The sequence below is a fragment of the Winogradskyella sp. 266wxhm genome, from assembly GCF_058964685.1.
The window spans coordinates 1,118,256-2,041,001 of the sequence record NZ_CM179559.1; the positions used below are offsets into that span (position 1 = coordinate 1,118,256).

Below are 922,746 nucleotides of genomic sequence, written 5' to 3' on the forward strand. Positions count from 1 at the left end.
TGCTGTCCATACATCTAAATGCAGATATTCCATTTGAGAAACATCTACAGTAACACCATCTGCCAATACAATACCTTGATAGCTTAGGTTTATATATTGTAGCATTTCATCTCCATTTAAATCGAACAGAGCCCAACTACTTCCTTGCCCACCTTGTCCCCAATCTGGAAAATAATCAGTACCAGGCACATTATTATAAGCGCTGCTAAAAATTGAAATAACATCACTTTCTGCTCTTGCTGGTGGTGTTGCTGCTGAAGCTATAGGTTGAACAATAGCTGTTACCTCAAAGTCTTCAGAATAGGTTGTGGTTTCTATAGCTGCACCTAATGCTTCTACAGTGATTGTATAAACACCTTCCTCTTGGTAGGTATACGAAATCGTCTCTCCTATGTTAGCCGAAAGAGGTTCTGCACCTGAGACTTCACCAAAATCAACTTCAAAAAAAGTTGCAAAATCAGCATTAGCCGTTACATTTACAGTTTTAGATAACGCCAAATCATTTTCAATCTGTACTACTAAATTTTGTGGAGCTTCAAAAGACACTACCAATTCTTGAGTAATACTTGTTGTTTCATCTGTTAACCCATTTGCTGTTACTGTAAAATCGTACACACCCTCTTCGTAAGTATGTGAAATATTTTCACCTGGACTAATAATATCAGATACTTCGGAACCATCACCAAAATCTATCACATAACCAGTAACTCCTTCACCTGATGGTCTCATAGTAACTAAACCTGTGTTGTCCTGAGTTACCGTTACATCAACTGCTATGTTTTTCGGTGGCTCAATCTGATTTATAATATCAGAGTTATCATCATCTTGTGTACAGCCAAAAATGACCAATAGTACAAGAAGAAATTTTAATTGTTGCTTAATTATTTTCATAGTTTTTATTTTTTAATATCCTTCGTTCTGTTCCCAATTATTACCTGCCAACTCAATTTCTATTCTTGGTATTGGAAAAAGAACATTATAATCAGAAAAGTTTTCAATAGTACTAGTTCTACCTGTTCTTACTTGATCAAAGAAACGATGACCTTCACCAGCTAGTTCTAATCTTCTTTCTGCAAATATGTCTTCTGTTAAATTAGCTCCAGAACTTTGAACCTCATCCAAACCTGCTCTAACTCTAACTCGATTGAGATAAGTTCTTGCCTTTGAATCATTAAGACCACTTCTATTATAAGCTTCTGCTGCCATCAATAAAACATCTGAATATCTAATGGCGCGATAGTTATTACTGTGCGTCAGGTTTACGTCTTGCGAGTTAGCCTCTGCGTATGGAATATATTTTTTGTTGTAATAACCTGTATAATCATTTACGTTACCTAAATTAAACGTCACTCCTGGATTCTCTGCAACAAATTGATCCATATTTAAGATTGTTGCATCACGTCTCTCATCGTTATCTGCAAATGAGTTATATAATTCTCCTGTAGGTGGATTAAAACTAAACCCTGAAGTAAATGGTGAAAAATCACCTCCTGTAAATCTCGGACCCATAAATCCTACAGCAATATTTCCTTCAACACATTGGAAACAATCAAAACTAGCACCTTCACCTCCAAAATATTGAACTTCGAATACAGATTCTATGTTGTTTTCGTTAGAGTTTAAAAAGATAGTTCCAAAATCTTCTACTAGTTGATATTGCTCAGAAACAATAACTTGCTCTAATGTAGTAGCTGCAAGATCAAACTTATCTTGATAGAGGTATATTTTCCCTAATAAAGACAATGCTGCACCTTTAGTAACTCTTCCATTTTGATTTTGCTGCCATGGCAAATCGTCTATAACTGACAACAAATCTGTTTCTAACTGAGCATAAACTTCTGATTTTGGAGTTCTACCGATAGATTGTGATTGTTCTAACGTAATTCTTCCTTCTGTGTAAAGCGGCACATCACCAAAAAACTTAACCAATTCAAAATAGTAGTAGGATCTTAAAAATAGATTTTCGGCAAGCAATTGCTCTTTACCTTCAAAATCTATTTTATTCTGAAATTCAACAATATAGTTTGCTCGGCTTATACCTGCATACATAAACTGAAATAAACTTCGTAATGCTCCATTATCAGCATTGTGAGTCATATCATCAATTTGCTGCCAATCTAGCACATCAGTAGCATCACCACCACCACACTTACTGTTATCTGAGGCAATTTCGCCTAAAATATTATTCAAATAGGTTGTTGACAATAAATCGTAAACACCTACTAACGCGTCTTCGTAATCCGTACTAGAGTTGAAGAAAGTTTCACTATTCTCCTGTCCTTCTGGCAATATATCTACATAATCATTACATGCAAAGCAGGTAATAATCAATACTAAAGCTGTTATTTTTTTAATAGTCATTTGTCTTGATTTAGAATGAAACATTAATACCTGTTGTGAAAGTTCTTGTTTGAGGATATTGTCCAAGATCTACACCAGCACCTAGAGGACTTGCGTTAGAAACATCTGGATTATATCCACTATATTTTGTAAATGTGTATAAATTATTTACCGCTACATAAATTCTAAACTTATCTATGTTTAGAGTTTCTAATAAAGATTGTGGAAGCGAATAACCTAATTGAACATTTTGAATTCTTAAATATGAACCATCTTCAACAAAGAATGAAGAGAACAAATAATTGTTTGAGGCTGCATTAGATGCTCTAGGAACAGAATTAGATGTGCCTGGTCCTGTCCAGCGATCTAAGTATAAACTCGGTTTATTGCTATAAGTTAAGAATCTTTCATAACTTCTTGCAATATCATTGCCTATTGAAGCATATAAAGATGTTCCAAAATCGAATTGTTTATAATGAACATTTAAATTGAGACCCATTGTGCAATCTGGTATTGGGTTACCAATCATTGTTTGATCATCACTACTTCCATACTCAACTACACCATCACCATCTATATCGGCATATCTAATATCTCCTGGGCTTGCACCAACCTGATACGGTGTATCGTCTCCATCAATTATTCCATCACCGTTAGTATCTGTATTTAGTGCATCTATTTCAGCTTGTGTTTGGAAAATTCCTTCCATTTTTAAACCATAAAAAGCACCTATAGGAAGCCCTGATTCAAATCGAGATGTTGCTTGATTTAAACCAAAAAGTCCACCGGAAATGAATCCTGCTTCATTATTAACCTGAAGTGCTTTGTTCTTTATTGTTGTAAGTGTATACCCTGCACTAAAACCAAAATCATCATTAAAATCATGAGAATAATTGATGCTTAGATCAATTCCTTTATTTTCAATTGTTCCCGCATTGACAAAAGGCGCAGAACTACCTCCTGCCGCTGCACCTAAAAGAGCTGACACTTCAGGTACCAATAGTAAATCTTCCGTCTTTTTCCTATAATAATCTATTGACATATTTAATTTACTATCAAAAAAGTCTATGTCTACACCTATATTAGTTTGTTTATTTCTTTCCCATTTTAAATCTGGGTTTGCCAACGAGCCCACAGCATTTCCAAAAGACAGTAAGTCATTGAAAGGATATGTTGCCTCACCTGTAGTTCCCTGTAAAAGACCAAGCCATCTATAACTTGCATATTTATCGCTTCCAGTAACTCCCCAACTACTTCTAACTTTAAGTCTATTTATAAAATCTACATTAAAAAACTCTTCTTTAGAAACTACCCAACCAGCAGAAAACGAAGGAAAACTTGCTATTCTATAATTTGGACCAAATCTCGTTGATGCGTCACGTCTTAATAAAGCTGAGAATAGATATTTACCTTGATAATCATATTGAATACGTCCAAAGTAGGAATACCATCTATCTTCATTTCTACCATCCGAAGAAGTCACTAAACTAGATGTAATTTCATCATCAACGACTTGAACAATAGAGTTTGAATTACCTAAATATGCATTATCCCAAGTATCTGGTCCACTGTTCAATGGCCCAGAACCAAAAAAACCTTTATATTTCTCACTTCTGATAGATGCACCAATAAGAGCCGTTAGATTATGTTTGTCATTAAATGTTTTATTGTATTCAATAAAACTTTCCCAAGTATAATCAAAAGTATGCTGAGTATTTTCTGAAACCGTACCATATAAATCTCTTTCCCCATCATCGTTTCTATCTACATCAAAAGCTTCACCCGATGAATCTAATGTTACATTATTCACTACTTTACCTAATCCGTAATATTGTAATGGAGAATATGATCTTCCCCCATAATCAGAGTAATTAAAGTTAAACCTTGATGTTGCTTTAAGATTTTCTAATATATTATATTCAAGCTCTATCTTACCAGTAAAACGATCTGCTCTCCCTTCATTGAAGGTGTTATTAATCAGTGCTAAAGGATTTATGATTTCATTTCCTTGCTCTGTTCCAATGTATGCAAAACCATTAGATATATTGGCAGGCGTTGTATTATCATAAACTGGAGTTAGAGGTGATGCGTTTAACGCATAATATAAAGCTGAACCTCTACCACCTTCTGGAATTGACTTACTTCTAATGTTTGTGTACAAAAGAAAAGTATTCAACTTTAATCTTTTGGTAATATCGACACCTAAATTATTCTTTACGGTCCATCTCTGAAAATTGGATTTATCGCTCGCTATAACACCATCTTGACCAAAGAAACTAGCACTAAAACCATAAGTTACTGTTTCAGATCCTCCATCTACACTTAAGTTGTGATTATACATAGGAGCTTGACTAAATAATTCGTCTTGCCAATCTGTATTCATATTCAAACTCTGTAAGTTTGGATACGGAACCCCGTTACCATCTGCAGCTTCTGACTCATTTACATAAACCGCATATTCATAATTATCCATTACGTCAATAGTATTATCGGCTTCTTGAACTGAATAATAGGAATTGTAAGAGAATCTAGTTTTTCTATTTTTTCTACCAGATTTTGTTGTAATAAGAATAACACCATTAGCACCTTGCACACCGTAAATAGCAGAACTAGCATCTTTAATAATATCCATTTTTTGGATGTCATTAGGATCAATAATACTCAAATCCGTACCAATATTAACACCATCTACAATTACCAAAGGAGAGTTATCACCATTTGTAGTAATACCTCTAATTCTAATATTTAGTGATGCACCTGGCGAACCAGAATTAGCATTTACCTGAACACCTGCAGCACTACCCTTTAAGGCTTCTTCAATTCTTGCTGGATTGTTTTCTACAATTTTTTCTGAATCTAGACTAGAGTAAGCTCCGGTCACCAATTCTTTTCTTTGCGTACCATACCCAATAACAACAACTTCACTTAAGGCTTCGTTGTCATCTTCTAATTGGATACTTAATGGTTGATCATTTGTAATTGTAATTTCCTGTGTTTTAAAACCCAAATAGGAAACTACTAATACGGAATTTAAAGGAACATCATTAAAGGTAAAGTTACCATCAAAATCTGTGGATGTTCCCCTAGATGTGTTTTTAAGAACAAGATTTACACCTGGTAAAGGTTGTCCTGTTGACGCTTCGGTTATTGTACCTGTTACGGTTACATTCTGTGCATAAATAGACACAGAAAAAGCGAATACAAATAAAAATAATAAATGTTTATACATAGTTTGTTGCTTAGATACTGCAAATTATAAATCAACATTGATAAATCCTTAAAATGTAGCTATACAAAAAATATACATCGCAAAATTTTAGTTGTTTTTTTATTAAAACAATAAACCAACGTTAAAAAACTCTTAAATAGCCTAGTGTTAAGAAAATGTTACTACAACGTTGTAAATTTCAAAATATAGTTAATGTTGTGGTATTGTATAGGTGTTTTTAAGACTTGTATAGGACTTACAACTTTAAGATGTAGTTGGTTAAGTTTGTGTCATGATGTAAATTCATCTTTTTTCTTAATCGATAGCGTTTTACCTCAACACTTCTTGGTGAAATGTTAAGCAAAGGAGCAATCTCCTTGGAAGATAAATTAAGGCGAAGATATGTACAAAGCCTAAGATCATTTGAAGTTAACTCTGGATGCTTCTGCTTTAGATTTTTCAAGAAGTCTTTATCGGCATTATTAAACGCTTCTTCAAACAGTTTCCAATCGTCAGTAGTATTTAAATTTTTATTGATAAGCTTAATTACAGATTTTAAATCTTCTAGTTTCTTAGCTTTACTAAGCTCTTTCTTTATTTCATTAAGAAGTTCATTCTTATTTATTAGGTTCATGGTTGACATTCCTAACTCTCTATTCTTGTTATCTATGTCTTGCTGAAGATTTTTATTATTGAATTGCATCAATTGTTTTTGATTTTCCAATTCTTTGATCTCTAGTTCTCGCTCTTTTTTCTTGAGTAATTTTAGATGTTGCTTTTCATAATACTTTTGGTTGAACCAATGCACTAAAGCCAATAACATTAATAAAATTAAAACGTAAATGAATATTGCTAAAGGTTTCAAAAACCATGGCTTACTAATTTCAAAAGAATAACTAACGGTATTCTCAGAGATTTTATCTCCTATTTTAGCCTTTGCTTCAAACGTATAATTACCGTAAGGCAAATTTTCATACAACATAGAAGACTCATCCATCCAAGAGCTCCAATTATCATTAAAGCCAACTAACCTATATTTATATTTTGTATTGGAAAATTTATCAAAATTGGTAACACTATAACTAAAGGATATGTTATTACTTTTATTAGGTAAAGGATTTAGTGTTTCAATACTTAATGCTTCTGCAGGTTGGTTTAAAGCATAATTCTGAATCTCGTTAAGATGAATTTCAACCTCATAATTATTATTTTGAATTTTATCAAAATCTATTTCTATATAGCCATTTGTAGCTCCTAAAAGATATTTATTTTTATCTGTAGCCAATAAATTTTCATATCCTGCCTTAGTTTTTCTTAATTTGCCAGGTAATGCTATACTAGCTACTTTGTAATTTGAAGAGAGTGCTTCTGGTTCGGCATAGTTCAAATTGTTTTCAGAAAACAACCATAATTTATTAGAATTATCATCATTAATCAATCTTCCAGATGTATATTGATCTGAATTAATCAGTTTACTTAACGAAGTGTCTTTTACAAATTTTCTACTATCAGAATTATATGCATAGACTCCTTCTTTATAGCTATAAAAAATATCACCATTATAACTAACCAAACTAGATTTCTCACCCTTTTCTATTGATTCCTGTTCATATGATTTTACAGAAGTAAAGCCTTCACCTATATTCAACCTGAAAACTCCTTTATATTCATGACTCACCAAGATTTCATTATTATTTATGATCTCAAAATATCTCGAAGAAATATCAAAGCCTTCTAATTTATTCCTGAATTGCCATTGATTACCTTCTTTTTCAAAGATGTTTAAACCATTATAATTTCCTTGAATGAATAAATTAGGATTAGATGCAATACGTTGTAGTTGCCAAGCTCCTTGAACATCAGAAATAAGATTTGCCTTAATATCATCAATTACAAATGTGCCTTTGTCATGACCACAAAAAAGGGTGTCATCTAACTTTTGTAAACACCAGACCTGCCCTTCTGTTCCTTCTATAAAATTAAATTTACCAACAGCACCTAATTCTTTATAAAACAAACCTTGATTACTTCCTAGGTATAACTTATTATTTGAAATAATGGAAGTATAAACCGTACCTAAAATACCCGAATCATCATTAAAAACTCTAAAAGGTGAATTAAGATTAATAACATTTATTCCGTTGTCTAATCCCAACCAAATGTTCCCTCTAGCATCTTCAAACATGGAAAGAACAGTATTGTTACTTAATCCATTAGATTGATCTATTCGTGATTTTATAATACCTTCTTCATCTAACAATATAACTCCGTGAGAAACTGTACCAAGGAGATAATCACCATTTCTTAACTTTAAGCTGCTATATATACTGTTATGAAAAAGGATATCATTAAGTTCTTGATTCCATACGGTTAAACTACCATCAGCATATGAATAAAACCCATTCTCCTTTGTTTGAATAAGTAATCCACTATCATGCTTAAAAATATTAGTAACGACTTTATCTTTGATTAAACCTGAGCCTATGATAAGCTTTTCCTTTCCGTTTTCTATGACATAAATACCTTCATTAAACTTTTGAAAATATATAAGATCATCAAGTTTATAAACCTTAATTAAGGTGGTTTGAGATTCAATTAAAGAATATGAATTGTCTTGAGTATTTAATATGTATATTCTATTCAAAGACTGAAAAAGAATATAACCGTCTAAGGACACAATATTCCAAAATTGTTCATCTTCTATCAAGTCTATATTCAATTTAGAAACAAGAGATGTATAGTTTAACTTTCCGTATTCATCTCTTTTCCAGAAGCCAAAATCCATATAAAATCCTGTATAGATTTTTTCATTAATAACCTTTACAGACCTTAAAATGGATTCATTAGGCGTTGGATATAGCGTCCATCGTTCACCATTATATTCCAGCAAGCCCTTATTGTTAGCAAAATACATCTCACTCGTTGAAGCTTGAGAAATCGCCCAATTCTGGTCCTCAGCTCCATAATCTTGAGGTGTAAACACATCTATAGGAGGTAGTTCTTGAGAAAAACCAAAACTCGTTAGTATAAAAAAGCATGAAAGAATAAACTGTTTAAACATATTCTTTTGTTTATATATTATAAATATTGAATTCAAAAAAACGAAACCAATAAACTTAGAAAAGATTTATTTGCTATGGTACTAATATAATTAAAATAGAAGGTATTAGAGTATATCCTGTTTTCTTCTATATGTTATACTAAAAATGATAGCTTAACAATTTGTAAACCTAGTCTTTTTATAATTAACCATGATTTAATTTGTAGTTGTTCAAGGGGTAATGTTCAGATAATAATTTCACGCTTCAACCAAAAATGGAATTATGTATAAAAAAATTACCTCTTTAATTGCCCTATTACTAACAAATTTATTAGCGTTTTCACAGGCTAATCTTGAAATCACAGAAATATGGCCAGGAAACGACCCTGGTACCAATTTAACTTCGGATTGGTTTGAAATTACTAATACAGGAACTACTGCATGGATTTCTGGTACTGACGGAGATTTATATTATGATGATGACTCACAAGATCCGTCAGCTGCTGATATTATAAATGGCATAGTAGACATCCAACCTAATGAGCGAGTTATCATTATAGTTGGCGATTTGACAGATGTTGATCAATTTAATACGATTTGGTCACCTGCTTATGATCTTACCAACATCGAAATTGGCTTTACAGATGGTTCTGGTCTAGGTCAAGGAGGTGATGGTGTTACACTTTGGATTGGAGATCCTAATACAACAGGAACACTTTCTGACTTTGAAACCTACCCTGACGCTAGTGCTACAGGAGGACAATCTTATGATGTAGAGTTAGCTGCTTTTAGCACCGTAGGAAATACAAACAATGCAGGAGCTACTTTTGCTCTAAATGATGAAAATCAACCTGCTATTGCTTCACCAGGAAACCAAGGACCTTTAGCACCTGTTGCTGATTTACACATTACTGAAATGTGGCCAGGTAATGATCCTGGAGATAACCTATCATCAGATTGGTTTGAAATTGTAAATAACGGTTCTGCTGCCTGGGTTTCTGGAGTTGATGAAGCTTTATATTACGATGACGATTCGCAGGACCCTACTGCTGCTGACATCATAAATGGAATCACAGATATTCAACCAGGCGAAAGAGTTATTATTATAATTGGTGAAGCTACTGATATAACAGAGTTCAACACACTTTGGTCTGCTGACTACAACTTGTCTGGTATTGAAATTGGCTACACCGATGGTTCTGGCCTTGGCGGTGGCGGAGATGCTGTTACACTTTGGATTGGTGATCCTAATACAACTGGAGTACTTTCTGATTTTGAAAGTTATCCTGATACAGCTCTAAACGGTGGTCAATCTTATGATGTAGAGTTAGCTGCTTTTAGTACAGTTTTAAACGCAAGTAACGCTGCTGCTACTTCAACATTAAATGATCAAAATCAACCTGCGATTGCCTCACCAGGTAATCAAGGCCCTTTAGTACTCCCTATAGATATTCAAGTTACTGAAATTTGGTCAGGACAAGCCGGAACAGATTTAACTGGTGATTGGTTTGAAATCTACAATGCAGGAACTCAAGCTTGGGTAGCTAGTACTTCACCTGAACTTTGGTATGATGATGAATCTGCTAGTCCTTCCGATGCTACCTTAATTGAAGGCATTACTGAATTACAACCAGGCGAAAGTGCTATTGTGATGATCGGAGATAGTTCTGATGCTACAGAATTTTATACGGTTTGGTCACCAGATTATAATTTAAGTAATATTGAAATAGGCTACACAGATGGTGCTGGTCTTGGCGGTGGCGGCGATACTGTAACGCTTTGGTTAGGTAATCCTCAAGCTTCAGGATTATTATTGGATTCTGGATCTTATCCTGACACTGCAAGTGATGATGGTAAGTCTTATGATATTGTAAATGCTGCTTTTAGTGTCACTGGCTCAGGTTCAGTTGCTCCTGGGACAAATATTGCTACTGCAACTACAATTTTAGGCGGTGATTTATCAGATACACCAGCTGTAGGCTCTCCTGGAAACCAAGGACCAACAGTAAGTACACCTGGAGCTCCAGATATTATTGTAGACATCACTAGCTTATCTACCTACCTTTCTCTTTCAGAGCAAGGCCCAAGTTCAGTAAGTGGTGTTGTAAATGATCCTACAGATCCTGCGAGCATTACAGGAATTCCATTCACTATTTCTGATGCTGAAACTGCTTTATCTAATTTAGTTGTAACTGTTTCTAGTAGTGACGAAACTGTAGTTCCAAATTCAAATTTAGTGCTTACAGGTACTGGTGGAGATCGCTTACTAACGATTACTCCTATTGCTCTTGGTTTTTCAACAATAACAATTACAGTTGAAGATGCTGATACAAATACAGATACTTACACTATCAATTATGCTGCTTCAGAAGCTTCTGTAAATCCTTCTACTAGTCGCTTTCACACAGGTGCTTCGGATGGTTCTACAGCTATTCCTGTAGATTCAGATTATATGTGGGTTGGTGATGATGAAGATCAAACCTTAAGACTTTATGATAGAAACAATTCTGGATTGCCTTTAACTGAAATAAACTTTAATGGAGATTTAGGCTCTACTGAAGAAATAGATATAGAGGGTTCAATCAGAACAGGAAACACCCTTTTCTGGATTGGATCTACCGCTACTGCTGACAGATCTGTTATGTTTTCAACTACAATTTCAGGTTCTTCTGATGCCTCTACACTAACTTATGGAGATAAATACACAGGACTTAGAGATGATCTTTTAAATGGTGGTTTTGGCTTACCTTCAAATATTGAAATCGAAGCTTTAGCTTTTGCACCAAATAGCACAACAGCTTACCTTGGATTTAGAGTACCAGATATTGGTGACGATGCTGTAATAATTCCTGTTACAAACTTCACTTCTCTTCCAGGTTCTACCACAGGAAGTGCTTCTTTTGACGCACCAATATATTTAGATTTAGACGGTAGAACACTTAGAAGTATGGAGTGTAACAGTAACGGCTGTATATTACTTGCTGGACCAAATGGAACAGCTACCGATTTTGCGCTATACACATGGTCAGGCAACTCAACTGATAACCCAGAATTGCGTTCTGTAGATTTATGGGCATTAAATACTGATGGTGCTTTTGAAGGCATTGTAGAAATACCTTCTACAGCATTCATGGGAAGTGCTGGTGACGCACTTCAGATTCAACTAATGTCAGATTTAGGAGCAACAATTATCTATAACGATGGTAATGAAAATAAAGACCAACGTAGAGAATGGAAGAAATTTAGAACTGATATTGTAACGCTTGGAAGTGTAGTTGTACCAACAACTTCAGACCCACTAATCAATGAATTTGTAGCAGACCATACAGGAACTGACACAGATACTTTTATTGAAATACTAGGTGATGCTAATACTGATTATTCAAACTTTACACTTTTAGAAATTGAAGGTGATAGTGGTTCTACTACAGGCTTTATCGATGCTGCAATTAACTTAGGAACAACAGATAGTAATGGCTATTGGCTAGATTATGAAGATATGGAGAATGGTACAATTACGCTTTTATTAGTTGAAGGCTTTACAGGTGCTGTAGGTGATGATATAGATACTAATGACGATGGTATTATAGATAACGCACCTTGGACAAGAATTGTAGATGACGTTGCCACTTCAGATGGTGGAGCTTCGGATTTTGTGTATTCTTTAGTTGATTTAGCACCTAACTACGATGGAGATGCTAATCAACCTGGTGGAGCTTCTAGAATTCCTAACGGTACAGATACAGACACTACTTCTGATTGGGTAAGAAACGATTATGATGGAGCTGGATTACCTGCACTAAACCCTGGAACACCTGAAGTTGGAGAAGCATTAAACACACCTGGAGCGGCAAACGAAATTGTTCTACCTCCAATGGCTAATCTTCAAATTACAGAAATTTGGGCTGGTAACGAGCCAGGATCTAATTTAACAGCTGATTGGTTTGAAATTACTAATACAGGAACCATAGCTTGGACACCTGCTTCTGGTGAACTTTATTACGATGATGAATCTCAGGATCCTGCCTCTGCGGCCATTATAAGTGGAATAACATCTGTACAACCTGGAGAAGTGGTAGTTGTTGTTGACGATGTTGATTCATCTGAATTCTTATCGGTTTGGGCACCTTCTTATAATTTATCTGGTATACAAATAGGAACTTATGCTGGTGCTGGATTAGGGCAAGGTGGAGATGGTGTTACGCTTTGGATTGGAGACCCAATTACAACAGGAGTTCTAGCTGATTTCGAAACATATCCTGATGCTAATGCAAATGGAGGTCAATCTTATGATGTAGATTTAATGGCTTTTAGTGTTGTTGGTAACGCTAATAATGCAGGAGAAACATCAGCTTTAAATGATGCTATGCAGCCTGCTATTGGCTCACCAGGAAATCAAGGACCAACTTTAGGTATCAATGATCATGATCTTTCTAGTCTAAATACTAAGCTATATCCATTACCTTTTAATAATGAAATTAATATTTCTACAGATTTAAATCAATCTATGGATATCACTATTAAAATCATTAATATTTTAGGTTCTGAAGTTTATTCAGATGTAAGATTGTTGACCAATGGTACAACATCAATAAATGATTTATCTCAACTATCATCTGGTGTTTATATTCTTAGAATTCCAGAGTTGAATATGACAACAAGAATTCTCAAAAAATAGAAACTCAAATAGAGAAAACAAAAAGCCTTTCAATATTGAAAGGCTTTTTTATTTAATCCAAATTTCTTCATAAATCAATACTAAAATTAAGACCTCAATCTTCAAATTTTGAGTAAACTTTAAGATGTTATTATTTTTTAATCTTTAGTTTCGCAAAAAAATAGAATGAGTATTTTAGATATAAAAGATAAAGTCATCATCATTACAGGTGGTTATGGCGTATTAGGCTCTAGTATGGCAAAGCATTTGGTTGAATCTGGAGCTAAAGTGGCTATACTTGGTAGAAATGAGGTCAAAGCTAAAGATTTTGCAGCGCAACTTTCTGCAACCAATACCATGGGTATTAAAGCTGATGTATTAGATAAAGAAAACCTAGAAAATGTTAAAACTCAACTTCTAGAAAAGTGGCAAAAAATTGATGTGCTCATTAATGCAGCAGGTGGAAATATGCCTGGCGCGACTTTATCTCCTTCTCAATCATTATTTGATATCTCATTAGACGACTTTCAAAAAGTAACAGACTTAAATTTAATGGGAACCGTAATTCCGTCGTTGGTCTTTGGAAAACAAATGACCAAACAAAATGGAGGTTCTATAATTAACGTTTCTTCGGTTGCTGTAGCACAAGCATTAACACGTGTTGTTGGCTACTCGGCTTCAAAGGCTGCTATGGAAAACTTTACACGTTGGATGGCTGTAGATATGGCTCATAAATTTGGCGATAAAATTAGAGTCAATGCTATTGCTCCTGGATTTTTTCTTGCGGATCAAAACCGAAAATTATTAACCAATGAAGATGGTTCTTTAACAGATCGTGGCGAAACCATTATAAAAAGCACACCAATGAAACGCTTTGGAAACTCCGAAGAACTTAATGGTGCTGTACAACTTTTAGCTAGTAATGCTTCAAAATTTATGACAGGAACTGTTATCCACGTTGATGGTGGATTTGGAGCCTTTAGTGGTGTTTAAAAATTAAGAAATGACAGAAACTTTTAGATGGTTTGGCAAATCTGATGCTGTAACCCTTTCGGATATTAGACAATCTGGTGCAACTGGTGTAGTTACTGCACTGCACCATATTCCAAATGGTGAAATTTGGCCTATTGAAGACATTCAAGCTATAAAAAATGAAATTCTCAATGCAGGATTAGAATGGTCCTTTATTGAAAGTATTCCTATTCATGAAAACATAAAACTGCGTCAAGGCGACTATGCAAAACGTATAGAAAACTACAAACAGAGCCTCATTAATGTCGCTAAATGTGGTGTGAAAAATGTGTGCTACAACTTTATGCCTGTTTTAGATTGGACACGTACACATCTTTTTTGGGAACTCAGAGATGGTAGCACAGCATTACGATTCGATAAGGTTGAAATGGCTGTTTTTGAAGCCTTCATAATGAAACGCAGTGATGTTGAAAAAGATTATGATAAAGCTATTTTAGCTAAAGCTAAAGATCGCTTTGAAGCCATGTCTAAAACTGAAACACAACGTTTAAAAGATGGTATTTTAAAAGGGTTACCTGGCACAGTTGACGACCTTGATATTCCGACATTCAAGAAGATGATAGCGCAATATAAAGACCTATCGCATTCCGATTTAAAATCTAATTTGTCCTATTTTCTGAATGAAATTATTCCGCTTGCGGAAGAATTGGGTGTGAAGATGGCTATTCATCCAGACGATCCACCATTTGATATTATGGGATTGCCACGTATCATCACTTCAGAACGTGACTTGGAAGATTTGGTTAATTTTATTGATAGTCCTTCAAACGGTATTACATTTTGTACAGGTTCTTTGGGGGCGAATGAAAACAATGATTTGCCTAAGATGATAGAGAAATTCAAAGATAAAATTCATTTTCTTCATCTTAGAAATGTGAAACGAGAAGACGATGGTAGTTTTTACGAAGACCATCACCTTGAGGGTTCTTCAGATATGTTTGAGATTGTAAAAGCAGTTTTAAAAATTGAAAAGGAACGCAACATTTCACTACCTATGCGACCAGACCATGGTCACCAAATGCTTGATGATTTAAAACATAATTATTTGTATGCTGGTTATACTGCTATTGGCCGCTTAAAAGGTCTTGCTGAACTTAGAGGTCTTAGTCTTGGGATTTCAAAAAGTGGTATTATTTGAAATAATTTAACTGTTACAAATCATTTTTAGCAAGCCAAGTCTCACAAGCTTTTGACCAATCATCACTTGTAAAACCTCGTCCCAAACCAAAACCGTGTCCGCCTTTTTCATAAATATGAAGTTCGGCTGGCACCTTGTTTTCTTTTAAGGCTAAATAATATTGAAGACTATTTTCTACAGGAACTGACTTGTCATCTGTAGCGTGAATTAAAATGGTTTTTGGTGTTTCTGAAGTAATTTGTGTTTCGTTAGAGTAGAATTCAACAGTTTCGTTTGATGGAGTTTCGCCCAACAAATTCGTTTTAGAACCTTGATGTGTTACACCATCTTTCATCGAAATTACAGGATACACCAATATTGAAAAATCTGGTCTTGCACTGACTTCATATTCCGCATTGTAAACAGCATCATTATAATGCGTAGATAAGGTTGATGCTAAATGTCCTCCAGCAGAAAACCCAAGAACTCCTATTTTACTTTTATTTAAATTCCAGTGTTTGGCATTTTGCCTCACATAGCGCATAGCACGTTGCGCATCTTGAAGTGGCGCAATGGTTTTATTTGTTGATATGCTATCATTAGGCATTCTATATTTTAGTACAAACGCTGTAATTCCTAATGTATTTAGCCATTCAGCAATTTTATAACCTTCTTTATTTATAGCCAAATGGTGATAGCCACCTCCAGGACAGATAACTACTGCTGTTCCGTTTGGTTTTTCTGGTGAAAAAATGGTTAATGTGGGTTGTTTAACTTTTTCTGTACTCCACAGCATTGAATCTTTAAAGGTTTGAATCTCTTCATAATCTGGATTTTCAATAGCATTTGGAATAGTATCTTGCCAAAGCTGAATAACTTTTTCCTCTTGTGCAAAGCAAGTCACAAAAAGAAAACTACATAGCAAAAGTGAATACTGCTTTAATTTACTCTCTATTCTCATTATTTTTTAATGTAACTATTAAAACCTTCTACCTTTTCTTTTAACTCGTTCACTGCTAACTTAGCCACTTCTGTTGCACCTAAAACCGATAAATGTGTATCATCTTCTTTCCCTTCAGGATAATATGGTATTTCATTTGGAGCGTAATGAAGATGTAACTTTTTAGACGCTTCAACTCCATAAGATTCTTCTAGTTTTTCGGTTAAATATTGTAAATCTATAAGTGGTACATCTTGCTCTTGAGCCACCAAACGCGCTTCCAAAGGATATACTCCATGCGTATCTATCAAAGTAGAGTCTGTATTAAAATTTCGTCTTACAATAGACGTAAATAGTACAGGAATAGCTTCTTTTGCTCTAGCTTCTTTAACAAACTTTGTAAGATTGTTTCTGTAAGCCGTATGTGGATTGGTGTAACGTTTTGGAGAGTTCTCTTTTTGGTCGTTGTGTCCGAACTGAATAAAGACATAATCTCCTTTTTTCAGTTGTTTTTGCACAGAATCCCAGCGACCTTCAGTGATGAAACTTCTTGTACTTCTACCATTAACAGCATGGTTATAAACCGTAGCATAATCATTTAAAAATTCTGGTAATAATTGGCACCAACCACGCTCTGGATTTTCATCAGGATTTGGCTTGTCTGCCATGGTTGAATCTCCTATGGTATAAATTAAAACGTTTTCAATAGTTTTTACAGTCTCTTCCTCTTCTTTCTGTTCTACTTTTTTATCACAAGATTGAAACAGAACAATTACTAAAATCAGAATTATTCTATAATGCTTCATACCATTCTTTTTTTGATTTCTTTTTGTATTCACCTAATACATTTTTCAATGTATATTTTTTTGCTTGTCGTTTTTTTAATTGATGCGACCATCCGTCACGTTCTGATGGTTTATAGCCTTCTCCATAGTTTTTATATTCACCATAAAACGCAGTTTTTTCAGCTTCTGGCTTGGACCAATTGTGCCAACCTATTGGCAGGATATGATTTCCTAAGTCACAATTTATAAAAACAGTTTGCGCATACACGCGCCAAGGCCTTCCTAAATAGACTTCATCTACATCATCATCTGCGGTAATTTTACAGTCTTTAAACACATAACCAAATAACGAATCCTTTGGTGTTGATGCTGCTGTGATGTAAGAGTTCTTTTTACTATGGATTTGACAATTTTCAAAAAAGGCTGTAGCGCTTCCGAAGATAAAATCGGTTGTTCCTTCAATATAACAATCTTTGTAATATTGCTTCCCTTTTCCTGAAGCATACAAAGTGTCTTGATTGCCTAACAAATTACAATTAATTATGGCAACTTCATCTGAAAACACAGACAATGCAACGGCTTGTCCAACTTCACCTGAAGAGTTTTCAATAGTGAGATTTTTTAGCACCACATTATTAGCTTCAACCAATAATGTGTAGGTGTAAAATGTACTATTTCTACCCAATCCTAGTTTATTAAAATAGTCATCGTAGGTTATAATAGTATTCTCTTTACTTTCTCCAACCAAAGATAAATTTTGGTTCCACTCGTGGATTTTTACTTTTTCCTTATAAACTCCATTCTTAATAAAAATAGTGATTCTATCATAAGGAAAAGCCTTGGTGTTTTTTATCGCTTCAACAATAGACGTATAGTCACCACTACCATCTTTTGCTACCACAATTTTAAATGGGTTTGAAGGCGAATCTTTCTGTGATAAATCGTATTTCTTTTTCCAATCTGGATAAGCATCTAAAACCATTTGAGGATGGTTGCCATACCAAGCGTAACCGTTTCTACGTTCCTCACCTATTTCTGCTAACGAATATTTCTTAATACCATCTCTATCACAAAAAAATGGTGTGTTGTCTTCGAGTGTCATGAAACGTGCCCAAATCGCAGGTGCTTTTTCATCAGGAATCATTCGCTTATTTACAATCTTGCCAACATCGTTGTACACTCTGTCTTTGCGTAATCCTGTAATCTTCACTTTTTCGAACCAAGCTACTGCGCTATTTACAGCGTTGATAATTTCTTTTGATGGATTCTCTATTGACATCAATAACATAACAATATGAGCCGATTCTGCACCACTTAAAGATGGTAATTCATAGGCTCTAGCCTTTGCAGGTTCTAAAGTTTTCTCGTCATGTTGCGCACACCAAGCTGTTAAAACACCGTTTTGTTTGTATTGAGTTTTTAAGATACAGTCTACTCCTATTCTAAAAGCGTCATTTACACGCTCTAACTGTTCTTTTGGAAGCTTTATAGAATAATAATCGGTGTTTTTTTTGAATTGATGAAGCATGTTCATAATGTTCACCATCGAATTATCATTATAGGTAATGCGCGAATAATAACCTTCTTTTAAAGGGTAGAACTGAGGCCAACCTCCATTATCGTATTGCGCTTCCAATATATAATCCAAACCTTTTAAAAAGGCTTTTCTATACCTTTCATCTTTTGTTTGAGCATATATTTTTGAAAGAAACAGCATTTCTTGAATCGTAGCTCCATTATCTGTTGTTGTCTCTTCATTGGTTTGTTTTTGCTTCAACAATTCTTCTTTTTCATCTTGAGACAATGGCAAGTGCATTTGTACATTTTTTGGCCATCCACCAATATTGCGTTGGTACAACAATACGTTTTCTGCAATTTGCTTAGCTTCATCAGATTGATACCAAACATCATCTTTTGTATGTATAATATTTCGCCAAGATTTATCGTGAACTTGAGCCGATAAATCTGTAAAAATACAAAGTCCGATTAAAAAAAATATGAATTTATAATTAGGGGGAAATTTCATAATTAATCATTTTAAGGATTAGTGGTTTTCAGGCTACTCAACGGAACTTTAGTATACTCTACGTTTTCCTTGCTAGTTGTATAAGACACATACAAATTATTATTGAAAATAAACGACTTTGGGTAATGGTAGCCTAAGCGCTTATACTTCCCTTCATATTGTAAGGGTTTAAGGTCATCACTTTTACGAAGCACAAAAGCATTAGTAAACAAGTTACCATCGTTGCTAAGCGTTATCGCCAATGGCATTCGTGATTTGGTCTGTACAGGATTGTTGATAATGTATGCTGTTCCGTTTGGAAAATTACCTGCACTTTGTTTAGATCTAGAGTCTGGCATTGTTGTTTCTACAGGTGTTGTCCAACTTTCACCGTTATCTTTACTTATTGAAGCTAAAGTTTGAAACGAACTAAACTGATCCCTAAATACCATAACCAAGGTACTATCTCTTTTCACAAAACTACTTGGTTCTATTTCTTGGGAGACATTATTTTTAGCAGAATTATTTGTGAAACTTGCTCTCGTCCAACCACTGACTCCTTTTGGATCATCTGTATAAACTGGTGATACCATTAAGCCAGGTTGAAAATGTGCTGCATTAATGATACGACCATTAGCGAGTTGATGTGGATCTTGTTCAAATACCGCATTTATTGGAGAATTATCTGCCATTAAAACAGGTTTCTTTTCTGACCAGTTAACACCATCTGCACTTGTTTTGTAATACGTATAGCCGCCTTCTGGCGACACTTTTGATGGCCAAACATTGATATAGGCAATTAATGAATCTTTGTAGGTCCACCAACCACCTGAAGTACAATAACCATCCTCAATTGATGCTGCTAAAGCCATCGGTTTACTCCAAGTTTTTCCATCCTTGCTACTGCTGTAAGCCAGCCAGGTATCATCAGAATCTTCGCCTTCGGCAGAGCTTTGCCACTGGCAATACAACACTCCTTTAAAGGCTGTCATTACTGCTCCATTACTAAAATGATCTGTACTATCTGTAGGTTTAAAAATGGTATATGCTTCGATGCCTTTTGGAACTTTTAAACCTAAATCATTAGGCTGTAGCGTGTCGAATAAGTCTTTTTTAACATCAAAGGGAAGTTTTCTTTTGTTCTCTTCTGAACAACTTTGAAAGAACATCAGCCCTAGAAATAATAACGATAGATGGTATTTTACTGACTTGATAATATTCATTATTTCTTAAATCTAATCCAGTCGATATCTAAACTTCCAGCATCATTAATAACTCCTTCTCTTAATGCTAAGCAGCCTATTTTTGCACCAATCCATCTGCCTTCTCTCGCTTTGAATGTATCACCAATAGGCTTGAATCTTTTGTTATTTGTGCTGTAATAAAAATTACACACTCCACCTTTATCTACTTTAATTTGAAGGTAAATCGTATTGCTATCAACTTTGATTTTTTCACTTTCGTTTTCTTTGCCTTCTTTATGTGCATCTTTACAAGTTACCTGTGATAAGTACAACTGTCCATCTTCTTGAGAGAATTTGATGTAACCATAGTCTAAGCCCATAACTAAAAAACCAACTTGTTCGTTATCGTGTCTAGCATTAAACGTCAATTTGGTTGTTGCTGTAAACGATTCAGCTGGAAATTTTTGCAATAACAAATTTGGTACATCGTGTAGGTTACTAGAACCTTCAGGTCGTGGTCTACAATACATTGTATAATGTCCCATACTGGTTGGAAAACCATAATACACTTGTGGGTTAGCGTGCCATTGCCACTGCAAACCTCTTTTAGGTTCGTTAAACTCATCAGAATCTGGTGGTGTAGCTATAGGATATGTCTTACCTACATTCGGTTTTTTATGTGTGGTTACAGGTTCGCCAATACCATCATTATTTTGGTCTATACCCATAACTGGCCAATCATTTTTCCAAGACATTGGTTGCATATGAACTATACGACCATACGCATCTTTATCTTGAAAATGAAGAAACCAATCTTCGCCAGTAACGGTATCTACCCAAGCACCTTGATGTGGCCCATTGATTTCAGTATTGCCTTGATGTAAAACCTTCTTTTTTTCGTAAGGTCCAAACACTGATTTAGACCTTAAAATAGTCTGCCAACCTGTTGGCACTCCACCAGCTGGTGCAAAAATGTAGTAGTAACCATTTCGTTTGTAAAACTTAGGCCCTTCAATGGTATCTTCACCTTCATGACCATCAATAATTTTTACCTCATCATCATTAGTTTTAGTACCTTCAGCATTCATACTGCAAACTACTAGTAAACTTTTTATTCCTGCTCGACTTCCTGCAAAAGCGTAAGCGAGATACACTTTACCATCATCATCCCACAGTGGTGTTGGATCAATTAGTCCTTTTCCACCTTTAACTAAAACAGGTTCTGACCAGGTGCCTTTTGGATCTTTGGTTTTTGTCATATAAATACCAAAATCTGGATCTGGATAGTAGATGTAAAATTCCCCTTTATGAAAACGAATACAAGGTGCCCAAACCCCTTTACCGTGTTGTGGTTTATCAAACACATCTAACGGAATCTGTTTTGGCAAAGCATAATTTACCAATTCCCAATTCACCAAGTCTTTAGAATGCAAAATTGGTAAGCCTGGTGAACAGGTAAAGGATGAAGCGGTCATATAGTAATCCTCACCAGCTCTTACAACGTCTGGATCTGAAAAATCGGAATGTAAAACTGGGTTGGTATAAGTACCATCACCATTGTCTGACACCCAAACATCGGACACAAATTTTTCTTGTGCCTTACCATTTAAGACCATACAAAATGATACTAGTAAGGTTATTTTTTTCATAATTTAATGACTTTTCTTTCTTCGTTACTTAAAAAAGCAGCCTCAATAATTTTTATAACTTCGGTTGCTTCTTCTGCAGTAACAGGAAGTGGTTTATTGTTTATAATCGCCTCAGCAATCCCATTGTAATAGGACATATAATTGCCTTGCTCTGTTACAATGTGTTCTTTTTTTGAAGTATTATTTTCAATTGTGTGAAGCAAACCTTTTTCTGTTTCAGGCTCAATTCCCCAATTGGCTGTATTAGGTTTTATTTCTTTTTGAAGTTCAATTTCCTGAATGTCTGCTTTAGATTTTATAAAAGAACCTTTTGTGCCATGAATACTATAGGCTGGCAATGGTTCTCTAACAAAATAACTGGATTTTAAAATCACAAAGTGCGAATCGTAATACAGTTTTACATCAAAATAATCTCCTACCTTAGAATCTTTTCGGAATGTATCTAAGGTTGCAAAAACACTATTTGGCATACCAAACAATTGCAATGCTTGGTCTATGAGATGAGAACCTAAATCGTATAAACTCCCGACTCCTTCGGTTGGAGTTTCTTTATGTATTTTATAACTCAGTTTTGGGTCAAATCTATCATAGTGAAATTCTGCTTCAACAATATCTCCCAACACACCTTGTTGAACAACTTTCTTTACGGTTTTGAAATCGCTATCCCAACGTCTGTTATGATATACTGACAATTTTAGGTTTTGCTTTTCAGCTAATGCTATGAGTTCTTCGGCTTCTTTTGTGGTTACTGTAAACGGTTTTTCTACAATGACGTGTTTACCAGCTTCGAGTGCTTTTTTTGTACAATCGTAATGTGTGGTATTAGGAGTATTGACGACTATTAAATCAATAGCTTCATCTTTTAGCATCTCTTCTAAAGACCGAAACGTCTTGATATTAGGATACTTTTTTTCGGCTAAGTTTTTTGTTCGCTCAAAAACACCATAAAGATTAAAATCTGGATGAACATCTATGAAAGGTGCGTGAAAAACATGTCCACTCATTCCATACGAACAAAGAGCTGTGTTGATGGTTGCCATAGCCGTTTACTTGTTAAGTTCTAAAGCAGCCATGATAAATGGTCCTGTACCTTTTGGATCATTAGACCTGATGATTTCACCAATATAATATTCAAAAGTTCCGTCTCTGTATGGATTTCCGCCCAAACCTGCTACTCCACAACATTTATTAAGGTTGACAACGCCATTATCTTCAACAGTGATGAATGTATCTAATATACCTTTAAAAGCTTTGTTGGCGTTATCTAAATATTGCTTTGGTAAATAGCCTTTATTAACGCCTTTTGCTAAAGTATATGTAAACATACTTGTACCTGTTGCCTCTAGATAATTACCATCTCTTTCAGGTAAATTTAGTACTTGGTACCACGTGCCTGTTTTTTCATCTTGATACTTCACAATCGCCTCAGCATATTGGTTGAGATACTTAATTAGCCGTGCTCTACCTTCGTAATTTTCTGGTAAATAATCCAAAACATCAACCAAAGCCATTCCGTACCAGCCCATGCCACGAGACCAAAAATTTTGAGACAATCCGGTGTCTTTATTTGCCCATTTTTGTTCTTTACTTTCGTCCCAACCGTGATAATACAAGCCTGTTTCTGGATCTCTACTGTACTTTTCGATTAGGTCGAATTGTAACATAATTTTATCGTAAACCTTTTTAGCTTCTTCATCATCCATATACGATTTGGCATATTTTGTATGAAACGGTTCTGCCATATACACACCATCTAGCCACATTTGATATGGATACACTTTTTTGTGCCAATAACCACCTTCAGATGTTGTTGGTTGCCCTTCTAATTGCTTATGTAAGGTGTCCATCACTTTTTTAAAGCGAGGTTCTTCCGTTTTGTTATAAACATAGTAAATAGCATCGCCAGACTTTATCATATCTAAGTTGTAATTAGACATTTTATAGGTCTTTATAGCTCCATCTTCTTCGATCATTCTGTTGGCATAATCGTAGATATAATCGTATAATTTTTGATTATTGGTTTCTTCATAAACTTTAGACATTGCTTGCAAAACCAATCCATTGGTGTAACTCCATTTTGGCTTATCTCTAAAATCTAAAAGTGTAGGATCTGGAAAACGTTTGATTTCAGAAAGCGCCATACGCTCTGACCATTTTAAGTCCTCTGAAATTTCTTTTTTAGCCACAGGTGTTTCTTCCTGTTGCTTTTTCTCTTCTTTACAACTCGTAAAAAAAGTAAGCGTTAATATGGCCAATAATGCTATATTTTTCATGTGTTTATTTTATTAGTTTTCTGATGATATGATTCAGCACCTAATCTTTTGCTTAGTTTTAAAGGCAATGAACTTATTCTTTTTCGTATTTTTTTATGACTAAATATTTTAATTCAGTATCTCCTACATTACTGATGCCGTGCATACTCCAAGATGGACAATACAAGCTTGTGTTTGCTTCGACAACAACTTCTTTTCCGTCTAAATAAAACTTTGCCTTACCTTCTAGAACGTAAAAGAATTCATCTTCTTTATGTTTATGAGGTGCATGTGTAGATTTACCTGGCGCTACAACACTCATTTTTATCGTTCTACCATCTAAGAAATCTTTATCGGCAAACCAATACTGATAGCCAACTTTTGTCGGAACCGTTTTTTCTTCAGAAAAGGTATTGACACATTCTTCTATGGTATACGTCTTTTCTTGAGCGACAATTGTACTTGCTACTGTGAAAAATGCGAATAGAAGAATATACTTTTTCATTATAAAGTGTTATTAGAGTTTAACTCTTCCAACAGACCGTCTAAATACTTTACAAAATCTGTTTCGTTTTTAATACCATCTTTTTCTTGTTCCCAAGCACCTAAAAAATAAAATGATACAGGCTCGGTAGTTGGCTTAAATTCTACTAAATAGTCAGATTCACCTTTTTTAACCTCTGCAGTGGTTTCAACTTCATAAAAAATTGCCATTCCTAAATCATCAGGAATAAGTGTTTGCTCACCATAAGTAGCAATGTATGCCCACTTTTTATTTGCACTCTCATTTTCAAAATAAGCCACGCCATGATCTATAACTCCAGTTACAATACCTTCTACAGCTTTAGATGGTTGTATGGTGTGCTTTGTATAACGCTTGTCTGGCTTAATGCTTAAAGTTGACTTTAAATCAATTTTTTCATCACCAGTTTTCCAACCAAAGTAATTAACATTTACAGTAGATTGCTCAGTATTATTATCTACAGAAGCAACTGTAGAATCTACTTCTCTAAAGTGCAATACTTTATCTTCTACCAATCTTCCAATAGACCCTATACCTAGACCTTTTCCAACTTTAAGTATATCACTTCCCCAAGCTTCTGGTTCGTGGTAAGAATCAAATCCATCTTGTCCAACTTCAGAAAGCACCATAGTATCTGTCTTCTTTCCAAAAATATCAATAGCATTTCTCCAGTCTAAATACAGTCTATAACCGACTTTGTTGCTTTCCCAACCGGGTCCTTCATAACGTAAGAACCAAGAATGATCTGTATGATTTTCTGGCACTTTTACAGAAGAAACATTTTTAAATGAAGTACCACCACTATATTCCATGTGACCTCTTGGACCATCTTTCCACTCACCTCCTTGAGCTACTGAAATTTCAGCGTATGTCTTTTGAGTTTCTTGGGCTTTTTCTTCTTGCTTAACCTCTGGTTTTGCATTCTCTTTCTTTTCGGATTTACAAGCCACAATGGTACTCGCACATAATAAAGCTGCTATTAATTTTGATGTTTTCATTTATGATCCTTTTTTGAATGTTTTATCTAAAAATATAGTGATATAATTTACGGTTTCTGTAAACCACGGGTTAAATAACCAAAATGTATGAGGACTATCTGGAAAATTCTCTACCTGAGAATAAATGTTATGCTTGTCCATGATTTCAATCATTTCTTCTCGTCCTGCTTGAAAGCGTTCATACTGACTACTAATAAACAAAGTTGGAGGTGTATTCTCATCAACATGTGTTAATGCAGATGCCTCTTTCCAAACATTAGGTTTTTCTTTTGACGTTCCGCCTAACCACCAAGCGGCCATTTTGCCTTCACTAGATTTTGGGTGAACAAAAGCTATGACTCCATCTAAGTTTACAATAGCTTGAACTGAAGTTGAAGTATTATAACTTGTACTTTCTTCAAAGTTTGGATTGTTATTTGTTGTGCCAACTAGTGTTGCCATTTGAGCACCTGAAGACGTTCCTAAAATGGTAACCTTTGTAGTATCTATATGAAACCTTTGCGCATTAGATTTTATGTATTGAATGGCTTCTTTAATATCATAAATACCATCAGGATATTGGGCTTCATCAGATAATCTATATTCTAAAGCAAAGCAAGCATAACCTTTTGAAGCAATACATTGCGCCATTGGTTTCATATGTGATTTATCGCCAGATTTCCAACCACCACCATGAACCATAATTACAGCAGGCTTTAACAATGAATCTGTATTGACAAAAGCATCTAAATGAAGTTTTCTTTCACCTATTTGCTTGTAAACCTCATCACTAATTTCTTTTACATTTTCATAATGTTGAGGCTTTGGAATTTCTATGTTTGGAAAGTTCTTTTTATACTTTTTATAAGAACTATTTACAGTGTAAGAGGTGTCTTTTTGAATGGTTTGAAAAGCGAAAAGCGTTGATGAGAACATCAAAAAAAAGAAGACATAAAACTTTGAAAAACTATACACTTTTCTAAATTATTAATTTATTGAAATAAGCCTGATAATATATCAGGCTTATGTAAAACAATTCCTGCTATTAATTGTTAGGGTTAATGGAATTATTTTTGGGATTGTGGTGGACTTTGCATTAACGAACCGTTAATGTAAGTATCTATAAGCTTTAAATTTGATACGTTTTCTAATGAAAATGCTTCATCTACCTTTTCTATGTTGACATTTTTCAATGTAACATTAGTCACTGGTGACTCTTCATATCCTTTTGCTAAAATACCGTAGTAACCACCATTTTTAACTTTCACATTTTCAAGTAAAATATTCTTAATCTCAGGAATATGTTCACCTGTCTGATTTGTATAAGTAGCATAAAACATGTTTAGTTTTAATACTGCTTCTTTCACTTGGCCTACTTCAAGATTTCTAACATAAACGCCATCTATAACACCACCACGTCTTGAATTTGTTTTCAGCCTTATTGCTCTATCTAAGTTAGGACTATTCATTTCGCAATTTTCTACATAAACATTCGAAACTCCAGCAGACATCTCACTACCAATAACTACACCACCGTGACCATCAATCATTTTACAATTTTGCACCACAACGTTCTCCGTTTTAATACCAATTCTTCTACCTTCAGCATCTCTTCCTGCTTTTATAGCAATACAATCATCACCAGTATTAAAAGTACAGTTTTTAATTATGACGTTCTTAGAATATTCTGGATCACAACCATCATTGTTTGGCCCATGACTTTCTACAGTTACTCCATCAACTATAATGTTTTTTGATTTGAATGGGTGAATAATCCAAAATGGAGCATTTACAATTTTCACTCCTTCAATTAAGATATTTTCACTTTCAAAAGGCTCTAAAAATGTTGGTCTTAAATAATGGCCATCACCAAAAACACGCTCTTCTAATGGTGTACCTTCTTGACCCATTTCCATAAGTCTTGGTAAGTTAAGGCTATCTTTTTGATGAGGCATACCTTCTTCCCATCCGTAGATATCTTTTCCACACCATTTCCACCAGTTATCATTACCTGCTTGACCGTTTAAAATCCCTTTTCCTGTAACCGCTATATTTTTCTTCTTGTAAGCATATAATAACGGAGAATAATTCATCAACTCAATACCCTCGTAAGCTGTTGCAACTAAAGGGTAATAATCTTGAGGATCTGTACTAAATAAAATTTCAGCACCTTCTTCTAAATGCAGATTCACATTATCTTCTAAATGAATAGCACCTGTTAAATATTTTCCCTCAGGAACTACTACTTTTCCTCCGCCATCATTCGTACAAGCTTGTATGGCCTTCTTAAAAGCTTCAGTATTTTTAGTAACTCCATCTGCTTTTGCACCATAGTCTATAACAGAAAAAGTCTTATCTGGAAATTCAGGTGTTTTCACACTATTTACAACTTTCACCATATCTGACCATGGTCCTGAGTTTGTTGTTACTGAAACAATATTCTCTTCATTTTCCTTTTTAGCCTCTTTACACGAAAGACCCAACACTAATATTGCTAAAGCTGATATTTGAGAAATTCTTAAAAAAAACCTACTGTTTTTTTCAATTTTATTAAATGCTTTTCTTGAATTCATATTGAATTATTAACCTGTTAATGTAATCGATTACCAAACCTATAAAATTTAGATTTATAATCCAAGAATTTTAATATTTATAAACTTTATATTGAACAAAAAAAGAACGCTTAAGAAGCGTCCTTTATATTTTAAATATTAACTATGCTATTAATACGAAACCAACTTAAAGGTTTGACTCTTTCCTGAGGATATTGTATGAGCAACATAAATACCAGGTTCTAATTGAAAGTTTAAATCCTCGTCTGTTTTTAATGTTTTAACTAAAGCTCCAGTAATATTGTAAACATTAATTTCAACATTTGAACTTACATTAGAAACAAACACTTGATTCTTAACAGACCTTACATCTATTTCTGAAGTTAAATTGACATCATCCACGCTTAATAGGGTACTACTAACTTCTAATTTGTAATAATTAACAGCATTACCTTCAGAAAAAACTAAAATAGAGCTTGCGCTTCCTGTATAATCAGCTTCAATATATCGTCTATCAGTATCTCCAACAGAATCAAAACGAACAATTTCAGCTCCTGTGTTATCTGCAATAACAACGGCTCTTGGCGTGCTAGAACCACTAAATCTAAACCATAGTTTTACAGATACTGGACCTGTAATAGGAAACTCCATGTATCTTCTTGTTGGTAAACCCGATGCATCAACAGAACTGTTTCCTTCTGATTTGAAACGATTAGTAGAACTATAACCATCTGGCCAAGTACCTGAATTTGGTTCAACTGTACCAAAACTAGAACCACCAGCAACCAAAGTTAGCCCGTCAATTACCTGCGTATCCGAAAATGCTGGTCCCACAGGAAAGTTAGCTACATCATTACCAAAATCCCATACATGATCTTGCGCTTGTGCAAAAACAATAAAAAGTAGAAATGGTAAACTCAAAAAAAGTAATTTTTTTCTCATGTTGTAATTGTTTTTATATTAGTTAATTACAAAATTGTAATCGATTACCAATTTAATAATTTTGGAGGAATTTTCTAAACACATCGAGCATAAAAAAAAGACCATTTATAAAAAATGGCCTTTTTTAATTGTTTTATTTACAGAATATTAATGTGATATCAGTTTAAAAACCTTACTCCCATTACCATCAATCAATTTAACAATCCAAATACCGTCTTCTATATCAACAGAGGTTTCAACCGAAGTTTTAAAATCTTTGACCAAAGCACCTGTTATCGCATATACTAAGACTCTAGTTTCAGAAGTCAAATTAGAAATATGTAGTTTCTGATTATATGATTTTACAAGTGCTGAAGATTGAGCATTATTAAAATCACCTACCGAGAGTAATTCCGGAAAGGGGTCCCAATCATCGTTTCCTTTAGTAAAATTAAATGTTGTTATTGCCGTACCGTCTGTTAGCGTTGGTGATGACAATACTGTTGACCAAGGTGCTCTTGTTCCAGAATTATCAACTCCCGAAGCATTTTCAATCGTCCCATATTCATACATCATAGAAGATTCACCACCTAAAGAACTTGTCCATCCTTCAGGAGATATCAACGAAAGCCCTTCAGAACCTGGGTAAGTAGATTCATCAATAGCTGTATTGTAAAATACTACTTCACTTGTATTCGGTGCCCATGGACGACCATAATAACCAGGCTTAGAACCATACGTAGAAGCTGTTTCAACACCTGGAATTGTAGATTTCACATGACATTCATACATTAAATACCCTCTACCTGAAGTTTGCTGAGCAGCGGTAATGTATGCTGCATCACTACTATAATCACTTGTATTTAGGACTAAATCCGTTTGGTAAAAAACCGCTGTCATTCCGCCGAAAAGATAATCCACAGCACCCATCATAGCACCTTTGTAAACAGCAACTCTAGCACCTTGAGCACCATAGAAAGAATCTTGACGTCCGATAACTCTACATTCATCTAAAACCACTCTATCTGCACTTGCCGCTATACCTATTGCCGCTGCCTGCGTTACATATCCTGCAGATCTATCTTGAACCGAAGTATTACCATAATCTGTTGGTCTTGTTGGCTCACTTGGTGCCTTCGCCTGTACAACATCCTGTGATTCTTTTAACGAAATATATTGATTAAAAGAATTTTCAAGAATTATATCTTCGATAGTCACATCTTGTGCTGTAATTACAACAGTTGCATTCCAGTATGAAGAACCTCCTCCTGTTCCTTCTTGGTTAATGTACTCCGTATAACCATTTTCAGTATTTACTGCCAGAGCCTCAGCACTCCATTTATTATCTGTACCTTGACTAAAGAAATTATATTTTTGTCCATAGTACGATGTAATCCTCACTGCGTTAGCATCGATATCTACACCTGAATTTAAAAGTGCAATACTAGGATTAGAAGACGCGTTCTTTAAAGTGACATTATTACTGCTAATAACGAGCATTTCTTCATAGTTTCCTGGATCTATCATTACGGTGACAGGTTCGTCATTAGGACGATTCATTCTAGAAATAGCATCCAAAGCTTCATTTATGGTTTGAAAATCTTTACCAACACCAACTGTAATAATTGGGCTGTAAGGCTCTATAGCAACAACTTCAAAAGACACAAAATACGATGTAGTATTAACAGTTATTGTCACTGTACCATCAGTTGCACCTAGATAAACATATTCTGACACCGCATTTGTACTAGTACTATTTGAAGTATTTGTAACAGCTGGTTCGCCTTCTACCGAATAATTAGATGAATAATAATCCGTAATAATAACTTTATCACCTACCTGAACAGGAATAGCAATAGTTGAACCTGATCCTGCATTTAAATCTCCATTATTACCTCTAACATTCACGCTTCCTGTAAACATAAGACCTTCGTAAGCTGTTGCCGCATTAATTACTCTATCGTTAAAGGTCCATAATGAGATTGGATTGAACGTTAGGTCTTTTGAAGTATCAGATCCAGCAACAGTGAGATTAGATGTTAGTGCTAATCTTAATGGATAAGCATCAATACCATTATAAGAAACAGTATAAACACCATCTCTTAAAGACACTGCGTTAATATCTGTAAAATCATATGAATATCCTTCTTCATTTAAGTTCGTAAATGTTAAACTCAATTCACTTTCTTGGGTTGCATCTAAACCAATAGCATTGATAGCTACGTTATATAATGGCTTTGGTGTAAAATCTACATCTGCAGTTTCATCAGCAGATCCTATTGTAATAGTATTGGTTAGTATTTCATAATCATTAACACCCTCAGCAGAAATGGTATATTCAATTCCAGCTTCTAGATCTACACTGTATGTAAAAGCTACTTCATCTATAGTGACTATTGGAGTGTAAACCGTACTTGCTCCAGAATCTGGAGTATATGCTAAAGTCACACCTGTTAAATCAGTTAAACCTGTAATATTCCCACTAACATTATAAATATCTACCTGAGCTACAACAATATCATAAACAGTTGTTTCCTCAGTAGCACTAAACGTAAGTCCATTAGTTATGATATAACCATTAGCTCCACCTAAACTTAGGTCGTAAGTATACTCTATTGGTAAATCAATAGTATAAGTACCACTTGAAACTACAGCTGCATATTCTTTACCTGCTTCATTAGTAAATATTATTGAATACCCATCAGTAATACCAGACGCAAAAGTTTCATCTACATTACCTGTTAAAGTAACATATTCAGCATCTTTCCTCATTATTCTATAATAACTTGGTTTATCGACCGCATCATAGATATGATATTCTCCAGCTTCTTTTGCTACAAAATTAACTTCCTGTAAATCTCCACCTACAGCTACAACATCGTCCTGTATTGCAGGATCGGTTGCATATTCAAAATGAACACTTCCTGTTCCTGATTGTGTAAGCATCATAACAGTGACTTCATCATCTTCATCTAACATCAAGCTCATATATCTACCTGTTGCACCACCTGCATTAACATAAACTCTACCTGAATAACCGGAAACGCTACTAATATTTTCATCATAACGTGTAAGGTTTGTATTTGCTGTTCTCAATCGGTCATTCGTACCACCAACCCATGATAATGCGCCTGCGCTAAAAGCCGAAGGAAAAACATTTCCTGATGAACCTACAGCAATTGAACCATCGTACCATGAATTAATTGTAGATTCGTTTAGCATATTGTTATATAAAACTTCATCAAGTTGTTCCGCTGCGAAATCCCAGACATCTGTCCTAATAATTGTTGACTCTAAAGTTGTTACATCAATGGCTGGTGTGTAAGCATTAGAACCATTAAAAGTAAAATAAAGTGTTGTTGCACCTCCTGTATAAGTGAATTCGTAATAACCTGTTTGATCAGCCATACCTGGATGTGCATCTATATCTGAATCTATAGTTCCCAAATCGTTACCACCTACTATTGTACCTCCATCCATCGTACCTGAACTATAAACAGAACCGTAAAACCTTACAGTACTACTACCCTCTGCCACATCAACCTCTAAAGAATTTCCATTTTGAAAAGCTATACCATAGCCTGTACTATGCCATAAACTTGTAGCGGCTTGAGTTCTTAGTTTGCCATCTGGACTTGTTGTTGACGTTACAGGATCCCATTGTGTTCCTGTATTGGTAAAAGTTGAACCATCACCTAAATTATATGAAGTTGTAGGAGAAATTACCTCTATTGAAGGAGTATATGCATTAGACCCTGTAAATGTAAAATACAATGTTGCAGAACCTCCTGTGTAAGAAAACTCATAGTAACCCGTTTGATCAGACATATCTGGATAAGCATCCATATCTACATCCATAGTCCCTAAATCATTTCCGCCAATAGTTGTGCCAGCATCCATTGTACCTGAACTATACACTGAACCGTAAAAGCGAATTGTTGCAATGCCCTCGACATCGACTTCTAAAGAATTTCCATTTTGAAAAGCCACACCATAGCCCGCACTATGCCATAAACTTGTAGCGGCCTGAGTTCTTAGTTTGCCATCTGGACTTGTTGTTGAAGTTACAGGATCCCATTGTGTTCCTGTGTTGGTAAATGTTGAGTTATCACCCAAATTATAAGAGTTTACCGATTGAGCAACTCCGTAGTTTGAAGAAAATAACGCAACCACCAATACGAAAAAGTAGATTTTTTTCATAGTTGTTGAATTGATTAGAAAATTACTTATAGTTTATATTTAGTTTAGTTTCTCTAGCTGAAACAATCAAAAGAATTTGGGCAGAGTTCTTTTGAAAAATCGAAGACACTTATTCAACAATCTATAAAAGTCAAAACACAACAATATTTATGTAATCGATTACACAAATATATCAAAAAAATGAATTTGACAAAAAAAGTGTTATTATTTTTTAGTATTAATAAATTTTAAGTTAGATTCTAACTAAGTTAACAATCTAATGTAATTTCCAACTATTCGCTTAACTAGCTAATTTGATTTAACAATTTTGTAGGTACGCGATATATTATTGTATTCAACCTTGACAAAATACAATCCATTTACTATTGAAGAAAAATCTAGTTCCACATCTTGATTATGATTAAAATCTAAATTATCAGTCTTAATAATTTTCCCATTAACATCAATTACAGAAACTCCTCCTTGTTCTATAATAGGAGAAAAATTCTTGAGGTAAAGTTTATCCTTTACGATACTTGGATATATATAAAATGAACTTAAAGACGATTCTTCAATACTCAAATTATCACAACTCGATGATATAACACCAGAATTAGTAACTTGTAAAGTTGCACCTGCTCCGCAACTTGTGTTTGGAATATAAGTTGCAACATCTTCCACAGGAATAATACTATAACTATATGATGGTGCATTAACAGAACCTATATTTGAGACAGCATTTATACAATTATCAAATTCTAACGCTACTGTACCACCATAGCTTTGATAAACTGTACCAACATTAGCAAAATCTGAATTTTCAACATAGCAAGACAAGCTATTAACACCTCCACTAAAACCTAATGCTCTTGAATTAGATACATCTGTATTGTAATAACAATTCAAAATATGAAGCTCTGCATTTCTCGCTCTTGGCATGCGTTCCTTGCACCCTTCAGCCCAGTAACAATTTTGAAAGGTTATACTAAAATGACCGTCATTAGGAGCATTTGAATCACTAGAACCTATAAGGTTAGAAAACCTATGATCATTTGATCCACCAGAACCACCTGGAATAGCAGGTTTGAGATAAGTAAACTTACACCAAGACACCGTAATATTGTCAGAATTATTTTTAATATCAAAGTTACCATCCAATCCATCTTGAAATTCACAGTGGTCTACCCATAAATTTGTACAGCCCTCAACAGACAAATTATCTCTTCCATCAATATCATAAGCACCAGGCCCTTCAAAAATTAAGTTTCTTATGATAACATTATTGGATCCATTTTTTAAATTCAAAATACCAGAACCAGATTGTGTTTGGGTATTATTAACAAGTCTAGCTCCAGGCAAACCTATGATGGTTTTATTAGTAATAACTTCACTGATATTTTGACTTGAATTTAAAACTATTGTACCCGAAACAAGGATGACTTGAGGCGATGACAACAGAAGCATACTTTTAAAATCATTGTAATTGTCAACAATAACTGGTGAAGAGTTCCCACCTCCTGTTGTACCTCCACCAAACCCCTCCGGATTGGCCATGTAATAATTTTGTCCTAAACATATGACAGTAACAAATAAAAAGACAAGGGATAGTATACGTATTTTCATAACCTTAATTTTTAATGAGAGTTTGTTTAAACAATTTATCGAGTTGATTGAGTTGATTGAGTAAATTTGACTATACTTTGAATGCTTTTTATGTATGAAATTGTGCGCTCGATGATTCAAATTAGCACCAAAAAAAGCCTAAAACACTACTAATAGTTAAATTCACCAATTTACACATAAGCTCTTATTTTATATATACCGTAATTTTAACTAATAAAAATTAACATATCAAAAAAAATCTTAACAAAAATTTGTGTATTTAAAAATATACAATAAATTTGTGTAATCGATTACATATATAAACTAATTTATAAACTAACTCAAACTTTCATGTGTAACAATTTGATTGATTTTTTGTTTTTCCAAAAACAAAAGGGAAAGGCGAAAAGGTTTTATTTGATAAAATCTTTTTCACTAATGCTATTCGCATTTTTTGCGTTTGGCAGTACGACATTAGAAGCCCAAAGTATAACGGTAACAGGTACAGTTTCCGCAAAAGACATGGGAGGTCCTGTTCCAGGTGCCTCAGTTCTTGTTAAAGGTACTTCCAAAGGTACATCAACCGATTTCGATGGTAATTATTCTATCACAGTTGATGGGCCAGATGCTATCTTGGTATTTTCGTACATTGGCTATACAACTCAAGAAGTTGTAGTCGGTAGTCAAAAAAACATTAATATAACTCTTGAGCCTAGTTTAGAGTCTCTAGATGAAGTTGTTGTTATTGGTTATGGAACAACCCGTAAATCTGATTTAACTGGTTCTGTTGTATCCATAGGCGGAGACGATTTAAAACAGCAAAACCTAGCTAGTGTAGGTGAAACATTAACAGGTAGATTAGCGGGTGTACAAGTCTTATCTACTGAAGGTTCACCTGATTCTGAAATTCAGATTAGAGTAAGGGGATCCGGTTCACTTACACAAGATAGTTCACCATTAATTATTGTTGATGGTTTCCCTGTAAATAGTTTAAATGACATTTCACCTTCAAATATTGAAAATATCAATGTATTAAAGGACGCCTCTTCTACAGCTATATATGGTTCTAGAGGTGCTAATGGTGTTATAATTGTTACTACTAAAAGTGGTAAAGAAGGTAAAATGGCTGTTAGTCTTAACACTTCATATGGTATAAAGAAAATTGCAAAAACTATAGATGTTTTAGAACCAGAAGATTTTGTTAAATGGCAATATGAATATTGGCTTCTAGATGAACAACCTGAAATTTATGAAGAAACTTATGGTCTATATCAAGATTACGACCAGTATATTGGGATGAAAGGAAACAATTGGCAAGATCTTATTTATGGTCAAACTGGTGAAGTACAAAATCATGATTTATCTGTAAGAGGCGGTTCTGAAAAATTTAATTATAATTTTAATTATGCCTTGTATGATGAAAAAGCAATTATGGTTGGTTCTGATTTTAGAAGAAATAATGTCTCTCTAGCATTAAAAAACAAGGCTAGTGACAAAGTAGACCTTTCATTTACGGTTCGTTATGCTGATCAAGAAGTGAATGGTGGTGGTGCGAATGAGCAAAATGAAGTTTCATCAGCAGACTCTAGGCTTAAGCACTCAATTAGATACTCACCTATTCCTTTAGCTGCTTTAGACCCAACAAATACTGATGATGCGATTTTTAGTGATTTAGTAAATCCTTTTATAGCTTTAGCGGATAACCAACGTAGACAATTAAGGAAAAATCTTAATTTACTTGGAAGCTTCACTTGGGATGTTGTGGACAATTTAACGTTTAAATCTGATGTAGGCTTGAATACAACAAATGATTTAGACTATCGTTTTTACGGTAAATCCACTTATTTTTCTAGTAATAGACCTAGTGTTGAAAATCAAGGACTTCCTGCACTAAGAATAAGAGATAGAAAAAGAGAAAGTTTTAGAAATGCTAATACATTGAACTATGATTTCAAAAAATTAGTTGGAGAAAATCATTCACTTAAATTACTTTTAGGACAAGAAATGATTGTTTCTAAAGACAATAGAGTAACAACAGAATTACATGGCTTTCCAAGTGATTTTGATTTTGAAAGAAGTGTGCGTCTAACTACACAAGGAGATCCGTTTACTGTGGATAACTTTTACTCACCTGATGATAAACTCCTATCATTCTTTGGTCGTGCTAACTACGACTTTAAAAACAAATATTTATTGACAGCTACTTTCCGTATGGATGGTTCAAGTAAATTTCTTGGAGATAATCGCTGGGGATATTTTCCTTCTGCTGCATTTGCATGGAAAATTTCTGAAGAAGATTTCTTAAAAAATACAGATTGGATTAATACGCTTAAATTGAGATTAAGTTATGGTGAGGTAGGGAATAACAATATACCTACAGGTCAAACAATACAAACATTTCAATCATATGCTACATCCTACATTAATGGAATTGATAATTATTGGGCAGCATCTAGTGTTTTAGCTAACCCTGATTTAAAGTGGGAAACTACGGTTACTCAAAATTTAGCTCTTGACTATTCATTGTTTAGCGGTCGAGTTAGCGGTTCTTTTGAATTGTATAAAAATACTACAAAAGATTTGCTATTAGGTTTCAGGGTACCTGGTTCAGGTTACGAAACACAATTTAGAAATGTAGGAGAAATACAAAACACAGGCTTTGAAGCACTTGTTAACGTCAATGCAATAAGCACTGAAAACTATGGTCTAGATTTATCATTTAATATTAGTACCAATAAGAACAAAATTAACTCATTGGGTGAATCAGAAGACTTTGGATGGCCTTCTGGATGGGCTTCTAGCCAAATAAATAATGATTATTTAGTACAAGTTGGATCCCCTCTTGGAATTATGTATGGCTATCAAAATGATGGAAGATACGAAGTGTCAGATTTTAACTATGACTCAACAACTGGTGATTATACTCTAGTCGATGGAGTTCCTAGTAATGCTGATGTTATTGGAGATGGATTTGTTCGTCCTGGTGCTTTAAAATTAAAAGATATTAATGGTGATGGAGTTGTTGATGAAGATGATCAAACAATAATAGGTGATGCTAACCCAGATTTTACTGGTGGATTTACATTAAGCGCAAGAGCTTATGGTTTTGATCTTAGTGCAGCGTTCAATTTTAGTGTAGGTTTTGATGTATATAATGCCAACAAAATTCATTCTAACACACCTAGAGAAAGCAACGATTATGGGAACTTAACTACATCTTTTGCTGATGGAGTAAGATGGACTAATTTAGACCCGTCAACAGGTCAATTAGTTACTGACCCTTCTCAACTAGCTGCTTTAAATGCAAATACAACAATGTGGTCCCCATCAATGCAACGATATGTGTTTAGTGATTGGGCTGTTGAGGATGGCTCTTATTTAAGATTAAATACACTTTCTCTTGGTTACACTTTACCTGAATCAGTTCTATCTGATTTTGGAATATCTAAATTAAGGTTATATGTTACAGCTAATAATGTTTTCATTATAACTAATTATTCAGGTATGGATCCTGAAGTTTCCACAAGAAGACAAACTAATTTCACTCCTAGAGTAGATTACTCTGCTTACCCAAGAAGTAGACAAGTTGCTTTTGGTTTAAATCTTAATTTTTAAAAAAATTGAAAATGAAAAAAACAATATTTCTAACAATATTAATTCTTACAGGTGTATTCTACTCTTGTCAAGAATTTGATGAAGACTTTTTAGAAGCACCTGCGCAATCATCAGCCGAACCTTCGGTTATATTTTCTACCCCTGACTTAGCTAGAGGTGCTGTAGATGGTATATTAGAACGTATGGGGCAGACTAACTCATACAGAGGTCGTTATATCCCTTTTTATGGATTCAACACTGATACAGAATGGAATTACAGTTCTGATGATGTTGGAAGCTCACAGGGAGAACTTATGATATATGATGCTACACCTACCAATACTCAAATGAATAGAGATAATAATGTTTGGGCAATGATGTATGCAGGTATAGAGCGTGCTAACCTATGTATTGAAGGCTTAAGATTATATGGTAACCCTGAACCAGGAACAGCTCTTGGACAGCTACTAGGTGAAGCTTTAACATATAGAGCTATCTATTACGCAGACTTACTTAAAACATGGGGAGATGTTCCTGCGCGTTTTGAACCTATTAGTACCGAAACACTTTATTTACCTAAAACCAATAGAGATATTATCTATAAACAAATAATTGCTGATTTAGGTGAAGCAGAAACTTTAGTAGGATGGCCAAATGAAAACTCTAGAACTAATACTGTAGAAAGAGCTAATAAAGCTTTCGTAAAAGCTTTTAGAGCTCGTTTAGCTATGGTTGCTTCAGGTTTTCAACAATATCCTGATGGTATAAGACGTAGTAATGACCCTGAATTATCAGTGCAAAACATGTATACCTTAGCTTTTAATGAAGCTAGTGATATAATCGGAACTGGACATGCTAGCCTAAACCCTTCTTTTGAAACATTTTGGAAAAATTTCAATGAAGAATCGGTAACAGCTGGTGGTGAATCGCTTTGGGAAATACCATTTGCAGCAGGTCGAGGTAGGGTTTTATTCTCTTTTGCTGTAAGACATAGAGGTATAGATCAACATACAGGCCAAGCTAGAGGTGGAATTGCTGGGCCATTACCAACGGTCTTTTATGATTATGATGAGCAAGATACTCGTAGAGATGTAACATGTGTACCATACGAATGGGGAAATCCAACAGATGGTTTTGCTCAACAACAATTGGTTGGTTTAGATACTTGGTATTTTGGTAAATATCGTTATGAGTGGATGAACCGTTATGTAACGTCTACAAATGATGATGGTGTTAACAAAATTTACATGCGTTATGCAGAAGTACTTTTAATAGCTGCTGAAGCCGCTAACGAATTACAAGGTCCTGGTGCTGCTGCTCCATATCTTAAAGAAATTAGACGAAGAGCTTTCCCTTCTAACCTTCATGCTGAAAAAGTAGATGCTTATGTTGATGGGTTGACAAGTTCTGATGCTATGCTTCAAGCGATTATAGAGGAACACAAATACGAATTCACAGGGGAAATGGAGCGTAAAATGAACTTAATCCGCTGGAATTTATTAGGTGATAACCTAGATGAAGCTAAGGTAAAGATGTTTAATCTGAAAAATAGAACTGGTGAATATGCTGATGTACCTTCTACTTTATATTACAGATACGAAGAGGATGGAGAAACTCTTGATATCTACGGTCTAAATAGAAATGAAACTACCAATCCTGGCCCAGATTATTCTATGCAAGATTGGACTATGTTAGAGGACGATATGATTAATTCTATATATAAGCTTGGAGTAAATCCTGATGAAAGACAATTCTGGCCTATATGGCAAGTCTTTATAGATGCAAGTAATGGTCAATTAGTAAACGATTACGGCTATTAAAAATTTTAAATTAAAAAATATGATGAAAGCAAAACATATATTAAAATCTACAATAGTAATCTTAGTTTTACTATTATCATTTTCGGGTTGTGAAAGCCCAGATGAAGTTATTGAAGAGCTTAGCATAAGTCGTGAGTTTGCTCCTGTTGGCTTACAATCTTTTATAAGAAATCAGGTTTTTGTAGAACTTAATTGGGACTCAAATCCTGATGTAGACAATTACCTTGTTGAATTTAGTGAAGATCCATCCTTCTCTACCATAGTAAACTCTGTTAATGTTACCTCAAATGAGTTACCTGTACAAATAGAAATGGAACAAGAAACCTTTTATTATATTAGAGTACAAGCTATCAGTTCTAGAGGTTTAGAAAATTCTACTTATGCTACCACTACTGCAGAAACACTAACTGAACAAATCTTCTACCCTATTGTACCAGAAGATATTTTAGCTACTGAAGCAACATTTAGATGGCTACCTAACAGCACGGTAACAGAATTATTTTTAGTACCTGGAAATATATCTTATACCTTATCAGCTCAAGAGATAGCTGATGGTGTGGCTACAGTAACTGGACTAACAGGCGAAACTGATTACACTGTTCAAATTTTAAATAACACAACAATTAGGGGAGTCTTAAATTTTACAACAGGAGTTGATATTGGTGATGGTGTCTTAGTTACTCCATCAGATGACTTATTCCAAATGGTTGCTGATGCTGCATCTGGTGATGTATTAGTTTTAGACTCTGGTGATTATACAGCTCAAATTGGAACTTTAGTAATAGATAAATCCTTAACTATTAGAGGTCTTTATAATTTTGATAAACCTTTATTGAAATTAAGTATTTCAATTGTTACAGGAGCAACAGACGTAGAACTTATAGATTTAGACCTTACAGGTGATGCAGCTACTGATTTAACTGACATGGTAAGGTATTCTGCTCCTGGAAGTTACAACTCATTATTAGTGAGTGGGTGTAACGTTCATGACTATGCTAGATCATTTATTGCAGGAAACGAAACTGATGCTATTGTTCAATCTATAATAGTAGAAAATAGTATTGTGACTAACATTGAAACTAATGGTGGTGACTTCTTTGACTTTAGAAACTCTGATGTTTTTAATGTGAATTTCAACACAAGTACATTTAACAACTGTGCTCCTGGTAGAGACTTTTTCAGGATAGACGACGCAGGTACTTCTACTCAAACTGGTTTAACAAGCAATATTACATTAGATAGCTGTACGCTATATGCTTGTTCTAACAATTCAAGTAGAAGATTACTTTATATAAGATTTCAAGACAATGATATTGTAGTTAGCAATACTTTAATTACAGATACTGCAGCTGAAGGTTACTCTGATCAAAGTAGAACAGATGAGTTCATTGATTTTAGTAATAACAATTACTTTAATGCACCAACATTTTATGATTCGTCTGTACTTAGATATGATAATTCATCTTCATATACCACTTTAGATCCTGGTTATGTTGATGCTTTAAATGGAGATTTTACTCTAACCACTCAGTCACTAATTGATAACCAAATTGGTGACCCTCGTTGGAGATAGTAATATTTATTAGATAAGTTAGTCAAAAGAGGAGACGTGTTTACATATACACTTCTCCTTTTTTTATTTTACATTTAATTTTATATCCCTTAAATATGTCACAAAAACAATATTTCCTTACCCTTATTATAGCCCTATTTTTCGCTTTTAGTTATAGTCAACAATTAGCGTTTCCAACGGCTGAAGGCTTTGGAAAATTCACCTCTGGTGGTAGAGGTGGTTTTATCTACAAAGTAACCAATCTTAATGATGATGGAGAAGGTAGCCTTAGAAAAGGTATACTAAAAAAAGGGGCTCGTATTATTGTCTTCGATGTTTCAGGTACTATTGAATTAAAGTCTAAATTAGACATTAATAAAGGAGACCTAACTATTCTAGGACAAACAGCACCTTGTGGTGGAATTACCATAAAAGGTTATCCTGTAACCATAAAATCTGATAATGTCATTGTTAGATATCTTAGATTTAGAATGGGAGATACAAACGGTATTGAAGGTGATGCACTTGGCTGTAGGGATGCAAATAATGTTATTATAGATCATTGTTCTATAAGTTGGGGAACCGACGAAAACGCCTCGTTTTACAACAATAAAAATTTCACGCTACAATGGTGTATTATATCAGAAGCTCTTAACAGATCTGTGCATAAGAAAGGGGCTCACGGTTATGGTGGAATTTGGGGAGGTGTTAAGGCTTCTTTTCATCACAACTTAATAGTTAGTAATAATAGTAGAAACCCACGATTCAGTGGCTCTAAAACTACCGAAAACTCCGAAAATGAATTTGTAGACTTTAGAAATAATGTAATCTATAATTGGGGTGAAAATAGTATTTATGGTGGTGAAAAAGGAACTTATAATATCGTAAACAACTACTTTAAATCTGGCCCAGCAACAACTTCCTCTAAGTTAGATAGAATAGTAAGCCCTTCTGAGCCTTATGGGGAGTTTTATGTAGATGGCAATTACGTTCAAGGTTATAATGAAATAACCCAAAATAACTGGGATGGTGGTGTACAATGTGAAGAGCCAGAACAAACAAAACTTAGTAATCCAATAGATATTTCAAATAATATACTAACTACTAGTGCCAATATGGCTTATAACGATGTGTTAGAAAAAGCTGGTTTAAGCCTCTATAGGGATGAAGTTGATAAAAGAATTGTCAAGAATACAAAATCAGGCTCATCTGATTATAAAAATGGTATTATAGATTCTCAAGACAATGTGGGAGGTTGGCCATTTATAAAATCTAGAGAAGTTTCTAAAGATTCTGATGAAGATGGGATTCCTGATAAATGGGAACGTAAATTAAAACTTAATAAAAATAAGGAGGATGCTCAGCTCAATACTTTAAATAAAAAGTATTCCAATATAGAAGTATATGCAAATGCACTAGTATCTGAATGATGACTAGTGCATTTTATAATTTTATTTCTAGGTGCTCTTCTTAATTGTTATTCATACTCAAAGGCTCCTATATCTGGTGCAGAACCATTGAAAGGAAGACCGACATCTTCACCTGCATCAATTAAGTCACTTCCTGCTACGAGTTTTAGGAAATCAATATCTGGTAAACTACCATCCTCATTTCTTGGTGAAGCTAATAAATCAATATCAATAGCTACAAAATCAGAAGCGTTAGTTGTTATACCATTTTGCCATCCGTTGCTAGTGATATCTACAGTTGTAGCGGAAAAACTATCTCCTCCATTAACACCTGCAAACGACGCTGTATTTTTTACCAATAAGAATTGTGCTACATTAGTAGAGCCAAAATTTATATTTCTTCCATTACTGTAAGCTGAACAATTATAAATTTCAATATCACCTCTGTTACTATTGTGGTCAAATCCATCATAAACATTACCAGCGGCTATACAATTTTTGTAAATAGCGTTATGTTTTAAGGTTTTATCATCACTACCTCCTGTTTTGAAGCCATTACCATCACCAGCACCAATAGTTCCATTCATTAAATATCCATTTTTGAAGGCCCAACAATTTTCGTAATATGTAGTTATGTTATCCGTATCTCTCAAGTATCCGTCCCAACCATCATCTAAATTCTGCCATGCTCTACAACCTATAAATTTATTATCAGATCCAGCATCTAACTTACAAGCAAAACCATCTGCATTTTCTAAAGAAGAATCAGCATTGTAGAAAGAGTCACAATTTAATATAGTGTTATTACTACCTCCACCGCCTATTTGTAAGCCAGAGTCTTTGTTTTCACTAAAAGTACAGAACTCTATAAGGTTATTACTACCAGTTATATGCATACCATTATCACCAGCACCAAAAACATCTATTCCTTTGATATGCCAGTAATCACCTGAAAGCTGAATACCTCTATTTGAAGAATTCTCAGACATTGATGAAAAATTAAATCTAGGTCTGTTAGCATCTGATGGATAAGCTAAAAGTGAAATTAAATTGTTGTTTGATCCATCACCAGAAATCTGAATGGTTGAATTAAAAACATAATCCCCTTCTCTGACATAGATAATCTCACCAGGATTAGCTGTGTAAATTGCATTTAAAACCTCTTCAGGTGTTTCTACAACTGTACCATTAACAGGACTTTCAACTCCTGAAATCACAAAAGTGCGTTCTGCATAAACTCCTGACCCATCTTGAGCTGTTGCTCTTACCACTACCGTACCATTAGAAACAGCAGATAATAACCCAGAATTAGAAATTGTTGCTACACTACTATTGGAAACCGTCCAACTTACTGCGCTATTAGTTGCGTCACTTGGTTGAACTGTTACTGATAATTGACTAGTGCTTCCGTCGGTAATTGTATCTCCTGTAATAGTTATCGATGATACCGCTATTGTAGCTGGAGTATCATCAGAACTATCACTACTACACCCAAAGGAAAATAAAACACAAATTATCATTAAAAATCTTACGATGTTGTTTGTTGTTTTCATAGTTTTTATAATTGTGTAATCGATTACACAATTATAACTATTTTCTCTTTGGAATCAAAATTACTTTAAATAATTTCATTAAATTTACAAGGTTATTCCGTACATGAATTTTGATGAAGAAAAAGACTACAATTTATGACATTGCAAAAGAAGTTAATTTAACTGCTGCAACGGTATCTAGAGCTTTAAACAATAATCCCAAAATAAGCGAAAACACAAGAAAGTTAGTTCAGGAGACTGCACTAAGAATGAATTATGAACAAAACACGCTTGCTAGAGCTTTAAAAAGTGGGAAAAGTCATAATGTTGGGGTTATCGTACCACGAATGGATAGCAACTTTTTTGCTTCTGTAATTCGAGGTATAGAAGAAGAGCTTTACCCAAAAGGTTACCACGTTATTGTTTGTCAAACTCATGATCAGGAAAACTTAGAAACTGGGAATATTATGTCCCTGTTGAATGCCCAAGTAGATGGCATTTTAATGTCAATCTCAAACGCGAAGACTAAGAATAAAATTTTTCAAAGCATTTCTCAAAAAAGAGTTCCACTAATATTCTTCGATAGAAAAAAAGAAATACCAGGATTTAGCTCAGTAACTATAGACGACTTTAATGGCGCATATCAAGCCACAAAACATCTTATTGAGCAAGGTTGCAAGCGTATTGCTCATCTTTCTAACAATCGTTCGTTAGAAATATTTAAAAACCGTTATCTAGGCTATAAGCAAGCCATAATAGATCATGGTTTAGAGTTCGACGAAAGCATAGTCATAGAAACTTTTAGTAAGGTTTTAGAAGGTAGAAAAACAACGAAAAAGTTGTTGAATATGGATAACCCACCTGATGCTATATTTTCATCTAGTGACTTCACTGCATTAGGAGCTATTCAGGAAATAAAGGAACAAGGTTTAAGAATACCGGAAGATATCAGCGTTATAGGATTTAGTAACGAGCCTTTCACAAAGTTTATGGAACTATCCATTACTTCTGTGGATCAATCTCCAATAGAAATGGGAAGAATTGCCGCTAAAGTATTCTTAGAAGAAGTTGATAGCGATACACCAAACCAAAAGAATGAAAAAATAGTGTTACAGCCAGAACTTATAATTAGAGATTCCTCTCTGAAAGTTAAAGCGTAACACTATCCAAGAAAACTAATTTATATTTTTAGAGTGAAACTCCTCTTTTCCAAGGAATAAAATCGTCTTGATTTAAAATACTTGCTTTTGATTTTATGGTGCCACTAGCAACATCAACAATATATTGAAGCATCGTTTCTGCCATTTCCTCTATCGTCTTTTCACCTTTGATTACATCACCAGTATCAACATCAATAATATCGCTCATTTTTGCTGCTAATTCAGAGTTTGATGATACTTTTATTACTGGTGTAATTGGATTTCCTGTTGGTGTTCCCAAACCTGTTGTAAACAACACTATATTGGCTCCAGAACCTACCATAGCCGTAGTACTTTCCACATCATTTCCTGGCGTGCACAATAAGTTAAGTCCTGGATTAGTTACATATTCTCCATAATCCAAAACATCTACAACTGGTGATGTTCCACCTTTTTTAGCTGCACCAGCAGATTTCATGGCATCTGTTATCAATCCGTCTTTGATATTTCCTGGTGAAGGGTTCATATCAAAACCAGAACCAGCATCTACAACAGATTTTTCAAAGGCTTGCATTAAGCCTAAAAACTTGTTCGCTTTGTCCTCTTCTACACATCTGTTTACCAATTCCTGCTCTACACCACAAAGCTCTGGGAATTCGGCTAAAATTGCCGTTCCACCAAGCGCCACTAACATATCCGAAGTATAACCCAAGGTTGGGTTAGCTGATATACCTGAAAAACCATCAGAACCACCACACTCTAAACCTACTTTAAGCTTCGATAAAGGAGCTGGTTGTCTCTCAATTTTATTAGCCTCTTTAATGGCTTCAAAAGAATTTTTTATAATAGCTGTTAGCATTTCATCAACCGTACCCATCTGTTGCTGTTCGTACATCAACACTGGCTTTTTGTTGTTTGGGCTAATTGCCTCTAATGCTTTATTGAATATATCAATCTGAAGATTTTGACACCCTAAACTCAATACTGTTGCACCTGCTACATTTGGGTTTTTCACATAACCAGCTAACAAACGTGCTAAACTTTCAGAATCTTGACGAATACCACCACAACCTCCAGGATGCGTAATGAATTTCACTTCAATATTATCAAAAACATTTGTGGTTTGTTCTGGTTCAACCGCAGTATTTCCATCACCTTCATTAACCAACGAACGTAATAACATTCTGTGGTTATTAGACTTTTGAGTCAATAGTTCTTTTTCAAAAATATCTTTTAATAACTCAATGTTTCTGTTTTCGCAAAAAACCAAAGGAAAGAATAACCACGTATTGGCAGTACCAACTTGTCCATCTTCTCTGTGGTAACCCATGAATGTTTTGTCTTTCCACTTATCTACATTTGGTGCAGACCAACCTGTAGTATCTGTTTTCTGAGTGACTTTGGCACTTTCGTGTTTTACATTGTTTATGGTTAAAACATCACCGAGCATAATCGGTGTATTAGCTTTACCAACCAAAACACCGTACATAATGATTTTGTCTCCAGATTGCAAATCAGTAAGAGCAATCTTATGCTTTGCCTTAACATCTGAAACTACTTCTATATCTTGTCCTTCGAATGTTACAACTTCACCTGCTTTTAGGTTTACTAAAGCAACTGCTACATTATCACTTGGATGTACTTTTATTAATTTCTTTTGCATCACCTTTCGGTTTATTAATCTTAAATTTTATCCTTAAAGTTTTTCAAACCTTGCTCAACTCCATTAGCATCAATTTCTTCTAGAGCTACTGCTATAGTTTCAACAAGATTATTGACTTTAGTAAGGTCTTCATCCCAAAAATCTGTCTTTTCAAGTGTAGCACTTGCAACACTTTTATAGTCATTATTAGACCAAATTGTTTTGAACGTCTCTACAATAACTTCGCTATCATTTATAGGCAATGCTTTACCATGCCATTCTCCTTTGTAGAATCGAATTAAACAAGCAAAGGCAAATGTTAAATGTGCTGGTAATTTTTGGAATTTTTCGTTGTATTCCAATAAACTTGGTAATACTCTCACCTTAAATTTAGAAATAGAATTCAAAGCGATATCAGCTAATTTATGCTTGATGAATGGATTTCTAAAACGGTCTAGGATTTCTTCAGCAAAACTATCTAATTCTGCTTTATCCATTGGTAACACATGATTGATTTCATCAAAAATTGCACTGTTTACAAAAGCTCCTGTAAATTCATTATCAACAGTTTCTTTTACCGTTTCATTTCCGTAAAGCAATGAAAATGGTACCATAGAAGTATGCGCACCATTTAAAATGCGTACTTTTCTAGTACGGTAAGGCTGCATATCCTTAACGATTTTTACATCCAAATCCGTTTTATCGAAAGGTAGTTTTGCTTTTAGGTCATCACCTCCTTCAATAACCCAAAGTAAAAAGGTTTCCGCTGAAACTATTAAATTGTCTTTATAATCTAACTGCGCGTTATATTCTTCAATTTGATCTTTTGGATAACCAGGAACGATGCGATCGACTAAAGTGTTGTGGAACGAACAGTGTTCAGTTAACCATGCTTTAAAGCCTTCTTCAAGATTCCAGTCTGCACAATATTTTAAAATAATTTCTTTTAAAGTATCTGAGTTGTAATTGATTAACTCACATGGAATAATCGTCAATGCTTTATCTGAAGCGCCATTAAAATGCTGAAAACGTTTATGTAATAACATCGTCAGTTTAGCTGGAAACGAGCTTGGTGGCTGCATTTCCATAGTATCACTTTCTACATAAGCGATACCTGCTTCAGTTGTATTAGATATAATAAATTGTAATTCTTCTTCTTTTGCTAGATCTAAATACTGCTGAAAATCCGCATAAGGATTGATACCTTTAACAATATTAGTAATAAGTTCTTTAGTCTGAATTTCTTCCCCTTTTTGAACACCCTTCAAAAACAGGGTATACAGTCCGTCTTGATCATTCAACATATCAACCATACCTCTATCAATAGGCTGCACTACAGCTACACCTGCATTGAAATCTGCTGACTTGTTTAATTGCTGAATAGCATAATCTACAAATGCTCTAAGGAAATTACCTTCACCAAACTGTATAACTTTTATAGGTAATCTTTCTTCTAATCCTAAGTTTGATCTATTTAATTTATTGTCTATCGTTACTGACATTCTAATCTATTTTAAAGGTTAAATACACTTGGCAACCAAAGTGTTAATTGCGGGAAATACGTTACTAAAAATAAAGCTACTACCATAGCCAAGAACAACGGTAATAATGGTTTCATTACCTTCTGAATGGTTGTTTCGGCTACACCAACTCCAACAAAGAGGACGGATCCAACGGGTGGTGTACATAGTCCAATACATAAGTTAAGAACCATGATAATACCAAATTGAATTGGATCCATACCAAGATCTACTACTACTGGTAAGAAAATTGGAGTAAATATTAATACTGCTGGTGTCATATCCATAAATATGCCCACAAACAATAAGATTAGATTGATGATTAAAAGTATAATTATAGGATTATCACTTATTGCTAATAATGATGTGCTGATACTTTGAGGTATGTTTTCAAAAGACATTACCCAAGACATACTCATTGACGCTCCAATCAATAACATAACCACTGCTGTTGTAGAAGAAGAGTCTAATAAAATCTCTGGTAAATTTTTAAAACTGATTTCTTTGTAAGCAAAACCAAGAATTAATGTGTATAGAACTGCTATTGCTGAGGCTTCTGTTGCCGTAAAAATACCTGTAACAATTCCACCAATGACAATTACCAATAAGAAAAGGCTTGGTACAGCATCAATAAATGTTTTAAAAACTTCCTTTAAAGAACTACGCTTTCCTAATTTATATTTTTTCTTTTTAGCCCAAAACATTGCTACTAACATTAGGAATAAACCAGTAAGAATTCCAGGAATATAACCTGCTAAAAACAATGCTGCAATAGACACACCTCCACTCGCAAGTGAATATACAATAAGGACATTACTAGGTGGAATAATTAAGCCTGTAGTTGCAGAAGTAATATTAACTGCTGCACCAAATTCTTTAGAATACCCTTCTTTCTCCATTTCTGGCCCAAGAATACTTCCCATCGCAGAAGCCGAAGCCATTGCCGAACCTGCAATTGCTCCCATAAGCATTGCACCAATTACATTTATGAGTGCTAATCCACCAGGAAGAGAACCTACTAAAGTCTTTGCAAAAGCAATGAGTCTATGGGCTATACCTCCTTTATTCATCAATTGACCAGATAAAACAAAAAATGGTATAGCCAATAATGCAAAACTATCTAAACCAGTTCCCATACGTTGTGAAACCGTAGTAAAGGCTGGCATCGCAGGAATGCTAACTAACATTGTAAGTACTGAAGAAATGGAAATACTCCAAGCTACAGGTGTACCAATGGACAATAAACCCACAAAACTTATAACTAATACTAAAATTGGGATATAATCCATAACTACTTAATATTTATAATGTCTGAAACTTTATAATAAATAATCAACAAACCGCTTACAGGAATTGCTAAATAGACAATAGCCAATGGGATTTGTAATGCTGGTGATTGTTGATCTAAAACATAGGTAATATATACAAGTCTACTTCCTCCTATTACCATAGCAAAAAGTGCAAATAGAATTATAAGTACATATACTACTATCTTTAATTTCTTCTGTGTTTTATTTGATGCTTTTTGAGGTAAAACATCAATAGCCACGTGCATATTTCTACCTGAAACATAAGCCGCACCTAAAATACCCAACCAAACCATAAGGTATCTTGCCAATTCATCTGTAAATGAACTTGGAGTACCTACAACAAACCTTGTAAATACTTGCCAAATAACATTGATAACCATGACACCCATTATAACAATGAGAAGGTTTCCTAAAATCTTATCTATCTTTTTTCTCATCGATCTAATTATTCTTAATACGATTGATTAGGTCTTTCATATCCTCATCTTCACTATAGGTTTCATAAACATCTTTCACATCTTCTTCAAAAGCTGTTTTATCTGGCCTTACCACAGTTACTCCTGCTTTCTGCACCTCTTCTAAAGCTTCTTGTTCTGCTTCTGCCCAAAGTTTACGTTGATAACCAACAGACTTATCTACAGCTTCTTTTAACCAAGCTCTTTGCTGCTCAGATAATCTATCCCAAATATGTGTTCCTATGATTAGTACATCTGGTAATACTGTATGCTCGTCTAACGAGTAGTATTTACATACTTCATAATGTCTAGATAAATAAAAACTTGGAGGATTATTTTCTGCTCCATCTACAACGCCTTGTTGCAAAGACGTGTATAATTCTCCCCAAGATATTGGAGTTGGTGAGCCACCTAAGCTTTTTACCATGTCCATAGCAGTTACACTTTCCATAACTCTAACCTTAAGACCTTTTAAATCTTCAGGTGTGTTAATTGGCTTATCTTTGGTGTAAAAACTTCTACTTCCAGCATCGTAATAACACATGCCTTTAATCCAGTACTTGGTACCTTCATCTAAAAGTTCTTGACCAATTGGACCATCTAAAACCTCAAAAGCATGCTCTCTATCCTTGAACAAATATGGCAATCCAAAAACCTTCATACGAGGAGCGAAATTTTCCATAACTCCTACTGAAACTTTGGTCATATCCAAGCTTCCGATTTGAAGTAGTTCTATACACTCACGCTCGGTTCCTAATTGTTGACTTGGGTAAATTTCCAACTGCATTTTTCCGCCTGAAATCTCAGCCAAATCTTCACCCATTTTAACCATAGCTTTGTGCACAGAATGATTAACGTCAAGACTATGCGCCAACTTTATGGTTTCTACATCACTCATTTCACCACAACTAAAAACTGACAGCATAGTTGCTAGAAAAAGAATAAAATATTGGGATGTTTTCTTCATAATTTCTCTTTAAATTTTATTCTCTAAAAAATCTTTTCTAACAGGATTAAAAACATCTATCAGCATTCCTTCTTCTAAACAAACTACTCCGTGCATTATATTTGATGGTACAAAAAAGGAATCTCCTTCTTTCAATATTTTTTTCTCATCACCGATAGTGACTTCAAATTTACCACTTGATATATGTGTAGACTGTGTGTGTATATGATTGTGAATTTGCCCTACTCCATCTTTCTTGAACTTTACATTAACCATCATCATTGTATCATCATAACCAACGATTTGACGACTAATTTTATCCTCTAGAATTTCCCATTCCATCTTATCTTGCTCAAAAAAAACATTTGCCTTAGACATACTCTACTGCTTAAAAGTTGAAATATTCCTTAGCGTTAAAATAACTAATATCTGAAACGATTTTACCAATCCATTCTAGCTCTTCTTTTGGCAATTCACCTCTTTGTATTTCGTCACCAAGTAAATTACATAATAATCTTCTGAAGTATTCGTGTCTTGGGAATGAAAGGAAACTTCTAGAATCAGTTAACATACCAATAAAGCAACTGATAAGTCCCATATTAGATAAGGCATTCATCTGTTTAGTCATGCCGTCTTTTTGATCTAAAAACCACCAACCAGAACCGAACTGCACTTTACCTTTCACACTACCATCATTAAAGTTACCAATCATGGTCGCCATTACTTCATTGTCAGCCGGATTTAAATTATAAATTATAGTTTTTGTTAATTTATCTTTTCCGTCTAATGTGTTTAAGAACGCTGATAGTTTTTCGGCTTGTGGATAATCACCAATAGAATCCCAACCCGTATCTGGACCAAGAATACTATGCATACGTGCATTATTATTTCTTAGTGCACCAAGGTGAAATTGTTGTACCCAACCAAATTCGCGATAAGTTTCAGACAAGTATAGAAGGATAGCTGTTTCAAACTTAAGTACCTCTTCTTTTTCTAAAGTTTCACCACTTAATTTCTTTTTAAAAATAGCTTCAACTTCATTGTCTGTATATTCAACAAACGAAATTTGATTCAATCCATGATCACATAATCTGCAACCATTATCATTGAAATAATTTATTCTGCTTCTTAAGGCATCTTTTAGATCTTGATATGTAGAAATTTCAATATCTGCAGCTTTGCCTAAAGCATTTATATAATCGTTATAACTGTCATTAGCTATTAAAATAGCTTTATCTGGTCTAAACGCTGTACTTACTTTTATTTCTAAATCACTTTTAGCTAATGATTGATGATGTTCTAAGGTATCGATAGGATCTTCAGTAGTACAAACCAATTCAGCATTAACTTTACGTAACAAGTTTCTACAGCTATAATCTGCTGAACTTAATTGTTCTGAAGTCGATTCGAAAATACGCTCTGCTGATTTTTCATTCAACAAATCCGTAATACCAAAATAACGTGTCAATTCTAAATGCGTCCAATGATACAAAGGGTTACGCATGGTGTATGGTACGGTTTTAGCCCAGTTTAGAAACTTATCTTTATCTGAAGCGTCGCCTGTGATATATTTTTCGTTAATACCCAAAGTACGCATAGCTCTCCATTTGTAATGGTCACCATTAATCCACACCTTAGTAAGGTTATTATAAACTTTATCCTCTAGAATTTCTTGAGGAGGTAAGTGATTGTGATAATCTATTATTGGCTGATTTTTTGCATAATTGTGATATAGCTCTTCGGCATATTTATTTTCAAGCAAAAAATTATCGTGTATAAACTGTTTCATTTCTTTTAAAATTTATCTACCCATCCAACCGCCATCAACGGTTAAAATTGAACCTGACATATAATCACTTGCTTTTGATGCAAGGAATACAATAGGACCTTTAAAATCTTCTGGTTTTCCCCATCTACCTGCTGGAATTCTAGCTAAGATAGACTGACTTCTATCTTCATCATTACGTAAAGCTTCCGTATTATCTGTAGCGATGTAACCTGGAGCAATAGCGTTGACTTGTACATTTTTTGAAGCCCATTCGTTAGAAAGTGCCATTGTTAACTGACCAATTGCACCTTTTGAAGCGGCATAGCCAGGAACTGTAATTCCACCTTGAAATGTAAGCAACGATGCGGTAAAAATGATTTTACCAGAACCATTAGCAACCATATCCTTACCTATTTCTCTACTTAGAATAAACTGCGCATTTAAGTTAACCTCAACAACTTTATCCCAATATTCATCAGGATGTTCTGCTGCTGGCTTTCTTAAAATTGTACCTGCGTTATTTACTAGAATATCTATTTTAGGGTGATTAGCTTTTACAGCCTTTATAAAGTCGTAAAGTGACTCTCGATTAGAAAAGTCACATTGGTATGCTGTGAATGTTTTGCCTATTTCAGCAACTCTTTTACCTATTGCAGAGCCTTCTTTTTCTAATGATGCCGAAACACCAATAATATCTGCACCAGCCTCTGCTAAAGCTTCTGCCATTGCAAAGCCAATACCTCTTTTACAGCCAGTAACGAGTGCTGTTTTCCCTGTTAAATCAAACATAATATCAAGGATTATCTTAACTCATTAATCTTACAAACATCCATATCTCCATAATCCAAGTTCTCACCTGCCATTCCCCAAATAAAAGAATAACTAGCTGTACCTGAACCAGAATGAATAGACCAAGGCGGAGAAATCACTGCCTCTTCATTACCCATCCAAATGTGTCTTGTTTCTTGTGGTTGCCCCATAAAGTGGCAAACAGCTTGATCTTCTGGAACTTCAAAATAGAAATAAACTTCCATTCTTCTGTCGTGCACGTGAGCTGGCATAGTATTCCAACTACTTCCTGTTTTTATGGTTGTCATTCCCATTTGTAACTGGCACACATCCACAACACTGTTTACGATGTATTTTCTCAATGTTCTTGCATTTGCAGTTTCTGCAGAACCCAACTCTATAACCTCAACATCATTAGTTCCTATTTTTTTGTTTGGGAATTTTTTATGTGCAGGTGTAGAGTTTAAATAGAATTTAGCTGGCTCACTAGCATCTTTGCTAGAAAACTCAACATCTTTATTTCCCTGACCAAGATATAAGGCTTCCTTATGATCTAACTCATAAGTATCTCCATCTACAGTTATAACTCCAGAACCACCTACATTGATAATTCCTAATTCTCTCCTTTCTAGAAAAAATGATGATTTAAGTGGATCTATCGTTTCTAGTTTTATCTTTTTGTTAACTGGCACAAGTCCTGCTACCATAAACCTGTCGTAATGCGTATAAACCCATTCCAACTCATCTACTTTCATCATATTTTCAATCAAGAATTCATCACGTAATTCTTGCGTGTCATACTTTTTTACTGCTTGTGGACTTGATGCGTATCTTGTCTTATAATTGGTCATAATTTTTTTAAATTGTAATCGATTACACAAATATATAAAGAAATAATTTAAAACCTATTTTAGAAATTGAAGAATATAGATTTCGTTTCTAAAAATAAGGAAAATATATTTTAGGATTTTACCTCTCATATTAAAAAACCATTACAATATTAAAAGAACAATTTTTAGTAGTGACCTCATCATAAAGCAATACTAAGTGAACATAAGTTTAAAAAACGTAGAAAATAATTAACTCATAAACTGCGCTACTTATTTTCAACCCGTAAAGTATGTTAAAACACCTATAACTACTATAACTAGCACAACTGATAATATAACATCAATTGTATCAAAGCTGTCTTTATTGTCTTGTTGTTGTCCTTCTGACAATGTACCAAAGGCTAAACCTTTTATTCTTTCATAATTTGGTGCTTGTGTTGCTAAACTTACCGACACACATATTATTATTGAAAATATGAACATGAAAATTGCCATATGAGCAAAATTGATTGTTGCAAAAGTATGAGCTACACCAGATAAGCTTTCGACACTTAATTCTGCAGCAATACGTAATACAGCTACAACCAAACCTGACATTAAAGTCACAATTGCTGCTTTAGCATTAACACGTTTCCATAAAATACCCAACACAAAAACTGCGGTTATAGGTGGTGCTATATAAGATTGAACACTTTGAAGATACTTATACAAAGTACCGCCACCTATTTTCTCCATAATTGGTATCCAGATAATACCTAAAACAACCACAATAGCTGTTGCAATTCTTCCTATTCTAAGAAGCTTTTTCTCTGGCATATCTGGTTTTAACTTCTTATAAATATCTATAGTAAATATTGTTGAGCACGAATTAAACACCGAAGCCAAAGAACTCATCAATGCAGCCATCAATCCACCTGCTACTAATCCTTTTAAACCCGTTGGCAGTAATGTTTTAACCATTACAGGAAATACTTCATCTGCTCTATCATAACTTAAAACCCCTTGTTTTGAAAGTGCAAAAGCTATGATACCAGGAATTAAAAAAATGAAAATCGGTAAAATCTTCAAGTAAGCACCAAAAATAGCTCCTCGTCTTCCAATCTTTATGTTTTTTGCGGCCAAAGTACGTTGTACAATATACTGGTCTGTACACCAATACCAAACACCTACTACAGTACCTCCAAACAATAAACCTGTCCACGGAAAGTCTGGATCGCTCATTGGCCTCCACATATTAAAATGTTCAGAGCCAACTGTAGCTCGCAATTCACTCCATCCACCAACTTGTTCTAAACCTAAATAAGTTATAATTACAGAACCAAGAATTAAAATAACCGTCTGAAGAGTTTCGGTATAAATTACAGCTTTCATACCGCCAACAATGGTGTATAAACCTGTAAACACAACAATACCTATGGCTCCATACCAAAAAGGAATACCTAATAGTTCTGAAACTACAATACCACCTGCATATATTGTTACCGAAACTTTGGTAAGTACATAACCCACTAATGAGAAGACAGACAAAAACCATCGCGATCGTGTATCGAAACGTTTTTCTAAAAATTCTGGCATTGTAAATGCTCCACTTCTTATGTAAAAGGGTAAAAATAACCACCCAAGTAAAAGAACAATCCAAGCATGCAATTCATAATGGGCCATTGGCATTCCTGACTCTGCACCTGTACCTGCTAAACCAACCACATGTTCTGATCCGATATTTGAAGCAAAAATTGAAGCACCAATAACAAACCAACCCACGTTTCTACCTGCAAGAAAATAATCCTCGGTATTCTTATTTTTCTTTAAAATCACCCAAACTGCTACAGCTATGAGTGCTAAAAAATACAGTCCTAGGACTACCCAATCTAACCCATTAAGTATGCTATTCATTTATTAAATGTATTGGTTGATAATATTTTCGAAAAGTTCTTGTTTTCCACTCTTAAGCTTTAACTCTCCATTTTCATGAGCTATATCATATAACGCTTCTAAATTCAGTTTCCCTTGTTCAAAATCCTTTCCTTTACCAGAATCAAAAGAACTATAGCGTTCCTCACGAAGCTTTTTATAAGGAGATGATGACATAATCTTATCTGCTGTAATTAGTGCACGTGCAAAAGTATCTGCACCACCAATATGCGCGTGGAAAATATCCTCTAAATCCGTTGAGTTTCTTCTTATTTTTGCATCAAAATTCACACCTCCACCTTGAAGTCCACCTGCCTGTAAAAACACAAGCATAGCTTCTGTTGTTTCAAGTATATTATTTGGAAACTGGTCTGTATCCCAACCATTTTGATAATCTCCTCTGTTAGCATCTACACTACCTAACATTCCTGCTTTTGCTGCCACTTCAAGCTCATGCTGAAATGTGTGTTGCGCCAATGTTGCATGGTTGACTTCAATATTTATTTTAAAATCTTTCTCTAAACCATATTCTCTTAAGAAGCCTATAGCGGTAGCGGTATCAAAATCATACTGATGCTTAGAAGGTTCCATTGGTTTAGGTTCAATAAAGAAAGTTCCTGTAAACCCTTGCTTTCTTGCATAGTCTCTCGCCATAGTTAAGAATTGAGCCATATGATCTAACTCTCTTCCCATATCTGTATTTAGCAAAGACATGTAGCCTTCACGACCTCCCCAGAACACATAATTTTCACCGTTGAGAGCCATAGTAGCATCTAAGGCTAATTTAACTTGCCCACCTGCTCTAGCTACCACATCAAAATCTGGATTGGTTGCAGCTCCATTCATATATCTTGGATTTGAAAAACAATTGGCTGTTCCCCAAAGAAGCTTGATTCCTGTAGCATCCATTTTAGGTTTGATATAATCCACTATTTGAGATAAACGCTTTTCAGATTCTGCAAACGTTGCACCTTCTTGAACTAAATCGTAATCATGAAAACAGAAATAGTCAAATCCCATTTTTGAAATAAATTCAAACGCAGCATCAGCTTTATCTTTTGCAGCCTGTATTGGATCTGAAGCTTGGTCCCATTCAAAATTTTGCGTACCTGGACCAAATGGATCTGCCCCTTGCCCACAGAATGTATGCCAGTAAGCTATAGCGAACTTAAAATGTTCGCGCATAGTTTTTCCAGCCACCACTTTGTCTGGATCATAATATTTAAAAGCCAAAGGGTTATCGGATAAATGCCCTTCATATTTTATTTTATCTATTCCTTTAAAGTATTCTTTCATCTCTTTATTATTTTATGTTTTTTATTTAATTATTTATATCTATTTTCTAAATATTGAACCCATGAATCATAGGCATCTTTATACTGTTGTTTATCCGTTAATGGATAGTAAGTCAATACCTTTTCATTTTCAGAAAAAGCAGATTCTAACGTTTCAAAATCTTTGTTGGCAACACCTGCTGCTCTAGCAGCACCCACAGCACCTGTAGAATCCATAATATCTATTTTGGCATTTGTTAATGTTGCTATTGTTTTTGAAAATATTTCAGAGCGGAACAAATTATCATTTCCAGCTCGTATTCTTGAAACTTCTACGCCATCTTCCTTGAGGATATTTATGCCGTACACAAAAGCAAAAGCAATACCTTCTAAAGCTGCTCTAAAAAGATGTTGGCTTTGATGTTTATTGAAATTTAAATTAAATATTGACGATCCATTATTTGTGTTTTCTAGCATACGCTCCGCTCCATTACCGAAAGGTATAATTCGTAAACCATCAGATCCTACAGGAACTCTAGCTGCAAGCTCATTGATATCATTATAACTAGAGCTTGATGCCAATTGACTTTTCATCCAGCTGTATTGAATACCTGCTCCATTAATGTTTAAGAGTTTGCCAATAACAGGCTTTTCTTTCGTATAATTTACATGGGCAAAACTATTTATCCTAACACTTTCCTTAGAATCCGTTCTGTCTGTCAATGCATAAACAACACCGCTTGTACCTCCGGTAGCTGCAATTTCACCAGGATTTAGCACGTTTAAAGACAAGGCATTATTAGGTTGGTCCCCAGATCTGTAAAGTACTGGTATGCCTTCTGGCAAACCAATTTCTTTTGCTGCTTCTTTATTCACTAAACCTTGGTCTGAGAATGTCGGAACAATTTCCGGAATTAAATCGGTACTAATACCAAAATGCTCAAAAAGCCATTCGGCAGGTTTGTTTTCTTTAAAATCCCACATAATGCCTTCAGAAAGACCCGATATAGTCGTTGTTGGTTTACCCGTTAACTTTAACGATATAAAATCGCCTGGTAATAAAAACTTATAAATTTTACTGTAAACTTCAGGTTCATTTTCCTTAACCCATTTTAGTTTTGACAAGGTGAAATTCCCAGGAGAATTCAAAAGATGTGAAATACATTTTTCTTTTCCAACTTCAAAAAAAGCTTGATTTCCTATATTAACAGCTCTACTATCGCACCAAATTATCGACGGTCGAAGTACATTATGATCTTTATCTACTGTAACGAGTCCATGCATTTGATAAGCAATACCAATACCTTTTATTTGGCTTGAGCTGACTCCTGTTTCTGTCAAAAGTTTTTCAGTAACCTTTATAATATTTTTCCACCACAATTCCGGTTGCTGTTCTGCCCAACCTGTCTCTAGGGAAATAATTTTCATCTCATTTTCAGGATAATTGGTAATACCAATAGATTGTCCGCTTGAAGCATCAACTAAAGCAGCTTTTACCGAAGAGCTCCCCAAATCATATCCTATATAATATGCCATTACTTATTTTAATTTCGTTCTATTTGATTGAGTTTATTAATTTCTCTCTACTTTTTGATACTAAGATAAAATCTTTTCATTAGTATAAGGCTCTATTGTTTGAATGCTACCATCATCATTATATGCAATTTCTGCCACTTTGATTGACCTTAGATGCGTAACCCCTTTTGAAAGTGACGAATCATGATAGAACAAATACCATTTTCCTTCAACCTCGCAGATAGAATGATGGGACGTCCAACCTACTACTGGATTTAGAATTCTCCCTCTATAAGTAAATGGACCATAAGGATTATCGCCTATGGCATAGCAAATAAAGTGTGTATCTCCTGTTGAATATGAAAAATAGTACTTTCCATTATATTTATGTAGCCATGCAGCTTCAAAAAAACGTCTTTCATTATCTCCCGCCAATAGCAAATCTCCGTTTTCATCGAGGATTTCAATCTCCTTTGGTTTTTCAGCAAACTCTAATAAATCATCGGTCATTTTTGCAACAAAAGGCAATAATGCTGGTTCATCATCCTTTGGCAAATGCGCTGTTGGACTTTCTGGTTCTTCAGCATTAAAACTTCCCGTTCTCCAACGTTGTAATTGTCCGCCCCAAATTCCACCAAAATACATATAATAACTGCCATCTTCATCTTCAAAAACTGCTGGATCTATTGAAAAACTATCCTTTATGGCTTCTGGTTGAGGCTTGAATGGTCCTGTTGGCGAATCGCTAACTGCTACACCAATTCTAAAAATACCATCATAACCTTTAGCTGGAAAATACAAATAATATTTCCCGTTTTTGTGTGCTGCATCTGGTGCCCACATTTGCTTTTCTGCCCAGTCTACGTCATTGACATGTAGTACTAAACCATGGTCTACAGCTTCAGCATCAACAGTATCCATAGAAATCACGTGATAATCTTCCATTGCAAAATGACTTCCTAAATCATCAAATGCTTCACCTGCATCAACATCATGTGATGGATAAATATATATTTTCCCGTTAAAATAATGTGCAGAAGGATCTGCTGTGTATATGTGCTTTACCAAAGGCTGAGAAATGGCCTTTTTATTTAATTCTTCAAAATCTATATGATCAATACTATCTTCTGGCATAATGTCTTTTCTATTTATTTAAAATCGTCTTGCTTTAAGTTCTGTTTCTATTTGAGTTTCCATCTTTTTATTTATTTCATAAAAAAACAATAAACCAGCTCCTATTAAAAATGGTATAGCTGGATAAATACTCACCAACATTTTTGTTCCATTTATTGCCGTTGCTGATTGGGTTTCTAAACCGGCATCATAACCATAGCTATTTAATATAGATGCGACCAAGGCACTACCAATACTTAGTCCAATTTTTAATCCTACCATCATTGCTGAAAAAATAATAGCTGTTGCTCGACGATTGGTTTTCCATTCGGAAAAATCAGCAACATCCGCAATCATAGCCCAAAGTATTGGAATGGTAATACCATAAAAGAAACCATGAAAAATTTGAGACACAAACATAAATTTTACTGACTCTGATGGGAAGAAGTAAAACAGTAAAATAAACAATGTTGAAATGAAAAGGAATATTCCAAAAACATCGCGTTTACCATATTTATCGGCCAGTTTTTTAGAAAGTCCTATTCCTACTATCATAAAAATTATTCCGCCAGCGTTGAATAAACCAAATCCTGCTGAAACGGGATTATCACCAAATAATGTTTGACCTAAATCACTACTCAACACAGGACTTAAAAAGTTTGCCAAAGCATCTTTATCTACATAATTCTCAAAATAATAGACATAAGAACCGCCTTTCATGGCTAACGTTATAAATATCAAAGTAGTTAAGGTTAACATGATTAACCAGGGTCTATTTTTAATTAAATCTTTAAGGTCTTCTGCTAAGCTAGATTTTTGTTCTGGCTTAGGTATTACTCTTTCTTTTGTAGTAAAAAAGGTTATTAGTAACATTATTGTTCCTATAACGGCCAGCCATGTCATTACTTTTTCAATACCAATAGCTTTATCGCCTCCACCAACAGTTTCTATAATAGGTAGCATAAATACCTGCACAAAAAATTGTGCGAACATTACAGCTACAAAACGATACGCAGACATACTATTTCGTTCTGACATATCACCTGTAATTACACCACTCAAGGCTGAATATGGCAAATTGTTGGCTGCATATAACAATAACAACAAGGTATAGGTAACTACAGCATAAATTACTTTTCCTTTGTATGAGAAATTTGGAGTACTAAATGCCAATAGCGCTATAACACCCAATGGAACAGCTGTCCATAATATCCAAGGACGAAATTTTCCCCATTTAGAATTAGTTCTATCTGCAATTGCACCAATTATAGGATTGAATGCAAATCCTGCAACAAGACCAACGGTTAAAATAATTGCAGATGCATGATTGTTCTCTAACCCATATATATCAGTATAGAAGTATGCCAAGTAGGTTACCAATGTTTGAAAAACCAGATTAGCCGCTAAATCTCCTAAGCTATAACCGACTTTCTCTAGTACTGATAATTTTTGTGATTCTTTATTCATTTTAATTAGTTTAGTTCGTTTAATGATGCATCACTATTCGGAAAAGTGACTTTGAGGTGGACCTAAATAACTTTTAGGCAAGCTATTTTCTGAAGTTTCTATGACGATTTTTTGAAGTACCAAACCTTCATCTACTCTAAAATAATTTAGGGTATGATTTCCAATTTCATTAATCTCAAATTCAGTAGTAATAACTTTAATATTATCACCAACATCATTATGCCAATTGCTAGGTACTTTTCCGTTGTAATTAAATATTAGTGAGTCCGAATCATAGTTTACTAATGTTGGTTTTTTATCATTAAAAGATAAACCGTAATACATACCTTCTCTTGTAGAATAGTTAATTGTAGGCGAAAAATAAGCGTGTACCTTTATTGTTCCTTTACTTTTGAAGTAAACATCATATGATAACTTTGGCGAATTAGAAGTTAACTCTACTCTACCTTTTTTAATAGGTAACGAAATTACTGAAGATCCTGTTTTTCCTAAATTTTCAACTGTCTTCCACTCAAAAGATTCTGGCTCTGATTTATCAGTGAAATTTGTAGCTTCTATTGAAATGTAATTATTGCTTTCAACAAACCCTTTTGCTCCATTAGGGATTTCTATTTCAGCATCGTTTTTTTCTTCTTCTACAGTATTGTATTCTGTGTTTTCCTCGACAAGTGTTGTCTCTGGAATATTATTATATCTTGGTGAATTCCAATAGGTGTAACCAATATGGGTTTGAGACATCATACCATTCCATTTTCCTCCGGCTAACTCTTCATGATAGTATTTTGTGATTAAGGAGTCCTTCACAAACAACTCTTCTACTTTTTTAGCATAATCGTTTGCTAACGGATTACCTTGTTCTGCATACCATTTATTTTTTTGAGCAGCTACATACAACTCATTTAAATTTGCACTTGCCTCTATTGGATGCTCAACTAAATGGTAATAAGCATCATAATATTCTTTTGGTAATTTTTGTTTTAGATCCTGAACTTCCTTTAGCAAAGTGTTATAGTCTTCAACTATTTTATCGGCTTCATTGAAGTTAGTTAGACTATACATATAGTCATTAAGTTGTTCTGGTTTTCTTCTTGCGTTAAACTTGGTATATTTTTTTACAAATTCACCTATTACTTCAGCATGTTCTTTACCGAATTGTTTTGCTGCCCATTGTGTGTAGTAATCTTGAAGGTTATCTGCCGTCCATTTATCTGGATTCCAAGCATAATCTAGAAAAAATTCAATAGGAAATTCCATTGGTTTTATATCACCAACATTTACGACCCATACATTTTTCACATCATGTTCGTAAGCCAAGTGCATTTGTTCCCAAACGCGCTCAATTTGTGTTGTATTAATCCACTTGTAACTTCTTGGTCCACCAACATAATCGAAATGATAATAAATACCGTAGCCACCTTCTCTAGGTTCAGCATCTAAAGCAGGAAGTTTTCTTATGTTTCCCCAATTATCATCACAAAATAATAAGGTAACATCATCTGGCACTTTCATTCCTTTGTCATAATAATCTTGAACTTCTTTGTAAAGCGCCCACATTTGCGGTGTTTCTGAAGCTGGTTTCCCTGTTACTTCTTCAATAATTTCACGTTGAGCAGCCACAACTTCCTCTAATGTTTCAATAGCAGTATCTTCACTCATAGCCTCATCTCCATCACCTCGCATACCAATGGTTACAAGTGCTTCTTTATCTCCTTTTCTTTCCATTCCTTCTGTCCAAAACTTTTTGAGATTTTCTGGATTAGTAGAATAATTCCACTCACCTTCTCCAAATCGACTCCATTCTGCATGGGCACGTGTTAAAGGTTCGTGATGAGAAGTGCCCATAACAATTCCATATTCATCTGCTAAAATGCCATTTTGAGGATCGTCTTCATAAAACATTCTTGGTTGCCACATGGCAGGCCAAATGTAATTGCCTTTCATTCTTAAAATAAGCTCAAAAACCTGATCGTAAAATTCAGAATTAAAATCTCCGTATTTTGGATAAACCCAACTTGTTAGTGCAGGTGCTTCATCATTTATAAATATACCTCTGTATTTTACTTTTGGAGTACCTTTAGTGTGCTTGCCTCTTTTTATGAAAACATTTTCCTTTTTCTTAACAGGAACATCTGCCCAAAAATATAATGGAGACACTCCCATTTCATAAGACATATCGAACATGCCATATATTGTTCCGCGTTTATCACTTCCGACAATAACTAATGCTTCATCGACACCTTCAAATGGATTTTTTACGGTTTCGATTAAAAATGTTTCCCATTTTCCTTTTATGGAAGATACATCTAGTTTTTTATCTGCAACCAACTTATCTATTAATTCGGATTTACCTATTGTTCCAACGACTATAGCATTTCCTTGCGATGGGATTGTATTTGTTATTAATTCTGGTTTTACCGAAGTCACTCGTTCTATATCTGTTCGGAATTTTTCAGCGATTTTTAAAACTCCAGAATAATCATTTTTATCTAAAAAAATTGAGGTTGCGTTTTTAGTATTAACTACAGGAAAACCTGAATTAGGTTGTACGTAAGATTGAAATAATTCGTCTTCACTAACCTCTTCACTATTTTGCTCACAAGAGAGCGAGAACAAGGATATTAAAAATAAAAAAAGCTTAATAGATTTCATATGTTGTTACCATTTATCAGTTTTAAAAGGTGAAGCTGGTAATTCTTCTTTATTGTACAAATTGGCTTCGTCAGGATTATCTGCCCAAGCATACCTAACGGCTACTGGGTTTGTAATACTTGGGTTTGTAACTATTACTTTATCTCCTTTTATTTCTGCTTTTGCCCAAACAAATTTTTTATCTGCACCAGCTATTGCAAACTCTTTTAACTCGCCTCCTTTAGCCATTAAACCACTACCTGTATTTTCAAATTCTAAAATAATCTCATTCTCTTGTACTTCATATGACTTAAGTATTGGGCCAGAATACACAACTTCAGAGTCTTTATAGGCTATTTTTTTAGCTGCTAAAGCCAATCTTTTGCCAACATCTTTTTTATTTAGAGGATGAATATCATTCCATTCACCAATATCAATAGTAACAGCCATAGCGGTATTTGGAAGAGATAACGTTTTTAACTGTGCATTTCTCAATTCAGCCCAACTACTTTCAGTTGGTGTATCATTAGCCTTTAAGTAGTTAGCCAGCTGAACAAATAAAAACGGAAGATTATCTTGGTTGAATTTCGCTCTCCAGTTTTCTATTAAGCATGGGAAAAGTGTTTCGTATTCCTTTGGATTTTTAACGTTAGATTCTCCTTGATACCAAATTACACCTTTTAATTCGTAATTTAATAATGGTGCTATCATCGCATTATATAAACCTGTAGGTTTCCAGCGAATAAAAGTTTGACTGGCTTTTGCGGGCATATCAGCTCCCAACTTATAATTCCATGTACCTTTTAAATCAATCGTGTCTTTTTCTGAGGTTATGCGATAAGGTTTATCTTCATAAAAACCACCATTTCCACTTTCATTGATAACTCTAACGGTAATGTTGTTTTCACCTTCAACCAAAAGATCTTTTGGAATTGTATACCATCTTGGTGGATACTTATATCCTGTAGTACCAACAAAGGTTCCATTAACATAAACAGAATCTGAATCGACAACTCTACCAAGCTCTAATGACAACGATTGATTTAGCATTGACTTTGGCACATCTATATCTTTCCTAAACCATACCACACCATGTTTGTCGCCAAGTTCTTCATCAATCCAATAGCCTGGCACTTCCATTTCATCCCAGTTTGATATGTCTAAATTCTTGCTATGCCAAGGAGTGTCTTTATTACCTATATCCTTTTTATGAAGTGTATAATGCCAATCTTGCCAGTGATTGTTATCATGATTTTGAATGGAATCTATTAGCTCATCATTTTTAAATTGTTGCAATTCATTAAAATAATGTGGGAATTTTTTTAGTTCATCTTCGCTTAACCAAGATTCGGCAGGTGAGCCACCTAAACTCGCATTTATTAAACCTATAGGCACCTGATAGGTATCGTATAATTCTTTAGCAAAAAAATAGGCAACGGCAGAAAAATCTGAAATAGTTTCTGGACTAACTTCTTGCCATTTTACTTTTTCAATATTTTGTTGTGGCTGCTTAAAATTATAACGTTGTGGAATTTCAATATAATGTATTCTTGAATTTTGAGCTGTCGCAATTTCTTCTTTATACAAAGGTTTTACTCTTCGCATAGGCAATTCCATGTTTGATTGCCCTGAACAGAGCCACACATCACCAACGAATATATTATTTATTGTTATGGTGTTTGTGCCTGAGATTACCATTTGATATGGTCCGCCTTCTTGTAAATCTTTTAAAACCACCATCCACTCTCCATCTGAGTTGGTCTTAGTTTCAAGATTTATGTCATTAAAATCTACGGTTACCCTTTCATTTGGTGAAGCCCAACCCCAAACTTTAACCTCAGCGTTACGCTGAAGTACCATGCCATCACTAATAAAGCTTGGCAGTATTACCTCAGCACTTAAGCCATAACATGTCAATAAAAGACTTAATGTGAATACTATTTTTTTCACCAAAATCATTTAGAATCTGATTTCAATTTTATAAGTGAATGATATGCTTTTTTCTTTTTGTTGTTTCTATCAAATAATAAAGGATAGTTGGTTCTACCTTCTATTGGCCAATCATTTTTCCAAGAGTTACCATCGTTAACTCCCCAAAATGTCACTCTATTAATTTTATCTTTATGCTTCAGGAAAAGCTTAAAGATATCTTCGTAACGTTTTGCCAATTGATCTTGTATTGAATCTGGTAATTGCTTTGGATAAGGATTCATTGTTGGGTCAGTGCTTTCAAATTTCACATTAACATCTGCACCTGAAAAATCCCACGGCATTGGTATTACCGAAACATCTAGTTCTGTAATATCAACTTTAATTCCTAATTCTGCATATTGTACTATACTGGTTTCTATTTCTTCAATGCTTGGACTATTCAAATCCCAATGACCTTGCATACCTATTCCATCTACTCGCACTCCTTGTTCTTGCATTCTTTTTATAATTCTTATAGCACCAGCACGTTTGTTAGGATTAGTCATACTATAATCATTATAAAATAACTCTACTTCAGGATCTGCTTTTTGAGTGAGATTGAAGGCTAAGGACAAATAATCTTCACCCAGAACATCTAGAAAAACTGTTTTGCGTAAAGTACCATCATCATTTAGTGCTTCGTTAACAACATCCCACGCATCAATCTTTCCTTTATATCTACCAACTATTGTATTTATATGGTCTTTTAAAACTTCAACCATTGCTGTACTATCTGATATCTCCTTAAAAAACGGTGACAACTGACTATGCCAAACTAAAGTGTGCCCTTGAATGTGCATCTCATTTTTTTCTGCCAAGGCTACAAGTTTATCCGGTAAATCAAAGTTATAAGTATCTTTATTAGGATGAATTAATAAAGACTTCATAACGTTTTCTGGAGTTACGCTATTAAACTCACCACTTATCAATTTATTTTGAATAGAGTCTTGCTCTTCTATCTGACTTGCATTTAGAGCTACACCAATCAGAAAATCTTCTTTATAGGCATCTTTTAAACCTACACTGTTATCTTTTTCAACTTCTTCTTTTTTTTGCTCACAACTGTTTAAAATCAATAGGCTTAAAAACAAAGCAAAATAGTGACTTACATTTTTCATCTTAGTTATTTTTTTGCACAAATGCAATCGGTTGCGTAAATATAAAAAAAAACAGAGTATAATCACTATCTTGCACACTAATTGTTTAAGTTCTACATATGAAATATAGAGATTTAGATTATAAAAAACTCACAGTAAGCGAAGTAGGTTTAGGCTGTTGGCAATTAGGTGGAGATTGGGGAAAAGATATTTCTGAAGATAATGCCTTTGCCATAATGAATAAAGCGGTTGAAAATGGAGTGACTTTTTTTGACACAGCCGATGTATACGGAGCTGGCAAGAGCGAAGAACTCATTGGAAAATTTTTAAAGTCAACAGAAACTAATATTAAAGTTGCTACAAAGTTTGGTCGTGATGCCAGTGTTTTTCCAGATAACTTTAGCGAGAAAGCTTTACGACAATCAGTTGAAAATTCATTAAGGCGATTGGGCTTAGATTCTATTGATTTACTTCAACTTCATTGTATTCCACCTGATGTTTTATATGAAGGAGTGATTTTTGATTGGTTAAGACAGCTAAAACAAGAAGGGCTAATTAAGGCTTTTGGCGCCTCTGTAGAAACTATTGAAGAAGGATTATTTTGCATTGAACAAGAAGGTATAACTTCACTTCAAATAATATTTAATGTATTAAGACAAAAAGCTCTAGATGAACTTTTACCAAAAGCCAAGAAAAAAAATATTGGTATTATTGTTCGCTTACCTCTGGCTAGTGGGTTACTAACAGGTAAGTTTAATAAGGAAACAACATTTGCAGACTCTGACCATAGAAACTTCAACAAAAACGGTGAAGCTTTTAATGTAGGCGAGACATTCGCTGGTTTACCATTTGAAAAAGGTGTAGAACTCTCTAAAGCGATAGAGGAAAAGTTTTTGCCTCAAGGATTAAGTATGGCTCAATTTTCACAAAGATGGATATTAGATCATGATGCCGTTACGTGCATAATTCCAGGTGCTAGCTCGCCTGCGCAAATAGATTCTAATTGCAGTACATCTGAAATAAGTGAGTTAAGCTCAGAACTACATTTACAATTAAAAGCATTTTACAAAAACAATATACACGAATACATTAGAGGTGTCTATTAACCAAAAAGCAACCTTATATAGCCTTGAAAAATAGGTATATGTTTTATTGTATTATTTTTGCTAACTAAACACTAATAAATAATATGGCCAATAATAGAGACATTACTATTTATGACATTGCTAATGAGCTAAATTTATCAAGCTCTACAGTTTCAAGAGCTTTAAAAAACCACAGGAGCATTAGTAAAAAAACCATAGAAAGGGTGAATGAAATGGCTAATAAAATGGGATATACCCCAAATGTATTAGCTTCTAGTTTAAGAAATAATAAATCAAAAACTATTGGAGTATTAATTTCTCGTATTAACAGGCCATTTATGGCTTCCTTAATTTCTGGTATTGAGGAAACCGCTCAAAAAGCTGGTTACAATGTTATTATTACACAGTCTCATGACTCCTATGAAGACGAAGTAAACATGGCACAAGCACTCTATAATAGTAGAGTAAGTGGTATTATATGTTCTCTTGCTATGGAAACCACAAAAACTAATCACTTTGAACAGTTTATGGAAAAAGACATTCCATTAGTTTTTGTTGATAGGGTTCCGAAAGATTTTGACACTTACAGAGTAATGATTGATAATTATTCTGCTGGATATAAAGCCACCAATCATTTAATTGAAATGGGAGCTAGACGTATAGCACACATAGGTGGATTAAAATTCAGGAACATATACAAGGAGCGTGAAAGAGGTTACAGAGATGCGCTAAAAGAGCATAATTTGCCTGTTGAAGAAGATTTGATTCAACATGTAAAAACAATGAGTTACGAGGAAGGTGAAAAAGCAACGAATAAACTACTTGATATGGACAATCCGCCAGATGGTATTTTTTCATCAAATGACACCACAGGAGTTGCTGCAATTCAAGTTGCAAAACAAAGAGGACTGATAATACCTGACGAACTTAAAATCATTGGTTTTAACAATGACCCTTTATCTCAAATTATTGATCCAGGACTTTCAACTATATCACATCCTGCCTATGAAATGGGTAAAACATCATCAAAAAAGATACTTAAACACCTTAAGCATTCGGAAAAGAAAAGTATTACCGAAATTACTTTTTTAAACACCGAAATCATAGTTCGTGGTTCTACCAAAAGTAATAATTAGTAAATCATAGCTTTCAACAAGTTATAATTGCAGATATTTTATGGAGTAACTTCTATTGAAAGGTAATAGAAGTTTCAACCATATTAACACCTAATTCCTTACTACGAGGCATTGGACTAGAACCACCCACAAAAATTTTAAACTCACCAGTTTCAAAAACCTTTTCACCATCTTCATTGATTCCCTGAAACATTTCTGAATTTAATTTAAAACTTACTGTTTTGGTTTCACCTGATTTTATGTTGATACGTTTAAAAGCTTTCAATTGAGAATTCGGAACTCTAAAAGAAGCTTCAACATCTGTAATGTATAATTGTACAACTTCATCCGAATCTACATCTCCTTCGTTTGTTACGTCTACAGAAATAGTTACAGTATCATTTTTTGATATCGATTTTGAAGATAAATCAATATTACCATACTTAAATGTGGTGTAACTTAGACCATACCCAAACGGATACATCGGATCTAAATCCATATATTTATACGTACGTCCTATCATTGAATAATCTTCATAATCAGGAAGCTGATCTAAAGATTTCGGGAAGGTAATAGGCAATTTTCCTGAAGGTGAAATTTTGCCAAACAACACATCTGCTATAGCATTACCTCCTTCTTCGCCTGGATACCAAGCCAACAATACTGCATCAGATAATTCTTCTACTTCGGCAAGATTCATTGGACTTCCACCTGTGACAATAGTAACAATAGGTTTTTTGTTGTTTGGATCTTTATCAGCAGCTTCCCTTAATCCTTTAAGGTAATCTATTTGACTTTTTGGCAAATTATAATCTAATCTATCTCCTTTTGTTTTTGATGCAATGGAAGCTCCTTCTTCCCCTTCTATCAATCCAGATATCCCTAAAGCAACAAAAGTAACATCTGAATTTGATGCATTTCCCGTAGCATAATCTAACGGGTTTTCTTTTGGAACCGTAAGCATTGCACCCATTCTATACTGTAATTGACTTGCTGGATTTATAGCTCCTGCTATACCTTCCATAATGGTAACCATCTTAGGGTTTACACCATAATAATTACCTAACAACACTTCTGTATCTATAGCTACAGGACCAGTTATAAAGTACTTGGATAAATCATTCTTTACAGGTAGAACACCGTTATTTTTGAGCAGTACAATACTTTTCTGTGCTACTTCTCTAGCCAAATCTCTATGTGCATCACTATTGATTACATCTTCAGAAATATCATCATAAGGATTGCTTTTAGGCGGATCGAATAAACCCAATCTAAATCTTGTTCTAAGTAATATAGCTAATTTTTCATCTATTTCAGATTCTGTAATCAGACCTTGTTTTACAGCCTCAGGAAGTCCATCTAAATAAGAATCCCCACAATTTAAACTTACTCCATGTTTTACAGCCATGGCAGAAGCTTCTGCCTGAGTATTCGTTACACCATGACCTCCTTCTCCTTTCGGAGTATAAAAATCTACGATTGCCCAACAATCACTTAACACATGCCCTTTAAAACTCCATTCATCAAGTAAAACATCTTGTATTAAATATTTATTAGCACAACATGGTTCTCCGTTTGTACTATTGTAAGCACACATAATGGCTTCAACATTGGCTTCCTTAACTAAAACTTCGAATGCAGGAAGATAAGTTTCCCATAAATCTTTCTTGCTCGACACAGCGTTAAACTCATGTCTTAATTCTTCCGGACCACTATGAACAGCATAGTGTTTAGCACAGGCTGCTGTTTTTAAATAATCAGGATTATCACCTTGTAAGCCCATTACAAATGACTTCCCAATAACAGACGTTAAATAAGGGTCTTCACCATAAGTTTCTTGACCACGACCCCAACGAGGATCTCTAAATATGTTGATGTTCGGAGTCCAAAAAGTTAGGCCTCCATATTGTTTATGATAACCTTTTTCTTTTGCTACATTATGCATTGCTCGGGCTTCGTCTGAAATTGCAGAAGACACTCTAAATGCTAAATCATCATCAAATGTGGCTGCCAAACCAATAGCTTGAGGAAAAACAGTCGCTACTCCTGAACGGGCTACGCCATGTAGCGCTTCATTCCAGTAACTATATGGTGGAATATCAAGGCGCTCAATTGCACTTGTATTGTGCATCATTTGATCTGCTTTTTCTTCTAAACTTAATCTTGAAATTAAATCTTGAATACGCTCTTCCATAGACAAGGACGTATTATAAAACGGAAATTTAGCTTCATGTAAAGTTTGTGTTTCGTTATCATCAATGTTCTTGTTAGATTTAGTGTTCTCACAAGAAAACAAAAACATTACACCTAGTAATGACAGAAAAAAATAAGATGTTTTCATACAGAATTGCCTATTGATTAGTTTTAGATTTTATTGAAAAGATTGCCTTAAGCTTAATTACGCAATCGATTGCAATATATTGAAATTTTACTTAAAATCATTTCTTTGCAAAAAAAACAAAGCTTCTAAATGTTATCTATAAGTAACATTTAGAAGCTTTGTTTACTAGAAATTAGATGACAAGCTGGCGGTTCGAATTTGTTTTGAAGAAGAGTTAAATTTAATTAGTTACTCACCATTAAAAAATAACATAACTGCAACAACAACAGCAATAATTAGAAGAGAAACTAACACATCAACCCAGTTATAACTGCTTTTGTTTTTAGATTTTTCTTCTTCTGAAATTGTTCCGAAAGTAAGATTTTCTACCTTTTCTTTAGCTGGTTTTCCTGTTAGTAAACTTACTACAACAATAAGAATTATACAGAATAAGAAGAACCAAGATGCAAAGGTTAAAAAGTTCATATCTCCAAATTGATATAAAATGCTGTCTGTACTAAAGTTGTCTTTAACCAACTCTAAAACGATACGTATAGTCGCTACAACAAGCCCAGCGACTAATGTTACAAAAGCACCTGTTCCGTTAATACGTTTAGAGAATATACCTAATAAAAATACCGCTGTAATTGGTGGTGCGATATACGATTGTACGCTTTGTAGATATTCATATAATACACCAGAAATATTTGCCATTACCGGAATCCATAACATACCAATTAACACGATAATTCCTGTAGCGATTTGACCCGTTCTTACTAATTTTTTCTCAGGTGTTTCTGGCTTTAATTTCTTATAAATATCAATAGTAAATAATGTTGAACAAGAGTTAAATACTGATGCTAAAGAACTCATTAACGCAGCTAATAAACCTGCTGCAACAAGACCACGTAAACCTGAAGGTAGTAAGTTACTCATTAACACAGGAAAAGCTTGATCTGCACTTTCCCATTCTAATTCACCTCTCATTTTTAAAGCTAAAGCAATAATACCTGGTACTAAAAACAAGAATACTGGTAACAGCTTTAAGAAGGCACCAAAAATGGTTCCTCTTCTACCTTCTTTAATATTTTTTGCTGTTAACACACGTTGTACAATATATTGGTCTGTACACCAATACCAAATACCAGTAATGGTACTTGCAATTAAAAGCGGTAACCATGGGAAGTTTGGATCATCCATAGAACGCCACATATTTAAATATTCTGGTGTTACGGTTTGGGTCATACTTTCCCAACCACCAACTTTATCTAAACCAATAATGGTTAAAGCTGCTGCACCAATCACTAATAATACAGCTTGTAAGGTTTCGGTGTAAACTACTGCACGCATTCCTCCTAAAACGGTATAAATTCCTGTTAGGATTACGGTTGCCAGTGCACCAGTCCAAAAATCGATACCTAATAATGCAGAAACCACAATTCCTCCAGCATAAATAGTTACCGAAATTTTAGTTAAAACATAAGCAACAATAGAAAAAATGGAAAGAATCCAACGCGAACGTGCATCAAAACGTTTTTCTAAAAATTCTGGCATAGTGAATACGCCACTTCGTGCATAAAAAGGAAGGAAAATCCATCCTAACATTAATACAACCCAAGCTTGAATTTCGTAAATAAGCATTGGTAATTTGTCGCCAGCTCCTGCTCCTGCTAATCCTACAACGTGTTCTGAACCGATGTTAGATGCAAAAATGGATGCTCCGACTACAAACCATCCGACGTTTTTTCCGGCTAGAAAATAATCTTCTGTGTTTGCATTTTTCTTTCGTATTACCCAAACTGCAATTCCTGCTAATACCAGAAAGTAAAAGACAATTGCAATCCAGTCATATAAATCTAAAGTTTGCATAGTTAGTTAGTTTAGTTAGTTATTTAGTTGAAAACTTAAACGTAGTTTTAGTTTTATAAGTGTTACCAGGATTTAAAACCGTTGACGGGAAGTTATCTTGGTTTGGCGAATCTGGATAATGTTGTGTTTCTAAACAGAAACCTGTTCTGTGAGCATACGTTCCGCCATTTACCATTGGCAAAGTACCATCTAAAAAGTTACCTGTGTAAAACTGAATTGCAGGTTCTTCGGTAAAGATTTCCATAAAACGTCCGCTAGTTTCATCATAAGCCGAAGCCACAAAACGCATATCACCTTTTTCTCCGTTTAAAACCCAGCAATGGTCGTAACCTTTTCCTCGTTTTAATTGTTCGTTGTCTGCGTTAATTTCTTCACCTATTTTTTTAGATGAATTAAAGTTGAAAGGCGTTCCTTCTACTTTTCTTATTTCACCTGTAGGAATCAAAGTTTCATCTACTGGTAAAAAAGCATCAGCATTAATTACAACATCATGATTTAAAATGTCTTTTGAAAAATCTCCAGTTAAGTTAAAATAAGCGTGTTGTGTTAAGTTAACCACTGTTGCTTTATCTGTAGTAGCTTCGTAAGTCACCTCAACAGCATTGTCTTTTGTTAATGTGTAAGTTACTGTTACTTCAAGATTTCCTGGGTAACCTTCTTCACCATCTTTACTAGTATAGGTTAATTTTAACGTTGAATCTTCTGTTCCTTCAACTGGTGTCGCTGTCCAAACTACACGGTCAAACCCATTAACACCGCCATGTAAATGGTTAGAACCATCGTTAGTTGCTAGCGTAAATTCTTCACCATTTAAAGTGAATTTTCCTTTAGCAATACGGTTACCGTAACGACCAATTAAGGCTCCAAAAAACGGATTGTCTTTTTGGTAATCTTCAATATTATCAAAACCTAAAACCACGTTTTCTAATTTACCATCTTTGTTTGGTACTTTAAGCGAAGTTATTCTACCACCATAAGTAATAACGTCCATTTCTACTCCATTGGCATTTTTTAAAGTGTATTGCTCAATAGTTGTGCTGTCTTCAGTTTTACCAAATTCTGATTTTGTTATTGCAAGTTTTTCTTGGACCATAGTTTCTGGTTTTTCGGTTGATTCTTCTTTTTTAGATTCTTTACACTGAATGTTAAGACTTGCTACCAAAGCAAACACAAAACAATATAAAACGGGTTTTAAGTTTTTCATTTTTATGTTAGTTTAAGTTAGTTTCTGTTTAACGAAACATGTGGTAAGCTTCATTAGCTCTAATAGATTCTTTGAAGTTTCTAATTGTCGTATCTTCATCTATTACTAAAGCTTCGATGTTTGCCATTTCTGCAAAATCTTCTAATTGCTCTACCGACACGTTTTCGCTATAACATGTATGATGCGCTCCGCCACCTAAAATCCAAGCTGTACAAGCTGTTTTGAAATCTGGTAATGGTTTCCACATGATTCTAGCTACTGGTAAGTTAGGTAAATCTTCTGTTACTTCTTCACCAACTGTTTTATTGATTAATAATCTAAAACGGTTACCAAAATCCATTAAAGCTGCCACTAAAGAATCGCCAGCTTTACCATTAAATACTAAACGTACAGGATCTTCTTTACCGCCAATTCCTAAAGGATGAACTTCGCAAGACGGTTTATTGGCTGCTAAAACAGGATCTACTTCTAACATGTGTGATCCTAAAATACGTGGTTTTTGTGGATCTAAATGATAGGTGTAATCTTCCATAAATGCATTACCGCCTTCAAGACCAGATCCCATAACCTTCATTGCTCTTACTAAAGCAGCTGTTTTCCAATCACCTTCTCCAGCAAATCCGTAGCCTTTTTGCATTAAACGTTGTACTGCTATTCCTGGTAATTGTTTCATGCCATGAAGATCTTCAAACGTATCACTAAAACCTTTAAAACCGCCTTCTACTAAGAATTTTTCTAAACCTAATTCGATACGAGCAGATTCTATTAAAGAGGAACGTTTATCACCGTTTTCTAGTAAATTTTCGCTTACGTTATAAGATGCTTCGTATTCTTTAACTAAAGCATCAATTTCAGCATCTGTTACCGAATTAATTACTTCAACTAAATCACCAACCGCATAGGTGTTTACTGAAAAACCAAACTTAGTTTCAGCTTCAACTTTATCGCCATCTGTTACGGCAACAAAACGCATATTATCACCAAAACGAGCGAATTTTGCTCCTTGCCAATCATCCCAAGCAGCTGCAACGCGTGTCCATTCTCCAATGCTTTTTTGCACTGAATTTTCTGACCAATGACCAACAACTACTTTTCTGTTTTTACGCAAACGACTTACCATAAAACCAAACTCACGGTCACCATGAGCCGCTTGATTTAGGTTCATAAAGTCCATGTCGATAGAATTCCAAGGAATGTCTCTATTAAACTGCGTATGTAAATGTAATAATGGTTTTTGTAGTGCTGTTAACCCACGAATCCACATTTTTGCAGGTGAAAACGTATGCATCCAAGTAATCACACCAATACAGTTTTCTTCTTGGTTTGCAGCGGTTAGTGTTTCGTAAATTTCTTCTGTAGATTTAACGGTTGGTTTATAAACTACATTTACAGGAATTGAAGAAGAAGCATCTAATGCTCTTACAATTTCTTCAGAATTTTTAGCTACTTGCGCTAAGGTTTCTGGTCCGTATAAATGTTGGCTACCTGTAATAAACCAAACTTCTTTATTTGAAATATCTATCATTTTTATTAACTTAATTTATTGACCGTAATAGGCATTTTTACCGTGCTTACGTTCGTAGTGTTTTTTAATTAATGAATCTTTTAATCGTGGTGCTTCTGGATTAATCTGAAGCGTATAATAAGCCATTTCTGCAACGACTTCTAAAACCTTACTGTTATATACTGCTTTTGCAGCATTTTTTCCCCAAGTGAAAGGTCCATGATTTCCTATTAAAATCATTTCTACTTCTTGATGAGATAGATTTTTTTCTTTGAAACAATCTAAAATCTGAATACCTGTGTTATGCTCATAATTTCCTTCAATTAAATGATCTGCCATAGGTGGCGCACAAGGTATATCTGCAGTTAAATGGTCTGCATGTGTTGTACCAAAAATTGGCACATCTTTTTGGGCTTGTGCCCAGGCACAAGAAAACTTAGCATGTGTATGTGCTACACCGCCTATATCATTCCAATTTTTATATAAATAAGAATGGGTTTTAGTATCAGAAGAAGGACGCATTGTTCCTTCAACTATATTATTATCGTAATCTAAAATTACGATGTCTTCTGGTTTTAAAGTCTCGTAAGGCACGCCACTAGGCTTAATGGCAAAAACGCCATTTGCTCTATCTACCGCACTTACATTTCCAAAAGTGTACACCACAAGATCTAATGCGTTAAGTTGCATATTTGCCTCGTAGCATTCTTCTTTAAGTGATTTATACTTGGAACTCATATTTTTTTGATTTTATTGATGCTTCTACAAACTCGCCTAAAGCTTTATAGTCTTCCATAAAGTCTGCATAAATTTTTACTTGATTAGCTTGTGGGAAATATTCTGCTTCAAAATCGCTTCCCATAACTTTGCTTGCCTCTACCACATTACTGTAAACACCTCCTGCTACTGCTGCATAAATTGCTGCACCCAAAGCTGGTGCTTGATCAGACTCTGCTACCTTTATTGGCATATTTAATACGTTAGCTAATGTTTGCATGATAAATGGCGATTTACGTGCTACACCACCAATACCAATTACAGTATCTATTTTTACGCCTTCGTCTTCAAAACGATCTACAATCATTTTAGAACCGAAACAAATAGCGTTAACCAATGCCTTAAAAATATGAGGCGCTTTAGTACCTAAAGACACACCTGTAAATGCAGCTTTTAATTCTTGATTGGCATCTGGCGTACGTCTACCGTTTACCCAATCTAAAGCGATTGGCACAGCTTCTTCTAACGGAATTTTTTCAGCTTGACTTGCTAAAGTTCTTATAAAGTTGGCTTCAATTTCTTCTTTTAGTTGAGATTTTTGGTCTTCTGAAAGTATTGAAGATGTCATTACTAAATTATCAATTGGCCAATCTAAAACAGACTTAAACCATGCTAACACATCTCCAAAAGCTGATTGTCCAGCTTCTAAACCAATAAATCCTGGAATTACTGAACCATCTACTTGTCCACAAATTCCTTTAACGCAATTACCTCCGATAACAGCTTCATCTGCAACCATAATATCACAGGTTGAAGTACCCATAACACGTACTAAAGCGTGTTTATCTACTTTAGCTCCAACTGCTCCTGAGTGTGCATCAAACGTACCAACAGCAATGACTGTTTTGGTAGTTAAACCTAATTTATTTGCCCATTCTTCATTTAAATGACCTGCAATTTCATCTGAAGTGTAAGTTTCATCGTATAAATTCCCTCTTAATTCAGCTAAATAAGGATCTAGTTGATAAAGAAATTCTTCCGCAGGTAAACCATTCCAGCTTTCGTGCCACATGGCTTTATGCCCAGCTGCACAACGACTACGTTTAAAGGTTTTTAAATCTGGATTATCTGCTAATAAATAAGTTATGTAATCACAATGCTCCATCCAAGTATGCGCCGCTTCTTTAACTGCTTTATCTTGTCTAGCTATGTGTAAAATTTTTGCCCAAAACCATTCTGAAGAATAAATTCCACCTTCGTATTTTGTGTAGTCTTCTCCGCCCCAATTCCTTGCTAATTCATTAATTTCATTAGCTTCATTAACTGCGGTATGATCTTTCCAAAGTACCATTAACGCATTTGGATTTTCTTTAAAACCATCTACTAAAGCTAAAGGCTTTCCTTCGCTATTTAAAGGTAATGGTGAAGAACCTGTAGTATCTATACAAATACTTGCTATAGATTCTGGCGCTACGCCACTTTGTGAAATTACTGAAGTTATCGTGTACTCTAATCCTTCTATGTGATCTAACGGATGTTGCCTAAACTGATTGATACCAGGGTTACAATATTGCTGTTCTTTCCATCTTGGATACCAAAATACTTCTGAAGCCAGCTCTGCTCCATTTTGCGTGTCTATCAATACTGCTCTTACAGAATCTGAGCCATAATCAAGTCCTATTACGTATGTTTTCATTTATCTTTATTTAAGGGTAACCAAACTTTCATTTTTCCTACACCTCTGTTTGCCCATGAATAGTATGGGATTGCCTTGAGTTTTTCATTTGAAACAGAATAAATACCCTCAAGAATTTGTTCTTCATTAACCTTGAATTCATCTGAAGGTGACACAGTAATATCATTAAATTTTGGATTATCCACTTCTTCTACAGCGTATACTAAAGGCCCATATTCTAATGATAATTTATTTTCATTGTCTTCTACTTTTTCATTTGTTTCTACAGTACGTACTTCCATTGGAAAGTTGATTTCAATTTTATCGTCAGCACTCCATTTTCTAGTGATTTCAAAATAACCATTACTTACTGAAGTCTTTACTTTTTCTCCATTGATGGACAAACTCGGTTCACCTTTATATATGTCCGTATATGTGTATAAATCACTTGGTAAAACTTCATTTCTACTCCAACCTGGCACACGAAACTTTACAGTTGTCTTAGAATCAGCTTCAATATTGACACTTACTTTTCCATTCCAAGGATATGATGTCTTTTGAGTCACCTTAACAGCTTTACCTTTTAAATCAATATCAGCTTGACTTGAGGCATATAGATTTATATAAACCGTATTATTTCCTTTGGAATATATTAATCCTGGAATTGATGGTATAAAACGAATGATATTGGTAGGACAACATGAACAATCAAACCAAGCTTGACGAGTGCATGAACCTCGGTTAAATTTATATTCACCATCAGACTCTAAAGCATTTGGATAGAAAAAGTTGGTTCCGTCTAATGATAATCCAGAGATTAGTCCATTATATAAAGTTCGCTCAATAACATCAAAATATTTAGCTTCGCCATAAAAGTTATGCATTCTGTGATTCCAGTAAACACTACCAATAGCTGCACAAGTTTCACTATAAGCCGTTAAATTTGGTAGTTCATAATTTTCACCAAAGGACTCACCATCATGCCTTGCGCCAAGTCCACCTGTGATGTACATTTTTTTGGAAACCATATTTCTCCATAGCTTATCAACGGCTCTTTTATATAAACTGTCATTTTTAATAGCAGCAATATCAGTCATTGCCGCATACATATATACTGCTCTTACAGCGTGACCAACAACCTCATCTTGCTTTACTACTGGAATATGATCTTGGGAATATGCTCCAAAAAGATCGTGATTTTTAGGATTACCACGATTATCTAAAAAGTACTTAGCTAAGTTTATATATTCTTCTTTACCCGTGATTTGATAAAGTTTTATTAAACCTGTCTCAATAATCTGATGTCCTGGAACGGTATGAATTTTACCTTCATCATTTCCAAATGTTTTAACCATAAGATCTGCATTCTTCAATGCTATATCTAAGAAGTTTTTTTTACCCGTTGCTTTATAATGCACTGCTGCTGCTTCATAAAGATGACCTGCATTATACAATTCATGACTGGCTGCTAAAGACTCCCAACGTTTACCCTCCTTTACTTCAACCCACCATGCAGGTGGCTTAGCTGGATTTATCGTTCTCCATGTCGTTAAATATCCATCTTGTTCTTGACCTGTTTTAACAATACTTATTAAAGAGTCTAAAACCATTTCCAATTCTTTATTTGGGGCGCTTATTAATGAGCTTGAAGCACCTTCGATAATCTTGTAGACATCTGTATCATCAAAAGGCATTTCACCTCTAGTTTCACCTTCCATTTCACCACCAGCTATCAAAAAATTATCTAAACGGCCTTCTTCTTCACATTTTGCAATAGCATAATCAATGGTTTTTTCTTGAACACGTTTAATTATCGGCAACCAAAAATTATCAGTAACCCTTACGTTTTTAATATCGACTGGAGAAATCTTATAACCTACTTTTAATTCTTGTACATCAGCAATATTTTTTTTGTCCTTATTACAGCTTAGCAATATGACTAATGAAGCTAAAGTCAAGATGTTTTTTAATAATCGCATATGAACAGCTTTTTAATTATAGAAGTGCTATATTTTAGATTTTGAACCTATTAAGAAATGTAAATCTAACACTTATTAATTTTTAATAATAGTTTTAATTAAAAAACTTTATCTTGGCGAAAGATAATTTTGCACTATGATAGTTGGCTACAACCCTGAAGATAAAGTTCTATTAGCTGTAGATTGTATAATTTTTGGGTTTGATAATGAAGATTTAAAAGTTTTGTTGGTTAAAAGAGATTTTGAACCTGAAAAAGGAAAATGGTCTTTGATTGGAGGTTTTTTAAAAACCGAAGAAACATTAGACGATGCTGCCCAACGAATTCTTCATAAGCTAACTGGTATGGATGATATTTATATGGAACAATTCTATACTTGGAGTGAAATTAATCGAGATCCTGCAGAAAGAACAATATCTACTTCTTATTACGCTATTATAAATATTGAAGAGCACAATGAAAAACTAATTGAGTATCACAATGCCAAATGGTTTAGTCTATCATCAGCTCCCAGTTTAATATTTGATCATAATGAAATGCTATCTAAAGCGACTAGACGCTTACGCAGAAGAACATCCATCAGTCCAATTGGATTTGGTCTTCTGCCTGAAAAATTTACAATGCGACAACTTCAAAAATTGTATGAGTCTATTTTAGATAAAAAATTAGACAAAAGAAACTTTGTGAATAAAATAAAGTCGATGGATATATTAATTAAGTTAAACGAAAAAGATATGACCTCTTCTACTAAGGGATCTTATCTATACATTTTTGATCAAGAAAAATATGACGCAAAGCAATCAAACGACTTTTATTTGAAATTATAATTTATTTATCTGTATCTACTTTTAAAATCCTCAATTGATATAATTGATATAATTAATACCTATTAATTTTATACATAAATAAATGAAAGATTCATTTTAAATAAAAACTCTCCTATATATACTACTCTTAAAACACGAAAACTTATTACATTACTTACTTGCTTTTTATTATTTCTTATATATTCAAGAATCAAATAACTTATTCTTATAAAACTTTACTTAAAAATCATTTTTTCTCAAAAAACACATCGAAAACAAACCATATTTGGACACAAAAATGAGTATTAATGCTTCCAAATAGAGATTTAAACCAAAAGCTCATATTTTAACATTTAATTTTAAATAACTGAAATACAGTTTTTTACATATAAATTAAGAGAAATTTAAGAATTGTCGTATAAATTTTTACAAAAAATTAACGCAATCGGTTGCATAATTTGAATAATAATGTAATTTTACAGTAACAAAAATAAAAAGCATGCATTTTTAAGAATGTGTTTCTTTTTTATATAAAAAACTAAAAACTTAATAAAAATGATCAATCAACTATCTAATGAACATTTAAGAAGACTAAGGAAGCTACTTTTTCTTCTCTTATTCGGTGGCTTTGTTTTACCCGCTTTTGCGCAAAATATTTCAGTCTCAGGAACTGTATCTGACAAAAACGGACCTATTCCAGGTGTTAACATTATTGTATCTAATACTACTAATGGAACACAAACAGATTTTGATGGTGAATATACTTTAAACAATGTTTCGCCTGATGCTGTCCTTATATTTAGTTACTTGGGTTATACAACTCAAGAAATTTCTGTTAATGGACGAACTAGTATAAACATTACATTAGAAGAGAATCAAGAACAATTAGAAGAAGTTGTAGTAATTGGATATGGTACTCAAAGTAAAGAGTCTGTAACGGGTTCAGTGGTTTCTATTAAAGGTGAGGATTTAAATGAAGTACAAGCTGCTAACTTTCAACAAGCATTACAAGGTAGAGCTGCAGGTGTTAACATCCAATCAACAAGTACTAGACCTGGATCAGCACCACAAATTAGAATACGTGGTGTACGTTCACTTTCTGCAGATAACAATCCATTGATTGTACTTAACGGTATTCCTTTTGCAGGTGGACTTAACGATATTAATCCAGTAGATATCAAAAGTATTGAAATACTTAAAGATGCATCCGCTACGGCAATTTATGGGTCTAGAGGTGCTAATGGTGTTATTTTAATCGAGACAAAATCTGGTAGCATTGGTCAAAAAGCTCAGTTTAGTTACAATACTTATTATGCCGTTAAGGAGGTATTTGCGAAATATCCATTAATGAATGCTGCCCAACTAATACAATTACGCGCTGATGTAGCTGCGCATCCGCGCCAAAATGGTAATCCAATTTATGGTTTGGGCGGAGATGAGTTTTTAGGGAATGATACCGATTGGCAAGATTTATTATATGGTAGTGGATTACAAACCGCTCATGATATCAGTGTACAAGGAGGTAGTGAGAGTGGCTCATATAATGTAGGGCTTGGTTACTTTAAAGAAACATCAGTAGTTCCTGGTGATTCTTTTGATAGATATACTTTTCGTGCTCAAATTGATCAAAATGTAGGAGATAACATCCGCTTTGGTATAAATACTGTAACTAACTTTAGTGAAACGAGTAGTATTGTTGGTGTCGGTGGTGTTCTTTCTGCCTCTCCTCTATTAAGCCCATATGATGAAAATGGCAATTTTTTAGAATCGGTTCGTCTTACAACTGAAGCTGACCAATTGTGGATTCCAACAAGAAATGAAATTAATCGAGTAGGAAAAGGTAGAGCAAATGAACAAATAGATTTTGGTACTTATAACAATATTTATGGTGAAATAAAATTACCATGGATTGTTGATGGTTTAAAATACCGTTTAAATATAGGTTTGAATTATCGTACATCTAGAGATGGGAATTTTAGAGGACAAGGTGTGTTTAACTTTAACCCTACAACACCTTCTAATGCTAGCTACGATACATCAATGCTGTGGGATTACGTCATTGAGAACCAATTACTTTTTGATCGTACATTTGGAAAACACAAGGTCAATTTCGTTGGGTTGTTCTCATCTCAAAAAAATCATTTTGACAATTCTGGTTTGGCAGTTCAAAATATTCCTGATGAAACTTCATTATGGTACAACTTAGATTCTGCTCTTTCAGAAGATATTTTAAGATATGGAACAGGCTATTCTGAAAGTGGTTTATTATCCGTTATGGGTAGAATACTTTATCAATACGACAATAAGTACTTACTTACAGCCACTCTAAGATCTGATGGTTCATCTAGATTAGCCCCTGGTAATAAATGGTTTACTTATCCTGCAGTTTCCTTGGGTTGGAATATTGGTAATGAGCCTTTCTTAGAAAATGTAAGTTGGATTAATCTTCTTAAATTAAGAGCAGGTTATGGGGAAACTTCTAACCAGGCTATTGCTCCTTTTTCCGTTCAAGGTAGATTATCTCAAGTAGAATATAATTATGACACTACTTATGCTAATGGTTTTTATGTGACACAATTACCAAACCCTGAATTAGGATGGGAATTCTCAGAGACATATAACTATGGAGTCGACTTTGGTTTCTTTAATAATCGCTTATCAGGAAGTATAGAATACTATATAACCAAGACTAATGATATTCTATTAGGTCTAGCCCTTCCTGAAACTTCTGGTGTAGGTAGTGTAACCTCTAATATTGGTTCTACTGAAAACAGAGGTTTAGAAATTGCTCTTAATGGTACTATTTTTGACAATCCTGATGGTTTTTCATGGGATGTAGGAGTTAATGTCTACACTAATAGAAATGAAATTACTTCACTATCTTCTGGTCAAACTAGAGACGAAGGTAACTTATGGTTTGTGGGACAACCTCTAAACGTAATTTTTGATTACGACCGTGTTGGTCTTTGGAACGAATCAGATCCAGATTACCAATATTTTGAGCAATATGAACCTGATGGTACATTAGGTATGATTAAGGTACGTTACACAGGAGATTATAACGATGACGGTTCACCAACAAGAGCTATAGGTGCTGAAGATAGGGTTATTATTGATCCAACACCAGATTTTCAAGGTGGTTTTAATACGCGCTTTGCTTACAAGAATTTTGATTTCACAACGATTGGAGCCTTTCAAAGTGGTGGTGTTTTGGTGAGTACTCTATACAGTTCAAACGGTTACCTTAACTTACTTACAGGTAGAGGTAATAATGTTGATGTAGACTATTGGACACCAACTAATACTGACGCTAAATACCCTGCGCCTGGTGGTGTACAAAGTGGAGACAATCAAAAATACGCTAGTACTTTAGGTTACTTTGATGGTTCTTATTTAAAGATACGTGCAATGACATTGGGTTACAATATGGATTCCAAAGTTTTAGATAAAACATTTATACAAAAGCTTAGAATTTATGCCACTGTACAGAATCCTTTTGTTTTGTTTTCACCTTTTCATGATGAATCTGGATTAGATCCTGAAACAAACTCTGGAACTAATGGTGATGGATCACGTCAAAATGTAGCTGTAAACACAGGGAATATTGCACGTGGTATACCAACGATAGGTACCAATGTGCCTACTTCAAGAAACTTTTTGCTAGGATTAAACATAACATTTTAAAAAAGATGAACATGATAAAGATTAGATTTAAAAATGTATCAATAGCAATACTATTAATTGCATTGCTTACAGGCTCTTGTACAGAGGATATAATCCAAGAAGAGCCAAGAGGCGTATTTACACCTGAATTCTTCCAAACAGAATTAGGAGTACAAGGTGGATTAACCTTTCTTTATGAGAGATTAAGAGATGTTTACGGTTTCGCTTATTTTTTAAATTTAGGTGAAACAGGTACCGATGAATATTGCGCTGCTCAAAGTGCAAATAATAACTTTTTTGATTTAGATCTTGCTGGACAAGGTAATTTGCGACCTGAAAGTGGTTTTTCTATAGGAAGACCTTGGGGTGCGAGCTGGCCAGCAATAAATACTGCTAGCGGTATTATTGAAAACGCAGAAGCTGTTGGGCTAGATGAATCATTAATTGCTGAAGCTCAATTTTTCCGTGCTTTTTATTATTTTCTATTAGTTCAAACTTATGGTGGTGTACCTTTAGATTTAGGATCTGGAGAACTTGCTTTTAACCAATCTGCTGTTAGAACTTCTGTACGTAACACTGTACCTGAAGTATATACTCGAGCAATTATACCAGATTTAATTGCTGCAGTAGATAATTTACCAGATAATCCAAGACTAACAGGAACTGTAACTAAAAATGTAGCTAGACTATATTTAGCAAAAGCTTATTTAACTTATGGTTGGTGGTTAGAAAACCCTAATGGAATACCAACCTACCCTGATACTCCAAGAACAGATCCAGATGGTAATGGTCCTTCTTACTATTTTCAGCAGGCTTATAACTTAGCCGTTAATGGTATTGAAAACCCTGGTCCTTACAGACTATTGGACTATTTCTATGATGTTCACGTAGGATCAAATGATCGTCATGAAGAAATGATGCTTTACTCAGACCGTACTGAGACAAGTGCTATATATAACGGTGGACCATTAACAGGTTTTGGCGGTACTGATGGTACAAACACCGCTGTTTGGATGGTGACATCTAATTATACTACCATAAGTGTAGATGGTGTTGCTGCTGTACAAAGAGAAGCAGCACAAAGCTACGGAAGACCTTGGACACGTATGGCTCCAACAATAGGTGTATTCACGCAAACATTCACGAACAAAGATATAGACTCTCGCTACGATGGTACTTTTGTAACTAGTTATAGAGGTAATTGGGATAAAGGTGGTGATGAAACACCTACCATTACAGCTGCTAATGGTCTTGAAATTGAACCTGGTGATGCCGTTGTATCTTTCTTAGATGAATACGACCCTAGTGTGAGTTATGTCAACGGTGGAAATATTGGTGGTGGAGAAATATCAGGTAGATCTGATTATGTCATAAACTTAAATGAAATAAATAGAAGGTTTTATCCAGGCTTATGGAAATTAGGCACATACCGTACTGATAACCAAGGTGGATTAGGAGAACCAAATGTAGGAAATACACGACCATTTCCAATTGCAAAGTATTCAGAATTTTACTTGGTAGCTGCTGAAGCTGCAGTAAAGGGTGCTTCAGGATCATATACAGCTAGAGATTTAGTGAACGTTATTCGTGCACGTGCAGGTATGTGGCGTTTTGATAACGGAGAACAACAAGAACGTATAGAAGATAATAGTGCAGCTATGGTAAATGCTACACCTGCTGTAATCGATATCGATTATATTCTCGCAGAGCGTTCACGAGAATTCTTCGGTGAAGGATACAGATGGTATGATTTAGTGCGTACTCAAAAATGGAATGAATATGCTAGTAGTTATGAAATTGGTGGTAACGACGCTTCAGACCATAACCCTACAGTAACAACAAGAACTATAGAACCTTATCATTATTTAAGACCAATCCCTCAAACCCAATTTGACAGAATGGATGCAACAGAAGCTGAGAAAGCAGCTTACCAAAACCCTGGATATTAGATATGTTAGAAACTATAAACATTAGTTTGAATTAGTTAGTTGCGTTTATTTTCCGAAAAAGGGCTGTTTGTACAAACAGCCCTTTTTTTTAGCAACAATAAATTTTGTCAAAAAATAGTCAATTTACAATGTGTTTAATTATGATGTTCACTATAGTGAATTAACTAACCACAAGAAATTAACATTTTTAACAAAAAAATTACGCAATCGGTTGCGCTTTTTAAATTATTGACTATATTTACATTATAAGAACTGATTTTTACAATGATGATTAAAATATCAAGTTCTTTTTAACAAATTGATAAAATTATACCTAATTATAATTTTTGAAGTAAAGAACCAATTTTCATATTAATCAATTAAATTTTAAAAAAAATGTTAAAAGCTCTGAGACTAATAGGTGTATTTTTGGCTATAATATCTGTCCTTTTTGTAGTCAGTTGTGAGGATGATGATTCTTTTAGAGAAGTTTCAATTATTTCTATTTCACCAAATGAAATTTTCCCTGGTGATGAAGTAACTCTAGAAGGTGAGAACTTCAATGACGTTTTATTTGTTTTCTTAAACAGTAATCAAGTTCCTTATCAACTAGATGGTAACATGATTACATTTACAACACCAATCAATGGAGGTGTTGGAGAAAGAACCGTTACTTTAGTAATGCCAGATGGTTATATTGTTACAACAGACATTACAATAGTACCAAGACCTTTTCCTATTATTGAGGCTCTTTCTGCAAATGCAGTTCCTGAAGGTGAGGATCTTACAATTCGTGGTACTTCCTTAGATAACATTCAATCTGTAACTGTAGGTGAAGTTGAAGCAACCGTAGTATCATCCACATCGGAAGAATTAACAATCACTATTCCTGCAGGATTAAACCCTAATATCCCAACTGAAGTTCTTATCACAACTACTGGTGGTGAAGCATCAACTGGTGAGAGTTTCTATGTTGGCGAAAACTTACTAGCTAATGGAAATTTTGAATTAGGATCTGGAGATGATTTTACTAATTGGAGTAAGTTTAACGGTGCTGATGTTTTAACAGCAACAACAGCTAGTGGTGAAACTTATTATGGTAGGTCTCTACGTGCTGAAGGGCTTGGTCCTAATCCATGGAACACACAATTTGTAAGTGATGATGCAATAACTCAAGATGGTGCAGAATATACTTTCTTCATGTGGATTAAAGGTCAATCAGGAACTCCTGGAAATGGTGGTAATATCAGATTTTCAACCAATCCTGGTGGCTCTGCTCAATATAGTGGCAATTATGATATTACTGCTGAATGGCAACAGATCTCTTGGACATTCACAGCAAATTCAGCTCAGACAAGAATAGTAATGGATTTAGGTGCTGTAGAAAATGCGGTTTATTTTATTGATAACGCAACTTTAGTAGGCCAAGGTACACCACCACCACCACCTGTTAATATAAACGGTAGCTTTGAAGAGTCTGACTTGGGTGCTGCTGATAACATAACTGGTTGGGGAGGTTTAAATAGTACTCTTGCCACTGGAGAAATAACTGATGAAGACAGCCATGATGGCGATAAAAGTCTTAAAATGACTATTAATGAGCTAGGTGCTAATCCTTGGAATATTCAACCTAATTCTAGTATGGATGTAGTAGATGGTCAAACATATATTTTAAGTGTTTGGTTTAAAGGTACAGGCATTTCAAATATAAAAGTAGCAATAGATCAAGGAGGTGATCCGGGTTGGGCTGAATGGGGTGCACCAGAGGTTGGTTTTACTAATAACCAATGGACTGAGGTTACTTATGAATTCACAGCAAGCACAACAAACGGCGGCCCTAATAATGCTCGATTTGCTATAAGTATGAGTTATGATGGAAACGTAGGAGGTATTATATACATAGATGACTTGGAGGTTACACCTGTACAATAATATAAATGTAAAACTAAATAAAAGATAACCTAAATTGTTTATTGCTTAAAAAGCCGCTCGTTACTACAAGCGGCTTTTTAATTTAAAATCAACTATATTAAAACGTAGCAATAAATAATGTCCACAATGTCCTTCTACAATATTTAATTAATACAATAGTTTATAGAATTTTTCAATAAAAAAACAGAAATGAATAGTAGTATTTTTTAATTAAAATATTAGTAATTGAACTACTTAAAGCTTAATCAAAATGAAATAATTATTTATGATTTTCCAATATACTTTGGGCAAACCATAGAATTGGAGCTTGTCCATGTAAATCACCAGTAACTCTTGGTCTATTAAGGTAATAGTTTATATCATCACTTTGACCAGTTCCGACACACACTTCCTTAACCTTACCATCATCATGAATGTAATAAACAAGTGCATTCCAAGCTTTTTTATAGGCAACGGCGTTGTTTTCTTTTGACAATAAACCCTTTTTAACTCCTACAGATATTGCAAAACCAAACATGGCTGTTGAAGATGTTTCTTTAAAAGAATTTTTATTATCTATTAACTGATGCCACATACCATCATTATTTTGATAACGGATTAAACTTTGCATCATCTTTTTATATCCTTTTAGTATAGAATTATAATGTGGATTCTTTTCAGGTAATACAGATAATAACTCTGCCATTCCAGCCGCAACCCAACCGTTTCCCCTTCCCCAAAAGAAATGAGCATCTTCTCCATGGTAGAAAAGACCATTTGGCTGTTGTAACTTTTTTATATAAGAATCAATTTCAGTTGCAGCACGTTCAAGATATATCATATTTCCAGTCGCACGATAGGCTTGAACCTGCAAACAACCTATCATATAAACATCATCTATCCAATATCTAGTCTGAGATGTTAAACCATTTGGTAAGGGATTTTCCCATTGTCCATTAGCGAATCTTAAGCCTTGTTCTAAATATTTTTTATGGTTAGTTTGAATATAAAGTTCTAAAGGTAATATACCGTAAACATTAGCATCTACGTGATTAGAGGTATTTATAATTTCATCATAAAGAGGGTCTCTATAACGTTCTATAAACTTATTGATTATTGCCTCATCATCTACTAAAGCTGCCAATTTTATAGCACCATACGCAGCACATACTTCTGCATAATGTAATGCTTGTACCTCTTCTGTTTGGTACATCATAAAACCTGAACGCGACAACAAATCATTGGTAACCAACCTACCCGTATGCTCTACTGATTTAATATAAGCTGATTCATCATTTCTTTTTGGATTATCACAAGAAATAAAGAAGCTTATTACTATAAAAAATAATACTTGACTCTTTGTAAAAAAATATATTTGGAACTTATTTATTATACCAAGTGTATACATCCGAATTTAGTATTTAATTTGAGCAATATCATGCTTTTATTACTAGTCAGGGCTTAGTCCCTTCAGGCCATTTGTAAGTCCTATATAGGCTTGTTTTCTATCAAAGTTATTGTCAAAAAGTAAAGGCCAATCGGTACCGTTATCATACAACCAACTGTCTATATCCCTTAATCCCCAAACTGTAACTCCGAACTGTTGAGGAGAAGGGACAATTGTTTTGTAATAGTATGCAGCTCTATGAAATTGGTCTGACTGTGCCTGAGCTCTCTCCGATGTGAATTCAGTAATATCGTCATTGTAATTTACTTTTACATCTATTTCTGAAATATGTACTAGTAACCCTGTATCTGAAATCTGCTGTATGGCCGTTTGTAGTTCTGAAGGAGATGGCCAATTGTGGTTTAAGTGCATTTGCATTCCAATACCATCAATAGGAATATCATTAGCTATGAATTGATTAACCATCGATAGTAATTCATTTCGTTTGTTAGGATCTCCTGCAATATTATAATCATTGTAAAATAGCTTTACCTCAGCATCACCTTGTCTTGCCCATTGGTGGCATTTAGCAACGTAATCCTCACCTATTCTTTGTCTAAAAACGGCATTCATAGCTTCGCTAGTAAGTGCCTCGTTAACTACATCCCAACTTTCAACGATAGGGTTTCCGTTATCATCTTCAAATTCAGCAAAGTGGGCTACTGTGTTGATGATGTAATTTTTTACCTGATCTTCAAATTCTTGATCCGTACCCGAAAAACTTTCCAACCAATTTGGTATGGAATATTCTGGATGCCATAATAAAGTATGACCATGCACACGCATTCCATGTTCTTGAGCATAAGCCACAAGGTCGTCACCATCACTCCAATCATATGTGTCTGGTGCAGGAAACATGTTATACATTTTCATTTCATTTCCGAAAGTGAGGCTGTTAAATTCATTATTCATCACTTCTCTGTAGGTTATCATACTATTTGAATTTGACGTTATTTGCTCATAGGACAAAGCAAGACCTATTGGAAAACTCACGTGCTCTCTTAAATACTCTACTGGTTCTTGCCCTCCATTATTTCCTCCTGAAGGACCTCCAACATTAATATTAGAATCGTCTCCGCTACTACAGCTAATTAATATTAAGACAAAAAGTATTTGTGAGAACTTGTTTAGTTTCATGATTTTAAAATTTTCAATTAGTGAAAAATCTTAAGTCTTTATTCGACTTAAGGCTATTTATATTTATTCTTAGTTGTATAACTCTACATTAGTTAGTTAGTTACAAAAGTTGTAATACTATTCGGCGGTAGATTATATAAAAACGCATCTATACTCGATTCTATATTGACAACTTCTTGTACTTCTAAATTTTGGTTACTACTTGTAATATAAGGGGTAACACTATCGCTGCTTGTTCCTGAAATAACAAATTGTTGCTCTACAGTTTGCTCTGTTTGATTTATAGCTACAACCACAATCCTACCTTCACCTGAATAAGCACTAACAGAAATTCCTGTCTGAGGATTAGCCTCTGCCGCTATCCTTGTATAACCAGGTTTAATAAATCTTGAGAAGTTTGACATCACGTAACCTCGCTTGGTTACAACACCGTTAGAAGTTCCTTCTTCACCATCTCCTATAAAACCGTAATATCTTTTACCATACCACCATACATAAGCACTGTATTGACCAATTACCATACAATCGTGAACTTCCTTTCCAACTAATAAAGCATCTGGCCATAAATTAGCACTTCTATCACTAGATGTATAGTGCTCAGTCATCCAAAGTTCTTTCCCTTTTTCTAAAGCAAGAGGATATGGATAATTATCGATGGCCGTACCATAAATATGACCTCCTACAATATCTACATTATCTACTGCTACAGGATCGTTAAGTGTTAAGTCCGTATGCTCGTGTCTAAACTGAAATGATTCGGATGGCATCAATTGAGTATTAGTGATAAGACCACCATAATCTCTCATAAAATCACGTACTTGGGCTGCAGACCAGTTGCAAGACTCATAAGAAACTTCATAATCACCCTCGTTCTGAATGCTTATAACTTCTAAAGGGGCTCCATTAGTATCCATATAAGCAGCAAAATCATTCAAGTAATTTGCATAGTCTTCATAAGATTCTGTCTTTAAAGCCCCTCCAATTAGGTCATTATTAGTTTTCATATCCGCAGGAGGACTCCAAGGTGTTGCCATAATTAAAGCGCCTCTTTGAGAAGCTAGTTGGGCATGTCCAAGCTCAATTGCTCTTGCGTTATCGTCTGGAGCAACACGAATCCTTAAAATTGAGAGACCTATTTCCCCCTCATCATTTCCATATAATTTGTCCATATCGTTAGCGCTAAGTGGATTATTCAACCTAAAAACTGTTGCCGCACCAAAACCACTAATATTTTGTTCTACCTCTGTAGGTGTAACTGTAGAAGCATCAGGTTGTAATACTGTAGGATCTGATGGATCAGAAGGACCGGTTGGCCCACCCACATTAACACCTCCACCTTCATCACTGCTACAATTGAAAGTTAAAATCAATACAAATAGCATTAATATTTTTATAATTGTTTTCATTGTACTTAATGTTTAGTTTATTTTTTCCTTTATTTATTTTGGTTGTATATCATTTGCTGAAGTAGCATATAAACCTAACAAACAACCCGTAAAACCACCTGCAATATCTGTAGATAGGATATCTCCAGATACTGTAGTGCCTAGTTTCTTTAGTTCAGTATTTCCAACTGCATATTTAAATTCATATTTGTCACCATTAGCCGAAATTTCAAGTTTAATATCATCATCTAGCTCTATTTTAGAGCTTGCTATTACTTCTGAAATTACGTCTCCCTGTCTTCCTGGCCATTTATTTTTTTGAAGTACTATATAAAAATTGTTTCCTTTTTTGGTTACTCCAAACACATAGTTTGATCCTTCATTTTGCAATGCTACAACACCTGCTAAATCCTCTTCTGATTTTGGGCGATAAGATAATGTTGTTGAAAAGGTAAAACTATTGTGTTGCTGTCTATGAAATAGTGTTGATGTAGGTTTTCTTTCTTTTATATTCACATCAAAAGGCTTGATTTTTAAACCCTCTTTAACTTTAGATATGAAAGCTTCTCGTGGTCCTCGTATACCTATCCAACGGTAATCGAGCTTATCAGAAGTAAAATCTTCTTGAAAAGTAAAATTACCATTAGGGAAAAATTCTTTACTTCCTGTTTTATTTAAAACACCTTCTGGCAACTTCAATTTTGGTTTCATAGGAACCAACCCATTTTCAAAAACAGGAAATTCACCAGACCAATCTACTGGTAACATAAAGGTTTCTCGACCAGTATTAACACGGTTTTCTTCATTTGGTCGTACTGCCAAAAACACTCCATAGTATTGATCACCATCAAACTGTACTAAATCTGCATGACCAGCCCAATCTACTTTATTTTGTCTGTCTTTTTCAAAATATCTTTGGGTAAGTATAGGATTACTAGGTGCTGGTACAAAAGGGCCTGTAGGTTTATCACTCTTAAATATGACTTCACTGTGCCATCCTCCTGTTCCACCTTCAGCACACATTAAGTAGTAAAAACCATCTTTTTTATAAAGATGTGGTGCTTCAATCCAAATAGGCTTTTCATTGATATTAACCCCACCATTTACAATAATTTTATCTGTTCCTGGAATAACATCATCTTTTTCCAAATCATACTCCCAAACTTTTATAACTCGGTGTCCACTATACAATTCTTTACCCTCATTTGGTGCATCATTATGTACTACATACGCTTTACCATCATCATCGAAAAAAATCGAGGGGTCTATGCCACTAAAACTCAGTTTATATGGTTCACTCCATCCTTTCATTGGGTCTTTAGTTTTAACAACCATATTTCCTGCTCCATAGACTACAGTGGTAATCATGTAAAATGTATCGTTATTTGGATTATAAGTGATACCTGGTGCATATACACCATGACTAATACCAACTTTGCTAACATCCAATTGGGAAGGTCTGTCTAAAACGTGTCCTATTTGAGACCAATTAACCAAATCTTTTGAGTGAAAAATAGGGACACCTGGAAACATTGCAAATGAAGAACAGACCATATAGTAGTCATCCCCTTTTTTAGTTATCGCAGGGTCTGGATAACACCCTTGTAAAATAGGATTATAGAACTCATTTTCTGCTAAAGGATTGTTCGTATATATATCATCGTTACCTTTATAAACGACATTTTTGAAAATCGGTTGGTTTGAGGGCTTTGTGAGCTTACTTAATGAATCATTATGTACACTTGTAAATGATGATATGACCAAAGGTATAGTTGTTAAAAGAAATACACTTAGTATTACCTTTAGTGCTTTTGAAGGTTTATTTTTCAACATTTTAATTCTAATTTTTATTAAAGCGAGTAATTATGGACTCTTAAACAAAAAAGACCTTGCTCTTCAAACAAAAACAAGGTCTATATGAGATATTCAATATTTTAGTAAATTATATTCTAAAGTCCGTCTGCAAATCCTCTATGTGCTATTTTAAACTCATAGTTTTCATTGTAAAGTAAAGGCCATTCTGTACCTCCATCATATCTCCAACTATCTTGATCTCTTACACCCCAAACGGTAATACCATACTGTTGAGCAGCTGGAACAATAGAGTTATATTCAGAAGAAACATGATTGTAATAGCTCTCTTGCAGTTGAGCACGTTCTAAAGTTAGCGATGTAATATCTTCATCAGGGTTAATTCCTATATCCAATTCTGAAATATGGACTAATAATCCAGAACCTGCAACACTTGTAATTGCATTGCTTACTTCGTTAAGAGAAGGCCATGCACTACTTAAATGCATTTGCATACCAATACCATCTATAGGTATTCCACTATTTTGAAAACTAGTTGCCATAGATAAAATAGCGGCACGCTTATTTGTTTGCCCTGCAACGTTATAGTCATTGTAGAAAAGTTTTACATCTGGATCCGCTTCTCGTGCCCATTGAAAAATCCTTTCAATATAGTTTGCCCCCATTCTTTGAGTGAAAAGAGAGGATCTTATACCACCATCATCACTAAAGTATTCATTCACTACATCCCATGCCTCAACTATAGAATTTCCGTTTGCATCTACCTCTTGTGCAAAATGTTCTACAGTAGTCTTTACATAATTTTCTATGTGAGCCTCGAACTCTTGGTCTGTACCTGCAAAATTCTCTAACCAATCTGGAATAGCATATTCTGGGTGCCAAACTAATGCATGTCCATGAACTCGCATTCCGTTAGCTTTAGCATAAGCAACTATGGCATCACCATCACTAAAGTCAAAACTATCTGGTCCTACAAATATGTTGGCCATTTTCATATCATTTTCTGCCGTAATACTATTGTAGTCATTATTTAGCATACTTCTGAATTCTGTTTCAGACGAAGAAGCCAAACGTGACGCAGACACAATATTTCCAATTGGAAAACTAGCCATGTCTTTAAGATTTTCTGTGGGATTATATAAAAGAGGATCTCCTGAATTTCCTCCATCATCATCTGAACTATTTGTTGGCCCACCAACCCTAACGCCATTCGATTCGTCTGGGCTACAGCCAGTCAAGATAAAACCAAAAACCAGTACACTAAGAAAGATTTTTTTCATTATATTAATTTTTATTTATATTATAATTTAGATTGTTTTTTCTTTTTTGAAATAAAGAATTGCGAAGCTTTAAAAACTCTACTATATATAGTAAATAAACTAAAAAAAAGCTTTAAAAGCAAAATTTATGCAATCGATTTCGTAAATAGATTCATTTTTAACAATTTCACCGTATTTAATAGTATTTCAACACTTTAAAACTCTTGAATTACACCTTAGATAAACGCCTACTCAATTCTGAAAGGTGAAGCTGGTAAACCTTCTTTATTATATAAATTAGGATTGTCTGGATTATCAGACCAGGCATATTTTACATACTTCGGATGAGGCACAGTATCACTCCATACCACAACCTTGTTATCCACTATTTTTGCATTTGCCCAAACATATTCACCATCTTCACCTGCAATTGCAAACTCGCTGAGCTCTTCGCCATCATCTGTAATAAGTCCACCTCCAATATTTAAAAAGGAGATAATAACTTTATCTTTTTGTATAATATGGCTTTTATATAATGGTCCTGAATGGACAATATCTTCCTTATAAGCTAATTTTTGTGCCGCCAAAGCCATTCGTTCACCCACATCTTTTTTATTATCTGGGTGAATATCATTCCACTCTCCTAACTCAATATTAACAGTCATAGCAGTATTGGGCACTACTAAAGACTTCAATTGAGATTCGCGTAACTTTGCCCAACCACTTTCTGTAGGCAGATAATCTACATCTCCAAAATTAGGAAGCTGAGCATATATAAATGGTAATTCTACATTAGTAAACTTAGCTCTCCAATCCTTTATCAATGCTGGTAATAATTCAGCATATTCTTCTGGTCTCCCAGCGTTACTTTCTCCTTGATACCATAGAACTCCTGTTATTGGATATTCCAAATAAGGTGCCACCATAGCATTGTAAAGTGCTGTAGGTTCATTTTGAGGATTAATTCTTCGAGGACCTGCAAAACTGCTTCTATCTCGAGGAGGAAACACTTCACCTACTTTATATTCCCAATATCCTTTTAGATCTACAGTATCTCTTTCATTAAAAATCTTGTACGGTTTGTCTGGTACAAAACCACCTTTTCCACCATAATTTGTCACACGAATCACAAACAGATTTTCACCTTCTTTTAAAACATCCTTAGGCACATTGTAGCGTCGTTGTGGATATTGGTAAGTTGTTTGAGCTATCTTTTTTCCATTGATGTAAAGCTCATCTGCGTTTACAATTCTACCTAGAAATACCTCAGCTTCCTCGCCTGTCATAGATTGAGGCAACTGAATTTCTCTTCGGTACCAAACTACTCCATTTAAATCTCTAACACCTTGGTCTTCCCAGTATCCTGGAATATTTATTCTACGCCAATTTTTAGGTTCAAAACCTAATGAATACCAAGGGATTTCACCTATAAGACCTTTATCTTTAGGAAGAGGAGAACTGTCGGTATTGTTATGATTACCATTTAAGCTATTGACATAACTTGTATCTTTATTTCGTTCTATGACTTCTAAAAATTTAGGAAAATTTTTGTAACCATCCTCACTTATCCAAGCCTCGATAGGTGTTCCGCCAACACTCGCATTTATCAAACCTATAGGAACATTATATTTTTTATATAATTTTTTTGCAAAGAAATAGGCTACTGCAGAAAATGGTCTTACTTCTTCATCTATGGCTTTTTGCCATTTGCCACCGTCTAAATCTTTGATTGGACCATTTAAGTCAGTATTCGTAGGAATTTTGAAATGCCTTATTTCAGAATAATTCACATTTTTAATTTCATCTGCATAAGTAACATCATGAATATCTAGTTGATGTACCATGTTAGATTGACCAGAACATAACCAGACATCACCTATAAGGACATCATTCAAAATAATTTCATTAGTTCCTGAAACCTTTAAAGTAAAAGGACCTCCTGCTTTCATTTTTGGCAACTCTATACTCCAACTACCATCGCGAGATGTTTTTGTTGTTTTAGACTTTCCGTTAAATTTCACCCTTACTTTTTCACCAGGTGAAGCCCAGCCCCAAACCTTAATATTGGTATGTCTTTGCAAAACCATGCCATCTTGAAAAATAGTAGGAAGCTTAACTTGCCCGGAAGAAGAAAAAATTACAAACAAACAAAAGGTTAGCTGTAAAATTCTTTTTTGAAGTGTTATAATTCTTAATCTTTCCTTCATACTATCGTTTCGTTTTTGGCTTCAGATGCTTTATTAAACAATTAATAATTAATGTTTTATAGTTTTGCTTTTATCAAATATTTCAACTATTCTGAAACTAACCATACTAATTAGAAATTCCCATTTCTAATCCTCTCAGTTCTGCTAGTCCTTTCATTCTTCCTATAAGCGAATATCCAGGATACTGTTCTTTTTGTCCTTCCATAGAAAAAAGAAAACCATGATCTGGTCGCATTGGTAAGTTAACTTTACGTTTTTCCATTAGCTTTAAAATCTCTATCATGACAGACTTCATCTGAACATCTCCATCTAGATGGGCTGATTCTCTAAAAACATCCTTATTTTCTCGTTTTACATTTCTTAAGTGCAAAAAGTGAATACGCTCATCAAATAGATTTATAATCCTTATTAGATCATTATCTGGATGAGCACCTAAAGAACCCGTACAAAAACAAAGTCCATTAGCGACTGAAGGAACAGCTTCAAAAATCTGCTGAAGATCGCTAGCTTGTGACACAATACGAGGTAAACCCATTACAGAAAAAGGAGGATCATCAGGGTGAATGGCTAACTTAATACCTAACTCTTCAGCTACTGGGACAACTTCTTTTAAAAAATAAATGAGATGATTTCTGAGTGAAGAATCATCAATATCCTTATAGTTATCTAAAAGTGCCAATATTTCTTTAGCTGTAAAATTTTCTGTACTTCCTGGAAGTCCCAATAATACATTTCTAAATAATTGTTCTTTTTCACTATCGGTAAGGTTTTGTCCGTATTGAAGCGCAACCTCAACTTCTTCTTCTGAATAACTTTCTTTACTTCCTGGTCTTTTCAAGAGAAATACATCAAAATAAATGAACGCTTTATGGTCGTATAGTAAAGCTCTTGATCCGTCTACATTTACATACGCATGATTGGTACGAACCCAATCTAGTATAGGCATAAAATTATAAGTCACCACATAAATACCACAAGTGGCTAAATTTTTAAGGCTAGTCTTATAATTGTCAATATGAATCTTGAAATCTCCTTTCTGTCGTTTAATATCTTCACTTACCGGCAGACTTTCTACAACAGTCCATTCCATTCCTTGGTCACGAACTTCCTGTTGACGTTTTTTTATTTCATCAACAGTCCAAATATCACCAACTGGGACATGATGCAGGGCTGTAACTATGCCTTTTACATCACATTGTCTGATATCTCGAAGACTAATTTTGTCTTGTGGACCGAACCAACGCATTGTATGTAACATCTGATATTTCATAAACTAAAAACCAATGGAATTACCGCCATCAACACACATGGTGACACCTGTTACAAATTTGGCTTCATTGCTAGCAAAAAAGAAAACAGCATCTGCAATATCTTCTGGCTCACCCATTTTACCCATTGGTGTACGAGAAAATACTTTATTTTTTCTTTCAGGATCTGAGTTAAGTGCTTCTGCTGTCATTGGAGTTTTTATAAAACCTGGCGCAACACAATTTACTCTAACTCTGTACTGAGCAAGGTCCACAGCCATAGAGCGTGTCATGCCTTCAATAGCTGTTTTACTAGCGGTGTAGGCAATTACCTTTGGAATACCGTACTGAGCTGCCATTGAGCTTATATTAACGATATTTCCTCCTCCATTACTCTTCATCACCTTTACAACTTCTCTAGATATCGCAAAAACACTCTTCATATTGGTATGAATGATTTTATCGAATTCTTCATCAGTAACTTCAATAAATTCCTTTTTCATGTTAATTCCGGCATTATTGACCAAAACATCAATATGTCCTTCGGTTTCTGCTATTTGACTAATCATTTCAGGTATTTTATCTAACTGATCAAGGTCAAATACGATTGGTTTTGCCAATTCACCTAATTCTTCGCAGGCTTTAGCTGTTTTCTCTTGGTTTCTACCAACTATATAAGTGGTATAACCATTATCGCAGAATTTCTTGGCCGTGGCATAGCCCAGACCAGAATTACCGCCAGTTACGATTGCCGTTTTATTTCTCATTAAAATTGATATTGGTTACCATCTTGGCCTTATACCTGGCGCATATGGATATGTCATTGATTTATATTCTTCTAGTGTTTTACCTGGTTTTGGCACACCATTAGGAATTGGTTTTCCTGAAAATTCTTGAAAATAGACTAAAGAAGAATCTCTCCACCACTTGGCTTCTTTCAACTGAATGGAAAGCAACATTTTCACTTCCTCAAAACGTTCCTCATCTATATATGGTTTCATTTTCTCCCAAGTGCTTATCATTTTGTTTACTTGGTTAACACCTTCTTGATATTTAAGAGCTAGTGCATCCCAAAGTATATTTCCATCTTTCATTTTATAATCCCAAGACAAATGATGAAACCAAAGCAATAGTTCCTCTGGTGTAGTTGCAGGTTCATTGAAATTTTTCGCCACCGTTTCTTCATATTGGGAAACGGCGTTAGTACCTGTTTCGCTTCGATTAAAACCTATACCTTCTTTGTCTGCCTTATGATAATATGTAGGATTCCACTCTGGTCTTGAAAGATCATCTACCCAAGGTCCTGGTCCATAATGATGACCTGTAGCCATTAAATGATGAAGACCAAGTGGAGTCATATAATTAACTACAGCTTCTCGAGACTCCATAAGTATAGGAATCATTGTTTCAATAAAATTAGGATCTGTGCTAAACGTTAGCTTTAACCATTCTTCAGCAATTTCTTCTTCTGACAAATAAGGATCCCAAGCCAAACGCCCAAAACCATACCAATTTGCTTGAGCAAAAGGATGACCTGTCCAATTTATATCAGTACCGATATTAGACACACCGGCCATTCCTGATATTGATTTATTATGAAGTGAGCCATCAACAACTTTAGCTACTGTTGATCCCTCTCCTTCACGATAGGTATCAGCTTTCAGAACTTCTTCATATAATTTTGGGAGAAAAACCATATGTGTACTAAATCCTAAGTATTCTTGGGTTATTTGAAACTCCATCATTAAAGGCGTCTTCGGCATAGCACCAAACATTGGGTGAAAAGGCTCTCTAGGTTGAAAATCTATAGCACCGTTTTTTACTTGAATTATTACGTTATCACGAAATTTACCATCGTAAGGCACAAATTCACTGTAGGCCTGTTTTGCTCTATCGGTAGGATCGTGTTCTGAGTATACAAAAGCCCTCCACATGATAATACCTCCAAAAGGAGCAACAGCATCTGCCAACATATTAGCACCATCAGCATGATTGCGACCATAATTCTGAGGACCAGGCTGTCCTTCTGAGTTAGCTTTTACTAAAAAGCCACCAAAATCTGGTATTTCTTTATAAATCTCCGCTGTTTTTTTTGCCCACCAATTCTTTACTTTCTCATCGAGAGGATCAGCCGTTTCCAACTCTCCTATTTCTATTGGTGCAGAAAAGCGTGCCGTTAGATAAACTTTGATTCCATAAGGTCTAAATAGATCAGCTAAAGCTTTTACTTTTTCTATATATCTTGGTGTTAACACTAAAGCGTTAGCGTTGACATTTGTTAAAACCGTACCATTTATTCCTATACTTGCGTTAGCTCTTGCGTAGTCTTCATATCTAGGATCTATATACTCTGGGAGCTTATGCCAGTTCCAAATGGAAAACCCAGCATAACCACGCTCTACAGTTCTATCTAAATTGTCCCAATGATTTAACAGTCGTATATCAGTTTTAGGACTTTCAATAATATTGAGACGAGATAGATTATTTTGCATCTGCATCTGTTTCAACAATTCAAAAGTTCCATAGAGTAATCCTATTTCAGAATTTCCTGCTATAATAATTTTATAATCGTCATTGATTTTTACATATTTAATACTAAATCCCTCTTCACCAATACTGGTCCAATCTTGAGGAACTTTTTTTCCTAAGTCCTTTGGATAGTTCTCTTTATTTACAAATATTAGTTTAGCTTTTAAATAGTCATTTTCCCAAAGAACTTTTTCTTTAAGCATGCCTTCCGAAGCTCTAAGAAGTTCATTTTTAATAACTACTAAGGTCTCACTTTCTCCACTAATATTAATTTTATTAAAATATTGACTGTAATTCTCGCGTATCTCACTATTATTTAAATAGCTGTAACGTAACCAAAGATCATATCCATTTTCGGCATTAAGAGAAATTGAAGGGACTAGAATAAAACTTAAAATCAGTAAAGCGTGATAACGCACTATTAAGTTTCTCAAAAAAATACTCGTTTTCGACATTAATTGTGAATAAATTATCCTACAAATTATTTATCTGTATTCATTAATTCTTCCAAATATAAACTTTTAGATCAAGAATAACGCAATCGGTTGCGTAAATTTGTAATTATTTTGTTAAAACACTATTATTCAATCTAAAAAAATATGACAAAAACCTAGAGAATAAGTGACATAGAAACACTTGTGAAATAAAAAAGCCTCATCAAAATTTTGATAAGGCTTTTTGTACTGAAGGCGGGACTTGAACCCGCACGGCCATAATGGCCATTGGATTTTAAGTCCAACGTGTCTACCAATTCCACCACTTCAGCGTCCAAGTTACAGACTGTAACTTTATTGGTATATATTATTGTAGAGCGAAAGACGGGATTTGAACCCGCGACCCTCACCTTGGCAAGGTGATGCTCTACCCCTGAGCTACTTTCGCAGTTTTAAAAGAACTATTTCGCTGTAAAAGCGGATGCAAATTTAAAATAAATCTTATAAATGCAAAGCCTTTTTTAAAAATAAATACAATTTATTTTAAGCTTGCTTTTTCTTCACCAACATTCGCTTTATTTCATTGAGTTTCATCAAGGCCTCAACCGGTGTTAATGTATCTATATCTGTATGCAAAATCTCATCTTTAATTTCCTCAAGTAGAGGATCATCTAAGTTGAAAAAGCTTAACTGCATATCATCTTTCATTGATTTAATGTTATCTGTAAGCTCTTCGCTAGAGTGAGACTTCTCTAATTTAGATAATATTTTATTTGCTCTTCTGATGACTTGCTGTGGCATGCCTGCCATTTTAGCCACATGGATACCAAAACTATGCTCACTACCACCTTCAACCAACTTACGTACAAAAAGTACATTGTCTTTCAGCTCTTTTACTGAAACATTAAAGTTCTTTATACGTTTAAATGTCTCACACATTTCATTGAGCTCATGATAATGTGTAGCAAATAAAGTTTTAGGTTTTGAAGGATGTTCATGTAAATATTCGCTAATGGCCCAAGCGATGGAAATACCATCATACGTACTTGTTCCTCTTCCTATTTCATCTAATAATACTAAACTACGCTCAGAGATATTATTAAGAATGGATGCGGTTTCATTCATTTCTACCATAAAAGTAGATTCTCCCATAGAAATATTATCACTGGCACCAACACGAGTAAAAATCTTATCTACCAAACCTATTTTTGCTTCAGTAGCAGGAACAAAACTTCCTATTTGCGCCAATAGCACAATTAAAGCTGTCTGTCTTAATATGGCCGACTTACCAGACATATTAGGTCCAGTTATCATTATAATTTGTTGAGACTCTCTATCGAGATAAACATCATTAGCAATATAAGCTTCACCCAAAGGCAACTGCTTTTCTATAACAGGATGACGACCATCTTTTATTTCTAAAGCAAAGCTATCATCAATTTCAGGATAATTATAACTGTTTGATTTTGCTAAACTCGCAAACCCACACAAACAATCTAGCTGACCAATAAGTTGTGCATTCTGCTGTACTTGCACAATAAACTGGTGCATCCAGGTTACTAACTCAGAAAACAATTGTTGCTCTATAGCCAATATACGCTCTTCAGCACCAAGAATTTTAGCTTCGTACTCCTTAAGTTCTTCAGTTATGTAGCGCTCTGCATTTACCAGAGTTTGCTTACGAATCCACTCTTGCGGAACTTTGTCTTTATGAGTATTTCGAACTTCAATATAATATCCAAAAACGTTATTAGATGCTATCTTTAAAGATGGAATCCTTGTACGCTCACTCTCACGTTGAAGCATATTGTCCAAATAGGTTTTTCCAGATTGTGATAAACCTCTGAGCTCATCGAGTTCTTCTGAAAAACCATCGGCAATGGTGTTACCTTTAAGAACGTTTACAGGCGCTTCTTCGTTAAGTGTTTGCTTAATTTTTTCTCTAAGCAAGTCACAATTATTCAAATTAGAACCCAATACTTTCAGCGCATCATTCTCACAACTTTCAGCAATTGATTTAATTGGTACAATAGCTTCTAACGAGTTCTTTAATTGCACCACTTCTCGTGGACTCACTTTAGTCGTTGCTATCTTAGATATTAAGCGTTCTATATCTCCGATATGCTTTATTTGACCTTGAATTTTTAAAAGTTTAGCTTCATTTTCCAAAAGGTATTTTACCACCTCATGACGCTGTTTTATTTTATCAGCATGCTTTAACGGAAGCGCTAACCAACGTTTTAAAGTTCTTCCTCCCATAGCCGAAATTGTCTTATCAATAACATCAATAAGTGTTACGGCATTGGTGTTTGAGGAATGGTAAAGCTCAAGATTGCGAATAGTGAATTTATCCATCCAAACGTAATCATCTGTTGCAATCCTTGAAATTGTTGCAATATGCTCTAACTTATTGTGCCTAGTTTCACTTAAATAATGAAGCACAACTCCCGAAGCAATAATACCTTCGTATAAATCGTGAATACCAAATCCTTTTAAGGTTTTTGTATTAAAATGCTTCGTTAAAGTTTCATTGGCATAATCGGCTTGAAAAACCCAATCTTCTAAAAAGAAGGTATGAAAATCGTTACCAAAAGTTTCAGCAAATTCTTTTCTAGCTTTTTTAGAAATTAGAACTTCACTAGGATTGAAGTTTTGCAATAACTTATCAATATACTCCGCATTACCTTGAGAAGTTAAGAACTCACCTGTTGAGATGTCTAAAAATGAAATCCCAATATTTTTCTTGTCAAAATGAACCGCACAGAGAAAGTTGTTGGATTTCGACTGAAGTATATCATCATTTAAAGCTACACCTGGTGTAACCAACTCTGTAACACCACGCTTTACAATTGTTTTGGTTTGCTTAGGATCTTCCAACTGATCGCAAATAGCTACACGCTCACCAGCACGAACCAATTTTGGCAAATAGGTATTTAACGAATGATGCGGAAAACCAGCCAATTCGGTTTCACTTTCACTACCAGCACCTCTTTTGGTAAGAATAATATCTAGAATCTTAGCCGTTTTAACAGCATCGCTACCAAAGGTTTCATAAAAATCACCAACTCTAAACAATAGTAACGCATCAGGGTATTTAGCCTTGATAGCATTATACTGTTTCATTAAAGGAGTCTCTTTTTTTGCTTTTTTAGCCAATGGTATTCTAAGTTTTTAATTCTATTTTTGTTACAATTGTAAGATTGCTAATGTAGCCAAATAGCCTTGTTATATAAAAGGAATACTAAAGAAGTTATCTACAAAAAACACAAGATTTCAACATGCGAAAACTGAAAAACAGCGAACTAGACCGATTGGAAATTGAGGAATTTAAAGCTGCCAAAAAATCACCGATAATCATCATATTAGACAATATTCGAAGCCTAAACAATATTGGCTCTGTCTTTAGAACAAGCGATGCTTTTTTGATTGAAAAAATCTACTTGTGTGGTATAACAGCACAACCGCCTCATAATGACATTAGAAAAACCGCATTAGGCAGTACCAAAACTGTTGATTGGGAGTATGCAGAAAATACGCTTAGTGTTGCTGAACAGTTAAAGTCTGATGGTGTAAAAATTTGCTCCATTGAACAAGCCGAAAATGCCACCATGCTCAATGATTTTCAACCTCAACCAAACACTAAATATGCTTTTGTTTTTGGTAATGAAGTAAAAGGTGTTTCTCAAGATGTTATTAACGCTAGTGATACCGTTATTGAAATTCCACAATATGGCACCAAACATTCCCTGAATATTTCGGTGAGCTGTGGTGTTGTTGTTTGGGATGTGTTTTCGAAGATTATGAAAACTATCTAATATTTTTCTAAAATGTTGAATGATTAATTTTTTCGATTTTTTATTTTAAATATAATCAGGAAGACTATCATAAGAATTACTAAAGCAATCAAAAAATCCTAAGGTGTTGCGTTTGACGAGCCACTATTATCACCTCTTGGCACATTTACTGGCCCACTAAAAGGAGTTCCTTTTTGAATTAGAAAAATAATAAAACAATTCATATTAAATTAAAACTACAACTATTTCGCAATATTTAAAAGTATACTCTACAACAAAATAGATTCACATCAAGTATTGAATGACAATCATGAAAAAACAAAAAAGTCCTTGGCCAACCAAAGCCGTAATGCAACAGATTTATAGAAAGCATTTTTGGGGCGGACAAGGTTCCGATTTTTATTCTGGCGAAGGCTCTCACAAACCTAAGATTATTGAGCCATATCTCAAGGTAGTTATCAGCTTTTTAAAATCATATCAAAATTTAACCGTTTGTGATTTAGGTTGTGGTGATTTTAATATTGGGAAACACCTTGTAGAATACACACAACATTATTTTGCTGTTGATATTGTTCCTGAGCTTATAGATCGTAACAAAACATTGTTTGAAGCTGAAAATTTAGAATTTTTATGTTTAGATATTTCCAAAGATCAATTACCGAAAGCCGACTGTGTTATTTTACGACAAGTGCTTCAGCATTTATCTAATGAGGAAATTCAACAAATTTTAGACAAACTTCAGCATTACAAATACATCAATCTAACAGAACATGTCCCTATTGGTCATTTTACACCAAATATTGATATTATTGCTAATCGCAGTAACAGATTAAAACATAAAAGCGGAGTTGATATAACAGCAGCACCTTTTAACTTTAAAGCTAAGGAAGTTCTTTTATTGAATGAAGTCATATTAAGTAGCGATAACAGCAAAATTATAACAACGCTTTATTCGCTTTAAAATTAGCTGATGAGATTCTGAAATACTGAAATAAATTCAGCAATAGCAAGTTCAGAATAACAAAACTACGAACTGATTTCTCTTAGAAGCCACAAATAATCTTCACGATTCTTCACAAAATCTTTATCTGAAATATCAATGATTTTTACATTGAGTTCAGACTGTGATTTTAAAAATTCTAGATATCCGGAATTGATTTTATTTAAATATTCATCTTGAATTTCTTTCTCGTATTTACGTCCTCGCTTTTTAATATTAGCTTGTAAACGTTCTGTGTTTTGATAGAGATAGACATACAAATCTGGTCTCGCAATATCTTTATAAACCTGATAAAATAATTTACGGTACAATCTAAACTCATCATCAGGCAGTGTAACCTTTGAAAAAATCAGCGATTTATGCACATCATAATCGCTTACCATAAAATCCTTGAATAAATCTAACTGCGATAAGTCATCACTAATTTGTTGGTAACGATCTGCCAAAAAAGACATTTCTAATGTAAACGCATAGCGCTCTGGCTCTTTATAAAATTTTGGCAGAAATGGATTATCTGCAAAACGCTCTAAAATTAATTTCGCATTGAACTCTTGCGAAATCTTAGTCGCCAGACTTGTTTTCCCTGCACCTATATTTCCTTCAATGGCAATAAAATTGAAGTCCGTAAAATTATAATGCCGTTTTGGACTTTTTAACCAAATATTTACGGGTTCTATAACCGAAGTATCTTCACAATAATCTAACAAACTTTCAATAGTAAACTTTAAAACAGGGTGTTCTACTTCTTTTGTAATATCTAAAAGTGGCTGCAAAACAAATTTTCGCTTTTGCATGTGCGGATGCGGAATCACTAAATTACTATCATTTAGCACTTCATCATCAAACAAAAGAATATCAAGATCAATTTCTCTAGACTCATAAATTTCAGAAGTCTTAGCTTTTCGTCCTAGCTTAAATTCAATAGTCTTAAGCTCCTTGAGTACAGATTTTGGTTTAAGCTCAGTTTCAACTTTGATACAAGCGTTATAAAAGTCGTCACCTTCAAAACCAAGTGCTGGTGTTTTGTAAACTTTTGAGATTTTTTTTACGACACCAACCTTTTCAAAAACAGCATCAATGGCAGATTGCAAATACTGCATTTTATCGCCTTTGTTACTACCTAATGCTATGTAAATGGTTTTGACAGATTTCATAAGAGGAAACAAAATAACTAAAACAAAATTTATTACTTTATCTTTACTGAAACTATTTATCAACCATTTTTAATGCTATTAAAAGACAAGCTTTTAGCGCAACGTATCTACTTACTCCTTGGTGCTCTTTTTATAACCTCACTTGTAGTTTCTAATCTTATATTTCAAAAATTCTTTTATTGGTATCCTATCGATATAGAAGTTTTTGGCAGTAAGCTTTTTGAAATTTCGGTTGGCATTCTCCCTTATCCTATTACATTTTTAATCACGGATTTAATTAGTGAAATTTATGGTAAAAAGAGAGCTAATGATATTGTGGTTGCAGGCATTTTTGCATCATTCTTTTCTATGCTAATAGTATATGTTGCTAATACAGTTCCTTCAACATCATGGTCGCCAGTAAAAGACGATCTTTTTACAACTGTTTTCGGTAGTACGGCAATCGCGGTCTTTGCAAGTATGATGGCTTATTTATTTGCTCAATTTATAGACATTCAAATCTATCACTTCTGGAAAAAGCTAACCAAAGGAAAACACCTTTGGCTCCGCAATAACTGCTCAACGTTTTTATCTCAATTTATAGATACGGCCACGGTTTTAGTATTACTCTGTAGTTTTGGTAAAATTGAATGGGACAAATTTTTAGGGTTGCTCATTTCAGGATTCTTATTTAAAGTTTTAATAGCTGCTTTTGACACTCCTTTTTTATACTTAGGCGTTTACCTTTTTAGAAAGCGCTTCAAGCTCAAAGTAAATGAGGAAATAAATTTAGCATAAGAGATTACCCAAACATTAAATTCTTCTTAAACTTGAAACACATAGCAACTATTATACAGAACTTAGCGTATATTAGATAGCAGCACTAACAACCTTACTTATATTATGAAGAAAATTTTCAAAATTATTGGAATCATCTTACTCATTTTTATAGCCATTTTAATTGCTATACCTTTCGTTTTAGAATCCAAAATAGACACTATTGTTCAAAATTATGCTGACGAAAATCTTGATGCAGATCTCAGTTTTGACGATATAAGTCTTAGCCTTATAAGTAGTTTTCCTAAAGCAGAAGTAAGTGTAGACAATTTAAAAATAACCAACCGAGCTCCATTTGAAGGTGAAACCTTAGCTACTGCCAAATCACTGTCTTTTGAAATGGCACTTGGTGAACTTTTTAAAGGTTCTGACGAGCCTTTAGCGGTTAATGAGATTATTGCAGATGAATTATTACTTACCATAAAAAACAATAAAAATGGAACCGTAAACTACGATATCGTTAAACAAACAAACGATACTCCTTCTACTACAACAGAAACTTCTTCTGGCAGTTTTACTTTCGATATTAAAAATTACGAGTTGAATAATAGCGCTTTCACTTATATAGATGAAGAAACAAACACACAAGTTTATGTTACAGAAATTAATCACTATGGAAAGGGAATATTTTCTGGGGAAAAATCTGAATTAGACACCAATACAGAAGCTAATGTTAGTATGTCTGTAGATAGCGCTCAATATTTAAATAATAATATCATAAAACTAAAAGCCTTAATCGATTTAGACTTAGAGCAACAGAAATACACCTTCAAGGACAACAAAGGTTACATCAATGCTTTACCTCTAGAGTTTGAAGGTTTTTTACAAATGGTTGAAGAAGGCCAACAAATAGACATTACTTTTAAAAATCCAGAATCGTCTTTCAAGGACTTTTTAGCTGTAATTCCTAAAGAGTATTCAAAAAATATTGAAAACGTTACCACCACAGGAAACTTTACCGTAAACGGAATCATTAAAGGGTTAGTTTCTGAGGAAACCATTCCAGCTTTAGATATTAACATGAAGTCCGATAATGCTTCCTTTAAATACCCAGACTTACCAAAAAGTGTAGATAATATTCACATAGATGCTTCGGTTAAGAACACCACAGGAAATGTAGATGACACTTATGTAGATGTTAATCGGTTAGATTTTAGAATAGACCAAGACGTTTTTAAATCTGAAGCACATATTAAAAACCTTACAGGCAATATGCTGGTTGATGCCAACTTAGATGGTATTTTGAACTTAGCTAACATTACAAAAGCTTATCCTGTAGACTTAGAAAATGAACTTAGTGGTATTCTAAGAGGTAGTCTAAGCACCGCTTTTGATATGGAAGCAATTGAAACCAATGCTTATCAGCGCATTAAAAACAACGGTAATGTTTCTGTATCTAATGTTATTTTTTCTTCTGAAGACATGGCAAATCCTATTCAAATCAATAAAGCAGATTTAACTTTAAATTCTGGAAATGTAAGCTTGAAAAACTTTAAGGCTTTAACTGGTAAGAGTGATCTAAACGCTTCGGGAAGTATTAATAATCTTCTTGGATTTTTATTGAGCGATAAAAAATTAGAAGGCAACTTTACGGTTAACTCAAATACTTTTGCTATTTCTGATTTTATGACAGAAGATAAAACTGCTTCTGAAGGTTCAAGTTCAAACAAATCAGCTTCTAATACTCCTACAGAGACCATGAAGATTCCTGATTTCTTAGATTGTACTATAACGGCAAATGCTAAAACCGTAATCTATGATAACCTGAACTTAAAAAATGTAAAAGGTCAACTAGTTATAAAAGACCAAAATGCCAGTCTTAAAAATATGACAACTGACATTTTCAATGGTCAGTTAGGTCTTTCAGGTAATGTTTCTACCAAAGAAGCTAAGCCAAAATTCGACATGCAATTAGCAATGCAGCAATTTGATATTTCGCAATCTTTTCAAGATTTAGAAATGCTTAAAGCCTTAGCACCTATTGCAAAAGTTGTTCAAGGGAAATTAAATTCTACAATAGACATTAGCGGTTTATTAGGTGAAGATTTTGCACCAGACTTAAGTACCATTTCTGGTAATGCTTTAGCAGAGTTATTGACTTCAAATGTAGATGTATCTAAAAGTCCTTTATTAGCTGGTTTAGATAATAAGTTAGAATTTTTAGATCTTCAAAATCTTCAAAAAGATATTAATACTACACTTAGTTTTGAAAATGGTCAGGTTTACGTAAAACCTTTCACATTAAAGTATAAGGATATTCCTATTGAAATTTCAGGAATGCATACCTTCTCTAACAATTTAAAATATGATGTTGTACTTCAGGTTCCTGCTAAATATTTAGGAAGTGAAGTGAATCGTCTAATCGGAAAAATTAATGATGATGAAGTGAATAATATTTCTATTCCTATTACAGCAAACATCAACGGAAGTTTTTCTAGCCCAAATATTTCAACAGATTTAACCAGCGGAGTTTCTAACCTTACCAAACAATTGGTTGAGATTGAAAAACAAAAACTTATTGGTAAAGGAAAAGATAAAATTAGTGACCTGCTTGGTAATGTATTAGGAGGAAATTCTAATTCCAACACAACTAAAACCGACTCTACAGCAACAGTAAAAGACAGCACCAAAACTTCAACAAATGATAAAGTTAAGGAAGGTGTGAAAAATGTGTTAGGCAATGTCTTTGGAAAGAAAAAGTCTAAAACAAGTCAAGATTCGACTAAAAATCAGTGATTTTGAATAAAAACAGCTCTGTTTTTGCCAAAATTTGTTAATTATTTGTGGTTTTCTTGTATATCTTAAAAATAAAGTTATGTTATAGGTTCACTAATTTTAAAAAGGATATATGAGGCAATTAAAAATCACCAAGCAAGTTACCAACAGAGAAGATAAATCTTTAGATAAATATTTACAAGATATAAGCAAGATTCCGTTGATAACTGCTGATGAAGAAGTGGAATTAGCACAACGCATTAGAAAAGGTGATCAGGTTGCATTAGATAAACTAACTACAGCCAACTTAAGGTTTGTGGTTTCTGTTGCTAAGCAATATCAAAATCAAGGATTAAAATTACCAGATCTGATTAATGAAGGTAATGCTGGTTTAGTAAAAGCTGCTAAACGTTTTGATGAGACCAGAGGTTTTAAATTTATATCTTATGCCGTCTGGTGGATCAGACAAGCCATTTTGCAAGCTTTAGCCGAGCAATCTCGTATTGTTCGTTTACCGCTTAACAAAATTGGAACGATAAATAAAATCAATAAAACGTTCTCTCACTTAGAGCAAGTACATCAACGACCTCCGAATGCCGAGGAAATTGCAAAAGAACTAGACATTAGTACACGTGAAGTAAAACAATCCATGAAAAATTCTGGTCGTCATTTATCAATGGACGCACCATTAAAAGATGGAGAAACTTTCAGTTTATATGATGTAGTAAGTTCTGGTGAATCACCAAGACCTGATAAAGAACTAATGAATGAATCGTTAAATCTTGAAGTAGAACGTGCTTTGGAAACGTTAACTCAAAAGGAAAGTGACGTTATTCGTTTGAATTTTGGTATTGGAAATCAACCTCCTATGACCCTCGAAGAAATAGGAAGTATTTTTGATTTAACACGTGAGCGTGTAAGGCAAATTAGAGAAAAAGGGATTAGACGATTACGCCATGCAAGTAAGAGTAAAATCCTAAAAACATATTTAGGATAAAAAATAACATTGAAAACGCTTATTTAATTTTTTATTTTCAAATAGTTGCTATATATTTGCCGACCATTTGCAAGAATTAGATAACAAAAAATATCGATATAATGATAAAGATCGAAATTAAAGAAGGTGAAAATATAGAGAGAGCGCTTAAACGTTATAAGCGTAAACACAGAAATGTGCAAATAATGCAAAACTTAAGAGAGTCTCGTTATTTTACTAAGCCTTCTGTTAAAAGAAGAAGAGAGATTCAAAAAGCTGCATACATTCAGTCTTTAAGAGATCAAGAAGAAGTATAGAGATATCTTCTATAAAAGATATTAGAGGAGCTACATATTAATGTTGCTCCTTTTTTTGTTTCACCTCGTTAATTAACTTCTAGGGTTTTCATTTTCTGCTTCAAAAACAATAGAACTTATTGGTCTGTCTTCATAAAAATGAGCAAAAGTCTTATTGGTTGAATAATTATCAGTCAATACCTTATAGACCATAAGCACAATAGAAACTTGACCTACTACCGTGATATAAAATACCCAGTTAAAAGGTAAATCCATAGCACTCATTATAGTGATAGTAATCAGTAATAGAGTTGTAATAATAACGTAAAGTATGGGAGAGGTTTTCATATTGTTTTTATTATAATCTAATAAAAAACTAAAAACCAAAGTTATAGTTTAACGCATCTATAACATTTAGACATTCATTGCGATAACTAAGCCTTCATTACCTCTGATATTAAAAACAGTTTCATCTTCAAATATGAGGTATTGTCCTTTTATACCAACCAATTTTCCTGAATACTCATTGGTTTTCTCTAGGTTTAAACTCTTAGGTTTTAAAGGATATTTTTCTACTGGGAAGTGTATATGCGTCTCTGTATTAGATTCTATAAAATAATCTTTAGCTTCTTCAGGAATATATTGCTTCAGGTTTTGTCTCCATTCCATTAAATCTTCATCTTTAATATCATTCTTCAGCATATTGCGCCAGTTTGTTTTATCAGCTACATAGTCTTTCAAAGCAACTTCTGTAATACCTGCCAGATAACGATTAGGCACCTCAACAATTTCTATAGCTTCATGCGCACCTTGATCAATCCATCGTGTGGGCACCTGACTTTTTCTGGTAACACCAACTTTAACATTACTGGAATTTGCCAGATAAACAATATGTGGTTGAAGTTGTACTTTCTTTTCATACTCCAAATCTCTATCCTCTTTATCTAGATGTGCTGTACTTAACTCTGGTCGCATTATCCAATCACCAGCTACAGGTTTATCAAAAAAGCAACTCTTACAAAACCCTTGTCTGTAAATAGGCTTATCTAATCCACAGCTTAGGCATTGGTGACCAATAAGTTTCATTTCGATTGTTTTATTTAGTAATTGATTCATATGGATAAAGTCATTTTCAAAAACCAAATAATATTGAATCGGATCTAAAAACTCTGTTTGCATTTTAGTGAGTACACCTGTATAAACCATGAAAGAAATTTAGTATTTTTAGCGTTAAATATCAGTGTAAAGATAGCCAATCCATGCCAATTCCCATTGTTAATTCTATTGCTTCGTGGTTTTTAAAAAAACGATTCCATCAAATTGAATTGTTCTTAAAATATCCTAATGAGGTACAAAACGAATTGCTTTTCAGTTTATTGAAATTTGCCAAAGACACCGAAGTGGGAAAGAAATATGATTTTGCTTCTATAAAAACCTATAAAGAATTCAATGAGCGTATTCCTATTGTTAATTACGAAATAATTCAACCTTCAATTGAGCGTTCTCGAAGTGGTGAGCAAAATATTTTTTGGCCTAGACCTATAAAGTGGTTTGCTAAATCTAGTGGTACAACTAATGCTAAAAGCAAATTTATACCTGTTAGTACTGATTCCCTTGAAGACTGCCACTATGCAGCCAGCAAGGACTTACTTTGCATGTATTTAAGCAATAATGAGGACGCACAATTATTCACTGGCAAAAGCTTAAGACTAGGAGGCAGCAAAGAACTTTACAAAGAAAACGGCACTGCTTTTGGTGACTTAAGCGCTATACTAATTGATAATATGCCTTTTTGGGCCGAATTTAGCAGCACACCTAGCAACAGGGTTTCATTGATGAGTGACTGGGAAACAAAAATGGGCGCAATAGTAGATGAAACCATAAATGAAAATGTAACAAGTTTGGCTGGTGTACCATCTTGGATGCTAGTGCTTTTAAATAATGTTTTAGAAAAAACAGGCAAAGACAATATTTTTGATGTTTGGCCAAATCTAGAAGTCTATTTTCACGGAGGAGTAAGTTTTAATCCTTATATAGAACAGTATAGAAATATACTTCCTAAAAAGAGTTTTAAGTACTACGAAATTTACAATGCCTCCGAAGGATTCTTTGCCATTCAAGACCAGAATTATTCGGGCGATTTATTATTGATGTTAGATTACGGTATATTCTATGAGTTTATTCCAATGGACACTTATGGTACAGAAGAGCAAAAAGTTATCCCTCTTAGCGAAGTTCAATTAAATACCAACTATGCCATTGTCATTACTACAAATGCTGGTTTGTGGAGATATAAGGTAGGAGACACTATTCGCTTTGTAAGTCTAAAACCACATCGCATAAAAGTTTCAGGAAGAACCAAACACCATATTAATGTATTTGGTGAAGAACTGATTATTGAAAATGCCGAAGACGCTTTAAAGAAAGTCTGCAAACGAACTTCTGCAGAAATAGTTGACTACACAGCTGCACCAATTTTTATGCATGGAAAAGAAAAGGGAGCTCACGAATGGATTATTGAATTTAAAACACCACCAGAAGATATGGCTTATTTTGAGGAATTATTTGATAATGCCTTAAAATCCTTAAATTCTGATTATGAAGCTAAGCGTTACAATAACATGACACTTAACAAACCTAAAATTCATTGTGGCAGACCAAACTTATTCTACGATTGGCTAAAAGAAAACAACAAACTTGGAGGACAACATAAGGTGCCTCGCCTTTCAAATACCAGAAATTATGTTGAAGAGCTTTTGAAAATCAACAACATGTAATTTCATCGGATAAATCTGCATTTCATTTTTGATTATCGGTTAATATTGGTTAGTTATCTAATAAAACCGCTACAATATTAGTTTCTAGACTTTTGAAACTATATTGGTACTGCTATTAATCCATTATCCCTACGTTATGAAATTTACAGTCCATGTGCTGCTTTCTGCAGCTATGCTTTGTACAAGTGCTCTATTTGGCAAAACAGATCCTATCAAAAAAAATGAAGTTGATGCGTTAAACAAAAGCGGTTATGCTTTTACAGTTAACGTTTCTCAAATTAATTCTAGATATTCTGAGATTCCAAGCGCTATGTTTAGAGACAGACTTGTTATTGTGTCTTCAAAAAAAATTGGTGCTTTTAGTAGCAAAAATCCAGTTACTAATGAACCGTTTACAGATTTGTTTTATTTAGATATTTCAGAAAATGGTAGTTTCTCTCAACCGCTATTATTCAGTAGTATTCTAAATACTAAAGCGAGTGAAGGACAAGCATCTTTTTCTCCAGATGAACGCACGGTTTACTACACAAGAAGTAGCCGCAAATATCCTAGGATTTATAAATTATACATGACTAAGTTACATGAAGAAATTGATGGCTATTGGATGGATGAAACAGAACTTACTATTAGCAGTCATTTCTATTCTGTAGAAAACCCTCACGTATCTGCTGATGGCAAATACCTTTATTTTTCTTCTAATAAGCATGGAGGTTTTGGTGGTTTTGATATTTACAGGGCCAAAATAAACCCTGACGGTAGTATTGAAGATGCAGAAAATTTAGGAAGTACAATTAACACTGAAAAAGACGAAAAATATCCTTTTACTACTTCAGACAATTCAGAGTTGTATTTTTCTTCCAAAGGTCATAATAGTATAGGAGGCTATGATATCTTTATTTCTAGTATTTATTCTAAGGCTTACAGTTCACCAAGAAATTTAGGACAAGCTATCAATTCTAACAAAGATGACGTTGGTTTTATGATTATAAATGGTAACAGAGGGGTATTTTCTTCAAATAAAGATAAAGAATCCGGATTTAACATCTATCATTTTGAAGCTGAAGCGATTTATCAAGAATTGAATGGAATTGTAATGACAAGTAATGAAGAGGTTTTACCAAACTCTACAGTTATTTTATTGAATAGTGCTGATCAGGAAATTGATAGACTAACAACAGATGAAACTGCCACATATAATTTTAGAATAATGCCTTTTGAAGACTATAAAATTTTAGTGAAAAAGGAAGGCTATGAAGAATATGTGATAAATCTTAATTCTAAAGATAGACTAAAAACTATTCTAAAATTATCTTCTAAACTTACAAAACTATAGTTGTTGTATTTTTAACAGTTCATCGTTTAAAAAAGTTTCTAATTTTCCTACAACGATAATTCTTGAAGTTTAACCAAAAACCAATTCAAGTTTGAAATAAGCCACTACTTTAGACGTAACAAATGTGCTATTAACCAAAACATTTAATAATAAAATTACATATTGCAAGTAATATTATATTAATCAATCCCAAACTAAATAAAAACCACAATATCATTTCTGAAATTGTGGTTTTATTTTTTTTATTCTATTTACTCTTTTACTTAAGACACTGCCTTCAATTTCTTTAGAGTAGATTTAGACAATCTGTCCTCAGCATAAGCTTTAGTAACATTTAGTTTAGTCTCACCTGAACCAGGCAAATCAAACATAGCTTCTGTTAATACTTCTTCACATAACGAACGTAAACCTCTAGCACCAAGTTTATACTCTATAGCTTTGTCTACAATATACTCCAAAGCACCATCGGTTATAGTAAACTCAACGTCGTCCATCTCAAACAACTTTTTATATTGTTTTATGATGGCATTTTTAGGCTCTGTAAGTATTGCTCTAAGCGTTTTAGCATCAAGAGGATCCATATGAGTTAGCACAGGTAAACGACCTATGATTTCAGGTATAAGACCAAAATCCTTTAAATCTTTAGGAATAATGTATTGAAGTATATTATCATTATCTACATTATCACCTGAGTTAATAGAACTATAACCAATTGCTTGCATATTTAAACGCTTGGTTATTACACGTTCTATACCATCAAAAGCACCACCTGCAATAAATAGGATATGCTCTGTATTAACTTCTATAAATTTTTGATCAGGATGTTTACGACCTCCTTTTGGTGGCACATTAACTACAGTTCCCTCTAAAAGTTTTAAAAGTGCTTGTTGCACACCTTCACCTGAAACATCTCTAGTTATAGATGGATTATCACTCTTACGAGCTATTTTATCAATCTCATCTATAAATACAATTCCTTTTTCAGCTTTTTCAAGATTATAATCCGCAGCTTGTAATAGACGAGTTAAAATACTTTCAACATCTTCACCAACATAACCAGCCTCTGTCAACACCGTAGCATCTACAATTGCCAAAGGCACATTAAGCATTTTAGCTACAGTCTTTGCCATTAAAGTTTTACCTGTACCTGTTTGCCCAACCATAACGATATTACTTTTTTGTATTTCTATATCGTCATCGCTAGCAGGTTGTAGTAAACGTTTGTAGTGGTTATAAACCGCAACCGACATTACACGTTTAGTGTACTCTTGACCAATTATATATTCGTCTAGAAAAGACTTAATTTCCTTAGGCTTTCTAAGCATTAATTCAGCACTTAAGTCTGAATTCCCAGCTTGTTTAGACTCTTCAACTACAATACCATGAGCTTGCTCTATACATCGATCACAGATATGAGCATCCAATCCTGCAATTAGCAAATTGGTTTCCGGCTTTTTCCTACCACAAAATGAACACTCTAATTCTTCTTTTGCCATCTTTATTTCATTTTAGTTTCCCTCATTGAAGAGGGAATCTTTTTCTTATTTCCCTTTTTAGTCGAAAGTAATTTAAATTACTTGCGCTCTAAAACTTCATCAATCATTCCGTACTTAAGAGCTTCGTCTGATTTCATCCAATAATCTCTATCAGAATCTTTTTCTACTTGCTCATAAGATTTACCTGAATGATTTGCTATAATATTATATAATTCCTCTTTAACTCTTAAAGTTTCTTTTACAGCAATTTCCATGTCTTTAACCTGACCTTGCGTACCACTCATTGGTTGGTGAATCATCACTCTAGAGTGTTTTAAAGCAGAGCGTTTCCCTTTTTCACCTGCACACAATAACACTGCTGCCATGGATGCTGCAATACCTGTACAAATCGTTGCTACATCTGGTTTTACAAATTGCATTGTATCATAAATACCTAAACCAGCATATACACTACCTCCTGGTGAGTTAATATAGATTTGAATATCTTTTGAAGCATCTACACTTTGTAAGAATAATAATTGTGCTTGAATAATATTTGCTACTTGATCATTAACTCCCGTACCCAAGAAAATGATGCGATCCATCATTAAACGTGAGAAAACATCCATTGCCACAGCATTCATCTGACGCTCTTCAATAATGTTTGGTGTTAAATTTGTAGGATACATACTTGTAAGTATCTTATCGTAATGCGCACTATTAATCCCTTGATCTTTTATGGCGAATTTTTGAAATTCTTTTCCGTAATCCATATTTTTAAGTAAGTTTTTTTTGATTTAAAAAAAAAGCGTAAAACTATTCAGTTCCACGCCTTAAAGATACTAATTTATTCATTAACCATTAACTGTAGAATTCTTTAACAAAATCATCATAAGTGATTTCTTTTGTCTTTATATTTCCTTCAGTTTTATATAGGTTTAATAATTTTTGACTCATTAATTGTTCTGACAAACGTCTTACCTCATCTTGGTTAGAAAGGATACGAGCAGCTATATCTTCTAATTCTTTCTCAGAAGGGTTCATTTGACCAAATTGTGCCATTTGAGCTTTGATCATTTCCATAGCGTGTGCTTTTAAATCCTCAAACTGAACTTGTAGGTTATGCTCTTGAATTAATTTACCTTCTATCAATTGGTAACGCATACTCTTTTCAGACTTCTCATACTCTTCTTTTGCCTGATCTTCCGTCATTGGCTCCTCGCCAGCAGTTTGCATCCATTTTTGTAAGAAGTTAGCTGGCAAGTCGAATTTTGTACTGTCAACTAAATACTCTGTAAAATCATTCAACAACTTTTGATCTCCTTGTTGTGCAAATTGTTTTTCAGAATCTTCCTTGATTTTTTCTTTTAATTCAGTTACTGATGTTACGATATCTTTTCCGAATAGCTTATCGAATAACTCTTGATCTAAATCAGCTAATTCTCTTTCGTTGATTTCTGAAATTTCAAAATCAACTTTGATATCTAAACCATGAGCATCATCATGAGACACTTTTAAGAATGTCATTAAATCATGATCGTCATTAAAAAGTCCTTTAGTTTTTAAAGAAAGAACATCCCCTACTTTAGCACCAACAAATTTCTTAGCATTAGTTTTTCCTTTAACCTTATCTAAAGTAATTGTTGCTACATTTTCTATACCTTCTTCCTCATTAGTGAATTTTCCAGTAATTTCTGATTCTTCAGTAACTTCAGTTTGAGAAACTAGTTTACCATATTGCTTCTGAATATGCTTAACTTGGTTATCAATCATTTTGTCATCTGCAACAATATTGTAATGTGTTATTGCTTTTTTGCTTTTTAGGTCAACATTAAAATCTGGTGCTAAGCCTAATTCAAATTCAAAAGAAAATGCATCAGCATCCCAATCTAAATCATCTTGTGGTTTAGGTAATGGGTTTCCTAAAACATCAAGCTTTTCCTCTGTTAAGTACTTTCCAAGCGCATCTTGCAATAATTTATTAACCTCATCTACCAATACTGCTTTTCCATACTGCTTCTTCACCATTCCCATTGGTACGTGACCTTTTCTAAAACCAGGAATGTTAGCCGACTTGCGGTAATCTGTTAAGATTTTCTCTACTTTATCGCTATAATCTTCTTTAGCGATATCCACTTTTACGACTGCATTTAGCTCATCGATGTTTTCTCTTGTAATATTCATTCTTAATTGAAACTAAAAATTGGGCTGCAAAAGTACAATATTTTTCACAACCCAACAATAGTTTTAAGCGTTTGATTTATAGCTATTTTTATCTTCTTTAAAGAAGGATTGTAAGATAGACTGAAGTATTGACAGCAAAACACTAAAAAGTATAGCTATCCATATTCCGTCAACAGAAAACCCGTCTATTAATTTATCCGCTAACAGAATAATTAGCGCATTAATAATCAACAAGAAAAGCCCTAATGTTAATATTGTTACTGGCAAGGTTAATATGACTAAAATTGGTTTTACCAACAGATTAAGTATGGCTAAAACAATGGCCACGATGAGTGCACTACCATAACCATCTACATCAACACCACCTAAAACATAAGCCAAAATAAAAACAGCCAACGCATTCAATAAAAGTCTAATTATAAGATTCATTTGTATAAATTTTTAGCTTTAAGATACAAAATTCATTACTGCATCATAAAAATCTTTTGGGTTTTCTGCATGAAGCCAATGACCAGCATTTGAAATGGTTACTATGTCTGAATTCGGAAAATGCCTATGAATTATTGAAGCATCAGATTCTCCTATATATTCCGATCTATCTCCTCGGAGAAATAAAGTATCTTTATCAAAAATTGCGTGAATTGGTAAAGCTTCACCAACCTCAGACACATTTTCCTTTAAGGCTTCTAAATTCAATCTAAGACCAAGCTGTCCTTTTTCTACCCAATACAAATTTTTGAGTAAGAACATTCGGGTTCCTGTGTCTTTAATGTATTTTGCTAATTCATCATCTGCCTCTCCTCTACTTTTTATTTGTGAAAAATCTAAACTACTTAGTCCATTTAATATCGCATCATGATGAACAGGATAATACCTTGGTGAAATATCGGCAACTATAAGCTTCTTTACTAATTCGGGATATAAAGTTGAAAATAACATTGCTGTTTTTCCACCCATAGAATGCCCTAAAAGTATAATGTCTTTTAAATTGTTTTCTTCACAATACGTCTTTAAATCTTCGGCCAGAACTTCATAATTAAAGTCATCGGAATGAAAACTACGACCATGATTACGCTGATCGACTAAGTGAACTTCAAAATTTGATTCTGAAAATTGTTTGGCTAAAGTTTTCCAATTATCTCCCATACCCAAAAAACCGTGTAAGATGATAAAAGGTTGGCCTTCGCCAATAATATTAGAATATAAACTCATTATGTATTATTTCAATTTTTCTAGATATTGCTTAATTACAGATTCTGCTCCCATATACAGACTTTCAGCAATTAAGGCATGACCAATAGAAACCTCTAAAAGGCCTGTTATATTTTCTTTGAAAAATTTAATATTATCCAAAGACAAATCATGACCTGCATTAATTCCTAATTGCAAAGTATTAGCTAAACCAGCACACTCCATATATGGTTTTATAGCTTCTTTATTACCTAAGCTATATTGATGCGCATAAGATTCTGTATAAAGTTCTATTCGATCTGTTCCTGTTTCCTTTGCTCCTTCTATTTGATGTAAATCTGGATCCACAAAAATCGAAGTTCTAATACCATTATTTTGAAATTCCGTGATCACTTCCTGTAAAAAACTTTTGTGTTTTATCGTATCCCAACCTGCATTTGAGGTAATAGCATTTTCAGCATCTGGAACAAGCGTAACTTGTGTTGGTTTCACTTCAATAACCAAATCTATAAATTTAGGAACAGGGTTTCCTTCAATATTGTATTCGGTATAAACTATAGGTTTTAGATCGTAAGCATCTTTATATCTAATGTGCCTTTCATCTGGTCTTGGATGAATGGTAATACCTTCGGCACCAAAGGCCTGAGCATCCTTAGCAAATTGTATAACATTAGGAACATCACCACCTCTACTGTTTCTTAAGGTTGCAATCTTGTTTATATTAACACTTAGTTTGGTCATCTCTAAATAGTTTTTGAGTCACAAAAATACGAAGTAGAACACGCTTTTTGCTTTATTTTTGATTAATTTGCAACATATTTAACACACAGGTATGCAGCTACAAGATTTTGTAATTAACGATGTAAAACCCTTAAATATCACTGATAAAATTAGCGATGTTCAATTGCTTTTTAATCAGTTGACTTATTCTCACATTCCAGTTCAGAATAATGGTATCTATCTTGGTTGCATTTCCGAGGCAGATGCCTATTGTTTTGAAAAAGCAAAATCTATAAGTGACTGCAACTATGCTATTGAAGGTTTTTACGTAAGACCAACCACAAATTGGCTAGATGTTCTTGAAGCTTTTGCACAAAATGACACTAACATAATGCCTGTACTAGATGAGAAGAATAAGTACTTAGGCTATTATGAACTCAACGATATTATACACTTGTTCAATGAAACACCTTTCTTCTCCGAACCTGGAGGCATTTTAATTGTTGAGAAAGGTATACACGATTATTCTTTTAGCGAAGTTTGCCAAATTGTTGAGTCAAACGACGCCAAACTCTTAGGTGCATTCATTTCTAAAATGGGTGGCGACTTAACACAAATCACCTTAAAAATAGGAAATGCCAGCTTTAATGAAGTGATACAAACTTTTAGAAGATATAGTTATAACATTATTTCTGGTCATGAAGAAGACTCTTATATCGAAAGCTTAAAAGAGCGTTCTCAGTATTTAGACAAATACCTAAATATGTAATGATGAAAGTAGCCATCTATGGACAAAATTACGTTAAGGATACAACCCAAAGCGCTGTAGAAAAACTTCTAGGCTATCTATTGGTTAAAGAAGTTGATGTATATTTTGAAAAAGAATTTCTTCAAACCCAAGACACAACTGTAATCAACAATAAAAACATTAAAATTTTTGAAACACTAGATCAAAGTTTTAACCTACTTATAAGTGTTGGTGGTGATGGCACTATACTTAGAGCTATAACTTTTGTAAGGGATTTAGGAATTCCTATCGTTGGTATCAACACAGGTCGTTTGGGATTTTTAGCCACTATACAAACTGAGGAAATTGAAAAAGCAATGTCTGAAATATTTAAAGGAAATTATAATATTTCAGAACGTTCTCTTTTAAGCATTTCAACAGATCCTGAAAATAGCGACATTGCGAAAACCAATTTTGCACTTAATGAATTAGCCATAAGCAGAAAAAACACCACATCGATGATTACTGTGGAAACACATCTTGATGGCGAATACTTAACTTCTTACTGGGCTGATGGTCTAATTTTATCCACCCCCACGGGTTCTACTGGGTACTCTTTAAGTTGTGGTGGACCAGTAATTACTCCAGCAGCAAAAAACTTTGCTCTAACACCAATAGCGCCGCATAACTTAAATGCTAGACCGTTAATAATCCCAGACAACACCATAGTAACATTCAAAGTAGATGGTAGAGAAGATCAATTTTTAATGTCTCTCGATTCAAGAATAGCTACACTTCCAAATACAACAACAGTTACCGTAAAAAAGGCTTCTTTTACAATTAAAATGGTGGTGCTTTTAGAAGAATCTTTCCTAGATACATTAAGAAAAAAGCTCCTTTGGGGAGAAGACCGTCGCAACTAAGCTAAATTTATACAATAAATCCTCATTAAATCTGTTTATCTGTAAGACAATTTGAATCAAATTGTTGAACACAAATCTTAATTGTTATATTTGCGAACTTTGAAAAATTTATGAGGTATTTTTTTCTGATTTTTATAAGTACTTTTGCCCTTAATAATGTTGATGCTCAAATCTATGAGCTTGGTATTTTTGCTGGTGGTAGTAACTTTATTGGTGATGTTGGTGCTACAGATTATATTTCACCAAATCAACTAGCTATAGGAGCTATTGCCAAGTGGAATAGAAGTCCTAGACATTCGTTTAGAGCTTCTATTATTTATTCGGACTTAGAAGGTATTGATTCTAAATCAGATGACCCTAGAAGAATAGAAAGAGATTATAGTTTTAATGCGAGTATTTTGGAAATTTCTTTAGGTATGGAATTTACATTTTTGGATTTTGATCTTCATTCAAGCGGAATGAAAGGCACCCCTTATCTATATACAGGAATAAGTACGGCATACCATAATAATTTCTATTTTTCACCAACAGGTAACAGAGTATCAGAAAACACAAGTAGTTGGGCGTACGGTATACCAATGGTATTGGGTTATAAGACTAACATTTCAAATCATCTTATATTAGCAGCAGAAATTGGTGCTCGTTATACTTTTTCTGATGAATTAGATGGCAGCGTTCCAGATTCTGAAGATAGAGAGCAACTCAGTTTTGGTAACACAAACAGTAATGATTGGTATGTGTTTTCAGGAATTACCTTAACTTATACCTTTGGTAGAAGACCTTGTTATTGCAATTTTTAAATGAGTTTAAAAGAACAAATAAATAAAGAAAAGCTACCCAACCATATTGCAATAATTATGGATGGAAATGGTCGCTGGGCTAAACAACAAGGTTTAATGCGTGTGATTGGTCATGAAAATGGCACCAAATCCGTTAGGCAAACTGTAGAAGCTAGTGCTGAGCTAGGTGTTAAAAACTTAACGCTTTATGCTTTTTCTACCGAAAATTGGAACCGTCCTAAACTAGAAGTACAAACACTGATGAAACTTTTGGTTAAATCACTAAAAAAAGAAATTAAGACCTTACAAGACAATAACATTAAGCTTTCAGCTATTGGATGCCTACACGATTTACCTAAAAAGGCGCACCAAGAACTAATAGATGTTATTGAAAAAACAAAAAACAATACAAATATGACATTAACTCTAGCTCTAAGCTACGGTTCTCGTGAAGAAATTGTTAATGTTATTAAGGAATTATCAGTTAAAGTTAAAAATAATATAATTTCTCCCGAAACTATTGATGAATCAATTATAAATAATCATCTTTACACGCAAAATTTACCAGATGTAGACCTACTTATTCGCACAAGTGGTGAACAAAGAATTAGTAATTTTTTGCTGTGGCAAATAGCTTATGCAGAATTATATTTTACGGATATTTTATGGCCAGATTTTAAAAAGGAAAATCTATACGAGGCAATCATAAACTATCAAAACAGAGAACGAAGATTTGGAAAAACGAGCGAACAACTTACCCAATAGAGCAGTGTTAAAGTCATTTATTAAATTTATTTGCATTCTATTATTCTTTACGATTTCATTTTCCGGTAATGCCCAAGTAACTGGTGGAAAAAAATACCTTATCAAAGAAATCAATGTAACAGGTAATACTAATTTTAGCCCACAAACCATTATTGCTTATTCTAAACTTAGAAAAGACGAAGAAATACAAATTGGAGGTGAAAAAATTGCCAATGCTGTAAAAACCTTATGGAAATCTAATCTTTTCAGTAGTATTGATATTTATGTAACCGATATTGATGGTGATACTGCTAATCTTGAGATTCATCTTATAGATCTCCCAGAGTTAAAAGATCTTACCATTGAAGGTGTTAAGAAAGGTAAGAAAGAAGAAATTATTAACGAAAATAAGCTTCAGGCAGGCCAAAAAGTAACAGAAAACCTTATTGCAACTACAAGAAACTATCTAACCAACAAGTATCAAAAAAAGGGATTCCTAAATACTAAAGTTGATATTTCTACATCTCAAGTTATTGACTCAGTTGAAAAAGAAAGAGTCAATATGCTTATCAAAATTGATAAAGGAGAAAAAGTAAAAATCAAGAAAATTACTTTTGAAGGTAATGAAAAAATAAAGGATAAAAAGCTTCGTAAAGCTATGAAAAACACGAAGCAAAAAAGTCTTAGTCCTTTAAGAATCTTCAAACGTTCAAAATATATTGAAGAAGATTTCAGAGAAGATTTAGTTAGTCTTGTTGATTACTACAAAGAGAATGGTTATAGAGATGCTAGGGTTATCTCAGATTCTATATCCTATGTAAATGATAAAAACATTAACTTAAATATAAAAGTAGAAGAAGGAGAGAAATACACTTTCGGTAAAATTACTTTTGTTGGTAATACAATATACTCTGACCAACAACTTTCTAATATTTTAGGTATTAAAGAAGGGGATACATATAATGGTGTAGAATTAAGAGAGCGTATTGCTAACACTAAAAATCCAGATGCCGATGACTTAACCAACGCTTATCAAAACTTTGGTTATATGTTCTCTACCATAAATCCAGTGGAAATTAGTGCAGAGGGTAATGTTATTGATATGGAGATTCGTATTTCTGAAGGTAAACCTGCTTTCTATAACGAAGTTACTGTTGTAGGAAACGATGTCACTAATGACCATGTTATATATAGGGAGATTAGAACGCGTCCGGGTGAGCTTTACAGAAAATCAGAGATTATAAGAACAATAAGAGAGCTTGGTCAGCTAGGCTTCTTTGATGCACAACAAATCACTCCTAATATAAAAAACCCAAACCCTGTTGATGGTACTTTAGATATTGAATATTCTGTAGTAGAACAAGGTTCTAGCCAAATACAACTACAAGGTGGTTATGGTGGAGGTGGCTTCATAGGTACTTTAGGTCTTTCTTTTAACAATTTTGCTATCAAAGATATTTTCAAGAAAGATGCATACAAACCTGTACCAAGAGGTGATGGACAGAGTTTAGCATTAAGACTTCAAGCTAGTCAATATTTCCAGACCTATAGCTTTTCATTTAGTGAACCTTGGTTTGGTGGTAAAAAGCCATATCAATTATCAACATCAATTTCTCACTCAAAGCAGTTTCTATATAATTCTGTAACCCGAAGAGCAGATAGAAGCCAAAGCTTTAATATTACCGGTATTACACTTGGTTTATCTACCCGATTATCCAAACCTGATGATTACTTTGTATTATCTCAAGCTTTAGGTTTCCAACACTATGATTTAAACAACTACAACACAAGGCTATTTACTTTTGGTGACGGTTCATCTAATAATTTATCTTATACTATTGGCTTAAGTAGAAACAACCTTTACACAGACCCTATTTACCCTACTGGTGGTTCAAATTTTAGTGTATCAGCCAAGTTTACATTCCCTTATTCACTAGTAAATGGTGTAGATTACGATGATCTTGCTGATGACAGAGCTGGTCAAACAGAAATAATAAACGATTATCAATCTGGTTCAAATAATGTCTCCCAAGCTGCATATAATGATGCATTAGATAGAAGAGCTGAAATTGACCAAGAACGTTATAAGTGGTTAGAATTCTACAAAATTAAGTTTAAGGTAGATTGGTATACAGCACTTACAAAAAAGTTAGTACTAAGACCTAGCATGGAGTTTGGTTTCTTAGGTGCCTACAACAATGCTAGAGGTGTTATTCCTTTTGAGCGATTTTTTGTCGGTGGTGACGGTTTAGCCAACTATTCATTAGATGGTAGAGAAGTTGTACAGCTACGTGGTTATCCAAACCAATCTTTATCTAGTACAGATGGTGGATCTATTTATAATAAATTCTCATTAGAGTTACGCTACCCTATTACACTGGGTGCTCAAGCTAAGATATACGCATTATCTTTCTTAGAAGCAGGTGCTTCAGTTGATACATTCAAAGATTTTGACCCATTTAATCTAAATCGATCTGCAGGATTTGGTCTAAGAATATTTATGCCAGCCTTCGGACTTTTAGGTATAGATTTCGGTCATGGTTTCGACAACCTACCAGATGGTTCTGCACCAAGACAGTGGGAAACACACTTTATAATTGGGCAACAATTTTAAGTTTGGCACGATATTTTCTAAAAGCATAATAAGTATTTGATCATGGTGTTAAAATTTTTAAGAATATATTTCGTTAACTTTGAAGCGAAGCGACTCTAAGCCAAAAGTTTTAGATTAGCTTATAGAAGTCTCAAATAAACAAAATAAACTAATGATGAAGTACAAAGTTCTTTTTTTACTAATAGCACTAAGCTTTATGAATTTCAGTGCTTATGCACAACGTGGAGTAAGAATTGGGTATATAGATACTGAATATATTTTACAAAATGTACCAGAGTTTCAAGAAGCGTCATCTCAGTTAGATAAAAAAGTGCTTCAATGGAAAAGCGAAATTGAAAAACGCTTGAATGAAATTGATCAAAAGAAAAAAGAATTAGAAAACGAAAGCATACTTCTTACTAAAGAGTTATATGAAGAACGTTTTGAAGATATTTCATTTGAAGAAGCAGAAATTTTAGACTATCAACAAAAGCGTTTTGGACCTGAAGGAGATTTAATGATTCAAAAGCGTCAATTGGTAGAGCCTATACAAGATCAAATTTTTGCTGCAGTGCAGGAAATAGCAGAATCAAAGCAATTCGATTTTGTTTTTGATAAATCAGCAGATGTTGTAATGCTTTATTCAGCCGAACGCTATGATATTAGTGAGCAAGTATTAAGAACAATAACTCGCGCATCCAACAGAAGTCAAGCAAAAAACAAAAAAGAACGAAAAGAATTAGAAGATGAAGAAGTTATCCCTGTTGTAGATGGCGATAAAGATGAGCGCCAGAGAGCTTTAGATGAAAGAAAAGCAAAACGTGAGGCAGATTTAGCAGCAAAACGTGCTGAAAGAGAAGAAGCATTGGCTAAAAGAAGAGCTGCGCAAGATTCAATTAGAAATGCAAATAGACTAGAAGCTGAGGCTCGTCGCCAAAAAATACTAGATCAACGCAATGGAAACTCTGATGATGACGATAAAGCCAAGACAACGAAAAAAGATTCTTCAGTACAAGCCAAAACGATTGTAAAAGCCGATAGTACTAAAGCTAAAAATGCTATTAAAAAAGATTCAACAGCTGGTAAGGAACCTAAAACAGAGGCTGAGATATTAAGAGAGGCTCGCGAACAAAAAGTAAAAGATAGAGAAGCTAGACAAAAGTCTCTAGAAGAACGAAAAAAGAAAATAATAGAACAACGAAAAAAAGCACGTGAAGAACGTGAAAAACAAATACAAAAGAGAGATTCTATAGCTAACGCTAAGAAAAACGAAGACGAAAACAATTAATTTATAACACACAAACACAATTTAGAAAAATGAAACATTTAAAATCGTTATTATTTGCAGCAGTATTATTTGTAGGTGCTACGAGTTTCAGTAATGCACAAAGTAAAGTTGCTCATATTGACAAGCAAGAGCTTATCAAAGCTATGCCAGAATACACAGCTGCTCAGGCAGAAATTGAAAAACTTGGTAAAACTTATGAAGCTACAATCCAAGGTTCTCTTAAAGAATTGGATACAAAATTAAAGCAATACAATGCTGAAGCTGAAGGAAAAACTGAAGAAGAAAACATGAAGCGTATGCAAGAGGTTGAAGGCATGAAACAAAGTTTAGGTCAATACCAACAACAAGCTCAAAAAGACTTACAGGAAAAAGAATTCAATTTATTGAAGCCTATTGTTGAGAAAGCTGACAATGCAATCAAAGCTGTAGCTAAAGCTCAAGGTTTTCAATATGTTTTAGATTCTGCTATGTTAGTCGTTGCAGATGGTAAAGACTTATTGGCAGATGTAAAAAAACAATTAGGTATTTAATATCTTAAAAAATAATATTTTTAGAAAGTCGCTTTGTTTAAAGCGACTTTTTATTTTTGTAACTATGAGCAACAAACCTATAGGCATTTTTGATTCTGGTATTGGAGGCACTTCTATTTTTAAGGAGATAAACGCACTTCTACCTAACGAAAATATCATATATCTAGCAGATAGTAAAAATGCTCCCTATGGTAATAAATCTGCAGAAGACATCCTTCAGCTAAGCATAAAAAACACGGAATACCTTCTAAAAAAAGGTTCTAAGATAATTGTAGTAGCATGCAATACCGCCACAACTAATGCTATTGATTTTCTACGTGAAAATTACAACACCCCATTTATAGGTATTGAACCAGCTATAAAACCTGCAGCACTAAATACTGAAACTAAAGTGATTGGCATTTTAGCCACCAAAGGTACTTTGAGTAGCCAATTATTTTATAAAACCTCTAGTTTGCATACAAACGGTATTAAAGTTATTGAACAAATTGGAGAAGGTATCGTTCCACTTATTGAAACAGGAAAGTTAGAATCTGAAGAAATGCAAGCCCTTTTAGAAACTTATCTAAAACCAATGCTAGATCAGAATATAGACTATTTAGTGCTAGGCTGTACACATTATCCTTACCTAATCCCTATGTTGGTTAAAATGCTTCCTAAGCACATTAAGATCATTGATTCTGGAAGAGCTGTTGCCAAACAAACTCAAGCCATCTTAAATTCTAATAATTTATTGAATTCTGAAGTAAGGAAACCTGAGGTTAACTTATATACCAACGGAAATTTAGAAATATTAAATACTATAGTAGAAAATAAATTCAATACAGCTTATCTAGACTTTTAAGTAGATTTATTCTTCTTTAAACCAACTTGAATATTTTACATAGTTATTTGCAATTCTATCAATTTCACCTGAAATTAATTCTTTACTAATATCTTTTACCTTTTTTGCTGGTACACCAGCATAAATGCTACCAGATTCTACAATGGTATTTTTAGTCACTACGGCACCTGCGGCAATTATACTATTGCTTTCTACCACACAATCGTCCATAACAATACTTCCCATACCAATTAGCACATTATCTTTTATTGTACAACCATGAACTATGGCATTGTGACCAATAGAAACATTATTGCCTATAGTTGTTGGGGACTTTTGATAAGTAGCATGGATTACAGCTCCGTCTTGAATATTGACTTTATTACCCATTTTTATAAAATGGACATCACCTCTTATTACAGCGTTAAACCAAACACTACAATTAGTTCCCATAGTAACTTCGCCTACTATAGTTGCATTGTCTGCAACAAAACAATCTTCTGGTATATGAGGATGTATTCCTCTAACAGGTTTTATTATTGGCATAATTATTTAAAATAAGATAATAAATTAGACTTTTTAGAAGCTGAAACCATAATTTCCTTTCCGTTACTTAACACCACACTTCCTCCTTTGCCTTTAACATATTTCACAACTTCATTGACATTGATTAAATAACTTTTATGAACTCTTGCAAAATTAGCTTCTGCTAAGTTCTCTTCAATATACTTTAAAGTTTTACTAACGAGCTTCTTTTTATTGTTTTTCAGGTAAATTTCTGTGTAGTTATCATCGGCTTTGCAATACATAATTTCAGATGTTTCTAAGACTTCAAAACCATCTTGTTGTGGTATCGTAATTTTACCATTTACAATATTTGTTTTAGGCACCAAAACCTGATCTTGCAAAGCGTCTTCTTTAGTTTTAATTTCCAGAACATAATCAACTGCCTTTATTAATTCATCTATTGAAATTGGCTTCATTAGATAATAGGATGCATGTGCATTCAAGGCATCAATTGCATAATGATTATATGCGGTCACGAAAATAGTTTCAAAATCTATATCTCCAACTTTATCCAACAAATCAAAAGCATTTCCATAAGGCATTTCTACGTCAAGAAATACAACATCTAAGTCATTATTTCTAATTAAAACTAAGGCTTCATCGACATTAGATGCTTCTCCTATTATGGAAATATTAGGACAATATTTAGTGAGGTAATTTCTAAGTATTTCCCTACTAGTCTCTTCGTCTTCTACAAGAATGGCATTTAATTTCATCTTAATCCTTTTTTAAAGTCACTATTACTTTAGTTCCTACATCATCTAGTTGCTGAAAATCTTCAATAAAAACATCGACTTTGTCTTTGTACATTTCATTTAATATGGCAACACGTTTTTTTATGTTATTCATACCTTTTGAGTTTTGTTTTTTCTGATGACTAGTTTTTAAAGCTTTTGAACGTTCCCTACCAATACCATCGTCAGTAATGGTAATTGTAATTTCATCTTTTGATTTAGGGGCTATACTAATTTTTAAATGTCCTTTTTCAATTTTATATCGCAATCCATGCCACACAGCATTTTCTATGTAAGGTTGTAATAGCATTGGTGGAATTTGAAAATCTTCAGTATCAATAGTCTCGTCTACCTCAATAGAATAATCAAACTTGTCTTGAAATCTAAAGTGTTCTAGTTTTGTATAAAGCTGAAGCAATTCAATTTCTTTTTTCAACGAAATAAAATCTTCTTCACTATTTTCTAAAACTGACCGCATAAGCTGAGAAAAATCCGAAAGATATTTGTTTGCAGTTCGTTCATCATTGGTTGCAATAAAACTATTCACTGAGTTTAAAGCATTAAAAATAAAATGCGGATTCATCTGACTTCTCAATGATTTTAAAGCTAATAAGTTATTTGCCAAGCGCTGTTGCTTAATGTATTTGAACATAAAATATGCGGTAACAAGTAATAAAATTAGACCTCCAATAAGTGAGTAAATAATTAATTGCTGACGCTTATTACGCTCTGTTGTAAGGGCATATTTACTTTGAGACAAAGCTCTATCACTTTCTAATGACGTTATCCTATTCTGTTGTTCTACCATGTTCCTGCTAAAACGTGCTGCTTGAGAAATTTCCTGAGATTTCTTCGCATACAAAGCGTCTACAACATTCTTAAACTCATCAATAGCAGCTCTTCCCTTTTCTTCATCACCAAGATTGTAATACGCTTCTGAAACACGTCGTGTAGCATCTTTCTTTACTTCTAAATCTCCTTTTTTATCGGCTTCTTCAATACTTTTTTCAAAATAAGGAATGGCATTAGCCCAATCGTTTTGTAACAAATAAGCGTTACCTATTTTATAATTTTGCTTTTGTAAGGTTAATGCACTTTCATTAGGAATGATGGAATCGCTTTCAATATCTTCTATACCTTCAATGGCCTCTTTTCTTAGTACAATTTCCGATTCGTAATCTCGATTGAGATTATTAAACTCAGCGACTTTAACCTGTTCTTGCACAGCTCGCTTTTTATTTTCCCCAGAAGCCAGATTTAACGAATTGGTATAATAATTTTTAGCTTCAGCTTTATTACCTTGAATACTATAGCCTTCAGCTATTTTAGAATTTAAATCGGTTACTTTAGGAGCTATGAGATGTTCCTTTGCCACTTTCAGTCCTTCTTCATAGGCTTTAATAGCTTCAGAGAATTTTTTTAGTTCAAGTTTTGTATCCCCTAAACCTTCATAATAAGTTGTCTTCTCGTAATTGGATAAATTGGATAGGTTTATCGAATTATATGTAGAAATACTTTCGTTAGGTTCACCGTTTTTTAAATAAGCTTTGGCAAGTTTTAAGTTAGCTGAAGACGTATCTTGATTTTGTAAACTGATTTTATAAGCAGAAATGGCTAAATCAAATTGTTTCCAGTACATATATATATCGCCTAACAATTCATGAGCTTCTGCACTTTGGCTAGAATTGATATCTACATTTAATGCGTCACCAATAAATTTTATACTTTTTTCTGCATCCTTTTTAAGATAGGTATCTGCAGAATCAATCATTTTATTGAACTGTCTGAAATTGCTACTAAGTTTATTTTGTCTAGTCGACTTATCAGCTTCTACAACCTCTATAGTTATACGTTCATTGGATCTTATGGTATAATATATCGTTTCAAAATCTTTATGACTTACTATAACTTCATCACCAATTTTTGCTTTTATGGTAAACCTACCATCAAAATCTGTTGTAGTATATTTTCCTCCGTTTATTAAAACTTCTACATCTTTATATGGCTCACGCGTTTTTTTATCGTAAACAGAACCTCTAATATTAAGAAGTGCTTCAGGTTTATAGTTATCCTCATACTTGTTTTGGCTAAAACTTAAAGTACAACATGCAATTACTATAATAAATGTAAGAAGTGTTCTCACCAGTCAATTTCAATTAATTGGAATAAACTTACATACTTTATTTGATTTGCTAAAATCATAACCTCTCATTTATATTCTCTTTTCTGTAAAAAATGACTGCATAACTAAAAAAAGTGCTCAGTTCCCTAATCTAAATGACTAGCATACTCATTCTCACTTTTTATTACTGTTTTTTCAATAGAGCTTTACGCATTAATCAAAAAACATTAAAACAAATGAAAAAACACACATTAGTAGTATTACTCCTCCTCTTTGGAAGTTACTACTTTCTATCCGCTCAACACAAAGGCAATTACAACCAAATCACCCCAGAAATTTCTAGACAAAACATCTTGACTTCTGGAAACGCCCACATCTACAACCCTACCGTTCAAAAACAAATACATAAAGTATTACAACCAAGTAATGTTTTGAGTATTGATGTGAAAGCACTTCAAAATGTTATGGCTACTACTTATACAGCAGTGTTCAATGTTTCGCAGATTGGCACTTCAGCAGAAAACACCAATACTTTAATGAAAGAACGCGTAGACAATATTAAAAAAGAACTAAATGCTATAGGTATCGTCGCAAAGGATGTTGCAATCGATGTTATTTCCTTTGTTCCTGTCTACGAAGTTGAAGTCACTAAAAAATTATTTAGTAAGACCTATACTGAAGTTCCGAAAGGTTTTGAGCTTCAACAAAACATACACATTCAGTTTACCAAAACAAATCAATTTGAATCTATTCTTGAAGCGTGTGCAAAAAGTGAAGTTTACAACTTGGTAAAAGTAGATTACTACATTGAAGATATCCAAGGCGTCTATAAAAATCTTCAAGATGAATTACTGAAACTCATAGAAGATAAAAAGAGTTATTACAAAGTCCTTGGTTTTGATTTAGCTAAATATGATGTTGCAATAGCAGACGATAAATACTGCTATTTTCCAAAAGATTTCTACCAAAGCTACCAAGCTTACAATAGTGTTTCTTTTGAAGCTTTTGATAGAAAAAAAGGAGTTACAAGTGCTCAAAAACAAACTTCATATTACTATCAGCCTCTAACTTATGAGAATTATGATCTGGTTGTAAACCCTTCAATATTGGAGCCCGTAGTTCAAATAGGTATGAATATCAAATTAGTTTTTACTCCAAAACCAAAAGAAAAGAAAGAAGAGGTTACCGTGAAGACTGAAATAGATCACAAGTATTATGTGATATCTCCGAACGGAACTATTGACGTTAAAGAATTAAATACAAAAAAATAAGACTATGAAAACAATTTCCAAATCCTTAGTAATAGCATTAGGACTAACAACAATTTTGTCCTGCAATGCAAAAACAAAAAATGATTCCGATAAATTAGCAATAGCTGAAACAAAAATTGAAACTCCATTAGTTAGAGTAGAACCAGAAATAAAGGTTGCGCTGTTACTTGACACTAGTAATAGTATGGATGGGCTCATAGACCAAGCAAAAGCACAATTATGGCAAATTGTAAATGAGCTTTCTTACGCCAAATGTGAAGAAAAAAGTCCCAATCTCAAAATAGCACTTTACGAGTATGGTAATGACAACTTAAATGCAGATGAAGGTTATTTGAGACAAGTAATAGCGTTTAGTGACGACTTAGATGAAATCTCAAAATCATTATTTTTACTTACTACAAATGGTGGAAATGAATATTGTGGTAAAGTTATTCAAACAGCCCTAAATCAATTAGAATGGGGAGAAGAAAAAAATGATTTAAAACTCATATTTATTGCAGGAAACGAGCCTTATACCCAAGGTAACGTAAGCTACAAAGAAGCTTCAGGTTTAGCCCATAAAAATGATGTTACTGTAAACACTATTTTTTGCGGAGATTATAATCAAGGTATTTCAACCTATTGGAAAGACGGCGCAGACTTAACTCATGGAAATTACATGGCTATAAATCACAATCAAGCAACAGTACACATAGCTTCACCTTATGACGATAAAATTTTAGAGTTCAATGAAAAGCTAAATAAAACATATATAGCTTATGGTAGAAATGGTAGAGCTAAAATGGAAATGCAAGCCGAGCAAGACCTAAATGCTATGAGCTATGATAAAGCAAATGCAGTTAGCAGAACAGTGAGTAAAAGTTCTAAGTTTTACACAAATACCTCTTGGGATCTAGTAGATGCGGAAAAGGAAGATAATTTCTCTTATGAGGATTTAAAAGAAGAGCAATTACCTGAAGAATTAAAAGGTAAATCTAAAAGTGAAATTAAATCTTATGTTGAAGCTAAACGAAAAGAACGTGAATCAATACAAAAAGAAATTACAGAACTCAACTCTAAACGAAAAGCATATATTTCCAACAAATCAAATACTACTGAAAACGGATTAGAAAATGCGATGATAAAAGCAATTAAAACCCAAGCTGAAAAGAAAAATTACAAATGGGAAAAATCTTAAATAAAAAAGGCTCAATTTAAAATTGAGCCTTTTTTATTATTTTATTAGTTTATCGCTGGACAGTTACATTCGTATTTCTCTCTTCTACAATTGAAATTATAACCAAGAGTTATTTGATGAAAACCACCAGTATTAAAATTAACCGTATTAGCTTGATATGAATACGTATAAGCAAACACAAATTGATTAAAATCAACACCTAAGAAAGGAGTTATATATTGTGCTTTTTGATTACTTACACCTGTACCGTCAAAAAACTCTGCACCATCAAGGCTTCGTCTATAAGATAATCCACCCCAAACTTTACCAAAGTCCATTTCTCTGTACACTTTCAAATTCACATCTATGGATGATTCTTTAGTAGCATCTCTATACATATACATTAAAGAAGGTTCATAACTCCAATCACTTCCAAATTTACTTATTGTATAACCAGCAGATAATAAATAACGTCTTAGATTTTTAAACTCAAAATCCCCATTTTCATTTACATTAACGCCATCATTTTCTAAAATGTTTTTTGCTGTTGCATGAACATAAAAATCCACATAATGATATGAAAATCCAAAATCAATATTAAAATTAGTTGCGCTTTGTTCTGAAGGATCTACAAGAGGATCAAACTCACCAGGAGCTAACCAACTTGTTTGATCTAAGTTATACTGAAGAAAACCAGCACTCAAACCAAAAGACAACATATTTAAATCGATCTCATTCCTAGAAAACATAAGATGGTAAGCAAATGTTGCATAACCACCAACTGTTGAGTGATAACCATTTTCATCATTAAAAACAACACCACCAAGAGCAACTGGAGAATCTCCTAATCTTCCATTCATACTCAAAGTTTGTAAACTTGGTGCATCATCAACACCAAACCACTGTTGCCTAGCAGTCAACCTTACCTTGGCACAATTAGCAACTCCAGCCATAGAAGGGTGAATTAAATAATAATTATCGGTTAAGTAATCCGAGTAAACTGGGATACCTTCCTGTGCAAAACCAAAATTTGCAACTAAAGCTAAAAGTGCTACTAAACAATATTTTTTTAATCTCATATTTTTTTATCGTTTCAAGGTAAAATGGGCTTTAAATTCTTTAGGTTCGTTTGTTGTTGGTTCGACATATTCCACGGTGAACCAATAATCGCTACTCGGCATTAGGTTCCCATTAAAGGTACCGTCCCAACCAGATCCCGAAGGACTGATCTGCTTAATCAACTTCCCGTAGCGGTCAAATATATAAATTTTTGCGCTACTATCAATGTTGATAATGTTCCAAGTATCGTTATAACCATCATCGTTTGGTGTAAAGTACTTTGGATAGTCTATTATAGGAACCAATATTGTTGCCGTTCCACAACCCATCTTGTCTCTTGCTGTGACATAATGGTCACCTGGTGACACATTGCTAAACACACCGCTATCCTGCCAAGGTCCTCCGTCCATACTGTACTCGTACTCACTGATTCCTGTTGCCAATACCTCTATAACGTTATTATCTACAAAAGCTTGTGTCTGGGATATCAATTCCAAACTAGGTGGTGCACTTTCTATTACAATAGTACTATCGTTGTTAACACAGCCTGTTGCTATATTAACTACTATTACACTATAGGTACCTCCTTGACCTGGCATCATGCTAGATCCGGTTTCACCTGCAATAACAGCACCCTCATAGCTCCACTCAAAGGTATACTCCGTGTCCGACAAGTAAGTGTCTATCACTAATGGATCTAATATCTCTGTTCCATTGGTATCGATACACAATGTATAGCTATCATCTAAATCAAACAGTGGTAACGGGTTTACCTGTAGGGTCAACGGTGCTACTGCATAACAAATTGAACTATCTTCTTGGTTATCGAACTCTCCATCATTGTTGAGGTCCACAAAGTCTGCAATACCATCTCCATTGGTATCTATCTCATTGATAAGACCATCACCTGTAGTGTCTGTAGCATCAGAGATGCCATCACCATTGATATCCACTAAGTCGTAGATACCATCATTATCAGTGTCGTAAGTATCCGGCGTTCCATCTCCATCAAAATCTAGTGTGCTTCGGTTAGTTAGTGCCGCTAAATCCAGATTTATAACACCTACTACCATAGTATTGTTGTCTACCCTTGCATAAATGATCTGAGGGTTTACGATGTTTTCGTAAAGCGTAGGTAACGGATTGATATTTAAGTTTGCATCAGCGGCGCTTGCGTAATAGCTTACAATGTAGCTATCTGCATCCTGACCGTCAAGTACAAAAGCATCTTGTGTAGATAGATCGAACTGCACACTATCATTACTAGGATCTCCATCGGTCTCCATATTGTCATCACACTCCTCGTACACTATATCTACCATATCCGAGTTAGCCTCTGCTCCTTCATGTACTTCCAAATAAAAACTCTGTGTACTGATAGAACAGCCTGTTACATTATTGGTAATGGTCACAAAGATCTGTTGTGGGCTACTAGTATTTGTATATGGACTTACTAAAGCGTTTATACCATCTTGTGCATCTACCAGACTTTCGTGATAGGTCACTATAAATTGTGATGGATCCTGACCATTCCAGTACTTCATCGTTCTTACTCGTTAGATCAAAACTATCAATACCATCGGTATTAAGTTCACATTGTATAAAGTCCGTCACGGCTACTACTTCTGGTAATGGGTTCACACGGATGGTAAAGTCTACTATCGTAAAACAACCTGTTGCATCCTTGGTCACTCTTACATAGATCTCTTGCTCTGGTGTCTCTATATTCGTATATGCTGCTGGATCAGCTATCGCATCTGTTGCTGCGAAGGCATCATCATAGCTCTCATAATAAGTTGCCGTAACCCCATCTTCACTGTTTAATATCAGGTCTTCACGCTCTGTAAGATCAAAAGCTTCTACTCCGTCTCCTGTATTTACATCATCACATAGCTCTAGATCTGGCAGATCCTCACTTGGTGTTGGTGTTGGGTTTGGTAATACGCGTATCGTTAAAGTGGTATAGTCTACACACCCTGTATCCGTATCGGTTACAACAACGTAAAGGGTCTGTGGGTTTGCTACAGCTCCTCCTACAGAGGTATTGGTATACTGTGTAGGGTCAGCTATAACATTGTCCTGTAACAAGGCATCTGTAAAGGTCTCGTAATAGCTTACTGACCAACTTGCATTGCCGCCTGTGATCTCTGAATCTTTTACCGTTAGGTCAAATACCGTAACTTCATCCCCTTCTTCTCCAAAGTCATCACATAGGCTCAACTGGGTTGGCTGTACCGCTACTGGTGGCAGTTCTACTTGTAGATCGAACATGCCCGTATCCTGACAACCTGTGGTTGGATTATATAGTCTTACATAAATAGTCTGTGGATTGCTCGTGTTTGTATAGTTACCTACATTAATAATAGGATTGTTACCATTTTCTGCATCTGCCGCACTGGTATGATAGGTCAGTACAACTTCCGTTGGATCTTGTGTTCCCAAGATTTCATCATCCTTGGTTGTCAGGTCAAACTGTGCTATACCGTCATCATCACCATCACATATAATGTAAGGCTCTATATCCAATGGCACTTCAGGGTGCTGGTAGCACAATTAGTTCCAAAGTGTTCAGTGTTAAACTGTAACAACCTGTTATAGTGTTCTCTGAACGCACATAAATCATCTGACTGTCCGGTACAATATTCGTATAAAGTCCTGTGATTGCATTATTGCCTTGATTCGCTTCTGCCAAGGTCTCATGGTAGGTAATTACAATATCATCCTCTCCGTTGGTGATCTCTACCGTACGGATCTCTAGATCGAACTCTGCAAAACCGTCATTGTCATCGTCACAGACCTCTATCGGTGTTGGATCTGGTTCTGGGGAAGGGATCGGGTTTACTCTTAAGGTTACCGTTACCGTATTATAACAACCCGTAACATCATTCTCTGCTCTTACAAATATGGTTTGTGCATTACTAGTATTTACATATGGGCTCGTAATCGGGCTTGTCTCATTCTCAGCATCTGCTTGATTCTCGTAATAGGTCAACGTTATACCAGTCTGACCGTTTAGGATTTCTGCATTAGCTTCTTCCAAAATAAAAGCTTCTTGCTCATCTCCTGGATTATTAACATCACAAAGCTCTAATGGTGATGGTGTTACCAGTACTGGCAATGGGTTAACGATAAGTTCTAAGGTTGTAAGCTTATAACAGCCCTCTACAGTTGACGTGTCCTCTACTCTCACCCATAGAATCTGAGTAAAAGCCTCTGTATTAGTATAAGCGTTAGGATTTCCTATTGGGTTGTTGCCCAATTCAGCATTGTTTTCATTCTCATAATAGCTGACAATATATTGTGCTGGGTCTTGCCCATTAAGAATTTCTTCGTTCTTCGTTGTTAAGTTGAAGATAGCAAAACCATCGGCAGAAATATCATCGCACACTTCCAATGGTGTTGGTGTTACCAACTGTGGTGTTGGCTCTACAATAAGTTGAAGTGCTACTATCGTGGCACAGTTTGTAGCTATCGTGGCACTTTCCACTCTTGCATAGAGCATCTGAGTATTGACAACTATATTGTTATATAGGGTGGTATTTGTTATGGCATCTACGTTGTTCTCGGCGTTGACCAAAGTCTCATGGTAGCTTACCGTCAATCCCGATGCTCCTCCTGTAATCTCATTGTCAACAGTCGTCAAATCGAATACACCAAAACCATCGTTGTCCGGATCACAATAGCGTAACGGTTCTGGGTCAAAAGCCTCTGGTGCCTGTTGCACAATCAGTTCCATTGTTGTGGTATCGTAACAGCCTGTTGTGGTATCCTCTACAAGCACGATTATGATTTGGTTGTTACTGTTATTCGTGTAAAGTGTCGGCAATGGGTTTGTCTGTGTCTGAGCATCTCCCATGTTCTCATAATAGCTTACCGAATAATTAGGATTACCACCTGTGATCTCGGTATTCTTTACACTAAGATCCATCTCTGTGATACCATCTGGTGTACCGTCGTCACAGACCTCTAGTGGTGTTGGATCTATCAATGCTGGCAATGGGTTTACCACCAAGTCAAAGGTTGTACTGGATGTACAGCCTGTATTGGTATTGGTTAGTACAGCTATAATCTCTTGTGGGTTGCCTGTATTATTAGGATACAATGCTGTTATGGCATTGCCCGCATCTACATCGGCTTGGCTCTCATAGTACGCTACCGTAACGTTTACTTGTCCATTAAGAATCTCGGCGTCCTTGGTCGGTAGGTCGAAAAGCTCTATCTCGTCTCCTGGATTATCATAGTCACAAAGCTCATATGGTGTTACCGTTACCGTTGTTGGTATTGGGTTCACGATCAATTGAAGTGTTGTCGTTGCGTAACAGCCTGTTGTCGCATTTTCTATACGTACGTATATTTCTTGAGCATCTGGATCTGTATTGGTGAAATTACTTGGTAATGGTGCGTCACCTGTCTCTGCATCACCTGGATTGGCATGGTAGCTCACCACCATTCCTGTTTGTGCACCAATCACTTCGGCGTCACGTAAAGTTAGATCGAACTCTGCAAAGCCGTCGTTATCGTCATCACAGACCTCTAATGGTGTCGTAGGGTTGGCTATCGGGTTTTCTAACACTTCCAGATTCAAAACCCCTACATTGTAACAGTTCGTTGTAGTGTTGACTAAACGCACATAGATGGTCTCGTCGGTTCCTATATAGCCGTCGAAGATCTCGTCGGTGTCTATATCCGCTCCTACTGGTGTACTATGGTAGGATAGCTCAACTCCTGTTTGACCGTTCAATAACTCATCAGTCTTAGTACTCAATGGGAAACTTACATAGTTATCCGTGTCGTCGTCACACACTTGTAATGGCGGAACGACAGTTATCTCTGGTAATGGGTTTACCGTTAGCACAAAGCTCGTAGTACCGTAACAGTCTGGATAAGCTGGATCTTCTACCCTTACATAGATAGTCTCTTGGTCTGATCCTGTATAGTTACTCGGTAATGCTGATTGGTTAGCTTCTGCATCTGCCTGGCTCGCGTGGAAACTCACAGTATATATTGCTGGGTCTTGACCTCCCAATATATCTGCCTCTTGACTGCTAAGGTCAAAATCCGCAACTCCATCGTTGCTGATATCGTCACATAACTCCATACCTGCTGGCTCGTTGGCTATCGCTCTTGGATTCACTATAAGCTCGAAAAGTGGATTTACAGTCGCATTATAACAATCTGGGTCGTTGACGTTCTCTACTCTTACGTAGATTGGCTCAGGGTTACCTACATTGGTATAGAGATCTGGAAGCACTCCTGTTCCAGCATCCGCATCGGCAAAACTCAAGTGGTAGGTGACGTTGAAATCAGTCGATGGCTGAACACCCAAAATACCCAAGTCCTGTAAGCTCAAATCAAACTCCTCTACCCCATCATTACTATCGTCATCACATAACTCCAAATTAGCTACTGGATTAATCGTTGGTTGGTCTGTGACTACTATATCAAATTGTCCGGTTTCGTAGCAAAAATCTGTTGTATCGGCTATACGAACCCATATAGTTTGAGGGTTCGATATATTTGTATAATTTATTGATAACTCATTTAAGTTATCAATTGCATCTTGTTGGGTTGGATGGTAACTAACTACAAACTCACCTGGATCTTGTCCATCAAGAACAAGACTAGTGTTTTGAGATAAATCAAATTCAGCTGTATCACTCCCTCCTAATTCGCATAAATATAAATTTTGTGGTGTACCTATAGTTGGATTTGATCTAAATTCAATTTCTATTGGATCAGCCGAACCTTGACAAACTCCCGATAAATCAAAATCAACACGATATATTCCGCTTTCTGTTACTGTATAAATTGATGATGTCTCTCCTGGAATTTCTACATCATCTTTATACCAAGTATGAACTGCCGTAGTTAAACCTGTATCTAAAATTACATCATCTCCTAAACATCCCGCTGTTCCATTTGCTATAGTTATGTCATCACCTAAGTTACCTCCTAAGTCAAAACTACCAGCTTTTAAAAACACACCACTATCCCAAGAGCTATCTCTATCATCTGCTATAACTAACTTTATAGTATATTGCTCTCCTGGAATTACAGCAGATTGAGCGGTAAAAACAGTAGTTCTTCCATCATATGAAATAGGTGGTCCATTATTTGGAGTATAACCACCGAAATATTGAGCATTTGCCGCACCACAAGAGCCATTCGCTTGATGTATGTTTGTTACTGTTATTGGTGTATTTGTTCCTGGTAGTACAGCTAAATTGGTAGTTACACCATTAGAGTCTGTTAAGAAGAAAGCAAAAGCATCTGAATAATTACATTCAAAAGACCCACCATTATATTCTTCTGAGGCCATTAAAAAATCAAAACTTATACTATTTGCTAATGGCACAAAATCAAACTGAATGTATGTTGCATCATTTGTATTTGTTACCCCTGGTAAATTATCCAAATCTGGATCACCTGGCCAAGCACCATCACTTACGACACCACCTGAATTTGGCCCTTCAGCCGAACTAGCATCGCTAGAAGCCAATAGTACACCTTCTGCGAAAGGAAAATTAACCCCATCACTAATAAAATACCCTATACCGTTATGAGGTGTTCCAAAATCAATACCTGTAGACGATATTATATTAGATACTGTAGCACATGGACTATCAATAAGAATATCCTCAATTAATTGTGCTGCTGTATATGAATCTTCATCGACAACAATATTTGGACCTAAAACAAATACTGTTATAGTTTCTGTAGCTGTACATCCTTGTGGATTGTTATCCGTAACAGTTAGTGTAACAAAATAAGTCCCAGGCGCAGTAAAAGTATTAGAGACATCATTTCCTGATGCTGTATTTCCATCACCAAAATTCCAGCTATAAGTAGCATCTGTATCATCATCAGAAAAAGTTGCACTTCCTGAGAAGTCTACGGTATCTCCTGGTAGAACACTTACTACCCCTGAAGCGTTAGGTTCTGGAGTTGTACTGTCTATTGAAGCTACAATATCCTGACATGGGTATCCACATAATATCTCTGCTGCCCAACCTGTCGTATTTCCTGAGTCATTTGAAGTAAACGATATTGTTATACAACCAGAAGCATTACTATCACTTGAAGATATAAAACCTGGAGCAAATGCCCCTGTATATGTACCAATTACCGGAGCTGAAGTATCATCTCCATCATATATAGTCATTACATCCTGATTTAGCTGTGTACTAAACTCATAAAAATCAAGAATAATAAATTCATCTGCATTTTGAGGACAAATGGTCGTTGTATAGTTTTCATCATTAGCATAATTGCCAAACTCACCTCCACTATCATAAAAAATATCTGGAGCACAACGGTTAAACGTTCCATTTTCCATTAAAACATCTTGGGAAAACCCCATAGATGTCACCAATAAAATTAAAATATAGAGGACTTTTTTCATAGCTAGTTAGTTTCAATCAAACCACCAATGAAACCTTGAATACAAATCAGTGCCCCATTGATTTTTTTTTCAAAGGACGAAATTTAATGAAATAAAATGAATTGCTTTAAGAATTCTGATATAAAACATATTAAAAGGATGAAAGTTTCCAATCCTTATTTCATATTTTTGCAAATAAAAAAATATGTTAACGAAAATATCCATAGTTCCTACTTCAAACAACACAATTTTAAAATTTGAAGCAGACAAATTTCTTACAAATCATAACAGCTTTGAATTCAACAATATAGACGAAGCAAAGCATTCACCCTTAGCACAACAATTATTTTATCTTCCTTTTGTAAAAAAGGTCTATATAGCCTCTAATTTTGTTGCTATTGAACGTTATAATATAGTTGAATGGAAAGATGTTCAAGATGAAGTCGCCAAACAAATTGAAGACTATCTCTCAAAAGGTGGCATTGTAGTTACTGAAGAAGCCAGCAAACCAAAAGCCTCAGTAACCGTCTATGCTGAAAGTACACCTAACCCAAGTGTGTTAAAATTTGTTTTCAATAAAGTGTTGGTTCCTAACCTATACGAGTTTACTTCTATTGAAGAGGCTAAACCTTCCCCATTAGCTACTGCCTTATTTCAATTTCCATTTGTAAAGAATGTTTATATGGAAAAGAATTTTATTTCAGTAACTAAATATGATATTGTTGAATGGGAAGAAGTCACACTTCAAATCAGAGAATTTTTAAAATCTTATGTTGAAGAAGGAAAAACAATATTAAATGATGATGCACCTAAGCAACTCAATAAAACAGAAGCTGCAATTGAAGAAAAATTTGAGCTTTTAGATGACACATCAAAAAACATTGTAAACATTTTAGAAGAATACGTAAAACCTGCCGTTGAAAGTGATGGTGGAAATATAGAGTTCAAATCTTATAATGAGAACACTAAAAAGGTGGAAGTTTTACTTCAAGGTGCCTGTAGCGGATGTCCTTCTTCTACTTTTACATTAAAAAATGGTATAGAAAACATGCTTAAGGACATGCTTAATGACAATTTTATAACTGTAGACGCTATAAATGGTTAATTAATCCTTAATTATCTGCTAGTTATATTTTTTTTTAATCAAATTATTTATATTTGACTTTTAAGCATTAGGAAGTGTTATTCGGCATAATTTTTGATGTACTTAATAAAATTATTTTTAATAAAAAACTGAAAACGTATGACTTACCAAAAATTAAAAACAACGATTAGTGTAATTTTACTAATATTAATTCAAAATATTTACAGCCAGAATATGGATTTTGCTTCAGAACAAGGTCTTATAGCTAGATCTAGAAGTAGAATTGTTGATGCTGAAGGATCTCCATATGTTAATGATGATTTTAAAATGTTAAAAATCGATGGCTTCAATGTTGTTTTCCAAGGTCGTTATAATGCTTATTATGACGAAATGGAAATAAAGTTATCTGATGACAAAATCGTTTCTTTAGGCAATAACAGTGAGTATGTTGTCACTTTTAGTTCTGATGACAAGACATATAAAACATACAACATTAGCAATGATAAAGATATATCGAAGCGTTCATTCTTAGTTGTACTTGAGGAAACTGAAAATTACTCTATTTTAAAAAAGGAAAGCGTAAAATTTTATAGTAAAATAGAATCTCGCTCTTCTTATCAAAGTGAAATTCCTGCTAAATTCAAAAGAGAAGATGACCAATATTTTGTAAAGTATGACAACAAAGTGGTTTCATTACCTCAGAAAAAGAAAGATTTTTTAGATACATTTCCTGAACACTCTTCTAAACTTAAAAGCTACATCAAAGACAATAAGCTTAAATTAAAACATGAAGAAGATTTAGTTAAATTAACACAGTATTTAATTACATTAAAATAAATACACTATAGCTGATTTATATCAAATTAATTGATTTATAATCACAAATATTAATAACTCGGCCAACAAAACTTAGCCGAGTTTTATTTTTATATTAAACACATAAGAAATGGATACACAAAAATGGATTGATGCTGGCTATAATTTAGTTGTGGAATATACACCTAAGATTATTGCAGCAATACTAATATGGATTATTGGTAATTGGCTTATTGGAATTCTTTCAAAAATAATTGTAAAAGCCATGAACAAGGCTGATTATGAGATAAGCCTAAAATTGTTTTTATCAAACCTTATAAAATGGTCACTAAAAATTATGCTGACTATTGTAGTGTTAGGAACTCTAGGTATAGAGACTACCACATTTGCTGCTGTTATTGCTGCTGGTGGTTTAGCTATAGGCTTAGCCCTGCAAGGCTCTTTAGCTAATTTTGCAGGTGGTGTATTAATATTACTGCTAAAACCATTTAAAGTAGGTGACTGGATTTCTGCTCAGGGAGTAGATGGTAGTGTAAAGGAAATCTCAATTTTTAACACTAAGATTATTACGTTTGGTAATCAAGAAGCCATAATACCTAATGGTAAACTATCTAATGATAATATTATCAATTATACATCTCAAGGTATAAGACGTGAAAATCTGACCTTTGGAATCGGTTATGATGACAACATAAAAGAAGCAAAGGATATTTTACTTAACCTAATAAATGAACAAGAAACGGTTATAAAAGAAGAAGACAAACTTCCAATGATAGCTGTAGGTGAACTTGGCGACAGTTCTGTAAACATTATATTAAGATATTGGGCTAAGAATGAAGATTTTTGGGCTATACGTTGGTATACGCTTGAAGAAGGAAAAGCTAGATTAGAAGCTGCAGGAATCTCAATACCATTCCCTCAAAGAGATGTTCATCATTACAATTTAGAGAAATTTGAAACTGGTAAAAAAGACTAAGATTTTTTCTTTAAAGCAACAAAATCCTTTAAATAATAAGGCTCAAAATAGGCGACATCTTCGGTGTCGCTTTTTTTGTATTTAATTTCAGAAAGTTTTGCCATTTCTTTAGCTGAAGGTAATTGTCCTTCAACAAAAACTGCATTAGGATGTTGAATAAGCGTCTTTGTCTTTTCTACACCATTACCAATAAAATATACTTTTGACTTCTCTAAGAGTTCCTTAAAACTTTCTTTATTTAGAATTTCGGCTTTAATTTCTCTAGCTAATTTTAAATTCGAATTATAAATAGCCGAATACACCTCCATTCTTCTTGCGTCTAGCATAGGCACAATAAAGCCATCATTAGATGTAATTTGATTGGCTAAAGCTTCTAAAGTATCAGTAGCTATTAATGGTTTATTTAAAGCAAAACACAGCCCTTTGGCAGTTGACACACCAATTCGTAATCCGGTATAAGAGCCTGGACCTTTACTCACGGCAATTGCATCTATAGCTGAAGGTTCAATTTTAGCTTCTTTAAAAACATTATCTATAAATACGTGTAACGTTTCAGCATGTGAATAACCAGAAGAATTATCCTCTTTTAAAACCAAAATCTCTCCATCTTTAGATAGAGAGACTGAGCAATTTGTGGTTGCTGTTTCTATATTTAGAATAATAGCCATTCTATAAATTTATTCTTCTTTACTTTCTGATGCTCTGGATGATTTATTTTGAACCTCCAAAAGATCACCAGGATTTAATGTTTTGGAAACTACATTGTAAGGTCCTGTGATAATTTTATCATCCTCTGTGAGGCCTGATGTAATTTCAATATTTGTATCGTCCTGAATACCTGTCTTAACCACTTTTAATTTTGCCTTACCATTAGCTTCTACAAAAACACATTCAAACTTTTCTTCTTCAGAACTGATTGAATCATCTTCAAATTCAGACTTACCAAAAGGTTTTTTAACTGAGCTTGTATCTGTTTTAATAACAATTGCACTAATTGGCACAGCAATAGCATTTTTTCTTTGGTTTGTAATAATATCTACTGTAGCAGTCATACCTGGTCTAAAAGGTGAATATGTTTCAGGTTTACCTTCGGTTAAGTCTTTATAGGATTCTTCAAGAATTCTAACTTTAACTTTAAAGTTTGTTACCTGATCTGCTGTTAAAGAGCCTTCAGCAGAATTGGCAATTTCAGTAACAACACCTTTAAACTCTTTCTTTAAGTAAGCATCTACTTCAACTATTGTAGAATCACCAATTTCGACTTTTACAATATCATTTTCATTGACATCTACCTCAACCTCCATATTTTTAAGGTTAGCTACACGTAAAATTTCCGTACCTGCCATTTGCTGTGTCCCAACAACACGCTCACCTTTTTCTACACTCAATAATGAGATGGTTCCGCTCATTGGCGCATAGATTGTAGTTCGGCTTAAATTATCTTTTGCTTCATTAACTGTTGCTGCCGCACTTTGTACATTGTAATACGCTGAACTTTTACTCGCTACAGCAGTTTCATAGGCCGCAATTGATCGGTCCCAATCAGCCTTAGAGATTACACCCTTATCAAAAAGTGATTTATTTCTTTCATAATCTGCTTTTGCTTGTTTTAAATTTGCTTCGGCTTGTTCTAAACCAGCTCTAACATTTTGATATGATGCTTGAGAACGATTAACAGCAGACTGAATTAAATCTGGGTTTATCCTAACTAACAAATCTCCTTCTTTAACTTCTTGCCCTTCTTTGAATGGTAAATCTAAAATTTCACCAGATACTTCTGATGATATTTTAACCTCAACCTCTGGTTGAATTTTACCTGTAGCAGAAACAGTCTCTACAATATCTTGAAGTGTTACCTCTTTAACAGTAACGGATTTAAAATTACCTTTTTTGCCGAACCATCCCATTTTAGATCCAGCCACCAAAAGGACAAGGACTATAACAACGACACCGATAATAATTTTTACTGTTTTACTCATTTTTTTATTAGTTTAAATCTGTAATTGGAAGCCCAAAGTAGAATTCTAATATTTTCAGTCTAAAAATATAATCATATTTGGTACGAACCACATCAGATTGAGAGTTCTCGTACGCAGTTCTAGATTGGTTAAAGTCAAATGCATTAGATAAACCTACATCATAACGTTCTTTAGCATATTCAAATGCTAAACGCCTAGCTTCTTCCGTTTTTAATGCAGCTTCATAAGCTTTCTTAGAATTCTTTGCATCATTATAGGCCTGATACACTGTAGATTCTAAATCTAGCTGAGTCTGTTCTAATTGGTATTTCTGACGCTCTATGGCAACTTTACTTCTTTCAACATTATTTCTTACACTAAAACCATTAAATATAGGTACACTTAATTGAAGTCCGATAGAAGTACCGTCAAATATGTATAATTGATCAATAAATGCAATATCTTCACCTGTAAAAGGATTTGTTTGTGTACTTGCCCAACGTGTGCTATACTGAACAAAACCAGATAATGAAGGTGAGTAATTAGATCTGCTTATTTCTAAATCTTTTTGTGCTATATCTAAATTTGCTTGAGCTATTCGAACATCGTTAACTTCTTCTTTTGCTTTTTCAGCAATTTCAAATGGAGTTTTATCTAAAATATCTGCACCTATCAAACCATAATCTTCATCAACAATATCAAAATTGAGATAATCTTTTAGCTGTAATGTTTGTGCCAAACCTATTTTTGAAATTATTAATGCATTCTCAGCATTTATAATTTGTTGTTCCTGAGTTGCATCTGTTGCCTGAATTTCTAATAAGTCACCACGTGGCAACACGCCTGCATCAACTAACTCTTGTGTATTTTTTATGTTTTCTTTGGTAACTGCATTTTGAGCTCTTAGGACTCTTAACTGCTCTCTATTAGCAAGTATTTGTAAAAATGAATTTGCTACAAAAAGAGAGGTATCATCTTTCATTTTATCCAGACTATATTGCGAAGCTATCTGATTTAACTTTGTTCTTTGCAATGTTTTCCAATTAGCCAATCCATTAAAAATATTGATACCTGAACTTATAGAACCATTAGCAGATTCAAAAGTACTATTCTCAAATTGGTTGGTAGCTGGGTTTACGTTAGCACCTGTATTACTTCCCAAACTGGCATTAGCATTCAGCGTTGGCAAAAAGTTACCAATTGCATCTTTTTTAGCAATATCTGCCAAATGTAAATCTAACTCACTCTGCTTTATGGAGATGTTATTCTCTAGAGCATAATTAACGCATTCTAAGAGCGTCCATTTTTTATCTTGAGCGTGCAGGTTTATAGCTGTAAAAACTAATACTATGCAAATTATTTTTTTCATAACTAAACTATATGTCTTTATAAATTTCAAAGTGTTACAAAATTTTAAAAAATTACTGTTGCGCATATTTTGGCACACCTTGAACTTGGTTCCAAACCTTTATTTTATCGTCTTTAGTTATACCATTTTTTACTTCAACGAAAATACCATCGCTTATGCCTAACTCAACCTCTTTTCTTTTGAATTCTTGATCACCTACTACAACCTCTACAAAAGGCTCTTTAGTCTTTTCATCATATTGCACTAAAGCCTCTTTAATAGCTAATACCTTTTCTGCTTTTTCTAAAATAATGGAAGCATTAGCACTTAGACCAGCTCTAATAAAAGTTGAATCCATTTTCTTAAGTGAACCTTTGATTTCAAATTGAATCGCACCATTTTCGGCAACACCTTTTGGAGCGATGTAATCTAAAGTAGCATCAAATTTTTTGTCTTCTATAGCACCAACAGTAATTTCAAGAGGTAAACCTTCCTTAATTTTACCTACTTCGCTTTCATCAACTTTACCTTCAAAAATCATTTTAGTAACGTCTGCAAGTGACGCAATTGATGTTCCTTCATTAAAATTATTGGCTTCAATAACCTGATTACCAACTTCTACAGGAACATCTAAAACCATTCCTGATACAGTTGCTCTTACTTGTGTTTGAGCTATAGTACCTAAGCCTGAAGTCGTTCCTGTTTTTATGATATCATAATTTTGACGCGACTGAGTAAGATTAATTCTAGATTGCTCTACTTGTTGCTTTGCTTGTAAATAAGTATTGCTTACCTGATCGAAATCATTTGCTGAAATCACACCTTTATCAAATAATGCTTTTTGACGATCGTAAATAGCTTTTTGAGTTTTGAAATTAATTTCTGCGGTTTGCAAAGCAGTTTGATTGGATGCAATACTGTTTTTTGCACTAGTAAGGTTAGATACATTTGGTATTACTCTAATCTGTGCAATTAAATCACCTGATTCAACGTACTCTCCTGCTTCAATAAAGATTTCCTCAATAACTCCTGAGATATTAGGTTTGATCAAAATTTCCTCTTTTGGCACAATACTACCAGTTGCTACAGTTTTCACCATAATGGTTTCTTCAGTTGGCGACTCGGAAGTATAAGTTATAGGATCTTCCTGATTTTTTTGCCACAGATAAAATAATGACACCCCAAATACAAGTACTATGGAAATGAGTATAATTATTGTTGTTGTTCTTTTCATGATTTATGATTGATATAAAATATTTATTCGATTCGTAAAGCGTCTACGGGTTTCATTTTTGTTGCACTATTGGCAGGAATAAGACCTGCTAAAACACCTGAGACCACTAATATTATTAAAGCTGTAAATACCACTTGCATACTTACACTTGGATTTGCAAAATTTTTTACTTCACCCGCATTGTCTAAAATGACATTCAGTATCCATATAAAAAAGGAGGCAAAGGAAACCCCTAACATACCTGATAAAATTGTTAATACTAAACTCTCTTGTAAAATTTGACTTTTTATCATCCAAGGAGACGCTCCTAATGCTCTCCGTACACCTATTTCTTTTGTTCGTTCCTTTACTACTATGAGCATAATATTATTGATACCTATAATACCCGACAATAATACTAAGGCACCTACAAAATATCCCACAAAGGATAAAATTGTAAACAATCCATTAATCCGACCAAATCTTTCTGACAAATCAAAATGACCTATAGCCCTTTCATCTGTTGGGTCTACTTTATGTCTAAACTTCATAAGGTCAAAAACCTGTTGTTTAATTGATGTTATTGTAACATCATCTTCCGCAGTTATAGCCATCCAACCCACATTATCACCTCTATTAAATGCTTGACCAAAAGTTGTAAAAGGTATATAAATTGTACTAGCATCTTGTTCGTCATCACCTTGACTATTGCTCATTTTAAAAGTACCAACTACCATAAAGTTAACACCATTAATTTTTATATAAGTACCTAGTATATCTTCATCCTTATCATACATCCCTTTGACAACACCTGTACCTATGACACAAATTTTTCGTTTTGTTTGAATATCAGAATAACTTATAAAACGGCCTTGAAGAATATCCATTGGTTGTTGTTTTATATATTCTGGATAGTCACCATAAATTTCAAAAGCACCTGTTTTTGTACCTCTGATAACATTATTTGCACCTCTAAATCCACCTAATTGATTTCTAGGTGACACATATTTAATATTTGGAATTTGGGATTTTATAGCGGCTACATCATCTATTTTATAATTAAAATAGCGCCCTTTTGGTAACCCTTTATAGGGTTTAGAAGTACCTTGTGTCCACATGAACATAGAATTAGTTGCAAAATCACCAAAACCTGCAGTCACACCTTTTTTTAAACCATTGGTAAGAGCTAATAATGCTACAAAAATGAATATTCCCCAGGATACTCCTATTGCTGTTAAAAAAGTTCTAAGCTTATTAGAATTTAAAGCCTCTAATATTTCGCTCCATCTGTCTTTAGAAAAAATATTATTCATCCCTTAAAGCTATTATTGGTTTAATTCTTGCTGCTCGGTAGGCAGGAATAAAACCTGCAATACCTCCTGCTAAAACAAGTAAAAAAACAGAAGTCAATGCAGTATTGAAATCTACCTGAGGATATCTTATAAAGTCTGTCATTTCTTCTATATATGGACCAAAAATCTCAAGTGTGGCCAAACCAAAAATCAAACCGAAGAGCCCTGCAAACATAGTCACAAAAACCGCTTCTTGTAATACCATACTCACAATAGAACTTGGTAATGCGCCTAAAGCTTTCCTTATTCCTATTTCTTTTGTACGCTCCTTAACTATAATTAGCATAATATTACCAACGCCAACAATTCCTGCAACTAGAGTAAATATTCCTATAAACCAAAATACCGCTTGTATAATTGCGATTAACGAATATATCTCTTCTGCCTGTTCTAAAGTATTATTTACTCTGACCGCACTTGTGTCATCTGGCGAAACAGTATGAATTTCCTTAATCTTTTGCTCCATTCCTTGCGCAATAGCATTAGATACTGCAACAGCTTCATCAAAGTTTTTAGCCATTTTCACAGTGAAAGACATATTTCTAATATTCTCTCCCGCATTAAATATTTTTTGAGCTGTACTTACAGGAATGTAAACCTGACTTTCTTCGCGATCTCCACCTGGATCATAAAAAACACCAACAACTTTGAAATTCATTCCAAAGATTTGAATGTTCTTGTTTATAGGATCTTCACCTTTAAAAAGATCAACTTTCATTTTGTTACCTATAACAGCAACCTTTTTGCTTTCCTCTAAATCAGATTCGTTGATAAAACGACCAGAGCCTATATCTGCATTTTCAATAAACTGGTTATCTGGCAAGGTACCTCTAATGCGATAATCTCCAGTTTCATTATTATAAGATACAGTTCCACCCCAAATCATATAATCTTTGGAACGGTATTCAAAATAATCATCGTATTGATTTTCGATAGCTTCAAATGTTGAATTTTTCATCTGAATGTATCTTCCTGGGTTTAAGCCTTTATAACCTTTGGTGGTTACACCTGTCCAAACTGAAATTTTATTTGTAGCATCTTGTTCAAATTCCGACTTCACACCATTTTCTATACCTTTACTTATACCAAGAAGTGCTACAAGAATAAATATCCCTGAAGCTACTGAAAGGCCAGTTAAGAAAGTACGTAATTTGTTTTTACGTAGTGTTTCGAATATTTCTTGCCAACGCTCTAAATCAAACATGTGCTGATGCCCTTACTTGTTCCACCTTACTATCATCGATAATAAGACCGTCTTTTAGATTTACAATACGCTTAGTCATATGCGCAATATCATCCTCATGAGTTACAACCAGAATGGTTTTACCTTCGTCATTAATTCCTTGAATAAGCTCCATAACTTCATACGATGTTTTGGTATCTAAAGCTCCCGTTGGCTCATCTGCCAACAATACTTTTGGATCACTTGCCAAAGCTCTTGCTATAGCAACTCTCTGTTTTTGACCACCAGATAATTCACTCGGTAAATGATGTGACCAGTTTGCAAGCCCTACTTTTTCAAGATAATGCATGGCTCTTTCTGTACGCTCTTTTCTTTTAATGCCTTTGTAGTATAATGGCATAGAAACATTATCTAACGCACTCTTGTAATTGATAAGATTGAAGGATTGAAAAATAAAGCCTAAAAATTCATTTCTGTATTTTGCCGCTATTTTTTCATTAAGATTTTTGATTGGCACATTATCTAAGATGTATTGCCCTTCGTCTGCCTCATCTAACATACCAAGAATATTAAGTAATGTAGATTTACCAGAACCTGAAGACCCCATTATAGACACAAGTTCACCTTCTTCTACTTCGAAATTAATACCTTTAAGTACATGAAGCGAGTTACTGCCCATGTGATAAGATTTGTGTAAATCTTTAATCTTAATCATAGTAAAATAGCGTTAGAGGCTACAATTTTAAAAAAATATTAACCTTTTTTATCCCAAGGAAGTGTTAATAGATTCCTTGATTAACTCTAAATAAGACTCTTAAAGTGAAGAATTGTTACAACTAAAAATTAGTTAGTTTTAGGTTTTCTCGATTTGTTGTAAGACCTGTAAACTATATACCCTATTACCGCTACTAAAATGTAGGGAACAGCCATTAAAAACATAATACCGTCATTGATACCTCTTGCTGGAGATTGACTTTCTCCACTTTCCAAAACTGCCCTACACATAGCACATTGTGCGCTTGACTGAAAAGTAACGTAGAATGTAAAAAGTATAAAGAGGACCTGCTTTTTCATATTATGAATAATATGGTGAAATCATGAGATAAACAACCACACCTGTTATAGCCACATACAACCACATTGGAAAAGTGATTTTAGCTATTTTTCTGTGACGCTCAATATTATTGGTAATTGCTCTCACATAAGTGATAAGTACAAATGGTATAATAACTATAGAAAGCAAGATGTGAGTAATTAATATGAAGTAATAAATATATTTTACAAAACCTTCACCACCAAATTTAGTAGAATCGCTCGTCATATGATAAGCTACATACATCACTAAAAAAGCTACGGACAACATAATAGCAAACTTCATTAAACGCTCATGAAGTTGTACTTTTTTATTTTTGATAGCTACAACTGCAATAATTAATACCACTGCTGTTAATCCATTAATAGCAGCATAAATAGGTGGCAAAAAAGTTAATGGTTCTACATCAAAACCTAGTTTTCTAAGGTTTACTCCAAACAATATCGCTACAGCAAGTGGAATAATAATAGAAAGCGCAACAATCCACTTGTTGTATTTTTTTTCTTTATCTAAATCTACTGAACTCATAATTATTCTTCTAAAAGTTTAGCAATGTCTTCTTTTAAGATTGTAATTTCCTGAGGAATTCCGTCTTCATCTACACCAATGGCTTCAGGAATTAATCCATTATAAAAGATTAAAGGGTTTCCAAACTCATCTCTACGAGAACGAATGTAACCTTCCTTATCAATCAATGCAAAGTTACCAGAATGCTCAAAACCACCTTCAACAGTTTCGTCTTTAGCTGTGTAAAGATTAAATCCTTCATTAGCTAATTTATATATAGCGTCTTCATCACCTGTCATTAGGTTCCAGTTGGGATTTTTAATACCATAATGGTCTGCATAGGCTTTCAATACTTCTGGAGTATCAATATCTGGAGTAATAGAAAATGAAGCTACGCCGAAGTTTTCAAAATCTTCAAAGTGATTCTGAACTTCAACTAAATTTTTATTCATAATCGGACAAATAGTTGGGCAAGTCGTAAAGAAAAACTCTACCACATAAACTTTACCTATATAATCGGCATTTGTAACTATTTCTCCATCTTGGTTAGTAAAACTAAACGAAGGGACTTTTTTAGGCTTTCCATTAATCTCTAAATAGGCTAAATCACTTTTACCTTTTTTAGCATCTTTAGAAATATCCTCGCTTCGACTTTCATCTCTTGTTACATCATCCGAACTAACTCTATCTATAATTTTAGGAATGAAAATAATCCCGAAAACTAGAATTATGAAGGCTATACCTACATAGGAATAATTTGTTTTCTTACTCATTGGTTTGTTTTAAATCGTTAGCTCTCCTCGTACTAGAATCTTCAAATTTGCCTTTACGTTTTTGACGATATTCTGTAAATAAGATTCTTATATCGTCATTCATCATATTCTTAATTTGAGCAACTTCTATTGTATTATATGAATACACACTGTATGGAGGTTTATTAGCTTCTATTTCTTTTTCCTCTCTACCATCTATTCTTCCTCGCTGACTTAAATCTTTATCTATTATAAATACATTTTCAGTAGACAAATCATCATCTAATTGACTATTGGACTTTAGACTATGGTACAACATTTTTATTTCGCCTTCCGTACCGAAAACATAATGCCAATACTTTAGTTCTTCATAAGAACTTATTTCTTTTTGAAGTTTAGTCACCTCCTCTTCAGTTCCTTCTGGAACCACAATGATGACCTGAAATTTTTTAAAACCTTTGAATTTATCGTAAACTAATTCTTTAAGGTTTGAAGCTGCTATACTATTTTTTAATGGAGAATTACCAAAAAAGCCTAGAATGGTAATATGATCTTTTAGAATTACCCCTTCTGAATCTATTGTTTGAAAGCTTTCAATATCAGAAACGTTTTCATTCACAATATTAAGGGGTTCATAATTGTGCTTTGCTGGATAAAGCATCAACAAAAAAGCCACTGGTAAAAAGAATAAAATCCCTAATACAATATTGCGCTTTCTTTGACTTGCTTCCATAATGCAAAAATAAAAAAGGCGGTTTAGAAAAACCACCTTTTAATATCATTTAACGTAAAAAATTACGATTAAAAATCTCTTTTTATTAACGCGTCTTCAGCATTATATACACTAAAAACGTAACCACCTTCCTGTAATAGGATGAAGATTAAATAACAGATTAGAAATACTCCTGTCCAAACTACAGCACGTCTTAAGTTTGCAGTTTCATCTCTCATGTGCATGAAATCCCAAGTAATATAATACGCTTTAACTATTGTTAAAAGTATAAAGATGAGATTCAAAGGTTTCATATATACAAAAGGTGACAATATCATATTTGCTAGAGTAGCAAAAAAGCCACCCTCAACAGGATCTATCCAAGTACTCATTAAGAATTCTGGTTTGTAAATACCAAGAACAACTTCAATTGCCGTAACAAATGTTAAGAACGCTAAAACTCCCCAAATTTTTTGAGTATTAGATTTAAACTTCCAACGTCCTCTGAATATTTCTAATTTATGTTCGTGTGCCATAATTATAAATCTTATTAATCTTTTATACTAAGTAGAAGAATGTAAATACAAATACCCAAACTAAATCTACAAAGTGCCAGTATAAACCAACTTTTTCAACCATTTCATAACTTTTTCTACGCTCGTAAGTACCTAATACGACGTTGAAGAAAATTATGATATTGATAACCACACCAGAAAATACGTGGAAACCGTGGAAACCTGTTATGAAGAAAAAGAAATCAGCAAATAGTGAAGTACCATATTCATTAACTTGTAGGTTAGCACCTTTTACTACCAACTTACCATTTTCTTTAATTTGCTTTAAAGACTCGTCTCTAGTTAGTATTGTCTTTTCACCTTCTTCGTTTATGATTTGTGTTCTAACTAAAATATTTTCGTTAGCTGCTAAACCATTATATATTTCATCTACAGTGTAAGGTGGTAATGATCCTTCACCCACAAACCAAAGTCCGTTTTTGCGTTCGTGTTGTGCCCTTTCACCAGCTTGAACTGCTGCAAAATCATCAATTGAAATTCTTTTGAATTTTTCCTTACCGTCTACAGTAACATATTCACCAAACTGTAAAATGTTTCCACCTTTAGTTTGTACAGCGCCATAATCACCTTGAATGAAAGTTGCCCATTCCCAAGCTTGAGATCCCACGAATATTAAACCACCAATAATGGTTAAAAACATGTAAAGTGTAACCTTAGCTTTGTTTAAATGGTGTCCTGCATCAACAGCTAAGACCATTGTTACAGAAGACATGATAAGAATAAAGGTCATGAACGCTACATAAATCATTGGTAGCTCTTGACCGTGTAGAAAAGGTACGTGAGTAAATACCTCATCTGCGATTGGCCATTCTTTGATAAATTTAAATCTTGAAAAACCATAAGCGGCTAAGAAGCCGGAAAATGTTAATGCGTCTGATAAAATGAAGAACCACATCATCATTTTTCCATAACTTGCCTTTAGAGGTTCATTACCTCCTCCCCAAGTTTTGCCTTCTGTACCAGTACTAACTACTGTAGAATCCATAGAAATTGTTTAAATTTTAAGATTTGACAAAAATAATCAAATTATGTATCTAAAAAAATATAAAAACAAAAAGAGCGCAAGCCAAAGTATATCTACAAAATGCCAAAAATTGGCCGCTAGTTCAAAACCCAACATATTGTGGGCATTATACTTTTGTTTATAATGATTATAAATTACAACAACTAAGCATATTAACCCAGCAATGACGTGCAATAAGTGAGCTATAGCAATAATATAAATAAATGATATTGTAACGTTACTTGTTGGTCCTGTAAAGTAAAGACCAGATTGAATAAACTCGCTAAATCCTGCTAGCTGGCTGTAAACAAACATAATTCCTAGCACTAAAGTTAGCACTAACCACAGTGTCACTAGCTTTAATTTGTTCTGCTTTAAGGCTGTTTTTGCTAATATTAAGCTTACACTACTTATTAAAATTATAAAAACACTTATAGTGAAAGCTCTTGGTAATTGAAAATCGGTTAACCAATCTTCTCTTGTTCTGCTCACTATAAAAGCACTAATTAAAGCAGCAAAAGACATTATTAAAGATCCAATACCAAACCAAAGCATCATCTTCTTTGACCTAGCTAGTTTTTCTTGTGCTGTTCCTTCTGTTAAATCCATCTATCTCAAAAATTTATCTGCAACATATATAATTTGCAACATTGTAATATAAAATACGCTAGATAACATTAATTGTTTCGCAACTTTTACCGAACGCTTCTTAAATAACTTAAAAGCGTAAAACAACATTACCAAACCTAAAAGCGTAACTAAAATAGCACCTACGATAGATAATTTTAAATCCCCTGTAAATCCAAAAACTGGAATTATGGATGCTATAATAGTCCAAATACTATACATAATTATTTGCACTGCTGTTCCTTTGTCTTGTTTTCCTGTTGGCAACATAAAAAAGCCTCCTTTTTTATAATCTTCATACAAAAACCAACCTATAGACCAAAAGTGCGGAAATTGCCAAAAGAATTGAATAGCAAATAAAGTTCCTGGTTCAATGCCGAATTCCCCTCGAGCAGCAACCCAACCTAACATAAATGGAATAGCACCTGGTAAAGCTCCCACAAAAACGGATAAGGATGTTTTAGTCTTTAAAGGTGTATAAACACTTGTGTATAAAAAAATGGAGATTGCTCCCCACATTGCAGTTTTTTGATTGATATTATAAAGCGTTATTATACCCAAAATGGTAAACACCGTAGCAATAATAAAAGCCGTATTCACCGACATGCGTCCCGCAGGAATAGGTCTGTTTTTAGTCCTATCCATTAAGGCATCCAAGTCACGCTCAATAATTTGATTATAAGCGTTAGAAGCGCCAACCATAAAATAACCACCAAGAGCCAAAAGCATTAAAGTTGAGAAACTTATAGTTTCTGCACCTAACAAATAACCTGCCATTGAAGAAAAAACTACACTAATAGATAATCCTATTTTTGTAATTTCCTTAAAATCTGTGATCACAGAAGCTGTTGATACCGAAGATTTTGTGCTACTCAAAAGTGTCCTATTTAGTTGTATTCTTAGCGAGTGCAAAGATAGTTTGAAAAAAAGTTATGACCAACGTAAAACTTTAGTTTTAACTAATAGCTAGAAATCATTGTACCAATTGAACAAATCGGTTCTTACACCAATACTAAACCAAAACGTATTTGAAGCTGTTGTGTTTGCAGTTACAGTTTCAGGATTAAAATCGCGATAAATAATATTAGTAAAGAGCTTTAAGTTAGTAACGGGATTAATTAAATATCCAGCCTGAATTTCAGTCATAAAGCTATTGGTTTTATTTCCTTGCCCAATCTTTATACCTGTGTCTGCATTACGATCATTATAGTCTCTATAGATATCACCTCCATAAGAAAAGTCATCTTCATCCGTATTAAAGTCAAATCCTCGTTGTCCCATAATAATCTTGGCATCAGCAAACCATCGTTTATAATTATATCTACCTATTAAAACCAATTCTCTAAAATTAGCTCCCCAAAGATGCGCCATTGGTTGATTAAAATGTCCATAATTCAATATCTGAGTATTATGTGAATAGGTATAAGGTCTTACTTGATTGTATTCTGCTTGGAGTAATAGATTTTCAACATCAAAAGCATTGAAATATTTAGCACCTAACTGATAGCCGAATTTGTTTTTCCAGCTTTTATTACCTGCTGTAACATCTTCTGAAGAAAATTCATCAAGAATGAATTGACCATATAAATTCACTTTATTATTCAGTTTATACTTTGAACTCAATCCTAAAATAGCATTTCCAGCTCCTTGACCAGTCTGAAACTCTATAGCTCTAAAAAATATAATAGGATTAAGATAATTAAGATCAAAACCTCTTCCGTTTGTATCAGCCCACATTACAGATTCAAACAAACCTATATTCAACCGTTTAGAAACATTCCAACTCAAATAATGATTTGCCATGTATTTGGTTAAAAAAGCGTCATCCACCACAACCTCATCTCTAACATCTTTTAACCACATCCAAGTACTAGTATATTTTATCTTCCAAAAACTAGTGTTCAATTTAAGGTAAGGATACGGACTAGAAATATCACTCTGAAACAATGATCTGTAACCGTCACCAATAAAATTTTTACCATGACCAAATTGAATGTTTAAAAAATCTGCAGGAGTATAAGATAAATAGGCCTCTGCAACAGGATAATCATATGAGTTTTCTTTGAAACGTTTTGCAATACCACGACCTGGAATAATTGCAGGATCTGGGCCAAAAGCTTTTAAACTTTCCGCATAATTATTAAAATAATCGGCGAATCTACCTTGACTTTCATATACCGAAGTTGAAATATTAAATCGTTTTCCTAAACCTGCTTGTATAAAAATTCCCCTTGTATTATTCCAAGTTGAATTAAAATCGGCTTCTGTATCTTTTCCTACCTGTAAATCTACTATTGGGTCCACCGTAAACCAATAATCTTTACCTTGTAGTTGTACTAGGTGCTCGTTGTAAAGTTTTCTCCCAAACCAAGTATCTGTATCTTTTTTCAAACTTTCCTTTTCAGCTTTAACATCGTAATATTTCGCCACATAATTATACATAAAAGGCTTTGCAGCAGTGTGGCTGTTAGTGCCAATTGCATTCATTTCATCATCAAATCTAGCGTAATAAGAATGTGTAAAGGGAATGTTTAATTGACTTGAATACTCTGAACCGTCATAAGGTTTGCGTGATTTCTCTATTTCGTCAAATTCATCCGAAAGCGTTGCATTGAGACTATCTTTTTTGGTTAATTTTTCTTCAGATGAAATCTCCTTCACAGGTTCTAATAAAGGAATAGAAATACTTATACTGTATTGCACAAATGTTGGGTTACCATTATAAGTTGCCGGTTTTATTTTGGGTAATGATTCAAAAACACGTTTGCTTTCCGCTTTTAGTTCATCATAAATAGCATCTGTATATATAACCTTGAAACTTCCTTCTTTATCGATTTCAAACAATACTTGAACTTCCCCTTTATAATTTTCATTAACAACTATCTCTGGAATTTTAAAATTCTCATAGATATAGTTATTCAAAGTGTAGTTAAAACAACTTTTGATTTGATCTAAGGATTCTGATTCACAATCTTGAAATACTGGTGGTTTTTCGTAAGTTATTGGTGTTTGAGCAAACCCAATCTCTGAAAGTAAAAGAATGGCAAAAAGCAAAATACGCTTCATGAAAAACAATAAATTTTTGATGCTTGAAAGATACTTAAATTTTTCAGTAACAGTAAAAACACGACAGCATAAAAAAACCGTTACAAAATTGTAACGGTTTGAAAAATAAAATCTTTTCTAATTAATTTCTTGTCTGATACGTAATTGGTAACGTATAAATGACTCCAACAGGTTCATTGCGCTGCAAGCCTGGTTGCATTTTTGGTATTTTATTGATAACACGCTTTGCCTCATCTTCTAAAGCTTTATGTGGACCTCTTACCTTAATATCAGAAACATTTCCATTCTTATCGATGGTGAATTGTGTTGTAATCTTTTGCTTACCGTAGATTCCATATTCTGAACCTACATCAACATTAAATTTTTTGCCAATAAGCTTACTTATTTTATCTGACATACACTTTTTGCGATCATCATTAGTATCATACTTTTCACAACCTGGATACACAGGAGCCTTTTCTATTAAAACAAAAGGAACGAAAACATCTTCATCTATTGGTTTTTCAATAGGCTTGAGATCTTCAACTTTTGCTACAGGTTTATCCGAAACTACTGGCTCTTCTGGAGTCTTAATCACAGTTTCTATGATTGGAGTATCATCTTCAACTTCTTTGTAAACATCGTTTAGCTCAGTAGTTGGAATTGGCTCTGGATCTTTAGGTTTCATAACTTCTACTTCAAAAGGCTCTACATACTCCATTGAAATAGTTTCAACCATTGCTTGGTCATCATTAGATAATTTTAATGTTGATTTCTCAAACTTCATTTCAAAAAGTGCATAAGTACCAAGCAAGCAAAGAATCAACCCTATTTGAAAATATAGGGTTGAGTTTTTTTGTAAATTTGCATCATGCTTTTGTGATTTTTTTACTTCAACACTGTTCTGACCAACAGTACCGAAGTCTCTTTTAGAGTTTTTCATAATATGTATTATTTAAATGTTAATATTATGATAAAGTCACAATAAGCATACCAAAACAAAAATCCCGTCCAATTAATTTTGAACGGGATTTTTAAATATTTAAAAAAAATGTTTTTCTAGTCTTGCACAGCAAATACAATTGGAATAGAGAACGGCATTACCACAGCTTTACCTCTTTGCTTTCCTGGCTTCATTTTAGGTAACTGACTTATTACTCTTTTTGCTTCTTTTTCTAATCCTGGGTGTGGACCACGGGCAGCAATACTTGTAATATTTCCTGTTTTATCTACCTTAAACTGAACGAAGATTCTCTTTCTTCCTGGAGGAAGACCTAAGTCACTTGCTAAATCTACATTAAATTTCTTGTTAATAAACCTGTTTACTTTTTCGTTCATACAAGCTTTTTTAGCAGCATTTCCTTTTTCATTTTCACAACCAGGGAATACAGCCACATTTTCAATAACTGAGAATGGAACCTCAATATCTTCTTCTACTTCTTCAACCTCTACTTCTTCTACTTCAACAATTTCTGTTTCCATTTCAGTTTCTGTAGACTCAATTACTGTTTCCTCTACTTCAACCTCATCTTCTACTACCTCAATAACTTCAGGAGCTGCTGGTGGCGGTGGAGGTGGCGGTGGAGGTGTAACGATTTGCTCTGTAATTGGAATTTCTTCCTCTAGTTCATCATCAAGGTTAAGCGAATCTAATGCAATATCACTTTTGTCGTAAGTTTTATAGTTAATCGACAAGTATGTTACAGCAAGCATTAACGCTAAACCAACCGCAAAATATATTGAGCTATTGCGACTTACATCCGATTTTGGATTCTTTTTAGGTTCCATAAAAATTTTTGTTTTTTATAACATCGCTAATTTAACTAAATAATAGTAAAAAAAACAAGGCTTTGAGTTATTTTAACTTAAATACATTGAGTTTAGCTGCAATTAATGTGCCAACTATAACACCTAAACAATTTGCTAATAAATCGTATAAGTCAAAAGTTCTATTGGGATTTATTTTGTGTTGTACTAGCTCTAAAATTATACCGTAAAGCAACACTGTCCCAAAGGCCAAAGGGATATTAGTTGATTTTATGTTATACTTAAAATAAGTAACCCATAAAAAGCCTAATCCAAAGTATGCTATAAAGTGATAAATTTTATCATCAAAAGACGATCCTAAACTAGGTACATTACTAAGATTAATCAGACTGACAATCGTTAACCAAATGGTATAGATTATAGCTGCTGGTAATATTAGTTTTTTAACCACTAATTAAGGCTTTATAATCTTCTGCAGATAGTAATCCCTCAACTTGAGAAGCTTCAGAGAATTTTAGTTTAATCATCCAACCTTCACCATAAGGATCTGAATTAACTTTTTCTGGTTCGTCTTCCAAGCCTTCATTAAACTCTACTATTTCACCTGAAAGTGGTAAGAATAAATCTGAAACTGTTTTTACTGCTTCAACTGTACCAAAAACTTCTTCTGCGTCTAAAGTTTCATCTAGAGTATCTACTTCTACATATACAATATCACCTAATTCGCTTTGGGCAAAATCAGTAATACCTACTGTAGCAATATCACCTTCAATTTTTATCCATTCGTGATCTTTGGTGTACTTTAATTCTGATGGTATGTTCATCTCTATTGTGTAAAAAATTAATGAAACAAAAGTAATTTTTTAATTGTTTCCATTCAAAATTAATTACCAAAATTATATCTTAAGGTAATACCTGATCTTATTGAAGTTTGTGGGAATGATGTTGAAATAGCAAAATCTGAGAAGGTATAATCGAAATAGAAAATACCGGTAAGGTTTTTACTAAAAGCATAATCAGCTGTATATTTCAAACCCCAAATAGTTTGTCCTGCTGTAATCTGATTATTATCTAAGTCTAGATATCTTACAATAGTTTTATTGTCTCTTACAGATACATCTGCACGCATGTTAAGATCACTCTTAATAATCTGCTTCGGACCTGCAAGCTGAGAGCGAATTCTTAAATCTTTAATTCTATAGCCTAATCCTAAAGTATATTCTGTTCCTAGAGTTTCTGTTAATAGGTTATTATCAAAACTTAGAGATAATGTTCTATCAGTTGCTATTTCTGCTAATACTTTGATTGAGTTTTTCATTTCAAAGTCTAGACGAATTAACGGGCTAAACTGTTCTTCTAAGTTTATGTTGCTGAATAATGTTTCACTTTTAAAGTTACCAGCAGCATTAACTGCATCAGCATTTTGTGGGTCATCAGCTGGAAGTTCGTAATTTGGAGATTCGTAATCTAAATTGTTCCTAAACTGATTGATCGTATAACGAGACCTATAACCATGTTGTATTGAGAAACGTCTAAAGGTTTTCTTAAACCAAGCGATTTTCATTAAGCCTGTATATTTCAGTGTCCAGTTTGGAATTGGCACATCTCTGAAAGCTCCTGTACTTATTTTATTCGGATCGGAACCTAAATAAGCAGATAAGAAAGCTGGCAATAATACTTTCTGACTATTTTTTCCAAAACCAAGTGGATACCCTTCAGCGTCTAAATTAGCAGGGTTATTAACATCAATTCCCCTAGCAGATGCAAGTCTGTTGGCTATAACAAGTCTATTAGCTCTAAAATCATCAAATGTTACGGATTGATTTTCATCGCTTTTACTAAAAGCCGTTTTAATCATCGCTGTGGAAATATTGAAATTACCAAAAGAGTTTGTGATTAGCTCATTATATGTGTCACTTACACCATCTTGGTTAATATCTTCTCCGTAAAAAGTCTGCGATATATTGTTGGCATAAGTTCTATTACCTACCAAATCTATTTTTAAATCTTGCATTGGCTCAACAGTAGCAGAATAATCTAGAGTTGTGTTTTCAATTTCCGAATATTGATCGCTAAAATTTGGAAAAGTAGTCAACCAACCATTACGTGCTACTAATTCCCTAATGTCTCTTTGTGAACCAAAAGTATAACCTAAAGTTGGTCTAAGTGTACCAACAAAACCTGGTGTTGGTAAGTAACCTGGGAGATATGTTCCTCTATTTTCTGTATACCCAAATTGAACACGTTTTACCATCGTTACAATATCAACAAAAGTATTGTAAGCTTTTTTACCTGTACTAAGTTTATTAGGGTCTTTGTCTTGTGCTTCTCCTTTTTTATCTAATGATGCATTTGGTGTTGCACTTCTTCTTTTTACAGCTGTATTTCTGCCTCTACCTCTTCTATTTCCTTTTTTTACCAATCCAATACTTCTATAGAATGTTTCCATATTAAGTGTGGTATTGATATTATGAGTGCCAGAGTTTTGGATAGAATGCCCTAAATCAAATGTCCCTAACTCTGTTACTAAATTTTCATTTAAGTCAGAACCTTTTTGCCACTGAAATGTGCCGTTATAAGCATAAGTTGTTCTTAAGAAACTTAGCGCTGGTATTTTATATAGTGGTAGTTCATAATTAACTTGTAGCTGTTGTGTTTGGAAGTTTGGATCACCAAAATCAAAAAAACCATCCCAAACATTAAGCTCAGGATCTTGCCTTCCATTAATACGATCATCAATGAAGTAATTTCTAACGATGTTAGAATTTGCAGCTGTAAAATTTAAGCTTAAAGCATCAGTTAAATTGTAATTTATAGCATACTGAAAATCGAAAGTATAATTTCTTCTATATAGTTCTTCTATCCCAATATTATCACCTCCTAACTCTACTTCTCTAAATTTCTGGCTATTGAATTGTCTATTAATATCAGTATTTACAGAAAAACTAGTTGGAAGTAAATTAAAATTAAAGTCTTTTAAGATTTTCCAATACTTACCGGTAAATAAAGAATCATTCTTTTTGAAAGGTTCTACTTTAACTGGCTCAAATGCGTAATTGTAGTTTACACCTGCCCTTACAGTTTGATCTAAAGATCTTTCGATTTCAAAATCTCTGTGCTCTACTTTGTTGTATGAGTAATTGAATGTTAGATTTTCCACATCATAAAAATGCTTTTTAGAATCTCCCGTCTTCTGTTTCTTAACACCAATAAAATTAATACTCTTTCTTTTGGTATAATTTTCATTGACCTTTAGAATAGAATCTTGATTGGTAGTATTATCTAATTGTGTTTGCAACTCTATATCTTGATAATACTGATCAAATTGAGGTGTTATAGTTTCTTCACTTTGAGCATAATTAAACGGGATTTGAACTCCCCATTTTTTAGGTAATAATTGCCCAAGCTGCACATTAGTAACAACATCGTATTGCTTAACGTCTTCTCTGCTTCTTTCGTTAGGACCTTCTTCAATACCCCCAAAACCTATAGTACTTCTTCTCCCTGTAGCACTTACATTAGCAAAGTCTGCAATATTAGTATCCATGCTCAATATTGCTGCCCAACCTCCTTCATTTTCTAAATCAGACATTCTAAGTTCGTTGAACCAAACTTCACCACAAGAATTCACACCTGTTGAACCTGAGTTTTTAACACCAACCATAAGAACTCTAATGTCACCAAAATTTGGATTTCCCTTAATACCGACACGTTGCTGTCCAATTTCCAAGTTAGAAAATTGACCTACTGGTGTTTCATCTAAAGCCCCATCATTAACATTATAAAATGTTGGATTTTCATCACTCAATGATTGGTTAAAAATACCTAAAGACTTTATTTGCTGAAGGATTTCCAATGGTAAATTAATCTCGTTAACTTCTGGCCAAATTTGCTCAGCATTGCTTCCTTCTGCATATTCTGAAGGTAATAAAGGAATCTCTATTTGATAAAAGTTGTCTGTAAAATCATTACCCATTCTTATAAAACCAATGAGTTCTCCTTCTGCAAGAGATTGATTTTCTTGGGCCTCTGCATGAAGAAACATACGTAGTTTTTTATACTGACGCATGTCTACATTAACATTCTTAAAAACTCCTCTAGAATCTGTTGGCTCTAAATTACAAGTCTGCAACACTAATGATTGCTCGTTTTGTCTTATAATATTGTTATTATTATTAAGCTCTTCGCGCTCAACACCAGGTGGAATTTCATAACTACCGTTATTTTCTTGAACACCCACAATACCAACTGAAAAATCTGCATCTGCACTATCATTTGTAGAGTCATTATCTAAATCTAAAGTATAACGTCTCCAGTCACTACGTACTAAATCTAAGGTCGCAAAACGCAATACTGTATTTTGATTAAACTCTCTTAAATAAAGTCTCGCAAAACGAATAGATCTTATGTCTGAAATACCGCCGATACTTCTTGTTTCTTCATTTATAGGGATTCTAAACTGATACCATTTAACATCGTTTCTAACATCACCATTTGGTAAAGTGACCTCAATAGGATCATCAGTATCTCCTTTAATATCATAAATATAAGGGTTATTTAAGTTCAGTGTTGAAGGTGTTATTTCTATCTCATATTCATAATAACTATCAATAGTGTTCATAGTGTTATCTCTATTGATATCTTCTACATCTGGCTGAGTTGTTGAACCTCTGTTAGTGTCCGAAAACGTATCTGGTGAGTTACCTTCTACACCATTATATCTTTTATAACGTTCAAAAATATTACCTTCCGAATTGATGTAATAAGCATAATTATCATTTGAAGGATCGTCTCCAAACTCGGCTCCAAATTCATTAATCTCTTCCGTATCATCATAACCGTCATAACCTACATCTTGATTGGCTCTTTGATTTCCTTCTGTATCAAATGTATAAATCAACGATTGATTTTGCGGCACAACACCACCAAATTCTGTTGGATTTAGTATAGAGATATCACCATTCTGCGGTAGTCCATTTTCATATTGTTTTTTACCATCCTTAAGGATATCTTCAGAAATGTTACCAAGGTTTACATATAATTTACCACCTTGGTTAGTTGGGTCATCTAAAAACGGATCTTGTACCCAAAATTCAATATATTCTACATTGGCTTGTTCAAAATCTGTTGATGTTATCTGTCTTGTGATACCTGCCCAAGAATCATTAGGATCTAGAGGTGCTTCATTAGCTGCATTAGGGTCAAAATTATAAGGCCCACGTTCTGTAGGGTAATATACTAAATCCAAAGTATTGATAACCGAAGTTTGTCCTTGTGCTATATCTACATTAGGGAATACTTCATCTATAAAAACGCGTCTTGTATATAAGTCAGATATATCATCATCATCAATTCCACTAGGTCTTTGGTTACTGTAAAAAATTGGATCAATAGTGTACCAATTCAGAAAAGCTCTACCATAACCATTCTCTATACCAGGACCATCTATTCCTGGTACATTAGACGGCATCTCTTGAGGTCTACTAGATAAATACCAAGACAATGGACTTAACAAATCTATTGCTCCTTGGGTTCCTTCAAAATCATCAATGTATGATGTAGCTTCACCATTAAAGTCCGTTCCATTTGGTGCTCCAGGTAACAAATAAGCAAATTCACCTCTAACAGAAAGGTTAGACGGCACATCGGTATCTACATTTGGCAACTTATTTGCTAAACGTGTTAAGAAAGGGACTTCTGTGGAATAATTACCATAAAGACCAAAAATTGTATTATTTATTGGTTCTGCATTGTAGTTTGCTTTTTGGGTAATTGGTCTTTCACTTAGGTTTAAGAATGTTCCACCTAAAATAAAGTTTTCATCAAATTGGTGCTCTACATTAACACCCATAAAACGTTTAGTTTGCTGACCAAAAACGGCATTATTTTCTACCGAAACATTAATTGGTGTATTTGATGCCTTTAAGGCTTCATCTAAAATTTCAACTCTACCTAGATTATAGTCTACAGTATAATCTATACCCTCAACTAAAACACGACCACCTGCAGTTACAGTTACCGAACCTCTAGGCACATTAAAAGCACCTAATGGTATTCCACCTCCACTTCCGCTACTTTTAAAACGTCCTTTAATTAAGAACTTGTTTTTTTCAGCTTCGTTTAATGCTTGTGTTTTTGTGGATTTATAAAGCAAATCATACACATACTTTTCTTGATTTGCATTGGTATATGTGTCTTGTTCGTAATCTGTAGCATTGTCAGACGGGTTACTATCATCATCTAATACATCGAATAAATAGCGTCCAAAAGGCTCAACTTTGGTAAAGATTATTTTGCCGTTTTGTGTTAATACCGTCGTACCTTCAACATAATCAAAGAATCCATCACCTCCTTCTTGTGGATCATTATTAGAATTCAACCTATCTAAATGGAACAGTCGAATTAAAGGAGTTTCTTGAATTTCTGTATCGTCTGTATTATCATTTGGTGTATTATTATCATAGGTAGGAAATGGCACAGGAACACCATTAACCTCGACTGGCCTAATGTAATTTACAGCTGAAGCCTCTCTATAAAAGATATTTAATCTAAAATCTTCTTGACTTAATTGATAAGCACCAGTATCATAGATGTTTTTCATCATTAAGTCCCAAATTGGTTGCTCTACTGATGTTACAGCACTCTTCAACATTTTTAAGACTAAAGCCTGGTTGTTTACGACCTCATTTCCAGATGTATTATCAACAGTTGTAGCATCCACACCATCATTTGCAAATTCACCAACTTGATAAACCTCACCACCAACAGTGTACTGAAACGCCACTGCTAAAACTTCATCATTAAGCAATCTTTGGTTTAAGGAAATATATCCTAATTCCTCATTTAAAACATAGTCTTGATTCTGAATAAGTTTTCTTGCTGATTCTAGTTTTCCATAATCAAAACCTTCATCAACAGATACTGTTACTCCATTTTCAACAACTGTAACATCTCTAACGGCACTTGTTAAGTAGGAACCTGCACCACCAATATTGGTAGGATCAAAAGCATTGTTCTCATTATTTGGAAGCGCACCTGGATTATTAACAAAACCACCTAATGGTTCTAACCCTATATTTTCTGACTCTGACTCACCCAAATCCTGAAATGCTACAATATTTCTAACATTTTCGGTTTGATTGTTTCTATTGGTCACCCAAACTTCAACTCTTGTGATTTGTAATCCTTGGTTGTTAATCCAGGGGTATTGTCTTAAAGACTCATTATAGGTATCCCTAAAGTGATGTGCTAAGAAAAAGTGTCTGTTTTCATCATAGTCTCTTGCAAAAAACTCAAATTCCTCTATAGTTCCACCTCCTTGAGCCGTCACCGATCTTGATTGGGATTGCTGCTCAGAAAACACTGCTGTAACTCTGGTTTTCCCGAATTGTAATTCGGTTTTTACACCAAATAAACTTTGAGCACCAGTAATCAGAGAACTATTTAGTGGCATATTAACATTACCCACTTCAATCTTACGGATAATATCGTCTTCTGTTGGAGTATATTCCATTTTAAAGACCTGTTGAAAATCGAAAGTCGCTTCGGTATCATAATTAGCGGTTACCTGAAGTCTTGTACCTACTTTACCAAGTAAACTTAAACTGATTCTCTGGTCAAAATCAAATGTGAAATTTGAACGATTTCGAGGTGATAAAGCAGGATTATCTTGTCTTGAATACAATATTCCTAAATCTACTTCTACGGAACCTTGTGGCACAATACTAATGGTATTGCTACCAAAAATAGTTTCAAACAATCCGGAATTAATATAGAATTCAGGTAATAAATTTTTCTGATCTTCCTCTGAACCTTCTTTTTGGCCAGCAACTGCATCAGCCATTCTTTTGTAATATTCCTTTATTTTTTCTTGAAGAACAAGTTTTTGAAATTCATCTGGCGTAAGAATTAAAGGATAATTAACATTAAAATTTCCTATTTTCTCAGTGTAGATATAGCGGTCTAAAATAGGATCATAAGTATATTTAGATACTATACTATTTGGGTTTGGCATTAATATTTTACCAAAGGCTACAGTGGTTTTTGTAGAGTCCTGTTCTTGTTCGGTTTCTTGGGCATCAGCAAAAGAGCTAAAAAGGAGCATAATAGCCATTATGCAGGAAAAACCGAAAGATTGCAGTTTAGTATCTTTAGTAGTGTTCAATTGTATTATAAGTTTTTTAGAGCTTCTTTAATAATCTCCTCTACTTGGGCGTCTGGTTGGGCTTTTAAAATTCTATCAACAACTTTTTCAGATTGTTTTTTGTTAAATCCTAAAACATCTAAAGCAGATAACGCCTCATCTTTGTGAGTATTGTTCGGTATTAAAGAAAGTTCATCTATACCATAAACTTTTAACACTTTATCCTTAAGGTCTATAATAACACGCTGAGCTGTTTTAGCACCAATACCTTTTACACTTTGTATTAAAGCTACATCACCACCTGCAATACCTTCTTTAACTTGTTCTGGTGTTAATGAAGATAACATTGTCCGCGCTGTATTTGCACCTATACCACTTACGGAAATCAATAATTTAAAGATTTCTCGTTCTGTTTTTGATGCAAAACCATAAAGCGTATGCGAGTCTTCCCTAACTTGTAAATAGGTGTATATTTTTAAATTTTCCTGGTCTGGAATCTGTGAAAAAGTATGAAGTGAAATATTGACAAAATACCCTACACCATTGCAATCTATAACAATATCTGTAGGATTTTTTTCAACGAGTTTTCCCTCTAAGTGCGTAATCATTTATTACCTAAGGTTAAAAGCCCAAATGTAATAAAATTATTTACATTACAATAAACTAGACAAAACCTAAAAACGCTTTACTTCTGCTGTCTTTTTTCGCGTTCTTGAGCATCTATAACTGAAATAGCTGCCATGTTTACAATTTCATCTACACTAGCCCCTAGCTGTAAGACATGTACTGGCTTTTTCATTCCCATTAGAATTGGCCCAATAGATTCCGCTTTGTTAAGTTCTTTCAGTAACTTATAAGTTATGTTTGCAGCATCTAGATTTGGAAAAACTAAAGTATTTACCTTTCTGCCAGCTAATCTTGAAAACGGAAATATATCCTGAAGTAATTTTGAATTCAAAGCAAAATCCGTTTGCAATTCGCCATCGACTATCATTTCTGGATAAGCTTTATGCAAATATTCTACTGCTTCCCTAACTTTATCAGCTCTAGGATTCTTTGATGACCCAAAGTTAGAATATGAAATCATTGCCGTAACTGGCTCTATACCGAACATTTTAGTGATTTTTGAAGTCATACGAGCAATACGTGCCAAATCCTTAGCTGAAGGATCTATGTTTATAGAGGTGTCACTAAGAAACATAGGACCTCTTTCTGTCATCATTACATTAGTAGCTGCAACTTTAGAGACTCCATCATCTTTTCCAATTAATTCTAACATCGGAGTTACTACTGATGGATAATTACGAGAATATCCTGTTACTAAGGCATCTGCATCACCTACATTCACCATCATTGCCGCGAAGTAATTACGTTCTCGCATTTTCTTTTGTGCAGAATATAATGTTACTCCTTGGCGCTTACGCTTTTTCCAATAGGCTTCAGCATATCGGTTCTTTCTATCCGTTTCTTCATCAGATTTTGGATCTATGATAGGAACGTCTGCATCAAATTCAATCTCGGACATTAAGTCTACTATAACTTCGCGTCGTCCTAATAAGATGGGATGAGCAACACCTTCATCATATACAATTTGAGCTGCCTTTAATACATCAAGTTGATCTGCTTCGGCAAAAACTACACGTTTAGGGTTTGTTCTTGCTCTGCCTAGCAATTGGCGCACGAGTTTATTATCCGAACCTAAACGTTCTAACAAAGCATTTTTATAACGATCCCAATCCTCAATAGGCTCTTTCGCTACTCCGCTTTCCATAGCCGCTTTTGCCACTGCTGGTGGAACCTCTGCTATTAGTCTTGGGTCGAATGGTTTTGGAATTATATAATCTCTACCGAAAGCGAGTCGAGTTTCATTATACGCTAAATTCACTTGTTCTGGCACAGGTTCTTTGGCTAATTCAGACAATGCTACAACCGCAGCCATCTTCATTTCCTCATTTATTTTAGTTGCTCTAACATCTAAAGCACCTCTAAAAATAAAAGGGAAACCAAGTACATTATTTACTTGGTTAGGATGATCACTTCGGCCAGTCGCCATAATGATATCTTCTCTAGTATCAATTGCTAAATCGTAATCTATCTCTGGATTTGGATTCGCCATAGCAAATACAATAGGATTTGCAGACATCGATAAAAGCATTTCTGGAGATACCACGTCTGCCATAGATAAACCGATGAATACGTCAGAATCTTTCATTGCTTCTGTCAGAGTATCTATTTTACGATCTGTAGCAAATTCTGCCTTTTGAGAAGTAAGATTATATCTATCTTTTCTTATGACTCCTTTACTATCTAGCATCACAATGTTTTCACTCTTGGCACCAAATGCTTGATAAAGACGTGTACAAGATATTGCTGCTGCACCAGCACCACTAACTACAATTTTTACATCTTCAATCTTTTTTTCTGCCAGTTCTAGAGCATTTAATAATGCTGCTGCGGATATGATTGCAGTACCATGTTGGTCGTCGTGCATTACAGGAATGTCTAATTCCTCCTTTAAACGACGTTCAATTTCAAAAGCTTCTGGAGCTTTTATATCTTCAAGATTAATACCACCAAAAGTTGGTGCAATGTTTTTGACTGTTTCTATAAATTCATCAACATTTTCTGTATTTACCTCAATATCAAAAACATCAATATCCGCAAATATTTTGAAAAGCAAACCTTTACCTTCCATTACTGGTTTTGAAGCTTCAGGACCAATATTACCCAATCCTAAAACTGCCGTACCGTTTGAGATTACAGCAACTAAATTTCCTTTTGCAGTGTATTTGTATACATTATCTACATCTTTATCTATCTCTAAACATGGTTCGGCAACACCTGGTGAATATGCTAAAGATAAATCACGCTGTGAAGCGTATTTCTTTGATGGCACCACTTTAATCTTTCCTGGTGTTGGTTTTGCATGATATACAAGGGCTTCTCTTCTCTTACTTTGTTTGCTCATAATCTCAAAATGATTAAGCTACAAATATACGTAAATGCTTACTTGCCTTAAAGTGGAAAAGTCCTCTATTTTTTGTTTATTTATAAAATCAATCAAACTTTAATTTCCTCAATGAGAAACCTTTTCTTCCTACTTACCTTTAGCTTTTTTCTGAATTCCCATTCGCAAAACCAAAAAAGGTTTCAACTCTTAGACGCTGAAAACGAAAAACCGGTAGCATTTGCAAATGTGTTATTCAATAATTTGAACCAAAAAGGAACAACTTCAGATATAGACGGTGTATTTTATATTCCTAATAATGTTCAAAATATTACTATAAGCTATGTTGGGTTCGAAACTAAAATTCTGAATGTAAACGACATAACTAGCTCAAAAATACTTTTAAAACCAGAAGTTAGCGCTTTAGATGAAGTAGTTTTGGATGGTGAAAATCCTGCTCATAGAATTATAAAACTTGCTGCTCAAAACAAAGATCTGAACAATCCAAATACCTTAGAATCTTACTCTTATAATTCATATGATAAAATCATTTTTACTTCAAAAAGTACTACTGAAAAAAAAGATTCTATGATGATTGCTGCCGAAAAAATAATGAAAGGTTCTTACTTTTTTATAACCGAAACCATTGCTAAACACAAATATTTAAAGCCAAGATTATTTCAGGATAGTATTATAGCTACAAAGACTTCGGGTTTTAAACAACCTAATTTTGCATTATTAGCTAGCGGTTTTCAACCTTTTTCATTTTATGATGAACACATAGAACTTTTTGAAACTAATTACCTCAATCCAATTTCTAAAGGAAGCACTAGGAAATATAAATTCCGCTTGAAAGAAGAAATTATCAAAGATAATGACACACTTTTCATTATTTCTTTTGAACCAAAATCTAATCGAAACTTTGAAGCCTTAAAAGGTATTCTAACCATAAATTCTAATAAATATGCTGTACAAAGTGTTGATGCAGAAACTGTAAACTCAGGAAAAATAGCATTCAAAATTCAACAGAAATACAATTTAACTAAAGAAAACTATTGGTTCCCTGAGCAATTGAATTTTGAAATGGTGGTTGGAACTGGTCCTTTCAGTATGGCTTATGTTGGTAAAAGTTATATTTCGGACATTGATCTTTCTACTCCTTTAACTTCCAAGGATTTTTCGCTTACAACAAATATTTTTTCTAAAGAATTGGCTCAAAAAGATGATGGTTTTTGGAACGAGTTCAGAAGAGACACCTTAGATTATAGAGAAAAGAGAACTTATGTTTTTATTGATAGTATTGGTGAGCTAATAAAAATGGATAAAGTGTTTAGCTATATTCCAAAATTATCTGAAGGTAGAATTCCTCTGAAGTATGTAGATATTGATTTGAATCAACTTTATAAGTACAACAAATATGAAGGTAGCAGATTAGGATTAGGACTTTATACAAATGAAGACATTTCGAAAACGGTATCTGTTGGAGGTTATGGAGCGTATGGTTTTAAAGATCATACTTGGAAATATGGCGGTGAAGTTTTATTCGATTTTTCTAAAGAAAAAGACTTTACCATTAGTTTGAAATACAAAAACGATGTTGTAGAAACTGGAGATTTCACAGGAAACCGTATAAATAACATTCTCAATCAGCGTACTTGGCTTGCTAGTCAAATGGATGCGGTGGAATCCTACAGTATTACTACCAACATGAAGCTATTTAGAAATGTAGATTGGTCTTTGGGTTTCAATAATTCTAAAGTTTCACCTCGATATGCGTACTTATTTAATAATAATGGAGCTTCGGTTTTCAATTATACCAATTCTGAATTTCAATTTGGTTTGAGTTATCACTCTAGTGAAAAAATAACGAATATGTTCGGACTTAAAATTAGAGAGATTAGTGATAAACCCATCATTAATTTCCTATATGCAAAAGGATTGAACAATGTATTTGATGGCGAATTTAACTATAACAAATTTAGGCTGACTTTAGACCACAGCTTCGTAACCAAAGGTCTTGGTAAAACAACATATAGATTAGATTTAGGTTACATTGACAAGTCTATTCCTTACGGATTATTATTTACTGGTGAAGGAAGCTATGATAAGGATATTCCTTTTGTAGTTAGAAATTATTTTCAAACTGCTACACCATACGAATTCTTATCTAACAAATATGCTAGTCTTTTTACAACCCATAATTTTGGAAGGTTATTTAATAATAAAGGCAATATTACTCCAAACATATTATTACACAACAATCTAGGCATAGGCAACTTATCGCAACCAGAGAATCATCAACTAATTGATTTTTCAACAAAGGACGAACTGTTTTTAGAAACTGGATTGGAACTACAGAATATACTTAAACTACCAATGCTAGAAATCGGTTATTTTGGAATTGGTGTTGGTGCTTTTTATCGTTATGGTTACCATAATCTTGATAGATCTAAAGATAATTTTGCCTTTAAATACTCGCTAGGATTTACGTTTAAGTAATTAATTAGCTAAGCTAAAATCTCTGCCAAGATATCTACATCTTTTGGTAGCTGTCCAACGGATTGTAGCTTAATAGCCGCTAATTTTTGAGCTATTTTAATACAATTCTCTAGACTGTAATTATTTATTTGTGCAAATAAAAAACCTGTCCAAAATGCATCACCAGCTCCGGTAGCATCTTTTACTTTTTCAATCTTTAAAGCATGTTGTGTTATAAGTCCCTTTTCTAAATCTGAAACCACCACACCTTGATCTCCTTTGGTAAGACAAATGGTTTTAGCACCTAGGTTATGAAAAAAATCAAAAATATAGGTTTCAGATTTTTTTTCTGCGAACAGCCGTTCACAATCATCATTACTTAGTTTTAACAATGGCGCATTAGACATGTACTCTTTTATAACACGATGTGCCTCTTCTCTATTTGGCCAAATTTTTTCTGAATAATTTAGATCTATACTTAATTCTAAACCCAGTGCTTTTGCCTTTTTAGCACGATTTAAAATAGTTTGTCTAGAAGGATTTTTACTCAATGCAAAACAAGTTGTATGAAATACTGATGAGCTAGAGAGTACATTATCTGTTAGTTGATCTTCAGTTATTTGAAAGTCTGTTTGTCTAAACGACACAAAATCGGGAGTTTCCGTAGTTTTTGATACTAAAATAACCGATGTAGGTTCGTTATCTATCTGCTTTAAGCCAGAGACATCAACCTTATTTTCCTTTAATTTTTCTACAGCAAAATCTCCTAAACCATCTTTTCCACAGGCTGCAACCAACATGGATCTTAAACTCAATCTTGATGCGTTTACAGCTACATTAGTGGGAGAGCCACCTAGAAATCTTTGGTAATTATTAGTACTGTTGATAGAGGCGTTTTCCTCATGACCGATAAAGTCTATAAGTAATTCCCCTACGCTTAATATATCGATAGTTTTCAATTCTAAATTAAGATTTTAAAATTATTATGTCTTACTTGATGTAGTAAAATTGCACCTGCTGCACTCCATGCACAGTATGGCACTCCATTAGGTTCTTTAGTTTGGGTATTAAAATTTTCGTAAAACGAAAACTCTCCTACAGCATTTGCTCTATTTATATTCTCAAGTATAACATCTGATTGCTCTAAAGATTTATGATGCACTAAAGCCACACCAAAAAAACCATTTACCATACACCAACTTCCACCATTATGAAATTCGTAAGGATAATTTCTAAATTCGTACTTACAATTATCCTTAAGCAAACTCCAGTGCTCATCCTTTTCGGTAATTACTGGCCAAAATGCTGGCAGTAAACCTAAATCTGACTCTGAAGCTAAACCAAACGAATGTTTTATAAGCTTTGTTTGAAACTCTACCGAACCTATATTCAACATCAGAGCAAGTGAGTTCGCAAAAGCATCGTATTGTATCTTGTATCCTGAAGGTGAAAATGAGCATGGTAAATAATCCTTGAAGTCTACCTCATTATAGGCACGCTCATGAAATTTTTCGCCTGTTGAACTAGGTAAAAAGTTAATTTCAATCTGCTCTATTATGTTCTCAATTTTTTTAGAGATGGCATCATTTTTTTCAAAATAATTATAGCTTTTTAATGCCCAAACTCTCAATAGCTGATCATATAATACATAACCATCTGTAATATATTCATCTGCCCAATTTCCAGAAAGTGGCACATACATTAGATGTTTATTATTAAATTCCCAAGTTTCTAACAAATCAAAACATTTTTCAATTTGAGTTTTATACTTATTAAAAAATGAATTGTCATTTTGTTGATACGCAAACTGACAAACACCTATTACAAACCATGTAACTGCATCCACTCGACCTGCCAAACCTCCATAACTTACATCTGTAATATTTTCAGAAATATGAACATTTGAAGGTATTGTACCCAAACGATGTTGGTGTTTAGCTAAAGTTTCTAGTGTTTGCTTAAAGGTTAGAATTAATTCTTCATCCTTGGAAGCTAAAGCTGCCAAACCACAAATCACTCCGTCTCTAGACCAAACACGTTTATAATTGGAAATGTTTTGTGCACTTGCCAAAAAACCATATTCGGTTGAGCACTTGTGTAATAACTCTATGGATTTAGAATAAAAATTACTCATTTGTGTTCGCTTGAGTTTTAATTTTAATGAAAAGTGTAAAAAAAGCTGCTATTAATAGAAATACGCCAGCAAAGGTTATAGCATGTCTGGGATCATTGTTCAAGAAATTCTTAAGAATATATCCGAAGGATAGTGTTTGAATTATCATAGGAATTACAATCATCATATTAATTATTCCCATGTACACTCCATACCTTTCTTTTGGTATCTGAGAAACCACCATCAAATATGGAATTCCCATCATACTTGCCCAACCTATACCAAAACCTGTAATAGCAAAGAATAGTAGATTTTTATTTTCTATATGCGGAAAAGCTAAAAAACCTAAAGCAGCAACCACTAAACAAAAAGCATGCACTCTTTTAGCATTATACTTTTTAGCAAAACCAACTAAAGCAAAAGCCACCAAAAAAGTTACCACGTTGTACCAACCATTAACCAAACCTGTCCAGCTTACAGCTTCACTGTAAAGCTCCTTATTTTCTGGAGTTGTGTTCCATACAGAAAGCGCTACACTTTTAGAAGAATTTTGCCAATAACAAAAAAGCGCATACCATTGAAAGAAATAAACCAAAGCTAATTGCCACATAACTCTAGGCATATCTTTAATTGCAGCACCGATTTCTAGTAATGGTTTTATTATACTTTTCTTCTCGGCTTTTAGTTTTTGAAGTTCCTCAGTAGTTGGTGGAATCTCTTTGGTCTTACTAATACTCCATAATATTGAACCTATTGAACATATTGCTCCTAAAAAAAACGATGCATAAACCCAATTAGGCAAAGATCCTGTTGAGCCTACAATAATTAAAGGAAAAATAAATAATGAAAGATTAGCTAAAACTTGTCCAAAGCCTGTGAAAAAGCTCTGCATTTGAAAACCTAAAGGTTGTTGCTCCTCATCCAGATTGTCTGCAATTAGAGCTCTGTATGGTTCCATAGCAGTATTATTTCCTGCATCTAAGATCCAAAGTAAACCTGCTGCCATCCATATAGTACTACTATACGGAAATGCTATTAATGCTAGACTGCACATTATGGCACCAATTAAAAAGTAAGGTTTTCTCCTACCAAAATTTGGGTGCCATGTCTTATCACTTAAAGCTCCAATAATTGGCTGCACCAACAATCCTGTTACTGGACCTGCTAAATGTAATAATGGGATTTGATCTGGACTAGCGCCTAAAAAATCATAAATAGGTGTTACAGCACTTTGCTGAAGACCAAAACTATACTGAATACCGAAAAATCCGACATTCATATTCAAAATTTGCCAAAAGCTTAGTTTAGGTTTTTGTAACATCTATTTTCTTTTAAAACTTTTCTAATGTACACTAAGTTTTAGTTAAAAAGAGTCAATGCTGTAAAAAGACATTGACTCTTTTACCAATCCAATCAATCAAACTTAAAAATTCAACTTACTCAAAAAATGTATCTATTAAAACTTGTATTGTAATGATATCGTAGAAGATCTTCCACTTATTGATCTTGCCCTTGCCAATCTATTATTACCGTAAGCTCCGTCTCCATTACCTTCTACTTCTGTTATACCAACAGTATCAAATATGTTATTTATACTCAAAACTAAAGATAAGCCTTTAGTTAAACCAGCTCTTCCTATTAAATTAAAGTAAGCGTAGCTTGGCATTACTAAATCATTATCATCTTGAGCATATGACTTTGTTGTTCCTAAAACACTTAGAGCTACTAAGTGCTGACTACTATTACCAAAATTATATGATGGTGAGAAGTTATAAACGAAATCTGCTTGCCTTCTTGGTGTATTTCCTGCATTATCTCCTCCATCTATTTCTGCCTTTGTCCATGTTACAGATCCATTGAAAGCCATATGCTCTCCAAATGATAATGCTGTTTCTGCCTCAATACCTAGAGCTTTAAACGGATTTCCTACTGTTCTATTAAGCTCATTACTTAAACCTTCTTCTGTATTACTCATAAATCCAGTAAGATTTAATACACCATTTTTAAGTCTTTTCTTATAACCAACTTCTAATTGAGATAGTTCATCATATTGTACATCGGCTTTTCCGTCGGTTCCATAAGTATTTCTGTCTGGTGCTCTACCCGAAGCACCTAAACTATATCTTGCAAAGACAGCTGCATCATCATTAAATTTGTAGTTTAAACCTGCAGAATAAGACACAAAATTGTAATCGTCATTAATAATCTGACCATCATTACCAGATATAATTGGAACCACCTGCTCAATACCTTGTATAGTTCCATCTCCGTTGTAATCATAAGCGTCTTGAGAAGTAGGTCCTGCAGCAATATTACCATTAACCTTTACGTTTTCGAATCTTACACTACCATCAAAATTTAATTTCTCTGTGATATCGGCATCAATACCAACGTAAGGTGAATTTACACTATGCACAGTGTTGTATTTACGCTGACAACAATTACCCCAAAGTGGTGTACCATAAGAGTATTGTCCGTTTCTTGAAAAGCCATCAAAATCTGCTAATCTAGCTTCACCTCCGCCTTTTACTTCAGACAAAAATGAGCTCCACTGCCATCCTATTTTTGTATTCTGCGTTGCTGTAAATATACCAGCAGTTACACCTACATTATCGCTTACTTTTTTAGAAACTTTAAAATCACCGAAAAAATTGCTTAGATCTTCTACACTAACATCGAACATGTGTATAATTTGAGCTAGTCCGTTTGAAGGATTAAACGCTTCTCTTTCCCCATCAGAATAGACCAATGGTTGGGCACCAACGCCACCAACATCTCTAGCAGTTGCTTCGATTTCTGCAACCGTACCTACCGCTGCTGTGAATGGTGCCACCCATTGTCCGCTATTATTAGAGTATCTTGCTTTTCCCGAAATTTTCCAATCCTTAGGAAGACTGAACGAAAATTCAGCACCTATAGCTTTAGAAACAGGATTGTTTCCATTTCTTACATCGTTTGTATGATTTTCTCCTGTAAAAGGAGAAGTACCTGCGCTTTGTTGTAAATAAGCAGACTGTACTGCATCAGAAGTAATATCAAAACCAGGTAAGTTAGAAAATGTAGGGTCTGAATTATCACCCTCTAACAGCATTGGCATTGGCAGATACATTACAGACTTATCATTTAAAAACTTAGTATATACTCTCACGTAACCAGACTCAAATCTTTTTGTAATATTTGCTTTAAACTGACCACCTTTGTTACCTTGATATCCTATTTCTCTAGGACCTTCACCTGTTCTCATAAATCCGCCTAAATGGTATGATAGACCATTACCTAATGGTGTTCCATATTCAAAATCCAATCTACTTGTTTGGTAATCTAAGCCATAGGTTGTTGCTATAGAACCACCTTCTACAGTACCTGTTTTGCTAATCATATTTATGATACCTGCTGGTCCATTAGAAGTTTGAGTAGAAGCGGAGCCACCTCTTATTGCTTCAACTCTACTAATGTTAGAATCTATTCTTAAAAAATTATCTGCGTTACCAAAAGAAGTATCACCAAATAAGTTTAGAGGTAATCCATCTTCTTGAATTTGAAAATATCTCGATCCGCCAGAAGACACAGGAACACCACGAACATTAAAATTAGCATTACCTTCACCACCAGATGACTCTGCTCTAATACCAGGCACATTTCTGAATAATTCGCCTGCACTTCTTGGTGCTGCTTGCTCAACTAGTTTTGCATCTAAAGTAGATACCGACACACTAGATTCTATTTTAGATTTTGGATTTACAACACCTGTAACCACAACCTGATCTAGAGACTCTGCATCTTCAGATAAGACAATATCTACTGTAATATCGCTACCTTCTATTACAATATCTTTTTTAAATGTTTTAAAACCTAAGTAAGAGCCTATTAAAGTATAAGTTCCATTCTCTACATTAGTAATAACATAATTACCATCCATATCAGTTACAGCACCTTTTGATGTACCTTCTAAAATTACATTTACACCGGGCAAAAGCATCTCATTGGTATCCTTTACCGTACCTGAAACATTGCTTTGTGCAATCGCCATTAATGTGGAGAAAGCGAAAAACACAAAAACAAATAATTTGTTGTTAGTTAATTTCATTTCTTTAAAGTTGTTTAATTATTAGTATTAGCTTTAAATTTTTATCAAATTTATATTTTACATTAAACTATTTTACGAAAACAAAATCGAAAACGTTTTCGATTTACCGAAAACGTTTTCGATTTTTAAATTTTGTTTATATTGTCTTACAAATTTTCATTACTATGAAGCCAGTTACCTTGAAACAGATCGCAGAAACATTAGGTATATCTGTAACTACAGTTTCTAAAGCTTTGAAAGATTACCCAGACGTCAGTAAAAAAACAAAAAAGCTTGTCCGAGAACTTGCAGATACGCTAAATTATAAACCTAATGCTTTTGCTGTAAACCTTAGGACGAGTGAATCTAAGACCATAGGGTTAGTAATTCCTGAAGTTGTGCATCACTTTTTTTCTAGCGTTGTTAAGGGAATTATATCCCAAGCTGAAAAGAAAGGATATCTTGTTATTATACTACAATCTAGTGAATCTTATGAATTAGAAAAAAAACAAATCGACTTATTAATGAGTCAACGCGTCGATGGTATCCTCATATCAATAGCTAACGGAACTGCTAATTTTAACCACATTAACGATGTTATAGCACAAGATAAACCTGTAGTAATGTTTGACAAGATTGCTAAGATTGTAAATTGCTCCAAGGTAATAATAGACGATAGAAAAGCTGCATATATTGCAACAAAGCACCTTATAGATAAAGGCTGCAAAAAAATTGCTCATTTTAGAGGACCATTACTACCTCAAAATTCTATCGATCGTTTTCTTGGTTACAAAAATGCTCTCGAAGAACATGGTTTAGTTTATAATCCATCTTTGGTTTATATCTTAGAAGATATGAGTTTTGATGAAGGTGTTTTCTTTGCCGAAAAGCTCTTAAAAGACCATAACGATGTCGACGGTATATTTATCAATACAGATTTAGTTGCTATTGGTGCTATTAATGCTTTCAATAAAAAAGGCATAAAAATTCCTGAAGATATCGCTATTGTTGGTTTTAGTAATTGGTTTATGTCTTCAGTAATTTCTCCAACACTCTCTACCATAGATCAACCTGGTTACAACATGGGAAAAACAGCTTTTAAATTGCTTTATAAAGAAATAAAGCAACGAAAAAAGAACAAGCCTTTTGAGTATAAAACTGTAGAGCTACCAACAGATTTAGTAGTTAGAGAATCTTCAAACAAATAAACGCTAATCGCTATTTTTCAAGAAATTAATTTTTCGTTTTAAGCCTGAAAACTTTGTACGTTTTACTGCAGACTTTTTAAACACTTTTTTAAACGTCTCTTCTGTAATCTCTTCCCAATCTTTTTTGGTCATTGATAATAATTCAGGATGTGGATTGAATAAAAGTTCGCTATGTGGTTTACTAAACCGATTCCAAGGACACACATCTTGACAAACATCGCAACCAAACATCCAATCGTCTAATTTGCCTTTAAAATCTGATGGAATATTGTCCTTCAGTTCAATGGTAAAATAGGAAATACATTTACTACCATCTACAACATAAGGTTCGGTAATGGCTTCTGTTGGGCATGCATCTATACAGGCTGTACATGTACCACAATGATCGGTTACAGGTGTATCGTAGTCTAGTTCTAAATCTATAATGAGCTCTGCGATAAAATAGAAAGAACCTATTTTTTGAGTTAATAAGTTGGAATGTTTGCCAATCCAGCCCAAACCAGACTTTGCAGCCCAAGCCTTATCTAAAACTGGAGCAGAATCCACAAAAGCACGTCCATCTACATCTCCGATTTCTTCTTTTATGAAGTTTAACAGCGTTTTCAACTTATCTTTGATTACAAAATGATAATCCGTTCCGTATGCATACTTAGATAGCTTATAACTTTTATCTGTTTGTTCTTCAGCAGGAAAGTAATTTAATAACAAGGATACGACACTTTTAGAGCCTTCAACTAGTTTTGTTGGGTCTAAGCGCTTATCAAAATGGTTTTCCATATAACGCATTTCCCCATGCATATTCTTATTAAGCCATGCTTCTAGTCTTGGTGCTTCTTCTTCCAAAAATCCTGCTTTGCTTATACCACAAGACAAAAAGCCGAGACGTTTAGCTTCGGCCTTTATTAATTGCGTGTATTTTGATTTTGAATTAATCACCTTTTTTGGAATCTTAAAAAAGCATTTTTTGGTTTAAGCGTAATAAGTGGTGTAATGTCGATAGTTGTAAACTCTGGCAAAATTCTATACTTAGATACAATTTCATTAATTGCCATGATCATCTCAAACATAGCAAAATTATTGCCTATGCACTTTCTAGGTCCTGCTCCAAAAGGAAAATAATGTGAAGAATACTTTCTACCTCCTTCAGCAAATCGTTCTGGTAAAAAGGCTTCTGGACGCTCCCATAATTCTGGATGTCTATGTATTTCAAAAATTGAAAATAATAGATTTGTATTAGGTTTAAAGGTGTAACCTTCAAATTGGTCTTCCTCAATATTTACTCTATCTATAAAATATACTGGCGGATACAAACGCATACTTTCCTCTAAAACCTGCTGGCAAATTTTAGAGTTCATAATTACAGCCATGGCATCATCATTATCGCTATTTGCTACAATTTCTGAATGGATTTTGTCTTGCCATTCTGGATACAAAGCTAAAAGTTGTAAGGTAAAGGTTAATGCATTTGAAGTTGTTTCATGTCCTGCCGTAAACATGATTAAGATTTCATCTATCAATTGCTTTTCTTCCATTGGAGAGCCATCTTCATATCTTGCAGATAACAGCATATCTAACAAATCATCATAATTAGATGCTGAAGCTTTACGCTCGTTGACAATTCTTCTTAGAATGCTTCTGGCTTCCTCTGACAAATCTAGATGCTTTTGTAAAATACCACTACTTTTGAACCACCAGCCTAAATACGGTTGTCTTAATTCTCTAACCAACATACGTTGAGCAGCTTCTGTAATGTATTGAAGTCTATTAATTTCTTCTTCATTAGCAGCACTACTGAATAATGATTTCACTACGGTTTGAAACGCCAAATCATTAAAAATGGGAAAAACATCTATGATTTTGTCCGTCTCAATCTTATTGTATTCTGAAACGATAGCCTTTTGTATGGTATCAAGTAATTTGGTTAGCTGTTTTTTGTGAAATGCAGGTTGAATTAATTTTCGTTGTTTTCTCCAATGTTCTCCTTCAGAAGTTAATAAACCTTGACCAACATATTTAGCCAAATCTTTGGTCTGTATCTTTGACTTGGTATAATTTCTTTGATTTTTTTGAAGTACATATTCTGCCAAAATAGCATTTCTAGAAAAATGAATGTACCTATTAAAACCAATATTTAATCGGAAAATATCACCGTATTTTTCAAAATTCCTGTGGTGAAAGGGTAATGGGTTTTTAAGAATTTTAAAGGAATGTTTGACAAATTGAAGCAAAGAAACTTCTGGTATGCTTGTTTGTTGCTTCATATTTTTGTCTACCATTAAAATAAGCCTCCTTGTGTTGGTCCTTTAATTTTACCCAAATGTTTATAGGCTTGCTCTGTAACTTCACGACCACGAGGTGTTCTCATAATAAAGCCTTGTTGAATTAGAAACGGCTCATAAACTTCCTCAATGGTTTCTGCACTTTCACTAACTGCTGTAGCTAAAGTTGTGATACCAACTGGACCACCTTTGAACTTTTCGATTATGGTTGAAAGTATTTTATTGTCCATTTCGTCTAGTCCGTGTGCATCAACATTTAAGGCTTCTAAAGCGAATTTAGCAATGGCAATATCAATTTTCCCGTTACCTTTTATTTGTGCAAAATCCCTAACACGTCTCAATAAAGCGTTTGCAATTCTCGGTGTCCCACGACTGCGACCTGCAATTTCTATAGCAGCTTCCATAGAAATTGGAACGTTGAGAATTGATGCGCTTCTTTGAACTATAGAAGTTAGTAAGTCGGTCTTGTAATATTCAAGACGACTACTAATTCCAAAACGCGCACGCATTGGTGCTGTAAGTAATCCTGATCGTGTTGTAGCACCTACTAATGTAAAAGGATTTAAATTGATTTGGACAGTCCTAGCATTAGGACCAGACTCTATCATAATATCAATTTTATAATCCTCCATAGCTGAATAAAGATACTCCTCTACAATTGGACTCAAACGATGGATTTCATCTATAAAAAGTACGTCTCTATCATCGAGATTAGTAAGTAATCCTGCAAGATCACCTGGCTTATCTAAAACTGGTCCTGAAGTCACTTTAATACCTACATCAAGCTCATTGGCTAAAATATGCGCCAAGGTTGTTTTACCAAGTCCTGGAGGCCCATGAAATAAGGTATGATCTAAAGCTTCTTCTCTAAGATTTGCAGCTTGAACAAAAACTAAAAGATTTTCTAAAACCTGATCTTGACCTGTAAAGTCTTGAAACGATAATGGACGGAGCTTTTTCTCTACATCCATCTCTTCCGGAGAGTAGTTATCCTTATATGGGTTTAGGTTTTCGTTCATCTTAAAACAAAGATAAATAAAAAGCCTTTCTAAATTATTAGAAAGGCTCTCTTTAATATTATAACTATTTTTTAGTGCTGTAATTCTTCTTCACCATCATATAAAGGTACATTCTGAGGCACGAAGTCTTCATCATGTCCTGGTTTACTATAATCGTAAGCCCATCTGTGTACGTGAGGAATTTCACCCGGCCAGTTACCGTGAATATGCTCCACTGGTGTAGTCCATTCAAGTGTGTTAGATTTCCAAGGGTTTTGCTCAGCTTTTTTACCGTAGAACATGCTACTGATAAAGTTATATAAGAATACCAATTGGAAAACACCACCAACTAAAGCAAATATTGTAATTACAACATTAGTATCTGCTAAGTCATCAAATAGTGGGAAGTTTGAATTTGTATAATAACGTCTTGGTAAACCTGCCATCCCAATAAAGTGCATTGGGAAGAATACACCATAAGCACATATTGCAGTAACCCAAAAATGTAAGTATCCAAGGTTCTTATTCATCATACGACCAAACATTTTTGGATACCAGTGATAAATACCTGCAAACATTCCGTATAGCGCAGAAATACCCATTACTAAGTGGAAGTGAGCTACAACGAAATAAGTATCGTGTACGTTAATATCAAGAGCACTATCACCTAAGATAATACCTGTTAAACCACCAGTAATGAAAGTAGAAACCAAACCGATAGAAAACAGCATTGCTGGATTCATTTGAAGGTTACCTTTCCAAAGTGTTGTAATATAGTTAAAGGCTTTTACCGCAGAAGGTATTGCAATCAATAACGTTGTAAAGGTAAATACAGAACCTAAGAATGGATTCATACCTGAAACGAACATGTGGTGACCCCAAACAATCGTTGATAAGAACGCAATCGCTAAGATTGAAGCAATCATCGCTCTATATCCAAAAATTGGTTTACGAGAGTTGGTTGCTATAACTTCAGACGTAATACCTAATGCTGGTAATAACACGATATATACTTCAGGGTGACCTAAGAACCAGAATAAATGTTCAAATAATACTGGTGAACCACCTTGATAGTGTAAAACTTCACCTTGTAAAAATATATCTGACAAGAAAAATGATGTTCCAAAACTTCTATCCATTATCAGTAATAAAGCTGCTGATAATAAAACAGGGAATGAAATAACACCGATTATAGCTGTCACGAAGAACGTCCAGATAGTTAATGGCAATCTTGTCATTGACATCCCTTTAGTTCTTAAGTTCAATACCGTAACAACATAGTTAAGTGATCCTAAAAGTGATGAAGCAATAAATATTGCCATGGACACTAACCATAATGTCATACCCATACCAGAACCTGGTTGAGCCATTGGTAAAGCACTTAATGGAGGATATATTGTCCATCCAGCAGCAGCTGGTCCTGCTTGTACAAATAATGAGATAATCATTATTACACTTGATAAGAAAAATAACCAATAGGAAACCATGTTTAAGAATCCTGAAGCCATATCTCTTGCTCCAATTTGTAATGGAATTAACAAGTTACTGAATGTTCCACTCAAACCTTGTGTTAATACAAAGAATACCATTAAAGTACCGTGTATTGTAACCAATGCTAAGTATATATCTGCATCCATAACACCATCTGGTGCCCATTTTCCAAGTAATGCTTCAAAAATTACATTAGATTTTTCAGGCCATGCGATTTGCATTCTGAATAAAAGTGACATACCAATACCGATGATACCCATGATTAAACCAGTAATCAGGTATTGCTTAGAAATCATCTTATGATCTTGACTAAAAATATATTTAGTCACAAAAGTTTCTTTATGGTGATGTACGTCGTGATCGTCGTGACCGTGTGTATCTACTGTTGCTGACATAATCTCTTTATCTATTTCTTAAAATGATTTGTAATTAATTTAATGAGTTAGCAAATGTTTTTTGCTCTTTCATCCAAGCATCAAACTCTTCTTGTGTTTCTACAATAATCTTCATCTGCATATTGTAGTGTGATTTACCACAAATTTTATTACATAATAATAGGTAATCAAACTCGTAAGCTAAATCCTGACCACGTTCTTCAATCTCTGCTTGATTTGCTATTCTTAACTCGTTAATGTTTTTTACTTTATCCTGAATATCTGGATTCTGACGCATCTCTGCAGTAGTTACCGTTGGAGTAAAGCCAAATTGAGTTACCATACCAGGAACACAGTTCATTTGAGCTCTAAAGTGAGGCATGTAAGCCGAGTGTAATACATCTTGAGATCTCATTTTGAATAAAACAGGCTTACCAACTGGTAAGTGTAATTCAGTTACAATAACATCATCTTGTGCATTTGGGTCGTCTTCATCAACACCAAGTATGTTGGCTCTATCTAAGTCAATTAATCTAACATTTGCTTGACCTAATACGTTGTCTTCACCACTATATCTAGCTTTCCAGTTAAATTGTTGTGCATAAAGTTCAACTACCATAGGATCTTCATCTTCGTCGATATTCATAATATCATTCCAAGTGAATAATCCATAGATGATTAAACCAGCTAAGGTTATTACTGGTATAACCGTCCAGATAAACTCTAGTGTATTGTTATCAGCATAGAATAATGCTTTTCTTCCTTTTTCGCCTTTGTATTTAAAAGCGAAATAGTGTAGTAAGAATTGGGTGATAGTTTGAACAATGAATATAATAACTAATGAAATAATCATTAAGTTATCAATATTAGATCCATGCTCTGATGCAGCATTAGATAATAAAGGTAAGTCACCTATATACCAAAAACAGATTATAGTAATGGCATAGATAAACACCAAGAATCCCATCATTAAATACCCATTAACTCTGTTGTCTTTATCATCTGCAACTTGTGAGTTAGATGAACCAACTTGAGCTAAATCGAAAATCTTAACCATTTGCCATATGGCAATAGCTACAAAGAGTACAATTATAATTGTTAATAAAGCAGTCATTATCGTTTCTGTTCTTATTTAAAAATTAATAATGGAAGTGTTCACTTTCCTTAATAAATGGGTTTCCTTTTGCTAACAGTGGATACTTGCCTAAAGCTGTGAATACAACAAACAAGAATATACCTGCAAATAATAATATTGATCCTATCTCTGGAATTCCTATAAACCATCTGTCACCAACCGTTGCTGGCATAATCATATTAAAGATATCTAAATAGTGTCCACAAAGAATTACGATACCTGCCATAACAACAAACCATGGAATACGTTTGTAATCACTATTCATTAATAACAATAATGGGAAAATGAAATTCATAGCTACCATACCAAAGAATGGTAATTTATAATCTTCAATACGTGTTACGAAGTAAGTTACTTCTTCTGGTATGTTAGAGTACCATATTAACATGAATTGAGAGAACCATAGATACGTCCAGAAAATACTGATACCAAACATGAATTTAGCTAAATCATGAATGTGGCTATCATTTACAAATTCTAAAAGACCTTTTGATTTAAGATAGATAGTGATTAAAGCAATTACTGTGATACCACTCACGAACATACTTGCGAAAACGTACCATCCAAATAATGTACTAAACCAGTGAGGATCTACACTCATAATCCAGTCCCAAGACATCATAGATTCTGTATAGATATAGAATACTAAGAATGCTGCAGATATTCTGAAGTTCTTTTTAAAGTTTCTGTTATCGTTAGCATTATCCTGTGCTACTGAAAACTTACGAGAGAAGATTCTGTATGTAGACCAACCAGCTAAAAAGATGATGCCTCTAATAAAGAATCCAAATTTATTTAACCAGCCTGCTTTTCCTTGAATTAAAGCATCATGAGCAACAACATCTTGATCCATCCAAATAAAGATATGATCTCCTGCTACGAAAGCTACTAATAGCACTAAAATACCACCAGGCAATACATAAGCTGTAATTCCTTCCATCACTCTAAACAGTACTGGAGACCAACCTGCCTGAGCTGCATATTGAATACCATAAAATGCTAACACACCTAAAGCAATCATAAAGAAAAAGAATGCTGCAACATAGAGTGCTGCATAAGGTCTATTATGAATTTGGTGTAAAGCATGCTCTTCATGAGACATTTCATGACCTTCTTCAGCATGAGCCTCATCCCCATGTACATCTTCACCATGAGTCATTTCAGCATGAGTATCATGCATTGCTTCTGCTTCTGAATGTACATCTGTAGCATGAGCATCACCATGACCTCCATGATGAGATTCATCAGCTAGACGTTCAGCAATATTTTCTTCGGTATAGCTTTTAGAATCATAAAAACCATATGCTATACCTAGTAATCCTAAGACTACCATAATGATAGCAGCTAATTTTAATCGACTTGAAATTTGATATTCCATTTATAAAATCTTTATCTAAATCTTATTTATTTAAATCTGCTTTTAGTTTTTCAACATAAGCAACTACTTGCCAACGTTCTTCTTCGTTCAATTGGTTAGCATAAGAACCCATTGTGTTTTTACCATAGTAAATAACATGGTAAATACTTCCTTCGGTAATTGCTCTACCAGCATCATTGTAAGCTGGTACACCTAATATTTTTTCACGTTGTACTAACTTTCCTTTACCATCACCTTTTGTACCGTGACAAATACCACAATAGATAGTGTAAAGAGGACCACCAACAGTATAATCTACTCTTGGTACATTAGGATCTACTTCAACAGAATCTACCATATTTAATGGAATAGCTGGTGCTAAAGGATTCTTTAGTGTAGTTTTTGCTAATTCGTAACCTTCGTTAGTGTTATCTATTTCGTAAGGCATAAAATCACCTCTAGGAATAGAACCTAAAGCAGGTAATTGACCTTCTTTACCATTATTGAATGCATCCGATTCTTGGTAAGTTTCATAACCAACAGACTGATACATGTTTGGCATGTATTGGTAGTTTGGTCTCGAATTCTTTTGGCAAGACACTATACTTACCAACATTACTAGTACTACGATATATTTTAAGGATGTCTTCATATTAATGTGCATCTTCGTCTTTATCAATAATATTAATTTCAACAGCACCTGTTTCTTTTAATAAATCAGTCAATTCGTTTTCGTTATCATGAATTGCTATTTCCATTAAGAAATGGTCATCAGTTGTTCTTGGATCTGGGTTTTCAGCTTTCTTAAATGGCCACATTCTACTTCTTAAATAAAACGTTATTACCATTAAATGCGCTGCGAAAAATACCGTTAACTCAAACATGATAGGTACAAATGCTGGCATGTTTTCTAAATAACTAAAGCTTGGTTTACCACCTATATCTTGTGGCCAATCTTTAATCATTATAAAGTTCATCATTGTTATAGCTACAGATAAACCTACACATCCATATAAAAATGCTGTAATTGCTAAACGTGTTGGCGCTAGACCCATTGCCTTGTCTAGTCCGTGAACTGGAAATGGTGTGTATATTTCTTCGATGTGATGCTTTTCTGCCTTAACCTTTTTAACAGCTGACATTAATACGTCATCATCAGTATAAATAGCATGAATTACTTTTGAAGCTTCCATAGACTATATTAGTTGTTTAATAAATTTTTAGCTTGTCCAGACCAATCATCACGCTCTGCTCTTCCTGGGAAAGAACCAGTGATTTCATCTAACAAGTCGTATTCTCTTTTTGTCATTTTGCTCACCTGAGCATAAGTATAAATTCCTAGGTTATTAAGTGCTTCTTCCATTTTTGGACCTATACCATTAATAACTTTTAAATCATCCGCAGTCTGAACAGATGGATCGAATCTTCCTATGCCTTCTAGTAAATTACTTAGTTTCTCAGCATCATCTTGAGTAGGCTTAGAAGCTGTAGTTTCTTCTGGTAATTTAAAGTTTGATGTTCTTTCATCTGCTCCAGTACCTACTAAACTCTCACCACTCTCTCTGATTCTCTTGTAACGCTCACCTGAAGACTTTAATATTGTTTTTACCTCGGCTTGTGCAATTACTGGGAATGTTCTAGAATATAATAAGAATAATACAAAGAAGAATCCTATTGTTCCGATGAAAATTCCAATATCAACAAACGTTGGAGAGAACATTGTCCAAGATGATGGTAAGTAATCTCTGTGTAATGATGTAACGATGATAACGAAACGCTCAAACCACATACCTATGTTTACCACAATAGATATAAAGAACGAGAACATAATACTTGTTCTAAGTTTCTTGAACCACATAAACTGTGGAGAGAACACGTTACAAGTCATCATTGCCCAATATGCCCACCAGTAAGGACCGGTTGCTCTGTTTAAGAATGCATATTGTTCGTACTCTACACCAGAGTACCAAGCAATAAATAACTCAGTGATATAAGCCACACCTACGATTGAACCTGTAATCATGATTACAATGTTCATTAACTCGATGTGTTGTACTGTAATATAATCTTCAAGGTTACATACTTTTCTCATAATAATAAGAAGCGTATTTACCATAGCGAATCCTGAGAAAATCGCACCTGCAACGAAGTAAGGTGGAAAAATCGTAGTATGCCAACCTGGAATTACTGATGTTGCGAAGTCAAACGATACAATAGTATGTACAGAAAGTACAAGTGGTGTTGCTAAACCTGCAAGTACCAATGATACCTCCTCAAAACGTTGCCAATCTTTTGCTCTACCAGACCAACCAAAGCTTATTAAAGAATAAATTTTCTTTTGGAAAGGTCTAATAGCTCTATCTCTAAGCATTGCAAAATCTGGTAATAAACCTGTCCACCAGAATACTAATGATACAGATAAATAAGTTGAAATCGCGAATACGTCCCAAAGTAATGGTGAGTTAAAGTTAACCCATAACGAACCAAATTGGTTAGGAATTGGTAATACCCAGTAAGCTAACCATGGACGACCCATGTGAATAATTGGGAATAAACCTGCCTGAACAACAGAGAATATTGTCATAGCTTCTGCAGAACGGTTAATTGCCATTCTCCATTTTTGACGGAATAATAAAAGTACTGCCGAAATCAGCGTTCCTGCGTGACCAATACCAACCCACCAAACGAAGTTAGTAATATCCCAAGCCCAGTTTACAGTCTTGTTAAGACCCCAAACTCCAATACCTGTTGATACGGTATAAATAATACAACCTATTCCCCAAAGGAATGCGACCAAAGATATACCGAAAACAATCCACCATGCTTTGTTGGCTTTGCCTTCTACTGGTCTTGCTACATCTACAGTAACATCGTGATACGATTTCTCGCCAGTAACTAAAGGTCTTCTAATAGGTGCTTCGTAATGAGACGCCATAATTATATACGTGTTTCTTTAATTTTTATTTATGCTTCTTTTGCTATGTTTCTCACCTTAGTTTGATAAACCACATTTGGTTTTACACCAACGTGCTCTAATAGGTGATATGCTCTTTTATCGTCTTTTAATTCTGCTATTTTGCTCTCCTTGTCGTTTACATCACCAAAAATCATAGCTCCATTACCACAAGCCGCAGAACAAGCTGTTTGGAATTCACCATCTTTAACTGGTCTTCCTTCACGCTTAGCATCTAAAATAGTTTTCTGAGTCTTTTGGATACAGAAAGAACATTTTTCCATCACACCACGAGAACGTACAGTAACGTCTGGGTTTAATACCATTCTTCCTAAGTCATCGTTCATATAGTAATCAAACTCATCATTTTGAGCATATAAGAACCAGTTAAAACGACGCACTTTGTAAGGACAGTTGTTAGCACAGTAACGTGTACCAACACATCTGTTGTAAGCCATATGGTTTTGACCTTGACGACCGTGAGACGTTGCCGCTACAGGACAAACTGTTTCACAAGGCGCGTGGTTACAGTGCTGACACATTACAGGTTGGAAAGCTACTTGAGGATTATCTGCTGGATGTTCCATCTCACCAAACTCACTCAATGAACTACCTAAACCAGAAATATTGTCTTTCTTTTCGTTATCACCTTCAAAAGACTCTTCTGAAGAATAATATCTATCGATACGCAACCAGTGCATATCTCTACTACGTCTCATTTCAGACTTACCAACTACTGGTACATTATTTTCTGCGTGACATGCAATAACACATGCACCACAACCTGTACAAGCATTTAAATCTATTGATAAGTTGAAATGGTGACCAACTGAACGATCAAACTCATCCCATAAATCAACATCTGGAGATGTTACTGGAGTTTCAACATGATTTAAAGAAACTTCAGGAACGGCATTCCAATAATGTTTATCTTTTGTATTGAATACCTCTAAAGTCGTTTCTTTGATGATATCACCACGACCCATTAAGGTATTATGTAATTGCACACAAGCAAACTCATGCTCTCCAGCAGCCTTGCTTATGCTTACTTCTTGTACATTATTAAAGTTTTGGTATAATGGGTAGGCATTTACACCTGTCTTCATTTCATCTTTAAGACCTTTTCCATCTCTACCGTAACCTAATGATAATCCTACAGAACCTTTTGCTTGTCCTGGTTGAATGATAACTGGCACTTTAGAAACTGTAACACCATTTACAGTTACATCAGCATAGCTACCGTTTAATCCACCATTAGCTACATTCCAGTTTTCTAGACCTAATCCTTTAGCGTCAGCTTTAGATACTGTAACGTAGTTATCCCAAGTAGTTCTTGTAATAGGATCTGGAAACTCTTGTAACCAAGGGTTATTTGCTTGTTGACCATCACCCATACCTGTTTTAGTATAAAGTGATAATTCCATAGCATTTGATGAAGTAGAGCTAGCTAATGCTCTAGCGGCAGCACCACCAGATAATGTTGCAGAAGCCTCATCACCAGTATTTACTGTTGTAGTTGTTGTTGTAGTTTCGTACTCATCTTTATCTTCTTCTTTAATACCAACACCTACAGCTACATCATGAATAATTCCACCTACAAAAGTTCTATCCTTTTTATCTTTTAATGTTGTCTCTGTACTTTCTATAGTAGCTGATCCATTTACTGAACCACCTGCTACAAAAATACCATCTTGAACTGCCTTGTTGAAAGATGCTCCTCCAAGGACACTGCTAGTCCAATATGTTTTTATATAATCTCTATAAGTTCCTGTGTTTCCTGTCCAAGCCATTAACACTTCTTGAAACTGTTTTGTATCAAACAAAGGACGGATTGTTGGTTGCATCATTGAAAAATGACCAGACTTCAGCTCAAAATCTCCCCAAGACTCTAAGTAGTGTGGAGCAGCAGCGATATAATCACATTTTGTTGATGTCTCATCTTCTTTCATAGAAAATGCAACAGATAAATCCGTTTTATCAAGACCTTCTGCAAAATCAACAGCATTTGGTAATGTATACATTGGGTTAACACCGTTCATAATAACAGCACCAACTTTACCAGCTTTCATATCAGCAACAAGTTGTGTTACTGCTTTATCGCTACCTTGTCTTGTTTTAACCGTAGTCTTAGGATCAAAAGCCTTACTATTTAAGTACTCATTGATTTCTAATGCCACAGTTTGAGCATTTACATCTTGAATACCAGTAACAACTACTGCGTTACTTCCAGCTTTTGAAATTTCGCTTGCAGCAGACTGAACTGCTTTTGCAACGTTTTCAGGTAAATCTACTGAAACAGCACCACCAACAACTAAGCTATATAATTTAGCTAAAGCTAATTTTTGTTGACTTGGTGTTAAAGGCACACGTTTATCTGCATTAGCACCTGATAGTGTCATGTTAGACTCAAACTGAATGTGTCTAGACATTTTACCATTCTCAGGAATACGGTTTTTAGCATAAGCAGACTCAAATCCTCCACCTTGCCAATCACCAATAAAATCAGCACCAACAGAAATAATAGTTTTAGCTTTAGAGAAATCGTAGTTTGCCATTCCTCTAGAACCATATTTAGCTTGATAAGCATCTAAAGTTGCTGATTCTGAAACTGCATCATAAGTTACATGACGCACATTGCCAAATTTTTGAGCAAACTCAGCAATTAATTTATTTGTAGATGGGCTAGGCATTGTTTGTGTTAAAAACACAATTGCCTTTCCATCACTTAATCCATTTAATTTAGAAGTCGTTTCAGACATGAAAGTTTCCCAAGAAATTTTGCTTCCGCCTTTCATTGGAGCTTTCACTCTTAGATTATCATACAACCCTAAAACCGAAGCATTAACTCTAGCGTTTGCCATACCATTAGTAGCAGCATCCGTATTGTTTTCGATTTTAATAGGTCTTCCTTCTCTTGTCTTTACTAAAACACTAGCAAAATCATATCCATCAGCAATAGTAGTAGCATAGTAGTTAGCAACACCAGGAATAATTTCCGTAGGCTGAACTACATAAGGAATAGATTTAACAACTGGTCCTTCACAGGCAGCCAATGAAGCTGCTGCTGTACTAAAACCAACGTACTTTAAGAAATCACGACGCGTTGTAGATGAAGACTCTAGAGATTCTTTGTCTCCTAAAAATTCATCTGTTGGAATTTCTTCCACAAATTCGTTTTGTCTAAGCGTCTCAACAATAGAGCTATTTTCGTTTAGCTCTTCAACACTTTTCCAGTATTTCTTGTTTGATGACATATAATTCTGAATTACTTCTTAATTTTTATTAATAATGACACTTACCACACTCAAGTCCACCCATCTGTGCCGCGGTTAACTGATCCACACCATACTTTTTAGATAATTCTTCATGAATCTTAGTATAGTATTCGTTATCCTGTACTTTTACATTTGTCTCTCTGTGACAGTTAATACACCAGCCCATCGTTAATGGAGCGTGTTGAGACATAATTTCCATTTCTTCTACTGGACCGTGACAAGTCTGACACTCTATACCAGCTACAGAAACGTGCTGAGAATGATTGAAATATGCAAAATCCGGAAGATTATGAATTCTTATCCATTTTACTGGCTTAGAGTCACCAGTATAACCAGTACCATCCCAACCTACTGCATCATATAATTTCTGAATTTCAGCATTGTAATCTACACCATAATCTTTTCCTTCCGCCAAAGTTTCTGGCGCAACTTCTGAAATAGATTTATGACAGTTCATACATACATTTAATGATGGTATACCTGAAGTTTTACTAACACGAGCAGAAGAGTGACAGTACTTACAATCGATACCGTTATCACCTGCGTGAATTCTATGTGAGTAATGTATAGGCTGTACAGGTTCGTATCCTTGATCTACACCAACTTGCATAAAATATCCATATACAAAATACGCACTTGCCAACAGGAAGAATATTGCTGTTACCAATATTAAGAACTGATTTTCAACAAATGCTTTCCAAAGCGGTTTACGTTTTGTTTCCGCAACAACATCAATTCCTTTCGCTTCAGCAAAACGATTTAAAGTACGATTTACTAAAACCAACGCCATTGCCAATAAAGCAAACAACAATGCTAAAGCACCAAGAATTAAATCATTTGAAACACCTGACTCAACCTGAACCACTTCCTTAGCCCCTCCCTCGTCTACTGTAGGAGGTAGCGCAGCTGTGTAAGCTAATATATCCGAAATATCTTGATCAGATAACGTTGGAAAAGCCGTCATAGCTGTTTGGTTGTACTCGTTAAAAATCTTGTTTGCATAAGCATCACCAGATTTTATAACAGCAGCACTGTTACGAATCCAAGCATTAAGCCAAGCTCTATCCAAACCTTGCTCTTCACTAAGTCTTGCTTCAACATTACGTAGAGCAGGACCAGTCATTGGCTTATCTAATTTGTGACAAGCAGCACAATTGGTATTGAATAACGATTTTCCATTTGCTGGATCACCATCCTGAGCGTAAAGTGATGTTGAAAACGTAAGTAATAAAATAAAACCGAGATGAAGAATCTTAGAGGTTAAATTACGGTAGATCACCTGTTTCATATTGTTAGTTGAATTATCTTCTAAACTTTGGTACGATTTTTTCATTCTTTTTGAGAACAAAACATGTTTATAAAAACTCTTGCAAAAGTAACATTTAAAGTGGATTTTGGAAATCTAAGATATACGATAATAATCAATTTATATCGATTCTAAATAACATTTTAAAACCATTTTCGTTGAATACTATATCTTTGCATTAAACACTGAATTATGACATTTAAAGCCAAATATTTAAGCCTCATATTTTTAATGACCATTTTCTCTTTTGCATTAAACGCTCAAGAAGGAACCGTTAAAATTTCTCAAGATAGTGACATTGATAAGCTATTAGAATACAAAAAAGACGTAAAGACTTCTGCTGAAATTTTTAAAATTCAGATTGATCAGAGCAACGATCCGGATAAAGCAGAAAGTATTAAAAGTGAATTTCTAGAAGCTTTTGACGAATGGCCTGTAGAAATTGTATGGAATACCCCAAACTACAAAATTTGGGTTGGTAATTTTGCTTCTAGATTAGAAGCTGACAGAGCTTGGGCAAAAATTAAAAAAGAATATATGAAAGCCATTATTCTTAAGCCTAAAACTGATAACTAAAAACGTGATTAACGATTAGTCTAAAATAAAAAAAGCGACCAAAATTGGTCGCTTTTTTATTTTATTGAAGTTGTAAATTACTTTAATTTCTTCTTTACTTCTACTTCTTGGAATGCTTCTAAGACATCACCTACAGCAATATCATTATAGTTTTTAACTTGCATACCACAATCATATCCTTTAGAAACTTCTTTAACGTCGTCTTTGAAACGTTTTAATGATGATAACTCACCAGTGTAAACTACAACACCATCTCTAATAATTCTGATTCCAGAATTTCTATATATTTTACCGTTTGTTACCATACATCCTGCAATAGTTCCGATTTTAGAAATCTTGAATGTTTCTCTAATTTCGGCAGTACCTGTAACCTCTTCTTTCAATTCTGGTGACAACATACCTTCCATTGCATCTTTCAGGTCATTGATAGCATCATAGATAATCGAGTAAGTTCTAATATCTATTTCTTCCTGATCTGCTGTTTGTCTTGCATTTCCAACAGGACGAACATTAAATCCAACAATAATCGCATCAGAAGCCGAAGCTAATAACACATCACTTTCGGTAATAGCACCAACTCCTTTATGTATAATGTTTACTTGAATCTCTTCTGTTGATAGTTTTTGGAACGAGTCTGTAAGTGCTTCTACAGAACCATCCACATCACCTTTAAGGATAATATTTAACTCTTGGAAGTCACCTAAAGCAATACGTCTACCGATTTCGTCAAGGGTAATATGACGTTGTGTTCTCACAGATTGCTCACGTTGTAATTGGGTACGCTTAGCTGCAATTTGTTTCGCTTCACGTTCATCTTCAAATACGTTGAACTTATCACCTGCTTGAGGTGCACCATCTAAACCTAATATAGACACTGGTGTTGATGGACCTGCTTCAACAATATCATTACCACGTTCATCGTGCATTGCTTTAACCTTACCACTATTCTTACCAGCTAATACATAATCTCCAACTCTAAGCGTACCTGCTTGCACTAGGATTGTTGAAACATATCCACGTCCTTTATCTAAGAAAGCTTCTACTACGGTTCCATTAGCTCGTTTATTCGGGTTAGCTTTTAATTCTAATAATTCAGCTTCTAAAAGTACTTTTTCAAGTAATTCTTTTACCCCTGTACCGAATTTAGCAGAAATGTCATGCGACTGGATTTTTCCACCCCAATCTTCTACCAATAAATTCATATTAGCTAAACCTTCTTTTACTTTATCTGGATTAGCACCTTGTTTATCAATTTTATTGATAGCAAATACTATTGGAACACCTGCTGCTTGAGCATGGGCAATAGCTTCTTTTGTTTGTGGCATTATGGCATCATCAGCTGCCACAACAATAATAGCTATATCTGTAACCTGAGCACCACGAGCACGCATTGCTGTAAAGGCCTCGTGACCTGGTGTATCTAAGAACGCTATTTTTTGTCCATTATCTAATTCTACACCATAAGCACCAATATGCTGAGTAATTCCACCCGACTCACCTGCAATTACATTCTCTTCGCGAATGTAATCTAGTAACGATGTTTTACCATGGTCAACGTGACCCATAACTGTTACGATTGGTGCACGAGGTTCTAAATCCTCAGGACTATCTTCACTAACTTCAAAAGATTCTTCAATATCTGCAGTTACAAATTCTACATCATAACCGAACTCTTCTGCAACGATAGATAAGGTCTCCGCATCTAATCTTTGGTTCATGGTAACCATCATACCTAAAGACATACATGCTGAAATTACTTGCGTTACACCAACATCCATCATAGTTGCAACCTCACTTACTGTTACAAATTCTGTAACTTTAAGTGTTTTACTTTCTGCTGCTTCAGCTTGAAGTTCTTTTTCAGATTGCTCTCTATGCTGATCTCTTTTTTCTCTACGATACTTAGCTCCCTTACCTTTATTAGACTTTCCTTGAAGTTTTTCTAAAGTCTCACGGATTTGCTTTTGTACTTCTTCTTCACTTGGCTCTTCCTTAACCACTTTAGGTCTGGAATTATTACCTCGTCCTCTATTATTTCCTCTTCTATTATCGAAATTAGGTTTTCCACCTCCGCTGTCATTTCCGCCTTTGCTGATACGACGTCTCTTGCGTTTATTTTTATCGTTAGAAGTGTTTTGTTGTTTGTTATCTTCTTTCTTCTTTTTCGGTTTATTGAATTGAGAAAGATCTATTTTTTGACCTGTAGTAACAGGTCCTGTCAGCTTTTTATACTGAGTTTTAAGCGTTTCTTCAACAGGCTCTGAAGGTTTTGCTTCTTCTTTTTTAGGTTGCTCTTTTGGCTTTTCTTCTTTAGTAACCTTTGGAGTTTCTTTTGGTTTCTCTGGTTTCGGCTCTTCCTTAGTAACCTTTGGAGTTTCTTTTGGCTCTTCTTTAACTTTTGGTTCCTCTTTAACCTTTGGCTCTTCTTTAGCTTTTGGCTCTTCAGCAGGTTGAACTTTTTTAGGTTCTTCCTTTTTCTCCTCTTTAGCCTTAGGCTTATCCAAGTCTATTTTACCAACTTGTTTTGGACCAGTTAAATCTGCCTTAGCTTTTACTACAGGTTGCTTAGCAGCTTCTTGTTTTTGCTTTGCTTCAATTTCGCGTTCACGCTGTTCGCGAAGCTCTTCTTTTTCTTTAAGCTTTGCTTCACTAACCTCTTGAGCTTTTTCACGCTTAGATGCATCCGTCTGAAACTCATCAGATAGCGTGTTATAAACCTCTTGCGAAATTTTAGTATTAGGGCTTTTTTCAATCTCAATGCCTTTGGATTCTAAAAAATCCACAGCACGATCTATTGAAATGTTCAATTCCCTTAGTACTTTGTTTAATCTTGTTGTTTGAGCCATAAATTGCCTGTAATATAACTTAAATATAGTTTACCTTCAATCTCAAAATGCTATTATAACATTTTAATAATTAAAATGGTAATTATTCTTCGAATTCTTCCCTAAGAATTCTGATAACTTCTAAAATTGTTTCTTCTTCTAAATCTGTACGCTTCACCAAATCATCTACATCTTGCTCTAGTATACTTTTCGCCGTATCTAGACCTGCTTTACTGAATTCTTCAATGATCCACTCATCGATCTCATCAGAGAATTCTTTTAATTCTACATCTTCCTCAGCTCCTTCTCTAAATACATCTATCTCGTAACCTGTAAGTTGACCAGCCAAACGAATATTGTGACCACCTCTACCAATAGCTTTAGATACTTCTTCTGGCTTTAGTAAAACCTCTGCACGCATATTTTCTTCGTCTAACTTTAAAGAGGTTACTCTTGCTGGACTTAAAGCTCTGGTTACAAAAAGTTGGATGTTATTAGTGTAGTTGATAACATCAATATTTTCATTTCCTAACTCACGTACAATACCGTGAATTCTAGATCCTTTCATACCAACACAAGCACCAACTGGATCGATTCTATCATCATAAGAATCTACAGCTACTTTGGCCTTTTCACCTGGAATACGAACCACTTTCTTAACTGTAATTAATCCATCGAAAACTTCTGGTATTTCTTGTTCAAATAATTTTTCCAAGAAAATTGGAGAGGTTCTCGACATTATGATTGCCGGCTTGCTCCCTTTTAATTCTACACTTTCTATGATTCCTCTTACATTTTCTCCTTTTCTAAAGAAATCTGAAGGAATTTGTTTATCCTTTGGAAGGATGATTTCATTACCCTCATCGTCTAAAAGTATAATTGCTCTGTGACGAATGTGATGTACTTCTGCTGTGTAAATTTCACCTTCAAGCTCTTTAAACTGCTTGTAAATATTAGTATTGTCGTGTTCGTGAATCTTAGAAATTAAGTTTTGTCTTAATGCTAAAATTGAACGACGACCTAAGTCTATAAGCTTTACTTCTTCAGCAACATCTTCACCAACTTCAAAATCTGGTTCAATTTTTTGAGCTTCAGAAAGTTCTATTTCTTGATTTTCATCTTCTACTTCACCATCAGCAACTACAATACGGTTTCTCCATATTTCTAAATCACCCTTATCTGGATTTATAATAATATCAAAATTATCATCATCACCATACTTTTTCTTTAATGCATTACGCAATACATCTTCAAGAATCGCCATCAGCGTAACTCTATCGATTAATTTATCGTCCTTAAATTCTGAAAATGATTCAATTAACGCTACATTTTCCATAATTGATGTGAATTAAAATTTTATTTTAACTTTTGCTTCTTTAATATTATTGAAAGCAACTTTTGTTTCTTTAGTTACTGTTACTTTTCCTTTACCTACTGGTTTTGGTTCTCTAGTTTTCCACTTTAGCACTATACCTTCTTCATCAACACCGTCAAGTTTTCCTTCCATGTTTTCGTCTTCTGAAGTTTTTACTTCCAGCTCTCTTCCTACATGTTTTTTATACTGTCTAGGCAATGTTAGTGGAGATGCTGCTCCTGCCGACAATACTTCTAAAGAAAAATCCTCTTCTTCTCTATCAATATTGTGCTCAATAGCTCTACTTACATAGATACAATCTTCTACCAAAACACCATCATCACCATCTATAACAACTTTAATTGCGTTATCATTTGATACCGTGAAATCTATGAGAAAAAGATCTTCTCTTTCATTTAAGGCATTTTGTAATAAGTCTTCTACTTTTTTCTTAAACATTTTTCAGTATAAAAAGAGGGGACTTTTTTGTCCCCTCAAGTATTCATTTCCGTAAACTTCGCTGCAAATATACAATAATTATATTGCTTTTCAAAGCAATCCTAAATTGAATTATTTTCTTAAATTTATAAGACTAATACTAAATAAAAACAAATGAACAAAATACTAGTCCCTACAGATTTTTCTGAGCAGGCAGAGAATGCCTTAAAGGTTGCTGCTATGCTAGCTAAAAAACATAATGCTGAAATTTACTTATTACATATGCTTGAAATCCCCATGCAACATATAGATCCAGGTAGTGTACAGAGCGATGTCCCTGAAGCCTTGTTTTTTATGCAACTAGCTCATAAAAAATTTGAAAACCTTATGGCTAGTGATTACTTAGAAGGTATTACTATTCATGAAACGGTTAAAGCCGATATTACATTTAATGAAATTAAAGATGCTAGTAAGGAATTTGACATAGATCTAATTATTATGGGCTCTCATGGTGCAACAGGTCTAAAAGAAATGTTTGTAGGTTCTAATGCAGAAAAAGTTGTACGTACATCTGATATTCCTGTTTTGGTTATAAAGAACGAACATGAAAATTTTGAAATTAATGATTTTGTGTTTGCTTCTGATTTTCTAAATGACAGCAAAGAAACCTATAAACAGGCTATACAATTTGCAGAAGCTTTTGATTCTAAAATCCACCTACTGATGGTGAATACAGCTAATAATTTTTTAACTACTTACGAAGCTAAAACACGTATAAACGACTTTATTTCAGGACAATCTTTTAGTGACTACACTATTACAGTTCATAACGATGTTAGTGTTGAGCAAGGTATCCTTAATTTTTCTAAAGACATTAATGCCGATTTAATAGGCATCAGTACTCATGGAAGACAAGGTATTGCCCACTTTCTGAATGGCAGTATTAGCGAAGACCTTGTTAACCATGCTAAAAGACCTGTAATAACGTTTAAAATATAATATTTGAAAATGTATTAAAAACAAAAAATCCTAATCAGTTTTGATTAGGATTTTTTTCTGTTGGCCTACTAGGGCTCGAACCTAGACTCTTCTGGACCAAAACCAGACGTGTTGCCAGTTACACCATAGGCCAATCTCTCAAATGAGGGTGCAAATTTAATACAAAGTTTTACTTGGACAAAAAAATTATCAAAAAATAATTCAAAATACTTAACGTTTACATAAAAACTTAGGGTATTTAGTATTTATTAGTAAATTCGCCAGCATCAATAAGTAAGGTTTTCATGACAGATTTTAACTTTAAAAAGTGGAATAATATTTTAGGATGGTTTGTTTTCGCTATTGCGTTTACTGTATATGCACTAACCATTGAGCCAACAGTAAGTTTTTGGGATGCTGGTGAGTATATTTTAACCTCATCTAAACTACAGGTTGGTCATCCACCAGGAGCACCGTTATTTCAAATGTTTGGAGCATTTTTCTCAATGTTTGCTCTAGAACCTTCTCAGATTGGTATGTTATTGAATATGATGAGCGCTGTAGCCAGTGCTTTTACTATTCTATTTATGTTCTGGACCATTAGTCTATTGCTTGTGAAACTTGTAAAATACAAGAAAGACTCTAGCTCTAGTAAAGCTATGGCTATTTTAGGAAGTGCTTTAGTAGGCAGCCTGTCATTTACCTTTACAGATTCCTTCTGGTTTAATGCTGTAGAAACTGAGGTTTATGCCATGGCAACACTTATTATGTCTGTGATGTTTTACCTTGCTTTAAGATGGGAGCAAGACATGCATAAGCCTAGAGGTAATCGTTGGTTAATTTTAATTGCTTTTGTTATTGGTCTTTCTTTTGGTGTTCACTTCATGGGGCTTTTAACTATTCCAGCTATTGGACTCATCTATTATTTCAAAAATTATAAAACCATAACAATAAAAAACTTTATAGTAGCAAACGTAGTTTCAGCTGCTATTCTACTTTTTATCTTTAAGTTATTACTTCCATCAACTTTAAAGTTATTTGGATATTTAGAGGTTTTCTTTGTTAACTCTGTTGGTCTGCCTTTCAATTCAGGAACCATTATAACAGGATTAATGGTTATTGCTCTTTTTTACTTTGGGCTTAACTATACAAGAAAAAAAGGCATGATACATATCAATACATTGATACTCTGCCTCATGTTTATTTTTGTTGGTTTTTCATCTTGGATGATGCTTCCTATACGTGCCAATGCCAATGTTATTATCAACGAAAATGATCCTTCTGATGCTAGAGAACTTTTAGCATATTATAACCTTGAGCAATATCCTGAAACGCATTTATTCTACGGACCACAGTTTACTGAAATATATTCTGGTCAAGATGAAAATGAACCTTTTGTAGACGACAAAAAGAACTACGAAAAAGATGAAGAAAAAGGCGAATATGTTATTATAAACGATTGGAAAGATAGTAAACAGAATTACAATCACGAGCACGCCTCTATACTTCCAAGAATGTGGAGTAGCGAACATGCAGAAAATTATATGATGTTTACAGGTCTCATAGATTTTAAAGTAGATCCTAATCTTCAAAATTATGCTTACCGTGAAGCTATGAACGCTGGATTGTCAGAAGAACAAGCTACACAATATTCTGTTGGTGAAAAGCGTAGAGTGGATGAAATGGTAATGGATTTTAGAATGCGTGTTGCCAATGGTGAAATTGATTATGAAGGTTATGATCAATTTTTAAGGCGTTATGCACAACAATATCTTATTGTTGAGAAACCTTCATTTTTTGATAATACCATGTATATGTTCCAGTATCAATTTGGATATATGTACTGGAGGTATTTCATGTGGAATTTTACAGGAAGACAAAACGATGTACAAGGAAAGTATGATGACTTTAATGGAAACTGGATTTCTGGAATACAATTTATAGATGAACTACATTTAGGTATGTCTCAAGACAATTTACCTACCGATGTTCTTGAAAACAAGGCTAGAAACACCTATTATTTCTTACCTCTATTACTAGGACTTGTTGGTTTCCTTTTCCTTATGTATTCTGATGCGAAACGCTTTTGGGTATTATTAGTGTTTTTCCTATTAACTGGTATTGCTATTCAATTTTATACCAACATTAGACCTTTTGAACCTCGTGAACGTGATTATTCTGTTGTAGGTTCTTTTTATGTTTTTGCTATTTGGATTGGTTTTGGTGTCTATGCAATTTATGATTTATTAAGATCTAATATAAAGTCTAAACTATTAGCACCAGCGGTTAGCATATTATGTCTTCTTATAGTTCCTGGAATTTTAGCAGCTAATAACTGGGACGACCATGACAGGTCTGGTAAATATACAGCCAACGCTATGGCTCGTAAGTATCTTGAATCTTGTGCGCCAAACGCCATTCTATTTACTATTGGCGATAACGATTCTTTCCCGTTATGGTATTTACAAGAAATTGAAGGAGTTCGTACTGATGTACGTGTTATAAATACTAGTTTATTCCAAACGGATTGGTACATCGACCAAATGAAACGTAAAGCTTATGAAAGTGACCCTATTCCATCATCTTTAAAACACGAACAATACAGATATGGAACTCGTGACTTCATTATTTATAGAGAAATTAATGAACAAATTGCTAGAGATACGCTTGGTATTAGTGACTTTATGGATTTCATAACCAGTGATAAGCCAACTACTAAATTAAAACATATTGTAGAACGACGAGGTGAAGACCCTAGCGGTTACCCAAGCAATCTATTGAACACTAATTATTTCCCAACGAAGAACGTGAGTATTCCTGTTGATAAAGCAGAAGTACTTAAAAATGGTATAGTAAAACCTAAAGATGCAGATAAAATTGAAGACAACATCTATGCAAGAATTACAGGTAGCACTATTTATAAAAACCGTTTGTTAATGCTAGATATCATTAACAATAATAATTGGGAACGCCCTATTTACTTTACAGGTGGTGCTTTTAGTGACGAAGATTACATTTGGCTAAAAGACTATTTACAGTTAGATGGTATGTGTTATAAGCTTGTACCTATAAAAACTCCTGTAGATAGAGCTAACCCTTATGATATGGGACGTGTTGATACAGATCTAATGTATGACAAAGTTATGTCTTGGAATTGGGGAGGAAGTGGTGAAGATATTTACCACGATATTGAAACTAGAAGAAACGGAATAACCTATAGAGGTAACTTGGCTAGATTAATAGAACAATTAATCAATGAAGATAAGTTAGACAAAGCCGAAAACATAGCTGATCTTGCTATGGAAAAAATGCCTGTAGACACCTTTGGTTTTTACTCGCTCTTAGAACCATACATAAGTGCTTACTATGAAATTGGTAATGTAGAAAAAGGAAGAGATCTTTATAAAAAAGTCGCTAAAAAGTATCAAGAGAACTTAGTGTATTACAGTAGTCTTTCTCTCGAAAACCAAGAACGTAAGGTTGGAGAAGATATTTATTTAGATATTCAACGCTATAGAGCTCTTGTTGATATTCTTGTAATCTATAATGACGATGAGTTTGCGAAAGAAGAAACGCAAAAGTTCAATAGCTACTTAGAGTTATTTAATGAGTTAATGAACAGCTATAGCGATGAAGAAGAGCTTCCTGAAGTTCCCGAAGAGCTTGATTTAATGAACACTGTTAAAGATACAATTGACACTTTAGTTCCTGTAGAATAGAACGATGCAGATTATTCCAGCCAAAACACCAGGATTTGTAAAAACACTATTTCCAAATTTTGTCTGGAATATTGATACTCCAAACAAAGAACTCTACCTAACGTTTGATGATGGTCCCACTCCAGAAATTACCGATTGGGTACTTTCAACTTTAAAGCAATATGATGCTAAAGGAACGTTTTTTTGTATAGGCAACAATATTGAAAAACACCCTGAAATTTTTCAACGGGTTATTGATCATGGCCACTCTGTGGGCAACCACACGTATAATCATCTTAAAGGTTGGAAACACCAAACTGAGGACTATATCAATGATGTTTTAAAGACTGAAAGCCTAATCAAAAATTATAAGCTTAACAATAAACAGAAATTGTTTAGGCCACCTTATGGCAAATTCAAAACCAAACAGAGTAAAAAGATTCTAGAGTTAGGTTATAAAGTCATTATGTGGGAAGTTATTTCTTACGATTGGGACAAATCCCTAACCGAAGAAAATTGCTTTAGAAATGTAACATCTGCAGCAAAAAGTGGTAGTGTAATTATATTTCACGATAGTGTAAAAGCATTCAAAAACTTAAAATATGCCTTACCTAAAGTTTTAGAATATTATAGTGAAAAGGGATTTGAATTTAAACGTATTCCTGAATAACATTAATTAGAGCATTAAGATCATACTCTCCACTGTGGCGCCATTTCATCTCGCCATTTTTATAAATGATTAATGTTGGTAAACCTTTTACACGAAGCGCTTCAGCAAGCTCCTTATTTTTATCAACATCAATCTTAATGACTTTGGCCTTATCACCAAGAGCAGCGGCAACATCTCTTAAAACAGGATGCATTGCAATAGATTGGTCATTTGCTTCCGTATAGAAGTCTAATAGCACCGGAATATCGACATCTATTAATTCCCCAAATTTTGACATACGTTATTGTTTTAATAAAACGCGCTATACAAACCTACTATAATTTTACAATGAAAAATCGTAGAAAGTTCAATACTAGCAATATAAAAATACTAATTTCTCAACAATTATGCTTCTTTTACTCCTTTTTTAAGTTCTATAACTGTAATCTCTGGCCAGATTCCCACGCGACCAGGATAGCCCAAATAGCCAAAACCTCTATTTACATTTATATATTGACCTAATTGCTCATATATACCTGCCCACTGCTTGTAACGCCATTTTACAGGACTCCACTTTATCCAACCTGGTATTTCAATTCCAAATTGCATACCATGTGTATGACCACTTAAGGTTAAATGATAATGATAATCATGAGCTAATACTTCTGCATCCCAATGACTAGGATCGTGACTCATTAAAACCTTAAAATCGTCTGGTTGTATTTGAGATGATGCTTTCTTTAGATCACCTGCTTTTTTAAAACCGCCTTTACCCCAATTCTCTACACCAATAAGAGCAATTTTTTGTCCATCTTTTTCGAGATAACGATGCTCATTTAGCAATAAATCAAAACCAATCTCTTTTTGAATTGCTTTTAAATCTTCAAGATTTTGAACTTTTGCTTCTTCAGAATCCCAATCTACATAATCACCATAATCATGATTTCCTAAAACGGAATATTTACCATCTGCTGCTTTAATACGGGCAAATGTTTCTTTCCAAGGCAACATTTCCGTAGCCTTATTATTCACCATATCTCCGGTGAAAAGAAGCACATCAGACTCTTGCTTATTTATCAAGTTAACCGCATAGTCTATTTTCTCTTTATTATCAAAACTCCCTGAATGAATATCACTAATTTGAGTAATTCGATAACCATCAAAAGCATCTGGTAAATCTTCAAAATGAAGTGTGTACTTCAATACTCTAAAATTGTACTTTCCTTTGTACATTCCATAAAGCAGCGAAGCGAAAGGAATAGCTGCCAAACCTAAACCAATCTGACTTATAAACTTTCTTCTCTCAGGAATATAAAAGGCTTCACGCTTTGCTATAAACCTATCGTACAACCCGAAAACCCCTCTAATAATATCTTCTCCTAAAAGAATTGGAACTAGGACTATATTTAATGACATAAACGTCAAAAGAAAACCAAAAGCATAACTTTTTGCAGGACTTAGAACACGTCCTTCGCTAACTACTGTAAATTGAAGTATAAAATTTCCTACGACTACTAATGCTACCGCAAGAAAAAGATAATGAACCCAAACTTGTTTTGTTATGGTCTTTATCGCTTGAAAACCATAAGCTGTAAGTAGTATATAAACTACAATAAAAATAATCCATCTTGTCATAAGACAAATTTACGCATATGCCATTCTAGTTATCTTATGAAAGTGTTAAAGGTTTTGATTTGTAGGCTGTCTAAGCTTTTTGATTTCGTTTGGAATTGAATAGTTTTTGGTTCATTAGGCATTAAATCAAAGAAATTGTCAGAAAAATCACCTTTAGCATCTGTATACAAAAACACATCTTTTTGAAGTGTTGATGAATACAACTCTATGGAAAAACCATCATTAGTTTTAGTGACTATTTTTTGAATTTTGGCTTGATTTAATTTCAAATCTTTAGGCTTCACAAAGTAGAAAAATGATGATTCACCATTGAAAGTTGAAACTAAAACAGTTTCGCCTTTATTGAAGTCTAAGTTTTTTAAATCTAACTGAAACTTCACTTCACTTGAAAGTGGCTCGACCGATATTTGCTCTTCATTAAACCAAATAACTTCTCCTGAAAATTTCATTAATCTCAAAGTCAACTGACCTGTTATCTTATCTAATTTATCATTAACAATCCAAGTTTTTAAAATATCATTTTCAACCTTTGAAGAGATTAAAACATCCTCAAAACTTCTTTTGGCTTTATAATGCAAAGCTTTCCAATTCCCAAAATAATCGATACTACTCCAAGAAACTGCAGGCCAGCAATCATTGAGTTGCCAATACAACGAGCCCATATTATAAGGTTTTGCTCTTCTTTGTGCTTCAATACCTTTAGTAATGCCATAAGCTTGCAACAACTGGCTTATATATACATAATCTTCTGCTGAGTCAGGCACTGGAAAATCGCGCTGCATATAATCGTCTATTATTTGAAATCCTCTGGAATGTTTTTGATGATTTTTAAACCCTTCGGAAGTAATATCCACACTATCCTTTTGATTTATGAATTGAATGACCTCGTAACTCGGAAACGACTGAAACCCAAATTCACTCATAAATCGTGGCACATTCTCTTCCAAATGCTCAAAAGTATAACCATCGTGCCAAATCCACCAATCGTGAGCATCGCCTTCTGACTTGTACAACGGATTGCCTCTTCCATATTTTGGCGACGTTTGCCAGTAACTGGTATTTGAATATTGATTCACAGCTTTTGGAAGCATACTGTCAAAAAGCCTTAGATAATTGTTCCATATGTCTTCTTTCTCTTTTTCACTTCTGTCGGCTTGCCAGCCCCAACGATTCCAACCTTCAGAGCTTTCGTTATTACCGCACCAAAGTGCAATAGATGGATGATTTCGTAACCTTTTTACATTCTGCTCAGCTTCTTTAGCAACATTATCTAAAAACTCCGTGTCGCCAGGATACATTGCACAGGCAAACATAAAATCTTGCCAAACCAAAATACCTTTTTCATCGCACAAGTCATAAAACTTATCGTCTTCATAAATACCGCCTCCCCAAACTCTGAGCATATTCATATTGGCATCTACAACATCACTTAAGAGTCTTTCATAATCTTCATTGTTTACTTCATTTTGAAAACTGTGCTGTGGAATATAATTAGCACCTTTGGCATAAACAGGAACATCATTGACTTTAAAATAGAAGGATTCTCCAATACTATCTTTCTCTGTAACCAACTCAATATCACGAATGCCATACTTTGTTGAAATGCTATCTAAAATTTTTATACCTTCTTTTACTACAACCTTAATATCGTATAAGTATGGTTCACCTAGATTATGTGGCCACCAAAGTTTTGGATTTTTAATTTGAAATGAGACAAGGCCTGTCATATCTGAAGGCAACCTTTCATACGACTGATTAAGTTTATCATTAACATAAATCTCGTAAGAGTATTCTGTTGATGGGTAATCTTCAAGTAAAATATTAAAATCAGCTAAAGAATCTGTAAGCTGACTTTGTACAACATATGTATTCTCTTTTTTCAGATAAACTTCATTCCAAGCCACTAACTTTATCGGCCTCCAAATACCGCTTGTGTTCAATTTTGGTCCCCAATCCCAGCCATATTGAAATTGTGCTTTTCTAGTAAAAATACGCTCGCCTTCCGGTAGCTCATAAGATGATTTTTCTTGTGCTTCTGCTTCATATTTAGAGGTACTTTCAAAAACTAGTCGCAACTCATTTTCAAGTTTTAAAAGTGATTTTACATCTAATTCCCATTTTCTGAATGCGTTGTTGGCTTTTAAAATGAGACTATCATTCAAATAAACCGAAGCATACGTATCTAAACCTTCAAAATTGAGCTCAAAATGTTTCTTTTCGAGCAAGTCTTCACTTAATGAAAAAGTGGTTTTGTATTCCCAATCGGTTTCTGAAACCCATTGTACTTTTTCTTCATTATTACCAATAAATGAATCTTCAATAAGTTGATGATGCAACAAGTCTGAAAACACATTTCCTGGAACCGTAGCCGAATGCCACACAGTATCTGTTACTTTTTTGAACAGCCAATTTTCATTGAGATTTATCGTAGTTGGTAAATCGTGTTTTGGTTGACAGCTAAAACAGATAATTATTAACAACAGTAGACTATATCGCATCTAAAATGGCTTTTATTTTCATTGGGTCTGAAAAGGTTATTGGCACAGAAAACATACCATCATCCTGTTTCTTTGTTGAAGATGCAGAAGCGTGAATTTCAGTTAATCCTGCTTCTTTAAACAAGTTTGCATTTTTTGAAGTGATTCCTCCTCCTGCTAAAATTGTGATTCTATTTTTGGCTAAAACATTCAATTCTTTTAAAAGATCTAAGCCTTCTTCTGCGGTTGTTTTTTTACCTGAAGTCAGCACACGATTAGCACCAAGTTCTATAAGTTGTAATAAGGCTTCTTTTGGGTTTTTAACCTCATCAAAAGCACGATGGAATGTAAATGACAAAGGTTTGGCAAGGTCTATCAAAATTTTTGTTCGTTCAACATCTATAGTGTCATCAGGTTTCAATATACCGGAAACGATGCCTTTGCAACCTAAATCTTTACAGACTTGAATATCGTTTTTCATGATTTGAAATTCATCATCAGAATACACAAAATTGCCACTTCGAGGACGTATCAATACAAAAACCGGAATATCTAACTCTTCAATTACTTTTTTCAATAAACCGTAAGATGGTGTAATGCCACCAACCGAGAGTTCTTGACACAATTCTATGCGATGTGCTCCTGCGTCGCAAGCATTTTTTGCTGATTGGTATGAGTTGGCGCAGATTTCTAGTTTCATATTAATTTACAATGATCTCATCAATAAAGGTCCAAGCTTTGTTGCCAGCACCTTGTTTACCCTCTGGGATTATGCCGTAGTTTGGAACAAGTAACTTTACTCTTTTTATTGGTCTATTGGATAAGATTGATTGTTCCCAAAACACGTTCTTCAAGTTTGGATTCCCCGAACTTTCTGGTAAAAATTTATTTGCTATAACTTCATCATTATCAAAAATAATTCTAATTGCTATGTGTTCTGGTGTATATATCCATTGCCCATTACCATCATAAAATCTTGTTTCTATTGAATCAATTTTTATTGGCTCTTTAAAATCAATAGTAATCTCAATGTCTTCTCCCCAAAACCCTAACCACTCTTTATCTCCATAGCGTGAATCACTTCCTGAAATACCATTTATTAAACCTTCTGCTCCACTACCAGAGTAGGCTTTGTGTGGTTGTTTATCAATCGTAATTTTTGCTCCAACTGCTTTGTGGTAATTAATGTATTGTGTGAAGGTTTTACCTAATTGTTTTTCATCATTATATACAGCAGCTTTGATTGTTGAACTTTCGGTAATCGGAATTTTAGATTCGTAAACTTTTGAATTTATGGTAGGTTCGCTTCCATCTAAAGTATAACGAACACTCTTGCCTTCTGTGAGAGTTTTTAATTCATAATACGACTTGCCTTCATCTGAAATTAAATCGCCTTCAATTTCATAAAGATGATTGGCATAGTTAATATCTAAAGCATTTAAACGCTGATGAAAGTTTTCTAACCTCGAAACAAAATCCTTGTAATTCTTATGTTGAGGTTGAGACCAAACCACTTCACTCAACGCCAACATTCTCGGAAATGTCATATATTCAAGATGTTTTTCAGTTGGAATATATTCTGTCCAAATATTGCCTTGAGCACCTAAAACATATTTTGATTCTTCTATTGTTAATTCTTCTGGAATTGGATTAAAACCATACACTTTTTCCAACGGTAAAAAACCTCCAATAGCCAAAGGTTCATCCTCATTTTCAGATTGGTAATAATCAAAATAGCAATGTGATGTTGGAGTCATAACCACATTATGTCCAGATTTTGCAGCTTCAACTGCTCCATTCGTACCTCGCCAAGACATTACCGTTGCATTGGGTGCCAAACCACCTTCTAAAATTTCGTCCCAACCAATGATTTGTCTCCCTTTTGAGTTGAGATAGGCTTCCATTTTGGTAATGAAATAGCTTTGCAGATGGTGTTCGTCTTTTAAGCCTTCTTTCTTAATCAGCTTTTGACAATGTTCACAATTTTTCCAACGTGTTTTAGGAGCTTCATCTCCTCCTATGTGAATATATTTGCTCGGAAACAGTTCTAAAACCTCATCCAAAACATCCTCTAAAAACGCAAAGGTTTTTTGGTTTGGACAATAAATCTCTTCAAAAACTCCCCATTTTTTGGCAACCTCAACGGGTTCGTCTGTACAACCTAGCTCTGGATAAGCGGCAATGGCAGCTTGTGCGTGACCTGGCATTTCTATTTCTGGAATTACAGTAACAAACCGCGCTTTAGCATACTGAACAACAGCCTTAACTTCCTCTTGCGTGTAGTAACCTCCATATCGTTTACCATCAAACTGATGTGGTTGGTCACTGTAATGTCCTACCAAAGTTTCATCTCTGTATGCTGAAACCTCTTGCAATTTTGGATATTTTTTAATCTCAATTCGCCAACCTTGGTCGTCTGTAAGATGCCAATGAAATGTATTCATCTTCAACAAAACTAAAGCGTCAATGTACTTTTTGATAAAATCAACAGAAAACATATGCCTTGCCACATCGAGATGCATACCACGATATTTAAACTGTGGTTGATCTCTTATAGTTACAGCTTGAATATTGATTTCATTTTTTGAGAACGTATCATTTTCCAGATCAACAGGCATTATTTGCCTTAAGCTTTGCACAGCATAAAACGCACCTTGATCCGTTGATGCTTTAATTGTTATTCCTTCTTTTGAAACCGTTAAATGATAAGCTTCAGGCTTTAAATTTTCATCCAGCTTAAATTTAATATCGGTTCCTTCTTTCAGATGTATTGAACTTCCGCTTTCAATAAAATCTTTTAAAAATTGAGCACTAACTTTAAAGTTGTCATCGTAAGTTATTCCTGTACTTTCGTCAATAGTAAAAAAAGAATCGGTTAATTCTACGGAATCTGGAATTGGTATAATCTGCGGTTGAATAGTTTGAATTGAATTCTCATTGCAATTCACAAATATTAACGACAGAATAAAAAGACTTATTAATTTCTTGATATGCATTTTGGTGTTTTAACTGCTTAAAATTAGGAATCTATTTTAAGGTCATCAAAACTTCAGTTTAATTTTTTACACTAATCACAAATCGACTCCATCATATGAAATCTTTTTAACCAAAAAAGTCCCGAATGTTAAAAAGCAACATCCGAGACCCAAACTTAACCAAATTATGAACAGTTAATGAATTTTACTTGCGTCCCTATTAGAAGGGAGATCTCTATACCAATCTTTGTGAATATTACCACCACTCGTGGCCCAATTTGAAAAGAAATGATAAGCTTCGTTAATAGGATATCCTTCATCAGGAAAGTCAAACGACTCTGATATATTGATAGCCCATGGCAAGCCATTTGAGGTTTTGTAATAATAACCATTTGCCGAATTGCTAGCATCATAAGACGTACCTAATAATTGCTCATCGGCAAGATTTGTGGGCTGATGTCCTGGTAAATGGATTTCTTTACTTCGATCTCCGTTTACGAAAATGAATGAGTTATAAGGTGGATATCCTGTTAGATTTTGTGAGACTGGATTATTAAAACTAATTATTGAGCTCACAACATTATCTGGAGATGTTTGAATAACATCAACTACACTGTCAAAGAATATCATAGTTGCTTTGTCTTGATTTGTCTCAGTATTGTTTCCGTTAACAGTAATAATATTATTAGTTAGGTGTAAACCACTTACACTCGCTACATTGTTAGATGGAAGATTCTTTAACTGTACACCAAAACCATTATTAAAACTTGCAAAAACCGCCTTAACATTCCAATCCGCTTCTATATCGACCAGAAGATTGTTTCCGTTAAGAATGTGATCTATTTCATAGTCAATGACCATATCATTAAAATCGTAGTCGCCTTGAGCTGGCCATAGGTCTTCAAAAGCTAAAGAGCCTGTGTATGTGTTTCTGATCGCTCTTAATGGATCATCTGGAAAATCATCACTTTCATTTGAAACCCCATCTCCATCATTATCCGTACTCGGAGTTACTTGTGGAATACTTCCTATTTCAATAGCTTCCCATGGATTGGCCGAAACATAAAATATTAAATCGTTAAAATCATTATCACTACCCTGAGATCGTGTTTGATCTTCAAAACCATTTAATAAACGTTGGTTTCCAAAATCCGCTAGCTGAACGGTATGTTGCCGCATATTTGGGTCGCTTTCCACAGTATTGAAATCTGATCGAGAATAAAATTTAGTCGTATTTACATTTGTACCAGATCCTGTCCATGCATTTTGAAAAAGTACCCAAGAAATGGTTTTTCCTGCTTGAAAAGTTCCTAGTCTGACTTTATCACCAGCATAAAGTTCACCACCTGAATAAGCCAATGAAGCATTAGGTAAGACCACATAAATGGAATCTATTTCACTTGGATTCGCAGGTGGGTTTTGGGTATCAAAAACATAATAACCTAAAGCATTTTTATAGCCTGCACCTTCAGTCACAAAAGTGACCCAAACATCGCTCAGATCTGTTACTACAACATCAAGTTCGTTTCCTGAAGTTAAGTATTCTGGATTAAAATCTGGAACAGGTTTGTTTTCTGGAAGAGAAGCATTCACTCCGTCTAAAAACTCTTGACTTAAATTATCACTTTCAGATTCAAGATAATGAGGCAATCCCATTGTTCCTCCTGTATTATAACTTCCCATATAGTAATAATTGTCAGATATCGGAATAGCGTTGTTTGAATTTCTGTTATGATATTCATCTGACCTTTCTTCTGGAATTCCTCCAAAAGTTAGGCTCATATTTGGTGATACAACTTCGGTTTTTTGATTTGCAAAACCTACACTATGAACTTGAACGAATAAATTTTCTAAATATGTTGGCACTTGAATTTTAGTATTTAGCACACCTGTTGAATTGGTCAATCCAGAAGATAAATATGTTCCACCAGAATCTGGATGTTTTGTAAAAAAGCTAACCTTAACACCTGATAAAGCTTGATCTGTGACACTTTTTACCTCAACTTCAATTTCTATTTCCGAAGTGGTAACAAAATTAAAATCTGCAGGAATGTTAAGCTCTGAAATAACATTACCTATTGAATCAGACGAATCGTTTTCTATGCTTTCCAAGTCCTTACTACATGAAGACAAAACAAAAAAGGAAAGCAATGGTATGAATAGTATTTTTTTCATGACTAAAAATTTAACTGAATTCAAATGTCGGTCACTTTGAAGACGTAAACTGGTGAAAATCGCTGGGATGGATTTTTCAGTCGTTTAATGATCAATAAGTAAAGACAAATGGTTTTCTCAACTTAATCTCTTAACCTCATCTTATTTCAAGATAATAAATCAGTTAACTTATTTAAGCACAAGCAGTAATCATAATTAAAAACAAGAACTACATTCTTGCTTGGCATTTTAGTATATTAGTTGCATTAAAAACTAGTATTCTTTTGAAACATCTTAAGTTTATTTCCGCATGTACTGCTATCCTACTTTTATTTGGGTGTAGCGAAACCACAAATCTAAAACCTGCACAAAAAGATCAACCATTAACCAATTACGTCAATACATTTATTGGTACTGGTGGCCACGGTCACACCTATCCTGGCGCAACAATGCCTTTTGGGATGATGCAGTTGAGTCCAGACACACGTTTAGAAGGTTGGGACGGTTGCTCTGGCTATCATTACACAGATGAATATATCTACGGATTTTCACATACACACTTAAGCGGTACAGGTATAAGTGACTATGGAGATGTGCTTTTAATGCCTACTGATAAAGTGAATTTTAACAATGGATCTGATGGAAAATCGGGTTACCGAGCTCACTTTTCACACGAGAATGAAAGTGCTAAACCTGGCTACTATAAAGTGTACTTAGATTCAACAAATATTGATGTTGAACTGACAGTTTCTAAACGAAGTGGTATTCATAAATATCAATTTCCTTCAGCTGAAAATCAGTATGTGGTTTTGGATCTAGATCATCGCGACAAATTATTAGACTATAAAATTAATAAGCTGAATGATACTGAAATCAATGGACTTAGACATTCTTCAGCTTGGGCTAAAGATCAGCGTTTGTTCTATCATATTAAGTTTTCACATCCAATAAAAGAAATTGTTTATGATGACGGCGAAGGTGTGGCTGTAAGTAAAAATTACAAGTTTGAAAGTAAAAAGGCCATCATTCAATTTGAAAACCCAAACAACGAACCAATCATCATTAAAGCAGGAATTTCTGCCGTTGATGAAGCTGGTGCTTATAAAAATTTGGAAGTTGAAGTTTTAACCAAAGATTTTGAAACCGTAAAGCAAGAAGCACAACAAGAATGGGAATCTCAACTTGAAAAAATTGTCATAGAAAGTGATGACTTAGACAAGAAAACCAATTTCTACTCTGCACTTTACCATACTATGATTGCACCAAATATCTATCAAGATGTTGATGGTCGCTATAGAGGTATGGATTTAGAAATTCACGAAACTAAAGATTTCGATTATTACACAGTATTTTCACTTTGGGATACGTATAGAGCGGCTCATCCACTTTACACTATTATAGAACAGGACAAAACCAATGATTTCATCAATACGTTTTTAGCAAAATATGATGAAGGTGGGATTATGCCAATGTGGGATTTATCAGGAAATTATACTGACTGTATGATTGGTTATCATGCCGTTCCTGTTGTTGCCGACGCCTATTTAAAAGGCATCAGAAATTATGATACCGAAAAAGCTTTTGAGGCTATGAAACATTCAGCTACTCGTGATAAATTCGGGTTAGAATCTTATAAAAAATATGGTTTTATTCCTGTTGATGAAGAAAGCGAATCGGTTTCCAAAACTTTGGAATATGCTTATGATGATTGGACGATTGCACAGATGGCAAAAGCGATGAACAAGGACGACGATTATAAAACCTATATTCAACGTGCGCAATATTACAAGAATGTTTACGATCCTGAAAGTAAATTTATGCGTGGTCGTTTTAGAAATACTTGGTTCACTCCTTTTGATCCTTATGAAGTCAATTTTAACTATACCGAAGCTAATTCATGGCAGTATAGTTTTTATGTTCCTCAGGATATTTCTGGCTTTATGGATTTGCTCGGCGGAAAAGACGCTTTAGAGTCACAACTTGACCAGTTATTCTCTGCAAACGCTGAAACTTCTGGAAGACATCAAGCTGATATCACAGGATTAATCGGCCAATATGCTCATGGTAACGAACCAAGTCATCATATGGCTTACCTCTACAATTTTGTAAACAAGCCACACAAAACGCAAGAGAAAGTTCATCAAATTTTAACCGAACTCTATAAAAACGATCCTGATGGAGTTTCTGGAAATGAAGATTGTGGACAAATGAGCGCTTGGTATGTGTTGAGTTCCTTAGGGTTTTACCCTGTAGCTCCTGGAAGTAATGAGTATGTCATAGGAACACCTCTTTTTGACAAAGCAACCATTAATCTAGAAAACGGAAAGCAGTTTAATATTACCGCTCATCATCTTAGTGATACCAATATTTATATTGAATCTGCAAAACTTAACGGAGAAGATTTAGATATCACTTATCTAAATCACGATAAAGTTGTTTCAGGTGGAAACCTAGAGTTTTTTATGACGGATAGTCCAACGAATTGGGGTACTAAAATTGGACAAGAACCAAAAATCGAAATAACAGATCATATTATTTTACCGTCACCATTTATTGAAAAAGGCGATATCACTTTTAGAGATTCAACTAAAGTTTCCCTAGGAATTGTATCATCTGCCACTGAGATATTTTATAGTATTGATGGTTCTGATTTTAAAGTTTATAGAAATCCATTCACAATATCTCAGCCTTCTAATATTAGAATGTATGCTTCAGATGGTTATGGAAATTCAAGTAATGTATTATCCACACCATTTTATAAGATTGATCCAAACTTAAGTATCTCTTTAGAAAGTGAATTTGCCAACCAGTATTCTGCTGGTGGAAACGATGCACTAATTGACGGTATTCGTAGCACCAAAAACTACAGAACAGGCAGTTGGCAAGGTTACCATAATACAGATTTGGTAGCAACAGTTGATCTAGGAAGGCAAAAAGCTATCAATACTATTTCTGTGAACTTTTTACAAGATCAAGGTGCGTGGATTTTTTACCCAACAGAAGTGCAATGCTTCGTTTCAAAAGATGGTATAAACTATAAAGCTTTACCATCGCAAAAGATAAACACGCGAGACAGAAATAATGAAATTGAAATTAAAACTGTTGAGTTTAAAATTCCAACAGCAGAATATAAACATGTAAAAATAATTGCCAAGAAATTAGGAGAGCTACCTGAATGGCATTTAGGCTATCCAATGGATGGTAGAAGTTGGATTTTTGCTGATGAAATTTCGATAAGATAAATAATGAAAAAATCTTTAGTCTTTTTATTTATAATCCTATGTTTTTTTTCTTGTAAACCCACCTATAATTTACAAAGTGAGAAAACTAAAATTGTCAATTTAGCAAAAGGTAATTTCACAAATAACGACTATTTTGAAAGTATTCCTTCAAAAGTTAAAGATTCGGTACCAAAGGAGAAACTATATAAACATTTAGATAGTGTAAGAAATATTATTAATTCTACTTTTTTTAAAGAAGGGGACATTATTTCTCAAGACATACTAATTGAAAAAATCAGTTCTACTAGAGAAATAAATGATGTGTTTTTTAAAATTGTTGAATATACCAGTTCATTAAAAATACAAGGAAATGCAAACAATTTTTATTTAAAAGATTACAAAGCATTTTTAGACAGTGAACTTACCAAATATTCTGAAGACAATTTTGAGGTTTTAACTACTAAATCAAGAGGATACATTCTAACCTATTGGACAGAAGAATCCAAAAAATGGAAGTATATGCCATATAATGATTTATATAACGAAAGATTATTTGGGATTAAAACGACACAAAAAATAATTGAACTCTACTTCGATGACATTTTTGTTCCTGCTCAAAAAAAATGGGATAGCGAATCAATAGCTTTATTTAATGAGGTTTATGAAGAAGATCGCAATTCCTATATCGATGAGGGTATAGATTTCGAAAAGTTTTTGAAATGCCGGAGAAAATATCAAGAAAAAACTGAAGAAGATTTCAATGATAATATACCTAACGAATATTATGAAAGTAGTTATTTTATAGATCACTCTATTAAATGTCGCATATACTCTAAAAAGTTAAAATAAAAATGGCCTTTAACTCGTTAGTTTCAACATTAGAAGTCGAGAGTATGGATAAAACCATTGCGTTTTATGAATCGTTTTTAGACTTTAAATGTATTAGCAGAGATGCCAATAATTGGGCGTTTTTAAAAAAGGATGATGTAGAAATAATGCTATCTTACGTTTTTACGAAGATAAATTTCCAAAACCCGTTTTTACTGGTGGATTGTACATCTATGTGGATGATATTAATGTAATATGGCAAATACTTAAAGACCGAGCTGATATCTGCTATCCTATTGAGAATTTTGAATATGGCATGCGAGAGTTTGCTATTTTTGACAACAATGGTTACAGATTACAATTTGGTCAAGAACTAGAATCTAACTAACAAAAACTATATGAGCAATCAAAACAACAAATCGGCTTTAGCAACCTTAGTCACCGTTTTCTTTTTCTGGGGATTTATTGCTGCATCTAACAGTGTATTTATTCCTTTTTGTAAAACGTATTTTAACATTGACCAGTTTCAATCGCAATTGGTAGATTTTGCCTTTTATGGAGCATATTATATTGGTGCTTTGTTATTATTCATTCTGTCTGGTTCTATCAAAAAAGACATTATGAATAATTGGGGCTACAAAAATGGGATTATCTACGGTTTATTGCTTTCAGCCGTCGGTGCTTTTGTAATGTATCCTGTAACTGCTGGCGCCGAACAAGGTCAAACTGGAGTATTCTACTTGGTTCTTATTGCTTATTTTATTGTTGCCTTAGGATTCTCATTGCAACAAACGGCTGCCAACCCATTTGCTATCGCACTTGGTGACCCAAAGACTGGCTCGCATCGTTTGAATTTAGCTGGTGGAATTAATTCCTTTGGAACAACTATAGGTCCTGTTGTGGTAAGTTTAGTCATTTTTGGTTCTGCAAGTTGGAGCTCTGATGAATTGGCTTCAATGATTGCCAATAATGAAATTACGCTAATGACAGTACAACAACTCTACCTTGGAGTTGGCGGATTATTTTTAGCTGCAGCAGCATTATTCTATTTCTCTAAAAAATTACCAGCCTTAAAATCTGAAACCGCTTTTGAACCCGCTAATAAAGCCAGAAACTTACTTATTTTATTGACAATCGTCGTTCTGGGATGTATAGGATATGTAATTGGTTCGTATGTTGGAAAAAATGATACTAACGAAGAATTAGAACGACTAAGGTTGATTTTATTATTTATTGCCCTAATTTCTGTCGTTGTTGCAGTGTTTTACGCATATACTAGCGCATCAAAAAAGCCAGAGGGTTGGGGTGCTATGAAGTATCCACAATTGGTCTTAGGTATGCTTGCAATCTTTACATACGTTGGTGTTGAAGTTACTGTAGGAAGTAATTTAGGGGAACTTTTAAAACAAGAAATCGAAAATTCAGGTTTAAATATGCTTGGTCTTCCTGCTCTTAACGATTCTCAACTCGGTTCATATATTTCATTGTATTGGGGTGGATTAATGATTGGTCGTTGGGTTGGTGCTATCACGGTTTTTAATCCAAGTAAAGGGCTTAAAAAAGCCCTGCTTATCATTGTACCTTACATTGCTTTTGGTGTCATCATACTTGTCAATTCTATAAAGTACAGCTTCAGTTCTGATGAAATTTTATTTTTTGCTGTTTGTATAGCCGTTCAAATTGGAGGTTTTTTCTTAGCAAAAGACAATCCTGTTCAAACCTTAAAACTTTTTAGTCTCTTAGGAGTTATAGCAATGTTAATTGGTTTGTTCTCTTCTGGAAATGTAGCTTTATTTGCTTTCTTATCTGGTGGTTTATTTTGCTCTATAATGTGGCCTTGTATTTTTACATTAAGTATTGCTGGGTTAGGAAAATACACCTCTCAAGGTTCTTCATTCTTAATAATGATGATTTTAGGTGGAGCCATTATTCCGCCTGTGCAAGGTAAATTAGCAGATGTATTTTCAATTCAATCATCGTATTGGATGGCTGTAGCCTGTTTTGCCTATCTTCTGTTTTACGCTTTTAGAACTAAGACAGTTTTAGATAAACAAGGTGTTGAATATTAAAAAACTAAAATTGTGCAACGTAGAAAATTCATAAAAAGTGCAGCATTAACAAGTGCCGGATTAGCCGTTACAAATTCGCTATTGAGTTGTGAAGACACTTCTAAAAAAGAGAACAATACAACTCCTATTTCTACAACTCAAAAAGCATCATTGCCTTTAGTGATTGCGACTTGGTATGTGGAAAATGCCACAGCAAAAGCTATGGAAATATTGCAATCTGGAGGAACAGCTTTAGACGCTGTTGAGCAAGGTTGTATGGTTGAAGAAGCTGACATAAAAAACAGCTCAGTAGGCAAAGGTGGTCTGCCAGACAGAGATGGGAACGTTACTTTGGATGCTTGTATTATGGACAAGGATGGTAATTGTGGGTCGGTTGTATTCCTAAAAGACATTACACATGCCGTTTCCGTAGCCAGAAAAGTAATGGAAGATACACCACATGTAATGCTTGCTGGTGAAGGAGCTAAGCAATTTGCTTTATCAAATGGTTTTGAAGCTGAAGATTTACTTACCGAGAGCTCTAAAAAAGCCTGGGAAGTGTGGAAAGTGGAATCAGAATATAAACCTATAATCAATATTGAAAACCATGACACCATTGGTATGCTAGCCATTGACAAAAATGGTGACATCTCAGGAGCTTGTACAACAAGTGGATTGGCCTACAAAATGCAAGGTCGTGTTGGAGATTCCCCAATTATCGGTTCAGGATTATTCATAGACAATGAAATTGGAGGTTGTGTAGCTACAGGTCTCGGAGAAGAAGTTGTGAAAACAGTTGGGAGTTTTTTGGTTGTAGAACTGATGCGACAAGGCAAATCACCTCAACAAGCTTGTGAGGAAGCCATTAGTAGAATTGTAAGTAAACCCAACAGTAACTATAAAGATTTTCAAGTTGGTTATATTGCTGTAAATAAAAAAGGAGAAACTGGGAGTTACTCTATTCATCAGTGGTTTAGCATGACTAAATTTCAAGATGGCAAAAACGAGCAAATTCAATCAGATTATTTCCTTAAAAACAATTCTTAACTTCTTTTATTAGTAATTATCTTACATCTTATCGAACAAATTGTAATAGACTGACAAAAAAACTTAATTTTCGCATAAAGTAAAACTTCATAACTTTATTCTGAAATAATCCCTATGTCAGCAATAAGAGTATTAATTGTAGAAGACGACCCAATAATTGCAGAGGACATCAAAGACATGCTTAGTAGTATTGACTACCATGTTGTTGGTATCGCTTATGATAAGGACGAAGCTTTAAGTCATATCAGCGAAAACAAACCCGATTTAGTTTTATTAGATATTAATCTTGAAGGAAATTATGAAGGTTTCGATATCGCAAATTATATTAACAAAAATCGAAAAGTCCCATTTTTATACCTGACGTCTTATTCAGGAAAGGAAATTTTAGATAAGGCCAAGCAAACGCTTCCTATGGGTTATGTTGTAAAACCTTTTAATGAACGAGAGTTATTCTCTAGTATTGAAATTGCCTTACATAATTTCTCTAAATTCATTTTACCCTTAGAGCTTAATAGAGACGTCATCAATAATGTTATTGTAAACCCTTTGACTGAAAAAGAATTCGATATCTTAAAAGGATTATATGATGGCAAAACCAATCAGCAGTTAGCAGACGAACAGTTTGTGAGTATCAATACCGTAAAAACACACATTAAGAATATTTACGAAAAGTTAGACACCCACACACGTTCTGAAACTATGTCGCTTCTCAATCAATTACTACACTAGTTTTTTTCTTAGGAATAGTTACAAAAACCTGAGTTCCTGAATCATTTTTTACTTCAATTTTAGCCTTTAACTTTTTGGTTAATGATTGTATTAATCGTTGTCCAAAAGATTCTGTTGCTGTTTTTTGAAGAATAGCATCATTTATTCCAATACCATTATCTTTTACGATAAGACAATAATCAGAGTTGCTTTCAGTCATTTCTATAATTATTTCAGGCTGTTCAATCTGGCCTTTAGGAAATGCATGCTTTAATGAATTGGTAACAAGTTCATTTACAATTAAACCTACAGGAATAACAGATTCAACATTCATTAAAATATTTTTAGCTTTAACTTTTACACTAAATTCCTTATCTGATTTATGATACGAATTAAAAATACTTTGTGCTAAACCTTCAAAATACGTTTGAAGATTCACCATATTCAAATCTTCGCCTGCATATAGATTTTTATGCAAAATCGCCATAGATTCCACCCTATTCCTTCCATTTTGCAATACTTCAAATGCTTTTTTGTCTTCAACATATTTTGATTGAAGATTTAACAAACTTGAAATCATTTGTAAATTATTCTTAACACGATGATGTGTTTCGTGCAACAACAGCTCTCTATCTTTTAAGGCTTTTGTTATAATATAGTTTTTGGACTTTATTTTAGTATATAATTTATACAAGGCTATAACTACTATTAGGAATAAAACCAAGCAAATTATTGTACCTATCAAAATTACTTTTGAGCGAGAAAGATTAGCTTTTGTTACCTCACCTTCCTTATTTAAAAGTTCAATTTCGGCATCTTTTTTTTGTCTTTCGTATTGCGCGTCTTTTTCCGCTATAACTTCTAAGGATTCTTCAGAGTATATTGAATCACTGATCTTTTTATAGGCTTTAAAATTTTCTAAAGCATCTTTATGTCTACCGCTTTTCTCATAGGCTTCAGACAATAAATTATAGGCTGTTTGTTGTTGGTATAAAGATTGGTGCTCATCGTATCTAAAAATATCATTTAATTGCTCTATGGCTTCTGGATATCTTTTTAATTTTATCAGTACTTCACCCATATTTAATTTTGATTCGCAAAGATTATAAGTACTACTTAAATTTTCACGTATATCTAAAGCTTTAAGGTGTTCTTGATAAGCTTCTTCTAAACGTCCTTGTTCTTGTCTTAATAATCCTAAAAAATCATGATGAAAGCCCATTTCCCTTAACGTTGGAAATACTTTGTTTAATGATTTTTGTTTCATTAGGTGCATCTCAGCTTTATCAAACTCACCCAATTCAGTGTAAAGCAATCCTAAATTGGCATTAGCACTTGCCATACCTGTACTGTCATTCAGCTTTTCAAACTGACTTAAAGCTAAAAGATATTGATCCTTTCCTTTTTCTAGCTGGTCTATATTAAGATAAAAGCCTGCTAAAGTATTATTTATTCTGGCTTTCTGTTCAGCTGAACCAATTTTATCATAAATATTAGCAACTTCTAATAGGTGATTTTGAGATACCACGTTGTTACCCAAAAACATATTAATGGTTCCTATAAAATGCCCACTTTTAGCAATATCTATAGAATCCTTATTGTCTTTTGAATATTCGTAAATACTTTGGTAATAATTTAAAGCGGTTTTGTAATCACCTTGCCAACGATGGCTTGCCGCAAATATGTAATTGTTCCTTCTTATTTCCTCGCTGTCTTCAATGTTGAGAAAATTCTGTTCAATATCTCTAGCAATATCTTCTGCGAATTCAGGGTTGCGCTGCACTAAATGTTCTCCTAATAAAAAAAGGCTTGCTTTCTTAACAGCTTTTGAAGTGCTATTATCAATAACTTTCTGCAAGCTATCCTGATAGGCATCAGGTTCAGCATCTTGAGCGTTTAAAAAACCACTTATAAAAACAATTACGAAGAAATATCTAAATAGTATTGTCATAAACTTAAATAACATATACAGCAAAAATACAAAACCAAAATTCCGAAAAATCACCCAAAAGGATGAAATACAAATGAGTACAATATTTCAACTTTACACAGCTACTATTAATCTTAAAAAAATAAGAAAACTCTTAAATTTAAGTGTTAATCCCTAACTTAACATTCATGAAAAACCTTTATCTATTTATTGTTCTGCTTTTTTCACTAACCCTTTACTCACAGGAAACATCTAATACTAATCAAAAAAAAGTTGATTCTATAATATCGTCTTTAGACACTATTAATAACAATTTTGAAAAAGTAAGAATACTCACAAGTAATGCTGGAAAAATGCGTTACTCTAAAGATTCTAGAATTTTAATCGATAAAGCGCTTTCCTTATCAAAATCCAATAAAGACTCGAAGTTATATGCCAATACATACTATTCTTTAGGAAATTACTTTTTTTATAATAGTGAATTAGATTCTTCAGATATATATATTAATAAGTCTTTATCTTATGTTAATGATAAAACAATGCCGTTCCTAAGAGCTTCAAACCTAATGACTAAAAGCGGCATATACAGAAAACGAGGTAACATTAGCCAAGCTATAGCTGCAATGCTAGAATCAAAGCAAGCAATTGATAAAATTGACACTTTGAAGTTAGACGAGGAGCAAAAGAAAAAATATGTTGGAACAAATTTGGTTCTGAATAATACCTTGGCTAATTATTATAATCAGATGGAAGAGTTTGATAAAGCCGTTGATTATTACGATTCGGCTTACAAAAGTGCATTAAATTTAGAGTCGAGTATCAATGCAGGCATTATCATATCTAACAAAGGTGAATTATTGCTCAATCAGGGTAAACCCAAAGAAGCCCTTGAACTTTTTGAAAAAGGAAAAACTTTAAAAGAAACAGGAAAAGCACCTTTAAGCTTTCTCATGAGTTCTTATCTTAATATTGGAAACGCACAGACTAAATTAGGGCAATATGAGGACGCTTTAGAAAACCTCAATAAATGTCATGATTATTACAACGAATCTAATACTATTGAAAATCTAACCATTGCAAAAAATTATAGAGGGACTCTTTTTATTGAAATAGAAAGATATAAAGACGCCATAGTAGATTGTAGCAAAGCCAAAACATTGGCTTTAGACGCAGGAAATCTTGAGCTTATTTCAGACGCTTGTAAATGCTTATCTGAAGCCTATCAAGCTACTGGAAATTTTCAAAAAGCTTTTGAAAATTATGAGCTTCTTACTAAAACTAACGATTCTATTTTCAATGAAAAGAACATAAAAAAACAGACCCAACTAGAGATGCAATATGAGTTTAGTAAAACTCAAGAATTAAATGCTTTAGCCCTAGAATCGAAAGAAAATGAAAGTAAACTCTATTCATATTTAGCAAGTTCAGGACTTTTATTGGCTGCTGTACTGGGTTTTTTCTTTTATAAAAACAGAAAGAAAAACATACAACTTGCTAAACAAAAAGTACTTCTAGAAACATCCATTGACGAAAAAAATGTATTACTAAAAGAAACGCATCATCGTGTAAAAAACAGTTTTCAAATTGTGTCTAGCTTATTATACCTACAATCTGAAAGCGTTCAAGATAAAGAAGCAAAAATTGCCATAAAGGAAGCTGAAAACAGAGTACGATCCATGGTGTTGATTCACCAAAAATTGTATAACAAAGATGAATTAGTCGGTATCAATACTGAGGATTATTTTACAGATTTAGTCCGTGATATTTTTGAAAGCCATCAATTTAAAACCGAACCTATAAAATATAGCCTTACCGTTGAATCTTTAATTCTAGACATTGAAACCATTACTCCAATAGGTCTTATTTTGAATGAATTAATAGTGAATACAATAAAACATGCTTTTGATGACATAACAGCTCAAAGCAAAATTCATATAAAATTCTATTCAGAGAATGATAAGCTAATACTTAAGGTTATAGACAACGGCAAAGGGTTTGAAGGTGATGTAAAAAACACTTCATTTGGTATTACTCTAATGAAAGCGCTATCTAAAAAGCTTAAAGCTACTTTAAATTACAAGTCAGAAATAAATATAGGTACTGAGGCTATACTAGAAATATCTAAGTTTACCATACTATGATTTTTCACTAAAAAATATGAGGCATTCACTAAAGAAAAAAAATGAAAAATTCAGCATCAAACTATTTTAACCTTTTAAAATAAAACATTTGAAATCTTTAAATATATACATTGTAGAAGATGAGCCAATAATAGTTTCTACTATAGAGGTGGCTTTAAGAAAACAAGGCTTCTATGCTGTTGGTGATGCAGAAGACTATCATACAGCACTTAGAGATATAGAATTATTAAAACCCGATCTAACACTTATTGATATTCAAATAACTGGCGAAAAAGATGGTGTAGATTTGGCTAAAGCTTTAGATCAAAAGAAAATACCCTATCTATTTCTATCCTCGCAAACTGATCCAAGTACTATAGAACTTGTAAAACAAACAAACCCTCTTGGCTATATTGTAAAGCCTTTTACGGAAACAGGGTTACGCACCAATATTGAACTTGCCTGGCATAATTATAATCAATCGCAACAGCATTTCATAACGATAAGACACGAAGGAAGATTTCATCGTATAAATGAAGAAACCATAAAGTACTTAAAAGCTTATGACAACTATTGCTATATAGTAACTAATACAGAAACTTTTCTTGTACCTCACACTTTAAAACATATTTCCGAAGAACTAAAAGGTGATTTCTTTCTAAAATCACACCGTTCTTATGTGGTTAATTTGAAACATATACATAGTGTAGACAAGAATTCTCTCTTTCTAGATAACGATTCCATCCCTTTAAGTGCGTCTCAAAAAAGCCTAGTTACCGAAAGGTTGAAAAGCATATAATTTGGTTGTATTGTTTTCACTAAAAAAAATAAGGTTTTCACTAAAATCAATACGTTAGATTGCCTCTAGCAAACTAATTTCACATAGCTATTAATCAGTTATAATGTCTTAAAATAACTTCTCTACTGCAATTTATTTTGCATGTTATTTCTCAGACAACAGACTCAAAAACATAAGGCTATGAAGACAAAATTATTATTCTTTGCTTTAACCCTATTTTATTCTATTTCACTTTTTTCACAAGTCGGAGTTGGCAATACCAATCCGCAGGCTAGTTTAGACATTTCAGCAAGCAGTACTACAACTCCTGCAAACAATGATGGTATTTTAATTCCTCGCATGAGCAATTTTCCAGCTTCACCTGCAGCAGCACAAGATGGTATGTTAATCTTTTACACAGGAAGCGGAGCTTCTGGTAAAGGCTTTTATTATTGGAATAGCACCACTTCTACTTGGGTATTTCTTGCTTCAGGAGCAAAAAACACTTTAGATGAAGCCTATGACGAAGGTGGTGCTGGCAATGGAAGGGTTATAAATACCACTGATGGTGCAGTAGAACTAAGAAGTGGAAATGATTTTTTATATATAGATGGCACTTCAAACACAACTGATAATAAAGTAGGTATTGAAGCAACATATGAAGCAACTGGTGCTGCAATTCTAACAGGAATAAACCAAACTTTTGATTCATCATCTAACACATCACCAGGTAGAACAACTGGTATAATTCAGTATTTCACAAACCTTCAAAGAGCTACATCAGGATTATCTAATAGTTTCTCAAACTATTCCTTACCAAGTGGCCAAAATATTTATGGTGTACAAAACTATTTTAATTCGGGCTCATTTCCTTTTGCCTACGGATTTTTAAATACACTTGCACCAGCATGGACTATAAATGGTAATTTTGTTGGATACAGAAATAGTATTGAATCCGGAGGTACTGGATACAGAACAGGATTTGAAGCCTATATGGGTGGTACAGGTACAGGCACTAAAAAAGGTTTAGACGTCAATATAATTACAACTGCAGGTGGTACTCATTATGGTGTTTATTCAAGTGTTCTTAAAACAGGCAGTTATTCTGGTTACTTTTTAGGTGATGTATATATAGGAACAACGGGAAGCAATGGCTATAATTTACCTTCTACCGATGGCACCACTAATTATGTTATGGCTACAGATGGTTCTGGTCAGGTAAATTTTGTTGATCCGTCATCGTTATTATCAATTAGCCATAATACTTTAGACCAAGCTTATGATGAAGGAGGTGCTGGTAATGGAAGAACTATCACTGCAGACAATGGAGCTGTAAGTATAAATGGTGAAGATGGTTTTGTGGTCTCGGGATCTTTTGGTAACGGAAACACAATAGACTCAGAAGTTACTGGTGCTGGTACACGTATGTTTTTTAATCCTAACCAAGCAGCCTTTAGAGCTGGAACTGTGTCGGGAGGGCAATGGGAAAGCACAAGTGTCGGTGATTATAGTACTGCTTTTGGTTATGACACAACGGCTGAAGGGGACTATAGCATGGCATTTGGCGATAATACTGCCGCAGGTGCATCACACAGTACTGCTTTTGGCTATTCTACAATTGCTGAAGGTGACTATAGCCTTGCCTTTGGAGAAACCACACATGCAGAAGGTGATCACAGTATTGCTTTTGGATCTAATACACACGCAGAAGGTAGTCTTAGCAGTGCTTTTGGTGCTCTTACATATGCATATGGCACATACAGTATTGCCTCTGGAAACCAATCTCAGGCAATAGGTGATTATAGTCTTACAGTTGGTCAACTGGCTATCGCAGCTGGTGCTTACAGTGCCGCTTTTGGTGCTAACTCAACTGCTGGCGGAGAATACAGTTTTGTGTTTGGTAATAATTCGAGTTCTCATGCTGACGCTGATTATAGTCTAGTCTTTGGTAATAGTTCATATGCTCAAGGTTATGCCAGTTTTGCTTTTGGTGAATCTGCTAATGCTTATGCAAATTTTAGTACAGCATTTGGAACAAATACTATTGCTAATAATGATTACAGTATTGCTATGGGTAGAAACACTTATGCTGCTGGAGTTAATAGTACGGCCTTAGGACATTCTACAATTGCTACTTCTGCTTATGAAACTGTAATCGGCCAGTATAATAATTCGTTGGTTTCTGGGAACATTACTACATGGCAAAGTGCAGACCCACTTTTTGTAATTGGTAACGGAACCAGTAGTAGTGCTGAAAGTAATGCATTAACTATTTACAAAAATGGCTTAATGAACATTAATGATGCCTACGATATGCCACTAACAGACGGTACAGCCAACCAAGTCATGGCAACTAATGGTTTGGGGCAAGTGAGTTTTGTTGACGGTGATTCGCATTTCTGGTCTCTTTCTGGTAACTCTGGTACAAATCCATCAACTAATTTTATTGGCACAACCGATAACCAAGAGCTTAGCTTTAGAGTTAATAATAATGAACACATGCGTCTAACTACTAAAGGACAATTAGAAATGATTAATGGCAGTAATTCTCTATTTATTGGAGAACAGGCTGGTGAAAATGATGACCTTGGAGACAATAGAAATACATTTATTGGTTACCAAAATGGGTTTTCTTCTGTAGGTAGCCAATATAATACGAGTATAGGATATCAAGCTATGTACAATAGCAATAATGCAACTTGTAATATGGCAGTTGGTAACCGAGCATTATATTTTAATACTAGTGGAAATTATAATACAAGTATCGGTTTTAGAACATTATATAATAATACTATAGGATCACATAATATAGGTTTAGGTGTTAACGCATTATATAATTCCCAAGAAAACAACAATAATATAGCAATTGGTTCCTATTCTCTCACCGATGCTAATAATGGTAATGATAATATTGCTATCGGATTTAGAGCAGGTGACTCAGATACTACATCCTCTCAGAATGTATATATAGGTACGGAATCTGGTGGAGGAGATGGTACAGCTGAAAGCAAATCTGGCAACGTTTTTATTGGTTATAATTCTGGATATAATGCAACAGGTGATAATAAATTATACATTGAAAACTCAAGCTCCAACGCACCATTAATCTACGGTGAATTTGATAACAATATTCTAAGAGCCAACGGAGAATTACAAGTGAATAATCCATCAGATAGTGGTTATGCTTTTCCTACTGCAGATGGTACTATTGGACAATTAATGGTAACCGATGGTTCTGGAGGTTTAACTTGGTCTGATGCCGCAGAAAGTAGTACCGCTAGTAATGGACTAACTGAAGTAGGTAACGATATAAGATGGGGAGGGGCACTTACCCAAGACACCAATATAACTTACGGTAATTTTGACACTCGCTTTAATCTAAATGGAAATGGAGACTTTATTATTCAAGATGCTGGAACAGGTAAATTTTCTGTACTTGATAATGGTGACACTGTTTTAGGTGGAGACCTATATTGGAGAGATGAAGATACAGGCGGTACAATCCTAGCCCAAATGCTAGATGATGGGGATGACGCCAGATTTATTCTTAGAGAAAACGGTAATATCTCAGTAGATTTAGATATGAATACTCAATTTGTATTTAATGAACAAGGTTTAGATAGAGATTTTAGGATTGAATCTTCTGGCAGAGCTAATATGTTTAGAATAGATGCAGGAGAGAATAATGTAGGTATTGGTGGTTTACCAGATATTGATCTTCATCTGTATCATGGTAATAATGGTGATGCCGACGGTATGAAATTAGAAAACATAAATAATAATAGTTGGTTCCGCATGTACGTTTCTTCTGGAACTGATGATTTAAGGTTTTTTTCTAGCAATCAAGGAACTACGATAATATCTAATATTAATGATATATCTGGTGCATATACAGCAACATCCGACAGAAGACTCAAAAAGGACTTCAAAAACCTCTATTTTTCATGGGATGACTTTATGAACTTACAACCATTAACTTATAAATATAAAGCAGATGATGAAGGTAAAAACTACATTGGAATGGTTGCCCAAGATGTGGAAAAAATCTACCCTGAGTTAATTACGTATCATGAAGATGAGGATATCTACCATATGGATTATAGTGCCACAGGTGTTATAGCTATAAAAGCCGTACAAGAACTTAAAGAAGAGGTTGAAACTCTTAAACAAGAAAACACAATCTTAAAAGAAAAACTAAAAAAACTTGAAACCCTAGAAGCAAGAATATTAGCACTAGAAAATAAATAGACCGTTTTCAAAAGATTAAACTGATAATTGAGAATTAGTAGCAAATTTCAATTATGTTTTTGAGACCCAAGTCCTAAAGGGCTAGGTCAAATTAGAAAAAAGCCGCAGTAGGGAGCGGCTTTTTTTATTTTAAAAAATCACCCAAAAGGGTGAGGTTACAAATATCTGTTTTACAGAAATTTACCACTTGCTATTAATCTCATGTCATTATGAAAACTATTTTTATCTCATTTGTCATATTTCTTACTACGCTAAGTAGTTATTCACAAACATGTATAACTAATATAACTCTAAACTCTCAAGCTGCTGTTGATAATTTTGTAGCAACATATAGTGGTACTTGTGATACTATTGACGGCTATTTACGTATCTATAACGGAGCCGACATTACAGATTTATCAGGATTATCATTTATAACACAGGTTAATGGTTATCTACAAGTATATAACTGTAATAATTTATCAAATTTAACAGGTTTGCAGAACATTACTAATGTTGGTAGTTATGTTAATATATCAAATAATGCTGTTATTAACACTATTAATTTACCCAATCTTAATACTGTTAATGGCGATGTATATATAAGAGACAACACTAATATTAACACTATAGACTTAAGCAGTTTGTCTTCTGGAGTAGATGATTTTTATGTAGAAGATAGTGACGTTGTCTCAACCTTATCTATTCCTAATCTTAATTCAACACTAGGAAATTTCGTTATTGGAGGCACCAATTTAACCAATTTAAATTTTACCAATTTAACAACTATTGGTGGGCAATTTTTCTTTTATAATAACAATTCAGTAACTTCTATAAACTTACCCAACCTTACCAGTGTAGGGACTATGTTTTATGTAAGATTTGCAGCCGCTTTACAATCTGTATCTCTAAACACGCTAGCATCTGCGCCAAACGGCATTTATATATCTAATGCATATGTTTCTGGTAGTACTGCAAACCCTACTTATTTGGTGCTAACTGGAGATACCGTTTCCTCATTAGAACTTCCAAGTATGGGTGCTCTTGAATCAATAAATATATACAGCGCTACAGCACTAAACACTTTAGACCTAAGCTCACTAACAACAGTTAATAGTTTTGTTAGAATTGATTCAGAGATGGCCTCTGTTAGTATACCAACACTTACTTCAATCGGTTCTTATATGAATATTACCAGTCCGAATCTTACGAATGTTAATTTTTCTGGTTTAAATAGTATTGTTGGTTCTATTGGAATTTCAGACATTAATATCACTACCAGTGCTACCCAAAATAATATAACAATTGCCAACATTAGCAATCCTCTTACTCTAGATTTGGGCAGCATAAATTCAGCTAATAATTTAAGTATATACAACACCAGTCTCACTGATCTTTCTGCTGTTTCGGCAGTAACTAATATTGCTAATGACTTACTGATTTATGACAATACGAATCTATCAGATGTTAGTGGATTAGCTTCAATATCTAACGTTACTGGAGATTTTCAATTAACCAATAATGCCATTTCCAACATAAGTGCTCTATCTGGTTTAACCTCGATAGGTGGAAATTGTGAAATTGGTGATACAGGATTAACCTCTATCAACTTACCAAATCTTACTACAGTTGGTGCTGGGTTATATTTACATGGGCCAAGCCTGATAAGTGCTTCACTTCCTTTATTAACGTCTACGGGTTCAAATGGATTGAAGATTCAAGATGCAAATTTTGGATATAGTTCAAGTGGCAACTTGATTATTTCAGATTTACCTAGTTTTAATAGTTTTGATGCTTCTAATATGTATTTTCATACCATAACCATTGATAACACTGGTCTAACAGATTTATCAGGCCTATCTTCCGTTACAGGTGGAATATCCACTGTAAACATCAGTGATAACGCTCAACTCGTTAGCTTAAATGGGTTAAACAACATCACAGGAATGGTATATGGATTTTCATTGACAAATAATAATTCGTTGAATGATTTATCTGCTCTATCTGGAATTCAATCTGGAAGTACAATGAGTGATATCTCAATTCAAAACAATGATGGTTTAACTAACTTAAATGGGTTACCGAATGTAACTTTAACTAACAATTCTGGATTTGTTTTAGACAACAATAATGCCTTAACTGATATTTCGGGCATGGCAGGTATTTCAGCAACACGAATATTAATTTCCGGCAATGACGCTTTAAACGACCTGACAGGTGTAGATTTTCAAAATTTAACAAGTGGCAGTTCAGCATCTTTAGAAATAGATGACAACGACGCATTAACGTCATTATCTGGTATTGCTAATACATCAAGTTTAGACGTTGGTCTAAATATTGAAGAAAATAATAGTTTAACGGACATTAGCCTTTTAGAAGAATTAATTTACTTAGGTGGTAGCTTAACAATAACCAATAACACTTCTCTAAACGAATGTTGTATTGTAAGAAACTTTATTGATGGAACATCTTACCTTGATGGTAACTTAGTCATATCAGGAAATGATACCGATTGTTCAGGAATACCTGCAATACTTGTTGGATGTGCTGTTTCACAAGCTGATGATGATGAAGACAACATAATTAACACCGAAGATAATTGTACTGATGTAAATAATCCTAACCAGATAGATACAGATGGTGATGGTATAGGCGATGCTTGCGATAATTGCCCAGACACCGCAAATTCAGATCAGGCAGACACAAATAACAATGGCATTGGTGATGTGTGCGAAAGTAGTGGCACAATAGATACAGGCTCTAGTGATGGTGGAGTTGGTATTGGTACTACAACACCTCATAGCCAATTAGAAATTGCTACAGGAGACGTCTTTATCAATAATAAATATAGAGGTATTATTATGAAAGCTCAGGATGGAAAATGCTACCGCTATCAACCAGGTGAAAATGGTATACTGAAGGGTAAAGAAATTACATGTCCAGATAATTAATATTACTAAGTTTAATTATTATCGTTTAGAGCAGTCATATTTTTCTATCAAAATCACCCAAAAGGGTGATACCATAATTAGTTTTTAATAGACATTTGTATCACTATTAACGTAGTATAGAAAAAATCATTAAAAGGGAATTTGCAGTAGGGAGCAATTCCCTTTTTTGTTAAAACCATTTTATAGTCAGTTTGGCCAATTTTTCTTTAAGATTGGAATAAGGCGGAAATAACAATTCCGTAATACCAAAGGTATGTTGTTTAACAATTGCTCTTCTGTTACTAAAAGCCTCAAAACCATAAACACCATGACTTTTACCAATACCACTATTGTTTATTCCACCAAAAGGTAAATTATGATTGGCATAATGAATAACGTTGTTATTTATACAAGTACCACCAGCTCTGGTATTTTTAATAATCTGCTTTGTCTTTACTTGGTTATTACTATAAATATATAATGCTAATGGTCTTTCTTTAGAATTTATATATTTTATAGCGTCTTCTAAAGTCTTATAAGTAACTATTGGTAAAATAGGCCCAAATATTTCTTCATGGAGCAAAGAAGATGCTTGGTTTAGATTAGATACTATAGTAGGTGATACATATTTAGTTTCGGCTTCTAGCGCTCCTCCTACTTCAATTTTAGCATCTAATTTTTCAGCATTTTCTAAATGGTCTTTCAAACGCTCAAAATGTTTAGTGGAAACGATTCTGGCAAAAGAATCTGAATTTTCAGGATTTTCTCCATAATAATGATTTAGCCATTTTTTACAAGATTCTATGAAGTTAGCCTTTAAACTTTCTTCTATAAGTACATAATCTGGTGAAACACATACCTGACCTGCATTAATAAATTTTCCCCATATAATTTTTTTAGCCGCTTTGTCAATATTTGCAGAACTATCAATTAATGTAGGTGATTTCCCTCCCAACTCAAGCGTTACAGAAGCTAAATGTTTTGCTGCTGCAGACATCACTATTTTTCCAACATTTGGAGACCCTGTGAAAAAGATATGATTGAATGGCAATTGTAATAATTGTGTTGAAGTCTCAACTTCTCCTTCTACCAAAGCTACCTCATCTTCCGAAAAAATATTGGCAACAATTTCAGACATAAGTTTAGAAGAATTCTTAGTCATCTCTGATGGTTTTATAATAACCGAATTACCAGCTGCTATTGCAGAAACTAAAGGACCAAAAGTTAAGTTGAAAGGAAAGTTCCATGGTGAAATAATTAAACAAACGCCTTTGGGCTCATATATATAATAAGAACTAGAACCTAACATTGATAAAGGTGTTGTAACACTCTGCTTGCGCATCCAATTACGCAAATTAGATTTTGCATGCTTTATTTCTCCTATAATTTGATAGATTTCTGTTAGTTCAGACTCTACTTTTGGTTTATGTAAATCCTTTTGTAACGCTTCTATTATTCTTTCTCGGTAAGTAACCTCTATAGCTGTTTTGAGTCTATTCAACTGCTTTAGTCTCTCTTTATAAGGTATAATGCCGACTTCAAGCTGTTTCGACTGCTGTTTTAAAAACAAATTATAGTATGGATTATCACGTAAATCGAAGTTATTATTGCTCATACCTATCTATTATTCAACACATTGCATTTCATCGATGATATCTGTAAAGCATCTCTTTTAGCCTGAAAACCAACGTTTTTACCTCATAAAAACAACGCTTTTAAAGGGCTGAGAGCTCATTTTGTGTATTTCATCGATGTTTTATACTTTCAGTTACCACTTATCTACACATCTCGGTCATTCGTCCAAAAGTTAGACCCTAATATTACAAACCGATGTTTCTTTGTTGTGAAGTTAAAACAAAATAGCTTCTTAAAGTCATGAAAAAAGTTTTATTCATCTTATTATTCTTAACAACATCTGCAGCAAGTTTCGCACAACAAGATACTGTTTCTAATAACGAAACTGAACTTGTTTCTACTACAGTAGAAAAAGTAGAAGCTAAAAAAGTTTCAATTTCTGCAGAAGTTAAAGCAACTGTAATAAAACTAAATCATAAGAAAAGTAACGAGATCATAAGTATTAAAGCTTACAGAAAAAGTCTTCAACTAAAAATGAAAACTATTAAGCTTTGTTAATCCAATCATAATAAAGAATAAAAAAGCCGAAACGTTTGTTTCGGCTTTTTTGTTATGGTAAAGTTTCTTTCCTTTAGCCATAAGCATTTTCTTATAAAATAAAGATTTACTATTTTGTACTTACCTTTTAACCCTCTATGACCAATCCTGTTACTGTTTTTCGTAGTAATTCTTTCAGAACTAAACTTATTTTGATTCTATGTTTAGTTAGCTTCTTTTGTGGTGCGCAAAACCTTACATTTTATCATTACGGCACAAAAGACGGATTGTCTCAAGAAACAATAAGAACTATTCTAAAAGATTCTAACGGATTTTTATGGTTAGGCACGCAAGAAGGATTAAACAGGTTTGATGGTACATCTTTCACTGTTTACAAAAACAAGAAAAAAGACAGTCTAAGCATTTCTGGGAATTTTATTAATACACTTTTAGAAGATAAAGAGGGTAATATTTGGATAGGCACAAACGACAATGGTATTTCTATATACGATTCTAAAATCAATAGTTTTAGAAGTACCAAAGTTAAGACTGGAAATTGTAGTAGTTTATCCAAAACTTCAGATGGTACAATAATCGCAACGGTATTAAATGAAGGTATTTTTATTTTCAATAAAGGAGGGGATAATTACCGGAAAATCTCAAAATTTGATGGAGAAACTCAGCAATTCAATTCAACATTTGTTGATAGCGACATAGTGTATGTAAGCACACAAGATGGAAAGCTTTTTGTATGTGAGAATATTAAGACTAAAGATGCAAAGTTTTTCGAGATTAAACTCAACCAAACAATCGCAAATATTAATACCATTTTTGCTACTAATAAAAAAATCTGGCTTGGTACTACTAATGGCCTTTTTATATACAACAAATCCAAAAAACAACTTTCTAAAATACCCTTAAACAGTAATAATAATAATAATAATAAGCTACATATTTCATCTATTGATATAAATAATGATACTTTTTATATAGGCACTTTTGACGGTCTTTATATTGCAAAAGATTTTAATGAACAAAACCTACGCTTTGAGCACATAACCACATATTATGGTGAACAGAATCATAGCAATTCTATCACTTCGAATCGTGTTTATGATACTTATACAGATGGTAATTTACTTTGGGTTGGCACCAACAATCTAGACGTGGTTATCCTAGGGGAACCTGTCTTTAAAAATGTAAATACCACTTCAGAAATCTCATTAAACAATGCCTTTATTTTATCATTCGCCAAAAACAAAGATTACTTTTTTGTTGGGACTCGAAAAGGAATTAACTGCATAGATTCAGAAGGCAATGTCACTTACATTACTAAAGAAAATACAGATGATGCCTTAGCTTTTAACGTGATTAGAAGTATGGCAATAGACCAAAACAATTACATGTGGATTGGTACAATTAAAGGAGCTTCTATTATTGATTTGAATGATTTCGATCCTGAATCTCCAAAAATTATTAGTTTTTACAATGACATCAACGATCCTAAATCTTTAAGTTCTGATGCTACTCGTGGTATTCATATTGATAACAATGGTACAGTGTGGATTATGACTTATGGTGGAGGAGTCAACCGATTTACAGGAGACTTAAAAAGTAACATCATAACCTTTGAGCATTATAAAACCAAAGAAAGCACAAACTCAATAAGTTCCAATTTCACTTACAATATGTCGCAAGACAAGAATTTGAATTATTGGATAACCTCTGAAGATGGCCTCAACAAACTTCATTTTGAAGATGAGAATTATCAAAATCCTAAATTCACTAATTATTTTAGTGAGGAAAACGATTCCACAAGCCTGAGTAGTAACACTACCTTACATACTTGGCACGATGCCGATGCAACCTTATGGGTTGCCACACAAGATGGCTTTAATAAGTTCAATTCAGAAAACAACACCTTTAAACGCTTTGGTAATGATGAAGGCTTAACCAATACGTTTGTTTATAGTATCACTGAAGACCAAGATAATAATTTATGGTTAACTACCAATGGTGGCATATTTCGCTTTAATAAAGCAACTGAAATTTTTACAAACTATACGGTAAATGATGGTTTGCAAAGTTCAGAGTTTAATCTTGGAGCGCATTATTACAATAAGGATACTAATGAAGTCTACGTCGGAGGTATTAATGGCGTTAACATTTTTAATCCCAGAAATGTTCATCAACTTGATGTACCTGGCGATTTAACCTTTACGTCCTTAAGGGTAAAAAACGAAGAAATTAATCCTGTAACTCATAACGACATCATTGATCGGAGTATTACAACCGTAGATAAAATCACACTTAACTACACAGATTTCCCTTGTTATATTTCATTCTCGGATTTAGATCTGCGTCCAACAAAAAATAATGAATTTGTATATGCTTTAGACAACAACGATTGGAATGAGTTATCTGGTTCAAGAGAAATTCCGTTGTTAGACCTTCCAAAAGGAAAACATACTTTAAAAATTCAAGGTAAATCCAGAAACAATCTTTGGCAAAAAGCACCCTTAGAACTACAGATTAAAGTTATACCTCCTTGGTACAAAAGCAACCTTGCCTATCTCTTTTATCTACTCATATTTTTAGGAATCGTATATGCGTTCTACAAAATAAGTTTACAACGCCAAATCGCAGGACAAGAGTCTAAACGTTTGCAAGAACTTGATGCGCTAAAATCGAGATTCATCACAAATATAACTCACGAATTTAGAACACCACTCACCATAATTCTTGGCTATTTAGGTAATGTAAAAGACAAAGTTAATGGTAAAAAAGAGCTTGAAACCTCTTTAGAAACTATAGAACAAAATAGCAATAACCTTTTGGATTTGGTAAACCAAATGCTGGACTTAGCAAAGCTTGAAAAAGGCCAACTAAAATTAAACCTTGTACAAAACGATATCGTAAAATTTACGTTAAACGTTATTGATAGCTTTCTCAGTATTGCGTCTGATAAAGTTATAACTCTCGATTTTGATACGACACCAAATGAAATCCTAATGGATTTTGATGCTGAAAAAATGCGTCAAATCTTAACGAATCTTATTTCAAACGCTATTAAGTTTTCACCTGAAAATTCCATAATAGCTGTAACCCTTAAAAAACAAAATAACAATCTGAACATTATAGTCTCAGACCAAGGTTATGGTATTCCCAAAGAAGAGCTTCCTAATATTTTTGATCGTTTTTATCAAGTTGAAGACAAAGCTCATAAAATTTCTCAAGGTACAGGTATTGGCTTAGCGCTAACCAAAGAGCTTGTAGAATTATTAGATGGAACTATTAAAGTTTCTTCTGAAGTTGGTGAAGGCACTACCTTTAAAATTGCATTACCAATTACAAATACTGCCGAAATCACAACTATTACTACCAATAACCGTGAAATGTCAGTTGGTACAGTAGTACCAAAAACAGCTGATATTATTTCGGATGAAGATTCTAACAGTGTGCTAATTGTTGAGGATAATCATGATATGGCAAGATATGTAGCATCGTGCTTACAACCGCAATACAAGGTCACTTTTGCTAACGATGGTAAGGAAGGATTGGAACTAGCATCAAAGCAAATTCCGGACATTATTATTACAGATGTGATGATGCCAAAAATGGATGGTTACGAACTTACCCAACATTTACAGCAAAACACCAACACCAATCATATTCCTATAATTATGCTTACTTCTAAAGCGATGCAAGAGGATAAGATTGATGGAATTTCGAGTGGTGCAGATACCTATTTGACCAAACCTTTTCATAAAGAAGAATTATTACTCCGCATGAAAATGTTGATTGCCAAACGCAAACAGTTACAAGAAAAATATGCTGTAAATACTATTGTTACAACCACTAAAAAAGAATCTCAACCTACAGATAAAAACCTCGTTTTTCTAAAGTCGGTAGTAGATGTTATTCATAACCACATCGAAGATTCTAATTTTGGACCAACCGAACTCGCAAAATCCATGGCGATGAGCGACTCACAACTCTACCGAAAATTAAAAGCCATTTCCAATTCTAGTACGGCCATTTTCATAAGAAAAGTACGTCTCGAAAAAGCAAAAGAATTACTAAAAACTACAGATTTATCCATTTCAGAAATTGCCTATGCGATAGGTTTTAACGACCCAAATTGGTTTAGTAAGACTTTTAAAGAGGAATTTGAACAAAGCCCTTCTGAATTTCGCAATTAACTGATTTTCATATTTTTATTTGTTTTTTGAATAAATACTACTAGTCGTTTTTCTTCATTTTGACAAAATACTCCTTGTGTTTGACAAAATAATCAAGAGCATTTTTACACATCGAAACTAGTTTTGGAGAGCTATTAATCATTAATTCATTGCAAGATGAAGACCTCTACATTTCTTGTGTCTCTTTTAGTTATCAATTCGAGCTTTTTGGCAGGTCATGTTTCCATTCAATTATTTGGAAACGTAAATCCACTTATTCTTGGAGGAAGTGAAATTTTTCTTGGACTACTTTACTATGTCAACAGAGTTCTAAAAGATGTAAAAAATACTTTTAATGTAGAAGTTAAACTCTAAGACAAAGAATTATTAATACCCTACAAAATGAAGACAATTACAATTACCCTATTCCTATTCTTTTCATGTTTTGCCTTTTCTCAAGTTGGAGTTGGCAATACAGATCCAAAATCCACTTTAGATATTTCTGCTTCTAGTACTACTTCGCCAACAAACGAAGATGGTATCCTTATACCTAGAATAGATAATTTCCCAACTACTGATCCAACAGCAGACCAAGATGGTATGATGGTATTTTATACAGGTACATCATTATCTGGAAAAGGCTTTTATTATTGGGATAATGCAACAACATCTTGGGTCTCAGTAAAAGGATCTGATTCTGACTCAGACTTTTTTGAAATAGGAACTTCTAATCCACCAAATAGTATCACAGACGATATTTATACTTACGGTAAAATTAAAATTGGTCAAAACTCAGCTGCATCATCACCCTTATCCATATATGATTGGAATTCTAGTAATACCAGTTCATTAACAATATCAAGAAGTCTTAATGCCGCTTCTGGATCAGGAAGTTTCAATGGTGCATATATAACATTAAATGCGAACAGCTCAGATAATTATTTTGGAGTTAGCTCTTTTCTTTCTGGGACCATACAGGCAGAAAGTGCAAATTTTCTCGCACAAGCAACAGGAACTTTTAATGCATATACTAATTTATTTTCTGGCCGTTTTTATTCTACAAGTGGAAGTGGAAGATTATATGGAGCTAATATAAATTTCATATCAGGTATTACCAATACAGGAAATAAGTATGGATTTAATGTTAATATTCCTTCATCACTATTTGGCATACATTATGGATTATATTCAAATGTACAAAACACCTCAGGCTATGCAGCTTATCTATTAGGAAGAACCTCTTTAGGAGATACTACTGCTAATAGATATTTAATGCCTGCAGCAGACGGTACAGCTGGGCAAGTTATGACCACAGATGGCGCTGGTAATATTAGTTTTCAAGATTTACCAACTTATACTGATACCGACGAACAAGACCTTAGTAGTAATATCGTTACAGCTAATGAAGAAATTGAAATTACAATCACCAACGGAACCAGCACAACTATAAACATACAAGATGCTGATGCTGATAGTACCAATGAAACAATAACTGCAGCCATATTATCTGGTACAGATTTGGAAATTACCGAAGCAGGTAGCACCACAACAATTGATTTATCAACGCTACAGGATGGAAACACCCAAAACACCCTAGATCAAGCATATAATGAAGGAGGCTTAGGAGCAGGACGCACCATTTATGCAGATAATGGAAATGTAGAAATTTTAGGAGATTATGGTATTTACGTTGATACTAATGCTAGTATCCAATATGGATCCCAATTTATAAGTAATTCTTCTCAAACAGAATCTGCAATTTATGGAGAAGTTACATCTTCATATAATCTATTCGATAGATCAGTTATAAAGACTACAAATGCCTTAACATCTATGAATGTTGAAATTAATAAGCATAGTAACAATACTGGACAAGATAGTGGTGTATTAATTGATAACTCTGGACTTATTTCAGGAAGAGGAGTCTCATTTGAATTTTCAGACCCTACAACCCTTAATTATTTAACAACTTCCATAGGCTTTAATCACGATGTAAGCTATAACGGAGGTACTGCAGGTGATATTTATGGCTTTAAATCTCATATTGAAGGTTCTGGAGGCGCAAGAAAATTTGGTCTAGAAGTAACTATTCCTTCAACCTCATTAGGTGAACAATATGGAATATTTAGTGATGTTCAAAGTACCTTAGGCTACGCAGGCTATTTTATTGGTAGTATGTCCTTTGGAAATAATCCTTCTATTGGCAGATATTCAATGCCTCTTTCTGATGGCGCAGCTGGACAAGTAATGACCACAGATGGTGCTGGCAATGTGACCTTCCAAAACCCAACAACAAATACAGACGACCAACAAATTGATAACCTTGGCTTAGTTGGGACTGTATTAGGCATTTCTCTTGAAGACGATGGAGTTGCACCTGTGACTGTTGATTTAGCTTCTATAAACACAGACAATCAACAAATAGATAATTTCAGTTTTAACTCAACCACAAACATCTTAACCTTAGAAATTGAAGACGACGGCCAAGCTGCACAAACTGTGGATTTATCAAGCCTTAATCCAACTAAGTCAATAGCTAGAATGTATATGAGCCTTTCTCAGACAGAAACAGGTGGAGGTACAACAAAAGTAAATTTTGATACTGTTGATTTTGATACCAATAGCAACTTTAATACAACTACCGATGAATTTACTGTGCCTGCAGATGGGATTTATCGTGTAACCGTGCAAATCACTTTAGACACAAGCACAGCAACTGGCGTTTTTGGTGTCCGCATTCGTGTAGATGGTACACAAGAAAGACGTTCTGAATATAATCACCATGGTAATGGAGAACTTGTAAGACAAGTGACCTCAATCTTAAACTTAACAGCTGGTCAGACTATCGATGTCGCCTTTGTAAGACCAGCCGTGGGTGCAAGCATTAATCAGAACGCAAGAGCAACTTTTTTTGAAGTAGAACAATTATAAAAATATATAAAGCATAATTGGATTGTCTTCAATTATATTTTTTCCAAAGAAAGCCGAAGTAGGGATCGGCTTTCTTTTTTTAAAACATTACTAAATCTTAACATTATGAAAAGAGCAAATTTCTTGAAGTCCATAGGTGGATTAAGTATTTTAACTTTTTTACCTCAACCTAGCTATGCAAGCACAATGTCTTATCTTGATAAGCTAAAGTCTAAAATCATCAGAAAAGATGAAGGTGAAGTCTTAAATGTAATTGGAGATATACAAACGCATAAGTTAGTTGGTAGTGAAACCGACAATCAAATTGTAGAATGGGAGGATAATGTGGAACCTGGCACCGGAATTCCACCACATATTCATACTAAGGAAGATGAAATTTTTAGAGTTATAAAAGGACAGGTTGAAATAATGGTAGATGGCAAAACGTCTATTTTAAAAGCTGGTGATACTGCATTTGCTCCAAAAAATTTACCACATTCATGGAAAGTGGTAGGCACAGAAAAAGCCACCATGATTACTAGTGCTTTTCCTGCTGGGATTGAAATTATGTTTAGAAAATTAGCAGATTTACCTCCTGGACAACCAGATTTTGAAAAAGTAACTGAAATATGTGGTGAACACGGTATTACGTTCGTAAAATAAATCACTTATACTATTCTATAAAACCTAAAAGAAAGCCGATTTCCATTTCGGCTTTCTTTTTTATTTTTAGTTGGTCTTTACTTTATTTCAAAGTTTAAGTTTTGTAGTTTTATAGACTTCAAAATTCAAAACATGTCAGAACAAAAACGTCTCTTTTTAGTCGATGCTTACGCGCTTATTTTTCGTGGGTATTATGCTTTTATAAAAAACCCAAGAATTAATTCTAAAGGTGAAGATACCTCAGCCATTATGGGCTTTATGAACTCGCTTTTAGATGTCATCAAACGCGAAAGACCAGACCATTTAGCGGTATGTTTTGATAAAGGCGGAAGCGTAGACCGTGTAGAAATGTATGAAGACTACAAAGCCAACCGTGATGAGACACCAGAAGGCATTCGCACTGCTATTCCGCATATTTGTAACATTTTGGAAGCCATGCATATTCCAATTATGGTAAAGGAAGGTTTTGAGGCAGATGATGTTATTGGGACACTTTCCCGTCAAGCGGAAAAAGAAGGTTACAAAACCTATATGGTCACGCCAGATAAGGATTTTGCACAATTAGTTACCGAAAATATTTTTATGTATCGCCCAAAATCGTTTGGTGGCGGATATGAAACTTGGGGAATTCCAGAAGTTCAGAAAAAATTTGAAGTCGAAAGACCAGAACAAGTCATTGACTTTTTAGGAATGATGGGCGACTCTAGTGATAACATTCCTGGTTTACCTGGCGTTGGTGAAAAAACTGCTAAAAAATTCATCAAGCAATTTGGTAGCATGGAAGGCCTTTTAGCCAACACAGACCAGCTAAAAGGTAAGATGAAAGAAAAGGTTGAAGCTAATGCTGAATTAGGAAGGCTTTCAAAAGAATTAGCGCGAATTATGCTTGATGTTCCAGTAGAATTCAACGCGAAAGATTTCGAGTTAGATCATCCAGATATTGAAAAAGTAAAAGAAATTTTCCAAGAGTTAGAGTTTAGACGTCTTACAGACAATTTTATTAAAACGTTTACTTCAGAAAGCGATAATTCAACTACAACGACTAATCAAAATGTCACTTCGAGCGCAGTCGAGAAGTCTCAAACAACAAAAGAAAAAGCATCTGCTGGTGCAGGACAATTCTCTTTATTTGGTGGCGGCGATGATGATTCGCAAACAAAAGCAAACACAACTTTCACAAGAAATACCGCCGAAAACACAAGTCACTTTTACCAAAGTATTGCAAGCGGAATGGCAACTAAACTGTTTGTAAAAAACCTACTTAATCAAACTTCAGTGTGTTTTGATACCGAAACTACAGGCTTAAATCCGTTAACTGCAGAATTGGTTGGTATTGCGTTTTCTTGGGAAACTGGTAAAGGATTCTATTTACCTTTTCCTGAAAATAAAGATGAAGCACAAGAATTAATTGAAGAATTACGTCCATTTTTTGAAGCCGAAAACATTCAGAAAATTGGTCAGAATTTAAAATACGACATCAAGGTTTTAGCTAAATATAATATCGAAGTTAAAGGACCTTTATTCGATACCATGTTAGCGCACTATTTGATTAATCCAGACATGCGTCACAACATGGATGTACTATCAGAAACGTATTTAAACTACTCGCCTATTTCCATTGAAACATTGATTGGTAAAAAAGGTAAAAACCAATTATCAATGCGCGATGTGCCATTAGATAAACAAACCGAGTATGCTGTAGAAGATGCTGACATTACACTTCAACTTAAAGAACATTTTGAAAAAGAATTGGGAGAAGCTAACACTCAAAAATTGTTTGATGAGATAGAAATCCCGTTACTACGCGTGTTAGCTGCGATGGAATTAGAAGGTATTAACCTAGACAAAGACTTTTTAAACAGTTTATCAGAGCAATTAAATAGTGATATTGCCAACTTAGAAAAGAGCATTTACGAAGCTGCTGGCGAAGAATTCAACATTGCATCACCAAAGCAATTAGGTGTTATTTTATTTGAAAAAATGAAACTGGTAGACAAGCCAAAAAAGACCAAAACTGGTCAATATTCTACCGCAGAAGACGTGTTGAGTTACTTAGCAAAAGACCATGAAATTATCCAAAACATTCTTGATTTTAGAGGTTTATCAAAGCTAAAAAGCACCTATGTAGATGCCTTACCGCTTCAAGTTGAAGAAGCTACAGGTCGCGTACATACCGATTATATGCAAACCGTTGCTGCAACTGGTCGTTTAAGTAGTAATAATCCTAATTTACAGAACATTCCTATTCGTACTGAACGTGGAAGACAAGTACGAAAAGCATTTGTGCCTCGTAGCGAAGACTACACCTTATTAGCTGCCGATTATTCTCAAATTGAATTACGTATCATCGCAGCGTTAAGTGAAGAAGAAACGATGATTGAAGCCTTTAAACACGGTGAAGATATTCACGCCTCAACTGCTTCAAAAGTATTTAATGTTGCTATTGAAGACGTGACTAGAGAACAACGTAGCAATGCGAAAACGGTGAATTTCGGAATTATTTATGGTGTGTCGGCATTCGGTTTAAGTAACCAAACCGATTTATCACGTAGCGAAGCTAAAGAACTAATCGATACCTATTATGAAACCTATCCAAAACTGAAAAACTACATCAGTAAACAAGTCGATTTTGCACGAGATCACGGTTATGTACAAACGGTTTTAGGCAGACGCAGATATTTAAAAGATATCAATTCTAGAAACGCGGTTGTTCGTGGTGCAGCAGAACGAAATGCTGTTAATGCACCAATTCAAGGTAGTGCTGCAGACATCATCAAACTAGCAATGATTAACATTTATGAGAAATTAGAAACTGGTGATTACAAAACCAAAATGCTATTGCAAGTTCATGATGAATTGGTGTTTGATGTTTACAAACCTGAATTAGAAGAAATTTCGAAATTGATAAAAACCGAAATGGAAAATGCCTTTACATTATCGGTACCATTAGATGTTGAAATTGGTCTTGGTGATAACTGGTTAGAAGCGCATTAAATTTAAAATCTCTATCGAGTTTTGAAAATAGACAGATTTGTCATTGCTATTATAATTACCGTGATAGCGGCATACATTTATCCTGATTTGGGTAAAGGTGAAAGTGCTCAGGTTTTAAACACTTTGAGCAGTATTGGTATATCGCTTATTTTCTTTTTCTACGGACTAAAATTAAGTCCGCAACAAATAAAAATTGGCTTAAAAAACTGGAAACTACACGTCTTAATACAAGCGACAACGTTTATTGTTTTTCCTTTAATTGTATTGTCTGCATATCCTTTAATTACTGAAGATAACAAAGCACTTTGGCTGGCTTTTATGTTTTTAGCAGCGTTGCCTTCAACAGTATCTTCATCTGTAGTTATGGTATCTATTGCCAAAGGAAATATTCCTGCAGCTATTTTTAACGCGAGTATTTCGGGATTAATTGGCGTGATCCTTACACCATTATGGATTGGTCTTTTTATGACCTCTACCGGAACAGATTATAGCTTAATCGAAGTCTACCAAAAGTTATTGTTAGAAATTTTAGCACCAGTTATTTTAGGTTTATTGTTACGACGATTTTTAGGTGCTTTTGCCTTAAAACACAGTAAAAAAATTACGCTATTTGATAAAGGTGTCATTTTGTTGATTATCTACAAAAGCTTTTCTAAATCCTTTTTAGATCGCATTTTTGAAAATTTAAGTCCGTTAAAATTACTAGCCGTTTTAGCTGTTGCTATCTTAATCTTTTGGTTAGTATATTTCTTTATAGGTTTCATCGCAAAACGATTTCATTTTTCTATTGAAGACCGAATTACAGCACAGTTTTGCGGCACCAAAAAGTCATTAGTACACGGTACAGTATTTTCTAAAATACTATTTCAAAACGCTTCATTTTTAGGCATTATTTTATTGCCAATAATGATGTTTCACGCGTTTCAAATTGTAGCAATAAGTGTGATTGCTGCTAAGCATGGAAGAAGGGATTTATAAAAAGAAGAAAAATTACTTTCGCTTTTTCTTCTTGTACTTCACCTTGTCCTTTCGTTGGTTAAAAGGTACAGCATCGTTAAAAGTATGCTTAGTTTTTCCTGGTTTGTTTTTACGCCATTTTTCAGTCTTTTCAGGAAGTAAGACTTTTAATAAATCTTGTCTTCCTAATTTATTAAGCGTGTTTTTAATCCAAGCTTTGTTTTCATCTTTATACCAAAAGAAAAAACGGTGTTGTTCGTCTTTTTCCTTTCGGGTTTTAGGCGTATTTACTTTTTTTAGCGTGTACGGATGATAACCACTGTAATAAATCACCGTTGCAACCGTCATTGGCGTTGGCGTAAAGCCTTGAACTTGCTCTAGCTGAAAGCCCATATCTTTAGTTTCGGCAGCCAAATTTGCCATATCTTCAACTTCGCAAGCTGGATGATTTGAGATGAAATACGGAATTAACTGTAAGTTCAGTTTATTCTTAATATTGATTTTATCAAAACGTTCTTTAAACTTATGGAAGTAACTAAACGATGGTTTTCGCATTAATTTTAATACCGGATCACTAGTATGTTCTGGCGCTACTTTAAGTCGACCAGAAACATGCTTCGTCATCACTTCTTCGGTATAATCATCTAACTCTTTTGGATCTGCATTTTTATTGAATTCTGGCACCAACATATCGTGTCTAATTCCAGATCCGATAAACGATTTTTTTACTTTCGGATGACTATCAACCGCTTGATATAATTCGGTTAATGGTTTGTGCGACGTATCTAAATTGCTACAAATTACTGGCGAAATACAACTTGGCGCAACGCATTTATCACAAATAGCTTGTACCTTACCTTTCATTTGATACATATTTGCACTTGGTCCGCCAATATCAGATAAATAACCTTTGAAATCTGGCATATTCGCCACAGTATCGACTTCCTTTAAAATGGATTCTTTACTACGAGACGCAATAAATTTTCCTTGATGTGCCGAAATGGTGCAAAAACTACATCCACCAAAACAACCACGATGAATGTTGATGGAAAACTTAATCATTTCAAACGCAGGAATTGGTCCACGTTTGTTGTATTTAGGATGCGGTAAACGCGTGTAAGGTAAATCGAAAGAGGCATCAATTTCTTCCTCTGTCATTGTAGGATACGGCGGATTTATCATCAGCATCTTATCACCTACTTTTTGAAAAATTCGTCTTGCAGCTAACTTATTTGACTCTTGTTCTATAACCTTGAAGTTAGACGCGTAAGCCTTTTTATCCTTTAAACAAGTTTCGTGAGAAGCGATTTCAACATCTTCCCAATTTTTATTTTTTGGGATATCGTTTTCATCATTAATAAGAATTGCGGTTTGGTTTACCGTATTAATACTTTCAAAAGGTACACCACGTTCTAACAAACGCACAATTTCACGTAATGGTTGCTCTCCCATTCCGTATACCAACATGTCTGCTTTAGAGGTTTCTAAAATGGTTGGCATTAATTGGTCGCTCCAATAATCATAGTGCGTCACACGACGTAATGAGCCTTCAATACCTCCAATTAAAACTGGTGTATCTGGCCATTTTTCTTTTAAAATTTTACTGTAAACTGTTGATGCATAATCTGGTCTAAAACCAATTTCGCCATTTGGTGTGTAAGCATCTTTATCACGACGTTTTTTATTAGCATTGTAGTTGCTAATCATAGGATCCATGCAACCACCAGTAACACCGAAGAACAAACGCGGTTTACCCAACTTAACAAAATCCTGAAGATTATCGTTAACATTAGGTTGCGGTACGATAGCAACACGTAAACCCATACTTTCTAACAAACGTCCGATTACTGCAGGACCAAACGTTGGGTGATCTACATAGGCATCTCCGCTAAACAGGATAACATCTAAGTATTCCCATCCGCGAATTTTCACCTCTTTATTTGTGGTAGGCAACCAACTAGAAAGTCTTAATTCTTCTTGCATAACGGCATAAAGGTAGTTAGAAAATACAACTTAATCAGTTGAAGATTTGTTAAACCACACAAATCCAAATTACTATAAAATGTTTAATACGTTCGATTTTAAGATTACAAATCGAGTGCTTTTAAGTTTTCTACTCGGTTTCTTGCTAGGAAATCGTCAATAGTTTCAAAATGTTCTATCACACGTTTGTCTTTAAATTCAAAGACTTTTTTAGACAGCCCTTGAAGAAAATCACGATCATGAGACACTAAAATTAAGGTGCCATCGAACTCTTTTAAAGCGTCTTTTAATACATCTTTTGATTTTAAATCGAGATGGTTGGTTGGCTCATCCAGAATTAAAAGATTTACTGGTTCTAGTAGTAACTTCACCATAGCTAACCTGGTTTTTTCACCACCAGAAAGAACACCTACTTTTTTGTCGATATCATCGCCTTTAAACATAAAACGACCCAAAATATTCTTTATTTGTGTACGAATATCTCCTTTAGCGACTTCATCAACTGTTTGAAAAACAGTAAGTTCTTCATCTAAAAGTGCGGCTTGGTTTTGCGCAAAATAACCCACTTGAACATTATGACCTAGTGTACAAGTACCTTCAACATCAATTTGTCCCATGATGGCTTTGATCATGGTAGACTTTCCTTCACCATTTCTACCTACAAAACACACTTTTTCGCCACGCGCAATCGACATGTTTGCATTTTTAAACACCACATGATCGTCATACGATTTAGACACATCCTTTACTGTTACAGGATAATCTCCCGAACGCTGTGTTTTTGGAAAACGCAGTTTTAAAGCCGATGTGTCAATTTCATCAATTTCAATAATTTCAAGTTTTTCTAGCATACGTTCTCTAGATGCCACTTGATTGGTTTTAGAATAGGTACCTTTGAAACGCTCAATAAATGCTTGGTTATCGGCTATAAATTTTTGTTGCTCTTGATAGGCTTTTATTTGATGCGCTCTTCTGTCTTCACGCAACTGTAAATAATGTGAATAGTTGGCTTTGTAATCGTAAATACGACCCATGATAACTTCTATGGTTCGGTTTGTAATATTATCAACAAAGGCTCTATCGTGAGAAATAACCATGACAGCCTTGGCTTTATTCACCAAAAAATCCTCTAACCAAATTACCGATTCAATATCTATATGGTTTGTTGGCTCATCAAGCAGAATCAAATCTGGTTTTTGAAGTAAAATTTTTGCCAATTCTATTCGCATACGCCATCCACCAGAAAACTCGCTTGTTGGCTTATTAAAATCTTCTGGTTTAAAACCTAAACCTTTTAGAGCTTTTTCTACTTCAGCTGTGTAATTTACCTCTTCTAAAGCATAGTATTTTTCACCCAAATCTGACACGCGTTCTATAATTTTCATATAGTCTTCAGATTCATAATCGGTTCTCGTTTCAAGCTGTTTGTTTAGCGCATCCATTTCATCTCGCATTTCAAAAACGTGACTAAATGCTTTTGAGGCTTCTTCTAAAACAGACGTATCATCTTCGGTCAATAAATGCTGAGGCAAATAAGCTATTACGGCATCTTTTGGTGCTCTAACATTACCTTTTGTAGGATTTTGAACACCAGCAATAATTTTCATCATTGTAGATTTTCCGGCACCATTTTTACCCATAAGGGCAATTTTATCATTCTCATTTATAGTGAAAGACACATCACTGAATAAGGTGTGACCACTAAATTCTACAACTAAATTATCTACAGAAATCATAGCTTTAATTTTAAAGGCGCAAAACTACTAAAAGCCGAAAGATAAATCTTTGATTTTTTTGAAGTAATATTGCATTTTAAACCTGTTATGAGCATCATTTCAACAGACCTATCAAAAGCCGTAGAACTTCTTAATAATGAAGAGCTTGTTGCTATACCAACTGAAACAGTTTATGGTCTAGCTGGCAATATCTATTCAGAAAAAGCGGTTAAGGCTATTTTTGAAACTAAAGAGCGTCCGTTTTTTAATCCGTTGATTGTTCATATTCCTAATATAGATTATCTAGAAACTATTGTTGAAGCGATTCCTGAAAAGGCAAAACTCTTAGCTGAGGCTTTTTGGCCTGGACCAATTACTTTGGTTTTAAAAAAGAAATCTATAATTCCAGATTTAATCACTGGCGGAAAAGATACGGTTGCTGTTAGAATTCCGAATCATCCAACTACTTTAGAACTTTTAAATCAATTAGATTTTCCGCTTGCTGCACCAAGTGCTAATCCTTTTAACCGAATAAGTCCAACCAAAGCTGAGCATGTAGAAAGCTATTTTAAGGATAAAATAAAAATGGTTTTGGATGGCGGAGCTTGTAAAAGTGGCATTGAATCTACAATTATTGGTTTTGAAAATGGTGAACCTATAATTTATAGACTCGGTTCAACTTCTATAGAAGCTATTGAAGCTGTAGTTGGAACTATTGAAATTAAAAACAAAAAAGAAGTTGCACCTGATGCACCAGGAATGTTAGAACGCCATTATGCGCCAAAAACCAAAACCATTCTTACCAATCATCTTAAAGAAGCTGTTGAGGCAAACAAAAGTCTACGCATAGGACTTTTAACATACAATGATATTTTGAACGATGATGCTATTCATTTCAAAATTGTGCTATCCGAAGGTAAAAATCTTGAAGAAGCCGCTTCAAAACTCTATGACGCCTTACATCAACTAGACCAACAAGACTTGGATCTTATTATTGCAGAACGTCTTCCTGATTATGGTTTGGGTAAATCTATAAACGATAGACTTACAAGAGCAACAAAGTAGAATTCGCGTTTTGTCAAAAATCTTCACTTTTTTTCAGTGGTTTTTAGCATTGAGTTGTTTTATAAAAAAGAACTCAAAAAACATCTAAAAATTTGTCTAATATCGTAGTTAATATATAATTAGTCTTATTTTTATAAATCACCAACTTAAAAAATGAACGCTCTTAAAGTTATCATATACTCCTCTGTTTTTAATTATCCTTTGAAAAAAGAAGAGGTTTTTAACTATTCCTGTTTAGAAAACATGGAAGCAGTTCAGCGTGAACTTGAAGAGTTAACCAATAAAAAAATCATCTATAAGTTTGGGGATTATTACACTGATAAAAATAATTTCAGTTTAGTTGAAAGACGTATTAAAGGCAATAAAATGGCCAAGGATATTATGCCAAAAGCTTTAAAACGTGCCAAGCTAATTGCTTCATTCCCTTTTATAGAATCTGTATCTATTTCGGGTTCGCTTTCTAAAGGTTATTATGACAATGATGGTGACATTGATTTTTTTATTATTACAAAACCCAATCATTTATGGCTTGCACGAACACTTTTAATTTTATTCAAAAAAGTGTTTTTATTGAATTCAAAAAAGTACTTCTGCGTCAACTATTTTATAAGTTCTAATAAACTAAAAATAAAAGAACAGAATAAGTTTACTGCAACGGAATTGATGACGCTTATTCCTATTTACGGAAAAGCTACTTTCGATAAGTTTATAGAGTCCAACAAATGGACTTTAGGTTTCTATCCCAACAAAACAATTAATCAAAAATTTATACGTGAGATGCATTCCAAACCTTTTTGGAGTAAAACTCTAGAGTTGATTTTTGACAACAGTTTAGGAAGGTTTATTGATAAAAGACTTAAAGCGGTTACATTAAAAAAGTGGAAACAAAAATTTAACCATTTAGAAAAAGACAATTTTGAAATTGCCATGAAGTCTACCAATGATGTTTCTAAACATCATCCACAAGATTTCCAGTCTCAAGTTATCGTAAGACTGAATAAAAATTACGAAAATAAAAATAAAGCCTACAACCTAAATTTGACCATGGAAAATGCTTGATATTGTATTTTCACATTCTTACTACTATAAATTCGATCCTAAACAGTGGAAAAACAAAACGCCATATCCACCTTTAGGCACTTTATATGCTGCATCCTATCTCAGAGAAAATAATTATAAAGTTGGTGTTTTTGATGCTAATTTATTAGATCATCCGAAAGTTATAAAACCTTACTTAGAAACTGAAAAGCCAAAGTATTTTGTAATTTATGATGACGGTTTTAATTATCTCACAAAAATGTGCTTAACCACCATGCGTGAGGCTGCTTTTGAAATGATAAAAATTGCCAAAAATCTTAATTGTAAAATCATTGTTTGCAGTTCAGATTCTACGGATCACTATGAGAAATACCTGAATGCTGGTGCTGATTTTATAATTCAAGGAGAAGGAGAAATCACTTTAAAAGAATTGGTTAATGCTTTAGAAAACGACTTTGACACCTCAAATATTCAAGGAATTGTTTATGAAACAAATGATAAAATTATAAAGAATCCTAAGCGACCGGTTTTAAAAAATTTAGACGAGTTGCCTCTTCCTGCTTGGGATTTAATAGATATTGAGCCTTATCGTGATATTTGGGAAAGTGGTAATAATGAATTCACTTTAAATATTGCAACCACTAGAGGTTGCCCTTTTAAATGCAATTGGTGTGCTAAACCAATCTACGGTAATCGATACAATTCGCATTCACCAGAATATATTACAAAACACATAAAATATCTATCTGAAACTTATGGTGTGAATCGTTTTTGGATGTGTGATGATATTTTTGGGCTGAAACCAAATTGGGTTCAAAATTTCAATGAAGAACTAAAGAAAGAACGACTTAAAATTTCTTACTATATACAAAGTCGAGTTGATTTATTGTTGAAAGAAGATACCATCGATGCTTTAGCCGAAAGTGGCTTGGAAGAAGTTTGGGTTGGTGCGGAAAGTGGCTCTCAAAGTATTTTGGATGCTATGGACAAAGACACCACCATTGAGCAGATTTATGAAGCCACCAAACTTTTAAAGCAGAGAGGTGTTAGAGTCGCCTTTTTTATACAATTTGGTTATTTGGGTGAAACAAAAGCTGACATTGCTAAAACCATTGCTATGATAAAAGAGCTACTACCTGACAATATCGGTGTTTCGGTTTCGTATCCTTTGCCTGGAACAAAATTTTACGATAAGGTAAAAGACGATCTACAACTCAAAGCCAACTGGACCGATTCTGATGATTTAGCTATGCTATTTAAAGGTACATACAGTTCTAAATTTTACAAAAAATTACAGCGCTATGTTCACAAAGAATATCGAAAGAGTCAAGCTTTTGAGAATATCAAAACCGTATTTAAAAATCCGTTAGCACTTTCAAAACAGAAACTAAGATCAATAGTACTTTTGGGTTATTATTTACCTTCGTCTTTAGTTGATAAGCTTCAACTTAAAAATATGGAAATTTCTAATGGTTAACGATTTTGATATTGCTGCAGCCCATTACGATACAGTCTTTACTTTTTCTAACATAGGAAAGGCGCAACGTCATATGGTTTTTAAATATCTAAATCCTATTATTACACAAAATAAAAAACTTGACATCTTAGAATTGAATTGTGGCACTGGCGAAGATGCTATCAATTTTGCTAAACTTAGTCATGAAGTAATTGCCACGGACATTTCTGAAAGTATGATAAAACTAGCCAGCGCAAAATCTAGATCTAAAAATTTAAATTTCAGAGTACAGGATATCAATACAATTGAAAAGAACTCATTTGACAAAACATTCGATTTAATATTCTCAAACTTCGGCGGATTTAACTGTTTATCAAAATCTGAATTACAATCTTTTTTTACAAAAGCCTCTAGATTGCTTAAGCCTGAAGGAAAAATGATATTGGTTATAATGACAAAGCAATGTCTTTGGGAAAAATTATATTTTTCTTTAAAAGGAAAACTTAAACAAGCTAAAAGACGACAAACCAATGATTGTGTTTTAGCTAATGTTGATGGTGTAGATGTAAAAACCTGGTACTACAATCCTAAGGATATTATAGAATTTACGAAATCAAATTATAAAACAGAAAACATAAAACCAATTGGCCTAGCCATTCCGCCTTCATATTTAGAAGATTCGTTTCTTTCTAAAGCACCTTTTTTATCTATACTTAAGTTTATCGATCAAATATTAACTGCTTCGGTTTGGGCTAAATATTCAGATCATTTTTTAATAGAACTAACCAAAAAATAAGAGATGAGCATTTTACTAACACATGCTTACTATTTATTTGAAGATGCTAAAGAAAGGGCCATCATGAAGCCTTACGCACCTTTGGGAATTCTATATATTTCTGCTTATCTCAACCAAAATAACGTTTCTAATTTTGTGTTTGATTCAACGTTTTATTCAAAAGCAGAGCAACTTCATTTTATTGAAGAAAAACAACCCAAGGTTGTAGCCATATATACTAATCTAATGACAAAAATCAATGTCATTAAACTAGTCAAACTTTTAAAAACCGATGAAAAATATGGTTACCCAAAAATTATTTTGGGCGGACCAGATATCACATACAATTGTGAAAATTACTTAAATACTGGTTCTGATTTTTTAATTATTGGTGAAGGTGAACAAACGACTTTTGAACTTTACAATGCCATCATTAACAACAAGACTTACAATGAAATTAGTGGCATTGCTTATTTGGAAAATGGTAGCGTAAAAAAAACTACGCCACGTACAAAAATCAAAGACCTTACTGAGCTGCCATTACCCAACAGAGAAGCTATTCCTGTAGATAAATACTTAAACACATGGAAAACTCACCATGGCAAGAGTTCTATGACAGTTAGTACACAACGTGGTTGTCCTTACACCTGCAAATGGTGTAGTACTGCAGTCTATGGCCAAAGTTATAGAAGACGGCCTGCGGATTTAGTTGCCAATGAGTTAAAGCTATTGAAGGACACTTATAATCCAGATACGATTTGGTTTGTAGATGATGTTTTTACTGTCAGTCATAAGTGGTTAGAAGCATTTCATGATGAGGTTATAAAACAAGATGCTATAATTCCCTTTGAGTGTATTACTAGAGCCGAGCGTCTAAATGACGACATCCTTAAATTATTGAAAGAAGCTGGATGCTATAGAATCTGGATTGGTGCTGAAAGTGGGTCTCAAAAAATAATTGATGCCATGGACAGACGTGTGGATGTTGATGTTGTTAAAGAAGCCATACAAAAAACCAATGCTCTAGGCATGGAATCTGGCACGTTTATTATGGTTGGTTATCCAGGTGAAAATGAAAAGGATATTAACGACACTATAACTTATTTAAAAGCCGCAAATCCTACACATTTTACAATCACTGTCGCTTATCCGATTAAGGGGACATCTTTATATAATGACATTGAAGATAAAATAACCGTTAAGCCAAACTGGGAAACCTCAACAGATAGAGATATTGATTTCACAAGAACTTATCCCAGAAAATTTTACGATTATGCGGTAAGACGAATTGTTAATGAGGTTAATTTCAATAAGGAAAAACTTAATGACAAAAATCTAAAAAAGATGATTGGCTATAAGTTAAAATCCAGCTTAGCGAGAGGACTAATGAAATTAAGCAAATAGTATGAAACCCTATCTTTCCATATTGATTGTTTTATTCCTTTGTTTTTCATGTTCGAAGAAAGATTATGAAATCAATCTGAAATGGAATAAAGCTTATCCAGAAGATACATTTGAGCGAAACATTACTGGCTTAAAATGGGCTTTTTCGTATTTGGGTTCTACCATTGCCAATGATTCTACACTCATTAAATTTAATCCAAAAGATTCTATAGTTTCTTTAGACGTTAGAACTCTAGGGTTTTCTGAAGATGCTAGTTCTAAACTAGCTAAACTTCAATACTTATTTAAGAAAACCGAATACTATAAACAACATAATGCTTTTGATTTAGGTCGTTATGTAACGTTAACCTTTGGTACTTCTAGCCACTATTACGCTATAACAGATGTGTCGGAAACATTAAAAGATTTTAATGAAGATTATCAATTTTTGGAAACAAAAGGATACATAGATAACTCTAGCATATCGAATGTACATCGTATAATTTCTTTTACTGATATTCTTGAAAATAACAGACAAGCATTTATCTCTGCTGAAATTGATTCTATTACTAAGGATACCTTAGAATATGAAACCACAGAGAGAATGCCAAATGGTCAATTAAAATTTGGAATTTACGATATAAAGGGAAATATTAAATATGCTGCTAATAGTAATCTTACTCGAGCAGGAACTCATGCAAAATGTATTTGGTGTCACGAGGTTGTTGTACAGCCTTTATTTAAAACACAAAAAAACTACAACAACTACTTAGATTATTTTAAGCTAGATGATACTTTGGTCTATTTTAACCAAAAGCTTCAAAAATATCAAAATACTCTATGGAAAGATAAAAGCCTAAAGAATAAAAAACTACACACAGAATTAGAGCTTGTTTATATCTCTTTTATGGAACCTTCTGGCGAACGTATATCTAGAGAATGGAATATGCCTCTAAAGGAAGTTGAAAACAAACTTTCTGGATTAGAAACCCATATTTATGAAGAATTCCCTTTTTTAGGTAATTTGTATCATAGAAAAGATATTGATAGTCTATCCCCTTTTAAGGTTATTGAGGTTCCAGAGAGTATAAGAGAAAAATCAAGTAACACTATTAATCTCTTGAAATAAATGCTCTATCAAAAAAAAATAGTAGTCATACTTCCTGCATATAATGCTTCAAAAACTTTAGAGCAAACTTATAGAGAAATACCTCTGGATATAGTTGACGAAGTGATTCTCACAGATGATTACAGCAACGATAACACTCTAGAAGTTGCAAAGCATATTGGCATAAAGCATATTATTCAACATAGCAAAAACTTAGGTTATGGTGCTAATCAAAAAAGTTGCTATGATAAGGCTATTGAATTAGGTGCTGATGTTGTTATAATGTTACATCCAGATTATCAGTACAACCCAAAGTTAATTCCCGCAATGGCTGATATGGTGGCTAACGGAGTTTATGATGTTGTACTTGCGTCTCGTATTTTGGGAAAAAGTGCACTTTCTGGCGGTATGCCTATTTATAAATACATTTCTAATAGAATATTGACGTTTATTCAAAATGTTCTAATGAATCAGAAATTATCTGAATATCACACTGGGTATAGAACATTTAGCACTAAGGTTTTAAAATCTATTCCTTATCAAAATAATTCAGATGACTTTATTTTTGATAATCAGATTTTGGCTCAATGTTGTTATAAAGGTATTATTATTGGTGAAATATCCTGTCCTGCTAAATATGAAAAAGACTCATCATCTATAAATTTTAAGCGTAGTTTTATTTATGGTATTGGTGTATTAAAAGTGTCTTGTGCTTTTTTATTTCAACGTTTGAAACTTTACAACTTCAAACTCTTTAACTCATTGAAATAAAGAGACTCAAAACGAATTACAAATATCAATCTTTTTTATAGTGTAAGCACCTCTCCGCGATCTTGAGTCAGTAAGAAAAAACACTTCACAATCATTTACTAATACTGGTTTTTTCTTAAGATCAGGTGTATCTGTTATCTGTTTTCCATTGACTACAACCTGGTTGTTTACGATAGTGTACGAAGCTTCGTCAAAACTTTTGATGCTTATGTTAGTTGCCACAATCTCATTACCATTTTTACCAAGTGCTACATATGTTAAAACACCCTTTTCTTCATAAAAATCATAAATCATAAAATGCTTTTGTTCTTCTAAAACATAAGTTGAATTGTCTTTTTTTGGTTTAGAAAACATATCAAAATGCAAAGGCAATAAGATTACAAAGCCTAAGGCGATATACTTGTAATTAATCTTTGTATTAAAACTAAAGAAAAATAGACCTGCTAGGATAATACTAAGCCATAATCTTGAAAATTTAAACACCAAAGGCAAAGGTTCTAAACTAGCAATCGGCAGATTACATACCAAAAACAACACAACAAGAAATACTATTATTTTTGTTTTTGAGATAGATAATGACATTATATAGTACGCTGGAATCAGCCATAAAACCTGAGCGTAAGTTGCAGTTCTAGATTGTAGTAAAAATAAAGTCACTACCCAAATTGAAAGCAAAGCAAACAGTTCATTTTTACGAGACAAACTAAGAGATATGGCTATACCAATTACAACTGATTTATAAATCCATTTTAAGGCATAATACAGTTGTTCATTATCAAAAATGGCTGATGGATTATAGTAGTCATCCTTAACAAATAGTGTTTTTAAAAACACATCCATAGATTGCGCGTTGTACTGAAAATTAACCGTACTCTTATTTTTTATGGCATTGGGAATCACTTCAAAAAAATAGGTTTCCCATATTGAAATTCCTGTGAACGCTATAGACAATGCCAAAAAGACTATGGCTACAATTATCGCCGTTAAAATTGTTTTCCATTCCCTTTTAAAAAGCAGTGGCAAACCATAAGCTATAGGAAATACTTTCAGCAAAGCTGCTGTAACCAACAGACTACTTCCTGATAGTCTCTTTTGTTTTTCAAATAACACATAACCAATAACAACCAATAAAAACACCAAAAAATACGTTTGACCAAACATAATTTGATTCCTCAAAGGAATAAAAAACAATATAGGTACTGCAACAATTAACCACCTTTTGCTTTTACCCAAGCGTTGATACAAAAGATATACGGATATTATAAAGAGTAGTATGCTTATGCAATTAAAAATCGCCTTGGCGATATAAGCGTTCTGCACATAAGTTAACGGATAAAAAGCTACAGCATTAAAAGGGCTATTGAGATAAAAATCGCCCAAAACTTCTTTATAACCTAAATCCCAGATGTACTCGTTGTAGTTATAGATATCAAAAAGAATAAGTTCTGGTTCTTCACTATTCGAAGTAATATCAGCAGGAAAATAACTATTGGCAAAATCGTGCAAAGGAAAAGACAATGATTTCAAAAAAAAGTAAATCAACACCAACCCTAAAGGTGTGAAATATATTAAGGTCTGTCTATTTAGATTTAAAAAATTTCTCATCGCTATTGATAAAAATAATATTAATCAATGATATATAGGTCTCTAAAATTTAAATAGCTTAAATTGTGATTTTGCTATAGAAGAAATTAAATGACCAACCAAAAATTAAAGAAAACAGCTAATCGTTTTTACCCAATAGCAATCAATGGTTTTAGAAGTGTCTTAAACCCCTTAATTTCTATAGTTTTTTCTTATCTCATTGTCAATTATTTTTCAAAAGCGCTTTGGGGTAATTTTGTAGAGTATATGCTCTTTTTCTTTTTAGCTTCAATAGTAACAAGTTGGGGAAGCAAGAACTATTTACTTCGCTTATTCAGTCAAAACCCAAGAAATATTGTTGCAGATTGGCAACAACTAGTTTTAGCCAGATTAGTACTTTGCACAATATTTATTGTAAGCATCTTAATTCTATTTCCTTTACATCTGTCATTGTATTTAATATTATGGTTATTAGGTTTATTTTTGTATGATTCATTTCTATCAATAATTTATTACAATCGAGACTACATTATATCTATTAGCATTGAGGTTATCAGCTTTTTGGTACTAATAATTATGTTATTCATTTTTAGAAAAAATCTAGATATTTCAATTTTAATAAGGAGTTATGCAATCTCTGTTGTTATTAAGGCAGTGATGTCTATTATTATCTATAAAAAGTTTTTAAGGTTTAAAGAGTTTAAATTCGATTTTAGTCTTCTAAAATTGAGTTTACCTTTTTTCCTATTAGCAATATCTGGATTTATGCAGTCTAAGATTGATATTTATGCTTACAGCATATTCTATTCTGGTAAATTATTAGGCGAGTATCAAATCATTTCAGGGTTTTTCATTTTTTCTCAGTCAGTTGTAATGCTATTACTTTTTCCTTACGTAAAGAACATTTATAGAATGCCGTCTAAAAATCTAAGAAAGATTAAAAAAAATGTAGCAACTTTTGGCCTTTTAGCAAATAGCTTTATAGTTGGCTCTATTTATTATGCACTTTTGTTTTTTGATATTCAACTATCATTTTTCCAACTCGTTTTAGGCTTCATTATTGGTTACCCTTGCTATGTTTATTCAATAGATATTCTTGTCTGCTTTAAAATGTTTCTAGAAAAAAAAGTCATCACTATTTCTGTAATTTGTCTAATAATCAATTTTGGTTTATCATTACTTTTATTATATCTCGATTATAATGTTACAGGCGTCTTGGCCGCTAACGCTATAGCCCAAATATTTGCGTTGTTCTTTTATCTAAGACTTAGAAAACAAAAACTAATTAAAACTGCTTAATGACAAAAAAGAATGTTTTTTAAAAAGTTTTTACATAAAAAAAAGCTTAGGCGCCTTTACAAGTCCATCCTCAAGAAAGATAGTCTTTGCTTTGATATTGGTGCAAACATTGGCTACAAGAGTTCAATATTTTTAAGCCTAAAACATACTGTTGTGGCATTTGAGCCTCAAGAAAATTGCCAAAATGCTTTAAATAAACTAAACCAGGAATATCCTGATTTTTCAATAGTTAATATGGCTATAGGTAGTGAAAATGCTACCTTAGACTTATCATTAGGCAATCACATAGAAATTGCTACATTATCCAATAAATTTAAATCCTATTTTACAACCGATTCTATTTATTGGAACAAAAAACAACCTGTTAAAGTTGTAACTTTAAACTCACAGATTGAACGTTACGGAATTCCAGATTTTTGTAAAATCGATGTTGAAGGTTATGAATACGAAGTCTTAAAAAGCTTGAACTATAAAATCCCTCTGATTGAATTTGAATTTACAGGTGGATTTGTAGAAGAAACCATTCTGTGTCTATCAAAGTTAGATGAACTAGGAACGTATAAATTCAATTACACCCTTAATGAAAATCCTATTTTTATTCGTAAAATTTGGTTGTCAGCAAAAGAATTGAAGTTAGAAATCAACGAAATGAACATTAAAAACCTACACGGTAATATTCTCGCAAAGCTTATAAAATAGTGTCAAACAAAATCATCATATTCAACCCAAGAAGTGCCAATAGCAAGCACAGAATTCCTAATTCTATTCTTCAGGTAGGTGCATCCATTCACGGAAAATATGATTATGTATTTGTTGATGGAAATTTAGAAGAAGACCCTTGGCAAACGATTTACGACTATTTTAAAACTGGCGAGTTTAAATACTTCTGTTCTACGGTTATGCCTGGCCCTCAATTACGACAAGCCATTCCATTTACCAAAAATATAAAAGAAGAATTTCCTGATTCCATCACTATTTGGGGAGGTTATTTTGCTTCTAATCAATATAAGGTGTCAATTGAAGCACCTTATGTAGATTATATCGTTAATGGTCCAGGAGATGTCACATTCCCTCAGCTGTTAAACACATTAGAATCTGGCAATTTAGAAGTGCTTCCTAACATTATGAATCTTATCTATCAAGATGAAGATGGCAATATTGTTAGGACGAAAAAAGAAAAGTTACTAGACCAAAATGCGCTACCTGATTTACCATACGAGCATCTCAATTCCTTATATAATTTAGAAAATTACTTAAGCCGAACTTTTTTAGGAAGTAAAACATTTTCATACCACTCAAGTTTAGGATGTCCATTTACCTGTTCGTTCTGTGCAGTTGTACCTATATATGATGGACGCTGGAAAGCGAAATCTGCCGAAAGCGTCTATAAAGATGTCTCTTATTTTAAAACCAATTATGGTATTGATGCTATAGAATTTCACGACAACAACTTTTTTACTTCTAGAAAACGTGTTGTAGAATTTTCAGAACTTATAAAAGATGATGGTATTACTTGGTGGGGCGAAGGTCGTATTGATACCATAAACAAGTACTCAGACGATGACCTAATTTTAATGAAAGAAGCAGGTTGCAAAATGATATTCTTAGGTGCCGAAACGGGTAATGATGAGATTTTAAAACAAATGAATAAAGGAGGAACGCAAACAGGTCAAGGTATTAAAGACTTTGCTGCTCGGCTATATCCTATAGGTATTATCCCAGAATTCTCTTTTGTATTAGGAATGCCTGCGGACACACCAGAACAGGTTATGGAGCAAATAGAATGGGATATCAACTTCATTAAAGAAATAAAAGACATAAATCCTGACTCTGAAATCATCATATATCTGTATAGCCCAGTGGCGACAGAAGGGTCTGAATTATACGAGCAAATCCAAAAAGCTGGATTTAGCTTTCCTAAAAAACTAGATGATTGGTTAGATCCTGCTTGGGAAAATTTCGATTTAAGAAAAAATCCTTTAACACCTTGGCTTACACCAAAAATGGTCGATCGAATAATGAATTTTGAAACTGTACTTAATGGTTACTATCCTACAGCATCAGATTTCAGAATTAAAGGATTTAAAAAGAGAATTTTACGTTCCATTTCTCAGCTTCGATACAAAACAGGAGTTTACAAATATCCTTATGAAATAAAAGCATTACACAAAATTTGGAAATACAGACAACCTGAAATTGAAGGTTTTTATTCAGAATGATAAGAAAGCTATTAAAAAAAATATCACATCCATTTTTAAAATATGGTACCGAGAGTTATTTCTCAAAACCAAGATCTTATAAATATGATGGTATTGAGGTTATGGTCATGCCAGAAGTATTTCCACCACACTATACACTAAGTACAAAAATCTTATTAGACTGTATAAAGCAACTAGATATTACAAACAAAACCTTCTTAGAATTAGGTTGCGGCTCTGGAATAATATCACTTTACGCTACCTCAAAAGGTGCTATAGTCACTGCATCTGACATAAACACAGTGGCATTAGAAGCATTAAACAAAGCTTCTAAAAAAAATAATCTAGATGTAGAAATATTAAATTCAGACCTATTCAACAATATTTCTGAAAATAGCTTTGACTATATCATTATTAATCCTCCATACTATCCTAAAACACCAAAGAACACAAAAGAAAGAGCTTGGTTCTGTGGTAAAGATTTTGAATATTTCCATCAATTATTCCAACAATTATCTCATCGTGATGACAAAACTATTCTGATGATATTATCCCAAGATTGTGATCTCACAACCATAAAAAAGATTGCATTAGAAAATCATTTTCAACTTACAATCGAACAAGAAAGAGCCAATTTTGTCGAGCATAATTTCATTTTTAAAGTCAGTAAAATTTAGACGAAATTTTGATTAAAAAATAATATTCTTAATCACTCTGATTTCCAGCACAAAAAAACCTTCAAATAACATTTGCCAATCCAATTGTTTGTCGTAAATTTGCAAACTCTTTTTCGGAAGAGAAATGTTTAATCTTTTGTACCCTATGGTGCAATAATAAATCAAATTAGTGTGGATACATTAAGCTACAAAACAGTTTCTGCTAACAAAGCTACCGTTAATAAGGAGTGGGTTTTAGTTGATGCTGAAGGACAAAACTTAGGTCGCTTAGCTTCTAAAGTAGCAAAACTTTTAAGAGGTAAGCACAAGCCTAACTTTACGCCACACGTTGATTGCGGTGACAACGTAATTGTTGTAAACGCTGAAAAAATCAACTTAACTGGTAACAAATGGACAGATAAAAGTTATATCCGTCACACAGGTTATCCAGGTGGTCAAAGAAGCTTGACTGCTACTGAAATGTTTGAGAAAGACCCAACCAGATTAGTAGAAAAGTCAGTAAAAGGAATGCTACCTAAAAACAAATTAGGAGCAACTCTTTTTAGAAACTTAACTGTTGTTGCTGGTGCTGAGCACGCTCATGAAGCTCAAAAGCCAAAAACAATTAATTTAAACGAATTTAACTAATGGAAGTAATTCACAAAATTGGCCGTAGAAAGACGGCTGTTGCTCGTGTGTATGTTGCTCAAGGAAAAGGTAACATCACGGTGAACAAAAAAGACATGGCGGAATACTTTACTACTGCTACTTTGCAGTATAAAGTAAACCAACCTATTACCATGACTAACAATGATGGCAACTTTGATATTACTGTAAACGTATATGGAGGTGGTATCACCGGCCAGGCGGAAGCTATACGTTTAGCATTATCTCGTGCTATGTGCGAAGTTGATGCTGAAAACAGAGCAATATTAAAGCCAGAAGGTCTATTAACAAGAGATCCAAGAATGGTAGAGCGTAAGAAATTCGGTCAGAAGAAAGCGCGTAAGAAATTCCAGTTCTCTAAACGTTAATATCCAACAACACTTAATTCAGAATCTGAACTTTTCAGGTTCTGGATTATTTTATTATTTATTGAAACCGCTGAAAATTCAGCAAAATTTAAACCAGTTATTGTTGTCCATGACCTAACAGTCAGGATTTAGTTTAGCATCTAAATGGTTAAGGCAAGCCAAGGCAACCACTTAATCATTGCTAATTCAACAGAACGTAAACTATTACAAAAATGGAAAAAGTAGAAGTAAAAGAATTACTTGACGCAGGTGTACATTTTGGTCACCTAACACGTAAGTGGAATCCAAACATGGCCCCTTACATCTATATGGAGCGTAACGGTATCCATATCATCAACCTTTACAAAACAGCAGCTAAAATCGATGAAACTTGTGCAGCATTAAGTAAAATTGCAGCATCAGGTAAGAAAATCTTATTCGTTGCTACAAAAAAACAAGCTAAAGACATCGTTGCTGAAAAAGCAGGAGCTGTAAACCAACCTTACATTACTGAGCGTTGGCCAGGTGGAATGCTAACTAACTTTGTTACTATTAGAAAAGCTGTTAAAAAAATGGCTTCTATTGATAGAATGAAGAAAGACGGAACATTCAACTCTTTATCTAAAAAAGAACGTTTACAAGTAGACCGTTTACGTGCTAAGTTAGAAAAGAACTTAGGTTCTATCTCTGATATGACACGTTTACCAGGTGCTTTATTTGTAGTTGATATTATGCGTGAGCACATCGCGATAAAAGAAGCTCAAAAATTAAACATTCCAATCTTTGCCATGGTAGATACTAACTCTGACCCACGTCAGGTAGATTACGTTATCCCTGCAAATGATGATGCTTCTAAATCAATCAACAAAGTTTTATCTATCGTAACATCTGCAATCGAAGATGGTTTAAACGAAAGAAAAGCTGAAAAAGCAGCTGATAAAGAAGGTAAAGCTAAACCTGCAAAAAAGGCTAAAAAAGCTGTTGCAAACGAAGAAGAAGAATAAATAACATTTAGAAAATATATGAAAGTCGTTTAATTCTTTTCTTTGTTGAAAATTAATTAATCGACTTTTTAAATTTAAACACTATGGAAAACACTGTAAAAGTTACAGCAGCAGAAGTAAACAAGCTAAGACAAGCAACTGGTGCTGGTATGATGGATTGTAAAAAAGCTTTAGTCGAGGCTGGTGGCGATTTTGACAAAGCCATTGAAGTATTACGTAAAAAAGGACAAAAAGTTGCAGAAAAGAGAGCTGACAGAGATTCTTCTGAAGGTGCTGCTGTGGCTAAAATAAATGCAGACAATACAGTTGGTGTTGCAATTGTATTAGGTTGTGAAACTGACTTTGTTGGTAAAAACGAAAACTTCGTAAAACTTGCTAACGATTTAGCTGAAACAGCATTAAACTACAACACTAAGGAAGAATTCTTAGCTGCTGATTTTGACGGAATGACTGTTGCAGATAAATTAACTGAGCAAACTGGTGTTATCGGTGAAAAATTAGACATCACTGCTTTTGAAAAATTAGAAGCACCATATGTTGGACAATATGTTCACATCAATAAAATTGCTGCATTAGTAGGTCTTTCTGCTAAAGTTGATAATGTTGAAACTTTAGTTAAAGATGTAGCTATGCAAGTAGCTTCTATGGGAGCAACTACTTTATCTTACAAAGATTTTGATCCTGCTTATGTAGCTTCTGAAACTGAAGCTCGTATTGCAGCTATCGAAAAAGATAATATAGAGTTAGGTCGTTTAGGCAAAACTTTAAAAAATGTACCTCAGTACATCTCTATGGCACAATTAACTCCAGAAGTTATTGCTAAAGCTGAAGAAGATGCTAAAACTGAATTAAAAGCTGAAGGTAAGCCAGAGCAAATCTGGGATAGAATTTTACCAGGTAAAATGGAGCGTTTCATTTCTGATAACACAACTTTAGATCAAGAACAATGTTTATTAGATCAAAAGTTTATCAAAGATGATAAGCAAACTGTTGCTGAATACGTTAAAACATACGGAGACGTAGAAGTAGCTGGTTTTAAACGTGCTACTGTAGGATAATTCATTTATTCTAAAAAAAAAAGAATATTAAAGCCTTTCAAAAATGAAAGGCTTTTTTTTGATATTTTTTTCTCTTTTACAGATGCCAATAATTATGTAGCTTTGTTCAACTTTTAAAATTCAAAATGAAATACAAAAGAATACTTCTAAAATTGTCTGGTGAAGCCTTAATGGGAAATCGTCAATACGGTATAGATCCTGAGCGATTAAACGAATATGCTGAAGAAATTAAAGAGATTACGGACTTGGGTGTTGAAGTCGCTATAGTTATTGGAGGTGGTAACATTTTTAGAGGTGTTGCAGGTGCTATGAACGGTATGGATCGTGTTCAAGGAGATCATATGGGAATGTTAGCCACTGTAATAAATGGTTTGGCCTTGCAAAATGCGCTTGAAGATACAGGTATAAAAACACGTCTTCAAACGGCCATAAAAATCAATGAAGTTGCAGAGCCTTTTATTAGAAGGAAAGCTATGAGCCATTTAAACAAAGGCCGTGTGGTTATCTTTGGTGGTGGTACAGGTAATCCTTATTTCACTACAGATTCAGCAGCAGTACTCAGAGCTATTGAAATTGAAGCTGATGTTATTTTAAAAGGTACACGTGTTGATGGTATTTACACCGCTGACCCAGAAAAAGATAGTTCAGCAATAAAGTTTGACCATATAACGTTTGATGATGTGCTACGTAAAGGTTTAAAAGTTATGGATACTACAGCTTTCACTTTGAGTCAGGAAAACAAATTACCTATCATAGTATTTGACATGAACAAAAAAGGAAATCTACGTAAAGTCGTAACTGGTGAAAACATTGGAACGGTAGTTAACCTATAGGTTTGGCTTAAATTTTGATAACTCTCAATTAAAATTTTAACACAATGGACGAAGAAATTAAATTTATAATAGACTCAACAAAAGAATCCATGGATGCTGCATTAAAGCATCTTGAAAAGCAATTGGTTAATATCAGAGCTGGTAAAGCTAGTCCTGCTATGTTAGGCAGTGTAATGGTAGATTATTACGGATCTCAAACTCCTTTAAACCAAGTTGCGAATGTTAATACACCAGACGGAAGAACAATTTCTGTTCAACCTTGGGAAAAAAATATGCTTCAAGAAATTGAGCGTGGTATTATGATTGCTAATCTTGGATTTAATCCGATGAATAATGGTGAAATGATTATCATCAATGTTCCACCTTTAACTGAGGAAAGACGTAAAGATTTAGCAAAGCAAGCAAAAGCTGAAGCAGAAGATGCTAAAATTGGTGTAAGAAATGCACGTAAAGATGCAATGAACGACCTAAAAAAGGCTGATGTTTCTGAAGATTTACAAAGCAATGCTGAAATCGATGTACAAGAGCTCACAGATTCTTACGTTAAGAAAATTGATAGTATTCTAGACGTTAAGGAAAAAGAAATAATGACTGTTTAGTCTCAACAAAAAGAATATTCATCCCAAATGTGTTTTTGGGATGTTTTATTTAACAACTATTTTACCCTCTCTTATGTTACAGCGCTTATTTGTTGTTCTCTTATTCTTTTATGCAACAAATATTTTTGCTCAACAACCACAAACAAAAGATAGAGATTCCATTGAACAAGCTCGTGATTCTATCAAAAAAGCAGAGTTTCTTAAAAATATAGGTAATGGCTTTTTTCCTTTCAACTACTTCAATGCGGATTTACGTTATTTAGTAAAATTTAATCAATACGAAGGATTTAGAACAGGTTTAGGCGGAGTTACCAACGACCGATTTTCAGAAAAATACAGACTGAATTCTTATGTCGTTTATGGATTCAAAGATGACCGTATAAAATATAGAATTGGTGGTGGCTTTAGGGTTAGCAGATCTACAAATACTTGGGTCAACCTATCATACACTGACGATTTGCAAGAAACGGGAAGCTCTAAGTTTTTAACGGATAAACGATTCTTTACGTTTTTTGAACCTCGGCTTTTAAACATTGATTTATTTCACCGACATATCACAAAAGCTATAGCTGTAGAACATAAAATAACCAACCATTTGGTCTCAGAAACTGAGTTGTCACTTAGCAAAATCAACCCTACTTACAATTATAATTTTTTAGTTGATGACCGTGCTTATAACTCATTCGATTTAAGTATGGCTAAACTAAGTTTACAATGGAGTCCTTTTAGTACGTTTGAATTATTAGAAGGAGATAAGGTTAAAACTTTAATTGATGGTTATCCTAAATTCACTCTTCAAGTTACTAAAGGTTTTAAGTCTGTTTTTGGAAGTGACTTTGATTTTTCTAAAATAGATTTCAGAACTATTCAACAGTTCAATTATGATAACAATGCTCAAACTAATATTACTTTAGTTGCTGGTATTGCGGGTGGTAAAACGCCTTTAACGCATTTGTATCATGCTTATCCAAATAACATAACAAAAGAAACCATTTTACAACGTTTCTCAGTAGCTGGTCTCAACAGTTTTGAAACTATGTATTTCAATGAATTTTTTAGTGATAAGTTTTCAACCCTACAAATAAAACATGCTTTTAGTCCATTTAAAGTCTCTGAGTGGTTTAAACCACAATTGGTTTTAATTTCAAGATATGCTATTGGCAATATGAAAAGTATTGATAGACATGAAGGTATAGAATTCAATACACTTGAAAAATTGTACTCAGAGTCTGGCTTAGAAATCAATCGATTACTTTTTGGGTTTGGACTTAGTTTTGCCTACAGATATGGAGGTTATCATCTTCCAAATTTTGAAGATAATATCGCTTTTAAGTTCACCTTTAATATTTCACTATAATTCATATTATATTAGTGTTAATTACCTAGCTATTCCTTAGGTTTTTTCTACCTTTGCGGCTCATTTTCTTCAATGTATGTTTAAACTATTAACCAAAGGATTTTGGGAAGCAATTGCGAGGCTAATTCTTCGCAATAAAATTTTCATTTTATTAGCTATAATTTTAGCTACGGTATTCTTTAGCATGCAATGGAGACATATGCGTTTCACCTATACTGAAGCTAATATGTTACCTGATGAACATGAGGTTAACATTACGTACAATAACTTTCTAAATATCTTTGGCGAAGAAGGTAATCTTATTGTTTTAGGTGTTAAAGATTCTAGCTTATTTAGTGTAAAACAACTTAATGCTTGGAACAAACTTGCAGATTCCTTTAAGTCTTATGATGAAGTTGAAACAGTTCTATCTATAAAGGATCTTCAAAAATTAATTAAAAATAATGAAGATCAAAAGTTTGATTTAGAACCATTTGTAAAAGACTCAATTAGAAGTGTTGAGCAAATTGAAAAACTTCAAACAGAACTTTTTGAGCAGTATCCTTTTTACGATAACTTTTTATTTAATGCTGAAACAAAAACCATTCGTACAGCTATATATTTAAAGAAAGACATTGTAAATACTCCTGCTAGAAAAGATTTTATTATTGATGTCTTAGAGGAAAAAATAAAAGACTTTAAAGATAAAAACAATCTTGATGTTAGGGTTTCTGGTATGCCTTATATAAGAACGCTTAACTCACAAAATATTGTTGATGAAATTCCAATCTTTATTGGTGCTGCATTATTTGTAACATCTTTAATTTTCTTCTTTTTCTTCAGATCATTTAGAGCCACATTTATTTCGTTGATCGTTGTTTGTATAGGTGTAATGTGGACCTTTGGGATTATTGGTTTGTTGGGTTATGAGATTACAGTACTTACGGCTTTAATTCCGCCATTGATTATTGTTATTGGTATTCCTAACTGTATTTTTTTAATAAACAAATACCAACACGAAGTAAAATCTCACGGTAACAAAGTAAGATCTTTGCAACGTGTTATTACCAAAGTAGGTAATGCCACATTAATGACTAATGTAACCACGGCTTCTGGTTTTGCTACTTTTATTCTCACCGAAAGTAAGCTTCTTAAAGAATTTGGTATTGTAGCATCGTTAAGTATACTAGCAATTTTCATACTGTGCCTTCTTATAATTCCTATAATTTATACGTTTTTACCTTATCCTAAAGAAAGACATTTAGAACATCTCAACAAACGTTGGATCGGAGGCTTTGTTGATTGGATAGAGCGCATGGTAAAGCATAGAAAAATTACTATTTATGCAACAGCTCTCGTTTTGATAATTCTAAGTATGATTGGTCTCAATCAAATAAGAATTTCTGGCAGTCTTATTGAAGATATGCCTCAAGACAAACAATTTTTTAAAGATATTCGTTTCTTTGAAGATGAATTTAATGGTATTATGCCTTTAGAAATTATGGTTGATACCAAACGTAAAAAGGGTGTAATGAAATTAGCCACCCTAAAACGCATAAATGAACTTGAAGAACTCATCAACGAAACTCCTGAATTATCTCGCCCAATTTCTGTGGTGAGCCTTGTAAAATATAGCAAACAAGCCTACTATAACGGAAATCCAAAATATTATCAGTTACCTACAAGCCAAGAAAACAGCTTTATTCTTTCTTATGCTAAAAACTCAAATTCAGATGTAGATTTACTAAAGAATTTTGTAGATAGCACTGGTCAATATGCTCGTATAACAACCTTTATGAAAGATATTGGTACGGACAAAATGGAGCGTATTGAGGAAAATATTCAAAATAAAATAACTAAACTTTTTCCTGAGGAACGCTATGAAGTTACCATGACCGGTAAGGCTTTAGTTTTTCAAAAAGGAACTAAATACTTAGTGAGAAATTTAGTGATTTCATTAACGCTTGCCATTGTGCTCATATCATTATTTATGGCATATTTATTCCGTTCATTCAGGATGATTATTGTATCACTAATCCCAAACCTTTTACCACTTTTAGTCACAGCTGGTTTAATGGGTTATCTGGGTGTTCCTATAAAACCGTCAACTATTTTGGTATTTAGTATTGCCTTTGGTATTTCTGTGGATGATACTATTCACTTCTTGGCAAAATACAGACAAGAATTACAAGCCAACCATTGGAAAATTAGAAAATCAGTATATGCAGCCCTTAGAGAGACAGGTGTAAGTATGTTCTATACTTCAATTGTTCTGTTTTTCGGGTTTTCTGTGTTTACCATATCAAGTTTTGGTGGTACTGTAGCTCTAGGAGCTTTAGTTTCTATAACTTTACTTTTCGCTATGCTTTCTAATTTACTATTATTGCCATCCTTATTACTTTCATTAGAAAGAAATATTGCCAATAAAGAAGTTCTTAGAGAGCCTGCAATTAATATTATTCCTTCGGAAGATGATACCGAGGACAACATAAAAAACAAAGAATAACAATTATCTTAGCATTCAAAATATTTTAAAAATGACAACAAAAACTGTAGCACAACTACTTTCACAAGATGTGACCTTACAAGATGTTACCGTAAAAGGATGGGTACGAACTTTTAGAGCTAACCGATTTATTGCTCTTAACGATGGTTCTACATTAAATAATATTCAATGTGTTGTAGATTTTGAAAATTTTGATGAAAGTCTATTAAAACGCGTTACCACAGGTGCTGCCGTTAATATTACTGGCGAATTGGTAGAAAGCCAAGGCAAAGGACAGTCTGTAGAAATTCAAGTAAAAGAACTTGAAGTTTTAGGGGATTCCGATCCTGAAACCTACCCTATTCAACCTAAAAAGCATTCGTTTGAATTTTTAAGAGAGAATGCTCATCTACGTACCAGAACTAGTACTTTTAGTGCTGTAATGCGTTTGAGATCGTCACTATCATTTGCCATTCACAAATATTTCAATGAAAATGGATTTTACTACATGCATACTCCAATTATCACAGGGAGCGATGCTGAAGGTGCAGGTGAAATGTTTAGAGTATCAAGTTTAGATGCTAAAAATCCTCCATTAACTGAAGATGGTGAAGTTAACTATAAAGAAGATTTCTTTGGTAAAGAGACTAACCTAACCGTTTCTGGTCAGTTAGAAGCTGAAACTTTTGCCATGTCTCTTGGCAAAGTATATACTTTTGGTCCGACTTTTAGAGCTGAAAACTCAAATACGTCGCGTCACTTAGCTGAATTCTGGATGATAGAGCCAGAAGTGGCTTTTATGGATTTGGCAGGCAATATGGATTTAGCTGAAAACTTTATGAAATCTGTTTTAAGCTATGTTTTAGAACACAACAGAGAAGACCTTGAGTTTTTAGAAAAGCGTCTTTTAGACGAAGAAAAAACGAAGCCTCAAGCAGAGCGTAGTGATATGAGCTTAATTGAAAAAATTAAGTTTGTTGTAGACAATAACTTTAAACGTGTAAGCTATACCGAAGCTATTGATATTCTAAGAAATTCTAAACCAAATAAGAAAAAGAAATTCAACTATATTATTGAAGAATGGGGAGCAGATTTACAATCTGAGCACGAGCGTTATTTAGTTGAAAAACATTTTAAATGTCCAGTAATCTTATTCGATTATCCTGCAAATATTAAAGCATTCTATATGCGTTTAAATGAAGATGGTAAGACAGTAAGAGCGATGGATATTCTTTTCCCAGGCATTGGCGAAATGGTTGGTGGTTCGCAACGTGAGGAACGCCTCGATGTTCTTAAAGAAAAAATGAAAGCTTTAGATATTCCTGAAGAAGAATTATGGTGGTACTTAGATTTACGTAAGTATGGTACTGCGGTTCATTCTGGTTTTGGATTAGGTTTTGAACGTTTGGTTATGTTTACTACTGGTATGGGTAATATTAGAGATGTTATTCCTTACCCTAGAACACCACAAAACGCTGAGTTTTAATTTTAGATTTATTACTTTTAGTAGATAATTATCATCTATGGCTCTAAAGCAGTATTTACAGTTTAAGCTTTCGCAAAAGCTATCACCACAACAAATTCAGTTAATGAAACTGATACAGTTGCCTACTCAAGCTTTTGAGCAACGTTTAAAGCAAGAATTAGAAGAAAATCCAGCTTTAGACACAGGAAAAGATACTGATGTTAACGATGATAACTTTGATGATTTTGACAACTCATCTGAAGATTACAACGATAATGAAACCATAGATGCTGATGACATTAATGTTGATGAATATTTAAGTGACGATGAAATTCCTGAATATCGAACCCAAGCCAATAATTATAGTTCGGATGATGAAGAAAAAAATGTGCCTTATGCAGCAGGAACATCGTTTACACAACATTTAATAAATCAGTTAAACACTTTTAGACTTTCTGAACAAGAGGAGGAAATTGCTTACTTTTTAGTTGGTAGTGTAGACGAAAGTGGCTACATACGTCGCTCGCTTGCCGATATTACGGATGATTTGGCTTTTACCCAAAATGTATATACTACTGAGGAAGAAGTTGAAAAAGTACTTTCTATAGTCCATCAATTAGATCCTGCTGGTGTTGGCGCTCGTAATTTACAAGAATGTTTAAGCATACAGCTTCATAGAAAAGAGCAGCATCCAGATGTTGAGCTAGCTACCGAAATTATTGACAAAGGTTTTGAGCAATTTACCAAAAAGCACTACAAAAAGTTGATGCAAAAATTTAGTATCAACGAAGAGCAACTTAAAGATGCTATTGAGGAAATAGAACGCTTAAACCCAAAGCCAGGTGGCTCTTACGCTGGTAATAATAAAATTGTAGAGCACATCGTTCCTGATTTTGCTATTAAAATTGTTGATGGGGAATTAGAACTGACCTTAAATGGAAGAAATGCTCCTGAACTACATGTATCTAGAGAATATAATAATATGCTTAAAGGCTATAAGGCATCAAAAGAGAAGTCGAAAGCCCAGAAAGATGCCGTATTGTTTATAAAGCAAAAATTAGATGCGGCTAAATGGTTTATAGAGGCTGTTAGACAACGTCAGCAGACACTATTTGTCACAATGAGCTCTATAATGAATTATCAGAAAGAATATTTCCTGACAGGTGATGAGCGCAAATTACGCCCAATGATCCTAAAGGATATTGCAGATGAAATTGAAATGGACGTTTCTACCGTATCTCGTGTTGCCAATAGTAAATATGTAGACACACCTTATGGTACAAAGTTGATAAAAGAGTTCTTCTCAGAATCTATGACTAACGATCAAGGTGAAGAAGTTTCTACAAGAGAGATTAAAAAGATTCTTGAAACCGTTATCGAAGAAGAGAACAAGAAGAAACCTCTTACTGATGAAGCGCTTTCTAAAATCTTAAAGGAAAAAGGCTATCCGATTGCAAGACGAACAGTAGCTAAATATAGAGAGCAACTAGACATTCCTGTGGCACGTTTAAGAAAGAAAATTTAATAATCTTTGGATGAAAAATTTTATTCTTAAGAGTATTTCGTTTGTTTTTCATCCGTTAATAATGCCTCTTTTGGGTGTTATTTTCTACTTTTCTAAAACACCACGTTTCATTCCAGAACCGGTAATGAAAGCCAAGATTTTTTCAATTGTTATTCTTACAATTATCTTACCTATTCTACTTTTCTTTTTGCTTAAAACCATTAATAAAGTAGATTCAATTTACCTTAAAACTACTAAGGAACGTTTAATCCCATTACTGATTAACAGTATCATTATTGCCCTTATTCTGATTAGGGTTTTACAGCCTGATGAGATTATAGAGCTATATTATTTCTTTCTGGGAATTCTTTGCTCTAACATCGCTTGTTTAATCTTAGCATTTTTGAAGATTAAAGCTAGTATACATATGATAGCAGCCTCCGGATTTTCTATGTTTGCTATGGCTTTAGGTATTCATTACCAAATAAATATTAATGGTACCATAGCACTTATAATGATTGTTTTGGGTGCTATTGCCACCTCAAGATTACATCTAAAAGCACATAGTAATAATGAGCTTATTGTAGGCCTTTTAGTTGGCTTTTTTCCTCAACTCCTATTATTGAACTATTGGTTATAGAATATAAAACATGAGTCCTATTTTTAAGGATTTCATGTCTATAGAAGAACCGTCTAATTCGGAAGAACTTTTAAATATTGGATTCAATCCATAATAAACATGAAAGTTCCATGTGCCATAACCAGCACTTAGCGTAAGCCCATATTGTAACTTTTCAAAAGCATCAATATTACTCAATTTTACATCAGCAATATCATCACTTTTAAACTTTGCAGTATTGTACAACAAGTAACCCAACTTTACTCCTGCATAAACACGCCAAAAGCTGTAATCGACGGCTGTGGATGTTCGCCATCTAATTTCTAAAGGGATTTCAACTAAGAACGTCTCAATCTTATTAGTTGTAAAACTAATGTCATTTTCAATGAGATTAAAACTATAATTTCTATCTGATTCTGTAATCAGCATATCTTGATTATAATTATTACCTGATAAACCCAGTCCTACACCAATTGCAAAATCTCGTTTTTCATTGATAGGCATATCTCTAATAAAACCAAAATGAAAGCCTGTAGAAAATCCTTTTTGTGACATACCTTGAGGCTTTTCATTTAATAAGTTATAAGTAACAGAAGCATAAAATTGGTCTTCTCTATAGTTTTTATAGAGTTCTTCCTTATCAATATCATCTTGAGAAAAACCTAAACAGGTAAAAAAAGTAACAAGAAATAAAAGCTTAAATTTCATATAATAAAACTACAAAATCTTTAATTACAATTGAACAAAAAAGCGCCCTGAAAATATCAGGACGCTTTTTTATATAAAAATTAAGATTAATTCTTACTCTTCAAGTTTGGTATTAGCAATGTACATTACTTTTAATGCATTTGCCTTACGTAGCTCTTGCTTAATATCTGATACTAAACCAGCATTGGTTTCTTTATCAACTTTAAGACCTACTACAACCTTACTTTGTAAATCTTCATTCAATTCAGTGATACTTTGTATTACTGAAGACTGTACATCTTCAACTCCTATAAATGCATCATTAAACTGTATTCTAGGTTCTTCACCAAATTGCTTATACTGACTACTAGGCTTACCTGCATAAATAAAGATTGTTCTATCTTTCTTTAGCTTTTCAACCTGGTCTGCACTTGGTAACCTATTCTCAATCATCAAGGAACTATCTCTCATTACCGTTGCTACCATAAAAAAGAAAAGTAACATAAATACGATATCTGGTAATGATGCCGTTGAAATTGCTGGCAAGTCACCTTGTTTTTTATTTTTAAACTTTGACATATTTATTTCTTTTAACTTTTATCTGGTTCTGCTTCAGATAATTTCATTGGGAATAATTTCTTAATAGTCTCTAAACGCTCATTAAGAACTTCATCCTTACTAAATTGATTCTTTTCCTTCTCTTCCAACATTGCTTGATATACGTTGTCAGCGTCTGGATAATATCTCTTATATAATCTTTCTGCTTCACGCTCTCTCAAGTAGTTGTATGCTGCAACAAGTTCGTTCTGCACTTCAACATACTTTTCGTAAGTCGTCTCTCTATCGTGCTTCATGGAAATGATTGCCTTATCTGGGTGATCAGAAGAACTTTCTGAACGTTCACCCTTACAGTAATCACAACTTTCTCCTGCTGCATTGGTTCCACCTCCATTATCTAAGAAATCTATTGCAGCTTGTCTTAAATCCGTTAATTCCATTTGCTCATCTTCTACAAGCAATTGGTTTCTTCGGTTAATAAGCACTGTAAATAAGTTCTTTTGCTTAATAATTGGCGGTTCTACTTGTGAGTCATCAATTGGTGGCAAACTTCTTAATAAACCTTTATCTTTTTCAATTGTTGTTGTTACCAAGAAAAAGATAAGTAGTAAGAAGGCAATGTCAGCCATTGATCCTGCGTTTACTTCGGGTGCTGCTCTTTTTGCCATATACTCTTATTTACTAATTACTTTTTTAACTCCAGAGAATATCATTGATACAGCAGCTACAGCTAGTAATATATAGAAAGCTACTAAGCCAGCACCAACCATTGTAGATTGTCCTGCTGTTGCAAATCCGTCCTCTAATTTGTATTGCATGGTATCACCTCCAGATACAACATAAGCTATAATTAGTACAGCAGCAAAAGCACCAATACCAATTAAGGTGTTTTTTAGACCAGATGTATTTGTAAAAAGGTTTTTGATAACAAAAACAATTACGAATAATAAAACTAGTCCTAAGATGATATAAGCAACCCATGCCATTGGATCGACAAGACCAGCTTTTTCACCTGTCTCGATTGCTTCGTCACCAGCAGCAATAATTCTAACTAAGGATACAATACCCACTAAACTTAGAACTGCGGCAACTATTTTTAATATTTTATGTAACATAATTTATTTGGTCTTTTTTATTTTTTGTGTCTTACTAGTAAGTCCATCAATGTGATTGATGCATCTTCCATATCATTAACAATACTATCGATTTTAGCAATGATATAGTTGTAGAAAATTTGAAGTATGATAGCTACAATAAGACCAAATACTGTAGTTAAAAGTGCTACTTTAATACCACCAGCAACTAAAGATGGTTGCATATCACCAGCAGCTTCAATTTTATCGAAAGCTTGAATCATACCAATTACCGTACCCATGAAACCAAGCATTGGTGCAAGAGCGATAAATAATGAAATCCAAGATACATTCTTTTCTAGTTGTCCCATTTGAACACCACCATAAGCTACCACAGCTTTTTCAGCAGCATCGATATCTTCGTCTGCTCTGTCTAAACCTTGGTAAAAAATAGAAGCAACAGGCCCTTTTGTATTTCTACACACTTCCTTAGCAGCTTCAATACCACCTGAATTTAATGCATCTTCTACATTTTGCGTTAATTTCTTAGTATTAGTAGTTGAAAGGTTTAAAAAGATAATTCTCTCAATAGCGATAGCTAAACCAAGAATTAAACATAATAGTACAATACCCATAAAGCCTGGACCACCTTCAATAAAACGCTTTTTTAATTCTTGGTGAAAACTCAAATCTTCGGCAGGTTCTTCTGACGTCTCTTGAGCTACACTCGTTACTGTGGCTGTTGTAGATGCTAATGTTGTTGCATTTGCGTTAACAGTTCCGATAGCCATTAAAAATGTTATGGCAAGGATAGAAAATAATCTTTTCATTGTTCTTAATCTTAATTTTATTAGTTAAAGTGTTAAAGATAAAAAAAATAATGCAATCCTAGGCTAAATTAACAGCAGAGAGGAAGGGATTCGAACCCTCGATACCCTTTTGAGGTATACACACTTTCCAGGCGTGCGCCTTCGACCACTCGGCCACCTCTCTGTGAATTTTACTAGAAAATTACAGTATGGCAAATAACGAAAAAAACTTCAAACACTAAAATTTAAACTGTTATTTTTAGGACATTTCTCCTCTTAGAGACGTTTCAAAAACTACTTTAAATTCTTGAGGTGGTATTTTTTTTCCGAGAAGATACATCAGTTTTGTAATTGCTGCTTCTGTAGTGATATCATTTCCAGATATTACGCCGATTTTTTTGAGTTTTGAACTTGTTTCGTACTGACCCATCGACACACTTCCACCTGCACATTGGGTTACATTAATTATATACAATCCATTTGAAATTGCATGCTTCAATAAGTTAATAAACCACTTTTCTGTAGTTGCATTACCCGAACCATAAGTTTCAATGATTAATCCTTTAATCAATTTGCTTTTTAAAACCGCTTCTAATATTGGTCTAGAAATTCCTGGAAACAATTTTAACAATCCAATATTACAGTCCATTGACGTATGTACAATTAAGCCCTTTTTCTCTTCAGGTTTATTGAGAAATTCAGAATTAACTTTTAAGTGCACTCCTGATTCTGCTAAAAAAGGATAATTAAATGAGCTGAATGCTTCAAAATGTTCAGCGTTTATTTTAGTAGTTCGGTTACCTCTGTATAATTTGTATTCAAAATAAAGACCAACTTCTCTAATTACAGGCACACCATCATTTTGTAACGATGCCATTTGAATAGATGTAATAAGATTCTCTTTGGCATCGGTTCTCAGATCTCCTATTGGTAATTGCGATCCTGTAAATATTACGGGTTTAGATAAATTCTCTAACATGAAGCTTAAAGCTGAAGCTGAATAACTCATGGTATCACTTCCGTGCAGGACGACAAAACCATCAAATTTTTGATAATTTGATTCAATGATTTCAGCGATATCTATCCAATATTTTGGACTCATATTAGATGAATCAATAGGCTCATCAAAAGAAATGGTTTCTATATTACAATCCAGAAGTTTTAATTCTGGAATTCTATCTAAAAGATTATGAAAATCGAATGCTTTCAGAGCACCTGAATCAGCATCCTTAATCATTCCTATAGTTCCTCCTGTATATATAAGTAAGATATTAGGCTTTCCCATAATTAAATTCCAAATACGTCTTTTGAGTTTTTTGTAGTAATACGTGCAACTTCCTCTTCACTGATATCATAAAGTTCAGACAATTTCTCTACAACCTTATTAATATATGCACTTTCGTTACGCTTACCTCTAAATGGTTTTGGTGCCAAATAAGGTGAATCGGTCTCTAATACAATATGCTTTAAATCTATTTGATTGACATACTGATCAATCTTTCCATTCTTAAACGTAACCACTCCTCCAATTCCTAGTTTCATGTTATATGAAATAGCTTTTTGAGCCTGTTCTAAAGTTCCCGTAAAGCAATGAAAAATGCCATATAAATCATCACTTTTCTCAGATTCTAGAACTTCAAAAATCTCGTCAAAAGCTTCTCTACAGTGAATTACTATTGGAAGTTTATATTGCTTTGCTAGATTAATTTGATGTTTAAAGGCTTTTATCTGAATATCTAAAGTAGATTGATCCCAATACAAATCAATACCTATCTCTCCCACAGCAAAAAACTTTCTTGAAGCTAATTGCGCTTCAACATGAGCTAGTTCTTCAAGATAATTTTCCTTTACATATGTAGGGTGCAAACCCATCATTAAAAATACATGCTTAGGAAAATCCTTTTCGAGTTGGTACATAGATTCTGTATAAGAAGAATCTATTGCAGGAATAAAAAAGCGCTCAACATTATTGGTAATGGCTCTGTTGATCATTTCAGCTCTATCGTCATCAAAAGCTTCACTATATAAATGGGTATGGGTATCGGTAATAATCATAGTGCAAAAGTAATCGAATTAGAATATTATATTTGCACAAATTCTAAAAATGGATACGTTAAAAGAATTCTTAATTGATAAAGGTTACTCTAAGGTAAAATTGAAATTTACCAAAACCAATCACTTTGAAATTAAAGCTACAATTAATGGCATTAAGGGTCGTTTTATCCTAGACACAGGTGCTTCAAGTAGTTGTGTAGGTTTTGAAGCTATTGAGCGTTTTAACCTTAAGGTTAAGGATTCTGAAATAAAGGCCGTAGGAGCTGGAGCCTCTGACATGTTGACCAAGATTTCAAAGTCTAACGATTTAAAAATAGGCAGATGGAAAAAAAAGCAAGTGGCTCTTATTCTATTTAATCTAGCTCACGTTAACAATGGTCTTATAAATCATAATGCAGAACCTGTTGATGGTATTATTGGAGCTGATGTTCTAAAAAAGGGTAAAGCTGTTATCGATTATCAAAAAAAATACCTCTATTTAAAGTTGTAAGTATTCTCTATTACTAAGTTTCTTTTTATATTTATATTTGATTTCTTACAAAGATTAATAGCTAAATGGATCCATCTATAATCATCGCTGATGACCACCCCTTAGTACTTAAAGGTCTGAACGATTTTTTGAACGAAAACAATTATAATGTGCTTGCAAGTGCTAAAAACGGAAAAGAAGCTCTTGCTCTTATTAAAGCACACGTTCCTGATATTGCCATTTTAGATATTAGTATGCCTTTTTTAACGGGATTAGAAATTGCTGAAAAATGCAAAAAGGAAAAACTTTCAACAAAAATAGTGCTGATTACTTTTGAAAAAGATGAAGCCATATATAACAAAGCAAAGTCTCTTGGTGTTTATGGCTACGTTCTTAAAGAGTTTGCTTTAGAAGAAATAGAAAACTGTATAAACAGCGTCACTAGAAATAAATCATACTTTAGCCCTGAACTTATTGAACATATTGAAGCTAACCAAGCACCTGAAGAACTTCAATCTCTAACTAATGCCGAGCTTAACATCCTAAAACTCATAGGAAAAAACAAAACAGCTACAGAAATAGCCGATAAATTATTTATATCCGTTAGAACTGTAGAAAAACATAAAAGTCACATAAGATCAAAGCTTAATCTTGATTCTAAATCAGCTAGCTTATACTTATTTGCCAAAGAAAACATAGAATACCTTTAAAAAATACGTAGTTCTACGTATAGCATTATATTGATTAATTTCTGAAATTTACAGTAATTATTAATTAAGGGTTAATAACGAGCTATTAATTAGTTCTTAGGGGATTATTGGCCTTGGACCGTCCGTCCAAGGCTTTTTTTATACAGGAAATTCAAAAAAAACAAAAAATACGTAAAGTTACGTATAGTATTATGTTGTTATTATTCAGAACTTTACATCAGCTATTAATCAAAGCCTCAATGAATTTCAAAGCTCTGTATTAAGATCTTTAATTCAGAGCTTTCTTCTAAAACATTAAAGGTTATGCAAACAATGAAAAGTAATGCCACAAGAGACAAGTTGTTTATTTTATTATTAGTTATAAGTTCAGTAATCGTAATTTCAGCAAATATTGCTGTAAATTTCTTTAGTTAATTTTAGTTAGTTACTCTGTTAGTTAGGAGTAAAAAAAGCGCAATTTGATTAATTGCGCTTTTTGTTTTTATAGTCTTATGTTAATTATGCTTACAACTCTAAAGCTTTTTTAACATCATTGTTCATCAATAACTCTGTTGGGTTTTCTAAAGCTTCTTTAACAGCTACTAAGAAACCTACAGATTCTTTTCCATCAATAATTCTATGATCGTAAGATAAAGCTACGTACATCATAGGATGAATTTCAACCTTACCATCAACAGCGATAGGACGCTCTATAATATTATGCATTCCTAAGATACCACTTTGAGGAGGGTTAATAATTGGCGTAGATAACATACTACCAAATACACCACCATTAGAAATTGTAAATGTACCACCTGTCATTTCATCAACAGTAATCTGCCCATCTCTAGCTCTAAGCGCCAAACGCTTCACCTCAGCTTCTACACCTCTAAATGTTAAGTTTTCAGCATTTCTTATTACAGGAACCATTAAACCTTTTGGCCCAGATACCGCTATACTCACATCTACAAAATCGTAAGAAATCATTTCCTTACCATCTATCATAGAGTTAACCGCTGGATATTCTTGTAAAGCTCTTACAACAGCAAGCGTAAAGAAACTCATAAAGCCAAGACCAACACCATGCTTAGATTTGAACTCTTCTTTATACTGATTACGTAACTCAAAAATAGGTGTCATGTTAACCTCGTTGAACGTAGTTAACATTGCTGTCGTGTTTTTTGCTTCAACTAAACGCTCAGCAACTTTACGACGTAGCATTGACATTTTACTACGAGACTGACCTCTATTACCTCCTGTTGGAGTTCCCATAGAAGGTACAGCTTTTACTGCATCTTCCTTAGTAATACGTCCGTCTTTTCCTGTACCTGTAACAGCACTGGCATCAATACCTTTTTCAGCTAAAACTTTTTTAGCAGCAGGACTTGCAGTACCTGATGCATATGTTTTTTCAGCAGGATTAGGTGCTTTTGCACCAGTATCTTTAGCTGATTCTTGTTCTTTCTTTAAATCTTCCTCTGCATTAGCATCATTTCCGCCTTCGTCACCACCTTTAAAAGTAGTTGATGCTCCAGCTTTAGGTTCTGCACTAGTATCTATTAAACAAACAACAGCTCCAACAGCAACCGCATCACCTTCTTCTGCCTTTAATGTAATTGTACCACTTGCTTCCGCAGGTAATTCTAAAGTTGCTTTGTCACTATCTACTTCTGCAATAGCTTGGTCTTTTTCTACATAGTCTCCATCTTGAACTAACCACTCTGCTATTTCTACTTCAGTAATTGATTCGCCTGGCGAAGGCACTTTCATTTCTAAAATCATGGACTTTTATTTTATTATGCTCTAATTTGAGTTGTATTAATGTTTATCTCTGGTTGTTTTTTGTTTTATCAAAAACGTAATCTATAACTTCTTTATGTCTAATTTTTGAACGTGTAGAACTACCTGCTGCTGGTGCACCGTAAGGTCTTCTGCTAGCTGCTCTGAATTCTTTAGCTTCATCCAAATGCATTAGAAGATGACTGTAAGCACCCATGTTTCTAGGTTCTTCTTGAGCCCAAACAATATCTTCAGCGTTGTTATACTTTTTAATTATTTCTCTTATATTTTCAACAGGAAGTGGGAATAATTGCTCTATTCTAACTAAAGCCACATCATCTCTTTCTAATTTTTCTTGCTCCTCTAATAAGTCATAATAGAATTTACCCGTTACAAATACTAAAGTCTTAATTTTATCTGCTTTTGCTGAAGTATCATCAATTAACATTTGGAAACTTCCGTTTGCAAATTCATCTACTGAAGAAACTACTTTAGGATGACGTAATAAACTCTTTGGTGTAAATACAATAAGCGGCTTTCTGTAATTAGCTTTCATCTGTCTTCTCAACAAATGGAACATGTTAGCTGGCGTAGTACAATCTGCAACAAACATATTATCTTTTGCACACAGTTGTAAGTAACGCTCCATACGAGCTGATGAATGTTCCGCTCCCTGACCTTCGTAGCCATGAGGCAATAACATTACCAATCCGTTTTGGATTTTCCATTTATCTTCAGCTGCAGAAATATATTGATCTAGCATAATTTGAGCTCCATTACTGAAGTCTCCAAATTGCGCTTCCCAAATTGTAAGTGTATTAGGACTTGCCATAGCATAACCATAATCAAAACCTACAACACCATATTCTGAAAGTAGTGAGTTGAAAATATTGAATTGACCTTGATTTTCAGAAACATTCTTTAAAAGAATGATTTCCTCTTCACTGTCTTCTACTTTCACTACAGCATGACGATGAGAGAAGGTTCCACGCTCTACATCTTGTCCAGAAATTCTAACATTGAAACCTTCTTCTAAAAGTGTTCCGTATGCTAAATGCTCAGCCATAGCCCAATCTAATCGGTCTTCATCAAACATAGTTTGACGAGACTCCACTAATCGTTGAATCTTACGAATAAACTTTTTATCTTCTGGTAAGTTAGAAATGACTTTAGTAATCTGTTCTAAAGTTTCTTTAGGAACTGTTGTGTCAACAGGTTCCATCATCTTTATCTCAGTTACATTAGTAAAACCTTTCCACTCTTCCTGCATAAATGCAGTAATTTCTGTTTTATCTTCTTTACGAGAATCTTCTAATTTCTCTTCTAATTGTTCTTTATACTTAGCTTCTATGTGTTGAACATAACCTTCATCAATAACTCCTTCTTTCAACAATCGCTCTGCATAAATATCTCTTGGATTTTTATGCTTTGCTATAGCTTTATATAATAATGGTTGTGTAAACTTAGGCTCATCACCTTCGTTGTGACCATATTTTCTGTAACCTAACAAATCGATAAATACATCACGCTTAAATTTCATTCTAAACTGTAATGCAAATAAAGCAGCATGTACTACTGATTCTGCATCATCTGAATTCACATGAAGCACAGGAGACAATGTTACTTTTCCAACATCTGTACAATACGTACTAGATCTTGCGTCTAAATAATTAGTTGTAAAACCTATTTGGTTATTCACTACAATATGAATGGTTCCGTTAGTTTTATAACCATCTAACTTAGCCATTTGTACTACTTCGTACACTAAACCTTGACCAGCAATTGCGGCATCACCATGCACTACGATAGACAGTACTTGAGATGCATCTTCTATTTCAACTTTGTCTTGTTTAGCTCTTGTAATACCTTGTACCACGGCACCAACAGTTTCTAAATGCGATGGGTTTGGTGCTATGTTTAGGTTTATCTTTTTATTGTTATAGGTTTCACGATTACTTGTCCATCCTAAATGGTATTTTACATCACCATCAAAAACTTCTTCCTCATAATCTTTTCCATCAAATTCACTAAAAATATCTTTAGCAGATTTACCAAAAATATTTGTCAATGTACTTAAACGACCTCTGTGCGCCATTCCCATAACAAATTCTTTAACACCTTGGTCAGCTGCTCTTTCAATAATAGCATCAACTGCAGGAATTAAAGATTCATTACCTTCTAAGGAGAATCGTTTTTGCCCAACATACTTTGTATGTAAAAATGATTCAAACGATACCGCTTGGTTTAGCTTCTTGAGAATATATTTTTTCTCATCAGCTGTAAACTTCGGATGATTATCGTTGATATTTAGCTTTTCTTGAATCCACTGAATTTCTTCAGGTTGTCTTATATACATATATTCTACACCAATAGAATCGCAATAAATACTTTCTAAATGGTCTATAATAACCTGAAGTGTTGCCGACCCAATACCTAAAACCTCACCAGCAGAAAACTTAGTATTCAAATCGTTTTGGGACAATCCGAAATTTTCTATCTCTAAGGTTGGAGCGTACTTTCGTCTTGCTCTAACTGGGTTGGTTTTTGTAAAAAGGTGACCTCTATTTCTATAGCCATCTATAAGTTTTAGAACCTGAAATTCTTTTTGAAGTTGTTCTGGTATTTGAGCAGAAACACCTTCAACGATTTCTCCATCTAGTCCATAATTTTCTGAACCAAAATCGTAACCTTGAAAAAAGGCACGCCAACTTGGTTCTATTGAATCAGGATTTTTTTGGTATTGTTCGTATAAATCAGCAAAGTATGCTGTATGTGCTGCGTTGAGAAAGGAATATTTATCCATTATTTTTTATGAGACGTTGTCGTTTCAACAAAATTTATTCAAAAATACAACTTTTACTAAACATAGATATCGTTTTATTATATTTATAACAAATAGCAAATAACTATTTTCAATATGACAAATAATAATTCAAATAAGCTTAGAAAAAATATTATAATCAGCCTTTTCGTCTGTTTTTTTATCAGTTCTTCATTTTCTCAAAATCTGGACTCAAATTCTAGTACCTTTTGGCAAAACGTACAGTTTGGAGGTGGCCTTGGCCTTAATTTTGGCGATGGCTTTTTTAGTGGTGCCATTGCACCTAATGCTATTTATAGATTTAGCCCATATGTTGCCACTGGAGTTGGATTAAATTTTCAATATAGCTCACAAAAAGATGTTTTTAAATCTACTGTTGTTGGCGCTAGTGTATTGGGACTATTTAATCCTTATAGAGAGTTACAAATCTCAACCGAGTTTGAACAACTTCATGTTAATAGAGATTTTGATCAAAATTTTGTGCTCAACGAAGATGACGAGTATTGGTATCCTGCTTTATTTTTAGGATTAGGCTACAGCAATGGTAACGTGACTTTTGGTATTAGGTACGACATATTGTATGATGAAGATAAAAGTATTCAAAACCAAGCATGGATGCCTTTTGTGAGGTTTTGGTTTTAGAAAAAATTCTCAAATTTCAATAAAGGATAAATTGAATAACATAGCAAAAAGATTACTTTTTTATTGGGCAACAAGTTTTATTATTGCAGCTACTTTCTATAATATTTTGCGGATGATAATGCCCAGCCATAAAGTGTTTGGCGCACTATTCAGAATGTTTTTATACCATTGGGAATATCCTATTTCATTTATTGCTATACCGTGTTTTTTCTATGGGATCTTGGCAACAATATTTACTAAAACCTTTATAAAACAAACAATAACTAAGCAAATTCTACTTACCCTTTTGATAATATCTCTAACAATTCTTCTAAGTTCACCTTTTGGCGGAATATTATGGCATTATTACGATATGAAAGCAGGTTATTTCCCTTCAAACTGGATTTTTAAAATGATAAAAAATGGCTTTGTACAAGGCTTTAAAATTGGTTGGCTTATAATTCTACTATCTTTTCCTTACAATATATTAGGCGCTATTGCTTGCTATTTTTTAACAAAAAAAGGAAGTAAATTACTTACTTAGACCAGAATAAGTATTTACACCCATGAAAAGGACAAAGTAGGCTTCTATTTGTACTTTGCTTTATACCATACCTTTTGCCATTCACGTTGAAGAATTAAAAACGTGACCTCATCAGATAATTGAACTACATCACTTCCATCTAAAGCTTTGATTTTAGATTCAGATACATCTATTATATAAAGTAAATTAAGATACTCTGAAAATTTGTTCTGAATGAGATGAAATAATGTCTCTTGTAATACAAGTTTTAGGCTTGTAGGTAAAGTGTCTTCATTAAATTCTAGATCCACATTAGCATACAGTAAATCTTTATTAAGCTGAAAAATCAATTTCTTGTAAAGATCCAAGCTATTAGCTTCTTCTATCAAAGCATCAAAAGTAGCTGGTAAATTCATTAAACCTTTCTATTCATTAATTGCTCACCAAATAATTGCAAGAGTTGCTTTTTCTCTTCTGAGATATTTAAGCCTTTCAACACTTCAAAAGCTTTATTGGTATAATCCTTAACTGCTCTTTGAGTAACTTCAGAAGCTCGTGAACTGTTGTAAAGTGATTTTACAGATGCTATTTTTTCACTTTCAGAAATGGAATCGTTATTGATAATATTCAACAAACTAGATTGTTCCTTTTCAGTTCCTAATTCTAGAGTCTTTAAATACAAATACGTTTTTTTGTTTTCTAGAATATCTCCTCCTACTTGCTTACCAAAGGTTTCTGGATTACCAAAAGCATCTAAATAATCATCTTGAAGCTGAAAAGCAATACCTAGATAGCGTCCAAAATCATAAATACCATCTTGATCTTGTTCTGAAGCTTCGGCTACAATGGCTCCCATTTTCATAGCTGCACCAACCAAAACCGCTGTTTTATACTCTATCATTTTAAGATATTCGGGTATTGTAACGTCGTTTCGTGTTTCAAAATCAATATCATATTGCTGCCCTTCACAAACCTCCAACGCTGTTTTGCTAAATAACTTTGCTAAAGATTGAAATATTTTTGGTTCATAATTTTCAAACAATTGATAGGCTAAAATCAACATGGCATCTCCTGAAAGAATACCTGTGTTAATATTCCACTTTTCATGTACAGTTTGTTGACCTCTTCTTAAAGGAGCATCATCCATAATATCGTCATGAACCAAAGAGAAGTTATGAAACACCTCAACAGAAAGTGCCGCATCTAATGCCTTTTTCGCCTGTACACCAAAAACTTCAGCAGTCATTAGAGTTAAAACTGGTCGAAGTCGTTTTCCACCTAACTTTAATATATAATTAATAGGAGCATAAAGATTCTCTGGCTCTTTACTAACTGCAAAATCCTCTAAATACTTTATAAAGGACTTTTGGTAAGCTTCAATGTTTTGCATAAGACAAAAATAATGCTTTCGGTAAATTTAAAGCTAAGATTACCAATGTTAAATAATTATTAAAACGCAGGAAACTTTTTTTATTTTTAAAGTTTCCTGTTGTAGATTTGCGCCTTAATTATGAAACACAAAATTTTAAAAACAGCTGTTGATATGTTCTTAAACTATGGATTTAAGAGCGTAACTATGGATGATATTGCTAACGAAATGGGCATATCAAAGAAAACCATCTATGTGCATTTTCCAAACAAAACCAAATTGGTAGAAGCTACAACATTATATATGTTTGAAACCATTTCTTGTGGTATTGATCATATATGTGCATTAGAAAAAAATCCCATTGAGGAGGTTTTTGATGTGAAAAAATTTGTGATGGAACATCTGAAAAACGAAAAGTCCTCTCCACAATACCAGTTACAAAAATATTATCCTAAAATTTTTGCCTCGTTGAAATCTAAACAGTTTGAAGTGATGCAAGGTTGTGTGATAGAAAACTTAAATAGAGGTATTAAACTTGGTCTATACAGAGACAACATTAACGTTAATTTTATTTCAAGAATTTACTTCAACTGTATGGTAACTCTTAAAGACCAGGAATTATTTCCTTTAAAAGCTTTTTCTATGAACACTTTAATGGAATATTATTTAGAATATCATCTTAGAGGTATTTGTACTCCAAAAGGATTAGAAAAATTAAACAAAATCTTAGAAATCAATCAAAATCAATAATACCCAATGCGAAAAACACTCATATTAATTACATGTTTATTTGCAATTGCCATAGGTGTTTCTCAAGAGCAACCTACAAGTTTTACTTTACAAGAAGCTATCGATTATGCACTAGAGAACAATAGACAAGCCAAAAATGCAGCTAGAGATATTGAAGCTGCTAAAAAACAAAAATGGGAAACCACTGCAACAGGCTTACCTCAACTGAGCGCAAATGCGAGTTATCAAAACAATTTAAAACAACAAGTGTCTTTAGTACCTGCTGAATTTTTTGGAGGACAGGAAGGCGATTTTGCTGAAGTAGTTTTTGGCACCAAGCAAAATGTTAATGCAACAGCAACACTAAACCAGCTAATATTTGACGGATCTTATTTAGTTGGCCTTCAATCTGCTAAGGTGTTTTTAGAAATTTCAAAAAATGCTAAAGAGAAAACAGATTTAGAGGTAAGAAAAAATGTGATTAATGCTTACGGCAACGTACTACTTTCCGAAGAAAGCGTACTTATTTTAGAAAAAAACATTGAAGTTTTAGAGAAGAATCTTAACGAAACTACCAAAATCTATGAAAATGGTCTAGAAGAAGAGGAAAGCGTTGAGCAATTGCAAATAACACTGTCAAACCTAAGAAGTAATCTCAACAATTCCATTCGTCTTAGAGGTATTGCTTACCAAATGTTCAACATTACATTAGGTATAGACTATGCTGCTAAAATAACGCTGACTGAGAATTTAGAACAACTCACACAAAAGAATATTTCTTTAGAAACTTTAGAATTAGAGAATGATGTAACAGCAACTATTGATTATAAAATTGCAGAAAACGACAAAAAGTCTAAAGAACTTTTACTAAAATTAGAAAAAACCAGAGCACTACCAACGCTTAGCGCATATCTTAATGGTGGCTATTTAGGGTTTAGTGATGAGTTTACATTTTTAGACAAAGAACAAAGTTGGGCTGGTTTCTCTGCATTTGGTTTTAACCTCGATATCCCAATTTTTAGTTCTGGTAAAAGAAGCGCTGCAACTCAACGTGCAAAAATTAATCTTGAAAAATCACAAGATGACCTTACCGAAACAGAACAACGTCTAAAATTACAGATTGAAACAGCAAAAAGTAATTACCAATTTGCTATTGAAGACTATCAAAACAAGCAAGAAAATCTAAAACTCGCAGAGCGTATAGAAAACAAAAATCAAACGAAGTTTTTTGAAGGTATTGGTTCTAGTTTTGAGTTACGCCAAGCACAAACGCAGCTCTATACTGCTCAGCAAGAATTATTACAAGCCATGCTAGACGTTATTAATACCAAAGCAGAGTTAGAAACAGCACTAAACACCATTTCACCAAAATAATCAATCAAAAGAAACGAATTATGAAAAAATTATATTCCATACTACTATTATCGATTCTTTTAGCCTCATGTGGAGAGCAAAAAAAGAATTCTGTAGAAAAAGTTCTAGAAAGTAACAACCTAGAAACCATAAGAAAAAAACGTGGTGAGTTAGTTAACGAGCAAGATGCCATTAACGAAAAAATAAAGTTATTGGATGAAAAAATCGCGACTTTAGATACTGTACAACATGTACCATTAATTACAACGATTACGGCCAAAACCGAAGAGTTTAAGCATATTTTAGAACTTCAAGGAAACGTCACCACAAAAGATCTTTTGGTTATTACACCAGAGTATAATGGTATTCTAACTAACGTATATGTAAAGGAAGGGCAACAAGTTAGTAAAGGACAAACACTAGCAAAAATTGATGATGGTGGCTTAAGTCAACAACTAGCGCAATTAAAAATTCAGGCCGATTTAGCAAAGACCACTTACGAACGTCAAAAGCGTCTTTGGGATCAAAACATAGGTAGTGAAATTCAGTATTTACAAGCTAAGTCTACTTACGAATCTCAACAAGAAGCGGTGAATCAAATGCAACAACAAATTGCTAAAACTGTAGTAAAAGCTCCTTTTTCTGGAACTATTGATGATGTTATCACTGAGCAAGGAAGCGTGGTTGCCGCGGGCCAATCTCAATTGATGCGTATTGTAAATCTTAATAATATGTATATCGAAACTGAAGTTCCGGAACGATACGTTACTGATGTTGTAAAAAATAAAGATGTTGTTGTTGAACTTCCTGTTCTAAACAAAAAAATTGACACTAAAATTCGTCAAGCAGGTGATGTTATCAATCCTGCAAACAGAACCTTTAAAGTTGAAATTGAAGTGCCTAATAAAGATAAATCTATAAAGCCAAACCTTACTGCTAAGTTAAAGATTAACGATTACACAAATGAAGAAGCCATTCTTATTCCTCAAAGTGTAATTTCAGAAAATGCTGAAGGTGAGCAATACGTTTATGTGGTTACAAACAAAAACGAAAAAGGTATTGGCAATGCCAAACGTGTCATTATTGAAACAGGAAAAACTCAAGGAGATGTTATAGAGGTTTTAAGTGGTTTAGAAACCGGAGCAGAAATTATTAAAGAAGGTGCTCGTAGTGTTAGAGACGGACAATCTGTAGAAGTAATCAACTATAAAGAAGAAGGTAATGGCAAATAAAAAGAAGAAAAATACAGATAAGGAATTTGGCTTATCGTCGTGGGCTATAAACAACAAAACCACGATGAATGTCTTAATTTTGGTTTTCTTCTATGTTGGTATCAAGGCATTCTTTAGTATGCCAAGAGAAAGCTTTCCAGAAGTAAATGAAACCAAAATATATATCAGCACACCATTCCCTGGAAACACTGCTGAAGATATTGAAAAACTAATCACAGATCCTTTAGAAGACGAACTAAAAACCGTAAGTAATGTGGTTGAGATTACCTCAACATCACAAGAAGATTACTCTATGGTTATTGTAGAATTTGATGAAGGACTCACTGTTGAGCAAGCAAAACAAAAGGTAAAAGACGAGGTTGATTCTAAAACTGCTGGAGAAGATTGGCCAACCTTTAACGGAGCCAAAGTAGAGCCAGATGTGTTTGAATTGAGTCTTTCTGAAGAAATGCCTATTCTAAACATCAATATTTCTGGTGATTATCCAATTGAAAAACTAAAAGATTACGCTGAATACCTTCAAGATGAAATTGAAGATTTACAGGAAATCAAAAAGGCCGACATTAGAGGTGCTCAAGAAAAAGAAGTTGAAGTTGCTGTAGACATTTATAAAATGATGGCTGCAAAAGTGACATTTAATGATATCATTGGAGCTATCGGAAACGGCAATCTTACACAATCTGCAGGCAACTTAAAAGCAAGTGGTCAACGTCGTACTATAAGAGTTATTGGCGAAATTGAAGACCCTGCTGAGCTAGAAAATTTTGTCGTAAAAGCTGAAAATGGTAATGCTATTTACCTTAAAGATGTTGCAACTGTAGCTTTTAAGGAAGAAGACAAAACTACTTTCGCCAGAATGTCTGGTGAACCTGTTGTAATGCTCGATGTAAAGAAACGTGCCGGAAAGAATATGGTCGCTGCTGCTGAGCAAATTCAAGTAATTGTTCAAAATGCTGTTGACAATGAGTTCCCTCAAGATTTGGAAGTTTCTATAACAAATGATCAATCTTCGGTAACTATTGGTCAAGTTGATGACTTAGTAAACAACATCATCTTTGGTGTTATACTCGTTGTTACGGTATTAATGTTCTTCTTAGGATTTAAGAATGCGCTATTCGTTGGTTTTGCAATACCAATGTCCATGTTTATGTCGCTTATGATTCTAAACCTTATTGGTTATAGCTTGAACACTATGGTACTTTTTGGACTCATCATGGGTCTTGGAATGTTGGTAGATAACGGAATTGTAGTTGTTGAAAACGTCTATAGATTGATGGATGAAGAAGGCATGAGTCGTAAAGAAGCTGCTAAGATGGGAATTGGAGAGATTGCCTTTCCTATTATCATTTCAACCTTAACAACAGTTGCCGCTTTCGTCCCGCTCGGTTTATGGCCAGGAATTATGGGTGAGTTTATGAAAATTTTACCAATAACATTATCTGTTGTTTTAGGCTCTTCTCTGTTTGTAGCGATCTTCTTTAACTCTGTTTTAGTTTCACGCTACATGACTATTGAAGATAAAGATATGCCTTTAAAGCAGATTATTAAAACTACGGTTATTGTAGCTGTTATTGGTGTAATCATCCTTTTAGTTGGTGGTGCTTACAGAGGCCTTGGAACCATCATGATTTTTACAGCTATAATGCTTTGGGCTTACCGATTATTTATTAGAAACTGGGCAAATAGTTTCCAAAATAAAGCCTTGGTTAAATTAGAAGGTTGGTACGAAGGGCAATTGCGTTGGGCACTTTCAAAAAGGAAGCCTTACCTTCTTAGTATCGGCACCTTCTTATTACTTATTGCGGCTTTTATAGCATTTGGAATCTCTTTAGGAACACAACGGACTAAGGTTGAATTTTTCCCAGACAATAAACCAACTCAAATTATTGTCTACATTGAATATCCTGAAGGCACAGCCATCGAGAAAACAAATGAAATCACTAAACAGATTGAAAAACGTGTATATGCTGTTATTAACGACAGTCAATATATGGATGGAGACAGAAACTTTCTTGTAGAAAGTGCAGTATCTCAGGTTGGTGAAGGTGCAGGTAATCCACAAACCGATGGTGGATCTGCTGCAGAAATGCCTCATAAGGCTAAGATTACGGCCTCAATGCGCGAGTACAAATACCGTCGTGGTGAAGATAGTGAGATCCTACGCCAAAAAGTACAGGAAGCTTTGGTTGGGATTTATCCTGGGGTTCTTATTTCTGTTGAGAAAGATGCCAACGGACCACCTGCTGGTTCACCTATCAATATTGAAATTGAAGGTAGCGATTATGATGAACTTATTGTAACCGCAGAGCAAATGCGTGAGTTTATCAACTCTAAAAACATTGCTGGTATTGATGAACTTAAAATTGACGTCAACAAGGATAAACCATCCATGATTGTTGAAGTTGATAGAGAAAAAGCTGGTGAACTTGGTGTTAGTGCTAAGCAAATTGGTGACCAATTACGTAATTCAATTTTTGGTGCTAAAGCTGGTATCTACAAAGAAGATGGTGACGATTTTGATATCTATGTAAGATTCAACAAAGACAATAGATACAATACTAGTGCGCTTTTCAATCAGAATATTACGTTTAGAGATAACACTGGTCAGATTAAAGAAATACCGCTATCTGCTGTTGCTAAACATAAAAATAATTCTGGGTTTAGTGCCATAAAACACAAAGACACTAAGCGTGTGGTTACAGTATATTCTGCTTTAGCACCAGGATATACAGATGCAGGAGCTATTGTAAATCAAATTCAGAATGAAATGAAGAGCTTTAAAGGGCTTCCAGAAGGTATCAAAATTGATTATACGGGACAGATTGAAGAACAAAACAAGCAAATGGCGTTCTTAGTGGGTGCTTTTTTCACTGGATTAGGATTAATATTCTTCATATTGATTTTCCAATTTAATTCAATATCGAAACCTACAATAATTATGCTTGCTATTTTCTTGAGTTTTATTGGAGTGTTTGGAGGTATCGTATTATCAGGAAGTGCCTTCGTTATTATGATGACGATGGTAGGTATTATTTCACTTGCCGGAATTGTAGTAAATAACGGTGTGGTATTGTTAGATTATGCTCAACTTCTTATCGATAGAAAGAAAAACCAACTCGATTTAGAAGAAGAGCAATATCTAACTAAAGAACATTTATACGAAAGTATTGTTAAAGCTGGTAAAGCGCGTCTTAGACCAGTTTTGCTAACGGCAATCACAACAATATTAGGTTTAATTCCACTTGCGATAGGACTTAATATTAACTTCTTTACGCTGGCTTCAGATTTTGATGCTGACATTTATATGGGAGGTGATAACGTAGTATTCTGGGGACCTTTGGCTTGGACAGTAATTTACGGTCTATTAATCGCTACATTCCTAACACTTATCGTAGTACCAATCTTATTCTACCTAAGTGTTAGATTAAAAATGTGGATGCATAAAGACCGCGTAGCGAGTAAAGAAACTGAAACGGACTTACAAGAGCCATTCAATACGGATAAAAGAATAGAAAGCCAACATTAAAAGTTTTTCTATTCAGATAAAGACAACCTTTATCTCACTGATAAGGCTTGATTAATAGCAGAAAAAGTCTCAACAATTGTTGGGGCTTTTTTATTTGTTAATCATTTAACTTCATTAAATTTGCATCCGCATTCACTCTAGCATTTCGCAAAGGTGAAGATTATAAAATTTAGATATGTACAGAAGTCATAATTGTGGTGAATTAAGAGCCACAGATAGCAATGCAAAAGTTACCCTTTCAGGATGGGTTCAAGGAGTTAGAGATAAAGGATTTATGGTGTATATCGATTTAAGAGATCGATATGGTATTACACAACTTTATTTTGATGAGGAGCGTACACCAAAAGACATCTTGGACAGAGCTCAAAAATTAGGTAGAGAATTTGTAGTGCAAGTGAAAGGAACTGTTGTAGAGCGTGCTTCTAAAAACCCAAATATTCCAACTGGTGATATTGAAGTTTTAGTTTCTGAATTGAATGTTTTAAACACCTCTTTAGTACCACCTTTTACTATTGAAGATAAAACCGATGGTGGTGATGACCTACGAATGAAATATCGTTACTTAGATATTCGTCGTAATCCTGTGAAGAATAGTTTAATCTTCAGACATAAAGTCGCTCAAGCCGTTAGAAATTATCTTTCTAATGACGGTTTTATTGAAGTTGAAACTCCATACTTAATAAAATCTACACCTGAAGGTGCTCGTGATTTTGTGGTACCTTCTCGCATGAACGAAGGTCAATTTTATGCCTTGCCACAGTCACCTCAAACTTTTAAGCAATTGCTTATGGTTGGTGGCATGGACAAGTATTTTCAGATTGTAAAATGTTTTAGAGATGAAGATCTTCGTGCCGATCGTCAGCCAGAGTTCACACAAATAGACTGTGAAATGGCATTTGTTGAGCAAGAAGATATTTTAAATACGTTTGAAGGCTTAACACGTCACTTATTAAAAGAAGTAAACGGTGTTGAAGTCGATAAGTTCCCAAGAATGCTATACGATGACGCTATGCGTTTGTACGGAAATGACAAACCAGACATTAGATTTGGAATGGAATTTGGCGAATTAAATGACGTTGCCAAACATAAAGATTTCAATGTATTCAATTCAGCTGAATTAGTAGTTGGTATCGCAGTTCCTGGTGGAAATGAATATACCAGAAAAGAAATAGATAAACTTATTGATTGGGTAAAGCGTCCGCAAGTTGGTGCTTTAGGTATGGTGTATTGTCGTTGTAATGAAGACGGCACTTTTAAATCTTCCGTAGATAAGTTTTATGATCAAGACGATTTAGCAAAATGGGCAGAAGTTACTGGAGCAAAAGCTGGTGATTTAATCTGTGTGCTTTCAGGAAACACTAATAAAGTAAGAGCGCAATTAAGTGCTTTACGTATGGAATTAGCGGAACGTTTAGGCTTACGTAAACCAGACGAATTCGCACCGCTTTGGGTTATGGATTTCCCGCTTTTAGAATGGGATGAAGATACTGAGCGTTACCACGCTATGCACCATCCATTCACGTCTCCAAAACCAGGTCAATTAGAATTATTAGATTCTAAACCAGGTGAAGTAAAGGCTAATGCTTACGATTTAGTATTAAATGGTAACGAAATTGGTGGTGGTTCTATTCGTATTCACGATAAAGCAACACAAGCTATTATGCTAAAACATTTAGGTTTTTCAGAAGAAGAAGCTAGAGCACAGTTTGGTTTCTTAATGGATGCTTTTGAGTATGGTGCACCTCCACATGGTGGTATTGCATTTGGTTTAGACAGATTGGTTGCTATTTTAGGTGGACAAGAAACCATTAGAGATTTCATCGCCTTCCCTAAAAACAATTCGGGTAGAGATGTAATGATAGATGCACCTGCACCTATCGATGACGAACAACTTGAAGAATTAAATTTAAAACTAAATTTAAAATCATAATTATTAAATCCTGCAAAAGCAGGATTTTTTATTAGCTTTAGGTATGCCAACAAAATATAGTCTATTTAAGCGTATACTGATTTGGAGATATAAAAATATCTCCGAAAGGCAATTTATTTTTGTCCTAAGTATACTTGTTGGTTTTTTAGCAGGAATTGGCACTGTGGTTCTCAAAAACCTTACACATTATATAAGACTGCTTTTTGAATTATCACTATTCAAAAATTATCAAAATTCGCTATACTTTATTTTTCCAATTATCGGTTTGATTTTGGTTTACATCATCAAACAAACTTGGCTAAAAAAGCATATTGGTCATGGTATATCCTCTACGCTTTATGCTATTTCTAAACTTGGAGGTATTATTCCAAGATATAATATTTATGCAGGTTTAATAACCGCTCCTTTAACTGCTGGTTTTGGTGGATCTGTTGGATTACAAGGTCCAGCCGTAAGTGTCGGTTCTGCATTAGGCTCTAATGTGGCGCGTTTGTTTCACATGAATCAGAAAACACGAATGCTTCTAATTGGTTGTGCCGCTGCAGGCGCTATGGCATCCATGTTCAAAGCTCCTATTGCAGCCATAATTTTTGCAGTTGAAATTTTTAGTCTAGATATTGCTTTCACCTCATTGATTCCATTACTTCTGGCTTCGGTTTCTGCTGTAGTAACATCCTACTTTTTTCTTGGAACAGATGTTCTACTTCGATTTGAGTTAATCGATAAGTTTCGAATACATGATATTGCTTTCTTCTGCATTTTGGGACTCATTACAGCTTTGGCATCTGTATATTTTTCAAAGGTATTTTTTGCCATTACTAATTTCTTCAAACAGTTTGAAAGCAGAGCAAAACGTCTCTTAATTGGTGGTTTAGCCATAGGAACCATCCTTTATTTCATTCCACCACTTTATGGTGAAGGTTACGGCATTATGAATAACCTTCTAAAAGGAGACCATTTAGCAGCAATAGGTAAAACTCCTTTTGATTTAGATTTATCTAACATTTGGATCGTAATTGCCTTATTACTAGGAATTTCTATTTTTAAAGCCATTGCGATGACAACAACTTTTGGAGCTGGTGGTGTTGGTGGTGTTTTTATACCAACCTTGGTGATGGGAAGTGCTTTGGGTAATGCTTTTGCAAAAGTTATTAATAACATTGGGTTGAACTTTCATGTGTCTGAATCTAACTTCACCCTTATAGGAATGACAGGTTTAATGGCAGGTGTTTTACACGCACCACTTACAGCGATATTCTTAATTGCTGAAATTACTGGTGGTTATGAATTATTTGTACCTCTGATGATTGTTTCAGCCATATCTTTTACTATAACCAAATATTATATTTCGCACTCTATCTACACTTTGAAATTAGCTGAACGTGGTGAGTTAATGACCCACGATAAGGACAAAAACGTTCTTATGGTTTTGAATATTGACAAAGTGATTGAAACCAATTTCATTATTCTAAAACCAGAAATGAAATTACGTTATATCTTAAATAATGCCGTAGCAAAATCGTCTCGAAATCATTTTCCTGTGGTTGATGACGAGAATCACTTTTTGGGTGTGATTCGTTTGGATGATATTAGACACATGATGTTTGATGCTGACCTATACGATAAAGTAGATGCTGCCAGCTTAATGCATACCAACACTGATATTATTACGTACGAAAAAGATTCCATGAATATTATTATGGAAAAATTCAAAGCGAGTGGTGTTTGGAATTTACCTGTAATTAAAAATGGTAAATACTATGGTTACATTTCAAAATCTAAGCTATTAACTGCCTACAGAAGAGAACTCATTAACTTTACTACCTACTAAAATTTAAAAATGAAATTCATTAAGATTATAACTTTTATAGCATTTATAGCTTCTATTTCCAGTATTATCTGTGGTTTAATTTTAGATGTGGAATACACAGAGAAACTTATCGGACTTGGAGTGGTCGGTTTATTTTTGGTGGTATTTCCGTTGTTTTCTTATTACAGATGGAAGGACAAAAACATTCAAGATTACATGTTAACCAAGGAAAATCTTGATAAAATGAGAGAAAATCAGAAAGAAAAGAAGTATTAATTTTTTTTATTCATTAATACATTATACTTCGTAACACCTTTATTAGCAAGGGCTGAAGCCACATTAAAAAGACTTATTTTAACTCATTAATTTTCAATAAATTAAAATAAAACGATTTATTAACATACTGCGTTGGTTTATACATTACATTTGTGTTTTAATTTTTATTTATTTTATAATGACTGGAACAGTTAAATTTTTTAATGATTCAAAAGGATTTGGATTCATTACCAACGAAGAAACAGGAAAAGACATTTTCGTACACGTATCTAACCTTAATGGTTTAGAGCTTCGTGAAGGCGATAATGTAGAGTACACAGAAGAAGAAGGAAGAAAAGGAATGGTTGCTGCTAACGTAAGCATTCTTTAAGATATACTTATTATTACAGTTTCAACGCTCAACCCATGGTTGGGCGTTTTTTTATTTAAAAACTACAGGTACATTCTGTATAGGAATCTTTACAATGTAGTAAGGCTGTGTCATAACAGAAGTTGCTATGCCGTCAGGTGATTTCCGTAATACCTCAACCAAAAATTTATCCTTAGTTTCTTGAAAAACTAGGCTCAAGCTATGTCCTCCAGAGTTTTTTACAGCATCAAAAACTGCAATAATGCCGTACTTTGAAAAGTCTATTTGGGTTTCAGAAAAACTATCCGAAACTTTATTTACCGAGTCTATCTTAGTCAATAATTCCTTCCATTCACTTTCTGAGGTAATCACTAAATTTTGCTGCTCTATACCTTCAGATCCTGAACCATATAAATCACCTTTTCCTATAAGGATTACATCTTCTTTTACCATTTTAGCTTTATTTTCTGTGGATTTACAGTTTACTACTAACAATAAAATCACTATCCCTAATAACTTATGCATACTCTTTAGTTTTAATTCAAATTTCGTTTTTCAATAAAAAATCGCTTCATTAGTTCCGAAGCTTCATCAGCTAAAACACCACTAACAACCTTTGTTTTAGGATGTAATTTTGTTCCCATAGTATTAAAACCACGTTGCTCATCTGAAGCACCATACACTATTTTTGATATTTGGCTCCAATACAAAGCTCCTGCACACATTTGACAAGGTTCTAAAGTGACATAAAGTGTACAATTAGTGAGATACTTACCACCTAAAAAATTGGCTGCCGATGTAATGGCTTGCATTTCGGCATGAGCTGTAACATCATTTAATAATTCTGTTAGATTATGAGTTCTAGCAATTATTCTATCTTCAACTACAACAATTGCGCCAACAGGAATTTCACCTTTTTTAAAAGCAACCTCAGCTTCTTGAAGTGCTTTTTTCATAAAATAAGTGTCGTCAAATGGATTTATCATAGTTGTAAAAATACGATTTCAAAACCACACATAATTATTGCGGCAAGAAATTTGATACTAGCTTTTAAAGCTATTAATTATGAAAACAAATTATTCAATTTCTATTCCAAAACCTTGTCACGAAGATTGGTCCAAAATGACTCCTAATGAAAAAGGACGATTCTGTCTTTCCTGCTCCAAAACCGTTGTCGATTTTACTAAAATGAGTCCCGATGAAATTCAGGATTATATTGCTAATAACAAGAATCAACGTATCTGCGGACACATCAAGCAAAGTCAGCTAGACACAATTAATCTTAAAATTCCTGAAGCTATTTTAGTTCAACCTTTGAGCTTTCATAGAGTATTCTTATTGGCTTTACTTCTATCAATGGGATTAACATTATTTAATTGTGAAGATGAAAGGGGGAAAACTAAAAAAATTGAATCTATTGAAATAGTAAAACAGAATGAAAAAATTTCGGATACTAGTGAGATTAAGAAAAAAAGTGAGAAAATTGACTCTACAATCCCTATAAAAACCAAGTCTAAAAAACGTGATATAGATGATGTTGTTGTCGAAAGCATGATACTAACAACTGGAGATATTGCTGTTTTAGAAGAAAAACCTACTCCAATAGATTTAAAAAGTATCAAAAAACCTACTCAATGTAACAATCAAAAAACTGATAGTATTACAATACCAAATATTATTGGAGATATTATGCTTGAAGACAATATAGAAGAGGAAATTATTATTGGTTTTATTGTTGTTAATCAGCCACCAGAATTCTTGGACACACCAAAACAATTAACGACTGAAGAAAAGAAAACTTACTTTTCAGATCGCATACAAGAAATCATAAAAGAGAATTTTAATGAAAAAATTGGAGACAGTATTGGTTTAAAAGGTAAACAAAGAATTTTTACACAATTTAAAATTAACGAAACAGGAGAAGTAGAAAATATAAAAGTAAGAGCTCCACATCCTGTTTTTGAAGTAGAAGCCAAACGTGTTATAAATTTATTACCAAAATTTATACCTGGTAAACAAAGAGGTATAGCAATATCTGTGGTATATTATCTACCTATAACTTTTATAATTGATGACTAGAAAAACTCGTATTTTTGCTTGGTGCAAAATTCACTTTTAAAACATATCAACTTACCTAAAGACTTACGTCAATTAAAAGCTGAGGATTTACCTCAACTAGCTCAGGATTTGCGTGAATTTATCATTAACATTGTTGCTACCAAAGAAGGACATTTGGGTGCCAGTCTTGGTGTTGTAGAATTGACCATAGCTTTACACTACGTATATAACACACCAGAAGATTTATTGATTTGGGATGTTGGTCATCAAGCTTATGGACACAAGATTTTAACCGGAAGAAAAGAAATCTTTGATACCAACAGACAACTAAACGGCATTAGTGGTTTCCCAAAACGTAGCGAAAGTATTTATGATACTTTTGGTGTAGGCCACTCGTCTACTTCAATTTCGGCAGCTTTAGGAATGGCGATTGCCTCGCAACTTAAAGGTGAAAACAAACATCATATTGCTGTTATTGGTGACGCTTCTATTGCAAGCGGAATGGCTTTTGAAGGACTTAACCATGCTGGCGTTACAGATGCTAATCTCCTTGTAATATTAAATGATAATGCCATTGGTATAGACCCTAGTGTTGGAGCTTTAAAACAATATTTAACCAATGTTAAAAAAGGGTCTCAAAAACAAGATAATATTTTTGAAGCCTTAAATTTTAATTACTCAGGACCAATTGATGGTCATGATTTACCACTTTTAATTTCAGAGTTACAAAGACTGAAAACTGTAAAAGGCCCTAAGTTTTTACACATTATAACCAAGAAGGGTAAAGGCTTAAAACAAGCTGAACGAGACCAAGTAAAATATCACGCACCAGGAAAATTTGATGCTTCAACAGGTGAACTTATTACTAAATCAAATACTAGTGAACCACCAAAATATCAAGATGTATTTGGTGAAACTATAGTGGAATTGGCTTTAAAAAATGAAAAGATTATCGGCATTACACCAGCCATGCCAACAGGCAGTTCCTTAAAATATATGATGGATAAAATTCCTAAGCGTGCTTTTGATGTTGGTATAGCCGAACAACATGCCGTTACCTTGGCTGCAGGAATGGCTACACAAGGTTTAATTCCGTTTTGTAATATTTACTCAACGTTTTTACAACGTGCTTACGATCAAATAATTCATGATGTGGCATTGCAAAACCTACCAGTTATCTTTTGTTTAGACAGAGCTGGATTGGTCGGTGAGGATGGTGCCACACACCATGGAGTCTTTGATATTTCTTACCTTAATTGCATACCAAATCTGGTGATATTTTCTCCAAGAAATGCTATTGAACTTAGAAATATAATGTACACTGTTCAGCTCGGAATAGATTTTCCTATAGCTATAAGATATCCAAGAGGAAGAGGAAACATTTTAGATTGGAAACAACCTTTTGAAGAAATTGAAATTGGTAAAGGAGAATGTCTTAAAACAGGTAAAAAAATTGCTATTCTTTCTGTTGGAACAATTGCAAATACAGTTCAAGATACAATAGTTACCTCTAATAGAAATGAAGACATTGGACATTACGACCTAAGGTTTGTAAAACCTTTAGATGAAAATTTACTTCATACGATATTTTCAAATTATGAAGCTATTATCACAATTGAAGAAGGTAGTAAAATTGGAGGGTTTGGTTCTTCAATACTAAATTTTGCTAACAGCAACAGTTACAAGAAACCTATTAGCATTCTTGGCATTGCAGATCAATTTGTAGAACATGGGACTATTGACCAACTAAATGAACTTCAAAAATTGGATAAAACATCTATAAACAAGGAAATTGAAAATCTATTCTTGCTCCTCAACAATCGCTAAATCAGTTTGACCTTGTACTGGTTCAACTTCAATTTTTTCATAAGATGTCTGTACCTCTTTAGAACTAGAGATATCATCAATCAACAAAAGACAAGTTACTACAACGACGAAAATAACTAAGCCACCAAGGATATTATTTTTCATAAGTAGGGGTGTTACAGTTAATTAGACGGTAAATGAAAATAATAAATCGCTTAAAAACAAATTTTTTCGATAAAGTGTAATTTTTTATAAGATATTACCTCTAATTTTCTTATGAAGAAGCATTGCATTAGTATCTGACAGCTTTGAAATATAAAGGCATATAGCCAATAAGTTGTCGTACAATGATGCATTAGATAACTTCAGAGTCTCAGGAAGCACATTTAACAACAGCTTATCGTAATTGGATAAATTATTTTCAAAATAGTTAAAGGCCATTTTACCATACACGTTTAGCAACTGATTTAAAATCTCGTAACCAGCTATTTCTTTATTGATTACCTCTTTAGATTGGTAAACATTTTTAATGCTTAAATCAATAATATCCTTTATCTGTGCTTTGTATTGACTAACATCTAGCAGTGCGGTTTCAAAATTTCCAGCTAAAATATCATCTTCATGCTTCATAAAAAGCTGGGCAGCTTCATCTATTAAAGTCCCAATTGCTAATGCTCGCAAGTAACTTACACGGTCTTCCTTTGTTTTAAGAGAATTGTAATTCTCGGTTTTTATCTTGCCTCTTACGAGGTTAATTAAATACTCCAATGCATATTCTTCTTCAATGAGACCAAGGTTGATGCCGTCTTCAAAATCAATAATGGTGTAGCAAATATCATCAGCTGCTTCCACAAGAAATGTCAATGGATGTCTATGAAAACTTATATGTTCTTCACTACGTTTTGCTAAACCAAGCTCCATGGCAACATCTTTAAACATTGCCTTTTCACTTTGAAAAAACCCATATTTTTTATCAGCGATATGTTTTGTTGGCTTTTTTGGTAAAGACTCTTTAGGATATTTCATAAATGCCCCAAGTGTGGCATAACTTAAGCGTAGTCCACCTTCTCTGCCATCTCTACTTTCGGTAAGGATTTTGAATCCGTTGGCATTACCTTCAAAATCACATAAATCTTGGTATTGTTTATCTGTTAAATGCATTTTGAATTCAGAACCATTTCCATCCTTAAAATAGGATCCTATTGCCTTTTCACCAGAATGACCAAATGGTGGATTACCAATATCGTGTGCTAAAGCTGCAGCTGCCACAATAGCTCCAAAATCATTAATTTTGTAACCATGTACTTCCTCTAAGTGAGGATGTTTTTTTAGTAACAGTTGCCCCACCTTTCTACCTAAAGATCTACCCACAACACTTACCTCTAAGCTGTGCGTTAATCTTGTGTGCACAAAATCGGTTTTAGATAGCGGAACTACTTGAGTTTTATCTTGAAGCCCTCTAAATTCAGATGAAAATATGATACGATCGTAATCTACTTCGAAACCCAAACGTGTTTCGTCTTGTTCTTTTCTTAGTCTTTTATTAGTATCACCGTAACGTTTTAAGGAGAGTAATTGTTCCCAATTCATAGCTGTATTCTTAGAATGTGCAAGATAGATAAAATGAGAAGTAATTTTCAAATTAAAATCAACTACTCTCAAAGCTTTCCAATGTTAAGTTAATGTTTCCTTTAGAAGCGAATATTTAATGTTAAGCTAATACTTAGCTAACGTTTTTATTACAGAGGTTTAATTTTGGTTTAACCTATAGAAATGATTATCAGCGTTTCTTTGCAATGATAATTTATATCATTTTTATTGATGAACAAGCATATTTTTACAACTGTATTTTTTCTACTGTTTACGGTAGTTTTGGTGGCTCAAACAGGTTCAATTGCCGGTAAGTTAACCGACAAAGATTTTAACGATGAGCCATTACCTTTTGCAAACATTTTAATTAAAGGCACAACCAAAGGAACAACTTCTGATATGGATGGCCTTTATCAATTTCAAGATTTAGAAGCTGGTACTTACACATTAGTATTTAGCTTTGTGGGTTATGAAACCCAAGAGATCCCTGTAACTGTTACTGCTGGAAAAGTAACAACAGTAAATGTTCCTATGGGAGCAAGCGCAGCAAGTTTAGACGAAGTAGTTATTACAACTACAACACGAAAAGAAAGTGAAGTCGCTTTATTATTAGATCAAAAAAAGGCTGTTGAAATTAAAGAAAGTATTGGTGCGGAACAACTAAGCAGACTTGGTGTTTCTGATGCTTCAGCTGCTACAGCAAAAATCTCTGGCGTTTCTAAATCTGATGGATCTGGACAACTTTATGTTAGAGGTCTTGGTGACAGATATCTTACCACAACTTTAAATGGATTACCTGTACCGTCTGATAATATTGATAAGAAGAATATAGACTTAGGTTTATTTCCTTCAAAATTCATCCAAAACGTATCTATTAGCAAAACATTCTCTCCAAAAAATTCAGCAGATCAAGCATCTGGTAATATTGATATCGTCTCTAAAGAGGCTGGATCTAAGGAATTGGGAATTAGCCTAAGCGGTGGTCTTAATAGTAACGCTGCAGATGTTTTTGATAATTTCAAAGTAACTGCCAATAATAAAGACATTACTCTAGGTGTATACTCTAGAGCATATTCTGCAGATAATCTTGGTAATGCTCTAACCAGACAATCATGGGAACCTCAAACCTTAAGCACACCTATTGATCATTCTTTTTCTGTTAATGCAGGAGGTAAAGTTGGTGAGTCTAAAAAACTAGGATTGTATTTTAGTGGTGGGCAATCTGTTGAACACGAATACCGCGAAGGTATCTTTAGACAATATGACCAAGGTAACATCAGAGACTATATTAGAGATAATGATAATGTAAGATGGTTGAGAACTGTTAGTACCGTAGGTATGTTTAACGCTCAATATAAATTTAATAGCGATAACAGATTAAGCTTTAACACCTTTGCAGTTAACAAGGTTTTTGAAGAAACTTATGAAGCTGGTAGAAAAGGAACTTCTGAACGTTTTGAAGAATTAGATAACACTGACGAAGGATTTCAATTTGTTAGAGACCAAAATATTAAAAACACTTTATTATCTGTAACTCAGTTATCTGGTACTCATAATATTTCAGAAAAAAACACCTTACAATGGGCTGCTGGTTTTAACTATGTAGACGCAAATGAGCCTAACCGTATAAGAAACGAACTTAACTTCATTAACGACACAGGTTTAATAGAGTTAGCTTTTATAGGTGGTACTCAACAGCGTAAATCTGTTCAAGAGATCAATGATATTGAATACAGTGGTCGTATTCAAGATGAAATCATTTTTAAGGAAAATGAAGATGGTGATGCTGTTTATAAATTAACTTTTGGTGGTGACATCAGAAATAAACAACGTGATTTCACCTCTCAGTTCTTTGGTATTGTTGAACAAACCAGAGGATCTTTGAACCCTTCTTCTGTAGATGGTTTATCTGAAATTTTCACAGAGCAAAACTTCAACAATGGACTTTTAAACTTCAACCCTGTAGCACCAGACTTTTATGATGGTACTCTTACTTCATTTGCTGGTTTTGCAGATTTTGTAGCTGTATTTGATAAGTTTACTGCTCAATTAGGCTTAAGATATCAGAATGATGAGATTGATGTTAACTTTGATGTAGGTAACTACATTGACCCAGTTACATTCCAACCTAGAATTGGTAATTCTCTTCAAAACTACGAAAGACTATATCCTTCATTCAACTTAAAGTATGAATTAAGTGAGAAATCAGCTGTTAGATTAGCTGGTAGCTTCAGTCAAACTTTACCTGAATTTAAAGAAATCGCTCCTTTTGAATATGTATCTCCAGAAGGTTTAGTAACTGCAGGTAACCCTAATATACAAGCATCTAAAAACATAAACGTAGATTTAAAATACGAGTTATTCCCTTCTAGTGATGAGTTAGTTTCTCTTACTGCTTTTTATAAGCGAATTGAAGACCCTATAAATAAAACATTACGTCTAGGAGCTGATGGAAGCGTATTCTCATATTTCAATACAGGTGAAAAAGCTACAGTAATTGGTGCTGAGCTAGAAGGTAGAGTATACATCATCAAAAAACAAGACTCTCTTCCAAACTTAAAATTAACAGGAAATGTTTCTTACTTAGATCATGTCCAAGATCTTAAAGTAGAAAGAAACAGTGATGGTCAAGTTACACGTACATTCAGATATGGAAATAAAGAAGAAGTTGGTTTAGAAGGTGCTTCAGACTGGATAACAAACGTAGCTCTTACATTTAATACAGGAAAAAAATACCCTTACGAATTTACACTATCTGGTAACTATGCATCTGATAGAATATATGCTTTAGGTGCACCAAGAAACCAAAGTCAACCTGATGTGTTTTTCAATGGGGAAATCGTAGAAAAAGGTGTAGTTGTTCTAGATTTTATTTTCAATAAAGAAATCAACGACAACTGGAGCATTGGTTTTACAGGAAAAAATTTATTGAATCCAACAATTAAAAGATTCCAAAACAACCAATCTTCTGTAACAGGAATACCTTCTAAGGATACGGTACTGACTTACTCAACAGGAATTAATACTTCCCTGACGATTAATTATAAATTTTAAAAAATCAATTAAATCTTAAATTAACAATGATGAGAAAATTAAGTAAATTATTAAGCCTTGTAGCAATTACAGGTGTGCTATTTACATCATGTAACAATGATGATGATAATGGCGGTGGTAGTGGCCCAGGAGCAGAATCTATTCTTTCTGGAGCACTTACTGAAAGTAGAACTTTAGACCCAGCAGTATCTTATACTGTAAATGGTGTTCTTACTGTACCAACAAACATGACTCTTACTATTCCAGCTGGAACTGAAATTACTTCTAACGTTGGAACAGAAAACTACATTGCTGTATTACAAGGAGGTAAAATAGATGTACAAGGTACTGCAGATAGTCCAGTTATCATGAAATCTAATGGTACTGCTGGTGCTTGGGGTGGACTTGTAATTTGTGGTAACGCAACTACAACTGAAGGAACTAATGCAACTGCGGAAGTTGGTCAATTATCTTACGGTGGAACAAATGATGCAGATGATTCTGGTAACATCGACTATTTAATTATTAGAGATGCTGGTGCTCAAATCAATGCTGATTCTCAGTTTAATGGTTTAACACTTTATGCTGTTGGTTCTGGTACAACTATCGATAATGTTGCTATTATCAATGGAACTGATGATGGCGTTGAGTTTTTTGGTGGTACTGTCTCTCCAAACAACCTTTACTTAGAAAACAATCAAGATGATTCTGTTGACTGGACTGAAGGTTGGAATGGTACTTTAACTAATGCCTATGTAGTTAACACACTTGAGAATTTCTCAACGGCAATTGAAGCTGATGGTGCTAACAACAACCCTACTTTAGTTAATTTTACAGCTGTTTCTTCTACTGGAGGAACTGCAATTCAAATCAAAAATGATTCAGGTGCAACAATAAATGGTTTAACTTTAACTGGTTTTGAAACTACTTTCGACTTTAGAGATAACGCTCCTGTTTCTAACTTACAAATTGACGGTGCTGATGCTGATACTGCAGATGACGCTGTATACAACTCATCAAACAACAACGCTAGCAATTTTACTTGGGTAACAAACGCTAGTATTAATGAAGATGGTGTTTTACCTGCAAATATTACTGCTAGTATTACACTAGATCCTACTGTTCAATATTCTGTTAGCGGTCCTGTATTAGTAAACAGTGGTGCTACTTTAACTATTCCTGCTGGAACTGAAATCGTTTCTGCTTCTGGTACTGCTAACTATATCGCTGTTTTAAAAGGTGGTATGATCGATATCCAAGGTGATGCTTCTAGCCCTGTTGTTATGCGTTCTAACGACGGTGAAGCTTGGGGTGGTTTATTACTTTGTGGTGATGCTACTACTAGTGAAGGTGTTAACGCTATCGCTGAAGTTGGTGGTTTAGTGTACGGTGGTACTAACGATACAGATTCTTCTGGTAATATCGATTATTTAATCCTTAGAAATACTGGTGCGCAAATCAATGCTGATTCTCAGTTTAATGGTTTAACTCTTTATGCTGTTGGTTCTGGTACAACTATCGATAACGTTGCTGTTATTGAAGGGGCTGACGATGGTGTTGAGTTCTTTGGTGGTACGGTTAGCGTTACTAACTTCTATGCTGAAAACTTAGAGGATGATGCTGTTGACTGGACTGAAGGTTGGAACGGTACTTTAACTAATGCATATGTTACTGCTACTATAGGTGGTTTCTCTACTGCAATTGAAGCTGATGGTCCTAACAACAACCCTACTCTAGTTAACTTTACTGCAATTTCTTCTACTGGAGGAACTGCAATTCAAATCAAAAACAACTCTGGTGCAACAATCAATGGTTTAACTTTAACTGGTTTTGATACTTACTTAGATTTTAGAGATAACGCACCTGCTTCTAACTTACAAATTGATGGTGCAGATGCTGATACTGCTGATGATGCTGTATTTGCTTCTTCTTCTACTAACGCAAGTTTATTTGCTTGGGCTACAAACAACAGTGGTGTTGAGGGTAGTGCTTTACCAGCAAACATTACTTCTAGTATGTCTTTAGATCCTTCAGTTGTTTATACAATAAGTGGTCCTGTATTAGTAAACAGTGGTGCTACTTTAACTATTCCTGCTGGAACTGAAATCGTTTCTGCTTCTGGTACTGCTAACTATATCGCTGTTTTAAAAGGTGGTATGATCGATATCCAAGGTGATGCTTCTAGCCCTGTTGTTATGCGTTCTAACGATGGTGAAGCTTGGGGTGGTTTATTACTTTGTGGTGATGCGACTACTAGTGAAGGTGTTAACGCTATCGCTGAAGTTGGTGGTTTAGTGTACGGTGGTACTAACGATACAGATTCTTCTGGTAATATCGATTATTTAATCCTTAGAAATACTGGTGCTCAAATCAATGCTGATTCTCAGTTTAATGGTTTAACTCTTTATGCTGTTGGTTCTGGTACAACTATCGATAACGTTGCTGTTATTGAAGGGGCTGACGATGGTGTTGAGTTCTTTGGTGGTACGGTTAGCGTTACTAACTTCTATGCTGAAAACTTAGAGGATGATGCTGTTGACTGGACTGAAGGTTGGAACGGTACTTTAACTAATGCTTATATCAACTTAACAATTGCTGGTTTCTCTACTGCAATTGAGGCTGATGGTCCTAACAACAACCCTACTCTAGTTAACTTTACAGCTGTTTCTTCTACTGGTGGAACAGGTATTCAAATTAAAAACAACTCTGGTTGTACTATAAACGGTTTAACTTTAACTGGTTTTGATACACAATTTGATTTTAGAGACAATGCACCTGCTTCAAACGTTCAAGCGGATGGAGCTAATGCAGATGAAGCTGCTTCTTATGCTTCTTCTACAACCACTTCAGGTGATTTCTCTTGGATTAACAACTAAGAATAAATTTTATTATAAATAAAAAACCCGCTTCAGATGAAGCGGGTTTTTCTTTTTTAAAATCTTATTTCAATTTCAATCTGACTAATTAGAAGCTATTATTGTTTTGCTTTCTGTCCATTCGCTAACTGATGCAATAGCACCTTTTTTGTAGTCTACTTCTTTAAGAGAATCATTGTTCCAGTAGAACCATTTCCCTACTTTATTTCCATTATCATACTTTGCAGAAACTGTTTTTTCTCCTTGAACATCATAAGCAAACCAATCCCCATGCAACTTACCCTCTGCTGTATAAAAACCTGTTTGACTTACATTACCATTGTCGTGGTAATAAGTCACCTCAATTAAGTTAGTTTCTTTATTTAGTTTTAAACTTCTTTCTTTTTGTGCGTAGGTATAACCAACACTCAACATCATCAAAAATATTACTATCTTTCTCATAACTATTTGGGCTTTAATTAATAATAACCTTACAAACATAACATTAATTTTACATTTAAACAACAATTACATAACATTAAGTTAACATAAGAGTTTTAATTACTTGTTTTTCAGGTTTTTATTAAATTAAAATTTCGTAACATTTCATAATATTACACTAAATACTAGTGATAACTATTGTTCTCAGTTAATCTTTTTTTTAAGGACTTACAAAGAACATAACCTTTAGTTAACATAACGTTCAAATTAAAAGAAGAAATTTGCGTACAATTTTAGCTTTGAATTAAATGGAAAACCTTTATATCTATATGCTTGCTGCTTTGGCGTTTTTAGCAATAGCAGATTTAGTTGTTGGTGTAAGTAATGATGCTGTTAACTTCCTAAACTCGGCTATAGGTTCTAAAGCCGTCTCCTTCAAAACCATAATGATTGTTGCCAGCTTAGGTGTTGCTGTTGGAGCTATGACCTCTAGTGGTATGATGGAGGTAGCACGTAAGGGAATTTTCAACCCTGGAGAATTTATGTTTGATGAGATTATGGTCATTTTCATGGCAGTAATGCTTACTGACATACTACTCCTCGATTTTTTTAATACACTTGGTCTACCAACCTCTACTACAGTTTCTATCGTTTTTGAATTATTAGGTGCCTCTGTAGCTGTAGCATTAATAAAAATCTATGCTGATAGCAATGAAACTATTTTAGATTTAACCAACTATATAAACGACGCTAAAGCGATTGAAATTATTCTTGGTATCCTACTCTCAGTAGTTGTTGCTTTTACTGTTGGTGCTATAATTCAATACGTATCTAGACTATTATTGACTTTCAAGTTTCAGGAAAAACCATCATGGTATGGTGCTGTTTTTAGTGGTTTAGCAACAACAGCCATATTGTATTTTATACTTATTAAAGGGGTTAAAAACGCCTCTTTTATGAGTCCTGAAATTACTGAACTCATTACTTCAAATCCTTTGGCCTTAATAGGGATTAGTTTTGTTGTACTTACTGTAATATCATATGTTGCTATCAACTTCTTGAAATCTAACATCTATACCATAATTATTATCATCGGTACTTTTGCTTTGGCTGTTGCTTTTGCTGGTAACGACTTGGTAAATTTTATTGGTGTGCCAATGGCTGGATACGACTCATACCAAAAATGGTATGAAGCTTACTTAGCAACAGGAATATCTCCATCTGAATATAGCATGGAAGGTTTAGCTGGAAAAGTACCTACAAAACCTATTCTGCTCCTAATTGCTGGACTTGTAATGGTATTAACACTTTGGTTCTCTAGCAAAGCTAAGGCTGTGGTAAAGACTTCTGTAGACCTATCTAGACAAGATGAAGGCAAGGAACGTTTTGAACCAAACTTCCTTTCAAGAAATATTGTAAGACTAACGATAGGCTTATCTGAAAGCGTGAACAATATACTTCCTGAAAACTATAAAAATTGGGCTGAAAAACGTTTTGTTAAGCCTAAAGTTATAGCTAAAACTCAAGATTTACCAGCTTTTGATTTGGTAAGAGCAGCTGTAAACTTAATGGTTGCCAGTGTATTGATTTCTATAGCGACCTCAATGAAACTTCCATTATCAACCACATACGTTACTTTTATGGTTGCTATGGGTACTTCTTTAGCAGATAAAGCTTGGGGAAGTGAAAGTGCTGTTTATAGAGTTGCAGGTGTTTTGAATGTTATTGGTGGTTGGTTTTTCACTGCATTCAGTGCTTTTGTAGCTGCGGCAATCATGGCTGTTATCTTATTCTACGGAAAAGGATATGCTTTAGTTGGACTTCTTGTTCTTGCTCTGGTGCTTTTATTAAAAAGTTATTTGTCGCACCGTAAGAGCTCTAAAATAATGAAAGAAGAAGATCAGCTAGAGAAAGCTGAGAGTAGCTCTACCCAAGGTGTTATTCACGAAAGTGCCGCAAACATTGCAAGCGTTGTAAAGCGCGGTAACAGAATATATACCTCAGCTATTAATGGTTTAGCTGTTCAGGATTTAAAGCTCTTAAAAAAGAATAAAAAACAAATAGATAAACTTTCAAGTGAAATAGATGACTTAAGAGATCACATTTTCTATTTCATTAAAAATTTAGAAGAGCCTAGTTTAGCTGCAAGTAACTTTTACATCAATATTTTAGGTTACTTACAAGATATGACTCAATCCCTAGAATACATTTCTAAAGTGAGCCACAAGCATATCAACAATAATCACAAAAAATTAAAATTTAGTCAAATTAAAGAGCTTAAGGATTTAGATGCTCGTATGGAAGCTTTATTTACTACAACACAAAACGCATTTGAATCTCGTTCATTTGAAAAAATTGGTGCTGTTTTAGACAAAAAAGCAGAAGTATTTGAACTTGTTAAAGAAAAGATTCAAAAGCAAGTAGAACGTACACGCAATGAAGAATCTAGTCCAAAGAACACAACGCTTTACTTTAGTTTACTTTTAGAAACTAAAGACCTATTAACGGCAACCATGAATCTTTTGGATGAATATTATGGAGCACATGATAGTTCTGTAAAACCAGCTACTTTAACAATTGACAAAGACAAGGAAGAAGAATAAAATTCCTCAAAAATATATTTTGCAAAATGCCTAAGATGATCATCTTAGGCATTTTTTATTAAAATTATACGTATTTCAACGTCTAAAAATAAACTTTCATCGTATATAATAGTGTATTTAATTAACCTAAAAACACAATATGAAGAAAATTTCAATCCTTTTAGTTACAGCAATCTTAGTAAGCTCATGTGTTTCTAAAAAGAAATATGTGGCTTTGCAAGAAGAAAATGGCCAGATTAAAAGTGAGCTAACCAAAACTAGAGTAGAAAAAGAAGACTTAGAGAATAAGTTTGCAAAAATCCAAGCACGTGTAGATGAATACAACTCTAAAATCAACTCACTAAATGATGATGTTGAAGGTCTTAAAATAGAAAATGACATTAAAATAGATGTCAATGAGGATGGCACTGTACTTTCTAATGAGAGTAAGCGAAAAATGCTTGCGACTTTAAAGAATGTTGATCAAGAAGAATTAGCTAAAGCTAAGACCTTAAAAGATTCTATGAATTTAGCTGTTCAGTATAACTTAGCTAAATCTATGGACACTTCAGATTTAAATGAAGATGAAGATATTGCTGTAAACATTAATGAAACGGTAGTAATGATTTCAATCTCAGACAAAATGTTATTCAATACAGGAAGTTATAGAATAAGTAGTAAAGCAAACAACATACTTCAGAAGTTAGCAGATGTTATTAATTCTGAAGAAAGTATTGATGTAATGGTTGAAGGTCATACGGACTCTAGAACTATAAGTACTGAGAAAATTGCAGACAATTGGGATCTTAGTGTTTTAAGAGCTACATCTGTAGTAAGAAAATTACAGAATGACTATGACGTAGATCCGGCAAAATTAATTGCTTCAGGTCGTAGCAGCTACCAACCTCTTGTTGATAATGACACTAGAGAAAACCGTTCTAAAAACAGAAGAACACGTATTATACTTTTACCTAATATTGATAAATTCTTTGCTTTAATGGAAGCAAATTAATCCATTGAAATAAAAGGTAAAATTTTATAAAAAGCATCCTCCCGTAAAACTCGGCATTGGATGCTTTTTTTATATAGACAAACTTGAATTATAAAAATAGTAATCCATCATCAAGACCAAAAAATTATGGATGAAATGAATTATAATACCATACCACAAAGTATTGTACTTACTTCTTAAATAGCCCAAAACAATTCCAAATGGAAATATCCAAAGTAGCGAAATAAAAGAAAAGTGAACCAAAGCAAAAATAAATGCAGTTGCTATGATGGTTACTCTTTCGCTAACTACTTTTTGCAGTTGGTTAAATAAAAATCCTCTAAAAGCCAATTCTTCAAAAATTGGAGGTGTAATAGCTATGAATAAAATAGCCCAAAACATAGGATTCTCTAAATAAATATATCCTAAATAATAATTATCGGTCTCTGAATCGAATAAGAATGAATTAGTATAATCCGTAAAGAAATAGACTGTTAGAGCAGAAAATACGGGAAAAATAAACGAGAAAAATATGATTTTCCAATTTACATATGGAATTTTATATAAGCGTAAAATATTCTTGTAGTCTATTAGAGAAAAACCAATAACAAGAAGCGCAAAAACACTTTCTAAACCTATCTCTACACTTAAACTTGTTGGATATTCACTGTATAAAAAATAAGATACAACGGCATATACCAAAAAAATCACATAAAAAACAATGATAGAATTCAATGATTCTGCACGTGTTTCGGCAGCTCTTTTTACAAGTGACTTACCACAATTCGTGCAAAATTTTGCCTCATCTTGATAAATGGTATTACAGCTATTACAAATTTGGCTCATAGAGTTAATCTATTTCTTAATAGATGATGCTGAATATACTCCTTTAGCCAAATAACCAATAATAATAATTTTAAATATCACACCTCTAACTATTGATGAAGGCTCAACTATTGCAGAAATAATGATAACTGTTAAGTATAACAAAAAACCCAATAAAATAGCTACTAATGGCTTTTTAGTAGTCCATGAACCCAAAACTAAATAGATAAGTCCCAATATTACGTTTGTCACTAAAATCGCAACATCTTTCTCAATAAAAAAGTATATAATACCAAAGACAATAGTAAACCCAGCTAAAACGTAAAGTACGTTTCTTGCTGATTTAATTTTTTTATCTGCATCCATATGCTCATTATTTTTCATCGCATTTCGTGCATGAAATTGAGCAACATCTTTATCTGTACCGTTTTCGGGAAAGCCACACTCTGGACAAAAAATATTTTCTGACACCATAGGTGTTTTACATATTGAGCAACCAGATTGACTTGCAGCAGAGATATTCAATTCTTCCATTCCTTTATAATTTACTAACGGTTTATTTTTCAATATAGAAAAAAGCTATATATCAAAACCTTAACCAAAGTAAATTATCGTTATTAATACATAAATATTCGTTAGACTTCTAGCTTATATGCTTTTTAGACAACTATTAATCAAAAAAACATGAAGTTTATTTTCAAAAGGAAAAGGGTTAAATAAAAAAAGAGCGCTTGAATTAAACGCTCTTTTTCTTCCCTAATAACTAACTAAATTAATGAAAAGCAACATTGAAATTGCTTATCCTTAAAATTAACACCATAAAAGTCTAAACCTAAAATTTCGACTTTTACAGATTAATAGCTTAAACTATAGAGGTAAGTCCCCACTTTACCCTTTATAGATTGTTATACAAATATCTTAATTATATACTCTGCTGGTAAACCTCATTGTATAACTGGTTTAAAAAAATGTATAACTGGTTTCGGAAAATTCCGAACTATCAGAAATAACTCATTATACATAAAACCAAACATCACACACATATTTGTAAGCATCGCATTTATTATATGTATATATTTATGTTTTAAAGTTTTCACTATGTTAAAAGCTGTAATTGTTGATGACGAACCTAAAGCTATCCAAAGCTTAATTTGGGAGCTCGGTAACTTTAAAAAAGATATTGAAGTGATTGCCTCTTTTACTGACCCAAATAAGGCGCTACAGTTTTTAGAATCTCACATACCAGATTGTTTGTTTTTAGATGTACAAATGCCAACAATTGGTGGTTTTCAATTTTTGGAAAAGCTAAAAGACATTGATTTTGCAGTAATTATTACCACAGCTTATGATGAATATGCAATTAAAGCATTAAAGCACGAAGCTATCGATTATCTTTTAAAACCAATAGACTCTGACGACTTAAAAGATTCCATAAAAAAAATTAAGAAACATAGCGAACGCAATATTAATTCTGCAAAATTAGAACAAATGCTTTCTAATTTTAATTCGCAATTTGATAAAAAACGTATTACCATAAACACTGATGGGAAACTCTTATTCCTAGATGTTGATGATATCATTTATGTTGAATCTGACGGCAACTACTGTACACTCTTTTTAAAAGATCAGAAGAAAATTGTGGTTACCAAAAAGCTTAAGGAAATAGATAAAATTTTACCTGAACATTATTTTTTTAGAATTCACAATTCGTACGTTATTAACCTAAATAAGATTAAAGCTTTTATAAAAAACGAAGGTTATGTGATTATGGATAGTGATCAAAAAATCCCTGTTGCCAGACAAAGAAAATCTGATTTTCTTGAAAAATTATAGTTAATGAAACGTCTATCGGTTTATAAATTTATTTTCGTTTTAGCACTTACATTTTCTCAAGTTGCTTTTTCCCAAGACGTTAATTTTGAAACTACATTAAAGTATATTCAAAACGAGAAACCTACAAAATATGAAGTAATCGATTCTATTTTTGGCAGTTTTGAAAGAGACAGCACTAAAATGAAACTGGCTTTAAAAACTTTTAGAGCTGATGATTACAATGAAGGTATTTGCTTTTCACTTAATGCTCTTGGCATAATTAATAGAAATATTTCCAATTACGATCAGTCTATCGCACTTCATAAAGAAGCCAAAGCATATGCCGAAAAAGCTGAAAATATTGAACTAAAAATCATAAGCATCAATATGATTGGTGTAGCTTATAGACGTATGGACCTTATAAAACCTGCATTAGATAACCATACCGAAGCACTTAAAATTGCCTATTCTGTTATTAATCCTTCCGAAACTATAGAAAATAGCATCGCTGTTTCACAAAACAGTATTGGTAATATTTATCTGGCTTTAAAACAGTATGATTATGCTATAATTCAGTTTAAAAAGTCATTAGAAATTGAAAGTAAAGCTAATAACAAACTTGGTTTAGCTATAAACTATCACAATATTGGATATGCTAAAGAAGCCTTAGGCGATTTAGATACCGCATTAGCAAACTATGAAAAATCGCTAAGCTATAACAATGAAATAGACTCAGAAATTGGTCGTGTAATTTGTTACAACAGTATTGGAGGTATTTATCTAAAACAAAAAAACTATGAAGATGCTGAACCTATAATTAACGAAGCACTAGACAGAGCTTTAAAGGTGGAAGATAAATTTTATATTGCTTCATCTTATGTCAATCTTGGGCAATTAGAGATAGAACTTAATCAGTTAGAAACAGCAGAAAAAAATCTAAAGAAAGCCTACGACATTGCAACCAATTATAATTTAAGATCATCCATTGCTCAATCTTGCAAGCTACTTTCTAAACTTAGCCAAAAAAATAATGACTATAAGTCGTCATTAGACTATTACAAAAAAGCAGTTGAAATTGAAAACACTATACTTACCGAGCAAAACCTTCAATATGTCAATGATATTGCTATTGAATATGAAAATGAAGACAAAAACAACCAAATAAAAGCGTTAGCTTCAGAAAACGAAGCTGTAAGACTTCGTTTAGAGCGTAACAGAAAAATTTTATGGACTTCACTTCTCGGTCTTGCTATACTGAGTATTGTTCTAATTATCATCAATAGAAATAAAGCGTTAAAACGAGACAAACGCATTTTAACGCTTGAACAAGATATGCTGAGAAATCAAATGAATCCGCATTTCATTTTTAACTCATTAAACTCAATTAAACTTTACATAATCAATAATGAGAAAGAAAATGCAGTCTATTACCTCAACAAATTCTCTAAACTGATTAGGAAAATATTAATGGCCTCAAAAGAAAAAGAGAGCTCATTAGAAGATGAAATAGAAACGATGAAACTCTACATGAATATAGAAAACATACGTTTTTCCAATCAAATAGATTTTAAAATACATGTAGATAACTCTATAAATACAGATGTTATTAAAGTACCTTCCTTAGTACTACAACCTTTCTTAGAAAATGCACTATGGCATGGTTTATCGTCTAAACCAAATGATAAAAAAGTAGAACTTAACATTCTTAAGACTTCTGCTAATTATATAACTGTAGAAATCATAGATAATGGTATTGGTAGAAAAGCTTCTGCCGAAATCAAAGAAAGCAAAAAACTAAAGAGAAATTCGGTCGGAATTGATATTACAAAAGCTCGCTTAGCCAACTTTTCTGAGTCTTTTGCTAATTCTTATAGCTTAGAAATTGAAGATTTGTATGAAAATGATCAGCCTTCAGGAACTAAAGTGATTTTAAAAATACCTATCAAAAAAATTAAATAGCAAATCTGCTGAACCAAAGCTATTGATTCATCTTTTCAGCAACTTTTTCTAACTCAGCGTACCAGTCTTCCCCAAATTTTCTAATCAAGGCTTCTTTTACAAATTTGTAAATAGGTACTTGAAGTTCTTTACCCAAAGTACAAGCATCATCACAAATTTCCCATTTATCATAATTAACTGCTGAAAATTCCGTGTAATCCTTTATACGAATTGGATACAAGTGGCACGATACAGGCTTTTTCCAATCAATCTCACCTTGGTTATAAGCTTCTTCAATTGCACAAAGTGCCGTATTTTTTTCATCAAAAATTACATACGCACAATCAGCTCCATCAATGAGAGGTGTTTCAATATCCCCAAAATCTGTAACAATAGACGTTCCTTGTGCTTCAATAGCTTTTATTCCTTCTTTTCGTAACAAAGGTTTTACTTTAGGATAAATATCCTCAAGTATTTTAGCTTCTTCTTTTTCTAAAGGCGCACCTGCATCTCCATCAATACAGCAAGCTCCTTTACAAGCCGAAAGATTGCAAACAAAATCCTTTTCTATAATCTCTTCTGAGATAATGGTTTTTCCGAGTTGAAACATGCCGCAAAAATAGTTAAACTTTACGGTTATTTAATATGGAAATTCATGATTAAAGTCGCACCTTTGCGCCGAATTTCAAAAGCGCATAAAATGCAACTAAATTTTAAACAGATTTTTACAGCCTTTATGGTCCTTTTCGCTGTAATAGATATAATTGGCAACATTCCTATCATTATAGATTTACGCAAAAAAGTTGGCCATATTCAAAGTGAAAAAGCTTCAATTATTGCTGGAGTTATTATGATTGTTTTCCTTTTTTTAGGAAAAAGTTTATTAAACTTAATAGGTATCGATGTCAATTCTTTTGCCGTTGCTGGTGCATTTATCATCTTTTTTATAGCCTTAGAAATGATTTTAGGTATCACCCTTTATAAAGATGATGGAAGTAATGCCCTTACTGCTTCTGTATTTCCGTTAGCATTCCCTCTTATTGCAGGACCAGGAAGTTTAACAACCTTATTATCATTACGTGCTGAATTTGATATTGAAAACATCATAGTTGCTGTAATATTCAACGTTATAGTTATTTATATCGTTTTGAAAACCTCAGCAAAAATTGAAAAATTCATAGGATCTAATGGTATTAACATTATAAGAAAAGTTTTTGGTGTAATTTTGTTAGCCATAGCAGTGAAGTTATTTGCTCATAATATAAAGGCACTGTTAATTTAAATTCTTATTATGAAAATATTCACTTTAATCTTATCGGTTGTTGCTATTGGGTTAATTATATTTAATGCTACAAAATTAAATTTCGAAGCACTTTTTGAAGGAGAAAGTTACACAGCTATCCTTACCATTATAGCGGCACTATGTGCTATATTATTACTACAGATTCTTAGAGTTTCAAAAAAAATAGAAAAACTTAGTAAAAAAAGATAAAGCCCAAACACTATTTGACTAACTCAAAATCAAATAGCACATGGGCTTACAATTCTTTATTTGAATATTAAAGTTCTGTGTAGGTTACATTAAAGCTTCCTTCTGTAAAGGTATACCCATTACTTGAACCTACCATTACAGGTTCTGTTACAAAGTTAAACGTACCGCTTACTCGTTTATCATCGGTATCGTGAGAAGTAATTGTTATAGAGCCTTCTGAATTAGCCATACTTACATCATTTTCATCTGCATTGTAAGAAGCTACAAAATCTAGGCTTTGTATTGTATAAGTGCTACCAGCTGTTGCTGTTATAGGAAATATCAAAGTTACCTCTTTACCATTTCCATCACTTCCAGATATAGTGATAGTTGTGTTAAAAGTGGTAACAAAACCTGAAGCAAAATCAGCATCAAAATCCTCACCATCTATTTTTGTAAAAAAGGAATTATTATCACCTTGATTATTATTCGAGTCGTCGCTACTACAAGATGGCATAATAGAAATACATAGTAAAAGTAAAATTGTTTTAAACATTTTCATTTGTTTGTGTTTTGGTTATTGAAAAATCATTTTCCCATTAATGACAACTTTTAAAAAAAGTAAACATTCATTTGTAATAAAAATCGTCATAAAAATGTTTTTTCTAAATTTGAGTTTACTTATTTGCCCTATTTACATTAATGAATAAAGAGCCATCGATACAAACACTTTTACAGGATAGTGACAAAGCCTTTGAAAAGCTTTACTCCAGTTATAAAAGTGATTTTTTGGCTTTTGGAAAGACATTTTCTTTAAAAGAAGAAGATCTGATTGATATATACCAGGAAGCATTTTTAAGTTTTTATGAAAATTTGCTTAGTGGTAAAATAACCCATTTCACCAGCTCTATAAAAACCTATATTTTTAGTATTGGTAAGTTTAAGATATATGAACATTTAAGAAGTACTTCTAAGCTCAAAATTATTGATGAACCTATAAATTCTGAAATTACCTTAGAAAATCTTAACCTAGATACAGAAGTTTTATCTGAGCGAGAGCAATTGGTAAAATCTAATTTTAAAAAGCTAGGTAAACAATGTCAACTAATTTTAGAGCTGTTTTACCTCAAAGGAAAAACACTCAAGGATATAAAAATTATTGAAAATTATGACAATACAGATGTTGTTAAAAGTCAAAAATCGAGATGTTTAAGAAAATTAAAACAACTCGTAAAAAAGTAAAATGGAACACAAAGAATTAATAGAACTTTATTTTGAAGACAAACTCAGTACTGAGCAAAAAACTGTTTTTGAGAACCTACTCGATACAGATGAGAAGTTTAGAGCTCAATTTGAACTAGAAGAGCAGGTAAAAAAGGCTATTATTTCTACAAAAAAAGAAGACTTAAAAGAACGTCTAAAACAAATTGAACATCAGCAGGCTAACAAAAAAACATCTAAATATTATAAAATAGCTATTGCCGCTTCTCTAATTATATGTCTTAGTATTGTAGGTATATGGAAACAAAATCAACCCATAAGTAACGATGCTATATTTGCAGCATATTTTCAACCTTATGACAATATTATTGTACCTAATTCTCGTAGTAATGAAGTAGAAAGCCCAAAAGCAATAGCTTTTAGAAATTATGATACTCAGAAATACAAAATAGCTTCAGAACAATTTGCAGATTTATATAAAGCCACCTCAACATCTTATTATTTGTTTTACCAAGCTATATGTGAACTACAACTAGGCAACGAAGATAAATCAATAGAATTACTTAATAGCCATAAACAATATTCGGATAACCTATCTCAACATCGTAATTGGTATTTGGCTTTAGCTTACCTAAAAGGTAATAACGTAGAAAAAGGTAAAACTCTGTTACAGGAAATTGTAAATAAAAAATCTTACAAGCATAAAACTGCAGAAATAATTTTAAAAAAGTTGAATTAACCATGTTTACCTTTTGTAAAGGTTGTCATTAATAGAAAACCATTCTATTATGACATATTTTATCAAAAGATTTGCTTTATTATTAATAGCCCTCATTACTCTAGGCTGCAGTAAAGATGATGACGGAGGAAACCAAAACTCACCCACACCTAAACTGGTGCGTTTTTCTAATGATACAGAAAACTATCAAATTTCTTATGAAAACAGTGGTAAGCCACAAGCTATTATAAACTCTAATAACGCAATAACACCAATAATTTTTGCGGAGGATAAACTCACAAGTTTCTCTAACAACAGTTATACTTATGACAGCAATGGAAGGTTAGAAACAATAACTAACGATGAGGGAAGTTGTACCTTAATTTACAATATCCAGAATCAATTAACTAGACAAGATATTGTAATACTTCACTCATTAACAGGTAACCCAATACTGACCATACAGAGAAATTTAATTTATAACACTGAAAACCAGCTAACAGAAGTTACCGAAACGAATAGTGACAATTCTAATATTGAAAAATACACATTAACATACAACAATGAAGGGCAAGTTGTTAGAGTCGTAAACTCGTATACCAATGGCACAAATTCATCTTATATCGTAAGGCAAGATGTAGACCTAATATACCATACTTCTATAAACCCATTATACGAGTTATACAACCAAATAGGAATGAATACTAATGTAACTTGGGTAGACCTACAGGATTTAAATCCTAGTTATTGGGTTACTATTGGTATTAGCAACTATGTTTATTTTAGACTCTATTACATTAACGAAAACAATCTCTCCAATATAGATATAACTGCATATTCTAATAATTCTAGCGAGACATTAACATATTCATTCAATTATTTACTAGAAAGCGATTATCCAATAGCAGCAGATATGATAAGAACTTACAATAACTCTAGTTCAACCTATCAATTTTTTTGGGAATATAGCAACCTATAATCTCACTATAATAAATTAAAACCTATGAAAACACAAATAACTACTCTTATCCTTATTTGCATATCAATAATTACCTATTCACAAAGTTCAACCTTTAATGAAAAAATTATGGCACCTGATGGCTCATTTAATGACCGTTTTGGTTGGGCTGTAGATATACAAGGTGATATTTTAGTGGGAGGAGATATATTTGATGGTACAGTTAGCGAACCTAATACTGGTGCTGCATATGTTTTTAGAAAAAACTCTAGCGGTAACTTCATTTTTGAACAAAAACTAAAAGCACCATTCCTTGAATCTTATGATAATTATGCAAGCGAAGTAGAAATTAATGGTGATTTTATAGCTGTGGGAGCACCTAGATATAAATATAACGATAGTGCTAATGGTTTTCCGACTGTAGAGAGCGCTGGTGCTGTTTTCCTCTATAAATATAATTCTGCTACCAACCAGTGGGAATTGGTCAATCAGATATTTGCTCCCACAAGACAGCTTAATCACTTATTTGGATATAGAGTTTATTTAACCAACAATCAAATTTTTATAAGTGAAGTAGAACATAGATACACTAGTGTTAATGCTTTAAGAAGTGGTAAAATTCACGTTTACGATTATGACAATAGTGGTAATGTAACCTATAGTCAAGGTATTGATAATCCAGAACCTAGCTCAAATGATTTCTTTGGCACTGAAATTTCCCTATTTGGAAACACTCTTGCAGTTGGTACTAGAGGAGAACAACAAGATGCTAATGGAAACAATCCCCTAAATTTCGCAGGAGCGGTCTACGTTTTCGAAAGTAATAACATGGGGCAATTCTTATTACAGCAAAAAATAGTACCAAGTACAAGATTTGCAAATGCTGATTTTGGTGATGGTTTAGATATAAACGATAGCACATTAGTAGTTGGCGCTTCTAATGAAACAAGAGTTCAACCAGGAACTAGCAATACTGCAGACTGTGGTATTGTTTATATATTCAAAAAGGTGAATAATACTTGGTCTCAAACTGAAATTGTTGAACCACCAAATGTAGAATTTAATGCTGGTTATGGCGCTTCCATAAATTTGATAGGGAACACTGCTTTGATAAGCTATAAGGGAGGTAGAGTGCCATACAATGGCTCTACAAGAGCATCTGGGCTTGTAGAGGAACTAAATATAGATAGTAATGGAAATATTGATAACAGATATGTCATTCCACCACCATTTCCAGACAGCACAAATGAGTTTGGTTATATTACATCTTGGGATGGTAATCAACTAGCTGTTGGTGCCTACGCAGATAGAGGTGACATCAATGGAAACATATTACCTGAGGGAAGTCCTGGTGCTGTATATATTTATAATTTAAGTAATAGCTTATCTACAACATCACCTACGTTTCATAACATCCGTATTTTAAATCCAGTAGAAAATACAATCAATATCTATGGCATAGAAAATGATGGTACTTATCGACTGTTCGACTTACAAGGAAAAACTATAGCCGAAGGTAAACTAACTCATGTGGATTCTCATATTGATATATTCAATTTAACAAAGGGTATTTATTTATTGAATATAAAAGTTGAAAGCTCGGTTCAAAATTTTAAAGTCTTGAAGAAATAAAATTCAAAAACGTTCTAACCTAAATTAGAACGTTTTTTCATTATGATGATCACCAATAAAAGAAATAAGGAACCAACTATAATATAAATCCAATAGTTAGGACTATTAGTAATTGGTGATGTATCTCCTGTAAGTACAAAGCCTGCCCAGTAATATGGGTGTTTTAAATTAGAGTCATCAACACTTTTCAAGTATTCTTGTTTTGCTTTTTTTAGTGCTTCATCTTTCGATAAACCTTCTTTTAAATATTCATAAAAACGCTTCATTATAATTGAAGTTTCTTTATCTGGAACACGCCATAAACTTGTTAATGTTGCATCACTACCAGCATATTGAAAAGCTCTTGAAAGACTTAAAACACCCTCCTCTGAATCCACACGCCCAAAACCTGTATTACAAGCACTCAATGTGGTTAAATCAGCGTTTAACTTAAGATTGTAAATTGTATTTAAGTCTAAATGATCTTCACTATCGCTACTAGAAAATAATAGCTTAGAGTTATATTCATTGTCTTCGTCTACATAAGCGTGCATTGCTAAGTGAAGCACGCCATAATTAGAAACCGTACTTATAAAATTCTCTTTATTAGCTGTAGTACCGTTATACAAATCACCATCAAATAGAGATGCTACATAAGCTGCTTCTTCTTCAGCAAAAGGCAATTGGTATGTATTATTACTACGCTCTATAGATGCTCTAAATTCATTTTTATTATCTGGCTTTTCCAAATAAGTAGGTGAATATGATGCTAAAAGTTCATTACTGTCTCTATTGATATTACCTATTAATTTTAAAGATGTATTGTAGTTTACAACTCTATCACTTTCCAAGCTTTTGTCCAAAAAGAGTTCAAATGGCAGTAACGAAACACTACCTTCTGGTACTATGGTTACTTTTTTAAAATTTAGGTTCTTATTTAAGAACTCCAAATTGGAACTTACATCATTATAACTGTTTTTGTAATTTTTAAGTTGTTTAACATCGCTTAAAAAATTAAAAAACTTTTGAGATAAATCTTCACTATTTCCAAGATTAAAAAACTGTGTATTATTTTTTGAAATTAAAAAGGCATACAAGTTATCGTAATCATAAAAACGCACAATAACCTCTTGTTTAGATAGGTTAGATTTTAATTCTGCAAGATTAAAATCTAAAGCATCATTAATTTTACTATCATAAGATTGCTTTTTTAGACTCAATAACAGATTTGATTTATTCAATTTTAAGCTATCAAGTTCTTCAATTAGATTTTTATCATCATCATTTTTTATCAGTCGAGATTTTAACTGAGCAATCCTTACTTCTATTAAATTGAGGGTATCTAAAACTTTTTTAACTCCCTCGTTGTAACTATACTTAATATTATTGATAGTGTTTTTTATGGTAAGTTGCGAGTTAGTATTTTGCTCTACAACATTAACAATATTGTCATTGAACATATTATTTTCAGTATGATCTACTTCTAATAATGATCTACATAGTAATAGATTAGTATTTATATTATCAATTAGATTTTTTTCAAAAACATTAAAGTTGAATTGACTTCTATTTTCATTCACTAACATTCCAGATAACAAGGCCAACTTAAATGATTTTTGAAACAAATTTTGATTATTGGATAGTTTAGCATTCTCTAAAATCAAATTACTTAATTCTATTAATGTTTGAGCCGTGTGTAAACTACCATACAAGTGATTATTTGTTATATCAGAAGCATCTATTTCATCTAAGCTATTTACTTTAATACGTTTCAAATAATTATTGATTGTAATATCTAAATCTACACTATCGCTTCTTAGTAGAGCATATTTTACACTATTTAGTGTATGTTTATTTAAAAAGTCACTTCTTTGGAATTTATTAGCGAGTTCTAGGTGAACGTCCAAATAATATAGTATAGAATCTAAATTATTAGACAAGAATCTTTTTTTTACCTCTAAATCATATGCATATAAAGCAAACATTTGGTCTTTCTTTATATCCGAAACACTCATTTCTATGAGCCGTTTAACTTTATCATCTAAAAGTTCGTGGTCAAAATCTTTTTTCTTGAGTTCAATTTTAGCCTCTCTATGAATTATTGAAGAATAAAACATATTCTTAAATCTATTATTTTCTTCAATTAAATCGTAAACTTCCTTTGCCTTTTCAAAACTAAAGGTCAGTTGATCGTATTCTTCATTCAATTCCTGAATTTTGGATTCCAAGTCTATTATCATTAGTTGATCTATATACTTGTTTGGTGGTATCAGTGATTTCCAATGTGAGATATGATTTTTAGCTTTTTCAAACTCACCTAGATCTATACAGACATCTGCTAAATTACTAAGAGCATAAGGCAAAAATTCTTCAGCCTGCTTTGGAATGTTATCTTCTAGCAAATACGCTTCAAAATCATCTACCGACTCTCTTAATATCTTCCCGTTTTCTAATTCCTGAGCATATATTATAAGCTGCCTGTAATTAACCATTTTTGTAACTTGTAGTTGAAGTTTTAGCGAATCAGGTATAGTTTCCTTTAATAGAGAATCTATAGTATTTTTGATAGGAAAAACACTTTCTTGCAGAGCATCTAATGGCTTACCAATATCACCTAGAGAGTAACCTAGATTTGTAGTTGCCATTAATAATTTTTGATAATTCTTATTATCATAATTCTTATACAGATCAATAAACTCTTTGTTGTATAGAATGTTCTTATCAAGTTGATTTGTCTTGTAAGTGAAAACATCATAATAACTGTACAGGTTACTCAGATCTTCAATGGGTATGTGCTTTAATTTTTTATAATATAACCTGGCACTATCTAAGAGTTTTTCGGTTTTACCATCCAGCCGTTCTTTTTGAATATTCTTGATAGCTTCAGCAAGTATAGATCTCGCTTTTTTTATTTGTATACTATCTTGGTATGTAGCTTCAGTTTCATTATGAACATTTTTGTTATTTAAATTATCAGTTTCATTTTTTCCTTTACAGGAACCCAAAAAGATTGACACTGTAAGAATTAAAAACAATCGGAATAAAAACCTCATAAAATCTGTTTCAAAAAAAATTTTAATATCACATATGAAACATTAAATATAACTTATATTGTTAATTGATAGAATAAACAAAAAATATGTTTGATACATTAATTATCGGTGGAGGAGCTGCAGGTTTATCTTGTGCTTTGGTCTTAGGGTCAGCTAAAGACAAAGCTTATGCAAAAGATAAAAGAATAGGTATTATAACACACCAAAAGACTTCACATCTACAAACAGCATTATTTAATAATGTTCTTGGTCTAGAACCTGGAACTTTGGGCAAGGATATCCTAGAGAGTGGAAAAAATCAGTTAAGAAATTTATACCCTCATGTTGAACAAATTGAAAAAGAGAAAGTAAAATCGGTAATAAAAACTACTGAAGGATTTATAGTTGAAACCAATAAAAACAGTTACATCTCCAAAATTGTTGTAGTTGCTGTTGGTTATACAAGCTTAATAACGATTAAAGGTTTAGAAAACTATATTGAGCCGCACCCAAGAGCCGCAATTGAAAAAGATAGAATTTGGTTAAAAAACACTGATCATTTAGTGGAAGAGAACCTTTATGTTGCTGGTACTTTAGCAGGTTGGAGGAGCCAATTTTCTATTGCTAGCGGAAGTGGAGCTCATGTGGCCACAGATATTCTCACACTTTGGAACGATGGAAAACACACCAAAGTTCACGATAAACATAGCTAGTTTATAATAGTCTGAAGGCTTGGATATTCTTGGCTTAAAAGAATAACTTCTTCAACCATAATATCATCTTTGTTTATAATTTCCTCAAAGGCATTGTCATCAAACAACTGACGCGCAAGAGTAGCTTTTATAAGACGTCTTATTTCATCATTATAAGCTACGAAAGTAATATTTGTACGTTCTCTTTCATTAATAAAATCCTGAAAACGAACTACAATATCATCGCTGACTTCAAAATTATTTATAAAATCGTACTTAGTAACATTCTTATAAACACTTCTATTTTTATCTAATTCTTCAAAAACAAAATATCCGAAATGACCTCTTCTCCTTAGGTAATTAATAGTTTCGTTATCAAACAATCGATCTACAGGTACAAAAACATCAGGTATAATGCCTCCACCTCCATACACGACTTTTCCTTTTGGAGTTGTAAACTTTAAGGAATCATCTACTTCAATATTCTTTTCATCAACAAGTTCGCCTGTTCTTAAGCGTTTATAATAGTCATTATAATAACTATAATTATCACCGGTAGTATAAGGTTTTTGAATAGAACGTCCTGTTGGAGTATAATATCTTGAAACTGTAAGCCGAACCGCACTTCCGTCACCTAATGCCATTTCACGTTGCACTAAACCTTTTCCGTAAGATCGTCTTCCGACAATAATACCTTTATCGTTATCTTGTAAAGCGCCAGCAATAACTTCGCTTGCAGAAGCAGAATTTTCATTGATAAGGATATAAATTTCACCATCTTCAAAATCTCCACGCTTGGTTGCATAGGTTCTTTCCTCTCTTCCCTTCTTATCTCTAGTAAATAAAATTAGTTTATCATCTTCTAAAAATTCATCGGCAATTTGCTCTGCTATACCTAAAAAACCACCTGGATTATCTCTTAAGTCTAAAGCTAATTTTGTAGCTCCTTGTTCTTGAAGCTCATCAAGAGCATCTTTAAATTCATTAAACGTAGATTCTGCAAAACGGTTGATTTTAATATAACCTAAGTTATCTGTAAGCATGTAAGCCGCATCAACACTTTTAATAGGAATGTCTTTTCGCTTTACAGTGAACTCAAGCAAATCATCTTCACCTTTTCTGAATACAGTCAATTTTACCTTAGTGTTTTTATCACCCTTTAGCTTTTCTGTAATAAGATCGTTTGTGATGTTTTTTCCATAAAGCGTGTCACCATCTGCCATCAATATTCTATCTCCAGCCATAATTCCAGCGCGCTCACTTGGACCACCTTCAGTTGGTTTTACTACGGTTATAGTATCTTTATAGGTGTAAAAATTTATTCCTACACCTACAAAATCACCTTTCATGTTTTCTGTAATGCGCTCTAAATCTTCTTTTGGAATATAGGTAGAATGTGGATCGAGATTATCTAAAATTCCATTAACAGTAACATCTACAATACTATCTGTATTTACATCATCTACATACTCATAGTCTATGTAATCTATAAGCCGATTTATTTTATCCTTTTTACTATTCGTGGTAAAAAGATTATCTGAAGTATCTGTGAAGTTTAATTTTCCACCAATAACAACACCTGCTGCAATTGCAACACCAATAATTAGTGGTATGTATTTATTTTTTGTGGCCACTAGGCTTTTAAATCTTCTATTTGAACAAGCTCTATGCCTGCTTTTGCTAAAAATTGTAATCCAGAGTCATCTTTGTACCCTTGCTGATATACAACACGAATTATGCCAGCTTGATGAATAAGCTTACTACACTCCTTACAAGGAGATAAGGTAATATATAAAGTAGCCCCTTTAGCCGATTGTGTTGATGAAGCTACTTTTAATATCGCATTGGCTTCAGCATGTAAAACATACCATTTGGTGTAACCCTCTTCATCTTCACAATAATTCTCGAAACCTGTTGGTGTACCATTGTAACCATCTGAAATAATCATTCTATCTTTTACAATGAGTGCTCCTACTTGCTTACGCTTACAATGTGATAATTTTCCCCATTCTTTAGCTATCCTAAGATAAGCCTTATCATAACGCAATTGTTTAGTCTTGGACATATATAAATATTAGGGCACAAACGTACCATCTAAGTAACGAATATAAAAGGATAGTATTTTATAAACAATTCGCTACCAGTTAAAGTTTTATCAAACTTTCGTCTTAATTTAACAATTCGCTATGAATTATCATGGGAATTACAAGCCCTATAACTATAGAAGAAAGAACCATTACCCAATCTCTACGCGAAAATCTAAAAATAGTTTGACATAAAAAACCTATGAATAAAACGACAAAAACAATGATTATTTGTGCGATTTCTATTCCTAAAGCAAACTCTATTAAAAGTTCTAGCCTATTCTGTGATTGCCCTGCAAACATTTTAAATTCTCTCGCAAAACCTAGTCCATGAATAAGACCAAAAAATAATGTGGAGAAAAACAGTAAGCTTATTTTACTGTTTCTTTCTTTTTTGCCAGCAGTAAACACATTATAAATAGCGGTTATCAATATCGTTACAGGAATCAAGAATTCCACTAATGAACCATTCACACTTACAATACCATAAGATGCTAATACAAGTGAAAGCGTATGTCCTAATGTAAATACTGATACTAATAACAGTACACGTTTCCAATCCTTAAAAAGATAAGGCACTGCTAATACCATTAAAAAAAGGACGTGGTCATAACCATCGAGGTCTAAAACATGATTAATGCCATACTGAACATTAAACCAAAAGTTATCTAACATAATTAATTCGTTTGGGTAAAACCAAAGATATAACTAATACTATTCAATCAAAATAAAGAGAATAAAATTTGTTTATTCTTATTTTCTTTCAGAGTTTTGTGCTTTCAAAGTTCAAACAACTTATTGAGATGTTATCAAGAAAGGTGGAGGGATTAGACCCTTTGAAGCCTTAGCAACCCTTAGACTTACTAAGAAGGTGCTAAATTCTACTTGATTTTTTGATCCATTTATCAAAAAATTAGATAGATAACTAAAACAAAATATGCATTTCCGCATTATTATTTCTTTATAACATTTCCTATTAAGCACGTCTAAACATGGCGCTTTGGGCTTTTGGTTTTACCAAATACATAAAATTTAATAGAAAATGAATTCTAAACATATAGAAACTGCCGCAATTCGCACTCAAATAGAGCGCACACAGTTTTTAGAACATTCTAACCCTTTGTATCTAACATCGAGTTATATTTTTGAAGATGCTGAAGATATGCGCGCCTCTTTTGCAGACGAAAAAGAGCGTAATATTTATAGTCGATATAGTAATCCTAACAGCTCTGAATTTGTAGAAAAAATATGCCAAATGGAAGGTGCCGAACGTGGCTATGCATTTGCAACTGGTATGTCTGCTGTGTTTTCAACATTTGCTGCTCTTTTAGATTCAGGTGATCATATTGTGTCTTGTCAGAGTATCTTTGGTTCTACCCAGACTTTGTTTAATAACATTCTTCCTAAGTGGAATATTTCAACAAGCTACTTTAGAATAAATGAAATTGAACGTATTGAAAATTTAATTCAGCCTAACACCAAAATTCTTTATGCTGAGAGCCCAACAAACCCAGCTGTTGATATACTAGATTTAGAACTTTTAGGTAATATTGCTAAAAAACATAATCTCATTTTTATTGTAGATAATTGCTTTGCAACTCCCTATTTACAACAACCCATTAAGTTTGGTGCAGATTTGGTCATTCATTCAGCAACAAAACTTATTGATGGACAAGGTAGAGTTCTTGGTGGCGTAACTGTTGGTAATGCTGAGCTTATTCAAAAAATCTATTTGTTTTCAAGAAATACTGGTCCGGCGCTTTCACCTTTCAATGCTTGGATTTTATCAAAAAGCCTAGAAACCTTACCTGTAAGAGTAGAAAAACATTGTGATAACGCATTGAAAACAGCTAAGTTTTTAAAGAATCACGACAAGGTAAACTTTGTAAAATACCCCTTTCTGAAATCTCATCCTCAACATGAATTAGCAAAAAAACAAATGAAATTCGGTGGTAGTATTGTCGCTTTTGAAATAAAGGGAGGCATTGATGCTGGCAGAAACTTTTTAAACAGCATAAAACTCTTGTCACTATCTGCTAATTTAGGAGATACCAGAAGTATTGTTACGCATCCTGCATCAACAACGCATGCTAAACTATCGGAGGAAGATCGCCTAAAAACAGGTATTTCAGGTGGATTAATACGTATTTCTGTTGGCTTAGAACATGCCGAAGATATTATTAACGATTTAAAACAAGCTTTGAAGTAATGCCAAACATAAAAGAAGAAATACAAAAACGAATTTTAGTACTTGATGGAGCAATGGGTACTATGCTTCAGCAATATAAATTTACTGAAGAAGATTTTCGTGGCGAGCGATTTAAAGATTATCCAACGCCATTAAAAGGCAATAACGATTTGCTGTCTTTAACACAGCCAGAAGCAATTGCAGAAGTACATCGTAAGTATTTTGAAGCTGGTGCAGATATCGTTGAAACCAACACCTTTTCAGGTACATCAATCGCTATGGCAGATTACCAAATGGAAAATTTGGTTTATGAATTAAATTTTGAGTCCGCTAAAATAGCCAAACAAGTTGCGGAAGAATTTACTAAGCAAAACCCTGAAAAACCTCGTTTTGTAGCTGGTAGTATCGGTCCAACAAACCGTACCGCAAGCTTAAGTCCAGATGTAAACAGACCAGAATTTCGTGCTATTACTTTCGAAGAATTGCGAGTAGCTTACAAAGAGCAAGTCGAAGCTTTAATAGATGGTGACGTAGATGTTTTGTTAGTCGAAACCATTTTTGATACGCTTAACGCAAAAGCAGCATTATTTGCTATAGAAGAAGTAAAAGAAGAACGAGATATTGATATCCCAATTATGGTGTCTGGAACAATAACAGATGCATCAGGAAGAACATTGTCAGGACAAACGGTAGAAGCTTTTTTAACTTCAGTATCTCATATCCCATTGTTAAGTGTTGGTTTTAATTGTGCATTAGGTGCAGAACAATTACAATCGTATTTAAAACGCTTATCCGACAAAACTGAATTTCATACTTCTGCACATCCAAACGCTGGATTACCAAACGCGTTTGGTGAATATGACCAATCACCAGAACAGATGCAACAACTTATAGAAAACTATCTAAAGGATAACTTAATCAATATTATTGGTGGTTGTTGCGGCACAAGTCCTGAACACATTAAAGCTATTGCTGAAGTGGCTAAAAAATATAAACCTAGACAAGTAGTTGTTGGTGTTTAGTTTATTGTATTTAGTATTAAAGAAGAAAGAATTATGAAGAATTATACAGATTTAGATGTTTGGAAGATTGCAAGAAAATTGGTGAAGACTGTTTACAGCTTGACGTCTCAATTTCCAAATACTGAAATATATAGTCTTACAAATCAAATTAATAGAAGTGTAATTTCAATCCCTTCAAATATTGCTGAAGGTATAGGAAGGCAATCAGATAAAGAGACTATTCAATTTTTATATATCTCAAAAGGTTCTCTTTTTGAACTCGAAACTCAGTTGTTTCTAGCTCATGATTTAGAATATATTTCAGAAAAACAGCTTTCAGAAGTTTTAGAAGAGATTACTTCTGTAAAAAGATTATTAAACGGATTCATTAATTATTTCAAAAATAAAAAGTAATGATGAATTCAACCAAACACCAAACACCAAACACCAAATACTTACAGTTATCAGGTTTAGAACCATTAATTGTTACACCAGAAAGTAATTTTATAAACGTTGGTGAGCGCACAAACGTAACAGGTTCGCGTAAATTTTTACGATTAATTAAAGAAGAAAAATATGACGAAGCGCTAGATGTAGCAAGAGAACAAGTTGAAGGCGGTGCGCAAATCATAGATGTTAACATGGATGAAGGTATGTTAGATGGCGTTTACGCTATGACTACCTTTTTAAATTTAATAGCTTCGGAACCTGATATTGCACGTGTTCCAATTATGATTGATAGCTCAAAATGGGAAATTATTGAAGCTGGTTTGCAGGTTGTGCAAGGGAAATCGGTTGTAAATTCTATCAGTTTAAAGGAAGGTGAAACTGAATTTATTCGTCAAGCTAAACGTATTAAGCGTTATGGTGCAGCAGTTATTGTGATGGCTTTTGATGAGGTTGGTCAGGCAGATACCTTTGATAGACGCATCCAAATCTGTGAGCGTTCCTATAAAATATTAGTGGACATTGTCCACTTTCCACCTCAAGATATCATATTTGATCCTAACATTTTTCCTGTGGCGACAGGTATGGAAGAACACCGAAAAAACGCACTTGATTTTTTCAATGCGACCAAGTGGATTCGAGAAAATTTACCTCACGCAAACGTGTCTGGTGGCGTTAGTAACGTGTCGTTTTCTTTCAGAGGAAATAATACCGTAAGAGAAGCGATGCATTCCGCTTTTCTTTACCATGCCATTAAAAACGGAATGAATATGGGTATTGTCAACCCAACCATGTTAGAGGTTTATGATGAAATTCCGAAAGAATTATTAGAACGTGTTGAAGATGTGTTATTAGACCGACGTGATGATGCAACTGAAAGATTATTGGACTACGCCGAAACTGTAAAAGGCAATAAAAAAGAAGCCGATAACGCGATTCAAGAATGGCGAAATGAAGCTTTACAAAACCGAATTACACACGCTTTAGTTAAAGGTATTGATGCTTTTATTATTGAAGATGTAGAAGAAGCACGAAAATCTGTCGCTGCACCAATAGAAGTTATTGAAGGTCATCTAATGACTGGAATGAATGTAGTTGGCGACTTGTTTGGAAGCGGAAAAATGTTTTTGCCTCAAGTGGTAAAATCTGCAAGAGTGATGAAAAAAGCAGTAGCCTATCTTCAACCATTTATTGAAGCTGAAAAAGATGGAAAACAAGAGTTTGCAGGAAGAATATTGATGGCAACTGTAAAAGGTGACGTTCATGATATTGGGAAGAATATTGTTAGCGTTGTTTTAGGCTGTAATAATTTCGAAATTATTGATTTAGGCGTTATGGTTCCGCCAGAAAAAATCATAGAAACGGCAAAAAAAGAAAACGTAGATATTATTGGATTAAGCGGATTAATCACACCATCATTGGATGAAATGGTAACCATTTCCAAAGAAATGGAAAAACAAAATTTTAAGATTCCATTAATGGTTGGTGGAGCTACAACATCTAAAGCACATTCGGCTGTGAAAATTGCGCCACATTATAGTAACACAGTTATTCATGTTAACGACGCATCTCGTGCAGTAACGGTTGTTGGTGATTTGTTACAGAAAGACAACCAAGTATTTAAATCGCAAATAAGAGAAGAATATGATGCGTTTAGAGAAAAATTTCTAAACAGAACAAAGCAAAAAGAATATATTTCTATTGAAGAAGCGCGACAAAAAAAGTTTAAAATTGATTGGAATACTACTGAAATTATAAAGCCAAATCAATTAGGAATTCAAGATATTCAAGATTTTGACATCACACTTTTATATGACTATATCGATTGGTCACCATTTTTTAGAAGTTGGGATTTACATGGTAAATTTCCTGAGATTTTAGAAGATGAAGTGGTTGGTAAACAAGCTTCCGAATTGTATAAAGATGCCAAAGTATTGCTACAAAAAGTGTTTGATGAAAAGCTGCTGAAAGCAAAAGCAGTTTTTGGGTTATTTCCTGCAAATTCAGTTAACAATGATGATATTGAGGTGATGATCGAAGATTGTCATGCTGAACTTGATTCAGCATCTCAAAAAAACTCGGTGAAGTTTCTAACACTGCGTCAACAACTCAAAAAAAGAGAAAGTGTTCCAAATTTCGCATTAGCCGATTTTATCGCGCCAAAAGACACAGGAATTCAAGATTACATCGGTTGTTTTTGCGTGACTACAGGTTTTGGAACCGAGCAATTAGCCAAAGATTTTGAAGCGAATCACGACGATTACAATTCCATAATGATTAAAGCATTAGCCGACAGATTAGCCGAAGCATTTGCAGAGTATTTGCACCAAAAAGTGCGTACAGATTTTTGGGGTTATGCATCTAATGAAAATTTAAGCAATCAAGAGTTGATTAAAGAAGCCTACAAAGGTATTCGTCCTGCGCCAGGTTATCCAGCTTGTCCAGATCATTTAGAGAAAAGGACCATTTGGGACATTTTAAAAGTTGAAGAAATCATTGGTGTAAAATTAACCGAAAGTCTAGCCATGTGGCCAGCAGCGAGTGTAAGTGGTTATTATTTTGCAAATCCTGAAGCTAAATATTTTGGTTTAGGAAAAATCACCGAAGATCAATTAGAAGATTACGCAAAAAGAAGAAATATTAGCAAAGAAGACGCTGAAAAATGGTTAAGCCCAAATTTGGTTGATAGTTTATAGTTGTTTGTTTTTAGAAATAACTAAACACTAATCACCAAAAACTAAACACTAACAATGAAAGTAACAGAACACATAAAAAACGCCAACGGAAAAACCTTGTTTTCGTTTGAGATTATTCCGCCAAAAAAGGGTAATAGCATACAGCAATTGTATAATAATATTGATCCTTTAATGGAATTTAAACCGCCTTTTATTGATGTGACAACGTCTAGAGAAGAGTACGTTTATATTGAAAAAGAAGGACTTTTAGATCGGAAAATTACACGTATGCGACCAGGAACGGTTGGGATTTGTGCGGCGTTAAAACATAAATACGATGTAGATACAGTACCGCATGTGTTGTGTGGCGGATTTACAAAAGAAGAAACAGAATATTTACTTGTAGATTGCCATTATTTAGGAATCAATAACGTGATGGCGTTACGTGGCGATGCAATGAAACATCAGCAGTATTTTGAGGCTTGTAAAGGCGGACATCAGTTTGCGAAGGAATTGGTAGGACAAATTCAGAATTTAAATAAAGGTAAATACCTTCACGATGTTATTGAGGTTGATGATAAAGCAGATTTTTGCATTGGTGTTGCTGGTTATCCAGAAAAACATATTGAAGCACCATCTTTAAAAACCGATTTAAAACGCCTTAAAGAAAAAGTAGATGCTGGTGCAGATTATGTTGTAACACAAATGTTTTTTGATAATAAAAAGTATTTTGAGTTTGTAGACGCAGCAAAACAAGAAGGTATAAATGTGCCAATCATTCCTGGTATAAAACCCATTGCTGTAAAACGTCATTTACAGTTATTGCCACAAGTATTTAAAATAGATTTACCAGAAGATTTAATTGATGCAGTTGATAATTGTAGCACTAACGAGCAAGTAAGACAAGTTGGTATCGAGTGGGCAATTAACCAATCTAAAGAATTACAAAAAGCTGGCGTGCCCGTATTGCATTATTATTCTATGGGAAAAAGTGATAATATTAAAGCGATTGCCGAAGCGGTATTTTAAAAAAAGAACGCTAATTCTTTTTTACAAGTACATTCATTGTTAAACCTAAAAACAATAAGAAGTATTCCAACCAAACTCCAAACGGTATAGCTTTCATCAAACCATACTAAACCGAGAATAATGGTGAAAATAACTTCTAAATATTTAAAAGGAGCTATTTGATTGGTTTCTGCTATTTGCATGGCTTTAGTCATGTAGAGTTGTCCGAAATATCCAAAAACACCTAAACTCATAAGTACTAGCCATTCTGTACCAACTGGAGTAATCCAAACATGTATAGATAATAATCCGCCTATTAGAGTTGAAATAAGCATAAAGTAATTAACCACAACTACTGGGTGGTCATCACTTCCAATTTTTCTAATAGATATATAAACTAAGCCCGCAAAAAAAGCCGATAAGAAAGCGTAAAGAACACCTTCTAGTTCTAATTCGGAATCCAGACCTTTTAGAATTATGACACCTAAAAATGCTATGGCAAAAAACAACCATTGCACTGGTTTTACTTTTTCTTTGAGAAGTACTAAACCAAAAAAAGTTGCGAAAAAAGGAGATATGTATCGAATAGACACTGCTGTTCCTGAAGCAATATATTTTAAGGATAAAAAGAAAAGCATCATAGATATGAGTCCAAAAATACTTCGTAATATCAACAGTCCTCTTCGGTTTCCTGCTAAAGAAATTTTATTCTTAAATAAATAAGGTAGTGTAAAGAATAAAGAACCTAAGGATCTAAAAAAAACAATTTGAAAAACATTGAAGCTGTCAAGTGATTTAACAAACAGATTCATACATGTAAATGCTGAAGTACAGATAAACATATATTGAATTGCCTTTTTCAATAGTCTAGGCTTTTTTCGTAAAAGTATCCATAATCTCCATTACTGAAAGCCCTTCATCTGCAGTGCAAGGATTATCTTTTTTACCTAAAAAATAATCCACTGTATTTTGAATCATTGGTTGCTGAATATGCTTAGGATTTTCAAATTGAAAAGTAGTCGTTTCACCATCAGTATGAAGCTCTACTTTATCACCAAAAAATGAAAATTTAATATAGCCTTTGGTTCCAGAGATTAAACATTCATCTTTCTTGTTAGCTTCTGAAACATTGAAACTCCAAAGACCTCTAAACTGAACTCCACTTTCAAATTCTATTATGCCATTTACTGTCGTAGAAACGTTAGGAATTGCTTCTGAGTTAAACCCTTTTACCCATTTTGCTTTTCCAAACCATTTCAACATTAAATCTATTTGATGTGGTGCTAAATCATGAAAATATCCTCCTCCTGAAATTATAGGATTTAACCTCCAATTATCCTCTGTATTGGCAATTATGTTGTTAGTTCTTGGCTGTAAAATTTGAATATCAGCATAAATAATATCTCCGATAACACCTTCTTTTAAAAGTTGTTCTACCTTTAAAAAAGCTGGCAGTTGCCTTCTGTAATGTGCTACTGTTAATTTTGAATGACTTAATTCTAAAGCTTCACACAATACTCTCGCCCCTTCTGAATTTAATGTCATTGGCTTTTCCAAATACACATTTTTGTTATGCTTCAGAGCTTCTATGGCATAAGACAAATGTGTTGAAGGAGGAGTTGCTATGTAAACCGCATTAATTTCTGGATGATTCAAAATAGATTCAGCAGTATCAAAAAATAATGGCACGTCATGTCTTTTGGCAAAATCTTGTGCTTTTTCCTTATTTCTGCGCATTACAGCTAGCAAAGAAGAATTTTCGCAAATCTGAAATGCAGGACCGCTTTTTATTTCAGCAACATCACCACAACCGATAATTCCCCATACAACGTCTTTCATATATAATGCGTTCTTTTGGTTTCGGTAAAGATAGTCCTTTGATAGTTATTCAATATTCAAAAGACTCATTAAACTACTATGTGAAAGTTGTTTTATTTCTTCTGGTGAATGATTAAGATTGAGTTGTAGTAACTCTAAAGGAATTGAAGAATTGTTGTAGCTTACTTTGCTTTTATTTTCTGTAGAAACAATAATAACTCCATCAATAGAACCATCATTTAAGCTATTAATGTAATCTTCTTCCTTTGTAGGTGAATTAAATGTTTGGTATAATAAAACCCTATAACCAAATCCCTCTGCTGATTGCTGTAAATAACAAAGAGCTTGGTTATAAGATTTTTGAGTGACCTCAGGTAAAACTATAGCTATAGATTGCGATTTTTTTATTCTCAAAGCAACAGCATAATTATTGGGTACATAATTAAACTTTTTTGCAATTCCTTTAATAGCATTTCGTGTCTCTATACTAATATCTTGCTTGTCGTTCAAAGCTTTTGAAACTGTTGACACAGAAAAGCCAGACATTGAAGAGATTTCTTTTATAGTTAACGTAGAGGATTTCAATTTCTAAATAATTATCTAAGTGATTTAATAATGTCTAAAGCATTTTTAGTATCCGACTCAATCTTTGCTAAATCGTAATTACCATCAGCATTTTTAGCGATTAATTTTGAGCCCATCCCAACACAAGTTACTCCAGCTTTAAACCAACCTTCTAGGTTTTCTTTAGTTGGAGATACACCACCTGTAGGCATAATGCTTGTCCAAGGTTGAGGTCCTTTTATTGCCTTAACAAAGTCTGGTCCGTAAATACCACCTGGGAATAACTTTACAACTTCACAACCAAGTTCTTCTGCTCTACAGATTTCAGTTAAAGAACCACATCCTGGAGACCACATTACTTTTCTTCTATTACAAACAATAGCAATGTCTTCTCTTAATACAGGTGTAACGATAAAGTTAGCACCAAGCGCCATAAAACGAGACGCAGATGCAGCATCGGTAACAGAACCAACACCCATTATCATTCCTGGAAGTTCTTTAAGAACATATTTGTTTAACTCACCAAAAACTTCGTGAGCAAAATCTCCTCTTGCAGTAAACTCAAGTAATCTTGCGCCACCATCATAAACAGCCTTAATTACTTTTTTACTTACTTCGATATCTGAGTTATAAAACAACGGTACTAAACCGGTTTGTTTCATAACATTTACAACTTCTATTCTTGAATAATTTGCCATAACTTATCTTGCTACACGTCCAGAAGCATCACCTCCCATTAATTTTTCTACTTCAGAAACTGTTACTAAGTTAGCATCACCTTTAATAGTGTGCTTTAAACATGAAGCAGCAACAGCAAAGTCTAATGCGTTTTGATCATCTTCAGGGTATTTTAATAATCCGTAAATTAATCCACCCATAAATGAATCTCCACCACCAACTCTATCTACAATATCAGTGATTTGATACTGACGGGTTTCGTACATTTTTTCTCCATCGTATAATACACCAGCCCAAGTGTTATGAGAAGCAGAAATTGATCCTCTTAAAGTTGTAATTACTTTTTTAGCTTTAGGAAACTTAGCCATCATTTGCTTACAAACAGATAAAAATGCTTCTGCTTTTACATCGTGTCCGTGTTTGTGTACGTCTAAACCTTCTGGATGAATACCAAAATGCTTTTCTGCATCTTCTTCATTTCCTAAAACGATATCACAGTACGATGTTAATTCTGTCATTATTTTTTCTCTATGCGCATCATCACAATACGTCCAAAGCTTTGCTCTATAGTTTAAGTCAGTTGAAATAGTAACACCCATTTCACTCGCCACTTTTACAGCTTCCAAACATGCGTCTGCTGCACCTTGAGAGATAGCAGGTGTAATACCTGTCCAGTGGAACCAAGCGACATCTTTAAAAACTGCTTTCCAGTCTACCATACCTGGCTCAATCTCAGAAATTGCAGAATGTGCTCTATCATATACTACTTTACTTCCTCTACTTACAGCACCAGTTTCTAAGAAATAAATTCCTAAGCGATCACCACCATAAATAATCTTATCTACACCTACACCTCTTTTACGCATTTCCATCATAGCACACTCACCAATATCATTTTTTGGTAAACGCGTTACAAAATCAACTGGCACACCATAATTAGCTAACGATACTGCTACGTTAGACTCTCCACCTCCATATACTACATCAAAGCTAGATGCCTGTGAAAATCTTAAAAAACCTTGAGGAGCTAACCTTAACATTATTTCTCCAAAAGTGACTACTTTTTTCATTCTTAAATATTAGTTTAATTATTTATAAAATTATTGTTGGTTAAACGTTTAAGCATTTGATTTAAAAATAAATCAAAACTGTCTTAGTTTTGATTCTTAAAATTAAATACGTTAATTTTGCTTAAACGATTAAGCAAATATATAAAAACTTGGCAAATAAAAAAAGAACGACTATAAAAGACATTGCTAATGTGCTCAACATATCACCTGCAGCAGTATCTAAAGCCATGCACGATGACTCTAGAATAAGCGAAAAAACTAAAGCTGCCGTTAAGCGTGTTGCCAAAGAATTAAACTACCAACCTAACCACCTAGCCAGCGCACTTAGAAAAGGTAAAAGCAACTTGGTTGGAGTTATTGTACCTCGTACAAACAGTAATTTCTTTTCTTCAGTTATTGAAAACATGGAGGCTGTTCTTGATAAGGCTGGTTACAATATCATTATTACGCAGTCGAAGGAATCTTTTAAAAAGGAATGTAAAAATATAGATACGCTTCTTTACACTCAAGTAGATGGCATCATTGCTTCTATGGCCAATGAAACAACTGATTTGTCGTTTTACGAGAAAATAAAATCTAAAGGAATTCCATTGATTCTTTTTGATCGTGGTGAAAATGACCTAAATGTTGACTACGTTGGCATAAATGATTATGACAGCAGCCATATGATTGTTGAACATTTAGTTGAAAAAGGTTGCAAGCGTATTGCTCATATTGGTGGTTATAGACGAACTCGAATTTTTAACAATAGAATTAGAGGTTATATTGATGCTTTAAAGAAAAACAATCTGCCTTTAGATGAAAATTTACTTACTGAAAGCAATCTTACGCTTGAAGATGGTAGAGAAATGATGGAAAAGTTTTTGCAGTTAGAGCAACGTCCTGATGCTGTTTATGTGGCGAGTGACAATGCGGCTTTAGGAGCGCTTCAGGTATTGAATGAGCATCATATTAATGTCCCTGAAGATATTTGTTTGATTGGTTTTGGAAACGAACCATTTACATCTTTGGTAAGTCCAACAATTTCAACAGTAAATCAGCATAGTGCCGAAATAGGCAAGATTGCTGCTGAAACTTTCTTAAGTCGAGTTAACGATGAAAATTGGAAGCCAACCTTAAACAAAAATATCTTAAAATCTGAATTAATAGTTAGGGAGTCCTCAGATAAATAAGGTTTACCTGTTAAATCTTCCTGAAGTATTTCCTTCTAAAATATTCATAACTTCTCCAACCGAAGAAAAATTAACATCACCTTCATATGTGTGTTTTAATGCACTCGCTGCAGCCGCAAATTGCATGGCTTTATAGTCATCAAAATTTTGCAGACCATAAATTAAACCTGCTGCAAAGGCATCACCAGTTCCTATTCTGTCTACAATATGCGTAATATCTAGATCCTCTGTTTCTCTAAATTCCTGACCATTCCACATTCTAGATCTTATCTTATGCCAAGAGGCATTAATAGGAGTTCTAATCTTATCAAAAGTTTTCTTTATGGAAGGAAATGTTTCTATTAAGGTTTTACTAGCTTCAATAAAATCTTCATTTGAATAGCTATAACTCGTACCCAAAAGCTCATTCATTTCGTTAATTCCTCCAATGAAGATGGTAGAATATTGCATCAAGTCTGAAAGGGTATCTTTAGGATCTGCACCATATTTCCACAAACCACTTCTATAAGTAGGATCGGCTGAGACTTCAATCCCCTTTTCTTTTGCCAATTGTAGTCCTTCTTTTAAAGTTTTATAACCACCTTCGCATAAGGCTGGTGTAATACCTGTCCAATGAAACCAATGACACCTTTTAAGTGATTTCTCCCAATCTACCATACTGGGTTGTATTTCAGAAAAAGCAGAATGCGACCTATTATATGAAATAGAACTTGGGCGCATTACGGCACCAACTTGTAAAAAATAAATTCCTAAAGGACGTTTAGAACGTACAATTTCGGAGGTGCTAACCCCAAACTTTCTGAGATATGATATTGCTGTATCACCTACAAAATCATCAGATATTGATGAAACGTGCTTTACTTTTCCACCAAAATTAGCAATAGAAATAGCAACATTAACTTCTGTACCACCAAAATAAAACTCAAGGTGGTTAGACTGCATCAGTGTTTTGTTTCCTAGTGGTGAAAGGCGCATGAGCACCTCACCAAATGTTACGGTTTGTTTCATACATAAATTTAAAAAAAAGCCTTTCAAAATGGAAAGACTTTAGTTTATTATTTATTTAAATATGTACGATTAATTATTTCTTCCAGAAAGCTTCAATTTCCTCCAGAGATTTTCCTTTAGTTTCCGGAATGAATTTATAAGTCAAAAATATGATGACAACTATAAAACCGATAAAAATGAAATAAGGTAAAGAACCATTCCACGTTGGCCCGTTATTTACTTCACTTTGCATAACCATTGGAAAAGTTTGAGTCACTAAATAATTGGCTGCCCATTGTGCCGCAACTGCAACAGACATGGCAACACTTCTAATTTTGTTAGGAAACATTTCTGACAATATTACCCAAACTATTGGTCCCATGGACATAGCGAAAGACGCAATAAAAATTAATACTCCTAAAAGAGATACAAAACCGACAGCTTGTTGCTGTAATGAGACTCCTAATAATAAGAAACCTATAATCATTCCTACAGAACCTATGTACAATAATGGTTTTCTACCCAACTTATCAACCGTGAACATAGCAACGAACGTAAATACCAGATTTACAAAAGCCAATAAAATTTGTTGTAAAAGCACATCGTCTTTTCCAAAACCTAATGCTTTTTCAAATATATCGGCACCATAATAAAGCACAGCATTGATTCCTGTGAATTGCTGAAGCATTGACAATACAGTTCCTATTAGAATAATGACAAATATTGCTTTAGAAAAGTAATTCACTTTTATTTTGTTCTCTTCTGTTTCTAAAGAACTTTTTATTTCTTCAATTTCTTTTTGAGCCTGTTCAACTCCGTGGATTTTATTTAAAATCTGTAAAGCTGCAGTATCTTGACCTTTCAAAGCCAACCATCTTGGACTTTTAGGAACTAAAAACAGAAGTATTAGAAATAAAGTACTTGGTATCAATTCCGACCAAAACATGCGTCGCCAACCAAATTCTAAATTCTCTGCTTCCGATAAATTATTACCAATAAAATAGGTTACCAAAAACACAACAAAAAAACCAATTACAATAGCTAATTGGTAATAGGTAACCATTTTGCCTCTAATGTTGCTTGGTGCAATTTCCGCAATATACATTGGAGCATTCATGGATGCTATACCAATTCCCAATCCACCAATAATTCTAAACACCACTAAAACAGGTATAGTTTGAGGGAGTATTTCTGGTAGTCCAGATCCCCAAGCAGACACCGTGAATAGAATAGCAGAAAAAATCAATGAATTCTTCCTTCCTATTTTAACACTTAAAAACCCTGCTGCAATAGCACCAACAAAACAACCAATTAGAGCACTACCAACAACAAAACCTTGGGTGGTTTCATTAAATTCAAAAAACTTGGTGAGGTAAAATTGTGCACCGTTTATTACTCCTGTATCGTATCCAAATAATAAGCCTCCTAATGCTGAAACCGCAGCAATAAGAATTAAATAGGTCTGTTTATTCATTATAATTAGTTGTTGTTTAGTGTTACCAAAACAGCTGCAAAAGCCTTGGTATATTCAATTTGCTAGTTGCGCACTAATGTAATGGAAAATATTGACATTTTTTGTTAAGCTCCGTGTTAAGATTAGCTTTTACATTTTAAATGTAACAGTTAGGTTTTGTAAATAAAAAATGCCTTTGTCGATTTGGACAAAGGCATTGAACATATAAAATTGCTATTAATACTCTATTTGTATGGATTATATGTTAAAGTTAGTATTGTTAGTAAGGGATTTAGTTAGTTACAGTAGCTACCGAATCTTAATCGGTCTACACCTAATCTTAATTCTATTTTCTTTTCTGTTGGTTGCATATTTATGTTGATGACTTCCCAAGTATCACTGAAATCTGGTAAATCAGTAACATTAACATCAAAAAATAATTCATCATCTATAATAACAGCCTCCCAAGTACCTTCAAAGATGTTTGCTCCTTCTATTACAGTTATAGTTCCATCACCATTGAAAGTGAATGTATAATCGGTGTAGAGGTTCACCAAATTGTTATTATCTCTGAACAACTTATCTATTGACCACTCAGTACATTGCGCTAAGGCATCCTCGAGATCAGCTGTTGAACAAGATTCGCAATCGTCATCACCATAATCGTTGTCATCATCTTCATCACAAGTATTATCTGAAACTAAAATGATATTCTCTAAATCTTCAGCAGTTTCTATGGTTTCTGTTGTTCCTTCTGAAAAAATCATAACTACCGGAAAACCTATAGTAACGGCAGTATAATCTTGTAAATCAATAATAAAATTGAATAATTCGCTATCCTCATTGATAGTTACAGAATCCATAGTTTCTGTAAGTTCATTAAAATAATATAGGGTTATTGGATACTCAAAGTCTATACACTCAATGTCATCATCATCCTCAGTAGTAGGAAATATGTTTGTAACATCTTCTAGTTCAGAATCAGAATTCACACTATATGTTGTAAAGTCTGGTGCTATTACAGTAATAGGATAAGAAATAATTAAAATGTCTTCATCGTCATCAGAAAGATCAAAAATGTTTTCTATGTCTTGGTAGCCATCTTCATCTTCTATAAAAAGCTCCGTTCCATTAGCTGTAACCGTAACAGGCAACTGAATTCTTAAACTACTTGATTGGTCTATTATATTATCACTTGAACCATCACTCATCGCTACTCTTCCCATTAGATTGGCTAATGTAGAGTTGGGGTGAATGTATTCATTTTCAGGCGGATCTATACTTAGGTCGTTTTCCGTTCTACACGAACAAACTAATGCCATAACCAAAACACTTAATAAAAAGTAAGGTTTTGTGATTCGATTCATCATTCTCAATATATTTTTAAAGCCCAAAATTACAACTTCCATCCGCTTTCTAGTTGTTTTAGTCCTTTAGTTGTTCGCTTTAATTGATCATAGCGAATCTGAGCTAATTGATATTTGTATTCGTTAACAGAATCATTTGGATTCTGTACTAACATTCTTTTTAGTTGTGCAATTTTGTCTTTGCACTGTACCAGTTCTTTCTCTTTTAATTCAGAAAGAAACTGTACCATTTTTTTGGTGTTGATATCAAAGTTTTCAATCATTTTCTTTCGGTATTATTAAATCTTAAGGCTTAAGTAATCTTTCTAATCTTTTTAAAGTCATATTAAGTAATGCTTGACATGACCTATTACCTGGATCTAATAATAATACTTCTGAAAGGCTTATAACTTTCGATCTGTATCTATTAATTTCTTCAGCTTTCAACTGAGAAGAAATACTATTTACGTTTAACGTTGTGACCATTTAAGTAGGATTAGTTAGGGAATTTGGTTTAACAGGAATTTCTACACTTCCTATTAAGGATTTATGATGCTGTCAAAAGTCTCTCTAATTGATTTAGGGAAGACTTAAGTTCTTCTTGCTGAGAATTGTTATAAGGGTCTACAATTACAGCTTCGGATAGGGCCACCACCTTAGTACGATAATAATTAATTTCTTTATTTTTTAATTGGGATAATAATTCATTAAGATTAGGACGAAAGTCTACATTTTTTAACTTCAATTCCGTAAGGGCGATGTTTAAGTTACTACTCATAATAGGGATTAATTCGTTAGGGGTTCTTAATATTAAAACAACCCTGTAATCGATTGTCCCAAGAAAAACTTTATTTTTTTTATTTCAAAAATCACTTTTGAATTTTTCTCAAAAAAAAGCGGTTTTTTGTGATTTATAAACAAAAAAATATAGATGTTTCTAACAAATCAATATTGCTACTTCACTTTAACTAAAAGGGCACATGCTGAGTTTATTTTTTTTCTATATTTCGACACCCTAATAAAGAACAAAGATCCCCTAACCTTTGCCTAAATCTTTACATAACGACATATGCGATAAATTTCGCTTTTCTAGAGTTTACGAAAAGTATGCTCAGAGTTTAAGTAATATTCTCTTATATAAATATGGAGATTTGCTAAATCCTTCCGATAAAGTTCAGGAGGCATTTATTAAACTTTGGGAAAACTGCAGTAAGGTCTCACCCGAAGCTGTAAAATCATTTTTGTACACTACTGCAAATAATTTAATGCTAAACGAAGTAAAGCATCAAAAAGTAGTGTTTAAATATCAAGAAGTAAAACCAAAAGACTACACCAACGAGTCTCCAGAATTTATTTTAAGAAAAAAAGAATTCTCTAAACGTTACGAACGTGCATTATCAAATTTGAGAGAAGATGAAAGAGCTGCTTTTCTACTCAGCAAGGTCGATGGTAAGACACATAAGGAAATTGGAGAAATTTTAGGAATCACAAAAAAGATTGCTGAGCATAGGATTTATGCAGCATTGAACAAATTAAAGAACGAGTTAGAAGAACTCAACAAAAAATAATTTTGGGATATTTTAACATGAGTTGTTTTAAGTATAAACAGCTCAATTAAAATTTATTTCAAAAAAGTTTGGGACATTTTAAAAGAGAGTTGTTTTAAATATAGAACACCCCAAAGTCATGGATCAAGAAATTTTAGTTAAAAAGTGGTTAAGCAACGAACTATCTGAATCAGAGATGACTTCCTTTAAAGCTCTGAAAGATGCTGCTTTATATGAAGAAATTGTTGAAGAAGCACAACGTTTTGGAGGAAACGAGAATGCTAAAGTTTTGTCTTTTGACGAATTTGAAAAGCAACTACCTGCCAAAAACACCACAAAAACTATAAACTGGACTAAAGTAATTTCTAGCATTGCAGCAATTTTGGTTGTTGGCATAGCACTTTTTACCGTTCTAAACCAAGACAATATAAATAGCTACACTACAGAGTTAGCGCAAAACGAAACTATTACTCTTCCAGATAACTCAATAGTAAACCTTAACGAACTATCTCATTTAGAATATAATGCCTCTAAATGGAGTGAAAAACGCTCTCTAAATCTTGAAGGTGAAGCCTTTTTTGATGTTGAAAAAGGAAAACGTTTTGATGTGGTTACCAATCAAGGAAACGTGAGTGTTTTAGGTACAGAATTCAATGTACTTTCTAGAGAAAATGAGTTTAAAGTGTCTTGTTATGAAGGTTTAGTAACTGTAAACTATAATAATAAAGAAGTAATCGTTCCTGCAGGAACAGAATTTTCCTTAAAATCTGGTAACACAGAAAAAACTAAGGTAACTATTGCCGAACCTCATTGGATAAAACGTATGAGTGTTTTTGAAAATGCCACTTTGCAAGATGTTTTTACTGAGCTTGAAAAGCAATATGATATTAAAATAAACTACCAAGGAAGTCATACAATACATTTCACTGGTGCCTTTGAGCATAATAACCTTGAAAATGCTTTAAAATCTATTACAAATCCTCTAAATTTGTCTTTTCTTATCCAAAATAAGGAAGTGACAATAGAGAATGCCACCAAATAAATACTTACTTCTTTTACTACTGTTTTTTTTCTCAATTGCTTTTTTGCAAGGTCAGGATAATGACCAAGAAAATAAACTCCCTATTGAAAACATACTAACTAAAATAGAGACAGCCCACAACGTAATATTTAATTACAAAAGTGGGCTTCTTGATGATATTGTAGTTTTTGAGCCTCGTAAGGATTTAGACCTATCAGCTAAAATTGAAAGCCTTCATAACCAAACAAATTTAGTTTTTACAATAGTCAGTAAAGCTATAATTACCATATCTAAACCTATAAAAATTTGTGCCTATTTAAAAGATGAATATTTACAAGAACCGCTTGAAGGAGCAACTATAACCAGTGATTCTAAATACACTATAAGTGACAAAGATGGCTATTTTGAATTAGAATTAAATTCTTTGGACGATATGCTATCCATACGATTTATTGGTTTTAAAACTATAGAAAGACAAGCCAGATATTTTGATTTAGAACAATGTAGTGTCATTACTATGTCAGAGCATCACGAAATGATCAGTACCGTTTTATTAAAAGCTTATTTAGTTCAAGGTATAGATAAAGATAGTGACTGGACAACCTCTATAGATTATAGTGAGTTTACGCTTTTACCAGGATTAATTGAGTCTGATGTTCTTCAAACCGTACAGGCTTTACCAAGTATTTTAAGTACCGATGAAACAGTATCTAACCTTAACATTAGAGGTGGTTCTAACGACCAAAACCTTATTCTTTGGGATAATATAAAAATGTACCAAACAGGTCATTTCTTTGGGCTTATGTCTAGCTTTAATCCTCATATGACCCAGAAAGCCACTATTATCAATAATGGCTCGGACGTGTCTTTTACTGATGGTGTTTCTGGTACAATTCATATGAAAACTGACCGAAAAATCAATTCAGATTTTGAAGGCATTTTTGGCATAAATTTTCTGAATGCAGAGTTATTTACCAACATACCCATTAGCGAAAAATCATCACTTCAAGTAGCTTCAAGAAAATCGTTGGATGAGTTTGTAAGAACACCGACTTACAAAGTGTATTTTGATAGAATAACCCAAGATAACGAGATTCAAAACAACAATTCTGAAATTGCAAAATCAGATCAAGAATTCAATTTTTATGACGCTTCATTGCGCTGGCTATACAATCCTTCTGAAAAAGATTTCATCCGATTGAATTTTATTCACAACAGCAACGATTTAAGTTTTAATGAAACAACTGAGCTGGATGATAACATGATTACTAGACAAAGTAAAGTGTCTCAAAGTACACTAGGATTTGGCCTGAATTATACCAGAAAATGGAATAAAGAATTTGAAACCATAATAAACACTTACAACTCAGATTACAAATTGCAATCCTTAAATGCTGATATTGTTTCTAACCAGCTTTTTTTACAGGAAAACATCGTGTCTGAAACAGGTATTAAAGTCCAAAACATTTACACTAAAAATCTCTGGAAGCTAAAGTTGGGCTATGATTTTACAGAAACTAAGATTACTAATCTCAACGATATTGATTTACCTCGTTTTGTAAGGCGAGATGAAGAAGTTTTAAGAGAACATGCTGTTTATGGTCAAGCAAAATTTAGTAATGCAGCTAATGATTTTGCTATTAGAGCAGGTATTAGAGGCAACTATATTACAAAGTTCCAAAAAGCTATCGTAGAACCTCGACTTAGTATTAGAAAAGCATTAGGAAATCATATAGAAATTGAAGCTTTAGGAGAATTCAAACATCAAAATGTATCTCAAATTGTAAATTTTCAAAATGATTTTTTGGGTATTGAAAAAAGAAGATGGCAGCTTACCGAAAATGACAGTATTCCTATTATTAAAAGTAAACAGGCTTCATTCGGAATATTATACAAAAACAAAGGTTGGCTTTTAGACTCTAAACTTTATTACAAAACAGTTGATGGTATTACTACGCAAAGCCAAAGTTTTACGACTAAGTATGAGTTTGCTAGAGAACAAGGGAGCTACAATGCATACGGTTTTGAATTTTTATGTAGAAAAAAACTGAACGACTTTAACAATTGGTTGAGCTACTCATATATAAACAACAAATACACTTTTGAAGATTTAGAAGAGATAGAGTTTCCGAGCAATTTTGATATTACCCATTCCTTTGCATTAGGTAGCACCTACAGCACTGATTCTTGGAATATTTCTGCAGGTATTAATTACAGAATTGGCAAACCAACCTCAATACCAATAAAAAATAACGAAATTGAAGATGGTGATATTAACTGGGATGTTGCTAACGGTGAGCGATTAAAAGACTATCTAAGAATAGATGCTTCAACACTTTATAAGTTTAAAATAAGTAGCACTTTTAGATCTGAAGTTGGTGCTTCAGTCTGGAATATATCCGACAGAAAAAATGCAATCAACAATTACTTTAGAACTAACGATAGCGATAGCGTAGATAAATTCTCAAGATTTTCTCTAGGCCTAACGACTAATGCGGTATTTAGATTATATTTTTAAAAGACTAAAATTACGGAACTACAATAGACCTGTTAATCCAACAACCTATTTCTATTGTTTTGCCAGACATTTCACGCAAAAATATTTCTTCTTTTGTTGGTACTTTAGCTTCATAACTAGCAACATATTTACTAACTGTTTTCTGTAACGTAGGGTCTAAACGAGCTGCCTTTTCAGCTTCTTTTGCTGCCAACCAAAATACAGCTCTTTGATAGAAATTATCTTTTCCACAGTTCTTTGCACTATCACTATACATATCTGCAATTATTAGGTGTGGTCTACCATTAGAAGGATTTAATTTCACCGCATCCTGTAAAAAGTTTCGTGCTTTAGTATATTGCCCTTTACTTTTAAATATAACACCTATTCTTATAGCAAGGTTTGATTTTTTGTAAGTATCTGTTTCTAAACGATAGCCTTCTTCTAAATACTTATAAGCCTCTTCATTTTTACCCTTTTTGAGTAAAACCGTTGCTACATAAATCTTAGTATCTGCCGATGGAGAAACCTGATCATATTGCTTTACCAATTTTTCATATAATTCATGGTCTGTACACTCTTTATGATACATTCTACTTACAGCACGTTTTAACCAAACTGAATCATCTTTATTAGCATTAAAATCTTTAGTGTAAAGAGGTATTAAATTATCACAATTAGCCTTTGAGCTAGAAATAGCATCTATACTCTCTTCAATGATTGTATAATTTTTAAGGTAACTTTCATAAGCCCTTTTATTTGCTTTCTCTGTTTTATTGAGTGCCTCTCCATTCTCCTGCTTTTGTAATAACACATTTAGCTTTTCGGAATAATTCTGAATTTCTAATTGAATTTTCTCATTGATATTGTCATATGTGTTGAATAATTCTGCTGCAGTTTTTTCACCTTTTTCATAAAGATCTACAACCAAGGAAAAATAAGTATATAAACTCTTAGGATGTGTAAAGGTTTCTTTATCTGTTTCAAAAGTAGTATCAAAACAGGCAAATAATTCTTGTTTGCTTTTACCTAAATCATCTCTATAATCATAGATTAATTGACAAGCTTTTGCCTGATATTCACCTTTAGGAGTTTTACTCTCATAATACTTACTACGATTTTGCCACAAAGCCAACAACTCTTCTATATAACCAACTCTTTCTGTACCTACAGAATTATCTATTTTATACTTTAATATTTTTTCACCATCAACATAAATAGCAAAATTTAATTCTGGACAATCGGTATTTACAATAGACCATGGTTCATAAGCAGTATCGTATTTTTCACTTTTAACTAACTCATGAGAAATAGAAAGTTTCATATTACATTCTATTTCTTTTTGTGCGTTGATGAAAATTGAACTAATTAAAAAAAAGAAGCTGAAGATAGTTGATTTGCTTATCATGACGTGATTGGTTTGCAATTAGTTAACAACAAAATAGTCACAAAAAACATACCAAAATAAAAACCGTAATCATTTGATAATAAATGAATTACGGTTTTTACAAGTACTCAAGGTGGGAATCGAACCCACACTCCCGAAAGAACTGGATTTTGAATCCAGCGCGTCTACCAATTCCGCCACTTGAGCAATTTCGGACAGCAAAAATAGAAAATAATTTCTGTAGAGCAATTAAAAATAGTAGGTTTTATAATTTTTACAAGCCAAATTATTTTCTAACTTTGACCCTTTCATAGTCGCAATATTTTCAATTTTTCTTAAACCTCCGATTAGAAATGACCAATACTACTGAAGCCAAGATTTTTACTTGCTCACAAAGTCAATATTTAGCAGAGCAGATTGCTTCAGCTTATGGTGTAAAATTAGGTAATGTTATAACGTCTACTTATAGTGATGGCGAGTTCCAACCTTCTTATGAAGAATCTATAAGAGGTACTAGAATTTTCATTATTGGTTCTACACATCCTGGACCAGAAAATCTTATGGAAATGTTGTTAATGATTGATGCTGCAAAACGTGCATCTGCAAGACATATTACAGCAGTAATGCCTTATTTTGGATGGGCTAGACAAGACAGAAAAGATAAACCTAGAGTTCCTATTGCGGCAAAACTAGTTGCTAAAATGCTTGAGGCAGCTGGTGCAACTCGTATTATAACTATGGATTTGCATGCAGATCAAATTCAAGGTTTCTTTGAAAAACCTGTTGATCATTTATTCGCTTCTACAATATTTTTACCTTATCTCAAAAGTTTAAATTTAGACAACTTAACTATTGCTTCACCAGATATGGGTGGTTCTAAACGTGCTTATGCCTATTCTAAAGCGCTTAAAAGCGATGTTGTAATTTGTTACAAGCAACGTGCTAAAGCTAATGTTATCTCTCACATGGAATTGATTGGTGACGTTACCGGTAAAAACGTTGTACTTGTAGATGATATGGTAGATACAGCAGGTACACTTACCAAAGCTGCAGATCTTATGATGGAGCGTGGCGCAAAAAGTGTAAGAGCTATTTGTACGCACCCTATATTATCTGGAAGTGCTTACGATAGACTTGAAAATTCTAAACTTGAAGAATTAATAGTAACTAACTCTATTCCTTTAAAACAAGAAAGCAAAAAACTTAGAGTTTTAAGCTGTGCAGATTTATTTGCTGAAGTAATGTACAACGTGCACCACAACAGTTCTATAAGTAACAAATTTATAATGTAATTTAGGACTCTAAAAAAACTGCTTTAATACTGCCGTTTTTCCATTTATATTCTTACATTTGCACCCCTCAAAATGAGGAAATTAATATACGTTTAATAAATCTTTTAAAATGAAATCAATTACAATCGATGGATCTCAAAGAGAAAGCGTAGGCAAAAATTCAACAAAAGCCTTACGTAATGCTGGTCAGGTTCCTTGCGTACTATACGGAGGAGAAGCAAAGCCAGTGCATTTCTCAGCACCTGAGCTAGCGTTTTCAAAACTTGTGTACACTCCAAATGCGCACACTGTTGTGATTAACCTAGATAACGGAGACAGTTTTAATGCTGTAATGCAAGACATTCAGTTTCACCCTGTAACCGACAAAATTCTTCACATAGATTTTTATGAAATTTATGAGAACAAAGAAATCACTATGGAAATTCCTGTAAAAACAGTAGGAACTTCTAGAGGTGTATTAAATGGTGGTAACTTAAGAGTACCTTACCGTAAGCTTAGAGTAAAAGCTATCCCTTCTAAACTTCCAGATTTTATTGAAGTAGATATTACTCCATTAAAAATCGGAACTAAACTTTACATCCGTGAGTTAGCTAATGAAGACTACAAGTTCATGCACCCAGACAACATTGTTGTTTGCCAAGTAAGACGTAGTAGATTGTCTGTTGCAGGTGCTGACGATGATGAAGATGAAACTGAAGAAGGAGAAACTGCAGAAGCTGCAGCTGAAACTCCAGCAGCAGAGTCTCAAGAATAGACATAAAACTTTTTCAAATATCAAAAAAGCATTCTTTTACAGAATGCTTTTTTATTTTTACACAAAATATTTACCATGTGTAAGTTTTGGAAAAAATGGTTTACTAAAAACCATAAAATAGAACTAACAGAAGAAGAAATAATGAAGAAATTCTTAATCGTTGGCTTAGGAAATATTGGCGAAAAATATACGGAAACAAGACACAATATCGGTTTTAAAATTTTAGACCATTTAGCAAACAGTGAAGAAGCAACTTTTGAAACCGCTAAACTTGGAGACCTGTGTACTGTGAAAGTAAAAGGGAGATCTCTTATACTTTTAAAACCGAGCACCTATATGAATCTTAGCGGAAAGGCTATAAAGTACTGGTTAGAAAAAGAAAAAATTCCATTACAAAACCTATTAGTTATTACAGACGATCTTAACTTACCTTTTGGCACTTTACGCTTAAAAACCAAAGGAAGCGACGGAGGTCATAATGGCCTAAAAGATACTCAAGATAAACTACAGACTACAAACTACAACCGCTTCAGATTTGGCATCAGTGATAGCTTTAGTAAAGGTAGACAAATCGATTATGTACTTGGCGAATGGGATGAAGACGAACAGTCTAAACTTAAAGAACGTTTAGAAAAATCTGCTGAACTTGTTAAATCTTTTGCTTTAGCAGGAGTTAGCAATACAATGAATCAATTTAACGGAAAATAACCGTAGTTTTGTTTTTGAAAATATTTAGGTTAAAACAAAAAATACCATTTAAAATTTGAGCACAACACCTGCAAAAGTAACTACTATAGGAACCTTCGACGGTATCCATATTGGGCATCAAAAAATACTTAAGCGTGTTGTTAACCTTGCCAGACAGCAAGACTATAAGCCTGTAGTATTAACCCTTTTCCCTCATCCGCGCATGGTGCTTCAAAAAGATAATTCTATAAAGCTTTTGAATACTATTGATGAACGCATTGAGTTGCTAAAGTCTTTCGGAATAGAGGAAGTTATCGTTAAACCTTTCACAAAAGCATTTTCAAATCTTTCTGCTGAAGACTATGTAAAGAGTATTCTTGTTGATGAACTAAATACCAAGCAAGTTGTCATTGGCTACGATCATCATTTTGGAAAAAACAGAAGTGCCAATATTGAGGATTTAAGAGCATTTGCAAAAACATATCATTTTAAAGTTGAAGAAATTTCAGCTCAAGATATAGAAGATGTCACGGTAAGCTCAACCAAAATAAGAACTGCTCTTGACAAAGGTGAAGTTGATTTGGCAAACTCCTATTTGGGTTACAATTATTTTATAACAGGTGAAGTTGTGAAAGGAAAAGGTTTGGGCAGAACCATAGATTACCCAACAGCTAATATTTCTATTAAAGAAGACTATAAACTCATTCCGCATGATGGAGTCTATGTTGTAAAATCTACAATAGATAACACTACAATATTTGGTATGATGAATATTGGCACCAACCCAACAGTTGGTGGTAAAACACGTTCTATTGAAGTCCACTTTTTTGGTTTAGAAAAAGATATTTACAATGAAAATTTAAAAATTGAATTTTTAAAACGACTTCGAAGTGAACAAAAATTTGAAAATCTTGAGGCTTTAAAAGATCAACTTTCTAAAGACAAAACTGATGCTTTAGCATTCATCAAAAACCAAAATGAATAAATTTCTATTTAAACATATTGACAATTCTGGTCTAATTGTTTTTAGAATCATTTTTGGCTTACTATGTTTTTTAGAATCCTTCGGAGCCATACTTACTGGCTGGGTGAGAAGAGTAATGATTGAACCACAATTTACCTTTTCTTTTATTGGTTTTGAATGGTTACAACCACTTCCAGGAAATTGGATGTATGTTTATTATGTAGTAATGTCCATTTTTGGACTGCTCATTATGGTTGGTTACAAATACCGATTTAGCATGTTAATGTTTGCTTTAATGTGGACTGCAACTTACCTAATGCAAAAATCGTCTTACAACAACCACTATTATCTATTAGGTATTTTAAGCTTTATTATGGTTTTGATGCCAGCAAATCGGTACGCTTCAATTGATGCCAAGCTCAATCCTAATCTTAAAAAGATTTCAATGCCTAGTTGGTGCAAATGGTTTTTTGTAATACAACTCTTTATACTTTACACTTATGCATCAATTGCTAAGTTATATCCAGATTGGCTAGACACCACAGTAATTGCTTTACTGATGAAAGGTAAAGCCAACTATCCTATAATTGGTGATTTCTTGCAACAAAATACAGTGCATTACTTTTTGGCATATGGTGGTATTTTATTCGATGGTTTAATTATTCCTCTGTTGTTATTTAAACCCACTCGAAAGTATGCCTTTTTTGCCTCTATCTTTTTTCATCTGTTCAACTCAATAGTATTTCAAATCGGTATTTTTCCTTACTTATCATTAGCATTTAGTCTTTTCTTTTTTGAACCTAAGACTATTAAAAACATCTTTTTGAAGAAGAAACCTTTCTATGACTCCAAAAAGGTTATAGTTCCTAATTATAGTAAGGTGCTAATTGCATTATCATCAGTTTATTTTTTAATTCAAATTGGGCTACCTCTTAGACATCATTTCTTTTCAGACAATGTCTTATGGACTGAAGAAGGCCATCGTTTATCTTGGCGAATGATGCTTCGGTCAAAAGGCGGTATCGCTACCTATACCATAACCGATAAGGCGACAAATAAGTCTACACCTGTAAGAATGAAAGACTTTTTAACCAAAAAGCAACAACGTAGCGCAACCACAAAACCTGATATTATTTGGCAGTTTGCTCAATATTTAAAAAAGCATTTTGCTGAAAAAGGGATGGACGTAGAAGTCCATGTTAGAACCCGAGTAAGTATCAATGGCAAATCTTATGAAAACCTTATAGATTCAAAGGTAGATCTTGCTAATGAGGAATGGCATCACTTTAAACACCACGACTGGATATTGCCTTCAAAATAGGCTGTTTTTTTGTTTTAATCCGGTTAAAATCTTTTTACTTTTGTCTCTTGTTCACTTACGTTATTTAGCGTAAAAAATAAACGAATTAGATATGCTACAAGTTCCTTTTATTAGAGAAAACAAAGACGATGTTATTGCACGCTTAGCAAAGCGTAACATCGATCCTACAGAAATGTTAGATGAAGTTATTGCATTAGATGAAGAGCGTAGAGCTATTCAAACTAATTTAGATAACATAAAAGCAGAATCTAATTCCATATCCAAAGAAATTGGTAACCTATTCAAATCTGGAGAGGTAGATAAAGCCAATGCTCTTAAAGAAAAAACAGGTGTTTTAAAAGAAAACACTAAATCTTTAGAGCAAGAACTTAACGAAAAAATCGACGCACTTTATCAATTGTTATATAGAATTCCGAACGTACCAAATGAAATTGTACCTGCTGGTAACACTGATGAGGATAACGAAGAGGTTTACCGTGAAGGAGACGTTCCTACGTTGTTTGAAGGAGCTTTACCTCACTGGGATTTGATAAAAAAATATGATATTGTTGATTTTGAATTAGGAAACAAAATTACAGGCGCAGGTTTTCCTGTATATAAAGGGAAAGGAGCTAGATTACAACGCGCCTTAATTTCTTATTTTCTAGATAAAAATACAGCTGCAGGTTATACTGAAGTACAAGTCCCACATTTAGTAAATGAAGCATCTGGTTTTGGCACGGGTCAATTACCAGATAAAGAAGGACAAATGTACCATGTTACAGCTGACAATTTATACTTAATTCCAACGGCAGAGGTTCCTGCTACCAACATTTTTAGAGATACACTTTTAAATGAAAGTGATCTCCCAATTGGCCTTACAGGTTATACACCTTGTTTTAGACGTGAAGCTGGAAATTGGGGTGCTCATGTAAGAGGACTTAATAGATTACACCAATTTGATAAGGTAGAAATTCTAAGAGTTGAACATCCTGATAATTCTTATAATGCACTTGATGGCATGGTAGATCATGTAAAAGACATCCTTAAAGAACTAAAATTACCATACAGAATATTACGCCTTTGTGGTGGAGATTTAGGTTTTACTTCTGCTTTAACTTATGATTTTGAGGTGTTTTCTACAGCGCAAGATCGTTGGTTAGAAATTTCTTCAGTTTCAAACTTTGAAACTTTTCAAGCGAATCGCTTAAAGCTCCGTTTTAAAAATAGTGATGGTAAAAATGAACTTTGCCATACACTAAATGGAAGCTCTTTAGCATTGCCAAGAGTTTTAGCTGGTATTTTAGAAAATTATCAAACAGAAAATGGTATAAAAATCCCAGATGTTTTAGTACCATACACAGGCTTTGATATGATTTCTTAATACCGATTAGTAACCAAGAAAACAGTTCGATTGTTAAAAATATTGGTCTTTTATCGATTTTTTAGGTATTTCTTCGTTTGTTTTAATTATTTTTATGAAGTTAGCTATCCCAAACTACAACTGGCCTCATTATGAAAAATATAAAACGAATTGTTTTACTAGTAGCTTTGATAGTTTTAGTATCTAAAGTTCTGTTTTAATACTATAAGAAATTTTAAAACACCAAGACAAAGTAACTGAATCATATTTATAACGAATAATGGTTAATAGCACATTTATTTTGCTGGTCAAAATGCCTAAACGCTCAGTTTAGGCATTTTTTTTATCAAAACATTTACAATATCTCGGTTTAGCATTTGTTATATTTACAAAAATTGTAACATGCAAAAGGGCATTTTAATATTATCTATCCTATTTGGACTTCATTTGGGTTTTGCTCAAAATAGTGAAGTGCTTGCAGACAATTATTTTAAACGTGGTGAGTTCAAAAAAGCACTTATCATTTACGAGGAACTCAATAAAGAAAAACCATATAGCTATAATTATATCTTTAAACTTGTTGAAACCCATCAACAATTAGAGCAATATGATGAAGCTGAACATATCCTTGTACAACGCTTAGAAAAAAGACGTAATCCAACCATAGTGATAGAATTGGGTTACAACTACCAATTAAAAGGTAGCTTAGATTTAGCCAATAAATACTATGAAGAGGCTATTTCATACATAAACGAAAATCCTAATTACATTTATAGTGTCGCTAAAAAATTTGAAGATCATTCCTTATTAGACCAAGCCATAAGGGTTTATAATAAAGGTAAAGAACTTACACCAGATAAGGATTTCAGCATTCAGTTAGCAAGAATTTATGGAGATCAGGGAGATGTAGAAAAAATGTTTTCTAATTATATAGAATATGTTGCTTACAGACCAAATTATCTTAACAATATAAAACGTGCTATTAGCGATTTTATATCGGAAAACAGTGATAATGAAAATAATATTTTCCTTAGACGTTTACTACTAAAAAAACTGCAACAAGAGCCTAATCCGTATTGGTACGAAATGTTGAGTTGGCTGTACGTTCAAGAAAAAGCCTATAGCAAATCCTTTATACAAGAAAAGGCACTTTACAAACGCAATCCTGTAAGTTTAGATCGTATCATTGAACTTGCTGTTACCGCACATAATGATAACGATGATGACACTGCAAAAGATATTTTTAATTACATCATTGAAACCACTCAAGATGCTTCAACTGCTTTAACAGCGCATCAGTATATTTTGGAAATTGACACTAACAATGCTACTTCTACAAAAGAGCTAGATGCAATAGATGAAAAATACAGCATGCTTTTTGATGAATTTGGGAAATCAGAACTCACCATTCCACTTCAACTAGCATACGGGAAATTTTTAGCCTTTTACAAAAAGGACACACAAAGTGCTACAGCTTTTTTAAGACAAAGTATGAAGCTCAATATTTCAGAATTTCAAGAGGCTGAAGTAAAGTTGCTTCTAGCAGATATCTTGGTACTTCAAGAGAAATTTAATGAAGCGCTAATTTTCTATTCTCAAATTCAGATGAATTTAAAGAATAGCACAATTTCTCAAGAAGCACGTTTTAAAGTTGCCAAGACCAGCTACTACAAAGGCGATTTTGACTGGGCAGAATCCCAACTTAAAATTCTTAAAGCATCCACATCGCAACTTATTGCCAATGATGCTTTAGACTTAAAACTTTTGATTTCGGACAATAAGTTTGAAGACAGCACACAAACCGCTTTAAAATATTATGCCAAAGCCGATTTGTTAGCGTTTCAAAACAGAACAGATGAAGCGATTTCACTTTTAGATAAAATTTTGAAAGAACATAGCACTGAAAGTATAGTTGACCAAGCACTATTTCAGCAAGCCAAACTATTTGAAAAGAAAAAGCAATACGAAAAAGCAGAAGTTAACTACCAAAGAATTATCAGCGACTATAGTGAAGATATTTTAGCAGATGATGCCTATTATTATCTTGCAGAGTTATACAACACACAATTAGCAAAACCAGAAGAAGCCAAGCAGCTTTACGAAAAAATTATCTTTGAACACGAAGACAGTATTTATTTTATTGAATCGCGTAAGAAATTTAGAATGCTGAGAGGTGATAGTATTAATTGATTTATAGTCTTTAGTCAAAAAACTTTGATTCTAGATATTTCAACACAAAGCAATCAACTTTCATTTATTTACTTTTGTATCTAATTTCATTATGTAATTCAAACAATGATCATATACAACGTCACAGTAAATATAGACGACAGCATTCATAAAGAATGGCTTACTTGGATAAAAGAACACATTCCGCAAGTGTTAGCAACAGGTCACTTTAAAGAAGCTAAACTGACCAAAGTTTTAGTTGAAGAGGAAATGGGTGGAGTCACTTACTCTATTCAGTACAGAGCGCACAGCAGAGAAGCTTTAGAAAACTATTATGCTAACCACGCTGAAGGTTTAAGACAAGATGGTCTAAAACGTTTTGCCGACAAAATGCTCGCCTTTAGAACTGAACTTGAGGTTGTTGATGAATATTCGGTAAATTTCAAGTAATTTAGTGGTTCTAATCTTTATCGAAAGATTACAACTAAGTATTTATGCTTGATTATTTTATAAAGCCTTTATTAAGATTTCTTTCAAGACCGATTATAGTACTTTTCTCAAACATAATTGAGTTATTACTGGAAATCTATGATGCTTCAAAAGAAACAAATAGAACTATTAATGTTCCTTAGACTTATATGAAAGCCCGTAAAAAGATATACAAAAACCGATTTCTTTTCAGAAGTATTAGTCTACTTCTCATTTTAATTGGTTTAGTTATGGCTTATTACTTTCACAATACTGAACCATGGGAAACTATTGGTGGGTTTCTTTGTGGTGTTGGTTTAGGATTATTAATCATCTTTGTAGCAATAAAAGAATCTAAAACTGACAAACCCTAATGGATAATCAAAATCAAGTAAAAGCAAAAAAACATTTAGGTCAGCACTTTTTGAAAGATGAAAATATCGCACAAAAAATTGCAGACACATTATCTTTAGATGGTTATAAAGATGTGTTGGAAATTGGTCCAGGCATGGGTGTGCTCACCAAATATCTCCTCAAAAAAGATATTACCACACATGTTGTAGAAATAGATACCGAGTCCGTTGAGTATTTAAAAAATAATTACCATACGCTATCTAACAGAATTTACGAAAAAGACTTTTTAAAGTATGATTTAACGGAAGTGTTTAACGAAAAACCTTTCGCAATCATAGGTAATTTTCCTTATAATATTTCGTCGCAAATTGTGTTTAAAACTTTAGAATTAAGACATCAAGTACCTGAATTCTCTGGGATGTTTCAAAAAGAAGTTGCGCAACGCATCTGTTCTAAAGAAGGTTCAAAAATTTATGGCATTATATCCGTTCTAACTCAGGCTTTTTATGATGCCGAATATCTATTTACTGTTCCACCTTCAGTATTTAATCCACCTCCAAAAGTAGATTCAGGAGTATTGTTATTAAAACGAAAAGAAAATTTCACACTTCCTTGTGATGAACAACTCTTCTTCAAAGTCGTAAAGACAGGTTTTCAGCAACGCAGAAAAACACTACGTAACAGTTTAAAAACATTCAATCTGTCGGATAATTTAAAAGCAAATACTATATTTGGGCAACGACCAGAACAATTGAGCGTTTCAGATTTTATTGAACTGACTTCGCTTATTGAAAACGATATTTAAAACGCTGTCATTAAAATCGTTATAGCTCAAACAGCTAAATTTAGGAAATGACAACGTTCTTCATTCTCGAAAATGACATAATATAATCGCGTGGAAGAAACTCAAGATAACATACAATTTCAGCTCACAGAAGAACTTATTGAAAAAGTTGAAGTGCTTGTCGAAGATAAAAACGACAAAGAACTCAAAAGACTTTTAAATGATTTCCACTATGCTGATATTGCCGAAATTCTTGATGAATTAGATCTTGAAGATGCGCTATACCTTATTAAACTTTTAGACTCTGAAACAACCTCTGATATCCTTATGGAACTTGATGAGGATAACAGAGAGAAGATTTTAGAGCAACTATCTGCCAAAGAAATTGCTGAAGAGATTGAAGAATTAGATACCGATGATGCAGCAGATATTATTGCAGAACTTCCTGAAGAACGCCAACTAGCCGTTATCTCAGAAATTGAAGATGAAGATCATAAGGCAGAAATTCAAGAGCTTTTAGCTTATGATGAAGATGTTGCAGGTGGTCTCATGGCAAAAGAGCTCGTAAAAGTTTATGAAACTTGGACGGTTGCTGGCTGTTTGCGACGTATTAGAGGTCAGGCAAAAGATGTCACCCGAGTACATTCTATTTATGTCGTCAATAAAAAAGAGCAACTTATTGGTAGATTATCTCTAAAAGATTTAATCGTTGCCAAAAGTGAACAGAAAATTGCAGATATCGCCAAAGAAAGTGTGGATTGGGTACATGTCAATGATGATGTTGAAGATGTTGCAAAGGTTATGGCAAAATACGATTTGGAAGCTATTCCTGTTGTAGACGATAACCAGACTTTATTGGGAAGAATTACCATTGATGATATTGTTGATGTCTTAAAAGAAGAAGCTGATAAAGATTACCAATTAGCAGCAGGTATTACCCAAGAAGTTGAAGCTGATGATAGCATTTTAGAATTAACAAAAGCACGATTACCATGGTTGGTTCTTGGACTTTTTGGTGGTTTAGGTAGTGTATTTATTATGAAAGGTTTTGAGGAAGTTATGGAAACCGTACCTTCTTTATTCTTTTACACACCACTTATCGCCGCAATGGCAGGAAATGTTGGTGTACAATCTAGCGCTATTATTGTTCAAGGTTTGGCTAATGATAATGTAAAAGGTAGTTTACTAAACCGTCTCTTAAAAGAAGTGGGCTTAGCCTTAATTAACGGGTTTGCTTTGGCTTTATTAGTGGTGCTATTTGGATTTTTAATTGGACAGAATACTACGGAAAGTCTTGCTATAGCAATATCTATGATGTGTGTTATAACCGTAGCTGCTTTAATAGGTACCTTTGTTCCTATTATTTTAGATAAACGAGGTATTGATCCTGCCATTGCTACAGGACCTTTTATTACAACCAGTAATGACATCTTAGGTATTTATCTATTCTTTGTACTTTCAGGTTGGATTATTGGATTTTAGACTATGAAAATTCTTCATTTAGACAGTAACCACGAACTACTCATTGAACAACTCAACACCTTGGGTTTTGAAAACCATGAAGATTTTACATCTTCAAAATCTGAAATTGAAAATAAAATTGCTCTATATGATGGTATTATCATCAGAAGCCGATTTACTATTGACAAAACATTTTTAGATGCTGCTACAAACCTTAAATTTATTGGTCGTGTTGGTGCTGGTTTAGAAAACATTGATTGCGATTATGCCGAAGAAAAAGGTGTGTATCTCATTTCTGCTCCTGAAGGCAATAGAAATGCTGTTGGTGAGCACGCTTTAGGAATGCTACTTTCTCTTTTTAACAAACTCAACAAAGCGGATAAAGAAGTACGCCAAGGCAAATGGCTTCGTGAAGCTAATCGTGGCATTGAACTCGATGGTAAAACCGTTGGTATTATTGGTTATGGTAATATGGGAAAAGCCTTTGCTAAAAAACTACGTGGTTTTGATGTTGAAGTCCTCTGCTATGATATACAGCATGGAGTTGGTGACGCCAATGCCAATCAAGTTATTTTAGAAGAATTGCAATCTAAAGCTGATGTATTAAGTCTTCACACACCGCAAACACCATTAACTTTAAATATGGTGGATGCTAAATTCATCAGTAAATTCAAAAAACCATTTTGGTTAATCAACACTGCAAGAGGTAAAAGTGTTGTGACAAAAGACTTGGTAGAAGCCTTAAAAACAGGTGAAATTTTAGGTGCTGGACTCGATGTTTTGGAGTATGAAAAATCATCATTTGAAAATCTTTTTACTTCAGAAGATATGCCAGAAGCTTTTGAGTATTTAATCAACGCTGAAAATGTTTTGTTGTCTCCTCACGTTGCTGGCTGGACTATAGAAAGCAAAGTAAAACTCGCTCAAACTATTGTTGATAAGATCAAAGCAAAATTTTGCTAATTTTAAAACATGAAGAAAACTATTCTCGTGTTTGGATTGCTAATTTTAGCAATTTTACTACTCTTTCAATTTAGCAAATTTGCTCTAATAACCGGAGATGTTAGTACAGAAATAATTGTATCGGTTATTGCCTTCGTTTTTTTCTTTATAGGTATTTATATCAATAAGAAATCTCTTCGTAAAAAAGATATAGATTCAGCAGAAATAGACACAAACAAAATAAGTGAATTAGAAATTACAACTAGAGAATATGACGTTCTTCAACATATTTCTGAAGGTCTTTCCAATAAAGAAATTGGTGAAAAATTATTTCTCTCTGAAAGCACTATTAAAACTCATGTTTCAAATCTTTTATTGAAACTTAATGCCAAACGAAGAACGCAAGCTGTTCAAATTGCAAAATCTCTGAAAATCATCTAAAAAACAAACTTCTAGACTTTAGTATTAGCTTTTTGGTACTTTAGTATGAGCCCAAAAATGGTGTATACAGATACATTTGCTTTAAACTAAAATTGAAAATATATGAAAAATACAGTGTTGAAATTTGGTGGGTATGGACTCTTACTTGGAGCTATTATTTTTGGTTTAGCTCTAACCTTTGGTAACGGTTTAAGTTATACGACTCAAGAAATTATTGGCTATGGCTCAATGATAGCCTCTTTGTCTTTTGTTTACTTTGGCATAAGACATTATAGAGACAATGTTAATAATGGAAAAGTTACATTTGGTAAAGCTTTATTAATAGGTCTATTAATTTCTGCTTTTGTTGGGCTTGGTGTTGGCTTAATGGATTATTTATATACTACAGTTATAAATCCTGACTTTGCTGAAGAATACTTAGCTATAACCTTAGAAAGTTATGAGACACTCTACTCTGGAGAAGAATTAGCCCTAAAAAAAGCTGAACTGAGTAAACAGATGGAGGACTATGGAGGATCTGGTTTTATGGCATTACTTATGTTTATCACTGTGGTCTTAATAGGATTTATTATATCTTTAATTTCAGGATTGATTCTCCAAAAGAAATAACTACTAAACCACTCTAAAATGCAATACGATGCAATTTCACCTGAGGACTATATTAGTCAAGTTCCAGAAGAGCGACAAGACGCTTTAAAAAAACTAAGAAAAATAATTAATGCTAACCTACCTAAAGGTTTTGAAGAAGGTATACAATACAAAATGATTGGTTACTATGTACCACATTCTGTATATCCAGATGGCTATCACTGTGATCCTAAAATTCCTTTACCTTTCATGAGTTTTGCTTCCCAGAAAAATTCAATCAACTTTTATCATATGGGAATTTATGCAAAAAAGGAATTACTAGATTGGTTTGTTAGTGAGTATCCGAAGCATTGTAAACGCAAATTAGACATGGGTAAAAGTTGTATTCGATTTAAAAACATAGACGAAATACCCTATGAACTATTAGGCGAACTCACCAGAAAAATGTCTAGTGAGGAATGGATAAAAATTTATGAATCAGCATTAAAAAAGAAGTAAAATGAAAAAACGAGTAACAGGAATCGGTGGATTATTTTTTAAAACTACAGACCCAAAAGCCTCAAAAGAATGGTACAAAAAGCATTTAGGTTTTAACACAGATGATTATGGCTGCACCTTTTGGTGGAAAGATAAAGAAGGGAAAGATTGCTCTACACAATGGAGTCCTTTTGCAGAAGACACAAAATATTATGAACCTTCTAAAAAAGACTTCATGTTTAATTATAGGGTTGAAAATCTTGAAGAATTATTAAAAGTTTTAAAAGAAGAAGGTGTAACAATTGTAGGGGAAATGGAGACTTATGAATATGGAAAGTTTGGGTGGATCCTTGATAATGATGGTAATAAAATTGAATTATGGGAACCTATTGATAAGACTTTTCTGTAATGCATTCAATTTTTTTACTAAATTTAAACCGTATAATACTAACCAATTAAAAATTTAAAATGTCTGACGATAACAAAAATTTGGGCGACGATCTTAACGATATGTTAGATGACGCAAAAGATGGTGCAAAAAAAGCATCTGATAACATCAGTAAAAAAGCAAAGGAATTCTCTGACGAAGCCAAAGAAACCGCTAATGAATTTACTCAAGGAGCTAAAGAAGCTTTTGACAAAACAGGTGGTGACAACAAAAAGATTTTAGCCGGAATACTAGGTATAATCTTTGGCTGTTTTGGTGTTCATAAATTTATTTTAGGCTATAGTAAAGAAGGAGGAATAATGCTTGGTGTTACTCTTATTGGTATTGTTTTATCATGTATTGGAGTTGGTGTTTTTGTCGTATGGATAATGAGCATCATCGGTCTTATTGAAGGTATCATTTATCTTACTAAATCTGATGCGGACTTCTACAATACTTACCAAGTTGGAAAGAAGCCTTGGTTCTAAAAATTAAATAGTAAAAATAAAAAAACCAGAACACAAATTCTGGTTTTTTTATTTTTATGTGTTTAAGTTTTTAATAAAACTCAACTTCACCAGTACTAATATCGTACATAGCTCCTACAATTTTAATTTCTCCTTTCTCCTCCATTTCATGCAATATCACACTTTGATTTCTTACGTTTTCTAAAGCCATTTCTACATTCTTTTTAGAAACTGCATCAACAAATTCTAAATTAGACGAGTTACGTTGCGCCTTTTCTTCAGGTTCGTCTACGGCATAAACCGCAGGTTCTATTTTATTGATAAGCGTGGTTAAATTACCCATTCTAGCGTGATCGCAAGCACCTTTTATGGCACCACAACTTGTATGTCCTAAAACAACAATAAGTTTTGTACCAGCAAGTTTACAAGCAAATTCCATACTACCGAGAATATCTTGATTCACAAAATTACCTGCTATTCTTATGCTAAAAATGTCACCCAAACCTTGGTCAAATACCAATTCTGCAGAAACTCTTGAATCTATACAACTCAAAATCGTTGCAAATGGAAATTGGCCTTCAGCAGTATCGTTAACTTGTTCTAGTAAATTTCTATTGGCTTTTAAATTGCTCTGAAAACGTACATTTCCTTGTTTTAAAAATTCCAAAGCCTTTTCTGGAGTCATAGTTGCCTGTGTCTCTCTTGTATGTGCTTTCATATCAGTTTTTCTTTTTTTATTCAAACTCTTAAGTCCTCTAAGACTTCTAAATATAGTTAATTATTATTCTTTGTCTGTATGACCAATAAAAGTTGATCATACATTAATATCTTCTTTTTTCTGTTTAAAAAACGTTACAAAACTATCAGGATTTTCTATTGTTCCTCGTTGCGAATATAGTTTTATATGAATATTTTTCTGTTTTGCTTTCACTGCAAAATCTTCTAGAATTTCAATGACATCAAAATCGAGATATGTTGTTTTTCTAACATCAATTTCTAAATAAGTGTTTTCTGGTAAAGCATCCAATTCTTTCAATATCGTTGCTTTGTTTAAAAACGTAACTTCCTCTGCTAAAGTCATCTTTACATGATGTTCACCTTTGGTATCTTCTTCAACTTTATGTAAAAAGTGACTGTTTTTAAAACTTTGGTATAAAGTTATAAATATTCCAACTGCTAAACCAACTCCAACTCCAACTAATAAATTATATTGAAGAATTAAAACCGTTAAAATAAACGGAACGAATTGTCTCCATCCAGATTTCCACATTTCCTTGAAAATACTTGGCTTTGCTAGTTTATAACCAACAATAAGTAGCACAGCTGCTAAGACTGAAAGTGGAATTTTATTTAATAAAACAGGAATAGTTACAATAGATATTAAGAGCAAGAATCCGTGAATAATGGCACTCATTTTGGTTTTACCTCCACTCTGAATATTCGCGCTACTACGTACAATTACTTGGGTTATTGGTAAGCCTCCTATGAGTCCTGAAACAATATTTCCTGTACCTTGAGCAAGTAATTCTCGGTTAGTTGGTGTTACATTTTTTTCTGGATCTAACTTGTCTGTTGCTTCAACACAAAGTAAAGTTTCTAAACTTGCTACTAAAGCAATAGTGAAAGCCGTAAGCCATACTTCTGGATTTGTAATAGCACTAAATGCTGGAGTGGCAAACTGACCTAAAAAATCGTCTACACTTCCAGGAACTGGAACGTTTACCAAATGCTCTTTAGCAATTCCTAAAGTTGAACTATCCTTTGTCAAAAGATAAAAAACAACACCTACAACTACAGCTACTAATGGTCCTTGAATAATTTGAAAGATCTTTCCTTTCTTAGACAAGACATTGCTCCATAACAATAAAATACCAATAGATATAAATGCAATTAAAGTAGCACCAGGACTTAAGAAATCAGATATCTTGAAGAGTTCTGAGAATGTATTTTCACCATCGCTCTGAAAGAAGTCCCAAGCTCCTTCTGGGTTTTTATCTAAGCCAAAAAAGTGAGGAATTTGTTTTAATATAATAATAATTCCAATACCTGTTAACATGCCTTTAATAACGGATGAGGGAAAATAATACCCAATAACTCCTGCCTTAAGCAATCCAAAAACTATTTGAATAATTCCACCCAAAACTACGGCTACCAAAAAGGCTTCATAGCCTAAACTATTAATGGCAGCAAACACTATAGCTGCTAAACCAGCTGCTGGTCCACTAACTCCAATTTTAGAGCCACTCATAGCGCCAACAACGATTCCACCTATAATACCTGCTATTAATCCTGAAAATAATGGTGCTCCACTAGCTAAAGCTATACCCAAACAAAGAGGTAAGGCTACAAAGAATACGACTATACTTGCCGGTATATCGTTTTTTAAATATTTAAACATAATATGTATTGTTTTGCCAATGAGAATTTCTCATGAGCTATTTTATAATTTTTAGAAGGGATTTATTAAAACTATAAAATATATTCTGGCGGTGGAGAAACTACACTTAGATAAGGCTTAGAGTAGTTTTTAAAAGAAAAGCCTATATGATTTGAGCTAATAAGTTCTTCAAATAAAGCTTGTGAATCCAAAGCGGTAGTTTTGAAAACTATTTTTAGGTTTTCATGCTCTTCTTCCTCATTAACATTGTAAAAACTTGACACGTCGATAGAGCTATCAATAGACATAATAACTGTTGGAGCAGATATTAAAACTAAAAATAGTAATGCCAAATAAAGTGCTTTTATATGTCTTGAGGTTTTTTGCATTTACCTCAAATATAGCATTAAGAATTTAACAAATTCAAAATATAAACTAAAAATCTTTGATTAATCGTAGGTCTTTTGATGGCACCCAACCTGTAGAATTATCTGCTAATTGAATTTTTTTCCAATCTTCGTAGGTTTCTAAAACCTTGACTTTTGTGCCTTCATGAAGTCTAAAAACTTCTTCGCTTGTTTGGTTAGGATCAGTTTTTACCCTACTCTCTTGAACATAGATAATCGCTGGATTATCTTTCTTTTCTAATGCGCTTTTTTGAAATGCCATAGCTACAGAGAATAAGGCTATGAATAAAATAACAACGCTACTTACAAATGCAATTCTTTTCTTGGTTGTTCTATAAGAAAAGTGGTAGGTTAAAAATATTAAAACAAACAAAATAACTCCTACTACGGCTATGATAGCCCAAGTATCGGCAGAAAATGTATTTACAATGTTTTTTGTGATTCTCGCAAAACCAACTTCAGGAACTTTGTCAATTGCATCTATGGTCATATTTTGAGCATAGGCTAGATTATTCTGAATGTCTTTATCGTTTGGCTTAAGCAAAAGCGCTTTTTCGTAATAGTAAATGCTTGGAGCAACATTATTGAGTTTGTAATTGGCATTTGCTAAATTAAAATACAATTCGGCAGAATGTACATCAGTGCCAAGAATTGACTCATATTTGTCTATAGCTTCTGCATATTTACCATCATTGTATAAGGCATTGGCTTCATCAAACAATTGGCTATTATTCTGAGACCAACCCAACAGACTAAAAATATATAGACCTATAAAAATTAGTGTTCTCATACTATCTTAATTGCTTATCAATTAATGAAATTGTCTTAGCTGCCTTTTCATAATCATTCTCCATAGTAACTTGCGTAATTGGTGTATAACGTGCCAATTCACAACTTTCTAAAATAGAAATAAAGTCTGAAATTACAGGTGCTTCAACTTGTCTCTCCGTAAGAATACTTTCTATTTTTTCTTTATTGAAATCACTAGTTTCAATATGCAACTTCGCCTTAAGGTAATTATGCAAAGCTTTTTCTAATGCCACGTAGAATGCTTCTTTTTGTCCTAAAGATTTTTTGGCAGCACCAAGATATTTCTTGGCAAGTTTATCTGCTTTTCTAATTCTGTTACCTTCAACATCTGCCGCACGCTCGTCTTGTTTTCTTCTTATAACAATCGCTAATGGGATTGCTAAAAATGGTACTAATAATAATGACCAAAATGCATTAGACTTAAAGAAAGACTCATTCGTTGTACTTACGAAATCTGTTGATGTTTTTATAAAAGCAAACGTATTTGTATTAGCTTTTACGGCTTGTTTTGTACTTTCTGTGGTAGCATTTTCTTTAGTATTTGTATTTGCCATTGGACCGTCTAACACATCAATTATTATTTCATCGGAAGTAATACGTTGATAACTTTCAGTCTTTAAGTCGAAATAAGAAAATGAAATTGAAGGAATAGGATACTTCCCTTTATATTGTGGGACAATAGTATAAGTATCGGAAATACCACCTTGCATTCCACTTAAGTTTGTGCGAACATTTTCTTTATGCTCTGGCTCATAAACTTCCAAAGAACTTGGAACGGTTAACTTAGGTAATTCAAATAATTTTAAATTTCCTTTTCCTGAAACTTCTATTTTAGCTTGAAGAGATTCCGATGCATCTAACTCAGTTTTTGAGGTTGTAACTTTAAATGAAAAATCCCCAACTGCACCTTTAAAATCTGCTGGCTTACCTTCTTCTGGTAATGGTTTTACATCAATAGTTCTACTACCAGCTGTGACGAGCTTAGGTACTTTTGTCATTAATGGACGTCCAAAAATATCATATCTATTAGTTGGCACTTCAACCGTGATATCCAATACTAATGGCTCTAATTTTAATTTTCCTGTTTTTTGAGGGTACAATACTGTTTTTCTCAGTACAACATAGCGATAATCTTCACCTTTGTATTGCCCTTTTTGAATATTAAGACCCTTTATTTCGATATTCTGACTCCAGAAATCATTATATCTAGGATTGTCCTTTTCTCGCCAACTACTTACACCTGTTTCAGCTGAAACATAAAGTTTATATACTACTGTTATAGCTTCATTGAGATACGGGTCTGATTTAGAAACCTCAGCTACCAAATGGATGTTATCATCAGCAATATCTGAAGCTTGAGGTGGAGCATTAGGCCGATCTACTGCTGCCGTAACCTCTACGGTTACTGGAAAAGTTTTATAGGTTTCACCATCAATCTCTATAGTCGCTTGCTTTATAGTAAAACTCCCTCTTTTTTTGGGGGCTAAAAAGTAGCTATACGTTTTTTTATAAGTACGTTTTCCATTTATCCATGAATTACTCATAGACGTGTTTGGACCTCCAACTACATCAAAATCTGCAAAATTAGGAGGTACAAAATTGTCTCCATCTTGGTTCATTTCAAAATCAATCCTTAGGCGTTCGTTAACACCTAATTTTTTCTTACTGACTTTAGCTTCAAATTTAACTTGAGAAAAAGCTAAACTTGAAGAAAGCATCAGTATTAAAATTGATATGTATTTTGCGATTTTCATTTAGTTAAGGGTTACAAATTATTACAATTTGTTACCAATCTTTTTCAGTTTTTACTTTGGCTCCTTTTTGCTTTTCTGCATTCATCTTTTCCTGAACCTTTTGTTCTTGGTTTTGCATAGCTTCTAGGATATTCTTCATTTGTTGAGGAGACATTTGTCCAGGCTTCGGCTTCTGTTGCTGGTTTTTATTTTGGTCTTCCTTATCTCCTTTACCATCATCCTTTTTATCGTCTTTAGGTTTACCATTTTCATCTTCTTCTTTGTCTCCATCCTTCTTGTCTTGGTCGCCTTCGTCTTTCTTATCTTGATCGTCCTTATTTTCGTCTTGCTTCTTTTCCTGATCTTCTTTATCCTGCTCGCTATCTTGGTTTTCGTCCTCTTTGTTATCTTCACCTCCACCATCGTCTTGTTGCTGTTCTGCACATTCTTTTGCTAGAGCAAAATTATAACGGGTTTCTTCATCTGTCGGATTGTTTCTCAATGCATTTTTATAAGCTTCTACGGCTTCTTTGCACATTTTGTTTTGCATTAAAATATTACCAATATTATGGTAGGCTCTGTGCTTTTCATCTTTAGATGTAGCATTCTTAGCAGCTTCTTCACCTCTAAAAAGAGCCTCCTCAAAACTGCCTTTTCTGAAATAGGAATGTGCTAAGTTATAGGCTCCAACTGCTTTATTAGGTGCTTCGGAAATGGCTTTTCTATATTCCATTTCTGCTTCAACATAATTATCCTCGTTGAGCAATTCATTAGCCTTATACACAAAATTATTAGCGTTTTGCTCTGCTTTTAATTGTGCTTTATTAATTTCTTGAGCGAAACCTGAAAAAAAAGTAAGCAATGCTACAACTACAAAATTTATCTTCATTTTACTTATTTTTTTATTTCCGACTTTATTAATTAAAATTACCAAACCCTTTAATTACTTAGCGTTAAAGAAATTTTAAAGTTAAAAGTTCTCATTAAATAAATTTAATTTCTTTAACCAAGCTGTTTTACGTTCTAAGAAAAAGATATCTACAAACAACAATAAAATACCCAAGGCTAAAAACCATTGAAACTGGTCTTTGAAATCTGCTATTTGTTTCGATTCGAACTCGGTTTTATCCGTTTTGTCCAAAACATCTTTAATAGCCGTAACAACTTCGTTTGTGTTTCTACCGTTAACATAAACTCCATTGGCTTCACTAGCAATTTCTTTCAAGGTTGTTTCGTCTAAGCGTGTAATTACTGTTTCTCCTTTACTATCCTTTTTATAGTTTAAAACAACTCCATTTCGCTTTATAGGAATAGGACCACCTTTTACATCTCCTACACCAACGGTTAAAATTCGGATGCCTTCTTCATTAGCTTCTTCTGCCACATCTATTGCTTCACCATCGTGATCTTCACCATCAGAAATAATGATAAGAATCCTATTAGTTTGTTCTTCATCATCATAATAGGTTTTTGCTAACTGAATTGCTTCGCTGATAGCAGTTCCCTGTGAAGACAGCATATCAGTATTCATGTTTTGCAAGAACATTTTTGCGGAAGCATAATCCGTTGTTATTGGTAACTGCGGAAACGCTTTACCTGCATAAGCTATAATACCAACTCTATCACTCGTTAAGCTATTGATAATTTGCGTAACCAATTGTTTCGATTTATCTAAACGGTTTGGCGCAATATCCTCAGCCAACATACTCTTGGAAACATCTACTGCAAAAACAATATCTACTCCTTGACTCCTAACGGTTTCAAGTTTTGTGCCAATTTTAGGATTGACTAAAGCCAAAGATAAGCATGCAAAAGCTCCACAAAGGACTAGTATTTTTAATACACTTTTAAATGTAGATTGATTAGGACTTAAACGCTTTAATAGAAGGCTATCAGCAAACTTTTTTTGTGCAGATCTTCTCCAAATTTGAAGCATTATAAACAATAGTATGATTACCGGAATAACCAGTAATGTCCAAAACCATATTTTTTCGTCGAATCTAAACAAAGCTTCTAAATATTGTATTTCTAAATAATAATTCGATTAACAAAAGTATACCTGCCGCAAGTACTAGAGGTCTATACTTTTCGTCGTAATTATAATATTTCTTTTCTTCTATTTCTGTTTTTTCTAGCTTATTGATTTCATCATAAATCTCAGCTAATTTTTTATTGTTAGTGGCTCTAAAATATTTTCCACCTGTAACATTAGCAATTTCTTCCAGCAATTTTTCATCAATTTCTACTTGCTGACGACCATATCTGAAAGATCCATCTGGATTAATACCGATTGGTGATAAAGCCATACCATTTGTCCCTAAACCAATAGTGTAAACTTTAATCCCATATTCCATAGCTAACTCACTTGCTATTTTTGGATCTATAAATCCTGAGTTGTTCACACCATCCGTTAAGAGAATGATAACTTTACTTTTAGCTCTACTATCTTTCAGTCTATTTACAGAAGTTGCTAATCCCATCCCTATTGCGGTCCCACTTTCAATGATAGTGTTGTACTTAATATCTCTCAATGATCTAAGCACTATAGATTTGTCACTTGTAATCGGTGTTTTAGTATAGGCTTCACCAGCATATTCAACTAAACCTATTCTATCGTTTGGTCTACCATCTATAAAATCTGATGCAACTTCTTTAAGAGCTTCCAATCTATTTGGACTTAAATCTTTTGCCAGCATACTTGCCGATACATCAATGGCCATAACAATATCAATACCTCTTGTGGTTTTTGTTCTTGTAGATACATCAACTGTTCTTGGTCTGGCTAAGGCTGCGATTAATAACCCTAAAGCCAATAATCGCAAAACAAAAAGTACGTGTTTCAATTTTGACCATTTTGAAGACGTTACTTTAAAGCCTTTGATTGTCGAAATTTTTAATTCTGCTGTTTGTTTGTTATGCTTAAAAATGTACCAAACTATTGCTATTGGCAACAATAGGAACAACCAAAAAAACTCTTTATTTAAAAATTCTATATTGTCAAACATTACTTTTCTTCTTCTACAGCTTCATCTGGGTTTAACTCAATTGAATCTACTATTCTATTTACCATTTCATCTGCATATTCATCGTCAACTGGCCATGTCACCATAATCTGTTGAGCCACATTTTTATTGGCAAAAAATGCAAACATGTAGTTAGCTTTAACCTTATTTTCGGTATTTGGCATTTTTATGCTCATAGTTCCGAAAGTCTTTAAGCCTTCTGCACCATTAGGTGTTATAATCTTATCGTTTTTAACAATAATATCAGTGACACCTTGAGCCTCGAGTAACTTTATGGTTTCCTCAGACATTTTTAAAAGATCAAAAGTAGACTCTTCATTTTTCTGACCTTGTTGACCTGGCGCTTGTTGTTGAGGAACCGTAAGCGTTATGTTATTTACAGTAACACTAAAAACATCTAGTAAAGTTCCATACATAAATGTTGAAACTTTCATTTTTTCATCATCAACCTCAGGCACTTCTAACTCAACACGCTTTAACACTTTAGGAGTTTCTATCCAAACCGGTGGAAAACCGTAGGCACTTTCTACCCAATTGCCTTCTAGAAGTTCTTTGCTTTCATGACCAATAATAGTATCTTTTACATATTTAAAGCCGTATTTAATACCAAAGCCAACAAATGTTGCTACAATTAAGAACAGAGAGATAGCAATGGTAAGGATTACTTTTTTACGCTTCTTTTTGCGTTCTTGCTCTTCCTTGTATTGCTGATCTAATAACTTTTCTTCTTCAGAAGGTTCTGGCAAGCTTTCCTTGACGTGATCTATTTCTTTATCAATGGTTGCTTTATCCATTTCTGCCAAAGCCGTATCGGGTGCAGACTTTGCAAATTTTACTAAATCGGCACGTTTTAAGATAGATTCTATATTGGCAATTGTTTCTTTTGATAATGGTACTTGATTACCTTCTTTGAGTAATTGCAATCTAGTGACAAGTTCATCTGTTGTACTTTCTAAAGCTCTGTCATAAACTTTTTCATCTAGATATTTTCTGATGATAAACGTTAATTCAGAATAAAAATCTTTGACTTCAGAACGCATCAAATATTGGCTTTCATCTAACTTTTTCAAAGCCAGTTTTGCACGATCGTAAGGAGGTAGCAACGCTATTTCCTCTTCTTCGGTTAGTGGTTTTTTTCGCCATATAAACCAATACAGCAAAAATGCAACTAGAAGAATTGCACCCAAAGCAATTAAAAGTGCTATCCAATTAAAATCACTTTGTTCTTCAACTTCAATGATTGGTTTGATGTCATAAAGCTTTTGTTTTGTAGTGTCTACAACTACTGTATTGACGTCGATTCGTAAAGAATCCGTTAGAAATGATTTATCTCCAATGATTATTTTTTGCTGTGGAATAGTGTACGAACCCGAATCAAATTGGGTTAATTTATATATTCTAGACAGTAAAAAGTTTGCTTTTTTCTTTGTTGTATCTATTTCAGTAGCTTCTACAGCTTCTAGAGGCATAAAGGTTTGCCCTTCAGGAAAAACAACTAAAGCTGTTGAATCTGCTTCAACATTAATTTTATAATTAATTTGTTCGCCTATTCTTATTTTGGTCGTATCAACTTCGGTTGTAACCTGAGAAAAAGAGAAAAAAGATGTTAGAACAAAGGCTAGAGATAATAATGTCCTTTTTCCACAAAACTTAAGAATGCTATTTAATTTTATACTTTTCACTTCTTACTTAATTCTATCCTCTTCTTTTAAAATAACCCAACAATTTTTTTACGTAGCTCTCATCTACTCTACAATCTATAGTACCAGATCCTGATTTAGTAAAACTGTCTCTAAAATAATTCACTCGGTCATTATAGTATTTTCCGTAGTTCAACCTCACCTTTTTGGAAGCTGTATTTACAAGTAGTAATTCACCTGTTTCTTCATCTTCCATCTGCACCATTCCTATATTTGGAATGTTTTCTTCATGTTTGTCGTACACTCTAATTCCAGTTATATCGTGTCTTCCTGCAGCGATTTTGAGTGTTTGCTTATAGTCATCTGCTATAAAATCTGAAAGCACAAATACTATGGCTTTCTTTTTCATAACACTAGACAAAAACTTTAAAGCCTCAGCAACATTTGTGCTTTTACTTTTAGGTTGAAACTCTAAAAGTTCTCTAATGATCCTAAGTACGTGAGAGCGTCCTTTCTTTGGCGGAATGTAAAGTTCTATTTCGTCTGAAAATAAAATCAGTCCGATTTTATCATTATTTTGAGTTGCAGAAAATGCAAGAGTTGCTGCTATTTCTGTAACTATTTCGTCTTTAAACTGATTCTTTGTACCAAAAAATTTACTACCCGAGACATCCGCTACCAACATCATGGTAAGCTCGCGTTCTTCTTCAAAAACTTTTATATAAGGTTCGTTGTAGCGTGCAGTAACATTCCAGTCAATGTTTCTTACATCATCACCAAATTGATATTGACGTACTTCAGAAAAAGTCATACCTCGTCCTTTGAAGGTTGAATGGTATTCGCCTCCAAATATGTGATCAGACAAACGACGTGTCTTAATCTCTATTTTTCGTACTTTTTTAAGAAGTTCTTTTGTATCCATTTTTTCAGTATGCGTGTTCAGTGTGCAGTTTGGTTTGCAGTCCTAAAATAGTATTTAGTTATAAGTTTTCAGGATATTGCATTTTACTGAAGACTATTGACTAAATACTGCCAACTGATTAAGGTACTTCGATTTCGTTTACAATCTTGTTAATGATATCTTCTGAAGTTACATTTTCTGCCTCGGCTTCGTAAGTAATTCCGATTCTGTGACGTAAAACATCATGCACTACAGCTCTTACATCTTCAGGAATTACATAACCTCTACGCTTTATAAATGCATAACATTTTGCAGCAGTTGCTAAGTTGATACTACCACGAGGAGATGCTCCAAAAGAAATTAAAGCTTTTAAATCTCCTAACTTATATTTTTCAGGATAACGTGTTGCGAATATGATATCTAGTATATATTTCTCAATTTTTTCATCCATATAAACTTCCCTAACAGCTTTCTGGGCACTAAGAATTTGTGCGATAGAAACCACAGGATTTACTTTATCGTAAGTTCCCCTTAAATTTGCTCTTACAATAAGTTGTTCTTCGTCTAATTTTGGATAATCAATAACGGTTTTCAACATGAAACGGTCTACCTGAGCTTCTGGTAAAGGATAAGTTCCTTCTTGCTCTACTGGGTTTTGCGTTGCCATTACTAAGAAAGGTTTGTCTAAGACAAAAGTTTCGTCTCCAATAGTAACTTGTTTTTCCTGCATCGCTTCTAGTAAAGCTGACTGTACTTTAGCAGGTGCTCTGTTGATCTCATCTGCTAAGACAAAATTAGCAAAGATTGGTCCTTTCTTTATTGAAAAATCATTTTCCTTTATGTTGTAGATTAAAGTACCAACAACGTCTGCTGGTAATAAATCTGGTGTAAACTGTACTCTACTAAAACTTGCATCAATAGCCTTAGACAAAGTGTTTATTGCTAAGGTTTTTGCCAAACCAGGAACACCTTCTAATAAAATATGTCCTTGACCAAGCAATCCGATAAGTAATCGTTCTACCATGTGCTTTTGACCCACAATAACCTTATTCATTTCTAAGGTTAATAAATCTACAAAAGCACTTTCTTTTTCTATCTTTTCATTAATTGATTTAATATCAACTGTACTCGTTTCTTCCATTATTTTAAGGGATTATAAGCAAAATTATGATTAGTAATTTTTTCGACATCGCAAAGTGTTAAAATTATTTCTTAGTTGCTGTTAACAATTGGTTAAAAAATAAAGCGCAGTACTATGTAGTACTGCGCTTTATAATAATTTTCACAAACTATGTTAAGCTATTCAAAAATAACGGTATCTAAATTTGTTGTTTGACCAATATTGACTTCTACGTTATCAATTACCACTGGAGTAAATAATGAAGAAGCTTCTGGAGTAACGGTTACGGTATAAATTCCTTCAGGAAGTCCTAAAATTTCAAATTCACCTAAGTCATTTGTATAGGTTGTTGTAGAGAACAATCCGTTAGTTACTGTAACTTCAGCAGCTATATCGTTTGGTTGAATATTACCTGCAATAATTCCTGAATTAACTTCTAGGTTGGCTCTAAGAACTGGTTTAAGATTAATGTTCCCTGAGTTACCAGCCATTACAATAGATTCTTCAACATCAAAATCTAGGATAAAATCATAATTATATCCAGGATTTATACTTTGATCTATCATAATCTTTAATCCAGATTGTTGAGCACTTGGAGTGTTTAACGGTCTTGGTTCTGTTTCACCTTCTAATAATACTGAGTTATCATCACCTAATATTAGACGTATTTGTTTAATAAGACCTGTTGGGATTGTTTCATTGTTTACCAACTCTAAACTTACACCTCCTGTAAGCTCTAACAAATCATAAACTCCCGGATTTAGAATCCCTATAGATTCCCATCCTCCTTCATCATTCTCATCAAAATCATCACTGTCATATTTTACCATTATATCTTCTACCTCAACGTAAACGTTTTGATAGTCTCCTGGATCATCAACAAGTTTAACCGATAGCGTTGCTGTTCCAGAATCGTTAGAACTTTCTGAATCATTACATGCAACTAGTAACAATGCCATTGAAAAAATTGAAAGAATTTGTTTAAGAAATTTCATGTTTTAGATTTTATGGTTCATTAATTAGGTACGCACGAAAAGCGTTCTTAGATTATTTAGCATAACCTATTAAGACCAAAAAACCAGTTAAACTTTAGTTAAAAAAATAGAGTGACAACTTGGTTATCACTCTATTATATTTATAAAATCGGATTAAATTAATAAATATGAATTTCTCTTATTTCTGTATACAGTTTTGGGTTTAAAACCATCATGTTTTCAGATTCATTAAAGCTTAAAGATTTAGTTAAATCAACCTCAATTGTAAAATCGTAAAATTTGTTACGTAGTAATTCCGTGTTAACCAAATTAGAAGGTGTTGCATTACCTAAATTTTCAACATCCAAACTATAAAGTATATTATTTAGGTTTAAAAAGTTATTATCTCCAAGTACTAGTCTTATTCCATAAATAGCACCAGACTTTACTTCAAAATTATCAACAAGCAGTAGTTCTGTATCTAAATTTGAAACATCGTATGTTTCCTGCAAGACATTTAGACTTATCCAAGAATTGGCATTGTTACTGTTTTCAACTTTTAATTGAACATCTTTAATATCTAAATACACATCACCTAAGTCATTAGAAATGCTTTTTAGTTTTACAGTAACTCCAGATAGCTCACCATCATAACCAGCTTCATCTTTAGAACAGCTAGTCATAGCAAGTAAAATACACAACACAAAAAGTAACGGTCTAGAAATTAATGATTTCATAACGAATAGATTTGGAATTAATAGCACTCAATAATACCGATTTTCTTATGTTTTGAGTATTTTTATACACGAATTGCACAAAAACCCTTATAAACTGATTTTAACGTGACATATTCTCGATTAATTGCAGGCACCATGACCTGGGGAAGTTGGGGAAAACAACTTTCAAAAAAAGACATGGAAACTTTAATGCATCATTGCATTGAAAACCACATCACCACTTTTGACCACGCTGATATTTACGGAGCTTATACTACCGAAGCAGATTTCGGGAAAGCCTTTGCGGATTCTAGTATAAATCGTGAAGACATTCAACTCATTTCAAAATGCGGCATTCAATATTTATGTGATAAGAGACCTAACAAGGTTAAACATTACGACTATAGTAAAGAATATATTATTTGCTCTGTAGAAGACTCTTTAAAAAATCTACAAACCGAATATTTAGATCTTTTGCTACTACACAGACCTAGTCCGCTAATGGTTGCTGAAGACATTGCAGAAGCTGTTACAATTCTAAAGAAAGACGGAAAAATAAAAGATTTTGGTGTTTCTAATTTTACCCCTTCTCAAATGGAAATGATTGGGTTGCGAACAGATATTGATGTTAATCAAATAGAGTTTTCGTTAACTCAACATACAGCCATGCATGATGGTACTTTAGATTATTTAAAAACTTGTGGCATTAAGCCTATGGCTTGGTCGCCTTTGGGTTCCGTATTTAAAGAGGACAATGAGCAAACGAGACGTATTCATAAACAGCTTGGTGAATTGATGGATAAGTATAACGCTACTGAAGATCAATTACTATTAGCTTGGATTATGAAACATCCTGCTGGTGTTCATCCTGTTGTAGGTACTACAAACAAAATTAGACTAACTCAGGCAGTAGAAGCTTCTAAAATAGATTTGGAATTAGAAGACTGGTTTTTAATTTTGGTGGCAAGTCAAGGGCATAAAGTCCCTTAAAAATAAGCCCATCCCAACCCTTCCCAAAAGGAAGGGCTACAAATAATAACTTTTTAAGTAAAACGATAGAACTGTCAAAACATCAAAAAATATTAAACAAAGAGCATTATGAATAACGGTAATTTTCCCCTTAGGGGAAATAAAAAGGGGCCAATAGCACTAATAACTGGTGCAACAAGCGGTATAGGTAGAGCAACTGCTCACGAGTTTGCAAAACACGGTATTAATCTTGTACTCTGCGGAAGACGCCAACAACGTTTAGAAAGCATTCAAAAAGCCTTATCAAAAGAAACTGATGTACATATCTTAAACTTTGATGTTCGTGACCGTGAAAAAACCTTAGAAGCCATAGCATCGCTTCCTGAAGAATTTAAGAACATCGATATCTTAATCAATAATGCCGGAAATGCTCATGGCTTAGACCCTATAGACCAAGGAAGCTTAGACGATTGGGATGCCATGATGGATATTAACGTCAAAGGTTTGCTATATGTCAGCAAAGCTATCATTCCAGGTATGACCGAAAGAAAATCTGGTCACATCATCAACATTGGTTCTTCTGCCGGAAAAGAAGTATATCCAAATGGCAATGTCTATTGCGGAAGCAAACATGCTGTTTTAGCCATTACAGAAGGCATGCGCATAGATTTGAATCCATACGGTATAAAAGTCGGCGCAGTAAATCCTGGTTTAGTAGAAACCGAATTTTCCCAAGTACGTTTTAAAGGTGGAAACCAAGCCGATAATGTATATACAGGATACAAAGCTTTACAAGCCGAAGACGTTGCTGAAGTGATTTATTTTGCTGTGTCTCGTCCACCACATGTTAATATTGCTGATGTTTTAATGTTTTGCACCGCGCAGGCGAGTTCTACTATTGTGAAGAAAGAGCTATGATAGAGAAGATTAAATCTTCTTGGTTTGATTTAACTTCAAAATACACAAACGATGAAGCGTTAATAAACACGCTTTGGTCAGAATTACACAAAAAATACGCTCATAAAAACAGGCATTATCATAATCTTTCTCATATAGAAAGTATGCTTCTACAAGCAGAAAACATCAAAAGTCATATTGAGGATTTTCCAGCCTTACTTTATGCTATTTGGTATCATGATATAATCTATAAATCAACAAAAAAAGACAACGAAGAAAAAAGTGCACTTTTTACCCAAAAAAGCTTAAAAAAGCTCAATTTTACTGAAAACCAGATTGAAAATGTTAAAAATTTGATTATTTCAACAAAAAAGCACCAAGTTATTTTAGACAAAAATTCGGATAATGCCTATCTTTTAGATTTTGATTTATCCATTCTTGGAAAAGATTGGGAAACCTATAAAAATTACACGCAACAGATACGACAGGAGTATAAAATTTATCCTGATTTTTTGTATAACCCAGGAAGAAAAAAAGTACTTCTACATTTTTTAGAACGAGAAACGTTGTACTTTACAGAAAGTTATAAAACACAATTTGAAAATAAGGCCAGAGAAAATATAAAAAGAGAATTAGAAACACTTTAAAAAGATTCCTGTTTCGGAAAAGGAACTATGATCAACAAACGCCTCCTCATAAAAAATTTGTTAGCTCATAATGATGAGAACAGTTTTTATGACAAAAAGCGAAAAATTGATATTAGTTACAGAGAAGGAAAGGCAAAGTTTCTAAAACATATCTGCGCACTGTCTAACAGTAACCCTAAAAACAACTCGTACATTGTTATTGGTATTGAAAATGACGACAATAAAATCGTTGGTGTCGATTTTTTTGATGACAGTAAAATTCAAAACCTCATCAACGCTTATCTTACCAATCCACCAATTGTTCAGTATGAAAATATTCCATTTCCTCACTTACCTGACGATAGAGTCGTTGGTCTTGTAACCATAAGACCCAACGAAAAAATAACCTCACTCAGAAAAAACATTTGGAAATATTATGGTGGTTCTGTCTTTTTTAGAGATGGTAGCATGAGTATGCCCAAAGTTTTTGATATAGAAATTAAGGATGTTAATTCTAAGATTGTCGCCTCAATTGAAAATCATGCGCAAAATAATATTCAACTAACGCTTGATGGTGTTTTTGACTTTATGAATAAGCGTAAAGACTACGAACCAAAATATAAAGTCTTTAAAGAATATTTTGTGCTTTGTTGGTCTGGACAAAGGAAACAAGTGAAGGATGAAGTTTTCTTTTCGCGTGTAGATATAGAACTAGTCAACGAGCAAGTACGGTTATTTTACTCAGCTTTAGATGAAGTTTCTATTGAATATGATGAAAACTCTTTTAAAATAGTAGAATATGTACGTTTGGGGCTTCATAATTCATACAAGTACTATAAGCTCGAAGAGAAAACCATTCAATTCAATAATAATGTTAGTTATTCCATTGATGCAGAATTGATTTTTGAGCCACCTCAATTCGACCGCAAAGTTTTGCATCATATTTATAATGCCAACAATGCTATTTTAGAAAAACTTGAAAAAGGTATTTCTTTGACTCAAAATGAAACTTCAGATTTGAAGAATTTAGCAGCAAGTTATCTCATTTGTTACCTCAACGGATTTGAAGAAGCCTTACCCAAACTAGAAATATCAAAAATTTACTTGAAGAAATATAGCACTGAACTTTACAACTCATATAAAGAGACTTACAGAATATTGAGAAAGGTGAAATACAACTAGTTCGTCGGATTTTTACAAAATTTCAACGCCAATTTTTGCACCTTGTCGAACTATTTTTTCAGCCTGTGCAGATTATACATTTTTTTCTACCATTCATCACAAATTTTATTTTCGAATGATATTTATGCTCATATTTGTATTGCTATTAATCAATTACATAAACCTTGTTTCATACGGCCAGCAGCTAAATTGGAACAAGGTTTTTTCGTTGTAGTAACTTATTATAGCATCTAATAGAATTTAAAAACTATAGAAAAAGTAAAGCCACATCTTTCGATATGGCTTTATATAGTTTATCTCTAATTCGAATATTACAAATCAAACTTAATACCTTGTGCTAAAGGCAACTGATCTGAGTAGTTTACAGTATTGGTTTGTCTACGCATGTACACTTTCCAAGCATCAGATCCAGATTCGCGTCCGCCACCAGTTTCTTTTTCACCTCCAAAAGCGCCTCCAATTTCAGCACCAGAAGTACCAATATTTACGTTAGCAATACCACAGTCACTTCCTGCAAAGGATAAGAATTTTTCTGCTTCTTTCATTTCGTTAGTCATGATTGCAGACGATAATCCTTGTGCAACACCATTTTGCATGTCGATGGCATTTTCTACATCGCCAGAGTATTTCATTAGATATAAAATTGGTGCAAAAGTTTCGGTTTGTACTATGTCAAAATCATTTTCAGCTTCGATAATTGCTGGTTTTACGTAGCAACCAGACTCGTATCCTTCACCTTCTAAAACACCACCTTCAACGAGTACATTTCCGCCTTCAGCTTTAGCTTTTTCTATTGCAGATAAATACGTGTTTACAGAATCTTTATCAATTAATGGTCCAATGTGGTTTTTCTCGTCTAACGGATTACCAATGGTTAATTGCTTGTATGCACCAACAATGGCGTCTCTTACTTTATCGTAAACAGACTCGTGAATAATTAAACGACGTGTACTTGTACAACGTTGTCCGCATGTACCAACAGCTCCAAATACAGCACCTGGCACCACTACTTTTAAATCTGCAGTTGGTGTAATAATTATAGCATTGTTTCCTCCTAATTCTAATAAAGATTTACCAAAACGCTCGGCAACAGTAGCACCAACAATGCGTCCCATACGTGTAGATCCTGTTGCAGAGATTAACGGAATTCTATGATCTGTTGTCATAAACTCTCCTACTTTATAATCTCCGTTTATAATACAAGAAATACCTTCTGGTAAGTTGTTTTCTTTTAAAACCTCAGCAATAATATTTTGACAAGCTACCGCACAAAGTGGTGCTTTTTCGGAAGCTTTCCAAACGCAGACATCACCACAAACCCATGCTAAAGCTGTGTTCCAAGACCAAACAGCAACTGGAAAGTTAAATGCTGAAATGATCCCAACAATACCTAAAGAGTGCCACTGCTCTCTCATAACGTGTCCTGGTCTTTCAGAAGGAATGGTTTGACCGTTTAACTGCCTTGATAAACCTACAGCGAAGTCGCAGATGTCTATCATTTCTTGCACTTCTCCGTAACCTTCTTGTAAAGATTTACCCATTTCGTAAGAGACTAATTTACCTAATGGTTCTTTTAATTCTCTTAAACGATTACCAAACTGTCTTACTATTTCACCTCTTTGTGGTGCAGGCATTGCTCTAAACTGTAAAAAGGCGTCTTGAGCTGTTTTTATAACTTTATCGTAGTCTTCTCTTGTTGTAGTAGAAACTTTTGCAATTAATTGTCCATCTGTTGGAGAGTAAGATGAAATTAAGTCTCCACTTCCAAAACCGTTAGAGCCTGTAGAAGTTCCATCGTTAACATCTTTAACACCTAATTGTTTTAAAGCTTCTTTTATTCCGAAATCGGTAGCAATTGCTTCCATTTATGTCTAATTTTTATGAATTATTAAATTTTTATGCGAAGTTACTAATAAAAAGTCAGTTTCCCTTGAGTCTTGGCGTTTAAAAAACGTAACTTTAATGCACTTAAAATTAGTTGTTTCTATGAATAGATTTTTATGCGCTTTAGTCATTTTACTTTTATGTTTTTCATGTGGTGAATTGGTACCCAATCCAGATGAAAATCCAAACAATATTACCAGAGATTCTTCTGAAAAAACAGAAGAAAAGCAACAAGAATTTGCCATTGTAATCCATGGAGGTGCTGGTACTATTTTAAGAAAAAACATGTCTCCCGAAAAAGAAGCGGCATACAAGGCTAAATTAGAAGAGGCCATAAGAACTGGTTATGAAATTCTGAAAAACGGAGGAAGCAGTCTCGATGCGGTTGAAAAAACTATAAATGTTATGGAAGATTCTCCACTTTTCAATGCAGGAAAAGGTGCTGTTTTTACCAATGCCGCAACCAATGAACTCGATGCTTCTATAATGGATGGAAAAACCTTAAATGCTGGTGCGTCTGCTGGAACAACTACTGTAAAAAACCCTATAAATTTAGCTAGAGCTGTTATGGAAAAATCGGAACACGTTATGCTTTCAGGGAAAGGTGCAGAAACATTTGCTGAAGAACAAGGTCTAGAAATCGTTGCACCAGAATATTTCTATACCGAAAACAGATTCCAATCTTTGAAAAAGATCAAAGACAAAGAAAAAACTGAACTAGACCATGATGCTAAAACTGCATTCTACGATCCCATGATTAAAGATTCAAAATTTGGAACGGTTGGTTGTGTAGCTCTAGATAAAAATGGAAATTTGGCAGCAGGTACATCCACTGGTGGTATGACTAACAAACGTTATGGCAGAATCGGTGATGCTCCAATTATTGGTTCTGGTACTTACGCAAACAATGCAACTTGCGCTGTGTCTAGTACTGGTTGGGGAGAATATTTCATCAGGGCTCAAGTTGCTCATGATATTTCTGCTTTAATGGAGTATAAAGGCTTATCCCTAAAAGAAGCTGCACAATTGGTCATACAAGAAAAAGTACCTAACCTTGGTGGTAATGGAGGCATTGTTGCGGTTGATAAAAACGGTTACATGGTTATGGAGTTTAATACCGCAGGAATGTATCGTGCAAGTATGACTGATGGCGGTGAAATAACCATTAAAATTTACGAATAATAAACTTTGTGTTTTTTTTAACATTTACTCAAAGACTAAATCATAAAAAATCAGCGTAATTATTTAACAAGAATGTGCCTACCCTTCTTTTTCGTAGACGTTTTATTTTAATACCATTTCAACATGCAAATCAAAAAGCTACTCGCTATTGTAGCACTAGTTGCTCTAGCCATTTCCTGCAAAAAAAAGCCTGTAAACACAGACAATATTTACAAATTCAGAGACTATATTAGTTACACAACTTCTGGTTTAGTTTCTGTTGCTGACCCAATTAGGATTAATCTTTCAGAGCCAGTTGAAACATGGAATGAAGAACAGGATATAGATGCCAATATAGTTACTGTAAAACCTCATGTACAGGGAAAACTTAAAGCTTTAAATAAGCATACTTTAGTTTTTACACCAGATGAGTATTTAGAACCTTCTACGGAATATACAGTTAATGTGAAACTTGGTGAAATTTACAAGTCAATACCATCAGATTATGAAGATTATACGTTTCAGTTTAAAACTATAATACCTAGTTTTAATATTGTAACTAACGACCTTCAGTCTTACAGTAAAGAGTGGCAATACTTAAGTGCTCAATTACGCTCTGCGGACATCATTTCTCTAAAAAATGCAAAAAAGCTTGTAACGGCATCTCAGAATAATAAAAAACTTTCAATTGTATGGAATGAAGCTTCTGAAAACTCTAAGTTTTTTGAATTTAAAATAGATAGTATTAATCGTCCTGTTGAAGATAGTGAAGTTTTGGTAAAATGGGATGGAGATGCAATAAACGCTGATAATGAAGGTGAAAACACAATAGTCATTCCTGGAAAAAATAACTTTACAATTATTAGCACTAAAGTGGTTCAAAGTCCAGAACAATTTCTTTTGATTAATTTTTCAGATCCAATAAAAAAGCAACAAAACTTTTCAGGTTTAGTAAGTCTTCAAGGTTCAAAAAATCCAAAATATATTGTTGATGGTAATGTTTTAAAAATCTATCCAGACACTAAATTAATTGGCGATATTCAAGTTGATGTATTTACAGGTATAAAAAATGAAGATGGCTATAAATTAAAAACAGCCTTTTCAGAACAACTACGTTTTGATGCTCTAAAACCACAAGTTAGACTCATCAATAATGGTACTATTTTACCAAATTCAAAAGATTTAAAATTCAATTTTGAAGCGGTTAATCTTAGTAAAGTCGATGTTAGAATCATTAAAATATTTGAAGACAATGTGCTTCAATTTTTACAAGACAATGACATTAATAGCAATAACGACTATAACATTAAAAAAGTTGGAAGACGTATTGCAAAAGAAACTATCACTTTAGTTCAGGATGAAGCTATTAACCCTGGGAATTGGAGAGCTTACAGCATTGATTTGTCTAAATATTTGAATGCTAATCCTGGCGCTATTTACCGTGTAGAGCTTAGTTTTAAGCGTGAGTATTCACTTTATGATTGTGAGTCTAATGCTGAAACTACAGAAATTGAAGAGGATGATTATTATGACGACTATTACTACGAAGACGATTATTACACGTCTGAAGATATTTCTGATGAACAAGCAGAAATAAGAGAAGAACGCTATTGGGATAATTTAACCTACAGCTACAGAAACAATAATTATAGATGGAGAGACAGAGACAACCCATGTACCGATTCTTATTATAATTATGGCAACCGTGTTGTAGCCCAAAATCTAATTGGTTCAGAACTTGGAGTTATCGCCAAGCAAGGGAGCAATAACACCTACTTGTTTGCAGTTACCAACATACTTACTACCGAACCTGAGCGTGGAGCAAAAGTTACACTCTACAATTTTCAGCAACAAAAACTAGAAGATGCTGTTTCTAATAGAGAAGGTATTGTTGAAATTAAAGCTAACAAACGTGCTACATTTGCCATTGTAGAAAAAGGAAAAAGTGTAAGTTACATAAAACTTATGGACGGCAACTCGCTTTCCTTAAGTAAGTTTGACGTTTCTGGTAGCCGACTACAACAAGGACTTAAAGGTTACATCTATGGAGAACGCGGTGTTTGGAGACCTGGAGACAGTCTATTTTTAACCTTTATGCTCAATGATGTTGCTAATAAATTACCTAAAGGACATCCTGTAAAACTAGAAATTACAGATCCTGTTGGCAAACTAGTTTACAGAAAAGTTAGCATAGACAACGTTAACAATGTATACGATTTTAAAGTACCAACTTCAACAGATTACAAAACCGGAAATTACAACGCAAAAGTTTCTGTAGGTGGAGCTAATTTTTCAAAAGCCTTAAAAATAGAAACTGTAAAACCGAATCGATTAAAAATAAATATCGATTTTGAAGGTGAAATTTTAACCAATAACGCTCCTTTAAATGGAGATCTAAATGTAGCATGGTTACATGGTGCACCAGCAAAAAACCTTAAAGCTGAAATTAAAGCAAAATTCACAAGCTCTTACACTGGATTCAAGAATTACGATGATTACATTTTTACCGATCCAACCCGAACTTTTAATGGCGAAGAAACCAATGTTTATGAAGGTAATTTAGACGCCGAAGGTAATGCTAAAATAAACACCGAACTCAATATTGGAAAAAATGCTCCAGGCATGCTTAACGCTCAATTTTTGGTAAGAGCTTTTGAAAATGGTGGAGATTTTTCACTCGATGCCTTTACGATGCCTTATGCTCCTTACGAGAGTTTTGTCGGCTTAAAGTCACCTGAAGGTAGCCGTTACGGCTCGTACTTCACAGATGAGAATCACACTTTTAATGTCGCTACAGTTACTGCTGACGGCAAACCTGTACAACGTAAAAACTTGGAAGTAAAAGTCTATAAAATAGAATGGCGTTGGTGGTGGAATTCCTCTTACGACAACCTTTCAAGCTACGTCTCTAGTAGTTATCACAGACCTGTACAAGATTTTTTAGTCAGCACAGATGCGAACGGAAAAGGTAGTTTCAAACTAAAAATTCCTGAGAATGAACGTGGTCGTTATCTTATAAGAATTGTAGATCCCGTAAGTGGTCATGCTACTGGTCGCACAGCATATTTTTACAAAAACTGGTGGCAAAATTCACCATCATCAGATAAAGAAGCGGCAAAAATGTTAGTGTTTTCTACAGATAAGGACAATTATAATGTTGGAGAAACTGCACGACTAACATTTCCTTCGGGAAGTGAAGGTAGAGCTTTGGTTAGTATTGAAAATGGCACGGAAGTCATCAGTCATCAATGGGTAAAAACACAACCAGGTGAAACTACAGTAGATATTCCTGTGACACCAGAAATGGCACCAAACGTATTCATAAACATTTCGTTGTTACAACCACACGCTATTACATCTAACGATTTACCAATTCGTTTATATGGTGTAATTCCTATGATGGTAGAAAATCCTGCAACAAGACTGGAGCCAAAAATTAACATGCCAGATGTTATACAACCAGAACAATCTTACCAAATCAAAGTCTCAGAAAAGAACAACAAACCAATGACGTACACTGTTGCTGTTGTTGAAGAAGGTTTACTTGATCTTACAAGATTTAAAACACCTAATGCTTGGGATGAATTTTATGCTCGCGAAGCACTTGGCGTAAAAACTTGGGATATTTTCGATGATGTTATCGGAGCTTATTCTGGAAGTATAGATCAAGTATTTGCCATTGGTGGAGATGGTAGTGCTGCAAAAGGTAAAAACAAAAAAGCGAATCGTTTTAAACCGGTTGTAACGTATTTAGGACCTTTTGTATTAGATGCAGGTGAAACCAAAACGCATCAACTAAAAATGCCTAACTATGTTGGAGCGGTTAGAACCATGGTTGTAGCAGGCAATAACCAAACCGAAGCTTATGGAAATGTAGAAAAATCAGTAAAAGTTAAAAAGCCTTTAATGGTCTTGGCAACGTTACCACGAAAATTAAGTCCTGGTGAAAAAGTAACACTTCCTGTTACCGTATTCGCTATGGAAAATAAAGTGAAAAACGTCAACCTATCCTTAAAACTTAGCGATGGTATAACTGTAAAAGGCCAGGCTTCACAATCGCTTCAATTTAGTAAGCCAGATGAAAAAATGGTCTACTTTGATTTAGACGTCACTAAAGCCAAAGGCATTAACACTATTGAAGTTATTGCTACAGGAAATGGAGAGAAGTCAACTTATAAAGTTGAAATTGATGTTGAAAATCCAAACCCAATGACTTCAAAAGTTATTGATAACGAACTTGAAGCCAACGCTAAGCAAAACATTGCGTTTTCAACCTTTGGAGTATCAGGTACCAATTCGGCAACTGTTGAGTTTTCAACTTTACCTCCTATGGATTTTACAAAACGTATGCAATATCTTATCCGCTATCCGCATGGTTGTGTAGAGCAAACTACATCGAGTGTATTCCCTCAGTTGTTCTTAGCAGATATTTTCGATTTAACTTATGAAAAGAAAAAAGAAATTCAGAGTAATATTGAAAATGGTATTAAGCGTTTAGGGAATTTCCAACAACCAAGTGGTGGAATGAGTTATTGGATAGGCGAGAATTCTGCTAATGATTGGGGAACAAGTTATGCTGGTCATTTTATGATAGAAGCCGAAAAGAAAGGTTATATATTACCATTAACTTTTAAAAGTAATTGGATTGCGTACCAAAAACAAGCGGCTAGAAATTGGAGACCAAGTTACCGACACTATCATAGCGATTTAGCACAAGCTTACCGTTTGTATACTTTGGCTTTAGCTGGTAGTGCAGATTTAGCGAGCATGAACCGTTTACGTGAATTTGAGGAAATCTCAAATGAAGCCAAATGGAGGCTTGCTGCAGCCTATGCACTTGCAGGACAACAAGAAGCTAGCAATGCCATTTCAAAATCGGCTAATATAGATTTTCAACCTCCAAGATCTAATTATTACACGTATGGTTCGGTAGATAGAAATAAAGCTATGGCTTTAGAAACTATGATAATTACAGATAATCCAAAAGTGAGAGATCTAGCAAAATCAATAGCCAAAGAATTATCGAGCAATAAATGGATGAGTACACAAACAACAGCTTATAGCTTATTGGCTATGGGAAAAATGGTGGTTAAAAATGGCGGAAAAGATCTAAAACTAAGCTACAGCATTAATGGTAAATCTGAAACTATCAATACTAAAAACGCTATAGCACAACGTAGTATTCCTGTTAATGATGGCAACAATACTATTGAGATCAGCAATTTAAAAGACAATCTTATTTATGCAAGAATCTTAAATTCTGGTAAACTAAAACTTGGTGAAGAAGTTAGTGAATCGCGTGGTTTTTCGATTAGTACGGTTTACAAAGATTTACAAGGCAATACAATTGATGTTGAAAAACTTCAGCAAGGTCAAGATTTTGTAGCAACTGTAAGCATTACCAACTTAACAAGTAGCTCGATTAATGATGTAGCACTGACACAGATTTTTCCTTCTGGTTGGGATATTGTAAATACTAGGTTCACCGATTTTGGAGATACTACGGTAAGTCAAGCAAGATATACAGACATCAAAGACGATAGAGTAAACTTTTATTTTGATATGCAGCCAAAAGGCAAATATGGTACTAAAACATTTACGGTAATGCTAAATGCATCTTACCTCGGCACCTATTATTTACCAGGAACCCAAGCCGAAGCGATGTATGATAATGACTATTTGGTGAGAAACAAAGGTCAGTGGATTACGGTTGAGAAGTAATAGAATAAACAAACCTAAGCTAAACTACTTGTCGTCCGGAAGACAAGCATCCTAGAACGTAAACCGCTAAAACGTTAAACTTAAAAACAAGTAATTATGAAAAATTCAAAAATGATTTTAGCGATTGGATTTGTATTCAACATCCTAGTAATAACAGCGCAACAAAATGCTTATGTTGCTGCCGAAAGTGGTTTATCTCTTAGAGAGCAACCCGACATCAATGGTAAAATCCTAAGCAAATTGTCGTACGCCCAAGTCATAAACGTGGTAGAAAATACCAACAAAAGCCTTGTGGTATTAGATAATGGAGAAAAAATAAGTGGTGAATGGGTAAAGGTGGAGACCGACAAATATATTGGCTATGTTTTTAATGGTTATTTATCTCCGACAAAAATTTCAAAAACCATAAGATTGGATTTAGACCATCTTAATATTGAAATTAAAAATTTAGAAACCATAGATTTTAAACGTACGCATCATTTAACACAGCAAGATTCTGCTAAAATAAGAGTAGGTATTGCGGCAACACCTGAAGCCAAGAAAATAGTTTTAGTAGATAATGATTATAAACACGTTAGTTTATTTCAACGCTATGAAAATAGTATGTCTTTTATGAGTGAAGATTCAAAATGTGATGCTACACATTGGAAAAATTATGACACCGAGTGGAAACCTCTAAAGCAATTGAAATCTAATACATTTGAAACTTTAGTGTACACAGAAAATGATTGGCAAAACTTCATTAAAATGGCCATGACAGCGTCACATGAAGAAATCACAGACAAATGCGGTAGTGAATGGCTAAGTTATTTTGGTACTGTGAGAAGTATCAAAGATTATCCTATAAGCGTATCTACAAATCGCGTGTATATAAAGCTTATTTTAACTGATTTCGAGGATAATGTTACTGAAAAAATCATTGAATTTGAAATGCCAGATGATTGTTGAAAAACAGTAGTCAGTTTGGGCATTATCAGAATCTATTAAGACCTGCAAGGTTTTGAGCACCTTGTAGGTCTATTATAAAAAAACAAGAACTTATAACCTACAAGGTTTTAGAAACCTTGCAGGATAGAAAAATTATCTATGAAAAACTTTAAACCTTATTACGCTGTAATCTTCACCTCTACCCAAACTGAAGATATTAATGGCTATACCGAAATGGCTCAAAAAATGGAAGACTTAGCCAAACAACAAAAAGGTTTTATGGGTATGGATAGTGCAAGAAATGCTATCGGAATAACCGTCAGCTATTGGAAAAATTTAGAAGCTATAAAAAATTGGAAAACAAATTCCGAACACCTTTTAGCACAACAAAAAGGACGAGAGCAATGGTACAATTGGTACAATGTGAAAATTTGTAAAGTTGAACGTGAGTACCAATTCCTGCAAAAGCATGAATCTCAAAAATAAAATAGCAAACTGTCATTACGAAGAATGAGGCACGAATAAGAGCCAGTACTGAGCGCAGTCGAAGTATGGTAATCTTACAAACAAGAAACAGATTGCTTCGCTACGCTTGCAAGGACAAATTATTAAATAAATTGAAACTCATAAACTACATAAAACGCCATAAAATCAAATCCGCAATTATTGCTGTGCTACTTGTAGTTTATTATTTCTGCTTACCAAAACAGCTTTTTAAAGATCCTACCGCAACCGTTATTACAAGTTCTTCAAATGTATTATTGGGTGCTAAAATTGCTGATGATGGCCAATGGCGATTTCCTGCAAATGATAGTATTCCAGAGAAATTTAAAACTTGTATTCTTCAATTTGAAGATGAATATTTCTATAAACATCCTGGCTTCAACCCTATTTCAATTTTTAAAGCCTTAAAGGAAAATTTAAGCTCTGGAAGTGTAAAACGTGGTGGAAGCACCATCACCCAACAAGTCATTCGATTATCTAGAAAAGGGCAGTCGCGCACCTATTTTGAAAAGCTAAAAGAACTTATTCTGGCCACACGCTTAGAGTTTAGACATTCTAAAGACGATATTTTGAACCTTTATGCTAGCCACGCACCTTTTGGTGGCAATGTTGTGGGTATTGATGCTGCGGCATGGCGTTATTTTAATAGAGAAGCTTCGCAATTATCTTGGGCAGAAAGTGCCACTCTTGCCGTTTTGCCTAATGCACCAAGTCTCATTTATCCTGGAAAAAATCAAGAACGATTACTTGAAAAACGTAATCGCTTACTCAAAAAATTATTAAATAATGGTACAATAGATGAGTTAACTTATGAGCTTTCTGTTGCGGAAAACTTGCCTCAAAAACCTTATCCACTACCACAAATTGCACCTCATTTGCTTCAAAAAGTTGCTAAGCAATATAAAGGTAAACGTATAAAAACTACTATAGATGTTATACTCCAAGAACAAACTAATGGTATTGTAGAACAACATTACAATAGATTAAAACAAAATGAAATTCATAACATTTCGGTATTGATTCTCGATGTGAACACTAGAGAAGTTTTAAGTTACATTGGTAATTCACCAACCGATAAAGCACATCAGAATAGTGTAGATATCATTGATAAACCTAGAAGTACTGGCAGTATTTTAAAGCCCTTTTTGTATGCTGCTATGCTCGACGCTGGTGATTTACTACCGAACACTTTAGTACCAGATGTCCCTACACAATTTGGAAGTTATCAGCCCGAAAACTATGATAATAGCTACGACGGAGCTGTTCATGCTAATGAAGCTTTGTCTCGCTCGCTTAATGTGCCTGCAGTGAGAATGCTTCAGGATTTTGGTGTGGATCGGTTTTATCACTATTTGAAGCAACTTCATCTTAAAGATTTAAAATACAATGCCAATCATTACGGATTGTCTTTGGTACTTGGTGGTGCGGAAAGTAACCTATGGGATTTGTGTAAAAGCTATGCAGCAATGGCGTCGACCTTAAATCATTTTAGTGCCAATTCTAGTCAATATTTTACACAAGAATTTTGCGAACCTAAATACAATTTTATCACGCCAATTGACTTTGGTAAACTCACTCAAGAAAAAACCATTTTTGATGCGGCTTCGATTTACCTCACGTTTGAAAGCATGAAACAAGTGAACCGTCCTGAAGGTGATGACAGTTGGGAATATTATGATTCTTCGCAAGAAATCGCTTGGAAAACAGGTACCAGTTTTGGGTTTAGAGATGCGTGGGCTATTGGTACTACAAAAAACTATGTGGTTGGTGTTTGGGTTGGCAATGCTGATGGAGAAGGGAGACCAGGTTTGGTTGGTGTGCAAGCTGCCGCTCCTATTTTGTTTGATGTTTTTGATTTGCTACCAAAAAGCGAATGGTTTTCTAAACCTTATGATGAAATGCTTGAAGTGTCTATCTGTAAAAAAAGTGGCTATAGAGCATCTTCAATTTGTAATGATACTGAGAAAAGATATATTCAGCAAAGCGGAAAAAAAACAGAACCTTGTCCTTTTCATAAGTTGGTGCATTTAGATATGTCTGAGCACTTTCAGGTAAATTCTTCATGTGAAGAGGTTTCAAACATAAAAAATAAACCGTGGTTTGTTTTACCGCCTTTACAAGCTTATTATTTTCAGAATAAAAATCCTTTTTATAAACCTTTACCACCTTACCGGAATGATTGTTTAGAAGCTTCAGGAATTAGCATGGAATTCATTTACCCAACCCAACAAAGCACTATTTATTTACCAAAAGATTTTAGTGGAAAAACAAATGAGCTTATTCTTAAAGTGGCGCATTCTAAACCTGAGTTGCGACTCTATTGGTATGTGGACAATGAATATATAGGTACAACAAAAGACATTCATGATTTAGCTTTGTTACCAACAACTGGAGATCATACAATTACAGTTGTTGATGAACTAGGAAACGAGTTGAAACATAAAATTACTATTTCGGAATAGTTGGCTTCACAGTCAAATCCTTATTTTTGTATTTCACATTTAATTCTTCTTTCATGGAAATAGTACAATTTATCCATTCTAAATGGGCCTATTTGGTTCTTGTAGTTTTAATTATTGCTACAGTAAATGCATTAATAAAGTTTTTTGGCAATAAGGAATTTGATCCAAAGGATTTTAGAATTGCGTTGTTTACTTTAATAACAATGCATATTCAACTTCTAATAGGTATAGTCTTATTTTTTATGAAAGATTACTTTGGTACGATAAAAGAAGTTGGTGGTATGGGAGAAGTCATGAAAATACCCGCTTTAAGAAACCTTATTGTAGAGCATCCACTTACTATGATAATAGCAATTGCTCTTGTAACTATTGGGTATTCTAAACATAAAAAGAAATTAACATCGAAACCTAAATTTAAAATGTTAGCTATCTTCTATACGCTAGCTTTGGTTTTGGTTTTAGCTAAAATTCCTTGGAATCTCTGGTTTTAAAACATAAAAAAAGGTGCAATAAGAATTACACCTTTTTTATTTATTACTCTTTATATGAGTTATTTTTTTTCAGTAGAATCGTCTTCGTTTACCTCTTTAATAAGGTAGATGTATACTGGGAAGTGATCACTGTAACCGCCATCTAAACCTGCGTTTACAGTTCTCCATGGGTAACCTTTATATCTCCCTGATTTATTTGTTAAATAGGATTTATTAAAAATACCTGCCTTGTAAAATCTAAATGAAGAATAATCTTTTTCTAAAAAAGGCTGTGTAATCAATATCTGATCAAATAAACTCCATGAATCTCTATAACCCGTAGTTCCTAAGCCCATTTTTTTATATTGATCTTCATATGGGTTATAAATCCCTTTAAACTTAACTTCATCCTTATCTGATTCAGCACCTAATTCTTTACTTATACTTTTATTTGTTGGGTTATCATTGAAATCACCCATAGTAGCAATTTTAGCATAAGGATCGATTGATTGTAACGAATCAATAATACGTTTATTCAATTTACCTGCAGCAACTCTCTTAAATCTACTTCTTGCTTCACCACCACTTCGAGACGGCCAGTGATTAACAATAACATGAATAAGTTCACCATCCAATTCACCACTTACAACAAGCTGATCTCTTGTGTAAACACGCTTTCTAGTATTATCATCATAAATTTTTAACTCATGCTTCTTAGAGTTAATTGGCTTGAATAAAGCTTTTTGATACAATAAAGCCACATCAATACCCCTTGCATCAGGGGAGTCAAAATGTACAATACCATAATCTTTATGCAAAAGTTGTGGGTCATTAACAAGATCTACTAAAACCTGTCTGTTTTCCATCTCACAAACACCGATTATTGCAGGTGAATTTCCTGTATCTTCAGATCCGATATCTGCAATAACTCTTGCCATACTCTGTATCTTTTTGATATAAGCCGCAGATCTGTATGACTCATTCATCTCCATCATCGGACTTGCCTCATCATACTTTGTTGGATCATTAATAGTGTCGAAAAGATTTTCTAAATTATAAAATGCTACTGTATGTATTTTATAACGCTTTTTTTCTTGAGCGTTTACACTAACAAATATCATTGTTAATAAAAATAAAATACTGAGTTTTAAGTTTTTCATTTAACGTATGTTATGTTATCATTAATTACAAATCAAATCTCGCGCCAAAAGTATGTATTTATTATAAAAGATGTAAATTTGCACGCCCTAAATAACCTTTATTTAATCTACAAAGACTATTAACTTTAAAATTTGACATGAAAAAAAGTTTAATTATTTTATTATTTGGAGTTTTTTCATCGTTTGCGATGGTAGCCCAAAACACTATTATTAAAGGTAGTGTAATAGATGCTACATCGTCAGAACCAATTCCAGATGTCACAATTACCATTGAAGAGACTGAACAGACCACAATAACTAATGGTTTTGGTGAGTTTATTTTCTCTGAAAATGTTCCTCTAGGTGAACAGGTATTAAAAATATCTAAGCCTGGTTATGTAACAAAACGTTATCCTATTATTGTAAATGAAGGACAAACCGTTAATATTACGGATATGATTCTTGATGCTGATACATCGAGTGCTCAAGACTTATTTACAATTACATTATCTGACGACGAGCTTAATGATGATACCAGTGGAGCTGATAATATTTCTGGTTTATTGGCGTCTTCACAAGATATTTTCCAAAGAACTGCAGCTTTTGAATTTAGTTCTTCATTCTTTAGAGTAAGAGGTTTAGACTCTGATAACGGTACTGTTTTAATTAACGGTATTGAAATGAATAAAATCTACAATGGTAGACCTCAGTGGAGTAATTGGGGTGGTCTTAATGATGTTGTTCGTAATCAAGTATTAACTACAGGTTTAACACCTTCTGAATATAACTTTGGTGGTGTATTAGGTACAACAAATATTATTACTAGAGCTTCTAGCTATAGAAAAGGTGGTCGTGTAACTTACTCTTCTTCTAACAGAAGTTATACTAATAGAATTATGGCTAGTTATGCTTCTGGATTATTAGAAGGTGGATGGTCTTATGCCTTTATGGCTGGTAGAAGATGGGGAGATGAAGGCTACCAAGACGCTACTTTATACGATGCAAACTCTTTCTTTGTTTCTATAGAAAAGAAAATCAATGATAAGCACAGTATTAATTTCACTTCTATTTATGCACCTAACAGACGTGGAAAATCTTCACCAAACACTCAAGAAGTATACGATTTAAAAGGTATTAAGTACAATGAATATTGGGGCTATTTAGATGGAGAAAAGAAAAACTCTCGTGTTAAAGAAACAGAAGAACCAATTTTAATGCTTAACCATTATTGGGATATTAGTAGTAAAACTTCTTTAAATACCAATGTTGCTCATCAATGGGGAAAATTAGGAAACAGTCGTTTAGACTTTCCTGGTGGTGCCAACCCAAGTCCTGCTTATTATCAAAAATTACCTAGTTACTTCTTAGCTGATAGTGATGGCCCAGATTATGCTGGAGCTTATGAGGCTGAGCAAGAATTTATTAATGATGGACAGATTGATTGGAATCGTATAATTGATGCCAATATAACAAATAATACTGCTGGCGAATATGCAGCTTATGCACTATACGAAGATAGATCTGATGACACTCAAACAACAGTTAACACAATATTTAATAGCGAGTTAACTGAGCGCATAATGCTTAATGCTTCTGTTAATTACAGACATTTGAAATCTGAGAACTTTGCTGAAATCATTGATTTACTAGGAAGTGAAACAGGTGTATTAAATGTAGATTCATTTGATGGGTTTCAGTTTGATTTAAACAATCCTGACCAAGTGGCTTTTGAAGGAGATAGATATAGATACAATTATAATCTATATGCAGATATCATTTCTGGTTATGCTCAAGGTGTTTTTAAGTACAATAAAGTAGATTTTTACTTAGCTGGTAGTGTAACTAAAACAGAATACCAAAGAGAAGGTTTATACCTTAATGAAGCTAATATCAATAATTCTTTTGGAAAAGGAGATAAACTAGATTTTACTGGGTTTGGTGCTAAAGCAGGATTTACTTATAAAATATCTGGTAAGCATTTAATTGATGTTAACGGAGGTTATATAACACGTGCCCCTTCATTACGTAACACCTATTCTAACGCTAGGGTAAATAATGATGTTGTTGGAAAGGTAAATGGTGTTAATGTTACAGGACAAGAAATTACAGAAGAAAAAATAACTTCTTTTGATGCAAGTTATATCTTTAGATCACCAATAGTTAATGCAAAATTAACAGGTTTTTACACCAAGACTGAGGATGCTAATGAAATATCATTCTACTACGCTGATGGTATCGGTGGTTTCTTTGATGAACAAGGTAATGTAGAAACAAACAACTTAATATCTGAAGTATTACAAGGGGTAGACAAAAGACATATTGGAGCCGAACTAGGTGTTGAGGCTCAAGTGACACCAACAATAAAATTAAAAGGTGCTGCTTCTTATGGTCAATATACTTATGAAAATAATCCTAACTTATATATTTCTGCAAACGACAGATCTGCTTTCTACGGTGAGTCTAAATTAAAGGATTACAGAGTAGCAGGTGGACCTCAAAAAGCTTACTCTGTAGGTTTTGAATATAGAGACCCTGATTACTGGTGGTTTGGTGCAACAGCAAACTTCTTTGCTGACACTTATGTAGATGTTAGTCCACTTTTACGTACTAATAGTTTCTACCAAGAGCCTACAGACGGTTTACCTATGAACGATTATGATCCAGAAATCGCTAGAGGATTATTAAAACAAGAACGTTTTGATGATTATATGGTGGTAAATTTAATTGGTGGTAAATCTTGGAAAATAGATGATTATTACATCGGTTTCTTTGCTAGCGTTGGTAACATTCTAGACAAAGTATATAAAACTGGTGGTTTTGAGCAAGGTAGAAATGCTAATTATAGAGAATTACTAGAAGACACAACCAACCCTAAAAGACGTTTTGGTTCAAAATATTGGTATGGACGTGGCGCTAACTACTTTTTAAATGTATATTTTAGATTCTAAAAAAACTATGAAAAATAAATTTCAAATTATGAAAACAACTAAATTACTAACACTTTTACTTGCTGCCTTTGTAAGTATTGCTATTACATCTTGTGTGGAAGATGACGACTACAGCATTCCTAATAGCCTAGGAGAGGAAGAGAATAGATTATTGAACGAAATTTTAGATGATCTTAATTCAGAAGAACCTGAATATGAAGAAGTATCAATAGCTGACTTAAAATTACTATATGAAACTTATGAGGCTGGACAAAGCGGTTTTGACTATGACCACTTTATTCAAATTCCTGATAATCTTGTAGTAAAAGGTTATGTAACTTCATCTGATGCTACTGGTAATTTCTACAAGGAATTTTATATGCAAGATTCACCAGAAAATCCAACAGCTGCAATTGGTGTTATTTTAAATCAAGTTGACTCTTACAACCAATTCAATGTAGGTCGCGAAGTATATGTTAAGCTAAAGGATATGTACCTTGGTTACAACTCTAACGAAGTAATTTCTATTGGAGGTATGCCAGACGAGGATGAAGTAGGTCAGTTTACAGCAAACCAAATTCCAACAAAAATTCTTAGATCCGGTACAACAGAAACAATGGTGCCATTAGAATTAAATTTATCTGAAATAAATGAAAGTCACGTTGGTATGCTTGTTACATCATATGATGTTGAATTCCCTGAAAGCTTAAGCGGTAGTACTTATGGTGACCCAACACAAGATTTTGATACACAAAGAACAATTCAATCTTGTGAAGGTTTTGGATACTCAAACTTCTTATTAGAGACTAGCTCTTTTGCTAATTTTTATTACACTCCACTTCCTACACAAAACGGTGGTACTATTACTGCAGTTGTATTAAAATCTTTTGGAGGTGATAATTTAGTATTACTCTTAAATAATACTAATGATGTAGATTTTGAAAGTGATAGATGTACACCTCTTGATATTAATGATTTTACAGTAGTATTCGAAGACGGATTTGATAACAACCTAAACAATTGGTCTACTTATAACGTAACTGGTGCTCAGATATGGGGAACTACTAACTTTGGAAACCCTGCACCTAGTGCATATATGAATGGTTACTCTAGTGGTGCACAAGAAAATGAAGATTGGTTAATCTCTAATGCTATTGATTTATCTGGTGTAACAAACACTTTCTTTTTCTTTGAAACAGATAAAAGGTATGATGGTAATGATTTAGAAGTTTACATGTCTACAGATTATTCTGGTGGAGATCCAAACACTAGCGGAACTTGGACTATGCTAGACGCTACTATGGACCCAAATGCTAATAGCTGGAACACATGGACTAACTCAGGAAATGTTGATGTTTCTGCTGCTGATGGACAAATGTTGTATATCGCTTTTAAATACACATCTACATCGTCTGCTGCTGCAACTTTTGAACTAGACAACGTAACTGTTTTAGGACTTTAAAATATATAAGTTATTAAGTACAAAAACCTGCTTACTGCAGGTTTTTGTTTTTTTCTTAAGGTTTTTATGCTAGACACATATTACATTTCTATTCTCAATTCTTATAAGAAGAAAGGATTAGGTAAAAGGAGCCTAAAGTTAGCATCAATTTATATCAATCTTTTAGAAGCGTCTATTGTTCTTCTTTTAGGATCTTTCTTAATAGTGTTTGCATCGCAGATGAAGTTAGTTATAATGTCTTCTACTAAGTTTTGGGTACTTTTCGCAGTGGTTTCCCTTTTCATCATTTTTAAAAACTGGATGCGTTACAACGGTAAGAGAAGGAATGTTTTAAATGCAAAAATGAAGTCTAAGCAAACATCCATTTATTTGTTATGGCTTTTACCTTTTGGCTGTATTGCTTTAGCCTTAATTATTCTACAAGCACAATAAAAAAAACGCTATCAAAAAATTGATAGCGTTTATTATGTTTTATAATTTTTTATTCTTTATTTCTCAGATTTAAAGTCTTCAACAACTTTCATATCTTTTACCTTATATACTTCACCTACTTTTGCCACAGTAGCTTCAATAGATTTAGGAGTAACTTTAGCCTCATCATATTCTACCATAGCTAACTTTTTATCAAAATCTACTTTTGCAGATTTTACACCTTCCATTTTAGCCACTTTCTTTTCAATAGTCTTAGCACAACCCATAGCACAAGTCATACCTTCAATATTAAATTCCACTTTAGCGTAAGTAGCATTTGGATCTAAATTTTGAGCCACATCTTTTTCAGAAACTTCAATACCTACAGTTTTTACTTCAGGCTCTGATTGATTTTTACAAGATGTAAGTGCTACAGTTATAATTGCAACAAGAAAAATATTTTTAATAAACATTGTAATGTATTTATTTGGATTAAAAATTTGGATAAATCTAATAAATATTGATGTTTTCTGCGAAATAATTAACGATTTTTGTGATTACTTTCAGTAGTTTTTGTATGAAAAACCTTAATTTAAAATGGGTCTACCTAATTGTTCTTTCAATTATTTGGGGAAGTTCATTTATTCTGATCAAAAAATCTCTTATTGGTCTTACACCATATCAACTTGGAGCATTAAGAACTATAATAACAGGAATAATATTATTAGTTGTTGGTTATAGGAAATTGAAAACTGTCAACAAAAACAAATGGAAATGGATTGCTTTATCTGGTTTTTTAGGCTCATTTTTTCCTGGATTTTTATTTGCTATTGCCGAAACTCAAATTGATAGCGCTGTTGTTTCAATATTAAATTCATTAGTTCCTTTAAACACTATACTATTTGGTTTTGCTGTTTTTAAAATAGCTTCAACAAAACGTCAGATTATTGGTGTAATAATAGGTTTTATAGGAACTTGTATATTGATATATAAAGGCTCTGAATTAAACCCGAATCAAAATTACCTATTTGCTCTTTTTGTTATTGTCTCTACCTTAATGTATGCAGCAAATGTGAATATTATAAAGCGTTATTTACAAAATGTGAAACCCTTGGCTATTGCTTCTGGTAACTACGCATTTATAATTTTACCTGCATTTATAGTCCTTTTGTTTACTGATTTCTTTTCTAGTGAAACATTAAATAATACCGCATTGCCAAAAGCTTTACTGTATTTATTAATCCTTTCTATTTTTGGTACGGCTATGGCCAAAGTTCTTTTTAATAAGCTAGTTCAGATGTCTACTCCTGTTTTTGCATCTTCTGTAACTTATATTATTCCTATAACAGCATTAATTTGGGGAACATTAGATGGAGAATCATTTAGTCTGATACAAGCTCTAGCTACTTTGCTTATATTATTAGGTGTCTATTTAGCTAATAGAAGAAAATAATCATACAAAAAAAGCCGAAGTTTAAACTTCGGCTTTTTTATTATAGGTGGTATCTATTATTTGAAATCTTCTTCAGTTACCCCTTCGTTTATTTTAATATCTGTCATATTAAATTCAAAACTTTGTGGTCCTGTTGTAACTTTCATAGTATTTGGCATCATTACACCATTTACTTCTTTATAGTCTGAAAAGTCAGTCACTGTAACAATCGACTGCCCACTAGCTTCTGAAGTTTCTTCAGTTCTCACTAAGAATCCAGTTTCAACATCATAGTATCTTACATCTGCTGGACCATCTGAATTGGCTACACTAATTTTATAGACGTCTTTTCCTTCAATAGTTGCAACACTTTCTAAAGTGATTGTTGAAGCATCTATATACAGTTCTGGGTATAATCCTTTTTCTTCTTTTCTAGAGTTTACCTCAGTTTCACCCATAGGAATTTTTTGACCTTGACCTTCTTGGTAACCATTTTCACCATCAAAATTTTGTTTCATAACAGTTCCCATACCTTCTATCATTAGTTCCATAGAAGATTTGTTTGGTGCCATTTGTTTCATAACAGCTGTTGGCTTATATGGTGCACCAGGAATTGTAACATCGGCATTCATTAAAACAGTATTAACATTCTTAAGGTTGTCTTCTCCTCCAACAGCAGCAATATAACCTTTAATTACTGATTGAGCTGTAACACCTTCTGGAATTGGCTTAGAAAAAACTGGCTTTTCAGTTGGTTCTGCATAAGTATCATAATACTTGATAGGGATTCCTGTTTTTTCAAGGTTTTCTAATACTTCACTTCCTTTACCAACTACAATTACACGAGCATTTTCAGTCTTGAAATACTTATTAGCTACACGCTGAACGTCTTCTTTTGTTACTGCATTGATTTTTTCTAAATAAGTTGAGTAAAAATCCTTCGGTAAATCGTTAAGCTTGATATTTAAAGCATAGTTAGCAATAGTTTGCGGACGCTCTAAAGCCAAAACAAAATCACCAACATACTTAGCTTTTGCGTTTGTTAAAGCATCTGTTTCTACTGGTTCAGTTTTGATACGGTTGATTTCCTTTAAAGTTTCAACAACAGCACTATCAGTAACAGCATTTCTTACAGAAGCACCAGCAGTAAAACGTGAAGCATTCCATCTGCTTGTTCCTACGTTAGAACGCGCACCATAAGTATAACCATGCTCTTCTCTTAAATTCATATTTAGGTAACTATTAAAACCACCACCTAAAATTTTATTAGCAATTAAAACTGAATGATAATCTTCGTCATTCATTTTTAAATCTACATTGTTAGTCAAAGAAATATTAGACTGAACAGCGTTTGGCATATCCACAAAATTAATCTGTGTGTATTGTGCATTTGGTGCAGGCTCAGGGATTGTAACATCTACACCGGCTGCTTCCTCCCACTTACCAAAATACTTGCTTAGTTGTTTCTTAACATCTCTACTTTTAACATCTCCTACAACAACGATATAAGCATTGTTTGGATTAAAGTATTTTTCATAGAATGCTAATACATCACCAAACTCAACATTGTTAACAGTTTCTTCAGTTGTAAATTCACCTCTAGGGTGTTTTTTACCATAAGACAAAGCTCCACCAACTCTCCCAGCTATAGCGTCAACACTTTTTGCTTCAGATTTTAAGCTTTCTAGTAACTTTTCTTTTTCCTTTTCAAACTCCTCCTTTGTTAATAAAGGATTCATTGCTGCATCTGCCATTAATTCAACTATTCTATCAGAATATTTAGTTAATGAGCTTGCGTAAGCACTTTGAGCTCCAAAAAATAAGCTTGCTCCTAAAAAGTCAATCTCATCATTAAACTCATCTTTTGAAATGGTTGTTGTTCCGTTTCCTAACATTGCAGAAAGTAAGCTAGAAACACCAGCTTTTTTACCTTCCGTAATAGGCTTATTATCTATTGTTAAAGTATAAGATACTCTTGGTAATTTGTGGTTTTCAACTACAAGAACTTTGATTCCGTTCTTAAGCTCAAACTCATCAGGAACCTCTAAAGTAATTTTAGGTGCTGGTCCCGGTTTTGGCATTACCGATCTATCTATTTGTGCATTTACGCCTACTGCCATTAAAAACAATACAATAAATGCAGGTATTTTAGCTTTCATATTAAAATTTGTTTTCATCTTATTGTTCATCTTTTTTTGGTAAATACTCAAGTACTAATCTTTGGTTAGGATTTAAGTACTTTTTGGCAACGTCTCTGATTTCTTCTCTTGTTATTGAACGGTAAATATCAATTTCATTATTGATAAGATTTACATCATCATATAACATGTAGTAACGTGCTAAAGAATTTGCAATACCAGAAATACTAGAATTTGAGCTTACAAAGTCATTCTCAAATTGATTTTGAAGTTTTTGGTAATCACGCTCAGAAATTAATTCTGTTTGAATCTTTACGATTTCTTCATCCATCTCTGCTACTAACGTGTCTAAAGAAACTTCACCTAATGGCAAACCAAATAAAGCATAAACACCATAATCTTCTTGACTTATGTTTACAGCTTGTACAGCTAGAGCTTGTTTTTGCTCATCTACCATTTTCTTGTATAAAACCGAACTTTTACCACCACTTAGGTAACTAGAAATCATATCTAACACATAAGCATCTCTTTCTTTAAAAGAAGGAGTTCTATAAGCAGCTATTACTGCTGGTATTTGAATGTTAGAATCATAAGCTGTTCCTTTAATAGCTTCTGTAATTGGCTCTTCTTTTGGTAAATCTCTTGTAATTTCTTCACCTCTTGGAATAGGCCCAAAGTATTCCTTAATCATTTTCTTTACCTCAGCCTTATCAATATCACCAGCTACAACCAATACAGCATTGTTTGGCACATAGAATTTTTTATTGAATGCTTGAAACTCCTCTAAAGTAGCTGCATCTAAATGCTCCATTTCACCAATGGTTGTCCCTTTATAAGGATGAACTTTAAACAGACGTTTTTTTACTTCTGCCAAAAGATTTCCATAAGGTTGGTTATCTACACGAAGTCGCTTTTCTTCTTTTACAACTTCATTCTGAGTATCTACACCAATTTGATTAATAATTGGGTGCATTAAACGCTCAGACTCCATCCAAAGACCTAACTCAACACTATTTGATGGAAAAACTTCATAATAATACGTTCTATCATCTGTGGTATTTGCATTATTACTTCCTCCTTGAGATGTTACTATTGTAAACCACTCACCTCTTTCAATATTCTCTGTACCTTCAAACAATAAATGTTCAAAAAAGTGTGCAAATCCTGTACGTTCTGGATTTTCATCCTTAGCACCTACGTGATACATAACTGATGTTGTTACAACTGGTGCCGAATTATCTTGATGCAAAATAACATGCATCCCATTATCTAAATTGTACTCTTCAAACTCTACTTGTTGCGCATTGGAACCAAATCCAACTAACGCTAAAAGCGAAAGAGTAAATAAGCTTTTTTTCATTATTAAAATGTTTTTTAAAATTTAAATTCTACTAGTGTTTGTATTAGTTGAGTGTAAAATGTTACACGAAGCCCCACAAAAATAAGGAATGATTCCGCTTTTTAACATAATAAAATGTGAAAACTATATAAAAAAGCTTTCTCATTTTTGAAGGAACTATAAAATCCTCAGCAAATAAGCACGAAATGGTACTGAAAAGCCTTAAAACGTTTGTAGATTAAGAATTTAGAACTATATTTGCATCCGCTTTCTGAAAAGGAGGCTTTTTAATTAACAAACAAATTAATAAAAACGTTACGCTATGTACGCAATTGTAGAGATAGCAGGGCAGCAATTTAAAGTTGCAAAAGACCAAAAAGTTTTTGTTAACCGTTTATCTACTGAAGAAGGTAAAAACGTTGATTTTGACAACGTTCTTTTAATAGGTGATGGTGACAATGTAACTGTTGGCGCCCCAGCTATAGACGGAGCACAAGTAAGTGCAAAAGTCTTAAAGCACCTTAAAGGTGACAAAGTAATAGTTTTCAAAAAGAAAAGACGTAAAGGTTACCGTGTAAAAAACGGTCACAGACAAGCCTTAACTGAAATCGTAATTGAAGGTATTACTACTTCTGGAGCTAAGAAAGCTGCTCCTAAGAAGGAAACTAAAAAGGCTGAACCTAAAGCTGAAAAAGCCGCTCCTAAAGCAGCAGCTAAAAAAGCAACTGGTAAAGCTGATGATTTAAAGAAAATTGAAGGTGCTGGACCAAAAGCTGCTGAAGCTTTAGTAAACGCTGGATATGAAACTTTTGCTAAAGTAGCTAAAGCAACTCCAGAAGAATTAAGTAATGTTCTTTCTGAAGCTAGCTCTAGATTAGCTCACATCGTTACAGATACTTGGCCAAAGCAAGCTAAATTAGCTGCTGATGGTAAGTGGGACGAATTAAAAGAATTACAAGACAAATTAGACGGTGGAATTGAAAAGTAATTTTTCTAATCCATTAATATTAACAAAATAAAACCTTAAGACAATGGCTCATAAAAAAGGAGTTGGTAGTTCTAAAAACGGTAGAGAATCAGAATCGAAACGCTTAGGTGTAAAGATTTTTGGTGGTCAAGCTGCTGTTGCAGGGAACATAATCGTAAGACAAAGAGGTAACACTCACCACCCAGGTGAAAACGTATACCAAGGAAAAGACCACACTTTACATGCTAAAGTTGATGGTATTGTAACATTTACTAAGAAGAAAGACAATAAGTCTTATGTTTCTATAGCTCCATTTGAAGCTTAAGAAACTAGTTTCTTAATAAAATAAATTAAAGCGGTTAGAAAATTTCTAACCGCTTTTTTATTTGATAACATTTTCATCATAAAAATTACAGGTTTAAATAACATTGGTTGCGTTTATTTATGAGTTTAAAATAAAGCGATCTTGAGTTTTCACAAAACCCTTTTTTTTATATATCTTTTAATTTCCGGAATTGCCAATTCGCAGTCTTTAAAAAATAATGAACAGTTAGACCAACAATTATACAAATTAAAAGATAGACTAGAATCTGCAAAAGCAGAATCAAACACTCAAAAAATAGCCAAAACCTATATTGATCTTGGAAATTTCTTCAAGAATATTGAGCTTTATGCAGAAGCATTAAAGAACTATCAGGCTTATTTAGATATTCAAAAAAAACAAGACTCTAGCTCTGTATACGTTTATAGCGCACTGGCTTCTATAGATCTCGACCTTAAAAAGTTTAATGAAGCTAAAAAATACTCACATATAAGTCTCAAACTTTCTAAAACTATCGGCTATGAAAAGGGTAAAGCAGAAGCAAATGCCTTATTAGGTAGTATTGCTGAAAAACAAAGTGATTATGACAATGCTTTAAAACATCAAAATATAAGTCTTGCTATTTTTAAAAAGCTAAATGACAGTACTGGTCTTGCAACGGTAAACGAAAACATTGGAAGTATTTATGAAGACCTAGAACAATATGATCTTGCATTGAGTTATTTTAAAAAAGCACATGAATTTGCGAAGCATAGTAACTCAAATTTACAGATAAACATTATAAATAATCTTGGTGATGCCAACCGTAAGACCAAAAATTTTGAAAAAGCTCTCCGCTACACAGAAGAAGCACTAAAATTAGCACAACAAACTAATAATGCGTCTCAAATTGAAAGTGCCTTAAAAGATCTTGCAAGAACCTATGCAAGAACAGGAGATTTTGAAAAAGCCTACAACTACCTCAACAATCAAAGTATTGTAAATGAAAAAGAGCTCAAAAGAAATAATACTGAAATGGTTAGTGCCATGCAAGTACTTTATGATGTTAAGGAAAAAGAGGCGGAAGTTAAACTACTGAATAAAGAAAATCAAATAAATAAAGTACGCCAATATGTTATTTTGATAACTACAGGAGCAATAATTCTGGCATTAATAGTAGGTTTTATTTACTGGAAAAAAAGACGAAAACATGAAAAGCATATTTTAGAATACCAACAACAATTACTTCAGGCAGATTTAGATAAGAAAACCGCCGCAGAAGAAGCCTTAAAGCGTGAAATAGACATAAAAGTATCCTCTCTTACTAATTACAGTCTTCATATTGCTCATAAAAACAAAATGCTGTCAGATGTTTCAAAAACATTAACCAAAATACAGGGAAGAAATAATGAACTTGTTCAAAAGAAATTAAAACACTTAGTAAAAGACATTGAACAAGATCTTAACCAAAATAACGAGTGGACAGAACTTATGGGCTATTTTGGACAAATTCATCCAGATTTTTTCAAAATCATTAAAAAAATCGCACTAAAAAAACTTTCGTCTTCCGAGATGCGACTTTGCATGCTGCTAAGGCTTAATTTATCATCTAAAGAAATAGCAGATATTCTTCACATTACTCCAGATAGTGTTAGAATTGCGCGTTACAGATTAAGAAAAAAGCTTCCCTTAGATTCTAACGATGATCTTCAAGCCTATTTACTCAATTTATAATTTATATTTCTCAAATCTTTTCCAAATGTTAAGCCAGTGTAAATGTTGCCTTGTTTTATAGCCATTTTACAGGGTTCTATTACTTTTTGTTAACAATAGCTTCAGGTAAAAAAAAGGGTTTCATTCTAGTTTTGTCTCAAACAAAATCAACCCTCTAATGAAACATTATTTTACACTTTTACTAATTACGATATTAGCCTATACAGGTTATGCGCAAACTGGTAATATTCAAGGTACGATTTCAGATGAGAATGGATTAACCATTCCTGGTTCTACCGTTGCTATATTATCTTTAAAAAAGGGAACTACTACAGACTTTAATGGTAAATATACCTTAGTTAACATTCCTGAAGGAACTTATACATTAACTGTAGAGTACCTTGGCTATGCCGATATTAACAAAGAAGTTACTGTAGTTGCTGACGAAACTGTAACTCTAAACTTTACACTAAACTCTGAAGATACTGCTTTAGAAGAAGTTATGATTAGTGGCTATGGTCTTAGCGGACAAGCTAGAGCCTTAAACACGCAAAAGAATAAACAAAACATTACTAACGTAGTATCTACAGACCAAATCGGTAAATTTCCAGATGCCAATATTGGTGATGCTGTAAAACGTATTCCTGGTATTACAATGCAGGTAGATCAAGGTGAAGCACGTAACATTATTGTTCGTGGTCTTGCTCCTCAATTGAACTCTGTAACCTTAAACGGAAGTAGAATTCCTTCTGCTGAAGGTGATAACCGTAACGTTCAGATGGATTTAATTCCTTCGGATATGATCCAAACTATCGAAGTAAATAAAGCTGTAACTCCAGATATGGATGCAGATGCTCTTGGTGGTTCTGTAAACTTAATTACACGTACATCGCCTCAAGGTTTTCGTTTGTCTGCCACTGCTGGTTCTGGTCTTAACTTTATCACAGACAAAAGAATTTTAAACGGATCTTTCTTAGTTGGTGACAGAAGTAAAAATGACAAATTCGGTTGGATGGTTTCTGCATCTATTAACGATAACGACTTTGGAAGTGATAACGTTGAAGCTGAATGGACAGACGAGTTTGAATTTAATGAATTCGGTGACGAAGATAACTTAACTGAAGTCGATGTAAATCCTTATGCAAATGTTTTTGAAATCAGAGAATATTTAGTACAACGTGTACGTAGAAGTTTTTCTGCAAACTTTGATTATAAATTAAACGATAATAACAATATCTACTTTAAATCTATTTATAACTGGAGAGATGATAGAGAAAATCGCTTTAGATTAGAGCATGAAATTTTAGATGGTGAGGATATTGGTCTTGGAGACTTCTCAGTAGATGGAAATGGTAACTTAACAATGTTTCCTGCTGAAGTAAAACGCCAATCTAAAGGCGGTATTAGTGGTGGCAGAACCAAAAATGCGCGTTTAGAAGACCAACGTATGCAAAACTACAGTCTAGGTGGTGAACACTTATTAGGTAACTTACAATTAGACTGGATGGCATCTTTCTCTAAAGCTTCAGAAGAGCGTTTAAACGAACGTTATTTAGAATATGAAAGCGAGTATGCCATTAATTTCAACAATAACCAAGACAAGCCATATTTCTCTCCTGTAAGTGCAATAGATTCTAGCTTTGAAGATTTTGAACTTAGTGAGATTTCAGAAGAAAACCAATATACTGAAGAAAAAGACTTCAATTTTTTTGTAAATGCTCAAGCTCCATTATCTATTATTGATGGTGAGGATGGTTTCTTAAAATTTGGTGCAAAAGCAAGATTAAAGAACAAAAACAGAGACAACGACTTCACTGAATACAGTGACGAAACTGGTGCTCTAGAATTTTTAGGTATGGTACCTACAAGAGACTATTCTGATTCTGATTATTTAGCTGGTAGCCAATATCAAGTAGGTAGCTTTGCTAGTCCAGAATTTATAGGAAGTTTAAACTTAAATAATACAGACCTGTTTGAAGGAGAAGATTTACCTGAAGAATATGCTACAGCAAATTTTGATGTAGATGAAAACGTCTATGCTGGTTACGCTATGCTTAACCAAAACATCACAGACAAATTTAGTGTTTTGGCTGGTGTTAGGTTAGAACACACTTCTATTGAAAGTACAGGTAACGAACTTGTTTTTAATGAAGATGGTGACGTTGAAGGTATTGCAGATGTAAATGATAAAAACTCTTACACTAACATATTACCTGGTGTTCACCTTAAGTATAACGTAACAGATAATACTATTCTTCGTTTTGCATGGACAAACACTTTAGCAAGACCAAACTATGTAGACTTAGTGCCTTACAGAGAAATAAGTAATGAAGATAGAGAAATTTTCTTAGGAAACTCAGAATTAGATCCAACTACATCTATGAACTTTGATTTTATGGCAGAGCATTACTTTAAGTCTGTTGGTATTGTTTCTGGTGGATTATTCTACAAAAGTATATCTGACTTCACTTATATTTTCCAATCTGAAGATGAAGAAGGTTACCAAGTTTATCAACCTTTAAATGGTGATGACGCTTCAGTGTTTGGTGCAGAAGTATCTTTCCAACGCCGTTTAGATTTCTTACCTGGTTTTGCTAAGAATTTCAGTATTTATTTAAACTACACGTACTTAACATCTAGTGCAGATGGTATCCGCAACGAAGATGGTGAAGAGCGTACAGATTTAGATTTACCTCAAACATCACCAAACATGTTTAATGGTTCGTTAGGCTATGCTGGTAAAAAATTCAGCTTACGTTTATCAGCTAACTTCTCTGATGCTTATATCGATGAAATAGGTGGTAATGCTTTTGACGATAGATATTATGATGAGCAGTTTTTCTTAGACTTTAATGCTAATGTTGCACTTAATAAAAACCTAAGCCTGTATGTTAACCTAAACAACATTACTAATCAACCTCTACGTTATTACCAAGGCGTAAGTAGCAGAACCATGCAAATGGAATACTACGACATGCGTTTAACTTTTGGTTTAAAATATGACTTATTTAAAAAATAAAAAATGAAGAAAACATTATTACTTGGCGTCATTTCTGCAGTTGTTTTTTCTTGCGGAAATGGTTTGCCAGAAGTTGCGCCAACATTAAAAACCGAAAAATTACCTCACGATAGTGATGATCCTGCTATATGGATTAACAGTAAAAACCCTGAAAAGAGTATTATTTTTGGTACTGATAAAGATGAAACCAATGGTGGTGTATACGCATTTGATTTAGACGGAAAAATAATTAAAGAAAAATCTATAACAGGCGTAAGTTATCCTAATAATGTTGATGTAGAATACGGTTTTAAACTAACAGATTCTACAGAAACAGATATTATGGTATTTACTGAAAGAGAAAAAAACCAAATCCGTGTGTTTTCTGTGCCAGATATGAAGCCATTAGACAACGGTGGTTTTAAAGTCTTTGAAGACGAAACTGATGTACTCCTAAAACGACCAATGGGAATTGCATTATACAGAAACCCAGAAACTGCTGAAATTTCTGCATTTGTAAGTAGAAAAGAAGGCCCTAAAGAAGGTTATTTATACCAATATGCTTTAGTTAGCGATTCATTAGGCGTACATTCTAAATTATTGCGTAAAATGGGGACCTTCAGTGGACAAAAAGAAATTGAAGCCATTGCTGTAGATGACGAAATGGGTTATGTATATTTCTCTGATGAAGGAATTGGTATAAGAAAATATTATGCTGATCCTAAAAAAGGAAGTGAAGAAATTTCATTATTTGCTACCGAAGATTTTAAAGATGATATAGAAGGTATTGCCATTGCAACCTATGCTAACGGTGAAGGTTTCATTATTGTATCTGACCAGCAAAATCATAGCTTTAATATTTACAAACGAGGTGATAATAGCTTTGTAAAGGCTATCAACTTAGCAACTATTGAAACGGATGGTTGTGATGTAGTAACAACTCCTCTTGGAAAAAAATATCCTAATGGATTATTTGTGTCTATGAATGATGAAAAAGATTTTTTCTATCATGCTTTAGACTCATTAAAACTAAAATAATTTTTTCAAATTAATTTTTGTATTTGGTTAAGAACCCTTTCTGTTTTTGGAAAGGGTTTTTTTTGTCATAAATTTTTGTCATGCTGAATTTATTTCAGCATCTTGTTTATTCTATTTGAAGTGAGATTCTGAAACAAGTTCAGAATGACATTTTCTATTAATAACTAAACAATTTCCATCTTCTTCAAAAGAAAACTTGCATTCATGTTTTGGCAAACGCCTTTCTTTAGTTTGTAGTCAAAAAAGAGTTCGTCGTTTTTAATTTCAGCATCAAAGTAGTAGTTCTTTACAGCCTCTAGTTCAGCTTCTATTTCAGTAAGGCTTAAATCGTGCGTGGCTATAATTCCTGTAGCATTTTGACCCACTAATTTTTCAACAAATTTCCTTGAGCCAATGGCTTTATCTGTTGAGTTGGTACCTTTTAAGATTTCATCTAAAATCACAAAATAGTTTTTGTCTTCAGCAATAGTGTCTACAATAAATTTTAGTCGTGTGAGCTCGCTAAAAAAGTACGAACTATCATCTGTTAACGAATCTGTAGTACGCATACTTGTAATGAGTTTAATAGGTTTGTATTTACTCTCTTCAGCACAAACTGGCAAACCAACATTTGCCATAACAATATGCAACGCAACCGTTCTTAAAAAGGTACTCTTACCAGCCATATTGGCTCCTGTTACGATAAAAAACTGCTCTTGTAGGAGTTCTAAATCGCTATTAACTCGTTTTTCTGAATTCAATAAAGGATGTCCTAAATCTTTTGCCTTAATAGTGATTTTTTCTGTGGTAATTTTAGGATAGGTAAAGTCTTGATGATTATAAGCATAGTTCCCCAAAGTGTTATACGCATCAAAAAATGTTACCACTTCAAACCAATCCTCAACCTTATGCGCATACTTGCTAATCCATTGCTCTACACGATAAGTTTGTCTAATATCCCAAAGCAAATACCCATTTCCAAAAATGGCTGAAATGAAGTTATTTCTGTTATCTAAAGCATCTAAAGCTTTTGAGAATTTTGTAAATATCTTTGAGGCCTTTTCACCTTCGGATTGAATTTTTTGTTGCTGTTGTTGTAATAACTCAGACTGAAATTCTTTCTGTTCAATTTCTTTCAGTAATAAGGCATATTGCCTAAAAGTGTCTTTGGCTTTTTCGGTATTTTGAGCAACGTTATTAATCGGTTTTAAAAATCTTCCGGTAATCGCTAAACCTAAAACCAGCCAGTAACCTGCATATTTTATAGGAATAATTTCGATTATGCCGAATACCAAAAGTGCTACTGAAGTCACACTAAAACCAATGGTCAACCAATAATGTGTATTGGTTAAAAAAGGTTTGTAATCCTTTAGCCATTCAATAATGGATTTTGCAGAATTTTCCACTTTTACACCTTGAGCCACTCCAGAATAATACTGCCTCCATTCAGGCTCATCAGCTAATTCTTTAATCGCGTTTTGTCGTGCTTCAATATTAGTAATATCGTTTGCCAACAAACAGTTTACAAGCGATTGCGTGCCCTCATTTATAGTTGTTCTATTGATGTATTGAAAGAAAGAACCTCTTCCAAACAAATCAATATCTAAACTATAGGCATGAGCAGGATTTTGAAATACTTTTCCATCTGCTCTATCATGAAAATCACCTGAAGCTATTTTAATTTCATCTTCGTTAATGATAGCCAATCGTTTATGTAACTCGCGTTTAGTTTTTAGATCAGTATACCTCGATAATAAAAACAAAAACACAGCAATACCTACAACCGCAATAACTGTAGCAATTTGCCAATTCTGATACGTTAAATACACACCAAAACCTGCCAGTAAAAACACGGTAAGTCTAAGCACGCTGTATAAGCCCATCTTTTTATACAAATCCTTTGCGGTTTGTTGGTGTATTTGCAGTTGTGCTTTGTAAAATGTATTTGGGTTTTTCATCATAAACTTTTCGAAGTCGAAATATATAAAAAACCCATACTTTATAGTGTAACTTTAGCTTTATATTAAAAGTCTAAATGCGATTTATTAAAATCATTATCCAATAATTTAGGCAAGTCTACTTCTTTTATGGGTAAGTATTTTACCAGAACTTCTTTACCTTCTCTTTCAATAGTGAATTCGGCTTCGTGGTCTATGGAATCATAGTAATAACTCATTCCTTTTACCGAATCTCCTTGTCTTAGACCAGCTTTATAAGCTTCTGAATTTTCATCAATAGATGCTATCTGCTTTCTATCTTCTGAAAAGGTAAAACCTAAATCAAATACTTTAGAAGTTGGCTCGTATTCAAAAGCTAATTCGTTATAAATTGATTTAAAATCAAAGAGTTTTCCTTCTTCAATGTGCTTAGTAAAGAATGGCTGAAAGTCTTCTTTTAAGTACTTATTTACGGTTTTAATAAAATAAGCATGTGTAATTTTTTGTTCCGTTTTTTCAGCATCATTTTTAAAATCGAGCATCACATCATCTAAACTTTTAGTACCATCGGAATCTTGTTTTATTTTTTGATCTAAGTAAAATGCAAGGAAAGCACCTCGTCTATAAGGTAGTTTTTGAATGCCTTCTTTTCCACTCCAAAAGTTTTCATACGTCATTTCACTGTTAGGCATTTCTCTTTCTGGATTGGTATAAAGCGCCTTTACAAACGCATTAAATTCGTTGATGAAATAACTTTCATCATAATTATAAATTTCATTCTTGGCAATGTTTTTTAAAGTGTAATAGTCTGTGAATCCTTCGCTAAACCAATATTGTTTTTCTTCATCATCATTTCTGATTAAGGATCCAATCCAGTTGTGTTGCAACTCATGATTGAAGAGATATACCAATCCTGAAACTTCTAAATACTCATTATTTGAAGCATTTGTCGCAAAAGAATTGGTTAATCCTGACCCTTGGAAAGAACTGCCGCGTTCTTGTACAGTTGGAATCATAGTGACCACATAATATTTTTGAGAATTGTCTTGCCAAAATTCACGTTGAGCAGTAACCGTTTTTTCTAGAATACTCAACATCTCAGAGTCCTCAAACACCTCCCAATCACCTCTATTGGCAAATACTACTTTATTACCATTTATGTTTATCTCATGTGCTCTGAAATCACCTCCAACAAAAACAGCAGTATGAAATTTTTCTTCCGAAATACCTTCTATAATTTGAAGGTGCTCTCCACTTCCAAAACTGTTGACAAGCTTATAATCCTCAGGAAAATCACTCCACGAAATATTGACATTAAAACTATCTTCCGACTGTTTTAAAACATGCTTTGGCAGCATAAAAAAGTTGTGCGAAAACAAATGAAAATATTGAGGTTGAATAATAGGTCTATAGGCTTGTCTCGTTTTTAAATCACCTTTACTGTCTTGGTTTATTGCATATTCAACTTCAATCTGGTCTAAGTTTTTAGGATGCGAGATCACATACCAACCACTATCTCTATTGGTCGTTATTTCAGCCTGTTCAGAAAGTACTTTTATATCGTGTATTACATTATGCAGACTATCTTGTCCCCAAGCTTTATCTTGAAACAATAGAGTTGTTTGTCCGTTCTCATTGGCTTGGAAAGTCATTTTTATGTTTAAACTAGAGTGGTCTTCAGAATGAGTAATAGTGTAATTAATCGTGTGGTCTAATGTCTTACTACAGGAAAAACAAAGACATAGTACAGAAAGCACAAGGATAAATTTTTTCATTTTTTGATTGATTAGATGCTATAATAAAAGACGAAAAATATGACTTTATGTTACAAAAAAACCTCAAGTTAATAACTTGAGGTTTAATATTATAAGATTAAATAAGCTTTATTTAGCCTTTAAAAGCTGCTTTTAAATATTCACGGTTCATACGTGCAATGTTTTCAAGAGAAATACCTTTTGGACACTCCACTTCACAAGCACCTGTATTTGTACAGTTACCAAAACCTTCCTCGTCCATTTGCTTCACCATGTTTAATACACGATCAGTTGCTTCAACTTGTCCTTGTGGTAACAAAGCAAATTGAGATACTTTAGCTCCCACAAATAACATTGCAGAAGAATTTTTACAGCTTGCCACACAAGCACCACAACCAATACATGTTGCCGCAGCAAACGCATCATCCGCATCATGCTTATTTACAGGAATAGCGTTAGCATCTATAGTATTACCAGAAGTATTTACTGAGATAAATCCACCTGCGTGTTGTATTCTATCGAATGAAGATCTGTCAACAACTAAATCTTTTATTACTGGGAATGCTGTTGCTCTAAATGGCTCTATTGTAATCGTATCACCATCCTTGAACATACGCATGTGTAATTGACATGTTGTTACACCTCTATCTGGTCCGTGAGCTTCACCATTGATATATAGGGAACACATTCCGCAAATACCTTCTCTACAATCGTGGTCAAACGCCACAGGCTCTTCACCTTTATTTATTAATTGTTCGTTTAAAACGTCTAACATTTCAAGGAAAGACATATCAGGAGAGATATCACTTACAGGATAATCTACCATTTTTCCTTTGTCGCTTGCGTTTTTCTGACGCCAAATTTTTAACGTTAAATTCATAGCTTTCCTTTTATTTATAACTTCTTTCTTTTACTTCAATATTTTCGTAAACAAGATCTTCTTTATGTAACACCGCATCTTTAGGTTCACCTTTATATTCCCATGCAGAAACATATTGGAATTCTTTTCTACGCATTGCTTCACCTTCAGCTGTTTGATATTCTTCTCTAAAGTGTCCACCAGCAGATTCTTCTCTTAAAAGCGCATCCTTAGCAAACAGTTCACCTAGTTCTAGGAAATCGGCAACTCTAAGCGCTTTAGCTAACTCTTCGTTAAACTCGTCATTAGTACCAGGAACTCTTACATCTTTCCAGAATTCTGCACGTAGTTCAGCAATTTCTGTAATAGCTGATTTTAAATCTGCTTCATTTCTTGCCATACCACACTTATTCCACATGATCTTACCAAGCTTTTTGTGGAAATGATCTACAGAATGTGAACCATTATTATTGATTAAATGCTCAATATTTTCTCTTACACTTTTCTCTGCAGCTTCAAATTCTGGTGAATCTGTAGAGATAGGTCCTGTTCTAATATCGTGAGATAAATAATCACCAATAGTATAAGGCAATACAAAATAACCATCTGCTAAACCTTGCATTAATGCCGAAGCACCAAGTCTGTTAGCACCATGGTCTGAGAAATTAGCTTCACCAATACAGTACAATCCTGGCACTGTAGTTTGAAGGTTATAATCTACCCAAACACCACCCATAGTGTAATGCACAGCTGGATAAATCATCATTGGTGTTTCGTATGGATTCTGATCTACGATTTTCTCATACATCTGGAATAAGTTACCATACTTGGTTCTCACCACTTCCTGACCTAATTTTTTAACTAAAGCTTCATCGTTTTCATCTAAACCTTTAACGTGTGCTTGTTCTTTTCCGTAACGCATAAATGCTGAAGCAAAATCTAAATAAACCGCTTCACCAGTTGTATTTACACCATAACCAGCATCACAACGTTCTTTAGCTGCACGCGATGCTACATCACGAGGCACCAAATTACCAAAGGCTGGGTAACGACGCTCTAAGTAATAATCTCTATCTTCTTCAGCAATTTGAGTTGGCTTTAATTTACCTGCTCTAATCGCTTCTACATCTTCCATTTTCTTAGGTACCCAAATACGACCATCATTACGAAGTGACTCAGACATCAATGTTAATTTAGACTGATGATCTCCCGTAACTGGAATACATGTTGGGTGAATCTGTGTATAACATGGGTTTGCGAAATACGCTCCACGTTTGTGCGCTTTCCAAGCTGCAGTAACATTACTTCCCATGGCATTGGTTGATAAGAAGAATACGTTACCATAACCTCCTGTACCTAAAACAACAGCATGAGCAGAATGACGCTCAATTTCACCAGTAACTAAGTTTCTTGTGATGATTCCTCTTGCTTTTCCATCAACAATAACCACGTCTAGCATTTCGTGACGGTTATACATTTTCACTTTACCACGTCCAATCTGGCGGTTAAGTGCTGAATAAGCACCAAGTAATAATTGCTGACCTGTTTGACCTGCTGCATAGAATGTTCTAGAAACTAATACACCACCGAAAGAACGGTTGTCTAATAGTCCACCATATTCACGAGCAAAAGGCACACCTTGCGCCACACATTGGTCTATAATATTTGCTGAAACCTCAGCAAGACGATATACGTTTGCTTCACGAGAACGGTAATCTCCACCTTTTACAGTATCGTAGAATAATCTGTATGTAGAATCACCATCTCCTTGATAATTTTTTGCTGCATTAATTCCACCTTGAGCCGCAATAGAGTGCGCACGTCTTGGTGAATCTTGAAAACAAAATGCTTTTACATTATAGCCTAGTTCTGCTAAAGTTGCAGCTGCAGAACCTCCTGCTAAACCTGTACCAACAACAATAACATCTATAAGTCTTTTGTTAGCGGGATTAACAAGGTTAATATTATTTTTATGATTTGTCCACTTATCTGCAAGTGGTCCATTAGGTATTTTAGAATCTAAAGCCATATGAGAAATTTTTTAGTGGTTAAAATGATGATATAATGCAATAACAATAAATCCTAAAGGAATCACTATTGCATAAAACTTACCAAATCCTCTTAAACCTTTTGTGTACTTGTTGTTAGCACCAACAGATTGAAAAGCCGAATTAAAACCGTGAAGTAAGTGTAATGCTAAGAATACAAAACCAACACAATAAAGTGCTACTCTCCAGATTGGTTCAAATTTATGTACTAATTCTTCGTAGTATCTAAACTCACCATTTGGCAATGTACCAGACATATCACCAACGATGTATTTCGTGTTGATTTCTGGAATCCAAAAATCTATAAAGTGAATGATTAAGAACACAAGGATAAAACCTCCACTCCAAATCATGTTTCTACTCATCCACGTAGAATTGGCACCACCATTATTTTTTGCATAACTGATTTGTCTTGCTTTATTGTTTTTTATTTCTAGCACAAATCCCATGATGAAATGGAAAATCACACCAAAAATTAAAACGGGTTGCAACAGATATTGAATAACCCAAAATGTTCCCATAAAGTGAGACACTTCGTTAAAAGTATCTGGGCTACATACTGAAAGACTGTTAATTGCAAAATGTTGAAGTAAAAAAATCATAAGGAAGAATGCCGAAAGTGCCATGGCAAACTTTCTTCCAATCGACGAATTTAGAATTCCGCTCATTGTAAATCTAATCTTAGTTGTTAGTCTTACAAAGATACAGCGCAAATGGTTTTTAGCCAACTGCGCTGTATTATAATTAATTATTTAGAATGAATATAATTAGAGTGGTTCTACTTCTTGTTTTTTAGATTTTCTAAATGCTCACTAAACATCGACTTGTAATATTCATAGTTCTCAGGATCGTACTGATCTTTGGTGTTTTCTAGAACAACCATAGCCTTTTTGTAGTAGTTTTTTGCTTGTTTTAAATCATTACTTTTTTCTAATGCTTCCGCTTTACTATCATAAAGATTAGCATCATTTGGATACAACTCTAATGCCCAATCAAAAACTTTTAAGGCTTCTTCTGTTTTCTCGGCATTCAAGCAAAAGTAGCCATAGCCATTAGCTTCATCTACACCTGGCTTTACATCGTAATTCGCCCAAACAGATAACTCTGCGTAAAAACCCTTTAAATCGTCAACAAAAAATTTTGATTTATCCTCTAGCATCTTTTGCTTTTGGTCTTCTGGTATCGTCCAGATTTTCGCAACTTCTTTAAAGGCATTACTAATGGTATAGATTGGTGTGGTGGAATGATTTTCACCTTCAAAAATTCTAAACGTGTAGTTTAAATCTTCTGGATTATGATATTCAATAATGTTATCTAATTTCTGTGCTGATTTTCGGAATCTATTTTCCATATTTCCAATAGTACCAGCCGACATATAAATTAATTTATTCAGACTTTCGTTAGACTTAAAGTAGTCGTCAAACGCTTTTATCAACTGCTCATAATCGTAAGATAAATTGGGACTTATCGCAATTATTGCCTGAAAAAAATCAGGTTGCGAGAACACAGTGTTGAGCACAAAAGTTCCACCTAAAGAATGACCTATTGCCATCTTAAAAGGCTCTACTCTATAATTCTGTTCAACAAAAGGAAAGACCTCCTCTTTTAAATGATTTTCCAAAAGTTCTGACTTACCGATTTCTACATCTTCCCAATCGGTTTTAGTTTTTTCGTTAACGTACATTGGAGTAAACTCTTTTGGTCTATGTTCTGTTTTTATGCCAACAACAATAAACTCATTGAGCTCACCAATTTGTGCCATATAATCCATTAAACCTGCTGTCATATCAAAAAAGGCATCGAATTGCGCATCAAAAAGATATATTGTTGGGTATTTCTGTGTATAACTTTCGGTGTAAGAAAATGGCACAAATACTCTTATTTCACGTTCGGTATCAAAAACCGTAGATGCTATTTTATGAGATTTTGAAATTCCGCTGTATTGTTGAGCAGACACAATGCATGTAAAAAGTATGGCTATGAGGCTAAAAGTTCGTTTCATGATATGATGATTTATTAAAAACATATCGCAAATCTATCAGCCTTGCTTGTATAAAAATTGTAGAAATGGGACAGTTAATTTTTTAAAAGTGTCCAAAACGTGTCTTCTGTACCCAAATGAGAAATCCCAGAAAAGAATTTTTTGGGATTAAAACCTGTTGCTTTTTTGAAGTGTTTTATAAAATCAGATTGGTCATAATATTTATTAGCATGCGCCAATTCTGTTAAGTTGGAATTTCCTTTCCGATAAATTTCTATGGCTTTTCTAAACTTCACCAAATTAGAGAATTCTTTTGGTGAACAATTAAGATGTTTCCTAAACAACCGAAGCACTGTTTTTCTGCTCAATTGCAATTTTTCAGACAATTCTTGGATGGTTAAATCTTCTTCAAACAAATAGTTGACTGCTTTAATAATTCTAGCTTCAGCTAAAGGGTTGAGTTCATTTTTAAAAAAGGCATCTAACACAGCTACTTTTTCATCTACATTATTGGTGTCGTAAACTTTTTTTAGAGCAACTTCAAAATTATTTCCAAAATAGTCAAAGTCCTTAATCGGGTTTTCAGTAACAACATCACCAAAAGGGACTTTCATGAAATTATTGATTCCCAATGGCTGAAACACAATGCCAATTTTATCAAAAGGTGCTTTTATTTCACCTGTTCGACTTTCATTATGAATCCCTGTGTAAATAATTTCAAACTCTTTGGATGCATCAGGCACCACAATAGATCCCGTTTTTGAAAAACTGATTTTTGAACGCTTGTAAACGGTAATGGCATTCCTAAAATGCGGATAAAAAATGTATCGCTTTTTATAGTCGTCTCGATTAGAAAAATTGAAATAATAATACGCAATATAGTTCTGTAAACTCTTGCTTGAAGGCTTTACAGAAATATAGTGTTCCTGTTCATCCATTACTTTATTTCGAGCGTTGTAGAGCTATCACCAATTTTTACTGTGTAAGTTCCTTTTGGGAGGTAATCTTTCTTATTACCTGTTTCTTTAAACTCAATATTTTTATCTTCTTTTTTAAGCGCTTTTTTTCCTTTTTCCGTCAATGTTAAATCATAATCTACATAGTTTAATCCTTTAACAACATCAACAGACATGCTGTTTAATTCTGCTCCGTTTTCTGACAAGATTTTTAAGGTTTTTGTACCTGAAGCATTGCTGTAAAACTGAATGGTTGTTTTAGGCTCAAAAGCGTCGTACCATCTTCCCCAAGAACTTCCCCAACGACCTGAATGTCGTATAGACTCCATATCGAAAAATGTTATGGCTTTGGCTTCCATTTCTGAATTTACATTCTGTAAGGCCGAAATATTAGTCTTGTAAATACTTCGTCCGTGCGTTCCTAATAATAAATCATTAGCTTCTGCCTGAACTACAATATCATGAACGGCAACATTTGGCAAACCTTCGGCAAAGATGTTCCAAGAGTTGCCCATATCAAAAGACACATAGGCTCCATTATCGGTTCCTAAGTACAAGATATTTTCGTTTTTGGGATCTTCTTTTATTACATTTACTGGAGATGCTGGTATGTTGCCACTGATGTCTTTCCAAGTTTGTCCATAATCATCACTCATGTAAGCGTAGACTTTAAAATCGTCCCATCGGTAACCATTCAAAGTCACATAAACACGTTCCTTTTTATGTTGCGACGCAATGACACGACTCACCCATAAATCCTTCGGGAAAGTATTTGAAATGTTTGCCCAACTGCCACCTGCATTTTTAGAAACATAAACCAAACCGTCATCACTTCCTGTGTAAATTAATCCAAATTGAAACGGACTTTCTGAAATAGACGTCAATGTACCATAAGCCACATTTCCTTTTTTGCCTCCATTGGTTAAATCGTCACTAATGGCTTCCCAATCGTTACCTTGGTTCATAGAACGCATTAATTTATTACCACCCAAATACAAAATATCCTGATTGTGAGGAGACAATAAAATTGGTGTTTGCCAGTTGAAACGATATGGATTTTCACCTAAAGTATGCTTAGGCTGAATGTATTTCTGTTCTTCAGTTTCAAGATTTAATCTGTAATAATTTCCAAATTGGTAACCTGTATAAACGATGTCTGAATTTCTACTGTCAATTTGAATTTGCATACCATCACCTCCCATTATAGATTTCCATGGATACTGACCTTCTTGATGCCAAGCCTTATCTTCGCGCGCATTGTGTGCACCAACCCAAACACCATTATCTTGTAAACCTCCATAAACATTGTATGGTTTTTCGTTGTCCGCATTGATGGCATAAAATTGTCCTACCGAAGGCGAATTGTTCTTTATCCAGTTTTCGCCATCATCGTAAGAAATATTAATACCTCCATCATTACCATCAATTAAATGATTAGGATTTTTAGGATTAATCCAAAGCGCATGATGATCGGCATGCACATTTTCTGCACTGATGGATGTCCATGTTTTTCCTCCATCTTTAGATTTAACAATCGGCACACCATAAATATAAATATCATTTTCATTGACTGGAGACACATGGATATGTCCAAAATAGTAGCCATAGCTGTAGTAAATACCATCTAAATAATCCTCATGTGTTTTCTTCCATGTTTTGCCACCATCAGTACTTTTATACACCTCAGCACCAACAACAGGAGTATCGAACAACATAGAGTTAGCATCTTCCAAATATTTTGCTAAATCAATAGGTTTTACGTTGCCAGAACGTACCATTTGCTTCACATTTTCAGGTCTGTATTTTTCCTGAAAGCCGTTAGTTCTTAGAAACGCATTCAGTTTTTTATCCTCTAAAGCCAAAAAATCAGCTGTTGACATGGTTTTGAAATCTTCTTTTGTCAAGTCCGTATTGTCTTCCTTTTTCTTTTCTTCTGGTCGTCTAAATTGGCTATCATGAACTGCATATACTACATCATCATTGAATACTGCTATACCAATTCTTCCTACTCCTTCACCTGTTGGAAAACCACTTTTTTCGGTAGACACTTTTGTCCAAGTTTCACCAGCATCTGTACTTTTATAGATAGCTGAATTGTTTCCATTTCCTGTAAAATTCCATGCTTTACGATCTTTAGTCCAAGATGTCGCAAACATCACATCGTAATTTTTTGGGCTGTGTTGCAAATCGATAATACCACTTTCATCATCTATAAAAAGGGTTAGTTTCCACGTTTTTCCTCCATCAGTCGTTTTGTAAACACCACGCTCTTTGTTTGGCGAATATAAATGTCCTGTAGCACCTACAGTTACCACATCAGGATTATTTGGATGAATTAAAATCGGTGCAAAATGATGCGCATCCATCAATCCTAAATTTTCCCAGGTCTTGCCATTGTCTGTAGATTTTAACAACCCAATACCAGCATACGATGAACGCGACGCATTATTTTCGCCTGTACCAACATAAATGGTTCTGGTTGGCCAATGCACAGCAATATCACCAACGTTTTGGGTTGTCGCATTATCCATAATTGGCGTAAAGGTGGTTCCATTATTTGTGGTATGCCACACACCACCAGACGCATAACCAACATAAAATTCCGATGGCATTTCCGGATTCACATCCACATCTACCACACGACCACTCATTATGGTTGGCCCAATGTTTTTAAAAGGCACATTTTTTACCAAAGAGGTTTCAGTCATGCTTTGTTTTTGAGCTAAGGCTGCTTTCACAGTTTCAGCAGACGTTGCTGGTTGTTGTGCCAATGCCATTAAAGAACTTACGACAAATGCAAACGATAGGAATTTAGTTTTAGACATGTTGGTTGGTTTTAGTTTCTATTGTCAGTTCGAGCGCAGTCGAGAACTAATTTTAAAAAATATTGTTCAATTACATTTCGACAGTGCTCAATGTGACAGCAATTAAAGATTGCTGAATTTAACCATTAATCCATATATCCTCAAAATTTGATTATAAAGTTTAACAGATTATCACAACTTGCTTGGGCTTGCACTTTACTTTGTTTATTTTTGAAAAAACGAAACTTTATCGTCAAGTTGAGGTGTTCGAAAGCATTAAAGTATGCTCTTAAAAATTTCGTTAATTCGAGTGAATTTTTGCCTTTTACAAAAATTTGTATCGAGAATAGAAATTTTTATGTCGCACTTGTTCTCGATACAATTTTCTTGGATTTCTCTGAAATCGCAATGCAAGAAAACCACTCGAACTGACGTTAAAAGACTTATCAAATTTTAAATTATTTTTCAAAATGAAATACCATCCTATAGACCGTAACCTATTCATAAAAAACCGTAAAAACTTTGCTTCCCAAATGAAGCCAAACAGTTTAGCCGTTTTTAATTCTAACGATATTTATCCTGTGAGTGCAGACAGCACCTTGCCTTTTGCACAGCATCGTGATATTTTTTACCTCAGTGGTGTAGATCAGGAAGAAAGTATTTTGGTTATTTTCCCAGATTGCCCAAAAGAAAAGCATCGTGAAATCTTATTCTTAAAAGAAACCAACGATCATATTGCTGTTTGGGAAGGTGAAAAACTCACCAAAGAAAAAGCCTTTGAAACCTCTGGTGTAAAAACCGTGTATTGGTTACAAGACCTAGAAAAAATAATGTTTGAACTGATGACCCAATGCGACACGGTTTATATTAACACTAACGAACACTACAGAGCTAATGTAGAAACCGAAACTCGTGAAGATCGTTTCACCAAATGGTTAAAGAATCTATATCCTGCACATTCCGTAGCGAAAAGCAATCCTATTTTACAACGTTTACGCTCTGTAAAAGATCCTATAGAAATCGACTTAATGCAAAAGGCTTGTAATATTACTGAAAAAGCCTTCCGAAGAGTTTTAGGCTTTGTAAAACCTGGTGTTTGGGAGTTTGAAATTGAAGCCGAAATGATGCACGAGTTCCTAAGAAATCGTTCTAAAGGTTTTGCTTATACTCCAATTATTGCTTCAGGAAACAATGCCAACGTATTACACTATATTGAAAACAACCAGCAGTGTAAAGATGGAGATTTAATTCTGTTTGATACGGCTGCCGAATATGCGAATTACTCTAGTGATTTAAGCCGAACAATTCCAGTAAACGGTAAGTTTTCCGAACGCCAAAAAGCGGTTTACAATGCTGTGTTACGTGTAAAAAACGAAGCGACCAAAATGTTGGTTCCTGGCACACTTTGGGAACAATATCATGTGGAAGTTGGTAAATTAATGACCTCAGAATTATTAGGTCTTGGTTTATTGGATAAAGCCGATGTACAAAACGAAAACCCAGATTGGCCAGCGTATAAAAAGTACTTTATGCATGGTACAAGTCACCATATTGGTTTAGATACGCACGATTATGGTTTACTACACGAACCAATGCAAGCTAACATGGTATTTACTGTAGAGCCTGGTATTTATATTCCAGATGAAGGTTTTGGTATCCGTTTAGAGGATGATGTAGTGATACAAGAACAAGGTGAACCATTTAACTTAATGGCAAATATCCCAATTGAAGCTGAAGAGATTGAGGAGTTGATGAATTCTTAAAAATATTGAAAGTTATACTTGTCACTTGTGCTATCATTTTAAAGGATGATAAAATTTATGCTTTTCAAAGAAGCGATAAGATGAAACTCCCTTTGAAATGGGAATTTCCTGGTGGCAAGTTAGAATCAAACGAAACTGAAATTGATTGTATCAAAAGAGAAGTTAAAGAAGAATTAAACATTGAAATTCAGGTTACAAAACGATTAACTCCAGTTACACATGAGTATTCTGATTTTAAAATCAAATTAATTCCTTTTATAGCTAATTACTTAACCGGAGATTTAATTTTAAAAGAACACTCGAATTTCCTTTTAGCAAGGAAAGAAGAGTTGCTAAATTTGGATTGGGCAGAAGCAGATATCCCAATTTTAAATGAATTTTTATCACTTTAATTCTTCTATTCCGACTTCTTTCAAATAATCATAAGTTTTATCATAGAAGTTCTTTGGTCTTGTATGGTCAATATCAGAACCATTAGGAACACAAATAATCATTCCCTGTCTCGCCCTTGTTAACAATACTCTATAAGAGTTTTTAAGATATTCTTTATCAACTTCTTTGTTTATATTTTGCCATTTACTACCCTTAAAGTTTTGGTAAATCCAATTATCATTTTGCAAATAGAAATTAGCTCCCCAAATCAAACATGTTCTATCAATTTCTAAACCTTGTATATCAAATTCAGTTGCAACATCTTCTAAAAAATAAGATGAACGAATATCTTCACTTGGATTTAAAAACCAATTTGGTGCAGAAATTTCATTTTTGACATTAATACCTATAGCTTTTAACCTTCTTGAACCCGAAGAAGCTACTAATCCATACCTCTCTGTTCCTTTACTTTGTTGCCTTAACCATTTTTTAGCAACTTCTACATTCCTTGTTAAGTAAATAGGGAATGGTTTTTTTATTTCTGAATAAAGCTCTTTTGCTCTAGCTTTATTTAATTCTAATAACTCATGTACAAATTCTGAAACTTTTTCTGACCTATATGAGCGAACAGAAACTGCTAAGTGTAAATCAGTTTCAGAGACTCCGTTTTCTCTTAACCAAATTCTTTGCTTTTCTTCTTTTATATAATTTGAACTATTAACTATTGAGTTTGAAAAATGAATTTCCCAATTTTTATAGTTTTTTTCAAATGCTCTTATCCACTCTTCTAGACCAGCCTCTCCAGTATTAATTTCTTGACCTCCTCCAATCAAGCAAACAATAGTACACCAATCTTTGTGTCTATTCATTACATCAATTAGGAACTCTGGCTCTGACATTTCAAAATTTTCAATACCCTTCTTCCGCTTCATAAAAGAGCGTACCTGCTCTTTAGACCAAGCTCTTTGCGCTTCGTCAAAAACAACCACTTTTTCTGTTGGCTCAATGATATACTTTAGATATTCATCTCTAAAGTGATGGATATTCTGAATAAAAGCACTCGTTCTTCTCTTTGCTTCATCTTTTGTAACACGTTCCCCTTTTTCTTTAGATGTTATTACACAGTCTCTGGCTAAAGCTTCTCGCAACACTTCAACCAAAGGACCATTTCCAGACAAAAACACAGCATGTTCATCTTCTTGTGAGCGCATTCTATCATTAGCTATACTTAAACCAGCTAAAGTTTTTCCTGCTCCAGGAACTCCTGTAATAAAACAGATAGACTTTTTACTATTTTGCTTAGATTGCTCAATTACATTGCTAATATAATTTGATGTCTTGTTGAGATTTATGTTACCTGAATCATGTCTTGATATTTCTTCAACCTTATGCCCTTTGTAAAGTGCTTGAGCAACTTCAACAATAGTTGGTGTTGGTTTGTAAATTGAATTCTCCCATTCTGACACATCAATTACTTCATTTGAAGACTTGGTAATTGTATTTATCGCATTTCTTATTCCTATTTGGCTACATTTTACAACTTCATTATGATTAAGAATCTCTTCTAAGTTAAATTCAGAATCATATGCATTAGTTGCTACTAAAAGCGGAACTAATTTTGCAAAATGACTTCCTTCATGAAAATTTTTCAAATCCAAACAATAGTCTATTACTTGTAGTTGCGCGTTTTTTCCAAATGAATCATCACCTACCTTAAACTCTAAGACAAACACATAATCATTAACTATAATTATATTATCAACACGTTTACCCATTCTAGGTATCTGAAATTCGAAATACAAAGAACCATTTAAGCCTATCAACTCTTTTTTTAGGATTTCAATCTGCTTAACCCATGCATTTCTTTGTAAATCTTCAAGAGAACGATTTGTGTGATTTAGACTTAGTTTTCCAAGAATTAAACTAGAGTCTTCTTTTAAAAATTCGGTTATTGAGTTTTTATAATATGCTCTATTCATCTAATCATCCTTTTTAAATTGATAATCTTTAAAGGATAATTTTGAGTTAGACTTTCTAAAATCTAATAACTCATCAACATGTAATTCAAATGCTTTAGCAAAAACCAAAATATTGGTCAACGAAATATTGCGTTCACCACGTTCAATCATTCCGATATAAGTTCTATGAAAACCTGTAACAAAGGATAGTTCTTCTTGACTAAGATTTTTTTCGTTTCGTAAAAAACGTATTCGATTTCCAAACTCTTTAAGTATGAATTGATTCACCATAAACCAAAACTATACTTATTGTATGCAGCTTTCAACATACAATAAGTATCATTTTTTGTATATTGCAACTATCAAATCAATCTAATAACATATAAATAAACATTCGAAAAAATGCTATATGCTATTTTTAAAAATAAAAATCATGTTGGAAATCAAAAAGGAGCAACCTCTGAAGAAGCTATAAAAAACTACATAATTGAGTCCATGCTTGAAGAATTTGTAAACGATAAAGAGTTTTTGGCTAAATATTCTGCAATCAAGGCTATAAATGGAATTCATCATCATTTTATAGCTATTAAGGAAATTCTTAATTAGAGAATCTTAAACCCCAACACCCTTCCCTTCAAAAACATAACGTTGTAACTTCTGCAAAGTTTCTAACTTATCACTAGTATTTACTAAAAGTGAAATATTGTTGTTGCTACCACCATAGGCAATCATACGTACATTAACATCTTGTAACACCTGGAAGAGTTCTGGCGTATCAGGATGGTAAATAATATGGTTGCCCACCAAACAGACAATACTCATATAATCGTCTATATCTACAGTAGCAAATTGCTCTAATTCTTCGGTTATGGCTTTTAAATGCGTGGTATTATCGATGGTTAAAGAGACCGCAATTTCAGACGTGGTAATCATATCTATTGAGGTTTCGTAACGCTCAAAGACTTCAAACACTTTCTTTAAAAAGCCGTGTGCTAACAGCATACGTACCGACTTAATTTTTATAGCTGTAATGCCATCTTTGGCTGCAATGGCTTTAATGCCTTCACCATGAATTTGGTTGGTAATTAACGTGCCATGTGCTTGTGGAGCCATAGTGTTTTTTAGTCGTAATGGAATATCGAGTTGACGCACTGGCATTACGGTTTGCGGATGCAAAATCTTAGCTCCAAAATAAGCCAACTCAGCAGCTTCATCGTACGACAAATGCGATAAGGCTTGTGTATCGTTAACGTAACGTGGGTCGTTATTGTGGAAACCGTCAATATCTGTCCAGATTTGGACCTCATCGGCTTCAATAGCTGCACCAATTATGGTTGCTGTGTAATCGCTTCCACCACGTTGTAAGTTGGTTACTTTGCCTTCAGCATCTAAACAAATAAACCCTTGTGTGATATAAATATCAGCCGCATCCGAACTTTCTATTAAACGGTTTAAGTTTTGTTTGATATAGAAATTATCGGGTTCATTAAGACTATCGATTCGCATAAAATCTAAAGCTGGTAAAAGTCTTGCTTTAAAACCCTCCTGTTGCAATAAGCGACTAAACATATAGGTAGACAACAGCTCTCCATTAGCTACAATTTCGTTATGTAACAATTGAGTAAATAACATATTAACAGCATTTGAAAGTATTTCGAATCTGGTATTGATATAATGATGAACGTCTTGTCGTAACGATTCGTTTTGCAATAAATCGTTTACAACGCTTGTGTAAGTGTCATGCAATGTTTTTATATGCGCTTTGGCAGCATCTCCCTCACCAACTTCAATTAATCTCGAAATTTCTACCAAGGCATTTGTGGTACCAGACATAGCTGATAAAACCACTATTTTTTGGTCTTTGGTATTTATGATATCCTTTACATGATTCATGTTCACTACCGAACCTACTGATGTGCCACCAAATTTATATACTAACATATTCTCAAATTTTTAAGCAAATGTATAAGTGTTACTCGTGAGAAACATAAAAATTAAAGAAATAGTTTATTTTTGCACATATTGTTAAATAAATAACATAAGAACTTAATTATAACTTTTGATGAACGTCAGTTCAAGTAATTTTGAGTAGTTGCTAAGCTTGCCAAAGCAGCACGGAAAATTGTATCGAGAACTATCTAGCTTATTTAACTTCTCGATACTAATCTACAAAACACAGTTTTCTAGATTCACTCGAAGTGACGACTAATTAAGAAATAGATTCCGTATCAAGTACGGAATAACACATTTAACGGAATAACTAAAAATAGATACCTGATTTCACTTCGACAAGCTCAGTAAGACAATCAGGAATGACACAAAATATATGAAAACTATAGCATCTTGCGTTGAGGAAATACTCATTACCCAACCTTTTTTAGAAGAAGCCTTGTTTAGGCAAATCATTAACTTTTCAGCCTTATCTGAAGAGTTGCAGCAACCTATTAGCAACATGTTACGAAAGCCTGTAAAAACAGGTGCGATTATGATGGCGTTACGACGTTACAATCCACCAATACATTTACGTCAATCACAAAAATTAAAGAACATTCTCAATCAACTAGGTGATATTACGGTACGCTCTAATCTTGTGGATTTCACGTTTCAGAATTCAGACACTTTGATTGAAAGTCATGCTAAAGTTTTGGGGAATTTTAATCCAAAAGCTTTTTATGGCTTCTCGAGAGGCATTTACGAAAGTAATATTGTGGTGTCAGCTTCTGAAAAACAGTTGGTTTTAGAAACTTTTAAAGCTGAAAACCAAATTGGCATGCAAGATAATTTGTCGGCCATTAGTATTCGTTTGCCTGAAAATAATTCTAAAATTTCGGGATTGTATTACCAGATTTTTAAGCGTTTTGCTTGGGAAGGTATTTCACTTTATGAGGTGATTTCAACCACAAATGAGTTTACGGTTTTGGTTGAAAATCATTTGGTGGATCAGGCGTTTTCAGCGATTAAGAATTTGAATAACGGATAACTTCTCGATACTAATCTACAAAACACTGTTTTCTAGATTCACTCGAAGTGACTTACTTAACTAAAACCTTTCGTCAGTTCGAGTGATTTTGAAGGATGAAAAATTGTATCGAGAACTATTTACTTTTTAAAAACAAAAAGTCGCTCCACACTTTCCTTAGTCGATAGATTTTCAGCATGCCAAGAAAATGTAGTTTTTGAGCCTTTTTCCCAAATGCATTCAAAATCATCTGGTGCATTGTATTCGCTGATAAAAACCTTATGACCAGCTTTACTTTGCTGTCTACACCATTCCCAAAATTCTTTGTGATTAAACTTATCTCTATACTTCGTAGTTGATGCATAGGGAGGATCGCAATACACAATACTTTCATCAGGAATTTCTAAATCGGTATAGGATTGACAACGCAATTTAATCCCTTGGAGATTTGGTACTTGCTTGGTAATGTTTCGGTAATGCTCGGACCAATAATCGCGCTTACCTTGTTTATCGCGACGGTAACCTGCAAACCATTTGCCACCAAACGAATTAAACCCTACATAAGCCACCAAATGTTTTGGATATTCATTAGGGTTGTATTTTATGTGTCTGTATTCTTCTTCAGAAACTGATTTTGGTGGATCCCAATTCTCAAAAATTAAGGCTTGCCACATAGCCATCAATTCTTCGTGCTGATCATTAGCTATACGAATGCCATCTACTTTATCAATCATATTCATACCACCTGCAAAAGGTTCTAAATACACCTGATTCGGTTTTCGATTTTTTAGAATAATTGGCAATAAGTCTTTAGCAAAGCGCGCTTTGCTTCCCATATACTTCATGGCATTCTAGCGATTGTAATCCTATTTTGTTTTTTTGAGCTCTAAATCTTGAAAGTCGAAACTAAAATCTGTTATTGGAGCAATTGGTTTCATCGTTGCAGAAACGACTTCTTCCTTTTCATTAAATGTGAATTGCATAAAAACATCGGCATCGTAACTTCTGTCGTTCCATTTTGCCACAGACGTAGTAGCATTGTATGGTAATAACTCACCGAATAATCTTGGAGAACGCTCACACTTAATTTTATATGATTTACCATCGTGAGATATGGTAATGTCACCAAACCAATCATCAGTATATGTACCTACAATTTGTTCTGGACTTGGAAGTGATACTTGCTTTTTAGCCTTTTCTACATTATTATAAACCTCAGCTTTAATGCTGTCGTTATACTTTAAGTAATCTCTATTTCTAGCTCCATATTTTTCTAACCAATGACGATCTTCATACCCTAAATATGAATCTTTAATAGTATTAGTAATAGTGTTAAAAGCCATGCCATTCATTTGATTGGTCAGTACCACAATAGCCAAATCTAAATCCGGAATCATAGTGAATTGGGTAACAGTACCAATTAAACCTCCTGTATGATACACTTGTTTGTAGCCTCCTTTAACGTCAGTCACAAACCAACCCAAACCATAACCTCTAAAGTTAGAATCGTACGAATCGTTAGCACTAACTTTTAATGGAGTCTGCAACTGCCAAAGTTCATGAAATTGTTCTTCACTCAATAAACGCTCTCCATTTTCGGTTACGGCTTCATTCATTAAAAATTTAGCCCAAGTCAACATATCTGACACATTACTCATTATACCACCTGCTGCATTTGCGGTTTCACTCCAATCGTGTGGAATTTGAATAACTTCACCTTCTGCTCTAGTATGCGCATCAATAATATTCGATTTGTCCGTCACTCTGTTGTAAGACGCTTTAGAACTTGTCATGCCAACAAGTTTCATGATTTTGGTTTCAATAAATTCTTCCCAAGTTAATCCACTAACACGTTTTAAAACTTCACCCGCAATAATGAACATATTGTTATTGTAGGCGAATTTACTTCTGAACGAGGTTTCTGGTTCTAAATATTTTACATTATTAATAACATCTTCAACATTAAAATCATTGCCTTCTGGGAAAAACATTAAATCACCTGCACCTAATCCCATACCACTTCTATGTGTTACCAAATCTCTAACTGTAAAATTCTCAGTTACCCAAGAGTCGTATAACTGAAATTCTGGAATGTGTTTTCTAACGGGATCGTCCCAATTCAATTTACCTTCATCAATCATCATGGCTAAAGCAAAGCAGGTAAACCCCTTACTATTAGACGCTACTCCAACCAACGTTTCGGCATTCATATCTTTTTTATTGGTTAAAGAGCGTACTCCATGACCTTTGGCATATACCACTTCACCATCTTTAAAAATACCGACCGAAATTCCAGGAACATCAAAGGTTTTTAAAGTATTCTCAACAAGTTTATCAAGTTGTTGTTCTTTAATTTGTGCTTGAAGGGAAAATACTCCAACAAAACATATAAGTGTAAAAATGAGATTGCGTTTCATGTATTTCAAGTTTTAATTTTGAAAGCTACCAAATATACTAAAATGATTATGATGAAGTCGCAAAAGTAGCTTTTGAAACCTATCTTTGCCCTCATGACTTTAGAATACAAAAATAGTGTCATTAACTATGAGGTTTCTGGCAAAGGCGATGCGCTTGTTTTACTACATGGTTTCCTTGAGAATTTAGATATGTGGAATGACTTTGTTCCAGAATTCACCAAATCTCATACCGTTATTCAAATAGATTTGCTAGGCCATGGAAAAACAGATTGCTTAGGTTACATCCACACTATGGAAGCTATGGCTGAAGCGGTTTTGGCCGTGCTGAATCATTTAGACATCAACTCAGCTAAATTTATAGGTCACAGCATGGGAGGTTATGTTGCTTTGGCTTTAGCTGAATTACAACCAAATATGGTTTCTAGTGTCTGTTTGATGAATTCAACTTTTGAAGCTGATGACAATGAGCGAAAAACCTTAAGAAAACGTGCTATAAAAATGGCACAAACCCAATATGAAAGTTTAGTGCGCTTGTCTTTTGCTAATTTGTTTACTGAAGAAAGCAAAGTAACCTATGCTTCCGATTACGAAAAAGCCTTGAAATTAGCATTACAAACTCCGCTTCAAGGGTATATTGCAGCGCAAGAAGGTATGATGCGACGAAAAAACAGATTAGAAATCTTAAAAAACTTGAAAGGCAAAAAACTGATTATAATTGGTGAGAAAGATAATCTTATTGATAAATCCCATTTGATGAAAAAAATTGAGGATACTACTATCGATTTAGAAGTTTTATCAGAAGGTCATATGAGCCATATTGAAAATAAATCAGATTTATCTTACTTTTTAAAACACTTTATCGAAAATTAAATTGCTTTTGACGTTTTTTTGAAAACTTTTTTCTAGGTTTATAAGGTATTTAAAAAATAAACCTTAAACATAACCTACCATGACTCCAACTAAACTATACTGTGATCTTTTCGGTCACAACTATCGAGTCACAAAAAAAGTGACCAATCACGTTAAGGAATACACTTGCAAGTGTTGTAAAAAACAAGTGACCACTACCAGCAATGGTAAATTAACAGAACTTACACCTAAACATCAGGACATAAATTCTGCTTTAGAGCGCGTGTATAACAATAGAATGATGCGTTTAAAGCAAAAAACACTCAGTTCATCGATTTATTAAATGTTGATAACTTGTAAATAACTCATTTTTTTATCTTTAAATTCCTCGGAATCCATTAATCGCTGAAGACTAGATTAAAAAAATGAAAAACCTTTACTGCTCTTTATTCGGACATGATTATAAAGTCTCTAAAACCGTGACCTATCATGTTAAAGAATACAAGTGTAAACACTGTAAATCTGAAATGACTATTGATGGCAATGGCAACTTCATTCCATTAACTCCAAAGTTCAAAGAAATCAATTCTGTATTGCATCGCGTTCATCTCAAACGCTTAGAAAAGAGTCAAAAACTCTTTATGCTTGATTATTAAGCGCATTCCAACCTTTAGCAATAATCGGAATTTTTTCTTCTGCTCGTGTTACAAGGTGCATACCTCTACTTTCTTCTGCAATATATCCAATAACCGTTAAATTAGGATTTCCTTTAATTTTAGGATAATCTTCTTGAGAGATTGTCATTAATAACTCATAATCTTCTCCACCATTCAAAGCAATTGTTGTGCTATCTATTTCAAATTCCTCACATGTAGAAATAACTTGAGGATCTAGTGGAATTTTATTTTCGTAAACGTCAGCACCAACTTTACTTTGTTTACACAAATGAATAATTTCAGAAGATAAGCCGTCACTGATATCAATCATACTAGTTGGCTTTACCTCTAATTGTTTCAACAATTCAATGATATCTTTTCTAGCTTCAGGTTTTAATTGACGCTCAATTATATAAGTATACATTGATAAGTCTGGTTGACTCTGAGGATTAACCTTGAAAACTTCTTTCTCACGTTCCAAAACTTGAAGTCCCATGTATGCTCCACCCAAATCACCACTAACCACTAATAAATCGTTAGGTTGTGCTCCAGATCTTAAAACAGCTTTGTCGCTTTCTACTTCACCTATCGCAGTTACAGAAATAATCAATCCAGAAGTAGAAGACGTCGTATCGCCACCAACAACATCAACATTATAGATTTCAGCAGCAGTAGTAATTCCTGCATATAACTCTTCTAAAGCTTCCAAAGGAAAGCGATTAGAAACAGCAATAGACACTGTAACTTGAGTTGCTGTCGCATTCATAGCATAAATATCCGATAAATTTACCATCACAGATTTATAACCTAAATGCTTTAATGGTACATAACTCAAATCAAAATGAATGCCTTCAACCAATAAATCTGTGGACACAACCACTTGCTTTTTACCATAATCTAATACGGCAGCGTCGTCACCAATTCCTTTTATTGTTGATTTCTGAGTTATTTTAAAATGTTCCGTAAGGTGTTCAATAAGTTTGAACTCACCTAACTCACTCAAAGGAGTACGCTTTGGGTTTTTATCTTCTATCATAATGCAAAAGTATTATGCTTTTTTAAATAGTTCTGTATTAATACCGTATTTTATGATACAATTTGCTAGAAATCTTCTGATAGCTAAGTTATTCTAAGTCATTATTCTCTTTAGAATCATAAAACTTTGTCTTGCTTACAATAATTGAAAAACTAACTTTTTTAAACGCTTTTGTAAGAGAAATTCATCTAAACCGTGTATTTCATCGAAAAATAAAACCTTTTAGCGTCTTTTTTTATAATTTTTAGTTAATTGTATCGCCCTAATGAACTTAAACTTATTATGAAACCTACCACAGAGAAATCCCTATCCTGTGCCATCTTTGGTCACAATTATATCAGATCAAAAACCAACATAGACCATACAGCAGAGTTTACATGTACACATTGTGATACTGTAGTTTTAACAGATGAGCATGGTAATTTTGATACCAATACAGTTTCGAACAGTCAAATAAAAGATACACTCAAGGAATTGTATTATCTCACACGACGCTTTTCAAAACTGAAAGCATCGTAAACACTATATTTTAAGGGATTCCCCTAATAATAAATTACTTCTATTAAATCATATTCTAATATAATGTTAGGTAATATGGTAAAGCCATACTTATATCGTATCTTTGCCCTCTATTTAGAGCAAATGTATATAAGGATATGATAAAAGTTTCTGATACTGCAAAAAAGAAAGTCATTGAGTTAATGAATGATGATGGCTTTAACCCAAGCACAGACTACATTCGTGTAGGTGTTAAAAGTGGTGGTTGCTCTGGTCTGTCTTATGATTTAAAATTTGACAACGCCAAAGCTGAAGATGATAAAGTCTTTGAAGATAACGACGTAAAAATTATAGTTGACAAAAAAAGTTTTCTGTATCTTATTGGTACTACCCTAGAATATTCTGGCGGATTAAACGGAACAGGCTTTGTTTTTAATAACCCAAACGCTAATAGAACTTGTGGTTGTGGCGAATCTTTTTCGCTATAAGCCCATCTAAATCTTCCTAAAGGGAAGACTTTTAAAAATTTTTAAAACTCAGAATAATACGCAATGAGTAAATATACCGAAGACGACTTAAGAGAAGAATTAAAAACCAAAGAATATGAATATGGTTTTTATACAGATATTGAATCTGATACTTTTCCTGTTGGTCTAAATGAAGAAATTGTAATTGCTATTTCCAAGAAAAAAGAAGAACCAGAATGGATGACCGAATGGCGACTAAATGCTTTTAAAGCTTGGAAAGAAATGACCGAACCAGATTGGGCCAATGTGCATTATGAAAAGCCCGATTTTCAAACCATTTCTTACTATTCTGCACCAAACAAAAAACCTAAATACGATAGTCTTGATGAAGTAGATCCTGAATTGTTAGAAACTTTCAACAAATTAGGTATTTCATTAGATGAACAAAAGAAATTGGCTGGTGTTGCTGTAGATATTGTTATGGATTCTGTATCTGTAGCAACTACTTTTAAGAAAACATTAGCCGAAAAAGGTATTATTTTCTGTTCTATTTCTGAGGCTATAAAAGAGCATCCTGAACTTGTAAAGAAATACATTGGTACGGTTGTTCCGCAAAAAGATAATTTTTATGCCGCTTTAAATTCTGCTGTATTTAGTGACGGTTCGTTCTGTTACATACCAAAAGGAGTTCGTTGTCCAATGGAATTATCAACGTATTTTCGTATCAACCAAGCAGGAACTGGTCAGTTTGAAAGAACTCTAGTTGTTGCAGATGAAGGTAGCTACGTATCTTATCTTGAAGGTTGTACAGCTCCAAGCAGAGATGAAAATCAGTTGCATGCAGCCGTTGTAGAGTTAATTGCTTTAGATGATGCTGAGATAAAATATTCAACCGTTCAAAACTGGTATCCAGGAAATTCTGAAGGTAAAGGTGGTGTTTTCAACTTTGTAACTAAGCGTGGACTTTGTGAGAAAAACGCAAAAATTTCATGGACACAAGTTGAAACCGGAAGTGCTGTAACATGGAAATATCCTAGTTGTGTCCTGAAAGGTGATAATTCAGTTGGCGAATTCTACTCTATTGCTGTAACTAACAATTTCCAACAAGCTGATACAGGAACCAAAATGGTTCACTTAGGTAAAAATACTAAGTCAACAATTATATCAAAAGGTATTTCTGCCGGTAAATCTCAAAACTCTTACCGTGGATTGGTTCAAATAAATTCTAGAGCAGAAAATGCTCGTAACTTCTCTCAGTGCGACAGTTTATTAATGGGTAATGAATGTGGAGCACACACATTCCCATATATTGAAGCTAAAAATAAATCGGCACAAATTGAGCACGAAGCTACCACAAGTAAAATTGGTGAAGACCAAATTTTTTACTGTAACCAACGTGGTATAGATACAGAAAAAGCTATTGCCCTTATTGTTAATGGGTTTAGTAAAGAAGTATTAAACAAGCTCCCAATGGAATTTGCTGTAGAAGCTCAAAAATTACTTGAAATCAGTTTAGAAGGTTCCGTAGGATAAAACTTTGAAAATGAAAAAACTTAGTCTAGCCATCTTAGTATGCTTAGCTTTATTCGCTTGCAAAAACGAAGAAAATAAAGCGGTAAATCTCGAAGAAAATCGCGCAAAATCTTACGATCAAAATGATGGTTTTATAACCATGAAAGGTGAGTTTGTATATTATGCAGATGCCGCGGTTTTTCAAACTACCAGCGAAATATATGGTGTAGTAATTGATGAAAATATGCATCAACTGGCTAAACAAATACAACCATTTCAAAAAGAAGCTACCGATATGGTTCCTGTAACTGTTAGAGTAAAAAAAATAGCAAAACCTGAAGGAGAAGAAGGTTGGCCATGGCGCGTAGAAATTAAAGAAATATTAAAGGTGGAAGCACCAGATCCAAATAAAGAAGACGTTATAAAATTAGCAAACTAAAACTATGTTAAAGATCAATAACTTACACGCAAGTGTAGAAGATAAAGAAATTTTAAAAGGTATAAACTTAGAAGTAAAACCAGGCGAAGTTCATGCTATCATGGGACCAAATGGTTCTGGTAAAAGTACCTTAGCTTCTGTAATTGCAGGTAAAGAAGAATATGAAGTTGGCGAAGGCGAAATTATGCTAGAAGGCGAAAACATTGATGAACTTGCTGCAGAAGAACGCGCTCATAAAGGTGTTTTCTTATCATTTCAATATCCTGTAGAAATTCCTGGAGTTAGTGTTACTAACTTTATGAAAACTGCTATAAACGAAACTCGTAAAGCTAAAGGTTTAGAAGATATGCCAGCAAATGAAATGCTAAAGATGATTCGTGAGAAATCTGAGCTTTTAGAAATCGATAGAAAGTTTTTATCACGTTCTCTTAACGAAGGTTTTTCTGGTGGAGAAAAAAAACGTAACGAGATTTTTCAAATGGCTATGTTAGAGCCAAAACTAGCAATTCTTGATGAAACAGATTCTGGTTTAGATATCGATGCCTTAAGAATTGTAGCCAATGGAGTTAACAAGTTAAAATGTAAAGACAACGCTGTTATTGTAATTACACACTACCAACGTTTATTAGATTATATCGTTCCAGATTATGTACATGTACTTTACAACGGACGTATTGTTAAGTCAGGTACAAAAGAATTAGCGCATGAGTTAGAAGCTAAAGGTTACGACTGGATAAAAGAAGAAGCAAACGCATAAATTTAGTAATAGTAACAGTCTTTGGTTAATCTATACTAGAGACAAAAAACTAAACACTAAGAACCAAATTATATGAGTTTAAAAGAAAAATTAGTATCGTCATTTATGGCTTTTGAGGACACAGTAGATGTGAACTCTCCTGTTCATGATATACGAAGCGAAGCTATAAAAACATTTGAAGACGAAGGCTTTCCTACCAAAAAACAAGAGGCTTGGAAATATACTTCTCTTAACTCCATTTTAAAGCACGATTATAGCGTATTTCCAAAAAATGAAAATGCTCTAGAATTTAAAGACATTAAGAAATACTTTATACACGATATTGATTCGTATAAGATTGTATTTATTGACGGAAAGTATTCTTCTTACTTATCACAAACCACTCATGATGGTTTAGATGTTTGCTTAATGTCTGCGGCTTTAACAAAGCCAAAATATAGAATTGTCATTGAAAACTATTTCAATAAAATAGCAACCAAAGATAGTTTATCAGCTTTGAATACGGCGTTTTCTGCAGAAGGTGCTTTTATTCATATTCCAAAGAATAAGTTAGTAGATAAACCTATTCAAATTCTTCATTTTTCAACAGGAAATGAAGCTGCTTTAATGTTACAACCTCGTAACTTAGTTATTGTAGATGAGAATTCTCATGTTCAAATTATTGAACGTCATCAGAGTTTAACAGAAAATCCTGTTTTAACTAATTCTGTAACTGAGATTTTTGGTAACAAACGTGCTATTGTAGATTATTATAAAATTCAGAATGATAATCAATCAGCATCATTGATAGACAATACATTCATCAACCAAAAGCAAGAAAGTATTGTAAAAGTACATACGTTCTCTTTTGGCGGAAAATTAATAAGAAACAACCTCAACTTTTACCAAAATGGTGAGCGTATAGATTCTACAATGAAAGGCATCACTATTATTGGTGATAAACAACATGTAGATCACAATACTTTAGTTCACCATATAGAGCCTAACTGCGAAAGTCATCAAGATTACAAAGGTATTTTTGGTGATAATTCTACTGGTGTTTTCAACGGAAAGGTTTTAGTAGAAAAAGAAGCTCAGAAAACAGATGCGTTTCAAGCCAACAACAATATTTTATTAAGTGATAAAGCTAGCATAAACACTAAACCTCAGCTTGAAATCTTTGCTGATGACGTAAAGTGTTCTCACGGTTGTACTATTGGTCAGCTAGATGAAAGTGCTATGTTTTACTTGCGCTCACGTGGTATTCCAGAAAAAGAAGCACGAGCACTTTTGATGTTTGCCTTTAGTAACAATGTTTTAGATTCTGTAAAAATACCTGAATTAAAAAATAGAATTACTAAAATTATTGCTGGTAAACTTGGTGTAAATATTGGGTTTGATTTATAAATGAATGTTGCAAAATCACATATAGATTTTAATGTCGAAAAAATAAGACAAGACTTTCCAATCCTAAATCGAAAGGTTAATGGTAAGCCTTTGATATATTTTGATAATGCAGCAACATCGCAAACTCCACAACCAGTTATTGATGTTATTGTAGATTACTACTCTAACTACAATGCTAATATACATAGAGGAGTTCATGCCTTAAGCCAAGAAGCTACCGATGCTTATGAGCAAGCGCGTATTAAAATTCAAAACCACTTTAATGCCGCAAAAGCTTATGAGATTATTTTTACTTCTGGCACAACTCACGGTATTAATTTAGTAGCTAATGGTTTTTCTTCTCTTTTAAACAAGGGAGATGAAATTATAGTTTCGGCTTTAGAACATCACAGTAATATTGTCCCTTGGCAAATGCTTTGCGAACGTACAGGAGCAAGTTTAAAGGTAATTCCAATGAATACTGAAGGAGAATTAGTGCTTTCAGAATTTGAAAAACTTTTAAACGCAAACACTAAATTGGTCTTTGTTAATCATGTTTCTAACGCGCTTGGTACAGTAAATCCTATTGAAACCATAATAAAAAAGGCTCATAAAGTTGGTGCCGCAGTTTTAGTTGATGGAGCACAAGCCGCACCACATATTAAAGCTGATGTACAAGAATTAGATGTAGATTTCTATGTGTGTTCTGCTCACAAAATGTGTGGCCCAACTGGTGTAGGCGCACTTTATGGTAAAGAAGAATGGCTAAAGAAATTACCACCTTATCAAGGAGGAGGCGAAATGATTGCAGAAGTAACCTTTGAGAAAACCACGTACGCAGATTTACCTCATAAATTTGAAGCTGGAACGCCTAATATTTGTGGAGGTATCGCTTTTGGCGCCGCTATTGATTACATGAACAATGTTGGTTTTGATACGATAGCAAATTACGAAAACGAACTTTTGGAATACGCTACAGCTCAGTTACAAGCTATTGACGGTGTAAAAATCTATGGTACCTCACAGCATAAAACATCCGTGATTTCTTTTAATGTTGGTGATATTCATCCTTACGATATTGGAACAATATTAGATAAAATGGGTATTGCGGTTCGTACAGGACATCACTGCGCACAACCGATTATGGACTATTTTAAGATTCCAGGTACGGTTAGAGCTTCGTTTATGTTTTATAATACCAAAGAGGAAATTGACACCTTTATTACTGCCCTTAAAAAAGCAATTATGATGTTATCGTAAAACTTTGGCATCAAAAGTGTAACTTAGAATAATAAAACACTTAAAGATGAAATTTTTACTAAGCATATTTACCGTTTTAATTACTGCATTTTCGTGCAAATCAACTAAAGATGTTGCAGAAAAAAGTAAAGCTATGCAAGACCCTATTTTTGGAACTTATAGCATTTCAAAACTTGTTAATCAAGATATACTTTCTACAAACCTGAGTATCACCTTTGAGGAAGGTACAAATCGGGTTTCAGGACGTTCTGGTTGTAATAATTTCTTTGGTAGTTATACCGTTGAAGGAGATAGCATATCGCTCGATAAAATTGGTTCTACTAAAAAATTCTGTGGACCAGAAATAGGTAAAGTAGAAAGTGAATTTTTAAATGCTTTAATTGCTATAAAAACATTCACTCTAAAAGACGGTGTTTTATCACTTCTAGACGGAGAAGAAACCATTATTTTAGCAAGTAAGGTTGAAGGGAAGCCAAGAAATATTCAAGAGAAACCAATAAAATCTTATGGTAATAATGGTCCTTCTGTAATTTATGAAACGAGTTCAAGAGGTATTTATGAGTATTTCAATATTTCAGAAAAAAGTATCAAATTTTCGAAAGATAGAGGATTACAAACTATAACAAATCATTCCATTAACTCTTCTGATTGGGCAGAACTCAAAACCTTAATGGAAGCTGTTGACCTACAAAGTATTTCAAAATTGGAAGCTCCTACAGATAATAGAGCCACAGATGCAGCGCTTGCTGCTACCTTAGCTTTACAAATTGGTGATATTCACTACATGACTCCAGAGTTTGACCATGGAAATCCACCTAAAGAGATAGAAGCTTTAGTTAATAAAGTGTTATCCATAAAAGAAAATGTTATAAAGCAATAGCTATTTTGTAATTTTGCTTTAAAGAATGAGACTATGACTATTGAAGAAATTCAAAACGAAATTATTGACGAGTTTTCAATGTTTGATGATTGGGAAGAACGTTACCAATATATGATTGACTTAGGGAAAACATTGCCTTTAATAGATGAGAAATATAAAACTGAAGATCATATCATAAAAGGCTGCCAAAGTAAAGTTTGGGTTCATGCCGATATGGTTGATGAAAAAGTAAATTTTACAGCCGATAGTGATGCTATCATCACCAAAGGTATTATTGCAATATTGATTAGAGTGTTTTCTAACCAACACCCAAAAGATATTATTGATGCCAATACTGATTTTATTGACGAAATTGGACTTAAAGAGCATCTATCACCAACAAGAGCCAATGGCTTGGTGAGCATGATAAAACAATTAAAAATGTATGCCATTGCATACCAAACACAATTGAATTAATATGAGCGATTCCACTATAGATACTAACGTACTTGGAGATAAAATAGTTAGAGTTTTAAAAACTATTTTCGACCCTGAGATTCCCGTTGACATATATGAACTTGGACTAATCTATGATGTTTTTGTTAATGAAGATTACGATGTTAAAATCCTAATGACCTTAACAACACCTAACTGTCCTGTTGCTGAGACCCTTCCTTTAGAAGTTGAAGAAAAAGTAAAATCTATCAACGAGGTTAAAGATGCAGAAGTAGAAATTACTTTTGATCCGCCTTGGTCTCAAGATTTAATGAGCGAAGAAGCAAAATTAGAGCTCGGAATGCTTTAATATGGCAGAAGAAATTATAAATAGAGTCGCTAACAGTAAACTTAAAGTCATTGATTTAGAAGACTATTATCCAGTTGGAAAACGTGTTCAAATTGATATTAAAGATTGGTTACTTGAAGGTCTAGTCCTTAGAGAAAAAGATTTTAGACTTCATGTTGCTGAGAACGATTGGTCTCAATATCAAGATTGCTATGTTGCAATATATTGTTCAACAGATGCTATTGTTCCTGATTGGGCTTATATGCTTATTTCCATTCAACTTCAAGAGTATGCTAAACTCTCTGTTATTGGTGAGCTTAACGATTTAGAATCTCTGATTTATTCTTCAATTATTTCAGACTTAGATCTCAGTATTTATAAAGATTTGCCTGTAATTATAAAAGGTTGCTCTAACAAACCTGTACCATCTAATGCTTTGGTTTTATTATCTCAAAAACTAAAACCTATTGCAAAGTCTATAATGTTTGGCGAAGCATGTTCTTCAGTTCCGCTATTCAAGAAAAAATAAATGTGACTTTCATTAGAAAAACAAGTCTAATATAATGTTGATTTCTATCGCTTTGTGGTGGGTAAAAATTGACAAAGACTTATATTTGCAACTTAAGTTATTAAAATTTAATCCATTATGAATAAAAAATTACTTTTATCAGCTTCTTTAATGTTCGCTGTATTTTTTGGTTTTGCACAAACTAAAGAAGAGCTACAAGCTCAAAAAGCTGAGAAACAAGCACAAGCAGATAAGTTTCAAAAAGAAGCTGACGCTATTCAAGCTCAAATAGATGCCTTACCTGGTTGGCGAGTTGGAGCTTTTGGTACTATTGGTGGTAGTTTATCTAACTTCAATAACTGGTATGCACAAGGAGCTCCAAATAACTCTTCGGGTAATATTGGTTTTACTTTCAACGCTTTTGCCAATAAAATTGAAGAAAAATATTTCTGGAGAAACTCATTAACAACTAATTTGGCATGGGTTAAATTAGATAATAAAGATATTGAAACTGATAGTGAAGATTTTGAACCAACTACTGATGTGTTTAATATTTCATCACTTTATGGTTTTAAATTAGGTGAAAAATGGGCTATATCTGCATTAGGGGAATATAGAACTACATTATTGAACAACTTTAACGATCCGGGTTATTTAGATCTTGGTATTGGTGCTACTTGGACACCTATCGATAATTTAATTGTAGTGATTCACCCATTGAACTACAACTTTGTTTTTGCAGACAACGATACTGTTTTTGAATCTTCTGCTGGTGCTAAAATCGTAGCAGATTATACAAGACAAATTGGAGCGATTGCTTTTAAAACAAACTTCTCAACTTTCCAAAGTTATGAAGATAGCGACTTGTCTAACTGGACTTGGACTAACTCATTTAGCTATACATTATGGAAAATGATTGGTGTAGGTTTTGATTTTGCTTTAAGAAGCAACAAACAAGAAGCGCTTAATTATGCACTTGGTCAATACGATCCAATGGGAACTGCAGATGAACCAACGTTTGACAACGTAGATAACGATTTACAAACGTATTACACTATTGGTTTAAGCTATAAGTTCTAGTAATTAGAACTGGCTTTTAAAGTATAAAAGGTTGTCTAAAAGTTACTGTTTTGTCAATCTGAACTCGTTTCAGATTCTGAAATAAATTCAGAATGACAGATTCTCATTTTTAGACAACCTCTTTTTTAATCAAATTTTTTCTTCTTATTCTTCTTTTTAAACAAACGTTTAAAAAAGCCATCACGTTTTTCTGGCTCACAGTCTAAGTCTTCAATCACTTCACTTGAAGCCTTTTCAAACCTAGCATTTGTAATACTTTTATAATCCGAATCATTATTCAACTTTTGGTAGAACTTAGCAAAAATTGGCAATGCTGAGTTAGCCCCTTGTCCTAAACCTGTAGACTTAAAACCGATACTATGATTATCGTTACCAACCCAAGTGATCGTTACCAAATCTGGTGTTAAGGCCACAAACCAACCGTCTTTATTATCTTGTGTGGTTCCTGTTTTGCCAGCAATATCATTTCGCAAACCGTAAGTAGACCTCAATCGTGAAGCTGTGCCCGAATTAACGGTAGACTTCATCATTTCTAACATAACTTGCCTTGTGTAGTCATTATAAGCTTGGTCTTTGGATATTTCAGGCTCAAAATTGGCGATAACATTGCCGTTTTTGTCTTCTATTTTTGTAATGTAAAACGGCTTTACAGACTTACTATTATTAACGTAGCTGGCATAAGCTCCGGTCAGTTCTTTCAAGTTAATTTCTGCAACACCAAGCGCCAAAGACGGTTTATCAGGTAATTCTTGTGTTATATTTAATTTTTCTGCTTGCTCTATAACTTTCGGAATGCCAACCTTATCTAAAACTTTTACAGCAATGGTATTTACAGAATTGCTTAGAGCATTCTCCAAGGTATAATTAATATAAGGATCTTCTTCTTTACTTCCTGAGTTTGAAGGAGTCCAATCGTCATAATCCGTGTAAGTTACTTTATTCAACGAGAAGTATGTGCATGGATCTAATCCATCCTCAATGGCAGCAGTATATACAAAAGGTTTGAATGTTGAACCCACTTGTCGCTCACTTTGGGATACATGATCGTATTTGAAAAAACGATAATCAATGCCACCAATATAAGTTCTAACCGCTCCTGTTGATGGCTCAATAGAAAGCATTCCTGTATTTAAAAATTTTAAATAATGTTGAAGGCTATCTACAACAGAAATATTTTTGATGGTATCACCTTTCCAACCAAACAATTCTACATTTCGCTTTACATTTAAAGAATCCATAATTTGAGTATCGGACAAACCATCTTCCTTATATTTTTTTACCAATGGTAGTTTGGCAATAGCAGATTTTAAAATTTGAGAATTGCCTTTCCAAGGTGTGTTTTTTCCAAAAGATGCTTCAAAATCACTCTGTAGTTTTTCAAGATGAGATTTCATAGCTTCTTCAGCATATTCCTGCATTTGATAATCTAAAGTTGTATGAACTACCAAACCATCTCTATATAAATTATAGGTTTCACCTTCGGGTGATTTTATAGAATCTAAAAGTTTTAGCAATTGTTTTTTTACTTCTTCTCTAAAATAAGGAGCTAATCCTAAGTCATGATTATAGGAATGATAATCTAGTTCTAATTTCTGATTCTGAAAATAGTCTAAAGAGTCATTTGAAAGGTAGCCATAATTCACCATCTGACTTAAAACGACATTTCTTCTGCCTTCACATCTTTCAGGATGCAGTCTCGGATTATAATATGAATTAGCTTTCAACGTTCCCACCAAAGTAGCTGCTTCATTTTTTGAAAGTTCTTTAACTGATTTATTAAAAAACTTTAGTGACGCACTTTCAATACCATAAGTATTATCTGAAAAAGGAACCGTATTAAGATAAAGTGTTAGTATTTCTTCTTTTGAATAAATTTCTTCGATGCGTTTTGCTACAATAGACTCTTTAAATTTATTAATGAGCATGCTAAACATTGCATAGTTTTTTCTACCGTATAAATTCTTAGCCAATTGAAGTGTAATAGTACTACCACCTCCCGCGCTTTTATCTTGAAGAATGAGATTCTTTACAAAAACACGAATTAAACTAATGTTGTCTATGCCATCGTGCTCATAAAACCGACTATCTTCGGTAGCGACCAAAGCATCAATTAAATGTTTAGGAAAATCTTCAAAACTTACGGGTTGTCTATCAAATATGTAGTATTTGCCTATTAATTCTCCCTTTCGGTCTAGCAACTGTGTAGCTTGTTCATGTTTAATAGAACTTAATTCTTCAGTCGTTGGCAGTTTTCCGAAAAGTCCTAAATATATACTAATATAAAGTCCTAAAAGAAATACAAAAACTGCTCCCACTACTATCAGTAGCCATTTAACCCATTTGTTTTTGAGCACTTTTTTTATCCAAATTTTGAAGTTCGATTGCGATGACCTCATTAATAAATCTTATTACTCTATATCTTCAACGTCTGGATATAAGAAATGATTGTACGGAAAGCGAGTAACGTGAATATCTCTCACCTCTTTATAAACACGTTTTCTGAATTCGTCCATATTTTCCTTATTCAAAGCTGAAATAAACAAAGCGTTATCACCGATTCTAGACATCCATGTTTTTTTCCATTCGTCAATAGTATAATTGGATTTAGTGCGTTCTTCCGCCAGATCTTCTTCATCAAATGGTTCTGGTTCATAAGCATCAATCTTATTAAACACCATAATTGTTGGCTTATCCTTGCTGTCTATTTCATCTAAAATTTGATTTACAGACTCTATGTGTTCTTCAAAATTGGAATGTGAAATATCTACCACATGAAGCAATAAATCAGCTTCCCTAACTTCATCCAATGTACTTTTAAAAGATTCTACCAATTGGGTTGGTAACTTTCTGATAAACCCTACCGTATCACTTACTAAAAAAGGAAGATTCCCTATCACTACTTTACGAACCGTTGTGTCTAACGTAGCAAATAATTTATTTTCTGCAAAGACCTCACTTTTACTAATCACATTCATTAAAGTAGACTTACCAACATTGGTATAGCCTACAAGCGCAACACGCACCATGGCACCACGATTACCTCGTTGTACAGCCATTTGCTTGTCAATAGTTTTTATCTTCGCTTTTAAAAGTGAAATTTTATCTCGAACGATACGTCTATCGGTTTCAATTTCTGTTTCACCAGGACCACGCATACCAATACCACCTTTTTGTCGCTCAAGGTGTGTCCACATCCCTTTAAGTCTAGGTAGTAAATATTCGCATTGTGCTAATTCCACCTGAGTTCTGGCATAGCTGGTTTGTGCTCGCTGTGCAAATATGTCTAAAATAAGGTTTGTTCTATCTAGAATTTTACAATTCAGTATTTTGCTAATATTGCGCTCTTGAGCAGGTGAAAGCTCATCATCAAAAATTACGGTGCCAATTTCGTTTTCCTTCACAAACCCCTTTACTTCATCCATCTTTCCTGTACCAATAAAGGTTTTAGGATTTGGCATGGTCATTTTCTGCGTAAATCGTTTTACAACATCTCCTCCCGCTGTATAGGTTAAGAATTCTAACTCATCTAAGTATTCCTTAGACATTTCTTCATCTTGGTCTTGTGTAACAATACCTATAAGTACTACACTCTCTAATTCTATATCTTTTTTCTCTAGCATAAATAAATTAAAGTACAAAGTTAAGGAAATGGATTTTCCTTATCATATTTTTTAAAAAGCTATATTTTTATCCCATGATAGAAAAACCTGAGATTTATACTATAGCATTCTACAATATCGAAAATCTATTTGATATTGAAAATGATCCTTATACCAATGACGATGATTTTTTACCAACTTCGGCCAAACGTTGGACTTATAAACGCTATCAAAACAAATTGAGAAAATTGGGGTCTGTCATCTCACAGATTGGCGATAACTCAGAATCTCCTGCTCCTATTATTGTTGGTTTAGCTGAAGTTGAAAATAATAATGTACTATCAGATTTAATAAACAGTGAGCATTTAGAAAATGAAGGATATGAGTTTGTACATTTTGACTCTTTGGACGAACGAGGTATTGATGTTGCTTTATTATACAAAAGTGAATTTTTTATTGTTGAAAGTTCAGAAACATTTTCGGTCTATTTACAAAACGAAATGGGACTTAGAGATTACACTAGAGATGTTCTTTTAGTACAAGGAAAACTGGGTGGTGAAAATTTAAATATTATAGTTAATCATTGGTCATCTAGACGAGAAGGAGAAAAAGAAACAGAGTACAAACGTATAGCTGCTGCTAAAGTTGTTAACTCTATTATAGACAGAATTAAAAAAGAAGATTCTGATGCAAAAATCATTGTTATGGGAGACTTCAATGACAACCCAGAAGATAATAGCATCAAACTTCTTGAAAAGGAAAGCGAACTCTACAATCCGTTTAAAACAGTCTTATCACACGACAAAGGAAGCTTGAATCATGACTTTCAATGGAATATGTTCGATCAAATATTGATTTCAAATAATTTCTTCGACTTAAGCACCTCTAACTTACGTTTTTTTAAAGCAAACGTCTTTAATTCAAAATTTGTAACCCAATACCACGGAAAATATAAGGGTCAACCTTTTCGCACATACGTTGGTAAAAAATATAGAGGTGGATATAGTGATCATTTCCCTGTATTTATTCAGCTAAAAAGTTCCTAAATATATCCAAACCTTTTATCGATTAATACAGTAGTTAATCTATATTAACATTGTTAACATACCGTTAATAGGCATTTTTCATATATTCGGGATGACGAAAAAAAGTGGTTAAGCAGCCTTTAAAATCGTCAATTACAACCTCTATATTAAAACTGACAAACCAACCCTTTCCTAATCAATCGATTAGTGTTAGGGCAATATTTATTAACAAACCGATTACTAATGAAAAAAATTACGCTATTTCTATTTTTACTTGTATTTGCGTTTTCTAGTCATCTTAATGCACAAATTACAAGTTATCCGTATTCAGAAGATTTTGAATCTGGCGATGGTGGTTGGGTAGCCGACAACACAACAAACGGCACTTGGGCACTTGGTACTCCTACGGGTGCTATAATCAACAGTGCCGCTTCTGGTTCAAATGCTTGGGTAACTAATCTTTCTGGTACTTATAACTCAAACGAAAACTCTTGGGTTACTAGTCCTGTGTTTGATTTATCCTCATTATCTGCACCTTCAATTGAATTAAGTATCTGGTATGATATTGAATTTAGTTGGGATGGTGCTGTACTTCAGTCTTCAATTGACGGTGGTACTAACTGGGTTAATGTTGGAGCAAATGGAGACCCAAACAATTGGTATACTGATGATACTATAAATGGTAATCCTGGTGGCCAACAAGAAGGTTGGTCTGGTACTGGTACTGCTGGTACTAATGCTTGGGTTATAGCAAGACATGCTCTTACAGGTTTAGGAGGCCAATCTAATGTAATCTTTAGAATTGCATTTGGTTCTGATGGCTCTGTTACTGATGAAGGTTTTGGTTTTGATGATGTTACTATTTTTGAAGTTACTTGTCCTGAACCATCTGACCTAGCGGTTATAAGTACAACATCTGATAGTGCAATACTATCTTGGACAGAAAACGGGAGTACCACAGATTGGAATATTGAAGTTGTTCCAGATGGTTCAACACAAACAGAAACTCCTACTCATACAGCTAACACAAATCCTTATACTATTACTGGTTTAACTCCTGCTACTAATTATGTTTACTATGTTCAGGCTGATTGCGGTGGAGATGTAAGTGCTTGGGTTGGTCCTTTTGCTTTTTCAACAGAATGTGTGACATTTACAGCACCTTATTCTGAAGGTTTTGAAAATGGTGGATCTATTCCACTTTGTTGGACTATGGATGGTGGTGAAGATTGGTTTTTTGATGATGGCCCTGGCGCTAACCATATTGGAAACAATGGAACTATAACAGGCACAACAGCAACTAATGGCTATTTTGCTTGGTGTGACTCTTCTGGTACTGATGGTGTAAGAACTCTTACAAGTCCATTGGTAGATGTATCTGCATTAACAACACCTGCGCTTTCTTTCTATGAACTGAGCCATAACGAAGGTAACGCCAACTCACAACTCGATGTTGAAGTTTGGGATGGTGCAGCTTGGAATAATATGGGGACTTATAATACCAATACTGCTGGATGGGAACTTAAAATTATTGACATTAGTACTTTAACAATTACAGGTGATGTACAAGCTAGGTTCATCTTCTCTGAGATTGTAGGCACAGACTTCTATGATGACATAGCAATAGATGATGTAACTTTTGATGAGGCTCCAACTTGTTTTGATCCTACATTTTTAACGGCAAATGCAATCACTGCTACTTCTGCTGAATTAGCTTGGACGCAAGGTGGTAGCGCTGTTGATTGGAATATAGAAGTGGTTACTGCTGGTACACCTCCAACAGGAACAGCTACAAATGCTGGTGTAACTAATCCTTATACTGTAACTGGTCTTTCACCTGCTACAGATTACGAATACTACGTACAGACTAATTGTGGCGGCGAACTTAGTGGTTGGGTTGGTCCTTTTACCTTTACAACAGAATGCTCTACTTTCGTAGCACCTTATACCGAAGGTTTTGAAAATGGTGGTGTTATACCGCTTTGTTGGACTATGGATGGTGGTGAAGATTGGTTTTTTGATGATGACCCTGGATTTAACCATATTGGAAACAATGGAACTATAACAGGCACAACGGCAACTAATGGCTATTTTGCTTGGTGTGATTCTTCAGGTAACGATGGTGTAAGAACCCTAACAAGTCCTCTTGTTGATGTTTCTACATTAACAACACCTGCACTTTCTTTTTATGAAATCAGCGATAATGAAGGTAATGCTAACTCTCAATTAGATGTTGAAGTTTGGGATGGTGCTGCATGGAACAATATGGGCACTTACAATACTAACACGTCTGGTTGGGAACTTAAGATCATTGATTTGAGTGGACTTACCATTACTGGTGATGTACAAGCTAGATTTATTTTCTCAGAAATTGTTACTGGTGATTTCTACGATGATATCGCTATCGATGATGTAACTTTTGATGAGGCTCCAACTTGTTTTAGTCCAACTCAATTAACAGCTACAAACCTTTCTCTTACATCTACTGAGGTGAGTTGGACAGATGCTGTTGCCGGCTCTTGGAATATTGAATATGGCCCTTCTGGTTTTACTCAAGGAACTGGTACGGTAGTTACAGGTGTAACAAACCCATATACTATAAACGGACTTACAGCAGATACATATTATGAATTCTATGTGCAAGCTGTATGTGGAGCTGGTGATGTTAGTGCTTTTGCTGGACCTCTAGAATTCTTTACAGGATATTGTGTCTCTGAACCAACTAGTAATGATGGAAATGGTGTTAATAACGTAGCTATTAATATACTTGATTTTCCGAGCTTTGGTGATGTAACTTATGAAAACCATACATCTCCTGTAGTAACGGTGTTCCAAGGTATAGAAACCACTGTAGAAATTGAGTTTGGACATGCATTTACTTACGATGCTAATATTTGGATTGACTTTAACGATGATTTAATTTTTGATGCTTCTGAGTTAGTTTTCTCTGGGGAATCTAACGGATCTGGTAACCCTCATATACTTGACGCTTCTTTTATAATGCCTGCAACGGCACCTATAGGACAACATAGAATGCGTATCGGAACAGCTGACTTCGGTCAATCAACACCTGACCCTTGTTATAATGGTTCATGGGGTGTTACGCTCGATTTTACTGTAAACATACAGGAATTATTATGTACGCTTCCTGAAGCTACTTATACAACAGTACCAGACTGTGCAGGAAATCAATTCTTTATTGATGTAGATGTTACAAGTATGGGTGATGCAGCTTCATTAGAAATTTCTAATGATTATGATGCCAATACTATTCAGGCACTAACCGTTGATACATATCAAGCCGGACCATTCCCTTTTGGTTCTTCTGTCAAAATATTCGTAATGAATGAACAAGATAATAACTGTACTATAAGTAGTGACACTTTTGAAGTATTAGCTTGTCCTCCTACCAACGATGAATGTATTAATGCTACTGTAGCTATTGTTAATGATGGTGAATCTTGTAATGATGTTACACCAGGTACAATCTTAGCTGCTACTCCTTCAGGAGTTCCTGCTGGAAGTTGTGCTGGGACACCTAATGACGATGTTTGGTTTCAGTTTACAGCTTTAGGTGAACAGCAAATTATTCAAATTATTAATATTACAGGAGGTACAACTAATATAGATCATGCGGTTTATGAAGGCTCATGCGGTTCTTTAACCGAAATTTATTGTTCAAGTGATGATTATAGTCTCACTCCAACCTTAGTTATAGGTAATACTTACTATGTTAGAGTATTTTCTAATGGATCTGTAAGTGAAACAAGTTCATTTGATTTATGTATTGGCACATTAGGTACACCAACATATTGTTTAGATGCATTACCTATTTGTGCTGATCCAGATATCGAATATCCAAGTGTAGTTGGTGACCAAACAGCACCTCCATATTTAGATTACGATTGTTTAGGATCTCAACCAGATCCGCAATGGAATACTATTAACTTTGATCTTGCTGGAGACTATGTATTTAGCTTAGATCAAACTAACGCAGCTGGTACAGGTTTAGATATCGACTTTATTGTTTGGGGACCATTTGTAGATCAACAAGGTGGTTGTGTAGATTTATTACCTGAAACCATTGCAGATTGTAGTTATTCTGCAACAGCATCAGAAACAATTACGCTTTCTAATGTTCCTGCAAATTCAGTTTATGTTATTTTAATAACCAATTTCTCTCAACAAGAAGGTACTTATACATTTGTTCAAGATTCAGGCCCTACTGATGGAACTAATTGTGATGTGGTTTGTGACGTTGTCATGGAAGTTGATGGTTTGCCTATTGAAGATGATGTTGCCGATTTGGCAACCCCAGATGAAGTATTAGACTACTGTGGTTTTGACAGTGTAACTTTAGAAGCTACTACATTCTATAGTGTTGACCAATATGTTTGGTATCAAGATGGTTTCGTTATCCCAGGTGCTGACTTACCTACATATACTGCTACAGAATCTGGAACATATCAAGTTCAAGTGTTAGGTGGTATTTGTGATCAAAGTATATTATATTTTTCTGCTTTAGTAGAAATAAATTTCTATGATGAAGCTCCAAGTGTTGCCTCTCAGAACTTAACTGTTTGTGATGGCCCTGAAATGGATGGTGTTGAAGATTTCGACTTGGACGCCCTAACAGCCTCATTAGGTTTAGGATCGGATTTCACAGTTACTTATTACACTAGTACTTCTGATGCAAATCAAGCAATCGGTGCTGTTTCTTCACCTTATAATTCTTCTGGTGAAACTTTAATTATTAGAGTTGAAGATACTGATGCATATAATGACAATCATTTAGGTTGTCGTCAATTGTCTCAAGTAGATTTAGTAGTTCAACCTGCACCTTCTATTGGCTCACCAATGGATTTAGAAACATGTTCTGCAGACACAACTACTGAATTCCAATTGACAGACAATGATGCCACTGTGCTTAATGGGCTGTCTGGAAATTATACTATTTCTTATCATGCTAGTATGGAAAATGCAGAAGATAATATTTCTGCTTTATCATCACCTTATATGGGCTCTAATGGAGATATAATATATGTTCGTTTAGAGAATACTGATACTGGCTGTTTTAATGTTGATTCTTTCAGTCTTATCATAAATCAACCTACCCAAACAGCAACGAGTCAAAACATTGAAGAATGTGATGATTCAGATGGATTTATTGATGATATGGCAGACTTTGACTTACTTGCTCATACAAATATAGTATTAGGTAATCAAGATGCATCTAATTACAATGTTACATATCATAATTCTCAAGAAGATGCTGAAAATAATAATAACGCATTACCTAATGTATATACTTCAGGTAGTACTACTGTCTATGTTAGAGTTGAAGATGTAAACTTCTCAAACTGTTATGTAATTAATTCTTTTGAGTTAATTGTTGGTTCTGTACCACAAGCCACGTTCGATCCATCATATGATTATGAAGTATGTCCAGGTGCTACGGTATCCATTGAGATTGCTCTTATACCTACCAACTTCAGTGCAGAGGATGTGACCATAAGCTGGTACTATGAAGGTACTCAGATCAACGGTGAGAGCGACCTTGTCCTTGACAGTGGCGTACTACTAAGCGGTGAGTACTCTGCTGAGATCATGTTCAACGATACGGGTTGTACAAACACTGTATACACAGACGTGGTAGAACTTGATTTCTGTGATTTCCCTCAAGGTATATCTCCTGGTGTATCACCTGGACAGAACGATACCTTCGACTTAAGCCCGTTCGATGTAACAGAGCTTAAGATTTTCAACAGAAACGGTACTCTAGTATACTCTAGAAGCAACTATATCGATGAATGGCACGGACAAACCAACAGTGGTGATGAGCTTCCTGTAGGAACTTATTTCTATACCGTGATATACGAAGGTGGTGCTAAATCGAAAACAGGATGGGTATACATCAACAAATAAATTTGACTAACTGAATCAACTTAAATTATAACATGAAAAAACTCTCTATTATAGCGGTCCTGTTACTGGCGTTCCAGATGCAGGCTCAACAGGACCCTCAGTATACGCAGTACATGTACAATATGAACGTCGTTAACCCTGCTTATGCCGGGTCGAGGGAGAACCTTTCCTTCGGGCTCTTATACAGAAAACAGTGGTCTGGTATCGATGGTGCACCTGAAACGGGTACCTTCTTCGGGCACGCTCCTGTGGGTGACAATCTTGGTATCGGTCTGTCGGTTATTGCCGATCAGATCGGTCCCGTACAAGAAACCAATGTCTATGCTGACGTATCCTATACTCTTAGACTTGGCGGTGAGCACAACTTAGCTTTTGGGGTTAAGGCTGGTGCTACTACTTTCCATGATATTGGATTGACGGACTTGGTTGTACAAAATGAGGATGATCCGTTCTTTAACCAGAACATCAACTCGACAACACCTAATATAGGTGCAGGTTTCTTTTACTATACCAATAAGTATTATCTATCCCTGTCTGTACCGAACTTGCTATCTTCGGTGCACTTGGATGACAATGGCAACAACCTTGGTTCTGAAAGTCAGCACTACTTCCTAACTGGTGGTTATGTATTTGACCTCTCAGAGAACACAGAACTTAAGCCTTCGTTCTTGGTAAAGTCTTCTTTCGATGCTCCGACATCTTTCGATGCCAACCTGAACGTACGTTTCTATAAGAAACTTGAGTTCGGGGCTTCATACAGATTGGACGATTCTTTCTCTGGATTGGTAAACTTTGCCATATCACCTGCATTTAGAATCGGTTATGCATACGATGCGGTAACTTCGGATATAAAGGCCTATGCTCCTGCCTCGCACGAGGTTATGTTGCTGTTCGACCTTAATTTCCCTAAACGTGTCTCTCGTTCACCTAGATACTTCTAATCAGTTAAGCTAATAACAATTATGAAAAACTTAAAAACACTTTTATTTATTACCTTGATGGGTAGTTTAAGCTTAACTGCTCAGAACAAGGACACCAAAAAAGCAGACAAGCACTTTGACAGGTTCGAGTTTGTGGATGCTGCTGAAGACTATACAAAACTTGTCGAAAAAGGAAAGGGCGATGCCTACGTTTACGGAAGGCTTGCTGAGAGTTACTATAACATCTTCAACACTGTAGAGGCTGAGCGTTGGTACGCAAAAGCTCTTGAGGCTTCTGAAACAGATGATCCTGAAGTGGTGTACAAGTATTCTCAGATGCTAAAGGCCAATGGTAAGTACGAAGAATCTAACCAACAGATGGAACGCTTTGCTTCTATGAGACCTTCAGACGATAGAGCTATGGCTTACAAGGCTAACCCTAACTACCTGCCTAAAATCTTGGAACAAGGCAAAAAGTTCAACCTTCAGAATGCGGACTTCAACTCGGAGCAGTCGGACTTCGGTGGTACGCTACACGATGGTAAACTTTGGGTAACCTCTGGACGTAACAATAGCAGAAAAACCTATGGATGGAACGACCAACCTTTCTTGGATGTCTACTCAATGACTAAGAACTCGGATGGTTCCTACCAAGCTGCGGAATTAGCTAATAACAAAATCAATACAAAGTACCATGAAGGTTTAGTGACCTTTACTCCAGATGGTAAGACCATGTACTTCTCTAGAGAAAGTTATTTTGAAAAGGATTATGAAAAGGATTCATTGAGTAAGGTAAGATATAGCCAACTGTACCTTTTCAAGGCTACAAAACTTGGTGATGATTGGGATACTGTGGAAAGCTTGTCTATTAACAGTGAGAACTACTCAGTAAAGAATCCTGCGGTAAGCCCAGATGGTAGCACACTATACTTTGCTTCAAACATGCCAGATGGTTACGGTGGATTTGATATCTACAAAGCGACTATAAATGATGACGGTACCATTGGTGAGCCTGTTAACATGGGACAGAAGATAAATACAGAGGGACAAGAAATGTTCCCTTACGTTAGCAGCAACAATACGCTGTACTTCTCTTCTAACGGTCACTTGGGACTGGGTGGTCTTGATGTATTCTATACCAAGGAAGTTGATGGTAAATGGACTCCTATCAGAAACGTAGGTATCCCTGTGAACAGTAATGCAGATGATTTTGCCTTTACTATCGATGAGGAAACAGAAGAAGGCTTTGTATCTTCGAACAGAGAGGGTGGAAAAGGTAGTGACGACATCTATTTTGTTAAGAAGCTTCAACCGTTGTGTGATGTGATGATTCTTGCTACGGTATTAGATGATAAGACTCGTGAGCCTATAAGTGGTGCTGCGGTATCTTTGTTCGATGCTGAGGGTAACAAAGTAGTATCAAGAACAACTAATGCTGAGGGTGTTGCTGAGTTTATGGTAGAATGTGAGCAAGATACGGAACTTGAAGTGGTTATGGACGGCTTTGAAAGTAAAAAAGTGCCTGTAGCTGGTTCTGGTGAAGAAGAGGTTAATGTACAGATATCTCTTGATCCTATTGAGAAAATCATCGTGGCTGATAAGGTGGAGCTAAACCCTATCTTCTTTGAGTTCGATAAGTCTAACATTACTGCGGAAGCGGCATTTGAACTGGATAAACTGGTACAGGTGATGAACAAGTACCCAGAAATGGTTATTAAGGCAACTTCGCATACTGATAACAGAGGTCCAGATAGCTATAACATGGCGCTATCGGACAGAAGAGCTAAGACTACCGTACAGTATGTCATCTCTAAAGGTATCGATGCTTCGCGTATATCTGGTGTTGGAATGGGCGAATCTGAACCGCGTATCGACTGTGCTAGTGGTTGTACTAAAGAACAGCATGCTGATAACAGACGTTCTGAATTTATTATCGTAAATACTCAGGAAAACGAGTAACGTTTGTTTATATAAAATGTTAAAAGGTCTATCACTTTAATAAGAGATAGACCTTTTTTCTTGCTAATATTTCAAAAACCTAAACCTTTCATCGAAAATAAAAGTATTTAATCTATTATAACAATGTTAACATCATGTTAATACTCATTTTTTTTAAATTCACCAATGCAGACAAAGGTTAAGCGACACAAAGTACTGCGACAACATTATCTATGTACCAACAAAAAATATTCCTTTCTAATTTAAATATTGGAAGGGTTTAATATTTACTAACAAACCTATTAACTAATGAAAAAGATTACCTTATTTCTTGTCATGCTAGGGTTCTGTATTACTGCAAGTGCCCAATATGATTTTACCCCAATCGTGGGGCCGACAAACGTAGCATCAGGATCGCCAGTAACAATTAGTCTTAACGATGTGGCTAATTCAACTGGTGTGCCCAGCTCATCTTCTGGTGCTTACGACTCCTTCTCTATTACGGTAGACTGGGTCGCTGGTGGAGGAAACCCTTGGTCCTCCGAAGCAGATCTCACATTCACAACAGCCGCTGGCTCTGTAACTGTAGACCCGCCAACAACTGGTGGACTTAACAGTAATGCAAATACCACCCTTACCTTCGTAGGTGACTTAGCAGGTGCTTATGACCCTGCTTCCGATGGCTATATAGATTTAGTATTAAATCAAAGTTTTGGTGGATCAGATGCAGATTGGTCCAATATTGTGGTGACTCTTTTCGAGGCTCCAACCTGTATTGAACCAAGTAATATGGTTGCTAGTGCTATTACTGCTACTACAGCTAACTTAGATTGGACTATTGGTTTGTCTGAAACAGATTGGAATATTGAATATAATAGTGGAGGAGATTTCACCCCAGGAAATAGTGAAGCTGAAATTTCGATTTCACCAACAGGAACTCCGACTGCAGCTTTAACTGCACTAACACCTGCCACAGAATATTATGTATACTATCAAGCAAACTGTGGTCCTGGTGATTTAAGTTTATGGGTTGGCCCATATATTTTTACAACGGAGTGTGTGACATTTACAGCCCCTTATTCTGAAGGTTTTGAAAATGGTGGATCTATTCCACTTTGTTGGTCTATGGATGGTGGTGAAGATTGGTTTTTTGATGACGACCCTGGTTTTAACCATATCGGAAATAACGGCACTATGACAGGCACTACGGCAACTAATGGCTATTTTGCTTGGTGTGACTCTTCTGGTACTGATGGTGTAAGAACACTTACAAGTCCATTGGTAGATGTGTCTGCTTTAACAACACCTTCTCTTTCTTTCTATGAAATAAGCGATAACGAAGGTAACGCCAACTCACAACTCGATGTTGAAGTTTGGGATGGTGCAGCTTGGAACAATATGGGGACTTATAATACCAATACTGCTGGATGGGAACTTAAAATTATTGACATTAGTACTTTAACAATTACAGGTGATGTACAAGCTAGGTTCATCTTCTCTGAGATTGTAGGTACTGACTTCTATGATGACATAGCAATAGATGATGTAACTTTTGATGAGGCTCCAACTTGTTTTGATCCTACATTTTTAACGGCAAATGCAATCACTGCTACTTCTGCTGAATTAGCTTGGACGCAAGGTGGTAGCGCTGTTGATTGGAATATAGAAGTGGTTACTGCTGGTACACCTCCAACAGGAACAGCTACAAATGCTGGTGTAACTAATCCTTATACTGTAACTGGTCTTTCACCTGCTACTGATTATGAATACTACGTACAGACCAATTGTGGCGGCGAACTTAGTGGTTGGGTTGGTCCTTTTACCTTTACAACAGAATGCTCTACTTTCGTAGCACCTTATACCGAAGGTTTTGAAAATGGTGGTGTTATCCCGCTTTGTTGGACTATGGATGGTGGTGAAGATTGGTTTTTTGATGATGACCCTGGATTTAACCATATTGGAAACAACGGAACTATAACAGGTACAACAGCAACTAATGGTTATTTTGCATGGTGTGATTCTTCAGGTAACGATGGTGTAAGAACCCTAACAAGTCCGTTAGTTGATGTTTCTGCTCTTACAACACCTGCACTTTCTTTTTATGAAATCAGCGATAATGAAGGTAATGCTAACTCTCAATTAGATGTTGAAGTTTGGGATGGTGCTGCATGGAACAATATGGGCACTTACAATACTAACACGTCTGGTTGGGAACTTAAGATCATTGATTTGAGTGGACTTACCATTACTGGTGATGTACAAGCTAGGTTTATTTTCTCAGAAATTGTTACTGGTGATTTCTACGATGATATCGCTATCGATGATGTAACTTTTGATGAGGCTCCAACTTGTTTTAGTCCAACTCAATTAACAGCTACAAACCTTTCTCTTACATCTACTGAGGTGAGTTGGACAGATGCTGTTGCCGGCTCTTGGAATATTGAATATGGCCCTTCTGGTTTTACTCAAGGAACTGGTACGGTAGTTACAGGTGTAACAAACCCATATACTATAAACGGACTTACAGCAGATACATATTATGAATTCTATGTGCAAGCTGTATGTGGAGCTGGTGATGTTAGTGCTTTTGCTGGACCTCTAGAATTCTTTACAGGATATTGTGTCTCTGAACCAACTAGTAATGATGGAAATGGTGTTAATTATGTTACACTGGGTATTACTAACTTCCCTAGTTTAGGTGATGTAACTTATGAAAACCAAACTTCACCTGTCGTTAATGCCTTCCAAGGCATTGAAACTACTGTGGAAATTGAGTTTGGACACACTTTCACTTACTATACCAACATATGGATAGATTTTAATGATGATTTAATTTTTGATGCTTCTGAATTAGTATTCCAAGGAGAATCTGCAGGCGGAGCTAATCCACATATATTAGACGCTTCATTTATAATGCCTATTACTGCTACTCTTGGCCAGCATAGAATGCGTATCGGAACAGCCGATTCTGGTCAGGCTACACCAGATCCTTGTTACAATGGTACTTGGGGTGTTACGCTAGATTTTACTGTAAACATACAGGAATTATTATGTACACTTCCAGATGCCAACTATACCGTGACACCGGATTGTGCAGGAAATCAATTCTTTATTGATGTAGATGTCACAAGTATGGGTGATGCTGCAACATTAGAACTTTCTAACACCTATGATGCCAACACAGTTCAAGCACCTAATGTCGGTTTATACCAAGTTGGTCCGTTCCCTTTTGGTACTTCTGTAAACGTTTTTGTGATGAACGAACAAGATAATAACTGTACCATTAGTAGTGATACGTTTGAGTTATTAGCTTGTCCACCTGTAAATGACAACTGTGTTGATGCTACAGTTGCTGCTGTAAACACTGATGGTGAGTGTACTGTAGTAACTCCTGGAACATTACTAGAAGCCACTCCTTCAAGTACACCTGCTGGATCTTGTGCTGGTAACCCAGATGATGATGTTTGGTTCCAATTTGTTGCTAATGATGACACACAACTTATCACATTAGAGAATATAGTTGGTTCATCTACAAATCTTGATCATGGTTTATATGAAGGAACATGTGGGTCTTTAACGGAAATATATTGTTCTACAGAAGCTTCTATAATAACACCAACTTTAACCGTTGGAAATACATACTACATACGAGTATTTTCTTTTGGATCTAACAGTGAAGACACAACTTTCGATTTATGTATAAGACCAGGTCTTGATAATGTCATTGTAGATCAAACTACTTATACTGTTGAGCAACTTGTCCAAGATATTTTAATTGGTGGTGAATGTGCTCAAATATCAAACATTACTTATTCAACAGGTACAGATTATGGCCAAGATAATGGTATAGGTTATTTCTCAATGTCTGGTGACGGCATTGGATTCCCTTTTGATGAAGGTATTATTCTAACATCTGGAGATGCAAGTTTAGCTTCTGGGCCAAATACAAATGCAATGAGTAATGGAACTTCTGCTTGGCCTGGTGATAATGATTTAGAAAATGCAGTAGGTATTACAACTACAAATAATGCCTCAATAATTGAGTTTGATTTTGTTCCACTTGCGGCTCAAATAAGCTTTGACTTTTTAATGGCCTCTGAGGAATACAATGGCGGCTCTTTTGAGTGTACTTTTTCAGATGCATTTGCATTTCTTTTAACCGATTCTAATGGTGTCACTACTAATTTAGCTGTATTACCTAATACAACAACTCCTATCTTAGTAACTAATATCCACCAAGCGAATACAAGTTGTGGTGCTGAAAACGAACAATATTTTGGTGGTTATATCCCTGATAACTTACCGCCTATTTCATTTGATGGTAGAACAACCGTTTTCACTGCACAATCGGCAGTAAATGTTGGGGACACATACCATATTAAATTAGTTATAGCTGACCAAAGTGACTCTGCTTTCGATTCTGGAGTATTCTTACAAGCAGGTAGTTTTGATCTTGGTGAATTAAACTTAGGTGAAGATATTACTATCTCTTCTGGTGAAGCAACATGTTTAGGTGAACCTATAGTTCTTGATACACAAGCACCTAACCTACAACACGTATGGTTTAAAGATGGTATACAGATTCCAGGTGAAACTTCTTCTACTCTAACAGTAACAGAGCCTGATTTATATACTGCACAAGTAATTTTCTCAAGTCAATGTTTCTTAACTGATGATATAGTAGTAGAATTCTTGCCACCTCCAGTGCTTAATGAAGATCCTTCAGATCTAGAAAGTTGTTCTGCTACTGATGAAGCTCCATTTACTTTAAGTGATAATGATTCTGTTGTTTTAGGAAGTTTAGACCCTTCAATGCATACTATTTCATATCATCTTTCTGAAAGTGATGCAGAAAACAATTTAGCACCGATAACGGATTCACCTTATATAAACATATCTAATCCTCAAACTGTTTACGTTAGAGTACAAGACAATGTTACAAGTTGTTATAGTATAGCTTCCTTTGACTTGATTGTAACTGATCCTACTCATACAGCTGAAAGTGTAGATTATAGTATTTGTAACAGTGATGGTGAAGCAATTTTTGATCTTGGGTCTCATGATTCAAGTATTTTAAATGGTCAAGATGCTTCTCAATTTAATGTAACTTATCATTCGTCTGAGACTGATGCTATTAATAATCAAAATCCATTAGCTGACTCTTATACAAGTATGGGTGAAACTGTTTATGTACGTGTTGAAAGCATAAGTAATCCTTATTGTTATGTAGTCAATAGCTTTAGTTTAATTGTAAGTAGTCCTTCACATACTGCTGAAAGTGTAGACTACATCGAATGTGGAAATGGTGTTGAAGCTACTTTTGATCTTGCTTCTCATTCTTTAGACGTCTTAAATGGACAAGATGATACGCAATTCAATGTTACGTATCACTCATCAGAAGCTGATGCTGAAAATGATGAAAACTCATTACCTTATTCTTACAATAGTACAGGTGAAACTGTTTATGTACGTGTTGAATCAATTGACAATGAAGGTTGTTATGTAGTCAACAATTTTGATTTAATCATCGGAACTCAACCACAAGCCACGTTCGATCCATCATATGATTATGAAGTATGTCCAGGTGCTACGGTATCCATTGAGATTGCCCTTGTGCCTACCAACTTCAGTGTAGAGGATGTGACCATAAGCTGGTACTATGAAGGTACACAGATTAGCGGTGAGAGCGACCTTGTCCTTGACAGTGGCGTACTACTAAGTGGTGAGTACTCTGCTGAGATCATGTTCAACGATACGGGTTGTACAAACACTGTATACACAGATGTGGTAGAACTTGATTTCTGTGATTTCCCGCAAGGTATATCTCCTGGTGTATCACCTGGACAGAACGATACCTTCGACTTAAGCCCGTTCGATGTAACAGAGCTTAAGATTTTCAACAGAAACGGTACTCTAGTATACTCTAGAAGCAACTATATCGATGAATGGCACGGACAAACCAATAGTGGTGATGAGCTTCCTGTAGGAACTTATTTCTATACCGTGATATACGAAGGTGGTGCTAAATCGAAAACAGGATGGGTATACATCAACAAATAAATTTGACTAACTGAATCAACTTAAATTATAACATGAAAAAACTCTCTATTATAGCGGTCCTGTTACTGGCGTTCCAGATGCAGGCTCAACAGGACCCTCAGTATACGCAGTACATGTACAATATGAACGTCGTTAACCCTGCTTATGCCGGGTCGAGGGAGAACCTTTCCTTCGGGCTCTTATACAGAAAACAGTGGTCTGGTATCGATGGTGCACCTGAAACGGGTACCTTCTTCGGGCACGCTCCTGTGGGTGACAATCTTGGTATCGGTCTGTCGGTTATTGCCGATCAGATCGGTCCCGTACAAGAAACCAATGTCTATGCTGACGTATCCTATACTCTTAGACTTGGCGGTGAGCACAACTTAGCTTTTGGGGTTAAGGCTGGTGCTACTTTCCATGATATTGGATTGACGGACTTGGTTGTACAAAATGAGGATGATCCGTTCTTTAACCAGAACATCAACTCGACAACACCTAATATAGGTGCAGGTTTCTTTTACTATACCAATAAGTATTATCTATCCCTGTCTGTACCGAACTTGCTATCTTCGGTGCACTTGGATGACAATGGCAACAACCTTGGTTCTGAAAGTCAGCACTACTTCCTAACTGGTGGTTATGTATTTGACCTCTCAGAGAACACAGAACTTAAGCCTTCGTTCTTGGTAAAGTCTTCTTTCGATGCTCCGACATCTTTCGATGCCAACCTGAACGTACGTTTCTATAAGAAACTTGAGTTCGGGGCTTCATACAGATTGGACGATTCTTTCTCTGGATTGGTAAACTTTGCCATATCACCTGCATTTAGAATCGGTTATGCATACGATGCGGTAACTTCGGATATAAAGGCCTATGCTCCTGCCTCGCACGAGGTTATGTTGCTGTTCGACCTTAATTTCCCTAAACGTGTCTCTCGTTCACCTAGATACTTCTAATCAGTTAAGCTAATAACAATTATGAAAAACTTAAAAACACTTTTATTTATTACCTTGATGGGTAGTTTAAGCTTAACTGCTCAGAACAAGGACACCAAAAAAGCAGACAAGCACTTTGACAGGTTCGAGTTTGTGGATGCTGCTGAAGACTATACAAAACTTGTCGAAAAAGGAAAGGGCGATGCCTACGTTTACGGAAGGCTTGCTGAGAGTTACTATAACATCTTCAACACTGTAGAGGCTGAGCGTTGGTACGCAAAAGCTCTTGAGGCTTCTGAAACAGATGATCCTGAAGTGGTGTACAAGTATTCTCAGATGCTAAAGGCCAATGGTAAGTACGAAGAATCTAACCAACAGATGGAACGCTTTGCTTCTATGAGACCTTCAGACGATAGAGCTATGGCTTACAAGGCTAACCCTAACTACCTGCCTAAAATCTTGGAACAAGGCAAAAAGTTCAACCTTCAGAATGCGGACTTCAACTCGGAGCAGTCGGACTTCGGTGGTACGCTACACGATGGTAAACTTTGGGTAACCTCTGGACGTAACAATAGCAGAAAAACCTATGGATGGAACGACCAACCTTTCTTGGATGTCTACTCAATGACTAAGAACTCGGATGGTTCCTACCAAGCTGCGGAATTAGCTAATAACAAAATCAATACAAAGTACCATGAAGGTTTAGTGACCTTTACTCCAGATGGTAAGACCATGTACTTCTCTAGAGAAAGTTATTTTGAAAAGGATTATGAAAAGGATTCATTGAGTAAGGTAAGATATAGCCAACTGTACCTTTTCAAGGCTACAAAACTTGGTGATGATTGGGATACTGTGGAAAGCTTGTCTATTAACAGTGAGAACTACTCAGTAAAGAATCCTGCGGTAAGCCCAGATGGTAGCACACTATACTTTGCTTCAAACATGCCTGATGGTTACGGTGGATTTGATATCTACAAAGCGACTATAAATGATGATGGTACCATTGGTGAGCCTGTTAACATGGGACAGAAGATAAATACAGAGGGACAAGAAATGTTCCCTTACGTTAGTAGCAACAATACGCTGTACTTCTCTTCTAACGGTCACTTGGGACTCGGTGGTCTTGATGTATTCTATACCAAGGAAGTTGATGGTAAATGGACTCCTATCAGAAACGTAGGTATCCCTGTGAACAGTAATGCAGATGATTTTGCCTTTACTATCGATGAGGAAACAGAGGAAGGCTTTGTATCTTCGAACAGAGAGGGTGGAAAAGGTAGTGACGACATCTATTTTGTTAAGAAGCTTCAACCGTTGTGTGATGTGATGATTCTTGCTACGGTATTAGATGATAAGACTCGTGAGCCTATAAGTGGTGCTGCGGTATCTTTGTTCGATGCTGAGGGTAACAAAGTAGTATCAAGAACAACTAATGCTGAGGGTGTTGCTGAGTTCATGGTAGAATGTGAGCAAGATACGGAACTTGAAGTGGTTATGGACGGCTTTGAAAGTAAAAAAGTGCCTGTAGCTGGTTCTGGTGAAAGAGGTTAATGTACAGATATCTCTTGATCCTATTGAGAAAATCATCGTGGCTGATAAGGTGGAGCTAAACCCTATCTTCTTTGAGTTCGATAAGTCTAACATTACTGCGGAAGCGGCATTTGAACTGGATAAACTGGTACAGGTGATGAACAAGTACCCAGAAATGGTTATTAAGGCAACTTCGCATACTGATAACAGAGGTCCAGATAGCTATAACATGGCGCTATCGGACAGAAGAGCTAAGACTACCGTACAGTATGTCATCTCTAAAGGTATCGATGCTTCGCGTATATCTGGTGTTGGAATGGGCGAATCTGAACCGCGTATCGACTGTGCTAGTGGTTGTACTAAAGAACAGCATGCTGATAACAGACGTTCTGAATTTATTATCGTAAATACTCAGGAAAACGAGTAACGTTTGTTATTAAATCATAATAAAAAAACGCTCTGATTTTCTTCAGAGCGTTTTTGTTTTTAGCGCAAAGGAAATCCTTTGGCTGCCCACCACGGATGGACTTCTATAACTAATCTTCCTGCTTGTACCATTGGATCGGAACTCGCTAAACTATCTGCCATTTTCAATGTTGGCACATTATAAATAGTTATACCTCTTATATCTCCATCATCACCAAAAGGTCCGGAAATGTCTGCATAACCTAATTCATACATGTTTCCTAAATGAGCTAAATGTTCTTCTTGAAGTAATGCTGCCTCTTCTTCATTTTGAGTTCTAATTGGTCCTCTTTTTAGAAAAGCTATAAAATACTGTTGCATCAAAATGGTATCTTGTGTTTTTTCATCTACATAGTCAAAAATTTCGTAACCTTCACTTTTTAGTCTTTTCTTTAAAACCGAAACAGATTCCTTTTTTTCTTCTACTTTTTGAACTTCAGGTTGCTCTTCAATAGTTTCAGTTTCAACCTTTGGCAATATCACTTCTTCCTTTGTTTGAGGTTCATCTTTACAAGATGAGAAACTCAAAACCACAATAACGAATACGACGATGTGTTTTAGTTTTTCCATAGATTATAAGGTGTTTTACTTAATTGTGAATTATAATATCTTACATCACCCGTTACTTCTCGAGCTAACCATTTTGGGTTTGTAAATTCTTCATTTTCGGAATGTAATTCTACTTCGGCTAAAATTAAGCCTTCATTTTCTCCATGAAATTCATCGACTTCAAAAGTATGCTTGTCTACTCTAACTTCATATCGTGTTTTGTCAATAACACCTTCTTCACAAAGCATTAAAAGCGATTCGGCTTCTGATATAGAAATTTCTTTTTCCCATTCAAAACGCGACAAACCATCATTTGAAGATTTTCCTTTTACAGTTAAAAACCCTTTATCTTCAATTAGTCTTACGCGCACAGTTCGTTCTTTATGACTATTTAAAAATCCTTGTTTTATGACATAACTGTTAAAGGCTTCTTGCTTAAAAGCTAATGAATTTACTAAAAATTTACGTTCTATTTCTACAGCCATTTTAAGGTATATAATGTCTAAATTTACAGCATGCTTAGCGATTTACCAATAAGAAAGATAATTCATGTGGATATGGACGCATTTTACGCCTCCGTAGCTCAGATGGATAATCCTGAATTAAAAGGTAAAGCTATTGCTGTAGGTGGAGGTGGTGACAGAGGTGTAATAAGTGCCGCAAGTTATGAAGCTAGAAAGTTTGGTGTAAAAAGTGCTATGTCTGGTCGATTGGCCATAAAATTATGTCCTGATTTAATTTTTGTTCGTACAGATTTTGAACGCTACAAAGAAATTTCTAATCGAATACGAAAGATTTTTTTTGACTATACCGATTTGGTAGAACCGCTTTCCTTGGACGAAGCATATCTCGATGTTACCGAAAACAAAATTGGACTTCCTAGCGCTACTTTGATTGCAAAAAAGATACGACAACGAATTTTTGACGAAGTAGGCTTAACGGCTTCCGCAGGCATCTCTATTAACAAGTTTATTGCTAAAGTGGCGAGCGATTATAACAAACCTAACGGCCAAAAAACGGTTAATCCTGAAGATGTACTCCAGTTTTTAGAAGATTTAGACATAAGAAAATTCTATGGAGTTGGTAAGGTTACCGCTGAAAAGATGTATCAAAAAGGAATTTTCACCGGAAAAGATCTAAAATCTAAATCATTAGAATATTTAGAAACTCATTTTGGTAAATCCGGAAAATATTACTACTACGTGGTACGAGGCATTCATACCAGCGAAGTAAAACCAAACCGTATTAGAAAATCTTTGGCCGCTGAGCGTACCTTTAGCGAAAATCTTTCTTCTGAAATATTTATGCTAGAGAAACTAGATCATATTGCAGACGAAGTTGCTAAGCGTTTGGCTAAAAGTAAAGTTTCTGGAAAAACAGTAACGCTAAAGATAAAATACAGTGATTTTACATTACAAACCAGAAGCAAAACGCTACCCTATTTTGTAAGCGAAAAAGCCATAATTCTTGACACAGCAAAAGATTTGCTATATCAAGAAAAATTAAACAACTCTGTTAGACTATTAGGTATTTCTTTATCAAATTTAAATACCGATAAAAAAGCTTTAGCACAAAAAATAGCAGACAAAGACAAAAAAACGGTCAGTGTACAATTAAAGTTTGAGTTTTAAAAACTACAACTCTCAATTTCTGTGACACGAAGTGTGTTTACCATACCTTTATCTTGTATAGGCATAGCTGCTAAACTGATAAGCATATCTCCTACTTCAAGGTAGCCTTTTTTACATGCTATGGCATTAACATCTTCTATAGTTTCATCTGTACTTACAAACTTATCATAGTAAAATGCCGTTACACCCCAAAGTAAACTCAGTTGAGTTAGAATTCTTTTATTAGATGTAAATACAAGAATGTGAGCACTTGGTCTCCAAGCCGAAATCTGAAACGCTGTGTAACCACTATTGGTTAATGTGGAAATAGCTTTAGCGTTAATTTCATTAGCCATGTTAGCCGCATGAAAACATATAGACTTAGTTATATAACGCTTAGTACGAATGTGTGGTGGAGATTGTGGTACTTCGATTAAGTGAGAATCTTCAACACTACGAATGATATTAGACATTTGTCTTATAACTTGTACAGGATATTGACCAACAGAAGTTTCACCAGATAGCATTACTGCATCAGCTCCATCCATAACAGAGTTGGCAACGTCATTAACCTCAGCACGTGTTGGTGTAAGGCTTGTGATCATAGTTTCCATCATCTGTGTAGCAATAATCACTGGTATTCTTGCACGTTTAGCTCTAAGTACCAATTGCTTTTGGATTAACGGCACTTCTTCAGCAGGAATTTCTACACCCAAATCACCACGAGCTACCATAAGACCATCACAATAAGCCACAATTTTGTCAATGTTTTCTACCGCTTCTGGCTTTTCAATTTTAGCTATGATTGGAATTTTATGATCACTATGCTCATTAATCAGTTTTTCCAACTGCATTAAATCTTCGGCATGACGTACAAAGGATAATGCAATCCAATCTACCTTTTGTCCAATAGCATAAATAGCATCTTCAATATCCTTTTCAGTTAATGCTGGTTGAGAAATATTAGTGTTAGGTAAGTTTACACCTTTCTTAGATTTTAATGGACCACCTTGAATCACTTTTGCTTTTACTTCAGACTTTCCATCTGTAGAAACAACTTCAAAAATCAATTTTCCATCGTCTAACAAAATACGTTCACCTGGTTTAGCATCTTGTGGGAAATTTTCATAGGTCATGTAAACACGCTCACGTGTACCTTCAAAACGTTCTCCTGTAGCAAAAATAATTTCATCACCTTCGTCAACAATAACCTCACCTTTCATAACTCCAACACGGAGTTTAGGGCCTTGTAAATCTCCTAAAATAGAAGCGTTGTAGCCATATTCTTCATTAAGCTCTCTTATCATTTTTATGCGCTCTGAAACAGCATCATAATCTGCATGCGAAAAATTGATTCTGAACACATTGGCTCCTTCATCAAGCATTGCTTTTAATACTTCTTTCTTACTTGTTGCTGGGCCTAAAGTGGCTACTATTTTTGTTTTCTTGTTTATTGCTGACATCAATTCAAAAAATTAAATGGTCTCTTGATTTTAATTTTAACGGATCTACCGTATAACTTGTTATTATTTCGGGTATAGCTTGTAACTTCTTTAATACTAAATGTTCATTTACATTCTGAATTTCATTAGATATTTTAATAAAATAATCTACCTTTTTATATTCAGAGATTAAATAATACGTTTTTAGGGTTTTTTCATTGCTCGCAAAGAGTGTCCCTGTACTGTACAAACTATCTTCCTCCTTTTTGCATATATTGGAAATTAAATTCCAAGTGATATACTGTGCTTCATTATTCCACTCAAAAAAACTATACGAAGATTTTAAGTATTCAAAATCCAAGTCTTCGTCTTTTCGTTTCAGGTTTAAGTCTAGATTTTTGTTAAGCAGATAGGCCAAACGGTAATCTTCTAATCTGCAATGGATAGCAATGAGTTTGTACTCATCGTCATAGAAATCATCAACCAGAAGTTTGTGTAAAGCCATATCATTATAACTTTAGTGGGTAAATATACTATAATAAAAGCTTAGTTTTATTAAGAATTGGTTAATCTTAACCTATAAAAAATACGAAAACGTTATCGTAAATCTTTTATCAAAGAAAAAATTAATCTTTCGATTATATTAATTTGGTAATTTGTTTTTGAAAAGCAAAAAAGGCACGTTTTGATGCTTTTTCTTCAGCTTTCTTTTTTGAAGTTGCCCTCGCTTTAGCTACAACTTTATCGTTAATGCTTAGTTTTACAGAAAAGTGTTTTAGTTCATCCTTGCCTGTGTCTTCATAAACATCATAATCAAAAGTGTTTTTTTCCTTTTGGCACCATTCTATCAGTAAGCTTTTGTAGCTTATAACTTTGCCTTCAAGAGTTTCAATATCTACATGAGGATTTATAACACGCTTGTAAATGAATTTTTCGCACAGCTTATAACCTCTATCTAAATAAATAGCACCAACCAATGCTTCAAAAAGGTTACCATGAATATTGTTTCCAAAATTAGATTTTGGAATACGACTTTTTACCAAATCTATTAAACCTAGCTCTTTCCCAAGTTCATTTAGATGTTCTCTACTTACTACTTTAGATCGCATTTTAGTAAGGTAGCCTTCATCTCCTTGTGGCACTTGCTCAAATAAATAGGCGGCAATTACAGAACTAAGCATGGCATCGCCAACAAATTCTAGTCGTTCATAATTTATAGGATGACCTTTTTCGTCCTTAAGATTCATAGAACGATGTGTAAAAGCCTTAATATAAAGCTCTTTAGACTTAGGCTTAAACTCTAAAATAGCTTTGAGTTTTAAAAAAAAATTCCCGTCTTCATCAGAACGGGAATTATTTAATATGTTACGAATGAAACTCATTCGGGATTTAATCTAATTTTTTGAATAATACACAAGCGTTATGTCCGCCAAATCCAAATGTATTACTCATTGCGACTTTAATATCTCGTTTCTGAGCTTTATTAAGTGTTAAATTCAATTCTGAATCTATGTTTTCATCCACAGTTTCGTGGTTAATTGTTGGTGGTATAATACCATTTTCGAGCGCTAGAATAGAAGCGATAGCCTCAATTGCACCAGCAGCTCCCAACAAGTGACCTGTCATGGATTTAGTAGAATTGATATTAATATTTTTAGCGTGGCTTCCAAATACTTCAGATATAGCTTTAAGTTCGGCAACATCACCCAGTGGAGTTGATGTTCCGTGTGTATTAATATGGTCTACGTCTTCAGGATTTAAACCAGCGTTCTCTAAACAATTTTTCATTACTGCTACAACACCTATACCATCAGGATGTGGCGCTGTCATATGGTAAGCGTCAGAAGATAAACCTCCACCAACAACTTCGGCATATATTTTAGCTCCTCTTGCTTTAGCATGTTCGTACTCTTCTAATACAATAGCACCTGCTCCTTCTCCTAACACAAAACCATCGCGATTAGCATCAAATGGTCTTGAGGCTGTTTCAGGACTATCATTTCTAGTACTCATAGCATGCATAGCATTAAAACCGCCCATACCAGCAATAGTAACAGCTGCTTCACTTCCACCTGTAATTACTACATCACAATGTCCTAAACGAATAGTGTTTAAGGCATCGATCATAGAGTTTGCAGAAGATGCACAAGCTGAAACAGTAGTATAGTTAGGTCCCATAAATCCATATTTTATGGAAATATTACCTGGAGCTATATCAGCAATCATTTTTGGGATAAAGAAAGGGTTAAAACGAGGTGTACCGTCACCAGCAGCATAGTTTAACACTTCGTCTTGAAATGTCTCTAAGCCACCTATACCAGCGCCCCAAATTACTCCTACTCTATATTTGTTTAAAGTTTCTAGGTCTAGTTTTGAGTCTACTATAGCTTCATCAGAAGCCACCATAGCATACTGCGAAAACTTATCCATTCGCTTTGCTAACTTTCTATCAATAAAGTCAGTAACTTCGAAGTTTTTTATTTCACAAGCGAATTGCGTTTTGAACTTTTCAGCATCAAAATATGTAATAGGTGCAGCACCACTTTTTCCATTAACAAGACCATTCCAATATTCATCTTTGGTATTGCCAATTGGTGTTAGTGCACCAAGACCAGTAACTACGACTCGCTTTAATTCCATAAAAACTTATTATTTTGCTTCTTCTATGTAAGAGATAGCTTGACCAACTGTTGCAATGTTTTCAGCTTGATCGTCTGGGATTTGAATATCGAATTCTTTTTCAAACTCCATTATTAATTCTACAGTATCTAATGAATCTGCTCCTAAGTCGTTAGTGAAGCTTGCTTCAGTAACAACTTCGTTTTCATCAACACCTAATTTGTCTACGATAATCGCTTTTACTCTTGATGCAATGTCTGACATAATCTTTTAATTTTAAGTTTTAATTAGATGGCAAAAATAAAAAACTTTATTTTAAAAATCACCTTTACCGATAAAATGTGTATTTAATTACACAAATTAGGCATAAGTATTTTCATTTTGCACCTAATTGTTAATTATTATTCTTTCTTTTGTCTTGAACTAAAAGAAGATTGGAAGTATCTATGAAACGTATAGTAATTTTTGCGTCCGGAGGTGGAAGTAATGCTGAAAATTTAATTGATTTTTTTCAAAATAACAATCAAGCTTCTGTTGTTCAGTTGCTAACGAACAACCCTCATGCCAAAGTTATTGATAGATGCAAGAAATTTAAAATTAGCACCTTATCATTTAACAGAGTTGCTTTCTTAGAAACGGAAGATGTTTTAAATATCTTAAAAGCATCGAAACCTGATTTAATATTACTCGCTGGTTTTTTATGGAAAATGCCAGAAAATATTCTTAATGCATTCCCTAACAAAATAATCAACATACACCCTGCACTTTTACCAAAATATGGAGGAAAAGGTATGTATGGTATGCATGTGCATAATGCCATAGTTGAAAACAAAGAAACTGAAAGCGGCATTACAATTCATTATGTAAATGAAAACTACGATGAAGGTGCCACTATTTTTCAGGCAAAATGCGAAGTTTTACCACAGGATACCGCAGATGATGTTGCTAAAAAAATTCATTTATTAGAAATGGAGCATTTTCCAAAGGTTGTTAAAGATTTATTGAATAATTAAGTGATTGAAAATTTCATCCTCATATTAATATTTGTTTTAATCACCTATATTTCATATGCTTGGATAACGCACAGAACTGAATCTGAAAAAGAATATGATAAAAAGCTTAAAGAGAGTTTAAAAGATGAATTTATTATAGACCCTGAAACAGGAAAAAAACTCACTTTAGAAGAAGCTGAAAGTGGAAATTGGTCTATTGAAGACTATCCAGATGATGAGTTTAGAGTTATGCCTTTAGATGAATTAGAAAAAATTCCTGAAGAACAATCTAGAGTGGCTCAACATGCAATAAACTATTTAAAAAGCAGTAAATCCTTCAGAGAATGTGAATTGACTGAAGATGATATCGAAACACTTGATTCAACGAAAATTCTCAGTGGATATGATGATTGGTCATATTCTCATCCTTTTAAGTTTGACAAGGGTATACTTATTTTGCCTGTCGGAAAATTAAACACCTCTAATTACAGTGAGTCTTATATACTTATTTGGCTAAAAATTTCAAATATAAATGGACATTATCTTTTCAAAGAAAAAACTGCAGTAGAGAGGTTTTTCGATAGGATAAGAAAAGATAATGATATTATTTTTGATAATTACGAATGTGCTACTATTAAAAAGTCTTTCAACAAAGTACTTGTTAAGAACCTAGCAGAAAAAATAATCAGTCATCAAGGTCTTGAAATTGAAATACACAACGACAATTTATTTATTCAAACTTTACGCCTTGTAAATATTGAAGACATTAAGAAACTAGAAATTATAATTAGTAAATTATAATCTATGATTTCATTATTACAGAACTGTAAATGAGTAAAAAAAAGAAAAAATATTATACGGTTTGGAAAGGTCACAACACTGGTGTTTTTGAAACTTGGGACGACTGCAAAGCTCAAATCAAGGATTATAAAGGTGCTCAGTATAAATCATTCGCCTCTTTTGATGCTGCAAAAAAAGCTTACAAAGAAGGTCCAAAGGATTATATAGGAAAATCTAAAACGTTTAAAAGCGAACTTTCTGAGGCACAACTTAAAAAAATAGGTAAACCTAACTATAATTCTATTTCGGTTGATGCTGCATCTTCTGGTAATCCTGGTAAAATGGAATATCGTGGCGTAGATACCAAAACCCAAAAGCAACTCTTTATACAAGGACCTTTTGAAGAGGGCACAAATAATATTGGTGAATTTTTAGCTATTGTTCATGGATTAGCATTTTTAAAACAACATAATAGCGACAGAATCATTTATACAGACTCTAAAACAGCCATAAGTTGGGTTAAAAAGAAAAACTGCAACAGTAAATTAGAACGAAACGCTAAAAACAAACCTGTTTTTGATTTGGTAGATCGCGCTGTAAAATGGTTAAAAGAAAATACTTACACTACTACAATTGTAAAATGGGAAACCAAAGCTTGGGGCGAAATACCAGCAGATTTTGGCAGAAAATAACTTTCCTTTAAAATAAAGCTATACCCCAAACCTATTATTGCTTCACAATACGTTTTATCAATTTAGTTTCACCTGAATATATTTGTAATATATACACACCATCAGATAAAGAGTTTAGGTTTAATTCAAGATTAGTGCTTTCTATTACTTTCTTACCTAATATATTATAAAGTTCTACTTTATCAATATCATAGCTAGTTTTAATCGTTAATTTGTTGGATGTTGGATTAGGATACACTAGCAGCTCATTGTTTATAGTTTGGTCTATAACAGATAATGTTTCTGAAGATTCTACAAGTATATTATCTAAATAAAGTGCTTGTCCATAACCACCAATATTTACAAAAGCTACAATAAGATTATCTGAACCATCATAAGCCGACAAATCTACCGTTTTAGTAGCCCATTGTGAAGCACTTGGCACAAAGAAATCCGATGCGTCTGGTGCAGTTGCTAAGGTAGAGCCGCTTTCAGAAAAAAGCGTGGTGTATGTAACTCCACAATCTGTAGAGACTCTTACCTCTAAACCGTCATAAAAAGTGTCATCAAATCTAGCATAGGCTACATCAAAAGAAAGATTAGAAGCTGTTTGAGCAGACAGATCAACGACTGTTTCTATGAAATTTTCATAATATCTAGTATCATTATTATAATTATCCATCATAATACTTGATCCAGAACTAGCATCTTGAAACGCGTTGACATTGGCATCATAAATCCAGTTAGTACCATAGGAAGGTTCTACGTAAACAACCAAATTATCTGGTAAATTTCCTGCTTGAAAATCTTCGGAATAAGGAAGGCTTACAACGGTTCTTGGTTGACTAGTAATTGTTAAAATGTCATTTTCTGCATATACATCTATGCTACCGTTTGGCATTTCTGTAAACACTTGCAAGGTTAAAGGGCTATCTACTGCTACTAAAACTTCTGGCAAGGTGACTGTTTCTGATTGATTCTGATTAAGATTTCCTGACCAGTTATAGGTTTGAATAGCTTCTGAGTTAACTTGATAATTGATAGTTAAGCTTGTTAATGGTATGCTACTTTTATTTAGTATACTAACTTCAGGGATTACAGAACTACCACAAAAATAATTACCAGGTATAGCTATATTTGATAACTCTGAGTTGTTTTGACTACATGGCGAATACGCTCCATCTAAAGAAGTAATATTATAATTACTAGTGTTTAGCCAATCGTTTAATCTACTATCACTGCTACCTCCTTGATGCGCAATATTACCATAATAATCAGAGCCTGATGTATTTGAACAAGAAGAGTATCCTCCATATAACGTCCCTATAAGATGTCCATTATTATTAAATAAACCAGAGCCTGAAGAGCCACCTTCTGTAACACCATGACCATTTGTAGTAGCATCCCAAAATACTTCTCTGCAAGATTGTACTTCTGGTGTAGAAATAACAGATACCGTACTATTAAAAATGGATACTTTTTTAATATCTCCTGCTGGGTGATGAATACCAAATCCGCCAGTAAAATCGTTTTCTGACATATCCCAACCAGAATAAAACACATTATAAGAGTCTGGAATATTGCTATTAAGCTCTAATAATGCCCAATCTGCACCATTATAATTTGCCAATAATGTAGCACCTGTTACCGTTTGGGTCGGAATTTCTGTTTCGATACCATTGCTACAATCAGTACTTTGGTAGTTAAAATAAAAAACCCACTGGGCTATACTACCTGATAAACAATGAAGTGCTGTAAGTAAATATGGGGTACAGTCAAAATTTGCATTATTCATAACTGTACCAGAACACCATCCCGTAGAACCATCTTCTATAACTAAAATTCTTACAGATGCATCTCTTTGTTCTGTTTTACCATCGCCTTCTGGTGAGCAATTTACGTTAACTTCACAATCACCAGAACTGGCATAATCTGAAGTATCTTTAGGATTATTAACCATTCTGTAAGCATGATTAACACCAGAAATATGAAGTCTTCCTTGGTTTTTAACGGCTGCTGGCTCAAAATATTCAACTATAATATCTTCGCCATAAATAAGCGCTGTTGCAAAAACGTTTTTTTCTGAATTGTTATGCGTACCAAAACCTCCTAAAACTTCTGTTTTATCAGGGTTATAGACATGTAATGTTGCGCCATTAGGCATAAAAAAATCATCAAAATATAGGTTAGTTGCTTTGGCGTTTTGAGGGTTTATATGAACTCTCCATAATCTATCACCATTTGCTAGTGTCTCCCAAACACCTTTTTCAAAGCCTATATTTGTTTGGATAATAATTCCGAATCTAGTGGCTTTTTCGTTTTTTTCATCTTCAATAACATCTTCTGCAGTTACTTTTTTTAAATCAATATCTTCTAATTTGATTAACGGAACTTTTGTTTGTGCTAGCTTTGTATTTAAATCGCTTTGCAACGGATAAGAAGGGTTGCTTATTTGTCCCCAAGCGTTGAACGCAAATAACATACTAATTAATAATACAACTGAACTGGAATTGAGATGTTTTTTCATGATGAAGACTTTAGTTTATTTTTTAATTAACACTTTAGTCACTTTGAAGTTTTTGGAAGTAATAATTACCATGTATGTACTTTGGTTTATTTCTGATAAATCTACCGTATATGATTCTTGGTTTTCGCCAAAACGAATGGTTTTAATTAATCTTCCTGTAAGATCATAAAGCTCGAAGGTTTCTATTTTCTGACGGGTATCATTTTTTATGGTAATGATACTTTCAGCTGGATTTGGAAATACGGAAATGTTGGCGTTGCTGAAAAGATTGTCATCTAAGTTTAATGTACTGCCTTCAATTTCATAAGCACCTACATCAATAGCATTTCCTAAAAATCTATTATCGCCTTTAATATCCAAACCCAATGGATTAAAGTTTGAATTTCCAGCATCTATTAAAATAGCATCTGGTGTTTGAATAAGTCCATCGTCTTCAGTTTTCCATAAGCCGTCATAACCTATGGCATCACCAGAATCTACAAATGGATTAGCATTTAGAACCGTAAAACCAACACCTCCATAAGTAGCTGAAAAGTTATGAGAACTGTTACCGTTTACAGAGCCATTAAAGTTGGTAATATCTATACCATTATTATAAAAGACAGAATTATATATTAAAGGGGAAGCTGACGTAAAATTGAATATACCACCACCTCCACTTGGCGCCGAGTTACCAACAACAGTAAGATTTATAAGCGTTGGGCTAGATTGGGTATTATGCATTCCACCTCCAGAACTCGAAGTATTACCTGTAATAATTGCGTTGATAAATGTTGCCTGAGAGTTATTTTGATTATAAACACCACCACCTGCAAAAGATGATGCATTGTTAGAAACAACAATATTTTGATAGGTTGGGCTAGAGTTTATGTTATAAATACCTCCTCCATAATTTTTTAATAGCGGTACTGCATTTATAAAATTATTTCCTGTTACATTGGCATTGCCATCATTAATAATAAAGCCATCAATAACCGCATTTGCTGTTAGATTTTGGGTAATAAGCACATGGTGTGTGTTGTCGGAATTTGAGCTGGCACCTATATCACCACTTAAAATGGTAGGCGTATTGACGTCAAATATTTCGGTTACAGGATTATAACCTCCTTTAATAATGATATCTTGGTCTATTAAAAAATAGGTTTCTCTAGCTGTACTACAATTAGTACATGCTCTAGATGAATTTGGTGTGTAGGTTCCGCCAGCCACACGTATTTCTGAAACATTATTACAGCCTTTAGCCTCTATAAGCGCATCATCTAAAGAAATAAAAGCATCAGTCCAACTAGATCCATTATTAGCTCCCGAAGCGTTTACATCTACAAAAATCACACCTGATGCATATGTAAAGCAACTGTTGTATTCGTAAGCACCAATATCTATAATCCCTTCATTAATCCTATCATTTCCTGTAATATCTGTAGTTAATGTGTTGTATGTATTGTCACCAGCGTTTATTAATGGACTATTAAGACTTGGTAATAAGCCGTCATCCATAGTTCCAGGAATGAAATCATCTCCTATAAAATTGAAAGCATCTATAAACGGATTTACTGTAAGAGCAACAAAACCATTATCTGTATAATTTTCAGAATAATTATGAGAACTATTAGCACTTATAATGGTTAAGTAGTTTGTTATATCAGAACCATTATTATACAACACCGTGTTATATAATGTTGGAACAATACTTTCAGTAACATTATGGTCATTGTAAACACCACCACCTTGTATGGCTGTATTACCGTAAATGGTATTGTTTATAATAGTTGGACCAGAAAAATAATTATAAAGTCCGCCACCATTAGTATTAGAATGGTTATTAGCAAACACCATATTAATTAACTGTGGTGACTCATATAAATTAATCATCCCGCCACCACCATTATTGGCCGAGTTGTTATACAGAAAGACATTACTAAAAATGGCATTAGACATATCATTATAAATACCTCCACCATTGCCTTGATAAGGTGGGTTTGAAAAAGATGCCACAGTAATGTTGGTATTTCCGTTTGCGTTTCCGTTTTGAATTACAAAACCATCTATAATGGCTTGATCGCTTAATCCTTGTGTCATAAATACATGAAACGCATTATCTGTCATGTCTCCAATGACACCTAAATCACCATTTAAAATAGAAGGATTGTTGTAATCTTGCTCTCCTGTTGCAGGATTGTAGCTACCTCTTAATTCAAAATCGGTGTTCATTAAAAAGTAGTACTCGCGTTCTGACGAGCAGTTATCACAATCTCTACTTGTACTAGGGTAATAAGTCCCTGAAGCGACTTTTATTTCATCTATAACCCTACATTTTTGTATTTCTAAAGCTTCTTCTAAACTTCTAAAAGCCTCATTCCAAGAATAGCCATTACCTGTTTCGGTTGGTGAATTAGCATCTACGTAAAGCGTGGTTAAAAAAGATGAAAAAGGTTCTATAGTTACCACAACAGTAATACTGTCTGATTGGTTAGTAAGCGTATTTGTAACTGTTAAGGTAACCGCATTCTCACCGACATCTTGACAACTAAACGTTGTTTTATCAAGGCTGTATGTAAAGCAATCACTAAAAGTACCTGTGTCTATAACATCTTGTGGTGTTATGGTAACTTGCCCTGTGTTGTCTAACCATCTAGTAATATCATGTCCAAAAGCGGTTGGTGTGGCTGCAATGGTATAGTTGAGATAAAAAATACGCTCATTTCCTGAAGTATCAGAAGCTCTAACTTCTTTTATAATTGTTTGTCCTATGTCACTACAAGTTACGGTAAAAGAATCTGCTTGTTGAATACTTGGACTATAAACGGCGCAATTATCTACAAATGTAAGCGTAGGCGGATTGATAGTCATAGACGAACTATTTCCTAAGTCGATAAGCCCAAAAGTTGGGGAAGAAATTAAACTGTGTGACTCCCAAGTAAGTCCAGGCGCATGGTCATCAATAACTGTAACCGTTGCTGTACAAGTGTCTGTTAATCCCATAGGATCTGTAACAGTAAGTATAACCTCAGTATCTCCTAAGTCATCACAAGTAAATTCTAATTGAGAAGCAGAAATACTAGATATAGCCGTATTATCGGTTGAGCCACCGTCAATATCACTAATATTTATTGAAGACTGCCCATGAATACCTTGACCTAAGTTAATCTGCCCAGCTATTCCTGTATAATAATTTTCATAACCGAGTGTCACACTTGTGTCTTGGCAAACCGCATTAGGGTTCTGGTCATCATAAATGACCTGGTAAGACACATAACCATTTTCAGGCGAATCTGTTGTAGTACCACTAATAACAAAATCATTAAGCATATTTGGATGCGCATAGGATTGTCCACCTCCACCGCCAGAATGATTTCCACCGCCACCGCCACCGCCATAGCCTGCACCACCACCGCCACCTGCAAATCTATTAGTGCCGCCACAAACAGTACCTGTAGAAAGACCATCATACCAGACACCTCCTGCACCACCACCACTAAATCCGGCACCACCAGCACTAGCATCTGTACCTGTTATACTATTACAGCCATTTATAATAAATGGATTTGTCGATAAATAATCACAATTTTCACCCCTCATATAAGTATCAGTAATATTATAACCGCCAAAACCTCCTTCAGCAAAAGCCTTTCCTTGGGTACTCTCATAGTTTACATGAGTGTTATAATAAATTGTACCATAATTAGCATTTAAGCCACCTCCACCTCCATTTCCTATGTAATAGTGAGTTGTACTACCATCAGACATGGACATAACATCATCGATCGAAGTAAAACGACCATAACCAGATATATTTGTATAACCATTCCCACTAATACAGTAGAGTTCAATCCCCTCATTAGAAGACTCACCTGCACCTAATCCTGCAGATTGTACTAGTTCAGTAGCACACCCACCGCCACCGCCTGAGGCTACTGCTATAACATTATTACCAATCCTAACACCTGTAGAGCCTCCACCGCCACCACTAGCTAATAAGCCGTGTGAGTAGCTCTCTCCATGTTTGCCCTGATAAAAGGTAATTAGTTGCCCTTCATTTTCAGAAGTAATTGGTAACGTAAAATATAATGTTGCTCCTTGCCCACCATTTGCACCTAAATCTACAAATGCTCCATCCCAAGTAGCTGATCCTCCATCTCCTCCTTTTAAAGCAAAATGCACTTCTGTTGCGCCGCTACTTAATAAAGGAAGAAATCCTGAAGCCAGAGATCTTGTTCTTGGATTAGGGTCTGTAAAATTAATATAGGTAATATCATTACTCGTTAAATCCCCATTAGGTGTTAATGTTTCAGTTTGTGAAAAACCCAATAGGGTGAATAGAAAAAACGAAAAAATTAAAGTATTTTTTTTCATGGCTGATAGGTTAAGTTGAATCGCCACAAAAGTAGAGATGAAAAAGCCCTAATAAAATACGTAGTAAATGCAGATATTACGTAGGGTACGTACTACTTAAACTATAGAGATAACACTAATTCTTTATGAAATTGAACCCAATTTATTAATGTATTTGCAGAGGAATCTAGTTCTAACTTCGCTATGATATTAGATCTGTGTTTTTCAACGGTTCGTTTTGATATACTTAATACCTCACAGATTTCTATAGAGGTTCTTTCTTGTGCTATGAGCCTTAGTATTGTTCTTTCAGAAGGTGTTAATAATGCAATTTTTCTCAACTCTTCGCTAGCAGTTTTTTCAAAATCATCTGTAAAAGAACTACTGTAAAATGTATTGCCCTTTACAATTTCTTCAATACATTTTTCTATATCTTGAATACTGTCTTCTTTTAATAAATAGCCATTGACTCCTACCTTTTTGGCTTGCACAATAAAGCCTTTCTCTTTATGGTAAGACATAATGATATAACGCGTATTTAAATCTAACGCTTTTAAACGCTTTACAACTTCAAAACCATTAAGAAATGGCATTTCAATATCTAGGATAGCAATATCTGGGTGATTTGTTGTGATGACTTCTATAGCCGAAGCTCCGTTAGTTGCTGTTGCTAAAACCTGATAACCCACATGTTCTAGCTCCTGTTGAAGTCCTTTTAGCATCACAGGATGATCATCAACAATAACGATAGAAATATTGGCTTTAGTCATGTAAGTATATTTCAACAAAAATACTTAAAAGCTATAGTTTATGCTACTATTTTTGTTTCGGTTCCTTCATTAATAGCAGTGGTAATTTTAAGATTTGCACAAATGATTTTACATCGCTCTTGTATGGATTTGATACCTAGACTTTTACTTTTTTGAGATTTTTCATTAAAGTCAAAACCTTTACCATTGTCTTTTATTTTAAGCACAACTTTTTCTTGTTCATTTTTAAAAATTTCTACTGAAACAGCTTTAGCTTCTGAATGTTTTACAATGTTGTTTAGAGACTCTTGAATGATTCTATATAAATGCAATGCTTTATCTTCTGTTAGAGATTCATCTACAGGATCTATTTCTGTGGTGAAAAAAACATCAGATTCTTCATCTAAATTATTGACCATATCCTGAACGGCTGCCGAAAAACCTAGTCGTTTTAGTACAACAGGAAACAATCCATGGGAAATAGACCTGACATCTGCTAAGGTTTGTTTGGTGAGCTCTTTTAGAGCTTCATCATTTAAATTTTGTGCTTTTCTGCTTAATAAAATGAGCTGCTGACCTACGCTATCATGAAGCTCCATGGCAACTCTATTTCGTTCTTCTTCTTGAGATGCAATAATGTTTTGCGTTAACTCTTCTTGTAGTTTCTGTTCTTTTTTGGCAAAACTGCGAGATCTTAGTATAGATATAAAAGCAAATAAACCTACTAGACTTAGTCCGCCAAATAACAACCATTGTGTTTTTAGCTTGTTTTTTGTTGCTAGAAGATCAATATCACTTTGTTGTGCTTGTATTTTTAAATCGCGTTTTTCGGTTTCATATAATGTTTGATAATAACTTAGAATTCTAGCTCTCTGAACACCTAAGATAGAATCTTTTAAAGCTGTATAATTTTCAAAATGTTCTAAGGCCTTTTCAGAGTTTCCTGTCCTTTTATAGATTTTGGATAGAAATCTTTCCGCTTGTTGTATTTCTTCAAATTCTTGACTCTGTTTTTTGAGCAATAAATAGCGTTCGGCATAGTTTTTAGCTTCTAAGTATTCTTTTTTCATAAAAGCTAATCGCATTTTAGCATCTATATAGAACGATTCATTGTAACCAGAAATGTCATTAGAATTTTTCTCAATATCACCTAGAAGTTCTTCGGCTTTTGCCAAGCTATCATTATCGGCATATGCTGATACTAAACCGGCTTTTAAAATTGGTAAAAAAAACTCTTTGTAGTCAGAATCTTTATTAACCTCCAAAGCTTCTTTTAAATAATTTATCCTCAGTTTTTGATTCCCCTTCTTATTGGCACTAGCCGCCGCATTATAGTAAACGCTGGGTAAGCTAGGGTAGTTTTTATATTTTAATGCTAAATCTATAAGCTCTTTTCGCTCTGTTGTTTCATCATTATAAAATTCATTTTTTCCATATAAGATGGTCATAGAATTTTTGGCATTAATCCAATTTAAAGTATCCTTATCTGCTTGAAAATATGCTATAGCTTCTTGTAGAGCCAAAGATGCTTTTCCGAATTCACCTTTATCAACATACACAATACCTTTTCCAAATTTTGAAAGCCCTTGTAAAGACGTGCTTCTATTATTGGCATAATAAAAAGCGCTATCGTAATTCTCTAATGAAGCTTCAAATTCACCTAAATAGTAGTGCAAATCTGCAACTTCAAAGAAATATTTACCTACCAATTCCTTATCATTAACATAGGGTAATAAAGGTTTTGTTTCGGAAATTACTAATTTACCTTGGTGCTTTGTATTGGTTTCATAATTAAAAAAACGGATAAGATTAGCGCTTTGCTTAACAGCAATGTCGTACTTTTTTAATTGTTTAGCCAATGTTATTGTTTCCTTTAGCAGAGAATCGTTTTTTAACTGACTATCGCACAAGCTGTCTAGCTCTATCAATCGTTTGGTTGCATTACTTGTTATATTCTGTGACCTTGCCACAGAACTGTAACTAACTAGCAACAAAGACAATAAAAAAATAGAATAACTAAATCTCATAAAAGCTGTTGATAAAAGCTATAAAGATACGTCATCTTTACTTTTTGAAGAACTAGATTTACTCACAAAACCACGCCTAATCACAAAATTTAATTCGTTTTTTAGCAACTAAAAACTGTATATTTGCAACAAATTTTCAAAACGCTTTATGAGCAAATTAGTAATTGTGGGTACTGTAGCTTTTGATGCTATTGAAACTCCATTTGGTAAAACTGATAAAATCCTTGGAGGAGCAGGTACTTTTATAGGTCTTGCAGCCTCAAACTTTAATGTAGATTCGGCTGTAGTTTCTGTGGTTGGTGGTGATTTTCCTCAAGAATACTTGGATTTAATGACTGATAGAAACATCGATGTTTCTGGTGTTGAAATCGTAAAAGATGGTAAAACATTCTTTTGGAGTGGTAAATACCATAATGATATGAACTCTCGTGATACTTTAGCAACAGAATTAAATGTTTTAGCTGATTTTGAACCTGTAGTTCCTGAAAATTACAAAGATGCTGAAGTGGTAATGTTAGGAAACCTTCATCCTTTAACACAGATGAGTGTCCTAAATCAAATGACTGAAAAACCAAAACTGGTTATTTTAGATACTATGAATTTTTGGATGGACTGTGCGCTTGAAGACTTGCACAAAACCATTGCAAAAATTGATGTTATCACCATAAACGATGAAGAAGCTAGACAATTAACAGGAGAATACTCTTTAGTTGTTGCCGCTAGAAAAATTCATGAAATGGGACCTAAGTTTGTCGTTATTAAAAAAGGTGAGCATGGTGCATTATTATTTCATAATGGTAATGTATTCTTTGCTCCTGCTTTACCATTAGAAGAGGTTTTTGATCCAACTGGAGCTGGTGATACTTTTGCAGGCGGATTTGCAGGCTATTTAGCCAAGACAGGAGATTATTCTTTCGAGAATATGAAAACAGCAGTTATTTACGGATCTACGTTAGCCTCATTTTGTGTAGAAAAATTTGGCACAGAACGCATGCTGAATCTTAATGACGAAGAAATTTACAAACGATTAGACCAATTTAAGAGTCTAACACAATTTGAAATAGAATTAACATAAACAAACGCGCTCTAAACTGAGCGCGTTTTTTATTCTGCTTACACCAGTAAAGCAGATATTTATATATTAATAGCAGATTACATAGGTATGAGTGACGCTTTAAAACATGAGTGTGGTATAGCACTTATTAGACTTTTGAAACCTTTAGAATACTACAAGGAAAAATACGGTAGTGCTTTCTATGGTGTAAACAAAATGTATTTAATGATGGAAAAACAGCACAACCGTGGACAAGATGGTGCTGGTTTTGCAAGTATAAAATTAGATACACATCCAGGTGAACGCTATATCAGTAGAGTAAGATCTATCGCTCAGCAACCTATACAAGATATTTTTGCCCAAATTAACCAACGTATTAATTTAGAGCTCACAAAACATCCTGAATACCAAGACAATGTTGAGCTTCAAAAAAGATACATTCCTTACGTAGGTGAGCTTTTACTTGGACATGTTCGTTATGGAACTTTCGGGAAAAATAGTGTAGAAAGTGTACACCCTTTCCTAAGACAAAACAACTGGATGCATAGAAATTTAATTGTAGCTGGTAACTTTAACATGACCAACGTTAACGAGCTCTTTGATAATTTAGTTGATATTGGTCAGCATCCTAAAGAAAAAGCCGATACTATTACCGTTATGGAAAAAATAGGTCACTTTTTGGATGATGCTGTAAGTAAAGTATATAAAGACCTTAAAAAAGAAGGCTATAACAAAAGAGAATGTTCTCCACTTATTGCAGAACGCCTAAAAGTTGGAAAAATCCTGAAGCGTGCTGCTAAAAACTGGGATGGAGGTTATGCTATGGCAGGTCTTTTAGGTCATGGTGATTCTTTTGTACTTAGAGATCCTGCAGGAATTCGTCCAGCTTATTATTACAAAGATGATGAAGTTGTTGTGGTAGCATCAGAAAGACCAGTTATTCAAACCGTGTTTAATGTACCTTTTGAAGACGTTATAGAGTTAGATCCAGGACATGCTATCATCACTAAAAAGTCTGGTGAAATCCAAATCAAGAAAATACTTGAACCTTTAGAGCGAAAAGCTTGTTCTTTTGAACGTATTTATTTCTCTAGAGGAAGTGATGCCGAAATTTATGAAGAACGAAAAGAACTGGGTAGATTATTAATGCCAAAAGTTCTTGAAGCTATAGATAACGATACAGAAAATACTGTTTTTTCATTCATACCAAACACAGCAGAAACATCATTCTTTGGAATGATTGATACCGTTGAAGAACATCTTAATCAGAAAAAAACTCAATCTATTTTAGATGGTAATGGTAAGTTGTCCGCAGAGCGCGTCACAGAAATACTATCTGAACGTCCGAGAATTGAAAAAATAGCTATTAAAGATGCCAAACTAAGAACATTTATCACTGAAGACAGCAGTAGAGATGATTTAGTAGCTCACGTCTATGATGTAACCTATGGTGTTATAAAACCAACTGACAATTTAGTTATTATTGATGATAGTATTGTACGTGGTACAACGCTTAAAAAGAGTATCATCAAAATGATGGATAGACTAAACCCTAAAAAAATAGTTGTGGTTTCTTCGGCTCCACAAATTAGATATCCTGATTGTTATGGTATAGATATGGCCAATCTTGAAAGTTTAGTTGCCTTTAGAGCTGCATTAGAACTATTAAAGGAACGAGGACTTTATAGTATTGTTGACGACGTTTATAAAAAGTGTCTTTCTCAGGTTAACCTTAAGGATAAAAAAGTCATTAACTATGTGAAAGAAATCTATGACAAGTTCACCAACGAGGAGATTTCAGATAAAATCTCAGAATTGCTTAGTGATGATGAAGTGAAAGCAGAGGTTAAAATAATTTTTCAACCGGTTGAAAATCTTCATAAAGCCTGCCCTAAAAATTTAGGAGATTGGTATTTCACAGGGAATTATCCAACAGCTGGAGGTAACAGAGTTGTGAATAGAGCCTTTATTAATTTCTATGAAGGAAACAAAGAACGTGCTTATTAGTTATTAACAAAAAAAGCTTTTTATCCGAAAAAAAGGTGTTTTGCCGAAGAAAAAGGTATTTCATCCAATATTTGCAACTTTTTATCAAATAAAATCTACATTGGTATCACCATAACATAAGTAGGTTAAGTTCATGGTAGATTTGGGGCAAAAAAAGGTGAACACTGTTCACCTTTTTTTATTCCTTGAATTTAAAGTATCACTTTAAGTAATCTTATTATTGAGTTTTGTTTCGACTCAAAGTATTGTAAAACATTACGCTTTCCACTCTTAGACTAATATATAGGTCGTTTGTCCAAAAAATTTAATAGTTAAATTAATGTCAACTTATATTTGACTCACCATAACATAAGTAGGTTAAGTTTATGGTAGATTTGGGGCAAAAAGGTGAACACTCTCGTTCACCTTTTTCATTTTAAAAACTTCGTAAGACCTTTATTTTCTTACATATACACATAAAAAAATCCAAAGCAAATGCTTTGGATTTTTTATTAAGATAATAAAAATTATCAAATATTATTTTGCTTCTGCATAACGACGCTCAACTTCATTCCAGTTAATTACATTAAAGAAAGCTTCAATATAATCTGGTCTTCTGTTTTGGTAGTTTAAGTAATAAGCATGCTCCCAAACGTCTAAACCTAATATAGGTGTTCCGCCACAACTTACGCCTGGCATTAATGGGTTATCTTGGTTTGGAGTAGAACAAACTTCTACTTTACCACCTTCGTGTACACATAACCAAGCCCATCCAGAACCAAATTGTGTAGCTGCCGCTTTAGAAAATGCATCTTTAAAAGCATCAAAAGAACCAAATTCAGCTTCAATAGCATCTTTTAATTCTCCTGATAAACGCCCTTTTCCTTCAGGGTTCATTACTTCCCAAAATAATGAGTGGTTATAAAATCCACCACCATTATTTCTAACAGCAGCATTATCCATATCTAAATTGATAAGGATATTTTCTATTGTTTTTCCTTCTAAATCTGTTCCTTCAATTGCAGCATTTAGTTTTGTTGTGTATCCGTTATGGTGCTTTGAATGATGTATCTCCATTGTACGAGCATCAATATTTGGTTCTAAAGCATCATATGCATATTTTAATTTTGGTAATTCAAAAGCCATAATATTTTTTGATTTTTTTGTTAATATTTCGATTCTTAACAAATTTACAACTTTGACATTAAGAAGTTCTAAATAAATTATTAAGATTCCCTATTTTGGTATAAAATTTATCTTTTGAAAGAGTCAACATATAAGATATATAACGCTTCAGCTGGTAGTGGGAAAACATTTACACTAACCAAATCATATCTAAAAATATTGGTGCAATCCAATAATTTAGATCGCTTTAAGACCATACTAGCCATTACGTTTACTAATAAAGCGGTTGGTGAAATGAAAGCGCGCATTATAGATATGCTAAAACTGTTTTCATCTGAGAAAAGTTTAACCAAACCTCACCCAATGTTTGAGGCTATCTGTAATGAACTTTCTATTTCTCCAGAAAAACTTCACAACAAATCCAAACTAATCTTAACACATATTGTTCACAATTATGGTGGTTTTGATGTTTCTACGATTGATGGCTTTACACACAGAATCATCCGAACATTTGCTTACGACCTTAATTTACCCATAAATTTTGAAGTTGAATTAGACCAAGATCAACTACTTAACGAAGCTGTAGATCGCTTAATTTCTAGGGCAGGAAGTGATGAAAACTTAACAAATCTGTTGGTAGATTTTGCTATTGAAAAAGCCGATGATGATAAAAGTTGGGATATTAGTTATGATTTTAATAAAATAGCAAAGCTACTTGTTAACGAAAATGACATAACCGCATTAAACACGCTAAAAAACAAATCACTAGAAGATTTTAAAGCCTTAAAAAAGCAGCTTGTTAGTCAGATAAAAACAATTGAAAATCTCATTGTGGAAACTGCTGAAGTCACATTGAATTTAATAAACGAATGTGGTTTACAATACGACGATTTTAACCGTAAATCTTTACCAAATCATTTTGAAAAACTACAACGAAAAGATTATAATGTAAGTTTCGACTCTAACTGGCAAACAGATTTAATAGAAGGGAATGTACTCTACCCAAAACGTGTTACTGAGTTTATCGCTTCAACTATTGAGAGTATTCAACCAAATTTATCCGATGCTTTTACAAAAACTAAAGCTCTGATTTACGAGGTGAAATTTAAGAAAGCTGCCTACAGAAATATTACACCGCTTTCAGTTTTAAATGCCATTCAAAAGGAATTAGACGCCTTAAAAGAAGAGCAAAATAAAATGCTTATTTCAGAATTTAATAAAATCATTAGCAATGAAATAAAAAACCAACCCACACCATTTATTTACGAACGCTTGGGAGAAAAGTTCAAACATTATTTTATTGATGAGTTTCAAGACACTTCAACTTTACAATGGCAAAACTTGGTGCCTTTATTAGATAATGCTTTATCATCAGCAAACGGCACTACAATGTTGGTTGGCGACGCCAAACAAGCAATTTATAGATGGCGTGGCGGTGAAGCTGAGCAGTTTATTGATCTATATAACAAAACTGTAAACCCTTTTCATGTTGAACCTAATGTCTTAGCATTAGAGACCAACTATAGAAGCTCAAAAGAGATTATTGGTTTTAATAATTCGTTTTTTAAATTTTTGAGTGAACGCTATTTTAGCCTTGATGATTATGCGGACTTGTATCAAAATTCAAGTCAAAATAAGCATTCAGATTACGAAGGCTATGTTAACCTTCAATTTTTGGATATTCAAAAGGAAGATGATGCCGCTGAACTTTATGCTTCTCAAACTTTAGAAACTATACATCACTGCTTAGATAATAATTATAGCTTAAGCGATATTTGTGTTTTGGTAAGAAAGAAAAAAGAAGGTGTTCAGATCGCCAATTATCTTACCGAAAAAGGAGTGCATATAACCTCTTCTGAAACACTTTTGCTAAAAAATTCTGATAAGGTTAATTTCCTTTCAAATTTCCTGAAGCTTTTAATTCAACCGAATAATGATGAACTTAAAATTGAGCTATTATCCTTTTTAGCTAAACAACATCAAGTTGAAGATCAGCATCTTTTTTTTGAAAGCTATCTCAAAAGAGACTTATCAAACTTTCTTGAGGGCTTTAAAGATTTAAACATCTTTTTAAATAAAGAAAAATTACTTCAACAGCCATTGTACGAACTTGTAGAAGACTTGGTGAGACGTTTTAAGCTTAACAAGGAATCTGATGCTTACGTTCAGTTTTATTTAGATATTGTTTTAGAATTTACGCAAAAGAGAAATTCTGATTTAGTCGATTTTGTTACTTATTTTGAAAATAAGAAAGTCGCATTAAGTATCGTGTCCCCAAACAATACTAATGCTGTTGAGATTATGACTATTCATAAATCAAAAGGCCTAGAATTCCCTATTGTTATTTTTCCATTTGCTGAACTAGACATCTATAGAGAGTTAGATCCAAAAATTTGGTTCCCAGTAAATAAAGATGATTATAATGGTTTTGAAACTTTGTTAATTAACTACAATAAGGATGTTGAAAAATTCAGTGAAGCGGGAAGAGAAATTTATCAAAACAGACAATCAAAATTAGAATTAGATAACATTAATCTTCTTTATGTTGCCTTGACAAGGGCCGAAAAACAGCTTTATATTATTTCAAAAAAAGATATTTCAACTAAAGGTGTGGTGAAAGAAAACACCTTTTCTGGGATGTTTATTTCATATCTAAAAGAAGAACATCTGTGGAATGACAATCAACTCGTTTATACTTTTGGAAAGGCAGAAAAAAATTCACTTAAAACTGAAGCCAAAGACAGTTTAAATACCATTCCTTTGATATCTGTGCCAAAAGAAAATCATAATCTTAAAATAATCACCAAAGAAGGTCTATTGTGGGACACTAAACAAGAAAAAGCTATTGAGCGAGGTAATCTTGTGCATTTAATTTTGTCCAAAGTAAGAACCAACCAAGATATCGATTATGCCATGGAAGAGGTGTTGATGTCTGGTGATATTCAAAGTGAACAGCTAGAATCTTTAAAAGAACTTGTTTCTCAGGTTACTGACCACCCTAAATTAAGCACCTATTTTAATGATGACTACATCATTTACATGGAGCAAGATATTGTGACTAATTATGGTGAAATAATAAGACCAGACCGTTTGAATATTAACTCAAAAAAAGAGGTTGTCATTATAGATTATAAAACTGGTGCACATAAGCCTAGTTATGCAAAACAATTGGAGAGATATGAACTAATTCTTAATCAAATGAACCTCTCTGTAACCAAAAAAATATTGGTCTATATAAATGACACGATTGATGTCATTGAAGTCTAAAATACACTTAGTATCTTTGTGTAACTTAATATAAAAACTATGTACGGAGATATTAAAAATTACTTACAACAAGAAATTGAGTCTATTAAAGATGCTGGCCTTTTTAAGGAAGAGCGTATAATAACCTCACCTCAAGGAGCAGAAATCACTTTAAATACAGGCCAAAAAGTACTTAACTTTTGCGCTAACAATTACCTAGGATTATCATCTCATCCAGATGTAGTGCAAGCAGCTAAAGATACTTTAGATTCTCACGGTTTCGGAATGTCTTCAGTAAGATTTATTTGTGGTACTCAGGATATTCATAAAGAATTAGAACAGAAAATTGCTGATTTTTATGGTACAGAAGACACTATTCTGTACGCGGCAGCTTTTGATGCTAATGGTGGTGTTTTTGAACCTTTACTTTCAAAAGAAGATGCTATAATTTCAGATTCTTTAAATCATGCTTCAATTATTGATGGTGTTAGATTGTGTAAAGCTGCACGATATCGTTACCAAAATAATGATATGGCAGATTTAGAAAAACAACTCATTGCTGCAAACAAAAACGGAGCACGTTATAAAATCATTGTAACAGATGGTGTTTTCTCAATGGACGGTTTAGTGGCTCCATTAGATAAAATCTGTGATTTAGCAGATAAATATGATGCTATGGTTATGATAGATGAATGTCATGCGGCAGGATTTATTGGTGAAACAGGAATTGGTACACTTGAAGAAAAAGGTGTTTTAGGAAGAATTGATATTATCACTGGAACTTTAGGAAAAGCTCTTGGTGGTGCTATGGGAGGTTACACTACAGCAAAAAAAGAAATTATAGAGATTTTACGTCAAAGATCTAGACCCTATTTGTTTTCAAATTCTTTAGCTCCTGCTATTGTTGGTGCCTCTATTAAAGTTTTTGATATGCTTAAAAACGACACCGCCCTAAGGGACAAAGTCGAGTGGAATACAAAATATTTTAAAAGAGGAATGAAAGAAGCAGGTTTTGATATTGTTGATGGTGATTCTGCAATTGTTCCTGTAATGCTTTATGACGCCAAATTATCTCAAATTATGGCTAACATGCTTTTAGAAGAAGGAGTCTATGTCATTGGTTTCTTTTTTCCTGTCGTTCCGAGAGACAAAGCCAGAATTCGCGTACAATTATCTGCGGCACATACTCAGGAACAATTAGATAAAGCTATTTCTGCTTTTATTAAAGTTGGAAAGACATTAGAAATAATTTAAAATGGTTCAAACGGCTTTGTGTAAGGGTTTGTAACAATATTTTATTATATTTGTCTTTGTTAGTAAAATTTAACAACTTACTTTTGACAACAATTAACACTTAAAATTAAAATTAATTTGAATATGAAAAATCTTAGCAGATTATTATTTGTCGTAGTGCTTCTTATGAGTTTCAGCACTTCGAATGCTCAAGACAAAAACAATCCATGGGCTATAACAATTGGTGCTAACGCAGTTGATTTTTATCCTGTTGGAGAAGATGCACCACAAGGAGGTTATTTTGATGAATACTTTAACACAGGAGATCACTGGAATATACTTCCTTCTCTTTCAACCTTATCTGTTTCAAGATATTTAAGTGATGGATTTGTTTTCACCGCTACTGGTTCTTTGAATAAAATAGATAAGTTTGGTGATGACAGATTAGAAGATTTAACTTATTTCGGTTTGGATGGTAAAGTGTCTTACAGCTTTATGAATATCCTTGGATCAGAAGTCATTGACCCTTATCTTGGCGTTGGTGGTGGTTATACTTGGGTTGATGATATTGGAGCTGGTACTTTAAATGGTTCATTAGGTCTTAATTTTTGGTTAAGTGAAAAATTAGGGATAAATGTACAGTCTACTTACAAACATTCTTTCGAAGACTATTTATCAAAGCATTTCCAACATTCAGTAGGTCTAACTTTCAAGTTTGGAGGAACTGACACAGATGGTGATGGTATCTATGATCAGGACGATGCTTGTCCAGAAGAAGCTGGTTTAGAGATCTTCAACGGTTGTCCAGATTCTGATAACGATGGTATTCAGGATTCTAAAGACGACTGTCCAAACACTCCAGGTTTAGCTGAATTCAACGGTTGTCCTGATTCTGACGGTGACGGTGTTGTTGATAAAGATGATAAATGTCCAGATGTTGCTGGTTTAAAATCTTTAGCTGGTTGTCCAGATGCTGATGGTGACGGTGTTGCTGACGGTGATGATAACTGTCCTAACGAAGCTGGTCCTGCTGCTAACAACGGTTGTCCTTGGCCAGATACTGATGGTGATGGCATCTTAGATAAAGACGATAAGTGTCCTAACGAAGCTGGTACAGCTGCTAACAATGGTTGTCCTGAAATTAAGCCTACTCAAGAAGTAATGGAAACTTTAAATAGCTACGCTAGAACTATCTTATTCGATACAGGTAAAGCTTCTTTCCAAAAAGAAACTGACCAAGTATTACAAGCAATGGTAGCTATCTTTAAAGAATACCCTCAAGCAAATTTTGCTATCGAAGGTCATACTGATAGTGTAGGTGCTAAATCTACTAACCAAGCTTTATCTGATAGAAGAGCTAACGCTGTTAGAGATTACTTAATCGCTAATGGAATTAAAGCTGAAAGATTAACAGCTAAAGGTTACGGTGAAGAAAATCCTATCGCTACTAACAAAACTAGAGCTGGTAGAGCTGAAAACAGACGTGTAGAAGTTAAGTTAACAAACTAATAACTTTCTAAAATATATTTTGAAAAACGCTCCGAGTTTCGGAGCGTTTTTTATTTTTATATAATGGTAAGTTTTATACAATCAGTATTATTAGATCTTCAACGTAAAAATGAAAACGTTGAAGATTTTGTTTTTATACTTCCCAGTAAACGTGCTGGTGTATTTTTAAAACATCATCTATCCCAAATAATTCAACAGCATGTTTTTGCACCAAAAATTCTGAGTATAGAAGAATTTGTAGAGGAATTATCTGGATTAAAAAACATACCCAATACTGATCTACTTTTCATTTTATTCGATGTTTACAAAAAAACTACAAGTGAAAAAGATTTAGAACCATTTGACAGTTTTTCTAAATGGGGACAAATATTACTTCAAGACTTTAATGAAATAGATCGTTACTTAATCCCTCAAGAAAAGATTTTTGATTATTTAAGTGCTATAAAAGAGCTAGATCATTGGTCGGTAGAAAAAGAGCAAACTGATATCGTAAAACGTCATCTTATGTTCTGGAAGCGTTTAAAAGATTACTATTTAGCCTATACCGAGACCCTTCTTGAAAACAAACAAGGTTATCAAGGTTTAATTTACAGAGAAGCTGTAGATAACCTAGAAATCTACATTGAAAACAATAGCGAAGTACAACATATTTTTCTTGGTTTTAATGCACTCAATGAATCTGAATCACAAATTATCCAAGGATTACTACAAAGTGATTTAGCTAATATCTATTGGGATATTGACAGTACTTTTATAAATGATCCCATACATGATGCAGGGATTTTCACAAGAGTTCATAAAGCACAATGGAAATACTTTAAAAATCATTCTTTCAATTGGATAACATCGCATTACAAAGCACAAAAAAACATTGAGGTCATTGGTGTTCCTAAACTTGTTGGACAGGCAAAATATATTGGGCAGCTTTTAGAACATCTTAGCCAAACAAATGAAAATCTTACTAAAACAGCCGTCATATTAGGAGAAGAAAATCTTTTAGTACCTGTTCTTAACTCAATTCCGGAAAGTGTTAAGGCTTTAAATGTTACTATGGGTTTACCTTTAAAGTTTACACCAATTGCGTCATTATTTGAAAAGTTATTTTCGATTCATAAACACAACCCTAAAAACTTCTATTATAAAGATATTGTTGCCATACTTTCTCACCCATCTATTCATGGACTATTTCAGCATGAAAATCGTAACACAGCTGATGAAATTATTGCCCATATTCAAAAAAACAATATTGTTTATGCAGATTCAGAACAATTAAAAAAGTTAGCTAAATTTCACGTTGATTTGCTAGGTTTTTTATTCAATTCGTGGGTAGATAATGCACTTATTGCTTTAAAAAATTGCTCAAATCTTATTTATAAGATGAAGGCAAACTATACTGAAAATTCCAATAAACTTGAATTAGAATACCTTTACCGATTCAATCAATTATTTAATCAGTTAACTGAATTAAATAGTACGTACAAACATTTAAAAACTGTTGCAACCTTACATACCATTTTTAAAGAATTACTAAGTTCTGAAACTTTAGACTTTAAAGGAGAACCCTTAGAAGGTTTACAAATTATGGGAATGTTAGAATCTCGTGTTTTAGATTTTGAAACCATCATTATAAGTTCGGTTAATGAAGGCATTTTGCCATCTGGAAAAACAAATAATTCCTTTATTCCTTTTGATGTAAAGGTTGAAAACAACCTACCAACCTATAAAGAAAAAGACGCTGTATATACCTACCATTTTTATAGACTTTTACAGCGCGCAAAAAATGTTTACATACTCTACAATACCGAAATTGATGCACTAAAAGGAGGTGAAAAAAGTAGATTTATTACGCAATTAGATATTGAAGGCATTCATAACATAAAACATAAAATTGCCTCGCCATCGGTTCCTGTTGTAAACAATAGCTTAAAACAAATTGCAAAAAACAATGCTGTTATTGAGAAATTAAAAGCGCTGTCTGCAAAAGGCTTTTCTCCATCATCTCTTACCAATTACATTAGAAATCCTATAGCCTTTTATTATGAAAAGGTTTTAGGGATTAAAGAGTTTGAAGACGTAGAAGAGAACATTGCTGCAAACACATTAGGTTCTGTAATTCATAACACTCTTGAAGATTTTTATAAACCTCTTGAAGGAAAATTTTTAACAATTGAAGACCTCAACTCATTTAAAGAAAAAACAAAAGAAACGGTTACCAAACACTTCAAGTTAATTTATAATCAAGGAGATTTTTCAAAAGGAAAAAACCTTATCATATTCGAAATTGCACAGAGATACATTTCCAACTTTATTAATTTAGAAATTGAAATTCTTAAGGCTGGAAACCAAATTAAAATTCTAGTTATTGAAGCTGATGAAAATGTTCAAATTAAAATTGACGAATTAAATTTTCCGGTTAAATTAACAGGAAAAGTAGACCGAATAGACGAGTTTAATGGCATCACAAGAGTGATCGATTACAAATCTGGAAAAGTTGAGCAAAACAAAGTTGAAATTGTAGATTGGGAAGACCTTACAACAGATTACGACAAGTATAGCAAATCATTTCAAGTGTTATGCTATGCGTATATGATGCATCAAAATAATAAGATTCAATTACCGATTGAAGGTGGTATAATATCTTTTAAAAATCTTGGAGAAGGCTTTTTGAAATTTGGAAAAAAACCAACTCCTTTTAGTAGAACAAAAGATCAACTCATCTCTCAAGAAACGCTTCAAAATTTTGAAACAGAATTGAAAAATCTAATTATAGAAATCTGTAATCCAGATGTTGACTTCATAGAAAAAGAACTAGACCAATGATTATTGAGAAAAACATAGTTATGGAAAGAACTAACAAGAAACCCATTCTTTTAGACCTATTCCATAATCAGAAAAACACAAATCAGCCAATCGTTATTTTTTGCCATGGTTATAAAGGCTTTAAAGATTGGGGAGCTTGGGATTTAATGGCTAAAGCTATAACTGATAAGGGTTTTTGTTTTTTGAAATTCAATTTTTCGCATAACGGAGGCACTATGGAAAACCCAATAGATTTTCCAGATCTTGAGGCTTTTGGTCATAACAACTATACCAAAGAATTAGATGATTTAAATGATGTTCTAGATTGGATTCAAAAACATTTCAAAAATGACTCTAAAGTAAACATCAACGAGATTTCATTAATTGGACATAGTCGAGGTGGTGGCATTACCATTTTAAAAGCTTCTGAAGACCATAGAATATCAAAGTTGGTATCCTTAGCCAGCGTTAGTGACTATGCTTCACGTTTTGGTTCTGAAAGCGATATTGAAAAATGGCAGAAAGATGGTGTAAAATATGTGATCAATGGTAGAACTAAACAAGAAATGCCACACTTTTTTCAATTTTTTGAAGATTTTAAAGCCAATGAAGAACGACTAAATATTAGAAAAGCCACAAAGTCGATTAATATTCCTCATTTAGTGATTCATGGTTCTGATGACACCTCAGTAAAATTGGAAGAATCAGAAGCTCTACACAGATGGAATCCCAAAAGTCAATTAAAAATTATTGAAGGCGCCAATCATGTTTTTAATACTTCGCATCCATGGCAGAAGGATGAATTATCAATAGAATTACAAAAAGTTGTTGCCGAAATCATTACGTTTTTAAATTCCTAAAAATCATACTTAAGCGACACTAAGTTCGATATCGCAACAACGCTTTATTTTATTTAGAAGTGTTTCTTTTTTAACGGGTTTGGTCATGTAATCATTCATACCCAAATCCATAACGCGTTGTCTTGTTTCTTGCATGGCATCCGCTGTAACTGCAATAATTGGTATCTTTCCTATGGCTTGACCTAATTCGCCACTTCTAATTAGTTTCGTAGCTTCATAACCATCCATAATCGGCATCTGCAGATCCATTAAAACAACGTTATAAACTTCCTTTTTCAATGCATCGATAGCTTCTACTCCATTTTTAACAACGGTAAAGGATACATTGTCTAACCCTTTCAACAACTGGCGCATTACCATTTGGTTCAGTTTATTATCCTCAACAACTAAAATATGCATTTGCTTTTCGAAGACAACATGGTTTTCGATGTCTCTAGTTTTGTTATCAGCAACTTGAGTTAAAGGTATTTCTATAAAGACATCCGTACCATCGTCTACTTTACTTTCAATATTGATTTTACCGCCAAAAAGAGTAACCAAATGTTTTGCTATGGTTAAACCTAAACCAATACCACCAAATTGACGTTTGTGATTCAAACGCATCTGGTTAAAACTATTAAATACATCATCCTTATCTTCTTCATTCATTCCAACACCTGTATCAGATATTTGAAATGAAAATTCAGATACATTATCTGGTCGGTCTATACATTTCAGCTTCATTACTACCTGACCGCTATTAGTAAACTTTACAGCATTACTTAATACGTTATTGATAATCTGTACAAATCTATCAGCGTCACCAGAAACCTTGGCTGGTATATCGGTATCCATTTCAAAATTGTAAGCTAGACCTTTATTTTGCGCTTCCAACTTCCAGTTTTCACTAATCTGGTTTAGGATTAGTGATGGGTTGAAATCTTCATTTCGCAATTGCAATTCGTTCTTTTCTATTTTTTCAAAATCTAAGACATCGTTGACATTACTCAAAAGACTTATACTTGCATTTCTAATCGTTTGATATTTCTTTCGATCTTCAATACTATTATCACCATTTCCTAGCTCGGCTTCTACTATTCCCATAATGGCATTAATAGGTGTCCGTAGCTCGTGACTCATGTTAGACATGAAATACGTTTTCAGTTCACTAATCTCTTCTGATCTTTTTAAAGCTAATTTTTGTGCTTTCTCATTATCTTGTCTTAATCGCTTTATTAAATTGGTCATGGAAAGTGATAAGAACACTACCTCTAAACCAGATCCAAACTTAGAACTATTCAACGTGTAAAAATTACTTGGCAATAGTCCTAAATTATTCATTACAAAACCTAAAAGTCCAACCACCAAGAATAATATTCCAAGAGAAAAATAACGGTCAATCTTTATTTTTTTGAACCTCATGGTAAACACCGTAGTGAGAATAAGTAGCAAGCTTATAAGCCCATTAAGGTTACTTAAAGGGTAACTTAGTTCAAAAGTTTTTGGACTAATAAAGAGCATTACAAACGACACTACTATAATACCATAAACAACATTGTAAGCTTTCATAAAACCCTTAAGGTTGACTTTTATATTTAAAAAGTACTCACAATATTTTAGTAAGAAAAAATTAGAAAGTAGTGCTGCTATAAGCACCATTCTACTATTAATGTAACCACCTGAAGGAAAAACATATTGATATATAAAACCATCTAAAGCGGCTTGCATTAAAGCAATGGAAAACACATAAAAACTATAGTATAAAAATGACTTTCTCTTAAGACTACCGTAGAAAAAGAGATATACTAATCCTGCCAAAAACAAAACTCCATAAAACAGACCCAAAAACAATTGCTGTCTATAATTACTTAGAAAAAAGGAAACTCCATCATAGAGGTTTAAAGGGATATTTATGGTTTCACCATCACTAGATAATTCCATGTAAAACTGCTGTACAGTATTTGCAGGAAGAATAATCTTAAAAACCGTTTCCCTGTGACTCACATCTCTGTCACTAAAATTAATTTGATCACCACTTTTGTGTTCTAAAATTTTGTCACCTATCTGATAAAGATTTGCAACATCGGTAATAGCTCTTGCGGTTTGTAAGAAATAAAGCTTATCGTGATTTGAAGAATTTTCTAATTTAAATCTTACCCAATAGTTTTCTGAAGTAAAACCAAGGTCATGATTTGCAGATTCTAACTTTTTGTAATTGAGTGTATCACTAGCTAAAACTTCGTCAATTGACAGCACTTTGTCATAAGCTTCTACGTACTCAGCGTATTCAAATAACTCTTTTTCAGAGGTTTCAGGATCGAAAGATGTTTTTTGAGCGAATAGGGAGGTCGCCAAAAAATAGATAATTAGTAAGGGCTTGTTCATGTAAGGGGCATTAAACAGCTGCGAACATACTAAATAATAACTACATAAGGCATTTAACAATCATAATGTTTGTTAAGAAGATAAGTCATAAAAATAATGTTCCCTATTTATTTTGAACAATTTAATTCGGTGATAAATAAAAAAGCCTTAGACATAATAAGTCTAAAGCTTTAAAATAGTTGTGGAGCATATCGGAGTCGAACCGATGACCTCTACGCTGCCAGCGTAGCGCTCTAGCCAGCTGAGCTAATGCCCCAAATTTTATTTAAGTCCACTCAACACCAGAACAGGTAAGGTAGAACTGTGAAAATCTTTTTTCAAGATAGTATCATTTTCCCATAATTTGGTGAAAAATCCTCTTTTTCGTCTTACCACACATAATAAATCTGGCGAATTAGATTTGTAATGCTCTAACACTGCTTGAAAAGTTGAAGGACTCTCTGCAACAGTGGTATTAGTAATCATGCCTACCAAATCATCATTAAGTTTAAAATCAGCTTCAATATGATATGATGTTTTCACCAACAGAATATTAACGACTGCTTTAAACTGATTTTTTATAGACTGTAAAGGTTTTAATACTCCTTCTTTTCTAATGATAGCCGATTTTACAGCCAGTAATATCTTTACAATAGGCTTATATACATAACCTTCAGGAACAATTAAAGCTGGTATTTGTGTACGCTTTATAATCTTTCCAGACGTTTTTCCTAAATAAACCTCATCTTTTATAGAATTGGTTCTAGGTTCCAAAATAATTAAATCCACATCCAAAGCATTACAAACCTTCTCTAAAGTATCTATTAACTTCCCTTTGAAAGTTTTAGCAACAACCTCAACTCCTCTTGTATTAATTGAGGCAATATGCGCTTCTAAAAAAGCTTGAGATTCTCGTTCTAGTATATGGTCTACTTTTATCATTGTCCCAGCTTTAGTGTAAACATTATATATTTGAACAACGTAAACTTTAGCACCAAAAGCTTGAGCAAAATCAACGGCATATTGTAAATGTGATTTTGCATTTTTTGAAGATCCAACAGGAACAAGTATTGTTTTCATTACAGTGAAATTTAAACAAAAGTAAGCATAATTAATGATTCGAAAAGCAGTAAAAGAAGATATTGACGCCATCCTAAACATCACCAAAGCATGTGGAGCCTACATGATAGAACATGGTATTTTTCAATGGAATGAACACTACCCTAACCGATTGGCTTTTGAAAATGACGTAGCTAGAAACGAACTTTTTGTTTTAGAAGTTGATAATGAAATCAAAGGTTGCATTGTGATTTCAACTCTTATGGATGAAGAATACCAACCTATAAATTGGTTGACAAAAAACGAAAACAATGTTTACATCCACCGATTGGCAGTACACCCAAGACTTCAAGGTAAAGGTTACGCACAGCAACTTATGAGCTTTGCCGAAAATTATGCTATAGAAAACAATTATAGCTCTATAAGATTAGACACATTTTCACAGAACAAAAGAAACCAAAAGTTTTACGAAATTCGCGGCTACAAACGATTAGGAGATGTTTATTTTCCAAAACAAAGTGAATTTCCTTTTCATTGTTATGAGCTAATACTTTGAGTACAAAAATTACATTACAGCACATTAATAAACTTGCCATACCAGCTTTAATTTCTGGTGTGGCTGAACCTATTTTATCATTGACAGATGCTGCTATCATTGGTAATATGGATAAAAATGCTACTGTATCTTTAGCTGCTGTTGGTATTGTAGGCACGTTTTTTTCGATGCTTATTTGGGTTTTAGGACAGACACGTAGTGCTATTTCTTCTATTGTATCACAATATCTCGGAGCAGGAAAAATTGACGAGGTAAAAAACCTGCCTGCACAAGCCATTTTTATTATCACCTCTTTGAGCCTTATTATAATTGCGGTAACTTATCCTTTAGCTACTCAGATATTTAAGCTTTATAATGCTTCAGAAGATATTCTTAACTTTTGTGTAGACTATTATCGCATTCGTGTGTTTGGATTTCCTTTTACTTTATTTACCATTGCTGTCTTCGGAACGTTTAGAGGCTTACAAAACACCTTCTATCCTATGATAATTGCTATTGTAGGGGCTTTAGCCAACATCATTCTCGATGTTATTCTGGTGTATGGTATTGAAGGTCTTATTCCTGCTTACAATATTGAAGGTGCAGCTTATGCAAGTGTTTTAGCACAAATTATTATGGCTGTGCTTTCGGCTGTATATATTTTGAAGAAAACTGATATTCCGTTACTTGTAAAGTTTCCATTTAATCCAGAAATAAAACGTTTTCTATTAATGATTGCTAATTTGTTTATAAGAACATTAGCATTGAATTTAGCGTTATATCTGGCCACAAGTTTTGCTACCAAATATGGAGAAAACTATATTGCCGCTTATACCATCGCGATTAACCTTTGGTTTTTGGGTGCTTTTCTTATTGACGGTTATGCTAGTGCTGGTAATATTTTATCGGGAAAATTACTTGGTGCTAAAGACTACAAAAATCTTATTGACCTCAGTGATAAACTTATAAAATACGGCATTGTGGTCGGAATCATTATAGCCGTTATTGGTGGAATACTCTATTATCCTATTGGCAACATTTTTAGTAACGATCCTGAAGTGTTACACGAATTTTATAAGGTCTTTTGGATTGTTTTAGCCATGCAGCCCTTGTGTGCTTTAGCGTTTATATTTGATGGTGTTTTTAAAGGTCTTGGCGAAATGAAATATCTAAGAGACGTCTTATTGTTCTCATCACTTTTGGTTTTTACACCAGTAATACTTGCTTTAGATTATTTCGATTATAAACTTCATGGAGTATTTATTGCCTTTACACTATGGATAATTGCACGTGGCTTACCGCTTATCATAAAATTTAGAAAAACTTTTAAACCTCTTGCCGAAAACCTTTAAATTTGACGTTTAAAACAAATCTCATGCATTTGCTTATTACCTTACTTCAAGAAGTAGATATAGAACAAAAACTTAAAGATGCTCCAGATGACAGTTACAGTATTGGAGTGTTTATAGGGACTCTATTACCTTTTGTAGTACTTGTAATTATAGCATACGCCATTTACAGATATAACAAAAACAGAATAAAAGACTAACCCATGGATATACTTAGATTTTTAGGTGGAAACGGCTTGTTTTTAATTTTAGGTATAGTGCTTGTCGTAGCCTATTTCTACAATCGTAAACGTCGATAACTATCGTGTTTTTAGCCAACCTGTTATACTCAATCTTGGAGTGTTAACAGGTTTTACTTCATGCTCTAGAATTTGGCTTTCAAAAATGACAACTTTACCAGGAAAAGGATAAACAACTTCTTCTCCTTTTTCTAAATACAATACGAGTTCGCCACCATTTTCTGGTTTCCAGTTTTCTTCATTAAGGTAACAAACAAAAGAAAGTTTTCGTCTGTCATCATTTTGAAACGTATCTAAGTGTCGCTTGTAAAATGTCCCTTCAGGATAGATAGCATAATGGAATTCCTTTTGGTTAATACCCAAAAAGCAAGTTCTATTTAAATAATCCTTGAGGTCATTAATTTTATTGAAAAATAACTGTTCAGACAGATTGATGTTATTTTCATCAATCCAAAGAATAATATCACCACGAATAGCCTTTTTTATAACCTCATTGGTTCTATTACCAATTGCAGATTTTTTGAAAGCGTCCTCTTCGTATTTATCTAATAATGATTGACGCAAAGCCAAAACCTCTTCACTCGTAAAAAAGTTATCTATAATGCTAAATTGTTTAGATGTAAGATCTGTTATAATATTCTCGTACAGAGGGTTTTCTGAAAACGGAATAGATTCAAATAGACTTTCCAATTTAGTCTAAAAAAAGAAGTGTTTTTTCATTATAAATCTCTAAAAAAGTGCGCAAATGTAATCTAAAATCCCTTTCGTTTTACATTTATAATATCTTTGCAGTATTATTTTATTAGAATGAGTAAAATCCGAATTACAAAACAATTCTCTTTTGAAACTGGTCATGCACTTTATGGCTACGATGGTAAATGCAAAAATGTACATGGGCACAGTTACCGTTTGGACGTTACGGTTATTGGTACACCAATTTCAGACAACAGCAATGTAAAGTTTGGGATGGTCATCGATTTTGGTGATCTAAAGAAAATTGTAAAAGAGGAAATCGTAGATGTTTTTGACCACGCCACTGTCTTTAACAAAAACACACCTCATGTAGAATTGGCAAAAGAGTTACAAGACAGAGGTCACAATGTTTTACTGGTAGATTATCAGCCTACAAGTGAAATGATGGTGATTGACTTTGCTGAGAAAATAAAAGAACGTTTACCAGACAATATTAAATTACACTCCTTAAAACTTCAAGAGACAGCAACCAGCTTTGCAGAATGGTACGCTTCTGATAATGAGTAAAAATCATCACATAGAAATCCCGAAAGGCAAAAAAATATACTTTGCTTCAGATAATCATCTTGGCGCTCCTACGAGTGACAAGTCCAGACCTCGTGAAAAAAAGTTTGTGGCTTGGTTAGACGAAGTTAAAAAAGATGCTGCTGCCATTTTTTTGATGGGAGATTTATTTGATTTTTGGTTTGAATACAAAACCGTTATCCCAAAAGGTTTTACCAGAACTTTGGGTAAATTGGCAGAAATCACGGATTCAGGAATTCCAATTTATTTTTTTGTTGGTAATCACGATTTGTGGATGAATGGTTATTTTGAAGACGAATTGAATATTCCTGTTTTTCATAAACCACAAGAATTTACTTTCAATAACACCTCTTTTTTTATTGGTCATGGAGATGGTTTGGGTCCAGAAGATAAAGGCTATAAACGCATGAAGAAAGTTTTTACCAATCCTTTCTTTCAATGGTTGTTTAGATGGTTACATCCAGATATTGGTGTAAGAATCGCGCAATACTTTTCAGTAAAAAATAAGCTGATTTCTGGTGATGATGATGCTAAATTTCTAGGTGAAGACAAAGAATGGTTAGTCGTTTATTGCAAACGTAAACTCGAAGAAAAGCATCGCGACTATTTTATTTTCGGTCACAGACATTTGCCTTTAGATATTGAGCTCAATGACAGCTCAAAATACATTAATCTAGGAGATTGGATTCAATATTACACTTATGGCGTTTTTGATGGAGAAACTTTTGAGTTGAAGGAATACTAGTTTTTTACTTCATCGTAATGCTCCTCAACATCTTGTTGTAAATCGAGTTCGCGAAGTGGTTTATTTTTCAAGCTCATTATAGCTACAACTAGTAACGTTACCGAACCGCCAAGAACAACAGCCAAAGGAGCACCAAATATTCTTGCTGCAACACCGCTTTCAACCGCACCAAGTTCGTTAGAAGAACCCACAAACATAGAGTTTACAGCACCTACACGTCCTCGCATATGGTCTGGAGTTTTAAGTTGAAGAATGGTTTGGCGAACTACCATAGAAATACCATCAAACACACCAGAACAAAATAAAGCAATAACACTAAGCCACATTAGTTTTGAAGCCCCAAAAATGATCATAAACACACCAAATCCAAAAACGGCTGTCAACAGTTTTTTACCTGTATTCTTTGTAATTGGAATATAGGTTGTGGCTACCATGGTAATAATACTTCCAGATGATAATGCGGCATTCAAAATTCCGAAGCCTTTAGGTCCTGCATCTAAAACATCTTTTGCAAAGACAGCAAAAATAGCAACCGCTCCACCAAATAATACGGCAACCATGTCTAAAGTTAGTGCACCTAAAATCACTTTGTCATTAAACACAAACTTGATTCCAGATATTAAACTTTCTTTCATGGATTCGTTGGTAGCTTTGTTTAAAATCGGTTTTTTACCAATTTGAAAAACCAACACCAAAGCCAACATCACTAACCCAAAAATAATTCCTAGCGTGTAATGCACTCCTATCCATGCAATAAGAAAACCACCACATAATGCACCAAAAACAGCAGCTCCTTTCCATGTGCTACTACTCCAAGTTGCAGCATTTGGGTAAGCTGATTTCGGAACTATCAGAGCAATTAATGAAAAAATAGTTGGTCCAAAAAAGGCTCTTAAGACTCCTCCAAAAAAGACTAAACCGTAAATGCCTATTAAAATACTTTTGGTTTCCCAAGAGGCTTCAACATTTTCAGAAGTTAACCAAAACAAGCCAAAGCTTATTAAAGAAAATAAGGCGATACAAACTGTGAAAAGATTACGTTTCTCTTTTCTGTCCACAATATGACCTGCAAAAGGTGCTAGAAAGAATGCTGGAAGGAATTCGCAAAGCCCAATAATTCCAAGGCTTAGTTCGTCATTAGTTAAAGAATACACTTGCCATTCTATAACCACAAATTGCATAGACCAACCAAAAACCAAGGCAAATCTTACTAAAAGAAAGATGTTGAATTCTTTAAAGCGGAGTGCTGCGTACGGATCTGTTTTTGCCAAAATCTTATGCTTTAATATCCTTTAATTTTAACTGTAAGCTAACATTACCATTCCAATGATTTTCATCTATAGTGTACGCAGCATCAAATGGTTTTTTGTCTTTTATCAATTCTAATTTATCGCCAAGACCAAAACCAATGCACACTATAGAATTACTGTTGGCTTGCATTCCTGTAAAACGTAAATGTTTATCTCCTTCACCAACACATTTTCCCCAACCTGTATCTTGAATGCCTTGAGTCATAAAGACTGGTGTCATATTTCCTGGTCCAAATGGAGCAAACTGACGAATAATCCGCATTAATTTATCATCAATTTGGTTGAGATTAATTTCTAAATCGATTTTTAATTCTGGAGTTAGAAGTTTTGGATCAACCGTTTCCTTTACAACAGCTTCAAATTTAGCTTTGAACGCCTCATAGTTTTCTGGTAACAAGGTTAAACCAGCAGCATATTTATGACCTCCGAATTGTTCTATAAATTCACCACAAGCTTCTAATGCGTTATACACATCAAAACCTTTTACAGAACGTGCTGAAGCCGCTAACTTATCGCCACTTTTTGTAAATACCAGAGTTGGTCTGTAATAAGTTTCTGTTAAACGCGAAGCCACAATACCAATAACACCTTTGTGCCAGTTTTTGTCATAAACTACGGTTGTAAAACGCTCTTGTTCATTGTTTTTTTCAATTTGAACTAAAGCCTCTTCGGTAATTTGTTGGTCGGTTTCTCTGCGATCTGTATTGAATTGATCGATATCTACAGCATAACTTGCTGCAAGATTAAAATCTATTTCGGTTAATAAAGTTACGGCATGATTGCCATGTTTCATGCGACCTGCGGCATTTATACGAGGCGCAATGATAAACACCACATCAGTAATGGTAAGCTTGTCTTTTTTTACCTCGGCAATTATGGCTTTCATACCTGGTCTTGGATTGCTATTAATCACCTCTAAACCAAAGTAGGCTAGCGCTCTGTTTTCACCAACAATAGGTACAATATCAGCACCAATAGCTGTGGCAACCAAATCAAGATATTCGGTTAAATCTTCTACGGTTTGTCCTTGATTTGAAGCCAAAGCCGTTACCAACTTAAAGCCAACTCCACAACCACAAAGTTCTTTAAATGGATATTCGCAATCGTCTCGTTTTGGATCTAAAACAGCAACCGCATCCGGAATTTCATCACCTGGTCTATGGTGATCGCAAATGATAAAATCGATGCCTTTTTCTTTAGCATAAGCTACTTTTTCAATGGCTTTGATACCACAGTCTAAAGCAATGATTAAGCTAAAACCATTATCATCTGCAAAATCGATACCTTGGTAAGACACCCCATAACCTTCATCGTAGCGATCTGGAATATATGTGGCTACATTTGCCGTTCTGGTTTTTAAATAGGAAGACATTAAAGCCACCGAAGTAGTACCATCAACATCATAATCTCCGTAAACCAAAATGTTTTCACCTTCTGCTATAGCTTGCTCTATGCGTGTGACGGCCTTATCCATATCCTTCATGAGGTATGGATTGTGTAAATCCTCAAAACTTGGTCTGAAAAACGTTTTAGCCTCTTCAAAGGTTTCGATGCCACGTTGCAACAATAATGTTGCCACAACATCATCAACCTGAAGTGCATTTTTTAAAGTTTCAACTTTTGAAGTTTCTGGTTTTGGTTTTAGTGTCCAGCGCATAAAAATAGCCCCTTAAATTCCCCAAAAGGGAACTTTTATAAATTAATGAAAATGAATTTCTGTTTCAACTTTAGCAAACTGTCTAAACATTTCCATAACTCCACAGTATTTTTCAACAGAGAGATTTACTGCTTTTTCACATTTACTTTCGTTTAAATCTTTTCCGTAAAAATGATAATCTACTTTTACAGAATGATAATATTTAGGATGTTCATCGGTAAGTTCACCAGAAACTTCCATTTTAAAATCATCTATTTCAACTTTCATTTTATCTAAAATAGAAATAACATCTAATCCTGAGCAACCTGCCAATGAGGATAGCATCATAGCCTTTGGTGAAAGCCCATTTCGTTCTTGCCCTTCGACATCAGTGTCCATAATTACGGTTTTTCCGCTTGGGTTATCAGATTCAAAGGTCATTCCACCTTTCCATTGGGTTGTGATTTTATGAGACATATTTTTTAGTTTAAAAGTTAAAAGTATTTAAAGTTCTAAAGTTACTAAGTAAATATGGGATAAGGTAACCAAAAGTACGGTTTGTAATGCCGAATGAATTTAAGTTCTTAGATATTTATAACTTCTACCCGTTGTGCATTTTGATTTCAAAATCATAATTAAGCGTCAGTTCGAGTGATTTTGAGATTATCGAAAACAAAATATATTTTGTTTGAAGATACCTAAAATTGTATCGAGAACTTGTTTAAATTAAAAAATTCTATTCTCGATACTGATTTTACTCTTTATCAGTCGTAAAATCCACTCGAATTGACGAATTTTTTCAAAATGTACAACGGGTAACTTCTCTTTTTAAGTATGTCTATTTGGACAACTAAGCGTTATGGCGCAGAATGCTCCACTAGTACTAAGAAAAATACAATAAAAACCTCATCAGAAATGGTGAAGTTTTTTTTGCTTTATACACTTTACTCATTCGTTTGGGTACTTTACTCATTTCTTATTTATAACCAATGAAGTTGATTATACATTTGAAATCAACCAACACACACAATTATGAATAAAATTACATTCAAAATATTCGTATTGCTCATATTATTCCCAGTATTCTGTTTTGCTCAAGAAGGAACGGTAACAGGAACACTAACCACTTCATCAGACGGCTTGCCTTTGCCTGGAGCAAATATATTTGTTAAAGGAACAACCAATGGAGTACAAACCGATTTTGATGGAAATTACAGTATAAAATGTAATGTAGGTGATGTTTTAGTTATTAGCTATGTTGGTATGGATCCTAAAGAAATTACAGTGACAGCTGATATGTTCGGAGCCATACAAAAAACAGCGGTTAAGCGAGTAAAAGTGAAATCTATTGAAACTGACGCTTATAGTGAAGCTTTAAAAAACAAAAAAAAGGAGCGTTTTAAAATACCTTCCATAGCAGATTCAAAGCATAGCTATAACAAAAAAGACAACTACAATGCTTTGCATAGAATAAAAGATATTCATCTTGACCCAGAACATGTTAACCTAACCTATTTTAATCCAGATATTTATTTTCAGGTTGGAGTAAAATCTAACTTAAGCTTTCAGTTTGTTAAGGAAAGTAACTTACCAAAGTTACAATCTTCCTACAGCCAAGGAGCCACCGAAAATAGATCTATTGCTTTTTTAGGACCAGAAACAGGAAACATCTTTTCTTATGGACCAAACCTAAATACTTTGGAGTTTGATGGAAGTAATTATATATACGACAACAACGGCAGACTGGTTACGCAAGGCAATGGAAATGGCGTTAGCTCTAAGCAATACAACAATAGCGTGTTAAACACTGCCATTAGTAGGTTTACCAATGTGTATTTTGATATTGATACAGATGAATGGACTACAGGACTTGACTTTAGTCAGAAAAACACTGAAGATATTTTTGGTAGAGCACAAAAAATAAATAACGATCTCGCACTAAACTTTAAAACCCTTAATCCTAACAGTGAAGAACTAAGCTGGAAATCCTTTGTTAAGTATAGTAACTGGAAAAACAACCAACCTAATATTAATGGATTTAGAAATAACCTCCTTTTAAATTCATGGGTAACACCTGTGTCTTTTAATAATGGTCAAGGCAGCGTTTTACCAGACAATACACAACGCAGTTTTAGCCCAACCAACTATAACAATCCTGAATGGTTGTTTAACAATAAAAACTATGATGCCAACACCTTATTTGTAGCCAACCTAAAAAATGACTTAAATATTGGTGATGACTTTTCAATAGGAAGTCAACTAAGCTATAAAACAACAGAAAACGAGCAAAACTTTGGTTTGTTTACCAACACTGTAGGTTTTGAAAGTGGCTATCTAAGCAACAAAACCATAAAAAACAATAGCTTCAATGCGATGCTAGACTTACACTATGACAAATACTTGGGAGATTTTTCAATAGATGTACGTTCCGTTACTAGATTTAAAAATGAACGTCTAGATTATAGCTTTAAGGAATCTGAAGGGTTTGATGCCTTTACATTTTCAAATCCAAATAATACAACTGAAATTTCTAATCGCATTAATAGAAATGTGCTACGACCAAATCAGTCTGTTACTCTAGAATACAATAGACACTCTAAAATTGTATTTAGCAATACTGCCTATATCTCCTCTATTCAGAAAAACAAATTGCTTTTACCTTCATCTATTATAAAAGTTGATTTAGCAGATATTTTAGATATCTATGACTTTAATAGTTTAAGCTTAAGCGCAACAAGTGCTTTTGATGTAAATGAAATGCCTCTTTTTTACAACAATCAAAGTCACAACAGTCTTCAATTATTACCTTCAGAAAGTCTTGGTTACACTAGTAACATCGACTTATTTATAAACGAAGACTTAGATTTAGAAGAAATACATGACTATTCTTTTAATCTCAATTTAGGCTTTTATTTATGGGATGTTAATTGGGATTTTACTGCAAGCTATTTTGGCTCAAAAACCAAAGGAAGCGTATTCCCAGTTTTGGAAGGCAATCAATTTCAACTTCAAAATATTGCAGATATTACCAATAAAGGTCTAGAGCTACAATTAGATGTTTCTAAAAGGTTTGGCTCTGTGCGTTGGAATAGCAGACTAAGCTTTATGACAAACCAAAATAAGGTTACCAAACTATACAATAATGAAGAGCGTGTACCAATTGCAGGTTTTCAAAATGTGTCTAAAAATTTAATCGTTGGCCAACCTGCTGGTGTTATTATAGGAACGGCATTTGCAAGAGATACTCAAAACAATATCATTATAGACAGTAATGGCTACCCAACTGTAGATACAGAACAACAAATTATTGGTAATCCTGTACCAGATTTTACACTTGGCTTTTCTAACCATTTTACCTGGAAGAAATTAAAATTCCATTTCACGTTAGACTACCAAAAGGGTGGAGATACATGGAATGGCACCCAAAATGTACTTAACTATTTTGGCACATCACAACAATCTGCAGATCAAAGAAACATTACAAATTATATTTTTAATGGAGTAAATGCTCAAGGTAATACAAACACAATTCCTGTAGATTTTTATAATCCTGAAGAAGGTATTGAAAATAACCGCTTTGTACGCTACGGCTTTAGTGGTGTTGCTGAAGAAGCCATTGAGGATGCAAGCTATCTTAACCTAAAAACCATTGAGCTTTCTTATGATTTTGCTAAAAGTAATTATGATTTTTTCAGACAAGTTGAAATAGGGCTTTACGCTCATAACCTCATCACATTTACAAAATACAGAGGAGCATCTCCTTATTCATCACTTTTTGATACCAATTCTGGACATAATCTTAACTTTTTCAATACTCCATTAATGAGCGAAGTTGGGCTAAAATTCAACTTAAAAATATAAACACTATGAAAAAACTTATACAAAACACCAAACTGTTGGTAATTGCCGGACTTTGCTTCTTCACGTTGCTGTCTTATAAAGCTTTTGAAGCCTTTAATAATCCATTAGAGAAGATATACACACAAACGGACAGACCGTTCTATTTTCCTGGAGAAACCATTTGGTTTAAATCTTACATCGTAGGTACAGACAATACTATTTCTTCTATCAGTGATGTAATGCATGCGGAATTAATTTCGCCTAAAGGCGCTGTTGTAACATCCTTAAATCTTAATGTAAAACAAGGATATGCTTACGGAAATTTTGATATAAACTCTGATTGGGTTGGTGGCATTTACACTTTAAAATGCTACACCAATTGGATGCGTAATTATGGTGAAGATTCATTTTTTACGAAAAAAATTACTATTCAGAAAGTGGTAAAACCAAAGCTGTTACTTAATTTGAAATTCGAAAAAGAAGGCTACGGAAAATCCTCTGAGGTCATAGCAAATCTTGAAGTTAAGGATTTAAAAAATCAACCTTTATCGCATACTGAAGTTACGTATAAAGTGAGTGTAAAAGGCACAGACATTATAAATGATGTTGTGGTTACAGACAAAGACGGCAAAGCAAAACCTAGCTTTACATTACCAGAAGACTTGGAGTCCGTTGATGTTGTTTTAAACGCTTTGGTATACCACAAAGGCACAACAGAATCTATCTCAAGAGCTGTTCCAGTGGTTTTAAATACTATTGATCTTCAGTTTTTACCAGAGAGCGGGAAGATTGTAACTGGTACTTTAAATAAAGTTGCTTTTAAAGCTCTTAATGAATTTGGAAAACCTGTAGATCTCAAAGGCGTTATTGTTAATACACAAGGAGAAACCATTTCAAATTTTGAAAGTTTTCATGATGGCATGGGAAGTTTCAATTTTAATCCAATTAAAGACGAGGTTTACCATGCTAAGATTACAGAACCTTTTCGTTCTGAGGAATTAATTCAGCTACCAAAAGTGTACGAAAATGGTGTTCGATTTTCTGTTACAACCGATAGTCTATCCTCCAATTTAGATATTTTTTCAACCTATAGCACACCTTTATTTCTTGAGGTTTCTAATGCAAGTACATTGCTCTTAAAAAAGGAAATCGGTCTCAAAAAAAATATAAGCTTAAACACTTCAGAATATCCTATGGGCATTACCAAATTCAGTTTAAAAAATGAATATGGTAGTACATTCGCAGAGCGTTTAGTATTTCTAAATCCTCACAAAAAACTTCATGTAGACCTCAGCCTAGATAAGAAGCAATATAATACCAGAGAAAAAGTAAAACTTAGTATAAAAACATACGATGAGAAGCAGAATCCTATTCCTGCAAACTTATCATTAGCCGTTGCGGATAATAAATTACTGTCCTTTGCTGACGACAAGCAAGACCATATTTTATCTTATTTATTGGTGTCTTCTGAACTGAAAGGACAAATTCATAAGCCAGATTTTTACTTGAATCTAAAAGAGCCAAAATCAAAAACAGCAATAGATTATGTGATGCTAACTCATGGCTGGCGAGACTATATCAATGCTCCTACCGTTACTAAGGAGAATGCACAATACCTACCAGAGCAGAGTGCTATACAAACTGGTGTTGTGCTCAACAAAAAAGGAAAACCAACACAAGCACATTTACTGCTTTTTGATAGAGATGGTAATAAAGTTTTGGTTTTTGATACCGAGGAAGATGGTTCTTTCGCTTTTAAATTCAACAATAATTATCACTTGACTTTATTGGCCTATAAAGACAATGGAGAACGTGTTACTATTGAAGAAACACACCTGAAAAAAGGAAATTATTACAGCCAAACACCAACTAAAAACATAGAAAATAAAGAAAAGGTTAAATCATTTGACAAAAATGAAAAACCACTACAAAAAACTATTAAACAAAAAGCACAAATATCTGTTGGCTTACAAGAAAGTGAAAACGGTTTAGATGAAGTTGTGGTTGTGGGTTATGGTACCACAAGTAAAGAAAGCATTACAGGTTCTGTGACTGTGATTTCGCGAGAAGAAATTGCATCAAACGGTAATTCTGTAATTAATGCTTTGGCTGGCGAAGTGGCTGGTGTTAACATAATAAATGGTAGCGGACAACCAGGTAGTACTGCAACGGTTAGAATCAGAGGTATTGGCAGTGTGTCTGGTAACAACGAACCTCTTGTTGTGGTAGATGGTGTGCCTTATGATAGGTCTGCTTTGAGCGACATCAACCCTCAGCAAGTAAACAGTGTAACGGTTCTAAAAGATGCTGCTGCAACTAGCATTTATGGTAGCAGAGGCTCTAATGGTGTTATTCTTATAAATACAAAACACGGAAAATATCCAAATAGTAGTGGAGCAGTAAAACGATTAAATAATCGAGATTATAAAAACTATGCTGTAAAGCAATTTTACCACTATAATCGAAACCACATAGACACTCCAAGAAGTTTCTACATGCCAATCTATGAAGGAAAAAATCTACCAGAAGAGCGTACCGATTTTAGACAAACCATATACTGGAATCCTGTAATACAAACCAATGCTGATGGTATTGCCGAAATTGAATTTTATAATTCTGATGCTGTAACGTCGTTTAAAATTTCTGCTGAAGGCATTGGTTATAATGGCCTTGTAGGCAAAGCTGACAAATTATACGCTACAAAAAAGCTGTTGAACACAGACATTAAAACACCTAATTATATGGTGCTAAACGATACCATTTCATTACCAATTACCATTACAAATGAAACTGAAAAAGCCATGGAAACTAATTTAAAGTTTCTATTGCCTGAACATTTAAAATTGGTATCGTCTATTGATGAAAAACTAAACGTGGAAGCTAAAAACGCTGTCACCAAAACCTTAAAAGTTATACCTCTTGAAAAAGGTAAAGACTTAGACATTTCCATTCTGGCAGAATCTGAAGATTATAAAGATATCATTAAGAAAAAGGTAACAATTTTAAGCCCTTATTTTCCAACTTCTTTATCATTGTCTGGTTCAGAAACTCAAACGTTTGACTTTGAAATTAACCACGCTGTTAAAAATAGCGTTACTACAGAATTTAATATTTATACAGACATTGTAGGTGATGTTATGGATGGTATTGAGTCTTTAATCCGTCAGCCTTACGGGTGTTTTGAGCAAACATCATCTTCAACATATCCGAATATTATGGTCTTAAAATACCTAAAGGAATCTGGCAAAAGTAATCCTGAAATTGAAGCTAAAGCCCTAGATTTTATAAAACAAGGCTATAAAAGGCTTATTGGTTTTGAAACTTCTGAAGGTGGTTTTGAATGGTTTGGTCATACTCCGCCACACGAAACCTTAACCGCTTATGGTATTTTGGAATTTACCGAAATGAAAGAGGTATATGATGGTGTAAGCGACAAAATGATTTCCAGAACTGTAGATTGGCTTTTAAGCCGAAAAGACGGTAAAGGTGGTTTCAAAAAAAGTAAAAAAGGCTATGATAGTTTTGCTAGTTCACCAACAGATGTTGCCAATGCTTACATTGTCTATGCATTAAGCGAATCTGGTGTCAATGCAGATTATATGCTAGAGTATAACACAGCCTATGCAGATGCTATAAAAAGTAATGATACTTATAAAATGGCATTACTAGCCATGGCAAGTCATAACCTCAATAAAGAAGAGAACTTTAAAACACTTTTAGCCAAAATAAAAGCAAATATTGAGGAGTATGGTTTTGAGAAAATACCTGTAGAAAATACAATTACCAGATCTTACGGTAACTCAAAACAGATAGAAACCGTAGCGCTTACAGTATTAGCTTTAATGGACGAGAAAAACGAAAATACAGTGCTCGTAACAGAAGGTGTAGATTATCTCATTAAACAACGTAAACACAACCGTTTTGGCTCTACACAAGCAACTGCTATGGCTCTTAAAGCTCTGATTAATTACACAAAAAGTCAAAAGCAAAAAATACTTAAGGAAAACGATGACATTACTCTGATAGTAAATGGTAAATCGATAACTAAAAAATTAGAACTTTCAGACGATGGGAAAATTACCATTAACGGTTTTGAGAACTATCTACAACAAGGAAAACAGACCATTGCAGTTAAGTTTAATAACCCGAAGGCAACATTTCCTTATACTTTGAATGTGAATTGGGATAGCACGTTACCAGATAGTTCAAGGGCTTGTCCATTACAACTCGAAACAACAATTACTGGACAAAACCACACGGTTGGCGATAATGTGAGTTTTAATATCTCTGTGGCAAACACCAATGCAGAAGCCTTAGGCATGGTAACCACAATTGTTGGCATACCATCTGGAACAACAGCTCAACCTTGGCAACTAAAAAAGATTTTAGAAGAAAACAAGATTGCTTTTTATGAGATTTTTGATAATTATCTGGTGTTTTACTGGCGAGAATTTAAAGCCTCAGAAATCAAAAATATTAGACTCGACCTAAAAGCTGATATTGCTGGCCACTACCAAGCACCTGCAAGTACTGCTTACCTTTACTATGGAGATGAAAACAAAACCTGGATCTCAGGAAATACAGTTGAGATTAAAGATTAAAATAACTTAATTTCTCATATATTTTAATGTTAAAAAACCTCATCAGAAATGGTGAGGTTTTTTTGTGTCCTTTTAAAATATAGTTCTATTTATGATATTGGCAAAGCCATATCTCAGTAATTATAATTGCTTCATTTAAAATAGCAAGAAATTATTTAAGCTATGACAATTGTAAAAACTAATTAGTCTAATTAGCTTTGAATTGTAAACCTAAATAAACCATGTCACAGCTAGCTATAATTACTTGATTTAATTTGGCTTAAAATTTAAAGAGTAATGGAAATATTTAAATCTGTATCAGTAGTTATTGCACTAATTTTGGGAGGTTGTTTTATTATTTTTCTGGTGTGGATAATAGTCATGGTTCATCAGTTAAAAGGAATACCAAATCATAAAATTGAAGCCTTGGGTGATTTTTTTAATAAGCTTCCTATAAAGAAATTCTTTAGCTTATTTTCTAATAATAACTTAAACAAAAATGACAAATAAATAGAATCTTTGACCCTTTTTGTGGATCAGGTGGTTTATTTGAGAAATCACTATTTCTTCCCACCAACCACAATAACAATCTCGCCTTTTGGTGGTTTGTTGGTATAATGTTCTAAAACTTCCTTTGCTGTTCCTCTAACGGTTTCTTCATAAAGTTTGGTAAGTTCTCTCGATACAGAAACTGGTCTATCTTCACCAAAATACTCACAGAAATGTCCTAAGGTTTTTACTAACTTATGTGGACTTTCGTAAAAAATCATAGTTCGGGTTTCTTCTGCTAAAAGTAACAATCTGGTTTGGCGGCCTTTCTTTACAGGTAAAAACCCTTCGAACACAAACTTATCGTTAGGCAAACCACTATTTATCAATGCTGGCACAAAGGCTGTTGCTCCGGGTAAACATTCAACCTCAATATTGTTTTCTACACAGGCTCTAACTAATAAAAATCCAGGGTCGGAAATGGCTGGTGTTCCCGCGTCACTAATCACAGCAATTGTCATTCCCGATTTTAGTTTCTCGATTAAGTGATCCACCGTTTTATGTTCATTGTGCATGTGGTGACTTTGCATGTGTGTGGAAATTTCAAAATGCTTTAAAAGCTTTCCTGAAGTTCTGGTATCTTCTGCCAAAATTAAGTCGACTTCTTTTAAAACGTCAATTGCTCTAAAAGTGATATCCTTAAGATTTCCTATAGGTGTTGGTACCAGAAATAGCTTCATGTCTTTAAAATTGTTAACCAAAATTACAATCTTTATAATTATTATAGACGCAACTGTTGGGAGTATTTTGCATCTATAAAATAAATTCGATGGTTATAGTAGGAAAATTACTAACTTACCTGTTATATTAACGAGTTATTATTTTCTCTTTAAACTAGTTAAATCTATTTATGATTTCAAAACTTTTCCGCTTTCTTCTAATTTTTTTAATATGTTCTCAAGCATACAGCCAAACCACAGACTTATCTATTAATATTGAAGCCCAAGACCTAAGTGGTGCAGCTATATCTCAAATAAATATTTATCAAAATTTTCAGTATTTAGTCACCGTTTCAAACTCTGGAAACGCAGTTAATGACGCTAGTATCTCGGTAAGTTTTGATGCCGATTTAGATATAACTTCAACTAGTTCACAAAATAATACAGGAGGTGCATCAGACTTCTCAAACATAGGCATAAACTCAAATATACTAACAGCAACAATTGCCTCTATGCCCAATAATGGTAGCGTTGAGCTTTTAGTTGAGGTAATAGCACCAACTAATTTGGGTGGTATTGCTGCTAATGGAATTGTTAGTACTCCTGATGGCACAACAGACACAAATACAGACAACAACCAATCTATAATTTCTATAGATGTTTTAGATGTTGTTATTGATATTTCCGTGACCCATAGTCAAACTCAACCTACACCAGGAACATCAATTGATAACTGGGGAGATGAAGTTACTTATCAGTTTACCATAACAAATAATAGTACCATTGATTTTCCTGTAGGAATTACACAAGGCAAACTAATGCTATCTTCATCGCCCGATAATGGTATGCCATTTGCTAGTTTTATATCTTTGGAATGTATTGGAAGTACAAACGGTACATTATGTCCTGAACTATCTAGCTTAAACACTTCTTTTGCCACTGTATCTGGCTCAACCACTGATACTGCATCAAATATTTTCTCAATACTCAGTTCTTTTATGATAACCTCTGGAGGTAGTGTTTCTTTTGAGGTGGTATATCAATATTCAAATTATTCATGTGCGGAAAACCCCTCACCTATGAGTGTTAATAGTTTTATTGAAATTAATTTAAACCATAATAATGTTTCTTCAAACACCTCAAATTTAGTAGAAACTAACTTATTAAACCCAGAACAGTGTCCATTAACAGATGCCTGTATTGAAACTACAATTATTGACCCAGTTGATACAGTGAATATAGAATATGGTGAGCAAGTTACTTTTGAAACTACAGTTTGTAACAACGGACCTTCTGAAGTTCCTATGATGTTTTTCCTTCAAAACCTTTCTGCTAATGTAGACTGGGATATTATCTCAATAAATTGTTTGGGAACTACAGGACCAGTAGATTGTAACGACTTCTTCATATCAGATAATGGTCAACTATGGGTTACTAATGAGTTTACTCTTCAACCTAATACAACGATAACTATAGAAACTATTGTTGTATTTGTTGAGCCACCATGTAATCATTTGCCACATTTGGTTGATGCTTCAATAAAAAGTCAAATCGTAATTCTTCCAACTCAAGCCGTTGATATTAACCTTGATAATAATTATTTCTTTAATGATTTAGTATTACCTGCTGAAGAACCTTGCGACATTGATGATCAAGATCTTCAAGTCACAAAAACTCAAATAAGCCCACAACTACCAATTGGCGGATCTACCTCAAATACAACTGAATGGGGTGAAATTACCTATGAGATTACCGTAACTAATTCTGGTGAAACAGACGAATTAATACAAGTTTTAGACCACATGCCTGTACCATCTAGTAGTGATGTTTCCATTTCTGGAACTCTTATTAACGTTGAGTGCACTGGAACTACAGGAACAGCTTCTTGTTTTGATATTCAAAATGCCAATATTGGTGTAACTCACGATGGAATAACTGAAGATGGTAGTTTTGATGCCTTTTGGGAAATATTACCTGAGGACAATTGGGTACTTGCGGCTAATAGTTCTGTTACATTTACTGTAACTGTTAATTGGGAACCGCAATGTTCCTTCCAGCCAATTATAGGAACTAATATTGTTCGTGTTAATTATGTAAACGACAATATTGTAGATGCGTCTCAAGGAAATAATATTGCTTCAGTTAACACTTTTTTTGCACCTTGTGTAGATCTCGTGGTTCAAACTTATCCTGAATTTAGTATCGTGAACACAAATGATTCTTTCAACTGGATTGTAGATGTTACTAATAGTGTTACTAGCTCTGATGCCGTTGATGTACTTTTTGAAGATACATTAAATTCTGTTTTTACAATTACTGGCACACCAACATGTACCGTTACTTCAGGAAATGCTACTTGCTCATCAAGCTTTAGTGTTTCTGGAAATTTTATTTCAGGAATAATCCCAATTATGGAAGCTGGCTCTACAGTTACTATAAATATACCTGTTAGTGCCCCAAATTTTGGAGGTGCTTTCAATAATATTGCTGAAGCTATACCTAGTCCTGCAAATAATGAAGAACTTACACCTGAGACAAATATCTCTATTAACAGTGTTCAGGTTATTGGTCCTCGATTAGAGAAATCTTTTACCCCTGAGACAATTATTGAAGGTAGTGAGAGTGAATTAACATTTACTATTTACAATACAAATTCCAACCCTGCACAAAATAATGTTTCATTTACTGACAACTTACCTTTAGGAGTTATACTTTCTGGTTCACCTGACTGGATTTTATCTAATGGATGTACCGCAGATTTTATTGGAGGCATTGGAGACGACTTTGTTGGAGTTGAAAATCTTATATTTCCGGTTGGTGTAGAAAGTTGTACGTTCTCGGTAATGGTAACCTCTGACCAAATCGGGACATATTTAAACAACTCTCAGAATTTCTCTAATCAGAACAATATAGATACTACCCAAACCAGTGCTACATTAAATGTTATTGAAGATACTTCTAATGTCGATATTGGAATTTCGAAAACCGTAGAACCAGAAATGGTTTCTTTTGGTGAAGAGGTTAACTTTACAATAACTGCAACTAATTGGGGAACAACTGCTGCAACATTAATAGAAATCATTGATATGCTTCCTCAAGGTTATGAATTTGTTTCTGCAGATGTAAGTTTTGGGACATTTGATAACCTTAGTTACACATGGCATATTCCTTATCTAAATGCTAATAGTAGTGAAACATTAACATTAACAGCTGTAGTTATTTCTTCTTCAAACCTTACGAATGTTGCTATTTTAAATAGTATTAATGAGCCAGACAGAAACGACCTTAATGATGAAGATTCTGCATCAGTAGATATTTCAAATTGTTTAATTATACCTCAAGGGGTTTCTCCTAATATTGATGGTGATAATGATGTATTAGTAATTCCTTGTATTGAAGATTATCCAGACAATGTCCTTAAGATATACAACCGATACGGAGTTCAGATCTATGAAGCATCTGGTTATATAAATACTTGGGATGGTACCGCTAATATGGGTGTTCTTAAAACCTCTAAAATATTACCTGTAGGAACTTATTTCTACGTCTTAGAAATAGATGGTTTTGCAGAGCCAAAAGTCGGTTATGTGTACTTGAATTATTGAAAGTAAGTTTAATTAAATTTACTTTCAATAATTTCTATAAAACGCTCTTCGTACTCCTCTTTGCCATCCCAGTTATTATAATCTGGTTTTACCATTTCTAAGATCAACGTACGAGCCTCACCTAATGTATGTGTAGTATTAATTTGAGAAATTACACGGTCATAGTCTTCATTTTTGCCTTCAAACAAATGCTTAATAAAAGCAAGTTTGTCATTTAGACCTATTTGTAAGCTTTGACCTTTTAGTCTATCATTTAGTGATTTTTGCTTGTTTTCCTCTTCTCGTTTTTTGGCATCAGTCAAAGGCTCAAATTCTGGCATATTTGCAAAGTCTGAAGTGATGCTTTCAAACTCTATGGTATGACTTTCTTCTATTGGTTTTATATTTTCTAAAACCTCATCAACCTCCTCTACATGCTCTGGCATATGGGCAACCATATTTTTTATTTTGTCCATAACTGGTTCCATAATACCATCGTCTTCAACTTCATCTAGATTAATATAGGTTCTGTTTTCAACTTCAATATTGTCACTAATCTTGTTGTTAAAAGCAGTATCAAGCATATCAAAGAATGAAGAGTCATTACCTATGGTTGGTTTATCATCTTCAAAATTCTCGTGCGCAAATTTTAAAACGGTAAGTTTTTCGTATAGCTTAGAAACCTCTTCGTGCATTCTATCTACATCCTCTCTTCCTTTGAGTTTTAGAATCCTGTGCGCTATACTAACTAATTCTGATTCTAATTTCTTCTTCATGTGGTATTATTTTTTGATTAGTAAGTTCACATGAAACATCTTTAAAGCTATTCCTATTGCTGTGTAAAAATAAATAGCAGATGTTTCGTCCTAATTACTTTTGATTTTTAATATTTTTGATTGACCTTTATACAAACGAATATTCACTACGTTTTAGTGCTAAAATTACAAAATGTTTCTCGAAAATACGGTAAATCATAAAGAACAATTTGGCTGGATTGAGGTGATTTGTGGATCGATGTTCTCTGGTAAGACCGAAGAGCTCATTCGCAGATTAAAGCGCGCCAAATTTGCAAGACAAAAAGTTGAAATTTTTAAGCCTGCTGTAGATGTGCGCTACGATGACGAAATGGTTGTGTCTCATGATGCTAACGAAATACGTTCTACACCTGTGCCAGCAGCAGCCAACATACCTATTTTAGCCGATGGTTGTGATGTTATTGGTATTGATGAAGCTCAGTTTTTTGATGATGAAATTGTTAGAGTTTGTAATGATTTGGCCAACAAAGGTATTCGTGTTATTGTAGCTGGCTTAGATATGGATTTTAAAGGTAACCCTTTTGGTCCAATGCCTTACCTTATGGCAACGGCAGAGTATGTTACCAAAGTACACGCCATCTGTACTAAAACAGGTAATTTGGCACAATACAGCTATAGAAAATCTAAAAGTGACGATCTAGTTCTACTCGGTGAAGTTGAAGAATACGAACCTTTGAGTAGAGCTGCGTTTTATAAAAGTATGTTGAGAGACAAAGTAAGACAGATGAAAGTTAACGACCCTGAAGAAATCAACTCTAAAGACAAAAATTCTAATGCCGAAAGTTAGAGAAACTGTTCTTGAAATTGATTTACGAGCACTAACTCATAACTTCAATTACTTAAAATCGAAATTACAACCAGGAATCAAGTTTCTAGCTGTTGTAAAAGCTTTTGCTTACGGAAGTGACTCTGTTGAAATAGCCAAACATCTCCAAAAAATGGATGTAGATTATTTTGCCGTAGCCTATACTAAAGAAGGTGTTGTTTTAAGGGATGCTGGAATTACCAAACCTATTTTGGTGTTGCATCCTCAGCCCATAAACTTTAAAACTATAATAGAGCGATGTTTAGAACCTAGTTTATATAGCGCCAAAGTTTTAAATGAGTTTGTTGCTGTAACAGAAGAAAATGCTCAAACCGATTATCCTGTACATATAAAATTCAATACAGGTTTAAATCGCTTAGGATTTTGGGAAAGCGATGTAGATTTTATTGTTCCAAGATTAAAAGAAACTTCTGCGGTAAAGGTAAAATCCATTTTTTCACACTTAGCAGCCAGCGAAGATCTTAAAGAAGCCGATTTTACCAATCAACAAATACAAAGGTTCAACTCAATAATCGATAATTTTAAAACCCAAATAGGTTATAAACCTTGGGTTCATATGTGTAACACATCGGGTATAATCAATTATAAAAATGCCCATTTTGATATGGTAAGAAGCGGTATTGGGCTATACGGATTTGGAAATTCAGTAAAAGAAGACCAAAACCTAAAACCTATAGCGAGTTTAAAATCCGTGATTTCTCAAATTCATAACATAGAAAAAGGAGAATCTGTTGGCTATAATAGGGCTTATATCTCTAATGGATTTGAAAAAACTGCTACAATACCGATTGGTCATGCAGATGGTATTACAAGAGTTTATGGTAAGAAAAAAGGATTTGTTTATATCAATAATCAAAAAGCCTACATTATTGGTAACGTTTGTATGGACATGATTATGGTAAACGTCACTGACATTGATTGTAAAGAAGGTGATGAAGTTGTAATATTTGATGGCACACACAGAGCTAATGAAATCGCAGAATCTGCTGGTACTATTTCTTATGAAATTTTAACTGCTATATCTCAGCGTGTAAAACGTGAATTTATATATGAATAACTTTTTCTGTGCTTTGTGACTTTTTTATTTAACTTAGTGTCTCATTAACACTAACTATTAAACACTAAATTATGTTAAAAGAATTCAAGGAATTTGCAATGAAGGGCAACCTTGTAGACATTGCTGTAGGTTTTGTAATGGGTGCTGCTTTTAAAGAAGTGGTTTCTTCATTTACAGGCGGTATTGTTTCGCCATTAATCGGATTAATATTTAATTCTGACTTTAAAGACTTAAGACTTAAATTAGAAGATGGTACTATGAATGACGCTGGAGAAATGGTAGGAGAAGTATGGTTAGAATATGGTACATTTTTAACCAACGTTATTGATTTTATAATTGTAGCATTTGTAATGTTTATGGTTGTAAAAGGTGTTAACAAAATGAAGAAGAAAGAAGAGCCTGCTCCAGAAGCACCAAAAGGACCTTCTGAAATTGATTTACTTATCGAAATTAGAGACTCTCTAAAAAAATAAACACGTATAGCGACACCGCTACACTACATATTTTTAACCAAACCTAGATGAAAGTCTAGGTTTTTCTTTTCAATAGTTAAATAAATAACATTTTGTTATTTGTTGTTAAAAGACCTAAATTATTTAAAACTAAGGTCTTTTTTTTATGTAATTTTGACTTAGAATTTAACTTAAATCACAAAAATGAAAGTAGCAGTTGTAGGCGCAACAGGTTTAGTAGGAAATGTAATGCTTAAAGTATTAGAAGAGCGCAATTTCCCAATTGATGAATTATTATTAGTAGCTTCAGAACGTTCCGTAGGAAAAAAAATGTCTTACAAAGGTAACGATGTCGAAGTTATTAGCATTCCAACTGCTATTGAAAAGCGTCCAGATATAGCTCTATTTTCGGCTGGTGGTAGCACATCTTTAGAATGGGCTCCAAAATTTGCCGAAGTAGGTACAACAGTTATTGATAATTCTTCAGCTTGGAGAATGGATCTTTCAAAAAAACTGGTAGTTCCAGAAATTAATGCCAATCAGCTTACTAAAGAAGATAAAATTATCGCTAATCCTAACTGCTCAACCATACAAATGGTTATGGCTTTAGCTCCACTTCATAAAAAATATAAAATAAAACGTATTGTGGTTTCAACCTATCAATCGGTTTCTGGTACTGGTGTAAAAGCTGTAGAACAAATGGAAAATGAAATCTTAGGTAAAGAAGGTGATATGGCTTACCACTATCCTATTCATAAAAATGCCATTCCACATTGTGATGTTTTTGAAGAAAATGGCTATACCAAAGAAGAAATGAAATTGGTTAGAGAAACTCAAAAAATTCTGAGCGATAATACTATAGCTGTTACTGCGACTGCGGTTAGAATACCTACTGCGGGCGGCCATAGTGAAGCGGTGAATGTTGAGTTTGAAAATGATTTCGACCTAGCAGAAGTTAGAAGATTGCTTGAGGAAACTGATGGTGTAACCGTTCAAGATAATTTAGAAACAAACACTTACCCTATGCCAATGTATGCTAACGGTAAGGATGATGTTTTTGTTGGCCGTATACGTCGAGATGGTTCACAACCAAATTCACTTAATTTGTGGGTGGTTAGTGATAACCTTAGAAAAGGAGCCGCAACCAATACTGTTCAAATAGCAGAATACTTAGTTAAGAATTCTTTAGTTTAAAAATTACATAAGCGCTGTATTTTCTCTCAAAACAGCCTTAATTTTATGTATTTCAACTAATTATTTCACCACCTAGTTGTTTTGTATATATATTCGGAATCTCGATAATGCTTAATGTTTAAGGGTTGTTGATGATAATCGATATAGATTAATACTTATCTTTGAGATTAACGATGTTATATTTCAAAATGACTAATTATGAAAAAACTTATTCTATTTGCTACATTACTAAGTATTTTTATTTCATGTAAAAACGAAACTGAAAAAGTGAAGCAAATTATATCTGTAGATTATCCTGAAACAAAAAAAGTAGATACTGTAAATACCTATTTTGGTGAAACTGTAAAAGACCCTTACCGTTGGTTAGAAGATGACCGAAGTGCGGATACCGAAGCTTGGGTAAAAGCCGAAAATGAAGTTACTTTTGGTTATTTAGACCATATCCCTTACAGAAAAGAATTAAAAGATCGCCTCACGTCACTTTGGAACTATGAAAAAATAGGTTCTCCATTTAAGGAAGGTGACTATACTTATTACTATAAAAATGACGGATTGCAAAATCAATACGTTATCTATAGATACAAAACTGGTGAAGACCCTAGTACAGCAGAAGTTTTCTTAGATCCAAATACATTTAAAGAAGATGGTACTATTTCTCTAGGTGGGACTAGTTTTTCTAAAGATGGTAAAACCTTAGCGTATTCAATATCTGAAGGTGGAAGTGATTGGAGAAAAATCTTGATAATGGATACCGAAACCAAAGCGATAATTGAAGATACTTTGGTAGATATAAAATTCAGTGGTATGTCGTGGTACAAAAACGAAGGGTTTTACTACTCAAGCTATGATAAACCTGAAGGAAGTGAACTTTCTGCAAAAACAGATCAACATAAAGTATATTATCACAAATTAGGTACAAAACAATCTGAAGATCAACTTATCTACGGAGGAATACCAGAAGAAAAGCATCGCTATATCTATGGTGGTGTTACAGAAGATGATCGCTACTTAGTTATTACTCCTAGAATTTCAACTTCTGGCAATAAACTATATATTAAAGATTTAACCAAAGACAATGCTCCTTTCATTGAAATTTTAGGTCATACGGATTCAGATTCCAATATCATAGAGAATGTAGGTTCTAAACTCTACATCATGACTAATTTTAATGCTCCTAATCAAAAGATTGTTACAGTTGACGCTTCAAACCCAAAACCTGAAAACTGGGTGGATTTTATTCCAGAAACTGAAAACGTATTGAGTCCATCTACAGGTGGTGGATATTTCTTTGCTGAATATATGGTAGATGCTGTTTCAAAAGTTTTACAATACGATTACGAAGGCAAATTAGTTAGAGAAGTAGAATTACCAGGTGTTGGTAGTGCTGGTGGTTTTGGAGCTAAAAAGGAAGAAAATGAGCTTTACTATTCATTTACCAACTATGTAACTCCAGGAAGTATTTATAAATATGATATAGAAAACGGAACTTCCGAATTGTACCGTAAACCTAGTATAGATTTCAATCCTTCCAACTACGAGAGTAAACAAATATTCTACACCTCTAAAGATGGGACTAAAGTTCCGATGATTATTACTCATAAAAAAGGTATAGAATTGAATGGAAAAAATCCAACTATTTTATACGGTTACGGAGGTTTTAATGTGTCTTTAACACCTAGCTTTAGCATTGCAAATGCTGTTTGGATGGAACAAGGTGGTGTTTATGCTGTTCCTAACTTACGTGGAGGTGGGGAATATGGAAAAGCATGGCACGATGCTGGAACACAACAAAAAAAGCAAAATGTGTTTGATGACTTCATTGCTGCAGCAGAATATCTTATAGATAATAAATATACCTCATCAGATTATTTGGCCATAAGAGGTGGCTCAAACGGAGGTCTTTTAGTTGGAGCTACAATGACTCAGCGTCCAGATTTAATGAAAGTGGCATTACCTGCTGTTGGAGTTTTAGACATGTTGCGTTACCATACATTTACTGCTGGTGCAGGTTGGGCTTATGATTATGGTACTGCTGAAGACAGTAAAGAAATGTTTGAATATCTTAAAGGCTATTCACCTGTACACAACGTGAAAGAAGGTGTAGAATATCCTGCAACGTTAGTCACAACAGGAGATCATGATGATCGTGTTGTGCCTGCTCATAGTTTTAAGTTTGCTGCTGAGTTACAAGAAAAACAAGCAGGAGATAACCCTGTGTTGATACGAATTGAAACAGATGCTGGACACGGAGCTGGAACTCCTGTAAGTAAAACTATTGAACAATATGCAGATATATTTGGTTTTACATTATACAATATGGATTTTGATGTGTTACCAAATAGAACAAAAGAAAAAGTGAAAGGATAACCCTCAAATTAGCTATTAACCAAATTATCTTATTTGTCACTTAACCAATTACATAGACAACTCAAGGAAAAGAATATAAAATTTCTTTTTACGGATTATTACGATACTATTGTACACAGGCATGTACACCCAAATTATGTACAAAGAATTTGGGCAAAGCTTATGATTAGAGAGCTTGGTCTCTCCATATCTATAGATGAACTTTATTTTATTCGTCAAGAATCCACAAGATATCTAATAAAAAAGCTAAAAAAAGAGGATGTAGAAATTCCTTATAAAACACTTCAGAACGAAATAAGCAAACGCTTAATTAATGAAGAAATAATAACATTAGATGAAAAGGATGATTTCATCAATCTTTTTGAAAGTGTAGATGTAAGGGCAGAATCAAGTGTTCAATATCTAAACGAAGCTGTTGTTAATACATTAAAATATTTTAAATCTAACGGAGGAAAAATATATTTAATTTCAGATTTCTATGGTTCCAAAACGCTTTTCGAAAAATTATTAAAACATCATGGTATTTTTGATTTATTTGACGGTATTTATAGCTCAGCAGAATTAGAAAAAAGTAAGCATAAAGGTACTATTTACCAACCTATAATGTCAGAATTATCAATCAACCCTAATGAGGCTATAATGATTGGTGATAATGAAAGCAGTGATTACATAAACGCTAAAAAGAATGGACTTAACGCCTATAATCTGCCTCATAAAAAATATCTAAAGAGAAATAAGCGTAATAATTTTGGTAATGATAAAAAGTCATTAAAAAAAGTCTTAAATAACATCTATAAAACTTGTCACAAAAAAAGTGCTATTCCCTATACCGAATACATTATTTTTTATCATGTTTTTATTGAAAGAATTTACGAGGTAGCCCATAAAAAGAATCTAAAAAATCTTTTCTTTTTGTCTAGAGAAGGGCAATACCTCAAAAAGCTTTTTGACTCTTATCAGGATTATGCGAAAATTGATGAGGGCAAAAAAATAAAAACTCACTATTTAAAAATTTCTAGACACGCTGCACTTCAGATGTCATTAAAAGAAATTGATGAAGAACCTTTCGTATTCCTTTCTAAAAAGTATAAAAATCTATCACTAGATGATTTCTTGGTTGCTGTAAATTGTCCGGAATCCCTCAGAAAACAAATCTTTATAGAGCTTAATATTGAAGGTGACAGTATTATAGAAGGTTTTTTTGATTCTCCCGTTTTCTCAGATGTTAAGAAAAATGAGTTGTTTAAGAATTATTATGACCAACACAGAGTCGAGAGCCATAATGCATTTAAAGCCTATATTCAATCTTTTAATGCAGATATAGAAAATGAAGGAATATCACTTGTGGACATCGGTTGGGGCGGAACAATGCAAGAGGCTATTTATGAGTTTTTTAATCATGAAATACCCGTAACTGGATATTATTTAGGGCTTGGAGAGATTTATGATATTCAACCTAAAACAAAACGTTATGGCCTTATCTCGTCTGTAATGCCATATACAGACTACTCTGATGCTATACTAATGGCCAACCAGCAACTCTACGAACAATTTTCTGCTGCAGACCATGGCAGCACATTAGACTATAGCTTAGATGCTGAAAACTTTACCTTAGAATTCCATCAGCCAGAGGAAAAATGGCTTTATGAAAATCACATAAGTAGTCATCAAGATGAGATGTTCTCTTTACATAAATCATTATTAGAGCGTTTAGAACACATCTGTTATGATCAAGATATGATGCAAGAAGTTATATCAAAACTTGCACTTAGAATTGGACTATTTCAAACCAACAGAAAATTAAAGTTTCTAGAAACTTTAAGTAAAGGCTTCTATCAAAATGTAGGACACAACAAAGTGGGCATTTCTTATAAACCGCCTAAAATAAAGAACCCTATAAGGGAGCTAGTAAGCTTCTTAATGACACCTGAAAAATACTTTAGGTACTTGGTTAAAATAAAGCCTGTTCTTTACAAGAAAAATAAGCTTTTGGCCATACTTATCCCGATGTTTTTAGTGTATCTATATTTTGGATTCAACAAGTATTTGAGGTTTAAGTTTTTGAATCGCTTTTTCCTCTTGAAATACAATATATTCAAATAAAAACTCTATTTGTCTAAAAAAACAGTAGATTTAGCTTAATTTTTTAAATTTTGGTAGGACTTTTAAGAACTTAATTGTCTTATTAAAGGTTACACTTAACAACATTTATGAAAAAAAATTACCTGCTAAATTTATTGGTTTGTTGTATTCTGTTTTCTTGTGGATCAGATGACAGTAGTATTACTCCTGTTAGTATAGAAACACAACCCGATTCTGTTTCCCTATCTCAAAATTCTCAAATTGAAATTTTCATTTTTGCTAACGATTCTAACATACCTGAAGATGGGCAATTGACAATTTCTACACCTCAAAGCGGAACAGTAACTATCAACAATACCTCATCTCCCTTAAATACTCAAAGTATTATATACACTACTAATCCTAATGTCGTAGGAACTGAAGAGCTTCAATACACTGTGTGTGATAACAATAATAATTGTGAAACAGAAAGTATTTCAATTACAATTACAACACTTTCTGAAGTGACTATGTTTACTGGAGAAACACCTTTCAATACCTTATCTGAGTATAACTTTTTTGAAGGTGACCTCAAAGATTTAAGTCCAACATTTGGTGTTTTACCATACGAAACTATTACTCCTCTTTTTACAGATTACGCTCACAAAAAACGTTTTATCTGGATGCCCAACGGAGTCAAAGCCAGCTATGTTGATGACTATTCTAATTTAAATTTCCCAGTAGGAACTGTTATAATTAAAAGCTTCTTCTACGAAAACACTGCACCTAGTAATTCTACTTATATTATTGAAACACGTCTTATGTACAGAAAAACCGATGGTTGGGATTTTGCACAATACGTGTGGAATGATGAGCAAACCGAGGCATATTATTCTGAAGATGGTGGTTTTATCAATATGACTTGGACCGAAGATGGAAACACATTAAATACGAATTACCGCATCCCTTCTAGAGCTGAATGTTTCACTTGTCATCATCAAGATACTGCTGAAAAACCTATAGGTGTTAAGCCTCAAAATCTTAATAAAGATTATGCTTTTTCTGACGGTATTTCTAATCAGCTATCTAAATTAATAGAAGTTGGCTACTTAGAAAACAACTTACCTGCAGATATAGATACTGTTGTAAACTGGGACGATGATAGTAATTCTTTAGAGTCTAGAGCCCGATCTTATTTAGATATTAATTGCGCACACTGCCATACAGATGGTGGGCATTGCGATTACAGACCAATGCGATTTGCTTACCAAGACACCTATGACCCTTATAACTTAGGTGTCTGTGTTGACCCTGACACTCCTTTAATACCAAATTCAAAAATTGTTATGCCTGGTGATTCAGATAATTCTATGCTCTACTATAGAATATCTACAACATCAGAATCAGCAAGAATGCCATTACTGGGTAGAACAATTAATCATGCAGAGGGCATAAACCTTATTAGAGCATGGATAAATTCTCTAACAGACCATTGTAACTAAAAAACTAACTAAAATGAAAAAAATTACGCTTCTACTCTTTTTTGCATTTTCCTTTTTTTGGGGCAAATCTCAAGTTTTAAATCAGCCTGCGAATTGGCCAAATGATAATTGGACCTTAACAGGTACATATGATATATCTTTTTTATATAGTGACCCAACTAATTTAAGTAATACTGCAGGAACTTTCTCTTTTGATGATGATGATGCTGGTAATAATTCCGATAATGATATTGCGGCTGAATCTCCTATAATAGATTTAACGGCAGCTTATAATGCTGGTGAATTTTCAATATTTTTAAATACTAGCTATGTATTCAGAATCTATCAAACTGAAACCATTGATATAGAATATTGGGACGCAGACACATCTCAATGGTTGTCTTGGGGAAACACCTATGATAACAGCACGCCTTCGTCCCCAACTTCAAATTACTGTAATGGGCCTTATGAAACTTTGGATATTGCAGATCTTAATATTACTTCATTTACACCTAATCAATTATCTAATTTTAAATATAGAATTTATTACAAAGACAATGGGTCTTTTGGTTATGGGTTTTGTTTTACCTCTCCAGTACTGTTTTCAGGAATACCACCAGCTTGTCCCAATATTAGTGACTTATCGGTTTCAAATATAAGTTTTGACTCTGCATATATTTATTGGACTCCAGGTTCTAATGAAACATCTTGGGAAGTAATTGTTCAAGATCAAGGATCTGGTATACCTACTTCAAATGGTGAAAACACATCTGATAATGATCCTTATATAATCTCTGGACTAAACTCTAGTACAGACTACGAAATCTATGTTAGAGCAAATTGTAATGGTGGCGACCATAGCAATTGGGTAGGTCCGGTTAATTTCTCAACTCCACATGTGCCTAGAATCAATTTTATACAACAACCTATCAGTGTAAGTGGAACTTATGACTTAACGGTTGTAGATATGGATGGTGACTTTCTCGATGACATTGTAGGAGTCTCAAGCACCAATATTAATATAAGAAAACAGAATCCTGATGGATCTTTTGCTAATATAAATATTACCACGCCATATGCAGATTACTTACCAGGTTGGAGTATGGCTGCAGCAGATTTTGATGCCAACGGTAAAACAGATTTATTATATGGTGCAGGAAGTGGTGTTACATTTATGAAAGCTAGTGATGACGGAAATAGTTTTACTAAACAATCCACCACTAGCTATGTGTTTTCACAACGTTCCAATTTTGTAGACATCAACAACGATGGTAATTTAGATGCTTTTGTTTGTCATGATGTAGAGCCAAATGTATATTTTATTAACGATGGCACAGGTAATTTTAATTTTTATCAATCAGATGATGCTGGCGCACCATATTCTTTAGGTAACTATCCTTCTGGTGGTGACTATGGCTCAATTTGGATAGATTATAATAATGATAGAAATATTGACTTGTTTATTGCAAAGTGTGGTGGTGAACCTGCAAGACGAACAAATATGATGCTTACAAATAATGGTGATTATACCTATACAGAAAATGCTACTGCATTAGGCTTAAATGATCCTATGCAAACTTGGTCTTCTGCTTGGGGTGATTTTGATAATGATGGTGACATGGATGTTTTTGTTGGTGCTAGTTCTGGTTCTCACAAGCTTATGAAAAACAACGGTTTGGGTGGCAGCTATACATTTACTGATGTTACTTCTGGTGCAGGCATTTCAGCACCTACTGGTTGGGAAAGCTCAACTTACGATATTGATAATGACGGCTATTTAGACATTATAAGTAATGGATCTATTATGTATGGCAATGGAGATATGACATTTGAAGATGCTGACGATTCTCAGATAAACTATAAAAATGGGTCTTTTGGAGATCTAAATAATGATGGCTTTATAGACCTTTACTACAACGGTACAATTTATTACAATCAAGGTAATAGTAATAATTGGGTGAAAATTAACACTATTGGAATGGCTCATCAAACAGCAAATTATAGTAATAGAAATGGTATCGGTGCTAGAGTAGAAATAACCACAAATGCAGGCACTCAAATCAGAGATGTTAGAAGTGGTGAAGGTTTTGAATTTATGAGTTCGTTAACCACTCATTTTGGATTAGGTACAGAAACAACTATTAACGAAATTAAAATTTATTGGCCTTCAGGTATTGTAGATGTTATTGCTAACCCTAGCATAAATACAACTCACAACATTCAAGAAGGTGAAACACTGAGTATTGAAGACGAAGAACTTCTTGATATGTCCATCTACCCAAACCCTGTAGAAGATGAATTACAAATTCAAACCTCAGGTAATGTTATTAATAAAATTGCTACAATTTTTGATATCAACGGAAAACGTGTTCTTAATCTAAAACTAGATTCAACTAGTATTGATGTCTCTAGCTTAACAAGTGGAGTTTACTTTTTAAGACTAGAATCTGATGGAAAAATCGCAAAGCGAAAGTTTATAAAAAAATAATAATCAATCTACTTTATGAAGAAGCCGCTCAATTTACTTTGAGCGGTTTTTTTATGCTATTTTTGCACCTATGCTAAACGTACAAAACCTTACATTTTCTTATAAAAAAACACCTGTTTTAAAAGATATTTCTTTTAAAATTAAGGCAGGTGAAAACCTTTCTATTATTGGCGAAAGTGGTTCAGGAAAAAGTACGCTCTTAAATCTTATTTATGGCGAATTTGATTTAAGCGAAGGACAAATTTTTTGGAAAGACACAGAAATTTTAGGTCCTAAATATAACTTAGTTGTCGGTTACGAATTTATGAAATATGTGCATCAAGAATTCGATTTAATGCCTTACATAACTGTTGCGGAAAACATATCAAAACACCTCTCTAGATTTCAACCCGAAGAAAGCAAAAACCGCACCAACGAACTTTTAAAAGTTCTAGAACTTGAAGCCTTTGCCAACGTAAAAGTTAAAACCTTATCTGGTGGACAAAAACAACGCGTTGCTTTGGCCAGAGCACTAGCCAAACAGCCTGAAATTATTTTATTGGATGAACCGTTTAGCCACATCGATAATTTTAAAAAACAAAGTTTACGCCGCAACGTTTTTAAATATTTAAAAGACAAAAACGTTGCTTGCATAGTAGCCACACACGATAAAGAAGATGTATTAGGATTTGCCGATACTATGATTGTTCTAGAAAATAAACACATTTTAGAGCAAGGGCAACCAGAGCAGTTATACAAAAACCCAAAAACACCATTAATTGCTTCCTTTTTTAGTGAATTTAATATAATTAACGAGCAGATTGTTTATGCGCATCAATTAAAAATTGTTGAAAATTCAGATTTAGAGGCAACTGTTATCACCAGTTATTTTAAAGGTAATCACTATTTGATCGAAGCTGATTTAAATGGCAAAAAGTTATTTTTTGAACATGAAAACTCAATAGAAAAAGATCTCAAAGTTTACTTATCAATTTCGGAATAGTTCTTAACCGATTGATGTAATTTTCTCAAAATTCGGTCTCTTAGTTTTTTAGGTTTTAAAACTTCAATACTATCCCCAAAACCTAAAATGAGACGCTCTAATTCAAAATTGTGCTGAACAAGAATGTTAAAAATAGTACCATCTTCCCTAGTTTCAATAATTCGCTGTGAGGTATGAAATGGTTTAGTAATCACATAAGGAGCATTCTTTTTATCTACCCAAAATTTGATACGCAGTGGTTTAGAGTTCGATACTGTAACACCAACAACATCTTTGTAATACGTATCACCATCAACTTGCAAATCTTGGTATTCTAAACGGTTATCAATATCTATAGTCACAATTCTATCCAAAGCTAACGTGATGAATTTCCCTTTGTTTGTCGCTAATAAAAACCAACGATTATTAAACTCCTTTAATAACTGAGGATGCACTTTCATTATACTTGAACTTCTCGCAGAAAAGGATTGATAAGCCACATCAATCACCTTTTTATTTTGGATAGCTTCGTAAATGACATCTATAAATTCTAAGCCTTTTAGCTGTTCATTTTTGTCTAAATGAATGATAGCTCTATTATTCTTTTGAGACGCATATACAGAATCTTCCAAACGCTGTAAAACACCGTCCATTTCTTTAAATAATGAGAAGTCTTTAAACTGTCGGAGCACTTGTATGGCTTCGTTCATCACCTTAACATCCTTGTCTGTTACAGGTATATTTACAATACTATAGTCTGGGTCTTCATATTTGTAATACTTTCTATCATAAACCACAATTGGCGCATTGTAACCTAGTTTATCGCTTCGCATCATTTGTATATCGAGCTGAACAGTACGTTTGCTGACATCTATATCTTTTCCTTCATATTCATAAAGCGCATCCGAACAAGCCTCTATCAAATCATTAAGTGTCCATTGTTTGTAGTTGTTCTGAAGACATTTGTCTATGGTTTTATATCGGATTAATGCATTTTTATTAATGGGCATGTTTTGAAATTTTCTTTGAATTTAGAATAAAATATTTTATACGCAAAACTATTGCGTAATAGATTATGAGCTTTGTTTCAAATATTAAATCAACCCTAAGAAATGAGTAGAAAATCAAACATTAAAAATATTTTGAACGGGATATTAAACTCATTCATAAGTCGCAATAATGATGTGAATGGTTATTGGGGAATTGGAAAGATATATACATTGATGATCAATAAAAAAGTTAACGAAGTTGAAATTGACTTAATAAACAAGAATATTTCCCCTAAAGAAGAGGAGTTTTATTACAGAATATCGTGTTATTCTCAAATATTATTTGACAAACTAAAAGGAAAAGATGTTGACGGTAATTTTTTTAAATCTGTGAAAATTATAGCGTCTTGCAATAATCTCAATGTAGACAAACGGTTACTTAATACTATCTATTTAAAAATTATAGCAATCGATGTTAATAACAAAGAATATGCTATACAAAATGTTGTTTCATGCAGAAAGTATGACCCTAAATCAGAATTAAAAAGTACAAGAACTTATGAAAACTAAAATACTAAACAAGCTCTCCGAAATAGAGCGAGACAAAAACATAGAAATCCTATTTGCAGTAGAATCTGGAAGTAGAGCTTGGGGTTTTGCCTCACCAGACTCTGATTACGATATACGCTTTGTTTACAAGCATAAAAAAGATTGGTATCTTAACCTTTGGGACCAAAAAGATTCCATACAATTTATGGCTGACAATGATTTATTAGATGGTTCGGGTTGGGATGTTAGAAAAGCACTCCGACTACTAGCTAAATCAAATGCTTCTTTTACAGGGTGGTTGTTTTCACCAATTGTGTATAAGGCAGATTATGATTTCTTGAATGACATGAGACAATTAGCAAATGAGAACTTTAATCCTGTTTCTGGGTTTTATCATTTTCATAGTATGAACAAAAATTTTGAAGAAACGCTAGGTTCAGAAAAAATGACTTTAAAGAGTTTCTTTTATGCGATACGTACAGCACTTTGTGCCAATTGGATCTATAAGAATGAAAGTATACCTCCAGTATTATTTAAGGAAATGTATACTTTAATAGATTCAACCTACCATTCAAAACTAGATGAATTAATAGATTTGAAGAGTAAACGTATCGAAAAAAGCAACGATCCTGTAGAATCAGAATTAATACATCTGGTTAAAGCTATTGTAAACGAAAATAATAGTGTGAAAAATCAATTGGCAAATAAAAAACCTAATCCATCTGATTTTAACCATTTGTTTTTAAAAACTTTAAAATCATGACTTTAGAAGAATTAAAAGCCTCTGAACATATTATTTTTGAGTGCATAAGTGGCAGTAGAGCTTATGGATTGGACACACCTACATCAGATACCGATATTAGAGGAGTGTTCATTCTTCCTAAAGAGCAATTCTACTCTTTAGACTATGTCGGTCAGGTAAACAATGAAACTAATGATATCGTTTATTACGAATTGCGAAAGTTCATTGAGTTATGTTCTAAAAACAACCCAAACATATTAGAGCTTCTCAATGTGCCAGAGCGTTGTGTGCTGTACAAGCACCCTATTTTTGATACCATAAAAACAGAATTGTTTTTATCAAAGCTATGTAAAAACACCTTTGCCAATTATGCATTTACACAAATAAAAAAGGCACGAGGTCTGAACAAAAAAATTGTGAACCCTGTTGAGAAAGAACGCAAATCTGTTGAAGACTTCTGTTTGGTGTTAGATGGCAAAAAATCAATTCCACTGAAACAGTTTTTAAATGAAAATGGTTTAAAAAGTCACTATTGTGGACTAGCCAAAATTTCAAAAATGAAGGATTGTTATAATCTATTTTATAATGAATCTTTAAGTTATAAAGGTGTAGCTAGACCTAACGCAAATGAGGTGTGCTTAAGCTCTATACCTAAAGAGGAGTTGCCCTTAGCTATGTTGTATTTTAATTTAGATGGTTATTCTACCTATTGCAAAAAGTACAAAGAGTATTGGTCTTGGGTAGACAAACGCAATGAAGAACGTTACAAAAACAACATCTCTCATGATAAAAATTATGATGCTAAAAACATGATGCATACATTTAGGTTATTACACATGGCAAAAGAAATTGGAGAGTCTGGAGAAATTAATGTTGAGCGTCTAGATAGAGACTATTTATTATCCATTAAAAACGCAGAATTTGAATATGATGAGTTGGTCGCAAAAGCGGAAATAATGCGAGAAGAGCTAGATATTATATTTGAGAATTCAACACTTCAAGAAAAACCAAATCTTAGAGTTATCAATGATTTATTATTAAGTGTCAGAAACAAATTTTACAATAGTAATTTTGAAGTTTGAGAATATTTTACCAATATTTGCACCAGTTCATTGAAACGTTTCTTTTGAAAATTTTTTGGGATATGTAGGAGCAATAGTGCGCTACATAACTTATAAGATTAAAATTATGAATTGGAAAATTCAGAAATTAAGTAATGGAGAATCCATTATTTCAAAAGAACCTGGTAATTCTATGTTGCCACTTTTAAAGTCTAAGCAACCTGTAAGACTAGTTCCTGCAAGTTGGGAAGATTGTGAAGTTGGTGATATCGTTTATTGTAAAGTTCGTGGAAACTGCTTTACGCACCTAGTTAAAGGGAAGAATGACAAACGAGGATTATTGATTGGTAACAATCATGGTAGAATTAACGGATGGACAAAACATGTTTATGGAAAAGTAGTAGAAATACTGCCAATGTCATAGACATTAATGATTAAAAAATTAAAAACACCTATATGAATCTATTTAAATCACATAATTCGGACGCAACATTGTGCCTTTTTTGGTATTTGTAGATTAGGTAAACAGTATAAAATCTAGTAAAAGCGTCCAAATAAATAATTTGGACGCTTTTTTTATCAAAATTTTTCAATGCCTAAAAATCGTGTGTTGATTAACTACATAACAGGCCTTCAAGGACTTAACTATCTGAAGTGATTCGGACAGGCTTTTTCTTGCCTAAAACCAAATTAACTATTTGATTATCAGTAAATTAATTTGAAATTTTATTTGGTTGTTTAGAAAATTCAACTTTATATTTGCATCGCAGTTTTGCAACAAAACAATTATTAAACGAAGTAAAATGTTTCACATTAAAACAGACAAAAGTATGACAGGAGAACTAGGTTCTTTAGCTTACACGCTTCGTGACATCTTTCCAGATAAATAGATATCTATGTTTTTATCATATAAAGAGTCCGAAGCCCAAACGTTTCGGACTTTTTTTATGCCTTCAATTCAGAGTTGTTCAGACTAAAAAATTTCCGAAGAAAACTAAAATTGAAATACAAAAAAAATGAGAACTAAACACATCCGAAACCTCTAAACAGATTTCGGTAAACATAAAACTGTGGGTATTGAAATCGGCTAAAATAATTCATAATCAAAATTATAAAAGCTGTGAAACCACCACATATAAAAGAAAAAAGACAAAAAGAAGTCAGGCATCTTATTAACAGAACATGGGAAATTTACTTGTTAATAAGGGAACTTGGTTACATAGAATTAGAAAAACCTATTCGTCATGGATGGTACAAAGAAATTGTAATAACAAGAAAAGTAGAGCGGTATAAAAATAAGGCTGCAATATTAGAAATCTATGATAAAATTGAAAAGTATTATTGGGGAAGAACTAAAAAAGAAGCCGAAAAGAAATGGCATAATCAAACCTCAAGGCATTTTATCTATAAAGGATTTCCAACGCTAAGCAAAAAGCAGTTTAACAAGTTGAGTTATAAGGCTCAAAGTTTATGCACCTCATATCAATACAGAAATGAGTGTAAAAAACTACGCGTAAGGTTTTATATAAGAATCCCGAAAGGAGCATACAAAATAAGATATGCAAGAGCCTATATAACACATAGAAAACGCATAGATCCAAACTTAATAAGTGAGCTAAATTATATCGAAAAGCAATTGCTGCGTCCTGGCTATTATAATATCAATGAAGCTTTTTATCCCTATAAGGATAATTGGAATTTAAGAGATGATAAGCAAGAAAAATTAAAAACAAAGCAACTTCTAAATCAGCTTAAAAACTATGATTTAGAAGACCTGATAAAAGATAATATATCATGGGAAAGAAACTAAGCGGAAAAGATCTAATCAAATTAGGATTTCCAAAAAATAACAGTATTAATGTGACTTTAGGTCAGATTAATCGCTATCAAAAACGAATAAAAAAAGAGAAAATATTAACTGAAGCAAAAAAAGTATTACTAAATCCTGAAGCTTATAAAGGTGATGGTGTTTGGGGAAAAATAGCAGAAAGTCTATTAGACCCAGTAAATGTGACAAAACAAAAACTAAACACACATCGCGCACCTTTTCAGATTTATGGCGAAAATGAAATTGACGACCAAGCCAAGTATCAATTATTTGATGCTTTAAAACTGCCAATTTCTGTAGCTGGTGCTTTAATGCCAGATGCACATGTCGGCTATGGATTACCAATAGGTGGTGTGTTAGCTACAAAAAATGCGGTAATTCCTTATGGAGTCGGTGTAGATATTGGTTGCAGAATGTGTTTAACAATTTATCCTGTTAAGGCTTCTTACTTAAAAGGTAAAAAGCATCAATTGGAAAACATCTTGTCAGAGCATACCAAATTCGGCATGTACGAAACGCATAAAGTAAAACATGACGATCCAATCTTTGAACGTGACGAGTTTAACACCATACCGTTAGTAAAGCGATTAAAAGATAAAGCTTACAAGCAATTAGGCACGTCTGGTGGCGGAAATCACTTTGTAGAATTTGGAGTCATTAGCATCTTAGATGTCAATAATGAATGGGATTTACCAATAGGTGATTATTTAGGAGTTTTATCACACAGTGGCTCACGTGGATTGGGAGCAAACATTGCCAAACACTATACATATTTAGCAACAAAGCAATGTCCTTTACCAAAACACGTACAACATTTAGCTTGGCTAGATTTAAACACTCATGATGGTCAAGAATATTGGTTAGCTATGAATTTAGCTGGTGATTATGCCAAAGCCTGTCATGACGATATACATAAACGCATAGCTAAACTCTTAGGAGAAAAACCAATAGCAAAAATTGATAATCACCACAATTTTGCTTGGAAGCAAGAGGTAAACGGTGAAGAATGTATTGTACACAGAAAAGGAGCAACACCAGCAAAAAAAGGAGAGTTGGGTATTATTCCTGGTTCTATGACAGCACCTGGATTTGTAGTAAGAGGATTAGGTAATACAGAAAGTTTACAGTCGGCATCTCACGGAGCTGGACGCGTATTGTCTAGACGCCAATGTAAAACAACATTAACGCAAAGCGCCATTAAAAAGGAACTACAAATGCATGATGTTTCACTAATTGGTGGTGGTATTGACGAAGCGCCAATGGCATACAAAAACATTGAAACCGTAATGAAAAACCAACAAGAATTAGTTGAAATCATTGGAAAGTTCACACCAAAAATTGTGAGAATGGACAAATGATAACAAGATCGAAATTAAAAGAAACAAAAATTTAAATGCCTTCCCTTTGGGAAGGTTAGGATGGGCAAATGGAAACTAAAACCATACAAATCACCTCAGGTCGTGGCCCAGCAGAATGCTGCTGGGTTGTGGCTCAGGTACTGAAAATATTTATAAGAACTTTAAAAGAAGGGCAACTAGCATATACCATTCTTCAAAAAGAACAAGGTGTAGAAAACCGCACGTTACAATCGGTAACGGTTCAAATAGAAGGCAAAGCCCTAGAGCAATTTTTAAAACCTTGGATAGGTACAATTCAGTGGATTGGTATATCATCTTTTAGACCTCAACATAAACGAAAAAACTGGTTTGTTGGTCTTTATGAGATTGAAGAAAATCAAGAATTTCAACTCGATGAAAAAGATATTGTATATCAAGCCACTAGAAGTTCTGGTCCAGGTGGGCAGCACGTTAACAAAGTAAGCTCTGCAATACGAGCCATTCATCAACCAAGCAACATTCAAGTTCTTGTGATGGACAGAAGATCGCAGCATCAAAATAAAAAAATTGCAAAACAGCGCTTACAAGATAAAGTTGCCGAAATGCAGTTACAAACTTTAAAAGATACTGTAAAACATCAATGGGAAAACCATCTACAACTAGAACGTGGTAATCCTGTAAAAGTATTTACAGGCTCAGACTTTAAGGTTCAAAAAAAAGAATAAAACGTATAAATCAAAACGACATCAGCTAAAGACTGATTTACGCAAACAATTAGAATAATGACACTAGCAAATAACTATATATTTAAGGCATTAGACGCTTATCCTTACGAATTGGAAGAAGCCATAGAAGCATTAAACTATGCTTTGTCTTATGATGAAAAAAACACTGTGGCCTTGTGTTTAATGGGACGTATATATGCAGAAACTTTAAAAGATTATGATAAAGCTAAAGCATTTTATGACGAAGCATTAGCCGAAAACGTAAACGCTTTTCACATTTATCCTCATTACATAAATGTATTATTATGGAACGAAGATTATGAAGAAGCTGAGCGTTTCATAGAATTTGGACTAACCGTTAAAGGTTCGGATAAAGCGGTATTGCATTATAAAAAAGCAATTCTTTTTGAACAGCAAACAAAATACAAAGACGCTTTAAAAAGTTTAAAATTAGCTAAACGCTTTACCTACAACGGTAGTTTTATGTATGACTTAAACGAAACAAAGTCGCGAATAAAGGATAAAATGCCGAAAAAAACTTCCAAAAAGAAGAAGAAAGACAAACAAAAAAAGAAAAACAAATAACATAAAAGAAACTGTTATGAGACGACAAGAATTATTAAAACGATTCCTAACAGGAACAGATAAAACAGGTCGATTCATTGTAAGCAGTAAAATTACGGGAATCACCTATTTTATTGAACCTATAGATAATGGCAAACCACATAAACTTTGGGGAGATGTAGATCCGGCAACCAAAAAATTAACTGGAGATTACGGAAACAAATCTATAGGAGCCGTTAAAGAGAAAGACTCTTTAATTACAAAAGAAAACGGGTTCATTAACATTTCAACCTTTAAAGGAAGTCCTTTAGGCGAAATAGACAGAAGAGACAAAATGTATGAATCTCATCAATAACCATAACAACCTGTAAGTTTGAAAATATTGTATAGTTATACTGAGCATAGTCGAAGTGTTCTTTCAACATCCAAACTTGCGGGTTTAAATTAACGAGGTTTCTGCCATAGCAGAAATAGAAAACATGAATAACACAGAAAACATATTTTTTACATCAGACCATCATTTTGGTCACACCAATATTATAAAGTTCACCAACCGACCGTTTGAAACGGTTGAGGAAATGGACCAAGAACTTATAAAACGTTGGAATAGCAGAATCAATAAACATGATAAAGTTTATCACTTAGGCGATTTTGGACTATGTAAAGCAGAACGAATGCGAGAAATCCTAGATCAACTGAACGGTAAAATTTTCCTTATTCGAGGGAATCATGAAGGAGCTGCTTTAGCAAATCCAAACCGTTTTGAATGGATTAAAGACTATTTTGAACTCAATATCAACGACGAAGGTGCACCAAACGGAAAACAAAAGATTATGCTATTGCATTATGCAATGCGTGTTTGGCGCTCTAGTTTTAGAGGTACTTGGCATCTTTACGGTCATTCTCATGGTAGTTTACCAGACGATCCTAACAGCAACAGCTTTGATGTTGGTGTAGATTGTCACGATTTCTACCCAATTACTTATCAAGAAGTCAAGGACATTATGAGTAAAAAAACTTGGGAACCGCCATTTAAATAATTTTAACTAAGCAAAAAGAGTGCGTTTTAAAGGATTTATTTTGCTAAATAAATAATGATATATTTGCAACACATTAAACAAGAAATGATTACAAAACAAATACATAAACAACCGATGTCTCGCTTTAATGAATGTGGAGATTATAGATGGGCAGTAATTTTACTGAGTACCCTAAAAGGATGTTTTGTGTCTATTTTTAAGTGTTGAATATGATTTAAATACTATTAAAACCATAATATGAAGCGTCCAACCCAAAAAGTTGGACGTTTTTTTTGAGTAAAACTCATTTTTGAAGCGCTTTTTAAGTGAATTCGAGAGTGTAAGCTGAGCTCATCCCCATAAAATTGGGATCTGAACATAATTTTTTTGAAAAATATTTTGAAACAGTAAAAAAGTAAAATAAAGGTAAAAAACAGTGAAGCAATTGAGAGACAGTCTTTTGTAAACATGTTAAGAATCTGCAGAAATGCAGACAGGAATCCTATTGCTTAAAAACAACATAAAGTATTGATTATCAATAAATTAAATTGATTTTTTTCTTGCGTAATTCAAAAATGCATTTCATATTTGCACCGTCAAAACAATTAAAAAACAAATGACAAATTATTTACAACATAGTATTCAAATAAGTCTCTGGTCGCGTTCACCGAAATGTATGGTCGAGATAGAGAATGATGAAAGATTTAAAATATATACTAGGAAGGTTATGGATACATAAGTTAATGCATTCATATTAATATAAAGAAAGCGCCTTCCGTAAAACGAGGCGCTTTTTTTATGCTGTTCATTGAAATACAATATAGTGACGCGTAGCTTAACTGGCTAAAGCACTCGACTTTTAATCGAGGAGATGTGAGTTCGACTCTCACCGCGTCAACATCACGGAAGGACAAGTCAATTGGCGGTGGCCGCTGTCTTGAAAACAGTTAGGATATAATGACTCGTGTGGGTTCAACTCCCACTCCTTCCGCAGAACTAAGAGGATAACGATGGTTGGTTTACTCGCTTTGGAAGCGAGAGGTTGCAGGTTCGAATCCTGTCTCTTAGACAATTTGGAGAGTAGACAAATATTGGTTTGTTGTGCTTACCTGCTAAGTAAGTCTGCTTAAAAGCAGTAAGAGTTCGATTCTCTTACTCTCCGCAACATATATCTATAGTGTAATGGATAGCACTAAAGATTTCTAATCTTTCAGTCTGGGTTCGAATCCTAGTAGATATACAAAATGGTTCATTGGGGTAATGGCTATCCTTCCCGACTGTCTCTCGGGAGATACGAGTTCGATTCTCGTATGAACCGCAAAAAGCTCTATTAGCATAGTGGTTTAGTGCATCCGACTTTCTATCGGAAGACAAGGGTTCGATTCCCTTATAGAGTACAAATTGAGGTATAGCTTAACAGGTAGAGCACCGCTCTCATAAGGCGGATTGTTTAGGTTCGAGTCCTAATATCTCAACACATACCCGTATGATGAAACTGGTAAACAGATCAGACTTAAAATCTGAGGTGCAGATACGCACTTGTAGGTTCGAATCCTACTACGGGTACAATTTGCAGAGATGATGTAACAGGAAAACATACCTGACTTAGAATCAGGTTTCTGTGGGTTCGAATCCCACTCTCTGTACAACTAGGTTTATAGTGTAATGGATAGCATGCAAGGTTTCGACCCTTGTGGTATAGGTTCGAATCCTATTAAACCTACAATTATAACTTGTGGTGTAACGGCAGCATGGAAGACTTTGAATCTTTCGGTACAGGTTCGAATCCTGTTGAGTTAACAACATTCTGACATAGCTTAATTGGTAAAGTGCAAATCTGATACGTTTGTGGATAAAGAGCCTGTGCTGAGCATAGTCGAAGCATTCAACTCCTTTTGTCAGAACTAAATATGGTGGTTTTAGTTTAACAGGTAAAATGTCTCACTGTGAATGAGAAGAATAGGGTTCGAGTCCCGAAATCACCCAAAAATGGAACAATAGCAAAGCAGGTCTATGCGTCTGGTTGAAGCCCAGAAGATACTGGTTCGAGTCCAGTTTGTTCCACAAAATAAATGTTTAACTAAAAAATGAGAACTGATGAAAATTGTACAACAAAAATGGAGAAACTTTAGCGGTAAAGTTTTCGATATGCCAATTACAAACATTATCGAAAACGCCATTATAAAAGAGCAAGAAGCTGGACATCGCTTAAAGATTTGTGTTGGGTCAGATTCTCAAGCCTATAAATCTCATGTGGAGTATGCTACGGTAATTGTGGTACTTAGAGAAGGTAAGGGTGGTTTTATGTTTATGAGAAATTATAAAGGGACAAAGAAAATCAGTATTAAAGAGCGTATGCTTAGAGAGGTTACCATGTCCGTAGAAGTGGCATACGCCATCTGCGATATACTAGACAAGTACAATGTAGAACTAGAGGTACATGCAGATATTAATACAGATCCAAAGTTTGAATCTAATGTAGCACTTAAAGATGCCATGGGCTATATCCTAGGAATGGGATTTGTCTTTAAAGCAAAACCTTATGCATTTGCAAGTTCATCTTGTGCAGATAAGGTGGTATAAATACTTCACTCTAGAATAGGTTCCTATTCTTTTAAGGGATTCTGCTGGGTTCTACGTAGCCTAGAACCTGGTAGAATTATTAGATGAAGTTATATGTCTAATAATTAAAAAAGAAAATTACGATGTTTAAAAAATATAATTCAATAGAAAACGCATACCGTAAAGAATTTATAGAGCGTGTTGCTCTAGCTACAATAAAAAGCAATGATTTTGTGGTACAAGAAAAAGTGCATGGTGCTAACTTTAGTTTAATAACTAATGGCGTAGATCTAAAATCTGCCAAACGCACAAGTCTATTAGAAGATACAGATCATTTCAATAACCATGCTTTAATAAAAGAGCTTTACTATGAAAAAATACTAAAGCTTTACAAAGCTGTAAAAACGAAATACCCAAATACTGAAAGCATAACAGTTTTTGGTGAAATTTTTGGCGGAAGTTATCCAGATATAGAGCAAGCCAGAGAAGCTATTAGAGTACAAAAAGGTATATTTTATGCACCTTACAACGAGTTTTATGCTTTTGATATTATGGTCAATCAAGCATTTTACCTCAATGTTACAGAAGCAAATGAGCTTTTAGAGACATATAGATTTTTCTATGCTAAGACACTTTTTAGAGGCACATTAAAAGAAGCTTTAGCTTATCCTAATGCGTTTGAAAGTAAAATTTCTGAATGGTTAAAACTACCCGAAATAAAAAACAATACTTGCGAAGGTATTGTTATTAAACCTGTAGTACCTCATTTTTTACCAAACGGAAGCCGTGTTATTATAAAAAATAAAAATGCGAAATGGAGTGAAAAGAGTAAAGCTAATTCAAAGCCTCTTGTAAAACTTGAGTTATCTAATGAGGTTAAAAATTTATTATCTGAATTAGAACGCTATATCAACCCAAACCGTTTAGCAAATGTAATGAGTAAAGAAAGTAACTTAGATAGCAATCAAATTGGTAAGCTTATAGGTTTACTTTCAAAAGATGCTCTTGAAGATTTCTTAAAAGAGTTTAAAACACCGTTTGACACTCTAGAGAAGTCAGAGCAAAAACAAATAACTAAACAGTTAAATCAATTTGCAGCACAACTTGTTAGACAAGAATTACTGCAAATAAATTAAAATTTATAAAATAATTTTTACTACGCAAAAAGAATGCGCAATATCATAAAATATTTGCAGGGTAAATAAAAAAAGTCTTTGGAATCAGACTTTAAAGTAGTGCTCTGCCAGACATAACGCTGGCAGAGCTTAATAAACAAAAACGTTCATTGACATTAAAAATATTACTTTCTTAAAAACTGCTTTGTCAATCTGAAACGAGTTCAGAATGACAACTTTTTTAAGAGGTAACGGGCGGCTTATCGTCCTTAGATAAACTTGGTAACAAGGATAAATCTGTTTGCTGACACAGTAAATGGAGACTGCTTTTACGCGAAAGCAGTACACGTAAGCAAGCAACTCATATAAGTTATTTTTTACAAGGGGCAACCGCTGAGGTAAATAAGAACTTATAGCCGACAGTAATTAGGCTTGAGGTGGAGACATCAATAGGAAAAGTTGTAGTAATGGGTTACGTTTAGGTTATCCAGCCTAGCGGAGCGTATTGCAGTATTAAAGTTACCCGATTGGAAACAGTTCGGTGACTTAACATACCGTGTGCTGGGAGGCATGCAAGGAGAAGGTTGGTATTTTATAGGCTAAAATCTATGAAGCCATTTTCGAAGCCCTTCTTCTAGGTCAAAAGATATAGTCTAATTAAGGACGCTGTACATCCAATACAGAGGTTGGAATTTTTTTTCCATATCACTTAAAGCAAAAGACTTCGAACATTACAGCAGCTAGTAGTTGCCTAAACCCATTGCAATATATGGGACAGTGAAGGTCGCAAGCCTTTATTGTGTAGTGAACATTCTAATAGGCCGCCTTGTAAAGAGGACGTCTATGAATGGTGAGGGAGCCAACCCTTGTAACTGCAAAGCGTGGCAAAAAGCCACTATGCAGGCCAAGTCTAAGTTGCTGAACAGCTGTAATGTATTAGGCATCGGATAAGTACACAATTCTCTAAGCAATGAGAAGCGTGTGGAAAACTAGAGAAGGGCTACGGCTATAATACTAGGAAAGCTTATCTAAAAGCGAAGGTATTCTCAGAACGCTTTTTAAAATATTAAAACGGAAGTATTGAGCAAATGGTTGGCTCGCCAGACTGTAAATCTGGTTTCTTAAATGAACGTGTAGGTTCGAGTCCTACTACTTCCACATCAAGCAAGTCTTGTTGAGTGTTTCGGTATAGCACCATTGTACAAATCCTTGCTGTGTAGTATGAGGTTTTTGTATGCAACTTGGCTTGAAGGTTTTTAGATTATTTGACCAAATAAATAATCCCATCTATGTACACAGGTTCGAATCCTGTCTTCTCTAACGGGAAGTAGCTTAGCGGTTAAGCAATAGATTCAAATTGTAGGTTCGAATCCTACCAAGATCTAACGGTCTTGTGGCGGAATTGGTAAACGCGCTGTATTTAGGTTACAGATTTGAACATGGACTTTAATCCATCTTTTTGATCAAGAAGGTCACTTGTAAAAATCGACCACCAGTGTTGCCATCACATAAAAAATGGCTATAAAAAACAAAGTAAAAGTGGACTGGCTCAAGCAAAAAATTGCTAAAGCAGTCTAGACAACACCTTGAAATACTAATGTATTTAAAGTCACTTTGGGTAATCTTTTAAAGATTCATTTTTAGACAAAACTGTTGAAAAATTTTCAGTAAAGACCGTTTAAAAATCATCTACTAAACATTATCTAAAAAGCTATAAAATCATAGTATTTCCGTAGTTAGAAAGATGGTTAACTTTTATTTTGTTTTAACTAAGAATAGATCATTTTCAGCTTATGCTTGAAAACCCTATTATAAATGTATAACCGTTCTGATTTAAAAATAAAACCATCAGAACACAATAATTAGAAATCATGAAAAGAGTAAGAATTCATGCAGGTAACGTAGGTTTAGTATTTAAAAACGGTGATTACACACGTGTAATTACACAAGGTAACCATTGGCTAGGTTTTAACGAAAGCGTTATAACATACAGCTTAACAACTGCTTTTAATGCGCCTAAAGTATTGGAAATCTTACTAGAAGACCAAGCTTTAGCCAACATGTTACACGTAGTAAACGTAGAAGATAACCAAATGGTTTTAGTCTACACAAACAACAACTTTAAACAAGTGTTAACGGCTGGTCAATACACATTTTGGAATACGTTAGTTGACTATAAATTTGTTACTGTAGATTTAAGTAAAATCGAAATCACAGAAAACATTAGCAAGTCTTTATATACCAATATGCAATTAAGACAATACATACGCTCTTTTGAAGTCGCAGCTTACGAAAAAGCCATTATGATTGTAGACGATAAGTTTGATAAAATCTTAGATCACGGTACATACCACTTCTGGAGAAACAACCAAACTATAAAAATTGCAAAAGCAGATTTACGCCAGTTACAATTAGAAGTTGCCGGTCAAGAATTGCTAACTAAAGACAAAGCAGCGGTGCGTATTAACTTTTATGCACAATACAAAGTAATCGATATCGAAACCGCATTAATGAGTAATAAAGATTACGAAAAGCAATTATACACAAGCTTGCAATTAGCCTTAAGGGCTTATGTTGGTGCTTATACCTTAGACGAATTGTTAGAGCAAAAAGACCAAATAGCAAAAGCAGTTTTAGAAGACGTAAAAGCGCAAGCCAGCAAGTTAGGCGTAAACGTATTACATGCCGGTATGCGAGATGTAATTTTACCAGGCGATATGAAAGACATCATGAACCAAGTATTAATTGCACAAAAAAAAGCACAAGCCAACGTTATTACAAGACGCGAAGAAACCGCATCAACACGTAGCTTGTTAAATACCGCAAAATTAATGGAAGACAACAGTATGTTGTTTAAATTAAAAGAAATGGAATACGTAGAAAAAATAGCCGATAAAATTGGTGAAATCACCGTAGCCGGAAATGGTAACGTCATCGAACAATTAAAGGATATTTTTTCGGTAAACAAGTGATTTTAAAATTCTCACAGGTATAAAAACCTGTGAGAATTAAAATAATTTCACTACGCAAAAACATTACGCAATACACTATAATATTTGTAATGTCATTCAGAGCGAAAGCGAAGAATCTCATAAAACAGAAAGATAAAAGTAAAAAAACATTACCACTTACGTGGGAAATAAAACAATGGAAACAAACACAAAAATAACAGGAAAAGACTTAATCAATTTAGGTTACAGACAAGGCAAATGGATGAAAGACGCATTGGTTTACATTAACAAAAACCAATTACAAGGCGATGCTTTACAAAGTTATTTAGAGCAATTTAAGTTGCCAGATCCATTACCACTACATAGTAAACCTTTAGACTTTTCAATTAACATAAAAGCAGAAAACGAGTTAGAAGAAGATAACGTTTCTAAAGTTATTAACTCGATGCAAACCTTAATGAAAACACCAACACTAATCAATGGTGCTATCATGCCAGATGCTTGCCCAACGGGACCAGACGGAACCATTCCTGTTGGTGGTGTTGCAGTAGCAAAAAACGCTATTCATCCTGGTATGCATAGTGCAGATATTTGTTGTTCGGTGATGTTAACAGACTTTGGAAAAGCAGATCCTAAAGCCATTTTAGATGCAGCTCATGCCAATACACATTTTGGTCCTGGCGGACGCGATAGAAATACGCAATTTAGATTTCCGAAGGAATTATTAGAAGCATTTGAAAACAATAGTTTACTTAACGATAAACAAATGATCCAAGCTGCAAGAGCGCATTTAGGAACTCAAGGCGATGGTAATCATTTCTTGTTTGTTGGTACATCTAAAAAAACAGGAAACACTATGTTGGTAACGCATCACGGATCTCGTGGTCCAGGAGCTAGATTGTATACAAAAGGGATGAAAATTGCCGAACGTTTTAGAAAAATCTTATCACCAGAAACTTTAAAACAAAACGCATGGATTCCTTTTGAAACAGAAGAAGGAAAAGACTATTGGCAAGCGTTGCAAACCATAAGACAATGGACAAAAACCAATCATGAGGTTATTCATAATTCGGTTGCAGAAACTTTAGAAATTGACATTGAAAACCGTTACTGGAACGAGCATAACTTTGTATTTAAAGATGGTGATTTATTTTATCATGCAAAAGGTGCAACACCTTTGGATGCTAAGTTTATGCCCGATATTACAGGTCCACGATTAATCCCTTTAAATATGTCTGAACCTGTATTGATTGTTGAAGGTGCTACGACCAAAACCAATTTAGGTTTTGCGCCACATGGTGCTGGTAGAAACGTAAGCCGTACACAGCATAGAAAGAGCAAAACGGGAAGCATTATGCAAATTTTTAAGGAAGAAATTCGCGGATTAGATGTTCGGTTTTTCTCAGGCGACATTGATATTACCGAGTTGCCAAGCGCTTATAAAAGCGCTCAAACCGTTAGAAACCAAATGGATGAATACGGTTTAGGTAATGTTATTGACGAGGTACTACCTTACGGTTGTATTATGGCTGGCGATTGGCAAAAAAATGCACCTTGGCGTGTAAAAAGAGAGAAAAGAAAAAGAAATAAATCTTAGAAAGGAAGAAAGTGGACTGACTTATGTTGGTCTGCTTTTTTTATTTATAAAATCTTTGTGATTTTAAAGGACATATTTCTAAACACAACCTCATCACCAACCGATTTTCCGAGAAGTAATTGACCAATTGGTGTATTTGCAGAAATGGCATAAAAGGTTTCATTTTCAACTTTAAGTTCACCAACACTAATGCTTATAAAGTAATTAGATTGTGAAGTAAAAACAACACTGCCTAAACCAATGTTTTTAGAGGTTGATTCGGTATTAATTTTAGACAGAATTTGTTTTGTTTTTTCAATTTCGGCTAATTGATGTCCTGCTTTTTCACGCTCTAATTGTAACATGGCGCGTCCTGTTTCGTGCTTATCACCTGCACTACTCTTTGTTTCGCTTTGCAGACTTTGTTTTATATCTTCAATAACAGCCAAAACATTTTGTAAACGCGTGTCTAAACTTTGGTTACAAAGCTGTAATAATTGGGTTTTAATGCTTTGGTTTTTCATTGTCTTTCTTCGGAAATTTTAACGGTCCATAAAAACCCATTTGTTTGATTATCCATTGTTTTCTGTTAGAAATATAAGGCGTTGCTGGATGTGCTTTGTAGTGTCTAGGGTTAGGTAGTATCGCCGCAATTGCTGTGGCTTGATTGATATTTAATCTTTTTGCCGAAGTACCAAACCAATGCTTTGCTGCTGCTTCAGCACCGTAAACGCCATTACCCATTTCGATACTGTTAAGATACACTTCTAAAATTCGCTCTTTAGACCACAGTTTTTCGATTAAAAAGGTAAAATAAGTTTCTAAACCTTTGCGTAACCAACTTCTGTTTGGCCATAAAAACACATTTTTTGCAGTTTGTTGACTTATGGTACTTGCCCCTTTAATGCGTTTTGATTTTTTATTGTTTTCGTAAGCTTTTTCAATCGCTTCAATATCAAACCCATTATGGATTAAAAACTTTTGATCTTCACTGCAAATCACAGCTTTTTGAAGGTTAATAGAAATATCTTCAATATTAACCCATTCATGTTTAAATGTTGAATTTTTCTCGGTATTTTCAAAAGAACGAATAGCCATTAATGGCGTGTAATATACTGGCACATATCGATAAATCGCAACCCATAAGACTGTTAAAATCACAAACCAAACACAGCATTTTAGTAAAAACCGAAAGACTCTTTTCATTACTTATTTTTGAGTTAATTCTGCTAATTCTTTACCAATTAAACTACCAATTGCTACGCCCATTCCGCCAAGTCTAACACCACAAAACACTTTGTTAGACAGTTGTTTTACTATAGTCTTTTTTTGTTTACCTACACCCATAATTCCTGACCATCGATAGTCGATTTCAAAATTAGTTTCTGGCAGAATGGTGGTTTTTAAAAGTGTTTCTAATTTGTTTTGAATGAGTTTTGTTTGGGCAAATTCGGTAGTTTCTTCAGTTTTAAAATCGAGGTTGCGTCCGCCACCAAAGAGGATACGATTATCAATATTTCTAAAATAATAATAGCCTTGATCTAAATGAAATGTGCCTTGTATATGTAAGTTTTTTATGGGTTTTGTAATCAATACTTGTGCGCGAGCTGGTTTTACATCAGAAATATTTAATTGTGATGCAAAACCGTTAGTGGCAATCATTAATTTTGAGGTTGAAAAATCGAACTGATTGGTTTTTACTTTAACTGATCCTTGATCTTCTGAAAAGCTTTCAACAGTGATACTATTTAAAATTTTAATGCCTTTAGATTGTACTTTTTGAAGAAGTGCTTCCATCATTTTTCCAGTATCTATCTGACCTTCAAAAGCATTAAAAGTGTATTGACTTTTGATATTCTTAAAATTGAATATGTTGCCTTTAATACTAAACACTTCAGCATTAAAAATTGGCTTTAGCAGGTTGTTGACATTATCTTTTTCCGATATGCAATTTTCAAATAAATCGTCATTTTCAGTAAACAACTCATAGCCACCAAAAGCTTGATAATTTATCGTTGAATCACCTAGAGTTTGACGAAGTAATTGCAAGCCTTCAACTCTATTTTTAACTAATTCTATAACTTCTTTTTCGGTATGTGTATTTAAATCGTCTAAGATTTCACTTAAACTACCAAAACAAGCAAATCCTGCATTTTTAGTGCTTGCGCCTTGAGGCAATAGCCCTTTTTCTAAAATTAGAATATTAGCTTTTGGATAGATTTCTTTTAAAGACAAAGCGCAATTTAAGCCAACAATACCACTGCCAACAATAGTGAAATCTACGTTGGCTAACCATGATTTTATTTCCCAATAGCTAAAGTTCATAACATAAAAAAAGCCCCTAAATTTAGGGGCTTTTCTATAAAAATTTAAGTTTTTACTCTACTATTATTTTTCTGGTTATTTTATTAGAACCATCTGCTATAGTTAATAAATACACACCAGATTGTGCATTATTTAAACTAATAGCTTCTTCAAATCTACTAGTAGTATTATAGTTTTTAGAAAAGATTGCTCTTCCTCTAATATCATAAACTTGAATTTCGATATCTTCCCCAGATTTTGGGCTGAAACCTATATTAAATTCACCATTGTTTGGGTTTGGATAAATAGCTAAATTCTCTAATTGATTTTCATCTACAGATAATTGATCTGTACATATTTCTAGAGACCAGCTATTTACTGTACCTGTGTCACCTGTCCAAAAATCTACAAAAGCTAAATTCCATGTTCCATTAATATCTTCCCCATCAAAAATGCTTAGAGGATTGGCTGGATTAAATGTACCCGTAGTAGGGCTATTACAACTAATAGTTGTTGCACCATCTTCAAAAGTAACATCTATATTACCATATTGAGCATCGTTACAGTTTCTCGCCCAAATATTTGCAAAAGAACCACTTGGAGATTGTAATTGCATTACCAAATCACCAATATATGAATGAGTAACATCAACAGATACAGTAATGTTTCCTGCAATAATTTCATTGTCATTAATAGTAATAGGCACAAAAACAGGAGTACCAGCTGTATTTGCACCAGTACCATCTGGTATAAAAGTACTAATTGGTCCAGTAGAGTATTCAGTGCAAGTTACAGTAACACCAATTGAAATATCCTCTGTATTAAGATTAAAAAATATACCATTAGCCGCTTCAACCATAATTCTACAACTAGACGAAGCTACGTTTGGTACAACAATATCATGAGAGCCGTCATTTGGAACATTAGACGCTAAAACAGTATCAAAATTTTCACCATCAGTAGATAATAAAATGTTTACACTAGATTCATTTACTCCATTTGCAGTTGTTCCCGCTACATCCCAAGTTATTGTTTGTGTTGAACCTATATCCCATGATTGCCCATCTACGTTTTGAGATGTTACAACAAATGGACCTGCTGCTGTAGTTACTGTAGCAGTCATAAAATCTACATCTGTCTGACCACCTGAAGCATCATTATCTCTAACAGTTAAACTAAAATTTAAGTTCCTGTTCACTGTAGATAATTTTTCCCAAGCTGTAGAAACACCACCATTTGCTACAATATCTGATAATCTAGGAATATATCTTATTGGATTGTTAGTACCAGTAAATGATCTCACTATTGGACCGGTAACTGAAGTTTCTAAAGGCATTCCGGCAGTACCTAAATCATACTGCTCCCAAGTATATGTTAAAGTACCTAAACCATCTGGATCTGAAGAGGAACTAGCGTCTAATTTATATGGTGTGCCTTGTGGAATTGTATAATTAGCACCAGCATTTGCAATTGGCTCGTTATTTCCTGTGAATGTAGTATTAGTTGGACAGGCACCAGAAGATGTAATATGATTCCATATTAAATCTAGGCTTTTTTGATGAAAATAATCGTCACTATTATTTTGAACATTGTTAGAACCACAAATTCCAGCATAGGCCATTATTGTACTTCCACTACCTGGTTCATATGCAGAATTAGCTGTTCTATTAGTACCAACACAACTTCCTTGATTTCCATTAAATGTATGTGTAGAACCAAATTGATGCCCAAGTTCATGTGCAACATAATCAACATCATAGGCATCACCAACAGGTGCAGGTGAACCTGTAATACCTCTAGCTTTATTTCCATTAACACAAGAAGAACCCAAAGCAGCTAAACCTCCACCTCCTGTGCTAAAAGTATGACCCACATCGTAGTTTGCACTTCCAATAGCTCCATCAATTACTGTTTGACTTTGATTAATTAAAAGTCCTGCATTATCATTATCAAATGGATCTGTTGAAGCATTTGTATACACAATAGAAGAATTGTTTGCAACTAATGTCATTGTTATAGACAAATCTCTTTCATAAATCCCATTAACTCTAGTTATTGTAGTCGCTATTGCGGCCATAGCTCCAGAAACAGTTCCGCCATGAAACGCAGTATATTCCCCAGTAGCAGCAATAGCCAAGCGATAATTTCTTAAGATTCCATCATCCGCATTTTTCGCAATCGAACTTTCTTCAAAAGTTTTGTTCAATATTTCTTCATCATCAATAACTGCACACTCAAACTCGAAGTCTGGTGTATTTAAACTTCTTTTTGAATAAACTGTATAAGTTTTACCATCTATGGTATAAGGATCAATAAATTGTGTTCCATTTTTTGTTCCTAAAAACATCGCATTCAATCCTTTTGGGGTTATGGTAAACCTAACAATCTCAGCAGGATTGTCTATTCCTTGCCCTGCATATGATCTTATATTTGGAAATTCCGCTTGGAGTTGAGCGTCCATTACAGAGGCCTCAAATACCTTGTATCTATTTATTTCACCTTGAGAATTCGGAAACGAAATGATTGTATTTCCAATATTCTCTCTAGTTCCAATATTATTTAGACTATTTTTTAATCCATCAATATTTAATTGATAAAACTTTTCTTTCTTAAGACTAATTTTTCTTAGTATTTGTTCGGATTTTTTTGCATCACTATCACTGACTTCACTCCAGTAATTCTTTGTACTTTGGGCGGTTACAGACAAAGAAAAAAACACTACTGCAAAAGCTGTAATTTTGATAAAGTAATTTTTTTTCATGAGATTATTTTATTTAGAATCTTTAAAGATAACTGTATTTATTCGAATGTCAAAAAAGAGTAAGTTTTTTACACAAAAAAACCCAAGCTCGCGCCTAGGTTCTTTTTTATTCTTCAACTATGTCTTTTATTTTGAAATCTTCCATAAATTTAGTGGTATAGTTACCAGCTAAGTAATCTGGATGATCCATCAATTGTCGATGAAAAGGAATCGTAGTCTTTATTCCTTCAATAACAAACTCATCTAATGCTCTTTTCATTTTGTTGATAGCTTCTTCCCTTGTTTGAGCTGTGGTAATCAACTTAGCAATCATAGAATCATAGTTGGGTGGAATGCTATAACCTGCATAAACATGTGTATCTAAACGAACACCATGACCACCTGGCGCATGAAGCGTTGTAATACGTCCTGGAGAAGGTCTAAAATCATTGAAAGGATCTTCTGCATTAATTCTACACTCAATTGAATGTAAGTTTGGCGTATAATTCTTTCCTGAAATCGGCACTCCAGCCGCAACTAATATTTGCTCTCTTATTAAGTCGAAATCAATAACCTGTTCTGTAATTGGGTGCTCTACTTGGATACGCGTATTCATTTCCATAAAGTAGAAATTTCTGTGCTTATCTACTAAAAACTCTACTGTACCAGCTCCTTCGTATTTTATAAATTCCGCAGCTTTAACCGCAGCTTTTCCCATTTTAGCTCTAAGCTTGTCTGTCATAAAAGGTGAAGGCACCTCTTCAGTTAGCTTTTGGTGACGTCTTTGTACAGAGCAATCTCTTTCAGACAGATGGCAGGCTTTACCTCTAGAATCACCAACAATTTGGATTTCGATATGGCGAGGTTCTTCTATAAGCTTCTCCATATACATATCATCATTTCCAAATGCTGCTTTAGATTCTTGTCTAGCCGAATCCCAAGCCGCTTTAAGGTCTTCTTGCTTCCAAACAGCTCTCATCCCTTTTCCACCACCACCTGCGGTTGCTTTAAGCATTACAGGGTAACCAACTTCCTTGGCTAGTTTTTCACACTCTTCAAAATTAGCGATAATACCTTCGCTACCTGGAACACATGGGACTCCCGCTGCTTTCATTGTAGCTTTAGCTGTTGCTTTGTCTCCCATTTTGGAAATCATTTCTTCTGAAGCACCAATGAATTTTATACCATGCTCTTCACATATCTTTGAAAACTTTGCATTTTCAGACAAGAATCCATAACCAGGGTGAATGGCATCTGCATTTGTGATTTCTGCAGCTGCTATAATATTTGATATCTTTAAGTAAGACTCGCTACTTGGTGCTGGACCAATACAAACAGCTTCATCTGCAAACTTAACGTGTAAACTGTCTGCATCTGCTGTTGAATAAACAGCTACTGTTTTAATGCCCATTTCTTTGCAGGTTCTAATAACACGCAGTGCTATCTCACCTCTATTGGCAACTAATATTTTTTTAAACATAAACTCTTCAAATTTTCAATATTCAAAAAACAAACTCCGAAATAGAATATATTGGAATTTGGAATTGAAAATTGGGATTTTACATTAAGATGGGTCAACCAAGAATAATGGCTGATCAAATTCTACTGGAGAAGCGTCATCTACTAAAACTTTAACAATTTTACCTGATACCTCAGATTCTATTTCGTTAAATAATTTCATTGCCTCAATCACACAAAGAACATCTCCTTCTTTAATTGCTGTACCCACCTCAACAAATACTGGTTTGTCTGGTGCTGGTTTGCGATAAAAAGTTCCTATAATTGGAGATTTTATTGTAATATATTTTGAATCTTCACTAGCTGATGTAGCCGCTGGCGCACTCTCTGCTGCTGGCGCAGTTGGTTGAGCAACTGGTGCAGCTTGAGGTACCATAGGTGCAGCTTGCATTGGTACTTGCTGAACTATAGTCGTTTCATTTTCTGAACCTGTTTTAATGGTAATTTTAACGTCATCCATTTCTAACTTAACTTCACTTGCGCCTGATTTAGCTACAAATTTTATTAAGTTCTGAATTTCTTTTAAATCCATAATTTTAGATATTTTGTTAGTTAGTTGTTATTAAGAATTATAAGCCCATTTAAAATAAATTGAGCCCCAAGTGAATCCACCACCAAAAGCAGCAAAAATAATATTATCGCCTTTTTTTAGTTGAGATTCGTAATCGTTTAATAATAAAGGTAAAGTCGCAGATGTTGTATTTCCATATTTCTGGATATTCATCATAACTTTTCCTTCTTCCAAATTGATGCGATTAGCAGTTGCATCAATAATACGCTTGTTTGCCTGGTGTGCTACCAGCCAAGCTATATCGTCGTTAGTTAAGTTGTTTCTTTTTAGTATTCTTTCAGCCACATCAGCCATATTAAAAACTGCATTTTTGAATACTGTTTTTCCATCTTGGAATACAAAATGCTTGCCTTCGTCAAATGCTTCTTGTGTAATAGGGTATGAAGAACCACCATAAGTGGCCTGTAAAAACTCTCTTCCTTCACCATTACTTCTTAGAAGCTCATCTTGAAGTCCAAGACCTTCTTCATTTGGCTCAAAAAGTACTGCCCCTGCACCATCTCCAAAGATAATACAAGTAGCTCTGTCTTTATAGTTTATAAATGATGAGTTTTTATCTGCACCTATAAGAAGTATTTTTTTATAACGTCCAGATTCTATATAAGCTGCTGCTGTAGACATTCCAAACAAAAAGCTGGAACAAGCCGCTTCTAAATCGAAAGAAAATGCATTTACTGCCCCTATTTGAGTAGCAGTGTATGCTGCTGTTGACGCCGCTTTCATGTCTGGCGAAGCTGTACATACAATAACCAACTCAATTTCTTTTGGATCTAAACCTTTCTTTTGGATTAAATCTTCCGCTGCTTTTATGGCTAAAAAAGAGGTGCCTTTTCCTTCTTCCTTAAGAATTCTTCTTTCTTTAATTCCGGTACGAGTAGTTATCCACTCGTCATTTGTGTCTACCATTGTCTCTAGTATTTTGTTCGTTAAAACAAAATCTGGGACGTAACCGCCGACACCTGTAATTGCCGCTGTGATTTTACTCATTCTTAGCTTTTAGATTAATTAAAAGTATAGAAAAATGCTAAAAATCAATTGTTTTTAACCATTTTTAAACACTTTTTGGCAAATAATAGTGCAAATTAAGTAGAATTTGATTGATTCAGAAAATTAAAACAAAAAAAACGCTCACAAGTGAGCGTTTTCTTATATGCATGCATAATAATTATGCAACGTTTTCTTCTTCAACTGAGTTGTCAATTAATACTTGACCTCTGTAGTATAATTTTCCTTCGTGCCAGTGAGCTCTGTGATATAAATGTGGCTCACCAGTAGTTGGGCAAGTTGCTATTTGAGGAGCAGAAGCTTTATAATGTGTTCTTCTTTTATCTCTTCTGGTTTTTGATATTTTACGCTTTGGATGTGCCATTTCAAATGTTATTTATCCGTTAATAGTTTCTTTAAATTATTCCAACGAGGATCAATTTCCTCTGACGTTTTCTCTTCTTTTTCCTTGTTAGGACTCAATTCTTCTAGTTTTGAAAGTATCTCAGATTTTAATGTACCATCTTCAACACCTGGATGTACTCTCTTTGCAGGTACAGCCAAAATAATGAGTTCGTATATATATTGAGCAACGTTGATTTCATATTCACCATGCGGAACAATCAATATGTCTTCATTGTCATCATTATACTCTTCACCAAACTTTACAACCAATTTATAGGTATCTTCAATTTCTTGATTATAAGGCTCATTAGTAATATCGCAGTTAACGTTTACAGATCCACTCGCTGAAAAAAGTAACTCTAAAAGTGTTGTTTTTTTCTGGAAGTTTAGATCAATTTTTACGTCAACTTCATTAAACTCATCGTATTCAAAATGCTGAAAGAACTTATTGTCTATTTCATATTCAAAATGATGTTCTCCAAGCTTTAATCCAACGAAAGGGATTATATATTCTTTTAATTCCTTCATTACCACATTCATTTTGAGCGTGCAAATATAATAATTTTTCCTTATTTAAAGGACAGATATCAACAAATTTTGTTTATAACTATTTAGAAGCCTTTTTTAGCGGGTTTTTACTGTAAAAATCGTATTCCCTTCGGTTTCTAAAAATTTTAATTGCAGCTACAATAGCTTGTTTCATAGAACTTTCATCTGCCACACCTTTTCCTGCAATTTCGTAAGCTGTACCATGATCGGGTGAGGTTCTTACTTTTTCCAATCCTGCAGTATAATTTACTCCTTTGCCAAAGGCTATAGTTTTGAACGGTATTAATCCTTGATCGTGATATGAAGCAATAATAGCATCAAAATTTTTATAAGTGTTCGAGCCAAAAAAGCTATCAGCAGAATAAGGACCATAAACTAAAGTGCCATTTGCTTTTATTTTTTCTAGTGTTGGTTTTAAAACAGTATCATCTTCATTTCCTATAACACCATTGTCCCCTGCATGAGGATTAATAGCTAATACGGCTATTTTTGGTTTTCTAATTCCAAAATCTTGTTTCAATGATTTTGTAACCGTACTTATTTTTTCCTTTACTAGCGCTTCTGTAATATGATTACTAGCATCCTTTAAAGGCACGTGATCTGTAAGCAAACCCACACGTAAATTATCCGAAACCATGAACATTAGACTTTTTCCGTTTAATGCTCTGGCAAGATAATCCGTATGACCTGGGAAGTTAAATTTTTCTGACTGAATATTGTGCTTATTAATAGGAGCTGTCACCAAAACATCTATTAATCCTTCCTTTAAAGCTTTGGTAGCTGCCTCAAGCGACTTAATAGCATATTCACCTATTTTCTTATCTTCTTTACCAAACTCTATTTTTACTGGCTCTTTCCATACGTTTACCACATTTACTTTTCCATGAACCACTTTATCTGGTGAATCTATATTGAAAAAGTTGATTTTACTATCAAAATGGTTTTTAAAGAACTGCATGGTTTTGCTAGATGCAAAAATTACAGGAGTGCTTAATTCTAAAGATCTAGGGTCTTCATATGATTTAATAATAATCTCAGGTCCAATGCCGTTAAGGTCACCAACAGAAATACCAACAATTATATGTGTTTGTTTTTTCATCTACTATCCTATCCTATTTTTTTATTAAAATTGGTTATTGGTGTATAATATGTACATAACTTTGTAAATGCAAATTTAACCAAATAAAGTACAATTTATGTTTACTGGCATTATTGAAGATCTTGGAACCATAGAGAAAATAGAATCTGACGGTGGAAATCTTCACTTTACCCTGAAAACTTCTATAACAAACGAACTAAAAATAGACCAAAGTGTTGCTCATAATGGTGTATGTTTAACCGTCGTTGCCATTGATGGTAACCGTTATACTGTAACGGCCATACAAGAAACTCTGAACAAAACAAATCTTGGCTTATTGAAAGAAGGAGACATTGTAAACATTGAGCGCGCTATGAAACTTGGTGATAGACTTGATGGCCATATCGTACAAGGTCACGTAGATCAGACGGCTATTTGTACAAATATATTAGAACAAGACGGTAGTTGGGTTTACACTTTTGAGTATGATGAAAAGTTAAGTAACATCACTATTGAAAAAGGCTCAATTACAGTAAATGGTGTAAGCTTAACTGTTGTTGATTCTAAAATAAATAGTTTTTCTGTAGCTATAATACCTTATACTTATAACCATACAAGTTTTAAAGAACTCAAGGTTAAAGATTCTGTTAATCTAGAATTTGATGTAATAGGTAAATATGTAAAACGACTTAACGAGCTAAGAAATTAAGCTACTTTTCTTGATATCTTATAAACTTTATAGGCTCCATAAATAAGAGCAGCAATAAAAAGAAACACAACTCCATTGTCTATAGGAAGAAATGGTGGAGGTGGTGGAGCAGGCGGAGGTGGTTGATTCACCTGAGCAATAGATGCTACACTTACGAAAAAAAATAAGATTGAGGCAAACATATTTTTATTCTGCATACTGTTAAAACTGCCGTAAAAGTATAAAAAAAACCGAGTCAAAAAAATTTTATTAATCAAAAAGCATCTTTAAACGACAAATATTGTCGACGAAATACTTAAAATGTGGTAAAAATAGGGAAGATTCTCACATTTTTTGATGCGTATTTAACGCAAATATAATATTAAATTTATATTGCCTAGGGCAAAAAACCAAAATCTTACAATTAATTTACTTAAAATCTGAATTTTGTAGAAACAAAAAAGCCTCACATTTCTGTAAGGCTTAATTTGTGGTCCCACCTGGGCTCGAACCAGGGACTTTCTGATTATGAGTCAGATACTCTAACCAACTGAGTTATAGGACCAATTAGCATTATGCTAACACTACTCTTTTAAAAAGAGTGTGCAATATTACTACATATTTTAAAACTCTACAAGAAAATTATTCCTTAATGTCTTGGCACAACTCTATTAATACACCATTTGTAGATTTTGGATGTAAAAATGCAATCAATTTATTGTCTGCACCTCGTTTAGGTTTTTCATGAATCATCTTAAAACCTTCACCTGTTAATCGGGCTATTTCACTTTCAATATCATCTACAGCAAAAGCAATATGATGAATCCCTTCTCCCTTTTTCTTAATGAATTTAGCAATCGGACTCTCTTCATTCGTGGCTTGTAATAATTCTATTTTATTTGGCCCACATTCAAAAAAAGAAGTTTTTACACCTTCACTTTCTACATCTTCAATCTTATAATGCTCCTTTCCAAATAATGATGCGAAGAGCTCGTTTGAAGTGTCTATATCTTTTACCGCAATACCTATATGTTCAATTTTTTTCATGATATGTATACTTTTGTAGGTTCAATAACGTGAAAATTAAGGTTTAAAAAAATGATTTTTGTTATTTTAAATCGAGATTATCCCTAATATCATCTACTTTTGCAGTATGGAAAGTAATAGACAGAAAAAAATAGCGGGAATTCTACAAGAAGATTTGGTAGATGTATTGCAACGTGCCGCTTCTGAAGGTGGATTAAAAGGCATCCTTATTTCGGTGACCAAGGTGAATGTTACTGTAGATCTTTCTATAGCTAAGGTTTACTTAAGTATATTTCCGAATAAAGAAGCAAAACCTTTGTTGGAAGGTATACGGTCTAACAAACCTTTAATTAGGCACGAATTGGCACAACGTACGCGTCATCAGCTAAGACGCATGCCTCAGCTCGAGTTTTTTATTGATGATTCTCTAGAATATATCGATGGTATTGAGCGTTCTCTAAAAGGTGAGGATAATCCTCTTGAAAACCCAGATTTATTAGGCAAGCGCAAAAAATCTTAAGTGAATTTTCCATTATATATAGCAAAACGTTACCTGTTTTCTAAAAGCAGTAATAATGCTATAAATATTATGACGCTCATTGCTTCGGCTGGTGTTATTATTGCTGCTGCCGCACTTTTTATAGTCCTTTCAGTATTTGCTGGTCTTAAAGATTTTAGTCTTGAGTTTTCTTCGTTTGTAGATCCAGATTTAAAATTGATTCCAACCGAAGGCAAATCTTTTATGTTTTCGGAAGAGGATATTTCAAAACTGAACAACATTGAGGGTATTGCTTCATATTCTGAAATTATTGAAGAGCGTGTTATCATTAAATCTGAAAACAAAAACTTATTAGCTACTTTAAAAGGTGTTGATTCTAATTTTCTTGAGGTTACCAATATAGATTCCATGGTAACACAGGGTAATTGGGTATCAAAAAGTAATGATGTGGTTGCTGGATGGGGAATTTCGAATAATCTTTCTTTTGGAATTTTAAATTTCAGAAAAGCGCTTTCTATTTACGTTCCAAAACCTGGAGTTGGGCAATCTAGTTCACTAAAAAGTATTTACAATTCAGCTTTTGTAAATAATGTTGGGCTTTTTGATATCAATGAAGAACTAAACAATAAATATATTTTTTCGAATATTGAATTGGCTAGAAATCTTTTGAATTATAACGAAAGACAAATAAGTTCTCTAGAGTTAAAACTAAATTCTGAAGCCGATGAATCTGAAATAAGATCTCAGCTAGAAAGCGTATTTCCAAATCGTTTTGTCATAAAAAACAGAGAGCAACTAAATGATGCTTTGTTCAAAATGTTGAATACTGAAAACCTAGCTATTTATCTTATTTTCACACTAGTGATTATCATTGCCTTATTCAACGTTATTGGAGCGATAATTATGATGATTTTAGATAAAAAGAAATCCTTGAGCACTTTGTTTAGTCTTGGTGCGGAAACCAAATCCATTAAGTCTATTTTCTTTTTACAAGGTAGCCTTATGACTATTGTAAGTGGAGTTATTGGAGTGATCCTTGGTTTGCTTATTGTTTTGGCCCAGCAATCCTTCGAATTGATAATGCTTACTCCAGAATTGCCTTATCCTGTGGTATTGAAATTCTTTAATATCGTTGTCGTGTTAGCCACGATTTTCGCACTAGGAATAATTGCTTCTAGAATAGCTTCTCAGAGAATCACAAAGAATTTGATTCAATCTTAGAATTGTTGTTCAAATTGATAGTCTGCAAATTTATCTAAGACCTCATCGAAAGTATCAAACACATCTTTTGACTCATCACTTGTTACCATTTTCATGCGATATTCCTTAAAATCTTGAATACCCTTAAAGTAATTTGTATAATGTCTTCTGGTTTCAAAAACTCCAAGCTTTTCCCCTTTCCAGTCGATTGACATTTGTAAATGACGACGAGCGGCTTCTACACGCTCTACCATAGAGATTGGTGCTAGATGTTCACCAGTTTCAAAAAAGTGTTTAACTTGTTTAAAAAACCATGGATTCCCTATGGACGCTCTACCAATCATAGCTCCATCTAATCCGTAACTGTCTCGCATTTCTAAAGCGCGTTCTGGAGTATTAACATCACCATTACCAAATACAGGAATGTGCATTCTTGGATTATTCTTTACTTCAGCTATAGGTTTCCAATCGGCATTTCCTTTATACATTTGTGCACGTGTACGACCATGAATGGATATGGCCTTGCAACCCACATCTTGAAGTCTTTCGGCAACCTCGACAATTTTTATAGAATCGTGATCCCAACCCAATCGTGTCTTTACAGTTACAGGTAAGTTAGTGCGTTTTACCATTTCAGCAGTCAATTGCTCCATCAAACAGACATCTTTTAGAATTCCTGCACCTGCACCTTTAGATACCACTTTTTTTACAGGGCAACCAAAATTAATGTCTATGATATCTGGGTTGGATTTTTCAACAATGTCTATGGTTTGCAACATGCTTTCCATATTGGCACCAAAAATTTGAATACCAACAGGACGTTCCTTTTCATAAATATCTAGCTTCATAACACTTTTTGCAGCATCACGAATCAGACCTTCACTGGAGATAAATTCAGTATATACCACATCGGCACCTTGCTCTTTGCATAAAGCTCTAAAAGGTGGATCACTAACATCTTCCATTGGTGCTAAAAGCAAAGGAAAATCTGGTAGTTCTATGTTGTCAATTTTAACCAAGTGTAGAATTTTATTGCAAAGCTAAGACTTTTTAAGATAATGTGTGTATCTTGATAATCTGATATATTTTCAACAATTACATTGAACATTCCTTTTCAACCAGAAGTTTTCGGGATCACTATTAACGTGCATTTACTACTTGAGTATCTCGCCTTTTTTATCGCTTTTAGGTACTATGTTATTCTAAGAAAAAACAGTAAGGATATTATTTCTAGCAATAATCGCTTATCCATTATTTTGGGTGCTGCTTTAGGCGCTTTGATAGGCTCTCGTATAGTTGGTTTTTTTGAAAATCCTCTTATTGAATTTACCAAAGAGAATCTTATTCAGTTGTTAAATACAAAAACCATTATGGGAGGTTTGTTTGGTGGTTTACTTGGTGTAGAATTAGCAAAAAACATCATAGGAGAAAAACAGTCGTCCGGTGATTTGTTTGTGTTCCCTATTATTTTAGGAATTTTTATTGGTAGGATTGGATGTTTTTTATCTGGCGTAAACGAGTTTACTTATGGTAAAGAAACAACATCAATCTTTGGAATGGATTTGGGAGATGGACTAATGAGACATCCCACATCTCTTTACGAGTTAATTTTCTTGATTATTTTATTTTTCGTTTTAAAAAAGATTCAGAAAAAAGTTCTGCTAAAAAATGGTGACTTGTTCAAAATATTCATGCTTAGCTATTTTGGGTTTAGGTTTTTTATTGAATTTATAAAACCCAATGTGTTTTATGTATTTGGGTTGAGCAGCATTCAAATTTTATGTGTAATTTGTTGGTTGTTTTATTCAAAATTCATCATTCAAAAACTAAAAAATGCCCACTAGAAAATATACCTATTACGATTTCACTTTAAGCTTATGCCCAGAATGTTTACAGCGTGTTGACGCCAAAATTGTATTTGAAAACGGCAATGTGTATATGCTAAAACGTTGTAACGAACATGGCAACAGCAAAGTGTTAATTGCTGATGATATTGAATATTACAAAAACATTCGCAACTACAACAAACCTAGTGAAACACCTTATACATTTAACACCAAAACACACTATGGTTGTCCGTACGATTGTGGGTTGTGCCCAGACCATGAACAGCACAGTTGCCTAACGGTAGTTGAAGTAACAGACCGTTGTAATTTAACTTGTCCAACTTGTTATGCTGGTTCTTCGCCAACCTATGGTAGACATAGAACTTTAGACGAAGTTAAAACCATGCTAGACACCATTGTAAAAAATGAAAAAGAGCCTGATGTTGTACAAATTTCTGGAGGCGAACCAACTATACACCCACAATTTTGGGAAATCTTAGATTATGCTAAATCATTACCGATTAGGCATTTAATGTTGAATACCAACGGCATTAAAATTGCAAAGGATATCACTTTCGCAGAACGCCTAAAAACCTACGCACCAGATTTTGAAATCTATTTACAGTTTGACTCGTTTGAAAATACTGTATTGCGAGAATTACGTGGTGCCGACCTAAACGATATAAGAAAACAAGCACTTGAAAACTTAAACAAATTAAACCTTTCTACTACCTTAGTCGTTACCCTTCAAAAAGGTTTAAATGATGACGAAATTGGCAAAATTATTGACTTTGCCTTACAACAAAAATGTGTTAGAGGAGTAACCTTTCAGCCTACACAAATTGCGGGACGATTAGAAAATTTTAATCCTGAAACGGATAGAATGACTCTTACAGAAGTGCGCAGAAAAATATTAGAACAAACCTCAATATTTAATCCCGATGATTTGCTTCCTGTACCTTGTAATCCTGATGCGTTGGTTATGGGATATGCTTTAAAATTAGATGGGGAAGTCTTTCCATTGACACGGTATATTAACCCTAATGATTTATTAGATAATAGTAAAAACACCATAATATATGAGCAAGATGAACAACTGCATGGTAAAATGATTGATTTGTTTAGTACAGGTAATTCAGTAGAGGTTGCAGAGGAGAATCTAAAATCTATAATGTGTTGTTTACCCAATATTGATGCTCCAAATTTGGGGTATGATAATTTGTTCAGAATCATAATTATGCAGTTTATTGATGCTTATAATTTTGATGTACGTGCCATAAAAAAATCATGTGTGCATATCGTTGATAAGGACAATAAAATTATTCCTTTTGAAACCATGAATTTATTTTATCGTGATGATAAAAAGGAGCGTTTAGAAGAACTTAGAAATCAATTATAATATTTCTATTCTAACCTATAAATAGGTTTACAATAAAAAAAAAACTGAAACCTTTATATTTACTAACAGAGCTAGGTAGATAAGGCCGTATAATTCTTAATACAATTTAATTTTATGTTTTTTTTAGAAGTAGGTAATTTAGATGGTATACTTTATTTTATTCTAGCCATTATGTTTGGTCCAGCAATTCTATTAGCTATAATAGGCTTTATCTTACTTAAACGCTATAAAAAAGCGGCTAAAGTATTGTTTATTTTAGCCGCTTTGTATTGTATTGTAAGTTTAGGTATTTGTGGAACTATTATGATGAGCTAGATATAATTAATAAACAATATTGCAATATTGTTTATCTCTTTTATTGTCTCTGCCAAACAGATGTACCGCTCACGTTACTGGTTACAACAGTTCCTGTTGTGCTATCCTCCGTTACAATTACTTCATCTTGAACAAAGGTCAACGTCTGCCCATCATCTGATAATTCGTAGGTTGCTGTTTGTTCGCCTTCAAAGGCGCTACTATCAACTTCTCCTTCATAAGAAAATTCAAAAAACTGACCATCAACTGTCATTTCATTTCCATCAATACTATAATTACCACTTACACTTTCAAGTGTATATGGTTCGCTGGACATCTCAACTCCGTCAAATAAGACGCTAGCAACATAGCTGTAGCTACCATTTGTAGTATATGAATTTTCTGTGAATTCTAGAGTATAATTATATTCTGTACCTGTAATATCTAAATCACTTACGATGGTTTGACCAGCAAATTCCATTGTATTACCTAGCGTTGTGGAAAATTCTACTAAATCCCATGTACCAATTAGGTTAATATCCGGATTCGGATTGGTTACATTAGTTTGAACATCTGAGTCCAAAGGTTCATTTTCGCAAGTAAATGCGGTTAATAATGTAAATAAGCAAAATAAGGATATAAGTCTTTTCATTTTTAGATTATATGGTTGTTAGTCAGTAAATATACACAATTGTAGTTTTGACTTAAAATTTAACTTTAGTTTCTATAGTTTCATCTCCTCGTGTTACTGTGATGTCTGCTTCATCTCCTTTGTCAAACACAGACAGAGCTCTCATATAACTCATCATGTCTGTAATGGTATTATCACCTAATTTTACAACAACATCACCTTTTTGTAAACCTGCATTAAATGCTGGTGTTTCCTCTCTGGTGCCATCTATACGCATACCTTCACCATCGTATAAATAGTCTGGTACAACTCCCAAGCCTACTTTGAATCGTGGAGTTTCTTCACTTTCATTTTTTGTTTTTCTAAACGCTAATTCGCCATTATCATCCAAGTCGGAAATAATATCAAAAATATAATCTGAGATTAAATCCATGCCTTCGTAATTTAGTTTATCTGAATCGTCACTTGGTTTGTGGTAATCTTCATGCTGACCTGTAAAAAAATGTAGTACAGGAATATCAATAAGGTAGAACGAAGTATGGTCGCTTGGTCCTACTCCACTTTCATTTTCAATCAATTTGAATTTCTCATTATTTGACATCAAAGTCTGTTTGAACATTGGAGAAGTACCAACACCATAAACAGCCAAAGTACTATCGGTTTTTAACTTCCCAACCATATCCATATTTATCATATAGTTTATGGATTTGGCATCTATAGTTGGATTTTTTGAAAAGTAATTAGAGCCCAGCAAACCCATTTCTTCACCTGAAAAAGCCATGAACAAATAGTTGTTTTTATCTTTTACCTCATTAGTATCACTTTTAACTTTTAATCTGCTTGCTAAATTCAATAAAACGGCTACTCCACTAGCGTTATCATCGGCACCATTGTGAATAGCCTTTTCTTCACCTCTATATAATGAGCCTTCGCCTCCGTAACCTAAATGGTCGTAATGCGCGCCTATGACAATAGTTGTTTTAGAGTTATTATCTATATAGCCAATAATGTTATTTCCTGTAATGGTACTATCTGCATTAGTAGTAAACTCCACTTCTTTGTGAGGGTCCGTCTTAGGTTTAAATGAAAACGACTGTAAATAGCCTTCGGTTCCTTTGGGCTGCAATCCAATCTCTTTAAAACGTTTTATCAAATATTCTGATGCTTTTTTCTCCCCATCCGTTCCTGTTTGGCGACCTTCGAGTTTATCATCGGCCAAAAAAGCAACATCTTCTTTAATTTTATTCTCTGCAACTTTTGGTTCAGTTTTACAAGACAGTATTGTTGCTAAAACTCCTAAAAAGACAATTTTTTTCATCTTAAATCTTATTTTTGCTCAAAATTAGGCATTAATCGCCATTTATTATAATTCTTTATTATGAACAGATTAGCTGTTTTTTTTCTTGCTGGTTTTGCATTTATTTCATGTAAAAATGAAAAAGATAATACTGCTACAGATTCTACTTCTGGTGCTACCAAAATGAATGAATCCTTAATCTATCCTGAGGAAAAAAATTTCAAGTCTTTGCGACAAGTAACCTACGGAGGTGATAATGCAGAGGCTTATTGGAGTTTTGATGACAAACAGATTATTTTTCAATCTAACAATAAAAAATGGGGAGTAAATTGTGACCAAATGTTTTTAATGGATGCCAATGAAACATTTACCGACAGTATTGCTCCACCAATGATAAGTACAGGAAAAGGACGTACAACTTGTTCATATTTCTTACCGGATAACAAACACATTATTTATGCCTCTACGCATTTGGGAGGTGACGAATGTCCTGAAGTTCCTCTAAAAGAAAACGGAAAATACATTTGGCCTATCTATGATACTTACGACATTTTTGTGGCCGATTTAGAAGGAAACATCGTGAAGCAACTCACTAATGAGGATGGTTATGATGCTGAGCCTACCGTGTCGCCTAAAGGTGATAAAATTGTATTTACCTCAACAAGAAGCGGTGATTTAGAACTCTATACTATGAATATAGACGGTACAGATGTAAAGCAAATTACGGATGAGCTAGGCTATGATGGTGGTGCCTTCTTTTCACCAGATGGTAGTAAACTTATTTTTAGAGCGTCGCGTCCTAAAACCGAAAAAGAACAAAAAGAATACAAAGATTTATTAGTTCAAGGTTTAGTAGAGCCTAGTGATATGGAACTCTTTATTTGTAATGCCGACGGTAGCGATATGCGTCAGTTAACACATTTAGGTAATGCCAATTGGAGTCCATTTTTTCACCCAAGTGGAGAAAAGGTATTGTTCTCTTCTAATTTTGAAAGTGAAATTGGTTTTCCGTTTAATCTTTATATGATTGATATTGATGGGAAAAACCTAAAACGCGTTACACATGGTAATACATTTGAAGCTTTCCCTGTATTTTCTAACGATGGTAAGTATTTGATTTTCTCATCTAACCGAAATAATGGAGGCACTAGAGATACTAACCTGTTTATTGCCGAATGGCAGGATTAATAGAATAACTCTCATTTTGCGATGCTGAATTTATCTCAGCATCTTGTTTATGTTTGCTCTAATTAAGATCTTTCAACCTTTGGCGTTCTTCTTCTGAAGTTCTACGCTCATTAGTATTAAGCTTTGTATTTCCAAACTTATAACTGAAACCTATTTTTATATAACGGTTGTCTATATCTATAAACCTTTGACTTGATTGATTGAGATAGTTAATTGATGATTCATAATCTTGCATATTAAACAAATCATCTACAGATAAAGATATTACACCTTTTTTCTTTAAAATTGTTTTAGACAAGCTTAATTCCGATGCTAATCTGTTTTCAACAGTTTGAAATTGCTGTAGATTTTTCCCTATCCAATATAAGGTCAGATTAATACTTAGACTTTTATCTTCTAACAAGGATAGATTATTACTTAATAAGCTGTAATTAGACCATTGATTTTGCTCCACAAAACCTTCACCAAAATCAGACTCTTCAGTAATATTATAAAATGATGTCACAAAGTATAAGTTCCATATATTCGTTGGATAATAATCAAAAATAAAATCGAAGCCATAATCTACTTTCTTATCTAGATTTGTAGGAGTATAAGCAATGATATTTGTGTCATTATTTTGTCTAGGAAGCTCTACAATATCACCATCATAATTCATGTAATAAGCCTCAACTGTAAAATGTTTTAAGAAATTAGCTCCTATTTTATAGTGATCTCTATATGTTGGAACCAAATTAGGATTACCTAGAACGACTGTATTTTCATTAATAAAAAATGTAAAAGGATTGAGGTTTGTATAACTCGGCCTGAATATGCTTCTTTTATAATTTGTATAAACCGTGAAATTATCTGAAATATTATGAGATATACTAGCATTAGGAAACCAATTAAAATAATCTTGAGTATTAGTTTCGCTTAACGATACTGATTGTCCTTCAATATTGGTTTGCTCTACTCTTAAACCAAGATTTATATCCCACTTATCCCAAGATTTACTGTAGTTGGAATATGCTGCAAAAACTGTTTCATCATATTGAAAAGCATCTGTATTATCCTCATTAACAACTTCTGAACCTCCTATTATATCCAACCTTGTGATATCGCTATCTGTTTTTACATTAGAAAACTTTACACCTGCATCAAAATTTGAACTTTCATTTACAGGTAAACTGTAATCCACCTTTCCGGTGATAATCTGTGTGTCTTGATTTGCTAATGTTGTAAATTCAGAGTCATCAATCTCTAACAATTCATCTTGAAATACATTTTGTTTACGCTCATAATCATATGTTGTGTAATGCGCATTGAAAATGAGACTAGATTTATTTTCAAAATCATGTCTAAAAATCAAATCCGTGCCTATGTTATACTTATTGTCCCGAGAGAGATTATCTGCTGTAAAGTTCGATTCAAAATCACCATTTTCATCAAAAATATCTGTATTGTTTCGGATTTGATATTTGAAATATGGCATATATAAGCCTGTACTTGTTAAACTCAACGTGTTTTTTTCGTCAATAAAATAATCTAAATTCAGATTTAGATTATGTGTTTCTGACCAAGTGTTTCTGTTAACATTAGATTTCCAGACCTCGTCTATTTCATTAGAATTATCTAAATAATTTACACGATCATCTTGATCTCTATTAATCTTTTGATTGGTATAGCTATAGTTAACATTAACGTTGATTTTATCATTTTTAAAATAATGACTCGTTACTGCATTATATCTAGGGAAAACTCCCTGAGTATAATTGGTTTGTACACTTCCTCTATAACCTGTAACCAAGTTTTTGCTCATAATGATGTTAATGACCGATCCACTATCTGCATCATAACTTGCTGGTGGATTTGTAATCACTTCAATAGACTTTATACTGTTTGCAGGAGCGCTTTCTAAAAGTTGAATCAATTCACTTGAGGTTAGCTGTACCTTTCTTTCGTTAATATATATAGCTGCAGGAGCACTTTTAATATTTATGCTTCCTTCAGTAACTATAACTCCTGGTGTGCTTTTAAGAACTCCGAGTGTTGAGCTTTCGGTTAAAGCTGTATTTTCAATATTAAAAATCAATCGATCAGGTTGGCGAGTTATAGTCGGCTTTTTTGCTATAACGGTAACCTCTTCTAAACTTTCAGGAGTATCTGATAATGTAATGGTTTTTAGATCTAGATTTCCTGTTAATATTATCTTTTGCTCAAACGTTTCTAAACCAATATAACTTATTCTCAACAGGTATGTTTCTGAAGAAAGGTTTTCAATATTGAAAAAACCATTCCCATCTGTAGATGTTCCTTTAATATAGGATTCGTCTTCCGAGTTTAAAATCAAAATATTAGCTAGCTCAATAGGAGTATTCTCTGAATCAACAACTTTTCCTGATATTGAAAAATCTTGAGCAAGTGCATAAGAGCTAAGTGCAATAAGAATTACACTAAAAAAAAGTCGTAGGCTAGCAATCATTAGTTAGGTTTCTAACGCAATATATAAATTGTTTTTTACTTAACATTATGGTTTTACCGCATTAACAGCTACTTAAAAGTAAAATTTGATAGTATAAAGCAATTCAAATCAATTATATTTGCGAACTATTTTGTAGCTTAGAAAAAGAGATGAAGAACATACGTAATTTTTGCATTATTGCACACATAGACCACGGAAAAAGTACATTGGCAGATCGTCTTTTGGATTTTACAGGATCAGTAACAGATCGTGAAAAACAAGACCAATTGCTCGATAACATGGACTTGGAGCGTGAGCGTGGTATTACCATTAAATCCCACGCCATTCAAATGGATTATGTCCATAACGGTGAGCCATATGTTTTAAATCTTATTGATACACCTGGTCACGTTGATTTTTCTTATGAAGTATCGCGTTCTATAGCTGCTTGTGAAGGAGCCTTACTTATTGTTGATGCTGCTCAAAGTATACAGGCACAAACTATTTCTAACTTATATCTTGCTTTAGAAAACGACTTGGAAATTATTCCAATTCTTAACAAAATAGACTTACCAAGTGCCAACCCAGAAGAAGTTACCGATGATATTGTTGACTTGTTGGGTTGCGATCCTTCTGAAGTTATTCCTGCTAGTGGAAAAACCGGTCTTGGTGTTGCTGATATTTTAACCGCAATCATTGACCGTATTCCTGCTCCTAAAGGTAATCCAGACGAACCGTTACAGGCTTTAATTTTCGACTCTGTTTATAACCCATTTAGAGGTGTAGAAACCTATTTTAGAGTTATAAATGGTTCTATAAAGAAGGGACAAAACATTAAATTCATCGCAACAGGAAAAAATTATTTTGCAGATGAAGTTGGAACTTTAAAGCTTAAACAACATCCGAAAAAAGAAATTAAAGCTGGTGATGTTGGCTACCTAATTACTGGAATAAAAGATGCTCGTGAAGTAAAAGTTGGTGATACTATAACCGATGCTAAAGAACCAACTAAAAATGCTATTTCTGGTTTTGAGGACGTAAAACCTATGGTTTTTGCTGGTATCTATCCTGTAGATACAGAAGATTATGAAGAGCTAAGAGCCTCTATGGAAAAGCTTCAGCTTAATGATGCTTCCTTAGTATTTGCACCTGAGAGTTCTGCTGCTTTAGGTTTCGGTTTCCGTTGTGGTTTCTTGGGTATGCTTCACTTAGAGATTATTCAAGAGCGTTTAGAACGTGAGTTTGACATGACGGTAATCACTACAGTACCTAACGTAAGTTACCATGCTTTTACTAATAAAAACCCTGATGAAATTGTTATTGTAAACAACCCATCAGATTTACCAGAACCTTCAACCTTAAATCGTGTTGAAGAGCCATATATCAAAGCTACAATCATTACTAAAGCAGATTTTGTTGGTCCTGTAATGAGTCTTTGTATTGAAAAACGTGGGCAAATTACCAACCAAACGTATTTGACTACTGAGCGTGTTGAGTTAAGTTTTGACATGCCTTTAGCTGAAATTGTTTTTGATTTCTATGATAGGTTAAAAACTGTGTCTAAAGGTTATGCTTCTTTTGACTATGCTCCTATTGGTATGCGTGCTTCTAAGTTAGTTAGAGTAGATATTTTATTAAATGCGCAAACTGTTGATGCACTTTCAGCATTAGTACATACCGATAATGCTTACACTATAGGTAAAAAGATGACTGAAAAGTTGAAGGAATTGATTCCAAGACAACAGTTCGATATTCCTGTACAAGCGGCAATTGGAGCAAAAATTATTGCTCGTGAAACTATTAAGGCACTTCGTAAAGATGTTACCGCAAAATGTTATGGTGGTGATATTTCGCGTAAGCGTAAACTTTTAGAAAAGCAGAAAAAAGGTAAAAAGCGTATGCGCCAAGTAGGTAATGTAGAAATACCTCAGCAAGCGTTTATGGCTGTTCTAAAACTCAACGATTAAAGTCATTAGTCATTTTTTAGTATCTTTAAAAGGTACTGAAAACCATGACGCTTCAATCCAAAAAAATTCTCATTTGTGAAGATCATCAAATTGTTATTGATGGCTTAGTTTCTATTCTAAAAAGTTATGATGACTTTTATGAAATTGATACCATTGTGGATGGTGATAAAGCTATAGATTTCATAAGAAATAATAATCCAGATATTATACTTTTAGATCTTAATTTACCAACCGTAAATGGTTTAGACATTCTAAAAGAAATAAGAACATTTTCTACATCAATTAAGGTTATTATACTCACTATGTATAATAAACAAAGTATCGTAAAAAAAGCGAAACAATATGGAGCCAATGGGTTTTTACTTAAAAATTGTTCTTCCTCCGACCTTTTAAATGCTATTGATTCTGTTTTTAATAATCCTGTTTTTTATATTGGAAAAGGTGTTGTTAATTCGGTTGAAGAAAATGATGGTTTTGTAGAAAGGATTAAACTTACGCAACGCGAAAAAGAAATTATTAAAGAACTGATTAAGGGTCTTAATGTGCCTCAGATAGCTGAGAACTTATTCATAAGCCCTTATACAGTGGAAACTCATAAAAAGAATATTTTTAAAAAGCTTAATATTCATAACTCCATTGATTTGATAACGCTTGTCAATGAAAAAAGTCTTATCTAATTTAACTATCCTTTTCGTTTTACTTGATTTATGCTCGTTTCATAGCATATTGGCTCAAGTAACTGACACATTGCGTATAACTTCAGAATTTCAAAAAGCAAATCTTAAAACACTTAACCTTGTCAATAATAGTTCCGTTGAAAACAAAAAAGACTTCTTTTATTCCGACTATGAAAGAGAAGTAAATATTGTAGATTTTAATTTAAAGAATGAAACGAGCAAATCATGTGTTTTGATTTTAGAGCTAAGCAACGCTCTGATTAACGAGGTTTCTGTTTTAAAAAAGAATAATGGACTGTATAAACTTTTATATGAAACAGGTATAAAATATCCCGTCTCACAAAAAGCTTTCTCTCATCGTTTGTTTGCTTTTCCTTTGAACCTTGAAGCTAATGAATTTTCAAATTATAGAATTGTCTTGAAAAAGGATAAGGGAAAACCTTTGGTAACATCTATATTAATTAAAAATGATTCGCTTTTCACAAAAGAAAACACAATACAACAAATAAGCTTAGGCATTTATTTTGGTATAAGTATATTGTCCATTGTTTTTAGCCTATTAGTCTTCTGTTTTGTAAAGAAATGGCGATATCTCATTTATGGTCTGTACATCATTTTTTTAGGCTTATATATTACTGCGTATACAGGATTGTTTTCTCAAATTTTATTACCTAAAAATGACATCTTTAATACTTATACTAACTATATCCTATTTAGCGAAGTCTCTTTGATTCTCTTTGTTCTTTTTTCACAAAGATTTTTAGAAGCAAAAAAATATGCACCTAGATTAAAACAGCTTGTAGATATTTTTTTGATTGCTTGTATAACATTAAGAATACTTATACATTTTACAACCATAAGCGAGGCATGGATTCATTTATTTGTAAAGCTTTGGTATTTCTCTTTATTAGTTTTGGGTATTCTCATTGCTTTCCAAATAGTGGCTTTTCTAAAAACTAATTTTAAAAAAACCTCTTTTTTTGCCTTAGCTTATATTTTTATGATAGTTGGCGTGTGTTGTACTATTTTATATCATGGTTTTGGAATTATAAATGGAATAGTCTTCGGTTTACCTATAATATTTTATACTTCATTTTTAGAAATTTTATTCCTTACACTTTCTGTAATTTTAATGGTAAAGGACATCTACGATCAAAGAAATCGTTTGTCTGAAAAATTAATACTTGAAGAGAGAAAAAGCCTATCAGCCTTTATGAAAGGAGAGGATCAAGAAAGGAAAAGAATAAGTAAAGAGCTACATGACAATGTAGGAAGTCAATTGAGCTATCTTAAACGTTTCATCTCAGAAAATGTAACTAACCAAGCCATAAGTGATAGTATAGACAACATATGTAAAGATGTTAGAAACCTTTCTCATGAAATATCTCCTTCTGATTTAAAATTTGTTGGTCTTGAAAAAGCTATTAAAGATTTAGTAAACACATTAAAGAGCAACACATCAATAGCTATTGAGTTTTATACCTATAAGTTTCCAACCCAAATAGATGATGAAACTGAACTTCAACTTTACAGAATAGTTCAAGAAGTTTTAAATAATATTATAAAGCATTCTGAAGCTAGCGAAGTAAATATGCAATTAATAGGTCACAATACTTATGCTATCATCACTATTGAAGATAATGGCAAAGGCTTTGTTAATATTGGCAATACACGCGGACTTGGACTGAGAAATATTGCTTTAAGAGCTAAACAAATTGGTGGTAGTGTTGAAATTGATTCCAAAGAAAAACAAGGTACTTCTATTATTATCACATTCCCAACCTAAATCTACCAGAGTTCTGGTATTGTAAAAACTTCTTACGCAACCTATGTTTGTTCGGCTATTAATCAAATTTTTTGGGGACAAACCAACATTCAAGATGTATGTTTTAAATTGATCACTTATTATCTTGAGAATAAGAGGCTTTAACTATTGGTTATAGCCTCTTTGTTTTTTTATGATATAAAATCAAATATACCTGAACTCAGGTATTGTCATTTTGCATACTCTCGGTGTAGTTTTATCCTATCAATTTAAAACGTACAACAATGAAAGACTTCTCTACTCATTATCTAATTAACTTCTTAGGTATCAAAAACAAATATTTATGCTAAACATAAATCGGTTTGCTTTGAGTCTTAACAACATTTAATACAATCAAAATCAACTGTCATGAAACAAAAAATTCTTTACTCTGTACTTATACTTTTATTTAGCTTGTCTTACAAAATACAAGCACAATCTAACTCCCTAACAGACTTTAAATTCAATAAAAAAGAAATTAAGGCTGAAGATTTTACGAACATTGAAACCGACTATATTCTTGAAGATTTTAAATACTATTTAGAAAATAAGCCTGAATTAAGCACAAAAGTAAATAAGCAAATTAAACCAGAAGATATTGTTTTTGCTTTGCAAATGCTTTCGGTTGGAGCTGGTGTTGCTTTTGGTGAAGAGCAAACATCATGGTGTTTACAAGCTGCCTATTATTATAGATTAAAATTGTTTCAAAGATCGGCTTTATACACGTCTCTTGGTGCAATGTATAGTGGTTACAGTTATGATGATTTATCTGAAAACTTGATTGATTTACAGCTTAGAATTATTATGTTCCATACCATTTCGACCCTGAATGAAATACGCCTTTTGTACGGTTTATTAGCTGGTTATGGTTTTGGAAATGAAAAATACAATGATTATAAAACAGATATAACAAGATTAACTCTTGCGGCTGTAGTTGGCTTTCAGTTAATGCTTTCAACTACATGGTCTCTGGCTTTAGAAACCAATATTCTGGCATATAACAGCTTAAAATATAAGCCAGATGGTGGTGGAGAATATAAAGATAATTCCACTTATTTTTTCATTAATAAAAACAACCTATTAACTCTATCCCTATTGTTTAATCTCGGGAAATAGTAATATTTAAGTTTTAAGTCTAAAAAAGAGTTTGGTTGTTTGCACTAAACTCTTTTTTATTTAATCTTCTTCCTCTTCTTTAGCAACCTTTTCAACATCAAATGGTTTTCCTAAATAGACAAGCTTAAAGCCTTGTCCAATAGCTTTAACTTCTTTATTATGCGAAGAAATAATATGTAGTTCACCACTGTCATCTTTAATAAAGATTGGAATCATTTCTCTATCCTTATTGGTGATTTCTATTAAACTTTCGTAATGCGATTGATCTTCTAATTCAATTTCTTGTATCGAAGGAAAATTTCGGGTTACTTCGGTTAGGGAAATATAATCATCGGTTTGAGAAAATAAGCCTTCTTTAGGATTGTCTTTTACTTTACTTATTTCATCAGCAGTTACCAATCTAAAAGATCCATTTTCACCAAATTGATCTCTGAATTTATTAATGGCATATTTATTAATGTCTGAACTTCCTGTCATAGCCATTAAATATCCTACATCATTAAGTTCAATATTATCCGTAAGCGAATCGGAATAAATGTTTGTGTTTATAGCTTCTAAACCCAATTCCTTTGCCTTAGCAATATTGTTTTGATTACTGTCGATAAGCACAACATGTCTACCATTGGTTTCTAAATAATGCCCTAACAATCTTGAAACCTTTGATGCTCCAACAATTAAAATACCATTGGATTTGGTTAAAAAGACTCCAACCATACGAGCAAATAACCGTGCTGTGGTTGCGTTTAATAATACGGTTCCTAAAACAATTACAAAAACTAAAGGTGTAATGTATTCGGCATCAACAACACCTTTACTAGCTAATTTAATTCCGAAAAGAGATGCAATACCTGCAGCAACAATACCACGAGGACCAACCCAACTAATAAAAAGTTTTTCATTGGTTTTTAAAGTAGATCCATAAGTGCTTAAAAACACACCAAGGGGTCTAATTATAAAGACTATTATCAGAAAAAGAGCTGCAGTTTTCCAGTTGTAAATCAATAATAATTCATCAAAATTAATATTGGCAGCGAGTAAAATAAATAGTATTGAAATCAACAATACGCTTAAAGACTCTTTGAAATATAAAATATCTTTTAAATGTGGTGAGTTTGAGTTACCAAGAACCATTCCCATAACTACTACAGCTAGTAAACCAGATTCATGAGCAAAGTTATCAGACAAGACAAAAACACCTAAAACGGCCGCTAATGAAAATACATTCATTAAATAATGTGGCACCCATTTCTTGTTTAAAATAAGATTCAAGGCATGAGCAAAAGTAAAACCAAATGTAGAGCCAAAAAGCACAATTTTACCAAACTCAATCAATGCTGTTTTAGTAAACTCGCCACCTGCATCAACACTAATAAATTCATAAACCAATACGGCAACTAAGGCTCCTATGGGATCAATTAAAATACCCTCCCATTTTAAAACCGCAGAGACGTCCTTTTTCAAAGGAATATTACGTAAAATAGGCGTTATTACTGTTGGACCAGTTACAATGATTAATGCAGAAAATAAGAATGAAATCTCCCAACTTAAATCAAAAATATAGAAGGCTGCTGCTGCTGCACCAAAAAAAGTTACTACAGAACCCACTGTAATAAGTTTGGTTATTACAGGTCCTACGTTTTTTATTTCACTTAGTTTAAGTGTTAGGCCTCCTTCAAAAAGTATGATACTTATGGCCAAAGACACAAAATAAAACAAGCTCTCACCAGGGAAAAGTCCTTCCTCTTCATTCCAAATAGGTTCTATCCATTTATGTCCATCGGCAGAAAGAAATTCAGCTGCTATAGGTCCAACTAAAAGACCTATTAAAATTAATGGTAAAATTGCTGGAATTTTAAATTTCCATGCTACCCACTGTGCTAGTATTCCTAGTATAATGATTCCTGCTAGTTCTAACATCTAAATTGTTTTTTTGTGAAAATAATAAATAATTAAATAACCACTTCTGTGTTACTAAACATTAGCCATGTGCTCGCCGTGAAGATACAAGTCTATTTAAATAAAAAACTTAAATCTATTATAAAAATTAAAACGGAAAAAAGTAAGGTATAATCATGGATGCGGCCAACCAAATGATAAGATTTAAAGGGGTTCCCATTTTTAAAAAATCATTGAATTTGTAATTCCCAGGAGCATAGACCATTGTATTGGTTGGATAGCTCATTGGTGTCATAAAAGTTAAGGAGCAAGCAAACATTACTGCTACTAATAATGGCCGTTCACTTATTTCCATCGCTTTAGATAAACTAATCACTATCGGTGCCATTAATGCTGCTGTGGCTTTACTCGATATTAAATTGGTTGAAACAAATGTTATGAGGTAAATTAAGCTTAGTGTAATATGTGCATTATATTGCCCAAAAGTATCTTGGATATAGCCAGCAATCAAAGTCGCTCCTCCGGTTTTTTCAAGCGCTGTTCCCATGGATAAAACGCCTGCCATCATAAAAATAACCTTCCACTCTACAGCATTGTATGCTTCAATTGGTTTTAATATGCCTAAAACAACCATTAACAAAGCTCCAACCATAGCGCTAATTAAGATTGAAGTGAGATTTAATGATGCTACCAAAACAACACCTATTCCAATTAATACTGCTGGTATCGCTTTTTTATAGTTGGTTTTCTTCTTTACGTATTCCGAAAGTCTAACAACAAGATTATGTGTTTCTAGATTATTAATTTCTTCTTCTTGCCCTAATATTAGAAGCATATCTCCTTCTTTTAAAATAGCGTGAGTCAGCTTATCGTATATGATAGAGCCTCGTTGTCTTATAGCTATAACTGAAGAATTATATTGTCTTCTAAAATTTATGCCCTTCAATGAATTTTGGGATAAGCTAGACCCAAAAGGAATAATAACTTCATAAAGGTTGAAAGACTTAAACTCATCTTCTGCTTTTTGCATTCGTTTATTACCTTTTATACTGTAGCCATCATAATCTAACAATCTCGATAATGTTGAAGGTGGTGCAAGAATTTTTAAAATATCTCCAGCTAATATTCTTGTGTCTAGTCCAAAATTATGCTTTAGTACACCATTTCTGAGGATGGATAAAACATTAACATCAAAATCCTTTACCAAGATAGATTTTCCAAGGAACTGATCAATGTCTTCGCAATTCTCTTCAACATAAACTTCTGTGATATATTCTTGAGCTTTTTTGGTAAACTCTTCATTTCCTCCACGGTTCCTCGGTAATAAAATCGGTCCGATAATAAAAATGTAGACAAACCCAATAGCCAAAAGACAAAGTGCAGCACCACTAAATTCAAACATACCAAACTCTTCTACTCCGTATTTTTTGGCGTAACTACTAACTAAAATGTTTGTTGACGTTCCAATCAAAGTACAAGTACCTCCAAAAAGTGCCGCAAATGAAATCGGCATAAGCAACATACTTGGTGTTATTTTAGTCTCTCTACAAACCGTTAATGCTATTGGTAAAAGTAAAGCGACCACAGCTGTATCATTTATAAATGCTGAAAATAAGCCTGAAATAGTGCAGAAAATCACCAGTGCAATGCTATAGTGTATTTTGGCAAGCTTTATAATCTTGTAACTCAGGCCGTCCAAAATCCCCGAACTAAAAATGCCACCACTAACTACAAAAATACACCCGAGTGTTAGAGTTGCAGGGTGATTAAAACCTGAAAAGCCTTCTTCGGGACTCAAGACTCCGGCTACGATAAACATAGCCATAATTAAAATTGATGTGGTATCAATAGAAAAATAATCCTTTACAAAAAGGATTACACCAACAACAATAATAGCAAAGGTTATTATCAGATCCATTTAATTACGAGATAAAAACATATTAATCTTTTTGGTTATCTTTTTCTTCAGACATATAGTAAAGGTGTTTCAGACTTTTCTTTAAAAGTGTAAATCTGTAAACACCTATCACAAAAAAAATAACACTAAAAGCTAAGGATAGTAAAGCTAGGTATTTAAAGTTAGGAAATCCCTTTAACTGAAAAAAACCAATACCTCCAAGCAACAAATACAATGAAGATCTTATGTAAGACAAAAGTGTACGTTCATTAGCTAAACGTGTTCGTTCTATGGCTAAGTAATCTCGTAATATTACTTTTTCATCGGGTTCAAAATCACGACCAAATCTTAATAATTTCATCTTTTTAAATTGTAGTTTAGACTTGCTCATAATTTTTTGCTTATTTGGTTTTTCTCCATTTTAGATAAATTTAATTATATTTTTTTTACTAATTCCACAATATTCTTTTCCTTTTTTGTTAAATATCCTTTAATAAAATACAGCATCTCCTTATTAGTTGTTATCCTTTTAGTAATTTGCGTGACTTGTTTTTAAACATCCTTTTCTTATGAAATTATACCCTATTGAATCTGGAAATTTTAAACTCGATGGAGGTGCCATGTTTGGTGTTGTACCAAAATCACTTTGGCAACGCACAAATCCTGCAGACAACAACAATATGATTGATATTGCGGCACGTTGTTTGTTAATTGAAGATGGTGATCGCCTGATTTTAATTGATACCGGAATGGGAGATAAACAAAATGATAAGTTTTTTGGCTATTACTTCCTTTGGGGAGATGATAGTATAGACAAATCCCTGAAAAAATATGGGTTTCATAGAGATGACATTACAGATGTGTTTATGACACATCTTCATTTTGATCATTGTGGTGGAAGCATTCAATGGAACAACAATCGAACAGGTTATGAGCCAGCATTTAAAAATGCACATTTTTGGAGTAATGCGGATCATTGGAAATGGGCCACAGAACCTAATAGAAGAGAGAAAGCTTCATTTTTGAAAGAAAATATTTTGCCCATGGAAGAAAGCGGGCAGTTAAAGTTTACCTCAATGCCCAAAAATCATATTTTAAAAGATTCTGAATTAGGCTTTGATATCTTTTTTGCCAACGGTCATACCGACAAACAAATGATTCCTATGATAAATTACAAAGGGAAAACCATTTGTTTTATGGCAGACTTATTACCAACGGTTGGTCATCTACCACTACCCTTTGTAATGGGTTATGATACAAGACCGCTTTTAACCCTAGATGAAAAAGAATTATTCCTTAATTTGGCGGCCGACAATAATTTTTATCTCTTCCTTGAGCACGATGCCCATAATGAAATCATCACTGTAAAACACACTGAAAAAGGTGTAAGACTCAACGAAACATTTACTTGTAATACAATATTTAACTAAAGATTAATACACACATGAAATTTAACCACAAACCTATAACTTACTTAAGTTTTGCGGCTACAGTATTGGTAGCCTGCGGATCATCAAAAGTGCTTTCTACTCCTGTAGAAAATATTGATACTTCCCCTTTAAAAGTTACTGAGCTTACAGAAGCTGAGCAACATAAATGGGGACATTTAGATCTTGTAAAAGATACCATTCCTGGTATGGCTGTAGAGAGAGCTTATGAAGAATTAATTAAAAACAGAAAAGGAAAGAAAGTCATTGTTGCAGTAATAGATTCTGGTATTGATATAGACCACGAAGATTTAGATGATGTTATCTGGACTAACGAAAACGAAATCCCAAACAATGGTATTGATGATGATAACAATGGTTATGTAGACGATATCCATGGTTGGAACTTTTTGGGTGATGCCTATGATGAACAATTAGAATATGTTCGTCTTATAGCAAGTGGAGACACTTCAGATCCAAGATATAATGAAGCTCAAAAATTGCATGATGAAGAGTATCAAAAATACTTAGGGGCAAAAACTAGATATGAGCAAATTAATCAGCAAGTTATAGAAGCTGATAAAATTCTTTCAAAAGCTACTGGTAAAAGTAATTACACCAAAGAAGATGTCGCTGCTTTAGAATCTCAAGACGAGTCTGTACTTCAAGCTAAGCAAATGGCGCAGTACATGTACAGCAATGGTTTAGAGTCTATGGAAGACGCTAAAAAAGAGCTTAAAGGTGCTATTGAATCATATAACGAACGTTTAAATTTCAACTTGAACAAAGATTTTTCTGGTCGTAAAACTAGTGATGATATCAATGATTTAACCGATACGGGTTATGGAAATGGAAATGTAAAACATGTAAAAGACTCTGAATCTCATGGTACGCACGTTGCAGGTATTATTGCTGCAGAACGCAATAATGGTTTAGGAGCAAACGGTGTTGCTAATAATGTTGAAATTATGGCAATTAGAGCTGTTCCTAATGGAGATGAATATGATAAAGATGTTGCTTTAGCTATTAGATATGCGGTAGATAATGGTGCAAAAGTCATTAACGGAAGTTTTGGAAAGTCGTTTTCACCACATGCAGATTGGGTACGCGATGCCATAAAATATGCTTCAGATAATGATGTAGTCTTTGTACATGCTGCTGGTAACGATAGTAAAGATGTAGATACTGAGCCTAATTTCCCAGATGATAATGTTAACTACGAAGAGGTTTCTAACACCTATATTAGAGTAGGTTCATTAGCACCAAAGTATGGTTCTAAAATGGTATCAAGTTTCTCAAACTACGGTAAAAAGAACGTTGATATTTTTGCTCCTGGATCTCAGATATATTCTACTTTTCCAGAAAATGAATACGAAGCTATTAGCGGTACTTCAATGGCAGCACCTGCTGTTGCTGGTGTAGCGGCATTAATTCGTTCGTATTATCCAAATTTAACTGCTGCTCAGGTAAAACAAGTTATTCTAGAATCTGGTTTACCATTAACAACTAAAGTTGTCGTTGGTGGTGATGCTTCAGACGTTCGTCCGTTCTCAGATTTATCTACATCTGGAAAAATAGTAAATGCATTTAACGCTTTAATTTTAGCCTCAAAAATATAATATAGAATGAAGAAATTTTTAGTTAGCTTTTTTGTTGCTTCCATTGTTTTTTCATGTGGAGCAACGGAAAAACCAATTCAAAATTCACAAGTAAAACCTACTTCTGTAAATGGCTACTGGCAACAGCATGTCGATTATAAAATGGAAATCGATATGGATGTTAAAAAATTCCAATACCATGGTAAGCAAAAATTGGTATATACCAATAATTCCCCTGATGTATTAAATAGAGTATATTATCATCTCTACTTTAATGCCTTTCAACCAGGTAGTGAAATGGATGTACGTTCTAGAACGATAGCAGATCCGAGTGCTAAAATCGGTGACCGAATCAGTAAGCTTCAGCCCAATGAAATAGGATATATCAAAGTGAATTCCTTAACTCAAAATGGTACCTCGTTAACTTATGAAACTGTAGGAACCGTTTTAGAAGTAAAGCTTAATAAGCCTATTCAACCTGGTGAAAAAGTAACTTTCAATATGGATTTTGATGGACAAGTTCCTGTACAAATTCGTCGTTCTGGAAGAAACAATGCAGAAGGAGTCGCTTTATCTATGACACAATGGTATCCTAAACTTGCTGAATATGATTTTGAAGGTTGGCATGCAGATCCGTATATCGCTAGAGAATTTCATGGAGTTTGGGGAGATTTTGATGTAAAATTAACCATTGATAAAGACTATGTCGTTGGCGGAACGGGTTATTTAAAGGAAGAAACCAAAGCCAAAAAAGGTAAAAAAACGCTTCATTATGTAGCTCCTAAAGTCCATGATTTTACTTGGGCTGCAGATCCAGATTTTCAGCATGACTCTATACAAGTACCAAATGGTCCTCTTCTTCATTTTTATTACAAAAAAGATTTAGATCAAACGTATTTAGAAAACTGGAAAAAACTACAACCAAAAACGGTTGAGTTAATGCAGTTTTTTAGTGAAAATGTTGGTCAATATCCTTACGATCAGTATTCCGTAATACAAGGTGGAGATGGAGGTATGGAATATGCCATGTGTACATTAATTACCGGAAAACGAAAGTTTGGTAGTCTATTAGGAGTAACAGCTCACGAATTAGCCCATACATGGTTTCAATTTTTATTAGCAAGTAATGAAGCTAAACATGAATGGTTAGATGAAGGTTTTACTTCTTATATTTCTGAATTGGCCGTAAACCATTTAAGAGAAAAAAAATATGATAATCCTTTAGCGAGTTCTTACAGAGATTATATAAAATTAGCTAATTCTGATATTGAACAACCTATGACCACACATGCTGATCGTTATGCTTTAAACAGAGCTTACAGTAGGGCAGCATATAACAAAGGAGCTGTATTTTTAGCACAATTAGGTTATGTTATTGGTGAGGACAACCTTAAGAAAACCATTAAAAAATATTTTGATGACTTTTCTTTTAAACATCCAAAGCCATTAGATATCATCCGTACTGCAGAACGTATCACAGATTTTGAACTAGATTGGTATTTAATAGACTTTGCGCAGACTACCAATACTATTGATTATGCAATACAGTCTGTTGATGGTAAATCCATAACTCTGGAACGTATCGGTTTAATGCCTATGCCTATAGATCTTAAGGTTACTTACACAGATGGCACTACTGAAGATTTTTATATTCCGTTGCAGATGATGCGTGGCGAAAAACCAACCTCAGCAACTATTATAAACGATTGGGCTTGGGCTTACCCAACCTACACTTTTGAAACCAAAAAGGAAGTAAAATCTGTTGAGATTGATCCATCGCAAATGATGGCAGATATCAATAGAATTAACAATACTTATCTATTAAATTAGACTTCATATTTGAAATATGAATAAAAAAAACCGCATCAGATTGATGCGGTTTTTTTATTTAAATAATCTAAAACCAACACCTATATTGTGTGTAGTTTGTTTCAACTCATTAAAATTAGCTCTGTAACTAGCAAACCATTTACCTTTTCTATTATACTGAAGCCCTAAACTTAAATTATTAAACATGTTTTGATTACCACCAATCTCTGAAAACATATATAGACCACTTCTAAAACTTTTTGGATGCTCTATGGTTTTTGTCACCGTAATTTCTCTAGGCACTTTTAACTTATATGATATTTCACTATCCAAAAGTTTCCCATCTACCAGGTTGTAGGTGAAAATATCTATATCATCGTTGCTTAAGGTGTCTCTATAGGCTTTTGCCTCTATAAAATGATCTTTAACAATTGTTAGGTTTTGTTGATTTTCAATAACTTTAGAAACGTCTGTAGTATCAACATACACTGTTTTATAATTTGTGGTTTGAACATTAAAGGTGTCTATCTTTGTTTGCCAAATCGTATCTCTTACAACACTTATTTTAGGCCATTCTCTTTTTGGTTTAGGATTGCATTGTAAATTCAAAAGATTGAATAGTACAATGCATAAAATGATATATAATAGGAATTTTTCTGTTTTCATCTAAATTGCTTTTTTACTTAGGTTTTAAAAAAGAAAGCCTCGGTCTCCAATGATTTTCGCTTACTGAAACATCACTGGAGACTTCTTAGGCTTTTAATACTTGTCTAAATTACTGTTGTTGATTATCCTCTGCTTTAGAATCCTCATCTGTTAAAGATTCAATTGTGTCTTTTAACGGTGTTAACTTTATAAGGTTTATTAATGCTTTAAATGGATTTATACCATATATAACATTGTAATTTTCTAGAATAGATTTTATCTCTGCAATGGCAATAAAACCAGCGATTATCTTTAGAAAAGGCACTTCGTTGACAATGTGTTTCTCTAAAAAGAATGCTGCTAAAATCACCAAATTGTAGATAAAAAACTTAGAAATAGTATGCCCAATTCTAGAACTTCTAATGGGTATACTGTTTTTGAAGGAAGCATAAGATCCTGTAATAAAGTCTACAACAATTAAAAATACAATAGTGACCATAACACTGTTAACAGGAGATAACAACGTGAGTAACCAGAATAAAACTTTTATGGTTTTTTCCATTGTTTTCTTAGTTTTTTATAATCCAACACTCTGTTTTTGGGGTATGCCTTTATGCATACCATGTTGCGTTGGTTACCTCCCAAGACGTAGACATAGCCTTTAGTCTGCTTAATAAAAAAGCCTACATGGCCTTTCCAGCTTTCTGGAGACTCTCTCCAAAATACTACAATATCACCGATTTCTGGACTTGTTACAGATTCGCCAACCGAGAGCCAACTACGCGCTGTAAGTTTACCTGAAAATTCATAGCCACAGGTTTTAGCTATCCAATTAGTAAAAGCACTACACCATGCAGTTTCGTCTTTTAGTTTTTCACCATCAAAACCTAAATCCGTAAAATATTTTATAATTCTTTGGTTGTCTTTGGAGCCAACAATTTCTTTAACGCCATATTCTGATAGCGCCTTATTAATAATGTTCATCTTACTGTTTGTTTAAAAGATTACTGATTTGTGGAATAGAATTATTCCTTAATTTTTAAACATATGTTTAAATAAAAGATATAAGCAGACCAAACCTATACCAAAGGTTACTTTAATTTTTTCTTAACCAGAACAGGGTTTAACCTAGGTTTATTAGTTTCTACTTAACACGAAATTTATTGTACAAACGGATAACCGTTGTTAGAAAAGCGAATACAATATAAACATATTACAAATAAAAAACAAACATTTTGCAAAATATATTTATTAAATTTTGTAATTTGTTGGTACGGAAATAAATAGATGTCATTACAACACCATGTAGAGCGTCAACAAATAAATTGCCTTTTTAGAGGCATATTTAGACCTATGCTCTAATTAAGGCATACTTACTCTTGCTTGTAATCTGATCTAGAATTTTTAAAACGGTAGGTATACGATACGGCCCATGTAGTAATTGAACTTTAGCTAAGGCTTCTTCTTCTGATAGTGGGCGCCTATGGCGAGTAGCATGAGTTTACTTATTAAAATATAAAAGCCACAAATTATGTGGCTTTTTAACATATTATTTATGGCTGAACCGATCTTCATCAGGATACCAATAGGTGTGCTGCGTTGACACTAATGTGCCATTTTCGTAAGCGTTAACATAATCTTCGAACTTTCCAGCGGTACCAAAACCAACTGCCCTTCAAGATTCTTTTTCTTACTTTAAAAACCTTTTGCTCTAACACAAACCAGCTTTTATGTCTACCTAAGCTTACCTCCTTTAGACTAACCTCTGAAAAAATCAAAGAATCTACTGGATTTAAACGCAGGCTTTTTGATTATAAATCTTATTAGGTAGTTATCTTAGTCAAGCTTAACCGAGTGAACAATATCTAGTCCGGTCTTCGTTTTATCTGAAAAGATCGTAATTTATAAGTGTGGTTTTCCTTCATAAATAAATATCCTGAATATCACTTTTACTTAATGAAGGGTTAAACTCAACATGTTCTTCCTTTAATACAAAAAGTTCTTTCATCTCTGGGATATTTTTGAAGACAAATTCAAATCCCTCATAAACCTCTTTAAAATCTTCACTATCCATAACCTCTTTGTCAAAGATATCATATTTGTCAGGATTAAAATCAGGAAGATTATGATTAATTGGGTTTATCCAACCAAATAAACTCAGGGTTCTAGAAAACATCTTTTTTCTACCTAATTTATTTTGTGCTTTTAACAAAAAATTATCCTCCTCTGTGTTTTTCGTATGATCGTAATATGAGATCATATCAGATAATAATCTTTCAATATTTGAATTCATTATTACAGTTTTGTCAATTAATATTTTTAAAAATAAAGCTAATCATTTCTGAAACCGAGCGTCCGTTTTCTAAAATACCAAAAGCCACATCAGAGATGTGGCTTTTGAACATATCATTTATGGCTAAACCGATCTTCATCAGGATACCAATAGGTATGCAACGTTGGCACTAGTGTGCCATTTTCGTAAGCGTTAACATAATCTTCGAACTTTCCAGCGGTACCAAAACCAACTACTCTTCCAGATTCTTTTTCCACTAAAAACGGGGCGTTGCCTCCAAGTGCATAATCCATTTCTTGAGTTAAAATAAATTTTTTTGAATTAAAATGATAAATATTACCATAAGTCTTTTTTATCGGTTCTTCGTATAGCATTAACTCAACACTTCCTTGACTTTCTAATTTTTTTAAAAATTTTTCAGCTATTTCTAGCATTTCTTGCTCTGTTAACATGATTATTTATTGTTCTTCTTCAATTTTAAAGTATCTTTCCTTGGTATCTTTACCAATGTCAAAAACAAACGTGTTAAAGTTTTGATAGTATAACGGTTCACCTGTTTCGTCTGAAATATGTAGGAAGTCAACGTTATCAAAAAAAGAACTAATGCCTACAGACCATACTGCGTCGAATTTGTCTTTATTTTCCCCAAAAAGAAGCCTCTTTTCTTTAGTAAAAAAAATTCCATTAATACATTCCTCAGAGTAGAATTCCTGTCTAAGGTCTTTCATTATCTGTTTTGCTTTTTCTATTATTTGCTCTTCTGTATAATTCATTCATATTTTTTTATTTATTAATGGGTGTTCCGCCCTCACTAGCGAGAGTTTTTAACTCGTTACCAATCCAAAAATAATAAAAGCTACACTTATAAAGGTAGCTCTTATCTTTACTTATCTAACACCACACTCATCACAGACAAGTGCCTGCGAGGGCTTTTTTTAAGTTATTTTTGAACTAAAAATCATAAGGTTCATCTCTTAGCCCATCGATAAATTTTTTAAATGAATCAGCTAAAAAATCTGTTTGACCATCTGAATATCTTATACTTACTTTATTTGAATCAATAGTATCTATATAAATAATTCCACCATTAGAGTCTGCAAAAGGAATAGTTTTTTTATTATCAAAAAAGCCTTCTAAAAGTTTTAATTGTTCACTTATAGTTTCATCGCCATATTTTATAGAAAAGAATTCATCTATTTGGTATCCCATATAATATAAATCATCTACTGGATAACCACCATTTGAAGACATTATTTGTTCTATAAACGATTGAGGTAATTTTACGTTCATTTCTGTCTCGAATTCTATAATTTCTTGAGGTGTTAATTTTTGCTGAGTTTCTTCTAATTGTATCATGTCAAATATTCTAGAATGTTTAATAAATTTTGAAATTGAGAAGCTGAACCTAAATGTTTATATGTTGCTTTGTGCACACTTTTCGTAATTAATTGTATCGTGCATTCTAAATTTTCATCTAAATCATCTAAGTGATGCCAAACATATTTTCTTTTAATGACTCTGTAGTTCTATTGTAAAATTTATTGTTCTAAAATTACAAAAGCCATAGTTTATATACTATGGCTTAGTTTTAATTTATCAGAACTCTTTACAGAGGAGTGTCTGTCAGGGATCTTATTATTTTATGAGAATGTTTCATCAAAAAAGAGCATTTGTACAAATGCTCTTTTTAATTTTTTACTGGTGTTTTTGCAGATTCTTTAAATACTTATCATAAATCTCTAAATACTTAAAAACCGTTTTTACCATAGGCTTATATGTACCGTCTTTTTCCTGTAAAATAACAGCGTTGTAATCAAAATACCTTAATCTGTTAATATCCATTCCAGCATACTGAAGTGCTTTTTCTAACCCAAATAAAAGAGGGAATTTTGCCATATAATTTCTTAACGCCACAAAACCTGCTGGATTACAATCTTTAATTATATTATTATTAGGGTTGCTTACAGAAACTAAAAATGTTTTTTGATCTACATGTTTGTAGTGCTCATTTGGAAGATAATTACTTTCAAAAAACAAATAATAGCCAGAATATGTGTTGTCTTTCTCGTGTATAATTTCTATAGGTTCCCTTAGCTCATTGTTTAAACAATCTATAAAGTCTTTAAATCTTTCATCCTTTTTTTGAAACTCTAATTCATTGGGTGTTATCAATAATTTTACTTGTATCATTGTTTTTATGTTTGGGGCTTGTGTAAGCATTTTTCAACTAAAAAGGGCTACTCAAGAATTGGTGGAGTTATCTCTAAAGACTTAAACTTATCGTAGTTATTCCTAATGTCTTCAGAAAGCTCTTTGAGGTTTTCATACTCAGATTCTTTTACTTCATTTTCTAAGTAAAAACTTCTTTGATAGTCTACTCTCCCAAAAATAGTAACAGTAATTATTTGTTTACCATTTACTTCATATAATGTATAATCCCAGTTTCTGCTATAAAGTTCTTTTTTCATAATTTTATTTATTAAATATTATATCATACACTCGATAATCCTTGTTAAGAATTAATCCTTCTGTTTTAATTACTATCTCAAGCTCTCCTGTTGGTAATTTTCCGCCAGGTAGCCATTGCGGGTTAGCTCCAAACTCATTACCTTCAGGAAAAACAAGTTTACTCTTTTTCGATAATTTAAAATCTATCCTTACCAAACCACCTTTTAGTTGTTCTTCTGGAACACCCAAAGTTTTAGATAAATTGCTCACATCCCCATTAGCCTGTTTTAAAAGTTTGTCAATTTGAGATTTTAGACTTAAGAATTCTGTTTTTCCTAAATCTGGTTTACCTATTCCGTATTTAAGATAATCTTTTTTCAAAACTATCCTAGAAGCGACACCCTCATTTAAAAACAACTCCAAATGGTTCTTAATGTAAGTTTTAGGTAAATATAAAGAAGGTTTTGGTCTTTTGCCTTTAGGAATACTAACTATTTTTTTTAAGCTAAATCCTTTCAAAAATGGAATCCCTCTATTTTCATAAAGCCCTTCTAATAACTCTAAAAGCTTTTTCTTATTTGGTGTTGCTCCCTTAAGCTTTCTAAGTAAGTCTGCAAATGCCTTATTACCAATAGTGCCTTCAGCAATTATTGTGCCTTTATAGATAACCGCTACTTCTTTTTGGGTAGTTTTGCCTATTTGTACTGTGCCTTCGGCAATGATACAGTTTGCTTCTAGTAGTTTTGTGGCCTTAAACTCATCAATAATGCCTTTTGTTGCTGTAATAAGCTCTTGGTTAGTGCTTAATATCTTTGCCGTATTACCTGTAAAGTTGTGTATGTTTACCTCTAGCACTACCTTGAGCATTAGGGTGCGTATGTACTTTAAGGCGTCTTGGCTAAGCTTAAGTTTGCCTGCTTGGCTGAGCAACTTAGCTCCTCCGCTTATAAAAGTTCTAATTAATACTGGACCTGCCGTTATGGCACCGCCTACGATATAAATTTTTTCCCATGTTTGCAGGAAGGCTCTACCGCCTTCGGTACTTGCTATTTCGTCTCTAAATGTCATTACAACAACATCCGTGCCCGCAATAGCTATATCAGCAACTGCTAATACTGCCCAAATACCAGAAGTGCTGCCCAATGTAAGAACTCCCAAAAGTACGGCTAAGATATCTACCCCGATACGGATGTTTTTATCAATCTCTTCCCATTCCTCCTTGTCGGATAAAGCCTTTAAAAAAATTGCAGGGACTAAAAGCCTTATAGGCTCTTCCTCTCCTCTGTAAATCTCAAAGATTACCAAGTCTAGCGGGTGGAAGTAACTGCCCTCATCAGTAGTGAGGTTTGTCCTATAGGTTTTATCTTCCGTAAGCCCTGTATCAAAAGTAACACCGTCTGATGGGTCGGTTTCAAATTTTGGTACTTTTACCGTAGTGAGCCTAGATTTCTCCTGTTTTAAGAAGAGTTGATCTTCTATATTGTTAGTCCACACATTACTATCTAACTCATAATCTATACCATCTTTGTTACCAAATCTAAATATCTTGCCAGTACGATTTAAACCTTTGAAATTGTTTAGTTGGCATAAGCTCCACAGAATATCTGCATAAATGGTTCTATTTTGCTCTATTTCTCCAAGATACTCACTACTGCCATCTAGATTTTTATAGGCTGTTTTAATAAACTCTGGTTTCTCTTTTAATTCCTTTAAAAGCTTTTCTTTAAAGGATGCTAGGCATCTTAGGCTTTTAACCACGCCATTACTGTTGTCTCTAAAACTACTTAGTAAGCCATCGGTATCATAATCGAAAAACGCCTTAAAATGTTTATAGAATGTATCATAGCCTATTCCATTAATAAATTCAATATCATTAATAAGCTGATCGGGAAGTTGTTTATAGATAAACTCTAGCTCTTCTATACTTTCGATTGAGCTTAGAAAGTTTTTAAAATCTGTTTTGACTCTGTTATATATATATTGTTCAATACCTAAATCTTTAGATAATGCCAAAAGATCTTCCGTATTTGTAACTTTTATAACAATACCGTTATACTTTTCTTCAAGTTTGTAATCATTATCTGTTTCTGGCGTTGTGTTGAAATCCCTAAGGTCTATTGCATCATCATAAACAAAATTAATCTCTACCTCAAAAACATTACTTTCTGGCTTTACATTCCATAGAACACCTGGTTTTTTAGTATTAATGTAGCAAGCTCTTTTGTTAAGCTTAATATCTAATGAAGCTATTTTATTTTTACCATTAAACCCTACATAATTGTATGGTATTGGTCTATTTAATGTAATGATTGTGGGTGGTCCTGTAGAATTAAAAGAAGTAGTAATAGACTCTTTAGACAAACTTTCTACATAGTCAAAAAAATAAAAGAATAATATTCCTTTAGTTCTATTAGATTTTATATTATCAATTACGTCTTTTGCATTAATTGCTCCTTCATAAAAATCATCTGTAAACGCTCCACATTTACTTACTTCTGATCCATGCTTAGCTTCAAAAGCTAGTTCCTTAAAGCTAGTTTTGCTTATAACATCTTGTTCACTTGAATAATAATTAGTGTTTGCACTCATAATTATATATTTAATTATTAAATCATTTATTTTAAAACATACCATACCCTGTTCCGCACTCAATTGGTTTGAGCACGGAATGGTTTGATATTCTTTGCTTTAACTTCTACAAAGTCAGCCTGATAGCTCTGAATGACAAAAAAGGGTAAGGATGTTTTGTTTAGAATTTCTAGTAACGAAATTCTCTGATTAAGCTAAACCATCTATAGCATTCTTAATAGACTGAATAGAAATTTGAGCTACGGTTTGTCTTGGATCGTCGTCTGTATTAAATTGTAAATAACCATCAACAATATCTACATTTTCTATGTGACGTTCTCCATCACCTTCAGAAATACCAATCTGTGCGTCAGTCATCTCAATCTCTGCTGATTGTGGTACCTCTTCTGGGTTTTCAAAATCTGAAAGATCTTCATTAAACGGTAACGCTTTAGTAACATTTAAGCCAATACTTTGCGCTTGTAAAATGGTTAAAGCTGTTGGTACTCTTGTTGGCCAAGCTTTACCAAGTTTTTCACCTTCTGGCTTACGCAATTCGTCTATGAGCGATAAGTATAGCTCGTCCTCAATAACAGGGACTTCGCCTCCGTTCCAAATTTGTCCGGTTTGCATATAGTAACGTACAGCTTCCTCAAAACCTGGTCTAACGGTAACCACAACCCTTGCCATACCTGCCTGCATAAAGTTGCGGAATAATGGGTCATTAGACTCATCATATTGGTAAAGGTTTGACCAATCCTGGCGATTGCCCCAATAATATGGATATAGATTATAAGACATAATTTCCCACTCAAAAGCTTGCTCCATAAACTTTACAAACGCTGCATAACTATCCAACGCTTGGTTTACATTAACTTCGATATTGCCAAAGTTTGCCTCACCTCCATTGTTGGTATAGAATAGATTAGATTTTCCATAAGTATTCTTAGCACTTGGATTTTGGTCTAATAAATAAGAAATACAGTTTTTACGTAAAATCTTATTTTCGAATTCTCTGTAGAATCCTGGATTGGTTCCTTTGATTTCTACACCTAACACTTTTTCTTCTGCAAGCTTTTCGTTGTAAGTAATCAATGCTTCATCATAAGCATCTATAATTGCTTTAAATGTTTCTTGCTTCCATTGATTTAAGGCTTCTGTGGTTAAATCACATTCAGCAACTACAGATAAGCTCATGGTACCACAATCAAAAGCTTTATAAGCAACACCTAACTTTTTCTGAATACCTCCTAAATTATTAAATGAAATATTTTGTGTATTAAAATGACGAAACCATTGTTTATTGTAAAATTTGTCTCCAACGTTTATAGTTACACCTGAAGCTTCCATACCTCCTGGATGAAAGTCAAAAGAGACGCTTGCTTTAGCTTTATTAGCTTCATAACCTTCAGGAATTTCTATTTCACCTTTTCCAGTAGTAAAATATCCTGTTGAATTGTAATTACCTTCAAAACCTTGCGAAATGGAAATTCTACTTTGAGGTTTAGAATTAAAATCTACATTATACTTAGCTGCCCAATATTTGAGTTTTGTATCAGTTAACTCCGAGAAATCTTTCACTTGCTGCGTTGTTGACTTTCTTGGATCAACTGGTTCAACCAATAAACTATCGTCTGTATTTTGTGCTCCTATCATACCTAGTTTATGCAACTTTCCTGGTTGTGGTACCATAAACTCAAACATTAGACGCTTACCATAATTGATAATCTGGTTTTTAAATACCTTATCTACCCAACGGAACACACCTACAACATGTTTATCTCCTTTTCTATTATCAAAACCATGTGAATTGTTTTCTTCAAACTCTTCGACGATCTTTTCAATGCGCTCTTCTTTTACCTTAGTAACAATTCTATCTAAAGCGCGTTCTGTAATTTCTTTGGCTTCCGTTACTGCCTGAACTGTACTTTGCTCGCTAGAGTTATGTGTGGCATAATTTGCATTTGCACCAAGCTGAATACCATTTTTCCCTGTTCCATAACTTGCATTAAAACTTGTTCCTGCACTAAAATCATTAGCTTCTTGAATTACTTTTGCTACTTCGTTTTGCATCTCAAAACGATTAACCGAAGTTGTATCCGTTAGCTGCTCTCTTTCTGTTTCAGAAGATGTAGTAACGGTATCTTCTTTTCTTCTGAGACGTCTTGTACTACGTTCTTTAAACTCACGTGCCATGATGTTTTCAATGTGTGCTACATCACCTTCAACATAACCTTGAGTTGTTTGCTCAACCTTATTATAATCTGCAACACCTAATTGTTTAATGCCAAAACCAGAAGGTATAAAAGGTTGCTCATTTGAAGTTCCTGAATTAGGAATATCATCATTAGTATCATCAATGAATTCCCCACTAGCAATTCCATTAGTACAAGAACCAAGAACCACTACTGATTCATTTAAAGTTTTTACTACTCCGTTGGTAAATGTAATAGTTGCAGAAAACGACTGTATTTGAGGCTGATCTGCTAAGGTTGGATTACCTATATTCATTTTAATATAATGACGCAAACCATTATTTGAACTAAAATGCAATATTGTATCATCTGTGTAATCACCGTCAGATCTATGCAATGTATAATCTATTCCACTTATTTGCCAAGAAGGATCTGGAACCTTAAGTCCTAAATTTGCAAAATAATAACCTCCTATAGATAATACAGTTTTTGGAGTGAAACATAATTCATAACTAAAATCTGGAGATGTGTCGGTATTATCAACAGGCACAACAACACCTCCAATACTTACAAAAGTATTCCCTTCATCTTGAGTATTATCTACAATGGTGTTTTCATTATCAGAAATAACATCTTGTATAACATTATCTAAATCAGTAAAACCTTCTAAATCTTCAGAAAAAGAATTAAACTCTTGTTCACTTATACGCAATTGCTCACCACTCTTTGCGGAAGAATCTACCGTACCTACTAAAAATGAAAGTGTTTCAAAACTTTCAGTACTCAGTTTAGTTTGTATAAAATCATAGTCTAGTTCGTCTCTAAATTGAAAAGTAAATTTAGGAACATCTGGTTCTGGAATAACATTAGGTTGCTTACAAGGATCGTTTGGATCATAAGTTTGGTTTGGATCTCTTATTTCGCACCATTTTTGCCTTTCTGCTTCTAAATCAGCATTATATTGATCTAAGATAGGCTTTATCTCTTTTTGATAATTTTCTTCTGCTGTTTCTAAAGCAGCTTGGTATTCCTTACTATATACTTTTTCTGCTTTTTTTAATTCTTTTTTAAGTTGAGTTAATTGCTCATTAAACAATTTTGCTTCTGATACAGCATGTTGTTGCATCATATATAATGATGGCGGTGCTGTTTGGGATTGAGCTACTTTAGCTTGAGCTCCTTCAGTAATACCTTCTTCTATAAATAATGTTTTTGGTAAAACAACTTTAGAATTAAGTAGACCTTTTACGGTGCTCTTGTCTCCTTTGTAATTTGTTAGAAAATTATTTGCAATTAATAACTGAATTAAAATCTCTTTAGCGTAGAATTCTTTTTGTGTTAAAATTTGATAGAAAAGATTATTCCATAACTCTCCTAATACCTTTTGATCGGATATCGGAGTTAATCCCTCAATCTGACTTTCTAGAGCTTCTTGACTGTAAGACAATCTATTTTTAGCAACCCAAACTGAAAATTTATATAATTCAGGTTTTAACGCTTTTAACTGCTCTTTGGTTAATGCCTGAAATGTCTCTGAAGCTGTTTTCATTGCCTGCCATTTTGTAGTGCCTTCTGATAAATCAGATACAGCAGTATCAAAAACACCTTTTTCTACAGAATCACTTCTAAAAATAAAGCCTTCTTGTTTGCTTTCTTCATCTACTAATTCAGGTGCTCTCATCGACACAAAACGAAAGAGCGTATTCTTAATTTTTGTACTCATTTTTTAATTTTAAAGTTTATACATTCATTTAAGTTCTTTACACAGAACTGTTAAATTTTCGCTTTCCTAACAGATTTCTTATGTACAATTGCCTTAATACAAGGCATAAACTTTAAAGATTCCATAGCTCACTTATTTTTTGAATTATGGAATTTTTAATAAGATTTTATTTAAGACGTCTTTAAATAAAACCTTGAAAACATTTATATTTATACAAATGTTTGAATAAATTACTATTTTTAGTATATTGCAATAAATTAGAGTACAAATATACATCATTTTACAAATTAAAACAAACATATTTTTAAATATTTTGTAAAAAGTTTTATTTTAAATTTATTATCTATGGAGGGTATTGACGAAAAAATATCAGGAATAATTAATCATTTTAATCTAAATAATTTTTCGTTTTCTAAACGAATAGGAGTTACAGGAACCACTATAGATAGTATTGTTAATGGCCGTCCACAGTCTGATGGGTCTAGAAAAAAGACGAAACCTGGTTATGATGTGCTTTCGGCTATTATTGAAGAATTTGATATTAATCCTGATTATCTTTTTGGAAAAAGTGATGTGATGCTAAAATCTGAAGCGGCTATAAATCCAACATATTCTGGAATGCCACAAGTAATTGCTGTGAACCAAACCGGAAATGAGAATGTTATTTATGTTCCTGTAAAGGCAAGAGCGGGTTATTTAAATGGTTATGGAGATCCAGAATATATTGAAACCTTACCATCTTTTAATATGCCACATCTTACCAATGGTACTTTTCGTTGTTTTGAAGTAAAAGGTAACTCCATGGTAAGAACTTTTTTTGATGGTGATTTGGTTTTTGGGAAATATGTAGAAGATCTTAGAGATATTAAAGATGGTCGCGTCTATGTTATTGTCAGTAAAAATGATGGTATTGTACTAAAACGTGTGATTAATAGAATTGAACAACGCGGAAAATTGATATTAAAAAGTGATAATAAGGATGGTAACTATCCAACTTATACCATAAATACTGAAGATATCGTTGAGGTTTGGTATGTTACAATGTATGCCTCTAAACAAATGCCAGAACCTGTAGATATCTATGATAGATTACATGAGTTAGAAAGTAAGGTTGTAGATTTGGAAGGAGCTTTGCAAGGTAAGCTTCTTAAATAGTTTGATTTAACAGTTTATTATATACTTACTTTACTCCTGTTTAGTTACTTGATCTAAGGTTTTTAAAATACTTGGGATACGATATTTTCCATGAAGTAATTCTATTTTCTTTAAAACCTCATCTTCCGAAACACCAATACTAGAAACGTATAAAGCGTTTTGACTTTCTCCTCTATAAATAGGTTTAGAAACTAATTCTGTATTATGAAACGCTTTTTTAGCAATCCCAATAATTGGTATTTTTTCATCCAATGCTTGCCATAAATGAGCACCTAAACCATAGGTTTTATCATTATCTATATATACATGACCATCTACAATAATAGCTTCTAAACTATTAAGCTCTACTTGTTTTAATAACTGCAAAATACAAGGCAACTCTCTTTTATAAAACTGACCAGGCTCATAATCTGCGACCTCATCAATAGTATCTGTAATAATGTGTTGAGGTTTTTCATCTTCCCAATTAAATAAAACGCCAACGGCTTTGGCGTATTTCTCTTTATAATGGACGTCTATAGCAAGTAGCATTTAATATCTTTTATTGATAAAACACAAAATACATAAAAATCACATCTTATCCCTGTGGTTTTTTACTTTTGTAGTCTGATATTTAACTATGAACTTCAAATATTCAAAAAAAGATAAATTAAAAAGTAAAAAACTTATAGAACAGTTATTTACCGAAGGAAAATCGTTAACCGCATATCCTTTGAAATTAATTTACCTTAAAACCGAATTTGAAGATGATAGCATTCTAAAAACTGGTGTTTCGGTAAGTAAACGGCTTCATAAAACTGCAGTGGCCAGAAACCGTATTAAACGATTGTTAAGAGAAGCTTACCGACTCAACAAACCTTTATATTTTAACAATAGTTCGGCATCTTATGCGTTTATGATTTTGTACCTTAGTAAAGATGGAACGACTTTTGATAAAGTTGACAATAGTATAAAATTGCTATTTGAAAAGTTCGTTAAAAAAGTAGCTCAATGAAATATATCTTAAAAAAGAGAATCATCTTACCTATACTAGCTGTCGCTATTTTCTTTAGTACAACAGCTTTTAAGAATGATTTTTTTGAAATCGCTAAACAAATAGAGATTTTTACAACGCTTTTTAAGGAAATCAACATGAATTATGTTGATGATACTAATCCTGGTGATCTTATGGATACAGCCATAAAAAGCATGCTAGATGATTTAGATCCTTATACTCAATTTTATAACGAGCAAGATGTAGAAGCCTCTAGAATAAATAATGCAGGTGACTATACTGGCATTGGCGCTAAGGTTTTAACCTTAAAAGATAAATTGGTTATTGTTGAGCCTTACAAAGATTATGCAGCAGATAAAGCCGGATTAAAAGCTGGTGATGAAATTATTAAAGTTGATAATGTTACAGTATCTAATTTTAAAGACGATGCTGCAAATCTTTTACAAGGTGCTGCTGGCACAGAGGTTTCTGTAACCTATAAAAGACAAGGCAAAACAAATACGGTAAAAATTACTAGAGAATCCTTAGAAATTAAAGCCGTACCGCACTACTCTATGGTTGATGAAAAAACAGGCTATGTGGTATTAAGAAAGTTTAATAGCAAAGCCTCTTCTGAAACTGTAAGTGCTATTAGATCTTTAAAAAATCAAGGTGCTACACAATTAATTTTAGATTTAAGAGGTAATCCAGGTGGGTTACTAAGTGAAGCTGTAAATGTGACCAATATTTTTGTACCTCAAAATCAGTTGGTGGTAACGACTAAATCTAAAGTAAAAAAATACAACAAAACTTATTACACACAGCGCGAACCAGTTGATACAGAAATACCATTAGTAGTTTTAGTAGATGGTAAAAGTGCTTCGGCTAGCGAAATTGTTTCGGGTGCTTTACAAGATATGGATAGAGCAGTGGTTGTGGGTACCAGAAGTTTTGGAAAAGGTTTAGTACAACGTCCAAAACCGCTTACTTATGGCACCCAAATGAAAATTACTATCTCTAGATATTACACACCTTCAGGTCGCTGTATTCAGGCTTTAGACTATTGGAATAGAGATGAAAATGGTAATGCTACAAGAACTAAAAAGGAAAACTACAACGCCTTTAAAACTCGTAATGGTAGAGCAGTTTATGATGGTGGAGGTATAGAACCAGATGTTGAAGTAGAATTTGCTAAGCAAACACCTATCACCAAAGCTATAGTAAACGAAAATATCATCTTCAATTTTGCAACAGATTATTATTATAACAACTCAGTTGAAGATTTAAAAAGCTTTGATTTAAGTGATGCTGAATTTAAAAAATTCAAAAGCTATGTAAAAACTACAGGTTTTAATTTTGAAACTAAAACTGAAAGAGCTTTACAAGATGCTATTTTAGTAGCAAAAGAAGAAGAATTAGATGGTATTATTAGTTCTGAGTATAAAGATTTAGAAACTGCTTTAAAAACCTATAAAAGCAACGCTATTGACGGAAATAAAGAACAATTAAAATCTTTATTAACAGACGAGATTATTAAACGCTATTTTTATAGTGAAGGTTTATACACATATTACACAGCTAACAATAATGAAATTAAAAAAGCTGTGAGTATTCTTAATAATCCTTCGCAATATGCAAGTATTTTGAGATAAATGTTAAAATTAATTATATTTAACATCAGATAAATTTTCTGCTGTTAGAAAATTATATACAAAATGAAAGCCCTAATTATATTCTTATGTTTCAGTTTTCAGTTGGTCACTTTCGCTCAGGAAGAGATGAAACACGAAGTCTATTTTGAAACTGACCAATTCGATATTCCTGAAACAGAACACAGTAGACTTTTACTTTTTCTATCTAAAATAGAAAATATGGATATAGAAAAAATATCCATTTATGGTTTTTGTGATGATAGAGGTAGTGATTCTTATAACTTAGTATTATCTCAACAACGTGCAGATGCTATAAGAGAAGTTTTTTCTAATAATGAATTTGATGAGTCTGTAATTACTAATGTTGATGGTAAAGGAAAAATTTTAGTCAACATTATAAAAGAAAGAGATCTTAATAAAATAAGAGGACTAAACCGAAAGGTTGAAATCATTGTAAAACCTTATAATCCTCCAAGAGAAGTTGTAGAGGTAAAACCTCCAAAAGAAACTACAGAAGACAAGCTAAAAGGAGAACTAAAAGAAGGGGATAAAATTCTTTTAGAAAATCTATTATTTAGAACAGGTTACAGTTATCTTACTAAACAATCTAAAGCTGTTTTAGATAAAATTGCTGACATTCTTGTTGAAAGAAAAGATGTTTATTTTAACATAGAAGGCCATGTATGCTGTACAAATGGTGAACGCGATGCCATTGACCGAAAAACTAAAAAAAGAAACCTATCATTGGCTAGAGCAAAAGCTGTATATGATTACTTAGCTGAAAAAGGTGTAAAACGTTACAGAATGAAGTTTGTTGGCCACAGAAGAAAATTTCCTTTAGGTGGTGAACCACAATTTGATAGACGTGTAGAATTAGTTGTTACTCGTGTTTTTGATTCTAAATCTAGTGATTAATTTGGCTTTCTAAGCCAACCAATTATTCTGTTATTTTTAATTTTCCATTTACCTTCATCTTCTGTATAGATTAAATCATAGATTTCTCTAGAATTACTGAATGGTCCTGGGTTTTGTTGAATAATTTCAACTTTTTCACCAACTACCTCAGATATAATTGAAACGTGACCATATTGGTTAAATACCGTTTTAGAATAAACTATTAAATCATCTTTTCTCGGTTTTGATTTACTAGGATTTGAATATTGAAGTAAACTCCTTTTCTTATTAAAATCTCCATCATCTAAACCTAATTCGAAAAAATCTTTTGCATGTCCATAACTATCAGTCATTTTATGATTTAGTTTCTGATAATAATATCTTTTTACAAACTCAACACATTGATATTTTAAACCAATATTGTAACCATCTTCAGATAAATTTCTTTCACTTACATTTCCTACACCTCCATTATAGTAGACAATAACACCATTTAAGCTATCTATTTTTTGTCCAACTACAAAGTTTGGATTTAAGTTGACTCTCTTTGATAGAAAAAATAATATTGTAATTAAGGTAGCTATTCCAAGAAAAACTAAAACTTTATTTCTCATTGTTAATAACCATATTAATATGCGGAATACCATCTTCTAAATAACCTTCACCAACTTCCTTAAAACCTAAATTATTATAAAAACGTTTAAGATAAGTCTGAGCAGAAATTCTTATTTCAGAAGTATTATAATGATCATTAATAGCTTTAATTGAGGCCTTCATAATATCATAACCAAATTTGTGTTGTCGCTCACTTTGCTTTACTACAACTCTACCAATACTAGCTTCTTCAAAGTAATCACCAGATTGAAATATACGTGTGTAAGCCACTAATTTACTGTCTCTGTAACCTAAAATATGTAAAGCCTTTTGGTCCTTTCCATCAATATCTTGATAAACACAATCTTGCTCTACTACAAAAACTTCAGATCGTAATTGTAATAAATCGTAAAGTTCTTTAGTGTTTAACTCATTAAAGGATTTAGTCTTAATTTCTAACATCAGTCTTGGACAATAACTTCTTTAGGATCTTCTTTATTGAATTCTGGTTGAATGGTTACATGATTAATATTAAACTCTTCGTGTAATAGAGCTTCTATTTTTATGGATAACTCATTAAATTCTGTAGTTGAAATATCTTCAGTAAGATCCAAGTGTGCTTCAAGATGAAGTTCATCATCACTGAGATTCCAAATATGAACATGGTGTAATTTACTCACTTTTGGTAGCTTGTTTACTGCTCTTACCACAGCTTTTATATCAATATGCTCTGGAGTGAATAACATCAGCATTTTGGTTGATGTTTTTAATAAATCGTAACCCACCCAAATTAAATACAAAGCTATTAATAAGGTTAATAAACTATCTACCCAAAAAATTTGGTAGTATTTCATGAGTAAACCACCTATTAAAACAGCTACACTTGCTAACATATCTGTTAGTAAATGTAAATATGCCGAACGCATATTTATGTTGTTTTCAGAATCTTTTTTAATGAGTAATACACTAAAACCGTTAGCAAAAATAGCAACTAAAGACAACCATATTACTAAATTAGATTCAATGGTTTGAGGTTCTAAAAAGCGTTCTATAGCTTCTTTAATTAAGATTACAGCAACAATAATAAGTGTAGAGGCATTAACAAAAGCCGCTAAAATTTCGGCACGTTTATAACCAAAAGTTCTATTAATAGAGGCTTTTTGCTTTGTTAATTTTGAAGCAATATAGCTTACAATCAATGATATAACATCACTAAAATTATGAAGCGCATCACTTAACAACGATAAACTTCCAGATACTAATCCACCTACAACTTGAGCTGCAGTTATTACAATGTTAAGAAGTATTGTAATTAAAAGTTTTCTCCCTTTTAAATCTTTATGATCGTGAGCATGGTTATGTGAGTGCGAATGCCCCATAAATTAACAAGATAATGGAATCTTATCTATACGATTTTTGTGACGACCACCTTCAAACTCAGTATTTAAAAATGTATCTACCATTTTCAACGCTTGTGGAATAGAAGTATATCTTGCAGGTATACAGATAATATTAGCATTATTATGCTGTCTTGTTAATTCTGTAATTTCATTCATCCAACAAACACCAGCACGTACATTTTGGTATTTATTAGCTGTCATAGCTACACCGTTTGCACTACCACATATAAGAATTCCAAAATTTACTTTTGCATCATTAACATCCTTTGCAACAGGATGCACAAAGTCTGGATAATCTACACTATCTGTACTATCAGTACCATAATTATTTACTGTATAGCCTTTAGCTTCAAGATGTTTTACAATTTCGAATTTGTAATCTGGTCCTGCGTGATCGTTACCTATTGAGATCGTCATTTTTTGTTGTGTTACAATTGCTGGACAAAGTTACAAATAATTAAAGTCAGTTAATAGCAATGCTCATTACATGTTAATAAGTGTTTACAATTTCTTAAAACTAAAATTAGGATTAATGGATAATTTTTTCAAACGAAAACAGGAATGAAATCTCCTAATTTTTTATGCAGATTTTTGGAGCGATTTTTTCAACAGTGATTCAGTAAAAATCAACAGTGATTCAGTAAAAAAATATAAAATTTTTCTATTAACATTCACTATTAACAGCTGTTAATATCTATTTTAATTTCCTTTAAAATAAAGGGTTTACATGTAAAATTAGTGTTAACTAAACTGTAATAGAATGTAAATTACAAGTTATCAAAGTAAAATTAAAGAAAGTTATACTAACAATTAACAAACAATAATAAACATCATTTTTTTTTAAATTTTAAAAGAAAAGAATGATAGTATATAATATAATTGTGAATAAGTGATTTTTCATTTATTTAACCTTTATTAAACACTATTAAATTTTAATAGTGTAGCTTTGTAATAAACTTAATAACTTCACTTCCACCTTTATTAAGTTATAAATGACAATGTTATTATGAGTTGTCAGACTGAACCTGCAGAAGTCAAAACAAGGAAATCTCGCTATAAAGAGATTATTAGTTACACTCTTAATGACAAATGATAATGAATTTTATTACAAAATTAAATGACAAGAAAGAAAAAAGGAAAATCTAAAAAGAACAAGATTTCCAACCTTACAAATACAATTCTTAGTATTTTAAAAAAAGAAAGAAACAAGACTTTTAACTATAAACAAATTGCTGCTAAACTTGGTGTTAATGATGCTAGTAGCAGAAATCAAATTATAAAGAAATTAGCGCAACTAAAAGCTAAGGGAGACATAGAAGAAGTAGAAAGAGGCAAATTTAAAGCCGTTGTAACTACAGAATATTACACAGGTATTTTAGATTTAAGTTCTAAAGGAAACGGTTATATTATTTCAGATGATTTTGAAGAAGATGTATTTGTAGCCTCTAATAATATAAACAAAGCTCTAGATGGTGATGAAGTAGAATTCTATGCTTACAGAAGAAAACATAGAGGTAAGCAAGAAGGTGAGATTACAAACATTTTAAAACGTGCTAAATCTGAATATGTTGGTACTATCCAAATTCACGATAAAAAGAATTTTGCTTTTGTAGTTGCTGACAGTACAAAAATGTACACTGATATTTTTGTACCTATTAATAAAATTAATAAAGCAGAAGATGGTGATAAAGTTTTAGTTTCTCTAGAAGATTGGCCAGAAAAAGCAGATTCTCCTTATGGAAAAGTAGTTCAGGTTTTAGGTAAACCTGGAGAACACTCAACAGAAATTCATGCTATTTTAGCTGAGTATGGATTACCACACGAGTTTCCTTACGAAGTAGAAAATTATGCTAATAATTTAGATATTTCTATTACTGAAGAAGAAATTACCAAGCGTCGTGATATGCGTAAAGATTTAACCTTTACCATAGATCCTAAAGACGCTAAGGATTTTGATGATGCATTATCCTTTAAAGTTTTAGAAAATGGCTTATACGAGATAGGAATACATATTGCAGATGTATCACATTATGTACAACCAGGAACCATATTAGATGATGAAGCATATGAACGTGCTACATCCATTTATTTGGTAGATCGCGTCGTACCAATGTTGCCAGAACGTTTATCTAATGGAGCGTGTTCGTTACGACCTCATGAAGAAAAATACACGTTTTCTGCAGTCTTTAAGATGAATGATAAATGTGAAATAAAAGACCAATGGTTTGGTAGAACAGTAACCTATTCTGATGCACGCTTTGCTTATGAGGAAGCACAAGCAGTTATTGAAAATAATCCTAAAGTCTCGCTTGGCTCAGTCGAAGCATCTAAGTTAGATACCAAAATTCCAAAAGAAGTATCACTTTCTGGTGAGCAGTATAATACCAAACCTGAAATCGCAGAAGCTATTATGGTTTTAGATCGTTTAGCAAAAAAAATGAGATCGCAACGTATGCGACATGGAGCTATTTCTTTTGATAAAGTTGAGGTGAAATTTAATTTGGATGAAGAAGCTAATCCAATTGGAGTATTCTTTAAAACCAGTAAAGATGCCAATAAACTTATTGAAGAATTTATGCTTTTAGCTAACAAAAAAGTAGCTGAGTTTGTTGGAAAGAAAAACCCTAAAAAGACATTTGTTTACCGTGTTCATGATGAACCAGATGAATCTAAATTAGCGCAGCTTCAAACAGTAGTTTCTCGTTTTGGGCATAAACTTAATTTTAAGGATAGAAATAGTATTGCTTCCTCTTTAAACAACCTTTTAAAAGATGTCGTTGGAAAAAAAGAGCAGAATTTAGTAGATACGCTAACTATCAGAACAATGGCAAAAGCCGAATATACCACGCATAATATTGGACATTACGGTTTAGCTTTTGATTATTACAGTCATTTTACATCGCCAATTCGTCGTTATCCAGATGTTATGGCACATCGTTTATTACAGCAATATTTAGATGGAGGAGATTCTGCTAACGAAGAGATTTACGAAGAAAAATGTAAGCATAGTAGTAATATGGAATATTTAGCTACAAAAGCTGAACGCGATTCTATTAAGTACATGCAAATTCGTTTTATGCAAGATCATGAAGATGAAGAATTTTTAGGTGTTATTTCTGGTGTTACTGATTGGGGAATCTATGTTGAAATTGAAGCCAATAAGTGTGAAGGTATGGTAAGTGTAAGAGATATGAAAGATGATATGTATTACTTTGACCAAGAACATTTTGCTATGATTGGAAAAAATACACATACGATGTATCAATTGGGAGAAGAAGTCATTGTAAAAGTGAAAAGTACGGATTTAGTGAAAAAACATCTCGATTTTTATATGGTTGGTAAAGCTGATAATGAAGAAGAATAAAAACAATTTCACATACTAAATTTAGTTAACCATCTTATATTTGATGTTAAGAAATAATTGAAATTATAAGTTATGATTTTAACCACAACAAATTCCATTGAAGGTTTTAAAATAATAAATTATTTAGGCATTGTAACTGGTGTCGCTATGAATGAAACTAAACTCTCCATGGGTTTTAGTGTTTCAAAATATTATAAATCTGTAAGTGATAGTGTAGATATTACCAAGGAAAAAGCATTTCAGAAATTACAAGAAAATGCCTTAAAATTAGAAGCTAACGCCATTGTTGGTATAAAAGTTGAAATAGAATTAGCAAACAATAATTATGCTATGGTTTCGGTAACCGGAACCGCAGTTAAAGTTGTAGAATAAGATGAAAACCACTACAAAAGCCAATCTGTACGTTTTCGGTATTTTTTTCGTTACGTATATGGTTGTTAGATTTTTAATTCAATATATGTTTCCAAGTATCAATAACTATGTTTTGGTAATGATTTCAGCTGTATTAACAGTACTATTATCACCTCAAAGACGAGTTGTTAGAAAGCGCTCTGGAGATGAAATTCAACTAAAATGGTTATTTAGTAAAAAGGTAATAACTTTAAAATAAAGACTATGAAACATTTCTTATATATGCTGTTTTTTACAATCACTGTAACTGCTTCAGCACAAGACACTATTGAAAAATCATTAGGTGAATTTTCCACTGTAAAAGTGTTCGATTTAATCAATCTTAAAATGATTAAATCTGACGAAAATAAAGCGGTAATATCTGGTGATAATAAAAATGATGTTGAGCTAATTAACAAAAATGGACTACTCAAAATAAGAATGAATATTGAAGAGAGTTATGATGGTAATGATACAGTAGTCATATTATATTACACAAGCATAGATATCATTGATGCTAATGAAGGAGCAAAAGTAGAAGTGCAAGACACTATCTCTCAGTATGAAATTGATTTAAAAGCACAAGAAGGAGCTGAAATAGATGCTGATATAAAAACGACTTACGCTAATTTTAGAGCAGTAACAGGAGGTATAATTAATGTTTCAGGTACATCCAAAAATCAAGATGTTTCTGTAAATACTGGTGGAGAATTTGATGGAAGAGAGTTAGTGACTTCTAGAGCAGAAGCTAGTGTTAAAGCAGGTGGTGAAGTATACATCCATGCTACAGAATATGTTGAAGCAAAAATTAAAGTTGGTGGTAATATTTACATTTATGGTAACCCTAAAGAAATTGATGAAAGCAAGGTATTAGGAGGAACTATTAAACGTATGTAATATTTTCCTGTTAGTTTTCATACATTTGTGTAAACCGCAAGATTTACATGTTTGAAGACATCATAAGAGCCATTCCATTTGGTATTATTTTAGCCTTTACTATTGGTCCCGTTTTTTTTGTACTCCTCGAAACTAGTGCTACCAAAGGGTTTACAAGTGCTATTATATTTGATTTAGGTGTTATTTTAGCAGATATTGTTTTTATTGCTTTAGCCTTTTTTAGTACCAATAAGCTTGTAGAAAAGATTAAGGACGATCCTAATTTCTTAATTTTTGGTGGTGTTTTGCTAGTGGTTTATGGCATTATTTCTTTTATAAAAACATCTAAATCCTTCAGATCCATTGTAAGGGAACATCATAGAATAGAACTTGTTAGAAAAAACTACGGTAAGTTATTTATCAAAGGATTTTTACTCAATTTTATTAATATTGGTGTGCTTTTAGGTTGGTTAGGATTTATTGTTATTGGTACATCTTTAACCAGTTCAGATAATGGTGTTGTTATTTTTATAGCAACAATGTTAGTTACGTATTTCCTTGTAGATTTAATAAAAATTGCTGCTGCTAAACGCTTAAAAAATAAGTTAACACCGCGTCGTATTTTCAAAACAAAAAAGATTATTGCTCTTGTAATTTTAGGTTTTGGTGTGTTACTTCTGGTACAAGGTTTATTTCCTGATGAAAAAAAGCTTTTAAAAGATAAATTTGAGCAGATTAATCCTTTAGATTAGATAACATAGTGGAAGAAAATAAAACTAAAAAATTCAGTTTATTACTTAGGTTTTGTTTCTCATTACTCATTATTGGTTCACTATTTAAAATTATGCATTGGCCCTATGGAAACATATTAGTTTTATATCCAATAGTAGGTATTTTGGTGATGTATTCGTTAAGATTTATTCTTAAGGACAAAAAAGTAAGATTAGATTACCTCAAATTATTTTTAGTAATCACATGGTGTATAAATTATATATCTTCAGGTTTACATTTATTTTATCTACCTGAATTTACATCTTATATTCCATTAGTTCTTTTTGCTTGGTGGTTTATTGAAGAAGGAATTACTTATTTTACTTCAAAAAGTATAAAAGGTGGTAAAATTTCAAAAGTGATATACTACACTTTTGTGTCAATAATTGTAATTTTTATTTTACTTGGTCTATTACTAAGAATTCATCATTGGCCTTACGGTTCTCTCATACTTACTTTAGGCATGTTGATGGCTTCTTTTTTTGTGGTGATAGATTATTTTTTAAGAGAAAATAAAAAACCCTCAACAAAAGTTGAAGGTTTCTCTAGAGGCGTCTAGCGGATTCGAACCGCTGTACAAGGTTTTGCAGACCTCTACCTAGCCACTCGGTCAAGACGCCATTTTTAATAGGACAGCAAATATAAAAATTATATGCGTTTCTACACTATCCCAATTTGTTTTTTCGCCGTTCAGTTAGTTTTATCGTTACCATTTCAACATCACCACCAATAGGAGGGTTGATTTTACTCACAGAAACAGTAGCTTTAGTCACTAATTTATCTTCGTTAAAAATACGTGTTAATATGCGCTGAGCAACAGTTTCAAGAAGTTTAGAAGGCTTAAACATTTCTTCTCGTACGACTTTGTTTAAGAAAACATAATCTACAGTATCTTTTAATTCATCAGTTTCAGCAGAAGTTTTAAGATCAGCTTTTACTTCTAAATCTACACGGTAATCACTACCAATAGCCGTTTCTTCTTTTAAACAACCATGATGAGCAAATACACGGATATTTTCAACTTTAATTGTTCCCATGATGCAAAGATAAACCTTCTGTCATTCCTACGAAGGCAGGAATCTTTAATTTGTAAAAAAGTCAAAAATATTACTCATAGCACTGGTTTTAGCCTTAAAAAACTCAGTATAAGTACATTTTTTGCAAGTTACAGAGGTAAACTTTTTGTTTTGAACATCAAAGATTTTTGAGAAGGTTCCGCCTGTTGCTCTCATTTCATCAAGTTCATAAGTTGTATTATCACATTTTGGACATTTGTAATTCATTCTATTTAAGTTTTTTTAGTTCATTCTATAAGTACGTAATAATGTTTTAATGTTACAAATTATGTAATTTTGCACTTTAATTTTTTGCAATGTCTGAAGAAACAAAATCACTCAATTTTATTGAGCATATTATAGAAGAAGATTTATCTAATGGTTTAGAAAAAGATAAGCTACGCTTTCGTTTTCCGCCAGAACCAAACGGCTATTTACACATTGGTCATACCAAAGCTATTGGTATTAGTTTTGGCTTAGGACTAAAGTACAATGCGCCTGTTAACCTTAGATTTGACGATACTAATCCAGCAAAAGAAGAGCAAGAATACGTAGATGCTATTAAAAAAGATGTGGCTTGGTTAGGTTACCAATGGGAAAACGAACTGTATTCTTCAGATTATTTTCAGCAGTTATACGATTGGGCTGTACAATTGATTAAAGACGGAAAGGCGTATGTAGATAGTCAATCCTCTGAAGCGATGGCAGAACAAAAAGGAACACCAACACAACCTGGTGTAGATGGTCCTTATCGTAACCGATCTGTAGAAGAAAATTTAGACCTTTTTGAACGCATGAAAAATGGCGAATTCAACGAAGGTGAACATATTTTACGTGCAAAAATAGACATGCAACATCCTAATATGTTAATGCGAGATCCTATTATGTATCGTATTTTAAAGAAACATCATCACCGTACAGCAAACGATTGGTGCATTTATCCAATGTACGATTGGACGCATGGCGAAAGTGATTATATCGAGCAAATTAGTCACAGTTTATGTTCTTTAGAATTTAAACCTCATAGAGAGCTTTACGATTGGTTTAAAGAGCAAGTTTATGACTATTCTAAGGAAACCTATCCAATGCAGCCAAAACAGCGCGAATTTGCCCGTTTAAATCTGTCTTACACCATTATGAGTAAACGTAAGTTGCTTAAATTGGTAGAAGAGAAGGTCGTTTCTGGTTGGGACGATCCGCGTATGCCAACAATTTCTGGGTTACGTCGTAGAGGTTATACACCAAATTCGATTAGACAATTTATAGAAAAAGTAGGTGTTGCAAAGCGTGAAAACGTCATTGATGTGGCACTTTTAGAATTTTGTGTTCGTGAGGATTTAAATAAAACTGCACCACGTGTTATGGCGGTTTTAGATCCTTTAAAAGTGGTAATTACTAACTATCCAGATGATAAAGAAGAATGGTTAGAAGCAGAAAATAATCCAGAAGACGATAGTGCTGGATCTAGAAAAGTGCCTTTTTCAAAAGAAATTTATATCGAAAAAGAAGACTTTAAAGAAGAAGCTGGAAGCAAGTTTTTTAGATTGAAATTAGGTGGAGAAGTACGTTTAAAAAATGCCTATATCATCAAAGCTGAAAGCGTTGTAAAAGATGCTGAAGGCAATATTACCGAAGTACATTGTACCTATGATACAGATACCTCTAAAAAAGTAAAAGGAACGCTACATTGGGTTTCTATAAAACATGCTGTAAAAGCTGAAGTTAGAGAATATGATAGATTGTTTATGGACGAAGCGCCAGACAGTCATGATGGTAAAGATTTTATGGAATTTTTAAATCCAAATTCTTTAAACATCATCAATGCTTTTGTTGAGCCAAGTTTAAAAGAAGCTAAAGTAGGAGAGCAGTTTCAGTTTCAACGTTTAGGGTATTTTAATGTGGATGACGATTCTAAATCGGGCGCCTTAGTATTTAATAAAACCGTTGGTTTACGTGATAGTTGGGCAAAACAAGCACCAAAACAAAACCAGAATCAGCCTCAAAAGCAAACCAATAATCGTCCTGCAATAGAGCAAATTAAGTCTTTTGGTAAAAAGTACGATAGAATGCCAGACGATGCCAGAGCAAAAGCAAAAGCAGAGATTTTAGAATTAGCTAAAGACGTATCTTATGAAGATGTAGAGCCACTTTTTAATACTTCGGTTAAGAAAAGCGGTACACGTATTATCACTATGATTGCGCTAGGTGTTTTACTTAAAAATGGCTTAGAAAAAAATGAAGCGATTAATGAGTTTATCAACAAAGCGTTAGAAGATAGAAATAAGTTATTGGTTGAAGAAGCCTCAAAATTGTAATTTAACAATTCATTGAGAGGGATTTTTTAGGTTATTCATTAACTTTTTGCCTAAATGCGAAAATATTATGGATAACACACAAAAAATACTTACAGAAATTTCAACGGTAACTAGAGATATTGAAGACAATTATCCTGAACTTCAAAAATATCTAGATGAAACAAGAAGCACACTTCCCGAAGGAGCTAATGATTCAGCTAAATTGGATGAAGAAGATTTAAAAAATTATCTAGATCAATTGAAGGAAATGATTGAGAAGTACAAAGAAAACTAAACATAAAAAAGCCTCGAAAAATTACTTCGAGGCTTTTTTTTATTAGTCTACTATCGGTTCGACTTCGGTTTCATCATCTTTTAATTCTAAAGCCGTTTCAAAGCCAGGTAAAAGTTGATCAGCGACAGCTTCATTTTTTAATTGCTTTGCTTCAATAAACCACCAATGTTTACCTTCATCGTTATAGATACCAACAAGATAGCTTTTAGTTTTTATACGCTGTCCAGGCATTACCATTTGCCCATAGCTTTCAACAACGCATCGGTATTGATTTTGTTCTTTAACAACATCAGAAACACCAATGACTTCATGCTTTTCAAATTTAAAACCTTGAGATGTCATACCCTCAAAAGTTGAAGTTAGTATTTCTTTAGCTGCTTCTTTACCTCCCATCATTTCTAAAGCTTTTGGTAAAGTATACTTTAATACCGTATCAAAATCATAGGCTAGGGTAGCTTTAGAAATCGTTTTAGCGTCTTTTAAAGCATCTTCTTTATTCTGTGAAAAGACATTCACAGTTGTTGCTAAAAATAGTATTAGAAGTAGGTTTCTGAGTTTATTCATTATCTTTCTTTTTGTTTTTTGCTTCTTTCATAGCTTCACCTATTTGGTTACTTGCCGTAAAGCTAGCTACCATTTCGTTAAGCATATTGCTACCAGCTTGTGGTGCGTTTGGTAAAAGTATTAAGTTACTATTAGTTTCTTCACCTAATGATTGAAGCGTGTCATAATGTTGTGTTACAACAATTAGGGCAGAAGCTTCTTGTGAATTAATACCAACACGATTCAAAACTTCTACAGATTCTTCTAAACCTCTTGCAATTTCACGTCTTTGATCAGCAATACCTTGACCTTGTAAACGTTTACTTTCAGCTTCAGCCTTGGCTTTTTCAACAATTAAAATACGTTGCGCATCGCCTTCAAACTGAGCAGCTATTTTTTCACGTTCAGAAGCGTTAATACGGTTCATTGCCGCTTTTACTTGTGCGTCAGGATCAATGTCTGTAACTAAGGTTTTAATGATATCAAAACCATAGTCTAGCATCGCATCATTTAATTCAGCTTTTACAGCTAATGCAATATCATCTTTCTTAACAAAAACGTCATCTAATTTCATCTTAGGCACTTCAGCACGTACCACATCAAATACGTAAGATGTAATTTGTTCATGCGGATAGTCTAGTTTGTAGAAAGCATCATAAACCTTCTGACTGATAACTCTATACTGAACAGAAACTTTTAAACGCACAAAAACATCATCCAAGGTTTTGGTTTCTATAATAACATCTAACTGTTGAATTTTTAAACTCAAACGACCTGCGATACGATCTACTAAAGGAATTTTTAATCTTAAACCCGATTGTGCTATATATTGAAAACGCCCAAAACGCTCTACAACTGCTGCAGTTTGTTGCTTTACAATAAAGAAAGATGAAATTAAAATAACGAGTCCAAAAAATACAATTGGAATTAAGAAAATCGGAAAATCCATAAATAAATATTTAGGTAATGGTTAGAAATAAATGTTCGTACTAATTTAAACTATATTTGTTTGTAATTCATCTGAATAATCATGAAAAAACTCAAATACATCTTATTAGTAGTCATTTGTATAGGTTTTGTTACAAAAATGAATGCTCAAAGACGCTATAAAATTGAAAATACCATTGGTCTTCAAGGTGGTATCACGCAATTTGATATTATTACTGATAATTTTGAAACAAAGCAGGGCACAGGCTACATTGGTGGATTAACAGCAGCTGTAGATATACCTCATAAATGGTATAACCTAAGTTATAACATTCAATTTGCTGAAAACACAGTTGAAATTAGTTCTAGTCCGTCAGGAACTTTAGGATCTGAAGAGTTTATAGAATATAAAGTGATGATGGCTCAGATTTCCTTTTTAGGTCATTTGAAATTAATTAAAAAGTATCTCACTATTGATGCTGGCCCAATGGTACAGTACAATAGCAAACTAAAACTTGATGATGAATCAAAAGAAGATAACATCATAACAGGTTACGATAATCTTTCCGCTAAGGATATTAAAGATATTTCAAGATTTAATATCAATGGACTTGTTGGCCTTTCAGCAGGCACAAATCATTTTAGAGTAAGAGCACATTACATTTATGGCTTTTTAAATACTTTAAATAAACTTAATGATAACAACTTTAATCTAAACAATGGTGATAGATTTGAAGGTAACCAATCTATGTTTGTATTCTCCTTATTGGTTTCGTTTTGATTAACGAGTTTACTGTAAATGAAAAAAGCGTGATTATATTTTAATTATAATCACGTTTTTTTATTATCTAATTAAATTTTTAAATTGTCTTCACTAAAGCGGCAATACGCTTAACAGTTTCTGTTTTACCAATCATATACATAATATCAAACACATCTGGCCCTTGTAAAGCTCCAACCAAAGCTAAACGCAATGGCATCATTACTTTTCCAAAACCAATTCCATTATCAGTGATCCAACCTTTTATGTTTGTTTGAAGATTTTCTACGGTGTAATCTTCAGTGTTATTCACTAATTCTACAACTTTTTTAAGAAGGTCTTCAGTATCTTCTTTTATAGCTTTTTTAGAGGCTTTTTCGTCATAGTCTGTTGGTGACACAAAGAAGAAATGACTTAGCTCCCAAAAATCACTTACAAATGTTGCACGCTCTTTAATTAACCCAACCACCAAAGCAATGTAGTTCACATCAATATCTTTCAACAAGATATTTTTAGTTTGAAATTCTTCAGCAAGATCCAAATCTAACTGCTGTTGCATGTAGTGATGGTTAAACCACTTGGTTTTATCAGGATCAAAACGCGCTCCAGCCTTATTAACTTTAGAAAGATCAAACGCAGCAACTAATTCCTCTAAACTGAAAATTTCTTGCTCAGTACCAGGATTCCAGCCTAAAAAGGCCAAGAAATTAACAACAGCTTCAGCAAAATAGCCATCTTCTTTATAACCTCTAGAAACCTCGTTGTTTTTTGGGTCAGTCCAAGCTAATGGAAATACAGGAAAACCTAATTTATCACCATCACGCTTACTTAATTTTCCTTTTCCTGTTGGTTTTAATATTAGAGGTAAATGCGCAAATTCTGGAGCTTCCCAACCAAAAGCATCATATAATAATTTGTGTAATGCTAAAGAAGGTAACCATTCTTCACCACGAATTACGTGTGTAATTTCCATTAAATGGTCATCCACAATATTAGCGAGATGATAGGTTGGCATACCATCGCTTTTAAACAAAATCTTGTCATCAAGAATGTTAGTATCGATAGAAATATCGCCACGAATAATATCCTTTAAGTGTAAAGTTTCATCTTGCGGAGATTTAAAACGGACCACATAATCTTCACCAGCATTAATCTTTGCTTGGGTTTCTTCTTCAGAAAGTACCAAAGAATTTACCAAACGTCCTTTTTCACGATTGTGCCAGTTATAAATAAAAGTTTTGCCTTCCGCTTCGTGTTGTTTTCTATGTGCATCAAGTTCTTCAGAAGTATCAAAAGCGTAATAGGCTTTACCTTCAGCAATCAATTGATCTGCATATTGTTTGTACAAATGCTTACGTTCGCTTTGTCTGTAAGGACCAAATTTTTCGTTTTTACCTGGGCCTTCATCAAACGGAATGCCACACCAGTTTAAGGATTTTACAATATAATCTTCTGCACCTTCTACATAACGGTTTTGGTCTGTATCTTCTATACGTAACACAAAATCACCATTGTGTTTTTTGGCAAATAAATAATTGAATAAAGCAGTTCTTACACCACCAATATGTAAAGGTCCTGTTGGACTAGGCGCAAAGCGCACACGTACTTTTTTTGACATTTCTCTATTTTTATAACTGAACTGTCACACTGAGCTTGTCGAAGTGTTATTTCAGAATCTTGTGCAAAGATAATCTGATATGATTTGCTAGCAAAGAAAATAGATTATTCAGTAGTTTTATAAAAAAAAGAAATATGGAAAAAGAAGGCAAAGTATCTATTTGGGTTGGGAAATTTAATAGTGAAGAAGCATTAAAGGAATATGTTCAAGAGGTTTTTGATGAAGAAGGAGATTCAACTTCTTCATTTATGAATGACTTCAATATTGATTATATAGATCCACAATTTCAAGAGGTAGATTTTAATGATCAGAATAACGATTTATTTCAAAAAATTAATGGATTTTCCTATGCTGAATCTTTTATTAATCAGTTACCTATTTTAAGCGAAGGAATAAATTCTGTGATATGTCTTTACAATTTTCAATTTAATAATGGAATTCGCAAATCTGAAGTTTTAAAATATATAGGAACTTATGATTACACAATAGAGTAATGTTTATAAGTAACAGTCTTTAGTTTTAACAATAATAACTAGCCATTAACAGAATCTTATCACTTTTCAATAATTCCGTATAAAATAAAATTGTAGTTTAGTCTGTTAGATTAGTATATGAGCAATTTTGAAACCATAAAACATAAGTTAGAGCAATTTATTAAACGCTACTATACCAATGAGTTGCTTAAAGGAGTAATCTTGTTTTTTGCTATAGGATTATTATATCTTTTAATAACCTTGTTTGTAGAATATGTGTTGTGGCTTAATCCGACGGCAAGAACCATACTTTTTTGGGTGTTTATTGCAGTAGAGGTAGGGCTTTTTGTAAAATTTATAGCCATTCCTTTGGCACATCTATTTAAAATAAGAAAGGGAATAGGTTATGATACCGCTTCAAAATTAATAGGAAATCATTTTCCTGAGGTAAATGACAAGTTGCTTAATGTTCTTCAACTCAACCAAAATCCGCATCAATCCGATTTATTGATTGCTAGTATTGAGCAAAAATCGCAAGAATTGCAACCTATTCCGTTTAAGTCGGCTATCAATTTTAAATCCAATACCAAGTATCTTAAATATGCGGCTATTCCTGTTGTGATTATTGTTTTATCATATCTTACAGGTAAAATCAACTGGTTTAGTGATAGTTACGAGCGTGTTGTAAATTATAAAACAGCTTACGAACCTCAAGCTCCATTTCAATTTTTTGTGGTTAACGAATCCTTACAAGCTATTGAAAATAAGGATTTTAAACTTAATGTTTCAACAGTTGGTGAGGTTATTCCAGAGAATGCGCAAATAGAATTCAATGGTCAAACGTACTTTTTACAACAAGTGGCACCAGGTGAGTTTCAGTATACATTTAGCATTCCTAAAACATCTATCGAATTTACTTTAGAAGCCAATGGTGTGGTTTCAAAAACGTATAAACTGAATGTGGTTAATACACCAAATTTGGTGAATTTTGAAATGGTGCTAGATTATCCTGTACACACTAAAAAACAAGATGAGGTTTTAAAAAGTACAGGTTCGGCTGTGATACCAGAAGGCACTAATGTAACATGGAGAGCCAAGACAAAATCAACGACTGCAGTACATATCTATGCAGAAGACACTTTGAATTTTAAGCCTAGTGATAATGGTGATTTTGAAGCTTCAAAACGATTATATAAAAACTATAATTATAGCATAAGCACTAGTAATAAGGATTTACGTGATTATGAAAATTTGGCTTATAATATCAATGTTGTAAAAGACGTCTATCCAGAGTTAAATATTAAAGTTCAAAAGGATTCTTTAGACAATCAAACACTTTATTTCTACGGACAAGCTAATGATGATTATGGATTAACAAAATTGAATTTAGTCTATTATCCTTCCGATGATGATTCTAAAAAAGTGGTTGAGCCAATTAGTATTTCCAAATCTAATTTTGCTGAATTTGTCAGTGCGTTTCCAAACCAATTCAATTTAGAGGAAGGAGTAAGTTATCAATTGTATTTTGAAGTTTTTGATAATGATGCCATTCATAATTATAAACGTACCAAGAGTAGCATTTTCAGTTATAGAAAATTAACAAAGGACGAAGAGGAGCAGAAACAATTAAATGAGCAGAATGAAACTATAAAAGATATAGGAAAGACTTTTGAAAAGTTAGATGAGCAAGACAAAAAGCTAGAAGAGTTTTCTAAAACCCAAAAGGAAAAGCAGGAGCTTAATTTCAATGATAAAAAGAAGTTTGAAGATTTTCTTAAGCGTCAGAAGCAACAAGAACAGTTGATGAAGAACTTCAACAAGAAACTCCAAGAAAATCTTGAAGAATTTCAGGAAGAAAAGAAGGATAAAGATGAGTTCAAAGAAGACCTAAAAGAACGCTTAAAGGAAAATGAAGAACAACTCAAAAAAGACGAAAAACTTTTAGAGGAGTTGGAGCAGTTGAAGGATAAAATTAATAAAGAAGAGTTCACCCAAAAACTAGAAGAATTAGCGAAACAGAATAAAAACAAGAAACGTAGTATGCAACAACTTTTAGAGTTGACTAAGCGTTTCTACGTGATGAAAAAAACAGAAAAAATAGCTAATCAACTTCAACAGTTGTCTGAAGAGCAAAAAGAATTATCAGAAAAAAGCAAAGAAGAAAACAATAAACAAGCTCAAGAAAAGCTTAATAAAAAGTTTGAAGATTTACAGAAAGATTTAGATGAACTAAAACAAGATGATAGACAACTTCAGAAGCCAACAGATGTGCCTAGAGATGAGTTTTTGGAAGATGAGATAGAGTTTGATCAAAAGGAAGCTAAAGATGCTTTAGAAGAGAAAGAAAACAGTAAAGAAGACTCAAAAGAATCAGAACAGCAACAACAGAAGGCTCAAGATAGACAAAAGAAGGCAGCAAAGAAAATGATGCAAATGAGTGAAATGATGATGCAGTCTATGTCTGGTGGAGGAGGTGGAGGAGATCAAACGGCTGAAGATGTAGAAATGCTTCGCAAGATACTTGAGAACCTATTATTGTATTCTTTCGACCAAGAAGCACTTATGAATACTTTTGATGGCATAGACATCAATAACAATAAGTATGGAAAATATATCATTCAACAGAGCAATCTCAGAGAACATTTTGAGCATATAGATGATAGCTTATTTGCTTTGTCTCTAAGACAGCCAAAGATTTCAGAACAAGTCAATACGCAAATAACAGATGTATATTTCAATATTGATAAAGCTTTAGGTCAGTTTACAGAGAATCGTATTTATCAAGGTGTGTCGTCTCAACAATATGCTATTACTGCTACTAATGAATTAGCGAGTTTCTTGAGTGATGTTTTAGATAATATGGAAATGCAAATGAATCCATCCATGGGTTCTGGTGGTGGCCAAGGTCAACAACTTCCAGATATTATAATGAGTCAAGAAGAGCTTAACAAGCAAATGGAAGAAGGAGTCAAGAAAAATCAGGATGGGAGTAAAGAAGGTGAAGGTGAAAAACCTGGAGAACAAGGCAAAGAAGGTGAACAGGGAAAAGGTGAAGAATCTGGTAAGCAAGGTCAGGAAGGACAGCAAGGTCAACAAGGAGAAAGTGGTCAAAGTGGTGAAAATGGACAAAGCGGTGATCAACAAGGTAAGAGTGGACAGAATGGAAAAAATGGTCAACAGAATGGTGAAGGAAACCAAAATGGTGAAGGAGGAGAACAAGGTAAACAAGGTAAAGAAGGTAAGAATGGTAAATCTGGTAATGGTGGCAACGGAAATTCTGATGGTGATGGAGAAGAAAATGATGGTTACGGTGAAGGTGGAAGAGAAGAACAAAACGCTGAGCTTTTTAAAATTTACCAAAGACAACAACAGTTGCGTCAAGCATTAGAAGATAGGTTGTCTAATGATGGCACTATTCAATCTGCTGGTGAATTGATAAAGCAAATGGAAGATATAGAATTGGATCTATTGAATTCAGGTTTCACCAATCAAACACTTCAAAAGATGATGAATTTACAACATCAACTTTTAAAATTAGAAAACGCAACCTTTATGCAAGGACAAGATACCAAGCGTAAATCTGAAACCAATACTAAAGATTTCAATGACAATAATGCCAATCAAATTAACACTGCAAAAGAATACTTCAACACTACTGAAATCTTAAATCGCCAAGCACTACCTTTGCAAAATCATTTTAAGAAAAAGATTCAAGAGTATTTCAAAAGCAATGATTAGTTTTAATTACGAAACCGATTTTAAACTAGAGAATGAAACCAAGATTTTAGAGTGGATTTCTAAAGCCATCAATTCAGAAAATTGTAAAGAAGGAGAATTGAATTACATCTTCTGTTCCGATGATTATTTACATAAAATCAATGTCGATTTTCTAAATCACGACACGTTAACAGACATCATCAGCTTTGATTATTCAGTAGGAAAAGAACTACACGGTGATATTTACATTTCAGTAGAACGTGTAGAAGATAATGCCAAAGATTTTGATGTGACTTTTGAAGATGAATTGGCACGAGTAATGATTCACGGGATTCTACATTATTGTGGATATAAAGACAAGAGTGAAGAAGATGCTAAGCTGATGCGTTCTAAGGAAGACTACTATTTGAGTACGCGTTCTTAGTCTTGTGTTTTCGATGTATCTTTGCACGTTTAAATTTAATGAAATTCTAATTGTTCCACGTGGAACATTAAAAATATTCAACAATGTTTAATGAAGTTTACGATGTAATTGTAGTTGGTGCAGGTCACGCAGGAAGTGAAGCTGCTGCTGCTGCTGCCAATATGGGAAGTAAGACGTTGTTAATTACAATGAACCTTCAAAATATTGCACAGATGTCTTGTAATCCTGCAATGGGTGGAATTGCAAAAGGTCAAATTGTGCGAGAAATTGATGCGCTTGGTGGTTACAGCGGAATTGTATCCGACACCTCTGCAATTCAATTCAAGATGCTTAATAAATCTAAAGGACCTGCAATGTGGAGTCCTAGAGTTCAATCCGACAGAATGCGTTTTGCTGAGGACTGGAGGTTGTTGTTGGAGCAAACACCGAATCTCGATTTCTATCAAGAAATGGTGTCTGGTTTAATTATAGAAAATCACAAAATAGTTGGTGTAAAAACTTCTTTAGGAATAGAAGTAAAAGCCAAAACTGTTGTGCTTACAAATGGTACTTTTTTAAATGGTTTAATTCATATCGGTGACAAAAACTTTGGTGGAGGTAGAGCAGGAGAAAGAGCTGCTACAGGAATCACAGAAGACCTTATTAAACTTGGTTTCGATTCTGGGAGAATGAAAACAGGAACGCCACCAAGAGTAGATGGCAGGTCCTTAGATTATTCTAAAATGATTGAACAACCTGGTGATGAAAATCCAGAGAAGTTTTCATATTTAGATATTACAAAACCTTTGACTGAACAACGTTCTTGTCATATGACTTACACAAGTCCAGAAGTGCACGATTTACTTCGAGAAGGGTTTGATAGGTCGCCAATGTTTAATGGTAGAATTAAAAGTGTTGGACCTCGTTATTGTCCATCAATAGAAGATAAGATTAATCGTTTTGCTGATAAGGACAGACATCAATTATTTGTAGAGCCAGAAGGTTGGAATACAGTTGAAGTTTATGTGAATGGCTTCTCAACATCCTTACCAGAAGATGTTCAGTTTAATGCTTTGCGTTCTGTAGCCGGTTTTGAAAATGTGAAGTTTTTTAGACCTGGTTATGCGATAGAATACGACTATTTTCCACCTACACAATTAAAGCATACTTTGGAAACAAAGTTGGTTGAGGGTTTATATTTTGCTGGTCAGATTAACGGAACAACAGGTTATGAAGAAGCAGCGTCTCAAGGGTTAATTGCAGGTATAAATGCGAGCTTAAAAGTACAAGAGCGCGATCCATTTACCTTAAAAAGAGATGAAGCTTATATCGGTGTTTTAATAGATGATCTAATTACAAAAGGTACAGAAGAGCCTTATCGTATGTTTACATCTCGTGCAGAATATAGAACGCTTTTAAGGCAAGATAATGCAGATTTTAGATTAACACCTAAGGGATACGAACTTGGTTTAGCCTCTGAAAAGCGATTAAAACGAATGGAAGAGAAGCAATCAAAAGCTTCAAATTTCGTTCAGTTTTTTAAGGATACCAGTGTAACGCCAGATGAAATAAATCCGATTTTAGAATCAAAAGATTCTGCTAAAGTGAAGCAGCAAGACAAGATGTTTAAGTTGTATGCGAGACCAAATATCACGATTGAAGATATGCAAAAAGTAGCTTCAGTAGATGCTTATATTTCTGAGAACAATTTAGATTCTGAAATTATAGAGCAAACCGAAATTCAGGTTAAATATGCTGGTTATATTGAAAAGGAAAAGAATAATGCAGATAAGTTAAACCGTCTTGAAAATGTAAAAATTCCATCTAACTTTGATTACTCTAAACTGAAATCTATGAGTATGGAAGCAAGACAAAAGTTAACCGAAATTCAGCCAGTAACCATTTCGCAAGCATCAAGAATTAGTGGAGTATCGCCTAATGATATTTCAGTTTTATTGGTGTATTTGGGTAGATAAAATTCCTGCAAAAGCAGGAGTCTCAAAAATTAAAACATATATGTTCCACGTGGAACGTTCAAGTTAGCATTAGTGAATAAAGAAGCAGTTTGTTGTTTTTGTGGAAAATCAGTACTCGTTAAAGAGGCTATAAGCCTTTCCGTTAAAGATAATATTGACGCAGTAGAAGAGCAAGGTTTTCTTTGTCACAGAAAGTGTTTGAAATCTAAATTAGATAAAAGAATTGCTAATTATCTTTTTATTGATTTATAATTAAATAAAACAGCGTTAAGTGTTTTTTTTGCTTGCTGTCATTCCTGCGAAGGCAGGAATCTAAAACTGATTTAGTGTTAAAAGAAAAACCAACATATCTAACCGTAAAAGACCATTCCATTTCTGGAGAGGAATTTCAATTATTGCATAATGAGACATTGGATCTGTTGGAAACATTTCCACAACCTCAAGGCGAAAAACTTTCAGAATATTACAAAAGCGAAGACTACATTTCTCACACAGACGCCAAGCGAAATCTGTTTGAAAAAGTGTATCATTTAGTCAGAACGATTTCTTTAAAACGAAAATTGAAACTGATTAATTCATTTCAATCTGAAGAAAAAACACTTTTAGATGTTGGATGTGGTACAGGCGATTTTTTAGAAATCGCAAAAAACAATAGTTGGATTGTTGTTGGAGTAGAACCAAACGAACAAGCAAGAGCGATTGCAAATTCTAAAACAAACAATTCGGTTTTCGATATACAACATTTAGAAACTTTAAAAGAGAACAGTTTCGATGTTATTACACTTTGGCATGTTTTAGAACATTTACCAGATTTAGAAATGCACGTTAAGCTTTTTAAGCATTTATTAAAACCAAACGGAACTTTGGTAATTGCAGTTCCAAACTTTAAAAGTTATGATGCGCAATATTATAAAAACTTTTGGGCGGCTTATGATGTGCCGAGACATCTTTGGCATTTTTCAAAAACATCGATTGAAAAATTGTTTCACGAGGAACAATTAAAATTGGTAAAAATCTTACCAATGAAATTTGATGCTTACTATGTGAGTCTACTTTCAGAAAAATACAAATCTGGTTTTATGAATCCCATTAAAGCTTTTTGGATAGGATGGCGTTCAAATCTCAAAGGAAATCGTACAAAGGAGTATTCTTCCCATATTTATGTCCTAAAATCTAAAAATAATTAGAATTAGGTAATCTGTGTCTTGCATCTCTTGTTGAACAAGGTAATTGGGTTGCTAAAATTATAAAAGCGCTTAAAACGCCTTATTTGAGCTTGTTTTTTATAGATTTTTAAAATAATAGATAGATCTAACTATAAGATTTATTTATATATAAAAAATAATGAAAATCACAGGTTAACTTTTTTACATTTGCAAAAAACAATAATAGATTAATATCATGAAAAAAATAGTTGTTGCTTTAGTAACCTTAGCGATTTTTACATCTTGCCAAAAACAAGATAAAATAGCTTTTGTAGATAATGCAAAAGTTGTAAAGGAGTTTAACAAGAAAAAGAATTTTGAAGCTAAGTTTCAAACTAAAATAGATGCTTTCAATAAAAAAGCAGATAGTTTAGATAAAGCAATCCAAATGGAGGCTCAAGCTTTTCAAACTAGAGCCCAAAAAATGAATCAATCTAAAGCCGAGCAAGAATATCAAGCTCTGGTTCAGAAAAAGCAGATGCAAGATTACCAATTAGGTAACGAAGAAAAATTGCTTAAAGCAGAAGGACAGAAAGAAATAGATACTTTAGTTAAACAAGTTAAAGCTTTTGTAAAGGATTACGGAAAAAAGAACGGATACACTTTTATTCTTGGTGCTAATGAAGCAGGAAGCGTAATGTACGGAGCAGAAGATAAAGACATAACTGATGCTGTGATTAAGGCTTTAAATGGAGATAGTAAAGAAGTAGAAGAAAGCAAAGAAAAAGAATAAACTTTCGACTAAAGAATAATAGAATTAGCCAGATGATACAATAAACATCTGGCTTTTTTGTTTTTAAGTTCGTTGATTAACTCAATAAAGTAATGAAAATTAGTGAATTCTTAGAACAGCCGTTTTTCTACTTTAACGATAAAAGGTCTAAATGGATTTACATTGTAAGCGCTGTTGTATTTTCTCATGTTTTTCTGCTTTTCTTTCAACCCTACGGCATCTCAGAAGAGATGTCCAACCCAGCAAATCCTACTTTTCATAAGTTTTTATTCTTCTTTTCTATAGCTATCAGTACGTTTTTAGCTTTAGGTTTATCTCAGTTTGTTTTGAGGCAAGTTTTTGATTATCAAAAAGTTAATAATAAAAAATACTTGTATTGGGTACTTTTTGAAGCCCTATTATTGTTAGTTATCAACTTAGGACTTTCCTTTATCATTCCAGATCTAGGTAATGATTTTGAACAAGAACTTAATATTTGGTTTCAGTTGAAAATGTACCCAAAAGTGCTGATGATTTTATTGTTTCCTTTCCTAGGAAGTGTGGTATATGTCGCAATTATACAAATGCAATCTGAAATACAAGAATTAGATCATCGGCTTAAGAATTTTAAGGAACGTTTCACTACGTTAGACACCACAAAACAAGTCGTTTTCTATGATGAAAATAATCACCCAGATTTAAAACTAAATCTAGAGGATATATTGTACTTAGAATCTAGTAATCAATATGTTTTGGTATATTATGGTAAGTCTGACGATGTTAAAAAACACATCATAAGAAACCGATTAAAACATATTCTTTTACAAACAGAAGATCTGCCTATTGAGCAATGTCATAGATCTTTTGCGGTAAATTTGCTCAAGGTGAATAGCATGAAAAAGATTAGTGGAAAGCTTTTTTTAATTATTGAGACTTCTGATTCTAAAGTGAAAATTCCGGTTTCAAAATCATTTTCAGAAGCAATTAAGAAGGCTTTTGAAGCCTAATAAGTTTTAGCTTTAAGTTTGTTTTTAAGATTTTCACTCCAAAGTTGTAACAATTCGCACCAAATAAGCGTCTCCATAGCGTGTTTCGCTAATATTTGAAATTTATTTGCGTTAACAAAGACATAAAGTAAAAATCGAATTTCATACCATTTCAAACCTTAATTTTATCAATCAAAAAACAGAACAATCACTAATGAAACATTTATGTTTAGTCATTTTCCTATTTACAGGCTTTTTGTGTCAGGCTCAAGAACAGTATAGTATAAGCGGAACCATTAAAGACCTTAATAACGGTGAAACGCTTTTAGGTGCAACCGTTTACTTAAAAGACACCAATTATGGTGCAACGACAAACGAGTACGGTTTTTTCTCTTTAACCGCTCCGGAAGGCACTTATACTTTGGTTGTATCCTTTATAGGTTTTAAGTCCATAACACGAGAAATTTCATTAAACAAAGATCAAAAGCTAGATTTTGAACTAGAAGAGACGGCAACATCTCTAGATGAAATTGTAATTGTAGCAGAAGAGTCTGAAAGGGTTAGTATTAGAAAGCCACAAATGAGCGTAGCGAAACTTAACGCTAATACAATTAAAGAAATGCCAGCGGTTTTAGGTGAGGTTGATGTTGTAAAATCTATTCAGTTACTGCCTGGAGTTACCAACAATGGTGAGGGTTCTGCAGGATTCCATGTAAGAGGTGGAGCAGCCGATCAAAACTTGGTGCTTTTAGATGAAGCTATAATTTATAATACGTCCCATTTCTTCGGATTTTTCTCGGTATTCAATGCAGATGCTATTAAAAACATTAAGTTGTATAAAGGGGATATTCCGGCAAAATATGGGGGCAGAGTATCTTCTGTGCTCGACGTCAGGCAAAAAGATGGCAACAGCAAACAATTTGGATTGACTGGAGGTATAGGTTTAATTTCAAGTAGATTGACCGCAGAATCGCCAATTTTTAATGATAAAGGATCATTTTTAATAGCTGGTAGAGCGTCTTATGCACATTTGTTTATGCCACTTATTGAAGATGTTAAAGACGATAAAATATCTTTCTACGACCTTAACCTGAAGACCAATTACGAAATCAATAAAAATAACCGTTTGTATTTATCGGGTTATTTTGGTCGTGATATTTTCAATTTGTCTAAAGTCATTGAAAATAACTACGGTAATGCGACAGGAAACTTGCGTTGGAACCACGTGTTTAACGACAAGTTATTTTCTAATTTATCTTTCATCTATAGCAAATACGATTATCGAATTTTACTAGATTTTATTGAATTAGATTGGAATGCAGACATCACCAATTTCAATGTAAAATATGATTTAGGCTACTACGTAAACAATGACCTTACGTTAGATTTTGGCATTAGCGGTTTAACTTATAACCTTAATCCTGGTGAAGTAAGACCATCTTCTGAAACCTCTGCAATTAACTATTTAAAGTTAGACGAAAAGCGCGCTTTTGAAGGTGCAGCTTACATAAGTGCAGAGCATCAAATTTCTGAAAAATTGGCTTTCAATTATGGCTTACGTTACAGCACTTTTTCGAGATTGGGTGGACAAAGCATGAAGACTTATGTCAACAACCAACCTGTAATTTACAATAGTGATTTAGGCATTTACGAACGTGGAGAAGCAGAAAGTGAAACGTATTACAACAAGGGTGAAAGCATAAAAACCTTTGGAAATTTTGAACCAAGATTAGGCGTTTCTTATCAGCTTAATGAAGCCTCTTCAATAAAAGCCAGTTATACTAAATCTACACAATATTTACATCTTTTATCTAATACAGCTTCGGTAACACCTCTGGATGTTTGGACACCAAGTGGACAGTATATAAAGCCTCAGATATCTAATCAGTTTGCTTTAGGATATTACAAAAACCTTAAAGACAATGCTTATACTTTAGAGCTGGAAACCTACTACAAAACAGTTGACAATCGCATAGATTATATTGATGGCTCTGATTTAATAGGAAACAATAATATTGAAACCGAAATATTAAACGGTGAAGCAAGAGCCTACGGTTTAGAAGTTTTATTTCGAAAAAACAAAGGCAATTTTACAGGTTGGTTAGCATATACCTTATCAAAGTCCGAACAACGTGCTTTAGGAGGAAATGCTGGCGGACCAGGAATAAATAATGGCGATTGGTACAATACGCCTTACGATCGCACACACGATATCTCCTTAACAGGATCTTACAAACTCAGTGATAAATGGAGGTTTGGTTCTAATTTTGTGTTCCAAACGGGTCGTCCTGTAACCTATCCTAACGGACAATATACTTACGAAGGCTTGTCTATTGCAACATATTCTAACCGAAACGAGGATCGTTTGCCTTCATATCATAGATTAGATATTTCGGCAACGTACACCCCAAACAAAGACAATGAAAAACGTTGGAAAGGCGAGTGGGTTTTTGGTATTTACAACCTTTATAACAGAAGAAATGCCGCTTCAGTTAGCTTTAACCAAAACAATCAAACAGGATTAAACGAAGCCACTCGAATTTCAATTTTTGGAATCATTCCTTCGGTAACCTATAACTTTAAATTTTAGCATCATGAAAAACTATATAAAAAGCTTACTAGTAATTGCATTAACTGTTTTTGCATCGTGCGAAGATGTCATAGATGTTGATGTAAATAATGCCGAACCACGTTTGGTTATAGAAGCATCTTTAGATTGGGAAAAAGGCACAGCAGGCAACGAGCAAACCATTAACTTAAGCATGTCTACACCTTATTTTAATACAGGTGAAGATACAAGTGTTAGCGGAGCAACGGTTACAGTTACAAATTTAAATTCGGGTGCCATATTCAATTTTGTAGATGAAAATGATGGCAGTTATACTATAGATAATTTTGTGCCTGTTATTGGAGACACTTATCATTTAGAGGTTAGCTATAATGGCGAAAATTATGAAGCAACCGAAACATTAATGTCCGTTTCAGACATCAATAGTATTACACAAAGTATTGAAGGAGGTTTTGATGATGAATTACTAGAGGTGAATGTCTATTTTGATGACCCTGTAGATGAAGAAAACTATTACCTTATTCGTTATTATGAAGATGGAGATTTGTTTCCTTATTTTGAAGATATTTCAGACGAGTTTGTGAATGGTAATGAGGTTCATGATTTTTTTGAAAAAGATGATGATGAAGATAATGGTGAAGCAGCATTTCAACCTGGAGATATAGTAGATATTGAGCTTTATGGTATTTCCGAACAGTATTACAACTATATGAGATTATTGATAGAACAGTATTACAGTGGTGGCGATCCGTTTTCGTCTAACTCTGCTTTAATTAGAGGGAATTGTATTAATCCTACCAACCCAGAACAGTATGCTTTTGGGTATTTTAGGCTAACGGAAGTCAATGTAACTTCCTATACTTTTGAATAAAAAAAGAGGTTATTTGAAAAGTTAATGTTTTGTCAATCTGAACTCGTTTCAGATTCTAAAACAATTTGAAAATCAGTTTTTTTGAGATTCTGAAATAAATTCAGAATGACAGATTCTCATGCTATTCAGACAGCTTTTTTATGTAGTAAACGCGTAAGTTTTATACTTAAATCAGTTAAGATAATCTTAGAATTTCCATTGCGTTCTATGTGATAAATAGCATCTTGAAGCTCATCACTAATCTCCAAAATGTTATTGCCATGCACAAATGGAGCAAAATTCTCAAGTTTGAAACCTTCTGATTTTGGTTCTAAATACACCAAGGAATCAGCTTTGTAATTCATGAGCATGGCTTGCCTAAAATAATTGAGACAAAACGCTAAAAACTTCTTCTGTGTTTCTCTTCCGGTTTTAGCAATCTCTTCGCTCCAAGAAATTAAATCGTGAATAGCGGCTTTGTTTCCTCTAGCCTTAAAAGCCGAACGTACCCAAAGAATAAACCATTTTTCAAACTGAATATCTTCACTATCTTGATAAATAAGATCGCAAGCCCTGTTGTAATTACCATTAGCTTGATGCGCAATTTTAGTGGCAACGGAGTTTTCAATATGATAGTTTCTTACCAAAGCTTCAGTAATTGCTTCTTCAGCTAGTGGTGGAAACGTTAGTATTTGACAACGCGAACGAATGGTATTTATGATTTGTTCTTCGTCTTCTGCAATGAGAATGAAAATGGTTTTTTCTGGTGGCTCCTCAATGAGTTTTAAAAGCTTATTGGCAGCTGCAGTGTTCATTTTTTCAGCCATCCAAATTAGCATCACCTTATAACCTCCTTCGTAAGATTTTAACGAAAGGGACTTTACAATTTCAAAAGCCTCATCAACACCAATTTGCCCTTGCTTGTTGTCCACACCCAATAATTTGTACCAATCAAAAAGGTTGCCGTAAGGTTGTTGGTCTAACAGTTGTCTCCATTCTTCTAGATAAAAATTAGAAACGGGTTTACTTTTTACCTTATCACTTGTAGTAACAGGAAATGCAAAGTGCAAATCGGGATGTGATACGTTCTTGAATTTTAGATTACAAGATTCATTTCCGCCAGTGTTTTCACCACCAGTGTTGCTACACAAAATGTATTGTGCATAAGCTATGGCCATTGGTAAAGTACCAGAACCTTCTGGTCCAACAAAAAGTTGCGCGTGTGCAATTCTACCTTGATCAACACTTGTTGTAAGGTGATTTTTAATGTGTTCTTGCCCTAAAACTTCAGAAAATAACATAAAGCAAAACTATGTAATTTTTTTATGCTTTCTAATCTTTATATTTGTTATTCAAAACAGAGAAACATATTCCTTATTTAAAACAGATGAAGACACTAAACGATTTTAATTTTGAAGATAAAAAAGCATTAATCCGTGTAGATTTTAATGTACCTCTAAATGATAAATTTGAAGTTACAGACGACACTAGAATTATTTCGGCAAAACCAACGATTATAAAAATCTTAGAAGACGGTGGGAGTTGTGTTTTAATGTCGCATTTAGGACGACCAAAAGGAGTACAAGAAGAGTTTTCTTTAAAGCATATCATTTCAAAAATTGAAGATATTCTTGGTGTGGAAGTAAAATTTGCAAGTAACTGTGTTGGTGAAGAAGCCGAAGAAAAGGCAAATGCTTTACAACCAGGCGAAATTTTATTGCTCGAAAATTTACGTTTTCATGAAGAGGAAACAAAAGGTGATAAAGATTTTGCAAAACAATTATCTAAGCTAGGAGATATTTATGTAAATGATGCTTTTGGTACAGCACATAGAGCTCATGCTTCCACCACTATTGTTGCAGAATTTTTCCCAGATGCTAAATGTTTCGGAAGCTTATTGGCTAAAGAAATAGAAAGCATCAAAAAAGTATTGGAAGATGGCGAAAAACCTGTTTTAGCTGTACTTGGTGGTGCTAAAGTATCTTCAAAAATCACTGTTATTGAGAATATTTTAGACAAAGTAGATCACCTTATTATTGGTGGAGGAATGACATTTACGTTCATTAAAGCTAAAGGTGGTTCTGTTGGAGATTCTATCTGCGAAGATGATAAAATGGAATTGGCTTTAGATATATTAAAACAAGCTGAGGCTAAAGGAGTACAAGTTCATATACCTGTAGATGTGATTGCTGCAGATGCTTTTAGCAATGATGCCAATACACAACACGTAGATGTTTATCACATTCCTGATGGATGGCAAGGTTTGGATGCTGGACCAAAATCTTTAGAGATTTTTGACGACGTAGTTAATAAGTGTAACACCATTTTATGGAATGGTCCGCTAGGAGTTTTTGAAATGGAAACTTTCTCTAAAGGCACTATAGCACTTGGAAATTCAATTGCTAACGCCACTAAAAACGGAGCGTTTTCTTTAGTTGGAGGAGGAGATTCTGTAGCTGCCGTAAAAGAGTTTGGTTTTGAAGATAAAGTAAGTTACGTAAGTACTGGTGGTGGAGCTATGCTAGAAAGCTTAGAAGGTAAAACGCTTCCGGGTATTGCGGCAATTCTTAATGATTAAAAGTCTTTCAAGTTTAATATTCGTTATAGTTTTTTGCACAACAATTTCGTCGTGCAAAACAGAAGTAAATGATTCTAAATACAGTTTTTACCACTGGAAAACGAATTTTAACTTAACAGAACAAGATAAAACGCATATACAAGATGGACAAAGTAACATCTTGTATATGCGTTTTTTTGATGTAGATTTTAATACCAAAGAAAATAAACCCTTACCAATTGCAACAGTTCAGTTTTCAAAAGATTTTGAAGTGGTTGTAGACACCATAGTTCCAGTTGTATTCATAAAAAATGAAGTTTTTAAACATATCACCTTAGAGGAAAGTAAATCGTTATCAAAACCTGTTTCTCAAAAAATAAAGCGTCTTTTTAAAAGTTATTTCGAGCCTCAAAAGATGTTAACTAAAATTCAGATTGATTGCGATTGGTCTCAAAACACAAAAATGAAATACTTTGCCTTCTTAGAAAGTTTAGCAACCTATTTTGATAACATTGAACTCTCGACAACATTAAGATTGCATCAGGTAAAATATAGAGAAAAAACAGGAGTGCCTCCTGTAGATAAAGTGGTACTTATGGCATATAATGTTGGAGATATTTTGAATATTGACGAGACAAACTCTATTATTAACAACAATATTACTAGTCAATATTTACAGCGTCTTAGTGAATATCTACTACCTTATGATCTGGCCTTGCCTGTATTTGAGTGGGCTATTCTTTACAGAAGAGAAAAGCCTGTAGCAATTTTAAATAATTATTCGTTGAAGACTTTTAGCGAGAACTTTAGACCTACTCAAACGTTAAATATTTACAAGGCTACTCAAGATTGTTATATAAGTAGTAATTTTATTTATAAAGATGATGTTATTAGGATTGAGACGGTAAGTAAAAATGACCTAAAAAAACTCTCCGAGTTAATAAAAGCAGCATCAACAAAACCATATAGCACAGTTTTTTATCACATAGGTTCGCCTGTGTTGTCTAATTTTACAAACGATGATCTTAAGACATTTTGTTATAATTAACGCACTTGTAATTCTTGGGTTTACAAGTTTAGAAGCCAACTCTAAGTTGCCTACTTTTTGTGGTTGGGATCCGTCTTGGGATAGTGTGTATTATCCAATTATTGATCAGTTTTCATTAGTAGATGAAGATAATAAGTCGTTTTTAAATTGTCCAGATATTGTTTTTTGCGATTATTTTCCCAACAGCAATGCTACAAACTATAATATTGATGAATGGTATAACTACTTTAATGGTAGTTTTTCTAAAGAAGAATTAAGGTTACTTGTTTACAAAAAGTCAATACAATGGCTTCAGGGAGAAGAAGATGTCGATGAGAACGAAAGATTAATGTATACCAACATTAATAAAACTAAGTACACTTTTTTTAAGCGTTATCTACTTTTGGCAAAAGGCACAGAGCGCTTAGCTAGCGATAAGACGTACGATTCAGGTTGGTATCAAGGAGAAACATTAAGTTTTGAAGATAAATCTCCTTGGTTAGAAAAAGCGGTTGCTCTAATTAAAGACGCACCAGACCAATTTTTTAAGAATAGAGTTGGGTATCAAATTGTAAAGTTAGCACATTACAAACAAGACAATGATTTGGCTATCAGTGCTTTTAAAAGATATTTAGAATTAAATAATAGTTCTAGATACATCTATTACAGAGCGTTAGAGCAAGTTTCGGGAGCTTATTTTAATCTTAGTCAACACAGTATAGCTGCTCAAAATTACCTTGAGGTATTCAAAAACTTACCAGACAGAAGAGAGCGTTGTGCTTTGAGTCTTCGTTTTATAGACTGGAGCCAGTTAAATGAAAACAGCAGCTTTTATAAGGACTTAAAGTACAAGGATATTTTTCATTTTTTTAAAGCGTATTATGGCAGAGGAGATGTTTTAAAAGAGATGAAGAAAATAGCAGAAATCGATGTCAATTCACCGTATTTAGAAGTGTTAACAGCAAGACTTATAGATGATATACAATCTCAGCTCTTTGAGCATGATGACAATGGATATTATTTTGAAGGAATACAGAATACTTATACTAATGAAAGTAAAATCATTATAGATGAAATTCTAACAAATAAAACACTTAAAGATAAAAGTGCTTTGACTTTGCTTAAAGCACTATCGCAAATAAAAAAAGGTAAGTATAGTGAAGCAAAAGCTACATTAAATACACAATTTCAGTGGCATGCTTCTAAAATTCATAAAAAACGATTACTGTTTGCAATAGATTTTATGGATATAAAGACACCAAACCGTCAGCAAATCAATGAAGTTTTCAAACAATTAGATCAAGATAAAGACCTTAATACATACAAACCAGTAGTCGCTGCATTTTTCAATCATATTAGTGCCTTATATTCTAAAGATAATCCCTTGTTAAGTGCTTTTATAGCAATAGATTACGATAGTTATCCTCGTGATCAACCTTTTGACTGGAGTACAATTAATAACAACTATGCTTATAATTATGAGCTTGAAACCAAGTATTCATTTTTAAAAATAGATGTTATTAATAGTTTAGATGAATTTATAAAATTAAAGTCTTTCACCCATTTTGAGCAAATAATTTTAGACAGAGTAAAGGTGGATGTCAATGATTTTATACACGAGCTAAGAGGAACATATTTTTTAAGAGAAAAAGAATTGTATAGAGCTTTAAAAGAGTTTGAAGCAATTAAAAATACATCAGAGTTTTGGAATGAGGACGTTAGACCAGAATTATTCTCAGGATCTATAAAAGAATGGATGAATGTTGATTTCAACTCAATATCAGATCAATTTCATGTCAAATATTTAGAAGAGTTGAAATTAAATAATACCGTTACTTCAGATGATGAACCAGTGGGAGTAAGAGAAAAAATTATAGAGATAATAAAATAAAACTAACCAAAGCCCTTATAAAGCTCGAGACTTTAGCAAAACAAGAAAAAGAAAACGCAGCAGAATATTATTATATGTTGGGTAATGCTTGGTACAATATGAGTGCAGTAGGATGGTTTGTAAATAATCTTTATTATGTAGGAAATGATAACCGAAATGAGTTGATGAGTGAATCTGGTGGTAATACTACAGAAACAACAGATAACGCAATGATGTGGGCAGAAAAGTATTTTAAAAAAGGTATAGAAAGCAAAGGAGATAATGAAGTAAAAGCACGGCTCACTTTTATGTTAGCTAAAACAGAAAGTTGCTTTGATTATACAAGGAATAATCAAACAAATGAATATGATTTTTACCTTTGTGAAAATCACCAAGCCCATTTCAAAGATTTACGCGATAATTACTCAGAGTCCAATTATTATCAAGAGGTATTAAAGGAATGTAGTTGGTTGCGCTGGTATAACGATAATTATTAAGTGTTTAATCAAATTTCAAAAGCATTAAAAATATACCATATTTACAGGAATTACGTTTTTTTATATAAATTCGATAACATGCGATTAGTTTATACTTTAATTTTATTGTGCTTTTTTGATTTTGGCTGGACCCAAGAGAGGGTTCAAACCACCTCAAAAGATTCTGTGATTGACGGAAAGTTGCTTACCTCAAAACAGACAATTCCTGCAGAGCAAGATACTTTAAACATTAAAGACCTTAAAGATCATCCTGAGGCTGCTAAATTAGATGAGAAATGGTTAGAAGAGCTGTATAGCAATTCACTCTTTGATACCATATATAAATCGGTTACAGAATTGGAATATGATCCTGTGGATTATCCTGAATTACCCACAGATACTCTAAAAGCAAGACTTGAGCGTTTAAATGCAAGAACACCTTTTAATGTAGAGTACAATCCTTCGTTAGAAAGTGTCATAAAAAGCTACTTGAAATATAGAAGGTCTTCATTAGAAAGTTTGATGGGTTTAAGCCATTTTTATTTTCCAATGTTTGAGCAGGAATTCGACAATTACAATATTCCATTAGAAATGAAATATCTGGCTATTGTAGAATCTGCATTAAAGCCAAGAGCGCGATCTAGAGTAGGTGCAACTGGCTTATGGCAATTTATGTTTGCTACAGGCAAGGAACACGATTTGGATGTAAGCAGTTATGTAGATGAACGTAGCGACCCTATAAGGTCAACAACAGCTGCGGCTCAATACTTAGGAAAGTTGTATGAAATTTTTGGAGATTGGGACTTAGCTTTAGCGGCTTACAATTCAGGTCCAGGAAACGTAAATAAAGCGATAAGACGTTCTGGTGGTTATAAGAATTATTGGAATATTCGTCATAATTTACCTAGGGAAACAGCTGGTTATGTTCCGGCATTTTTGGCGACAATGTATATTTTTGAATATGCTAAAGAGCATGGTTTTCAACCTGAAAGACCAATGTTTCAGCATATAGAAACCGATACTATTCACGTAAAACAGATGATCTCTTTAGATCAAGTCTCTGAAGTTACAGGTGTTAATATAGAAGAACTTCAATTTTTGAATCCTTCGTATCGATTAGATATTATTCCGAAAGTTGAAGGTAAAACCTATGTTCTAAGATTGCCAAGAGAAGCAGTAGGAACGTTTGTAACCAACGAGGAACAAATTTATGCTTTTGCCAAAAGCGAATTTGACAAGCGAGAAAAACCTTTACCTCAGTTATTTAATAATGATACCAAAGTTAGATATCGTGTACGAAGTGGTGACTACCTTGGTAAAATAGCACGAAAATACGGAGTTAGGGTGAGTCAGATAAAACAGTGGAACGGATTAAGAAGTAATAACCTTAAAATAGGCCAACGACTTACAATTTACCCTAGAAAAATTGATGTTACAAGTACACCTTCTGCACCCAAAAAAGTAGTGAACGCAGAAGGAAAACAGACTTATACAGTACAATCTGGAGATTCACTTTGGACCATAGCTCAAAAATTTTCTGGAGTTTCTGTTCAAAATATTAAAGATTGGAACGATATTAGTGGTAATAAACTCAGAATAGGAACAAAATTGATTGTTTCAGAGTAGTTAAACCAACAAAAACAAAAATTATGAAAGCTTTATACGCTTTATTACTATGTATTACCGTCTTGGCTTGTGATGAAAAAAAGCAGTCAGACAAACAAGTTTACTTACCCGAGTCTAACGGAAATCTAAATAGTATTTCGGTTGTAGTAGATAACACTTTGTGGGAAGGAAGCATTGGAGAAAATATCAGAAGCATTTTTGCCGCTCCGTTAATGGGTTTACCTGTAGATGAACCATTGTTTCACATGAGACAAATTCCGCCACAAGTGTTCGATGGGTTTGCTACCAGAAGCAGAATTATACTGAAGATTGAAAAAGGAAATTTAAAGCCTGTCACAAAAATTGTAAACAATGAATTCGCTAAACCGCAGACTGTAGCTGTAATTGGTGGGAAAACTGATAAAGAAATTGTTGAGCAATTAAAAGAAAACGCAGCAAAAATAATTGATGCCTTTAACAAAGAAGAAGTTAAGGAAAAGCAAAGACGTATCAAATTGTCTTTATTAGACGATGCAAAAATGGAGAGCAAATTAGGCTTTACCATAAACATTCCTTCGGTATACAGAATCAGTAAAGCTGATGATGATTTCTTCTGGATAAGAAAAAATCTTAGTAATTCTAAAACGATGGAACTAATGTTTTATGAGGTTCCGCTAGAGTCTATTTCAAAAGGAGACAGTACAATAGTAGACATTGTTAAATTAAGAAATGAGATTACCAAAAATAAAATTCCAGGCGAGGATGATATTTATATGAAAGTTGAAGATGCGTATGCACCAGGAATGTTCGAAACAATTATTGATAATAAGCCAGCTTATGAGGTAAGAGGTCTTTGGACTATGGAAGGTTACACTATGGCTGGTCCATTTATAACATATTTGATTGAAGATAAAATAAACAATCGTTACTTAGTAGCAGATGGTTATGTTTATGCACCTTCTTTAGATAAGCGAGAGTACATTTTTGAACTCGAATCCATTATAAAATCAATTAAGATTAAGTAATAAAAAAAAGCCAACTTTTAAAGTTGGCTTTTTCTTTAGTTTCTTTATTATAAAAAAGACTATTTATTTTCGTTATTATCAGCAGAATCGTCTTTACTTGCGTCTTTAAATTCTTTAATTCCACTACCTAGTCCTTTCATTAATTCAGGAATTTTCTTTCCTCCAAAAAGTAAAAGAATTGCTAAGCCTATGATAACCCATTGCCAAGGTCCAATCGCTAAAGGTATAATGCTAAGATTCATAATTTTTAATTTAGACTGCAAAGTTAGTAATTATAGTTTAATAATAACGTTCTTAAGTCAACTTTAGGATTTAATGAAGCGCCTATTTAAGTATTTTAACTAATTTTGTTTTGATGGCTAAAAAGAAGATTAAAGAAAAAAAATTCACAAAAAAACTGCTTCATAAGTATCGTTTAGTGATTTTAAACGAAGACACTTTTGAAGAGCGTTTTGCTATAAAGTTAACACGGCTCAATGTGTTTATAATTACATCAATATCAGCTATTACTTTAATTTTTCTAACCACATTACTTATTGCTTTTACTCCGCTTAGAGAGTATATACCAGGATATTCTTCAGCAAGACTAAAGAAGCAAGCGACTATTTTAAACTACAAAACAGATTCTCTAGTCCATGAGTTGGAGCTTAACAAGCGCTACTATGCTTCTATTAGAAAAGTACTGACGGGAGATGTAGCTTCTTCAAACTTTAATAGAGATTCTATACTTCAGGCGGCAAAGAATGATATAGGAGTGTTACAAGTTACCACTAATAAAGAAGACTCTTTGCTTAGAGAAAAAGTTAATAAAGAAGATAAATACAATCTTTTTGAGTCGGGAGATAAATCGAATTTTGTTTTATTTCCTCCAGTGAACGGAACTATTTCCGAATCATATAATATCAAGGAAAAACATTATGCGGTTGATGTGGTTGTTGCAGCCAATACACCTGTTAAAGCCACAGCAGATGGTACTGTAATATTTGCAGAATGGACTGTGGAAACAGGTTATGTGGTCATCATAGAGCATAATCAAGAATTGATTTCTGTTTACAAACACAATTCTGAGATTACAAAATCCCAGGGAGATTTAGTAAAAGCAGGTGAGGTGATAGCAATGTCTGGTAATACAGGAGAGTTAACCACAGGACCTCATTTGCATTTCGAATTATGGAGCAAAGGCTATCCAGTAAATCCAACTAATTTTATTGATTTTCAGTAATGGCTTCAGTTAAGGCGGCACTTTCAAAACCTTTTGCAAAATATATTGCTAAGCGTATAAAAAAATGGTCTTCAAAACCTACAGAGACACAACAAAAGGTATTTGATGATTTAATCACAGAAGCTAAAACTACAGCTTTTGGTAAAGATCATAAGTTTGATGAAATTAAGTCTTATGAAGATTTCAAAACTAAAGTTCCTGTAAGAGACTACGAAGAATTAAAACCTTATGTTGAGCGCGTAGTTGCTGGTGAAGAAAATGTACTTTGGAAAGGAAAGCCAGTATATTTTGCAAAAACTTCAGGAACAACATCTGGTGCAAAATATATTCCTATTACAAAGGAAAGTATGCCAACACACGTAGAGGCAGCTAGAAATGCTATTTTACTTTATATCCATGAAACTGGAAACACAAGATTTGTAGATGGAAAAATGATTTTTCTTCAAGGAAGTCCAATTTTAGAAGAAAAAAATGAAATAAAACTAGGTAGATTGTCTGGAATCGTAGCACACTACGTGCCTAAATACCTTCAAAAAAATAGAATGCCCAGCTATGAAACCAATTGTATTGAAGATTGGGAAACTAAGGTCAATGCCATTGTAGATGAAACTATAGAAGAAGATATGACGGTTATTTCTGGAATTCCTTCTTGGGTTCAGATGTATTTTGAGAAATTGATTGAAAAAAAGAATAAAAAGGTTGGAGATATTTTTAAGAATTTCAATCTGTTTATTTTCGGTGGAGTTAATTACGAACCTTACCGAGCAAAATTTGAAAACTTAATTGGCAGAAAGGTAGATAGTATTGAGTTATATCCTGCGAGTGAGGGTTTTTTCGCATTTCAGGACAAACAGAATGAAAAAGGAATGTTGCTTCAGCTCAATTCGGGAATTTTTTATGAATTTATAGAGACCAACCATTTCTTTGATGAAAGCCCTAAAAGAATAACTATTAAAGATGTAAAGCTTGGTGTCAATTACGTAATGATAATTTCTACTACAGCTGGTCTTTGGGCTTATAATATTGGAGATACGGTTGAGTTTACATCTTTGAGTCCATATCGTGTTATTGTAAGCGGAAGAATTAAACACTTTATTTCGGCTTTTGGTGAGCATGTTATTGGAAAAGAAGTGGAGCAAGCTTTAAAGGAAGCAACAGAAAATACTAAGATATCCGTAAATGAATTCACAGTTGCGCCACAAATAAATCCTGAATCTGGCTTGCCGTTTCATGAATGGTTTATAGAATTTGAAAATGAACCTGAAAATGAAGAAACATTCATAGAGGCTATAGACCAATCTTTACAAAAGCAGAACAGTTATTATTTTGATTTAATAGAAGGAAAGGTTTTAAGATCATTAAAAGTGACAAAAATTAAAAAAGATGGCTTTCAAACTTATATGAAATCTATTGGTAAACTTGGTGGTCAAAATAAGATTCCAAGATTATCAAATGATAGGAAAATAGCAGATAAGTTATATGAGCTTCATTTAGTTAAATAAAACTATATATTTGCTGGTTAAATTACTATATGAGTACAACAAATAAGAAAAGACACGAAAGAACAAGAGCGCAAGAAAGTTCGAGCGCAATAGAGCGTATGTACATTACCATGCGACACTTGTTTAATCGCGGTTTTTATAAACCTATGGGTGTTTCTGGTGAAACACTAAGGGAAGCACTTCTGCTACTTCGGCCTGAAATTTATGGTTCTATAGGCGAAGAGAAAGCAGAATTAGAAGGCTTACTTTATGTTATAGATCGTTTACCTCAAGGTATAGAGGAATGTACGTTCATTAACCTAACAAGTGATGAAGGTTACGCTAATTCACATTTTAAAGCAATAATTCCGCCTAAAAGAAGGAGAAATTGTTACAGAATCGATGACGAGCAAATGAATATCGAAATCACTAGAGGTCGCTCAGAGATTTATGATATACTTACGCATCTTACATTTCTTTTTGTAGAATCTCACAAGATTAGCAAACGTGTTCTTATCGATGAAGAAGGTTCAACTGTAAGGGATTGGCAGAAATTAGAAAGTGCAGTATTATCTTCAGAAAAACTTTCTCAAAAAGATAGAGAAATAGCCATAACGCATACGGCTAATATTTTAGGAAGAACTTTTAATGAGTTAACAGAAGCCTATTCTAAATTTTCGATAGAAGGTCAGCCAGAGCGCTTACTTCATATTGTTTATTGGTTGGGAAAACTTGCGATAGAAGAAACTATAAACAATACTAAAAGAACCATAACTTTTAGTCCTGTTTTAAGAGAGCGTTTAGGGCATCATATTCATGGAGAAGTTTGGGCTGACACTATAAAGGCCGAATTACACAAAAATGGATTGCTTGAGCGTCCAATTCACATTATAAGTGCCAATATGCATAGTGTGATGAATTCTCTTTTTGCAAAAGGCATTTTGAAAGCTTCTGAAGCCAAGAAGGACATTTTTCAAACCTACGAAGCATTAAGTGATTCAAAAAACTCATTATTGCGCAATAAAGTAGAAAAATCAGCGTTGCAAAACGGAATGATCTACATTAAAGATACTTCTGGAACCAACATTGACGTGCAGATTTTCGACACAGATAAAATAGATTTTACCAAAACAGAATTCAATTACTTAAAAGATAGTGTTGAAGAAAAAGCAGTCATTTTTGTAATGGATTATGCTTTTGGTGAGCAAGCTTATGAAACTTTAGATGAGTTTTTAAAACCTATAAAAGTTGATGGCAAAAAAGTTCATTTAGATGTTCGGTCTATTTCTATTATGGGTAAAGCAGGTATTTTAGAAGGAGGTAAAGGAGATATAATGATACCTTCAGCTCATATTTTTGAAGGTACCGCAGATAATTACCCGTTTAAAAACGAACTAAGCAAAAGTGATTTATTAGATTGTGGAGTAGAAGTTTTTGAGGGTACTATGATAACTGTGCTAGGCACATCCTTACAAAACAAGGAAATACTTAAATTCTTTAAGAACTCTACGTGGAATGTGATAGGTCTCGAAATGGAAGGCGCACATTACCAAAAGGCTATTCAGGCAGCATCAAAAGTTAGGGGCAGCATAAATGAAGATGTAAAAGTTAGATATGCCTATTATGCGAGTGATAATCCTCTTGAAACAGGGAGTACTTTAGCTTCAGGAGGTTTAGGAACCTCAGGAGTAAAACCAACATACGTAATTACTAAAAAAATACTAGAACAGATTTTTAATTCATAAACAACATGAGTGACAAAACACCTCAGCAAAATGATAACGAAGAAATTGACTTAGGTCAGTTGTTCAATGCTATAGGGAGATTATTTGAAAAACTATTCAACTTTATTGGTAAGATTTTCAAAGGAATTTTTACAGCTATAATTTTAATTTTAAAACCTCTAGTTGAACATTTTAAATTAATTGCGGTTGTATTGATGGCTGCGGCAATTATTGGTTATATAGTTGATAAGTTTAAGGAGCCTGTTTACACATCTAGTATGATTGTTAAGCCTTATTTTGATTCAAAATATCAGTTAGTAAACAATGTTGACTACTTCAATGCTTTAATAAATTCTAAAAATTTAAAAGAAATATCTAAAGTTTTTGAAATAGACACTTTAAATGCTTCAAATATTTTAGAATTTGAAATTGAAGCTGGTCCTGAAACTCAGAACGATTTGTTAATTGAATACGATGAATACTTACAAGATATTGATACAAGCCTTGTAAAGGACTTTTCTTTTGAAAAATTTGTTGAAAATAGGGATATGCTCTCTAGCTCTATTTTTTCTATTACAGCAAAATCTAAAAGTGCCAATATTTTTCCTCAATTAGAAAAAGGATTTATTAAAACATTTGAAAATAAATATTCAAAAAAACTAAAGCAAAAGTTTGATTCAATATATGGAGTTGAGAAAGCGAATTATTTAGCACAATTACAAAATATTGACAAGCTTCAAAATATGTATATTGAGATTAAAACTAGTGAAGCGAATAATGGGAAACTTCAACTTTCAACAGGAAGCTTATTGCCATTAAGTCAAGAGAAGGTGGAAACCAAAGAGTTTGAATTATTTCAAGAAGAAGTAAAAATAAGGCAAGCATTAAAAAATTTAGAAGAAATAAAAATCGAAGAGCAAGATTATTATGATATAATAGCGTCTTTTGATGAAATAGGTAAAAAGGATTCAAGAGTTTTAAGTAAACTTACATTCTTGTTGCCGCTAATTATTTTTTCAATTATGGTGATTGCCTATGCTTTGATGAATATTTTCAAGTTTATAAAAAATTATGAGTATAATACCTAAAAAAATACTTATAACTGGTGGTGCTGGCTTTATTGGATCTCATGTAGTAAGACTTTTTGTAAATAAGTACCCTAACTATCATATTTTCAATTTAGATGCTTTAACCTATGCCGGTAACTTAGAAAACCTTGTAGATATTGAGTCTAAAGAAAATTATACTTTCTTAAAGGGAGATATAACAGATGAAACTTATATAACAGAGATTTTTAATAAATATAATTTCACAGATGTTATCCACCTAGCGGCTGAATCTCATGTAGACCGTTCTATAAAAGACCCCTTGGCTTTTGTAAGAACCAATGTTATAGGCACAATGGTATTGTTAAATGCTTTTAAAGGTTTGTGGAGTGGTAATTATAAGGATAAACTATTTTATCATATTAGTACAGATGAGGTTTATGGTACCTTAGGAGAAACGGGATTGTTTACAGAAAGCACATCTTACGATCCAAATTCACCTTATTCAGCATCAAAAGCTAGTTCTGACCATTTCGTTAGAGCTTATGGCGAAACATATAGTTTGCCTTATGTGATAACAAACTGTTCTAATAATTATGGGCAAAATCAATTCCCAGAGAAATTGATTCCTTTATTTATAAATAATATCATTAATAAGAAACCTTTACCGGTTTATGGAGATGGTAATTACACAAGAGATTGGTTATATGTAAAGGATCATGCCAGAGCTATTGACATGGTTTTTCATGAAGGTAAAATAGGTGAAACCTATAACATTGGTGGTTTCAACGAATGGAGAAATATTGATTTAGTAAAGCTATTATGTGATCAAATGGATCTTAAATTAGAAAGACCACAAGGAAGTTCACAAGAATTAATCACATTTGTAAAAGATCGCCCTGGGCACGATTTAAGATATGCTATAGACGCTAACAAAATAAAAGACGAATTAGGATGGATGCCATCTGTAACTTTTGAAGAAGGCCTAAAAGAAACCATAGATTGGTATTTTGATAATTCAGAATGGCTTAATAATGTAACTTCTGGAGCATATCAAACTTATTACGAAAAACAGTATTCATAGTCTATGAAAGGAATAATATTAGCAGGTGGTTCAGGAACACGATTACATCCATTGACATTGTCTGTAAGTAAGCAGTTAATGCCTATTTACGACAAGCCAATGATTTATTATCCTTTATCAACGTTGATGTATGCTGGTATTAAAGAGATTTTAATTATATCAACCCCAAAAGATTTACCACTTTTTAAAGATTTATTAGGGGATGGAGAAAAGTATGGTTGTAGCTTCTCTTATGCAGTACAGGATGAACCAAACGGTTTAGCTGAAGCTTTTATTATTGGTGAAGATTTTATTGGAAATGATAAGGTGGCATTAATTTTAGGAGATAATATTTTTTATGGCTCTGGCTTAGCATCATTACTACAAAGCAACAATGATCCAGAAGGAGGTATAATCTACGCTTATCGTGTTCACGATCCGGAACGTTATGGTGTTGTTGAATTTGATGAAAATGGTCACGCAATTTCTATTGAAGAAAAACCAATTAAGCCAAAATCAAACTATGCAGTTCCAGGTATTTACTTTTATGATAATAATGTTGTCAGTATTGCAAAAAGTATAAAACCTAGTCATAGAGGTGAGCTAGAAATCACAGATGTTAATAAAGAATATCTTAGTCAAGGAAAACTTAATGTAAGTATCCTAGATAGAGGAACCGCTTGGTTAGATACAGGTACTTTTGATTCTTTAATGCAAGCATCACAATTTGTTGAAGTCATAGAAAATAGACAAGGACTAAAAATAGGTTCTATTGAAGCAGCTGCATTTGAAATGGGCTACATCGATGAAAACCAATTTATTGAACTAGCCAATCCATTGATGAAAAGTGGCTATGGAAAAAATCTTTTAGGACTTTTAAATAAGAATAATGACAATTAAAGAAACCATGCTTGAGGGTTGTGTTATTATAGAACCTACCGTTTTTGAAGATAAAAGAGGCTATTTCTTTGAGAGTTTCAATCAAGAAAAGTTTACATCAGCAGTAGGAACATCCGTGAATTTTGTTCAAGATAACGAGTCCTTTTCTACTAAGGGAGTTTTGAGGGGCTTACATTTTCAAAAAGGGGAGTATGCTCAAGCAAAGTTAGTTAGGGTTATAAAAGGAAAGGTTTTGGACGTTGCCGTAGACTTAAGAAAAGATTCTAAAACATTCGGAAAGCACGTTTCAGTTGAATTAACAGAAGAAAATAAAAAGCAGTTATTTGTACCCAGAGGTTTTGCTCACGGTTTTGTAGTTCTGTCCGACACTGCTATATTTTCATATAAATGTGATAACTTTTATAATAAAGAGTCTGAAGATGGTATTTTATATAATGATCCTGATTTAGATATTGATTGGAAATTGCCAGAAGAAGAATTAATTATTTCTGAAAAGGACGTCGTTCTTCCTAGTTTCAAAAATGTAGAACTATGGTAAATGTTCTAGTTACAGGCGGAAATGGTCAACTAGCGAATTGCTTAGATAGTATTTCAAATCGTTATAAAAATATTAATCTAATCTTTAAAAGTTCATCAGATTTAGACATTACAGACTACAAGAAAATACAACAATATTTTTCTGAAAATAATTTAGATTACTGTGTAAACTGTGCGGCATATACAGCGGTAGATAAAGCCGAATCAGAACAAGAGAAAGCTTTTGCTATTAATGAAAAAGCTGTAGAAAACTTAGCTAATATTTGCGCTAAGTCTTCTGTGACGCTTATTCATATTTCAACAGATTTTGTTTTTGATGGGCAAAGTTCAATGGCATACAAAGAAACCGATACTACATATCCCATAGGTGTTTATGGCACCTCAAAACTTAATGGAGAAGAAGCGATTAAAAGTATATGTAATCAGTACTTCATTATTAGAACCTCGTGGTTGTACTCAGAGTTCCAAACTAATTTTATGAAAACTATGCTCAGACTTTCTGAAACAAGATATGAGTTGAGCGTTGTTGAAGATCAAATAGGAACACCGACTTACGCTACGGACTTAGCTGAGGTAATCTTTGAAATCATAGAATCTAAATCAAACAGATACGGCACATATCATTTTAGTAACGAAGGGGTTGCTAGTTGGTATGATTTTGCTTTTACTATCTTTGAAGAAGAGAAAAAGAAAACAAAAGTAATTCCTATAAAATCTAAAGATTTTCCAACAGCAGCACAAAGACCTCATTTTAGTGTCTTGGATAAAAGTAAAATAAAGGAAGCTTTAAAAATTGAAATTCCACATTGGAAAGCAAGTTTAAAAAAAGCATTAATCAATTTAAAAAACATACAAAAAAAGCATAATGAGTAAAGTAGCATTAATAACAGGCGTTACAGGGCAAGATGGCGCTTATTTAAGTGAATTTCTACTAAAAAAGGGATACACAGTTCATGGTATAAAACGTCGTTCTTCACTTTTTAATACAGATAGAATCGATCACTTGTATCAAGACCCTCATGAAGAAAATGCTAATTTCTTTTTGCATTATGGGGATTTAACTGATAGCACTAATCTTATCAGGATTATTCAGGATGTAAAGCCAGATGAAATCTATAATTTGGCAGCTATGTCCCATGTGCATGTATCTTTTGAGACACCAGAATACACTGCAAATGCAGATGGTATTGGAACATTAAGAATATTGGAGGCTGTTAGAATTTTAGGATTAGAAAAAACCACTAAAATATACCAAGCCTCAACTTCAGAGTTATATGGAAAAGTACAAGAAGTTCCTCAGACCGAAAAAACACCATTTTACCCAAGAAGTCCTTATGCAGTAGCAAAAATGTATGCCTATTGGATTACTGTAAATTACAGAGAGGCTTACGGTATGTATGCGTGTAATGGTATACTTTTCAATCATGAGTCTCCAATACGAGGTGAAACGTTTGTAACTAGAAAAATTACAAGAGCAACATCAAAAATAGCTTTAGGGCTTCAAGATAAAATATATCTTGGAAATTTAGACGCCCAAAGAGATTGGGGCCATGCAAAGGACTACATTAGAATGATGTGGATGATTCTTCAAGCAGATGAACCAGAAGATTGGGTAATTGCAACAGGAAAAACAACTACGGTTAGGGATTTTGTAAAAATGTGTTTCTCACATGTTGGTATTGAATTAGAGTTCAAAGGAAAAGGATCAGCTGAAAAAGGCTATGTAAAAGCATGTAACAACGAAAACTATCAATTAGAAGTTGGTAAGGAAGTTATAGCTGTTGACGAAAAGTATTTTAGACCAACCGAAGTCGATTTACTTATTGGTGATGCTACAAAGGCCAAAGAAAAATTAGGTTGGGTTCCAGAATACGATTTACCAGCTCTAGTAGAAGATATGATGTCTAGTGATATCAAATTAATGCAAAAGCAACAGTACTTAAAAGATGGTGGTTATAGAATCAAAAATTATTTTGAATAATGAATAAAGATTCTAAAATTTATGTAGCTGGACACAGAGGTTTGGTTGGGAGTGCTATACTCAATAACCTGAAATCTAAAGGTTACAGCAATATTATAACTCGAACACATAAAGAACTTGATTTAACAGATCAAAACGAAACAAAGGCTTTTTTTGAAAAGGAGAAGCCAGATTACGTGTTTTTAGCAGCAGCAAAAGTTGGCGGAATAGTAGCAAACAATGTTTATAGAGGAGAGTTTATCTACGATAATATGATGATTCAGAATAATGTGATTCATCAAAGTTATTTAAACGGAGTTAAGAAGCTCTTATTTTTAGGAAGTACATGTATATATCCTAAAAATTGTCCACAACCAATGAGGGAAGATTATTTGTTAACAGACACATTAGAGTATACTAATGAACCTTATGCTATCGCAAAAATTGCAGGTATAAAGATGTGTGAAAGTTACAACCTTCAGTATGGTACTAACTTTATTTCTGTAATGCCAACCAATCTTTATGGCCCTAACGATAATTTCGATTTAGAAAAATCACATGTATTGCCAGCTTTAATCAGAAAGATTTATTTGGCAAAACTACTTTCTGAAGAAAAGTATAATGAGGTTGTTGCAGATTTAGGTGTAGAAACCATAGAAGAGGCTAAAGAATATCTTTCAAACTTTGGTGTCTCTGCTAAGAGTGTTGAAATTTGGGGCTCAGGAAAGCCTAGAAGAGAGTTTTTATGGTCAGAGGACATGGCAGATGCTTGTGTGTTTATAATGGAAAATAGAGACTTTAAAGATACGTTTAAAGCTAATGAAAAAGAAATTCGAAATACACATATCAACATAGGCACAGGAAAAGATATTTCTATTGCTGAGCTCGCCGAAACGATAAAGACTACTATAGGTTTTAAAGGTAATTTAGTGTACAATACCAACAAGCCAGATGGCACCATGAAAAAACTCACAGATGTCTCTAAACTAAATGATTTAGGTTGGAAGCATAAAATTGAATTGGATGAAGGAATCAAGAAGATTTTTAGCTGGTATATTGAATAAAAAAAAGACTTCTCTTTAAATTAAGTTATAAAATTTTATTAAATAATAGACCAAAATTTTTAATTGATCGCTTAGCTAGGTATAGAGTTATATAGAATATATATGATATATTGAACAATAGTGATTCCTAAATGAACTCAAAAAAACTATATCATATATAGCTTATATTCTAAATTTTTTTTTCATGATAAAATACAAACTAAAGAAATTTGAATATGCAACAAGATTATTGTTTGTTAATTCTTTAACTTTTGTTAATAAATCGCCTATAATTGTTGAGTATCCAAAGTCTGGTGGTACATGGTTAGCTCAGTTAATTGCAGGTAGCTTAGATATACCATTTCCCAGAAATACTTATCCTAAATTAGTAAAATCAGTATACCATTCTCATTATTTACCAAAATTTTTAATCAAAGAGAATAAGAATATTATTTGGCTATTGAGAGATGGAAGAGACATAATGGTATCGTCATATTTTCATCATTTAATATGGAACGATAAGAACAGAAAAGATAAAAAATTAGTTGATTATTATAGAGGTAAACTAAATTTTGATGATTTTGATGATATTAAAACTAATTTACCAGTATATATAGATTTCTTATTTAAAAATACTCCTTCTAAAATGACTTTTTTTAACCATCCAGGCAATTGGGGTGATTACAACAAGGCATGGCTTAATTTTTATAGAACAAGAAAAAATATTTATTTAGTCAGGTACGAGGATTTATTAGAAGACACATATAAGGAAATAGAAAAATTAAATAGAGAATTTTTAGGGGTGCAAATTAATGAAAAATCAGATTTGGAAAAAATTATTAAGAAGTACTCTTTTGAAAACCAGACAAAGCGTAAACGTGGTAACGAAAACACTACTAGTTTTTTAAGAAAGGGTATAGTAGGGGATTGGAAGAATTATTTTAATGAAGATGCAAAAAGTATATTTAAAAAGCATCACGGGGAAATTCTTATAGAATTAGGTTACGAAAAGGATTTAAACTGGTAAATATAGTTTGTATGAGATTATCCCCTCTTTTTTTTAAAGCTCTAAAAGACCCAATAACTAAAAGAAGTTTAAGTGTCCTTTTTTTAAGAGTATTAGGATCTGGTCTACAAATATTAATTTTGCTGTTACTTACAAATTATGCTTCTGAAGAGTTAGTAGGACAATATAATTTTTTTAATTCTACGATACTATTACTTAGTTCATTAACCCTCTTGGGTATGAATACTTCTTTTCTTCAGTTTGTCGGAAAGTTTGAAGCTTATGGAAATTTTGGGAAGATTGTTTCATTATACAAAAGAAAACTTATCCTATTAGTTAGCTCCTACTTACTAGTAATAGTGACATATATAATTTTGTCTAACGGTTTTGATATTGAATATTTTCAGGATATTCAACTAATGTCTGTTTTAGATAAAGCTCTTATAACATTACTGCCCTTCTCTATAGCAATGTTAAATTTTGAAGTTTTAAGGGCATTTGATATGTTATATATTTCAGAATTGTTTAGAAACATAGGTAGGTTTGGACTCTTTTTTATTTTTCTATGTGTTTTAATTCTCTTTGATAAAATAAGTATTGTCCTAGATATATTTGTTATATCAATTCTAATCTTGGCTATTTTTTCAACTATTTTAATTGTTTTTAAATTAATGAAAATCAAACAGGTATATGTTAAAGAGAAAACGTCTTTCATAGAGATTATCAAGGTATCCTTTCCGATGTCATTTAGTTTAATTTCATTATTAATAATGCAAAGCATAGATGTTTATACTCTTGAATATTACTATGGGTTCGAAATAATTGCATATTATGGTATTGCTGTTAAAATTTCAGCAATAGTTGGTATCATTCTTACTTCAATTAATGCTACAATTGCACCTAAAATTTCAGAATTATATTTTAAAAAGGATAAAAAAAACTTGAGATTAATTATTAAAAAGGCGACGTTATTAAATGCTACTTTATCACTACCTCTAATAATACTTATAATTTTTTTTTCAGGCCAAGTATTCAGATTATTTGGAGCAAACTATATTTTAGCTCAAAACGCACTAAACATTATTTTGATAGGTCAAATAGTAAACGTTTTGTGTGGTCCAGTTGGATTATATCTCAATATGACTTCAAAACAATTTTTTCTTCAAAAGACATTAGTCTTTGCATTAGTCATTAACATTATTACAAATTTTATTTTGATTCCTAAGTATGAAATGTTAGGAGCTGCTATAAGTACCGCATTTTCATTTATATTTTGGAATATTATAGGAGTAATATATGTTATTAAAACAGATAGAGTAAACCTTTCCGTTTTCAATCTTTTAGGAGGGTTTATTAAATAATTAAATATACTTTTGTTTCTATATTAAGAAGATTTTCAACTTATCTTCTTTCAAAAAATTAAAATTCTCTATCTGAGAAACCATGATTAAAATTAATATTTTATATACAAAAGAAATATATATAATACTGTATTAGAGTTAACTGTACTAGTTAGGAAATAAAGTAATTTTTTAAAATTAAATGAATTTAAGGAAAGTATTTTTACTGATTTACATATTGCTTAGTACTATTCTGTTTGCATCATTTAGTTGTGATATATTTGTTTGGGCTTCATTTTTTATTAGTTTTTTGGTAATTAGCCTAATAGCATACTATCACTTGTTTATAGAAAAGGAGTATTCACCTTTTATTTCTGCTTATATTGTTTTTAATTATTTGTTTTTTTTACTTGCACCAATAATTCAAATAGGCAGCTTTACCGATACAAATAATAGGTTTGCAACGATGTTCGTTTATAATATCGGATTGACTCTTAAAACAAATGCAATAATTGTTTTTTTTAATATCATTTTTTTCTTTTCTTATGTTTATTTTAAAAAGAAGTTCAAAAGTAAAATAACTAGAGTTGTTGTATCAAAAAAAGACAAAACCTTACCCCTAACACTTTTGATTCTTTTAATAATTAGTCTTACGGTTTTGTTTTTTAGCTTAGATTTTATAATGGATGAGTTTGCTAGACCTAGTTGGAAAAAATCTACTTACTCGGTATTTGAACTTTTGGTACAAAAAAAGGTCTTGTTTATGATTCCTTTTGCAACTATAATTTTATGTAGTCAGTTCTATAAAAGTCAAAATAAAAAAAATAATAATGCAATTATTATTTTTTTTATTTTAATATTTTCAATTATAATCTTGTTTTGGTTTAAGAACCCTCTTACTGAAAAGCGTAATGCATTAGGACCAATTTATATTGGTTTAATTTTTATTTTTTTTCCTAAAATACTAAACACTAATGTTAAAATTATGTCATTTTTATTTTTTGCTATGATATTACTTTTTCCGTTATTTCAAATTTTCACTCACATAGATTATTCATTTGAAGCAATAGTTAATAATCCCAAATTAATACTTGAGGAGTTTACTAATACTAAATTTGCAGAAACTTTTAACACCCTAAATTATGATGCATATTCAAATATATCTGCAACAATTGAATATGTCTCTATGAATGGGTTTTCCTATGGTTATCAATTATTAAGTGGTTTATTGTTTTTTGTTCCTAGATCTATCTGGGAATCTAAACCAATATCGACAGGAGAACTTATAGGTGATTTTATTATAGATGAATATGGGTTTAACTTTAACAATTTATCCAATCCACTTGTATCGGAGGGTTATGTGAATTTTGGGATATTTGGGGTTATACTATTATCTCTAGTGCTGTCTTTTATCGTAGTAAGATTTTTAATATGGCTTAATAGTCGAGATCAGCTAAAAAAGAATATTGCCTTTTACTTTTCAATTCATATGCTTTTTTTACTTAGAGGTGATTTTACAAATGGTTATGCATATTTTATCGGGACTATCTTAGGAGTGTTACTGATACCAAAATTTGTGAATAAAGCGGTCAAATTGATGTTAAAAAAATAACTATGCATATTTCAGACAAATTGAAATTTAAACTACTTGATTTGAGTCTTTTGCAAATGTTTGCTTTGCCATTATTTCCCTCAAACCTTAAACCTTACAATATTGCTTTTTTTGGTTTGGTAATTCTATTTATTAATAGAAAAAACGATTTTACATTTGATTTTAAGAGTTTTTTTATCAACTCATCTATTTATCTTTTAATGATTTTAAGTTTGTTGTATTCAGAAAATCTACACTATGCTTTCAAAAAGTTAGAGACAATGGCTTCTTTGATAATTTTTCCGATGATTTTTTCTTTGTATCCCCAAACAATGATTAAGAAACTTCAACACAATAGAAATAGATATATGATAGTTTTCTTTGGTTCAGTATTACTATTTAATGCTATTTCCTTTATATATCATCTAGGACATCACAAGAGTATGATTTTTATTCATTATCCTACTTTAAATAGGATTGCTCAAGGGGCATTTAATATTCATCCGATATATCTATCTATGCATATTTGTATAGCATTGCTGTTTTCTTTCTTTATAATAATAGAGGTTAAATCTAACTATAAAAAAGCTGTATTAATTTTTTTAGATTTTTTGCTAATAGGCTTTTTATTTATTTTGATAAAAAAAGGACCTGTTATTGTTTTGGGTATTACTTTTTTATTATTTCTCTTATTTCAGAGAAATAAGAGATTACTTTATGTTGGTTTAGCAATAATGGTTATTAATTTAGTAGTTATTTCTAGTATTCCAGAATACAGAGAGAAATTTTCTGAACTTACGAAAGTGGATAATGTAGAAACAGGTGGAATAACATCAACCAATATTAGATATAATATATATAAATCTTCAATTAAAAAAATTATAGAATCACCTTTGATAGGCTTTGGTGTAGGAGACCATAAAGATGAACTTTTGGAAAGCTTAAAAAAAGATTCTCCAATCCTATATGAAGGCAAATATAACTCACACAATCAGTATATTAGTTTTACGTTGTCTATGGGACTTATCGGTTTGTTAACGTTTTTATGTTTTTTGTGCTATAACTTGACTTTAGCTATTCGCTATGATAATCAAGTTCTTATACTCTTGCTTATTTTTTACGGACTTACTATGTCTTTTGAAAATATTTTAGAAAGAGAGGACGGTGTTATTTATTTTAGCTTTTTTATTGGTTATTTTGCTCTATATACGCGTTATACTCATAGTTTAGAATTAAATAAAGGCACTGAAAAAACAGAGAGGTCTACAGTAACTAGTACAATTAAGTGAAAAAAAATATATTATTAATAGGAACTTTTCCTCCACCAATTTCTGGTGTTAGTTTAGCTAACTTAGTTTTAAGGAAAGGATTACAAATCAGAGGAATAAATGTTGGTTTTATTAATACAGAAAATCAAACTAAAATTAAAGGAAACACTGGTAGTATTTCATTAGACAAATTTAAAGTTCTAATTTCTTACTTTCAGATTTACAAAATACCTTTTTACAGAATAGTAAATATTACAATTGGTCAAACTTTTTTTGGTGTTTGTAAATACTTACCTTTTTTGTTGATAACAAAGATTTTTAGAATACCAACTATAGTCCATTTACATGGAGGATATTTAAAAAATGAATTTGAAAATCAAAGTGTAATAAAAAAGAAGTTTATGCTTTTTACCTTAAACTTATTTGATTATGGTATTGTTCTCTCAGAGTCTTTGACAAGTCACCTTTCTTTTTTTCTTAGTAGAGAAAAAATTTTTATCTGTAAAAATTTTTTTCAGGATAGGCTTTATCCTAATCTTCAAATAAATAAAAATTATAGTGAAGTAAGACTTATATTTTTAAGTAACCTTATAGAGGGAAAAGGTATAAATCTATTGTTAAAGGCATTAGAGAGTATTGATTCATCTAAAATTAAGGTTAGAGTTGCAGGAAATATTCCACCAGAAAATGAGAAAGTTAAGTTGTTGATGCAAAATTTAACTAATGTAGAATATCTTGGTGTAGTAGAAGGAAAGGAGAAAATAAAACTGCTTGAATGGGGAAATGTGTTTTGTCTACCCACTTTTTATGATCGTGGGGAAGGTCAACCAATTTCTATAATTGAGGCAATGGCATTTGGGAGTTTGATTTTAACAACAAAACATGGTGGCATTCCTGATATTTGTACAGATAAAAATGCAATTTTTGTTAAGAAAAATGATGTGGAAGATTTAAGGATTAAGATAAATGAAATAATAAATCATAAACAAATTATAGAAACTAAAGGTATTTTAAATAAAGACTATGCAAATAAAAATTTTAAAGAAGAGATATTTATATCAAGCATGATTAAAATTTTCGAAAAATGTCGTAAAAATTAATCTTTTATTCAAAACGAGTAGTTTTGTTTTAAAGAAAACAATATAGATGAATGTTTTATATTCGAAAATTCGTATTGAAAATATTTTATATAAACTCATGATTATATCTTTTTTTTAATAAAGGTTTTAAATGAATAATTATACACATCAAAATCTTCTAAATTTTAAAAACCCAAGAGGTTTTAGGGGAAAGTCTAAAATTATAGTGCAGTTATGGCGATTAACCTATATTATTTTCTTTAGAAATTCACCTCAATTTTTTTATGTTTGGAGGCGTTTTCTGTTAAGAATTTTTGGCGCTGATATTGGAAAAAAGGTGATTATAAGACCAACGGCACAAATCACATATCCATGGAAAGTTTCTATTGGAGACTATAGTTGGATAGGTGATGAGGTAGTATTATATTCTCTTGGAAAAATAGAAATAGGGAGTAATACTGTGATTTCTCAAAGAAGTTATATATGCACTGGCTCTCACAAGTACAATTCAGATAATTTTGATATTTTTTCCCAACAAATAACGATAGGCAGTAAATGTTGGTTAGCTACAGATGTATATGTAGCTCCTTCGGTAAGTATAGGAGATTATACTGTTGTCGGTGCAAGAAGTAGTGTGTTTAATAATTTACCACCCAATAAAATTTGTTTTGGTTCTCCTGCTAAAATTATAAAAGACAGGGTATAATCTATGAAAATTACTAATATAACTTTCATAGGGTTAAATTATGCACCTGAAGATACAGCAATAGGGTTGTACTCTACTCAATGGGCTGAATATTTAAAAAGTGTAGGATATGAGGTTACAGTAGTAACGGCATTTCCTTATTATCCAAAGTGGGAAATTTCTAAGACTTATAAAGACAAAAAAACGTTCTTAAAAGAGGAATTGAACGGTAATACTATATTAAGATATAAACAATACGTGCCTAAAAAACCCACTTTTCTAAAGAGGGTTATACATTTAATAGATTTCACTTTTGGTTCTTTTATAAATATTTTGAAAATAAAGAATTGTGATTTAGTAATATCAGTTGTTCCTTTTACATCTTCAATTTTTCTAGGATATATTCTTAAAAAAAAATTCAATGCCAAATTGTGGGTTCACATACAAGACTTTGAGTTTGATGCAGCTTTGCAAACTGGAGTTAGTGAAAAAAAGAATATAATATTTTCTTCACTATTTTCTATTGAAAAATGGTTGCTTTCCAAAGCAAACTTAGCAAGTACTATTAGCTATAGTATGATGGAAAGATTAAAAAAGAAAACAGAATCAAAAGCATATTTTTTACCGAATTGGATTGATGAGAAAGCAATTGACCCAAAACAGTCGAGTATTCATAGATATCTAAATTCAAGAAAAATTAAGATTTTATACTCTGGAAATATTGGAGATAAGCAGGATTGGGATGCTTTTTTAAAATTCTGTAATGATATTAATCCTGAAAAATATGATGTAATAATTGTTGGAAATGGCTCAAAAAAAGATTGGCTATTACAAAAAACAGAAAATTTTAAAAATATTAAATATTATAATCCTGTACCTTTTAATGAGCTGTCTGATTTGTTATGCAGTACAGACATACACGTTTTATTTCAAAAGACAGAAGTTGTAGATACGGTAATGCCATCTAAAGTATTAGGTATGATAGCTAGTACAAAACCATCAATAATAATAGGTAATAATAAATCAGAAGTTAAGTCGATTATTATGGCCTCAAAAGGAGGTTTGTTTTTTTCAGAGTATTCAAAAGATGTTGTTCATGACTTAGAATTACTTCTGTCTGATAAGGAGCGTTTGGAAATGAACGGTAATCTAGCTCGAGAGTTTGTGATAGAAAATTTCTCTAAGACTAAAATTCTAAATAGAATGTTAGACAAGTTGAAGCAATTATAAACACTTGTTTAAAACTATGTGTTTTTAAACTTCTTCTTATTTTTGTTTAAATTTATGAGAAATTTTTAAGTCAACTACATAAATAAATTATTCATACTTGAGCTTATTTAAACAGGGAAGATATTCTGGCTATTTACGGCCTATTTCATACATAATTGACTTAAGTATTATAAACACCTTAGCGGTATTATATCTTTTAGAAAAAACAAATTCTTTGGTGTTTGTTGTTTTTATATCGTTGGGTTGGATGCTTATATCTATCTATTCTAAATTTTATGAAGTATATAGATATACAAGACCAGTTGATATTCTATCGCTTGTTTTTAGACAAGCAATCCTATTTCTGCTGTTTATTTTTGCCTTTTCTGGACTATACCACGAGTTAAAAATTTACCCGAAACCAATTGTAAAATATACAATAGCGAGTTTTATTCTAATAAGTATATTCAAGTTTATGGTGTATTATCTATTGCAGCGCTATAGAATTTCATTTGGTGGTAACTATAGAAACACCGTAATATTTGGTGTGAATAAAAAGACTATTGCGTTAAAAAGCTTTTTTAATGAAAATCCAGAGTACGGATATTCATATAAGAAGACATTTAATTTCAAAGAAAAAGAAGACTCCCTTGTTCAGGCTTTTAACTATATCCTACAAGAAGGAATTGATGAAATTTACTGTTCCATTTCCGAATTAACAAATGCCCAAATTGCAGATATAGTTGATTTTGCTGACAACAACCTGAAAATACTAAAGTTTATTCCAGATAGTAAAGAGATTTATTCCAAGAAACTACGTTACGAGTACTATGATTACATTCCTGTTTTAACTTTACGCACAATACCTTTAGAAGACTCTGTGAATATGATTATAAAACGAAGTTTTGACATTTTGTTTTCAAGCTTTATAATTATTTTTGTTTTGTCTTGGTTAACTCCTATTATAGCAATATTAATAAAGCTAGAATCAAAAGGGCCAGTTTTTTTTAAGCAATCTCGAAATGGTTTTAATTATAAAGAGTTCGATTGTTACAAATTTAGGTCAATGACTCCAAACAAAGATGCAGACCTATATCAAGTAACAAGAGGAGATCACCGTATTACTAAAATTGGTAAATTTCTTAGAAAAACAAGTATTGATGAGCTACCTCAATTTTTTAATGTTTTGTTTGGAGATATGTCTGTTGTAGGTCCTAGACCTCATATGGTTAGTCATACCCACATGTATGCTAAAAAAATAGATAAGTTTATGGTTAGACATTTTGTTAAACCAGGAATTACGGGCTTAGCACAAGTTAGTGGTTACAGAGGAGAAGTGGAAACAGATAAAGACATTATAGGAAGAGTAAAGTTAGACATATTTTATATAGAAAATTGGTCACTACTTTTAGATTTAAAAATAATCGCACAAACATTTATAAATGCAGTTAAAGGAGAGGATAAAGCTTACTAGAGAATCTCTAATAATTTTTCAATTTGTGCTCTAAAATCAAAATTTTTAAAAGCTGTCTTTTGAATCTCTCTTTTTCTTTCAGTATTTAAATCAGTTATTTTGATTTTAGTCAAAACACTATTTAAATCAGAATAATTTCCAGCTTGAGCCACCCACCCAAGATTGTAATTGTTAATTATATTCTCACCTTCACCACCACCAAAATAAAGCATAGGAAGCCCCAGTTTTGCATATTCAAAAATTTTGGAAGGAACAGATCCATAAATTCTGTTAAGTAAAGGAATGATGGTTATATCATATTGTAATAATACCATGTGTAGATCTTTTCTATCCACTCTGCCATAGAAATATATGGGTAAATCTTTATTCTGCTCAATATATGTAACAATTTGCTCTTCTTCTGCTCCTGAACCGTATATATGAAGCTCAATGTTTTCATAGTTTAACTTTTTACAGAGCTCCAAAATACCCTGAGCAAAACCCAATAATCCCGCATAAACAATTTTTAATGTATCACCTTCCTTTTTTTCTGAATCTTCCAATTTTGGCGGAATGATATCAGGGAAATTCCTATATAGAAACAAGTCTGGTTTAGTTGTTATAGTTTTAACGTGGCCTAAAATCTCATTGCTTTGTCCTAAAATTAAGTCTGCAGATTTGTAATTAAATTTTTCAAGTTTTTGAAGTAATCGATAGCTGAAATTTTTTTTGAGTGCACCTAGCTCAAATCCTGCGCTTGGCCATAAATCACTAACGTTTAAAATAAGTTTTCTTCTTTTTGAACGTAATAAAAGCATACATGTAAAGGCTACAAGTAGAGGTGGAGATTGTACTAAAACTCTATTAGGAAGCTTATGCCATAAAAAGTACCAACTAAGGCTTAGGCTATAGGAAAGCATAGCAAAAAGGCGTAAAAACTTATTCTTAGATTTACTAGCGTATAACCATAATCTAATAACATTTACACCATCTTCATGAGAGGTGTTGCTGAATCTGCCTTTGTATTCAGAAAATATTTTACCTGTAGGGTAATTTGGCAAAGGCGTAATGACAGAGACATCATACTCATCTTTTAAAGCATTAGCAAGATGGTGAATTCTATTTGAAGCAGCACCAATTTCAGGAGGATAGTAACTTGTAATAATGGTGAGTTTCTCCATTACAAATTATAAATTTTTATAATTTCTTCTATTATTCTTTCCGAAGCTTTTCCATCCCATAATTCTGGATAAGCACCCTTTTTCCAGTTACCATCAAATAGTTTTTCAAAAGATTTTTTAATTTTTTCAATTGAAGAACCTACTAAAACATTGGTACCGATGTCACAAGTTTCTGGCCTTTCGGTTGAGTTTCTAAAAGTCATACATGGCACATTTAGCATAGTAGCTTCTTCTGTAATACCACCAGAATCGGTTAAAACTGCAAAGGCATGTTTTACCAGATAGTTAAACTCAAGATAGCTTAGAGGCTCTACAAAATGAAGATTTTCAAAGTTAATGTCAAGAGTATCTAATATTTTTTTAGTTCTTGGGTGTACGGGAAAAATAATGGGTTTATTTCTGCTGGAGGTAATAATTTCATTTAGCATATTTTTGAAATGAGACTCTTCATCAACGTTGCTTGGTCTATGTAATGTTAAAACAAAATAATCTTTAGATTTTAAATTTAGCTCTTGCCAAGCTTTAGGTTGTCTAAAGTCTTTTTCTTTGCTCAAAAGCGTATCTATCATTACATTTCCTACAAAGAAGATTTGTTTTTCATTAATGCCTAATTGCATTAAATTATTATTGGCCAGTTTAGACGTGGTAAAGAAATAATCGGTTATACTATCGGTTACCATTCTATTGATTTCTTCGGGCATTTTTAAGTCACCAGAGCGTATACCAGCTTCTACATGTGCGACCTTAATATGTAGCTTCTTTGCTACGATAGAACAAGCCATTGTTGAGGTAACATCGCCAACAACAATTACCAAGTCAGTAGGAAATGCCTGAAGTTCTTTTTCAAAGCCAATCATTATTGCTGCAGTTTGCTCGGCTTGAGTTCCGCTTCCAACGTTAAGATTTACATTTGGATCTGGTATAGATAATTCATCAAAAAATGTAGCACTTAACTTTTTATCGTAATGTTGGCCAGTATGCACCAAACGATAGTTTAAATCATAACCTTCATTTTTTTTCTTTTCAATTTCTTTAATAATAGGTGCAATCTTTATAAAATTTGGTCGTGCACCTGCTACTATAGTTATTTGCATAATTTGTTTTAAAGTTTTGACGAAAACTGCTTTAGCTTTCCAGATTTTGATCTGTTCAATTTGTTTACGCGATTAAAGATAACCTTTATACCAGACTCTAAATAACGCTCCATTTCTTTTGTAATAAACTTTTGCCTTTCCTCAGAAAGGGCATTATTACTCACGTAAGATATCTCAAAAGTATCTATTGTCTTTTGCTCAACAACAAACTCAGACACATTGCCATCATTTTCAATAACACTTTTGGTAATGTAGTAGAATGTTAGTCCGGCCGCAGTTTTACCACTCGGTAAAACAGCAATATCATTGGTCCTGCCAATTAATTTTTTTAAGATTGGTTTATTTGGTGTGCTTTGTTCGGATAGGATGCCTACATCTCCCAAGTCATAGCGAATAAAAGGATGCGCTTTATTGTAAAGTGATGTAATAACAATTCGACCTTCTTTACCGTTTGGCAACACGGTATTGTTTTCATCTAAAATTTCAACAAACAAAGTATCATTGTTTACTTGCCATTGGTCTTTTGGATTTTGAAAAGCAATTAAATCAAGTTCAGAAGCGCCATATTCATTCACTACTGGCACTCCAAATTGCGTTTCTAAAAGTATTTTGTCTTCATCAAATAACATTTCTGAAGTTACAACACAAACTTTCAGACTTTGGCAGATTGTTTTTAAAACAACATTTTTCCGTTTTAAAAATTTTGCAAATTGTACAATAGAACTTGTGTAACCATTGATATAATCAAAGTTAGTTGATTTGAATTTTGATAGTACGTTTTCAAAAGCTCTGTCACTTAAATCAAAAACTGAAAACCGATACCTGTTGCCAAACCAATCCTTTAAACGCTCTTTGTAATACCCCTTTTTATCCAGAGGGATACCGTAAAACCTAGCCTGTTTAGAAGTGTTAAATTCTATATCAAACCAACCGAAACGATTCATTATTTCAGCCCAAGTTAAAGCGTGACACCATTTGTCTTTTGCAAAAATAAAAGGGTCGCCCGAGCTACCAGAGGTTTTGTTTACATATACATTTTTGGTTGTGTAACCATTAGAAAGACGCTTTTCAAGAGGTTGCTGTAAATGACGTTTGGTCATAACCGGAACTGACTCCCAATTATTTATATCTATTGATTTTCCGAAGTTTTTATAGAAAGCATTCTGTTTTAAGTGATAAGAAACAATCTCTTTTTTCTGATTTTCGATATAGGTGATAAAATCTTCATCAGACTGTGATTGAATTTTAGACAACGCTTCTTTTGCTTTGTCTATTTCAAAGCCATTAAACTTTAATGAAAAATCAAAAAGTCGCAATGTGTGTTTTACGATTAAGGTTTCCGTAAATTAATTGTTTTTTAAGGTCAAAACCAATTATTTTTGCCCAAACAAAACACAATCATGAATATTTTAGTCTTAGGATCTGGAGGAAGAGAACATACATTTGCATGGAAAATTGCACAAAGTAATCACTGCAAAAACCTATTTGTTGCACCAGGAAATTCTGGTACTCAGGCTATTGCTACTAACTTAGATATTTCGGTAACCGATTTTGAGGCTATTAAAGAAGCGGTAATTCAAAACAATATAGAAATAGTTGTTGTTGGTCCAGAAGATCCTTTGGTACAGGGAGTTCATGATTTCTTTTTACAAGATGAAGCGCTTAAGAATATCGTAGTTATTGGACCGCAAAAAGCAGCTGCTGAGCTAGAAGGTAGTAAAGAGTTTGCCAAAGAATTTATGATGCGCCACAATATTCCTACAGCAGCTTATCAAAGTTTTACTAAAGATAACGTAGAAGAAGGCTATAAATTTTTAGAAACCTTAAATGCACCTTACGTTTTAAAAGCTGATGGATTAGCGGCAGGAAAAGGGGTTTTAATTTTAAACGACCTAGAAGAAGCAAAAACCGAATTAAAAAATATGCTTGTCGATGCCAAATTTGGTAACGCAAGTACCAAAGTGGTTATTGAAGAATTCTTAGATGGTATTGAGTTGAGTTGTTTTGTACTTACAGATGGAAAAGACTATAAGATTTTACCAACGGCAAAAGATTATAAACGAATAGGAGAAGGAGATACAGGCTTAAATACAGGTGGAATGGGAGCTGTGTCTCCAGTACCATTTGCTACAGAAGATTTTTTTAATAAAATTGAAAATCAGATTGTAAAACCTACGGTAGAAGGTTTACAAAAAGATAATCTACCTTATGTAGGATTTATTTTTATTGGCTTAATAAAAGTAGGAGATGACCCAAAAGTTATTGAATATAATGTACGAATGGGAGATCCTGAAACTGAAGCGGTTTTGCCACGATTGAAAACGGATATGGTTCAGATTTTTAAAGCCATGGGTAATCAAACGCTTTCTAGTATCGATATAGAAATTGATAATAGAGCAGCAACAACTATTGTTATGGTATCTGGTGGTTATCCAGAAGCTTATGAAAAAGGTAAAGAAATTACAGGGATTGAAACCATCGAAGATTCAATAGTTTTTCATGCAGGAGCAAAGTTTCAAGATGATAAAGTTGTAACTTCTGGTGGACGTGTATTGGCAATTACATCGTATGGTGAAACGTACCAAGAGGCCATAAAAAAATCTTACCAAAGTATAGAAAAACTACATTTTGATAAGATGTATTATCGTAAAGATATCGGTTTCGACTTATAAATACGAGTGAGAAGATATGCTTTTGTCTTCTTCGTTGTTGTCGTTGTATTTTTTTAACTGAAGCATCCAATAAACGAATGCTACAAAGCCTACGGCCATAAAAATCCAAGACATAAAGTTGGCACCAAACCAGCTTTCTAACTCTAATTTTCTTAGAGCATCTAATGGAGCAAATAAGACATCAACAAATAAATCTCGTATTGCGTAAAAGAAATCCTTCATAACTTTTATAAATTTACGAAGCAAAAATACAAAAAGAGTTAATGATTACAAGCATTTTTAGTAAATCTAAACCTATAAACTTTATTATAGTTGCGGTTCTGGTCATTTTTGTTTTTGTGACTACCTACTATAATCAGCTGTTTTATGACTTTAGTAGCGCTTTATCTATGCTCTCTAAACTAGGAGTTGTACTCTTTTTAATTTTCTTATTAGATTTTATAGTCTCTAAAAATAAGCTTACCCAAAACAATAGCTATGCTATAATGGTTCTTGGATTACTTTTTTTTATGTTTCCAGGAGCTATGAGGTATTCAGATCTATTATTTGCGGGTTTGTTTAATCTTTTTGCTTTAAGAAGACTTATAAACTTACACTCTAAAATAGACATAAAGAAAAAACTTTTTGATGCTGCTTTTTGGATAGGTTTAGCAACACTGTTTTACTTTTGGTCAATTCTGTTTTTTGCACTTGTAATTGTAGCATTGATTTATTATTCGCAGAATGATTTAAAAAATGTAATTATTCCTTTCGTAGGCCTTTTAACGATTTTAATACTTTTTGTAGCCTTCAATATTTTATTTCACGATACCTTCTTTAAACCTGATGATTTTAATCGTTTTTCAAGTTTAGACTTAACACCTTACAACACAAAATCGAGTATCATTAAACTAACGGTTTTAGCAACGCTACATATTTGGATATTGGTTTATTTCTTTAGGATTATTCCAGATAAAAACAAGAAGCTAAAACCTACGTATTTTATAATAGCTTGGGCTTCCATTATTGCAGTTTTGGTGGCTATCATTGCTCCCGAAAAAAATGGTAGCGAATTTATATTCTTGTTTGTGCCATTTTCTATAATGATGGCAAACTATGTTGAAGTTATTTCAGAACGTTGGTTTAAAGAAGTGTTTGTAGCCTTACTTATTATTACGCCATTACTAACCTTATTGTTGTAGTTTGTTTCCAAAAGCTAAATCGCCAGCATCTCCTAAACCAGGAACAATGTAACCTTTTTCGTTAAGCTTTTGATCTACATCTGCTATCCATAAGTGTGCATCTTCATTAAAGTGATTAGATACAAAATCCACACCTTCCTGTGCGCCAATAACACTTACCAAATGTATATCTTTTGGAGTGCCAAAAGGTTTAAGTGCTTCGTAAGTTGCTACCATAGATTGTCCAGTTGCCAACATAGGGTCCGCAAGAATTAAGGTTTTGCCTTCTAAACTTGGACAGGCTAAATATTCAACAATGATTTCAAAACTTTCAGGATTGTGTTTATGATGTCTGTAAGCTGAAATGAATGCGTTTTCTGCTGCATCAAAATAGTTCAATAAGCCATTATGTAAAGGGACACCAGCTCTTAAAATAGAACATAACACAATGTCATTTTTATACAAAGTAGTGTTGTGATTTCCGAGAGGTGTTTCTGTTTGATGTTTTTCAAAATAAAGCGATTTGCTTAATTCATAACCTAAAACTTCACCAATACGTTCAATATTTCGTCTGAAGCGCATGCGGTCATTTTGAATGCTCACATCTCTAATTTCAGACATAAAAGTATTTAAAATTGAAGGCGTTTCAGAAAGGTTATGAATTTGCATAATGATGTGTTTTTCTTGAATGGCTAAGTTAATAATTCAAAGTATATTTGCATATTCAAACTAAATAATTCGATATGTTTTCAGATAAAGCAAACAGTATATTTCAAGATGTTATTAAAACCTATAAAGTTTTAAATACGGTAGAACAACCTTTTACAAATAAGTATGATAAAAATGAAGATGTAATTGCTCATTTGTTATACAGAAAATGTTGGATAGATACAGTACAGTGGGCTTATGAAGACATTATTAGAGACCCAAATATCGATCCTGTTGCGGCATTAAAATTAAAGCGTATGATTGATGCTTCTAACCAAGACAGAACCGATACAGTTGAATATATTGATAGCTACTTCTTAGACAAATACAAAGATGTTGCTGTAAAAGCAGATGCTAAAATTAACTCAGAAAGTCCTGCTTGGGCTATAGACAGACTATCTATTTTGGCATTAAAAATCTATCACATGCATTTAGAAACTGTGAGAGAAGATGCTACCGAAGATCATAAAGCAGCTTGCCAAATGAAATTAGACGTTTTACTAGAGCAACGTACAGATTTGAGCACTGCAATTGACGATTTATTAACTGATATAGCGAACGGAGATAAGTACATGAAAGTTTACAAACAAATGAAAATGTACAATGACGATGAGCTTAATCCTGTTTTAAGAGGACAAAAATAAATTCATTAAAGAGAGAATTGTCAGTCTGAGCGCAGTCGATACCAAAGTATACTTCTAACTTAAAAAGCACTTCGACTGCGCTCAGTGTGACAGTTTTTTATGCAAAAACCCACTCACATACTCGTCATAAGATTTTCGGCAATGGGAGACGTTGCTATGACAGTGCCTGTATTGCGTGCATTAACATTACAACATCCACAAGTAAAAGTAACCGTTGTTACCAGAGCGTTTTTTAAACCTTTTTTTGAAGGTATTCCAAATGTTGAGGTTTATGTGGCTGATTTAAAAGGCAAACACAAAGGCGTTTTAGGGCTTTATAAACTATCAAAAGAACTTAGAACGTTAGGCTTTGATGTTATTGCAGATTTACACAACGTTTTACGAAGTAAAATTTTGAAACTGTTTTTCTTCGGGAAAAAAGTAATCCAGATTGATAAAGGTAGAGCAGAGAAAAAAGCTTTAGTTTCAGGTGAAGTGGTAAAACAACTAAAAACCACGCATCAACGCTATGCAGATGTGTTTAAAGCATTAGGGTTTCCAGTCGATTTATCACAGCCAAAATTTCCAAAAGCAAAACCTTTAAGCAAAGCAGTTTTAGATTTAGGTATTAACAGCAATGAAACTTTAGTAGGTATTGCACCATTTGCTGCACATAGTAGTAAAATGTATCCACTAGAGAACATGGAAATGGTTATTTCGGAATTATCTATAGATTATAAGGTTATCTTATTTGGTGGAGGAGAACAAGAAATAGAAGTGCTTAATGCCTTTGAAGCGAAATATGATAATGTAGTTTCTGTTGCAGGAAAGCTAAATTTTGAAGATGAATTAGCGTTAATTTCAAATTTAAAATTGATGCTTGCTATGGATTCTGGGAATGGACATTTAGCTGCAATGTTTGGTGTAAAAGTAATTACGATTTGGGGAGTTACCCATCCTTTTGCTGGTTTTGTGCCGTTTAATCAACCTGAAGATTTTCAACTTACAGCAGATAGAAGCCAATATCCTAAAATCCCTACATCTATTTACGGCAATAAATATCCTGAAGCCTACGAAAACGCAGCAGGAAGTATTGCTGTTGAGACTATTGTTTCAAAAGTAAAGTCTGTAATTCCTACAAAGGCAGGAATCTAATATTTTACAGGTCTAAAATCTAAGCTTCTAAATTACACATCATCATAGTCCACAGTAACCGTAGCTGTTGTAGGATGCGCCTGGCAAGTTAATACCAAGCCTTCTGCAACTTCATTATCCGTAAGAATATTGTTTTGTCTCATTTTAGCTTCACCCTCAGTTAGGCGAGCAATACAGCTACTGCAAATACCACCTTGGCAAGAGTATGGTGCATCAATATCTTGTTTTAAAGTCGCTTCAAGAATAGATTGTTCTTTAGACATTTCAAATTCAAACTCTTCATCATCTACCAAGACTTTAACTTTGGTGTTTCCTGTTAAACCTTCAACATTATTTTCTTCTTCTGGTGCATCAGGAACTGTAAACAACTCGAAGAAAATGGATTTTTCCTTAATGTTGTTTTCAACTAAAGTATCCTTTACTGTATGAATCATAGCTTCTGGTCCACAAATGTAAAACGCATCAATAGTGACTTCTTTGTATTTATTTTTCACCATAAGATTTACCGTACTTCTTTCAATTCGGCCTAAAAGAGCTCCTTCCTCACGAGATTGACTGTATATAAAATGAACATGTAAGCGATTGCCGTATTGTGCTTGCATTTCTACCAAATCCTTAAAAAACATAGTGTCTTTAGAAGATTTGTTCCCGTAAATTAAAATAAAATTACTGAAGGGCTCTTCTTCAAGAAGTGTTTTAGCAATGCTTAGAACAGGAGTAATACCACTACCAGCAGCAAAAGCAGCAACAGTTCTAGATTTTGCTTCATTAGGCTCAAATACAAAACGGCCGTTAGGCTCAGCTACTTCAATAGTGTCTCCAGCTTTTAGTTGTGTATTGGCAAAAACCGAAAATGTACCACCATCAACCGATTTTACAGCAACGGTTAAATCACCACTGTTTTTTGACGCGCAAATAGAGTAGTCTCGACGAATTTCTTCGCCATTAATTGTAGTTTTTAAGGTAATATATTGTCCTGCGTTGAAAGCAAAATTAGCTTTTAAAGATTCAGGAATTTCAAAAGATATCGCTACAGCATGATCGGTAACTTTTTCTACGGATTTTATCTTTAGGGTATGAAATTGTGCCATTACTAATATTTTCTGCAAAAATAAGGAAGGAGTGTGGCATAGCACGAGAAATTAAGATTAAAATAATACCTAAAAAACTTATGCATAAGAAAATTATGTATATTTGTGTTGTTATGAGTAATTCAAAATTATATAAGGGGAGTTTAAATACCATCATTTTAAAGTTGTTAAATGAGCACGATAAAATGTACGGTTATGAAATAACCCAAAAGGTAAAAGAGCTCACTAAAGGAGAGCTAAAAATTACTGAAGGAGCATTATATCCTGCTTTACATAAGTTAGAAGCCCAAGGACTGTTGGATGTTGAGGTTGCTAAGGTTGATAACCGTTTGCGCAAATATTATAAACTCACAGAAAACGGCACCAAAGAAACTGCTAATAAACTTGAAGAATTAGCCGAATATATAAAGACCATGCAAACTTTGGTAAACCCTAAATTGGCTTAAAGATGAAGCTAACTAAAGAAAACATAAAGTTTATAGATACATATCTTGAAAACTCTAATATCATCCACATTGATATTCGAATGGAAATGCTAGATCATATAGCCTCAGTTATAGAAACAAAGATGGAAAATGGAGATAAAAGGGATTTCTATTTTATTTTTAAAGACTATATGGTTGATAATAAAAACAGTTTATTGAATAATAATAAATCATTTATTAAAGACACAGATAGACGTTTAACAAAAAGTATATTTCATGAGTTATTCAACTGGCCTTGTATACTTACTTTTTTTGCTTTGTATATACTGTTTCAAAATGTAAATAAAATATTTGGTATAAATAATTTTAGAAGTTGGCTTGCCGCTTTACCATTAATTGGTTTTGTAATTTTTGGCATTTATTACTACATAAAAGTAAAACGATCTAATTTAAGACGATTTTCTGCCCTAGAGCGGCTTGGATTAATATATGCTATGTCGTTTAATTTATTTCATTTATGTTGGAATGTAGCAGGCTTAAAAAGTACAAATACAAGCTTCGTACTTTATGTAATGACGAGTTTTGCACTTACTCTTTTAATTGCCATGACAATAGTTAGTAAAAAGATGATTTATGAGTTTCAAAATAGATTTAAGAGTTTAGCCTAAATATGAAAATAACAAAGGAACAAATACAACACGTAGATAATTACCTGAAAAACGAAGGAATAAAATTTTGGGATGTACGATTAGAAATGGTTGACCATTTAGTTTCTGATATGGAAAACTATTCTGGTTCAGCAGATTTTCAAACTGTATTTAGACAAAGTCTTATAAATGCTAATTGGTATAAAAATCTTAAAGAGATTAATGTTCAAAGTTGGAAATCTACCAACAAGTTATATAGAAAAAAGCATTTTACAGAAATGGTAAACTTGGTAAAGCAACCAAAATCTCTAATAGGTTTTGTGTTATTTTATTTGATTTTTAGCAGAGTAACGGTTGTTTTTTCAGAAGTATCGGAAACAATATCTTTAATAGTGTTAGCTGCACCTATTTTAATTCTCATTTATGAATCTGCAAAAGCATGGAGAAAAAAGCTGGGCAGATCCGTAAATATGCAATATGGTCTTTTCTATTTTTCTTTTGGTTTAATAATGATCAATCTACCGTTAGAGTTATTGCCAAAAGAATATTTGAATCTATTGTTACCCCTAATTATGACATTTTATTTGCTAATGATGACAGCTGGTTATAAGGTTTATATATATGCTTTTAATAAAGCTTTAAAATTAAAACATCTACTGTAGTGAAACTAACCGAATCTCAAATAGAAGACCTTTATGCTTTTACAAGAAAGCATTTTGTAGAACATTACGATTTACAAACAGAGTTAGTTGATCACTTGGCTAATGATATTGAGACGATGTGGCAAGACGAGCCTAAGTTAAGTTTTGAAGACGCCAGAGACAAAGCCTTTAAAAAGTTTGGGATTTTTGGTTTTATGGAAGCCATTGAGCAAAAGTCTAAAGCCATGAACAAACGTTACAGGAGTTACCTTTGGAAAGAGTTGAAAAAATGGTTTGAAATTCCTCAGATATTAGCAACCATAGTTTTGTTTCTAATTTTTTATGTTTCCTTCTCATCTAAAATAGCAGGAGTGCTTTCTGCAGTTTTTTATGGAATTATAGCTGTTTGGACTATTTATAAAAACGTTAGACTCAATAGACAGTTTGTAAGACGAAAAAAAATATCCAATAAAAAATGGATGCTTGAAGAGTTGATTTTTAAACAGGCAGGTGTAACCTCTTTAATTGTGTTGTCTCAGGTACATCATACTTTAGTTGTTTCGGACGAGTTCTCAATGAATATTTACGCTATAATAGGTCTTTCCGTAGTCTATACAATACTATTATTACTTAATTACATCAGCTTTGAGCTTATTCCTAATAAGGCTGAAGATTTGTTAAATGAAACCTATCCAGAGTTTTCTTTGTAACAAAAACAGTATTTTAGTTACTTACATATAAAACCAACCAAATATACTATGATAAAACAGTTTATCAACTTAGAGTGGAAACAGTATTTCCGCTCATCTTATTGGCAGAAAAGTATGGCATTAAACATTTTAATGGTGTTTTTAGCGCTGTATTTTATTGTGATATTTTCATTTATAGGTTTTGGTCTTTTGTTCCTTTTAAAAGAGACTTTCCCAGATCAAGATCCTTTTGTCGTGGCTAATGGATTTCTTTTTTTCTGGATTATTCTGGATTTACTCCTGCGTTTCTTTTTTCAAAAGTTGCCCGTAATGAGTGTAAAACCTCTACTGACGTTGCCTATTAAACGATCAACAGTAGTCCACTATGTTCTAGGAAAGTCTGCGCTATCGTTTTTCAACTTCTTACCATTGTTTGCAATAATCCCATTTAGTGTTATGCTTATTGGTGACGGATTTTCAACATCAATGGTATTAACATGGATGCTGACAATGATTATTCTGGTATTCATAAATAACTTTTTAAACTTCATTATTGAGGCACTTTCTGCTAAAACAGAATTATCTTTTTTACCCTTAATACTAGTTGTAGGATTGCTTTATGGTCTCAATTATTTTGAATTTGTGTCAATGACATCCCTCATTGGTGGTGCATTAATAGGTATTGCTAATAGTCCAGTGTTAATATTAATTCCATTGGTAATTTTAGCTTTATTATATGTCTATAATTTCAAGATTTTAAGAGAAAAACTTTTCCTAGATAGCTCATTGAAATCAAAGGTTGCAGAAGTTAAGGCTGCTGATTTATCTTGGACAAAACGATTTGGAAATATTGCGCCATTTATGCAATTAGATTTAAAACTCATTTGGAGAAATAAGCGTACTAAATCTTCTGTATTCATAATGGTTATAGGCTTACTTTATGGTTTGTTCTTTTATCCTCAACCTATGTATAAAGAAATGGTTTGGCTTTTTCCTTTTATAGGGATTTTTGTAACGGGAATTTTTCTTATCAACTTTGGGCAGTTTATTCCAGCTTGGGATAGTGGTTATTACAAGTTATTGATGAGTCAAAATATTAAATACGAACAATACTTACGTTCTAAATTTGTACTAATGGTACTCAGTGTTGGGATTATGTTTTTACTAAGTATTCCTTATGTTTACTTTGGTTGGAAGATATTGATAGCGCATTTTGCTGCAGCCATTTACAATATTGGTGTTAACTCACACGTCATGCTTTTTGGAGGTTCATTCAACCGAAAGAAAATAGACCTCAATCAGCGTGCAGCATTCAATTATCAAGGTACAGGAGCCGTACAATGGATTATAGGTCTACCACTTATGATTTTGCCAATGCTAATATTTGCGTTAATTAACTGGTTACTCGGATTTGAGGCAGGTATCGCAGCCTTAATAATACTTGGTGTTTTGGGAATCGTTTTACACAAAAAACTAATGAAAACGATAACAAAACGCTATTTAGATTCAAAATACAAAATGATTAGTGCCTTTAGTCAAGACAATTAATAACACAACCAACATCATGATATACACAAATAACCTTTCAAAAACATATAACGGAACTACAGTTCTAAACATTGAAGAATTATCCATACCAAAAGGTCAAAGTTTTGGTTTGGTAGGCAATAACGGAGCCGGAAAAACAACCTATTTCAGCTTGTTATTAGACCTTATTCAACCATCTACAGGCTTTATAAAAAGTAATGAGATAAAGGTTAATGAAAGCGAAGACTGGAAACCTTTTACATCCGCATTTATAGACGAAAGTTTCTTAATTGGCTACTTAACGGCTGAAGAGTATTTCTATTTTATAGGTGAATTACGAGGACAGAACAAAGCCGATGTAGATGCTTTAACGTCTCAGTTCGAAGATTTCTTTAATGGTGAAATTCTTGGGAAGAAAAAATACCTTAGAGACTTAAGTAAAGGTAACCAAAAGAAAGCAGGAATAGTTGCTGCATTGATAGGGAATCCTGAAGTCATTATTTTGGATGAACCTTTTGCTAATTTAGATCCTACGACTCAAATCCGTTTAAAGCAAATTATAAAAGATTTAGCAGAGAAACGAGGCGTTACGGTATTGGTGTCTAGTCACGATTTATTGCATGTTACTGACGTTTGCGAACGTATTGTAGTACTAGAAAAAGGTAATATTGTTAAAGATTTAGAAACAAATCCTGCGACTCTAAAAGAGCTTGAAGCACATTTCTCAAGCGGTATGATATCTCAGGAAGAAGAATAAATTATGATAGCTAGATTAGAAGACAATTTTTACAATCTATATAGTGATGACCAAACCTTGGTTGGACAAATAAAAATAGATGACAATTTTATTGAAACTGAAATTTTCATTAATGATAGGATCTATAACATAAAAAGAGACAAGTTAGCTTCAGTTGTTTTAGAAAACGACAAGGTTAAAGTTAACTTGAATCAAAAGTCTAATTTTGGAGCAATTGAAATTTCAGGGTCTGGACATAAAATAAAAGGAATTTCTAGCTATAAAGGTGGTACTAAACTTGTAGATAATCAAAACAAAACACTTGTCAAAATCAATAATGAGGATATCATTTTTGACAAAAAAAATTATGTTATCGATGTTTTAGATAAAAAGGTTGATGAGTTAGAGATTTTACTGGTATTGTATGCTCATTTACAAGGTTCAGCATTAAAAAACAAGTTAGCGTTTTTTGTTGGAGTTTTTATAGCTGTTGCAGTTTCCACAATCCTTTCTCGCATTATGTAGTGAATTTCTTATATATACTTTTTAGCGCCATTTCAGTCCTCGAAAAACCACGAAATTATCTCTAGAAATCAAAAAGATGTTTATTTTTACCGCAAACACACTAAAATCATAATATTTTAGTTATCTATTAACCAAATAGAACCAGCGTTGAAAACCTATTATAAAATCTTGTTAAGCCTTGGCAGCTGTATGCTAATCTTGCATAGTTGTTCTCGTAAAAAGGATACATTTATCAATAGAAATTTTCATGCCTTAGGTACAGAATACAACATTCTTTACAATGGTAATATTGCTTTAGATCGAGGTAAAGCAACTATTAACGACGAGTTTTCCGAAAATTTTTGGGAGTTACTTCCTGTGGAGCGTATGAGCATTCAGGAAGATGTTTTTCTGCCAGGTGAAACTAAAAATGCTGACTTTGAGCGTGCCGAAGAAAAAGCGATAAAAGCCATTCAAAAACACGGCATGAACATCGATGGTAAAGAGAAAAATCCTCAAATAGATGAAGCCTACCTCCTCTTAGGAAAAGCACGTTATTTTGATCAACGATTTGTGCCAGCACTAGCGGCTTTCAACAACATCTTGAATAAATATCCTACAAGTGATAAAATCAACAAAGTAAAAATTTGGCGCGAGAAGTCTAGCATTCGTTTAGATAACAATGTTGGTGCTCTAAAAAAGTTAAAGCGTTTACTTGAAGAGGAAGAGTTAGAAGATCAGGATTTGGCAGATGCTACAGCAGCAATGGCTCAAGCTTATCTCAACTTAAAACATCCAGATAGTGCCATTACACAATTGGGTATTGCAGCCGATTACACTAAAGTAAAAAACGAAAAAGCACGATACCATTACATAAGAGGTCAGCTTTTTAATCAATTCGGACAAAAGGATAGTGCCAATGTAGAATTCGATGCCATTATTGAAATGCATCGTCAGATTCCACGATCGTATTATATCAATGCGCATATTGAGCGTTCATTAAATTTCGACACGTCTACAGGTGATGTAGCTGAGTTTGAAGAATACCTAACTGAACTTGAAGAAAACAGGGAGAACAGACCTTTTTTAGATAAAATTTATTTCAGAATAGCAGAATATCATCGTATTAATACTTCTGATAGTTTGGCTGAAGTGTATTATAACAAATCACTAAGAAAAACCACAGCAGACAAATATCTAAAGTCTCTCAATTATGAAACTTTAGGTAATATGTATTTTGATCATAATATTTACAAAACTGCAGGCGACTATTATGATAGTACAATGACGGCTATGGTAAAAAACACAAAGCCATACCGAATCATAAAACGAAAAAGAGAAAATCTTGAGGATGTTATTTATTATGAAGGTATAGCACAAACTAATGATAGCATACTAAATATCATAAGCCTTCCTGAAGCTGAGCAATTAGAAATTTACACAAAATATGCTCAGAGCTTAAAGTTAAAAGCAGAGGAAGAAGCTGCTAAAAAAGAAGAGGATCTCAAAAGACAAAATAATAGTACTCCAACTAACAATACATTTAATAATAGAGATCTAGCAAATTCTAAGTTACCTACTGATATTAGGCAAACAAAATCCAATACACCAACAGGTGGTAGTAATTTTTATTTCTACAACCCAACAACAGTGGCTTACGGAAAAAATGAGTTTGTTAAACTTTGGGGAGATCGAAAGCTTCAAGATAATTGGAGGCTTTCAAATCAGCGTGAAGATATTGAGATTACAAGCGCGCAAGTAGGTGAAGAAACGGTGTCTTCAGAAGAAGATCCAAAATTCAATGCCCAAACCTATTTGGCATCTTTACCAACTAAGCAAAGCGAAATAGATAGCATTGTAAAAGAAAGAAATTATGCATATTACCAACTAGGTATTATCTATAAAGAGAAGTTTAGAGAGTATGAATTAGCAAAAAACAAGCTAGAAACACTTTTAATAAACAAGCCTGAAGCCCGATTAATTTTACCATCTAAATACAACTTATATCAAATTTATTCTGGATTAGGCTTAGACAGATCGGCTCTAACCGTAAAGGAAGATATTATTAAAAATTATCCAGAATCACGTTACGCAGAGATTTTACTGAATCCGCAGTCCGAACTTTCAAAAGACGAAAATAGTCCAGAGGCTATTTATGAAAAACTCTATGCGCAATTTGAAAAAGAGCAATACGCTGAGGTTATTACAGGAGCTGAAAAGCAAATAAAACGATTTGAAGGTGATGATATCGTTGCCAAGTTTGAAATACTAAAAGCATCAGCAAAAGGAAGATTATATGGTTTTGAAGCTTACAGAGAAGGAGTAAACTACATAGCATTAACATATCCAAATACAGAAGAAGGCAAAAAAGCACAAGAGCTGTTGCAGGACGCAATTCCGGTTTTGGCTAAGAAAGAGTTTTTAGCAGATGATAAAGCTCAAAAATTTAATGTGATATATCAATTTGATAACAATACAGACGAAGATATTGATAAATTTATTAAGATCTTAGACGAAGAAGTTGCCAAAGTTGATTATTTTGACCTAACAACATCTAAGGATATTTATGATGAAAATACTACATTTGTAGTAGTTCATGGTCTTAAGAGTATTGAAGGTGCCAATGGCTTTGCGCAAATACTTCAATCCGAAGAAAAGGACAAAAGAGGAAGAAAAGTAAAACCAAAAATAACAAAACCGTATTTTGCTATTTCCTCAACGAATTATGCTATTATTCAACGACATAAAAATTTAAATGCTTATTTGAAATTACAGTAATTTAAAACAAAAGAATTATCATGTTTTCTCCAGACAAAAAAAAACAAAACAAACTATCAATTATGGAAACAAGTACACAACAGAACATAATAGCACAAGGCACAAAAATAGTAGGTGATATAGCAAGCCAAGGACCATTTAGAATCGATGGCACTGTTGAAGGTAATGTAAAAACCTCTGGAAAGATAGTTGTTGGTAAATCTGGTTTTATAAAAGGAACACTTCAAGGAGAAAACGCAGATTTTGAAGGTAAGTTTTCAGGAAAATTAATCTTGTCAGGTACACTTTCACTAAAGTCTACCGCACACATTGAAGGTGAAGTACATATCACTAAACTTGCTGTTGAACCAGGAGCAACATTTAATGCCACCTGTAGTATGAAAGGCACCGTTAAATCATTATCTAGTGAGTCAGCCAAATCAGAACAAGCAGCCCAAGCCCAAGCCAAATAACAAACCCAATAAGTTTCTAAGATTTACTTCTGTAGCTTTTCAAATGGGAGGCACCATTTTTCTTGGAAATTATTTAGGGCAATGGTTAGATGAAAAATATGATAAAGATTTTTGGGAGTCTACAGTAACACTTATTTCAGTATTTATTTCGATGTATTTAGTAATTTCCCAAGTCATTAAAGTGTCTAAAGACGATGATTAAATCTCTATTGGTTTACACTGTTTCTTTTGGGGTTTTGTTTTTAATAGTTCAGTTTTCCCAAGAAGCAATGCTCAACAGTTCGGAAATTCTATTAAGATACAAAACTTGGGATACCAACTTGTTTTTCGCCGTTGCGTCACTAATCATTTGTGTACATTTTAAGTTATTTTCACAAATAAAAAACCTTCAACCGCAGCTAGGATTTATCTATTTACCCACACTATTTATTAAAGGTGCGCTATTTTATTTTGCGTTTAAAGATTCTGTTTTCAATTTAGGTGATTTAAACATGGCAGAGCGATTAAACCTGCTAATTCCATTGCTCTCATTTCTAGGATTAGAGGTGTTTTTTGTCGTTAAAATCATTAATAAAAAAGTCACATGAATAATAAGATAAAAAAGGCATTGTTATTTTAATAAAATGCGTACTTTTGCACGGAATTTGAAAAGAGTGGTTTTTTTGATTTTATAACAATGAAGATATTTCAACAAAGTTTTAAATTTATAACACTTGCAGTTTTAGTGTTCTTGTCAACATCTATTTACGCTAAATCTTCTAACGAAGGTGAAGGTCAAGTAAGTACAAAAAAGGAAGTAGAAGAATATATTTTACATCATATTCAAGACTCTCACGATTTTTCGCTTTTTTCTTATACTAATGACGAAGGTGAGAGAAAACACTTCGGATTCCCACTTCCAGTTATTCTTTGGACATCGGAAGGTTTAGTAACTTTTATGTCTTCTGAATTTCATCATAATGACGATGGTCACGTAATCGTTGAAAAAGATGGTCAAAAATTCGCTAAAATCCATAGTAAAATATACGAGCTAGAATCAGGGGCTTCAGAGGTGAGTTTTGATGAAGATCACCATGCGAAAAACGCTCACAAAGTTTTAGATTTCTCAATAACTAAAAGTGTTGTTGGTGTGTTGTTTGTTGGTTTGTTGATGTTTTTCTGGTTTTCAAGATTGGCAAAACAATACAAAAACAAGCAAATACCTACAGGTTTTGGACGTGTTTTAGAACCATTGGTAATTTATGTTAGAGACGAAATAGCAAGACCAAATATTGGAGATAAACATTACAGAAAGTTTACGGGATATTTATTAACGGTATTCTTTTTTATCTGGATATTAAACTTAATGGGCCTTACTCCTTTTGGTTTTAATGTTACAGGTCAGTTAGCGGTAACAGCATGTTTAGCTATCTTTACTTTAGTTATTTATACAGTAAGTGGAAATAAAGATTACTGGATGCACATGTTATGGATGCCAGGTGTACCGGTTTTAATCAGACCTGTTTTAGCTATTATAGAATTAGCAGGTGCGTTCTTAATTAAGCCATTCTCATTATTAGTGCGTTTGTTTGCTAACATTTCTGCAGGTCATATTGTAGTAATGAGCTTAATAGCAATCATGTTTACATTAAAAGATACATTAACTGTAGCGGGTGCAACAGGCTTGTCTTTAGTGTTGTCATTTTTTATCACATTAATCGAAGTTCTTGTAGCATTTTTACAAGCTTATATATTTACTATGCTTTCAGCTTTATTTATTGGTATGGCTGTAGCAGAGCACGACCATGAACATGAACATGATGAAAATGGTCATGAAATTCCTGATGCGGAAGACGTAAGAGAGAATTTCATTTGAAGATGAGTTTTTTTAATTTAACTATATAAATTTATTTACTATGTACAATTTAATTGGAGCGGGTTTAATCGTAATCGGAGCAGGTATTGGTCTTGGTCAAATCGGTGGTAAAGCAATGGAAGGTATTGCTCGTCAACCAGAAGCAACAGGAAAAATCCAAACAGCTATGATTATCATTGCTGCACTTTTAGAAGGTTTAGCATTTGGTGCTTTATTCTTAGGAAAATAAGAATCAAATCAAAATTTACAAAAACACTATCCTGTAACGGTTGGTTGCAGGACGTGTTTTTAAATTAAAAAAAGAAAGACATTATTTAATTATATACAACAATGGATAAGTTATTAAACGATTTTTCACCAGGCTTATTTGTAGTGCAAACTATATTGTTATTGCTTTTAATATTCTTAATGGTGAAGTTTGCTTGGAAACCTATTCTTAATTCGTTAAACGAAAGAGAAGAAGGAATTCAAGGAGCTTTAGATGCTGCTGAGAATGCTAAAAAGGAAATGGAAAACCTACAAGCAGATAACCAAAAGTTATTGCAAGAAGCAAGATTAGAGCGCGAAACTATGCTTAAAGAAGCTAGAGAGCTTAAGACTAAGATGATTGCTGATGCTGAAGAAGAAGCGCAAGCACAAGCAGGTAAAATCATTGCTCAAGCACAAGAAGCTATTGAAAGTGAAAAGAAAGCAGCTATGGCAGAATTAAAAAGTCATGTTGCTGGATTATCATTAGACATTGCTGAAAAAGTAGTACGTGGAGAATTATCTAACAAAGACAAGCAAATACAATTGGTTGAGTCTATGTTAGGTGAAGCAACTTTAAACTAAGAATACATGTCAGGATCAAGAGCGGCAATACGATATGCTAAAGCGGTTTTAAACCTAGCAACAGATCAAAACTCTGCTGATGCTATTAATAGTGATATGAAATTAATCACTAATACATTAGCTGAAAGTGAAGATTTAAACCAAATGCTTCAAAGTCCTGTAGTAAGATCTTCAGATAAAAAAGCTGTATTAACATCTGTTTTTAAAAACATAAATGATTCTACAGTAAAATTAATAGATACTTTAATTTCAAATAAAAGATTGGCAATTCTTGGTGATGTAGCTACTAGTTATATACACCTTTATGATGAAATGAAAGGTACGCAAGTAGCAACCGTTACAACAGCAATACCTTTAACAGCAGATCTTAAAACTAAAGTATTAGCAAAAGTAAAAGAACTTACAGGAAAAGAAGCTGAAGTAAATAACGTAGTTGATGAAAGCATCTTAGGTGGTTTCATTTTACGTGTTGGCGATATGCAGTACAATGCTAGTGTCGCAGACAAATTAAATAAGTTAAAAAGAGAATTTACATTAAACTAAAATTCGCTTTGAGTTTTAAAGAGATTCAAAGTAGTAATATTAAATAAAGATGGCAGAAGTAAAACCAGCTGAAATATCAGCAATCTTAAAACAACAACTTTCAGGTTTTGAAGCAGGCGCTTCATTAGACGAAGTAGGAACAGTATTAACTGTAGGTGATGGTATTGTACGTGCTTACGGATTAGCAAATGCTCAATATGGTGAGCTTGTAGAATTCGATGGTGGTGCAGAAGGTATTGTACTTAACCTTGAAGAAGATAACGTAGGTATTGTATTATTAGGTGAAGCTAAAGCAGTAAAAGAAGGTTCTACTGTAAAGCGTACATCTCGTATTGCCTCTGTAAAAGTAGGTGAAGGTATCGTTGGACGTGTTGTTGATACTTTAGGTAACCCAATTGATGGTAAAGGACCTATCTCTGGTGAAACTTACGAAATGCCATTAGAGCGTAAAGCTCCTGGTGTTATCTACAGAGAACCAGTAACAGAACCATTACAAACAGGTATTAAAGCGATTGATGCTATGATTCCTGTAGGTAGAGGGCAACGTGAGTTGGTTATTGGTGACCGTCAAACTGGTAAAACAACAGTTTGTATTGATACCATCTTAAATCAAAAAGAATTTTACGATGCAGGTAATCCTGTATATTGTATATATGTTGCAGTTGGTCAAAAAGCATCAACTGTTGCAGGTATTGCTAAAACATTAGAGGAAAGAGGTGCTCTTGCTTACACAACTATCGTTGCTGCAAACGCTTCAGATCCTGCTGCAATGCAAGTTTATGCTCCTATGACAGGTGCTTCAATTGGTGAGTATTTTAGAGATACTGGTCGTCCTGCATTAATCATTTATGATGATTTATCTAAGCAAGCGGTAGCTTACCGTGAGGTATCATTATTATTACGTCGTCCACCAGGACGTGAGGCGTATCCAGGTGACGTTTTCTACTTACACTCACGTTTATTAGAGCGTTCTGCAAAAGTTATCAATGATGATGCTATTGCAAAAGAAATGAACGATTTACCTGAATCATTAAAGCCAATAGTAAAAGGTGGTGGTTCTTTAACGGCATTACCAATTATTGAAACACAAGCAGGTGACGTTTCTGCATATATCCCAACTAACGTAATCTCAATTACAGATGGTCAGATTTTCTTAGATGGTGATTTATTTAACTCTGGTGTTCGTCCAGCAATTAACGTAGGTATTTCTGTATCTCGTGTAGGTGGTAACGCACAGATTAAATCGATGAAGAAAGTATCTGGTACTTTAAAATTAGACCAAGCACAGTTCCGTGAATTAGAAGCGTTTGCTAAGTTTGGTTCTGATTTAGATGCCTCAACATTAAACGTTATCGAAAAAGGTAAGCGTAATGTTGAAATCTTAAAGCAAGCACAAAACGATCCTTATACAGTAGAAGATCAAATCGCGATTATCTATGCTGGTTCTAAGAACTTGTTAAAAGATGTTCCTGTAGATAAAGTAAAAGAATTTGAAAGAGACTTCATTGAATTCTTAAATGCTAAGCACAGAGATACTCTAGATACACTTAAATCAGGTAAATTAACTGATGAGGTTATTGATACATTAACACATGTAGCTAAAGACCTTTCAGGTAAGTTTAGAGCATAATAATAGATTTTAGTATTGAGTAGTGAGAACTATAACATCTCACTACTGAATACTCAATACTAATTACTAAGAAATGGCAAACTTAAAAGAAATACGTAACAGAATATCATCAGTATCTTCAACGATGCAGATTACCAGTGCCATGAAAATGGTATCTGCTGCAAAGTTAAAGAAGGCTCAAGATGCTATTACTGCTATGCGTCCTTATTCTAACAAGCTGACTGAGTTACTTCAAAGTTTAAGTGCAACCTTAGATTCAGATTCTTCTAGCCAATATTCAGTACAAAGAGAGGTTAAGAATGTGTTGGTTGTTGCTATTACTTCAAACAGAGGTTTAGCAGGAGCTTTTAACTCTAATATCATTAAGGAAGTTAATAACTTAATTAATAATAAGTACAGCGGAAAGAATGTGTCTATTTACGCAATAGGTAAAAAGGTGAATGATGCTTTTGCTAGGTCTAACAGAGTTGTTGCAAATAATAGTGAAGTTTTCGATGATTTAACCTTCGAGAATGTTGCTAATATTGCTGAGACCATTATGCAACAGTTTGTTGATGGTAAGTACGACAAAGTGGAAATTGTTTACAACCACTTTAAAAATGCTGCAACTCAAGTTGTAATGACTGAGCAGTTTTTACCAATTGTTCCTGTTGAAAGTGATTCTAACGTTAATTTAGACTACATTTTTGAGCCATCTAAGCAAGAAATAGTTGAAACTTTAATTCCTAAGTCATTAAAGACACAATTGTATAAAGGTATTAGAGATTCATTTGCTTCAGAACATGGTGCACGTATGACAGCTATGCACAAAGCAACTGACAATGCAACAGAATTAAGAGATCAATTAAAATTAACTTATAACAAAGCACGTCAAGCAGCTATTACTAACGAAATCCTTGAGATTGTTGGTGGTGCTGAAGCGTTGAATAGTTAAGACTTTAATTCATAATATTAATAGAAAACCCAACTTTATAAGTTGGGTTTTTTTATGCATAAAATCATAATGAAATTTGCATTTCATCGATTAAATGCAAAAAATATCGATAAAGTAAAAAAATGTAGTATATTGCACCACCAAAACAAAACCTACTTTGTAATGAAGAAACTAAAAAAGGCGTTTTTCGCCATCGTATTTGCTATTGCGTGTTTATCTACGTTTCAATGCTCAAGTTCCAAAGATGCTGTTGCTACAAGATTTGAAGAGCCAACATCTCTAAAATTAAAGCAAGCATATTTCCAAGAATGGTATGCTGGTATTAAAGTTGGAGGTACTGGAATTAATGTTTTTATTCCTGTTTTAGAGGAAGGCACAAATGTTGATATTGACAGTGTTTACTTTAGAAACATGAAAGCTAAACTTGTTAAAACAGAAGGAAAATATCGTGCAATTCTTAAAAGTAAGTCACGTTATTATACGTTTAAGAAAGACGAAAAGCCAGAAGATTATCCATTTGACTTAAAGGATAATGAATGTGCTATCAGTTATACTGAAAATGGAAAACAAAAGTTTTTCAAAATAAGAAACTTAAATGAGGTTGCTGGTACTTATTATGAAGAAGGACCACCTTCTTTATACGCAAGTAACTCATCTTCTATTCTGGCTGTTACGGACGATGAATAGCCGACACTAGAGTTAAGTTGTAATAAATGAATTATTAATAGCAAAAGTCTCATCGATAAGGTGAGACTTTTTTCTTTTTACACCAAAAGCTTTGAGAGCTTTTTAATAATAATTCAATACTTTTGATGTACTAATAATTTAGGATTGAGCGGATTTAAATCTCTTTTTAAACAAACATTTATTTATGGTTTAGCAACTGTGCTACCAAGAATGTTGAGTTTTTTATTAGTACCATTGTATACAAGTCCAGACGTCTTATCAAGTCCTGCGGAATATGGTGAAGTCTCGGTTATATTTTCATATTTTATTTTATTCAATGTCATACTAGCTTATGGTATGGAAACTGCTTTCTTCCGTTTTTTTAATAAGGAAGAGGATAAAGAAGCCGTTATAGGTACAGCTACAATTTCTTTAGTAATATCATCACTGGTGTTTTTCCTCTTGGCATTAATATTTCAAAGTCACATTGCTAATGTCATTGAAATAGATGTGAAATATGTCAACTTAGTCATATGGATTTTACTTTTAGATGCTCTAGTTATTATCCCTTTTGCTTGGCTTAGAGCGAATCAAAAACCGATGAAATATGCTATAATTAAGATTCTTAACGTTTGTATTAATATTGGGCTTAATTTATTCTTCCTATTAGCATTAAAAGATTTAGCATCTGAAGGATCTTTTTTTGAAAGTATTTATAAGCCCAACTTTGAAGTCAGTTATATTTTCATTGCAAATTTGGTAGCAAGTGGGTTTACATTGATGGCAATGCTTTCGTTTTATTTAAAACTCAAGTTTAGATTTAACAAAACGCTTTGGAAACAAATGATGAGATATGCACTTCCTGTATTGGTTGCAGGTGTAGCATTTTCTATAAACGAAGCTTTTGACCGTATTCTACTAAAAGAATTGTTACCTTCAGATATAGCAGATAGCGAAATAGGAATGTATTCAGCATGTTATAAATTAGCATTGTTTATGACGTTGTTTGCAACAGCATTTAGACTTGGAATTGAACCGTATTTTTTCAGTCATGCCAAATCAAAAAGCCCTCAAAAAAACTATGCATTAATTCTTGAATTTTTTGTAGCCTTTGGTTCCATTATACTATTAACAGTTGCTGTTTTTGCACATTTAATTAAACCTTTCATCATAAGAAGTGAGGCGTATTGGGAAGCCATGTGGATTGTTCCTATAATTCTTTTAGCAAATTTCTGTTTAGGTATATATCATAATCTTTCTGTTTGGTATAAGGTTACGGATAGAACAAAATATGGTGCCTATATTTCTGTGTTTGGTGCGGTGGTAACATTGATAATCAATCTAGCGTTTATTCATCAATTCAGTTACAAAGCATCTGCAGTAGCAACATTAGTGGCCTATGCTTCTATGATGCTATTGTCATTTTATTTTGGGAGAAAATACTATCCAATACCTTACAATTTAAAAAAAATAGGGTTGTACCTAATTGTTTCGATAGCACTGTCAGCATTATCTTTTTATTATTATCCAGGTAATTACTACATAGGAATTGCTATGATAATTGTATTTTTGGGATTAGTTGTTTTCCTAGAAAAGAAACAGTTAAAACAGATTTTGAATTAATACAATGTCTTCACTTTTTAGAAGATTAGACAAAGAAACATGGAAATAAAAATAATAAATAAATCCAACCATAATTTACCGCATTACGAGACCATAGCTTCAGCTGGAATGGATTTAAGGGCAAACCTTTCAGAAGATAGAATTCTTAAACCTTTAGAAAGAACCATTGTAGGTACAGGATTATATATAGAATTACCTATTGGTTACGAAGCACAAGTAAGACCAAGAAGTGGACTAGCAGCAAAAAAAGGAATCACAGTTTTAAATGCACCAGGAACTGTAGATGCCGATTACAGAGGCGAAATAGGCGTGATTTTAGTCAACCTATCAAATGAAGAATTTACCATTCAAAATGGTGAACGCATTGCGCAGCTAGTTATTGCAAAACACGAACGTGCAGAATGGATAGAGGTTGAAGAGCTTTCAGAAACCGATAGAGGCGAAGGGGGCTTTGGTAGTACAGGAACCAAATGATTGAAGAATTACGATTGACGATTTTAGAATAAGAAAGAAGATTGTTTCTGAATTCGTGCTAAATTTTAAAGAACATTTAAAAATCAAAAAAACCGTCTAGCGTCTATTATCTAACAGCAAAGCGGTCTAATGTCTAAAAAAAATGAAAATAATAGTACCAATGGCGGGTCGAGGCTCACGCTTAAGGCCACATAGTTTAACAGTTCCAAAACCATTAATTCCGGTAGCAGGCCAACCCATCGTGCATCGTTTGGTAAAAGATATTGCTAAGGTTTTAAAGCAACCTATTGAAGAAGTGGCTTTTGTGCTTGGCGATCCAGCTTTTTTTGGAGATGATGTGGTTGAGAGTTTAACGGAGTTGGCTGAAGATTTAGGCGCTAAAGCATCCATTTACAGACAAGATCAACCGTTAGGAACTGGTCATGCTATTATGAGTGCTAAACCATCACTTTCAGGTCCTGCGGTAATTGCTTATGCAGATACGCTGATAAGAGCTGAGTTTGATTTAGACCCAAGTGCAGACAGTGTTATCTGGACCAAGCAAGTGGAAAATCCTGAAGCTTATGGTGTAGTGAAGCTTAACGACAATCAAGAAATTATTGAGCTTGTAGAAAAACCAGAAACTTTTGTGAGTGACCAAGCCGTAATCGGAATCTATTACTTTAAAGATGTTGCCGTTTTAAAAGCGAAGCTTCAAGAAGTTTTAGACGAAAATGTAATGAATGGTGGAGAATACCAAATTAACGATGGTATAAAGCGCATGATGGCAGATGGGAAAGTATTCAAAACTGGTACAGTTGATGAATGGATGGACTGCGGAAACAAAAACGTAACGCTAGAAACCAATACCAAGATGTTAGGCTTCTTAAAAGCAGATGGCGAAGAGCAATTAGTTGACGATTCTGTCGTTTTAGAGAATTCAAAAGTAGTTGAACCGTGTTTCATCGCAAAAGGAACGGTTTTAAAGAACGCTACGGTTGGCCCTAACGTTTCTATAGGCAAAGATTGTGTTATTGAAAACTCAACCGTTAAAAATAGCTTAATACAGAATCAGACGACTATTAAAAACGCTAATTTAGACGAAGCTATGATTGGTAACCACGTTAAGTATAATGGCGAGTTTACTAAAATTAGTATTGGTGATTATACTGTGATGGAATAAATCGCGATTGTCATTCCTGCGCAGGCAGAAATCTCATTATCTCAAGTTGTTATACATTTAATGAACACAATATGAAACTAATTTTAGGAATTTTATTCTTATTGATAATCTCTTCAATGGCATTTAGTCAAGTCAGAAATGACAAGAGTATGATTCTGATTAGCACTAAATATAACAACAATCAATGCAAGTACGTGGCCTTTCGTGTTACGAGTCGTAAAATTGAAATTGATAATTGTTATGACATAGATTTGGGCAAGTTTAATTCTATCAAAACAGTTAACTTGTTAGACGAAAAATTTATCAGTAGGGTGTATAGAAAATCTACTGATAAATTAATAGAATATGAAAAGGAAATTAGTGCCACAAATTGCGACTATTTAGCACCTATTACAATATTAATTTCTGAAAACGGAAAAGACACTAAAATTGAATTAAAAAGCATTAGAAACTGTTACCCTAAATCAATGAAAGTTTTGATTGAAGGACTTGAAAAAACATTTGAGAAATATAAATAAAAAACTTGCTACAATATTGTATATAGCTCATTGCGCCTAAATTCCTAATCAGAATTAATTGCAATTTGCTATCTTTCGGTTACCGCGAAAAATCATAATCAAACACAAGTTTGGAATAACTTTTGAAACCAATTTGTCATTCAGAGCGTTAGCGAAGAATCTAAATATGAAATTAAAACAACACATAACAAAACTTCTACTAGTACTATTTTTAGTACCAAGCTTTGCTATGGCCCAAGTCGATTTCAACAAACGACCAGATGATGACTTAGGAAATGTTGAAGACGAATTTCAAGAGCACTTTTTTGAAGCCTTAAAACAAAAAGGCATAGAAAACTATGATAGAGCGGTTGAAGCGCTTCACAAATGTTTAAATCTAGATTCTAAAAAGCCTGTCATTTATTTTGAGCTTGGTAAAAACTACAACAAACTTAAAAACTTTGGAGCTGCAGAAGAATATCTAAAGAAAGCTATAGATATGCAACCAGACAATGTTTGGTTTTTAGACGAGCTTTATGATGTGTATTACCAACAAGATGATGTCAATAATGCGATAAAAACCATAAAGCAACTTGTTAGATATCACCCAGATTATAAAGAAGATTTAGCAGCTCTATATGTTAGGGAAGAACGTTATAAACAAGCGCTAGATATTTTAGATGAGTTAGATGAAGAATACGGTTTAAGTGAGTCTAGAGACGCCATGCGTAATGATATTTATAGTATTACAGGTAACGCAGACGATAGAATAGAAAACTTAGAACAACGTATTGCAAACAATCCTAATATCGAAGATAATCACCTAAAGCTGATTTACCGTTATAGCCAAACGGGTGACAAAAAGAAAGCCTACAAAGCTGCAAGAAACCTTTTAAAAGTAAAACCAGACTCTAAGTTTGTACACTTAGCTTTATATAAGTTTTACTTGCAAGACGATAAAATAGATGATGCTATCAACTCAGTGAGAATTGCATTAACAAGCCCAGAAATCAATGCAGATGCTAAGGCTAAAGTATTAAAAGACTTTGTGGCTTTTGTGGCTCAAAACCCAGAGTACGAATCCGATTTAATAGAAATAACAGCATTAATAGATCAAAATAAAGATGCTCAAACCCATAGCGATTTGGGAGCTTATTATTTAAAAGCGGGTGACAAAGTAAAAGCACTTTCAAACTTTAAAGAAGCTTTAAAACAAAATCCAAAGGATTTTAAATTGATAAAAGACGTCTTATTATTACAACTAGACATTGAGGATTATAATGCCGTTGTAGAAGATTCTGAACGCGCCTTAGAGTTGTATCCAGCACAACCAATTTTATATTTGGTTAATGGTGTAGCAAACAATAAACTGGGTGAGTACAAAAAAGCAAAAAATCAGCTGGAAATGGGCCTCGATTTCTTGATAGAGAACCCACAAATGGAATCCGATTTTTATTCAGAATTAAGTATAGCATACAAAGGATTAAATAATATTAGTAAATCCGAAACGTTTGCTAAAAAGGCACAAGCTTTAAAAGCACAACAATAAATGAAGTTACCCAAAATCTATAAAAGCCTAAAAATCACATTAAGTTTTGTGATTATAGCTACAGCATTAAGTTGTAAATCTACCAAAAACGTTATTGCATCAGGTGAAGCAAGCGATAAGCTTTCGGCTAAACAAGTGATAAAACAGCACGAAAAAAACGAAGCTGATTTTAAAACCATGAACGCCAGAGTAGAGATTGATCTTATTCAAGGAGAAAAAGAGCAAGGCCATACCTTTAGCTTTAGAATGGAAAAGGATAAAGTAATTTGGTTAAGTGCTTCTTTTGGAATGGCTCGGATGATGATAACACCAGAAAAAGTTCAGTTTTATAACAAGATTGATAACGAATACTTTGATGGAGACTATAAGTTGCTGAGTGATGTTGCTGGTATTGATTTAGATTTTGACAGAGTTCAAAATATACTTTTAGGGCAAGCAATTACTAATTTGAAAGATGAACCCTATCAAGTCGCAATAAACGAAAACTCTTATGCGCTTCAGCCAAAAGATCAAAATGCATTGTTAGAATTGTTTTATTTAATCAATCCGTCGCATTTTAAGATGGATAGTTTACAAATGTTTCAGCAATTAAAGAAGCGTATGTTACAAGTAGATTATGCGTCGTATCAAGAAGTGGATAAGCAAATTCTTCCTCAGAATATTAGAATAATTGCGGTTGAAGATTCTGATCAGGTGGCAATTACTTTAGAGTATAAATCTGTATCTTTAAATGAGGAAGTGCGCTTCCCGTTTAAAATTCCTGCTGGTTATAAAGAAATAGTTATAAAATAAATGTATTTGTCATTTCGACAGAGTGAAGAATGAACGACGAGAAATCTTTTAATATTAAAATGATGAAAAAATATTGTAATGCCTTAGTGGTTTTAGTCATATTATTTTCATCTGTGCAGTTATCTGCCCAAAGCGCTATGCAAAAAAAGCTAGAAGCACAGCGTCAGCAGATTTTAAGAGAAATAGAGGAATTCAAATTAATATATACAAGTAAGAAGAAAGAAGAAAAATCCGCTCTCACACTTATTGAAGACTTAAACTACAAGGTTAATGTTAGGCAGAATCTTATCAGAATTACCAATGAGCAAGCTAATTTACTGACCAGAGAAATAAATGCCAATCAAAAGGAAATAACGAGCCTTAGAGCGCAATTAGAAGAGCTGAAGGAAGATTATGCTGCAATGGTAGTAAAGTCTTATAAAAGTAAGTCTGAGCAGAGTAAAATTATGTTTTTGTTGTCTTCGGAAGACTTTAAACAAGCTTATAAAAGACTACAATACATTAAGCAGTATGCCAATTACCAAAAGGAACAAGGTGAAGCTATAAAGACTAAAACAAAAGAACTTCAAGATTTAAATATTCAACTTACTAAACAGAAAGAAGACAAGCAAAAGTTAATTGAAGATAACCGAATAGCTAAACGTGAATTAGAAAAAGAGCTTAAAGAACGTGAAACCTTAATGGCTTCTATAAAAGCAGATATGGGTAAATTCGCAGCTCAAATCAAGGAAAAAAGACAGGAAGCTGATCGTTTAGATAAGGAAATAAATAGGTTAATTAGAGAAGCTATTGCAGCGGCTAACAAAGAAGCTAACAAAGGAAAACCTAATACGAGCTCTAGCTCATCAAAATTTGTAATGACTCCAGAAGCAAAAAAATTAGCAACAAATTTTGAGTCTAACAAAGGGAAACTAGGCTGGCCGGTTGAAAGAGGAGTCATTAAAGGAAAATTTGGTAAAACACGCTCTTTAACAGACAACTCTGTTGAAGTCAATAATTCTGGAATTAAAATTGCAACTACAGCAAATGCTGATGTTAAAACTGTATTTAATGGTGTGGTTTCTAAAATTATACTTGTAAAAAACGCTAACCCAGGAATATTAATTCGTCACGGAAATTATTTTACTATCTATTACAACTTATCAAAAGTTTACGTCAAACCTGGTGATAAAGTCACAACAGGTCAGGTTATAGGTAAAGTATTCACTAGTAAAGTAAATGGCGAAAGTTTATTAGACTTCCGTTTATTTAAGAACGATCAAAGATTAAATCCCCAATATTGGTTAGCTAAGTTTTAATTCACCTTTACTACAACATAGCCACCATAGATTGAGCAGTTATTTGTCATTCAGAGCGTAGCGAAGAATCTAATAAAAGTAAAATTAATAAAGAGAGATTCTTCAGTCTTTCATCCTTCAGAATGACAAACATGAGTTTAAGTTTTATATAATTTAAAGATTTTTTGAATGTCATTCAGAGCGACAGCGAAGAATCTAGCCTTTAAATATGAAAACAATAGGTACACATAACTACTACGTATATATCTTAACGAATAAAAGTAAAACAGTTTTATATACAGGAATGACGAATAATCTTAAAGACAGACTATATTTTCATAATAATCCTGAGCCGTTTTCTAAAGCTTTTACAGCCAAGTATAAATGTTTCTTCCTTATTTATCACGAACATTTTTTGAGGTAGAAAATGCCATAAAGCGAGAAAAAGAGATAAAGGGTTGGAGTAGAAATAAAAAAGAGGATTTGATTAAGTTATTTAACCCTCAATGGAATTTTTTGAATCGTGAAATTTGAGAGATTCTTCAGTCCTTCGTCCTTCAGAATGACAAGCACAAGTTTAGGTTTTATATAATTTAAAGATATTTGCATGTCATTCAGAGCGATAGTGAAGAATCTAAATTAAACAAGACAAAAGATTGCTTGGTCTTACATTTTAGGGAAAATTATAGTAACAAATTACATTTTGGCTGCGCCAGTATATTAGTATAAAAACTACTCAAAAAGGGCCTTTAACTCAGTAGCATCAGCAGGTTTCATTTTTCCTGCTAAGACTAAGCTTAATTGCTTACGTCTTAAAGCAGCATCAAAGCGCTCTTTTTCAAGTTCTGTTTCAGGAATTAACTCAGGAACTTTTACAGGTCTACCAGTTTCGTCAACAGCTACAAAGGTATAAATAGCTTCATTGGCTTTGATACATTCGCCAGACTCCCTGTCCTCAATCCAAACGTCCATATAAACTTCCATAGAAGATGTAAACGCTCTTGAAACTTTAGCTTCAATCATCACCACACTACCTAAAGGAATAGCTCTATTAAAAGCTACGTGATTTACTGAAGCGGTTACTACAATTCGTCTAGAGTGTCGTCTTGCAGCAATACTAGCAGCTCTATCCATGCGTGCTAATAATTCACCACCAAATAAGTTGTTGATAGGATTAGTTTCGCTTGGTAATACTAAGTCGGTTACCGTAGTTTTAGATTGAGAAGCTGTTCTAGATTGCATAAATTCTTAAAATTTGTGCAAAGATAAGGTGCTTTTAAAGAAATAAAGGGATAAGAAAGAATTAATCTAATTTCTTAATCAATAACCACGCATCGCGGTTATGCTCTTTTCTTATGTTGTAAAGTTCTTGCTGTGCTTCGGCTCTTGTCTCAAAACTACCATAAACAACTTCGTGAAGACCATAACGGTTAACACCGATTTTTCTAGCTTTAAAACCGTTGTCTCTTAGTTGTTTTACCTTTTTATCAGAATTAGCTTCAATTCTAAAAGCGCCAGCCACAATATGATAATTACCCGTTTGTTTTTTTTCTAAAGACAGCGTCGCAGCAGGTAGTGGATTACTAATTACAAAAGTAGCTTCCTGTACTTTTGCGTCTAACTGTTCATTAGCTTGTTCTTGAGCTAATTGATTATGGCTTTCTATGGAATTATTGTAATAAGAAGCGCCTAAAAAACCACTTAGACCCAATACAACAACAGCTGCAGCAGCATACTTTAACAAATTAAGGTTAGATCGCTTTTCAGGAGTAAACGCAATAGGTGCTTTTTCTTCAATAGCTTCAACTTCTTCTTTGTAAACCTCACGATTAATATCCGAAGATGTAAAGTGAGACAACCCAAAAGAATCCGTTAGGTAATTAATATGAGTTGATGGGTCAAAAATAATCTTACCATCAGTGTTCAATATTAATTCTCCTATGTTTTGAAATTGAATAGTTTCACCTTCTACCAAGTAAGATTTAATAGATTTTACTTGCTTAGCAATTTTTTCAGTCGCTGTAGAATAAGGTATCTTTTCAACTTCGGCTATGTAGTTAGCTAAAAGACCATCATTATTTTGAAGTTGCTCATTAAAAGATAGCACCTTTTTAGGTGGATAAAACGTATGTGTAATTTCATGAACTTTTGCCGAAACACGATTGGTTAAAAAGGCTCCCAATCCAGGAACGGTAACACAATCGTAACGGTATAAAAGGTCGCTGATGTAAGTCTCTAACTGCATAAAAGCAAAGTTAAAAATTTTTGTTTCTGATGAAACTTTGTCCCTGTTTAGTTATTAACATCAGAAAAATTTAGTTTCTTGTAGGTTTGAAATCAATACTTTAAAATGACGGATCAACAATTAATTTTTGCTTTAGCCTTACAACATGTACCAAAAATAGGAGCGACTACAGCAAAGAAATTGATCAATCATTGTGGTTCAGCCGAAGCTGTTTTTAACGAAAAAAGGTCTAATCTTTTAAAGATTGATGGCATAGGTACAATTACTATTGAAGGTCTTTTTGATAAAACCCATTTTGAGGAAGCTGAAAATGAATTACGGTTCATTAAAGACAATAACATCTTAGCGCATTATTTTACAGAAGATACCTATCCCGAAAAGTTGAAACATTGTATTGATGGCCCAATAGTGTTGTTTCAGTCTGGAAATATCAATATTAAAAGCCAACCTATAATTAGTATCGTTGGCACAAGGAAAATAACTACTAGTGGAATTGCGTTTTGTGAGAAATTGGTTGAAAGTTTAGCTGTTTACAATCCAATAATTGTATCTGGTTTTGCTTATGGTACTGATATTACGGCTCAGAAGGCAGCTGTAAAACACAACTTACAAACTATTGGTTGTTTGGCTCACGGATTAAATCAAATTTACCCGAAAGTACATGAAAAATATGTTGCTGACCTAGAAAAGCATGGTGGGTTTTTTACAGATTTTTGGAGTACAGATGTTTTTGATAGAAATAACTTTTTAAAGCGAAACCGAATCATTGCAGGTTTAAGCGAAGCTACCATCGTTATAGAATCCGCTGAAAAAGGCGGCAGTTTGGTGACTGCTGATATTGCAAACTCTTACAATAGAGAAGTGTTTGCTGTACCAGGAAGAACCACAGATAGCCAGAGTATAGGTTGTAATAATCTTATAAAATTTCAAAAAGCACATTTATTGTCCGATCCTTTAGATGTACCATATCTGTTGAATTGGCAACTTGAAGACGCTTCGAGTGCCTCAGCGTCCAAGAAACATGTTCAAAAGCAATTATTTGTAGAGTTAGAAGGTGATGAAAAAGTCATCTACAATTTTTTGGAAGTCAATGGCAAGGAATTACTAGATGTTATTGCTATACAATGCAATATTCCCACTTATAAATTAGCAGGTATTTTATTAACGATGGAATTGAAAGGTGTGATAAGACCTTTGCCTGGGAAGTTGTTTGAGGTTATTTGAGCTTAACAAAGACCTCACAGGTTTTTTAAACCTGTGAGGTCTTTAAAGAGATTGGCTTTAATACCCAACCTTTTCCCTAACACGCTTCAATACATCATCAGCAACAACTTTAGCCTTTTTAGCACCTTCAGCTAACACAGCATCTAATTCTTTAAGATTATTCATATAGTAGTTATAGCGTTCTCTTGGTTCAGCAAAACGCTCTAAAATCAATTCATACAAAGCTTGTTTAGCATGTCCGTAACCGTAATTACCACCTTCGTAATTGGCCTTCATTTCTGCTATTTGACTTTCAGAAGCTAATAAGCTGTATATGGCAAAACAATTACAGGTTTTCCAATCTTTTGGTTCTTCAAGCGGAGTACTATCGGTTTCTATAGACATAATCTTTTTACGCAGTTGTTTTTCTGGTAAAAAGATATTAATAAAGTTATCTCTACTCTTACTCATTTTTTCGCCATCCGTACCAGGAATAAGCATAGTATTTTCTTGTAAACGCTCTTCAGGTAGTACAAAGACCTCTCCCATTTTGGTGTGGAATCTCGAAGCGACGTCGCGAGTAAATTCAATATGCTGCACTTGATCTTTTCCAACAGGAATAATTTCGGCATCATAGAGCAAAATATCTGCAGCCATCAACATTGGGTACATAAACAAACCTGTGTTAACATCCTCTAATCGGTCTGCTTTGTCCTTAAAGCCATGTGCAAGTTTAAGTCGGTTATATGGAAAAAAGCAATCGAGATACCAAGCAAGTTCTGTAACTTGAGGAATATCGCTCTGTCGGTAAAATACTGTTTTTTCAATATCCAGTCCAAACGCTAACCAAGTAGCAGCAACAGAATAGGTGTTATATCTTAGCTCTTCAGCATTTTTAATTTGGGTTAAGGTGTGTAGGTTGGCAATAAACAAATATGATTCATTATCGCTTTGCTCAGAGAGTTCAATCGCTGGTAAAATTGCTCCTAAAATATTACCTAAATGCGGTGTTCCTGTACTTTGTATTCCTGTTAATATTCTTGCCATAATATTACCTGCGAAGGCAGGTATCTTTTTAATTCTGCTCTATTTACTACAAGACTTCAATAAACTTCAGTCTGATAGCAAGTAATAAGCAGGAATCACTTTATTATTAAACTTAAATTTCTAATTGGAAAGCAAAGTTAAATTTTTTAGCAGAACTATAAGAAGTGATTTCATTTAAATACTTAGTTTTGGTGCTATGGGAATAATAAAATATCCATTTTGGGTTTTGTATAGAATATGGTTCTATGTTTTGGTGGCTTTACCAATCGTAATTTTGTTTCCTATTCTTTTAATTTCTATTTCTAGAGAAAAATGGTATCCGTTCTTTTTTAGGCTAGCAAGGTTTTGGGCTAAGTTTATTCTCGTAGGAATGGGCTTTTCTTATAAAGTGATAAGAGAAGAAAAACCAGATGTAAAGAAAAGCTATATGTTTATTGCGAACCACACCTCAATGACCGATATTATGTTGATGTTGGTTACAGTTAAAAATCCTTTTGTTTTTGTTGGTAAGCAAGAATTGGCGAAGATTCCACTATTTGGATTCTTTTATAAGCGCACTTGTATTTTGGTAGATAGAAGTAGTGCCAAAAGTAGACAAGCTGTTTTTTTAAGAGCACAGCGACGACTAAGACAAGGGTTGAGCATTTGTATATTTCCTGAAGGCGGTGTGCCAGAAGAGCATGTACTATTAGATGATTTTAAAGATGGAGCGTTTAGATTAGCAATAAACCATAAAATACCCGTAGTGCCAATAACTTTTTATGATAATAAAAAACGATTTTCGTATACTTTCTTTAGTGGTGGGCCAGGAAGAATGCGAGCAAAAATTCATCATTTTCTAAAGACAGAAGATTTAACAACTCAAGATACTAAAAGCTTAAATGAAAAAGCGAGAAATATTATTTTTGAGGAGTTGAGTAAACCCATAAAAACAAAAAGCCACTCTAACCAAGAGTAGCTTTTGTCATCATTGCATTCATCATTGCTTAATTGTATGCAATCTTCTAACTTAAATTTAACCTAAAACTTAAAACTTAATCCTGTATATACACCAATAAAGAATGGTCTATAATCACCATAAGTATTACTGAATGTATTTATTTGGTACTTGAACTGAGGCTCAAGATTTATATTCCAATGTTGCGACAAGTTATAGTCTAATCCCAATCCAAAATTGGCACTAAAACTTGTGTTGTTGATGTTATTAGCTTCACCTATTAAAGTTGAAGCACCATCGATGTCAGCATATATTTCATTTTGATTTAAAAAGAAAGTACTAAACCCACCAATAACATTAACCCCAAACTTTTTGTCTAATAAGCTGTACTCTAATTCTAGAGGTACTTCAATAAAACCGAAGCGTTGATCTACATCGCCAGCTAATTGTGTATTAAAGGCTTCTGGAGCAGAAGAGCCAAAAAGCATTGAAGAGCTCATAAGCACTACACCGCCAGATTTTTTGCCATAATCAATATTTCCGCCAGTAGATTGTTCTGAATTATTAGCTCTTGCAGCTGTAGATGATCCAGCAAAAGCATAAACATCAGAAGTTTTTTGACTAAGATTAACACGGTTAACGCCAGCACGTATTTTTAACTTTCTTGAAACAGCATAACTAGCATTGATGCCATAGCTCATGTTAACATCACTACTTTTGGCATTTTCATTAAATTGACTATCAATAGATGAGCCTTTTCCTAAAGAACTGTAATAAACAGGCGCAACATTTGGTGCAATGCTCCACCTGTTTTGGTTTTCTTCTTCTTTTTCATCTATAATATCTTCAGAATTCTCCGCAATAGCGTCTTCTATAGACTGTTTTTTAGTTTCGTCAACAATTGAATTTTCTGTAATGGTGTTTTCAACATTATCAGAATTTGAGTTGCTGTTGTTTTTTGTGTTTGTGGAAGAGTCATTACTAACAACAGCAGAATTACTGTCTTTAATAGTGTTCTTTATTGCAGATTCCAGTTCATTTTCTGTTGAGAGTTGATTGGTCTCAGAACTATTGGTTTTTGACTTGTCAGAATTAGAAGTCACTTTTGAGCCATCTTTTATTTGGTCACTAATAGTTGTAATGCCTTGTTGTTTTTCAGTAATACCAGCTTCTTTTTTATTATTGATGTTTTTGTTTTCTGTAATGTGATTTCTTTGAGATGTATTACTTAAAGTATTGGCGGATTTTTCTTGCTGAGATGGTGTATTTTCTTTTGTGTTTAAGTTCAGATTTTCATCAGAAGAAGAATTCGCTAAACCATTGTTGTAATCGCTTTTAGATTCTTTAAGTTCATTCTGTATGCTTTTTGAAGAATCTTTGATATTTGTTTCTGTTTTCTTGTTTTCTTCTTTTTGATTAGAATTATCTGTTTCAACAACAGAAGGATTTGGGTTGTTGTTATTTCCAGAATTATAAACAGATACACCTACGGTGAGTAAAATAGCTATTACAGCAGCTACACCACCATATTGCCACCAAAGAGCAATAACGCGTCGCTTTTTCTTTTTCTTAGGTAGACTTTCAGAAATACGATTCCAAACGGCATCATCTGGTACCATTTCAAAATCTTTGAACTTTTCTTGAAAAAGTCTATCTATATTTTTCTTATCGTTCATTTTTATAAACTCTGCGAATTAGAATTCGCTTTGTAATTTTCTATTTTATCTTTCAAAATCAATCTTGCTCTTGCTAAATTTGATTTAGAAGTTCCTACTGAAATGTTAATCAACTCACTAATTTCAACATGAGAATAACCATCTAAAACGTATAGGTTGAATATCAATCGATAACGATCTGGCAATTCCTGAATAATTTTTAGTAGAAACTCCAGACTAACATCATCTTCATTTATATCGACTGAAACATCTTTAATATTTCCTTCATTAACAATATCGAAAACACCAACATTTTCCCTGTACCGTTGTAATGCAGTATTTATAGCTATTCGTTTTAACCAACCTTCAAAAGAACCTTTGTTTTTATACTGATCTATTTTACTAAATACAGTTATAAATGCATCATGCAGATTATCTTCTGCCTCTGCATAGTTATTAGAATACTTAAGACAAACCGAAAATAGCTTACTTGCGTATTGCTTGTATAATTGGCTTTGAGCTTTAGCATCTTGTTTTATACAATTTTCTATGAGTTGTTCTAAACTCACATTAGTTTTGGAATTAATTAATAATTTTTCTTAATTTCTACCAGTTGTGCCAGTACCGTAATGTCTTTCTTCAACAACGGGAACTTCAATAATATAATATTGATCGACCCCTTGGGCATCTTCTCCTTGAAAGAATTTGAACAAGTAGGTTTCAGTCCCAGAGGCCATAAAATCAAAACTAACGGTTACTTCTTCATTTTCATCAATACAATTAGCTATATCACCAGTATAAACAGTATTAACTATGGCTACTGTTCTTGTTTGTCCATCTATTTGATATATAAAATCATTAAATTGATAACAACTTGTAGGTCTGGTATAAGTCATTGTAATTTCGTAAACTTCACCATGTGTAAATTGTTCTGGTATATCTACATTTTCAATGGGTAATACTTCCAAATAGTAATCAGAAGAATCATCGTCATCAAGACTACACGATGTTATTGAAAGAGCAAATACTAGGAGTAAAAAGACATACTTTTTCATAAATTATAATAAAAATTCCACTCTTTAGATGCATAAAGTTCAAAAGGGTTGCGTCTAAAAACAAAAAAATCCTGAAATTTTTCAGGATTTTAATTTTTTAAACTAGGCTTCGTTAATTATTGCCCTAACTTTTTCTTCGAGCTCGTCCATTAATTCAGGGTTGTCTTTTATCAATGACTTTACAGCATCTCTACCTTGCCCCAACTTAGTGTCTTCATAGCTAAACCAAGAACCACTCTTCTTCACAACATCTTTTTCTACTGCTAAATCCAAAACTTCACCGACTTTTGAAACTCCTTCACCATACATGATGTCAAATTCTGCTGTTCTAAATGGTGGTGCTACCTTATTCTTTACCACTTTTACTCGGGTTTTATTACCCATAACGTCACCATTAGAGTCTTTAATTTGAGTTGAGCGTCTTATATCTAATCTTACTGAAGCGTAAAATTTAAGTGCGTTACCACCAGTTGTAGTTTCTGGATTGCCAAACATCACACCAATTTTTTCACGTAATTGGTTAATGAAAATCATAGTACAGTTTGTTTTACTAATGGAAGCGGTTAATTTTCTTAACGCTTGAGACATTAAACGCGCATGTAAGCCCATTTTAGAATCACCCATTTCACCTTCAATCTCACTCTTTGGTGTTAAAGCCGCAACAGAATCGACTACTACGATATCTATAGCTCCCGAACGTACCAAATTATCAGCGATTTCTAAAGCCTGTTCACCATTATCTGGTTGAGAGATGATTAAATTTTCTAAATCAACACCAAGCTTTTCAGCGTAAAAACGATCAAAAGCATGTTCAGCATCAATAAACGCAGCAATACCTCCAGCTTTTTGTGCTTCGGCAATAGCATGAAGTGTTAAGGTTGTTTTACCTGAAGATTCAGGACCGTATATTTCTATTACTCTTCCTCTTGGGTATCCGCCTACTCCTAAGGCAATATCTAAGCCTAAAGAGCCAGACGAAATTGCATCTACATCTACAATAGCCTGATCACTCATTTTCATCACAGTACCTTTTCCGTAGGCCTTATCTAACTTGTCTAGCGTTAGCTTTAACGCTTTTAATTTTGCATCTTTTTCACTACTCATTTCTTCTTATTGTCTTAATTAAATTGATATCAAAAATACCACTTATTTTATTTTTTTCAATTTAATGACGCAACCATTTTACACTTTTTACATCTACAGTTTGAAAAAGGAAAAAATTGCTATGAAAATTTTTTAAAAAGTAGGTGTAAGTCTTTAAGATGAAGTCTATTTTTAAAAACACCAAATTAGCGAAGACATTAGGCGTTTCAATTGTCGTGAACACCTCGATTCTTGATAGTCGGTGTAGGTTAGCATAAATTCTTAAGTTAGTAGTTGTTAATCTTAAAAAAGCATTTTGTTGATTCAAAATGCTTTTTTTACTCCAAAACTTTTCATTTCAGTAACAAATAATACCTTTGCACCGATTTATTAACTCTTAAAACGTAAGTATAGCATGCAACTGTACAACAAATTAAGCGCTAATGAACGTGCCGAACTTATTGAAAAAGCAGGTAAAGAACGTCTTACTCTGTCTTTTTACAAATATGCGCGCATTAGCAATCCACAAGAATTTAGAGACCAACTGTTTATTAAATGGAACAGTTTAGATGTCTTAGGTCGAATTTACGTCGCTACCGAAGGTATCAATGCCCAATTATCGCTTCCTGCCGAAAATTTTGAAAACTTCAAAACTCATTTAGACAGCATTGACTTTTTAGAAAATGTAAGACTAAACATTGCTGTAGAGCAAGACAATATGTCTTTTTTAAAGCTGAAAGTTAAGGTGAGAGATAAGATTGTTGCCGATGGATTAAATGACGATACTTTTGACGTGACCAACAAAGGAATACACGTTAATGCCGAAATGTTTAACGATTTAATCGAAGACGAAAACACGGTGTTAGTAGATATGCGTAACCACTACGAAAGCGAAATAGGTCACTTTAAAAACGCCATAACGCCAGATGTAGATACCTTTAGAGAGTCTTTAGATATTATTGAAGACGATTTAAAAGCACACAAAGAAGACAAAAAATTAGTGATGTACTGTACTGGCGGTATCCGTTGCGAAAAAGCCAGCGCATATTTTAAACACAAAGGGTTTAAAAATGTCTATCAACTTGACGGTGGAATTATAGAATACACAAGACAGGTCAACGAAAAAGCTTTAGAAAATAAGTTTATAGGAAAGAATTTTGTGTTTGACGAGCGTCGTTCAGAAAAAATAAGTGATGATGTTATTGCACAATGTCACCAATGCGGGAAACCTTGTGACACGCACGTTAACTGTGCAAATGATGCTTGCCATTTACTATTTATCCAATGTGAAGATTGTAAAGCTGAAATGGACAATTGCTGTTCTTCAACTTGTAAAGAAATAAACGCATTGCCTTACGAAGAGCAAAAAGCATTACGTAAAGGGCAAGGTAATAGTAACGATATCTTTAAAAAAGGACGTGCAGACCATTTGCCGTATAAAAAAGACTTGCGTAATATTTTTGAAACTCTAAAAAGTAAACAAGACTAGTAAGATGCAAAAGATAGAATTAATGGCGCCTGCAGGAAATTTTGAATCTTTGCAGGCAGCTTTAGATAATGGCGCAGACTCGGTTTATTTTGGAGTAGAGCAACTAAATATGCGTGCTCGTGCGTCTATTAATTTCACTTTAGACGATTTAGAAGAAATCTCTAAACGTTGTCAAGCCAAAAATGTAAGAACGTACCTAACGCTTAATACTATTATTTACGATCACGATTTATCTATCGTAAAAACCTTAGTAAAAAAAGCGAAAGAAGCTAATATTACCGCCGTAATCGCAATGGATCAAGCAGTAATTGCTGTAGCTAGAGAGTTGGGTATGGAAGTTCACATTTCAACACAAATTAATATCACAAACATCGAAACTGTTAAGTTTTACGCCATGTTTGCAGATACAATGGTGTTAAGTCGCGAGCTTAGTTTACGTCAAGTAAAACACATCACAGAGCAAATTGAAAAAGAACAAATCAAAGGTCCATCAGGTCGTTTGGTAGAGATTGAAATTTTTGGTCACGGCGCGTTATGTATGGCGGTTTCTGGTAAGTGTTATATGAGTTTACATTCGCAAAACTCGTCTGCAAATCGTGGTGCTTGCAAACAAAATTGTCGAAAAAAATATACCGTTATCGACCAAGAAACTGGTTTTGAAATGGAATTGGATAACGAGTATATCATGTCGCCAAAAGACCTTTGTACAATCGACTTTTTAGACCAAGTAGCAAATGCAGGTATCAAAGTTTTAAAAATTGAAGGTCGTGGTCGTGCGCCAGAATATGTGGCTAGAGTCATCAAATGTTACCGAGATGCAATTGATAGCGTAGAAAATGGCACTTACGATAAAGACAAAGTAATTGGTTGGATGCAAGAGCTAGAAAAAGTCTACAATCGTGGTTTTTGGAGTGGTTACTATTTAGGTCAAAAATTAGGCGAATGGAGTAAAGGTTCAGGTTCGCACGCAACGCAAAAGAAGGTGTATATTGGTAAAGGCATTCATTTTTATCCAAAAGCTAAAATTGGCGAATTTAAAATTGAAGCGTACGATTTATCATTAGGTGATACTTTGCTAATTACTGGTCCAACAACAGGTGCAAAAGAGTTTGAGTTGAAAGAAATGCTAGTTAATGACCAAGTGTTAGAAAAAGGAACAAAAGGAGACTCAATTACTATTCCATTAGAGTTTAGAGTAAGACCATCAGACAAACTTTATAAAATTGTAGAAAATAAAGTTGAAGCTTAATGGTTGTTGTTACCTTGCAAAGAAACAAGTGTATTGGCTGTAATTACTGTGTAGAGTTGGCGCCAAACCAGTTTAGGATGTCAAAAAAAGACGGTAAAACAGTATTATTACATTCAACCGATAGGAAAGGTTTTTTTACCCTAAAATCTAACGATTACGAAATTTTAGAACCCTGTACTGAAGCTTCAAAAGCATGTCCAGTAAATATAATTTCGGTAAAAGATGTTTAAAAAGCAGAATAAATACAACTACAAGTCAAAGCTGTTTTAATAGTATTAAATTTTTATTGTTGTAATGTTTTAAAATTGTGAGCATTACGAAATAAAAATAAAATTATTTATTTAGGTTATTAACCTGTTAAACAATGAATTAATTTTCTGAATAAATAATAGTATCTTTACTTTTTAAATATTTATGAATCCTTTATCTGATTTTCAAGAAAATCAGACTTAATATATAACTTTTTTATGGCTTGTAACAGTTGTACAACTGATAAAAACGGCCAACCAAAAGGATGCAAAAACAATGGAACTTGCGGTACAGATAGCTGTAATAAACTCACTGTTTTTGATTGGTTAGCTAATATGTCGCTTCCAAACGGACAAGAACCCTTTATTGGAGTTGAGGTGCGTTTTAAAAACGGAAGAAAGCATTATTATAAAAATACAGAAAATCTTACGTTAAGTATTGGAGATATTGTGGCTACTCAGGCAAAATCTGGCCACGATATAGGTATGGTTACGCTTACAGGTGAACTTGTAAGAGTACAAATGAAGCGCAAAAAAATAGATATAGACGATGCAGAAAATGTACTTAAAATCTATAGAAAAGCTTCTCAGAAAGATATAGATATTTGGTCGGATTCTAGAGATAAGGAAGAGCCGATGAAGGTTAAAGCACGTCAGTTTGCGATTGACCTTAATCTCAAAATGAAAATTTCAGATATTGAATATCAGGGAGATGGAAGCAAAGCAACATTTTATTATACTGCGGAAGAGCGTGTAGATTTTAGAGAACTGATAAAAGTTTTTGCACGTGAATTTAGAACGCGCATAGAAATGAAACAAGTTGGCTTTAGGCAAGAAGCCGCACGACTTGGCGGAATTGGTTCTTGTGGTAGAGAGTTGTGTTGCTCTACCTGGTTAACGGATTTTAGATCTGTAAGTACCTCAGCTGCGCGTTACCAACAATTATCTTTAAATCCCTTAAAACTAGCAGGTCAGTGTGGTAAATTGAAGTGTTGTTTAAACTATGAGTTAGACGCCTATTTAGACGCATTAAAATCATTTCCTAAGACAGACGCTAAACTCTACACAGAAAAAGGTGTTGCAGTATGCCAAAAGACAGATATTTTCAAAGGTTTAATGTGGTATGCTTACGAAGGAGAATGGATGAATTGGCATGTTATTACTGCAGAACAAGCCAATGAAATAGTCGAAAAAAATAAAAAGAAGGAAAAAGTAGCTAGTCTTGAAGAATATGCTGCAGAGCATATTCAGGATACTAAAAACGAATTTGAGAACGTTGTAGGTCAAGATAGTTTAACGCGTTTCGATAATCCAAAATCGAATAAGAAACGTAACAATAAAAGAAAGAGTAGAAACAAAAACCGAAATAGAAAACGTAACCAACAACCAAATGCAAAAAAGAAACAATAAGTTATTCCTAATTACCGCTTTATGTTTTCTAATGTTAGGTTGCGATTCTAAAGCAGTTTTTGATGTTTATGAATCCGTGCCAAATCAATGGCACAAAGACTCTTTGGCGACTTTTAAGTTTGAGGCACCTGACACCACAAGCAATTACAATCTTTATGTAAATATTAGGAATAACAATGAGTATAAGTTTAATAACTTATATCTAATTGTAGAGCTTAACTATCCAAACGGTAAGGCTGTTAAAGATACTCTAGAGTATAAAATGGCTGCTCCAAACGGAGAGCTTTTAGGAGCAGGATTTTCTGATGTTAAGGAAAGTAAATTATGGTACAGAGGCTATGATGCACCATTTAAATTTACAGAAGAGGGTAACTATTCCGTAAATGTTCAGCATGCTATGAGAGAAAATGGAGACGTTAATGGTGTTGAAAATTTAGAAGGAGTTACAGATATTGGTTTTAGAGTAGAACACGCACAATAACAGTTTAGTATGGCTAAGAAAAAAACAACACAGTCTAAATCTGATACGGCAGATTTTTCTAAATATATTCGTTGGTTTTGGATTTTATTCGCAAGTGGAATTGTGGCATTTGTATTGTTATTTCTATTTGCTGCTTGGGGTTTTTTAGGTGAAATGCCAGACCATACACGTTTAGAAAATCCTGAAACTAATTTAGCTACAGAAATTATTTCATCCGATAATAAGACATTGGGGAAATTCTATTTTAATGACAACAGAACACCTGTTGGATACAATGATTTACCAAAAAATTTAGTTGATGCACTAATTGCAACAGAAGATATTCGTTTTTATGACCATTCAGGTATTGATGGAAGAGGTACATTAAGAGCTATTTTTAAGCTAGGAAGTGGTGGTGGAGCGAGTACAATTTCTCAACAATTAGCAAAACAGCTTTTTACAGATCAAGTATCTGATAATAAAATTGAACGACTTTTTCAAAAAGTTAGAGAATGGGTTATTGCTATCCGATTAGAGCGTCAGTACACTAAAGAAGAAATCATGGCTCAGTACTTTAATATCTATGATTTTGGTAATAATGGTGATGGTATTCGTTCAGCTTCTAGAATTTATTTTGGTAAAGAACCAAAGGATTTGGATATGAAAGAATCGGCTATGTTGGTTGGTATGTTTAAGAACTCTTCACTTTATAATCCAAGAAGAAATCCTGTTGGAGTACACAATAGAAGAAATGTGGTTTTGGCTCAAATGTATAAATATGAATTTATTTCTGAAGAACTTAAAGATTCCCTTCAAGCAACAGAATTAGATTTAAAATACACACCAGAATCACATAGAGAAGGTATTGCTACCTATTTTAGAGAATATCTTAGAAGCTTTATGAAAGAGTGGGCAAATGAAGAAGAAAACAGAAAACCAGATGGGAGTAAATACGATTTATATAGTGACGGACTAAAAGTTTATGTAACTATCGATTCTCGTATGCAGCAATATGCAGAAGATGCTGTTGCACAACATATGCCAAGATTACAAGCTGAGTTTGATAATCAGAATACACCAGATCGTAATAAAACAGCTCCATTTTTAGAGTTAACGCAATCGGAAGTCAATAAGCTATTGAAAGACGGAATGAGACGTGGTGAACGTTGGAGAATATTAAAAAATCAAGGCAAATCTGATAAGGAAATAGAAGCGTCTTTCCACGAACCTCAAGAAATGACGGTTTTTAAATGGGTAGATGGTAAGGCAAGTGAGGTAGATACCGTTATGAAGCCAATCGATTCTATGCGTTACTATAAGTCGTTTTTACGTACAGGTATGATGTCTATGGATCCTGCTACTGGTCATGTAAAAGCTTGGGTTGGTGGAATGGACTACAAGCATTTTCAATACGATATGGTAAAGCAAGGAAAGCGTCAAGTAGGATCAACATTTAAGCCTTTTGTGTATGCTACAGCTATCGATCAACTGCAATTGTCACCTTGCGATTCATTCCCAAGAACACCTATAACAATTGAAGCTAACAAATTTGGAAATCCTGAACCATGGACCACAAAAAATTCTGATGGTAATTACTCGGGTGTACAAACCTTAAAAGATGCTTTAGCAAGTTCTACAAACACTATTACGGCTCGTCTTATGAATGAGGTAGGTCCTCAACCTGTTGTTGAAATGGCTAAAAAGCTCGGTGTTGAAGAAGATATTTTGCCAGTTCCTGCTATTGCTTTAGGAACACCAGATATTAGCGTTTATGAAATGGTCGCAGCCTATTCTACTTTTGCTAATAAAGGGGTTTATAATACACCTGTAATGGTAACACGTATTGAGGATAAAAACGGAACCGTTTTATATCAAGTAGCGCCAGAAAGTAAAGATGTCTTAAGTGAAGAAGTGGCTTATGTCACAGTCAACTTAATGGAAGGTGTAACAAATGCAGGCTCAGGTAAAAGACTGAGACATAATTCTCCATGGCTTAAAAAATCTGCAGTATATAAAGAAGTCATGACTGGTTATCCATACGAATTTAATAATCCAATTGCGGGTAAAACAGGAACAACACAAAATCAATCCGACGGTTGGTTTATGGGTATGGTGCCAAACTTGGTAACTGGTGTTTGGGTCGGCGCAGAAGACAGAGCAGCCCATTTTAGAAGTATAACTTATGGGCAAGGTGCAACGATGGCATTACCAATTTGGGGCCTGTATATGAAAGCTTGTTATGAAGATGAAACCTTGGACGTTTCTAAAGAAGATTTTGAAAAACCTGCAGACTTATCAATCAATGTTGATTGTACTGCTGTAGATGAAGGTGACCTTGGTGGAGTTCAAGAAACTGAGGAGCAAATAGAAGTAGATTTCTAAAAAAGCCCAAAGTCACACCCTTAATTTCTGAGCTGAATTTATTTGTTTAGGCTATAGTTTTTGTATTTTTCAGAAGATAAATATTCTAATATATGATTAACAAAAAAGTAGCTAATGTTGATGAAGCACTTCAAGGTGTTTCAGATGACATGACGTTTATGCTCGGTGGTTTTGGACTATCTGGAATACCCGAAAATGCTATAGCAAAACTTGTAGACCTTAATGTAAAAAACTTAACCTGTATCTCTAATAATGCAGGTGTTGACGATTTTGGTTTGGGACTGTTGTTACAACAAAAACAAATCAAAAAGATGGTATCGTCCTACGTTGGCGAAAATGATGAGTTTGAACGCCAAATGCTTTCTGGTGAGTTAGAAGTAGAACTTATTCCACAAGGTACACTTGCTGAGCGCTGTAGAGCAGCACAAGCAGGCTTCCCAGCAATTTATACTCCTGCTGGTTTTGGCACTGAAGTCGCAGAAGGAAAAGAAACACGAGAATTTGATGGTAAAATGTATGTGTTAGAACATGCGTTTAAGGCTGATTTTGCTTTTATAAAGGCATGGAAAGGTGATGAAGCAGGAAACCTAATATTTAAAGGAACTGCGCGTAATTTCAATCCGAATATGTGTGGTGCCGCTAAAGTAACCGTTGTTGAGGTAGAAGAACTGCTACCAGTGGGTTCATTAGATCCTAATCAAATTCATATTCCTGGCATTTTTGTACAGCGAATTTTTAAAGGCGAACGTTTTGAAAAACGTATTGAACAGCGAACAGTTAGACAAAGAAGTAATTAAGGAATAAAAATTCAAGAGATGTTAGATAAAAACGGAATAGCACAGCGTATAGCTAAAGAAGTTAAAGATGGATACTATGTCAATCTCGGAATAGGTATTCCTACATTGGTTGCAAATTTTGTGAGAGACGATATAGAAGTAGAATTTCAGAGTGAAAATGGTGTATTAGGTATGGGACCTTTTCCTTTTGAAGGAGAAGAAGATGCAGACATAATAAATGCTGGTAAGCAAACTATTACAACACTTCTAGGAGCAAGTTTTTTTGATTCAGCCATGAGCTTTTCAATGATTAGAGGTCAACATGTTGATTTAACGATACTTGGAGCCATGGAAGTGTCGGAAAATGGCGATATAGCAAATTGGAAAATTCCTGGAAAAATGGTGAAAGGAATGGGTGGAGCTATGGACTTAGTGGCAAGTGCAGAAAATATTATTGTAGCCATGATGCATACCAATCGCGCAGGTAAATCTAAGTTGTTGAAATCTTGCTCATTACCTTTAACAGGAGTAGGTTGTGTAAAGAAAATAGTAACAAACATGGCGGTTATAGAGGTAACAGAGAATGGCTTTAAACTTATTGAAAGAGCACCAGGTGTTTCTGTTGAGGATATAAAAGCTGCCACAGAAGGTCATCTAATTGTTGAAGGAGAGATACCTGAAATGAAATTGTAGTCCTTATACCTTTTAAAAAATATAAAGCCACTTTTATTAGTGGTTTTTTTTGTAAGATAAATCCTCGAAAAAGATGTTAAATGTTAAATAAAAATGTGTTTCATCGATTTTTAGTGTATTTAAACTGATTATTTCAAAATAAGTTTCATATTAGCAATCCCAAATCAAACGAATTAAATTAACCAAATTTACCATAAGCTTAATTTACTTTTTGCCCCAAATCTACCATGAACCGCTACTTATGAAAACACAAACAAATCTACCAGAACCTACACTACAAGAAAACCATGAGTTTTCTTATTTAGAGAACACGCTGGAGTTAGTCTCAGATGTTTTAAAATTAGCAAAAAAAGTATTCATGCTATAACCCTTTCGGTATAGCATGAATTAACTTTTTAGTATACGCCTTTTCAGGTGATTCGTATATTTTATCAGCATCACCTATTTCCTCTATTTTACCTTTATTCATTACGATCAATTGATCAGCCATATATTTTACCACGGCTAAATCGTGAGAAATAAATATATAAGTAAATCCAAATTTTTCTTTTAGAGTGTTTAATAAGTTCAAAACTTGTGCTTGGACAGAAATATCCAATGCAGAGACAGACTCGTCACACACTATTAATTTTGGTTCTAGCGCAATAGTTCTTGCAATACCAACACGCTGTCGTTGACCTCCAGAAAATTCATGAGGATATCTATTATAAGCTTCTGCATCTAAACCTACATTTTCCAAAATCTCAACAACCTTTGCTTTACGATCAGTGTTTGATGTTCCAATATTATGAACTTTCATAGGCTCTAATATGGCATTGCCTACAGTTAGTCTAGGGTTCAACGAGGCAAAAGGATCTTGAAATATAATTTGAATGTCTTTTCTAAGCTGCCGCATTTCAGAAGCTTTAAGGTTTGTTATATCTTCACCTTTGTAAAAGATCTGTCCTGAAGTGGCCTTGTCTAATTGCAAAATTGTATTGCCAAGCGTAGATTTTCCACAACCAGATTCCCCAACTAAGCCAATGGTTTCACCAGGATATACTTTAAAACTAACTCCATCTACAGCGTTAAAACCCTCATCTTTTGAGAGCCATCCCGTTTTATTGAAATACGTCTTTTCTACATTAATCACTTCCAATAAAGGAGATTGACTATAAAGTTTTTTATGATGAGATTTTCGGTCGCTTTCTGTAATAATTGTTTTTTCAATATCACCAGACATAAAATCTGAAATTGTAGGTAACTTTTTCAACCTTACTTCTGTTGATGGACGTGCTCCAATTAAAGCTTTAGTATAATTCTCTTTTGGTGAGTTAAATATAGTTTTTACATCTCCTTGCTCAACAATTTCTCCTTTATACATTACTAAAACACCATCGGCCAATTCCGAAACCAATGATAAATCATGAGATATAAATAATATACTCATTTTAGTTTCCTTTTGAAGGTCTTTAAGTAATTCTAAAATTTCTTTCTGAACCGTAACGTCCAAAGCTGTTGTAGGCTCATCCGCAATTAATAGTTTTGGTTTACAAGCTATGGCCATAGCAATCATTACACGTTGCTTTTGACCACCTGAAATTTCATGAGGGTAGGCTTTGTAGATACGCTTAGGGTTGGGAAGCTTTACTTTTTCAAATAGATTTATGACTTCACTCTTTATTTCTTTTGATGATAAATCTAAATGTTGCTTCAAAATTTCTTCAACCTGCACACCACATCGCATAGATGGGTTTAAAGAACTCATAGGCTCCTGAAAAATCATAGCGATTTCCTTTCCTCTTATAGCTTGAAATTCCTTTTCAGAACTATTAGTTATGTCTTTTTCATTAAATATTATAGAGCCAGATGTGATTTTGGAAATCCCTTTAGGAAGTAAGCCCATAAGGGCTAAAGAAGAAATTGATTTACCAGAACCAGATTCACCAACTACAGCAACAATTTCATTAGGAAGAATATCATAAGAGATATTTTTTGTAATCTGCTTCTCTAAATCGTCTTTGAAAAATGAAACATTTAGGTCTTTAACTTGAAGTAATTTTTCATTCTGCATGAGTAAATGTAGTTATTTTCTTCAATACTATTACGGGAAAACCGCAAATCTTTAGGGTAGGTGTGTTATTCATCGAAAACGTTTTCGAAACAGTTTTTATTTTAACAAAACATTAGTAGTTTGAATTGAAATTTAACACAAAAACCATTAATTATTTAAAATTTTTACATGAAAACTACATTTAGATTATTACTGATGAGTTTCTTATTCATGGGAATCTCATTTGCACAACAACGTGAGTGTTCAACGATGGAAAATCTTGAATACAGAAAACAATTAGATCCAGGCTTACAAAAGCGTATGAATGACATTGAGAAATTTACGCAAAAGAAAATTAATGAGATGTCAGCCAAGAGTATCAGCGGAGATGTTATAACTATACCTGTTGTGGTACATGTTATTTACAGCAATTCTAATGAGAATATTAGTGATGCTCAAATTTTATCTCAAATTCAAGTATTGAACGATGATTTTAGACGATTGAATTCTGACGCTGACAATACCTGGTCGCAAGCTACAGATACTCAAATAGAGTTTTGCATGGCGTCTGTTGACCCCAATGGTAATTCTACAAACGGTATTACCAGAAAATCATCGAGTAGAACGTCTTGGGGAACAAACGATGCTATGAAAAGTTCATCGCAAGGCGGAGTAAGTCCTTGGGATACTTCTCAGTACTTAAACATGTGGGTATGTAATATTGGAGGAGGAATCCTTGGTTATGCACAATTTCCAGGCGGAAGTGCAGCCACAGATGGAGTTGTTATGAGTCCACAATATTTCGGAAGCAGTGCAGGAGGTTCAGGTTTTTATTTATCAGCACCTTTTGATTTGGGTAGAACCACAACTCATGAAGTAGGACACTATTTAAACCTTCGTCACATTTGGGGTGATGGTGGCTGTTCTGTAGATGATTTTGTAAGTGACACACCAACATCTGATGGAGCAAACTATGGTTGCTCAATAGGTCATGTATCATGTGGAACAACAGACATGGTACAAAACTATATGGACTATAGTGATGATTCTTGTATGAACTTATTCACCCAAGGACAAAAAGATAGAATGCGCGCTATTTTAGCACCAGGAGGCGTTAGAAGAAGTTTGGCTTTATCTGATAAATGTAATGGTGGTGGTACAACACCTAGCTGTTCAGATGGTATTCAGAACGGTGACGAAACTGGTGTAGACTGTGGTGGTTCATGTGCACCTTGCCAAGTGGCTTGTACAGAAAATCTAGTAAATATTTCTATTACTTTAGATAACTATCCTGAAGAAACGGCTTGGACTGTTACTAATAGTGGTGGGCAAACTGTAGCTTCTGGTGGTACTTATGGTTCTCAACCAGATGGCTCTACAATAACAGAAGATTTATGTTTACCAGACGGTTGTTATACATTTACAATAACAGATGCTTACGGTGATGGAATTTGCTGTTCTTATGGAAATGGCTCATATTCTGTAACAGATGCTTCAGGAGTTGTAGCGTCAGGTGGATCATTTGGTAGTTCTGAATCTACAGAGTTCTGTTTAGGAAGCACACCAGAACCAACATGTAGTGATGGTATACAAAATGGCGATGAAACAGGCGTAGATTGTGGAGGTTCTTGTACGCCTTGTTCTACAGGCGGAACAGATGTATTGCACCAAGGCTATTTTGAAACTGGCTGGGATGGCTGGTCTGATGGCGGAAGTGATTGCGATCGTTATTCAGGATCACGTTCTTATGAAGGCAGTTATTCTATAAGAATTAGAGATAATTCTGGTACAGCTTCAGCCATGACTTCACCTTCATTTAACTTAACGAGTTATAATCAAGTTGAAGTTGAATTTTACTTCTATTCATACAGTATGGAAAGTGGTGAAGACTTCTGGCTACGTTTCTACAATGGTTCTTCTTGGACAACTGTAGCTTCATATGCTAGTGGAACTAATTTTAATAATAACACATTCTATACAGCAACGGTGACTTTAGACGCAAATCAGTACAATTTTGCTAGTAATTCTCAATTTAGATTCCAATGTGATGCTAGTGCAAACGCAGACCATATTTATATAGATCAAGTTACAATTACTGGAATCGGTGGCGGAACACGAGCTGCTGAGGATAGTATAAAACCTCTGAGAACTCTAAATGAGGAACCAATGGATTCAGAATATGATTTCTTAATGTATCCTAATCCTGTAAAAGGTGGTACGCTTTATATTAAAACGTTTAGTGATAATACTGTTTCTTATAAAGTGATAAATATGCTAGGACAGACTGTATCATCAGGAAAAGCATATACTGAAATCGATGTTGCTGCTTTAAAAGCAGGGATGTATTTCTTAGAAGTGAATGATGGTGAAGATATAATGACAAGAAAGTTTATTAAAGAATAACAACAGATAAACTAGTGTAAAAGAAAAGTCCTGATGAAAATCAGGACTTTTTTATATGTGTTTTATTTCATTTTCATGAAGTAACTCGTCTCCTCGTAAACGCAAGAAAACTTGGGCTACAGCAACGGTGTCTTTTTCGCAATAGGTAATGATTCTATCGATATCATTTTCCTCGTAATATACACGGTAAACTTCGCTGCCATCAATATCATCTTTAGGAGAAGGAATACCCAATACATTGGTTAGTAGTTTTAGAGAAGAGTAAGTTTTATAATCACCAAACTTCCATAACTCTAATGTATCTAAATGAGGTACTTCCCAAGGTTTTTTACCAAATAGATTGAGTTTGTATGGCAATTCTATATTATGAATAATCATACGTCTTGCTATGTATGGAAAATCGAATTCCTTACCATTATGTGCACAAAGCAAATGCTTGTTTTGACTGAAATGAGAAACGATGAGGTTTTTAAAGTCTTTTAGGATTTTATCTTCTTCACCGTAGAAAGAAGTCACTCTAAAACTTCGCATTTCTCCTTCCATTTTAAAATAACCTACCGAAATACAGATAATCTTTCCAAACTCTGCCCAAATGCCAGCTCTATCGTAGAACTCCTCAGGTGAAAACTCTTCTTTACGTTGATATCTAGATTTTGCTTCCCAAAGATGTTGTTTGGTAGCATCTAGCTCTGAAAACTTTTCCGTTTCCGGTACGGTTTCAATATCTAAGAATAATATGTTTTCGAGGTTAAGTTTGCTAATCATCTTTAGACCTTTTTTTTATTAATAGAAAACCAAAAGCTATTAATTGTATGTAGTATGTCAAAGAGGAAATTGTTAATATCATTGGGTTCTGTATCAGGTATTGTTTATAGGTTTCCAAACCTTTAAAGTAATTTTCAAAAGATGATATTCCGTACGCGTCATTGACAAAGTGTAAAACTTGAATTAATATATAAAAAATAATTAACCTTATTGTGTAATTATTTAGTTTTTCGATACTTAGATCTTCTTCTTTGTCTAAGAATTTAAGAAAAATCTGTACGAGAATTATGAATACTAATATTTGAGTTAGTCCTTTGATTATTATATTTAACAAAGGTGAGATATCATTAAAAATGAGTACTTCGCTAATTGCTGTTCCGATAAAAAAGGAAAAATCATAACAAATCAGTAATAAAAATCCTCCAATTGCTAGGAGTAAAAAATGTTCTTTTGTTAATGTCTTAATCAAGTCAAAGATTATATTATTTATTCATCATCTCATAAGCCTCTTGAATATACAACGTAATATCGTTTGTAAATTTTCCAATACCAGAATCTGGAGATTTCTGATGTCCAAGTCTTACAATGATGACATTGTCTTCAGGTTGCACAATAACATATTGTCCTAAGTGACCACGCATCATAAAAAAGTGTTTGCCGTCCACGTCCTTCATCCACCAACCGTAACCATATTCTGGGCTTTCAGAAAAACGAGGTGTAACAGACTTGGCTACATAAGCGGAATCTAAAATTTGTTTGCCGTTCCATTTGCCATGATCTTTAAATAGTTTTCCAAAACGAGCAAAGTCCTTAGCATTACCAGCCATACAGCAGTAAGCTTTTACCAAGTCGTGATCTTCACTATCTACTTGCCATAAAATATCGTTTTCAGAACCTAGAGGTTTCCAGAAGCTTTCTTCTAAATAATCGTACATTTTTTTACCAGTAGCTTTTTCAATTACCATAGCTAACATTTGTGTATCACCACTAGCATATTTAAAAGCTTGTCCTGGTTCTTTTTCCATTTTTAAACCGTTCATTACTTTGGCTAAATCATCATCAAAATAGGCACGTGTTGTAATGGATAATGGTGAATAATATGCTTCGTCCCAATTGGTACCAGATGCCATACTAGATAAATCACCTACTGTCATTTTTTTGGCTTTAGCGTCACAAAAAGCGGGAAGAAAATCGCAAACAGGCTGATCTAAACTTTTAATATAACCATCTTGGATAGCCTTAAACATTAAACCAGACACGTAACTCTTTGCCATAGAAAAACTGTTGGACTTAGAGTCTTCACCAAAGCCATCAAAGTATTCTTCAAACCAAACACTATCATTTTTAATAATGACATAAGCTATGGTTTTCCAATCTTCATTTGCTTTTGCTAAACGATCTGTTGGCTCAACAGAATTATAAGCCTCGTGCTTTGGCCAAGGTTCAGGATTATTACTGGCTTCTATAAGTTGGTTGTCAAATTCTTTATAATCTTCTAAATAGGCTGTGGAGTGACCTTTTAGATAGATGGTTCTTACAGCTTTTATTAGATAATCGGTATCAGTAATGTAGAGTGTAGCAATGACTAGCGCAAAGAAGATGACTAGAAATTTTAAGAGTTTCTTCAAGAATTTCATATGTTAGTTTTTATGTACTAAATATACAAATTAATGGATGTTATCTAAAGATTTTGGAGTTCTCTGTTTTATCTCCATAATTTCGAATATAAGTTTTATGATTATAAAAGGAATTATAGCCACAATGGTTTTGTAAGACCCAATATCTAAATTAAAATCGCCAAACTTTCCATTAAAGAAAGCCCAAGTAAAAATGCCTAATAATAGCGAAAGATGTAAGGTGATTAAACCTTTGGAAAAAATAGTATAAGGACTATTTTGAATGTTCTTTAAGCCATAATAGAACTCGTAAATTTCCCTCAATAAAAAAACTGTAACACTTAGGTTGAAGAAAGCATTTTTAAAAAAGAAAACTCCAAAATTTCCAAGTACTGTATCGCTAGATTTCCAATCTATAATAAAACCAAAAAACACTATAATAAACACAAAATATATGGACAGCATAAATAGTCTGCTTTTTGCCATTTTCTTGTAAACAAGAGGGTTTGGGATGTTTGAACGGTTAAAAAAATAGTTTAAAAAATTGAAAATGGTTTTCAGAAACTCATCCATCCAAAACAAATAAACAAGGTAAAACATACTTATCTGTTCGTTTTTTATGGCGATGATAGTAAAGACACTAAAGGCTAGTAATGATAGTATTTCGCCGATGAGGTATTTATTCAACTTCATAGTAAAACCGAATTAAAATAAACGTTGCTGTTTGTATTTGCTTTCGTGGTTAAGTAGCCACTGTTTTCTATGCAAACCACCTGCATAACCCGTGAGACTTCCGTCTGTACCAATAACGCGATGACAAGGCACAATAATCCAAAGTGGGTTTTTACCATTGGCGCTTGCTGCAGCACGTATGGTTTTGGCATCACCAAGTTGCTTGGCAAGATCGAGGTAAGAAATCGTTTTTCCGAAAGGGATTTTTTCAAGTTGTTTCCAGACTTTTTTCTGAAAATCTGTGCCTTCAGGATTTAATTTTAATTCAAAAGTTTTAAGCTCGTTATTAAAATAAGCTTTAAGCTGAGTGACACAATCTAAAAGCGATTCAGGAATACTTTCAGAAATATTTTCAGTTGTATCTACTATTGAAACGGAAGTAATGCCATCTTGGTTGCCAACTATTTTGGCATATCCAAGCGGAGTTTCAATATAGCAGCTTTCCATTAGTTTTCAGGATTATCACTTTCAATAATTCCGAGGCGTCTTGCTCTAGTTTCCCAGCTTTTTCTAGCTAAAAGTTGTAAATCAGAAACGTTATCACTTTCATCCATAATTTCGAGACCGAGTAGTGTTTCAATAACGTCTTCCATAGTTACGATGCCGCTTACTGAACCATATTCATCTACCACTAAAGCCATATGGTTTCTGCTTTCTACAAGTTGTTCAAAAAGTTTTGGAATTGGAATTGTACGATTAACAATAATGATACTTCTTTTGATATCGGATAATAACTTAGCTCCATTACCAAGCCCCATTTCTTTAAAAACTTCATCCTTTAGAACCAAACCAGTAATGTTATCTTCATTTTCTGTGTACACAGGAATTCTTGAAAATCTAATGTTAGAATTAGCTTCAAAAAAATCTCTGACACTTGTTTTTTCGTTTGAAGTTTTTAAAACCGTTCTAGGCGTCATGATATCTTTGGCTTGCACCTCTTTAAAGTTGATGAGGTTTTTAATCATGGTACTTTCACTTTCTTCAAAAACACCTTCTTCGTGAGCGATTTCTGCCATTGCAGCAAAGCTTTCACGATTTAAAACACTACCATGACCTTTGCCTCCAATAAGTTTTGTAGTGAGTTGAAGCAGCCACAAAATACCAGTCCATTTTAGTGGGAATATTAAAATGTTTAAAGCCTTTGCTGTAAAATTAGCGAGTTGTTTCCAAAACGTTGCTCCAATAGTTTTTGGGATAATTTCTGAAGCTACCAAAATTAAGATAGTCATTATGGTAGAAACTAAGCCGACCATAACATCTTCCGTAAATTCTATACCAAGAACACTATGTTTTGTATCTCCATAAAGTTCTGCATAAGCCACTTTTGCTTGTACACCAACCAAGATGGCACCAACGGTGTGCGCAATGGTGTTTAAGGTTAAAATGGCTATAAGCGGACGATCAACATCCTTTTTGAGTTCTTCTAACTCTGCAGCATAAGCTTTACCTTCTTTCTTCTTAACATTAAGAAATGTTGGTGTAATACTTAGTAAAACAGCCTCGAGAATTGAACATAAAAAGGAAAAGAAAATGGAAATGATGGCGTAAAAAACGAGTAAGCCCATTAATTTTTTTGGTTTAAGTTAATGCTAAGTTACGAAATGAAATAAGAAATTTACTTAGAAATATATTCGAATAGCTTATAGCTATCTTCTATTGATAAATTAGGGAACTTCACACAATTTGAATTATATAAACTATCAAGAGGATGAACACGCCTATTTTGTTTTATAAATAAACTAAAACTTATAGAGTCATAAAACGTAGCTTTTTTGGATAAGGCTGGTCCAGTCATATTCTTATCCAGTTTGTGACAAGCTGCACAATTAGTATTGTAAATTGTTTTTCCTTCTAAGATTTCGTTAGATGATATTGGATTTCCACAAAAAGGTTCAAAATCTCTCACACCACAACCAGGTTGTTGGTAAGAAGTGGTTAAAGAAAAAAATAAAATAAATAAACCTCCAACGATTATAAAAACTGATATGAAGGCAAATTGTTTCAAAATTTATTGCATCAATTTCATAACATCCTTAGCAAAATAACTTGCTATGATATCTGCACCAGCACGTTTAATAGCAGTGACTTGCTCTAGCATTACAGCATCATGGTCTAACCAACCTTTTTCGGCAGCCGCTTTAAGCATAGCATACTCTCCAGATACCTGATATACAGCCACAGGAATGTCAAAAGTATTTTTAATATCCCTAACGATATCTAAATAGCAGAGTCCTGGTTTTACCATGACGATATCAGCACCTTCGTTAATATCCATTTCGGTTTCTTTAAGCGCTTCTTCTCTGTTGGAAAAATCCATTTGATAAGTTTTTTTATCCTTTGGTACATCTACCATATCTACAGGTGCAGAATCTAAGGCATCTCTAAAAGGACCATAAAAAGCAGAGGCATATTTAGCTGAATAGCTCATAATGCCAACATCGATAAGATTAGATTGATCTAACGCCTCTCGAATACCAAGAATACGACCATCCATCATATCGCTAGGTGCTACAAAATTGGCTCCAGCTTCGGCATGAGAAATACTCATTTCGGCTAAAACTTCAACGGTAGCATCGTTAATGATCTTACCATTTTCAACAATACCATCATGTCCATAAGATGAAAACGGATCTAAAGCCACATCTGTCATTACCAACATATCTGGGCAAACGGCTTTTACAGTTTGTATAGCACGTTGCATTAGTCCATTTGGATTTAATGCTTCTGTACCTTTGTTGTCTTTTAATTTATCGTCAACTTTAACGAATAGCAAAACCGATTTTAACCCCAAACTCCAAAGTGTTTTTACTTCGTCTTTAAGTAAGTCTAGGCTAAAACGATAGTAATTAGGCATAGAAGCAATTTCTTCTTTAACGCCTTTTCCTTCAACCACAAAAAGCGGCACTAAAAAATCGTTTGGTGTTATATAAGTTTCTCTAACTAAACTTCTAATAGCCTCGTTAGTTCTTAATCTTCTATTTCTTCGTATTGGGAACATAATTTGTAAATCTGAATATGAAAGTGAATATGCTTATTTTTAGCGAATACAAAGTTAATCAATATAACCCATTTTAGAGTGTTAGAAAGTCTTAGTCTTTTAGAATTTAAATTTCCATGGAGAAGCTATCAAAAGCAACTATTAGATAATTTTGAGACACATATTTTAGATCAGCATTTTCATGTTATTGCTCCACCAGGATCAGGTAAAACAATTTTAGGTATTGAAATTCTTCGACGAATAGGAAAGAAGACACTTGTGCTTGCACCTACATTAACGATTAGAGATCAATGGCAAGATAGACTCCAGTCGTTTTTTACAGATGATAAGCCTTTTGAAGCCTTTTCGTTTGATGTAAAAAATCCAAGCGATATTACTTTTTCTACCTATCAGTCTTTGCATTCATTTTACAAGTCATTTGAGAATAAAGCCGATTTTCTTGAATTTTTCAAATCACATCATATTGAAACGCTTGTTTTAGATGAGGCACATCATTTAAAAAATGTCTGGTGGAACTGTTTAATCGCCTTAAAAAAAAGCAAACCTTATTTTATCGTGGCACTAACGGCAACACCTCCTTACGATAGCTCTAGCATAGAGGTTGGTAAATACTTTACGCTATGTGGTGAGGTTGATGATGAAATTTCTGTACCTAGCCTCATTAGAGAAAAAGACCTTAGTCCACATCAAGATTTTGTGTATTTCTCAAAGCCTTATGATTCGGAAATTCATCATATTAAAGCCTATAGAGATGGCATAGAGGCGTTTAAAAGCAATCTGTTTAGTGACCATAATTTTATCGCATTATTAGAATATCACAGATTTTACCAAGACCCTTTAGGATATGAAGATGAGATTTATTCTAATACCAGCTTCTTTTCTTCAATTTTAATCGCTCTTAATACTTTAAGTGTTTCTATAGACCGTTCTAAATTAGAAGTTTTAGGTGTTTATAAGTCAGATAATATTCGCTTTCCTAAGTTAGATATACATTGGTTAGAAATTCTTCTACAAAACCTACTTGTTGATGACAGAGAAAATTTAGAAGATTATGAAGACTATCTTTCTGTTTTAGAAAAAGAATTGCGTAAACTCAATATTCTTGAAAAGAATAAAGTGAATTTTTCAGGAAATGATACACTTTATAAATCTTTAGCTTTTAGTCCAAGTAAACTAGAAAGTATTGTTGAAATTGTAAACTCTGAGCGATTATCTCTTGGTACAGAATTAAGCTGTGTTATTCTAACTGATTATGTTAGAAAAGAGTTTTTAAACACCTTAGATGAAGAGGTTAATAAGATTAATAAAATAGGTGTTTTACCTATATTTCAATACATAAGAACGAGTACAGTTGATAATAAAGATTTAGCAGTGTTGACTGGCACAATTGTTATTGTTCATTATTCTATAATGCATGCTGTTGAAGCCTATAGTGGAGATGAAAATTATACATTTTCAACATTAAAAGCAGATGATAATTTTGTAATGATATCGGGTTCTAATACGGCTAAAAAAGCATTGGTTGTTATCATCACGAAACTTTTTGAAGATGGTATAATAAAAGTTCTCGTTGGTACTAAAGCCTTATTGGGAGAAGGATGGGATGCTCCGTCGATAAATAGTTTAATACTCGCATCTTTTGTGGGATCTTTTGTGTCTTCAAATCAAATGCGTGGTAGAGCGATAAGAATAGATGCTGAGAGACCAAACAAAACAAGTAATATATGGCATTTAGCGTGTGTTGATCCTACAGATGCTAGCGGAGGAAGTGAAATAGAACTTCTTAAACGACGCTTTGAAGCTTTTGTGGGTATTACGAACACAAAAATTCCTTTTATAACTAATGGATATGAACGACTGTCAATTCCTAAAGATATTTTAACGGATAACCTAGATCGTTTAAATTCTGAAACAATAGAACGCTCAGAAAACAGAGATCACACTTTTGTTCAATGGAAACAATCTATAGGCGAAGGCAGTAAATTAACAAGGCAACTACAATTTCAAAATTTTAAAACATCAGAATTTAAGGCAGCACGAGAATTGTACTTGTCTAAATTGGCACCATTAATTATTGCTGAGATTATCTTATTTCTTATAGTATTTTTTTTCGGTACCATTACACTAGTTTTTAGCTTTTCTTTAAATGAAAAGTTTTTAAACACAATACAGCTTATAGGCTTAATAACTATGGCATTTTTTGGCTACAAGTTATACAGAATGACAGTTTATTATTTGAGACATGGATTTCTTCATAAAAAGCTCAAAAGAATGGGACGTGTCATTTTAGAAACTATGAACGACATGAACCTACTCACTACTGATAAAAAGTTGGTTTCTGTTCAATCTGAAGAGCGATATAATAATGCGGTGGTATGTAGTCTAAAAGGAGCGAGTAATTATGAAGAGGCTTTTTTTCTTAAAACACTTACTGAGCTTTTAGAACCGGTTAAATCTCCTAGATATATTATTATAAATACAAATTTTTTTAAGAAAGGTTTTAATATTGAAAATTTCTATCCTGTTCCTGATGTTTTTGGCAAGAATAAAGAAGATGCGCTTTGCTTTCAAAAGCACTGGACGCATTACATGGGTAAAAATAAATTAATTTATACAAGGCAACCAGAGGGCAGAAGGTTGTTGTTAAAAGCTCGGATGTTTCACTATAAAAATGAGCTTAAAGATAACATAGAAGCTTCAACAGTTTGGAAGTAAACATTTTCTGTTTACGGCGTCTTTTGGATGTTTTATAATCCATATTTTTTATTGAAATCATCAGCAAGTTTAATCCATTTTTTAGGAGCATTAAAACGGTAACCTATGTAGAATTCCAAAAAAGGAATCGTATCATCTTGTACTGTTGAGGCATCAATCTTATGTTCAAGTAAGATGATATTTGAGTTTATTCCTGCAAAAAAAGTATCAGAGTTATAACCGACTACTGCTCTCCCAGAAAAATCATATAAAATAGAAGTGAAATCTCCTTCTCCCAGATTTGAACTATGATTTAAACCCACACCAGCATGAGCACCAAGGGAGAAAAGAAAATTTTTAGTCAAACAAAAGTTATAATAGTAAGAAGGTCCGACAGCAATGTCAAATGAAGATGCTTTTTCATCAATATCTTCTAAGGTTAAATGGTATTTTGTATAATAGTAATATATAGATGGGACAAAACTACCAGCACTTTTGGTTTGCCATTCATTCTGAAAACCTATAGCTCTAAACGAAAAATTCTTATTAAAAATATATGAAGTCGATCCTCCTATTTTGAAAGTTTTTACACCGCTGAGATTGACTCTTTGATTGTTTGATGAAAAGTAAAAGCCTTTTTGGTTATACAGGTCAATAGTTTGCATCCACTGACCTAAAAATGTCCTAATATTTAGGTTGAAAAGTCTGGAGTTATCATTGTCTTTATTAGCATTGAAAAATTTAGGAGAAAAACCATAATCTATTTCAATACTTCTAAAGAGAACAGAAAACCCCAAATACTCCCTTACATTTGGTTTTAGTTCGTATTTGGCATTATTTGCAACATCATTTATAATAAAACTATTGGAAGTGTTTACTAATGAAATTCGTGTTGATATTTTGTTAGGGAAAGTTGTTATATATTCATTCGTAGTTAGACTGTCTTGTTGTGAGTGTAAGAATCCACAAAAGAGAAACAGCATCACTATTTTGAATATTAAACCCACTCTCTAGGATTTTGTAAAACATCAATCAATTTTTCTTCGTCGCTTCCTTTTTCAGGATGATGGTCGTAAACCCATTGCACGTGTGGTGGCAAACTCATTAAAATACTCTCTATTCGCCCGTTGGTTTTAAGTCCGAATAGCGTGCCTTTATCGTGTACTAAATTGAATTCTACATAACGGCCACGTCTTATTTCTTGCCAATCGCGTTGTTCCTGAGTATAGTCTAAATCTTTGCGTTTTTCAACAATAGGTACGTATGCTTCTAAGAAACTATCACCAACTTCGGTAACGAAATAGTACCAGTTTTCCATGGTCATAACATCACTTGCTTTACAATAATCGAAAAACAAGCCACCTATGCCTCGAGCTTCATTACGGTGCGTATTATGGAAGTACTCATCGCAACGCGCTTTATATTTTGGGTAGAAGTTGGTGTTGTGCTTATCGCAAGCCGTTTTACAGGTTTGATGAAAGTGTTTAGCATCTTCTTCAAACAAATAGTAAGGCGTTAAATCTTGTCCACCACCAAACCATTGATCTACAATATTACCATCTTGGTCATACATTTCAAAATAGCGCCAATTGGCGTGTACTGTTGGTACCATTGGACTTTTAGGATGGATAACAAGGCTTAATCCACAGGCAAAAAAATCAGCATCTTCTACACCAAAATACTTCTGCATGCTATCTGGTAATTTGCCATGTACACCAGAAATATTAACACCACCTTTTTCAAACACATTGCCGTTTTCTATAACACGAGTTCTTCCTCCGCCACCTTCTGGACGCTTCCAAAGATCTTCTTGAAATTTTGCTTTGCCATCAATAGCTTCAAGTTTAGAAGTGATGGTGTCTTGTAATTGTTGTATGTAGTTGTAAAATTTGTCTTTCAAAATCTAACTTTTATATAATTCATATAACTCCATATCCAAAGGTTTTTCACCGATAGGAGTAAATTCATTCTTAAGAGTTTTTTGCCATTCAAAACTATTATTCAAAGCGACTTTAATGCTTGATAAGTTGTCTTTATGAGCAATAATTTGAAAAGCTTTCAAGCCTAGCTCTTTACTCGCATAGTCTAATAACAATTCAACAGCTTTGCTTATAATTTCTTTTCCCTTAAAATTATAATCTATACAATAAGCAAATTCACCTTGTTTTTTATCCCAGTCAATTTCTTTAATGTAAATCAGTCCTACTAGATTTCTGGTTTCACTTTGTTTTACAGTGAATAGAAACTCCTCTTTTCTTTCAAATTGTCTAACCTTATTTTCAACAAATAATTGGGATAAGGTTGGGTTTTGATTTTGCTCAAGCGTTTTTGGGAAATAGCGTTTTAATCTATCATTATTAGTAATGGTAAAATCACAGATTTTCCAAGCGTCACCATTGTGAATAGAATTAATTTCAAAACCATCGAACTGAGCAATCATTACACAGGTAAATTACTGTTAGATATTAGCTTTTCATCCTTTAAAAGTTTAACCGTATTTAAAGAAGATGCTGTTACACTCATTGGCAAAACCAGAATAACTCCTATAACAGGAACTAATAAAAACAGTATAAAAACAATACCATTTCCTATAGCAATACCTCTGTATTTTCTAACAAACTGAATACTCTCTCTGTATTTAAAATGACGTTCTAAAGTATAATCCATATTACCAAAACCAGCATAGTAAGCCTGAACTAGAAAGAGTAGAATGGTAGAGAAAATATTTACGACTGGAATAAATTTCAACAATAAAATAGGAAGTGTAATTAGAAGTTCTCTGATAAGGTTTCTAGCATTGATTCTAATACCTCTCCATAACTGTTCTTGAAAAGAGGTTTTACGATGCTGATGCTTTTGCACTCCCGTAAGATGTGCTTCAATTTTTTCTGAAACAGGACTCATAAACGGAGCAGATAATGCCATTATAATGTGCTTATAAAGGATAAGTCCAATGGCAATAATGATAATCGCTCCAATAAATGTTGAAATTGATGTAAAGGTTTCTTTTCCCCATTCCCAAAACCAGATTTTTGCTATAAATCGACCAATATTATCTGACAATCCATAGGAAGACAACAGAATTGAAAATGCGGTTAATACACTAATGACAATCGGAATAGCAAAATACTTCCAAAGCTTAAGTTTAGAGATTAAACTTAATGCACCAGAATAAGCTTGAAGCCCTTTTAATATGTTATTGATCATACAAGTTGTTTTGGTTGAACATCTTAAAAGACGCTGAACAGCTTGTTAAGTTACAATATTATGCTGAGTATTCTTTAACGGCATCAATAAATGCTTTGGCATTTTCTAATGGAATGTCTGGTAAAATACCATGACCCAGATTTACAATGTATTTGTCTTTACCAAATTCGTTTATCATTTGCGTCACCATGGCTTTGATTTTTGCAGGTGAAGAATATAAACGCGTCGGATCAAAATTACCTTGTAAAGTAATGTTTCCTCCAGTTAAATAACGTGCGTTTTTAGGAGAACATGTCCAGTCTACACCCAAAGCAGATGCACCAGATTTTGCCATAACATCTAATGCAAACCAACAACCTTTACCAAAGGCAATTACAGGAGCTTCGTCTTTTAAGGCATCAATTATTTGCTGAATGTATTGCCATGAGAATTCTTGATAATCTTCAGGAGATAACATACCTCCCCAAGAATCAAACACTTGTGCAGCGTTACAACCTGCTTTTACTTTTTCTTTTAAGTAAGCAATGGTTGTATCTGTAATTTTTTGAAGCATTTGATGTGCCGCAATAGGGTTAGTAAAGCAGAATTTTTTCGCTTTGTCAAAGTTTTTACTGCCTTGCCCTTGAACACAGTAACATAAGATTGTCCATGGTGAACCTGCAAAACCTATTAACGGAATGTCATCATTAAGCTTTTCTTTTGTTACTTTTATGGCTTGATATACGTAGTCTAATGCTTCTGTAACATCTGGTACGATGACATTATCTACATCTTGTTGTGTACGTATTGGATTTGGTAAATACGGACCAAAATTAGGTTTCATTTGTACCTCAATATTCATCGCTTGAGGAATCACTAAAATATCACTAAACAAAATGGCTGCATCCATACCGTAACGACGTATGGGTTGTACGGTAATTTCACTTGCTAACTCTGGGGTTTGGCAACGTGTAAAGAAATCGTATTTGGCTTTTATTTCCATGAATTCTGGAAGGTAACGACCTGCTTGGCGCATCATCCATACTGGTGGACGTTCTACGGTTTCTCCTTTTAATGCTCTTAAAAATAAATCGTTTTTAATCATAGTGTTTAGTGTGTAGTTTTTAGTGGATAGTTGTGGCTCTATACTGCCAACAACTAAAGACTAAAAACTAATTACAAATAATTTTCATTAACCAACTCAATCACGCTTTCTACTGTTGGCACTTTAGCAATACGTACGTCTTTAAAGTGTTTGCTAGCTTCTTTTGCAGTGGTTTCGCCAATACAAAAAGCGATGCCTTTAGCTACATTTTGTTTTCTATAACTTTGTACTGTAGAAGGACTGTAAAACATCACTCCATCTACGGTTTCAGGAACGCTTAAACTATCAAACTTGGTTTGGTAAGCTTCCACTTCATTAACCGTAAGGTTATTTTCTGAAAGAATATTAGGTAAATCATCCAATCTTAGGTCACTACAAAAATAGGTGACTTCTGTTCCTTCAATATAATCTACTAAATAGTTGGCTAACTTTTTTGCGTTAGCTTCTGTATGCTTAACTTTTCCAATACGCTTTTCAACCATACGTTTTGTTCTTCGGCCAACACAATAGATGTTTTTGAATTGCAACTCTACTGCCGAAAAGTTATGTAGCAAAGCTTCAACAGCATTTTTGCTGGTAATAATAACGTTCTGAATTTCTTTTCTAACAACCGTTTTCGGAATACGGTTCAAGCTAATTTTAATAGCATCATTACTTTCTGCTACAACATCATTATGAAAAAGTAACATCTGATCGTCCGTTAACTTTTTAGTAGAATAAATATTGGTTTGTTTATCGCTACGTTGCAATTGATCAATCAGAGTTTTTCCACCTTTTTCAATAACATATTCTGCACAGAATTTTGCAATATCATTATGCTTACCGAGTGGTGCGGTTTTTACGACTTCAATTTTCTTAGTACCATCTTTACTTAAAAGAATACCTTTGAAATTGATTTCGTCATTCTTAATTAAAGCCAAAGCACCGATTGGCGCTGTACAACCACCTTCAAGACGATTTAAAAATTCGCGTTCTATGGAAGTACAAATTTCAGTTTCTTCATGATTGATTTCAGCACAGATTTGTCTTATATCTTCGTCTCTTTCTAAAGCTGTAATCATTACTGCACCTTGGGCTGGAGCAGGAATCATCCATTGAAGATTTATCGAATTTTCAGGTCTAATATTTAGTCTTCCAATGCCAGCAGCAGCAAAAATGGCTCCGTTCCAGTCGCTATTTTCTAGTTTTTCCAATCGAGAATTAACATTACCACGTAAACCAACAACAGTGTGTGTTGGGTAGCGGTTAAGCCATTGCGCTCTTCGTCTTAAACTACCTGTAGCGATAACACCTTCTCTAGCCGATAAAAATTCTTCATTGTTTTTAAAAACCAAGGTATCACTAACATTACCGCGTTTTATAACGGCAGCTTGTACAATGCCTTTTGGTAAAAGAGTAGGAACGTCTTTAAGCGAATGTACTGCAATATCAATTTCTTCATTGAGCATAGCAATATCAAGAGTTTTTGTAAAAACTCCTGTAATACCAAGTTCGTATAAAGGTTTGTTGAGTACTAAATCTCCAGTAGATTTTACAGGAACTAATACAGTTTTATGACCTAGTTTTTCAAGTTGTGCTTGAACGGTTTTTGCTTGCCACAAAGCGAGCTCACTGTCGCGTGTGCCAATGCGAATAATTTTAGACATTTTCAGTGGTTTCTAACTGGAAAATTTTTTTGATAAGTTCAATACTTTCATCTGAAGTATTACCATCTTCTCTAAGATGATGTGCAAATTGATTGGTTATTTTCTGAATGATATTGTTCGTAACCAACTCAACTTGATCTTCATTAAAATCTGCTAGTTTTTTACGTTGGGTATTGATTTCAGAATTTTTTAAATCCGTCAATTTATGTTTTATAGCTTGGATTGTAGGTACAAACTTTAGTGTGTTCAGCCAAGCGTTAAAGTCGTTTGTTATATCTTCAATAATAGCTTCAGCATCAGGAATAAATGCTTTACGTTTTTCAAGAGTGTCATCCGTAATTTTTGCTAAATCATCCATGTGTATCAAAGATACATTATTTAGCTCAGTGACGTTGCTATTCACGTTTTTAGGAATAGAAAGGTCTAAAACTAAAAGAGGCTTTTCGGTATTGATAAGCGACTTGTAAAGTGTTGGATTTTGAGCTCCTGTAGCTACGATAACAATATCAGAGTTGTTAACTTCTTCTTCTAGATTTTCAAAATCTTTTACTAAGACATTGAATTTTCCAGCGACTTCCTCAGCTTTATCTTTTGTTCTATTGATAAGTGTGATATGCGGATTTTTAGTGTGTTTTACTAAATTTTCGCAAGTGTTTCTTCCTATTTTCCCTGTACCGAAGAGTAAAATATTCTTTTCAGAAATGTTTTCTACATTATTCATGATGTACTGTACGGAAGCAAAAGAAACAGAAGTTGCACCAGAAGAGAGTTCGGTTTCGTTCTTGATGCGTTTGCTAGCCTGAATTACAGAATTTACAAGACGCTCGGTAAACGAATTTAATAAGCTTTCTTTCTTCGAGGCTCTTGCAGCAAATTTTAATTGGCTAATAATCTCAAAATCACCAAGAATTTGACTGTCTAAACCAGAGCCAACTCTAAACATGTGATTGATGGCTTCTTTGTTTTTGTATACGTAAGCCACATCTTGAAATTCTTCAACAGTACCTTTTGTGTTTTCACAAAGTAAGTGAATCAACTGGTAAGGGTGTTCTGCAAAGCCATAAAGTTCTGTGCGGTTACAGGTAGAAATTACTAAAATACTTTCAAGGCCATTGTCTTTAGCTTGTAACAAAACATTTTGTTTTGCAGTTTCACTTACACTAAAGTGACCACGAATTTCGGCATCAGCTTTTTTATAGCTAAGACCTATAGCGTAAAAGTATGTTTTTCTATGTTGTTGCATTCGCTCGTTTACCTGACTAAGGAAATTAACAAGGCAAATGTAATTTTGTTAATGACAAAAAAATAACGCTAGAAGAACTTAAAGTGTCGTTAGTGGTTTTTTGAGGTGTTTTTTTAATATAACATGATATTTGTCATATTTTTGTAGTAAAACAAGGGGTTTTTCACGCTTTTGTTTAGAACGAATCTAAATAACATTGAAATGAAAACAGAAAAAGTACTGTCAAAAAGTGTCGCTAAAGGAACTTTTGATGAAACGTTTTTAGAAGAAGGGTTTTTTATCTTAACACATAAAAATGATAATGATGATGTTGAAATTCTTGAACGTGAGATTGATAGCTCATATATTCAATTTCATTTTTGTACCAAAGGTTCAGCAGATTTTGTCTTTAATGAAGGAAGATATACCTTAAATATAAAAGAGGAAACCTCACTTTTATTGTATAATCCACAACGCGATTTACCAATTCACTTACAATTACAACCACATTCTTGGCTAGCTTCTTTGGTAATTTCAATTAAAAAATTTCATGGTTTGTTTTCTGAAGATGCAGATTATGTTACTTTTTTATCTGATGATAATAGAGATAAGAAATATTACAAGGATGGAAAAATATCACCATCAATGGCTGTGGTACTCAATCAGTTAATAAGCTTTAATCTCAATAGCTCTATTAAGCAACTTTATTACAAAGGAAAAGCTTATGAACTTTTGAGTTTGTTTTTTAATAGAAGTGAAGATGCAAACATTGAGCAATGTCCATTTTTGGTGGATGAGGTTAATGTGGCCAAATTGAAAAGGGCAAAGGATATCATCATTGCTAATATGGCAGAGCCACCAAGTTTGCAAGAGTTGGCAGATACTATTGAGCTAAGCCTTAAAAAACTTAAAGAAGGTTTTAAACAAATTTATGGTGATACGGTTTACAGCTTCTTATTTGATTATAAGATGGAAGTGGCACGCAAACTTTTGGAATCTGGTGAAAACAATGTTAACGAAGTAGGCCTAAAAGTAGGCTACAGCACCTCTAGCCATTTTATTGCTGCGTTTAAAAAGAAGTTTGGTACAACGCCTAAGAAGTATATTCAGGCGACGAGTTAAAACCTCTAATAATCATAATACCCATTATAACCACCTCGAGCGCTAGGCGTCACACGTTTACGATCTTTGTAAATAGCTAGATTTATAATTTCGGTAATCTGTTCTTCTAACTCTTTAGTTTTATCTACTTCAGTACCGTAGTTGCTAGATTTGTTGTAGAAATCTACTACTAATTCTTTAGGATTCTTTGGTTTTATAAAAGAAATATAATGAAGGTTTTCAGACTTGCCAGAGTATTCATCTTCCTTATCAATTTTGAAGAAATACATAACGGCATTTTTACCTTTATCAGTTACAAAATCTCTTTTAAATAAGAAATTTATAGAGTCTGTTTCCTTTTCATAACGTGCATTAGATAGTAACTTAGACTTAGCAAATTGTTGTTGGTCTATGTCTAATGAATTCATTTTGCTAAGAAGTTTAGCATCGTCTAATTCCTCTAATAACAAATATTGATTCTCTTCGTCATCAAGGATTTTTTCTTTTAGTTTCGCAGGAATAGCTTCTTTGTGTTTAGCGAGTAGAACATAGTAATCTACAAGAGCAGATTTATCATCAACATTAAGTAATTTCTCGAAGAAATCTTTTGCATTACGATCATTTCTATAAGGAAAAATCAACTTTACATAGGTTGCTAAATCATTGGAATATGAATTATAACCATAACTAGAGTTGTTACCAAGATTACGCTTCACTTCAGTCTTACCGTCGTTTATAATCTGATTTTTGTATTTAGAATACGTTTTAAGCTTTACATAGCCACTGTCTTTTACCTTAGCTAATAAATTATACAAAGGTTGTTTGTATTCTTGAATGGTGCTGTATTGCAGTATTTTTGGAAATAAAGACGCTTTAAGTTCTAAAGAATCTCTACCGTAATAATTATAGAAAATACTTCCAACTCCATTTAGTGGTAAATCGCGATCCATTAATTCTAAAGCCAAATCATAAGAATCTTTATTGTTAGATTCTAACAAACCTTCCAAAATAGCAGTTTGTGTTTGAGGGTCAGAATAGCTATCGTAATAGAGTTGTTTTATAAATTTTAGATTGTCTTTTAAATCAATTTCAATCAACTCTTCAACTAAATGCGATTTGATGTCTAAACGCTCTTTTTCGAATTCAAAGTCCTTAAGCACCGCAACAATGTCTTTGCTATTATGCTTCTTAAACTTAATGAGATTGTAAGATTCTAAAACAATACTATCGTTAGCTCTCAAAGCTTCAAAAAATTGTTTGGTTTTATCTTGAAGAACGTCCTTGCCCATCAAAGTGTCTATTGGTGTAAAGGATTCGTAAAACTCAGTCACAAATGAAGATGGGCCGCTTATAGAATCAATAAGGGTTTTAAGCTCAAAAAGTACACCTTCTTTAAGAATATTTTTCACCAAAACTTGCTTAGCACTCAAGGAATCTGTGTAACTAAAACTATAGGAATAAACCTTGTCTTTTCTAGATTTAAGACGATTTGAAATTTTGAATTTCTTGTCTGGTGAATAGTAACGTGTGGTGTAGTTCACCTTTTTGTCTACATCGCTCCATAAGCTATCAACATTATGATACATCTGCAAATCATGAAACTTGGTTCTAGAAATAGAAATTTGCTCATTCGCATTAGTAGAATATGATGTTTGCTTGGTTTTTTCTTGATAGTCTTTATCATTTTTACCATTGTTATAACCACCATTATAAGGATTAGGTATAGGTGATTTTCCATTAGTTCTAACAGAAAAATGTAATGAGGTATCTATAACCTTTTCAAAATCTTTATAATCAGTTTTATTGAATTTAAACGACTTAAAAAAGGCATCTTTTTCACCGGTATCTGTACCAACATAGCCCAATAAATAATAGCTACCATCCTTAACAATAGTTTTGAGATGTAAGTTTTTATTTGAAGTAGAATCTAAAACAGCTTGCGATTCATAAGTTTTATAACCACCTGCTTTGAAGCCACCTTTAGCTTCACTAAGCTTGTGATTTTTGTACAAGGCATGATGAAAATATTTAGCCTCAAAACTATCTTCCTCTATATACGCTAAATCTTGAAGTGCCGCTTCTTCTATAAAATAATAGGCATCGTTTTTATAACCTTCTAATATTTTTTTACCACTATTTTCCATATTAGCTGTGATGTAATATTCAGGAAAATCTACTTGAAACTTCTTATGAGGAGATACAAATAATTGGTTAGAATTTGAAGGCGTTTTTAGCGTTATAGAATTGAATATTTTGTCTTCATGTTGTAAAACAAAATCGCTTCGACCAGCAAATTTTATAATGATGATCTCTAAAGGAGTCTGATAAATATGATACTTCTGAAACTCACCTTTCTTGGTTTTGTTTACAATACTGATGCCTGGGTAAGGGTCTGTTAGTTGCTCTTTTTTAATAATATCACCAGGAATATCTTCATAAAGAAAATTGTCAATATCTTCCAAAGTCATATTATCCTTTTCATTTGGCAAATACACAAAACGACTAATTCTATTTAAGGTGAGATAAGCACCATTGGTCATATCTGGATCTAAATAATATTTCTGTCCCCCGTATGAAAATTCGCGTAACTCATCATAGGTTTTCATTTTTAGAAATCCATCAGGAGTGGCATTTAGCTTAAGCTCAGGAGCTACAAAAAGACTGTCTAGTTTTGTCTTTTCTGTTTTACTGAAATCTGTTTGCTCAGACGTTAAAGCTTTTACTTTATAACCTCTTTCACGAAGCATATTAATCATGCCCTTTTCACCTGGTAAATGTGCTGCACCTACACCTGCAAAAACAGATTTTTTCGGCATCAACTTTTGAAGTGAATTAACCATGTTTTCATTTCTAATGTAAAGCATATTTTCTCTATAGAATTCCGTATTTACACCTGCACCAATAGAATCTAATAAATCTAGATTTCTATCTCTGTAAAGGTTCTCTTGAATGAGATAAGGGTTTTCTTTAGAAAATAATTTTTGAATCCAAGGATCTAAATCTTTTTTATCTGAATTATAAGCCGCCTTGGTTGTTAGATATCTAGACTCGGCTAAATCTTCAAGCGCATAAATTTCTTTATTGTTCTTTTTTCCAGCTTGGAAAATAAACATATCAAGATAGGTTTCTTCTTCAAAATTATCAGAGGCGTTGTTTTTACGATATAGATAAGCATTTACAGCATTATTATCCATTCTTACAGAACCTCTAACAGCCATTTCTTCAGGATGCGTTAGCTTAAAAAGATTAGTGTAAAATTCTGTTCTATAGTTGTTGTAGTAAGCCATTTCGCTAACCATCATATCATAGTTAAAACCTGGCCATGTGGTTGGGTCAGATTCTAAAGCAATACAATCACTTTCTTCTAATGCTTTATAAAAAACATCATCTAAGCGAAAGGCAACTTTTTTGCTAACGTGCATGGTACCATAGAGGTAAGACGGTTTTTCAAGACCATTACCAGAAATCTCCCAAAGTAAACTTTGATATTTCTGTTGGGCAATACAGGTTATTGAAAATAAGAATATAAGGGCAGAAATAAATTTTTTCATTTGTAAAACAGAATCATAGCATGTAAAGATATTTAAATCCTTGAAATAGCCGTATTCATTATATAAAACTCGATAAAAAACAAATAGTTTAGATGTTTATCCAAAACATTAAACTAACAAAGTACAGATATATTTTATTATATAGCAATAAAGAAAACCAATACTAACAAATATTTAGTATTACGATTAGTGTTGTATTTTTGTACTGCAATTAAAAACTATGAAAAAAGGCATACTACTAGTTAATTTAGGGTCTCCAGATAGTCCAAAACCAAAGGATGTAAAAAAATATCTTGGGGAATTTTTAATGGATGAACGTGTTATCGATGTTCCATTATGGGCAAGAACACTTTTGGTAAAAGGGATAATTCTTAATACAAGACCAAAAGCGTCGGCCAAAGCCTATCAAAAAATTTGGTGGGAAGAAGGTTCGCCTTTAATTGTAATCTCTGAACGCTTACAAGAAAAAGTGCAGGAAAAAGTAGAATATCCAGTTGCTTTAGCCATGCGCTACGGAAGTATGTCAATTAAAAAAGGCTTACAAGAACTAGTTGACAAAGGTTGTACTGAGATAAAAACGGTGCCGTTGTATCCTCAGTTTGCAATGGCAACGACTGAGACTATAGATGTTTTGGTTGATGAGTTGGTGGCTAAGCATTTTCCGCAAGTAAAGATAACTAGAACACCAGCATTTTATAATCGTAAAGATTATGTTGAGGTACTTTCTCAAAGTATAAAGGAAAAGTTAGAAGGCTTATACTACGACCATATTTTGTTTAGTTATCATGGTGTACCAGAACGACACATTCGAAAAAGCGACATTTCTAATGGAAATTGTAAAATGAATGGTAAATGTTGTTTTAAAATGGGCAGTCCTCAGCACGAGTTCTGTTATCGTCATCAATGTGAAATTACCACCGTTAATGTTGCAAAAACACTTGGTCTTAAAAACGGCACATATTCAACTACATTTCAATCTAGATTAGGATTCGATCCATGGTTAAAGCCTTACACAGATAGAACCATAGAGCGAATGGGGAAAGAAGGTATAAAGAAAATGGCTATAGTTACGCCTGCTTTTGTAAGTGATTGTTTAGAAACTTTAGAAGAAATTGCGATGGAAGGAGAAGAAATTTTCCATGAGGTCGGAGGAAAAGAATTCACAGTAATTCCATGTTTAAATGATCGTGAAGATTTTGCTCAAGTTTTGGTGAATATGATAGAAGAGTGGGCAACGACAGAAAAGACATTGTAATTTAATGGCAAACGTAACATCACAAGATTTAGGAAAACAGCCGATTACAAAATTACTTGTAAAGCAAGCTGTACCTGCATCTATCGGTATCTTAGTGATGTCGTTAAATATTTTAGTAGATACCATTTTTGTTGGTAACTGGATAGGTCCAATTGCAATCGCTGCTATTAATGTAGTACTTCCTGTATCGTTTTTTATAGCAGCACTTGGTATGTCTATTGGTGTTGGTGGTTCATCCATTATATCAAGGGCACTTGGTTCAAATGATGTTTTAAAAGCCTTAAAGACATTCGGAAATCAAATCACATTGACTGTTTTAATTACAGTTGTTTTTGTTGTGTTTGGACTTTTGTATGTCAATGATATTATTCCGGCATTTGGTGGTAAAGGAGATATTTTCGATCCTGCAAAAATTTACTATAAAATAGTATTATATGGAGTGCCTGTTTTAGCACTGTGCATGATGGGAAACACTGTAATTAGGGCAGAAGGTAAACCTAAATTTGCCATGTATGCCATGATGATTCCTTCTGTTGGTAATCTTATTTTAGATTTCTTCTTTATCAATATTTTTGATTGGGGAATGGCTGGTGCTGCTTGGGCAACAACAGGATCCTACATTTTGTGCTTTTTCTTCATTCTGTGGTTTTTTCTTTCGAAAAATTCAGAATTAAAAATAAACCTTACCCATTTTGGATTAGATCTACCTGTTGTAAAAGAAATAGCATCTTTAGGTTTTGTAACACTTTCTAGACAAGCAATTGTAAGCGTTACCTACTTATTGATGAACAATATTTTATATGATCTTGGTGGTGAAACTTCCGTAACAGCGTATGCTATTGTAGGGCGTATGTTAATGTTTGCATTATTTCCCGTGTTTGGAATTACTCAAGGATTTTTACCGATTGCAGGATTTAATTATGGCGCAAAACATTATGATAGAGTTAGGCAAACTATAAATAAAGCTATAAAATATGCAGCTTTATTGGCCACGGTTGTATTTATATTTTTAATGGCTTTCCCAGAAACCATTACAAAAATGTTTACTCAAGATGCTGAAGTGCTTAAAGAAACACCATCTGCTATGCGTTGGGTATTTGCAGCAACTCCTATAATTGCGATTCAACTTATTGGAGCAGCATATTTCCAAGCCATAGGAAAAGCTATTCCGGCTTTATTATTAACCTTAACCAGACAGGGTTTTTTCTTTATTCCGCTAATATTGATTTTGCCAAACTATTTTGGCGAACTGGGAGTGTGGATTTCTTTTCCAATAGCAGATGTTCTGTCTACAATAGTGACAGCCTTTTTTCTTTACAGGGAAGTAAGGTTAAATTTAATATCTGAAGTCAATCAATAATTTTAAATCCGTAATTTTAAGCTCATAACCAACATCTTGTAATTATGCGATTTTTAAAAATTATTGCAGTCTTACTGCTTTGCGTTTTCAATTCGAGTCTTAATTCTCAAAATTTTGATGAATCTGATTATTCTGCTTTAGAATATAGACTTATAGGTCCATTTAGAGGTGGTAGAAGTGCTGCGGTAACAGGTGTTTCCAATAAGCCAAATCTATTTTATTTTGGTGCAACTGGTGGTGGAATATGGAAAACAACTAATGGAGGCCGCGAATGGGAAAATATCTCAGATGGATTTTTTGGTGGAAGTATAGGCTCTATAACGGTTTCTAAAAGTGACCCAAATGTTATCTATGTTGGTGGAGGTGAAAAAACTGTAAGAGGTAATGTGTCTTCTGGATATGGAGTTTGGAAAAGTGTTGATGCTGGTAAAACATGGAAGTCAGCTGGTTTAGAAAAATCGAGACATATACCACGTATAGCTGTTCATCCAACAGATCATAACATTGTATATGCAGGTGTTTTAGGAAATATTTATAAGCCAACTGAAGAGCGTGGTATTTACAAAAGTATTGATGGTGGTAAAACATGGAAAAAAACATTATTCTCAAATGAGAATGCTGGTGTTGTAGATTTGATTATAGATCCAACTAACCCAAGAATTTTATATGCATCAACTTGGCGTGTACAACGAACGCCTTACAGCTTAAGTTCAGGTGGTGAAGGTTCAGCATTATGGAAAAGTACTGATAGCGGTGAAAGTTGGACAGAAATATCAAATAATGAAGGATTCCCTAAAGGCATTTTAGGAATTATAGGAGTGACCGTTTCACCTATAAATAACCAACGTGTATGGGCAATTGTAGAAAATAAGGATGAAGGTGGATTGTACCAAAGTAATGACGGAGGTGAAACCTGGAAACAAGTTAATAGTGAACGTAAATTAAGACAACGTGCTTGGTATTATACCAGAGTTTATGCAGATACAAAAGATGTCAATACTGTATATGTGCTTAATGTGAGATATCATAAAAGTACTGATGGAGGAAAGAATTTCAGTACATACAATGCTCCTCATGGAGATCATCACGATTTGTGGATAGCTCCAGAAGATCCAGAGCGAATGATTATTGGTGATGATGGTGGTGCTCAAATTACTTATGATGGTGGCGAAACTTGGAGTACATATTACAATCAACCAACATCACAATTTTATAGGGTTACTACAGACAATGCATTTCCTTATAGAATCTATGCTGCGCAACAAGATAATACAACAATTAGAATTCCACATAGAACTGATGGATACTCTATTGCTGAAGATGACTGGGAAAGTACAGCAGGTGGCGAAAGTGCTCATATTGCAGTAGATCCCGAAAATGATGATATTGTGTATGGAGGTAGTTATGATGGCTTTTTAACACGAGTTAATCATAAAACAGGAACTGTAAGAGCGATTAATGTTTGGCCAGATAATCCAATGGGTTATGGTGCAGAAGGTATGAAATATCGTTTTCAGTGGAACTTCCCAATTGTTTTTTCTAGACATAATCCAAAAAGGCTATACACATTCTCTCAACATGTTCATGTTACCGAAAATGAAGGTCAGTCTTGGGATATTATTAGTCCAGATTTAACTAGAAATGATTCAGAGAAACTAAAATCTTCTGGTGGGCCAATAACACAAGATAATACTTCAGTAGAATATTACTGTACCATTTTTGCCGCAAATGAATCACCATTAAAGGAAGGTTTGCTTTGGGTTGGTAGTGACGACGGTTTGATACATATAACTAAGGATGGTGGTAAAACTTGGGATAATGTTACTCCTAAAGGTATGCCAGAATGGATGATGATTAACAGTGTTGAGCCTAGTGCTTTTGACGAAGGCACTTGCTACATTGCTGGAACAAAATACAAAACCGGAGATTTTTCGCCTTACTTATACAAAACAACTGATTACGGAAAAACGTGGAAAAAAATAACTAATGGTATTGATGAAGAGCATTTTACAAGAGTATTAAGAGAAGATCCTAAGCAAAAAGGGCTATTGTATGCAGGAACCGAAACAGGTATGTATATTTCTTTTGATGATGGTAAAAACTGGAAACCATTCCAACTAAACCTACCAATAGTACCAATTACGGATTTAACCATAAAGGATAATAATTTGATAGTTGCAACCCAAGGGCGAAGCCTATGGATTATAGACGATTTATCACTTATCCATCAGTTGTACAATACTGATTTGAGTCAAGATGTTTTGTTTAAGCCGAAAGGTACGTATAGAATGCGTGGTGGAAGCAGAAAAGGAAGCAAAACGGCAGGTACAAACCATCCAAATGGAGTTATCACTTATTTTAATTTAAAAAATTACAATGAAGAAGATGAGGTTTCGCTAACCTACTTCAATTCCCAAGGAGATACCATAAAAACGTTTTCAACAAAGGATAAGGAAAATAAACTCAAGGTAAAGAAAGGATCTAACCAGTTTGTTTGGGACATGACTTATGACGGAGCTGAGCTATTACCAGGTATGATATTATGGTGGGCAAGTTTAGAAGGTCCAGCAGCAATACCAGGTAACTATAAGGTCAGCCTAAAAGTAAATGACAAAGAACAATCACAGAATTTTGCAATTTTAGCCGATCCAAGAGCAGAAAGCACTGTTGAAGAAATGAAAAAACAGTTCAATTTTATCTCTGACGTGAATGAGACCATTGATAAGGCGCATAAATCGATTAAGAAGATTAGAAATATTTCAAAGCAATTAAAGAGTTTTCAAAAGCAATATGAAGATGATGAAAAGGTGAAAGATTTGCTTGAAAAAGCAAAATCCCTTGAAGAAAAACTGTCTGATATTGAGAAAGAACTTTATCAAACCCAAAATAAAAGCGGACAAGATCCTCTAAACTTCCCAATTAAGTTAACCAATAAATTAGGTCATTTGAACGCCTTAGTCGGTATGGGAGATTTTGCTCCAACTGAGCAAGACATAGCTGTTAAGAATGAATTGACTCAAAAAATTGAAAAACAGCTAACAGCTTTTAATAAGTTGCTCGATGAAGAAGTAGCAGCTTTCAACAACGCTTTTAATAGTAAGAACTTAAATTATTTATTCATAGACGAGTAATGGAATACTACAACTACATAAAATCTTTACACCTTATTTTTGTTATCACTTGGTTTGCTGGCTTATTCTACATTCCACGATTATTTGTGTATCAAATCGAAGCATTTCACAAACCTTCTCCCGAAAAAGAAATTTTGGGTAAACAATTAAAGCTCATGGCAAAACGCTTATGGTTTATCATTACATGGCCTTCAGCAATTTTAGCAACCCTTTTTGCTATTTGGCTAATGGTTTTAATGCCAAGTTGGTTTCAGCAAGGTTGGATGCACGTAAAACTAACGTTTGTAGTATTACTTTTTATCTACCATTTTAAAACACACATATATTACAAGCAACTACAAAAAGATGAAGTAAAAGTCACTTCAAATTTTATGCGAATTTGGAATGAAGGTGCAACATTTATTTTGTTTGCAGTAGTCTTTTTAGTGATTTTAAAAAGTACTATCAATTGGATTTTTGGGGTTGTAGGTATTATTGTGCTAGGAATCTTAATAATGCTTGGTTTCAAGCTTTATAAAAATATCCGTTCTAAAAATCCAGATGCTTAATTGGCTTGATTATTGCTATATTTAGCGCAATATAATGCTTCATGAAATTAAAAAAACTGTCTTTACGAGCTAGGATATTCACAGCCATGATACTTTTAGTGTTATTGGCTTCGGTTTTAATAGCTGCAGTTACGATTTATCAGTATAATGAAGAAGCTAAAGATTATCACGAAGAGCGTTTAGAACGTAAGGAAAGAGGTATAAGACGAAGTATAAATTTCGCTATTAGAGAAACTACCTATCCTGTCAATACGGAAAATATTCCATTAATTTTTAAAGACGAAATACACGATATTGCAGCAGTGCATAACCTGCAAATTAATTTGTATGATTTAGATGGTCAATTACTAAAGACCTCAAAAGGGGTTATTCAAAAAGATACACTTTTAAATTGTTTAGACGTTGAAATCCTCAACAGTTTAGCAAATACAGTAGATCATCGTTATGTGCAAAAAAACGAAGTTAATGGTCAAACTTTTCAGTCTTCGTATTCTTATATCACCGACACAAAATTCAAGAATTTAGCCATACTCAACTTACCTTATTTAGAAAATGATGATTTTTTAAATAGAGAATTGAAAGAATTTTTAATTAGACTTGGTTTGGCTTATTTGGTGATGATTTTGGTTGCCATAGCCTTTGCTTTTTTAATTTCAAAATACATTACAAGATCACTAAAAACCATTAGTGATAAGATGAATGAAATTCGACTTGAAAAAAGAAATACAAAAATTGAAATAGGATCGTCTAGTGAAGAGATAGAAACACTCGTTAATTCGTACAACAGTATGATTGATGAACTTGAAGAAAGTGCAGTTAAACTAGCAACTAGCGAGAGAGAACAAGCATGGAGAGAGATGGCCAAACAAGTGGCGCATGAGATAAAAAATCCGCTCACGCCAATGCGGTTGAGTGTACAGAGCTTTCAAAGAAAATTCGATCCGAATGACGAAAATATCCACCAAAAAGTCAATGAATATAGTAATACTCTTATTCAGCAAATAGATACTATGAGTTCTATTGCTTCTGCATTTTCAAATTTTGCAAAAATGCCCGCACAACAACGTGAAGTTTTAGAAGTTGTTGAGGTTGTAAAATTAGCATTAGATATCTTTAATGAAGATTATATCTATTACCTACCAGAAGAAAAAGAAATCATTGCTAAGGTAGATAAAACGCAATTGATTCGTGTTGTTACCAATTTAGTAAAGAATGGTATTCAGGCGATTCCAAACGATTCTGAAGAACCAAGAATTGAAGTACGCGTTTTCTCTGAAAAGGATGTTGTGAGAATTACCATTTCAGATAATGGTATTGGCATAGCAGAAGAAACCAAAACCAAGATTTTCGAACCAAAATTTACAACAAAGTCAAGTGGCATGGGACTTGGGCTTGCTATGGTGAAAAATATTGTGGAAACCTATAACGGAAGTATTACCTTTACATCTCAACTTGGTAAGGGTACCACATTTACCGTAACCCTTCCGAAGGAATAATTACCATTCTGAACTTGTTTCAGAATCTCACAAGAAATAATCACATCATCTAAACTTACTTTAGATAAAAACTAATATTATGAGCTACGAAAACATAACATCCGAATTTTCAAACGGAATTACAACAATTACAATTAACAGACCCAAAAAACTCAATGCCTTAAACAAGGCGACTATTCAAGAACTGCATGACGCTTTTGATGAAGCTAATAACGATGCTGACACAAAAGTTATAATCGTTACAGGAAGTGGTGAAAAAGCCTTTGTAGCAGGTGCAGACATTAGTGAATTTGCCGATTTCAATGTAGAGGAGGGTGGAAATCTTGCCGCAAAAGGACAAGCTTTATTATTTGATTTTGTTGAGCATTTAAGTACGCCAGTTATAGCTGCTGTAAACGGATTTGCTTTAGGAGGCGGTTTAGAATTGGCTATGGCTTGTCATTTTAGAGTAGCGAGTACAAATGCAAGAATGGGATTACCAGAGACTTCTCTAGGTGTCATACCTGGTTATGGTGGTACACAACGTTTACCACAACTGGTAGGAAAAGGTAGAGCTATGGAAATGGTAATGACAGCAGGTATGATTGATGCTAACCAAGCTTTGCACTATGGATTGGTAAACCATGTGGTAGAGCAAGAAGAACTAATAGAGTTTTGTGAGAAAATAGCAAGTAAAATTATGCGTAATTCATCTGTAGCCATTGCAGAAGCTATTAGAGCTATTAACGCAAACTATGAAGATGGTGTCAATGGCTTTAACGTAGAAATTAAAGCTTTCGGTAATTGTTTTGGAACCGAAGATTTCAAAGAAGGAACCACGGCATTTTTAGAAAAACGTAAAGCGGATTTTCCTGGGGGATAAGACTTTTTATAATCTACCTGAAGCTAGTAAAAAACTAAAACACCTTTCGATTTGGCAATAAATAGGTCAAATTGAAAGGTGTTTTCTTTTTACGAAAGATAAAATTAACATAATGTACGGTTTTACCGTAAAATCTACTTTAGATACCACATTAGTTTTACAAAACATTAAAAACTTAAATAATGAGACTAATAGTATTTATCCCTCTATTATTGTTAGGAGCAATATTGCAGGCACAAGAAGTAATAGAAATTGAAACCAATACAGACTATAAAGATAGACAATGCAGACATCCTGGTGGTAATACGTGTGAGATTATCATTGAGAATGGTGGTAATACTAATATAAGCTTATCAGGAAAAACACTCACGTTTAAGGTATATAGAGATAGAATAACAGAAGAGATAGATGCGGCTATATTGGGAAAAACTCTAAAGGTTGATGGCAATGACATTTATATAATGGATAATCCATTTGTTTTAAGTAAAGACTTAAGAGACGCTTTGGAACTAGTGGAAGAAACAATTATACCTTCTGGTGAATACCCAGTTATTATAACAAGTGAAATAGTAGAAATAAAATTTCTAATTGAAGAGATGAAGTAATTTAGGGATGTATTAATGGCAATATCATCCTTGTCAATATTTTAAGATGATGAAGATACATGTGTTAAATAAGTTGTTTTTAGTAGTATGCCTTTCTTGGTGTTTCTATGGTTATAGTAATAATAATCCCAATGAAGCTATTGATAAGATTTTAACTGAATTAGTTTCTGAAATAAAAGAAGTAAAATCTAGTTATGAAAAAACGAATACAATTTTATTAAAAAAACTACAAGACAATAAAAATAAATTGGAGTTATCAAATGATAATGCCGAGCAATTAGCATTATTGATAGATATAAACCAATTAAACTCTCAGCTAAATTATAATTTAAAAGTAGAAGCTGCGGATCTTAGTAAAATACGCTATATTAAAGGCTTACAGATTATTAAGATTTTATACGAAAAGACGCTGTCTTTAGATCATCATTTTTCATCTGTTGCTACATTTAATGAGATAAATAATCTAAGCAACCCTAATCATTACCCAGAGTTTTTAGAGCTTAAAGGCAGTATAAGCAGCAAACAAGATAAAAAATCTGGCTTTGATTTAACTTCCATGTTAGGTGAAAATATATACACCTCGGTTATTCACTCTTTTGTCTCTCTATTTTCAAATGATAATACAAGTAAATCTGAAAAGGAAGCGGATTTAAAGGATGTTGAATGTATTTTGGATTTTACTTTAAGAATGCATAACGATTTAAGCACCATTTATTTTGAAACTGCATTTCTACAGAAAAGTAATGCTAATGTCCTCCATGAGCTAGAGCAATTATTTGTAGACTTTACTAAACCTATCAATTATTATATTCCTTTAGCCGAATGTAGAAATAATGATGATTGGGATGTTGTAAAGGAAAATTTAAACAGCTTTATAGATGAGCTCACACGTTTTTCAAAAGATGAGGCTTTACAGTATAAAGCGCATAAAATGCGAATTAACCTTGAATTTTCAATAGATAGATTATTAAACTTTATTACAGTTTATAATGCTCATATAGACCAAGGATCTAAGTTTTATGAAAAATTCGGGATCATGTTAGATAGTTATGAAAACGAACAACAATGTGCTACAGAAATACCTTTAGAATATATAAAACTTAAAGAAAATATAGCTATAACCATAGAAAAATTTAATACTGCATATAGACCTGTAGAAATAAATGGAAGCAAAATGAAAGAGATTTTGTATGGTATTAATGAGTATGAATAACTAGTGATTTAATCGTAATTGATAAACTATTGAATAACAATTTTTTAATATGAAAAATAAAAATATTATTTTTTCAATAATTATATTTTTTATTGGATTATCGGTTTTTTCTATTGTATTGTCCTACAAAGTAATCATGAATTTTAGAAGCCATTATACTTATAATATACTAATATTTAAAGAAGATGTAGAACTGAGTTTAATTGTTATGATAGCAAATATTATTGGTGATATAGGGTTATTTACTTATCTAAATAAAAGTGAGCTTATTAATAAGATGTTCAATATTGAAAAGTAAGCAAGAGTTTTAGCAACAAATTAACATTAACAATTATATTTAGTTTAGTAAAGAAAACAAGTAACAGTTTTAAACACTTACTAATCTAAAGTTTAGAGATTTCGTATTAAAACCATTTGTTTATAACTTAAACAAATGGTTTTTTTATTTATAAAAACTGACTTTCAAATTAAAATTAACAAATTATACGGAAAACCCATAAAACCAATACGTCTTTGAAGGTTACTTTTATTAAAGAATTTGAATGCATTCGGATTTTAAGAAAATAAAATATTTAATTAAAAATCCACAAACAAAATGAAGACTAAACTAACTTTGGGAGTCGTATTAATTGCTATATTGATTTCCGCATGTACCGTTGAAGAATTACCAAATGAAGACTTTAAACTATCTGTAGAAGATCTTGAAACTATAGAATACAACACTATGTCTATGGATTCTATTGGCCAAGGTTCTGAAGGTAGTGATATTGATCCTGGAACTGGAGGAGAAGACGATCCAGATGGTGATTAATTATTGAAGTAAACTCCTTTTTTCTATTTTTAGGAAATGAAAAAAACGACTTTTTTATTTATAACCATAACAGCATGTGTTTTAATTTCTTGTAAAGAACAGAAATATAAAAGCAAAGAACCACCTATACCTTCTAGGGTGGAATCTTTGTTTAATGTAGCACATGATAATTCTATACCTACAGTAGAAAGGAAAAAGGCCATTAATAATATCGAAGACTATCTTAATCAAAGAAAAAATGATTCCACTAAAAGAAGAAATTTTTTAAAAGTTGCAAATAGGTATTATAGTATAAATGATATTGATGGTTATTTTGAAAGTGCTAAAACCGCTCATAATTTAGCGTTAAAGGCTAGAGATACATTTATAATTGCGAGAAGTAATATGTATTTCGGAAAATATTTCCTAAATCTTAAAGAAATAGATAGTGCATTTTATTACAGTTACAAGGCTACAACATTTTTCCCATCCACCAAAGATAATAATACACAGCGTAGTGCTCTTTCAAGTTTGTCACTTATCTTAAAATCTGTAAAAGACTACCCTAAGAGTGAAAAGTATGCGGTTGAGGCATTAAAAGTAGTAGAAAATGACAGTGGTTTTTTGGCTAAATATGGTGCATACAATACGTTAGGGAGATTGTTTATGGAAACAGGTAAGTATAATTTAGCTTATGATTATCATAAAAAAGCTTTAAATATCACTGATAATTTCACTAGAAAAGAAAGAACATATCAATTAAGATTGAAATCACAATCGTTATTAAACATCGGTGTTTTAAGAATGGAGCAAGGCCTATATAAGGAAGCAGAATCTTACTTTAATCAAGCTAATGATTTAGGGATTCTGTCTGTTCAGAATCCTTTGAATTACGCTTATCTTCTAGAAAATTGGGCGTATACTAACCATAATTTAGATAAGAATAATATCATGCCACTTTTTAAGAAAGCTTTAAAAATACATGATAGTTTAGATTCACCATCTCGTAGTTCTGCAGAATTATTGTTAGCAAAATATTATAAAGAAATTGACAAAGCAGACTCATCATTTTATTTTGCACAAAATGCTTATGCATCTTCTAAGAAGAATGATCAGCTGGGTGATGAATTAAAAGCTTTACATCTTATGGCGCAGACTGATAAGATAGAAAATAAAGCAAAATGGTATGAAACGTATTTGTTTTTACAAGACAGTATAACTAAAAACGAACGTCAACAACAAGAAAAATTTGCATTAATAGAATATAATACAGAGAATATAAAAAGAGAAAAACAATTTGCAGAATCTCAAAGAGACGAAGCTAACACAAGATTTTGGATTGCTTTACTCTTAAGTATACTTATAATATTCTTGGCCATAGTAATTTATGTAAATCGTGCCAGAAAATTAAAAAATAAAGAATTGCTTATTGCTCAAAAAGAGTTAGAGGCTAACGAGCATATATATAATCTTATGTTAGAAGAGCAGTTTAAAATTGAGCAAGGCAAACATTTAGAAAAAAAGCGTATTTCTCAAGAATTGCATGATGGTATCTTAGGAAGGTTATCAGGTATTAGATTAAACCTTTTTGTATTAAATAAAAGAAAAGATGAGCAAACTATTGAAAAATGTCTGCCATATATTAAAAGTTTACAAGAAGTAGAGAAAGAGATTAGAGCCATATCTCATAATCTTAGTGAAGATCTATTTTCGGATCAGATAAATTTCACTAAAATGGTTTCAGGTCTATTTGATAACATTAAAGGGCATTCTAATTTAAAGCTTAATTTATATTTCGACGAACTTATAGATTGGAAAACTATTTCTACAACAACAAAAATAGAGGTTTATCGTATTCTCCAAGAAGGGTTTCATAATATTCAAAAGCATGCTAAGGCTAGTAATGTTGTTGTGCGTATGATTCAAAACGAAACTAATATTATTATAGAGCTCATAGATGATGGAATTGGTATTTCTAAATCAGACTCATCTTCTGGCATTGGTCTTAAGAATATAAGGGAAAGGGCTGAAAAAATACATGCCGAATTAAAAATAGATTCACAACCTAATAAAGGAACAATACTTTCAATTTCTATCCCTAAAAAAAACTAGGAAAAATCTTATACTTACATTAAGTAAAGGTTAACTATCAGATATATAAAAAAAAATTCTATATTTGATTTATACCTATCTATTCTTAGACTAAGTTACTTTATGGAAGTATTGATTATCGATGACCACCCTACACAAATTGATGGCTATAAAAGTATATTATCTTTTAGTGAAATTAACGAAACTCTAGAATTTACAACCTGTAATAATTGTAGAGAAGCTCACAATCTCGTAACCGCACATCAAAATAAACATCGCTTTCATATAGCAATAATAGATTACAGTATTCCACCATTTGAAGAACAAAATCTTTTTAATGGTGAAGATGTAGCTCGATTAGTACAAACTCATTCTCCAGAAACAAAAATAGCTATTATAACTTCTCATACAGAAGCTATTGTATTGTACAATGTACTTAAGAAAGTAAATCCTCAAGGGCTCTTAGTTAAAAGTGATATCGATGGAGAAGAACTACTCGAAGCTTTTTCAGCACTCATAAAAGGAAATATGTACTATTCTGAAAGTGTTAAAAAGGCAAAAAAGACATTAATTTCTAAAGAAGAACTTTTAGATACAACTAACAGAAAAATCATTGAGTTATTGGCACAGGGTATAAAAACCAAAAACCTGCCAACACACTTAGCATTATCTCAAAGTGCTATAGAAAAGCGTAAATCTAGTATCAAAGATGTTTTGGGAATTACCAAAGGAAATGATGAGGACATATTAAGAGAAGTCCGTAAACTGGGTCTAATATAGCTACAAACTTACCCTTATTTTAAATTTTAACATATAGTACGGTTTTACCGTACCACTAACTCCTACTCTCATTTTAATTTTACAGTATCAATACGTTGCAACAGAATAAGTATTGTATTTATTGTTTAATATTTAAAATTTAATAAGATGAAAATAAATTTCAATGAAAACCAAAAACAGGTATCAAGTATCCGAAGTCAGATTAAAGACGCTAGTGATTTAAAAAAATTCGATGATTTCTTAGCAGAACATGATTCATTTGATTTTAATGATGCAAATGATGTTGCGGCAGCGAAAGGATGTTGTGGAGGTGATAAGTGTTGTACAATTACTATTGGTTTTGAATCACCAATAAAAATGGGTTGATCAGATTGTTTTTTAAAAAAAAAAGAATTTGATAAAAAAAATTTAGAAAGGGTGTAGGCCGAAAAACCTTTAAAGAGTAGGCGTAAAAATATTTAAATTATGAAAATTCAATTAGACAAGAATCAGAGTTCAATATCAAGTATTAGAAGTCAAATAACTAAATCAGACGATTTAAAAAAGTTTGATGAGTTTCTAGCAAAAAATGATTCATTCGATTTCAATGATGAAAGTGCTGTAAGTGCTGCTAGAGCATGTTGTGGTGGGGATGAATGCTGCCATATAGTTATCAATGTACCTACTTTAGATTTTAAGTAATAACTAAAACATCCAAATTATAATGTTTAAGACTTACTGTGTCCTAATTAAATACATTCAAAGATGCAGTAAGTTTTTTTTAACTAATTAAAATTTTATCCTATGAGCCTAAATATTGATCAAAAACAAGTTTACAATGAGAATGTAAATAAAATTAGAGATGATGTTTATAAAACAAAATTTGATGAAATAGAAAGTATGGGTTTATTAGGTACTTACTTAATGGTTTCAGCTAATCTCTCAACATTCATATCAGATGTTAAGAGCGACAATCATTACAAAGTAATTCAAGATATTCAATTCCATCGTTCACTATCTTCATTAGATCAGTATTATTTTCATCTTTTAGATGATCTAGAGACAAAAGACGAATTTAATACACTAGAAAAATGCCATGATGAGGGACATATTTTTGTTACATATCACACCGGCTCATACAGATTATTTATTCAAAAATTAAATAAGGAGAATATCCCTTTTTGCCTAGTTACCGAAGGTGATTATATAAAAGATCAAGGAGATGTTACTCAAACATTATTTAAAAAATTGAATAATAACAAAAGAGACTTGGAGATTCTACCAGCAGAAAACCCAAGATTAATTTTTGAGCTAATCAAAAGATTAAAACAAGGTATATCTGTTGTTTTTTATATAGATGGAAATAAAGGAGCCTCTAATAAGAGTTTAGAAGAAAATAAGAATTTATTAAAAATAAATTTTTTAAATAATCACATATATGCCAGGCAAGGTATAGCTTTTTTGTCGTACTTATCTAAAGCTCCTCTTGTTACTGCACTTACTAAAAGAGATAAAGACTTAAATAATTCTATATGTTTAAAGCCTGTTGACACATTAAAATTGATTAATGACAACGACAGAAATGGCTTTATAAATATAATTACAAAAAAATTATACGGTGAATTAGAAAGTTTTCTAAAAGAATCACCTGAACAGTGGGAAGGTTGGTTCTATATAGATAAGTTTTTTCAATATGAAGATTCTCAAAATGAAAAGCTTAAAACAAAAGTCAATTTTACTTCCGATCAAAAAATAACACTGAAAATTAATCAGTTTGTTCATCTTATAAAGCATAGTGACGAAAATATGTTTTTAGTAAGTAAGAAAGATTATAAAATCATGAAAATAACGGATTTTTTATATGAAACTTTATCATATTTCAAAACACCAAGAGTTGTTTCTTTGAACAAGATTTTGAGCATTAGGGATACGAGTATAAATTGGAGTATGCTTGAAGAATTGATAGAAATGAAATTTTTAAAATCAGTATAAATGAAAGTTTATTTGAGTCTATTATTTATGTTATATATAACTTATTCTCTTGCACAAAAGGATAATGTTATTTGGAAAAGTGAGTTGGATTTTGGAGAAGGTGTTGTATTTACTACATTTTTAAATATCGAAAAGAATGAAAACAAATATGTTATAACATCTCCTAAAAACGCCGATATTAGAATGGTTGGTGGGCTTAAGGCGAGATTAGGTCGAGCACTTGGAAAAATACCAAATCAAGGGGTTTTATTAAAAATTGAAAGTGAGCAAAATGCAGATAGTATACACGGTACAACTAAATTACCAATTTTTGGTGACTTAAAATTTAAAGGAATTCTAACTTCCCAAAATTTTAGCGGCGAATTCATAAAAGGTGATTCAATAGTAATAGGAACACTAGAGGGTGAAAAATCAAAAGACAACCATTTAGATTACTCAGACCTATACTCTAAAATTTTAAAAATTACTGAAGAGAGAATTTTTTCTAAAAATACCTTAGATAATAAAGAATGGCGTAAGTTCAAAAGCAAGTTAAAGAAGCTCTGTAATAAGTCTAAAGATGATATAGAATTTTTCATAGGATTTAATATGATAAACTCTAAGCTTCCATTTTCCCATTACAATATTTTCATTTCAGAAGAAAATCAGGTAGATAATTCAAATGAAGTTTCACCAGTAGAGCCAACTGTAATTTTTGAAGAAAAGAACCCCAAAACAGCATATATAAAGATTAAAAACTTTAGTACCACCAAACAAGAATTAAAGGAAATACTTCCAAAAATCTCAAAAAATAAAAATTATAAAAATCTTATAGTTGATTTAAGGGATAATGGAGGTGGAGGAATAGGTGCGGCATTTGAACTTGCAAAGCATATTGCATCTAAGGATATAGAGGTTGGTTATTTCGTTACCAATAAGTTGGAATATTCAGGCTTCAAACAAGAATTATTTGAAACTTTACCTAAACTTCAGCCTGAATCTACTGAGGAATTTAGTAATGACCTAATGACAGGGAGAGGAGCACATCTTATTTTTGAAAGGTCTGACTCGGAAATTTTTTCAGGCAAAATATTTGTATTGACAAATAAAAATACAGGAAGCACTTGTGAACCAATAGTGTACGCATTGAAGAATAATTTTGACGCTACTGTCATTGGTGAAAAAACAGCAGGAGCAATGTTAGCTGCTAAATGGTTTGACGTAAATGAAAAATATGTTTTAATGCTGCCAATTGCCGATTTTTATACAACCGACGGTGTTAGGTTAGATCAAAGAGGGGTATTTCCTAATATTGATGTTGAGTCAGAAAAAGCATTAGAAAAAGCATTGGAGATAATAAATACTAACACTAATAACAATAATTAATATGGATTTATTAAAAGGAGGTGCCATATTAGGTGTAATAGTAGGTTTTTGGGATAAGATAAAGACATTTTTATGGATGATTTTATCATCCTTTATACAAAAGTCTGAAATTAAGACTGAAGATGTCCATAATGAGGTTATAGGTCATTTAATAAAGAATTATAAATACCTTAAAAGCTATGACAAAGTATTTGCTTCTCAGTACGAATCCTTCAGAACTGGTAAATATGGTTTAGTTGCATATGAAAAGTTTGGAGACAAAATGATAATCTTTTTATCAGAAAAAAAATATTTCTTTAAGTTGTTCAGAGTGCCTTTCATTTTTACTAAAAATAGTATGCCGGTAGGAGGGTCAGAATCTAAAGACGGCTCAGAAGGTAATAAAAGTTGTTCTCATATTATTTCTTTAAGAGGGAGTGTAGATGTTTCTAAAATAATACAAAAATCAACAATACAGAGAAATGAGTTAAGCTGGAATATTGAAGAAGAACATGAAAGGGCTAATAGGTTTAACATTTATTATTTTCCTGAAAGGAAGGGTATTCAAGAAAATAACAAAAAACAATATGGATACGGTTACTCTTGGTTTAGACAAAATCACTATAAAATACTGACGACTAATCAAGAGGATTTAGGTAGAGAAATAAAAAATCAGAGGAGTGCTTTAGATAATTTATTTTTTCCAGATAATGTAAAACACCTAATTAATTTAATCAATGTATGGGTAAGAAGTAAAGAATGGTATAAGGAAAAACACATTCCCTGGAAGAGAGGTTGGCTTCTTTATGGAGTACCTGGTACAGGAAAAACTGCTTTGGCTAGAGCATTTGCAGAAGACTTAGACTTGCCAATTTATTTTTTCTCATTAGCCCAAATGTCAAATGAGGAACTAATTGAGTCTTGGCAGAGCATGCAATTAAATGTCCCTTGTATAGCACTTATCGAAGATATTGACAATGTTTTTGATAAACGCAAAAATATTGCCCAGTCACCTTTGTTAATGCAGGGACATATGCTTGGTCAAGGAAACAACTTAAATGGAGGGAAAGGTGAAGGGAATAATTTGAGAACACCACTAACTTTTGATACACTTTTAAATTGTATCGATGGAGTGGACAAAACAGATGGCGTTTTTACTATAATAACGACTAATGATATATCAAAAATTGATGACGCTATTGGTCAACCAAATATACTTGAAGATGGTACTCAATCATTTGTATCAAGTAGACCAGGGCGAATAGACAGAGCCATACATTTAACTTATATGACAAGTGAAAATAAAATCAAGATGGCAGAAAATATTCTTTTTGAGTTTCCAGATATGTTAAATAAAGTCTATAGTCATATTAAAAAGAACGAAAGAGAAACACCTGCTCAATTTCAAGAATATTGTACTCAGATTGCATTAGAAGAATATTGGAACATTGAAAATGATAAACAAAGAAAAGTTCTAAAGAAAATCTCATAAAATTTGTATGAGAGTAATAGATTAATCTTTTATCAAACAATATTATTTCTAAGAGGTTAATAGATATAATATAAAATGAAAAAATATATTCCCATTTTGCTCTTGTCATTGCTCACGACTTTAATAGTGTTTTTAATATTTTGGTTAATAATGGGAGAATTTAATCTAATGTTTTCTGTGTTTTCAGGTTTAACCGTTTACGTATTCTCAATAAGAGTGACAAATGATCAGTAGAATGAATAGGTAAAGCTTATAGAAATTCTTCTAAAAAGTTTATGAGAATATCCATTAGTAAGAACCAAATAGATTTAATCCTAAGCTTTATGGAATAAAATCTATATATGTTAAAAAGTTGGTGTTTTGCAACAGATTGTACATAATCGTTTTTTGAGCTGTCTAGTTAATTCGGGAAGACCTTTTAGAATATTACTAAAAGAAAGAGAAAGCAACAAGATCATTTTTCAAAGAGTAATATTAGGATGTTTTCCATAATATACAAGATATCATGCTAAAAATAAATACTTTAAAATTCTTATTGCTGATACTAATTTGTTTAACAGTGAATTCTTGTGGCACAATAGTATTAAGCCTAATAGGTGCTAATGCAAAAGAGGTAAAACCGATAACAATAAAAAATGGGGAGAAAAATGTAGTATTTATACCTATGCACCATGTAGGAAAAAAAGAATTTTACAATTCGGTTTATTTACTTACAGATTCACTCGGAAAAAAAGGATATAAAGCTTATTACGAGTTAATAAAACCTTTAGTCCCTAGTGACACGGTTTATAATAGATTTAACTATAAAAAACTGCGAAAATTAATGAGTAGACAACTTGCAAAGGGAGGACATATAGATACTGTAACATATAAATTGTCTGGAAGAATAAAAATCAGTAACAAGTACATCAATCAACCACAACCAAAAGCACTTATTTCTGATATATCAAATCCATTAAATATTGATGTGTCATTAGACGATCTAATAAAAAAGTATGAAACAGATTATGGCGAAATAAAGCTAGATTCTTGTGATATGAATACAGGAATTTATCAAGAGTATAAATGTCAAGGAATTAAGGTGTTAGTTTCTGATAAATATAAAATTTTTAAACAGGGTTTAATAAGAGATTTCAGAGATAAACATTTAGCTGAGTATGTTCATAATTCAGATGATAGCAAAATCATTGTAATTTATGGTAAAGCGCATTACAATGGATTTTTAAGGGAATTGCAAGCAATAGATCCCACTTGGAATCAAGAATAGATTATTCTAGTATATTCATAAATTTTTATAGACAAGAGGTATGATATTATAAACAGCCATAACTTTAACATATATTACGGTTTTACCGTACCAACACCTCTTTTTATCAAGCTACTTTTACCTTGTCGATGCATCTGAAGGCTAACCGAAATGTGTCCTATTAATATCTTAATTATATTAAAATAAAAGCCAAAAATTATGAAAACGAGATTGTTTATTATTTCATTTTTTCTATTTAATTCTGTGTTGTTTTCTCAATCTAAATTTGCATTAGGGTTTAATCTAAGTGAACAGTTTATGCAAAAGGATATGGGTGTAAATATTGAAGGTTTGTTAAGTTATAACATAAATTCTGATATAACACTTGTATTAAGTGCAGCAAATGCAACAATGGAGAACAAGGACTTAGATTTAAAGTATAAATTAGACAAGTATGCATTTCAAGTCAACTATGATTTTGGAAAATCAGAGACTTCTAAGTTTGAATCTATTTTTGGGTTCTCTTATGTTAATTTTGATAAGAAGCTAAACCTTGAAGATGATAACGGGTTAGGAATTGATTTAGGAGTCCAGGTTTTATTTGGTTTAAAAAATAAACTGCATTATGGAATTAGGGTTGTTTCAACTTACAGTAGTGTTGCGCCAGGCGGTATATTGAACGCAGGAGTGATTTTTAGTCATAGCTTATGAAATCTGTAGTCTTATTTGCTGTGATGTTAAGGTTAAATGCTTTTGGACAAGATTTTAGTAGGGAGTATAATAATCTATTTTTTAAAGAAAATTGAATAAAAGATATACATAGTTAATACTACAATCATTAGCAAGAACCAAATGGATTTCATTTTAATTTTATGGAATGAAATCCAAATCTATTATAAAAGGTCGTGGCGCACAGCAGAATGTGCATAATCGTTTTTTTGAGTTATCTCATGAAATTCGAGACGACTTTTTAGAGTACTGCCAAAAGGAAGGTGAGATAGCAGATAAAAATAAAACGCAATACCTTAATGTTTTCCCAAAGACCATAGTTAATAAAGTCACCAGTCCAGATGTTGGTATGGCTTATTCTATGAATATGTACCAAGGTTGTGAGCATGGTTGTATTTATTGTTACGCTCGTAATAGTCACGAATTTTGGGGTTATAGTGCAGGATTGGATTTTGAAAGACGGATTTTAGTAAAAAAAGATGCTCCAAAATTATTAGAATCTCATCTAAAAAAGAAAAGTTGGAAAGCCCATCCAATTGTTATGTCTGGCAATACCGATTGTTATCAACCAGCAGAGCAACAATTCAAGCTCACAAGGCAATGTTTAGAAGTCTTTCTAAAGTATAAACACCCAACAGCAATCATCACTAAAAATGCTTTAATTCTAAGAGATTTAGATCTTCTAAAAGAATTGGCTAAGGACAATTTGATTGGTGTAAATATTTCAATCACCTCACTTTCAGAAGACACCAGGCGAATTCTAGAACCCAGAACAGCAACAATCAAAAGAAGAATTCAAACTGTAAAAGAATTAAGTGATCATGGCATTCCGGTAAACGTTATGTTGGCACCAATAATTCCTTCAATTAACAGTCATGAAATTTTACCTATGGCAAAAGTAGTTTCCGAGGCTGGTGCTTTAAGTATAGCTCATACAGTAGTAAGACTCAATGGAGCCATTGGAGAAATTTTTACAGATTGGATAAAGAAAACACTGCCAGATAGAGCAGATAAAGTACTACATCAAATAGAAAATTGCCATGGAGGCACTTTAAACGAAAGTAGATTTGGCTTAAGAATGCGAGGTGAAGGGCAAATAGCAAAACAAATCAATGATCTTATAAAGCTAGCAAGATCAAAATACTTTAAGAACAAAGTTATGCCCAGACTTAATACGTCTTTGCATGAACAGTATAAAGACGGTCAAATGAAATTGTTTTAAAAATAAAAAAGTGGGCTAACTAAGCAACGCCCACTTTTTACTAAATAAAAACTAATATATAAACAACAATCTATATTCTGAAATTCTCAACAAACACTCTGTTGTCTGATTTTACAACAGCTGTGTAGTCGCCTTTTAATTTGCTATCCAGTTTGTAAACTCGGTTTAAGATAGCTTCTCCCTTTACTGTTTCAGAGTGAATTAACTCACTATTGTAGTAAAGCTCTACCTTCATTTCATTACTTTGGGTAGCTAATTTTGAAATTAAAACTTTGTCACTCTCAGCTCTTACAACTGGTTTGTGAATTTTCTTTTTAGTACCATCTAAGAAAGAAACTGTGTGGTTTTTTACTTCGATAGTATTGATTTCAATTTCAAAATCTTTATTTATTTCTACAACATACTTACCGTTTTTCAATTGGGTAAAATCGAACAACGTTGTTAGATTTCCGTTGTAGTTTATTTGTCCACTGTAAATAACTTCACCTTTTGTATCAGATACAGAAATGTGACTTCCTTTTGCAACATAGTTAAAAATTGATTTAACTTTTTCTCCGTCATTGGCGTAGCCTGTCAATGTTCCCAACATCACCGCTACTACTAAGATTCTCTTTAAATTTTTCATAGGTTTTTCATTTTTTGGTTAAACTAAAAGTTACTGTTTAATAGAACGTTGTTTTTTAGTTATCAGCTTCAAATGATTAACACTACAAATGTATAGCGCATCGTAAGTTTAAAAAACAACGATTTTGGCTTATTTGTATTCAAAATTAACATCAATATTGTGTGTTATAAAATAATAGGTTAATTTTGCATATATTGAAGGTAATTATATATATAATTCCATTTTCTATTAAAATTATCTTTGCATATATATTTATTATGACAACTAGAAAACCCACATTAGAAAGAATAAGCCCAGAGTTTGGAAGTTCTCTCAAAATAAAGAAGAACGAGGCTTATGTTGGTGAAAATAAGCCGTTTTGGCATTTTCATCCAGAAATTGAATTGGTCTATGTTAATAAAGGTCAAGGGAAACGTCATATAGGTAACCATTTGTCCTATTTTAATAATAGTCAATTATTATTATTAGGGTCTAATTTGCCTCACAATGGTTTTACAGATCGTCTTACTATTAATGGTACGGAAACGATTGTACAATTTAAGCCAGAGTTTTTGGGAAATCATTTTTTTGACATTCCAGAAATGGAAACCATCAACAAGTTATTTGAACGTTCAAAAAAAGGTATTCTATTCGGAGTTAAAACAAAGCAGAAGCTTGGTAAGAAAATTGAAAAGTTAGCTGAAAAGGAAGGATTCAAAAAAATATTGATTCTTCTTGAAGTTTTACACGGTTTAGCAAAGGCAGATGATTATACCATATTAAATGCAGATGGTTTTGCTTTTGAAACCGAGCCACAAGATAGTGCAAAGATTGATGTGATCTTTAAACACGTTAACCAGAATTTTAAAGAGCATATTAGTTTAGATGAAATAGCAGATAAAGTGAGTATGACCGTTCCTGCGTTTTGTCGCTACTTTAAAAAAGTTACAGGAAAGACGTTTACCAAATTGGTAAATGAATATAGAGTAGTACATGCTACAAAGTTATTATCCGAAAGCCAAATGAGTATTACAGATGTGTGTTACGAATGTGGTTTTAACAACTTTTCGCATTTCAATAAATTATTTAAAGAGTTTACCGGAAAAAGTGCTTCTAAATATAGAGGAGAACTTAAGATGATGGTGCAGTAAATTTACTTAGGATACCATTTTACAAAACGAGTTATATTTCTTAAGTAAAAGATTTTGAACTTTGTTTTTTGGTTTTAAAATTTATATTTGTGGTTCTATAAAACAAATAATCAATTTATTATGAACAACAAATTTTTGCCCTTACTATCTTTCTTATTACTTATTGTCTTATCAAGCTGTAGCGATTCATCTTCAGACGAGTTTGATGATGCAAATCCAGATGCTGTAGCTAGATATATTGAAACTATTGCTATTGTATCAGCTCAAGATTCAGAAGAAGACATTAACATAACGGTTAATTATGATGCTAATGATAGAGTTTCTAGTATTACTGACGGAACTGACACTAGTCTTTTTGTTTATAATAATGGAGATTTAAGCAATGTATCAGGAGGTGGAGACAACCTTAGTATTGAGGAACTTTACCAATCACCTTACGATGCTTTTGAAACAGGTGTTGTAAATCAGTACGATAACAACGGTAACCCAGTGAATATCACTTTCTACGAAATGGAATATGATTTTAATACTGATGACTATATCCAAGTAGAATATACTGCTGAGGTTAGTTATGATTCTGAACCAAACCCTTATTTCTATACATTAGAGGCTGCTGGTATTATTGATGTTTTAGATCAAGTAGATCTTAATGTTACAGTTAATACTTCTAGTCCTGAAATTATACAAGCTAGAGCATTATTTCCTTTAAACAATATCAGTTCTATTACTTATAGAGATGATGAAGGTGTCTTACTATATGAAATTAATGCTGATTATGTATATAACGATGTAGATTACCCAACATCAGGTACCGTTACAGCTACGGCTTACGAAGACGATTTTAATGGTGGTGTGAATACTTACACAAGTATTTATTCGGCAACTTATACTTATAGAGATTAACTAGTTTTTTAAAAATATTTTGAAAGGTGATTTTATACTTAAAATCACCTTTTTTTATTTATTTCCTTCCCACTCAGCATAAAATTGTTTTAGAAAGCCTTCCATATAACGATGTCTTTCTAAAGCAATTTTTTTTGCAGTTTTAGTGTTCATCTGATCTTTCAATGACAGAAGCTTCTCATAAAAATGATTGATTGTTGGCGCTTCAGAGTTTTTATATTCTGATTTACTCATTTTTAAATTTGGAGGAATCTCAGGATTGTATAATGGTCTATTTTTAAAACCACCATAATTAAAACAACGCGCAATACCAATAGCTCCAATAGCATCCAAACGATCTGCGTCTTGAACCACTTCCATTTCTTTTGAAGTAAAGGAGGTGCCTAAATCAAATGAGTTTTTAAAAGACATGTGCTCAATGATTAGTGTCACATGTTCTATAATTTCACTATCAACATTTTGTTTTAGAAGAAATTCGCTGGCAACTCTAGGGCCAAGAGTTTCATCACCATTGTTGAATTTAGAATCTGCAATATCATGTAATAAGGCAGCTAAAGCTACTACTGTAATATCAACAGGCTCATTTTTGGCAATTAGTAGTACATTTTTATAAACACGTTCTACATGAAACCAATCATGTCCACCTTCTGCATTAGAGAGTTTGTCTTTTACAAAACTTATAGTTGAAGCAATAAGATCGTTAGTCTTCATTCTGAATATTGCTTTTTACAAGTTTCTCAGTAATTTCAACTAAGTCTGTCAAATATTCGTAATCTTTTGGGTTAATAGGTTGATGAACTCTGAATTTTATGTGAGCACCAATTCCCATAGGAAATTTACCATAGCGAAGTGTTTTCCAAGAATTATTTATAGTTACAGGAACAACTAAAGCATTTGGCATATTTTTTAGCATGGTGAGGAGTCCTTTGGTTTTAAAAGGCTTAGGCTTACCATCTCTACTACGCGTTCCTTCAGGAAATATAACAGCAGCCCATTTATTTTGGTCTATACGTTGGGCAAAACTTTCTATAGCTTTAATAGAACCTAGAGCATCTTTTCTATCAATTAAAACTGAACCTCCATGTCTTAAATTATATGAAACACTGGGAATGCCTTTACCAAGCTCTTTTTTACTGATGAATTTTACATGATGTTTTCGCATATACCAAATTAGAGGTGGTATATCGTACATGCTTTGATGGTTGGCAACAATAATTAATGGGACACCTTCTTCAATGGCGTAAGGATTTATAAACGTAAAGCGCGTACCCAATACGTTGAGACTTCGCATTATAAAAAATTGAAGCCAATCTACACTGATTTTATGGGCTTTGTAACCAAAAACATTAAAGCAAAACCACTGTATAGGATGAAATATCACTAAGGTTAATCCAAAGCAGATAAAATAGAGAATTGTTAATGGGTATGCGAGTAACTTTTGCATAATACAAATTTAAATCAATGACTTGTATGCACAAAAAAACCACGAACTAATTCGTGGTTTTATAATTTATAATAACTAAATACTTCTTAACAATGCTCATTATAAGCATCCATAAGGTTTTCTGCAATTAATTCTGCAGGACGACCTTCAATGTGGTGACGCTCTAACATATGCACTAATTCTCCATCTTTAAATAAAGCCATACTTGGCGAACTTGGAGGAAAGGGAATCATATATTCTCTAGCTTTAGTTGTTGCATCTTTATCAACACCTGCAAATACAGTTACTAAGTTATCAGGTTTTTTAGCATTCTGTAAACTCATTCTTGCTCCTGGTCTTGCATTGGCTGCTGCACAACCACACACAGAGTTTACAACAACTAAAGTTGTACCTTCTTTTGCTATGGCGTTATCTACAGCTTCTACAGTATGTAATTCTTCAAAACCAACGTTGGTTAAATCCTCACGCATCGGTTTTACTAATTCTGCTGGATACATATTTTTTAAATTTTAATTTATCTAAATTTTGAACTGCAAAGATACAGAAAATTAGTTGCTAGCATGAGGTATTCAGTAATCAGTTATAATGACGTCATTTCTATTTTCTATCGTAACAAAACCAAAAAAATATCTACAAACAAATAGTATATTTGAAAATCACATTAAAAAACAGTTTATGAGTTTTGCAAAATGGATTGGTGGAGCAATAGGATGGTCGTTTGGCGGACCAATAGGAGCTATTATAGGATTAGCTATTGGTAGTTTTGTTGATAATTTATCTGAGAACGGAACACCACTTATAGGAGATAGACAAACAGGAAAAAAGGAGCACGATCCTTACAGAAAAATGCCTAAATATGACACGCAGAAGGAAAAGCCTAAAACGAAATCGGGCGATTTTGAAGTAAGTTTACTCATTTTGGCTTCTATTGTGATTAAAGCCGATGGAAAGCAAGACCAGCGCGAACTCGATTTTGTACGTCAACAATTTAGAAACATGTATGGTGCCGAAAGAGCAAACCACGCTTTTGAACTATTTAAGCGTATTAGCAAACAAAATATATCCATGAGACAAGTTTGTTTACAAATTAAGCAAATGATGGATCATGCTTCACGCTTACAATTGCTCCATTTTTTATTCGGAATCGCCAAAGCCGATGGTTTTGTTACTGAAGATGAAGTTCGAAAAATTTATACAATTTCAGGTTATTTAGGCATTAGCAATAGAGATTACGATAGTATTAAAGCGATGTTTTATAACAGCACAAACAACGCATATAAAATATTGGAAATTGATAAGTCTGTATCGGATGATGAAGTTAAAGCGGCTTACAGAAAAATGGCCAAAAAATACCATCCAGATCGTGTAGGTCATTTAGGCAAGGAGCATCAAGAAGGAGCTGAAGAAAAGTTCAGACAGGTACAAGAAGCCTATGAGCATATTCAGAAAGAAAGAGGGTTTAAGTAGAATTTATTATGCTTTGGTTTATAGGTGGAATTGTATTCATATTTGTATTAGCTTTTGTGATTATAAAGCTAACCATTAATACAAAAGAAAATCCAGATTCTAATTTAGGAATATTAGAGCACCCGAGTACTTATAAAAAACCAGATATTGAGATGGTAGATAAAAGTTTAGAAGATTTAAATTTTCAGAAAAAGGATTAAATCACCCTCTAAATAAAAAGAAGTCATCTTTCATATCCTCAATCTGCGCATCTTCATTGGTGATAATATAATCTATCGCTTTGGAAGTAAATTTATCACCCTTATCGGTAAGGGAAACAATTTGATCTTCAATTAAAATCATATTGTTTTTTTGAGCTAAATCCAACACAGTTTTAGAGCGTACCTTTTGCCAGTTAATATGCTCGTTAAGGTGTTTTACATGGCGTTCAGAGATTTCATCATGGTTTTTTAAGTGCAACAAAAAGGTGAGTAAAGAAACCTCTGTACGTTGTTGTTTTTCTCGGTACATTACAGCAATGATTCCCTTAGCAGGAGCAAAGAGATAAACGAGTAAAAATAAAAGTCCCAATACTGTAGTTATAGATCCAGAAATTGAAGCGTCTAACCAGTGAGCAACCCAATATCCAGAAATAGCACTAAAAACACCAAAAGCTATTGCTAAGAGTAGCATCTTCTTTAAATCAGTTGTAATTAAATAAGCCGCAGCAGCAGGCGCAATCATTAAAGCCACAACCAATATGGCTCCAACAGCATCGAAAGCTCCAACCGTAGTAACGGAAGAGATAGACATTAAGCCATAGTGGATTATAACTGGTGAAAAGCCCAAGGAGGATGCTAAACCTTTATCGAATGTGCTTAATTTTAGTTCTTTAAAAAAAGTGAATAGTAATACAATTGTAATTAATAGTATGGTTCCAACTACCCAAAGTGATTTTGGCCCAAAATCTGTGTCACCTATCAATAGTCTATCAAAAGGAGAAAATGCAAGTTCTCCAAGTAAAACGGCATCAACATCTAAATGGACATCATTGGCGTTTTTAGCAATGAGAATGACACCAATACTGAATAGAACAGGAAACACTAAACCAATAGCGGTATCTTCTTTTACGAGTCCTGTTTTTTGAATATATTCAACCAATACAACAGTAATTATTCCGGTTAAAGCTGCCAAGAGGATAAGTAGAGGAGAGTTTAAATCTTGAGTGATAAAAAATCCGACAACAATGCCTGGCAGAATAGCGTGGCTTATAGCATCACTTATCATAGACATTTTTCTCAGTACCAAAAATGTCCCTGGAATAGCACAAGCAATAGCAACCAAACTTGCAATAATCTGTATTTCTAATTGTGCATTATTCATTTGTTGATTGTTGTGTGTATAGATTTGAAGCTGTATTAAAGCCATCTTCGGTAAGACTCCACATGTTTCCCTCAAGTTTTACATAGCCTTTATCTACAAGTTTATTGAGTGTACTTTTGGTATAACCTTGAAAATTATTCAATATTTTAATAGTGTGAGGATGCGAAATATTCTCATGAGTTTCGGCAATATGATACATAAATGCCAAGGTCTTATGAAGCTCTAAATCACGTCTATTTTTTATGAATCTAATTTGTTTAAACAATAATCCGCGACTCGGCGAAAAGATGAATGAAAACAAAACAAAAATTCCTGCAATAATAACAATAACAGGTCCTGTAGACAGGTTGTTTTGGCTAGCGCTTATTGCAGTTCCAAATACACCAGAAAAAGCACCAAATAGAGCAGCAAGGAAAACCATTACAGATAGACTGTTGGTCCATTGTCTTGCAGCAGCAGCAGGTGCTAAAAGCATAGCGCTCATTAAAACCACACCAACCGTTTGAAGCCCTAAAACAATAGCTAAGACAATAAAGCTGGTAATGAGAACATCAATAGTTTTGGTATTAAAGCCAAGTGTTTTGGTATAATCGGCATCAAATAGAAGTATTTTAAATTCTTTCCAAAAGGTAAGCATTACTAATAGACAGGTACTTGTGATTATGGTCATAAGCCATACGTCGCTTTCTACTAAAGTTGCTGCCTGACCAAAAAGGTATTTGTCTAATCCAGCTTGGTTAGCATTGGGTTGTTTTTGAATAAAAGTGAGTAATAACATTCCAAAACCAAAAAAGACAGAAAGAATAAGTCCTAATGCTGTGTCAGACTTCAAATGAGTTTTTGTTATGATGCCTCTTATCCAAAATGTTCCGATTAGTCCACTTACCAAAGCTCCAAGTAATAAGGTGTTACTGTCTTTAGCGCCAGTAATTAAGAATGCTATAGCAATACCAGGTAATGCAGCGTGAGAAATAGCATCTCCTAACAAACTTTGTTTTCTAAGTACAGCAAAACTTCCTAACATTCCTGTAACTGCTCCAAGAATTGCAGTACCAAGTGTTATAGTTCTTAAGGTGTAGTCTGAGAAGACGAGTTCTATGTATTCTTTAAGTTCTATAGTTGTTTATTTTGTCATTCCGCACTCGATGCGGAATCTTATTATTTATATGAGATTGCCACGCTACGCTCGCAATGACACTATTCTTGTATACTAACCTTATAATTTATTCCATAAGTTTTGGTAAGGTTATCATCATTAAAAATATCTTTCGTTGGTCCTGTCGCAATTTTTTTCACGTTCAAAAAGGTTACCCAATCAAAATATTCAGGTACGGTTTGAAGATCGTGATGCACTACAATAACCGTTTTTCCTGCTTTTCGTAAGGCCTTTAAAATATTGATAATGGCGATTTCGGTTGAAGCATCTACACCTTGGAACGGTTCGTCCATAAAATAAATAGACGCATTTTGTACTAATGCGCGTGCTAAGAAAATACGCTGTTGTTGCCCACCTGAAAGTTGACTGATTTGTCGATTTTTAAAAGCAAGCATACCAACTTTTTCAAGAGCTTCAAGCGATGCTTTTTTCTCTTTTTGGCCAGGTCTTTTAATCCAGCCAAGCGCTCCATAAGTTCCCATCATTACCACATCGAGTGCTGTTGTTGGAAAATCCCAATCAACACTGCCTTTTTGAGGTACGTAAGCAACTAATCTACGTTGTTTTTCATAGGATTTGCCATAAATATTAACGCTTCCGGCAATGGGTTTTAAGATACCTAAAATAGATTTTATGAGTGTTGATTTTCCTGCTCCGTTAGGGCCAACAATAGCCATTAAAACCCCTTCTGGAATTTCTAAATCAATATCCCAAAGCACTGGCTTATAATTATAAGCAACAGTTAAATCGTCTACCTTAACAGCTATTTTAGGTTTGTTTGATTCCATTACCTTGTGTGTTATTGAAGTAACGAATTAACGATAGTCTTTATATTGTATCTATACATACCAAGGTATGTGCCTTCTCGTGTACCAGCATCACCTAAGGCGTCAGAATATAGTGTACCGCCTATTTTTACTTCATGACCTTTAGATTTTACGGCTTCTTGCAAAGCTTCAATGGTGCGTTTTGGCACTGAGCTTTCAATAAAAATAGCTTTCACTTTATTTTCAATAATAAAAGCAGATAACTTTTGTACGTCTTGTACACCAGCTTCGGTAGCAGTAGATAAGCCTTGTAACCCTATAACGTTAAAATTAAAAGTTTTACCAAAGTAATTAAATGCATCGTGAGCAGTTATCAAAATACGCTCATCTACAGGTAAAGCACTCACAACATCTTCAACGTCGCTCAGAAGTTTGTCTAAATCCATTTGATACTTTTGCTCATTGTCTAAATAAAACTGAGCATTTTTCGGATCTTTTTCAGCTAATGTTTCAGCCACTTTTTCAGCGAAAATTTTAAAGTATTCAATATTAAACCACACATGAGGATCATAGTTAGAAGAAAAATATTCAGAACTGATGAGACCTCTCTTGTTTATTGCTTCAGCCAATGCTACTTGGGTTTTGTTTTGCTTTTCCATTTTTTCGAAAACTTCAACAAGTTTACCCTCAAGATGCAAGCCATTGTAGAAAATAATATCCGCATTAACGAGTTTAGATACATCGCCTTCACTCGCTTTATAAAGATGTGGATCAACTCCAGAACCCATTAATCCTTGAACATTAACCTTGTCTCCACCAATATTTTTAACCAAATCGGTGATCATAGTTGTGGTAGTTACAATGTTGAGTTTATCATCCTTTTTAGGTTCATCTTTACAGCTAAAAAGTGTTGCAATTAGTAATATGAGTACGTATGCTTTTTTCATGTTTTTATATTTTAATGTGAAAGTACTAAAATTCATTTATTAATTGAGTTTATAACGCAGACCTAAAAACAATCTAGCTCCTTGATTTGGACCATAGACATAAGAGGGGTCGAAAGTTAAAGCATAAGGATTATCTGCAGTTGGAATAACATTACCCTCAAAATCAAACTGTATATTTTCATCGAAAGGGTCATTTGCTCTGGCAATTATAAAAGGATTTCCTTTGTTTGGCGTCCAGTTCAGTAGGTTCTTTACACCACCATAAATTTCGAAATCATCAAATTTATCATATGTGAGTTGAATGTTTTGAATGCTCCAAGTTGGCGAGTATTCTTGCCTTGGATCTAATTCTCCTAAAAGAGGCAATCGCATTGGTCCATAGATATTACCAGTATAATCTAGGGTTAAATGTGTTGGATAATGTTTATATGTAAAAGACCAAACTCCCGAAAAGCGTTCCGTAAGAATCTGCTTTTTGGTTTCACCATTTTCTGTTTGAGAAACATCTTGATAAGTTCCACCAATTGATGCAGAAATTCCACTTCCAAAAATAGCATCTATATTAAAGCTAAGACCTGTTGAAGTGGAATATCCATCAAGATTATCATAAATAATTTGATTTGGGTTGGTGTCATAATCTGGTATGATGGCATTAGTGAAATAGGTATACCATGCCGAAGTATCAAACGTAAAGAGCATACCGTTTTTTAGGTAGAGTTTCTTTAAGTAATTGATATTAATGTTGTAGGATTCCTCAGGATCTAATGTCTCTTCAATAATCACATCTCTTGCTCCTGTTAATGCAGCATGTTCTTCTGTAAATAGATTGACGACTCTAAAGCCAGTGCCAGCATTTAGCCTAATGATATCATCTTCTGTAGGTTTAAAACGATAAGCAATTCGAGGTGTAAAAATATTTCCGTGTCTGCTGTCATAATCATAACGCATCCCTAAAAGCAAACTTTGCTTTTTAGTAAAACCAATTTCATCTTGAATGAATAGTGATGGTATTGTAACTTCATCTGCATTTAATGTAGCTGTGGTGTTATCATTATAATAATTGTAGCGTAGGGAAGTTCCAATAAGTAAATCGTGTTTACTTGTTTTTTTATCCCAAATAAGTTGGCCAAAACCAATACGTTGTTGTGCTAAGTATGGTGTGTCGCCATATACTGAATTTTGATCGTGATCGGAATACGAAAATTGAAAATTCACTTTTTCAGTAATAGGGAGCTGGTAGTTTCCTAAGATTTCAAAGCGAGAGGTGTAAATACTTTCTCCATAAACTTCGTTACCTCCTCTATAGCTTGGGTTCCAATGCATTTCACCTCCCCAACGATCTTCATAAAAATAGCGACCTGCTATTGAGAATTTACGGTTATTAGCACGTTTAAAATCCCATTTCTGAAATATTGATATACGGTCTTGCAGTGTTACATCCGTAAAGTTATCGTTATTATTATCTATTGGGTTGTTGTAATTAAAATAATTAGCGCCAAAAAGTACCGTTGCTTTTTTACCAATTCTTGATTTAAGACCAACATCAAGATTAACTTCTCCCCAACCAGATACAAAACCATCTGCAAAAAACCGTGGAGCATTTTCTGGAAGTTTGGTGATGATGTTAATGAGTCCGCCAACAGCTTCACTTCCGTACAATGATGAGGCAGGTCCTTTTACAATTTCAACTTGTTCAATGAGGGAATTAGGAATTCCAGAAAGACCATATACCGTTGATAGTCCACTCACAATAGGCATTCCGTCTATCATTACCAATGTGTAAGGTCCTTCTAAACCGTTAATATGAATATCGCCCGCATTACAGACATTACAGTTGAGTTGCGGACGAACACCGTTAACATTTTGTAAAGCTTCAAAAATATTGGGTGTGGGATTCTTTTTTAGAAATGTTGGAGAGTAAACTTCAACGGGAACAGGACTTTCTAAACGCGATACGGGTTTTAAGGTTCCTGTGATTATCACTTCGTTTAAAGAAGCACTCTGACTAAGATTGAAATTAATTGTAACATCACCATCTGAAATTTTAACCGTTCTTTTTTGTACAATAAAGCCAGTAAAAGAAGCTACAACAGAGTATTTACCTGCTTCTAAATTTGAAATTAAAAATGTTCCGTTTTCGTCTGTGACAGTTCCTTTTGTTGTGTTTTCAATATAAATATTTGCATAGGGTAGTGGTTGCCCCTCAGAAAACACTTGTCCTTTTAGACTGTATTTTGATTGAGCTAAGAGCTTTGAAGTTATTAGTATAAAAAGCAGCACTATTAGCCTCATGTAATTTTAAATCTTATACAAAATTAAAATAAAATTTAGATTAGTCTAAAAATATATTTAAAAATATAAGTTTACTATATTTACCTTCTACAAAACAATCATGATTACACTAACAGAAGAAAACTATATTAAAGCGATTTATCACATTGGCGATAATGGTAAATTATCTGTAAAAACCAATGCAATAGCAGAAGCTATGAACACCAAAGCGTCTTCTGTTACAGATATGATAAAGAAGTTGTCGGATAAAAACTATGCAGATTATAAAAAATATCAAGGTGTTACATTAACTGAAAATGGTAAGCGTGTTGCCATAAATATTATTAGAAAGCATAGGCTTTGGGAGGTGTTTCTGGTTGAAAAGTTGAATTTTACTTGGGATGAGGTTCATGAAGTTGCTGAACATTTAGAACATATAAAATCCGATAAACTTGTTGATGAGCTCGATGCATTTTTGGAGCATCCTACTCACGATCCTCATGGTGATCCAATACCAGACAAGGATGGTAATTTTCATCATATTGATAAAATTGTACTTGCCAAGGCTGAGGTTGGAGAAACCTATAAATGTGTTGGAGTAGATGATACCTCCACAGCTTTTCTTCAGTATTTAGATAGTAATAATATTGCCTTAGGAACAATAATCACTGTGAAACATAAAGAGCCCTATGATAATTCTGTAAAAATTTCATTAGAACATTATGAGATAGTCGTTTCTCAAAGTGTAGCTAAAAACTTATATCTCAAAAAGGTGTAATAAAGTTTTTTTAAGTGAAAGGAATCTAAAAATTGTGCGACAAATGGAATTTGTATTTAACCACTTATCCAAAACTAACCAATGAAAAATCTTTATCTGTTTATCGTAGTACTGATCTTATTTACCAATTGTAACGAGCAACCAGAAAAAAATAAAACTCAAAAGCAACAGATATCTAAAGAATTGACTTGGTTACAAAAAACCGAAAAAGCACATAAAAAAGAGAGCTTTCTAGCTCATGACGCTATTGCTTTGGACATGACAGTTAACTTTGGCGGAAATGAACGTTTGAATGGCAGAATGACCTTTTTAACCAATTCAACCAAAGGAAAAATTGAATTAAAAGATGGAACTGCTATTTATTTTGACGGTTCAAAAGTGTTGCATTCGCCAGATTTAAAAAATGAAAAGGCAGCACGTTTTGATGCCTATACTTGGATGTATTTTTTATTGTTTCCATCTAAAATTGGTGATGATGGTGCAGTTTTAAAAGATTTGGGTCAGTTGCAATTAAATGATGTGGCTTACAATGCACAGCATTTATCCTTTAAAGGCGATGTTGGCGATGCGCCAGATGATTGGTACGTCATTTACAGTCATCCTGAAACCAACTTAATTGATTACGCAGGTTATATCGTAACGGCTAATAAATCTTTAGAAGCAGCTGAGGCAGATCCTCATGCTATTGGTTATGAAGATTATAAAGCTATTGAAGGCATTCCTGTACCACAAAGTTGGAAATACTACGAATGGACTAAAGAAAAAGGTCTTGGTAAAGAAATTGGTTTTGCAAACTTAAACAATGTTGAATTTGTTGATGTCAATGCTTCAACCTTTGCTATTCCTGAAGGGTTTTTAGAGAAATAAAAAGCTACTTATTTGTTTTATTAATTAAAGATTTTAAAACAAAAATTAAAATTAGCTCAACACCAATGCAAAAAATAGCATGAAGTATAGTTAAATTAAAAACAACTATAACTATAATTCCTGACACAGCTAAACCTAAGTAAAAAGTTAAACCAGCTAATAAATCACTGAAGAAATCAGATGGACTTGATTTATAGTCAAGAAAATAGCCAATAAGAATTAGAATTAATGACATCCACAGTCATCAGTTCCACAAGATTTGCTTGAGGCTTTCTTCGGCTTCCAGATAAATTTTCTAACCAAAAACCCAACAGCAATTAATAATGCTGTAAATACTAAGCTATTTTGAATTATTGTGTTCATCTTCTATATTAATATTTGGTAAGCTGCTAAAGCTACAATATAAGCAAAACCACTCATAACAACAAGTTGATACATAGGCCATTTCCATGAGTTGGTCTCTCGTTTTACAATAGCTAAAGTACTCATGCATTGCATCGCAAAAGCATAAAATAAAAGTAAAGATATACCCGAAGCAAAGTTAAATAATGGCCCTCCAAGTATTGGGTTAACTTCGCCAGCCATTCTATTTTTAATAGTATCTTCTTCATCACTACCAACACTATAAATGGTTGCTAATGTTCCTACAAAAACTTCTCTAGCAGCAAAAGAGCTCACAATAGCAATACCTATTTTCCAATCGTAACCCAAAGGTCTTATGGCAGGTTCAATGGCTCTTCCTGTTATTCCTATAAAAGAATGTTCTAGTTTATATGAGGCTACTTTTTGTTCAAGTTCTTCTTCAGAAAGATTATCAGACGCATATTGTTCTGTAACAATTTCTTCTGCATTATTGAAATCATCACCAGGACCATAAGACGCTAAAAACCAAAGTACAATAGAAATAGCTAAAATGATTTTTCCAGCTCCAAAAATGAAAGCTTTTGTCTTTTCTAAGACTGTAAGTGCTACATTTTTTACCAATGGCACTTTGTAATTAGGCATTTCTACTACAAAGAATGATTTACTTTTAATTTTTAGAACCTTATTTAATATCCAAGCAGAACCTACAGCAGCTCCAAATCCAATTAAGTAGAGTAGCATTAAGGTTAAAGCTTGATAACTTAAGCCTAAAAATCGTCCTTCAGGAATAACTAAAGCAATAATTATAAGGTACACAGGAAGCCTTGCAGAACAGGTTGTAAATGGTGTTACCAAAATAGTGATCAGACGTTCTTTCCAACTTTCAATATTTCGGGTTGCCATAATTGCGGGAATGGCACAAGCTGTACCGGAAATTAATGGTACAACACTTTTACCGCTGAGGCCAAACCGTCGCATAATTCGGTCCATTAAAAACACCACACGACTCATGTAACCACTTTCTTCTAAAATTGAAATGAATAGAAAAAGAAATGCTATTTGTGGTATGAATATTACAATACCACCAAGTCCAGGAATAATACCTTCGGCTACTAAATTAGTAAAAGCTCCTTCTGGCATTACACTTTTGGTCCATTCGCTGAGTGAAGCAAATGTACTATCTATAAAATCCATTGGTACACTAGACCAATCGTAAATTGCTTGAAAAATTGTAAGTAGAATTACTGCAAAAATTAAATAGCCCCAAACTTTGTGAGTAATAATTCTATCTAATTTAATGCGTAAATCTTTGGCCGATTTAAGGTCTATGGTTTGTCCTTTCTTCAGCGTATCGTTTATAAACTGATAACGTCTGATAGTTTCTTTTTGCTGAAGACGTTTTAAATCACTTTTAGGTTTAGTCTTAAAATCGGCAACAGCATCAATAGTATTTCTATCTGTTTTACCGAAGTTAACATCTTGGGTAATAACCAACCAAAGCTTGTAAAGTAACTGGTTAGGAAAAGCCTTTCTTAAATTGTCAAAATATGGTTCATCTATAGAAGAAGCATTAAGACAAGGTTCTGTAGATAAATCTTTATAGTTAGTAATGAGTTCTTTTAGTTCATCAATACCATGCTTTTTTCTTGTGCTTACAAGTGCAATTTTGGTTTCTAATTGCTGTTCTAAATAATCAATATCTAAAGAAATACCTTTGTAAGCCATACGATCAGCCATGTTAATGACCAGTATGGTTGGTATTTCTAAATCCTTAATCTGAGTAAAGAGTAAGAGGTTACGCTTTAGGTTTTCAACATCACTAACAACAACCGCTACATCAGGAAAATCCTTATCATTTCTGTTAAGTAATAATTCAATAACTACGTTTTCATCGAGCGAAGACGCATTAAGGCTGTATGTACCTGGTAAATCAATAATATGTGCTTTAACACCACGAGGTAGCTTACAAATACCTTCCTTTTTTTCAACTGTAATACCAGGATAATTCCCGACTTTTTGATTAAGTCCGGTAAGGGCATTAAAAACAGATGTTTTGCCGGTATTAGGGTTTCCTATTAAAGCTACATTAATCTGCTTACTCATCTAGATGGTTTCAATTAGTATATGAATCGCTGTTTCTTTGCGTATGGCAAGGTGAGAGCCATTAATGTTTAAATACATTGGATCCGCAAACGGAGCGACTTGCACAAGTTCTACAGCATTGCCAGGTAAACAACCCATTTCCAAAAGTTTAAGAGGAATATGAATTGAAGACACATCTTTAATAATGCCTTGTTGTCCGCGTTTTAAATCTGCTAAAGTCAATTGCGCTTATTTAGAATAGTTTTAAAGAAGCAAAAGTAAGGTAAAATTTTAAGGCTTTAAAACCTTTGTAAAATTTTTAAGATTAGTCTTCTTTCTTTAAAATGGCAATATCTTTAAGAAGTTGGTCAATATCTTCAGGATTGGTACCATCGTAAAAGCCTCTAATCTGACGTTTTTTGTCAATGAGCATAAAGTTTTCGGTATGAATCATATCATATTCATCACCATTACCATCGGTCTTTACAGCGAGATAACTTTTTCTAGCAAGCTCGTAGATTTGTTTTTTATCTCCCGTGACTAAATTCCATTTTCTGTCTATAACTCCTTTTTCAGTGGCATATTTTCTAAGTTGCGCCACACTATCTATTTTAGGTGTTACAGAATGAGATAAGAGCATTACTTCGTCATCACTCAGAATTTTTTTCTGTATTTCGAACATATGATCTGTCATAATAGGACAAATAGTTTGGCAGGTGGTAAAAAAGAAATCGGCCACGTAGATTTTATCCTCGTAAGTATCTTGAGTGATGGTTTCTCCGTTTTGATTTATCAGCTCAAAATCGGCAATCTTGTGATATTTTTTTTGGTATTGAATAGTGCTATCTACCAATTCTTCACTAACCATGGCTGGTTGATAAATAGGGAGCGGTTTTTTAACATTAAGAATGTTATAGATAATTAGGATTATTATAGTTGAAAGGACAAAAAAGAAAATTCCAAACTTTTTGTAGCCTTTAAAAAATGTTAGAAGTGACATTATTGTAATATGAGTAATTTAAATGCAAAAGTACAATGCAATAGAAACAAAATCAGTATTTTTAACAATAAAAATTAAGCTATGAGACCTTATTTATTAGGCTTTTTGATATGTTTTACACTATCATCTTATGCTCAGGATTATAAAAAGAATCTTGAAGACATTAGAGCCATGGAGGCAAAATCGGCAAGGCAGTTAATGATGACTCCAAAAAATTTAAATACCGGAAATTATGATGTTAAGTACCACAGGTTAGAGTTGAATGTAGATCCTTCTCAAACATCAATTTCAGGAGATGTAACTACTTATTTCGTTGCAAAAGAAGATTTAAGTGAAATAACCTTTGACCTTTCAGACAATATGTTGGTTTCTCAAGTTACAAAACAAGGCAATAGTTTGGCATTCTCACAAAACACCGATGATGAATTAGTAATTACTTTGCCAGCAATACAAAACCAAGGAGTTTTAGATTCATTGACCGTAAGTTACTCAGGTAACCCTATTAGTTCTGGCTTTGGTTCTTATGAGCAAAGTACACATAATGGAGATCCAATAATTTGGACGTTATCTGAACCTTACGGAGCTAAAGGTTGGTGGCCTTGTAAGCAAGATTTGAATGATAAAATAGACTCTATAGATGTTTATTTAAATACTCCGAGATTTAATCCTTCAAGTGAAGATTATGTTGCAGTGTCAAATGGCTTAGAACTTAGTCAGACTATACAAGGAGATGATAAGATTACACGTTATAAACACCGTTACCCAATTCCTGCATATTTAATAGCTATAGCCATTACAAATTATGAAATCTACACGCATCAAGTTCCCAATAACGGGAATCCTTTTGATATTGTAAACTATGTTTATCCTGAAAGTTTAACTAATGCTCAAACAGATACTCAGGTAACCGTAGATATTATGAATTTATTTACCAATTTGTTTGAAGAATATCCTTTTGCCGATGAAAAATATGGCCACGCACAGTTTGGTTGGGGTGGAGGCATGGAGCATACAACCGTTTCTTTTATGGGTTCATTTAATAGAAACTTAATTTCTCACGAGTTGGCACATCAATGGTTTGGAAATAAAATAACTTGCGGTAGTTGGAAAGATATTTGGTTAAACGAAGGCTTTGCTACCTATATGTCTGGTTTGGTTATAGAAGATTTTGATGGAGACACCTCTTTTGATATTTGGAAACAACAGCGAGTAAATTCTATAACGTCTCTACCTGATGGGGCAGTGTATTTATCGGACCAAGATACGTTAAGCGTTAACAGAATTTTCAGTAGTAGGTTAAGTTATAATAAAGGAGCTATGGTGTTGCATATGCTCAGAAAAAAGTTAGGTGATGCTAATTTTTATCAAGGACTTCAAGATTATTTGGTGGATCCTGATTTAGCTTTTGATTATGCAAAAACTGAGGATTTTCAAGATGTTATGGAGGTTTCTTCTGGTGTGGACTTAGATGAATTTTTTAATGATTGGGTTTATAATGAAGGATATCCAAGTTATACTGTAAACTGGAACCAAAGTGGAAATCAAGTGCAGCTATCGTTGTCTCAACTTCAAAGTCATACTTCTGTAAGCTTTTTTGAAGCAGGAGTGCCCATTAGATTGATGGGTACAATGGGAGAAAGTTTAGATCTTGTTTTGGATAATACAGAAAACAATCAACAATTTACCGAGACGGTTAATTTTACAGTTCAAGAGGTTTTGTTTGATCCAAGAACGGATTTGATATCTAAGAATAATACCGTTTCATTAAGTATTCCAAACTACAATTTGGGTGCAATAGCAATTTATCCTAACCCTACAAACAGTATACTTCATATTGATAAACCTGAAAATTTAGAGATAAATGCCCTTAAAGTATACAACAATTTGGGGCAGTTATTATGGCAAAGCAAAGCGGTGTCTCAAATAGACTTATCTGGTTTTGATTCAGGTGTTTTCATCTTACAAATTCAAACAAACGATAAAGTTCTAAACCATCAATTTATTAAAAATTAAGGTTCTAAAATCTATTTGTTTTCTAAATGATGTGAAAAGATTACTTTTGTCAATCGAAATTCGAAAATGATTACATGGAATTTATAATAAAGATATCTCAATTTTTACTCAGCTTATCGTTACTAATTGTGTTACATGAGTTAGGGCATTTTATACCAGCTAAACTTTTTAAAACGAAAGTTGAAAAATTTTACCTCTTTTTTGATGTCAAATATTCTCTCTTTAAGAAGAAAATAGGCGAAACCGTTTACGGTATAGGATGGTTGCCTTTAGGTGGTTATGTGAAAATTGCCGGAATGATAGACGAGAGCATGGACAAAGAGCAAATGGCAAAACCACCACAACCATGGGAATTCCGTAGCAAACCAGCTTGGCAACGTCTTATTATAATGTTGGGTGGTGTTACCGTAAACTTTATTTTAGCATACTTTATATATGTTGGTATTTCGTTTACCTATGGTGATAAAGACTACACAATTGATAGTTTAGAAGGTGGTTACTACATAGAGAATCCTTTGCTTTTAGATTTAGGATTTAAAACAGGCGACAAAATTATTGAAGTCAATAATGAGCCTGTAAAATCACATACAGATGTTACTAAAAGTTTAATTTCAGCAGAAGAATTTACTATAGAGCGTAATGGAACTACAAAGAAGATAAACTTACCTGAAGACTTTTTAGGGCAGCTTTCTTCTAGAAAAAACAGATCTAGTCTTTTTAGTGTACGTGTACCTTTTATGGTTGCTGAAATTAATGACACTATGCAAAACAAAGGTGTAGACCTAAAACCTGGAGATGTATTGGTTGCTATTAATGGTAGGGATTTAAAATATTTTGATCAATTAGAACCAACATTAGAAAATTATAAAAACCAAACGGTATCAGCGACTTTTTTAAGAGACTCAGAAACCATTCAAAGAGATTTAAAAGTAAATGCTAATGGGAAAATAGGCATATTCCCAGCCTACTCTGAAGAAAAGTTTGAAGAACTAGGTTATTTTGAAGTTACCAGAAAAGAATACTCTTTTATTGAAAGTTTTGGTGGTGGAGCTGATAAGTTTGTAGATCAGGTTGCTGGTTATTTTGAACAATTAAAAGCTATCTTCAATCCAAAAACAGGGGCTTACAAAGGCCTTGGCGGTTTTAAAGCTATTTACGATATTTTTCCAGACTTCTGGAGTTGGGAAGCATTCTGGACGCTTACAGCATTTCTTTCAATAATGTTAGCCATTTTAAATTTACTGCCAATTCCGGCGTTAGATGGTGGTCACGTTATGTTTTTACTCTACGAGATGATATCTGGTCGTAAACCAAGCGAAAAGTTCTTAGAACGCGCCCAATTAGTAGGTTTTATTATTTTAATAGCATTGGTATTATTTGCTAACGGAAACGATATTTTTAAAGCCGTTACCAACTAAAAAATTTACCGGAAAAAAATTGCGTTTCGTTTGGTAGAGAATAAAAAAATAATTTATATTTGCGCTCGCTAAAGCGAAAACAACCTTCCTCAGTAGCTCAGTTGGTTAGAGCATCTGACTGTTAATCAGAGGGTCACTGGTTCGAGCCCAGTCTGAGGAGCAAAAAAATCCCATCAAAATTGATGGGATTTTTTGTTTTACCTGTTTTTTCTTTGAAAAATTTTTTTTCTATAGAAGGTATGTGTATTCCAAATGTACTGTAATCGGTTTCTTTTAATATTTCAATAATAAGCTCAAGTCACTAAATAAAAAAAACCTCATCCAATTCAGATGAGGTTTTTTGTTTTTTTATGATTAAGCTTCGCAGCTTACACATTCTTTTTTCTGTTTGAATTTTTGAGCCGCATTCATGCTATGCTGATAGTACAAGGACTTTAAGCCTAACTTCCATGCTGTAACATGTATATTGTTTATTTCTTTAACTGGCATATCTGGATGCACAATAATGTTTACAGATTGGCCTTGGTCAATGAACTCTTGTCTTGCAGCAGCTTGGTAGATAATATCTAGCTGATCAATCTCCGAGTAGGTTCTAAATACTGCTTTTTCTTCTTCTGTTAAGAATTCAAGGTGTTGTACAGAACCATCCATATCTCTAACGCTTCTCCAAACTTCAGTTGTGTTTTGTCCTTTTTCTTCTAATAAAGCTTCTAAGAAAGGATTTTTAATCGTTGTTTTAATCTTAGCAATATCCTTTACATAAATGTTAGACCATATTGGCTCAATACCTTGAGAAACTTGTCCTAAAATAAACGCAGAAGACGTTGTTGGTGCAATAGCATTTAAAGTTGCATTTCTACGACCATAACCTTCTAAAACTTTAGGCTCACCAAATTTTTCAGCTAATTCTTCAGAGGCTTTATATGAACGATCTTTAATAGTTTTGAAGATTTCACGGTTAAGGTTGAACGCTTCTTGGCTATCAAAAGCATGCATTTTAGACTGTAATAAAGAATGCCATCCAAGAACACCTAAACCTAAAGCTCTGTTATCTTTTGCAAAGTTATAAGCACGCTCCATGAATAGGAATGTTTGACGATCATCTCTGTTATCTGAATCACGATAAACTTCTAATTTCTCAATAAATTCAGTGATTACTGCATCTAAGAAGTAAATCATTGTTTCTACAGCATCAGTATTTTTCCACTTGTCATAGTGTAATACATTGATACTAGAAAGTACACAAACAAAAGACCAATCATCATTTGATGGTAACATGATTTCTGTACATAAGTTACTAGCGTGAATCCTATGATCTTTATCCTTGTAAACTCCAGGTTTACCATCGTTAGCATTGTCAGTGAAGAATATGTATGGATAACCCATTTCTCCACGACTTTGTAATACTTTAGCCCAAGTTGTACGTTTGTCAACATCACCAGCAATCATATCTTCCATCCACTTGCTAGTTACAGTAACACCATGCGTTAATTGTTGAATTGGATTACCTTCAGTACCAATTTCTAAAAATTCTTTAATATCTGGATGTTCAATAGGTAAATAAGGGGAAAAACGACCACGACGAACAGAACCTTGGCTTACGACATCTACCATAGATTCAAACAACTGCATAATATGAACAGCACCAGAAGCTTGACCATTGTTTTTTACAGGCGCACCTCTATGACGAATTTTTCCAAAAAATCCAGATGTACCACCACCAAGCTTAGACATCATACCAACTTCAGACTGTGTATAAAGAATATTACCCATGTCATCATCAATATGAGAACCAAAACAACTAATTGGTAAACCACGTTCCTTACCAAAGTTAGACCAAACAGGCGAAGCTAAAGAGAAAAACCCTTCAGACATATAGTGGTAAAATTTATCAGAATAACCCGGAATTTTAAGGATTTGCTCCGCTCTATCTCCAATTTCTCTAATACGTTGCTTCGGAGTTACACCTTCTGTAAGATATCCAGATTCTAAAAATTTCTGGCTAAATTCATTTAACCATTCAAACCCTCCTTCTTCTTTGCTAGTGTTGGCTAGAAATTCTTTTCTTGCGTTAACTAAAGGGTTAGTAGTAGTTTGTTCTTGTACTTGTGGCTGATCAATAGTTTTGTTCTTCATGGATTTTGTGGATTATTAAAATAAGTCGTCGCTTGTTATACTTTGTGTTCTTTTGCTATAGTTGATAGATCTCTTTACAAAGAAATCACCATGTTTGGTTCCAATAATTTCATCGTCAAACCATTCTGTTTGAGATAATAAATTTTCATCAATATCAAATGCTTTTTCAATACCGATACTTTCTAGAGATTTGTTGAAACGGTTTTTGATAAACTCGTTTACTACTGCTTTTGGTAAGAATTCTAATTCACCATCTTCAAAAATCCAATCTACAATTCTGCTTTCTGCGATGTAAGCATCCTTACACATATCTTGAATAAGTGTGTTGTGATTTTCATCAAACCACTCAGGATTTTCTTCTTTGATAATGTTAATGATGTCTATACCAAAATCTCCATGTATTTGTTCTTCTTTTGAAGTTGCTTCAACAACATTAGAAATACCTTTAAGCATATTCTTGTGCTTGTTGAAAGCCATAATAATTAAGAATTGAGAAAATAGAGACACGTGCTCAATGAACAATGAGAATAATAAAATAGATTCTGAATATTCTCTGTTATCTTCACTCTTAGCATTTTTAAGCGCAGTTTCTAAATACTGCACACGCTTCATTATTACAGGTTTTTTCTTTAACTCTTCAAATTCTTTATTTAATCCTAAGATTTCTAGTAAGTGCGAATAAGCATCATGATGTCTTACCTCACTTTCAGCAAATGTTACACCTACAGATCCTATCTCTGGCTTTGGCATTCTGTGGTGAACATCTCCCCAAAATGTTTTTACAGCAACCTCAATTTGAGAGATGGCTAACATCGTATTTTTTATCGCCGATTTTTCTTTTTCACTTAGGTTTGATTTGAAATCTTGAATATCACTAGTGAAATTAAATTCTGTATGAATCCAGTATGAATGTCGTATCGCAGGAACGTATTCGTAAAGTTGAGGATACTCATACGGTTTTAAATTTACACGCTTCTCAAAGATGTTACTTTTACGACCTAGAGCTTGTTTATTTCTGTAAAGAATATAGGCTTTAGCCACATCATGAAATTCACTTTCCATCAGCTTATCCTCAACAACATCTTGTACCTCCTCTACGGTTGGTAAATAGTCTACATCTTGGTTTTTTCTTGCTAACAAAACATCATGAACGTTGTTTGCAATAAGCTGTGCATCAGTCGCTTCTCCGTGGTTAACGGCTTTCATCGCCTTTAAAATGGCGTTTGTAATTTTACTTAGCTCAAAAGGTTTTTGGCTAAAATTTCTTTTAGTAATGTGCAAAATTTCCATAAACAGAATCGGTTAGAATCAATCAAAAATAAGATTTGATAAAAGTCATAAAATATTCTAAACGAAATGAGGAGATGCCATCTTTGTTCTTAACAATTTATCAACATTGGGATTTTAAATTTTGGGTTAAGATGTGAAAAAACACCCCAAAAAAACATGCTGAAAATTTAGCTTAACAAGTGAAAAAATAGGCCTTAAAAAGGAGTTGTGTAAAGACTTGAAAAAGTGAGAAAAAGACTATTCTAAAGTTCAATTTTTAGACTTAAATTTTAAAGAAAAAAATTAATTGTATTTCTTTTTTAGTTCTTCTAGCATCACTTTTGTCATGGCATCTAAATCAAAATCGTGTTGCCAATTCCAATCTTCTCTTGCAACGCTATCATCAATTGACGAAGGCCAACTATCTGCAATGGCTTGTCTAAAATCGGGATTGTAGGAAATTGAAAATTCAGGCAATAATGATTTAATGCTTTCGTAAATTTCTTTTGGTGTAAATGTAATAGCAGCTAAATTATAAGACGATCTTATAGTCAGTTTTTCGGAAGGTGCTTCCATTAATTCGGTTGTGGCTTTAATAGCATCTTCCATAAACATCATAGGAAGGCTAGTATCTTCAGATAAGAAACATTCATAAGTGCCATTTTTAATAGCCTCGTGATAAATCTCTACCGCATAATCGGTGGTTCCGCCGCCAGGCATTGCTTTGTGACTAATAATTCCTGGATAGCGAATACTTCTTACATCTACATCATATTTGTTATGGTAGTATTCGCACCAACGTTCTCCAACTTGTTTGGTAATACCGTAAACTGTAGTTGGTTCGCAAATGGTGTGTTGTGGAGTATTATTGCTAGGTGTTGTAGGGCCAAATACAGCAATACTACTTGGCCAGAAAATTTTATCAATTACCTTTTGCTTGGCTAAATTAAGGACATGAAATAATGAATTCATGTTAAGATCCCAAGCTTCCATAGGGTATTTTTCGCCAGTAGCACTCAATAGCGCTGCCATTAAATACACTGTTTTCACATTATTGTGAATGCAACAGTCTTTAATTGCATTAAAATTTTTAGCGTCTATGATTTCAAAAAGGCCAGAATTTACTAAGTCTAGATTTCTGGTATTTATGTCACTGGCAATGACATTATCTACACCGTACTTTTCTCTAAGTTTTGTTGTAAGTTCAGTACCTATTTGCCCGCAAGCACCAATGATTAAAATTTTTGAAGACATGACACAATTAAATTTTCAGCAAAAATAATAAGAAATTAAGGTTGTAAAACTTAAAATGTTCAAAAAAAATGACTTTAGAATGCGATATCTTTAATAGGTTTTTATTGAGGACAATACAAGATCAAAATTTTAGTTTAAGTATCTTTACACCTTAAATAAAAAATGAAAATGAAGATTTTTCTAAACGTTTTATGCTTGGCATGTTTATTATTAATCAGTTGTGGAGACGATAAAAATGAAACTGAAGATATTGATGCAGCTAAAAAAGCTCAGCAACAACAGCCACTTATTACTGAAGATGCTATTGAAAAATTTGATTACACGGATTATGCACTCAGTAGTGAAAGTGAAGAACGATTAGAAAATTGGAAAAAATATCAAGAGTTAGCAATACAGATTAGCTATTTAAAGAAAGCTGATTTATCCTTCTTTAATAGCGAAAAAGAGCCTTTAAAGAAATTTTTGGATGAGTTCAATAAGTCAGTTCCTAAAACCCTTAGAACCAATCAAATTTTATCTAGAATTGCCATTCTAGAGACAAACATGCTAAAACTTAACGAAAATCTTAATCTCGATAATATAGAAGATCGTTTAAAGCTGATGGGTGTAAAAGATGTTCTGGAAGCTTTTTCTAATCTTAATTATCAGATTAATAAAAAGTTAGAAAGAGACTTCTACGACAAGATTAAACCTGAGTAATTTTTAAAACTTCATATAATTTTTTTGAAAGTTGTAACAATTTTATGATTTATTGGTCTAATAATTAATTACTTTTAATCAGAACTAATCAAATCATTAATTTATGAAAACCAATCTTAATCGTTTTTTAACGATATCAGGCTTGGCTATTCTTTCGTTTGTGTCGTGTAAAGAAGAAGCTAAGAAAGACACTGCAATGGCAGAGGAAGAGAAAATTCCTGGAATTGTATTGCAGAACATGGATACTTTAGTAAATCCAAAAGATGACTTCTACAATTACGTTAATGGCACATGGATGAAAGACACCAAAATACCAGAAGATGAGGCTGGTTGGGGTGGTTTTAATGTGTTACGAAAATCTACACGAAACGATGTATTAAACATTGTAAAAAAATCTAAAGAATTAGGTGCTTACGAAGAAGGTACAGATCAAAAGAAAGCCCTTTTGTTTTTTGAATCAGAATTAGATACGGTTGCAAGAAACAGGGAAGGAATCAACCCAATTATTCCATTATTAGACAAAATTGAGGGCATAAAAAATCTTGAAGATATGCAAACGGTGTATGCTAAAACCATAGGTATAGATGCACCATTTTTTAGTTTTAATGTATTTCCAGATATCAATGACAGTAGTGTTTATGCTGCGTATATTGCTCAAGGTAGTTTAGGACTTCCAGATCGTGATTACTATGTATTACAAGATGAAAAATCAAAAGAACGTCGTCAACAATACGTAGATCACGTTACGAGAATGATGCAGTTTGTAGATTACAATGAAGAAGAAGCTAAAAAAGCTGCAGAAATGATTTTAGAACTCGAAACTAAGTTGGCAGAACCACAACTTGATAAGGCTGAGCGTAGAGATTTCAGTAACCTTAACAACCCAAGAACTTTAGAAGAGTTATCGGAACTAACACCATCAGTAAACTGGAATATGTTTATATCAGACATAGGTGTTGAGCAAAAATTAGATACAGTTTATGTTATTGAATTAAGATACATGAAGGCTCTAGATGATATTTTAAAGTCTACACCAATAAATGACATCAAAACAATGATGAAATGGAGTACTTTAAACAGTAATGCTTCATTTTTAAGTACCGATTTGGAAAGAGCCAACTGGGAATTTTACAGTAAAACCTTAAGAGGAACCGAAAAACAAAAGCCAGCTGAAGATCGTGCTATGGATAATGTGACTGGTAGAGTAGGTGAAGCTATTGGTAAGTTGTATGTAGATGCTAAATTTCCGCCTGAAGCTAAGGAAAAAGCAGAGAAAATGATAGCCAATGTCATTACAGCATTTAAGGGCAGAATTGATAAGTTAGATTGGATGAGTCCAGAAACGAAAAAGGAGGCTATAAAGAAACTAGACAAGTTTACAGTGAAAATTGCCTATCCAGACGAGTGGAAAGATTATTCTGAATTAATGATAAAAGAAGGTAATAGCTATGCTGAAAACATGTTAGCTTTTGCTGATTGGAATATGAAAAAATCACTTTCAGATTTAGGACAACCAGTAGATAAGAAAGAATGGGGAATGCCACCACAAATGGTAAATGCATACTTTAATCCATTGAATAATGAGATTGTGTTTCCTGCGGCAATATTACAGCCACCTTTTTATAACTATACAGCAGACGAAGCTGTTAATTATGGAGGTATAGGAGCTGTTATAGGTCATGAAATTTCTCATGCTTTTGATGATCAAGGAGCTCAATTTGACAGTGATGGTAATTTAGTGAATTGGTGGACAGAAGAAGATTTAGCAGAGTTTAAAAAGAGAGGTGATAAGTTGGTAGAGCAATATTCTGCTATTAAAGTTAATGATAGTTTACATCTAGATGGTAGAAACACACTTGGAGAAAATATCGGTGATTTAGGTGGTGTTTTGGGAGCTTATGATGGCTTACAGATATATTTGGAAAAGAATGGAAGACCAGAAAAAATAGATGGTTTTACGCCAGAGCAACGTTTCTTTATGTCTTGGGCAACCGTTTGGAGAACTCTAAGTAGACCAGATGCTTTAGAAACACAAATTAAAACAGATCCTCATTCACCAGGAGTATATAGAGCGATTCAGCCTTTAAGAAATATTGATGCTTTTTATGAAGCTTTTGATATTAAAGAAGGTGATGCCATGTACATTGCACCAGAAGACCGTGTAAGAATTTGGTAAGAAACTTTGTGAATCACTATAAAAAAAGCAGCTCAATTTGAGCTGCTTTTTTATTCTATATTTAAGCTTTTATTAGTTTCCGGTAGCAGGTTTTTTAGCTGCTTGCGCTTTTTGGGATTCTAGAGCTTCTCTGCTCACTCTAGCTAAGTTGAAATTAGGGTCAATTGCTAAAGCATCGTTCATATGTTTTAGAGCAGCATCAATATTAGCAGTTCTATTTTCTGTGAAAGTTAAAATACCTTTTAGGTATAATAAGGCTGCTTTCATTGAGGTCTCATAAGGCTGTTGCGTTTCATAATAAGCACGCTTCATATCATCCTTTACATTTGCTAAAGCATAATCTATGTTTAATTTAGCACCAGCTAAATCTTGAGTTTGGATTTTTAGATCAGCCATTTCGTAAGCTAAATAAACATTTGGGTCTCTTTTATAAAGTACTTCATAATGTTCTAAAGCCATTTTTGGTTGATTAAGATTTTTTAATGCTAAAGCTTTTACTTCAACATTCATATCAGAATCTGTTGCATTCTTTTCTACACCAATAGTATTAAGAGCTTGCATATATTGTCCTTCAGAAAGGTAGATGTAAGCAATGGTATCTCTTCTGGCAACAGATGGTTCTAAAACCTCAAGATGAGTCATGGCATTAATGATACCTTGAATATCTCCTTGCTTTTTCATCTGTTTGTAATAAGCTTCGTAGTGCTTTTTTAAATCTGCATTAGTCTGAGCAAAAACACCAACCGAAAAAAGCATAATAACTGCAATTGTAATCTGTTTCATTTGTTCTTAGTTTATCATTTATAGTCTATTTAGTAGAATATTTGCTAAATCATTTTTATAAGCGAATATTACCTATAGAGGATTTAAGGCGCTAAAACTATGAAATTTAATAGAATTGAACCTTTAAAATTCTGCTAAATTCAAATATTCTGGATTGACTTAATCCAAAAGTTATACCAAACCGTGAACAAATTAAAATTAGAAAGACTTGTTCTGAAGATTTCAGATGTCATTTTTAGTATTGTAACCGCCTTTTATTTGAGAATAATCAATATTTAAGCCTTATTTAGTGAATAATTCCTATTATTTTAATATTTAATGTTTTGAAAGCTCAAAATTATTGTATAAATTTAGAATTCACTCAAAATCACTAACTATGGGAATCAAAAGTTTTCAAGGGTCGCGAAAACAACAAAATGTTGTTGCACCTTCGTCATTAAAAGTTAAAGATTATATGACAACTCAGCTTATAACCTTTACTCCAGAACAGTCCGTACAAGAGGTTGTAGAGTCTTTAATAAAAAATAAGATTTCTGGTGGTCCTGTTGTTAATGATAGGCAAGAATTAGTAGGGATAATTTCTGAAGGTGATTGCTTAAAACAGTTGAGTGAGAGTCGTTATTACAATATGCCTTTAGAACATGATAATGTTGAAAAACGTATGGTTAGGGATGTTGAAACTATTGATGGAGAAATGAATGTTTTTGATGCTGCCAATAAGTTTTTGAGTTCAAGAAGAAGACGTTTTCCTATTGTTGAGAATGGAAAGTTAGTAGGGCAAATAAGCCAAAAAGATATTTTGAAAGCAGCACTACAACTCAAAGGCGAAAATTGGAATAGTACAATTAAGACTAGCAACTCTGCTTAGTCATCGCGTTTTACCAAAGCGTAATAGTCTCCTTCTAAAGGTAAATAGCCTTGATCGTAAACAAAGTAATAGGTTGTACCTGATTTTGTGGTATAAATACTTGTGAAGTAATTAAAGTCAAATCCCTTTTCAATAAGTTTAGCTCTAGAACATTTGGTTTTCTTATTTGGATTTAAGCCTTCTAAGATTCTATAGTTTTTTCTCAGTCTATTATTGGTGTTTCTAATAAGATTCTTAGAATCTTTATTCATGCGATTGTTATGGTTATTTCTACAACCATCACTACAGAATTTTTTATCAATTCTACCAGTAATTTTACTACCACATTCAGGACATTTTCTTTGCATATAATTCGCTTAAGTAGTTGCAATATAGTAAATTAAAATAATTATAGTCCTTTTGCTATAATGACGGTATTGGTGTTGTTGACATTGTCATAAAATTCTACATTAAACACTTTGGTCTTTAGATAATTTGAAATCGAAATAATTTTATCAGCTTTTGAAACTTTAACTGCTGCATTGAAAATTATGGATCCAGAAGAGTTTTTCAGTGCCAAAATATTATCCCAAAATTCAAAATCCAGAAATTTGTTTGGGACATCTAAATCTATGTAAAGATCAACAATAATAAGGTCGAATATTTTAGAGTGGTCTTTAACGAACTCATAGGCATCCGCACAATGAATTTTTAATGTGTCGTTCTTGTCTATACCAAATTCAGTTTTAGCTATATCTATAATTATAGGATCAATTTCAATAGCTTCAATTAGCCCAGAATAATTAAAATCTTGTAGCAAGGTTTCAATGACACTTCCTCCTCCCAATCCTAAAATTAATACTGAATTTACTTTGGAAAGATTAATCTTTTTTAAGCCAAACTTTAAAATACGTTGCAGCGAACCATAGCTATAATTGGCGTTTGCTGAGTTAAGGTGTTTTTTGCCGTTATACCATGTAATTTCTAGCTTTCCGCTGTATTTGGAGTCTATGGTTTTGGTCACGGGATAAATGTAGCTTAGCAAACGCTTCATATTTATATTTAGAGAATAAAGAACATTTTTTTAAGTTCTGTTTTGGTCTCTTTGTCTTTTAGGTTGTATTTTAAGAGTATCTAAATGTAGAGATATTTAAATTCTTATAGTCAATAGTTGTTATGATTTATTCAATTCCATGTGTAAGATGGGATACGGCTTTCCAGATGAATCTAACTCAGAGCGGCCAACAATTTCAAAACCAGAATATTTATAAAAGTCTAAGGCTTGTCCGTTTTGTTCGTTAACGTCTACTTTAAATACACCCAGATTTTCAATAGAATAGTTCAGTAATAATTTACCGATTCCTTTTCCTCTATAATCTGGATGGATGAAAAGCATTTCTAAATTATGTTCGGCAACTCCTGAAAAGCCTATAATGGTACTTTCATGATTTCTCACACATCTTAATTCTACAGCATCTAAATAAGAATTCAAAATGAGTGGTTTAAAATACTCAATATCGTCATCTTTAAGAAAGTGATGCGTCGCCCTTACCGATGCCTCCCAAAGATTCACCACTTCCTTATATTCAGATTTGTTTATGAAGTCTATTTTCATTTTAAAAGAAATTAATCGATTAAACGCATTATCATTTTTTTTCCACCAAAATCAATTTCTTGTTTAAGAATTTTTCTCTTTGAAACTTCAATGTAATATGTGTTTAATACCGAATTATCCGAAATGTCGTCTGTGGTTTCAACTTTCCAAATATTGTGAGTTTTTCCGTCAAAATCTAATTTTATTTTGGTGGTGTTTTTTATTGTGGCTTTAATTACACCAATTTTAGAATCAGGGTTATAGTCAAAAATAGAGATGCTAGTGGAGTAATCTTTGGCTAAAGGTAGAAGTCTTATTAGTTGTGGATAAAAATTACTGTCAAAAAAAGGCTTGTTGGTTTCTTCTAAAATTTGCGTTTTAGTATTGGTTTGTTTGTCAAAATAGTATCCAGTGATATTATCGTCAAACTTTAAGACCATATCCCTATTTTGGTTAAAAGAAGAATGGTATATAGGCTTTAAATTATCAGACGAAATAACGGTGCTATCAATCCATTGAGTAGATGATTGTTTAATATTTACTGAGGTAATAAAATAGATTAACTCTTTTTCTTTTTTTATTTGAGTTTCTATTTCACCAATTTTTACTTCGGTTGAATCTTTTAACATAATCCATTCCATATTATAAGTTTCTGATGTTAGAAACTCTATATTGGCATTATGATTTAATGGGTTTAATGGTGCATCTTGGCAAAAAGACTTCATATATATGCTTAATGCCAAGAATATTAAAAATATTATATTTTTCATTTTTTATTAATTGTTTTTTGAGGATCCCAAACACCAGTTATAACAGTGTCTTCGGCATATTCTTTAAATGTTTTTGCTGGTCTTCCTAATACGTTTTCTACATCATTACTGATCTTTTGGTTATTTGGATTGGTCAATACATGGCTAAATAAATACTCAATGAGCCAGATAACATCATTAGGTATTTGCATTTGCCTCATGCCGTCTACATATTGTTCTAAGCTTATGTCGTAAAAGTGTAAAGTTCTTTCACTGACTTTGGCAATTATGTTAACAGCGTCTTTAAAAGTAATTAATTCCGGACCTGTTATTTCTATAATTTTTCCGTTATAATTGTCATCCAACAAAACAGTGGATGCTACTTCGGCTATATCTTCTGCATCTACAAATGGAATTAATACATCAGACATAGGTAGCGCCACTTCACCAGAAAGTATAGGATCTAGAAAGAAACTTTCACTCCAGTTTTGGTTAAACCAAGATGCTCTTACAATAGTGTAATTGACACCAGAATTTATAACAATGTCTTCACAGGCTTCAGCTTCGGTTTCGCCTTTTCCTGAGAGTAAAACTATTTTTTTAACACCTAGCTCTTTTGCTAAATATGTTAAGCTTTCAATAGCTTCTCTAGCGCCAGGAACAGCTAAATCTGGATAATAGGTAACATACATCTTTTCGATACCATTTAAAGATTCTACCCAAGTGTCCTTGTTGTCCCAGTCGAAACTCGGAGAGGCACTTCTAGATCCAATTCTAGGATTAATTCCTCGGTTTTGTAATTGCTTTACTACTCGGCTACCAGTTTTACCAGTTCCGCCGATGACTAAAATGTTACTGTTCATAATTTGATTGATTTAAAATATTTTTTGAATAAAAATTGAGATTAATAATAGGATAAAAGAAATCATAGTTGATAGTGTTCTAATATTGTGATACATGTTCCAGTGACCTTCATAATAGGTTCTGAAATTTTTTAATTCTAAAGCGTTGAGTTGACTAATATTTAAAGCTTCCAATTCATTGTTTAAGGGAACATTCCCAAGGGCAGTAACTCCAAAAGTACCCAGTAAATAAATCATTGTTGATGATAGCAGAAGCCAAAAGACAAGCTTGTTATTAAACTGTAAGGCAGTGTTTAATATTAAAGCAGCTAAACTTCCAAAAAAGATTAAAAAGAATAGCGGATTTAGAATTTCCTTGTTGATATTCTGCATGGTTTCTAAATAAGTGAAGTTACTTACTTTTTTTGTGCCTAAAATGACCGAAACCGACCAAGCAAAGAAAAAACCAGCAGAAAGACCATTTAATAATGTGGTGCTGAAAAACGTAATAGATTTCATGCTTTATTTTTTGCTTTTAATTATGAAGCAAATCTATTACGATTGTATCTTAGGGACTTATTCGGGAAGAACTATGATTTATTCGAAAAGAATTTTTAAACCTGACTAGGTCTATAACCAAACTTTTTTTCAAAAGCATTTGAGAAAGAGCCAAGACTATCGTAGCCTACAGCCCATGCAGCTTCCTGAATGCTTTTTTGTTCATTTTTAATAAGATTGTAGGCCTTTTTTAATCGTTCATTCTGAAGGTATTTAAAAACAGGAACACCAAATTGCGCTTTAAATTCTTTTTTCAGTTTGTTGGTATTGGTGCCTATTCTCTGGGCTAATTCGGTTAGGGAAGGAGGATTTTCTAAATCGGACAATAGGATATTTTGAGCCAAATTTATTTTTTCTAATTGGGCAGTATCCGTTTTAATAGTTTGTTGGTTGGCCAGTTGTCCAAAATAATGCGCAAGCAATGCAGTCATATGGCTTTTGTAAAACATCATTTTAATACCTCCGTCATAGGTGTTGCTAAAGAATTGTTCAACTAACAGAAACATCTCAGGCGTCATGTTGAATACGGGGCCTTCTACATAACTATCTTTTGGGTGAACTAATTGGGATAAAAATTGTTCTAAAAACAGACCTTCTCCATTTGGTAGCTTATCTAAGCTTTTTAATGTAGTTGCAATAACCAAACATTGTAAAGGCTTAAGTTCTGAAACGTGATGTTGAAACTCTACTTTATCGTCAGCATAAAAAGACAGTACCATGCCTTTGGTATGATGAAAGGTTTTGGTTTTTTCGTTGTACTTTACCGTTAAACCAACATCACCAGATCCATAAAACGCTATAGCTATAACAGGCTCGTCAAAAAAGCAGGAGTCTACCAAGGTTTTATCGGTAGAAGCTTCTTCCAATAAAATAGTGCAATCGTTTATGTCTAAGATTTCACGATTCATGTTGAATTGTTAGCCTATTAACAAGATAAATATAGATAAAATCAAAATAATATAACTAGGCGTTAAATCCCGATTGACACTGTTTAATTTAAAATATTCACTATTTCCAATTCTGAAGTCTATCGAGATACAGGTAGCTTTCTACAAATTTTCTATGAGTAGAATCGGTCATTATCTCTACTAACTCAAGGGCAGAAATGTAACTAGCCAAATTACCGTTAGAGGATAAAAACTTTCCGTCTTTTATATAGGTTATCAAACTGTCATTCTGAACTTTTAGATTAGGATAATCTTTTTGTAATTGTGTGCCACCACCAATCCAAGTCACAATTTTGTGTCCATCGGCAATTCCTGCTTTACCTATTAATTGTGCTCCGCCACAATTGCTGACAGTGTAATCTGTCTCTTGGTTCTTTTCTTTTATGAAGTTTACAATATTGTTGTTATGTACTTGCGAATACATATCATAAGCGCTTGGCACAAATAAAGCTGTTAATTTCGGACAGTTTTCAAAAGTATAATCAGGAAGGATTTTAATACCTTCTTCGGTAGTAATTGGGTTTTGAGTTTCGGCAATTGTAATTACATTAAAAAGCTGTTCTCCATTTTCCGTAGGCTTAGCAAAAACATCTGAAGTGGCAATAATTTCACTTTGTAATACTCCATTGTACATCAAAAGCCCAATGGTTGGTAATTCAGATTTAAAAGGTTTTAGGTGTTTTGTGAGTGTATCTGAACTTTGTTGGTTCAGTTTTTCAATATTATTTTCTTTATTATCTGACTTATTAGAGTTACAACTCGCTATGAATATTAAAAGTATAAATAGAAGACTATTTTTCATCCTTAAAATTTCTCTCAAATATCGTTAATTTCTATGTTGTTGCCAACCATCACTGTTTTACTTTGCGAACTACATTTTTTCTTTAATCGCTTTTCTCCAAAAATAAATTCCGAATAGACAAGTAACAATAGCGAACATAATTCCGTTTTCTCCAAGCCAATGCTCGGTTCCTTTGATACTAATTGTTAATTCGGGTAATATTTTTTGAATATACACATTGCTAACAGCATGAAATATAACTGCTGGCCATAAACTTTTGGACTTAAATGTGTAGTAGGTCATCATAAATGACATGGATATTATTACAATATAAAATGAGATTAATTCTAAGATTACATTCTCGCCATAGTATACTATCACTGGCCAATGCCAAGTAGCCCAAATAATACCGCTAAAAATAGAAACACCAGTAAATGAAAGTACTTTTCTTAACTCGTATATAAAAAAACCTCGCCAACCAATTTCTTCTCCTAGCGTAGTTGCCGCTGATCTGATAACTTCGGTCGTTCCTACTAAAATAATAGCTATAATTAATGTAAATGTGGGACTTAATGTACCAATACCAAATAGCCCCAGTTCTTTTCCCCAATTTGTAATCGTTTCATCGTTTGCAAAATTTCCAAAACCAAAACTCCAGATTAATATGTAGGTTATAATACCGTACAAAGCAGGTGTAAAATAGGAAAGTCGTATATACTTCCAATTTCCCCAGTTCCAATTTAGGGATGAAATAGGTCGCTTCTTTAATTTTAAAGTAATTATTGTGGCTATAGCAGGACACCACATTAATGATCCTATGTATATTCTGGAAGGGTATAGGTTAACTATTGCATAATGAAATAAAGCACTAATAACAGTAACAATGGCTAGAAATAAAAGAATAGTTTTCCATGCATCTCTGCACTCCGATGGATTTTTAAGCATTTGGTTTTTTGATTGGTTTGTCTTAGGAAGACGAAGCGGTTAGAGTTTCGTTACAGAGTCTTTAAAGCCAATATGTAACCTTATTTGTAGGAAGTAATGATTTATTTCTTTGTAGAGATGTTTTTAATTTCTGCAAGGACTAAAATTTGTTGCATTTTAGTTCTACTATTTTATAAATTGTTTCTTTTCGGTTAATTGGTTCAGTGGTAATTATGATTCAGTCGATTTCATTCAGACTTCATTTTCCTGTCCAAAACCAAATTGTAGATTGAATAGAATTATTAAAAACAGTATTAAGATTTTATTTTTTATCATACAGTTTGCTGACATCTTTTAAGTTGGTTGCTTTATTGATTTCATAAAAATAGTTCAGTTGCCATTTCTGAGTTTTTTCTGCCTGTTTATTCAGCGTTTTATCCCAAACAGGATACACTCTAAAGCCTCTTTTTCCATCCTTTTTTTCTGAGGTTACAAAACCTTTATTGATTAATTCGGATTTTGGAAATACAAACTGTCCAAAACGATCTCCAGATTTAGCGTTAATTACATAAAAATCAAATAAGTCATTTTCGGAATAAGGTTCTGTTTCTCCGTTTTTATTACGTTTCCAAAATGTCACAAATTGCCCAACTTTTTTAGGTGTGATTTTTGAACTTCTGGAAATAATTTTCATTCCATTGAGTTCAAATTGACAGGCATCATACTCTGTTCCTTCATGTTCATTTTTCAGTTCGGAAATATTGAGAGATAGCTTGTTGTAAATTTTGGTTTTAACCTCAATAAGATTTCTATTCAGAGTTTCAAATTTAGTCATTTGTTTTCTTAATCCATTTTTCCAAAGTAATTACCTTTGGTTTATTCTGTTTATCATTCCATTCCGCCCAAAGTCCAATTTCATTCCCAAAATTTACTGCTAGTTTTGCGTCTGATACGACAACTCTCTTTGCAAATATTTCATTCGGTTCAGAAATTCCGCTTCCCCAATTCCACAACTCTTTTTCAATACCATCATTCCATCCAGAGTAATAAATTTCCTCACTTAATTCCTCTATCAATGAAATGATAATTTTTTCTTTATCCTTTTTAGAAAATGAGTTCAGTTCAGCTTTATATTTCAGCAAAAGAGTAGTTTCAATTTTTACAACTCCTTTTTCTTTACTCAAACTAATCAGTTCTTTTACTTTCTTATCGTTTAATCCAGAAACTTTATTTTGACTCAACAGTAAGTTCAATTTCGTTAAGTCAGATTCTAAAATAGCTGATTTAAGCTCTTTCATTTCTTGGCTTGGAAAATGTTCTATAATGGTTTGTATATGGTTTCGTTGCGAGAAAATCTGCGAGAATTTTCCGCCGTAAACCGAAGATAGCAAATTTGTGAAGACTTTTCGAGAGGAAAGTTAGAAGCAATGAACTATAGCTGTTGTTATGTATGGTTATTTTTCCTTAACATAAAATGTATAAGTCTCTTCTTTTAGAGTCTTTCGCCTTGCCTTTCTATTTATAATTAGACTTCTCTCATCAATAACGTGATGGTGATAACCATCAGAACCTTTTTCAATTGTGGGGTATAATTTATTTTTAAAGAGTTTTCTTTCAATTTCAAAAAGCCAAATTTCTCCGTTTTCAAATTCCAAACTGTAAGGATCAAACAGAATATCTTTTGAATTATATTTTGAATACTTTATTCTCTCCTTTCTAACTAGTTCAAACTTTGAATCTGATTTATATTGGTAAAATTTTATTAGACTATCTGTGATTTCAATAATGTCAGAAAAACTTCCAGGATATGGGTTAAAATTTAGTTCTTTCAATTTCCATCGTCCACTTAACCTCTTTGTTTTATCTTTTCTATACATTGGAAGTAATGAGTCTATTATTTCTTTTGATTTTTTTGATTTTGAAGAAGTAGAATCAAAAAGTTGAGCAGAATGAAAATATTTTAAAGCTTTATTTAAATTTCTTTTATTCAAGAATTTAACTCCTTTACTATAATTAACATCCACCCATTCTTCCGAATTAGGAACAGACCCACTCTTCATAGAATTGCAGCTAAATAATAAAGCAAATATTATTAATAGGTAGAAGTATTTCATAATTATACATCTTAAGTTTACAATCCATTACATTTAGACTATTAATCAGAAAGCACAAAAGAGAGGATTAAGGTTAAGTTATACAGTGAAGCACAGACTTCGACAACAATGATAATCCCCTCTCTTTTCTACTTAGATATCGTTCAGTTCTGTGAGCCTTTAGAGCTCGTTTTTAAGTTGTTGATGCTAAAGTAGATTGTCCTTTCAAAATCACTTCATATGACTAAAGATAAAGAAATTTATGGTATAGACATCAGTAAAAGCGTCTTCGATGTTTATAGTACAGCGAGTGGTCACAATCAATTAAACAATGATGACAAAGGCTTTAAGTTACTTTTAAAAGCATTACCACAAAATGCACTAGTAATAATGGAAGCCACGGGCTACTACCATTACCGATTAGCGCAGTATTTGCACACGCATGGTGTGACTGTCTCAGTTGTTAATCCCTTATCTGTAAAACGCTTTATCCAGATGCGCTTGTCAAAAGTAAAGACCGATAAGAGCGATGCAAAGGCCATATGCGATTATGGTGAGCACAATGCTGTTCCTTTGTATAGTGCCTTAACAGAGGTTCAGGCAGAATGTTTGCAGCTTTTCAGGTTATTGGATATTTATATAAAACAGCGTACAGCCATCAAAAACAAGATCAAAGGAGAAGAAGCCTTAGGGAAACCATCACGTTTTGTGTATCAATCGCTCAAAAGAAACCAAGGATACCTTACCAAGGAAATAAAAGGCTTAGAAGAGCGGCTTTTAGAACTGGTAAAAAGCGAACAGCAAGACCAACTAACACTATTGAAGAGCATCCCAGGAATAGGAGTAAAAACAGCCTTATTTTTAATAGTACTAACAGATGGCTTTAATAAGTTTGAAAATGCTAAACAATTGTGCAGTTATGTTGGTATTACGCCAACCATAAGAGCATCTGGCAGTAGTGTTAGAGGACGAAGTAGGATCAGTAAGATCGGAAACAGGAAATTAAGAAACCTGCTTTTTTTATGCGCATTTTCAGCATGCAATCATAACAAGGCTTGCAGAGAGTTATACGAGCGTATTATAGCCAAAGGCAAGAGTAAAAAATTAGCCTTAATCGCGGTAGCTAACAAGCTACTGAAACAGGCCTTTGCTATTGCTAAATCAAAATTACCCTTTGATGAAAATTATGTGTCAAATTTAAACTAGAAAAGCTTGGTTTTTAACTCAGTTCTTTGTTACCTGCTGGTTTCAATTCAGTTTTTTCAATTCATTCTCAATTTTAATATTCAACATATTGAGTTGACTATCGTATTTGTCCGTATCCTCGGAAACTGCTTTTTTGATTAGTAAAAATGCTTCAAGTCTTAATTCTGAATATTTTAATAGAGTTTTATTTTGGTCAGATAAATCAGATGGCAAGCCATCAATATTATCTAATTCATTTATTATCTTAATATTCCTTTCCCATTTAGGGATGACTTTATTATCTAATTCAGATAACAATGTTGAATTACTTTTGAACCCAATATTGTCATAAAAAGTTAAGGATTCATTTTCGTTTTTTGAGAATTCGGCAATTTTAGTATCATAAATTTCATAAGCGGGATTACTTGATTCAAGGTATGCGTAGCCAAATATTCCAATTCCAATTATTAGTAACGATATCAGTCCAATTCCAGCCGCTCTCCAACCTGAAAAAAAGGAATTATTATTTTCTTTATGCGCTTTTAAAATATCTCCTTGTTTCCATTCAACAATTCCCCAAATAACTCCAGTATATATCAGAGGAATTAATTGTCTTGGAATTTTATCAATTATTTGTTCTGGAAGCATAAATATTCCACCAAAAAGGATTATTGTAGTAACTATTCCAATTATTAATGATTTTCTTCCGTCATCTGGTTTATTTAATGCTTTGAAATTTTCACTAATCAAATATCCAGCAGCTAAAGGTCCACCTAAAAAAGTTGCTCCGCTTATTGCTTTTGATGAATAAAGTTTAATATTTTCTGTCGTATTCTCTATTTGATTTTCTGTTTTTGTCATTTTTTTAGCTTGCAGGTAACGGTAGCTTATAACCGTCAGTTACGGTTTTAAAGTTAATAACTTTGGTTAAGCACAGACGTTAGCAATTCCGAGTGGATTCGGACGCAGTCGAATCCGCCGTAATTGCGATTATACATGTTGTGCACAGTATTTAATTTAGTTTTCTAATATAGAGTCTAATTCTGTGAGTCGGTTTTATTGTAATCATTCCTTTTTTCTCATAATAATTGGAAGCTACAACGTACATTTCAATTTCCGTTTTGTCATCTGGATACCACTTACAATTCCTATTCAACCCTCCTTTTTGGTTTGCGAGTTTTATTTCAGATAAGTTTCCATTGGATTCCGGTTTACCATAAAGGTTTGTTATTTGCTTTTCTAATTTTTCAAATTTTCTAATTAGTTTCTTTTGAAATCTTTTCGATTGCTTTTCTCCCTCTTCACCAAAATGTCTTACATCCCATTCATAAAGAACTTTTGACATCGTAGAATCTTTTTCTTTGAAGTACAAATAAGTAATTAAGTCAGGAATAACTTTTTCTGTTCTTTGAAATTTAATCGGTTGTGAGTTTCCACTGAATGAAACGTGATTAGAATTGGTAGTTATTCTTTCACTTCCTAAACTCTTTTCCATTTGGATATATTCGTTCAGTGAAGTATTATGAATATCAAATCCGTATTCTTGTCCGAAAACTGTAATTCCAATTAATAAAAGTCCAAGTGTAAATAGATTTTTCAAAGGTTTTTTCATATTGTGAGCAACGTCTCGGTGTATGAAAAGTAAAGGTTTTTGTGAAATTACTTTTCGGACGTTGTGGTTGTTTGTTTTTGCGGTGAACTTTAGGCTTCACCTTTAGCCTTTATTTTTTATATACGGTGTTGTAAAACGTTTTTTATTTTTCGCTTTGATTGCCAGTCCGATGTTATTTATTAAATTTAGTTCAAATTTTTATATTATGACACAAAAACAATTTGACGATTTAGATAAACTTATTTCCGCTACAACTGATAACACAGCTAAAATCGGAAAAAGAGTAGATAACCATGCAGTAATTTTAGAAAGTATTAATTCAGGAATAACCGCAATATTGAAAAATCAGAAAATCTTATTAGACGAAATATCAAAATTAAAAAAGTCTAATTAATCTCTTTATACACTCTTACAGATTCGGCATTACATAAATAATTTGTAAAACCGAAGTCTATTTCTACTTTCAATCCTTTGTTTTCAGCTTCTTTTTTTAAAGAGCTTAATTCAAGTAGTTTTTCAGTTAGATTTTTCTTTATTTGACTGTATTCTAATTCAGTTGTGTTCATTGTTTTTTTAAATGTTTTACAACTAAGGTATATACTTACCTTTTAAATTTCAACTAAAAATACAACAAATGCCAATACAGTCAATTACTTAGACAATTTTAAACGACAACAAACACTTACAAATGAATTTAAATAGGTAAATACCGACTAATTTTTACCAACTCTCTCATCTTTGCCATGTTGAATCACTGAAGGTTCAATAGTATTAACTGTTTAACATTAAAATTTAGAAATTATGAACGCATTAAAAAACAAAGTACAGTTGATTGGTCATTTAGGAAAAGATCCAGAAATCATTAATCTAGAATCGGGCAAAATGCTTGCTAAGTTTTCTCTAGCAACTAATGAAAGTTACAAAAACGGCCATGGCGAAAAGGTAACCGATACCCAATGGCACAACATTGTAGCTTGGGGAAAAACAGCACAAATTGTAGAAAAATTTGTAAGCAAAGGTAAAGAGGTTGCTATAGAAGGAAAATTAACCACACGCTCTTGGGAAGATAAAGATGGTATGAAACGTTATGTTACCGAAGTAGTGTGTAATGAGCTGTTGATGTTAAGCAAATAACATCATAGAAGAGTTTAAAATAAAATAGACATCAGAAGAATTTTATAACACTTAAAATTTTTCTTCTGATGTCTTTATGTTTTTGCCAGATATGTCTAGCAAAATTTGTTTACAATTTGAAAGTATCTCTATAATAAACTAACTAACTCTTCTCAAATTATAACTATACTTTTATTGGGCACTCCAGCCACCATCTAGCGCAAATGAAGTACCTGTAATTGTGGTTGAAGAATCTTTAGCTAATAATAAAGCCATGTCTCCAATCGCTTCTAAAGGCACAAAATCTTTAACGGCTTGTTTTTTTAGCATTACTTTTTCTACAACTTCATCTTCGGACATGTTATGAGATTTCGCTTGGTCTTTTATCTGTCCTTCAACTAAAGGTGTTTTTACATAACCAGGACAAATAGCATTGCATGTAATGTTGTACGATGCTCCTTCAAGAGCCATCACTTTAGTCATACCAATAACTCCATGTTTTGCGGCTACATAAGCTGTTTTATATTCCGAAGCCCTTAAACCATGTACTGATGAGATATTAATGATTCTACCAAATTTTTGATATTTCATTTGTGGCCAAGCTGCTTTAGAGGCATAAAAGGCCGCATTCATATTAATGGCAATGATATTCTCGTATTTTACATTTGGAAATTCTTCTATTGGTGATACAAATTGAATACCAGCATTGTTAACCAAAACATGCAAGGCACCAAATTCTTTAATTGTAGAGCTAACGAGATCTTCAATCTCTTCGGATTTTAGCAAGTTAGCATTAGAAAAAGCTACTTTGATATCATGAGCATCACCTACGGATTTTGCAATGTCGGCACCATTATCTTCCAAACCATGAAACATAATGTTATAACCTTCTTTTGCAAAATGCTTGGCAATACCTAAACCAATACCACTTGTGCTTCCTGTGATAAGAGCAACTCTATCCATTGTTCAAAAAGTTTTGTAAAGCTTCATTAAAAGCTTCAGGTTGATCTATAACAACTCCGTGTCTTGAGTTTTTAATAACAGCTAATCTGGCATCATACATACGTTCTACATAATCTTCCTTGAAAGAAATAGGAGTGTAATCCATATCTGAAGCTACAACCAGCGTTCGGGTTTTAATGTCTTTTAGCTTTTCGCCTAAACCCCAATCCATCAAAGTGACAAAGGAGTTGTAATACGCATCATAGTCATTTTGTTTGCAACGTGCTTCAAACTCATTACGCAATGCAACTTGGGAATCTTCAGGAAACATGTTAAACGAAATTTCTTTAGCTAAAGCATCAAGCCCTTTTGTTTCCAAGAATTTTGTTCTTCCATTGAGTAAATCTTCTCCGATTTGCCCCATATTATTAAAATCCGGACCACTATTTACAATAACCAAATTGTCTAAATAGTCAGGATGTTTTACGGCAAAGTCGAAAGCAACAGCTCCTCCCATAGAAAAACCAGCAATAGTAGCTTTAGTTATGCTTAATGCATCCAAAAAAGCTTTAACATCTTCGGTCATAAAATGGACACCGTAATCTTCTTTGGGTTTTGTAGAATCACCATGACCACGAAGGTCTAAAGTAATAACACGATAATTTTTAGAAAAGAATGGGACTTGACCGTCCCAATCTTTCTTAGTAGATCCTAAACCATGAAGTAATAGTAAGACCTTACCACTTCCATTATCTTCATAAGATAGCTCTACATTATTAACTCTAATTTTTGGCATTATTTTAAAACTTAATCTGTAGAGTTCTTTTTGTTTTTGAAAAAATTCACGTTGTATTTAAGTTCGAAAGACACCAATCTTCCAATTGCAGGAGATGCTACGAACTCTCTCATTTCAGAATCGAATAAGTTGGTAACATTAAGACCAAAAGAGACATTATCATTTAGGCTATATCCAATATTGGCATCTACTACAAAGCCTCCTAAAGGACCGTAGTTCCATGTTCTTCCAACTTGAGCATTTTCTACAATTTCATTTACGCCATCACCATCTAAATCTTGAGTTTCAGCAGCGACATTAATTCCTGAGAAGAAATCGTAATCTTCTATCCAACGACCATAAATAGCTCCGTAGAATTTATTTTTATTATAGTGTAAACCTAAATTGAATTTATTAGAAGGTGTGTTGATTGGTAGCTCACTTTCAAGAACTACACCATCTAAGTTACCATCATTATCTAAATCGTCAGTATCTAAACTACGTCCAAAATATGAGTAGTTAAGTGAAGCTCTTAATGCATCTGAGAAGTAATAATTCAACCCGATATCAATACCATAAGTATCAACACTACCAAAATTACTATAGGTTAATAAAGCAGGTGAAGCACTAGCTCCTGGAGAAACTTCATCTATTGGCGTGCCTCCAATCTCTGTTACATAAACATTGTTTGCTGCATCAGCAATATTACGTAGTGGGCTAATAAAGTTTTCTGACATGTTGTAGTAAGCACTAACATCAATGTAGAATCTATCTGATAATTGTCCTTTAAAACCAGCTTCAAATGAGTTGATAGTTTCAACTTCTAAGGCATCTATTGTATTTCCGTTACTAAGCGTAAAGCCTTCTCCGTTTCCTAATACTAAACCACCGAATAAGTTTCCTTTTAAGTTAAGTATTGATGGTACAGCCATACCTCTTCCGTATGTTAATCGGAATGTTCCGGCATCAACAGATTTTGTAATTGCAGCTTTTGGTAAGAAGTTAGTGCCGTATAAATCGTGGTTATCTGCACGTAGTCCTAATAAGAAATTCCATCCGTTATCTAACTTATATTCAAATTGTCCGTAAACACCTGTTTGTCCGATTTCTATTGGTCCATCTTGATCTAAAAGATATGTGCCGTCTGAATCTGCCATATCACGTTGGTATTGTGCACCAACAGTTAGGTAAAACTTATCCCAGTTGTTATTGTACTGTGCTTCTGCATTGAAACGTTCAGAAGCATCTTTAAATAAGGCTCCTCTAGGTATAGCAATTCCAAAAGCAGGAACCCATTGCTCATACAAAGCTCGGCTCCAAGACTCTTCTTCCGAAAAACCATTTTCTATAAATGACACATAGTTTTGTGTACGCTGATTTATAGCGTAAGTATCGTCTGTTCTACTCCAAGTGTAGTAAGTATTAGCAAAGAAATTTTTAGAAACAAACTTTACTTGTGCGATGTCTAGCGTCCAATCTTTAATCTGGTTTCTACCAGCATTTGTAACAGCCAAGTTAGTGTTGTTACTATGACCATAATATCCTATTAATTCAGAGCTTTTTCCTGTTTTGTAATGAACAGCTCCTCCGTATTTTAAGGCATCAAAATCACGATCTAAATTCTTTTCTGTGTAAGCAGTGTTGCCAACATATACAGAATCTACATACTGAAACTCTCTACCAGCAGTTCTTTCAAAATGAACTTTATAAGATAATTTATCGTTTATAACTTGAGCGTGTCTAAACCTTCCTGTTATAACGTTTTGACTACCTCCACCAAAAACAAATGTAGTACCTTCTGATGTTCTTGGATTTTTTGTAATAGTACTTACTAAACCATTATGAGCATTAGGTCCGTAAAGCGTTCCGTTAGGGCCTAATAAGATTTCAACACGTTCTACATCATCTTTTGTTACGGTAGAAAAAGAACCGTATGGTAAACCTGTAGCAATTAACATTGATACACGATCGTCTGTTATTTGAAGATTTTTAGAGTTGAATGCAGAGTTAAAACCTCTAATGTTTATACCTGTTCCTAAAACACCAGTACGCACAAAGTCCACACCTTTTTGTCTGGCAGCTAGTTCACCAATATTAAAACTAGGGAATTCTTGAATATCCTTAGCTCTAATAACACTAACAGATGCTGGTACATCAGTTATTTTTTGAGGTTGTTTGCTCGAAGTAATGATTACTTCATTTAACATACTGTCTGTTTCTTTTAAAGTAGTGTTTAAGGTTGTTGTTTGACCCGCAGAAACTGTAACGCTCTGCATCACGGTTTCAAAACCTACGTAAGAAATAGAAACGTCATAAAGGCCTTCTTCAATATCATCGAGAATAAAGTTACCGTCAAAATCTGTAACAGTACCTTTATCTAAGGTTTTAATGTAAACCGTTGCACCAGACATTGGCATGCCGTCTTCAAGGGTTACTTTTCCTTCGATTTTGCCAGTGGTTTGTGCACCAACAACAAAGGAACCAATGATGGTTAGCAATAGAAATAGTTTTTTCATAATGTAGTCTTGTTGTTTAATTAGTTTTCTATGGCAATCTATCATGAAAAAGAAAAAATAAGCATGAGATTTTTAGAGTAATAAAATGTGACTTTTTTAGGTTTTGATGTTTTAAAAAGTATTTAATTTATTTAAAATCAATGTTTTAAATACTTTTATTCTATGTGTGACTTTAGTTTAAAAAAAGCCTCTGGAAGGTTGTTAGAAAGCTTGTCTATAACCTTAAACATCAGTTGTTTTTGATTTAAATTGGGTTTAATATGCTTTAAAGGCTCCTTAATTTCATCAAGCAAACGTTCAGAATTTATTTTGCCTTCCATGTATCTTGAAAGAGAAATACTCCACGATACATTAGGTACATAATTAATCTTTTTTGAACGCTCTTTTTCTCTTTCGGTAAGGTTGAATTTTGAAGATAGTTTTAAGACTTCTTCATATTTTTCTCGTGCAATTAAGATATTGATGTAAGATGTAAAAAAATGATGCCAACGATGCTGAAGTACTTCATCTTTATATTTTTTAAGGAACGTTTTGGCAGTAGCTTCTGCAAGTTCTGATTTACCTAGTTCTGCATGAATTCGTATGAGGTAAGAACAAAACCCTATCTTTTGATGGAAGTTATGGACGTCTCTATATAAATCCTTGTAATTTTCAAAGAGATCAAAAGCTTGTTTAGGTTTGTTGTTTCTAAGTAAAATGGCCGCCAAATTATTGACATACATTAGTGTGTCGTTATTGTTTTGCCTTATAGATAAGTAACCGTAATATTCAGCTTCCGAGAATTCATTTTGTTTAGAGTGTAACAAAACTCTACTCGCATAATAATTGGACAGCAAACGTCTGGAGTACATTTCACCTTTGCTGAAATAAATGTCTATATAATCGAAGAGTGATTGTAGTTTGTCGTTTTCATTATAGTTGGTGTACATGAAAGCTAATAAAACAAAAGCCTGATACCTGTTTTTACCATCAAGATTTTCATTTTTAAAAACCTCATATAGCCAAGATTCTAAATGCTTGGTTTCGTTATTATTTAAGGTGTATTGGTTTGTGATTTCGGTTGTGGCTTGGTAGAGTTTTTCGTGTATTTCTATGGCATTTTTATAAGAAGCTTCGTAACTGTTTAAGAAGTCTGCAATAACTTCATGATCTTTGTAGCGCATCCTTACAAGTAAATAAGATTTGTATGCTTTGGCAAGATCATAAATAGTCTGAAAATTGTATTCTACGGTTTTGTACTGAACAATATATTGAAGGAATTCTAACTCTTCGGTTGAGGTTATGGCATCTGTAAGAATCTTTTTCTTAAGGGTAATTATCCAATCAATGGTAGCGTCTACATCAATACTAGCAAGCTTTTTTTCAACCCAATCTTTGATGTAGGAGTATTTTCGCTTATTGATGGAAGTGTCAAAATCCTTGAATTCAATTTTCGATAAGGCATTGGTGATTAAAAGATTTATGATTTGAAGCTTTTCTTCATCTGTAAATTGAATTACAGATTGGAGATAATTGGCCTCATGAGGTAGAATGGTTTTGCTAAATTCAGTAAATTTTTTGAGTTTCTGTTTCATTAATTATTCACCTTCTATAAAATCTTCTATGAGCAAGTTCACGTCTTTGGGTTTTTCAAACTGAACAAAATGACCAGATTCATCAACGTATTTTAAATCCACATTTTTTATTTCCTCAAGTGCTATGTTGCCTACTTTTTCAACAGTTAGTGTTGGGTGAAAATAACGATTTGGAATAAGCATATCGTTTTTCCCAAAGATGACTAGAGTTTGTTGGCTGATGTTTTTTAAATCTTCAAAAGCAGGATCGTCAATCATGCCAGAAACACTTTTTACAATAGCTCCGCAATGTTCTTCAAAATCTGATGATGATTTAATTTTGATACGATCTTCTATCATTTTTGAAACATCTTCTGGTTGCTTATAAAAATTTAGCGCATAGTTTTTTCTGATTTGCTCATCTGTAGTGTGTTTTACCATGTCTGTTGTGTAGATACTTTTTATCATGGCTCCTTCGGTTTCCGAAAATTGTTCTAAACCAGCAGGTGCAACCAAAATCAATTTTTCTACAACTTCAGGATGTTGTGTAGCTAGTTTTATACTTGCTTGTCCTCCCATGGAATGCCCAATTAAAATGACATTTGTTAAACCCAATTTTTCAATAAAATCATGAGTTACTTCGGCAAAAAAGCTTGAAGTATAGTTGGCTTTAGGTTTTGAGGATTTGCCATAGCCAGGCAAATCCAAAGCAATGCAAGTATATTTTTCACTTAGGCTTTGAATGTTTTTTGACCAAGCGTCTGAATTACTACTAAGACCGTGAACAAATAATAAGGTCTTTTCTCCTTTTCCTTCTTTTATATAACTTATTGTTAGACTGTCTAGCGCTAAAGAATAGGTTTTAAATTTGTATTCTGAAAGTATGTCTTTCATAGGTTTTTGTTGGTGCTGTGAGAAAATTGTGGTGCTAATTAGTGTAAAAAAGAATACTAATTTTAGTTGTTTCATTTGTTTAGGTTTTTACCGAATTGAAATATTTTAAAAGCTTTTTTCTTGAGACTTTACCAATACTGGTTAGTGGAATCTCGTCTAAGAAAAAGATATATTTAGGATGTTTGTAAGCTACCAATCTGTCTTTAAGAAGTGCTCTTACATCTTGAGCCGTTAAGGCTTTATTAGTTGAGGTTACAAAAGCAATGCCACATTCACCCCATTTTTCATCTTTAATACTGAGAACTACGGCTTTTTTTATATCAACTAGAGCTTCAAGATGAGTTTCTATTTCTTGAGGATAAATATTTTCTCCTCCAGAAATATACATATCGTTTTTTCGTCCTTTAATGTAGAGATAGCCTTCACTGTCTCTAAATGCAAAATCGCCAGTAAACAGCCAGCCTCTCTTTATATTATTGTTGGTTTTTACAGAATTGTTCCAATAGCCTGGTGTTACAATATTGCCCTTAATACACAGTTCACCAATGGTATTAGAAGTTACTGTTTTACCAGTTTTGTCAACAATTTTTGTTTCTAAATAGAAATTTGGTTTGCCTATAGAATTCGGTTTTAGCTGTGCCATTTTGTGGTGCAAAGATGTAATGCTAGGACCAGCTTCGGTTAAACCATAACCAGGTCTTATGTATATGTTTTTTTCGTTTTTCCAATGTGATACTAATTCTGGTGGTACTTTTTCACCACCAGAGATGATATATCGTAGTTTTTTTAGACTGATAGTTTTAAAACTAGGATCTTTCTGCATCATCAACAACATTGTTGGTAATGCCATAAATAGCGTTGTTTTATTAGCTTCTAGGAGATGAAGCACTTTCTGAGGATCGAACTTTTCTAGCATACCAATATGAGCGCCTTTGTGTAATAATGGAGTTAAAAACACATTCCAGCCAGAAGTATGGTAAGGAGGAAGCGTATTAATAGTAGAATCTCTAAAAGTAATACCCAATTGCATTGAAGTGTTAAGACTGTTCCAAAACAACATTTTATTGGTGTAAATAACTCCTTTTGGACGTCCTGTTGTACCAGAGGTATAAAAGATAAAAAGAGGATTGTTTTCTTTTATTTTATAGGTTCTAGATTCAACATAAATGGTGTCATCAAGGTAAAAATGTCTAATATCTTTAATGTTAAATATAGTTTTGGAACTAATGTTTAATTCCTCAAATTTTTCAATATGATTAGAGCTGTAGATAAAAAGTGTAGGAGTACAGTCTAAGATTAACTTCTGAATTTCACTAACAGGAAATCTATAATTTAATGGTACTAAGATGATTCCTAATCGTTGGCAAGCGATAAAAAGAACGATGTACTCTAGGCCATGTTCGGCTAAAATCGCTATTCTATCTCCTTCTTGAAGACCTAATTTTTTGAATTTTTCAACTAATCTGTTGGCATAGTTGTTAAGGTCGCTATATGAGTATTCCTCCCCACTGTCATAAGACGTAAGTGCGATTTTATCTGGCGTATAATCTGCCCATTTAACTATCCAATCTAGCGTAATCACGTTGTTTATTTAAATCTAGTTTGTAAAATACGAATCCTATGACTAATGACGAAACAATTCCTATTGCTGCAGATACACCTGGATTATTCACAGGCTCTTGCATATAAGGTGTGAGTCTACCATAGTAAATTCCGAAATGAACAATGATAGCCGTAACACTGGCAATAAACACCGAACGCGTACTAACATTTTTAAGGAATGTACCAAATAAAACAGGAACAAACGCTGCGGCGAAATAGGCGTATACACCATTTTGAGCAAAAATAGCAACGCTCACATCAGGCGATTTTATTTGTTGCCAGCTCAGAACAAAGCTTACTATGGCTAGACCAATAATGACTATTTTATTAATCATAATGGTTTTATTTCCAATTTTCCCTTTTGAAATAGGATCGATAATGTCTGAAGTAATGGTAATTGATAACGACTGAATTAAACTTTCTAATGTTGAAAGTCCAGCTGAAATTAAGCCAACAACAATAATGAGTCCAACGCCAACAGAGAATTTAGTAACGACATAAGTTGGAATGATTTCATCCATTTTAAGTTTTGTGCCATTTACCATAAAATCTGGGAAACTTATTCTGGCATAAAGCCCTACTAAAACCACTAAAAAGAAAACAATCATAAATATTATGCCACTAGCTAAATAGGTATTTATCTTGCTAGAATCTTTCAATAATAGTGACTTTGTTATTATATGCGGTTGGCAAACAATAGCAACACCGATGACAATTTGGGTGACAATGATTTCAAAGTAATCTCTAAAAAGAAAGCTGCTTTCGTTTGTTGGCTTTGTTAAGTTAGGATCAATGGTATTCAGTTTTTCAACGATGCCTTCAATACCACTAGAGAAATATTCCCAACCCGAACCAATTAATATCAACGCCACAATAAACATAATTATCGCTTGAATAGTATTGGTGTAAACCATAGAGTTAGCTCCACCAAACATCATATAGCCAAAAACAAAAGCTGTAATAGAAAGTAAGACGTAGAAAGGTTCTGCATTCAATGCTTTTGAGATCACTTGAGTTAATCCAACATTGATAAGTACAATAAATGTTATAAGAAGTAAAGCTATTATTCCGAAGAAAAAGGCATAGTTTTTACTGTTGTAGCGTTTACCAATCCATTGTGCCATTGTTGTGGCTTTTACGGCATTTCCTTGTTTTACAAAACCTTTAGTGAACACTATAAGTGAGATAAAAGCAGCAATCGGCAAAACTATTGCAAAAGAAATAATACCAGAAAAGCCATAAAGTGCAATAAACCCAGGGTTAATTATAAACGTGGCAGCACTAGTCATGGAAGCGGCTAAAGATAGACCAACAACCCAAGCAGGAAAACCAATATTACCTACAGCATAATCTTTTATATCTGTATTTTTTTTGGCTCCTCGAATTACAAAATAGAGAATAACCAAAGCATATACTGCTAATAAAATACACATGTAGGTTACCCATTGGTCTGATGCTATCATATTTTAAAAAAATGTCTTCCTAACAAATAAAAATGAAATTCAATATTTAGAATAAATGATTTTATTTAAATATAGTGTGACTATTTGAATATTTCATTATAATTTATAAAATATTGAATAAATACAATGTTTTAATTAGGTGTGACTTAAATAAAAAGAAAAAGGGTAGCTCAGATAGCTACCCTTTTTCTTTTGTTATTTGTTAATAGGACTAATTCTTTATCAATTTTTTAGTCACTGAAATTCCAGCATCTACATCCATAATTTTCATAAAGTAAATAGCGCTATCTAATTCATCTAAATTAGAAAGTTCAATACTGTTATTTTTGGTTGTTTTTTCTACAGATTTTATGGTTCTACCATTCATGTCAATAATTTCAATTTGAAAGTTTTCACCCATACCTTCAGGTAAGTTAATGGAAACTGAAGATGTAAATGGATTAGGACTTATTTTTAAAGAATTTACATCAAAATCATTCACTTTTAAAGTGCCTCCACAAATAGACCAGCCCATATCTTCCATAAAACCTAAGGTTACTAAGCCTGGACTATGAATAGCCTCACCAGGTGAAATAAAAGGAGTCATTAAAGAATTAAGGTTGCCTGGAGGATATGTGTTTTCATCCCAATGGCTGTAACTAGACCCTGTGCTGAAAGAAAAAGGCGCGTACGTTGAAGGTTTTACATTACCATTTTGAGCCGTTGCAATAGGACCGTTACAGAATAAATTATTGCCAGTAAACTCAGATAACAATGCTGCCGAAGGATCTGTAAAACTTGTAATATCTGCAGGTGTACCATTTTCTATAAACTGATCCCAAACATTTACAAAACCACTATTTCTTAGTAAACCTTCTGTTGGTGTAGTCTCGTCATCAACTCTAGCAAAGCCTAACATGCCTAAGCCATGGCCCAATTCATGTAGTACTACAGAAACAAAATCTACTTGTCCTCCCGGTGTATTTCCATCTAATCCAAAATAGAAATTTGCTGTACTACTAAAAGTCGCAATAATATCAGTAGAAGGCAATGATCCATCCATAATTTCTTGATTTGTCAATTGCTCTGCTAAGGCTAGAGGGAAAACCGTGTTAGCTGGAAAGCCAGAGGTAGGCACAGTTACAAATCCGCCTGGTCCTGCACCTCCTAAAACGCCAGGACCTAGAGGTCCAAAATTAGCTGATACTCTTATAGGAATTGTGGTTACAATGGAAGCAGCCCAAATATCTACTGCAAATTGAAATGCAGCTTCTGCATCTGGAGTAAAACCATTATAATTTACGATAAAATTTCCGCAGCTACTACCCTGAGCATTTTTTTGAAAAACTTGAGCAGGTGCTTGAATATATGATTTATGAGAATAGGATGTTGGATGGTATTGACAGACATCCCAATCTACATCCACCCAAGTGATATTAGTATTTTGATTTTGACTAAAAGCGTGTATTGTTGAAATAAAAAAGGTTAAAACCAAGATAAGGTTTTTTAAAAAGTAAGGTTGTTTCATTTTAAGTTTTAATGATTAATAAAAGATTCAATGTATGTCATAACATTCTAAATACTACCTACGAAGTTTTTAATGTCAAGGTTTTTTTAAACTCACGCAAAATAAGGAAAGTATACTTTAATTTTTCTGTATTAAGAATGTATTTTATACCAAGTTTTTATTTTTTAGAAAGTTCAAAACTAAAGTCTACCAAAACTTCATTCGACAATTTGTTTTGAACAATTTTAGGAATTTCTATATCGAAATCGGAGACTAAAACTTTGAAGTTTCCAGACATATTAATTTTACCATCAATCAAAGTAATGGTTAGTGGGATTTCGATTTTTTTAGTAACACCGTGAAACGTCAAAGAGCCGTTAATGGTAGATTTATTCTGAGTTGTGCCTAGTTTGTTAAAATCAAAATCACTTATAGTTCCTTTAAAAATCGCTTTAGGAAATTCATCTGACTCAACGTAGTTTTCATTAAAGTGTTCTTCCATTAAAGCGTTTTTAAAGCGGAATGCTTTGACCAATGCTAAAGCAGCAAACTCTCCGTTTTCTGTATTTAAAATAGCAGTAACAGAATTGTTTTTTGCTGCTACTTCTTCAAATGAAGGGACGGATGCCTCAAAATTTATAGTACCCGTTTTAGTGAGGTATTTGCTTTGGCTATTAATGCTTACACTAATAAGCATGAATATAAATAATGCTATTTTTTTCATCTTTTTTAAGTTTTTAATTTTCTAGAAAACCATCGGCTTCCCACTGAATTATTAAATCAATTAAATTTTGAGGTAGACGAGGTCCTCCAGCAGGCATCACAGAGGCAACATCCATGGTAGATATTCGGGCAATGAGGTTTCCATTTTCAACAGAATTTCTTACTTGTTGATAGGTTGTTAATCCCATAGGTGCTCCATTAACAGGTGGGCTGCTATGACAAGAAATACAGTTATTGTCAATTATAGATTTTACATTATCTTGATAAGTAACCATGTCTTCTACGACTACGTCTTCTGTTAAATCATCTTCACTGTTATACGAACAACTAAATACTGTTGTTAGGAGTAATCCGAATATTATAATTGAATTTTTCATAGATACTATTTTTTAAAAAACACGACTTAAGTTAAACCCAAAATAGATGTTACCATCACTCCAATCTCCAGTAGCTTGACCTAGGAATCCGTTGGTATTCATGGCTTGAGCGTTGGAGAAATGCATTTGAAAAACATGTCCTCCAGTTTCTAAGTCAAAACCAATAGATAGTGGATTTTTAAAAGGGGAGTCATCTGCTCTGTTGAGGTGCCAGCCATAATCTACATTGATAGACCAACGTTTACCTAATTTATGTCTTCCACCTAGACCTAAAGCATATTGCGAATTGTGTTGCTCATTAAATGGCACAAAATTATCATGGAAGAAAGTTGGTGCAACTTCCAACGAAAAGTTAGAATTAAATTTCCTAGAAATCAAAACTTGAAAGGTGTAACCTAAGCGATCTGTAAACTCTAATTTCGGTAAGTTTTCTTCTTCTAATGCGGTATTTACCAATATGGAATTATAACCAACAACCGTAAAAGGAAATCCATTTTCTGATTGTCTAAGAAGTCTATATTTAATAGAGGCTTCATATATTTTTTGAAAGGAGCTTCTGGAAACTCCAATATTGAATCCATCAGAAATTCCGTAAACAAAGTTTAGTCGTGTTACAGCATCATCTAGCCCAAAAAAGCTATCAAAACCATTTTCTATGCTCCCAAACCTATGAGAGACTATAAAGGTTAGTTCTTTTTTAGCCACGAGTTTAGTCGATTCAAAATTTACAATCTTTAGGCCTTTGAAGGCTGCGCTGGCATATTGAACTCCTGTAGAATCGGTGTCAATTTCATCAAATAAATCATCTTGTGCATTTATAAAAAAGCTACACAGAAAGGCTATGAGTAGACATGTGTTTTTCATTTTAATATAGTGCATTGGTCTAGTTTTACTTGTTCTAATAAATCATCATACCCAATTACACGACCTTTGACAGTAACTTGTGAGTTAGTGGAAATAGCATCTTGATTGAGTTCCGTGAATTGACAAAATATGTTGTCATCTATTGTGATTTCATTAATTCCTAAATCTGAAACCACACCAGAGACTTCAATTGTTTTATTTAGAAATTTTTGTTCTGCAGTTGTTGGATCACTTGAGAAGTGATTGGTAATCTCGTTTGATGAAAGGATGAATTCCGCTGTTTCAGTTTCAATGTCCCTATGGTCTTGATAGATATAGTTGTAGCCTATTACTATAGCTACCACAACTACTACACCTATAATAATTATTTTTTTTAGCATGATATTTACGTTTTATTAAATGGCTCCAAGGATAGATGGAGCCATTTTTAATCAGCGGTAATTTTTCTTTTTCAATTAGAGTTTTGTGAAAACCAACGTATCGGTTCCACCATTGCCTCCGCTAATATCAATAAGACTTATAGTGGTTGCACTATGAGATACAACGTCCCAGTCATCATTTAGATCCTCAAAGTCATTATTATCTGGAACTGGGAAAAAGATATTGAAGTCTATATCATCACTACTATCATCATTACTGTTGCTATCTGTTATGGACCAAGTGCCTGTGTAGGTTGTTGTACCATTTGTGGCAGTTAGAGTACCATCACTAGCAAAAGTGAAACCATAACCGTTGAAGTCATTGGTTTCATCTTGTCCAGAGTCTATAAAGCTTGAAACAATCCAAGTACCTAACTCAACTTGACTTTCAATTTGGGCTATTTCCTGTGAGTTATTATTTGAATTGTTTCCATCATCATCAGAAGAACAGGTTGATGACATTAAGGAGAAGCTGACCATAATAATTATGGCATACAAAAGATTGTTTTTCATGATTTCTTGTTTTAAGTTAATTAATTGCAATTGTTGACATATCTAAGGCGGTCGGCATCACCAACCCTTAGGTCTATTTTTGTTTCGTCAGAACAGTTTTCTATTTCGTGTAAAATCCAGTTATTATTACATAATGGTAAATCAGGGACATTCACTATTATTTCAATATCATTTCCAGATCCACTTGCTATCCATGTTCCGTCGGCTGTGATACCACTCCAATAGACAGACATGGTGCCATTAGAAAAGAAATTAAACTCATAACCATCATAAAGGTTATCGTAGTCATTGTTATTGCGTTCAAGTTTATCAACTTCCCAATCAGAGCAGTTCAATAACAACCCTTCAACCATAGTTAAGGTGCAGTTATCGCAATCATCATCTTCATAATCGTAATCGTCATCTTCATCACACGTGTTATTAGCATTTTCTATAGCTGTTTCTAATTCGTTGAGGTTGTTAATTGTTATTTCCGAACCATTTGCGAGAGAAACTGTAATAGGGAATTCTAGGGTTACAATATCGTCTTCGTCTATATCATCAATAAAACTGTATAATTGACTATCACTTTGTAAATAAACAGTATCTAAAAGCTGGTTGTTAGCATTAAATATGGAGGCTTCAATAGGGTATTCAAAATCTATACATTCTATATCATCATCCGCTTCATTTTCACCATTACAAGAGTTTATGTAGTCATTTAATTCTGTTGTATTTGTTATTGAAACTTCAGAAAAATCAGATAAAATTATGGTTATAGGAAAATTGATTTCAACTTCATTAACATCATCATCACTAAATACACATTCTATAATTTCGAAATCGCTTTGAGAATTGATGTATAACTGTTGGCCGTTGACATTTATAGTGTAAGGAAATGCAATGCTGAAGCAATTAGCTCTATCTACAATATTGTCGTTAGAACCATCATTTGAAGCAGTACGCTGCATTAAAAGTGCAACGTTAGAGTTTGGATTTAAAGTTTCTTCTTCTGGTGCTTGTATAAATTCTGTTTCCTCTTTTCTACAAGACGTTAAGGCTAAGCTTATTATAGCGACTAAAAATATTGATTGTTTTATTTTCATCATGGCTAAGATTTAAGTGTGGCCATTTTAACATATAACAACCCAACTTTAAAAACCACTGATTTATTTTGAAAAATATTTCAATATATTTATCGCAAACTAATCAAAATTGTCAAAAAAATTAAGCGATAATATCTGTGAGGCTGCTACTTTTGAGCGCGTATATAATAAGTATGCTGATGACTTGCATAACTATCTATATTATAAATATGGCGAGCAATTCAATCCTAAGGATAAGACCCAAGATGCCTTTATAAAACTTTGGGACAATTGTAAAAAAGTAACCTTAACAAAAGCCAAATCCTTTTTGTTTACTGTAGCGAATAATATGATGCTAAATGAAATTAAGCATCATAAAGTGGTTTTAAAACATCAAAAAAGCAAAACCCAAAGCTATGATAGTGAGACTCCAGAATTTTTATTAGAAAAGGATGAATACTTAAAAAAATACAATGAAGTGCTGGCTAGCATTAATGAAGAACATCGTGTGGCATTTTTAATGAATAAAGTAGAAGGCAAAAAGCAAAAGGAAATAGCAGAGCTGTTAGGTGTAACACAAAAAGTTGTAGAATACAGAATTTACACGGCTTTTAATATTCTGAAAGAGGGACTTGAAAATTTTAAAATAAAATAATCAGGAAAAAATAAGCCTAAGTTGTTTTATAGCTAGGACAGATTAGTATGAAAGAAGATTTACTAAAGAAATGGTTAAATGATGAACTTACAGATGCTGAAAAAGAAGCGTTTAGTAAGCAGGAGGATTATGCTTTTAATCAACGAATCATTGATACAGCCAAATATTTTAAGGCATCTAATTTTTCTAAAGCAGATGATTTTGAGACTTTCAAAAAGAATTATAATGGAAAAACAAAAGTTAAGCAATTGCATTGGGTTTCACCATTGTTGAAAATAGCTAGTATTGTAATTATTACTCTTGGAGTTTACTTTACGTTTTTTAATTCAAATAATTCTACTGTAGAAATAAATACAGTTGTAGCTGAGAAAACCAATATACAGTTGCCAGATTTGTCTGAAGTGATGTTAAATGCCGATTCCAAAATTAGCTATGACAAATCATCTTGGGAGTCTAATAGACGTTTAGAACTTCAAGGAGAGGCCTATTTTAAAGTTGCCAAAGGGAAAACTTTTGATATCATAACCAACAACGGAACCGTTACTGTGGTTGGTACAGAATTTAACGTGAAGTCGCGTAACGGGTATTTTGAGGTTAACTGTTATGAAGGTATTGTAAGCGTCGTTTCAGATACTATTGAAAGAAGATTAACAGCTGGAAAAACTTTCCGTATATTAGATGAAAAGTTTACTCAAGGCCAAACCATAGATGCAGAGCCACAGTGGATTAATAATAGAAGTAGTTTTAAACTTGTTACCTTAAAAGAAGTTTTTAAAGAGCTAGAGCGACAGTATAAAGTAAGCGTAAAATTTAAGAATACGGATACTTCTAGACTGTTCTCTGGTGGTTTTGTAAATGATAATCTGCAAAACGCACTCGTGTCTATAACACAACCTATGAATTTAACTTTTGAAATTAGTACATCTAACCAAGTTCTAATTCATGGTAATGCAAATTAAACGGTATTCTGTTTTAATTTTCTTTATTTTATTTGTCTTCCACTGGTCTAAAGCCCAAGAGGTAGAAAAGTCATTGCCATTGATTGAAGTTTTGTCAGCATTAGAAAAACAGTATAAGATACAGTTTAATTATGCTGAAGATTTAATTTCAGAAACCTATTTAGAGCCACCTCCAAAAACGTTTACTTTAGAAGAAGTTTTACTCTTTTTACAGGAAAATACTGGTTTTGATTTTAATGTAGTTAATAACACTACGGTTTTGGTAGTTGCTAGGCAAGAGAAAATAAATCTTCAGGAGCTTTCTGAAGTGACTATTTCAGGCTATATCGTTAGAGGTATTAATAAATTAGATAATGGTTCTTTTGAAATAGATATTTCAGATTTCGATATACTTCCTGGTCTTATAGATACTGATGTTTTACAAGCTGCGCAGGCATTTCCGGGAATACAAAGTATAAATGAAACAGTTTCAGATATCAATATTAGAGGTGGTACGCACGACCAAAATTTAATGCTTTGGGATGATATAAAAATGTATCAATCAGGCCATTTTTTTGGCTTAATATCTATGTTCAATCCTCAGATTACAGAACGTGTGTCTTTGGTTAAAAATGGTTCTGGCGCAGAGTTTACCGATGGTGTTTCTGGCACTATAGCCATGGAAACAGAAAAGCAATTAAATAGAGGTTTTAAGGGTAGTATTGGTGTTAATTTTATTGATGCTAATGGCTTTGTAGATGTTCCTGTAGGCAAAAAATCATCTTTACAGTTTGCAGCAAGAAAATCCATGAGTGATTTTACAGAGACTCCAACCTATAACAATTATTTTGAGCGTATTTCTCAGGATACTGAAGTTGCAGATAACTCAACTAACATCATTAATTCCGATAAGCAATTCGATTTTTATGATGCGTCTTTACGTTGGCTATATAAAATTAACGATAAAGAAGAGTTGAGGATAAATTTCATAAATGTTGCAAATGAATTGGTGTTTAATGAAAACGCCAATGGCATGTCTAGGGAAAGTAGTCTTAAACAAAATAGCATTGCAGGAGCTATCTATTACTCTAAAGTATGGAATAGTAAATGGCAAACTATTTTTGAAGGTTATGAAACCGACTATGATCTAAAATCGGTCAATGCAAACATTCTAGAAGAGCAGCGGTTTTTACAAGAAAACAAAGTTTCTGAAACGAGTCTAAAGTTAAAAGCCAATTACAAAATCAATGATAAGTTTCAGCTGTTAAATGGCTATCACTTTGTTGAAACTGAAGTTACAAATTTAGATGATGTTGATAGTCCGTTGTACAGATTATTAGTGTCAGAAGTTGTGAGGACGCATGGAGTGTTTTCTCAACTTTCATATAAGTCTAAAAACAGAAATACAAGGTTCAATACAGGTTTAAGATATAACTATATTGATAAATTTAAAAAACATATTGTTGAACCGAGATTAAGCTTTTATCATCGATTTTTTCAAAATTTTTCGATAGATATTTTGGGTGAATTTAAACATCAAAATACATCTCAGGTTATAAATTTTCAAAATGATTTTTTAGGAATAGAAAAGCGCAGGTGGCAATTATCTAACGATAAGGATATTCCTGTAATTAGAAGTAAACAAGTGTCTTTTGGGCTTTCCTTTACAAAAGATGGTTGGCTAGTAAGTGCAGAAACCTACTATAAAAAGGTGGAAGGTATAACAACACAAAGTCAAGGATTTTATAACTCATACGAATTTATTAAAGCTTCTGGTGCGTATGACACCAGAGGGCTAGATTTTATAGTAAGAAAAGAAATAGACAATTTTAATACATGGTTGAGTTACTCTTACCTAAATAGTAATTATTTTTTTAAAACACTTCCTGAATACACATTTCCTAGTAATTATGATATTACGCATGCACTAACTTTTGGTATTAACTACACTACTAAAAAGTTAAAGTTATCAGCAGGTTTAAACTGGAATTCAGGAAGACCGCTAACAACACCTTTAGATGGTAATCAAGTAACCGATGGTGAAATAAATTATAACTCCACTAACGCTAATCATCTACCCGATTATTTACGTGTAGATTTTTCTGCTTTGTATGATTTTAAATTAGCTAAAGAAACAAAGGTAAATGTTGGATTATCTGTTTGGAATCTTTTAGACAGAACCAATACTATTAATAGCTTTTACAGGTTAAATAATGATATTGTCTCTCAAATAAATCAGGAGTCATTGGGTATAACTCCAAATATGATGCTTAGAGTTAGTTTCTAGAAGAAAATATCTTGAGCTAATCTATAGGTGTTAGAGTGAGCCTCTACTATGGTTTTTATGTTTGGGGAATAACCTCCTCCCATACTGCACATTACAGGAATATTTAGATTTTTACAAGTTTGAAGCACATAATGGTCACGCTCTTTACAACCGCCTATACTCATAGCTAGCTTTCCTAATTTATCAGAAGCTATAACATCTACACCAGATAAATAGTAAATAAAATCTGGTTGTTGTTCATCTATAAGTCTAGGAAGAGTCGCTTTTAAGATATTTAAATAAATATCATCACTTGTGTCGTTTTCTAAAGCAATGTCTAGATCACTTTGTTCTTTTTTGAAAGGATAGTTACTTTTTCCATGCATAGAAAAGGTAAATACCGACTCGTCATTCTGAAAAATTTCAGCTGTACCATTACCTTGATGTACATCCAAATCTACTATGAGAATTTTTTTCGCTAAATTGTTTTGTTGAAGATATCGTGCGCCAATGGCTTGGTCATTGAGCAAACAAAAAGCCTCACCTCGATTGGTATAGGCGTGGTGTGTACCACCTGCTATATTCATGGCAATACCATATTTTAGAGCAAACTCACTAGCTTTTATTGTGCCGTCAGCAATAATAACTTCACGATCCACTAAAGTTCTACTCAAAGGAAACCCAATCTTTCGGGCGGCTCTTTGTTCTAAAGTTAAGTTGACTAAATCATAGTAATAATCAGGCTCATGAACAGCAACTATATATTTGTCATTGGTTTTTTCGGGTTCAAAAAAATTATTTTTGCTACAAGTACCTTCGTGTATTAGTTGCTGAGGAAGAAGCTCATACTTTTCCATAGGAAAGCGATGTCCATCAGGTAAAGGATGTTTATAAATAGGATGGTAAGCTATTTTTAGCATGTACTAATGTTTAATTGTAAAAGTACAATCAAAAAAAGGTCTTACACAAATCTTGTGTAAGACCTTTTATCAAAGTGAAATATATATTAATTGCCAGCTTGGCTACGTGCCTCATCTATCATCTCTTCACTTGGAAGTATAGCGATATTAACTCTTCTGTTTTTAGATCTACCATCAGCAGTGTCATTATTGTACATTGGTTGAGACTCGCCAAACCAATTGGTTGTAAATCTTCCAGAGCTTAATCCTTTACTTTTCAAATAATTGGTAACGGCATAGGCTCTATTTTTGGATAATTCCATATTGTAAGTTTCGCTACCTACACTATCGGTATGCCCAACAACTAAGATGTTTGTGTCTGGATATTCAGCAAAAACACTAGCTAACTTATCTAATGTGCTCTGAGAACTTGCATTGATGTTGTATTTATCTGTAGCAAAGTAAACACCACTTTGTTCATCAAAAGTCACAACAATGCCATCATCAACACGTTCAACCTGAGCTCCAGGTATTTCTTGTTCTATTTCTTGAGCTTGTTTATCCATTTTTTGTCCAATGAGAACACCAGCAGTTCCTCCAACAACTCCACCAATAACGGCACCAAGTTCTCCATTACCACCTTTTCCTACATTGTTTCCAATTATAGCACCTAATATGGCACCACCAGCAGCACCGATAACGGCACCTTTTTGTTTGTTGTTAGCATTGTCTACCGCTTTACAACCTGTAAAGACTAATAATATTGCAGCCATAAAAATGGCCATATTCGATTTATAATTTATAAGTTTCATAGTTTTAAATTTTTGTAAAATTCATATTGATTTGAATAGGCTTACCGTCTAAACTAACGGTTTGTTGCCATTGCATAGAAGTGTCGGTCAATGATGTTAACTTCATTCTAAAACCAACATTAGTTTCAGATTTTCCTTTTTCATTGGTAGGTTTTAAAAGGAAATCATAAAGCCCAGTAGTTTCGTCAACTTCATCTATTGTAAAAACAAAGTAACGATCTTGCATATCGCAGTTAGTTCCAGACAAAGTATAAAGTCCGGTGTTGTTATTTGGAATAAATTGCCACGAACTATTTTCGAAACAGTCTTTAGTAGCATCATTTAACAAAGTAATTCTTAAATCACCAATGGCAGATGAATTCACTGAAGTTAAAACCCAGTTGCCTTTAATGACCTTTTTTGATTCGCGAACCGTTTTTGAAGCTCCACAAGATAGGAGGCAAACAGCCACTAGTATTGTTATAAAATGTTTCATAATTTTTGAATTTGATGCTAAATTAATTATGAAACTTTTGGCTGAGTGATGCGATTCATTTAAATGTTAATTCAAATGAAATGCACTATTTATAAGTCGTTATTTATGTAATTTTAGTTGAATACGCTTTCTATTAACATCGACATCTAGAACTTTAACAATGATTTGTTGGTGTAGATGCACATGCTCGTTAACATCTTTAACGAAGTTGTCGCTAAGATTTGAAACATGTATTAAACCACTCTCTTTTATACCAATATCTACAAAGCAACCAAAGTTTGTAATGTTGTTTACAATACCTGGAAGTAACTGCCCTTCTTGTAAGTCATCAATTGTTTTTATATTCTGATTAAAAGTGAATACTTTGGCTTCTTCTCTGATATCTAAACCAGGTTTTTCTAATTCCGTAATGATGTCCTTTAGTGTAGGTAGACCGATAGTATCTGTATAATATTTTTTTAAATCGATACTTTGAAGAAGGTTTTTATTACCAATTAATTCTTGAAGCGAGACATTCTTGTCTTTGGTCATTTTTTTAACAATATCATAGCTTTCAGGATGAACGGAAGAATCATCCAAAGGATTTTTAGCATCTTTTATTCTGAGGAAAGCTGCTGCTTGTTCAAAGGCTTTTCCACCTAAACGAGGTACATTTTTTATGTCATTTCGAGATGAAAAAGCACCATTTTCACTTCTATGGGATACAATATTTTCTGCAAGTTTTGGTCCGATTCCAGATACATAACTTAATAAGGACATACTCGCTGTATTTATGTTTACACCAACGGCATTAACGCAATTCTCCACAACAATATCCAGTTGTTTTTGAAGCTTTGTTTGATCTACATCATGCTGATATTGACCAACGCCAATAGATTTAGCATCGATTTTTACTAACTCGGCTAACGGATCTTGAAGACGTCTACCAATAGAAACAGCACCTCTTACCGTAACATCATAATTAGGGAATTCATCTCTGGCAATCTTTGAAGCGGAATAAATACTTGCTCCAGCTTCACTAACCACAAATACTTGAACATCGGTTTTAAACTGGACTTTTCTAACTAAAGCCTCAGTTTCTCTAGAGGCTGTTCCGTTACCAATGGCAATAGCTTCAATTTTATGAGCTTCGGTAAGTGAAGCTATCTTTTTCATAGCGCCAGTTCTATCATTTTTTGGTGCATGAGGATAGATAGTTTCGTTGTGCTTTAAGTTTCCATTTTCATCAAGACAAACCACTTTACAGCCTGTTCTAAAGCCTGGATCTATAGCCAAAACACGCTTTTCACCAATAGGCGAACCTAATAGAAGTTGTTTTAAATTTTTAGCAAATACTTGAATTGCGGCATCATCTGCTTTTTCTTTGGCAATACCTAAAGCTTCATTACTTAATGATGGTAGCAATAAGCGTTTGTAGGCATCTGAAATAGCTAATTCAATTTGGTCTGCACAAGCATTATTACTTCTAATAATTTTATTATCGATACGTTCTAAGGCTCTATCGTTATCAATTTCGATTTTCACACGAATAAAGCCCTCACTTTCTGCTCTTAATATAGCTAAAAGGCGGTGCGAAGGGATACGACTTAAACTCTCAGACCAATCAAAGTAGTCTCTGAATTTCTGCGCTTTTTCTTCAGTTTCTTTTGCCTTAACGGCTTTAGTGCTTATTTGAGCAAAACGCTCTAACTGATGTCGTAAACCGTTTCTTATATCTACACGCTCGTTAATCCATTCGGCAATGATATGTCTTGCGCCTTCTAAAGCTTCATCTGTGGATTTTATGTCTCCATTTAGATATTTATAAGCTATTGATTCTACATCATTAGCCTTTTGGCTCATTATGATTTTAGCCAATGGCTCTAAACCATTTTTACGTGCAGTTTCTGCTTTTGTCTTCCGTTTTTTCTTAAAGGGGAGGTAAAGGTCTTCTAGTGTAGTTAGATCTTCAGCATTTTCAATTTTTTGTTTTAGATCTTCAGTTAAACTATCTTGTTCTTCTAAAGCTTTTAGAATAGATACTTTTCGTTTTTCTAAGGCTTCAAACTCTTCTTTATATTTTACAATTAACCCGATTTCTACTTCATCTAAATTACCTGTAGCTTCTTTTCTATAACGAGAAATGAAGGGAATGGTGCAATCTTCGTTGAGTAATTTTAAGGTGTTCTTTATAGATGTTTGTGATAATTGAGTATGGTTTTGAATATATGAAATCATAAAGAAAGTAAATGAAGTCCTGTAATTGTAGTAGGAAAAAGATTAAGTTTATATATTTATTTTCAAAGTTAAATATTGTATCAAATAAATAACAAATAGCATGAATAAAGAAACCATTAATCATAATTTTAAAGTTACCGAAAAGGGTTCTTTAGGGTTATTGGCTTTAGGAGATGTGGGCTTAAGAGCTTGGCGAGAGGTTAAAAAAGAAGCAAAATCAAAGAGACAGAATGAGCAAAAAAAATAAAGTCCTTTTAATAGGTTGGGATGCTGCTGATTGGCAGATTATAGGTCCGCTTTTGGCTAAAGGACAAATGCCAGCACTACAGCGATTAATAAATAATGGTGTGTATGGTAATATGGCAACAATGAATCCTCCATACTCACCGATGTTGTGGTCTACGGTAGCTACGGGAAAAACACCAGACAAGCATGGTGTTCTTGGTTTTATTGAGTTAATGCCAGACATGAAAGGAGTAAGACCTGTTACCGTAAATTCAAGAAAATCTAGAGCTATATGGAATATTCTACATAATCAAGGATTGAAAAGTAATCTTGTGGGTTGGTGGCCAAGTTTTCCTGCTGAGCCAATAAATGGTGTTGTGGTAACGGATAAATTTCAAAAAGTAAAACAAGACCCAAAAGCCAAAAACCCTGTGGTTAAAGGTACTGTTCATCCAGAAAGCTTAGTTAATGATATTCAAGATTTAAGAATGTTTCCTTATGAAATTACTGAAGCTCATATTTTACCTTTTATACCCAAAGCTGCGCAAATAAATCAAGATAAACATAAGGGTTTGCAATCGTTTGCAAAAATCATGGCTGAAAATAGTTCTGTTCATGCAGTAGCAACAAACTTACTTAGAACAACAGATTGGGATTTTATGGCAATTTATTATGATTTAATAGATCACTTTTGTCATGCCTTTATGAAGTATCATCCTCCAAAGTTAAATAGTGTTCCTCAAGAATTATATGATATTTATAACGAATGTATTATTAGTGCTTATCGTTTTCAGGATATGATGCTTGATAGGATTTTATCTCTAGTAGATAAAGATACTACAGTCATTGTGATGTCCGATCATGGTTTTGAATCTGGACATAAACGAATTGTGAAAATGCCAAAATACCCAGCAGCACCAGCTCTCGATCATAGACAGTTTGGGATTTTTGTTGCTTCGGGCCCAAACATTAAAAAGAGCGAAAAAGTTTTTGGACTAGGTCTTATTGATGTCGCTCCTACCATATTACATATGTATAATCTACCTATAGGTAAAGATATGGATGGTAAGGTAGCTTTAGATATATTTAAAGATGTTAAAGAACCTAATTACATTGATAGCTGGGAAAATGTAAGTGGTGATTTTGGTGAACATGACACCTCAAAAGAAGCAGACCAACTAAGTGATCAAGAAACTTTGGAACAACTTATAGATTTAGGTTATATAGAACGACCTGATGAAAAAATAGAAACAGCAGTATTAAAAACAAAATGTGATATTAAGCACAACTTAGCGAGAGTCTATTCAGGTAAAAAAGATTATGATAGAGCAAAAGAAATTTTACTGAATTTAATCTCAGAAGATTATCCTGTTTTCGAACAAGAAGAAATAGAAATTTTAAAAAAGAAAAAGGATTCTGTTGATGTTAAAGTAGGTGACTCTAAAATAGACGTCATTCCATTTTATATGGATCTTTTGTCTATAAGCATTGCTACAAAGGATTTTGACAAGGCGGAAATATACTTAAAAGAACTAAAAACAAGAGATAAGTATTTTGAGATAAACACCTACTTTTCTGAAGCAAAAATTTTAATTAATAAAGGGAAAGTTCACGAAGCTTTAAAGTTTTTAAATAAGGCGAAGAATAATAAACCAAATTCTGAAGTTTGGTATCAGATAGGTAATATTTATAGACAACTAAACGAATTTGAAAATGCCAAAGAGGCTTTTGAGAGTTCTTTGAAATATGAATCTGATAAAGCTAAAACACACCAAGCTCTAGCAGAAACGTACATTCGTTTAGGAGATTATGAAGAGGCCATTGATCATGCCTTTGTAGCTATAGAGTTAGTGAAATATTTTCCTAAAGCACATTATACACTCGGCGAAGCACTCGAAAAATTTGGTGATTTGGAAAATGCTAAAAAAGCATACGAAACAGCAGCAAAGTTGAAGCCAAAAACTCATTTTAGGGCAAAAACTGCTATTCAAAATATAAATCAGAAACAAAATTCCATTGATTTAACAGATAAATCGACATTCAAATATTTCGAAAATCAGATAGTTGTAGTTTCTGGATTACCTAGATCTGGTACATCGTTAATGATGCAAATGTTAGATAAAGGAGGATTAGAAGTTTTAACTGATAATAATCGTAAAGCGGACAAATCTAATCCTAAAGGGTATTATGAGTATGACCCAGTAATGTCAATTGCAAGAGATAATACTTGGATAGAAAAAGCACAAGGTAAATCTGTAAAGGTAGTTGCCCCATTATTGAAATATTTAGATCTAAAATATAGGTATAAGATAATTTTTATGAATAGAGATTTAGGTGAAGTTGTAAAATCTCAACAAGTAATGCTTGGTAAAGATCCTGAGGTTTTACCTACACGTCTTTTTGAAACCTATGAAAAACATTTAAATCAAGTTTCTATTTGGAAGGATAAGGAACCTCATGTAGAACTTATGTATGTCAATCACAAAGATGTGATAAACTCACCAAATGATATAACAGATGAAATCATAAAATTTTTAGGGCTTAAGCATATGGATACAGAACAAATGTGTGCTTGTGTTGACACCAAACTTTATCGCAATAGATCATAAAAAAAGTAACGGTATACTTTACCGTTACTTTTAATGAAGTATTTTTTAAACATTTTATAAGACTACTTTTTTCCTTAAAGTAGAATTAGATTCTAAAGTATTCAATTCTAAAATATAAATACCTGAAGCCATTTGGTTGGCTTCAATTACACTGGAGTTTACATTTTCGATTTTGCCATTGAGTAGCTGCTTACCTTCAATATTATATAATGTATATTCAGTGGCTTCTGTAAGGTTGTATAATCCAATAGATTTATTAAGCCCAACAACTCTAACATCTTGTATATCGTTAGAACTTACTCCTAGTGTTTGTTGACCTGCTTCTATACTTTCATCAACTGTAGTGTTATAGGCAAATTCTTTAATGGTCCATCCATTATCAAAAGTGGCATCTAACTTAGCCCATCCATAATGTATATTGCCACCAACTGTAAATCTCAATCCTAAGAATTTATCAGTTTCACTACACCAGTTTCCAAAATAACAAGTACTACTTGAGCCATAATTTAATGATTGATAACCGGCTGAAAAACCTTGGTTTAACCATGTGTTTTGTCCAGATGATATTACAGCACCACTTGAAAGTGCATAAGGATATACATAATTGTATGAAGCAGCACCAGACCCCAAAACGCTATTGCTAGCCGTCAAAGGCTCAATAAATAAATTGTATCCGCTTTGGTGCACTCTAAAATCATTTATAGCATCTTGGTTAAGGTCTAAGAAGAATTCATCACCACTGTTGCCCGAAAAATCAGGATCAACATCCGTAAATACAATTTGTCCACTTGCATCAGCTATACTCGCCATAGCGGCTGTTAAAGCACCATATTTTGCAAGTTGTTTTGATAATTTTAAAGATTTAGTAGTTTTTTTCATAGAAAGTAAAATTGGTTAACTGTTTGAATATACAAATTTTACGGTGAGATAATATTTTTTAGTTTTTTAATTTCAATTTTTTGGATTTTTATCAAAAAATACATTTCAAATTTTAAAAATACGCAGTTTATCGTATGGTTTGACTTGCGTTTGCTTTATAATTTTGGAGAGAACGAATACCTACAAAATGAAAAATGTAATTTACCTACTAGCTATTGTTTTTAGTTTTAATATCTATGCTCAAAAAATAGATTTTGTAAACGCTCCTCTAAATCCTATTGCTGTTAAATACAAGCGTGAGCATTTCAACTTACAGGGAGATGTTTATGGTTTTGGTCATCAAATATTTACCGAAGATGGCTATTTAATCATTGATAATAATGATGTAGGTTCTAAAGTTTATAGCTACGATAACAACAAGTTAATACATAATACTTATGGTGAAACCTATACATATAATGCGCAAGGTTATATAGCTGAGCACACTTACGCTTCATTAGGTGTAAAAACTTTAAAATTTCAATACAATTCCAAGGGTTTGCTAATAAAAAAGGAATATGTTAACAATAGTAGTATTACTTATGAATACGATGACTTAAATCGGTTAGTTAAGGAAACAAGTACATTAAATGTTATAAAAGAATATACTTATGAAAAAGTAGGAGACGAGCTTCACATTATAGAAAATAAAACCTATGGCACAGAAAAAAGTAAGCCTATTTTATATGTGTTTAAAAATGGAAATAAAATCGGGAGAGACAAATCAAGATTTGAGCTTGGGTACGACCAGTATGGAAATCATATAAATCCAGGTTTTAATCAAACGATTCTATATAGTGAAATTAAAAATAAACCAGAGTTATCCATTATTTATACCAAAAGTCCTTGGGGAATAGGGCCTATGTCCAACTGTAAAATATACATAAACAACAAACCAGTAACTTTTTTAAGTACTCGTTTAATTAATAAAGCAGATGTCATGGTTTACAATCCTTTTCAGGAAAACTACATGATTATTCGTAACGCGCTTGAAGAATCAAAATCTGGTAAAAAGCAGGTTTTTGAAACCGTATACCTAAATACAGCTAACTATCTACAAAGTACTGAAAACTCATATTATTTATTCCATAAGGGCATTAGTATTTCAAATAGAATGTATTTAAGAAATAATAGCTTAAAAGTTTATAACCAATTCAATAATCTTATTTGTTATGATGAATTTTTGGATAAAACGTTTTTTTTGAAAATGAACCCTAATGAAAAGTATTTTTTTTATCCATTAGAAGAATTACAATCTGAGGACAATATTTTCTTCATCATAAATGATGAAGCAAAAATTTTTGCTGAAAAAGGAATGGCTTTAAAAAATTCAGAGTACAGTTTCGCTTACAACAATAATGATTTTGTGCTTTTTAAAAACAAAGAGCCGCTTTACTATTTCCCAAACTTAAAAATTGCCGAAAAGGAAACCGTTCAACCAGGTAGAAAATATAATAAAGCAACGGATACCTATCAAATAGCAAAAGCAAACAGTGAACCTTCAACTAAAACATCAACCTGTCTATCTGGTAATTGTACCGATGGTTATGGTGAGGTAAAAACAGATGAATACATTTTAAAAGGCTTTTTTAAAAATGGAAAAGCTAATGGTTTTGGAAAGCAAACCTTTAACGATAACGCCAATTATTACGAAGGTCATTTTGTTGATGGCTTTAGAAACGGTTTTGGAATGTTTACTTGGTACGATAGAAAGGAATATTATATTGGAGAATTTAAGAATGGCACTTTTAACGGTTATGGTTATCTAAAAAAAGGTGGAGAGATTCTGCAAGCTGGCTACTACGAAAATGGAAAGCAAACAAGAAATATGATAACTGCAGATTTTAAAAATAAACGAGCTAACGGTAATTGTATAGGTAACTGTAGCAACGGATTTGGGTTTTATCAATTTTCAAATAGAGACACTTATGTTGGTTTTTTCACTAACGGACAAATAGATAAAGTCGGTGCTTATGGTTGGTCATCAGGTGATAGTTATATAGGTGAAATAAGCAACAAAAATTTCACAGGTCAAGGTGTGCAATATTACCAAAGTACAGGCACATTCTATTATGGCAATTTTACAAGTGGAATGCGTAATGGCCTAGGTGTTTATGTAAACAACGAAAAGCAAATAACCAGTAAGGGCTATTGGCTCAATGGTGTGCTTAAAACGACTTATTAATTAAAGCTTCAAGTTTTTTAATTCTATTCAAATAGAACTAATTCATAAGATTTGTAGTAAGGTTTGTAAAAACCAAAGAGTACCTTATTATTAAGAAAATAAACATTGTCGGCTTTCAGATTACTCATTCTATCTTTATACTTTGTAATCTTATCAAACACATTGTCTTTTATTTCTCCGTCAAGATGGTTGAATTCGCTATCGAACAAACATTCAATTCTTGTAGAACCTGTTGAGGAATAACTTCCAAAGGCAAATCCTGCAGGGTTGAAGCTCATTGTAAAACCACCAACTTGGTACATAGGAAAAGCACCAAAACCAGGCATCATCATTCCTCCGCCACCGGAAAGTTCAACAATACCTCCTATTGTAACTCTATAATTACCATTTTGAGGGTATACTGACACACCGTTATTTTCTTTGGATATTTTGCGTAAAAATTTTGATGTTTTTTCTAATTCTCTGGTATTACCAAAACTATAAACGGACCCTTCTTGTAAGATAGGGCCGTTTTTAAAATCTATAGTTTCATCTTTAGTAATAGAAAAGGACTTAATAACATTTTTGCTTTCAAAATCTTTTATTTCGAAATTTAAATATGAATTATTGGATGTTATTTGGGCAATCTTATCGTCAAACAAGTATGAATTACTTGTTTTTGGATTTAATTCTTGTTTAGTTTGAAATATTTTTGTGAATATAGGATCGAATTCAGGTGCCTTAAATTCTATGATTAAAGTATAATCTATATTGTCATCAAGTGTCCAAATAAATCCATCCTTTAATTCATACATTTTATATTCCTTAGAAGTAACAATTAAATTGTTAGGTAATTTATTGTTGACTTTTTGAAATTCTTCTTTAAAATGATTTTTCGAATTATTATTAACCCAGCTATAGTTGTCTTTAAGATCGTAAAAATCTTTTTTATACGAACCATCTAATAAGAATGTCCATTTACACAATTTATTTGTCTGGCTATTGTATGTAAACATATAGCATTTGTCTTCATGGCTATAGGTCTGTAGATAATAATCATACGGGTTTAATTTGAAACTATATTCAGTTTCTTCACTAATTTCTGTGTCAAAATCGAATAGTATACTTGCATATTTAGTATTCTTATTATTAGTTTCTAGCAGTCTTACTTTGTTGTTATTTACTATGCTGCCAATTATAGATTTATATTTTCGTTTTAATCCCTCAGAAGTTATTTTAGATTCTAGTAATCTATGATGGTTATATTTAAAACCATAAGTGACCTTTTCTTCTTCTAAAAATGTAAACAAAGAACTGTTAATACTATCTTCTATGATGGTTGCACTTTTAATATCATCATTAGATTCTTTATCCTTTATCTTAACTTCTAAATACCTTGTTTGAGCATTTATAAGATTTACAAATAGAAGAAGAAATAACAGTTTTGTTTTCATGATTTTAACTTATTTTTAGGCCATTATCGATTCCTTCAATATCAGGATTTACAAATACTAAATTACCACTTTCATCTTCGGTCATTAAAATCATACCTTGACTTTCTACTCCTCGTAATTCTCTTGGTGCTAGGTTAACTAAAACCGTAACGCGTTTGCCAACAACCTCTTCGGGTTTAAAGCTTTCTGCAATACCTGAAACAATAGTACGAGTATCAATACCTGTATCAACTTTTAAAACCAAGAGTTTTTTGGTTTTTGGCATTTTTTCAGCTTCGAGTATAGTACCAACTCTTAAGTCTAATTTTGTAAAATCATCAAAAGTAATTTCCTCTTTTTGTGGTTCTACTTTTTTATTAGCAGCTTCATTTGCTTTTTTATTGTTTTCTAATTTATCGAGTTGTTTTTGAATAGTTTCATCTTCAATTTTTGAAAACAACAACTGAGGTTTTCCTGTTTGTATGTTATGGCCAGCAGGAAGTAAAATATCTTTTGAAGCAATATCTTCCCAAGTCAATTTTGAATCAAGTTCAGAATGACATAAGATAGATTTTAATTTTTCAGACGTAAACGGTAAAAATGGCTCAGATAAAACCGCTAAAGCTGATGCAATTTGCAAAGCTACAAACATCACTGTTTTAGTGCGTTCTTCGTCTGTTTTTATAGTTTTCCAAGGCTCTTCATCTGCTAAATATTTATTACCAAGTCGTGCTAAATTCATAAGTTCTTGGCTGCCTTCTCTAAAACGGTAACGCTCAATAGAACTAGAAATGACATCAGGATAAGCTTTTAAAGCCGCTAAAGTTTCCTCATCTATAGCATTAAATTCTGAAGGAGTAGGAATTTCACCGTTATAATATTTGTTGGTAAGTACCACAACACGATTAATGAAATTACCAAAAATGGCCACCAATTCATTGTTGTTTCGTGCTTGGAAATCTTTCCAAGTAAAATCGTTATCCTTAGTTTCTGGTGCATTAGCTGTTAAGGCATAGCGCAAAACATCTTGTTGTTCTGGGAAATCTTCTAGATAATCTGGTAACCAAACCGCCCAATTTTTAGATGTTGAAAGCTTGTTGCCTTCAAGGTTTAAAAACTCGTTAGCAGGAACATTATCAGGTAGAATATACGATCCTTCAGCCTTTAACATTGATGGAAAAATAATACAGTGAAATACAATGTTATCTTTCCCAATAAAGTGCACCAATTTGGTGTTTTCGTCTTTCCAGTAATCTTCCCAATTCTTACCTTCTCTAGCAGCCCATTCTTTGGTTGAAGAGATGTAACCAATTGGAGCATCAAACCAAACATAAAGGACTTTGCCTTCACCACCTTCAACAGGTACAGGAATTCCCCAATCTAAATCTCGGGTAACTGCTCTTGGACGTAATCCGTCATCAACCCAAGATTTTACTTGGCCATAAACGTTAGGTTTCCAATCTTTTTTATGCCCTTTAAGAATCCACTCACGTAGAAATTCTTCGTGTTTATTTAATGGTAAAAACCAGTGTTTGGTTTCTTTTAAAGTTGGAGTGTTACCAGTAATGGCAGACTTCGGATTAATTAAATCAGTAGCGTTATGACTAGTTCCACAATTCTCACACTGGTCGCCATAAGCTTCTTCGTAACCACATTTTGGGCAAGTACCAATCACAAAACGATCAGCTAAAAACTGATTGGCCTTTTCATCATATAATTGCTCTGAAACCTCTTCAACAAACTCATTTTTATCATACAGCGTTTTAAAGAATTCTGAAGCTGTGTCGTGGTGAATTTTCGCTGAGGTACGAGAATAATTGTCAAATGATATACCAAAATCCTCAAACGATGTTTTAATGATAGCGTGGTATTTATCCACAATATCTTGTGGTGTTACACCTTCTTTTTTCGCTTTTATGGTAATAGGTACGCCATGCTCATCACTTCCGCAAATAAAAGCAACGTCATTACCTGTTAATCTCATATATCTGGCATAAATATCAGCAGGAACGTAAACACCTGCTAAATGGCCAATGTGTATTGGACCGTTAGTGTAAGGTAAAGCTGCTGTTATGGTATATCTTTTCGACATGTTTCAAGATTTATTTAAGGCTTCAAAAATACACAATATATAAGGGATTTAGAAAAAAAATGTACATTTACAAAAAGCACTTTTTATATGAATTTTAAGCCAATACTTTTAGTATGCTTAGTTGTTCTTTTTAGTAAGAATCTTACGAGCTATGCTCAAAGTGAAACTCATAAATCCACAGAAATGACCTCAAAATTAGTTCGCCCTCCCTATCTAAAATCTGGTGATACCGTTGCTATTGTAGCTCCATCGGGAATTTTAAAAAACAGAGAACGCGAAGTTAATCAGGCTGTAGACTTGCTTAAAAGTTGGGGTTTACATGCTGTAGTTGGTAAACATGTGTTTAGTAAAGCCGATCATTTTGCAGGAACTGATGAACAACGTTGTGAAGATTTGCAAAGTGCTATGGACGACCCAAAAATTAGTGCCATCTGGTGCGCAAGAGGTGGTTATGGGACGGTTAGAATTCTTGATAAACTAGATTATACTAAATTTAGAAAAAATCCAAAATGGGTTGTAGGTTATAGCGATATAACGGCTTTGCATAATCAACTTCATAACGAAGGTTTTGAATCTTTGCATGCCTTAATGTGTGTGAGTTTAACTCAGGATTTATCTGAAGTTCAAACTTCTATAGATACATTTAAGGCAGCACTTTTTGGAAATCCGACTGATTATGTGCTTCAAGGGTCTAAATACAATAGAGAAGGTGAAGCTGAAGGAGAGTTAGTTGGTGGAAATTTAACAATGCTACACACCATGTTGGGTTCTGATACGAGTTTAGATACATCTGGAAAAATATTATTTATTGAAGAAATAGGTGAGTACAAATATCATATTGATAGAATGCTGCAGAGTCTAAAACGCGCTGGTTATTTTGATAACTGTAAAGGTGTTATTGTTGGTGATATGTCTAAGCTGAGAAAAAACACAACCCTTTGGGGAACTTCTATAGAGCAATTAATCTTGGATGCTTTAGCTGATTATGATTTTCCTGTAGCATTTAATATGCCAGCTGGACATGAAGATGATAACAGAGCTTTAGTTTTGGGGAGAACTATTAAACTAAAAGTTTCAAAAGAAAAAAGCTTAGTAAGCTTTAACTAAAAACAAAACACTAAACACTACCTTGGCACAGCACAACGAACTTGGTAAAAAAGGCGAGCAACTAGCTGTAGATTTTCTATTGAAAAACAGCTATGAAATCCTTGAGCGTAATTACCGTTTTGATAAAGCCGAAGTTGATATTATTGCCCAAAAAGATGATATTCTTGCTATAATTGAGGTTAAAACCAGAAGTTCGATAGATTTTGGAAATCCTCAAGACTTTGTAAAGCCAAAACAGATTAAAAACTTGGTTAAAGCAGTAGATGAATATATTACTGAAAATGATCTAGATGTTGAAGCTAGGTTTGATATTGTAGCTATTGTAAAAGAAAATAGTAAGTTTCAGATTGAGCATCTTGAGAATGCTTTTTATCACTTTTAGACAAATAAGTGAGTTGCCACGATAAAAAGACAATAGAATGCTATATTTAGAATCATATCTTTTGTCTTCAGTTTTCTAAAACGCTTGAATTCTATTTTTAGAATATCAATACATAAAATAGATCCAATTCCTATAACACTCAGAAATAAAAACCAGTAAAGTGATTCAGGATAAGGTAAAGTTACTTTTGTAACAAAGAAAAGAATTAACAAGCTTCCAGCTATTAAAAGGCGTTTTTCGTCTTTGTCATTAAGCTTATTTCTTAATGTAATATCCTTTAATTTTACGATAATTAAAGTACAGATAATTGATAAAACTATAATAGTGTAGGTCATAATATCAGTTCCAATCTAGTAATTTAAGAAGGCTTAAAAAGGTGATTATCTGTAAAAATTCATTTCATCAATGTATTGCCATACATTCTCAGGCAACATTGGTCTTACATTTTTACCAGCCTTAATTTCCTGTCTTATAAACGTCGAAGATAGCTCCATTATTGGCGCAGATATGTTAAAAATTTTTGAATTATTATTGAACTCTGTGTTAATGTTTCCTTCGGAAATTCTAGGGTAAACGTAAATGTTGTGATTCTGAAGTATTTGCTCGTAATTTTTCCATTTGTGAAAACTTTTGAGGTTATCCTCTCCCATAATCAATGCAAATTCATAATCCGGGAATTTCTCAAAAAGATAGGTTAATGTATCTATGGTATAGTTAGGCTGTTTCAAACCAAACTCAATATCGCTAGGTCTCAGTTTATCGTAATCTTTTGTGGCTAGATAAACCATTTCCAATCTTTGATAGTTATCTAACATGCTACTTTTTTTCTTGAAAGGACTTTGTGGAGTTACAACAAACCACACCTGATCTAGATCACTATGTTCAGCCAAGTGATTAGCAATTGTTAAGTGCCCAATATGTATTGGGTTGAACGTGCCGAAGTATAAACCTATTTTCATAATGTTTTGTCTAGGAGACAGATTGATACTTATTTTTTGATAAAATCCGAAACTAATTGATACGCATTTTCTAAAGCTTCTTCTAAATTAGAGTTTACCACAATTTCATCAAATTGAGGAGCAGTAGCTAGTTCGGCTGGAGCTTTAGCAACACGCATACTGATCTTTTCATGACTTTCTTCGCCACGTTCTTTAAGTCGTCTCACTAACTCATTTAAATCTGGTGGTTTTACAAAAATAGCAAGCGTTTGTTCAGGGAATTTTCGTTTTATTCTTAGTCCACCAGAAACATCAATATCAAAAATAACGTGTTTACCTTTTGCCCAAATACGTTCGACTTCAGATTTTAATGTACCATAAAAATTATCTCTGTAAACTTCTTCCCATTCCAAAAATTCATCTTTTTTAATTTTATCCTTAAACTCTTTCAAGGATAAATAGTAATAATCTTTGCCATGTACCTCATTACCTCTAGCTTCTCTAGAGGTTGCCGAAATAGAAAATTCTAAATTAAGTTCTGGTTGCTTAAGTAAATGACGTACAATTGTCGTTTTACCAGAACCTGACGGAGCAGAGAATACAATAAGTTTACCTTGCTGTTTTTGTTCAGACATTAGTATTGATATTTACAGGGCGTTTAACAATTGTTCTTTAATTTTCTCGAGCTCATCTTTCATTTGCACAACAAGTTTTTGCATCGGAGCAAAATTAGATTTAGAGCCTATAGTGTTGATTTCTCTACCAATTTCTTGTGATATAAAACCAAGCTTTTTTCCGTTGGAATCTTCAGAATTGAGCGCTTTTATAAAATAATCTAAGTGATTATCTAAACGCACTTTTTCTTCGGTGATGTCAAACTTTTCGATGTAGTAAACCAGTTCTTGTTCAAAACGGTTTTCATCAACTTTTTCTTTAATGTCAGAAATACCTTTTTCAAGTCGTGCTCTTACACCTTCAATACGTTGCGGATCCATTTCAATAACGCTATCTAAAAGCGATTTCAGAGTAGAAATTCTATCCGTAAAATCTTGTTTAAGAATTTCACCTTCATCTTTTCTATAGGCAACTATTTTAGAAATAGCATCATTAATCCCATTCTCTATAAGTGTCCATTCTTCTTCATCAATATCATCACGCTCTGTAGTTACCGCATCTGGTAAACGTATGGCCATTTTCAATAGTTCGGTATTATCACCATCCACAACATCTTTTAGTTGTTTGATGTATTCTTTTACAACAGTTTTGTTGATTTTAGAGCTCGTATCTTCACCAGTAATTTCTACAAATAGAGAAAAATCTACTTTACCTCTAACAAGATGTTGAGCAATAAGTTTTCTTATGTCTAATTCTTTAGCACGATACATTGAAGGCATACGTGCATTAACATCTAAACTTTTACTGTTAAGTGATTTTAACTCTATAGAGATTTTTTTTGTTGGGAGTTGTAAAACGGTTTTCCCATAACCAGTCATGGATTGAATCATTGCAAATGATGATTTTAAAGTTGCGCAAAGTTACAAAATTGAATGGTTCTACCGTTGTGTTAATCTTTTAAGAACTATTATGCGTGCATAATTTACTTTTTTAACTTTGCGTTCTTAACCAAAACAGATACGATGTACAAAAAACAGTTTGAAATACGTTGGAGCGATGTTGATGCTAATGGGCATTTAGCGAACTCAGCCTATACCAATTTTATGAGCCATGCCAGGATGTCTTTTTTTGCTGAGCAAGGGTTCTCAATGCCAGATATTATGAAGCATAATATTGGTCCGGTAGTATTTTATGAACACATGTTTTATTTTAAGGAATCCTTTATAGGAACACCAATTACTGTAACAATAGAAGTATCTGGGTTGAGTGAAGATGGTATGCTTTTTATGTTTGAACATAATTTTTACAACCATAAAGGTGAAAACTTAGCCTATTGTGAAATGCAAGGTGGTTGGATAGATCTTAAAGCGAGAAAACTTACCAGTTTACCAGAAGTTTTTCTGGATTTAGCACATAAGTTTCCTAAGTCAGAAAATTATAAAACGCTGACAAAAGACGATACAAGAAAGCATGGTATACGACCAAAGCCTATGAAGTAAAAAAAAACTTTTTTAGGTTTTAATTGTGTATTTTTTGTTTGGCAGCCTCTACGGTTTTTTTAGAGTTTCCTATAAATATGGAATCGTCAATTATGATAACAGGACGTTTCAAAAACGTGTAGTGTTCTAAAATATAAGATTTGTAATCGTCTTCAGATAATGACTTTTCTTTAAGGTTTAGTTCTTTGTAGAGTCTGGCACGTTTACTGAAAAGGCTTTCATAACTATCAGTAAGCTGTCTCATATCTTCAATTTGAATTTTAGTGATAGCATCAGTCTTTATATCCTGAAATTCAAAATCACTAGGCAAATTCAATTCATTAATAATGCGCTTACAAGTGTCACAAGTACTTAGATGATAAATTTTTTTCATGTCAGGAATCTATATAATTTTGAAACTACAAAGTAACCGTATTTAAAAGGAAAATTAATTACTTTTAGAAAAAATTAAGGATATGGATATTGCATTCGAGGTAACGCTAAAAGGTAGACAGCTTCTAGAAAATATTTTGAACAACCACTCTTTAGAAGAGTTAAATAAAGTACCTGAAGGCTTTAAAAACAATATTATCTGGAACATAGCTCACGTTATTGTAACACAGCAATTATTGGTTTATAAATTATCTGATTTACCTATGATGGTCTCTGAAGAGATGGTAAATGCTTACAGAAAAGGGACTAAGACAGAAGGTGATGTTTCGCAAGAAGAGGTAGATGTTATCAGAGGTTTATTATTCTCTACTATTGAAAAAACTAAAGAAGATTATACTAACAAAAAGTTCAAAGATTATAGCGTTTATACAACTTCAACGAATTCTACGCTAAGCTCGGTTGAAGAGGCAACACAATTCAATATTTTTCATGAAGGCACTCATTTAGGTTATATTTTAGCACTCAGAAAATCTCTATAAACACATGGAATATTACTCAATAGCCACAATTTTAATAGTACTATCAGCAATTTTTGGTTATCTCAATGTTCGTTTTTTAAAATTACCCATCACTATTGGTTTAATGGTGATTACTATTTTATTTACAGTTGTTCTTGTAGGTATTGCTCAATTTGATGATACGTTATTAACACAAGAGCGCGATTTTATTTCCAAAATAGATTTTGAAACCGTTTTACTAGATATAATGCTAAGTTTCTTGCTTTTTGCCGGAGCTTTGCATACTAATTTTGATCAACTTAAAGTACAACGAGGCCCAATTTTAGCGTTTGCTACCTTAGGTGTTTTAGTGTCTACTTTTTTAGTTGGTATAGCGTCGTATTATATTATTCAAGCTGTTGGACTCAATGTAGATTTTATCTATTGTTTATTGTTCGGAGCACTTATTTCACCAACAGACCCAATTGCGGTTTTAGGAATTTTGAAAAAAGCTGGAGCTCCAAAAAAGTTGGAAACAAAGATTGTTGGGGAATCTCTGTTTAATGATGGAGTAGGTGTGGTAGTGTTTTTAACTATATTCGCTATTGCTGCAAAACCAGATGCTGCTATAGAAGTATCTGATATTCTTACTTTATTTGGACAAGAAGTAATTGGAGGGATTGTTTTAGGTTTGCTATTAGGTTGGGTGACTTATAAGTTGATGAAATCTATAGATAATTATGAAATTGAAGTGATATTAACTTTAGCAGCTGTAATGGGTGGTACAATGTTGGCACATCAATTTCATTTGTCAGCACCTTTAGCTATGGTAACTGCAGGTCTTATGGTTGGGAACGATACCGTTAGAAATTCAGCAATGTCTGAAACTACTGAGACTTATGTAGATAAGTTTTGGGAACTTGTAGATGTATTGTTGAATACTATTCTGTTTGTAATGATTGGTATGGAAATGCTTTTGCTAACGCTTGAAGGAAAGTATATTTATGCTGGACTCATAGCTATACCAGTAATATTACTTTGTAGATATATTTCACTCTGGTTACCTGTGAAATTCTTCTCCAAGAAGCTCGATTTTGTACCTAAAACAACTTTAATAATGACTTGGGGCGGATTAAGAGGCGGAATCTCTATAGCCTTAGCATTGAGCCTAACTTCAGAAATGCATAGAGAACTTTTTCTAGTGATAACCTATATCGTTGTTGTGGTTTCTATTGTTGGCCAAGGCTTATCTGTTGAACCAATAATTAAAAAGTTAACAAAGAAAATAGCCTAGTGGAGTTTTAGATAAGGCTCAGCATCCTCAAAAGGAATAACGAACTCTGTATAGCCTTGATCGTATGATGCAACCTCGTATACGTTATAAAGTAATACTATACCGTCTTCACTATAGCCAATATTTTCTGGTAATTGAAATGGTTTTCCAAAGAAGAAATCTTCCATTTTAAGATCTTTATCTTGGGTTTCCACTGATTTCATAAAGTATTCTTTTGCTAAAGTTTCAAACTCATTAATATTTTTAAGAATATCATTTCTGCTCAAAATATTTCCGGTTTTAGCATCTAAATTCAAGAATCTTATTTTGTCATTTCCATGTGCACCACCTTTAAATTCATAAGTGCTAATTGCTATGGTAATGATATCTTGAGATTGATAGCTCTTTTCAGTTTCTATATTGAGCACCCAAACCGGTTCCGTAGCATCAGGGAACTCTTTTTTAAATGTTAGATACTCATTATTAAATCCTTCTAAGGTACTTTTTAGATCACTATTACCTTCTGAAGTACTCAATGTACTAATAATCGATTTTTCTATGTTCGAATTGATGTTTTCTCCAATATCGTTACTGTTAATAGCTTTATCAAACATTATAGTAATATCAGCTTCAAAAGTTTTGTCAATAGAAGAGGTTTCAAAGTTGATAGGTTTAATCTCTTCATCACAAGAGTAAAAAACAGACAAAAAAAGTAGTATATAGAATATGCGTTTCACGTATTGAAAGGTTTTGTTAAACATTCAATAAAGGTATTGTTTAGATTTAAATAGAACGAATTATCCTGTAAATTTGTTGCACTTTAATAAAGAAAATTGTGTCTCAAATACGATGTGTTTATTGGGACTTTAAATAAGAATACTCGTTATGAAATTCAATACAAAAACAATACACGGAGGGCAACAGCACGATCCTGCATATGGTTCTGTAATGCCACCAATATACCAGACATCAACTTACGCGCAATCAACTCCTGGTGGACATAAAGGTTATGAATATTCCAGAACGCATAATCCAACCCGAAATGCCTTAGAGAATGCATTTGCAAGTTTAGAAAACGGAAATTTTGGTTTAGCCTTTGGGTCTGGTTTGGCAGCAATAGATGCAGTTTTAAAATTATTAAAACCAGGTGATGAGGTTGTTTCTACTAGTGATTTGTATGGTGGAACATATCGTTTATTTACTAAAATATATGAGGAATTTGGTATTAAATTTCATTTTATTAGCATGAATAATACCGATAAAATTGAAGAATATATAACACCAGATACAAAGCTTATTTGGATAGAAACACCAACCAATCCTATGATGAATATTATTGATATTGTTTCTGTTTCTAAAATTGCAAAAAAGCACAATTTGCTTTTGGTAGTAGATAACACTTTTGCTACACCATATTTACAGCAGCCTTTAGATTTAGGAGCGGATATTGTTATGCATTCTGCAACTAAATATCTTGGTGGCCATAGCGATGTCGTTATGGGAGCTTTAGTAGTTAAGGATAAAGAGTTGGCAGACCGATTATATTTTATTCAAAATGCTAGTGGAGCTATTTGTGGACCACAAGATTCATTTTTGGTTTTAAGAGGTATAAAAACATTGCACGTTCGTATGCAGCGTCATTGTGAAAACGGAAAGGCAGTAGCTGAGTATTTAGCTAAGCATCCAAAAATTGAAAATGTATATTGGCCAGGATTGAAAAGCCATTCAAATCATGAGATAGCTAAATCTCAAATGAAGGATTTTGGAGGTATGGTATCTTTTACCACCAAAGGAAATAACTACGAAGAAGCAATCAAAATTGTTGAAAATCTTAAAATTTTCACATTGGCAGAATCACTTGGTGGTGTAGAATCTTTGGCTGGTCATCCGGCAAGTATGACTCATGCAAGCATTCCTAAAGAAGAAAGAGAAAAAACGGGTGTGGTTGATTCGTTAATTAGGTTGAGCGTTGGAATAGAAGATAAGGAAGATTTAATTGAAGATTTAAGACAAGCCATAGGTTAATTTCAAACTAGCTTAAATAAAAAAGACCAAGTTTTAAACTTGGTCTTTTTTTATGTTGTATTATTTTAATCTAAATAGTAGATATATCCAAAGTTTAGCCACACTAACCAATCTTTAGCTTTGTTTGAAGGTAATTGGTGGTTGAGTCCATCAGTCCAATCAGAAAAGAAATACTGAAATCTCAAATCAACCATTAAATCAGATATTATCGAAAGTTTGTATCGAGTACCTACGCTACCCACAATAGACCATGTTGTGTCACTTTGATCACTAACAGAACCGGGTTCCCATGCAGAATAAAAGTTATTAGGATCTTCAATGTTTCCAATATCATTAGGATTCATGGGATCAGGACTTACATAAGATGTGTATACTTTAGGGCTGTATGAAACATAATGAGCACCCAAACTTAAAAAGGGAGCAAATGAATAAAGACCTGAAGAAAAAGCTCTAAGGCTAGTTGGAAAATATTCTAGTTGCATACCAACATCCCAATTTTGAGCTTCGCCAGTGTGACTTCTTAGTTTATTAGCTTCTGCAGAATTACCGTCAGCCCATTCTCCAAGATGTTCAAGTTTTGTCTTATTCCAAGAAACTTCACTTCTTAGTTTAAAATGATCGTTGAAGTATTTTTTTGTAGTATAACAATTACAATCAGCTCTATAAGCGAAGTTTATGTAATGTACAATTCCAATTCCGAAGCCAGAATTTCCGGCGTTGGTTTCTAAGTCAGAGCGAACACCAAAATCTGATTGGTATGCTACAGGTCCTGCAATGACCCCAATTTCATGAGAAATTCCAAGCTGAGAGAAACTCATTTGCATTGATAAACACAATACAATTGGGGCAATTAATTTCTTAATGTTTATTACCATTGAATTCTAAAAATTGAAATCTTACCGAGCAAATATATAAAAACTCGACGAAATACAAAATAAAACGGATAAAATGCATTTTTTGTTATTTTTTCAAGAATCAAGATATGTAAATTAACTAAAATATATTTTGAGAATATAAAAAAAATAAGTGGTTATTTTTAAAGATAATGTATCTTTGCACCGCATAAATCACAATTTGTTAACAATAACATATATGAAAGATAAAATAGAAGCTTTTTTAGAGCTTGTTGAGCAACGTAATGGTCACGAACCAGAATTCTTACAAGCTGTAAGAGAGGTTGCAGAAACTGTAATTCCATACATTGTGGATCAAGATATTTATCATGGTAAAAACATTTTATTACGAATGGTTGAGCCAGAACGATTAATTTCTTTTAGAGTTTGTTGGGTTGATGATTCAGGTGAAATCCAGGTGAATAGAGGTTATAGAATTCAAATGAATTCTGCAATTGGGCCATACAAAGGCGGTCTTAGATTTCATCCAACCGTGAATGCAAGTATCCTTAAATTCTTAGCTTTTGAACAGGTTTTCAAAAACTCATTGACAACATTACCAATGGGTGGTGGTAAAGGAGGTTCTGATTTTGATCCAAAAGGAAAATCAGATAACGAAATTATGCGTTTCTGTCACGCTTTTATGAGTGAATTATTCAGACATATTGGCCCAAATACAGATGTGCCTGCAGGTGATATAGGTGTTGGTAGTAGAGAGATAGGTTTTATGTTTGGAATGTATAAAAAACTCAGAAACGAATTTACAGGTGTTTTAACTGGTAAAGGTCAATCTTGGGGTGGATCACTAATCAGACCTGAGGCTACCGGATATGGAACAGTTTACTTTGCAGACAATATGCTGAAGACAAAAGATGATTCTTTTGAAGGTAAAAAAGTTGTAATATCTGGTTCTGGTAATGTGGCACAATACGCTGCTGAAAAAGCAATAGAATTAGGCGCAACAGTTTTAACCTTATCAGATTCTGGTGGATATATCTTAGATAAAGAAGGTATCGATACAGAGAAGCTAAAGTTTGTAATGAACTTGAAAAACGTTAAAAGAGGTAGAATTAGTGAGTATGTAGAAAAATACTCTAATGCTAAATATGTAGAAGGTGGAAGACCTTGGTCTGTAAAATGTGATATTGCTTTACCATGCGCAACTCAAAATGAGCTTGATGGAGATGAAGCTAAGCAACTAATAGAAAATGGTTGTATGTGCGTTTCAGAAGGTGCTAATATGCCTTCAACACCAGAGGCGATTCATGAGTTCCAAAATGCTAAAATATTGTTTGCGCCAGGTAAGGCATCTAATGCTGGTGGTGTAGCAACCTCTGGTTTAGAAATGAGTCAAAACTCTTTACGTCTTAGTTGGACAAGAAGTGAGGTAGATGATAGATTAAAAGAGATTATGAAAAACATTCACGATTCCTGTGTGGAATACGGTAAGAATGAAGACGGTTCTATAGACTACATTAAAGGAGCAAATATAGCAGGCTTTGTAAAAGTTGCTGATGCTATGTTAGCACAAGGTGTAGTTTAAGAAAGCTAATACTATAAACAACCGAAAGCTTCTGGGATTTTCTCAGGAGCTTTTTTTTATTACATAATATATTATAAAGATTGTATTACCGTTACTATTAATATATTTGACAAAAGAATTTTATTTTGATGAACAAATCGGTTGTACAAACTATCATATTTGTTTTTGCGTTTTTATCAGTTGGATATTGTCAAGACTATTCTGCACTTTGGCAAGGTCATTTTTCGTATAATAATATAGTTGATATCACAAGAGGTGAAGAGAAAATTTTTGCTGCTGCTGAAAATGCTGTTTTTGAGTATGATATCTTTTCGCAAGAGGTTAAAACCATCACAACCATAGAAGGGTTATCGGGTGGTCAAATAACAACTATTTATTACAGCGAAACATATCAAGATTTAATTATTGGCTACGAAACAGGCTTATTAGAAATCTATTCTGAAACAGATCAGTCTGTATTATCGGTAGTAGATATATTAGAAAAGCAAAATATTACACCTGCTAATAAAGGAATTAATGATTTTTATGAGCATGAAGGTTTACTGTATATTTCAACTGATTATGGAGTTTCCATTTATAATTTAGAAAATTTAGAGTTTGGTGACACCTATTTTTTAGGAAACGGAGGTGCACAGATTCAAGTTAATCAAGTAGCAATATTGAATAATGAAATATTTGTTGCTTGTTATGATAATAATGGACTAAAGAAAGCAGAATTAAGTAACCCTAATCTTATTGATTTCCAACAATGGCAGACTTATTTGTCAGGGAATTTCCGAACGGTAAATACTTTTAATAATTTCATATATGCCGTAAGATCAAATAGAGATCTTTTTGAGATTACTAATACAAATTTCACCCAATTGTTTGCTTTGGATGTGTTGCCTTTAGACAGTCAAGTTTCTAGCACAGGATTAATTTTTTCATCAGCAAATAAAGTAGATTTTTACAACGAAAATATACAACTTGTAAATAGTTTGATACCTAATGAAGATTATGATACAAGTTTTACTTCTGCAATTGCAATAAATGATATTGTTTTCGTTGGGACTTCAGATTTTGGGGTATTAAGGATTAGTCTATCAGATGGTAGTTTATATACAAGTATAAAACCAAGTGGACCTTCTGAAAATAATATCTTCAAGATTGATGCTACAACAAACACAGTTTGGGCTACCTATGGAGCTTATAATGAAGCATTAAATCCTTATCCCTTAAATTCAAAAGGTATTAGTTATTTGCGTGATGATCTGTGGGAAAATATACCATTTGACAATGTTTTAGGAACAAGGGAATTAAATACCATAACCCCAAATATTTTTGATCCTAATCAGGTTTTTATAAGTTCTTATTTTGATGGCATGCTGGTTATAGAAAATTTTGAACCTACAATTCAATTAAATGAGACCAATAGTGATCTTGAGTCCTTATCACTTCCAGAAGACCCAAACTATGTTGATGTCAGAATCTCCGCAAGCGAATTTGACACCGAAGGAAGACTATGGGTTTTAAATAGTAGAGTTGATGAAGCTTTGAAGCGTTATGATCCTGTTACTGGAAATTGGCAAGGCTATAGTTTTTCTAATCTTATAGATAACCCTTTCACTGACGAAACAGGTTTTTTTGATGTGGAAATAGGGGGAAATGGAACAAAATGGATTGGTTCATATTCTAACGGTTTGCTAGCTTATAATGAAGGCATATCTTCAAGTCCCTTGAGAAATATCAATTCTGAAGCACAAAATGTGCCTCCTTTTTCAAGGTTTCAGGCTTTAGCGCTAGACAATAGAAATCAATTATGGATTGGAATGACGACAGGCTTAAGAGTGTTGTACAATACATCAGGTTTTTACGATGATCCCAATCCAAGCCTCAGTCAAATAATAATTTTAGAAGATGGTATAGCAAAAGAATTGTTGGAAGGACAAGCGATTACAGATATTGAGGTTGATGGCTCTAACAATAAATGGGTCGGTACAGCTGATGGAGGTGTGTTTTACTTTTCTCCAGATGGACAAGAGACTATTTACCAATTTACAACAGATAACTCACCTTTACCATCAAATACGATTAATGATATATCATTAGATACTGATAATGGTATTGTTTATATAGCAACAACCAGAGGACTTCTTTCATTTAGTTCAGGAGGCTCTAGACCAGAAGACACATTAGATAATGCCTTTGCATACCCTAATCCTGTGAGACCAGAATATGATGTCTTAGGATATAATGACCTTAATGATATTACAAAAGGAGTAAAGATTAGTGGATTAACTGAAAATGTAAACATAAAAATTACCGATATTGAAGGTAATTTGGTTGCTGAAGCACAAACTAATATCAATCTTAGGTCATCCAGTGCTAATTATAATTTTGCCATAGATGGTGGTACAGCTGTTTGGAATGGTAAGAATTTAGGCAACTCTATCGTTAGAACGGGAGTGTACCTTATTTTAATTTCAGATTTAGATTCTTTTGAAACCAAAGTTCTTAAAGTACTTATAGTTAGATAAAACATGCTCAGCAAAAATAATAGCATTGTTCTTTCCAAAATAAAATATAGGGATTACGATCTCATTGTAAAGTGTTACACAGAGAAAAGAGGTATAGTCAGCTATATTTTAAGAGGAGTTCTGAAATCCAAAAAGGGTCAGACAAAGACAGTTTACTTTCAGCCTTTATCACAATTGCAAATAGAGGAGAGTTATAAGCCTAATCAATCTTTGCATAGCATTAGAGAAGTAAAGTTAAACTATGTTTATAAATCGCTTCATTCTAACATATATAAGAGTTCAATTGTTTTGTTTTTATCTGAAATCCTTTCTAATGTATTGAAAGAGGAAGAAAAAAATGAAGACTTATTCAATTATATAGAAACAGCACTTCAATATTTAGATAGTGAAGATCAATTTTCTAACTTTCATTTATTATTTCTTTTAAAATTAACAAGATATCTTGGTTTTCAACCTGAAAATTCAGAATTAGATTTCTCTTTTTTTAATTTAGAGACTGGTGTTTTTGAAAATGCAAATAGTGGAATTTACTCAATTTCAGGCGAAAATTTAACATTGCTAAAACGGCTCTTGGGCATAAATTTTGATGCATTAAATACCATAAAAATCAATGGAAAGCAACGTCAAGAGTTTTTAAATATGCTATTGTATTATTTCGAACTACATTTAGGTGGTTTTAAAAAACCGAAGTCATTGCAAGTACTCAATGAGGTGTTTCATTGAGAAACCGTTATTAATATTTTGAGATATATGGATATAAAAATGAATTATAAAATCATTTTTAGTGCAGTAATATTGCTTTTTTTTAAGTTGAACTTTGCTCAAACCGTTACAGTTTTAGAGCAAGGTAGTAACGAGCCTATTCCAGGTGTTGCTATTTATAATTTAAAGAAAACCAAGTATGTTGTTTCCGATATTGATGGGCAAGCTCAACTTGATGAGTTCAATCCGCGCGAAATCATATATTTTCAAAATATACTCTACCAAAAGAAACAGCTTAGAAAATTCGACCTTTCAGAAGTCAATAACATCATCTACTTAACTCCAAAAGTAGAATTGCTAAACCAAATCGTTATTTCAGCTTCAAAATTCCAACAAAGTAAACGCGATATTCCGCAAACCATTGTTAGTTTCAATGCAGAAGAAATAGCTGCTGCCAATCCGCAAACCAGTGCAGATTTATTAGAAAACACAGGTAATGTCTTTATTCAAAAAAGTCAGTTAGGCGGTGGAAGTCCTATGATAAGAGGGTTTTCAACAAATCGCTTACTTATTTCAGTCGATGGTGTAAGAATGAACAATGCTATTTTTAGAGGTGGAAATCTTCAAAATGTAATTTCTATAGATCCATTTTCGGTAAGTCGTACTGAGGTTACTTTAGGAGCGGGATCAGTGGTTTATGGTAGTGACGCTATAGGTGGAGTAATGAGTTTTTATACCAAAAAGCCACAATTGTCTTACAAGGATGAGTTATATCTCAAAGGCAATGCACTAGTAAGATATGCAACGGCCAACAATGAAAAAACGGGACATTTTGATGTTAATTTAGGCTATAGAAAATGGGCATTTCTTACCAGTGTCAGTTATACGGATTTTGATGATTTAAGAATGGGAAGTCATGGTCCTACAGAATATATCAGACCAGAATATGTTATTAGAGAAAATGGTGAAGATGTTATTGTTGAAAACTCTAATCCTTTAGTACAAAAACCAACCGGATATAATCAAATAAATTTGATGCAGAAGGTGAGATATGAACCTTCTGATAATCTCAATTTTGATTTTGGATTGTATTATTCTACCACTTCCGATTATTCTAGGTACGATAGATTAATTCGTTATAGAGGTGATAATTTACGTTCGGCAGAATGGAACTACGGCCCACAAGAATGGTTTATGGGAAATATACAATTAACCAAACTCAGTAGTGGTTCTAATTTATATGACAAATTACAAACCACTCTGGCATATCAAAACTTTAAAGAGAGTCGAGAGGATAGAGATTTTCAATCTGATATTAGAGCGGTGAGAGCAGAAGCTGTGGATGCAATTTCTTTTAATGTCGATTTAGAAAAAGATTTAAACACCAAAACAAGTCTTTTTTACGGTTTGGAATATTTACATAATACAGTAAGTTCAGAAGGTCATGATGAAAACATTATAACCAACGAAAACACTCCTACAGTAACACGTTATCCTGATGGTGCTACATGGCAATCTATAGCGGCTTATGCTAGTTTAAAACATAAGCCTAACTCTAAGTTTGTGTTTCAATCGGGTTTGCGATACAATCAGGTTATTGCTAGGGCAGATTTTACTGAAAACAACGCCTATCTCAATTTACCTTTTGATGATGCAAAAATCAATACAGGAGCCCTCACAGGTACTGCAGGTATTACATGGTCACCAAGTGATATAATGCAGTGGAAGCTCAATGCATCAACAGCGTTTAGAGCCCCAAATATTGATGATATAGGGAAGGTTTTTGATAGCGAGCCTGGATCTGTTGTAGTACCAAACAAAGATTTAAAAGCCGAATACGCTTATGGTGGTGAATTAGGTTTAAAGTTGAATTTCGATAAAAAAGTTATTATCGATTTAGCAACCTATTATACATTTTTAGATAATGCGTTAATACGAAGAGATTTTGAGCTCAATGGTGAAACGGAAATTATGTATGATGGTGAACTTAGTAATATTCAAGCAATTCAGAATGCCTCAAAGGCATGGATTTATGGTTTTGAAGCAGGATTGGAAGTGAACTTTACAGAACACCTAAAACTTAGGTCACAGTATAATGTCATTGGTGGAACAGAAGATAATAATGGAGTAGAGGAACCTGTTAGGCATGTGGCACCAAATTTTGGTCGTACACATTTAAAATGGGAAAAGGATAACTTATTGTTCGACGCATTCATTGTATATAATAATGAGTTATCATTCTATCAATTGGCACCATCAGAAGCGTCAAAAGATTACATCTATGCTTTAGATAAAAATGGTAATCCTTACAGTCCGTCATGGCATACATTAAATCTAAGAACGCAATATCAATGGAATGATAAAGTAAGTCTAACAGCAAGTTTAGAAAATATAACAGACCAACGTTACAGACAGTATTCATCTGGTATTTCTGCTGCTGGGAGAAATTTAATTGTAGCTTTAAAATATACCTTGTAAAGTAATATTATAAATTAATTGTCATTCTGAATTCGATTCAGACTCTATACAAGTTTAGCATAAAAAAGCCTTATGTAAATAAGGCTTTTTCAATACTATTATGTAAAAGTAATTAGCGTTGCTTAATCGCTTTTTTACTAATCACTTGGCCGTTAGAAAGGCTTATTTTAGCAATATAAGCAGCGTTATTTAGTTGAGATAAGTTATAAGTTTCAGTTGAACTATTTCCTTTAAGATTATAGATCTGTCTTCCCAAAACATCTAGAATTTCAACATTAGTAATGGTAACTTTTTTACTTGTTGAAAACCTTACTTCTCCATTTTGTAATTCAGAAATAGTTATATCGTTAGCTGAAATAACATTGTCATTTATAGAAAGCGCTTCTATTACAAATACAACCTCAAAACGGTTGTTGAACACGCCTGTTGTTGAAGTAAAGTTATAATCTGAATTTTTAATATCGTGAGTAATATTCAATAAATTATCCTTCAAATAAATGTCATTATCAGTATAAAATGCTCCTACAAATTGCGCTATAGAAATAGTGTATGTTGTTGGTGATTCTATAGTTGTTTTAAACCCTAGAGTAATAACTTCATCAAGATCTAAACTGCTGTAATTTTTTCCTTGTATTACAAACTCGGTATCTTCTCCAGCAATTGTAGAATAAAGTGCTGCATGTACAGGAGATGACATATTACGTTTTACATCATAAAAAGTACCATCATTAAGATCTGTTGCGCCTTCTAAGTGGGCTACGGCAAGCTGATTGGCTACACCATTATCAGAAGTTAAGTTTAACCAAAGCACTTCTTTGTTTGTTTCATTACTTCTAAAAAACTGGTTATTGTTGCCAGTAACACGCATTGAATTATTAAATACAATAGGACCAGTAGTTTGCGCTTCAATAAAAAATCCTTGTCCAGATGGTACATAATCATTAGGTATTAATGAAGTATCTCCTCCTGCGGTATTCACACCACTAGCTGAAATAACGGCGTAATCTGAAGCTGAAAAATTTTGGCCATCACTACCAGATAAAGTAGCATTAGGAGGTGTTGCTTGACTCCAAAGATAGATAGCATCAGTAATACCAGAGTTTACGCTAAAAAATGTTGCTGTACTAATAGCACTTGGATATGGGTTACCTATAAAATTCCAATCATTATAGACGCCGCCACTATTGTTTACCAAAGGTTGAGATACAACACCATTATTAAAAGGGCCAACAAAAGCAAATTGTTGTGCAACTGGGAATGCAGGACCACCAACACTTGGCATGGCAGCATAACCAACACCAGCTTGCATCGTTCCAGAAGCAGGTTGCCAATCATTACCATCGTCATCTAAATCATCTTGCCCTGGATCAAAAGTATTTGTATTATCTATTTCGTCTAACACATCAACAAAATTAGCCGCTTCAAAATAATGCTTACCATAACTAGGGACCAATCCAAATAGGTTTTCTATAGTTTCACCAACAACAGGTGAACTCCAATAGGTATAATCGTATTGCGTATTTAATAACGTCGTTTCTTTTTGCACAGTCATTGTGCCACTACCAGTTACTGTAGCTAAATCATCAATTTGAACTACTGAGCCTTGAGGAAAAACAGTTATATTACCATTAGCTGTGATATCGTTAGAAATCTCTATATAAGTTCCATTTGTAATATCTAAATCAAAACCATTATTTACAACTAAGCTACAAGCGCTAAAACTTGTTTGTACGCCTCCAGCAGAAGTATCATAATTACCATTTATGATAACGTTAGTTGTAATGTTTGGCATAGTATCAGTAGCTGTTCCGTCATTCCAAATCCAATTTGTACCATCCCAAGTAGCTCCACTTAAAGTCACTTTTATAGCGTTTGAAGCGTCATAACAACTAGCATCATTTTCTCTAACTTGGCAATAGAATTGAAAATCTAAAACACTACCTGTATCAGAAATAATTAAATCAGGTGAAGCTATACTTGTTGTGTAAATACCACCATTTGATATGGCTTGCCAGCCTAAACCTGCATTTGCAGGATCATAAGCATACCAATAATATGCCAAAGGATTACTACCTGAAAATCCTTCGGAAGCACTTACTGAAATTGTAACTTCATTGCATGCCGTTGTAGAACTAGATATGCCTGTTACAGTTGGTGGTACACCTGTTGAAAAATCATAGTATCCAATGTCACTATAGTCTATTGGTGTATAAACATCCCAATCATTAGCATCCCAAGTCGTGCTTGGTGCTGTAATACCAGAATTTTTTCTCCTATATGTATAGTCATTAGTGGAAACAGTGAAGGTATTTCCTGAGGTATCTCCCCAAAGATCAATCCAAGTTTCAGTGACACCATCATCATAATATAACCTTATATTATCATTGTCATTTATTCCTCCAAAACCATAAAACTCATCCGCTGTGTAGCCTCCTTCTGGGTCTGTGGCATTAGAGCCTCCAATAGCAATTACATATGTCGTATTATTAGGCATGCTTCCAGTTAAATCAGCAACACTCGATCCAGGTGAAGCATTACCATTATTATGGATGCGAATTTCATAGTGAGTAAGATCGATAAGCCCTCCCGTACCATTATACAATTCAATATATGAGTGCGAACCAGGACTTTTGTCTGTAATCTCACTTATAAAAAGATCTGTAGGTGCTATTCCGCCACTTCCTTCACAGGATCCAATTGCATTATCAATGATTGTGAAAAAATCTGAACTTTGACAGTTAATATTATTTGTAACTTGAATATTAGCAGACGAAGAATTAGCAGGAATAGTAATTTCTATTTCTGTACTTGAAACACTTGTGTGTGGTATTACAACACCATCAAATTCTACAAAAGTTGATCCGTCTAAATCATTTCCGGTTATTGTAACAATGGTATTATCAGGGCCAGTAAGAGGTGTCAATACATTTGATGATGCATCACAGATAGCTTCGCCTCTAATTGCAAATTCATATATTTCTTCTCCCTCTCCATCAGCACTATCATTATTTGTAATTCTAACAGTAGCATTTCTAGTACCAGCAACTGAGAGAGGAGCAAACGTTACATCAAATATTATTTCTGTGTTAGGAGATATTGTTAAAGGTAAGCTAGAAGGCAGTGTTACAGAAAAATCTGCAGCATCGACACCTACAATTTGAATGTCACTTACAGATAAATCTAGTGTTCCTAAGTTTTCAATTATAAATGACTTTGTTTGAGAACCAACAAGGATTATTTGATCGCTAAATTGTGTGTTATCTAAGAAACTAGGAGTTGTGTCTCCGTTGGCTATGTCTGGAAAAGAGCCTATGTCCCCTTCTACATTTATTTCTGGTTCAAGAGCAGAACAAGGAGATACTAATGAGTTAATACCAGGACTACCTCCATCAACCACTCCTTGCCAATTCGTAGTTGTGTTAGAGTTGTCTAAAGAACTGTCAACAACATGATAAGAAGACCCATTCCCATCTGTAGAATTATCATCAGCATCGTCATAGGTAACTTCGTCTATCGTAGTCGTACCATCAGATGCGATTAAAGAAATGGTTTCGGAACTATTTACAAGGTTATCAGTATTTGATGTAGAAGCATCTATTCCGTAATCTGGTGTAAATGGGCAATCATTATTATAAGTGCCATCACCATTACTGCCTAAAGACACTGTAATACAATCTCCATCTGCAATGATAACTCCACTTGAAGGAAAGGTAAATTCAGTGGAACCACCAACTTCAATCGTATAATCGTTTAAAACCTGAGGGCTTCCAGAAACATTACAAATCTCTATCCATTCATCATCTGTGCCTGTTGAATTATACATTATCTCTGTTATTACAACATCGGCTACAGCAGCCACATCATTATCAGTTATTGTAAGTGTGTGTGTTGTGTCTGTGCCCAAAGCAGCAGAATCTCCACCACTAGGGTTTGTTAGATTTAAAACTACCGTTTCATCTCCTTCAATATCAGTGTCGTCATTTGAAATGTAAATGGTTATACACTCATCTGTACTACTGTTTGCTGGGAAAGTTAATGATTGAGGAAATACTATGGAGGCAGGCGTACCAGCACCATCATCATAATCTGTACCATTAGTTGCGGTAGAACTTCCATCTAAAGCAATATCTACAGTTGTTGCTACAGAAGTGGAAGGGTTTGTAATGCTAACGCATATATCAATATACAAGCCATCTTCAGCTATAGTAGATGCTGCTGAGGTAAATTGTAGTGCTGTATTTGTAAAGATAGGATTTCCTGTTAGTTGAATATTGTTTATTCTAAGACCTCTTGCACCGTTGGATCTTCTCCATCTAATCAAGTTATTTGATCCTGTTAGTGTCCCAATATTATAAGTGTAATCAGTATAAGAATTTGGTATACCACTAACAATGTTTGAACCAGCACTCCAAGAGAGACCGCCATCATCAGAAATTTCTATAGTACATTCAGGTGCACTTCCAGAACCATAAGACCTAAGGTTAGACGTTAAGACTAAGTTATCATAAGCACCGAAAGGTTCGCTTATCACATAGTCTGTATTGTCGTCTAGCAACCAATATCCACCATTTTGGTCAACACTGTTAAAGGTCCATGTTCCAGTTAGTACAGAGCAGTCGTTATTTAAAACTTGCCCAAACCCAAAAGTCAGGCCAAGACATAGGAATATTAGAGTTACGTAGTAATTCTTTTTCATAGGGATAGAAAGGATTAATCAAATACAAAGATACGTTAAAGCAACTGTATCTCAGTGGGTTGAAAGATATGGATTTATTAAGAAATTGTTATGCTTTATTGAGAAAAACCCTACGAAATTCAGATTCCGACGATTAACTACAATTGCTATGAAAATTAGCTGTAATAAGGCTTATGCTAATGCCTTAGCAATTTGTATTTTTGACCTAGTGGAAAACAATAAAACATATACCGTTGATGAGGCTCAAAAAAAGCTAGAAAACTATTGTGCCTACCAAGAACGTTGTCATAAAGAGGTTAGGGATAAGCTAAAAACCATGAAGATGATTCCACAAGCTATTGATGCTATTATGGTGCATCTTATTCAAGAGAATTATCTCAACGAAGAACGCTTTGCTAAAGCTTTTGTCAATGGAAAATTCAGAATAAAAAAATGGGGTAAAAATCGATTAGTACGAGAACTAAAATTTCGAGATATTTCTAAATATAGTATCGATGTGGCACTAAAGGAAATTGACTTGGATGATTATTACAAAACCTTAGATGAATTGACTCAAAAACGAATTGATCAAGTCAAAGAAAAGAACATCTATAAAAAGAAAAAAAAGGTAGCCGACTATCTATTATACAGAGGTTGGGAAAGTCATTTAGTGTACGAAAAGCTTAATGAATATTTATAAAAAAGCCTTTTCAGATATAAGAAAAGGCTTTTTTTATTTTGTTATGCTGAATCTTTGATTTCAGCATCTCATTTTTGTAGTGTCTCAGGTTCTGAAACAACACTTCGACAAGCTCAGTGTGACAGTTCAGAATGACAGTAGTTACAAGTTAAAACTCGCACCAATATTAAAAGTGAATTGATTGTAAAATAAATCTACATTATCATCATATTTTGCTAGCGGAAAAGCTGCTTCAGCATATAATCCAAAACCACTAGAGAAGAAATAGCGTGTACCTACATGACCTCCAAAGTTCTTTAAGCTAAGGCTTAAACCAGGATACACATCAAAATTTTCATCAATATTAATAACGTTTCCTAAGTTGGCATTGAAACGCGCTTTAAGATCAAAACGATCTCCAAAATCGGTTAGATCTGCTATTACATCATCAACACCTAAAGCGTAGGAAGACGATAAACCTACAGAGATATTTTCTCCTAATCCGTAATCGTAAGTAAGATTAAGACCTGTAGCCTCATCTTGAAAGTTAGCACCAACCTGAAACTTTTGATCTCCTTTTCCATTAAATGCCTGAGCATTTACAAAACCAGCAGCCAATAATGCTACGATAACTATAAGTTTTTTCATGTATTTTTCTTGTTTTTTTAACTAGGACAAATATACAAATTTAGGCATAAGGCCTAGTTTTGGTAATGGCTTTTTCGTTTTTCCAGTCAATCCATTTTTGCCCTTTTATACGACGCATAAGGTTGTCGTAATTTCGCATTAAGAAGATGTTATACAGAGCTTTACCTAAGTTTTTTGGATTACGTGCTATAGCTCTTAAACTCATAGAAAATCCAGGAGTTATATAGCGCATATAATGCCAATAGCCTTCAGGCATGTAGAGCACTTCGCCATGATTAAGATCGCAAACCCAACCTTTGGCATGCTTTAATGCTGGCCATTTTTCAAAATCTGGATTGGCAAAGTCAATATCTTCTCGTGTAATTAAAGAATGTGGTACTTTGTATAAATATTTGTTCTGTTTTTGATCGAAAAGAATGACTTGCTTTTTACCTTCAAAATGAAAATGAAAGATGTTAGCCAAATCAATGTCATAATGCATAAAAGTGTACGAATCTCTACCACCAAAAAATAGCATTGGTAAACCTTTCATTAGGCGTAATCCGAAATCTGGATAGCTAAAATCTTTTTGAAGTTGAGGGACTTCTTTTAGAATATTCCAAAGAAAAATCCTGAATTTAGTAGGTTCGCGTTTCAGCAAATCTATGTAGTCGCTCATTTTCATTTTGGCATGAGCTTCATTAAACCCTTCTTTGTAATCTACAGGTCTATCATCGTAAAGCGGAACCGTTTTGTCACCAGCGACCTCTTTCATATATTCTAAACTCCATTTAGAATAGGCAGGCCAATCTTCAATAAAACACTCAATAACCACAGGTTTTTGTGGTTTGAAATAATTTTTGATAAAATCTTCTTTCGTGATAGTTTTTACACGAGGTATGTCTTGAAGGTCTAGTTGCAAGGGTTAAAACTTTAAAGTGTCAAAGTTAAGAAAACGTTACCAAACGGAATTTCATTGTATGATAAATTTAACTAATGAAGCTTTTGGTAAAGACTATGATGACTGTACTTTTTTAAAGCCATTCTGATTCTTTTTTTGTAGCATCAAGAATATCAATATCTAAATGTAAAGCAACTTCCTTTGCAATTTTAAAGGCATCGTCGCTTTTTTCACTTTCATAGATTTCTAATTTTCTATTGGTGTTGTAAAATAAATTAACTTTTATGGATGTGTTAGTAACAACAGTACTAGCTGTAGATACCCAAACTCTTGAAGTTTGAGTTGTTTTAAATACAGAAACATATTCAATATCTGGTAAGTCTTCCCATTTTCCGAATTTAAAATTTAGAATCCCATAAATGTTTCTATATTTTTTGGTTTCAAAATCTATCTCAATTCCGTCATATTTAAAAAAGAATAGACTACTGAATATAAATATAATACCTAAAATGTTTCCTGACAGGGCAGAAAGGATACCAAAGAAAAGAAGACCAGCACCATAAAGGCGCTTTAACTTGGGTGCTGGTCTTTTGTAAGTTATTTTGTTCAATTGAAAAATAAATTATTCTTTAGACTTCTCAATTTCAGCATCGTCAGCTTCAATTTCTTTCTTGTCTTTACCTTTGAGGTACTCAGGTAAATCCATACCAGCCATATTAAACATTTCTTGTAATGGTGGCACAGCTTTGTACATTCCAGAAATAAAGTTAGATGTTGAAGACTTACCATCTTTATTTCCACCATTTTCCCAAACAGTTACTTTATCTATTTTTATATTTTTAATGGCTTCTGCTTGTGTTTTTACTAATTCAGGCAATTTATCGGCAATTAATAATAAGACAGCATCTTTAGAATTATTGCCAGCTGCTTTTACGATTTCATCTAAACCAGCTGCTTGTTTGGTCAATACTTCGTAAAGGCCTTTTGCTTCCGCTTGTGCTTTAAATAGAATAGCATCTGCTTCACCTTTTGCACGTCTTCTTATACGCTCAGCTTCTGCTTCGGCATCAATTTCAGCTTTACGTTTAGCAATTTCTGTTGGTACAATAACATCTGCCATTTGGGACGAACGTTCACGTTCAGCTCTAGCATTTTCAGCTTGTTGCTCTGCTGCATAAGACTCTTCTAAGGCTTTTGCTGCTTGTACTTTTTCTGAAGCTATAGCCACACGCTCAGCTTCAGCTTCGCGTTGACGACGTAAGGAGTCAGAATTGGCAACCGATATTTTAGCAGTGTTTTCTCCCTCAACTGCTTTGGCATTAGCCGCAGCTACTTGAGAACGTTCATCTTGTTTTGCATTTGCTTCACCAATAGAACCATCTCTAGTTTTCTCAGCCACCGACTTACGAGCAGCGTTAATAGCATGTGCTGCAGCTTCTTTACCTAAAGCTTCAATATATCCAGATTCATCAACAATATCAGTAATATTTACGTTGATTAATTTAAGACCTACTTTCTTTAATTCGGTCTCAACACTTTGAGAAATATTTGTCAGAAATTTATCTCGGTCGTTATTGATTTCTTCAATATCCATAGAAGCCACAACTAAACGTAACTGACCAAAAATAATTTCTTTAGCTAACTCTTGAATATCTGGTAAACCTAAACCTAATAAACGCTCTGCAGCATTTTGCATTACACCAGGTTCTGTTGAAACACCAATAGTAAAGCGTGATGGAACATTTACACGAATATTTTGTTTAGATAATGCATTAACTAGATTCACCTCAATAGAAATTGGTGTTAAATCCAGATATTCATAGTCTTGAATCACAGGTAAAATAAAGGCAGCACCACCATGGATACATTTGGCAGATTGACCACCACCAACCTTACCATAAACGACTAAAATACGGTCAGAAGGACAGCGTTTATAGCGTTTTATAAGAATAATTAGAGTGAGAACAATAAAGAGTGCGATAAATATAAATAGCATAGGACCACCTATACTTTCCATATTAAAATTTTCTTGAATAGAGAGTAAGTTCATTTAATGTGGTTTTAATGGTTAATAGATTGTTGTGAGTTTTGAAATATAAATTTTATTCATTGTCAATTAAGTAGCCTTTCCCTTCTCCTAATTCTTTTTTAGGAATCACCGTGGCTTCAATAGCCTTTCGAGTTTGGTCTACAATTAGAATACCATTAGAAGTTACGTCAATAACCTTAATAACAGTACCTGATTTTAATTCGGTTAGTGAGTCAGTTAGTGCATCTAGCTCTCGGATAGTTCCCTGAACATTAACGCTCACTTTTCCAATTTTAGAACGATCTGCACCTATAGTTAAGTAAACTTCACCAACAGCATCAATTGCGTTTTTGTAGTTGAGTGTCCCACTATCTGAAAGTTTACTGATAAAATAGAATAGAGATGCCATTACAACCATCATTAGTAGTCCTGAGATTATGGAAATAACTATAGTAACAGGTGTAGACAAGCCAGCGTCTATACAAGCAATACCACTCCACCCAAATATGGTAAAAAAGCCAACTAGATTCTTGAAAGAAATAAATTGAAAGCCAGCGCCAACATCAGAATCGAGATCTGCATCAATATCTCCAATATCATCTGCGTCACCACCTACAAATGCCATAACCATTACGATTGCAAAAATTATAGAGCCTGTAATAGCAACTATCCAATATACTTTTGGTAAAAAATCTAAATTTGAAAACCATTCAGCCATAGGAATGTAAGATTTAAATGAATTAATAAATATAAGAATCATTGTAAGATTATTCTATCTTATTTTTGAAAGTTTTCGATAAAGCTTGGCCATCATAAAAACTTATAAGTCTTGGAAATTTTGAGAACTTTTTTGGATTGTAAATTATCCAATGTTCGGAAATATCAACAACAATTTTAGATGGTTAGTCTTAGCGATTTATACCCCTCTTTTTGAGCTCTAAAAGTTTAAAATAAAATACTACTTTCAATAATATTAGTAGCTTGAGGGCAGATTTTGTTACAATAGAAACAAAAAAATCCTGTCAGTTAGGACAGGATTTATAGTTAGATATGTAGTTTTTCTATTTACTTAAACGTATATCGTAAACCAAACAACACATTACTTGGAGGCATTGGTATAAAACCAGATTCAATATAGTCGGTATTAAAAATATTGTTTGCTGTTACTGTAAATTCAGCTTGTTTAAATCTTACAGCAATTGAAGCATCCCAAACATTATAGGTTTGTCCTGTGGTGCGCTCGGCATATTTGTAAATTATATTCTGACTTACATTTTTAAACAACTGTGTGCTTAAACGTGTAATGTATTGGTGTTTTAATGTGTTTAGTGAATAACGCGATAATGCTTCGTTCTGATCTAAAATATTATCATCTAAATAGGAATACCCAAAAGATACGTTTTGTCTGTAGTTATAGATGTTGAAATTATAGTTAGCATCAAACTCAAAGCCTTTTGTATTAACTTCCGTAATATTAGTTGCTGTAAATGCATCTTCAGAAACATCAGCTCTTATAAAATCAATTAAGTTTTTGGCATCTCTATTAAAAACCGCTACACTTGCCGATAGTCTTGATGAATTATATTTAAGACCAAGCTCTTGAGCAAAAGCTTCTTCTGGTTCTAGATTTTCATTACCGTTGGTAACAGGATCGTTATAAAACAAATCTGTATAAGTAGGTACTCTGTAAGTGTAACCAACATTACCATAAATTTTGAAATTATCCGTTAAATCGTAGCCAATATCTACACCAGGAAAGGCATGAAATTTAAAATCTGAAAAGTAGGTTAAGGCCACACCTGGTGTAATATCTAATTTCTCATTTAGCAAACTGAAACGATGTTCTAAAAAGACGTTGCTCATAAAGCGATTGCGGTTGCCTAAATTATTACTTCGTAAATAAATTTTAGACATGTCGATACCAAAACCAGTAACACCAAATTTTGAAGTATAAGACGTATTGATTTCAGTACCAATCTTATCAGAAATATGAACGTTTCTGTAAAAAGCAGGATCATCCCGTCTTAGCAGAAAGATATCTTGGTTACGTTTCCAATACACACGCGGTTTAATCTTAAAATTATTTTTTCTGAAGGTTGTTGAAAAAGCGATTAAACTGTTCTGCGTTTCTTCGTACTCATGAAAAGTTGGATTATTTGTGTAGAAATTTTCGGCACCAAATTTTCGATCCATAAACGTGGTAATCATTTCTATGGCTTGCGACTTTTTATTGAAAATACTCTTTAAAACATAATTAGAATTTTCATAATCGGTATTGGTTCTATAGCCTTCAGAAGTCATTTTACCCACATGAATAATGTGCGATGAATTTTCTAAATCTACACCAGCTGTAACGTTAGCATTAAGTTGGCCAAAAGAACCCGTTTCGGCATTAACAGAAACGGAATCATCTAACTGCTTTTTAGTTATGATATTTATTGCTCCATTAAAGGCGTTTTGTCCAAACACTCTTGCCGCAGGACCTTTAATGATTTCGATACGTTCGATGACTTCAAGAGGTAAAGCTGCATTTAGAGTATGATGGCCCGTTTGTGCATCATCCATTTTTATACCATCAATAAGTAATAAAGTTTGATCAAAACCACCACCTCTAATATGTAAATCGGCTTGACTTCCACCAGTACCACGACGTCTAATATCTATGCCAGCGACTTGTTGTAATAAATCTGGAAGGTTTATTGCAGCACTGTTTTTAATGTCAGAGCTAGTAATAATAGTGATAGTTCTCGAGTTTTTTTTGAATGGTAAATCAATTCGTGTTGAGGTTAAGGTTACCGAATCGAGCTCTTGTTTTTGAACTTCTTGAGCATTCACACAGAGTATAGTAAAAAAAGTAAATGAGAAAAGCGTGAGTTTATTTATCATTACAGGGTTAATTTTAACACTGCAAAAGTCGTAACTTTCCGGACGATTAAAATAGTCCACTTTTAAAACAATGAATAGTCCGGTTAACAATACTCTAAAGCAACTTGTTTCAATAGATAAAACTATTGTGCAACCTGTATATGTCCAAGTAGCGCAACAATTGGTTAATGGTATTCAGCGTGGCTTTTTAACTAAAGGAAGTAAATTGCCTGGGACACGAACACTGAGTGATTTGCTAGGTGTTCATCGTAATACTGCCGTAGCTATTTATGACGAATTGGCTTCTCAAGGTTGGGTAGAAATTGTGCCTAATAAAGGTACTTTTGTATTAGTGCCAGAACAAGGTACAGCAAAAATTAAGGCAACATCGCAACAGCTAAATCAGGCGTATAACTATCCTAAAACTGCGGGCTTTCCTTTTATAAAATCATTTCATCTTGCTTCAACAGCAGAAGAAACTCAAGCCACATACATCATTAATGATGGTAAACCCGATTTGCGTTTGCATCCGACGCATCAATTTTCAAGATGGTATAGTGCAGCTATGAAGCGTAAACCGCTTATTCAAAAATGGAATAGAACATCTACAGTAACACCTTCTATTTTTAAAACACAACTCTGTAATTACCTAAATGCCACACGCGGATTTCATATCACACCAAACAATCTTATCAGTACACGAAGTACAGAAATGAGTCTTTTTATTGTCTCTCAACTTTTAATTAAACAAGATGATGTAGTGTTGGTAGGTCAGTTAAGTCACTATGCATCCAATACTATTTTTCAGGAAGCTGGTGCCAGAATACGTACTATTCCTGTAGATGAAGATGGATTGGATATTGAGTACATCAAAACACATTTTATAAAAAAAAGCATTCGTTGTGTTTATGTTAGTGCGCATAGACATTACCCAACCACAAAAACGTTGAGTGCTGAAAGACGCCTAAAGCTTTTAGAATTGGCAAAAGACTATGGCTTTGCCATTATTGAAGACGATTATGATTATGATTTTCAGTATGAAGGTTCTGCAATGTTGCCCATGGCAACTGCCGACACCAATGGTATGGTAATTTATTTAGGAAAGATGGGGCAATCGTTATTCCCAAGTTTTCAAACAGGATTTGTTGTAGCGCCTGAAAATTTAATTTCAGAAGCTAATAATTATTTGACATTACTAGATGAACAAGGCGATTTAATACAAGAACAAATGCTTTCTGAGCTTATCCATGAAGGTGAAATTTATAGGTTGCTTAAAAAGAATATTATGACGTATAAAAAGCGTCGGAATACGCTATGTAAATTATTAAAGCAATATTTTAAAGAGGCTATTGAATTTGAAAAGCCATCTGGTGGTTTGGCAATTTGGTTAAATTTTAATAAAACAATTTCATTGGTAAAGTTGGCAGAGCAAGCCGAAAGGCAAGATGTTTTTTTACCAAAAACAATTCTGTATCAAGATAAGAATACCTGTGCCATAAGATTTGGATTTGGACATTTGAATGAAGACGAACTTGAGATTGTTATATCTAAATTGAAGAGCGCTTATGATGACATTATTAATCTTTAACATCAACAACAGTGTTACAATCCTCACATTTATATTCGTAGCGCGCACTAAAGGGTAGTGTGCCAAAAAGAATACCAATGATAAAATGAAAAAAGGACTTAAAGCTATTAATTGTAGAATATAAGCTCACATTGCCGCTGCCACAATTAGAGCAAATAATAGTATTGCCATTGTCATCCAAAGCATAAGACGAAATTGATTTAAGGATGTCTTTTGCCTTAGCCTCATCTTCTGCCAATACGTTCAATTTTATACCACCAATGGCATTACTGACTAAAGGATCGGTATCTATGGTAATGTTATCTTTTAAAAACACTTTAATGCCTTCAGCCTCAAGACGACCTTTTATGATTTCGGCTTCAGAAGAGTAGGTGTAACGTGCTATGGTGGAAAATGTGTTTTGCATAGATCAAATATAGCCAATATTCAACGTAAATAAATTTGTTATATAGTGATGAATTTTTATTAAAATTATTGTTTTTCGATAATTTTTATATATTTGTTATCGTTTAACAATAATTAATGAAGATGAGAAAATTAAATATTTTAAAAAGTTTGGTTGATTTTGTATGGATTGTGACCTGCATACCTTTAATTGGTTTATTGCTCTTTTTTAGTGTTTTTATATTTTTAGATACAGAAGTTATAGACTTTATTTTTGAAGTAGATGATGCTCCTTTAGATGCATCAATGTTTTCGGCTCAAATTTTTATACTCTTGGGTGTTGGCTTATCGTTTTTAGGAATTTATTGTTTTTATTTATTTAGAAAAACATTACGATATTTTCAAAGAGTAAAACCATTTCATATTGATGTTATTGACAACTTTAATAGAATAGGACTTCTGTTAACCATTATTGGGATTTCTGGAGCTGTACTTCATTTTTTGGCACAATTGATTCTCACAAGTCAGTTTAAGGTTTATGTTGGTATTTCACCTCAAATTATGATTACATGCTTGGGTCTATTTTTTATGGTACTAAGCGAAGTTTTTAAAATTGCTAAAGCAGCAAAAGAAGAAAATGAATTAACTGTTTAATTATGAATTTTAAATCTGTTCTCATACATCCATTATATTGGTTTTTTAATATTTCATTTTATTTTCTAATTCTATGGCTGATTGTTTCATTTGCATCTGATATTTTTACTGATGACGGAAAGTTTGGTAGATTTTCTTCAGGTAACCATCATAATATAGGCTACCAATTACCTGTAAAATTCTCGATTAGTCCTAAAGAGCCATTATATAACAACGAACTTTATAAATTAGAAAAGGAGGTTTATAATAAATCAGGTTATAAATATTCTGTAGGAAAATCTGAATACTTAAAGGCTATAAATTCAAAAGATTCAATAAATCATAAATCTATAGTAAGTATACATAATAATAGTACAATAGATTATTATAATCTTACTTCGACATCATTTGTTAGTGATGGATATATTACGGTAGACCCAAAAACTTTAAGTAATAAAATAGTTATAATTTTTAGATCATATCTAGGTTTTTTGCTATTAATAATTGTGTTCTTTTTTTTAAAGAAAATATTTAAACTGTTAATTGAAAATTTTAAATTTTCTCAAAGACTTTATAAGAATGTAAATATTGTTGGTTTATTATTGATAGGCCACACCTTATTAAAGTCGCTCGCTAACTTTTATTTAGGTAAGAACTTCCAATATGCTAGTATTAAGCCAATAAAAAATAATATAAATTATGTAGCTATATCTATGAACCCACGCTTGGATTTTGAGTTTACGTTATTTTTATTAGGTTGTGTACTACTTATCTTAAGTACTTTACTGTATAAAGGGAGTCAAATACAGGAAGAAAACGAATTAACGATTTAATTATGCCAATAGTAGTTAACCTAGATATCATGCTGGCTAAACGTGGTATGAAAAGCAACGAACTTGCTGAAATCATTGGTATTACCACAGCTAATCTTTCCATCCTAAAAACTGGAAAAGCTAAAGCCATCCGATTTTCAACTTTAGAAGCTATCTGTAAAGCATTAGAATGTCAGCCAAGCGATATTTTAGAGTATGTAGAGGACTAAAATAAAAGTGTTAAATAATACTTAGACCTGTTAGGTTTTCAAAACCCAACAGGTCTTTTTTATATCTTTACATCTATGTATGCACTTGTAGATTGTAATAACTTTTATACCTCCTGCGAACGGGTTTTTAATCCTAGTTTAAACGGTAAACCTGTTGCTATACTTAGTAATAATGACGGTTGTGTTATTTCTATGAGTGATGAGGCAAAAGCTTTGGATTTACCTTTTGGGGCACCAATTTTTAAGTGGGAAGGTTTTTGTAAAGCGAATAACATTAAGGTGTTTTCATCTAATTATCCATTGTATGGTGATATGAGTAGCCGTGTAATGAAGATTTTAGAACAGTTTACTCCAGATGTTGAGGTGTATAGTATTGACGAAGCCTTTTTACAATTCAAGGGTTTTAAGGATTATAATTTTGAAGATTATGGTAACCTCATCCGAAAGCGAATTTTAAAATGGACAGGTATACCAACTTGTGTAGGTATTGCACCAACAAAAGCACTAAGTAAGGTCGCCAATAAAATAGCACGAAAGTTTCCCGAACAAACCAAAGGAGTCTATGTTATAGATTCAGAAAGTTCTAGAATCAAAGCTTTAAAATGGATGAAACTCGAAAATGTTTGGGGTATTGGCAGAGGACTTCAAAAACGGTTAAATGCCAAAGGCTGTAAAACGGCATACGATTTTACACAATTGGATGATGAGTGGGTAAGACAAACATTTTCTATTACCGAATGGAAACTCAAAAAAGATTTAGAAGGTATTCCAAAGATAGAATTAGACGAGCCAACTCGTAAGAGAGCCATTGCCACAACAAGAAGCTTCGATTATACTTACGATGATATCAACTATATAAAAGAAAGGGTTTCTACCTTTGCAACAAGTTGTGCCGAAAAGTTACGGAGACAAGGTTCTAGTTGCCATATGGTTATTGTATCTTTAAGTAGTAACAGACATAAAAAAGAAGAGGAGCAGCATAGAGCAAGTACAATTATAAATTTTCCGTATCCTACAGATTCTTCTTTAATCATTAGCAAAGAAGCTACCAGAGCGGTAGATGCTATTTATAAAAAAGGTATTAAGTATAAAAGGGCAGGAGTGATTGTTACAGGTTTGGTGCCAACAGACAATTATCAGCTAGATATGTTTGAAAGCGAAGACCCAAAGCATAAACCTTTAATGTCTGCCATAGATAAGATTAATAAAAAGTTTAAAGGAGACAAAATTAAGATAGGGAATCAGGATTTAGAACGCACTTGGAAAATGCGGCAAGAGCGCTTATCTCCAAGATATACAACTAATATCAATGATATTATTAAGATAAAATAGAATTGTCAGGCTGAGCGCAGTCGAAGCCATTATTTAGCAATAAAATAAAGGTTACGGTCATTCCTGCGAAGGCAGGAATCCAGAAACAGAAAAATAAAATAATAAAAGAAATTCCTGCCACAGTTTATCTTAGGCGTAGCCGAAAGGCAGGAATTAAAACATTCAAGTTTTTTATATAAAAAAACGGATTAATAACTATGAAAACACTGCAATCTCAAAACTTAACATTTTTTATTCCAGAACCCATTGAAGATGCTGGTGTAAATTTCTTTGACACAGGAATTTCGGCTGGATTTCCATCTCCTGCAGATGATTTTAAGGAACAACGATTGTCTTTAGATGATGAATTAGTAAAGAATAAAGAAGCTACATTTTATGCTAGAGTAAGCGGACAATCTATGATTGGTGCAGGTTTAGATGATAATGATTTGTTGGTGATAGATCGAAGTCTTGAGCCCGAAAATAACAGAATAGCAGTTTGCTTTTTGGATGGTGAATTTACGGTAAAACGTCTAAGAGTAGAAAAGGGTGAAGTATGGTTACAACCCGAAAATCCTGATTACCCAATTATAAAAATCACCGAAGACAATGATTTTGTTATTTGGGGAATCGTAACTAATGTTGTAAAAAAAGTGTGATATCTATTCTTCTTTAATCCCATAATCCGAAGGTAAGGAGTCTCCTAAACGTTGACTTCCTAGAGCTCCACTAAAGTAGACTCCAACAATAGGTGAGTAGTTTCCAAAACGGTCTAAAACAAAGTGGTCTACCTTTATTTGTATCTCAGATTGAATATCCTTATCGTATAGAATAGAAACTTTATCTTCTAGACTTACCTTTTTTAATGTAGTCTCTTCTATAGTTTCAATTTTAAAATACTCCCATTCATTTACTCTGAATTTTCCGTGAAAAATCCAATAACCATTTTCTTCTAAAGATTTGTTGTAAAGGGACCTTAAAAAATGCTGAACCGAGCCTTGGTAAGCTTTCTCTCTATTTTTTTCAGCTTTATTTTCCTTAAAATCTTCAATGTTTTTGTAGAAAGACGTACCAAAATAAGACACAGAGTTTACAGTAAAACTATTGCTTTTAGGATTTACATATCTAAACGATACCTCAAAATCTATAAGGTCAAACGACACATTATACTGTAACGCTTTATTTATAATCTCAATTGGTGCTTTAGCGCTAGCGTAAAGGGCTTTGTTGCGTTTGTCGTATCTTAAAATAATATCGTCTTCATTTTGGATTTCGCATGATTTGGCAAACTTGGAAGTTCCTAGAAATTCTTTTCTAAAAAGTTTTAGTTTTTGTTTTCGAGTTAAGCCATCATCATACTCAAGGTAGACTTCATCAAGCTCATTTTTAGCTTCAATAAGTTCAACTGTTATGTCATTTTTTGATCTAAAGTCTGAGATTAAAACTTTTTCATAACCCAGATAAGAAATTACGAGTGTAGACTGTACGGCATCCGTATAGGTAATAGAAAATTCACCTTTTTCGTTGGTGGTGGTACCGATGGTTGTATTGTCAAAATAAACGGAAACGGTTTCTATGGGTTCTTGCGTGGCTTTATCAACGACCGTTCCGGTTAGTGTTTGGGAAAAACTAAGTGATGGAAGTATTAAAAATAGGATCCAAAATTTAGCTCTCATTGCCTTCCATAAATTTACGTTCAAGCTCCGCCTGAAACTCTTCCATTACAGGTCGGACAGTGCTTTCAGGAAGATCTGCAATCTTTATATACATCAATCCATCCACTGCATTATTAAACAAAGGATCTACATTAAAAGCTACAAGTTTAGCATTTTGCTTAATGTACTTTTTTAGTAGCACAGGTAGTCGTAATGCTCCTGGCTCTACCTCGTCAATAATTTTGTCAAACTTGTTAAGGTCGGCTTCGGTTTCATCGAATACAAACTCTTTATCAGCATCTTTAAGTTTTACCTTAAACTCCTTTTTAGGGTGAACATACTGAGCGACATAAGGATCGTAATAGTGCGATTTCATAAACTCAATCATCAAACTTTTAGAAAAGTTAGAGAACTGGTTGCTTATGCTTACTCCACCAATTAAATATTTGTGTTCAGGATAACGAAGCGTTGTGTGCACAATACCTTTCCAAAGTAAAAATAAAGGCATTGGTTTTTGCTGATATTCTTTAATGATGAAAGCTCTTCCCATTTCTATGGAATTACTCATCATACGGTATAATTCTGGTTCAAAACGGAATAAATCCTGAAGATAAAAACCATCTATACCATAGCGCTCAAAAATTTGAGAACCTAAGCCCATTCGGTAGGCACCTGCAATAATGTTTTTTTCATTATCCCATAAAAACATATGGTGATAATAAGTGTCAAAACTATCTAAATCAATAGCTTCATTAGTGCCTTCTCCAACTTCTCTAAAGGTAATTTCTCTAAGCCTACCAAGCTCTCTGAGTATATTTGGTATGTCTTTTGCCGAAGCCAAGAAGACCTCATAATTTTTGCTAATAAGTAATCTACAATCATTTTCCCTAAGATTTTCGACCTCTTTGATCATTAGCTTAGAATCGATTGGAGTCACAATACGTTTTGGTAGTCTAGGTGACTTTACAGTAGATTTTATATTCTCGAAAATTTTAGGCTTATCCTCAAAAGAATTTGCCAACATATATGTTTTTCGTCTCAAAAATTCTGAAAAAGCAGGAAGGCTTTCAAATTCTTTTTGATCTTTTACAGAAATAGGTCTACCAATTCTAACTCTAATTACACGACGCTTTTGCGTAAGAAGTTCTGAAGGTAATTTAGCGGTTCTGAGCGTATCACTTATTTTAGATAGTCTGTAAAAAAGACGACTGTTTTTAGCATGGAAATAAATAGGAACCACAGGAACATCTGCTTTTTGAATCAACTTCATAGCAGCTTCTTCCCACTCTTTATCTACAACTAGCTTACCGTCTCTATAAGTTGAAACTTCACCAGCAGGAAAAACACCGAGCGGATGCCCTTCTTTTAAATGCATAATAGCATTTTTAAAACCCATGACACTGCTTTTTACGTCCTTTCGGTCTTCAAAAGGATTTACAGGCATAATATAAGGTTTCAGAGGTTCTATTCTATGCAGTAAGAAATTGGCGATGATCTTAAAATCATCACGCTGTTCTAGCATTAGCTTTAAGAGTAAAATACCATCTATTCCTCCCAAAGGATGATTAGACACTGTAATAAAAGGACCTTCCTTAGGAAGACGATTGATATCTTTTTCTGGAATTTCAAATTTAATCTGAAATTCATCTAAAATACCATCTAGAAATTCTAGATTACTTAGATGTTTATTACGGTTATATATTCGGTTTAATGTTGATATTTTTAATACCTTCATTAAAATCCAACCCAAAAACGTACCTAAGAAACCATACTTATCAGCGTTAATCGCTTTTGAAACTTCTTTTGCAGTAACTAATCCAGTATTAGATGTTTTCCCCATAAAACAAATGTAGTAAATGTTTACTTAGTTACAATTTGAACAGTTTCTTGTGTTAATTGCTTTAATAATACGGTTTTATCTTTCTCTAGCTCATCAATTGCCTCCTCATTATAATGCCTAACAGTATAAAGACTCACGTTTTCGTAACATGTGACGTTAAATTTTGCTTTGAGATGCTGAAGTAATTTCTCTAGATTATTATAAATATTTTCTATACAAACAGAAAAACTGATGGCAGAATTCTGAATGACATCAACCTTCATTTTGTATAAATGTAACAGCCCAAAAATTTCACTTATATTTTCTTCAACGATATAAGAAAAGTCTAACGACGATAATGAAATTAAAATCTGATTTTTCTTAACTATAAAGCATGGTATTTGAGGCTCAATAGTCTTGCCTTTACTCACACAAGTGCCATCTGCCTTTGGGTTTAAAAACGATTTTACATACAACGGAATTTCTTTGCGTTGTAAAGGTTGAAGCGTTTTTGGGTGAATAACAGAAGCGCCATAAAAAGCCAGCTCAATAGCTTCTCTGTAAGAGATTTGATGTAAGAGTTGAGCATTTTCAAAATATCTTGGGTCGGCATTAAGTACTCCTGGTACATCTTTCCAAATAGTAACACTGTTGGCGTTGAGACAATAGGCAAAAATAGCGGCTGTGTAATCACTACCTTCTCTACCCAAAGTGGTCGTAAAATTATTGGCATCACTTCCTAAAAACCCTTGAGTAATATTGAGTTTTGAAGTGTCAAAGCCTGCTAAAATGTTCTCTTGAGTTTGTTCCCAATTAACATTAGAACGTCTATAATAATTATCGGTTTTTATAAATTCTCTGACATCAACCCATGAGTTTTTAATACCGATTTCATTTAAATAATAGCTAACAATAGTTGTAGAAATCAATTCACCAAAACCAATGGTTTGGTCATAAACATAGTTATAATCTGGTGACTTATTACTTTTAAAAAATAAGTTAAGTTCGTCAAAAAGTGCTTTTACGGCAGCAAAAACTTGATGCTGTTCATTTGAAAATAAATCTAGTAGAATTTCATTATGATATTTAATAATATCATGAATGGAACTTTGCAGTTCGGCTTTATTTTCAAAATAATTTTTGATGACGATTTCCATGGCATTGGTGGTTTTGCCCATCGCAGAAATAACAACCAAAGTATTGTCATAGCCAGTGGCTTTTAAAACCGAAGCAACATTTTTTACACCTTCTGCATCTTTTACAGAGGCTCCACCAAACTTATAGATTCGCATTTATAGTGCTTTTAAATAGTTTTCAATTCCAGTTTTATCAAGGTGAACCACATCCCAATCTCGCATAACGTTAGCCCCATTTTTTTCGTAAAACGTAATGGCAGGTTCATTCCAATCTAAAACCTCCCAACTTACACGTTTTACACCAAGATTTTTTCCATGTTTAACTACGGTATCTAACAGTTTTTTACCAAATCCTTTGCCTCTATGTTTTTCATTTACAATTAAATCTTCAAGATGAAGAACATTGCCTTTCCAGGTAGAATACCTAGTATAAACGAGCGCTAAACCTTCAACAGTATTATTATCTTCTATAACAAAACAGGTAAATTTTTTATCGTCTCCAAAACCATCTTTTTCTAAATCGGCAACAGTGACTTCAACTGCATCAGGTTCTTTTTCATAGATAGCTAATTCATTAATGAGTTCTAAAACTCTTGGCATGTCTTGTTTAGTGGCTAATCTTGGTTGGTTCATGATTGTTTTTTACAAAAGAATACCAAATATAATCTAAACTCAGTTGACATAATAATTTATTTACTTTACGAAAACGTTATAGTTACTATATTTGTACGATATTTGTTACGCTATTAATCAATATTAAAACCCAATTACATGTCCAAGAGCAAGCAAACGTTAGGTGAATTTATCATAGAAAATCAAGCCTCTTTTAAATATACATCTGGCGAACTCTCAAGACTTATCAATTCTATTAGATTAGCCGCCAAAGTTGTAAACCATGAAGTAAACAAAGCAGGATTAGTAGATATTATAGGTGCTGCAGGTGATACTAATATTCAAGGTGAAGATCAACAGAAATTAGATGTGTATGCTAATACCAAGTTTATTCAAACGATGACCAAAAGGAATATAGTTTGTGGTATTGCAAGTGAGGAAGAGGATGATTTTATTTCCATCAATAGCCAAGATGAAAACCACCAAAATAAGTATGTGGTTTTAATAGATCCTTTAGATGGTTCTTCAAACATTGATGTAAATGTTTCTGTAGGAACTATTTTTTCTATTTATAGACGTATAACTCCAGTAGGAACACCTGTTACTATTGATGATTTTCTTCAAAAAGGTAGTCAACAAGTTGCAGCAGGTTATATTGTTTACGGAACATCAACTATGTTGGTATATACTACAGGTCATGGTGTTAATGGCTTTACCTTAAACCCAGCTATTGGATCCTTTTATTTATCACATCCTGATATGCAGTTTCCAGAAGATGGAACTATTTACTCAGTTAACGAAGGTAACTACATACATTTTCCAAAAGGTATAAAAAACTATATTAAGTATTGCCAAATGGAAGAAGGAGACAGACCATATACTTCAAGATATATAGGATCGCTTGTTTCAGACTTTCATAGAAATATGATAAAAGGTGGTATCTATATGTATCCTAAAAGTTCTAAAAATGAAAAAGGAAAACTGAGGTTACTTTACGAATGTAATCCTATGGCTTTTTTAGCAGAACAAGCTAATGGAAAGGCGAGTGATGGTTTTACAAGAATTATGGATATTCAGCCAACAGAATTACATGAACGTGTACCATTTATTTGTGGTAGTAAAAATATGGTAGAGAAGGCCGAAGAATTTATGAGAGCTGCTGAATCGGAATAAATTTCGAATTCAAATAAACATAAGCGCATAAAAAAAGCAACTTTAATTTAAATTTAAAGTTGCTTTTTTGTATTGTAATAAGATGAAGTAGCTTATTTATTCATGTTTTTCATTTCATCAATAAAAGTATCTAAATCTACTTTATCGTAAGCCAAAGCCAAAGCTTTATCGGCAATATATTTTACATTTTGAGCATGAAATCCTAAACCAACACAAAGTTTTTCTAATAACCAATGTTGATTAGGGCCTTCAATATCATCTGCCCAAACCATACGAGATAAGTCGTATAAACGTTCTAAACGATTGTCGTAAGAATGTGGTGCATTAACAGGATGGTTTTTATAATCCTTTAATATTTCTGCATAATCGTGTTCCGAAATATCTAAGCGTGTAGCTAATCTGTCTAAGAACGCTTTTTCTTCATCATTAATGATTCCATCACTCATCGCTACTCTAACTATAGCAGCAAAATGATCTTCGTTACGCTTCTTGAAACCGCTGTCGAATAAATTTGAAAATGACATAAATTATTGTTTTTATAAGTGAACAAATATAAATCTATTAATAGTATTTTCAATAGAGAACCTTTCAAAAATTTTATATTTGCACTTTCAAAATAAGGAACTTGAGTAAAGACTTTATTTCCCAAACTTATCTACAGACTTTGCAACTGCAAAATCTGAAGAATACTATTGCCTTAGATCAAGGTAAAGTACACCTCAAAGGACTTGTAGGTTCTTCACTTTCAATTGTCGTTTCTGAAGCTTTTAAAACAGCCGAAAAACCTTTTCTACTCATTTTTGATGACAAGGAGGAAGCAGCTTACTATCTCAACGATTTAGAACAACTCATTAATGATAAAGATGTGTTGTTTTATCCAGGAAGTTACAGGAGACCTTACCAGATCGAAGAGACCAATAATGCTAATGTACTTTTAAGAGCTGAGGTACTTAACCGTATCAATTCCCGAAAAAAGCCATGTATCATTGTTACGTATCCTGATGCATTGTTTGAAAAAGTGGTTACCAAAAAGGAACTCGAAAAGAACACTTTAAAAATTTCCGTTGGAAATGAACTGAGTACCGATTTTGTAAACGAAGTATTGTTTGAATATAAATTCAAACGTGTAGACTTCGTCACAGAACCAGGTGAGTTTTCCGTAAGAGGTGGTATTATCGATGTGTTTTCTTTCTCTCATGACGAACCTTACAGAATTGAATTTTTTGGTGATGAGGTTGATAGTATAAGAACCTTTGATGTAGAGACGCAATTATCTACAGATAAAATTAAGAAGGTTAGCATTATTCCTAATGTCGCGAACAAGACTATTGCCGAACAGCGTGAAAGTTTTTTAAAATACATTTCAAATAAAACGGTAGTTTTTGCTAAGAATATACCGTTTGTGTTTTCAAGAATTGATGAGTTTTATACTAAGGCCGAAGATGCTTTCAAAAACTTATCAAGCGAAATAAAACATGCTACACCAGAAGAGTTGTTTTGTAATTCAGAACTACTAAAACGCCAGTTTTTAGATTACAACTTGGTTGAGTTTGGTACGTCTGCTGTAATGGGTACTGAGCTTATTGAGTATCACACAACTCCACAACCAGCATTCAATAAACAATTCAATATATTAATTGAAGATTTAAACGAGAATCATGATAACGGCATTACCAATTACATTGCCTGTGTAAGTGAGCAACAAGCCAAACGTTTTCATGATATTTTTGATGATCACGAAGGTGAAGTACATTACAAAACTGTAGTGATTTCATTGTATCAAGGTTTTATTGATAAAGAACAACAAATTGCGGTTTATACCGATCACCAGATTTTTGACCGCTATCATAAATTCCAACTTAAAAATGGCTACGCTAAAAAGCAAGCCATTACTTTAAAGGAACTCAACAACCTTGAAATAGGTGATTATGTAACACATATAGACCATGGTATTGGTAGGTTTGGAGGTTTACAAAAAATTGATGTTGAAGGCAAAAAGCAAGAGGCTATAAAACTGGTTTACGGTGAGCGCGATATTCTATATCTTAGTATTCACTCATTACACAAAATTACCAAGTTTAACGGTAAAGATGGTAAACCACCAAAAGTTTATAAACTAGGTAGTAAAGCTTGGAAAGCACTAAAACAGAAGACTAAATCTAGAGTTAAGGAAATAGCTTTTAACCTTATTAAACTTTATGCAAAACGTAAGTTAAAAAAAGGTTTTCAGTACGCACCAGATAGTCATATGCAGTTGGAGTTGGAAGCATCATTTATATATGAAGATACGCCAGACCAAGTGTCTTCTACAGCAGATATTAAAGCTGATATGGAGAGCGAACGTCCTATGGATCGACTAGTTTGTGGTGATGTTGGTTTTGGTAAAACTGAAGTCGCTATAAGAGCGGCTTTTAAAGCTGTTGATAATGGAAAGCAAGTTGCTGTTTTAGTACCAACAACCATATTGGCTTATCAACATTACAGAACATTTAAAGAGCGTTTAAAAGATTTTCCGGTCACGGTAGATTATGTTAATCGTTTTAGAACAGCCAAAGAAAAACGTGAGACTTTAGAAAGCCTAGAAAAAGGTGGTGTAGATATTATAATTGGGACACATCAATTGGCCAACAAAACAGTAAAGTTTAAAGATTTAGGTTTACTCATAGTAGATGAAGAACAAAAATTTGGTGTAGCCGTAAAGGAAAAGCTAAAAACCATTAAAGAAAACGTTGATGTACTTACGTTAACAGCAACACCTATTCCGCGTACGTTGCAATTTAGCTTAATGGCAGCCAGAGATTTATCGGTTATTACAACGCCACCACCAAATCGCTATCCTATAGAGAGTCATGTCATTCGTTTTAATGAAGAAACCATTAGAGATGCGGTGAGTTACGAAATTCAACGTGGTGGACAAGTATTCTTCATTCATAATAGAATAGAAAATATTAAAGAAGTTGCCGGCATGATTCAGCGATTGGTGCCAGATGCAAAAATTGGTATTGGTCATGGGCAACTTGATGGCAAAAAGTTGGAAGAACTCATGCTTGGTTTTATGAATGGTGAGTTCGATGTTTTAGTAAGTACCACAATTGTAGAAAGTGGATTGGATGTACCAAATGCCAACACAATCTTTATAAATAACGCCAATAATTTCGGGTTGAGTGATTTGCACCAAATGCGAGGACGTGTCGGACGAAGCAACAAAAAAGCATTTTGCTATTTCATTACTCCAGATTATTCTGTGATGACACCAGATGCTAGAAAACGTATCTCTGCTTTAGAGCAATTCACAGAACTGGGAAGTGGTTTTAATATCGCTATGAAAGATTTAGAAATCCGCGGAGCAGGAGATTTGTTGGGAGGTGAACAAAGCGGATTTATAAACGATATAGGTTTTGATACCTACCAAAAAATATTAAACGAAGCTATAGAAGAGCTTAAAGAGTCTGAATTTGCAGATTTATATAAAGATGATGGTAAGCCAAAACAGTATGTAAAGGATATTACTATTGATACGGATTTTGAATTGTTATTCCCTGATGATTATATCAATAATATTTCCGAACGTTTAAATCTCTATACCAAATTAAACGAATTAAAAACAGAAGAAGAGCTTCAGAAGTTTGAATCTGAAATTGTAGACCGATTTGGTGAGTTGCCTACTCAAGTTCAAGATTTATTTGATAGTGTACGATTAAAATGGATTGCAACTAAAATGGGAATTGAAAAACTCATCATGAAGCAAGGAAGGCTTATCGGTTATTTTATTCAAGATCAGCAAAGTGGGTTCTATCAAAGTGATTCGTTTTCTAAAGTTTTACAATTTATTCAGTTGAATTCTGGGAAGTGTAAAATGAAAGAAAAAGAAACCCGTAACGGTTTACGTTTACTGTTGACTTTCGACAATATAAAATCAACAAAACAAGCACTTACTGCGTTATCTGATATTAAATGAGTGAAAAAAATCACTTAAACCATTTATTTCTACTCACATTAGCTATGTTTTTTGTGAGTACTTCTGGTGCGCTTGGAAAATATATTGCCATGCCAACCGAAGTCATTATCTGGTGGCGCTCATTTTTAGCAGCTGTTTTTCTGCTCGTATTCTGTTTGTACAAAGGCATTGATTTAAAGATAAAAAACAGAAGAGATCGTTGGACATTTTTCATAGCATCTCTACTAATGGGAGGTCATTGGGTGTTTTATTTTTATGCCTTAAAGCTTTCCAACGTTGCCATTGGAATGTTGTCACTCTTCACATTTCCTGTAATCATCGCCTTTTTAGAACCCTTATTTTCAAAAACAAAATTTGATCCAGTAAGTATTCTTTTAGGCATTATGGTGCTAACAGGTATTTATATTTTGGCCCCAGAATTCGATTTAAAGAGTAGTCAGCTACAAGGTGTTTTGTTTGGAGTGCTTTCAGCATTATGTTATGCTATACGAATTCTAATTTTAAAAGGACACACAGCCAAATATAATAGTACAATGCTAATGTTTTATCAAGTTATAATACTTACAGTGGTATTAGCACCAGTATTATTTTTTATGGATACCAGTAATATAAAAACACAATACCCTTACGTCGTTTTATTAGCTTTAATAACCACAGCGATTGGACATACCATGTTTGTAAATAGCTTAAAATATTTTAAAGCGAGTACAGCAAGTATTATTGGAAGTGCCCAGCCTGTTTTTGGGATTATTATTGCCTATTTTTTCTTGAATGAGATACCAACATTACATACATTTGTTGGAGGATCTTTAATCATAGCTACAGTAGTTATAGAAAGTTTAAGATCAAGAAAAAAATAAGCACTTGTGGCTTAATTTTTGAGGTTAGCTCTCACGTAAATTCAATTCAAAAAAATGAAAAAGTTTATATTCCTAATAGTCGTTTTGCCATTTGTTGCTTTTTCCCAAAATATAAAAGGAACGTTTTCTCCAGCTGAAGATTACACGTATGCCTTTTTATACAGAGCAACACCAGATGGTGCAAATTATATTGAAAGAGGAAAGATGAATGATTCTGGTTCTTTTGAAATAACTCTAGATTCTACAGCAAAACCAGGTATTTATAAGATTGTTTATGCCATTCCGCCCGAAGAAAATAATTTCGATTTTATTTATGATGGTAATGAAACGGTCGATTTTAGTTTTAGTCAAGACGAAGGCATTGAATTTAAAGAGTCCTTAGAGAATAAATTATGGAATTCGTACTTAAAAAGTATGGATATGGTCAACCAAACTATTAGCAATTATTACACAAAGCAAGGTACGGACAAAGCAGCTTTTAAGGCTATTTTTAAAACCTTAAAAGAAACACAATCGGCTTATGAAGAATCTGCGGTAGGTAAGATGGTTTTGAATTTCATTAAAGCTAATAAACCCTATATTCCTAGCGACTATGAAGATATAAGCACTTATTCCAAAAACTTAAAAAGTCACTTTTTTAAGAATGTGGATTTTAGTAGTGAACTTTTACAGAGTTCTACATTTTTAACCGATAGGGTGAGTGGCTATGTTTTTAATATGATAGAAAACCCAAGTAATGAAGATTATAAAAGCTTGGTTGATGATGTTGCAAAAGCTATAAGCGACAACGATTTAGAAATAAAAACAAGTTTGTTAGAAATGCTTTGGCAGAATTTTTTAACCCTAGAGAATAATGACATGGCGAATTACATTACGGATAATTACTTGTTAGATTTAGCCAACAAAACCAATAATAAAGCTTTAGCGGAAACTATAACATCTTTCAAAAACACCTCAATAGGTACCAAAGCACCTAATTTTGAAATTTCTGCTGATGGCAATAATACAAGTCTCCATGATTTAAAAGGTTCGGATTATTACCTGCTTATTTTCTGGAGTAGTGGTTGTGGACATTGTTTGAACGAGCTACCAAAAGTAAAAGCGATTTTGGCCAATAATGCGCAAATAAAAGTTGTGGCTTTTGGTTTAGAAGACTCTAAAGGTAAATGGTCTTCAGCCATTAAAGATTACCCAGATTTTATACATACTATTGGCTTAGAAAAATGGGATAATCCCATAGTAACTACATATGGTATTTCTGCAACTCCAACTTATTTTTTACTAGATACTAATAAAATAATTAAGGCTAAACCTTATGACTATGAGGAATTAGAGGTGGTTTTAAAAGATTTGTAAATAGAAAAACGCTCAGTAAAGCAAGTGCTTTATCTGAGCGTTTTGAAACTAAATAACCAACCAAATTTAGTTTCATATGTTTTTTTATTAGGTGTTTCGAGTATTATCTCTTGGGTTTTCTACCTTTTTTGTTTTCTGTTTACGTTTTTTAGATTCGTTTTCTCTCTTCTGTATATTGCCTTCCGTGTCAGAACTTCTGTAGTAAGCAATGTAACCTCTACCTGCAAATTCATACACTGTACCAGAATTTGGGTGGTACAATTCTATTGTACTATCATTAATAACGCTAAGCTCAAAGAATTCATTGTCGAAGAAATCATAATCTAATGTTAATGTTTTTAGATACATATTTCCAGAAATATCTCCAACTCCATAGACACCTGTGTAATCCCAATAGATGTTATTTACATTATATACATTTTCACCTTGTGAGCTTCTAAACGTTGAGTCGTTACCACCAGATAAAAACTGTAAATAATTTTCATTATCAAACTCATTTATAGCTCCGTAGTTACTTGTGTATGTTTTTTCCCATGCATCATATTCTTGTAAGAAATAATGAATATTGTCGTAAAAAACATAGTCATAATCAAATGTAGAACGTTGGTAACCATCTAAAAAGTAAGAGGTGTCATTATACGGATTGTACAACTCAATAGTGTTATTATCTATTTGATAAATATCGAAAGTTTCAAACCCATCAATAACATGGTTAACGTCCAATATCATGTCATAAGCGTCATAGTTTCCTATTTGAACACCATAACCATTACCTTGGCTACCAATACCAACTAAATTATTATTGGCATATAAACGACCATTATCAAAAGTTAAGGTAAAAGCAATTTGTAAAAACGGTGTTTCTCCATAACCTTGGGTAGAATTGATATCTACATACCATAAATCGTAAGAGTGTAATAAGTTATCTAACGATATTCCTGGATTATTGTTTACAATGATGTCTTCTGTATAACAAGACGTAAATAATGTTGCGCTAAGGGCAAATCCTAAAAGTAGTTTTATTGTCTTCATAATCTAACGGTTTTAAGGTTATTACTTTAAGAGTTTCAAAACGTGTGCCAAGATTTTAATTCTTGCTTTTAGGCATAGCCATTCCATAAAAGTTTCCTTATTTTTGAAGGACTAAAACGAAACTATTTTTATGAGCAACAATAAAAAATATGCAGTTTTTGGTGCAGGAAGCTGGGCTACAGCCATTGTAAAAATGCTTTGCGAAAATCAAGACCAAATTGGCTGGTACATGCGAAGTGTTTACATCAAAGAACATATTTTAAAAGAGCTACACAATCCTAGCTACTTAAGTTCTGTGGAATTCCATACAGAACAACTAAAGCTTAGTAACGATATTAATGAAATAGCAGAGTGGGCAGATGTACTCATTTTTGTTATTCCCTCAGCTTTTATACATTCTGAATTAGAAAAGTTAACCGTAGATATTAGTGAAAAGACTATAGTATCTGCCGTAAAAGGTATAATGCCAGAGTCTGGTAATTTGGTAGGTGAACATTTTCATGATGTTTATAATATTCCCTTTGAAAACATTGCCGTTATAGCTGGACCTTGCCATGCAGAGGAAGTTGCTTTGGAAAGACTATCTTACTTAACCATTTCTTGCGCAGATCCTATAAAAGCACAAGCTATTGCCAATAACTTATCTAGCGATTATATAAAAACAAAAATCAGTGACGATATTATTGGTACCGAATATGCTGTAATGCTGAAGAATATTTATGCTATTGCTGCAGGAATTGCTCATGGATTGGGTTATGGTGATAACTTTCAAAGTGTGTTAATGAGTAACGCTATTAGAGAGATGAAGCGTTTCATTAAAAAAATGCACAAAATGAAGCGAAACATCAATAACTCGGCATATTTAGGTGATTTATTGGTCACAGGTTATTCTGTATTTTCAAGAAATAGAATGTTCGGTAATATGATTGGTAAAGGCTACACGGTAAAATCTGCTCAAATGGAAATGAACATGGTTGCCGAAGGCTATTATGCTACCAAAAGCGCCTATGAGCTCAATAAAAAGAATAAAAAGAAAACGCGTTTGCCTATTATAAATGCGGTTTATGATATTTTATACGAGAACAAGAATCCTAAAAAGGTGTTTCAGAAACTAACTGAGAAATTGGATTGATTTAAAATTGGATGAAGATTACCAATACTAAATATCCAAACCTTAATCTTGCAAATGAAGATGAAAGAGGAGAAAATCTTATTATAGATTTTATAATTTCATCATCAGTAGGTTTTTCTTTAGCGTGGCTGACTTACCAGAACTTACTTTCGGCAATCTTTATTTACTATGTGTCGAGGTTTTTATATTATTTCCTTTTTGAATCTGTTACAGGTCGTACACCAGGAAAATATCAAACAAGGACTATAGTGGTTGATAAAGATGGAAATAAACCATCAAAAAATCAATTGGTTATTAGATCATTAAGTAGGTTTTTTAGCATATTCTCAGGAATTAGTGATAACGAAAGAGCCATTCATGATAGCTTATCGGATACTTTTGTAATTAGCGACAAAAATTTAAAAAAACTGGAGTTTAGGCGACCTTTAATTTTCTTGTTTAATCAATCTATTTTAATCTTTTTAGCTTATTCCTTCCTTGATGAACCTGAATATGAATTTTGGGATATCTTGGCTATCATTCTACTAACATTTGCCATTTTAAGTGGTTTTGTTATAGCATTTATAAAACTATCAAAAACTAAAAAGGCTTCTAAATACTAGTTAAGTTAATATTCATTCTGACATCCTGAACTTGATTCAGGATCTTACATAAAAATAGATTTTGTACTGCACTTAGACTGTGCTCAGTGTCACAGTTTTGAGTAGCAATAATTAAGAGATTCTTGCGAAAGCAGGAATTTTATTTAACCAAAACACCCTTCAACTGCATTAAAGGAACAGTTTGAAGTGCCTTTTCATTGATGGTGTTTTTTCTGAATAAATACGTTTTGTCAAACATCTGATTATCTTCAAAAAAAGTGATTTTAAATGAGTTGTTAAGCTCTAAAACCTTTTCTTGTAGATACTCAATCTTGGCATAACTACGCGCTGGCAATTTTGCAAGTGTATGACGCATAGGAGGTGTCATTTTTGTATCGTTATAGCCTTGCGAAACAATAAGAACAGTGTCTAAATCTTTATCTGAATTGTTTATGATATATGCATTCCAATCTAGAGTTTTATACTCTATATGTTGTTCTTGTACTACAGCTATATAAACGTCCTTTACTTCAGGAATAGTGATGTCTTTTTTCATGTTGCAAAAATAGCAAACTATTCAAAATATGCATTCTTGTAATCAGAAACTGAAATGCCTTTTAAGCTATACACCACAAAATGATTTAGTAATTCTTTATTAGTGTAAATTTCCATCAGATTATTGTTTCTTAGGGCTACTTCTTCAAAGCGTTTAAAGTATAGGCTACAGAACAGACTTAAGTTGACTTCAGGTCTAATAGTACCATTTTTACTAGCCTTTTCTAATAAACCATAAACCGTTTGGTTAACAATTTCATTTCTGAAATCATCAAATATTTCATTGGCCTTTGGGTAGTACTTTTTTAAACCGAAAATAAATGAAGGCTTAAAATGTTTTAAGTTTTCAAAACCTTTCTTATAGATTAAAATTATACAAGTTATAGGATCATCATTATGCGATTTTAATATCTCATTGACATCATCTCGAAACTCATCCAATAGAAAAGCTACACTTTCTACAACCAAATGCTCTTTACTTCTAAAATGCTTGTAAATGGTTTTTTTAGAAATACCAATTGAGCTCGCTAGTTCGTCTAAGGTATAACGCTTACTACCAAACTTTGTAAAACTGTCTATAGCAGTTTTCATCAACTCGCATTTGTCTATCATTATTCTTGTATTTAGATACTATTCTACAGGTATTGATAATAGCGGAATATTCATACCCGAAGCCATAACTCTGGTTTTACTTTTATGAACAATAGATTCCCAAAACCCATATTTTTTCGGAATCATTACTAATAAATCAGCATTTGAGGCTTTGATTTCTTTTTCAATTTCTTCGATTACGGCATTAGACTTTACATTTTTGTATATGTGTGTAACAGGTTCTAATTCGTTATCAATATTTTGTAGAGCTTCACCCTTAGACAACAGTTCGCTTATCTTGTTTTCCACATGAAATATGGTGACATTAGATTTTAATAGCAAGGCTATTTGCCTTAATCTTGCTAATGACTTTAGAGGTATAGCCTCCATTAAATCGCATGCAAAAAGTACATTTTTAATGCCAGAAAATTGAGCTCTTAATGGTACAGCAAGCACAGGAAACTTTCTCATACTAATCAAGGTTGTAGTAGGGTTTCCTAATAAGTTTTGTTCCATAGATTTTGGAGACATTCCCATAACCAACAACCGTGAGTTGTTCACCTCCATTAGGTGTTCTATCTCTTGCTCTAAATCAACATACTTACATTCGTACTCAACATCAATATCAAATGCTTTAGATAGGTTTAGTGCTTGGTCCTTTAATTTGTCACTATTCTTCTTAATTAAGCCATCCATAGATTTTACCGTTAATCTAGAGTTTGCAGCATGCACAGGTAGCCTAAAGGCATTAAACAATATCAATTTTGAATTGAATACCTGAGCAAGTGAAGCTGCATATAGTACAGCATTGTTAGATCGTTCTGAAAAATTAGTGGCAACTAAGATAGGTCTCATAATTTTGTGTCGATTTTCTTTGTTTTGAAAGTGAATAACTAACAAAACGATTATTCTACATGGCTTTAAGCTTTTTCATGAAATCCGAAAAATGGGGAAAGAAACCTTCAAAAAGTTCGTGCTTTCTGTTTTTTAATAAGACTTCACTAAACAATTTTAACCCAACTGCAAATTCTTTATTTGTGTTTTCATCAAAGATATTTTTCTGCTTAATTTTTTCTAAAATGCTTAAAATATCATCATGATTTTCAAATTCAAACTGTAAATTTCCAGTTGGGTTTGGGTTATCTTTTAACGTAATTTCGTCTAAAGTCAACCTGTATTTATTATTCTTTTTCACTTTTAAATTTTATTTCCAGCCTCCACCTAAAGCTTCATAAAGGTTGATAACGCTTAACATTTGTTGTAGTTTGTTATCAATTAAATTAAGCTCTGCACTTAGCGCGCTTTGTCTAGCTGTTAATAGGTCTAAATAATTGGCATATCCGTTTTTCAATAATTCTTCCGAGTTACTTTCGGCATTTCTTAATGCTTCAACTTCATTTTGGCGGTATTCAAATTTCTCTGTTTCTGCCTCATAATCGTAAAGTGCATTAGACACTTCGTTTCCTGCTGTTAAAAGCGTGTTTTTAAACGCTAATAAAGCTTGTTCCTGCTGTGCTTTGGCAACTTCGTGCTGCGTTTTAATTCGTCTTTGATTAAAAATAGGTTGAGTTAATCCGCCAACTAAAGTTGCAAATAATGAATTAGCATTAAGTAATTGATCTAACTCAAGACTTTGAAAACCAGAATTAGCCGTTAATGTTAGTGACGGATAAAAATTACTACGTGCCACATTGGTTAACTCAAAAGCGTTTATTAAACCATATTCTGATGCTATAACATCTGGTCTGTTGCTTAATAAAGTAGCAGGTACACCAACTTTTATCTCGGCATCAAAATTTTGGTTTTCTAAAGCACCTCGTTGAATTGGTTGAAACGATCTTCCCAATAGAAAATTTAAAGCATTTTCAGTTTTAAAAATTGAAGCTTTTATATCTACTAATAGTGCTTTTGCGTTATTGTATTGCGCAATATTTTGGTCAACCGCAACTTGGTTTACTTGTCCAGCGTCCTTTAATGCTTTAATTGTAATGACACTACTGTCTCTAGCGGCAACTGTTTGCTCTGTAACTTCTAATTGTGCATCTAAGGCCAACAATTGGTAATATGTAGTTGCAATGCTAGATACTAACTGTGTTTTTACCGCTTTATGTGCAGCGACACTTTGTAAATAGGTAGCTTCGCTAGCACGTTTATTACTTCTAATTTTTCCCCAAATATCAGCTTCCCAAGATAAACTTCCTGAAAGTTCATATTGATCTAATGACGAAAAGAAAGACCCAAATTGACTGTTTCCAGACAATTCTTGATGTGTCATCTGTGCAGTAGCGCTAACCGTTGGTAAATAACCTGCTTTACCTTGTTTTAAGTAAGCTTCGGTAACTAGAATTTGCTGAATTGCAGTTCTAATATCTAAGTTATTTTGAAGACCTTCATTAATGTACTGCTGCAAATAGCTGTCTGAAAATAAATCTTTCCAAGATATATCTGCCATAGACAAACTGTCTGCTGGCAAATTATCTGTTCTAAATAAATGGTCTGTTTCTTCTAATTCTGGTCGCGTATAATCTTTAGCTACAAAGCAACTTTGCATTGTTATCGCAACTACAATAAGTAATAAGGGTTTACTTAATTTTTTATATGTTGAATGTGATATCATAATTTTAGTTCTCGATAGTTTTTGTTTTTGGTTGACCTGAAACTTTCTCTTGCAACCATTGGAATAAGATGAATAGAATAGGGATTACAAAAATTCCTAAAATGGTTCCTATTAACATTCCTCCAGCAGCACCAGTACCAATAGATCTGTTACCAGCAGCTCCAACACCGTTTGCTAACACAAGTGGCATTAATCCTAAGATAAAGGCAAAAGAGGTCATTAAAATTGGTCGTAATCTGGCTTTTGCACCATGTATAGCTGCGTCTACTAAATCTTCTCCGCTACGTCTACGTTGTAGCGCAAACTCTACAATTAAGATGGCATTTTTAGCTAATAAACCAACCAGCATGATTAAGGCTATTTGGAAATAAATGTTATTCTGTAAGCCTAACATTTTGGTTGAGAAAAAGGCTCCAAACACACCTAGCGGTAAAGAAAATATTACAGCTAATGGCAATAAGTAACTTTCATATTGTGCAGCGAGTAAGAAGAAAACGAATACAATTACCAATATGAAAATAATAACCGTTTGATTACCTGCATTTACCTCTTCTCTAGATAAACCAGAGTAAGCCACATCGTAGTTGTTTGGTAAGTTTTTAATTTCTTCGTTAACAACTGCAAGTGCGTCACCGGTACTAAAACCAGGGTTAGATGCTCCACTAATTTTTGACGAATTATATAAGTTGAAACGCGTTACAGATTGCGGACCATATACACGTTTTAAATCTACGAACTGTGTAATTGGTGCCATCTCACCACTTCCTGTTTTTATATACAATTCATTTAAAGAACTTGCATCTGTTCTGTCTTCTGGCAAGGCTTGTACATAAACTCTATATTGCTTACCAAATCTAGCAAAATCAGCTGCGTAAATTCCACCTATATAACCTTGTAAAGTAGAGAATATACTACTTATAGACACGTTATATCTTTTAGCTAATGGCACATCAATTTCTAACTCGTATTGAGGATATCTTGTATTGAATGAAGATTGTCCATACTGAATTTCTGGATGCTTCATTAAGTTACCAATAAACTGTTGTGTTGTGGCATCTAACTCTTCAAAACTACCACCCGATTTATCCATTAAATTCACTTCAAAACCACCGGAAAGTCCAAAACCAGGAATACTTGGCGGCGCAAAGAAAATAATATTAGCATCTGGAATAGTGGCTGCAATACCAAATAGTTTTCCAATAATGGCACTAGAAGATAAGTCTTCGTTTTCACGCTCGTCCCATTTATCTAATTTTACAAATCCTAAACCGTAGTTAGAACCGGCACCACTAATTAAGCTTCGGCCATTAATAACCGTTACTCCACGAACACCAGGTATTTGTTTGGCCTTTTGGTACAGTTCTTCAGTAACTACATTGGTTCTGTCCATTGTAGCTCCAGCTGGTAATTCTACATTCATAAAAATAATACCACGATCTTCATCTGGCACAAATCCTGTTGGGGTTGTAGAGGCTGCCCACCATATACCAACACCAGAAAGAACAAGTATAAGTGCTGTTACCCATTTGTTTTTGTATAAAAAGCTAAGGGACTTACCGTAGCGTTGCGTAGCGGCATTAAACCCAGCATTAAAACGGTCGTAAAATTTCTGAAGAAAACTTTTGTTTTTGTCTTCGTGATCGTCGTGTCCTTTTAAAAATAGGGCACACAACGCCGGACTTAACGTTAAAGCATTTACGGCCGAAATTAAAATAGCTACAATTAAGGTAACCCCAAATTGCTCGTAAAACACCCCAGTTGGTCCTTGAATAAAAGTCACTGGAACAAACACTGCCGCCATAACTAAGGTGATAGAGATAATAGCTCCCGATATTTCGTGCATCGCATCCAGTGTTGCTGTTTTCGCATTTTTTGCCCCTTCATCTATTTTGGCGTGTACAGCTTCTACCACCACAATAGCATCATCTACCACAATACCAATTGCCAATACTAAAGCAAATAGAGTTAACAGGTTAATAGAATAACCAAATACGTTTAAGAAAAAGAAGGTACCAACAATGGCTACTGGAACAGCAATAGCCGGAATTAAGGTAGAACGGAAATCTTGAAGGAAGATAAATACCACCAAGAATACCAATAAAAAGGCTTCAATTAAGGTATTTCTAACCTTGTTCATAGAAGCGGTTAAAAACTCATTGGTGTCGTAATTAATTTCATATTTTATACCGTCGGGAAAGTCTTTGGATAAACGATCTAACTCCGATTTTATATTTGTAATAATCTCTTGTGCATTGGAGCCTGCCGTCTGAAAAACTCCCATATTCACACTCGGATAGCCTTCGGTAAACCCATACGACTCGTAGCCTTGTGCATCTAATTCAATTTTAGCTACATCTTTTAAACGCAGGTATTCGCCATTATCTAAGGCTTTAATAACAATGTCTTGGTATTGTTTTTCGGTTTTAAAACGTCCGCTATACTTAATGTTGTAAGCAAATGCTTGTCCGTCATTTTGACCTAAACTACCTGCAGAAGCCTCTAAACTTTGCTCTTGTAGTGCGGCAATAACTTCGGAAGGAATTAAATTGTAGGCGGCAAGTTTTTCGGGTTTTAACCATATACGCATCGCATAATCTTGATTAGAAAACACCTGAACATTTCCAACACCATTTACACGTTGTATAGCCGGAATAACATTAATTTTTAAATAATTCTGAACAAAAACGCCGTCGTAATCATCGTTATCTGAATAAACAGATAGGAACATCAAGGCCGAGGTTTGTTGCTTTTGTGTGGTAACTCCTGTTTGTACAACTTCACTTGGTAGTAATGGGTTGGCTCGAGACACACGGTTTTGAACGTTAACGGCTGCAATATCAGGATTCATTTCTTGATCGAAATACACTGTAATATTTGCAGTACCGTTATTATCTGCTGAAGAGGTCATATAAGTCATTCCCTCAACACCATTAATTTGTTCTTCAATAGGAATGATTACACTTTCTAAAATGGTTTCTGCACTTGCACCAGGATAAGTGGCATTAACCTGAATGGTTGGTGGTGCAATGTCTGGGTATTGTTCTACAGGTAAAGCAGAATACCCTAAAACACCCAAAATAACTATGATGATGGAAATTACGGTAGATAATACCGGTCTTTCTATAAATGTCTTTAACATAATTTTTTTCTAAATATTATTGAAATAAAGGTTTTAAGGGTTTAACAATACTGTCAAACGCTACTTTTTGAGGTTGTAAAGGTGTTCCGTTTTTAATTTTACCTATACCTTTTACAACTACTAAATCACCTTTCTTTACACCAGATTCTACAATAAGAAGCAAATCGTTTTTATCCTTAATTGAAATTAAAGATGATTTTGCTGTATTGTCATCACCAACGGTATATACATACGTTTGTCCTTGTTGCTCAAACGAAGCTGATTGAGGAACAACAACAGCATTTTCATAGGTTTTAGGTATTTTTATTGTACCACTATTTCCGTTAGTTAACAATCTATTTGGGTTATCAAAAACGGCTCTAAAACTTACTGTACCAGTATTAGCGTCTATTTGACCTGTAACCGTTTCAATAGTTCCTTTTTGGTCATAAACTTGACCGTTTGCTAGTAGTAATTCAACCTTTGGAAAATTGCTGATTTTTTCTTGAAGTGTTGTGCCTTCTGTATCTTGTAAGAAGTCTAAATATTCTGTTTCATTCATAGAAAAATAAGCAAATACTCTTTCTATACTAGCAACAGTAGTTAAAGGATTTACGCTAGTTGCACTTACTAAAGATCCTTCTCTGTAAGGAATTGCGCCTACGTAGCCATCAACCGGGCTTTTTACTGTAGCGTAACCAATATTAGCAACAACACTATTGTAAGCACTTTTTGCTTGTGCTAAATTTGCTTTTGCGGTTTCTAACTGTACTTCGCTAATGATGTTTTTTTCTACTAAAGGTTTTAATTTATCAACCTCTACTTGTGCTACATTAACACTGGCTTTTGCTGCTTCTGCATCTTGACTTAAAGATTCAGTTTCTAATTTAAAAAGTGTTTGTCCTTTGCTTACTTTTTGTCCTTCGTCTACTAAAACTTTATTGATGTAACCAGACACTTTTGCTCTTACTTCACTATTAATAGTACCTTCTATTGTTGTTGGGTAAGTGTTATATGTTGTCACCTCTTTTTGAGGCACAGTGGTTACTGCCAATGGCATTGCTTGTTGCTGTTGCGATTGTTGCTGCGGTTGTTCTTGCTTACAGCTTGTGCTAACTAATGCTACAATACTTAACGCTGTTATGATATGTATTTTATATTGTTTCATGTTTTGAAAAAATTGATTAATGATCATTATTAATTAGGGATTCTTTTAGTTTAGATATTGATAAAATTGCACCATGTAAAAATTCAATAGAACTGTCGTGATAGCCAAATTCAAACTGGTGCTCCTTTTCTAGTTTACTATTTGCATCTACTTTGTATGTCTTTACTTCTTCATGAAGCTGTTTTTCTCCTTTCCATTCTTCTAACATTCTGTTTATACCTTGAAGCATAGTATCTACATTTACTATAAAGTATTTTTTTCGGTCACCTGGTTTAGTGAAATATTCTAGTTTTTTAAGGTCTTGCAGATGATTTAGATGTGTTGAAATTGTGCTTTTACTAGCACAAAGGTTTGTTACTAAATCGTCAAACGTAGTTCCTTGTTTACCAGTTAAAATAATGAACGAAAAAATTCTTGCAGCCACAGGTGCTATTTGTTCTTTTTTTTCTAAGAAAATACCTAGTTTTTCTACCAACTCAAGCTTTCTTTTTTCTAGGTTATCCATGTTTAATTAAATTAAGCTTGCAAATTTACGATTGGTTCGGAAAAAACCGAACTAAACGAAGTTAAACAAATGTTAAATAATAAAGCCGATAGTATTTTTAGTACTATCGGCTATAATAAGTTATGATTTGTGTGTCTTTTTACAGAGCAGATTTGAATTGTTCTAAGAATCGAACATCATTTTCACTTAATAGTCTAATGTCACTAATTTGATTCAATAGCATTGCAATTCTATCGATTCCCATACCAAAGGCAAATCCTGAGTATTCTTTAGAATCTATGCCACAGTTTTCTAAAACATTAGGGTCTACCATACCACAACCCATAATTTCTAACCAACCTGTTCCTTTAGTGATTTTATAATCTGTTTCGGTTTCTAATCCCCAATATACATCTACTTCAGCACTTGGCTCTGTAAATGGGAAGTAAGATGGACGTAAACGAATTTTAGACTTCCCAAACATCTCTGTTGTAAAGTACTGAAGGGTTTGTTTTAAATCAGCAAAGCTTACATCTTTATCAATATATAAACCTTCTACTTGGTGAAAAAAGCAATGAGAACGCGCAGAAATAGCTTCATTTCTATATACTCTACCAGGAGAAATAGTTCTGATTGGTGGTTTATTGTTTTCCATATAACGTACCTGCACAGAACTTGTATGTGTTCTTAATAAGATATCAGGATCAGTTTGAATGAAAAATGTATCCTGCATGTCGCGTGCTGGGTGATACTCAGGTAAGTTTAGTGCTGTAAAGTTGTGCCAATCATCTTCAATTTCCGGACCTTCACTAACGTTGAAACCTATACGAGAAAAAATATCAATAATTTGATTTTTTACAATTGAAATAGGATGACGAGCACCAATAGCAATTGGTTCTCCTGGGCGAGACAAGTCTCCGTAAAGCCCTTTTTCTTCCTCTTTATTTTCAAAATTTTCCTTTAAGGTATTTACCTTTTCTTCAGCAGTTTTCTTTAACTGATTTATGGTTTGTCCAAATTCTTTTTTCTGCTCGTTTGCTACATTTTTAAATTCAGCAAAGTATTGCTTCAAAAGTCCTTTAGATCCTAAGTATTTTATTCTGAATGCTTCAACCTCTTCTTTGGTTTCGGCTTTAAATGCTTCTGCTTCTGCAATAAGTTCTTTTAACTTGTCTATCATTTTATGCTGAATTTACTTTCAGTAACTTTTAATTAGTCTGCAAATTTAAAAAATCTTAGTCTATATACTCTGTTTCTACAAAATAGTTCACAATAGCCTCTTTCATTAAGACGCTTTGCTCACCAGCTTTAAGATGAGGTAATTGCTCTTTGATTTTATAATGTGGCCAACCGTCTTCGTCAACAAAATCAAACTCATAAAAACCATAGGGCTCTAAAAGTTTGCAGATGGCTATATGCATTAAGTCTAGCTTGTGATCTTTTTTGTATGTACGATGTAATTGACCAAGTTCCTGGACCCCTATGAGGTAGATAATAGCATCAAGATCTAATTTATCTCCATCAGCAAATTGATTAGAAAGTTTTTCAACTATCAAATCCCATCGTTCTTTTAATTGTTCGTCTCTTGCCATAATTTATCGCGCATATTATGCGTTATAGAATTGGCAAAGTTAATTTATATTTGCTAAAACCGCTAGTAATATGAGTATCATTGATATTGTTTTGGCAGCTCTTCTGTTGTTTGGATTCATTAGAGGACTTTTTAAAGGGCTTTTTGTAGAAATAGCATCGCTTTTAGCACTTGTTTTGGGTATTTATGGTGCGATACATTTTAGCTATTTTGCTTCAGAATTTTTGGAATCTAAAGTCGATTGGAACGAGAAGACGGTTAATATTGTAGCCTTTGCAATCACATTTGTCATCATAGTTTTACTAATAAGTTTAGCAGGAAAAGCGCTAACCAAGCTTGCTAATTTTGCTGCTTTAGGTATTCTCAATAAATTATTAGGTGCTGTTTTTGGTGCTTTAAAAATAGGTTTGATACTCAGTGTACTTCTTATAGTTTTTAATAAACTAAACAAGACGGTTCCTTTTATGGAAGAAGATGATATTGAAAATAGTGTGCTTTATGAGCCTGTGAAGTCATTAGCACCAATGATTTTTCCAACAATAATAAAAAGTGGAGAAGAGCTTCAAATTAATCCTGAAGTTTAATCAGAAGAAATTTAACTATTTTTTTGTAGTTATTAATACTTAATTTTGTAGTAAATAATATTGCTGCAAATATTTTGAAACCGATTCAAGTCAACATAAAACATTTAAGAACCTTAAGAAAATTATCTCAAGAACGGTTTGCGGATGAGCTAAAATGGACGCGTTCCGTCGTAGGATCTTATGAAGAAGGTAGAAGCGAACCACCAATAGAGCGATTGATAGATCTATCAAATTACTTTGATATACCAATTGATATTTTAGTTAGAAAAGATCTCCGTAGAGCCAAGGATACTTCCTTTATAGAAGTTGGGAATAAGCGTGTACTTTTCCCCATAACAGTTAATGAGGAAAATGAAGATTTAATTGAAATCATTCCAGCTAAAGCTACTGCAGGTTATTTATCAGGCTACGATGACCCTGAATACATAGAGCAGCTTCAGAAAATAAAACTACCATTTCTACCAACAGGAACACATAGAGCTTTCCCTATAAAAGGGGATTCCATGTTACCAGTTAAGGATGGAGCTTTTGTTGTCGCTAAGTTTATTGATAATATTAGTGACATTAATAATGGTAGAACTTACATTGTGTTAACTAAAGATGATGGCTTGGTTTATAAGCGTATTTACATTCCAGAGAATGATACTCAGAATCTACTTTTAAGTTCAGATAACAAAGCATATCAACCTTATTTAGTTAAAAGAGAAAGTATTCTAGAGTTATGGAAATTTACATGTTGTATCAATACTCAAGAATATGATGAAAAGGAACTAAAACTAAGTTCTATTATGACAATGTTTCAAGAGTTGAAAGTAGAGCTTGAAGCAGTTAAAAATATGCCATAAAAAAACGCGAAGTAATTTACTTCGCGTTTTTCATAATATTTATAAGATAAATTAATCTGCTAAGATAATTAGCTTGTTATCTTTCATTTCTATAGTACCAGAATTGATAGCTAACCACACTCCTTTATCTGACTTAGTAAATTTAGAAGCAACTTCCTCTTTTAATTGAACGCTACCTGCTACTTTTACATCACCTTCTTTCAAAATTGAAACAATAGGTGCGTGATTTTCTAAGATTTCAAATTCGCCATTAACACCAGGAACAGTAACTGAAGTTACTTCTCCACTAAATAATGTTGCTTCTGGTGATACAATTTCTAAATACATATTTTTTAGTGTTGAGTATTGAGCATTGAGTAAAATTAGAAGTTTTCACTACTAACATCTCATGTCTCATTACTAGTTTACGCCTCAGCTAACATTTTTTCTCCAGCTTCAATAGCTTCTTCGATAGAACCTTTAAGGTTGAATGCTGCTTCAGGTAAGTGATCTAATTCACCATCCATAATCATGTTAAAACCTTTGATAGTTTCTTTAATATCTACTAAAACACCTGGAATACCTGTAAACTGCTCAGCTACGTGGAATGGTTGTGATAAGAAACGTTGTACACGACGTGCACGTCCTACAGCTAATTTATCTTCTTCAGATAATTCTTCCATACCAAGGATAGCAATAATATCTTGTAACTCTTTGTAACGTTGTAATAACTCTTTTACACGTTGCGCACAGTTATAGTGATCCGCTCCTAAAATTTCAGGAGTTAAGATACGAGATGTAGAATCTAATGGGTCTACCGCAGGATAGATACCTAACTCAGCAATCTTACGAGATAATACTGTTGTTGCATCTAAATGGGCAAACGTTGTAGCAGGAGCAGGATCCGTTAAATCATCCGCAGGTACATATACCGCTTGTACAGATGTAATAGAACCTTTTTTAGTTGATGTAATACGCTCTTGCATCGCACCCATTTCTGTTGCTAGTGTAGGTTGGTAACCTACCGCAGAAGGCATACGACCTAAAAGAGCAGACACCTCAGAACCAGCTTGTGTAAAACGGAAGATGTTATCTACGAAGAAAAGTACATCTTTTCCTTGTCCATCACCAGCACCATCACGGAAATATTCTGCAATAGTTAAACCAGATAATGCAACACGAGCACGTGCTCCTGGTGGCTCATTCATCTGTCCGAATACGAAAGTTGCTTTAGAATCTTTCATTGCAGTTTTGTCAACTTTTTGAAGATCCCATCCGCCTTCTTCCATAGAATGCATAAAATCTGAACCATACTTAATAATTCCAGACTCAAGCATTTCTCTTAAAAGGTCATTTCCTTCACGAGTTCTTTCACCAACACCAGCAAATACTGATAAACCACCGTGACCTTTTGCAATATTGTTAATCAACTCCTGAATTAATACAGTTTTACCAACACCAGCACCACCAAATAAACCAATTTTACCACCTTTAGCATAAGGCTCAATCAAATCGATTACTTTAATACCAGTAAATAAAACTTCAGTTGAAGTTGATAATTCTTCGAATTTTGGAGCTGATCTGTGAATCGGTAAACCTGCTTCACCAGCTTTAGGTAAATCACCTAATCCATCAATAGCATCACCAATTACATTAAAAAGACGTCCATAAACATCATCACCAATTGGCATTTGGATTGGCGCACCAGTTGCAGTAACCTCAGTACCTCTACTTAAACCATCTGAAGAATCCATTGCGATAGTACGTACGGTATCTTCACCAATGTGAGACTGTACCTCAAGTACTAAAGTAGAACCATCAGGTCTTTTAATTTCTAAAGAATCATAAATTTTTGGAAGTTCTGCGTCAGTACCGAATTCTACGTCGATAACTGGACCTACAATCTGTGCAACTTTACCTGTAACTTTTGACATTACTTATATGTTTTTGTTTTGCAATAATTTAAATATGAAAAACCAGCTCGTTTTTCGCGCTGCAAAGATATATTTTTATTTAAAAATAAAAGTGATTTTTGCGAGCTTTTTTCCATAAAAAAAGTGTGCCCTAAAAGAACACACTTTTTAAAATATATAGAATTAGTTTTTATTGTAATGTAGGGGAGTATGTAGTGCTGTAATTTGAAATATCGACTAAGTTCCCTGAGTTTTTGAAATTTGATCCATAAGCTAGATCAATAGCTTTTAACATTTCATTTGCAATTAGTGCGTAACCTCTAGAATTTGGGTGTACGCCATCAAGAGAAAATGCACCTCCAGTGACTAAATCTGATGTTAGTATGTATCCACTAGATGTTATTCCTGTTGTTGATAATTGATCCAATAAAGTATTGGCATCTAAAAATGCAAAACCGTTTGCTGAAGCAGCAGATTCTATTATTGTATTGAAGCTATCTATAGCAGTACTAATTTCATTTTGTTCAGATGGAATTAAAACCCATTTATCTGCCAGAGGAAGACTAATTCCTTCTACTGAAAATTGGGCAGCCAATGCTTGTGGTAATCCTTGTCCCACTAACGCAGTAACATTTGAAGTGTTAATAGTTCCAATTACATTTGAACTTGGTAATACAAGTAAATCTTCTTCTGTAGCTTGTCTGGACTGTCCATAAGTTGCACCTAATAAGTTTGCTGCTAACGGTGCTGCTGAGGCAGGTAACCCAAATTGAGCAATAAATGCAGGGAATGTTGGACTGGCATTTAATTGAGCAGTTATTATAGATGAAATATCAGCTAAGCTTTCATCTCTTATAATAACAGGACTAGCTTCTGTTTCAGAGAATACTATAGCTCTACTTGGGTCAACTGCTGAGAAAATTGGATTTAAAGCCCCAAAAATTGAATTTAATAAAGGTATTTGAGGCGCAAAATCAGGATTACAAGGATCTAGAGGAGCGTAAGGGACTGTCGTAAAATGAGGTATTGATGTAATATTGGGAATGTTTCCAATGATTCCATCTGCACCAGTTCCAACTAAAGTATTTACTATAGTATTATAAGCAGTTGTAAAAGTAGCTGTGTCTGTAATAGGATTATAATCTGATGATGCTGTGTTACTTTCACCACCAGAAAGTGCGTATCCTAAAACATCATTATTTCCAATCCATAATGAGAAAAAAGTTGGATTTTGAGCAACTGCATCAGCTAGTACCGTAGTAGAAGGATTTGAAGCCATTCTCACAAAGTAAGGATTCGCTGTACCTGCTAGAACGCCAGATGGATCACCATACCCAGGAGCTAATAGATGAAAACTTTTTGCTCCAGGGACTCCTAAGTTATTAAAAGGCCCAGTTGGGTTATTCATAATAATGTCTGTAGTTGGAGCTATAGGATTTGAGTTTGGATCTTCAGGGGATACACCTAAAATTGATGGTCCTGTTCTATCTGGGTTTGGATAAGGACAGCTGTCTTCGTTAGAATCAGGGTCTACATATACATATAATCTTGGAGAAGCAATAGGTGTGCCTCCATATAACAATCCACCAATATTGTCATTTGTAAGAGGTTGGTTAAAGTCACCACCGTTGGCTAGAGTTGCGAATTGTTGTGCCAATATTGCTGGTGTAGAATTCTCTTGAGAAATTCTATATAAGGCATTGTCAGTATACCCAGCTGTAAGCGAATTCCCAATGGCTATATAGTTTGAAAAATCTGCAATACCTTGTGTAAATTCTTCATTAATTATTGGGTCTTCACTATTTCTATCTCTTAAATCGTCTACGAGCTCATTCTCGCAACTCATCATTCCTAAGGTTAGTAATGATAAAGCTATATATTTTATTGTCTTCATTTTATATTTTTCTTTTCCGTTATTATAAATTGTTGATTGTCCAAGATAAGTAGTATTGAGAACCTATTAAACCAGTACCAAATGCTGTAAAGTACTCGTCTTGTAGCAAGTTAGTTGCTCCTGCTTTGAAAGTTGATTTAATACTTGGAACTTGATAACTAATTTGAGCATCCAACACATGATATGCTGGTACATCACCATCACCGAAAGAAGCTTCCCAGAAATAATTGTCACTCCATCTCCAAGCCACATTAAAGCCAAAGTTTTTGAATAATTCAGTTTTACCAAAAGACGCCTTTACTTTGTGCTCTGGTGTGTTGAAGTTTGTTCTAAAATCAGGATTCGCTTTTACGTCAAAGTCTAATTTAGCATAAGTGTAGTTGGCACTTAAATCGAAACCGTTAAATACTTTAGTAGAGACTTGAACAGCAGCACCATAAGAGTTTACGGTTTCATCTGAATTTGTGTAAGTCTGGTATACTTGATAATCTCCATTAGCTATTGCTGCCACTGCTAAAGGTGTACCACCTGTCGTTGTTTGTGTTAATTGTACATCACCATAAAAAGGTGCAATAACTGTTTCGTTAGCTAAGAAATCTTGGTAGGTATTATAGTATGCTGAAGCATCAATAATGAAGTCATTTATTTTACCACGATAGCCTAATTCAATAGAGCTTACTTGTTCTGGTTTTGCATAATTAGAATTTGCTATTTCTAATGCTGCAGGATTCCCTGTGGCTCCAAAATCTTGAACGGAAGAGGCAAAGAATGAGTTATTATAAGCACCAGTACCATCAAAGTTTATATTATTCTGACCTGTAATTGCAGATCCAACGGCACTTAAATCATAATTTCTAATATCTCTTTCTGGGTTGTCAAAAGCACCACCAATTAATATTGCTCTACCAACATCTAAACCAATATAAAGATCTTGAGTGGTTGGGTTTCTGAATCCTGTTTGGAAAGAGGCTCTAATGTTATGATCTTCATTTATTGTAAAACCAGCAGATAATCTTGGTGAGAAGAAACCGTCAAAAAGTTCTGATTTGTCATAACGAAGAGATCCAGTTAATTTTAAGTCTACATTCTCAGATAATTCCAATGATCTTTGTAATTGTGTGTAAACACCAACTTCTGAGTAGTTGATTGGTCCGTCAGTATCAGTATAAATAGTACCAAAAGAGTTTAACTTATATCTTCTGTAAGAACCACCAACTTGTACTTCAGCAAATTCAATCATATCACCAAAGTTATAATTAGCATCAGCGTGATAGATTTTAGAATTATCCTGAAATCTAGAACCAGAACCTAAATCAGGATCATTTGTAACCTGTTCAAATGTTCTCTGGAATTCAGGTGTTCCTGGAATTAATCTTCCTGTATCAGCAACAGCTCTAGATTGTGCATGCTTTTGTTCATCAGATAACGTAGGTTGCGAAAGTGTTAAACCAGCAAATGTTGAAATATAATCTCCAAACCAGTCAGCATCACTCTTCCAAGCTCTGTTAATATTTATACCAGTGAATACCATGTCGTAAGAATCACCAGCTTTATCTTCGGTAACATAACCCCTAACAAAGAAGTTATCGTTTCTAATTTCTATTTTATGTTGTTGTAAGAAGAAATTTTTAAGGTTATAACGGTTAGCACCTTGGTAAATGGTATTACCAGAACCAACTTTACCTACATATTGAATTTCAAAATCATTAGCCCACGGACGGAAATATAATCCCCAATCTGCTTTAATACTTTCAGCATTATAGTTTGTTAAGTCTCTTTCGTTGTATCCTGTACGACTTACTTCTACATCAGGAATAATTCCCAAACCAGAAGCAGATCTTATATTAGTGCTAACTTCATCACCATATACATTGATACCATCATAATCTGTATCGGCTCTTGTAAGTCCTCTGTTTAGTTTGTCTTCTTCACTAACAGCAGCCCAATCCGTTCCTTTTAAATAACCAAAATTAACTTTTGCAGCAAATTTGTCACTGAATTTATAAGCCATTCTTATACCTAAATCGGTATAATCATTGTCTCCAGCAGCTTCTTGAGAGGTGATACCTCTTTTCACATAACCGCTTATTCCTGTATGATCAAAAGGGCTTTTACTTCTCATAAATAAAATTCCATTGAAGGCATTTGCCCCATATAGTGCAGAAGAAGCACCTGGTAAAAGCTCTACGCTATGCACATCAGTTTCTGTCATACCCAATAAGTTTCCTAATGGGAAGTTAAGAGCAGGAGCAGAGTTATCCATGCCGTCTACTAATTGCATAAATCGTGTATTGGCAAAAGTCGCGAAACCTCTTGTATTAATAGACTTAAAAGTTAAACTGTTTGTGTTAATGTCTACACCTTTAAGATTTTCTAAACCATCGTAGAAATCTACTGAAGCCGTGTTTTTAATTTCTTTTAGACCAAAACGCTCAACAGTAACAGGTGATTCAAAAATACGTTCAGGAGTTCTTGAAGCAGAGATAACAACTTCATCAAGTTCGTTACCTTCTGCAAGAGTAACATCTACAGTTTGATTATTGCTTGTTATTTCAATTGTTTGAGCTTCAAAGCCTGTATAACTTATACGAATTGAAAACGGTGGATCTTGATCCACGGTCAAAGTATAGTTTCCATCAAAATCTGAAATAGTACCAGATGATGTACCAACTACTACAATATTTGCACCAGGTAAGGGTAGCCCAGTATTATCAGAAATTTTACCTTTAATTGTGGTTTGAGCAAAAGATACCACGCAAAAAAGCATTGTAAAAAACGTTAAGATTGTTTTCATGTTAGAGTATTAGTTAATTTATTAGTGAGCAATTTAATTAAATATATGAAATTTCAATAAGAATTTCTCAAAAAATTATGCATGCATAGCACTTTTTTTAAAAAATTAAGCCTTAAAATTGTGAATAGTTCAATTTTAAGGCTTTAAAATATAATTTTAATAACAGGAAATGTTACTCAACAGTCACAGACTTAGCTAGATTTCTAGGTTGATCCACATTTTTACCCAACATCACAGCAATATGATAAGATAGTAGCTGTAAAGGTATCGTTGTTAATAATGGAGAAAGACATTCTAATGTTTCAGGAACTTCGATGACATGGTCTGCTAATTCTTTTACACTTGTATCACCTTTGGTAACAATTCCTATGATTTTACCTTTGCGTGATTTTATCTCCTGAATATTACTTACAACTTTTTCATAATGTCCTTTTTTGGTAGCAATTACTACAACAGGCATTTGTTCGTCTATCAATGCAATAGGACCGTGTTTCATTTCAGCTGCAGGATAGCCTTCAGCATGTATATAGGAAATCTCTTTTAATTTTAATGCACCTTCTAAAGCTACAGGGAAATTAAATCCACGACCTAAATACAAAAAATTTGTCGCATTTTTATAGATGTCGGAAATCGTTTGTACATAAGCATCAGATTTTAATGCTTCTTCTACTTTACCAGGTATAGTTTCAAGTTCTATTAAATGATGTCTAAATTCTGAACTTGTAATGGTGCCTTTAGCTCTTGCTAAACGCAAAGCCATTAAAGTTAAAACTGTTATTTGAGTTGTAAAAGCCTTTGTTGAAGCTACACCGATTTCTGGTCCAGCATGAGTATACGCACCAGCATCTGTTTCTCTAGCAATAGATGAACCTACTACATTACAAACGCCAAAAACAAATGCTCCTTTAGATTTAGCCAATTTTATAGCTGCTAAAGTATCTGCTGTTTCTCCAGATTGAGAAATTGCAATTACGATGTCTTTTTCTGTAATAACTGGGTTTCTATATCTGAATTCTGAGGCGTATTCTACTTCTACGGGTATGCGAGCTAAATCTTCAAATATGTATTCTGCAACCAGTCCTGCGTGCCAAGACGTTCCACAAGCTACAACTATAATACGTTCTGCAGCGAGAAACTTTTTCATGTTGTCTTCAACACCAGCCATTTTTATAATGGCTTCATTACTTAACAAGCGACCTCTAAAGGTATCTAAAATAGCACTAGGTTGCTCGTAAATTTCTTTGAGCATAAAGTGGTCATAGCCACCCTTTTCAATTTGTTCTAAGTTAAGCTGTAGTTCTTGCATATATGGGTCTACAAGGCTATCACTTTTTATTTTTCTAACTTTTACCTCTTTTCCTCTTCGGATAATAGCCATTTCTTCATCTTCTAAATAAATGGCATTTTTGGTATATTCAATAAAAGGTGATGCATCACTTGCAATGAAAAATTCATCTTCTCCAATTCCAATAGCCAGAGGACTGCCCAGCCTTGCAACTACAATTTCGTTTGGTTTGTTTTTATCAAAAACCGCAATAGCGTAGGCACCTACAACTTGGTTTAATGCAACCTGAACTGCTTTACCAAGTTTAATATCTTCATTTTTCTTTACGTCTTCAATAAGGTTGACTAATACCTCAGTATCTGTGTCTGATTTGAACTTGTAACCACGCTTTATTAATTCCTTTTTAAGAGCATCATAGTTTTCAATAATTCCATTGTGAATAATTACTAAATCTCCAGAATTAGAATAATGAGGGTGTGAGTTTACATCGTTAGGAACACCATGTGTCGCCCATCTTGTGTGTCCAATACCTAATGTACCGTCGGTTGGAATTTCTTTCTCTAACTTTTCTTTAAGGTCAGAAACCTTTCCTTTAGTTTTAGATAGTTTTATATTGTTACCGTCAAATAAGGCTATACCAGCACTATCATATCCGCGATATTCTAATCTTTGTAGTCCTTTTATTATTATAGGATAAGCCTCACGATGTCCTATATAACCGACAATACCACACATAATTTTTGATTATTTAATATTCGTTTGGTTCTGTATAATATATTTCTAAATACACTTTTTTATCTTCGTTTTGCGATTCGGTATTACTACCATACAAAATAGTACCTCTTGGACTTAAGATAGAACTTATAGGTATAGATAATTGATCATTATCAGTATTTTTTTCTTTTGGTTGTAAAAAGTTGCCTTCTAAATTAACATTTAATGAAACAGCTAAACCAAGCTCAACATTTGTTGAGTCATTAATCAATAAATTATTAATATGATCAGTGATTTTTACTTTGTATTTAATACCTCTTTCTGTTGTTTCATCTCTTTGTAATGGACCAAGATGGTTATATTTTGAAAATGAAGGTAGTGTGGAATTTGTAACATCCAATGAATAATCGAACAAAGGTGTTTTATTATCTACGTCGTACACAAAAATGCGGTTTGGCTCGTTGTTTGGGTCTTCTGAATTACTGTTAAGAGTTTCATCATCAACGTAAAAAACTAAGTTAGCTTCGTTAACTAGCCTTTTGGACTTTACAAACTTACCACCTTCATCAGTTTCTACAAAAAGATTTTTAAATGTTTCAAAGTTGTTCATTTCAGGAATATCATCAACATTTTCACCATCAAAAAGTTTGATTTTAGCAACAGATCCAGGGCCACCTTTCAGGTACAATCGGCTATCACCTTCATTTGAATTGCCATCTGTAAGGGGAATGTTAGAAAAATCATTCTCAATAAAATTTATTCGATTAGGACCAAATCTTAAAACAAAAGTTCCTTGCTCTGTAGCTTCAACATCGTCAGTTGTTGAAGCAGTTAACCTTTTATAATAGATAGTTATATTTGCATTTTGGCTTGCTGTATTTAGAATTAAGAAACTGCCATCATCATTT

General features: G+C 33.5%; 764 protein-coding genes, 22 tRNA genes, 1 pseudogene and 1 riboswitch (2 of these 788 running past the window's edge). Of the genes and pseudogenes, 406 read left to right on the forward strand and 381 right to left on the reverse strand.

Going from position 1 to position 922,746, the window contains the following annotated elements:
- The 4 genes from AC2H4K_RS05050 to AC2H4K_RS05065 all read right to left on the reverse strand — a co-directional run.
- Positions 1-891 carry the start of a hypothetical protein gene (locus AC2H4K_RS05050; RefSeq protein WP_281138696.1) on the reverse strand. Its footprint begins 1,203 nt before the window's first position, so the window shows 891 of its 2,094 coding nt (coding positions 1-891); it begins with the start codon at positions 889-891; its stop codon lies off the left edge, out of view.
- A gap of 12 nt (positions 892-903) precedes the next feature.
- Positions 904-2,361 carry a RagB/SusD family nutrient uptake outer membrane protein gene (locus tag AC2H4K_RS05055; protein WP_281138697.1) on the reverse strand — a complete coding sequence of 486 codons (1,458 nt, stop codon included), beginning with the start codon at positions 2,359-2,361 and terminating at the stop codon, positions 904-906.
- A gap of 10 nt (positions 2,362-2,371) precedes the next feature.
- On the reverse strand, positions 2,372-5,569 hold the full coding sequence (locus tag AC2H4K_RS05060) for a SusC/RagA family TonB-linked outer membrane protein (protein WP_281138698.1): 3,198 nt from the start codon (positions 5,567-5,569) through the stop codon (positions 2,372-2,374).
- 235 nt (positions 5,570-5,804) lie between these two features.
- Positions 5,805-8,609 carry a helix-turn-helix and ligand-binding sensor domain-containing protein gene (locus AC2H4K_RS05065; RefSeq protein WP_281138699.1) on the reverse strand — a complete coding sequence of 935 codons (2,805 nt, stop codon included), beginning with the start codon at positions 8,607-8,609 and terminating at the stop codon, positions 5,805-5,807.
- Between the two features lie 262 nt (positions 8,610-8,871).
- Between AC2H4K_RS05065 and AC2H4K_RS05070 the strand changes: the two genes are divergently transcribed.
- The 3 genes from AC2H4K_RS05070 (at position 8,872) to uxuA (AC2H4K_RS05080) (ending at position 15,415) form a co-directional block, all read left to right on the forward strand.
- Entirely contained in the window at positions 8,872-13,266 is a 4,395-nt protein-coding gene (locus AC2H4K_RS05070; protein ID WP_281138700.1) for a T9SS type A sorting domain-containing protein, read from the forward strand.
- 165 nt (positions 13,267-13,431) lie between these two features.
- The gene (locus tag AC2H4K_RS05075; protein ID WP_281138701.1) at positions 13,432-14,238 is read left to right on the forward strand and encodes an SDR family oxidoreductase; all 807 of its coding nucleotides are present in this window, start codon (positions 13,432-13,434) and stop codon (positions 14,236-14,238) included.
- Between the two features lie 10 nt (positions 14,239-14,248).
- The gene (gene uxuA, locus AC2H4K_RS05080; RefSeq protein ID WP_281138702.1) at positions 14,249-15,415 is read left to right on the forward strand and encodes a mannonate dehydratase; all 1,167 of its coding nucleotides are present in this window, start codon (positions 14,249-14,251) and stop codon (positions 15,413-15,415) included.
- A gap of 13 nt (positions 15,416-15,428) precedes the next feature.
- Here the strand turns inward: uxuA (AC2H4K_RS05080) and AC2H4K_RS05085 are convergent, their stop codons facing one another.
- The 14 genes from AC2H4K_RS05085 to AC2H4K_RS05150 form a co-directional block, all read right to left on the reverse strand.
- Entirely contained in the window at positions 15,429-16,355 is a 927-nt protein-coding gene (locus AC2H4K_RS05085; RefSeq protein ID WP_281138703.1) for an alpha/beta hydrolase, read from the reverse strand.
- Positions 16,355-17,140 (reverse strand): rhamnogalacturonan acetylesterase, encoded by a 786-nt coding sequence (locus AC2H4K_RS05090; RefSeq protein WP_281138704.1) that lies wholly within the window; start codon positions 17,138-17,140, stop codon positions 16,355-16,357. Before AC2H4K_RS05090 ends, AC2H4K_RS05085 begins: the two co-directional genes overlap by 1 nt.
- Positions 17,127-19,145, reverse strand: a complete 2,019-nt coding sequence (gene pelA / locus AC2H4K_RS05095; protein ID WP_281138705.1) for a pectate lyase — start codon at positions 19,143-19,145, stop codon at positions 17,127-17,129. Before pelA ends, AC2H4K_RS05090 begins: the two co-directional genes overlap by 14 nt.
- 11 nt (positions 19,146-19,156) lie before the next feature.
- Positions 19,157-20,347 carry an exo-alpha-sialidase gene (locus AC2H4K_RS05100; RefSeq protein ID WP_281138706.1) on the reverse strand — a complete coding sequence of 397 codons (1,191 nt, stop codon included), beginning with the start codon at positions 20,345-20,347 and terminating at the stop codon, positions 19,157-19,159.
- Positions 20,347-21,957 (reverse strand): glycoside hydrolase family 43 protein, encoded by a 1,611-nt coding sequence (locus AC2H4K_RS05105; RefSeq protein WP_493742939.1) that lies wholly within the window; start codon positions 21,955-21,957, stop codon positions 20,347-20,349. Before AC2H4K_RS05105 ends, AC2H4K_RS05100 begins: the two co-directional genes overlap by 1 nt.
- Positions 21,954-22,997: a Gfo/Idh/MocA family oxidoreductase gene (locus AC2H4K_RS05110; RefSeq protein ID WP_493742940.1), complete on the reverse strand. Its 1,044-nt coding sequence runs from the start codon at positions 22,995-22,997 to the stop codon at positions 21,954-21,956. Before AC2H4K_RS05110 ends, AC2H4K_RS05105 begins: the two co-directional genes overlap by 4 nt.
- Before the next feature lie 6 nt (positions 22,998-23,003).
- Positions 23,004-24,230: a glycoside hydrolase family 88/105 protein gene (locus AC2H4K_RS05115; RefSeq protein ID WP_281138709.1), complete on the reverse strand. Its 1,227-nt coding sequence runs from the start codon at positions 24,228-24,230 to the stop codon at positions 23,004-23,006.
- 73 nt (positions 24,231-24,303) lie between these two features.
- On the reverse strand, positions 24,304-24,714 hold the full coding sequence (locus AC2H4K_RS05120) for a cupin domain-containing protein (protein ID WP_281138710.1): 411 nt from the start codon (positions 24,712-24,714) through the stop codon (positions 24,304-24,306).
- Complete coding sequence (locus AC2H4K_RS05125) at positions 24,714-25,730, reverse strand: DUF4861 family protein (RefSeq protein WP_281138711.1); 1,017 nt, start codon at positions 25,728-25,730, stop codon at positions 24,714-24,716. The genes AC2H4K_RS05120 and AC2H4K_RS05125 overlap by 1 nt, the downstream gene beginning before the upstream one ends.
- On the reverse strand, positions 25,731-26,645 hold the full coding sequence (locus AC2H4K_RS05130; RefSeq protein WP_281138801.1) for an alpha/beta hydrolase: 915 nt from the start codon (positions 26,643-26,645) through the stop codon (positions 25,731-25,733).
- A gap of 131 nt (positions 26,646-26,776) precedes the next feature.
- Positions 26,777-28,282 (reverse strand): glycoside hydrolase family 28 protein, encoded by a 1,506-nt coding sequence (locus AC2H4K_RS05135; protein ID WP_493742941.1) that lies wholly within the window; start codon positions 28,280-28,282, stop codon positions 26,777-26,779.
- A 150-nt stretch (positions 28,283-28,432) separates the two neighbouring features.
- Positions 28,433-29,203, reverse strand: coding sequence for a T9SS type A sorting domain-containing protein (locus AC2H4K_RS05140; protein WP_281138713.1), 771 nt, complete (start codon positions 29,201-29,203; stop codon positions 28,433-28,435).
- A 147-nt stretch (positions 29,204-29,350) separates the two neighbouring features.
- Positions 29,351-33,382: a pectinesterase family protein gene (locus tag AC2H4K_RS05145; protein WP_281138714.1), complete on the reverse strand. Its 4,032-nt coding sequence runs from the start codon at positions 33,380-33,382 to the stop codon at positions 29,351-29,353.
- Between the two features lie 288 nt (positions 33,383-33,670).
- On the reverse strand, positions 33,671-34,984 hold the full coding sequence (locus AC2H4K_RS05150) for a pectate lyase family protein (RefSeq protein WP_493742942.1): 1,314 nt from the start codon (positions 34,982-34,984) through the stop codon (positions 33,671-33,673).
- Positions 34,985-35,401: 417 nt separating this feature from the next.
- On the opposite strand from AC2H4K_RS05150, the gene AC2H4K_RS05155 reads away from it, so the two are divergent.
- The 4 genes from AC2H4K_RS05155 to AC2H4K_RS05170 all read left to right on the forward strand — a co-directional run bounded on the left by AC2H4K_RS05155 (position 35,402) and on the right by AC2H4K_RS05170 (position 43,359).
- Complete coding sequence (locus AC2H4K_RS05155; RefSeq protein ID WP_281138716.1) at positions 35,402-38,578, forward strand: SusC/RagA family TonB-linked outer membrane protein; 3,177 nt, start codon at positions 35,402-35,404, stop codon at positions 38,576-38,578.
- Between the two features lie 11 nt (positions 38,579-38,589).
- Entirely contained in the window at positions 38,590-40,377 is a 1,788-nt protein-coding gene (locus AC2H4K_RS05160; RefSeq protein WP_281138717.1) for a RagB/SusD family nutrient uptake outer membrane protein, read from the forward strand.
- 19 nt (positions 40,378-40,396) lie between these two features.
- Complete coding sequence (locus AC2H4K_RS05165) at positions 40,397-41,950, forward strand: DUF5123 domain-containing protein (protein ID WP_281138718.1); 1,554 nt, start codon at positions 40,397-40,399, stop codon at positions 41,948-41,950.
- A gap of 95 nt (positions 41,951-42,045) precedes the next feature.
- Entirely contained in the window at positions 42,046-43,359 is a 1,314-nt protein-coding gene (locus tag AC2H4K_RS05170; protein ID WP_281138719.1) for a pectate lyase family protein, read from the forward strand.
- 47 nt (positions 43,360-43,406) lie between these two features.
- Here the strand turns inward: AC2H4K_RS05170 and AC2H4K_RS05175 are convergent, their stop codons facing one another.
- Complete coding sequence (locus tag AC2H4K_RS05175; RefSeq protein WP_281138720.1) at positions 43,407-44,891, reverse strand: right-handed parallel beta-helix repeat-containing protein; 1,485 nt, start codon at positions 44,889-44,891, stop codon at positions 43,407-43,409.
- A 113-nt stretch (positions 44,892-45,004) separates the two neighbouring features.
- Here AC2H4K_RS05175 and AC2H4K_RS05180 point away from each other — a divergent pair, with 113 nt between their 5' ends.
- On the forward strand, positions 45,005-46,030 hold the full coding sequence (locus AC2H4K_RS05180; RefSeq protein ID WP_281138721.1) for a LacI family DNA-binding transcriptional regulator: 1,026 nt from the start codon (positions 45,005-45,007) through the stop codon (positions 46,028-46,030).
- Between the two features lie 28 nt (positions 46,031-46,058).
- On the opposite strand, the gene AC2H4K_RS05185 is transcribed toward AC2H4K_RS05180, so the two are convergent.
- The 17 genes from AC2H4K_RS05185 to AC2H4K_RS05265 all read right to left on the reverse strand — a co-directional run bounded on the left by AC2H4K_RS05185 (position 46,059) and on the right by AC2H4K_RS05265 (position 68,266).
- On the reverse strand, positions 46,059-47,672 hold the full coding sequence (locus AC2H4K_RS05185) for a UxaA family hydrolase (protein ID WP_281138722.1): 1,614 nt from the start codon (positions 47,670-47,672) through the stop codon (positions 46,059-46,061).
- A 20-nt stretch (positions 47,673-47,692) separates the two neighbouring features.
- A complete protein-coding gene (locus AC2H4K_RS05190) occupies positions 47,693-49,153 on the reverse strand; it encodes a tagaturonate reductase (RefSeq protein WP_281138723.1) in 1,461 nt (486 codons plus the stop codon).
- Positions 49,154-49,164: 11 nt separating this feature from the next.
- Positions 49,165-50,460, reverse strand: coding sequence for a TRAP transporter large permease (locus tag AC2H4K_RS05195; RefSeq protein ID WP_281138724.1), 1,296 nt, complete (start codon positions 50,458-50,460; stop codon positions 49,165-49,167).
- Positions 50,461-50,462: 2 nt separating this feature from the next.
- Positions 50,463-50,918, reverse strand: coding sequence for a TRAP transporter small permease (locus tag AC2H4K_RS05200; protein ID WP_243473804.1), 456 nt, complete (start codon positions 50,916-50,918; stop codon positions 50,463-50,465).
- Between the two features lie 4 nt (positions 50,919-50,922).
- Positions 50,923-51,903 carry a TRAP transporter substrate-binding protein gene (locus AC2H4K_RS05205; protein ID WP_281138725.1) on the reverse strand — a complete coding sequence of 327 codons (981 nt, stop codon included), beginning with the start codon at positions 51,901-51,903 and terminating at the stop codon, positions 50,923-50,925.
- Positions 51,904-51,912: 9 nt separating this feature from the next.
- The gene (locus AC2H4K_RS05210; protein WP_281138726.1) at positions 51,913-52,260 is read right to left on the reverse strand and encodes a cupin domain-containing protein; all 348 of its coding nucleotides are present in this window, start codon (positions 52,258-52,260) and stop codon (positions 51,913-51,915) included.
- Between the two features lie 10 nt (positions 52,261-52,270).
- On the reverse strand, positions 52,271-53,671 hold the full coding sequence (uxaC, locus tag AC2H4K_RS05215; RefSeq protein WP_281138727.1) for a glucuronate isomerase: 1,401 nt from the start codon (positions 53,669-53,671) through the stop codon (positions 52,271-52,273).
- Positions 53,672-53,683: 12 nt separating this feature from the next.
- On the reverse strand, positions 53,684-54,439 hold the full coding sequence (locus AC2H4K_RS05220; RefSeq protein WP_493742943.1) for an SDR family NAD(P)-dependent oxidoreductase: 756 nt from the start codon (positions 54,437-54,439) through the stop codon (positions 53,684-53,686).
- A gap of 11 nt (positions 54,440-54,450) precedes the next feature.
- Positions 54,451-55,290 (reverse strand): 5-dehydro-4-deoxy-D-glucuronate isomerase, encoded by an 840-nt coding sequence (gene kduI / locus AC2H4K_RS05225; protein WP_281138728.1) that lies wholly within the window; start codon positions 55,288-55,290, stop codon positions 54,451-54,453.
- Positions 55,291-55,545: 255 nt separating this feature from the next.
- Entirely contained in the window at positions 55,546-57,162 is a 1,617-nt protein-coding gene (locus tag AC2H4K_RS05230) for a sodium:solute symporter (protein ID WP_281138729.1), read from the reverse strand.
- 3 nt (positions 57,163-57,165) lie between these two features.
- The gene (xylA, locus tag AC2H4K_RS05235) at positions 57,166-58,476 is read right to left on the reverse strand and encodes a xylose isomerase (protein ID WP_281138730.1); all 1,311 of its coding nucleotides are present in this window, start codon (positions 58,474-58,476) and stop codon (positions 57,166-57,168) included.
- A gap of 29 nt (positions 58,477-58,505) precedes the next feature.
- Positions 58,506-59,990, reverse strand: coding sequence for a xylulokinase (locus tag AC2H4K_RS05240; RefSeq protein ID WP_281138731.1), 1,485 nt, complete (start codon positions 59,988-59,990; stop codon positions 58,506-58,508).
- 60 nt (positions 59,991-60,050) lie between these two features.
- On the reverse strand, positions 60,051-61,103 hold the full coding sequence (locus AC2H4K_RS05245; protein ID WP_281138732.1) for a glycoside hydrolase family 43 protein: 1,053 nt from the start codon (positions 61,101-61,103) through the stop codon (positions 60,051-60,053).
- A gap of 18 nt (positions 61,104-61,121) precedes the next feature.
- Positions 61,122-62,549, reverse strand: a complete 1,428-nt coding sequence (locus AC2H4K_RS05250; RefSeq protein ID WP_281138733.1) for an MFS transporter — start codon at positions 62,547-62,549, stop codon at positions 61,122-61,124.
- A 33-nt stretch (positions 62,550-62,582) separates the two neighbouring features.
- A complete protein-coding gene (locus AC2H4K_RS05255) occupies positions 62,583-65,198 on the reverse strand; it encodes a glycosyl hydrolase 115 family protein (protein WP_281138734.1) in 2,616 nt (871 codons plus the stop codon).
- Positions 65,199-65,204: 6 nt separating this feature from the next.
- Positions 65,205-67,136 (reverse strand): sialate O-acetylesterase, encoded by a 1,932-nt coding sequence (locus AC2H4K_RS05260; RefSeq protein ID WP_493742944.1) that lies wholly within the window; start codon positions 67,134-67,136, stop codon positions 65,205-65,207.
- Positions 67,133-68,266 (reverse strand): endo-1,4-beta-xylanase, encoded by a 1,134-nt coding sequence (locus tag AC2H4K_RS05265; RefSeq protein WP_281138736.1) that lies wholly within the window; start codon positions 68,264-68,266, stop codon positions 67,133-67,135. The genes AC2H4K_RS05260 and AC2H4K_RS05265 overlap by 4 nt, the downstream gene beginning before the upstream one ends.
- A gap of 98 nt (positions 68,267-68,364) precedes the next feature.
- Between AC2H4K_RS05265 and AC2H4K_RS05270 the strand changes: the two genes are divergently transcribed.
- Both AC2H4K_RS05270 and AC2H4K_RS05275 read left to right on the forward strand, forming a co-directional pair.
- Positions 68,365-69,351, forward strand: a complete 987-nt coding sequence (locus tag AC2H4K_RS05270) for an aldo/keto reductase (RefSeq protein ID WP_281138737.1) — start codon at positions 68,365-68,367, stop codon at positions 69,349-69,351.
- Between the two features lie 83 nt (positions 69,352-69,434).
- A complete protein-coding gene (locus AC2H4K_RS05275; protein WP_281138738.1) occupies positions 69,435-70,466 on the forward strand; it encodes a LacI family DNA-binding transcriptional regulator in 1,032 nt (343 codons plus the stop codon).
- Between the two features lie 52 nt (positions 70,467-70,518).
- On the opposite strand, the gene AC2H4K_RS05280 is transcribed toward AC2H4K_RS05275, so the two are convergent.
- From AC2H4K_RS05280 to AC2H4K_RS05310, 7 genes are all read right to left on the reverse strand, one after another.
- The gene (locus AC2H4K_RS05280) at positions 70,519-72,786 is read right to left on the reverse strand and encodes a glycoside hydrolase family 3 C-terminal domain-containing protein (RefSeq protein ID WP_493742945.1); all 2,268 of its coding nucleotides are present in this window, start codon (positions 72,784-72,786) and stop codon (positions 70,519-70,521) included.
- A gap of 228 nt (positions 72,787-73,014) precedes the next feature.
- Entirely contained in the window at positions 73,015-74,634 is a 1,620-nt protein-coding gene (locus tag AC2H4K_RS05285; RefSeq protein ID WP_281138740.1) for a sodium:solute symporter, read from the reverse strand.
- A gap of 19 nt (positions 74,635-74,653) precedes the next feature.
- Positions 74,654-75,838 carry an aldose epimerase family protein gene (locus tag AC2H4K_RS05290; RefSeq protein ID WP_281138741.1) on the reverse strand — a complete coding sequence of 395 codons (1,185 nt, stop codon included), beginning with the start codon at positions 75,836-75,838 and terminating at the stop codon, positions 74,654-74,656.
- Between the two features lie 28 nt (positions 75,839-75,866).
- Positions 75,867-77,363, reverse strand: coding sequence for an L-arabinose isomerase (gene araA / locus AC2H4K_RS05295; RefSeq protein ID WP_281138742.1), 1,497 nt, complete (start codon positions 77,361-77,363; stop codon positions 75,867-75,869).
- 15 nt (positions 77,364-77,378) lie between these two features.
- Positions 77,379-78,080: an L-ribulose-5-phosphate 4-epimerase gene (locus AC2H4K_RS05300; protein ID WP_281138743.1), complete on the reverse strand. Its 702-nt coding sequence runs from the start codon at positions 78,078-78,080 to the stop codon at positions 77,379-77,381.
- On the reverse strand, positions 78,064-79,755 hold the full coding sequence (locus AC2H4K_RS05305; RefSeq protein WP_281138744.1) for a ribulokinase: 1,692 nt from the start codon (positions 79,753-79,755) through the stop codon (positions 78,064-78,066). Before AC2H4K_RS05305 ends, AC2H4K_RS05300 begins: the two co-directional genes overlap by 17 nt.
- A complete protein-coding gene (locus tag AC2H4K_RS05310) occupies positions 79,752-81,713 on the reverse strand; it encodes a glycoside hydrolase family 127 protein (protein ID WP_281138745.1) in 1,962 nt (653 codons plus the stop codon). The genes AC2H4K_RS05305 and AC2H4K_RS05310 overlap by 4 nt, the downstream gene beginning before the upstream one ends.
- Positions 81,714-81,849: 136 nt before the next feature.
- On the opposite strand from AC2H4K_RS05310, the gene AC2H4K_RS05315 reads away from it, so the two are divergent.
- The 4 genes from AC2H4K_RS05315 (at position 81,850) to AC2H4K_RS05330 (ending at position 90,041) form a co-directional block, all read left to right on the forward strand.
- Complete coding sequence (locus tag AC2H4K_RS05315; RefSeq protein ID WP_281138746.1) at positions 81,850-82,539, forward strand: NUDIX hydrolase; 690 nt, start codon at positions 81,850-81,852, stop codon at positions 82,537-82,539.
- Between the two features lie 534 nt (positions 82,540-83,073).
- Positions 83,074-86,202: a SusC/RagA family TonB-linked outer membrane protein gene (locus AC2H4K_RS05320; RefSeq protein WP_281138747.1), complete on the forward strand. Its 3,129-nt coding sequence runs from the start codon at positions 83,074-83,076 to the stop codon at positions 86,200-86,202.
- Between the two features lie 11 nt (positions 86,203-86,213).
- Complete coding sequence (locus AC2H4K_RS05325; RefSeq protein WP_281138748.1) at positions 86,214-88,130, forward strand: RagB/SusD family nutrient uptake outer membrane protein; 1,917 nt, start codon at positions 86,214-86,216, stop codon at positions 88,128-88,130.
- A 375-nt stretch (positions 88,131-88,505) separates the two neighbouring features.
- Positions 88,506-90,041 carry a carbohydrate binding domain-containing protein gene (locus AC2H4K_RS05330; protein WP_281138749.1) on the forward strand — a complete coding sequence of 512 codons (1,536 nt, stop codon included), beginning with the start codon at positions 88,506-88,508 and terminating at the stop codon, positions 90,039-90,041.
- A gap of 259 nt (positions 90,042-90,300) precedes the next feature.
- On the opposite strand, the gene AC2H4K_RS05335 is transcribed toward AC2H4K_RS05330, so the two are convergent.
- The 12 genes from AC2H4K_RS05335 to mutS form a co-directional block, all read right to left on the reverse strand.
- Positions 90,301-91,428 (reverse strand): glycoside hydrolase family 88/105 protein, encoded by a 1,128-nt coding sequence (locus AC2H4K_RS05335; protein WP_281138750.1) that lies wholly within the window; start codon positions 91,426-91,428, stop codon positions 90,301-90,303.
- 42 nt (positions 91,429-91,470) lie between these two features.
- The gene (locus tag AC2H4K_RS05340; RefSeq protein WP_281138751.1) at positions 91,471-92,604 is read right to left on the reverse strand and encodes an endo-1,4-beta-xylanase; all 1,134 of its coding nucleotides are present in this window, start codon (positions 92,602-92,604) and stop codon (positions 91,471-91,473) included.
- A gap of 92 nt (positions 92,605-92,696) precedes the next feature.
- On the reverse strand, positions 92,697-94,010 hold the full coding sequence (locus tag AC2H4K_RS05345; RefSeq protein ID WP_281138752.1) for a glycoside hydrolase: 1,314 nt from the start codon (positions 94,008-94,010) through the stop codon (positions 92,697-92,699).
- A gap of 33 nt (positions 94,011-94,043) precedes the next feature.
- Positions 94,044-95,822 carry a glycoside hydrolase family 43 protein gene (locus AC2H4K_RS05350; protein ID WP_281138753.1) on the reverse strand — a complete coding sequence of 593 codons (1,779 nt, stop codon included), beginning with the start codon at positions 95,820-95,822 and terminating at the stop codon, positions 94,044-94,046.
- Between the two features lie 116 nt (positions 95,823-95,938).
- Positions 95,939-97,081 (reverse strand): endo-1,4-beta-xylanase, encoded by a 1,143-nt coding sequence (locus tag AC2H4K_RS05355; protein WP_281138754.1) that lies wholly within the window; start codon positions 97,079-97,081, stop codon positions 95,939-95,941.
- A gap of 227 nt (positions 97,082-97,308) precedes the next feature.
- Positions 97,309-99,267, reverse strand: a complete 1,959-nt coding sequence (locus AC2H4K_RS05360; protein WP_493742946.1) for a sialate O-acetylesterase — start codon at positions 99,265-99,267, stop codon at positions 97,309-97,311.
- 106 nt (positions 99,268-99,373) lie between these two features.
- Positions 99,374-100,513, reverse strand: coding sequence for a mannonate dehydratase (gene uxuA, locus AC2H4K_RS05365; protein WP_493742947.1), 1,140 nt, complete (start codon positions 100,511-100,513; stop codon positions 99,374-99,376).
- 27 nt (positions 100,514-100,540) lie between these two features.
- Positions 100,541-101,281: an SDR family NAD(P)-dependent oxidoreductase gene (locus AC2H4K_RS05370; protein ID WP_493742948.1), complete on the reverse strand. Its 741-nt coding sequence runs from the start codon at positions 101,279-101,281 to the stop codon at positions 100,541-100,543.
- A 15-nt stretch (positions 101,282-101,296) separates the two neighbouring features.
- Positions 101,297-103,477, reverse strand: coding sequence for an alpha-glucuronidase family glycosyl hydrolase (locus AC2H4K_RS05375; protein WP_493742949.1), 2,181 nt, complete (start codon positions 103,475-103,477; stop codon positions 101,297-101,299).
- Positions 103,478-103,724: 247 nt separating this feature from the next.
- Positions 103,725-103,809 (reverse strand) — tRNA-Leu (locus AC2H4K_RS05380).
- Positions 103,810-103,853: 44 nt separating this feature from the next.
- A tRNA-Gly gene (locus AC2H4K_RS05385) sits at positions 103,854-103,925 on the reverse strand.
- A 95-nt stretch (positions 103,926-104,020) separates the two neighbouring features.
- Entirely contained in the window at positions 104,021-106,633 is a 2,613-nt protein-coding gene (gene mutS, locus AC2H4K_RS05390) for a DNA mismatch repair protein MutS (protein ID WP_281138759.1), read from the reverse strand.
- A gap of 122 nt (positions 106,634-106,755) precedes the next feature.
- Between mutS and AC2H4K_RS05395 the strand changes: the two genes are divergently transcribed.
- Complete coding sequence (locus tag AC2H4K_RS05395; protein WP_281138760.1) at positions 106,756-107,292, forward strand: RNA methyltransferase; 537 nt, start codon at positions 106,756-106,758, stop codon at positions 107,290-107,292.
- Positions 107,293-107,581: 289 nt separating this feature from the next.
- Positions 107,582-108,232 carry a class I SAM-dependent methyltransferase gene (locus AC2H4K_RS05400; protein ID WP_348634883.1) on the forward strand — a complete coding sequence of 217 codons (651 nt, stop codon included), beginning with the start codon at positions 107,582-107,584 and terminating at the stop codon, positions 108,230-108,232.
- A 65-nt stretch (positions 108,233-108,297) separates the two neighbouring features.
- Here AC2H4K_RS05400 and folK read toward each other — a convergent pair whose 3' ends face one another.
- Positions 108,298-109,425 carry a 2-amino-4-hydroxy-6-hydroxymethyldihydropteridine diphosphokinase gene (gene folK / locus AC2H4K_RS05405; protein WP_493742950.1) on the reverse strand — a complete coding sequence of 376 codons (1,128 nt, stop codon included), beginning with the start codon at positions 109,423-109,425 and terminating at the stop codon, positions 108,298-108,300.
- Positions 109,426-109,497: 72 nt separating this feature from the next.
- On the opposite strand from folK, the gene AC2H4K_RS05410 reads away from it, so the two are divergent.
- The 4 genes from AC2H4K_RS05410 (at position 109,498) to rpsU (ending at position 114,249) form a co-directional block, all read left to right on the forward strand.
- Positions 109,498-110,202, forward strand: coding sequence for a queuosine precursor transporter (locus AC2H4K_RS05410; protein ID WP_493742951.1), 705 nt, complete (start codon positions 109,498-109,500; stop codon positions 110,200-110,202).
- Positions 110,203-110,307: 105 nt separating this feature from the next.
- Positions 110,308-112,977 carry an AsmA family protein gene (locus AC2H4K_RS05415; RefSeq protein WP_493742952.1) on the forward strand — a complete coding sequence of 890 codons (2,670 nt, stop codon included), beginning with the start codon at positions 110,308-110,310 and terminating at the stop codon, positions 112,975-112,977.
- A gap of 112 nt (positions 112,978-113,089) precedes the next feature.
- Positions 113,090-113,953 carry a sigma-70 family RNA polymerase sigma factor gene (locus AC2H4K_RS05420; protein WP_281138765.1) on the forward strand — a complete coding sequence of 288 codons (864 nt, stop codon included), beginning with the start codon at positions 113,090-113,092 and terminating at the stop codon, positions 113,951-113,953.
- A 101-nt stretch (positions 113,954-114,054) separates the two neighbouring features.
- Positions 114,055-114,249 carry a 30S ribosomal protein S21 gene (gene rpsU, locus AC2H4K_RS05425; RefSeq protein WP_281138766.1) on the forward strand — a complete coding sequence of 65 codons (195 nt, stop codon included), beginning with the start codon at positions 114,055-114,057 and terminating at the stop codon, positions 114,247-114,249.
- Positions 114,250-114,321: 72 nt separating this feature from the next.
- Here rpsU and AC2H4K_RS05430 read toward each other — a convergent pair whose 3' ends face one another.
- On the reverse strand, positions 114,322-114,576 hold the full coding sequence (locus tag AC2H4K_RS05430; protein ID WP_281138767.1) for a hypothetical protein: 255 nt from the start codon (positions 114,574-114,576) through the stop codon (positions 114,322-114,324).
- 66 nt (positions 114,577-114,642) lie between these two features.
- A complete protein-coding gene (locus AC2H4K_RS05435) occupies positions 114,643-115,434 on the reverse strand; it encodes a DUF2797 domain-containing protein (protein ID WP_281138768.1) in 792 nt (263 codons plus the stop codon).
- Between the two features lie 53 nt (positions 115,435-115,487).
- On the opposite strand from AC2H4K_RS05435, the gene AC2H4K_RS05440 reads away from it, so the two are divergent.
- Positions 115,488-117,005, forward strand: coding sequence for a GH3 auxin-responsive promoter family protein (locus AC2H4K_RS05440; RefSeq protein WP_281138769.1), 1,518 nt, complete (start codon positions 115,488-115,490; stop codon positions 117,003-117,005).
- Between the two features lie 136 nt (positions 117,006-117,141).
- Positions 117,142-118,338: a hypothetical protein gene (locus tag AC2H4K_RS05445; protein WP_493742953.1), complete on the forward strand. Its 1,197-nt coding sequence runs from the start codon at positions 117,142-117,144 to the stop codon at positions 118,336-118,338.
- Positions 118,339-118,601: 263 nt separating this feature from the next.
- On the opposite strand, the gene clpX is transcribed toward AC2H4K_RS05445, so the two are convergent.
- From clpX to AC2H4K_RS05475, 6 genes are all read right to left on the reverse strand, one after another.
- A complete protein-coding gene (clpX, locus tag AC2H4K_RS05450; protein ID WP_281138771.1) occupies positions 118,602-119,834 on the reverse strand; it encodes an ATP-dependent Clp protease ATP-binding subunit ClpX in 1,233 nt (410 codons plus the stop codon).
- A 77-nt stretch (positions 119,835-119,911) separates the two neighbouring features.
- Positions 119,912-120,586, reverse strand: a complete 675-nt coding sequence (locus tag AC2H4K_RS05455) for an ATP-dependent Clp protease proteolytic subunit (RefSeq protein ID WP_281138772.1) — start codon at positions 120,584-120,586, stop codon at positions 119,912-119,914.
- An 88-nt stretch (positions 120,587-120,674) separates the two neighbouring features.
- Positions 120,675-121,997 carry a trigger factor gene (gene tig, locus AC2H4K_RS05460; protein ID WP_493742954.1) on the reverse strand — a complete coding sequence of 441 codons (1,323 nt, stop codon included), beginning with the start codon at positions 121,995-121,997 and terminating at the stop codon, positions 120,675-120,677.
- Between the two features lie 63 nt (positions 121,998-122,060).
- Positions 122,061-122,426: a phage holin family protein gene (locus tag AC2H4K_RS05465; RefSeq protein WP_281138774.1), complete on the reverse strand. Its 366-nt coding sequence runs from the start codon at positions 122,424-122,426 to the stop codon at positions 122,061-122,063.
- Between the two features lie 18 nt (positions 122,427-122,444).
- Positions 122,445-123,209 (reverse strand): alpha/beta fold hydrolase, encoded by a 765-nt coding sequence (locus tag AC2H4K_RS05470; RefSeq protein ID WP_281138775.1) that lies wholly within the window; start codon positions 123,207-123,209, stop codon positions 122,445-122,447.
- A gap of 6 nt (positions 123,210-123,215) precedes the next feature.
- Positions 123,216-123,929 carry a pyridoxine 5'-phosphate synthase gene (locus tag AC2H4K_RS05475; protein ID WP_281138776.1) on the reverse strand — a complete coding sequence of 238 codons (714 nt, stop codon included), beginning with the start codon at positions 123,927-123,929 and terminating at the stop codon, positions 123,216-123,218.
- 91 nt (positions 123,930-124,020) lie between these two features.
- Between AC2H4K_RS05475 and AC2H4K_RS05480 the strand changes: the two genes are divergently transcribed.
- The 8 genes from AC2H4K_RS05480 to murI all read left to right on the forward strand — a co-directional run bounded on the left by AC2H4K_RS05480 (position 124,021) and on the right by murI (position 132,336).
- Complete coding sequence (locus AC2H4K_RS05480; protein ID WP_281138777.1) at positions 124,021-124,677, forward strand: CBS domain-containing protein; 657 nt, start codon at positions 124,021-124,023, stop codon at positions 124,675-124,677.
- A gap of 2 nt (positions 124,678-124,679) precedes the next feature.
- A complete protein-coding gene (locus tag AC2H4K_RS05485) occupies positions 124,680-125,558 on the forward strand; it encodes an NAD kinase (RefSeq protein WP_281138804.1) in 879 nt (292 codons plus the stop codon).
- Positions 125,559-125,668: 110 nt separating this feature from the next.
- Positions 125,669-126,358: a type IX secretion system protein PorG gene (gene porG / locus AC2H4K_RS05490; RefSeq protein ID WP_281138778.1), complete on the forward strand. Its 690-nt coding sequence runs from the start codon at positions 125,669-125,671 to the stop codon at positions 126,356-126,358.
- Positions 126,359-127,102 carry an undecaprenyl pyrophosphate synthase gene (uppS, locus tag AC2H4K_RS05495; RefSeq protein WP_281138779.1) on the forward strand — a complete coding sequence of 248 codons (744 nt, stop codon included), beginning with the start codon at positions 126,359-126,361 and terminating at the stop codon, positions 127,100-127,102.
- Positions 127,071-129,695: an outer membrane protein assembly factor BamA gene (bamA, locus tag AC2H4K_RS05500; RefSeq protein WP_281138780.1), complete on the forward strand. Its 2,625-nt coding sequence runs from the start codon at positions 127,071-127,073 to the stop codon at positions 129,693-129,695. The genes uppS and bamA overlap by 32 nt, the downstream gene beginning before the upstream one ends.
- A gap of 151 nt (positions 129,696-129,846) precedes the next feature.
- A complete protein-coding gene (locus AC2H4K_RS05505) occupies positions 129,847-130,962 on the forward strand; it encodes an OmpH/Skp family outer membrane protein (protein WP_281138781.1) in 1,116 nt (371 codons plus the stop codon).
- 29 nt (positions 130,963-130,991) lie between these two features.
- Complete coding sequence (locus AC2H4K_RS05510) at positions 130,992-131,492, forward strand: OmpH/Skp family outer membrane protein (RefSeq protein WP_281138782.1); 501 nt, start codon at positions 130,992-130,994, stop codon at positions 131,490-131,492.
- 64 nt (positions 131,493-131,556) lie between these two features.
- Complete coding sequence (gene murI, locus AC2H4K_RS05515) at positions 131,557-132,336, forward strand: glutamate racemase (protein WP_281138783.1); 780 nt, start codon at positions 131,557-131,559, stop codon at positions 132,334-132,336.
- A 6-nt stretch (positions 132,337-132,342) separates the two neighbouring features.
- Here the strand turns inward: murI and AC2H4K_RS05520 are convergent, their stop codons facing one another.
- From AC2H4K_RS05520 to AC2H4K_RS05530, 3 genes are read right to left on the reverse strand one after another with little or no spacing between them, the layout of a single operon-like run.
- Positions 132,343-132,861 (reverse strand): gamma carbonic anhydrase family protein, encoded by a 519-nt coding sequence (locus tag AC2H4K_RS05520; RefSeq protein ID WP_281138784.1) that lies wholly within the window; start codon positions 132,859-132,861, stop codon positions 132,343-132,345.
- A gap of 2 nt (positions 132,862-132,863) precedes the next feature.
- Entirely contained in the window at positions 132,864-133,598 is a 735-nt protein-coding gene (locus AC2H4K_RS05525) for a LytR/AlgR family response regulator transcription factor (RefSeq protein WP_281138785.1), read from the reverse strand.
- Position 133,599: 1 nt separating this feature from the next.
- On the reverse strand, positions 133,600-135,759 hold the full coding sequence (locus AC2H4K_RS05530) for a histidine kinase (RefSeq protein ID WP_281138786.1): 2,160 nt from the start codon (positions 135,757-135,759) through the stop codon (positions 133,600-133,602).
- Positions 135,760-135,974: 215 nt separating this feature from the next.
- On the opposite strand from AC2H4K_RS05530, the gene AC2H4K_RS05535 reads away from it, so the two are divergent.
- The gene (locus AC2H4K_RS05535; RefSeq protein WP_281138787.1) at positions 135,975-137,009 is read left to right on the forward strand and encodes an SIMPL domain-containing protein; all 1,035 of its coding nucleotides are present in this window, start codon (positions 135,975-135,977) and stop codon (positions 137,007-137,009) included.
- Positions 137,010-137,013: 4 nt separating this feature from the next.
- Entirely contained in the window at positions 137,014-138,186 is a 1,173-nt protein-coding gene (locus AC2H4K_RS05540; RefSeq protein WP_281138788.1) for a vWA domain-containing protein, read from the forward strand.
- A gap of 44 nt (positions 138,187-138,230) precedes the next feature.
- Here AC2H4K_RS05540 and AC2H4K_RS05545 read toward each other — a convergent pair whose 3' ends face one another.
- Genes AC2H4K_RS05545 through AC2H4K_RS05560 form a run of 4 tightly spaced genes read right to left on the reverse strand, consistent with a single transcriptional unit; the run spans position 138,231 to position 146,626 of the window.
- Positions 138,231-139,244 carry a PorP/SprF family type IX secretion system membrane protein gene (locus AC2H4K_RS05545; RefSeq protein ID WP_281138789.1) on the reverse strand — a complete coding sequence of 338 codons (1,014 nt, stop codon included), beginning with the start codon at positions 139,242-139,244 and terminating at the stop codon, positions 138,231-138,233.
- Positions 139,245-139,250: 6 nt separating this feature from the next.
- The gene (locus AC2H4K_RS05550; RefSeq protein ID WP_493742955.1) at positions 139,251-140,768 is read right to left on the reverse strand and encodes a T9SS type B sorting domain-containing protein; all 1,518 of its coding nucleotides are present in this window, start codon (positions 140,766-140,768) and stop codon (positions 139,251-139,253) included.
- Entirely contained in the window at positions 140,656-141,777 is a 1,122-nt protein-coding gene (locus AC2H4K_RS05555) for an FIDD domain-containing protein (protein WP_493742956.1), read from the reverse strand. Before AC2H4K_RS05555 ends, AC2H4K_RS05550 begins: the two co-directional genes overlap by 113 nt.
- Positions 141,758-146,626, reverse strand: coding sequence for an FIDD domain-containing protein (locus AC2H4K_RS05560; RefSeq protein WP_493742957.1), 4,869 nt, complete (start codon positions 146,624-146,626; stop codon positions 141,758-141,760). Before AC2H4K_RS05560 ends, AC2H4K_RS05555 begins: the two co-directional genes overlap by 20 nt.
- Before the next feature lie 184 nt (positions 146,627-146,810).
- Here AC2H4K_RS05560 and AC2H4K_RS05565 point away from each other — a divergent pair, with 184 nt between their 5' ends.
- From AC2H4K_RS05565 to AC2H4K_RS05575, 3 genes are all read left to right on the forward strand, one after another.
- On the forward strand, positions 146,811-147,710 hold the full coding sequence (locus tag AC2H4K_RS05565; RefSeq protein WP_281140289.1) for a NifU family protein: 900 nt from the start codon (positions 146,811-146,813) through the stop codon (positions 147,708-147,710).
- Positions 147,711-147,848: 138 nt separating this feature from the next.
- Positions 147,849-148,526, forward strand: a complete 678-nt coding sequence (locus AC2H4K_RS05570) for a hypothetical protein (RefSeq protein ID WP_281140290.1) — start codon at positions 147,849-147,851, stop codon at positions 148,524-148,526.
- 109 nt (positions 148,527-148,635) lie between these two features.
- On the forward strand, positions 148,636-149,481 hold the full coding sequence (locus AC2H4K_RS05575; RefSeq protein WP_281140291.1) for a mechanosensitive ion channel family protein: 846 nt from the start codon (positions 148,636-148,638) through the stop codon (positions 149,479-149,481).
- On the opposite strand, the gene tsaB is transcribed toward AC2H4K_RS05575, so the two are convergent.
- From tsaB to AC2H4K_RS05690, 23 genes are all read right to left on the reverse strand, one after another.
- A complete protein-coding gene (gene tsaB, locus AC2H4K_RS05580) occupies positions 149,478-150,149 on the reverse strand; it encodes a tRNA (adenosine(37)-N6)-threonylcarbamoyltransferase complex dimerization subunit type 1 TsaB (RefSeq protein ID WP_281140292.1) in 672 nt (223 codons plus the stop codon). The two genes, AC2H4K_RS05575 and tsaB, sit on opposite strands and share 4 nt — an antisense overlap.
- Before the next feature lie 9 nt (positions 150,150-150,158).
- The gene (locus AC2H4K_RS05585) at positions 150,159-151,460 is read right to left on the reverse strand and encodes an efflux RND transporter periplasmic adaptor subunit (protein WP_281140293.1); all 1,302 of its coding nucleotides are present in this window, start codon (positions 151,458-151,460) and stop codon (positions 150,159-150,161) included.
- A gap of 7 nt (positions 151,461-151,467) precedes the next feature.
- Positions 151,468-152,808, reverse strand: a complete 1,341-nt coding sequence (locus AC2H4K_RS05590; protein WP_281140294.1) for a TolC family protein — start codon at positions 152,806-152,808, stop codon at positions 151,468-151,470.
- 52 nt (positions 152,809-152,860) lie between these two features.
- Positions 152,861-154,021, reverse strand: a complete 1,161-nt coding sequence (locus AC2H4K_RS05595; RefSeq protein ID WP_281140295.1) for an efflux RND transporter periplasmic adaptor subunit — start codon at positions 154,019-154,021, stop codon at positions 152,861-152,863.
- 23 nt (positions 154,022-154,044) lie between these two features.
- Complete coding sequence (locus AC2H4K_RS05600; protein ID WP_281140567.1) at positions 154,045-155,304, reverse strand: ABC transporter permease; 1,260 nt, start codon at positions 155,302-155,304, stop codon at positions 154,045-154,047.
- A gap of 1 nt (position 155,305) precedes the next feature.
- A complete protein-coding gene (locus tag AC2H4K_RS05605) occupies positions 155,306-156,556 on the reverse strand; it encodes an ABC transporter permease (RefSeq protein ID WP_281140296.1) in 1,251 nt (416 codons plus the stop codon).
- Positions 156,549-157,250: an ABC transporter ATP-binding protein gene (locus AC2H4K_RS05610; protein WP_281140297.1), complete on the reverse strand. Its 702-nt coding sequence runs from the start codon at positions 157,248-157,250 to the stop codon at positions 156,549-156,551. The genes AC2H4K_RS05605 and AC2H4K_RS05610 overlap by 8 nt, the downstream gene beginning before the upstream one ends.
- A gap of 128 nt (positions 157,251-157,378) precedes the next feature.
- Positions 157,379-157,609 carry a hypothetical protein gene (locus AC2H4K_RS05615; RefSeq protein ID WP_493742958.1) on the reverse strand — a complete coding sequence of 77 codons (231 nt, stop codon included), beginning with the start codon at positions 157,607-157,609 and terminating at the stop codon, positions 157,379-157,381.
- A 1-nt stretch (position 157,610) separates the two neighbouring features.
- Positions 157,611-158,156: a DUF420 domain-containing protein gene (locus tag AC2H4K_RS05620; RefSeq protein ID WP_281140299.1), complete on the reverse strand. Its 546-nt coding sequence runs from the start codon at positions 158,154-158,156 to the stop codon at positions 157,611-157,613.
- A 2-nt stretch (positions 158,157-158,158) separates the two neighbouring features.
- Entirely contained in the window at positions 158,159-158,908 is a 750-nt protein-coding gene (locus tag AC2H4K_RS05625; protein WP_493742959.1) for an SCO family protein, read from the reverse strand.
- On the reverse strand, positions 158,901-159,620 hold the full coding sequence (locus AC2H4K_RS05630) for a hypothetical protein (protein WP_493742960.1): 720 nt from the start codon (positions 159,618-159,620) through the stop codon (positions 158,901-158,903). Before AC2H4K_RS05630 ends, AC2H4K_RS05625 begins: the two co-directional genes overlap by 8 nt.
- A 68-nt stretch (positions 159,621-159,688) precedes the next feature.
- Positions 159,689-160,135, reverse strand: coding sequence for a cytochrome C oxidase subunit IV family protein (locus AC2H4K_RS05635; protein WP_281140302.1), 447 nt, complete (start codon positions 160,133-160,135; stop codon positions 159,689-159,691).
- A gap of 22 nt (positions 160,136-160,157) precedes the next feature.
- Entirely contained in the window at positions 160,158-161,159 is a 1,002-nt protein-coding gene (locus AC2H4K_RS05640; protein ID WP_281140303.1) for a cytochrome c oxidase subunit 3, read from the reverse strand.
- 36 nt (positions 161,160-161,195) lie between these two features.
- Positions 161,196-161,786, reverse strand: coding sequence for a cytochrome c oxidase subunit 3 (locus AC2H4K_RS05645; protein WP_281140304.1), 591 nt, complete (start codon positions 161,784-161,786; stop codon positions 161,196-161,198).
- Complete coding sequence (gene cyoE / locus AC2H4K_RS05650; RefSeq protein ID WP_281140305.1) at positions 161,787-162,680, reverse strand: heme o synthase; 894 nt, start codon at positions 162,678-162,680, stop codon at positions 161,787-161,789.
- 90 nt (positions 162,681-162,770) lie between these two features.
- A complete protein-coding gene (locus AC2H4K_RS05655) occupies positions 162,771-164,870 on the reverse strand; it encodes a gliding motility protein RemB (RefSeq protein WP_281140306.1) in 2,100 nt (699 codons plus the stop codon).
- 121 nt (positions 164,871-164,991) lie between these two features.
- A complete protein-coding gene (locus tag AC2H4K_RS05660; protein ID WP_281140307.1) occupies positions 164,992-165,792 on the reverse strand; it encodes an energy transducer TonB in 801 nt (266 codons plus the stop codon).
- 116 nt (positions 165,793-165,908) lie between these two features.
- Entirely contained in the window at positions 165,909-166,637 is a 729-nt protein-coding gene (locus AC2H4K_RS05665; RefSeq protein WP_281140308.1) for an energy transducer TonB, read from the reverse strand.
- Between the two features lie 67 nt (positions 166,638-166,704).
- Positions 166,705-167,067 carry a VanZ family protein gene (locus AC2H4K_RS05670; RefSeq protein WP_281140309.1) on the reverse strand — a complete coding sequence of 121 codons (363 nt, stop codon included), beginning with the start codon at positions 167,065-167,067 and terminating at the stop codon, positions 166,705-166,707.
- Entirely contained in the window at positions 167,060-167,440 is a 381-nt protein-coding gene (gene gcvH, locus AC2H4K_RS05675; RefSeq protein ID WP_281140310.1) for a glycine cleavage system protein GcvH, read from the reverse strand. The genes AC2H4K_RS05670 and gcvH overlap by 8 nt, the downstream gene beginning before the upstream one ends.
- Positions 167,441-167,499: 59 nt before the next feature.
- Complete coding sequence (gene sov / locus AC2H4K_RS05680; RefSeq protein ID WP_493743064.1) at positions 167,500-174,729, reverse strand: T9SS outer membrane translocon Sov/SprA; 7,230 nt, start codon at positions 174,727-174,729, stop codon at positions 167,500-167,502.
- A 56-nt stretch (positions 174,730-174,785) separates the two neighbouring features.
- Complete coding sequence (gene ruvA / locus AC2H4K_RS05685; RefSeq protein ID WP_281140311.1) at positions 174,786-175,367, reverse strand: Holliday junction branch migration protein RuvA; 582 nt, start codon at positions 175,365-175,367, stop codon at positions 174,786-174,788.
- A gap of 77 nt (positions 175,368-175,444) precedes the next feature.
- Complete coding sequence (locus AC2H4K_RS05690; RefSeq protein WP_493742961.1) at positions 175,445-177,727, reverse strand: NADP-dependent malic enzyme; 2,283 nt, start codon at positions 177,725-177,727, stop codon at positions 175,445-175,447.
- A gap of 111 nt (positions 177,728-177,838) precedes the next feature.
- Between AC2H4K_RS05690 and AC2H4K_RS05695 the strand changes: the two genes are divergently transcribed.
- The gene (locus AC2H4K_RS05695; RefSeq protein ID WP_493742962.1) at positions 177,839-180,205 is read left to right on the forward strand and encodes a DUF5686 family protein; all 2,367 of its coding nucleotides are present in this window, start codon (positions 177,839-177,841) and stop codon (positions 180,203-180,205) included.
- Positions 180,206-180,213: 8 nt separating this feature from the next.
- Here the strand turns inward: AC2H4K_RS05695 and AC2H4K_RS05700 are convergent, their stop codons facing one another.
- The 4 genes from AC2H4K_RS05700 to AC2H4K_RS05715 form a co-directional block, all read right to left on the reverse strand.
- Positions 180,214-181,143: a carbohydrate kinase family protein gene (locus AC2H4K_RS05700; RefSeq protein WP_493742963.1), complete on the reverse strand. Its 930-nt coding sequence runs from the start codon at positions 181,141-181,143 to the stop codon at positions 180,214-180,216.
- 2 nt (positions 181,144-181,145) lie between these two features.
- Positions 181,146-182,318, reverse strand: a complete 1,173-nt coding sequence (locus AC2H4K_RS05705) for a glucosidase family protein (RefSeq protein ID WP_493742964.1) — start codon at positions 182,316-182,318, stop codon at positions 181,146-181,148.
- Complete coding sequence (locus tag AC2H4K_RS05710; protein WP_493742965.1) at positions 182,311-183,618, reverse strand: MFS transporter; 1,308 nt, start codon at positions 183,616-183,618, stop codon at positions 182,311-182,313. The genes AC2H4K_RS05705 and AC2H4K_RS05710 overlap by 8 nt, the downstream gene beginning before the upstream one ends.
- Before the next feature lie 135 nt (positions 183,619-183,753).
- On the reverse strand, positions 183,754-186,384 hold the full coding sequence (locus AC2H4K_RS05715) for a TonB-dependent receptor (protein WP_493742966.1): 2,631 nt from the start codon (positions 186,382-186,384) through the stop codon (positions 183,754-183,756).
- Between the two features lie 164 nt (positions 186,385-186,548).
- Between AC2H4K_RS05715 and AC2H4K_RS05720 the strand changes: the two genes are divergently transcribed.
- Positions 186,549-187,571 (forward strand): LacI family DNA-binding transcriptional regulator, encoded by a 1,023-nt coding sequence (locus tag AC2H4K_RS05720; protein ID WP_493742967.1) that lies wholly within the window; start codon positions 186,549-186,551, stop codon positions 187,569-187,571.
- Between the two features lie 3 nt (positions 187,572-187,574).
- Here the strand turns inward: AC2H4K_RS05720 and queG are convergent, their stop codons facing one another.
- The 11 genes from queG to AC2H4K_RS05775 all read right to left on the reverse strand — a co-directional run bounded on the left by queG (position 187,575) and on the right by AC2H4K_RS05775 (position 202,721).
- A complete protein-coding gene (queG, locus tag AC2H4K_RS05725) occupies positions 187,575-188,507 on the reverse strand; it encodes a tRNA epoxyqueuosine(34) reductase QueG (RefSeq protein WP_493742968.1) in 933 nt (310 codons plus the stop codon).
- Positions 188,504-189,832, reverse strand: coding sequence for a cytochrome P450 (locus tag AC2H4K_RS05730; protein WP_493742969.1), 1,329 nt, complete (start codon positions 189,830-189,832; stop codon positions 188,504-188,506). Before AC2H4K_RS05730 ends, queG begins: the two co-directional genes overlap by 4 nt.
- A gap of 14 nt (positions 189,833-189,846) precedes the next feature.
- On the reverse strand, positions 189,847-190,869 hold the full coding sequence (ruvB, locus tag AC2H4K_RS05735; protein WP_281140315.1) for a Holliday junction branch migration DNA helicase RuvB: 1,023 nt from the start codon (positions 190,867-190,869) through the stop codon (positions 189,847-189,849).
- A gap of 71 nt (positions 190,870-190,940) precedes the next feature.
- On the reverse strand, positions 190,941-192,734 hold the full coding sequence (locus AC2H4K_RS05740) for a cytochrome c oxidase subunit I (RefSeq protein WP_281140316.1): 1,794 nt from the start codon (positions 192,732-192,734) through the stop codon (positions 190,941-190,943).
- Positions 192,735-192,768: 34 nt separating this feature from the next.
- Positions 192,769-193,827: a cytochrome c oxidase subunit II gene (locus AC2H4K_RS05745; protein WP_281140317.1), complete on the reverse strand. Its 1,059-nt coding sequence runs from the start codon at positions 193,825-193,827 to the stop codon at positions 192,769-192,771.
- A gap of 25 nt (positions 193,828-193,852) precedes the next feature.
- A complete protein-coding gene (locus AC2H4K_RS05750; protein WP_281140318.1) occupies positions 193,853-195,226 on the reverse strand; it encodes a quinol:cytochrome C oxidoreductase in 1,374 nt (457 codons plus the stop codon).
- 22 nt (positions 195,227-195,248) lie between these two features.
- A complete protein-coding gene (locus tag AC2H4K_RS05755) occupies positions 195,249-195,857 on the reverse strand; it encodes a c-type cytochrome (protein ID WP_281140319.1) in 609 nt (202 codons plus the stop codon).
- Position 195,858: 1 nt separating this feature from the next.
- The gene (locus AC2H4K_RS05760) at positions 195,859-196,398 is read right to left on the reverse strand and encodes a DUF3341 domain-containing protein (RefSeq protein ID WP_281140320.1); all 540 of its coding nucleotides are present in this window, start codon (positions 196,396-196,398) and stop codon (positions 195,859-195,861) included.
- A gap of 8 nt (positions 196,399-196,406) precedes the next feature.
- Positions 196,407-198,140 (reverse strand): helix-hairpin-helix domain-containing protein, encoded by a 1,734-nt coding sequence (locus AC2H4K_RS05765; RefSeq protein WP_281140321.1) that lies wholly within the window; start codon positions 198,138-198,140, stop codon positions 196,407-196,409.
- A 29-nt stretch (positions 198,141-198,169) separates the two neighbouring features.
- Positions 198,170-201,412: a TAT-variant-translocated molybdopterin oxidoreductase gene (locus tag AC2H4K_RS05770; RefSeq protein ID WP_493742970.1), complete on the reverse strand. Its 3,243-nt coding sequence runs from the start codon at positions 201,410-201,412 to the stop codon at positions 198,170-198,172.
- A 28-nt stretch (positions 201,413-201,440) separates the two neighbouring features.
- Positions 201,441-202,721 (reverse strand): c-type cytochrome, encoded by a 1,281-nt coding sequence (locus AC2H4K_RS05775; protein ID WP_493743065.1) that lies wholly within the window; start codon positions 202,719-202,721, stop codon positions 201,441-201,443.
- A 210-nt stretch (positions 202,722-202,931) separates the two neighbouring features.
- Between AC2H4K_RS05775 and AC2H4K_RS05780 the strand changes: the two genes are divergently transcribed.
- A complete protein-coding gene (locus AC2H4K_RS05780) occupies positions 202,932-203,315 on the forward strand; it encodes an SPOR domain-containing protein (protein WP_281140323.1) in 384 nt (127 codons plus the stop codon).
- A 77-nt stretch (positions 203,316-203,392) separates the two neighbouring features.
- Here AC2H4K_RS05780 and infB read toward each other — a convergent pair whose 3' ends face one another.
- The 3 genes from infB to rimP form a co-directional block, all read right to left on the reverse strand.
- Positions 203,393-206,161, reverse strand: a complete 2,769-nt coding sequence (gene infB / locus AC2H4K_RS05785; RefSeq protein WP_493742971.1) for a translation initiation factor IF-2 — start codon at positions 206,159-206,161, stop codon at positions 203,393-203,395.
- Positions 206,162-206,243: 82 nt separating this feature from the next.
- Complete coding sequence (gene nusA, locus AC2H4K_RS05790) at positions 206,244-207,476, reverse strand: transcription termination factor NusA (protein ID WP_281140325.1); 1,233 nt, start codon at positions 207,474-207,476, stop codon at positions 206,244-206,246.
- Positions 207,477-207,488: 12 nt separating this feature from the next.
- On the reverse strand, positions 207,489-207,953 hold the full coding sequence (gene rimP, locus AC2H4K_RS05795) for a ribosome assembly cofactor RimP (RefSeq protein ID WP_493742972.1): 465 nt from the start codon (positions 207,951-207,953) through the stop codon (positions 207,489-207,491).
- Between the two features lie 153 nt (positions 207,954-208,106).
- Here rimP and AC2H4K_RS05800 point away from each other — a divergent pair, with 153 nt between their 5' ends.
- Positions 208,107-208,931, forward strand: coding sequence for a universal stress protein (locus tag AC2H4K_RS05800; RefSeq protein ID WP_281140327.1), 825 nt, complete (start codon positions 208,107-208,109; stop codon positions 208,929-208,931).
- 60 nt (positions 208,932-208,991) lie between these two features.
- Here the strand turns inward: AC2H4K_RS05800 and AC2H4K_RS05805 are convergent.
- Positions 208,992-209,064: transfer RNA gene (locus tag AC2H4K_RS05805), tRNA-Gln, on the reverse strand.
- A gap of 151 nt (positions 209,065-209,215) precedes the next feature.
- On the opposite strand from AC2H4K_RS05805, the gene AC2H4K_RS05810 reads away from it, so the two are divergent.
- Both AC2H4K_RS05810 and AC2H4K_RS05815 read left to right on the forward strand, forming a co-directional pair.
- Positions 209,216-212,629 carry a glycosyltransferase family 117 protein gene (locus AC2H4K_RS05810; RefSeq protein WP_281140328.1) on the forward strand — a complete coding sequence of 1,138 codons (3,414 nt, stop codon included), beginning with the start codon at positions 209,216-209,218 and terminating at the stop codon, positions 212,627-212,629.
- 4 nt (positions 212,630-212,633) lie between these two features.
- Positions 212,634-213,278 (forward strand): polysaccharide deacetylase family protein, encoded by a 645-nt coding sequence (locus AC2H4K_RS05815; protein ID WP_281140329.1) that lies wholly within the window; start codon positions 212,634-212,636, stop codon positions 213,276-213,278.
- Here AC2H4K_RS05815 and AC2H4K_RS05820 read toward each other — a convergent pair.
- From AC2H4K_RS05820 to AC2H4K_RS05845, 6 genes are all read right to left on the reverse strand, one after another.
- The gene (locus AC2H4K_RS05820; protein WP_281140330.1) at positions 213,259-213,555 is read right to left on the reverse strand and encodes a thioredoxin family protein; all 297 of its coding nucleotides are present in this window, start codon (positions 213,553-213,555) and stop codon (positions 213,259-213,261) included. The two genes, AC2H4K_RS05815 and AC2H4K_RS05820, sit on opposite strands and share 20 nt — an antisense overlap.
- 107 nt (positions 213,556-213,662) lie before the next feature.
- A complete protein-coding gene (locus tag AC2H4K_RS05825) occupies positions 213,663-214,892 on the reverse strand; it encodes a metallophosphoesterase (RefSeq protein ID WP_281140331.1) in 1,230 nt (409 codons plus the stop codon).
- Positions 214,893-214,921: 29 nt separating this feature from the next.
- Entirely contained in the window at positions 214,922-217,390 is a 2,469-nt protein-coding gene (locus AC2H4K_RS05830; protein ID WP_281140332.1) for a beta-mannosidase, read from the reverse strand.
- The gene (locus AC2H4K_RS05835) at positions 217,380-218,069 is read right to left on the reverse strand and encodes a copper homeostasis protein CutC (RefSeq protein WP_281140333.1); all 690 of its coding nucleotides are present in this window, start codon (positions 218,067-218,069) and stop codon (positions 217,380-217,382) included. The genes AC2H4K_RS05830 and AC2H4K_RS05835 overlap by 11 nt, the downstream gene beginning before the upstream one ends.
- 1 nt (position 218,070) lies before the next feature.
- On the reverse strand, positions 218,071-220,365 hold the full coding sequence (locus AC2H4K_RS05840; RefSeq protein WP_281140334.1) for a beta-N-acetylhexosaminidase: 2,295 nt from the start codon (positions 220,363-220,365) through the stop codon (positions 218,071-218,073).
- Between the two features lie 174 nt (positions 220,366-220,539).
- The gene (locus AC2H4K_RS05845) at positions 220,540-222,519 is read right to left on the reverse strand and encodes an LruC domain-containing protein (RefSeq protein ID WP_281140335.1); all 1,980 of its coding nucleotides are present in this window, start codon (positions 222,517-222,519) and stop codon (positions 220,540-220,542) included.
- A gap of 263 nt (positions 222,520-222,782) precedes the next feature.
- Here AC2H4K_RS05845 and AC2H4K_RS05850 point away from each other — a divergent pair, with 263 nt between their 5' ends.
- From AC2H4K_RS05850 to AC2H4K_RS05880, 7 genes are all read left to right on the forward strand, one after another.
- Positions 222,783-225,740 carry a GH92 family glycosyl hydrolase gene (locus AC2H4K_RS05850; RefSeq protein WP_281140336.1) on the forward strand — a complete coding sequence of 986 codons (2,958 nt, stop codon included), beginning with the start codon at positions 222,783-222,785 and terminating at the stop codon, positions 225,738-225,740.
- 3 nt (positions 225,741-225,743) lie between these two features.
- Positions 225,744-226,568: a hypothetical protein gene (locus AC2H4K_RS05855; RefSeq protein ID WP_281140337.1), complete on the forward strand. Its 825-nt coding sequence runs from the start codon at positions 225,744-225,746 to the stop codon at positions 226,566-226,568.
- Between the two features lie 2 nt (positions 226,569-226,570).
- Complete coding sequence (locus tag AC2H4K_RS05860; protein ID WP_281140338.1) at positions 226,571-226,801, forward strand: VOC family protein; 231 nt, start codon at positions 226,571-226,573, stop codon at positions 226,799-226,801.
- Entirely contained in the window at positions 226,783-226,935 is a 153-nt protein-coding gene (locus AC2H4K_RS05865; RefSeq protein ID WP_493742973.1) for a VOC family protein, read from the forward strand. Before AC2H4K_RS05860 ends, AC2H4K_RS05865 begins: the two co-directional genes overlap by 19 nt.
- Before the next feature lie 10 nt (positions 226,936-226,945).
- Positions 226,946-228,616: an MFS transporter gene (locus AC2H4K_RS05870; protein ID WP_281140339.1), complete on the forward strand. Its 1,671-nt coding sequence runs from the start codon at positions 226,946-226,948 to the stop codon at positions 228,614-228,616.
- A gap of 12 nt (positions 228,617-228,628) precedes the next feature.
- The gene (locus AC2H4K_RS05875; protein WP_281140340.1) at positions 228,629-229,642 is read left to right on the forward strand and encodes an isoaspartyl peptidase/L-asparaginase family protein; all 1,014 of its coding nucleotides are present in this window, start codon (positions 228,629-228,631) and stop codon (positions 229,640-229,642) included.
- A gap of 114 nt (positions 229,643-229,756) precedes the next feature.
- A complete protein-coding gene (locus tag AC2H4K_RS05880; protein WP_281140341.1) occupies positions 229,757-230,371 on the forward strand; it encodes a response regulator transcription factor in 615 nt (204 codons plus the stop codon).
- Here AC2H4K_RS05880 and AC2H4K_RS05885 read toward each other — a convergent pair.
- A complete protein-coding gene (locus AC2H4K_RS05885) occupies positions 230,352-232,301 on the reverse strand; it encodes a tetratricopeptide repeat-containing sensor histidine kinase (RefSeq protein WP_281140342.1) in 1,950 nt (649 codons plus the stop codon). The genes AC2H4K_RS05880 and AC2H4K_RS05885 overlap by 20 nt on opposite strands.
- Before the next feature lie 167 nt (positions 232,302-232,468).
- Between AC2H4K_RS05885 and AC2H4K_RS05890 the strand changes: the two genes are divergently transcribed.
- The 4 genes from AC2H4K_RS05890 (at position 232,469) to AC2H4K_RS05905 (ending at position 242,356) form a co-directional block, all read left to right on the forward strand.
- On the forward strand, positions 232,469-234,421 hold the full coding sequence (locus AC2H4K_RS05890; protein WP_281140343.1) for a tetratricopeptide repeat-containing sensor histidine kinase: 1,953 nt from the start codon (positions 232,469-232,471) through the stop codon (positions 234,419-234,421).
- A gap of 88 nt (positions 234,422-234,509) precedes the next feature.
- Positions 234,510-235,199, forward strand: a complete 690-nt coding sequence (locus AC2H4K_RS05895) for a LytR/AlgR family response regulator transcription factor (protein ID WP_281140344.1) — start codon at positions 234,510-234,512, stop codon at positions 235,197-235,199.
- A gap of 180 nt (positions 235,200-235,379) precedes the next feature.
- The gene (locus tag AC2H4K_RS05900; protein ID WP_281140345.1) at positions 235,380-239,426 is read left to right on the forward strand and encodes a phage tail-like protein; all 4,047 of its coding nucleotides are present in this window, start codon (positions 235,380-235,382) and stop codon (positions 239,424-239,426) included.
- Between the two features lie 209 nt (positions 239,427-239,635).
- On the forward strand, positions 239,636-242,356 hold the full coding sequence (locus AC2H4K_RS05905) for a beta strand repeat-containing protein (protein ID WP_281140346.1): 2,721 nt from the start codon (positions 239,636-239,638) through the stop codon (positions 242,354-242,356).
- Positions 242,357-242,525: 169 nt separating this feature from the next.
- Here AC2H4K_RS05905 and AC2H4K_RS05910 read toward each other — a convergent pair whose 3' ends face one another.
- Positions 242,526-243,950, reverse strand: coding sequence for an aldehyde dehydrogenase family protein (locus AC2H4K_RS05910; RefSeq protein WP_281140347.1), 1,425 nt, complete (start codon positions 243,948-243,950; stop codon positions 242,526-242,528).
- A 260-nt stretch (positions 243,951-244,210) separates the two neighbouring features.
- Here AC2H4K_RS05910 and AC2H4K_RS05915 point away from each other — a divergent pair, with 260 nt between their 5' ends.
- From AC2H4K_RS05915 to AC2H4K_RS05945, 7 genes are all read left to right on the forward strand, one after another.
- Entirely contained in the window at positions 244,211-244,468 is a 258-nt protein-coding gene (locus AC2H4K_RS05915; RefSeq protein WP_281140348.1) for a hypothetical protein, read from the forward strand.
- Between the two features lie 137 nt (positions 244,469-244,605).
- Complete coding sequence (locus AC2H4K_RS05920) at positions 244,606-248,649, forward strand: hybrid sensor histidine kinase/response regulator transcription factor (RefSeq protein ID WP_493742974.1); 4,044 nt, start codon at positions 244,606-244,608, stop codon at positions 248,647-248,649.
- 156 nt (positions 248,650-248,805) lie between these two features.
- Entirely contained in the window at positions 248,806-249,003 is a 198-nt protein-coding gene (locus AC2H4K_RS05925; protein WP_281140350.1) for a hypothetical protein, read from the forward strand.
- Between the two features lie 27 nt (positions 249,004-249,030).
- Entirely contained in the window at positions 249,031-251,559 is a 2,529-nt protein-coding gene (locus AC2H4K_RS05930; RefSeq protein ID WP_281140351.1) for a beta strand repeat-containing protein, read from the forward strand.
- Positions 251,560-251,664: 105 nt separating this feature from the next.
- Positions 251,665-252,201, forward strand: coding sequence for a cupin domain-containing protein (locus AC2H4K_RS05935; RefSeq protein ID WP_281140352.1), 537 nt, complete (start codon positions 251,665-251,667; stop codon positions 252,199-252,201).
- Between the two features lie 132 nt (positions 252,202-252,333).
- Positions 252,334-255,195, forward strand: a complete 2,862-nt coding sequence (gene polA, locus AC2H4K_RS05940; protein ID WP_281140353.1) for a DNA polymerase I — start codon at positions 252,334-252,336, stop codon at positions 255,193-255,195.
- A gap of 21 nt (positions 255,196-255,216) precedes the next feature.
- The gene (locus AC2H4K_RS05945; protein WP_281140354.1) at positions 255,217-256,173 is read left to right on the forward strand and encodes a bile acid:sodium symporter family protein; all 957 of its coding nucleotides are present in this window, start codon (positions 255,217-255,219) and stop codon (positions 256,171-256,173) included.
- Positions 256,174-256,185: 12 nt separating this feature from the next.
- On the opposite strand, the gene AC2H4K_RS05950 is transcribed toward AC2H4K_RS05945, so the two are convergent.
- On the reverse strand, positions 256,186-258,135 hold the full coding sequence (locus tag AC2H4K_RS05950) for a YgiQ family radical SAM protein (protein ID WP_281140355.1): 1,950 nt from the start codon (positions 258,133-258,135) through the stop codon (positions 256,186-256,188).
- 104 nt (positions 258,136-258,239) lie between these two features.
- Complete coding sequence (locus AC2H4K_RS05955) at positions 258,240-259,871, reverse strand: ABC-F family ATP-binding cassette domain-containing protein (protein ID WP_281140356.1); 1,632 nt, start codon at positions 259,869-259,871, stop codon at positions 258,240-258,242.
- A gap of 87 nt (positions 259,872-259,958) precedes the next feature.
- On the opposite strand from AC2H4K_RS05955, the gene AC2H4K_RS05960 reads away from it, so the two are divergent.
- From AC2H4K_RS05960 to AC2H4K_RS05990, 7 genes are all read left to right on the forward strand, one after another.
- Positions 259,959-260,915 (forward strand): L-threonylcarbamoyladenylate synthase, encoded by a 957-nt coding sequence (locus tag AC2H4K_RS05960; RefSeq protein ID WP_281140357.1) that lies wholly within the window; start codon positions 259,959-259,961, stop codon positions 260,913-260,915.
- Positions 260,916-261,068: 153 nt separating this feature from the next.
- A complete protein-coding gene (locus tag AC2H4K_RS05965; RefSeq protein WP_281140358.1) occupies positions 261,069-261,974 on the forward strand; it encodes a nucleotidyltransferase domain-containing protein in 906 nt (301 codons plus the stop codon).
- A complete protein-coding gene (locus AC2H4K_RS05970) occupies positions 261,967-263,430 on the forward strand; it encodes a B12-binding domain-containing radical SAM protein (RefSeq protein ID WP_281140359.1) in 1,464 nt (487 codons plus the stop codon). Before AC2H4K_RS05965 ends, AC2H4K_RS05970 begins: the two co-directional genes overlap by 8 nt.
- Positions 263,423-264,205 carry a class I SAM-dependent methyltransferase gene (locus tag AC2H4K_RS05975; protein ID WP_281140360.1) on the forward strand — a complete coding sequence of 261 codons (783 nt, stop codon included), beginning with the start codon at positions 263,423-263,425 and terminating at the stop codon, positions 264,203-264,205. Before AC2H4K_RS05970 ends, AC2H4K_RS05975 begins: the two co-directional genes overlap by 8 nt.
- 3 nt (positions 264,206-264,208) lie before the next feature.
- The gene (locus AC2H4K_RS05980) at positions 264,209-265,588 is read left to right on the forward strand and encodes a B12-binding domain-containing radical SAM protein (RefSeq protein WP_281140361.1); all 1,380 of its coding nucleotides are present in this window, start codon (positions 264,209-264,211) and stop codon (positions 265,586-265,588) included.
- A gap of 1 nt (position 265,589) precedes the next feature.
- Positions 265,590-266,696: a hypothetical protein gene (locus tag AC2H4K_RS05985; RefSeq protein WP_281140362.1), complete on the forward strand. Its 1,107-nt coding sequence runs from the start codon at positions 265,590-265,592 to the stop codon at positions 266,694-266,696.
- Positions 266,697-267,446, forward strand: a complete 750-nt coding sequence (locus AC2H4K_RS05990) for a glycosyltransferase family 2 protein (protein WP_281140363.1) — start codon at positions 266,697-266,699, stop codon at positions 267,444-267,446.
- A gap of 6 nt (positions 267,447-267,452) precedes the next feature.
- Here AC2H4K_RS05990 and AC2H4K_RS05995 read toward each other — a convergent pair whose 3' ends face one another.
- A complete protein-coding gene (locus AC2H4K_RS05995) occupies positions 267,453-269,051 on the reverse strand; it encodes a glycosyltransferase family 87 protein (protein ID WP_281140364.1) in 1,599 nt (532 codons plus the stop codon).
- A 90-nt stretch (positions 269,052-269,141) separates the two neighbouring features.
- Between AC2H4K_RS05995 and AC2H4K_RS06000 the strand changes: the two genes are divergently transcribed.
- The 15 genes from AC2H4K_RS06000 (at position 269,142) to AC2H4K_RS06070 (ending at position 285,120) form a co-directional block, all read left to right on the forward strand.
- Entirely contained in the window at positions 269,142-270,329 is a 1,188-nt protein-coding gene (locus AC2H4K_RS06000; RefSeq protein WP_281140365.1) for a hypothetical protein, read from the forward strand.
- A 12-nt stretch (positions 270,330-270,341) separates the two neighbouring features.
- Complete coding sequence (locus tag AC2H4K_RS06005; RefSeq protein ID WP_281140366.1) at positions 270,342-271,028, forward strand: FkbM family methyltransferase; 687 nt, start codon at positions 270,342-270,344, stop codon at positions 271,026-271,028.
- On the forward strand, positions 271,028-272,548 hold the full coding sequence (locus AC2H4K_RS06010; RefSeq protein WP_281140367.1) for a B12-binding domain-containing radical SAM protein: 1,521 nt from the start codon (positions 271,028-271,030) through the stop codon (positions 272,546-272,548). Before AC2H4K_RS06005 ends, AC2H4K_RS06010 begins: the two co-directional genes overlap by 1 nt.
- Complete coding sequence (locus AC2H4K_RS06015; protein ID WP_281140368.1) at positions 272,545-273,204, forward strand: methyltransferase; 660 nt, start codon at positions 272,545-272,547, stop codon at positions 273,202-273,204. Before AC2H4K_RS06010 ends, AC2H4K_RS06015 begins: the two co-directional genes overlap by 4 nt.
- Positions 273,205-273,375: 171 nt before the next feature.
- Complete coding sequence (gene rplM / locus AC2H4K_RS06020; protein WP_281140369.1) at positions 273,376-273,831, forward strand: 50S ribosomal protein L13; 456 nt, start codon at positions 273,376-273,378, stop codon at positions 273,829-273,831.
- Positions 273,831-274,217: a 30S ribosomal protein S9 gene (rpsI, locus tag AC2H4K_RS06025; protein WP_281140370.1), complete on the forward strand. Its 387-nt coding sequence runs from the start codon at positions 273,831-273,833 to the stop codon at positions 274,215-274,217. The genes rplM and rpsI overlap by 1 nt, the downstream gene beginning before the upstream one ends.
- A gap of 212 nt (positions 274,218-274,429) precedes the next feature.
- Positions 274,430-275,200, forward strand: coding sequence for a 30S ribosomal protein S2 (gene rpsB / locus AC2H4K_RS06030; protein WP_281140371.1), 771 nt, complete (start codon positions 274,430-274,432; stop codon positions 275,198-275,200).
- An 83-nt stretch (positions 275,201-275,283) separates the two neighbouring features.
- Positions 275,284-276,258, forward strand: coding sequence for a translation elongation factor Ts (gene tsf, locus AC2H4K_RS06035; protein WP_281140372.1), 975 nt, complete (start codon positions 275,284-275,286; stop codon positions 276,256-276,258).
- Positions 276,259-276,383: 125 nt separating this feature from the next.
- Entirely contained in the window at positions 276,384-277,091 is a 708-nt protein-coding gene (pyrH, locus tag AC2H4K_RS06040) for a UMP kinase (RefSeq protein ID WP_281140373.1), read from the forward strand.
- 44 nt (positions 277,092-277,135) lie between these two features.
- Positions 277,136-277,690 carry a ribosome recycling factor gene (gene frr, locus AC2H4K_RS06045; RefSeq protein ID WP_281140374.1) on the forward strand — a complete coding sequence of 185 codons (555 nt, stop codon included), beginning with the start codon at positions 277,136-277,138 and terminating at the stop codon, positions 277,688-277,690.
- Between the two features lie 40 nt (positions 277,691-277,730).
- Positions 277,731-279,047, forward strand: a complete 1,317-nt coding sequence (locus AC2H4K_RS06050; RefSeq protein ID WP_281140375.1) for a DUF5686 family C-terminal domain-containing protein — start codon at positions 277,731-277,733, stop codon at positions 279,045-279,047.
- Positions 279,048-279,123: 76 nt separating this feature from the next.
- A complete protein-coding gene (locus tag AC2H4K_RS06055) occupies positions 279,124-281,532 on the forward strand; it encodes an efflux RND transporter permease subunit (RefSeq protein WP_281140376.1) in 2,409 nt (802 codons plus the stop codon).
- Between the two features lie 31 nt (positions 281,533-281,563).
- Positions 281,564-282,997 (forward strand): asparagine--tRNA ligase, encoded by a 1,434-nt coding sequence (gene asnS / locus AC2H4K_RS06060; protein WP_281140377.1) that lies wholly within the window; start codon positions 281,564-281,566, stop codon positions 282,995-282,997.
- A gap of 37 nt (positions 282,998-283,034) precedes the next feature.
- On the forward strand, positions 283,035-284,501 hold the full coding sequence (gene rpoN, locus AC2H4K_RS06065; RefSeq protein ID WP_281140378.1) for an RNA polymerase factor sigma-54: 1,467 nt from the start codon (positions 283,035-283,037) through the stop codon (positions 284,499-284,501).
- Between the two features lie 10 nt (positions 284,502-284,511).
- Positions 284,512-285,120, forward strand: a complete 609-nt coding sequence (locus AC2H4K_RS06070) for a hypothetical protein (RefSeq protein ID WP_281140379.1) — start codon at positions 284,512-284,514, stop codon at positions 285,118-285,120.
- On the opposite strand, the gene AC2H4K_RS06075 is transcribed toward AC2H4K_RS06070, so the two are convergent.
- The 8 genes from AC2H4K_RS06075 to AC2H4K_RS06110 all read right to left on the reverse strand — a co-directional run bounded on the left by AC2H4K_RS06075 (position 285,115) and on the right by AC2H4K_RS06110 (position 290,281).
- Complete coding sequence (locus AC2H4K_RS06075; RefSeq protein WP_281140380.1) at positions 285,115-285,807, reverse strand: porin family protein; 693 nt, start codon at positions 285,805-285,807, stop codon at positions 285,115-285,117. The genes AC2H4K_RS06070 and AC2H4K_RS06075 overlap by 6 nt on opposite strands.
- A gap of 93 nt (positions 285,808-285,900) precedes the next feature.
- Complete coding sequence (locus AC2H4K_RS06080; protein WP_281140381.1) at positions 285,901-286,365, reverse strand: ExbD/TolR family protein; 465 nt, start codon at positions 286,363-286,365, stop codon at positions 285,901-285,903.
- A gap of 11 nt (positions 286,366-286,376) precedes the next feature.
- Positions 286,377-287,012 (reverse strand): ExbD/TolR family protein, encoded by a 636-nt coding sequence (locus tag AC2H4K_RS06085; protein ID WP_281140382.1) that lies wholly within the window; start codon positions 287,010-287,012, stop codon positions 286,377-286,379.
- A gap of 6 nt (positions 287,013-287,018) precedes the next feature.
- Positions 287,019-287,459 (reverse strand): hypothetical protein, encoded by a 441-nt coding sequence (locus tag AC2H4K_RS06090; RefSeq protein ID WP_281140383.1) that lies wholly within the window; start codon positions 287,457-287,459, stop codon positions 287,019-287,021.
- 17 nt (positions 287,460-287,476) lie between these two features.
- On the reverse strand, positions 287,477-288,247 hold the full coding sequence (locus AC2H4K_RS06095; protein WP_281140384.1) for a MotA/TolQ/ExbB proton channel family protein: 771 nt from the start codon (positions 288,245-288,247) through the stop codon (positions 287,477-287,479).
- Positions 288,248-288,322: 75 nt separating this feature from the next.
- Positions 288,323-288,410: transfer RNA gene (locus tag AC2H4K_RS06100), tRNA-Ser, on the reverse strand.
- Between the two features lie 75 nt (positions 288,411-288,485).
- A complete protein-coding gene (locus AC2H4K_RS06105; RefSeq protein WP_281140385.1) occupies positions 288,486-289,511 on the reverse strand; it encodes an asparaginase in 1,026 nt (341 codons plus the stop codon).
- A 2-nt stretch (positions 289,512-289,513) separates the two neighbouring features.
- Positions 289,514-290,281, reverse strand: coding sequence for a TatD family hydrolase (locus AC2H4K_RS06110; protein ID WP_281140386.1), 768 nt, complete (start codon positions 290,279-290,281; stop codon positions 289,514-289,516).
- Positions 290,282-290,330: 49 nt separating this feature from the next.
- On the opposite strand from AC2H4K_RS06110, the gene AC2H4K_RS06115 reads away from it, so the two are divergent.
- Positions 290,331-290,771: a retropepsin-like aspartic protease gene (locus AC2H4K_RS06115; RefSeq protein WP_493742975.1), complete on the forward strand. Its 441-nt coding sequence runs from the start codon at positions 290,331-290,333 to the stop codon at positions 290,769-290,771.
- 65 nt (positions 290,772-290,836) lie between these two features.
- Positions 290,837-291,460 carry a response regulator gene (locus AC2H4K_RS06120; protein WP_493742976.1) on the forward strand — a complete coding sequence of 208 codons (624 nt, stop codon included), beginning with the start codon at positions 290,837-290,839 and terminating at the stop codon, positions 291,458-291,460.
- Positions 291,461-291,964: 504 nt separating this feature from the next.
- On the opposite strand, the gene odhB is transcribed toward AC2H4K_RS06120, so the two are convergent.
- Entirely contained in the window at positions 291,965-293,221 is a 1,257-nt protein-coding gene (odhB, locus tag AC2H4K_RS06125; RefSeq protein WP_281140389.1) for a 2-oxoglutarate dehydrogenase complex dihydrolipoyllysine-residue succinyltransferase, read from the reverse strand.
- A gap of 43 nt (positions 293,222-293,264) precedes the next feature.
- Positions 293,265-296,021 (reverse strand): 2-oxoglutarate dehydrogenase E1 component, encoded by a 2,757-nt coding sequence (locus AC2H4K_RS06130; protein WP_281140390.1) that lies wholly within the window; start codon positions 296,019-296,021, stop codon positions 293,265-293,267.
- 114 nt (positions 296,022-296,135) lie between these two features.
- Here AC2H4K_RS06130 and AC2H4K_RS06135 point away from each other — a divergent pair, with 114 nt between their 5' ends.
- Both AC2H4K_RS06135 and AC2H4K_RS06140 read left to right on the forward strand, forming a co-directional pair.
- A complete protein-coding gene (locus AC2H4K_RS06135) occupies positions 296,136-296,681 on the forward strand; it encodes an alpha-ketoglutarate decarboxylase (RefSeq protein ID WP_493742977.1) in 546 nt (181 codons plus the stop codon).
- A 112-nt stretch (positions 296,682-296,793) separates the two neighbouring features.
- Positions 296,794-297,204 carry a hypothetical protein gene (locus AC2H4K_RS06140; protein WP_281140392.1) on the forward strand — a complete coding sequence of 137 codons (411 nt, stop codon included), beginning with the start codon at positions 296,794-296,796 and terminating at the stop codon, positions 297,202-297,204.
- A 44-nt stretch (positions 297,205-297,248) separates the two neighbouring features.
- Here the strand turns inward: AC2H4K_RS06140 and AC2H4K_RS06145 are convergent, their stop codons facing one another.
- Both AC2H4K_RS06145 and AC2H4K_RS06150 read right to left on the reverse strand, forming a co-directional pair.
- Positions 297,249-297,599, reverse strand: a complete 351-nt coding sequence (locus tag AC2H4K_RS06145) for a hypothetical protein (protein ID WP_281140393.1) — start codon at positions 297,597-297,599, stop codon at positions 297,249-297,251.
- Positions 297,599-298,573, reverse strand: a complete 975-nt coding sequence (locus AC2H4K_RS06150) for a polyprenyl synthetase family protein (protein WP_493742978.1) — start codon at positions 298,571-298,573, stop codon at positions 297,599-297,601. The genes AC2H4K_RS06145 and AC2H4K_RS06150 overlap by 1 nt, the downstream gene beginning before the upstream one ends.
- A gap of 120 nt (positions 298,574-298,693) precedes the next feature.
- Here AC2H4K_RS06150 and AC2H4K_RS06155 point away from each other — a divergent pair, with 120 nt between their 5' ends.
- The 8 genes from AC2H4K_RS06155 (at position 298,694) to AC2H4K_RS06190 (ending at position 309,778) form a co-directional block, all read left to right on the forward strand.
- Positions 298,694-299,302, forward strand: coding sequence for a TetR/AcrR family transcriptional regulator (locus AC2H4K_RS06155; RefSeq protein WP_431110843.1), 609 nt, complete (start codon positions 298,694-298,696; stop codon positions 299,300-299,302).
- 6 nt (positions 299,303-299,308) lie between these two features.
- Positions 299,309-300,655 carry a TolC family protein gene (locus AC2H4K_RS06160; protein ID WP_493742979.1) on the forward strand — a complete coding sequence of 449 codons (1,347 nt, stop codon included), beginning with the start codon at positions 299,309-299,311 and terminating at the stop codon, positions 300,653-300,655.
- Between the two features lie 20 nt (positions 300,656-300,675).
- Positions 300,676-301,866 (forward strand): efflux RND transporter periplasmic adaptor subunit, encoded by a 1,191-nt coding sequence (locus AC2H4K_RS06165; RefSeq protein ID WP_493742980.1) that lies wholly within the window; start codon positions 300,676-300,678, stop codon positions 301,864-301,866.
- Positions 301,856-305,392 carry an efflux RND transporter permease subunit gene (locus AC2H4K_RS06170; RefSeq protein WP_493742981.1) on the forward strand — a complete coding sequence of 1,179 codons (3,537 nt, stop codon included), beginning with the start codon at positions 301,856-301,858 and terminating at the stop codon, positions 305,390-305,392. The genes AC2H4K_RS06165 and AC2H4K_RS06170 overlap by 11 nt, the downstream gene beginning before the upstream one ends.
- Positions 305,393-305,567: 175 nt before the next feature.
- Positions 305,568-307,322 (forward strand): aspartate--tRNA ligase, encoded by a 1,755-nt coding sequence (gene aspS, locus AC2H4K_RS06175; RefSeq protein ID WP_493742982.1) that lies wholly within the window; start codon positions 305,568-305,570, stop codon positions 307,320-307,322.
- Positions 307,323-307,365: 43 nt separating this feature from the next.
- Entirely contained in the window at positions 307,366-309,153 is a 1,788-nt protein-coding gene (locus AC2H4K_RS06180; RefSeq protein ID WP_493742983.1) for a chloride channel protein, read from the forward strand.
- 9 nt (positions 309,154-309,162) lie between these two features.
- Positions 309,163-309,408 carry a hypothetical protein gene (locus AC2H4K_RS06185; protein ID WP_281140401.1) on the forward strand — a complete coding sequence of 82 codons (246 nt, stop codon included), beginning with the start codon at positions 309,163-309,165 and terminating at the stop codon, positions 309,406-309,408.
- 178 nt (positions 309,409-309,586) lie between these two features.
- Complete coding sequence (locus tag AC2H4K_RS06190; protein WP_073085124.1) at positions 309,587-309,778, forward strand: cold-shock protein; 192 nt, start codon at positions 309,587-309,589, stop codon at positions 309,776-309,778.
- 51 nt (positions 309,779-309,829) lie between these two features.
- Here AC2H4K_RS06190 and AC2H4K_RS06195 read toward each other — a convergent pair whose 3' ends face one another.
- Together AC2H4K_RS06195 and AC2H4K_RS06200 are read right to left on the reverse strand one after the other, a co-directional pair.
- Positions 309,830-310,282 (reverse strand): protease complex subunit PrcB family protein, encoded by a 453-nt coding sequence (locus AC2H4K_RS06195; RefSeq protein ID WP_281140402.1) that lies wholly within the window; start codon positions 310,280-310,282, stop codon positions 309,830-309,832.
- An 11-nt stretch (positions 310,283-310,293) separates the two neighbouring features.
- Positions 310,294-310,743 carry a nucleoside deaminase gene (locus AC2H4K_RS06200; protein WP_281140403.1) on the reverse strand — a complete coding sequence of 150 codons (450 nt, stop codon included), beginning with the start codon at positions 310,741-310,743 and terminating at the stop codon, positions 310,294-310,296.
- Between the two features lie 79 nt (positions 310,744-310,822).
- Here AC2H4K_RS06200 and AC2H4K_RS06205 point away from each other — a divergent pair, with 79 nt between their 5' ends.
- Both AC2H4K_RS06205 and dxs read left to right on the forward strand, forming a co-directional pair.
- A complete protein-coding gene (locus AC2H4K_RS06205) occupies positions 310,823-311,836 on the forward strand; it encodes an energy transducer TonB (protein ID WP_281140404.1) in 1,014 nt (337 codons plus the stop codon).
- Between the two features lie 21 nt (positions 311,837-311,857).
- Positions 311,858-313,642 (forward strand): 1-deoxy-D-xylulose-5-phosphate synthase, encoded by a 1,785-nt coding sequence (dxs, locus tag AC2H4K_RS06210; protein WP_281140571.1) that lies wholly within the window; start codon positions 311,858-311,860, stop codon positions 313,640-313,642.
- On the opposite strand, the gene AC2H4K_RS06215 is transcribed toward dxs, so the two are convergent.
- Both AC2H4K_RS06215 and AC2H4K_RS06220 read right to left on the reverse strand, forming a co-directional pair.
- The gene (locus tag AC2H4K_RS06215) at positions 313,616-313,786 is read right to left on the reverse strand and encodes a hypothetical protein (RefSeq protein ID WP_281140405.1); all 171 of its coding nucleotides are present in this window, start codon (positions 313,784-313,786) and stop codon (positions 313,616-313,618) included. The genes dxs and AC2H4K_RS06215 overlap by 27 nt on opposite strands.
- A gap of 84 nt (positions 313,787-313,870) precedes the next feature.
- A complete protein-coding gene (locus AC2H4K_RS06220) occupies positions 313,871-315,211 on the reverse strand; it encodes a deoxyguanosinetriphosphate triphosphohydrolase (RefSeq protein WP_281140406.1) in 1,341 nt (446 codons plus the stop codon).
- A gap of 231 nt (positions 315,212-315,442) precedes the next feature.
- Here AC2H4K_RS06220 and AC2H4K_RS06225 point away from each other — a divergent pair, with 231 nt between their 5' ends.
- Together AC2H4K_RS06225 and AC2H4K_RS06230 are read left to right on the forward strand one after the other, a co-directional pair.
- Positions 315,443-318,265 (forward strand): TonB-dependent receptor, encoded by a 2,823-nt coding sequence (locus AC2H4K_RS06225; RefSeq protein WP_281140407.1) that lies wholly within the window; start codon positions 315,443-315,445, stop codon positions 318,263-318,265.
- 29 nt (positions 318,266-318,294) lie between these two features.
- Positions 318,295-321,120, forward strand: coding sequence for a beta strand repeat-containing protein (locus AC2H4K_RS06230; RefSeq protein ID WP_348634908.1), 2,826 nt, complete (start codon positions 318,295-318,297; stop codon positions 321,118-321,120).
- Between the two features lie 84 nt (positions 321,121-321,204).
- Here AC2H4K_RS06230 and AC2H4K_RS06235 read toward each other — a convergent pair whose 3' ends face one another.
- Positions 321,205-321,561, reverse strand: a complete 357-nt coding sequence (locus AC2H4K_RS06235; protein ID WP_281140409.1) for a toxin-antitoxin system YwqK family antitoxin — start codon at positions 321,559-321,561, stop codon at positions 321,205-321,207.
- Positions 321,562-321,848: 287 nt separating this feature from the next.
- Between AC2H4K_RS06235 and AC2H4K_RS06240 the strand changes: the two genes are divergently transcribed.
- Together AC2H4K_RS06240 and AC2H4K_RS06245 are read left to right on the forward strand one after the other, a co-directional pair.
- On the forward strand, positions 321,849-324,143 hold the full coding sequence (locus tag AC2H4K_RS06240; protein WP_281140410.1) for an inorganic phosphate transporter: 2,295 nt from the start codon (positions 321,849-321,851) through the stop codon (positions 324,141-324,143).
- A gap of 139 nt (positions 324,144-324,282) precedes the next feature.
- Positions 324,283-325,134: an OmpA/MotB family protein gene (locus tag AC2H4K_RS06245; RefSeq protein WP_281140411.1), complete on the forward strand. Its 852-nt coding sequence runs from the start codon at positions 324,283-324,285 to the stop codon at positions 325,132-325,134.
- Between the two features lie 69 nt (positions 325,135-325,203).
- On the opposite strand, the gene AC2H4K_RS06250 is transcribed toward AC2H4K_RS06245, so the two are convergent.
- Positions 325,204-325,959, reverse strand: a complete 756-nt coding sequence (locus AC2H4K_RS06250) for a CPBP family intramembrane glutamic endopeptidase (protein WP_281140412.1) — start codon at positions 325,957-325,959, stop codon at positions 325,204-325,206.
- A gap of 9 nt (positions 325,960-325,968) precedes the next feature.
- Positions 325,969-326,505, reverse strand: a complete 537-nt coding sequence (locus AC2H4K_RS06255) for a hypothetical protein (RefSeq protein WP_493742984.1) — start codon at positions 326,503-326,505, stop codon at positions 325,969-325,971.
- A 531-nt stretch (positions 326,506-327,036) separates the two neighbouring features.
- On the opposite strand from AC2H4K_RS06255, the gene AC2H4K_RS06260 reads away from it, so the two are divergent.
- Positions 327,037-327,771, forward strand: a complete 735-nt coding sequence (locus AC2H4K_RS06260; RefSeq protein ID WP_281140414.1) for a LytR/AlgR family response regulator transcription factor — start codon at positions 327,037-327,039, stop codon at positions 327,769-327,771.
- Positions 327,772-327,774: 3 nt separating this feature from the next.
- Positions 327,775-329,709 (forward strand): tetratricopeptide repeat-containing sensor histidine kinase, encoded by a 1,935-nt coding sequence (locus AC2H4K_RS06265; RefSeq protein WP_281140415.1) that lies wholly within the window; start codon positions 327,775-327,777, stop codon positions 329,707-329,709.
- Positions 329,710-329,728: 19 nt separating this feature from the next.
- Here AC2H4K_RS06265 and AC2H4K_RS06270 read toward each other — a convergent pair whose 3' ends face one another.
- Positions 329,729-330,298: a DUF3109 family protein gene (locus AC2H4K_RS06270; RefSeq protein WP_281140416.1), complete on the reverse strand. Its 570-nt coding sequence runs from the start codon at positions 330,296-330,298 to the stop codon at positions 329,729-329,731.
- Positions 330,299-330,388: 90 nt separating this feature from the next.
- On the opposite strand from AC2H4K_RS06270, the gene AC2H4K_RS06275 reads away from it, so the two are divergent.
- Entirely contained in the window at positions 330,389-330,970 is a 582-nt protein-coding gene (locus tag AC2H4K_RS06275; protein WP_281140417.1) for a MarC family protein, read from the forward strand.
- A gap of 9 nt (positions 330,971-330,979) precedes the next feature.
- Positions 330,980-331,180: a hypothetical protein gene (locus AC2H4K_RS06280; RefSeq protein ID WP_281140418.1), complete on the forward strand. Its 201-nt coding sequence runs from the start codon at positions 330,980-330,982 to the stop codon at positions 331,178-331,180.
- A 67-nt stretch (positions 331,181-331,247) separates the two neighbouring features.
- On the opposite strand, the gene AC2H4K_RS06285 is transcribed toward AC2H4K_RS06280, so the two are convergent.
- Positions 331,248-331,721 (reverse strand): hypothetical protein, encoded by a 474-nt coding sequence (locus AC2H4K_RS06285; RefSeq protein ID WP_281140419.1) that lies wholly within the window; start codon positions 331,719-331,721, stop codon positions 331,248-331,250.
- A 140-nt stretch (positions 331,722-331,861) separates the two neighbouring features.
- Here AC2H4K_RS06285 and AC2H4K_RS06290 point away from each other — a divergent pair, with 140 nt between their 5' ends.
- Genes AC2H4K_RS06290 through AC2H4K_RS06305 form a run of 4 tightly spaced genes read left to right on the forward strand, consistent with a single transcriptional unit; the run spans position 331,862 to position 335,688 of the window.
- Positions 331,862-332,401, forward strand: a complete 540-nt coding sequence (locus tag AC2H4K_RS06290) for a sigma-70 family RNA polymerase sigma factor (protein WP_281140420.1) — start codon at positions 331,862-331,864, stop codon at positions 332,399-332,401.
- 1 nt (position 332,402) lies between these two features.
- A complete protein-coding gene (locus AC2H4K_RS06295) occupies positions 332,403-333,119 on the forward strand; it encodes a hypothetical protein (protein WP_281140421.1) in 717 nt (238 codons plus the stop codon).
- Between the two features lie 49 nt (positions 333,120-333,168).
- Positions 333,169-334,077 carry a hypothetical protein gene (locus AC2H4K_RS06300; RefSeq protein ID WP_281140422.1) on the forward strand — a complete coding sequence of 303 codons (909 nt, stop codon included), beginning with the start codon at positions 333,169-333,171 and terminating at the stop codon, positions 334,075-334,077.
- 24 nt (positions 334,078-334,101) lie between these two features.
- Positions 334,102-335,688: a T9SS type A sorting domain-containing protein gene (locus AC2H4K_RS06305; RefSeq protein ID WP_281140423.1), complete on the forward strand. Its 1,587-nt coding sequence runs from the start codon at positions 334,102-334,104 to the stop codon at positions 335,686-335,688.
- A gap of 14 nt (positions 335,689-335,702) precedes the next feature.
- Here the strand turns inward: AC2H4K_RS06305 and AC2H4K_RS06310 are convergent, their stop codons facing one another.
- Positions 335,703-338,720 (reverse strand): CHAT domain-containing protein, encoded by a 3,018-nt coding sequence (locus tag AC2H4K_RS06310; protein WP_493742985.1) that lies wholly within the window; start codon positions 338,718-338,720, stop codon positions 335,703-335,705.
- 86 nt (positions 338,721-338,806) lie between these two features.
- On the opposite strand from AC2H4K_RS06310, the gene AC2H4K_RS06315 reads away from it, so the two are divergent.
- The gene (locus AC2H4K_RS06315) at positions 338,807-339,412 is read left to right on the forward strand and encodes an FAD-dependent oxidoreductase (RefSeq protein WP_493742986.1); all 606 of its coding nucleotides are present in this window, start codon (positions 338,807-338,809) and stop codon (positions 339,410-339,412) included.
- On the opposite strand, the gene AC2H4K_RS06320 is transcribed toward AC2H4K_RS06315, so the two are convergent.
- The 3 genes from AC2H4K_RS06320 to AC2H4K_RS06330 form a co-directional block, all read right to left on the reverse strand.
- Entirely contained in the window at positions 339,409-341,025 is a 1,617-nt protein-coding gene (locus AC2H4K_RS06320; protein ID WP_493742987.1) for a S41 family peptidase, read from the reverse strand. The two genes, AC2H4K_RS06315 and AC2H4K_RS06320, sit on opposite strands and share 4 nt — an antisense overlap.
- A complete protein-coding gene (locus AC2H4K_RS06325; RefSeq protein WP_281140428.1) occupies positions 341,025-341,456 on the reverse strand; it encodes a deoxycytidylate deaminase in 432 nt (143 codons plus the stop codon). Before AC2H4K_RS06325 ends, AC2H4K_RS06320 begins: the two co-directional genes overlap by 1 nt.
- A gap of 103 nt (positions 341,457-341,559) precedes the next feature.
- Positions 341,560-342,150: a HupE/UreJ family protein gene (locus AC2H4K_RS06330; protein WP_281140429.1), complete on the reverse strand. Its 591-nt coding sequence runs from the start codon at positions 342,148-342,150 to the stop codon at positions 341,560-341,562.
- 128 nt (positions 342,151-342,278) lie between these two features.
- A riboswitch (SAM riboswitch) is annotated at positions 342,279-342,403 on the forward strand.
- A 114-nt stretch (positions 342,404-342,517) separates the two neighbouring features.
- On the opposite strand from AC2H4K_RS06330, the gene AC2H4K_RS06335 reads away from it, so the two are divergent.
- Genes AC2H4K_RS06335 through metF form a run of 5 tightly spaced genes read left to right on the forward strand, consistent with a single transcriptional unit; the run spans position 342,518 to position 348,815 of the window.
- On the forward strand, positions 342,518-343,684 hold the full coding sequence (locus tag AC2H4K_RS06335; RefSeq protein ID WP_281140430.1) for a trans-sulfuration enzyme family protein: 1,167 nt from the start codon (positions 342,518-342,520) through the stop codon (positions 343,682-343,684).
- Positions 343,684-344,685 (forward strand): homocysteine S-methyltransferase family protein, encoded by a 1,002-nt coding sequence (locus AC2H4K_RS06340; RefSeq protein ID WP_281140431.1) that lies wholly within the window; start codon positions 343,684-343,686, stop codon positions 344,683-344,685. Before AC2H4K_RS06335 ends, AC2H4K_RS06340 begins: the two co-directional genes overlap by 1 nt.
- 33 nt (positions 344,686-344,718) lie before the next feature.
- Complete coding sequence (locus tag AC2H4K_RS06345; RefSeq protein WP_281140432.1) at positions 344,719-345,078, forward strand: four helix bundle protein; 360 nt, start codon at positions 344,719-344,721, stop codon at positions 345,076-345,078.
- A 2-nt stretch (positions 345,079-345,080) separates the two neighbouring features.
- Entirely contained in the window at positions 345,081-347,807 is a 2,727-nt protein-coding gene (metH, locus tag AC2H4K_RS06350; protein ID WP_281140572.1) for a methionine synthase, read from the forward strand.
- Positions 347,808-347,861: 54 nt separating this feature from the next.
- Positions 347,862-348,815, forward strand: coding sequence for a methylenetetrahydrofolate reductase [NAD(P)H] (gene metF, locus AC2H4K_RS06355; RefSeq protein ID WP_281140433.1), 954 nt, complete (start codon positions 347,862-347,864; stop codon positions 348,813-348,815).
- Here the strand turns inward: metF and AC2H4K_RS06360 are convergent.
- Genes AC2H4K_RS06360 through AC2H4K_RS06380 form a run of 5 tightly spaced genes read right to left on the reverse strand, consistent with a single transcriptional unit; the run spans position 348,812 to position 352,924 of the window.
- Positions 348,812-349,657 (reverse strand): DMT family transporter, encoded by an 846-nt coding sequence (locus AC2H4K_RS06360; RefSeq protein ID WP_281140434.1) that lies wholly within the window; start codon positions 349,655-349,657, stop codon positions 348,812-348,814. The genes metF and AC2H4K_RS06360 overlap by 4 nt on opposite strands.
- 4 nt (positions 349,658-349,661) lie before the next feature.
- Positions 349,662-350,633, reverse strand: a complete 972-nt coding sequence (locus tag AC2H4K_RS06365) for a Gfo/Idh/MocA family protein (RefSeq protein WP_281140435.1) — start codon at positions 350,631-350,633, stop codon at positions 349,662-349,664.
- A gap of 45 nt (positions 350,634-350,678) precedes the next feature.
- Positions 350,679-351,197 carry a LacI family DNA-binding transcriptional regulator gene (locus AC2H4K_RS06370; RefSeq protein WP_281140436.1) on the reverse strand — a complete coding sequence of 173 codons (519 nt, stop codon included), beginning with the start codon at positions 351,195-351,197 and terminating at the stop codon, positions 350,679-350,681.
- 11 nt (positions 351,198-351,208) lie between these two features.
- Complete coding sequence (locus AC2H4K_RS06375) at positions 351,209-351,874, reverse strand: bifunctional 4-hydroxy-2-oxoglutarate aldolase/2-dehydro-3-deoxy-phosphogluconate aldolase (RefSeq protein ID WP_281140437.1); 666 nt, start codon at positions 351,872-351,874, stop codon at positions 351,209-351,211.
- A gap of 3 nt (positions 351,875-351,877) precedes the next feature.
- Positions 351,878-352,924, reverse strand: coding sequence for a sugar kinase (locus tag AC2H4K_RS06380; RefSeq protein WP_281140438.1), 1,047 nt, complete (start codon positions 352,922-352,924; stop codon positions 351,878-351,880).
- A gap of 149 nt (positions 352,925-353,073) precedes the next feature.
- On the opposite strand from AC2H4K_RS06380, the gene AC2H4K_RS06385 reads away from it, so the two are divergent.
- Positions 353,074-354,096, forward strand: coding sequence for a LacI family DNA-binding transcriptional regulator (locus tag AC2H4K_RS06385; RefSeq protein ID WP_281140439.1), 1,023 nt, complete (start codon positions 353,074-353,076; stop codon positions 354,094-354,096).
- A 3-nt stretch (positions 354,097-354,099) separates the two neighbouring features.
- Here AC2H4K_RS06385 and AC2H4K_RS06390 read toward each other — a convergent pair whose 3' ends face one another.
- The 5 genes from AC2H4K_RS06390 to AC2H4K_RS06410 all read right to left on the reverse strand — a co-directional run bounded on the left by AC2H4K_RS06390 (position 354,100) and on the right by AC2H4K_RS06410 (position 358,660).
- Positions 354,100-355,104, reverse strand: a complete 1,005-nt coding sequence (locus AC2H4K_RS06390; protein WP_281140440.1) for a sugar kinase — start codon at positions 355,102-355,104, stop codon at positions 354,100-354,102.
- Positions 355,105-355,177: 73 nt separating this feature from the next.
- A complete protein-coding gene (locus tag AC2H4K_RS06395) occupies positions 355,178-356,557 on the reverse strand; it encodes a sugar porter family MFS transporter (RefSeq protein WP_281140441.1) in 1,380 nt (459 codons plus the stop codon).
- Positions 356,558-356,832: 275 nt separating this feature from the next.
- Complete coding sequence (locus AC2H4K_RS06400) at positions 356,833-357,906, reverse strand: hypothetical protein (protein WP_281140442.1); 1,074 nt, start codon at positions 357,904-357,906, stop codon at positions 356,833-356,835.
- A 26-nt stretch (positions 357,907-357,932) separates the two neighbouring features.
- Positions 357,933-358,166 carry a type 1 glutamine amidotransferase family protein gene (locus AC2H4K_RS06405; protein WP_281140443.1) on the reverse strand — a complete coding sequence of 78 codons (234 nt, stop codon included), beginning with the start codon at positions 358,164-358,166 and terminating at the stop codon, positions 357,933-357,935.
- A 263-nt stretch (positions 358,167-358,429) separates the two neighbouring features.
- On the reverse strand, positions 358,430-358,660 hold the full coding sequence (locus AC2H4K_RS06410; RefSeq protein WP_281140444.1) for a hypothetical protein: 231 nt from the start codon (positions 358,658-358,660) through the stop codon (positions 358,430-358,432).
- 265 nt (positions 358,661-358,925) lie between these two features.
- Between AC2H4K_RS06410 and AC2H4K_RS06415 the strand changes: the two genes are divergently transcribed.
- The 3 genes from AC2H4K_RS06415 to AC2H4K_RS06425 all read left to right on the forward strand — a co-directional run bounded on the left by AC2H4K_RS06415 (position 358,926) and on the right by AC2H4K_RS06425 (position 362,968).
- The gene (locus AC2H4K_RS06415; RefSeq protein WP_281140445.1) at positions 358,926-359,450 is read left to right on the forward strand and encodes an RNA polymerase sigma factor; all 525 of its coding nucleotides are present in this window, start codon (positions 358,926-358,928) and stop codon (positions 359,448-359,450) included.
- Positions 359,451-359,568: 118 nt separating this feature from the next.
- Positions 359,569-360,471: a FecR family protein gene (locus tag AC2H4K_RS06420; protein ID WP_281140446.1), complete on the forward strand. Its 903-nt coding sequence runs from the start codon at positions 359,569-359,571 to the stop codon at positions 360,469-360,471.
- Positions 360,458-362,968, forward strand: a complete 2,511-nt coding sequence (locus AC2H4K_RS06425; protein ID WP_281140447.1) for a TonB-dependent receptor — start codon at positions 360,458-360,460, stop codon at positions 362,966-362,968. Before AC2H4K_RS06420 ends, AC2H4K_RS06425 begins: the two co-directional genes overlap by 14 nt.
- 10 nt (positions 362,969-362,978) lie before the next feature.
- On the opposite strand, the gene AC2H4K_RS06430 is transcribed toward AC2H4K_RS06425, so the two are convergent.
- Positions 362,979-364,271, reverse strand: a complete 1,293-nt coding sequence (locus tag AC2H4K_RS06430) for a tetratricopeptide repeat protein (protein ID WP_281140448.1) — start codon at positions 364,269-364,271, stop codon at positions 362,979-362,981.
- A gap of 188 nt (positions 364,272-364,459) precedes the next feature.
- Positions 364,460-364,541 (reverse strand) — tRNA-Leu (locus AC2H4K_RS06435).
- 146 nt (positions 364,542-364,687) lie between these two features.
- Between AC2H4K_RS06435 and AC2H4K_RS06440 the strand changes: the two genes are divergently transcribed.
- The 17 genes from AC2H4K_RS06440 (at position 364,688) to AC2H4K_RS06520 (ending at position 379,293) form a co-directional block, all read left to right on the forward strand.
- Positions 364,688-365,626, forward strand: a complete 939-nt coding sequence (locus AC2H4K_RS06440) for a ribose-phosphate pyrophosphokinase (RefSeq protein ID WP_281140477.1) — start codon at positions 364,688-364,690, stop codon at positions 365,624-365,626.
- A 109-nt stretch (positions 365,627-365,735) separates the two neighbouring features.
- Positions 365,736-366,380, forward strand: coding sequence for a 50S ribosomal protein L25/general stress protein Ctc (locus AC2H4K_RS06445; protein WP_281140478.1), 645 nt, complete (start codon positions 365,736-365,738; stop codon positions 366,378-366,380).
- Between the two features lie 75 nt (positions 366,381-366,455).
- A complete protein-coding gene (pth, locus tag AC2H4K_RS06450; RefSeq protein WP_281140479.1) occupies positions 366,456-367,088 on the forward strand; it encodes an aminoacyl-tRNA hydrolase in 633 nt (210 codons plus the stop codon).
- A 55-nt stretch (positions 367,089-367,143) separates the two neighbouring features.
- Positions 367,144-368,052: a bifunctional riboflavin kinase/FAD synthetase gene (locus AC2H4K_RS06455; protein WP_281140480.1), complete on the forward strand. Its 909-nt coding sequence runs from the start codon at positions 367,144-367,146 to the stop codon at positions 368,050-368,052.
- Positions 368,045-369,352: an HTTM domain-containing protein gene (locus tag AC2H4K_RS06460; RefSeq protein WP_281140481.1), complete on the forward strand. Its 1,308-nt coding sequence runs from the start codon at positions 368,045-368,047 to the stop codon at positions 369,350-369,352. The genes AC2H4K_RS06455 and AC2H4K_RS06460 overlap by 8 nt, the downstream gene beginning before the upstream one ends.
- Before the next feature lie 91 nt (positions 369,353-369,443).
- The gene (serS, locus tag AC2H4K_RS06465; RefSeq protein WP_281140482.1) at positions 369,444-370,715 is read left to right on the forward strand and encodes a serine--tRNA ligase; all 1,272 of its coding nucleotides are present in this window, start codon (positions 369,444-369,446) and stop codon (positions 370,713-370,715) included.
- Positions 370,716-371,096: 381 nt separating this feature from the next.
- Positions 371,097-372,884, forward strand: coding sequence for a tetratricopeptide repeat protein (locus AC2H4K_RS06470; protein WP_281140483.1), 1,788 nt, complete (start codon positions 371,097-371,099; stop codon positions 372,882-372,884).
- 105 nt (positions 372,885-372,989) lie between these two features.
- Entirely contained in the window at positions 372,990-373,313 is a 324-nt protein-coding gene (locus AC2H4K_RS06475; RefSeq protein ID WP_281140484.1) for a DUF4286 family protein, read from the forward strand.
- A 188-nt stretch (positions 373,314-373,501) separates the two neighbouring features.
- The gene (locus tag AC2H4K_RS06480; RefSeq protein ID WP_281140485.1) at positions 373,502-373,705 is read left to right on the forward strand and encodes a hypothetical protein; all 204 of its coding nucleotides are present in this window, start codon (positions 373,502-373,504) and stop codon (positions 373,703-373,705) included.
- Positions 373,705-374,490 (forward strand): 16S rRNA (adenine(1518)-N(6)/adenine(1519)-N(6))-dimethyltransferase RsmA, encoded by a 786-nt coding sequence (rsmA, locus tag AC2H4K_RS06485; protein WP_281140486.1) that lies wholly within the window; start codon positions 373,705-373,707, stop codon positions 374,488-374,490. The genes AC2H4K_RS06480 and rsmA overlap by 1 nt, the downstream gene beginning before the upstream one ends.
- 90 nt (positions 374,491-374,580) lie before the next feature.
- Positions 374,581-375,951, forward strand: coding sequence for a magnesium transporter (gene mgtE, locus AC2H4K_RS06490; protein ID WP_281140487.1), 1,371 nt, complete (start codon positions 374,581-374,583; stop codon positions 375,949-375,951).
- A gap of 3 nt (positions 375,952-375,954) precedes the next feature.
- Positions 375,955-376,893: a 2-hydroxyacid dehydrogenase gene (locus AC2H4K_RS06495; protein WP_281140488.1), complete on the forward strand. Its 939-nt coding sequence runs from the start codon at positions 375,955-375,957 to the stop codon at positions 376,891-376,893.
- Between the two features lie 9 nt (positions 376,894-376,902).
- Positions 376,903-377,313, forward strand: a complete 411-nt coding sequence (locus AC2H4K_RS06500; protein WP_281140489.1) for a response regulator transcription factor — start codon at positions 376,903-376,905, stop codon at positions 377,311-377,313.
- A gap of 102 nt (positions 377,314-377,415) precedes the next feature.
- A complete protein-coding gene (locus AC2H4K_RS06505; protein WP_281140490.1) occupies positions 377,416-377,922 on the forward strand; it encodes a DUF4199 domain-containing protein in 507 nt (168 codons plus the stop codon).
- A gap of 18 nt (positions 377,923-377,940) precedes the next feature.
- The gene (locus tag AC2H4K_RS06510) at positions 377,941-378,399 is read left to right on the forward strand and encodes a DUF1801 domain-containing protein (RefSeq protein ID WP_281140491.1); all 459 of its coding nucleotides are present in this window, start codon (positions 377,941-377,943) and stop codon (positions 378,397-378,399) included.
- Position 378,400: 1 nt separating this feature from the next.
- A complete protein-coding gene (locus AC2H4K_RS06515; RefSeq protein ID WP_281140492.1) occupies positions 378,401-378,787 on the forward strand; it encodes a VOC family protein in 387 nt (128 codons plus the stop codon).
- A gap of 59 nt (positions 378,788-378,846) precedes the next feature.
- The gene (locus AC2H4K_RS06520; RefSeq protein ID WP_281140493.1) at positions 378,847-379,293 is read left to right on the forward strand and encodes a TM2 domain-containing protein; all 447 of its coding nucleotides are present in this window, start codon (positions 378,847-378,849) and stop codon (positions 379,291-379,293) included.
- Between the two features lie 70 nt (positions 379,294-379,363).
- Here the strand turns inward: AC2H4K_RS06520 and AC2H4K_RS06525 are convergent, their stop codons facing one another.
- The 13 genes from AC2H4K_RS06525 to AC2H4K_RS06585 all read right to left on the reverse strand — a co-directional run bounded on the left by AC2H4K_RS06525 (position 379,364) and on the right by AC2H4K_RS06585 (position 392,994).
- A complete protein-coding gene (locus AC2H4K_RS06525; protein ID WP_281140494.1) occupies positions 379,364-380,014 on the reverse strand; it encodes a carbonic anhydrase family protein in 651 nt (216 codons plus the stop codon).
- Positions 380,015-380,086: 72 nt separating this feature from the next.
- Positions 380,087-381,670, reverse strand: a complete 1,584-nt coding sequence (locus tag AC2H4K_RS06530) for a SulP family inorganic anion transporter (RefSeq protein WP_281140495.1) — start codon at positions 381,668-381,670, stop codon at positions 380,087-380,089.
- A 71-nt stretch (positions 381,671-381,741) separates the two neighbouring features.
- Positions 381,742-382,038 (reverse strand): hypothetical protein, encoded by a 297-nt coding sequence (locus AC2H4K_RS06535; protein WP_281140496.1) that lies wholly within the window; start codon positions 382,036-382,038, stop codon positions 381,742-381,744.
- Between the two features lie 46 nt (positions 382,039-382,084).
- Positions 382,085-382,846 (reverse strand): tetratricopeptide repeat protein, encoded by a 762-nt coding sequence (locus AC2H4K_RS06540; protein ID WP_281140497.1) that lies wholly within the window; start codon positions 382,844-382,846, stop codon positions 382,085-382,087.
- 1 nt (position 382,847) lies between these two features.
- Positions 382,848-384,620: a BatD family protein gene (locus AC2H4K_RS06545; protein ID WP_281140498.1), complete on the reverse strand. Its 1,773-nt coding sequence runs from the start codon at positions 384,618-384,620 to the stop codon at positions 382,848-382,850.
- A 31-nt stretch (positions 384,621-384,651) separates the two neighbouring features.
- Complete coding sequence (locus tag AC2H4K_RS06550; protein WP_281140499.1) at positions 384,652-385,488, reverse strand: aerotolerance regulator BatC; 837 nt, start codon at positions 385,486-385,488, stop codon at positions 384,652-384,654.
- An 81-nt stretch (positions 385,489-385,569) separates the two neighbouring features.
- Complete coding sequence (locus AC2H4K_RS06555) at positions 385,570-386,607, reverse strand: vWA domain-containing protein (protein WP_281140500.1); 1,038 nt, start codon at positions 386,605-386,607, stop codon at positions 385,570-385,572.
- Positions 386,600-387,604, reverse strand: coding sequence for a vWA domain-containing protein (locus tag AC2H4K_RS06560; RefSeq protein WP_281140501.1), 1,005 nt, complete (start codon positions 387,602-387,604; stop codon positions 386,600-386,602). Before AC2H4K_RS06560 ends, AC2H4K_RS06555 begins: the two co-directional genes overlap by 8 nt.
- Positions 387,604-389,304 carry a hypothetical protein gene (locus AC2H4K_RS06565; RefSeq protein WP_281140502.1) on the reverse strand — a complete coding sequence of 567 codons (1,701 nt, stop codon included), beginning with the start codon at positions 389,302-389,304 and terminating at the stop codon, positions 387,604-387,606. Before AC2H4K_RS06565 ends, AC2H4K_RS06560 begins: the two co-directional genes overlap by 1 nt.
- 13 nt (positions 389,305-389,317) lie before the next feature.
- A complete protein-coding gene (locus AC2H4K_RS06570) occupies positions 389,318-390,184 on the reverse strand; it encodes a DUF58 domain-containing protein (protein ID WP_281140503.1) in 867 nt (288 codons plus the stop codon).
- 118 nt (positions 390,185-390,302) lie between these two features.
- On the reverse strand, positions 390,303-391,304 hold the full coding sequence (locus AC2H4K_RS06575) for an AAA family ATPase (protein WP_281140504.1): 1,002 nt from the start codon (positions 391,302-391,304) through the stop codon (positions 390,303-390,305).
- A gap of 158 nt (positions 391,305-391,462) precedes the next feature.
- A complete protein-coding gene (locus AC2H4K_RS06580) occupies positions 391,463-392,278 on the reverse strand; it encodes a DUF4382 domain-containing protein (RefSeq protein WP_281140505.1) in 816 nt (271 codons plus the stop codon).
- Positions 392,279-392,436: 158 nt separating this feature from the next.
- The gene (locus tag AC2H4K_RS06585; protein WP_281140506.1) at positions 392,437-392,994 is read right to left on the reverse strand and encodes a DUF4382 domain-containing protein; all 558 of its coding nucleotides are present in this window, start codon (positions 392,992-392,994) and stop codon (positions 392,437-392,439) included.
- Positions 392,995-393,099: 105 nt separating this feature from the next.
- On the opposite strand from AC2H4K_RS06585, the gene AC2H4K_RS06590 reads away from it, so the two are divergent.
- The 4 genes from AC2H4K_RS06590 (at position 393,100) to AC2H4K_RS06605 (ending at position 396,647) form a co-directional block, all read left to right on the forward strand.
- Positions 393,100-393,963, forward strand: a complete 864-nt coding sequence (locus AC2H4K_RS06590; protein WP_493742988.1) for an aldo/keto reductase — start codon at positions 393,100-393,102, stop codon at positions 393,961-393,963.
- A gap of 108 nt (positions 393,964-394,071) precedes the next feature.
- Positions 394,072-394,860, forward strand: a complete 789-nt coding sequence (locus AC2H4K_RS06595) for an SDR family NAD(P)-dependent oxidoreductase (RefSeq protein ID WP_493742989.1) — start codon at positions 394,072-394,074, stop codon at positions 394,858-394,860.
- Positions 394,857-395,486, forward strand: coding sequence for an HD domain-containing protein (locus tag AC2H4K_RS06600; RefSeq protein WP_281140509.1), 630 nt, complete (start codon positions 394,857-394,859; stop codon positions 395,484-395,486). Before AC2H4K_RS06595 ends, AC2H4K_RS06600 begins: the two co-directional genes overlap by 4 nt.
- Positions 395,487-395,513: 27 nt before the next feature.
- On the forward strand, positions 395,514-396,647 hold the full coding sequence (locus AC2H4K_RS06605; protein WP_281140510.1) for an ATP-binding protein: 1,134 nt from the start codon (positions 395,514-395,516) through the stop codon (positions 396,645-396,647).
- A 311-nt stretch (positions 396,648-396,958) separates the two neighbouring features.
- Here the strand turns inward: AC2H4K_RS06605 and amaB are convergent, their stop codons facing one another.
- A complete protein-coding gene (amaB, locus tag AC2H4K_RS06610; RefSeq protein WP_281140511.1) occupies positions 396,959-398,512 on the reverse strand; it encodes an L-piperidine-6-carboxylate dehydrogenase in 1,554 nt (517 codons plus the stop codon).
- Between the two features lie 121 nt (positions 398,513-398,633).
- Here amaB and AC2H4K_RS06615 point away from each other — a divergent pair, with 121 nt between their 5' ends.
- The 6 genes from AC2H4K_RS06615 to AC2H4K_RS06640 all read left to right on the forward strand — a co-directional run bounded on the left by AC2H4K_RS06615 (position 398,634) and on the right by AC2H4K_RS06640 (position 409,797).
- A complete protein-coding gene (locus AC2H4K_RS06615; protein ID WP_281140512.1) occupies positions 398,634-399,713 on the forward strand; it encodes an isoaspartyl peptidase/L-asparaginase family protein in 1,080 nt (359 codons plus the stop codon).
- A 123-nt stretch (positions 399,714-399,836) separates the two neighbouring features.
- Positions 399,837-405,413, forward strand: a complete 5,577-nt coding sequence (locus tag AC2H4K_RS06620; RefSeq protein WP_281140513.1) for an Ig-like domain-containing alpha-2-macroglobulin family protein — start codon at positions 399,837-399,839, stop codon at positions 405,411-405,413.
- A 96-nt stretch (positions 405,414-405,509) separates the two neighbouring features.
- On the forward strand, positions 405,510-406,361 hold the full coding sequence (locus tag AC2H4K_RS06625; protein WP_281140514.1) for an SH3 domain-containing protein: 852 nt from the start codon (positions 405,510-405,512) through the stop codon (positions 406,359-406,361).
- A gap of 138 nt (positions 406,362-406,499) precedes the next feature.
- Entirely contained in the window at positions 406,500-406,826 is a 327-nt protein-coding gene (locus AC2H4K_RS06630) for an antibiotic biosynthesis monooxygenase family protein (RefSeq protein ID WP_281140515.1), read from the forward strand.
- Positions 406,827-406,891: 65 nt separating this feature from the next.
- Positions 406,892-409,306, forward strand: coding sequence for a penicillin-binding protein 1C (pbpC, locus tag AC2H4K_RS06635; protein ID WP_281140516.1), 2,415 nt, complete (start codon positions 406,892-406,894; stop codon positions 409,304-409,306).
- 53 nt (positions 409,307-409,359) lie between these two features.
- Positions 409,360-409,797, forward strand: coding sequence for a hypothetical protein (locus AC2H4K_RS06640; RefSeq protein ID WP_281140517.1), 438 nt, complete (start codon positions 409,360-409,362; stop codon positions 409,795-409,797).
- Between the two features lie 59 nt (positions 409,798-409,856).
- Here the strand turns inward: AC2H4K_RS06640 and AC2H4K_RS06645 are convergent, their stop codons facing one another.
- Complete coding sequence (locus AC2H4K_RS06645) at positions 409,857-410,936, reverse strand: endonuclease/exonuclease/phosphatase family protein (RefSeq protein WP_281140518.1); 1,080 nt, start codon at positions 410,934-410,936, stop codon at positions 409,857-409,859.
- A gap of 137 nt (positions 410,937-411,073) precedes the next feature.
- Here AC2H4K_RS06645 and AC2H4K_RS06650 point away from each other — a divergent pair, with 137 nt between their 5' ends.
- The 3 genes from AC2H4K_RS06650 (at position 411,074) to AC2H4K_RS06660 (ending at position 415,736) form a co-directional block, all read left to right on the forward strand.
- Positions 411,074-413,863, forward strand: a complete 2,790-nt coding sequence (locus tag AC2H4K_RS06650) for a carboxypeptidase regulatory-like domain-containing protein (RefSeq protein ID WP_281140519.1) — start codon at positions 411,074-411,076, stop codon at positions 413,861-413,863.
- A gap of 28 nt (positions 413,864-413,891) precedes the next feature.
- Positions 413,892-415,304, forward strand: a complete 1,413-nt coding sequence (locus AC2H4K_RS06655; protein WP_281140520.1) for a DUF5689 domain-containing protein — start codon at positions 413,892-413,894, stop codon at positions 415,302-415,304.
- 66 nt (positions 415,305-415,370) lie between these two features.
- Positions 415,371-415,736 (forward strand): hypothetical protein, encoded by a 366-nt coding sequence (locus tag AC2H4K_RS06660; RefSeq protein WP_281140521.1) that lies wholly within the window; start codon positions 415,371-415,373, stop codon positions 415,734-415,736.
- A gap of 56 nt (positions 415,737-415,792) precedes the next feature.
- On the opposite strand, the gene AC2H4K_RS06665 is transcribed toward AC2H4K_RS06660, so the two are convergent.
- On the reverse strand, positions 415,793-416,188 hold the full coding sequence (locus tag AC2H4K_RS06665; protein ID WP_281140522.1) for a heavy-metal-associated domain-containing protein: 396 nt from the start codon (positions 416,186-416,188) through the stop codon (positions 415,793-415,795).
- Positions 416,189-416,292: 104 nt separating this feature from the next.
- Between AC2H4K_RS06665 and AC2H4K_RS06670 the strand changes: the two genes are divergently transcribed.
- Positions 416,293-417,168 (forward strand): DMT family transporter, encoded by an 876-nt coding sequence (locus tag AC2H4K_RS06670; protein WP_281140523.1) that lies wholly within the window; start codon positions 416,293-416,295, stop codon positions 417,166-417,168.
- Between the two features lie 56 nt (positions 417,169-417,224).
- Here the strand turns inward: AC2H4K_RS06670 and AC2H4K_RS06675 are convergent, their stop codons facing one another.
- A complete protein-coding gene (locus tag AC2H4K_RS06675; RefSeq protein ID WP_281140524.1) occupies positions 417,225-419,306 on the reverse strand; it encodes an insulinase family protein in 2,082 nt (693 codons plus the stop codon).
- Positions 419,307-419,325: 19 nt separating this feature from the next.
- A complete protein-coding gene (locus tag AC2H4K_RS06680) occupies positions 419,326-420,645 on the reverse strand; it encodes a M16 family metallopeptidase (RefSeq protein ID WP_281140525.1) in 1,320 nt (439 codons plus the stop codon).
- A gap of 301 nt (positions 420,646-420,946) precedes the next feature.
- Here AC2H4K_RS06680 and rplU point away from each other — a divergent pair, with 301 nt between their 5' ends.
- The 5 genes from rplU to AC2H4K_RS06705 all read left to right on the forward strand — a co-directional run bounded on the left by rplU (position 420,947) and on the right by AC2H4K_RS06705 (position 427,641).
- Complete coding sequence (rplU, locus tag AC2H4K_RS06685) at positions 420,947-421,612, forward strand: 50S ribosomal protein L21 (protein ID WP_281140526.1); 666 nt, start codon at positions 420,947-420,949, stop codon at positions 421,610-421,612.
- Positions 421,613-421,655: 43 nt separating this feature from the next.
- Entirely contained in the window at positions 421,656-421,916 is a 261-nt protein-coding gene (gene rpmA, locus AC2H4K_RS06690) for a 50S ribosomal protein L27 (RefSeq protein ID WP_243473561.1), read from the forward strand.
- A gap of 141 nt (positions 421,917-422,057) precedes the next feature.
- Entirely contained in the window at positions 422,058-423,626 is a 1,569-nt protein-coding gene (locus AC2H4K_RS06695; RefSeq protein WP_281140527.1) for a tetratricopeptide repeat protein, read from the forward strand.
- Between the two features lie 157 nt (positions 423,627-423,783).
- Positions 423,784-426,624: a TonB-dependent receptor gene (locus AC2H4K_RS06700; protein WP_281140528.1), complete on the forward strand. Its 2,841-nt coding sequence runs from the start codon at positions 423,784-423,786 to the stop codon at positions 426,622-426,624.
- Between the two features lie 3 nt (positions 426,625-426,627).
- Positions 426,628-427,641: a phytase gene (locus AC2H4K_RS06705; protein WP_281140529.1), complete on the forward strand. Its 1,014-nt coding sequence runs from the start codon at positions 426,628-426,630 to the stop codon at positions 427,639-427,641.
- Between the two features lie 164 nt (positions 427,642-427,805).
- Here the strand turns inward: AC2H4K_RS06705 and AC2H4K_RS06710 are convergent, their stop codons facing one another.
- From AC2H4K_RS06710 to AC2H4K_RS06745, 8 genes are all read right to left on the reverse strand, one after another.
- Entirely contained in the window at positions 427,806-429,578 is a 1,773-nt protein-coding gene (locus AC2H4K_RS06710; RefSeq protein WP_281140530.1) for a MutS-related protein, read from the reverse strand.
- A gap of 65 nt (positions 429,579-429,643) precedes the next feature.
- Positions 429,644-431,332 carry a M1 family aminopeptidase gene (locus AC2H4K_RS06715; protein WP_281140531.1) on the reverse strand — a complete coding sequence of 563 codons (1,689 nt, stop codon included), beginning with the start codon at positions 431,330-431,332 and terminating at the stop codon, positions 429,644-429,646.
- A 112-nt stretch (positions 431,333-431,444) separates the two neighbouring features.
- Entirely contained in the window at positions 431,445-432,191 is a 747-nt protein-coding gene (locus AC2H4K_RS06720) for a succinate dehydrogenase/fumarate reductase iron-sulfur subunit (protein WP_281140533.1), read from the reverse strand.
- Between the two features lie 10 nt (positions 432,192-432,201).
- Complete coding sequence (locus AC2H4K_RS06725; RefSeq protein ID WP_281140534.1) at positions 432,202-434,199, reverse strand: fumarate reductase/succinate dehydrogenase flavoprotein subunit; 1,998 nt, start codon at positions 434,197-434,199, stop codon at positions 432,202-432,204.
- A 12-nt stretch (positions 434,200-434,211) separates the two neighbouring features.
- The gene (locus tag AC2H4K_RS06730) at positions 434,212-434,886 is read right to left on the reverse strand and encodes a succinate dehydrogenase cytochrome b subunit (RefSeq protein WP_243473554.1); all 675 of its coding nucleotides are present in this window, start codon (positions 434,884-434,886) and stop codon (positions 434,212-434,214) included.
- A 110-nt stretch (positions 434,887-434,996) separates the two neighbouring features.
- Positions 434,997-436,220: an alpha/beta hydrolase-fold protein gene (locus tag AC2H4K_RS06735; RefSeq protein ID WP_281140535.1), complete on the reverse strand. Its 1,224-nt coding sequence runs from the start codon at positions 436,218-436,220 to the stop codon at positions 434,997-434,999.
- Positions 436,221-436,294: 74 nt separating this feature from the next.
- Complete coding sequence (locus AC2H4K_RS06740) at positions 436,295-437,137, reverse strand: helix-turn-helix domain-containing protein (protein ID WP_281140536.1); 843 nt, start codon at positions 437,135-437,137, stop codon at positions 436,295-436,297.
- Positions 437,137-439,980, reverse strand: a complete 2,844-nt coding sequence (locus tag AC2H4K_RS06745) for a VPS10 domain-containing protein (protein ID WP_493742990.1) — start codon at positions 439,978-439,980, stop codon at positions 437,137-437,139. Before AC2H4K_RS06745 ends, AC2H4K_RS06740 begins: the two co-directional genes overlap by 1 nt.
- A gap of 449 nt (positions 439,981-440,429) precedes the next feature.
- On the opposite strand from AC2H4K_RS06745, the gene AC2H4K_RS06750 reads away from it, so the two are divergent.
- Both AC2H4K_RS06750 and AC2H4K_RS06755 read left to right on the forward strand, forming a co-directional pair.
- Complete coding sequence (locus tag AC2H4K_RS06750) at positions 440,430-441,722, forward strand: aminopeptidase P family protein (protein WP_493742991.1); 1,293 nt, start codon at positions 440,430-440,432, stop codon at positions 441,720-441,722.
- 5 nt (positions 441,723-441,727) lie between these two features.
- On the forward strand, positions 441,728-442,114 hold the full coding sequence (locus tag AC2H4K_RS06755; protein ID WP_493742992.1) for a (deoxy)nucleoside triphosphate pyrophosphohydrolase: 387 nt from the start codon (positions 441,728-441,730) through the stop codon (positions 442,112-442,114).
- Here the strand turns inward: AC2H4K_RS06755 and AC2H4K_RS06760 are convergent.
- Entirely contained in the window at positions 442,106-444,073 is a 1,968-nt protein-coding gene (locus AC2H4K_RS06760; RefSeq protein WP_493742993.1) for a DUF2075 domain-containing protein, read from the reverse strand. The genes AC2H4K_RS06755 and AC2H4K_RS06760 overlap by 9 nt on opposite strands.
- Complete coding sequence (locus AC2H4K_RS06765) at positions 444,074-444,343, reverse strand: helix-turn-helix domain-containing protein (RefSeq protein ID WP_281140541.1); 270 nt, start codon at positions 444,341-444,343, stop codon at positions 444,074-444,076.
- Between the two features lie 111 nt (positions 444,344-444,454).
- Between AC2H4K_RS06765 and AC2H4K_RS06770 the strand changes: the two genes are divergently transcribed.
- Positions 444,455-444,658, forward strand: coding sequence for a hypothetical protein (locus AC2H4K_RS06770; RefSeq protein ID WP_281140542.1), 204 nt, complete (start codon positions 444,455-444,457; stop codon positions 444,656-444,658).
- 6 nt (positions 444,659-444,664) lie between these two features.
- On the opposite strand, the gene AC2H4K_RS06775 is transcribed toward AC2H4K_RS06770, so the two are convergent.
- The gene (locus AC2H4K_RS06775; RefSeq protein ID WP_493742994.1) at positions 444,665-445,993 is read right to left on the reverse strand and encodes an aspartate kinase; all 1,329 of its coding nucleotides are present in this window, start codon (positions 445,991-445,993) and stop codon (positions 444,665-444,667) included.
- Between the two features lie 385 nt (positions 445,994-446,378).
- Between AC2H4K_RS06775 and AC2H4K_RS06780 the strand changes: the two genes are divergently transcribed.
- Positions 446,379-447,032 carry a hypothetical protein gene (locus AC2H4K_RS06780; RefSeq protein ID WP_493742995.1) on the forward strand — a complete coding sequence of 218 codons (654 nt, stop codon included), beginning with the start codon at positions 446,379-446,381 and terminating at the stop codon, positions 447,030-447,032.
- A 119-nt stretch (positions 447,033-447,151) separates the two neighbouring features.
- On the opposite strand, the gene AC2H4K_RS06785 is transcribed toward AC2H4K_RS06780, so the two are convergent.
- Entirely contained in the window at positions 447,152-447,847 is a 696-nt protein-coding gene (locus AC2H4K_RS06785) for a DNA adenine methylase (RefSeq protein WP_493742996.1), read from the reverse strand.
- A 30-nt stretch (positions 447,848-447,877) separates the two neighbouring features.
- The gene (locus AC2H4K_RS06790; RefSeq protein ID WP_281140546.1) at positions 447,878-449,428 is read right to left on the reverse strand and encodes a serine hydrolase; all 1,551 of its coding nucleotides are present in this window, start codon (positions 449,426-449,428) and stop codon (positions 447,878-447,880) included.
- 93 nt (positions 449,429-449,521) lie between these two features.
- Between AC2H4K_RS06790 and AC2H4K_RS06795 the strand changes: the two genes are divergently transcribed.
- The 3 genes from AC2H4K_RS06795 (at position 449,522) to AC2H4K_RS06805 (ending at position 450,933) form a co-directional block, all read left to right on the forward strand.
- The gene (locus tag AC2H4K_RS06795) at positions 449,522-450,298 is read left to right on the forward strand and encodes an alpha/beta fold hydrolase (RefSeq protein ID WP_281140547.1); all 777 of its coding nucleotides are present in this window, start codon (positions 449,522-449,524) and stop codon (positions 450,296-450,298) included.
- Between the two features lie 79 nt (positions 450,299-450,377).
- Positions 450,378-450,620, forward strand: a complete 243-nt coding sequence (locus AC2H4K_RS06800; RefSeq protein ID WP_281140548.1) for a DUF1660 family phage protein — start codon at positions 450,378-450,380, stop codon at positions 450,618-450,620.
- A gap of 82 nt (positions 450,621-450,702) precedes the next feature.
- Positions 450,703-450,933 (forward strand): DUF1660 family phage protein, encoded by a 231-nt coding sequence (locus AC2H4K_RS06805; RefSeq protein WP_281140549.1) that lies wholly within the window; start codon positions 450,703-450,705, stop codon positions 450,931-450,933.
- On the opposite strand, the gene thiL is transcribed toward AC2H4K_RS06805, so the two are convergent.
- Positions 450,917-451,969 (reverse strand): thiamine-phosphate kinase, encoded by a 1,053-nt coding sequence (gene thiL, locus AC2H4K_RS06810; protein ID WP_281140550.1) that lies wholly within the window; start codon positions 451,967-451,969, stop codon positions 450,917-450,919. The two genes, AC2H4K_RS06805 and thiL, sit on opposite strands and share 17 nt — an antisense overlap.
- A gap of 282 nt (positions 451,970-452,251) precedes the next feature.
- Here thiL and AC2H4K_RS06815 point away from each other — a divergent pair, with 282 nt between their 5' ends.
- The 12 genes from AC2H4K_RS06815 (at position 452,252) to AC2H4K_RS06870 (ending at position 461,498) form a co-directional block, all read left to right on the forward strand.
- Positions 452,252-452,488 carry a DUF1660 family phage protein gene (locus AC2H4K_RS06815; protein WP_281140551.1) on the forward strand — a complete coding sequence of 79 codons (237 nt, stop codon included), beginning with the start codon at positions 452,252-452,254 and terminating at the stop codon, positions 452,486-452,488.
- A gap of 137 nt (positions 452,489-452,625) precedes the next feature.
- On the forward strand, positions 452,626-452,955 hold the full coding sequence (locus AC2H4K_RS06820) for a HesB/IscA family protein (protein WP_281140552.1): 330 nt from the start codon (positions 452,626-452,628) through the stop codon (positions 452,953-452,955).
- Between the two features lie 63 nt (positions 452,956-453,018).
- Positions 453,019-454,467: a Fe-S cluster assembly protein SufB gene (sufB, locus tag AC2H4K_RS06825; protein ID WP_281140553.1), complete on the forward strand. Its 1,449-nt coding sequence runs from the start codon at positions 453,019-453,021 to the stop codon at positions 454,465-454,467.
- A 10-nt stretch (positions 454,468-454,477) separates the two neighbouring features.
- Positions 454,478-454,885 carry a hypothetical protein gene (locus tag AC2H4K_RS06830; RefSeq protein WP_281140554.1) on the forward strand — a complete coding sequence of 136 codons (408 nt, stop codon included), beginning with the start codon at positions 454,478-454,480 and terminating at the stop codon, positions 454,883-454,885.
- Between the two features lie 4 nt (positions 454,886-454,889).
- Complete coding sequence (gene sufC, locus AC2H4K_RS06835; RefSeq protein WP_281140555.1) at positions 454,890-455,642, forward strand: Fe-S cluster assembly ATPase SufC; 753 nt, start codon at positions 454,890-454,892, stop codon at positions 455,640-455,642.
- 72 nt (positions 455,643-455,714) lie between these two features.
- Positions 455,715-457,028 (forward strand): Fe-S cluster assembly protein SufD, encoded by a 1,314-nt coding sequence (sufD, locus tag AC2H4K_RS06840; protein ID WP_281140556.1) that lies wholly within the window; start codon positions 455,715-455,717, stop codon positions 457,026-457,028.
- Positions 457,029-458,267 (forward strand): aminotransferase class V-fold PLP-dependent enzyme, encoded by a 1,239-nt coding sequence (locus AC2H4K_RS06845; RefSeq protein ID WP_281140557.1) that lies wholly within the window; start codon positions 457,029-457,031, stop codon positions 458,265-458,267.
- A 46-nt stretch (positions 458,268-458,313) separates the two neighbouring features.
- Positions 458,314-459,147 carry an META domain-containing protein gene (locus tag AC2H4K_RS06850; protein ID WP_281140558.1) on the forward strand — a complete coding sequence of 278 codons (834 nt, stop codon included), beginning with the start codon at positions 458,314-458,316 and terminating at the stop codon, positions 459,145-459,147.
- A gap of 33 nt (positions 459,148-459,180) precedes the next feature.
- Positions 459,181-459,603: a SufE family protein gene (locus tag AC2H4K_RS06855; protein WP_281140559.1), complete on the forward strand. Its 423-nt coding sequence runs from the start codon at positions 459,181-459,183 to the stop codon at positions 459,601-459,603.
- Position 459,604: 1 nt separating this feature from the next.
- Complete coding sequence (locus tag AC2H4K_RS06860; RefSeq protein WP_281140560.1) at positions 459,605-459,931, forward strand: DUF59 domain-containing protein; 327 nt, start codon at positions 459,605-459,607, stop codon at positions 459,929-459,931.
- Position 459,932: 1 nt separating this feature from the next.
- Positions 459,933-460,439, forward strand: coding sequence for a DUF2480 family protein (locus AC2H4K_RS06865; RefSeq protein WP_281140561.1), 507 nt, complete (start codon positions 459,933-459,935; stop codon positions 460,437-460,439).
- Positions 460,440-460,556: 117 nt separating this feature from the next.
- Positions 460,557-461,498: a DUF3078 domain-containing protein gene (locus AC2H4K_RS06870; RefSeq protein WP_281140562.1), complete on the forward strand. Its 942-nt coding sequence runs from the start codon at positions 460,557-460,559 to the stop codon at positions 461,496-461,498.
- 125 nt (positions 461,499-461,623) lie between these two features.
- On the opposite strand, the gene AC2H4K_RS06875 is transcribed toward AC2H4K_RS06870, so the two are convergent.
- Together AC2H4K_RS06875 and hflX are read right to left on the reverse strand one after the other, a co-directional pair.
- Positions 461,624-463,852 carry a penicillin-binding protein 1A gene (locus AC2H4K_RS06875; protein ID WP_493742997.1) on the reverse strand — a complete coding sequence of 743 codons (2,229 nt, stop codon included), beginning with the start codon at positions 463,850-463,852 and terminating at the stop codon, positions 461,624-461,626.
- Positions 463,853-463,906: 54 nt separating this feature from the next.
- The gene (gene hflX, locus AC2H4K_RS06880; RefSeq protein WP_493742998.1) at positions 463,907-465,118 is read right to left on the reverse strand and encodes a GTPase HflX; all 1,212 of its coding nucleotides are present in this window, start codon (positions 465,116-465,118) and stop codon (positions 463,907-463,909) included.
- Positions 465,119-465,192: 74 nt separating this feature from the next.
- Between hflX and AC2H4K_RS06885 the strand changes: the two genes are divergently transcribed.
- The 7 genes and pseudogenes from AC2H4K_RS06885 to AC2H4K_RS06915 all read left to right on the forward strand — a co-directional run bounded on the left by AC2H4K_RS06885 (position 465,193) and on the right by AC2H4K_RS06915 (position 483,839).
- Positions 465,193-466,143 carry an endonuclease/exonuclease/phosphatase family protein gene (locus tag AC2H4K_RS06885; protein ID WP_281140565.1) on the forward strand — a complete coding sequence of 317 codons (951 nt, stop codon included), beginning with the start codon at positions 465,193-465,195 and terminating at the stop codon, positions 466,141-466,143.
- A gap of 222 nt (positions 466,144-466,365) precedes the next feature.
- The gene (locus AC2H4K_RS06890; protein WP_493742999.1) at positions 466,366-472,047 is read left to right on the forward strand and encodes an FIDD domain-containing protein; all 5,682 of its coding nucleotides are present in this window, start codon (positions 466,366-466,368) and stop codon (positions 472,045-472,047) included.
- A gap of 32 nt (positions 472,048-472,079) precedes the next feature.
- A complete protein-coding gene (locus AC2H4K_RS06895; RefSeq protein ID WP_493743000.1) occupies positions 472,080-472,988 on the forward strand; it encodes a PorP/SprF family type IX secretion system membrane protein in 909 nt (302 codons plus the stop codon).
- Positions 472,989-473,009: 21 nt separating this feature from the next.
- Positions 473,010-474,926 (forward strand): OmpA family protein, encoded by a 1,917-nt coding sequence (locus AC2H4K_RS06900; RefSeq protein WP_281141639.1) that lies wholly within the window; start codon positions 473,010-473,012, stop codon positions 474,924-474,926.
- Between the two features lie 288 nt (positions 474,927-475,214).
- Entirely contained in the window at positions 475,215-480,965 is a 5,751-nt protein-coding gene (locus tag AC2H4K_RS06905; protein WP_493743001.1) for an FIDD domain-containing protein, read from the forward strand.
- A 32-nt stretch (positions 480,966-480,997) separates the two neighbouring features.
- Positions 480,998-481,903 carry a PorP/SprF family type IX secretion system membrane protein gene (locus tag AC2H4K_RS06910; protein ID WP_493743002.1) on the forward strand — a complete coding sequence of 302 codons (906 nt, stop codon included), beginning with the start codon at positions 480,998-481,000 and terminating at the stop codon, positions 481,901-481,903.
- Positions 481,904-481,924: 21 nt separating this feature from the next.
- A pseudogene (locus AC2H4K_RS06915) lies at positions 481,925-483,839 on the forward strand (OmpA family protein).
- A gap of 59 nt (positions 483,840-483,898) precedes the next feature.
- Here AC2H4K_RS06915 and AC2H4K_RS06920 read toward each other — a convergent pair.
- Positions 483,899-484,447 carry a YciI family protein gene (locus AC2H4K_RS06920; protein WP_281140866.1) on the reverse strand — a complete coding sequence of 183 codons (549 nt, stop codon included), beginning with the start codon at positions 484,445-484,447 and terminating at the stop codon, positions 483,899-483,901.
- Positions 484,435-484,911: a CYTH domain-containing protein gene (locus tag AC2H4K_RS06925; RefSeq protein WP_281140865.1), complete on the reverse strand. Its 477-nt coding sequence runs from the start codon at positions 484,909-484,911 to the stop codon at positions 484,435-484,437. The genes AC2H4K_RS06920 and AC2H4K_RS06925 overlap by 13 nt, the downstream gene beginning before the upstream one ends.
- A gap of 30 nt (positions 484,912-484,941) precedes the next feature.
- On the opposite strand from AC2H4K_RS06925, the gene dinB reads away from it, so the two are divergent.
- On the forward strand, positions 484,942-486,057 hold the full coding sequence (gene dinB, locus AC2H4K_RS06930; protein WP_281140864.1) for a DNA polymerase IV: 1,116 nt from the start codon (positions 484,942-484,944) through the stop codon (positions 486,055-486,057).
- On the opposite strand, the gene pyk is transcribed toward dinB, so the two are convergent.
- The 5 genes from pyk to AC2H4K_RS06955 all read right to left on the reverse strand — a co-directional run bounded on the left by pyk (position 486,054) and on the right by AC2H4K_RS06955 (position 490,361).
- The gene (gene pyk, locus AC2H4K_RS06935; protein ID WP_493743003.1) at positions 486,054-487,499 is read right to left on the reverse strand and encodes a pyruvate kinase; all 1,446 of its coding nucleotides are present in this window, start codon (positions 487,497-487,499) and stop codon (positions 486,054-486,056) included. The two genes, dinB and pyk, sit on opposite strands and share 4 nt — an antisense overlap.
- Before the next feature lie 4 nt (positions 487,500-487,503).
- Positions 487,504-487,983, reverse strand: coding sequence for an IPExxxVDY family protein (locus tag AC2H4K_RS06940; protein ID WP_281140862.1), 480 nt, complete (start codon positions 487,981-487,983; stop codon positions 487,504-487,506).
- A gap of 133 nt (positions 487,984-488,116) precedes the next feature.
- Positions 488,117-488,860, reverse strand: coding sequence for a ribonuclease III (gene rnc / locus AC2H4K_RS06945; RefSeq protein ID WP_281140861.1), 744 nt, complete (start codon positions 488,858-488,860; stop codon positions 488,117-488,119).
- A gap of 7 nt (positions 488,861-488,867) precedes the next feature.
- Positions 488,868-490,118: a beta-ketoacyl-ACP synthase II gene (fabF, locus tag AC2H4K_RS06950; protein ID WP_281140860.1), complete on the reverse strand. Its 1,251-nt coding sequence runs from the start codon at positions 490,116-490,118 to the stop codon at positions 488,868-488,870.
- 9 nt (positions 490,119-490,127) lie between these two features.
- The gene (locus AC2H4K_RS06955; RefSeq protein ID WP_008269813.1) at positions 490,128-490,361 is read right to left on the reverse strand and encodes an acyl carrier protein; all 234 of its coding nucleotides are present in this window, start codon (positions 490,359-490,361) and stop codon (positions 490,128-490,130) included.
- 182 nt (positions 490,362-490,543) lie between these two features.
- Here AC2H4K_RS06955 and purN point away from each other — a divergent pair, with 182 nt between their 5' ends.
- From purN to AC2H4K_RS06970, 3 genes are read left to right on the forward strand one after another with little or no spacing between them, the layout of a single operon-like run.
- Complete coding sequence (gene purN / locus AC2H4K_RS06960) at positions 490,544-491,110, forward strand: phosphoribosylglycinamide formyltransferase (protein WP_281140859.1); 567 nt, start codon at positions 490,544-490,546, stop codon at positions 491,108-491,110.
- The gene (locus AC2H4K_RS06965; RefSeq protein WP_281140858.1) at positions 491,111-491,890 is read left to right on the forward strand and encodes a hypothetical protein; all 780 of its coding nucleotides are present in this window, start codon (positions 491,111-491,113) and stop codon (positions 491,888-491,890) included.
- Between the two features lie 29 nt (positions 491,891-491,919).
- Positions 491,920-492,561: a ribonuclease H1 domain-containing protein gene (locus AC2H4K_RS06970; RefSeq protein ID WP_281140857.1), complete on the forward strand. Its 642-nt coding sequence runs from the start codon at positions 491,920-491,922 to the stop codon at positions 492,559-492,561.
- Between the two features lie 34 nt (positions 492,562-492,595).
- Here the strand turns inward: AC2H4K_RS06970 and AC2H4K_RS06975 are convergent, their stop codons facing one another.
- From AC2H4K_RS06975 to AC2H4K_RS06990, 4 genes are all read right to left on the reverse strand, one after another.
- Complete coding sequence (locus tag AC2H4K_RS06975) at positions 492,596-495,067, reverse strand: T9SS type A sorting domain-containing protein (protein ID WP_493743004.1); 2,472 nt, start codon at positions 495,065-495,067, stop codon at positions 492,596-492,598.
- A gap of 15 nt (positions 495,068-495,082) precedes the next feature.
- Positions 495,083-499,420 (reverse strand): T9SS type A sorting domain-containing protein, encoded by a 4,338-nt coding sequence (locus AC2H4K_RS06980; RefSeq protein WP_281140855.1) that lies wholly within the window; start codon positions 499,418-499,420, stop codon positions 495,083-495,085.
- Between the two features lie 101 nt (positions 499,421-499,521).
- Positions 499,522-500,169 (reverse strand): response regulator, encoded by a 648-nt coding sequence (locus AC2H4K_RS06985; protein ID WP_281140854.1) that lies wholly within the window; start codon positions 500,167-500,169, stop codon positions 499,522-499,524.
- A gap of 38 nt (positions 500,170-500,207) precedes the next feature.
- Entirely contained in the window at positions 500,208-502,076 is a 1,869-nt protein-coding gene (locus AC2H4K_RS06990; protein ID WP_493743005.1) for a sensor histidine kinase, read from the reverse strand.
- 247 nt (positions 502,077-502,323) lie between these two features.
- Here AC2H4K_RS06990 and AC2H4K_RS06995 point away from each other — a divergent pair, with 247 nt between their 5' ends.
- Both AC2H4K_RS06995 and AC2H4K_RS07000 read left to right on the forward strand, forming a co-directional pair.
- Positions 502,324-503,250 carry a PfkB family carbohydrate kinase gene (locus tag AC2H4K_RS06995; protein ID WP_281140852.1) on the forward strand — a complete coding sequence of 309 codons (927 nt, stop codon included), beginning with the start codon at positions 502,324-502,326 and terminating at the stop codon, positions 503,248-503,250.
- 87 nt (positions 503,251-503,337) lie between these two features.
- Positions 503,338-505,236 (forward strand): amidophosphoribosyltransferase, encoded by a 1,899-nt coding sequence (locus AC2H4K_RS07000; protein ID WP_281140851.1) that lies wholly within the window; start codon positions 503,338-503,340, stop codon positions 505,234-505,236.
- A 516-nt stretch (positions 505,237-505,752) separates the two neighbouring features.
- Here AC2H4K_RS07000 and AC2H4K_RS07005 read toward each other — a convergent pair.
- Positions 505,753-506,361: a superoxide dismutase gene (locus tag AC2H4K_RS07005; RefSeq protein WP_281140850.1), complete on the reverse strand. Its 609-nt coding sequence runs from the start codon at positions 506,359-506,361 to the stop codon at positions 505,753-505,755.
- A gap of 114 nt (positions 506,362-506,475) precedes the next feature.
- On the opposite strand from AC2H4K_RS07005, the gene AC2H4K_RS07010 reads away from it, so the two are divergent.
- From AC2H4K_RS07010 to AC2H4K_RS07030, 5 genes are all read left to right on the forward strand, one after another.
- Complete coding sequence (locus AC2H4K_RS07010) at positions 506,476-509,607, forward strand: UvrD-helicase domain-containing protein (RefSeq protein WP_493743006.1); 3,132 nt, start codon at positions 506,476-506,478, stop codon at positions 509,605-509,607.
- Between the two features lie 39 nt (positions 509,608-509,646).
- On the forward strand, positions 509,647-510,840 hold the full coding sequence (gene kbl, locus AC2H4K_RS07015; protein ID WP_281140848.1) for a glycine C-acetyltransferase: 1,194 nt from the start codon (positions 509,647-509,649) through the stop codon (positions 510,838-510,840).
- A gap of 123 nt (positions 510,841-510,963) precedes the next feature.
- The gene (locus AC2H4K_RS07020) at positions 510,964-512,328 is read left to right on the forward strand and encodes an OmpA family protein (RefSeq protein ID WP_281140847.1); all 1,365 of its coding nucleotides are present in this window, start codon (positions 510,964-510,966) and stop codon (positions 512,326-512,328) included.
- 63 nt (positions 512,329-512,391) lie between these two features.
- Positions 512,392-515,148, forward strand: a complete 2,757-nt coding sequence (locus AC2H4K_RS07025) for a PD-(D/E)XK nuclease family protein (protein ID WP_281140846.1) — start codon at positions 512,392-512,394, stop codon at positions 515,146-515,148.
- The gene (locus tag AC2H4K_RS07030; protein WP_281140845.1) at positions 515,145-515,987 is read left to right on the forward strand and encodes an alpha/beta hydrolase family protein; all 843 of its coding nucleotides are present in this window, start codon (positions 515,145-515,147) and stop codon (positions 515,985-515,987) included. Before AC2H4K_RS07025 ends, AC2H4K_RS07030 begins: the two co-directional genes overlap by 4 nt.
- A gap of 9 nt (positions 515,988-515,996) precedes the next feature.
- Here the strand turns inward: AC2H4K_RS07030 and AC2H4K_RS07035 are convergent, their stop codons facing one another.
- The 3 genes from AC2H4K_RS07035 to AC2H4K_RS07045 form a co-directional block, all read right to left on the reverse strand.
- On the reverse strand, positions 515,997-518,351 hold the full coding sequence (locus AC2H4K_RS07035; protein ID WP_281140844.1) for a hybrid sensor histidine kinase/response regulator: 2,355 nt from the start codon (positions 518,349-518,351) through the stop codon (positions 515,997-515,999).
- Positions 518,352-518,533: 182 nt separating this feature from the next.
- Positions 518,534-518,607 (reverse strand) — tRNA-Ala (locus tag AC2H4K_RS07040).
- A 5-nt stretch (positions 518,608-518,612) separates the two neighbouring features.
- Positions 518,613-519,410 carry a universal stress protein gene (locus tag AC2H4K_RS07045; protein ID WP_281140843.1) on the reverse strand — a complete coding sequence of 266 codons (798 nt, stop codon included), beginning with the start codon at positions 519,408-519,410 and terminating at the stop codon, positions 518,613-518,615.
- 34 nt (positions 519,411-519,444) lie between these two features.
- Here AC2H4K_RS07045 and AC2H4K_RS07050 point away from each other — a divergent pair, with 34 nt between their 5' ends.
- The 3 genes from AC2H4K_RS07050 to AC2H4K_RS07060 are packed head-to-tail and all read left to right on the forward strand — an operon-like array spanning position 519,445 to position 521,473.
- Positions 519,445-519,945: a GNAT family N-acetyltransferase gene (locus tag AC2H4K_RS07050; RefSeq protein WP_281140842.1), complete on the forward strand. Its 501-nt coding sequence runs from the start codon at positions 519,445-519,447 to the stop codon at positions 519,943-519,945.
- Entirely contained in the window at positions 519,942-521,276 is a 1,335-nt protein-coding gene (locus AC2H4K_RS07055) for an MATE family efflux transporter (RefSeq protein ID WP_281140841.1), read from the forward strand. Before AC2H4K_RS07050 ends, AC2H4K_RS07055 begins: the two co-directional genes overlap by 4 nt.
- 23 nt (positions 521,277-521,299) lie before the next feature.
- The gene (locus tag AC2H4K_RS07060) at positions 521,300-521,473 is read left to right on the forward strand and encodes a hypothetical protein (protein ID WP_281140840.1); all 174 of its coding nucleotides are present in this window, start codon (positions 521,300-521,302) and stop codon (positions 521,471-521,473) included.
- A gap of 99 nt (positions 521,474-521,572) precedes the next feature.
- On the opposite strand, the gene AC2H4K_RS07065 is transcribed toward AC2H4K_RS07060, so the two are convergent.
- On the reverse strand, positions 521,573-522,202 hold the full coding sequence (locus tag AC2H4K_RS07065) for a 2OG-Fe(II) oxygenase (RefSeq protein WP_281140839.1): 630 nt from the start codon (positions 522,200-522,202) through the stop codon (positions 521,573-521,575).
- A gap of 117 nt (positions 522,203-522,319) precedes the next feature.
- Between AC2H4K_RS07065 and AC2H4K_RS07070 the strand changes: the two genes are divergently transcribed.
- Positions 522,320-522,772, forward strand: coding sequence for a 6-pyruvoyl trahydropterin synthase family protein (locus tag AC2H4K_RS07070; RefSeq protein WP_281140838.1), 453 nt, complete (start codon positions 522,320-522,322; stop codon positions 522,770-522,772).
- Positions 522,773-522,782: 10 nt separating this feature from the next.
- Positions 522,783-523,535 carry a UDP-2,3-diacylglucosamine diphosphatase gene (locus AC2H4K_RS07075; RefSeq protein ID WP_281140868.1) on the forward strand — a complete coding sequence of 251 codons (753 nt, stop codon included), beginning with the start codon at positions 522,783-522,785 and terminating at the stop codon, positions 523,533-523,535.
- Here the strand turns inward: AC2H4K_RS07075 and AC2H4K_RS07080 are convergent.
- Genes AC2H4K_RS07080 through AC2H4K_RS07090 form a run of 3 tightly spaced genes read right to left on the reverse strand, consistent with a single transcriptional unit; the run spans position 523,532 to position 526,958 of the window.
- On the reverse strand, positions 523,532-524,806 hold the full coding sequence (locus tag AC2H4K_RS07080) for an MFS transporter (protein WP_281140837.1): 1,275 nt from the start codon (positions 524,804-524,806) through the stop codon (positions 523,532-523,534). The genes AC2H4K_RS07075 and AC2H4K_RS07080 overlap by 4 nt on opposite strands.
- Before the next feature lie 4 nt (positions 524,807-524,810).
- A complete protein-coding gene (gene recJ / locus AC2H4K_RS07085) occupies positions 524,811-526,502 on the reverse strand; it encodes a single-stranded-DNA-specific exonuclease RecJ (protein WP_281140836.1) in 1,692 nt (563 codons plus the stop codon).
- A 42-nt stretch (positions 526,503-526,544) separates the two neighbouring features.
- Positions 526,545-526,958, reverse strand: coding sequence for an OsmC family protein (locus AC2H4K_RS07090; RefSeq protein ID WP_281140835.1), 414 nt, complete (start codon positions 526,956-526,958; stop codon positions 526,545-526,547).
- Positions 526,959-527,513: 555 nt separating this feature from the next.
- Here AC2H4K_RS07090 and AC2H4K_RS07095 point away from each other — a divergent pair.
- From AC2H4K_RS07095 to AC2H4K_RS07105, 3 genes are all read left to right on the forward strand, one after another.
- Positions 527,514-530,342 (forward strand): carboxypeptidase-like regulatory domain-containing protein, encoded by a 2,829-nt coding sequence (locus tag AC2H4K_RS07095; RefSeq protein WP_281140834.1) that lies wholly within the window; start codon positions 527,514-527,516, stop codon positions 530,340-530,342.
- A gap of 5 nt (positions 530,343-530,347) precedes the next feature.
- Positions 530,348-534,922, forward strand: a complete 4,575-nt coding sequence (locus AC2H4K_RS07100) for a TonB-dependent receptor plug domain-containing protein (RefSeq protein ID WP_493743007.1) — start codon at positions 530,348-530,350, stop codon at positions 534,920-534,922.
- A gap of 276 nt (positions 534,923-535,198) precedes the next feature.
- Positions 535,199-535,411, forward strand: a complete 213-nt coding sequence (locus AC2H4K_RS07105) for a hypothetical protein (RefSeq protein WP_281140832.1) — start codon at positions 535,199-535,201, stop codon at positions 535,409-535,411.
- Between the two features lie 50 nt (positions 535,412-535,461).
- On the opposite strand, the gene rsmI is transcribed toward AC2H4K_RS07105, so the two are convergent.
- Positions 535,462-536,130 carry a 16S rRNA (cytidine(1402)-2'-O)-methyltransferase gene (rsmI, locus tag AC2H4K_RS07110; RefSeq protein ID WP_281140831.1) on the reverse strand — a complete coding sequence of 223 codons (669 nt, stop codon included), beginning with the start codon at positions 536,128-536,130 and terminating at the stop codon, positions 535,462-535,464.
- A gap of 170 nt (positions 536,131-536,300) precedes the next feature.
- On the opposite strand from rsmI, the gene AC2H4K_RS07115 reads away from it, so the two are divergent.
- Entirely contained in the window at positions 536,301-539,714 is a 3,414-nt protein-coding gene (locus tag AC2H4K_RS07115; RefSeq protein ID WP_281140830.1) for a DUF7933 domain-containing protein, read from the forward strand.
- A gap of 8 nt (positions 539,715-539,722) precedes the next feature.
- Here AC2H4K_RS07115 and AC2H4K_RS07120 read toward each other — a convergent pair whose 3' ends face one another.
- Complete coding sequence (locus AC2H4K_RS07120; RefSeq protein WP_281140829.1) at positions 539,723-540,469, reverse strand: DUF8457 domain-containing protein; 747 nt, start codon at positions 540,467-540,469, stop codon at positions 539,723-539,725.
- A gap of 172 nt (positions 540,470-540,641) precedes the next feature.
- Between AC2H4K_RS07120 and AC2H4K_RS07125 the strand changes: the two genes are divergently transcribed.
- From AC2H4K_RS07125 to AC2H4K_RS07165, 9 genes are all read left to right on the forward strand, one after another.
- Positions 540,642-541,295: a thymidine kinase gene (locus AC2H4K_RS07125; RefSeq protein WP_281140828.1), complete on the forward strand. Its 654-nt coding sequence runs from the start codon at positions 540,642-540,644 to the stop codon at positions 541,293-541,295.
- On the forward strand, positions 541,282-542,391 hold the full coding sequence (gene alr / locus AC2H4K_RS07130; protein ID WP_281140827.1) for an alanine racemase: 1,110 nt from the start codon (positions 541,282-541,284) through the stop codon (positions 542,389-542,391). The genes AC2H4K_RS07125 and alr overlap by 14 nt, the downstream gene beginning before the upstream one ends.
- Before the next feature lie 71 nt (positions 542,392-542,462).
- Positions 542,463-542,864: a large-conductance mechanosensitive channel protein MscL gene (mscL, locus tag AC2H4K_RS07135; RefSeq protein ID WP_281140826.1), complete on the forward strand. Its 402-nt coding sequence runs from the start codon at positions 542,463-542,465 to the stop codon at positions 542,862-542,864.
- A gap of 183 nt (positions 542,865-543,047) precedes the next feature.
- The gene (locus tag AC2H4K_RS07140; protein WP_281140825.1) at positions 543,048-544,037 is read left to right on the forward strand and encodes an aspartate-semialdehyde dehydrogenase; all 990 of its coding nucleotides are present in this window, start codon (positions 543,048-543,050) and stop codon (positions 544,035-544,037) included.
- Between the two features lie 198 nt (positions 544,038-544,235).
- Positions 544,236-546,404, forward strand: a complete 2,169-nt coding sequence (locus AC2H4K_RS07145) for a prolyl oligopeptidase family serine peptidase (RefSeq protein ID WP_281140824.1) — start codon at positions 544,236-544,238, stop codon at positions 546,402-546,404.
- Positions 546,405-546,437: 33 nt separating this feature from the next.
- The gene (locus tag AC2H4K_RS07150; RefSeq protein WP_281140823.1) at positions 546,438-548,507 is read left to right on the forward strand and encodes an HAD family hydrolase; all 2,070 of its coding nucleotides are present in this window, start codon (positions 546,438-546,440) and stop codon (positions 548,505-548,507) included.
- A 107-nt stretch (positions 548,508-548,614) separates the two neighbouring features.
- Complete coding sequence (locus AC2H4K_RS07155) at positions 548,615-549,967, forward strand: Ig-like domain-containing protein (protein WP_281140822.1); 1,353 nt, start codon at positions 548,615-548,617, stop codon at positions 549,965-549,967.
- A gap of 13 nt (positions 549,968-549,980) precedes the next feature.
- Positions 549,981-552,434, forward strand: a complete 2,454-nt coding sequence (locus AC2H4K_RS07160) for an FG-GAP-like repeat-containing protein (RefSeq protein ID WP_281140821.1) — start codon at positions 549,981-549,983, stop codon at positions 552,432-552,434.
- A gap of 70 nt (positions 552,435-552,504) precedes the next feature.
- A complete protein-coding gene (locus tag AC2H4K_RS07165; RefSeq protein ID WP_281140820.1) occupies positions 552,505-553,416 on the forward strand; it encodes an ABC transporter ATP-binding protein in 912 nt (303 codons plus the stop codon).
- On the opposite strand, the gene AC2H4K_RS07170 is transcribed toward AC2H4K_RS07165, so the two are convergent.
- Positions 553,395-554,405 carry a helix-turn-helix transcriptional regulator gene (locus AC2H4K_RS07170; protein WP_281140819.1) on the reverse strand — a complete coding sequence of 337 codons (1,011 nt, stop codon included), beginning with the start codon at positions 554,403-554,405 and terminating at the stop codon, positions 553,395-553,397. The two genes, AC2H4K_RS07165 and AC2H4K_RS07170, sit on opposite strands and share 22 nt — an antisense overlap.
- A 102-nt stretch (positions 554,406-554,507) precedes the next feature.
- Here AC2H4K_RS07170 and AC2H4K_RS07175 point away from each other — a divergent pair, with 102 nt between their 5' ends.
- From AC2H4K_RS07175 to AC2H4K_RS07305, 27 genes are all read left to right on the forward strand, one after another.
- Positions 554,508-554,954: a hypothetical protein gene (locus AC2H4K_RS07175; protein ID WP_281140818.1), complete on the forward strand. Its 447-nt coding sequence runs from the start codon at positions 554,508-554,510 to the stop codon at positions 554,952-554,954.
- Complete coding sequence (locus AC2H4K_RS07180; protein ID WP_281140817.1) at positions 554,944-555,696, forward strand: nucleotidyltransferase domain-containing protein; 753 nt, start codon at positions 554,944-554,946, stop codon at positions 555,694-555,696. The genes AC2H4K_RS07175 and AC2H4K_RS07180 overlap by 11 nt, the downstream gene beginning before the upstream one ends.
- Complete coding sequence (locus tag AC2H4K_RS07185; RefSeq protein WP_281140816.1) at positions 555,693-556,757, forward strand: nucleotidyltransferase domain-containing protein; 1,065 nt, start codon at positions 555,693-555,695, stop codon at positions 556,755-556,757. Before AC2H4K_RS07180 ends, AC2H4K_RS07185 begins: the two co-directional genes overlap by 4 nt.
- Positions 556,758-556,863: 106 nt before the next feature.
- Positions 556,864-557,160 carry a S26 family signal peptidase gene (locus AC2H4K_RS07190; protein ID WP_281140815.1) on the forward strand — a complete coding sequence of 99 codons (297 nt, stop codon included), beginning with the start codon at positions 556,864-556,866 and terminating at the stop codon, positions 557,158-557,160.
- Between the two features lie 696 nt (positions 557,161-557,856).
- On the forward strand, positions 557,857-558,546 hold the full coding sequence (locus tag AC2H4K_RS07195) for a hypothetical protein (protein ID WP_281140814.1): 690 nt from the start codon (positions 557,857-557,859) through the stop codon (positions 558,544-558,546).
- Entirely contained in the window at positions 558,531-559,922 is a 1,392-nt protein-coding gene (locus AC2H4K_RS07200) for an RtcB family protein (RefSeq protein WP_281140813.1), read from the forward strand. The genes AC2H4K_RS07195 and AC2H4K_RS07200 overlap by 16 nt, the downstream gene beginning before the upstream one ends.
- 68 nt (positions 559,923-559,990) lie before the next feature.
- Complete coding sequence (gene prfH, locus AC2H4K_RS07205) at positions 559,991-560,626, forward strand: peptide chain release factor H (protein ID WP_281140812.1); 636 nt, start codon at positions 559,991-559,993, stop codon at positions 560,624-560,626.
- Between the two features lie 57 nt (positions 560,627-560,683).
- The gene (locus tag AC2H4K_RS07210) at positions 560,684-561,211 is read left to right on the forward strand and encodes a tetratricopeptide repeat protein (RefSeq protein WP_281140811.1); all 528 of its coding nucleotides are present in this window, start codon (positions 560,684-560,686) and stop codon (positions 561,209-561,211) included.
- A gap of 16 nt (positions 561,212-561,227) precedes the next feature.
- Positions 561,228-561,545, forward strand: a complete 318-nt coding sequence (locus AC2H4K_RS07215; RefSeq protein WP_281140810.1) for a hypothetical protein — start codon at positions 561,228-561,230, stop codon at positions 561,543-561,545.
- Between the two features lie 124 nt (positions 561,546-561,669).
- Complete coding sequence (locus tag AC2H4K_RS07220; RefSeq protein WP_281140809.1) at positions 561,670-562,230, forward strand: metallophosphoesterase family protein; 561 nt, start codon at positions 561,670-561,672, stop codon at positions 562,228-562,230.
- Between the two features lie 803 nt (positions 562,231-563,033).
- A tRNA-Lys gene (locus AC2H4K_RS07225) sits at positions 563,034-563,107 on the forward strand.
- Positions 563,108-563,113: 6 nt separating this feature from the next.
- Positions 563,114-563,200 (forward strand) — tRNA-Ser (locus AC2H4K_RS07230).
- Positions 563,201-563,205: 5 nt separating this feature from the next.
- Positions 563,206-563,278: transfer RNA gene (locus tag AC2H4K_RS07235), tRNA-Pro, on the forward strand.
- A 177-nt stretch (positions 563,279-563,455) separates the two neighbouring features.
- A tRNA-Asp gene (locus AC2H4K_RS07240) sits at positions 563,456-563,527 on the forward strand.
- A 6-nt stretch (positions 563,528-563,533) separates the two neighbouring features.
- A tRNA-Glu gene (locus AC2H4K_RS07245) sits at positions 563,534-563,606 on the forward strand.
- Positions 563,607-563,611: 5 nt separating this feature from the next.
- Positions 563,612-563,684, forward strand: a tRNA-Met gene (locus AC2H4K_RS07250).
- 5 nt (positions 563,685-563,689) lie between these two features.
- Positions 563,690-563,775: transfer RNA gene (locus AC2H4K_RS07255), tRNA-Leu, on the forward strand.
- A gap of 6 nt (positions 563,776-563,781) precedes the next feature.
- A tRNA-Leu gene (locus AC2H4K_RS07260) sits at positions 563,782-563,855 on the forward strand.
- Positions 563,856-563,860: 5 nt separating this feature from the next.
- Positions 563,861-563,932 (forward strand) — tRNA-Arg (locus AC2H4K_RS07265).
- Between the two features lie 6 nt (positions 563,933-563,938).
- A tRNA-Gln gene (locus tag AC2H4K_RS07270) sits at positions 563,939-564,009 on the forward strand.
- Between the two features lie 112 nt (positions 564,010-564,121).
- Positions 564,122-564,194: transfer RNA gene (locus AC2H4K_RS07275), tRNA-His, on the forward strand.
- 6 nt (positions 564,195-564,200) lie between these two features.
- Positions 564,201-564,273: transfer RNA gene (locus AC2H4K_RS07280), tRNA-Phe, on the forward strand.
- Between the two features lie 33 nt (positions 564,274-564,306).
- A complete protein-coding gene (locus AC2H4K_RS07285) occupies positions 564,307-564,792 on the forward strand; it encodes a ribonuclease H-like YkuK family protein (protein ID WP_243473254.1) in 486 nt (161 codons plus the stop codon).
- Between the two features lie 122 nt (positions 564,793-564,914).
- Positions 564,915-565,907, forward strand: a complete 993-nt coding sequence (locus AC2H4K_RS07290) for an RNA ligase family protein (RefSeq protein ID WP_281140808.1) — start codon at positions 564,915-564,917, stop codon at positions 565,905-565,907.
- Between the two features lie 1,052 nt (positions 565,908-566,959).
- A tRNA-Tyr gene (locus tag AC2H4K_RS07295) sits at positions 566,960-567,044 on the forward strand.
- A 713-nt stretch (positions 567,045-567,757) separates the two neighbouring features.
- The gene (locus AC2H4K_RS07300; protein WP_281140807.1) at positions 567,758-568,858 is read left to right on the forward strand and encodes a slipin family protein; all 1,101 of its coding nucleotides are present in this window, start codon (positions 567,758-567,760) and stop codon (positions 568,856-568,858) included.
- 175 nt (positions 568,859-569,033) lie between these two features.
- Positions 569,034-570,434, forward strand: a complete 1,401-nt coding sequence (locus tag AC2H4K_RS07305; RefSeq protein WP_281140806.1) for an RtcB family protein — start codon at positions 569,034-569,036, stop codon at positions 570,432-570,434.
- A gap of 44 nt (positions 570,435-570,478) precedes the next feature.
- On the opposite strand, the gene AC2H4K_RS07310 is transcribed toward AC2H4K_RS07305, so the two are convergent.
- The 10 genes from AC2H4K_RS07310 to pdxA all read right to left on the reverse strand — a co-directional run bounded on the left by AC2H4K_RS07310 (position 570,479) and on the right by pdxA (position 580,583).
- Positions 570,479-570,937, reverse strand: a complete 459-nt coding sequence (locus tag AC2H4K_RS07310) for a GreA/GreB family elongation factor (RefSeq protein ID WP_281140805.1) — start codon at positions 570,935-570,937, stop codon at positions 570,479-570,481.
- A complete protein-coding gene (mtgA, locus tag AC2H4K_RS07315) occupies positions 570,918-571,619 on the reverse strand; it encodes a monofunctional biosynthetic peptidoglycan transglycosylase (RefSeq protein ID WP_281140804.1) in 702 nt (233 codons plus the stop codon). Before mtgA ends, AC2H4K_RS07310 begins: the two co-directional genes overlap by 20 nt.
- A 3-nt stretch (positions 571,620-571,622) precedes the next feature.
- A complete protein-coding gene (locus tag AC2H4K_RS07320; RefSeq protein ID WP_281140803.1) occupies positions 571,623-572,738 on the reverse strand; it encodes an NAD(P)/FAD-dependent oxidoreductase in 1,116 nt (371 codons plus the stop codon).
- A gap of 52 nt (positions 572,739-572,790) precedes the next feature.
- On the reverse strand, positions 572,791-575,478 hold the full coding sequence (locus AC2H4K_RS07325; RefSeq protein WP_281140802.1) for a zinc-dependent metalloprotease: 2,688 nt from the start codon (positions 575,476-575,478) through the stop codon (positions 572,791-572,793).
- 106 nt (positions 575,479-575,584) lie between these two features.
- Positions 575,585-576,937: an acetyl-CoA carboxylase biotin carboxylase subunit gene (gene accC, locus AC2H4K_RS07330; protein WP_281140801.1), complete on the reverse strand. Its 1,353-nt coding sequence runs from the start codon at positions 576,935-576,937 to the stop codon at positions 575,585-575,587.
- A gap of 84 nt (positions 576,938-577,021) precedes the next feature.
- Positions 577,022-577,507, reverse strand: a complete 486-nt coding sequence (accB, locus tag AC2H4K_RS07335; RefSeq protein ID WP_281140800.1) for an acetyl-CoA carboxylase biotin carboxyl carrier protein — start codon at positions 577,505-577,507, stop codon at positions 577,022-577,024.
- Between the two features lie 30 nt (positions 577,508-577,537).
- A complete protein-coding gene (locus AC2H4K_RS07340; RefSeq protein ID WP_281140799.1) occupies positions 577,538-578,533 on the reverse strand; it encodes a beta-ketoacyl-ACP synthase III in 996 nt (331 codons plus the stop codon).
- Positions 578,534-578,711: 178 nt separating this feature from the next.
- Complete coding sequence (gene rpmF, locus AC2H4K_RS07345; RefSeq protein ID WP_281140798.1) at positions 578,712-578,915, reverse strand: 50S ribosomal protein L32; 204 nt, start codon at positions 578,913-578,915, stop codon at positions 578,712-578,714.
- An 8-nt stretch (positions 578,916-578,923) separates the two neighbouring features.
- The gene (locus AC2H4K_RS07350; RefSeq protein ID WP_281140797.1) at positions 578,924-579,463 is read right to left on the reverse strand and encodes a YceD family protein; all 540 of its coding nucleotides are present in this window, start codon (positions 579,461-579,463) and stop codon (positions 578,924-578,926) included.
- 79 nt (positions 579,464-579,542) lie between these two features.
- Positions 579,543-580,583, reverse strand: a complete 1,041-nt coding sequence (gene pdxA, locus AC2H4K_RS07355; RefSeq protein ID WP_281140796.1) for a 4-hydroxythreonine-4-phosphate dehydrogenase PdxA — start codon at positions 580,581-580,583, stop codon at positions 579,543-579,545.
- A 97-nt stretch (positions 580,584-580,680) separates the two neighbouring features.
- Here pdxA and AC2H4K_RS07360 point away from each other — a divergent pair, with 97 nt between their 5' ends.
- Entirely contained in the window at positions 580,681-581,271 is a 591-nt protein-coding gene (locus AC2H4K_RS07360) for a riboflavin synthase (RefSeq protein WP_281140795.1), read from the forward strand.
- On the opposite strand, the gene AC2H4K_RS07365 is transcribed toward AC2H4K_RS07360, so the two are convergent.
- The 3 genes from AC2H4K_RS07365 to mce all read right to left on the reverse strand — a co-directional run bounded on the left by AC2H4K_RS07365 (position 581,268) and on the right by mce (position 582,297).
- Entirely contained in the window at positions 581,268-581,468 is a 201-nt protein-coding gene (locus tag AC2H4K_RS07365; protein ID WP_281140794.1) for a PID-CTERM protein-sorting domain-containing protein, read from the reverse strand. The genes AC2H4K_RS07360 and AC2H4K_RS07365 overlap by 4 nt on opposite strands.
- 273 nt (positions 581,469-581,741) lie before the next feature.
- Positions 581,742-581,815 (reverse strand) — tRNA-Ile (locus AC2H4K_RS07370).
- 77 nt (positions 581,816-581,892) lie between these two features.
- Complete coding sequence (mce, locus tag AC2H4K_RS07375) at positions 581,893-582,297, reverse strand: methylmalonyl-CoA epimerase (protein ID WP_281140793.1); 405 nt, start codon at positions 582,295-582,297, stop codon at positions 581,893-581,895.
- 106 nt (positions 582,298-582,403) lie between these two features.
- On the opposite strand from mce, the gene rbfA reads away from it, so the two are divergent.
- Together rbfA and AC2H4K_RS07385 are read left to right on the forward strand one after the other, a co-directional pair.
- Complete coding sequence (rbfA, locus tag AC2H4K_RS07380) at positions 582,404-582,796, forward strand: 30S ribosome-binding factor RbfA (protein ID WP_281140792.1); 393 nt, start codon at positions 582,404-582,406, stop codon at positions 582,794-582,796.
- On the forward strand, positions 582,797-583,996 hold the full coding sequence (locus AC2H4K_RS07385; protein WP_281140791.1) for an ABC transporter permease: 1,200 nt from the start codon (positions 582,797-582,799) through the stop codon (positions 583,994-583,996).
- Here the strand turns inward: AC2H4K_RS07385 and dusB are convergent.
- Entirely contained in the window at positions 583,993-584,994 is a 1,002-nt protein-coding gene (dusB, locus tag AC2H4K_RS07390) for a tRNA dihydrouridine synthase DusB (protein WP_281140790.1), read from the reverse strand. The genes AC2H4K_RS07385 and dusB overlap by 4 nt on opposite strands.
- 81 nt (positions 584,995-585,075) lie before the next feature.
- Between dusB and AC2H4K_RS07395 the strand changes: the two genes are divergently transcribed.
- The 3 genes from AC2H4K_RS07395 to AC2H4K_RS07405 all read left to right on the forward strand — a co-directional run bounded on the left by AC2H4K_RS07395 (position 585,076) and on the right by AC2H4K_RS07405 (position 587,515).
- On the forward strand, positions 585,076-585,819 hold the full coding sequence (locus tag AC2H4K_RS07395) for a prolipoprotein diacylglyceryl transferase (protein WP_281140789.1): 744 nt from the start codon (positions 585,076-585,078) through the stop codon (positions 585,817-585,819).
- Positions 585,809-587,200 carry a radical SAM protein gene (locus AC2H4K_RS07400; RefSeq protein ID WP_281140788.1) on the forward strand — a complete coding sequence of 464 codons (1,392 nt, stop codon included), beginning with the start codon at positions 585,809-585,811 and terminating at the stop codon, positions 587,198-587,200. Before AC2H4K_RS07395 ends, AC2H4K_RS07400 begins: the two co-directional genes overlap by 11 nt.
- A gap of 114 nt (positions 587,201-587,314) precedes the next feature.
- Positions 587,315-587,515 (forward strand): hypothetical protein, encoded by a 201-nt coding sequence (locus tag AC2H4K_RS07405; protein ID WP_281140787.1) that lies wholly within the window; start codon positions 587,315-587,317, stop codon positions 587,513-587,515.
- 40 nt (positions 587,516-587,555) lie between these two features.
- On the opposite strand, the gene AC2H4K_RS07410 is transcribed toward AC2H4K_RS07405, so the two are convergent.
- Positions 587,556-588,146: a hypothetical protein gene (locus tag AC2H4K_RS07410; RefSeq protein ID WP_281140786.1), complete on the reverse strand. Its 591-nt coding sequence runs from the start codon at positions 588,144-588,146 to the stop codon at positions 587,556-587,558.
- A gap of 52 nt (positions 588,147-588,198) precedes the next feature.
- On the reverse strand, positions 588,199-589,443 hold the full coding sequence (locus AC2H4K_RS07415) for a M28 family peptidase (RefSeq protein ID WP_281140785.1): 1,245 nt from the start codon (positions 589,441-589,443) through the stop codon (positions 588,199-588,201).
- A gap of 60 nt (positions 589,444-589,503) precedes the next feature.
- Here AC2H4K_RS07415 and AC2H4K_RS07420 point away from each other — a divergent pair, with 60 nt between their 5' ends.
- Positions 589,504-590,610 carry a TolB family protein gene (locus tag AC2H4K_RS07420; protein WP_281140784.1) on the forward strand — a complete coding sequence of 369 codons (1,107 nt, stop codon included), beginning with the start codon at positions 589,504-589,506 and terminating at the stop codon, positions 590,608-590,610.
- A 58-nt stretch (positions 590,611-590,668) separates the two neighbouring features.
- Here AC2H4K_RS07420 and AC2H4K_RS07425 read toward each other — a convergent pair whose 3' ends face one another.
- Complete coding sequence (locus AC2H4K_RS07425; RefSeq protein ID WP_281140783.1) at positions 590,669-593,074, reverse strand: TonB-dependent receptor domain-containing protein; 2,406 nt, start codon at positions 593,072-593,074, stop codon at positions 590,669-590,671.
- 149 nt (positions 593,075-593,223) lie between these two features.
- Here AC2H4K_RS07425 and lepA point away from each other — a divergent pair, with 149 nt between their 5' ends.
- From lepA to AC2H4K_RS07445, 4 genes are all read left to right on the forward strand, one after another.
- Positions 593,224-595,020: a translation elongation factor 4 gene (gene lepA / locus AC2H4K_RS07430; RefSeq protein WP_281140782.1), complete on the forward strand. Its 1,797-nt coding sequence runs from the start codon at positions 593,224-593,226 to the stop codon at positions 595,018-595,020.
- Positions 595,021-595,064: 44 nt separating this feature from the next.
- Positions 595,065-595,697, forward strand: coding sequence for a response regulator transcription factor (locus AC2H4K_RS07435; RefSeq protein ID WP_281140781.1), 633 nt, complete (start codon positions 595,065-595,067; stop codon positions 595,695-595,697).
- Entirely contained in the window at positions 595,678-597,483 is a 1,806-nt protein-coding gene (locus AC2H4K_RS07440; RefSeq protein WP_281140780.1) for a sensor histidine kinase, read from the forward strand. Before AC2H4K_RS07435 ends, AC2H4K_RS07440 begins: the two co-directional genes overlap by 20 nt.
- Before the next feature lie 387 nt (positions 597,484-597,870).
- Positions 597,871-598,617 carry a hypothetical protein gene (locus AC2H4K_RS07445; RefSeq protein WP_493743008.1) on the forward strand — a complete coding sequence of 249 codons (747 nt, stop codon included), beginning with the start codon at positions 597,871-597,873 and terminating at the stop codon, positions 598,615-598,617.
- A 60-nt stretch (positions 598,618-598,677) separates the two neighbouring features.
- On the opposite strand, the gene AC2H4K_RS07450 is transcribed toward AC2H4K_RS07445, so the two are convergent.
- From AC2H4K_RS07450 to AC2H4K_RS07460, 3 genes are all read right to left on the reverse strand, one after another.
- Positions 598,678-600,534, reverse strand: a complete 1,857-nt coding sequence (locus AC2H4K_RS07450) for a cation:proton antiporter (RefSeq protein ID WP_281140778.1) — start codon at positions 600,532-600,534, stop codon at positions 598,678-598,680.
- 127 nt (positions 600,535-600,661) lie between these two features.
- Positions 600,662-602,431 (reverse strand): SLC13 family permease, encoded by a 1,770-nt coding sequence (locus AC2H4K_RS07455; protein ID WP_281140777.1) that lies wholly within the window; start codon positions 602,429-602,431, stop codon positions 600,662-600,664.
- Positions 602,432-602,453: 22 nt separating this feature from the next.
- Complete coding sequence (locus AC2H4K_RS07460; RefSeq protein ID WP_281140776.1) at positions 602,454-602,771, reverse strand: DUF202 domain-containing protein; 318 nt, start codon at positions 602,769-602,771, stop codon at positions 602,454-602,456.
- Between the two features lie 208 nt (positions 602,772-602,979).
- On the opposite strand from AC2H4K_RS07460, the gene AC2H4K_RS07465 reads away from it, so the two are divergent.
- The 3 genes from AC2H4K_RS07465 to AC2H4K_RS07475 are packed head-to-tail and all read left to right on the forward strand — an operon-like array spanning position 602,980 to position 607,265.
- Entirely contained in the window at positions 602,980-603,840 is an 861-nt protein-coding gene (locus tag AC2H4K_RS07465) for an MBL fold metallo-hydrolase (protein ID WP_281140775.1), read from the forward strand.
- A gap of 14 nt (positions 603,841-603,854) precedes the next feature.
- A complete protein-coding gene (locus AC2H4K_RS07470) occupies positions 603,855-605,456 on the forward strand; it encodes a S8 family peptidase (RefSeq protein ID WP_281140774.1) in 1,602 nt (533 codons plus the stop codon).
- 6 nt (positions 605,457-605,462) lie between these two features.
- Complete coding sequence (locus AC2H4K_RS07475; RefSeq protein WP_281140773.1) at positions 605,463-607,265, forward strand: M1 family metallopeptidase; 1,803 nt, start codon at positions 605,463-605,465, stop codon at positions 607,263-607,265.
- Positions 607,266-607,319: 54 nt separating this feature from the next.
- Here AC2H4K_RS07475 and AC2H4K_RS07480 read toward each other — a convergent pair whose 3' ends face one another.
- The 12 genes from AC2H4K_RS07480 to AC2H4K_RS07535 all read right to left on the reverse strand — a co-directional run bounded on the left by AC2H4K_RS07480 (position 607,320) and on the right by AC2H4K_RS07535 (position 619,116).
- The gene (locus AC2H4K_RS07480; RefSeq protein WP_281140772.1) at positions 607,320-607,910 is read right to left on the reverse strand and encodes a hypothetical protein; all 591 of its coding nucleotides are present in this window, start codon (positions 607,908-607,910) and stop codon (positions 607,320-607,322) included.
- A gap of 109 nt (positions 607,911-608,019) precedes the next feature.
- On the reverse strand, positions 608,020-608,451 hold the full coding sequence (locus tag AC2H4K_RS07485; protein ID WP_281140771.1) for a phage holin family protein: 432 nt from the start codon (positions 608,449-608,451) through the stop codon (positions 608,020-608,022).
- Positions 608,436-608,873, reverse strand: coding sequence for a TIGR02594 family protein (locus AC2H4K_RS07490; RefSeq protein ID WP_281140770.1), 438 nt, complete (start codon positions 608,871-608,873; stop codon positions 608,436-608,438). The genes AC2H4K_RS07485 and AC2H4K_RS07490 overlap by 16 nt, the downstream gene beginning before the upstream one ends.
- A gap of 937 nt (positions 608,874-609,810) precedes the next feature.
- On the reverse strand, positions 609,811-610,182 hold the full coding sequence (locus AC2H4K_RS07495; RefSeq protein ID WP_281140769.1) for a hypothetical protein: 372 nt from the start codon (positions 610,180-610,182) through the stop codon (positions 609,811-609,813).
- A 113-nt stretch (positions 610,183-610,295) separates the two neighbouring features.
- A complete protein-coding gene (locus tag AC2H4K_RS07500) occupies positions 610,296-610,616 on the reverse strand; it encodes a hypothetical protein (protein WP_281140768.1) in 321 nt (106 codons plus the stop codon).
- 24 nt (positions 610,617-610,640) lie between these two features.
- Positions 610,641-610,955 (reverse strand): hypothetical protein, encoded by a 315-nt coding sequence (locus AC2H4K_RS07505; protein WP_281140767.1) that lies wholly within the window; start codon positions 610,953-610,955, stop codon positions 610,641-610,643.
- 178 nt (positions 610,956-611,133) lie between these two features.
- Positions 611,134-611,538: an SMI1/KNR4 family protein gene (locus tag AC2H4K_RS07510; protein WP_281140766.1), complete on the reverse strand. Its 405-nt coding sequence runs from the start codon at positions 611,536-611,538 to the stop codon at positions 611,134-611,136.
- Positions 611,535-611,696 carry an HNH endonuclease gene (locus AC2H4K_RS07515; protein ID WP_493743066.1) on the reverse strand — a complete coding sequence of 54 codons (162 nt, stop codon included), beginning with the start codon at positions 611,694-611,696 and terminating at the stop codon, positions 611,535-611,537. The genes AC2H4K_RS07510 and AC2H4K_RS07515 overlap by 4 nt, the downstream gene beginning before the upstream one ends.
- Before the next feature lie 181 nt (positions 611,697-611,877).
- A complete protein-coding gene (locus AC2H4K_RS07520; RefSeq protein WP_281140765.1) occupies positions 611,878-612,372 on the reverse strand; it encodes a hypothetical protein in 495 nt (164 codons plus the stop codon).
- 47 nt (positions 612,373-612,419) lie between these two features.
- On the reverse strand, positions 612,420-612,650 hold the full coding sequence (locus AC2H4K_RS07525) for a hypothetical protein (protein WP_281140764.1): 231 nt from the start codon (positions 612,648-612,650) through the stop codon (positions 612,420-612,422).
- A 4-nt stretch (positions 612,651-612,654) separates the two neighbouring features.
- Complete coding sequence (locus AC2H4K_RS07530; RefSeq protein ID WP_281140763.1) at positions 612,655-615,219, reverse strand: hypothetical protein; 2,565 nt, start codon at positions 615,217-615,219, stop codon at positions 612,655-612,657.
- Positions 615,220-615,408: 189 nt separating this feature from the next.
- The gene (locus AC2H4K_RS07535; RefSeq protein ID WP_281140762.1) at positions 615,409-619,116 is read right to left on the reverse strand and encodes a hypothetical protein; all 3,708 of its coding nucleotides are present in this window, start codon (positions 619,114-619,116) and stop codon (positions 615,409-615,411) included.
- A 345-nt stretch (positions 619,117-619,461) separates the two neighbouring features.
- Here AC2H4K_RS07535 and AC2H4K_RS07540 point away from each other — a divergent pair, with 345 nt between their 5' ends.
- A complete protein-coding gene (locus AC2H4K_RS07540; protein ID WP_281140761.1) occupies positions 619,462-620,271 on the forward strand; it encodes a LexA family transcriptional regulator in 810 nt (269 codons plus the stop codon).
- Positions 620,272-620,301: 30 nt separating this feature from the next.
- Here the strand turns inward: AC2H4K_RS07540 and AC2H4K_RS07545 are convergent, their stop codons facing one another.
- On the reverse strand, positions 620,302-620,802 hold the full coding sequence (locus AC2H4K_RS07545) for an endonuclease V (RefSeq protein WP_281140760.1): 501 nt from the start codon (positions 620,800-620,802) through the stop codon (positions 620,302-620,304).
- 88 nt (positions 620,803-620,890) lie between these two features.
- On the opposite strand from AC2H4K_RS07545, the gene rnpA reads away from it, so the two are divergent.
- From rnpA to AC2H4K_RS07560, 3 genes are all read left to right on the forward strand, one after another.
- Positions 620,891-621,265 carry a ribonuclease P protein component gene (rnpA, locus tag AC2H4K_RS07550; protein WP_281140759.1) on the forward strand — a complete coding sequence of 125 codons (375 nt, stop codon included), beginning with the start codon at positions 620,891-620,893 and terminating at the stop codon, positions 621,263-621,265.
- A complete protein-coding gene (locus AC2H4K_RS07555) occupies positions 621,262-622,896 on the forward strand; it encodes a S41 family peptidase (protein ID WP_281140758.1) in 1,635 nt (544 codons plus the stop codon). The genes rnpA and AC2H4K_RS07555 overlap by 4 nt, the downstream gene beginning before the upstream one ends.
- Before the next feature lie 63 nt (positions 622,897-622,959).
- A complete protein-coding gene (locus AC2H4K_RS07560; RefSeq protein WP_281140757.1) occupies positions 622,960-623,811 on the forward strand; it encodes an OmpA family protein in 852 nt (283 codons plus the stop codon).
- On the opposite strand, the gene AC2H4K_RS07565 is transcribed toward AC2H4K_RS07560, so the two are convergent.
- From AC2H4K_RS07565 to rpiB, 4 genes are read right to left on the reverse strand one after another with little or no spacing between them, the layout of a single operon-like run.
- Complete coding sequence (locus AC2H4K_RS07565; RefSeq protein WP_493743009.1) at positions 623,808-624,404, reverse strand: CHAP domain-containing protein; 597 nt, start codon at positions 624,402-624,404, stop codon at positions 623,808-623,810. The two genes, AC2H4K_RS07560 and AC2H4K_RS07565, sit on opposite strands and share 4 nt — an antisense overlap.
- Positions 624,394-624,846, reverse strand: coding sequence for a GNAT family N-acetyltransferase (locus tag AC2H4K_RS07570; RefSeq protein WP_493743010.1), 453 nt, complete (start codon positions 624,844-624,846; stop codon positions 624,394-624,396). Before AC2H4K_RS07570 ends, AC2H4K_RS07565 begins: the two co-directional genes overlap by 11 nt.
- Entirely contained in the window at positions 624,846-625,763 is a 918-nt protein-coding gene (locus AC2H4K_RS07575; protein ID WP_281140754.1) for a cation diffusion facilitator family transporter, read from the reverse strand. The genes AC2H4K_RS07570 and AC2H4K_RS07575 overlap by 1 nt, the downstream gene beginning before the upstream one ends.
- A gap of 3 nt (positions 625,764-625,766) precedes the next feature.
- Complete coding sequence (rpiB, locus tag AC2H4K_RS07580) at positions 625,767-626,201, reverse strand: ribose 5-phosphate isomerase B (RefSeq protein WP_493743011.1); 435 nt, start codon at positions 626,199-626,201, stop codon at positions 625,767-625,769.
- Between the two features lie 700 nt (positions 626,202-626,901).
- Here rpiB and rnr point away from each other — a divergent pair.
- The 6 genes from rnr (at position 626,902) to AC2H4K_RS07610 (ending at position 631,744) form a co-directional block, all read left to right on the forward strand.
- Positions 626,902-629,148 carry a ribonuclease R gene (gene rnr / locus AC2H4K_RS07585; RefSeq protein ID WP_281140752.1) on the forward strand — a complete coding sequence of 749 codons (2,247 nt, stop codon included), beginning with the start codon at positions 626,902-626,904 and terminating at the stop codon, positions 629,146-629,148.
- Positions 629,149-629,220: 72 nt separating this feature from the next.
- Complete coding sequence (locus AC2H4K_RS07590) at positions 629,221-629,520, forward strand: YbjQ family protein (protein WP_281140751.1); 300 nt, start codon at positions 629,221-629,223, stop codon at positions 629,518-629,520.
- 1 nt (position 629,521) lies between these two features.
- Positions 629,522-629,758, forward strand: a complete 237-nt coding sequence (locus AC2H4K_RS07595) for a hypothetical protein (protein ID WP_281140750.1) — start codon at positions 629,522-629,524, stop codon at positions 629,756-629,758.
- Between the two features lie 5 nt (positions 629,759-629,763).
- Positions 629,764-630,435: a head GIN domain-containing protein gene (locus tag AC2H4K_RS07600; protein WP_281140749.1), complete on the forward strand. Its 672-nt coding sequence runs from the start codon at positions 629,764-629,766 to the stop codon at positions 630,433-630,435.
- Between the two features lie 47 nt (positions 630,436-630,482).
- Complete coding sequence (locus AC2H4K_RS07605) at positions 630,483-631,166, forward strand: LysE family translocator (protein WP_281140748.1); 684 nt, start codon at positions 630,483-630,485, stop codon at positions 631,164-631,166.
- A 92-nt stretch (positions 631,167-631,258) separates the two neighbouring features.
- Positions 631,259-631,744, forward strand: a complete 486-nt coding sequence (locus tag AC2H4K_RS07610; protein ID WP_281140747.1) for a hypothetical protein — start codon at positions 631,259-631,261, stop codon at positions 631,742-631,744.
- On the opposite strand, the gene AC2H4K_RS07615 is transcribed toward AC2H4K_RS07610, so the two are convergent.
- The 3 genes from AC2H4K_RS07615 to AC2H4K_RS07625 form a co-directional block, all read right to left on the reverse strand.
- Positions 631,735-631,805: transfer RNA gene (locus AC2H4K_RS07615), tRNA-Cys, on the reverse strand. The genes AC2H4K_RS07610 and AC2H4K_RS07615 overlap by 10 nt on opposite strands.
- Before the next feature lie 45 nt (positions 631,806-631,850).
- A complete protein-coding gene (gene folB, locus AC2H4K_RS07620) occupies positions 631,851-632,222 on the reverse strand; it encodes a dihydroneopterin aldolase (RefSeq protein ID WP_281140746.1) in 372 nt (123 codons plus the stop codon).
- Between the two features lie 45 nt (positions 632,223-632,267).
- Entirely contained in the window at positions 632,268-632,468 is a 201-nt protein-coding gene (locus tag AC2H4K_RS07625; RefSeq protein ID WP_281140745.1) for a zinc ribbon domain-containing protein, read from the reverse strand.
- Positions 632,469-632,557: 89 nt separating this feature from the next.
- Here AC2H4K_RS07625 and AC2H4K_RS07630 point away from each other — a divergent pair, with 89 nt between their 5' ends.
- Both AC2H4K_RS07630 and AC2H4K_RS07635 read left to right on the forward strand, forming a co-directional pair.
- Entirely contained in the window at positions 632,558-634,555 is a 1,998-nt protein-coding gene (locus AC2H4K_RS07630; protein ID WP_281140744.1) for a glutamine--tRNA ligase/YqeY domain fusion protein, read from the forward strand.
- 67 nt (positions 634,556-634,622) lie between these two features.
- Positions 634,623-634,829, forward strand: coding sequence for a hypothetical protein (locus tag AC2H4K_RS07635; protein ID WP_281140743.1), 207 nt, complete (start codon positions 634,623-634,625; stop codon positions 634,827-634,829).
- Between the two features lie 42 nt (positions 634,830-634,871).
- On the opposite strand, the gene AC2H4K_RS07640 is transcribed toward AC2H4K_RS07635, so the two are convergent.
- Complete coding sequence (locus AC2H4K_RS07640; RefSeq protein WP_281140742.1) at positions 634,872-635,393, reverse strand: hypothetical protein; 522 nt, start codon at positions 635,391-635,393, stop codon at positions 634,872-634,874.
- Positions 635,386-636,321, reverse strand: coding sequence for an SPFH domain-containing protein (locus AC2H4K_RS07645; RefSeq protein ID WP_281140741.1), 936 nt, complete (start codon positions 636,319-636,321; stop codon positions 635,386-635,388). Before AC2H4K_RS07645 ends, AC2H4K_RS07640 begins: the two co-directional genes overlap by 8 nt.
- Before the next feature lie 81 nt (positions 636,322-636,402).
- Between AC2H4K_RS07645 and AC2H4K_RS07650 the strand changes: the two genes are divergently transcribed.
- Complete coding sequence (locus tag AC2H4K_RS07650) at positions 636,403-637,080, forward strand: hypothetical protein (protein WP_281140740.1); 678 nt, start codon at positions 636,403-636,405, stop codon at positions 637,078-637,080.
- Positions 637,081-637,159: 79 nt separating this feature from the next.
- Here the strand turns inward: AC2H4K_RS07650 and gltX are convergent, their stop codons facing one another.
- On the reverse strand, positions 637,160-638,677 hold the full coding sequence (gene gltX, locus AC2H4K_RS07655; protein WP_493743012.1) for a glutamate--tRNA ligase: 1,518 nt from the start codon (positions 638,675-638,677) through the stop codon (positions 637,160-637,162).
- Between the two features lie 134 nt (positions 638,678-638,811).
- Between gltX and AC2H4K_RS07660 the strand changes: the two genes are divergently transcribed.
- The 10 genes from AC2H4K_RS07660 (at position 638,812) to AC2H4K_RS07705 (ending at position 651,589) form a co-directional block, all read left to right on the forward strand.
- Entirely contained in the window at positions 638,812-639,171 is a 360-nt protein-coding gene (locus tag AC2H4K_RS07660; RefSeq protein ID WP_281140738.1) for an immunity 22 family protein, read from the forward strand.
- Positions 639,172-639,288: 117 nt separating this feature from the next.
- Positions 639,289-642,888, forward strand: coding sequence for a hypothetical protein (locus AC2H4K_RS07665; RefSeq protein ID WP_493743013.1), 3,600 nt, complete (start codon positions 639,289-639,291; stop codon positions 642,886-642,888).
- Positions 642,881-643,291: an rRNA maturation RNase YbeY gene (gene ybeY, locus AC2H4K_RS07670; RefSeq protein WP_331809007.1), complete on the forward strand. Its 411-nt coding sequence runs from the start codon at positions 642,881-642,883 to the stop codon at positions 643,289-643,291. Before AC2H4K_RS07665 ends, ybeY begins: the two co-directional genes overlap by 8 nt.
- A gap of 83 nt (positions 643,292-643,374) precedes the next feature.
- On the forward strand, positions 643,375-645,246 hold the full coding sequence (mnmG, locus tag AC2H4K_RS07675) for a tRNA uridine-5-carboxymethylaminomethyl(34) synthesis enzyme MnmG (protein WP_331809008.1): 1,872 nt from the start codon (positions 643,375-643,377) through the stop codon (positions 645,244-645,246).
- Between the two features lie 72 nt (positions 645,247-645,318).
- Entirely contained in the window at positions 645,319-645,498 is a 180-nt protein-coding gene (locus tag AC2H4K_RS07680; RefSeq protein WP_331809009.1) for a hypothetical protein, read from the forward strand.
- Positions 645,499-645,572: 74 nt separating this feature from the next.
- A complete protein-coding gene (locus AC2H4K_RS07685; RefSeq protein ID WP_331809010.1) occupies positions 645,573-646,433 on the forward strand; it encodes a class I SAM-dependent methyltransferase in 861 nt (286 codons plus the stop codon).
- A gap of 214 nt (positions 646,434-646,647) precedes the next feature.
- Entirely contained in the window at positions 646,648-647,184 is a 537-nt protein-coding gene (locus AC2H4K_RS07690; RefSeq protein WP_331809011.1) for an OmpH/Skp family outer membrane protein, read from the forward strand.
- A gap of 92 nt (positions 647,185-647,276) precedes the next feature.
- Positions 647,277-648,170: a LytTR family DNA-binding domain-containing protein gene (locus AC2H4K_RS07695; protein ID WP_493743014.1), complete on the forward strand. Its 894-nt coding sequence runs from the start codon at positions 647,277-647,279 to the stop codon at positions 648,168-648,170.
- 193 nt (positions 648,171-648,363) lie between these two features.
- Entirely contained in the window at positions 648,364-650,739 is a 2,376-nt protein-coding gene (locus tag AC2H4K_RS07700; RefSeq protein WP_493743015.1) for a TonB-dependent receptor, read from the forward strand.
- A gap of 4 nt (positions 650,740-650,743) precedes the next feature.
- Positions 650,744-651,589 carry a DUF4249 domain-containing protein gene (locus tag AC2H4K_RS07705; protein WP_493743016.1) on the forward strand — a complete coding sequence of 282 codons (846 nt, stop codon included), beginning with the start codon at positions 650,744-650,746 and terminating at the stop codon, positions 651,587-651,589.
- 125 nt (positions 651,590-651,714) lie between these two features.
- On the opposite strand, the gene AC2H4K_RS07710 is transcribed toward AC2H4K_RS07705, so the two are convergent.
- Complete coding sequence (locus tag AC2H4K_RS07710) at positions 651,715-652,869, reverse strand: DNA polymerase III subunit (protein WP_493743017.1); 1,155 nt, start codon at positions 652,867-652,869, stop codon at positions 651,715-651,717.
- Positions 652,870-652,955: 86 nt separating this feature from the next.
- On the opposite strand from AC2H4K_RS07710, the gene AC2H4K_RS07715 reads away from it, so the two are divergent.
- The 6 genes from AC2H4K_RS07715 to AC2H4K_RS07740 all read left to right on the forward strand — a co-directional run bounded on the left by AC2H4K_RS07715 (position 652,956) and on the right by AC2H4K_RS07740 (position 660,128).
- The gene (locus tag AC2H4K_RS07715) at positions 652,956-654,146 is read left to right on the forward strand and encodes a phosphoglycerate kinase (RefSeq protein WP_493743018.1); all 1,191 of its coding nucleotides are present in this window, start codon (positions 652,956-652,958) and stop codon (positions 654,144-654,146) included.
- Positions 654,139-655,173 carry a hypothetical protein gene (locus tag AC2H4K_RS07720; RefSeq protein WP_493743019.1) on the forward strand — a complete coding sequence of 345 codons (1,035 nt, stop codon included), beginning with the start codon at positions 654,139-654,141 and terminating at the stop codon, positions 655,171-655,173. Before AC2H4K_RS07715 ends, AC2H4K_RS07720 begins: the two co-directional genes overlap by 8 nt.
- Complete coding sequence (locus tag AC2H4K_RS07725; protein ID WP_493743020.1) at positions 655,145-657,043, forward strand: hypothetical protein; 1,899 nt, start codon at positions 655,145-655,147, stop codon at positions 657,041-657,043. The genes AC2H4K_RS07720 and AC2H4K_RS07725 overlap by 29 nt, the downstream gene beginning before the upstream one ends.
- A 98-nt stretch (positions 657,044-657,141) precedes the next feature.
- A complete protein-coding gene (locus tag AC2H4K_RS07730; RefSeq protein ID WP_493743021.1) occupies positions 657,142-657,519 on the forward strand; it encodes a hypothetical protein in 378 nt (125 codons plus the stop codon).
- Positions 657,520-657,597: 78 nt separating this feature from the next.
- The gene (locus tag AC2H4K_RS07735) at positions 657,598-659,124 is read left to right on the forward strand and encodes a LysM peptidoglycan-binding domain-containing protein (protein WP_281140725.1); all 1,527 of its coding nucleotides are present in this window, start codon (positions 657,598-657,600) and stop codon (positions 659,122-659,124) included.
- A 23-nt stretch (positions 659,125-659,147) separates the two neighbouring features.
- A complete protein-coding gene (locus AC2H4K_RS07740; RefSeq protein ID WP_281140724.1) occupies positions 659,148-660,128 on the forward strand; it encodes a DUF4837 family protein in 981 nt (326 codons plus the stop codon).
- Between the two features lie 59 nt (positions 660,129-660,187).
- Here the strand turns inward: AC2H4K_RS07740 and AC2H4K_RS07745 are convergent, their stop codons facing one another.
- Positions 660,188-660,370, reverse strand: coding sequence for a twin-arginine translocase TatA/TatE family subunit (locus tag AC2H4K_RS07745; RefSeq protein WP_493743022.1), 183 nt, complete (start codon positions 660,368-660,370; stop codon positions 660,188-660,190).
- 113 nt (positions 660,371-660,483) lie between these two features.
- On the opposite strand from AC2H4K_RS07745, the gene AC2H4K_RS07750 reads away from it, so the two are divergent.
- The 18 genes from AC2H4K_RS07750 (at position 660,484) to AC2H4K_RS07835 (ending at position 680,756) form a co-directional block, all read left to right on the forward strand.
- Positions 660,484-661,350, forward strand: coding sequence for a M23 family metallopeptidase (locus AC2H4K_RS07750; protein WP_281140722.1), 867 nt, complete (start codon positions 660,484-660,486; stop codon positions 661,348-661,350).
- Positions 661,350-662,852, forward strand: a complete 1,503-nt coding sequence (locus AC2H4K_RS07755; RefSeq protein ID WP_493743023.1) for a GH3 auxin-responsive promoter family protein — start codon at positions 661,350-661,352, stop codon at positions 662,850-662,852. The genes AC2H4K_RS07750 and AC2H4K_RS07755 overlap by 1 nt, the downstream gene beginning before the upstream one ends.
- Before the next feature lie 29 nt (positions 662,853-662,881).
- Positions 662,882-664,576 carry a DUF6909 family protein gene (locus tag AC2H4K_RS07760; RefSeq protein WP_493743024.1) on the forward strand — a complete coding sequence of 565 codons (1,695 nt, stop codon included), beginning with the start codon at positions 662,882-662,884 and terminating at the stop codon, positions 664,574-664,576.
- Between the two features lie 5 nt (positions 664,577-664,581).
- On the forward strand, positions 664,582-665,643 hold the full coding sequence (locus AC2H4K_RS07765) for a YveK family protein (protein WP_281140719.1): 1,062 nt from the start codon (positions 664,582-664,584) through the stop codon (positions 665,641-665,643).
- Entirely contained in the window at positions 665,627-666,685 is a 1,059-nt protein-coding gene (gene rfbB / locus AC2H4K_RS07770) for a dTDP-glucose 4,6-dehydratase (protein ID WP_281140718.1), read from the forward strand. Before AC2H4K_RS07765 ends, rfbB begins: the two co-directional genes overlap by 17 nt.
- A gap of 3 nt (positions 666,686-666,688) precedes the next feature.
- On the forward strand, positions 666,689-667,564 hold the full coding sequence (rfbA, locus tag AC2H4K_RS07775) for a glucose-1-phosphate thymidylyltransferase RfbA (RefSeq protein ID WP_281140717.1): 876 nt from the start codon (positions 666,689-666,691) through the stop codon (positions 667,562-667,564).
- Complete coding sequence (gene rfbC, locus AC2H4K_RS07780) at positions 667,554-668,102, forward strand: dTDP-4-dehydrorhamnose 3,5-epimerase (protein WP_281140716.1); 549 nt, start codon at positions 667,554-667,556, stop codon at positions 668,100-668,102. The genes rfbA and rfbC overlap by 11 nt, the downstream gene beginning before the upstream one ends.
- Entirely contained in the window at positions 668,096-668,974 is an 879-nt protein-coding gene (rfbD, locus tag AC2H4K_RS07785; protein ID WP_281140715.1) for a dTDP-4-dehydrorhamnose reductase, read from the forward strand. The genes rfbC and rfbD overlap by 7 nt, the downstream gene beginning before the upstream one ends.
- Complete coding sequence (gmd, locus tag AC2H4K_RS07790; protein WP_281140714.1) at positions 668,967-670,082, forward strand: GDP-mannose 4,6-dehydratase; 1,116 nt, start codon at positions 668,967-668,969, stop codon at positions 670,080-670,082. The genes rfbD and gmd overlap by 8 nt, the downstream gene beginning before the upstream one ends.
- On the forward strand, positions 670,082-671,125 hold the full coding sequence (locus tag AC2H4K_RS07795; protein WP_281140713.1) for a GDP-L-fucose synthase family protein: 1,044 nt from the start codon (positions 670,082-670,084) through the stop codon (positions 671,123-671,125). The genes gmd and AC2H4K_RS07795 overlap by 1 nt, the downstream gene beginning before the upstream one ends.
- A 184-nt stretch (positions 671,126-671,309) precedes the next feature.
- Positions 671,310-672,131 (forward strand): sulfotransferase domain-containing protein, encoded by an 822-nt coding sequence (locus AC2H4K_RS07800; protein ID WP_281140712.1) that lies wholly within the window; start codon positions 671,310-671,312, stop codon positions 672,129-672,131.
- Positions 672,132-672,142: 11 nt separating this feature from the next.
- On the forward strand, positions 672,143-673,471 hold the full coding sequence (locus tag AC2H4K_RS07805; protein WP_281140711.1) for an MATE family efflux transporter: 1,329 nt from the start codon (positions 672,143-672,145) through the stop codon (positions 673,469-673,471).
- A 319-nt stretch (positions 673,472-673,790) separates the two neighbouring features.
- Positions 673,791-675,062 carry an O-antigen polysaccharide polymerase Wzy gene (gene wzy, locus AC2H4K_RS07810; protein ID WP_493743025.1) on the forward strand — a complete coding sequence of 424 codons (1,272 nt, stop codon included), beginning with the start codon at positions 673,791-673,793 and terminating at the stop codon, positions 675,060-675,062.
- A gap of 2 nt (positions 675,063-675,064) precedes the next feature.
- The gene (locus AC2H4K_RS07815; RefSeq protein ID WP_281140709.1) at positions 675,065-676,330 is read left to right on the forward strand and encodes an O-antigen ligase family protein; all 1,266 of its coding nucleotides are present in this window, start codon (positions 675,065-675,067) and stop codon (positions 676,328-676,330) included.
- On the forward strand, positions 676,327-677,409 hold the full coding sequence (locus AC2H4K_RS07820) for a glycosyltransferase family 4 protein (protein WP_281140708.1): 1,083 nt from the start codon (positions 676,327-676,329) through the stop codon (positions 677,407-677,409). Before AC2H4K_RS07815 ends, AC2H4K_RS07820 begins: the two co-directional genes overlap by 4 nt.
- A gap of 130 nt (positions 677,410-677,539) precedes the next feature.
- Entirely contained in the window at positions 677,540-678,094 is a 555-nt protein-coding gene (locus AC2H4K_RS07825; protein ID WP_281140707.1) for a putative colanic acid biosynthesis acetyltransferase, read from the forward strand.
- Positions 678,095-678,097: 3 nt separating this feature from the next.
- The gene (locus AC2H4K_RS07830; RefSeq protein ID WP_281140706.1) at positions 678,098-679,303 is read left to right on the forward strand and encodes a WcaI family glycosyltransferase; all 1,206 of its coding nucleotides are present in this window, start codon (positions 678,098-678,100) and stop codon (positions 679,301-679,303) included.
- Positions 679,304-679,400: 97 nt separating this feature from the next.
- Positions 679,401-680,756, forward strand: a complete 1,356-nt coding sequence (locus AC2H4K_RS07835; RefSeq protein ID WP_281140705.1) for an undecaprenyl-phosphate glucose phosphotransferase — start codon at positions 679,401-679,403, stop codon at positions 680,754-680,756.
- On the opposite strand, the gene AC2H4K_RS07840 is transcribed toward AC2H4K_RS07835, so the two are convergent.
- The 3 genes from AC2H4K_RS07840 to AC2H4K_RS07850 are packed head-to-tail and all read right to left on the reverse strand — an operon-like array spanning position 680,753 to position 684,326.
- Entirely contained in the window at positions 680,753-681,916 is a 1,164-nt protein-coding gene (locus AC2H4K_RS07840; protein WP_281140704.1) for a glycosyltransferase family 4 protein, read from the reverse strand. The genes AC2H4K_RS07835 and AC2H4K_RS07840 overlap by 4 nt on opposite strands.
- On the reverse strand, positions 681,916-683,010 hold the full coding sequence (gene wecB, locus AC2H4K_RS07845) for a non-hydrolyzing UDP-N-acetylglucosamine 2-epimerase (protein WP_281140703.1): 1,095 nt from the start codon (positions 683,008-683,010) through the stop codon (positions 681,916-681,918). Before wecB ends, AC2H4K_RS07840 begins: the two co-directional genes overlap by 1 nt.
- Positions 683,011-683,018: 8 nt before the next feature.
- Positions 683,019-684,326: a phenylacetate--CoA ligase family protein gene (locus AC2H4K_RS07850; protein ID WP_493743026.1), complete on the reverse strand. Its 1,308-nt coding sequence runs from the start codon at positions 684,324-684,326 to the stop codon at positions 683,019-683,021.
- Between the two features lie 84 nt (positions 684,327-684,410).
- On the opposite strand from AC2H4K_RS07850, the gene purD reads away from it, so the two are divergent.
- On the forward strand, positions 684,411-685,682 hold the full coding sequence (gene purD, locus AC2H4K_RS07855; protein ID WP_493743027.1) for a phosphoribosylamine--glycine ligase: 1,272 nt from the start codon (positions 684,411-684,413) through the stop codon (positions 685,680-685,682).
- Here the strand turns inward: purD and AC2H4K_RS07860 are convergent.
- Positions 685,677-685,904: a DUF6341 family protein gene (locus AC2H4K_RS07860; protein WP_281140700.1), complete on the reverse strand. Its 228-nt coding sequence runs from the start codon at positions 685,902-685,904 to the stop codon at positions 685,677-685,679. The genes purD and AC2H4K_RS07860 overlap by 6 nt on opposite strands.
- A 41-nt stretch (positions 685,905-685,945) precedes the next feature.
- Between AC2H4K_RS07860 and AC2H4K_RS07865 the strand changes: the two genes are divergently transcribed.
- Entirely contained in the window at positions 685,946-686,863 is a 918-nt protein-coding gene (locus tag AC2H4K_RS07865; RefSeq protein WP_281140699.1) for a DUF6427 family protein, read from the forward strand.
- Here the strand turns inward: AC2H4K_RS07865 and upp are convergent.
- Positions 686,852-687,511 (reverse strand): uracil phosphoribosyltransferase, encoded by a 660-nt coding sequence (gene upp / locus AC2H4K_RS07870; RefSeq protein ID WP_281140698.1) that lies wholly within the window; start codon positions 687,509-687,511, stop codon positions 686,852-686,854. The genes AC2H4K_RS07865 and upp overlap by 12 nt on opposite strands.
- A gap of 74 nt (positions 687,512-687,585) precedes the next feature.
- Between upp and AC2H4K_RS07875 the strand changes: the two genes are divergently transcribed.
- Positions 687,586-688,194: a DUF4254 domain-containing protein gene (locus AC2H4K_RS07875; RefSeq protein ID WP_281140697.1), complete on the forward strand. Its 609-nt coding sequence runs from the start codon at positions 687,586-687,588 to the stop codon at positions 688,192-688,194.
- Between the two features lie 99 nt (positions 688,195-688,293).
- Complete coding sequence (locus tag AC2H4K_RS07880; protein WP_281140696.1) at positions 688,294-689,328, forward strand: glycosyltransferase family 9 protein; 1,035 nt, start codon at positions 688,294-688,296, stop codon at positions 689,326-689,328.
- A 32-nt stretch (positions 689,329-689,360) separates the two neighbouring features.
- Here AC2H4K_RS07880 and AC2H4K_RS07885 read toward each other — a convergent pair whose 3' ends face one another.
- Positions 689,361-690,419: a ferredoxin--NADP reductase gene (locus AC2H4K_RS07885; RefSeq protein WP_281140695.1), complete on the reverse strand. Its 1,059-nt coding sequence runs from the start codon at positions 690,417-690,419 to the stop codon at positions 689,361-689,363.
- A 113-nt stretch (positions 690,420-690,532) separates the two neighbouring features.
- Between AC2H4K_RS07885 and AC2H4K_RS07890 the strand changes: the two genes are divergently transcribed.
- The 26 genes from AC2H4K_RS07890 to AC2H4K_RS08015 all read left to right on the forward strand — a co-directional run bounded on the left by AC2H4K_RS07890 (position 690,533) and on the right by AC2H4K_RS08015 (position 713,075).
- Positions 690,533-690,865, forward strand: a complete 333-nt coding sequence (locus AC2H4K_RS07890; RefSeq protein ID WP_281140694.1) for a PadR family transcriptional regulator — start codon at positions 690,533-690,535, stop codon at positions 690,863-690,865.
- 2 nt (positions 690,866-690,867) lie between these two features.
- Entirely contained in the window at positions 690,868-691,512 is a 645-nt protein-coding gene (locus AC2H4K_RS07895) for a hypothetical protein (protein ID WP_493743028.1), read from the forward strand.
- 2 nt (positions 691,513-691,514) lie between these two features.
- On the forward strand, positions 691,515-692,153 hold the full coding sequence (locus AC2H4K_RS07900) for a hypothetical protein (protein ID WP_281140692.1): 639 nt from the start codon (positions 691,515-691,517) through the stop codon (positions 692,151-692,153).
- Positions 692,153-692,842 carry a hypothetical protein gene (locus tag AC2H4K_RS07905; RefSeq protein ID WP_281140691.1) on the forward strand — a complete coding sequence of 230 codons (690 nt, stop codon included), beginning with the start codon at positions 692,153-692,155 and terminating at the stop codon, positions 692,840-692,842. The genes AC2H4K_RS07900 and AC2H4K_RS07905 overlap by 1 nt, the downstream gene beginning before the upstream one ends.
- A 48-nt stretch (positions 692,843-692,890) precedes the next feature.
- Positions 692,891-694,369, forward strand: a complete 1,479-nt coding sequence (locus tag AC2H4K_RS07910) for a DUF5687 family protein (RefSeq protein WP_281140690.1) — start codon at positions 692,891-692,893, stop codon at positions 694,367-694,369.
- A 16-nt stretch (positions 694,370-694,385) separates the two neighbouring features.
- Positions 694,386-695,105: an ABC transporter ATP-binding protein gene (locus AC2H4K_RS07915; RefSeq protein WP_281140689.1), complete on the forward strand. Its 720-nt coding sequence runs from the start codon at positions 694,386-694,388 to the stop codon at positions 695,103-695,105.
- A gap of 3 nt (positions 695,106-695,108) precedes the next feature.
- Positions 695,109-695,609: a hypothetical protein gene (locus AC2H4K_RS07920; RefSeq protein ID WP_281140688.1), complete on the forward strand. Its 501-nt coding sequence runs from the start codon at positions 695,109-695,111 to the stop codon at positions 695,607-695,609.
- Between the two features lie 189 nt (positions 695,610-695,798).
- A complete protein-coding gene (gene porW / locus AC2H4K_RS07925; protein ID WP_493743029.1) occupies positions 695,799-698,366 on the forward strand; it encodes a type IX secretion system periplasmic lipoprotein PorW/SprE in 2,568 nt (855 codons plus the stop codon).
- 20 nt (positions 698,367-698,386) lie between these two features.
- Positions 698,387-698,818, forward strand: coding sequence for a bactofilin family protein (locus tag AC2H4K_RS07930; protein WP_281140686.1), 432 nt, complete (start codon positions 698,387-698,389; stop codon positions 698,816-698,818).
- Positions 698,772-699,020, forward strand: coding sequence for an AtpZ/AtpI family protein (locus tag AC2H4K_RS07935; RefSeq protein ID WP_281140685.1), 249 nt, complete (start codon positions 698,772-698,774; stop codon positions 699,018-699,020). Before AC2H4K_RS07930 ends, AC2H4K_RS07935 begins: the two co-directional genes overlap by 47 nt.
- Positions 699,013-699,405, forward strand: coding sequence for a DUF6168 family protein (locus AC2H4K_RS07940; RefSeq protein ID WP_493743030.1), 393 nt, complete (start codon positions 699,013-699,015; stop codon positions 699,403-699,405). Before AC2H4K_RS07935 ends, AC2H4K_RS07940 begins: the two co-directional genes overlap by 8 nt.
- A gap of 89 nt (positions 699,406-699,494) precedes the next feature.
- On the forward strand, positions 699,495-700,673 hold the full coding sequence (atpB, locus tag AC2H4K_RS07945) for a F0F1 ATP synthase subunit A (RefSeq protein ID WP_493743031.1): 1,179 nt from the start codon (positions 699,495-699,497) through the stop codon (positions 700,671-700,673).
- Positions 700,674-700,713: 40 nt separating this feature from the next.
- Positions 700,714-700,902, forward strand: coding sequence for an ATP synthase F0 subunit C (gene atpE / locus AC2H4K_RS07950; RefSeq protein WP_013993139.1), 189 nt, complete (start codon positions 700,714-700,716; stop codon positions 700,900-700,902).
- 101 nt (positions 700,903-701,003) lie between these two features.
- Positions 701,004-701,504 carry a F0F1 ATP synthase subunit B gene (locus AC2H4K_RS07955; RefSeq protein ID WP_281140682.1) on the forward strand — a complete coding sequence of 167 codons (501 nt, stop codon included), beginning with the start codon at positions 701,004-701,006 and terminating at the stop codon, positions 701,502-701,504.
- 6 nt (positions 701,505-701,510) lie between these two features.
- Positions 701,511-702,047 carry an ATP synthase F1 subunit delta gene (gene atpH / locus AC2H4K_RS07960; protein ID WP_493743032.1) on the forward strand — a complete coding sequence of 179 codons (537 nt, stop codon included), beginning with the start codon at positions 701,511-701,513 and terminating at the stop codon, positions 702,045-702,047.
- Between the two features lie 49 nt (positions 702,048-702,096).
- Positions 702,097-703,677, forward strand: a complete 1,581-nt coding sequence (gene atpA, locus AC2H4K_RS07965) for a F0F1 ATP synthase subunit alpha (protein WP_493743033.1) — start codon at positions 702,097-702,099, stop codon at positions 703,675-703,677.
- A gap of 73 nt (positions 703,678-703,750) precedes the next feature.
- A complete protein-coding gene (gene atpG, locus AC2H4K_RS07970; protein WP_493743034.1) occupies positions 703,751-704,611 on the forward strand; it encodes an ATP synthase F1 subunit gamma in 861 nt (286 codons plus the stop codon).
- Positions 704,612-704,773: 162 nt separating this feature from the next.
- Entirely contained in the window at positions 704,774-705,298 is a 525-nt protein-coding gene (locus tag AC2H4K_RS07975) for a hypothetical protein (protein ID WP_281140678.1), read from the forward strand.
- A gap of 144 nt (positions 705,299-705,442) precedes the next feature.
- Positions 705,443-706,900, forward strand: a complete 1,458-nt coding sequence (locus AC2H4K_RS07980; protein WP_281140677.1) for an oligosaccharide flippase family protein — start codon at positions 705,443-705,445, stop codon at positions 706,898-706,900.
- A 39-nt stretch (positions 706,901-706,939) separates the two neighbouring features.
- The gene (dut, locus tag AC2H4K_RS07985) at positions 706,940-707,374 is read left to right on the forward strand and encodes a dUTP diphosphatase (RefSeq protein ID WP_281140676.1); all 435 of its coding nucleotides are present in this window, start codon (positions 706,940-706,942) and stop codon (positions 707,372-707,374) included.
- Positions 707,375-707,516: 142 nt separating this feature from the next.
- The gene (locus AC2H4K_RS07990) at positions 707,517-708,536 is read left to right on the forward strand and encodes a sugar phosphate nucleotidyltransferase (protein WP_281140675.1); all 1,020 of its coding nucleotides are present in this window, start codon (positions 707,517-707,519) and stop codon (positions 708,534-708,536) included.
- Positions 708,537-708,607: 71 nt separating this feature from the next.
- Positions 708,608-709,054, forward strand: a complete 447-nt coding sequence (locus AC2H4K_RS07995) for a hypothetical protein (protein ID WP_281140674.1) — start codon at positions 708,608-708,610, stop codon at positions 709,052-709,054.
- A gap of 166 nt (positions 709,055-709,220) precedes the next feature.
- Positions 709,221-710,582: a tetratricopeptide repeat protein gene (locus tag AC2H4K_RS08000; protein ID WP_281140673.1), complete on the forward strand. Its 1,362-nt coding sequence runs from the start codon at positions 709,221-709,223 to the stop codon at positions 710,580-710,582.
- Positions 710,583-711,374 carry a lipoprotein insertase outer membrane protein LolB1 gene (lolB1, locus tag AC2H4K_RS08005; RefSeq protein ID WP_281140672.1) on the forward strand — a complete coding sequence of 264 codons (792 nt, stop codon included), beginning with the start codon at positions 710,583-710,585 and terminating at the stop codon, positions 711,372-711,374. It abuts the gene before it with no gap.
- 29 nt (positions 711,375-711,403) lie between these two features.
- Positions 711,404-712,672 (forward strand): murein hydrolase activator EnvC family protein, encoded by a 1,269-nt coding sequence (locus tag AC2H4K_RS08010; protein ID WP_281140671.1) that lies wholly within the window; start codon positions 711,404-711,406, stop codon positions 712,670-712,672.
- A gap of 283 nt (positions 712,673-712,955) precedes the next feature.
- Positions 712,956-713,075, forward strand: coding sequence for a hypothetical protein (locus AC2H4K_RS08015; protein WP_493743067.1), 120 nt, complete (start codon positions 712,956-712,958; stop codon positions 713,073-713,075).
- 308 nt (positions 713,076-713,383) lie between these two features.
- On the opposite strand, the gene AC2H4K_RS08020 is transcribed toward AC2H4K_RS08015, so the two are convergent.
- Together AC2H4K_RS08020 and AC2H4K_RS08025 are read right to left on the reverse strand one after the other, a co-directional pair.
- On the reverse strand, positions 713,384-713,893 hold the full coding sequence (locus tag AC2H4K_RS08020) for an acyl-CoA thioesterase (RefSeq protein ID WP_281140670.1): 510 nt from the start codon (positions 713,891-713,893) through the stop codon (positions 713,384-713,386).
- A 61-nt stretch (positions 713,894-713,954) separates the two neighbouring features.
- Positions 713,955-714,896, reverse strand: a complete 942-nt coding sequence (locus AC2H4K_RS08025; protein ID WP_281140669.1) for an HU domain-containing protein — start codon at positions 714,894-714,896, stop codon at positions 713,955-713,957.
- 105 nt (positions 714,897-715,001) lie between these two features.
- On the opposite strand from AC2H4K_RS08025, the gene dprA reads away from it, so the two are divergent.
- Positions 715,002-716,120, forward strand: a complete 1,119-nt coding sequence (gene dprA, locus AC2H4K_RS08030) for a DNA-processing protein DprA (RefSeq protein ID WP_281140668.1) — start codon at positions 715,002-715,004, stop codon at positions 716,118-716,120.
- A gap of 57 nt (positions 716,121-716,177) precedes the next feature.
- Here dprA and trpS read toward each other — a convergent pair whose 3' ends face one another.
- The gene (gene trpS / locus AC2H4K_RS08035) at positions 716,178-717,146 is read right to left on the reverse strand and encodes a tryptophan--tRNA ligase (protein ID WP_281140667.1); all 969 of its coding nucleotides are present in this window, start codon (positions 717,144-717,146) and stop codon (positions 716,178-716,180) included.
- A 196-nt stretch (positions 717,147-717,342) separates the two neighbouring features.
- On the opposite strand from trpS, the gene AC2H4K_RS08040 reads away from it, so the two are divergent.
- The gene (locus AC2H4K_RS08040) at positions 717,343-718,104 is read left to right on the forward strand and encodes a lysophospholipid acyltransferase family protein (RefSeq protein WP_281140666.1); all 762 of its coding nucleotides are present in this window, start codon (positions 717,343-717,345) and stop codon (positions 718,102-718,104) included.
- Positions 718,105-718,166: 62 nt separating this feature from the next.
- Here AC2H4K_RS08040 and AC2H4K_RS08045 read toward each other — a convergent pair whose 3' ends face one another.
- The 4 genes from AC2H4K_RS08045 to recA all read right to left on the reverse strand — a co-directional run bounded on the left by AC2H4K_RS08045 (position 718,167) and on the right by recA (position 721,897).
- A complete protein-coding gene (locus AC2H4K_RS08045; RefSeq protein ID WP_493743035.1) occupies positions 718,167-719,759 on the reverse strand; it encodes a hypothetical protein in 1,593 nt (530 codons plus the stop codon).
- 2 nt (positions 719,760-719,761) lie between these two features.
- Positions 719,762-720,307 (reverse strand): RNA polymerase sigma factor, encoded by a 546-nt coding sequence (locus AC2H4K_RS08050; RefSeq protein WP_493743036.1) that lies wholly within the window; start codon positions 720,305-720,307, stop codon positions 719,762-719,764.
- 30 nt (positions 720,308-720,337) lie between these two features.
- The gene (locus tag AC2H4K_RS08055; protein WP_493743037.1) at positions 720,338-720,793 is read right to left on the reverse strand and encodes a hypothetical protein; all 456 of its coding nucleotides are present in this window, start codon (positions 720,791-720,793) and stop codon (positions 720,338-720,340) included.
- A 102-nt stretch (positions 720,794-720,895) separates the two neighbouring features.
- Entirely contained in the window at positions 720,896-721,897 is a 1,002-nt protein-coding gene (gene recA / locus AC2H4K_RS08060; RefSeq protein WP_281140662.1) for a recombinase RecA, read from the reverse strand.
- A gap of 394 nt (positions 721,898-722,291) precedes the next feature.
- Here recA and trhO point away from each other — a divergent pair, with 394 nt between their 5' ends.
- The 9 genes from trhO to AC2H4K_RS08105 all read left to right on the forward strand — a co-directional run bounded on the left by trhO (position 722,292) and on the right by AC2H4K_RS08105 (position 730,950).
- Entirely contained in the window at positions 722,292-723,365 is a 1,074-nt protein-coding gene (gene trhO, locus AC2H4K_RS08065) for an oxygen-dependent tRNA uridine(34) hydroxylase TrhO (RefSeq protein WP_281140661.1), read from the forward strand.
- A 4-nt stretch (positions 723,366-723,369) separates the two neighbouring features.
- Positions 723,370-724,614 carry a peptidase U32 family protein gene (locus AC2H4K_RS08070; RefSeq protein WP_281140660.1) on the forward strand — a complete coding sequence of 415 codons (1,245 nt, stop codon included), beginning with the start codon at positions 723,370-723,372 and terminating at the stop codon, positions 724,612-724,614.
- On the forward strand, positions 724,614-724,844 hold the full coding sequence (locus AC2H4K_RS08075; RefSeq protein WP_106680623.1) for a ferredoxin: 231 nt from the start codon (positions 724,614-724,616) through the stop codon (positions 724,842-724,844). Before AC2H4K_RS08070 ends, AC2H4K_RS08075 begins: the two co-directional genes overlap by 1 nt.
- 237 nt (positions 724,845-725,081) lie before the next feature.
- Positions 725,082-726,272 carry a PSP1 domain-containing protein gene (locus AC2H4K_RS08080; RefSeq protein WP_281140659.1) on the forward strand — a complete coding sequence of 397 codons (1,191 nt, stop codon included), beginning with the start codon at positions 725,082-725,084 and terminating at the stop codon, positions 726,270-726,272.
- A complete protein-coding gene (locus tag AC2H4K_RS08085; protein WP_281140658.1) occupies positions 726,253-726,753 on the forward strand; it encodes a gliding motility lipoprotein GldH in 501 nt (166 codons plus the stop codon). The genes AC2H4K_RS08080 and AC2H4K_RS08085 overlap by 20 nt, the downstream gene beginning before the upstream one ends.
- 9 nt (positions 726,754-726,762) lie before the next feature.
- Positions 726,763-729,114: a penicillin-binding protein 1A gene (locus AC2H4K_RS08090; RefSeq protein ID WP_281140657.1), complete on the forward strand. Its 2,352-nt coding sequence runs from the start codon at positions 726,763-726,765 to the stop codon at positions 729,112-729,114.
- 92 nt (positions 729,115-729,206) lie between these two features.
- Positions 729,207-729,911 (forward strand): CoA transferase subunit A, encoded by a 705-nt coding sequence (locus tag AC2H4K_RS08095; protein ID WP_281140656.1) that lies wholly within the window; start codon positions 729,207-729,209, stop codon positions 729,909-729,911.
- Positions 729,912-729,929: 18 nt separating this feature from the next.
- Complete coding sequence (locus AC2H4K_RS08100) at positions 729,930-730,583, forward strand: CoA transferase subunit B (RefSeq protein WP_281140655.1); 654 nt, start codon at positions 729,930-729,932, stop codon at positions 730,581-730,583.
- 241 nt (positions 730,584-730,824) lie between these two features.
- Positions 730,825-730,950 (forward strand): hypothetical protein, encoded by a 126-nt coding sequence (locus tag AC2H4K_RS08105; RefSeq protein WP_281140654.1) that lies wholly within the window; start codon positions 730,825-730,827, stop codon positions 730,948-730,950.
- On the opposite strand, the gene AC2H4K_RS08110 is transcribed toward AC2H4K_RS08105, so the two are convergent.
- On the reverse strand, positions 730,945-732,636 hold the full coding sequence (locus AC2H4K_RS08110) for an ABC transporter ATP-binding protein (protein ID WP_281140653.1): 1,692 nt from the start codon (positions 732,634-732,636) through the stop codon (positions 730,945-730,947). The two genes, AC2H4K_RS08105 and AC2H4K_RS08110, sit on opposite strands and share 6 nt — an antisense overlap.
- Before the next feature lie 168 nt (positions 732,637-732,804).
- Here AC2H4K_RS08110 and AC2H4K_RS08115 point away from each other — a divergent pair, with 168 nt between their 5' ends.
- The gene (locus AC2H4K_RS08115) at positions 732,805-735,018 is read left to right on the forward strand and encodes a M43 family zinc metalloprotease (RefSeq protein ID WP_493743038.1); all 2,214 of its coding nucleotides are present in this window, start codon (positions 732,805-732,807) and stop codon (positions 735,016-735,018) included.
- 51 nt (positions 735,019-735,069) lie between these two features.
- Here AC2H4K_RS08115 and AC2H4K_RS08120 read toward each other — a convergent pair whose 3' ends face one another.
- The 7 genes from AC2H4K_RS08120 to hemB all read right to left on the reverse strand — a co-directional run bounded on the left by AC2H4K_RS08120 (position 735,070) and on the right by hemB (position 741,129).
- Positions 735,070-735,783: a 3'-5' exonuclease gene (locus tag AC2H4K_RS08120; protein ID WP_493743039.1), complete on the reverse strand. Its 714-nt coding sequence runs from the start codon at positions 735,781-735,783 to the stop codon at positions 735,070-735,072.
- A 482-nt stretch (positions 735,784-736,265) separates the two neighbouring features.
- Complete coding sequence (locus AC2H4K_RS08125; RefSeq protein WP_493743040.1) at positions 736,266-737,420, reverse strand: serine hydrolase domain-containing protein; 1,155 nt, start codon at positions 737,418-737,420, stop codon at positions 736,266-736,268.
- A 30-nt stretch (positions 737,421-737,450) separates the two neighbouring features.
- Complete coding sequence (locus tag AC2H4K_RS08130; protein WP_281140648.1) at positions 737,451-738,092, reverse strand: hypothetical protein; 642 nt, start codon at positions 738,090-738,092, stop codon at positions 737,451-737,453.
- A gap of 12 nt (positions 738,093-738,104) precedes the next feature.
- A complete protein-coding gene (locus AC2H4K_RS08135) occupies positions 738,105-738,578 on the reverse strand; it encodes a methylated-DNA--[protein]-cysteine S-methyltransferase (protein ID WP_281140647.1) in 474 nt (157 codons plus the stop codon).
- Complete coding sequence (locus tag AC2H4K_RS08140) at positions 738,578-739,696, reverse strand: CNNM domain-containing protein (RefSeq protein WP_281140646.1); 1,119 nt, start codon at positions 739,694-739,696, stop codon at positions 738,578-738,580. The genes AC2H4K_RS08135 and AC2H4K_RS08140 overlap by 1 nt, the downstream gene beginning before the upstream one ends.
- 50 nt (positions 739,697-739,746) lie before the next feature.
- Complete coding sequence (locus AC2H4K_RS08145; RefSeq protein WP_281140645.1) at positions 739,747-740,136, reverse strand: c-type cytochrome; 390 nt, start codon at positions 740,134-740,136, stop codon at positions 739,747-739,749.
- A gap of 3 nt (positions 740,137-740,139) precedes the next feature.
- Positions 740,140-741,129, reverse strand: coding sequence for a porphobilinogen synthase (gene hemB / locus AC2H4K_RS08150; protein ID WP_281140644.1), 990 nt, complete (start codon positions 741,127-741,129; stop codon positions 740,140-740,142).
- A gap of 78 nt (positions 741,130-741,207) precedes the next feature.
- Between hemB and AC2H4K_RS08155 the strand changes: the two genes are divergently transcribed.
- Positions 741,208-743,844: a DEAD/DEAH box helicase family protein gene (locus AC2H4K_RS08155; RefSeq protein WP_281140643.1), complete on the forward strand. Its 2,637-nt coding sequence runs from the start codon at positions 741,208-741,210 to the stop codon at positions 743,842-743,844.
- A gap of 32 nt (positions 743,845-743,876) precedes the next feature.
- Here the strand turns inward: AC2H4K_RS08155 and AC2H4K_RS08160 are convergent, their stop codons facing one another.
- The 7 genes from AC2H4K_RS08160 to hemA all read right to left on the reverse strand — a co-directional run bounded on the left by AC2H4K_RS08160 (position 743,877) and on the right by hemA (position 751,003).
- A complete protein-coding gene (locus tag AC2H4K_RS08160; protein WP_493743041.1) occupies positions 743,877-744,806 on the reverse strand; it encodes a DUF4421 family protein in 930 nt (309 codons plus the stop codon).
- A gap of 14 nt (positions 744,807-744,820) precedes the next feature.
- Positions 744,821-745,723: an oxygen-dependent coproporphyrinogen oxidase gene (gene hemF / locus AC2H4K_RS08165; protein WP_281140641.1), complete on the reverse strand. Its 903-nt coding sequence runs from the start codon at positions 745,721-745,723 to the stop codon at positions 744,821-744,823.
- Between the two features lie 3 nt (positions 745,724-745,726).
- Positions 745,727-746,263, reverse strand: coding sequence for a GNAT family N-acetyltransferase (locus AC2H4K_RS08170; protein ID WP_281140640.1), 537 nt, complete (start codon positions 746,261-746,263; stop codon positions 745,727-745,729).
- On the reverse strand, positions 746,263-747,030 hold the full coding sequence (locus AC2H4K_RS08175; protein ID WP_281140639.1) for an EI24 domain-containing protein: 768 nt from the start codon (positions 747,028-747,030) through the stop codon (positions 746,263-746,265). Before AC2H4K_RS08175 ends, AC2H4K_RS08170 begins: the two co-directional genes overlap by 1 nt.
- Positions 747,031-747,088: 58 nt before the next feature.
- On the reverse strand, positions 747,089-748,114 hold the full coding sequence (gene hemE / locus AC2H4K_RS08180) for a uroporphyrinogen decarboxylase (RefSeq protein ID WP_281140638.1): 1,026 nt from the start codon (positions 748,112-748,114) through the stop codon (positions 747,089-747,091).
- A 71-nt stretch (positions 748,115-748,185) separates the two neighbouring features.
- Positions 748,186-749,760, reverse strand: a complete 1,575-nt coding sequence (hemC, locus tag AC2H4K_RS08185) for a hydroxymethylbilane synthase (protein WP_281140637.1) — start codon at positions 749,758-749,760, stop codon at positions 748,186-748,188.
- Positions 749,753-751,003 carry a glutamyl-tRNA reductase gene (hemA, locus tag AC2H4K_RS08190; protein ID WP_281140636.1) on the reverse strand — a complete coding sequence of 417 codons (1,251 nt, stop codon included), beginning with the start codon at positions 751,001-751,003 and terminating at the stop codon, positions 749,753-749,755. Before hemA ends, hemC begins: the two co-directional genes overlap by 8 nt.
- A gap of 201 nt (positions 751,004-751,204) precedes the next feature.
- Here hemA and AC2H4K_RS08195 point away from each other — a divergent pair, with 201 nt between their 5' ends.
- Positions 751,205-752,104, forward strand: coding sequence for an AraC family transcriptional regulator (locus AC2H4K_RS08195; protein ID WP_281140635.1), 900 nt, complete (start codon positions 751,205-751,207; stop codon positions 752,102-752,104).
- A 5-nt stretch (positions 752,105-752,109) separates the two neighbouring features.
- Here the strand turns inward: AC2H4K_RS08195 and AC2H4K_RS08200 are convergent, their stop codons facing one another.
- On the reverse strand, positions 752,110-755,634 hold the full coding sequence (locus AC2H4K_RS08200; RefSeq protein ID WP_281140634.1) for a TraB/GumN family protein: 3,525 nt from the start codon (positions 755,632-755,634) through the stop codon (positions 752,110-752,112).
- A 220-nt stretch (positions 755,635-755,854) separates the two neighbouring features.
- Between AC2H4K_RS08200 and hemH the strand changes: the two genes are divergently transcribed.
- The 20 genes from hemH to AC2H4K_RS08300 all read left to right on the forward strand — a co-directional run bounded on the left by hemH (position 755,855) and on the right by AC2H4K_RS08300 (position 777,769).
- Positions 755,855-756,889, forward strand: coding sequence for a ferrochelatase (gene hemH / locus AC2H4K_RS08205; protein ID WP_281140633.1), 1,035 nt, complete (start codon positions 755,855-755,857; stop codon positions 756,887-756,889).
- 4 nt (positions 756,890-756,893) lie between these two features.
- Complete coding sequence (locus tag AC2H4K_RS08210; protein ID WP_281140632.1) at positions 756,894-758,249, forward strand: MATE family efflux transporter; 1,356 nt, start codon at positions 756,894-756,896, stop codon at positions 758,247-758,249.
- A gap of 44 nt (positions 758,250-758,293) precedes the next feature.
- A complete protein-coding gene (locus tag AC2H4K_RS08215) occupies positions 758,294-761,380 on the forward strand; it encodes a VPS10 domain-containing protein (protein WP_281140631.1) in 3,087 nt (1,028 codons plus the stop codon).
- A complete protein-coding gene (locus AC2H4K_RS08220) occupies positions 761,380-761,928 on the forward strand; it encodes a CopD family protein (RefSeq protein WP_281140630.1) in 549 nt (182 codons plus the stop codon). Before AC2H4K_RS08215 ends, AC2H4K_RS08220 begins: the two co-directional genes overlap by 1 nt.
- A 41-nt stretch (positions 761,929-761,969) precedes the next feature.
- The gene (locus AC2H4K_RS08225; protein WP_281140629.1) at positions 761,970-763,424 is read left to right on the forward strand and encodes a sensor histidine kinase; all 1,455 of its coding nucleotides are present in this window, start codon (positions 761,970-761,972) and stop codon (positions 763,422-763,424) included.
- A 79-nt stretch (positions 763,425-763,503) separates the two neighbouring features.
- Positions 763,504-764,286, forward strand: a complete 783-nt coding sequence (locus AC2H4K_RS08230) for an enoyl-CoA hydratase/isomerase family protein (protein WP_281140628.1) — start codon at positions 763,504-763,506, stop codon at positions 764,284-764,286.
- 182 nt (positions 764,287-764,468) lie between these two features.
- Complete coding sequence (locus AC2H4K_RS08235; RefSeq protein WP_281140627.1) at positions 764,469-764,891, forward strand: class I SAM-dependent methyltransferase; 423 nt, start codon at positions 764,469-764,471, stop codon at positions 764,889-764,891.
- A gap of 46 nt (positions 764,892-764,937) precedes the next feature.
- The gene (locus AC2H4K_RS08240) at positions 764,938-766,104 is read left to right on the forward strand and encodes a hypothetical protein (RefSeq protein ID WP_281140626.1); all 1,167 of its coding nucleotides are present in this window, start codon (positions 764,938-764,940) and stop codon (positions 766,102-766,104) included.
- Positions 766,105-766,240: 136 nt separating this feature from the next.
- The gene (locus AC2H4K_RS08245) at positions 766,241-766,402 is read left to right on the forward strand and encodes a hypothetical protein (protein WP_281140625.1); all 162 of its coding nucleotides are present in this window, start codon (positions 766,241-766,243) and stop codon (positions 766,400-766,402) included.
- Between the two features lie 297 nt (positions 766,403-766,699).
- On the forward strand, positions 766,700-766,915 hold the full coding sequence (locus tag AC2H4K_RS08250) for a hypothetical protein (RefSeq protein ID WP_281140624.1): 216 nt from the start codon (positions 766,700-766,702) through the stop codon (positions 766,913-766,915).
- A 36-nt stretch (positions 766,916-766,951) separates the two neighbouring features.
- A complete protein-coding gene (locus tag AC2H4K_RS08255; protein ID WP_281140623.1) occupies positions 766,952-769,006 on the forward strand; it encodes a tetratricopeptide repeat-containing sensor histidine kinase in 2,055 nt (684 codons plus the stop codon).
- A 102-nt stretch (positions 769,007-769,108) separates the two neighbouring features.
- Positions 769,109-769,765 (forward strand): response regulator, encoded by a 657-nt coding sequence (locus AC2H4K_RS08260; RefSeq protein WP_281140622.1) that lies wholly within the window; start codon positions 769,109-769,111, stop codon positions 769,763-769,765.
- Positions 769,766-769,912: 147 nt separating this feature from the next.
- Complete coding sequence (locus tag AC2H4K_RS08265) at positions 769,913-770,131, forward strand: hypothetical protein (protein WP_281140621.1); 219 nt, start codon at positions 769,913-769,915, stop codon at positions 770,129-770,131.
- A 99-nt stretch (positions 770,132-770,230) separates the two neighbouring features.
- On the forward strand, positions 770,231-770,446 hold the full coding sequence (locus AC2H4K_RS08270; protein WP_281140620.1) for a hypothetical protein: 216 nt from the start codon (positions 770,231-770,233) through the stop codon (positions 770,444-770,446).
- A gap of 102 nt (positions 770,447-770,548) precedes the next feature.
- Positions 770,549-771,736 carry a lysophospholipid acyltransferase family protein gene (locus AC2H4K_RS08275; RefSeq protein WP_281140619.1) on the forward strand — a complete coding sequence of 396 codons (1,188 nt, stop codon included), beginning with the start codon at positions 770,549-770,551 and terminating at the stop codon, positions 771,734-771,736.
- Complete coding sequence (locus AC2H4K_RS08280) at positions 771,737-773,101, forward strand: S41 family peptidase (protein ID WP_281140618.1); 1,365 nt, start codon at positions 771,737-771,739, stop codon at positions 773,099-773,101.
- A 1-nt stretch (position 773,102) separates the two neighbouring features.
- Positions 773,103-774,572: an AAA family ATPase gene (locus AC2H4K_RS08285; protein ID WP_281140617.1), complete on the forward strand. Its 1,470-nt coding sequence runs from the start codon at positions 773,103-773,105 to the stop codon at positions 774,570-774,572.
- A 535-nt stretch (positions 774,573-775,107) separates the two neighbouring features.
- Positions 775,108-775,839: a hypothetical protein gene (locus tag AC2H4K_RS08290; protein ID WP_281140616.1), complete on the forward strand. Its 732-nt coding sequence runs from the start codon at positions 775,108-775,110 to the stop codon at positions 775,837-775,839.
- Positions 775,840-776,037: 198 nt separating this feature from the next.
- Positions 776,038-776,529 (forward strand): hypothetical protein, encoded by a 492-nt coding sequence (locus AC2H4K_RS08295; RefSeq protein WP_281140615.1) that lies wholly within the window; start codon positions 776,038-776,040, stop codon positions 776,527-776,529.
- A 166-nt stretch (positions 776,530-776,695) separates the two neighbouring features.
- Positions 776,696-777,769 carry a PA0069 family radical SAM protein gene (locus tag AC2H4K_RS08300; protein WP_281140614.1) on the forward strand — a complete coding sequence of 358 codons (1,074 nt, stop codon included), beginning with the start codon at positions 776,696-776,698 and terminating at the stop codon, positions 777,767-777,769.
- Between the two features lie 70 nt (positions 777,770-777,839).
- Here AC2H4K_RS08300 and AC2H4K_RS08305 read toward each other — a convergent pair whose 3' ends face one another.
- On the reverse strand, positions 777,840-778,394 hold the full coding sequence (locus AC2H4K_RS08305) for a T9SS type A sorting domain-containing protein (protein ID WP_281140613.1): 555 nt from the start codon (positions 778,392-778,394) through the stop codon (positions 777,840-777,842).
- A 257-nt stretch (positions 778,395-778,651) separates the two neighbouring features.
- Here AC2H4K_RS08305 and AC2H4K_RS08310 point away from each other — a divergent pair, with 257 nt between their 5' ends.
- The gene (locus AC2H4K_RS08310) at positions 778,652-779,524 is read left to right on the forward strand and encodes an AraC family transcriptional regulator (protein ID WP_281140612.1); all 873 of its coding nucleotides are present in this window, start codon (positions 778,652-778,654) and stop codon (positions 779,522-779,524) included.
- A 120-nt stretch (positions 779,525-779,644) separates the two neighbouring features.
- Positions 779,645-780,427, forward strand: coding sequence for a hypothetical protein (locus tag AC2H4K_RS08315; protein WP_281140611.1), 783 nt, complete (start codon positions 779,645-779,647; stop codon positions 780,425-780,427).
- A 54-nt stretch (positions 780,428-780,481) separates the two neighbouring features.
- On the opposite strand, the gene AC2H4K_RS08320 is transcribed toward AC2H4K_RS08315, so the two are convergent.
- The 3 genes from AC2H4K_RS08320 to AC2H4K_RS08330 all read right to left on the reverse strand — a co-directional run bounded on the left by AC2H4K_RS08320 (position 780,482) and on the right by AC2H4K_RS08330 (position 782,368).
- Positions 780,482-781,138: an HD domain-containing protein gene (locus tag AC2H4K_RS08320; RefSeq protein WP_281140610.1), complete on the reverse strand. Its 657-nt coding sequence runs from the start codon at positions 781,136-781,138 to the stop codon at positions 780,482-780,484.
- Positions 781,128-781,871 (reverse strand): lysophospholipid acyltransferase family protein, encoded by a 744-nt coding sequence (locus tag AC2H4K_RS08325; protein ID WP_281140609.1) that lies wholly within the window; start codon positions 781,869-781,871, stop codon positions 781,128-781,130. Before AC2H4K_RS08325 ends, AC2H4K_RS08320 begins: the two co-directional genes overlap by 11 nt.
- 86 nt (positions 781,872-781,957) lie before the next feature.
- Positions 781,958-782,368 carry a BrxA/BrxB family bacilliredoxin gene (locus AC2H4K_RS08330; protein ID WP_281140608.1) on the reverse strand — a complete coding sequence of 137 codons (411 nt, stop codon included), beginning with the start codon at positions 782,366-782,368 and terminating at the stop codon, positions 781,958-781,960.
- Positions 782,369-782,546: 178 nt separating this feature from the next.
- On the opposite strand from AC2H4K_RS08330, the gene AC2H4K_RS08335 reads away from it, so the two are divergent.
- Both AC2H4K_RS08335 and AC2H4K_RS08340 read left to right on the forward strand, forming a co-directional pair.
- Complete coding sequence (locus tag AC2H4K_RS08335) at positions 782,547-783,338, forward strand: TerB family tellurite resistance protein (RefSeq protein ID WP_281140607.1); 792 nt, start codon at positions 782,547-782,549, stop codon at positions 783,336-783,338.
- A gap of 8 nt (positions 783,339-783,346) precedes the next feature.
- The gene (locus tag AC2H4K_RS08340) at positions 783,347-783,538 is read left to right on the forward strand and encodes a hypothetical protein (protein WP_281140606.1); all 192 of its coding nucleotides are present in this window, start codon (positions 783,347-783,349) and stop codon (positions 783,536-783,538) included.
- 1 nt (position 783,539) lies between these two features.
- On the opposite strand, the gene AC2H4K_RS08345 is transcribed toward AC2H4K_RS08340, so the two are convergent.
- The 5 genes from AC2H4K_RS08345 to AC2H4K_RS08365 all read right to left on the reverse strand — a co-directional run bounded on the left by AC2H4K_RS08345 (position 783,540) and on the right by AC2H4K_RS08365 (position 789,862).
- Entirely contained in the window at positions 783,540-784,700 is a 1,161-nt protein-coding gene (locus AC2H4K_RS08345; protein WP_281140605.1) for a metal ABC transporter permease, read from the reverse strand.
- Positions 784,693-785,817 (reverse strand): metal ABC transporter permease, encoded by a 1,125-nt coding sequence (locus AC2H4K_RS08350; RefSeq protein ID WP_281140867.1) that lies wholly within the window; start codon positions 785,815-785,817, stop codon positions 784,693-784,695. The genes AC2H4K_RS08345 and AC2H4K_RS08350 overlap by 8 nt, the downstream gene beginning before the upstream one ends.
- Before the next feature lie 80 nt (positions 785,818-785,897).
- Positions 785,898-786,644, reverse strand: a complete 747-nt coding sequence (locus AC2H4K_RS08355) for a metal ABC transporter ATP-binding protein (protein ID WP_281140604.1) — start codon at positions 786,642-786,644, stop codon at positions 785,898-785,900.
- An 11-nt stretch (positions 786,645-786,655) separates the two neighbouring features.
- Positions 786,656-787,570 carry a metal ABC transporter solute-binding protein, Zn/Mn family gene (locus tag AC2H4K_RS08360; RefSeq protein WP_281140603.1) on the reverse strand — a complete coding sequence of 305 codons (915 nt, stop codon included), beginning with the start codon at positions 787,568-787,570 and terminating at the stop codon, positions 786,656-786,658.
- A 39-nt stretch (positions 787,571-787,609) separates the two neighbouring features.
- Positions 787,610-789,862, reverse strand: a complete 2,253-nt coding sequence (locus tag AC2H4K_RS08365) for a TonB-dependent receptor (RefSeq protein WP_281140602.1) — start codon at positions 789,860-789,862, stop codon at positions 787,610-787,612.
- A gap of 100 nt (positions 789,863-789,962) precedes the next feature.
- Between AC2H4K_RS08365 and AC2H4K_RS08370 the strand changes: the two genes are divergently transcribed.
- Together AC2H4K_RS08370 and AC2H4K_RS08375 are read left to right on the forward strand one after the other, a co-directional pair.
- Complete coding sequence (locus AC2H4K_RS08370) at positions 789,963-790,619, forward strand: metal-dependent transcriptional regulator (protein ID WP_281140601.1); 657 nt, start codon at positions 789,963-789,965, stop codon at positions 790,617-790,619.
- A gap of 81 nt (positions 790,620-790,700) precedes the next feature.
- Entirely contained in the window at positions 790,701-791,486 is a 786-nt protein-coding gene (locus tag AC2H4K_RS08375; protein WP_493743042.1) for a hypothetical protein, read from the forward strand.
- 225 nt (positions 791,487-791,711) lie between these two features.
- On the opposite strand, the gene AC2H4K_RS08380 is transcribed toward AC2H4K_RS08375, so the two are convergent.
- The 4 genes from AC2H4K_RS08380 to AC2H4K_RS08395 form a co-directional block, all read right to left on the reverse strand.
- Positions 791,712-791,849, reverse strand: coding sequence for a FeoB-associated Cys-rich membrane protein (locus AC2H4K_RS08380; protein ID WP_281140599.1), 138 nt, complete (start codon positions 791,847-791,849; stop codon positions 791,712-791,714).
- 3 nt (positions 791,850-791,852) lie between these two features.
- Positions 791,853-793,952 carry a ferrous iron transport protein B gene (feoB, locus tag AC2H4K_RS08385; RefSeq protein WP_281140598.1) on the reverse strand — a complete coding sequence of 700 codons (2,100 nt, stop codon included), beginning with the start codon at positions 793,950-793,952 and terminating at the stop codon, positions 791,853-791,855.
- Positions 793,953-794,174: a FeoA family protein gene (locus tag AC2H4K_RS08390; protein WP_281140597.1), complete on the reverse strand. Its 222-nt coding sequence runs from the start codon at positions 794,172-794,174 to the stop codon at positions 793,953-793,955.
- 82 nt (positions 794,175-794,256) lie between these two features.
- The gene (locus tag AC2H4K_RS08395) at positions 794,257-794,931 is read right to left on the reverse strand and encodes an SCO family protein (RefSeq protein WP_281140596.1); all 675 of its coding nucleotides are present in this window, start codon (positions 794,929-794,931) and stop codon (positions 794,257-794,259) included.
- A gap of 81 nt (positions 794,932-795,012) precedes the next feature.
- On the opposite strand from AC2H4K_RS08395, the gene AC2H4K_RS08400 reads away from it, so the two are divergent.
- The 3 genes from AC2H4K_RS08400 (at position 795,013) to AC2H4K_RS08410 (ending at position 798,522) form a co-directional block, all read left to right on the forward strand.
- Positions 795,013-796,944 (forward strand): M1 family metallopeptidase, encoded by a 1,932-nt coding sequence (locus AC2H4K_RS08400; protein WP_281140595.1) that lies wholly within the window; start codon positions 795,013-795,015, stop codon positions 796,942-796,944.
- 74 nt (positions 796,945-797,018) lie between these two features.
- Positions 797,019-798,362, forward strand: a complete 1,344-nt coding sequence (gene rseP, locus AC2H4K_RS08405; RefSeq protein ID WP_281140594.1) for an RIP metalloprotease RseP — start codon at positions 797,019-797,021, stop codon at positions 798,360-798,362.
- A gap of 86 nt (positions 798,363-798,448) precedes the next feature.
- Positions 798,449-798,522 (forward strand) — tRNA-Asn (locus AC2H4K_RS08410).
- 194 nt (positions 798,523-798,716) lie between these two features.
- Here AC2H4K_RS08410 and AC2H4K_RS08415 read toward each other — a convergent pair.
- From AC2H4K_RS08415 to AC2H4K_RS08425, 3 genes are all read right to left on the reverse strand, one after another.
- Positions 798,717-800,498 carry a ribonucleoside-diphosphate reductase subunit alpha gene (locus AC2H4K_RS08415; protein WP_281140593.1) on the reverse strand — a complete coding sequence of 594 codons (1,782 nt, stop codon included), beginning with the start codon at positions 800,496-800,498 and terminating at the stop codon, positions 798,717-798,719.
- A gap of 15 nt (positions 800,499-800,513) precedes the next feature.
- Positions 800,514-801,788, reverse strand: coding sequence for a ribonucleotide-diphosphate reductase subunit beta (locus AC2H4K_RS08420; RefSeq protein ID WP_281140592.1), 1,275 nt, complete (start codon positions 801,786-801,788; stop codon positions 800,514-800,516).
- A 282-nt stretch (positions 801,789-802,070) separates the two neighbouring features.
- Positions 802,071-803,021, reverse strand: coding sequence for an NAD-dependent epimerase/dehydratase family protein (locus tag AC2H4K_RS08425; protein WP_281140591.1), 951 nt, complete (start codon positions 803,019-803,021; stop codon positions 802,071-802,073).
- A 168-nt stretch (positions 803,022-803,189) separates the two neighbouring features.
- Here AC2H4K_RS08425 and AC2H4K_RS08430 point away from each other — a divergent pair, with 168 nt between their 5' ends.
- Positions 803,190-803,720, forward strand: a complete 531-nt coding sequence (locus AC2H4K_RS08430) for an outer membrane protein assembly factor BamD (protein WP_281140590.1) — start codon at positions 803,190-803,192, stop codon at positions 803,718-803,720.
- A 103-nt stretch (positions 803,721-803,823) separates the two neighbouring features.
- Positions 803,824-805,896 (forward strand): M13 family metallopeptidase, encoded by a 2,073-nt coding sequence (locus AC2H4K_RS08435; protein WP_281140589.1) that lies wholly within the window; start codon positions 803,824-803,826, stop codon positions 805,894-805,896.
- Positions 805,897-805,968: 72 nt separating this feature from the next.
- Here AC2H4K_RS08435 and AC2H4K_RS08440 read toward each other — a convergent pair whose 3' ends face one another.
- Positions 805,969-806,679, reverse strand: coding sequence for a tetratricopeptide repeat protein (locus AC2H4K_RS08440; RefSeq protein ID WP_281140588.1), 711 nt, complete (start codon positions 806,677-806,679; stop codon positions 805,969-805,971).
- Positions 806,680-807,055: 376 nt separating this feature from the next.
- Between AC2H4K_RS08440 and AC2H4K_RS08445 the strand changes: the two genes are divergently transcribed.
- On the forward strand, positions 807,056-807,547 hold the full coding sequence (locus AC2H4K_RS08445) for a CBS domain-containing protein (RefSeq protein ID WP_281140587.1): 492 nt from the start codon (positions 807,056-807,058) through the stop codon (positions 807,545-807,547).
- Here the strand turns inward: AC2H4K_RS08445 and AC2H4K_RS08450 are convergent.
- The 12 genes from AC2H4K_RS08450 to AC2H4K_RS08505 form a co-directional block, all read right to left on the reverse strand.
- Entirely contained in the window at positions 807,544-807,894 is a 351-nt protein-coding gene (locus AC2H4K_RS08450; RefSeq protein ID WP_493743043.1) for a hypothetical protein, read from the reverse strand. The two genes, AC2H4K_RS08445 and AC2H4K_RS08450, sit on opposite strands and share 4 nt — an antisense overlap.
- A gap of 41 nt (positions 807,895-807,935) precedes the next feature.
- On the reverse strand, positions 807,936-808,580 hold the full coding sequence (locus tag AC2H4K_RS08455; protein WP_493743044.1) for a fused MFS/spermidine synthase: 645 nt from the start codon (positions 808,578-808,580) through the stop codon (positions 807,936-807,938).
- Between the two features lie 120 nt (positions 808,581-808,700).
- A complete protein-coding gene (locus AC2H4K_RS08460; protein WP_493743045.1) occupies positions 808,701-809,141 on the reverse strand; it encodes a GNAT family N-acetyltransferase in 441 nt (146 codons plus the stop codon).
- A gap of 11 nt (positions 809,142-809,152) precedes the next feature.
- A complete protein-coding gene (locus tag AC2H4K_RS08465; RefSeq protein WP_281140581.1) occupies positions 809,153-809,890 on the reverse strand; it encodes a DUF3108 domain-containing protein in 738 nt (245 codons plus the stop codon).
- Positions 809,887-810,732, reverse strand: coding sequence for an SDR family oxidoreductase (locus AC2H4K_RS08470; protein ID WP_281140580.1), 846 nt, complete (start codon positions 810,730-810,732; stop codon positions 809,887-809,889). The genes AC2H4K_RS08465 and AC2H4K_RS08470 overlap by 4 nt, the downstream gene beginning before the upstream one ends.
- Positions 810,733-810,744: 12 nt before the next feature.
- On the reverse strand, positions 810,745-811,230 hold the full coding sequence (locus AC2H4K_RS08475) for an anthrone oxygenase family protein (protein WP_281140579.1): 486 nt from the start codon (positions 811,228-811,230) through the stop codon (positions 810,745-810,747).
- Positions 811,231-811,325: 95 nt separating this feature from the next.
- Positions 811,326-812,177, reverse strand: coding sequence for a helix-turn-helix domain-containing protein (locus tag AC2H4K_RS08480; protein WP_281140578.1), 852 nt, complete (start codon positions 812,175-812,177; stop codon positions 811,326-811,328).
- A 100-nt stretch (positions 812,178-812,277) separates the two neighbouring features.
- Positions 812,278-813,018 (reverse strand): DJ-1/PfpI family protein, encoded by a 741-nt coding sequence (locus AC2H4K_RS08485; protein WP_281140577.1) that lies wholly within the window; start codon positions 813,016-813,018, stop codon positions 812,278-812,280.
- 69 nt (positions 813,019-813,087) lie between these two features.
- Positions 813,088-813,942 carry a CPBP family intramembrane glutamic endopeptidase gene (locus tag AC2H4K_RS08490; RefSeq protein ID WP_281140576.1) on the reverse strand — a complete coding sequence of 285 codons (855 nt, stop codon included), beginning with the start codon at positions 813,940-813,942 and terminating at the stop codon, positions 813,088-813,090.
- Between the two features lie 301 nt (positions 813,943-814,243).
- Complete coding sequence (locus AC2H4K_RS08495) at positions 814,244-814,756, reverse strand: MepB family protein (RefSeq protein ID WP_281140575.1); 513 nt, start codon at positions 814,754-814,756, stop codon at positions 814,244-814,246.
- Positions 814,749-815,219 (reverse strand): hypothetical protein, encoded by a 471-nt coding sequence (locus AC2H4K_RS08500; protein WP_281140574.1) that lies wholly within the window; start codon positions 815,217-815,219, stop codon positions 814,749-814,751. The genes AC2H4K_RS08495 and AC2H4K_RS08500 overlap by 8 nt, the downstream gene beginning before the upstream one ends.
- 156 nt (positions 815,220-815,375) lie before the next feature.
- On the reverse strand, positions 815,376-816,035 hold the full coding sequence (locus tag AC2H4K_RS08505; protein WP_281140573.1) for a hypothetical protein: 660 nt from the start codon (positions 816,033-816,035) through the stop codon (positions 815,376-815,378).
- Positions 816,036-816,254: 219 nt separating this feature from the next.
- Between AC2H4K_RS08505 and AC2H4K_RS08510 the strand changes: the two genes are divergently transcribed.
- Complete coding sequence (locus tag AC2H4K_RS08510) at positions 816,255-817,220, forward strand: IS110 family RNA-guided transposase (protein ID WP_281141647.1); 966 nt, start codon at positions 816,255-816,257, stop codon at positions 817,218-817,220.
- A gap of 42 nt (positions 817,221-817,262) precedes the next feature.
- Here AC2H4K_RS08510 and AC2H4K_RS08515 read toward each other — a convergent pair whose 3' ends face one another.
- Together AC2H4K_RS08515 and AC2H4K_RS08520 are read right to left on the reverse strand one after the other, a co-directional pair.
- Positions 817,263-818,060, reverse strand: a complete 798-nt coding sequence (locus AC2H4K_RS08515) for a hypothetical protein (protein ID WP_281139330.1) — start codon at positions 818,058-818,060, stop codon at positions 817,263-817,265.
- 151 nt (positions 818,061-818,211) lie between these two features.
- Entirely contained in the window at positions 818,212-818,811 is a 600-nt protein-coding gene (locus AC2H4K_RS08520; RefSeq protein WP_281139329.1) for a hypothetical protein, read from the reverse strand.
- A gap of 205 nt (positions 818,812-819,016) precedes the next feature.
- On the opposite strand from AC2H4K_RS08520, the gene AC2H4K_RS08525 reads away from it, so the two are divergent.
- Positions 819,017-819,205, forward strand: coding sequence for a hypothetical protein (locus AC2H4K_RS08525; protein WP_281139328.1), 189 nt, complete (start codon positions 819,017-819,019; stop codon positions 819,203-819,205).
- On the opposite strand, the gene AC2H4K_RS08530 is transcribed toward AC2H4K_RS08525, so the two are convergent.
- Positions 819,198-819,377 (reverse strand): hypothetical protein, encoded by a 180-nt coding sequence (locus tag AC2H4K_RS08530; protein ID WP_281139327.1) that lies wholly within the window; start codon positions 819,375-819,377, stop codon positions 819,198-819,200. The two genes, AC2H4K_RS08525 and AC2H4K_RS08530, sit on opposite strands and share 8 nt — an antisense overlap.
- 235 nt (positions 819,378-819,612) lie before the next feature.
- Between AC2H4K_RS08530 and AC2H4K_RS08535 the strand changes: the two genes are divergently transcribed.
- Positions 819,613-819,945 (forward strand): single-stranded DNA-binding protein, encoded by a 333-nt coding sequence (locus AC2H4K_RS08535; protein ID WP_281139326.1) that lies wholly within the window; start codon positions 819,613-819,615, stop codon positions 819,943-819,945.
- Between the two features lie 171 nt (positions 819,946-820,116).
- On the opposite strand, the gene AC2H4K_RS08540 is transcribed toward AC2H4K_RS08535, so the two are convergent.
- The 14 genes from AC2H4K_RS08540 to AC2H4K_RS08605 form a co-directional block, all read right to left on the reverse strand.
- Positions 820,117-820,887, reverse strand: coding sequence for a 3-hydroxybutyrate dehydrogenase (locus AC2H4K_RS08540; RefSeq protein ID WP_493743046.1), 771 nt, complete (start codon positions 820,885-820,887; stop codon positions 820,117-820,119).
- Positions 820,880-821,662 (reverse strand): alpha/beta fold hydrolase, encoded by a 783-nt coding sequence (locus tag AC2H4K_RS08545; RefSeq protein ID WP_281139324.1) that lies wholly within the window; start codon positions 821,660-821,662, stop codon positions 820,880-820,882. Before AC2H4K_RS08545 ends, AC2H4K_RS08540 begins: the two co-directional genes overlap by 8 nt.
- 11 nt (positions 821,663-821,673) lie before the next feature.
- Positions 821,674-824,157 (reverse strand): TonB-dependent receptor, encoded by a 2,484-nt coding sequence (locus AC2H4K_RS08550; protein ID WP_281139323.1) that lies wholly within the window; start codon positions 824,155-824,157, stop codon positions 821,674-821,676.
- Between the two features lie 155 nt (positions 824,158-824,312).
- Complete coding sequence (locus tag AC2H4K_RS08555) at positions 824,313-825,731, reverse strand: hypothetical protein (protein ID WP_493743047.1); 1,419 nt, start codon at positions 825,729-825,731, stop codon at positions 824,313-824,315.
- 3 nt (positions 825,732-825,734) lie between these two features.
- Complete coding sequence (locus AC2H4K_RS08560; RefSeq protein WP_281139321.1) at positions 825,735-826,679, reverse strand: alpha/beta fold hydrolase; 945 nt, start codon at positions 826,677-826,679, stop codon at positions 825,735-825,737.
- A gap of 4 nt (positions 826,680-826,683) precedes the next feature.
- On the reverse strand, positions 826,684-828,186 hold the full coding sequence (locus AC2H4K_RS08565) for a class I adenylate-forming enzyme family protein (protein ID WP_281139320.1): 1,503 nt from the start codon (positions 828,184-828,186) through the stop codon (positions 826,684-826,686).
- On the reverse strand, positions 828,161-829,669 hold the full coding sequence (locus AC2H4K_RS08570; protein ID WP_281139319.1) for a sodium/pantothenate symporter: 1,509 nt from the start codon (positions 829,667-829,669) through the stop codon (positions 828,161-828,163). Before AC2H4K_RS08570 ends, AC2H4K_RS08565 begins: the two co-directional genes overlap by 26 nt.
- A gap of 211 nt (positions 829,670-829,880) precedes the next feature.
- Positions 829,881-831,176 (reverse strand): T9SS type A sorting domain-containing protein, encoded by a 1,296-nt coding sequence (locus AC2H4K_RS08575; RefSeq protein WP_281139318.1) that lies wholly within the window; start codon positions 831,174-831,176, stop codon positions 829,881-829,883.
- 157 nt (positions 831,177-831,333) lie between these two features.
- A complete protein-coding gene (locus AC2H4K_RS08580) occupies positions 831,334-831,879 on the reverse strand; it encodes a YceI family protein (RefSeq protein ID WP_281139317.1) in 546 nt (181 codons plus the stop codon).
- A 13-nt stretch (positions 831,880-831,892) separates the two neighbouring features.
- Complete coding sequence (locus AC2H4K_RS08585; RefSeq protein WP_281139316.1) at positions 831,893-832,255, reverse strand: c-type cytochrome; 363 nt, start codon at positions 832,253-832,255, stop codon at positions 831,893-831,895.
- A 12-nt stretch (positions 832,256-832,267) separates the two neighbouring features.
- Positions 832,268-833,119, reverse strand: coding sequence for a DUF5777 family beta-barrel protein (locus AC2H4K_RS08590; RefSeq protein WP_281139340.1), 852 nt, complete (start codon positions 833,117-833,119; stop codon positions 832,268-832,270).
- Complete coding sequence (locus AC2H4K_RS08595) at positions 833,116-833,499, reverse strand: OB-fold protein (RefSeq protein WP_281139315.1); 384 nt, start codon at positions 833,497-833,499, stop codon at positions 833,116-833,118. Before AC2H4K_RS08595 ends, AC2H4K_RS08590 begins: the two co-directional genes overlap by 4 nt.
- 75 nt (positions 833,500-833,574) lie before the next feature.
- A complete protein-coding gene (locus AC2H4K_RS08600; RefSeq protein ID WP_281139314.1) occupies positions 833,575-834,051 on the reverse strand; it encodes a hypothetical protein in 477 nt (158 codons plus the stop codon).
- A gap of 20 nt (positions 834,052-834,071) precedes the next feature.
- Positions 834,072-835,139 carry a hypothetical protein gene (locus AC2H4K_RS08605; RefSeq protein WP_281139313.1) on the reverse strand — a complete coding sequence of 356 codons (1,068 nt, stop codon included), beginning with the start codon at positions 835,137-835,139 and terminating at the stop codon, positions 834,072-834,074.
- Between the two features lie 106 nt (positions 835,140-835,245).
- Here AC2H4K_RS08605 and AC2H4K_RS08610 point away from each other — a divergent pair, with 106 nt between their 5' ends.
- From AC2H4K_RS08610 to AC2H4K_RS08620, 3 genes are read left to right on the forward strand one after another with little or no spacing between them, the layout of a single operon-like run.
- On the forward strand, positions 835,246-835,770 hold the full coding sequence (locus AC2H4K_RS08610) for an RNA polymerase sigma factor (RefSeq protein WP_281139312.1): 525 nt from the start codon (positions 835,246-835,248) through the stop codon (positions 835,768-835,770).
- A 47-nt stretch (positions 835,771-835,817) separates the two neighbouring features.
- Complete coding sequence (locus tag AC2H4K_RS08615) at positions 835,818-836,729, forward strand: FecR family protein (RefSeq protein ID WP_281139311.1); 912 nt, start codon at positions 835,818-835,820, stop codon at positions 836,727-836,729.
- Entirely contained in the window at positions 836,719-838,995 is a 2,277-nt protein-coding gene (locus tag AC2H4K_RS08620) for a TonB-dependent receptor plug domain-containing protein (protein WP_281139310.1), read from the forward strand. The genes AC2H4K_RS08615 and AC2H4K_RS08620 overlap by 11 nt, the downstream gene beginning before the upstream one ends.
- Here AC2H4K_RS08620 and AC2H4K_RS08625 read toward each other — a convergent pair.
- The 4 genes from AC2H4K_RS08625 to AC2H4K_RS08640 all read right to left on the reverse strand — a co-directional run bounded on the left by AC2H4K_RS08625 (position 838,992) and on the right by AC2H4K_RS08640 (position 843,377).
- Entirely contained in the window at positions 838,992-839,894 is a 903-nt protein-coding gene (locus AC2H4K_RS08625) for a histone deacetylase family protein (protein ID WP_281139309.1), read from the reverse strand. The genes AC2H4K_RS08620 and AC2H4K_RS08625 overlap by 4 nt on opposite strands.
- Positions 839,895-839,980: 86 nt before the next feature.
- On the reverse strand, positions 839,981-840,685 hold the full coding sequence (locus AC2H4K_RS08630) for a YiaD family glycine zipper/OmpA-like lipoprotein (protein WP_281139308.1): 705 nt from the start codon (positions 840,683-840,685) through the stop codon (positions 839,981-839,983).
- A 4-nt stretch (positions 840,686-840,689) separates the two neighbouring features.
- Positions 840,690-841,160 (reverse strand): lipocalin family protein, encoded by a 471-nt coding sequence (locus AC2H4K_RS08635; protein WP_281139306.1) that lies wholly within the window; start codon positions 841,158-841,160, stop codon positions 840,690-840,692.
- 99 nt (positions 841,161-841,259) lie between these two features.
- Positions 841,260-843,377: a Tex family protein gene (locus AC2H4K_RS08640; protein ID WP_281139304.1), complete on the reverse strand. Its 2,118-nt coding sequence runs from the start codon at positions 843,375-843,377 to the stop codon at positions 841,260-841,262.
- Positions 843,378-843,477: 100 nt separating this feature from the next.
- Between AC2H4K_RS08640 and AC2H4K_RS08645 the strand changes: the two genes are divergently transcribed.
- Both AC2H4K_RS08645 and AC2H4K_RS08650 read left to right on the forward strand, forming a co-directional pair.
- Entirely contained in the window at positions 843,478-843,624 is a 147-nt protein-coding gene (locus tag AC2H4K_RS08645; RefSeq protein WP_281139303.1) for a hypothetical protein, read from the forward strand.
- Positions 843,608-846,211, forward strand: coding sequence for an alkaline phosphatase family protein (locus tag AC2H4K_RS08650; protein WP_281139302.1), 2,604 nt, complete (start codon positions 843,608-843,610; stop codon positions 846,209-846,211). Before AC2H4K_RS08645 ends, AC2H4K_RS08650 begins: the two co-directional genes overlap by 17 nt.
- A gap of 54 nt (positions 846,212-846,265) precedes the next feature.
- Here the strand turns inward: AC2H4K_RS08650 and AC2H4K_RS08655 are convergent, their stop codons facing one another.
- The gene (locus AC2H4K_RS08655) at positions 846,266-847,090 is read right to left on the reverse strand and encodes a T9SS type A sorting domain-containing protein (protein ID WP_281139301.1); all 825 of its coding nucleotides are present in this window, start codon (positions 847,088-847,090) and stop codon (positions 846,266-846,268) included.
- A gap of 187 nt (positions 847,091-847,277) precedes the next feature.
- Between AC2H4K_RS08655 and AC2H4K_RS08660 the strand changes: the two genes are divergently transcribed.
- A complete protein-coding gene (locus tag AC2H4K_RS08660) occupies positions 847,278-849,314 on the forward strand; it encodes an MORN repeat-containing protein (RefSeq protein WP_281139300.1) in 2,037 nt (678 codons plus the stop codon).
- Positions 849,315-849,337: 23 nt separating this feature from the next.
- Here AC2H4K_RS08660 and AC2H4K_RS08665 read toward each other — a convergent pair whose 3' ends face one another.
- Together AC2H4K_RS08665 and metG are read right to left on the reverse strand one after the other, a co-directional pair.
- Positions 849,338-850,747 carry a hypothetical protein gene (locus AC2H4K_RS08665; protein ID WP_281139299.1) on the reverse strand — a complete coding sequence of 470 codons (1,410 nt, stop codon included), beginning with the start codon at positions 850,745-850,747 and terminating at the stop codon, positions 849,338-849,340.
- 4 nt (positions 850,748-850,751) lie between these two features.
- Complete coding sequence (metG, locus tag AC2H4K_RS08670) at positions 850,752-852,818, reverse strand: methionine--tRNA ligase (protein WP_281139298.1); 2,067 nt, start codon at positions 852,816-852,818, stop codon at positions 850,752-850,754.
- A gap of 87 nt (positions 852,819-852,905) precedes the next feature.
- On the opposite strand from metG, the gene AC2H4K_RS08675 reads away from it, so the two are divergent.
- Positions 852,906-853,925, forward strand: coding sequence for a S66 peptidase family protein (locus AC2H4K_RS08675; protein ID WP_493743048.1), 1,020 nt, complete (start codon positions 852,906-852,908; stop codon positions 853,923-853,925).
- 22 nt (positions 853,926-853,947) lie between these two features.
- A complete protein-coding gene (locus tag AC2H4K_RS08680; protein ID WP_281139297.1) occupies positions 853,948-854,307 on the forward strand; it encodes a YraN family protein in 360 nt (119 codons plus the stop codon).
- Here AC2H4K_RS08680 and AC2H4K_RS08685 read toward each other — a convergent pair.
- The 4 genes from AC2H4K_RS08685 to AC2H4K_RS08700 are packed head-to-tail and all read right to left on the reverse strand — an operon-like array spanning position 854,304 to position 856,750.
- Positions 854,304-854,642, reverse strand: a complete 339-nt coding sequence (locus AC2H4K_RS08685) for a hypothetical protein (RefSeq protein WP_281139296.1) — start codon at positions 854,640-854,642, stop codon at positions 854,304-854,306. The two genes, AC2H4K_RS08680 and AC2H4K_RS08685, sit on opposite strands and share 4 nt — an antisense overlap.
- 45 nt (positions 854,643-854,687) lie before the next feature.
- The gene (gene nadD / locus AC2H4K_RS08690) at positions 854,688-855,266 is read right to left on the reverse strand and encodes a nicotinate (nicotinamide) nucleotide adenylyltransferase (protein WP_281139295.1); all 579 of its coding nucleotides are present in this window, start codon (positions 855,264-855,266) and stop codon (positions 854,688-854,690) included.
- 29 nt (positions 855,267-855,295) lie between these two features.
- The gene (gene gmk / locus AC2H4K_RS08695; protein ID WP_281139294.1) at positions 855,296-855,880 is read right to left on the reverse strand and encodes a guanylate kinase; all 585 of its coding nucleotides are present in this window, start codon (positions 855,878-855,880) and stop codon (positions 855,296-855,298) included.
- Between the two features lie 12 nt (positions 855,881-855,892).
- Positions 855,893-856,750, reverse strand: a complete 858-nt coding sequence (locus tag AC2H4K_RS08700; RefSeq protein WP_493743049.1) for a YicC/YloC family endoribonuclease — start codon at positions 856,748-856,750, stop codon at positions 855,893-855,895.
- A 132-nt stretch (positions 856,751-856,882) separates the two neighbouring features.
- Here AC2H4K_RS08700 and AC2H4K_RS08705 point away from each other — a divergent pair, with 132 nt between their 5' ends.
- Positions 856,883-857,359, forward strand: coding sequence for an acyl-CoA thioesterase (locus tag AC2H4K_RS08705; protein WP_493743050.1), 477 nt, complete (start codon positions 856,883-856,885; stop codon positions 857,357-857,359).
- Positions 857,360-857,378: 19 nt separating this feature from the next.
- Here AC2H4K_RS08705 and AC2H4K_RS08710 read toward each other — a convergent pair whose 3' ends face one another.
- Complete coding sequence (locus AC2H4K_RS08710; RefSeq protein WP_493743051.1) at positions 857,379-857,732, reverse strand: arsenate reductase family protein; 354 nt, start codon at positions 857,730-857,732, stop codon at positions 857,379-857,381.
- A gap of 82 nt (positions 857,733-857,814) precedes the next feature.
- Between AC2H4K_RS08710 and AC2H4K_RS08715 the strand changes: the two genes are divergently transcribed.
- A complete protein-coding gene (locus tag AC2H4K_RS08715; RefSeq protein WP_493743052.1) occupies positions 857,815-858,270 on the forward strand; it encodes a DinB family protein in 456 nt (151 codons plus the stop codon).
- A 4-nt stretch (positions 858,271-858,274) separates the two neighbouring features.
- Positions 858,275-859,522: a cation:proton antiporter gene (locus tag AC2H4K_RS08720; RefSeq protein WP_493743053.1), complete on the forward strand. Its 1,248-nt coding sequence runs from the start codon at positions 858,275-858,277 to the stop codon at positions 859,520-859,522.
- Here the strand turns inward: AC2H4K_RS08720 and AC2H4K_RS08725 are convergent.
- Complete coding sequence (locus tag AC2H4K_RS08725; RefSeq protein ID WP_493743054.1) at positions 859,519-860,238, reverse strand: DUF3298 and DUF4163 domain-containing protein; 720 nt, start codon at positions 860,236-860,238, stop codon at positions 859,519-859,521. The genes AC2H4K_RS08720 and AC2H4K_RS08725 overlap by 4 nt on opposite strands.
- A gap of 148 nt (positions 860,239-860,386) precedes the next feature.
- Here AC2H4K_RS08725 and AC2H4K_RS08730 point away from each other — a divergent pair, with 148 nt between their 5' ends.
- Positions 860,387-861,526, forward strand: a complete 1,140-nt coding sequence (locus AC2H4K_RS08730; protein ID WP_493743055.1) for a cystathionine gamma-synthase — start codon at positions 860,387-860,389, stop codon at positions 861,524-861,526.
- A 65-nt stretch (positions 861,527-861,591) separates the two neighbouring features.
- On the opposite strand, the gene AC2H4K_RS08735 is transcribed toward AC2H4K_RS08730, so the two are convergent.
- Entirely contained in the window at positions 861,592-862,401 is an 810-nt protein-coding gene (locus AC2H4K_RS08735; RefSeq protein ID WP_493742321.1) for a THC0290_0291 family protein, read from the reverse strand.
- Between the two features lie 217 nt (positions 862,402-862,618).
- Between AC2H4K_RS08735 and gdhA the strand changes: the two genes are divergently transcribed.
- The 4 genes from gdhA to AC2H4K_RS08755 all read left to right on the forward strand — a co-directional run bounded on the left by gdhA (position 862,619) and on the right by AC2H4K_RS08755 (position 869,658).
- Positions 862,619-863,962 carry an NADP-specific glutamate dehydrogenase gene (gene gdhA, locus AC2H4K_RS08740; RefSeq protein ID WP_493742322.1) on the forward strand — a complete coding sequence of 448 codons (1,344 nt, stop codon included), beginning with the start codon at positions 862,619-862,621 and terminating at the stop codon, positions 863,960-863,962.
- 128 nt (positions 863,963-864,090) lie between these two features.
- A complete protein-coding gene (gene porZ, locus AC2H4K_RS08745; RefSeq protein WP_493742323.1) occupies positions 864,091-866,478 on the forward strand; it encodes a type IX secretion system anionic LPS delivery protein PorZ in 2,388 nt (795 codons plus the stop codon).
- Positions 866,479-866,481: 3 nt separating this feature from the next.
- Positions 866,482-867,201, forward strand: a complete 720-nt coding sequence (gene recO / locus AC2H4K_RS08750) for a DNA repair protein RecO (RefSeq protein WP_493742324.1) — start codon at positions 866,482-866,484, stop codon at positions 867,199-867,201.
- Positions 867,202-867,240: 39 nt separating this feature from the next.
- Positions 867,241-869,658 (forward strand): TonB-dependent receptor, encoded by a 2,418-nt coding sequence (locus AC2H4K_RS08755; RefSeq protein ID WP_493742325.1) that lies wholly within the window; start codon positions 867,241-867,243, stop codon positions 869,656-869,658.
- Positions 869,659-869,770: 112 nt separating this feature from the next.
- On the opposite strand, the gene AC2H4K_RS08760 is transcribed toward AC2H4K_RS08755, so the two are convergent.
- Positions 869,771-874,354: a DUF8693 domain-containing protein gene (locus tag AC2H4K_RS08760; protein WP_493742326.1), complete on the reverse strand. Its 4,584-nt coding sequence runs from the start codon at positions 874,352-874,354 to the stop codon at positions 869,771-869,773.
- 148 nt (positions 874,355-874,502) lie between these two features.
- Between AC2H4K_RS08760 and AC2H4K_RS08765 the strand changes: the two genes are divergently transcribed.
- Positions 874,503-875,033, forward strand: coding sequence for a regulatory protein RecX (locus AC2H4K_RS08765; protein WP_493742327.1), 531 nt, complete (start codon positions 874,503-874,505; stop codon positions 875,031-875,033).
- Positions 875,034-875,174: 141 nt separating this feature from the next.
- On the opposite strand, the gene AC2H4K_RS08770 is transcribed toward AC2H4K_RS08765, so the two are convergent.
- The 6 genes from AC2H4K_RS08770 to AC2H4K_RS08795 form a co-directional block, all read right to left on the reverse strand.
- Positions 875,175-875,660: a DUF6646 family protein gene (locus tag AC2H4K_RS08770; protein ID WP_281139280.1), complete on the reverse strand. Its 486-nt coding sequence runs from the start codon at positions 875,658-875,660 to the stop codon at positions 875,175-875,177.
- A 40-nt stretch (positions 875,661-875,700) separates the two neighbouring features.
- A complete protein-coding gene (locus tag AC2H4K_RS08775) occupies positions 875,701-876,561 on the reverse strand; it encodes a cupin-like domain-containing protein (protein WP_281139279.1) in 861 nt (286 codons plus the stop codon).
- Between the two features lie 112 nt (positions 876,562-876,673).
- Complete coding sequence (locus AC2H4K_RS08780) at positions 876,674-877,150, reverse strand: hypothetical protein (protein WP_281139278.1); 477 nt, start codon at positions 877,148-877,150, stop codon at positions 876,674-876,676.
- Between the two features lie 12 nt (positions 877,151-877,162).
- On the reverse strand, positions 877,163-878,590 hold the full coding sequence (locus tag AC2H4K_RS08785; protein ID WP_281139277.1) for a flotillin family protein: 1,428 nt from the start codon (positions 878,588-878,590) through the stop codon (positions 877,163-877,165).
- Positions 878,591-878,642: 52 nt separating this feature from the next.
- Positions 878,643-879,329: a hypothetical protein gene (locus tag AC2H4K_RS08790; protein WP_348634886.1), complete on the reverse strand. Its 687-nt coding sequence runs from the start codon at positions 879,327-879,329 to the stop codon at positions 878,643-878,645.
- A gap of 305 nt (positions 879,330-879,634) precedes the next feature.
- Positions 879,635-881,455, reverse strand: a complete 1,821-nt coding sequence (locus tag AC2H4K_RS08795) for a TonB-dependent receptor (protein WP_281139276.1) — start codon at positions 881,453-881,455, stop codon at positions 879,635-879,637.
- Between the two features lie 70 nt (positions 881,456-881,525).
- Between AC2H4K_RS08795 and AC2H4K_RS08800 the strand changes: the two genes are divergently transcribed.
- Entirely contained in the window at positions 881,526-883,022 is a 1,497-nt protein-coding gene (locus tag AC2H4K_RS08800) for an aminotransferase-like domain-containing protein (RefSeq protein WP_281139275.1), read from the forward strand.
- Here the strand turns inward: AC2H4K_RS08800 and AC2H4K_RS08805 are convergent.
- A complete protein-coding gene (locus AC2H4K_RS08805) occupies positions 883,012-883,428 on the reverse strand; it encodes a putative signal transducing protein (RefSeq protein ID WP_281139274.1) in 417 nt (138 codons plus the stop codon). The two genes, AC2H4K_RS08800 and AC2H4K_RS08805, sit on opposite strands and share 11 nt — an antisense overlap.
- 116 nt (positions 883,429-883,544) lie before the next feature.
- On the opposite strand from AC2H4K_RS08805, the gene AC2H4K_RS08810 reads away from it, so the two are divergent.
- The 5 genes from AC2H4K_RS08810 (at position 883,545) to AC2H4K_RS08830 (ending at position 887,051) form a co-directional block, all read left to right on the forward strand.
- Positions 883,545-884,060, forward strand: coding sequence for a DUF2975 domain-containing protein (locus AC2H4K_RS08810; RefSeq protein ID WP_281139273.1), 516 nt, complete (start codon positions 883,545-883,547; stop codon positions 884,058-884,060).
- A 2-nt stretch (positions 884,061-884,062) separates the two neighbouring features.
- Positions 884,063-884,872 carry a DUF2975 domain-containing protein gene (locus AC2H4K_RS08815; RefSeq protein ID WP_281139272.1) on the forward strand — a complete coding sequence of 270 codons (810 nt, stop codon included), beginning with the start codon at positions 884,063-884,065 and terminating at the stop codon, positions 884,870-884,872.
- A gap of 2 nt (positions 884,873-884,874) precedes the next feature.
- Positions 884,875-885,081, forward strand: a complete 207-nt coding sequence (locus tag AC2H4K_RS08820; protein WP_281139271.1) for a helix-turn-helix domain-containing protein — start codon at positions 884,875-884,877, stop codon at positions 885,079-885,081.
- A 75-nt stretch (positions 885,082-885,156) separates the two neighbouring features.
- Positions 885,157-886,413 (forward strand): Y-family DNA polymerase, encoded by a 1,257-nt coding sequence (locus tag AC2H4K_RS08825; RefSeq protein WP_281139270.1) that lies wholly within the window; start codon positions 885,157-885,159, stop codon positions 886,411-886,413.
- Between the two features lie 197 nt (positions 886,414-886,610).
- Positions 886,611-887,051 (forward strand): LexA family protein, encoded by a 441-nt coding sequence (locus tag AC2H4K_RS08830; RefSeq protein ID WP_281139269.1) that lies wholly within the window; start codon positions 886,611-886,613, stop codon positions 887,049-887,051.
- A gap of 3 nt (positions 887,052-887,054) precedes the next feature.
- Here AC2H4K_RS08830 and AC2H4K_RS08835 read toward each other — a convergent pair whose 3' ends face one another.
- From AC2H4K_RS08835 to AC2H4K_RS08850, 4 genes are read right to left on the reverse strand one after another with little or no spacing between them, the layout of a single operon-like run.
- Positions 887,055-888,068 (reverse strand): carboxypeptidase-like regulatory domain-containing protein, encoded by a 1,014-nt coding sequence (locus AC2H4K_RS08835; RefSeq protein ID WP_281139268.1) that lies wholly within the window; start codon positions 888,066-888,068, stop codon positions 887,055-887,057.
- On the reverse strand, positions 888,058-889,887 hold the full coding sequence (locus AC2H4K_RS08840; RefSeq protein ID WP_281139267.1) for a GNAT family N-acyltransferase: 1,830 nt from the start codon (positions 889,885-889,887) through the stop codon (positions 888,058-888,060). The genes AC2H4K_RS08835 and AC2H4K_RS08840 overlap by 11 nt, the downstream gene beginning before the upstream one ends.
- Positions 889,888-889,907: 20 nt before the next feature.
- Positions 889,908-891,158, reverse strand: coding sequence for an aspartate kinase (locus tag AC2H4K_RS08845; RefSeq protein WP_493742328.1), 1,251 nt, complete (start codon positions 891,156-891,158; stop codon positions 889,908-889,910).
- Positions 891,159-891,635 (reverse strand): GNAT family N-acetyltransferase, encoded by a 477-nt coding sequence (locus AC2H4K_RS08850; RefSeq protein ID WP_281139265.1) that lies wholly within the window; start codon positions 891,633-891,635, stop codon positions 891,159-891,161.
- 138 nt (positions 891,636-891,773) lie between these two features.
- On the opposite strand from AC2H4K_RS08850, the gene fbp reads away from it, so the two are divergent.
- Complete coding sequence (gene fbp, locus AC2H4K_RS08855) at positions 891,774-892,787, forward strand: class 1 fructose-bisphosphatase (protein ID WP_281139264.1); 1,014 nt, start codon at positions 891,774-891,776, stop codon at positions 892,785-892,787.
- Positions 892,788-892,879: 92 nt separating this feature from the next.
- On the opposite strand, the gene AC2H4K_RS08860 is transcribed toward fbp, so the two are convergent.
- Positions 892,880-893,311, reverse strand: coding sequence for a tellurite resistance TerB family protein (locus AC2H4K_RS08860; RefSeq protein ID WP_281139263.1), 432 nt, complete (start codon positions 893,309-893,311; stop codon positions 892,880-892,882).
- 101 nt (positions 893,312-893,412) lie between these two features.
- Between AC2H4K_RS08860 and mfd the strand changes: the two genes are divergently transcribed.
- The 3 genes from mfd to AC2H4K_RS08875 are packed head-to-tail and all read left to right on the forward strand — an operon-like array spanning position 893,413 to position 898,961.
- On the forward strand, positions 893,413-896,745 hold the full coding sequence (gene mfd, locus AC2H4K_RS08865; RefSeq protein ID WP_281139262.1) for a transcription-repair coupling factor: 3,333 nt from the start codon (positions 893,413-893,415) through the stop codon (positions 896,743-896,745).
- The gene (locus tag AC2H4K_RS08870; protein WP_281139261.1) at positions 896,742-897,605 is read left to right on the forward strand and encodes a DMT family transporter; all 864 of its coding nucleotides are present in this window, start codon (positions 896,742-896,744) and stop codon (positions 897,603-897,605) included. The genes mfd and AC2H4K_RS08870 overlap by 4 nt, the downstream gene beginning before the upstream one ends.
- A 54-nt stretch (positions 897,606-897,659) precedes the next feature.
- Positions 897,660-898,961 (forward strand): TlpA family protein disulfide reductase, encoded by a 1,302-nt coding sequence (locus AC2H4K_RS08875; protein ID WP_281139260.1) that lies wholly within the window; start codon positions 897,660-897,662, stop codon positions 898,959-898,961.
- An 87-nt stretch (positions 898,962-899,048) separates the two neighbouring features.
- Here AC2H4K_RS08875 and AC2H4K_RS08880 read toward each other — a convergent pair whose 3' ends face one another.
- Positions 899,049-899,993: a nicotinic acid mononucleotide adenyltransferase gene (locus AC2H4K_RS08880; RefSeq protein WP_281139259.1), complete on the reverse strand. Its 945-nt coding sequence runs from the start codon at positions 899,991-899,993 to the stop codon at positions 899,049-899,051.
- Between the two features lie 130 nt (positions 899,994-900,123).
- Between AC2H4K_RS08880 and AC2H4K_RS08885 the strand changes: the two genes are divergently transcribed.
- Both AC2H4K_RS08885 and AC2H4K_RS08890 read left to right on the forward strand, forming a co-directional pair.
- Complete coding sequence (locus AC2H4K_RS08885; RefSeq protein ID WP_281139258.1) at positions 900,124-901,125, forward strand: NAD(P)H-dependent glycerol-3-phosphate dehydrogenase; 1,002 nt, start codon at positions 900,124-900,126, stop codon at positions 901,123-901,125.
- Between the two features lie 11 nt (positions 901,126-901,136).
- Complete coding sequence (locus AC2H4K_RS08890; RefSeq protein ID WP_281139257.1) at positions 901,137-901,727, forward strand: RDD family protein; 591 nt, start codon at positions 901,137-901,139, stop codon at positions 901,725-901,727.
- A 139-nt stretch (positions 901,728-901,866) separates the two neighbouring features.
- On the opposite strand, the gene AC2H4K_RS08895 is transcribed toward AC2H4K_RS08890, so the two are convergent.
- The 10 genes from AC2H4K_RS08895 to AC2H4K_RS08940 form a co-directional block, all read right to left on the reverse strand.
- The gene (locus AC2H4K_RS08895; protein ID WP_281139256.1) at positions 901,867-902,262 is read right to left on the reverse strand and encodes a hypothetical protein; all 396 of its coding nucleotides are present in this window, start codon (positions 902,260-902,262) and stop codon (positions 901,867-901,869) included.
- Between the two features lie 17 nt (positions 902,263-902,279).
- The gene (locus AC2H4K_RS08900; protein ID WP_493742329.1) at positions 902,280-902,873 is read right to left on the reverse strand and encodes a TetR/AcrR family transcriptional regulator; all 594 of its coding nucleotides are present in this window, start codon (positions 902,871-902,873) and stop codon (positions 902,280-902,282) included.
- An 18-nt stretch (positions 902,874-902,891) separates the two neighbouring features.
- Positions 902,892-903,707 (reverse strand): universal stress protein, encoded by an 816-nt coding sequence (locus tag AC2H4K_RS08905; protein ID WP_493742330.1) that lies wholly within the window; start codon positions 903,705-903,707, stop codon positions 902,892-902,894.
- A gap of 55 nt (positions 903,708-903,762) precedes the next feature.
- Positions 903,763-904,047 (reverse strand): DUF3861 domain-containing protein, encoded by a 285-nt coding sequence (locus AC2H4K_RS08910; RefSeq protein ID WP_493742331.1) that lies wholly within the window; start codon positions 904,045-904,047, stop codon positions 903,763-903,765.
- 9 nt (positions 904,048-904,056) lie between these two features.
- Positions 904,057-905,469: an efflux transporter outer membrane subunit gene (locus AC2H4K_RS08915; RefSeq protein ID WP_493742332.1), complete on the reverse strand. Its 1,413-nt coding sequence runs from the start codon at positions 905,467-905,469 to the stop codon at positions 904,057-904,059.
- Positions 905,470-905,473: 4 nt separating this feature from the next.
- Positions 905,474-908,608, reverse strand: a complete 3,135-nt coding sequence (locus tag AC2H4K_RS08920) for an efflux RND transporter permease subunit (protein WP_493742333.1) — start codon at positions 908,606-908,608, stop codon at positions 905,474-905,476.
- A 16-nt stretch (positions 908,609-908,624) separates the two neighbouring features.
- Entirely contained in the window at positions 908,625-909,755 is a 1,131-nt protein-coding gene (locus AC2H4K_RS08925; protein WP_493742334.1) for an efflux RND transporter periplasmic adaptor subunit, read from the reverse strand.
- A 16-nt stretch (positions 909,756-909,771) separates the two neighbouring features.
- The gene (locus tag AC2H4K_RS08930) at positions 909,772-910,260 is read right to left on the reverse strand and encodes a GbsR/MarR family transcriptional regulator (protein WP_493742335.1); all 489 of its coding nucleotides are present in this window, start codon (positions 910,258-910,260) and stop codon (positions 909,772-909,774) included.
- A 139-nt stretch (positions 910,261-910,399) separates the two neighbouring features.
- On the reverse strand, positions 910,400-911,419 hold the full coding sequence (pheS, locus tag AC2H4K_RS08935; RefSeq protein ID WP_493742336.1) for a phenylalanine--tRNA ligase subunit alpha: 1,020 nt from the start codon (positions 911,417-911,419) through the stop codon (positions 910,400-910,402).
- Positions 911,420-911,474: 55 nt separating this feature from the next.
- On the reverse strand, positions 911,475-911,831 hold the full coding sequence (locus tag AC2H4K_RS08940) for a hypothetical protein (RefSeq protein ID WP_493742337.1): 357 nt from the start codon (positions 911,829-911,831) through the stop codon (positions 911,475-911,477).
- Between the two features lie 70 nt (positions 911,832-911,901).
- On the opposite strand from AC2H4K_RS08940, the gene AC2H4K_RS08945 reads away from it, so the two are divergent.
- Together AC2H4K_RS08945 and AC2H4K_RS08950 are read left to right on the forward strand one after the other, a co-directional pair.
- On the forward strand, positions 911,902-912,414 hold the full coding sequence (locus tag AC2H4K_RS08945) for a CvpA family protein (protein ID WP_493742338.1): 513 nt from the start codon (positions 911,902-911,904) through the stop codon (positions 912,412-912,414).
- A gap of 74 nt (positions 912,415-912,488) precedes the next feature.
- Entirely contained in the window at positions 912,489-913,259 is a 771-nt protein-coding gene (locus AC2H4K_RS08950) for an XRE family transcriptional regulator (protein ID WP_281139244.1), read from the forward strand.
- A 51-nt stretch (positions 913,260-913,310) separates the two neighbouring features.
- Here AC2H4K_RS08950 and AC2H4K_RS08955 read toward each other — a convergent pair whose 3' ends face one another.
- The 6 genes from AC2H4K_RS08955 to bamH form a co-directional block, all read right to left on the reverse strand.
- Positions 913,311-913,586, reverse strand: a complete 276-nt coding sequence (locus AC2H4K_RS08955; RefSeq protein ID WP_281139243.1) for a F0F1 ATP synthase subunit delta/epsilon — start codon at positions 913,584-913,586, stop codon at positions 913,311-913,313.
- A gap of 77 nt (positions 913,587-913,663) precedes the next feature.
- Positions 913,664-915,172, reverse strand: a complete 1,509-nt coding sequence (gene atpD / locus AC2H4K_RS08960; RefSeq protein WP_281139242.1) for a F0F1 ATP synthase subunit beta — start codon at positions 915,170-915,172, stop codon at positions 913,664-913,666.
- Between the two features lie 169 nt (positions 915,173-915,341).
- Complete coding sequence (locus tag AC2H4K_RS08965) at positions 915,342-917,045, reverse strand: SGNH/GDSL hydrolase family protein (RefSeq protein WP_281139241.1); 1,704 nt, start codon at positions 917,043-917,045, stop codon at positions 915,342-915,344.
- 22 nt (positions 917,046-917,067) lie between these two features.
- Positions 917,068-919,839, reverse strand: a complete 2,772-nt coding sequence (locus AC2H4K_RS08970) for a TonB-dependent receptor (RefSeq protein ID WP_281139240.1) — start codon at positions 919,837-919,839, stop codon at positions 917,068-917,070.
- A gap of 172 nt (positions 919,840-920,011) precedes the next feature.
- A complete protein-coding gene (gene glmS / locus AC2H4K_RS08975; protein ID WP_281139239.1) occupies positions 920,012-921,859 on the reverse strand; it encodes a glutamine--fructose-6-phosphate transaminase (isomerizing) in 1,848 nt (615 codons plus the stop codon).
- 13 nt (positions 921,860-921,872) lie between these two features.
- Positions 921,873-922,746, reverse strand: partial view of a BamH family beta-barrel-assembly machinery protein gene (gene bamH / locus AC2H4K_RS08980; RefSeq protein WP_281139238.1) — the 3' portion only. Its footprint extends 851 nt past the window's final position; the window shows 874 of its 1,725 coding nt (coding positions 852-1,725); its start codon lies beyond the right edge, outside the window; the stop codon is at positions 921,873-921,875.

Bases quoted from the DNA above. Each gene is read 5' to 3' on its own strand.
- AC2H4K_RS05055 (WP_281138697.1), bottom strand. From the start codon at position 2,361: ATGACTATTAAAAAAATAACAGCTTTAGTATTGATTATTACCTGCTTT.
- AC2H4K_RS05060 (WP_281138698.1), bottom strand. From the start codon at position 5,569: ATGTATAAACATTTATTATTTTTATTTGTATTCGCTTTTTCTGTGTCT.
- AC2H4K_RS05065 (WP_281138699.1), bottom strand. From the start codon at position 8,609: ATGTTTAAACAGTTTATTCTTTCATGCTTTTTTATACTAACGAGTTTT.
- AC2H4K_RS05070 (WP_281138700.1), top strand. From the start codon at position 8,872: ATGTATAAAAAAATTACCTCTTTAATTGCCCTATTACTAACAAATTTA.
- AC2H4K_RS05075 (WP_281138701.1), top strand. From the start codon at position 13,432: ATGAGTATTTTAGATATAAAAGATAAAGTCATCATCATTACAGGTGGT.
- uxuA (WP_281138702.1), top strand. From the start codon at position 14,249: ATGACAGAAACTTTTAGATGGTTTGGCAAATCTGATGCTGTAACCCTT.
- AC2H4K_RS05085 (WP_281138703.1), bottom strand. From the start codon at position 16,355: ATGAGAATAGAGAGTAAATTAAAGCAGTATTCACTTTTGCTATGTAGT.
- AC2H4K_RS05090 (WP_281138704.1), bottom strand. From the start codon at position 17,140: ATGAAGCATTATAGAATAATTCTGATTTTAGTAATTGTTCTGTTTCAA.
- pelA (WP_281138705.1), bottom strand. From the start codon at position 19,145: ATGAAATTTCCCCCTAATTATAAATTCATATTTTTTTTAATCGGACTT.
- AC2H4K_RS05100 (WP_281138706.1), bottom strand. From the start codon at position 20,347: ATGAATATTATCAAGTCAGTAAAATACCATCTATCGTTATTATTTCTA.
- AC2H4K_RS05105 (WP_493742939.1), bottom strand. From the start codon at position 21,957: ATGAAAAAAATAACCTTACTAGTATCATTTTGTATGGTCTTAAATGGT.
- AC2H4K_RS05110 (WP_493742940.1), bottom strand. From the start codon at position 22,997: ATGGCAACCATCAACACAGCTCTTTGTTCGTATGGAATGAGTGGACAT.
- AC2H4K_RS05115 (WP_281138709.1), bottom strand. From the start codon at position 24,230: ATGAAAAATATAGCATTATTGGCCATATTAACGCTTACTTTTTTTACG.
- AC2H4K_RS05120 (WP_281138710.1), bottom strand. From the start codon at position 24,714: ATGAAAAAGTATATTCTTCTATTCGCATTTTTCACAGTAGCAAGTACA.
- AC2H4K_RS05125 (WP_281138711.1), bottom strand. From the start codon at position 25,730: ATGAAAACATCAAAATTAATAGCAGCTTTATTATGTGCGAGTACCATT.
- AC2H4K_RS05130 (WP_281138801.1), bottom strand. From the start codon at position 26,645: ATGTTCTCATCAACGCTTTTCGCTTTTCAAACCATTCAAAAAGACACC.
- AC2H4K_RS05135 (WP_493742941.1), bottom strand. From the start codon at position 28,282: ATGAATTCAAGAAAAGCATTTAATAAAATTGAAAAAAACAGTAGGTTT.
- AC2H4K_RS05140 (WP_281138713.1), bottom strand. From the start codon at position 29,203: ATGAGAAAAAAATTACTTTTTTTGAGTTTACCATTTCTACTTTTTATT.
- AC2H4K_RS05145 (WP_281138714.1), bottom strand. From the start codon at position 33,382: ATGAAAAAAATCTACTTTTTCGTATTGGTGGTTGCGTTATTTTCTTCA.
- AC2H4K_RS05150 (WP_493742942.1), bottom strand. From the start codon at position 34,984: ATGAAAATACGTATACTATCCCTTGTCTTTTTATTTGTTACTGTCATA.
- AC2H4K_RS05155 (WP_281138716.1), top strand. From the start codon at position 35,402: ATGCTATTCGCATTTTTTGCGTTTGGCAGTACGACATTAGAAGCCCAA.
- AC2H4K_RS05160 (WP_281138717.1), top strand. From the start codon at position 38,590: ATGAAAAAAACAATATTTCTAACAATATTAATTCTTACAGGTGTATTC.
- AC2H4K_RS05165 (WP_281138718.1), top strand. From the start codon at position 40,397: ATGATGAAAGCAAAACATATATTAAAATCTACAATAGTAATCTTAGTT.
- AC2H4K_RS05170 (WP_281138719.1), top strand. From the start codon at position 42,046: ATGTCACAAAAACAATATTTCCTTACCCTTATTATAGCCCTATTTTTC.
- AC2H4K_RS05175 (WP_281138720.1), bottom strand. From the start codon at position 44,891: ATGAAAACAACAAACAACATCGTAAGATTTTTAATGATAATTTGTGTT.
- AC2H4K_RS05180 (WP_281138721.1), top strand. From the start codon at position 45,005: ATGAAGAAAAAGACTACAATTTATGACATTGCAAAAGAAGTTAATTTA.
- AC2H4K_RS05185 (WP_281138722.1), bottom strand. From the start codon at position 47,672: ATGCAAAAGAAATTAATAAAAGTACATCCAAGTGATAATGTAGCAGTT.
- AC2H4K_RS05190 (WP_281138723.1), bottom strand. From the start codon at position 49,153: ATGTCAGTAACGATAGACAATAAATTAAATAGATCAAACTTAGGATTA.
- AC2H4K_RS05195 (WP_281138724.1), bottom strand. From the start codon at position 50,460: ATGGATTATATCCCAATTTTAGTATTAGTTATAAGTTTTGTGGGTTTA.
- AC2H4K_RS05200 (WP_243473804.1), bottom strand. From the start codon at position 50,918: ATGAGAAAAAAGATAGATAAGATTTTAGGAAACCTTCTCATTGTTATA.
- AC2H4K_RS05205 (WP_281138725.1), bottom strand. From the start codon at position 51,903: ATGAAGAAAACATCCCAATATTTTATTCTTTTTCTAGCAACTATGCTG.
- AC2H4K_RS05210 (WP_281138726.1), bottom strand. From the start codon at position 52,260: ATGTCTAAGGCAAATGTTTTTTTTGAGCAAGATAAGATGGAATGGGAA.
- uxaC (WP_281138727.1), bottom strand. From the start codon at position 53,671: ATGAAACAGTTTATACACGATAATTTTTTGCTTGAAAATAAATATGCC.
- AC2H4K_RS05220 (WP_493742943.1), bottom strand. From the start codon at position 54,439: ATGTTTGATTTAACAGGGAAAACAGCACTCGTTACTGGCTGTAAAAGA.
- kduI (WP_281138728.1), bottom strand. From the start codon at position 55,290: ATGACCAATTATAAGACAAGATACGCATCAAGTCCACAAGCAGTAAAA.
- AC2H4K_RS05230 (WP_281138729.1), bottom strand. From the start codon at position 57,162: ATGAATAGCATACTTAATGGGTTAGATTGGGTAGTCCTAGGACTGTAT.
- xylA (WP_281138730.1), bottom strand. From the start codon at position 58,476: ATGAAAGAATACTTTAAAGGAATAGATAAAATAAAATATGAAGGGCAT.
- AC2H4K_RS05240 (WP_281138731.1), bottom strand. From the start codon at position 59,990: ATGGCATATTATATAGGATATGATTTGGGGAGCTCTTCGGTAAAAGCT.
- AC2H4K_RS05245 (WP_281138732.1), bottom strand. From the start codon at position 61,103: ATGCCAGAAGATAGTATTGATCATATAGATTTTGAAGAATTAAATAAA.
- AC2H4K_RS05250 (WP_281138733.1), bottom strand. From the start codon at position 62,549: ATGAATAAAGAATCACAAAAATTATCAGTACTAGAGAAAGTCGGTTAT.
- AC2H4K_RS05255 (WP_281138734.1), bottom strand. From the start codon at position 65,198: ATGAAATCTATTAAGCTTTTTTTATTTTTAATATCCTTGTTCTCGCTC.
- AC2H4K_RS05260 (WP_493742944.1), bottom strand. From the start codon at position 67,136: ATGATTTTGGTGAAAAAAATAGTATTCACATTAAGTCTTTTATTGACA.
- AC2H4K_RS05265 (WP_281138736.1), bottom strand. From the start codon at position 68,266: ATGAAAAATGTAAGTCACTATTTTGCTTTGTTTTTAAGCCTATTGATT.
- AC2H4K_RS05270 (WP_281138737.1), top strand. From the start codon at position 68,365: ATGAAATATAGAGATTTAGATTATAAAAAACTCACAGTAAGCGAAGTA.
- AC2H4K_RS05275 (WP_281138738.1), top strand. From the start codon at position 69,435: ATGGCCAATAATAGAGACATTACTATTTATGACATTGCTAATGAGCTA.
- AC2H4K_RS05280 (WP_493742945.1), bottom strand. From the start codon at position 72,786: ATGAAAACATCTTATTTTTTTCTGTCATTACTAGGTGTAATGTTTTTG.
- AC2H4K_RS05285 (WP_281138740.1), bottom strand. From the start codon at position 74,634: ATGCAAACTTTAGATTTATATGACTGGATTGCAATTGTCTTTTACTTT.
- AC2H4K_RS05290 (WP_281138741.1), bottom strand. From the start codon at position 75,838: ATGAAAAACTTAAAACCCGTTTTATATTGTTTTGTGTTTGCTTTGGTA.
- araA (WP_281138742.1), bottom strand. From the start codon at position 77,363: ATGATAGATATTTCAAATAAAGAAGTTTGGTTTATTACAGGTAGCCAA.
- AC2H4K_RS05300 (WP_281138743.1), bottom strand. From the start codon at position 78,080: ATGAGTTCCAAGTATAAATCACTTAAAGAAGAATGCTACGAGGCAAAT.
- AC2H4K_RS05305 (WP_281138744.1), bottom strand. From the start codon at position 79,755: ATGAAAACATACGTAATAGGACTTGATTATGGCTCAGATTCTGTAAGA.
- AC2H4K_RS05310 (WP_281138745.1), bottom strand. From the start codon at position 81,713: ATGCGATTATTAAAAAACATCTTGACTTTAGCTTCATTAGTCATATTG.
- AC2H4K_RS05315 (WP_281138746.1), top strand. From the start codon at position 81,850: ATGATAGTTGGCTACAACCCTGAAGATAAAGTTCTATTAGCTGTAGAT.
- AC2H4K_RS05320 (WP_281138747.1), top strand. From the start codon at position 83,074: ATGATCAATCAACTATCTAATGAACATTTAAGAAGACTAAGGAAGCTA.
- AC2H4K_RS05325 (WP_281138748.1), top strand. From the start codon at position 86,214: ATGATAAAGATTAGATTTAAAAATGTATCAATAGCAATACTATTAATT.
- AC2H4K_RS05330 (WP_281138749.1), top strand. From the start codon at position 88,506: ATGTTAAAAGCTCTGAGACTAATAGGTGTATTTTTGGCTATAATATCT.
- AC2H4K_RS05335 (WP_281138750.1), bottom strand. From the start codon at position 91,428: ATGTATACACTTGGTATAATAAATAAGTTCCAAATATATTTTTTTACA.
- AC2H4K_RS05340 (WP_281138751.1), bottom strand. From the start codon at position 92,604: ATGAAACTAAACAAGTTCTCACAAATACTTTTTGTCTTAATATTAATT.
- AC2H4K_RS05345 (WP_281138752.1), bottom strand. From the start codon at position 94,010: ATGAAAACAATTATAAAAATATTAATGCTATTTGTATTGATTTTAACT.
- AC2H4K_RS05350 (WP_281138753.1), bottom strand. From the start codon at position 95,822: ATGTTGAAAAATAAACCTTCAAAAGCACTAAAGGTAATACTAAGTGTA.
- AC2H4K_RS05355 (WP_281138754.1), bottom strand. From the start codon at position 97,081: ATGAAAAAAATCTTTCTTAGTGTACTGGTTTTTGGTTTTATCTTGACT.
- AC2H4K_RS05360 (WP_493742946.1), bottom strand. From the start codon at position 99,267: ATGAAGGAAAGATTAAGAATTATAACACTTCAAAAAAGAATTTTACAG.
- uxuA (WP_493742947.1), bottom strand. From the start codon at position 100,513: ATGCGTTGGTTCGGTCCACAAGACAAAATTAGTCTTCGAGATATCAGA.
- AC2H4K_RS05370 (WP_493742948.1), bottom strand. From the start codon at position 101,281: ATGAGAAATAAAACGGCAATCGTAACTGGCGGTAATTCTGGTCTGGGC.
- AC2H4K_RS05395 (WP_281138760.1), top strand. From the start codon at position 106,756: ATGCGAAAACTGAAAAACAGCGAACTAGACCGATTGGAAATTGAGGAA.
- AC2H4K_RS05400 (WP_348634883.1), top strand. From the start codon at position 107,582: ATGAAAAAACAAAAAAGTCCTTGGCCAACCAAAGCCGTAATGCAACAG.
- folK (WP_493742950.1), bottom strand. From the start codon at position 109,425: ATGAAATCTGTCAAAACCATTTACATAGCATTAGGTAGTAACAAAGGC.
- AC2H4K_RS05410 (WP_493742951.1), top strand. From the start codon at position 109,498: ATGCTATTAAAAGACAAGCTTTTAGCGCAACGTATCTACTTACTCCTT.
- AC2H4K_RS05415 (WP_493742952.1), top strand. From the start codon at position 110,308: ATGAAGAAAATTTTCAAAATTATTGGAATCATCTTACTCATTTTTATA.
- AC2H4K_RS05420 (WP_281138765.1), top strand. From the start codon at position 113,090: ATGAGGCAATTAAAAATCACCAAGCAAGTTACCAACAGAGAAGATAAA.
- rpsU (WP_281138766.1), top strand. From the start codon at position 114,055: ATGATAAAGATCGAAATTAAAGAAGGTGAAAATATAGAGAGAGCGCTT.
- AC2H4K_RS05430 (WP_281138767.1), bottom strand. From the start codon at position 114,576: ATGAAAACCTCTCCCATACTTTACGTTATTATTACAACTCTATTACTG.
- AC2H4K_RS05435 (WP_281138768.1), bottom strand. From the start codon at position 115,434: ATGGTTTATACAGGTGTACTCACTAAAATGCAAACAGAGTTTTTAGAT.
- AC2H4K_RS05440 (WP_281138769.1), top strand. From the start codon at position 115,488: ATGCCAATTCCCATTGTTAATTCTATTGCTTCGTGGTTTTTAAAAAAA.
- AC2H4K_RS05445 (WP_493742953.1), top strand. From the start codon at position 117,142: ATGAAATTTACAGTCCATGTGCTGCTTTCTGCAGCTATGCTTTGTACA.
- clpX (WP_281138771.1), bottom strand. From the start codon at position 119,834: ATGGCAAAAGAAGAATTAGAGTGTTCATTTTGTGGTAGGAAAAAGCCG.
- AC2H4K_RS05455 (WP_281138772.1), bottom strand. From the start codon at position 120,586: ATGGATTACGGAAAAGAATTTCAAAAATTCGCCATAAAAGATCAAGGG.
- tig (WP_493742954.1), bottom strand. From the start codon at position 121,997: ATGAATATTACAAGAGAAAACATCGATGAGCTAAATGCAGTCGTAAAA.
- AC2H4K_RS05465 (WP_281138774.1), bottom strand. From the start codon at position 122,426: ATGAATCTTATAATTAGACTTTTATTGAATGCGTTGGCTGTTTTTATT.
- AC2H4K_RS05470 (WP_281138775.1), bottom strand. From the start codon at position 123,209: ATGAGTTTATATTCTAATATTATTGGCGAAGGCCAACCTTTTATCATC.
- AC2H4K_RS05475 (WP_281138776.1), bottom strand. From the start codon at position 123,929: ATGACCAAACTAAGTGTTAATATAAACAAGATTGCAACCTTAAGAAAC.
- AC2H4K_RS05480 (WP_281138777.1), top strand. From the start codon at position 124,021: ATGCAGCTACAAGATTTTGTAATTAACGATGTAAAACCCTTAAATATC.
- AC2H4K_RS05485 (WP_281138804.1), top strand. From the start codon at position 124,680: ATGAAAGTAGCCATCTATGGACAAAATTACGTTAAGGATACAACCCAA.
- porG (WP_281138778.1), top strand. From the start codon at position 125,669: ATGAGGTATTTTTTTCTGATTTTTATAAGTACTTTTGCCCTTAATAAT.
- uppS (WP_281138779.1), top strand. From the start codon at position 126,359: ATGAGTTTAAAAGAACAAATAAATAAAGAAAAGCTACCCAACCATATT.
- AC2H4K_RS05505 (WP_281138781.1), top strand. From the start codon at position 129,847: ATGATGAAGTACAAAGTTCTTTTTTTACTAATAGCACTAAGCTTTATG.
- AC2H4K_RS05510 (WP_281138782.1), top strand. From the start codon at position 130,992: ATGAAACATTTAAAATCGTTATTATTTGCAGCAGTATTATTTGTAGGT.
- murI (WP_281138783.1), top strand. From the start codon at position 131,557: ATGAGCAACAAACCTATAGGCATTTTTGATTCTGGTATTGGAGGCACT.
- AC2H4K_RS05520 (WP_281138784.1), bottom strand. From the start codon at position 132,861: ATGCCAATAATAAAACCTGTTAGAGGAATACATCCTCATATACCAGAA.
- AC2H4K_RS05525 (WP_281138785.1), bottom strand. From the start codon at position 133,598: ATGAAATTAAATGCCATTCTTGTAGAAGACGAAGAGACTAGTAGGGAA.
- AC2H4K_RS05535 (WP_281138787.1), top strand. From the start codon at position 135,975: ATGAAAAAACACACATTAGTAGTATTACTCCTCCTCTTTGGAAGTTAC.
- AC2H4K_RS05540 (WP_281138788.1), top strand. From the start codon at position 137,014: ATGAAAACAATTTCCAAATCCTTAGTAATAGCATTAGGACTAACAACA.
- AC2H4K_RS05545 (WP_281138789.1), bottom strand. From the start codon at position 139,244: ATGAGATTAAAAAAATATTGTTTAGTAGCACTTTTAGCTTTAGTTGCA.
- AC2H4K_RS05550 (WP_493742955.1), bottom strand. From the start codon at position 140,768: ATGAAGTACTGGAATGGTCAGGATCCATCACAATTTATAGTGACCTAT.
- AC2H4K_RS05560 (WP_493742957.1), bottom strand. From the start codon at position 146,626: ATGAAAAAAGTCCTCTATATTTTAATTTTATTGGTGACATCTATGGGG.
- AC2H4K_RS05565 (WP_281140289.1), top strand. From the start codon at position 146,811: ATGTTAACGAAAATATCCATAGTTCCTACTTCAAACAACACAATTTTA.
- AC2H4K_RS05570 (WP_281140290.1), top strand. From the start codon at position 147,849: ATGACTTACCAAAAATTAAAAACAACGATTAGTGTAATTTTACTAATA.
- AC2H4K_RS05575 (WP_281140291.1), top strand. From the start codon at position 148,636: ATGGATACACAAAAATGGATTGATGCTGGCTATAATTTAGTTGTGGAA.
- tsaB (WP_281140292.1), bottom strand. From the start codon at position 150,149: ATGGCTATTATTCTAAATATAGAAACAGCAACCACAAATTGCTCAGTC.
- AC2H4K_RS05585 (WP_281140293.1), bottom strand. From the start codon at position 151,460: ATGAGTAAAACAGTAAAAATTATTATCGGTGTCGTTGTTATAGTCCTT.
- AC2H4K_RS05590 (WP_281140294.1), bottom strand. From the start codon at position 152,808: ATGAAAAAAATAATTTGCATAGTATTAGTTTTTACAGCTATAAACCTG.
- AC2H4K_RS05595 (WP_281140295.1), bottom strand. From the start codon at position 154,021: ATGAAAAGAACAACAACAATAATTATACTCATTTCCATAGTACTTGTA.
- AC2H4K_RS05605 (WP_281140296.1), bottom strand. From the start codon at position 156,556: ATGTTTGATTTAGAGCGTTGGCAAGAAATATTCGAAACACTACGTAAA.
- AC2H4K_RS05610 (WP_281140297.1), bottom strand. From the start codon at position 157,250: ATGATTAAGATTAAAGATTTACACAAATCTTATCACATGGGCAGTAAC.
- AC2H4K_RS05615 (WP_493742958.1), bottom strand. From the start codon at position 157,609: ATGAAAAAGCAGGTCCTCTTTATACTTTTTACATTCTACGTTACTTTT.
- AC2H4K_RS05620 (WP_281140299.1), bottom strand. From the start codon at position 158,156: ATGAGTTCAGTAGATTTAGATAAAGAAAAAAAATACAACAAGTGGATT.
- AC2H4K_RS05625 (WP_493742959.1), bottom strand. From the start codon at position 158,908: ATGAGTAAGAAAACAAATTATTCCTATGTAGGTATAGCCTTCATAATT.
- AC2H4K_RS05630 (WP_493742960.1), bottom strand. From the start codon at position 159,620: ATGGAAGCAAGTCAAAGAAAGCGCAATATTGTATTAGGGATTTTATTC.
- AC2H4K_RS05635 (WP_281140302.1), bottom strand. From the start codon at position 160,135: ATGGCACACGAACATAAATTAGAAATATTCAGAGGACGTTGGAAGTTT.
- AC2H4K_RS05640 (WP_281140303.1), bottom strand. From the start codon at position 161,159: ATGGATTCTACAGTAGTTAGTACTGGTACAGAAGGCAAAACTTGGGGA.
- AC2H4K_RS05645 (WP_281140304.1), bottom strand. From the start codon at position 161,786: ATGGATTTAACAGAAGGAACAGCACAAGAAAAACTAGCTAGGTCAAAG.
- AC2H4K_RS05655 (WP_281140306.1), bottom strand. From the start codon at position 164,870: ATGAAGCGTATTTTGCTTTTTGCCATTCTTTTACTTTCAGAGATTGGG.
- AC2H4K_RS05660 (WP_281140307.1), bottom strand. From the start codon at position 165,792: ATGAAAAACTCTAAAAGAGACTTCGGTACTGTTGGTCAGAACAGTGTT.
- AC2H4K_RS05665 (WP_281140308.1), bottom strand. From the start codon at position 166,637: ATGGAACCTAAAAAGAATCCAAAATCGGATGTAAGTCGCAATAGCTCA.
- gcvH (WP_281140310.1), bottom strand. From the start codon at position 167,440: ATGAACATACCATCAGAATTAAAGTACACCAAAGATCACGAATGGATA.
- sov (WP_493743064.1), bottom strand. From the start codon at position 174,729: ATGGCTATTATGCTCCTTTTTAGCTCTTTTGCTGATGCCCAAGAAACC.
- ruvA (WP_281140311.1), bottom strand. From the start codon at position 175,367: ATGATTACGCACTTAGAGGGAAAACTCGTTGAAAAAAATCCTACAGAT.
- AC2H4K_RS05690 (WP_493742961.1), bottom strand. From the start codon at position 177,727: ATGAGCAAACAAAGTAAGAGAAGAGAAGCCCTTGTATATCATGCAAAA.
- AC2H4K_RS05695 (WP_493742962.1), top strand. From the start codon at position 177,839: ATGAGAAACCTTTTCTTCCTACTTACCTTTAGCTTTTTTCTGAATTCC.
- AC2H4K_RS05705 (WP_493742964.1), bottom strand. From the start codon at position 182,318: ATGAGTAATTTTTATTCTAAATCCATAGAGTTATTACACAAGTGCTCA.
- AC2H4K_RS05710 (WP_493742965.1), bottom strand. From the start codon at position 183,618: ATGTTACAAAAACCTAAACTAAGCTTTTGGCAAATTTTGAATATGAAT.
- AC2H4K_RS05715 (WP_493742966.1), bottom strand. From the start codon at position 186,384: ATGAAATTAACTAACAACAAATTATTTGTTTTTGTGTTTTTCGCTTTC.
- AC2H4K_RS05720 (WP_493742967.1), top strand. From the start codon at position 186,549: ATGAAGCCAGTTACCTTGAAACAGATCGCAGAAACATTAGGTATATCT.
- AC2H4K_RS05730 (WP_493742969.1), bottom strand. From the start codon at position 189,832: ATGAAGCAACAAACAAGCATACCAGAAGTTTCTTTGCTTCAATTTGTC.
- ruvB (WP_281140315.1), bottom strand. From the start codon at position 190,869: ATGAACGAAAACCTAAACCCATATAAGGATAACTACTCTCCGGAAGAG.
- AC2H4K_RS05740 (WP_281140316.1), bottom strand. From the start codon at position 192,734: ATGTCAGCAACAGTAGATACACACGGTCACGACGATCACGACGTACAT.
- AC2H4K_RS05745 (WP_281140317.1), bottom strand. From the start codon at position 193,827: ATGACTGCTTTATTAACAATTATAATTGTACTCTTTGTAGCTATTGCC.
- AC2H4K_RS05750 (WP_281140318.1), bottom strand. From the start codon at position 195,226: ATGGAATATCAAATTTCAAGTCGATTAAAATTAGCTGCTATCATTATG.
- AC2H4K_RS05755 (WP_281140319.1), bottom strand. From the start codon at position 195,857: ATGAAGACATCCTTAAAATATATCGTAGTACTAGTAATGTTGGTAAGT.
- AC2H4K_RS05760 (WP_281140320.1), bottom strand. From the start codon at position 196,398: ATGGAAGCTTCAAAAGTAATTCATGCTATTTATACTGATGATGACGTA.
- AC2H4K_RS05765 (WP_281140321.1), bottom strand. From the start codon at position 198,140: ATGGCGTCTCATTACGAAGCACCTATTAGAAGACCTTTAGTTACTGGC.
- AC2H4K_RS05770 (WP_493742970.1), bottom strand. From the start codon at position 201,412: ATGTCATCAAACAAGAAATACTGGAAAAGTGTTGAAGAGCTAAACGAA.
- AC2H4K_RS05775 (WP_493743065.1), bottom strand. From the start codon at position 202,721: ATGAAACAGGTGATCTACCGTAATTTAACCTCTAAGATTCTTCATCTC.
- AC2H4K_RS05780 (WP_281140323.1), top strand. From the start codon at position 202,932: ATGACATTTAAAGCCAAATATTTAAGCCTCATATTTTTAATGACCATT.
- infB (WP_493742971.1), bottom strand. From the start codon at position 206,161: ATGGCTCAAACAACAAGATTAAACAAAGTACTAAGGGAATTGAACATT.
- nusA (WP_281140325.1), bottom strand. From the start codon at position 207,476: ATGGAAAATGTAGCGTTAATTGAATCATTTTCAGAATTTAAGGACGAT.
- rimP (WP_493742972.1), bottom strand. From the start codon at position 207,953: ATGTTTAAGAAAAAAGTAGAAGACTTATTACAAAATGCCTTAAATGAA.
- AC2H4K_RS05800 (WP_281140327.1), top strand. From the start codon at position 208,107: ATGAACAAAATACTAGTCCCTACAGATTTTTCTGAGCAGGCAGAGAAT.
- AC2H4K_RS05810 (WP_281140328.1), top strand. From the start codon at position 209,216: ATGACAGATTTTAACTTTAAAAAGTGGAATAATATTTTAGGATGGTTT.
- AC2H4K_RS05815 (WP_281140329.1), top strand. From the start codon at position 212,634: ATGCAGATTATTCCAGCCAAAACACCAGGATTTGTAAAAACACTATTT.
- AC2H4K_RS05820 (WP_281140330.1), bottom strand. From the start codon at position 213,555: ATGTCAAAATTTGGGGAATTAATAGATGTCGATATTCCGGTGCTATTA.
- AC2H4K_RS05825 (WP_281140331.1), bottom strand. From the start codon at position 214,892: ATGACAAGATGGATTATTTTTATTGTAGTTTATATACTACTTACAGCT.
- AC2H4K_RS05830 (WP_281140332.1), bottom strand. From the start codon at position 217,390: ATGCGATATAGTCTACTGTTGTTAATAATTATCTGTTTTAGCTGTCAA.
- AC2H4K_RS05835 (WP_281140333.1), bottom strand. From the start codon at position 218,069: ATGAAACTAGAAATCTGCGCCAACTCATACCAATCAGCAAAAAATGCT.
- AC2H4K_RS05840 (WP_281140334.1), bottom strand. From the start codon at position 220,365: ATGCATATCAAGAAATTAATAAGTCTTTTTATTCTGTCGTTAATATTT.
- AC2H4K_RS05845 (WP_281140335.1), bottom strand. From the start codon at position 222,519: ATGAAAAAAATACTATTCATACCATTGCTTTCCTTTTTTGTTTTGTCT.
- AC2H4K_RS05855 (WP_281140337.1), top strand. From the start codon at position 225,744: ATGAAAAAATCTTTAGTCTTTTTATTTATAATCCTATGTTTTTTTTCT.
- AC2H4K_RS05860 (WP_281140338.1), top strand. From the start codon at position 226,571: ATGGCCTTTAACTCGTTAGTTTCAACATTAGAAGTCGAGAGTATGGAT.
- AC2H4K_RS05870 (WP_281140339.1), top strand. From the start codon at position 226,946: ATGAGCAATCAAAACAACAAATCGGCTTTAGCAACCTTAGTCACCGTT.
- AC2H4K_RS05880 (WP_281140341.1), top strand. From the start codon at position 229,757: ATGTCAGCAATAAGAGTATTAATTGTAGAAGACGACCCAATAATTGCA.
- AC2H4K_RS05885 (WP_281140342.1), bottom strand. From the start codon at position 232,301: ATGACAATACTATTTAGATATTTCTTCGTAATTGTTTTTATAAGTGGT.
- AC2H4K_RS05890 (WP_281140343.1), top strand. From the start codon at position 232,469: ATGAAAAACCTTTATCTATTTATTGTTCTGCTTTTTTCACTAACCCTT.
- AC2H4K_RS05900 (WP_281140345.1), top strand. From the start codon at position 235,380: ATGAAGACAAAATTATTATTCTTTGCTTTAACCCTATTTTATTCTATT.
- AC2H4K_RS05905 (WP_281140346.1), top strand. From the start codon at position 239,636: ATGAAAACTATTTTTATCTCATTTGTCATATTTCTTACTACGCTAAGT.
- AC2H4K_RS05910 (WP_281140347.1), bottom strand. From the start codon at position 243,950: ATGAGCAATAATAACTTCGATTTACGTGATAATCCATACTATAATTTG.
- AC2H4K_RS05915 (WP_281140348.1), top strand. From the start codon at position 244,211: ATGAAAAAAGTTTTATTCATCTTATTATTCTTAACAACATCTGCAGCA.
- AC2H4K_RS05920 (WP_493742974.1), top strand. From the start codon at position 244,606: ATGACCAATCCTGTTACTGTTTTTCGTAGTAATTCTTTCAGAACTAAA.
- AC2H4K_RS05925 (WP_281140350.1), top strand. From the start codon at position 248,806: ATGAAGACCTCTACATTTCTTGTGTCTCTTTTAGTTATCAATTCGAGC.
- AC2H4K_RS05930 (WP_281140351.1), top strand. From the start codon at position 249,031: ATGAAGACAATTACAATTACCCTATTCCTATTCTTTTCATGTTTTGCC.
- AC2H4K_RS05935 (WP_281140352.1), top strand. From the start codon at position 251,665: ATGAAAAGAGCAAATTTCTTGAAGTCCATAGGTGGATTAAGTATTTTA.
- polA (WP_281140353.1), top strand. From the start codon at position 252,334: ATGTCAGAACAAAAACGTCTCTTTTTAGTCGATGCTTACGCGCTTATT.
- AC2H4K_RS05950 (WP_281140355.1), bottom strand. From the start codon at position 258,135: ATGCAAGAAGAATTAAGACTTTCTAGTTGGTTGCCTACCACAAATAAA.
- AC2H4K_RS05955 (WP_281140356.1), bottom strand. From the start codon at position 259,871: ATGATTTCTGTAGATAATTTAGTTGTAGAATTTAGTGGTCACACCTTA.
- AC2H4K_RS05960 (WP_281140357.1), top strand. From the start codon at position 259,959: ATGAGCATCATTTCAACAGACCTATCAAAAGCCGTAGAACTTCTTAAT.
- AC2H4K_RS05965 (WP_281140358.1), top strand. From the start codon at position 261,069: ATGAACGCTCTTAAAGTTATCATATACTCCTCTGTTTTTAATTATCCT.
- AC2H4K_RS05970 (WP_281140359.1), top strand. From the start codon at position 261,967: ATGCTTGATATTGTATTTTCACATTCTTACTACTATAAATTCGATCCT.
- AC2H4K_RS05975 (WP_281140360.1), top strand. From the start codon at position 263,423: ATGGTTAACGATTTTGATATTGCTGCAGCCCATTACGATACAGTCTTT.
- AC2H4K_RS05980 (WP_281140361.1), top strand. From the start codon at position 264,209: ATGAGCATTTTACTAACACATGCTTACTATTTATTTGAAGATGCTAAA.
- AC2H4K_RS05985 (WP_281140362.1), top strand. From the start codon at position 265,590: ATGAAACCCTATCTTTCCATATTGATTGTTTTATTCCTTTGTTTTTCA.
- AC2H4K_RS05990 (WP_281140363.1), top strand. From the start codon at position 266,697: ATGCTCTATCAAAAAAAAATAGTAGTCATACTTCCTGCATATAATGCT.
- AC2H4K_RS05995 (WP_281140364.1), bottom strand. From the start codon at position 269,051: ATGAGAAATTTTTTAAATCTAAATAGACAGACCTTAATATATTTCACA.
- AC2H4K_RS06000 (WP_281140365.1), top strand. From the start codon at position 269,142: ATGACCAACCAAAAATTAAAGAAAACAGCTAATCGTTTTTACCCAATA.
- AC2H4K_RS06005 (WP_281140366.1), top strand. From the start codon at position 270,342: ATGTTTTTTAAAAAGTTTTTACATAAAAAAAAGCTTAGGCGCCTTTAC.
- AC2H4K_RS06015 (WP_281140368.1), top strand. From the start codon at position 272,545: ATGATAAGAAAGCTATTAAAAAAAATATCACATCCATTTTTAAAATAT.
- rpsI (WP_281140370.1), top strand. From the start codon at position 273,831: ATGGAAGTAATTCACAAAATTGGCCGTAGAAAGACGGCTGTTGCTCGT.
- rpsB (WP_281140371.1), top strand. From the start codon at position 274,430: ATGGAAAAAGTAGAAGTAAAAGAATTACTTGACGCAGGTGTACATTTT.
- tsf (WP_281140372.1), top strand. From the start codon at position 275,284: ATGGAAAACACTGTAAAAGTTACAGCAGCAGAAGTAAACAAGCTAAGA.
- pyrH (WP_281140373.1), top strand. From the start codon at position 276,384: ATGAAATACAAAAGAATACTTCTAAAATTGTCTGGTGAAGCCTTAATG.
- frr (WP_281140374.1), top strand. From the start codon at position 277,136: ATGGACGAAGAAATTAAATTTATAATAGACTCAACAAAAGAATCCATG.
- AC2H4K_RS06050 (WP_281140375.1), top strand. From the start codon at position 277,731: ATGTTTTATTTAACAACTATTTTACCCTCTCTTATGTTACAGCGCTTA.
- AC2H4K_RS06055 (WP_281140376.1), top strand. From the start codon at position 279,124: ATGTTTAAACTATTAACCAAAGGATTTTGGGAAGCAATTGCGAGGCTA.
- asnS (WP_281140377.1), top strand. From the start codon at position 281,564: ATGACAACAAAAACTGTAGCACAACTACTTTCACAAGATGTGACCTTA.
- rpoN (WP_281140378.1), top strand. From the start codon at position 283,035: ATGGCTCTAAAGCAGTATTTACAGTTTAAGCTTTCGCAAAAGCTATCA.
- AC2H4K_RS06070 (WP_281140379.1), top strand. From the start codon at position 284,512: ATGAAAAATTTTATTCTTAAGAGTATTTCGTTTGTTTTTCATCCGTTA.
- AC2H4K_RS06075 (WP_281140380.1), bottom strand. From the start codon at position 285,807: ATGAAATTTAAGCTTTTATTTCTTGTTACTTTTTTTACCTGTTTAGGT.
- AC2H4K_RS06080 (WP_281140381.1), bottom strand. From the start codon at position 286,365: ATGTCAAAGTTTAAAAATAAAAAACAAGGTGACTTGCCAGCAATTTCA.
- AC2H4K_RS06085 (WP_281140382.1), bottom strand. From the start codon at position 287,012: ATGGCAAAAAGAGCAGCACCCGAAGTAAACGCAGGATCAATGGCTGAC.
- AC2H4K_RS06090 (WP_281140383.1), bottom strand. From the start codon at position 287,459: ATGTTACATAAAATATTAAAAATAGTTGCCGCAGTTCTAAGTTTAGTG.
- AC2H4K_RS06095 (WP_281140384.1), bottom strand. From the start codon at position 288,247: ATGAAAAGATTATTTTCTATCCTTGCCATAACATTTTTAATGGCTATC.
- AC2H4K_RS06105 (WP_281140385.1), bottom strand. From the start codon at position 289,511: ATGGGAAAGCCTAATATCTTACTTATATATACAGGAGGAACTATAGGA.
- AC2H4K_RS06110 (WP_281140386.1), bottom strand. From the start codon at position 290,281: ATGATTATTACCGATACCCATACCCATTTATATAGTGAAGCTTTTGAT.
- AC2H4K_RS06115 (WP_493742975.1), top strand. From the start codon at position 290,331: ATGGATACGTTAAAAGAATTCTTAATTGATAAAGGTTACTCTAAGGTA.
- AC2H4K_RS06120 (WP_493742976.1), top strand. From the start codon at position 290,837: ATGGATCCATCTATAATCATCGCTGATGACCACCCCTTAGTACTTAAA.
- odhB (WP_281140389.1), bottom strand. From the start codon at position 293,221: ATGATTTTAGAAATGAAAGTGCCTTCGCCAGGCGAATCAATTACTGAA.
- AC2H4K_RS06130 (WP_281140390.1), bottom strand. From the start codon at position 296,021: ATGGATAAATATTCCTTTCTCAACGCAGCACATACAGCATACTTTGCT.
- AC2H4K_RS06135 (WP_493742977.1), top strand. From the start codon at position 296,136: ATGACAAATAATAATTCAAATAAGCTTAGAAAAAATATTATAATCAGC.
- AC2H4K_RS06140 (WP_281140392.1), top strand. From the start codon at position 296,794: ATGATAATGCCCAGCCATAAAGTGTTTGGCGCACTATTCAGAATGTTT.
- AC2H4K_RS06145 (WP_281140393.1), bottom strand. From the start codon at position 297,599: ATGAATTTACCAGCTACTTTTGATGCTTTGATAGAAGAAGCTAATAGC.
- AC2H4K_RS06150 (WP_493742978.1), bottom strand. From the start codon at position 298,573: ATGCAAAACATTGAAGCTTACCAAAAGTCCTTTATAAAGTATTTAGAG.
- AC2H4K_RS06155 (WP_431110843.1), top strand. From the start codon at position 298,694: ATGAAACACAAAATTTTAAAAACAGCTGTTGATATGTTCTTAAACTAT.
- AC2H4K_RS06160 (WP_493742979.1), top strand. From the start codon at position 299,309: ATGCGAAAAACACTCATATTAATTACATGTTTATTTGCAATTGCCATA.
- AC2H4K_RS06165 (WP_493742980.1), top strand. From the start codon at position 300,676: ATGAAAAAATTATATTCCATACTACTATTATCGATTCTTTTAGCCTCA.
- AC2H4K_RS06170 (WP_493742981.1), top strand. From the start codon at position 301,856: ATGGCAAATAAAAAGAAGAAAAATACAGATAAGGAATTTGGCTTATCG.
- aspS (WP_493742982.1), top strand. From the start codon at position 305,568: ATGTACAGAAGTCATAATTGTGGTGAATTAAGAGCCACAGATAGCAAT.
- AC2H4K_RS06180 (WP_493742983.1), top strand. From the start codon at position 307,366: ATGCCAACAAAATATAGTCTATTTAAGCGTATACTGATTTGGAGATAT.
- AC2H4K_RS06185 (WP_281140401.1), top strand. From the start codon at position 309,163: ATGAAATTCATTAAGATTATAACTTTTATAGCATTTATAGCTTCTATT.
- AC2H4K_RS06190 (WP_073085124.1), top strand. From the start codon at position 309,587: ATGACTGGAACAGTTAAATTTTTTAATGATTCAAAAGGATTTGGATTC.
- AC2H4K_RS06195 (WP_281140402.1), bottom strand. From the start codon at position 310,282: ATGCATAAGTTATTAGGGATAGTGATTTTATTGTTAGTAGTAAACTGT.
- AC2H4K_RS06200 (WP_281140403.1), bottom strand. From the start codon at position 310,743: ATGATAAATCCATTTGACGACACTTATTTTATGAAAAAAGCACTTCAA.
- AC2H4K_RS06205 (WP_281140404.1), top strand. From the start codon at position 310,823: ATGAAAACAAATTATTCAATTTCTATTCCAAAACCTTGTCACGAAGAT.
- AC2H4K_RS06215 (WP_281140405.1), bottom strand. From the start codon at position 313,786: ATGAAAAATAATATCCTTGGTGGCTTAGTTATTTTCGTCGTTGTAGTA.
- AC2H4K_RS06220 (WP_281140406.1), bottom strand. From the start codon at position 315,211: ATGAATTGGGAACAATTACTCTCCTTAAAACGTTACGGTGATACTAAT.
- AC2H4K_RS06225 (WP_281140407.1), top strand. From the start codon at position 315,443: ATGAACAAGCATATTTTTACAACTGTATTTTTTCTACTGTTTACGGTA.
- AC2H4K_RS06230 (WP_348634908.1), top strand. From the start codon at position 318,295: ATGAGAAAATTAAGTAAATTATTAAGCCTTGTAGCAATTACAGGTGTG.
- AC2H4K_RS06235 (WP_281140409.1), bottom strand. From the start codon at position 321,561: ATGAGAAAGATAGTAATATTTTTGATGATGTTGAGTGTTGGTTATACC.
- AC2H4K_RS06240 (WP_281140410.1), top strand. From the start codon at position 321,849: ATGGAAAACCTTTATATCTATATGCTTGCTGCTTTGGCGTTTTTAGCA.
- AC2H4K_RS06245 (WP_281140411.1), top strand. From the start codon at position 324,283: ATGAAGAAAATTTCAATCCTTTTAGTTACAGCAATCTTAGTAAGCTCA.
- AC2H4K_RS06250 (WP_281140412.1), bottom strand. From the start codon at position 325,959: ATGAGCCAAATTTGTAATAGCTGTAATACCATTTATCAAGATGAGGCA.
- AC2H4K_RS06260 (WP_281140414.1), top strand. From the start codon at position 327,037: ATGTTAAAAGCTGTAATTGTTGATGACGAACCTAAAGCTATCCAAAGC.
- AC2H4K_RS06265 (WP_281140415.1), top strand. From the start codon at position 327,775: ATGAAACGTCTATCGGTTTATAAATTTATTTTCGTTTTAGCACTTACA.
- AC2H4K_RS06270 (WP_281140416.1), bottom strand. From the start codon at position 330,298: ATGTTTCAACTCGGAAAAACCATTATCTCAGAAGAGATTATAGAAAAG.
- AC2H4K_RS06275 (WP_281140417.1), top strand. From the start codon at position 330,389: ATGCAACTAAATTTTAAACAGATTTTTACAGCCTTTATGGTCCTTTTC.
- AC2H4K_RS06280 (WP_281140418.1), top strand. From the start codon at position 330,980: ATGAAAATATTCACTTTAATCTTATCGGTTGTTGCTATTGGGTTAATT.
- AC2H4K_RS06285 (WP_281140419.1), bottom strand. From the start codon at position 331,721: ATGAAAATGTTTAAAACAATTTTACTTTTACTATGTATTTCTATTATG.
- AC2H4K_RS06290 (WP_281140420.1), top strand. From the start codon at position 331,862: ATGAATAAAGAGCCATCGATACAAACACTTTTACAGGATAGTGACAAA.
- AC2H4K_RS06295 (WP_281140421.1), top strand. From the start codon at position 332,403: ATGGAACACAAAGAATTAATAGAACTTTATTTTGAAGACAAACTCAGT.
- AC2H4K_RS06300 (WP_281140422.1), top strand. From the start codon at position 333,169: ATGACATATTTTATCAAAAGATTTGCTTTATTATTAATAGCCCTCATT.
- AC2H4K_RS06305 (WP_281140423.1), top strand. From the start codon at position 334,102: ATGAAAACACAAATAACTACTCTTATCCTTATTTGCATATCAATAATT.
- AC2H4K_RS06310 (WP_493742985.1), bottom strand. From the start codon at position 338,720: ATGAGGTTTTTATTCCGATTGTTTTTAATTCTTACAGTGTCAATCTTT.
- AC2H4K_RS06315 (WP_493742986.1), top strand. From the start codon at position 338,807: ATGTTTGATACATTAATTATCGGTGGAGGAGCTGCAGGTTTATCTTGT.
- AC2H4K_RS06325 (WP_281140428.1), bottom strand. From the start codon at position 341,456: ATGTCCAAGACTAAACAATTGCGTTATGATAAGGCTTATCTTAGGATA.
- AC2H4K_RS06330 (WP_281140429.1), bottom strand. From the start codon at position 342,150: ATGTTAGATAACTTTTGGTTTAATGTTCAGTATGGCATTAATCATGTT.
- AC2H4K_RS06335 (WP_281140430.1), top strand. From the start codon at position 342,518: ATGAATTCTAAACATATAGAAACTGCCGCAATTCGCACTCAAATAGAG.
- AC2H4K_RS06340 (WP_281140431.1), top strand. From the start codon at position 343,684: ATGCCAAACATAAAAGAAGAAATACAAAAACGAATTTTAGTACTTGAT.
- AC2H4K_RS06345 (WP_281140432.1), top strand. From the start codon at position 344,719: ATGAAGAATTATACAGATTTAGATGTTTGGAAGATTGCAAGAAAATTG.
- metH (WP_281140572.1), top strand. From the start codon at position 345,081: ATGAATTCAACCAAACACCAAACACCAAACACCAAATACTTACAGTTA.
- metF (WP_281140433.1), top strand. From the start codon at position 347,862: ATGAAAGTAACAGAACACATAAAAAACGCCAACGGAAAAACCTTGTTT.
- AC2H4K_RS06365 (WP_281140435.1), bottom strand. From the start codon at position 350,633: ATGAAAGACGTTGTATGGGGAATTATCGGTTGTGGTGATGTTGCTGAA.
- AC2H4K_RS06375 (WP_281140437.1), bottom strand. From the start codon at position 351,874: ATGGCAAATTATTCAAGAATAGAAGTTGTAAATGTTATGAAACAAACC.
- AC2H4K_RS06380 (WP_281140438.1), bottom strand. From the start codon at position 352,924: ATGAAAAAAGTAGTCACTTTTGGAGAAATAATGTTAAGGTTAGCTCCT.
- AC2H4K_RS06390 (WP_281140440.1), bottom strand. From the start codon at position 355,104: ATGAAACAAACCGTAACATTTGGTGAGGTGCTCATGCGCCTTTCACCA.
- AC2H4K_RS06395 (WP_281140441.1), bottom strand. From the start codon at position 356,557: ATGAATAAACAGACCTATTTAATTCTTATTGCTGCGGTTTCAGCATTA.
- AC2H4K_RS06400 (WP_281140442.1), bottom strand. From the start codon at position 357,906: ATGATGAATCGAATCACAAAACCTTACTTTTTATTAAGTGTTTTGGTT.
- AC2H4K_RS06405 (WP_281140443.1), bottom strand. From the start codon at position 358,166: ATGATTGAAAACTTTGATATCAACACCAAAAAAATGGTACAGTTTCTT.
- AC2H4K_RS06410 (WP_281140444.1), bottom strand. From the start codon at position 358,660: ATGAGTAGTAACTTAAACATCGCCCTTACGGAATTGAAGTTAAAAAAT.
- AC2H4K_RS06420 (WP_281140446.1), top strand. From the start codon at position 359,569: ATGGATCAAGAAATTTTAGTTAAAAAGTGGTTAAGCAACGAACTATCT.
- AC2H4K_RS06425 (WP_281140447.1), top strand. From the start codon at position 360,458: ATGCCACCAAATAAATACTTACTTCTTTTACTACTGTTTTTTTTCTCA.
- AC2H4K_RS06430 (WP_281140448.1), bottom strand. From the start codon at position 364,271: ATGAAACTTTCTATTTCTCATGAGTTAGTTAAAAGTGAAAAATACGAT.
- AC2H4K_RS06440 (WP_281140477.1), top strand. From the start codon at position 364,688: ATGACCAATACTACTGAAGCCAAGATTTTTACTTGCTCACAAAGTCAA.
- AC2H4K_RS06445 (WP_281140478.1), top strand. From the start codon at position 365,736: ATGAAATCAATTACAATCGATGGATCTCAAAGAGAAAGCGTAGGCAAA.
- pth (WP_281140479.1), top strand. From the start codon at position 366,456: ATGTGTAAGTTTTGGAAAAAATGGTTTACTAAAAACCATAAAATAGAA.
- AC2H4K_RS06460 (WP_281140481.1), top strand. From the start codon at position 368,045: ATGAATAAATTTCTATTTAAACATATTGACAATTCTGGTCTAATTGTT.
- serS (WP_281140482.1), top strand. From the start codon at position 369,444: ATGCTACAAGTTCCTTTTATTAGAGAAAACAAAGACGATGTTATTGCA.
- AC2H4K_RS06470 (WP_281140483.1), top strand. From the start codon at position 371,097: ATGCAAAAGGGCATTTTAATATTATCTATCCTATTTGGACTTCATTTG.
- AC2H4K_RS06475 (WP_281140484.1), top strand. From the start codon at position 372,990: ATGATCATATACAACGTCACAGTAAATATAGACGACAGCATTCATAAA.
- AC2H4K_RS06480 (WP_281140485.1), top strand. From the start codon at position 373,502: ATGAAAGCCCGTAAAAAGATATACAAAAACCGATTTCTTTTCAGAAGT.
- rsmA (WP_281140486.1), top strand. From the start codon at position 373,705: ATGGATAATCAAAATCAAGTAAAAGCAAAAAAACATTTAGGTCAGCAC.
- AC2H4K_RS06495 (WP_281140488.1), top strand. From the start codon at position 375,955: ATGAAAATTCTTCATTTAGACAGTAACCACGAACTACTCATTGAACAA.
- AC2H4K_RS06500 (WP_281140489.1), top strand. From the start codon at position 376,903: ATGAAGAAAACTATTCTCGTGTTTGGATTGCTAATTTTAGCAATTTTA.
- AC2H4K_RS06505 (WP_281140490.1), top strand. From the start codon at position 377,416: ATGAAAAATACAGTGTTGAAATTTGGTGGGTATGGACTCTTACTTGGA.
- AC2H4K_RS06510 (WP_281140491.1), top strand. From the start codon at position 377,941: ATGCAATACGATGCAATTTCACCTGAGGACTATATTAGTCAAGTTCCA.
- AC2H4K_RS06515 (WP_281140492.1), top strand. From the start codon at position 378,401: ATGAAAAAACGAGTAACAGGAATCGGTGGATTATTTTTTAAAACTACA.
- AC2H4K_RS06520 (WP_281140493.1), top strand. From the start codon at position 378,847: ATGTCTGACGATAACAAAAATTTGGGCGACGATCTTAACGATATGTTA.
- AC2H4K_RS06530 (WP_281140495.1), bottom strand. From the start codon at position 381,670: ATGTTTAAATATTTAAAAAACGATATACCGGCAAGTATAGTCGTATTC.
- AC2H4K_RS06535 (WP_281140496.1), bottom strand. From the start codon at position 382,038: ATGCAAAAAACCTCAAGACATATAAAAGCACTTTATTTGGCATTACTA.
- AC2H4K_RS06540 (WP_281140497.1), bottom strand. From the start codon at position 382,846: ATGAGAACACTAATTTTTATAGGTCTATATATTTTTAGTCTGTTGGGT.
- AC2H4K_RS06545 (WP_281140498.1), bottom strand. From the start codon at position 384,620: ATGAAAATCGCAAAATACATATCAATTTTAATACTGATGCTTTCTTCA.
- AC2H4K_RS06550 (WP_281140499.1), bottom strand. From the start codon at position 385,488: ATGAAGATAAATTTTGTAGTTGTAGCATTGCTTACTTTTTTTTCAGGT.
- AC2H4K_RS06560 (WP_281140501.1), bottom strand. From the start codon at position 387,604: ATGTTTGACAATATAGAATTTTTAAATAAAGAGTTTTTTTGGTTGTTC.
- AC2H4K_RS06570 (WP_281140503.1), bottom strand. From the start codon at position 390,184: ATGGATACAAAAGAACTTCTTAAAAAAGTACGAAAAATAGAGATTAAG.
- AC2H4K_RS06575 (WP_281140504.1), bottom strand. From the start codon at position 391,304: ATGGAAGAAACGAGTACAGTTGATATTAAATCAATTAATGAAAAGATA.
- AC2H4K_RS06580 (WP_281140505.1), bottom strand. From the start codon at position 392,278: ATGAAATTTCTTAAACAAATTCTTTCAATTTTTTCAATGGCATTGTTA.
- AC2H4K_RS06585 (WP_281140506.1), bottom strand. From the start codon at position 392,994: ATGAAATCATTAATTTCTAGACCGTTACTTTTTGTGTTGTGTATTTTA.
- AC2H4K_RS06595 (WP_493742989.1), top strand. From the start codon at position 394,072: ATGAATAACGGTAATTTTCCCCTTAGGGGAAATAAAAAGGGGCCAATA.
- AC2H4K_RS06600 (WP_281140509.1), top strand. From the start codon at position 394,857: ATGATAGAGAAGATTAAATCTTCTTGGTTTGATTTAACTTCAAAATAC.
- AC2H4K_RS06605 (WP_281140510.1), top strand. From the start codon at position 395,514: ATGATCAACAAACGCCTCCTCATAAAAAATTTGTTAGCTCATAATGAT.
- amaB (WP_281140511.1), bottom strand. From the start codon at position 398,512: ATGGAAGCAATTGCTACCGATTTCGGAATAAAAGAAGCTTTAAAACAA.
- AC2H4K_RS06615 (WP_281140512.1), top strand. From the start codon at position 398,634: ATGAATAGATTTTTATGCGCTTTAGTCATTTTACTTTTATGTTTTTCA.
- AC2H4K_RS06620 (WP_281140513.1), top strand. From the start codon at position 399,837: ATGCAAATCAAAAAGCTACTCGCTATTGTAGCACTAGTTGCTCTAGCC.
- AC2H4K_RS06625 (WP_281140514.1), top strand. From the start codon at position 405,510: ATGAAAAATTCAAAAATGATTTTAGCGATTGGATTTGTATTCAACATC.
- AC2H4K_RS06630 (WP_281140515.1), top strand. From the start codon at position 406,500: ATGAAAAACTTTAAACCTTATTACGCTGTAATCTTCACCTCTACCCAA.
- pbpC (WP_281140516.1), top strand. From the start codon at position 406,892: ATGGTAATCTTACAAACAAGAAACAGATTGCTTCGCTACGCTTGCAAG.
- AC2H4K_RS06640 (WP_281140517.1), top strand. From the start codon at position 409,360: ATGGAAATAGTACAATTTATCCATTCTAAATGGGCCTATTTGGTTCTT.
- AC2H4K_RS06645 (WP_281140518.1), bottom strand. From the start codon at position 410,936: ATGAAAAACTTAAAACTCAGTATTTTATTTTTATTAACAATGATATTT.
- AC2H4K_RS06650 (WP_281140519.1), top strand. From the start codon at position 411,074: ATGAAAAAAAGTTTAATTATTTTATTATTTGGAGTTTTTTCATCGTTT.
- AC2H4K_RS06655 (WP_281140520.1), top strand. From the start codon at position 413,892: ATGAAAACAACTAAATTACTAACACTTTTACTTGCTGCCTTTGTAAGT.
- AC2H4K_RS06660 (WP_281140521.1), top strand. From the start codon at position 415,371: ATGCTAGACACATATTACATTTCTATTCTCAATTCTTATAAGAAGAAA.
- AC2H4K_RS06665 (WP_281140522.1), bottom strand. From the start codon at position 416,188: ATGTTTATTAAAAATATTTTTCTTGTTGCAATTATAACTGTAGCACTT.
- AC2H4K_RS06670 (WP_281140523.1), top strand. From the start codon at position 416,293: ATGAAAAACCTTAATTTAAAATGGGTCTACCTAATTGTTCTTTCAATT.
- AC2H4K_RS06675 (WP_281140524.1), bottom strand. From the start codon at position 419,306: ATGAAAGCTAAAATACCTGCATTTATTGTATTGTTTTTAATGGCAGTA.
- AC2H4K_RS06680 (WP_281140525.1), bottom strand. From the start codon at position 420,645: ATGAAAAAAAGCTTATTTACTCTTTCGCTTTTAGCGTTAGTTGGATTT.
- rplU (WP_281140526.1), top strand. From the start codon at position 420,947: ATGTACGCAATTGTAGAGATAGCAGGGCAGCAATTTAAAGTTGCAAAA.
- rpmA (WP_243473561.1), top strand. From the start codon at position 421,656: ATGGCTCATAAAAAAGGAGTTGGTAGTTCTAAAAACGGTAGAGAATCA.
- AC2H4K_RS06700 (WP_281140528.1), top strand. From the start codon at position 423,784: ATGAAACATTATTTTACACTTTTACTAATTACGATATTAGCCTATACA.
- AC2H4K_RS06705 (WP_281140529.1), top strand. From the start codon at position 426,628: ATGAAGAAAACATTATTACTTGGCGTCATTTCTGCAGTTGTTTTTTCT.
- AC2H4K_RS06710 (WP_281140530.1), bottom strand. From the start codon at position 429,578: ATGAAAAACCCAAATACATTTTACAAAGCACAACTGCAAATACACCAA.
- AC2H4K_RS06715 (WP_281140531.1), bottom strand. From the start codon at position 431,332: ATGAAAAAATTTATCCTTGTGCTTTCTGTACTATGTCTTTGTTTTTCC.
- AC2H4K_RS06720 (WP_281140533.1), bottom strand. From the start codon at position 432,191: ATGAATTTAACGTTAAAAATTTGGCGTCAGAAAAACGCAAGCGACAAA.
- AC2H4K_RS06725 (WP_281140534.1), bottom strand. From the start codon at position 434,199: ATGGCTTTAGATTCTAAAATACCTAATGGACCACTTGCAGATAAGTGG.
- AC2H4K_RS06730 (WP_243473554.1), bottom strand. From the start codon at position 434,886: ATGAGCGGAATTCTAAATTCGTCGATTGGAAGAAAGTTTGCCATGGCA.
- AC2H4K_RS06735 (WP_281140535.1), bottom strand. From the start codon at position 436,220: ATGAAACGAACTTTTAGCCTCATAGCCATACTTTTTACATGCATTGTG.
- AC2H4K_RS06740 (WP_281140536.1), bottom strand. From the start codon at position 437,137: ATGGATGAACAGGAACACTATATTTCTGTAAAGCCTTCAAGCAAGAGT.
- AC2H4K_RS06745 (WP_493742990.1), bottom strand. From the start codon at position 439,980: ATGTCTAAAACTAAATTCCTATCGTTTGCATTTGTCGTAAGTTCTTTA.
- AC2H4K_RS06750 (WP_493742991.1), top strand. From the start codon at position 440,430: ATGAAATACCATCCTATAGACCGTAACCTATTCATAAAAAACCGTAAA.
- AC2H4K_RS06760 (WP_493742993.1), bottom strand. From the start codon at position 444,073: ATGAATAGAGCATATTATAAAAACTCAATAACCGAATTTTTAAAAGAA.
- AC2H4K_RS06765 (WP_281140541.1), bottom strand. From the start codon at position 444,343: ATGGTGAATCAATTCATACTTAAAGAGTTTGGAAATCGAATACGTTTT.
- AC2H4K_RS06770 (WP_281140542.1), top strand. From the start codon at position 444,455: ATGCTATATGCTATTTTTAAAAATAAAAATCATGTTGGAAATCAAAAA.
- AC2H4K_RS06775 (WP_493742994.1), bottom strand. From the start codon at position 445,993: ATGTTAGTATATAAATTTGGTGGCACATCAGTAGGTTCGGTAGTGAAC.
- AC2H4K_RS06780 (WP_493742995.1), top strand. From the start codon at position 446,379: ATGAAAACTATAGCATCTTGCGTTGAGGAAATACTCATTACCCAACCT.
- AC2H4K_RS06785 (WP_493742996.1), bottom strand. From the start codon at position 447,847: ATGGGAAGCAAAGCGCGCTTTGCTAAAGACTTATTGCCAATTATTCTA.
- AC2H4K_RS06790 (WP_281140546.1), bottom strand. From the start codon at position 449,428: ATGAAACGCAATCTCATTTTTACACTTATATGTTTTGTTGGAGTATTT.
- AC2H4K_RS06795 (WP_281140547.1), top strand. From the start codon at position 449,522: ATGACTTTAGAATACAAAAATAGTGTCATTAACTATGAGGTTTCTGGC.
- AC2H4K_RS06800 (WP_281140548.1), top strand. From the start codon at position 450,378: ATGACTCCAACTAAACTATACTGTGATCTTTTCGGTCACAACTATCGA.
- AC2H4K_RS06805 (WP_281140549.1), top strand. From the start codon at position 450,703: ATGAAAAACCTTTACTGCTCTTTATTCGGACATGATTATAAAGTCTCT.
- thiL (WP_281140550.1), bottom strand. From the start codon at position 451,969: ATGATAGAAGATAAAAACCCAAAGCGTACTCCTTTGAGTGAGTTAGGT.
- AC2H4K_RS06815 (WP_281140551.1), top strand. From the start codon at position 452,252: ATGAAACCTACCACAGAGAAATCCCTATCCTGTGCCATCTTTGGTCAC.
- AC2H4K_RS06820 (WP_281140552.1), top strand. From the start codon at position 452,626: ATGATAAAAGTTTCTGATACTGCAAAAAAGAAAGTCATTGAGTTAATG.
- sufB (WP_281140553.1), top strand. From the start codon at position 453,019: ATGAGTAAATATACCGAAGACGACTTAAGAGAAGAATTAAAAACCAAA.
- AC2H4K_RS06830 (WP_281140554.1), top strand. From the start codon at position 454,478: ATGAAAAAACTTAGTCTAGCCATCTTAGTATGCTTAGCTTTATTCGCT.
- sufC (WP_281140555.1), top strand. From the start codon at position 454,890: ATGTTAAAGATCAATAACTTACACGCAAGTGTAGAAGATAAAGAAATT.
- sufD (WP_281140556.1), top strand. From the start codon at position 455,715: ATGAGTTTAAAAGAAAAATTAGTATCGTCATTTATGGCTTTTGAGGAC.
- AC2H4K_RS06845 (WP_281140557.1), top strand. From the start codon at position 457,029: ATGAATGTTGCAAAATCACATATAGATTTTAATGTCGAAAAAATAAGA.
- AC2H4K_RS06850 (WP_281140558.1), top strand. From the start codon at position 458,314: ATGAAATTTTTACTAAGCATATTTACCGTTTTAATTACTGCATTTTCG.
- AC2H4K_RS06855 (WP_281140559.1), top strand. From the start codon at position 459,181: ATGACTATTGAAGAAATTCAAAACGAAATTATTGACGAGTTTTCAATG.
- AC2H4K_RS06860 (WP_281140560.1), top strand. From the start codon at position 459,605: ATGAGCGATTCCACTATAGATACTAACGTACTTGGAGATAAAATAGTT.
- AC2H4K_RS06865 (WP_281140561.1), top strand. From the start codon at position 459,933: ATGGCAGAAGAAATTATAAATAGAGTCGCTAACAGTAAACTTAAAGTC.
- AC2H4K_RS06870 (WP_281140562.1), top strand. From the start codon at position 460,557: ATGAATAAAAAATTACTTTTATCAGCTTCTTTAATGTTCGCTGTATTT.
- hflX (WP_493742998.1), bottom strand. From the start codon at position 465,118: ATGCTAGAGAAAAAAGATATAGAATTAGAGAGTGTAGTACTTATAGGT.
- AC2H4K_RS06885 (WP_281140565.1), top strand. From the start codon at position 465,193: ATGATAGAAAAACCTGAGATTTATACTATAGCATTCTACAATATCGAA.
- AC2H4K_RS06890 (WP_493742999.1), top strand. From the start codon at position 466,366: ATGAAAAAAATTACGCTATTTCTATTTTTACTTGTATTTGCGTTTTCT.
- AC2H4K_RS06895 (WP_493743000.1), top strand. From the start codon at position 472,080: ATGAAAAAACTCTCTATTATAGCGGTCCTGTTACTGGCGTTCCAGATG.
- AC2H4K_RS06900 (WP_281141639.1), top strand. From the start codon at position 473,010: ATGAAAAACTTAAAAACACTTTTATTTATTACCTTGATGGGTAGTTTA.
- AC2H4K_RS06905 (WP_493743001.1), top strand. From the start codon at position 475,215: ATGAAAAAGATTACCTTATTTCTTGTCATGCTAGGGTTCTGTATTACT.
- AC2H4K_RS06910 (WP_493743002.1), top strand. From the start codon at position 480,998: ATGAAAAAACTCTCTATTATAGCGGTCCTGTTACTGGCGTTCCAGATG.
- AC2H4K_RS06920 (WP_281140866.1), bottom strand. From the start codon at position 484,447: ATGGAAAAACTAAAACACATCGTCGTATTCGTTATTGTGGTTTTGAGT.
- AC2H4K_RS06925 (WP_281140865.1), bottom strand. From the start codon at position 484,911: ATGGCTGTAGAAATAGAACGTAAATTTTTAGTAAATTCATTAGCTTTT.
- dinB (WP_281140864.1), top strand. From the start codon at position 484,942: ATGCTTAGCGATTTACCAATAAGAAAGATAATTCATGTGGATATGGAC.
- pyk (WP_493743003.1), bottom strand. From the start codon at position 487,499: ATGTCAGCAATAAACAAGAAAACAAAAATAGTAGCCACTTTAGGCCCA.
- AC2H4K_RS06940 (WP_281140862.1), bottom strand. From the start codon at position 487,983: ATGGCTTTACACAAACTTCTGGTTGATGATTTCTATGACGATGAGTAC.
- rnc (WP_281140861.1), bottom strand. From the start codon at position 488,860: ATGAGTTTCATTCGTAACATATTAAATAATTCCCGTTCTGATGAAGAC.
- fabF (WP_281140860.1), bottom strand. From the start codon at position 490,118: ATGGAATTAAAGCGAGTCGTAGTTACTGGTCTTGGTGCACTAACACCA.
- AC2H4K_RS06955 (WP_008269813.1), bottom strand. From the start codon at position 490,361: ATGTCAGACATTGCATCAAGAGTAAAAGCGATTATCGTAGACAAATTA.
- purN (WP_281140859.1), top strand. From the start codon at position 490,544: ATGAAACGTATAGTAATTTTTGCGTCCGGAGGTGGAAGTAATGCTGAA.
- AC2H4K_RS06970 (WP_281140857.1), top strand. From the start codon at position 491,920: ATGAGTAAAAAAAAGAAAAAATATTATACGGTTTGGAAAGGTCACAAC.
- AC2H4K_RS06975 (WP_493743004.1), bottom strand. From the start codon at position 495,067: ATGAAAAAACATCTCAATTCCAGTTCAGTTGTATTATTAATTAGTATG.
- AC2H4K_RS06980 (WP_281140855.1), bottom strand. From the start codon at position 499,420: ATGAAAAAAAATACTTTAATTTTTTCGTTTTTTCTATTCACCCTATTG.
- AC2H4K_RS06985 (WP_281140854.1), bottom strand. From the start codon at position 500,169: ATGACTAAAGCCAATATTTCTATCGTTATTGTTGATGATCATCCTGTG.
- AC2H4K_RS06995 (WP_281140852.1), top strand. From the start codon at position 502,324: ATGAGCAAATTAGTAATTGTGGGTACTGTAGCTTTTGATGCTATTGAA.
- AC2H4K_RS07000 (WP_281140851.1), top strand. From the start codon at position 503,338: ATGAGTGACGCTTTAAAACATGAGTGTGGTATAGCACTTATTAGACTT.
- AC2H4K_RS07005 (WP_281140850.1), bottom strand. From the start codon at position 506,361: ATGGCTTTTGAATTACCAAAATTAAAATATGCATATGATGCTTTAGAA.
- kbl (WP_281140848.1), top strand. From the start codon at position 509,647: ATGTACGGAGATATTAAAAATTACTTACAACAAGAAATTGAGTCTATT.
- AC2H4K_RS07020 (WP_281140847.1), top strand. From the start codon at position 510,964: ATGAAAAATCTTAGCAGATTATTATTTGTCGTAGTGCTTCTTATGAGT.
- AC2H4K_RS07025 (WP_281140846.1), top strand. From the start codon at position 512,392: ATGGTAAGTTTTATACAATCAGTATTATTAGATCTTCAACGTAAAAAT.
- AC2H4K_RS07030 (WP_281140845.1), top strand. From the start codon at position 515,145: ATGATTATTGAGAAAAACATAGTTATGGAAAGAACTAACAAGAAACCC.
- AC2H4K_RS07035 (WP_281140844.1), bottom strand. From the start codon at position 518,351: ATGAACAAGCCCTTACTAATTATCTATTTTTTGGCGACCTCCCTATTC.
- AC2H4K_RS07045 (WP_281140843.1), bottom strand. From the start codon at position 519,410: ATGAAAACAATACTTGTTCCTGTTGGATCTTCAAAAAATGCAAAATCA.
- AC2H4K_RS07050 (WP_281140842.1), top strand. From the start codon at position 519,445: ATGATTCGAAAAGCAGTAAAAGAAGATATTGACGCCATCCTAAACATC.
- AC2H4K_RS07060 (WP_281140840.1), top strand. From the start codon at position 521,300: ATGCATTTGCTTATTACCTTACTTCAAGAAGTAGATATAGAACAAAAA.
- AC2H4K_RS07070 (WP_281140838.1), top strand. From the start codon at position 522,320: ATGAGTAAAATCCGAATTACAAAACAATTCTCTTTTGAAACTGGTCAT.
- recJ (WP_281140836.1), bottom strand. From the start codon at position 526,502: ATGCGCTGGACACTAAAACCAAAACCAGAAACTTCAAAAGTTGAAACT.
- AC2H4K_RS07090 (WP_281140835.1), bottom strand. From the start codon at position 526,958: ATGTCTCATAAAATCACAACCCAATGGAAAGGTGGAATGACCTTTGAA.
- AC2H4K_RS07095 (WP_281140834.1), top strand. From the start codon at position 527,514: ATGAATAAAATTACATTCAAAATATTCGTATTGCTCATATTATTCCCA.
- AC2H4K_RS07100 (WP_493743007.1), top strand. From the start codon at position 530,348: ATGAAAAAACTTATACAAAACACCAAACTGTTGGTAATTGCCGGACTT.
- AC2H4K_RS07105 (WP_281140832.1), top strand. From the start codon at position 535,199: ATGGAAATATTTAAATCTGTATCAGTAGTTATTGCACTAATTTTGGGA.
- rsmI (WP_281140831.1), bottom strand. From the start codon at position 536,130: ATGAAGCTATTTCTGGTACCAACACCTATAGGAAATCTTAAGGATATC.
- AC2H4K_RS07115 (WP_281140830.1), top strand. From the start codon at position 536,301: ATGATTTCAAAACTTTTCCGCTTTCTTCTAATTTTTTTAATATGTTCT.
- AC2H4K_RS07120 (WP_281140829.1), bottom strand. From the start codon at position 540,469: ATGAAGAAGAAATTAGAATCAGAATTAGTTAGTATAGCGCACAGGATT.
- AC2H4K_RS07125 (WP_281140828.1), top strand. From the start codon at position 540,642: ATGTTTCTCGAAAATACGGTAAATCATAAAGAACAATTTGGCTGGATT.
- alr (WP_281140827.1), top strand. From the start codon at position 541,282: ATGCCGAAAGTTAGAGAAACTGTTCTTGAAATTGATTTACGAGCACTA.
- mscL (WP_281140826.1), top strand. From the start codon at position 542,463: ATGTTAAAAGAATTCAAGGAATTTGCAATGAAGGGCAACCTTGTAGAC.
- AC2H4K_RS07140 (WP_281140825.1), top strand. From the start codon at position 543,048: ATGAAAGTAGCAGTTGTAGGCGCAACAGGTTTAGTAGGAAATGTAATG.
- AC2H4K_RS07145 (WP_281140824.1), top strand. From the start codon at position 544,236: ATGAAAAAACTTATTCTATTTGCTACATTACTAAGTATTTTTATTTCA.
- AC2H4K_RS07155 (WP_281140822.1), top strand. From the start codon at position 548,615: ATGAAAAAAAATTACCTGCTAAATTTATTGGTTTGTTGTATTCTGTTT.
- AC2H4K_RS07160 (WP_281140821.1), top strand. From the start codon at position 549,981: ATGAAAAAAATTACGCTTCTACTCTTTTTTGCATTTTCCTTTTTTTGG.
- AC2H4K_RS07165 (WP_281140820.1), top strand. From the start codon at position 552,505: ATGCTAAACGTACAAAACCTTACATTTTCTTATAAAAAAACACCTGTT.
- AC2H4K_RS07170 (WP_281140819.1), bottom strand. From the start codon at position 554,405: ATGCCCATTAATAAAAATGCATTAATCCGATATAAAACCATAGACAAA.
- AC2H4K_RS07175 (WP_281140818.1), top strand. From the start codon at position 554,508: ATGAGTAGAAAATCAAACATTAAAAATATTTTGAACGGGATATTAAAC.
- AC2H4K_RS07180 (WP_281140817.1), top strand. From the start codon at position 554,944: ATGAAAACTAAAATACTAAACAAGCTCTCCGAAATAGAGCGAGACAAA.
- AC2H4K_RS07185 (WP_281140816.1), top strand. From the start codon at position 555,693: ATGACTTTAGAAGAATTAAAAGCCTCTGAACATATTATTTTTGAGTGC.
- AC2H4K_RS07190 (WP_281140815.1), top strand. From the start codon at position 556,864: ATGAATTGGAAAATTCAGAAATTAAGTAATGGAGAATCCATTATTTCA.
- AC2H4K_RS07200 (WP_281140813.1), top strand. From the start codon at position 558,531: ATGGGAAAGAAACTAAGCGGAAAAGATCTAATCAAATTAGGATTTCCA.
- prfH (WP_281140812.1), top strand. From the start codon at position 559,991: ATGGAAACTAAAACCATACAAATCACCTCAGGTCGTGGCCCAGCAGAA.
- AC2H4K_RS07210 (WP_281140811.1), top strand. From the start codon at position 560,684: ATGACACTAGCAAATAACTATATATTTAAGGCATTAGACGCTTATCCT.
- AC2H4K_RS07215 (WP_281140810.1), top strand. From the start codon at position 561,228: ATGAGACGACAAGAATTATTAAAACGATTCCTAACAGGAACAGATAAA.
- AC2H4K_RS07220 (WP_281140809.1), top strand. From the start codon at position 561,670: ATGAATAACACAGAAAACATATTTTTTACATCAGACCATCATTTTGGT.
- AC2H4K_RS07285 (WP_243473254.1), top strand. From the start codon at position 564,307: ATGAAAATTGTACAACAAAAATGGAGAAACTTTAGCGGTAAAGTTTTC.
- AC2H4K_RS07290 (WP_281140808.1), top strand. From the start codon at position 564,915: ATGTTTAAAAAATATAATTCAATAGAAAACGCATACCGTAAAGAATTT.
- AC2H4K_RS07300 (WP_281140807.1), top strand. From the start codon at position 567,758: ATGAAAAGAGTAAGAATTCATGCAGGTAACGTAGGTTTAGTATTTAAA.
- AC2H4K_RS07305 (WP_281140806.1), top strand. From the start codon at position 569,034: ATGGAAACAAACACAAAAATAACAGGAAAAGACTTAATCAATTTAGGT.
- AC2H4K_RS07310 (WP_281140805.1), bottom strand. From the start codon at position 570,937: ATGAAAAACCAAAGCATTAAAACCCAATTATTACAGCTTTGTAACCAA.
- mtgA (WP_281140804.1), bottom strand. From the start codon at position 571,619: ATGAAAAGAGTCTTTCGGTTTTTACTAAAATGCTGTGTTTGGTTTGTG.
- AC2H4K_RS07320 (WP_281140803.1), bottom strand. From the start codon at position 572,738: ATGAACTTTAGCTATTGGGAAATAAAATCATGGTTAGCCAACGTAGAT.
- AC2H4K_RS07325 (WP_281140802.1), bottom strand. From the start codon at position 575,478: ATGAAAAAAAATTACTTTATCAAAATTACAGCTTTTGCAGTAGTGTTT.
- accC (WP_281140801.1), bottom strand. From the start codon at position 576,937: ATGTTTAAAAAAATATTAGTTGCCAATAGAGGTGAGATAGCACTGCGT.
- accB (WP_281140800.1), bottom strand. From the start codon at position 577,507: ATGGATTTAAAAGAAATTCAGAACTTAATAAAATTTGTAGCTAAATCA.
- AC2H4K_RS07340 (WP_281140799.1), bottom strand. From the start codon at position 578,533: ATGAGTAAAATCACAGCGGCAATTACAGGTGTCGGCGGTTACGTCCCA.
- rpmF (WP_281140798.1), bottom strand. From the start codon at position 578,915: ATGGCACATCCAAAGCGTAAAATATCAAAAACCAGAAGAGATAAAAGA.
- AC2H4K_RS07350 (WP_281140797.1), bottom strand. From the start codon at position 579,463: ATGAAGGAATTAAAAGAATATATAATCCCTTTCGTTGGATTAAAGCTT.
- pdxA (WP_281140796.1), bottom strand. From the start codon at position 580,583: ATGAAAAAACAAACACATATAATTGTTGGTATTTCTGTTGGTGACCTT.
- AC2H4K_RS07360 (WP_281140795.1), top strand. From the start codon at position 580,681: ATGTTTACTGGCATTATTGAAGATCTTGGAACCATAGAGAAAATAGAA.
- AC2H4K_RS07365 (WP_281140794.1), bottom strand. From the start codon at position 581,468: ATGCAGAATAAAAATATGTTTGCCTCAATCTTATTTTTTTTCGTAAGT.
- mce (WP_281140793.1), bottom strand. From the start codon at position 582,297: ATGAAAAAAATTGAACATATAGGTATTGCGGTAAAAGATATAGACACT.
- rbfA (WP_281140792.1), top strand. From the start codon at position 582,404: ATGGAAAGTAATAGACAGAAAAAAATAGCGGGAATTCTACAAGAAGAT.
- AC2H4K_RS07400 (WP_281140788.1), top strand. From the start codon at position 585,809: ATGCCCACTAGAAAATATACCTATTACGATTTCACTTTAAGCTTATGC.
- AC2H4K_RS07405 (WP_281140787.1), top strand. From the start codon at position 587,315: ATGTTTTTTTTAGAAGTAGGTAATTTAGATGGTATACTTTATTTTATT.
- AC2H4K_RS07410 (WP_281140786.1), bottom strand. From the start codon at position 588,146: ATGAAAAGACTTATATCCTTATTTTGCTTATTTACATTATTAACCGCA.
- AC2H4K_RS07415 (WP_281140785.1), bottom strand. From the start codon at position 589,443: ATGAAAAAAATTGTCTTTTTAGGAGTTTTAGCAACAATACTGTCTTGT.
- AC2H4K_RS07420 (WP_281140784.1), top strand. From the start codon at position 589,504: ATGAACAGATTAGCTGTTTTTTTTCTTGCTGGTTTTGCATTTATTTCA.
- AC2H4K_RS07425 (WP_281140783.1), bottom strand. From the start codon at position 593,074: ATGATTGCTAGCCTACGACTTTTTTTTAGTGTAATTCTTATTGCACTT.
- lepA (WP_281140782.1), top strand. From the start codon at position 593,224: ATGAAGAACATACGTAATTTTTGCATTATTGCACACATAGACCACGGA.
- AC2H4K_RS07435 (WP_281140781.1), top strand. From the start codon at position 595,065: ATGACGCTTCAATCCAAAAAAATTCTCATTTGTGAAGATCATCAAATT.
- AC2H4K_RS07440 (WP_281140780.1), top strand. From the start codon at position 595,678: ATGAAAAAAGTCTTATCTAATTTAACTATCCTTTTCGTTTTACTTGAT.
- AC2H4K_RS07445 (WP_493743008.1), top strand. From the start codon at position 597,871: ATGAAACAAAAAATTCTTTACTCTGTACTTATACTTTTATTTAGCTTG.
- AC2H4K_RS07450 (WP_281140778.1), bottom strand. From the start codon at position 600,534: ATGTTAGAACTAGCAGGAATCATTATACTAGGAATACTAGCACAGTGG.
- AC2H4K_RS07455 (WP_281140777.1), bottom strand. From the start codon at position 602,431: ATGGATCTGATAATAACCTTTGCTATTATTGTTGTTGGTGTAATCCTT.
- AC2H4K_RS07460 (WP_281140776.1), bottom strand. From the start codon at position 602,771: ATGAAATTATTAAGATTTGGTCGTGATTTTGAACCCGATGAAAAAGTA.
- AC2H4K_RS07465 (WP_281140775.1), top strand. From the start codon at position 602,980: ATGAAATTATACCCTATTGAATCTGGAAATTTTAAACTCGATGGAGGT.
- AC2H4K_RS07470 (WP_281140774.1), top strand. From the start codon at position 603,855: ATGAAATTTAACCACAAACCTATAACTTACTTAAGTTTTGCGGCTACA.
- AC2H4K_RS07475 (WP_281140773.1), top strand. From the start codon at position 605,463: ATGAAGAAATTTTTAGTTAGCTTTTTTGTTGCTTCCATTGTTTTTTCA.
- AC2H4K_RS07480 (WP_281140772.1), bottom strand. From the start codon at position 607,910: ATGAAAACAGAAAAATTCCTATTATATATCATTTTATGCATTGTACTA.
- AC2H4K_RS07485 (WP_281140771.1), bottom strand. From the start codon at position 608,451: ATGGAAAAAACCATAAAAGTTTTATTCTGGTTACTCACGTTGTTATCT.
- AC2H4K_RS07490 (WP_281140770.1), bottom strand. From the start codon at position 608,873: ATGAACATTATTAATAAGGCGCTATCAGAATATGGCGTTAAAGAAATT.
- AC2H4K_RS07495 (WP_281140769.1), bottom strand. From the start codon at position 610,182: ATGAATTCAAATATTGAAAGATTATTATCTGATATGATCTCATATTAC.
- AC2H4K_RS07500 (WP_281140768.1), bottom strand. From the start codon at position 610,616: ATGCTAGAAATAGCTGAAAAATTTTTAAAAAAATTAGAAAGTCAAGGA.
- AC2H4K_RS07505 (WP_281140767.1), bottom strand. From the start codon at position 610,955: ATGAATTATACAGAAGAGCAAATAATAGAAAAAGCAAAACAGATAATG.
- AC2H4K_RS07510 (WP_281140766.1), bottom strand. From the start codon at position 611,538: ATGATACAATTAGAAGAAACTCAGCAAAAATTAACACCTCAAGAAATT.
- AC2H4K_RS07520 (WP_281140765.1), bottom strand. From the start codon at position 612,372: ATGATACAAGTAAAATTATTGATAACACCCAATGAATTAGAGTTTCAA.
- AC2H4K_RS07525 (WP_281140764.1), bottom strand. From the start codon at position 612,650: ATGAAAAAAGAACTTTATAGCAGAAACTGGGATTATACATTATATGAA.
- AC2H4K_RS07530 (WP_281140763.1), bottom strand. From the start codon at position 615,219: ATGAGTGCAAACACTAATTATTATTCAAGTGAACAAGATGTTATAAGC.
- AC2H4K_RS07535 (WP_281140762.1), bottom strand. From the start codon at position 619,116: ATGAGTACAAAAATTAAGAATACGCTCTTTCGTTTTGTGTCGATGAGA.
- AC2H4K_RS07540 (WP_281140761.1), top strand. From the start codon at position 619,462: ATGGAGGGTATTGACGAAAAAATATCAGGAATAATTAATCATTTTAAT.
- AC2H4K_RS07545 (WP_281140760.1), bottom strand. From the start codon at position 620,802: ATGCTACTTGCTATAGACGTCCATTATAAAGAGAAATACGCCAAAGCC.
- rnpA (WP_281140759.1), top strand. From the start codon at position 620,891: ATGAACTTCAAATATTCAAAAAAAGATAAATTAAAAAGTAAAAAACTT.
- AC2H4K_RS07555 (WP_281140758.1), top strand. From the start codon at position 621,262: ATGAAATATATCTTAAAAAAGAGAATCATCTTACCTATACTAGCTGTC.
- AC2H4K_RS07560 (WP_281140757.1), top strand. From the start codon at position 622,960: ATGAAAGCCCTAATTATATTCTTATGTTTCAGTTTTCAGTTGGTCACT.
- AC2H4K_RS07565 (WP_493743009.1), bottom strand. From the start codon at position 624,404: ATGAGAAATAAAGTTTTAGTTTTTCTTGGAATAGCTACCTTAATTACA.
- AC2H4K_RS07570 (WP_493743010.1), bottom strand. From the start codon at position 624,846: ATGTTAGAAATTAAGACTAAATCCTTTAATGAGTTAAACACTAAAGAA.
- AC2H4K_RS07575 (WP_281140754.1), bottom strand. From the start codon at position 625,763: ATGGGGCATTCGCACTCACATAACCATGCTCACGATCATAAAGATTTA.
- rpiB (WP_493743011.1), bottom strand. From the start codon at position 626,201: ATGACGATCTCAATAGGTAACGATCACGCAGGACCAGATTACAAATTC.
- rnr (WP_281140752.1), top strand. From the start codon at position 626,902: ATGACAAGAAAGAAAAAAGGAAAATCTAAAAAGAACAAGATTTCCAAC.
- AC2H4K_RS07590 (WP_281140751.1), top strand. From the start codon at position 629,221: ATGATTTTAACCACAACAAATTCCATTGAAGGTTTTAAAATAATAAAT.
- AC2H4K_RS07595 (WP_281140750.1), top strand. From the start codon at position 629,522: ATGAAAACCACTACAAAAGCCAATCTGTACGTTTTCGGTATTTTTTTC.
- AC2H4K_RS07600 (WP_281140749.1), top strand. From the start codon at position 629,764: ATGAAACATTTCTTATATATGCTGTTTTTTACAATCACTGTAACTGCT.
- AC2H4K_RS07605 (WP_281140748.1), top strand. From the start codon at position 630,483: ATGTTTGAAGACATCATAAGAGCCATTCCATTTGGTATTATTTTAGCC.
- AC2H4K_RS07610 (WP_281140747.1), top strand. From the start codon at position 631,259: ATGCATTGGCCCTATGGAAACATATTAGTTTTATATCCAATAGTAGGT.
- folB (WP_281140746.1), bottom strand. From the start codon at position 632,222: ATGGGAACAATTAAAGTTGAAAATATCCGTGTATTTGCTCATCATGGT.
- AC2H4K_RS07625 (WP_281140745.1), bottom strand. From the start codon at position 632,468: ATGAATTACAAATGTCCAAAATGTGATAATACAACTTATGAACTTGAT.
- AC2H4K_RS07630 (WP_281140744.1), top strand. From the start codon at position 632,558: ATGTCTGAAGAAACAAAATCACTCAATTTTATTGAGCATATTATAGAA.
- AC2H4K_RS07635 (WP_281140743.1), top strand. From the start codon at position 634,623: ATGGATAACACACAAAAAATACTTACAGAAATTTCAACGGTAACTAGA.
- AC2H4K_RS07640 (WP_281140742.1), bottom strand. From the start codon at position 635,393: ATGAATAAACTCAGAAACCTACTTCTAATACTATTTTTAGCAACAACT.
- AC2H4K_RS07645 (WP_281140741.1), bottom strand. From the start codon at position 636,321: ATGGATTTTCCGATTTTCTTAATTCCAATTGTATTTTTTGGACTCGTT.
- AC2H4K_RS07650 (WP_281140740.1), top strand. From the start codon at position 636,403: ATGAAAAAACTCAAATACATCTTATTAGTAGTCATTTGTATAGGTTTT.
- gltX (WP_493743012.1), bottom strand. From the start codon at position 638,677: ATGTCAAAAAAAGTACGTGTGCGCTTTGCGCCTAGTCCAACAGGACCT.
- AC2H4K_RS07660 (WP_281140738.1), top strand. From the start codon at position 638,812: ATGGAAAAAGAAGGCAAAGTATCTATTTGGGTTGGGAAATTTAATAGT.
- AC2H4K_RS07665 (WP_493743013.1), top strand. From the start codon at position 639,289: ATGAGCAATTTTGAAACCATAAAACATAAGTTAGAGCAATTTATTAAA.
- ybeY (WP_331809007.1), top strand. From the start codon at position 642,881: ATGATTAGTTTTAATTACGAAACCGATTTTAAACTAGAGAATGAAACC.
- mnmG (WP_331809008.1), top strand. From the start codon at position 643,375: ATGTTTAATGAAGTTTACGATGTAATTGTAGTTGGTGCAGGTCACGCA.
- AC2H4K_RS07690 (WP_331809011.1), top strand. From the start codon at position 646,648: ATGAAAAAAATAGTTGTTGCTTTAGTAACCTTAGCGATTTTTACATCT.
- AC2H4K_RS07695 (WP_493743014.1), top strand. From the start codon at position 647,277: ATGAAAATTAGTGAATTCTTAGAACAGCCGTTTTTCTACTTTAACGAT.
- AC2H4K_RS07700 (WP_493743015.1), top strand. From the start codon at position 648,364: ATGAAACATTTATGTTTAGTCATTTTCCTATTTACAGGCTTTTTGTGT.
- AC2H4K_RS07705 (WP_493743016.1), top strand. From the start codon at position 650,744: ATGAAAAACTATATAAAAAGCTTACTAGTAATTGCATTAACTGTTTTT.
- AC2H4K_RS07710 (WP_493743017.1), bottom strand. From the start codon at position 652,869: ATGTTATTTTCTGAAGTTTTAGGGCAAGAACACATTAAAAATCACCTT.
- AC2H4K_RS07715 (WP_493743018.1), top strand. From the start codon at position 652,956: ATGAAGACACTAAACGATTTTAATTTTGAAGATAAAAAAGCATTAATC.
- AC2H4K_RS07720 (WP_493743019.1), top strand. From the start codon at position 654,139: ATGATTAAAAGTCTTTCAAGTTTAATATTCGTTATAGTTTTTTGCACA.
- AC2H4K_RS07725 (WP_493743020.1), top strand. From the start codon at position 655,145: ATGATCTTAAGACATTTTGTTATAATTAACGCACTTGTAATTCTTGGG.
- AC2H4K_RS07730 (WP_493743021.1), top strand. From the start codon at position 657,142: ATGAGTGCAGTAGGATGGTTTGTAAATAATCTTTATTATGTAGGAAAT.
- AC2H4K_RS07735 (WP_281140725.1), top strand. From the start codon at position 657,598: ATGCGATTAGTTTATACTTTAATTTTATTGTGCTTTTTTGATTTTGGC.
- AC2H4K_RS07740 (WP_281140724.1), top strand. From the start codon at position 659,148: ATGAAAGCTTTATACGCTTTATTACTATGTATTACCGTCTTGGCTTGT.
- AC2H4K_RS07745 (WP_493743022.1), bottom strand. From the start codon at position 660,370: ATGAATCTTAGCATTATACCTTTAGCGATTGGACCTTGGCAATGGGTT.
- AC2H4K_RS07750 (WP_281140722.1), top strand. From the start codon at position 660,484: ATGGCTAAAAAGAAGATTAAAGAAAAAAAATTCACAAAAAAACTGCTT.
- AC2H4K_RS07755 (WP_493743023.1), top strand. From the start codon at position 661,350: ATGGCTTCAGTTAAGGCGGCACTTTCAAAACCTTTTGCAAAATATATT.
- AC2H4K_RS07760 (WP_493743024.1), top strand. From the start codon at position 662,882: ATGAGTACAACAAATAAGAAAAGACACGAAAGAACAAGAGCGCAAGAA.
- AC2H4K_RS07765 (WP_281140719.1), top strand. From the start codon at position 664,582: ATGAGTGACAAAACACCTCAGCAAAATGATAACGAAGAAATTGACTTA.
- rfbB (WP_281140718.1), top strand. From the start codon at position 665,627: ATGAGTATAATACCTAAAAAAATACTTATAACTGGTGGTGCTGGCTTT.
- rfbA (WP_281140717.1), top strand. From the start codon at position 666,689: ATGAAAGGAATAATATTAGCAGGTGGTTCAGGAACACGATTACATCCA.
- rfbC (WP_281140716.1), top strand. From the start codon at position 667,554: ATGACAATTAAAGAAACCATGCTTGAGGGTTGTGTTATTATAGAACCT.
- rfbD (WP_281140715.1), top strand. From the start codon at position 668,096: ATGGTAAATGTTCTAGTTACAGGCGGAAATGGTCAACTAGCGAATTGC.
- gmd (WP_281140714.1), top strand. From the start codon at position 668,967: ATGAGTAAAGTAGCATTAATAACAGGCGTTACAGGGCAAGATGGCGCT.
- AC2H4K_RS07795 (WP_281140713.1), top strand. From the start codon at position 670,082: ATGAATAAAGATTCTAAAATTTATGTAGCTGGACACAGAGGTTTGGTT.
- AC2H4K_RS07800 (WP_281140712.1), top strand. From the start codon at position 671,310: ATGATAAAATACAAACTAAAGAAATTTGAATATGCAACAAGATTATTG.
- AC2H4K_RS07805 (WP_281140711.1), top strand. From the start codon at position 672,143: ATGAGATTATCCCCTCTTTTTTTTAAAGCTCTAAAAGACCCAATAACT.
- AC2H4K_RS07815 (WP_281140709.1), top strand. From the start codon at position 675,065: ATGCATATTTCAGACAAATTGAAATTTAAACTACTTGATTTGAGTCTT.
- AC2H4K_RS07825 (WP_281140707.1), top strand. From the start codon at position 677,540: ATGAATAATTATACACATCAAAATCTTCTAAATTTTAAAAACCCAAGA.
- AC2H4K_RS07830 (WP_281140706.1), top strand. From the start codon at position 678,098: ATGAAAATTACTAATATAACTTTCATAGGGTTAAATTATGCACCTGAA.
- AC2H4K_RS07840 (WP_281140704.1), bottom strand. From the start codon at position 681,916: ATGGAGAAACTCACCATTATTACAAGTTACTATCCTCCTGAAATTGGT.
- wecB (WP_281140703.1), bottom strand. From the start codon at position 683,010: ATGCAAATAACTATAGTAGCAGGTGCACGACCAAATTTTATAAAGATT.
- purD (WP_493743027.1), top strand. From the start codon at position 684,411: ATGAATATTTTAGTCTTAGGATCTGGAGGAAGAGAACATACATTTGCA.
- AC2H4K_RS07860 (WP_281140700.1), bottom strand. From the start codon at position 685,904: ATGAAGGATTTCTTTTACGCAATACGAGATTTATTTGTTGATGTCTTA.
- AC2H4K_RS07865 (WP_281140699.1), top strand. From the start codon at position 685,946: ATGATTACAAGCATTTTTAGTAAATCTAAACCTATAAACTTTATTATA.
- upp (WP_281140698.1), bottom strand. From the start codon at position 687,511: ATGCAAATTCATAACCTTTCTGAAACGCCTTCAATTTTAAATACTTTT.
- AC2H4K_RS07875 (WP_281140697.1), top strand. From the start codon at position 687,586: ATGTTTTCAGATAAAGCAAACAGTATATTTCAAGATGTTATTAAAACC.
- AC2H4K_RS07880 (WP_281140696.1), top strand. From the start codon at position 688,294: ATGCAAAAACCCACTCACATACTCGTCATAAGATTTTCGGCAATGGGA.
- AC2H4K_RS07885 (WP_281140695.1), bottom strand. From the start codon at position 690,419: ATGGCACAATTTCATACCCTAAAGATAAAATCCGTAGAAAAAGTTACC.
- AC2H4K_RS07890 (WP_281140694.1), top strand. From the start codon at position 690,533: ATGAGTAATTCAAAATTATATAAGGGGAGTTTAAATACCATCATTTTA.
- AC2H4K_RS07895 (WP_493743028.1), top strand. From the start codon at position 690,868: ATGAAGCTAACTAAAGAAAACATAAAGTTTATAGATACATATCTTGAA.
- AC2H4K_RS07900 (WP_281140692.1), top strand. From the start codon at position 691,515: ATGAAAATAACAAAGGAACAAATACAACACGTAGATAATTACCTGAAA.
- AC2H4K_RS07910 (WP_281140690.1), top strand. From the start codon at position 692,891: ATGATAAAACAGTTTATCAACTTAGAGTGGAAACAGTATTTCCGCTCA.
- AC2H4K_RS07915 (WP_281140689.1), top strand. From the start codon at position 694,386: ATGATATACACAAATAACCTTTCAAAAACATATAACGGAACTACAGTT.
- AC2H4K_RS07920 (WP_281140688.1), top strand. From the start codon at position 695,109: ATGATAGCTAGATTAGAAGACAATTTTTACAATCTATATAGTGATGAC.
- porW (WP_493743029.1), top strand. From the start codon at position 695,799: ATGCTAATCTTGCATAGTTGTTCTCGTAAAAAGGATACATTTATCAAT.
- AC2H4K_RS07930 (WP_281140686.1), top strand. From the start codon at position 698,387: ATGTTTTCTCCAGACAAAAAAAAACAAAACAAACTATCAATTATGGAA.
- AC2H4K_RS07940 (WP_493743030.1), top strand. From the start codon at position 699,013: ATGATTAAATCTCTATTGGTTTACACTGTTTCTTTTGGGGTTTTGTTT.
- atpB (WP_493743031.1), top strand. From the start codon at position 699,495: ATGAAGATATTTCAACAAAGTTTTAAATTTATAACACTTGCAGTTTTA.
- atpE (WP_013993139.1), top strand. From the start codon at position 700,714: ATGTACAATTTAATTGGAGCGGGTTTAATCGTAATCGGAGCAGGTATT.
- AC2H4K_RS07955 (WP_281140682.1), top strand. From the start codon at position 701,004: ATGGATAAGTTATTAAACGATTTTTCACCAGGCTTATTTGTAGTGCAA.
- atpH (WP_493743032.1), top strand. From the start codon at position 701,511: ATGTCAGGATCAAGAGCGGCAATACGATATGCTAAAGCGGTTTTAAAC.
- atpA (WP_493743033.1), top strand. From the start codon at position 702,097: ATGGCAGAAGTAAAACCAGCTGAAATATCAGCAATCTTAAAACAACAA.
- atpG (WP_493743034.1), top strand. From the start codon at position 703,751: ATGGCAAACTTAAAAGAAATACGTAACAGAATATCATCAGTATCTTCA.
- AC2H4K_RS07975 (WP_281140678.1), top strand. From the start codon at position 704,774: ATGAAGAAACTAAAAAAGGCGTTTTTCGCCATCGTATTTGCTATTGCG.
- dut (WP_281140676.1), top strand. From the start codon at position 706,940: ATGGAAATAAAAATAATAAATAAATCCAACCATAATTTACCGCATTAC.
- AC2H4K_RS07990 (WP_281140675.1), top strand. From the start codon at position 707,517: ATGAAAATAATAGTACCAATGGCGGGTCGAGGCTCACGCTTAAGGCCA.
- AC2H4K_RS07995 (WP_281140674.1), top strand. From the start codon at position 708,608: ATGAAACTAATTTTAGGAATTTTATTCTTATTGATAATCTCTTCAATG.
- AC2H4K_RS08000 (WP_281140673.1), top strand. From the start codon at position 709,221: ATGAAATTAAAACAACACATAACAAAACTTCTACTAGTACTATTTTTA.
- lolB1 (WP_281140672.1), top strand. From the start codon at position 710,583: ATGAAGTTACCCAAAATCTATAAAAGCCTAAAAATCACATTAAGTTTT.
- AC2H4K_RS08010 (WP_281140671.1), top strand. From the start codon at position 711,404: ATGAACGACGAGAAATCTTTTAATATTAAAATGATGAAAAAATATTGT.
- AC2H4K_RS08015 (WP_493743067.1), top strand. From the start codon at position 712,956: ATGACGAATAATCTTAAAGACAGACTATATTTTCATAATAATCCTGAG.
- AC2H4K_RS08020 (WP_281140670.1), bottom strand. From the start codon at position 713,893: ATGCAATCTAGAACAGCTTCTCAATCTAAAACTACGGTAACCGACTTA.
- AC2H4K_RS08025 (WP_281140669.1), bottom strand. From the start codon at position 714,896: ATGCAGTTAGAGACTTACATCAGCGACCTTTTATACCGTTACGATTGT.
- dprA (WP_281140668.1), top strand. From the start codon at position 715,002: ATGACGGATCAACAATTAATTTTTGCTTTAGCCTTACAACATGTACCA.
- trpS (WP_281140667.1), bottom strand. From the start codon at position 717,146: ATGGCAAGAATATTAACAGGAATACAAAGTACAGGAACACCGCATTTA.
- AC2H4K_RS08040 (WP_281140666.1), top strand. From the start codon at position 717,343: ATGGGAATAATAAAATATCCATTTTGGGTTTTGTATAGAATATGGTTC.
- AC2H4K_RS08045 (WP_493743035.1), bottom strand. From the start codon at position 719,759: ATGAACGATAAGAAAAATATAGATAGACTTTTTCAAGAAAAGTTCAAA.
- AC2H4K_RS08055 (WP_493743037.1), bottom strand. From the start codon at position 720,793: ATGAAAAAGTATGTCTTTTTACTCCTAGTATTTGCTCTTTCAATAACA.
- recA (WP_281140662.1), bottom strand. From the start codon at position 721,897: ATGAGTAGTGAAAAAGATGCAAAATTAAAAGCGTTAAAGCTAACGCTA.
- trhO (WP_281140661.1), top strand. From the start codon at position 722,292: ATGCAACTGTACAACAAATTAAGCGCTAATGAACGTGCCGAACTTATT.
- AC2H4K_RS08070 (WP_281140660.1), top strand. From the start codon at position 723,370: ATGCAAAAGATAGAATTAATGGCGCCTGCAGGAAATTTTGAATCTTTG.
- AC2H4K_RS08075 (WP_106680623.1), top strand. From the start codon at position 724,614: ATGGTTGTTGTTACCTTGCAAAGAAACAAGTGTATTGGCTGTAATTAC.
- AC2H4K_RS08080 (WP_281140659.1), top strand. From the start codon at position 725,082: ATGGCTTGTAACAGTTGTACAACTGATAAAAACGGCCAACCAAAAGGA.
- AC2H4K_RS08085 (WP_281140658.1), top strand. From the start codon at position 726,253: ATGCAAAAAAGAAACAATAAGTTATTCCTAATTACCGCTTTATGTTTT.
- AC2H4K_RS08090 (WP_281140657.1), top strand. From the start codon at position 726,763: ATGGCTAAGAAAAAAACAACACAGTCTAAATCTGATACGGCAGATTTT.
- AC2H4K_RS08095 (WP_281140656.1), top strand. From the start codon at position 729,207: ATGATTAACAAAAAAGTAGCTAATGTTGATGAAGCACTTCAAGGTGTT.
- AC2H4K_RS08100 (WP_281140655.1), top strand. From the start codon at position 729,930: ATGTTAGATAAAAACGGAATAGCACAGCGTATAGCTAAAGAAGTTAAA.
- AC2H4K_RS08105 (WP_281140654.1), top strand. From the start codon at position 730,825: ATGAAAACACAAACAAATCTACCAGAACCTACACTACAAGAAAACCAT.
- AC2H4K_RS08110 (WP_281140653.1), bottom strand. From the start codon at position 732,636: ATGCAGAATGAAAAATTACTTCAAGTTAAAGACCTAAATGTTTCATTT.
- AC2H4K_RS08115 (WP_493743038.1), top strand. From the start codon at position 732,805: ATGAAAACTACATTTAGATTATTACTGATGAGTTTCTTATTCATGGGA.
- AC2H4K_RS08120 (WP_493743039.1), bottom strand. From the start codon at position 735,783: ATGATTAGCAAACTTAACCTCGAAAACATATTATTCTTAGATATTGAA.
- AC2H4K_RS08125 (WP_493743040.1), bottom strand. From the start codon at position 737,420: ATGAAATTCTTGAAGAAACTCTTAAAATTTCTAGTCATCTTCTTTGCG.
- AC2H4K_RS08130 (WP_281140648.1), bottom strand. From the start codon at position 738,092: ATGAAGTTGAATAAATACCTCATCGGCGAAATACTATCATTACTAGCC.
- AC2H4K_RS08135 (WP_281140647.1), bottom strand. From the start codon at position 738,578: ATGGAAAGCTGCTATATTGAAACTCCGCTTGGATATGCCAAAATAGTT.
- AC2H4K_RS08140 (WP_281140646.1), bottom strand. From the start codon at position 739,696: ATGGGCTTACTCGTTTTTTACGCCATCATTTCCATTTTCTTTTCCTTT.
- hemB (WP_281140644.1), bottom strand. From the start codon at position 741,129: ATGTTCCCAATACGAAGAAATAGAAGATTAAGAACTAACGAGGCTATT.
- AC2H4K_RS08160 (WP_493743041.1), bottom strand. From the start codon at position 744,806: ATGCTGTTTCTCTTTTGTGGATTCTTACACTCACAACAAGACAGTCTA.
- AC2H4K_RS08170 (WP_281140640.1), bottom strand. From the start codon at position 746,263: ATGATTGCTCAGTTCGATGGTTTTGAAATTAATTCTATTCACAATGGT.
- AC2H4K_RS08175 (WP_281140639.1), bottom strand. From the start codon at position 747,030: ATGATCAATAACATATTAAAAGGGCTTCAAGCTTATTCTGGTGCATTA.
- hemE (WP_281140638.1), bottom strand. From the start codon at position 748,114: ATGATTAAAAACGATTTATTTTTAAGAGCATTAAAAGGAGAAACCGTA.
- hemC (WP_281140637.1), bottom strand. From the start codon at position 749,760: ATGTCTAAAATTATTCGCATTGGCACACGCGACAGTGAGCTCGCTTTG.
- hemA (WP_281140636.1), bottom strand. From the start codon at position 751,003: ATGCAACAACATAGAAAAACATACTTTTACGCTATAGGTCTTAGCTAT.
- AC2H4K_RS08195 (WP_281140635.1), top strand. From the start codon at position 751,205: ATGAAAACAGAAAAAGTACTGTCAAAAAGTGTCGCTAAAGGAACTTTT.
- AC2H4K_RS08200 (WP_281140634.1), bottom strand. From the start codon at position 755,634: ATGAAAAAATTTATTTCTGCCCTTATATTCTTATTTTCAATAACCTGT.
- hemH (WP_281140633.1), top strand. From the start codon at position 755,855: ATGAAAAAAGGCATACTACTAGTTAATTTAGGGTCTCCAGATAGTCCA.
- AC2H4K_RS08210 (WP_281140632.1), top strand. From the start codon at position 756,894: ATGGCAAACGTAACATCACAAGATTTAGGAAAACAGCCGATTACAAAA.
- AC2H4K_RS08215 (WP_281140631.1), top strand. From the start codon at position 758,294: ATGCGATTTTTAAAAATTATTGCAGTCTTACTGCTTTGCGTTTTCAAT.
- AC2H4K_RS08220 (WP_281140630.1), top strand. From the start codon at position 761,380: ATGGAATACTACAACTACATAAAATCTTTACACCTTATTTTTGTTATC.
- AC2H4K_RS08225 (WP_281140629.1), top strand. From the start codon at position 761,970: ATGAAATTAAAAAAACTGTCTTTACGAGCTAGGATATTCACAGCCATG.
- AC2H4K_RS08230 (WP_281140628.1), top strand. From the start codon at position 763,504: ATGAGCTACGAAAACATAACATCCGAATTTTCAAACGGAATTACAACA.
- AC2H4K_RS08235 (WP_281140627.1), top strand. From the start codon at position 764,469: ATGAGACTAATAGTATTTATCCCTCTATTATTGTTAGGAGCAATATTG.
- AC2H4K_RS08240 (WP_281140626.1), top strand. From the start codon at position 764,938: ATGATGAAGATACATGTGTTAAATAAGTTGTTTTTAGTAGTATGCCTT.
- AC2H4K_RS08245 (WP_281140625.1), top strand. From the start codon at position 766,241: ATGAATTTTAGAAGCCATTATACTTATAATATACTAATATTTAAAGAA.
- AC2H4K_RS08250 (WP_281140624.1), top strand. From the start codon at position 766,700: ATGAAGACTAAACTAACTTTGGGAGTCGTATTAATTGCTATATTGATT.
- AC2H4K_RS08255 (WP_281140623.1), top strand. From the start codon at position 766,952: ATGAAAAAAACGACTTTTTTATTTATAACCATAACAGCATGTGTTTTA.
- AC2H4K_RS08260 (WP_281140622.1), top strand. From the start codon at position 769,109: ATGGAAGTATTGATTATCGATGACCACCCTACACAAATTGATGGCTAT.
- AC2H4K_RS08265 (WP_281140621.1), top strand. From the start codon at position 769,913: ATGAAAATAAATTTCAATGAAAACCAAAAACAGGTATCAAGTATCCGA.
- AC2H4K_RS08270 (WP_281140620.1), top strand. From the start codon at position 770,231: ATGAAAATTCAATTAGACAAGAATCAGAGTTCAATATCAAGTATTAGA.
- AC2H4K_RS08275 (WP_281140619.1), top strand. From the start codon at position 770,549: ATGAGCCTAAATATTGATCAAAAACAAGTTTACAATGAGAATGTAAAT.
- AC2H4K_RS08280 (WP_281140618.1), top strand. From the start codon at position 771,737: ATGAAAGTTTATTTGAGTCTATTATTTATGTTATATATAACTTATTCT.
- AC2H4K_RS08285 (WP_281140617.1), top strand. From the start codon at position 773,103: ATGGATTTATTAAAAGGAGGTGCCATATTAGGTGTAATAGTAGGTTTT.
- AC2H4K_RS08295 (WP_281140615.1), top strand. From the start codon at position 776,038: ATGAAAACGAGATTGTTTATTATTTCATTTTTTCTATTTAATTCTGTG.
- AC2H4K_RS08300 (WP_281140614.1), top strand. From the start codon at position 776,696: ATGAAATCCAAATCTATTATAAAAGGTCGTGGCGCACAGCAGAATGTG.
- AC2H4K_RS08305 (WP_281140613.1), bottom strand. From the start codon at position 778,394: ATGAAAAATTTAAAGAGAATCTTAGTAGTAGCGGTGATGTTGGGAACA.
- AC2H4K_RS08310 (WP_281140612.1), top strand. From the start codon at position 778,652: ATGACAACTAGAAAACCCACATTAGAAAGAATAAGCCCAGAGTTTGGA.
- AC2H4K_RS08315 (WP_281140611.1), top strand. From the start codon at position 779,645: ATGAACAACAAATTTTTGCCCTTACTATCTTTCTTATTACTTATTGTC.
- AC2H4K_RS08320 (WP_281140610.1), bottom strand. From the start codon at position 781,138: ATGAAGACTAACGATCTTATTGCTTCAACTATAAGTTTTGTAAAAGAC.
- AC2H4K_RS08325 (WP_281140609.1), bottom strand. From the start codon at position 781,871: ATGCAAAAGTTACTCGCATACCCATTAACAATTCTCTATTTTATCTGC.
- AC2H4K_RS08330 (WP_281140608.1), bottom strand. From the start codon at position 782,368: ATGTATCCAGCAGAATTAGTAAAACCGATGCGTGAGGATTTAACCAAC.
- AC2H4K_RS08335 (WP_281140607.1), top strand. From the start codon at position 782,547: ATGAGTTTTGCAAAATGGATTGGTGGAGCAATAGGATGGTCGTTTGGC.
- AC2H4K_RS08340 (WP_281140606.1), top strand. From the start codon at position 783,347: ATGCTTTGGTTTATAGGTGGAATTGTATTCATATTTGTATTAGCTTTT.
- AC2H4K_RS08345 (WP_281140605.1), bottom strand. From the start codon at position 784,700: ATGAATAATGCACAATTAGAAATACAGATTATTGCAAGTTTGGTTGCT.
- AC2H4K_RS08355 (WP_281140604.1), bottom strand. From the start codon at position 786,644: ATGGAATCAAACAAACCTAAAATAGCTGTTAAGGTAGACGATTTAACT.
- AC2H4K_RS08360 (WP_281140603.1), bottom strand. From the start codon at position 787,570: ATGAAAAAAGCATACGTACTCATATTACTAATTGCAACACTTTTTAGC.
- AC2H4K_RS08365 (WP_281140602.1), bottom strand. From the start codon at position 789,862: ATGAGGCTAATAGTGCTGCTTTTTATACTAATAACTTCAAAGCTCTTA.
- AC2H4K_RS08370 (WP_281140601.1), top strand. From the start codon at position 789,963: ATGATTACACTAACAGAAGAAAACTATATTAAAGCGATTTATCACATT.
- AC2H4K_RS08375 (WP_493743042.1), top strand. From the start codon at position 790,701: ATGAAAAATCTTTATCTGTTTATCGTAGTACTGATCTTATTTACCAAT.
- AC2H4K_RS08380 (WP_281140599.1), bottom strand. From the start codon at position 791,849: ATGAACACAATAATTCAAAATAGCTTAGTATTTACAGCATTATTAATT.
- feoB (WP_281140598.1), bottom strand. From the start codon at position 793,952: ATGAGTAAGCAGATTAATGTAGCTTTAATAGGAAACCCTAATACCGGC.
- AC2H4K_RS08395 (WP_281140596.1), bottom strand. From the start codon at position 794,931: ATGTCACTTCTAACATTTTTTAAAGGCTACAAAAAGTTTGGAATTTTC.
- AC2H4K_RS08400 (WP_281140595.1), top strand. From the start codon at position 795,013: ATGAGACCTTATTTATTAGGCTTTTTGATATGTTTTACACTATCATCT.
- rseP (WP_281140594.1), top strand. From the start codon at position 797,019: ATGGAATTTATAATAAAGATATCTCAATTTTTACTCAGCTTATCGTTA.
- AC2H4K_RS08415 (WP_281140593.1), bottom strand. From the start codon at position 800,498: ATGAAGAACAAAACTATTGATCAGCCACAAGTACAAGAACAAACTACT.
- AC2H4K_RS08420 (WP_281140592.1), bottom strand. From the start codon at position 801,788: ATGGAAATTTTGCACATTACTAAAAGAAATTTTAGCCAAAAACCTTTT.
- AC2H4K_RS08425 (WP_281140591.1), bottom strand. From the start codon at position 803,021: ATGTCTTCAAAAATTTTAATCATTGGTGCTTGCGGGCAAATAGGTACT.
- AC2H4K_RS08430 (WP_281140590.1), top strand. From the start codon at position 803,190: ATGAAGATTTTTCTAAACGTTTTATGCTTGGCATGTTTATTATTAATC.
- AC2H4K_RS08435 (WP_281140589.1), top strand. From the start codon at position 803,824: ATGAAAACCAATCTTAATCGTTTTTTAACGATATCAGGCTTGGCTATT.
- AC2H4K_RS08440 (WP_281140588.1), bottom strand. From the start codon at position 806,679: ATGAAACAGATTACAATTGCAGTTATTATGCTTTTTTCGGTTGGTGTT.
- AC2H4K_RS08445 (WP_281140587.1), top strand. From the start codon at position 807,056: ATGGGAATCAAAAGTTTTCAAGGGTCGCGAAAACAACAAAATGTTGTT.
- AC2H4K_RS08450 (WP_493743043.1), bottom strand. From the start codon at position 807,894: ATGCAAAGAAAATGTCCTGAATGTGGTAGTAAAATTACTGGTAGAATT.
- AC2H4K_RS08455 (WP_493743044.1), bottom strand. From the start codon at position 808,580: ATGAAGCGTTTGCTAAGCTACATTTATCCCGTGACCAAAACCATAGAC.
- AC2H4K_RS08460 (WP_493743045.1), bottom strand. From the start codon at position 809,141: ATGAAAATAGACTTCATAAACAAATCTGAATATAAGGAAGTGGTGAAT.
- AC2H4K_RS08465 (WP_281140581.1), bottom strand. From the start codon at position 809,890: ATGAAAAATATAATATTTTTAATATTCTTGGCATTAAGCATATATATG.
- AC2H4K_RS08470 (WP_281140580.1), bottom strand. From the start codon at position 810,732: ATGAACAGTAACATTTTAGTCATCGGCGGAACTGGTAAAACTGGTAGC.
- AC2H4K_RS08475 (WP_281140579.1), bottom strand. From the start codon at position 811,230: ATGAAATCTATTACGTTTTTCAGCACCACATTATTAAATGGTCTTTCT.
- AC2H4K_RS08480 (WP_281140578.1), bottom strand. From the start codon at position 812,177: ATGAATCGTGAAATCTTAGACATAAACGATTGCACTATTTTATTGGAA.
- AC2H4K_RS08485 (WP_281140577.1), bottom strand. From the start codon at position 813,018: ATGAAAAATAGTCTTCTATTTATACTTTTAATATTCATAGCGAGTTGT.
- AC2H4K_RS08490 (WP_281140576.1), bottom strand. From the start codon at position 813,942: ATGCTTAAAAATCCATCGGAGTGCAGAGATGCATGGAAAACTATTCTT.
- AC2H4K_RS08495 (WP_281140575.1), bottom strand. From the start codon at position 814,756: ATGACTAAATTTGAAACTCTGAATAGAAATCTTATTGAGGTTAAAACC.
- AC2H4K_RS08500 (WP_281140574.1), bottom strand. From the start codon at position 815,219: ATGAAAGAGCTTAAATCAGCTATTTTAGAATCTGACTTAACGAAATTG.
- AC2H4K_RS08505 (WP_281140573.1), bottom strand. From the start codon at position 816,035: ATGAAATACTTCTACCTATTAATAATATTTGCTTTATTATTTAGCTGC.
- AC2H4K_RS08510 (WP_281141647.1), top strand. From the start codon at position 816,255: ATGACTAAAGATAAAGAAATTTATGGTATAGACATCAGTAAAAGCGTC.
- AC2H4K_RS08515 (WP_281139330.1), bottom strand. From the start codon at position 818,060: ATGACAAAAACAGAAAATCAAATAGAGAATACGACAGAAAATATTAAA.
- AC2H4K_RS08520 (WP_281139329.1), bottom strand. From the start codon at position 818,811: ATGAAAAAACCTTTGAAAAATCTATTTACACTTGGACTTTTATTAATT.
- AC2H4K_RS08525 (WP_281139328.1), top strand. From the start codon at position 819,017: ATGACACAAAAACAATTTGACGATTTAGATAAACTTATTTCCGCTACA.
- AC2H4K_RS08530 (WP_281139327.1), bottom strand. From the start codon at position 819,377: ATGAACACAACTGAATTAGAATACAGTCAAATAAAGAAAAATCTAACT.
- AC2H4K_RS08535 (WP_281139326.1), top strand. From the start codon at position 819,613: ATGAACGCATTAAAAAACAAAGTACAGTTGATTGGTCATTTAGGAAAA.
- AC2H4K_RS08540 (WP_493743046.1), bottom strand. From the start codon at position 820,887: ATGGATAGAGTTGCTCTTATCACAGGAAGCACAAGTGGTATTGGTTTA.
- AC2H4K_RS08545 (WP_281139324.1), bottom strand. From the start codon at position 821,662: ATGCCAAAAATTAGAGTTAATAATGTAGAGCTATCTTATGAAGATAAT.
- AC2H4K_RS08550 (WP_281139323.1), bottom strand. From the start codon at position 824,157: ATGAAAAAACTATTTCTATTGCTAACCATCATTGGTTCCTTTGTTGTT.
- AC2H4K_RS08555 (WP_493743047.1), bottom strand. From the start codon at position 825,731: ATGAAACAGAAACTCAAAAAATTTACTGAATTTAGCAAAACCATTCTA.
- AC2H4K_RS08560 (WP_281139321.1), bottom strand. From the start codon at position 826,679: ATGAAACAACTAAAATTAGTATTCTTTTTTACACTAATTAGCACCACA.
- AC2H4K_RS08570 (WP_281139319.1), bottom strand. From the start codon at position 829,669: ATGATAGCATCAGACCAATGGGTAACCTACATGTGTATTTTATTAGCA.
- AC2H4K_RS08575 (WP_281139318.1), bottom strand. From the start codon at position 831,176: ATGAAACAACCTTACTTTTTAAAAAACCTTATCTTGGTTTTAACCTTT.
- AC2H4K_RS08580 (WP_281139317.1), bottom strand. From the start codon at position 831,879: ATGAAAAAAATAGCATTATTTATATTCATGCTTATTAGTGTAAGCATT.
- AC2H4K_RS08585 (WP_281139316.1), bottom strand. From the start codon at position 832,255: ATGAAAAATTCAATTATAATATTCGGATTACTCCTAACAACAGTATTT.
- AC2H4K_RS08590 (WP_281139340.1), bottom strand. From the start codon at position 833,119: ATGAAAAACACATGTCTACTCATAGCCTTTCTGTGTAGCTTTTTTATA.
- AC2H4K_RS08595 (WP_281139315.1), bottom strand. From the start codon at position 833,499: ATGCTAAAAAAAATAATTATTATAGGTGTAGTAGTTGTGGTAGCTATA.
- AC2H4K_RS08600 (WP_281139314.1), bottom strand. From the start codon at position 834,051: ATGAAAAACAATCTTTTGTATGCCATAATTATTATGGTCAGCTTCTCC.
- AC2H4K_RS08605 (WP_281139313.1), bottom strand. From the start codon at position 835,139: ATGATGAAAATAAAACAATCAATATTTTTAGTCGCTATAATAAGCTTA.
- AC2H4K_RS08615 (WP_281139311.1), top strand. From the start codon at position 835,818: ATGAAAGAAGATTTACTAAAGAAATGGTTAAATGATGAACTTACAGAT.
- AC2H4K_RS08620 (WP_281139310.1), top strand. From the start codon at position 836,719: ATGCAAATTAAACGGTATTCTGTTTTAATTTTCTTTATTTTATTTGTC.
- AC2H4K_RS08625 (WP_281139309.1), bottom strand. From the start codon at position 839,894: ATGCTAAAAATAGCTTACCATCCTATTTATAAACATCCTTTACCTGAT.
- AC2H4K_RS08630 (WP_281139308.1), bottom strand. From the start codon at position 840,685: ATGAAACTTATAAATTATAAATCGAATATGGCCATTTTTATGGCTGCA.
- AC2H4K_RS08635 (WP_281139306.1), bottom strand. From the start codon at position 841,160: ATGAAACATTTTATAACAATACTAGTGGCTGTTTGCCTCCTATCTTGT.
- AC2H4K_RS08640 (WP_281139304.1), bottom strand. From the start codon at position 843,377: ATGATTTCATATATTCAAAACCATACTCAATTATCACAAACATCTATA.
- AC2H4K_RS08645 (WP_281139303.1), top strand. From the start codon at position 843,478: ATGAATAAAGAAACCATTAATCATAATTTTAAAGTTACCGAAAAGGGT.
- AC2H4K_RS08650 (WP_281139302.1), top strand. From the start codon at position 843,608: ATGAGCAAAAAAAATAAAGTCCTTTTAATAGGTTGGGATGCTGCTGAT.
- AC2H4K_RS08655 (WP_281139301.1), bottom strand. From the start codon at position 847,090: ATGAAAAAAACTACTAAATCTTTAAAATTATCAAAACAACTTGCAAAA.
- AC2H4K_RS08660 (WP_281139300.1), top strand. From the start codon at position 847,278: ATGAAAAATGTAATTTACCTACTAGCTATTGTTTTTAGTTTTAATATC.
- AC2H4K_RS08665 (WP_281139299.1), bottom strand. From the start codon at position 850,747: ATGAAAACAAAACTGTTATTTCTTCTTCTATTTGTAAATCTTATAAAT.
- metG (WP_281139298.1), bottom strand. From the start codon at position 852,818: ATGTCGAAAAGATATACCATAACAGCAGCTTTACCTTACACTAACGGT.
- AC2H4K_RS08675 (WP_493743048.1), top strand. From the start codon at position 852,906: ATGAATTTTAAGCCAATACTTTTAGTATGCTTAGTTGTTCTTTTTAGT.
- AC2H4K_RS08685 (WP_281139296.1), bottom strand. From the start codon at position 854,642: ATGACCTACACTATTATAGTTTTATCAATTATCTGTACTTTAATTATC.
- nadD (WP_281139295.1), bottom strand. From the start codon at position 855,266: ATGAAAATAGGTTTATACTTCGGCACGTTCAACCCAATACATATTGGG.
- gmk (WP_281139294.1), bottom strand. From the start codon at position 855,880: ATGTCTGAACAAAAACAGCAAGGTAAACTTATTGTATTCTCTGCTCCG.
- AC2H4K_RS08700 (WP_493743049.1), bottom strand. From the start codon at position 856,750: ATGATTCAATCCATGACTGGTTATGGGAAAACCGTTTTACAACTCCCA.
- AC2H4K_RS08705 (WP_493743050.1), top strand. From the start codon at position 856,883: ATGTACAAAAAACAGTTTGAAATACGTTGGAGCGATGTTGATGCTAAT.
- AC2H4K_RS08710 (WP_493743051.1), bottom strand. From the start codon at position 857,732: ATGAAAAAAATTTATCATCTAAGTACTTGTGACACTTGTAAGCGCATT.
- AC2H4K_RS08715 (WP_493743052.1), top strand. From the start codon at position 857,815: ATGGATATTGCATTCGAGGTAACGCTAAAAGGTAGACAGCTTCTAGAA.
- AC2H4K_RS08720 (WP_493743053.1), top strand. From the start codon at position 858,275: ATGGAATATTACTCAATAGCCACAATTTTAATAGTACTATCAGCAATT.
- AC2H4K_RS08730 (WP_493743055.1), top strand. From the start codon at position 860,387: ATGAAATTCAATACAAAAACAATACACGGAGGGCAACAGCACGATCCT.
- AC2H4K_RS08735 (WP_493742321.1), bottom strand. From the start codon at position 862,401: ATGGTAATAAACATTAAGAAATTAATTGCCCCAATTGTATTGTGTTTA.
- gdhA (WP_493742322.1), top strand. From the start codon at position 862,619: ATGAAAGATAAAATAGAAGCTTTTTTAGAGCTTGTTGAGCAACGTAAT.
- porZ (WP_493742323.1), top strand. From the start codon at position 864,091: ATGAACAAATCGGTTGTACAAACTATCATATTTGTTTTTGCGTTTTTA.
- recO (WP_493742324.1), top strand. From the start codon at position 866,482: ATGCTCAGCAAAAATAATAGCATTGTTCTTTCCAAAATAAAATATAGG.
- AC2H4K_RS08755 (WP_493742325.1), top strand. From the start codon at position 867,241: ATGAATTATAAAATCATTTTTAGTGCAGTAATATTGCTTTTTTTTAAG.
- AC2H4K_RS08760 (WP_493742326.1), bottom strand. From the start codon at position 874,354: ATGAAAAAGAATTACTACGTAACTCTAATATTCCTATGTCTTGGCCTG.
- AC2H4K_RS08765 (WP_493742327.1), top strand. From the start codon at position 874,503: ATGAAAATTAGCTGTAATAAGGCTTATGCTAATGCCTTAGCAATTTGT.
- AC2H4K_RS08770 (WP_281139280.1), bottom strand. From the start codon at position 875,660: ATGAAAAAACTTATAGTTATCGTAGCATTATTGGCTGCTGGTTTTGTA.
- AC2H4K_RS08785 (WP_281139277.1), bottom strand. From the start codon at position 878,590: ATGAACTTACTCTCTATTCAAGAAAATTTTAATATGGAAAGTATAGGT.
- AC2H4K_RS08790 (WP_348634886.1), bottom strand. From the start codon at position 879,329: ATGATTCTTATATTTATTAATTCATTTAAATCTTACATTCCTATGGCT.
- AC2H4K_RS08795 (WP_281139276.1), bottom strand. From the start codon at position 881,455: ATGATAAATAAACTCACGCTTTTCTCATTTACTTTTTTTACTATACTC.
- AC2H4K_RS08800 (WP_281139275.1), top strand. From the start codon at position 881,526: ATGAATAGTCCGGTTAACAATACTCTAAAGCAACTTGTTTCAATAGAT.
- AC2H4K_RS08805 (WP_281139274.1), bottom strand. From the start codon at position 883,428: ATGCAAAACACATTTTCCACCATAGCACGTTACACCTACTCTTCTGAA.
- AC2H4K_RS08810 (WP_281139273.1), top strand. From the start codon at position 883,545: ATGAAGATGAGAAAATTAAATATTTTAAAAAGTTTGGTTGATTTTGTA.
- AC2H4K_RS08815 (WP_281139272.1), top strand. From the start codon at position 884,063: ATGAATTTTAAATCTGTTCTCATACATCCATTATATTGGTTTTTTAAT.
- AC2H4K_RS08820 (WP_281139271.1), top strand. From the start codon at position 884,875: ATGCCAATAGTAGTTAACCTAGATATCATGCTGGCTAAACGTGGTATG.
- AC2H4K_RS08825 (WP_281139270.1), top strand. From the start codon at position 885,157: ATGTATGCACTTGTAGATTGTAATAACTTTTATACCTCCTGCGAACGG.
- AC2H4K_RS08830 (WP_281139269.1), top strand. From the start codon at position 886,611: ATGAAAACACTGCAATCTCAAAACTTAACATTTTTTATTCCAGAACCC.
- AC2H4K_RS08835 (WP_281139268.1), bottom strand. From the start codon at position 888,068: ATGAGAGCTAAATTTTGGATCCTATTTTTAATACTTCCATCACTTAGT.
- AC2H4K_RS08840 (WP_281139267.1), bottom strand. From the start codon at position 889,887: ATGGGGAAAACATCTAATACTGGATTAGTTACTGCAAAAGAAGTTTCA.
- AC2H4K_RS08845 (WP_493742328.1), bottom strand. From the start codon at position 891,158: ATGCGAATCTATAAGTTTGGTGGAGCCTCTGTAAAAGATGCAGAAGGT.
- AC2H4K_RS08850 (WP_281139265.1), bottom strand. From the start codon at position 891,635: ATGAACCAACCAAGATTAGCCACTAAACAAGACATGCCAAGAGTTTTA.
- fbp (WP_281139264.1), top strand. From the start codon at position 891,774: ATGTCCAAGAGCAAGCAAACGTTAGGTGAATTTATCATAGAAAATCAA.
- AC2H4K_RS08860 (WP_281139263.1), bottom strand. From the start codon at position 893,311: ATGTCATTTTCAAATTTATTCGACAGCGGTTTCAAGAAGCGTAACGAA.
- AC2H4K_RS08870 (WP_281139261.1), top strand. From the start codon at position 896,742: ATGAGTGAAAAAAATCACTTAAACCATTTATTTCTACTCACATTAGCT.
- AC2H4K_RS08875 (WP_281139260.1), top strand. From the start codon at position 897,660: ATGAAAAAGTTTATATTCCTAATAGTCGTTTTGCCATTTGTTGCTTTT.
- AC2H4K_RS08880 (WP_281139259.1), bottom strand. From the start codon at position 899,993: ATGAAGACAATAAAACTACTTTTAGGATTTGCCCTTAGCGCAACATTA.
- AC2H4K_RS08885 (WP_281139258.1), top strand. From the start codon at position 900,124: ATGAGCAACAATAAAAAATATGCAGTTTTTGGTGCAGGAAGCTGGGCT.
- AC2H4K_RS08890 (WP_281139257.1), top strand. From the start codon at position 901,137: ATGAAGATTACCAATACTAAATATCCAAACCTTAATCTTGCAAATGAA.
- AC2H4K_RS08895 (WP_281139256.1), bottom strand. From the start codon at position 902,262: ATGAAAAAAGACATCACTATTCCTGAAGTAAAGGACGTTTATATAGCT.
- AC2H4K_RS08900 (WP_493742329.1), bottom strand. From the start codon at position 902,873: ATGATAGACAAATGCGAGTTGATGAAAACTGCTATAGACAGTTTTACA.
- AC2H4K_RS08905 (WP_493742330.1), bottom strand. From the start codon at position 903,707: ATGAGACCTATCTTAGTTGCCACTAATTTTTCAGAACGATCTAACAAT.
- AC2H4K_RS08915 (WP_493742332.1), bottom strand. From the start codon at position 905,469: ATGATATCACATTCAACATATAAAAAATTAAGTAAACCCTTATTACTT.
- AC2H4K_RS08920 (WP_493742333.1), bottom strand. From the start codon at position 908,608: ATGTTAAAGACATTTATAGAAAGACCGGTATTATCTACCGTAATTTCC.
- AC2H4K_RS08925 (WP_493742334.1), bottom strand. From the start codon at position 909,755: ATGAAACAATATAAAATACATATCATAACAGCGTTAAGTATTGTAGCA.
- AC2H4K_RS08930 (WP_493742335.1), bottom strand. From the start codon at position 910,260: ATGGATAACCTAGAAAAAAGAAAGCTTGAGTTGGTAGAAAAACTAGGT.
- pheS (WP_493742336.1), bottom strand. From the start codon at position 911,419: ATGATAGACAAGTTAAAAGAACTTATTGCAGAAGCAGAAGCATTTAAA.
- AC2H4K_RS08940 (WP_493742337.1), bottom strand. From the start codon at position 911,831: ATGGCAAGAGACGAACAATTAAAAGAACGATGGGATTTGATAGTTGAA.
- AC2H4K_RS08945 (WP_493742338.1), top strand. From the start codon at position 911,902: ATGAGTATCATTGATATTGTTTTGGCAGCTCTTCTGTTGTTTGGATTC.
- AC2H4K_RS08955 (WP_281139243.1), bottom strand. From the start codon at position 913,586: ATGTATTTAGAAATTGTATCACCAGAAGCAACATTATTTAGTGGAGAA.
- atpD (WP_281139242.1), bottom strand. From the start codon at position 915,172: ATGTCAAAAGTTACAGGTAAAGTTGCACAGATTGTAGGTCCAGTTATC.
- AC2H4K_RS08965 (WP_281139241.1), bottom strand. From the start codon at position 917,045: ATGAAGACAATAAAATATATAGCTTTATCATTACTAACCTTAGGAATG.
- AC2H4K_RS08970 (WP_281139240.1), bottom strand. From the start codon at position 919,839: ATGAAAACAATCTTAACGTTTTTTACAATGCTTTTTTGCGTGGTATCT.
- glmS (WP_281139239.1), bottom strand. From the start codon at position 921,859: ATGTGTGGTATTGTCGGTTATATAGGACATCGTGAGGCTTATCCTATA.